The organism is Rickettsia bellii RML369-C (assembly GCF_000012385.1).
GTDB classification, from domain to species: domain Bacteria; phylum Pseudomonadota; class Alphaproteobacteria; order Rickettsiales; family Rickettsiaceae; genus Rickettsia; species Rickettsia bellii.
The window spans coordinates 57672-980417 of sequence record NC_007940.1; the positions used below are offsets into that span (position 1 = coordinate 57672).

Below are 922746 nucleotides of genomic sequence, written 5' to 3' on the forward strand. Positions count from 1 at the left end.
TTTTATTTGTGAAGAATTATTAATTGAAACTAAAAAATCTTTTGAAAAGTCTGCTGGTCCAAAAATATTACAAAATAGTAAAAAATATAATGATAATTTAGAACTATTAATTAGCGAAGTTTCAGAAATACATTTTAATTCTAAAAGAACAGAAGAAATTCTATCTGAAATGTATAGGATAAATCGTGATTTAATAAATAAAGAAACAGCTTTCTTAAAGCTTGCTGAAAAATACGGAATAACTCGTCAGAACTTCTTAGATGAATATATAGGAGCCGTAATTAATGCAGCATGGAAAGAAAAAATGCTGAAAAATAAGAAAGCTGGTTGGAAAGAATTGCTCACTAAAGAATCGGATTATATAGACCAGATGATTGCTGAATTATCAGCGATAGAGATTAATACCGGTCTTCTAGTTAATGATTTTAAAAAGTTAGTAAATGCTATCCAAAAAAGTGAGCGACAAACGTTGCAAGCGAAAAAAGATATGATAGAGGCGAATTTACGCTTAGTAATATCTATTGCTAAAAAATATGCTAATAGAGGCTTACAATTCTTAGACTTAATTCAAGAAGGTAACATAGGACTTATGAAAGCGGTTGATAAATTTGAATATCGCCGTGGTTATAAATTCTCTACTTACGCTACTTGGTGGATTAGACAAGCAATAACAAGAGCGATTGCCGATCAAGCAAGGACTATACGTATTCCTGTGCATATGATCGAAACAATTAATAAGATAATAAGAACCTCGAGACAAATGCTTAATGAGCTTGGGTATGAACCAACTCCAGCAGAAATAGCAGCAAGACTTTCTATGCCGATTGATAAGGTAAGAAAAGTTATGAAAATAGCTAAAGAGCCGATTAGCCTTGAAAATCCGGTAGGGGATGGTGATGATAATAGTTATTTAGGTGATTTTATTGAAGATAAAAACGCAGTAGCACCGATTGATGCGGCAATTCAGTCAAATTTACGTGAGGTTACAACTAGAGTGCTTGCAACCCTTACGCCTCGTGAAGAAAGGGTGCTTAGAATGCGTTTTGGAATAGGTATGAATACCGATCATACGCTTGAAGAAGTAGGACAGCAATTTAAAGTAACTAGAGAACGTATAAGGCAAATTGAGTCAAAAGCCTTAAGAAAGTTACAACATCCTATTAGATCCAAAAAGCTTAATAGCTTTAGAAGCGGTGGAAAACGTGGTGATGGTAACCCTTCTGATTTGTTAGAGGCTTAAATCTAAACTGTTATCTAGTTGCTTGACCATGATATCCAGAAAAATAACTAAAAATATCAGTATTGCTGATATTTTTAACAGCTTTTGGTGGAAGATTAAAATATGTTGTATGAGTGAAGAGTTATTACAACGGGATTTAATCAAAAATCCTGAAAAAATAGGAACTTGGGATTTCCATCAGGTTGGTGCAACTACTGTAAAACAATTAACAGAAGCGAATATTATAAGAAGCATTGATTACGGCAATGTTGCAAGAAAAAAAGTTGATGCAATTATAACAAGGCAAAAAGAAGTAATTGCAATAATAGAGTATAAATCACCGAAACAGTTCAATACTAAAAATAAGAGAGATAGTGCAATTTTACAAGAAATTGAGGTTGCCAAAAAGTTAAAAACAAAACTCATAATTGCAACGGATACACACGAGACTCTTTGGATTAATGTTGCAACCGGCAATAGTGTAAAAGATGCAAAAGGCAATGATTTTAAATATCTATTTAACCCAAAAGATACAAATTTACAAAAAGTCATAACAGAAATAATCCAATCTATTAATGATAAAAATGATACCATACTCCCAAAACAATTAATAGATCCAACAGACCTTGCAAAACAAATATGGCAAGATGTTTGGAGTGTTAGCGGAGCAACTCCTGAAAATTGTTTATATACCTTTGTTGAATTATTTATATTTAAATATTTAAGCGATTTAAATATTTTAAAAGGTGATTTTAGTTTTGATGAACTTTTAAAAAAATACAATAACAATGAAATAAATGATGTTTTACAACATTACGCAAATGTTATTAGACCGAAAATAAAAGATTTATTTCCGGAAGGGAGTGATAAAACAACAATTATAAACGGTACTATTTTTGTAAGTAGAGACCAAAAAGCAATTGATGGATATGGAACGGTATTTAAGAAAGTTTTAGAAAAATTTAGAGATTATGGAAAACTTGAACATATTGATCACGATTTTAAAAGCAAATTATTTGAAAGCTTTTTAAAAGAAAGTATAAGTAAAAAAAATTGGGGACAATTTTTTACACCTATTAAAGTCGTTCGTGCCATAAATGAAATGGCAGAAGGTGAGTTAAAAGAAAATATGTCAATTTGTGACCCTGCCTGCGGAGTTGGCAAATTTCCTCTCGAATTTGTAAAAGAAAATCTTGATAATTTTTTTGAACTCAAAAACGGTAAGATAAATTCAAAAGTTAAAATTATCGGTTTTGATAAAGGTTTTGATAAAGATGAGCAAAAAACTATAATTCTTGCAAAAGCGAATATGCTTATTTATTTTTGTGAGCTTATAAAAGATAATCCTGAGCATACAAAGGAATTTGCCAAACTTTTTAATGATAGCTTTATTTTAAAAACAAATTCAATACTTGGAACTTTATCAGAGCCTATTGAAGGCGAATATGATTTAATCCTTACAAATCCACCTTATGTGACAAGCGGAAGCAGTAATCTAAAAGAAGAAATTGCAAAAATTACTATAAAATCAGTGGAATGGGCGTTGAAGGGCTTTTTATGGAATGGATCGTAAAAGCTTTGAAACCAAACGGAAAGGTGTTTGTTGTTGTGCCTGACGGGATTTTCAATAGACAAAATGACAAAAATTTAAGACAACTCATTTTAGATAATTGTTTTATTGATGCTATTATTTCATTGCCTTTAAAAACTTTTTTTACAACTCCAAAAAAGACATACATTTTAGCAATTACAAAGAAACATAATATTTCGCAGATACAAACTGATCCAGTATTTACTTATTTATGCAGCGAAATTGGCGAGAGTCGTGATATTTATAGATTTGATATTGAGCAAGACGACTTAAAGGAAGCGGTAAATTTATTTAATGCTTTTAAAGGTAGTAAGAAATATTTTGCAAATATTAATCACGATAAAAGGTGTAAGTTGCAAGGGATTGATAAATTTAAAGCTGATATTAATTGGTGTGTTGAAAACTTTTTTACAGAAGAAGAAAAAATTGATCTTGGTTTTATTGAAAAGACTGGTTTTTTATATATAAAAGAATTTAATGAACTTTTAAACGATACATTATTTTATTATCAGCTCTAATGCAAATATTATAAATGAATCACAGAATTTAGAACAAATAAAATATGATACTAAGCAAGCCTCAATTTTTTTTGATTTATTACCGGTGTCAAAAAAAATACAAAAAAAGGATTTAAAAGATAAATACACTGTACCAACATATTCTTCGCAAACCACAGAATACGGATTCGTTGGCTATGCTAAAGATATTATGTTTAACGCCTCAAGCCAAACTCCCTTGGTAACTTTTGGTGACCATACGAGAAAGTTTTTTATTAGAAATGAAAGTTTTGCATGTTTAGATAATGTAAAAGTATTAAAACTAAAACAAGAATATATTGGAAAAATAGATATTGAATATATTTCGTTTGTTTGGGAAAATTTAATACCGAATTTAGGATATTCAAGACATTGGAAAGTTGCAAAAAATATTGAAATCAAAATCCCAATAACACAAACAGGCGAATTTGATTTACAAAAGCAAAAAGAAATAGCAGAAAAATATCGTAAAATAGAAGAAATTAAAAAGAATATTAAGACAGAGCTTGAAAAAATTGAAAATATTAAAGTTGATATTGGATTATGAAAAAGCCACCACAAATAATTTTTCTTCATAGAACTTAGATTTCTCCTTTTGCAGAGATGACAAAATAATTCCCTTTATGTACAGATATAAAATTAGCGTTGAATATCTAGGCACGAATCTTGCGGGTTGGCAAAGACAATCGGGAGTAATGTCGGTACAGCAGATATTAGAAGAAGCGATCTATAAATTTTCTGGTGAGCAAGTAACATTATTCGGATCAGGTAGAACTGATGCTGGAGTTCATGCAATAGGTCAAATAGCACATTTTGATCTCTCAAAATATTTTGAACCTTATAAAATTATCAGAGCGATTAATTATTTTACAAGACCATATATAGTAGGAGTGTGTAATTGTGAATTAGTAGACAATAATTTCCATGCTCGCTTTTCCGCAATAGCACGTCATTATGTATATAGAATTCTTAATAGACCCTACCCATCAGTAATTGATTTTGATCGTGTTTGGTGGATTAGTGTGCCGTTAGATGTTTCAGCTATGCAAAAAAGTAGCTTATATCTTTTAGGTAAACATAACTTTACTTCATTTAGAGCTAGCTCTTGTCAATCAAAATCTCCCATCAAAACCTTAACAAAGCTTGATATTATAAAGGAAAATGAGGAAATAAAATTATATTTTTCTGCCCCATCCTTTTTACATCACATGGTGCGTAATATAGTCGGTAGCCTAGTATTAGTCGGTAAAAATATTTGGCAAGCTGAACAAATGCAGCAAGTTTTAGAGGTAGCAGATAGAAAAGCTGCCGGTCCTACCGCCCCTGCTTGCGGTCTTTATTTCATAAAAGCAGATTATTAAATAGTTATTAATTTGTTAATAATATATATTGACAGGAACATTAAAGCTGTGTATAATGTCTTTACTAATAATTAATTTATTAACTTATATTAAAGGAATTTTTATGAAAAATAAAAAAGTATTACCAGAAGATTTATTAATGAATACAAGCCTAGACACTATAGCAGAAATAATCGGAAATTTTCCAGGTATGTGTGTTAGTACAAGTATGAATTTAGAAAACAGTATTGTAGAAGCTAATAACAGCTTTTTTACAAATTTTTATAATACAGCTGCATATTGTTTCAATTATGCATTAGAAGTAATGATACCATTGGCAGGAAATGTTTGTGAATATTTCCGTGGAAATACTGATCATTACGACGTAGAGTGCCTTTAATTTTCAACTCTATAGCTCCGTGATAGCATTTGCCATGCGTGGATCGAAAAACACCCTATTACCCCGTGATTTATTCGTCGGAGTCTAGTTAAAACACTAATTTATATTAAAGGAATTTTTATGAAAAATAAAGAACAAAATTTTACAAGTACAAGTATAGAGCCACTAATGATGATAGAAGATTTATTAGAAAGTATAGACATTTTTACGATGATAGAAGACACATTACCTGTAAAAAGTAGTAATAGTTTTTATAATACAGTTGTATATGGTTTTAATTATGCGTTAGAGGTAATAGCTCCTTTAGCAAAAAATATTTGCGAATATTTTGCTGGTACGAGTCAAAATATAGAAGATAATTTGCATGTCCCTAATATGGGTGATGCACCTGAATTATGGGATAGTTTCACCTCTTACTCTATATAATTATCCTACTTGTCATTCCGTGATTTATTCATGGGATTCAGCTAGAAATATCAATAATATTGATGTTTCTAGCTGTTTTCTGGATCTAGTTCCCAAGCCACGGCATGTGGCATTTTATCTACCAATCTTTGTCGTACAAATTCTTTCGGTGATTTCTTTTAATTTTTCTATTCGCTCTATTAAATAAAGCAGCTGTTCTTTTGTAATCTTATAATTTTTATCATATCGTGCATCAACATAAGCTTTTTGTAATAACTCAAAACATTTTTTCTGCACAGGAGTAGCTATAGGGAAAACTTGTAATAATTCATTGTCGTAATTTTTTGCCATACCGCCTAATTCTTCTATATCATGCAATTTCGGCTTGTAATTAGAAAAAACTAATAAAATAGTATTATAAAAACTTTCAGTAGCTTGATGTAATAAGAAAGCAGCAATTGCATAACGATCGTTTTTTAAATAATAATCTACTCCATCTAAAAAATCTTTACCTTTATTAAACCACTGTTCAAAATAATCTTGTGCGATTTCTTTCATCTCGCTCCAAGGTAAATCTTTAGCTTCGCTTAAGGTAAATTCACCACTATCATATAAAAGTATTCCCTCTTTTGTGATATCAGTATAAAAATAACGTCCTTTTTCTAGCTGTCTATTTACCTCTTCTATTGATTCTAAAATTATTGATATTCTCGAATCATAAGGAATAATTTGATCTTTTATTACTCCTTTTCTTTTTAATCTTGCATATATTCTATCTTTTAGGTTTAAAGTAGCATGACCTTTATACTTAGCCTTATTTAAAATTATCAGAATATCCGTATCACTATGATAACCATTAATTAAATCACGTACCCAATCCCCTCTTGCATATGATCCGTATAAAATAATCATGGCAATTTTATCTTGTGCGAGTTCTAAAATTTGTTGCACTATAAAATTGAGTCTACCATTAATATGCAAAGAGCGTTCAGGTAATAAGTTGTATTTTTTATTGCCATTAGTTACTAAACATAGTTGATCCATACGGGCAATGCCCACACGAGATGAGACTTTCACTAATAATACTCTTTACCAATCTCAATCTTAGGGCGACCATTCGCTACTCGCCATTTATTAGTGTCACGTAATGATGGTGTGCAGCCGCAAAACTCTTGTTTATAAAAATGCTCTTCTTTAGCGATTTCATACATACGGCTTGCTCCGCCGTCTTTACGCCAATTATACGTCCAGTAAGTTATACCCTCATAATGCGATGCTGCTTTAACTCCCGATTCATTAATTTGGTTCATGTCTTTCCATCTGGAAATACCAAGTGAGCTACTAATAACCTTAAAACCGTTTTCATGTGCATATAAAGCCGTACGCTCAAAACGCATATCAAAGCACATAGAGCAGCGTTTGCCTCTTTCCGGCTCAAATTCTAAGCCTTTAGCACGTTTAAACCAGTTTTGTGGGTCATAATCAGCATCGATAAACTCGATATTATGCTTTTCGGCAAAACGTATATTTTCATTCTTACGCAATTCATATTCTTGCTTAGGATGAATATTAGGGTTATAAAAAAATAGCGTAAAATTAATACCGCTACTCATCATTTTTTCCATTAAAGGACCAACGCAAGGAGCACAACAAGTATGTAATAATACTTTCTCTTCGCCGCCAGGTACTTCAAAAACTTCATTCATAATGTTTTTAATAATGCAATATAGTTAATATGGTTTCCCATAATTTTGTTATGTTTTTAACTTCTCAATTTCTTCTTTTTTCAAACCTGTAAAATCTATAATCTCATCTAAAGGCTTATTTCTTGTTAGCATCTTTTTAGCTATATTAATTTTTTCTTTTTTAATCTTTATTGCACTTCTAGCTCTTTCTTTCTCTATACCTTGTTGTTCCCAGCGGTGTGCTAAACTTCCCATAATAATTACTCCTAATTCAGGATTCAAATGTGATTTAAGTATTTTTTCTAATTCTATTTTATCATCTTCTTTTATTTTAGTCAAAGTATACGATATAGCTGATTTTACATAATCAACTCCAATATTGGAACCAGCAAACTCCGGTAAAATATCGGCTATTTGTTGCCATCTTGGTAATAAATCAGGCTCATTTATATATTTCATTAAAATTTGCAATGGAGCAAGCCAAGGATTTTCTTTTAATTTTTCGTCAGATATATCACGCAAGTTGATAAGCTGATAATCATTGCTCCAAGTAGATTTTACTAACTCACTATTTTCAAACAAATCCCACAAGTTTAAAGGAGCAGTATATTTTTTATGATCATTTGAATATATTAACGGATATATAAAAGGAAACTTTTTAGAATCGGGATACGAATTTAAGTGTCTCTCAGCAATATTTAACATATATTTGAACAAGCGAAAAGCCATAAAATAATCTGAACTACTTTGGTGTTCTGCAAGCAAATATAGATAACCCTCTCTATCATTTATTTTAACAGAAAACAAAATATCCGTGATTGATTCTTTAAGGTTTGGCTCTATAAAGCTATCATTTTCTAACGTTAAAGTAGTAGGCGAGAATAAAGCTTTTATAGAGGATGGCAAATGCATATTAAAAAATTCTCTTGCTACTATCGGATTTGATAAAGCTTTTTGGAAAAACTTATCATGCTTTATTTTATCAGGCATTAATATTATCTTGTAACTAATAGAAAAGTATTATACAAGATTTTCTATTATAAGTATATATCTAACAAATAAAAAATTTAGCTAATTTTTCAAGCTCATCTAGTATACCGCAAATACTTCAAAAGTTGGTAAGTCAAATAAGCGGTGAGTCTGCGAAAGCCGTTACTTAATACGTGAGCACAGACGAATCCCGAAATTTGGCTTGCCAAATCTTGAAGTATTAAAGGTATATACTTAACTCACCAAATTTTTCTTATATGTTTCTTTATAAAACTTTAGAATTATAGAGGATACTAAAGCAAGTGCAATTAAATAATATGAGATTGCATAATTATCGCCGGTCATTTTCGTTAATAACATTGCTACCATCGGAGCAGTACCACCAAATATAGCAGCAGCAAGATTATAAGAAAGTGCTACGCCGGTAAATCTTACACTAGTTGGGAATATTTCTACTAATACCGTCGGTATAGGTCCCATATAAACAGCTATAATTCCGGCAAATAATATCTGTGAGATAATTGCTAAAGCAAAATTCATTGATCCAAGGCAAATAAAAATAGGATAAACTAATAGAATTAATAAAATAATACCGCATATTAGTACAGGACGACGCCCTACTCTATCTGAAATATAAGCGGATATAGGAAATACAATCATCATAACAACTAATATTATGCTACTTACAATAACGCTTTGCTGGTTAGTATATCCAAGAGTTTGCATAAAATTGCCGATAAAAACTGTTGAAGTATAAAAAGGAGCTGTGACTGTAATATAAAGCCCAAGTGCTATAATTAGCTCCTTTGGGTATTTTGTTAAGGTTTCCCGTAGAGGAAAACGTGCTAGCCTACCGTTCTCTTTAGCTTTTTTATAAATAGGGCTTTCTGATAGATTTTTTCTAATATATAAACCTACTGAACTAATGAATAATCCGGCAATAAAAGGTATTCTCCAGCCCCATTCAAATAGCATATCGGCAGGCATGAAGTAGGAAAAGCTAGCTGCAGTTATTACCCCAAGCAACATACCTCCGCACATACTTACGAATGATGCACTACCCGCAATTCCACGCTGTTCTATCGATGCATGTTCGACTATATACGAAATACAAGCACTAAATTCTCCGCCTAAAGAAAAGCCTTGAATAAGTCTGATAATAGTGAGAATAATAGGAGCAGCAATTCCGATGGTTTTATAGCCCGGGAGCAATCCTATTCCTGCCGTCGGTACTGCCATAGTTATAATGCCGACTACTAAAGCAATACGTCTACCGAATCTATCGCCGATATTACCGAAAACAATCCCGCCAAGTGGGCGGACTATAAAACCTGCAGCAAATACCGCAAAAGTTAAGGTGTCACGAGTTTCGGCATTTGGAAAAAAATGCTGACCTATAATATAAGCAAATTGTGCATACAATATATTCTCATACCACTCTAAGGCATTACCTATCATGCCTGATATTACTACTTTTTTCATTTAAAACTATTATATTGATATTAACAGAATAATAAGGTGAATATTTTACATTCTCAAGTAAAAATATATCTTAGATGAGTTTTAAAAAAGATTAAATAATAATTATGCTTTGAAAATAATTAAAAATAATTTTCAAATATTAACTTGCATTAATAAATCTTATAATTATTATCTAACTTTTACTTATTAGTTAATTTTAATGCAAAAATATATTATTTTATCAATATTAGCTTCTTGCTTATTAATGAGCTGTAATTCAATTAACAATAAAAATTTATCTCAAGGCAAAGAAGTTCTAACACTATTTCCTTTAGAGAAATACGACCAAAATGTTTCTACTTGGTTAAATCCTGATGATCCTAATTATAATACTCCATTATTAAATGCAGATACGCAGCAGAAATATTTTGAATTATTTTACGAGCATAACTGTGGTAAATTATCTCCGTGGGATCAAAATTTTGTTAATATAGTTCTGCATAAAACTTCTCCGGAAGATATAGTATCTATACAAGAAGAAATAATTAGTAAATATAGCAATAGAGGTAAAAAAGCAGAAAACGATATAGGTTATGCTGAAAATTATCGTCCTTACTCACCTGCTTGGGCTGATCAAATTACTTATAATATGAATATAGCTCAATTCGCTAATTTAGATTATAACCCTAATAATAGAGGTATAGCTATTGATAATTTATATGCTAGAGCATTGCCAACAAATGATGTGCATTTTTACAGTAATAAAATTGCCGGTCAGGGGTATCCTTTCGATAATCTTCAAGAAACTGCTATTTGGGCAGGAACACCTTTATATGTAGTTGGAACTACTATGGATAAAAGTTGGTCTTTAGTAATAACACCTTCTTCATTTATAACTTGGGTAGAAAGTAAGGGTATAGCTAGAACATCAAGCAAGTTTATAGATAGCTGGCGAAAAGCAGCTAAATTAAAGCTTGGTGCGATTACTCAAACAAATACAAATATTATAGATTTAAATGGAAGGTCTTTATTTACTGCTTATATAGGCTCAGTATTTCCTATAGTAGATAGTAAAGATACCTCAAATAAAAAATTAATGATACCAGTAGTAGAAAATAATCAAGCTATTATTAAACATGTATCAGTACCTAATGAAAATGTTAAAGCTATGCCTTTAGACTTTACTAGGCATAATATGGCAAACCTTATGAGTAGTTTAATAGGTAGACCTTATGGTTGGGGAAATATGTATTTTTATAATGATTGTTCTGCAGAATTAAAAAATCTTTTTACACCTTTTGGTATATGGCTACCTAGAAACTCAGGTGCTCAGGCAGAATTTATTAAGGAAAATTTCTATGCAGTTGATATGAGTGCTGCTACTTCGTTAGAAAGATTATCTTATCTAATGAAAAATGGAAAACCTTTTCTTACTATAATACATATTGAAGGACACGTATTTTTATATATAGGTAATTATCCCAACGTTCATAATAAAGAAAGTACCTTAATGGCTATGACCTATCAAAATATATGGGGATTGCGTCCTAAAAACGAAAATAGTCGTATTGTGATTGGAGGAAGCCTGTTTCTGCCATTATTACTGGGGTATCCGGAAGCTCCTAAAGCTCAATCGCTTGCTGATAAGAAACGTTTTGAAATATTATATTTAACTAATTAATTTATCTATCTATGTTTTTCATTTCCTAGTTTCTTATCTAATTTGATGTTTAATTTAGTTGGTGTTGTTATTATGCTCTTTTGAATATTTTGTCTTTTTTCTTGAGATAATAAATTTTCATTATTATTGGATATTTTCGCTATAATCTGATTAATATTATTCTGCTCTAGTTTTATCGCTTTATCGTTATTTAAAATTAGTCCCCCAATTTTTTCACCAATTTTAGGAGCATATTTTACGGCAAAAATTGAAACAGGCAAAACTACAATAGAAAAAGCTGCCCCTGCTGTTGCAACGCTAATCGCTCCGACTAAAAGGGCACAAGCAGCACCAGCAATTTTTCCGGTAGTTTGTTTAAATAGATTACTTCTTCTTGTAAGTTCTGAAGATATCTCTAATACTTTACTAAATTCTTGTTGTATATAAGTGTTTACTTCATTAGGGGTTTTGTACTTATTTATGCCATATCTTAAAGATGTACGAAATAATTTTGCGTACGATTGTGCATAATTAATTATTTCGTCGAAATTCTTTTCTTTTAAAAGAACTTTAAACACGTTTTTTATTTTTAATTTTTCTTCGCTACTTATTTTTTCAGCTCCAAAATACATTTCTACTAGATTTTCTGCTACGATATCCTGTGATTGTTCGGAAATATTTTGATTATTTTGATCTTCTGGAGTAATCAGAATTACAAATAATTTTAGAGCTAGAGAAAAACTATCATCATTAATAACACGTAGCCTTAAGTGATTTTTAAGCCTTGAAATACATGCATTTATATATTTTTTAGCTTCAGGTTTTGAATTAAGTCTTACCGCATAATCTATAGCAAGCATATTTGCAAGAGTTGAGCAGGTAATTTCGGTAAGGTTATTAATAAAATTATTAATAATGTCTTTTTTAAATAAAGTAATATCTATATTATTCATGTTGAAGATAATTCTCGTATATATAATATTAATTTGGCATAAATAAGGTTAGGAGGGTGAGCTACTGAAAGTTTGTAAATATTTTTAGGTGTTAATACTTCTTCATTTCGTACTCTTACAAATGATATAAGTGTGTTAGGCGGCATATAAGAATAGATTTCATGAAATATTTTTAGGAAAGTTATAAAATCCACAGCTGCATATTTTATATTTATACTATAATTATTTACACGAATATTTTCATTTTCGTTTTCGATTGCCGGAATATTATTTTTAAAAAATACTGAGTTTATTGATATATCTATAGGTTCTAGTAGATTATATTTATTGCTTAAACCTTTTATTTTAGGAATTAATTCTTGATAATTTAAGCAGGTTACTTTATTTGGTAAACTTAAATCGACATATTTCTTATAGGATTCTAAAATTTCTTCTTTAGAATTTTGTACGGAATAAAGCTTTAATACTTCTTCAGTTAAACTTTCTTGAGCTAATTGTTTATCAAGAATTGATTGTGCATATTCTTGCTGTAAACTTTTTATTACCCAAACAGTTAATGAAATAAAGAAAAAATATATAATAAATTGAAAGAATATAAGATTCTTTAAATACACAATATATATTTTTGAAACATCTCTTTACCTTAAATAATTTAAGTTTTTTCGTCAATGATACTAACAAATAAAGGGATTTCTACTCTATTTGATATATCAATTATTTTATCCTTATATATAACGTAATCTATATACAAATGAGGTAATTTATTTTTTACGCTTGTCATATGATCATTAAGCATTTTGATTGACTCATCTACCGAGATGCCTTGAGTATTGTAATTAAGCAATAGTTTAATTAATAAATGTTTTTTTGAGACCAGTAAAATATTATCTATATTTGTTAATTCCCATTTTATTTCTTTTACTTTAAAAGATGGATTAAGGGTAATAATAAGTTTTTCAAGTAGTTCAAATGGTAATGGTACTGGTGCTTCCAGTAATTTGTCTATTACGTATAAGTCAGCAAGGCTAGTAGTATTTTTAATATATGGATATTTATATTTTATATTATCATATTCTTGATTTGTGGCATAATATTTTTCATTAATAAAGTTAGTGTCTTTATAATTTGTATCTGTACGATATTTCATAACACCAGCAGTAATTATTAGTGTTGCAAGTAATGCAGCAGATAATTTAAATGTTAAGCTTCTTATAATAGTTAGCTTTTTTATTGATTTTAGATAACTATTAGAAGCAGGAAAGTTTTTATGCTTGATAAGTAATTTACTGATATTTGTATCTATAAGCCGAGTATTCTCTAGATTCGGTTCGTTTAATATGTCATCAACTGGAACAAGGATTACACGATAATCTTCAAAGCTTATAGGCTCTAATAAAGATTTTAATTCTTCATCTACTATAAGAATAATGCAAACTTCTTTATTGAGATTATTGATATAGTTTTTAAATAATATAAAACAGTCATTAATTTCCTGTTCTATAATACCTTGAACATAGCTAGCTGTCTTATCAAATGGATATTCAAAATTTATAATGGTGATTATATTATTTTTATGTTTGATAATGAACTTTATACCGCTAGCTTGTGTTGCAAAAGCACAAATTTGAAAATAATTTGCAAATTTATTATTTTCTACATTTTGAACTATTTTATTGATAATAACTTGTAGTTCTAGTGTTAAAAAATACATTCCTTTAAAATTAAACAATCTATTTTCTATTACGCATGAAACTATATCGCTTAAAGGAGCTTTTAAAGGAGATGACATAATTAAAAGCGACCAAATCTCGCTTGGTTGAGAAGTAACCTCATAAACACAATGAGCTATAATATCTTCTTTTTCAAAATACCCTGCAATAAATTGTTCAATAGGATCTATCTTGACTATAGATTGCAATACTGGCAACTGATCATGACGCATCTTGCATTCAGTATTATCAAGTAAAAAGTAAATATCGCTTTTGGAAAATTTATTAAAAAAATTCTTATATAAGCTTAAATCAATTTGTTCTTCTTCCTTATAAGGAATAAATAATTTATCTAATATTTTATCGCCAAGAAAAGCACTAAGAAAAATGCCTTTATTGCCTAATAAAACTACAATATTTTTTTTCAGTTTAAATAAGTCAAAAATATTTTTCATGAATATTTTTTATAAATTAAGTTTATTTTGATTATAATTCATTATATATAATTAATTTTTATACTTATCATAATATATATGTCTAAATTTACCACCGAAGAAATTAGAAGTAAATTCATATCTTACTTTAAAGCAAATAATCATACGCATGTAAGTAGCAGTCCGCTCATTCCGCATAACGATCCGAGCCTTATGTTTGTTAATTCTGGTATGGTACAGTTTAAAAATGTCTTTACTGGGCAAGAAAAAAGACCGTACGACAAAGCAGTAACCAGTCAAAAATCGCTACGGGCAGGCGGAAAACATAATGACCTTGAAAATGTTGGCTATACCGCAAGGCATCATACGTTTTTTGAGATGCTCGGTAATTTTTCTTTCGGTGATTATTTTAAAGAGCAGGCTATATATTATGCTTGGAATTTATTAACTAAAGAGTTTGAATTACCAAAGGATAAGCTTTATGCAACAGTTTATCACACTGACGACGAAGCAGCCTCTTATTGGAAAAAAATAGCAGGGTTTTCGGATGATCGCATAATCAGAATTAAAACGAATGATAATTTTTGGTCAATGGGTGATCTAGGTCCATGCGGTCCGTGTTCAGAAATATTTTATGATCATGGTGAGCAAATATATGGTGGTTTACCTGGCACCAAAGATGAAGATGGTGACCGCTTTATCGAAATTTGGAATATGGTATTTATGCAATATGAACAGATTAATAAAGACACCAGAATAGATTTGCCGAAGAAGTCGATTGATACTGGCATGGGTCTTGAGCGTATGACAGCAGTGCTACAGCATGTTAATAATAATTATGATATAGATTTATTCCAAGAAATAATTAGTTTCACAGAAAATATATTAAAGGTGAAAGTAGAGGCAGAGGCAAAATTCTCATACCGTGTTATTGCTGATCACTTAAGAGCTTGTAGCTTTTTGATAGCTGATGGGGTAGTGCCATCAAGTGAGGGACGTGGTTACGTGCTACGCCGCATTATGAGAAGAGCTATGCGTCACGCTCATATACTAGGGTCAAAAGAGCCGCTAATGTATAAGTTACTGCCGAAACTTGTTGATTTAATGGGCAATACTTATCCTGAGCTTAAAAGAGCTGAGAGCTTTATAAGTAGTATATTGGAGCAGGAAGAAATTAGATTTAAAACGACTTTAGAGCGTGGTTTAAAATTACTTTCTGAAGAAACAGAAAATCTAAATGCAGGCGGTAGATTATCAGGTGAAGTAGCCTTTAAGTTGTATGACACATATGGGTTTCCTCTTGATTTGACGGAAGATATTTTAAAAAATCGTAATATTGCTGTTGATCATCAAGGATTCGAACAGCAAATGCTAGAACAAAAAGAGTGCGCTAGAAAATCTTGGCTTGGATCGGGTGAATCTAAAACCGATCAGCTATGGTTTGATATTAAAGCAAAATATGGCAGTACGGAGTTTTTAGGCTATAATCTTAATGAAGCTGATGGAAAAATAGTTGCTTTAATTAAAGATAATGCTTTAGTAAACGATATTAGCGAAATAGATACGCAATTTCTCTTAATAGCCAACCAAACGCCTTTTTATGGTGAGTCAGGTGGGCAGATGGGCGATATCGGAGTAATTAAAACCCAAAATTGTGAAATAGAAGTAATAGATACTCTAAAATATCTAGGTTTTATCATAGTTCATAAATGCGTTCTTAAAAAAGGTAAGGTTATTACGGATGAAAATGCTAATTTTAGTATTGATGTTAAATATAGACAGAATTTAAGAATTCACCATTCGGCAACCCATTTGCTTCATGCAGTATTGCATCAGATACTTGGCAAGCATGTTACGCAAAAAGGATCACTCGTTGCTACTTCTTATTTAAGATTTGATATTAGCCATCCTAAAGCTTTAACTCCTGAAGAAATTGTTTTAATTGAAGATAAGGTAAATGAGATTATTAGAGATAACCACGAAGTAGATACTACGCTTATGTCTACCGAAGATGCTGTAAAACAAGGAGCTATGGCATTATTTGGCGAGAAATACGATTCTGAAGTTAGAGTAGTTAAGATGGGGGAAACTTCGCTCGAGCTATGTGGCGGTACGCATGTCAGACATACCGGTGATATTGGTTGCTTTAAAATTACCAGCGAATCAGCTATTGCAGCAGGTATTCGTAGAATCGAAGCAGTTTGCGGTGAGTTTGTAATTAAGCTAATTAGGGAAAAAGAGGGGCTACTTAAAAATATAGAAAATAGCCTAAAGACTAACAAAAATGAGCTTGTCAGTAAAGTTAACAATATTTTAGAGCGTAATAAAGAGCTTGAAAAGGAGTTAGAAAAAACTTATTTAGCTAGTTTAGATTTAAGCGTCGAGCAGATTGAAAAACAAGCCGAAAAGATCAAGGAAATTAAGTTAATTTATTGTCATGTAGAAAATTTAGACAATAAAATTTTACGTCAAGCTGCCGAGAATTTAACTAAAAAAGTAGAAGATTTAGTAGTGGTATATGTTGGAAATAATAGCTCTAAACTATCTATTACCGTAGGAATAAGTAGGGCTATAACAGATAAATTTAATGCAGGGTTCATTGCAAAAGAACTTTCGTTATTCTTAGGTGGTAGCGGTGGCGGTGGGCAGCCTTCCATTGCCCAAGCTGGTGGAAGTGATCTTGCCAAACTACCAAAAGTTAAAGACCAACTACAAAGCTTATTGGATGCTTAATATAACTTTAAATTAAAAAGGTAATATTATTGTTGTACTGCTAGTAGAAAATGTATATAGTGCGTTTATAGTTTTTTAACTTGAACTGGGGACAGTCAATTTTGCAAGTTTCGCCTGTGTTCACGTATTAAGTATACGTCCGCAGTCTCACTTTTAAATTAACTATCCCGAGTCCAAGTTAATTCACTATGTATTAATAGTAAACGATTATAAGTGTCTAAAAAGCCTAAACACGACGAAATTATCCGAAGTGCGTTTGAGAATCCTTTAGTTTCTAAAGAGTTTTTTGAGATGCATTTACCTCCCCATATACAAAATTTGATTTCCTTTGAAAAGCTGAAAATGGAAAAAGACAGTTTTGTAGATAAAAGACTCAAAAAATCTATAGTAGATATTTTATTTTCTGCTAAGTTTGGAGATGGAAAAGGTTACTTATATCTGCTCTTAGAGCATCAAAGCTCGCCTAATCATAATATGGCTTTGAGGTTATTTCGGTATATGTTTAAAATTGCCGAATATCATAAAAAATCAACAAAAAGCAAAAAATTTCCTTTCATATATCCATTAATATTTTATAACGGTGTACAAAAATATAATGCTCCACGAAATCTATGGGAATTATTTGAAAATAGTGAACTTGTAAAGGCTACATGGACTAATGACTATCAATTAATAAATGTACATGATATTCCGGACGAAAAATTGAAAGAAAAAGCATGGTCTGGGATTTTACAGTTCTTTATGAAGCATATTCATGAGCGTGATTTATTAAAAGGTGGGAAGAAGTAGCTGATCTTTTGCCTAAATTTGCTAAAATAGATATTGGTATTGAGCATATAGAACTAATTTTATGCTACACTTTGACCAGAATTAAACAAGATGATATAATAGAAGTAGAAAAACTACTTCAATCAAAATTAAATCCTAAAAAAAGAGAAAACGTTATGAAAAGTATAGCTCACCATTGGATGCAACAAGGTAGAGAAGAAGAAAAAGCTATTATGGCAAAGAATATGAAAAGTATAGCTCATCATTGGATACAACAAGGAAAGGAAGAAGCAAAAGCAGAAGCGAAAGCGGAAGCAGTAAAGCTAGTTAATATTAAAATGCAAAAAGAAAAAGTTATGATGACAAAGAAAATGCAAGAAGAAAAAATTACTATGGCAAAGAAAATGCTGAAAGAAGGTATTCCATTAGAGTCTGTTATAAAAATTACAGAATTATCTAAAGCAGATTTAGAAAGATAAAATCACTGTATATTTAAGTATTTTGATAAATACTAAGAATCTCAAAATCTTGCCCTTTTAAAAAAAACTTTTCTGGAAACGTAATTTTTGCTACAAAATTTTTCACTGATTTATTTGATAAATATATTGTAGCTATAGTATTACTCTGCTCGTCGTTATTTATACGTGCTGATAGTAGAGTAATTATTTGTTCTAATTCTTCGTCATTTTTAGGGTAGAGCTGTAAATCAAATTGCTGATTGCCAGTTGCATTTTCAATTGATGAAAAGCTTTTAGCAGTGATTTTAATACCGCCCTCATCTTTAATGATATCGCAATTAACAACTACTAGACTTTTGACGTCAAGTAGATGTACGTAATCTTTTAAAACCTCTTCACTAAAAATACTTAACTCAAATATATTTTCAGGATCAGAAAGCACTAAGGTAACAAATCTACCTCTTGCTGACATACGAGAATCTTTCTTTTGTATTACACCAGCAATCATTACTCTATTAGTACCATCAGGCAAATTATTATGTAAATCAGCAGAGCTTAAGATATTTAGACGATTAAATATTTCTTTATATTCTGTTAGCGGATGATTTGAGATAAATAGCCCCATAGCCTCAAATTCATAAAAAGCTAAAGTATTTTTATCAGCGTAATCACTTGAAACTAATATTTCTTTGCTTAAGCTAGAGACTTTAATTAAACTAAATTGATTAGATGCCTGTTCTTCATGATAAGAAACCGAATATGCAAGAAGCTTAGAAATGCTTAAAAACAATTGCAATCTATTATCATGTAATTCGTCAAAACAGCCAGCTTTAATTAGATTTTCAAGTAATTTACTGTTGATAGCTTTTGGTGGTAATCTCTCAATAAAATCAACAATCGATTTAAAAGCACCTCTTGCATTTCTTTCATCTGTTACTAGCTTACCAAAATTCGGCGTGACTCCCTTTATAGCTCCAAGTGCAAAAATTATAGAACTATCAATGTCATACTGCGGCTTGACCGCAGTATCTTTTAATTGGTCTCCATGGATACCGCAGTCAAGCCGCGGTATGACAGACTTTACACTAAAATACCCACCTGAAATATTAATATTCGGTGCAATGATTTTTATATTATTATCTTTTGCTTCTTGTAGGAATAAATTAATTTTATCGTGATTATTTAGTTCAAGATTTAAGCACGCAACTACGAATTCTGCTGGATAATTAGCTTTAAGATATGCTGTTTGATATGAAATAACCCCGTAAGCTGCGGCATGTGCCTTGTTAAAACCATAACCAGCAAATTTAGCAACAGTTGCGAAAATAGATTTAGCTTGAGCCTCAGAAATATTATTAGCTATTGCACCTTTAACAAAAATTTCTTCTTGTTGTTCCATCTCAGCTTTAATTTTCTTACCCATGGCTCTGCGAAGCAAATCAGCAGCACCTAGCGTATAACCAGCTAAAACTTGAGCAATTCTTTGGACTTGTTCTTGATATATTACTACTCCATAAGTTTCTTCTAAGATAGGCTTTAATAACTCATGCAAATAATCAGGCTGCTGTAATTTATGCTTACAAGCTATATAGGTTGGAATATTTTCCATAGGTCCAGGGCGATATAACGCACCAAGAGCTATTAAGTCATGTATGGAGTCGGGTTTAAGGCGTCTAAGTGCATCTTTCATCCCAACACTTTCAAACTGGAATACACCGACTCCTTTACCTTTACATAACATTTGATAAGTTTTTTCATCATCAAATGTCATATCGTTAAAATCTATTTCTATATTTTGTTCTTTTAACAATTTCTTACAATCGGTAATAACAGTTAAAGTTTGTAGCCCAAGAAAATCGAACTTAATTAAACCAGCAAGCTCACAATATTTCATAGAATAACCGACTACCAGCATATCGGAATTAGCATCTTTGTAGACAGGTACTATATCAACTAAATCAGTACCGGCTATTACAATTCCTGCTGCATGCGTTGAGGAGTGGCGATGCAGCCCTTCAAGAATTAATGAGGTATCAAGTACCAGCTTAATTAATTCTAGCTCACCCTCTAAATTATATAATCCGTTACCTTTAGCAGCATTGGCAAGCTCCGGCACTTCTCGTATTGCCTGTTCAAGCGTAACGGGGTTTATTGCACTAAACGGCACTAATTCAGTTAGATAATCTGCAAATTTATATGGCAAGCTTAGTACTCGTGCAACATCCTTAATTACAGCCTTTGCCTGCATTTTACCGAAAGTTATAATTTGTCCTACTCTATTATTACCATATTTAGAACGTACATAATTAATAACTTCTTCTCGTCTTTCCTGACAAAAATCAATATCAAAGTCAGGCATTGAAATACGATCGGGATTCAAAAATCTTTCAAATAATAAACCAAATTTAATAGGGTCAAGATCAGTAATAAGTAAGCTCCAAGCAACAACTGATCCTGCTCCTGAACCTCTGCCTGGTCCTACTAAAATACCCTGCTTTTTACTCCATTTTATAAAGTCGGATACGATCAAAAAATAACCAGCAAAATTCATACTGCATATAATATTTAGCTCGTAATCGAGGCGAGCAAAATACTCAGTTTTAATACTTTCTTGGTGTTCTATGGAAATATGTTCAGATTTGAATTTTGTATCAAGTCTTGCAAGTAATCCGTCTTTTGCTTCTTTTCTAATTAAATCAGTTTCACTAATGTCTTTAGTAGCAAAATTAGGAAGCATTGGAGGATTTGTATGGGCAGCAAAATAACAACGCTGTGTTAAATTTACTGTATTTTCGATAGCACTAGGTAGATCGGCAAAAAGCTCGATCATTTCTTTTGCTGATTTAAAATAACAATTCTCACTAACTGTTTTACGATCAGGATATTCTTTAGTAACACCGGCAGAAATACATAATAATACATCATGTGCATCATGCATGCTTTTTTTGCTGAATAGTACTTTATTAGTAGCAACAAGCGGAATATTTAATTTTGATGCTATTTTAATATAATTATCTTCAATAAGCTGCTCTTCTGGTAGATCGTGTCTCATGATTTCAAAGTAAAAACGATCTCCAAAAATTTCTTGCAAGTTTCGTGCAAACATTTCAGCTTGTTCTTCTTTATTAGCAAGCAAACATTTTCCTATAACGCCTTCAGTATAACAACATAATGTTATTAATCCCTCTTGATGTTCTTTTAAATCCTCAAAAGTAATATGGTTGCATATTTTACGATCATTTGTGGTAAAGGTGATACTGGATAGTTTAAGCAAATTTTTATAGCCAGTTTCATCTTTAGCTATTAATAATATTTCTGCAAAAACACCCGTCTCATATTGTATATTTAAAATAACTCCGTGAATAGGCTGCAAACCTTTCTTTATTGCATATAAAGCAAACTCTAGTGATCCAAATAAATTCTCTTTATCTGTTAAGCAAATAGCAGCCATTTTATAAGAAGAGGCAAGTTCTACTATTTTCTCAGTAGTTAATGCACTTGCTAAAAAAGAATAGGAACTTTGCGTTCTTAAATGTATAAATTCAGTTTGCATTTTTAATTAGTGTTAAAGTGTATGATTTTGTTGTAGAGTCCTATGTCATTCCTGCGTAGGCGGGAATCCAGAAAAAATTACAAATACGGCAAATCCTTTAGGATTAAAAGCTCGATTCATCTCGCTTTATGCGGGATTCCGCCTACGCAGGAATGACATCAGCACTAAATCTTACTTCCTACTGTATAATATCTAAAGCCTATGCTCTCCACCTCGTCAGCTTTTAAGATATTCCGTAGATCAATAATTATAGGTGTTTTTACCAAGCTATAAATTTTCTGCCAATCAAGTGCTTGAAATTCGCTCCACTCGGTAGTAATAATTATAGCATCAGAAGAATCACAAACTTTGATTGCGGAATCTAGATATAACAAATTTTCATTTTGAAAAGTTTTTTGAGAATTTTCAAGACCCATGGGATCGAATGCCTTAACGTATGTCCCTTTATCTAATAAATTTTTAATTATCTCAATTGCAGGACTTGCTCTAACATCATCAGTACCGGCTTTGTAGGTTAAGCCTAAAACTGCTATATTTTTACCTTTTAAATCTTCATCTAATAAAGTAGCTATCTTATCTACCATCAGGCTCGGACGTTCTTTATTACTTCTAATCACTGCTTCAAGAATTTTAGAATCTATGTAATTATTCTTAATAATACTATTTAGTGCCAAGATATCTTTTGGAAAACATGAGCCTCCAAAGCCAGGTCCAGCATTTAGAAAGGCTGTTCCAATTCTTTTATCAAGCCCTATCCCTTTAGATAAATTTTTAATATCAGCCCCAATTTTTTCGCATAAATTAGCCATCTCATTAATAAAAGCAATTTTAGTAGCTAAAAAACTATTTGAGCCATATTTAATAAGTTCTGCTGTAACTAAATCAGTTATTACTAATTCTGCTCCATTATCCGTTAAAGGCATATAAATCTTTCGTAATATATCCTCTGATTCTTTATTATTTACACCAATCACGATACGATCAGGATATAAAAAATCTTCTACAGCATTCCCTTCACGTAAAAATTCTGGATTTGATGCAACATTAAATGAGAAACCTTTTTCTTTTAAATAATTAATGATATTATTACAACTATTTGGTGGTACAGTTGATTTGATAACTATTAAACAATCTTTGTTTATATGTAGAGAAATTTTATCTATTGCCTCATAAACATAACTTAAATCGGCTTCGCCTGATGCTTTAGAGGGTGTACCAACTGTTATAAATACTGCTTCGGTATTTTTAAGTTCCTCGTTATAAAAGCTAGTAAACTTTAACCTTTCATGTTCCAAAGCTTGCGTAAAATATTTATCAAGTTTAGTTTCATAAATTGGTAATATTCTCTTATTTAACTTAGAGATTTTGGCTTCATCATTATCAAGACAAGTAACATTGTGACCTAGATAGCTCATCATAACACCTGAAACTAATCCCACATAGCCGCTACCAATAAATGTAATATTCATAATTTTTGATGATTTTTTCTAGATTATACTTTATATTTAACAAATATTACAAGTCTAAAACTTGCGTTATCTTTTAATCGATTTATAAACTCGAATGAATTTTCTCAGAAAAGCTTTTATTAGTATTTTTACAACTTTTGCTGCATTGTTTCTAATTGCATATTTAATTTTTTATAGTGCAAATCATGGACATATGAATAAGCCTTTAAAAAGAGTAATTGAATTTTATTTAAGTAAGAATGATATCAAAGCTGTAATAGATGACTTAAATTTTAAAGAAAATCACTTAATAATTAATAAAATTTCTCTATATCTTATAGATAATGCTGAAGGGGAAATTAATGACCTTGATATTACTTTAAATTTCAAAAATTTATTTTCTAATTCATTAATAGAAGCATATTTTAATGTAGCTCAATTTTCGGTAATATCAAATAATAAGGAAGAAATTATAAATACTCAAATAAATGGTGATTACTCCTTAAATATATTCCAAAGAAATATTTTAACTAACATAAATCTAACTTCAATAAAAAGTGATATTTTAACCGATGAAAAAGGGGCAGGGCTGCCGCTTGGAAAAGTTATATGTGTTTATAAAACTAGCAATACAAAAAGTAACCCTAAAATAGCTGATTGTAAGTTGAATTTTGGTAACAAAGCTTCTTTAACTTTAAACAGTAAAGTAACTGATAAAAACATAGATGCAAATGCCAATATAGTAAATATTCCTTTGATAATTTACCAAACAGTAGAAAAAATTATTCCTAATAATCCTGTGATATCATATTTGCGAGAGCATATAAAACAAGGTCACATTCAAAACGGCGAATTAAGCATTAAACTAGATAGAAAATTTTTAAAAGAAAATATTTTAGAAGATGATAATTTAAAAGCAAATTTGCATATATCAAATTTTGAATATAAATATCATAAAGATTTACCTGCTTTAACTAAAGTTGATACTAATATAGTTATTTCAGGGGCAGAGATAAAATTCTTGATTAATGAGGCTTATAGCGGTAACAGCGTTCTGTCTAATGGTATTATGACTTTTAAATGGGAAGGACCTCTTAAGTCACAATTTGTTTTTAACGCTACTGCTAAAGGTGAAATTAGTGATTTAGTTGATTTTATACCAAATGATGCATATCAAAATGTTAAAAATGAAGATATTGATTTGAAAGAAATTAAAGGAAATGCCAATTCAATAATAGAGATAATAATTCCTATCAATCCTGAAATCGATAATAGCTATAATGTTACCTCAACAGTAACTGATATAAATTTTAATACTTTAAGCAATAATATATTGTTACAACAAGGTGAGGCAAAAGGTGTTTTTAAAGACAATCAATTAAATATTACTGGTAAGGGTAAAATCAATAATTATGTAAGTAATTTTACTTACGACCACGATATGGTAAATGAAAATAATAATTGCCTGCTTAAAATAAAAAGTAATATTACAGCAAATAATAAAAGTTTTGGCATATTAAAATTAATGTCAGGTAGTGCTGTTTTAGATTTTGAGTATAAGAAACAAAATAACAATACAACTATGGATCTTAATTCTAACCTTGATAATTTAGAGTTTTATATAGATAAAGTAGCTATCCACAAACAGTTGCGTAAAAAAGCTAATTTAAATATCCATACTAAATTAAGTGATAAGGGTTCAGATAAGAATATCGAATTTAATCTATCAGGGGATGATAGTTTAAAAATTAGTGGTAATATCTTAGCTAAGAAAGATACTTATAATATATCCTTGCTCTCCATCAATCATAAAAATACAAGATTAAGCGGAAAAATAACTATAGATAGTCATAATCTAAATACTGAAATTTATGGAAGTGTATTAGACCTTTCAAACTCTAATATGATGGGGTTTTTACAAAAAGATGGTGATTCCACACGTAATGTAATGTTAAAAACTAACATATATAAAATTTTATTAAAAGATAATGTAATTTTAGATAACTTTGATTTAGCGATTAAATGTGATAAAGTACGCTGCTTCTCTGGTTTTCTAAATAGCAATATTTCTAATAATGGAAAAGTGAGGATGTCTCTTACTGCACAAGAAAGCTATGAACAATGGTTAATTGAGTCAGATAATGCTGGAGCATTACTTAAAGGGCTTGGGATGTATAGTTCTATGCAAGATGGTTATGCTAAAATTAACTTAAATACTAGAAGATACAAAGTTAAAAAAGGCGATATAATACCAATATTAGATGGTAAATTCTATATAACACGTTTTGCCTTAACCGATACTCCTTTTTTAACAAGATTAGTTTCTTTCGTTTCAATACCTGGTCTTCTTAGCTCGATAACCAATAATAAGAATATTTCATTTGAAGATATGAACGGTAATTTTAGTTATCAAGGAAACGTAATTACATTATACGGTGCAGAAGCACACGGACCATTTTTTGACTTTACTATGAAAGGTAATATTGATACTAACCAAAAATTAATTCAAATTAAAGGTAACGTTATTCCTTCATTTTTCTTCATTAGTAGTATTGTAACTAAAATACCGGTAGTAGGTAAGATATTTTCTAAGGTCGCACCTTATTCTTTAAAAATACAATATAAATAATATGTTTTTGATAAAGAAAATAAGTATAGATAAAATATATTTACTTGGGATTTTGCTCTTAGGTCTGATTTCCGGTTTCACGTTTAATTTAATTTTTTTTACCGTTCCGTATCAATTATCCGAAGCAAGATATACAACCGATATAATAGGTTTAATATCGCTTGCTGCTTTTCCTTATTGTTTAAAGGTTGTATGGTCTCCCTTTATTGATAAATATTCTATTCCTTTTTTATGTTCTAAATTTGGAGCAAGGCGTGGCTGGGCAATAGCATCACAGCTATGCCTAATTTTAGCGATGACCGGATTTTTAAGCTTTAGCCCTTGTGATAATATATATATTACAGCCACTATATTATTTATTATCTCTTTTTGTGCGGCTACTCAGGATATTGTACTTGACGCATACCGCATTGAGAGACCTACTTCAAAAAAAGAACTTTCTTTAGCGTTTACTTTCGGCAGTATAGGATTCCGGCTTGGGATGTTACTCGGTAGCGTCGGTGCTTTATATATATCGGTTATTTTTGATTGGAGTACTGTTTATAAATTAGCTATTTGTATTACTTTTCTTGGACCTATGATTGTTTTATGCATTAAAGAACCAAAGCCGAAACAAAAATCTCATAGAACAAAGGATTTAATAAATCTAAAACAATATTTTGAAGTTATTAAAAGCAGCATTATATCCTTGAAAAACGAACAACAGCATTTATTATTAATCATGCTGTTTGTTTTTCTATATAAAGCCGCTGATTCTATACCTATGGCTATGAGCTCACCTTTGTTATTAGATTTAAGTTTTACTACTCATGAAATAGCTTTTATTTACAAGGCTTACGGATTGTTTATCATGATAGTAGGAGGAGCATTAGGCGGAATTTTATCAACAAAAATCGGTATATTACGCAGCGTTTTAACCGGCGGCATTATTCAATTACTTTCACCTCTTATGTTCATGATCCTTGCTATTGTCGGATATAACGTAAAGATATTTATAATAACTATTACTACGCAAAATTTTTGCATTGGTTTTGCTGGAACTATTATCTCTATATATTTTGCAAATCTCTGTAATAGTGAATTTATTGCTACCCAATATTCTATTATAGCATCTTTTAGCTCGGTTAGTCGTATTGTTTTAGCTGCTCTTGGTGGCATTTGTGCAAAATATCTTCCTTGGTCTTTATTCTTTTTTTGTAATACGTTATTTAGTATGTTATTTATACTGGTCTTCTTTAAAGTGTATGGTAAGAAAATATAAGTGTTATTACATGGATCGAAAAATATCTTTAGTGTCATCCCGTTGCTTGTTCACGGGATGTAATATAAAATAATTATGAAATTATATTCTTTTCAAGAACATTTATCAGAGCTTAAAGTAAGATTATCTAGAATATTTATTATTTTTATAGTTGCATTTGCTATTTGCTATTATTTTAGTGATAATATTTATAGTTTCTTATTAGAACCGCTTGCTAAACTAAGTAAGGATAATTTACGAAATATAATCTATACTGGACTTACTGAGGCATTTTTTACTTATATTAAGCTTGCAGCTTTTGCAGCTTTCGCTATTATTATACCGATAATTGCTTTAGAATGTTACTTATTCGTTAGTCCGGGATTATATCACCATGAAAAAAAAATTATTGCGTTTATTCTTTTTATATCGCCTATTTTATTCTGGTGTGGTAGTATTTTCGTTTTTTATTTCGTAATGCCAAAAGCTTGGAATTTTTTCCTTAGTTTTGAAAAGCGTGATTTAATAGTACCGATAGTTTTAGAAGCTAGGATTAGTGAATATTTAAATCTAGTTATTCATCTAATTATAGCTTTTGGTGTTGCCTTTCAACTTCCAGTTGTTTTAATAATATTAAATACATTAAAAATAATTACAATAGAAACGCTTAAGCAAAAAAGACGCTTTGCGATAGTTATTAACTTTATTATTGCAGGAATATTAACTCCTCCAGATATATTAAGCCAGTTTGCTCTTGCAATACCGCTGCTTTTATTATATGAAATTTCAATAATAATATGTAATTATATAGAAAAAACCGAGGTCATAAATGCTAAATATTAAATGGATTAGAGAAAATCAAGAATTATTCGATGATAAGCTTAGGCAGAGATTTATTGAACCTATGGCAAAAAGAATCGAAGAGCTTGATGGTAAAAAAAGAAAAATCACTAATCTAATTCAAGAATTTCAGCACGCACGTAAAGTAAAGTCAAAAATTTTAGGTAATATAAATCCTAAAAGCGGCGAGGAATTTGAGGGATTACAAAGAGATGTCAAGGACATCAATGAAAAGCTAGAGGAGCTCGAACAAGATTTAAACAATAATAATGAGCTAAACGAGCTATTAAATACTCTTCCTAATATTCCTGATGAAGAAGTGCCATATGGTATTGATGAAAGTATGAATAAATTAATTCGTACTCATGGAGAAGTAGATCTTAATGCTCAAAATAAAAAACAACATTTTGAGCTTGGTGTAAAGCTAGATCTAATGGATTTTGAGCAAACAGCGAAAATTTCAGGTGCTAGATTTGTAACATTAAAAGGTGATTTAGCAAAATTAGAGCGTGCTTTAGCCAATTTCATGCTTGATGTTCATACTGGAGAGTTCGGTTTTCTTGAAGTGTCGCCTCCAGTGCTAGTTCGAGATAATGCTATGTATAATTCTGGTCAGTTACCTAAATTTGCCGATGAATCTTTTGCAACTACAAACGGCTATAGGCTAATTCCAACCGCAGAAGTGTCATTGGTCAACATGGTTGCCGATACTATTATTCCTCGTGAAAAATTACCTATGAGACTTGTTGCTTATACACCATGCTTTAGATCAGAAGCAGGTAGCAGTGGTAGAGATACTAGAGGTATGATTAGATTGCATCAATTTAGTAAAGTAGAGCTTGTATCTATTACAACACCTGAAGAGTCAAAAAACGAGCATGAATACATGACTAACGCTTCAGAAACTATCCTACAGAAACTAGGATTACATTATCGCACTATGCTACTTTGTACAGGTGATATGGGATTTGCATCACAAAAAACTTATGATATAGAAGTTTGGCTTCCGGGGCAAAAACAATATCGTGAAATTGCTAGCTGTTCTAATTGTGGTGATTTTCAAGCACGTAGAATGAAAGCACGATATAAGGAATTCGGTAGTCATGATACTACTTTAGTTCATACCTTAAACGCTTCTGGCTTACCAATTGGTAGAACTATGGTTGCAATTTTAGAAAATTATCAAAATGAAGACGGTTCAATAACCGTACCGGATGTTCTGGTAAATTACATGGGAGGGTTACAAAAAATCACTGCATATAAAGAATAATCATTTATTAAACGTAAATAATTAGGTAAAGTTTTGTAATAATGTTTATTACATGATAAAGTTTTGCAGTAAGTGTTTGCGATTATAGCTTGGTGTTATACTGTGACTGGATCGTTACATGGCTCGTTTTTCCCGTCATAAGCTATGCGACTAAAAGGAGCGTGGCGATCTCATGAAACAGCATATGATTTCTGAGATTGCGGACGTACGGAACTTTCAGTTTCTTCTCGCAATGATGGCTCTCAACCCATGCAACAAAGCCTTCAAGGGATGACAACAAATTAATTTAAATTAAGGTTATTTGTGTTTAGTGGTTTACGAAAGTTTGATAAGGATATATATAATTATAATGCTCCGAATTTTATACCTATAGCATGTCACTATAATGAGCATACTTTGCTTACCAAGGATGGTAAGTTACTACAAATTATTAAAGTCTATGGTATCAGTTCGGAAAAAATTAGTGATAAAATACAAAATTTACGTGAAATAATTAGAGCTTCCGTAAAAAAGCATACAAATAGTTATGATTTTGCTTTTTGGATGCATACAATAAGAGAAAAACAAAATTTAGACGATCCTACTCCGTATAAAAAATTATTACCTGCTAACATCCATGCATTATGGCAGAGAAAAAACCACTGGAATGATAAATTTGTTAATACTTTATATATTTCCATAGTACATGATTCTGCCAAGATTAAGATTAAAAATTTTGGCTCTCTGATAAATTCTTTATCAACTAAATTAATCGTAGACTTTGAAAATAAATATTTAGAGTCTGCTGTTCAGAAGCTAGAAAGTCTTGCTAATAATATTTTGAATGACTTAAATGAATTTGATGCAGAAAAGCTTGGTATAACATTTGAAAATGAAAACACATTTTCTGCACCTTTATTTTTATATAACCGAATAGCTAATATTAACGATAGTGATTGTTTAGTACCTATAATAGATTTATCAAGTGCAATAGGTAGAAGTACTTATACGATTAGTGGCGATAAAATGATAGTCACGAATCAGGAACAGAATAAAAAATTTATTTCCTTGTTATCTATCAAAGAATATCAAGAATCTCCTTCTGAAGCTCTTGATAAGTTTTTGCAGCTGCCGCTTGAATTAATAATAACCGAGATATTTTACTTTGTTGATAAAAAAGTAGTGACTGCTGCTTTAAAGGGGCAGGATTATATTTTAAAAATTACTAATGATAATAACTTGATTGAGCATAAAGGGATTAATAAACTTAATGATAATAAATCTTCTTTTGAGTTTTGTAATCAACAGATTTCAATTGCTGTTATAGAAGAAGATGAAGATAAACTTACTGCTTCTGTTGCAAAAGCTGCAAGAGAGCTTTTTAAACTTGGTATTGTTCATGTAAAAGAAGATCTTAATATAGAACAAACATTTTGGGCACAATTACCGGCTAATTTTGCTTTCATACGAAGAATGTCGCCTTTATTGTCAGATCATATAGCATCTCTTGCTGCTCTGCACAACTCACCTTTAGGTAGCCAATATACTTCTTGGGGACGAGCATTAACACTACTTAGAACAGAAAGAGGTACTCCTTATTTCATGAATTTTCATGATAAAACTGGTAGGGGTAATACTTGTATTTTTGGTACAGAAAAAACTGGTAAAACAGTATTATTAAATTTTCTGGTGTCGGAATCAACTAAGTATGATCCAACAATAATTTATATCTCTAATAGCAATGATTCTAAGATTTTTATCGAAGCATTAGAGGGTACATGGTTAGAAATTGATAAGCAAATTATCAATCCATTTTTAGTAGATGATACAGAAAAATCGCAAGCTTTTATTTTAGAGTTTTTAAAGATGTTAAGTGGTCATTATATTTCACCGCTTAATGAAGTAGAACTAACTTTTTTAGAAAAACTCAGAAGTAAAATTTTATCAATTGATAAAGAAAAGCGAATTTTTTCTGACATCTTAAAATTGGAAGATTTTAAAGAAGAGGGTGGCAGTACAATATTAGATAAATTAAAAGGCTTCACTGAGGGACAATTATATAGCGGTTTATTTGACCAGTCAGTTTTTAATATTAATGAAAGTAGTATTGTCGGTCTTAATTTATACAAGCTTTCAGATGAACCTTTTGCTAAGCAATTTTATCCAAGTGAAAGAAAATATTTAGAACAATTTAATAATAACTTAAAAAAACATCAAAGTGTTTGTGCTAGTGTAGTTTATGCACTTACTTACCATTTAAGCTTAGTAGGTACTAAACCTAAAATATTCGCTGCAGATAGTTTTGATAAACTCTATAAACCTGAAATTTATAGTGATAATATAAGCTTAATTTTTAATAATTTATCTGAAAATAATGGTGTCTTTGTAGGTAATTTTAATTTTATTTACCTTAAGAAATATACTTTAAAAGCATGGCTTGAAATAATTAATACTAAAATTATTTTACCGTCTGATGTAAAAATCGAAGATCTAGATGAGATTTTAGGTTTAACAGATTCAGAAATACGTAAGTTATCGCAATTAATACTTACCAGTAGAATGTTTTTAATTAATAAAGATAATGAATCTATAGCTTTAGAATTAAGTATAGCAGCATTAGTCGGGGTCGTGCGTATTTTATCAAGTAAAAAGGAAGAAATGGCTATCTATAAAGAAGTGCTAGAAAAATACCAAGGACCGCCAGATAATTGGATTAATTATCTATACGATGCACTAAACGTAGACTAGTCTACTCGATGAACTTCAAAAATTGGCTACGTCGTTCATAAGTACTCCGGTACTCACGTATTAAATATACGTTCCGTTCCTCGTCTTATGAACTTCTTGCTCTTTTTGAAGTTGATCTTCGTATACCAACTTTTCTAATAAGAATTCTTACTAGAAGTATATACGACTATTTAACAACTATTTTATAACAATTACTCAAAGTGTTGAAAAAATATTTATTATTTTTTTTATTTTGCTCAATTAATACGCATGCCAGTATTTGGGGTGATATAGGTGGTTGTATTACTGATCCTTGTAATTGTGGACAAAGTGAAAGAACAGAAACTTGGAATAAAGGTCCGAATCAAATAGTAAAGACATTTAAAACAGGTGCAAATTGTCCTCCTTGGAATAAAAGTGATGGTCGTGATACTGATAATTGTTTATTACAATTTGATTATCCTGGTAGGTTTGTACCTTTTGTATTAAATAGATGTGCTCAAGCGTCACCAGACAGTACCTATTTTACTCCTAAAATAACTATTAGAATTCAAAGCTGTAATGCTGCTGCTTGTTGGTCTCAGAACGCTAATTTAAACTGGGATGGACAATGCGTATTATGGCCAACCGGTTATGGTTTACCGCTAACTAGAGTTTGTGCCAGAATTGCAGTACCTGCAATGGCACCTCCTCCTGGAATAAATTCTGATCCTTCCCCTGCTGATCCTGGATATACTGCAGGATTTCATCTTAATAAAGTTGGTTTTACCGATAGTGACGATACTATAGTTGGGGTAGACGGACAAATACTTACTATTTCTTCCCCTAAGCTTTGTGCATATAGTGATCCAGGTCTTGTAAATCTTGTTTCAGATTCAGGACCACATACTGACCTTGTAGACTGGAATCCTAATAGTCAACCACTACATGAAACTACTAAGTTGAGCCCGATTGCACAAGTATTGAAATTTCTAGTTACTACACTTGGTGGAGCAAATATACCAAGTTTACTTTCTAAACTGCTTGGTATGATAAGTCAAGATTCGAAAATAATAAAAGTACTACAAACTGTACTTAATGCTATAGGTGATCTATTTAATTTCTTCCCTAATAAGGTAATAATACCAATCATTGAAGCTTTTGGGTCTTTAAACGGTTCTGTAGATGATTTTTCTTTCGGTTGTGTACAATTACCTTTAGGTCCTTACCCGCCGCCATTTTGTAAAAGTTTAAACGAGCTTAGCGTTCCTGCAGTCATTAATAATATATGTAGTGTTAAAAACCCTGATGGAACTTTTAATCAATCTTCCGTTGTCTTGCCTTGCGTAGTGTCAAATGTTAGAAATAATATTATTAATAATACAGTGCGTGTCAGTTTTAATAATCTTATACCTCTTTGTACTGGTGACAATCCTGATCTTAATACTTGTGTAGAAATAAAAGGGGTATTTACTTCAGCAAGTAGTGCTCACGTAGCTACTGCTTATACAGATTTTATTAAACCTTGTAGTAGTTCTTCAAGTGGTGCTCCTTGCATTAATACAAATATAAAATTACCTTGCGATGTTACTGCTAATGGTTGTAATCAAGGTTTTAGAATAGTATATTCGCAGGTTATGGATAAACTTGAAACTCCTAGTGATTATTTTATAAGTGATATACCTGATTGTGGTACTGCAGAAGCAAATAACTCAACTTCTTGTCAAAAAATATGGGGAGCTAATATAGGTCAGTTTGTTGATGTAAGCGTACAATTTCCTGAAGTGCAAGTTCAAGATAAAGATAATTTAATGCCAATACAGAAAAGCTTTACTTTAAATGATAGTAATAATAAACCTCGAAGCCTTTATGCTTCTATTAGTAATACTAAAACAGATACACAAGATCCAGCAGATATCTGTGTATTTGAATCGAGTAGTTTAGCAGGATGTGTGCCTAGAGTAAGTGATTCATATAGTTTAGCTACTTACGAATGTGAAAAACAATATTCGGGAATTACTTGCCCAAGCAATAGCTATTATACTCCACAATTCGTTGCTTCTATGCAAGTAATAGATGATAAGGGTAATATTATAGATCAAACTAGTACACTTGTGACCCCATTATCATATGCAGCACCTGATCCTGATAATCCTAATGCTACAGAAAGTGTAGTAACGCTTGCTGGTTATAATTATAGTTCTTCTGTTGCATTTATCCCTAAAGATCCCCCAAAATATCCGGATGATAAATATATTGCTATGCCATTTTCAGGTCCTAATGCGTTAAACCAAATAACAATTCACGGCGTATATAAAGATAATATACCGCCTTATGACAATAATGGAAATTCAAATCCAAATGCAGTCTATTTAAAATATTTGGAATATATAAATGGTAAATATGTACAAGGTGGAACGCATACCTGCTTAATGCCTAAGAATTTCCAGCATTGTAGTCCTGTACCACCACCACCATCAACAACACCTGGTAATCCTAATAATAATCAACAAATAAATTGTGTGCTTGCTAAATTAGATCAGTCAAATACTGTAGATTGTAGCGTACTTAAAAGTAAAATTGCTGAAGATGCTAATTATGCAAATCTTAGTTTATGTGAAAGTACAAGCGGTTGTTCTCAAGTAGAAACTTTATCAGGTACAGGAAAAGGTATTACCGTTTATAAATGTGCTAATAATACTAATTGTTATACTAATAATGATAATCCTAATACTCCTGTGTGCGTCTTAACTACAGACTATTTAAATAGGTTAGAACCTAAATCTAATTTAGGCTCTATATTAGATGCTACTCAATATTATAAAGTTACATTTTATCCTAGTGATGATCCTGCAAAACCTAATCAACCAACATATGATGTTAAGGTTTCAGATGTAAGAGATAAAACTTGGCGAGAGTTAAATCTATGTTCGCCTATTTTAGCTCCTGTTTGTTCTGCAATCACTTCTCCACAAGCTTCTGATGGTAATGCATTGTGGGGTGAAACAGATATAGGAGAGTTAAGAGTAGGTACATGTCCACCTAATTGGGTAGAAATAGATCCATCTTTAGATCCATATCCAAATCTGGAACCAAAAGGAACAAGCCTTAAGCGTTACTGCTTATCAAATTTTGACAATAAAACTATTAAATTTGAGACTTTAGGACAAAATATTGGTTGTAGAGAATCAAAAGGTCTACCTATAGAAATTATTGAAAACAATTTTCCTACGGAATTAGTAAATACTCCTTATAATCCTACTACAAAAACTGGTGATTTTATTTTAAATGTTGTACCATTACAACCTGATCCTAGCCTTGGAGTAGATGCATTCCCTCGTGATCCTAGAACTTTTATAGATGCATCAAATGAACCAGATAATAGTAAATTATTTACCATAACGTTTAAAGTAACTTTAGATGCTATTATGGCTGATATCGATTATTTTAAAATTCTAGATTTATGGTATGATGATTGTACACTTGTATATGTTAATAATACAAAAGTTCTTAGTGCACCTATAGCTTCTCAAGATTCTTTGGATCAAAAAGCTTATTGTAACAATGGTAATGATCAAGGTATGGCGTTACAAGCTAAAAATTTACCACTTGATATCAAGCCTTATTTAAAACAAGGAGAAAATACTATAAAATTCCAGCTAAGAGTTATGTATGGTGGAGGATTATATTATCATATGCAATATAAAATGCTGAGATAAGTTATGAGTTGGATTATTTTTTACACCATAATTTTTGCTTTATTAGTACTTGATTTAGGGGTTATACATAAAAAAAATGAAGTAATGAGCTTTAAGCAAAGCTTACTCTTTAGCCTTTTCTATTTTACAATATCCTGCTTATTTGGCATTTATATTTATTATAATATGGGAGCAGATAGCACACGTGAATATTATACTTGCTTTCTAATTGAAAAGGCTATGTCGCTTGATAATATCTTTGTTATCTCAATTATCTTCCAATTTTTTAAGATTCCGCAAAAATATCAACATCGTGTTTTATTCTTTGGCATAATTGGCGTTATAGCTTTTAGGGCTGTAATGATTTATGGCGGGATTATACTGATAAATAAGTTCTCTTGGTTATTATATATTTTTGCCGTGATACTTATTGCTACGGGCGTAAAAACTTTTTATGTATCGCATAAAACCTTTGATATACAAAATTCTTATCTTTATAAGTCAATAATAAAATATTTAAATGTTACGCCTAACCTGGAGGGGGATAAATTCTTTGTTACGCGTAACAAAAAACTATATGTTACTCCTCTTTTCATATCATTAATATTAATAGAAGCAATAGATTTAGTCTTTGCCATAGACAGTATACCAGCAATATTTGCCATTACTAATGATGCTTATATTATTTACACCTCAAATATTTTTGCTATTTTAGGGCTTAGAGCTTTATTCTTCTGTCTTGCAGAAATTGTTGAACGATTCAGCTATATCAAATATTCCTTAGCATTAATTTTAATATTTATCGGAATTAAAATATTTATTCATCATTATATAGCCATTCCGGCTTATATTTCTTTAACTGTTACTATTACTTTATTGCTATTGGGCATATTTGCTTCTGTAATTAGAAAAAATATAGTTGACCGCCAATAGGCTAAAGATATAATATCCTTAAAAATTTTTCCAAGATAAATATAATGATCAAATTACTACAATTATTTACTGTTGCTTTATCCATTTTTATTACTAATGCTGTTTTTGCCGAAGAAAATATAAACGAGCAAACCGGCTTTTATATAGGTGGGGAAGGCGGCGTAGTTGAACCTGTTATTAGTAAATTTCGCCATAAACATTCTAATACCGAAATTATTTTAAAAAGGGCAGGTATGTATAGCGGAAAAATAGGTTATATGATTTATCCGCAAATATCTGTTGAATTCTCGGCAACTTATCAACCTAAATATCGTCTGCATTACGTATTACCACCACAAAATTTAAGTAATGGTTTAACTATACCTAAAACTCCTGGGAATACTAAAGTATTCTCGAACATATATATGTTAAATCTTATTTATGACTTAGAAGAGATGAATGGTATCACTCCTTTCGTAATAATAGGTGGTGGTATAGTTCAGGTAAAAGTTAAACCTACATCTTCAAAATGGGATGTTATAAATAGCGATTATTTTAAGGTAAGAAAAACACATAAGAATTGTGTTGCTTGGCAAGCAGGACTCGGAGTTTCAAAATCTCTTTCTTCAAATTTTAGTGTAGATCTAACTGCAAAATTACAAACAGTATATCGGGTGAGAATTAATTATGACACACTTGATATGAAAACAGGACAATTTTTACCCGCAAAACCTATTAAAAAAACTATAGGTGTTGGAGAATTTGGTATAGGATTTACTTATAGATTGCCATTTTAAAGATTCTGTGAAATATTTATATGGTAGCTTTGTCATTGTGAGGAGGTATTGTCGGCATATATGGATAAATGATTTATACAACAAAGCTTCGCTGCTCGTAATGACGCTAATTATCGCAACTGTACTAATTAATCTAACTTATAAGGAAAAAATATGTCTGCAAAAGCTAGTAATTCTTCAAATCTTCCTAATGGTCACGATAAAACAACGAAAGAAAAACATAATACACAACCTGTTATTAATGGGGCAATAAAGCATAATACTTATGACGAAGTGCCGTATGAAAGCTATCCATATTCCTTTACTAATCCTTTTCATTTAAGCACTCTTGCGACTCTTTTCGGTGTAGATGCCCCTAATGTGGAAACCGCAAAAATATTAGAGTTAGGTTGTGCTGCTGGTGGTAATTTAATTCCTCATGCTGTTCTTTATCCAAAAGCTCATTTTGTTGGTATTGATTTATCTAAAGTACAAATTGACGAAGCAAATAAAACTGTAAAAGAACTTGGACTGAAAAATATAGAATTTCATCATTGTTCTATACTTGATATTGATGATTCTTTGAATAAATTTGATTATATAATTTGTCACGGTGTAATGTCTTGGGTATCAAAAAATGTTAGAGATAAAATCTTTGATGTATGTAATAAAAACCTAAGCAAAAACGGTATAGCATATATCAGTTATAATACTTTACCTGGCTGGAATATGGTTCGTACGGTTAGAGATATGGTGCTTTATCATTCTAGTTCATTTGTAAATGTACGTGATAAAATAGCTCAGTCTAGATTATTATTAGATTTTGTTAAAGATAGCTTAGAGAATTCAAAAACACCTTATGCTGAAGTATTAAAAACCGAAGCCGGATTATTATCGAAACAAACAGATCATTATTTACGTCATGATCATTTAGAAGAAGAAAATGCTCAGTTTTACTTCCATGAATTTATGGATGAAGCTAGAAAGCATAACTTACAATATTTAGCTGATTGTAACCTTTCTACTATGTATTTAGGTAATATGCCACAAAAAGTGGTAGAGCAGTTAAAAGTCGTAAATGATATAGTTAGAACTGAACAATATATGGATTTTATTACAAATCGTCGTTTTAGATCTACTTTATTATGTCATAATGATGTAAAAATCAATAGAAACATTAATAACGAAGATATAATGAAATTTAATATGATCTTTAACGTCGTTCCTGAAAAATCGCTTAAAGAGGTTGATCTTAATAATTCTTCTGAAAGCTTAGCATTCTTTTTGAACGGCAATAAAGATAGTAATTTGACAACTGCCTCACCCTACATGAAAGCTATTTTATATACTTTTAGTGAGCATCTTAATAACCCTCTAAGTTTTGAGAAAATAACCGAGGAAGCTAATAAAAAGCTACATGGTACTAAATTAAATGAAATAAAAGCTGAGCTTTTGGAAAACGCAATGAAGTTAGTATTACAAGGTTACATTAATATTACTACTCAGAAACATAGAGAAACACCTGAGCTTAATAAGCCTAAAACTACGAAGCTTGTAATACATCAAGCAATCCATACTCCTTATATGTGGGTTACAAATTTAAAACATGAGCCAGTAGGGGTTAATTTCTTTGAAAAACTTGCTATTAGATATATGGATGGTAAGCATGATAAGAAAGCTATTATTGATGCAGTGATGGGTCATGTAGTAAAAGGTGAAATAAATTTAAGCAAAGACGGACAAAAAATAGAAGATCAAGAAGTAATACGTAAACAACTCGAGGTCTTATTTATGCCAATGATTGACAAGTTTGCCGCTAACGCTTTATTGGTTTAATATACAACCCGTCATTGCGAGGAGCGTAGCGACGAAGCAATCTCAAGAGTTCTTACGAGATTGCCTCCGTCATCTGCCATGCATATCCTCTCAATGACGAGGAAACACAATATAATAACTCATGCCTATATTTTTTTATTTATTTACAACATTAATCATAATTAGCAGTCTATGCGTTGTTTTGAGCAAAAATTCCGTATACTCAGTATTATGGTTAATTTTTGCCTTTATTAACGGCTCTGGACTTATGATACTGCTTGGTGCAGAATTTTTAGCAATGATGCTAATAGTCATATATGTCGGAGCAGTAGCAGTATTATTTTTATTTGTGATAATGATGTTGGATATGCATTTTAATAAGGCTATAATGCAGCTAAAGGAAAAGCCTATCTTAAGCATTTTTGTATCTTTGATTATGTTTGCTGATTTAGTAGTGATTATTTTACTTGGTACTAAAAATATTCATTTTAGTTCTGATTTATCATTTGCCATAGCAAGTGATGTATCAAATACTAAAGCAATAGGAAAAATATTATATACTGATTTTATGATACCTTTCCAAATTGCAGGGCTTATTTTATTTGTTGCTATGATCGGTTGTATTACGTTAACTCTTAGAAAACGTGACGGAGTAAAGCGTCAAAATATTGCAAAACAACTTTCACATAATAAAGAAAATGCTGTATTAATGACAAAACCTCTTATAAATAAAGGAATTGAGAATATTAAATATGAATGAATATATAGGGCTTAATCACTATTTGATCTTAAGTAGTTTAGTGTTTACTATCGGGATGCTTGGATTATTTATGCATCGCAAAAATATTATCAATATATTAATGTCGATTGAACTAATGCTGCTTGCAGTTAATATAAATTTTGTTGCTTTCTCGGTATATATGCAAGAATTATCAGGGCAGATTTTCAGCATCATAATTCTAACTATAGCTGCTGCTGAAACTTCTATTGGTCTTGCGATATTACTGATATATTTCCGTAATAAAGGCTCGATTGAAGTCACAGATATCAATCAGATGAGGGGATAAAGATGTATAAAAGCATTGCTATAATGATTATTTTATTACCTCTTGCTTCTGCTTTAATAAACGGATTATTTGTAAGAAGAATAGATAAAAAACTAGCGTCTATAGTTGCAACATCGTTTTTATCTTTATCAGCATTATTTGCATTAATAATATTTTATCACACAGGATTAAACGGGCATATAATCCATATAAAATTATTGCCATGGATTGAAGTTAGCCAATTTAAGGTAGATTGGTCGATTTATATAGATCAGCTAACAAGCATAATGTTTATAGCCGTCACATGGGTATCTAGCGTCGTGCATATTTATTCTCTCGGCTATATGTCTCGAGATAAGGGGATAGTACGTTTCTTATCTTTCCTTTCGTTGTTTACTTTTTTTATGCTAATGCTAGTATCGGCAGATAATTTCTTACAATTATTTTTTGGTTGGGAGGGAGTTGGCATTTGTTCGTATTTATTAATTGGTTTTTGGTACTCAAAAGAATCAGCAAATAAAGCAGCTATTAAAGCTTTTATAGCCAATAGAGTCGGAGATTTTGCCTTTATTTTAGGCGTAATAACGATTATTTTTTATTGTCATTCAGCAAATTACGAGGATGTATTTTTGCTTGCTCCAAAATTAGCTAATACAAAAATATTGCTAGCTGATTTTGAAATTTCTATCCTTGATATTGCCTGCTTATTGTTATTCATCGGTTGTATGGGTAAATCGGCACAGATAGGCTTACATGTCTGGCTTCCTGATGCAATGGAAGGACCTACTCCCGTATCTGCACTGATTCACGCAGCAACTATGGTAACGGCAGGAGTGTTTTTAGTAGCACGCTGTTCATATTTGTTTGAATACAGTCCTATGGTGCTACAATTCATCACGATCATCGGCGGTATTACTTGCCTTTTTGCTGCAAGCATTGCCATTATGCAAAACGATATCAAAAAAATTATCGCCTATTCAACTTGTAGCCAACTTGGTTATATGTTTATGGCTTGCGGAGTATCAGCATATAATAGCGGTATATTTCATTTAGTAACGCATGCCTTTTTTAAAGCCTTACTATTTTTATCGGCTGGTAGTGTTATACATGCGGTTCATGAGCAGGATATATTTAAAATGGGTGAGCTGCGAAATAAGATGCCTATAACTTATGGAAATTTTTTAATCGGTTCGCTTGCGTTAATAGGGATCTATCCGCTTGCAGGGTTTTATTCAAAAGATTCGATCTTGGAAGCGGCTTATAGCAGCGGGTCATTTATGTTCATATTTGGTATATTAGCTGCAATACTTACCGCTATTTACTCAATGAAAATTATTATGTTGGTATTCCACGGCAAAACTAGACTAGAAAAAGATGTTTTCGAGCATGCTCATGAACCGCCTAAAGTAATGAATAATCCCCTTACATTATTGGTGGCAGGAAGCTTTTTTAGCGGGATGATTGGTTATTATCTGCTTTCAATGGATAAACCGAATGGTTATTTCCATGATAGTTTACTTAATTTACACGCTTATAAGCTATTAATTACTCATCCACCTTTGCATATTAAGTTATTACCAATGGTAGTTGGGATAATAGGGATTGTTGTAGGGATTTATTTATATAAATCAGATGTTGTTATGTCATTCCTGCGTAGGCAGGAATCCAGTAAAGATAATTACTTTACTAAAATATTAATCAATAAATATTATTTTGATGAGCTATATAATTTCTTAATAGTAAAACCTATTAACTGCTTAGCTTGTTTATTTTATTCTGGTGATCAAAAAATAATTGATCGTTTTGGTCCTAATGGCTTTGCTAGAAGTGTTAATTGTTTCAGTAGGTTGACCGGCAAAACCCAAACTGGATATGTTTTTAACTATACTTTATATGTAGTGTTGTTTGTTGTTGTAACAATTAGTTACTTTGTTTGGTTAGTTGCCGTGTAGTGTCATTCTCGCTTAAGGCTTGCCCTGCGTGGATCATTTTCCCCTGTCATCCCATGATTTATTCACGGGATCCAGTTAAAAATACTAATAAAAAATGCTATGCATTTTACTGGATTGCTTCGTCGAAACTTTCAGTTTCTTCTCGCAATGACGAAAAACCTGATCCATGCGGGCAAGCCTTAAGTGAGAATGATATATGAGCCATTGCCATTGCTAAGAATGACGAAAAACTTATAAGATCTTAAAAAAATGTTAGAATTACCAATCATATCAATTACTATCTTCCTACCGCTAATAAGCGTGCTATATATTTTGCTATTTATTAGTCAAAGCAAAAAACCCGATAAGCAAATACATACAATGTATGTTGCGGTGCTGAGTAGTGTTTTAACATTTATCTCAACTATATATATATTAATAGAATTTGATTCATCTAACCCTACTTATCAATTTGTTGAACGATATAGCTGGCTTGATAAAATTGGACTTGAATTTCATGTAGGTATTGATGGTATATCAATATTTTTCGTAAGCTTAACTTCCTTTCTTACTCTTATTTGCATTATCGGAAGCTTATTTACTGTTAAAAAATATATAAAAGAATATTTGGTATGTTTTTTATTAATGGAATCCTTTTGTATAGGAGCATTTACCTCAATAAATTTATTAGTATTCTACTTATTCTTCGAAGTAATATTAGTACCGATGTATATTATTATTGGAGTATGGGGCGGTGAGAATAGAATATATGCGGCTGTTAAATTCTTCTTATATACTTTCTTTGGCTCGGTATTTTTCTTATTATCAATAATATATATTTATAGTAAGATTCACAGCTTTGATTTAAGCAATATTGGCGAATTTACTAATAATTTTCCTTTGCATGTACAGCAAATTTTATGGTGGGCTATTTTTATTGCCTTTGCCATCAAAATTCCTATGATTCCATTTCACACATGGTTACCTGACGCTCACGTACAAGCACCTACCAGTGGCTCAGTTATTCTTGCGGGTATTTTACTAAAACTTGGTGGCTATGGTTTTTTAAGGGTATTACTGCCACTTCTACCTAACGCATCGCAAGAATTTGCAATTTACGTAATTTGGCTTAGTGTTATTGCTATAATATATGCCTCCCTTGTCGCCTTAGCCCAAAAAGATATGAAGAAAATGATTGCCTATTCGTCTATTACCCATATGGGTTATGTTACTATAGGTATTTTTAGCTTTACTGATAGCGGAGTGAGCGGGGCATTATTTCAAATGTTAAGCCATGGTATAATCTCCTCCTGCTTATTCTTAATAGTTGGCACTTTATATGAAAGGTTACATACTAAAGAGATAGCTAAATATGGTGGTGTTGCAAGTAAAATGCCGGTGCTTGCAACGTTTTTTATGATTGCAATGCTTGGCTCTGTCGGCTTGCCAGGAACTAGCGGATTTATCGGTGAGTTTCTAAGCCTACTTGGAATTTATAAGGTAAATGTAATAGCAACTTTCTTAGCAGCTCTTGGTATAATTCTTGGTGCTATTTACATGCTGAAGCTATATAAAGAAGTGATGCTAGGCGAAATTACTAATAAAGAAATCATTAATTTCAGAGATTTATATATTTACGAAATAATCTCAATCGCTCCTTTAATATTACTAATTATTTATTTCGGTCTAATGCCAAGTTCTATTTTAAATGTATTTCATTTGTCAGTAGAGAATTTGTTAGTTAAATTTTTCTAGTTGATTATAAAAGATTCAAGTGTTACTCTAGTTATAGAACTTTAAATTGAGGTCTATATGAAAAACAGAATAAAAAAAACAGTTAAAGACGTAAATGAGAAGCTAGATGATGCAAGTAGAGCAGTTGGTCAGGACGTTAATGAAGCAACAGGGATAGATGTAAGCCATGTTGTTAACCCAGAAGCATCTGACCATAAAGAAGCTTTAAGAAATGCTCGTGAAAAATTAGGAATGGGTGACAACCAAGAGAACAAGGACGCAGAACTTGCTGGGGCTGAAGCTGAACTAAACTCATGAAATTAAAATCTGGTATATTATCTACAATTTTCTCTAAATTATTTACAGTAGAAGAAATGGCAAATGAAAATTTGCCATATTCTGCTGATAATGTAACTGATATAAATGTTGGAAGCCAAGCTTTAGAAACTAAGTTAGATGAAAACCCTAATCATGATATAGTATTATTAGAGCTATACTAAGATGCTATCATTTCACCAATTAAAATTTAATATATATCAAAAACAATTATTTGATAATTTAAGTATTACTTTTTTAGATTCTGCTATTACCTATATAAAAGGAGCTAATGGTTGTGGAAAAACTTCGCTATTACGGATGATAGCGGGTATTATGCAGCCAAGTAACGGTAATATTTTCTATAAAAATCTTAACATTAACAATATTGCTAAGCCTTACTGCACTTATATTGGTCATAATTTAGGTCTAAAGCTTGAGATGACTGTTTTTGAAAATCTGAAATTTTGGTCAGAGATTTATAATTCAGTGGAAACTCTAGATGCTGCCATCCATTATTTTAAATTATATGATTTATTAGATGAAAAATGCTATACTTTATCCAGTGGATTGCAGAAAGTTGTAGCTTTAGCAAGGCTTATTGCTTGCCAATCGGATCTATGGTTGCTTGATGAAGTTGAAACCAATTTAAGTAAAGAAAATAGAGATTTACTAAATAACTTAATTGTCATGAAAGCAAATAGTGGTGGTATTGTACTTCTATCCTCTCACACCGAAAATCATATTAAATCAGCACAAATATTACAACTTACTTGAAGTATTAAATGAAATACTATAAAGTCAAAAAGTTCATAACTTCTTATTTATAGGAGTATACTCGTTTTATTTGAAAAATTGGCGGCGTTACTTTTTGCTTATAATCCTCACGTACTAGTATGTACGCTGCGGTTATAAGCTTCAAAGTGCCTTGCTCTTTTCCAAATAGAACTTCATCTACTAATTATTCATTTATTAGAGGTATATATTATGCAAGTAATAAAAGCTTTAGAACAGGTTTTAGCAGATAGCTACGCCTTATATTTCAAAACACAAAATTATCATTGGAATATTGAAGGAGCTGAATTTAGAAGCCTGCATTTATTATTCGAAGGGCAATATGAAGATTTGGCAGAAAGTCTAGATGAGCTAGCTGAACGAATAAGAACTTTAGATGCTAAAGTTCCGACATTATCAAATTTGATAAAACTAGCATCTATAAGTGAGCCAAACCCTAATGCTTCTGCAAATGAAATGCTAAAAAGCCTTGTAAAAGATCAAGATATTATAATAGATACTTTATATAAAGGTTTAAAAATCGCACAAGCAGAAGGTGATGAGGGAACCGCCGATATGATCATTGGACGGATTAAAGTGCACGAGAAAAATAGGTGGATGCTGAAAAGTTCTCTGTGTCATCCTGCGACTTGATCGCGGGATCTTGTATCACAGACCGTATCCTGAGATCCTGCGATCAAGTTGCGGGATGACAATAAACCAACCAACGAAATAAAAATAAAATGGAACAGTATGATATAGCCGTGATAGGTGGTGGACCTGGCGGATATGTTGCTGCAATTAGAGCAGCACAATTAAAGAAAAAAGTTGTATTAATAGAGAAAGAGCATTTGGGTGGAGTGTGCCTTAATTGGGGATGTATTCCGACGAAATCCTTGCTTAAATCTGCTGAAGTGTTTGAGTATATAAAACACGCTAAAGATTATGGCGTTGATGTTGGTTCTGCTAAAATTGATATTAAGAAGATAGTTGAGCGTTCTAGAGAAATTTCAAATAAGCTAGCTGGCGGTGTTAAGATGCTGCTTAAGAAAAATAAAGTTACTGTTATAGATGGAGTAGCAAAGCTTGAAGCAAATAAGGTAATAAATATTAATGATAACCTTAAAATAAAAGCAGATAATATTATTATTGCTACCGGAGCAAGAGCTAGAGTTTTAAAAGGATTTGAGCCAGATGGTAAACAAATTTGGACTTCAAAGGAAGCTATGATACCGCAGCATGTGCCGAAATCTATGATTATAGTAGGTTCAGGTGCAATTGGTATAGAATTCGCCTCATTTTATAATGCTATTGGGGTGGATGTTACAGTAATTGAAGCTCATAGCAAAATATTACCGGTGGAAGATATAGAGATTTCAAACCTTGCTCATAAAAGTTTTGAGAAGAAAGGCATAAAAATTATTACAAATGCTAAGCTAATTAAGCAAACAAAATTAAAAGATGGTTTAGAAATCGAACTAGAGCTAGCTGGTAAAACACAAAAATTACAAGCTGAAATTCTGCTTATGGCAGTAGGTATTGTAGCAAATACTGAAAATTTAAGGCTTGAGAAAACAAAAGTTAAAGTAGAAAACGGCTATATAGTTACTAACGGCTTAATGCAAACAGCAGAATCAGGGATTTACGCAATAGGTGACGTAGCAGGTGCACCTTGTTTAGCACATAAAGCAAGCCATGAGGGCATTATTGCAGCGGAAAACATTGCAGGCTTAAAGCCTCATGCTATCAATAAGCACAATATCCCTGGCTGCACTTATTCTTCACCGCAAATAGCAAGTGTTGGTTTGACGGAAGAAGCTGCAAAAGCATTAGGTCATGAACTAAGAATCGGTAGGTTTCCTTTTATGGCGAATGGTAAAGCCCTAGTTGGCGGTGACGCTGAAGGATTGATCAAAACTATATTTGATGCTAAGACCGGTGAGTTACTTGGGGCACATATGATAGGTTCGGAAGTTACCGAATTAATACAAGGATATGTAGTTTCAAAGAATTTAGAGGGAACAGAGCTAGATTTAATTAATACCATATTCCCGCATCCGACTTTATCGGAAATGATGCACGAGTCGGTCCTAGCTGCTTACGATAGGGCTATTCACATATAAAATTAGGAAAATGAATAAAGATATTTTAACTCAGAATTATGCAGTTGCGTTATTTGATAATGCTAAATCTGATAATACTCAAGATAAGATACTTGAAGAAGTTAATCTAGTGACTAGCATTATTGAAGATAATATAGAGGTTAAAGAGCTGTTATCTTCACCTATAGTAAATAAAGTTGATAAAATTGGCGTGATTAATTCGCTGGTAAAAAATATTAAAATCAGCAAAATAATGCAAAATTTCTTATTATTGTTGATAAAAAATTCCCGTACTTCTATCTTAGCAGATATAGCAAACACATATAGTAAATTATTATATGAAAGCAAGAATATTAAAATAGTGCAGGTAATTTCTGCAAATAAATTAAAGCCTACTGAACAAGAATGGGTTAAAACAAATATCGAAAAAGAGCTAAAACAAGAAACAAAAATAAATTTTGAAATAGACCCTACCATTATGGGAGGGATCGTAATTAAATATGATAGTATCCTGCAAGATTATTCGATAAAAGGTAGTTTGGATAAGATAGCTAAGGCTTTGCAGAGTGTTAATGTTTTTGATTGTCATCCCGTGGCTTGACCACGGGATGACATCGAAAGTGCTTTTCGATCAACGCAGGCAATGCCGCCACAGGATGACAATGGAATAATTAAAAAAACTTAAACCATATGAAATTAAAACCTATTGAAGTAGCTGACATATTACAAAAAGAGATAGCAAATATTAATTGTTTAAGCGAGCTTGAAGAAGTAGGGCAGGTAATAAATGTTGGTGATGGTATAGCAAAAATTTATGGTCTTGCAAATGTGCAATCTGGTGAAGTAGTAGAATTTGAATCAGGTGTTAAAGGACTCGTTCTAAATTTAGAGAATGATAGTGTTGGTGCTGTGATTATGGGGGATGATAATCAGGTACAGCAAGGTGATAAGGTTAAAAGAACCAAAGAGGTGCTAGAAGTACTGGTAGGAACTGCTTTGCTTGGTAGAGTCGTTGATGCACTCGGTAACCCTATTGATGGCAAAGGTGATATTAAGAGCAAAGAATATCGCCATATTGAAATGAAAGCTCCTGGTATAATCGATAGAGCTAGTGTTAGTGAGCCTGTGCAAACCGGTATAAAGGCTATTGATTCATTAATTCCGATAGGAAGAGGACAGAGAGAATTAATAATAGGCGATAGACAAACCGGCAAAACAGCAATAGCTATCGATACTATTATTAACCAAAAGCAAGCTCATTCGCTAAATGATGAAAAAGATAAAATTTATTGTATTTATGTAGCAATAGGGCAAAAAAGATCAAGCGTTGCCCAAATAGTAAAAAAGCTGGAAGATGCTGGGGGCAATGGATTATACAATCATTGTTTCGGCTACTGCATCGGAAGCTGCTGTATTACAATTTGTTGCTCCTTATGCCGCATGTAGTATGGGTGAGTATTTCCGTGATAACGGCAAGCATGCACTTATTATTTATGATGATTTAAGTAAACATGCTGTCGCATATAGACAAATTTCATTGTTACTTAGAAGACCGCCCGGACGTGAAGCATATCCCGGTGACGTATTTTACTTGCATTCAAGATTACTTGAGTGTGCTGCTAAAATGTCAGAGGAGAAAGGCGGCGGTTCACTTACGGCACTTCCTATAATCGAAACCCAAGCAGGTGACGTATCTGCTTATATTCCAACAAACGTTATTTCTATTACTGACGGTCAAATTTTCTTAGAAAGCGAGCTGTTTTATAAAGGTATAAGACCGGCTGTTAATGTCGGGATTTCAGTAAGCCGTGTTGGTTCTGCTGCACAAATAAAAGCTATGAAGCAGGTTGCAGGCTCGATAAAGCTTGAACTAGCCCAATTTAGAGAGCTTGAATCTTTTTTACAATTTGGTTCAGACTTAGATTCTGCTACTAAAGCACAAATCGAACATGGTAAAAGGCTTGTTGAGATATTAAAACAAGCACAATATCATCCTTTTTCAGTCGAAGAGCAGATAATAAGTATTTATGCTGGAACTAAAAAATATTTAATTAATATACCTGTAGAGAGAATTAAGGAATTTGAAGAAAAAATGCTTAGTGAGATAAAGCAAAATCAAAAAGATATTTTAGAGTCAATAAAAAGTGAGAAGCGTATCACTGAAGAAAATGAACAGAAATTAAAAACATTTTTAGAGAATTTCGTTAAGGACTTTGTCAAGATTGATTAGAGTTGTTGTCATTCCGTGGCTTGTCCACGGGATGGCATTGCCCGCATGGATCATTCTCCCCCTGTCATCCCGTGATTTATTCACGGGATCCAGAAAAGCATCTTACGATTAGTATATTACTAGATTCCGTGGTCAAGCCACGGAATGACAATAAGGATTTATATGTCAAATTTAAAACAGCTAAGAACTAGAATAAAAAGCGTTAAATCTACACAAAAGATTACCAAGGCAATGCAATTAGTTTCGGCTTCTAAATTGACAAAAATAAAAAATCAAATAGCTCATTCAAATTTTTATGTTGAAGCTATTAGTAAAATGATGTCTACTGTATTATCCGCTGATATTTATGACTTTCCTATAGAAGCACAAAAATTTTTTAATACAGAGACCAACAAAGCAAACTTGCTAATAGTTATGACATCTGAGCGTGGCTTATGCGGAACGTTTAATTATATGATAATTAAACAAGTAAAAAGTGATGTTGAGACTTTAAAAAGTAAAGGTGAGAAAATCAAGCTCATTATTATTGGGAAAAAAGGTTATGAGGCATTAAAAAAGCCTTATGAAAGTTATATTGATAGTTATTTTGAGTTGCCAAAAAATCATGATGAAAATCTGATGTTGCAAATAAAACAAAAGATTATGGCACTAGTAGCAAATTTAGAAGTAAGTAATTGCACTATTTATTTCAATAGATTTAAAAATGCCATGACTCAAAGCATGACAAAGCAGCAAATCTTACCGATAGAAAAATATCATGATGATTCAAAGATAGAGGAAGCTAACTATGAATATGAGGGAGAGAATTTAATTCAAAATCTAATTAATTTATATGTTAATTCTCAAATAAATTATGCTCTACTACAAAATAGAGCAAGTGAAGAAGGATCAAGAATGACTGCTATGGAAAATGCCACAAATAACGCTCATGATATAATTAATAAGCTAGTGTTAAAATTAAATAGATCAAGACAAGCAATTATTACTACGGAGTTGATAGAGATCATCGCAGGTTCGGAGGCTGTGTGACTCGATGAACTTTTGTCATTCCTGCGGAGGCGGGAATCCAGCATAAAGCGAGATAAATCGAGCTTTTATTTTTAAAAATTTGCTGTATTTATGTTTATTTTTCTGGATTCCCGCCTCCGCAGGAATGACAAAAGGCATTTACATAAAAACATTATCTTAACAAAAGAAAAAATAATGAAAAAAAATATCGGGAAAATTACTCAAATTATTTCAGCGGTAGTTGACGTAAAATTTACCAATAAAGGTAAATTACCGCAGATTTTAAATGCCCTTGAGTGCTATAACGATAAGCAAAGAATAGTGCTAGAGATAGCTCAGCATATAGGTGATGATACAGTGCGTTGTATCGCTATGAACTCCACGGAGGGGTTAGTGCGAGGTATGGAAGTAGTAGACACCGGTAGCCCGATTAGTATTCCGGTAGGAATCGAAACGTTAGGACGAATTATGAATGTCGTAGGCGAACCGATTGACGGCAAAGGAAAGATTAAAGGCTCAAGCATTTCGTCTATATATAAATCTGCACCTAGCTTTACTCAGCAATCAACTGATCGTAATATATTAGTAACTGGCATTAAAGTTGTTGATTTACTTGCCCCTTATACTAAAGGCGGTAAGATAGGGCTATTTGGTGGTGCGGGGGTTGGTAAAACCGTGCTTATAATGGAGCTGATTAATAATGTTGCGAAAGCACACGGTGGCTATACCGTATTTGCTGGAGTTGGTGAGAGAACTAGAGAGGGTAACGATCTTTATCATGAAATGATCGATTCAGGAGTTATTAATCTTGAAGAACCTGAAAAATCAAAAGTAGCTTTAGTTTATGGGCAGATGAACGAACCACCAGGTGCAAGAGCAAGGGTTGCATTAACGGGGCTTACTGTTGCGGAGAGTTTTAGAGATATGAACGAGGGGCAAGATGTTCTGTTTTTCGTCGATAATATCTTCCGTTTTACGCAAGCAGGTTCAGAAGTATCGGCATTACTTGGTAGAATTCCGTCGGCTGTAGGTTATCAGCCGACTCTTGCAACCGATATGGGTGAATTACAAGAGCGTATCACCTCTACCAAACATGGCTCAATAACCTCTGTGCAAGCTATATACGTACCGGCAGACGACTTAACCGATCCTGCTCCGGCAACGTCTTTCGCACATTTAGATGCCACAACAGTGCTTAGCCGTCAGATAGCAGAGCTTGGAATTTATCCGGCAGTTGACCCTCTAGATAGTACTTCACAGGTGCTTGATCCCATGATTGTTGGGGAAGAGCATTATAATGTAGCAAGAAAGGTGCAGCAAATATTGCAAACTTATAAATCTCTGCAAGATATTATCGCTATCCTAGGTATGGATGAGTTATCTGAAGAAGATAAACTAACAGTATCACGTGCAAGAAAAATACAGCGTTTCTTATCGCAACCTTTCCATGTGGCTGAGGTATTTACAGGAGCTGAGGGGAAATTTGTTAATTTAGCCGATACTATAGCAGGCTTTAAAGGGCTCACAGAAGGTAAATATGATGATCTACCGGAAGCAGCTTTTTATATGGTTGGGACTATAGAGGAGGCGTTGGAGAAGGCTAAGACACTGAAATAAATTGTCATCCTGCACAAAGTATTTTCGGTGTCATCCCGTGGCTTGACCACGGGATCCAGAAAATAATAAAAAATACAGCTATAAAAAGCTCGATTTCTCTCGCTTTATGCTGGATCCCGTGGTCAAGCCACGGGATGACAGGAAACAAAGTTCAGTCATAATAACGAAAAATTATATTATCATATGAGCGAAACAATTAACGTTAAAATTATTACGCCTTTAAATATCGTTTTTGAAGAGCAGGCTAAAATGATAACACTTCCGGGTGAAGAGGGTGAGTTTGGTGTATTGCAGGGTCATGCTCCAATGATTGTTAGCCTAAAAGCCGGTTTATTAAAAGTTTACATAGATGATATGCACAAGCCGAAAATTACTTATCTTATTGCTAATGGTGTAACCGAAGTAACAGGAAGTTATATTAACATAGCTACAGAAACAGCTATTAACATTACCGATTTAAGTGAAGCGGAAATAGAAAATAAACTCACTGCTCTTCAAAAATCTATATAAATATCTCCTACATCGGCATTAATTTGTTTTAAAAATCTACGTTTTAGGATAAGGTTATAGGTATAAGCTGTCATCTAGCTACCTTGATTGCAGGATCTTAGAATGTAGCCTGTGATTCAGACCCTGTAGTCAAGTCACGGGGGGCGTTGTTGTGTAGATCGGTTTTACCCTGTCATCCCGTGATTTATTCACGGGATCCAGTTAAAAATACTAATAAAATTAGTATTTTTTATTATTTTCTGGATCTAGTTTTCAAGCCACGGTATGACACCGAGGACGTTTTTTGATCTACGCAACAACGCCTCCACGGGGTGACATCATAACGAATATCAAACGAGGAAAATATGCAAAAGATGCATAATTCAGAATATCTTAAAGAATTATCAGTTAATAATATCTCATATAAAATTTACGACATAAATAAAGCTGCAAGCGATATCGATTTGCCTTTAAAAAAACTGCCCTATAGTTTGAGAGTATTGTTTGAGAATGTGCTACGTACCGGTTCAAAACAAAACTTAATGGTATTCAAAGAATGGCTAAAAAATAAAAAATCCGATGCGGAAATAGATTTTATGCCGGCAAGGGTTTTGATGCAGGATTTTACAGGTGTGCCGGCTATAGTTGATCTTGCTGCTATGCGTGATGCGATGAAGAAGATAGGCGGTGATCCGCTAAAAATCAATCCACTTATTCCTGTTGATTTAGTCATAGATCACTCAGTTAGTGTTGATTCTTATGCATCCGGTAGCTCATTTGATAAAAATGTAGCAATGGAAATGAGACGCAATATAGAGCGTTATCAGTTTCTGAAGTGGGGACAGCAAGCATTTAATAATTTCAAGGTAGTGCCGCCGGGTACTGGTATTTGCCATCAGGTAAATTTAGAGTATTTGGCAAAAGTCGTATGGCATAGTAATGGTGTAGCTTATCCTGATAGTTTAGTTGGTACAGATAGCCATACAACCATGGTGAATGGGTTATCGGTACTTGGTTGGGGTGTTGGCGGGATCGAGGCAGAGGCTGCAATGCTTGGACAGCCGCTTACTATGATTCTGCCGGAAGTAATCGGCGTAAAGCTAACAGGTAAGTTAACAGGTACTGCTACTGCCACCGATTTAGTCTTAAAGATTACTGAAATGCTCCGAAAGAAAAAAGTAGTAGGTAAGTTTGTTGAGTTTTATGGCGAAGGGCTTAAAGCTATGACAATTGCCGATCGTGCTACCATTTCTAATATGGCACCTGAATATGGTGCTACTTGTGGTTTTTTCCCGATTGATCAGGAAACTATCAAATATTTAGAGCTGACAGGTAGAGATAAAGAGCAGATCAAGCTAGTAGAAGAATATGCCAAAGCTCAAGATTTATGGTGCAATTTTGACGATGCAGCAGAATATACTGATATTTTAGAGTTGGATTTATCTGAAGTGACAAGTTCGCTAGCAGGTCCAAGACGTCCGCAAGATCGGGTAAATTTAGGTGATGTATCAAGTGGTTTTAAGAAAGAGTTGTCGACTTTTTCTTCCAATAATATAAGTATTGATACAAAACATGCTGTAGCAAATCAGAATTACGAAATTGGCAATGGTGATGTGGTGATTGCAGCGATTACTAGCTGTACTAATACCTCTAACCCTTCTGTGATGATTGGGGCAGCTTTGCTTGCTAAAAAAGCGATAGAGCAGGGATTAAAGGTTAAGCCTTGGGTTAAAACCTCACTTGCTCCTGGCTCAAAAGTTGTAACGGAATATTTAAAAAGCAGCGGGCTTAATCAATATTTAGATCAATTAGGATTTAATTTGGTCGGTTATGGCTGCACTACCTGTATTGGTAATTCAGGACCTTTAAATCCAGAAATAGAAGAGACTATCAATAAAAACGGCTTAGTCGTTGCTTCTGTTTTATCAGGCAATAGAAATTTCGAAGGGCGAATTAATCCGCTTACTAAAGCTAGCTACCTTGCTTCACCTATTCTAGTCGTAGCATATGCTCTTAGCGGTAGCCTTAATATTGATCTAACAAATCACCCATTAGGAAAAAATGATAAAGGCAGAGATGTTTATTTAAAGGATATTTGGCCAAGTAAAGAAGAGATAGATAAGGTCATTGCAAATTCTATTAATTCATCTATGTTTGTAGAAAAATATTCCGATATATTTAGCGGAACAAAAGAATGGCAAAGTTTAGAGGTAACTAGTAGCTCTAATTATGCTTGGGATAAAAGCAGTACTTATATTAACAATCCGCCTTATTTTGAAAATATAGGCAGTAAAAATAGTATAAAAGATATTAAATCTGCACGAATTTTAGCAATTTTTGGTGATTCTATTACTACTGATCATATTTCACCGGCAGGAAGTATAAGTAAAACTAGTCCTGCTGCTAAATATTTAACGGATCATCAAATATCGCCTATTGATTTTAATTCTTACGGGTCACGCAGAGGAAACCATGAAGTGATGATGCGTGGCACATTTGCCAATATTCGCATAAAAAATGAAATGTGCAAAGGAGTAGAGGGTGGTTTTACTATAAACCAGCTAAAAAATATGCAGCAGACTATTTATGATGCAGCAATGGATTATAAAGCAAATGGTGTATCTGCGGTAATTTTTGCCGGCAAAGAATATGGTAGTGGTTCATCAAGAGACTGGGCAGCAAAAGGTCCGCAGTTGCTTGGTGTTAAAGCTGTTATTGCTGAAAGTTTCGAGCGAATACATCGTTCAAATTTGGTCGGTATGGGAGTATTACCGCTAATTTTTACAAATAATATGACTCGTTTTGATTTAAAATTAGATGGATCAGAATCTATTGATATTATAGGTTTAAATGAACATATAAAACCTTATAATTCGGTTAAATGTATTATAAAAAAACAGAATGGCGAAATGCAAACTATCGATTTAATATTGCAAATATTTACAGATAATGAGATAAATTATATAAAGCATGGTAGTATTATGCATTTTGTGGTAGAGAATTTGAAAAATAATCATATATAAGGTTTAAAAAAATATAAACGATTAATATGCAAAGATATTTAGACCCAACAAATGATGTAGCATTTAAAAAGTTGTTTACAGATAAAGCAAGGTTGATAAGTTTTCTCAATAATATTATGAGGTTGCCAGAAGAGTTAAGAATTATTGACCTTAAATATATCTCAAATGAACAAGTGCCGGATTTAGGACAGAATAAAAGAAGTATTGTTGACGTTAAAGTAACAGATAATTCCGGCAATATTTATATTGTTGAGATGCAAAACGGCTATGCCGATGCTTTTTTAGCAAGGGTACAATTTTATGGTTGTGTAGCGTTTTCTTCACAATTAAAAAGGGGAAAAGAATATGCTGATCTTGCCCCTGTAGTAATGGTAATAATTACTTCCGGATTTCAGGCATTGCCTGAAGAAAAAGAGTGTATTAGTTATCATCAAACTATTAATGTTGGTAACGGTAAGAATCAACTTAAATGCTTATCATATGTATTTGTGGAACTTGATAAGTTCACAAAAGAAGCGAACGAGCTTGAGACGATAGAAGATGATTGGTTATATATGATGGCTAAGTTCGATAAAGCAAAGGAGCCACCGAAGCACACTCAGGATGAGGTAGTATTGTCAGCCTATAAGACTATTGAGCAATTTAATTGGAGTGAAGCAGAATATGATAATTATATTAAAGCGATGCTTGCTGCTCAAACAGAGGAATTAAACCAAAAAAGTAAATTTAAAGAGGGTAAAGCGGAAAGAAGTATAGAAATGGCAAAAGAAATGTTACAAGATAATGAGCCTATAGAAAAAATCATTAAATATACTAAGCTTTCAAAAGAAGAAATAGAAAAGTTGAAATTAGAAATAGAGAAATAAAAGGTAGAAATATGGATAAACAACTTAAGGAATATACCGAAAGCGGTAAGAAAAATTTAATTGTAGTATATATATTATATTTATGCGGAATAGTAGCACCGATATTGCCTTTAATAGGTGTGTTTTTTGCATATCTCAACAAGGATAAAGGCAATAATTTTGCCACTAGCCATTATATATTCTTATTCCGTACTTTCTGTCTTAGTGTTCTCGGATGGATCGTGTGTTTTATATTTACGTTTATTGTTATTGGCGTAGTGTTATATTTTATTTTAGCTGTTTGGTATATATTGCGTGTTGCTATTGGCTTTAAATATATGATAGAAGATCAGGCATATCCAAATCCTATGACTTACTGGATAAAATAATTGTAGCGGTATTGCAACAATTTATGAAATGAATATCTCAGTAAAATTTACTAAAAAGTGGTGATTTAAAAAATTTATAATTTCAAATCAAGTGAAGAACCGCTTCAAACTTGATTTGTACAATTTTAAAACAATAAGAAATTACCTAAGTAATTTCTTATTGAAGAGAATAAGAATGATAAAACTTACGATAGATGGTCAAGAAATAGAAGTATCAGAAGGTACTACTGTTTATCAAGCTTGCACAAAAGCCGGTAAAGAAATCCCACATTTTTGTTATCATGAGCGTTTAAAAATTGCTGGTAACTGCCGTATGTGCTTGGTTGAGATGGAAAAATCACCAAAGCCGATAGCTTCTTGTGCAATGCCCGTAGGTAACGGCATGGTTATTCATACTGATACGCCAATGGTGAAAAAAGCCCGTGAGGGGGTGATGGAGTTTTTGCTTGTTAACCATCCTCTTGATTGTCCTATTTGTGATCAAGGTGGCGAATGTGACTTGCAGGATCAGGCTTTTAGATATGGCAAAGGCACTAATAGATTTCACGAAAATAAACGCTCTATTAAAGATAAATATATGGGACCGCTGATTAAAACAGCGATGACTCGATGTATTCAATGTACTAGATGTATTAGATTTGCCAATGATATAGCCGGAATAGAAGAAATGGGGGCTATCCATCGTGGTGAGCATATGGAAGTTACTTCTTATTTAGAGCAAACTTTGGATTCTGAAATTTCCGGCAATATGATAGATATTTGTCCTGTCGGAGCTCTTAACTCCAAACCTTATGCCTTTAAAGCTCGTAAGTGGGAGCTAAGACATACTGCTAGTATTGGCGTGCATGATGCAGAAGGTTCAAATATCCGCATTGATAGTAGGGGTGATGAAGTGATGCGAGTATTACCAAGAGTTAATGAGGAAATTAACGAAGAATGGCTCTCAGATAAAAATCGCTTTAGCTATGATGGTTTAAAATATCAGCGTTTGGATCAGCCTTATATTAGAAAAAATGGTAAATTAGTCTCTGCAAGTTGGGATGAAGCTTTAAAAGCAATAGCTGATAAAATTAAATCTATTAAGCCGGAAAAAATTACTGCTTTTGCTGGGACTCTTGCTTCCGTTGAAGCAATGTTTATGCTTAAAACTTTCTTACAAAAAATCGGTTGTAATAATTATAACGTTAATCAGTTTGACTATAAATTAGATACTACGCAGCGAGGAAATTACTTATTTAATACAACTATTGCAGGGCTTGAAAAAGCTGATTTATGCTTGTTAATAGGAGCGAATCCAAGGCAGATAGCACCGGTTCTAAACAGTAGAATAGGTGGAAGAGTTAGAGCAGGTTCATTAAAAGTAGCAAGAATAGGAGAGGGGCATAACCAAACCTATAAAATTCAGGATTTAGGGAGTGATCTCAAGATACTTGAGGAGCTAGCTTTAGATGAACATAAATTTGCAGAAGAGCTAAAAGCAGCAAAATATCCGATTATTATAGTAGGTGATGGCGTTTATGGACGAAATGACGGGCATGCTATATTATCGCTGATTCATAAAATAGTCGATAAATATAATATCATGCGGGATGATTGGAAAGGCTTTAATATACTTCATAATCATGCATCGATGGTTGGGGGGTTTGATATCGGTTTTGATACTTCGTTAGGTAAATTAGAAGATATAGAACTTGCTTATTTACTTGGAGCGGATGAATTGCCATTTGATAAGCTTAAATCAGCTTTTATAGTATATCAAGGACATCATGGAGATATTGGGGCTACGAAAGCGGATATTATTTTACCATCAGCTGCTTATACTGAGCAGAGTGGAATTTACGTGAATTTAGAGGGTAGACCGCAAATAGCAGAAAAAGCAGTATCGCCTGTAGGGAAAGCTAAAGAAGATATAGCAATTATTAAAGAGCTTGCCGATTGTTTGAAATTGGATACCCTAGTAAGTAATTTGCAAGAAATACGTACAAAACTTGCTAAAGAATATCCAATATTTGCTAATATCGGTAAAATTATAGACAATAAGTTTGCTAAATTTAGCTCTAAAGATAAATTATCAAAAGAGCCTATAACTGCTGAAACTATTAATTATTACATGACTGATGTGATTAGCAAGAACTCGGTGACTATGGCAAGGTGCGTAGAGGCTAAGCAAGAAATGTCATCCCGTGGCTTGTCCACGGGATCCAGAAAAAAGCGAGAATAATCGAGCTTTTAATATTAAAAAATTTACTGTATTTAGGCTTTTTAAGTACTGGATCCCGTGGACAAGCCACGAGATGACACCGAGTGTTAAGTTGACACTCACGCATCTCCTCGCAATGACGATGGGATGACAATTAAATAACATTTATGATAGAACTCTTTTTTGAATATATTTTTCCGTTAATTATAATCGCATTAAAGGTGGTGGCGATCACTATACCTTTAATATTATGCGTTGCGTATTTAACATATGCTGAGCGTCGTGTGATTGGGCTTATGCAGCTAAGACGCGGTCCTAACGTTGTTGGTCCGTTTGGACTTTTGCAGCCTATTGCCGATGCGGTAAAGCTATTATTTAAAGAGCCGATCATTCCAACTAATGCCGATAAAATATTATTTGTCCTAGCACCGATGATAACCTTTATATTAAGCTTAATCGGCTGGGCAGTTATACCTTTTGCCAAAGGTGTAGTTCTTGCCGATATTAATGTCGGAGTTTTATATATTCTTGCTATTTCCTCCTTAAGCGTTTACGGCATTATTATTGCTGGTTGGGCTAGTAACTCAAAATATGCATTCCTTGGTGCTATACGCTCATCAGCACAAATGATTTCTTATGAAGTATCGATGGGGCTGGTTATTATTACTGTGCTGCTGACTACCGGCACTCTTAATTTAAGTCAAATAGTTGAAGCACAAAGAACTATGCCGTGGTGGATTGATTTAATGCTAATGCCAATGGGGGTAGTATTTTTTATCTCAGTACTTGCTGAAACAAACAGATTGCCTTTTGATTTACCAGAAGCAGAATCAGAGCTAGTTGCTGGTTATAATGTCGAATATTCCTCTATGGGTTTTGCCTTATTTTTCCTAGGTGAATATGCTAATATGATATTAGTTAGTGCGATGACTACCACTTTCTTTTTAGGGGGTTATTTGCCACCATTTAATATATCATGGTTAGATTGTATCCCAGGTTTCTTTTGGTTTGTTTTTAAAGTTGGATTTTTACTATTTTGCTTTTTATGGATTAGGGCAACGCTGCCACGATATCGTTATGATCAGTTAATGCGTTTAGGGTGGAAAGTATTTCTACCCCTGACTTTATTTTGGGTGGTGTTGGTGTCTAGTGTATTAATATATACTGATCACCTACCAAATGTTTGATATAAGATGATATCTCACACTTATGATGAAAAACTTGCGGATGAGATCTATAGAAGGATAAGAAATTATGTTCCTGTAATAAAAGAGTTACTTAACACTATCGATTCAAGCTTAAAAAATAAAATATGATAAATTATCTAAAATCATTTTTTCTATACGAGATAATAAGAGGTCTGGCTTTGACTCTAAAATATTTCTTCAAAGCTAAAGTCACCATCAATTATCCTTATGAGAAAAGCCCAGTTAGCCCAAGGTTTAAGGGTGAGCATGCACTACGTCGTTATGAAAATGGTGAAGAGCGTTGTATTGCCTGCAAGCTTTGCGAGGCTATCTGTCCCGCCCAAGCAATAGTTATTGAAGCGGATGAGCGGGAAGATGGCAGTAGACGTACTACACGTTATGATATAGATATGACCAAATGCATTTATTGCGGGCTATGCCAAGAAGCATGCCCTGTTGATGCAATAGTTGAAGGTCCGAATTTCGAGTTTGCAAGCCTAACCCATACCGCTCTTATTTACGACAAGGAAAAATTGCTGCAAAACGGTGACCGTTGGGAGCAGGCACTAGCTAACAAGCTCCACAAAGATTATGAGTATAGATAGTAATATACTCTTTTATTGGAATATAATTATGTTAAAAAATCCAAATCATCATATACCAAAGGAATTTACAGAAAGTATTTACGGACTAAAAGTTTATTGTACTTATAACTCTGAGCCGCCGACTAGTATTATTATAGATGTAGCTAAATCGTTTAACACCGGTAACAACCATAATTATTTAGCTGTATTTAGTAACCTCATAAAAAATGTATATGATAGTTTGACTAATAATCCATCTACTATAGAGTATAAACATTTTATGACTATGCTCTCGATAATTTCTGATCATCGTACAAATGTAGTTTCTAATGATGATATACTGATTAGCTGGGACTATATTGCATATTGTAGATACTTAAATATGAATCCATCTAAAGCTATTGAAACCTTTAAAAAATATTTCCCATCTTGCACAGAAATAAAAATTGAACCTCCTGTTTTTCTTGCTTCGGTAGATAATTCTCTAAATGATTTTGCTCAACAAGGCATAACGCTTTCAGGAGTTCTTAATACTACTGCTGAAACATTTCCTGAAGTATAATTATAAAGTAAATTGCTTTTTAGCATATAGCTTAGTTCTTGTATCTTTTTCTTTCAACATCCATCATTAAATTTAGCTGAATTAATAATTCTAAAAAAGTAGCTTTAATAATAGCAACTAATGCAAATTAATTCATCAAAAGTATAAAATATGTGTGGCTTATTCCACACATAGTATCATATTTTTATGATTTTAATTAGAAATTATTTAATAAAATTTAAATAGTTTGTTATATCATCAAGTTGCAATTAAGTATAAAAACTTAATTTTTTAAAAATAAATTAAAAAAGGTCTATTATGAGTAAAAAGAATGATAATCCTACTGGAAAGAAAGTAGATCAGATGAAGCTTAGGTTAAAAGGGGATATTGATCCAAAACATAAATCACCAGAATTAGATAAAATAAAAAAAGACTTAAAAGATCATACAAAAGCTGCTAATACGCCTAAAAAACCTAATAAGCCACAAGTTTCTTTTAGTCAGGATGTAGCTGGACGTCCACCAAGAGGAGGCAAAGGAGGAATGATAATTTAAAAATTATCATTAATGATATTTTGAATAGCTAATTATTTTTAATTGGCTATTCAGGTAACTATATTACTGTGACTTAAATAAGCGTTATTATATCTTTAATAGGTACAACAGTTATATTACGTTCTAATTGATATTTTTTAGTTCCAGGATATATAACAAATAATTCATCTAACGCTAAATATTGTATAGCCTTATGCATAGAGGGAGTAAGAGTAGGGGCATCGCTAAATTTAAACTCAAAACCTAGTTTTAAGCCTTTATGTTTTATAAACAAATCTAGTTCCCCTTCTTGATGTATTCCCCAATAATAGCAATCCTCGCTTCGTTTATCAAACAGCCTTATTATTTGTTCTAAAGCAAAGCCCTCAAAACTAGCTCCTAGTTTTGGATTTTTTAATAATTGTTCTTGTGAATAAATATCAATTAAATGATGAAATATACCTGAATCAGTAAAATATATTTTAGGTCTTTTTTTCTGACGCTTAGAAATATTTTCAAACCATGGATATAATTGACGTATCATAAAAGTACCGGATAAGATATCCAAATAATTTTTTATAGTATGGTCGCTGATTCCTAAGGATTTTCCAATTTCAGAAGCATTAAAAATATTTCCGTGATAGTGAGCAAGCATAGTCCAAAAACGGCGTAATGTAATTGGCGGAATCAAAAATCCAAGGTTTGGAATATCTCGTTCTAAAAAAGTTCTAATATATTGCTCTAGCCAATCAAAGCCTGTCTCGGGATAAAGGTAGCAATTCGGAAAACCTCCAAATAAATGTAATTGTTTTATATTGTTTACTTCCAATAAAGAAAAAGGATGTACCTCAATATAAGATATTCTACCAGCAAGAGTTTCTGAGGATTGTCTAATTAAATCTCTTGAAGCACTACCTAATATTAAAAATTGTTGTTCTATATTTTTATCAGTTAGAACCCGCAGCGTAGGAAATAAGTTTGGTAATCTTTGAATTTCATCAATGATAATTAAGCCTTTTTTGTTTTCTAGTGTTATATAAGGATTTTCTAATGCAGCTAAATCTCTGATATCTTCTAAGTCAAAAAAATGTACGTCCTGATGTCCGTGAGCAAATTGACGGGCTAGTGTGGTTTTGCCGCATTGTCTTGGACCTAAAAGTGCTACTATCTTATGACTTAAAAATTGAATCTTTATTTTTTCTAGATAATTTGGGCGTTCAATAATAGCTTTCATAAATCATAATATTTGATCTTTAAAAAGATTATATCATGAAATTTCGAAGCTTGCATTCGAAATTTCATATTATTCATCAAGATTTATTTACGCAATTCCCTTAAACACCTCAATAGCTTTTGCTCGTGATAATCCATAGTCAACTATCGGTTTAGGGTAGTTATCATACATTTTGTGGGAATTTATATTGTGGATGATGTGCGGTTGGACATTTTTTAAGATGGGTAAATATTTCTTGATATATTCAGCGTCTGGGTCAAAATTTTTCCCCTGAGTATAAGGGTTAAAAATACGGAAATAAGGCTGAGCGTCAGTACCGCACGAGCTTGCCCATTGCCATCCGCCAACATTAGAAGCGAGTTCGTAGTCCATAAGGTACTGAGCAAAAAACTCTTCGCCTTTCCGCCAATCTAAAAGCAAATTCTTGCTGAAGAAACTAGCAACTATCATTCTTGCCCTATTATGCATCCAGCCATCACCGACTAACTGCTTAACTGCTGCATCTATTATAGGATAACCGGTTTCTGCGTTAATAAATTTATCGAAATATTCTTTTTTGTTATTCCATGGAATTTTATTTTTGTATTTTTCTAAGAATTCCTCATTAACAGTGTTTGGAAAATGATATAAAATAGTTGCATAAAACTCTCGCCAAATTAGTTCATTAATCCACGTTATACTACCTGGATTTGAAGCAGCATTAAAAGCCTTACGATAACATTCTCTTATCGATACAAGTCCGAATCTTAAATAAGGTGAGATAGTGCTTGTGCCGTCAAGATATAAAAAATCCTGATCAATTTTGTAACGATTTATTCTTCTTGTAATGAATTTATCTAAAACATTCTGAGCATTTTTAGGCTGCCAAAGTTCATCTTCTTTATATACATAACCGATTTGTTTTAACGCTTCAGATTTCCCTATATTTAGATCAATAGTTTTTAGTTCTATATCTTGCGGCGTATATAATTTACCATCTAAATTATAACTATAATTTGTTAGTAGCTTATTATGTGATATACTTCCATTATCTGCTATAAATTTACGGAAAGCCTGCATATAAGGAGTATAGACTTTATAAGCCTTATTATCTTTTGTTAAGACTCTATCAGGTTTTATAAGTAAATGATCACAATATAAATTAAGTGTGCAGTTACTACCTAACAACTCTTGAACTTTTTTGTCTCGTTCTATATTGTTTGGTTCATAATCTTCGTCAGCATAAATATTTTCGATTTTTAGAGTGGCTGCGAGTTTTGGAATAATATCCAAAGGCTTGCCGTAAAATACTAGCAACTTTCCTTTTAGCTTTTTGAGTTCATCATTAATTAAACAAAGTGTGTTTGCTAAAAAGGAAAGCCGTCTGTCATGTGGATTTTTAAACCTTTCTAGGATAGTGGTATCGAAAATAAATATAGGCAGTATTTTATCAGAATTACGAAGTGCTGCTGCAAATGATTTATTATCATGCAGCCGTAAATTACGCCGTAACCAAACTATAGAAGTTTTGTTCATATATGCTCGATTGTTCTAATTTTTCCGTCATTGTGAGGAGATGCGTGCATCGACGCAGCAATCTCGGGAGTGCTGCTTCATGAGATTGCAACAAAGCTTCGCTCCTCGCAAGGCTTGCTTGCGTGGATCATTCTTCCCGCTGTCATCCCGCGACTTGATTGCGGGATCCAGAAAATAAAAAAATATTAATTTTATTAGTATTTTTAACTGGATCTAGTTCATAAATCACGGGATGACAGGGGGAAGAATGATCCACGCTGGCAACGCCGCCACGGGATGACACAGCTAAAATTATTTCAGTTCTTTGCTTATTAATCCTTTTAGCTTCTCTTTTGCAGCCTCTCTAGAGCGAAAACTTGCATAAGAATCGTGATGTTCTTTATCTTCAATAAAGTGTACAAAGAAAACTTTGCGGTTATCTTTTTGTAACCATCCTATAAACCAACCTATTTGACAATCTTTTAACTTTATAGTTCTGTCTTCATTAAGACGATTTCCGCTTCCTGTTTTAGCATAAAGCTTCCATCCATCTGCAAAATCTTCGATAAACATAATATTTTTGGTCATTTCCTGAGCTTTAAGGCTTACAGGTAATTGATCTGCTGCAAGTTTTTGTAGGAAAGCAATCTGTTCTTCAGGTGAAATTTCTAAAGAGCTAGAAAGCCACGCATTAGTTAAACCATTGTTCTTCCCTTTATCTCCTGAAGTATCTTGGTTACCATAATTAAATTTTGTTACGTAATTATGGAATTTTTCATAACCTAATTCTTTAGTAATAAGACGTGAATACCAAAGACAGCTATTTTTCATCCAGTCTTTAGGTGTATGTGGCTGTTTCCAAACTTCAAGATAATCATCATATCCTTTTTTAAAAGGTAATTTAGGATGGGTCTCGTCAATTAAAAATCCATCATCATAACCCATTAAACTTAAAACAATTTTAAAGGTAGAACATGGAGCATAGCGTGATTTGCAATCACCATCTTGTTTAATAACCTTATCATTTTCTTTAACTAAAAAGCAATCTGCTTTAATTGCAAAGGATACAGTAAATGATATTAACGCAGTTAAGTATAGAGTAATTTTTTTCATTAGTTTTAACTTTTTTAGGTTTAGTATATTTCCTGAGATTGATCTTTTTCGGTAGGCACGTAATCAAAAACATCATTGTTATGGTTGTTATCTATGATTTCGCTGTCATCTTCAATTATCAGGATGTTATTGATCTTAAATGCTTCCATAACAGAACCACTAGGAGTGATTTGACCAGTTGCTCTATCTACAGCTTGTAGCTTTACTGAATCAGGTACTTTAAAAGGTAAGGGCGGTTCATCTTTATAAGCGTTACTCATAAAATCAATAAAAATAGGTAATACTACGCTTGATCCTGTCGCTCTTCTTCCTAGAGTTCTTGGCGTATCATATCCAACATAACTACCCACAACTATTTTAGGTGTGAAGCCTATAAACCATGTATCTTTACTATCGTTACTAGTACCGGTTTTTCCGCCGATAACTTTCCCTAATTTCTTTGCAGAGTAAGCAGTTCCCCTATCTACTACACCTGTTAAAAGTGAAGTAATTTGATAGTCACTTGCTGCATCCGTGACCATATAAATATTTTCTGCCGGAATTTCTAATATTGCGTTATCTAAATCATTATCTGAAACGTTACAAGTTGTACATTCTCTATCATCTCTGCGATAAATAACTTTGCCGTTACGATCTTTGATTAATTCAACAAAATGCGGCTTTATTCTTTTACCACCATTAGCAATAATGCCGTAAGCATTAGTTATTCTCTCAAGCGTTGTTTCAATAGAACCAAGTACCATAGAATAGACTTTTTGTGGATTATCATTAATTCCGAATCGCTTAATTATATCAACGATTTTGGTGAGTCCCACCGCAGTTGCTACTCTAACTGTTACAAGATTACGGGATTTTTCAAGTCCGGTACGCATAGTAATTGGTCCTAGAAACTTACCCTCATAATTTTTAGGACGCCAGCTAGGCATCCCGGGACCTTGTGAGATTTCAATAGGACCATCGTTAAAAATCTGATTTGGTTTAACGCCATTTTCAAGGGCTGCTAGATAAACAAAAGTTTTACTTAAAGAACCTGGTTGACGAAGTGCTTGTGTTACCCTGTCAAATTTACTAGCAAAGAAATCATATCCGCCGACGCTTGTAAGAACCTGTCCAGTATTTGGATTCATGACCATAATAGCACCGTTTACTTCTGGAATTTGCCGTAAGGCATAATAATCTTTTACAGGTTCTACAACTATTACATCACCCTTTGTTAGTAGCTTTTTAGCTGATTTAAGCTCACTTTTTGCCCATTTCATTTCAGAAATAGGGATTTTAGATTTAGCTCCGCTTGCAAACCCGATCTCAGCTTGAGTATCAGTAACTTCTAAAACTACAGCGATTTTATATTCTAGAAGCGATGGTGTGGTTGGTAATTTTTTTAGTTCTTCTTGCCAATTATCAAGTGAAATAGTAGCTATAGCTTTTCTGAAACCACGTTTTCTATCAAAATCTCTAAGACCTTTTCGTAGTGACTCTTCAGCAAATTTTTGCATTTTAGCATCTAAAGAAGTAATGATAGTAAGACCGCTAGTATAAAATTCGTCTTTACTACCTAGCATTTTAATTACTTCATCCCTAACTTGCTCAGCATAATAATCAGCCGTAACAGTTTCATCTTGGTCTCGCTTTCGTAGCGTAATTGGACTATCTACTGCCTCTTTTGCTGCATCGCTTGTGATATAACCATCTTCTAGCATCCGCATTATTACATAATCACGACGAGCTTTAACCCTAGCATAATTTTTCTCAGGATTAAGTTCAGAAGGTGCTTTAGGTAATGCTGCAATAAAAGCTGACTCCGCAATAGTTAGCTCCTCTACTGATTTGTTAAAATAATTTTGTGCGGCAGTTGCAACCCCATACGCACCACGCCCAAAAAATGTTTGATTGAGATATAATTCTAAAATCTGGTCTTTGGTAAATACTCTTGAGATCATATAAGATAAAATTGCTTCTTTGATCTTACGTTGAAACGATACTTCATTGGTAAGTAAAAAATTCTTTACTACCTGCTGAGTAATAGTAGAAGCACCCTCCATACGCCTATGATGAAGAAAATTTGATATGTTAAGAAATGCTGCCCTAACTATTCCAAATAAATCAACCCCTTGGTGGTTATAGAAATTTTTATCCTCTGCAGCAATAAAGCTTTCTTTTAATGAGGTAGGAATACTGTTAATTGGGATAAATACACGCCGCTCGAAAGCATATTCCTCCATTAATTTTCCATCACGAGAATAAATACGGGTTACCGAGGGAGGATAATATCTTGCTAGCTGTCTATAATCAGGTAAATCACGAGAATAGTAATATATTATATAAGCGACAATTCCGCAGCCTATTAAAAAAAGCAAAGCAAGAATTTTTAAACAAAAAAATAGAGATTTGTACATGTATAGATGATATTTTTTTTTATTATACTAAAACTATGCAATATTATAAAGTATTATCTCTTTATTTTAATTGGCTTAAAGCAATGAGTATATAATTTATCTAAGTAAATTACCACTTTTCGTATTATTTTTTCGACACAAATAACACATCTAAAATTATATCCCTATTCCTTGAGGTTGTCTTAATTGTTCTCTTTGTGCTTGTAACCTGTCTTGGTGAGTAGTTTTACCTGATTCTTTATTATTCATCTCTATATTGGGTTTATTAGAAGTACCAGCATAAATATCAGGATTTAGAGCAAACTTTTGCATTTCTCCACTTTGTGGCATTGTATTTATAAGGGTTTTATATTCTTCAAATGTTGGTTCTATCTTATCATAATTTGATAAGTGTTCTTTTATATGCTTGCTGAAATATGTATTAATTACGGATAATATTTTTTCCTCTTCCTTAGATAATTTTTCTGGAGTGTTGATCGGTAAATCTTGCATACCTAGTATTGATTCTTGCAAAAGATCTTTTAAATTCTCATTTGCTATAATCGTACTATCTTTCTTACTTAATTCATCTTTAGCTAATGCATCTAAAAACGGTTTTATATTTTCTTCAGTGATATTATTTTTTTGTGCTTCTCCCTCTCTTTGAGTTTCTTTATATTTTCCCCAATCATCGCTTAGTTCGGGCTTAATTTCTTCTGCAGTTGTGATAATCTGCACCCATGTTCCTTGAATACAGCTACTCGAATCATCTCCATAATTTGTAGCTGCTACATATAATTGTTTGGCTAGTTTGAATTTCTGTTGCTCTTTATATACTTTTTCTATATCTAAGCCACTTTCTTTATTAAAAAGTGCTTTTACTTCATTTTCATTTAATGATTTTAAATTATCATATATTTCAGCCCTATTCTTTCCTTGTTTTTTGGTAAGTAAAGTTACAGTTAATTCTTTTATTTGCTTAAAATTCGGTTTCGTTTCTGAAGCAAGCTTTGAAATTAGCCCTATAGATTGCGGTATAGTAATTTTTTTTTCAGCATCTTTAGTCCAATCATATTGCATTCGTTCTGTCGGATATCCCTCATTGTACTCACCATTACTATCTTTTCTAAGATAATTCTCATTTAACACTTTAAATGCTTTATCTATAACTATCTTTATAAATTCCTTATCAGATGGAAGTGTATTACCTCGTAAAGTTTTTTCCATAACGCTTTCTTTCTCTTGAGCAGTAAGATCTAATAAATCTATAGCCAGATCAAGATTCTTACTAAATAAGTCTTTCACTTCACTTTTATATTTTTCTGCTTCTTCTGTAAGTTTAATATAATTATCACTAAATACTTGTACTAACTCATTAGTAAAAAAATTTGTACGCTTTGTTACTTCTGATGTATGTACTGACTGTGCGTCATTCACAATACTAAGCATTATATTATCTGGATCTATTTCTTTAGAAGGAATCATGCCTTTTTCAAAAAATAATTTCTGCATTTCAGGGTCATGTGTATAAAAATGCATTAAATTATGATCATATTCATCTTTGGTGTTAACTAAAAAAGGATATTTTTCTTGATTATTCAATATGTATTTAATATATTCATCTTTTCCTTGTTGAGCAAAACTAAACATTATATCTTTTATTCTTTCTTCTTTATTAAAATCGGAATTAGATTAAAAATCTCTCAACTGAATTAAATAATTACAAAACTCGCTTAATCCATTATCATCGGCAATCTTTAATTCTTGAATTTTAGGTAATTTTTTTACAATATCTTCTATTTCTTCAATCGACATTAGTGTTGATAATGAGATAATAGTAAGATTTTTTGTGCTTGAAGAATTAACTAAATCCGTTATCCCTTTATTCGTAATATCATTACAATCTTTAAAATTAATATTAGTAATATTTTGCATATTTAGAGAATTTGCTAAATCCATCAACGCTTTATCCGTGATAATAGTTCCTCTGAAATTAATGCTGGTAATATTTTGCATATTTGAAGAGTTTGTTAAATCCGTTAACGCTTTATCCGTAATGTTGCACCTTCCTAAATTAATGCTAGTAAGGTTTTGCATATTTGGTGAATTTACTAAACTTTCTACTCCTTTATCAGTAATCTTATAACAGTCCTCAAAACTAATGCTGTTAAGGTTCTGTATATTTTGTGAATCCGCTAAAGCCTCTATTCCTTTATCTGTAATCTTGTAACAGTATTGAAAATTAATGCTGGTAAGATTCTGCATATTTGGCGAATTAGCTAAAGCCTCTATTCCTTTATCTGTAATATAGATACAATTTATAAAATTAATGTCAGTAAGATTTTGTATATTTGATGAATTTACTAAATTCTGTATAATTCCATCATTAATATACTTCCCAGCTAACTTTAATTGGGTCACTTGATGGTTATTGCTTAAATATTCAAGTAAATCAGGAATATCTGGCTCTTTTAAGTCAGCGTTTTCTAAATCTAATAAAGTACTTTCTTTATATGAATCAAATTTCATCACATCATTATACCCTTAATCAAATTGTCCTATATAATTATATTATTAATAATTTACTTTCCCAGATCAACTTATTAAATATTATTAACATATAAAATTAAATAACCTGACAAAAAAAGTACAATATATAGTATGAATAAATAAAGAATAGGAGTATTTGAAAAGGAACATATACTTCGTTTAATTTGAAAAATTAGCAGATAATGATTATCGCTCTTTCAAATTAAACTATTATATTAAATTTTAAAGTATCAACGGTATATTTCACCACTTAAACTATTAAGTGCTGCTTTAGTAATTTTTACCTCAATAATTTTACCAAGTAAATCTTTATTAGGATTTTTGATATATACGGACTGCATATAAGGTGTTTTACCTATGATCTGATCATCAAATTTACCATCACGATCAAATAAAACTTTCATTGTAGAACCTATACAACTTTCATTAAAAGCTAATTGCTGAGCCGCAAGCTCTTTCTGCAATATGGTTAATCTTTCTGATTTAATATGCTCAGGCACTTGATCGGTTCTTGTTGCACCTGGGGTACCAGGACGTGGGCTATATTTAAATGAATAGCATTGACCATATTTTACTTTGCGGACTAAATCTAAAGTATCTGCAAAATCTTCATCTGTTTCGCCAGGAAATCCAACAATAAAATCAGAAGATAAAACTATATCAGCTCTTGCTTTTCTTAAGCGATCAATTATATCAAAGTAATAATCCCGATCATGTTTGCGGTTCATTGCCTTGAGTGTTTTATTTGAACCTGATTGCACTGGAAGATGTAAAAACGGCATTAATTTAGGCTCTAAGCCGTGCAAGCTTATTAAGTCATCTGTCATATCTATCGGATGTGACGTGGTGTAACGTAATCTCTCTAAATTTGGAATTTTTACTAAATGCCTTATCAAATCAGCAAGAGTAAATACTTTATCGTCTGATGTTTTGCCGTGATAAGCATTAACATTCTGTCCAAGCAGCATAATTTCTTTAGCACCGCTACTAACTATCTTTAAGGCTTCTCTATAAACTTGCTCTACGTTTCTTGAAAATTCAGCACCTCTAGTATAAGGTACTACGCAAAAAGTACAAAACTTATCGCACCCCTCTTGCACTGATATAAAGCTACTAGCTCCTTGCGGATATAACTGTTCAGGTAATTGGTCAAATTTTGCTTCTTCAACAAAATCAAGATCGATTAAATGCTTTTCGTGTCTAACAACTTTAGAAATTAATTCAGGTAAATTATAATAAGATTGAGGACCAACTACGATATCAACATAAGGAGTTCTGGTAAAAATTTCTTCGCCCTCAGCTTGTGCAACACAGCCAGCTACTACTATTATTGCTGAATTTAGACCTTGTTTTTTTCGTGCATCTTGTAATTTTTTAATACGACCAAGTTCTGAGTAGGTTTTTTCTGCGGCTTTTTCTCTAATATGGCAAGTATTTAAAATAATAACATCTGCTTCTTCGATATTTTCCGTAGGCTCATAGCCATAAGGATATAGCAAATCCTGCATCTTAACGGAGTCATACACATTCATCTGACATCCGTAAGTTTTAATATAAAGCTTCTTACTCATATTGTTTTGTAATACCTTAAAAAGGTCTACATTATAATATATTTAAATAACTTTATCAAATTTTAAATAATATTAGATGATAGGTTACTTAGGTTCTATGCATTTTTTAAAAATGCATAGAATTTGGAATTTGTGTAAATTCTAGATAGGTTATATGAAAATAAAGAAGAAAGATAATTATATTATTTCACATTTAGAGTGATGTTTAGTACCTCCTAAATTTTTAACGTTATTATCTTGTTCTTGATGCAAATCTCCATGATGAGGTGTTGTTGTATGGTAATTAACCATTTTTTCTAGATTTTTGGAATCTTGCTGTGTTTGTTGTACAAAAGCTTTGTTTGCTTCAGGGGTATAAGTTTTTTGGAATTCTTTAAATAATTCTTCTGCAGTTTTTTTTCCTTTAGACATAATTTTCTCCTTTTTTAGTTTTGTGATTGATTATTTTATAGACGAATGAATTATATTTCCCGACCTATTTTTTTTTGATTATTAATTTGTGGTTGTACATTTTGCGATATAGTTTTTTTAGGTTCTGAATTAGTTAAAGAATCTTTTATTTTATCGCACTGGTGTTGAGTTTTTACATTTTGACGTATTTGTTTATCATTTTCATCTAGCTCTTTATTATTTGTTATTGCATCATGTTGATTGTAAAGTAAAACATGTTTTTGCTTTAATTGTTCATGTTTATCAGGACTTCTAGTATGTTCTGTTTTTTCTATAGCATCTTTAAATTGTTTTATGTGTACGTGATCTTTTTCATGCGATGATTTTAATTTATCGAGATCACTCTTTATGTTTTGTCTTATTTCTCGAGCTTTTTCTAATAATTCCTTATTCGCTGCTAGCTTGTCATGATTAGTTTTTAATTTATTTATTTGCTCTGGGGTTAAATGTTGTTTTTTTATTTGCGATAAGCTGTTAATTTCTTTTTCTAGCTCTTCCTTTTCTTGCTGAGCTTTCTCAAATACTTCATTTATTCCTTTCTCTTGTTCTTTAAGCCCTGCAAATTTTTGTCTACGCTCTTCTACTTCTTGATGAGTTAGTATATTTTTATCTACAGCTTTTTCATCAATTGTTATCTCCCCTTTAGAATCTTTTTTTACCATTTCTTCTAGTGGGGTATATAATTTTTTATACTCTTCTAGATTTTCCTTAAATTTATCGTGTTTAGTATTAAGCTCTCTAATTTGCTCTGTTACTTTTGCTTTATATTTTTGTATCTCTTCTTGTTGTAGTTGTTGTTGTAATTTTTCTAAGTCTCTTGCATAAGTTTCAGAATTAGATTGTATTTCAGAAGTTTCTTGCTTTTTTATTATAGTGTTTTGAATTTCATCAATTATATTATTAAGATAACTATTATCAGATTTTAGCGATCGTATTTGACTTGCTAATCTACTTAACTCTGCAGGATTATTAGTAGCACTTACTTGAGAAAGGATAGATTTAATTTCATTAGAAATTTGAAGATCATCTATCTGTTTCTTGCTTATATTTTCTTTATTACTCACAATAACCTTTTATATCTATTACTCTAATTGCGAAAAAACGTTAGCAAAACGTTAGCAAATAGTAAAATTTAAGTCAAGCATTTATTAACAAAAATTAACTTTGTATTGTAAGCCACTGATTTAATAACTCATCAAGTTTCTTTTTATCATTAACTAGTTGAGTACTGATTTGATTATATTTTTGAGGGTTTGCAAGGTATAGATTACTATCCTCAAGTTGCTTTTCTAAAGCCTTAATTGAAGCTTCTAATTTGTCAATTTCATTTGGTAATGTTTCAAGCAAACGTTGATATTTGTAAGATAGCTTTTTATTTTGTGTTTCTTTAGGACTAGAAGTAAGAGTTATAGGTTTTGAGGTTTTTTTAATTGTAGGACTTGCAGTAAAATATTGTTTGTAATCTTCATATCCACCTGTTAAATCGTGAATTTTACCTTGAGCAAAGACTAAAGTACGTGTAACTAATCTATCTAAGAAATCACGATCATGACTAACTACTATTAAAGTGCCGGAATAATCTGCAAGTATGTCTAGTAAAATCTCTAAACTATCCATATCTAAATCATTGGTTGGTTCATCTAGGATAAGCAAATTGCCAGGGTTAATTAAAATTTTTGCTAGTAATAGCCTGTTAGCCTCACCTCCTGATAGAATAGCAGTTTTAGCATTTAGTAGCTTAGGGTCGAACATGAATTGCTTTAAATAACCAGCAACATGCATGGTTTTATCATTAGGCAAAAATACCTGATCCCCACCAGTAGGACATAAAGTTTGCTGCAAAGTATGATTATGGTTTAGTTTTTCTCGATGTTGATCAAAATATGAGATATCTAAATTACCACCATATATAATTTTGCCGATTTCAGGAGTAAGTTGTTTGGTTAGTAATTTGATAAAAGTAGATTTTCCTGAGCCATTCGCTCCAATTATTCCGATCTTTTCGCCTTTTTTAACACGGAAGCTAAAATTATCGATAATTTTAGTATTTTTATAGCTAAAACTAACATTATCAGCTTCGATAATAAACTTACTTTTAGCTATATTTTCTTCAAGTTCTGCTTGTACTCTTTGTTTTGAACGAGCTAGCTTTGCCGCATGTTCTCTTGCTATTTCCCTTAGGGTTTTTAGCTGAGCAAGCCTTTTCTGGTTACGCTTACGTCTAGCTGTAACACCTGCATTTAACCATTCATTTTCTTGAGCTAATTTTTTATTTAATTTCCGCAGGGCTGCTTCTTCTTGCTCTATAATAATATTTTGCCATTCATCAAAATATTTGAATCCTTTATCGGATTTGCGTAAATGTCCACGATCAAGCCACCAAATTTTATTAGTCACATTTGATAGGAAAGTTCTATCATGACTAACGCAAATAATCGCACCATTATATGATTTAACGTATCCTTCTAGCCATTCAATTGTTTCAATATCTAAATGGTTAGTCGGCTCATCAAGCAATAATATTTCTGGCTCTAATATTAAGGTTTTAGCAAGGCTGGCTCTTCTAAGCTGTCCACCTGAGTAGGTGGATAGGTTATCTGTGCCGTTGATTTGTAACTTTTCTAGTATGATGTCGATTTGGTATTTATCTATCTCTTTGTTATTACTTTTTTGTTCTAGAATGAAATCATAAACATCAGAATTAAGTTTGATCGCAATATCTTGTTTTAAATATCCGGTTGTGATTGCAGGGTCTTTAAATAGTTCTCCGTTATCTAACTCATAATCTTCCGATATTACTTTCATTAGGCTTGATTTACCGCAGCCATTACGACCTATCAGACAAATCTTATCGCCTTTATATAAATAAAGTTCTAAGTCAGATAAAATTATTTTATCTGCAAAACTTAAATTACCGTCTTTAATGTAATAGATTGGAGTAGTCATAAGAGTATGTTATGCCGTGGCTTTGTAACTAGATAAAAGTTATTCCCGCATTGCTTTGTTGCGTGGATCGAAAAACGCCCTAAGGTAGTCATGGCGTGATTTATTCTATAGTACTGGACAGTTTTTATTCTATGTCATTCCCGCGGAAGCGGGAATCCAGCATAAAGCGAGATACCTAAGCTTTTAATTTTAAGAAGTTACTGCGTTTATGTTTATTTTTTCTGGATTCCCGCTTCCGTGGGAATGACATATAAGGTCACCTACACCTGAATAAAATATAACATTTTTTTAATAACTGTCCGGTACTATTGATTTATTCACGGGGTCCAGTTAAAAATACTAATAAAATTAGTATTTTTTATTATTTTCTGGATCTAGTTTCCAAGCAACTAGATGACATAGTAACTCCTGAGATTGCTTCGTCGAAACTTTCAGTTTCTTCTCGCAATGACTTTAAATCTTTTTAATTATTAAACTAGTGTTAGTTCCGCCAAACCCGAAAGAATTGGAAAGTACGTAGTTTATTTTAGCCTCTTTAGCTTTAAGTGCAACTAAGTCTAGCTTAACTTCGTCCATTGGATTTTCTAAATTTAGAGTAGGTGGTGCAATCTGATCTCTAATTGCAAGTGTACCAAAGATAAATTCAACACTTCCGGCAGCACCAAGCAAATGCCCTATTGAAGATTTAGTAGAAGACATTAAAACTTTAGGATTAGCTTCTAAAAATAATCTCTGAACTGCATTTAATTCGATCGCATCGCCTATATCAGTAGAAGTACCATGTGCGTTAATATAGTCAATCGCATCAGGGTTTGTACCAGCATCTTGCAAAGCTTCATGCATTGCTCGATAAGCTCCTCTCCCTTCAGGATGCGGAGCTGTCATATGATACGCATCACCCGTAGAGCCATATCCTACGACTTCACCATAAATTTTAGCACCACGACGCATAGCATGTTCGTATTCTTCTAAGACTACAACGCCAGCTCCTTCGCCCATAATAAAACCACCTCGATCCTTATCCCAAGGTCTCGATGCTTTTTCAGGATCATCGTTATATTTAGTGCATAAAGCTCTTGCTGCTACAAAACCTGCAACTCCAACAGGTGTTACCGGTGCTTCCGCACCGCCTGCGATCATAACATCAGCATAGCCATGCTTTATCATACGCATAGCATCGCCTATAGCATGTGCTCCAGTAGAGCAAGCCGTTACTGCAGCTTGGTTTGGACCACTAAAGCCATATTTTATTGAAACAAGACCTGATAAAAGATTAATTAAGGAAGCTGGAATAAAGAATGGGCTAACCTTACCATTATTTTCTTGATGAAGCTTTACAGAAGTATCTTCGATCATTTTAAGACCGCCAATTCCTGAACCTAATATTAAACCGGTTCTGTCACGTGATTCTTGATCCTCTGGTAACCATCCACTATCTTCAATTGCTTCAGTTGCAGCTGCAACGCCATAATGGATAAATTTATCCATTTTACTCAATCTATTTACATCTTCAGTTTTCGTAAAATTTTCAAGTTTGAAGCCATTCTCTTCAGAATGGTTTAATAGTCCTGCAATTTTGCATGCAAGTTTGGAAGTATCAAATGCTGTAATAGTTTTTATACCGCTTACCCCTTGGACTATATTATCCCAAGATGACTTAACGTTAAGCCCAACTGGGGTAATCATCCCAAGACCAGTAATAACTACTCTTTTATTCATGGTTTGATTTAACATCCTTAATTATTTTTTATTAGGTCTTAATTTGACACAGATTAAGATTTATGTTCTTTTATATAGTTAACAACATCTGCTACTTTTTTTATCTTAGTTGCTTCTTCATCAGGAACATCAACACCAAATTCTTTCTCTATTTCCATCATTATTTCTACTGTAGATAGGCTATCTACTCCTAAATCTTCTGCAAATCGCGAGTCCACGCTGATTTCTTCAATTTTTTTCCCTTGATTATCAGCAATAACTTTGATAACTTTCTGCTCGATATTATCCACTTTACTCATAATTTTGAACTCCATAAATCATTTTTATTAGTTTGTATATTTATAAACATAAGTTTAATATTTTAAAATATTATGAATACTTATTATTCATAGCTATTTTAGCTTTAAAAGAACTTCTAGCACAAAAAATTGTTTTATGCCAGCATAAAATTTTATACCATTAACATTCCACCATTTACATGTAGGGTTTGACCAGTAATATATGACGATTGCTTGCTTGCTAAGAATGCAACCGCATTTGCTATATCTTCAGGCATACCATATGTTCCTTTCGGGATTTTTCGTGTTATAGCTTCTTTTTGTTCATCATTTAACTTATCAGTCATATCAGATTTAATAAAACCTGGAGCTACTGCATTAACTGTAATCCCTCTGGTTGCAACTTCATAAGCAAGTGATTTTGTCATACCGATTAAACCTGCTTTAGAAGCACAATAGTTAGCTTGCCCAGGGTTCCCTGAAACTCCTACTATTGAGGTTATGTTAATGATACGTCCGTATCTATTAGTCATCATCTTTTTTATTGCTTCACGATTTAAAATGAAATTTGCTTTTAAATTAATATCAATAACTTGGTCAAAATCTTCATTTTTCATTCTTATTGCTAGCGTATCTTTGGTAATACCGGCATTACAGACTAAAATATCTAATTTTTCTATTTGAGCTACTAAATTGCTGCATTCTTCAGTATTTGTAAGATTACAAACTTTAATTGTATAATTATCTTTTAAATCATTACCAAGAGCTTTTAATTTCTCCTCATTACTCCCGCTTATAATTACATGACTTCCAAGCTTATGAAGCTGCCTTGCAATAGCACCTCCTATACCACCTGAAGCTCCAGTAATTAATGCTGTTTGACCGCTTAAATCAATCATTTACTTCCTCCTCTTGTTCAAAATTTATATTAGTGACTTTAGATGATTTTTCTCTTACAAGCTTCTCAATTTCATTAGAAATTTTTGGGTTATCTTTTAAATATTGTTTAACATTTTCACGCCCTTGACCGATACGTACGCTATTATAAGAAAACCAAGAGCCGGATTTTTCTATTATGTCAAGTTTCACTCCAAGGTCGATTATTTCACCTTCTTTTGAGATACCTGAGCCATACATTATGTCAAAATCTGCTGTTTTAAATGGAGGTGATACTTTGTTTTTTACTACTTTTACTTTGGTTTGGCTGCCTATTACTTCTTCTTTATCCTTAATAGATCCTATTCTTCTGATATCTATTCTAACTGAAGCATAGAATTTTAAAGCATTACCGCCGGTTGTAGTTTCAGGACTACCAAACATTACACCTATTTTCATTCTAATTTGGTTGATGAAAACAGTAATACAGTTAGTACGATTAATTGAGGCAGTAAGTTTACGTAAAGCCTGACTCATTAATCTTGCTTGAGAAGCCATTTGTGCATCGCCCATCTCGCCTTCAATCTCTGATTTCGGTACTAGAGCGGCAACACTATCTATTATTATCATATCAATACCGCCGGAGCGAATTAAAGTATCAGCAATTTCTAAAGCTTGCTCTCCTGTATCAGGCTGAGATATGATAAGCTCGTCAATATTGACTCCAAGCTTTTTAGCATAAGCCGGATCTAACGCATGTTCAGCATCAATAAATGCACATGTTCCGCCTTTTTTCTGTGCCTCAGCAATTAAATGCAATGTGAGAGTAGTTTTACCCGAGCTTTCAGGACCAAAAATTTCAATTATTCTACCTTTAGGAATTCCGCCAATTCCAAGAGCTATATCAAGCCCAAGCGAACCGGTTGATACAGATTCTATATCAACATTAGGACGCTGACCAAGTTTCATAACCGAGCCTTTACCATAGCTTTTTTCAATCTGTGCGAGAGCCGCAGCAACTGCTTTTTCTTTATCTATATTTGACATAAGCTTCCATACTTAACTAATTCTTAATTAAATTAAAATATAGGCTTAATTCTAAAAAATCAAATTTTATTTTTTAAAGTTAATATAAAACTTTTGGTGTTGAAATTTTTATTAAAATCAATTAGAAATAGCAAAACATAATATATAGAAAAATCCATGAATGAAATAATAACAAATACTAATGAACTAATAAATGATATTAGCGTTCTTATTAATAATGCTAAAGTTAGAATTGCCATTAAAGCTAATGCCGAAATGACAATGTTATATACCTTTGATATTTCAATATTTGGTAAGCTAAATTTCAGGATTCGCCTTTGCTCACGTACTATTTGTACGCTCCGCAGGCTCACCGCTTATTTGACTTCCAAATCTTAAAATATCTGCGGTATACTGGCATAGAAATCCTTAAAAGTACAAGAGCGGAATACGGGCAGGAGGTTATTAAGACTTTAGCTAAAGGTCTTTCTTCCTTATATAGGCAAGGCTTTTCTCGTATAGCTCTAATTCGCATGAATCAATTTTATCAATCTTTTAAAGAGCAACAAATTAGTGCGACACTGTCGCACCAATTAAGTTGGAGTCATATAATAGAGTTATTACCTCTAAAAGAACAGAATCAAAGAGAATTTTATGCGTATATGTCTATACAAGAAAATTGGAGTGTTAGAAAGTTACGTAGTAATATTGATAAAATGTTATATGAAAGAACGAAGTTATCTAATAGATCTGAAGAACAAGTAATATCATTATTTAAAACAGATTCTAGGTTAGAGCCTGATTTAATTCTTAAAGACCCTTACATACTTGATTTTTTAGAACTTCCAGATGAACATTATGAAAGTGATTTGGAAAATGCAATATTACAGCGTATTGAACAATTTATTTTAGAACTAGGTACCGGCTTTTCATTTGTGGCAAGGCAAAAACGTATGACTATAAATAATGAACATTTCTATTTAGATTTATTATTTTTCAATAGAAAGCTAGAAAGATTAGTAGCGATTGAGTTAAAAACAGGAAAATTTAAAGCAGAGTATAAAGGTCAAATGGAGCTATATTTAAATTGGCTAAAAAAGAACGAATGTTTTGAAAATGAAAAGCCTCCAATAGGTATTATATTATGTTCTGAAAAATCTGACGCCCAAGTAGAGTTGTTAGAAATGTCGGCAAGCGGTATACTTGTTTAATTTGAAAAATTGGCTACGTCGTCCTATAAGTACTGCGGTGCTCACGTATTAAGTATACGCTCCGCTCCTCATCTTGTGGACTTCTTGCTCTTTTCCAAATTAAACTTCGTCTACCGACTTTTCGTTTATTAGCAGTATATTCATGTTGCACGATATTGGACAGAATTACCGCCTATAGAGATTTTACAGAAAAAAATCGGAGAAATAGTATTGCAGACAAAAAGAATTTATGAAAATAGACCTATTGCAAACGCCCCCGAATAAAGATAATTTGTATATCCTTGATACTTTAAGATTGGGTAAGCCAAATTTTAGGACTCGCCTATGGTGATGAATAGTGCCGGACAGTTATTATTCTATGTCATTCCTGCAGAAGCTTTGCCCGTGTGGATCGAAAAGCACCCTAAGGTAGTCATCCCGTGGCGGCATTGTTGCGTGGATCGAAAAACGTGTTTGGTGTCATACCGTGGCTTGACCACGGTATCCAGAAAATAATAAAAAATACTAATTTTATTATTATTTTTAACTGGATCCCGTGAATAAATCAATTGTCCGGTAATAGGACAAGCAACTAGATGACACCGATCACGTTTTTCGATGTAGGCAATGCCGTGATAGGGTAATAGAGGAAACTAGTCTACACAAGCAGTACTTACTTCTTTGCATATAATAAGTACTAATTATGCATTAACTAAGATAGATGTTTGGTGATTATTATCTTATTTATCCCGTAATTAAATTACGGGATAAATAAAGCATTTGAATAAAGACAAATCAAATTGCAGAGTAGCGAAGATAGCCTTAAGCTGACTCAGCTAAAGGCTCTGTTGTAGATTTTTCAGTTTTCTGCTCACGTAAATAATCTTGTATCTCTGATTCTGATCTTGCAACAATCACTGTAACTTCTGTACTAAGCTCAGCATGCAATCTTACTTCAACCTTGTAAATTCCTGTAGATTTAATCTGAGTATCAAGAATTATATTTAAATGAGAAATAGGGTAAGATACAGCTTGAGATAATTTTTCGGCTATTTCTTTATTATTTACTGAACCAAATAACTTACCATCATCTGATGTTTGACGAACAAAAATTAATTTTTGATCTTTAATAAGATCATTAATTTTTGTTATTTCTGATTTTATTTGTTTATCTTTTTCTTCTAATTCATGTTTCTGCTTAACAATCAACTCTTTATTAAGCTCGGTAGCTCTAATAGCTAATTTTTGTGGTAAAAGATAATTACGACCAAATCCGTCGGCTACTTTATGTATTTCCCCTATCTTACCTAATTTTCTTACCGGTTTAATTAAAATAACTTCCATGGTATTATACGTCCTTTACTTAGCTTGAAATACAAAAGGTAACAACGCTAAAATTCTTGCAATTTTAATAGCATTATTTAGCTTTCTTTGTTTTTTTGCACAAACATTTGTGATTCTACTTGGTAGCATTCTACCGCCTTCGGAAACAAATTTTATTAAAAGCTCTGGATTTTTATAATCAATAACCGGTGCATTAGGCACGGAAAGAGGGCAACCTTTACGTCTTCTAAAGAACACTTTTTTAGAAGCTCTTTCCATTGGTTTTCGGGTTATTGTTTCACTAGTATTATTTTTCGACATTCTTTACCTTAATTCCTGCAAATTTAGATTTGATTATTTTAATTAGCCGTTACATCAATTACTGGAGTATTTTCTGTACTTTGATTTTTTAATATCGGTGAAGGCTCATTACTAATTGAATCTACTTTCTGTGTAAGAAATCTTATGATATTTTCATTAAGTTTCATTTTTCTTTCTAGCTCTTGCTTTACGGCTGGAGTAGTATCAAGACCTAAAAGGTAATAATGTCCTTTTTTGTGATTACCGATTTTATAAGCTAAAGCTCTTAATCCCCAGTATTCTTTTTTTACAATAGCACCGTTATTATCTTTGATGATTTTACTAAAATCATCAACTATTTTATCTATATCATTTAATGATACGTCTTGACGCACAATAAAAACTGACTCGTAAAAACTCATAATTATAAGAATCCCAACAAAAACTTTAAAATAAAGCTATTTATAGCAACTGAAACTATTAAATTCAAGTATTATTTTTAAAAAATTATTATTTCTTTGTTTATTTTTAAAAAAAGTTTGCTATAACCCCTAGTAAATCTGAAGATTATTAACAAAAATTTTCAATTATTTACTAAATATTAACAGAGGTTAATTTGGTGTTAGACAAACTCTTACCACAACTTCTAATCATAGAAGAAGAAAATAAAAAAAGCATTAATATTTCTTTATGTAACGATATAGAAAGAGCAGGCTTTAACATAACAAGGATTATAAACATAGAAAAAATATTAAATTATTTCTTCTATGAACCCCTTGCTATCATAGTTACTAATGCAGAACTACAGGAAAATCCTATGGTTACTGTATCTAATATTAGGAAAATTGATAGGCTTTCTAGTACACCGATAATTTTTCTGTCCTCAACTAAACAGTTAAATTTAATGGAGATCGATGATTTGATATCATTTTTCTATAAACCTTTCTTATCTGATCAGATCATCCATTTTCTGAAAAACTTGTTAAGACGCTCTAAAACAATTCTACAGGATAATATTATCAAATTTAAAAATATAAGCATTGATTTAAATGCTGAAAGGGTTTATAAGGGCAAGGAAACTATTCGTTTAGGTCCCACAGAATTTAAAATTCTGCGACTTTTTCTGCAGTCGCCCGATAGTGTATATTCACGCCGAGAAATAATGCGATATTTATGGGAAGATGACGAAAGTTTTAACCAGCGTCTGATTGATGTGCATATAAATAGAATTAGAGATGCTTTAGGAAAAGATAGCCCAATTATTAAAACAGTCCGTTTTATTGGTTATTCTCTTAATAAAGATATAGTAGAATCAGATACTTAAAAATTTCTTTGTATTTATATATTAATTGTGTTAATATTTCTTATCGATGCTAGTTAGGTTCATTGTTACAATTAAAAATCGGTTAAACTTTATGCTAAGTAAAATAAATAAGCCTGCATTTTTTGCACTAATAATTTATCCTGTTATCCTGATATCGCTTTTAGTTAAATATGTATCCAATTATGGAATAGGTTGGACTGAAATTATTCTTCTGATTAGCAGTTATTATGTTAATAATATTACGGTTGGAATTGGATTGCATAGATTATGGTCTCATCATTCTTATAAGATAAATAAATATGCTGAGTTTGTTTTAGTTGTACTATCTGCTGGAACTTTGCAAGGACCTGCTTTATCTTGGGCTTCAAATCACTATAAGCACCATGCTAAAACAGATACAGATCAAGATCCGCATAGTCCTTTAAAATTTGAAAATAGGGTTTTAGGTTTTATTTGGTCTCATATAGGCTGGATGTTAGTTGGGCAAGGCAGCTACAAATCTATCGATCGTATTACTTGGGTTAAACTTGGTAAAAACAGTTTATTAAAGTGGCAGCTAAGATATTATTGGCAGATAGCAGTCTTTATGAATGTAGCTGTACCATTAATTATAGGCTATCTAGTCGGCGGTACTCTACATTCGGCATATATGGGATTTTTATTCATGGGGCTTGGTAGATTCCTGCAACAACAAGCAACTTTTTGTGTAAATTCTTTATGCCACTTTGTTGGTAGTAAAAAATATTATAAAGGAACTGCTGGGGATATTTGGTGGATGGCTTTATTTTTACTTGGAGAAAATTGGCATAATTATCACCATGCTTTCCCTTCAGACTATCGTAACGGTGCAAAATGGTATCATTTTGATGTTCACAAATGGATAATATTCTTGATGAGTAAGGTTGGGCTTACTTCAGAACTTGATCGTACTACAAAGGTAAGAATTCAAGCAAAAATGCAAGAAACATTAAGTTATCTTAGTGAAAAAGAGAAGCAAAAATTAAACTTAATGCAAGCTAAGGTAGAGCAGCTTTTAGAAAATTTATGTTTAAAAATAAAAGAGCTTGAAGAATCATCTACTACGATTAAAGAGCAATTTAGAAGATCCTTTATAGAAATACAAGAATCTCTTAAAAATTTAGCAGAACAGATAAGCTCTGCTGCACAAATAACTGAAGAGCCTTCAAAAAAATTATTGAAAGTAGTTAATAGAAAAATTAACGATGCTGAACAGTCTATTTACAAACTATATAATAAATTAAATGCAATAAAAGTTTCTAATTAATTGCTTTATTTTCATTATTATCTAATAATTCTCTTCATTTACTAGCGGTTTATGCTGCTAATAAATGAAGAGTTGGCATATCCTTATCTAACTTTGTGCCAATTTTTCAAATTCTATTCAATTATAGAATCTCATACACCAATTCCACTTAATAAAACTATCAATTCAAGAATTATTGTATTTAATTTTTTTATATGATTCGAGCGGTTAAAAATTTTAATAATTTTTAACGTATACCGCAGATACTTCAAAGGTTAGAAATCAAATAAGTGATGAGTTAAGCTAAGCGTATAAAAATACGTGAGCAAACACGAATCCCAAATTGATTTAATAAATTTTGCAGTATCAAAGGTATAAATATATCAATAAAAAATATTATTAAACTATGAAACGAAAATTAACTGAAGAACATATCCAAAAATTAAAAAGAATCATGAGAGATCCAATATCATGTTTCAGCGAATCAGATGAAGAAATACTAGCACAAGAGTTGCCTAAAACATTAGAAGAAAGAAATAGACTTTCAGATGAAATAAGAAAACATGTTCCATTTCAAATATTTAATTCCACTGAAGAAATAATTTTTAACTACGGCACTATAGGGAATAAATTGCTTAATCAAGGTAAGATTCAAGAAGCAATGGCTGCTTATAAATTATCTATAGAATACGGCAAAGATAATAAATTTTTTACAGATAATTATTATCCTATTCCTTACTTAGGATTAGGGCTTATTTTTGAAAATGAACAATCTGAGAAAGCACTAGCATTTTTTAACAAAGCTATAAATATGGCAAGTAATTTTTATATAGATACTAAAAATATCTATTATGAAGAAGAAATTAATAATTATAATAATGGACTTGCTAAAGCCTATCTGTATAAAGCGTATTTATTAGAAAAATTAAAACAATTTGATGAAGCTGCAATCAATTATGGTGAGGCTACTATTTACAACAAATATATGTATTCCGCTTATTTTGGCAAAGCAGCTTGTTTGGGGAAGTTAGGAAAGGCTGAAGAAGCTATTATAATTTATGATAAGCTTTTAACGCTTAATCCTCATCATTCACAAGATGAACATTGTATTTATGCTTATTATAATAAAGCCCATCTTTTTAATACTCTCCAAAAATATGAAGAAGAAATAAACGCTTTAGATAAATTCATTAATTACAAAAATGAGTACGAAAAAAATGGTGATCGGTTTATTAATATTAGTTTTGAAGATAGTTATTTAGCTAAAGCAGCAGTTTTAAGCAAACTAAATAAAAATCAAGAATCTGATTATTGCAAAGGGCTAGCTGCATATTTTGCAGGAAAAAATGAAAAGGCTGTAGATTTTTTTGATCAAGCTTTAGAGCAAAATAGTAAAAATGCTAACCCCGATATTATTGCTACCTGTTATTTCTACAAAGGATGTTCCTTAATTAGATTAAATGAACAAATAAAGGAAAATAATCATAAAGCCATAAAATGTTTCAATAAGGCTTTTGAAATTGTTAATTATTTCAGAGTACAAGTATTTTTACATGGATTTATAAAAATTAACGAGAAAGTTGCAGAAGAAAAATATAGTCCTGATCTAATAGTTGCTAGAGATAATTTAATCAAAAAATTTATTAGCAATATAATGCTAGATGTCACTAGCTCAGATTCTAAAATTATCGGTAATCTCAATACACTTATTTGTGAAACAGTAAGCATTATTAAACAAACAGATATTATTACAGAGCAAAGTAATGTTATATTTTCCGGTGAAGTTTCTGAAAAAATACACGACAGCGATAGCTTGTAGTGCGTTTCATATCTTATTCCCGCTTGCCTAGCGTGGATTAGTTTCCCGTCTGAGTTAAGGAAATTACGAAGTAATTGTACGTACGCAATCCAGCTAAAAAATGCTAATTTTATTAGTATTTTTAATTGGATCCCGTGAATAAATCACGGGATGACAAGGGAAAATAATCTACGCAATAACGCCAAAGCCTACGCAGGATGACAGTACAACAACTTATTTCTTTTTCTTGCTTTTATTTTTATTCTTATTTCCGCCAGTAGTTTTATTAAATCTACCTAGGTTTTTAACGAATTTTTGTAAGCCATTAAGTTCAGTGCCGTATGTTTTCGTATATTCACTGATCGTTTCAATATCATGCCTATGTGAATCATCAATGACGACAATCTCTTGCATTAAATTACGGCTATCAAAGGTAATTTTTACTATTCTCTGTTTTACGATTTTAGGATTAAGCCAAGCTCTTTGTGACATAACTCGCTCGACATAATACCATGTATCTTGAGAATATTCTGGGATCATGGTAGGAGTGCCAATTAGCTCTACCACTTCTGTTTTACTTAGTTTTTTTGCTTCTAATTTTGTAAGTGCTGAGTCATCTATAGATTGCCCTCTATTTTCAATAGTTTGGCAACCACTTAAGGAAAAAATGACGAATATAGTGGAGACGAATATTAAGAAAAATTTCATAAATTTAATTTTATCTAGATTTTATTATAAGATTATAATATACTGCTTCACTAATTTGACAAATACTTTTTAATAAAAGAGGTAAATAATGGCAGTTCCAAAGAAGAAAACATCAAAATCAAGACGTAATATGAGACGTTCACATTTAGCACTTGGTAAAGTTAATGTAATAGTTGACTCTCAAACTGGTGAATATAAACTTCCGCATCACGTTTCTTTAATTGATGGTACTTATAATAATCGTCAAGTAGTAACGAAAAAAATCGAAACTGAAGAAGAAGTAGCTTAAACTTAAATTTTTATGACCTGTAAAATTATTGGCTGCGGCGGATATCTCCCTCCAAAAGTTGTTAGCAATGATGAGCTTGCAAAATTTGTTGATACTAACGATGAGTGGATTAGAACAAGAACCGGTATTTCGCAGCGTCATATAGCAGGTGATACTGAATATACTTCTCATATTGCTTTAAAAGCCGCTGAAAAGGCTATAGCGGATGCCGATATTTCAGTAAATGAGATTGATTTAATTATTACATGCACTACTACTCCTGATAATAGCTTCCCATCAGTTGCAACTAAACTACAAGGTTATCTCGGTTTAAATAATGTTCCGTCATTTGATTTACAAGCCGTATGTGCCGGTTTTGTTTATGGCGTGCAAGTAGCAAATTCTCTTATTTCTTCCGGTAAATATAAAACTATCCTGCTGATAGGTGCTGAAAAAATGACCTCTTTACTGGATTGGGAAGATAGAGCTACTTGTGTTTTATTTGGTGACGGAGCAGGCAGTGTAATCCTACAACGTAGTGATGATAACTCCGGTATAATAGACAGCAATATTTTCTCAAGCGGTGCAGATTACGAAATACTATACACCAATGGTGGCGTAAGTATGAATGGCAGCAGCGGTAAAATAATTATGCAGGGGCAGAAACTATTCCGTCTTGCAGTAGAGAAAATGCACCAATCTATAGAGGAATTATTACGCAATAATAATTTTACTGTAAACGATATTGACTATTTTATCCCCCATCAAGCAAATGTACGTATCATTAATAAGCTTGCCGAGCTATTAAATGTCGAAGATCATAAAGTAGTAAAAACTGTAGAAAAACATGCTAATTGTTCATCTGCTTCTATTCCCCTTGCTTTAAGTACTCTCAAAGCTTCAGGTAAAATCAAAAAAGGTGATATTATTTTATTCTCGGCTATTGGTGCTGGTCTTACTTGGGGTAGTGCTTTACTAAGATGGTGATATACTTGCTTTATTTGAAAAATTGGCAACAAAGTCTCTTGCTGATAATCCTCACGTAAGTTAACTACGCAGCTAGTATCAGCTTCAAGACCGATTTCTCTTTTCCAAATAAAACTTCGTCTATCTACTATAATTTAACATCCTTAAATATTGCTAATTCAAACCTATTATGACTTCTTTAAAGGTAGTTTTGGTGTAAGGTCAATGATATTTTTACCACATTTATATAGCACTATTTGTATTTTATAGTATTTTAGCCTTTAAACTCAGAAAATAATGATATATACTAACCTCATAGTTTTAGTTAGTTTAAACTTGTTATCTAACTGAATAATTTAAATTTTAATAAATTATAACCTCAAGGAGTTTAATTATGAAAATAACAAAAATAACATTAGCTGTTCTTGCATTATTTGTGCTTGCAGGGTGTAACAAAAACAAAAGAGCGTCACATAGTTGTGCAATGAATCAATCAGAAGAAACATCTATAATGAAAGATTTTGAAAAGCAAGCAGGTAATGCTGTATGGTTTGCTTTCAATAGTTCTGCTTTATCTGAAAAAGCTAAAGAAGAATTACAAAGACAAGCTTGCTGGTTATCAAGACATCCTCATGTAAAAGCTACTGTTGAAGGACATTGTGATGACAGAGGTACTAGAGAGTATAACTTAGCTTTAGGTGAAAGAAGAGCACAAAAAGCTGCAGAATTCCTAAGACATAAAGGAATTGAGCATCACAGAGTAAGCACAATATCTTATGGTAAAGATAGACTTGCTATGATGGGTAATACTGAAGAAGCTCATGCTTACAATCGTAGAGCTGTAACAGTTGTACATCACTAAAAATTTTCTAAATCATTAGATTTAGTATTGCTAGGAAAGGTCGAGTAATTATTACTCGACCTTTTTTATTTGTATACTCTTCTGCTTTGAAGAATTGGCTCTGCAAAACTTTTGGGAACTCACATGCTCACCTATTAAGTTAGGCTCTGCGTGTTCGATCCTTGTTTTATATTTCAATTTTCCAAATTATTTGAGTATACTACTAATAAATGAAGGCTAGTTTTACTCGTAGCAAAAAATAGCTAAATTTAAAATATATATTAAAAAAATATAAAAATTTTGCTGGACTTATAGCCATAATAATTATATAAAATTCAGATGAACATGGGGCTGTAGCTCAGTTGGTTAGAGCACGCCGCTCATAACGGTGTGGTCGTAGGTTCAAGTCCTACCAGCCCCACCACACAAATTTATATGTGTCATCTAGTTAGTTTGACCACGGGGACATTGCCCGCATGGATCAAAAAACGTGATCGGTGTCATACTGTGGCGACATTGTTGCATGGGTCATTTTCCCCTGTCATCCCGTGATTTATTCACGGGATCCAGTTAAAAATACTAATAAAATTAGTATTTTTTATTATTTTCTGGATACCGTGGTCAAGCAACTAGATGACACCGAGGGCGTTTTTCGATCCACGCAGGCAATGCCACCACGGGGGCTTGCTTGCGTGGATCGGTTTTTCCGTCATTGCGAGAAAATTACGAAGTAATTGACGAAGCAATCCTTACAATATTCTAAAAAATCATTATTAAATTGAATTTAAATGATTAATTTAAAAACACTTTCTTGGTATCTTGCTAAATTATACTTCAAGTGTTTTTTTATTATATTATCTATTTTAATTGGATTATTAATCATATCCAATCTCTTTGATCTCTTACAAAAATTCAAAAACATGTATGTGCCTTTTGATTTTTTTTGGCGATTTATATTATATAAAGTTCCATATCTTTTGAATCAAGTTTCTGCTTTAATCAGCTTTACTTCTATGCTTTTTTTCCTTAGAAACTTAACAAAAAATAATGAGTTAACTGCTATATTATCTAGCGGTATCCATATTTGGCAAGTATTGATAATTCCGTATATCGTGACTTTAATTTTAGGTATAGTTTTTACGACTATATTAAATCCTATCGGTGCTTTAGGCTTACAAAAATATGATTTACTGGAAGCAAAGCTTACTAAAAAAACACATAATGAAGCAGTAATATCTAAATCAGGGTTACTATTTTTTGAAGCTTTAAATGGGAAAAATCAAATAATTCAAACACAATTTATTAATATTTCTGAAAAAAAATTAAACAATATTACAGTTTTATTTATTGATAATAACAATAATTTTCTAAAAAGAATTGATGCATTATATGGCATCATTGAAAATAAATCACTACATTTAAACAGGGTCAAAGTTTTTACAAAAGATAGTACCGAAGCACATAACAACTTAACTATACCAACTAATTTATCTGTTAATAGCTTGGTAAATAAGTTTACTCATCCTGAAATGGTTTCCATTTGGAAGCTACCTAAATTAATCGATGAATTATTAAATTCAGGTCTACCTATTACTAATTACCAAGTTTATTATTATAAGCAACTATTTAAACCTGCAATGATGATAGCAACTATAATTTTAGCAAGTTGTTTTATTAGCCTAAAACAACGTGATAACTCGCAAGAAAAAATATTAATATTGGGATTATTTTCAGGTTTTATAGTATATTCATTATCAGAAATATTGCTTAAAGTACTGACCTATAATAATCTATCTTTAATTGCTGCTATTTTGTTACCAAGTATGTTAATATTTTTTATTAGTAACTTTATTATTTTACATTATAAAGAAATTTAAATTATACTCGTTTTATTTGAAAAATTGGCGGCGTTGTTTCATATTTTTTAATCCTCACGTATTAAGTATACGCTGCGGTCAAAAAATATGAAACGCCTTGCTCTTTTCCAAATAAAACTTCGTCTATAATTAATTTAGCATAGAAGAATTTTTAGAATTTAGAGAGAAAAAGAAAAATGATAATGAAATTTTTGGAAGGGTTTTCTTCCGGTATGGCTATTGATCTTGGTACGGCAAATACTATCGTATATCAAAAAGGACGCGGTATTGTTCTTCGTGAACCTTCAGTAGTTGCATTAATAAAAAAAGATGGCTCTTTTGTGCCTTATGCTTTTGGTCATGAAGCAAAAATGATGCTTGGTCGTACTCCAACTGATATTGAAGCTAAGAGACCTTTAAAAGACGGCGTGATTGCCGATTTTAAAGGTGCAGAAGAAATGATTAAATACTTTATTAAAATGGTACATAATCGTCGTTCTTTTTTTGGTCCAACGATTGTTGTTTGTGTGCCGTCAGGCTCTACCCCTGTTGAACGTCGTGCTATTCAAGAAGCAGCAGAAAGTGCAGGTGGTAAGGATGTATATTTAATTGAAGAGCCTATGGCAGCAGCAATTGGTGCTGGGCTTCCTGTAACAGAAGCCACGGGTTCAATGATTGTTGATATCGGTGGTGGTACTACAGAAGTTGCAGTTTTGTCACTAGGTGGTATAGTATATGCAAGGTCCGTAAGAGTCGGTGGCGACAAGATGGACGAGGCTATTATTTCATATATAAGAAGGCATTATAACCTGCTAATTGGTGAGGCTACAGCCGAAAAGATAAAGCAAGAAATAGGTACTGCTTATGTAGATCAAAATACAGAACCAAGAGTTATGGAAATCAAAGGTCGTGATTTAATTTATGGCATTCCAAAGGAAATGGTATTGAATGAAAGACAAATTGCTGATAGTCTAATAGAACCGGTAAGTCAAATCGTTGAGGCAGTAAAAGTAGCATTAGAGGCGACGCCTCCCGAATTATCTTCTGATATAGTTGATAAAGGAATAGTGCTAACAGGTGGTGGCTCATTACTTCGAAATCTTGATTTTGTTCTTAGTGAGGCAACAAAATTACCTGTGATAATTGCAGATGATGCACTATCATGTGTAGCACTCGGCACAGGAAAAGCACTTGAAGATTTTACAAAGCTAAAACATGTACTATTTAAACAGGATTAAAGATGGCGATACTTGCGAATAGAGTAAAAAATTCTTCAAGTTCCTTGGAGCTAGTAAGAACTATACTAGTTACTCTTAAACGCTTTTTTGTCATATTTTTTCTTGGGTTATCTTTATATTTATTTCTTGTTTCACCTAAAAAAATATCCAATGTATCTATTGAAATAACAGGCAGCGTATTATCAGCTGGATTAGTATTTTATGAAAATATATTTGAAAGTGTAAATTCTATAAAACAAAAATTCGTTTATTTTCAAGATCTAGAAAAACGAAATATAGAACTTGAGCTTGAAGTAGCAAGGCTCAAACATCTTCAGAGTGAAGTAGAATCAGTAAGGGCTGAAAATATTGCTCTAAAAGATCTCTTAACAGTTACTGAAGAAGAAGAATTTAAATATGTTACTGCTAAGTTATTAAGCGTGTCTTTTAGTCCTTTTTCTAAAACGGCATTAATTTCTGCTGGTAGAAAACACGGAGTTGAACCTGATCAAATTGTTACGACCGATTCACAAGGATTAGTCGGCAAAGTAATAGAAGTAAGCAATAATTACGCTAAAGTTATGCTAATTAGTGATGTTAACTCTAGAATACCCATTAAAACAAGCTCCTCAAGAGAACAAGGCATTTTAGCCGGTAACAATAACAATAGTAAAATTTTATATCTACCAAATAATCATTTAGTACAGAAAGATGAAGAGATAATAACTTCTGGTCATGGCAGTACTTACCCAGCGGGTATCTTAGTTGGTTATGTCTCTGAAGTTACAGAAAATGATGTTATAGTTAACATCGCTGCCGATCTATCTAAAACTGAGTTTGTGCAAGTATTATTGCCTAAAGAATAAAAAAAGTAGACGAAGTTTAGTTTGGAAAAGAGCAAGGCATCTCGGAGCTTTTGACCGCAGCGTAGTTTATTACACGTGAGGACCAAAAGCGAGAAGTAACGAAGCCAATTTTTCAAAATAAACGAGTATACATGAAAAAAAATATCTTGGTATTATCGCCGAATATATCTGTATAATAATCTATAAATTAAAATTTTATCAAATTCTTCATCATAGAAAACGTTATTATGTCGGTGAAATAGATATCATCGCACTGCGTAATAAAGAAATTGTTTTTATTGAAGTAAAAGCAAGAAGTTCTAACATTGATGATAGATTTGTATCTTTTGATCAGCAAAAAAGAATTAAGCGAGCAGCTGAAATGTTCTTAAGCAGCAATAGTAAATATAATAATTATAATATTCGCTTTGATTTAGTTATTGTCAGTCCGTATAAATTTCCTATAATTATAAAGAACTGCTGGTAAATGGCTCATATGTCATCCCCGCATAGGCATTGCCCGCATGGATCCAAAAACGCCCTCGGTGTCATCTAGTTGCTTGGGAACTAGATCCAGAAAATAATAAAAAATACTAATAAAATTAGTATTTTTAGCTGGATCCCGTGAATAAATCACGGGATGACAGGGGGAGAATGATCCACGCAGGCAATGCCTCCCGTGGCTTGGGAGGAAAGGATCCACGCAACAATACCACGCTGGGATAACACCGAAGATGGTTTTCGTCGTGATACAAATATTTAATCCAACTATTTGGAGCATAACAATATGGCACTTGCTACTAAAGTAAAAGAATTTTTAGAAGAAAAGTTAAAACAAGAAAAAATAGACCGTAAATATCTTGCTGAGGTTACCGATGTCCCTTACACTACCATTAGCAGAATTATGAGAGCGGAAGTAAATCGTGAATTTAATCCTGAAATAGATACAATTTTAAAAATAGCAAAATATTTTAGTTGTACTACGGATGAGGTAATAAAAAGAACTGTACCTAATACGAATAGTTAGTAAATATGACAAAAAATAAAGGGTTGATCATAATTTTATCTTCCCCATCTGGTGCAGGTAAATCAAGCTTAGCAAAGGCATTATTAGAAATCGATCATAATCTACGCTTATCAATTTCGGCAACTACTAGAAAACCACGACCAAATGAGCAAGATGGAGTAAATTACTATTTTAAAACTAAAGTTGAGTTTGAGAAATTAGTTAAACAAAATCAATTTCTTGAACATGCTAAAATATATGATAATTATTATGGCACCCCTAAAAAACATGTCGAAAATTTGTTAAATCAAGGGCTAGATGTTTTATTCGATATTGATTGGCAAGGTGCAAGGAGTATAAAGCAAAATGCAGTTAATGCCGTTTCTATATTTATTTTACCTCCTAACCTTGAAGTACTGGAGCAACGTTTAAGAAATAGAGCTGCTGATAATGAAGAAGCAATACAACTACGCATGGCTTCAGCACAAGCAGAAATATCGCACTCTAACGAGTATGATCATATAATTACTAACGATGATTTTAACGATACTATTCAACAAATACATACAATTATTTTACAAGAACGGAAGAAGCGGAATTAAATTGCCATTCGCTTTAAAGCTGTCATCTAGTTGCTTGTACCTGAGGCATCTAGAAAAATAATAAAAAATACTAATAATATTAGTATTTTTTAGCTGGATCCCGTGAATAAATCACGGGATGACAGGGGAGCCACGTGGGCAATGCTGCCACGGGGTGACAACTAAGAAAGCATATTATATATATCTTTCATATAATCATGCTTCAACCAAATCTCAGCATTACCAATAATATAGAGATTATTTTTTGCTCTACTAATACCGACGTTTAAAACGTTAGGCTTTTTAGTCATAACATTTCTAGTGCCTGTATCTTGAGGACGTTGAGCCCCTAGCATCATAATAACCGTATCGTTTTCTTTGCCCTGAAAAGCATGTATCGTGCCGATATTGTTAGTATAAAAATCTTGTAATTTTTTAGGTATTTTTTGATTTTTACTTAATGCTAAGAATTTATCCTTGATACTTTTTTGTATATAAAGACTAAAGCTTTTATACATCGTTATTATATAAATCTGATTTAATAACTCAGCTGAATCTGGATGTTTTAAAATAGGTTCGAGAATCTCAAGCAATGCATTAAATTCTGCTTCTGATTCATGTTTAGATTTTTTAATATTGTTATCAACAACATTGATCCATCTTGATGTTTTTAAAATTTTTCTAATTACTAATTCTGGCGGTGCTACTGCATAAATCATTTTATTGTCATAAGCAATTTTGTTAAATATATCAAACATTGGGTTTTGACATCTTCTATGGACTAACAACGGAAAGCCGACTGTACTTTTGCTATATTTAGTTTGATATAAGGAATTACGATCTGCTAAATGTTGCACGGAAACTTTATGCGGTGACCAATCTGTAGATAAAATATTAAACTTTTTACATAATGCTTCAGTTAAATCTTGTTTAAGTATAGAAACCGGTTCTGTTTGCATCGGATCGCCTACTATTATAACATTCTTAGACTTAAAAATAGCACTAGCTGCATATTGTGGAGGTATTTGCCCTGCTTCATCAACAAGTAACCAAGAAATTTCATTATGTCCAACACTGTCAAACATTCTATCAAATGAATGGAAAGTTGTTGAGACAAGCGGTATAACCGTAAAGAAATTTTGCCAAGCAATTTTATTCATTTCAGTATCACCCGCTATGGAAGAATTCATTACTATATCAAAAAAATACTTCAAGCTATGCCAAAAACTATCAGCATTAGCATGTATAAATATTTCATGTAACTTAACTGCCTGAATAAATAATTTTGATTTTAATTTTTCAAATTCAATATTAAAGCAAGGTTGAGTTTTATGTAAATCACTTAATTTTTTATCCCAAAATGAATCATTTTCAAAAGCCTCAACATCAAAATTTCTATTTTTTAAGAATCTATGCGGTTCTAATAAAAGCTCGCCTATGTCCATCAATCTTTTAAGATCATTTACGATTGATTTTTCATAATTTAACTGATCTTCGTGTCTTTGTAATAATTCTTTATGTGTACGATATGTTCTTGTTTTGAATAATTTATGAAGAGATTTGAAATAACCTAGATCGTAATCGTCAATTTTTCTTTTATTGAGTTCTATCTGATTTTTTGTATTGGTTAAAATCGATTCTAAATATTTTTTTGTATGCTCATTATCTTCATAAATATCATGTTTTTTCAATATGCTGTGTCTTTCCTTATTAAGATCAATAACCGACTCAATATATTTATAAGTTTGATCAATTTCCTTATGTAAGGTTAAAAATTCAGTACAAGCTTTGTTCCATTCATCTTTAATTCCTGCACTATAATATTCAGGTTTATAATGTTCAGGAGCTTTATCTTCACATTTATTATTAACAAGTAAATTTAAATATTGAAGCATTGCGTGATGAACTTCTCTCTTATCATCTTTATTTTGCTGATTTTTCTTATATTTCCAAAACTTATTTGTAAATTTTGCTTTATTTTTATTATTACCTAAAGCTGCTGCAAAAGTACCCCAGCTTAGATTTTTATCTTTGTTAGGTACAAGTTGTTTAAAATAACTCAAATCTTTGTGGTATAGAGTATCTATTTTGCTATACAACGATATTTCTTTAGATATATTTTCAACGGCATTATTGTTTGATGAAGCTACAACCATACCGTAATTTTGTAACTCCGGCTTTAAAGCTTTTATATAATGCGTAAAAACTTTGGATGACGGAGGATTTGGATAGTTTTTTTTATCTTTACCAAAGCCGTCTGTAGGACACGCTAAATCAGTTAGTTTTAAAGCTCTTTCAACGTAAAGATTTGCAATAATATCAAACATTAAAGTTGTTTTTCCTGTTCCTGGCGGACCATTAACAGCAAAAAGATTTTCTGAAGAATTAAGTAACATTGTATTAACCGCTGCTGCTTGTAAAGTAGCTGGTGAATTTTGCGGTGATGATGGCCAACGAGAAAATGACATTTTATTTGGAGAAAGTAAATCTTTTAAAACATCTATATTTTCTAGCACATCTATAGAATCTGGTTTATTTTCTTTTCCTAAATATTTAGAAATTGCTGATCCGTTAGAAATATTTTTGATATTATATCTAACAAAGCTAAGAGGTTTTAGAAAAAAACTATTAAATATTTCTAAAGATGGCACTTTAGAGAAATTAGCATTTTTATTCTTTGAAATATCCTTAAAGTTTTGTTTATCCTCTTTTTCTTCATCTATTTCTTCAATTGATACAACTCTTCTAACGCAAATTTCAGAATGACTAACTAAATATTTTTGATCAATTGCAAATTCTTCAACTAAGAAATTAATAATATTTTTGATGCTTTCTAAGTTTAACTTTCTTTCTCCTAAAGGTGTAATTTCTGCAAAATTCAATGCCTCGTTTATTAAGTTATTATCTACATCATTAAAGTTAATTAGTTTTTTAAAATCTTCTTCGCAAAAATCATGTCTTGTAATTTCTCCTAATGCGTAAGCTGCTGTGGAAATAACCATTGTATTTGGCATATAGATCATATTTTCATCTGTTGTTAGTGCGGCAATAGGAGTGAGAGCTAAATTATTTTGGTTGATGTGATCTTGTAAAACTTCTTCGTTTATTTGTGATAACTTATTTATCTTTTTTAAAATAGCTACTTCTGCTTCTGACCATTTTAAATACCCTAAATAAATATTCCAATAAACTTCAACTTTACTTTTAGTTAAATCTATCTTCAGCTCACTTTTGTCAAAATTTTCAAAAGGAGCATCCTTTAATAAATAGAGGGCTTCATGATCTTTTAGTTTATGATAAAATTTTTCTCGTTTATCTTGTCCTTCTTTATATTCCTCTATTGCTTCAAAATATTTAGTTAAAGTATCATTTTTAAAGGGAGTTAGTACTTCAATAATCTTCCATACATCCAGAACATTTTTAACTTGCTCGTCCGATTGATTATACATAGACAAAATTTTATACTTAAAATAGAAAATATCCTAAGTATGAAAAGTTAGGTTGTAAACAACTTTTTTATATTGCTATTTATAGTTCTAAAATTTGTGTATAATTCACACGCTTATCACTAAACTCTTAATAATTCTCAATAAATCTTTTTGTATTTTTCATAGATTCATTCAATATATTTCTTTTAATTTATTTAAAGGAGCAAATGTAATGGATAATAATAAAGAAGTCATTAAATATATAGCCTCTAGTGTCTGGTCTTCTTGGAATCCTATAAACTGGTCACCAACCATGCAATTAGCTGCCGTAAGTTATATATTTTCTTGTTTAATTGATGATACTACTGCATATCTGATCAAGGATACGCAGGGGATGGGTAATAGTCAAAATTTTACTTTTCATAGCACAAAATATCCTGCTTCTCGTTATGTAGAGCTTGCTAAGGAAATACCTGTATGCTTAAAAAGATTAAAAATATTTCATAAATTTGATCCTGAATATGTACCGGATCAATCACTAACTTCTCATAAATTCATCGATAACTTTTCTAATTTATTAGAGCATTTTAAGCTAACTTCTATTAAAGATTCTACTGATTCTGATCCTAACTATCTTATAGCGTGGAGCTGGGCAAAAAATTTAGGAAATATTTTTGAGCATTTTGGTCAGAAGTTAAAGCGTGCTTGTGATAAAGTAGAAACAGCGGAAAATTATTGGGAGAATTACGAACCGGAAGCATTTTCTAATTTTTCTGTATTTCATGAATCTATAAATATAATGACACACTGCGAGGATGCATTATTAGGTTGTAGAGATATTATATCAGACATATATCACGACACACTATAGTCATTATTACCTATTTAATTATCGTGCCATAATAAACTGAACATCTAATTCTAGTTTTTTCCAAATCTTATCGCAAGTAAGAATAGGATAATTTTTAAATATAGCAAGTGCAATACATGCTCTATCTCCAAGTGATAGACCATGAGCTTTAGTTTTATGAATAATGCTTGCACTAATTAGAGCTTGATCATGACAAAAATCTATAATTTTTATATCCGATAATTTAATAACAATCTCAGCATCATCTTTTTGCAAGCCTTGCACTTCTATGCAATACTTATAAACTTCAGCAATATTTACACTTGAAATCACCGCATCTTTCATATGCTTTTTAATAAACAAATAACCTTCTTCTTTAGCAAATAAAGCAATTAATGCTGATGCATCAAATATTATTTTCGACATTATTTTTTACTTCTTGCTTCTTCTATGAAATATTCTTGACGTTTATTAGCGATAAAATCATCTACTATGGATGATTTTTTATTGTGCTGATTTTTCATAAAGATTTTATGTATTTCGTCAATCACGTTATCAACATTTATGATTTTAACTTCATTATCTTGAATTTCTATAGTTATTTTCTCACCAGGGTGCATATTAAACCTTTCTCTAATTGATACAGGTATAAGCACTCTGCCATGCTGATCCATGCTAGTTAATACTCTTTCCACATTTTTTCTTTTATGATTATTATACATAATTGCTATTTATTATAATATGGCATTTCTTATCAAATGACAAGTTATATTTAAATCGTTTCAACGCACATAGCCATACCCATACCGCCACCGATACATAGTGTTACCAAGCCTTTTTTAGCTTTATTTCTTCTTAATCCATGTATTAAAGTAACAAGAACACGTCCGCCGCTAGCACCGATCGGATGTCCGATTGCTATTGCTCCGCCATTCACATTAACCTTATTCATATCCCATTTCATTTCACGATTAACATAAATACTTTGAGAGGCAAAAGCCTCATTTACTTCAATAAGATCTAGATCGTTAATGCTCCAACCGGCTTTGCTTAGAGCTTTTTGAGAGGCAGGAACGGGAGCAGTCCCCATAATACTTGGATCAACACCGGCAGAAGCGTAAGAAACAATACGAGCAAGAGGAGTTAGATTATGCTTTTTTAGAGCCTCTTCAGACACTACCATAAGGCACGCAGCACCATCATTAATTGATGAAGCATTACCGGCAGTAACAGTGCCATTTTTATCGAATGCAGGGCGTAATTTACCCAAAATCTCAAGGCTAGTATCAGGTCTAACTGTTTCATCATGATCAAATAAGCTAGTAGTTTTCTTGATTGTTACTTCAACCGGCAAAATCTCATCTTTAAATATTCCGGCTTTCTGGGCTTTTGCAGCTTTTTGATGTGAGCTTAAGGCAAATTCATCTTGTTGCTCTCTAGTAATATTAAATTGCTTTGAGATATTTTCAGCAGTAATACCCATAAATACTCCTGAGAATACATCAGTTAATCCATCATATTGCATTAGATCAACCATTTTGATATCACCGAATTTAGCTCCTGCTCTTATATAGCTGCCATGCATACCGAGTGACATATTTTCCTGCCCACCTGCTATAACAATATCGTTATCACCGGTCATAATTGAGGCTGCTGCAAGTGCTACAGTTTTAAGACCTGAACCGCAAACCTTATTAATTGTATAGCCTGGCACTTCTTTAGGAATACCTGCATGAATTAGAGTTTGTCTTGCCGGATTCTGTCCACTACCGCCCGTGATCACCTGCCCGAGTATCACCTCATTTACTAAAGCCGGATCGATTTTACTATTCTGTAGAATATCTTTTATTAAGTGCGTCGCAATCATTGGTGCGGGAGTAAGTAGTACTAAGACTACCCATAAAAGAACCGAAAGCCGTTCTTTTTGCATGAGTGATGTAAACCGGTTTTATCATGATATATACTCCTTAAAATAATATTTGTTCCATTCCTGTCATCCCGTGGCGGCATTGTTGCGTGGATCAGTTTTTCCGTCATTGCCACGCTCATTTCATTCGCTCGCAATGACGATTTGGTATCCACGCAACAATGCCCTTTGTGCTGGATTCCCGCCTACGCGGGAATGACATATACGCCATGCAACAACCTACCGTGTAATCGGGAATGACAGCGATTTAAATAACTCTGTCAGCTTATTGTTTATTAAATAACTAATATGTCCGCCTGGTACTTCTATAAGAGTAGAGTTTTTAAACAATTTTTGCAAAGATAAAATAGAAGATTCAGGCACTATTTGGTCATTTTTTGCAGCTACGATATATACAGGGCAGTTAATTACGCTTGGGTCAATTACTGTGCCGTCTATTTTCCATTTCAAATTCATAAACATATTTTCGCCTAATATATTCTGCATAATCTGATTATAAGTGCTACTTGGTATATCGTGACCGGACATTAGCCAGTTCTCAATTCTGAAAGCTAATTCTTGCTCTTTTTCGGAGGTTAAGGAAAAAAATTTATCCAGCTTAACCTGAAAATAATCAGGAAATAGCAGAAAGAATAAAATTTGTATATGGATTTTAGGAATTAAGGGCAAATTTTCTACATAAGCATCTAGCTTTAAATATTGATGCAACATTTTTACATAAAAGAAGTGAGAAAAATCCCAAGGGCAGGTTAGTAAAGTTAAAGTTTTTATAGATTTAGATGCGATTATATTTGCAGCTATTGCAAGATTGCCACCGATACAATGCCCTATCAAATTAATATTATTCACATTTAAATCATTTACTACTTTAACTATTTTATGTACATAATCATCTAATAAATAGTTTGACTCTTTAACCTCTAACCAATCTATTAAATAAACTTCGCCTTGCTCTCTTAAATTCTCTATAAAGCTTTTATTGCGGCTTAAGAAAAATATTTCTGGTGAATTGAAAATGGAAGGGATGATTAGAAATGTTTTTGGCATCATGTTTTCTTCAGTGTCATCCCGTGGACAAGCCACGGGATGACACAGGATAATACACCACCCTATAATATTTCGTTTCTGCTACTATTTCTCCCAGCTCTAAATATTTATTACCTAAATTATGATTTTTTGTATAACTATTATATAGGTCAAAATATTTCTGATATTTATCGTTATTCTGCATCCTAACTTTCTTATATTATATTAATCTTTCTTGACATTGGACCAAAAATATTGTATAAACTTTCGCATCTTCAGAATGTAACAAAACAGTATATAGCCTCTAAATTTTTTAGAGAAAATATCTTTTCATAAAATCTCGAAGTGCTTAAGTTTTTTTTTTGTCCCTAGGGCTTTATAATGCTAAGTACCTCATCATCGCGACCGTTTAAAAGCAAATTTAGAGCCGCTTTTTGGCCTATTTATAACTACGAACTCGGAAAATTTATTCCGATGAGTGCCTTAATGTTTTGCATTTTATTTAATCAAAATATTTTACGAATATTAAAAGATAGTATTTTAATTTCTGAAATCAGTGCAGAGATAGCTGGTTTTGCTAAAGTTTATTGTGTTACACCTGCAGCTGCTTTATTTGTAATTATTTATGCTAAAATGATTAATCATCTTACTTTTGAGAAGATTTTTTATTATTTAACTGCATTTTTTATCGGCTTTTTTGTTTTATTTGCTTTTGTTATCTATCCTAATATTCATATTTTTCATGTGCATCCGGACTATTTAGCTGATTGGATGGAACGCTACCCGCATTTTAAATGGTATATATCATTAATAGGCAATTGGGGTTATATAGTATATTACAGCCTTGCCGAGCTTTGGCCTAATATTTTTTATGTATTATTATTTTGGCAATTCGCCAATGAGCTTACTACTACTGAAGAAGCTAAAAGATTCTATACGCTTTTTTCGTTATTCGGTAATTCATCTTTAATATTGGTCGGCTTCTTAATGATGAATTTATCATCTAAAGAGACTATTGTGAAGCACTTTATAAATATTTCTGACAGCAAAATCACTTTAGTACAAATATCAACTATTTTGGTTACAATCGTTGCAGTTATTTGTTGTCTACTAATTCGTTTTATTAGCAGGAATGTTTTTACTAATCCTTTATTTTATGCCAAGGCAAAAAGTGGACGATCAACTTCCGAGCGTATGGGGATCATTAAGAGCTTTAAATATATTGTAAAATCTAAATATTTATGGCTACTTTTAATCTGCTCCGCAGCATTTGGTTTTGCTATTAATTTAGTTGAAGCCGTATGGAAAGCAAAAATTAAGGAGCTATATCCAACTGTTAATACTTATGCTGAATTTAACAGCCTGTATATACTTTGGACCGGCGTTGCTATTATGGTTATGACTATTATCGGTAATAATGTTATGCGTATGCATAACTGGTTTGTTGCTGCTGTAATCTCACCTGTGATAATAATGGTTACTGGAGTTCTGTTCTTTGTCCTTATTGTATTTGATCAAAAAATCCTCTCATTATTTGATGGGGCAATTTTAATGTCACCTCTTGCACTCGCCGTATCTATCGGCGGAATCCAGAATATTTTAGCCAAAGGAACAAAATATTCTATATGGGATACTTCAAGAGAAATGCTATATATTCCCCTCGATCAAGAGTTAAAAACAAAAGGTAAAGCTGCTGTTGACGTGATAAGTGCAAAAGTTGGTAAATCATCAAGTGGGCTTGTACAATCTATTATATTTACCATAATCCCAACTGCAACTTTTACCTCTATTTCACCTGTTCTAATGGTGGTGTTTACTTTCGTATGTCTTGCTTGGATTTATGCGGTAAGAAAAATATATTTTGAATATCAAAAAATCGCGTAGACACAGATAGAACTTGAAAAATTGGCATCGTCGTTTTATAAGAGCTGCGGTACTCACATATTAAGTATATGCTCCGTTCCTTGCCTTATAAACCGATTACTCTTTTCCAAGTTAATCTTCGTCTACTAACTCTTTATTACTTCTTGCTTTTGATCCTCACGTATTAAGTATACGCAGCTAGTCAAAAGCTCCGAGGTATCTCTCCCTTTTTCAAATTAAACTTTGTATGTCGATGAACTTCAAAAATTGGTGTCGTCTTCTTTGTCATCCCGTGTGCTTGTAGCGGGATCCAGTTAAAAATGCTATGCATTTTACTGGATTGCTTCGTCAATTACTTTGTAATTTCCTTAGCTCAGACGGAAAAATCGATCCCTGCAACAAGACAGTTTTGATTTTCTACAATTGTTTATCTAAATTGCAGTTAAAAGCTTACAAAATCAGATTGACTTATTTAAAGTTTTGCCTAGAATCATTTTGGAGCAGTGAATAGCTGTTCTGGGGTTTAGAAGCCTTTTGAAAATGTGGTGAGTATCTACCATTAACGATACTATCCTCAACTATGGTTGGGGTGGCAATAGCATATGTCCAGGGTTTAAGGTGCATACCTTAAACCTAAAAGCTATTGCAAACTGTCATTTTCGGTTTCTTCTAACTCCCCAACCACCATAAAATATTTTGTGGTGGTTAATACTTGAATAATTTAAGTTTAAAGGATATTAAACCGTTATGAACAATATTGTAGAAAAAAGAATAGCTCTTATTGAGCCATATTTAGATTTTATTATTAAAAGCGAAGAATTATTGCGTGAAATTTATCCAAATGGCTTGGATAGGGATTTAATGATAGAATTTATTTTAGCTAAGAAACCTTATAAATCTTATGCTTATTATACTCTAATTCGTAGTTTATTTAAATCGCCATGCAATAAAATTATACTAATAATTGACAAACAATTGCTAAAATCTCTCTTGGGTTTATTCCGCTCTATTATCCTCGGTACGTTATCATATCTCAAGTTAATTAAAATTTTTATCTATGATGAAAATGATTTCGTTCTAGATATAAAAGCCTTAAAAAGTAATGAAAATTACTTCTGGTCTTATAAAATCAATTACTTTAAAAAACTGATTAATGGGGAGTGATTAGTTTTGTCTATGCGGGAATGACATAAAATAAAAATTGTCCGGTACTATAGTCACTTCGTGGCTTATCCACAGGGTCCAGAAATACAACTAAAAATATCAATAATATTGATATTTTTAACTGGATCCCGCTACAAGCACGCAGGATGACAACTGGAAAACTGATCGACGCAACAAAGCCTTTACGAGATGACAAGATTGAGTTGATCCACGCAGGCAATGCAAAAAATAAAGTGATGTTTATTTATAACTTATAAATCCCAGAGAATTCAGGGAGTTTACTGTTTCAAATAATGGCAGTCCCATAACATTTGAATAAGAGCCGGAAATAAATGAAATGAAAGCTTCGGCATAACCAGAGATTTTACATCCACCAGCTTTATCAATCCCCTCATCTAGCGAGCAATAAAAATTTAGCTCTTCTTCGCTTAATCTTTTAAACTTCAGGACTGTTTGAACTATTTTCTGCCTAGTGACCAATTGATCTTTATCTTTTTTGATAATACATAAACCGGTATAAACACGATGACGACGTCCGGATAATATATTCAGACAATATCTTACTTCTTCAGCACTACTTGCTTTTGGCAATATTCTTCTTCCAAGTGCCGTTACAGTATCTGCTGCTATGATAATAGCAGAATCTTCTATTTGAGAGGCAATTTTTGTAGCTTTTTCGTAAGCAAGCCTTGTAGCTAAGTGATTTGGTGATTCACGTAGATTAGGCGTTTCGTCTATATCTGCTGGAATAATTTGTGCAGGTGTAATTTTAATTCTTTTAAGAAGCTCAACCCTTGCAGGTGACTGTGATGCTAGTATTATAGGTAGGTTTTTTGATCGATATTGCATGCTTAAGATTGGTGACGAAGAATTACACGTCCCTTAGTTAAATCGTAAGGGGTCATTTCTACTGTAACTTTATCACCCAATAATATTCTAATACGATTTTTACGCATTCTACCAGCGGTGTGAGCAATAATTACATGACCATTTTCCAACTTCACTCTAAAAGTAGCGTTAGGTGCAAGCTCAATTACTGTACCCGTAAACTGAATGAGATCGTCTTTTGACATTAATTTATATTTATAAATGGTCGGGGCGGAGAGATTCGAACTCCCGACCCTCTGGTCCCAAACCAGATGCGCTACCAGGCTGCGCTACGCCCCGAGAGTTAATTTCCTATATTATATACTCCATTATTTGCAACAAATCAATTTGTTTATTCAAAAATATGTAAATATTAGCTTATTTAACAATAAAAGCAGTAATTACTAACTTATCCACTTGATACCATACTGAGTATATATTAACCCATCTTAATAAAATTTTAACTATGGTTAAAATTAATTATATTTAAGCAAAAAAATTAAATTTTATTTAGGTTTTACGAAGTTATTACAAAAAATCTACAAAATTTAATTTTCTTTAATAAACAAAAAACAATTCTAAGTTGTTAATTAATTCTATAATTTTCTTTTAAATTCTAGCTTTATTCATATTTTTATTATATATAATCAACATTTTTCAATTAGAAGCAGTGTGTTGTTTATAGAACAAATTTATGTACCAGAAAAATTTTATTGTTTTAACAATTATTAATTATTTCTTCTATTCCTTTTTTATTATTAATATTAATTAAAATACAGAGTAAAAATATTAATTTTATTATTAACCATTTTTAAGGTTAAACATAACGAAAATATTAATATTTTTATATTACCCTTTGCACGAAGTAGTTACCAATCTTCACGCAATACAGAACAATATTTGCTGAGAAAATACAGATCTCAAATTTTAATTTTAAGATTAAGCAAACTTTAGGAGACGTTATGTCAAGTCAAAAAAATAACATAAAGGATTTCGTAAAAAAGGCACTAGTTAGTACTTCTATGGCTGCAACAATGCTTACAGCAGAAAGTGCTTTCGGTACATCAACGTTAATAAATCGAAATGTGATAGGAAGTAGTGCAGATTTAAACAGCGGGGCGGGACTTGATGCAGGAACACCACTTCTCCCTGGTCAAATGCTTACAGTTCCAATACAGTCCAACATCAATGTTAACACGCCCACGGTTAACGGAACATATCTAAGTGCTTCAGGTACTGTTATGACCTTTACAAATCCTAATACAACAATTGATGCTATTCAAAGCTCAAATGGTAACCCGAACGCATTAAGTATGGTTATAACGCCAGGAGTACATGTTACCCTGACAGGTGTAGGATATCCCGCTGATCCAGATGCAAAAGATGCTTCCGGTAACTCAAATCCTTTTGCTGGTACTGCAACTAATCAAAGTGATATCGCAAGTATAGATTTCCAAAACAGTAATGGAATAATCGAAATGAATGCCAAAACTTCTGGCTTAATGGATTTTGCTACTGGCACTACACCTACTATTATTGCTAATGCTGCGGATGCTACTACAATAATCGGGGCTGGCACTATTATACAGGTAAAAAACCAATCTTGGACTACCATGGGAACAATTGATATTGGTCAAAATTCACAATATAAATATATTAACAACTTAGATAATAATGTTAATGTATATCCAACCGGGCAAACTTTTATATTTCGAGGTCCAACTTCTGTAGTTGATTTTAGTAATGAAAGCAATTTAAGCGATGCATTTGTATCCGATAAACCTATAGCACCTATCACTGATAACAGTGGAGCAATAACAGACAGCTATGGGACAGCAGCCTTTCACGTTTCTACCTCAGAAACAACTATTGCTGTAAATATCGGACTTAGCAATAAGCAAAGACTAAATACTTTTATTACTGATGGTAAGAATATAACAACCATTACTGGTAATATTTTTGCTCAAAATATTCAAATTGCTCAAAACCCTTCAGGGGTAGATCCCGATACTACACAGCTTATTTAGCAAACACCGATTGATACCGGAGCAGGTGGATTAGTACAATTTAATAGCAATAGTATTTCAGAATTCCAAGCAGCTATAACCTCTAATATGGATTTTAATGGAACGGGTGCAACAGCAATAATAGATTCCGAAGTTAATATAACGGGTAATATAATTAATTCCGTAGCAGGAGGAACTCAGAACTTGAATTTCGTTGGAGATAATACAGTTACCGGTAGCGTAGGGGGAAATGCTACAGGAAGTAATCCTATTTATGCGTTAAATATTCAAGGTAATAATAATACACTAGTTGATCTTCAGGGAGATGTAACTGTTGAAAATTTTAATTTTACTAGTGATGGTATGGCTGATGTAGGCGGAACATTAACTGCTATATCAGGAGTAAATTTTAATAACCAAAAAGGAACACTTATATTTGATGGGACAGGAGGATCTTATGTTTTTTCAAGCCCTGTTATTAGCCAATCAGCTGGTGTAATAACAGTAGCTACCAATCTTACAGTAACTGATCCTAGTATTGCTGACATTGGAGTTACTCAAATAGGATCAACAACGCTTCCTGGAGCACTTACTTACAAAATTAATCAACCAAATCTTACTCTTTTGGCAAATGGTAGTGAACTTACTTTTGCTCAAACTAAGTCTAGTCTAACTTTTGCTGCTCCTACTCAACAAACTATAGCCTTTAGTGGTAGTATAGATGGTTTTACTGATGGTACTAGTAACATGGTCTTAAATGGTACTCAACCTTTAACTATTAAAGGAACTACCAATGATAAAACTATAGGGGCTACTAATAAATTAAATAATTTAAATGTTATAGGAAATGTTACAGCTTCAGGTGGAGCAAATCTAATTAATATTGGTGGCTTTAAATCTCTTACTATCGCCGGGAATAGTAATCTTACAGATCAGGGTGTTACCTCAGCAAATATTGCTTCTATAATTATTGGTGATAGTAGTGGTGCTTCAGGCTATATACTTACTCCAACAGCAAATTTTAACCTTGCTTCAGACGGTCTGAAATTTGGTAATACCGGTTCTCTATTAACTATTCAAAGTAATGGTGATGTAACAGCCAATTTAAATGGAGATTTAGATCCAGGCATCTCAGGCGGTGGTGCAATTTCATTAAATTCAACTGGTGGCACTTTAACAATAACAAATGCAAATAATTTAGGTATAGCAGGCTCTGGCAATCTTTTAAACACTATGGAATTTAAAGGGACAGGTAATATTACTGTAAATCCAACTATTAATACTGCAAATCCTATTACTACACTTTTAAATGATACTCGGAAATGTCAATACTAGTATTAATTTTGTTGCTGCAACTAATCTCACAGTAAATAATGTTACTGGTCAAATGGATCTTGCTGGACAGGCAGGTGAGATAGATGTTAATGCTGATGCAACAGTAGGAAATATTATAAGCAGCAATGGTGTAGTTGGAGCAGCTATTTTAGGAAATAATGTAAAGACTGGTGACATTATTAACGTTGGTACAGTTAATTTTAACGGGGCTGGGACAAGTAACTCTATTCAGAACGCATTAGCAGTTAATTTTCAAGCAGCAGGTCAAGTTACTTTAACTAATGCTTCTAGTGCCGGAACTTTTACGATTGCTCAAAGTGGGACAGTAGTTAATGCTGCTAATGGGGTTCAAGGTGACGTTGCGGCAGGTGACGGCAATTTTAACTCTAGTCTCATTACCGGTAATGCAACTGTTGGGGGAGGAACAATCACAAGTAATATAAGCGGTACTGCTACCTATACAGGTGCAGGAACTATTACTGCTACAACTATTGGCGGTCAGACTGACTTTGATGGAAATGAGGGTATATTAAATATTAATGACACTGGGACAGTAGGCATTGTTACAAGTAGTAATCCTACTGCCCAAGCTGGAACAGTTAATTTTTTAGGAGGAGCAACAACCACAGCAATTACAAATGTTACAGCGGTTAATTTTAATGGTGCTGGCACAGTTAAAATAACTTCTCCATCTGGTCCAAGCACTTTTACAGTCAATAATGCAGATGCACAAGTTAATACAGCTGCATCGCCTGCTGCTCTTACCGGTACAGTCGCTGCTGGAGATGGAGCAGTGTTTGCTACTATTACAGGAAATGCTTCTGTTAATGCCGGTTCAATAACTGGTAGTATAAGCAAGGATGCAACTATTACCGCTACTGGACAAATTACTGGTAATGTTGATGGTAATGCAACTGTAAACTCTGGTCAGCTTACAGGTAATACTGGCGGTAATGCAAGCGTAGGTGTAAATGGACAAATTACCGGTAATATAGGAGGTACTGCTACAACTATTGGCGGTCAGACTGACTTAGCAGGATTTGCTGGTGTATTAAATGTTAATGCAAATGGAACAGTAGAAAATGTTATAAGCAGTAATGGTGTAGTTGGAGAAGCTATGTTAGGGGATAGTGTAACAACTGGTGACATTATTAACGTTGCTACTGTTAATTTTGCAGGAGCTGGAACAATTAATTCTATTCAGAACGCAGGAGCAGTTAATTTTAATGGACCTGGTCTAGTTACTTTGACTAATGCTTCTAGTGCCGGAACTTTTACTATTGTTCAAGATGGAACAGTTGTTAATGATAGTAACGGAGTTACTGGTAATGTAGTTGCAGGTGATGGTCAATTTAATTCTAATATTGATGGAAGTGCTTCTGTTAATGATGGAACAATAACGGGTGGTATAAGCCAAAATGCAACTATTACAGGTGATGGACAAATTAATGGTAGTGTTGGCGGTAATGCAGATGTAAATGCTGGTCAGCTTACAGGTGATGTAACTGGTAATACAACTGTAACTACAGGACAAATGACTGGTAACACTGGCGGTACTTTATCTTTAGGTGCAGGACATGTTGCCGGTAATGTCGGTAATAGTGTCACGTTTACAGCTGCAGGAGGAGCTCTTGATACTACTACTGTTGGTGGAGAAATTGATTTTGCGGGTAATAATAGTACAGTTACTGTTGCTGATACTGGTAGCTTAACAAGTGTTACAAGTAGTACAACTACCGCAGGTAATGTAGGATTTGCAGCTGAGGCCAATGTTACAGGTGTTATAAATAATATTTCGACAATAGTTATAGAGGGTGCAACAGGTAAAACAGTAACTTTTGGTGATGATATATCGGTAACCTCTCTTGGATTTACTAACGGGGAACAGCTGATTTAAAAGGATCGCTTACCACTACTAACGATGTAGAATTCAATGGCACCGGTGGTATTTTACAGTTTTCAGGAACAAATCCAGCCGGCTATTCATTTAATAGTGCAGTTACAAATGGTCAGAATGGAACATTAAATGTTTATACTAATTTAACATCTACTGATGCATCTATCGGAAAGATAAAAACAATTAACATAGGTCAGCTAGGCACACCGAATGCTCTTAATATACTAGTTAACCAACCAGCATTAAGTTTACTTGCGGCAAGTGGATCTATTAGTTTCAACGATCCGGGTTCAACATTAAACATACTACCAGGACAAGCACAAGTTATAACTTTTGGCGGTAATTTAGATGGCACTACAGGAACAGGTGGCGGTATTTTAGACTTTGATGCAACTAATGGCGATTTAACGTTACAAGGTGCAACAGGTAATGAAACTGTAGGGGAGACTAATCAGTTAAAAGCTATAAATCTTGTCGGAGCTAATACTATTACATTACTTGGTGGAGCTAATCAACTAAGCTTTAAAAACGGTGCAGCTGCTCTAACTATTGGAGGAGGTACAACATTTGCTGATCAAAGTACTACTTCATCTGATATTGGATCAATAACTATAGGAACTGCCGCAACTGCTGGTACTTATATACTTGATGCAGTAAATAACAACTTTACTCTTACAGCTGGTTTAACTTTTGGTAATGCAAACTCTGTATTACAGTTACAAACTAGTATTGGAAATAATGGCAATAGTTTAATTACTCTAGGTGGTGATATTAATCCTGGGGCAGCAAGTACTGGTAAAATTGGAATAAGCACAATTAATGCTGGTGCGACTTTAACTATTAATGGTGTGTATAATGTTGGTATTGCTGCAGGTAATACAGTACAGTCAATAAACTTTAATGGAGCTGGTTCAATAATAATGACCGATCCGATACTTAATCCAACTGCACCTATTACTACAAGTGTAGCGGCACTACAACTTGGAACAGTTGGGGTTGGAGTTAATTATACTGGACCTACTAATTTAACAGTAAATAGTATTGCTGGAACAACTGATTTTGCAGGTCAAGCAGGTGCATTAATTCTTACAGACGGAGGTAGCTTAGCAACAGTTATGAGTAGCAAAGCAACAGCAGGTCTTTTAGCTATAGCAGGAAGCGGGACAATTACAGGAACTGTAAATAATATTAATCAAATACAAGTTAACGGAATAGGCGGTACAACAGCAGAGTTCCAACAAAATGTTTCAGTTGCCTCAGTATTATTTGGTAATGGCGGAACAGCCGATTTTAAAGGATCTCTTAACACTGATCCTACTGGTAATATTAATTTTGGTACTAACCCTAACGGCGGTATTTTACAGTTTTCAGGAACAAATCCAAACGGCTACGAGCTTAGTAGCGTAATTGAAAATGGTGGGAACGGAACATTAAACGTTTTTACTAACTTAACAGCTATTGAACCATCAATTGGAACAATTAAAACAATCGTTATCGGTCAAACAAGTGCACCTAACACACTGACTGTAGATGTAACAAAAGGGTTATTAAATTTACTACAATCACCAGGTAGCACTGTTACCTTTAATAATGCTGCTTCTAAACTCGCTTTAACTACTAGTATTGATCAACAAGTTACTTTTAATAATAGCTTCCCTGGTATAGCAGGTGGTGGCGGTATCGTTGTTTTAGATAGCCAAAACGGTGCTATACTTGAGATCCAAAGTTTTAGTGGTACTCAAACGCTTGGAACAAGTGCTGCACCTTTAGATCAAATATATGTTACTGGTAACGTCGGAGTTATAGGAACTTCCACTAATAAACTTGATGTACGTAATGTAAAAAATCTTACTATTGCCGCTGGCGGAATATTTGCAGATGCATCTCCAAATATTACTTCTGCTTTAATTCCACAAATTTTTATCGGTGATCCTAGCGGTCCTGGTGTCTATGCACTTGACGCAGTAAATGGTAATTTCCCATTTGCTGCACCCGGTTTAGCATTTAAAAATGACTCATCAGTTTTAAAATTAATGACTAGTGCAGCAACTGGTATTACTAGTACTATACAATTAACAGGTGACATAACACCTCCTAATCCTAACACTGCTATAGTTGAAATAAATGCTAAAAATGCCGGGTCTACATTAGTAATAGATGGTACTAGTAATGGTTACTCAATCGGAACATTAGCTCTTCCTATGAGTAAGATAAAATTCACTGGGGATGGAACAATAGAAGTAACAGCTATTAGCACTCCGGCTATAGAAGTATCGGTTTCAAAACTTGCTATAGCGGAAGTGGATTCGGATGTGTTCTTTACTGGTCCAGCTACTCTTGCTGGCGTTCAAATTAATGGTGATATAGATTTCCAAGGTAATGCTGCAAATGTAGTACTTGCTTCTGATACAGCAAATAATTTACCGGCTCTTATTAGCGGTAATATAGCAAGCACCGGCACGCAAAACGGTACTATAGAATTTATGGATGATGGTACTATAGGCACAGTAGATAGTAACGGAGTTTCAACAAACACGATTACGAACATTGCAATGTTAAAAGCTGGTGCGGATAATAGTACTGTTACAATTAACTCCGGCGGTGATATGTCAATTGGTGAAATCCAAGGAACTGGTACTGGTAATATATACTTTACTCAAACCAATCCTGCAATAACAGCAAATATTAACTCAACTGGCGGCTCACCTGTCAATTTCTTCTTTAATAATGGCGGTAGTATTTCTGGTGATACTATAGGTAGTGAAAATAACCCAATTGGAAATATAACAATTCTAGATGGCACATTAAAGCTTGGAACATCCGATAATTCTGTTATTACATTTCGTAATGTGTATTTAGGACCAAAGGCAATAATTAACTTTGATACAAACAAATTAAATGATACCGGTGCTTTTATATTGAATTATGCTGGTACTGTTCCAAACGCATTTGGTATTTTTGCTGAGACTCCGATTGAAGGTGGGGTAAAGTTTGATGGGGATGCTCCTACAGTTACTAGTGGTACTTATGGTTCAGTAGATAGTCCACTTGGGGTGATTCAAATAGATGGTGGTGACGTAACTTTTAATACCGAGGTATATGTAACAAATCTTAATTTTACTACTACTAATGCTGTTACCACTACTTTTAATAATGATAGCCAAATCGGTGGAGTTATTACGACCGGTAACGGAATACATACTATAGCTCTAGCAGGTAATACAACTATCGGTAATTCTGATATCGGAGGTCCGTCTAATACTCTGAAGACTATTCAGTTTATAAAAGATGTCACATTTACCGATAACAGCCCAACAAGCGTTTGTTCAACTGTTACCTCTAATGCACCTAATCAAGGTACTATAGTCTTTACTGCCGATAACGGCTTTACCGATGATTTAGGGGATAGCACCAACAGTCTTAAAACTGTACAATTTAGTAGTGTTGAGGGTACAGTTAAAGGGGATACCTATTCTGAAAATGTTAGTATAGATTCAGGTAAATCGGCAATTTTCAGCGGTTATAATAGCAGAAGCACAAGCGTGCCTTCCTCAACAGTTGGGGGGGTTACAGTTCCAAGATCAACACCACAATTTAATTATCAAACGGTAGTTTCTTCTAGTGATTTCCAAGGTACTGATAATACTACCTCTGCCAAGTTTACTAATGCTGCATTAGTACAAGCACCGATTAATAATGGTAATCTAACATTCGAAGATGATGTATGGTTACAAAAACCTGTAACAAATGTTAACACTATTACTTTTGCATCGCAGAAAAACGCATTGATAAGTGCAGGTATAGGAGCAAATAATATAGTTGCTGATCAAACAACTATGGTGTTTGTTGGTGATAATGCAACTATTCCGGCACAAGGTAATATAACAGGAAGCAACGTTACGTTTGATCTTGGTAATAATACAGTTGTATATGATGGGACTGCTACTCCTACCGGTAATCTGGTGTTTAATGTCTTATATGATACAACTAATGCAGGGAAAACAGCAAATACTAATAGTGGTAATATAGTTTTAGCAAATGGTGCTGTACTTGATTTATCAAAGGTAGACTCAATTCAAGTTGTTCTAACTGCTCAGAATAACCCAAATGGTATAAGACTCGGAAGTGCTTATCCTTTAGTCAGCTCAAAAGGTGGTAGTATAATACCAGGTGCTGCAGCAAAATTACCTTTCAATGTTATAGCTAATGAGAAGAACTTTGTCAGATGGGTTATAAATGATGATTCGTTCATACTTTATACAGCAACAGCAGATATAATACCTACAATTTCAAGACCTTCAATTGCAATACATAGAATAATTCACAGTAATCCAAATATAATTATACCTGATATAGATATTATAAACCCAGTCATTGGCGGATTCACTCCTGCAACTCCGGGTACAGGTAGCGTAACAGGTGGCGTATTTACTCCAGTTGATCCAAATATCCCAGGTAATAATGTTGTTGTAACTGGTAACAACCCAGTAATTGTTAATGGTGGCAATACACCATCAATAGGTAGCGGTGGCAATACTCCTAACGGTCCAGTTACAGGCGGGTCTGTGATTGGCGGCGTATATACTCCAAGCAACCCAAGTAATAGCGTAGTGCCTAGCGGTCCTGGTACTGGTGGAAGCACTCCATCAATAGGTAGTGGTGGTAATACTCCTAACGGTCCAGTTACAGGTTGGTCCGTGATTGGTGGTGTATATACTCCAAGCAATCCGAGTAATAGCGTAGTGCCTAGCGGTCCTGGTACTGGTGGAAGTACGCCATCAATAGGCTCAGGCGGAAATACGCCGTCAATTGTATCAGGTGGCAACACTCCATCAATTAGAACAGGAGGAAATACACCATCAATAGGTAGCGGTGGTAATACTCCTAACGGTCCAGTTACAGGCGGGTCTGTGATTGGTGGTGTATATACTCCAAGCAACCCAAGTAATAGCGTAGTGCCTAGCGGTCCGGGTACCGGTGGAAGTACGCCATCAATCGGCTCAGGCGGAAATACGCCGTCGATAGGGACAGGTGGAAGTACAGGAAATAACCCATACACTCCATTAGTAGGAACAGGAGGAAATACAGGTAACAGCCCAAGCAATTACAACCCATCAGTAGGAACAGGTGGTAATACCGGTAATAGTCCAAGCAATTACAATCCATCCGTTGGAGCTGGAGGAAATACCGGTAACAGCCCAAGCAACTATAACCCATCAGTAGGAACAGGTGGCAATACAGGCAATAGCCCAAGCAATTACAACCCATCAGTAGGAACTGGAGGAAATACTGGCAACAGCCCAAGTAACTACAACCCATCCATTGGAACAGGTGGTAATACCGGCAACAACCCAAGCAATTACAACCCATCAGTAGGAACTGGTGGCAATACAGGCAATAGTCCAAGCAACTATAACCCTGCATCTGGTGGTAATGTAGGTGCTACAGGTAATAATGCGTATGGTGGTAATACCGGCAACAGCCCAAGCAACTACAACTATAACTCATCGGCTGGTTCAAATGGTGGAGTAAGTAACACTGGCAGCAGTCCGAACGGCTACAAATCATCTACTGGTTCAAGCTATAATGGTTCAGCAACAAATGGTGCAGTTAGTGTTGTTCCTGCTAACAATGCAAGCGGAAGCACTTACCAACCTTCAAATAATAATGGTTCTGCTTCGGATATATCTGCTATTGGTAGCAGCAGAGATAACCAAGTAGGTGCAGGTGGTAGCGGTAATGGAGGAAGTTCAAATAGCGGAATAAGTCGTTCTAATGCTAATGATGGTTTTAATGCTGCTAAAGATAATGCGAGCATGGGTAATCAAGAAATCAATAAAAGAATGGAGGCTGTTAAAAATGCAGACGGTACTAGCCCTGATGCAGAAGAAGCTGATTCACGTAAACGTGGTGCAGCAGTCGGAGGCGGTGATTGCGATGATTATAATACCGGTAATGTTTATGGTGTATGGATAAGTCCATATTACGGAAAAGCAGTGCAGAAAGCTCTAAGTGATGGGTTTAGCGGTTATACAGCTAAATCTGAGGGTGGATCAGTCGGTGTTGATACTGTTATAAATGATAATATAGTCCTTGGTGCTGCTTATACTAGAATCGATACGAAATTACGTTATAAAGATTCAAAATCTGGTAATGTTACAAAAGTCGAAACTAATATGGGTTCTGTATACGGATTATACAATTTTGCAGATAATCTATTTATAGAGGGTATAACCACCTATTCACGTAGTAGAATTAAGACTAATGAGTTACGTGGTACTGTAGATGGTACTGAGAATGCGTATGGTAAATACAACTCAACTTCTTATAGTGCTCAAGTAGTAGGAGGTTATAACTACTTATGGAAAGATAGTTCTCTTGCACCAATGGCAGGTCTAAGATTCACTAGAATTAAAGATTCCGGATATCAAGAGCAGGGTACTACTTTCCAAAACTTAACTATTAAGAAGCGTCAATATAATAAGGTTGAGGGTATACTTGGTGCTGAAATTAAGACGACATTCTATAAGGATGATTTCATAATTAGACCACAAGCCCATGCGTTTATTAATTACGACTTTAGTGGTAAAACACCGGCAATCGTTGCAGAGCTTAATGGTATTAACGAGCCATTACCAGTACAAACACCTAAGGCTACTAAAATGTTATATGATCTAGGAGCAGGTGTAGTAGTTAAGAAAGGTAATATGGAGTATGGAGTACATTATGGTCTTAACTTTGCTAAAAAATACCATGCACAAAGTGGTACTTTAAGACTTAAACTAAACTTCTAAAAAACTAACCTAAAATAGGTAAAGGATAAGATTTTTCAGATCTTATCCTTTACTTATTCTAAACGTAATATCCTGCTGAACTATTTTCTGCAAGCAACTCTATTACATCATCATGTCCATAATATTCGGCTAGCTTTAAAGGAGTTTGTCCTAAATAATCGGGTGTAAAATAATCAGCTTTTTTGGTTTGTAGTAATTTTATAGCAGGTATATGGTGACTATTTACAGCCCAATGCATAAGAGTAGAGCCTGATTTATCACAAGCATTAATATCAATACCAGCATTATCAATTAAGAACTCTATTAAATCTTTTCCCGCTCCCGCTTTGATTGCATGATGTAAAGAGGTGCGTCCAAGCAAGTCTTTAGTCCCAAGCTTAACTCCTTTATCATGTAATGCTTTTACTAAATCTAGATCATTAGCATAGGTGGCTTTAATTAAAAGCTTCTGCCCAATTGTATTATCAATTTTAGTACAATCTGACTTCTCAATTAAAGTTTTAGCTAATTTTGTAATATTTATCTTCTTATCGTGGATTTGAACTATTTTCTCTAGTAGTGTTTGTTTAGAGTTTAAGAATTTATTAGTTAAATACTCAATCAAGCTTATACTTCTAGAATCAATAGCAAGATTGAAGATTTGATATCCAAGATCGCTTTTAATGTCAAATTTAGCTCCTTTGCTAATTAATGTCTTAATTGATGAGATATTTTTAGATTCTACAGCAAGCTCTAATGGCGTTTTGTTATTATTATGATTTCTATCAAAGAAAAAATTTTATATCTGCTCATTACCAACTTTTTCTGCCCAATTTTGTAAAGTTAAACCATATTTATCATGTTCATTAAATTTAGTATTCTCATATAAATATTTTACTATATCTAAATTACCGACTTTGATGGCTAAATGAATAGCAGACCAACCATACATATTGTTAGGAGCAACTACGCCACCATTTTGAACTAGAAACTGTACTATTTCTAAATTATCACCGAGTATTGCTAGCTCTAAAGCAGTTCTACCTTTAGCATCTTTAATATTAATATTATGCTTGTTACATACACTTTGTACTAACTTTATATTTTTATATCCTACTGCTAAATGCAAATCTGTCCATTTTTCAGAATCTATAATTTGTGGGGGTATTAAAGATTCAAAAAACTTTCTTACAGGAGTTTTAGGAATATAGATATATTTTGGTCTTAAATAGCTAGTATCTGGGCAATATTTGTGTCTGTAGTAAGCTGTAGTCATAGTTATTTCCATTAGTTAATATATTTCGGGCGTGATTATTAAAATATATTAATGATAATGTCAATGAAAAACGTTATTGTACTAAGGCTAAATGATGTTGATAGGTAGAATAAAAATCTTCTCAATATAATCTTGTGTGCTTAAGCTTAAATACCATAGAAGACAGTAAAAAATATTAAAATTTTCAATATTTTTATTTATTTTTTAGTATGGTTTTAGTAATATTAAGACAATTTATGATTTAATGAGTAAAACCTCTTGTGGGTAGCATTATTGTACATATTAATTTTTTTATAGGATTATCTTATGTATTGGTTACTTCTTATTCTAGCAGGATTATTTGAAATAGCATTTGTTATTTCATTAAGATATTCAGATGGTTTGACAAAACTAAAACCTACAGTTGCCTTTATTTTTTTTGGAGCTTTAAGCTTTACCTGTCTTGCTAAAACCTTGGGTAAGATCCCAATGGGTACTGCATATGCCGTATGGACAGGTATAGGTGCGGCAGGTACAGTTATATTAGGTATACTTGTTTTCAATGAACCGGTATCTATATTACGCTTATTTTTTGTTACTACCTTAATAGTATCTATAATCGGACTTAAATTTTCTTAAAAATAATTATAACTTAATACCATTATTTTTTATTCAACTAATTTACCTTGTACGTAAAAATCGTATGCGGTTTGGTAAAAGCTAATAGCTTCCTCGGTAAGGTTAATAGAGTTTGGTATCTCTTCTTTTTCTTCTCCTAATAATATATAGGTTTTTGGCTGTAGTTTAGGGCTTAAAATTACTAGCTTATCGTCTTTTAAAAAGCCTAGTAACTGATAAGTGCTTATGAAAGCTCTATTTGCTGGATTATTTATTATATCCTGCCCCCATAATTTGCTTTTATATTCAAAGCCAAGCAAACCGAAAATCGTTGGGGCTATATCTATTTGACTTGCTAGATTATCTATTTTTTTCGGCTTTAATATTTGTGGTGCATAGATAATTAGTGGTATATGATATTTCTCTACAGGTAGCTCCGTTTTACCAGCACTTGAAGCACAATGATCGGCAGTAATAACAAAGATAGTATTATTAAACCATTCTTTCGTTTTAGCAGTTTCTAAGAACTTATTTATTGCATAATCGGTATATTTAACTGCTGCATTACGTCCACCACCTGATGGTAGATCAATCCTATTCTCAGGGAAAGTATAAGGTCGGTGGTTTGAGGTAGTCATAATTAACGAGAAAAACGGCTTACCATCTTTATAATCTGTATCAGCTTGCTCTATTGCCTTGTTTAGAATATCCTCGTCTGCTACTCCCCATACATTTGCAAAGCTTATCTCTGAAGCTGTTAAGTTACCTCGGTCTATTATATTATAGTGATTACCGCCGAAATAATTACGTAAATTATCAAAATAGCTATAACCACCAAATATAAAGTTAGTGTTATATCCTTGATTCCTAAACACAGTGCCGATATTAAATAAATTCTGGTTATCAGGTCTACGCACGATTGATGAACCTGGAGTTGGTGGAATCGATAAAGTAATAGCTTCAAGTCCCCGCACTGTCCTTGTACCGGTAGCATAAATATTAGTGAAGAACATACCTTTATTTGTTAATTCATCCAAGTAAGGCGTAATATTATCACTATTACCAAAGCTTTGCATGAATTTGGCACTTAAGCTTTCTACTGTAATAAAGATTACATTATATTTTTGCTTATTCGAATTTTTAGAGATAATAATACGCTCGATAGATTCATTATCTACAAATTTATCACTATTATTTTGTAATCTATCACGTACTATGCTTAAAGCCTGCTTACTATCTATAGTGGGATAGAAGCTATTATAATTTAGACTGTTATTAAGATAAGCGGAAAAAATCTCATATGGACCGTTTTTAGCAAGCTCTTCTGCATATTTATTAGAATGGAAATTTAGCTTTTCAGGGCTATAAAATTTAAAGGCAATAAAACTAGTTGCAGCTAGAATAATTGCTGAAGCTAAACAGCATTTTCTATTTATATTATATACTGCATCAATAACAGCTTTTCGCAAGATATAGGTAGTAATAGCACTAACTATCAGAATTCCGCTAATGATCTCTATATAGGGCATAGATTCTTTAACTGTGCCGATAATTTCATGAGTATATACTAGATAATCAACGGCAATAAAATTAAAGCGAGTACCAAACTCATCCCAAAAAGTAAGTTCAGCTGCTGTAATAAAGATTAGTGAGGCGATAAAACCGCAGTAAAATAAGTAACAAAGCGGCGTGTAGACTAGCCTAAACCTTGATAATGCTAAGTTTCCCAGCAATATTAAAACTAACATTATAGGCAGGAAATAAGCCGCAGAAATGAGATCATTAATTAAACCAAAAATAAACACTAATGGCACTTCTATAAGCGAAACTTGTTTATAGAACAATGCATATGTGCATAAAGCTATTCTAGTGATTGTTTGAAATATTAAGTAAGTCTTAGCAGTTAGTAATTTCATTGGTATCTATGATTATTTAGTAGGTCATTTTTATTTTTCGGTGTCATCCTGTGGCGGTATTGTTGTGTGAATAACTTCCCCCTGTCATCCCGTGATTTATTCACGGGATCCAGTTAAAAATACTAATAAAATTAGTATTTTTTATTATTTTCTGGATACCGTGGACAAGCCACGGTATGACCCCGAGGGTGCTTTTGAATTTACGCAACAAAGCCGCCACGGGATGACAAATATTTAAGCTTTGGCATGACACTCTTTTATCTCTCCGGTAATAATATCTCTCTTTTACCTGTATGATTCGGTGGGGATACTATCCCTTCTTTTTCCATTTTCTCAACTAAATTCGCAGCTTTGTTATAACCGATTCTAAGCGATCTTTGAATATAGCTAATAGAAGATTTTCGCTCATCACGTACTATCTGCACAGCTTTTTTATAAAGTACTTCATCTGATGTTCCATCACCGATATCAATACTACTATCATCTTCATCAGACTGCTCTGTTACAGCGGATATATATTCTGGCGTGCCTGTTTCTTTTAGGTATTCCGTAATTTGCTCGATCTCAGATTCGTTAACGAAAGGTCCATGTACCCTAGTAATTTTAGAGGTATTACCCATAAATAGCATATCACCCATACCAAGTAACTGCTCTGAACCCTGTTCACCTAAGATAGTGCGGCTATCGATTTTAGAAGTAACCTTAAAGCTGATACGGCTTGGGAAGTTAGCCTTGATTACACCAGTAATAACGTCAACAGATGGTCTTTGCGTTGCCATAATAATATGAATACCGGCTGCTCTTGCCATTTGTGCTAAACGCTGTATCAACATCTCGATATCTTTACCGGCAACTAGCATTAAATCAGCCATCTCATCAACGATCACCGCTATAAAGGGTAGTTTTTCCATATTCATTGCCACAGTTTCATAGATGGGTCTGCCGGTTTCAGGATCAAAGCCTGTTTGAATTGACTTCTCAATTATTCTTCCCTCTTTAACCGCTTCCTGAATCTTAGTATTATAGCCGGCGATATTCTTAACACCGATATTGCTCATCATTCTATAGCGGTTTTCCATTTCTTTGACTGCCCATTTTAGTGCCACCACTGCTTTAGCCGGTTCAGTTACAACGGGCGTTAATAAATGCGGTATCCCGTCATAAGCTGATAGCTCAAGCATTTTCGGGTCAATCATGATAAAGCGGCACTCTTCAGGGGTATAGCGATATAACAGCGAAACGATCATAGCGTTAATCCCTACCGATTTACCTGAACCAGTTGTTCCTGCAACAAGCAAGTGCGGCATTTTGGCAAGATCGGCAATAAGCGGTTTGCCCGCTAAATCTTTACCTAAAACTAAAGGCAATAAAGTAGATGTATCTTGATATTCCGGCGTTTCTATTAACTCTTTTAAGCAAAAGAATTCTCGCTGCTTATTAGGTAGCTCAATACCAAGCACATTTTTGCCTGGTACTACTGCAATCCTTGTTGATAAGGCTGAGAGTGAGCGGGCTATATCGTCGGATAACCCTACTACTCTTGAGGTTTTAGTGCCTGCTGCCGGCTCAAACTCATATAAAGTTACTACCGGACCTTGGCCTATATTAATTATTTGTCCTTTCACACCAAAATCATTTAGTACAGTCAACAGCTCTTCGGCTTTTTGTTTCAATTCTGACGATGAAGCACCTTTTATATGATGATTTTCAGGGTTACGAAGTAACGAAATTGGCGGCAGTGCTGTTGCGTCATTTTGGGATATTTTAGGAACAGTAGGTTTATTAAAGAATTTTATTGGATTTACAGGTGCTGGTTTAGCCATAATAGGCTTTGGCTCTTCTGTAAATCTTATTTTTTCGTTTACCGGTTTTGTATAAGAAGGGGTAATCTTTATTTTATTATTTGCTTTACCAGAAAATAATTTTGGCAAAGTTAATTGTGAAAATAGATTATAGAAAAAAGTTTGTATTTTATATGCTAAGAATTTACCTAATTTAATGATAAAGCTGCTTAAAGAAGTAAATTTAATTTCAAATAAAACAACAAATATAATAAATGTAAAAAATACTAATAATAAATGAAGTTGATTTGTGAATTGTTTAAGAAAATGAAAAATAATTATACCAGCTGCTCCGCCACCATTAGAGGGTACAAATTCTAAATCAAAATTAGATAGTAAAGCTGCGGTACTGAAAAGAGCAAGTAGCATTACCGATATACGGATAAAGGATTTGCGATATTTCTGTTGCCAGCAATTCTTCCCCCAAATAAAACAAGAAAGCGGTATTATAAAAGCTGCAACCCCAAAAAATTGATATAAAAAATCAGATAGATAAGAACCAAAAATCCCTAATAAATTATTAGTATATCCAGTTGTTGCCGAATTAAAAGACGGGTCATCAAGCTTATATGATACAAGCATAGAAATAGTAGCAAGACCGATTATTCCTAAAATAACAGCTTGTACTTTACTATTTGAAAGAAATTTGTTTACGTAGTATAGCATTAGTTATTGATAAAAATTTACTATAACATACTATTTTGAAGTAAATTAAACAAGAAAATTTACACCTTGCGGAAAAATGTTATACTTAAACTCTATAAAAGGACATGTATTATTTTTATGATTTAAAAGAGTGTGCGATGTCATTCTCGTGTGGCATTGTTGCATGGATCATTTCCCCCTGTCACCCCGTGATTTATTCACGGGATCCAGCTAAAAAATACTAATAAAATTAGTATTATTTATTATTTTCTGGATCTAGTTAGCAAGCCACGGCATTGTAAGAAAAGAAAGTGATATAATATAAGTTATAAATGTAATATAAACATTTATAAGAGAGTGTTAATACCCTATATAATGATATAGGGTATTAAGCGGGCATAAGCGACCGTCACGGTATAGTAGGTTTTATACGACCGGAGTCATCAAGGTACTATAGCCCGACTCTCGAGAAGTTTGAATAGTTGGAAGGGATGCGATAAGCACGCCCGATTACAATCCTAAACAATATAAAATCTCGAGGTACATATGATAAAATATCACAAACATATAGGAATTGATATAGGAAAATATAATTTTGTAGTAGGAATAGAGGGCATAAAAGATACAAAAGAATATGAGAATACAAGTTTCGGTATATTTGAATTTATTAATGATAATAAGGATATTTTAGCAAACTCTCTAACTGTAGTTGAAACAACAGGCGGATATGAACTAGAGTTATTGTATAGCTTATGTGAAAGAGGTTATGTAGTACATAGAGCAGATGCAAGAAAGGTAAAGAATTTTATCAGATCATATGGTAATAGTGCAAAAACAGATAAGTTAGATGCTAAAGCATTAGGATTATATGGTAAGGAGCGAGCAGATAAGCTTGAAGTATTTAAGCCTGAATCAAAACAAAATATACAATTATTTCGGTTAGTACAAAGACGGAATGATTTAAAGCAAATGTTAGTTGCCGAAAAGAATAGATTACAACAAGCAAATACAGATAAGTTTGTTAAAAATAGCTGTATAAATATGATAGATGTTTTAAGTAATCAAATTACAGAGATTACTAATCAGGTAGAAGTGATTATATCATCAGATCAGCTGTTAAAAGCAAAGCATGAGATATTGAAAGAGATAAATGGCATTGGTAATATAGTTGCTTTTGAGTTATTAATATTATTACCGGAGTTAGGGAAGTTAACAAGACGGCAGATTGCTTCTCTTGCAGGGCTTGCTCCAAAAGCTAATGATAGTGGTAAATATCAAGGATATAGAAAGGTAGGACATGGTAGAGCAGGAGTCAAGCCTATACTATTCCTTGCTGCTATGTCAGCCCGTAATAGCAAGACTTCTGGTTTAAGACTCTTTTATGAGCGACTCATTAACAATGGTAAAAAGAAAATGGTCGCTCTTACCGCTTTAATGCGTAAAATTATTGTCATCGCTAATGCTAAATTAAAATCTCTTCTTTTTAATTTAAAACATAGTTGATGACACCGAAGATACTTTTCGATCCACACAGGCAAAGCCACCTCTCAAAGACAAAAATTTATTTGCTAGAGTAACCCTTGACGAAGAATTGCAGACCATTGCTTGGTCTAATGGAGCAGATTTTGCTCCTGAATTCTTAAAAGCCCACTTAGAGAATATAAGGTAAATAGAATTTACACCTTTTAAAAAACTATGTTATAATATAGTTCTATAGAGAACACATAGTATAACATGATCATAAAAATTCATTCTGAGAAAGATTTTGAGAAAATGCGGGCAGCTGGCAGGTTAGCTGCTGAAACACTTGATTTTGTAGAACCGCATGTAAAGCCAGGCGTTACCACAAATAGTTTAAATGATCTTTGTCATAATTTTATTATTTCGAATAATGCCATTCCTGCCCCTTTAAATTATAAAGGTTTCCCGAAATCTATTTGCACCTCGATAAATCACGTGGTTTGTCACGGCATTCCAAACGATAAACCATTACGAAACGGTGATATAATAAATATTGATGTTACAGTAATTTTAGATGGTTGGTATGGTGACACTAGTCGCATGTATTATGTTGGTGATGTGGCAATAAAGCCGAAACGCCTTATTCAAGTAACTTATGATGCAATGATGAAAGGAATCGAGGTAGTAAAACCAGGAGCAAGGCTCGGTGATATAGGTCATGCTATTCAAAGCTATGCTGAGAAACATAATTATTCTGTAGTACGAGATTATACCGGTCATGGAATTGGTCGTGTTTTTCATGATGAACCATCAATATTAAATTATGGTCGTAGCGGAACAGGGCTTGTTCTAGAAGAAGGTATGTTTTTTACTGTTGAGCCTATGGTAAATGCCGGCGGATATGACACTATATTAAGCAGCCTTGATGGTTGGACAGTTACCACGCGTGACAAGTCTTTATCGGCACAATTTGAGCATACTATAGGCGTTACTAAAGACGGTTTTGAAATATTTACATTATCCCCTAAAAAATTAGATTATCCTCCCTATGTTAAACTATAAGCTAATGGAATTCTTTGACGGCGAACCTGAGATAGTTCCCGATATAGCTATAAAAGAAGAGCCAGATCCTCATTATATAGGTCATCGTAAAAGGGTAAAAGAACGCTTTGTGACTTCAGGAGCGGCAAATTTTTCCGATTATGAGTTATTAGAACTGATGCTATTTTCGTCTATTCCTCGTAAAGATGTAAAGCCTCTAGCCAAAAAATTACTGGAAAATTTTAATAGTATTACTGATTTAATCAATATTGATAAAGAAAGATTGCTTAGTATTAGCGGTACTAATGAGAATTTATATATCAATTTTGCTATAGTACGTGAATTAATAAATAGAGCATTAAAACAAAAAATAATAAATAAAAATATTATTGCCTCATGGGGTTCTTTGATTGATTATTTAAAAGTTAATATGGGTAATATGCGGCTTGAACAATTTCGGGTATTATTTTTGAACAAAAAAAATATTTTGATTGCTGATGAAGTTTTAAGCCAAGGAACTATTGATCAGGCTGCTGTATACCCACGAGAGATAATTAAAAGAGCGTTGTTTAATGAAGCGAGTAATATTATACTTGTTCATAATCATCCAAGTGGTAGCCCTGATCCTTCAAAAGCCGGTATTGATATGACAAATATAATAGTAGATATGTGTAAAACAATAAATATTATAGTGCATGATCATGTAATTATCAGTAATAATAAATATTTTAGCTTTAAATCTAACATGTTACTATGAATATAAATAGCTATATTGTATTATTTATTTTTTCTTTTATAGCAACTACTATATTAACATACATATTGACCAAATATTTTAAGATAATTGGTTTAGTTGATATACCTAGTAGTCGTCGCTCTCATGATAAGGTAACTCCTCGTGGCGGTGGTCTTGCTATTGTAATTGTTGTAATGATTGCTTTAAGCAGTTTTGAATATATAACAAGCGGTTTGCTTACTAACTCGGCAAAAATATTACCGCCATTATTTGTAATTGCGACAGTCTCTTTTTTAGATGATTTAAAACCTGTGCCGGTACTTATCCGCTTGATAACTCATTTAATTTGTTCTGCTTTTGCTATCTATCTTTTTATCTCTCTGGATTTTGCTGCTAATATTAATGTACCGATATATCTTATTTTTATTGCATTAATTATAGCTTTAAGTGGATTCGTTAATATATATAATTTTATGGATGGTATAGACGGCATGAGTTGTATAGAATCTATTCATCTATCAAGCACTATACTTATATTATGTTTACTACAATTTCAGGTACTTGCTAATCCATATTTTATATTTAGTACGAATATTGTTATACTTGGTTGTTCTATTGGATTTTTAATATTTAATTGGCAGCCGGCAAAAATATTCTTAGGGGATGTGGGCAGCATTAGCCTTGGTTTCTTACTAGGTTTTTGTTTGTTGATGCTTGCGACTACAAATATTAACTTATTTATAGCTTGTTTTATCGCTAGCTTGTATTACTTAACCGATGCGGTACTGACTATATTAATTAGATTAGTAAACAAAGAAAAAATTTGGCAACCTCACTTAAAGCATTTTTTCCAAAAAGCTGTCAAAAAAGGCAAATCTCATAAACGGGTAGTATCGATTATAGCGATTTGTAATGTATTCTTGATGATATTATCCGTACTGTCGTTATACTTACCTATAATATCTATAATGCTTGCTTTAGCAGTAATTACTTTAACTGTCCAAAGTTTATTAAGATGAAGCTAATTAAAGATGATGTTCATAAAATAGTTAGGCATATATTTGCAAGGCAGCATCCTTTGCTTCCTGAAATAATGATTAATTGGAGTAAAATAGTCGGATTTAAATTTAGTGATAAGGTATTACCTTTGAAAATAATTGCTGATACTAATAAAAAGCAAAAGATTAATACGCTGTTTATACAAGCAGAAGATCATGCAACAGCTTTAGAAATATCTTTTTACCAAGAAATTATACTAGAACGTATCGCAGTTTATTTAGGCTTTAAAGCAATACACCAGATGCGGGTGATTGTCTATAAGCAAAAATAGTGGCGTCATGACATTGCTTGCGTAGACCAGTTTTTCCCTTGTCATACCGCAACTTGATCGCGGTATCTTAGGACGTAGTTTGCGATACAAGACCCCGTGGTCAAGCCACGGGGTGACATTAAAATTGACTGGATTCCTGTGAAAGCGGGAATGACATATAAGACAATTCTCGAGCCATGCAACAACGCCCGAATGAAATGAGTGTAGCAATCTAACAAAATTGTATTAATTACAGTTTAGCGGAATATTTAATATACTATTCCAAACTGTATCCCAGCCTTTTGTATGGGTAATATTAGGGAAAACCTTATGCTTGACGCAATTAGATGAGCTAGCGTTTATATAAAGTTTTGCGATAAAAGTTGGAACTCTTTTGTCATCTGCTCCTGAGAGATGTAGTTGAGGGATATGACTGATTTGCTTTGCGTAATTTATTGGATTTAATGATTTAGTTAGATAACCACGATAATTATGGTGCTTGTCAAATTTCTCAGTATCTAAATTACCGGCAATCGTTATAATATCTTTCACATTACTATTTTGGCTAGCGATTAATATTGTAAGCCCGCCGCCACCTGAAAAGCCAACTAAGCTAAATTTCTGCCCGTTATTAATAGTATTTATGACATCATTAATTGAATTTACTACTTCATGGTTCATTCTTTTATCTAACCAATAATCATTAACGCATTTTGCATTCATCTCTAAAGGAGTATATTGACAAGGTCTTGCTATATAAACAACATTCGGTCGCTTATCGATTGTAGCAAGCTTTAATAACATTGGATTAACAGGGGTAGGGTTGTCAGAATTAACGCCTCTATCTGCAAGATGTCCATCCCCTTCAATGTAAAATACAAAAGGCTGATTACGATCAGTAACACGCTGATAAGTCGTAAGAATAAAATCACCACCTTTTACAAGTTTTTGCTGAAAATTATTTTGTTTAGCTATATCTTGCGAATGTTTCACTCTACTCGCCACATCATGGGTAGTAGAACAACCAGAAAGTAGAACAGAAACTAAAAATATTATCCAAATAAAATTTTTCATAATGTATTTAATGGTTATTGGTAGACGCTTTATATTGTCATCCCGTGGCTTGACCACGGGATCCAGGAAAAAGCGAGATAACCTAATCTTTTAATTTTAAAGATTTACTATATTGTATTTTTTAATTACTGGATTCCTGCTTTCGCAGGAATGACATCAGAGCCATACAACAAAGCCAGTTTTTCCTCGCAATGACGTTACGATAATTAGAACGGTATTTCGTCATCTAAGTCGCTATGATCAAAAGAAGGTTTGGAATGTTTATATTCACTATGACCTGAATCTTGAAGACTAGAACTAGTAGAATTTTTGCTATCCAATAATATTAATTGTGAATTAAAATTTTGTAATACGATTTCTGTAGTATATTTTTCCACACCTGAACTATCATTCCATTTACGAGTTTGTAACGAGCCTTCAATATATAATTTACTACCTTTTTTAACGTAGTTTTTTACAACAGATACTAACCCTTCGTTAAATATCACTACTCTATGCCATTCGGTCTTTTCTTTTTTTTCACCGGTAACACGGTCTTTCCAAATGTCGGTGGTGGCTAAAGAAAGATTCGCTATTTCCTTTCCTTCCCCCGTAGTTCTAATTTCAGGATCACGTCCTAAATTGCCTATTAATGTCACTTTATTTAAGCTACCTGCCATAGATTACCTATTTTAAAAATATTATTATTGCAATAATAAAATAAAAGAGCCTATAATACTACAGTTTTTTTAAAATATCCTAAAATTTTTCAGTAAGAGTGATATGAACCAAGAATATATCAAGGTACGTGGTGCTAAAGAGCACAATCTAAAGAATATAAATGTTGATATTCCAAGGAATAAATTTGTCGTTATAACTGGTCTTAGCGGTTCGGGTAAATCTTCCTTAGCGTTTGATACGATTTATGCAGAGGGTCAAAGAAGATATGTTGAGAGCTTATCTTCATATGCAAGGCAATTTTTGCATTTGCAAAATAAACCGAATGTTGAGTCTATTTCTGGATTATCGCCAGCTATTGCGATTGATCAGAAAACTACTTCTAAGAATCCCCGTTCTACAGTTGGAACTATAACCGAGATTTACGATTATCTAAGGTTATTATATGCAAGGGTTGGGATTCCTTATTCTCCGGCAACGGGTCTTCCTATACATAGTCAAACTGTTTCTGAAATGGTAGATATAATAAATGAATTACCACAAGGTACGAAGATATATTTACTAGCTCCGATTGTCAGAGGACATAAAGGGGAATTCAAACGTGAGATTATGAATCTGAAAAAGCAAGGATTTCAGAAGTTAATTGTTAATGGGGAAACTTGTGAAATAGATGATTTGCCGAAGCTTGATAAAAATAAAAAACATAATATTGAAGTAATTGTTGACAGAATAGTTTTAGATGAGAATTTAGGCAATAGGCTAGCTGATAGTTTAGAGAGTTCATTAAATCTTGCTGATGGCATTACCTACCTAGAAATCGTAGAATTACCAACGGCAGCTAATACTGAATACGAAAAAAATCAGCGTATAACTTTTTCCGAAAAATATTCTTGTCCAGTATCAGGATTTCAGCTTACAGAAATTGAACCAAGAATATTTTCTTTCAATAGTCCTTTTGGTGCATGTCCTAAATGTGAGGGGATTGGTAAAGAGTTTTTCTTCGATCGTGATTTAATTGTACCAGATCATAGAATATCCATTAAAGATGGTGCAATAGTGCCGTGGGGCAGTACGTCCTCAAAATTTATCCTAGAGACATTAAAAGCACTTGCTGAGCATTATAGATTTTCTATAGAATCACCTTTTTCAGCTTTATCTGATAATATTAAAACAATTTTATTTGAAGGTTCTGGAGAAGAAGCGATAAGATTTGAGTTTCATGATGGTTCTAAAACACAAGTAATTCATCAGCCATTCGCTGGAATAATACCGAGCTTGCAAGAAAAAGATCGTACTATAGAATCGGTTTTAATCAAGGAAGAGTTAGCTAAATTTAAGTCCGAACATAAATGTACGGCTTGTAATGGCTATAGGCTAAAAGATGAAGCTTTATGTGTTAAAATAGTAAATATTCATATAGGTGAAGTAGCAGATATGAGTATTGCAACACTGCAACAATGGTTTGCTCATCTAGAACAAAAATTAAATAAAAAACAATTATTTATCGCTGAACGTATCCTTAAAGAAATTAATGAAAGACTAAAATTTTTGATGAATGTTGGGCTTGATTACCTAACATTGTCACGAGAATCTGGCACTTTATCAGGAGGAGAAAGTCAGCGTATCCGTCTTGCTTCACAAATAGGATCGGGTTTAAGCGGTGTTTTATACGTACTTGACGAACCATCTATTGGTTTGCATCAACGTGATAATACTAGATTAATTGAAACACTAAAAAGGCTAAGAGATCTTGGTAATACTGTTTTAGTGGTTGAGCATGACGAAGAAACAATGTATGAGGCTGATCATATTATCGATATAGGTCCGGGTGCTGGTATTCATGGTGGTCGGGTTATTGCTGAGGGTAATGCCGAAGAAATAAAGAATTTTGAAGAAAGTATTACAGGAAGATATTTAAGCGGTCGTCAAACAATTAAAGTGCCAACGCAAACACGAACAGGACATGATAATAGAGCAATAGAGCTTATTGGAGCTGTTTCTAATAATTTAGATAATGTCGATATAAAAATCCCGCTCGGTACATTTACTGCTATAACAGGGGTATCAGGAAGCGGAAAATCAAGTTTGATGATCCATACTTTATATAAGGCTGCTTTAAAGCATCTAGAGCCTACAGCAAAAGTATTTCCAGGAAAATACCAAAAATTAAAAGGACTTGAATATATAGATAAAATTATTGATATTAATCAGTCACCAATTGGTAGAACTCCACGTTCTAACCCTGCAACTTATACCGGTGCATTTACTCATATTAGAGACTGGTTTGTAGAACTGCCTGAGTCAAAAGCCAGAGGTTATAAGGTTGGTAGGTTTTCATTTAACGTTAAGGGCGGTAGATGTGAGGCATGTCAAGGTGATGGGCTAATTAAGATAGAAATGCACTTCTTGCCTGACGTATATGTAAAATGCGACATTTGTAACGGTCATAGATATAATAGAGAAACTTTAGAGATAAAATATAAAGGTAAATCTATTGCTGATATATTAATGATGACAGTAGAAGATGCAATGCAATTCTTTGAAAAAATCCCATTAATCTATGAAAAACTTATTACCTTAAATGAAGTAGGGCTTGGCTATATTAAAATCGGTCAATCAGCAACTACTCTTTCCGGAGGGGAAGCACAGCGTGTTAAACTTGCTAAAGAGCTATCAAGGCGTTCAACCGGTAAAACTCTTTACATACTAGATGAGCCGACTACAGGATTGCACATTGACGATATCAATAAATTGTTAAAAGTGCTGCATAAGCTTGTTGATATGGGTAATACTGTTTTAGTTATCGAGCATAATCTAGATGTGATAAAAACAGCTGATTATATTATCGATGTTGGTCCTGAGGGTGGTGATAAAGGCGGTAAGATAGTGGTACATGGCACCCCTGCCGATATTGCTGCTTGTTCTGAAAGCCATACAGGTAGGTATCTAAAGCAATATTTAAAGTGATATAGTTTGTTAGATGCATAGTATTGATGCGGCAATCTTAGGAATTTGGTACTAATATTTATTAGGATTATTTTAATATTTTATCAATCTGTTTTAGAGGAATTAGAGAGGTATTTAAAAATTTACCTTCTTGTATTCCATTATAAACCAAGTAACTTTCAATATTTGGATCGAGTTTATAAAAATAGTTTAGATTTTTTACATAATCAGGTTGGAAAGTTGAATTAAATTTAATTTCAACAGCTTTTATTGTTCCACCCCACTCTGCAACAAAATCTATTTCATGACCGCTCTTATCTTTCCAAAAATAAAAATTTGCCGGTAATCCTAAATTCAAACGTCCTTTCAACAGCTCTAATATTACTAAATTTTCATAAAGTGCTCCTTTAAGATAATGTGTTTCTAATTGTTGTTCTTTTTCAAGTCCTAGTAATGTGCAGGCAATACCTGTATCGTAAAAATACAATTTCGGCATTTTAATAAGACGTTTATTAAAATTTTTATAAAATGGTTGAAGAAAAAAAATAATATAGCTTGCTTCCAGTATGCCAAGCCATTGACGGGCTGTTGTATGAGAAATACCACAATCTAAAGCAAGTGATGAAAAATTTACAATCTGTCCAATTCTTCCAGCACATAATTTTAAAAAAGTTTGAAATCGATTAAAATTTTCAATATTTTTTAATTGACGTACATCACGTTCAATATAGGTTTGAATATAGCTTGGGTAAAAATCTAAAGGATGCATATTTAAATTATGCAATAATGGATATCCACCTTTAAATATACTAGCTAAAGGATTTTCTGCTTCTTTTAGTTCTGATAAGCTAAGAGGTAAAAGAGTAACCATACCTATACGACCAGAAAGAGATTGCGATATATGGTGACTTAAACTAAAATTTTGAGAGCCTGTAATTACATATCGTCCTTTTTGGGATGATTCATCTACTACACCTTGCAGATATGATAAAAGTTCTGGAACATGTTGAACTTCATCAAAAATAGCTCCATTTTGATAATTAGCCAAAAATGAGCGTAAATCTTGTTGTGCTTGAATTCTAGTGTCTAGGTTTTCTAACGATACATAAGGTAAATGAGGAAATAATATTTTTGCAAGAGTAGTTTTCCCTGATTGTCTTGGTCCAGTAATACCTAAAACTGGGTAAAATTTAGAAAATTTTTCTAAAACTCCTTGTATAAAACGTTGATACATTTTAAATATTGCCTAATTGAATTCAACAGTTTCAATTTAGCACTAATTAATTAAAAATTCAAGAAATTTAGTTTTTCTGTTTTTAGATATTACGCATTTAATATTTACAAACACCATTTAACTTGGTTAATCATCTGTAAATATTGATTCCGGTAGCTTCCGGAATCAATATTTTTGATATCCCAGTTTTCACTATTTAGTATTACTGTTTTAACATTTAATTTGTTATATAAGTTTGGATTTTGCTCAGTACTTAAAACAAGACATTTATTATTAGACTCTTTAATTAAAGAGTCTAATTTACTGAAATATCTTAAGCTTTTTTGGCTGTCGCTATATAATTTTGTCGTACGGATATTTGTATCAATAAAAAAATACTCGCTACTGTCGCTTAATAAAATCACATCCTTTATATTAGCAAATTCGTTATTTTTAGCTTCTTGCAAATCTTGTAATTCTTTCATTGCTAGCTCAAGATTATTATTAATATCTTGTTGTAATTCAGGAAATTTTTCACTAAATATTTTAGTAAACTCCTGTAGTAAAACTTTTACGTTATCAAGATCAAGCCAAATATGCCAATTATCTTTTATGATTTTTAAATCTTTAATATCGCTGATTTTTATAATGGTGTTAGCATGATTATTAATTAACTTCTCAGCAAACCCATCAAATTCTTCATCTATATAAATAGCGATATTGGCATTTTTGACTTTTGCTAGATCACTTGGTTTTAAATTATAATGATGCGGGCAGCCGTTACTTATGGCTAAACTCTCTATCTCCGCTTTATCTTTAACCAGCATTGCAGCTATGCTTGCAATTGGAGTAATGCTCGTTACTATTTTAGGTTTAGCGTAGCTAGTAAAGCTGAAAAATAGTAGGTAGAGTATGGCTATTGTCATCCCGTGGCTTATCCAACGTTGTTGCATGACTTCGATGTCATTCCCGCATAGGCGGGAATCCAGAAAAAATAAATTTTTATACTTCATAGTTTTGATTCCTAATTAATGACTGGATTCCCGCCTACGTATGAAAGCTTTGTTGCGTATATCATTTCCCCCTGTCATTCCGTGGCTTGTCCACGGAATCCAGAAAATAATAAAAAATACTAATTTTATTAGTATTTTTAACTGGATTCCGTGAATAAATCACGGAATGACATATACTTATATATTACTAGATTCCTGCTTTCGCAGGAATGACACTAGTTCCAACTTACTAAGCTTAAAATCTTGATCTATCCAAATCTTTTTTAAGTAATTTAGTTTTTTGCCTATTTCTTTTTGTTCTATATTCATATTCAGTAAATCATTGCCGTTTATTGGAAATTTAGGTCGTTCTAATGAATCATATATATTTATAAATTTTGTTATTTGTGAATAATCTATCTTCCCTAATATATTTGCTGTTAATAGATATTCTTTATAATTTTTATGTTCTAGCCAGATTTTTTTTATATCAAATTCAGTGATTATATTTTTGTGAATAAAATCTAATATTGATAATATTTGGATAGTTTCATGTTTTGAGAATTTCCAATCTAGAAAATTTTTTAAATTTAAATCTTTTTGATAATATAATAATAATGCATATCTAGTACTTAATTCTAGATTAAAGCTTTTGGCTTGCTCTGCAATTTTTATTTCATAATTTTGGATAGAAAATATCAATGCCAAAATCCCTATTTCAAACATGGCTTTTAAAACTTCAGGGCTATTACTAGAAACTATAATTCTATCAAATTCACTTTTTATGCGTTCTCGTGATAAACTCATTAAGCCGCTTTTTAGTTCATCGCATGCTTTAAATCCTTCTGGATTAAGCCTATTGGCATAATAGCTAGAAAAACGAAAAAATCGTAAAATACGTAAATAATCTTCTTTAATTCTTTGGTGAGCAGCTCTTATAAATACTACTTTTCGCTGCTTTAAATCTTCAAATCCATTGAAATAATCATATATTTTACCTTTAAAAGGGCAATAGCTTAAAGCATTAATAGTGAAGTCTCTTCTTTCTGCATCTTCAGCAAAATCATTTGTGAATACTACTTTAGCGTGTCTGCCGTTACATTCAATATCTTTCCGAAGAGTTGTAATTTGAAACTGTTCCTTTTCTAAAATAGCTGTAATTGTACCAAATTTTAAGCCAGTTGGGATAGTTTTTATCTTAGCTTGGGATAAAATGCTTGTTACTTCATTTGGTAGTAAGTTCGTCGCTATATCAATATCATAGCTCTCTTTACCAAGCAAAGCATCACGAACTGAGCCGCCAATTAATCTTGCTTCTCCTTTTTTATTAAGAAGACTCAAGATTTTTTCATATCCTTTTGAAGGAATATTTAGTATTTTATTGATAGTTTGCATGACTAGATTTTATAGTACATTTTTTAGAATTGCAAAATATAAGTATAACCGGACTTTTGCTTAAAAAATCTCTATTAATAGTCATCAGATTTCCCGTGCATTTTGCTTTATGATTAAGATTGATATGAATTTCGGCTTCTTTGCAATAGTTATTTTTATTAAAGATGATTCTTTGCCCATAAGTTATGAAAAGATTATCTTTTAGAGGCAATAATATACTATCTTTTTGTCCAAACCAATTAGCCCAATAAATCCTATTAAATGTTGCCATCTTATCGGCATAAATTTCAAGCTTACCTTGCTTATTTTTAACCCCAATTGCCATGTTACTTGCATCAAATATTAATTCAGGCTTTGGCGAATAAAGCATAAATATAAAAGATACTGCCATAATCGCAAGACCAAATAATCGCCACGTAGTTTTCCATATACAAATCCAGAAAAATCCAAATAAAAAAAGTAAAATACTAAAATTTGTAATATAGCCAAAATACCAAACTGAGCCAGGTAAATTATTAAAATAGTGGGCTGATCTAATTATTATTTCGATAAAAAACCCTATAATTTTTAAAATGTAACTATCAAACCCAATCATAGTAAAAGGCAGAGATAGTAAAGCAAGAGGCATCAGAAAAAAGGACATTACAGGTACAGCAATAAGATTTGTTGGTACTGAATAAGTGGAAAATATAAAAAACTGATTTATTACTACGGGGGCAGTAATGATGCTTGCTAAAAAACTAGAATAAATATTTGATATAGCATAAAATTTTATTGCTCCAAAAATGCTTTTTTCTCTCCAAGTAACCACGAATTTTTAAGATAAAACTCATAACCTGCCACAAGTGATAATACTGCAATAAAAGATAGCTGAAAACTTGGATGAAAAATATATTCGGGATTTAGTGATAATATTATAAACGCCGCAATAGCAAGAGAGCGAATAGGAAAACCAGAACGCCCGATAATAATACCATAAATAAAAATTGCTGCTGTAATAAAAGCTCTTGTTGCTGCGATTTGCATCCCGCTTAGCTCTAAATATCCAAAGCTGCCGATTAATGCACAGTAAGCAGAAACTAATTTTATATTATAATTATACGCCAAATAATTCGATAGATTTAGCAAAAACCTTGTAGTAGTGAAAATAATCATTACCACTAGCGACAAATGTAGCCCTGAAACGCATAATACGTGCGATATACCGCTTTGCCGCATATCTTGCATGATTTGTCTGTTTAAGCCTTTCGTCTCACCAAGTAATATCGCAGCTGCAAAATTTCCTTTATCACTACCAAGCTTGTTTATTAAATTATTATAAATGAAAATACGTATTTTATAAATAAAGCTATCAATAGTCGTTTCATTGCGTGCTATAATTTTAGGTTCTGACATCGCATAGCCATTTGCTCCTATATCAGCAAGATATGCATAAAACCCGAAATCATAACCGCCTGGTAATATACTATTTTGAGGTTTATAAAGCTTAGCAAGTAGAGCAATGTAATCATTAACTCTAACTTTTTGTAAATATTTTTTCGGTATACTAATTTTTACCTTTTGTAAATCACGATTAATTTTCTCGATTTTTATTTCGTTTAATACTACTTGTCCTCCGATAATGGTTGGTTTGATAGATTCTATTTTGCCGCTAACTACCGTAATTATAGGCTTATGAATGGTTTGACCATGCACACTTGCCGTACGGTATTTTGCGACTAATAAACCAATCGTAAAAGCAATAATAATACCATAAATAAACTTGATGATGATGCCATATCTTTTGCTAGTAGATAATATTAAAAGAGCAAGTAAAATAATCCCAATAGTTGAAAAAGAAAAATCAAAATTTAAAGAAAAATAAACTATAATTCCGCAGATGAAACTAACGAAATACCATAAATTAAGATGGTTATATTCGGCTTCAAAAGTTGCTTTTAAATAATTTAGCATTTTCAATTATAAGCTAAAAACACATTATACTCGCCCAGAGATCCTTTTTCAATAGCAAGATCAAATTATTAAAATAAATTAACCACATTACTATTATACGCAACTTTGGTAAGCATAACTAAATTTAGGTATTCAGAGTATGAGTAAAATGACCACAAATAATTCCGCAAAAAAACTAAGACTTTTAAAATATTCTTTACTTGCTTCTATATCAGCAGCAGCAATAATTGCGACTACTGACGCTATGGCAACAAGCTTAGAATATGCACAGCCTACTGATGAACATAAAAAAAAATTTACCAGTGTGTTGTCACAACTTAGTGCTAATCAAACCGTTGATGCAGTAGAAAATGATACTCAGACAGAAGCAGAAGACCCATATAAATTGAGTTACGAACATAAAAAGAATTTAGCATCCCAATTAAAAAGAAGACCTTCTAGGACAAAAGGAAATAAAAAACATGTAGCTAATCCAGAAATTCAAAATAAAGAAGCTGATAAAGATTTTGAAAATTTCTTTAAAAATCCAAATGTAGAAAAGCCTGCTATATCAAATAATTATACTCCAGAAACAAAATCTGTTCTTGATTTAGACACAAAAGTTTCTAACCAACAAACACAAAATAATTCTTCTAATGATTCAACGAATGAAACATTTGTAACAGCTAATAACACGCTTCTTTCAACTCTAAGTACTTCGTTTGATCAAATGGAATATAAGTATATGGCTTTGAGGAAAGATGTTCAAACGAAGATGGACAAAATAGATAGTGCTATTGAACAGTCACAGGGAAATAATAAAAAGTCATTAAAACAAGCAAAAAGCAGTTTATCCAAAAAACAAAAAGCCATATTAGATGCAGCTAATATAGAAGAGCAAATAATAGAGCTAAAAAAAGCAGATAGCAGTTCAAGAGAAGAAAATAAGATAAAAAAGCTTGTTAAAGAATTAAAAAAGTCTGAGAAAAAAGTAGAAAAAGCATATTCAGATATAGAAACGTCATTTAATAAATTAAAATTAGAACCAGAACCAATGATATCATCTGGTTTTGATACATCGACTGTACAACAAGAACCAAACTCACAAAGTGATTTTAATCCTGCACAGGCTAGCACGCCTAAAAAACTTGGAGTATTTTCTCGTCTTTTTGGTAAAGGTAAAAAAGATGATAATACATCAGCGGAAGAGCCAAAGCTTACAAAATCTCAAGAACAATTACAAAGAACTAAGGCTGCTAGGCAGGGTGTAGCTGATAAAAATAAAGCAACTGCGGATGAAGTAAAAAGAAAAAGTGCAGAATATCAAGCACAGATAGAGCAAGATAATAACGAAAGAATAGAAAAAGTTAAAGTTGATAGGGAAGCACAAAGAAAAGCAAAAGAAGTACGAAGAAGACAGGCAGCTGAAGCATATGCAGCAGCAAAGAAAAAAAATAATATAGAAGAGGCACGGATACAAAAAAATCTATTAATGGTTGCATTAGGAACGGAGATAGAAAAGAAAAGAGTATTATTAAATAACCAAGAGAGTGGACAACAGGTTCAAGATGATTTAAACCAATTAGAAAAAATAAAAAAAATATTAAATCAAAATCCAGAATCTTTAGAGACTACAAGAGAAGGGATAGGACGAATAGGATCGCACAAAGATAAAACTGTAGCAGAAAAGAAATTATTAGAAATAGAAAAAAACAAGAAAACTTAAAACTAAAAATAATAGGAGAACTGGCTAAGGAAAAGCCAAATCATAATGATATAAAGAAATATTATGAGAAAGTAGAAAGGATTTCTGGAGAAATAAAAACTGAAATAGGACAAATTACTTTTCCACCGCAACCACCTGCTCGAAATAAAAATAACACTAATAATGTAAGCATTCCTGTAACACCTAGAGTGCAAAAGATTGTAGATAATAGCAAGTATGATTCAGGAGGATATTTAAAACCAAACCCGCCCTCAGTACAGGACTATATAGAAGTATTTCCAGATCCAGTTGTAGATGTGCAGCCTCAAAAAGAAGATCAGTCAAAACAACATCCTACGTTTACTCAAGCAGATTTAAATGTACGTATGTTGCCATTGGTTGAAACATATATGGAAGTAGGAGGACTAATAAAAAACCTACAAAAAACACCTAGTTTTTCTCAGCAAAAATTAATTGATACAAGTTTAGCAAGTATAAAAAAAGAGCAAAAAAACTTAGAAAATATAATTCAAGAATTAAATATATTAAGATTAAAGCTAGTTAACAAGCCACAAAATGAAACAAGCTATAATAGGCGAATTGAGGAAAAACTTGCTGAAGCAAAACAAATTGAAAGCAGAATAAATGGATACCAAGATAAGATAAAGACGAATGTAGGATTTATTACAGCTAATAAAGAGGATACGCATATTGTTCCAAAAAATAATTTAGCTCTTTTAGGACATCAAAATATTGAGTACTCATTACATAGAATTAATAGTGCTAATAGTAATAAGCGTCCAGTATTGTTTGATAGATTACTTAAAGATTTAAATAAGAAAAAAGACGAAGCTAAAGCAGTATGGGAGCAAAGAAAATAAAGAAAGAAAAGATTTAAATGGTGATGAAAACAGGCAAATAAAAGCAGCTGAGGCATTATTAAAACAATATGATAATGATATAAAATTAGTTGAAGAAGCATTTGAAAATTACAAAGAAGATAGTAGAAAAAGTAATGATATACAAAGTCCAGCATCATCTAATTTAGAATATTTAGCACTTGAAGAGAAATTTGCCTCACTACGAAAACATGATGAGCTAGATATTGAAACAAAATATCATGAATTACGCCGCAAAAGATTAGACCATGAAAAGTCACAATTACTTCAGGACTTAGCCCAAGAATCACAGTTACGACAACATATAGAGGATTTAGGTTCAACTCCTAGCTCTAGTAATTCATCAGATAGTGATGTAGAAATAAAGGCTCAAGGATATAGTGCAACACCGTTAAAGAAATATGCTTCAGTTCATAGCATTAGTGATCTAGTTGGTAGTAAAGAAGACTTAAGCGTAGAATTTGAAAAATTAGTTGAAGCTGAAAGCTTAAACAATGAATCTAAGACAGATAGAGAAAATATAGACCCCAAATTAAAAACAGAATTTAAAGAAATTATGGATGGGTTTGACAGGGTAGCTGCAGATATAAATTCAGAACTTGAAACACTAACTGCAGCGAAAGGCTTAAACGATCAACCTAACGCAAATATTGGCACAAAAACTGAAGATGCTTCTGATCAACTATTATTATCAACTAATGAACATAGCTCCTTGGGAGTAAGTAATGGTAGAGAGGATAAACCTAGTTCATCAGGATTAATTGATGGTGGAAAGAGTGAACATAGATTGTTAGGAGTAAGTGATGGTAAAGAGGAAGAAGATAGATTCTTAGGGCTAAGTGATGGTAGAGAGGATAAACCTAGCTCATCAGGATCAAGTGATGGCGGAAAAAGTGAATATAGCTTGTTAGGAGTAAGTGATGGTAAAGAGGAAGAAGATAGATTCTTAGGGCTAAGTGATGGTAGAGAGGATAAACCTAGCTCATTAAGGCTAAGTGATGGCGGAAAAAGTGAACATAGCTTGTTAGGGGTAAGTGATGGTAAAGAGGAAGAAGATAGGTTCTTAGGGCTAAGTGATGGTAGTGATGATAAGCATGGTCTTTTAGCATTAAGTGATGGTAGAGAAAATAAAAATGATTCTTTAAAATTAAAAGATGGTGATGATAAACGTAGTTTCTTAAGGTTAAAGAGTGGCGAAAAGGATGAAGATAGCTTTTTAAAATTAATAGATAGTGATGATGATTATGATTCAGGTATAGAAGAAGATTTAGAATATAGTAAACCGCTTAAAAAGATTGATGCAATTACAACTATCCCTCTTCCGCAAGCAGTAGAAGAAGTAAAAAAGAGTGTTGCGGCAATTGCTCCTACTACTAATCAACAAATTCAAACTGTTCAGAAAGTGACGAAAGATTCTATTTTTACTAGACTTGATTCTATTGCAGTAGTTAAAATTAATGAAGATAATAACGTTGCTATAGCAGCTGGTGATGAAGAGTCACCAGTTAAAAGAGGTCTATGGATGCGTACTATGTACGGTGTTAATAACCAAGGTAGAGTTAATAATATTAATGGCTATAGAGGTATTAATAAAGGTGGTACTGTTGGTTTTGACGTTGAGATCGATAATAATATTATAGGTATCGCTTATAGTAACGTTCATTCAGTATTTAAGTTTAAAAATAACAATAATAATGATAAAGAAATTATTAAAAGTCATATAGTTTCTATCTATGGGCAAAAAGAATTACCGAAAAATTTTGTATTGCAAGGTTTAGTTTCTGCTTCTAAGAACTTTATTAAAAATAAAACTACTTATTTATTTAATAATACTAAATTTAAGAGTAATGTAAAACATCGTAACCATAGCTATAACGCAGAAGCTTTACTCAATTATAATTATCTGGCTACAAATAATATAGTCATTACGCCAAATATCGGTTTAAGATACGGAAAATCACGAGATGGTGTATATAATGAAACAGGTATTAGTATTCAAGAAATAGCTCTTGCAACGAAAGAAAATAATATATTATCAGGAATTATCGGTGCTAAAACGAAAATACCTTTAAAAAATAATAATTTAGGGCTTACGCTACATAGTTCCATAGAGCATAATTTCAATGAAAAAACTCAGAGAGTAAATAGAACTATTCAAATACAAGGTAATAAATTTACGCAAAACCATATAATACCGAAACAAGCAAAAACAGCCTATAATTTAGGTGGCGGAATTATAGGAAGTGTTAAGAACACGATTATTTCGTTGGATTATAACTATTATTTGAATAAACGTTATCATAGCCATCAAGGTAGTATTAAACTTAAAGTAAATCTATAATTTTGCTTGCAATACTTAAAAAGATATTGTATAAAACCTTTGAAGTTATTGTAATTAAAGTGCATTGTTATATTATCTGTTAGCCCGTAAGGCTTGCTTAAGTGGATCAGAAAACACCCTCGGTGTCATGCCGTGGCTTGACCACGGCATCCAGAAAAAATAATGAAAAATACTAAAATTAGTATTTTTAACTGGATTCCGCTACAAGCTCATGGGATGACAAAGATAGGGCTAATACACGCAGGCAATGCCTTGCGGGAATGACAGATTAATAATAACATTTCTTAAAGGCCCCTTCGTCTAGCGGTTAGGACACCACCCTTTCACGGTGGGAACACGGGTTCGAGTCCCGTAGGGGTCACCATCCTTATTTCTCGATTATTCCTTACTAAAAATACTATTGTGCGACTCAAGAGTGGTTATTGTGAAAAAGTATTGCCAGCATATATCAGTTTTTCCTTTGTCATCCCGTGGTGGCTTGTTCGTGTGCATTAGTTTCCCCGTCATTGCGAGGAGATACAAAGTATCGACGTGGCAATCTTGTCAAGCATCCTAAGATTGCGTACGTACAAGTTACTTCGTAATTTCCTCACAATGACGGGAAAACTGATCCATACGGAATGACACATACGTAATAAAAAACCTATATAGTTTGACTATGTAGGTTTTTTTGCTTTATAATGTACAAGATGACATTAAGAATCTTAAATAAAAAATTATGTTAAATAATATTAGAAAAACTGCCGATAGTTTTATAATGCGGGTTTTATTCGCAATGATCGTTTTTGCCTTTGTTGGCTTTGGCATTAAAGATGTATTACATGGAAGAGGCGGTGGCGATATCGTAACTTTTTCTCATGCGAAAAACATATCGCAAGAAGATTTTCTGCGGGCAAAATCTTTAGAAATTAACGCTATATCTAAACAAGTTGGAGTAAGCCTAACGGAAGAAGAAATAGCACAATTAAATATAGATAATAGAATCTTAAAAAGGCTTGTTTTTGAGAATATCTTAGATTATCTAGTTAGCTATTATGATTTTGATATAAGCGATGATACTGTAAAAAATTTAGTAAAAGAATCACCGGTTTTTAAAAATGATCAAGGAATTTTCGATATAAAACTTTTTAAAACTTATTTTAGAAATTCTTATACAGATGAAGAAAAATATTTAGTAAATTTTAAAGAAAAAGCTTTAAAAAATATTTTTGCCGGTACTTTTTTAGATAGCTTTTATGTTCCGAAAGCTATGACTGATAACATAGTAAATTATATGGCTGAAAAAAGAGAAGTAGAATTAGTACAAATGAATCTACAAAACAAGCCAAAAGATTTACAAATTCCAGTTCCCTCTGATCAGGAATTAAAAGATTTTTATCAAAATAATAAATCTTCATTTGAAATACCCGAGAAGCGTAGCTTTTCATATATAAAAGTTACTACTGAAAACTTACAAAAGAAAATCCAAGTTACTAAAGAAGAATTATTAGAATTTTATAATGAGAATAAAGAGGAATTTGGAGAACAAAGTTTTGAGGATGTACAAAAACAGTTACGTGAACAAGTAGAATCTCAAAAAATTGATATCCTAAATATGGAACTTGCTAAAAATTTAGAAGATGATGTTGCAGCTGGCTCTAGCTTAGTTGAAATTGCGGAAAAATATGAACTACCTATTAACAATATCAATAATATAAGCTATGCCGATTTGATCGAAGACAAAATAATCGCCGAAAATGCCGATAGTATTTTTGAGCTTAGTGAGGGGGAGTTATCTTATCCGATTGAGGCAGAAGATAAAAGCTATTTAGTACTTGTTGAATTAAAATCTATAAATCCAGCAAAAATACCTGAATTTGATAGTATTAAGGAACAGATAAATAGCACTTGGATCAAGCAATATCTTGCCGATCTGAATATAAAAATTATGAAAGATTTAGCAAAAGAAGATAATTTTGATACAGAAGATAAAACATCAAATGCTAAAATACGTAACAAGACTTATATAAGATCAGAAATGGAAAATGATCAGATGCTAACTCCTGAAATATTATTATCCATTTTTAACACTCAAATAGGTGCTAATACTCCTGTATTTCAAGTAGGTGATGACTTATATTTTGCCCATATTAAATCTACAAATATAGATGAGCAGGTAGCTAAAAATATTAGAACCAACTCAGAAAAAAATATAGTAAACACTATTAAAAATTCTATAATTGATGAATTGATTAACTATACGATCAAGCAAAATGATATGAAAGTGAAGACTATGTAAATGAGTTGTGTCACCCCGCAGCTTGACTGCGGGGTCTTATGTCACAGACTGCATCCTAAGATACTGCGGTCAAGCCGCAGTATGACAATTAGTATCCAATAACAAAACAACATATGAGCTTTAGAGATTTACCCGAGTTTTTGAAATTGTTAGAAAAAAACGGTGAATTAAAGCGTATTTCTGTTGAAGTTAAAACTGATCTAGAAATTACTGAAATCAGCAGAAGAGCATTGGAGCAAGGTGGTCCTGCTTTACTTTTTGAGAATGTTATAAAATCTGACGGCAGTAAATCTACAATACCTGTTTTAACCAACCTTTATGCTAGTATCAATCGTATTTGCATGGGGCTTAAGCTTCAGAATATTCAGGAATTAAGAGAGCTAGGAGTTTTACTTGCATTTCTTAAACAACCACAACCTCCATCATCTTTTAAAGAAACATTATCGATGTTACCGCTAGCAAAGCGTATCTTTGCTATGTCGCCTAAAACTGTTTCAAAAGCCGCTTGCCATGAGATTATTATCGACAAGCCTGACCTTAATATATTACCAATCCAAAAATGTTGGTCTCTTGATGTTTCACCTTTAATTACTTGGTCTATAGTTGTAACTAAAGGACCAACCGATGAAAAGGTTGATAATTATAATCTCGGCATATATAGAATGCAGGTTATTTCGGAAAATAAATTATTGATGCGATGGCTTAAGCTGCGAGGTGGTGCAGAGCATCACAAACGTTGGAAAGGAGCAAAAAGAGAGCCTTTTCCAGCTGCTATCGTTATTGGGGCAAATCCGGCAGTAACTATGGCAGCAGTAATGCCTATACCAGAAAATATTTCGGAATATAATTTTGCTGGGTTGCTTGGTAATGAAAAAGTAGAGCTGGTAAAGTGTAAAACCATTGATTTAAAAGTTCCAGCACATAGTGAAATAGTGCTTGAGGGGTATGTTAGTCTAGATGAGTATTTACCCGAAGGTCCTTTTGGTGACCATACTGGATATTACAATGATGTTGAAGAGTTTCCAGTATTTACTGTAACAGCAATAACGATGAAAAAAAATCCTGTATATTTGAGTACTTATACAGGCAAACCTCCAGATGAGCCATCAATACTTGGTGAAGCATTAAATGAGATTTTTATCCCTCTTATTCAGCAACAATATCCGGAAATTGTTGATTTTTGGCTGCCACCTGAAGGTTGTTCATATAGGGTTGCAGTAGTGTCGATTAAAAAGTCTTATCCTGGTCATGCTAAAAGAATAATGCTTGGTGTTTGGTCTTATTTACGGCAATTCATGTATAGCAAATTTATTATCGTTGTCGATGATGATATTGATATTCGTAACTTGCAGGAAGTAATTTGGGCAATCTCAACAAGAGTTGACCCAAAGCGTGATACAACGTTCATAGAAAACTCTCCAATAGATTATTTAGATTTTGCATCACCAGAGTCAGGACTTGGCAGCAAAATGGGAATAGATGCAACAGATAAAATATACCCTGAGACAAACAGAAAATGGGGTAAAAAAATCGAAATGGATCAGGAAGTTATCGACAAGATAAATGATATGTGGGATAGTCTAGAGATATAATATGTCATTGCGAGCGACTGCAAGGAGCGTGGCAATCTTATGAAATAGAGTTATAAGATTCCTGAGATTGCTTCGTCGAAACTTACAGTTTCTCCTCGCAATGACGTAGTAACATCACCGGAACTGAACTATGTACAACATACCACACGAAACGATTATCAATAATTTCAAAGAAATAGCTGATAAATATCAAGAACTGATCGTGCATTTAATGCAGGGCAAGGGTAGTATAATACCACAAAATTTAATTAATAGTGATAAGAACAGAATTATCGCTACCTTAATGGTAGAACAATTTTGGGCAAATCCTGAAAAATTTTGTAGTATTAATGCCCAGTATATTGAAAAGTTAAGAGAGCTTACTACGAATGCCTTTGTGAAATTTGTTGGTAGCCCGGCAAAAGCTATATTTTCTCCGGATAATCGTGATAAAAGATTTAAAGATTCTTTGTGGGAAGAGAATGCTTATTTTGATTTTGTTAAACAATATTATCTACTATCTGCTGAATGGCTTAAGAAAAATATCGATCAATATGAATTATCAGATGACCTTAAGCAGCATTTAGATTTTTTAACTAGGCATTTTATTGATGCTTTTTCGCCATCAAATTTTGCTTTTTGTAATCCAAAAGTTTTACGTGAAACTTTGGAAAGTGGGGGGCAGAATTTAGTACAAGGGCTTGAAAATTTTCTAAGAGATATAAAAAATTCAGGTGATATATTAAATATTAGAACTACCGATAAATCAGCTTTTAAGCTTGGTGAGAATATTGCAACAACAAAAGGAAAAGTTATATTTCAAAATGATTTGATGCAACTGATATGCTATGAGCCGAAAGCAAAAGTGCATAAGATACCGATACTAATTATTCCCCCTTGCATAAATAAATATTATATTCTCGATTTATCCTCGCATAATTCATTAATATCTTTTTTAGTAGAAAATAATTTTTAAGTTTTCCTTATTTCATGGGTTAATCCGGATTCATCTTTAGCAGAAAAAGGCTTTGATGATTATTTACAATATGGGATTTTAGCACCTATTGAATATATTAGAAAGCTTGGCTTTAAAAAAATTGACTTCGTTGGATATTGCATGGGCGGAACGTTTCTTGCCATTATTCTTGCATATTTAAAAGTAAAAAAACTAGATTGCACTAATAGTGCTACGTTCTTTACCACCTTGCTTGATTATACTAGTCCTGGTGAGCTTGGAGTATTTTTTAATGAAAATACGATGAAGTATATTAAAGAGGATATGGATTTGAAAGGATATTTTGATGGAAAATATTTATCAAATACCTTTAGTTTACTAAGAGCTAACGATTTAATTTGGACATTTTTTGTAAATAATTATTTACTTGGCAAAAATCCTATGCCTTTTGATTTGTTATATTGGAATGCTGATTCTACAAATTTACCGGCAAAAATGTATCAAGAATATTTACAAAATACTTATTATAATAATTTATTAAAAGAGCCTAATACTTTAGATGTATTAGGAACTAAGATAGATCTTGGTAAAGTTGATTGTAATTCTTTCTTTGTGGCAGCTAAGGAGGATCATATCGCACCTTGGCGTTCAATATATGATGGAATGAAATTAATAAATGGTGATAAGATTTTTTGCTTAACTGATTCAGGGCATGTAGCAGGAGTGGTTAATCCTCCAAAAACTACTAAATATAATTATAGACTTAATGATGATTTAAGTTTAAATAGTAGAGAATGGCTTTTGAAAGCTACGGAACATAAAGGTTCATGGTGGGATTGCTGGCTTAATTGGCTTATCAAAAATAATACTGAACTAGTAAAATCTTTAGATTATAAAAATTTAATAGCAATTGAAGAAGCACCAGGAAGTTACGTTAAAAAATAAAAAAGTTTGTGAAGAGAAAAAATAAAAAATTTACGGAAATATTTATTGCCTTTATTTTAGGCATAGCAATAGGTGTTTTAGGATATTCAGATTATGGAACTGATCTAATAAATCAGTTCAAAATATCGCATACACCGCCTCCAAAAATAAAGCATTACAATATTTCGCAGCTTTCTAGAAGTAAAGTTAGTACATGTTTTACTCCCCCATCAGGTTGCACTAAATTTATAGCAGATCAGATTGATACGGCTAGAGAGTCTATTTACATGCATGCATATGGTATGAGCGATTCGTTAATTACTGCGGCTTTAATTGATGCTCAAGCACGTGGTGTGCAAGTTAAGATCTTACTTGATCGTAGTAATTTAAAGCAAAAATTTTCTAAATTACACGAATTACAACGAGCAAAAATTGAGGTAGGTATAGATAAAGTTCCGGGTATTGCTCATAATAAAGTTATAATTATCGATAAAAAGAAAGTAATAACCGGTTCATTTAATTTTACTGCCGCTGCTGATAAACGTAATGCAGAAAATGTAATCGTTATAGAAGATGCTGAGCTTGCAGATTCTTATCTACAAAACTGGCTCAGTAGAAAAGCAAGAAATGGATAGGATTGTTATATAACGACTGGATCCCGTGGACAAGCCACGGGATGACAAGGCTGGAGTTGACCCGCATGATTTGGGATAGACTGCCAAGACCTAAACAGTTTTCTTATTAAATACGTTTTTTTGTGCTTGTTGTGCCATATTTTGCATATTAGAAGAAGCTTGATGAACATTTTCAGAAATATTCTTATTTACTGCTTCTAGTATTTTTGCTGAAGATTCATAGGAAATATTTGCAATTTCTTTAGCGTTATTCATAGATGTTTCATAAATAGATTTGAAACATTTTTGGTGACAATCGCTAGCTTGCTTAAAATCATTAGTACCCATTGCTTCTTTAGTAGAATTCAAAATGGTATTAACATTATGTTGTATCATTTCGGAGTTTTTCTTAAGCAAATTTTGCATGCTTTCAGTAGCTATTTGATTTGTTGTTACTAAAATATTTAAAGCTCTTTGCATTGTTCCGGTGGTAGATGAAAAATCTATATTAGGCATATTTTTTAAAGAACTCATATAAAGTTCAGGATTCATATAAGATTTCATAAAATCTAAAAATTGTGTATTATTTAACATTATTTTTCTCCTAAAAATAAATTAAACTTTGTAAAATATAAGTGACTGTGTGTTTTGTGGGTTTGTTAAGAACCCTTAACCCATTAGTCCATGCTAACATTTATAAAATTACGAGTCAATAATTGTTAGATGGTAAGTTAATATTAAAATTAATTAAGCTTTATAAATGTTAGATACACAAATACAAGAATTAATAATTAAGTGGCAAAAATACCTCAGCTTGCAAAAAAATTACTCTAATCATACCCTGATTTCCTATAATAATGATCTTAAACATTTCCTTGAGTTCATGAATTATTATAATTCGGATATCGTCACAATGGATTATATTAAGGCAGCAGATATAAGATTAATGCGAAGTTGGCTTGCTAAAAGAAAATGTGATAATTTTGTTACTTCATCAATTGCCCGTGGTTTATCTGCCATAAAGAATTTTTATAAATTTTTAGAAAAGACGGCTGAATTACATAATCATGTGGTTTTTTCTATTAAATCTCCCAAAAAAAGTAAATTACTGCCAAAAGCCTTATCTGAAGAAGAGGTAAATATATCACTTGATCATATTGAAGAATATGGAAATAGTCAGTGGATAGAAATTAGAAATAAAGCATTACTTGTTCTTATATATGCTTCAGGTTTACGAATATCTGAAGCATTATCGATTACAAAGCTTCATTTACAAAATTTAGAATTTATAAAAATAATGGGTAAAGGAAGTAAAGAGAGGGTAATTCCTTGGCTTGCTATTGCTAGAAATTTGATCACAGAATATTTAGAAAAATTACCATATGAATTGAAAGATGATGAACCAATATTTAGAGGGAAGCAAGGTAAAAAATTGCAACCTCCTGTATTTAACCGTGAGTTAATTAAGTTGAAACGCTTTTATGGCTTACCTGAATATTTAAGTGCTCATTCATTTAGGCATAGTTTTGCCTCGCATTTACTAGAAAATGGAGCAGATTTACGCTCTATTCAAGAGCTATTAGGACATAAAAGTTTATCAACTACACAAAGCTATACAAAAACAAGTATAAAGCATTTAGAAACGGCATATGTTACCGCACATCCAATCAAAAAATAAAATGTTATTTAATATTAATAATCTTCTTGTGTTAATTTTAAGTTATATATTATATTAATTTAAAACCTTATAAGTATAGGTACTAAATAGATAATATTGAGATTTATGAATATGTTTAAAATTACTACATTGCCTGAAGAATATAAGCCGTCTAAAGACGAAGAATATATGTGTAAAAATCACTTAGAATATTTTAGGCAAAAACTTTTAAAGTGGAAAAATTCTTTACTAAGTGAATCTCAAGAAACTTTAAATTATCTAAAAGAAGAAAATTGGAATGAATCAGACCCTAATGATCGTGCTACTACTGAAACAGAAACTGCTTTCGAACTTCGTACTAGAGACAGATATCGTAAGTTATGTGAAAAAATAGAGCAAGCATTAAAGCGTATTGAAGAGGGTGAATATGGTTATTGTGAAGAAACAGGCGATCCTATAGGTATAAAAAGGTTAGAAGCACGACCAATAGCTACATTATGTATTGAAGCACAAATGCGGCATGAAAATTATGAAAAAAATCATTTAGACGAACCGCAGAGATAAGTAAGTGAAATTGAGTAATTATTGTCACCCCGTGATTTATTCACGGGGTCTAGCTAACTAATCCTAGTTTATTGCAATGATTTCAGTTTGTCTAATACTTCCTGAGCATGTCCTTTAGCGTTGACAGAACGCCAAATATGCCTAACAACGCTTTCCTTATCAAGTAAGAAAGTTGCTCTATCTATGCCCATATATTTTTTACCAAACATTGATTTCTCTACCCATACCCCATATTGTTCGCATAAATTTGAATTTGCATCTGAAGCTAAATCAAATTCTAAACAATATTTTTCTTTAAACTTATCATGAGAGTCGAGTTTATCTTTTGAAACCCCGATAATTACTGCATTAAGCTTATCGAATTCTGGTTTTAACTTGTTGAAATCTTGTGCTTCTAAAGTACACCCCGGTGTGTCATCTTTTGGGTAAAAATATAGCACCACAAATTTGCCTTTTAAATCAGATAATTTAATTACTTTCTCTTTGCCTATATGTAAAGAGAAATCATGAGCTTTTTTCCCTATTTCTAATGTCATAAAATTTCCATGTTTAATTATTAAGTTCAGAGGACTTAACTTAGTTAATCATCTTATATTAAAATATGCGTTTTTAAAATTATTTTTTATCATATTGCTTTTTTTATCGGATTATTTATTATGTAAATACAAAATATCTAGGTTTAATTTTTATTAACTATTTAAAAAAATAGTAAGAAATTTAAATGATATAATATAAACAATAACATTAATGATCGGAGAATATCATGAAAAAAATTTTAGTAACATTTGCAACTGCTGCTACATTATTAGTAACCCCTAATGCTTTTGCTGATGATGCTACAAAAAGTGAAATACAAGCACAAGAAGTAGCTCAGGAACAAACAAAAACAATTGCTCAAAAATTAGAAGAGCTAAAAGAAAATTTAAAAGATTTAGCAAAAAATGGTAGCGAAAAGTTTAATCAAACTTTAAGTGATACTTATAATCAAATGTCACAAACTATTGCAGAAATAAAAGATGAAAAAGGTAAAGAGCTACAAAAAGCTTTAGATGATGCTAATGAAAAAATCGAAGAATATAAAAAAGCTGGTACTAAACAACAAGAGCAAATGCGTCAAGCTATTATTGATAAATTAGATGCGTTAAATAAAAATATTAACGAACACAACGAAGAAAAAGCAAAATCATAAGTAATGTATTTTTAGCTGGACCTCGTTCCCAAGCCACGGGGGGCATTGCCCGCATGGATCAATTTTCCAGTTGTCATCCTGCGAGCTTGTAGCGGGATCCAGTTAAAAAATGCTAACTTATAGCATTTTTTATTATTTTTCTGGATTGTCACGCTCCTTGCAGTCGCTCGCAATGACGACTTACCGCCACGGGGTGACAGCGAGAAATAATCTCTACGCAGGAATGGCATAAAAACCAGCTAATTACACTCATATAATTGATTCGTATGCTATGACTATTACTAAAGAAAATTGCTTTTATGTTAAACGCTGAATTAGGCTTTTCAAAAAGCTTATGCGAAGAGGTAGTTAATGCAGTTTTTACTAATATTTTAGATATCGCAAAAGAGCAAAAATTAATTTTAAAAAACTTCGGTAGCTTTGAAGTTAAGCATAAAAATTCTCGTCCTGGAATAAATTTTCATACAAAATCTCAAATCACTATAGAGCCGAAAAATATATTACGTTTTGTCCCCTCTGCTAAGTTAAAAGCTTTGATTAATGAAAATGACTAAAAAAAATATTATTCAGCTAGCGAAATAACCAAGCTTTTAAACATTGCTTTATACCAGTTAAGGTATTTAGAAACAAAAATTCTAGGCTTATCTAATTACAAAATAAAAAATAGTAAATATTACACTGCGAATGATTTTGAATTATTTCAAAAGCACTTAAACATTGATCAAAATATTTCTAGTTCCTTTCCAAATGTTAATATTAATGATAAAATAGATATACTGCTTATTAATTTCAATAATTTATCCCTCCAAATAAAAAAAATCCTTGCCGATGATTTTAGATCGTGTGTATAGTATTACAAATTTTATATTCTAAGCAACTATGACTTTAGAGAAAGCTGTAAAACCTGTAATTATAGGCATATCAGATACTAAATTAACTGATAGAGAAAAAGCATTGTTACATGAGCATAGTCCGCTAGGGATAGCTTTATTTGCACGAAATATCAAAACAGATGAAAAAGGAAAGCAAAATAAAGAAGCCCTTGCTCAGCTTATCACTGATATAAAAGAAATATTGGGGGAAAATTCTATTATTGCTATAGATCAAGAGGGTGGTAGAGTACAAAGGCTTACAAAACCAACTTTCTATAATGCACCTCCTGCTAAAGATTTTGGTGATTTAGCAAAAGATCAAGGGTTAGAAATTGCAATAGAAAAATGTAAACAAAATTACAGTAATATAGGTAAAGAACTTAAAGCACTTGGTATTAATTTAGATTTTGCACCGGTAGGCGATATAAGCCATAAAGGAGCTCATGATGTTATAGGTAATAGAAGTTTTGGTACAGAGCCTGAAATAGTTGTGCCTTTATGTATAGCAGCTTTAGAAGGTTTACAGCAAGAAAAGGTGCAAGGTTGTATAAAACATATGCCGGGGCATGGTAGAGCTAAAGCTGACAGCCATAAAGAATTGCCACAAGTAAACGCTAGCATAGAAGAGTTAAATGAAACAGATTTTAAAGTATTTAAAGAGTTAGCTACTTTTAATAAAATTAAACTTGCCATGACGGCACATATAGTTTACAAGTCTATCGATGCTAATAATCCTGCTACATTATCACCAAAAGTTATTAAATATATTAGAAATGAAATCGGCTATAAAGGTCTTATTATTTCCGATGCAATAGAAATGAAAGCATTAAATGGCGACATGAAAGATATTGCTAAAAAAGCTTTAGAAGCAGGAGTAGATATAGTTTTAGAATGTACTGGTAAGTTAGAAAATATGATTGAAGTATTAGATAGTGTGTCTAAAATATCTATAAATAAATTCGCTGATTTACTACTAAACTAACACGTATAAGTTGCTTTAAGGAAACTATTTTATTAACTTAAGTTAAATTTAATTAAACAATATATTGAAAAAACTTGTTTTTAATATTAATATGTTTTTTGATTTTTAGTTAAAGAATTAATTTTATTAGTTTTCTTAATATTTAGGTATGATAGCCTTATAACTTTAGTTTGAAAGCATTATAAGCTATTTACTAATAATTGAAGTTAAGAAATTCTTTTGTATATTTATTTAGTAAGTGGGAGAAAAGTGCTTGGTTTGCGATATAATTAATATAATTAAAGAGGACTTGCATAAAGCCGACATAGAGAACAAGATATTTATGCGTCTTAAAGAACCTTACTCTGTTCTTAAAAAAATGAAAAGAAAAGAGGTGGCGGTTCATGAATTGAAAGATTTAATTGCATGCAGAATTATTGTTAAGTCTAAGGATCAATGCTATAACACTCTTGATATAATAAAGGATTCCCCGCATCTATCATTATTGCATACCAAAGATTATATTTGTAGACCCAAAAGTAATGGTTACCAATCTATTCACAGTATAATGCAACTTCAATATTCTAAACGTAATTTTGAAATACAAATAAGAAGCGAAAAAATGGATAGAGATGCCGAACTTGGTAGAGCAGCCCATTTAAATTATAAAGCAGAACAAGATAAGCATTTGAAGAAAGTTTTTGATATTGCTAATGACACGATATTATACAGAGCTAGACAAATGGTAGAAAGTTTTAAAGGTCTAGAAGAGCAAATTATAGAATATGAAAAAGAAATTATGCGTGTTTGGCATACTAGATATGATGAAATGCTAAAATGGGAAAGTGGGGCTAAGTTATTAATATTTAGCCAAGAATAAATGTATACTCGTTTAATTTGAAAAATTGGCTACGTCGTTCTACAAGTACTGTGGTGCTCACGTATTAAGTATACGCTTCGCTCCTCGTCTTGTGAACTCCTTGCTCTTTTCCAAATTAAACTTCGTCTACCATATGGCAATCAATAGTACTAGGCAGTTTTAAAAAAGGATTTGTCATTGCAAGAAAGTTATATAATAACCAACGAAGCAATCCAATAAAATGCATAGCATTCATTAGCGGTATATATCATTATCATTTTTCTCGCAATAACTTTTTCCCATCTCCAAAACCACAAAAAATATCATAAATTTTACCCATGAAGGCTTTATTAACAACAATAAAGTTTAATAATTTATTAAGTTAAATTTCGTGATAAAAATATTACATTAGTTAAAACTTTATTAATAAAATATAACGCTTCTTTGTAATTGATTATTACCTATAATATAGTTAATCAGGTAGTTTAGAGGAATTCCTTAACAAGCTTTAGTTTTTTCTGCGTTAGAAAATATGCTTTTTTGTTTAATTCCAAATACTAAATTTTAACTTAAGAAATGGGAAAAAATCATGGATCAAAAACCAAATTTTCTAAAAAGATTAATCTCAAAAAGGTTGATAAAAACAATTTCTACAGCAGCTTTTATTGCGGCTGCCTCAAGTTCCACTATGGGTGCTAGTGTTCAAAAAACTGTTAATGTTCCAACAGCAAGTTTTGGTACTGGAACAGATTGGCTTCCTGCTGTTGCTGTTGGGAACGGTGATTCCCTTTTATATAGTGCACAGGCAATACGATAATAGGTAATGTTAATAATACTGTAACTATCAATAATAATGGCATTAATCCTATTTTACAAATAGGAACTGCTACTGCTGGTAATACTGTTGGAGTTGCAGGGGTTGTAGGTAGTAAGCAATTAACTATCATGATGATGAATGAAGCCTCTAATCTTATTTTAGGACCTAATGGTGTTGCTGCTGGAAATTTTGCTGTTGCTGGTGAAGTTGGTAGTTATGTTGGTTTATTAAATATAAATTTTTCCAATACAAATTCTAATGTTTCAATTGAAACAGATGGCTTTACTTCAGATGTTACTTTTATTAGTAATGGAGGTGTTAATGGTGCTATTACCCTTAATGCAAAAGGAATAACTCTTAATGGTAATATTACAAATCTTAAAGCTATTGATTTAAATAGTAATAACTTAACATTTGGCGGTAATAATATTCAATTATTAGCTAATGGCAGTGCTATAACTTTTAGAGCTAATGAGCAATTAACTCTAACTAGTGCAAGTGATATAGAAATTAATAGTAATATAGCTGTAACTAACGACCAGCAAGGTTCTATAGATGCAAGTGGTTTAGCAAGTGGGCAAGGTTTAGTTATTAAGGGTGATATCGGTAATTATTCAACATCTGTAAGACTTGGACAGTTTAATATTGGTTCATCTGCAACTGATTTTAATGCTGGTAATGCTGCTATTGGTAACTTAATTTTTGGAAATGACGGAATAGCATTATTCGCTCACAATAACTATTTAATAACCAAAACCACAAATGCTAGCGGTCAAGGTACAATAATATTTAGACCTGTAGTTGCTGACAATACAAATCTTGTAGCTGGTACAAATTTGGGTAGTGCAGATAACCCACTTGCAGAAATTAATTTTGCTGCTCCAGCTGGTACTAATACAGATACTATTCTTAACGTTGGTCAAGGCGTTAACTTATATGCTACTGAAATTACCACTGCAGGTGTTAACACTGGTTCATTTAACTTTAATGGTGGCAGAACAAGTATAGTAAGTGGTACTGTTGGTACAGCTGCTAATAAATTTAACAATATAACATTAACTAATAATACTACTGTTAAATTCACAGATGATGTTATTTCTAATGGTGCTACTACAATCGGTGGTAATTCTACCTTGCAAATTGCCAATGATTATATTACCGATTCTATCCAAGGTAATGCTGCGGGTGGTACAGGTACATTACAATTTGTTAATACTAAGGGTATTCTTGTAACGTTAAAAGGTAATCCTAATCCTGATAACGCTTTAGCAGCATTACAAGTTTCAGGTAGTGCTGATGTAGCTATAGATGGTAGCGTAAATATTAACGGTGAAATCAATCTTGGTGCAAATGTTTTAGGATTTACTGATGGTATTTCGACATGGGGAAATGATACGACTATTTCTACTACTTTGACATCAGATGAAGTTATGGGTAATATCGTTATCAGTGGTGCAGCAGAAGTTAAGATTGCAGGATTGAAAACCATTAAGGTACAAGATAATGCGAGTATAGACTTTATCGGTACGAAAACCTATACTTTAATCCAAGGTGACATTAGTGCTGATAATGGTATTGATCCTAATGTAGTTGGAACTAATCGTTATGTAATTTATGGTTTAAGCGGTAATACTGAAGCATTAGTAACACGTACCATTGATATCAATAATATAGAAAATATACTTAATAATGATATTAGCGGTAATGGTAATCCAGTTATACGTCATAACCTTGTAACATTCTTAAATCCAAATAATACTGGTAATGCTGAACAAGCATATAACAATATCCTTTTAGCACAGAATACTAATGATGCAGCTACGTCGTTTGCTGCTACTCTTACCGATACAAGCACATCTGTTAATAATATAAACATAAATGTAGCGAAAGAAGAGCAGGGTTTAATTGGTTATAGATTAGATGAGCTTAGATATCTTTGTAATCCTGAAAGTGATAAAATGGCATCAAGTGAAGGCGGTGTCGCTGCGGGTGATGAACCTATTGACAATGTAGCTTATGGTGTATGGTTTAAACCTTTATATGTAGATACGCATCAAAGTGAGAAAGGTGGTGTAGCAGGTTACAAAGCTAAAACTGTTGGTACTGTAATCGGTTTAGATACTCTAGCTAATGATAATTTAATGATAGGTGCTGCTATTGGTCTTGCTAAAACTGATGTAAAACACCAAAATTATAAAAGAGGTGACAAAACCACTATTGATAGCTTATCATTCTCTCTATATGGTGCACAGCAACTTGTTGCTAACTTCTTTGTCCATGGTAATGCAATATTAAGCGTAAACCAGGTAAAGAATAGAAGCCAGCGTTATGTATTCGATAAGAACGGAAATAGAAGTACCCAAATTGCTTCTGCTAATTATAGCAATATGACATTTGGTGGTAATTTTATGGTAGGTTATGATGCTAGTTTAATGGATGGTTTATTAGTCACTCCAATGGCGGGTCTTAGTTACTTAAAATCATCAGATGAAAGCTATAAAGAAAGCGGTACAACATTTGCAAACAGACAAGTTTATAGTAAGTTTAGCGATAGAACTGATTTCATAGGCGGTGCTAAATTAATGGGTTACACCATAAATCTAGCCGATCTTATAGTATATCCAGAAGCTCACGCTTTTGTGATTCAGAAAATAGGTGGTAGATTATCTAAAACACAGTATCAGTTAGAAGGACAAGTAAATCCATATATTACTCCATCAGATAAAACAGCCAGAACAACTTACAATCTAGGTTTAAGTGGAACAATAAGACCAGATACTAAAATGGAATACGGAATCGGTTACGATTTAAACATTGCAAAAAAGTTTATTTCGCACCAGGGTACTGTTAAAGTCCGCCTAAACTTCTAGTATAATCAATTGATCCTCAATTGGTGCTTCGTTGTTCGTCGGCTCGCCTATTATTATAGGCGTCGCTCCTCACGCCTGTCACCAAATGAGGCTGAATTGATTATATAAACTACTGCTTATATATTTTTTAGAAAAAGTCCTCTTTGAAAAAAGGGGGCTTTTTTATTTAAAATAATTTTAAAAGAAGTGTATAATGATACGAAGAAACATAATTTTTTAGTATGATTAAACTTCTATATCCTAAATTTTGGCAAAAGCGAAATATTATAGCTTATATATTATTCCCTATAAGTTGGATATATCAATTTCTAGGATTTTTGCGGCATGTTTTTGCACGTCCCGTTATATTACCTGCTAAAGTTATTTGTGTCGGTAATTGCAGCGTAGGCGGTACTGGTAAAACGCAGATAGTTATGTATCTAGCTAATTTACTGAAGACCCAAAATATAGATTTTGTTATAGTCACTAAAGCTTATGGTAGTAACCTTAAAGAAGCAACTATTGTAAAAGCAGAGCATAGCACTCTAGAAGTAGGGGATGAGTCTGTAATACTTGCAAAGCACGGCACAGTTATTGCTACTAAAAATATTAAGCAAATTTTACCTCTAATTCATGAACTTAAGCCAAGTATAATAATAGTTGATGACTTTCTACAAAATCCTTATTTTCATAAAGATATCACTATAGTTTCTGTAGATAGACAAAGGCTTTTCGGGAATGGATTTTTAATTCCTGCAGGTCCATTACGGGAATATCCAAATAGAGCTTTAAGTGCTGCTGATTTAGTTTTTTTAGTGGGTAATAATTCTGGTGGAATACCAGTTAGTTTAGCTTCTTATGCCAATAAGTTAATACAAGCACAAATAGTAGCTTCAAGCGATATAGACAAAAATAAAAATTATTTTGCTTTTAGCGGTATAGGTAATCCTGAACGTTTCTTTCTTACCTTAAAAAATTATGGTTTGAATATAGTAGGGTATAAAATATTTCCTGATCATTATAATTATTTACAAGAAGATTTAGAAAATTTATCTCTACTTGCTAAAACAAATAATGCTACTCTTATCACTACGAGAAAAGATTACGTTAAGATTGGTGATTCGAGTGATATTATTGTATGCTTAGATGTGAAGTTATCTATTAATAATCCTAATTTACTTTATGAAAAAATTTTTAAAAAAGATTAGATATCTAATTGAGTATGCTATTGTTATTATTTTTTTGAAGATAATTGGCATATTTGGTATAGATAAAGCAGCGGATATTTGCAGTTTTATAGCTCGCAAAATTGGTATATTATTTGCTGTTAATAAAATTGCTAGACGAAATGTTAAAGCTGTTTTTGGTGATGCATTTGATGTAGAAAAAACTATAGACCAGACTTGGGATAATTTCGGTAGGTTCGTAGGCGAGTTTGCTTATATTAATGAAATGGATGAGTTAGAACTAGAACGGCGGATTGAGATAATAGGTTTGGAAAATATTAAAAAGCTAAAAGGGCAGCCTTTTTTGTTTTTTACTGGTCATTTTGCTAATTGGGATATTGCTGTTAAAATTATTCATAAAATTTATCCTAAATTTGCTGTAATCTATCGTAAAGCTAATAATCCTTATGTTAATAAGCTGATTAATGAGAGTCGTGCTAGCTCTAAGCTAAGACTTATTCCTAAAGGACCAGATGGTAGCAGAGCTTTAGTTAGAGCAATTAAAGGGCGTGAATCTATCGCTATGCTTGTTGATCAGAAAATGAATGACGGCATTGAAGTGCCGTTTTTAGGTTATCCTGCCATGACTGCTAACGCTATTGCTAAAATAGCTTTACAGTATGGATATCCGATTGTGCCGTGTCAAATTGTTAGGACTAAAGGTAGTTATTTTAAGCTAATAATCCATCCAAATTTAACATGGGAGCAAACAGGCGATAGTAAAACAGATTGCTATAATATCATGCTTAATATTAACCAAATTTTAGGGGACTGGGTTAAACAAAATCCTAGCCAATGGTTCTGGTTTCATAATAGATGGAAAAAAATATAGTGAATTAAGGGACGCCATTGTGAGCGACTGTAAGAAGCGTGGCTAATCCAGAAAAAATAATAAAAAATGCTATAAGTTAGCATTTCCTTACTAGATTGCTTCGTCAATTACTTCGTAATTTCCTCGCAATGACGGAAAAACCGATCTACGCAGGCAAAGCCCCCATGAAGATAACAGGGGAATTTTATTCACCTTGGTAAAGCCAATTTAACGTTATAGATTAATGGCAATTTAGCTTTAGTATTTCTATACTTCTTGGATGCTGCTCCCCAAATTTTTCTATATGGTGATCTCGGAAATTTTTATAAAAAGATTTTAAAGGTACATGGCAACTTGCTTTAGCAGCGTTTAAATACATGATACTTATTGCGTCTACATTTTTCATATTCTCACGATAATTATTCCAATATATATTTTCTGCAGTAGCATAAGCCGTTATTGCATCTTCATTTTTATTAATTGATGCGAATGCATTTCCCTCAGCTACAAATGCTTTAGCTAAATATATGTCAGGTGAAGCAGCAACATCTTTATTGGATCTATTTGGATCTTTAAGGAAAGCTTCCACAGCTTTTTTAGCATATTCTAAAGCTTCATTATTATTTCCAAGTCCTAGTTTTACTATAGACATTTGGGTATAAATACGTCCAAATATCGGATATTCTTCTTTTTCTTTAGGTTTTTTCATATTATACACCTCTTCTAATAAAGGAAGAGCGTCATTATAATTTTTAAGGTTATTTAATATATCTATTTTAAGCAAATATAAGCCGGTAAGAAATACATCTTGAGGCTTCATGCCGTTATCAATACAAGCATCTATTGTAGCATTAATTTGCTTTAATGCTTCCTCATATTTACCTTGAGCAAGAAATAAGTGAGCTTTTGCATAATCTAATGTTGCAGCGTCTGTTTTATCTATTAGATTTTGATTAAACATATCTTGCATTATCTGGATATTTGCTTCTGCTTCCTTTAGATTTCCTAATTGAACATTAGATATAACTAAACCAAAAACTATATTACTTTTTGAGGTTCCATATTCTTTAACTCCCTCAAATACTTTTTTAGCTTTCATAAAATATTCAATTGCTTCTCTACTTTCCGAGTTCTTTGAATAATACCACCCTATGCGTCCTAAATAAGTAGCATACGCTCCTTTCTCGTCATTATCCATCATCAATAATTTAAAATTATTTTCTTTTTCGTTTTTGTCAAACCAATCAACTAATATTTTACTTCTTGTTAAATCACATGCTGTAACATATTGTATTAATAAGTTTAGTTTTAATTCTAAAATTTTATATATTGAGATATTATAATTTTCTGCATTTTGGGTAATTATTTCAATATTGTCCAACACAGTTTTATTTTTTCTAAAAATATTTCCTTTTATCAAACTTTTAGGGATAGTATTTAAAAGATTGGTGATAAGTTGATAGAGATTTTCTTTATTATCATTTTCATTAATCTGTAATATTTTTTCAACTATAACATCATGCATTTCAAATATTGGATTATTTTCATTTGGCTCAATATTAGTGATTAAAGCAAATTTGGAAATATTATAAATGTCATCATCTAAATGATCTTTATCCGAGGTGATAGAACTTAGAAATTCTTTTGAAAAACTTTGATTGTTAATTAAAGCTATTTCATTTAGTAATTTTTGGGCAGAAGGGCTTAACTCACTAATAGCAAGTGTAATATTTAGTTTAATTTTATCATCAGCTTCTTGTATTTTTTTCTTATATTCGTTTAAACTTAAACCTTGTACCTGATTCAATATTTGCGATCCTTGAACCATAAGAATTGGATAACCTTTAAATTCTTGGACTAAAAATTCTATCGATTCTGGATTATTACTTTCTAAAATATTTTCTACAAGCATTTTAGATTCTTTTTCCTCAAAAGCACTAATTTTTACTATATTCGGCAATGATTCGCTATCTTGAGAACAAAAAAGAATATTGCCGTTATGTTCCCAATTAATAAAATTTGCTACTTTTTTATTCTGTCCTATTTTTAAATTATCAAATACTAGTAACCATCTGTTTTTACTGGTTAAATAGGTCATTAATTCTTTTCTTACTACATTGATATTTTCTGAAACTACCGCAGTATTTGCTTTTATATTAATAGCCTTTGCAAGATTTACTAATTGTCCATCAATATCTAAATTGCAGTCTATAAACCAAATAATATCATAATCAGCCTTATTGTCTTTATCATAAGCATACATCCTAGCAATTTGAGTTTTTCCCATGCCGCTGACACCTACCAAACTAGATTGTTTATATTTGATTAAGTTACTTTTAATCTTTTTTAGTTGTGATATATGATCTATAAAATAACTGACAGGTGTAACAAGATTAGATATTTGTTCCCTTGCAAATATATTATTGCTCATTAACAATATGATGATTATTGATATATATTTTTTCATAGTATTTTTGCTAATTATAATCCTTAGATGTAAAGGTTTAGGATTTTTTCGATCAAAAGTCAATAGAATTTTATTATGAAATGAAAAAGATGAATATTTTAGATTAAGATTTACGGCAGTTAAATATAAAATCAAACGGATTTATTGGTTTATTATCTAATATAATTTCGAAATGTAGATGTTCACCTGTAGCATTACCGGTCTTTCCTTGAGTGCCTATAAATTGACCACGTGTAACTTTTGTGCCCTCTTTAACATGTATTTCTTTTAAATGAGAATATTTAGTAACAAATTTATGCGAATGTTTAATCTCAATGAAATTTCCATAATCACGTACTCTAGCGGTCTTAATTACTACTCCACTTGCTGATGCATATATCGGTGCTTCTTTTTTTGCTTGTAAATCAATACCATTATGAAAACATTTTTTCTTCCGTTTCTTTTTATGCGGGCTTATTCTATTGCCGTAATGACTAGTGATTTTAGGTTCATATTCCGGCAACATAAGAGGTATTTTAGAAATTATTCTATCAAGCTTTGCTAACTCAGACATATTATTTCTGTGAGTGGTTTTTTTAGCAAAATAACTAGTTTCTGCGTTAGAAAGGAATTTATATTTTGAATTTAATTTCGTAACCAACTCTTTTATTGAAGATATTTTTAAGCCCGCAGTATTATCAAGTTCAGTAGGATTTTTGTTATGGAATTTCTGTAAGAAAATTTTATTTTGTTTAGGATCATTAATTATAACACCTAAATTTTTAGCATATAAACATTTATTGTTTTTATTTGTAAGATTATATTGAACTACTAATTCTGCATGATTTATATTATATTTTTTTTCTAATTGAGAAGAGGTAGTAGAAAGTAGTGTCTTATCCCTAGAGAATTCAAGAGTACTACAGCTTTGAAGAAAAAAAAGGGTAATTAGTAAAAAAATATTTCTTCGGGTAAACATTAAAAGTCAATATAAGTAAATTTCAGATTTAAAGTATAACTTAGATATTTTGTTAACTCTTCTAGTTCCTGTCTAATATTAGGTGGGTTAATCAACATCAATCCACATTTTACCATATTCTTATCACTAGATAAAAGTTCATATTCAATAATTAATGTTTCTTTAAATCCAATAGTTTTATAATTGTGGTAAAAATCACTTACTAGTAACAAATCCTTTATAGGATACCAAATCAAAGTAGAATTATTTAAAGCTGAAACTTTGATTTTTTTCAGTGCAGTAATTAGTTTTTGAAACTCATTCTTTACTTCAAATGGGGGATCAAGAAATATTAATCCTCTATTTTCTTTAAAAGGTAGAAAAGCTTTTATAGCATTATATGCGTCAATGCAGTGTGTATTATTTGGTAATAGCTTTTTTAAATCAAGGTAATCAGCCGGATGGAGTTCACAAGCAATTAAACGATCTTGAGGTCGTAATAATTGTTGAATAATAAAGGGGGAACCTGGATAAAAATTCTGACCTACGGAATTTATTACAGACAGAAATATTTTTAATGAGTTAGGAGTATGATCTAGGGCTTGTAATAATTTACCGATTCCGTTGTTATATTCTAAAGTTTTAGAGGCGGCTTCTGAAGCTAAATCGTATAGTCCAAGCCCTGCAAAAGCATCTAAAACAGCAAAAGGTTTTTCTTTGTTTTTCAGCTGCTCTAAAATCGCAATTAAAACTAGATGCTTAACTATATCGGCAAAATTGCCTGCATGATAAATATGACGGTAGTTCAAAGTTATAGACTATATTTTTATTTTAGTAACTTTTCTGCTTTTTCTGACGAGATGTAATAAATTATATCATATTATAATGTCTTATACAATTAATCATAAAAACTGTTTATTTCTTTACTTGATAAGTTATATTGTTACTAGTGCTGAAATAATAAATTATTAAATTTAAATTATGAAAAAATTATATGTAGCATTATTAACTATAATATTAAGTAGTAGTGTTTATGCTAATAGTCCTCATAACCTTTTTAAAACCGCTCAATATATATTTGGTATTAACTTACATGGTATAATCCATATTGGAGCATTTTATGGTGGTGAAAAAAACTTTTATAAGACGCTGAATATAGAAAATGTATTGTGGATTGAGGCTGATCCAGATACATATAAAAAATTATTAGAAAATGTTAAGCCCAATGGTACTACATGTATAGCAGAAAACTTTGCTGTTACAAATGAAAATGGAATTGCTAAATTTCATAGAACTAATAATGGGCAGTTTAGCTCTTTATTAGAGTTAAATTTACATAAAATTATTCATCCAGATGTTTTGTTTAAGGAAACTATAGAGGTAACTCAAAAGCGATTAGACACATATTTTCAAGAATCGCAATATGATGTAAAAAAATATAATGTTATTTTAATAGATGTTCAAGGAGCTGAATTATCAGCTTTGCAGGGAGCAGTAAACACTTTAAAAACGATTGATTGTATAATAGCGGAAGTTAATTATGCGGAGTTGTATACAAATGGAACAAATATATGGGATTTAGATAAACTTCTTGCTGATCAAGGGTTTTTAAGAATTGATACTGTTTCTACAACATGTGGATGGGGTGATGCACTTTATATTAAAAGAAATTTATTATTAAAACATTCTGATTCTGTAAAATAAATTAAAAAAAGTGTACATTCTATAAAAGAGGGTTTTTTATTACAAAATAAAAATTAGCAACGATATCCTAGGCTGATATAAGCCTTATCCATAAGAAACAAGCAAAAATTGTTCTGTTTCTTTCTTTTTAACGCCCTATTTCTATTGTTTGGTCAAAAGTCTACAGCTATAATTTATTTATTAAAGCTGATATTATCTATTTACTTTAAATATATTTATTATAGACATAATAGATAAAAGTAATAATTTCTTAACTTCCTCATGCTCATTTTTTGAAATAGTAATCCTATATTCTAATTATATAATTTAAAATATCTAAAATTGAATTAAATATAGAAGATCATACTTTAAATTATAATGACAAAATAATTATTGCAAATTTCTTAATTTTATATACATTAACGTTAATTTTTTAACTAAATATTTATAGAGTAATTTATGAAAATTAAATATAACGATTTTTTTACTGAAAGTGTAATAGAAAAAATTGATAATAAAATAAAAAAACTATCTAAAGAAGCAATTGCAGTGCTAGGTTTAGGCAATATTACAGAAGAAGTAGATTTCTCTAAAGATCAGGTGCAAAAGATAATGGAGTTTATAGTAAATAAAGAAATATTTACTAGGGAAGAAAATATTAAATATTTTTGGATGGCTATTAATGATATTAACCTAACTAAAATAAATGAATTGAAAAATAATATTGATGGTAAGGAATATGCAGAAATTTTAATCACTTCATTATTATTAAATTCAATAATTCGTAATGATAAAGTTATTAAATTTCTGCTTACGGAAACTGAAATATCTCAGTATCCTACTTTAAAAGCAAAGATAATTCCAAATTTCTTATGTATTGATAATAAATCAGAATTAAATGAAGAAATTATTGAATTGTTAAGCATAGATAATGAAGCAATATTTAGGAAAGAATTAAGTTATTTTTTATGGAACTCTAATATTCCGGATAGATTATTTATTAAAAGCTTTGAAAATATTTCAGATATAAATAAACCTTTAATTAGAGAAGTTAGCTATGATCAAGGTCAAACATTTCAGGATGAGGAATATACACTATTATCACGAGTTATATATTCTAAGCGTTTTGAATTAGCAAAATACTTAGCTAATAAAGGAGCAAAAATACTACCTGATGAAGTTCATTCTCTTTTATGGAACATTGATATTTCAGATGAGCTTTTAATTAGTGGTATAAATATTTCAGATATAAGTAAACCTTTAATTAGAAAAGTTAGCTATGACCAAGGTCAAACATTTAGTAATGAGGAGTATTCATTACTAGAAGAAGCTATACAATCTAATCGTTTGGAGCTAGTACAACATTTAGCTAATAATGGAGCAGATGTAAACTTCGCAGATAATACAAGGAAGTTATACGTAACGGCTTATTACAAAGGAATATCGTTCTTTGAAGCACTAGTATCTAGTAATAAATTGGAAAAAGACCTAGATATGAATAATTATATAGTAGATTTGGGTAATCAAATATCTTTAAGTTTAAGCAATTTGTATGATGTTATAAAGTGGAAAAATAATTTTAACGCTAGCTTAACCAGTGATTTTGAAAAACTTGATGAATGGCTTAATGATGGTAAGATGCATTCCGTTAAAAGTCTATTTAATGCTTTTCAAAAATTTTCAAATATTAAAGTAAATTATTTAGAGGATCGCTCTCCTACATTTAAACAAGTACAAGAAAAATACGGAAAGGAAATTATCAAACAAAAAACGAATGAAATAAATGAATCTATATTAAAAATTAAAAATTATTTTTTAAACAATTGGGAAAAAAGTATGCTAATATGTAAAAATTTTGATTTTAATATATTTAAAACTCCAGAACTGAAATTACTTATAATAGAGCAGTTATTTGATTCACTGGTCGGTGGTAATTTAATGCCCAAAGAAGAAATGGTTCAGGTTAAACTTTCAGGAGAAGAAGTTAAAATACCTATAGGTGAGTAGTTACATTTGATCGTAAGGAGCAAAGACTTATTTTATTTATAAAATGTTGCTCCTTATATCTACATGATAGCTCATAAAATATATTTTTAGCACAAACTAATCACTTATGAGATTCATAATTAAGTTTATCATTAGCTCTTTTTGTTTAGGATCGCTTTCAGCAATAAGTAGAGCTATGTCACTCCCGCATAAGGCTTGCCCCGCATGGATTATTTTCCCCTGTCATCCTGCAACTTGATTGCGGGATCCAGTTAAAAATACTAATAAAATTAGTATTTTTATTATTTTTTGGATGCCTTGTCAAGCAACTAGATAACATCGAAAGTGCTTTTCGATCCATGCGGGCAATGCCTACGCTAGAATGACATTGTGAGCATTTTCCAAGTCATGTAACAAAGCCAGCTTGTCTACGGTATGCAATCTTTTTTGAGTGATTTTATCATGATTAATATTATAGCCTTTAATCAGATATTCTTTAAGCAAGCTAGTAGCCCATTTTCTAAAAGCTATACCTCTCTTAGAATTCACCCTATATCCTACTGATATAATTGCATCTAGATTATAATATTCAATTTGTCTTTCTACGCTTTTTTCTCCTTCAATTTGAACTGTTGCAAAAAATGCAACAGTTGCTCTTTCTTCTAACTCTTCTTCTTTAAATATATTTTTCAAATGCCTTGAAATTACAGATTTATCTCGTGCAAATAATGTCGCTATCTGATTTAAAGATAGCCAAACTGTTTCGTCAACTATTTTAACTTCAACATTAATTTCTCCATTCTTGTCTTGATAGATTACTATCTGATTGTCTATTTCTTTATTCATATTACCTTAAATATCTCTTACAAGAGTAAGCCATTCTGCTTCATCAATAATTTTAATTCCTAGCTCTTTTGCTTTTTTGAGCTTACTACCTGCATCCTCGCCGGCTATTACTAAATCGGTATTAGAAGAAACACTAGCTGCAACTTTTGCTCCAAGTTTCTCGGCAGTTGCTTTTGCTTCAGCTCGTGACAAAGTTGGCATGCTGCCAGTAAATACTACTATTTTACCTGTTAAGCTACTTTGCTCCCTAGTCTCTTTATAATCTTCAATATTTAATACTTCACTTAAATTTTTGATAAGCTCAATATTTTCCTTAACATCAAAAAAATCAATGATATCTACTAACATTTTGTCGCCGATACCGTCAAGATTGTTTAATTTTTGATAAATTTCAGGATCGTTTTCCTTTAGTAATTCCATTTGAGCTATAAAATTTTCATAGCTACCAAATTCTCTAGTGAGTAACTTAGCGTTCTGCTCGCCTATATGCCTTATACCTAAGGCATATATAAACCTAGGCAAACTAACATTTTTTGATTTTTCTATATTGTTGAAAAGATTTTCTACAGATTTTTTACCCCACCCGTCCATATTTTCAAGTTTGGTTAAGCTAGCTTCGTTTTTTTCTTTTAAAAAGAATATATCATAAGGGTTACTAATTAAGCCTTTATCGATTAAAAACTCAACTTGCTTACGTCCAAGCCCTTCAATATCCATAGCGTTTTTTGATACGAAATGACGTATACGCTCATAATTCTGAGCTGGGCAGTTAAGACCATTATCGCAACGTATTATAATATCTTCAGGAACATAATGTAATTTAGAATTGCATGACGGACAAAATAAAGGTGGATCGAATGTTGTGGCATCAGCAGAACGTTTAGCAAGATCAACTCCGGTAATTTGCGGGATTACGTCACCTGCACGTTGCAAAAATACATAATCGCCAACCCGTACGTCTTTTCGTGCTATCTCTTGATAGTTATGTAATGTTGCTCTGCTAACTATGACCCCGCCAATTTCTATAGGCTCAAGCTCTGCTACTGGTGTTAATGTGCCGGTTCTACCTACTTGCACTGTAATAGAAAGTAGTTTGGTTTGCCCTATTATAGCGGGGAATTTGTGAGCAGTAGCGAACCTTGGCGACCTAGCAATGAAGCCCATTCTATCTTGCAAAGCAAAATCATTTAGCTTATATACTACCCCATCAATTTCATAAGGTAAATTTTTCCTGTTAGTTTTTAAATATTCGTAAAAGCTAAATATCTCTTCTTCGGAGTTTGCAAGTTTACCTATTTCATTAACGTTAAAACCAAGCTCTTTAAATTTTGCAAGTAGCTGATCTTGAGAGTTTGCTAGCTCCTCTTTTGCAGAACCTATAGCATAAACAAAATATTTCAGTGGTCTTTTTGCAGTAACGGAAGGATCAAGCTGACGAAGCGAGCCGGCAGCCGCATTACGAGGATTAGCAAATTTATCTTTGCCTTGCTGTTCTTGCTCTTGGTTTAAACTTGTAAAGTCATTTTTTTCAATATAAATTTCCCCCCGTACTTCTAAAAGCTCTGGAGCATTATTAATTTTGTGAGGAAAATCTTTTATTGTTTTGATATTTGCCGTTATATCCTCACCTATATAACCATCGCCTCTTGTTGCACCTGTTGTAAGAATGCCGTTTTTGTAGGTAGCAGCAAATGATAAACCATCTATTTTAGGCTCGCAAAAGATAGGAGAGAATTGATCAAGGCGTAAAAAGCTTTTAATACGGTCTAAAAAATCTTTTACATCCTCTTCATCAAATACATTACTAAGAGATAGCATCGGCACTTGATGCGTGACTTTAGCAAATTTATTTTCGACTTTAGCACCTATTTTTTTGCTAGGGCTATTTTCTAGTATGAGATGAGGAAATTTTTGCTCTAATTTTAGATTGGTGTTAAATAGCTGGTCATACTCGGCATCTGAAACTAGTGGCTTATCTTCTATATAATAAGCATGGTTATATTGTGCTATTTTATCAGCTAGCTCTATTAATAATTTTTTTGCTTCTTCTTCGTTTATTTTTTCTATATTTTGCATTAGTGATTTTTAAGTCATTAAATTCAGCAATTTCTTTGATAGATAAATTTTTTAGCTATACTTACCGCTTGATCGTACTCTCTTTTTCTTCAGCTTTTTTAACGGCACTAGCTTCAATTCTAAGCCACTTTAAAGTGATCTTATAACCTCAAATACAATTTATTTGTTAGACTCTGCTATTTCTCTTTTCAGTTTTTCTATTTCTTCCTTTTTAAGCTTGGTATATTTAACTATTTTTTCTATAGGCTCATTATCTATTAGCATTTCTTTTGCTATCTCTATATTTCTTTTTTCTTCACCTCTTTCCTCGGCTCTTTTAACGGCACTTGCCTCGATCATAAGCCATTTTAAGCGATCTTCATAAGTGTTTCGCTCTTCCTCGTTAAAATTCATAACCTTTTACTCTTTAAGATCAATAACTAAAGTTCTGTTTTCAATTCTTTTATTTGTTCTTCTGTTAAATCAGTAAACTCAATAATCTCATCTAATGGCTTTCCTTTAATAAGCATTTTCTTTGCTATTTCTATATTTCTTTTTTCTATAGCTGTCGTTTCTGCTTTTTTAATAGTATTAGCTTCAATCATAAGCCATTTTAAGCGATCTTCGTAGGCTTGTCTTTCTTCCTCGCTAAAATTCATAACTTCAAGTACAGTTAAGGCTTTCTTTAAGATTTTATTATCTAGCTTTTTTGGCAGCTTATTTTTGTTTAATAAATCATGGCGAGTTAAAAAAGCTAGCCATATATCAAGAGAATCTTTAACCTTTTTTACTATATCTGTTAGCTCTTCTTTAGCATTAGTAAATTTATTTAGTTCTATTGTATGTAACTCTATATCTTCAAAATATACTAAGCCGGTTACTCTATCTCTAACTCAAAGGCACTATGATAGTTTGCAGTATTCGGAATACTAGTAAAATTTAGTATATGAATACCTATTGTTTTATTTAATTTCGAATAGTCATCACCGGCTTTTAATTGTTCTGCATATAATTTAGACCAATAATATAAGGCTCTTTTATCATAATCAGCTTCATCGGTCACCTGTATTTCAATATTAAACATTTTACCGGTTTCACTTTTAGCTTTGACATCAAGAATAGATAACTTATCTGCTGCAAAATTCTTCGGATTATATGGATTAAGAAGCGTTACTTCTACAATTTGATCTTTTTCACTAACTATTGAATTAATAAGTGATATCAATAAATCCTTATTCTCCTCCACTCCGAAGATTTTTTTAAACGCTAAATCTACTCTTGGATTAACTTTGTACATAATTATTACTTTATTTTACTAAAATTATTATACTATATTTTTCTAAGCAATCCAATCAAGAAACCGCTAACAGTAATGAATACTCCGAGCCAGATAAAGCTCATCATCGGTTTATAATATATTTTAGCATGAATTATATCGTCGTCTATATTGCTTAAGACAGCGTAAAGATCATATAGTAAATAAGAATATATATCGCTTTCTTGTGACAAGCCTTTCTCGACTATATAAAGCCTATTTTCCGGTTTTAATATAGTTATATTATGGTTGTTATCCTCAAGCCAAAATTCAGCAATTTGCCTATAATAGTTTTTGCCTTGAGCGAACTTAACATTTTGCAAAGTTACTTTAAACTCATTAAATTTTGTACTTGTGCCAACGCTGCCGGTAAAGTCCATTTCACTTTGCAATAATGCATTCATAGTAATACTAAAAGCGATAAGTGCAAAGCCGAAATGCCCAAGGATCATGCTAGCGGTGCTTGTCTTTAAAGATTGCCTAAAATAATTAGTTTTGACGATAAAATATAAAATGTTATGTAGCATTAAGAAGATAGAGGCGATCGTAGTTAAAAAAGATATGACCCTAAAATTTACCCTAAGCGATATTAGATAGGTTGCTATTAAAGATAATATGAGGATAATAATATGCTTCCTAATTGAGCTTTTAGTAGTAAATAATCCGATAGTGAAAAGAATAGGTATAACGAAAATAAGAAAATTATTAATAAAGAATCTCTCATCGATAATAACAGGTTTATCGTCAAATAAAGAATAAGCTAAAGGATAAAGCGTGGCGGATATTAATACAATAAGGCTTAGAAGGAAAAGAGTGTTGCCAATGGTTATACCTTTTTCTTTTGTGTCATTCTTATTGTTTATTGTCATCCCGTGGCTTGACCACGGGATCTTATGCCACAGATTGTATCCTAAGATCCCGCGATCGAGTCGCGGGATGACACAATAACTCCCCAAAGCACTAATACCCATAATCAAAAATATAACAAGTAAATATATACCTCGCTCAGGTGAGAACGCAAAAGAATGGATCGAAGTAATAAAGCCGGATCGAACTAAAAAAGTACTGAATATTACTAATAAAAAAGTAACAATTGACAAAATCGACGTCCAGTTTTGCATATTTCCGGTTCTTGTCATGACTATTATAGAATGGTGTAGCATGATTCCGGATAGCCATGGAAATAGCGAAATATTTTCAACAGGATCGAAGAACCAGAATCCTCCCCAACCAAGCTCTCTATAAGCCCACCATGAACCAAGAGCTATGCCGATTGTGGTAAATAAAATACCGATATTGGAGAATGTTTTAAGGAGGCTTATGTCATTCCCGCAAAAGCGGGAATCCAGTAAATAATTTGCAAAAGAACTGGATTCCCGCTTTTGCGGGAATGACATAGAGGAGCGGGATGACACTAACATTGCACAAACAATAGTAAATGGTACTACGTAGCTGACATAACCTAAATAAAGTAGAGGAGGGTGGATGCTTAGAGCGATATCTTGCAGCATCGGATTTAGCCCCAGTCCTTCTTTAGGAATAAAGGAAAATGTATTAAACGGATTAGAAGTGAAATAAATAAAGCTGCTAAAAAGTAGTTGTATAATTGACAGGATAATAATAGGTAATTTTTTATCCTCCTGGTTTTTAATTAGGAAGATATAACAGCAACTAACAATTTGTAGTAAAGTAAACCATAATAATATTGAACCCTCATGGCTTGACCAACTACCAGCTATTTTATATATTAACGGCTTTAATGTGCTGGAGTTTAAGAAAACATTTTGCAAAGAAAAGTCAGAAACAATAAAAGCATACACCAAGGTACAGAAAGCGAGCAGGGTGCATAGGATAGCGGTGTAGAAAGTAAGTATGTCATTCCCGCAAAAGCGGGAATCTAGTTTTTTAATTGTCATCCCGTGGCTTGACCGCAGGATCCATTTAAAAATATTGTTAGGTTTTAAGTTGTTTTTCTGGATACTGCGATCAAGTTGCGGTATGACAGGTAATATTATGGACACCCCGCTTAAGCACATAATAGCAATGAGGAAAAAATTACCGATTTCACTCACTGTCTGATATTTCCTCTATGGTAGGTAATATGATAATTCTTAGGCTATCGATTTTATTAGCGATTTTCTTTAAAATGATTATTTTGAAGTTAAATAACTCAATTACTTCCCCTCGATTTGGAATTCTAGCAATTTTGTGGATTATCAATCCTGCTATAGTATTTGCGTCATCATCAGGTAAATTCCAATCAAGTTCTCTGTTAAGGTCTCTAATAGTCGTGGTGCCTTGTATAATAAATTCAGTATTGGATTTTTTAATAATTTCATCACTATGGCTGTCATGCTCATCGACAATAGATCCAACTACTTCTTCTATAATATCCTCAAGAGTAATAATACCTTGTAAATCACCGTATTCATCAACCACGCAAGCAAAATGATTATTACGCTTTCTAAAAGCATTTAACTGATCTACAACAAGAGCATTTTCAGGAATAAACCATGGAGGCGTCAGAAGCTCATTAATATTAATTTTCTTTTGATCAGTATTATGTTCATGAAGCGACTTTAATAAATCTTTTAAATTCAAAATACCGATTATATTATCTCTATTATCTTTCCATAAAGGTACACGTGTATGGGAACTTGATAATAAAGTCTTAATTATTACTTCACTAGGTAAATCAATATTAATCGCCGTTATATTGCTCCTATGGGTCATAATCTCGGATACCGTCATATTACGTATATCTAAAATTCCGCCAAGCATATTACGGTCGGATTTATATACTCCGCCTTCTTGGTAATAATGCTCAATTACGCCTCTAACTTCCTCAGTACCGGATATTTGAGGGTGTAAATTAATACGGAATATAAAACAGAATATTCTTGTGATGTAATCAAGAGCAATATTAATAGGCTTAAAAAGCTTTAGAAAAATTACAATTGTTGAAGCCATTTTAAGGGCTAATTGCTCAGCTTTGGCAACAGCTATGGCTTTAGGTACAACTTCAGCAAAAACAATAATTATAAAAGCCATGACGGCAGAAGCAACCAAAGGACCATTATCACCAAGAAAGCTGATAAATAAAGTAGTCGCAATAGTAGTACAAACAGTGTTGATTAAACTATTACCGATTAGCAAAGTTCCAATTACTTTCTCTTTTTTCTTCAAAACTTGCAAAACAGTCTTAGCACGTTTGTCGCCAGCAATCTTAAGTTTATGAATCTTCCCAGGGGAAGAAGCAGTAATAGCAGTTTCGGTAGCAGCAAATAATGCAGATAAGGCGATCATAACTATAATAGCGATCACAAGTATAGTAGTCATTTGATGTTAAAATATAAAATTAACTATAAGTAATTATATTAGGAATTAAGCATTTTGCATAATCTTTTTTGCATGCTCATTTTATTTGAAAAATTGGTGGTAAAGTTTTAGCTTTCAAAATTATAATTAACGTCGTATAGATGAGTCTCTTGTTTTTTGGCTTTTAATCATATCTTGGAATGTAGTATCCGGTGCGTTATTATTTGTTTTCATCTGTTGCCTGATCCATTGAGCATCTTGTTTAAACATAGCGTCAGTTAATATCTGGGCGTGGTGTTCTCTTAATCTTAGTCCTTTTTCACCTTTAGACTCTTCTGTAGAGAGTATCGCTTGCCCTTTAGCAATCTTGATACCATTATCTACAGTAAAAACACCACAAGCTGATTGATCGGTCTGTTGCTTCGTCTGCTCATCAATTATAATCGGCTTATTAGGAAGATTTCCTAAAGTTTTATCTATTAATTTCGGTAATTTCTGACCGTCATAATTAATAGAGTTACCTAGTGAATCGTTAAAAGTTAATATTATTTGGTTATCTTTTTTGTCATATTTAGCTACTAAAACTGTCCAATGACCATAACCCATCTCAATAGGGATAACAGCAGCTTCTTTTCCATTATCTTTTATATCTTTAGTGGCTCTATTTAAAATATCTTCATTAATTTGTTGTTGAGCTTCTCCTCCTCTGAGTAAATCATTTTTTAGCTTTTCACGTTCTGCATCTGAAAGTTTGAGTATTTCTTCTCTCTTCTTAGCATCCCCTAGCATTAGAGCTCGTTCCTCTTTATCGGGAATAAGATTAGCAATCTTTATTGTTTCTTGAACCTCAGCTAAAATTTTATTCTTCTCTTCGCCTTTTGCTGTATAATCTTTAAGCATTTCTTCTGTTAGGGCTGTATTGCGAAAAGTTATAGCTGGTTGCACTGAAAACTTTTTTTCATCTAGTTGTGCTGTTAAAAGGTGCGTAATCTCATTTTCAGTATACCAATAATCTTTAATTTCTACATTTCTAATATTTGCTTCAGATATTTCATATTTAAAATCGTTTATATTAAAACTATTATTCATACTAGGCTGATTTGCAGGAGCGTTATCTGAAATCATTGCTTTATAAGCTTGCTCTGTCATACCTACTTTTTTCCAATCTTTTTGTGAGGAATTAGTATTAATTTGTTGTGCGACCTGCTGCTTTGTTGTTGCTAAAGTTGGTTGTTGTGTTTGTTCCTTTGGTAATTTAGAAAATTCTGATTTTGGTTCTGTTATAGGTTGTGGTTGAGGGGGTTGAGCTTCCTCTTTTTTACCAAGGTAACTAGTTATTACACTTTTAAAATAGTTAAAGACTCTTCTAAAAAAACTTGGTTGTTCTGGCTGTTTAGTTTCATATGATATGGTCGATTCTTTTTGTTGATTATCAGGAATGTTTTTCATAATTTGCCCTCTATCGAAATTAAAATCTATAGGATTTACTTCGGATTTTCCTAAATCTTTTTGAAATTGCCGTGATATTTGAGATACATATTTTTTTAAATTTTCGGCAGCATTATTTGGATCTTTTAAAATTTCGGTAATTTCAAGTTTAAGACCATAAATTTGATCATCAGAAGTAATACCAAATTTAGCTGTTATAAGATTTGTTGCCTGATCTAAGGATAAGGGCCAAGTTTTTACAATTACTCTTCCTCCTTGATTTTTAGTTGTTTTTATCAGTTTGTCTAATTCTGCTTTGTCAGGTATAGCACCGGAAAGTAATTTATTAACTTTTTTATCATCAGCAAGGTTGTTAAAAACCGATAAGACTGAATCTATATCTGTGATAGTAGTAGCTTTGTCTCTATTTAGGGCATTTTCATTTATAGCAAGTTCTCTATCTTGTTCATTTGTAAAAAATACATGGCTGGTTCTTGTAAAAAGCTCTTTCCAATAAACTGCTAATTCAGGATTTTCTGTTAGTGAATTATAGCGTTCGAAAGTAATGGTACTTTTTATATTTAAATTTTGTAGATTTATTAAATCTTGTAATTTAAAGATAGGTGCTATGTTATTGTTATTAAGTTGGATATTAAAAATAGGACTTTTATTTTGTTCCTTGGATTCTTTCAATATTTCTGCAAAAATACGATCTTTATCAGGTATACGTGATTCTTTATTAGTCTGAAGTGAGACAATTGTTGGCGAGTCTAGAACTGTTTCTTTAGATATTTTTTCTAATATTCGGTCATTACTACCAAGTAAAAGAGTAAATATGATAGGTTCAGCCATCATTAACCTTTGTTAATAAAAGAGTTAATTATTATTATCCTTATTTTAAGGAGTTAAATCAAGACATATTTAATGCTCCATGCTTTAACTTATATAATTTATCCATCCTATGTGCTAATTCATGATTATGCGTTACCATTACAATAGCTGTATTTTGTTCCTTGGCTACTTTTAAAAATAAGTTAAATACTTCATTGGTAGTTTTAGGATCTAAGTTACCTGTAGGCTCGTCTGCTAAGATAATTTTTGGCTTATTAATTAAGCTGCGTGCTATTGCGACACGTTGCTGCTCCCCGCCTGATAATTCACCTGGCATATTATGTAGCTTTTTGCCAAGACCCAAACTATCTAATATACTTTTTGCTGCCTCTATTGCTTCTTTTTGGTTAGAGCCATTAATAAGACGAGGCATAATAACGTTTTCAATTGCAGTAAAATCTTTTAATAAATGATGTTGCTGATAAATGAAGCCCAAATAATTAAGACGAATTAGATGGTTTGTTTTATACTCGTTATTTGCAATAATAACTTCGCCGTTAGTTGGTTTATCAAGCAAGCCTGCAATATGTAGTAAAGTCGATTTACCACTACCAGAAGAGCCAATTATGGCAATTAACTCGCCCTCGTTGATATTTAAATTAAGGTCATCTAATACTCTAATAATAGAGTTGCCTTGCCTATAATGTTTAGAGACATTTTTTAAAGTTAGGATTTTATTACTCATATCTTAAGGCATCCACGGGATTTAATTTTGAAGCTTTATAAGAGGGATAAATTGTTGCTAAGAAGCATAATATTATAGATAAAGAAGCGATTAAGATAATATCCTGACTTCTTACTTCTGATGGTAGACTATAAAGAAAATAAACTGCTGCTTCAAAAATCTTAGTACCGGTTATATTTTCTAAAAAGTTTTTGATAGTCCCGATATTATAAGAAAAAATAATACCAAGAATTAAACCAAGAATAGTACCAAGCAAACCAATAAACATGCCATTATAGATAAAAATTAGCATTATCTGATTTGTGCTTGCTCCCATTGTTCTTAAAATTGCTATATCAGAAGTTTTATCTTTCACTAGCATAAATAAGCTTGAGATAATATTAAAGGCAGCAACTGTAATGATTAGCGAAAGAATAGTAAACATAGCTGTACGCTCAACAGCTAAAGCACTTAAAAATTGTGAATTCAAAGTTTGCCAGCTAAATATTTGTAAATTTGTACCTAGTAATAGCTGCACTTTATATGAATATGCAAGAGCCTTATCAGGATGCAGGGTATTAACTTCAATTAAGTTTATATTATTTCCAAGAGACAGAAAATTTTGTGCTGCTTCAAGTGGCATTAATATGGTTGCTGAATCATAATCATACATACCGCTATTAAAAATCGCTATAACTTTAAATTCTTTTGATCTTGGTACGCTGCCAAAAGCGGTGGAAATGGAATTCGGTGAGATTAATTTAACTTTATCATTAACTGTTACACCTAAATTAGCAGCTAAACCTTGCCCAAGTGCTATTACATTCTTACCATGGAAATTATCAAAACTACCAAAATTGACATTTTTAAAGATTTCATTTTTTAATTTTAAATCATTTAAATCAATACCTTTAATAATAGCACCGCTATTATTATTTTTGCCTAGTGCCAAGGCTTGACCATTAGCAATAATATTTACATGTTTTACGTAATTTTGCTGCAATAATTTAGCTTTAATTTCTTCGTAATTATCAATACTGCTAGTTTGCGGGCTTATGACTATATCGCCGTTTAAACCGATAATATTTTTAGTCAGCTCTGTATGAAAGCCATTCATAACCGACATAACGACTATTAATGCTGCAACGCCAATCATTACACCGAGCAAAGAAAAGCCTGAAATAATAGAAACAAATTTTTCATTTTTTTTAGCTTTGAAATATCTAAAAGCTACTGTAAAGATAAAGTTATTATTGATCATTTTTGTTGTTTTGTTATTTTGTCATTGCGAGGAGAATTATAGAGTAATTCGACGCGGCAATCTCAGGAAGCTTATACTACTTCATGAGATTGCTTCGTCGCTACGCTCCTCGTAATGACGATTATATCATCTACCCACCATTAGAAATCTCAAAGATTCTATCATATTTAAATAATTTAGGTAATGTTATTAAACCAAATGCCGTAATAACACATATGGTGATTCCAAGAGGAGCAAAAGTACCGTTATATAACCAACCCACTAATTGTAATCCTACAGCAGTTATAATTAATCTAGCCGAGGTAAAAATAGCAGTCATACGGGCTTTACCATCTGGGATTGCTTCTAGCAGCATTGGCCATAATATATTAATAGGATATATTACGCCAAGCGATAATAAAAGCGTCACAGCTGTTATTATTAATGGATCATTTATGTTAAATATAGCTAATGTAATACTTCCAAGTAAAAACAATACTACACACATAATGCCAAAGTAAAAGCAGTGTTTAACACCAAATTTTTTAAAGCAATAGCCGCTAGTAAAGCTCATAATTGAAAATAAAGCTGCAATCGATCCTTGATATAATCCGAAATATTCTAAACTAACTCCTAAATCTTGCATATATAAAATAGGGGCAATTCCAATAAATATCCAATATCCTTGTGCAAGAAACATCATGGTAAGTATATAATATATAGCTTTTGGTGATTTGAAAATAGGATAATATTCTTTTAAGGAAATTTGTACTTTACTATTAGCTTGTCCTTTTGGAATAAAAAATATTGCAAGAACTAAGCTAATAAGTCCTAAAATAAATAATAAAACAAAATTAGCACGCCACCCCCAAAATAAATCAACATAGCTACCTATAACAGGGGCAGTTGCCATAGAAAGTGAAATAGTGCCATTTAGAATCCCCATTAATTTTTGTTGTTCCTGTACTGAATAAATATCAGCAAGTACTACATATACTAAAACTGCAACAGCTGATATTCCAGCACCTTGCAAGAATCTGCCAAATAATATGCTTTCATAATTATTGGAAAATACACAAAATAAACTGCCAAGATTAAAAATTAGTAACCCAAGTATGATTATTGGTTTGCGTCCGTATCTGTCCCCTAAATTACCAACTATAAGCGAGGTAATACAATAAGCGATTAGATTCACACCAAGTAGTAACTCTGTCATAAAAGGTGAAAGATTAAATGTATCTTGTATATCCGGGAAACTTGGAACGAATAAATCTACTTCTGCTCCGGCTAAAATTTCCATGATTATTACGGTAATAAATAGTCTCATAAAATTATATTATTAAATATTAGTTATAAGTTGTAACTTTGTTGTATGAGTCGCTTTTTTCCATCATTACGAGAAAATTACAAAGTAATTGACGAAGCAATCCAGTTAAAAAATGCTAACTTATAGCATTTTTTATTATTTTTTCTGGATGCCGTGGTCAAGCAACTAGATGACACCGAGGACGTTTTTCGATTCACGCAAACAAGCCTTAAGCAGGAATGACATCGAATCCTTTTTTAGACTCATATAATTATCATAGGATCTAAAAATATCAAAACAGATGATATTACTTCTTTTTACAGTAAAATATAAGAATTTTTTATTATTTTTTGTATTTTTGTTTGCGGAAGTTTTTGGAGAAGAAAATATAAAAATAGGTTTAGAGTAAATATAAAAACACTCTAAACCTACCTAAAATTTAACTTTAATAAATCTAAAAGAATTATCAATTACATAGAAGCTGGCTTAGTTACTAATGCTTGAACTTCAGGTTTTAGCATATTATATTGATCCATTGTTAAGCCAGTATTCATCCAGTTTTGTACATCTGATGATAACTTACCATATTGATCAGCTGTTAAGCTTGCTAACCAACCATTTACAGAAGCAGAATCCATTTTCATGATAGCATCTGTAGTTACAGAAGCAGGATCAGGCATTTGTTGAGTTGTTGAAGAAGCAAATACTGGTGCTGAAAAAGCTAGAATTAATAGAATTTTCAATAAATTTTTCATTTTATAAACCTTTTTTGTTTTGTAAAGTTGATTATAACAAAGCTATAACAGCTTTCAAGCTAAATTACACTAAACCTTTGAAAATTTTTATGTAAGCAAATTTATATTGTAGCAAATATATCATCCTGTCATCCCGTAGACGAGCTACAAGAGGCGTTATTGCGTAGATCGGTTTTCCAGTTGTCATTTCCGCATAGGCGGGAATCCAGACTAAAGCGAGATAAATCGAGCTTTTATTTTTAAGAACTTATTGTATTTGTACTTTTTATTTGTGGATTCTCGCCTATGCGGGAAGACATTGCCCGCATGGATCATTTTCCCCTGTCATCCCGTGATTTATGAACTAGAGCCAGTTAAAAATACTAATAAAATTAGTATTATTTATTATTTTCTGGATCTAGTTAGCAAGCCACGGCATTGTAAGAAAAGAAAGTGATATAATATAAGTTATAAATGTAATATAAACATTTATAAGAGAGTGTTAATACCCTATATCATGATATAGGGTATTAAGCGGGCATAAGCGACCGTCACGGCATAGGTTTTATACGACCGGAGTCACAAGGTACTATAGCCCGACTCTCGAGAAGTTTGAATAGTTGGAAGGGATGCGATAAGCACGCCCGATTACAATCCTAAACAATATAAAATCTCGAGGTACATATGATAAAATATCACAAACATATAGGAATTGATATAGGAAAATATAATTTTGTAGTAGGAATAGAGGGCATAAAAGATACAAAAGAATATGAGAATACAAGTTTCGGTATATTTGAATTTATTAATGATAATAAGGATATTTTAGCAAACTCTCTAACTGTAGTTGAAACAACAGGCGGATATGAACTAGAGTTATTGTATAGCTTATGTGAAAGAGGTTATGTAGTACATAGAGCAGATGCAAGAAAGGTAAAGAATTTTATCAGATCATATGGTAATAGTGCAAAAACAGATAAGTTAGATGCTAAAGCATTAGGATTATATGGTAAGGAGCGAGCAGATAAGCTTGAAGTATTTAAGCCTGAATCAAAACAAAATATACAATTATTTCGGTTAGTACAAAGACGGAATGATTTAAAGCAAATGTTAGTTGCCGAAAAGAATAGATTACAACAAGCAAATACAGATAAGTTTGTTAAAAATAGCTGTATAAATATGATAGATGTTTTAAGTAATCAAATTACAGAGATTACTAATCAGGTAGAAGTGATTATATCATCAGATCAGCTGTTAAAAGCAAAGCATGAGATATTGAAAGAGATAAATGGCATTGGTAATATAGTTGCTTTTGAGTTATTAATATTATTACCGGAGTTAGGGAAGTTAACAAGACGGCAGATTGCTTCTCTTGCAGGGCTTGCTCCAAAAGCTAATGATAGTGGTAAATATCAAGGATATAGAAAGGTAGGACATGGTAGAGCAGGAGTCAAGCCTATACTATTCCTTGCTGCTATGTCAGCCCGTAATAGCAAGACTTCTGGTTTAAGACTCTTTTATGAGCGACTCATTAACAATGGTAAAAAGAAAATGGTCGCTCTTACCGCTTTAATGCGTAAAATTATTGTCATCGCTAATGCTAAATTAAAATCTCTTCTTTTTAATTTAAAACATAGTTGATGACATTGAAAGTGCTTTTCGATCCACGCAACAATGCCTTCCCGCATAGGCGGGAATGACATATGAACCTTAATTATATCAAACTAGCCAAGGATAAATAATCGTTAGGGGTAAGGTTTTCTGCTCGGCAATTATCGCTTATATTTAGCTTAGCTAAAAGTTCAGATATGTTAGGGGCAAGGTTTTTTAGCGATGATTTAATCATTTTTCGGCGTCCTGCAAAAGCCATTTTAGTTATCAATTCAACTTTACTTATTAAATCACTATTAGGAATATTTTCTAAAGGAGTCAGTTTAACTATTGCTGAATATACTTTAGGGGGCGGGTAAAAAGCTGTAGGTGCTACATCAAAGCATTTTTCTACTGTTGCAATTAAGCTGCATATTACCGATAACCTGCCATATGCTTTGGTCGAGGGTTTAGCACAAATCCGCTCCACTACTTCTTTTTGTAGCATCAATGTCATGCTAGCAACAAGGCTTGATTCTTTTAGCCATCTGATTACTAGTTCAGTTCCTATATGATAAGGTAGATTAGAAATGATAGTTATCTTGTTAGTATTTAAATCGCTTAATTTAAGTTTAAGAGCGTCTTGTTTTATGATATTTAGATTAGGGTGATATTGCTTAATCTCGTTAAGTAAAGGGATGCATCTTTCATCTGTTTCAATAACTGTTAAAAGTTTTGGATTTTTGTGTAATATCGATCTAGTAAGTCCGCCTGTACCTGGTCCTATTTCTAGAACGTTACTATTTTCTTCAAGTCCACTAGCTCGTACGATCTTATCGCATAAACTACCATCAAAAATGAAATTCTGACCATGCTTTTTGAGAGGATGGATTTGATGGCTTGCTGCATGTTTAGCAATTGATGGAAGCATATTTAAGTTATAGTTAGTTTTTTATAGGCATTGTTGTGTGGATCGAAAAACACGCATGGTGTCATCCCGTGGCTTGTCCACGGGATCCAGCATAAAGCGAGATAAAATCGAGCTTTTAATTTTAAAAATTTGCTGTATTTATGTTTATTTTTCTGGATACCGTGGTCAAGCCACGGTATGACATCGAGGGCGTTTTTCGATCCATGCAACAATGCCGCCACGGGATGACAAATGGTGGCTTGAGTCACGCTTTGCCATCAGGTAACAATTATGGATTTTTAAAATTAGCAATTACCGGTATATGATCAGAGGGTTTTTCCTTAGTTCTTAAATTATAATCCATATAGCAATTTTCCAGATAGTCAATGCTATTATTGCTACCAAGAATCATATCTATTCTCATACCTTTATTTTGTTCAAAACATCCAGCTCTATAGTCCCACCATGAAAATTCTTGTTTTTTGGGATGTAAGAACCTATAACAATCTTCAAATCCAGAATTTAAAATAGTTCGCATTTTCTTTTGTTCAATTTCTGTAAAGCAGGTAGTATTTGCAAGGGCTGTAGGTGAATATACATCAATATCAAAAGGTGCAATATTAAAATCACCACCTATAATAGTTTTTTCATCAAAAGATTTTTTGCTTGATAGATAATTAAAAAAACTATCATAGAATGCCAGTTTTGCCGTAAATTTATCGCTACCCACCATTGAGCCATTAGGAGCATATAAAGAAATGATATTACAAAATCCGATAGGTAATGATATTCTTGCTTCTATAAATCTTGCTTGATCAGAACAGTGATTATTTGGAAAATCCTTAACTATTTCATCAGCAGGAAATTTTGAAAGAATAGCAACACCATTATACGATTTCTGCCCATGAACATAAAAATTATAAGGTAGATCAGATAACTCCTCGAAAGGAAATTTATCACTTTCGCATTTTAATTCTTGTAATAATAAAACATCAGGATTTTCATTTGCTAAAAAATCACGCAATATATTAATTCGCATTTTTATGGAATTAATATTCCAAGTAGCAATCTTCATTAAACCTCTCGTGCAAAACCTAATTTTTCTTTATAAAATAAGTTATGTAAGAAGTCTATTTTATTTTTCTGCACCACTTTCTGCTTCGCTAGTTGTTACTTCCTTATTGCGGAATCGCCACTTACGGAAACCAAAATGATAAAGTAAAAGATGAGTAACAAAGGCACTGATAATTATTATAATCATAGAATATTTTATCGTATCGTAATTTGGATTAGCACCATACATATCTAACAATATACTAAAGACTAAAGCCCATATTAGTGTTATTTCAATACTAAGACCTTTTGGTACTCTTTTTACAGAATTTTCTCCAATAATAAAATCTCTAATTATAATTCCACCGTTAGAAGTAAGGAATGCGAATAATGGACCCCAAAAATTTAAAGGTTCAATTTTCTGAATAATAACCATTGCAACACCGATAATTATAAAAGCCGATTGTCCGAATGCATCACAAACTGCGATTGTATTGTTTAAAGAATTTTCTAAATAACTATCTTCGGTAATTTGTTTATTATAATAACTAAATAGTTTGACAGCGATAAAACCAAGTAGCACCACTGTAAATATATAATAAAAATAAGATGGGGTGAAATATAGATTTAAATGTCCTGTATCGTGATTTATTATTAGATCAAGCATTATACAGCTGCTAACAGATGGCAATATTGCCAATAAAAACGTACCGAATAAGGTACTATTATTTTTTATACCTAGAATAATTCCAGAAAAAGCAAAAGCAATGCTGCCAAGTAATCCTATTATATGACACCAGTGTGAGTCGATAGATTTCGGCAGTAAAATATGATAAATGTAAGTTTTAACAATTTTTTTATATTCGTTACTTGCAAGAAAATCATCTATAGCAAAATTAAATTGTTCAACTACATTTAAAGATACGGTTTTTTTTACTGAACATCAAATGTAACGGGGTTTTAATATTTAAAGGAACTTCTACTATTTTTCTATCTGTAGGTTTGCTTAAAATATTAACTGAACCGACTATTTTATCGCTAATAAAACCATCAATCTCTTTTTTTACCATCCCATTTATTAATTCTACATTATTTTGATATATTTTAATTATATCTTGGTTTTTATCGTCAAATAAAAAATTTGTGAATTTTTGTTCTCCATATATCGTACCTTTTACTATTCCAATCTGAAGATTAAATAAGCGTATTTGTGCCATTAATTCATCACTATTTTGAAAACTTAGTTTTTTAGCTAATTGTTCGATAATAAATAAAGAGAATTCTTCCATACGATATGGCTTTGAAAAATAAGCGTAATTATTTCTCTCATCAGTATAAGTAGCACCTGCAGTCATGTCAGCAGCACCGCTTTGAATATCTAACTGATCTTGATACCAATTATCTTGGTGGTACTCGATATTAATACCTATTTTTGCAGCAAGAGCATTAATTAATTCAATATCCATACCAGAAACATTAGCACTACCATTTGAAGTAACCATCCAATATTGATAAGGTTCATTTATATACCAAGCAGTTGTTAAAGTTTTTTTATCAGGTAAGTTTTCGCATTCTAAAGCTGCTTCTTGTTTAGGTATTGAATTGCTTAAGGAATAAAAACTTTTTAAAATAATTAATATAAAAATAAAAAGTTTGAAAATTTTCATTTCTTCACACACCTTAAAATAAAATTAATCACGAACTGCTTTAATATTCCCATCAAAAAATTGTATATTTAAAACTTTTTCAGTAGTAGTTTTAGAAGATACAAAATTACCTGATTCCCCTTTAACTATAGCAAAGCCACGCTTTAGTACATTATGATAGTCTAAGCTTAATAGTAACAGACTATTTAATTCTAATTTATACTCAAAATTTTTCAAAGTATTATTTGCCGATTTTATGATATAAGCAGCTTTATGTGTTAATTCGAGTGTCTTATAAGTAATGATTTTATGAGGATGGATTCTTTCTTTTGAAAATGATTTAAGCTTTGTTTCTTTTAAACTAATTAGGCATGGTAAGGAGTCTAATAGGTTAAAGCCTGTTTCATCGAGTAATTGTTGTTTATGATTTATATAATGGGCAAGATACCTATTTATTTTATCATAATTTGTAATAGCTTGTTCATGATTTTTAACTAGCTGTTTAGTATTAGTTACTAATACTTTTTCATAAGATTGCAGAGTACTATTTAAAATAGACCGCACAGGTACAGCAAATTCAGCGGCAGCAGTCGGGGTAGGGGCTCTTTTATCGGCTGCTAAATCTATCAAAGTATAATCCACTTCGTGACCTACAGCTGAGATAATAGGAATTTTTGAGTTATAAGTAGCACGCACTAGTACTTCGTCATTGAACGACCAAAGGTCTTCGATAGAACCACCGCCTCTTGCAACTATTATAACGTCCGGCTTATTTGCTTCTTCTAGCTTGTTAAAACCATCTATGGCTTCAGCAATCTCATTACCAGAATTCTCGCCTTGCACACTAACAGGCCATATTATTACATGAGTTGGAAAACGTTCACGGATTCGGTGAATAATATCTTGTATAACAGCACCAGTTATTGAAGTTATAACGCCTATTTTATTAGGTAAAAATGGTATAGGTTTACGTATTTTGTTAAATAATCCCTCTTTTTCTAAACGTGCTTTACGTTCGTTTAGAATTTGTACCATAGCTCCGAGTCCTGCGGGCTGTAAATTCTCGACTGATAGCTGATAACGTGAATTGCCCGCATAACTCGAAAGCTTGCCGCTAATTACTACTTCCATCCCGTCATTTAACGGAAACTTGATTTTAGCAAGAATAGGACGCCAGCAAGTGCAAGCTAAAATTGCAGTGTTTTCTTTTAAGTTAAAATAAGCATGCCCTGAACTAGCTATTTTTAAGCCAGAAATCTCGCCTTTTACTTTAATATAACCAAAATTATTTTCTAATAATTCTTTAATTTTGTTAGAAATTTCACTAACGGAAAATTCTTTAGTAGTTTGACTGGAAGTAAAATTATCTAGCATTTTATTAATATTTGGTTTTTGGCTAAGGGTAGGTGCTATCCGTCATTGCGAGAAGAAACTGCAAGTTTCGACGAAGCAATCTCGGGAGGTTTATACGAGATTGTAGCAAAGCTTCGCTCCTCGCAATGACGTTTATCATCCCAATAGAATAACCCTCCAATACTCAAAAGAGCAAGCAAAATTTTTATTATTTGCTATATTAATAATAGCTTGCTATTATTTCCTACTATTTAAATATTTGGTTAATGATAAATGCTACGGGTAATATTTCTATTTATTATCGTAATATCTCCTTTGTTTAGTTTCGCAAATAGCTTGACAAAAAGCAGCGGCGTTAAAATTAATAATTTAATTGCTGATTTTGTAGAATATAATGAAAATGAGGGATTAATATATGCTAAAGGTAATTTAAAAATTCTTACGGATGACCATTTACTAACAGCAGATAATTTACTTTATGACGTAAATAATGATATTTTGTGGGTAGAGGGTAATGTAAGAGTTAAAGATAAAGACAATAGAATTACATTAGGTGATAAGGCAATCTTAAAAAATGAATTTAAACAAGGCGTAGTGTCTAAATTTATTATGCTTTTCAATAATAATAGCCTTTTAGTTGCTAAGCTCGCTGAAAGAATAGATGAAAATAATATACGGCTTCATTATGCTAAGTTTACTCCCTGCGAAGTTACTTGTAGTGGAAATCCTCTCTGGCAAATTTCTGCTAAAAATACTGATATTCATTCTGCCGAGCATAAAATAGTTTATAAAAATGTATTTTTCGAGGTATATGGTATACCAGTTTTTTACTTACCATATTTTTTTCATCCAACTCCGTCAGCTCCTGCTTCCTCAGGTCTACTAGTGCCAGATGTGAAGAATGGAAGATTTGGAGTGCCTCTATATTTGCGTGCAAAACCTAATATGGATTTTACATTAACTCCAAGAGTTTTTAATAAAGACCCAATTTTTGAGCTAGAAGGGCGTTATAGACCAAATAATACCGATAATATAAGTTTTGATGGTAGTTATGGTAGACTACCTTATCTTCTAGAAAAAAATGGAGATAAAATAAAGGATAAAAAAATCTCTTCCTATCATTATATTGTAAATGGTAATTTTTATAGTAGTGATAAAGTTTATAATTATGGTTTTAAAGCAGAGCGTACGTCTGATAAAGCTTATTTAAAAAATTATTATAATAACTATGCTTCATACCTAACTTCTAGGGTATTTTTAAATAAAATTCATAAGGCGGATTATTTTCAGATAGAAGCTTTAACTTCGCAAGGGTTAGGTAGTAATGATAGTAGATCTAACTATCCGCTAGTATTACCAAAAATCACTACAAAAAATGTAATAAGTCTAAATGATGACGAAAGTAGGCATATCGTTATCGAAAATAACACTTCAATGTATAAAGAAAGGATAGGAAAGCAGCTTACTAGAACTTCTCTACAATTATCTTATATTCATAATCTTATGACTTCTTCGGGACAAATTTTTGAGTTTGTTGCTCGGGATAGAGGAGATTTTTATATAACAAAACAGGCTTATTTTGAGAGAACAAGATCAGCTAAATCGCTTCAACGTAATATACCAGAATTTCAAACTTTATGGCGTTATCCATTCGCAGGTGCTATAACAAAAACAATAAATGTACTTATTGAGCCGATAGTTTCTTTTACTATAGGGCGTAAATTATCCAGTAAAGATATGAAGTTTGTTATAATTGATCCTATAAAATATGAGCTATCAGGAAAAAACCTCTTCTTATCAAATCGTTATAGCGGTATTGATTGCCATGATTTTGGTAATAGATTAAATTATGGTTTAAACGCTAGTTTTGCTAAAGAACAAAATTATTTAAGATTGTTTTTAGGTCAGTCTCTTAATACTAGATATAGTGTATATCAGAAAGCAAGTGATACTGAAAATGTTGGTAAAATTTCAGGAAATATTTATGATAATTTAGAATTATTTTATGATTTCCGAAAAAATAGATATTTTAAGCCTATACGTGATGAGGTAGGAGCTAATTTATATTATGGTAGAATAAGTTTAACCGGGAGTCTTATTCAGCTTACAAATCTTAAAAAGTATTATAGAGCAGAAGAGATGCAGCTTTCAAGTAATCGAGCAAGACAATTTTACGGAAATGTCAATTACCAATTGACAGATAATTGGTCTGTTGGAATTGGTGGACGTATTGATCTTTCAAAAGGCTCAGCAGATTTATTGACTAGGATTATTAGAGTGACATATGCTAAAGATTGTGTTAGAATCGCAACTAAGATTTATTCTGATTATTTATCCGATGAAAGTAGAGGAATTAAAAAAACTAAATCCTCGTTTACTATTTCTGTTGGTTTAAGAGTCCTGAATATGTAGTATACTCGTTTTATTTGAAAAATTGGCTACGTTGTCTTTTGCTGATAATCCTCACGTACTATATGTATGCTCCGGTTATCATCTGGGGGACGCCTTGCTCTTTTCCAAATAAAACTTCGTCTACTAAATTGTATTAATATTACATAATATTACAGAGTTAAATATGAAAAAATTATTACTAATAATTACTGTTTTTTTTACATGTAGTGCGGTTGCTGAAACATCAAATATAGTGGCACTTGTAAATAATGAACCGATTACTCTTAATGAGTTTCGTGCCAGAAAAAAAATGATCATGGCATTAAACAATGTTGAGGAGGTAACACCTGCTCAGAATAAGCAGTTAAGTGATATAGCTATAAAAAGCTTGATTGATGAATCTTTACTTTTCCAATATTATGGTGATAAAGAAATTTCACAAGAAGAAATAGATAACGCTATCAAATCTATTGAAGATCGTAACAAAATGCCTCATGGCTCTCTTCTTCAATATTTAAAAAGTAGATCGGTTAATCCTGATAGCTTTATTTCCCAAATTAAGTCTGAACTAATCAAAATGAATGTTTTATCAGGTTTATCAAGGTCAGTACAAGTAAGTAATAAAGAAATAGATGTAGCAATTTTATCTAGCGATCAAAAAGAAGTAGAAGTGTCAATGCAGATTTTTACCTCTAAAGATAAGAGTGATAAAACTTTTGCACAGATGAATAATTTAAAAAGTAAGTTAAAGAACTGTTCAGATGTTAAGAAATCTCTTTATGAAAATTTCGCAACAATGACAGTAATTACTGATAAGCTTAGTAAAATAGAAGAAGCCAAGCAAACTATAGTAAAAGACTTGAACCCTAATCAAACAAGTAATGTTTTTGAAAAATATAATGAGTTTGAGATAGTGCAGGTATGTACTAAAAAAATCTTAAACATTAGCGAAGACGAAAATAATTATGTGGTAAATTTCCTGACAAATAAAAAGATTTCTCAAAAAGCTCAGAAATTTTTCGAAGATATGCATAAGAAGGCATATATAAAAATAACTCTCCCGTCTTAGTTGTAGCAATATCATACCGTGGGATCGAAAAACGTCTTTGATGTGTTATCCCGTGGCTTGGGAACTAGATCCAGTAAAAAATACGGAGTATTTTTTATTATTTTTCTGGATACCACGGTTAAGTTGCGGTATGACAGGGGTAAGCTTTTTGGACAAGCCGCAGGATGACAATAGTAAACACAATAACCCTATTTCAAAAAATAATATTATGTCTCCAAAATTCATGAAGTTTTATGAAAAATACATGACTGTAGTAGGTACAGTTGGTAATTTCATGTTTTACGTACAAGCTCATAAAATTTTTACCTGTAAATCGGCAGCATCTGTATCACTTCCTGCTTTTACTATAAGTGCTGTTGCTTTAAGTAGTTGGTTACTATACGGCATTTTAATAAAAAATACTCCTATCATAATTGCAAATATAGTAGGCTTTATTGGTGCATTACTTGTTTTAGTAGCTATAATATTACATACTTGATCAATTTCAAAAATTGGCGGCAATGTCTTGTAAGTCCTCTGGTGCTCACGTTACTTGCGTGTACGCTCCGCTCCTCGGCTTACAATCTCCTTGCTCTTTTTGAAATTGATCTTCGTCTGCTTTTCATATTTGTATTGTATAAACATAATGACTAAAAAAATTATTGCCAAAAAGATTATTGCCTTAGTAGGGCGTCCAAATGTTGGTAAATCAACGCTGTTTAATCGCTTAAGTATGCGTAAAAAAGCTATTGTTCATGATCTGCCCGGCGTTACTAGAGATAGGAAATATACGGATGGCAGAATTGGCTCGTTTGAGTTTTCGCTTATTGATACGCCAGGGCTCGAAGAAAATCCTGATAGCTTTGGTAAAAGGCTAATGGAGCAGACTACTAAAGCGATAAATGAAGCAGATTTGATTTGCTTTATGGTGGATAGTAGAAGCGGAATATTGCCTGATGATAAATTACTTAGCGATTTTGTTAGAAAATATAATAAGCCGGCGGTCTTGGTAATTAACAAATGCGAAAAGGCTTTTGATTTCGATAAGGAATATTACAAGCTTGGATTTGATAGCATGGTTGCTATCTCTGCTGAGCATGGTACAGGAATGATTGATTTATATGATGAAATTATTGCCAAACTGCCCGAAGAAGATTCAGCAGAAGCAGAAATACATGACCCAATTAAAGGGGATTGTCTGCAAATAGTTGTAAGCGGTAGACCTAATGCTGGTAAATCTACTTTCATAAATGCTTTAATTAACGATGAAAGATTACTAACCGGACCGGAAGCAGGAATTACTCGTGAATCGATTGAAATTGATTGGCAATATAAAGGTAATCATATCAAACTGATTGATACGGCAGGACTTCGTAAAAAAGCTACTATTACAGAATCTTTAGAAAAATTATCAGCATCAGACGCTATTAATAGCATCAAATTTGCTAATACTGTGATTTTAATGATTGATGCCTTATCGCCTTTGAAGCAGCAAGATTTAAACATTGCAAGCCATGTAGCAAATGAAGGGCGAAGCATCGTTATAGTAGTCAATAAATGGGATCTAATTAAAGAATCAGAGAAAGAAGCATTTAAAGAAGAGTTTTATTATCAGATAAATACTACTTTGCCTCAGGTTAAAGGCGTTCCTGCCTTGTTTATCTCAGCAAAAAATAAACAAAATATAGCCGATGTATTGGATAGCTGTATTAAGATTTATAAAACTTGGAATAAAAAAATAACTACCAGCAAATTAAATGAGTGGCTTAATTTTACTACCGAAGCACATCCATTGCCATTGCAAAAAGGCGGCAAGCGAGTACGTGTAAAATATATGACTCAAACAAAAACTAGACCGCCTACATTCAAATTATTTTCCAATAATCCAGAAAAAATTACCGATAGCTACACAAGATATTTGGTGAATAATATGCGTGAAGCTTTCGATATGCCAGGTGTTCCTATTAGATTCAATTATATAAAAACCAAGAACCCTTACGTATAAGGTCATTGCGAGGAAAAACTGTAAGTTTCGACGAAGCAATCTTAGGAGTCAAGATACTACTTCATGAGATTGCCACGCTCCCTTTGATCGCGTAGCTTATGACGGAAAAATTGATATACAAAGCCTCTCCCTCGCAATGACGCTAATTTCTCAAAACAATAAACCATTCCATAAATCCGATAAAAATTCCTCTACTATTTTTTCTTTAAAAATATTTAATTTTAATACTAATTTAGCGTGCCACTACAAATTAGTATTACTATTTTGTAGCATAGCACCAAATAGTATACTAATATTTTACTTGCTCCCTTTTTGGGATCTTAATATTATAAAATATAATCGACTTTGCTGTATGGCTCAAGAAAATCTCACAATGTCATTCCTAGCTAAAAGCAGGAATCCAGAAAAATTACAAATGAGCAAGTTTTTTGGGTTAAAAGTTCGAATTTCGCTTTATGCTAGATTCCTGCTTTCGCAGGAATGACATCATAAGAACGTCTTCATCGAGCCATCCAGAAAACTAGGAAAACTTTCCGATACTATTGATTTGTAGGAACTCATGCAGAATATAGCTTCAATCGATAAGGTTTATACATGAAATTTTGCGAGTCTCGATTGTGCTCACGTATTTTTATACGCTCCGCAATCTCGCTCGGTATTGTTGCGTGGATCGAAAAGCACTTTCAATGTCATCAACTATGTTTTAAATTAAAAAGAAGAGATTTTAATTTAGCATTAGCGATGACAATAATTTTACGCATTAAAGCGGTAAGAGCGACCATTTTCTTTTTACCATTGTTAATGAGTCGCTCATAAAAGAGTCTTAAACCAGAAGTCTTGCTATTACGGGCTGACATAGCAGCAAGGAATAGTATAGGCTTGACTCCTGCTCTACCATGTCCTACCTTTCTATATCCTTGATATTTACCACTATCATTAGCTTTTGGAGCAAGCCCTGCAAGAGAAGCAATCTGCCGTCTTGTTAACTTCCCTAACTCCGGTAATAATATTAATAACTCAAAAGCAACTATATTACCAATGCCATTTATCTCTTTCAATATCTCATGCTTTGCTTTTAACAGCTGATCTGATGATATAATCACTTCTACCTGATTAGTAATCTCTGTAATTTGATTACTTAAAACATCTATCATATTTATACAGCTATTTTTAACAAACTTATCTGTATTTGCTTGTTGTAATCTATTCTTTTCGGCAACTAACATTTGCTTTAAATCATTCCGTCTTTGTACTAACCGAAAATAATTGTATATTTTGTTTTGATTCAGGCTTAAATACTTCAAGCTTATCTGCTCGCTCCTTACCATATAATCCTAATGCTTTAGCATCTAACTTATCTGTTTTTGCACTATTACCATATGATCTGATAAAATTCTTTACCTTTCTTGCATCTGCTCTATGTACTACATAACCTCTTTCACATAAGCTATACAATAACTCTAGTTCATATCCGCCTGTTGTTTCAACTACAGTTAGAGAGTTTGCTAAAATATCCTTATTATCATTAATAAATTCAAATATACCGGAACTTGTATTCTCATATTCTTTTGTATCTTTTATGCCCTCTATTCCTACTACAAAATTATATTTTCCTATATCAATTCCTATATGTTTGTGATATTTTATCATATGTACCTCGAGATTTTATATTGTTTAGGATTGTAATCGGGCGTGCTTATCGCATCCCTTCCAACTATTCAAACTTCTCGAGAGTCGGGCTATAGTACCTTGATGACTCCGGTCGTATAAAACCTACTATACCGTGACGGTCGCTTATGCCCGCTTAATACCCTATATCATTATATAGGGTATTAACACTCTCTTATAAATGTTTATATTACATTTATAACTTATATTATATCACTTTCTTTTCTTACAACCGTGGCTTGCTAACTAGATCCAGAAAATAATAAAAAATACTAATTTTATTAGTATTTTTAACTGGCTCTAGTTCATAAATCACGGGATGACAGGGGAAAATGATCCACGCAGGCAACGCCACCACGGGATGACACGCTACCTACTAATCCTTGCTATACAAATCCTTTCAGTGATTTCTTTTAGTTTTTCTATTTGCTCAATAAGATAAAGTAATTGTTCTTTTGTGATCTTATAATTTTTATCATATCGTGCATCAACATAAGCTTTTTTTAACAACTCGAAACATTCTTTTTGTTCAGGCGTTGCAATAGGAAAAACTTGTAATAACTCACTGCTATAATTTTCTGCCATACTACTTAGTTTTTCTAAATCATGTAACTTCGGCTTATAATTAGAAAAAACTAATAAAATAGCATTATAGAAACTTTCGGTAGCTTGATGAAGATAAAAAGCACTTATATTGAGATGGTTTCTCTCAATTGGGTATTTACAATCAATAAAAAAACCGCATCCTTTTTCAAACCAATAATTATAATCATCTTGAGCTATTTCTTTCATCTCGCTCCAAGGTAAATCTTTAGCCTCGCTTAAAATATATTCACCACTATCATACAAAAGAATACCTTCTTTTTTAATATCGGTATAGAAATAACGTCCTTTTTCTAACTGTCTATTTATTTCTTCTATTGATTCAAGAATTATAGATATCCGTGAATCATACGGAATAATTTGTTTAGGGTTTATTACTCCTGTCTTTATTAATCTTTTATATATATTATCTTCTAAATTTAAAGTAGCATGACCTTTATACTTACCTTTTTTCAAAATAATCAAAATATCTGTATCGCTATGATAGCCGTTAGGTAGATCACGTACCCAATCACCTCTAGCAAAAGAGCCGTACAAGATAATCATAGCGATTTTATCTTGTGCGAGTTCTAAAATTTGTTGCACTATAAAATTTAGCCTGCCCCTAATATGTAAAGAGCGTTCAGGTAGTTCGGTTTTCATTGAAATATTTATTTTCTATAGCCAAGGTGGTGTTACCTGCTTCTTATGTAATTCCTGCATAGGCACATGTGTGTCAACTTAAGGATCGGTGTCATATTGTGGCGACATTGCCCGCATGGATCGGTTTTCCAATTGTCATCCCGTGATTTATTTCACGGGATCCAGTTAAAAATTATAAAATAATTTTTTCATATAAATCATCCCATTTTTTATAATATTTGAAGTTTCTTCAATATATAATGTACCATTATGCTGGCTTGCTAGTATATATACATAATATTGTTTCATTATATTATTAAAATTAAAAGCTCGATTTCTCTCGCTTTATGCTGGATACTGCGATCAAGTCGCGGGATGACAACAGGAAAATTGATCCACGCGGGCAATGCTTCCTCACAATGACGTATATTACCCCTCACTGCCCCCGCTATCCTCTGCCACAGAACTCTCTTTATTAGCCACAGGACGGTTCTTATTCGATTTTTTATTACGATATCTGCGTTTTGTCTTTTTTGGTAGTGGTTTTTCTTCTACTACTACACCATCATCTGTAATCTCTACTTCTTCCTTTACAACACTTACTACCTGATCTTTTACCTCTTTTATTTCAGGTACTTTTTTCTTTTCTTCACTGACGACGTTATTATTATTGCCTGTTTTCCATTTATACTTATTTTTACGTAGCTGCTCTTTTTTAGGCTCTTCTTCGGTATAATCAGCACTATGATTTTGAATCACCGGCTTACCAGCATTGAGGTTATTATTATTTTTCTTTAATAATTTTACTTTTTCGATTGAATAGCTATCAGATGTAGCGTTAGGATCAGAATAAAAATTGAGCCTTATATTATATTTCTCTTCAATAAACTTTATTTCCTGACGTTTATTATTAAGTAGATAAATCACCGAAGAAACATTAGCAAAAACATTTATTATATCAATTCTATCTTCGAAAATTTCATTTTCAATAGTACGCAAGATTAGCATAGCATTCGACTCATCGGCTCTAACAACACCTTTGCCATTACAATGAGAACAAATTGAAGAATTAGTTTCTAGGAAAGAAGAACGTAATCTTTGCCTTGAAAATTCAAGCAATCCAAACTGGCTAATATTACCGGTTTGTATACGTGCACGATCACGACTTAAGAATTCTTTAAAAGATCTCTCAATAATTTTACGATTTTTTGTTTCATCCATATCAATGAAATCAACAACTATAAGACCTGATAAATCTCTAAGCTTAACTTGTCTTGCTATTTCTTTTGCTGCTTCTAAATTAGTTTTTAAGGCTGTTTCTTCAATATTTTTTTCAGAAGTTGATCTACCGGAATTCACATCTATAGAAATAAGAGCTTCAGTTGGATTAATAACAATATATCCTCCTGAAGGTAAAGTTACCACAGGCTGATATAGCTTAATTAATTGTTCCTCTACTTGAAACTTAGTAAATATAGGAGTTTTACTTTTATGCTCTTTAAGTTTTGTCATCTCTGAAGGTAGCAAATCTTGCATAAATTTTGCCGCATCTTCATATGCTTCTTGCCCATAAATTATGACCTCTTTGACATTATGATCACACATATCACGTATAGTTTTACGTATTATGCTATCTTCTTCATGAATAAAGCAAGGAGCTGGAAATTTAACAGTACTCTTACGGATTTTATTCCATAACCTTGATAAATAGCTATAATCTTTTTTCAGGTCCAAAGTACTACAACCTCTACCTGCTGTCCTGATAATTACGCTATAAGGACTCTTATCGCCGTTTACTACCTTATTTAAAATATTCTTAAGTCTTTTTCTTTCATCACCATTTGATATTTTACGAGATATACCATTTTGTGCTGCTTTATTAGGCATTAAAACACAATATTTACCCGCTAAAGATACATAAGTAGTAAAAGCTGCACATTTATTTCCACGCTCCTCTTTAGTAACTTGAACTAGTAATATTTGGTTTTTTCTTATTACGTCTTGTACTTTATATTGCTTATATTGAGGAATATTTTCTTCCTTATCGCTTTGGATAATTTCAATATCATCTGCTGCTTCTAAATTAAGCTCTGACTGAAATTTACTCTCTACTAAATCCTCTATAGCCTTTAGATCGATTTCTTCACCATCAATTAATGGGTCATATGAAGTAGCTGCCCGCACCTCATCCTCATCATCAAGAATGATATTAGGTGGTACTATCTCAGGAAATGCGTTAATTGGAAAATTCTTCTCTGATGCAGGTAAATTATAATAATTGGGATGTATTTCGCTAAAAGGCAAAAAGCCACTTTTATCCATACCATATTCTATGAACACAGCTTGCAAAGATGGCTCTATTCTCGTTACTTTTGCTAAATAAATATTACCTTTATTTTGTTGTTTTCTTGTTGTTTGAAATTCAATATCTTCTATATTATTGCTTTGTCCCAATAAAACTACTCTTGTTTCATTTGAGAAATTAGCATCAATTATTATCTTTTTATTCATTAATCTCGCTCACTAACTCGAAGAATAAATAATTAATATAACACCTTAAGCATATCTTGTATTAATCTATTTAAATAAGTACCTATCTTTTTTTGGATTCTGTGCATAACCATAGGTAAATTAAGTAGCGAATTATATTATTATTTTTCTTACATTAAATTATTTATCATATATAAAAACTACATTAGATATTTATTTTATATATCTAATGCTATATAAGCTCATCATACTAAAATATTAACTATAAATATCTTAATGAAAAAATCTCTTTAATTATTTAGAATAACTATTTATACTAAACTCTGTATATCTAAAATAGTTTTAACCTTTGTATCGTATCTTGATACAGTAAACTTATTAACTATGAGTTATATACCATGTATGTATGTTTAGCAAACACTTAATTTATGACTTTAAAAAACGATTATAAGACAATTTTATTTTCACTTTTGGGAATATTTATTTTTTCTTGTATTAATGCTACAAATTTTTATACTTCTAAAATTTTCTTACTTATAAATAAAGGTTTAGGTGGAGAAGAGATAAATAATATCAATCAAACTAAATTCCTAGGCTCAATAATTGCTGCTTTCGCTTTAACCCAGCTAATCAATAAATTAAGTAATAAAGTAATTATTATTACTAGTTTAATATTGCTCATTCTTTGTACTATTAACTTAGTCTTACTAGATGATTTTACTTTCATTAAAATTAACTTTATTCTAATCAACGCAGGAATATTTGCATATTTCACCTCAACAGTACTAGAGATTATTGAAACTTCCGGCGAGAAAAAATATTTTTTCTTAGCTTGTGTAATATTATTATGGGCATGCGGAAATCTAATAATAAACTTAATAAGTCAATTCATTAACCCAACAAATAATACCATAATAATTTGTGCTTTATTATACTGCATCAATATTTTAACTGAGTTTCTACATTCTAATCCCACTATCCACACTTTGAAATTGAATTCAAAATTTTCATCTTTGATAAAAAATGTGGAATTACAGATATTAACGGGATTTGTAGTGTCTTATGTTACCTTAGATATATTTTGGTATTATGAAGCGTTTGCTTTAAAAAAAGAATTAGCATTAATTAATCTATCACTAATATTGAAATATATTTTTACAGGAATATTTTTTTCCATAATACCTATTTGTTATCTAATAAATAAAGCAAATAAATATTTAGCTAATTTCATATTAACTTTAGTCCTACTCATATGCTTTATTCTATTACCACTACATGGTTGGAACAAAAACCTAAATATATTATATGTTATATTGATCGGAAGTTGCTTAGGATCAATTTTTATTTGCAATATTTTAATATTGATTGATAAATTTAAAGGATATGAATTTAGAACAGCATTATTTTCATACTTTTCTATGTGTAGCGTAGGTATTTATGCTGGTGCTTTATCTTCTAGCGTTCCGTATGGCACAGTTAATGGTAGTGATTTCCTATTTTCTATTTCTGCTGTAGTTGGTAGCTTTGTCGTTTATCATGCTTGGTATCTTATTAGCTACAGATTATATAATATGCCTACAAAATGAAAAACTCCTTAAATAAAAGAGACATCTCAATATTAATCGGTAATGCATTAGATCATTTTGATACCGTGCTTTATGGATTTCTCGCTCCACTTCTTGCCGGCATTTTCTTCCCGAATCACGATAAAATAGTAGCGTTAATTTTAACTTATAGCGTTCTTGCTACTTCCCTATTTACTCGCCCTATAGGTTCTTATTTTTTTGGAGTAATTGCTAAAAAATATGGTGGAGTTTTTGCATTATCTCACTCTTTAATCGGCGTTGCTTTAACCACTGCTTTAATAGGATTGATACCCTCACATGCTCAAATAGGCTGGCTTGCACCGCTATTATTAGTCGTAATTAGGACTATGCAGGGTATATATTCTGAAGGAGAATGTGCTATTGCTAAGTTATTTATTTTAGAGAATAAAGAAGGAAAAAAAGCCTTTAAAGCTTCTTACCTTTATAATACCTCTACCATGTTTGGGATTATCTTCGCATCTTATATCAGTACTATAGTTTTAAATACTGATTATAACGGTTACTGGCGGGTATGCTTTATATTTGGCGGACTTACTGCACTTGTCGGTTATTTTTTAAGGAAGAGCGAAATGTCATTGCGAGCGACTAAAAGGAGCGTGGCAATCTCATTTCATTATCCCGAGATTGCTTTGTCAAAACTTGCAGTTTTTCCTCGCAATGACATAATAAATAACCTACTCACAATATGGAATAATAAGCTAAATATCATACGAATCAGCTTTGCCGTAGGCTTTTCATATATGACCTACATAGTGCCATTCGTCTTTATGAATAGCTTTATTCCTCTCATTACTGATATTTCCTTAGAAACAATGATGAAGTTTAATACGGAATTTCTGATTTTTGATATGATTATGATTCCAGTAATCGGGAATCTAACCAAAAAATTTCATTATCTTAAAATATTAAGAGGCACTCTTATATTAATGATTTTAAGCTTAATTCCCCTATGGTGGTTTTTAAATAACTCATCAATATGGTATGTTAATTTTGTTCGCATATTTATTATATTAGCCGGAGTTAGCTTTCTTGCCCCATTAAATTGCTGGCTAAATGATCTGTTTAAAACTGCCGATAAATATATGCTAGTTGGTATCGGCAGTAGCATCGGCTCTTCACTAATCGGACGGCTTGCTCCCTCCACATGTTTAATGCTCTGGCATATCACAAATAGCAGTATATCGATTGCGGTTTATATAGTCGCAATATCGCTAATAGCTTTGTGGTGTGTTAAACCTAAAGTGAATTGAGATATTCCTCAGGCGTCATACCTATAATCTCTGTTAGTTCCTGATAACAATCATCATGGACAAGATTGCTAAATTTAGTTTTGTCATGATCGATTAACGGAGCATATAAGTGAGCATTTTCTTTTATAAAAGAAATACCTTTCTTAAATTCATCTTTATTATTACGGTATTTTTTTGCTATTTCATCAAATATAAAGCTATTTATGTCTTGCATTCTATAATTGTGAATACCAAAACTACCCGTAAGTAAACCATAAGTAATATCATTCTTTTTATATTCGATAACTTCTCTAATATTTTGTAATAACGAATCCCTAATATTTGCATTTAAGTTTTCTTTATATGTGTCATTCTTTAGCATAATTAATATCCTTTTTATATTTTGTGTACAATACAAGTACTACTAAAAATATAAAAAGTAAATTAGTTTTCTACTATGAATAAAAATATTTATAGAGCTTTCATAAAATGATAATGATTTTAATCTACGAGTTAATTGCAACTTTTTTATTACAATAATTCTACTTTTTAAATCAAATATTAATAATCGCTTATATTTTTTAATAAAATATGTTCTTATTAATTAATAAGAATTAAATATTATTAAAAATATGTCTAAAGCTGTAATTAGTGAAAAAGCAGAACCTAGAGAATTAAAAGCACTATACATAGTAGGTCCTGAAATTGAACCCGATCCTGAAATATTGAAATTATATGATAGAAAAGACTGTTTAGTAGTGGGTGATGGAATAGATGATGCTGATATATATGCAATATACTTGGAATTAAAAAAACATAATGTACAAATAGGTCCTAATACCAGAATTGATATTGCAGCACATGGTAAGAGAGTCGATAAGAAACATTATCTACGATTAAGTACAGAAGAAGTTACGGAAACAAAAAAATTTTTACAACAATTACAAGGTTCTTCACCTATTGATCCTATCTATGTTCATCTTTGGTCATGTTATGGAGGAACAGCAAATAAGGATATAGCATTCTTAAATCCAGGAAGTATAATAGTAACTCATGTCAAATCTCAATATAGTTCGTTTGGACCAGCGGATAATTTTGCTCATTTACATTCTATTACCCGTTATATAAATGAAAAAAATCTAACTCCACATTTGCAATATTTATATGACCAGCTTGAAAACTATCAGGCTACTACGTTTAATCAAAAAGAAAGTGATGGTCGTATTGTAAAATTTAAGACTACTCGCACTCCTGAACATGATTCAATGGCTAATATTATTTCAAATATTTTAGAACAAAAACAATCTGAAGAATTATTAAAGGAATTTCAAAATTATTTAAATAAAGAAGCAGAAAATTTTTCTAAGTTATTTGGAGAATATTTAGCTTCAGAGGATAAAGAAAAATTCCAACATTATACTAGTAATATTTCTGATAAAGATTTAAAAAATTATGTTACAGGTTTATTACTAAATATAGCCAATTTAAGTAATAAGAATAATATAAAAGATAAAGAAAAAATATTAACTATCTTAAATAAGATAGTTAATATTTTAGGTACTTCACTTTTAGCTGTTACTGTTAGAAATAATAATGTAGAACTAACTAAAGCTTTACTAAATAAAGGAGCAGATCAGCATGCTAAATATACAAAAATAGATATGTCACTTTTATATATTGCGTGCTTGAATAAGTCAGTAGATATTGCTAAATTATTACTGGAATATAATGTTGATCCTAATTATCCTACTACTGATAATGATACTCCCTTATTACAAGCCTGTGAAAAAAAATCTCCAGAACTCGTAAAAGCTTTATTAGCAAAAAATGCTGATCCTAATAAAGTAAGTGATAGAGGGCTTAGCCCATTGATTGTTTCTTGTATTAATCCATCAGAAGAATCTAGAGAAATTGCTCTTAATTTACTCGCTAATAAAAATATTAAAGTTAATATTTTAGGACCAAATGATTTTACACCATTAATTTTAGCTTGTTACAATAATTCTGAAAGGGTAGTACAGGCTTTATTAGATAAAGAAGCTGATGTTAATGCAAAAGATAAAGATGGTTTTACCCCATTATTTGCAGCTTATAGAAACCATTCAACAAAAATAACAGAACTTTTATTAGAGAAAGGAGCAAATCCTGACGTCATTAACCCTAAAACCAAGTCTTCTATTTTATATAATGCTTGTAATGAGGGTGATTTAAATATAATAAAACTTTTATTAAAGCATAAAGCTAATCCTAATTTAACTACTTTTGATGGAACTACTCCTTTAATGGCTGCATGCGAAAAAGGAGATTTAGAAATAGCTGCACTTTTACTAAAGAATGGAGCTGATATAAATAAATCAAATAATAATGGAGATAATGCTTTATTTTTAGCATGTAAAAATGGTAATTTAGAGCTGGTAAAAATGCTTGTAGAAAATGGTGTAGATTTAAAGAAAGGAAGCCGAGGAATGATCGCAAGTTCTATTGCTAAAAAGAACGGTTATGAAAAAGTAGGAGCGTTTTTAAAAGCAGAAATTAAATCTCAAAGAACATTAAATACTAATCAATCAAATAATCCGCTTCCACCAAAGCCGCCACGTCTTATTAAAAATACTACCACGCAAAACGAAGAGAATAAAAAAACTTGGATAAAGTCAGAAGCTAATTTAACTTTGAGTCAGCCACATTACAATTTCCTTCAATCAAATAGTGAAGCTAAAAGCAGAGCATTAAGAGAAATAAATCCGTTAATAGAAGCAGCGATAAAAGAAGTAGATAAAGTAAATACAGTTAATGTTGCAGTACGTGAAGAAGTACAAAATATTTTATCAAAAGAATTACTAAGAATTCCTATTAATAATTTAGTAGATAATAAAAAAGGAATAATAAATCAGATTACTAAAGAATTAAAATTAAATAACAGCCAAGATAACAATAATAGAGAATATAAAATTTCCCAGCAAAGTTTAAAAGAAATAGGTAATAAAATATTTGCAGCATATGGTCATAAAATACAGCCGCAATTAACGAACACCACAACTCATAGATGGCAAAACTATATTAAAACTACTAATAATACCAATGCCAATAAAAGTAATTATTTGGGGAAAAGATAAACTTATAATATTATTTTTTCCTAACAGGGCAAGAAATTTAAGAAATGGTTATCCCCTAATAATTTAATTTTTTCTTTCTGCTCGTTTTTTTCAAATTCTTCAAAAGTTTCAGTATCTATTACTTTTGATATTTCATATTCAAAAATTTTCTTGTCAAAAAATTTTTCTACTTTTCTATTTGGAAAATATTTAGCATTTTTTATAAATTTATGTAAATGATCTAACTTTTGCATATGCTCTTCTAAAAAATTTTGGTTATTTTGTATAGAATTAATATTTAAAGTTTCAAGTTTTAATTTGATAAATTCGGCTATTTGTTTATATGGTTGATTGTTAAGATTTTGACTTTGCTTAGACAATATTGAACGATATTTTGAAGAAATATTCATACCAAAAATAATCTCTGCTCGCTTAAAATCTTTCTCATAAAATGCTGTTTCAAGCTGAATAAAATTTTGTAATTCTTTGTTATCTGTTAAATTGATTATATTCTTACTAAACTCACCAACACTATTGCGTTTTACGCTCATATCGGGGTTATAAGGTGAAAGTATTTTTATCCCTTCTAAATTATGCCGAGTGGCAAGCAATTCAACAAGACTATTACCATTTTCGTCTTCAGCATTAGGATTTCCGCCTGCTTCAAGCCAAGCTTTGAATGCTGCCATATTATTTTGTTTAATTGCTTCAAAAGGGGTAGGTATAATTTTATTAGGCATTTATTTTATAAAGATTAATTAAAAGTTAATCTATCAATATACGTAAATTACTAAAAAATCAATTAATTTTATTATGTGTAGTGTTTTTGCTACCAACAATTAAAAATAGGTTAAGATATGAGTAGGTTAACAATAACTAATTCTAATAATGATTTAAACCCTATAACGATCGGTAATTCTCAATGTATGTTTACATTTAAAAATACCCTTACCTCAGAAAGTAATGTTACAATTATTAATGATAATAGTAAGGGTAGAGATTTGAGTTATACTAAAATCTTTTATAATTATGGCGGTAATGATGTTGAGATTGAAACTAATAATGAAGGAATTATTTTTAATAACTCAGTAGGAAAATTTAAGGTTGAAACTAAAGAAGCTATTATACCTGCGGATGGTTTTAAAATTACCTATCACAATAATCACGGTTTAAATTATACTATGATTTCTTATGATAATGGAATTATTGTTGAAATTAGTGCTGGTATAGTTAGAATTAGTAGTAGTGGTTTTGGAGATCGCCTTGAGTTTAGCAATTATTGTAGTGTTGCTCAGGTTACTTTGGAATCAGAAATTACTATAAGTAATCATGGAGAAAATCTAATCGACTTTATTATTCAAAAAGAAGGTTGCACTAAAAATGAACCTATAATATTTAATAATTATTGCTCATTTTTACCGGATATTTTTATTAAAACTGATACAATATTTAATAATTTATGTCCATATAGTAAACTGAATTCTATTAATATTGCAAAGGGAAAAAACTTTGAGCAAACGTTGAATGACCTAGATATAAATGAGTTAACACTAGAATCAGCAGCAAAAATACAATTTACTCATAATAGAAGTAATTATAAATTCATTAATCCATCCCCAAGTAACGATTTAGTGATTAGGAATTTGTATAATATTGCAGAGGATGCTAAAAATATTAATACGATTGAAGATTATAGTGCTAAAAAAACAGGAGATTATGATTTTTGTCATCTTACGGCATTTAAATTTTTAAATTCTGACGTATCACATCTAGGAGATATTCCTCCTGATTCGCAGTGAATAACGAATTATTTTAAAAGCTCGATTTATCTCGCTTTTTCTGGATTTCTACTTTTAGCTAAGAATGACACCAAGAATGTTTTCCGCTTTACGTGGGACAAGCCTCATACGGGAATGATATAAAAGCTATCTGATAACATTAATTTTTTCTCACATTGACACTGATTTTTTAAATTATTTAGTGCTATTTTACTGTAGACAGAATATTAAAAAAAGAAGAAATGGTAGCGAGGGAGGGATTTGAACCCCCGACACACGGATTATGATTCCGTCGCTCTAACCAACTGAGCTACCCCGCCAAGGATGTGTTTTTATTGTGGATTTTGCTGTAAATGCGATATTTTATTGTTCTTCAGTTAGTCTTAATTTCGTCCAATCTAAAAGCGTGTTCGGTATCATCTAGTTAGCTTGTACCTAGTTATTGCATGGCTTCAATGTCATTCTCGCCTAAGGCTTGCCCTGCGTGGATCAATTTTACCGTCTGAGCTAAGGAAATTACGAAGTAATTGACGAAGCAATCCAGTAAAAAATGCTAACTTATAGCATTTTTTATTATTTTTTCTGGATTGCCACGCTCCTTGCAGTCGCTCGCAATGACGACTCTCGACCTACGCAACAATACCGCCACGGGATGACGCAGAGGACGTTTTTCAATCCCACGCAATAATGCTTCACCTACACGAAAACGAAATAAAACAATAAATTAACGTTTAGAGAATTGTGTTTTCTTACGTGCTTTATGTTGCCCGTATTTCTTACGCTCTACTACTCTAGAATCACGTGTTAAGAAACCACCTTTACGTAAAACAGCATGAAAGTCTGGAGCTGATTGTGCTAATGCTTTAGATATACCGTGCAAGATAGCACCTTTCTGTCCTGAAATACCACCACCTCTAACTGTACAAACTATATCATACTGATTATTAGTTTTCGTTAAAGTAAAAGGTTGCAATATAGTTTTAACTTGCGTTTCAGAAGCAAAATATTGATCTAAACTTTTTTTATTAACAATTACTTGCCCTTTTCCTGGTTTAAGCCAAACTCGTGCTATAGCGTTTTTTCTTTTACCAGTGGCATAGAATCTACCTGAGTTATCCATTTTCTCTTTAGGAGTTTTAACTGTTTGTTTATCAGCAATTAAAGCTTCCTTATTTAGCGGCTTTTCTACTTTGTCTGTTTTAATCTTTAACGTTGTCATAGTTGATTACTTCTTATTTTTTGGATTTTGGCTTGCAAAATCATAAACTACAGGCTGCTGCCCTGCGTGCGGATGTTCACTATTTGCATAAATATATAGATTACTCATTTGCTTAGCACCTAAAGCATTTCTTGTAATCATTCTTTTAACTGCCATTTTAATGACTCGCTCAGGGTGTTTACCACTTAAAATTTTACCTGCAGTAGTATCCTTAATACCGCCTGGGAATCCCGTATGTCTATAATATATCTTCCCGTCTTTAGGATTTGCTTTTTTACCGGTTAATGTTACATGCTCTGCATTGATTATGATTATATTATCACCACAATCCATATGAGGAGTAAAGCTAGGTTTATGTTTACCACGAAGCATATTAGCAACTCTACTTGCAAGTCTCCCAAGTACAACATTTTTTGCGTCTATAACCCACCATTTTTTTTCAATTTCCGATGGTTTTGCAGAATAAGTTTTCACAACAATATCTTTTTAATTAAAATTTTTGAATAAAGATCTAAAGCCATATTTAATAGCATTAATACCAGTAGTTTGTCAAGTTATATTTAGTACTATTTGTTTCCAAATATTATTTTTCTATCGGTAGAAAAATATAAGTTTTTATTAGCAGTTAAGCCATAATAATGGATATTATTAATGATTTTAGTAATATTTGGCACTGTACCTAAATGATCATTATTATCTAAATCAAAGCTATATAAAACACCACTCATAGAAATAATATCTAGGCTGCGGCTGCCGTTATTCTCTGCTATAAAAGGTGCTAAGAAAGTAGAAGCTTTGAGTTTTTTGGAATCTTTTCCATCATTTAAATCAGCTACAAATTTTACTAAGCTTGTTTCAGGATTAAAAGCAGCTACCTGCCTTGCATTATTTGTGACAAATAAACTATTACCGATTAAGGATGTTGATTGAATATCCTCAGCATTTACTTGCCAAATAGCTGCTCCTGTATCGAGATTTAATTTAATAAGCTTACCAAGCCCTGTTGCTATATATAAATTATTATTATCATAAATAGGAGCACATAAAATGCTAGCTTCTTCAAAATTTGGTATAGCTACATGATCGAAACTTGCAAATTCAAAATTCCATTTTACTTCACCATTTTTTGTATTTAATGCAAGTATTTGTCCGGAATTATAAGTTATTATTACACTATCTTTATGTACTATCGGTGTCATGAAATAGCTTGCTGATAGAACTTCAGCTAAGCTCTCATGCTCCCAAACATTTTTTAAAGTTTCAGCATTTAAAGCTGTTGTTTGATTGCTGATTGTTTGGACTAAAACCGTGCTATCATTTAGCATAACCGGTTTTGTTCGGATGATATCAGGAAGCTGTTTTCTAATTATTTCATAACCTGTTTTTGCATCCAGTACTACTAACAATCTTGAACCATATGTTACATATAATTTGTCGTTATAATGTAAAATGCCGCCACCAATGTAATTATCTTTTTTATTTCGGCTTAAATTATAAGACCAAATAACTTTATTTTTCTCTATAGAAAATGCTGAAACATTTGACCTTATATCTAACGCATAAATCATATTACCTACAAAAACAGGCTCTGTAATGGTTTTATTTTTAACAAAATCATATCGCTTGTTTTTTAACATATTTGGATTAAATGCATATATATTTGCACTGTTCCCTAAATATATTGGCTCGTTAGATTGCAGAGATAATTTAGGAGTTAATTCAACTATATTTTTTACTCTTTTTGGACCAAGTGCGTTACATGCACTTAAAATAATGAGCGGTAATAATAAACTTACTATTTTTTTGATCATATTTCTCCTTTAATTCTATTATTTAGCTCTATCTAAGCCTGCAAGCAAAGCTTTTGCTTGATCTTTTAGTAAATCTGAAGTGTTATTTGATGCTACTAAACTTCTTAAATTCTTTTCTGCTTCTGCAAGCATATTACTCTTAATATCCCAAATAGCTTTCATAATATTTGCCGTAGCCCAAAAAGGCTTATTTTCATCATCAAAATAATTTAAATATTTCACTAATTTTTCTTTGTCAGCAATATCTAGCTTTTCGTCATCGATAACGAGACTACACCATGCAATACGAGCATATGAAGTGACGATTTCTGAATATTCCTTATTTTCAATAATCTTACTAAGTAAATCTTTGGCTTCCGAATTTTGTTGCCCTGAAAGTTTTATAGCAACTTGCTCTAGTAAAGCAATCTCTTTTATCTTAGTATCACTAATGCCAACTAAATTTTCCAAGGTACTAATAGCAAGTTCCTTATTGCCTTGCACAGCTTCTAAATTAACTGCTTTAACAAAAATATCACCATTTTTTTGGTTATTTTCAATTTGCTTATTTTTATTGTTATTATTAATGACCATTATAGTAATAGCTATTAAGGCAATAATTATTACTATAGGTAAAAGTCTTTTAAAAAAAATTAGCCTTTTTTCTTCATTTTGATCATTTAATACTTCGTCTAGAATATCTGTCATATTTTTTATTTTGATTTAGTGGTACAGCCAAATTTGAGCTTAGCATCTTCTGCCATTTTTTTAGATGCAGCTGTTCTATTATTACCTGGGAATTCCTTATTCAGCTTATCAAGTATATTGCAAGCTTCCGTAGTCTTTTTTAATTCGCCAAGTGAAAGTGCTAGCTTTAATAGAGCGTCAGATGATTTTGCTCCTTTTGGCGATTCTTTATAACCTTTCAAGTAATTGACAGCAGCCGTATTATAATCTTTTTGTTTAAAAAAGCATTCTCCATACCAAAAATAAGCATTACTAATCATCGAACTCTTAGGATATTTTTGGATAAAGTTTTTGAATTTATTTTTAGCATCATCAGTTTTATTATCTTTGTAAGAAGCAAGAGCTAAATCATAAGCTTGTTTATCAGGTGCAACATCCTTGTTAGGTTCGGGAGCAGTTTTTACTTCCTCTACGTTATTAGGCAGATCTTTAAGCAGACTTACGTCAAAAATATCAGGGGTATTTTGATGATCTGTTTCCGAAGTTTCAGTGTTTTCACTTAATTGTGGAACATTAGAATTTTTGCTTAATATATCAATTTTATGTTGCAAAACCTCAATTTTACCAATCAATCTTCTAATTTCTTGCTCTTGCTCATCTAATCTACTTTCAAAATCATTACTTGCTGCATATTTTAAAGGTTGTCCCTTTATAGTGCCACTTTCTGCAAACGTTAATAATGAAAATAAAAGAGTAAATATTAAAATAACTAGCTTCATATTATTTTTTTATTTTTACAATAATGTTTCTTATAATACTGAAAATTTTCTAACATTCCACATGTTTTTAAAAATCTTATAATAAACTATCATATACCGCAGATATTTTATATTTCGATGCTGCCGTCATAAGCAAAAGTCAGTATAATAGTAGTTCCTTCATTTATTTTACTTTGCAAATCAAATTTACCATTCATAAGCTCAACTAACTTTTTAGTAAGGGGTAGTCCAAGCCCAGTACCTTCATATTTGCGGCTAAGTTCACTATCAATCTGTCCAAATGTTGATAAAGTTTTTGGAATATCTTTTTCTTCAATACCAATACCGGTATCTATAACTTTTATATATACTAATTTAGCTAGCTCATCTTTTTCCATTGTAATAGTAACACTTCCGCCGGCATTCGTAAATTTCACAGCATTTGATAGAAGATTTAAAAATACTTGTTTAAGTCTTTTTGGATCTGCCTTTATAACGATATGCTCTTTCGGTGACTTGTTAACTAATTCTACTCCAGCTTGATCAGCACGAGGCTTAACAAGTATAAGTGATGAGCTAACCAGTTTATTTAAATCGAGATCAATACTATCTACTTTTAATTTATCGGCAGAAGCCTTAGAAAGATCCAAAATATCGTTAATCATACTAAGTAGATGCTTACCAGCATCATTAATATCTTTAATATAATTTCTACTTTTTTCTGGATCTTTTTCTGACATTAAAATTTCAGAAAAACCTATTATGGCGTTAAGAGGGGTTCGTAACTCATGACTAATATTGGCAAAGAATTTTGTATTTGATGAACTAGTCTTTTCTACCTTTATTATTTCAGCTTTTAAATTTCTATTTGTTACTAGCTGCTCTTCGATAATATGCCTAGCATAATTGGTATTACTAACAATTATAGTACAAAATATTATAAAGATAATAATAAAAGTTATAAAAACTTTTTGCTCAAGAGATATTATATTTTGCCATTGATTAGTAATATTAGTATTAATCTCAAGTATTGCATCTACTGGAAAATTGTTTAAATCACTACCTATAATAGGTATATAGCTAGTAATAAAAGAGGCTTTTTTTTCTGTTAAATCATTTTCATTCTGAATTATAACCTTGGGAAGTAATATATGGCTGGTAATACCTTCAAGAGCACTTAACAAAGGTGCTTTTGCAGTAAGAGATCTAAAAAAATATTTATCAATTTTTGCGGTGAATATTTCAACTAAACTATCATCTGGATAATTATCCACACTATACATATTTAGCATATTACTGGTAATAAATTTATTACCGTTAAGATCATACAGAGAAATATTAATATCAAGATTAGTAAACCAATCAGCGGTAATAATGACAAAATCAATGAATTCTTGATCTTGTAATAATTTTAAATAGCCAAATTTATGTAATTTATTAATTACATTTTCATGAGCATTCCAAATATTGCGGGTATAAAGACAAGCAATTTTAGTGTTTTGTAAAGCTACCTGTTTTACTATCATCTCTTTTATCATAAAATAACGATAGAACATCATATTTATGACAATATTAAGAAACAATACAACAAATGATAATCTGACTATATATTTATTATGGTTCATTATCACCTTATTTTTCTTTTAAAAGAAGCATTTTATACATTCAATATCGTCCCCGCATGAGGTTTTGCACAGATAAAAAAGCGTCTTCGGTGTCATCCCGTGTCTTGTCCACGGGATCCAGAAAAACAATTAAAAATATCAATATCATTGATATTTTTAACTGGACCCCGTGGTCAAGTCACGGGGTGACATAGGTGGGGCTGGTCCACTCTTATTTAACTTCCCCTTTTGTCTCTAGATTCTTATTAATAATTAACCCTGTAATTACATCATAAGCACGAGCAAATTGGTAATCTTTTTTGTATAATTCAGATAATTCGTTATCTTCTTGTTTGTTATTTTTATCTTTTGTTTCTTTTTTACTATCTTTATTTTTGGATGAATTATCTTTTTCAACATCATTCTTTAAATAATTTTTTAAAGAACTTTCAGAAAAACGTTTATCTATTTTTTTAACTTCCGGATATTCTACTTTTGCTGGTTCAATTATAATATCAGGCTCTATACCATCTGCTTGAATAGAACGACCGCTTGGTGTGTAATATTTAGCGATAGTAAGTTTTACAGCTGCTCTTTGATTAATTTGAGTCAAAGCCTGAACTGAACCTTTACCAAAAGATTTAGTCCCAAGTATTATCGCTCTTTTATGATCTTGCAACGCTCCTGCTACTATTTCTGAAGCTGAAGCAGAATTACCGTTTATCAGGACTATCATAGGAACTTTTGGAGCTTTCAGTGAAAACTCATTTGCTTTGGTTTCAGTATCGATCAAGTTAGCTCTACCTTTTGTCGTTAATATTATACCGGAATCAATAAAGTAATCACTAACAGCAATTGCCTGTTCTAGTATACCTCCTGCATTATTACGTATATCGAGAATAATACCTTTAATATCGTCTTTACTTTCAGATTTGAGCTTCTTTATTGCTGCTTTCAATTCAGAGATTGTTGATTCGTTAAAAGTAATAATACGTATATAAGCAATATTATTTTTTTCTAAATGTGCTTTTATTGGGTTCATTTTCACTATTTCACGAGTAAGCTCTATATCTTGTGGTTTCACCTCATCGGCTTTTATAACTAGTAATTTAACTTTAGTCCCCGGCGTACCTCGCATTTCTTTCACGGCTTTGTTAGGACCAATTGTAGATACTAATTCGTTATTCACCCCGACTATGTAATCCCCTCCTTTTAGACCAGCTTTGAATGCAGGCAAATCATCAATAGGAGATATTATTTTTATAGCCCCGCTATCATACATTATGGTAACTCCAATTCCGCCAAACTCACCTTTAGTAAATGTAAAAATATCTTCAAAATCCTCACCTGTGTAATAACCTGAATGCGGATCAAGCGAATTTAACATGCCGTTAATCGCTTCATCTATCATTTTTTGTTTATCTGGTATTTCTACGTATTCTTTTTCAACACGTTCAAATATTTCCTGAAATTGCTTATAAGCCTCTTCGTTTGTTATTTTATTTTCAGGCTCTTTTGTTTCTTCTTTAGTAGCGGCAAATACAGAAACAAAATTTATAGTAAAAAATAATGCTATAATTAAACGTAAATACATAATACTCCATTTTTATTGTCATCCCGTCATTGCGAGGAGAAACTGTAAGTTTCGACGAAGCAATCTTAGGAGTCTTGTACTACTGCCTTATGAGATTGCTTCGTCGCTTCGCTCCTCGCAATGACGCTTATCTTAAATATCCAGCTCGTTAATAATCTTATCCATTTTAACTAAAGCTTGCTCATAAATAAATTGGAATCTTTTTTCCGGCTTTTTGCCCATTAAATCATCTACTATTTTATCAACATTTTGAAAATCTTCTAAAGTAACTTTTAGAAGTGATCTTTTTTCTGGATGCATGGTAGTTTCTTTTAACTGCATAGGCATCATTTCACCGAGTCCTTTAAATCTACCAACTTCAATTTTAGCTTTACTGCTCTTGGATAATTTATCTGTTAGTTTGGCTTTTTCCTCTTCATCATTTGCATAATAAGTTTTATTAGACTGAGTTAAGCGATAAAGTGGTGGTTTTGCTAAATATAAATGTCCATCTTCTACTAATTTTGGCATTCTTAAAAAGAAGAAAGTCATTAATAATGAAGCTATGTGAGCACCATCAACATCGGCATCAGTCATAATAATTATTTTCTCATAACGCAAGTTTTCTTTTTTATAATTCTTCATACTACCGCAAGCAAGAGCTATTTCTAAATCTTGTATAGCTTGGTTATTAACTATCTTTTCAAGCGTAGAGCTTGCAACATTTAAGACTTTTCCCCATAACGGCAATACCGCTTGCGTTTCTCTATTACGTGCTTGTTTAGCTGAACCACCTGCCGAATCACCTTCTACAATAAACAATTCCGTACCTTCTGGTGAAGTTCTTGTGCAATCAGCAAGCTTACCGGGCAGACGTAATTTTTGCGTAGCATTTTTACGAGAAATAGTTTTTTCATTTTTCTTATTTAATCTAAACTCAGCAATGGCTATAAAATGCTCAAGCAAATTATTAGCTATGGTTTTGTTGCTACTAAGAAAATGGTCAAAATGATCTTTTATAATATTTTCCGCAGGCTTGCTTACACCTTGAGATACTAATTTTTCTTTAGTTTGCCCTTGAAAAGTAGGCTCAGCTATAAAAATAGATAGTACAACGCTTGCAGTTTCTAAAATATCTTCGATAGCTAGATTAGCGGTTTTTTTATTCCCAACCATTTCACCATATGCTTTAAGTCCGCGTAGTAAAGCAGATTTAAGACCTTGTTCGTGAGTTCCGCCTAAGGGTGTTGGGACAGTATTACAATAAGATTGAATAAATGCCGAGCTGTCATTATTTTGCCAGCAAATTGCCCATTCAAGCTTTATGCCGTCTTGCTCTGATTCAACATTCCCAGAAAAGATTTCCGTCGTAATTAAATCATCTGGTGTTATTTTTGAGCTTAAATAATCTTTTAAACCATTTGGGAAGTTTATTAATGCTTTCTTAGGTACATCGCTAGATGCTTCAATTTCACACTCCCATTCTATAGTAACACCTCGATATAAATAAGCTTTCGATCTTGCCAGTTCATAAACTTTTTTAGGATTAAAATGTATCTTGTCACCAAAAATTTCTGGATCAGGGATGAAGTTTATCGATGTACCTTTTAGCCTTTTAGGTGCTTCTTCACATATTAATTCGGTTAATTTTTCACCTTTTGCATAGCTTTGCTTATATAATTTACCCTGCTTATACACTTTAATTTCTAGATGTTCTGCCAAGGCATTAACTACCGATACTCCAACACCATGCAACCCGCCAGCAGTTTGATAAACATTGCTTGAAAATTTACCGCCAGAGTGAAGCGTAGTTAAAATAACTTCTAATGCTGATTTGTTAGGGAACTTTGGATGATTATCGATAGGGATTCCACGACCATTATCCGATATGGTTATACTGTGATCCTGATGCATTTTTATCGTGATAATGCTTGCAAAACCGGCGACAGCCTCGTCCATAGAATTATCAAGTACCTCAGATACTAAATGATGCATAGCATTTAAGTCTGTGCCACCAATATACATACCGGGTCTTTTACGAACAGGCTCAAGCCCCTCTAATACTTCAATATCTTTTGCACTATATGTATTATTAATTATCTTAGTTTTTTTTTCTTTGTTGAAGCTAAATAGATCGCTCATAAGTTAGAATTACGATTAAAAAAGAATTTCTGATACTTCTTTAAATTAAACTATTTAGTATAGAAAAGCAATTAGGGTTTGAAGAAAATATATAATTAATAATAATGTAAGACGAGTATTAGTAACCCTTAGCTTTGGTCAGCATACATGCTATATTAGTGTTTCCTCGTGCTAGGGCGATATCTAGAGGATATTGACATTCAGAGTTTAAAGTAGAAATTTTGATGCCGCGTATTACTAAATATTTTGCTAGATAATAATTATCTTTATAAACGGCAGCGGTAAGTAATGTATCACCTTTATTATTTTTTTCTTGTAATATAGGGTAAACATCAAGTAAAACACGTAATTTAGAAAGGTTATTTCTATCGATTGCTCTAAAAGAATTATCTATTGCACTACAATAAGATAAGGTAGCGGTAATATCTTTTTTCTTATTTAGATCGTTGTCATATTTAACAAGACTTTCTACAGCTTTTCTTCTATCAGCATTTGCTATCCATTCTTCTTTTTTCTGGAATAGCTTAATATATGAATATATATCCATCTGATCTAAAGTAGCCTGCTCGGTTAACTTACCAAGTATAATATCATCATCAGGCAATAATAACATTTGGCTTTCATCTTTAGCAAATTTCGTTGCTGATTCCGTTAGTTCTGTATTTACGATATTATCTTGCTTCTTAACAACTACATTTGAAGAACTTACTGAAGTGCTTGTATTTTGTGGCTGTATCTGTTTCTGATTAGCTGGCACTGAATTATTAGCAGCATTAGTATTATTAGAACCTTGATTCTGATTTGCAGATAACACTTCCACAGGCTTTAATGGAGCATCCCAATCTTGCTTTTTCGGCAAATTCACATCAGCAGTAAATGTTTCTTTCGAATTATCAGTTTTGGCTGAAGAATCGGTTGTATTTGGCATTGTTGCAGGCGGAACTACAGGCTGTACCGCCGGTATAGGCGTATTACTAGGTGCAGTTGGTGCTGCCGGCTGATTAACTGTAGGTACAGGCGTATTAGGCGTAGATGGTGTTGCCGGTACAGGTACAGGAGTCGTTATTGGCGGTGTTACTACGTCACTTGCTGTAGGCTGATTAACTACAGGAATAGGAGTAGCTGGCATTACTGTTGGTGCAGGAGCTACCACTTGAGGAGGTGGTGGTGCAGTTACATTATCTTGCTGTTCATTCGCCTCTGGTGGAGGAGTAAGCTTTATATATTGATGCGTAGGCGGCAGAGCAATAGGTTGATATACTTGGGTACGTGGTGCAGGTGGTACTACATAGCTACCTGGACGAAGAGGCGGATTAGATATAAGAGAGCCAGCTACTTTAAGCTCCGGCTGTGCTTCTTCATTATTTGCAGTATTAGGCAAAGGCGTACTATTTGCTTCTTTTTCACTAGAAGCTGCCCCATCTTTCGTATCATCATGAGAAGCTAAATTTGCATTAGCTTGATGAGTCTGATTACTTGCACTAGGTAATGTTGCATTACCCATATCTATAAAAGGCTCAGATGCTTCTTTTTCACTATTCGTATCACTATGTGAAGCTAAATTCGTATTAGTTTGATGAGTCTGATTACTTGCACTAGGTAATGTTGCACTACCCATGTCTATAAAAGGCTCAGATGCTTCTTTCTCGCTATTCGTATCATTATGCGAAGCTAAATTCATATTAGTTTGATGAACCTCATTATTTGCACTAGGCAATTGTACTTCGTTTTTGTTAGGTTCTTGTGAAACTAATTTATCACTTGGCTTATCTGGTTGTGCTTGCGGTTTAGGCAATGGTTTTTTTTTTGGTGATTTATGGAAAAACTGTTTAATCTTATCGAAAATGGACATAGATGATCCAGAGTCAGAAGTAGGCTGCTCATCTTTACTTTTTATATCAGAATTTTGTGATGGCATAGGTAATGGCGGCGGTGCAGCAGCATAGCTTTGCAACGTGGCTAGGGATAGACTTATAAAAAATAATATCCTGCATAATTTATTTAACATATATTTCCCTATTAAATAGTTATTTGAGTTTATCATCTTGTAGGAGCTTTAGCTGCGTGGCTCAATTTTTCAGTCATTGCGAGGATCGAAAAACGCCCTCGGTGTCATCAACTATGTTTTAAATTAAAAAGAAGAGATTTTAATTTAGCATTAGCGATGACAATAATTTTACGCATTAAAGCGGTAAGAGCGACCATTTTCTTTTTACCATTGTTAATGAGTCGCTCATAAAAGAGTCTTAAACCAGAAGTCTTGCTATTACGGGCTGACATAGCAGCAAGGAATAGTATAGGCTTGACTCCTGCTCTACCATGTCCTACCTTTCTATATCCTTGATATTTACCACTATCATTAGCTTTTGGAGCAAGCCCTGCAAGAGAAGCAATCTGCCGTCTTGTTAACTTCCCTAACTCCGGTAATAATATTAATAACTCAAAAGCAACTATATTACCAATGCCATTTATCTCTTTCAATATCTCATGCTTTGCTTTTAACAGCTGATCTGATGATATAATCACTTCTACCTGATTAGTAATCTCTGTAATTTGATTACTTAAAACATCTATCATATTTATACAGCTATTTTTAACAAACTTATCTGTATTTGCTTGTTGTAATCTATTCTTTTCGGCAACTAACATTTGCTTTAAATCATTCCGTCTTTGTACTAACCGAAATAATTGTATATTTTGTTTTGATTCAGGCTTAAATACTTCAAGCTTATCTGCTCGCTCCTTACCATATAATCCTAATGCTTTAGCATCTAACTTATCTGTTTTTGCACTATTACCATATGATCTGATAAAATTCTTTACCTTTCTTGCATCTGCTCTATGTACTACATAACCTCTTTCACATAAGCTATACAATAACTCTAGTTCATATCCGCCTGTTGTTTCAACTACAGTTAGAGAGTTTGCTAAAATATCCTTATTATCATTAATAAATTCAAATATACCGGAACTTGTATTCTCATATTCTTTTGTATCTTTTATGCCCTCTATTCCTACTACAAAATTATATTTTCCTATATCAATTCCTATATGTTTGTGATATTTTATCATATGTACCTCGAGATTTTATATTGTTTAGGATTGTAATCGGGCGTGCTTATCGCATCCCTTCCAACTATTCAAACTTCTCGAGAGTCGGGCTATAGTACCTTGATGACTCCGGTCGTATAAAACCTACTATACCGTGACGGTCGCTTACGCCCGCTTAATACCCTATATCATTATATAGGGTATTAACACTCTCTTATAAATGTTTATATTACATTTATAACTTATATTATATCACTTTCTTTTCTTACAATACCGTGGCTTGCTAACTAGATCCAGAAAATAATAAAAAATACTAATTTTATTAGTATTTTTAACTGGCTCTAGTTCATAAATCACGGGATGACACAGAAAAAATTGATCTACGCAACAATGCCGCCACAGATTAATAATTGTTACTTTCTACTATTCTGCACTAATTTTTTTATTTCACTCTCTACTAATTCTTTTACAAGCGAAGGTAGGTTTTTATCAAGCCATGTTTTAAGCTCCGGCTTTAACATTTCGATTACTAATTCTTCAAGAGCATTTTTAGATGAAACATTATTATCTAAATTTTTATCTTTAATAGTTGAGGTGAAATTTTTTAAAATATCATTTATTTTTTCAGCAGATTTAGTTGATATTAACTCCTCTTCATCTTGGTCTATTATTTCTGTTAACTCAAGTATATCTTCGTCTTCATTGCTTAAATTTTTACGCTCGTTAATCACTCCTTTGACAGATTTTAGAATGTCTTCTATCGACATATCTTGGCTTTTCTTGCTTTCCTTACTCACTTAGAAACCTATAAACATTTTCTTTTTAATAGTCTTAAATTCCTCTTCAGGACTGAAATATTTTACCTTAAGCTTTAAACTTTGAGCAGTTAACTCCCCAGTTAATGATTTCATTTGATATGCACTAAGTATAGAAGCTTTATAAGCATCAACACGTGTTATTTTTGCATCATAGAGTTTTTCTTCAGCACTTAAAACATCTAACATTGTTTTAGAACCTACTATTTCCTCTTGTACTGTACCATCATAGGATATTTGAGCTGCCGCTACTCCTTGATCCGCTGCAATAATACGAGATTTTGCTGCTTCAAACCCTTCCCATATGCTTATAACATAAGCCTGGGTTTGTCTTATCACACTATCAAGCTGTATTGCACTATTTCTTGTTTGATTTTTAGCTGATCTAATTTTTGAATATTGAGCTCCTCCATTTGGATAAATAGGGACATTAACAGATAACGTAGTAGTAACACTTCTAGTATTTATTTGTTGAGTATTTAAATTTTGTGGGTTGTAATTAGTTTTACCAGATTGTAATTGCACACTTACTTGCGGTAATAATCTTCCTTTTTCTACTAACTCTTGTGCCTTTGCTGAAGTTACGCTATGTTTTGCTGAATCAATCTCAGGATTTAAATTAACAGCTCTTTTTGTTAGCTCATCTAATGAATTTGGCAATCCTTGAGGTAAAATAGGCATAGCTATGTCAGTAGGTTCTATACCAAATACTCTTATAAAGTTTGCTTTTTTTGCTTGGAAATCAGCATAAGCAGTTAACTTATTCGTTTCTGCTGCTGCAAGCCCTGCTCTTGCAGTTGCTATATCAATCTCGGTTGCTTCACCAAGTCTTAATTTTTCTTCTACAGTGTTTACTTGTTGGATATTAGTACGAACTCTACTTTCTGAAATATCATATTTCTCTTTACTTTCAAAATAATCAAGATAAGCACCGATTAAGTCTAATAATACTTTTTGCTCACTAGAATAATATTGACCACGTGATGCTCTAAAAGCTGCTTGTGCAGATCTAAGAGCAGCAACATCTGAACCACCATTAAATAAAGATTGTTGAATTGTTAATGCTCCTTGATTATTGTCTATTTCTGGCGGGTTACCAGCTAATTGAGCATATCTTTTATTAGTATATTTGGTTTTACTATTATTTCTGTTAACACTCAACGATGCACTAGGCATAAATCCTGAAAAAGCTTGAGGAAATTGCTCAATAGAATTAACAAATTTAACTCTTGCAGTCTTCAGATCATTGTTATTTTTATATCCTTCTGTTAAAGCTTCTTGCAAATCTATTGCAATAACAGGAGAAGTTAGTAATAATGAGAAAATAAATATAGTTAACTTACGCATAAATTTTTTAAATGAATTGATAATATGGTAGTGAGATTAGTTTAATCTTTCAAGAATATAGCTATTTTTAAGTTAGATAATATAATATTATGTAACAATGTTAGCACGTAATATAACAAAAATTAATTCTAAGGGCAATGATAACTATTTTATATTTCATTTTTCTACACAAAGCGTTACAATTAATTAACAATTGATAATAAATAACATATATGCCTAATACTCTCATCAATTTTTCGCACTTTGTTGGTTTAAGTAAAGAACAAGAATCAGAGTTACTAAACCTCTTAAAAAGATTACATAGTTTTTCTGGTTCTTTAAAAACTAATCTAAAAGATTTAGAAGCAGATATTTTTAGTATTTTAAAAAGCTCTTTAAAAGAATTAGCCCAAACTGAAAATTTAGATTTAGAGAAAATAGAAAAACTTTTTAACAAAACAATAAAAACATCTCTTAGTGAATTATCAAAAGCTTTAGATAAAACTTATCAAGATCAGTTAAAGACAAAAGATATATTTCTATTTGATGGAATTATCGTAGAAAAATGTTTAAGTGTTTTAGAACAAGTCCTAAAATTTCAAAAAGAATTAGATGAAGTTTATCCGGGTGCTTCTAAGAAAATTATAACATCATTAGAAAACATATTAGTTGCTGTAATTGCAACTCAACTGCCTATTCTTTCAACGTTCATAAAAGCAAGCGGTATACTTGAAAAAGTCAATAATCTCATCGATCACGAAAAATTATTGCCAAAAATAAAAAAATGGCATAACGATATTAAAAATATGCAACAAGAAATAAGGGATAATAAAAACCTTAAGGATGTTTATAAAAAAGCTGAACAAGTTGCCGAAATTTCAGAAATATCCAACGAACCTGTTAAGAAAATTATTGAGGTAGCAAAAAATCCTAATAATCAATCCTTGTTAGATTACGTGATAGAAGCTAACAAAGCTATACCGCAAACTACTAAAGAAGTAGAAGAAAAAATATCAAAAATAAAAAGTGATGTAGAAAAAGCACTTCCTGAAGAGATAAAAGATGAAAAACTACATTCCATCAAAAATACTATTAGTGATAGATTAAATAGTACAAAAACAGAATTATTAAAAGCAGCAAACCCTGAAACTCCTTTTGTTGATAAAATAACTTCTTTATTTAAAGCAGCAGAAACAGCTACCAAAATTGCAAGTGATGTGAAAAAAATAGCAGGAGTAATACCGGGTGGACAAAAATTAGAAAACGTTATAAGCGGGATAATAACAACTAACCTAATACCTAAGCCGATTTTAACAATAGCTAAATTAGCTCCTGAGGTAGCAGAGTTAGTTAAAGTAGGTAAGGCAATAATTACAGTGCTTTCCAAATCACAAAACTTAAATCAAACACAAGGCAGGTCAAAAAGTGCTTAATACTCATATTTTAATTGCTATAGGATGTTTAGTAGTATTAGTAATATACTTAATATATAAAACAACATCACGTAAAAAAAATATTACGACTTCCGGAGAAAATAATTCTGAAGAAACTTTTGCTCTTAATAGCAAGAATCAGGATAATAAAAAACTCACCTTACAAAAACGAATAGAATTATCTTGGAAATTTCTTTATGACATTACAGAAACTATTCTCAATAAATTTACTAAAGATGATATAACTTTAGTGAATAAATGTGGTCGTGTTTTACTTGAAAACGGAGCACGCTATGAACATATAGTTGATCTGGCAATCCCTCGTGCCAAATCTCATACTCAATCTGTAGAACAAGAGCAAACTAAAGGCAAAAAAACTTTAGGGGTGTAATTTTTCTACCTTGAAAAAAGCAGCTACTCGACGTATAAACTACCTATAAAAATAGAGTCTATTCTGTTTACTCTTCATTTATTAGCGATATACAATCCTTGTAAATATTTTTTTAAAAGATATTATTAGAAAGTTATAGTTAAAAATAATTGCAATTAATGAGCAAATTAAAACAAGGAACATTTATCACTTTTGAGGGAGGGGAAGGAATTGGCAAATCCACCCAATGTCAAATGTTATATGAATATCTAAAATCCCAAAATATTCCCGTAATTCTAACCCGTGAAGTTGGCGGAACTAACGTAGCCGAAAAGATGCGTGAGATTCTAGTGCATACTGATTTATTGCCAATGTCTGAATTACTACAAGCTATGGCAGCACGTTATGACCATATGGTAAAAAAAATTATACCGGCTTTACAGGCAGGGAATATAGTAATATGCGACCGATTTATTGACTCAACAGCCTGCTATCAAGGATTAGAGCTAGAAAATGGTATAGAACTTGTGTATAATCTGCACAAAGATTTAATGCCGCCTCTTATGCCGGATCTTACCTTTTTTATTGATGTAGAATCTTCTATTGCCATTGAGCGGGTAAATTCACGAAATATGAGCAATAAATTTGACGTAAGAGGGTTAGATTTTTACAATAAAATTTATGATTGCTTTAAAGGATTAAGTAAAAAATTTCCTGAGAGAATAGTAACAATTAAGGCTTCTGATCTTAATCCAGAACAAGTACACGAGTTAATAAAAAAACACTTAAATTTAATATGAATAATACCTACTATATTACCACTCCCATATATTATGTTAATGATGTCCCGCATATTGGGCATGCTTATACCAGCGTTGCAAGTGACGTGATTGCCCGCTTTATGCGTCTTAGCGGTCATGAAGTCATGTTTTTAACCGGCACTGATGAACATGGGCAGAAAGTAGAAAAAGCTGCTATTGATAAAAATATTGATCCGCAAAAATTTACTGATCAGACTTCTCAAAGTTTTCGTCATCTTATGACTGCCATGCATATTTCAAATGATGATTTTATCAGAACAACGGAAGAAAGGCATAAAAAAGCAGTAGCTATATTTTGGCAAAAATTACTAGATAACGGTTCTATCTATGAGGGTTTTTATGAGGGGTGGTATGCCGTTCGTGATGAAGCTTTTTATGATGAATCTGAGCTAACAGCGGACAAATTAGCCCCAACCGGTGCAGCGGTGGAATGGGTTAAAGAACCTAGCTATTTCTTTAATCTCTCAAAATGGCAAGATAAATTGCTTGAGTTTTATGAAGCAAACCCTGATTTTATCAGACCTATATCAAGACGTAACGAGGTCATCAGCTTTGTTAAGTCAGGTCTAAAAGATTTGTCCGTATCACGCACCACTTTTAACTGGGGTATCAAAGTCCCAAACGATAATAAGCACGTGATTTATGTGTGGCTTGATGCACTTGCTAATTATATCTCAGCTCTTGGCTATCCTGATCAAAATAGCAATTACGGCAAGTTTTGGCCAGCCAATTTACAGGTAGTCGGTAAAGATATTCTACGTTTCCATGCCGTTTATTGGCCAGCTTTCTTAATGGCTGCTGAAATTCCGCTACCTAAGACAATTATGGCACATGGCTGGTGGACTAATGAGGGGCAGAAAATTTCTAAATCACTTGGTAATACTATTGATCCGATTAAGCTGATAGAGGAGTTTGGTGTTGATCAGGTTAGATATTTTTTAATGCGTGAGATAACATTTGGAGCGGATGGTAACTTTGCCCGCAGCAATCTAATTACCCGTATTAATAGCGAATTATCTAATAAGATCGGTAATTTATTGCAACGTACTACTTCTTTTGTTTATAAAAATAATGATGGCAAAGTGCCAGCAATCACGCAAGATGCAATTAATAAAATATATGAATTACCGCTTCTAAAAACAGCAATTAATTCTGCCAAACAGAATATTTTGTTAATGGAAAAAACCGAGATTAACAAGATTCTTGATAATATTATTAATTTAGCCGAAGAAGCAAATATTTATATTGATAGCGAAGCTCCTTGGAATTTGAAAAAAACAGACCCTGAGAAAATGCTAGAGGTGTTATATGCTCTGCTAGAAACTTTGCGTTATATCGCCGTAATGCTTCAGGCTTTTATGCCAAGTTCTGCCGGTAAAATGCTTGATCAGCTAGGGGTAAACACAGAAGAGCGTTTATTTAAGCATTTATCGCTTGAGTTTGCTTTAACATCAGCTAGCGATATTCTAGAACCGGTTATAGTATTTCCAAGGTTTGAAGAGTAATTTTTTACGTGGTTTCTATGCCATTTCTGATTATGCGTTGCATGGATCATGGATCGGAAAAGTGTACAATGTCATTCCCGTATAGGCACATGAGTGTCAACTTAAGGAGTGATGTCATCTAGTTGCTTGTCCACGGGATCCAGAAAAAAAGCCTAAATACAACAAGTTTTTAAAATTAAAAGCTCGATTTTATCTCGCTTTATACTGGATCCCGTGGACAAGCAACTAGATGACACCGAACACATTTTTCGATCCATGCAACAATAATACTAGGACATGAATTGATCCTTAAGTTGACACCCATGTACCTACGCAGGAATGACATAAGCCGTAACACATTTACTAAAAACACATATGCTAATAGATTCACATTGCCACCTTAATTTACTGAAAGATGTAGAAATAGACGATATAATCAAACAAGCTATAGAAAATAATGTGCAGTACCTACAAACTATTTCCACTAAACTTGATGACTTGCCGGTTATTTTAGAAATAGCTGAAAAATATGAAAATGTTTTTGCATCTGTCGGTGTGCATCCGTGTGAGGTGAACGGTCATTGCGAAGCACTACAAGTGCTGAAGCAATCTCAGGAAATTTTAATGAGATTGCCACGTCAAGGCTTCGCCTTTCCTCGCAATGACGCTGCCACAATTATAGAACTTACTAATCACCCCAAAATCATTGGAATAGGTGAAACTGGGCTTGATTATTATCATGAGCCTTATGATAAAAAACTACAAAAAGATTCCTTATTACATCATATAGAAGCCGCTGCTATAACAAAGTTACCGCTTATTGTTCACACGAGAGAAGCAGACGATAACACTATAGATATTTTAACCTCGGAAATGCGTAATAATAAATTTCCTGGGTTAATACATTGCTTTACTTCCTCAAAAAAGCTAGCAGAAAAAATGCTAGATATCGGTTTATATATTTCAATGTCAGGTATTATAACTTTTAAAAATGCAACTGATTTGCAGGAAATAGTTAAATATGTGCCGCTTGATAGATTACTGATTGAAACCGATGCACCTTATCTAGCCCCTACCCCTATGCGTGGCAAACAAAACGAACCGGCTTTCGTTAGATATGTTGCCGAGAAAGTCGCCGAACTCAAAAACATCACCTCCAAAGAAGTAGCAAATGTTACTACTAATAACTTCAAAACATTATTTTCTAAATTTACAAATTACCTAAATTCTAGTGATTAATAATTAAAAGTTGAAAATTTTTATTAACTAATATATTATTTTTAGTAGTATGTTAATATAATTAATTTCAGTAATTATTATGGAATTTAATCGTAAAAATGCAATTATCAGTTTTTTAGAAGAACGTGCGGAACAAAAATTCACTCCTTATGACATAGCTAAATGGCTTGTAGCAAATTACCCTGAAGAAGCTGAACGCAAAGCTACTACAAGTAAGAATAAGCAAATAATAAAAGCAAGAACTTTAGAAGAAAAAATTAAGGAAGTTACAAAGGCTTATGCAGCTAAAATTAGTAGAGGTAGGTTTGATGAGTGGAGATCGAAACCTAACATCAAAATAGATTCAGAGCCTCGAGTAAGTTTGTATTACACTAAAAACCCTAGTCACCTAATTAATGACGAAGAAGTAACAAACCTTAAGAATAAAGTAAATAAAGACAATAGCATCACAGAAGAAAAGCGTATGAGATACTTAAGTCATATCTTGATGTATTAGGTATCCATAATATGCGTATTAATCATACTTTCTCTTCAAATAAGCATGGAGTCGGAGGAAATATATGGTTACATCCTGACTGGGTAGGGATGGAAGTTCTTAACAAAAACTGGAGTCCATTAATTAAAGATTGTGCTAAATATTATACAGGAAAACAAGCAAGATTATGGTCTTTTGAAGTTAAAAGGGAAATAAACCGTAGTAACGTAAGAGAGTCTTTTTTTCAGGCTTTATCAAACTCCTCATGGGCTCATTACGGTTATTTGGTTGCACCTATACTAGACGAAACTAAAGCTGACACTAAGAATGAGCTAGAAATGTTATGCACTAGACACGGGATAGGTTTTATTTTATTAAATGTAGACTTCCCTGAAGATAGTAAAAAATTAATTCCTGCCAGAGAAAGATCTGAAATAGATTGGAATATGGCTAATAGGTTGGCAGAAAAAAATAAGAATTTTGAAAATTATTTAAATAAAGTAGATATATTTTGTCAAAAACCTACAAAAGAAGTTCTAGAAAGTATATGGTATAATATTAATAAACTTAAAGAAATCCCAACAAAAACTAAAAAGAAAAAATAACTAAAATATTTTCTTATTAGTACCGGATAATTATTAAAAAAGAATTCGTCATTGCCAGGATATGCATAGCTAAGGGCGTGGCAATCTAGAAAAAATAATAAAAAATACTATAATTTAGTATTTTTTATACTTCCTTGCTTCGTCAATTATTTCATAATTTCCTCATAATGACAGATAAAACTATAGTCAATTCTATTGAATTTTGTGACAGGCTTGAGGGTAGATCCTATAATAATAGGCGAGACGACGAGCGACCTGCTACATACGTTCAAATCAGTTTACTATACATTGCACTTAAAAGCTTATAAAATTAGATTGACTTATTTAAAGTTTTGCCTAGAATCATTTTGGAGCAGTGAATAGCTGTTCTGGGGTTTAGAAGCCTTTTGAAAATGTGGTGAGTATCTACCATTAACGATACTATCCTCAACTATGGTTGGGGTGGCAATAGCATATGTCCAGGGTTTAAGGTGCATACCTTAAACCTAAAAGCTATTGCAAACTGTCATTTTCGGTTTCTTCTAACTCCCCAACCACCATAAAATATTTTGTGGTGGTTAATACTTGAATAATTTAAGTTTAAAGGATATTAAACCGTTATGAACAATATTGTAGAAAAAAGAATAGCTCTTATTGAGCCATATTTAGATTTTATTATTAAAAGCGAAGAATTATTGCGTGAAATTTATCCAAATGGCTTGGATAGGGATTTAATGATAGAATTTATTTTAGCTAAGAAACCTTATAAATCTTATGCTTATTATACTCTAATTCGTAGTTTATTCAAATCGCCATGCAATAAAATTATACTTATAATTGATAAACAATTGCTAAAATCCTTTCTGGGTTTATTTCGCTCTATTATCTTTGGTACGTTATCATATCTCAAATTAATTAAAATTTTTATCTATGATGAGAATGATTTTGCTCTAGATATAAAAGCCTTAAAAAGCGATGAGAATTACTTCTGGTCTTATAAAATCAACTACTTCAAAAAACTGATTAATGGGGAGTAATTAGATTTGCCCGCATGGATCGAAAAACGCCCTATATGTCATCCCGTGGCTTGGGAACTAGATCCAGTCAATAGAAAGATAAGCATATTAAATTTCTTAAATTAAAAGCTCGATTTTTCTCGATTTTTTCTGGATACCGTGGTCAAGCCACGGGATGACATATAGGGCATTTTTCGATCCACACAACAATGCCCACTCGCAATAACAATTTGATATCCACGCAGACAATGCTTTCCCGCTTCTGCGGGAATGACATTAAGCCTTATTTTGTCTCTTTTATCTTTGAGCTTCAACTTGCTGCACTTCTTGCTCTTGTTGTTTTTTATATTCTTCTGCTTTTTCTTCAATATAATTAAAAAAGAAATAAGTAAAAGTTAAAAAACTAGTTAGAATAATTGCAAGAGTTATTAATATTGCTTTGAGTTGTTTGCGTGAATCTTCTGCTCTTAGTCGTTTCTCTTCTTCATCAATTTCAGATTCAGATAATAATATTTGTTCTTCTGTTGTATTTTCCATGTTATAACTCACAATATGATTTAGTTTTTTAGTAACATAGAAATCAATTCTGTGATTTAAATTAACTCCGCTGTTACTTAACGTATAAATAGACTTATGTTAATGACGGAGCTTAAACATCATTATTTAAAATAAATTAAGGTATATACTTTTTTTTCTTTTAAGAACAGCCTTAAGTACTACTCTTAGAAGAAGATTTTATTATACCTTTCATTTATTAGGGATATATAAGGAATACATAAACAAGTTAATAATTAAACTATTAAATTATAAACATTTATTAGTAAATTGATTATTTTACACTATTTAATGTTGATTTCCTAGCAATTCTGGAATATCAGAGATATAAGCAGAATGATCAAAATAGTTCCCGCTTCCATTTACGTCACTATTACTAATAGTTTCACGATATGAAAGAGGCGAAGCAGCTAATAATACTGCATCATCAAAACAAACTTCTCTATTCTCAGCACAATTTTTAATAAAATTATTAGCTGTATATTCTAATATTGTATATTTTGATGGCTCAGATTCAACTATTTTTTTACACTCTGTATCACCTAATTTATAACCTATTAATGTTAATAAAATGGAATTATATTCATCTTTTGGCTGAGTTAAAAAATCTACTTCATAAACTTTAGCAAGAGTATAACAGGCTTCTGAATTACCTTGCATTACATTTGATTTAAGGTTTTTTAAAATTATAGGCAAAAATACTTGTTCATAAATTTTGTATTCGGATGTTGGGTTTAATTGTGCTTTTAGAAGGGTATTAAATAAAATTTTGGCTTGTTTTAAATTACAAGGCTTTTCTTTACTCACTTCAATTTTCTCCCATTTTCATTACTAATTCTTTTATTTCAGTCATTCTTGACTTATTGGCAACTAAAAGACCATGTATAGTATTGATAACCATAACATTGTCAAGCCCTATCACTGTTGTTACTTTACTGTTAGAACTAATGAAAGAATTAGTAGTATTACTAGTTATTACATTCCCCTCACAGTAATTATCCTTTATGTTTTGTTGCTTCAATTGTAATAAAGAAGACCAGCTGCCAAGATCATTCCAAATAAAATCCGCTTTGACCATAACCATTTGAGAAATATATTCCATTATAGCGTGATCTATCGAAATAGATTCGGCTTCGTTATAAGTTTATTGCTATATTATTTTTAGTTTTTATAGCACTATCATATGCCGCAGCTGCAATTTTAAATAATTGAGGTTGTATACCCATCGCTAAACTTAAGAAAAAATTAATATCATATATAAAAATTCCTGAATTCCAAAAATATTCATTACTATTACAATATCTTTCTGCTTCCTTAAATTCAGGTTTTTCAATAAAATTGTCAACTTGGTAAATATTTTCTGCAACTAAAATTCCTGATTTTATATAACCATATTCGGTATTTACGCTATTTATTGGGATACCGATAATACAAATTCCATATTGCTCAACATAACATAAAGCTTTATTTATAGTATTGAAGTAATTTTCTTCATCTTCTATATGATGGTCCGCCGGTAGTAATACTAACCTATCGAACCCTTGTGCCTTAGCTGACAGAGCCGTAATAATTGCACAAATTGCTGTATTTTTCTGCTCGGGTTCGATAATTAATTCAAATTCTATTTCTATATCTGCTGCTTGCTTTCTAGTAATTTCTTCATATTGGTTAGAGGTAATTATTGTAGGTTTCCCTAAAAATTTATTTCTGATTAAAGTTTGCTGTAATAAAGTTAAATCACCTAATATTTTTTTAAATTGCTTTGGTTTATCACTGGCAGATAGAGGCCATAACCTCTTACCGCTGCCACCTGCCATAATAACCGGCTTTACTTTCATATGATTTCAACTATTGATTGAGTAAATAATGACAGGCTTTATAGATGGCTTTATAAAATAAGTCAAGCTTTTTGACAGCTTTTACAATAAAAAGTGCTTCTTCCTGAGTGTTTAGTCTTAATAATGCTACTAGAGCAGCTTAGGCACTCTTGCCCGTCTCTTGCATAAACCATAAGTTGCTGTGTAAAATAACCTGGTTTATTATCACCATTAACAAAATCTTTAAGAGTAGTGCCGCCAGCAATTATAGCTTTAGATAGAACATTCTTAACTGCTGCAATTAAATTCTTTATCTCATCATCGTTTAAATCTTTTCCAAATTTATCAGGATGAATTTTAGCTAAATGAAGACTTTCAGAAGCATAAATATTGCCGACTCCAACGACAATTCTATTATCCATGAGTAAATTTTTTATCGGTACTTTTTTATTCATTAGCTTACTTTTTAAATATTGAAGCTCAAACGAATCAGATAAAGGCTCTAATGCCAAATTAGCGAAAAAATCTTTCTCCAACAGCTCAGTATGAAAGCTATAAATCATTCCGAATCTTCGAGTATCGTTAAAAATCAGCTTTTCATTATTACTTAAGTTAAAAACTACATGGTCATGTTTTTTGACTTCATAATTATTCGGTTGCAAAGTAAACCTGCCGCTCATACCTAAATGAACTATTAAAGAATGATTATTATTAAAGTCGATTATTAAATATTTGGCACGACGCCTAACATTTATTATATTCGTATTTACGATTTGGTCAGCTAAATCAGCAGATAATTTATAACGTAGATTATCTCTTTTAAACTCCACTTTCTTTATAACAAGCCCTATTAATTTACTTTCTAAAGAGTTTTTTAAAGTTTCTACTTCAGGAAGTTCCGGCATTTTTACTATTATTTTAATAATTTTATGTTTATACTATATCAGATAATTATAAATTATACATATGGAAACTACTTATTCTACTGATGATACCAAAAGCAAAAAAGGTTTTGAATCTGCTTTTGGTATATGGAAAGATATGAAATTAGATAGTTTAGAATATCAAGCTAAATTACGGGATGAATGGATACTCGATGAACTTGAAAATAACATATATACTGCTAATAAATGAAATAGATAGACGAAGTTTTATTTGGAAAAGAGCAAGGCGTCTTGAAGCTGAGAACCGCAGCGTACATTTAGTACGTGAGGATTATCAGCAAAAGACAACGACGCCAATTTTCAAATAAAACGAGTATAAACATGAACCAAACAAATTTTGGATTTAAGAAAATAAAAGCAAACGAAAAACAATCGCTTGTAAATAGCGTTTTTTCTAACGTTGCTGATAAATACGACTTAATGAATGATCTTATGAGCTTTGGAATGCATCGCTTATGGAAAGATGAGTTTATTAGACAAATCCCCAATCTTAACTCTAATATATTAGATGTTGCTAGCGGTAGCGGCGATATTGCTTTGAAGCTTGCTAAAAAAGCGAAAGATAGAGGCAGCAATATATCCTTAACTTTAAGCGATATTAATGAAGAGATGCTAAGGCAGGCTAAGAAAAAATCAATTGATCTAAACCTATTTCAGAATCTTAAATTTACTGTAGCAAGTGCCGAAGAATTGCCATTTCCTGATAATAGCTTTGACTATTATACCATTGCATTTGGGATTCGAAACGTTCCTGATATTAATAAAGCTCTAAAAGAAGCTTATAGAGTTTTAAAACCGATGGGTAAGTTTATCTGTCTTGAATTTTCTAAGGTAAAAGAAAGTTTATTGCAAGATTTCTACAAATTCTATTCGTTTAATGTTATCCCTAAAATCGGTCAAATAATTACCGGCAATAAAGAAGCCTATGACTATTTAGTCGAGAGTATAGATTTATTTCCATCGCAAGACGAGTTTAGAATAATGATTAAAGAGGCAGGCTTTGAAGAAATTAACTATAAAAACCTAAGCGGCGGCATTGTTGCCATCCACAGTGCATATAAGTTATGAGTTGTAATTTTTTTAATCTAGTACGCATTTTTCATATCATTAGCAAAAAACAAATTTTGACTAATACGAATAATGTTAAAATACCTAAAGATATTAGATTTATTGGCTATATATTAGCATTATTTTTTGCTCCATTATCGTTATTTAGAAAACCAAAAGAAGATTACGGCAAACGCTTAATAGATTCCTTAAGTAGCCTTGGACCGATTTATATAAAATTTGGGCAGACGCTTTCCACTAGACCCGATTTAGTAGGAACACAAATTGCAAATTACTTAAGATTATTACAGGATAAATTACCACCATTTGATAGTAAGGTGGCAAGGGGGATAATAGAGAGGGAATTTTTATGTCATCCCCGTGAAAACGGGGATCCAGAAAAAAAATTACTGGATTCCCGCCTATGCGGGAATGACATAGAGGGAAGCGGGATGACAACAATATTCAGCCACTTTCACGATACCCCCATAGCTGCTGCATCGATCTCACAGGTGCATAAGACACAGCTCGCAACAGGTGAGTATGTAGCGGTGAAAATACTGCGTCCTGATATTCATAAAAAATATAATAGGGATATCAGGCTATTATATTTCCTTGCAAAAATTGCTTCAAAATTTTCTAAAGCAAAAAGGCTGAAACCGATTAAAGTAGTTGATAAATTTCATGAAACTATGAAATTTGAGCTTGATTTACGCCTCGAGGCTGCTGCTGCTTCAGAGCTTGCTGATAATATGCGTAAAGATCATAATGTAATAATCCCTAAAATATATTGGGATTTAACATCAGAAAATATACTAACTACGCAGTGGTTAGAAGGCACTTCCATATATGATACTCCACTATTGAAAGAAATGGGGCTAGAGCCTGCAAAAATAGCCCAAAACTTTGCCGTAATATTCTTTAACCAAGCTTATAGAGACGGCTTTTTTCACGCTGATTTACACCCAGGAAATATTTTAGTAGATAAACAAGGTAAGCTAATTTTACTTGATTTTGGTATTATGGGTAGACTTAAAGAAAAGGATCGTTTAGCGGTTGCCGAAAGCTTATTTGGTTTTTTAAATCGTGATTATAAATTAGTTGCCAAAGTACATTTAAGAGCTGGTTACGTCCCTATTAATACCGATTTAGACTTATTTGCTCAAAGTTGCAGAGCCGTTACCGAGCCGGTTGTGGGTGCACCTACTAAAAATATTTCAGTTGGTAAGTTGCTTGCTCATTTATTTAAAATCACCGAGGATTTTGGTATGGAAGTGCAGCCGGATTTATTATTATTGCAGAAAACTTTAATAATGGTTGAAGGGATAGGCAGACAATTAGATGAAAACGTTAATATGTGGCAACTTGCCGAACCTTGGATTAAAAAATGGGCTATCAAAAACTTAAGCCCTGAAGCAAAAATATTACGTCTAGTAAAGCATCATTTAGAAAAATTATATGATAAAGTAGATGAATTAGACTAAAAATCTTGTAATTATTTTGCTAAAGTTATATTGTAAATTCAAATTCATATTATGAAATTGCAAGGATGATAGAAAGAAATTATTACTTAGAATACATCAAAGATTCTTTTTATATATTCCCTATATGTGCCATTCTTGGACCAAGACAGTGCGGGAAAACTACCTTAGCACATAGCTATATCAAGCAACTTAATGATAAAAATTATTTTTTTGATTTAGAAGATCCATCCCATTTAGATCAGCTTAAAAATCCTAAAGCAACTTTAGACCCACTAGATGGATTAATAGTTATCGATGAAATTCAAAGGCAGCCGGAACTTTTCCCTTATTTACGTGTTCTTGCTGATTATTCAAATAAAAAATTCTTAATTTTAGGCAGTGCATCAGGTGAATTACTTAGACAATCCTCAGAATCATTAGCAGGTCGCATTGAATATACAGAACTTACACCTTTTAATTTAACAGAAATAACTGACTTTAAAGAATTATGGCTAAGAGGCGGATTTCCCAAATCATATTTAGCAAAAAATCATGATTTAAGCCTTAGATGGCGTAACAGCTACATTACTAGCTTTATTGAGCGTGATTTACCTACTCTTGGAATAACTCTTAATCCTCATCTAATGAGGCAATTATGGATGATGCTTGCCCATAATCATGGACAGTTACTAAATTATAGCGAACTTGGAAGATCGCTTGGCTTAACTGATATGACTATCAGACGTTATACTGAAATATTAGAGCAAACTTTCATGATTAGACTGTTAAAACCTTGGCATGAAAATATCTCAAAACGTCAAGTTAAAGCACCGAAAGTTTATATACGAGATAGTGGGATATTACATGCGTTACTAGGAGTTAACGAAAATGATTGGTACGTTCACCCTAAGCGAGGTCTATCATTTGAAGGATTTGTAATAGAGGAACTAATACGTAAATTTAAAATAGATGCAGAATGTTTTTTTTGGCGAACACAAACAGGAGCTGAATTAGATTTATTAATTATTAAGAATGGTAAAAAATATGGTTTTGAAGTAAAAAATTCTGACGCCCCTGATATTACTAAATCTATGCATATTGCTCTTACCGATTTAAAATTAGAGCATTTATATGTAGTAACTAGCGGTGATAGTACATATAAAAAGCTTGATAACATAACTGTAATCGGGATTAAAAAATTATCTGCTTTACAATTAGCTTAAATTTGGAATATTTAAACTATTGTAATATAGCAATACTCACAAAGATTAATAAAAATTAAAAAGTAAAGGTTTTAATATGTCTAAGAGCCAGGATCAGGAATCCATTGATAAAATAAAACAACAGCTTGATGAAGAATATCAAAATCTTACTTATCTAGAAACAGGTTGGGCAGCTCTTGGGATCGAAACCGGTAATACAAAATATGATGAATTAAATAAAAAATATTTAGATCTTAATAAGGGTAATTTGGGTATAATACAAACAGTTACCCAGGCTGTTAGTGATGGTGCTAGTGCTTTACAATTTACATGGGAAGCTGCTCAAGTTTTGCCTGATCTTTTAACAGAGTTTAATAACTTAAAAGCTGCCAAGAATGCTGCTGATAGTGCCGGCTCTATTGAAGCGGGTAGCAAAATGATACAAGATGCAGAGTCACTTATAAAAAAATGTGCTGGTATTTTACATTCAGAAAGCATATCAGATAGCTCTAAGGAAGCTATTTTAGAATCTACTATTATTCCCTATGTTCTTACGCCTATTTTAAATAAGCGATTTGGTAAAATAACTAAGAATTTTCAAACTTCCGAAACAGAAAAAATAAATGTATTAGATGGCATAAGCCCTAAATTTATTAGAGAATTATCTACACTCAGAGTAGATATAATATCTAAAGCATTAGAAAGTGATCTAAATCCAAAAGTACAAGGGATATATAAGAATATTAAACAAAAAAATGAATCATCCCAAGCTAATATATTACAAAATATACGTGAGATTATTACTTCAGATCAAGTAAGCCCTGCTCTTAAGAAAGATCTAGTAAATTTTCTAAAAAAGCCTGAGAGTCAAAAAGAAATAGCTCAGTTTGCAGAAAATATAATAAATAATAAAGTACAAAAATTTGCTAATCCTGAATTAATTGTAAATACAGTAGCACTACTTGCAAATTCTAGTGATAAATTCATCGAAAGTGTCCCTGCCGCTATAGATGCTTTGAATCAATTTAAAGCAAATCAGCGTTGGTCTAATACCAACCTAAATATGGATGGATTAGATACTGCAAGTAAAAAAGATTTACTAGCAGCAAAAAAGCCTGAAGTAGTAGAATTGGTTAAAAATGCTAAGATTATTATAGATAATTTATCTCCTGTTTTAGAGAAAGAATTGCCAAAATATTTGAAGGATAATCAAGAAAATATATTAGCTGTTTTAAATAATAGTAAAGTAACGGAAAAAATAGCATCATCAGGAAAAGATCCAGAATTTATACATAAAGCAGCAAAAGCGTCAATGCCTTTCTTACAGGATGCTATGCCATCAATTACTAAAATTGCTAATCTCGCTCTTTCCGATAGTGATAAAGTTGCCGATATAATGCAAAAAAAAGCTGCATTAATTAAGTCACTTCCAAAAGAAGAAAAAAAGGAAGAATTAAAAGCATTACTTAGTACTTTAATAGAAATAAAAAATAACAATCCTGAAATAAATAAAATAATTGAAAAAGATATCCCTAATCTATTAACAACACATGCAGATAAATTAGGACCTGTTGTACAAGAATTTTTAGATACAAAACCAATAGGACAAAAACTAAAATTAGAAGGTAAAAAGTTAGTAGAACTAGCCGGTAAACATGCACCTGAATTAATTAAAATTGCCGATAAGATCAATAAACGTGAATATGGGGGGGTTATAGTACCGGCGTTTAAATTATTAGCAGACCCAAAAGTTCTAGGATTAGTCGCAAAAAGTATAGTTAATTTAGGAACAAGTACAATTAGTAAAAAACCGGTAGGACCACATACAAATAAGGTATTAGAAGAAAGACAAAACAATGTTGGTAAGCAAACTAGTAGAGGAGTATAAAAAATTAATTTTGTTATTATTTTGTTAAAATTATCCTTGTAAATTCAAAATCTCATTATGAAATTGCAAGGCTGATAATAATTTATATGTTATAATTTTCCCAATTTACAACTTACTTAAGCTCGTTTTTTTTCACATTCTTGAATTAAAATATCAGCCGGTATATGTAATTCTTTATGTAACTTTCTAATCATAGGTAGAGTTAATGTTCTTTTTTTGTTAAGAATTTCTGATACTCTACTTCTAGGTTCTGTGAAAGTTTCTAATTGATTTTCAATTTCTCTCAAAACCTCATTATATTCTTCTTCTGTTTTTATGATATGTAATTCCACTTAAACCTCTCTAGCATTAATTTTATCATATAGCAAAAAGCAATAAGGTTTAGACATTAAATTTACGAGCGAGATGGTATTGTTGCGTAGATCATTCTCCTTCCTGTCATCCCGTGATTTATGAACTAGAGCCAGTTAATAATACTAATAAAATTAGTATTATTTATTATTTTCTGGATCTAGTTAGCAAGCCACGGTATTGTAAGAAAAGAAAGTGATATAATATAAGTTATAAATGTAATATAAACATTTATAAGAGAGTGTTAATACCCTATATAATGATATAGGGTATTAAGCGGGCATAAGCGACCGTCACGGTATAGTAGGTTTTATACGACCGGAGTCATCAAGGTACTATAGCCCGACTCTCGAGAAGTTTGAATAGTTGGAAGGGATGCGATAAGCACGCCCGATTACAATCCTAAACAATATAAAATCTCGAGGTACATATGATAAAATATCACAAACATATAGGAATTGATATAGGAAAATATAATTTTGTAGTAGGAATAGAGGGCATAAAAGATACAAAAGAATATGAGAATACAAGTTTCGGTATATTTGAATTTATTAATGATAATAAGGATATTTTAGCAAACTCTCTAACTGTAGTTGAAACAACAGGCGGATATGAACTAGAGTTATTGTATAGCTTATGTGAAAGAGGTTATGTAGTACATAGAGCAGATGCAAGAAAGGTAAAGAATTTTATCAGATCATATGGTAATAGTGCAAAAACAGATAAGTTAGATGCTAAAGCATTAGGATTATATGGTAAGGAGCGAGCAGATAAGCTTGAAGTATTTAAGCCTGAATCAAAACAAAATATACAATTATTTCGGTTAGTACAAAGACGGAATGATTTAAAGCAAATGTTAGTTGCCGAAAAGAATAGATTACAACAAGCAAATACAGATAAGTTTGTTAAAAATAGCTGTATAAATATGATAGATGTTTTAAGTAATCAAATTACAGAGATTACTAATCAGGTAGAAGTGATTATATCATCAGATCAGCTGTTAAAAGCAAAGCATGAGATATTGAAAGAGATAAATGGCATTGGTAATATAGTTGCTTTTGAGTTATTAATATTATTACCGGAGTTAGGGAAGTTAACAAGACGGCAGATTGCTTCTCTTGCAGGGCTTGCTCCAAAAGCTAATGATAGTGGTAAATATCAAGGATATAGAAAGGTAGGACATGGTAGAGCAGGAGTCAAGCCTATACTATTCCTTGCTGCTATGTCAGCCCGTAATAGCAAGACTTCTGGTTTAAGACTCTTTTATGAGCGACTCATTAACAATGGTAAAAAGAAAATGGTCGCTCTTACCGCTTTAATGCGTAAAATTATTGTCATCGCTAATGCTAAATTAAAATCTCTTCTTTTTAATTTAAAACATAGTTGATGACATTGAAAGTGCTTTTCGATCCACGCAACAATGCCCAAGCCTCACGCAGGAATGACATCAGAGCTATGCGACAACATCTTTAACCATTTGCAATAACTTACATATAAAAACAATATAAAAATGATAAAAATCGTATTTGTATCCGGTAATGGTAATTCTACAACAAAGGATAATTGGTTTCCAAGTGTTAAAAAAGAATTAGAGCTGCATGACATAGAAGTAGTTGCAGCAACATTTCCAGATCCTGATTTAGCTCGAGAATTTTATTGGATTCCTTTCCTACATGATGAAATAAAGGTTGATGATCAAACTATTCTAGTTGGGCACTCTTCAGGAACAATAGCGGCAATGCGTTTGGCAGAACAATATCCTATTTTAGGTTCCGTTTTGGTTGGTGCATATCATACTGATTTAGATATGGAGAAAGAAAAATTATCAGGTTATTTTTCTCGCCCATGGAATTGGGAAAAAATACGTTCTAATCAAAAATATATAAGTCTATTTGCTTCTGAAGATGATCCCTGGATCCCTATTGACCATGCTAGATATCTACATAAACACTTAAATTGCGAATATCATGAATATAAAAATCAAGGGCATTTTGGTGGAGATTATACCAAAAAAGAATTTCCTGAACTCACATTAAGTATTTTAAATTATCTAAATTTAACAAAGTAATAAAACTATATAAGTGCAGAAAAATTTAACTAGATGGCTATTAACTTGCTGTATAATGGTCGTGGCGATGATTATTGTAGGCGGGATAACAAGGCTTACTGATTCCGGTTTGTCAATAGTTGAGTGGCGTCCGGTAACGGGTATTTTGCCCCCATTTAGTTATGATACTTGGCAAGCTGAATTCGCTAAATATAAAGCATTTCCGGAATATAATGCAGTTAATTACGGGATGACTTTATCAGAGTTTAAATTCATCTATTTATTAGAGTTTGTGCATCGCCTGCTTGGTAGGGCTACAGGTTTGATATATATATTACCTTTAATATATTTTTATTTTAAAGGGATCATAAAAAATCGTGATATATTATCTTATATAATTGTTTTGCTATTATTCTGCGTGCAGGGCTTTATGGGATGGTATATGGTTAAAAGCGGTTTAGTTAACCACCCATCTGTTAGCCATTTTCGTCTAGCTTTTCATCTAATTATTGCCGTAATTATTTATCATTTACTTTTTTACAAGCTAGTCAAAAATTGTTGTGATATTTTATTAATTCCATCACAAATAAATTTAAAATTACCGCTAATATTTTCTGTTGCTGCTATTGCTATGATATACGTACAGATTTTTTTAGGTGCTTTAGTTGCAGGGCTCGATGCAGGACTAATATATAATAGCTTTCCATTGATGGGTGGCAATTTTATTCCTATAGAAATAAAAGATAATTTCATTAGTTTCAAAAATTGGTATGATCCGGTTTTTGTCCAGTTTATACACCGTCTAGGTGCTTATAGCTTGTCTATAATCGTCATAGCTTTGATTATTTCTTTGTTAAAAGTCAAAAATCCAAAATTAAATAAAGTAGCATTTTATTTGTCTATTGCTTTATTAATACAATTATCTACTGGCGTAATTACTCTTTTATATCACGTTCCTATAATAGCAGCTTCTATGCATCAATTTTTTGCTATAGTGCTTTTATCTGTAGTAATTTGGTGCTATTCTCTAATAAAAAATTCTTAATGATCATCACTGTAAACAGCCCTATCGCCTCAAGGTTAGATAAATATTTAAGGCGTCTATATCCTCTTTTGACCCAAGGAGTGATAGAGAAAGCATTACGTCAAAAGCAAATAATCGTTAATTCTAAAAAAGCAGAAGCGAGTTTAAGAGTAGTGGAGGGTGATGAAATTTTTATTCATGATAAGTTTAATTTACCTATAGCTCAACCAACTAAACTGGTTTTTACTGATGCTGAAATTACATTAGCAAAAAAAATTACCACTGAATATTTAATATATGAGGATGATAATATAATAGCGATTAATAAACCAGCAGGGCTTGCAACGCAAGGCGGTAGTAAAATTAATTTATCGGTCGATTCTGCGTTAAAATATTTAAACAGTCAAGGTGCTGATTTTAAGTTAGTACATAGACTCGATAAAGAAACAAGCGGTTTACTTTTAATTGCTAAAAATTATGTAAGTAGTGTAAAACTTCATGATGCTTTTAAAGAAAAATTGGTTGAAAAGACCTATCTCGCTGTAACCTATGGAAAACCAATTAAAGATCAAGGAGAGGTCAAAACTAACATAGAAAAAAGTAAGGGGAGTATACCTAAAATTACTGATATAAATGATAATAATGGTAAACTTGCCATTACTTATTATAAATTACTTAAATCACTTACCAATAACTTATTTTTGGTTGAATTTATTCCGATTACGGGTAGAATGCATCAATTAAGATTGCATGCTAAATTACTAGGTTGTCCAATATTTGGTGATAATAAATATGGCAATGACAAATTAATGCCGTATAGTAAATATATGTTTTTGCATGCTAATAATATAGTATTGTCTAAAAAAGTTTTTGGCAAAGAAGTTAATTTAGAAGCAAAATTGCCTTCTTATTTTAATAGAGTTTAAGTTTTAGTTTGTATAGAGTTAAAGTTATTATGTTCCGTAGTTATATTTTCTTGTTGGTGCTTTTAGTCATTAATTGTGTTGATAGTTTTGCAGATATTCAGCAAAGAATTAGTGAAGCAGAAAAAGAATATATAAGCAATAGGTTTGTAAACGCTGTTTTTATGTTTGCCGATGACTATAAGCAGCTATTAACCGGAGCTAAAGGAATTTTTGCTTTAAACGGGGAGCAGTTAAAAGCAAATGAAATGATGCCTATCGCTTCTGCTACGAAACCCATAACTGCGGCAGGAATCTTAAGGCTGCAAGAGCAAAAATTATTAAACGTCAATGATAAGATATATAAATATATTGATTTAGAAATGTGGCAAGGTAAAGTACCGGATTGGGCATATAAAATATCAATTCATAATTTATTAACTCATAGTAGTGGTATTGCTGAATATTTTAGTTTTGTGAAACTTGATTTAAATATGACTAGAAAAGAGGCCCGTAAAAAAATATTACAATATGTTGCGTCTAAGCCTTTAGAAGTACCTATAGGGAAAAAGTTCAAATATAGTAATACTAATTTCGTTATACTTGGTATGATTATTGAAAAAGTAACTAAAAAAGATTTATGTAATTTTTTTCAAGATGAATTTTTTAGACCATTAAATATGAAGTCTACTAGTTTTGCTTCATATAGTGAAGCGGCTAGAATTCAAAGAAATGTGGTTAGTTCTAATTATCCAGTAAGATATTTCATAACGCCGAATAATAGTAATAAACCTATATTTACTCCTGCAACTGCTGATTTTGTAGCACTTCCTTGTGCTGATGGCGGGATTATATCAACTCCAAGCGACCTTATTAAATGGTATAGAGCGTTAAATAGTGGCAAAATTCTTTCTACAAAGTCCTATAAGCTTATGACTACCAAGTATTTTCCTGCAAAAGAGATAGATGGGCGTAAAACTTACATGGGATATGGTATCTATATTACTGACCTTGATTCTAAACATACAATGATTCATTTTTTTGGTAAAGCTTTAGGAGTGCAGAGTGAAATGGGATATATTTTGCCTAATAATCTTTATTTTGCTATAATCAGTAATACTATGGTAAAAATTCCTGAGGAAATGCAAGATAAAATTGATCTAAAAAATCCTCTAAACCAAATTGGAATAATTTATTTCAGAGACGCAATAGTAAATGCAGCTATAAAAGATGATAAAACCTAAATGAAGATAGTTACGTGGAACATTAATTCGCTACGTTTACGTATTGATTTATTAAAAAGATTGGCATATGAACATCAGCCTGATATTATTTTATTACAAGAGACAAAAGTAGATGATCCTTTATTTCCTCTTGAAGTAATTAAAAATATAGGCTATGAACATGTAATATATTCGGGGCAGAAATCATATAACGGCGTTGCTATTATCTCAAAACTTCCACTGCAAAATGTTTCTTCGCTTGAGCTATATAACGGTGATAAAAGGCATATAGCAGCTACTGTTAATAATATTGAGATACATAATTTTTATGTTCCTGCCGGTGGTGATATACCTGATATAGAGCTAAATTCAAAGTTTAAACATAAGCTAGAATATATAAGGTTGATGCAAGAATGGCTGACTAATAACCGCACCAGAGATGATAAGATTATAATTGCAGGTGATTTAAATATTGCACCACACCCGCATGATGTATGGTCTAGCAAGCAGCTGCGAAATGTTATTAGCCATACTGATATTGAGCGTTCTTTATTGGTAGAATTGCAAAACTCATTAGAGTTTATTGATAGTAGTAGGCATTTTGTGCCACTTGATGAAAAATTTTATACTTGGTGGAGTTATAGAAACGTAGATTGGAAAAAATCTAACAGAGGTAGGCGGCTTGATCATATTTGGGTTAGTAATAATTTAAAAGATGAATTGTTTTCTATACATTTATTATCAGAAGCAAGAGATTGGATGCCACCTTCGGATCATGTGCCGTATTTTGTGACGTTAAGATGTCATCCTGTGGCTTGTCCACGGGATCCAAAAAACAACTAAAAATATCAATAATGTTGATATTTTTAACTGGACCCCGTGATCAAGTCACGGGGTGACACAGCAGGCTTTACATCTCCTCGCAATGACGTTTAAGATTATAAGGAGTAATTAGTGGATATTAAATTAGGAAAATATAAACCGGTAAAAGAAGAATACATAAAAAGCTTCAAAGATATGTTGTTGCTTAGGCGTTTTGAAGAAAAATGTGGGCAGCTATATGGTATGGGTGAAATAGGCGGTTTTTGTCATTTATATATCGGGCAGGAAGCAGTAATTTCTGCTGTAGATATGGTTAAACAAAAAGAAGATAGTATGGTTACCAGCTATCGCGATCATGCTCATATTATTCTAGCAGGTACAGAACCAAAATATGTGCTAGCCGAGCTTATGGGGCGTGCTACAGGCTGCTCAAAAGGTAAGGGCGGGTCGATGCATTTGTTTGACGTGCCGAATAAGTTTTATGGCGGACATGGCATAGTAGGGGCACAAGTGCCGATAGGTACAGGGCTTGCTTTTGCTGAGAAATATAATGGCACAAATAATATTTGTTTTACTTTCTTAGGTGATGGAGCCGTTAATCAAGGTCAAGTATATGAAGCCTTTAACATGGCCGCTTTATGGGGTTTACCGGTAGTTTATATTATCGAAAATAATGAGTATTCTATGGGTACTTCGGTTGCTCGTTCTACCTTTATGCGTGATCTTTATAAAAAAGGTGAGTCGTTTGGGATTAAAGGATTCCAGTTAAATGGCATGGATTTTGAAGAAATGTATGACGGTGTTAAGCAAGCAGCGGAATATGTTAGAGAAAATAGTATGCCTCTGATATTAGAAGTAAAAACCTATCGCTATCGTGGGCATTCAATGTCTGATCCGGCAAAATATCGCAGCAAAGAAGAAGTTGAGACATATAAAGAACGTGATCCTATTACTGAAATACGGAAGATAATATTAGAAAATAACTATGCAAGTGAAGCTGATTTAAAAGAAATAGAGCAATCAGTTAAAGAGATTGTTAAGGAAGCTGTGGAGTTTTCAGAAAACTCACCACTGCCCAATGAAGAAGAGCTATATACACAAATTTATGTTTGAGTTAGGTGTCATCCCGTGGCTTGGGAACTAGATCCAGTATAAAGTGAGATAAAATCGAGCTTTTAGCTTTAAAAATTTGTTGTATTTATGGTTATTTTACTGGATCCCGTGGACAAGCCACGGGATGACACCAATGCTAAATATAAAGATTCAATTTAACTAAAAAGAAAGATGCAAATAACTGTACGGGAAGCGTTGCGTGATGCGATGCAAGAAGAGATGATAAGAGACGACAAAGTTTTTGTCATGGGTGAAGAAGTCGCTGAGTATCAAGGGGCTTATAAAGTAACGCAAGGATTGCTTGAGCAGTTTGGTCCTAAAAGGGTGATTGATACACCAATAACGGAGTATGGTTTTGCTGGACTTGCCGTTGGAGCAGCCTTTGCAGGGCTTCGTCCAATCGTTGAGTTTATGACCTTTAACTTTGCTATGCAAGCGATGGATCATATAGTTAACTCGGCTGCTAAAACGCATTATATGTCAGGTGGTCAGGTCAGATGCCCAATAGTATTTAGAGGTCCAAACGGAGCAGCAAGTAGAGTAGCAGCACAACATAGTCAAAACTACGCAGCTTGTTATTCTTATATACCTGGGCTGAAAGTAGTAGCTCCTTATAGTGCTGAAGATCATAAAGGGCTGATGATTACAGCTATTAGAGACGATAATCCGGTTATTTTCTTAGAAAATGAGATTTTATATGGTCACAGTTTCGATATTTCTGAAAATGTTGAGCCTATTCCTTTTGGTAAGGCAAAAGTCTTAAAAGAGGGCGATAGTGTTACTATAGTGACATTCTCGATTCAGGTAAAACTTGCATTAGATGCTGCAAATATTTTACAAAGCGATAATATTAATTGCGAGGTCATTGATTTACGTACCATCAAACCGCTTGATATAGATACTATAATAGAGTCAGTAAAAAAAACCGGTCGTTTAGTTGTAATTGAAGAGGGATGGTTTTTTGCCGGTATCGGTGCAACTATCGCAGCTATCGTTATGAAAGAAGCATTTGATTATTTAGATGCACCGGTAGAGATTGTAAGCGGTAAAGACGTACCGCTTCCTTATGCAGTAAATCTAGAAAAATTAGCTTTACCTAGTGAGTATGACGTAATAAACGCAGTTAAAAAAGTTTGCTACATTAAATAAATTTATTCCCAATTAATGCTACTTCATCTGTATCTAAAACGTTGTTAATAGATGCATTATTTGTATTAGAAAATGCAATAAGTAACTTATCTAACTCATTATATGAGGTAGTAGTTGTTGTTTTGCTTGTAGAGTTTAAATCGTTATCTAATCTCTTATTTTCAATAGATGAATATAAATTATGATGTGAGTCATTACTGATAGTTTTATGTTTCTTTGTATTATTATATTCAATACTATTTGTTTTACGCTTGTGTCCAGGAGGTGCTAGATCTCTAAATGAGGAAGTTTCATTTATATCTCTAAGTAAGGTTATACGAGGTAGTAAAGGCTTGAAGTTATTAATAGGTGTATTTATATCAGATAAAATTGGTGCTGAAGGCTTATGATGCATAAAATGATTAAAAGTTGCAACATTATAGTTAAAATCTATAATAGGCTTAAAAATATACTCTAAATTAATCAGTACCCCAATAAATTGCGATGATATTTCGTCCTTATTTTTAAAATTAACTATATTTAAAAGAGTATTTTTAGCCTTTGTAAAAGCTGGATAACTTTGAGCATATATTAATTTTTTATAAGCAAGATGAAGAGGGGTATCTCCATCTTTGTTTGGTATTCCCAGATTAAATCCAATAGATGGAATATGCTTTAGAAAATCAATTTTATCGTATCTAACACATTTATGAATAACATTTTCACCTTGTTCATCAATAATATCAGTACTAACTATATTTAATGGGTATCTTTGCCAATGTTCTAAATGCATAAATTTAAAGTGCTTTAAAAAAGCGGCACTAATAAGATCATTAGCTTGCTCTACACCTAAAGTATTTAATATATCTATAATAGCTTTATCTTCTCCAACTATATTTTGATGTATTACTTGTAAGAACTCATCAAATACTTGTGTACATTTTTTTGGCATTTTTATTCCTAAAATATAATAATGCTTAATTATAGTAAAAGAAGTTGAATTATACATTATTTTTTAATTTTTTAAAAACATACCTCATACCATAAATGGGTTAGCATTAGCGGTATTCGCTATATCCTTAAAAAAATAAAATATTTACTATAAATAACACATAATTCAACTTCTTTTACTATAATAAAAAATTGAAAAAGTGAAAGAGTTTTTTATAAAAAAAATAGTAAATTTTTATTTATTAATTATACTAAAGTTCATCATTATATTGATATATCTAAATAAATAACTTATTATAAAAATAAAAATCCTATGTTTGATTTCTCTGCTTATATAGATTTACCGCTTGTTTGGGGTGGGCTGATAGCTACTGCTATTTGTTTATATGTCTTGTTAGATGGCTTTGATTTAGGGATTGGTATATTATTCCCATTTGCTCCAACAGATGACTGCCGCCATAAAATGATTAATTCCATTGCACCTTTTTGGGATGGTAATGAAACTTGGTTAGTGCTTGGTGGTGGCGGCTTGCTTGCTGCTTTCCCTCTTGCATATTCTTTGCTATTACCGGCTTTGTATATTCCTATTATCCTGATGTTACTTGGTCTTATATTCCGCGGAGTTGCTTTTGAATTTCGTTTTAAAGCACATATAGGGCATCGTTATATTTGGGATTATGCTTTTCATTTTGGTTCTATGCTTGCTGCTTTTTGTCAAGGTTTAATGCTTGGTACGTTTGTGCAAGGTATAGAAGTGGAGGGACGAGAATTTGTAGGAAACGCCTTTGATTTTCTGACTCCTTTTTCAGTGATGACAGGAATAGCTTTGATATTTGGTTACGCTCTCTTAGGTGGTACATGGCTGATCATGAAAACCGAAAAAGAAACGCAAGATTGGGCATATAAATCTACCTTATATATTTTGTTTTATGTAGCTCTTTTTATAGGTCTTGTAAGCCTTTGGGTGCCATTCTTAAATGATCAAATACGTCATCGCTGGTTTAGTATACCAAATATTTATTACTTATCGATTGTTCCTATTTTGACAGCTATAGTATTTATTAGGCTAATTAAAGCTGTGAGAGATAAAAAAGAAGTAGCTCCATTTATATATACTATTTCTTTGTTTTTATTAGGATATTTAGGGCTTGCTATAAGCATATGGCCATTTATAGTGCCTTATAAGGTAACGCTTGCAAAAGCAGCGGCAGCACCAGAGTCGCAATCTTTACTATTAGTTGGGGCAGGGATATTTTTACCTGTTATACTTGGTTACACTTTTTATTGTTATTATATATTCCGTGGCAAATCTTCGCATCACCCTATGTATTAAAAATTTATATCTCAAAATGACTTCCCGTTTGAATAGATGGCAGTGGTTTATTGTCCTATGGCTTACGGGATTACTATCAACATTCCTGCTATCTTGTTTGGTTAAATTAATATTTTGGGCAATAAAATTGCTATAATTACTTTTTTCTGCCATGTGGTTTTTATACCATCTCTTTTTCTCTGTATTTAATTATATAGAATCAGTATTATCTCCATTTCGTTAATAACTATTAAGTTAAATTTCCAACTGTAATTTCAACTTTCTATATATTTTTATTTTAGGCTTATTAAATAACTTGTAATATTAATATTACATTAATTAATATTAAACATATCGGAGTGTTATTATGTATACGAGAGAAGAAAAGCAAGATTATGAACAAAAGCCAAATATAATTCTAGAATTTTTAGAAAAAAATGTAAAATTCACGCTAGAAGAAATATTAAAAAAAAATGCAGCAAATAAGGTTATAACTAAATGGCTTTCTAATATGAGTATAGAAAAGCAAAAACAACTTACAGACTTGATAAATTCTGAATTTCGTGCGGAGTTGTCATGTCTGATTGACGACGAATTAGAGAAAAATTTACCAAGAGAAGAAAATGAGGGAGAAACAAAGGAAAGGGAAATTACTGAAGCAGATGTGGCAAATATATATAAAAAGATTGTTGATGATTCTAATGGTTATTTAACAATAATTGATGACATTTTGATTATAGATAGGCAGCACAATAATTTTGTGTTAGGTGTCTATGCTGAAGATAAAGTGGAACAATTCTTGTTAAAAAATTATGACTGTCGTAGCACCGAGACCGCTGTTTTTACATGGCTTGAAAATTTAGATTCAGAAAAAAAAGAGCAAATAATTAATAATAGTAATGAGAAAATCATCAAAGTTTTGAAGCAAAAAATAGTACCAAATATCTTTAAAGAAAAATATGATGTTAGCCTATCTGAAGAAGATATTGCTGCAGAGTATAAAAAAATTAGCGATAAAGAAATTAATCAAATAATTAGAGATTGTTGTAAATTACCTATTACATATTTTGCCGATAGTTGTAATGAATGGTCTGGATCAGAAGAGCTAGCTCGTAATACTTATAAAGATCATATATCGGTAGATGATACAATTATATTAGGAAATAATATACATTAATATTGTACAAATTATAAATCCAATTTCTAATTTGTACAATTATTGTTCTAGATAATAAATTTGATATAAAGTTTAAGTGATGATTTTGTTAATTTTATTCCAAGGTAAAACTTCTATATTTCCTCTTATTTGCTCCGTATCACCTGTATATACTAAATAACCTTTTTCTTGATTTGCTAAGCTGCTCCAATAGTTAATTCCTTTGAAAAATTCTTGAATTATAGTTTTACTTGCCTTGACTTCAATTGGAGTTAGCTTATCACTTTCAATTAATATATCAAGTTCATGACCATGGCTATCGCGCCAAAAATATATCCCCTCTTCTTTGCCTTTATTAAGACGATTTTTAAGTATCTCAATTATTATCATATTTTCAAACAAGCTTCCTTTGGCATAATACTTTTCTAACTGCTCCATCGATTCTAATCCCAGTAAAGTACAAGCAAGACCGGTATCGTAAAAATATAACTTTTCTTGCTTAACTAAGCGTTTATTATAATTTTTATGATGTGGTTTAACTAAATAAATTATAAAGCTTGTTTGCAATAAAGAAAGCCACGACTTTACAGTGTTATAACTAACACCGCATTCAGTAGCTATAGATGAGAAATTTACTAATTGTCCGATACGAGTAGCACAGATTTTTAAAAAAGTCTGAAATGTGGAAATATCACTAATATTTTTAATTTGCCTTATATCCCTTTCTATGTAAGTACGGATGTAGTTTCTATACCACACACTAGGTAATAAATCTTGAGTATAAAGCTTAGGATAAAAACCTTTGAATATAAAATTTAGAGGATCACCTGTAACGGGTAACTTCTTACTTATTTCATTATAACTAAGAGGAAGTAAATAAACTATAGCTGCTCTACCCGCTAAGGATTGTGAAATACTTTCAAGCAATAAAAAATTCTGTGAGCCTGTTAAAATAAACTGCCCAGCAATTTGGTCATTATCTACTTTTGTTTGTATATATGAAAATAAATTAGGACAGTATTGTACTTCGTCAATAATTGCACCTTGACTATAAGTAGATAAAAAACCTCTAGGATCTTTTTGGGCAAACTCTCTTATATCTATATCCTCAAGTGAGACATAGGGTTTATCTGAAAAAATCATTTTTACTAAAGTAGTTTTACCAGATTGGCGTGGACCTGTAACAGTAACTACTGGATAATATTTTGCCGAATATTTTATATAATCGGTTATATCACGATCAAACATAATATAAATTTGCTAATATTAATTATTGTACAAATTATAAATCCAATTTCTAATTTGTACAATATTTTTATATCTTAATCCTCTAGAAACTCAAAATTTTCTATATACCTAATGACAAAATCAAAATATGAATATATTATTTAATTTTAAGATAATTAAATAATATATTCAATGAGTGCAGATACTAATATTAGCGATGGTTTAGAAGTCGCTGTGCAAGATCATTTATCGATTTTTTCTTTAATAAGTTCATCTGATATTATTGGTAAGTCAGTTATGCTAATGCTGCTTATCGCTTCTATTTGGTCGTGGGCTATCATTCTGGATAAGGTATTTAAGTTAATGCAAGTGCAACGAAAAATGCGAGCATTTGAAAATACTTTTTGGTCAGGTGGTGTTTTAGAGCAGCTATATGATAGCATAAAAAGGTCAGTTAATAATCCGCTAGCTTTAATATTCGTCTCAGCTATGGATGAATGTAAAAGTATAAATACTAAGGGACTTCCTGAGCTATTAAAAAATAATCATAAAGAGCGTATTACAAATTCTATGTATCTTGCTCAAAACAGAGAAATCGAAAAACTAGAGAAGAACTTAAGCTTTCTAGCAACTGTTGGCTCTAGTAGCCCGTTTATTGGGTTATTTGGTACTGTTTGGGGGATTATGCACAGTTTCCAGTCGATTGCTACTTCTAAAAATACCTCACTTGCTGTAGTAGCCCCTGGTATTGCTGAAGCGTTACTTGCAACCGCAATAGGCTTATTTGCAGCTATTCCTGCCGTAATTTTTTACAATTATCTTATTTCCCGTATTACTCTGATCAATAATAAAATTGAGGATTTTATTAGCGAGTTAAACTCTATACTTTCTAAGGCAATCGATCAGGAGAAGATGTAATGGCTATTAAGCTTGCCGGAAGTAATAGAAAAAGTAAAAGAGCTGTAGTTAGTGAAATCAACGTTACGCCGCTTGTCGACGTAATGCTTGTGTTGCTAATTATTTTTATGATCACTTCCCCGATGTTAGTTTCAGGCGTAAATGTCGACTTACCTGAAACAAATTCGAGTCCAATCTCAGGACAAGATGAGCCTTTAGTTGTTACTATCAATAATAAAGGTGAAGTTTTTCTTCTTGAAACACCTATTGAAAGAAAGTATTTAACGGATAAGCTTGTAAATATTACTAAAGAGAAAAAAGATACTAGGATTTTTGTGAGAGGTGATAAAAACGTTTCTTATGGTGAAGTGGTAGAAATAGTATCAGAAATTCATGCAGCCGGATTTTCTCGTGTAGCTCTTATTTCAAATATTAAAAATAATGAAAAGTAACGATACAAACAATAAGGATAATTTCACAGTTTTCCTTAGCTGCTCTATTGCACTGCACTTACTTCTTTTATATTTTTTTCTATTTGGTATGCCATCTCTTTTTGAAAAATTACCTGAAGAGCAAATCATCACTTTTGAAATGCTACCTGTTAACGACAAACCCAATATCATAACACAGACGAAGCAAAAAGAAGCTCCGATAGAGAACGAAGATGCTAAAAAATCAGAGCAAACTAAACCTAAAGAAGAGAAGCCTAAAGATTTGCCTAAAGAGGAAAAAGCAAAAGAACCTGAAACCAAATCGGTAGAAGAAAAGCCTAAAATAGAAGAAAATAAACCTATCATCGAGCCAAAGCCAGAAGAAAATTTACCTGATAAGAAAGAAGAAATTAAGGAAGAAAAGCCTAAAGAAGAGGAAAAAAAACAAGTAGCAGAGGCAAAAAAAACTGAAGAAAAGAAAGAAGAAAAAAAGCCGGTAGAGAAACCTAAAGACAAAAAAAAGCAAGAATCTAAAACTGATGAGCTTGATTCTCTATTAAAGAACTTGGAACAGTCTTCAGAAGGTGATAATGTAAAATCGAATAAGCAAAAAAGATCAGCGAAAGTTGATAATAAAAAAGAAGCTAAAGGAGTTTATACGGAAGGATTGCCTCTTTCTGATAGCGAAAGCTCACTAATAAAGCGTCAGATTGAAAGACACTGGAATAATATTCCGGCAGGTGCTAGAGGTAATAATAAGGTAAAAATAATTATCAGTATTATATTAGATAAAGCAGGGAATGTAGAGCAGGCAAAAGTGAAAGAAAAAATTTGTCCTGGTATTCCAAACAGTGTTTGTGAAGCATTAGCAGACAGTGCAGTCAGGGCAGTATGGAAAGCAAGCCCTATCGAAAATCTTGATCCTGCAAGATTTAATCATTGGAAAGAAATTAATTTTAACTTCGACCCTAGTAGATTGTAACCTGTCATCCCGTGATTTATTCACGGGATCCAGTTAAAAATAATAATAAAATTAGTATTTTTTATTATTTTCTGGATACTGTGGACAAGCCACAGTATGACTACCTTAGGGCGTTTTTCAATCCACACAGGCAATGCTAGCCATGGGGTGAAGCCACCACACAAAGGAGTAATTTAGTGAAAAACATTATATATTGTATTCTATTATTATTTAGCTTTAATAGCTATGCTCTTGAGACAATCAATATCGAGCATGGAAAGGCTGATCCTACCCCTATAGCGGTGAATAATTTTGAGGCTGATTCTGCTTCGGATAATACAGTAGGTCATGAAATAGTGAAAGTTATATCTAATGATTTAAAACTTTGCGGGTTGTTTCATCCTATTTCTTCGGCTTCTTTTATAGAAGAGAAAACTGGTATTGGGTATAAACCGCTTTTTGCTGCATGGCGTCAAATCAATGCTAGTTTATTAGTTAATGGGGCAGTAAAAAAGCTTGAAAATGGTAAGCTTAAAATCAGTTTTATATTATGGGATACATTACTTGAAAAACAGCTCGGCGGTGAAGTACTTGAACTGCCTGAAAATCTATGGCGAAGAGCAGCCCATAAAATTGCTGATAAAATTTATGAAAAAATCACAGGTGATACTGGTTATTTTGATAGTAAGATAATATATGTAGCTGAAAGCGGTCCTGATTTAAAAAAAGTAAAAAGAATTGCTTTAATGGATTATGATGGGGCTAATAACCGATATATCACCGATGGTAAATCGTTAGTTTTAACTCCAAGGTTTTCTGGTTCAGCAGATAAGATTTTTTATGTTTCCTATGCTACTAAAAGACGTACTCTTGTTTATGAAAAGGATTTAAAAACAGGCAAAGAAAGCATAGTTGGTGATTTTGCTGGAATATCCTTTGCTCCAAGATTTGCACCTGATGGTAGAAAAGCTGTAATGTCTATAGCTAAGAACGGCTCAACTCATATTTATGAAATTGACCTTGCAACAAAAAGGCTTCATAAACTAACTGATGGTTTTGGCATTAATACTTCCCCAAGCTACTCACCGGACGGACGCAGAATCGTCTTTAATTCTGATAGAAATGGTGTTCCTCAACTGTATATAATGAATTCTGATGGTAGCAATGTCCAGCGTATTAGTTTTGGTGGTGGTTCTTATATGGCTCCCAGCTGGTCGCCTCGAGGGGATTATATAGCATTTACTAAAATTATTAGAGGTTCAGAAGGTAAAACTTTTAATATCGGTGTTATGAAGCCATATCCGCAAGATGATGAAAATAGTGAAAGAGTAATAGCAAGCGGTTATTTAGTCGAAAGCCCTTGTTGGTCACCTAATGGACGGGTTATTATGTTTGCTAAAGGTTGGCCATCAAACGGCAAATCTTCCGGCAAAAATAGAATTTATGCAATTGACTTGACCGGTCATAACGAAAGGGAAATAAAAACTCCTGGTGATGCGTCCGATCCTGAATGGTCAAATTTACTAAATTAACATCTCATGAATTCCCTAATCTAATATAAATTAATAAATTTACTTTATATTAAATTTGTGTTAAAATACCCCAGTTTTAATAATTTAGGATTAATTTTTTATGAAAAATAAAGTCAAAAAGCTATTAATGACGCTTGTTGCAAGCAGTACATTAATTACTAGCGGTAGTACACTAGCTACTCCTCCTCAAACCTTTTCAAATGTTTTTACTTTTGGTGATAGCTTTTCTACATCAGCTGATAGTTGGGCAGCTTTAGTCACTGAGCATTATGGTTCTAAATATGTAGTTAATCAGACAAATTTTGCCATAGGTGGAACAACAACTAATGATTTAAATACTGAGCTAAATAACTATAAAACAAATGTAAGGGGATTTGATCAAAATGCTCTTTATATGATGTATATGGGCGGAAATGATTTAGCAGATATCCTTGAGATTGAATTTCCATATGAGATTAATGAACTTACCAGGGCTCGTGGTATATCTGATGATGATGTTGTAGCTGGCTTGCAAGATGGTTCGTTAACATTGCAAGATTTTCCAGAAGTAGCAGAACAAATATTAAATGGTGGTGAAAATACTGGTAAATTTATTAAAAATATCGCTGATAATGGAGCTAAATATATAGTAGTATTAAATCATTTTAATGAATTTTATAGGCAAGAAGAAGCCTTTTGGCTAGCAAATAGTGAAGTGCAGTTTTTCTTATATGGGTTTTTAAGTAACTCATTTAACCAAGCCGTTGATAGCGGAATAAACGCATTTGCCCCTTCTGCAAATATAATATATGCCGATTATGCTAGATTAGTAAAGGAATTAATTACTAATCCTTCCAGCTATTTTACAGCAAACGAGTTGTCAAATACATATAGAAATCAAGGTATACTTGATGGTACTATTCACCCTACAGCTGCAGCACATAAAATTACTGCCCAATATGTGCTTTCTGTAATTGAGTCACCGAGCCGCATCGCTTATGTAAGAGAAATACCAATCGCAATTGGTGAAAATGTAGCTCAAAATATTCGCTCTAAATCCTATGATTTAACAATGAATGAAAGTGAAAAGTTTAGCGGTGATAAAATGGCAATTACCTAGATTTCCATACTAAATCCAAAACTGTTAAAGATATTGGAATTAAAAAATCAGATACCTCTGAAATCGCTGCAAATTTTAACTATAAGCTTGCAGATAATTTAGTAGTTGGTTTTGGTATCAATGGTGATAAATCTAATATGAGCTTTAAAAATAATAATGGTAAAGCAGAAATTAAAGAATTATTACTAACATTAAATGGTACTTATAAATTTGATAACCCTATATTTGTATATGGTGCTATCGGTAGTGGCTGGATTAAATATGATATCAAGCGTCAAATTAACCTTGGTCAAGCTGTAAGAATAGAGCAAGGTAAGCCAAGAGGTATGCATTATATGGCTACTATTGGTACAGGATATCAATATAATGCCTTTGCAGAAACAAATTTAACACCTTTTATAAATGTTAATTACCAAAAAGTTTCCTTAAAGTCATATACTGAGAAAGGTGAAATCAGTAGTACTACTATGAGTTTTAATATTCCGGATCGTAAATCTGTAATAACAGAAATAGGTGCTAGAATTGATGGAAATGTTAATTTGAAAGAAAATATTTCTGTTACCCCATCACTTGTTGGTATTAGTGGTGAGTTATCAGCTCAAACTAATAATATAAATTATGGTGTCAGAGCTGGAAGTAGATTAAGTAAGAATACAAAATTCTGGTTCGCTGGTTTATTTTGTAAATATTCGTTTTAATTGATTGCTACATAGATCAAAAAATGCCCTCGATGTCATCCCCGTATGGCATTGTTGCGTGATCATTTTTCTGTGTCATCCCGTGGCTTGACCACAGGATCCAGAAAAAAGCGAGATGAATCGAGCTTTTAGCACTAAAGGTTTAACGTATTAAAGTTTTTTCATTACTGGATTCCCGCCTATGCGGGAATGACATCGGAACCACGCAACAATGCCTACCGTGATTTATGAACTAGAGCCAGTTAATAATACTAATAAAATTAGTATTATTTATTATTTTCTGGATCTAGTTAGCAAGCCACGGTATTGTAAGAAAAGAAAGTGATATAATATAAGTTATAAATGTAATATAAACATTTATAAGAGAGTGTTAATACCCTATATCATGATATAGGGTATTAAGCGGGCATAAGCGACCGTCACGGCATAGGTTTTATACGACCGGAGTCACAAGGTACTATAGCCCGACTCTCGAGAAGTTTGAATAGTTGGAAGGGATGCGATAAGCACGCCCGATTACAATCCTAAACAATATAAAATCTCGAGGTACATATGATAAAATATCACAAACATATAGGAATTGATATAGGAAAATATAATTTTGTAGTAGGAATAGAGGGCATAAAAGATACAAAAGAATATGAGAATACAAGTTTCGGTATATTTGAATTTATTAATGATAATAAGGATATTTTAGCAAACTCTCTAACTGTAGTTGAAACAACAGGCGGATATGAACTAGAGTTATTGTATAGCTTATGTGAAAGAGGTTATGTAGTACATAGAGCAGATGCAAGAAAGGTAAAGAATTTTATCAGATCATATGGTAATAGTGCAAAAACAGATAAGTTAGATGCTAAAGCATTAGGATTATATGGTAAGGAGCGAGCAGATAAGCTTGAAGTATTTAAGCCTGAATCAAAACAAAATATACAATTATTTCGGTTAGTACAAAGACGGAATGATTTAAAGCAAATGTTAGTTGCCGAAAAGAATAGATTACAACAAGCAAATACAGATAAGTTTGTTAAAAATAGCTGTATAAATATGATAGATGTTTTAAGTAATCAAATTACAGAGATTACTAATCAGGTAGAAGTGATTATATCATCAGATCAGCTGTTAAAAGCAAAGCATGAGATATTGAAAGAGATAAATGGCATTGGTAATATAGTTGCTTTTGAGTTATTAATATTATTACCGGAGTTAGGGAAGTTAACAAGACGGCAGATTGCTTCTCTTGCAGGGCTTGCTCCAAAAGCTAATGATAGTGGTAAATATCAAGGATATAGAAAGGTAGGACATGGTAGAGCAGGAGTCAAGCTATACTATTCCTTGCTGCTATGTCAGCCCGTAATAGCAAGACTTCTGGTTTAAGACTCTTTTATGAGCGACTCATTAACAATGGTAAAAAGAAAATGGTCGCTCTTACCGCTTTAATGCGTAAAATTATTGTCATCGCTAATGCTAAATTAAAATCTCTTCTTTTTAATTTAAAACATAGTTGATGACATCGAGGGCGTTTTTCGATCTACGCAGGCAATGCCTCCACGTAATAATATCTGCAACTTAGTGCTATGACTTAATTACGTAGATAATTTTTTATTAGGTCAAATTTATAACCTTTTTTATGGAGCTTAGTAATTAACTGTTGTAATTGTTCTGGACCATTGAATTGCTCTTGAAACATTTCATCATGCATAAGCAATATTAGCTTATTAGGTAAAATTGTGTTTCCGGCATTAAATTTATCTTCTATTTCTTGTACTAAATGCGTAACTGATTGGATTGGTTTACCATGTATATTATGAGCCCATTCTAAATCCCACCCGAAGATATAAAAACCATTTTTATATATTGCATCGTCATCTATTGTCTCCACCGTATCTTCTGCTTTTGTAATATATGGATCATCTTTTTTAAGATTAGGGGTGCGGAATACATCTCTCCCTGGTAACCTTGTAATAATATGGTCACCCTTTAAACCTAAAGTGGTATTATTTTTCTTTAAATCTTGAATTACATCCGAGCAATGATGATAAAAATACCTATAATGATTGTGTGCATGAGTATAGCTATGATTTCCTACGTCAATAAGAGGAGATTTTCTAGCAGTACTTATAAAATTTCTTACATCTTGTTTTGCATTATCATAATGTAACCCCACCATAAACAGCGTAATAGGTGTTTTGGTTTTCAACATAACATTAATCAAATTCTTTGTACCTGGTAACGGTCCATCATCGGATGTTATATAAATCGTACGAGCATTTGGTAATGATCCATATGATGTACTTACGATAGTTAATAAGTAACCTAATATAAAAGTATTCTTAAAATTTTCATAATGTTAATCTCTTCTAAAGTTATATCGATTGATTATAAAAAGTTTATTGTCATTTTATTTGAAAAATTGGCAATAATATTTCTCATTTTTGATCCTCAAGTATTAAAATATATGCTGAAGTCAAAAATTTAGATGCTTCTTGCTCTTTTTCGAGTTGATTTTTACTTATTAGGAGGGTTATCTTTCTGCTCTAAACTGAATAAAGTAAAGCCTGTAAAGATTTTACTTTCTTTTTTACCAGTTGCATATTCTTCTAAAGACACTTCAACAATTTCTTTAGGACCTATTGGGGTTGCATGCCTAAAATAAAGTTTGTCGTTTTTGGTAAATACAAACCCAACGTGAGCTATATTATGTTCTGATTTTGTTAGCTCTAATAGTTTTGGATTGTCCATTGTCATAACCATAAGATATACAGCGTCATTCAGAAAACTTGATCCAAGTGAATTTTTTGACATTCGCCTTTGCTCACGTATTTTTATACGTTCCGCAGGCTCGTCTTTAAATTCATCTTGTCTAAAGCTTTCTGAATTTAGCTGTGTTTTATTTACTAGTTGCTTTGTCAGTTCCTGCTTATGCTCTAAGAAATCAGTAAAGCTTATATAACTAATATCAGATTTAAAAGGTTTGATGGATTTTATCTGATTATATTTTTCACCAAATGAAAAGCATTCATTTTTAGATACATTATCTTTAATGTAATTATTAATTTGTGTTTCAAGTAAACCTGCTTTATTAATCATCGCAGTTTTAACTTTAGCATATGGAAGATTTGCAAATACATTTTCCATTGTATAATATTTACTATTATTCTTTAACCACTCATCCATGAAATGACTTCTATTAACATATGATATATCGTCAGAAGGAAACATAATTTTTGCTAGAGCTTCTGCAAGCTGCTCTTTAAATTTTACAGAATCCGCATTCGGTTCTTTTATTTCTGCTAATGCTATAACCATTTCTATATAGCTAAAACAGTCAAAAGTTTCTAGGTTGATTAGCTCATTTTTATCTCTATTCTTATCCCAAATAATTAAATTTGTGCCTAGTTCCGTATCATAAGGCTTACCTATGAAATAGTCAGAATATGCTAATATTTTATTGGCAAAACTCTCATCTTTTAATGATATTGCTAGCTTGTGAAGATTTTGCATATTAATAGGAGAGATTTTATTTGTTTGTGTATTTTCACTTTGGACCTTATCCGTAGTAGTGGACTCATTAAAAGCATAACTATTAAAGGAAATAATAGAACAGATGCTCAAGTTAAAATTATTTTTTTCTCATCATAAACCTCTCTTATTAATAAAATAGGTACTATAAAGAAAAATTAATCATATATCAAGAAATAGTTAATAAATACTTACTATTTGAGAATTTTCGTCAGCTCTTCCCATTCTCTTTTAGTCATTCCGCTAGTTTCATGGGTAACTTTTTCGCCACTTATCATCTTCTTAATTACTTCCAAACCTTTACGGGAAATATTTGCTCCGCACATACGATATTCTTCAAAAGCCTCATAAGTAAAAGGTACCCAAGCTTTGACTATATCGAGCATCTTCTCGGCATAAACTCTAATTTCATATTGAGCGTGCGGGTCGGCACGTAGCCTTAAGAAGTGAAGCAAATTATGTAAATTAATTTTCCAATACCATTCCGTATAATAGTTTAAGGTTAAATTCATGCGGGCAAGCTCCCTAGCTATACCGGTATTATTATCATCTATAATGTTACCTTCTTCGTCGGTATTCATAAGCTTCGTATAGTGCTTATAACAATTTCGGGCATCTTCTTCTAATATATTAAGGACTTTTTCGGCTACTTCTTTTGGTAGGCTATCGCTTTCTCGGCATTGTTTATTAGTGCTAGATTGCGGTGCAATATTTTGCGGCTCAGGTAAATAAAACTCATTGCCTAATATTGAGTATCTAGCAGAATATTCGTTAACGCTGGCCGTTCTATGCCTAATCCACTGTCTTGCAATAAAGATCGGTAATTTAATGTGAAACTTAATATCGCACATTTCAAAAGGCGTAGTGTGATAGTGACGTAGCAAATAATTAATCAGCCCTTTATCTTGGTTTAATTGCTTTGTGCCTTTGCCGTAAGAAACACGAGCAGCTTGTACTATAGCACTATCATCACCCATATAGTCGATCACTCTAATAAAACCGTGATCTAATACCTTTATAGGCTCGTATAAAATTTCCTCAAGTGCCGGAACTACTACTCTTTTTGTCGCATTATTCATTTATTCCTCTGTGTTAAATTTGTTGCGAAATAGTGTTAGCTTTCTTTTGTGACTGAAAAACTTTCAATGTCATTTTCGCATATATGGGATTTGTTACATAATTCCTATGTCATTCCCGTTTCTGTGCATGGGCGTCATCCCGTGGCTTGTCCACGGGATCCAGCATAAAGCGAGATAAAATCGAGCTTTTAGCTTTAAAAAATTGTCGTATTTATGGTTATTTTACTGGATCCCGTGGACAAGCCACGGGATGACAAGTTATAATAAATAACTATATAAATTTCTGCCGTTTCTTTTTAGCCATAATTTAGCTGGTTGGTATTCGGGATAAATATCCTCAACTAGCTGCCAAAAATTTTTGCTATGGTTCATTTCCTTTAAATGTGCCATTTCATGAGCTACTAAATATTTTAGAACTTCGTAAGGAGCAAAAACTATTCGCCAGTTAAAAGAAAGATTGCCGCAGCTAGAGCAGCTGCCCCATTTCGTAGTTACATTTTTCATTATTCTAATATTAGAATAAATTAAATTATGCTTTTTGGAAATGGTTTCTACTATAGCTTTTATTTCTGATAGTAATTTCTTTTTCAAAAATACTTCAATGCTAATTTTTTTAAGTACCTTACTGCAATATACTTCCAATGCGTCATTTTGTAATTTTACCTGATTTTCAGGTGAATCAGTATGAATTATTTGATAATTTTTGCCTAAAATGGAAATCTTATTTTCTTCATTGATAGGTTTAGTTACGTTACGGCGTAATTTTTGCCTCACCCAATTTTCTTTACTCAGCAAAAAATTATAACCCCTTTCAGCTTTTACCTTAAGGGGTAATACAAGCTCAGCCCCTTTATGCGTAATTCGAATGCTTATATTCTTAGCCTGAGTGCTTCTTCTGACTGCTACATTCTGAGGATCACCATATTTAGTTAAAGTAATAAGCTCCATTTTAGAATGCGATATATTTAGTTGGGTCAACTGCTACTTTGCCTTTACGCATAGCTAGATACAGCTTATCTTCCACATGCCCGATTATGCTAGTTTTAGTAACCTTATCGCCTTTTTTAACTGATAAATCTTTTAAGCCGGCATAAGCTACTTCTAGATCGTCTTTATCTAATTTAACGATTACTAAGTTACCGAATTGTGCATTATTTCCTGAAAATATAACAATTCCTGAGCCTATAGAATTAACACTGCTTTCTTCTAAAACAGCAATATCTATGCCTTTATTCTTGCCCTCTTTAAACTCGGTAACAATCTCGCCATCTAGAGGTTTCTCAAAAATTAGCTTTGTTATTTCTTCATCATGTTTTGTGGTAGGAATTATTACAGCATCATTATCGTTTTCAGTAGTTTCTATTGCAGGCTCTTCTAAAGAGCCGCTTACTTCTAATTTAGGAGCTTCTTCTATAGTGCTACTAGTTATTATCCCCTCATCATTATCAATAACATTACCAGAATTACTAACGGTAATTCCTCTTTCTTTATACTCGATTGGGGCAGGATGTTGATCAACGCAAGCAGTTAGAGAAAAGCATAATATAGTACCAAGTATACAACGAGTCAGTAGAGAATTAGCATACGAAGTTTTATTTGGAAAAGAGCAAGGAATTTGTAGACCGAGGAACGGAGCGTACACACTTAGTACGTGAGTACCGAAAGAGCTGCAAAGATGACGTAGCCAATTTTTCAAATAAAACGAGTATGCAACAGGGTATTTCATATATTTAATAAGATTATTATATTGTGTTAGTCAATAAATTATACTTATTATATAATTCTTATCATTCATTTTCCATTAAAAAAATTAATTATGAAAACTTACGATATTGTTATAGCAAGTGATCACTCCGGTTATGAACTTAAATCCATAATTATCGAATATTTACAAAAAAAATCTTTGAGTGTTTACGATTGCGGAACACATAATACGCAATCCGTTGACTATCCTGATTATGCCAAAAAAGTAGTAAATAATATTATTGAAAAGCTCGCTCGCATTGGTATTTTAATTGGTGATACGGGCATTGGTATGTCGATTGCTGCTAATCGTAGTTCAGAAATAAGAGCGGCTCTATGTGTTAATGTGTCAACAGCTGAGAGTGCTAAAGCTCATAACGATGCTAATATTTTGGTATTAGGTGCAAAAACCGTAGATCACAAAACAGTATTTGATATTATAGATAAATTTCTAGCCACTAAATTCGAAGGCGGTAGACATAGCGTTAGGTTGTTGAAGATTGAATAATAATGAAAACTTAGTGTTATTGTATTACTATGTCATCCCATGGCTTGGGAACTAGATCCAGAAAAATAATAAAAAATACTAGCGTATTTTTAACTGGATCCCGTGGACAAGCCACGGGATGACAAAAGTGATCCATACAACAACGCCGGTATAACAGAATGACACCTACTTATTTACTTAATAACAATATTTTTATGCAAGCTCTGAATACAACTTATATTTTGCTCATCACAACAATAATGATTTCCTTATTCTGCTCTAATAAACGAGTAATGTATTCGGTTATGAGCATTACGGTCTTATCAGCTTTTTATCAAGGCATAATAAATATTATCGGGCTTAGTGCGTTAGCTGTTTTTTCTGCTATCACTTATGCTTATTTCAATTTCCCGCAGCTGAATAAAGTAATAAGAACATTGTTATTTATATTACTTTCGGTTTGCTTTGCCGTTTTTGCATTTCATAAAGTTCCTGGATTTTTTAACGTAATTGCGATTAGTAATTTACAATTATCTAAAGCTTCAATGCCATTTTCGATGTATTTGAATTTTGATAAGGTAATGCCGGCATTAATAATTTTTGCTATGAGTGATTTATCTATTTTAGAACGCTCGAAAAGTGAAAGGGTTGTTAAATATACATTATTTTCGCTATTGTCATGTATAGCAATAATTATAACTCTAGTATTAGTAAGCGGTTATGTTTTATTTGAGCCTAAACTCCCCGATATATTACTGATATGGATGATTAATAATTTCTTTTTTGTCTGTTTTAGTGAAGAAGTATTTTTTAGAGGATTTATACAAAAAACGCTGCAAAATCTTTTACCAAAACAACAAATGTTAGCATTAGTTATAGCATCTTTAATATTCGGAGTGGCACATTTTCAAGGTGGTTTATGTAATTCTAAGTAGCACTTGCGGATTTTTCTATGGCTATGCATACTATAAAATCAATAAAATATTATGCTCTATGATGGTTCATTTCGGTCTAAACCTGTCTCACTTATTACTATTTACTTATCCTGCTCTAATTTAAAAATCTATGAAAAATAACCCAATACTTAATTTTATATTTGAAGTTTGTAAGCCTTTTAAATGGTTAATTTTAGGGCAGTTTACAGTTGCTATTATTTGGGCAATCGATATGAGTCTTCGCCCATATATATTAAAACTGATGCTTGATAAAATCCCATTATTAAATGCTGAAAATATAGTAAGTGAATTATCGGGATTGATGATTTTTTATCTTGGCATGTCGTTAGTTATAATTATTATGTGGCGGTTTTTAGATTATATCGGCATTAAATTATATTCGCCTATGCAGCGTTATATAGCGGATATTCTAATGGAAAAAATGATGCAACATTCGCAAAATTTATTTCAGAATCATTTTGCCGGTAATCTTGCTAATAAAGTAAAAGACGTAATGGGTAATATACCTGATTTGATATATGTGGTAATAAATCAATTCTTTTGTGCTTTTATAGCGATAGTAATAGCCATTTTTACGGTCTCTACAATAAGTTATAAATTTGCGTTTTTATTAGGCATTTGGGTAATTATATTTACTATCGGTGCAATTTGTTTTGCAAAACGTGCTAAAGAATTATCAAAAAAATCTTCTGAAATACGTTCAAAATTAGTGGGTTATATTGTCGATATTTTAAGTAATATTATCAGTGTACATTTATTTGCTTCAAAAAAGATAGAGTCAAAAGATTAAGCGGTCAACTTAATGAATATGTAAAAGCTAGCCAAAAACGTGACTGGTGGTTTTTATATATGTTTGCTTTTCAAGGCGTATTATTTGTTATCTATCAGATAATTGGTTTTATTCTCCTAATATCGGGCTTTAAGCAGGGGGAGTCGTTACTACTGGTGATTTTGCTCTGCTTATAACTCTTAATATTTCGATTATAGATATTTTATGGTCTTTATCTCGTGATATTTTAAAATTTTCTAGAGCAGTAGGTGAAACGAGGCAGGGGCTTGATATTGCTTTAACTCCGCTTGAAATAATTGACAAACCTAATGCCAAGAATTTGATAATTAAAAAGGGAGAGATAATTTTTAATAAAGTAAAATTCCAATATAAAAATACTACGCCGTTATTTCAAAATAAATCGTTAGTAATCAAGCCCGGGGGAAAAGTAGGGTTGGTAGGTTATTCCGGAAGTGGCAAGACAACTTTTGTTAATTTGATCCTTAGAATGTATGATATAGCAGAAGGAAAAATAGTTATTGACGATCAAGATATTAAAGAAATTACGCAAGAGTCGCTACGTAATAATATAGGCGTAATACCGCAAGAAGCTTCACTTTTTCATCGTAGCCTTATGGAAAATATTAGATATGGTAGACCTGATGCTTCAGATGCAGAAGTAATAGAGGCTGCTAAAAAAGCTTATGCACATGAGTTTATTGAAAAATTACCGCTTGGTTATGAGTCGTTAGTTGGTGAGCGAGGTATCAAGCTATCAGGCGGACAAAGACAGAGAATAGCAATCGCAAGGGCTATTCTTAAAAATGCTCCAATTTTGATTTTAGACGAAGCCACTTCACAACTAGATTCTGTGACTGAGGAATATATTCAAAAAAGCTTATGGGATTTAATGCAAGGAAAAACAACGATAGTAATTGCCCACCGTTTATCAACGCTCTTGCATATGGATAGGATTATTGTTTTTGATAAAGGTAGAATTGTCGAAGACGGCAGCCATAACGAGCTACTAGATCGTAACGGGTTATATAAGACTTTATGGGACTCTCAAATTGGTGGCTTTTTGCCTGATAAAGAATTAGCTGTTGTGTAATTCTATGTAGGTTACATGGCTCATATGTCATTCCTGTGTAGGATTTACCCGTGTGGATTTAAAAAAAGCCCGCAATGTTATTCCTAGCTAGAAGCGGGAATCTAGAAAAATAAACATAAAAGCAGAAAGTTTTTAAAATTAAAAGCTTAGGTATCTCGCTTTATGATGGATTCCCGCCGTTGCTAAGAATGACATATAATAATAACTGTCCGGTACTATTGTACAAGCCACGGGAGGCATTGCCTGCGTGGATCATTTTCCCCTGTCATCCCGTGATTTATGAACTAGAGCCAGTTAAAAATACTAATAAAATTAGTATTTTTTATTATTTTCTGGATCTAGTTAGCAAGCCACGGTATTGTAAGAAAAGAAAGTGATATAATATAAGTTATAAATGTAATATAAACATTTATAAGAGAGTGTTAATACCCTATATAATGATATAGGGTATTAAGCGGGCGTAAGCGACCGTCACGGTATAGTAGGTTTTATACGACCGGAGTCATCAAGGTACTATAGCCCGACTCTCGAGAAGTTTGAATAGTTGGAAGGGATGCGATAAGCACGCCCGATTACAATCCTAAACAATATAAAATCTCGAGGTACATATGATAAAATATCACAAACATATAGGAATTGATATAGGAAAATATAATTTTGTAGTAGGAATAGAGGGCATAAAAGATACAAAAGAATATGAGAATACAAGTTTCGGTATATTTGAATTTATTAATGATAATAAGGATATTTTAGCAAACTCTCTAACTGTAGTTGAAACAACAGGCGGATATGAACTAGAGTTATTGTATAGCTTATGTGAAAGAGGTTATGTAGTACATAGAGCAGATGCAAGAAAGGTAAAGAATTTTATCAGATCATATGGTAATAGTGCAAAAACAGATAAGTTAGATGCTAAAGCATTAGGATTATATGGTAAGGAGCGAGCAGATAAGCTTGAAGTATTTAAGCCTGAATCAAAACAAAATATACAATTATTTCGGTTAGTACAAAGACGGAATGATTTAAAGCAAATGTTAGTTGCCGAAAAGAATAGATTACAACAAGCAAATACAGATAAGTTTGTTAAAAATAGCTGTATAAATATGATAGATGTTTTAAGTAATCAAATTACAGAGATTACTAATCAGGTAGAAGTGATTATATCATCAGATCAGCTGTTAAAAGCAAAGCATGAGATATTGAAAGAGATAAATGGCATTGGTAATATAGTTGCTTTTGAGTTATTAATATTATTACCGGAGTTAGGGAAGTTAACAAGACGGCAGATTGCTTCTCTTGCAGGGCTTGCTCCAAAAGCTAATGATAGTGGTAAATATCAAGGATATAGAAAGGTAGGACATGGTGTAGAGCAGGAGTCAAGCTATACTATTCCTTGCTGCTATGTCAGCCCGTAATAGCAAGACTTCTGGTTTAAGACTCTTTTATGAGCGACTCATTAACAATGGTAAAAAGAAAATGGTCGCTCTTACCGCTTTAATGCGTAAAATTATTGTCATCGCTAATGCTAAATTAAAATCTCTTCTTTTTAATTTAAAACATAGTTGATGACATCGAGGGCGTTTTCCGATCCACGCAGGCAATGCCGCTACGGGATGACACCAAGAACGTTTTTCGATTTATGCAATAATAATTCCTTACTTCCCAGCTCTTTTACGGTCGTTAGGGTCGAGTAGAGCTTTACGTAAGCGGATAGATTTCGGTGTTACCTCAACTCGCTCATCATCTTGTATATAGCTGATTGCTTGCTCTAAAGTTAAAAGCATTGGCGGGGTTAATTTAATAGCCTCATCTTTACCGGATGCTCTAACGTTGCTTAGTTGTTTAGCCTTAAGCGGATTTACTTCTAAATCGTTATCACGGCTATGTTCACCGATAATCATCCCTCTATATACTTTGTCACCTGGATTGATAAACATTTTTCCCCTATCTTCCAGATTCCATAGAGCGTAAGCAACAGCGTCACCATCGCCGTTAGAGATAAGTACGCCCTTAGTCCTCCCTTCGATAGTGCCTTTATAATCAGCATAGCCATGGAAAATACGATTCATAATACCAGTACCACGAGTTTCAGTTAAGAATTGGCTGTGATAACCGATCAAACCTCTTGATGGACCAATAAAGGTAACACGGCTTTTGCCGCCACCTGATGGTCTCATATCAGTCATTTCGCATTTTCTAAGCGATAAGGAGCTTACGACCACACCAACATAATCATCATCAAGCCGATCAAGCAAGGACTATATAGGTTCTTGTTTATTGCCGTTTTCGCCTGTTTGGAATAATACTTCTGGTCTACTGATTGATAATTCAAAGCCCTCACGACGCATAGTCTCGATTAAGATACCAAGCTGTAATTCTCCACGTCCTGCAACTTGGAAAGCATTTGATCCAGGTGCTTCGGTTACTTTAAGGGCTACGTTACTCTCAAGTTCACGCATTAACCTGTTGCCAATTAAGCTTGATGTAACTTTCGTACCCTCTTTACCTGCAAGTGGTGAGTCATTAACGCTAAAGGTCATAGATAGGGTTGGTGGATCAATCGGTAGCGATGGCAGTGCCTCAGTTACTTCAGGTGCACATATCGTATCAGCAACGTTAGCATTTTCAGCACCAGCAATGGCGATAATATCACCAGCCATAGCCTCATCTATAGCGATTCTCTCGAGTCCTCTAAAAGCTAATATTTTAGTGATTCGCCCATTTTCAAGTACTTTATTTTCACGGTTTAGTACTTTAATATTTTGGTTAACCTTAACGCTACCGCTTTGTACTCTACCAGTTAAAATTCTACCGAAAAAAGGATTGAATTCTCTAGTAGTAACAAGCATAGAAAACGGTGCTTTAGCATCAGCTATAGGAGCATGTACATGCTTTACTATCAGGTCAAATAAAGGTGCAAGATCATCTGCTAAATTATCTAAAGGATTTATCGTTTCATCAAAATTTAAAGAAGCTCTGCCTGCTCTACCTGAAGCATAAACTATTTTATCTATGAAATTAAGCTGATCATCATTTGCTTCTAACGCTACAAATAGCTCATATACTTCATCAATAACTTTGTTTATTCTTTGGTCGTCTCTATCAATCTTATTAATAACAACGATAGGTTTTAAACCAAGCTTTAAGGCTTTAGAAAGCACAAATTTTGTTTGTGGCATTGGTCCTTCTGATGCGTCAACAAGTAGCACAACGCCGTCAACCATGCTAAGTATGCGTTCTACTTCACCGCCAAAGTCAGCGTGTCCTGGTGTGTCTACTATATTGATACGTACATCACCCCACATAAGGGCAGTACATTTGGCAAGTATGGTAATCCCACGTTCACGCTCAAGGTCGTTAGAGTCCATAGCACGTTCGGCTACTTGTTGGTTAGCTCTAAAAGTACCGCTTTGTTTAAGCATGTTGTCAACAAGCGTGGTTTTCCCATGATCAACGTGGGCAATAATTGCTATATTACGAATAGATGTCATCTTTAAAAATTCTCACAAGTTTACAATAGTTTTCTGCATTATATACCAAAATAGCAAAAATTGGAATAAACTTCTTGTAAAACTCATGAATTCAATTTAAAGAACAATATATATTAACTTTTACAATTCCATTTATGAAGCAAAAAAAACTATTATGTCTTGATGTCGACGGAACAATATTTTTCAAGAGTTTGCATAATTACCTTGGTGAGAAATTAATGATAGCCCATAAATTTGGGATGTCTATCACCGAAGAACTAATAATACAATATACAGATGAATTTTTAAGAAATCCGTCTTTAGGTTGGAGGAATAAAGAAAGATTAGTTACTTTAGTAAAAAAAGCTTGGTCATCTGAATATGAAGTGGCACTAGTATCATTTAACGATTATCCGCAAGCCGTGAAATATGCTATGACAAAAATACTTAAAGAAGATGTGGAAAAGCTACATATAGTATCTTATTTACCGGCAGCTTTGAAGAAATATTATATGGTTCATCCCGTTTGTGACAAACAGAAGCATATAGAAGAAGCTATGCAAAAAGCAGGAGTAACAAATCCGGCAAATGTATTATTAATTGAAGATACATTATATAATGTAGAGGCTGCAAAAAAAGCTGGAATGAAAGCTGTATTAATAGAGTCGCAAGATACAAGTTTTAAGATTGCTTTTGACGCTTTAAGGGAGCTTAATAAAATTCATGGGGTTGATAATGTTAACCTGGAAGAACCTTTGACAGAACCAGAGCTTGAGGTTAGTGATAGTAGTGAGGATGTTAATATGGGTGATAATCAAGAAGATTATAAATCTGATGGTGAATGTACAGAAGGGCAGCAGGAGATGGATGTACAAATGCTAGGGTAATATTCAGGCTAGACAAATCATATTATGTTATTTATTCTTGATTAGTGGAGTGTTTTAGATTATTCGTCATTGCGAGGAGAAACTGTAAATTTCGACGTGGCAATCTCAGGAGGTTTATATTGTTTTATGAGATTGCCGCGTCGATGCGTTGCATCTCCTCGCAATGACAATTTAATAAAAACAGAGTTATATCGTGCAGTATAGATTATTAGGGTTGCTTTTAATAATAAGTTTTTCATATTTTGTTCAGGCAGAGTTGCCAAATAAAGAAGATAATTTTAAAGTTAGAGTGGCTATTGTTGATGTTCAATCGATTTTAGAAGGATCAATGGCTATAAAAAATTTGCGTAATAAAGTTGAAAAAATTAATCAAAAAATTCAAGAAGATATTAACGCCAAAGAAGCAGAATTTAAACCTATGGAAGAAAGCGTGATGAAAGAACGTTCTTCTTTAAGTGAAGATGAGTTTGAAAAGAAAGTAAGCGAATTTTATGAAAAAGTTACTGAAGTAAAAAAAGAAATTCAGAGTAAAAAAGCAAGACTTGAGCAAGCTCATGCTGAAGCTATGAGCAAAATTCATGAATTAACGATTACAATAATTAGTGAGCTTGCAGAAAAATATAGCGTTAATTTAGTCATTCCAAGTGCTCAAATTTTATATGCGAAAGATAATTTAAATATAACTTCTGAAGTAACTTTTATATTGAATGAGAGATTAAAAGAAGTCCAAATCAATTATAATTATTAATAAGTATCAATATGGCAGAATTTACACCGATTACAATTGCATACGGGGATGGTATAGGTCCTGAAATAATGGAAGCCGTGCTTTATATATTACGGAAAGCTGAAGCACGAATCCGCTTAGAGACTATAGAAGTAGGGGAAAAACTCTATGTAAAGCACTATAGTTCAGGTATAAGTGAACAAAGTTGGGAGTCGATAGAACGCACCGGAGTTATACTTAAAGCTCCGATTACTACGCCGCAAGGAGGAGGGTATAAAAGCCTGAATGTTACGATTCGTAAAACATTACAACTTTTTGCTAATATTCGCCCCTCTGTTTCGTTCTATCCGTTTACCAAAACTCTACATCCAAATTTAAACCTGACTATCATACGTGAAAATGAAGAAGATTTATATGCTGGTATAGAATACCGCCAGACGCATAATATGTATGAGTCGGTTAAGCTTATTAGCCGTACCGGTTGTGAGAAAATTATCAGATATGCCTTTGAGTATGCAGTAAAAAATAACCGCAAAAAAGTTACTTGTTTAAGTAAGGATAATATCATGAAATTTTCCGATGGGATTTTTCATAAAGTATTTAATGAAATTGCCAAAGAATATCCGCAAATCAATAATGAGCATTATATTATCGATATCGGCACTGCAAGGCTTGCGACTAAACCGGAAATATTTGATGTTATTGTAACTTCTAATTTGTATGGTGATATTATTTCTGATGTAGCAGCTGAAATTTCAGGTTCGGTAGGCTTAGCTGGTTCTGCCAATATCGGAGAGCATTATGCAATGTTTGAAGCAGTACACGGAAGTGCTCCTGATATTGCAGGTCAAGACATCGCAAACCCATCAGGGCTATTAAATGCTGCTATAATGATGTTAGTGCATATAGGGCAGGGTGATATTGCCACTCTAATCGAAAATGCTTGGAAGAAAACTATAGAAGACGGCATGCATACAGCAGATATATATAATAAAGACCATTCTACTAAGAAAGTTGGTACAAAAGAATTTGCTGAAGAGGTAGTAAAAAGGCTAGGTCAGAAGCCAGAGAAATTAGCTAAAGCAGATTATCCGTTAGTTACTAAAAAGCAAGAAAGTAATACCACATATAAAATCAACACTAAAGAGGTGAAAAAATTAGTCGGCACAGATATATTTGTAGGTATGAATGTCGCTTCTGCTCATGATATAGCTGATAAGGTAAATAAGCTGGATATTGGTAATTTTGAGCTAAAAACAATCTCTTCTAAAGGGCTGAAATTATGGCCTCGTGATACAAGATTCGAGACCATATCCGATCATTGGTGTTGTCGTTTTATGGCTAAAGATGGAGTAGAGCTTAAACATTTAGACATAACGAAATTACTTGAGACCTTAAGCAAAGCAAATATCGACTTTATCAAAGTAGAAAACCTTTTTGAGTTTGATGGAGCAGCTGGATATAGCTTGGCACAGGGGGAGTAAGTCGTCATTGCGAGCGAGCGTAAGTAGAGCGTGGCAATCTCATGAAGTAAGACTCCTGAGATTGCTGCGTCAAGGCTTTGCCTTTCCTCGCAATGACGGAAAAACTTAAACAAATAAATAATAATATATGCACAACATCACCTCCTCATTTACAACAGCTTCCTCAGCTTCAGAAATTCTTGAGTTAATAAAAAATATAACCGCCGAGGCATTAATTTTTCTAGATGTAGACGATACTATTATAACACCGAAATCAGTTACTTTTAGAAAACCGCCCTATAATCAAATGCTTGATAGAATTAAGGCAAATAAAGGTAATTATGATAATTTTGAAGAAATTGTCAGTAATTGGCGTTTGCAGCGGAAAGTGATACTGATTGATGAAGAGTGGGGGCAGGTTTTAAACACTCTTAAAAAACATTATTTCGTTTATGCCCTTACACAGATGAGTAGAGGGAAATTTGGTAATATTCCATCTATGCAAGAATGGCGATATGAAGAATTGAAAAGTTTAGGTATAGAATTTTCTGACAATAAAAAATTGGCAATTTTTAATTCAGCTAAAAAAGATGATGCTGTTTTTTATAAAGGGATATTTATAACCGGTAACCATTCAAAAAGTGGTACTTTAGCCAAATTTTCTAAAGAGTTACAAGCTAGTTTTATCGTGTTTGTTGATGATCGCAAAAATCATATAGAAGATATGCAAAATTATTGCGAAAAGAATAATATCGGCTTTTTAGGTATTTTGTTTGACGGACTTAAAAATTTATTAGGAGAATCTGAACCAAAACTTGCCCGGTTTCAAGAGCAATATTTGATAGAAAATGCTGAATGGCTTGAGGATGTGGAAGCTTATAAGCTTATGGCAGAGAGTAGTTAGGTTATTTATGCATAGGGATTGTTCCAACCCTGTCATCCCGTGGTGGATGAATAAAATTAAAAGAGATAATAAAATGAGTGTAGTTTATAAGGTGGAAAATTTGGAAGATGCACGAGATTTTTTATCTTCTGCACAAGGTGAGTATATATTAACAAATTCTGAAAGCAGTGTAAAATATTATGGTATGTTAGTAGTTGATCATATGCTTAAAACTTTACAAAAAGAATTTCCTAAAAAAGTTATAGACGTTATTGTGGATATTGATGATGACCATGCAGCTTTATTTACTGCAATAAAACTAAATTATAAAAATATAGTATATATGGGTAATTCTGAAGAGGCTAAAGCGTTACTGAAAAAATCATGAACATAAAAGATATAGGAGTAATAATTGCTAAGAAGCCGCTAAAGGAAAATACGTTTATTATTACAGTTTTTACTAAAAATCATGGTTTATATTCAGGTGTTGCAAAGGAATCTTCGAAAAAAAGTAAATTCATATATCAAGAAGGTAATGTAGTAGATTTTTTATGGCAAGCAAGACTCCATGAACATATCGGAATTGCCAAATGTGAGCTTGTCAAATCTTATATCGGTCATTTTATTATAAATAAAGCTAAGCTATATGCTTTTAATTCCGTCATATCTTTAATCAAAGAGTTATTTCACGAAAGAGAAGAGCATTATAATTTTTTCTCATTGCTAATAAACTATCTGGATAATCTAGCAAAAAATTTTTGTTTTCATGATTATATTAATTTTGAGCTAGCACTGCTTGCTGAAATGGGCTATGAACTTGACTTTACTAAATGCGGTGTTAGCAATACTACACAAGATTTAGCTTATCTATCACCTAAATCAGGCAGAGCTGTATCATATGAAGTAGGTGCACCTTATAAAGATAAGTTATTACCTTTGCCAAAATTTTTGCTATCTGGTAATGACAAAATTACCTTAGAAGAAAAAAGGCAAGCTTTAAACTTAACAAGTTACTTCTTTAATAGATATTTGTTTCATAATCATAGACAGCCTGAGATAAGACAAGTGTTTGTAGAATATATACTTGAAAAAGATGCTATTACTGCTTAGAGGTTGTATGCTTGGATCGAAAAGTACTTTCGGTGTCATCTAGTTGCTTGTACCTGCGGCATCCAGAAAATAATAAAAATATAAATATTATTGATATTTTTAACTGGATCCCATCAATAAATCACGGGATGACAGGGAGGAGAATGATTCACGCAGGCAATGCCACCACGGGGTGACAGCAAATAAATTTACAATAAATTAACGTACTCTACCAGTTGCTGGGCTTTTTTGTAATGAATCACTAACTGCTGCCCCAAAATCCTTTACACTTGTAGCAAGCTTACCATTGGCTATGGCAGAATTTACAGCTGCACTAACAGTAACTTTTATTACTTCACATACAGCAAGTACAACTCCCCATGCAGCTTTCAAAATCTTATTTTCACCTACAAAACCGTGCAATTTTTCTTGTGCTTTTTCTGCTTGATCAGTTACAAACTTTTGTAACTTACCAAGCGGAGTATTTTTTTCTAAATGTTCAGCTAAATTTTTTATAGGTGATGAGATAATTTCATCAATATTATTTTTGACATTTTCAGTATGATTTTTGAATTCTTCACTAATAATATTAAAATCTTTCATAGCATTTAAAAGAGCTTTGTTTGTTGGATCTTTACTTATTGCTTTTTTTAAACTCTCTATTATTTTATCAAAATTATTATTAACTTCTGTTAATTTTATCCCGATATCATTAAATTTTAGTTCTTCTTTATTTTGTTTTTCGGGTTCTTGTCCCCCTATAGTAATTTCTCTTACCATTTTTTTACTCCAAAATTATTTACTTAAAGATAATTAAGATTTCAGAAATGTCAACAATACTCTTTATAAACTTTTTGACTTTAATAACAAAATATTTGTACTAAGTAACGGGGCAAATACATATTTTGACTTCATTTAATAATGCTTTGTTGCTTATATCTTTATTTAACTCTTTACGCACTATATCAAATATCTCACCTAAGCTTCTTTCCTCTGCCATATATTTAAATATATACTTAGTATTAGCTAATATCGACATTGAGATATTAACATTATTTAATACCCCATTATTAATAGTAAAATTAATAACATTACTTATTGTTGAAGCATTAGATTCTAGATACTCATAAATTTGTTTAGCAAAATTAGTGATATTATAGAAATAAGGCACATTATCAAGATCATCAAGTGATGCTACACTATCTTTTTGATTTGATACATAAAAAGAGTGTTTAGTAATATTACCAGTAAGTATTTCACAAATTGCTTCTTGAGCTACTTTATCCATTTTCTTAATTTTTTGCAAAAGGGATGAATCTTTTATATAATTTTCTGGTTTTAATAAAACTTTCTCAATCGGATCAAGATAATCAACAAAATTTAAACTGGCATTTTCTACAAGTTTATATAACTCAGGAATAGAATAGGCTTTATCTCGTTTATGCAAAAACATGTCGTAAACTTCAGCTTCACTCAAATTTTTATAATTTGAAAATAATTCCCAACCTCTTTTATGCCAATTAGTAGCAGGCAAATTATCTAAAATTAATTTTCCGTTTATCACCTCTTCGACACGGCTTTTAGCATCTTTATTCACCATATTCATTAAATCTTGAATCTGATAAACACCGGTACGACCATATTTTGCGTATACCATCAAACCCATACCACCTTTTGGCTTTAAAGAATCCTTTAGATTTTTTAATCCCATATCGGGATTCGCTAAATGATTAAGTGCATCGGTACAATTTATGTAATCAAATTTTCCAAGTTTTAGATTAGGTATATTTAATATAGAATCGTTAACCCATTTGATGTTTTTAAGACCACGTATTTCAGCACGTTTTTGTGCTACTTCCATACTAGACTTGTTTAAATCCAAATATATTATCTCGGCATTTTTATTTTTCAGCTGATCTGCAAGATAAATAGCCGAATCACCTGTGCCGCCACCAACTACTAAACATCTAAAACCATTATCAAAATTTTCTTTACCTTTATATAAAAAATGATTTAACTCTCCTAAAAACTCACCGCAAACAGTAAGCAAACGTTCTTTTTCTTGATTTGGATCTCTAAATGGATGGGGATAGTTTTGATAATGCTCTTCGACTTTGGCTAAATCTTTTGAAATTTTTGTAGAAGCATCTTTTATTTTTTTAAAATTGCTCATAAACATCATTTTTAAGTTATTATTACATCTTTTATAATTAACTGAATAGTGTAATTATTTTGCCAATTATTTGTCTTTAATGTTCCTAATACAGAAATATTATGTGCTTTAGGACTAAGTAATACCTCTTCAAATGAAGTACCTAACGAATTAAAAGCAATAGCTTGTAATGCTTTACTACTGGAACTTTTTTTATTCGGAGCAAACAAGCATCTAATATGCTTACTTCCCACTATATCCGCTTTTAATACAAATAAATTATCAAATTTAAATATAGGTTCATAATTACCTTGACCAAAAGGCTCCAAAGTACTTAATTCCTCCATTAAAGGTAAGTGGACGCTACTAAGACTTAAATCAAGATCATATTCTGCTTGCTTATAATTTTCTAGTCTATTTAGACTAATTCTAAAAGCGTTGTTTAAGAATTCTTGTAATTCTTGTATTTTTTCGGCAGCTACTGTAAAACCTGCTGCCATGGCGTGTCCTCCGCCTGTAATTAGTAAATTTTTGACTTTAGCATTAATAATCTCAGCACCAAAATCAATACCTAAAATAGAGCGACAGGATGCTTTACCAATTCCGTCATTTAGGGCTATAACTGCTACCGGCTTATCAAACTTCTCTTTAAGTCTTCCTGCAACAATACCTATAACACCGGGATGCCATCCTTCTTTAACAATAAATAATAAACTATTATCTTGCTGTGTCTTAGCCATTTCCATTGCTTCTTCTATCATCAGCATTTCAATGACTTTACGTTCATTATTATGTTTCTCAAGCTCTTCAGCTAATTTAAGAGCTTCATTAGAGCAATTGGTAGATAATAGATTAGCACCTAAACTTGATTTTCCTACTCTACCACCGGCATTAATACGCGGACCTAAAATAAAACCTAAATGATAGCATTTTGGGATTTCATTAAGCCCTGCCATATCATATAACGTTTTAATACCGATATTTTGCCTTTGATGCATTATCTTTAAGCCGCTCGATACAAAAGCACGATTTAACCCAATAAGCTTTACCATATCGCATACAGTACCAAGAGCCACCAAATCCAAATATTTCATCAAATTAGGCGGAAGAGTTTTCTCAAAATAATTTTGCCTCTTTAAATCTGATAATATCCCAGTTGCAAATAAAAAAGCAACCCCTACAGCTGCAAGATGTTTACATTCACTTGTCTCATCAACACGATTCGGGTTTACTATAGCTACTGCTTCAGGTAATATTTCAGTAGCTATATGATGATCAATAACGATTACGTCAAGCCCTGCATCCTTTGCGTATTTCAAGGCTTCATGAGCCATCGCACCACAATCAACTGTTATTAATAATTCAGTGCCGTTATCTTTAATTTTTTGCATAGCAGAAGGAGTAGGACCGTACCCTTCAGCTATACGATCAGGGACATAAATATCACAAACAATATTTAAATCTTTGAAAACATTTTTAAGTAATGCTGACGAAGTAGCACCATCGACGTCATAATCAGCAAATATACATATTTTTTGCTTACTTAAGATAGCTTTAATAGCTCTATCTACTGCCTTTTGCATATCAAGCAGATGGAAAGGATCGGGAAGCAAATTTTTGATTTTCGGCATTAAAAAATCTTCTGCCTTAGCTATATCATCAATCCTTAAAGATATCATTCTAGCAAGCAAATCACTGATTTTAAAACTACGGCATAATTCTATGACTATTTCCTCGTTAACGCTTCTACGCTGCCATATTTTACCATTTATAGATGCTTGCGATTTCATTAATTACCTAAATTGTTTAAACGTTTCCATATGATGTTAGGTAATTATACAACAAAAATCATCATTTTTACCCATACAATCAAACGTGCCACAATCACTTTCCTTTTCCGAATCTAAAATTTTTGTTTGACTATTATTATCACTATCCTTGTGCTCTTTTAATGAGTCTGTATCAGCAGTGATACTAATTATTTCTAAATCTTCATCATTATAGTTATCTTTTTTCTTTTCTATTTCATTTAACAAGTTTAATTCATTACTATTTAAACTGTTATTAGAATCAGCTTTTTCTATTCTTACATTTCCAATTGAAACGCTAGACATTCTACCTTGAGGATCAATGTATATATCGTTATATCATTTTCAGCTTTATCCATACTTCACCTCTTATAGATTTGTTCTATTTTTCATATAATTTTAGAACTAAATTCTTGACTCATTCCAGCTAAAATTAAATAGCTTTCCTCTTCCATGTCTAAATAATTTATATTTAGACAATTATCATTTTCTATTTTTTTTATTTTTTGTTCTCTTAAGTGTTTCTTATAAGCATTAATATCTCCTTTACCATTGTAAATAAATCCGACATTTTTTGCAGTTTGTTCTAATATATATTTATTATAATTTTTTAGATCCACATCGCCATCTTTACCTATAAATCCGGCTTTCTTTGCCGCTTGTTTTCTTGTATATTTATTATAAGTTTTTATATCAGCTTCGCCATCTTTATCTATAAATCCAGCATTTTTCGCAGTTTGTTTTCTGAGGTACTTATCATAAGCTTTTATATCCCCATTACCTTCTTTATCAATAAGCCCAGCTTTCTTTGCTGCTCCTGCTCGTAAATATTTTCTATACGCTGTTTTATCTCCCTTACCATCTTTATCAATAAATCCAGCTTTCTTTGCTGATTTCTCTTCTCTGTAACCTGCATAGGCTGATAAAAGTTCTTCTTTATTATCAGAATTTTTAAAACCAAGTTTTTCTGCTTTAAACTGTAATCTTCTAATTTCTAATCTTTCTTTTGATAACTCTTTGCTTGTTTTATTCTGAGATTCTTTCAATAGTTTACGTTTACCCATATGAACCCTTTATATATCTGAAAGCTTCTTAGCCTCATCATTTGCAATTAAAGCCTCAATAAATTCATCTAACTGTCCGTTAATCACCTCATCTATTTTATAAAGAGTAAGATTTATTCGATGATCCGATACACGTCCTTGTGGAAAATTATAAGTACGTATACGCTCTGAACGATCCCCAGAGCCTATTTGCTTACGTCTATTATTGGCTCTTTCTTGATCTTTTTTCCTACGTTCTTCTTCATATATTCTAGCACGTAAGATCTTTAATGCTTTAGCTTTGTTTTTATGTTGGGATTTTTCATCTTGTAGTGCTACAGTAATACCGGTAGGTATATGTGTTATTCGGACAGCAGAGTCAGTTGTATTAACGTGCTGCCCTCCTGCTCCCGAAGCTCTATAAGTATCAATTCTTAAATCTTTTTCTTCAAGTTTAATATCAACATCTTCTACTTCAGGAAGTACAGCAACAGTAGCAGCCGAGGTATGAATACGCCCCTGCGATTCAGTTTCTGGAACACGCTGCACTCTATGGACTCCTGATTCAAATTTGAGTTTAGAGAATACATCTTTACCTTTTATAGATGCTGAAACTTCTTTGTATCCCCCTATGCCTGTCTCATCAATAGATAATATCTCAAAACGCCAGCCTTTTAATTCCGCATATCTTTGATACATATTAAACAGCTTAGCAGCAAAAAGTGCTGCCTCTTCACCGCCTGTGCCTGCTCTAATTTCAATAATAGCACTTTTACTATCTGCTTCATCTTTTGGTAGTAAAGCTATTTTTACAGAACGCTCAAGAGTTGGCAAGGAATCTTCAAGATTGCGTATTTCTTCCTCAATCATTTCTAGAGTTGCCTTATCTAAACTAGGCTCTTGCTTAAAATTATTTGCCTCTTCAAGTTCAGCCTTAGCTTTGTTATATTCTTTAATTTTTTGGACAATATCTTCAAGGTCAGCATATTCCTTGGAAGCTTTAACAAATTCTTCCCCTCCTATTCCTGAGGATAGTTTTTCACTTAAATCCTCATATTTACCTAAAATTTTTGTCAGATTGTCCGAAAAGCTTGAAATATTCATATTATTTTATTTGTGATTTGTTTGTGGTAAGGTTGCTTATTACTATTTAATAAAGCATAGGTAGACGAAGATCAACTTCAAAAAAAGCAAGGAGTCCATAAGACGAGGAGCGGAGCGTACGCTTGGTACGTGAGCACCAGAGTACTTATAGGACGACGTAGCCAATTTTTGAAGTTCATCGAGTATACAACAACATTAAAGCAGGGCTTTCTATAAACCTCTTAAATGCAGCTAAGAATTCTGCTCCAACTGCTCCATCTACTACTCTGTGGTCAGCAGAAAGAGTTACGTCCATAATTGTTGCTATACTTATTTGATCATTTTTGACTATAGCACGCTTTGAGCTACTACCAACGCCCATTATACAACTTTGCGGCGGGTTAATTATAGCATTGAAATTTTTAATACCATACATACCAAGATTTGAAATAGTAAACCCTCCGCCTTGGAATTCTTCGGGAGTTAATTTATTTTCTCTAGCTTTCTTGATTAGTCCTTTCATTTCACTAGACAGATCTACAATATTTTTCTGGTCAGCATTTCTAATTATCGGAGTAACAAGTCCATTTTCGATCGCTACCGCTACTGAAATATCAACATTATTGTAGTATCTAATAGCATCATCCCCCCACGATGCATTAGCGTTCGGTACTTCTTGCAAAGCTTTAGCAACAGCTAGGATAATAAAGTCATTTACTGATATTTTTGCGGATTTATCATCACCAAAAGACTTATTAATATCTTCTCTTATATCTAGTAACTTATCAACATTACATTCTATTGATAAATAAAAATGTGGAACTGTTTGTTTTGATTCAAGAAGACGCTTAGCTATAATTTTACGTATATTGTTATTAGGTGCTAAACGATATTCTTCAGGATTTCTACTAACTATCTTATTACTTAAGGCTTTTGAGCCGCCTTTATGTGATAACACATCTTGTTTGATTATTCTGCCATGCGGTCCACTGCCTTTAATTTCTTCAATTCTGACATTTTGGATTTTTGCGAGTCTTTTAGCAAGCGGTGAAGCAAACACTTTAATATTGTTTTGATCTGAAGCGGTCGTAATATTCTCTTCCTTAACGTTCTGAGGAGCTATAGTTTCAGCAGGTTTTGATATTTCTTCTTTTTTAGGTGAGTTACTGTTATTTTTCGCTATAAATTCTTCAATTCCGGATAATTCTTCCCCCTCTTCGATTAATACCGCTATTAACGAATTCACAGGCACGTTCTGACTACCTTGAGGAATAATTATTTTAGCAAGAGTGCCTTCATCCACTGCCTCCACTTCCATAGTTGCTTTATCGGTTTCGATTTCAGCGATTACTTCTCCGGGATTGATTTTATCCCCTTCTTTTTTTAACCACCTTGCTAAATTCCCTTCCGTCATAGTTGGAGATAAAGCAGGCATTAAAAGTTTGATTGGCATAATTTATTATAGTTTTGATTGTTTTTATTGTCGTCTTCTTTGCGTAGTATTTGTCATACCGCAACTTGATTGCGGTATCTTGTATCACAATCCGTGTCCTGAGATCCCGTGGTCAAGTCACGAGATGACAGGATTACGCCCCCATCACACCTTATTGTCAGGGCTAACTATCATTATCATTTGTTTGCCTTCCATTTTAGCTTGCTGATCGATCTTAGCAAGTCCCTCTAATCCTACTTCTATACGTTTAAATAATTCCTCACCAACATCCTTATGAAGAATTTCTCTACCTTTAAACCATAAAGAGATTTTTACTTTATCACCATCTTTTAGAAATTCTTTTATTTTCCTTAGTTTAGTTTCAAAGTCACCTATACTAATATTAGGTTTGAATTTCATTTCTTTAAGTACGACTATTTTTTGCTTTTTACGTGCTTCATGCAAACGCTTTTTGCTTTCGTACCTAAATTTACCGAAATCTAAAATTTTACATACAGGAGGATCAGCATTAGGCGATATCTCAACCAAATCAAGACCAACTCTTTCAGCCATATCAAGTGCTTGCCTAATATTTACGATGCCATGCATCTCGCCATTTTCGCCTACTAAACGAACCTCTCTAGCTCTGATTTCTCTATTAGCTTTAGGAAAATTATTTTTAGAAATAAAACTACTCCGTCTTATGTTGTTTTATATTGCATTTAACTTATTTTACTCTAAATTACAAGTAAATAAAATATTTTATCTTTATTTTTATATATTCTATTAAAAAAATGGGAAAGATATAATTAAACAAATACCGAATACTAATACAGCGACAATACCAAATATTGTTAGACAAATTCTAGTTAATTTAGCAACTTTTTCCTTTATTTTTAAATTTTGTAATTCTATCTCATGTTTATGAGCTTGCTCTTTTTGTGCCATATTCACTAACTTTTCCAAAGTACCTGGATAAATATTTTCATATTCAGTAACTGTATCAATTGGCGGCAATATATGCTCAAATTTTTTACGATAAAAATTTTTATCTATTTCATTAGAATGAAAATTCTTAGCATAGCCTTTGTTTAATCTATTATTTTTTGTAAAAAAACTTTTAGTCTCTTTCATATTCTCTTATTATTTTTTGAAACGTACATGCTAAATTATCTCTTACTACCTCAAAATAGTCAAACAATGCTACTTCTTTCTTTTGCTCTATATTGTTGCTTGTTTTGAATATAGTCTTTAATTCATTAAAAATCACTTTTATAAAGCGTTGTTTCATTATTATATTAAATGTGAATTTATAAAATCTTTCTCAGGTATTAGTGGTTCGCCTCTAAAATTTATAGCATTATTAAATTTATTGCAACAAGTTATAAAATTTTTATCACATCCTAATATAATTTTTACTTCTCTAGCACCCTTAGCATAATCAGGTATAACGTCTTCTAATATAAACAAATCACCGAAACTACTTAAAACTTTACTACTAAAATTATTATCACAAAATATAATTTGACCACCGTTATAATAGCCATTTTCTTTATCTAAATTTTCTATTCTTAAACTTTCTTTTAGAATTTCTTTAATCTTATATACTCCGCTATATAAGGTTTTATCTACTTTGCATTTATTATCTCCAAAACTCACTCTGCATGTTTTACTATATCTATTAATTATAGTTTGGTTATATTTTATTGTTTCAGGCTTTAAGTGCATTTTAAAGTTCAAATCATATTTTGTGTATAAAGTGCAATAATATGTAATAAAATGCTCAAAAACGCCATTATTATGTAATATTATTTTAACAGCAGCATTATTTAAATCCATTTCTGCCGTAATGCCTTTTTCTTCAAAAATACCCTCAATAATTACTTGATTTTGTGCTGAATCGTTAAATTCTGCTTCTTTTAGCTCCAAACCAGAATTAGGTAAAAAAATTATATCTTCATTTTTTATAATATGATCGCTACCCGTTAGATTTAATTCCTTACCATTTGCTAACTTAATTTGAAAGCAATAAGCAAAATTTTCTAACTTTGTAATTATCTTTTTAATTAAAATACTCATACTATTACTTCCATCAATTCTATATCTGATAACTCTATAGAGCCATCACTACAATAAGAATACTCAAAGCTATCTACAATAAATCTAACTGCTACATCGAAAACAAAATCTGCTGTTAAAATTTCATCCTGATTTAGAGGATTTGGTAAAGTTATAGCCCCGTCATTATAATCTATTATTCCCATAGTTCTGACATTATTAATATATAATGTAACACTATTATTAACAGGCTTAGTAATTACTCTTTCATATGGCAAAATAGGATCGGCATATATTTTCTTTAGCTGAAATTTATTTAAGTTACCATTCCCTTTTGCAATAATCCCTTCAGTCACTTTATAATCAGCATAGTCTCTAAATCTAAAAGCAAAGTTACTACCCCGCCTTGCTTTGAAGAAACTATTAAATTGCTCAAATTCAGCTGCACTTAGTTTAGCGTTTTTAATTAAATATTTCTGACAAACATTTTTGCGGTCTAAATGCCTTGCTTCTCTACCGGATTTAGTCATAACATGAGAGGTAGCAAATTCAGGCTTTCCAACCGCAAAGCTCTCGATAAATTCCGGCATACGGATATCATGAAAATTCATAAAATACCTAAATTTATATGTGTGATGTCATCCTTGTGTAAGGTTTGCTGCATGGCTCGAAAAGCACGCTTGGTGTCATCCCGTGGCTCGTCCACGGGATCCAGTACTTAAAAAATATAAATATGAAAAGCTCGATTTATCTCGCTTTATACTGGACCCCGTGGTCAAGCCACGGGGTGACAGAGGAAAATGATCCACGCAACAATACAAATAACACCGAAAGCGTTTTTCGATCCACACGGGCAAGCCTCACGCGGGAACAACATTAACATCTTTATTATATTTATCTAAATTACTTACAAGATCACTTAGAGCATTGGAAAAATCATCAAAAATTTCTATGACTTTTTCAGAATTTTCTAAATCATCTGAGAATTCTCTTATGTCTATAAACTTAAACCATCTTGTTGGATCTGAAATCAAACCACTAACCGCTGCTTCACGAAATACATCCTTTAAAATATAAGGGGTTTTACCGGATTTTTCACAAAAGTGTTTCATTGTTTTCCAAGCTAATTCATAAGAAAATTCAAAAGCCTGAATACTGCCTGCCTTATTCTGCTCAGTATCTAAATGTTTACGGAATTCTTCAAATTTATTCCTTGATTTTAATAGGCTACTTATATCTAGCCCTGCGATTAAATGCATTTTATCCTCCTATTTTTTGCTTCATCTCCAATGTCACCCCGTGGCTTGTCCACGGGGTCCAGCTAAAAATACTAATATTAGTATTTTTATTTATTTTATTAGATGCCGTGATCAAGTCACGGCATGACATAAAGGACTTTTCAACAATGTCTGGTAATTCATTACTAATTTGTTACTCACTAAATCTTTACTAGCTTGGAACTCGATTTTATTGGCTTTTATTCCTGCAACATTTTCAAATGAATGATGCTTTATTTTATCCTCTATTTCACTTGCAAGCTTTAATGCCATATTACGATTCTTATCATTAGTAAAAATACATATTTCAAACTCTAACTGCACTATATTTTGTACTCTAGTTGATATATCATTAACATTTAATATATTAATAAGTAAAAATGGATATTTTGCATCCTGAACTATTGAAAAATATATCCTATTAACTTTAGTTTTTATATCATTATCGTTTATAAGTAATTTATACAAACTTAATTGAAAATTATAGATAAAATCATGATACATATTCCAGTGCTATAATATTTAAAAATTTGCCTTTTTCTTCAACATTAATAACTCGCTTAATCTCAAATTCTCGCTCTTTAAATATAATACGCATTTTGGTCGTAATATTTTTGATAAATCTTATTTTAAATAAAAAATACCCTTCCGTTATTACATGCCCAAAGCTTATATTCTCTAATGCTAAAAATTTATTATCACATAAAGGTATAATCTCAGCATAAACGGTGAGCTTTTCTATCCATCTATCTTCTTCCATAGGCTCTAGCGTAATATTTTCTAAGAACTTAATCTGATGCCTAAAATTTCTTATAGCTGTTTTTTGCATATTTCAACCCCTCACATTCTTATATTTCTGTAAGGTAAATACAGGTTTTTCACCTCCTTAGAGAGACCTACGCAATTTTGTGCTTGCCGGTCATACATCTCGGCTATATGCAGCATAATTCCGTGCTTTATGGCATGCGGAATATTATCTTTATCGTAACCGCTTATATATTCCACTGTAAGCTCTTCATTATTTAAGGATTTAGTCAAAGCTAAAATATTTTGATCTATTACATAATCATCGAGAGTTATTTCATTTTCCTGATCTTTAAATTTTTTTGTTACTTTTAATATTCTAAGCACAGGATTATATTTTAATAAAAATTCTCTTTTGCCATAAATATTGCAAACAAATTTTATTTGTTTAGATATGAAATTCAGCTTAGTAAAATTTTCAGCTGCTGTTATCGCTGCGTCAATCAAACCTAATATCAAATCATCATATCATAATTTGCTTCCACCCGCATGTAATTTTTGACCTGTTCTAAACTCCACACTTCTTGCGGAAATATCTTAGTAATCTGAAAATTATTTTTTTTGAACATAATGTATTTACCTGTGCATACTTTCTTAATTAAAAACTCCTATCTTTAATAGCCTCTGGGTTAACCACATCCCCCCCCAACTCTTTTCACCGCATAAAATTTAACAAAAGGCTTTTCGGTGTAGGGATCACGCATGATATTAATACCGCTTCTATCTACTATTTTGTAGCCTGATTTAAAGTCACCTATTGCAATAGCTGCTGTATCTTTATCAACTGGTTTCATGTTGGAGCTACAAACCACGGGAATACCGAATATAGTTTGCTTAAAGGACTCGGAAAGAGATTGCTGCCAGATAAAACGCCCTTGATTATCTTTAAGTTTCTGCACTTCTGATAGGGTAGCCCTGTTCATTAGCAGCGTGGCATTGGCTAAATATTCCTCTTTGAGAGAATTTATAAAATCTAATAAGTTATCTGTTGTAATTTTATTACCCATTTTAACTTTTTCGATTTTATCATGATCAGGTGACAAGATACCCCTCGGTTTTTTTACCCCATCACCATTTATAAACGCCTCATTTTCTGCTTTGACAAAGCTATCTCGTAATCTCTCACTTAGCCAAGTTTCTATTTTAATAGTTGCATCATCAAGTAGAGCTTGGCTAGCTTTCGGCTGGGCATATAACTCATGAACAAATATTCGTTGTTGCTTTAATTTTGCTGCATTTGTTTCATCTCTTGCTTCTACTTCACCAATCCAGCCACTATTAAATTTGCCATCTTCGCTTATTATATCAAGGGCATTTGTAGAGATTGTTTCAATTGAAGCGAGTTGCCTCATAGGCGATCTGGCATTTACTTCTGTAATGATACTATTATACAGGGTTTGTAATATTAAAAATCCGCCTGCTTCAGCACCGCTATTTAAAGATGATTTTTGGGTAAAGCTATTTTCTTCACCTTTACGGACATAATTAATAAAAGCTGTTTTTTGTTCTTGATCTTCGATATTTATATTATTTGGTCTTTCTAAAATATTTTGGATATTATGGACTTTTTCTTGTAATTCAGTGATTTGATTCGAATACTCCGTATTACTCTCTACCTCTTGTCCTTTAGTGATATATAAAATCTTAGCACTTTGATTAGCAGGAAAAGTAACAATACTTATTTCTAACAGATCAGCTTCGGTAATTACTCTTTGTTTTGCATCATTAAAAACCGAATTTTTTATATAAAAGCCGATCGATAAACCATCTATCGCACCTTGCTTTATTAACTCTATTGCTTCACGACCAGCTTTAACCTTATTATTTATCACTGCCTCCATTTTTAAACCGTGATCATCTTCTATAAGATGACTTATAATCCCGATAGGTTTTTTGCTATCATGCTGCCAGAGAAATTTTATATTTTGATAAACAACATTCGCAAAAGCCCCTTTAACTATTAAATCATTATGATGATCAGCAATGTTATAGACACTTGCATAGCCGGTAATTACTACTTCACTATTAGTTGAGGATTTTATTTCTATATTGTCAAAAGTTTGATTGCTGTAGATTATTTTTTTCATATATTTTTACCTATTCTTTATTGTCACCCTATGGCTTGTATCTGCTAGGTCTATTAAAAGTTGCAGTTCTGAAGCTAAAAATACTATAACTGAAAAAATGTTAGCACTAAGAGCTGATATAAAAATAAAATAATTTTTGACTAATCAATAAACCTTCTTTATTATTTCCCACAAGTAAACTTTCAAATAAATGCCGGTTATGAACAAAAATATAAAACTATTTTTTGCAGCAATTTTTATCGTATTCAGTGTAGGAAATAATATTATTTTGGCTGACGATTATCCCAAAAGCGAACAAGAACAGAAATGGGATGAAGTAGGTTCAATAGCTGGGGAAGAAGGACTAGTTTTTAGACCAGGTAGAATTAAAAATGAATCTACTAAAGCAGCTGGTTGCTCAATTAATAAATATCTATGGCAAGCATCAATAAACACTCTAAGTTTTATTCCTCTTGCATCAGCTGACTCAAATGGTGGCGTTATCATTACAGAATGGTATAGCCCTCCCGCTACACCCAATTTTCGTTTTAAAATAAACATATTTATTAAGGATGATGTGATACATCCAGACGCAATTGAAGTAAAAGTATTTGAAGAAGTGCTGAAGAATAAACAATGGGTAATGAATGAAAATACTTCGAATCTTGCTATCACACTTGAAGACAAAATTCTAAGAAAAGCAAGGGAAATATATATTAATAGTGCGAAATGATATGTCATTCCCACTCCTGTCATCCCGTGATTTATTCACGGGATCCAGTTAAAAATACTAATAAAATTAGTATTTTTTATTATTTTCTGGATACCGTGGACAAGCCACGGTATGACATCGAGGCGTTTTTCGATCCACACAGAATGACATACATACCAAAAGAAATAAAAAAACATGAATATCGAACAGAAATGGCAACAAATTTGGCAAGAAGAAAAAGCCTTTGAAGTACCAAATGAAAGCAGCAAACCTAAATATTATGTTTTAGAGATGCTACCTTACCCATCCGGTAAGATTCACGTAGGTCACGTACGTAATTACTCTATAGGCGATGTAGTTGCTAGATTTATGACCATGCAAGGCTTTAACGTACTTCATCCTATGGGCTGGGACTCTTTCGGCTTGCCGGCAGAAAATGCAGCAATAAAAAACAACTCTCACCCAAAAGAGTGGACTTATTCGAATATCGAGAATATGAAAAAGCAGCTGAAATCGATGGGCTTTTCTTATGATTGGTCTAGAGAAATAAATAGTTGCGACCCTGATTATTATAAACATGAGCAAAAATTCTTCTTAGAGCTTTATGAAAGAAATCTTGCTTATCAAAAAGAATCTCTTGTTAACTGGGATCCGGTTGATAATACTGTACTTGCAAACGAACAGGTTGTTGATGGGCGTGGTTGGCGTTCAGGTGCGATAGTTGAAAAGCGTTATTTAAAGCAATGGTTCTTAAAAATCACGAATTATGCTGAAGAGTTATTGAATGAGATTCCAAATTTAACGGAGTGGCCTGAAGCAGTCCGCTCTATGCAAGAAAAATGGATCGGTAAATCTGTAGGTGCTAACTTTCGTTTCAAAATTAAAGATAATGAAGATGTTATAGAGGTTTTCTCAACAAAGCCTGAAACTATTTTTGGAGCTAGCTTTGTTGGTATTGCTTTTAACCATCCAATAATAGAAAAATTAGTTTCTAAAACTCCTGAAATAGAAAATTTTATCGCTAAATGCTCTAATATAACCGGCTCTGCTGAATTTGACAAAGCTGAGAAAGAGGGAATATTTACCGGTCTTTACGTTGTTCATCCTTTTGACTCAAATATAACTTTACCTGTTGTTATTACTAATTTCGTGTTGATGGATTACGGCACAGGTGCAGTTTTTGGCTGTCCTGCTCATGATCAACGTGACCATGAGTTAGCTGTTAAAATAAATTTACCTATAAAGCAGGTAATTGAAGCAGATACTGATGTGCAGAAAGCTGCTTATACTGAAGATGGAATAATTATTAATTCTGGTTTTCTAAATGGCTTATCTACTAATGAAGCTAAGCAAAGAGTCATAGAAGAATTTGAGAAATTAGGCATAGGCAAACGCACAATAAATTATCGCCTGAAAGATTGGGGGATCTCAAGACAACGTTTTTGGGGCTGTCCTATCCCTATAATTCATTGTGATTCTTGCGGTTTAGTACCTGTACCTGACTCGGATTTACCGGTTACGCTACCTGATGACGTGAAATTTGATGGTCATGGCAATCCTTTAGACAATCACCCAACTTGGAAGCATGTTAACTGTCCAAAATGTAGCAAGCCTGCTATTCGTGAGACCGATACTTTTGATACATTCTTTGAATCTTCTTGGTATTTCACAAGATATTGTAATAGCCAAGCTCTAGAAATGACTGATAAAAAAGCTTGCGATTATTGGTTGCCAGTTGATAAATATATTGGCGGCATTGAACATGCGGTAATGCATTTATTATATGCAAGATTTTTTACTAAGGTAATGAATGAGCAGGATTATGTTAGCGTCCGTGAACCTTTTAAAGGATTATTCACGCAAGGTATGGTGCTGCACGCTACTTATAAAGACGAGCATAATAATTGGCTATATCCTGAAGAAGTAATTAAAAAAGGTAATGAATTTTTCCATAAAGAAAATGGCGGTTTGGTTACACAAGGTCGCATCGAGAAAATGAGTAAATCCAAAAAGAACCTCATTGATCTTGAAACTATGCAACAGCAATATGGTGCAGATGCAATAAGATTTTTCGTATTATCTGACAGCCCACCGGAAAAAGATTTAGAATGGTCAGCAAGCGGTATTGAGGGGAGTGCACGTTTTATCAATAAACTTGAACAGATGCAAGAAACGATAATAAAGCTTTCAGATAATAAAAATACTAATAAAGAATTAAAGAGGTTAATCCATTTCACTATCAAGCATGTTGCTGAGGATATAAAACATTTTGCTTTAAATAGAGCAATAGCACGTATGCGTGAACTTTTTAATGCTATATCGAGCGAGATAAATAAAGAAGAAATTGACGTGCAGAACGCAAAACACGGCTTTAATGTATTAATTCAGCTATTAAATCCATTCATCCCGCATATTACAGAAGAAATTTGGCAAAAGCTTGGTCATAAAACATTTTTATATAATGCGGCATTTCCTACTTTTGATGAATCGATGCTAGAGCTAGACACATATGTTATAGCAGTTCAGGTTAACGGCAAACTTCGTGATACTTATGAGTTTAATACATCCGCAAGTGAAGATGAAATAAAGCAAATTGCTATTAACTTACCGAAAGTTCAAAAATTTTTAGAAGGCAAAGAGCCTAAAAAAATTATTCTTGTTCCTAAAAAGATCATAAATATTATTTGTTGAAGATTTTCATCACGCAACTCCTGTCATCCCGTAACTTGATCACGGGATGACATCTTATAATAACCTAACAAATTGTCATATTTTACCTAAATATTAAACTATCCATAAACATTGTGACAAAAATGTTATAAAAAAATGTTGCTTTCTTTTAGATTCGGCATTAACGTATATATTTATGTCAACATTTTAGGGTAAGTCATAATGTCACTGATAGATGTTTTAATAGTAGACGATGAAGAAGATATACGGAATATCATTGCTGCAATTTTAAAGGATGAGGGTTTTAATCCTAAAGTTGCAGCTAATAGTACGCAAGCTCTTAAAATACTTGCTGAAAAGCCAGTATCTGCGGTGATACTTGATATTTGGCTTCAAGGAAGTGAGATGGATGGTCTTGGTATCTTAGAGGTGATTAAAAAACGCTACCCTTTAATGCCAGTAATAATTATTAGTGGTCATGGTACAATAGAGACAGCAGTAAATGCTATAAAAATGGGAGCTTACGACTATATAGAAAAACCTTTTAATAATGATAAGCTAGTTATTTTACTCAAAAGAGCTTGTGAAGTTACAAAGCTAAAACGTGAGAATATAGATTTAAAATCAAAAGTTATAGATAAGACTGAGCTAGTAGGCAACTCCACTATTACTTTAAAATATAAAGCAGAAATAGACAAAGCGGCAAGCTCCAGTAGTCGTATTATGATTCATGGTAAAGTAGGTAGTGGTAAAGAGTTAACAGCAAGGTTAATTCATAAAAAATCAAAGAGAGTTAATAATCTATTCATTATTTTCAGCCCTACATGCATGACTTTAGAGAAAATCAATCAAGAGTTATTCGGTGAAGCAGAAAAACAAGAAAGCAATAATAACAGTAACAAACGACCTACTATTTTAGAGTTTGCTAATAACGGCACTTTATATATAGACGAAGTTAGTAATATCCCAGTTCCAATTCAAATAAAATTATTAAAATTTTTAAAAGATCATACTATTAAAAAACCTTGTGGGAAAATTGTCAAAGTTGACATAAAAATCATCACTGGCACTTCTAAAAATATTCAAGAAGAGGTTAATAATGGTAGGTTTTTAGAAGATTTATATTATCGCCTAAATGTATCGTCATTAAAAGTACCATCATTATTTGAGAGAAAAGAAGATATACCACTGCTAGTCAAATATTTTGTTAAACAACTTTCAAAATTCTCAGGTTTAAAGGAACGTGTTTTTGCTGATGAAACTATTGCTGCACTTCAATCTTACGAATGGCCTGGTAATATTAGACAATTACGCAACGTTGTTGAGTGGACTTTAATTATGAATCCTATCACTTCAGGAAATAATGAAATCATTAAACCCTATATGATACCTTCAGAGATTCTAGCAAACAGCGTTAATTTAACTAAACTTGAAGATAGCTTTGATATGCTATCTATGCCCCTTAGAGAAGCTAGAGAAGTTTTTGAACGCCAATATCTATCAGCACAAATGAGTCGTTTTAATAATAATATCTTGAAAACATCTTCATTTGTCGGTATGGAGCGATCAGCATTGCATCGTAAATTAAAACTATTAAGCTTGCATATACCTCCGACAGGCAGAATAAACGAGGAGGAATATGAAGAAGCAAACGCCTAACCTACTTCTAGTATTTACTTTTTCGCTATTCTTAACTAACTGCTCTGAACCTACACGTGATGCGAATGGTTTACTAACTGATAACCAAAGTACTGTAATTAGGAATTACATAATATCACAAAATGCTAAAAACCTTAAAGTTAACCTTAAAGGACAATTTGGTTCAAATCTAAGAGGATTAAAACTAATTGGAGTAAAATTAATAGACGAAGATTTATCAGAGGTAGATTTAACTTCATGCGAAATATTACGTGCTGATTTTACTGGAGCTAATTTACAAAAAGCTATCTTAACAAATGCTATCATACAAGAAAGTAATTTTGCAAATGGGACAATACAAAATGTTTCAGGGTATAACTCTGACTTCCAAGGCTCTATTTTTGATAATATTACTCTGCAAGATATAAATTTTGTTCAGGCAAATTTTAGTAATACTGCTTTTAGTAAAACTACTATTAAAAATGTAAATTTTGAAAATGCTAAGCTTGAAAATATATTATGGAATAACAATACTCTTGATGGGGTTAATTTTCAAAAAGCCGTTCTTAAAAGCAATAGTTTTAAAAATACTAATATAGAAAATTCAATATTTTATGGTGCAGATTTAGAGGGGAGTATCATAAATAATACTAATTTTACTAATAATTATTTTGAATCTAGCGACTTAAGTAGAGCGAAATTAACTGCCGTAATAATTAAGGATTCTAATTTTACACAAAGTATATTTAATGAGATAAATTTTAACAATGTACAGGCTAATAACTCTATTTTTTCTTATACTACTTTTCAAGGTTCAACCCTGCAAAATATCAGTATAGTTAAATGTGATTTACAAAGTAGTGTAATTAGCGGCTCTACTTTAACTCAGTTTAAAGTAGATACTAGCTTATTAAATAATGTAAGCCTAAATGATATTAAGTTTAATAATTTATCGATAAAAAATAGTAACGCTAATTTTGCAAGGCTTAATAAAATGGCTGGGGTAAATATTACTTTCAACAATTTAAGTTGGACTAATAATATCTTTAGCAATAATGATGTTAAGCAGTTCACAGTAATTAATACCGACTTAAATAATAGTGAATTATCAAACTCAAATATAAGCAATAGTCAGTTTAGTAATGTAAATTTTTCTAAAACATTAATGCAAAACGTAAATTTTTCGGATGTAAAAATTACTTCAGGAAATTTAAATCAGATAGCTTTAATAGGATCTAATTTAACAAATATTACATTTAACAATTCTTCTTTCTATAATTCGCAAATAAATAACAGCCACTATATGAATTCGACTTTTGTTAATACTAACTTTGCAAGCAATATCATTTTAAATAGTGAAGATTTTAGTAAATTTCCTTCAAATACAGTAATCACTTCTGTAAAGGATTTACAAAAAACTACTAATCTAGCAAATATGAATTTAGCAAATTTTGATTTAAGTAATTTAATATTTAACGCAGTTAATTTTTCTGGTGCTATTTTTAAAAATGCTAATTTAACAAATACAGCGATTCAAAACTCTACTATGGAGAAAGCCGATTTTTCTAATGCAATAGTTAATAAAACAGACTTTTCAAACTCTACATTAACGGATAGTATATTTAAATCGGCTAAAATTGATCAAGCTAATTTTACTGGTAGTAACTTAACTAATACCGACTTTACTGAGGCAGAAATTAAAAATACTCAGCTTGATAAGGCTACAACTACCGGAGTAAAGGGAATAGATAATTCTAATTGATAGAATGAAGAATTAGAATTTTACCTATACAAATAGGTAAATTAAAATTGTATCTTTTGTTGTGTGGATCATTTTCCCCTGTCATCCCGTAATTTATGAACTAGAGCCAGTTAGAAATACTAATAAAATAAGTATTTTTAATTATTTTTCCTGGATTGCCGTGATCATTTCATTCGCATAGCTCAGACGATTTGAAAACCTAATAAAAACTGTCCGGTATTATTAAAAATCCGTTAAAATCGATAGAAAGAAGTATTAACTGTTAAAAAACCTCTTGATTTTCAGCTTATCTTCTTTAGATAAGTCGGGCTTAAACCTGTATATGTCCTTTTTATTTGAGCTTTCGGGTTTGTATTTAAATTCACCTTTAGTGGTTTTAACTGTAGCTATTTGATCTGAATAATCGAAACCTTTAGGCAAGCTAACCTCAATGAGTTTATTACCATTTCTAAGCCCTGCTTTATAAGCATTGCTTTCTATATCAATACCTTTGATTATTCCCTCATCAAACGATGTTTTAATATCAAAACCTAAATCACAAAATGGTATTTTTATTTTTTCAATTGGTAAAACATTCATTAAATCACTCAAATCTATAGTATTACCTTGCTCTATATATTCATCTATTCCTTTTGGAATATAATTTTTAATGATCTGTTTAAAATAATCTATAGAAAATTCTTTTTGCTTTGTTGTTTTAAATAAATCAAGCATAACATTATCTAATGATTTGCTTTTATTATTTTCTTTAATAAGGTTATTTAAATAAACTGCAAAAACAAATCCACGATAATAAGGCAATTTACTTACGGCGTAATTTCTCCAAGAATCTTCTTCAATTTTGCTATTAGGTTCATTTATTACTGGTGATAAATAATAATCCTTAAAAAATTGGTTAAATTCTTCTACAAATTCTTCCACAGTTATAACTCCAGAACGCAAAGTCAAAACTCTAGAATAATAATCAGTAAATCCTTCGCTCCACCAATAATTTAAATCTGAAGTATTACGTATTTTCTTACCTATCCAATTATGCAAATGCTCATGAGCAAGTAAAGTCGTATAATCCTGCTTATATTCAAACCTTGTGGAATAAAAGCGGTAAAACTATGAGTTAAGGCTATGCCGCCCATATGCATTGGTTGATCGCCCTCAACTAAACTTATTAAATAATATGGAAAATCATTATCATGAAAAAATGCTCGCTGATCTTTAATAATTTTATCTGTATAATAAGCTATTTCTTGGTCTTTCAGATCAAATTGACCATACATTGATAAATAAACTGGATTTTTTTGATCTACTATTTTATAAAGCCTTAAATCCCCTGCCGCATAAATAGCATTAAATAGCTCATCTTGTTTAGCTTTAAATTTTATATTTTTACTAAGGCCATAATCGGATATAGTTTGCCAAGCTTTGGGAATATTATTCCACTCAACATTATATTCTACTATATCCTCTTTCTTTAGATCTTTAGGAGTAGCAAAAAGTCCCCAACCGGTTGAATGGATTAAATTTTGTCTAATTATTGTTTCATGAACATCTAAAGGGTTACTGGCTTTTTGGTATATCTCATAGCTAAAGCGAATGGTGTTAATTTTTCCTATATTAAAAATAGCTTCATTAGAGTTTTGATTTCTAAATTTTAATTTCCCGATCGGATATTCTAGCTTAACATTTTTGATTTGCTGATAGTAAGAAGCACTAGCCCAAGCATATGGTAAATCTAAAATAACTTCACCGTCGATATCGCCTATTATTTCCGTTTCAACCTTGATAGCAGAAACAGGACGATCATTTAAAGGGGTTATTTTATAATTTATCTGCCGATAAGTATTTGCTAGTACCAGAGTTGGAATTAGAATTATAGATATTATTAAAAATTTTTTTATTAGATTCATTTACGAAACTCATAGACCTAGTTAGCAAACCACGAGGTGATAGGGGAAAATGATCCACGCAAGCAATGCCGTCATGGGGTGAAAATGGTTAAGATTGATCCATATAACAACCTTTAAGCATAATGACAGATTTAGCATGTTAAGAACTACCTAACAATAATTTCAAATCCTTTAAGTGAGCTATTGAAGATATGAAATCATGAGTTAAATTTTCTGACTTGGAACAAATAATATTATTAAACCCAAGCTTTAAAGCTTCTTTTATCCTTGCTTCCGCTTTGGCAGTTTTTCTTATTTCACCTGATAGGCTTATTTCACCAAAAAATACGCTATGCTCCGGTAGAGGCTTATTTGTAGCTGCGGAAATAAGGCTAGCTGCTACCGCTAAATCCGATGCAGGTTCGTTTATTTTAAGTCCGCCCGCAATACTTAAATATACTTCATAATTGGCAAGATTTAGTCCTATTCTGCTACTTAATACCGCAAGTATCATTGATAACCTGTTAACGTCCCAGCCGACAGCAGAGCGTCTAGGCGTTACCATATTTGACGGCACTATTAAAGCCTGCACTTCCATTAGCAGAGGTCTTGAACCTTCGATTCCGGCAAAAATTGCCGTACCTATTACATTCTGCTCTCGCTTCATTAAAAATAATTCGGATGGGTTAGTGACCTCAATAAGCCCGCTACTGCTCATTTCAAACACTCCTATTTCCCCAACTCCGCCAAAACGATTTTTATAAGAGCGTAAAATACGGAAATGGTTATTATGATCGCCCTCGAAATATAGTACAGTATCAACTAAATGCTCAAGCAATTTAGGACCTGCTAACTGCCCATCTTTGGTTACGTGACAGCTAAGTAGAATAATGATATTATTTTGCTTGGCATAATTAACAAGCTCATGAGCACATGTACGAATTTGGGAAACAGTACCAGGAGGGGAGGTTAATTCTCGTGTTGCGATTGTTTGAATAGAGTCAATAACCACTAAATCGATATTACCTTTATTCGCCTCAAGGCTTGCTATAATATCTTCTAAATTATTAGCAGCTAAAATATTTGTTTTATCATTAACTAAATCTAGTCTTAAAGCTCTTAGCTTTATCTGATCAAGCGACTCTTCACCTGTTATATATAAACATTTTACTTTTGAAGCAAAACTGCCGGCAACTAGCTGCAACAATAAGGTAGATTTTCCAATACCAGGATCGCCACCTATTAATATAGCAGAGCCAAGCACAAGCCCACCGCCTAGTACCCTATCTAACTCGCCAATTGGCGTAGAAATACGCACTTGATCCGTTACATTACTAGATAATTGTTCGAAATCTTGTTTACTTCCTATTTTGGCAATATTCTTATTTGAAATTACTTTTTCTTCAATAATACTACCCCATACCCCACAATCAAAGCACTGCCCCGACCATTTAGGGCTAGTATTCCCACAATTAGAACAAATATAGTGCTTTTTCTCTTTGGTCATGTTATTTCTCATCAAGTAAAAATAATATAGTCAATTAAGAAAATAATTTCAATTTAAGAATTTATAAACGCTAGTATAGGATAAGATTTTAAAAAACCTTATCCTATATTCATTCGTATTATAAAGATTGGGTTAATGCAGTTGAATTTAATTATAAGCTGTAAGAAGAAGCATCCTTATTATGTAGTGATTCACCGTAACTTTCTGCTTCTGATGCTCCTAAAATTGATACTCCATCATTTATAGGAGTTTTAGCTTCATCTTCTCTAGAAATTTCTAGAAAACTAAATATTTCTTTTTGCTTAGTATCCATGTTTTTATGAGAAAGTAGCATTTTAACTATCTCAGGTCTATTACTCTTGACCGCTCCATGTAAAGGAGTCTCTCCTTGGTTATCTTTTTCATTTACATCAATTTCTTCACGAAGAAGTAGCATTTCAATTATCTTATGGTTGTAACTACGTATAGCTTTATGTAAAGTAGTATCTCCATATTTATCTTTTTCATTGACATTAATATTTTCATAGGAAAGTAACATTTCAACTATTTCAGGGTTATTACTCTTGATAGCTAGATGTAAAGGAGAATTTCCTCCTAAATCTTTTGTATTAACTTCAAGATTTTTATAAGAAGTTAGGAATTTAACTACCTCACTTTTTCCCTGATCAATAGCTGCATGTAAAAGTGTATTACCATTTTTATCTTCTGCGTTAATATCAAACTCTTCAAGATTTATTAGATATCTGAATATGTCTTCATCAAAATTAACTATTACTTTATTATCTACAGATCTAGAATAGAAATCTATTTTTTCTTCCATTAATGTTCGTATGATATCATTTTTATCAAAAAATGTAGCTATAGGAAAAATCTCTTTTCCTAACTCTGTAACGTTTATAAATTGTATAAGATCATCTAATATAAATTCTATGAGTTCATATATTGTACTATCTTGACTTTCATGCAATCCCAATAATATCTTACTTAATTCCTTGATAGTTACTTAAATTTTTGGTATCTTTTTCAAAGAATGCAGCTATTAGTTCTAACTCTTTTTTATCAAAATTATCTATTTTGCCAAGCTCAATAAGTTTTCTTAAAGTTAAAGGACAGATACCTGCAATAACGCATTCTATAAGTTTAAAATTAGATTTTATATCTATCTCATTTATTTTATATAATTCTCTGCTTTCTATGTAGTTTATATCAATAAAGCTAATTTGTTTGTCACTAAGCAGTTTTAAAATATTATCTTTTAATAAATCCACTGATTTTTCGTCTGGTATATCCATTAAATCTTTTAATCCTTGTAAAGGCTTATCAGGATAAAAATTACGAGCTGCTTCAAATAGCTTTTTTACCAAAGAAACTCCATCATCATCAGTCATATGACTATGCTCTGCTAAGGTGCATAGTAAGTCATAATTACTTAAATAAGGTTCTATTTCTTCTTTTGTCACTATTCCTTCTTTTACTAATTTATGTTCTTCAACATTAGTTACCTCTTTTCTTCCTCTTAAATTACTTTGCTGTTTTTGTAAGTTTTGAAAGTTTTGTTTGTTAAGATCTTGAAGAGAGGTTTTATACTCATTAATTAAAGCTTTTTTTTCTTCAATAGAAGTAATTTGATTTAACTTATTTAAATATTTTTTTTCTAATTCAGTACTTGAACCTATATTTTCTAGAATTTCACTTTCTATCAATTCTGCAGTTTGTTTACATATTTTTTTTTGCTCTTCTTGATTAAAAGCTTGCCTTTTCTTTTGTTCTGCTAGTAATTGATTAATTTCTGTAATTTCTTCATCTATTTCTGGGTAATTGTCTTTTGTTTGAATTGAGTCGTTGCTTGATATTTGCTCTGCAATATGTTTAATAGCCTCTTTTTGTTTATCATATTCTAGTGGATATATATCTTGTATTATTGATTCTAAATTTCCTTCAATTATAGAATAAAGTTCTTTAGCTGGTAATAAGTTAACTTTTGCTTCCATATTAATACTTTATTAAAATTTTTAATGTATTTTAATAAATAATTATTAATTTGTCAATAATTTGTGTTGAGTAAATTAAAGGATATCGTTTAAAAGTGCTGTTACGTGAATTAGCTCAGCTAATGTTACCCCGTGGCTTGACCTATAGTACCGGACTGTTTTAAAAAAGTGTTATATTTTATTCAGGTGTGGGTGACCTTATATGTCATTCCCGTCGTTGCTAAGAATGACATAGAAGCTATGCGATAATACTCGGCAGGCAAATGACATAATCATATTATAACATTTTTATAGTATTACCTCAAATAGAATGATAGCATATATAAAATATTATATAATTTCAAGGAAATCTTTAGTTTATTTTAGTACTTAAAAATATACTATTAATTACATGAGTTGCTTATAAAAAAATATTACAAGCCATAACTTTCTTGATCTTCTTCTAATCCGCCTAAAACAGATGTATCTAGTTCTATATTAGAAATCGGCACAGAATCGTCTTGCACTTCTTCCTTAAGCTTAGCTTCATGTAAACGTAAAATTTCGGCTATTTCAGTTTTGTTGAGATTAATCTTTGGATGAGAAAGCAATAATTTAAGTGCTGTATCGTTACTGTTATTAATTACTAATTCTAAAGGAGTTCCATACTGATTTTTTTCACTAACTTCAATATTTTTATGAGAAAGTAGTGCTTGAATCATTTGATCATTATGGTCAATAATAGCTAATTGTAAAGGAGTAAGCCCATGTTGGTTTTCTTCATTGACATTAATATCTGGACGAAGAAGTAATGTTTGAAATACCTCATAGCTATTATAAATACTCCATTCTAAGGGAGTATACCCATCCTGATTTTTTTGATTAATATCTAGATGAGGCATCAGCACTTTAAATATTTCTAATTTATTACATATAATAACCCAATCTAAAGACGTATATCCCAGCTGATCTTTTTCATTAAATTTAATATCTGGATGAGAAAGCAATAATTTCACTATTTCAAGTTTATCACCATTAATAGCTTGCTGTAAAGGAGTTGTTTGATACTGGTTTTTTTGGTTAATCTCAAGACTTTTACAAGAAAGCAATAATTTCACTATTTCAAGTTTATCATCATTAATAGCTTGCTCTAAAATAGTAAATCCATAGATGTTTTTCTTATTAACTTCGATATTTTCATGAGAAAGTAGTTTTTTTACTATATCTAGTTTATTAAACGTAATAGCATAATCTAATAAAGTACCACCATTCTCATCGTGTTCATTGATATTTAATCCTTTAAAACTGAGCAGGTAATCTAATATTTCTTTATTATCAGAAGTAAAATTGATGTATAAAGCTTTAATTAAAGTGCTAGAAGAAATCTCAATTTTTGTTTCTATTATTTGCTTTATTATATTTATATTTTGGTAGTATGTAGCAGTAAAAAGAAGCTCTTCTGCTACATCTATTATATTTATAAATTGCATGAGATCATCCAATTTATAAGCTTTACTTGCATGGAATGTTAATAGCAGCTTACCTACTTTACTGGATAATTTTGTTTCTTGATGCTTATTTAAAGTATCAGCATCTTTTTCAAAAAGTGCTACTACTAGCTCTAACTCTTTTTTATCAAAGCTCTCAATTTTACCGGTTTCAATAAGTTTTTTTAAAGTTACACGACAATCGCCTGAAATAACGCAGTCTAAAATTTTAAAATTAGACTTTATCTTTATTTCATTTATTTTATGTAATTCTTCACTTTCTACATTATTTATATCAGCAAAGCTAATTTGTTTATGGTTAAGTAATTCTAAAATATTACTACTATTTGTACCTACTAAATCGTTTACTTTTTTGTATGATAACTCCATTAACTCTTTTAACTCTTGTGTGGAATTATTCGGGTAAAAATTACGAGCTATTTCAAACAGCTTTTTAACTAGAGGAATATCTTGGTCATCATCTAGATATATATATTCTACTAAGGTGTTTAGCAAAGGATAGTTACTTAAATAAGGTTCTATCTCTTCTTTTGTTACTATTCCTTCTTTTACTAATTTATGTTCTTCAACATTAGTTATTTCTCTATTACCTCTTAGATCTTCTTGCTTTTTCTGGAAATCTTGAGCTATTTGCTTATTAAAAGCTTCAATTTCTAGTTTGTGTTGATCAATTATGATTTTCTTTTCATCAGACGAAGTAGCTTGATTTAACTTATCTAAATATTTTTTTTCTAATTCTGTAGTTGGTTCTAATTTGGTAGTTTGTTCTATATTTTTTAAAAACCCATCTTTTATCAATTCTGAGGTTTTCTTATATATATTATTTTCTTCTTCTTTAGGAATTTCTTTATATTTACAATAATCTATAATTGCCTGATTAATTTCCTCAATTTCTTCGTCTAATTCTGGGTAATCACTATTTTTTTGAATTGAGCCGCTGCTTGCTATTTGTTCTACAATATAGCTAATAGTAATTTCCTGCTTATTATATTCTAAGGGAAATATATTTTGCACTATTGATTTTAAGTTTATTAAAATTGTCCCATATAGTTCTTGGGAAATTGATAAATTATCTTGTTCTTTCATATTAATACTTTATTAAAATCCCGGTATATTTTAATAAATAATTATTAATTTGTCAATAATTTATTAACTATTTGAGATAGGATAGATTAAGGGATGTCGCTCGTTAATCAAAAAATACTCTATATGTCATTTCCGCAGAGGCTTTGCCTGCGTGGATCATTTTTCTCTGTCATACTAGCTAACTTGATCGCAGGATCTTGTGCCATAGAATGTGTCCTGAGATACCGCAGTCAAGCTAGCTAGTATGACAAACTTTTTCCTAGATTCCTGCTTCCGCAGGAATGACATATAGAGATGCAGTAAAATTAGTCAAGCAGCTAGATAACAATTATACTTCAAAACCAACAATTTAGTATTACCATACAATTTCTCACGTATAATTTCGATATTTTCGTCTAAAACATAATCATCTGTTTTAGCCATTTCAACGACTATTATGGCGTCTGTATTAAGCCAGTTATTCTTTATAAGCAGCTTCATTACTTTCGTCACTATTTTATTATGATAAGGGGGGTCAACGAAGACGAGATCAAAAGCTGTGTTTGCTTTTGGCAGATTTAAGGCATTAATATTAACGAGATTAACTTTATTATGAATATTTAAGGTTTTAGCAAATTCTTCTGCTATTTTTAATGAAAATGCATCGATATCAATTAAAGTAGCAAAACCTGCTCCCCTTGATAGACTCTCAAAAGCAAGGCTACCGCTACCAGCAAATAAATCTAGTACTTTAATATTTTCATTGAATAATTTATTACCTATAAACTCACCGGAAGTTAATATGCTAAATATTGCTTCCTTAAGTTTGCCAGTAGAGGGACGATATTTAATATTTTTAGCAATAGGTATTTTCTGATTTTGAAATTTACCTGATATTATTTTTAACACTTATATAATTTTTTAGTTACTTCTCGGTATTCATTCGGCTTAAGATTATCAAGTTTAAAATCACCATACTCAGTTCTAATTAGCTTATTAACTTTTAATCCAAAATGCTCGAATATTCTTCTAATTTCCCGATTTTTGCCCTCAAACAAAATAACTTCAAGCCATGAGTTAGTGGAGTTTTTCCTAAGCAACTTTATTGATTGCGGATTATAAAATATTCCGTCAATTTCTAAATTTTTATAATTACTTTTTAATAGAGGATCAGGATTTCCATAAGCTCTAACATGATATACTCGTTTTAACTTGCTTGAGGGTAACTCAAACTGCCGAGCTAAATCACCATTATTGGTTAGTAATAATAAACCTTCACTATTTAAATCTAACCTACCTATTGAAATTACCCGAGGTAAACCTGTTAATTGTTCGAATACGGTTTTACGGGATAGCGGATCTTTATGGGTGGTAATTAAACCAACAGGCTTGTAGTAAATCCATAGCCTTGATTTTTGAGAAGAGGTAATTAAAGAGCCTGATACTTCAACTTGATTATCAGTATCAACATTTGTAGCAGGCGAGGTAACTATAATGCCATTTACTTTCACTTGCCCATCAAGAATTAGTTTTTCGGCATCTCGTCTAGAACAAATTCCGGCATTGCTGATTAATTTAGCTAATCTCTGCACTTTATTATTTTTTTAGGCTCATGATTCTGATGTCACACAATAAATAATCTAATTTACGGCTAGCTTATATTTTAAATTCACTAGTTTTATATGACAGTTGATACTACATTTATTGTTTGCTACCTTAGTAGAAGAAGGTTTTTTAGAACTTTTAGCCAAGGTTTTATTTGAGGATTTATTTACTTTAATATTCTTCAAAAACTTTTCGGTTTCAGCATGTAAATATTCTATTTTTACTTTAGCTAAACCTTGCTTTTTAAAAGCTAAAACTTCTGCTGCTTTTGCAGATACATCTATTATACGATTCGGCTTAAAAGGTCCACGGTCATTAACCATTAAAATTACTGATTTATTATTAGTTTTGTTAGTTACTTTAACTAAACATGGAAGAGGGAGAGTTTTGTGAGCAGCTGTTAATAAATTCTTATTAAACATATCCCCATTAGCAGTTTTTTTACCATGGAACTTGTCGCCGCCTCCACCATACCAAGAAGCATAGCCTGTTTCAGTAAAGCTTTTTGGAGCATTAGGTTTATAAGTTTTTCCCTTTATTTTATATTGGCTACCAACCTTATAATACCCTTTATAAACTAAATTATGGGGATCGTCTTTTGATAGTTCTTTATGTGAATGCTTACGAGAACATGGTGTTTTTTTTGAATTATTACAACCACTTAAGAAAAAACAATAAAAGATTAATAAAATTAGTAAAACAAATTTATGATTCATCACCCTCAGTGTTACTATTAAAATTATCTACTATTTTAGCATAACACACAACTTTTTCAACACCTTTTATTTTTGAGGCAAGATCAGCAAAGTTTTCTAGCTCTTCTTCTGACCTTGCAACCCCGAATAAATAAACCACGTTATCTACTGTTAAAACAGTATAATTAGCAAATTTAATATCCTTTCTGACTAGATTCTTAGCTTTAATCTGTGCTGTTATCATACTATCTCTAGTATATTGTGCTAAGTCAAAGTGATTGCTGTTTTTACTTACCTTTAACTCATTAATTACTTCAGTTACGCCTTTTTGATTCCAAGCAATCTCTACTGCTTTCAACGCATCTTCCTCTTTCTGAATATTTCCTGTTAAGAGCACTCTTCTTTCAGATACTTCAACTTTGATCTTAGCCCCTAACTCCTTAAAATTATTTTTTACTAAATCAGCTTTAATACCGGCTGAAATTCTTGAATCATTTAATGTTCCAGATATTGGCTGATCTTTTGAAGCAACAATACCAGTAGTAGTTGCTGCGGTAAAAATAGCCGGTAAACAACCTGAAAGATTAAAGGCTAGAGCTATGAAAACTAAAATTCTTAACATAGTATTATTAATAAATGAAAAGTTGGAAAAGTCGGTAGAAGAGTATATATTATATTTTACTATCGGGTAACTTATTTTTCAATAGTAGAGGCAATTGAAGTAAAATGAATACAAAAGTAATCGGCACTACGCCGAATACTTTAAACTTAACCCATGTTTCATCTGGGAAATTACGCCAAACTATTTCGTTAACTATAGCCATGAAAAAGAAAAAAGTTGCTGTTCTATAGCTTAAAGTAATCCAACTTTCTTCTTTGAGGCGGATTATACTTTCTAAAGCATATTTAATAAAAGGATTTTTCTTAATACCGCTTGTAAGGAAAATTATTCCAAAAATAACATATAATATAGTCGGTTTGATTTTTATATACATCGAATCACCACTAATTAAAGTTATAATACCAGAAACAAGTAATACAGCTGTAGAAATAATGGAAAGCCTCGACACTTTTTTATCTATAATATAACAAAGGGTAATACAAATAACAGAAGTAATAAGCATATAGAGGGTAGCACTTTGTATGCCGCCACCATAAAAAAATCCCGCAAAGAATGCTACTACTGGACCAATTTCTGATAAAAGTTTAAACATATTTTGATATTTCTTAACTTATTTGTTGTGTATTTTTTTTTGGTAATGGTGCTAAGATATTTTTAGAGTATCTTAGTCGCACTTGTATGAAAATATTTATTAATAATATAGTGGTAAAGTAAGCAAGCACTTGTAAACCATTAGGTCTTGCAATATAACCAGTAACAATATGTAAAATTTTACCTATCATACTTCTATCTGCTACTAACCAAGAGCTATCCCAAACTTGATCAGATAAGAACATAACTAAACCAGATGAGGTTAAAATTCCTGCCGCACTCGCTGCAAAACCACCTGCGATCAACATTAATAATATAGTAGAAATTTTAAAAATATATTTTTGATTGGCTATTTTAATTAAACCAAAACATATTATTAGACCAAGTAGAAAGCCGCTTGTAGCACCTATGATTAAGCCCTGTATATAGTTACTACTTGTTATAGTTTCAACTGAAGAAATACTATATACCAAAATAATAATTTCTGTACCTTCTCGCAATATAGTGCTAGCGACTAAAAAAACCAACATTAAATAGCTGGAATTACCTTCATGGATTTTTGTTGAGATATTGTTTATATGTTGTTTAACTTTTGTTCCATAGCCTTGCATCCATATTATTGTCCAGCTAAGTAAAATAGTGATCAATATCATAATTCCGGAGTCAAATAATTCGTCCCCCATGCCGCCGAAAGATAAAGATAACTTACGAGTAAAAAAGGCGAAAATTGAAGCGGATACTACCCCAAGCATTCCACCAGCAATAATATAAATACGTGATTTTTCTATATGCTTTGTTACTGCAAGTATTATACCAATTAACAAAGATATTTCTAAACATTCACGAAATACTATTAAAGCAATTTTAAACATATTTTTACTTAATCCTTAACAATTAAAAAACCTTGTGCTGTATCTTGGTGAAAATCTCCAAAAAAATCATATTTTCCCGGCTTTAAAGGAGCAAGTATAATTTTTATAGAATCATGTGGCATCACGATTTTTTCTCGATGTAAATCATGACTTTCAAATTCTTCTACAGTATCATCTTCATTATGAATAACTAATCTTATTTTAGTAGATTTTGGCACTTCTACTATGTCTGGAACAAATTTATGATCCTTTATAACTATTTTTATTTCTAGTATCTCTTCATTATTATTAGAATTTTTATTTGCTGAAATAAAAAGACTTATCCCTGCTATTAATAAAAATATTAAACTTGCCAATATAATAATATTTTTATTCTTTTGATTCGTTTGCATATTAAACTCCCAGCTTAAATAAAGTTTAAAACAAATTTTTGTTTACAAAATTTTTAACGGTCTCACATATTAATTAAATTTCATATCTTTAATAATTATAAAATTTACCCTGCAAATTTTATTAAAGCTACAAGATATACAATAATTATCATAATAACAAGCACAGATAATAAAATATAATTTTTTTGTTTCTTAATATCAGATATTTTACGTTGTTTCATATTTATTATTTAAAATCATTAATTTCAAGCATTAGATATTCATTTAAAGGTAATGATTCTTGTGAAATTATCTTATTTATATTAGACCCTAATGCCTTAAAAGTCTGTCCTTTTGCAATAACAGTTCGAGTACCTACCGGTACTTTACCTTGCAAAGCATAAGAAAAAATTAAAGGATAGGTAATATCACCGATTTTCATATCGACTTTTTGCCCTTTAGCTTTTGAGTCGTATAACACTTCACCATTTGCAAGGCGAGTAATTTTAGCATTAAAAGCTATCTTTTCACCACATAATAAAGGAATACGATAAGCTATTTCATTATCATAAATTTTAACTTCATTACTGTTAATAAAATTTTGTGGTAATATAGATTTGAGCATTACATTAACTCTATATGCACTATCGGCATTATCATTATTAGCACCAACACTAGCAGCATATTTAGCAGGAATAATAGCCTCTCTTGCTTGTCCTACATTCATTCCTACTATTACGTTATCAAGACCAAGCATTACAGCACCCGAACCTATAGTAAAAGTTTTCGTATCTTCTGAGATTAAATTATTACTCATATCCGATATTTGATAAAATACTGTAACTACATGACCACAAGAAGCAGGACCAACGTTCCCAGTACCAATTGTATTAATTTTAAATAGAGAGGTTATTAAATCTTTATGTACAGGAATAGTATAATCTTTAGTATCTATAGGTTTATTTAATGGCTGCAAAATATTTTCGAAGAATGCTTTACCTTCCTCAGTTTTAAGAGCATTAATTACTATTTTGGAAATTGTTCGTTCAAATAAATTGCCATTTAGAGAGACAGGAGGATCGTTATTAATACTAACTTGATTTTCGTTATTAGCTGAGTTATTTACACTTGCTTGTTCTATAATCGTAGCATTATTATCATCAGAAGAGATTTTTAACTTTGCTATATTATAAAGTACTAAAGCTACAATTATTAAAGATAGAAGTTTTTGCATATTAATAATATTAGTATTACAATTAAATTTACTATAACAATCAATTATTTAATAATCAAATGAGAATAAAAATAATTTGATTAATATGAATAATTGTTTTAATTTGATTATAGTATAGATCGGGAGTCGTCATTGCGAGGAGGCATTGCCTGCGTGGATCATTCTCCCCTCTGTCATCCCGTGATTTATTCACAGGATCCAGAAAAACAACTAGAAATATCAATATCCTCGGTATCCAGAAAATAATAAAAAATACTAATTTTATTAGTATTTTTAACTGGATCCCGTGGTCAAGCCACGGGATGACACCGAGGGCGTTTTTCGATCCACGCACCAATGCCGCCACGGCATTGTAAGAAAAGAAAGTGATATAATATAAGTTATAAATGTAATATAAACATTTATAAGAGAGTGTTAATACCCTATATAATGATATAGGGTATTAAGCGGGCATAAGCGACCGTCACGGTATAGTAGGTTTTATACGACCGGAGTCATCAAGGTACTATAGCCCGACTCTCGAGAAGTTTGAATAGTTGGAAGGGATGCGATAAGCACGCCCGATTACAATCCTAAACAATATAAAATCTCGAGGTACATATGATAAAATATCACAAACATATAGGAATTGATATAGGAAAATATAATTTTGTAGTAGGAATAGAGGGCATAAAAGATACAAAAGAATATGAGAATACAAGTTTCGGTATATTTGAATTTATTAATGATAATAAGGATATTTTAGCAAACTCTCTAACTGTAGTTGAAACAACAGGCGGATATGAACTAGAGTTATTGTATAGCTTATGTGAAAGAGGTTATGTAGTACATAGAGCAGATGCAAGAAAGGTAAAGAATTTTATCAGATCATATGGTAATAGTGCAAAAACAGATAAGTTAGATGCTAAAGCATTAGGATTATATGGTAAGGAGCGAGCAGATAAGCTTGAAGTATTTAAGCCTGAATCAAAACAAAATATACAATTATTTCGGTTAGTACAAAGACGGAATGATTTAAAGCAAATGTTAGTTGCCGAAAAGAATAGATTACAACAAGCAAATACAGATAAGTTTGTTAAAAATAGCTGTATAAATATGATAGATGTTTTAAGTAATCAAATTACAGAGATTACTAATCAGGTAGAAGTGATTATATCATCAGATCAGCTGTTAAAAGCAAAGCATGAGATATTGAAAGAGATAAATGGCATTGGTAATATAGTTGCTTTTGAGTTATTAATATTATTACCGGAGTTAGGGAAGTTAACAAGACGGCAGATTGCTGCGTCGATGCTACGCATCTCCTCGCAATGACGAAAAATAACAAAAAATAAAGTGGTGAAAAGTGAAAAAATTTATATTTTGTTTTTTATGTTTCTGGACATTAAATATATTTGCTGCTTCCAAAGGCTATCCTAATAAGCTTAATCGTTGTAAAATTACAAGAAATATATTTAATGATTATGAACCAAAAGTTTTTGAGCCTACCAATAATTTATTACGTAAGACAGGGCAGATATCTAGATTTTATGGTGAAAAAGTCATAATTAAAGGAATAGTACTGGATCAGAATTGTGTGCCCGTTGCAGATGCTAAAGTTTATTTATGGCAAGCAGGTAGCGGCGGTAAATATCCTTATGAACCTTTAAAAACACGTGTTGATAAAAGAAGATTTACCGGTAAAAAAGATTCTAGCTTTACTGGTAGCGGTACTGCTACCACTAATAATAAAGGTGAGTATTACTTTGTCAGTATGTTACCTTATAAATCTGTTGGTAATCTAAAAAGTGTTAATATAAGAGTAGAGCATGCCGATCTTAAAACATTAGAAACACGTTTAGATCTATCTAATAAAAATATATGTAGCAATGAATGTGGTGAGATTAATCCCGCTTTGATTGAGCCTCAACAACATCTACGATCATATTGTTTTGACTTAGTATTACAGGGTGCGACATTGAAGAGATATTGATATAATGTCATCCCGTGGCTTGACCAATAATACAGGACAGTTTTAAAAAAATGTTATATTTTATTCAGGTGTAGGTGACCTTATATGTCATTCCTGCGAAAGCGGGAATCCAGAAAAAAAAAGCATAAATACAGCAAGCTTTAAGAACTAAAAGCTCGATTTATCTCGCTTTATGCTGGATTCCCGCTTCTAGCTAGGAATGACATGGAATAAAACTATCCGGTACTATTGGCTTTTCCACGGGATTTCGTATTACAAATATATATCCTAAGATCCCGAGATCGAGCCGCAGGATGACACATCAGTCGGTGGTTCTAAAGGTTTTTTTATGCCGCAGCTACATAACATAGTGCATAAAAGTAAAAGTACAACGAAATCAAATTTTTTCATTATAATAATAAATTATTTTATGGGTTTAAGTAATTATAATAAATATTTTTTTACCATTACAGTATTTTTATTATTAATAATAGTTTTTACTCCTAAAATTTATGCAAATCCTAAGAATGGTTCTAATGTTCCTGATGATATAATTTTTTTTGATGAAGAAAAAAATCAATATTCTCTTGATCAGTTCGAGGGAAAAACTATATTATTAGTATTTTGGGCTACTTGGAGTGCTAATTGTGTAAAAGAGATGCCCGATCTTGATACATTACAGAAAGATTTTAGAAAGCTGCCTTTCTCAGTGATTCCGGTTTCAGAAGATTATCAAGACGTAAAAGTTATTATAGAGTATTATAAAAGTTACCAGATAAGATATTTACCAATTTATCAAGATTATAGAAATCAGCTATTTAAGGCTTTAGGAGTAATTAGTTTACCTACAAGCATATTAATAGATCCAAATGGTAAAATAGTAACTAGTTTTATAGGTAATACTAATTGGTATGATGAAAAAATTAGGGAAACTATTTTATCTGCTATACCAGGAAATTATCCAGAACCTAAAAATAGCTATAATGGGCAATCTTTGAATAAACCAGCAAAACCTTTGTAACCTATAAAAAAAGGAACAGTAAAAGATCTAATAAATCCTTTAGAAGCACCGGTTGAAGAAACACCAAAAGATAACAATGAGCAAGATAATGAACGAAGTAAATAAATCAACTATTGCGAATGCAGAGTTTGAACCAATAATAGCTAAACCTCAAATAAGTAAATTAGAGCAATTATTTGCCTCGATCTTTGGTGATTCTAAAGAAGTAGTTGCCGTTTTACGTTTAAACGGCGTTATAGGTAAAGTTAGTACTGTGCAGTCAGGGCTTACTTTAGAGTCGCTAAATGAGCTAATAGAAAAAGCTTTTAAAATAAAAAAGCTAAAAGCTTTATGTCTGATTATCAACTCCCCAGGTGGATCGCCTGTACAATCGGAACTTATTGCAAAACGTATCCGCACGCTTGCTAAAGAGCATAAAATCAAAATTTATAGTTTTATAGAAGATATGGCAGCATCGGGCGGCTATTGGCTAGCTTGTGCTGGTGATCAAATATATGCTTTGCATAGCTCGATTATAGGTAGTATCGGTGTAGTCTCAAGCGGCTTTGGCTTTCATGAAGCAATTAATAAGCTTGGAATAGAAAGAAGAGTCTATACAGAGGGGAAAAATAAAGCAGTTTTAGATCCTTTCAAACCTATTAATAAAGAGGATGTAAAAATTATTAAAGATCTACAAAAGCAAGTTTATGAGCATTTTGTTGATTATGTAAAAACAAGAAGAGTTGGTAAATTAACTCAACAAGACGATATTTTATTTAATGGCGAATTCTGGGCAGGACGAACAGCTCTTGATTATGGTTTAATTGATGACCTTGGCGATATGTATAGTACTATGAAAGCTAAATTTGGTGATAATATTAAATTTCAGTATCTTTGTGCTAAACAACCATGGATTAAAAAGAAGCTTGGTATGGCAAGTAAAATACTAACTGATAATTTTGCTGACTCCTTAATTAATGCAGTTGAAAATAAGATTATTAACGATAAATTTGATATAAAGTAACATGACTATAACACAAGTTAAAGTTAAGAAATTAGATAATTTTTTCGGCAAATTGCCTGAATATGCTACTGATCATAGTGCTGGTATGGATTTAACGGCAGCAAACGAGCAACCTATAACTATAAAAGCAGGCGAAATACAGCTAATTCCAACCGGTATTGCTATTGCACTGCCGGAATTATTTGAAGCACAAATAAGACCTCGTTCAGGGCTTGCCGCCAAAAATGGCATTACAGTTGCTAATTCCCCTGGTACTATTGATGCTGATTATCGTGGTGAGATAAAAGTTATTCTTATTAATTTAGGTAAAGATGACTTTGTTATAGAAAAAGGTATGAGAATTGCTCAAATGGTAATATCAAAATATGAGCGTATATCATGGAAAGAAAGCGAAACTCTTGAAGAGACTGCAAGAGGTAGTGGCGGCTTCGGTTCTACAGGAGTATACCTTTGATACTTCAAGATTTGATAAGCCAAATTACGGGACTCGTCTTTGCTCACGTAGTTTATCTACGTTCCGCAGACTCACCGCTTATTTGACTTACCAACTTTTGAAGTATCTGCGGTATATAAATTTAGTCATTATAACTCATGAAAATTCTAGCATTTGATACGGCAAATAATACGGCATCGGTAGCACTTTCAGATAACGACAATATCTTAGCGTATGCGGAAGAATTACGCCCGTCTATGCAGGCAGAAAATCTAATGCCGATGATAGAACAAGTAATGAAAGCTGCTCAGTGTTCGTATGATGAGCTGGATTATCTAGCAGTAACAAACGGTCCTGGTAGTTTTACAGGAATTAGGATAGGGCTTGCTGTAGCTAAGGGTATATTATTTGCCAAAAAGAATATTAAAGGTGTGGCGGTTAGTAATTTTGAGCATGCTTATTTTAGAGCTATAGGGCAGGTTAAAGATTATGATAAAATATATGTATTCTTAAACGCCTATCGTAGTCAGCTTTATTTACAGATTTTTGATAGATCAGGTAAAACAAATGAACCGTTATTAATAGATTTTGATTATGCTATAGAACTACTTAAGAACGAGAAAGGGAATATAGTTTGTTGCGGTAGCGGTCTTGAATTTATATATACTCAAGTTAAAAATCTGCCGAATATAATAATTCTGCCACGCTTTGCTAGAGTTAAAGCATTTATTATTTGTAGATATGTAGCAAGCTTACTTGCAAATAAGGCGGAGTTAAATAGTGCTATAGAGCCGCTTTATATCCGCACACCTGATGCTAAAATAAGCGTCATAAATAGCAAATTACAGCAATAATTTACTATTTATATTTAAAACTTTAAACCAATATTGCTTTAGAACAATACACATCATCAATACCTAACGTTTCAATAAGAGGCATAGAATCTTCAATATAACTTGTATTGTGATATAAATTATATATCGGGATATTTTTTTCAATAAAGATATTTTGCATCACTTGTGGTAAATCGTGATTTGAAATAGTAGTTTTTAATAATCTTTCATCTGAGATCGTATCTAGAGCTTTTTTTAAATAGGTAGTAGGAAGTATACTTTTTAATTTAACAATAATAAAAAATTTTACCTTATCAGAAGTCATATTTTGTTTTTTAGATTGTTCAACTTTATTAAATTCAATTATATTCTCTTCACCGAATATAAATTCATCATTAGCCTTAAAAGAAGCAGGTTTAAAAGAATTGTTTCTTCCAAACGAATTGAAAAAATTTTTTGTTAATTTACTTAGTGCTATTATCATAATTCTACTTATTTATTCATTTTAATAATCAGCGTTGCAGTATATTAGGAATTATAGAATAATCAAGAAAAAAGTTAATATTTATTATAAAATTACTTGAAAGTCTAGTGAAATAAGCACTTAGTAAAATACAAGTTTTAATAAAAAATAGTTAATATTTCTCAATAATTATCCTTGCATTATTTTTTGGATAAAATTAGAAATTTTATTCCATTAAATTAAGAGGAATTATGCCTATACAACATAAGATGCCGGAACAAAAATGGCAGATTTTTTTGAGAGCTTTAGGAGCGAAAGGAATAGAAGTAGAAACAGTAACTGATAGTAAAGTTATTTTTAAAATTAGTGCTGAAGATTTAGAGCATCTACGTAATTTATTGGATGATAAGGAAGCATTAAAGAAAAATGTCATACATGCTTTATTTAATAGCGAAAAAAATAATATAGAGAAATTGGAGGAATACACATATGATGCTGATATATTAGATAAAGATATCAGTAAATTATTAAATAAAATCGTATCTCCTAAATTTATACAAAAAAATAATATTGATAATATTTTAGATAAATTAAGAATTGAGTTTGATGAAAAATTATTGGTAAGTAAAGGGAAGCTCAGTTTTAAAAATCCGATAAAAAAAGATATAAAAGAAGCAACGCTTAAATTATTACAAGCTACTATAAAAGATGAAAAGTCTCTATCAAAAATTTTAGTAAATGAAGAAGATATAACTCCTTTTCAAAAAGCTATATACCATCCTACTGATTTTTCTCAATTAATAACGCAAATTAGTTCTAATGAAGAAAATTCTCTAAACTTTATTATGAATAATGGGGCAATAGCACAAAGCGTGCAAGTTTATACTGCTGACGGTAAAGCTCCTATTATTGCTTCTGACTTAAAGGATGGATTTATTATTGATAAACAATATTTGTTAAAATATTTATTACCAATATTTAATGGTTTTATTTGGAATGAAGAAGGAAAGTTTCCTATTATGTTTGCTCCAAAAAATCCAAAAGTTTTAGATGGGGAAAATAATTACGCTCATAATATTAGTTTATTAATTGATATTAGCGGTAGTATGGAAAAAGATTTTAGCGTTTACAAAAATAATATATTAAAAATATTAGATAAATTAGCTGAAATTCCCAATTGGCAAATTAATATAGTAGTTTTTAATGACGAAAGTACAGCACGATCATTTTCAAATCAGGAAAATAATATTGAAGATATCAAAGTTTATATCAATAATTTAAAAGCAAATGGTTATACAAAATTATATGGTACTATTAAAGAAGCTTTAGAGTCTTTTAAAGGAAAAATTGATGAGTCTTCTACCCTTATAGTATTTACCGATGGGAAAGATGAGGGAACTAACAGTAATGTTACTGAAAAGGATGTAGTCGATGTTACGAGTGAAGTAATAAAAAATCCTCAATTTAATATGTATACTGTAGGATTTGGTCAATATTATAACCAAGAATTTTTTGAACAAGTCGCTACACGTGGAGGGTTTACTCATGTTAGCTTAAATGATCCTACAGGGATGCATCAACTTCAGCAATATATAGATAATATTGAGCAAAAAGTAATGACATTTGAAATAATTACGGAGGAGCTAAAATTGATAACACGAGTAAAAGCCGGCGATGTATTTATTGGAGGTGAAGTTAATATTAGTGAAGGAAATGAATTTCATATGAATGGACAACCATTTTCTATTGGAACGGAAAATCATGAGGTAGAAACTATCGGGATATCCGAATACGTTGCTTAATTATTAACATTTCCCTTGCTAGTATTATTATATAGCCTTAAAGTTAAATATTAATATTAGTGAGGGATATATGAATTTACTAGCAAGTATTACCGGCAAGAATTATGTAAACGGGAAGTTTATAACTGCTTCAAAGCAAGTTTCGGTTGTTAATCCTTCGACTTTAAAAGAAATTGCAACTGTGCCGAATTTGGAATTATCAGAAATTAATTCTGCAATAGATAACACAGTGCAAACCTTTTCAGCATGGTCGCAAAGTTTTTTTGAGGAAAGAATAGCGATTCTACGCAAATGGCATGCTTTAGTGATCGAAAATATTGATGAGCTAAGTCATATATTAACCTTAGAGCAGGGGAAAATACTTGCTGAATCAAAAAAAGAAATCCTATATGGGGCATCTTTTATTAATTGGTATACATATGCAATTCATAATATTCATTCTGTTGTAAAGCCTGGCAATAACAAGAATCATAAAATCGTTACGCATTATGAGCCTGTTGGTCCAGCTGCTGCTATAACACCTTGGAATTTCCCAAATGCCATGATTACCCGCAAGGTAGTTCCTGCAATAGCAGCCGGTTGCAGCGTTATATTAAAGCCGTCAAGTCTTACACCGCTTTCGGCTTTAGTACTAGCAAAGTTAGCTTACGACGCCGGATTGCCGGCAGGAGTGTTTAACGTTATTACTGGTGATTCTAACATTATCGGTAAAGCTTTTTGTGAAGATTTTAGACTGCGTAAATTATCGTTTACTGGTTCTACAAATGTTGGCAAAATTCTATATCAAGCTTCGGCAAATACTGTAAAGCGTTTATCTTTAGAGCTTGGCGGTAATGCTCCTTTCATTATAACAGCTGATAATGATCTAGAAAAAGTCGCAGATGATTTGGTTATTTCTAAGACTCGAAATAGCGGACAGTCTTGCACTTCCCCTAATAGAATATTTGTAGAAGAATCTATATATGAAAAATTTATAGAAATTCTAACTCCTAAATTTAACAAACTTAAAGCAGGCGACGGATTTGATAACGCATCGGATGTAGGTCCACTAATTAATTCTGCTGCTATAGAGAAAATCCAAAAATTGCTTGCCGATGCTCAAAATAGAGGGGCTAAGTTAATTTGCGGTGGTAAGGCTAATAATAATTTCATTGAGCCAACTATTATTATTGATTGTTTAGATAATATGGATATCTTTAAAACGGAAATATTCGGTCCGGTAATTGCTTGCTATAAATTTAAGAGTTTAGACGAGGTAATAGAGCGTGCTAATAATACCGAATATGGCTTGCAAGGATATGTATATTCGCAGAATTTAAGCGTTGCTAAGATGATGGCAACAAAGCTTGATTTCGGTATGATATCGATTAATGATCCGCTGCCGGCTAATGCTAAAGCTCCTTTTGCGGGGCGTAAAGCGTCAGGTTTTGGAGTTGAAGGATCATTTGAAGGAATTATTTGAATATCTAAACTCCAAATATATAAATTTACAACAAACATAGAATGAAAATATATGCCTACATTTAGTACTCTTAAGCCGGAGCTAAAAAAGGAAATAAAAGATATCATTAATTTAGCCATACAAGAAAATATTAATAATGAAGAATTGACTGCAAAATGTAAAAGTTTTTTTGAGTCAGTATTTTCAGATAATAACAAATCTTGTATTGATGAATGTTATCAAATCTTATTTATATTGTGTGAGACAGAATTTTAAAGAGTCTATTTCTATACCTGATCCTATTACAATTTTAACAGTTCAATTATCATGTTTATATGATCCTTCTTCTCTGCCTTTAGGTGTAACTAATTTAGATAATAATGAGGAGTAAAAATTATGCCAATAATTATAGATAATTTTGAAAAAAATAAAGAAATTAGTGAAATATTAAATAATAAAGAAGTAGTTAATTTAGAGTTACAGGAAGTATCTAATGATTTTGCTCAATTATTAAATGATTATAATTTGATTTCTAAAGAGCAATTTCATCCTCTTAAAATACTGATAGAATTATTTGATGAGAAGAAGATAATAATACCGCAAGAACTTAATAAATCATTGTTTTATCTACTAATTGACATTCAAGATAATTTTATTGATTCAGAAGACTTTGTAAAAGATATAGATAATTGTTTAGAGATTGTGGATGCTTTAGGTTTAGGTGATTATTATTAACTTTATATATAACTAATTTAAATAGCAATAATGAGAAGTAAAAATTATGCCAGCACTTACAGATGAATTTGATAAAGAATTAGAAGCAATTTATGAAAGATTTGATTTAATAAAAAATAAAGACTTTATGTTACCGGAAAATCAAAAAGATATACAAACTTTCTTGATGTTAGCATCTGATTATCTAGGAAAAAACTTAGAAGAAAAGACAAAATTGTCAATTGGTTATTTGCCAATTTTAATAAAATTAATAAAAATATTTTCTGAAATAAATAAAAAATTATCTGATGAGCTCGAAGAGTCTTTGGATAAAGTTTTAAATTTATATAAAGATAAAGAGGATACTAAAGAATTCCAAACAGAGATAGAAGAAAGCCTAAATATGGTTAAGACTCTAGGATTGCTATGTGATGAAAATATGGGTGATTTTTAAATTGATTGATTTTTTAAGAATATATTGACAGCTTGTTATATCTCCGTGTATTAAATTAATATAAATCTCGGAGTTTTTATGACCACAACTTTTCAACTTATACAAGAGTCTAATTTTACTGAAGCAGTTAAAGAATTAACAAGAGAGAACGTAAACGAGCGAGGAGATATCGTTTTTACATTAAATTTTAACAATAAACAATTTTCTTATGCAGCGAAGAACGTTAATACTTTAGAAGCTTTATGTTTTATGAATTCGGTATTATCTTTAACTTCCACTTCTCAACAGCAATTAAAAGACAGATTAAATATATTAAAAAGTTGTATCAAAACTGCATATAATAAAATGCACGAATATGATAATGCAATCTGGAATGGAAGAGATGATAACAATAACAGCACAGCAATATGGCTTGCTTGGGGAGGAGTCTCAGAAAAGCTTAAGGATTTGTTAGACAAGCACCCTAATTTGATAGAGGATGAACAAGAACTTATCCGTAATGCTTTTGATGTAACAATGGAAGTGGGGCATTTAAATATAGAGCAAAAAATAGAATTAGCTAAAGTTTTAATTCCTTTAGGAATACAAATTAATAATTTAAATACATATAACATCATATTGCAAAATGAGAATTATTTAGCAGCTTTTAAAAATATCATAGAAGATGCTAGTAATTTATCTTCAGAAATATTTAGTAAATTTGTAGATAATGTAATTAGCAAAATAGGTATTTTAATTAGTAATTCTAAAGCCCAAAAAATAGATAATTCTATTATTAAAAATGCTATAACAAAATGTTATGAAATAATTGAACAAATATTTAAGCATGAAGAAAAAATAAATATTAAAGACACATTAGAAAAAGATTTAAGTACTTCAAATACTTATGTTTCTCCATTTTTACACTGGTTATTGGAATTGGGTAATAATAATTTGACTTCTATTTTACAAAATTATGATCAAAATAAAAAGTTTGATTTTTATGTAAAAGATTGGAATGGTAAGGAAGCATACAGAAGTGCATTAGAATGGATAGCTAATTATAGATTTGATATTTTAAATAATGAAGTTTTCAAACCTTATTTAAATCCATCTAAAAAACAAGAAAATGAAAAGATACTGATAAATTTAGTAAGTAATGGCAGTAAGGTAAATGACACAAAGCAAATAGCACCTTTTTTTAAAGAATTATTAGAGCATAGACCACCTTTATTTAATAATAACCTTAATAATACAAAACAAGCTATTTGCAATAAAATGTTTCAAGAATCAGTAAATGCTAAAAAAATTTCATCTGAAATTTATACAGATCAAACATTAGATTTTGCTTCATGTTTAATTGCTATACAACAATTTGAAAAAGAAATAGTGGATAGTCTAGGCGTTGCTAATCTTAACCCGTACGATTAAATTAAAATTATTGTGTGGATCATTTTCCCCTGTCATACCGTGATTTATTCGGCGTTGTTGCATGGGTTCTTTCTTACCTGTCACCCCGTGGCTTGCTAACTAGGTCCAGCTAAAAAATACTAATAAAATTAGTATTATTTATTATTTTCTGGATCTAGTTAGCAAGCCACGGTATTGTAAGAAAAGAAAGTGATATAATATAAGTTATAAATGTAATATAAACATTTATAAGAGAGTGTTAATACCCTATATAATGATATAGGGTATTAAGCGGGCATAAGCGACCGTCACGGTATAGTAGGTTTTATACGACCGGAGTCATCAAGGTACTATAGCCCGACTCTCGAGAAGTTTGAATAGTTGGAAGGGATGCGATAAGCACGCCCGATTACAATCCTAAACAATATAAAATCTCGAGGTACATATGATAAAATATCACAAACATATAGGAATTGATATAGGAAAATATAATTTTGTAGTAGGAATAGAGGGCATAAAAGATACAAAAGAATATGAGAATACAAGTTTCGGTATATTTGAATTTATTAATGATAATAAGGATATTTTAGCAAACTCTCTAACTGTAGTTGAAACAACAGGCGGATATGAACTAGAGTTATTGTATAGCTTATGTGAAAGAGGTTATGTAGTACATAGAGCAGATGCAAGAAAGGTAAAGAATTTTATCAGATCATATGGTAATAGTGCAAAAACAGATAAGTTAGATGCTAAAGCATTAGGATTATATGGTAAGGAGCGAGCAGATAAGCTTGAAGTATTTAAGCCTGAATCAAAACAAAATATACAATTATTTCGGTTAGTACAAAGACGGAATGATTTAAAGCAAATGTTAGTTGCCGAAAAGAATAGATTACAACAAGCAAATACAGATAAGTTTGTTAAAAATAGCTGTATAAATATGATAGATGTTTTAAGTAATCAAATTACAGAGATTACTAATCAGGTAGAAGTGATTATATCATCAGATCAGCTGTTAAAAGCAAAGCATGAGATATTGAAAGAGATAAATGGCATTGGTAATATAGTTGCTTTTGAGTTATTAATATTATTACCGGAGTTAGGGAAGTTAACAAGACGGCAGATTGCTTCTCTTGCAGGGCTTGCTCCAAAAGCTAATGATAGTGGTAAATATCAAGGATATAGAAAGGTAGGACATGGTGTAGAGCAGGAGTCAAGCTATACTATTCCTTGCTGCTATGTCAGCCCGTAATAGCAAGACTTCTGGTTTAAGACTCTTTTATGAGCGACTCATTAACAATGGTAAAAAGAAAATGGTCGCTCTTACCGCTTTAATGCGTAAAATTATTGTCATCGCTAATGCTAAATTAAAATCTCTTCTTTTTAATTTAAAACATAGTTGATGACAGCGTACGTGCTTTTCGATTCATGCGAGCAATACTGTAGCTAGGATGAAACCAATTTTATAACTAATAAAACTACCTCCAATACTTACTTTACCCTTTAACCCCACAAAGTTATTGTTTGTTTTACTTTTTGTGATTATTATCGCATAGAAAATTAACTTAACTCTATGCCAAATATAGACATTCTTATTTTTGCTAGTTTTTTAGCGATTAATTTAATCGTTGGATTTGCGGATATTAAAAATATAAAGAATATTCGGGAATATGCGATTGGAAAAAGAAATTTCTCGACCGGTACAATAGTCGCAACCTTGATTGCTACTTGGATTGGTACTAGCACTTTCCTAATCAATAATTCACGAATATATATTGACGGGTTGTTTTACTTGCTTCCTAGCATACTCGGTAGTGTTGTTAGTTGGCTCTTAATTGCCTATTTCCTTGCTCCTCGTTTCGAGCATTTTTTAGGTAGTAGGTCAGTAGCCGAAATAATGGGGAACGCTTACGGCAATAAAGTTCGTGGTCTTACCTCTATTGTTAGCATATTAATGGCTATAGGCAGGATTGCCATCCAGTTTCATATAGCTAGTCTAGTACTAGAGTTATTTTTTGGTATTTCAAATTTTTATGTGAATTTGTGTTTAGCGACTTTCATAATAAGCTATTCGGCTTTCGGCGGCGTTAAATCCGTTACTTTTACTGAAGCCGTACAGTTTTTTACCTATAGTGCCGTTATTCCGGTAATAGGGATTATAGTGTGGAATGTTTTTAGCGATCCTACTATTTCTATCGACTCAAATGTGCAACATCATCTTACCGATTTAGGGATGATATTTAACTATACTAACCCTAAATTTTGGATATCCTTAAATATCTTTATATATTTTGCAATTCCATCGCTTGGTCCTTCGATTTTTCAAAGAATATTGATGGCAAAGGATATACACCAGATATCAAGAACCTTTTTTATTTCAGCAATTATTTGCCTTTGTTTATCTGTCTTATTCATTTGGATTGCGATATTATTGCTTTCCCAAAATGCTGTCGATAGTAGTCAATTATTTTCTCAGATTACTAAAAGCTATATAGGATTTAAAGGCTTAATAGTTGGCGTTATTATGGCAATGATAATCTCAAGCACTAACTCTTATATTAACGTTGCAACAGTAAGCTTTATTAATGATATCTGTAAAAAAACCTCGTTGCGATATAGCTATGTAACTGCGGTTATCATAGGTTTGATAGGATTCGTTATCTCGCTTTATACGAAAGACCTAATTAATATATTCTTATTACTTACAAGTATATATTTACCTATAATTACCTTGCCGTTGATTCTCTTGATATACGGCTTTAAATCAACTGCTAAAACCTTTTTTATTGGTGCGGTAGCAGCATTGTTAACAATCATAGTATGGCAGCTATTTTCTTTAAGGCAGATTATAGGAATTTATCCGATCTTGCCGGCTGCGATCATAAACTTAATCTTTTTCCTTGGTAGTCATTATATTTTAAAACAGCCGGGCGGCTTTGGTTCGTTAAAAGAGCCTCTAAGTGTAAGGCTGATAAAGCAAGAGCGAAGAAGAAAATTCTTGGGTTTATTCCGCTTAATCAAGAATTTTAATCCTTTAGTATATTGGAATAATACATTACCACGCCAGGAAATCACTTATAGCTATGTTGGGATATTTATTTTAATCTCTATTTTTTCATCATTATATCTTATGCCTAACAGTAGGATAATGAACCATCTAAATATATATAATATTATTTATCATTGTACGCTTGTAACTTCTGCAATATTAATTACTTACCCGCTATGGCCTTTGAGGTTTCAGAAGAAATATATCATATCCTTATTCTGGTTTGTTGCTAATTTCGGGATATTGATATTTTTTAGTAGTTTGCTTGTTTTATCAAGCAACTTCTATCAATTACAATTGATGAGTTCAATAATTAACCTGCTAATAATTGCGACATTATTTAGATGGCATACTACCTTGCTTATGACTATTATTGGCGTATTTGTCAGCATAGAGTTTTATAAATATTTTATGGATGAGAAGCTTTTAGTTAATATAGATAGTTTTCAGTTCAAAGTGATATATTTCATTACTTTATTTAGTGGTTTGTTAATTGTTTTCTTAAGACCAAGGCAAGAACAGGAAAGATTAGTTAATCTAAAAAATACTCATTTAGGGGATAGGGTTAGCTTTAGAGAGCAGGAACTAGAGAAATTACTTGATTTAAAACATGAATTTCTACGTAATATAAACCATGAAATAAATACGCCGCTAACCGGTATTATTAGCCTTGGTGAAACTTTATGGGCTAATTACGATAGATTTAGTGATGATCAACGCCGTAATGCAGTAGAGATAATAGCTAAAAGTTCTATTAGATTAAATAGTCTGATAAGTAATATTTTAGATTTTTCAAAACTATCTAGTCTTGGTTATGAATTAAATAAAGACAACATAAATTTAAGTGAGCTATTGCATGAGCGAATTAAAATATGTAAAAAACTATACTTGAATAATAAGAAGTTAGAATTTATATCTGAGATTGAAGAAAATATAATATTTAAATGTGATCCTCATTATATTAGCCATACATTCGATAATTTGATAATTAACGCTATTAGCTATTGTAATGACGGTATAATAAAAATTGATTTACAAAAGCAGGAAAATAATATTTTATTTACTATCAAAGATGATGGAATAGGTGTACCAAAAGAGGAACTACAAAGTATATTTGGTGTGTTTGTCGTAAGCTCAAAGACCCGAACACCTGCAGGTGGTAGAGGAATGGGGCTTGCCTTGTGTAAAAAGGTAATAGAGCTGCATGGTGGCAAAATCTGGGCAGAAAATGATAAACAGGGGAAGACGGCTTTTGTGTTTACTATGCCCCTTTAATGTCATACCGCAAGCTTGTAGCGGTATCCAAAAAAACAATAAAAAATACTAACGTATTTTTAACTGGCTCTAGTTCCCAAGCCACGGGATGACACTGAACGCCTTTTTGAAGTCATGTGCCACGGGACGACAATTAAACAATAAAAAAACAAACAAATATGAAAACAATTTTACTTATAGCATTACTTAGCACGCAATATAAGGGTGATAACGATAATGTTTTAGCAATTACTGAGGCTTTAAAACAACAATATCAAAAGGAAAACTTACAGATTGATACAGTTAATTTGGAAATCGATAAGCTAAATTCTAATCAGATAGAAAAATATCCAAATCAGGTAATTATTATAGGTGCAGGGCTTGATGGTATTAAAGCATTTACTATTTTAAACTCTAACAAAGGCAGTAGTAAATTTATTTGGAGTGGTCATCAATTAATAAATGAAGTAACAGAAAATTTAAAGATTTTAGATAATATAGTATTGCCATCTTATGCTTTAAATCAAGAGCAAATCAAACAAATTCAAGAAGCAAAGGTTAAGTTAATAGAAACTACCGGCATACCTCATACTCTTACAAAAGAGGATTGTATAAAGGAGTATAGAGATTTAGCTGATAAAAAGTTAATTCCTGATTCTTCTAACGGTTATATATTTACCTGTCTATCAGGTGATGCTCCTGATTCAAATGGAAAAATAAAATTTTATACCCAAGAAGAAGCTTATAAATTGGGTGAGCAATTAGCTCAAATTGTAAAATTAAAAAATATGATGCTTTTAGTGACAAATGGACCTAGAACCGGTCAATATGATCCTAAGGCTGTTCCTGATAAAGTAAAACTTCCAGTACATGAAAAAAATAGTGATATTGATTTAGTTAGTAAAGCTTTTTTAAAAGGAGTAAAAAGCATATTAGATAATGAAGCAGAGGAAAAAGTAAAATTTGAGAATTTTGTATTTGGAAAGCCAAGTGTATTTAAAGGATATTTAGGTGCAGCTATAGAAAATGAAAAAAGCATAGTAGTTATTGGCGGGGAATCTTCAAGCCAAATTACACAAGCGTTAGACTTAGTACCTGGTAGGTTATATATTAAGAAAAATACTGCTATGAATGATGTTCATGAAAAGCAAGTAAATAAAATACTAGAAACTAATAAAGGAGCTAAATTATTAAATGATAATGAAGTTGATTTAATTATTAATGTTATTACTGATGAAGCCTATAGTGATGCTGAAATAGTTGCAAAGGAGTTTGAAGAAGAAAATCATTTTTTTAATGAAGAAGAATGTTTATATGAAGTTATAGGATATACATTAGAGCTAGGAACGGTATAAAAAACATGAAAAAAATTATTTTTAATAAACAACAAGATTTTATATCAATTATAGCACCGGCGTCAGGTTGTCCTGATGCACAAGATAGGTTAGCTAAATCAATTGAAATGCTAAATTTGCAAGGTTTTAAAACCTTAGTAGATGATAAGATATTGGTAGGGGATGAGCTACCATTTTTTGTTGCTCCAAAAGCTGAAAGGCTTAGAATGTTTAAAGAGGCAATGGAAAATGAGCAAGTTAAGATAATTTGGGCTTTTCGTGGCGGGTATGGTTGTAGTGAGATTGTAGAAGATTGCTTTAATATACAAAAAAAAGGTGATAAAATCCTGATAGGTTATAGTGATATTACAGCACTGCATCTACTTTTTAATGGTCATTATAATATTCCAACTATTCACGGCTCGGTCTTAACTTCGTTTCTACATCCTGTAAATCAAGATATTAATTCTATCCTAAATGTTCTAAAAGGTGAAGATAGTAGAATTGCTCTTTCGCCAATAAATAAAATTAATGACAATCCTATAGAGGGAAAAATACTAGGTGGCAATTTAACGGTTTTTAGCAAGCTAATTGGAACTTCCGTTAATCTAAAAACAAACAATATATTGCTGCTTGAAGACGTCAACGAAAAAGGCTATGCAATTCATCGTAATTTGGTGCAGCTAAAGAATGCCGGTATATTTGATGGAATAGAGGCGATAATTTTTGGTGATTTTACTAGCGGGGATGAAAATATAGAATTGGCTATAAAAAGTTTCTGTCTAAACCATATTCCAAATATTAAGACTTATAGAGCTGAAGGGATAGGGCATGGAACAGTAAACCAACCGGTTATTATGAATCATGAAGTAGTTATAAGCGGTAATTACTTAAGTTTCTCTAGCCCTTTTGAGATGATGTAGGTTGGCTTTAATGTCATTCCCGCATAGGCGGGAATCCAGCATAAAGCAAGATACCTAAGCTTTTAATTTTAAAAACTTGCTGCTTTTATGTTTATTTTTCTGGATTCCCGCTTCTGCAGGAAGGATTTGTTGCGTGGATTCAAAAGCACCATAGGTGTCATCTAGTTGCTTGGGAACTAGATCCAGAAAATAATAAAAAATACTAATTTTATTAGTATTTTTAACTGGATCCCATGAATAAATCACGGGATGACAGGGGAAAATGATCTACGCAACAATTTAACAAAAATAAATGTAGAAAGGGAAAGCTCTATTTTGCCATATTGTTACTTCTTCTATTACCTTATCTGTTAGATTAAATTTAATTTCTTTGCCTTATATAAGTTTTTTAAATTATAGATAAGTTGCAAATTTAACAATTTGCAACTTCTTTTTTTAAAACTTACACAGATTTTATTACATATCTCCTCCAAAATCATCGTCGTAGTTACCAATATTTTGTCCAGTGAGCTCTAGAGCATACTGATACATCCCAGACTCATTATTCTTTTGTGCATGGTATCTGATTTGCTCTAGATGCATATCTTGCATTTTCCTGTCATGTTCTAAAGCCTGCTGATTATAATCCTGTATGAACTTAAGCATATCATCTCCTCTTGATGGTCCAGGATTTAATGGTTTTAATTCTACTCCTTTTTCAGAATCATCTTGATTTGTCTTTGCTGAACTTTTCTTTATACATTTATATGCAACAAAACCACCAACACCACATAATGCTAATATTCCGCTAATACCACCAACTATTGACAACCATGGAGTTTCTGTAGTATTTTCTGATTCAGGAGTAGTACTATTGTGAGGCTGAACGAGGTCATTTGGTAGTATTTTATAATCCTCTTGAGTTAATGGTACTTGATAACATCTTTTTATTTCCCCAACAATATAGTTGGTCCATTTATCTACTTCAGTACAATCGTTAAAATTATCAGTATGTAAAATTGGTTTTATAGTATGCTCTAACCAACTCTCCCATCCTTTTCCACATTGATATTTTATAATTGAGTAAGGTGTTGCCTGTATAAGGGCTATTCCATCTTGTTGTTGTTTTATGACTATTACTTTCTCTCTATCCGGGACTATGATACGGTCACCAGGACGTAAACAATCATTTTCCTTTACTAAAGAACAAGGTTTGCCAATATAATCTTCTATAGTTTTAATTATATGTGGTTGTTGGTTACAAGTATAAGTGTTAGGTGTACCTTTAGAATTGCATGTGAGGACAAAATCTTTATTGTTAGTTGTTTTATCGGGTTCCTGTCTATCATTTCCTTTACTTGTATCGGGATTTTGTAACCATGATTTGAAATCGTTCATACTACATTTTGCTTCTAGCTTATGTATACCAATTAAATTTCTTACAGAAACTGAAAATGTAGATGTAAATTTTTCTCTAATTATTGTATGAAAGTATTCTTGTAGTGCAGTTGGTGATTGATGATTACAAAACAATAACCAAGCCTCTCCTACAACATAATTATAAGAGTGAGCATGGTAAGATTGTACATAATTTAATAGCTCGAAAAAGTCATTCCAATTATGCTTTGCTACTATATTATTAGCACTAGTAATACGTGCTTGTTGTAGGGTTGCTGAATCATAATGCATCACAGCACTTGCGAATCCTTCAGTAAAAAAACGAGGCATTGAATCCATTTTACCTTGAAGTATAGCATTGATTATTGCATGGGCCATTTCATGCTCAAGTACCCGAAAATCACTATTGATGTGTGAGGAGGCTCTCATGTTACATATAATCTTTTGAGCATTATTATAACCAGGATAAGGAGTTGAACCATAGACTCCACTTTCTCCATAATATGTTGGTGGTGGACTTAAATTTAATGTGCAGTCATGTGTTATCGCCTTATTTAGTAGGTTAGTCCCAAATATTTCGCCAATTTTATCAATAGCTATTTGCAAATGTTCTTTAACTGCTGTTCTATTCCTACCATAATAACTATCACTAACTTTAAAAGTACCAAAACGACCAAAATCCACATTATATTGGTCAAGATATTGAGATGGCGTTTGCGTTGCACAAGTGTCAGAAAAACATTCATCAATTATCACATAATTATTACTTGGTGCATATTGTGCTGAATGCTTTGGGAGTTCTATATCTTCACGTTTATTTCTTACATGAGATGAATTGTAACTTGAATAATAACTTCCTTCTTCCTTATAGTAGTTCAATTCATCTTTTATATATTTTTTAAGGTCATAACCCTTATAACTGTCTTTTTTATGACCCAACGATGAAGTAGCTTTATTGTTGTTTTGCTGTTTTTTGTTATGGTGAGAGTCTTTAGACTTATTTCTCTCTTGGACCTGAGGTGCAGTAGAGTAGCTACCTTTTTGTTGAGGTTTAGCTAATTTGTGATTATTATTAGTAACTTTCTCTATTTTTTTAGAATTATATTGAGAATGATTTGATGTTAGAGAAGAAGAATTAACTTTCTGATTATTATAATTCTGCATAAAATGATGATTGCCATTGTACATATATTTAGGAAGCAAATTATGTGAGCTATGACTAATAGAACTAGTGTTCTTGTGGTGGTAACTTGTAGATAAAGTATGATTAAAATGCGTAGTAGTTGAGTTTACAATAGCAGAACCATTATTATGTATTTTTGTATTATTTGTATTAGTTTTGATATTGCTTAGTGCAGCCGTAACCGTCACCATGCCAGTTGTTGTATTAAACATGATGTATCCTTTTTGTTAATCTTAATAAATGATGTTAATAGACTTAGAATCTAAAAATAGGTAGTACTCAAAGATTAGGTAAGACAAAAAATAGAGGATAAAAATAGCAGGTTATTTTAGGTATCCCTTTTTTGGAGAAAAATTAATATATTCGTAAGTAAGTATTTATGAATTACACTATGACACTGTTAACAAAATCTCTTTGATTATCAATTAAAGCTATTTTGTTAACAGTGTCATAGTGTAGATAAGAATATTAAATTGAATATTGAAGAAGTAAGCTAGTCATGTATAAGGGTTAATTCAGAATTGACGGACACCGCTGGCGAGAATTTTTTCTAAGCCATTCATAATACGTTTTTCGCAATATACCATAATCTCTGCATGTCTTTTGATATATTCGCTACTGCTTCAGTATATTTAAATACTTTATCTCTTGTTTTCTTGATCGTGCCATAACTGTTACCTTGATAATTTAACATATCTTGCTCCTCCTCTCTCTTGAACACCGCTATAATATAGCTCTGCTAAATATTTTTCATAAAATGTAAAAATTATTTCTCCTCTTTTTTTTAATGCTCTGTTATAATTATTCCAGTTGTAAACTCTTTATAGCTTTGACATATACACTTGTGGTTAAGTTCTTTGTCAATTCAATACTTTATCGAATTCGTAGCTATTTTTTTCTTATCCACAAAACAATACCTCCCGTGGCTTGGGAACTAGAGCAGTTTTTTTATTATCATCCCATGACTTGATCACGGGATGACACATAAATAGCACTAATAATATAAGAATAAATTTAAATGATAAATTCTATCAGGATAGGCACTAGAAAAAGTAAGCTCGCTTTAACGCAAACTAACCTAGTTATTGAGCAAATCAAACAGCATTTTCCTAATATTAATTGTGAGATAGTCGAAATTACTACTAGCGGTGATTTGATCCAAAATAAACCTTTATATGATATAGGCGGTAAGGCTTTATTCTTGAAAGAAATAGAGCAGGCTTTGCTTAATAAAAAGGTTGATTTGGCTGTTCATTCTTTGAAAGATGTTCCAGGAATAATACCTAAAGATTTGAGTATTGAAGCTGTTTTAGAGCGAGAAGATTCAAGAGATGTGTTTGTTTGTCTGACACATAAATCCATAGAAGAGCTGCCGAAAAATGCCGTAATAGGGACTTCCTCGGTACGCCGAAAATTATGTGTACAAAGAATGAGACCGGATTTAGAAATAATAGTGTTTAGGGGTAATGTTGACTCAAGAATCAATAAGTTAATTAATAAGGAAGTTGACGCAACCATACTTGCATATGCCGGCTTAAAAAGGCTTAATGCATTTAATCCGGAATATTGTCATTTGATAGAGCATTCGCAGATGTTGCCATGTATAGGGCAAGGTGTTATTGCGATTGAAATACGAAAAGATGATCATGATATGATTGAGATATGCAAACAAATTAACCATCTACCAACTTTTGAATTGATAAAGCCGGAAAGAGCACTTTTAGAATATTTAGATGCAAATTGCCGCACGCCTATAGGTGCTTATTCGAAATATTTAGATAATGGTGATATACAAACCGATTTTATGCTCGGTAACCTTGATGGTAGTAAAATAGCTTTCCATACAGAAATATCTAACCCGAAAACCTCTAAAGAATCAGGCATAAAAGCCGCTAAAGTGATGCTGCTCTCTTTATCTTAAAATAAAATTGTTGTATGGCTTCAATGTCATTCCCGCGTAGGCGGGAATCCAGCATAAAGCGAGATACCTAAGCTTTTAATTTTAAAAACTTGCTGCTTTTATGTTTATTTTTCTGGATTTCTGCTTCTGCAGGAAGGCTTTGTTGCGTGGATTCAAAAGCACCCTAGGTGTTATCTAGTTGCTTGGGAACTAGATCCAGAAAATAATAAAAAATACTAATTTTATTAGTATTTTTAACTGGCTCTAGTTCATAAATCACGGGATGACAGGGGAGAATGATCCACGCAAGCAAACCTTAAGCGGGAATGATATACAAGGTCACCTACACATGAATAAAATATAACGTTTTTTTAAAACTTTCTGGTATTATTGACAGTTTGTCCTTATGCTTTTGTAGAAAATTTTTAAGCTGTTTCAGGTGCAGATTTATCTGTTTCACCGGCTAAGTTATATTCTTGGTGTTCAGCTTCATTTATAAAACTTGGGGTTACATCAGGTGATGAAATTTCTGTAGTACTATAAGAAGTTATATGTTCATTTATTTTTTGTATAGTTTCATTACTTACTAGTTCTTTAGTTTCTAGGAAGTTTTTAAGATTATCTAACTCACTTAAATGTTTATCAAAAAACCTAGAATTTTCAGGTGTTATCGATAATTGCCAATCAATAAATTCTACTATATCTTTAGCAGTAATAGTATTATCTACTATGCTGAAATTATTATCTTTACATGCTTTTGTAAGTGTTAGTAAAGCTTTTAATTCGGGCTTATTACTTGGTACCGATTCTACTAAACTTTTTCCAGAATAATAAGAATTTGTTTCAATAGAAGCTATTACATTAATATCTGCACCATTTTGTATTAATGACTTAACTATTTCTGTATGTCCGTACTGAGTAGCTGATTGAATAGGAGTAAATCCTACAAAGTCTTTTAATTCTGTTAAAGCACCATTTTGTAATAAAAGTTTTGCTATGTAAATTTCTGTTTTGTCGATAAATCTATTGCTTATTATTTTACTTAATGGAGTATTATCAGAATTATTAGAAATATTAGGATTAGCACCTTTTTTTAATAAAAATTGTACAACTTCAACCAGAGAACTTTGACAAGCGTATAGTAGCAAAGTATTCCCTGAGCTGTCTTGAATATTAGGATTAATACCTTGCTCAAAAGCTTTTTGAAAAAGTAATTTTAATTTATCAGTTTTAGAAGAAATTCCAGGAATATCAAATGTATTAAATAATAATTCTGCTGTAATAGTAGATGTTGAATTTAAAATACTTTCTAATTTATCGGCTGGTTGTATTGTTTCAGATGATTCCATAGATACTATCTCAGGACCACGTTTAAATAGAAAAACTTTCCCAAGAGTAGGAGGATAAGGATAGTAATTATTTTTTGACATAAGACACCTATATTTATTACATAAGCTATTAATATATCATCAACTATTAATTACCAAGTTAATATTTTAGAAGTTTTTTAAGAAAAATAATAAAACTTAATTGTTAATTGACTTTTTTGGGGAGTTAAGTATAAATTTTAACTGAAGCAGTTAAAACTGTTTTGGGGTGTCGAAACTTCTTGTTACATGGTGGGTATCTACCATTAAATGATACCACCCTCGACTATATTATGGTCGGGGTGGTAATAGGTATGTCTAGAGCTTAAGGTACTACTTTAAGCTTAAAACCTATTGCAGACTGTTGTAACGGTTTTTCGAACGCCCCGACCACCATAATTATTGGTGGTTAATCTTAATTTAATAAGTTTAACGGTGGCAAGTCCATGACTAACCAAGATCAATTAATAAAAAACTCCATTCTTTTACTAGAACCTCCTTATAATTCCAGAAGCGACAAACTTAAAACAAGAATTGCAGCTTATTGTAAAAAATATAATTTAGGTATACCTGAAACTATTGAATTGAAAAATCCTTATGATCATGAAAGTTTAAATGAGCTAGTAGTGCAGGTAAGAGATTGTTCTATTAAGCCCGTTATAGTCATAATTCAAAAGCTTTCAATGAACTCGTCTATCAACAAAATACTTTGGGCAGTGCTTGGTACGCTTAGTACTTTAAAACTTATTATGAAATAAATAAGAAAATAGTGCTAGAGACTATAAACGAAGATAATAATTTTATACATAAAGCTACAGTTTTTGCTAAGAAATATGGATATAATGAATGGCAGCCATTAGAATATTTAACTAAAAAACCAGAAGAATAAAAGAGATTTAAAATAAAGACTGATGATAAAATAAAAGTGAAATAATTGTCTAATCAATAGCAAATTACAAAAGTAATTTGCTATTAGGCGGTAATAACTATAAATCCCTACTCTTTCTCCGCATTCTTTCTAGCAGATGGAGAGAGCATAACATTTAATTCTTTTAACGCCTTATCTTCTACGTAATTCGGGGCGTTCATTAATAGATCTTCAGCTTGCTGATTTAATGGAAAAGCGATTATCTCCCTTATATTAGTAGCTTCCGCAAGTAACATAACGATTCGGTCTATACCTGGGGCTATGCCGCCATGTGGCGGGGCACCAAATTTAAACGCTCTGATCATACCGCCGAATCTCTTATCAACTTCCTCTTCACTGTAACCAGCTATAGCAAATGCCTTATACATTATCTCAGGCTTATGATTTCTAACAGCACCGCTAGAAAGTTCTATGCCATTACAAACAATATCATACTGATATGCGGTAAGCTCTAGTAACTCTTCGGTTGTTTTTGCGTTCTCAAGAGCTTCTAACCCACCCTGAGGCATAGAAAACGGATTATGGCTAAAATCAATTTTACCGGTTTCTTCGTTTAGCTCATAGAATGGAAAATCGGTAATCCAGCAGAATTTAAAGCAATCCTTTTCAAGTAAATCTAACTCATCGGCAAGCTTAATTCTTACCTTACCCGCAAGTTTTGCAGCTTTATCTTTTTTATCGCTGGCGAAAAATACCGCATCGCCATTGCTAATATTAGCAGTAGCCTTTAAATCTTCTAACTGCTGAGTGCTTAAGAATTTTGCAACTGGTCCTTTTGCTTCACCGGTTTCGCTAAACTGAATATAGCCAAGTCCTCCAGCTCCCTCCGATATTGCAAACTCTATCATTTTATCAAAGAAACTACGAGGTTGTGCGGCTGCATAAGGAGCTGGAATTGCTCGGACAATACTACCTTTTTTGATATTTTCCCTAAAAATAGTAAAGTCTGAATCTCTAAAAATTTCCGTTACATCAGCAATTACAATAGGGTTTCGTAAATCAGGCTTATCAGAACCATATTTCAGCATAGATTCATTATAGGGAATACGGATAAAGGGTGCTTCTGATACTTTCTTATCTGTAAATTTCGTAAATAGCTCATACATTACAGGCTCGATTGTGCTGAATATATCTTCTTGTGTAACAAACGACATTTCGATATCTAGCTGATAAAACTCGCCTGGTGACCTATCTGCTCTTGCGTCTTCATCACGAAAACACGGAGCAATTTGGAAATAACGATCAAATCCCGATACCATTAATAGTTGCTTGAATTGTTGCGGTGCTTGCGGTAATGCATAAAATTTGCCCGGATGTAATCTGCTTGGGACTAAGAAATCCCTCGCTCCTTCCGGTGAGCTAGCAGTTAAAATAGGTGTTTGGAACTCGGTAAAACCTCTTGCAGTCATCAATTGACGGATATAAGAAATAATTTGTGAACGTAGCATTATATTATTATGCAACTTCTCACGTCTTAAATCTAAAAAGCGATGTTTAAGCCTTGAGTCTTCAGGTGCGTCTTTTTCCGTATTAATCACAAATGGTAAAGTATCAGCAGCTGATTCAACAATAAACTCACCGGCTAAAACTTCTATATGACCGGTAGGAAGCGTATTATTAATAGTCTCTTCTGATCTTGCTACTACTTTTCCAATTACTGTAACAACTGACTCATAACGTAAACGGCTAGCATCGTCCATAAGCTGCGGATTTTGGTCGGTAAACACGATTTGTGTTATGCCATAATGATCACGTAAATCTACAAAAACTAGATTGCCATGATCTCTTCTTCTATGTACCCAACCAGATAATTTTACTTCAGCTCCAACATCAGAAATTTTTAATTCGTTACAATTATGAGTTCTATATTTATGCATTTTATTTTTGTTTTTTAAATCAACTCACTATAATCAAAATAGCTAAATCCTGCAATAAAATTATCTAGGTTCTGTGAAGGGTTCTAATTGATTTTGAGTTTTGAACTATTTTTTAGCGAAAATTAATAAGATTTTTGACGGAATAGTTATTCATATTTCAAAAAAATCTTGTAATTTGCAGCAAAAAAGAGTCAAAATTAAATCTTTTTAGAAATCTTCACAGAGCCTAGGCTGCAAAAGTAATATTTAGGAATTTTAAGAAATTTTTTAGTTCCTGACGAGCAACTATATGTGAGCTATTAAATGCCCGGTCATAATTTGCGACTTTTAAATCAAGTAGAGTTAAACCTTGCAGAAATAACTCCCTATATATCACACGTTCACTAAAACCATCAGCGAGTTTAAAATTAATTCTTTTAGCAAGCTTGTTCAATACGTTACTAACACGTCTTTTATTTAGAGCATCAAGGTTACTTAAACGATTACGCAAAATTATCCAATCTATGCTCCCTCTATCACGACTAGCACGCTGCATTTTCTGTTCCCATATCATTTGGCTATAGATTGAGGGGCTGATAATTTCATCTTTGCTATCAACTTTTGCTATTACGTCTAAATCTAAAAAGCTATCATTTATCGGTGTAATAATCGTATCAGCATAAGAATGAGCAAGCCTTGATAAAGCAGTATGGCTACCAGGCGTATCGATTACTATATAATCAGCATCCATATTATCCTTTAATATCTGCTCAAAACTATTTGCTTGCTCCTCTTCAGAACTTTCTTTGACATGGAAATGCTTTGGTACTAATACCGGCTTGTCAGGGTTTTGCTCATTATATAAATCTCGATTTTTTAGGTAATTAGTTAAAGAGCTTTGGCGAGAATCAGTATCAATACTTACAACTGAATATTTTTGATAAAGTAGTGCCACTATTAAATGGATAGAGCAGGTTGTTTTACCTGCTCCACCTTTTTCATTACCTATAACAAATATATAAGGCTTACTGCTCATAATTTTCCTTTATAAATTTCTCAAGTAGCCTTACACCATAACCTACTGCCCCTTTCGGACCAAGTGATGAGGGTTTATTGCTATTTGCAACGCCTGCTATATCTAAATGTGCCCATTCTACTCCCTCTTGAATAAAACGTTTGATAAAATGAGCAGCGGTAGAACTTCCAGCAGCTCCTGGCACATTACCGATATTTGCCATATCAGCTATATCGGAGTTAATCATTGCGTCATAGTCTTCATGAAGCGGCATTCTCCATAATTTTTCATTTACTTCCTCACCAGCTTTTATTAGTTTATCAGCAAGCTCATCGTTATTAGAAAAACAACCAGCATATGTAGGACCTAAAGACACCACTATTGCACCGGTTAACGTCGCAACGTCAATTACGCATTTAGGTTTGAATTTCTCTTGTGCATACCAAACGGCATCAGCAAGAACTAAACGCCCCTCTGCATCGGTATTTAAAACTTCAGCAGTTTGCCCTGACATAGTAGTTACAACATCACCAGGACGTTGTGCATTACCTGAGGGCATATTTTCAACGAGCCCTACAACACCTACGATATTTACCGGCAATTCTTGACTAGCAACCGCAATCATAGTACCAACTACTGCGGCAGAACCACACATGTCATATCTCATTAAATGCATATTATTTGATGGTTTTAGAGATATACCTCCTGTATCAAAAATAACTCCTTTTCCGACTAGAGCAATATAAGGAGCATCTTTATTCGCACCTTGATATTCCATTACTACTAGCTTTGATTCATTTTGTGACCCTTGACCCACTCCAAGAAGAGCACCCATGCCAAGATTTTTCATTTCTCTTTCACCAAGAATAGAAACATCGACATTTAATTCTTCAAGTATATCTGCTATTCTTTCAGCATATATTTGCGGAGTTTTAATATTTGATGGCTCGTTACTAATATCTCTTGTGAAAAAGACCCCTTCAGCAATTAGTTTTTTAACTTCAAACAATTTTGTTGCTTCTGCGTTATTATCCGTAGAGATTTCAAATGATTCTACAACAAACTTATCCGCTTCCTTTAAAGTAGTTCTATATTTATCGAATCTGTAGGAAGCAAGTAACGCACCACTAGCAATTAAAGATGCAACATGTGATGATGTAAAATTGCTAATTCTATTTTTAATTTTTAATCCAATAGTAGCGATTTTAGCATTAGTAACATTCTGTAATATTTTACCGCCTAATTCTTCAATCTTAACTTCGGTTAGTTTTTCTTCACTTCCAAGCCCTGCTAATACTAAATATTTTACTTCCCCTGATTTAACAACGGAAGGAATAATTTTGATCTGCCCGTATTTACCAGTAAATTGTAATTTATTGGCAATAGTCTTGGAGATCAAACCATGATGTTGTTGGTCAAGGTTTATTAGTTCACTATCAAGTTTTAATTTGTCATCAATAAACACTATTAATGCTTGAGTGTTTAATGATTCTTCCTCAGTAAAATTTACATGTAGCATATTTATTTTTCCTTATTAACATTTTCCTAGATAATTCTATTTATCTTATGAAACTTTGCAAGTATTAATTGCCTATAGAGAAACCAAATTAAAAATTAATTGACATAATTTAACGTTTTTTATATTTTTTGTCTTGTAATAATTAAAATTAAGTGATTTAATGCTGAGTCTAGAAGCTAAAACCTTTTTACACATTGAAAATAGATATAAAGAAATAAAAAAATTTCATGATATTTATGATCTTACACCTCATCCAACAAGATATAATATTCTTAAATACACATTAAAATTCATTTCTTTGCCATTTATAATAGTTGTTCAAGCTATAAAATTTGTTACATTAGGTACTGTTTCACTCACATATTTAAACATTGGTAATACTCTTTTAAAAAAAATAAATAAAAGCATTGAAAAAAAAATAGAAGAAGGTTCATGTAAAGGAACTGATGACAATATCCCGAAAATTGTTGAATATGTATTAAAAAAATATGAAGAAAAGTCTGAATTAATAGAGCAGCCTAAATTTTCATTATTACAAAATTTTATAATAAAAGTTAAAGAATATGTACCATTTGCTTCAAAATTCATAAATTTCTGGGATAATGGGGGAGTAAAGCATTCTGAGGAAATGGTAGCGAAACAAAAATTAGTCAAAATCATTTATAAGAAAATTGTTTCTGCAATGTATATGGCAGGTAAAAATGGTCAAACAATGGAAACGGAAGATATAAAAAAACTTTTTCCTGAAGTAGATTTTAAAGAATTTGAAGAAAAAGTTGAGTTAGTTAATACTGAAACAGTCAAAATAGAAGATAACAACTCGGTATCTTTACTATGTAGTCAACCACCTATTACTGTAGAATCTGAAGAAGTTAAAGTTACTACTGGCTCTGATGATATCATAGAAATTCCAGCAGAACCGGCTATTGCTATTCCAAATAATACTATAAACCCGCTAGTAAATCTAATGATGCTGAAAGCTGTGTATGATGAAATAAATCGAGTACAGCAAGAAATAGCTGAATTTTATCAGGAGCAGGTAGCTATAGAAAATGATATAGAAATTCAAAATGCACTTTCTGATGAATTTTGTCAAGAACAGTGGGCTATAGAAAAAAGCATGAAAATTGAAAATGCCCCTATTCCATATTACATAGAGCCGCACCAATATTATGGTTATGATAATGCTCTTTTAGGAAATAATTATATCCCACAAGCAATAGCGTGTTGTTGAAAATTTAACATCATTGTGAGAGAAAACTGGCATTATTACATGGCTCAGCCCCGCTCCTGTCACCCCGTGATTTATTCACGAGGTCCAGTTAAAAATATCAATAATATTGTTGATATTTTTAGTTGTTTTTTAGATTCCGTGGTAGCATTGCCTGCGTGGATCGAAACACGTGTTCGGTGTCATCTAGTTGCTTGACCACGGTATCCAGAAAAACAACTTTTTTATACTAATAATATTAGTATTTTTTAGCTGGATCCCGCGATCAAGTTGCGGGATGACAGGGGGAGAATGATCAACGTAACAATGTCGCCATGGTATGACACCGAACGAGTATATTATAACTTAACTTTTAACTTAACAAAACCTTGGTGGCTTTTATACTTCTTTTGTAAGTGACAATTATACTCGACTAATACACTTATATTACCTTTTTCAGCTAAAATATTAGCACCGATATTGTAGCCAATTTTAGGTTGTTTTGGTAATGCAACAATTTCAGTAACTTCTCTATCTTTCCATTTTATTTTAGCAGCAAGTTTTTTATTTTTGTTGTTAAAATAGTTCTCTACAGAAGCCATAATTGTTGGGGTAATGCTTACTGCTCCTATTTTTTGTGGAGCTAACGATACATTACCGCCTACAATACTAGACCATATATTTTGCTTTTTAGAGGCAATACTTAAATGCTGAATACCAGCTCCGCTTTCTTGATAAGTACCATCTTTAATATAACCATATCTTATTCCGATATTTGGAGTGAAGCTCACTTTATTGCTGTAAGATAATTATAACTTAATAAACTTTCAAAATTATAATTATTATTCTTATATTTACCGTTTGCAATAGTGCCTAAGCGGTTGATCTTACTCTTTACAATATTATGGTTATAAGCAAACATACCTTGGATCATAAAGTTTTTTGGCAACTATTTTTGACCATATAAAGCTACGATATGACTATCGACATTAGTATTTAATTTACCACCGTTAGATTTAAACTTTGAATCTAGTCTAGTATAAGCGATACCGACTAAATCTTTATCATTATCAGATCCAATATCAAAACCGATAGTACCACCGGAAGTATGACCTCTATACCCTATAAAACCTTTTTGAGTACCTTGCTTACTGATTCCATAAGTTCCTGATATCCAAAAACCTTTATCAAGCACTCTTTCATCTTCATCACCGGCAGCAACCCCAGTAAAACTATTTATTCTGCTAGATACAGTACCTTTGCTTACAGTATAAATGTCTTGAGTCGAATTAAAAATCGTTGCGACTACTTTCTCATCTTCTTTTACTGCTACCTGCATTGTCGCTACTTCTAAAGCTTCAATTCTTGCTTCATCTACATGTTGTGCCTCAAGGATAATAAATTCTTCTTTAGCTTTTTCCTCTTTATCTAATTCTTCAGCTTCTGCTTCTTTAAAAGATTCACTGCTTCCAGTTTGTTCTTGATCTTGTCTTCGGTTTTCACCTTGATTTTGATTTTGTGCTTGCAGCTGAACTTGATTTTGACCCTGCTCCTGTAGTCCTCTTAATTTTAATATTAACGTCCTTAGATCCCCCTTCTCTCTTAATAATTCTGCTATTTGTGCTTGTAGCATCTGCACGGCTTCATTTTCCGGTAAAACTATTACCTCCTTTGCTTCTACATTTCCTTGGCGAGTTATTACTCGTGCTACAGGTACTGGATTTGGAGATAAATCAGGAATTATCGGATTTGCTTCAATTCCTGTTCCAAATTTATCCGTTGTGATATTTTCTATTGTTCCGTCTGCTCTTTCAATCGTAAGTCTAATATCATTTATAAGATTGGCTCTCTCAATATTATCTATATATGCAATAACAGCTCTTCTTTTTGCATCCTTAATTAATTCTTCTTCATATACATTATATGTAACTTGTGTAACACCAGGTTGTGGTTTAAATGGAGAGCGTATATACTCAGATTCCTCGCCATACTTATCAACAACTAAGTTAGCCATCTTATCATCATATTGCTGTTGAGTAAGGTTGCCATTTTGGAATTGATGAGTCAAAAATTCCATATCATTTTTAATCATTAATGCTTTCTCTTGATAAGCTAATACCATTCCTCTTCCATCTTTTATAGCATTAATTTCTGCTTGTGTTAGATATTTCTTATACTCATTTTTTTCTTCTGATTTATCAACAACATTATCATAATATAAAATATAATTGTTACGTTTTTGGTGACGTGGAACTTGAATATTTTCAACAGCTTTTACTATATCGACACCATTTATTACTTCTGTTCTAATATCTTCTTTCAAATTTTTTAGTAATATTTCTTTTTCATGAAGTTGATCAAGTGTTAAGTCCTTATCTCTAAATGCTTTAATACCCTGTAGTTCAAAAGTTCTTCCTGCTTCAATAAGATTATCAGTAACATCTATTTCTTTAATTATATTATCTCTTACATGAAAATATTTTATTTTATAATTATTACCTACAGTAAAACCACTTTTATATCCAATTGTAGGATTAACATTAATTGGTTTTACTTGAACTGGTGGAAGAGCTTTATTAGGGTTTACCGGGATATTGATTATATCATCTTTATTATAGTGCCAGTCATTTGCCTTTATTGTTTCAAGTATTTGTACTTTTCGAGCTAATGTTAATGGTGAATTATTTTCTTTTACTTTATTTAAGGTTCTTTCTATTTCTTTTCTTATGTTTTCATTCGGAGCTTCTCTTAATATAGGTTTAAAGAAGCGAATACCATCAAAATTATCATTAGCTCCTGTAATTTCTGGGTTTATTGCTACATGCGGTACAAATCCTCCTGTTTTAATAGTATTCATAATTATATTTCTTGCAGCTCTTTCTGCTTCTCTTTCAGCTGCAGACCTTAATACGTTCTGACCTTTTGCAGCTTCATTTCGAGCATTTAACTTTGCTTCCACTACTTTTGCATCAATTATCTTCCCTTGTTCATCTCTTAAAATAGGTTTTAAATTTTTTTTCCTTTTAATGCTGCATTAGTACCGATTTCTGCTATATTATTAAAAGCTTCAACGTCCATACCTTTGTCAATAGCACGCTCACGAGCTTCTTTAATATCCGCCTTTGCTGTAGCTTGAGCTTCTAAATTTATGCCGGTTAATATAGTAGTTGCAGCACAAATTAAAATTAATTTAGAAAAGTTTTTTGATTTTATGTTAGACATAATATTCAGTACCCCTTGATAAATAATCATTAATTATAATTTAAAATATTAGTATTTTAGTTACTATTAATGAGAATTATACACGAAAAAAATATTATGTCAAAAAATTTTTGTTATATTTATATAAGATAAAATATAGTGCGATTTAGAATCGCTTTGGACGAGAAAAATTTGAAGATAAGCTATAAAAATTATTGTTAATCATTATAATTTATCCCTAATTGGTAGCTTTATATACCCTTGATACCTTAAGATTTAGTAGGTCAAATTTCAGAATTCATCTTTGCTCACCTATTAAGTATACACCTAACTTAGGCTCACCACTTATTTGATTTTTAACTTTTGAAGTATTTGCGGTATATACTCGTTTTATTTGAAAAATTGATATAAAACCTTATAAGTTAGGAGATAGCAACGTATTATTACATGCTCCATTTCTTGCCCTATAACATTTTAGCTATCTTTACAAATAAAACTTTTTTATAAACTTTTCATTTATTAAAAATATATCAAGCCTTTTAAAATATGTTACATCAGTGTAGATTTTAAGTAACTTATTTAAATAAATCTTAAGATTTAATTTTTATTAATATATAGTTAATTTGTTAATCTACTGAGGTGCATTATATAGAATTTCTTCTATAGCTGCAACAGGTATTATTAAAATTTTTCAGGTATTGCTAACTAAATATAGATATCGTCATTACGAGGAAATGCATAGCAGAGGGCAGAGGCAATCTAGTTTAAAAAATGCTAACTTATAGCATTTTTTGTTATTTTCTGGATTGCCACGTCGCTTCGCTCCTCGCAATGACGATTATAATAATATTATAATTTTCCCCAAACATTACAGCGTCTCCGCAGAAATGATATAGAGCGTTTTTTTGGAATTATGCAGATCAGTTTTTCCGTCTGAGCTAAGGAAATTACAAAGTAATTGACGAAGCAAGGAAGTAAAAAAATTCTAACTTTATAACATTTTTATTATTATTTTCTGGATTGCCACGCTCATTTCATTTGCGTAGCTCAGACGACTCTCGATCCACGCAGGCAATGTTTCCTCGTAATGACGAAAAAATCAAACTGTGCAACAACTGCCTCTATAGCATATTAACCATTCTCATAATGTGGTGTTTCACCAAGTTTATCTACCTCATCTATTTTATTTTCTAAGGATGATGCTATATATGAACTTATAGTTGAGCAAATTAAATCCACTGGAGTATAATCATCATTATCTTTTATACATATTTTTATTCCTGGACATTTTAGTAATATCTTTATTATATCTATGTTTCTTTTTGTATAAGCATAATGCAGTGCTGTTTTACCATAGATGTCTTGTTCGTTTACGTCGCATTTTCTATGTAAATGTATCCTTACATTTGAGATATTATTTTCCAAAACTGCTTTATGCAGTGGTATTGTTTAATTTTATCCATCTTAATTCTTGCTTTATTTTCAAAAAAGTCCCACATAATATGCTACTATAGGTTGTATGTGTGTCTTATAGCATATTATATTTAGTAAAGCAACTATTAATTGAATAAATTTTTAGTTATTTCATACCAACAGTTTTCGGGGATATTTGATTTGTTACTAAAACCGCATATAATTAAATGATCTTTTGCTCTAGTCATTGCAACGTAAAGTAATCTTATATATTCTTGTAGATCCTTTAATTTCTCTGCTTCTTTTAGTTCTTGTAGAAATTTAGGAGTATCAGCAGCACTTGCAGAAAAATACATATCCCCATTATCATGCCAAATAAATTTATTACTACTGATAGGTAGGGTGGTGGAGTCGCATAATATAATAATTGGGGCTTCCAAGCCCTTAGAGCCGTGTACTGTCATCACTCTTATTTTATCAGAATGCTCCATATCACGCTTAATCCAAATATCGTTATTCTCAAACCAAGATACAAAGCTTTGCAAAGAATTATCCATATTATTTGCGTAATTGCTGCTTAGTGTTAGCAGCTCATTTACCATATCATCGATATGTAAATTTAGAGTATTCACAAGTAAATCAAAGAAATTATCGAGAGTAGAATTTTGATAAAGCTCGATAAAAGAAGTAAGTTTATTATATATATCTGGATGTGAGGACAGATTTTCCCACAAACTTTTATCGTTTTTATTTGTTAGAAGTTCATATAATTGTTGCTCGCTAATGCCGATAATCGGTGATTTAAGTAAGGCTGCAAGGTTTAAATCGTCGTAAGGTAAAAGTGCAAATTTAGCTACCGAGATTAAATCCATTATAGGCAAATGCTCTTTAATATTTACTTTATCGCTTGCCTCAACTTTAAGTTTAGTTTTGTTAAGCTCTTTTATCAAATTATTGCTAAATTCATCTCGCTTTCTTACCAAAATCATAAAATCTTTTTCGGATATAGGATTACCGGTTGCTGGTAGAATTTCTTTGCTAGATATTTTTTCCTTTATGAAGCTAACAATTTTTTCTATAAGTAAATCAGCTGATGAAAGAGCATTAGCATAATCTTGTGGCAATGCCCAAAAAAGTTCCTCCTGCTTTTCGCTTGTTACCAAAGACCAAACTGTTACAGAACCGGTATGTGTACGAAATGCAGAAATTACCGGATTATCGGACAGGAAAAGAGTAGGGTAATGAGCTTTTATATATTTAAAAACCTGATGAGTAAATTGTAAAATTTCGCCGCATGATCTATAAGAATATTCAAGTGTAATCTTCTTAAATTTTTTATTTGCTTTAGCAAGATTCGTTTGTAATTTCTCATTCACTAAATTAAAATTCGCAAGATCAGCACCTTGAAAACTATAAATAGATTGTTTATCATCACCAACTATAAAGATGCTACTATCAGGTCTATTAAACTCGGTTATTAAAGTAGAGATTATGTTCCACTGATCACGGCTGGTATCTTGTGCCTCGTCAACAAGTATATGATCAATCTCGCTTTCAAGCTTATGCGATAACCACTCATGTATAGCTTTATTCTGAAATAATTTCTCGGCATGGTAAATTAAATCATCATAATCAAGCAAGTTATTTTCTTCTTTAAATTTCTCATACTTTTCTAGCAAAATATAAGCAAGTTTAGAAAGTAAATTAGTATGATATTCTAGCTCTTCTATGCGATATTCTTCATCTAATTTATAAATCTGAGATGTTAGTTTCTCTAACTCTAACAGCAATTTAGGATGTTTCTTTGTTAGCTCTTTTGATAAAAGACTTTTGCGTTTTTTTCCGTCTTTGGTAAAAAATAACTCTTTCGGCTCTATTTCTAAATCGTAATCTGCAAATAAATTTTTTATCTTATCATAGATATTATTTAGCTCGGATAGTGCTAATCTCTTATTGTGTATTTTTGCCGGAATAGTTTTATGAGTAAATAACTTTTTGAATTTAATTTTTTCGTCAATAATCTCGCTGAAAATATCCTGCAAAGTTATTTCATGAAAACGATTTAGTAAAGTTTTAATTAAATCATTATGTTCATCGCTTAAATAAATCTCATTTCGTATTTTTAGAAAGATATCTTGTAATTGTGTCTCTTCAAGAATCTGGAATTCGGGTGTTATGCCGGCTTCTACGGGAAAAATTTTAAGGATTTTTTGACAAAATGCATGAATGGTATAGATATTTAAAGGCTCATTATTATCAAGCAATTTGCTATATAGATTTTTTGCATTTTCAAGCTCTAAAGCAAGCGGCTTCTGACCACTCATTAAGAAAAGCTCTTGTTCTAGTTGTTTGGGATCACAAAGAGAGAAAGTTTTGAGTTTGTTACTAATTCTTAGCTGCATCTCTATACTAGCTGCATTAGTAAAAGTAAGGCATAATATGTTTTGGAAATTTACTCCTTTGATTAATAGCCGTAAAAACCGATCAGTTAGAATTTTGGTTTTACCTGTGCCGGCAGAAGCCGAGACCCAAATAGAATAATCAGGATCAGAAGCTTGTTGTTGTAGATTGTTCATTTGTTTTTGAATGTGAATTAGGTTTTGCCTATGTCATCCCGTGGCTTGTCCACGGGATCCAGTAATGAAAATCATAAATACAGCAAATTTTTAGAATTAAAAGCTCGATTTATCTTGCTTTATCCTGGATCTAGTTTCCAAGCCACGGGATGACACTGAACGCTTATAAATCCTATAAATTACAACTAAAGATGCGGCGAGTCCAAACCAAGTAAAAGCGTATTCTAAATGATCGTTTCTAATAGCTGCTAAATGATTTATTGACAGTGGTAGCAAAATATCTAGATTGCTAATATCTTTGCTCTCTTCAATGAGATAAAAATTTTCAAGATTTAAGCCTAAAACTTTAGATGCCTCTTGTAAGTCTAGAGTCAACCATACATTGTTTTTAATATCATTGGCAGGTAAGTAGCTACGAGTTTTTTCGGATGGCATAGTAACGCCGATAAGCTCATGAGGTTGGTCATTGGTTGCTTGCGTAATAATATTTTTATTGCGGTTACTAAACCAACCACGTGCTACTAAAATAATTTTGTCTTCATCGGTCTTAAATGGTGTAACTAAATAATAGCCATCCTTTTCACTCGACATTGACCGCCTACCATATAAATATATGTCTTTATCAGGTAAAAAATGCCCAGTAATTTTTACTTTATGATAGGGCAGATTATCTTGAATTTTAGCTAAATCAATTGCAGGAGAGGTAAGATTTTCTTGCATCGATGCTAAAAATAGCTTCTTTTCTTTTAAGCGATTAAGCTGCCAAAAACCTAGTAAGACAAGGATTATAAAGGTGATGAGTACGGTGAGTTTGGTTTTCATAATTAAATTTTAATTTTATAGTATATACTTATGCATATTAACAAAAATAAACAGATTGTAGAAGTTAATATTGAAGTAAAGCTATAACCCATAAAATCAACACATATAGATGATATACTTATAAAAATTATAATAAACAAAGTAATAATAACATTTATAAATGTTATTACATAACCTACCTTATGCTCATCTATATCATATAATATATTGGATAGTGAGGTTGAATAAATTGATTGGTATATAAAAATTAAAGTAAAGTATAATAATAGAGTAAAAAACTCTATATTAATATAATTTATTGTGGATATAATTATACAATTTATAATTATACCTAATGATATAAAATTATTCGCTTTTGATTTAATGGTTGCATATGTAGAACCTAAAATTATTGCTATAGTTGCTACTATTTGAAATAAAGCTATGTTGTTATACCCATTTTCATTAAACTTAGAAGGTAGAAATATCCTAGATATTTGATAATACCCAAAAAAGAAAACATTAGATAAAAGAATATAAAATAAATTTTGTAACTGGAATTTATTTTTTGTTATGTCTTGGGAACATTTAAATAAGGAATATGAAGATATTGAAGCCTTATAACTTTTTAAATCAAGCTTATACCATTTAAAAGTACTATAACAAAGTATAGCTATTAGGCAATTTATTAAATTAATATTTAATACCTGAATAAAATCTTCATTATTAGGTATATATAATAGTAAAATTCCTCCTAAAAAGGCTCCTAAAGTTTTAGCACTGTGGAAAAAAGAAAAACACTTTTTATGTAATTTAGAGTCAATATATCTCTTTATAGATGTTATGGATATATTTCTATTCAATACCTCCAATAAACCACGTAATAAAATTATTATGTATAATATAAATAAGTCATCTAAATTTATATAAAACATATAAATAACTAATAATAGATTAAGAGTACTATTAACTAGTAATATATTTATACCATGGTAATTATTGCTTATTTTAGCAATTATACTACTACCTATTATAGGAAGAATCCACATGACAGAAAAAACTGAAGAGGATAAAAAAAGTGAATTTGTACTATCTAAAATTCTTTTAGATATAAAAATTAATAGTACTACGTTTGATATTGCATGATTTATTGAAGCAGTATAAATTAACAAAAATCGAAAATCTTTAAAAATATTATACAATTTATTAATTTATATATATTTCTTCAGTTTCATATAGCTCTTCATGAAATTCCTTCTTATAAAGTAATAGGGTATTTTCAAAAGCTTTTAAAAGTTCTTTTTTGTCCTCACCTATACCGAAATAAGGATTATGATGCTGATAATATCCAAATATTTTTTGACAATCTTCGTAATATTTACGGGTATCTAGTATATGATAATGCCAAAATATATCAATATCCTCAGAAGGTGGTAGATCTAGAGAATCATATTTTACCCATAAAAATAACATACGTTTGTATTGTTCTTCCACAATATTCAACTTTTGTATACTCCATCCTTCAAATTCTTCTTTTTGCATTTTACTTTTTTGTTGTACAAAATCAAGAGATATTATTTTATCCCACAGAATATTTAATTGTTTATCTTTTTCTATTAAATTATTCATAATATTATTTTATTTACAGAGGTTATAAAGGGATATTACTGATATCCCTTTACAATTTCTTAATCTAAACAACCTGCAGGTTTAGCTGGTTTTTGTATTAAAATAACTTTTTTCATAATTTCCTCAAGATTTTATTATTTAAATTAAATACCAGTTATCAACTAAGCTAATAACTGTACCAATATATATAGCTTATAATATATTTTTATACAAAAAAATATCAACTAAGGCTAGTGATATTTTAGAACTTTATTGTAAAATTACAACCCACAATTGACTTTAAACTTTGAATCAATATATTTAATTTATAAATTAATATCCTATGCTTGCTTTAAAACCCTACTTAGAAATTCCTTATGTTTTTGTAATTCTTCTTTTGTTGGTTTAATAACGGGAATATTCCTATGTGCCTGAGAATCCAAGCGATTATAGCTTAAGTTATTTATTTTAGCAGCTTTATCAAGCATCTTAAAGGCTGACTGCCTACCGCCGGTTAGTTCTACATATACTTCAGCAAGTAAAGCTGCATCTTTAAGAGCACCATGAAGTTGCCTGCCAGAATTATCCACCTTGAATCTTTTACATAAAGCATCAAGGCTATATTTTGATCCAGGAAACATACTTCTAGCCATCACTAAAGTATCAATAGCATGCTCAAGTTCTAGGAGTTTAATTTCAGCTCTTTTTAATAATGATAATTCATGATTTAGAAATTTAACATCGAAAGGTGCATTATGAATAACAAGTTTACTATCGGCAATAAACTCTAAAAAATCATCTGCAATAGTATGAAATAGTGGCTTATCTTTTAGAAATTCACCGGAAATGCCATGAATTCTATAAGCCTCAAATGGCATGTCTCGTTCTGGATTAAGATAGAAATGAAAATGTCTGCCGGTTAGTACCTTATTTACCATTTCAATAGCACCGATCTCAACAATTCGGTGACCGCCTTTTGGATCAAGTCCCGTAGTTTCCGTATCTAAAATTATTTCTCTTAAACTCGACATTCTAAATTTGCTATTAGGTTATTTATTTGTTTTTCCAAGTCTAACATATCAACGCCGCTATTTATAGCAAAATCTGCTTTTGCTATTTTACTCTCCTGCGAAAGCTGAATTTCCTTTATCTTGTTATAGATTTCCACATCAAAAGAAGATCTAGTTGTTGCTCTTTGCATTCTTATTTCTTCAGAGCAATGCACAGTTACGACAAAATCAAAATATTTATCAAATTTAGCTTCATACAATAGAGGTATTTCAGCAAACCCAAATTTGGAGTTTACGTTTTCCTGTTTAAATTGAATTAGTTTTTCTATCAGCAGGGGATAAATAAAATTTTGTAATTTCTCACGTGCGAGATCATTGTTATAAATTAAATTACTAATCTTCCCAATATTAAAAGTTTCAAGCTCCGGCAATAATTTTAAAATACCGGTTTGGATCTTTAAATCTTGATATAATTCTTTTATGCATCTATCGGCACAAAAAGTCTTATATCCTTTTTCTGCTAAATAATCCAAAATAAAAGTTTTGCCCGATGCATAGCTACCGGTAATACCTATTGCTAACATTTTGTTATAAAAATTTTATGTTCATTAGCGAGTTTTATAGTTTTCTCTTCTTCAGCTATAATTACTTGTTTTTTTTGAATTGCAACGCCTTTGTAATTATATTTGGCAAGATTCTTTATAGTATTAACGCCTATAGTTGGTAAATCTAGCCTATTATCTTGTCCAATTTTTGAAAGCTTAATAAGCACTCCACCGCAAGATTTTTTACGTAAGTCTGCACATCTAGCTATTAAATTATCCGTCCCCTCAGCCGCTTCTATGCCAAGCACATAACCATCTTCAACTATAACCGACTGACCTACATCAAATTTACTTAAATGATTTAATAATTTTACCCCAAATTCAATATCTTTTTTATCAGAATTTGTAGGGCTAGTATCAGTTATAATAGTAGAATCGCATTGTTGATTTTGATATATCTCACTACTTGAAATTACCTTAAAGCCATAATTCTCAAAGAATTTAGCTACTATTCTTAATAAATTATCATCCCCACGAATTTTTTGGCTAATTATTTTAAGAAGTAATAAACCACCTATTTTATCCACTGCCAAGTTTTTAAAATTTGGTCTATCGACTCCGCCTATAAAAATAATATTTTGGACGTTATATTGTGTAAAATACTTAATAGCTGCTCCAACCATACCGATTTTAAAAGGTTGATACTCAAAGTCCTTAATTAATTCTATATTAGCTTCGCCCTCTATCGCAGCTATATAACAATTACCACCTTGTTTTTTATAATTATCCGCTATTAAAGAAGGTAGCGAACCTTTACCGGCAATAATCCCAAGATTTGGTAGCATAAAATAGTTTATAATTTAAAATCTAATATTGATTATAAGCGTATTTTAAATATAAATCTAGAAAACCTTTACAAATTAATCAAATTAAGCGATAATAGTAAGTGCTAATATAGCTATAGTAATAAACGTAATTTAGAATAGAGGTTGCGGACTCGGGGGCAGTACCCGACGCCTCCACCAATAATGTGCTATGTCATTCCTGAATGGAACAAAAGCCGTCTTCGGTGTCATCCCGTGGCTTGCTAACTAGATCCAGCATAAAGCGAGATATATCGAGCTTTTAATTTTAAAAAGTTACTTTGTTTGTAATTTTTACTGGATCCCGTGGACAAGCCACGGGATGACAAGCTCTATAAGGCAATGACATAACAATAAAAATAGTGCAATGACAGGGGGGCGAAATAGGATCGACGTGCCTAATAAAAAAATTGCTTTTACTCGGGATGATTCCGCCGCAGGCTTTTGCCTTACGGGTCAAAACAAAGAAACGCAAACGATAACTATCGTTCCGCAGGTACTCCAGCTTTAGCTGTAGCATAAACCTGCACGGCTTGGGGGTTTGCCGGGTAACAGAAAAACCCTCAAATATACTCGTTTTATTTGAAAAATTGGCGTCGTTGTTTTTTGCTTTTAATCTCACGTATTAAGTATATGTAGCTAGTAAAAGCTTCAAAACGCTTGGCTCTTTTCCAAATAAAACTTCGTCTACTTACTTATATTATTTATTTCTTCTATATATGAATATCGAATATAAAAAATTTTTAAATGAATCTATGCTGGAATTTGTAAAAAAGGTTTTAGCAAGGATTCAGCATGAAAATTTATATTGGGACCAATTAATATATATATCATATAAGACTGATCATCCAGCTGTCATTTTGCCTTTAAAAGTTAGACAAGCATACCCAAAAGAAATAACGATAGTACTTCAGAATCAATTTGAGAATATAATAGTAAAAGATACCGGATTTTCTGTAATGTTAAGTTTTAGCGGCATTAAAGAAACAATTTATATACCATTTGATGCTCTTATTAGTTTTGTTGATTCAAGCAATAGTTATAGTTTCACTTTTAATCAGCAATTAAATATACAAAATAATAATACAGCTGAAATATTGAAAATAGAAAAGCAAATTCTGGAAGAAGAAAATAATGATAAAATTGATGAAGCTTTGTTATCAAAAAATGTTATTATGCTAGATAAATTCCGTAACTCTTCTAAGTCTAAACCTATTAAACCTAGTTAAAATATTGAAAGAAGATATATCGAAAGTAGTTATATATACCGATGGTGCATGTTCTGGCAATCCAGGTCCAGGAGGGTGGGGAGCGTTACTTCAATTTAATGAGGTTAATAAGGAAATATTTGGGCATGAACTTGAGACTACTAATAACCGTATGGAAATTACAGCAGCTCTTGAAGCCCTAAAAATTCTAAAAAAACCTTGTCATGTGGAAATTTATACTGATAGTAAATATTTACAACAAGGTATTACCGTTTGGATCCATAATTGGATAAAAAACAACTGGTGTAAAAGCAACAATGAACCAGTTAAAAATGCTGATTTATGGCAAAATTTGTACGAAGAATTAAGCAAACATACTATCATTTGGAAATGGGTGAAAGGACATGCAAGTAATAGCGGTAATATTGCTGCTGATAAACTTGCAGTACAAGGAAGACAAACTGCTATAGAAATTTTAAAATGTCGTGGATAAATAAGTTTTTTATTACTTTTTTTCATAAAAAAGTAGGAGAAGATGAGTTACTAAACCAATATTACGAAAGTAAGAAGCTTGACTATTTAGGGCGTCCTAAAAGATTTGTTATTTATAAAAATGCTAATGAACCAACAAAAATTTCGCCAAGTTGGCATGCATGGTTGCATCATTTAGTAAATGAAGTACCAAAAAATATTAAGCTTTTTTCTTGGCAAGAAAGTAATAAAATAAGCCAAAAATCATCTAAATCATCGAATGCTAGATATAGCAGATGGCAACCATAAATCAACTATTTGGTATAAAAAACAATGAAACAAAACATTATTGAAACAATTATCGGTTTTGCAGTATTAATTATTGCTTTCCTATTCTTAATTTTTGCTTATAAAACTGGTAGTTCTATGACTAACGCCAAAGGCTATCAGCTCACTGCCAGCTTTCAAAGTGCGGAAGGAATATCAGTCGGAAGTGACGTGATGATTTCAGGTATAAAAATCGGTAATGTTAAAAAGATTTTTTTAGATCCAACAAGCTATTTTGCTACTGTATATTTAAATGTCAATGAGAATGTTAAAATACCCAAAGACTCAAAAGCTCAAGTAGTTACTAGTGGTCTACTTGGAGGTAAATATATTGCAATCGTACCAGGAAACGATAATGATTATTTAACACCTAATGAGGAAATAAAATATACTCAATCGGCAATTAATATCGAATCCTTAATTAACAAAATCGTTTCTTCATTCGGTAGTAAGTAAATCTCTCAATATCTGGGCTTTGCTTCCTCTTTTTGGCACTATAAATTTAGTTTTTATATTATATAGTTTTTTAAGAGAACTAATAATTGGTTCAGAATTTTGTATCGGCACGTTAATTATTATTTCTTTAGCAGGTTTTCTTGTTTGATAAAACTGACCTATAAAAGACTCTAAAACTTCCGCTTTAGTATTTGTCTGATTATAAATGGGGGAATAGTTTTGCTCCCCCCATTTCTGTCCTCCTCTGTAAAGCAGAACTTTAATTTGGAATCGGCTATCATCTCTAATTACAATCACATCAGCATCTATTATCCCTTCATATTGTTTTCCAATGCGTAATTTAGATAATTTTATAAGATTGATCCTATCTCTAATTAAAGCTGCTTTTTCAAAATGAGAATGATCGCTTAGAGCCTGCATTTTGAGTGCTAATTTTCCTAGCAATTTTTCTATATTACTTGATAAAAAATCGTTAATCTGCTCTATCAACTCGGCATAATCTTCTTTAGAAATATTACCTGTGCAAGGAGCAAAGCATTTGCCAATTTCATATTCTAAACATGGACGTTTTCTAAAGGCAAAATCGCTATCGCTACAAGTTCGTAGCTTAAAGATTTTTTGTAACTCTGTAATGATCAAGTCGATTTGATGTCCAGAGGTGAAAGGTCCAAACAATTTATTTCCTGTTGAATTATCTAGATAACATTTTACTAATGTAGGGAAGTCATGGTCTGATCGTAGCTTTATATAGCTGGCTGATTTATCTCGTCTAAGTAATATATTAAAACGTGGTTGATGTTGCTTAATTAATTGTGTTTCCAGCAAAAAAGCTTCGCTTTCTGAAATAGTAACTTTATATTCAACTAAATAAACTTGATGCACCATTCTAGCTATTCTGCCACGCAAATTATTTTTACTATAATAGTTTAAACGTTTTTTTTAATTTTTAGCTTTACCTATATAAATAATTTCCTTATCAGAATTATACATTAAATATATTCCTGGTAGAGTAGGAACTAAAGGTAGTAACTTTTTTATTAGGTTTGCTAACATCTAACAAAATAATTTAAATAAATATTAAATATAAATATCATTTTTTATGCAAAAACCAAGTTATTTAAATTTCGATAATAAAAATTATAAATGGAAAAACGATATTGATTATCGTAAAGAGGCTGAAAAATATAGAGTAGGGAAAGGTGAGCAAGGCGTGCTTATTTGTCAGCCTTATAAAAATGAAATATTACCTTTTTGGAAATTTAAAACCCCTGAAATTGCTAAAGAAAGTAGTGAAAAAATATATGATATGTTTTTGAAGTATTTAAATAATAACGATTTTGTTGGGGCAGATATGGCTCGTAAATATTTACAAATGGGCTTTACCAGAAGCAGACGTTACACTAATTATAAGGGGGGTAAAAAATATGATGCTGAGCATGATTACGAGCAGTTAGAAAAAGGAACAGGTGATCCTGAAAAAGCCATAAGTGCTGAGATATTTTTTAAAAAATGGCAAGAAGCGGAAGAAAATGAGAAATATAAAGCTATGAAGAAAGTATGGAAAAAGCAATTTGGTTAAATAAAAATAATGTAATTAAGCTATTGTAAAGAAGATTTTAGAGGTGTATCATCTAACTATAAGCAAAATAATTTGCTTAATAAAACATAAATTAATAAAGGAGTAAATTATGAAAGACTTAAAAGTTGGTTCTGCTAAAGAAGATATCGAAGGAATCAAAAAAGATATAGAGAGCCTAGTTTCAAGGTTACATAATTTAAAAGGTAAATCTGGTGATATCCTAGATGAGCAGCTAGATAATTTATCATCTGTTATGGATCATTACAAACATAAAGGAATAGAAAAAGGTAAAGCTAATGTAGCTGATTTATGTGAGTCGACACGTGACCACCCTTTGCGGAATCTCGCCTACGCTTTTGGTGCAGGTGTATTACTCGCTATTCTTATGAAATAGGTAGTTCAATGTTAAAATCTCTAATATTTGAGTTATTAAAAAGTAGCATGGAGCAGGAAAAAAATCTTACGGTAAGTCGTTTGTATATTTTTTCAATGTTCTAGGTTTAGCTTTAATAATTGCTGCTAATTATCTTTATGTTGCGAATGCGGTAAAATTTTGTTCTCTTATGAATATCGGTATAGCATCTATAGTAATTTCTATTATTATTGAAGCTGTCAGATGTTATCTAAAATACAAAAATAGATATCGTACAATAAATATGTTAAGGGATAAAAGTAGAAATCTAGTAGATGGCGTAAGTGATCAGTTTGCAGATTTAATTCCTAATAAAACCTTGATTAAATATTTACCAACGATTATCCGCTATGTTCCAACCACCATGTTAACATTTTTAATAGGTGTTTACATAAAAAGAAAATTCGCTAAAAATATTACAAATCCGCTTTTAGGTAAATGGTAATAAAATAAGATAATAGTAATTTAAAAATTACTATTATCTTATGGGTAAAATTATGAGTATAATTCTACGTGATCAAAATATAGTTTCGCCTAAGCCTATAATATCATCATTTATGTTGGTTTCTAATATTGGGGCTTCAAGGTTATTTGAGATTAATTGCTCATGAAAATCTTTTACCGGCATATACTGAATAAACTCGCCTTTATAATTACCGCTAATATGAGGTGTAGAGCCATCATAATTAGAAAGAAATTCTACAAGTGTTTTAGTATCTACTTGTTGATTTGCAAAAAATTCGTTAAATTTTTCACAATTAAAACTTGTAACTAAAGAAGATTCGTTTTCGCTAGCAGTGGTGAATAAAATAGCATTTTTGCTGCTTTCTTCCCAAGCCTTATGATATTGACCTGAATAGCAACTTCTAATAAGATATACAGTTTCCTTTGCTAAATCATCTGGAAATTCTGATATTACTTTTTGTAATTTTCCTTCTTCTTTTGAGTCATGAGAATGAATCATTACAAAAACAAAATCTAGTTTTTGGTCTCTAATATTTTTTGCTTCTTTTTGAAGTGTTTCAGATATTTGCTCTGAAAAAAGATATTTAGAACCGGTGCCATATGTTATTAATTGATCAAATAAAGGGCGTAAATTATTATATTCATAATTACAACTATTATAATTCCAAGTTTTCCCCCCATCATCTTGTATAATAAAAGCTAAGTTATTTTTATCTATACTAGTAATTTCGGTAAATATATTATTAAATAATGAATGAAGAGGTATATCTTTTTCATTAATTTTAAGAGTTAAGTTATACTTAAAACTATCTTGATTCATAGCAAATTTTATGAATCTAAGTTTGTTTGCTAAATTATAAACCTTTGTTTCTATATTATTGCTAGTCAGGTTTTTTACACTTTCAAAATCACCTTTAATAAAAGCGATATCTAAATCAGTTGCCTCTAAACGTTTTAGTTCTTTCACTTCTTCAGGGGAGTCAGCTAACTTTTTAATTGTTTTAATAGCAATAGGAAGTAATGCTGTTATTTCTTCATTTTCAGGGTCGTGACTATCTGTTATAGCTTGATCAATTACACATCTTATAATATCAATATAACTATTATTTGCTTTACTAGTTTTAGCAAATTCTACTTTTTTTATATTTTTTAATTGAGTAATTAAACCTTGTAAATTTAAATTAAAAATATCTATATTATGACTATCAAAATTTAATTTTCCATGCATAAATAATTTCCTTTAATAATTATAAATTAACTTTTAGGCATATACCATATAATATGGTTCTAGAGTTTGTCAACAAAAAGCTTATAATAATTAGGATTTCAGTATAATAAATATTAATATAAATTAAACTGTTGATTAGTTTATCAACTTTCTTTTGAAGCAGCGTAAATATTTTACATTAGTTTAATATCAAGCTATTCTTGATTATTATTAAAAAATCTTTAACAGAGGTGATTATGACTAAAGATAAAAAATCAGTTCGATTTAATGAAAATCCACAAATTAAAGAGTTTGATCCAAAACTTGATAAAAATAGCGATATCTATTCTATAAAGAGAAAAATAATTAATATAGTTGACGATGAAGTAGAGGATGAAACTAAATTACTTACTGAAACTCAGTTTCTTGTTTAAAAAACGCCTCATGGTAAAGATTTTAAATATGAGATAACTGGTTTTATTAATAAAGCTGGGGAATATATAACTGAACCTGAGCAAATAAAACAAAACTTAAAATTATATGCTTTTGCAGAATTTGCTGATTTACAAAAAAATATTTTAGGCAAGTTTGATAAGGAGGGTAGTTTAAAAATATCTAAAAATTTTGAAGACGATGAAGAGATAGTATTACGAAAAAATGGTAAGTTATTGTTTGTTAAAACAGAGAAAGGCTTAGTAAATAGGCAAGGAGAATTGAAGAAAGTGAATAAAATTTTACAAAAAGATGGATTCTTTTTTGAAGATTCAGGTAGAGATGTAAAAGTTCCAAAAAGTGCAATAAGTCCTAATGGAAAGCCAAAAAAGTCGATTCTTAAAAGAAGTTAAAATAATATTTTATTCTTATCGTAAAAAAGAAATTTAAAAATTATTTAAAATAGTGTTTGACAACATTCGAAATTATGGATATAAAATCAATCACACAAGGTTTGAAACACAAAACTTTGTAGCTGTTTAAAAAGTTGATAAAGCTAAAAACTAAATACACCACGATAATAAAAATTTATATCGTGAGTTAGATACTGAAGAAATTGTAAAATTAATTCTGTATGCATCGTGTAATCTCAAGTAATAAAGCGTAAGTAAATATAATAAGAGCATTTGGTGGATGCCTTGGCATTAGAAGGCGATGAAGGACGTAATACGCTGCGATAAGCTTCGGGGAGCTGCGAATAAGCTTTGATCCGAAGATTTCCGAATGGGGGGAACCCACCTAATTTATTAGGTATTGTATAGTGAATACATAGCTATATGAGGCAAACCCAGCGAACTGAAATATCTAAGTAGCTGGAGGAAAGGACATCAACCGAGACTCCGTTAGTAGTGACGAGCGAATGCGGACCAGGCCAGTGGCTTCAAAAAAATAACTAAAACAACATGGAAAGGTTGACCGTAGAGGGTGATAGTCCCGTATAGGTAAAAAGTTTGAAGTCCTTGAGTAAGGCGGGACACGTGAAATCCTGTCTGAACATAGGGGGACCACCCTCTAAGCCTAAGTACTCTCTAGTGACCGATAGTGAACAAGTACCGTGAGGGAAAGGTGAAAAGTACCCCGACAAGGGGAGTGAAATAGTATCTGAAACCAAATGCTTACAAGCAGTCGGAGCAAGCATTTATGTCTTGTGACGGCGTACCTTTTGTATAATGGGTCAGCGACTTAGTTTATCTAGCAAGCTTAAGCCGTTAGGTGTAGGCGTAGCGAAAGCGAGTCTGAATAGGGCGACTATAGTTAGATGAATTAGACCCGAAACCGAGTGATCTAGCCATGGCCAGGTTGAAAGCGGAGTAAAATCCGCTGAAGGACCGAACCCACTACTGTTGAAAAAGTAGGGGATGAGCTGTGGTTAGGGGTGAAAGGCCAATCAAACTCGGATATAGCTGGTTCTCTGCGAAATCTATTTAGGTAGAGCGTTATAGCGGTTACCATCGGAGGTAGAGCACTGAATGAGCTAGGGGGTCCCACAGACTTACCAAACTCAATCAAACTCCGAATGCCGATGAGTATAGCATAGCAGACAGACTATGGGTGCTAAGGTCCATAGTCGAGAGGGAAAAAGCCCAGACCGCCATCTAAGGTCCCTAAATCATGACTAAGTGTTAAAGGATGTGAGAAGACCAAAACAACTAGGATGTTGGCTTAGAAGCAGCCATCATTTAAAGAAAGCGTAATAGCTCACTAGTCTAAATAAGTTTTCTTGTGCCAACAATGTAACGGGGCTCAAGTCATGTACCGAAGATGCGGATTCACACATTTGGTGTGAGTGGTAGCGGAGCGTTCCGTAAGCCTGTGAAGGTGAACCGTAAGGTTTGCTGGAGGTATCGGAAGTGAGAATGCTGACATAAGTAGCGATAAAGAATGCGAGAAACATTCTCGCCGAAAGTCCAAGGGTTCTTGCGTAAAGTTAATCTGCGCAAGGTTAGTCGGTCCCTAAGGTGAGGCTGAAAGGCGTAATCGATGGGAATCAGGTTAATATTCCTGAACCTGAAGGATGTGACGAAAGTAGTAAGTTGTACAGTCTTATTGGATTGATTGTGCAGCGAATATTTTCCAGGAAATAACACCTTCATTATAGACCGTACCCGAAACCGACACAGGTGGACAGGTAGAGTATACCAAGGCGCTTGAGAGAACGATGCTGAAGGAACTAGGCAAATTGCATCTGTAACTTCGGAAGAAAGATGACCCACATATGGGCAACCATTTGTGGGTGGCACAAGCTAGGGGGTAGCGACTGTTTATTAAAAACACAGGGCTCTGCAAAGTCAATAGACGAAGTATAGGGTCTGACGCCTGCCCAGTGCTGGAAGATTAAGAGGAGGGGTGCAAGCTCTGAATTGAAGTCCCAGTGAACGGCGGCCGTAACTATGACGGTCCTAAGGTAGCGAAATTCCTTGTCGGGTAAGTTCCGACCCGCACGAATGGCGTAACGATTTCCCCGCTGTCTCCAGTATCGACTCAGCGAAATTGAATTCTCCGTGAAGATGCGGAGTTCCCGCGGTCAGACGGAAAGACCCCGTGAACCTTTACTATAGCTTTGCACTGGTGTTAGGAATCAAATGTGCAGGATAGGTGGAAGACTATGAAGCAGAGGCGTCAGCCTTTGTGGAGTCACCCTTGAGATACCACCCTTTTGGTTCTTGATATCTAACCGAGACCCTTGAATCAGGGTCCGAGACAATGCATGGTGGGTAGTTTGACTGGGGCGGTCGCCTCCCAAAGAGTAACGGAGGCGTGCGATGGTTAGCTCAGGTTGGTCGGAAATCAACTTTTAGAGTGCAATGGCATAAGCTAGCCTGACTGCGAGTCTGACAAGACGAGCAGAGACGAAAGTCGGTCATAGTGATCCGGTGGTCCCGAGTGGAAGGGCCATCGCTCAACGAATAAAAGGTACTCCGGGGATAACAGGCTGATGATTTCCAAGCGTCCATAGCGACGAAATCGTTTGGCACCTCGATGTCGGCTCATCACATCCTGGGGCTGGAGAAGGTCCCAAGGGTTCGGCTGTTCGCCGATTAAAGTGGTACGTGAGCTGGGTTTAGAACGTCGTGAGACAGTTCGGTCCCTATCTGCCGTGGGTGTAGGAAGTTTGAGAGGATCTGCCTTTAGTACGAGAGGACCGAGGTGGACGTACCCCTGGTGGACCAGTTGTCGTGCCAACGGCACAGCTGGGTAGCTAAGTACGGAAGGGATAACCGCTGAATGCATCTAAGCAGGAAACCCACCTCAAAACTAGACTTCCCCATTAGAGCCGTGGAAGACCACCACGTTGATAGGTCAGGTGTGGAAGCACAGTAATGTGTGTAGCTAACTGATACTAATAGCTCGATTGATTTACTTTGCTGTGAGATTACACATGTATATAGTGTTTATTCTATAATATGTCAGTATCAACTCACAAAGTTATCAGGTTAAAATAGCTTTATCAACTAATAAAGTGTTGTTGCATGATTGTCATCCCGTGGCTTTATTTATATGTCATTCCTGCGAAAGCAGGAGTCTAGTAAAATATAATGTTGTCCTGTGGTTTGTCCGTAGGATTTTCGGATATAAATTGTGATATAAAAATTTCTTTAAGTCCTGCAACAACACTAACAGCAAACCAATACAAATCTACTATTTAAAAAGTTTGTATTGCTAGCTTGGTGGTTATAGCATGAGTGAAACACACGATCCCATCCCGAACTCGAACGTGAAACCTCATAGCGCTAATGGTACTATGTCATAAGGCATGGGAGAGTAAGTCGCTGCCAAGCTTGCAATGCAAATTTTTTAATTCCTCTTGTTAAATCTTCTGTTTATACTCAAAAAATTAAGTTCAATTACAAAAAATAGAGAATATAAATAATAAAATGAGCTATGAGCGACAAAAAGCATCGTTAAGGGCATTCAATCATTTTATTATATACTCCTAATAAATGAAGAGTTGGGGATACTTCGACTCAACTTGGAAAAGAGTAAGGAGTCTAAAGCCCTCGGAGCGAAGCGTATACTTAATACGTGGCTACCTGCGATCTTATAAGACGACGGAGCCAATTTTGAGGGGTTCTATCTGAGTATATACATAAGATATGATTTTTCTTTATATATTTTTTAGTATTATTTTTTTAACTAGCTGTCAAAATGGTAATCACAGAAACAGCGATCTTAAATATATTTATAACGAAATTCAAGAAAATCATCCTGGTATTTTTAATAAAGAAGACCCTACATTTAAGGAAAACCTTAAACATAATTATCTAAAAGCAAACAAAGCTTTTTATAAAACATCTCAAAACCCTAAGCAAATTACAGAAGCTTTTATCAGCACTTTTAATGATACTCATTTAAGCGTTAATTGGTATAATGAAATGCCAAAAACCTTATAATTTTAAACCATTTCAAATTAAGTATTTTCTTAAAAATATTGTTTGGATAGATTTACCTAACTTTGATTTAACTGAATCGCAACAACAAGAATTTAATTCACTTCTAGCTGTAATTAAAAACTTTAGAAAAAAGAATATAATAGTTTTTGATTTAAGAGGTAATCAGGGAGGAAATTCTGACTATGGTATAGCTTCAAGCAATAAGGTTGATACATCAAATTTAGTGAGTCTCAATTGTGCTCACGTATTTTTAAATATACGCTCCGCAATCTCGCTCGCAAATTTAATGTCTGAACCTCATTGCTTTTTGCTATAGCAAGCTTATTGATAAATTATTTGGGAAAAATTATGCTACACAACAAAGAAATCTAGCTTATAAAAATGTTTATGTAGATTGGCGGGTAAGCCTTAATAATTTAAACCATGTTAAAAATTTATATAAACAATATCCAAACCCTTATCTTAAAAATATTATTGAGGGTTTAGAGAAAAATTTACAAGAAAAGCAACCTTATTATAGAGAGTTACTATTTGATAAATCTTTACCCTTAAATATACTCGTTTAATTTGAAAAATTGGCTATGTCGTCTTTGTAACCCTCGGATGCTCACGTACTAAATGTACGCTCCGCTCCTCGTCTTACAGCCTCCATGCTCTTTTCCAAATTAAACTTCGTCTACAAACTCTTCATTTATTAGATGTATACTTCTTTACTAAATCCGGTTAAAGCAAAAATTATTGTAATTATTGATGAGAAAAATGTAAGTAGCACACTTGATTTTATCGATGAGTTAAAAATAATGACTCAAAATATAATTCTTATAGGAAAAACTACAAAAGCCGACCGGCTATATATGGAATTAAGAACGGTTGAGCTACCAAGTAAGCTAGGTATTTTTTCTTTTCCTATTAAGGTTTACAGAAATCGCAATCGAGGCGACAATATACCTTATATTCCTGACTTTGAAATCGATCCTAAAAATACGGCTAAATTAAAAGATTTTATTTTAAATAAAAATTATGATTAATAACTTAATTTTTGATATCCATTACTTATAGCATTTAGTTTTGCAGTACCAGTATATTTTAATGATATATGATAATTCTCTATTTGTTCTATTCTTATGCATTCATCAATATCATAAATATTATCTGTATGTAGCATTTGGTGATTAGCAAAAAGCTTATTTCTTGCTATTTTTATTGCCTCTGCTCTAGATTTTGCCACTGTTAGAGTCATAAAATGACTTTCGCCAAAGATGCCTTGTAAGTAATAGCCTAAATTAACAAAAAATAAATTATTAGATGTTGATTTTAGTTTGCCTTGATTAACTTCTATCTCAAATCCATCAACATTCTCTATCATAAACCAAGAATCTATATGTAAAGATTTAATATTACCAATCCATTTTTCTTTAATTTTATTTGCTATTTCAATGTCAGTTTGTCCTACAACAAATATTACATCATGAATTTCTATATTACACTTATCGATTTTTCCTCCTAAATAAAAGATAAATAATTTAGGTTTATTATTATTTTGGTTTTCAAAAAATTTCATAATATAATATTAGTATGGATAGATTTAAAAATAATATAATTAGTAAATATAAAGAGCAAGGAAAAGCTTGGCTTGAAAAATGGTATTGCTAAGTAACGACTGATAGTAATAAATTTTTATTAAAAAGTAGAAGAATAGAGTTATAGATCATATCAATAGCCTTACTGTATCGCTTAGTTTTACGATTGAATCTAGCAAGATAATTCCGTATTAGAGAGTTAAATGACTCTACTAAAGCAGTTTCTTTTTTAGTAAAATAATGCCGTTTTGCTATCTTATATGCTCCATAAACATCGTAATGATCGCTGCATGAAATATCTATCTCATAATTCTCCTCGAGCCTTAAAGCCATAGGTAAATATGAACTAATATCTCGTCCTTTACTCACTTCACCCGCAGCTCTTACATCTTCCTTCCATTTTAAAACCCTTTTTCTTTAACTTTAACACTTCCTTCTATACTTCTCTATACTTAGTTAGTAATGCCGTATTTTTTATCTAAAAAATACCCCACCTTTTTTTATTATTAATTATAATGGAATTTTCGTTACCGTTGCTATCATTAAAATCTATTTGTTCAAGAATGCAAGTACTATTCGGAATAATTTTTTTCCAAATAGTACTAATAGGTCCTTTGGTAGGAATATGAAATATACCTGAAGCAAATACTTTATAGCCGTAAGGATTATCGGGTAAAATAGTTATATTACCAGGCAACATAATTATTGTTTTTTCAAACCCTGAAGCAATACGAATTTAATTTATTTCTTTATTTTTCCAACTCTTCATTTATTAGCAATATACCTATTTACAAAAAGCAAGAACATTGAGAGATAAACTACTTGAGCGTACCGAATCTCAAATTTTACTTCATGGCGATTTACATCACGAAAATATATTGCAAAATGGAAAGCAGTGGGTGGTAATTGATCCCAAAGGAGTGATTGGATATCCTATAAACGAAGTATGGGCATTTATTATAGATATAGAGAAAGATACTGAATTTGTAGCCAATTATTTTGGGTTTAATTTACAAGAAGTTAGAAATTGGTATTTCGTCCAGCTTATTTTAGCTATTTGCTGGAATCTCGAAGATGGGATAGAAAATAGATTATTTTTGGAACTAGCTAAAAAAGCTTATGAACTAGTTATTGAATGATCTATTAAATATCCCGATAAATTTAACTAGTAAAGTTAATTTGCCTTTCTAAAAGGAAAATTCCTCCATATTTCATCATCAAAATTTTCTTCTTTATCCAATTTATTTAATATATCATTTAGTTGCTGTGTTTTGTCTATCTGCTCAGATATATTTTTTAAGTTCATATCATCAATTTTTAAAATTTTTATTTTTGCTTTGACCATGTTCATTAAAGTATTTTCCTTATTTTTGTTTGGTGTCTCTCAGTAAGAGCATAAATTACTTTAAGACATAATGTATTATTAACTAAAAAATAAAAATAATAATTATTTTTTCATTTAACTTTATTAACAATAGTTGAATTATATGTTAAAAAGATATCAGTAAAAATTACGGATGGTTTTTAAATTTATAATTGATATTATTTATTTCATATTTATTTTTAGTATAGGACACTTTATTGATTGCTTGATATGCTTAATTTAACTGAAACCAATGCTCTTGCTTATCAATATTACTTATCTACTCAAAAGAGATTAAAAACTATATATGATCATTTAATAAGCCTTGGAGTTCCCTTTTTTGGATATATAAAAATTTTTAAGGATGGTTCTTATTTACCGCTTATATCAAATATTACAACTGAGTTTATACAAGCCTATTTTTCTATAATAAAAAATCAAGGATTTTCGGCTACTACAGTAATTAATAAAACAATTAATACGAAATATAACTATGTATTTTTTCCAACTGAAGTAGAACATTACGATAAAAGAAAAGATCCAATTATGAATCTTATGTATGATTTCAATATTTGGAAAAATATGCTCGGTATATATAAGCTAATTAACTCAGAATTTATAGAATGTTATATGTTTAGTATGGAAGGTAGTGCTATTCAAGCTATGAATTTTTACTTAAATAATACTCAATTACTAGAATATGGTATAGATTATTTTGATGTTAAAGCAAAAGATCTTATAGATACTACTGATAAGACAAAACTAGCTTATTTTAAACAGAAACTTAATTTTAATATATTAGATCAAAAAGAATTAATTTTGCAGCAATCAAAACAATTTTCATTGAATGCTGAAGTAAAAACAGGAAAATATAACAAATTATCTTATAGAGAAACGGAGTGTATATATTATTTATCTTTAGGAAATAGTATGAAAGAAATAGGAAGTATTTTAAATTTATCTCCTAGAACTGTAGAACATCATTTAAATAGTATAAAGCAAAAAACAGGCTTATTATATAAATCACAACTAGTTAAAGAGTTTATTAAAAATGCTCCCTCAGCACTTTTTAAAGATATAAGAACCTAAATAAAATTCATAATAATATTGTAGAATTAAAGATTGTAAAATATAATATTTCTTCAAGTTTTTCAATTTTTTTATGAACCACTCACCTAAACCCATCCCTTTTTTATGATCGATTATAAAGCCATATAAATATTTCTATTTTGTTATGATGATTGCACCGATTGCAAGTGGTGTTTATCCTATTATATATAATTATGCCGTAAAGCTGGTATTAGATTTATTTACGCAAAACGAGAAAATTACGTTTGCTCAAAGTTATAAGCCAATAATGGTTTTTATAGCAGCACAAGCCATCCTTGATGGAGCTTGGCGAGCTCATAATTTTGCCCAGCTTAAAACGCTACCTTATGTTTTTCAGAATATAATGAATAAAATATGTAATCATTGTTTTAATTTACCGTATAGTTATTTTCAGGATAATCTTTCAGGTTCTATAGCTGGAAAAATACGTGGTATAGGTGATAATTACTATAGGCTGCATCAACCTATTGAGGGAAAATTAAGCATATCTCTATCTAGTACATTATTTTCCGGTATTACACTCGCCTATATCAATATCAAAATATTTGTTTTTATTGTCCTTTTCATAGCTGTTTATCTACCACTTGCATTACATTTTTTTACTAAGATTGCTAAAATGGAACAAGCAAGACAAAATGCTTGGTATGATCTATTTGGTATAGTATCTGATTGCATATCAAACATCTTTACTATTTTTTCATTTGCCACAACACAGCGAGAATTAAATAAAATTGATGATCGTTACAATAATGTGCATAATCCTTTAGCAATTAAATATTATAAATACGACCTAATTATTTCTATAATATTGTCTTTAGTATATTGGGTATATTTAATAGGAATATTTATATATGTAATTCACTTGCGAAATCTAGGCGAAATTAGCATCGGTGATATTGCTTTTATCATGTCTCTAACTTTTTTATTTGCTGAAAGTTCTTGGCAAGCTACTATGGCAGTTAAAGACTTTTTAGAGGTAATAGCTTCTTTTCGCTCTGCTTTTACAATTATGCAAATACCGCAAAATATGATAGATAAAGAAAATGCCGCTGAACTAAAAATATCTAAAGGGGAAATTATATTTAAAGATGTATCTTTTTCTTACAAAGATAATAGTAATGTATTTAAAAACCTTAATTTGCATATTAAAGCCGGCGAGAAAGTTGGTATCGTTGGGCATTCAGGCGGTGGTAAATCTACTTTAATTGCGTTGTTATTGAAAAATTTTAAAGTTTCAAGCGGAGACATTATAATCGATAATCAAAGTATTTATAATACCTCATCTGATAGTTTGCGATCACAAATATCGTTAATTCCGCAAGATATTATGCTTTTCCATCGCTCTATAGGTGAGAATATCGGATATGCCAAAGAAAATGCATTGCCTCATGAGATAGAAAATGCTGCAAAAGCTGCAAATATTCATGAATTTATTGAAAATTTACCAGAAAAATATAATACGATAGTCGGTGAAAGAGGCGTAAAGTTAAGCGGTGGGCAAAGGCAACGTATAGCGATTGCTAGGGCTATTCTTAAAAATGCTCCGATCTTAATTTTAGATGAAGCGACCTCAAGCCTTGATAGCCATACCGAGCAGGAAATACAGAAATCTATTAACGCAATGCTTGATATTGAGAACGTAACTATACTTGCTATAGCTCACCGACTATCCACCATCAAACACATGGATAGAATTATCGTTATGGATAAAGGTAATATCATTGAAAGCGGTACTTTTACTGAACTGCTTTCCAAGGAAAAAGGTAAATTTAAGGAGCTATGGGAGCATCAAATTAACGGGTTTGTTTAATTTACTATATGCCTTAATATTTAACCTTTTAAATAACAGATGACTACTTGTCTATTATATTTTTGCACAATCTAAGTGATTTAAAACAATATTATAATTTTTAAGTTGTGAATATAAAGCAATATTTAAATTATTTTTAATATATTCAAAATCAGAGTTTTTCTTAATATCAATATTGAATCTAATATAAAAAGTTAAGCCGTTATTATCTACTTTTGTTAAAAATACATTCGCTTCTTCATTAGGAATTATAAAATCTAATTTGCTCACTGATGTTTTAAGTTTATCCATCAAACTTTCAGGATTTAGTTTAGTTTCGCTACTCGGAAATGTTATTTCTACCTGATATTTTACTATATTATTGTCTAGGGTCCAATTTGTTACATTATTTAAAATAACTTCACTACTAGGAATAAGGATAGAATGATTAGTAGTAGTTTGTAAAATAATACATCTAATACCTATTGTTTTTACTTTTCCGATTACACCTTTTATTTCAATTATATCCCCTTCTTTAATCGGTTGCTCGATCATTATAATAATTCCACTAATAAAATTAGTAATTAATGTTTGCGTACCGAATCCTAAACCGAATGCTAATGCTCCGCCTAAAATGGCTAAGCTTCCCATAGGGATATTAGCTAGAGACATAGCAATAATTATGTATAAAATACGTATAGAATATGTAATTAGTTTACTTATAATACTTGTGCTAGTGTTGTTACCATTAAATCTATGACTTACAAAGTTATTAACAGATTTAGATAAGCGTTCTGAATATTTAATACCAAATAGTAAAAGTAGTATGAAAATACAGATATTACTTACTGTGATCTGGTTATTAGCAATAGGGAACAATTCATATTTCCATAAAGCAAGAAATTTTTGAGAAATTAATTCAATTCCCTCTTCAATATGATACATATTAATTCCTTTATAATAATTTGTTTTTTAAAAAATATAACAAGAAAAGTTAATATATAAGTAATATAATAAATTTAAAATGTATCAAAAATATAAATTCAATTTAGAAAATCAATTGATTGATAAGTTGCTTTTGAGTAACACATAATTTAATAAAGCTTGAAAGAAAAGTTGCATTTTAGCTTTTACAAAGATTATAATATTGGTTTTAAAAAGTAATATTATGGAATTTAAAATATGGACTTAATTCCTAAAAAGTGATACTATTTAGGAATGTATTCCTAAATAGTAAGGAAAAATGTATAATAGATGTTTAAAATTAAGCTTGGATAAAAAACAGACAGCTTTTTTATGGGGAGCAAGAAAAACAGGCAAATCTACTTATCTAAAAGAATTATATCCAAACTCTATATATTACGATTTATTAAAAACAGATTTACAGCTGAAATATTTAAAAAAGCCTTCAGATTTTCGAGAAGAAATTTTAGGACTTGAAAAAGATAAACTCACTTTACCTATTATAATAGATGAAATCCAAAAAGTACCTGTATTGCTTGATGAAATACATTGGCTTATAGAGAATACGGATTGTTATTTTATTTTATGTGGTTCAAGTACAAGAAAATTAAGAATTGCCGGTACAAATTTATTGGGAGGCAGAGCGATAAAATATAATTTTTATCCATTAGTATATCCAGAGATAAAAAAAGATTTTAATTTACTCAAGATATTCAATAATGGCTTAATTCCATCACATTTTATCAGTAATAACCCTCGTAAATTGTTAAAAGCATATGTAGAAGATTATTTAACAAATGAAATCAGAGTCGAAGGGTTAGTACGAAACATAGCAGCTTTCGGTAGATTTATGGATAGTATTGCTTTTTCTCATGGTGAGTTATTAAACTATTCTAATATAGCACGTGATTGTAGCATAGATGCAAAAACAGTTAAGGAATATTATCAAATACTTGTTGATACTTTAGTGGGATATTTGCTTTATCCATATAGCAAAAAAGTTAGCAGAGAAATTATATCATCTGTGCCAAAATTTTATTTTTTTGATGTTGGGGTTGCAAATAATATTACCCAGCATCAATTTAATAATACAAAAGGGCAAGAAGCAGGAAAAGCCTTAGAACATTATATATTTACCGAGTTAAAAGCTTATATAGGTTTAAATGATATTGATTATCGTATAAATTATTGGCGTACTAAAACAGGTCTAGAGGTTGATTTTATAATTAGCACAGTTCGTGGTAAAGTTTTACCGATTGAAGTAAAAATCTCAGAAAATGTACATAATAGTGAGCTTCGAGGTATTAAATCTTTTATGGAAGAGCATCAAGTTAATAAAGGTTACATAATATGCTTAGAAGAAAGGCTAAGAAAAATAACTTGGGGTACGCACGAAATAGATATAATACCTCTGCAACAATTTTTAGAAAAATTATGGAATAATGAAATTATTTTTTAAAGTTGTAGATCCGTCACCCTATTGTGGTATTGTTGCATGACTCATTTGTCTCCCAAATTCTGCGGGAATGGTATAGAAATCATGCCGCAATACTACTTTTAGCTAAGAATGAATTAAAATATAGGCTGTCCAGTTATCATTTTTTCATAGCAGTTATAAATTAATTTTGAAGTTTATACTTCCTAAATGCGATATAAATTTATTTGCTTTAGTTCCATTATAATTTATTCCTATCTCAATTGATTTTGTTTTAAGACTTAATTTTGCCCCATAACTAAAACTTAAAGGTAATTTCCTGATATATATAGGTAATATTCTATTATCTATAATATTTGTTTGAGCACTCGGTATTTTTGACTTAATATTTTTATGGGCAAAAGCATATATTTCAGGAGTAATAATTACTGATTTTAGTGTATTTGAATTTGCTAATTTTACCCCTAAGATACCTTCAATCGTCCGCTCTTTAACACTTGCTATTGATAAATTATCTTCTAAATATGATGCTTCTCTAATTTTGCTATATTTAAGTCCTAACATAGGCTTAATATGCGTAGTACTAAATAACTTATAGTTAGAGCCAAGCATTACTTGTATAGTACTAGTATAGGCTTTGTGAGTATTTTTTATTTGATTAAAGTTAATTATATCACTAATTCCATATATTCCAATTATACTTGTAAAGATGTTTTGGTTTGAAGGTGTATATAGTCCATACAATGAGTAGTAATTACTTCTAACTGTAGTTTTATATCTTGGAAAATTAAATTTTGTTTCTACTCTAGTAAAATTTGCTCCAAGTTGCAAAGAATCGTTTAAGTGTGCATCATGCCCTATTATTGTGCCTTTACTTGTACTATGATATCTACTTATTTCTTTTGTTTCTTTTTGAGTTGCTTTGCCTATAAATGGATTAATATAAAATCCATAAATTTGTTCTTCATCTCCTGCGGCTAATGCTGCAAAACTTCTTGTTAATGAATTTAATCTATTATCAATATTAGATATTAAAATATCGGTATTATTAACCACTCTACGTGGTGCAAATTCTGTGGTTGTAGAATCTTTCGTTGATGTTAAGCTATTGTTAGCATAATGTACTAAATTATTTTCAGAATTTTCAAAGTCTTTTTCAGTAGTACTATTTATTTTGCTTTCATCAGTTAGATTATGATTATCAGCTACTTCATTTTTAGCTAAATTATCTATATTTTCGTTTAAACTATTATTTGCATCAAAATTATGCTGGGTCAATTCAATTATTTCGTTATAATTTGACTCTAATTCTTGAGCATTTAAGGCTGTGGCGGAATTATTATCTGGTATATCTTGCTTAAGTAAATTATCTGCTTCATTTCGGGTATTGGAGCTTTCTTCTAATATTTTGAGAGGAAGGATAATATGATAAAGAGTGTAAAACTAAATCATCAAATATACTATCATCTATAAGATCAGTGTCGTCCCATAAAAAATCATTATCATCAAATACAAAATCATTGAGGTTATTACTTTCTATAGTTGGGTTTTCGGTGTGTGGAGATGCTTTAATTTGAATTGATATTAATATGACTAATAAAAAAATATGTTTCATCACTTGTTACCTATTTTTAATATTTCAAATAACAACTTATTAACAAAAATTAAATTACCATATTTTATGGTAATAGTCAACTAGAAATTAGAGTAGTTAATTAAAATCTTTCTTGAACGATTTTTTATTTAGGAAAAACGAAGAAGTGAATAATAAAGTAAGTCAGCTTTCAGGTGGAGAAAAAGCTAGATTAAGCCTAGCTAAAATTGCAGCTAGCTTACCAAAGCTTTTAGTACTTGATGAAATCACTAACAACCTTGATTTAGAGACAAAGGAGCATATAATACAAATCTTAAAATCATATCCAGGTGTGATGCTAGTTATTTCACACGATATAGATTTTTTGAAAGCAATCGAAATAAAGGATTTTTTTAGAATATAAAACATGATTATTATTAATGATTTAGCCATGAGTTATGGTGCAAAAATATTATTTACAGATGTGAATTTACACATCAAAGATAATAAAAGATATGGTTTGGTAGGTGCCAACGGAGCGGGTAAAACAACCTTTTTTAAGGTTTTAATGAGTGAAGAAGAACCGGCATTCGGCGAGGTTAATATACCTAAAAATTCTAAAGTAGGTTGTTTAAAACAAGATCAATTTCTTTTTGAAAATACCAAAATTATAGATACGGTAATAGCTGGCAATAAAGAATTATGGCAAGCCTTGCAAGAAAAAGAAGAAATATTGAATAGGCAAGAATGTAGTGATGAAGATGGCTATAAGCTTGGTGAACTTGAACAAATAATATTTGATAATGATGGGTATAGTGCTGAAGTTTTTGCAAGTAGTTTGCTTACAGGGCTTGGGATAAATGAAAAATATCATTATGAGCCTCTTTCTATATTATCGGGGGGTTATAAATTGCGGGTTTTACTTGCCCAAAGTCTATTTAATAATCCTGATATTTTATTATTAGATGAGCCAACAAACCATTTGGATATTGTTTCAATTTATTGGCTTGAGAATTATTTAAAAAATTCTTTTAAAGGAATATTAATTTTCATTTCCCACGATTTAGTTTTTTTAAATAACGTTGCAACGGATATTTTAGATATAGATTATGGAGAAATAAAATCATATACGGGTAATTATGATAATTTTACTCAAGAAAAAGCAATAATAGCCGAACAGAAATTAAGCGAGCGAAATTTTTTAGAGAAAAAAATAGAAAATATGCAAGCTTGGGTGGATAAATTTAGAGCAGGTACAAGAGCAAGGCAAAGTAGCTCGCGAGAAAAGCAGTTAGAAAAAATACAAGTGCCGGATTTGCAAAAAACTTCACGAATTAGTCCGTTATTTAGATTTTTGCAGCTAAGACCTTCAGGAAAGTTAGTATTAAAAATTGATCAGATAACTAAGAGTTTTGAGGATAAACAAATATTAAATAAAGTCGGTTTTAGCGTATCACGAGGCGAGAAAATTATCATTATCGGTGCAAATGGTATCGGCAAATCTACTTTATTAAAAATTTTGATGAATAAAATAGAAGCTGATCAGGGTAGTTATGAATGGGGATATGAAGCACAAATATCCTATTTTGCTCAAGATCATCATGAATTGCTTAATGAAAATATTAGCATTCTTGACTGGCTTAAAAATTATGCTGAAAAAGAAACAGAAAACACCGTAAGAAATATATTGGGGCAGGTATTATTTCGTAGCGATGAAGTAAATAAAAATATCCTAAATTTAAGCGGTGGAGAGGGGGCAAGATTATTACTTGCTAAAATGATACTAGAAAAAAGCAATATTTTAGTTCTTGACGAGCCAACAAACCATCTTGATTTAGAATCACGAGAAGCACTTAAAAAAGCCTTGGTCGATTTTGAGGGTACAGTAATATTAGTGACTCACGATCGTGATTTCGCAAGTTTAGCAACTAGAATCATCGCTCTTTCTCATAAAAGAAATATTATCGATTTTAAAGGTAAATATAAAGAATATGTTGAGAAACACGGCAATGATTATCTAAAAATCTGATAATAAAAAATATATATTTAATTCATTAGCACATTCTTATATAGTCATAAGCCAGTATATAAATAATTTTACTTGGTATGAATTTTCAAGAGTTTAAGCATAAATATGGTTATGATGCTGCTACTAAAATGATGCAGCAATATTTAGATATTAAATTTGCTCACCTAGATTGCTTATTGCTTTTTAGAATGGGTGATTTTTATGAAATGTTTTATGAGGATGCCGTGCTTGCTAGCGGCGTACTCGGTATTGCTTTAACTAAAAGAGGTAAAAACGGCGATGAAGAAGTGCCGATGTGCGGCGTACCTTACCATGCTCTTGAAAATTACCTAACTAAATTAATCGAAGAAAATTATAAAGTTGCTATTTGTGATCAGCTTGAAACCCCTGAAGAGGCAAAAAATAGAGGCGGTTATAAAGCAGTAGTTAACAGAAATGTTACCCGGATTATAACGCCTGGCACAGTGATTGAGGAAAACCTAATTACCACTGTTGAGCCGAATTATCTAGCAAGTCTTGTTGTGCCGAAAAACAAAGATACGGCAGCACTTTGCTATGCTGACCTTTCTACTTCCACGATTTTTGTAGTTAACGTCCCTGAGCTTGAAATTCTTAATGAACTTGCTCGCCTTAAGCCTCGTGAAATTCTACTTAGTGAACATTTAAGATCTTCCGACCTTGCAAGTAATATTTCCAAGCAACTAAATTTCCGCATTACTTATCAGGTCGATAGTTTTTTTGCAGTGAATAAATGTGAAAAGATTATTCTAGATTTTTATAAGATGAAAGATATTAAAGGGGTAGGAGAAATATCTAATAGTCAAATTTGTGCCATAGGTAGTATTTTGGAATATCTTACCCTAACGCAAAAAGAAAATATCCCAAATTTACCAAAGCCGAAGATTATCGATTTTCATAGCTATATGACGATTGATTTTTCGACAAGGCGTAATCTTGAGATAGTCACAAATTCATGCGGGGGAAATAAAGGAAGCTTGCTAAGTACTCTTAACCACACTGTTACTAAGCAAGGTGGGCGGTTGTTATATAATTTCCTATCAAGCCCTTTAACTGATACTCATAAAATAAATCAGCGTTTAAATATAACGGAGTTTTTCCATTCTAATCTAGATATAACCGCAAAAGTTCGTGAGCTACTTAAGAAAACCAGCGATATAGAGCGTTGTTTAACCCGTATTACTATGAATAGAGGTTCGGGGCGTGATTTGCTTAGTATCAAATATACGTTAGAGACGGCTAACTCTATCAAAGAAATATTCTTTGATAATTATGGTTTTGAGCTACCAAGCTTCATTGAAAAAATAGTTAAACCATTAATAAGAAATGATGAGCTATATAATTTAATAGAAGAAAGCATATGTGAAGATGCCCCAAATAATTTAAATGATGGTGGTGTTATAAAACACTCATACCATCCGAAAGTATTACAGTTGCATGATCTGATTAATAACGGCAAATTACATATTGAGAAACTAAAAGATCAGTATAAAAAAGAAACAGGGATAGATAGTTTAAAAATATCTCATAATAATGTGATAGGGCTGTTTATCGATATTACCGCTAAAAATGCTAATAAGATTAATGATCCTAAATTTATTCATCGTCAAACGACTGTTAATAGCGTGCGTTATACTACGGCTGAGTTACAAAAACTAGAAAGCGATTTAGTTAATGCTAAAACTTTGGTAGTAAGTTTGGAAAAAGAGTTATACGAAGATATATGCAAGCGAGTAACGAAGCAATCCGATTATTTACGGATTCTTGCCAGTTCTCTAAGCGGTATTGATGTATTTTGTAACTTTGCTTATATTGCAAGCGAAAATGATTATACTAGACCTGAATTTACCGATGATTTAAGCTTTGACATCGTTAAAGGGCGGCATCCGGTAGTCGAAGAAGCTTTGAATAAAGAGAGAAAAAGCTTTGTGCATAATGATTGTCATTTATCGGAAGCGGAGCGTATTTGGCTAATTACTGGTCCTAATATGGCAGGTAAAAGTACTTTCCTGCGGCAAAATGCCATTATCGCAATTATTGCTCAAATAGGTTCATTCGTACCTGCTAAAAGTGCTAGAATAGGGATGGTAGATAAGATATTTAGCAGAATTGGGGCAGCTGACGACCTGATTAAAGGACAATCGACTTTCATGGCAGAGATGCTAGAGACGTCAGCGATCCTTGCACAATCTACTAAAAACTCCCTAATTATATTAGATGAGGTCGGCAGAGGTACTTCGACTTATGATGGAGTATCTATTGCTTGGTCGGTGCTTGAATACATCCATGACAAACTGAAATGTCGCTGTTTGTTTGCTACGCATTATCATGAGCTAACTATTATGGATAATTTTCTGCCAGCTATGCAAAATTACACTATTGCTATTGAGGAGTCAGGCAAAGATATTTTGTTTTTGCATAATATTATAGCAGGTGCAGCTGATAGATCGTATGGCATTCATGTTGCAGCCTTAGCGGGACTACCTGCAAGCGTTATCAATAGAGCCGAGCAGATTCTGCTTAAATTTGAGAAAAATGCGGCAGGTAAGGGAAAGAATATTTTATCAACGGAGTCAAATAATTTGAGTCTATTCGCTATTGAGTCCCCTAAACTACAAAACAGTAAATTGGAGGAAAAATTTAAAACCATCGACCCAGATAAGTTATCGCCTAAAGAAGCTTTAGAGCTATTATATCAATTAAAAAGCAATTTTATTAAACAATAACAATTATTAACCGCTAAAAATAGTTAATAAATATTTATATTATACCTTTTCATAATCAACTTAATATATGGAGAGTGTTATGTCTAAACAATTTCAATTAAGTCTACAACCTATTTCTAGGGTTAAAGAAAATCCTAATATGTTCGATAATTTTACCAATTTTTTTCTAGGAAGTGAAAAATATGTTATATCTAATGATAGTTATATTACTCCTAAATTATGTGTTACACAAGCTCGAAAATTTTTTGAATCATTAGGTAATACATGCCAATTGGGCATACAATATGTAGGGAAAGAGTTTAAGGGAATTTTTGAAATAAAAGATAATGTCGTAACTGCATTACAAAATAATGAAGCAGCTCATAACTATACGCAACATGAGTTAAACGGTACATTTTATTTGTATGATAATAAAAAATCTCAAGTATGTATACAAAATCTACATAAAGCACTAAATATTTTTCAACAACGCACTTTTGAGGAGGTTAAAAATTATACTAGAGAAGATATTTTGAATTTTATAAACAATAAAAACGATACACAGGAACTAATATACCCAAATAATGATGAACAATTTATTCAACAATTTTTCCAACTTGGGGATTGTAGGGTATTTAAAATATTGAATGATATAACTCAAGCAACAAATAGTACTGTATCTGAAATAGTAAATACTACAGTAACTACATTGTTAAATTCAACCACAGAGCAGCAAGAGGATCAGGAAAACAATAATGATGGTTATTCACTAGGTGTGTACATTGCAGGTGGATCGGCAGTTTTAGGAGTTATAAGTGCAATTGGTTATGCCGGTTATAAGTGGTATAAAAGTTATGCAGATAATAAGTATATATCGCATGAATCAGAAATAGAATTAGGTAGAAATAATAGCCAATACTTTTGTCCCTTTAGTACAACAGACGGCTCTCTTTTAATAGGAGAAAATTTAAGTGAAGATAAAGCTAATGGAGACGTTTCTGAGTCTTATGTATCTTTTAGGGGAAATAGTATGGAGGATATAACACCTATTATCGGTGATTCAGAAGGATAAATGAAAAGTAGTAATTTTATCAGCTAATGCAAAGGGGGGCTATTTATGGAAGAAATCGTTTTAAAAATAAATGCGATATATTAATAATTTTCTAATTTAACTATTGCAATTTATTCTATTATTTCTTATATTCAAAGTCGCTTAAATAAAAAGCACAAGGGCGTTTTAATATTAATAATGAATTTTATCCCCTTAAATTCAAATATTAAAATGCCCACAGCTAACTATTCCATATTTAAGCGGGTGTAGCTCAGGGGTAGAGTGCTACCTTGCCAAGGTCGAAGTCGAGGGTTCGAATCCCTTCACCCGCTCCAATAATTTTCTTCCGAATTTCTGCTTTTAGCTAAAATGATATTTTTGTTAAATCAATAGGATTGGTGACAACATAACGCCATAGTTTATCTATGCCTTTAGTTATGCCGATGCGTGTAGTGGTAGAATAGGGAAGTTTTAAATTGATGTCGCTAACAAAAAATTCGTTGTTATTGATTAGGTCAATTTTATTATGAGAGATGTTAATTCCTAAATATTTACACAGCTTGCCTGGTCCATCTACCTTTGATACTTCAAGATTTGGTACGTCAAATTTCGGGATTCGCCTGTGCTCACGTATTAATATACGCCTAGCCGTCTCACCACTTATTTGACTTCCAACTTTTGAAGTATCTGCGGTATATAAATCCTTAGTAGAAATAATATATGCTCCTCGAATTAAGGTAGCAGCAGGAAAGCCATCAGTTTCGGTTACAAAGTTTAGACAATAATACATGCCGTAAATCAGATAAACATAGCTAAAACCAGCCGGACCAAACATTATATCAGTTCTTTTTGTACGACCTCTTGCAGCATGACAAGCTGGATCGTCTTGTCCAATATAGCTTTCAGTTTCAGTAATAATAGCTGTTTTGCCTTGAAAATATAAAACTTTACCCAGCAGCTCCTGACTTACTATATTAGTATCTCTTGCAAAGAATTCTCGAGATAAAGGGATTAATTTATTATTCATTTTTATTTAGTAAGTGGAACAGGATCATATCCGCCATCACAAAGTGGCTGGCATTTGATTATTCTTTTAAAAATAAGCCATAATCCTTTGATACCTCCATGTGTGTTTAGTGCCTCTTTAGCATATTTGGAGCAGGTAGGATAAAATCGGCAATTGTTACCACCAAGTAATGGGGAAATAAAATATCGATAGAAAGTAAGAAGTAATAATAATATTCTAGTCATTTCGCAGCTTATCTATAATTGCTTCCATCTTTTCCGGCGTCAAATCTTCATAATAATCGTCATTAATTTGCACTACGGGAGCGTTAACGCATGCTCCTAAACATTCGATTTCTATTAAGCTAAATTTTTGATCTTTTGTAACTTCTTCATCTTTTATACCAAGTTTTTCTTTGCAAGTTTTCATTATATCATCGCTACCACGTAGCCAACAAGGGGTAGTAGTGCACACTTGGATATGATTCTTACCAACAGGCTTGAGGTTAAACATAGTGTAAAAAGTTGCCACCTCATAAGCTCGCATATACGGCATTTCTAGCATATTCGCCACATACTCAATAGCAGGAACAGGCAACCAACCACCATTTTGACGTTGAGCTAAATCAAGAAGTGGTAATATGGCACTTCTTTTGCCCTCTGGTGGATATTTTTTTATGATATCCTCCGCTAGACTTAAATTTTTCTTATCAAAACTAAAATTTGTAATTTTTGTATTCATATGTTCTATGTCATTCCTGCGAAAGCAGGAATCCAGTAATTAAAAGGTGTAAATATTCTGAATTTTAAGATTAAAAGCTCTAATAATTTTGCTTTATGCTGGATTCCTGCTTTCGCAGGAATGACATAAAAGCCATGCAAAAGCTTGAAATCAGAAAGTAAGAATATTTATTCAATTAAATCTTTCCATTTAGGATTAACTTTTTCTATCAATTCTATTTTCCAGCTACGTTTCCACTTTTTTAATGCTTTTTCTCTAATAATAGCTTCTTTAATATCAGCAAATTCTTCAGTATAAACAAGCTTTATAATATTATATTTTGCTGTAAAACCTTTGATTATTTTTTGTTTATGCTCATAAGAACGACGTATTATATTATTGGTAACTCCAATATATAAAGTACCATTCCTATTAGAGCATAATATATATACCCAGTACATTTTATTTTTTTGTTATATTTTACTGGATTCCTGCTTTCGCAGGAATGACATAAAAAATGTAGGAATGACATAAGACATTAGTCTACCTATCAATCTCACCAAATACTATATCAAGCGTTGCTATAATAGTAATAACATCTGCCATTAAATGACCTTTGGACATAAAATCAAGTCCTTGCAAGTGAGCAAACCCTGGGGCTTTAATTCGGCATCTATAAGGTCTATTACCACCAGTAGAGTATAAATACACGCCAAACTCACCTTTAGGAGCTTCTACTGCTTTGTAAATTTCACCAGCTGGAACATCATACCCCTCGGTATAAAGCTTAAAGTGATGAATCATCGCTTCCATGGATTCTTTCATTTTAGCCCTTGTTGGTGGTGTTAGTTTTGGATCATCGGTTTTAACCGGACCTTGCGGCATTTTTTCTATACATTGTTTGATTATCTTAACAGATTCATACATTTCAAGCATACGTACTAAATACCTGTCATAACAATCGCCATTTTTGCCGATCGGTACTTCAAAATCCATTTCTGCATAAACGTCATAAGGGTTTGACTTACGCAAATCCCAAGCTATGCCTGAACCTCTGAGCATCGGACCTGAAAACCCCCAGTCCATTGCCTCTTTTTGGGAAACAACACCAATATCTACTAAACGCTGCTTCCATAATCTATTTTCATTTAGCAGATTTTCGATATCTTGAAGTTTAGGTGGAAATTGTTGGATGAATTTATCAATATCCTCAAGTAAGCCATCTGGTAAATCCTCAGCAACACCGCCTGGTCTGAAATAGTTTGAGTGCATTCGAGAGCCGGAAACACGTTCGTAAAACTCCATGATTTTCTCACGCTCTTCAAATAGCCATAATAAAGGGGTGGTTGCTCCGACATCTAAAGCTTGGCTGCCTATATTCAAGGTGTGATTCAGGATTCTCGTTAGTTCTGAAAATAGCACCCTTATAAACTGGGCTCTTCGTGGTATTTCGCACTCTAATAGCGACTCAGCAGCTAAAGCAAAAGCATGTTCTTGGCACATTGGCGAAACATAATCAAGGCGATCAAAGTAAGGAATAGCCTGCAAATATGTTTTATGCTCAATCAGCTTTTCCGTACCACGATGAAGTAATCCAATGTGAGGATCAGCATTATTTACTACTTCCCCATCCATTTCAAGAATTAGCCTTAAAACGCCGTGCGTTGCCGGATGTTGCGGACCAAGATTTAACGTTATACTTTTGGTGTTATTAGTCATATTATTTGTCATTGCGAGGAGCCACAGGCGACGTGGCAATCCAGTTAAATAATTTCATCATATAAATTTTTCCAATTTACGTTCATGCTTTGTTAGTAATAATATATACAGCCAGTTGTTTCATAATTTTTCCTAGATTGCCGCGTCGGGACTATGTCCCTCCTCGCAATGACACTATTTTATATTTCTTCTATATTAATAGAACCTAAGGGTAATACTTCAAAATTATCGTTTATTATACAATCAAATTGAAAAGGATTAAAATAAGCAAAAGTATTATATAAGTCTTGAGTTTGTTTATTTGCTAAAACAAGTTGGTATGAAAAAGAAAATTTATTATAATTTATTTGCCACCTATAATTAGACTCAATATCTTCGCTGTAACGTATAAATGATTTATTTGCCGGATCAATTACCATATGTTTTGAAAGGTCATTAATAGTACGTAGATGTATATAAGGTACTTCTTTTTCAACAAACGCTTTAAAAAATTCTGTATCTATTTTTAATGAAAAATTTTTATCTAAAGTTAAGTTATTTCGTCGACCTTTTACGATATACGGAATCATTTCTTTAATAGTAAAAGCTCTAATCATTTAGCCTTCTCATCCCCTGGTAATGTATAAGTAGGGCTGTGCCAAGGTGAACTAAAATCAAACTCCCGATATTCTATATCTAAATTGACCGGTTCGTATGCTACTTTTTTCGTCTGCTCATCATATTTAACTTGCGTATAGCCGGTTAATGGAAAGTCTTTACGTAAAGGATGCCCCTCAAACTCATAATCGGTGAGTATTCGCCTTTTATCATCATTACCATCAAAATTTATGCCGAACATATCATAAACTTCACGCTCATACCAACAAGTGGCGTTAAATATACTCATTGCTGATGGTATGCTTTCATGTTCGGATACGTAAGTTTTAATGATAAGACGCTTATTTAATTTTAAGCTTAGTAAATTGTATACTACTTCAAACCGTTTAGCTTTTTCAGGAAAATCGCTACCGAATAAGTCGGTTAGTACAGTAAAACGTAGCTCTTCTGATTCTTTTAAAGCTTTTAAGAAAGGTAGTAAAAAATTCGGCTCAACTTTATACGCTAGGTTCTCCTTAACCGTGATGGGGCTTATCAATATACTTGATTTAGCGGCAAGCTTCTCAATGATTTTTTCTAGCGTCATATTTAAAACCTGTAGTGCGTTTGATTTTCTTTTGTAATTGCATAAGCCCATAAATTAAAGCTTCCGCTGTAGGGGGGCAGCCAGGGACATATACGTCAACCGGTACGATGCGGTCACAACCTCGTACTACTGAATAAGAGAAGTGATAATATCCCCCGCCATTAGCACAGCTACCCATTGAAAGCACCCATTTAGGTTCAGCCATCTGGTCGTATACTTTGCGTAATGCCGGTGCCATTTTGTTGGTAAGTGTCCCTGCAACTATCATAAGATCGGATTGTCTTGGGCTTGGTCTAAACAGCATGCCAAAGCGATCCATATCATACCTACTTGCCGCTGCCTGCATCATCTCAACCGCACAACAAGCAAGCCCAAAAGTCATAGGCCATAATGAATTGCTTCTTGCCCAGCCAATGACATCATCGACTTTGGTTAATAAGACCCCTCTATTTGAAAGCTCATTATTTAGCAATTCATCTTCTTGATAAAAATTATTATGCATTTTTGTTCTTACATAAAGTTAAATTATATGTCATCCCGTGGCTTGACCACGGGATCCAGAAAACAATAAAAAATACTAATATTATTAGTATTTTTACTGGACCCCGTGAACAAGTCACGGGGTGACAAGGGGAAATGATCCACGTAACAACACCGCCGCAGGATGACATCCCGTATTTCTTACTCCCAATCTAAAGCTCCTTTCTTCCATTCATATACAAATCCTATAGTAAGTACGAATAAGAAGAACATCATCGAGAAAAAGCCTATTTTGCCTATTGTTCCAAGGCTAATAGCCCAAGGAACTAAAAATGTGATTTCAAGGTCAAAGATAATAAATAAAATAGCAACTAAATAAAATCGTATGTCAAACTTTGATCTAGCATCGTCAAAAGGCTCAAATCCACATTCGTAAGGCTCTAATTTATCTTTATTATATTTTTTGGTGGCTAATAGATTCGGTAGAATCATTATTAAACTAGATACTAATGTCGCAATACCAAAAAATATAGCAATCGGTAAATATTCTTGTAAGAGTTCTGAATTCTGTAGCATATATTTTTTATTGTTTTATCGTCATTGCGAGGAAAAACTACAAGTTTTGACGAAGCAATCTCAGAGTGTTTTATGAGATTGCCTCCGCCCTCTGCTATGCATCTCCTCGCAATGACGTAGATTATATCAATCTATCCCAAATAACATTATTTATCAATGACAATATCGGGTTTGACTAATAACTTCATCAAAATAAGTACCCAAATGCTGCTTGCTATCCACCATATTTGCCAAACATTATATGAAATCATGCCAATAATATAATAATTTATAAAACATGCATAAGAGCTTGCCCTGAAATTATCATTTCCTATATTACCAATTTGTTTGAGATATTTGTAAACCAAGCTTAAGAATAAAGCTAATCCTATTAATCCTAGTTCTAAGGTAATTTGTAATATGTTATTATGTGGATGAAGCGGTAGTGGATGCCATTTTTCACCTTTATAATCAATCATTTCACTGTCTTTAACTTGGGTATATTTAGAAGAATTAAAGCCATTAATCATAAGCGGTTTTTCAGCAATTTTATTTGCAACGAAATGCCAAATAAATAAACGATGAGCCGCTGATGGATGGGTAGTCAAATATTTATCTGATAACCCCTTAGGATTAATTTGTCCGGCTATGATCGGAAATAATAACGAGCCGGTTATTAAACCGAATATTATCAATTTAGAAAATATCGGTTTTATGAACCTTGCTAAAATAAACACTATTCCGCCTAAACTAAAGCCTAAGAAACTTGCTAAACTATCAGAAATGCTTAATAAATAAAGCACTAAGATGTATAATATTAGAGCAGGGCAATATTTTTTATCATAAATTAAAATAGCTATTACTACCCACGCAGTAATTGAAAGTAAAGCACAACCACGATCTAGCATATAAAGATTAAAATTTGCTTTAAATATTCTAGTTAAAAAGCCATAAGAAAAATATTCGACAAAGAATAGTAAAATTCCTGTAAGAGTGCCAAATATTAAAGCTTTTTTAAGTTTAGGACGATTTTGAAATGGCTTGAAATTACTAACAACAAAGCCAAGAAATAAGATTGTAAAAACTTGAACAAAATTAATTAAGCTATTGATAGGTTTGATTGCAAATAAACAAGATATTAAGCACCAACCAGCGAATAGTAGTTCTGTTTTTATCGTCATTGCGAGGAAATTACAAAATAATTGACGAAGCAATCTCAGGATGTTTAATGAGATTGCCACGTCGCTTTGCTCCTCGCAATGACGATTAGGTATCCATGCGGCAATATTTTGTAGTAATGATATGAGTAAAAACACCGTAACAGTAGCTGCGACTGATAAGCCGGCAACCATGCCAAGGCTAGGGACTAAGAATATAAAAAAATAGTTTATCATGTTAACTTAAAAACATTCTTTAGCAAAAATTTCATAAATAGGATGTTCGAAGGTAGAAAGTGAAATACTGCCGGAGGTCATCCACCCTTGAAAAAGTAATTTAGGGTCTTCGTCAATTATATATTCAGTTATAGTCATCAATATATAATTATCTTCGTTATACGGATCAAGATTTTTAACACATTTATGTATTTTGATTTTTATATTACCGAAATATTGTTCTTCACCAACTTTAAACGTGAGTTTTTCAGATTTAGCAGTAGTTTTATTTAAGGCAGTAATCTCACAATTATCACAATTTTTGAATTCTGTACTATCACTAATGGCTTGATTAGAATTTAAAACCGGCGGATCATTATTAATAAGGTTAAATATATCATTCTCAATATCTTCAGTAGTTGTAATAGAATCTAACTCTTCTGCAAATATAATAGGTGAGCAGGTAAATATAATAAATGCTAAAATGATCTTTAAATGCTGCATAAGTAAATTAATTATAGTTTTTTAAATTATATACTATGAGAGATTAATGGCAACTAGGTTTTGTGGTAATTTGTAACAATGTGTCATCCCGTGGCTTGACCACGGGATCTTGCATCACCAGTTGTATCCTAAGATCCCGCAGTCAAGCTGCGGGACGACATTTTGTAGTTAACATGATCTATTCAAAAGAATTATTAAATTCGGTTTTGCGTTAGGATTTTCCTAGTTTTATAATTAAGGTATTTAATACTATTAATCCAGGTGCTAAGTATTATCCCAGTAAACATATTAACATAATTAGCGATTATTTAAGGGCTGTGCAGAATGGTGATATTAATCGTTTAATAATTAACATACCGCCTAGGAGCTTGAAATCTATCTGCGTTAGTGTTGCTTGGACTGCTTTTTTATTAGGGCTTGACCCAGCCAAGCGTATAATGTCGGCTAGCTATTCTCAAATGCTTAGTGTTAAACATTCGCTTGATTGTCGGTTTATTTTAAATTCCGATTGGTATAAGGAACTTTTCCCGAATACTATACTTAGCAAAACTCATAATCAGAAAAGCAAGTTCCTTACAACCGCTAACGGCTTTCGCTTTGCAACATCAGTAGGTGGTTCGGCTACAGGGGAGGGTGGGGACATCTTAATTATCGATGATCCGCATAACCCTACGCAAATACATTCCTATAAAATACGTCAAAAAGTGATAGATTGGTTTGAACAAACCTTTGTCAGTAGGCTCAATAATCGTAATCGTGGTGCAATAGTTTTGGTTATGCAGCGTCTACATAGTGATGATTTAGCTGGATATTTGCTTAATAGTAGCAATGGGTGGCATCACTTAAAAATTCCAGCTATTGCTGATTGTGATTATTCTTTTAAACTCACAGCTAATTCTTATGTTAAAGGTGAAGTATTGGAGAATTATAAAGAGCCGGCTGATTGCTTAGCAAAATTAGAGCATGAAATAGGTAGCTATAATTATCATGCTCAATATTTACAAGAGCCTATACCACAAGGCTCATCACTGCTTAATATGGAAGATATTAGCTTTTATGAAAATTTACCTGAGAAGTTTGATTATTTAGTCCAAAGCTGGGATACGGCGATTAAGATTTCTGAAGATTCCGACTATAGTGTCTGCACTATATGGGGTATTTTAGGGCAGAAATATTACCTTATTTCATTGGTTCGGAAAAAAATTAATTATCCTGAGCTGAAGAATTTAATAGAAAAATTAGCCAATCAATATAAACCAAGGTTTATATTGATAGAAGATAAAGCAAGCGGTCAGCAACTAATTCAAGATTTAGGATTTTTAGGGGATAATATTAGAGTGGTCGGTATTAAACCGAAGCTTGATAAAATTACAAGATTTGCTTCGGTGGTGCCGTTATTTCAAGCTGGTATAGTGCTAATGCCTAGACAATCAACCATAGCCTTAAAGGAATTACTAAACTTTCCGCATATCAAAAATGACGATATAGTAGATTCAGTTAGCCAATTTCTAAACTTTATGAAAGAGAAATCATTAAAACTACCTGCAAGAATCAGGAGCATAATTATTTAGCTTTCATGCTCTATAGCAAGATCAATTAAACTATCTGTAAGATTACTTAAATTTTTAGTATTAAAATCAATACGCATTTCGTTTTTAACTACATCAAAAAAATAATTATTAAGTGACTTTTTCATTTCATTTATGACTTTAGAATTTATTGTCCAGTGAATAACCTTTTTATTTTTGATAATTTCATACATATCAAGAGCAATTTTAATAGTATTTTCACGCTGATCTTGACCTGTTTGATTCTGTAAAAAGTTAAGTAATTTTCTATAAAAAGCTATTATTGTTTTATTATTGTTTAATTCAGTTGGTACATCTTTTTTAAATTCATTTATTATGTTTATAGATTTATTTAAAAAATCGCTATCCGATAAACGTTTATAATGATGCTGTGTTATTGTGCTATTTATAAGCTCTGAAAATTTTCGAGAAAGTGCGGGATCAGCACTGATATAATCATTAATGACATCTTGTAGTTGAGCATTAATTTGATTAGCCTTGTCTACATCTGTAATGTCTACTCTTGTAATAAAATGCTCTAATATTTGATTGTCAAAAATGTTAACCATGTCGGTCTTAATAATATCACCGGCAATAATATGTTCATCAAGTAATTTTGCGATTTGATCAGTATATATTTTTTTATCTGTTTTTTCATTATAACGCTTTTCTACTATTTTCTTAAGTTTATCAAAGTTTTTTAATCCATTTTGTAGTTCGGCTAATTGCTCTATTGAAAAAACTTGACATAATTTATTGGAGTTAGAAGCTATAGACATTAGATTTTTAAATTTGTCTAATAAGAAATAAAAATTACTTCGTATATTTTCATCGGCTAAATGCTGCTCAATTTGTTCGGGATCTAAACTATTAGGTACATTTGTAAAAATATCTTTAATTTCTTGCAGTGATGGGAAAAGTTCTTGTATTTTATCGTCTACAAAAAATATAGTATCTTCTAAATCTTCTTTATTTAATTTTTCCAAATTACGAATATTAAAATTTTGTATATTATGATTTTCATAAGTTTTATATGCATTGTTTAATGCAACTCTTAACCCCTCATAATCAATTATATAACCATATTCTTTAGTTTTTTCGTTTTTCTCAAATAGACGATTTATACGAGAAATTGCTTGTAAAAGAGTATGTTCTTTTAATTTCTTACATATATAAACTACAGTATTACGTGGTGCATCAAAACCAGTTAATAATTTTGAAACCACAATTAAAATTTCAGGACCATCGTCACTATTAAATTCTTTAGTAATTTTATGATGGTTTGATTTTAAACCTTTTTGAGTAGTTAAAAATTCCTGTATTTCATTTTTGCTTCTAATATCCGTATTACCTTTTCGTTCATCAAAAGAAGATATAACGACTTCGGAATTTACTTGACCTATTTGGTCTAAAATTTTTTTAAAGCGAATAGCAATAGCTCTAGAAGGAGCTATTAACATACCTTTTAAACCTGTGCCTTTAAAGGTTTTTGAGTAGTGTGTTGAAATATCGGCTGCTTTAGCATAAATTGTTTTTTCTGTGTTAGAAAGAGTTGTTGGGTGACTAAATCTCCTTTTTAAAGCTGTTTTTTGTTTTTCATCTAGGTCATTAGTGATTGTATCAAAATTTTTATTAATGGATATTTCATCATTAAGATGTTGTTGAATAATACGTCCTTCATAAAATAACTTTACAATTATGTTATCTTTTAAAGTATAATTATGAATTGATCCGCCAAACTTTTCCATGGTATTTTTATATTCTTTAAAAAGTGGTGTACCAGTAAATCCTATATAACAAGCATTAGGCAAGATAGCTCGCATTTTATTAGCTAAATCGCCATGTTGAGTACGATGACATTCATCGACAAAAACAAGAATATTATTGTTTAAATCTTGAAATTCTTTTTTGAAAGCCGTATTAAATTTATGAATTAATGAAGTTATAACAGATGCATTACATTTAATTAATTTAATTAAATGTTCTGATGAAATTGCATTTTTAGGTTCAAATCCACAATTTTTAAAAGCATTTTTAATTTGTTCATCAAGTTCTGTTCTATCGGTTATAATTATGATACGCAGATTTTCGGTATCATTTGATTTAAGTAAAAATTTAGCAATCAATATCATTGTTAAAGATTTGCCCGTACCTTGGGTATGCCATATTACCCCCCCTTTTCTAATATGATACTCATCATGTTGTTGTATTCTTTTTGCAGCTGCATGTGTAGCAAAAAATTGATGATGACGGGCTATTTTTCTTACTGCATTATCAAAAACACAAAAATTAGCGATTAAGTCAAGTAATCTTTCCGGACGACATAACGCATAAAGTATTTTATCTTGTTCGGTAGGTTCTATAGTGCCGGCTAATTCTTGTTGATTAAAATGATCTTTATAAGAGGCAAAATCACCTGTATAAAGAGTTTTTTTTTCTTTTTTAGGCAAAGGAATATTAATTAAATTACGTATAATATCGATATTTTGCTTTTCTTCTTCTCTCCAAATGCTCCAATAATTTTTTGAGCGGTATTTCATCCGATCTTTGATTACGTATATGTTGAAATATAGCCTCATCTAATGACTCGGAGGGTGATTTATTTTCAATTACTACAAAAGGTATACCATTAACAAATAATACAATATCGCATTCACGTTCGATATTCATTTTGTTTTTTACCGGTACTTCAAAAGCAACATGGTAAGTATTATTTTCAGGTTCTTGCCAATCGATATATTTTAAGTTATAGCTTTTAAAATCTTTCTTAATATTTGCTCCTAAAGTTAGTAAATCATATACCTCTTCATTGGTTTTTACTAAACCGGAATTTTTAATGTCCATAAGCTGATACACAGCCTTTTTTGCATCTTTATCATCTAAATCGATTTTATTCTTATTAAGTTCTTTAATTTTTTTGATTAATATATCCTCCAACAATATATTGTGAGGATTAACTCGCTTTTTTTTTCAGTTCTTCTTGATTAAGCAGTTCATAACCAAATGCCATTAATGCTTTCACAGCAGGTATATGAGGAAGGGATTTTTCATCGATATTGGAGAACATAATTTTAATTATTTCTAAATTTCTTGATAATTTCTAAGTAAGTTAACTTTAAATATAATTTACCTAGTAAATTTGCTATCAAATTTTTACTCGTCTATTTTTACACGCCACTCGCCGGTAAGTAGTTTTTGTATTAAACCTTGTTTTTGAGATTGTAATGCTTTTTTATAATTTTTATATTTTGAGATTTGATTTTTATAATTTAGTAAAATATTTGCAGTTTGGTTTTGGTATTCTATTGTAGGAATATTTATTTTAATTTCTGCAAAATAAGAAAATTTTAAACCGAGTGTATCATCTACTAATCCTTGAGAGTAACGATAGAACTCATTTATCATTTTTGGTAGTTTAAATAAAAAATAAATAAATTGAGTGTTAATTGCCGAACTATTTGGTATACAAATTGTATATGCAGGGCTTACAATACCGGATAATGAAGAAATACCACAAACGCCTTGCCACATTCTCATCGTATTATATCCAAGATCCCCGGGATAAATAAGAAGATATTTTGATTTATCTTTATTTGAGGTATCACGTTTTTTTAAAGAATCTTTTTTTACAATACCTTCAGACCCGGTAATAGATAATAATTCCATCTTGTTCAAGGTGGTTTCTCGACGTTCAGTAAAAATTTCGCCAAGTGTTACAGGACACCAAGCAAGATATTGTGGGTTTAAACAATTTTTTAATAATTTTTTAGCTAAATTATTAAAAAATTTTTCATTTAAGCTTATTAAAGTACTAACTTTCTCTATTGCTTTATCCCACACACGTAAAATATTAGCTATTTTTTGTTGTTCAGGAAGAGGAGGCAAAGGCAATTTTATATTATTTATACCCTCTTTTACTAAACCAAACCGAGTAATACCGTTAGCTATACGTATAAACTGCTTGTGTACAAATGGAGAGTTAATTGCTTCAGCAAGATATGTACCATAAATTTTTTAAGATTTTGGGCGTGCAATAACTAAGTGATAACCACATATCAAATCCTTAATATCTTCTTCAATAAAAGAACAAACTGCAATATCCTTTGCAGTTTCAGAATCTTTAGTAAATATTACATCACCTTTTCTAAGTGCATATGTGTGAATCTCATGCTCGGAAGCTGTAGCTTTCATGAAATTAAGACTGTTGGTTATATAGCGATTTTTAAAAACATCCATATAATTACAGAGTTTAACTGATTTTTCATTAATTATCGTTTTTTTATCTACATTGCTTACTATAATATCAGTAACTTCTGCAAGATTTACTAGAGACCATTTTTTTATATCTAACATTTAAATTAAACCCCAAGCTCTTTCAAATGAACATCCATTTGTGATCGTATTTCTACTAGCTCTTTTTCAAGTTGCTGGATTTCTTTTTGTAGTTCTGCAACGTCAATTTCTTCCTCTTCTTCATAAGTATCAACATAACGTGGGATATTTAAATTATGTTTATTTTCACGAATTTCATGGATATTTGCTAGATGAGAATATTTTTCAATGGCTTTCCTGTTTTTATAAGTATCAACGATTTTATTAATATGTTCTTCTTCTAAAAAGTTCTGCCCTTTACCTGCTTTGAAAGAGCTACTGGCATCAATAAATAGCACATCTTTTCGTTGATTATTTTGTCCTCCTGTTTCTCTTGATCGATCAAATACCAAAATAGCAACGGGAATACCAGTTGAAGTAAAAAGATTAGCTGGTAGACCAATTACTGCGTCTAATAAATTATCTTCGATTAAACTTTGACGAATTAACCCTTCTGTTCCTCCACGAAATAATACACCGTGCGGTACTACTATAGCAGCACGTCCGCTAAGTGGCTTAGTAACTTCAATCATATGCGAAATAAAAGCATAATCGCCTTTAGTTTTAGGAGGAATACCACGCCAAAAACGTTTATGGTTATCGTTAGCCGCATTCTCATGTCCCCATTTTTCTAAACTAAAAGGCGGGTTAGCAATAACTATATCAAACTTCATTAACTTATCGTTTTCAAGTATTTCTGGATGATTTAGCGTATCACCCCAATAAATGTGAGCTCCCCCTTCCGAATGCAAAAACATATTCATCTGTGCTAATGCCCATGTGGCATTATTCATTTCTTGACCGTAAAGTGCGTAATTATTGTCGCCTACCTCTTTAGCCGCTCGAAGTAAAAGTGAACCGGACCCACAAGCAGGATCGCAAATTATATCACCGGATTTCGGAGCGGCAAGCTTTGCAAGTAAAGTTGATACAGCAGTAGGAGTATAAAATTCACCGGCTTTTTTACCTGCATCTGAAGCAAAGCGTGATATTAGGTAAATATAACATTCGCCTATAATATCTTCATTAACTCTATCAGGACTTAAATCTAATTCCAGCTTACCAAAATCTTCTAATAACATTTTTAAGCGACGATTTCGCTCTTTTGTTTTACCTAAGTTAAATTCTGAGTTAAAATCAACATTTCGAAATACTCCTTTCAGCTTTGCAAGATTCTTTTGTTCTATTTCATTTAAAGCCTTATTTATAAGTTCACCTATGCTATCCGACTTTTCTCTTTGTACAAAAATATCATAAAAATTTGCCCCTTTCGGTATTACAAAATCTTCACGTTCTAATTGCGATTGAATTCTTGAAGGCTCATCTTTATCTCTCTCTTCACATTCTTTTTTATGAGCTTTCCAAACATCTGAAATATATTTAAAAAATAGCATCACTAATATGTAATCTTTATAATTTGCCGCATCTACTACCCTGCGAAAAGTATCGCAAGCCGCCCATGCAGCATTATTTATTTGATTCTGTTTTAATTGATCAGTCATATTTTTATCTTATTTATTTTTCTGCCATAGATTATATAGGTTAAAAATCGAAAAGCAAATTATCTAGTTTTTGTAAAAATAGACATTAAAAATTACTTTTTCAACCATCATGTTTATTTAATAATTTAAAACACTTTAGATATGGAATGTGCTGTATGGTTCATATACAAATTAGCAATATATTTAACAGAAACTTAAACTTAATAGTAATCCGGCATAATGATTTGCTTTAAATCTCGTCATGCAATTAGCCGGATTGTGAATTTCTAAAGTTGCTATTTGTAATATTAATAAGGTTGAAGCACCGAGGATAGGTAGATAGTCTAGATTATAGCCGGCAGCTGAAATAAATAATAAAATAAATCCAACGTAAAATATATAAAGCCAAAATTTATATGCTTTATTTTCTAAACAAATACTTAAGGATTTCACTCCTATTTTCTTATCGTCCTTTATATCCATAAATCCATATATCGTATCATACCCTATCGTCCATAAACAGCAGGCTAAATACATAGTAATTGCTGCTATATCCAGCTTATTCTGAACTGTTGCATAGGCTATTAGCGTTCCTAAATTAAATGTAAAACCTAAAAAAACTTGTGGGAGGTAAGTAACACGCTTCATTAGCGGATATATACTAATCATCATTACTGTGAAAAAACCTATATATATGGCTGTCCTACTCAAGGTTAGCAAAATAAAAAGCGAGAGTATGCTAAGAATAAAGAGCATGCCGATAGCATATTTTATAGACAAAGCACCGCTAGCTAGAGGGCGGTTTTTAGTTCGTGCAACATGCTTATCGAATTTTTGGTCAAATATATCATTGATAATACATCCGCTACTTCTTGTTGTGATGCTGCCTAGGATAAATAGAGGCAACAAATATATTAAATCTGCTCTAGACGGATTTGCAAGCAGTAAACCAAATAAGGCAGGGAAGAAGACCAGTAAGTAAGCTACCGGCTTATCTGCCCGCATTAATTTAAAAGTTAATAAGAATTTATGCATGATTTTTTGACTTTCAGATGATTATTATATTTAGTTTTCTACCATCGGATAGTAAATTAATGCTAATATAGCTGAATTAGCTAAAGATATTATAGGAAAATATACAAATATGTATAATGAATTTAATATTTAGTATATTTGTGATTAATTGCGAATGATTTGAATGATGGAGGTAAGTAGTACGATTTGCTAACCAATACCACTACCTGACAGTGTATAAATAACAACTTTTTTATGCAACAAAATTCACAAGCAGCATGGAAATTTAAAGGGTAAGGATTAATTACCCTTATGTTTTTTTGATTTACCCAAAAGTAGCGTCACTACCTGCCAAGCTAATATCATCATTTTGCTGTTCTATTAAGCAATTATCAATGAGTTCTTCTGCCATTATAAAGCCAATTTTTTTAGGCTGCCCAACAAAAAGTTTTTGCATGAACGTAATTATTTTTTCTAGTTCAATTATATTATTAAATTTCTTAGCCTTGTCTGTTATATTAACCATAGTATCTTCTATTATAGCTTTATCTTTAATATTTATCGTAGTATCATTAGCTATTTTATAGTTCAACTTATTTATTGACTCGTTAAATATTGTAATTGTTTGTTGCTCTATTAAGTTATCAATATCTTCTTCCATTTTCATAACCTTTGCTTTTGTGGGCTTACTGTCTAAAAGTTCTTGAAAACTACTCTCTATTTGTTTTATATAAATTTTGCTTGTGAAAAATTTAGCTTTTTGTAATATGTCTTGTATAGTATCTAAAATTATAGTTTTATCTTTAGTATTTATTGTAATATTATTGATTATCTTATTACTTAATTCATCAGATAATTTTTGCAGTTGATCATTTTCTAGAAATTTTGTATTTAATGCTTTTCTCTCGGCTAAATTTTTATTTCTTTGAGAGTAACTATCAATAAGATTCTTTTCGGATTTGCCTATATTATTTTGATCAACATTAATAGAAACAGTAGAATTAAATTTTAGCACTTCTAATAATTCCATAGCACCTAAATTGCTTATATTATTTTTAGAAAGATAAAGTGTAGTAAGAGTAGAATTAACTTTAAGCATTTCAGCTAATTCCTTTACTTCATTATCGCTTATGCCATTATAATCAAGATAAAGTTCTGTAACAGTAAAATTATGTTTTAGCACTTCAGCTAATTCTTTTACTCCACTATCGTCTATTTTTTTATATCCAAGATTAAGCAATGTATTATCTTTCTTAAAATCATCGTTGTATAATCCTCTGCTTTCTAAAAACTCTATTAATTCTTTCATAAATTTACTCCTTAATTAAATTCTATAATTTTTAATATTTTGTTAAAAATGAGCTATGGGAAGAATCTAGATAAGAAGATTTAAGAATGCAATAGAAATTTAACTAAGGATATAAATTAATAACTTAGAGATAATCTAGGAAACACAAGGATTAGTATAGGATAAAGGGAAATGATAAAAGATTTAATAACTAGTAACAATTACCACTTACAATTATAACAGAATATCTAAGAAATTTTTACTAAGATGTAAATATAGAGAGTATTTTAGGCAGAGCTAATAATAACCGCTGCTGTAGCTATTTCGCTCAAAAACAATGACCGCTCTAATGTTCGGCGTCTAACCAAGCCTTGCAGCTTCATACCGCCTTTAGCTTTTATCCATCTAAGCAACGCATCGGCGGCGTTTGAGTATTCGCCTTGGTTAAGTTTTTGCCGCAAGGTTGATGCTTGAAATGCCCTCCAGCAACTGTTGAAGATAAATGAAATTAAAATGGATTATTGGCTTTTAGTTAATAGTAAGAAACATATCACTGGTAAAGGTAACGCTACTAAATATGACGTAATAGAAGCTGTTAAAAGAAAGGATTTAAACCGGTTGATAATAACGAAGCCGATAGCTTGGCATTGCTTGATTATGTTTTAAGTAAGTATGGAAAAAATAGCTTATGAGCTGATTATTTTTTTATACTGTCTCAATATTAAAATTAAGTATTTTGGAACATATGTTTTTTTTAGAAGATTTAAGAAAGGCTGAAAACCATTGTAGGAATTGGTGGAGCCAGGGGGAATCGAACCCCCAACCTTTTGAATGCCATTCAAACGCTCTACCAACTGAGCTATGACCCCAATAAAAAGATAATTGTTTATACTCTAATAATAATACTAAATCTATAAGTTTTTTTATGTGTTGTGTTAAGATACTGTCATTGCGAGGAGATTCGGGAGTTTTTGCATGGCTCGTTTATGTCATTGCGAGCGAATGAAATGAGCGTGGCAATCCAGAAAAAATAATATGGATCCCGTGAATAAATCACGGGATAACAATTGGAAAACCAGTCTATGCGGGCAATGCCGCCACGGGTGACAGGAGGAAAAGGATCCACACAACAACTTCGTGGATGCAAAGCATTGACACGGCAATCTCGTCAAACATCCTAAGATTGCTTCGTCGCTACGCTCCTCGCAATGACGATTTGCTACTGACCTTGTTCCTTATCTTTCAACAACTTAATATCTCTGTGTGTAATTATTTTATCGATTATGCCGAATTTTTTTGCTTCTTCAGGTGACATAAAATTATCACGTTCCATGCTTTTTTCAACATGTTTTACATCTTGTCCAGTATGTTTACTATATAGACTATTAAGGATTTTTTTGATTTTCAATGTTTCTTGAGCATGAATTTCTATATCTGTTGCCTGACCTCGATAACCTCCTGATGGTTGGTGGATCATAACACGGCTATGCGGCAGGCTGTATCTCATTCCTTTCTCACCACCACAAAGTAAAAAGGACCCCATAGAACAAGCTTGACCGATACAAAGAGTAGCTACTTTAGGCTTGATATATTGCATAGTATCATAAATTGCAAGACCAGCTGTTACAACCCCGCCAGGAGAATTTATATACATATATATATCTTTCTCAGGATTTTCTGCCTCAAGGAACAATAATTGGGCAGTAATCAAATTTGCCATATGGTCTTCAATAGGACCACATACAAAGATTATACGTTCTTTTAATAACCTTGAATATATATCATAAGCACGCTCACCCCTAGAGGTTTGTTCAATTACTATCGGTACGTAGGACATTGGATATTTTTCCTTAAAGTTTTCGTTGGAAGGATATGTGTCATCCCGTGGAGGTGTTGCCCGCATGGATCGAAAAACGCCCTCGGTGTCATCTAGTTGCTTGGGAACTAGATCCAGAAAATAATAAAAAATACTAATTTTATGAGTATTTTTAACTGGCTCTAGTTCATAAATCACGGGATGACACCGAGGAGGTTGACTAACAATCCTACTTCTTACTATCTTCTAAAGCATTAGCAAGTATGTCACCCATATTGGTTGTATTATCGCTAGAGCCATATTCTTTAAGAGCCTTTTGACGCTCTGCTATTTTATAGGCTTTTATTGATAATAAAATTTTATTGGTTGACTTTTCGATAGAAGCAACTTTTGCTTCGATTTCTTGATCTACTGCAAACATTTCAGGTTTTTGTTCTTCTTTTTCATCTGATAAATCAGATTTTTTAATAAATCCTGCTGCTTTATCGTTTACTAATACTTCCAATCCATCGTCTTTGATTGCTGTCACAACAGCTTTAACTACTGTTCCTTTTTTATATTCATCAGCAATTCCTTGATATGGATTAGGAGTTAATTGCTTGATACCTAGACTAATTTGTTCTTTTTCAATATTGATTGTTAGAACTTTGCACTCTACTTCATCACCTTTTTTGTATGTTTTGAGTAACTCATTACCATTATCTTCCCAAGTAATATCACCCTCATGAATCATACCGTCTAAATTATCGCTAAGTGCAACAAAGATTCCAAAATCAGTAATGTTTCTAATTGGAGCTTTGATCACTGTTCCAACAGGATTAGTTTCAGCAAATTTTATTAAAGGATTTTGCTGGCATTGCTTAATACTTAAAGAAACACGATGTTTTTCTGTATCAACTTCTAACACCATAAATTCTACTTCTTGACCTATGGTAAGAGTCTTTCTAGGATTTTGATTAGATTTAAGCCAACTAATTTCACTTGAGTGAACAAGCCCTTCTAAACCATCCTTTAATTCAATAAATACACCATAATCAGCAAAATTTGTGACTTTTCCAGTCATTTTTTTACCGACAGGAAATTCTTCTTTAATTTTTTCCCATGGGTTATAATCAAGTTGTTTCATACCAAGAGATATTCTTTTTGTCTCTTCGTTAAACTTAATAACCATTACTTTAACTTTCTGATTAAATTCTAGCACTTCTGATGGGTGGTTAACTCTAGCCCAAGAAATATCAGTTAAGTGTAATAAGCCGTCAACACTACCAAGATCAATGAATGCACCGTAATCTGTAATATTCTTTACTGTTCCCTCAAGGATCATTCCTTCTTTGATTTTAGATAGCATCTCGTCTCTAGCTTCAGAACGTGATTCCTCTAATATAGCTCTTCTTGAAACAACTATATTACCAAGCTTTTTATCCATGCTTAGGATCTTAAATGGCTGTCTAATATTCATTATAGAGCTAGGATCTTTGATTGGTCTAACATCAACTTGGCTTCCTGGTAAAAACGCTACAACACCGGATAAATCAACAGTGAAACCACCTTTTACACGACCAAAAATTGTACCATCAACAAACTCACCTTTGCTACATATGAGTTCTAACTGACCCCATAATTCTTCTTTTATCGCTTTCTCACGGCTTAGGGTTTTGCCGCTATGTCCTTCAGTTTTTTCAATATAAACATCAACTAAATCACCAATCTCAGGTAATTTATGTGCCGGTGATAATAAAAATTCAGATTTAGGTATTCTACCTTCATTTTTTAATCCAACGTCAACAACCACTACTTCATTAATATCAACTACTTGACCTTTTACTACTGTTCCAGGTTTTATATGACTCGTATCAACAGTTTCAAGCATTTTAGAAAAATCATCTTCAAATTCATGATTAACTGCTGCAAGTTGTGGAACGAATCTTTGTTTTAATTTTGTTGTCATATTTTTCTCGTAAATATTAGTGGTGCTGAACTAATAGATAATCTTTTTAAAGGGTTAATAAAAAAGATATTTTCCAAATATCACTGTCATACCGTGGTGGCATTGCCTGGGTGGATCAGTTTCCCCTGTCATCCCGTGATTTATTCACGGGATCCAGTTAAAAATACTAATAAAATTAGTATTTTTTATTATTTTCTGGATCCCGTGGACAAGCCACGGGATGACACCGATCACGTTTTTCGTTCCACGCAGGCAATGCTCCATGTGGTCAAGCAACTAGATGACATTTCTATCTATAAGCAAGTTTGGAAAAATATCCTATAAATAAAATAAACTATAAGCACCAAGTTATTTTATTCTTTCAATATAAATTGCATTATTTGTTCTACAACCGATAAAGGTGAAAGCTTGGAAGTATCAATAATTAAAGCATCCAAAGCCGGTAATAAAGGTGCTACTTCTCGCTCTTTATCTCTTTTATCACGCAGAATTATCTGTTGTAAAATCTCGTCAAGTATACATGCTTTGCCTTTAGCTTGCAACTGTTTATATCGCCTCTCAGCTCTAACCTCAGGGTTTGCGGTTATAAATATTTTAAAATCGGCATTAGGTGCAACTATTGTCCCTATATCTCTACCCTCCATAAGAATTCGAGGTGTAGTATTAATTAACTTTACTAAATGCTTATTTAGATTATCTCTTACCTCAGCTATTACGGCAATTTGTGAAGCAACGCCTCCTATATTTTCATCCTCTAAGTCAAACTTATCTGTAATATTTATTTCTTTAGATAAGGAAATTACTTTATTGATATCTGTAATGTCTATTTTTTCTTTAATGCAATTAAAAGCAAGCTGCCTATAAACAATACTTGATTGAACATATTTTAAAGAAAATTTTTCAGCAAGCATAAACCCAATAGTACCTTTACCGGAAGCAGCAGGACCATCAAGTGCAATAACAAAATTTTGAGTAAAGTCTAAAGCTTTAGATTTTAAGTTTGTCATAAAAAATTTGTAGAATAGATAATAAAATACTATAAATAATGTAAATAAAGCTTGAAATCTACTATATTATACAATAAATATAGAACTTAACATTTACAAGGGTGATTAGCTCAGTTGGTTAGAGCATTACGTTGACATCGTAAAGGTCAGAGGTTCAACCCCTCTATCGCCCACCAGCATACAGTCAAGCTTTTTGTAATCTACTAATTTTACCTCCCTACTCCATATGCTCACTATATGCTCATCGCGTTTTTAAAAATGGTACTCTAATTCTCTTACTACCTTGACTAAACCTGATGTTTAAGTTGAGGTCTTATGCACACTATATGCTCATCACATTTTACTAATGATTGTGTAACACATGATCATGGTAATCAAAATTCAATCATTTTCTACAATTTTGTTGGTAATTTTATTCCTCCTGAATGGAGTAACCTATCCTCTAGTAATGGTAAAATTTTAAGTAAAACCTCAAGACAACTCCTATCTCTAATAGTCTTCCGCTTGCAAATCTACTATAACAATAGTATCGACGAACTTCAGGAAACCTATCATTTCTTTGAAGAACACTTAGGAGTTTGTCAAGAACGTGTCAGACAGTGCCTAATTGAATTAGAAAAGAGTGGTTTCATTAAGTTTTATAAAGCAACTATTATTAAATATGGTATTAAATGCCGCAATACTCCTTGTATTAAGCTGGCTAGAAATTTCCAGCCATTTTCTCAAAAAATTCTCAATGAAAATGAAAAAAATTTGGGCTTAACTCAAAATAAATTTGGGGTGAAACCCAAAGAAATTTTGCCTCAACCCCAAAAAAGTTTGGACCAGTACATATATATAGATAATAATAAAAATATATCTAATAAATCTAGATATAGCAAATCTATAATTTTTCAAAATGAACAAAATGAAACTGTTCAAAATCAACAATTACTACAATATTCACAACAACAAAAGCTTGCACAAGAGTTAAAATTCGCAACAACAAGATCGGCTAATAATCAGCAAGAGAGTGAAAATACCAAAACAGCCAAAAGTGATTTTATCGTTGGTCCATTACAGATTAATAAGGCATTGCAAGCAGTGCTTGATAAGGTGGATAAGGCAAGATGTAAGCAAATAGCATCACCAGCTAATAATGATTCAGCAGTAGAATCTGTAAAGAATAAAGGCTGGTTCAAAAGAAAAAAATTAATAGATTTCCATCCCTTAACTCAAGAAGAGGCCGATTTATTACAGGTAAAATCAAATCGAGAATTTAATCTTAATTTCATCAATAAGCTCTTATTGAAGCTAGCAGAACAATATCCAGAATATCATTTTGGTCATAAGAAAGTCCTACTGAACTATATGGCTAAAGCTTTAGCTCATGAGCTCAGAGAAACTACTAAAGCCAACAGCACTACATTTCAGTTTAAATCTAGCGATGTAAACAAAGCCAAAGACCGACATCTAGATAAGATAGAAAGTAGCCTTGATACTAGCAAGCAAGCTCAGCTAAAACGTAAAATTGTTGGTAGTTTTGATCCTGATACAGCTTATGAATTACTAAGTTCTTGCTACTTTATTGGGGTAGTAGGTAATAGCTATCAAATAAAATTGCTTAAAAACATTACGCTTTCAGAACATAGCCAAGATAAAATACTACAGCAAGTACGAATGATCTATGGCAGTAATATTGGGCAATTACAAATCATACCATTTGCTGAGCTTGAAGCTAAGCATAATAATACTGAAGATGAAAAACAAAATTACCTATTGCAGCTTAGCAAGCAATTAAATCCTAATTCAATATGGTACAGGGCACGGAAATTTCTTATTGAACGTTATAACCAATATATTGATTTTGGGGTATTAAGTAAATTAGTAGTGGTAGAGGAAGATATAGTCAACAACAAGGTAATCCTTAAATCAACAACGGCTTTTAATGATTACTATGTTAGAAATCGTCATATGCAAGATCTAGAAGAAGCTTTTAAGACTCAAGATTATTGCTTTGAATTAATCAAGTTTGAATATAACTAAGCTATTGTGGTAATTGATAATTTGTAATAACTACTTCATCAGATATTTTATTGTGCTCAGGCATAGAATATTTAACCTTAATAGTACTAATATTAAAATTTTTGTATAAGTTTCTAATAAAGGGAGTATTACTATTAGAAACCATTATTTTAACATTTTTATCATTGAGTTCTGTAGCAAAATCTTTAAGTCTCGTTTGCTCATTTTCATCAAAGGGTAATCTGGTATAAAACTTCTCACCTGATTTATGATAAGGAGGATCAAAATAAACAAAATCATCTTGTTGTGGTTCAATGAAAGAAAAATCCATAGCACAAATAGATGTGTCAGCTAAAAGCTGACTACACTGTTTTAATCGAGAAGCAATATCAGATTTACTATAGTTTCTACCAGAGAAAGTTTGAGCTGGCTTCCCATCAATATTAATCCGGTAAATGCCTTTAAATGAATATCTATTAAGATAGATAAATCTTGCAGTAATTTTTGCTGGGTCATTACTATCATTATTACTTCTAACTTGGTAATAATGCTCTTTGGAATGTTTTTCTTTATGAGAGTCTAATAGTTTACTGACCTTATCTGGATTCTTCTTTATTGCGTTATAGCTAGTTACTAGCTCTAGATTAATATCAGATAAATAGCATTGTTTAAATTTATCTCTAATTTGAAAAAATAAAGCCCCACCACCAAGGAATGGTTCATAGTAGTTATTCAGTGTTGATGGAAGAAACTTAATTAATTGATCGGCAATTTTTCTTTTACCACCAACCCATTGTAGGAATGGTTGTGATTTATCTGAGTTCTTTACTGACATGAAATTATTATTAAAATATTTATACTAAATTATAGTATAAAATAGGTTTAAATGCCAGCAAAATACTGTATTACAAGGGATTTTCAAGGAATTCTTGATGTTTTCTGTAACATCATTAATACTAGTTTTGATTTGTATGTAATAGACAAAGATCTGAGCTAACAAATAATAGTAATTTAGCTGTGTCTCATTTATGCAGCTCTTTATTAAATTGTGTAGAAATCTGTCAAAAAAGCTCTTAAATCCTCTGTACTTCATGGAATAGTTAGGATATCTGTCCTTGTTAAGAGCAGCCGTGGTGCAGTTCTAGTTCAGAGGTTAAATTAAAAACTACAAAATTTTAGCACTTTAACCTCTGAGCTGTTTTCTGAACTTTAACAGCAAGGAGATGCTATGACAATTAATAATCAAAATCAACCAAAAGATAATCATAATATTACTAAAACAAATTGGAATCTTCAATTATCTCCCATATCTGTCACATTAATACCATATCAGCAAGAAGAGAATATCATTAACTCGACGATCACAAATTATACTGATATAATTAAATATAAATTAGAGTTACAAGAAGCAAATAATAAATTGAAAGAATCTGAGTTATTTAAAAGAGATGTGGTGCAAAATATGGTACATGGATTAAAGATTCCATGTAATGGGATTTTTTCATTAGTAACAGCCCTTTATGAAATAGAGGATCATCCTGAAAAAAAGGATTATTTAGCTAGTGTGGTAAATTGTGCTGAAGAATTACTGGATTATTATAACAATATACTTAGTTATTTACAGAATAATTCAGGATTACCTCCTATAGTTTTTAATAAGTTTGATCCAAAACAGTTGGTAAATAAGATTATTGATAAAGCGATGCCAATAGCTCAACGTAAGGGATTAAATTTATCTTGTAATTTTCAGTATGATTTAACAAATGCTATAATTAGTGATACTTATCGAATAGGGGCAATATTAGAGCAGTTAATAGATAATTCTATTAACTTTACTAAAGAAGGTAAAGTTGTGGTAACAGTGAACATGTTTGCTATTAGTCCAGCCGTTTCAGAATCAGAACAACAAAACAGAGAAATGGTATTCCAATTTATGGTGCATGATAGTGGTGTTGGTTTGTCTAAAGAAATCAGGCAACATCTTCATGAAAAGATTGATAAATTTGATGTTGCTATGCAATATAATGGACTTGGATCAGGATTAAGTTTTGTAAAGCGTCTAATTAGTGAGCTAAATGGAGAGATTGAAGTAACAAGTGAAAAAGGTAAAAGTACTACTATTGTCTGTAATATACCAATTAAGTTACCTCTTCTTGATGATCTGATTTATGATACATAATGTTGATATTGATAAGGTTTTGATGATTATGTATTAACTAATAATGATGATTTTCTTGATTATTGTACTTCACTTGCTACACTTAAGTAAATTATAGTAAGGAAGGATATATGGCAAGAAGTCAAGAAAATCATCAAAAAACTATAGATCCTATTACAGGAAAGTTAAATTTACCTAAAGGTATAGATCTTGAGCTAGACAAAATAAAAATTACAGATCTATCAAATTGCCGATATAGTAAAAGGCTATTAACGAAGATCATGCTTATTAATAAGATGTCTAAGAACATGGTTGATCTTAATAAAATTAAAAAAGCAATTTATTTTGCTAAAAAGTATCATGGCAGGCAAAAGAGAGAAACAGGAGAATTCTATTACTCACATCCTTTAGAAGTAGCATACATGGTTTCTGATTATTTATTTAGAACAGATATCATAGTAACTAGCATATTGCACGATTGTATTGAAGATACATTACTTACTAAAGAAATGATAGTAAAAGAGTTTGGCTATAAAATCGCAGGTCAAGTTGAAGATTTAACACGAGTTAAAAAGGATAAAAAAATTAGTGCAGCAGAAGTGGTTAAAATATTATATCAGCAGAAGAAAAAAGAGTTGCTATTAATTAAGTTATTTGATCGGCTACATAATGTACAAACAATAGGAGCTAAAACCCATAAAAAAGAACAGAAAACAATTTTAGAAACTTTACAGGTCTTCTTAGCTCTTGCTACTTATCTCAAAATACCAAAAGTTGCAAGACAATTACACACACATTGTTTAAATATAACTACAAATTACAAAAAATTAAATTTATATAATAACACAGTCCCATTCTCTCCTCTTACTCCACAATAACGGTAAATTGTTATTATGCAATAAATATCTTTAATAGTCCGTCCGCCAAAACTCTACAAGCCTTGTAGGCAATAGGGTTGTAAGGCAAAAAGTAATAGTAAAATCCATAAAAAAATGAAGGGTTTTATATCAAAAGCTTATGGAAATAAGAAAAAATCGCAATGGGAAAATTGAGTGCGTTTTGGAAAATATGGTGTTTTTTTGATACAAAAATTTGAAATCAGCCATCAAAATCATAGTAATTTGCTCTAAAATCGCACTATTTTTGGGAATTAGTGCCTAAAGCGATATTTTCTTAAGTTTTAGCGGACGGACTTAATACTCTTTATTATACCTAATTGAATTTACTTAACTATAGAATGCTATTCAATTTTATTGCAGTGATGCTTTAATAGTTTTCTCTTGATTGTTAAGATAATTTAATTTATTGTTAAGATGTAATTTCTCTGCTTGTTGTTTAGCTTTACCACAATATTCCAAAGCTTTGTTGAAATCGCCTTTGCTAAAATAAGCATCTGAATAAGTTATATAAAAAAGCATTTTTATCATGTAATCAGATGTTTGCTCAATTAAGTTATTGTATTTATTAAACTCTATTATTACTTTATCCACTTGGTTAGTTAAAATAAGTAGTTGTCCATACAATCTAATTGATAATAAAAAACCTTTAGTTCTATTAGCTGCCTTAAATAAAATCATTGATTCTTGAATTGATTTAATAGCATTCTCTATTTCTAGTGTATTTATATTAGTTTTATCTGTTTTTTTACTTTTCTCTAAGACAAGATTGGCTTTATGATACACTAATCTTGCCTTCAATATTTTCATATCATTGTCTTTTTCTGAATTATTTATTTTTATATTATTGTACTCATCAAATGCTTTATTTAGTTTTTCTTCAGCCTCATGATAATTACCGATTTTATAAAAATATGCTGAATATAAGGCTAGCATTTCACATTTTAACATTTCTAAGCCGTCAATTTTCTGCAAATATGCATTAACCTGATCAAGTATCTTTAGAAAATCTTTATACTTTTCTTGATAATAGTAGATTGTAGCCACCATCAAATCCATTGTCACAAGATTTTCATTATATTTATCCTGAAATTGAGTTTTAAAGTGCTGACTAGTTTCAATAATTTGTTGAAAAGAATTAGTTAGTTTAAATTCTTGCTCATTATCTATAAAAAATTGTAATAGGGATTCAAACCACCTGAAATTTAAGGTAGGATACATATTATTGTTTTGATTTAGTATCTGATTGAACTGATGACGTAAAACTGTTTGTACTAGACGATGGACGGAAATATTATTATCGTCATCATAATTGATCATGGAATATTGCCATAATAGAGCAATATGTTTATTTAATGTTAATTCTGGCGATGATAAATCAGGATGAGCAGTTTGCAGCCATGTAAGCAATAGTTTTCGAGAGATTTTGTCTGGTGCTAAGTAAGCACATACTATTAAAAGTTCAATAGCTATTGGTGGTTCATTGTTAATTCTAGTATCTCTAACAATTTCATCTAAGGTAATGTTCCAGGTTACTGCCACTGGGTAACTATAATTATTTGTCTCTTCTAAAAAAGAATTATCTGATAATAATTCTGATTCATACTTCTTGTAAAGGCCTAAATATTCTGGAATAGTAATATGTTTTTGCTTAATATAAGTACTAGCTTGTACTAGTGCTAAGGGTAAATATCCTAAAATTTCTACTAATTCCCTTATAGCATTTTCTTCTTCTAATGCCACATTTCGCTGTATTAAAGTCTTTATTGTTTTAATAGATTCTTCTTCTGTCATGACGTCAATGGGCAATATTGAAAATTTTGTTGGCCAATGACGTTGACGAGTTGTTAAAATTACATGTCCCCCAGTTTCTGGTAAAAATGGTGCAATTTCACGATAGTTATTTACGTTATCATAAATTAAAAGCCATCCTGGATTATCAACTAGCCATTGTTTAACATAAGCGATAATGTTTTCTTTTGTATAGATGTTTTCTGTATATCCTAATAGCTTAGCGAATTCAATATATTTATTATACAAATCATCAATGTTCTCTGCAGGAAACCAAGCTTTAAATGTATACGGATGTTTTGTGTGCGTGACATATTGCAAAGTTAATTGTGTTTTTCCAATTCCTCCAAGTCCAGCACATGCACTAATTGCCACATTACTTATTCCTTCTGGTGTATGATTCTGACGTAATTTATTGTGTAAATTATTCAATAATTTTTCTCTACCAACAAAAACGTTATCTTGTCTAGGTATATTCCAAGTAGTCACATTCTTAGGAAATATTATTGATTCTTGTGGTTTAAGGTAAGGCATTTCTGCTTTTTGACTTTTAACCGTTGTTCTAACAGCTGGGTCAAATATTAAAAGATAAGTACCACAAATAATCAAAACCAATACACCAACTATTGGTAAATAAATATTCCTAACTTTAGCTTGAATATTTTTGTCTGTCAAATAGGAGTGAGGGGCAACTAAACTAGTCTGATTTGACATAATATTATTATATCTTTCCCTGAACTTAACAATAATATTCTCTACATTTGTATTAGAAAAAACTTTTGTGATAATTTCTAAAAAAATAAAATGATATTGTTTGGATAGAGAAAGATTAATATATTCAAAATTAGTTCGCTTAGGTAAAAATTCTAAACCTTGTTTTTCCTGTGTTGTAAGGAAAAATACTTTAGATATATCCTGATCATTAGACATAACAATAGATTGTCGTTTAGGTATATTAGTTTTATTTACAGATAAAACATAGATAGTACATTGCTTTTTATCTTCGCCATGTGTCCCCTTATGCATGAGAACTATAGGAACATTATCAGAATATTCTCGCAGTTCTATAAAAACTGTTATGCCTACAAGTTGTAAATCCCTACGTATCTTATAAATCATCCAGTTTAAATCATTGTTTCCTAGCATCTGCAAAACAATAAAAAAAGATATATTATAAGGCTTTGTTAATATTAAAATTTCCTTTAAGTTTTTTTTAAATTCTTGTTGAATTAATAAACTTAAATAGTAACTTTGTATTAGTTTATATTTATCGGACTTTTCCATAAAGTTTATAATGCCCTCTCGAACATTTGTTCCTATTTTCCGTTTGATGTTAGAAATATGACTTTCAATAGTTCTTGTCTCAACCTGTTTATCCTCATTTGATAAAAAATTAGCTACTCCTTTTATGTTCTTCCCATGCATAATGCATGCTATTACATCTATTTCTCTTGATGTAAATCTAATATTGTTAATTACACGTAAATGTTTTTCATATATTTCTTGCGGACACATAGTCTTTATCTTCCATAAAATCTAATTTATTTAAACTATTATTATTCTATAAGGTTAAAAGACATCGTCATATATGGATCAGTCAAAAATGCCTTCTCTCACATGATCGCTTCTCTTATCAATTACCAGTTACTACCTAACAAACCGTCTATCGACTCTTTCCTTAATTCTTGACTTATTTTAATTCGCTATTCACGTTAAATTATATAATTGTCCTAATAGGATACATTTAAATAACAATCACTCGCTATAACCAATCCTGCCTAAGAGGCTGTCTTGAAAGTGGATTGATAACAACAATAATACACTAATTCATAACAAACAGTTTAAAATCTATATAAAAAACAGTAATTTTGCTAAAACATGTAAATTTTTTAGACATAAAATAGTACTAAAAAAGTAACATGTTGAAGTACTATGTAATTAGATAATTAGTCTTTCAAGACAGGTTCTAAGTCAGATCTCAGTTTACTGTTCTTTAAATAATTACTTACTTGATTCCAGTTAATTATTTGTTCTAACTTAAGTACATTATCTTTACTTAATCTGTCTCTTCCAACAACTGTAAATATATCCATTCTAATAATTCTTAATGATTATAATCTCTTCATTAATATCTCTTTCTTATTATTGACTACTTAATTCAGTTATTTTCAGAGGTCTTTAATAGATAAATTTTTACATTAATATCTACGTGTTTTTTACTTATGTATAATACTTACTGTTTTTTTAAGAGTTGTAATAATTCTAATTTAAGTTTTAATACATTCTACCAAATTAGTAAGGTCAGGGAGTTAAATATTGTACTTAAGTTACTGTAAAATAATCAGCTTTTTCCCTCCATAAATTTAAAAGTAAAGTTCCAAGAGTTATATCTCTTTATGGAGTTTAGTGTACTAATGTGGAGTTAATAGTTAATTACAGGGATCAAAAGCTGATTATTTTATAACAAACGTATTATAATTTATTATAAATGTTAATTATGCAAGGTATAAATACTAATGATTTACATAATATCATAGCTGCTATTAGCACTAAACTATATAAAGCTAATATAGCTGCTGAAATACATTACAGATTAAAATCTCCTTGTTCTGTTTTAAAGAAGATATTTAAAAAAGCTACCACTGTGAAAGAATTGAAGGACCTAATTGCTTTTAGGATTATAGTTAATAAAAAAGAAGACTGTTATAAAGTATTAGATATTATTTACAATATTTATTCTGTTGATGTAAAGAAGTTTAAAGACTATATTACTAATCCTAAGGATAATGGCTACCGTTCCTTACATGTCATAATTAATATCTATAAACGTAATATAGAAATACAAATACGTAGCAGAGAGATGCATAATATAGCAGAATTTGGTACAGCAAACCACGATGAATATAAAAAGACACAGGAAACAAGATTAAGAAAGTTACTCTCTAATTATAGGTTTAATACAGCTTATATTAATATTAACATCAATAATGCCTATAATATTTTGAGTCGATTTAATTGGACTATGTCACAACTCCTTGCATATGAGCAGATACTTGAGAATCTTTGTCATCATTTGGATTGCCGTAACGGAACATGCGAAAAGCGAAAAGTGGACTATCCATCGGATGGCTTTTAGCTGATACGCAATTTTGCTAAATGCGAAACTCCTGAAAGTGTTATGTGTATTAATATCAGCGAACTGTTGAAAAAGTATTTTTGTAGTCATTTTGTTTGTATAAACCACTGTAGTTTTGATAAATAAGCATATATAGTATAACTTTTAATTTATTTTACTATAATGTATTTAAATTACTTAAAACTTTTTCAACAGTCCCATTAAGATAATGGACGTTAATTATTTAATTTTTGATCAAAAATATTTTTGCCGATTTTAGTCCAGTGATCTTGGATATTAGGATTTTGTATTAATTTTTCTTTTAAAGAAACAAAAGCTCCTAGTAAACTGTTAGTGGGTAAATCATCAAGTTTAGCTTTAACAACTAAGCCGCCGATTTCAATTAAACGACGAGTACGAGCTTTTCTTTCTTGAATTTTAAGTCTTGCTTCTTCAGTAATAATTTGAGTTTTTTTTTGTTCTAATTTCAATCTACGTTTTATGACATTATCCATATAGATAGTTTTCATTTTTTATTGTTATAATCATCATGAATCATCAATAAATTGTGGAAGTCAACTTCATAATTATAAGTGCTACAGAAATTCTACAAATTTTTTTCTAAAACAGACTAATGTTGGATACAACTCTAAGATTGCATAGTCTAAGATTAGTGATGGAATAAAAAAGCCATTCAAGATCAAGATAATCCCCATACCTAACCGAACCAGCAAAACTAAGATCAATAAAGACAAATATTTAGTTAAGGAACGTAAGCAACAAAGGTTTCAAAACTTACGCTATGTTATAGCAAATATGCTAAAAACTCTTATTACACAGCAATGTTTTATAGTGAAGCACTTCATAATATCCCTTAATTCATGGGCATTATATCAAACATAGCGTAAGTTTTGGTTTAACAAAGCTCTTTAGAGCGAGGTTAACGCAATATATAAACCTGAAGGTTTATTATTTGCTTATTTGTGCTGATTCAATGGATGATGAAAAACATTCATGCTAATGTAATGCAGGATTGTAATAATCATAAGAAGAATCATGGCAATACAGTTTGCAAGAATAGAAATAGTGAGTAGGAGTTCAGGAGGAAATGCTTGCCTGAAAGCTGCCTATAATGCCAGGCTGATTATTAAAGATGAGAGAACTAACGTTACTTATAATTTTAGCAAAAAAGGCGATAATGTTTACCATGCAGTATTATTGCCTAATTATGTAGATAAAAGATTTAAAGACCCAAGGGTCTTGATGAATGAAGTAGAACGTCTAGAGACAAGAAAAAATAGTCAATTATTAAAAGATATAGTTATAGCACTGCCTGATGATAAAGAGCTAGATTTAAATGATAGGATAGCCATTACTCATGAAATAATCGAAGAGATGGGGTGGGTAAAGAATGGTCTAGGAGTTCAAATTGATATTCATCAGCCACATGATGGAGATAAGAATTGGCATGCCCATTTGCTTGTTACTACCAGAAGATTCACAGAAGATGGTAAATCTTTAGGAGCTAAGGCAGTAGATTTAAATCCTAAATTTGCCAAAGTTAAGGGCAAAGCATTCATTATCCCAGAGGAGGAAATAATACATAAGAGAGTTAAAGAAGTAATCAATAAATATTTTGCTAAGTTAGGTTTAGAAATCCAAGTAGACCCGATAAGTTTTATGCCTCAGCAGCATGTTGGTCCTACTAGAATGCGAAGTATTATCAATGAAATAGCTGAGCAAAATAAAATATGTAAATTAGCTCATCTGGAAATTATTAAAAATAGTGATGGAGTGTTAAATCGTATTATTCGTCATCAAGCTATTTTTACTAAATTGGATATAGAAAAAGCAATAAAAGAGATTCCAGAAGAAGTAGAAAAGTCAAAACTAATAAGGGAGGTATTAAATTCAGATAGGCTGGTAAAACTATATAATGAAGATGGCACGGATACTAAATACTATACTACTAAAGACATAAGGGATGAAGAATTAAGGTTACTTAGAATAGCATATAAGGTAAATAACCAGATTCATTTTAATAATATTATTAAGCTTAAAAGTGCTATCGATAATCTTGCAAGTGTTAATGAAGCACAAAGAGAAAGTCTACAGCATATTTTAATTAATAATCAAGGGATTAGGATTTTACAAGGTAGAGCCGGTACCGGTAAGTCACAAGTACTTGTGCAGGCTTATAAAATTGCCACTAATCATGGGCAAAATATTATAGGGCTTAGTCCTACTCATAAAGCAGCATCAGAGCTTAAAAGTAAAGGTTACCGGCAATGTTATACAGTAAAAGGATTTTTATTTAAATTATATAATGGCAAAGCTGATCTACCAAGAAATAGCCTGCTAGTAGTAGATGAAGCAGGGATGGTAGGTAATAGTGATTATTTAGAATTACTAAAAGTAGCAAGGAGTAACAATTGTAATCTAATACTGGCTGGAGATGAGAGACAACTCACTTCCGTTGAGCGAGGAGGAATGTTTGCAGTATTGGCTAGTAAATTTGGCTCATATGAGTTAAGTAGAATTAGAAGACAGAGTAAAGCATGGGCAAGAGAAATGGCTTCATGCTTTGCAAGATCAGATATTACTGGTGGCTTGCGTTTACTTGCACAACATGATGGTTTAAAGATTGATCATACGCTAGAAGAATCAATGGCAAGATTAATTAATGATTGGAGCAACAGCAAATTTGCTCTAAATGAGCGTTTAATAATTACCATGCGTAATGCTGAAGTAGATAGTATTAATCAAGGCATCAGGGAGTTACTAAAAGCTAGAGGCTTACTTACCGGTAAAGAATATAGACGTTATCTATCATCTGAAAAGCATGAAGATTATATGGCAGGAGATCGTATTTTGTTTAAAAGTACAAATAAAGATTTACAAATAGAAAATGGTGAATTTGCAACGATAACTTCAGTAAGTAATGATAAATTTATTGCTAAAACAGATAGCGGGAAAGAAATAGAATTTAATCCTCAAGATGTAAGCTTTAAACATGGCTATGCTTCTACAGTGTATAAAGCACAAGGAGCCTCAATTAAAAATGTCTATGTATTACATAATTTAGCAGGAAATAGCAGAAATTCTTATGTAGCCATGACTAGACATATAGAAGAGGTAAAACTTTACTATAATAGGAAGGCTACCAGGAATATGGCCAGTTTAATATCGCAACTTAGCAAAATAGATAATAGGCTATCTAGCATTAATTTTAAAACTTTAGAAGAATTAGTAGCGATTCAAGATCAAGAGAATAAGAGTCCTAATATTATAGATAAAGTAGGTGATTGGTTTAAAGGGGTAGTAGAAGATATTAAGGATAGATTACACAGTAATGATAACTATTACCACTTAAGAGTGAGATCAAGATCATCTGCTAAGGTAGCAGAAATCCTAAGAAGCACTAGCACAAATTTTGCCACAAGCCATAAAGCCCAAGAAGAGCGAAAAAGCTCTTCTTATAACCTTACGAATTGTAATAAACAAGATACAACAATAAGTGTTAAATTACAAGAGGATATTATGGCAAAGAATAAAATAGATTATAATGCTATTAATAAACAAAAAGCAGTAGAATTAAAGCAACGATTATCATTTAAAGCGGAAGAAATAGGTAGAAATTTGCTAGGCAGTCCAAATAACCACTTATCGAGTAGTCACATATTACGCTGGGGAAAAGATGGTAAGATAGCGATGAAGATAAATGGCAGTAAAGCTGGCAGATGGTATGATTTTAGTAAAGGAGAGGGAGGAGATTTATTTACCTTAGTACAAAGAGAAAAAAATTGTGATTTTGTAGAAGCTAAGAAATATTTACAAGATATGGTTGGTATATCAAACAATAGCAAGTTATTAGAAGATAAGATAAAAGAGCAATTTGACCAAAAAGTTAAGAATCAAGATCAACAAGCGAAATATGCTGAAATATCTAAGATAAAGAGAGCTGAAGAATTATATGAAAAATCAGATTCTATAATCTATACGACGCCAAATAATATAGCAAAAAAATATTTATTAGAACATCGTGGAATTAAAAAAATATTAACAGGATATCAACTAAATAATGATCTTAGAACCAATATGATGTGGGACAGTAATAGCAAACAATATTATCCTGCATTAATTGCTTTTGCTAGAAATAAAGATGGTAATATTACCGGTGGACAATCAATTTATTTAAACAAAGAAACAAATAATAAAGCTGATATTGAGGTTAATAAACGTTCATTTGGTAGAATCAGAGGTTCTTTTGTTGAGATTAATAAAACTAACGAACAGCAGAACGTACAAAGCAGGAACGTACAAAGCAGTAAAGATGGCAATAATTCAGTTAGTAATATAACGATTATAGCAGAAGGGGTAGAGACCGCTTTAAGTATTAGGGAAGCTGGTATTAAAGGCAAAATTCTTTGTAGTTTAGGTGTAAGTAACATTAGGAACTATGAGCCTATCAAAGGAGAAAGAATAATAATTGCTGCCGATAATGACGGCAAAGACGCAGTATCAGTTAATACTGTAATTAAAGCACAGGAAGAATTAATTAGGCAAGGAGCGACGGTAGCAATAATACGACCACCAGAAAAAGGCGATTTTAATGATATGTTAAAATCCCAAGGAGCAGAATCTATAAACAAGCTTATAGAAGCTGAAATAGCAAAATTAACAGCAGCTAGCAAAGTAACAGAACTTAAATCATCCTTAAAAGCAAGTGATGATAGAAAATCACAAATTAAATCTATAGAATTATTATTTTCAAAATTTGCAAATAACGATAATAACGGACTAAATAATTTGCAGCAACAGCAAATAAAAGCTCTAGCAAAGTTTGGCACAGCAGAAAATATCGATACTGCTTTACAAATCTACAGAGAAAAAGGTATAGATTCTTGTACTGCTTATAGTAACAAGATTTGCATAGCAGCAATAGAGCAGAAGATACAGAAAGATTTACAAATTATGCAGAATAAATTTGATCCTAATTATAATCTTGGTGATAAAAAATTTTGTGATATAGTAGTACATGATTTTCAAGGCAAAAGCCATCTCGTCCCTGAAGATTACTTAAATGCCATAGGAAGAGATAAACAAGTAATGCAATATATAAGTCCAAGCTCAGAAATAGGTAAAGAAATAAGAAGTGCGGTAAAGCAAGTATCTGAGATCAAGCTAAATCAAGGAATAAGAGTTTAGAGTGTAGTGTAATAATATTTTATCAAGTTAAAAAATATAAATATATGAGTGAACAAGGAAACCTGCTGGGTGATCCAGATAAGGATAAGAAGAAAGCTAAGCATGATAAGATATTTCGTAAGGCACTAGAGAATCCTCTAGTTGCCCATGAATTCTTTAATGCACATTTGCCCCCAAATATTAAAAGTTTAATAGATTTTCCTAGTTTAGCAATGGAAAATACCACTTTTGTAGAAAGCTCTTTAAAAGATTCTATCTCTGATGTTTTATTCTCATGCAAATTTGATAAACAAGACGGATACTTATTTTTGCTTGTCGAGCATCAATCAAAAGCAGATCATTTTATGGCTTTTAGGTTATTTAAATATATGATTAATATTTGTGAGCGATATTTAATACAAAATCCTAAAGCTAAGACTTTACCATTAATATACCCGATGATATTTTTCAATGGTCAGGAAAAATATAATGTTGCAAGGAATTTGTGGGATTTATTTACTAATAACAAATTAGCAAAAGAATTATGGATTAATGATTACCAGTTAGTGAACGTCCATGAAATTCCTGATGAAGAGTTTAAACAAAGGATATGGTCAGGGATATTAGAATTTTTTCTCAAACATATACATGAGAGAGAGTTGTTAAAAAGATGGCAAGAAATATCAGATATATTACCGGAATTAACCAAAATAACGATAGGTTATGATTATCTAGAAATGATATTATATTATACATTGACGAAGATAGAGCAAGCTGATAAAATAAAGCTAAAGAATTTATTATCAACAAAGTTAAATCCGGAAATAGGGACAAGGCTTATGAGAAGTTTAGCAGAGCATTGGCAACAAGAAGGGAAAGAAATAGGTATTCTTGAAGGCTTACAAGTTGGTGAGGCTAAAGGTATCCAAATTGGTGAAGCTAAAGGTATCCAAATTGGAAAAGCTGAAGGTATCCAAATTGGAAAAGCTGAAGGTAAAGCTGAAGGTAAAGCTGAAGGGGAATATAATAAAGCAGTAGAGGTAGCAAAGAAAATGTTAACTCAAGGTTGTAATGTTTCTTTAATTTCTAGTGTAACCGGTCTTGATGAAGCTTTTATTAGTTCTTTAGAGTAAACATATTTCTTGTAAAATTTACTCTGCTGTTTGAAAAATAATTTATAAAAAATTCTGAAATGACAAAAAAGTTTTTTATACACAGCTTACCTCTAAAACTCGTATACTAAATTAGTCCGTCCGCCAAAACTCAAAAAAATATCACTTGTGGCACTAATTTCCAAAAACAGGGCAATTTTAGAGCAAATTACTATGATTTTGAGGGCTAATTTTAAATTTTTGTATCAAAAAACACACTATGTCCCAAAACGTACTCAATTTTCTCGTTGCCATTTTTTTGTATTTCCATAAGCTTTTGATATAAAACCTTTCATTTTCTTATGGATTTTACTATTACTTTTTGCCTTAAAACCTAGTATCTATAAGGTCTGTAGAGTTTTGGCGGACGGACTAAATTAGCGATTTAAAGGGGCATTATAGTAGGATTTTTCTTTATAAGGTAATCCCCTATCAAACAATTGAAATCTTTTAAAAATACCATTAAAATGGTTTCTATATTTTTGCATTTAAATCAAGTTTGTAAATTCATTTGTAATTTAGTAATTGGGATGTTACCCGCAAGTTTTACATAACAGGTAAGATCTTCTAGATTCATAATTTCAGATGGCATTACTAATAATTTTCTTTTCTCTAAGCTATGCATATTTACTCCATCACGCATGGAGTTAGCACCATAAGAGAGATTCTCTTGAGTTTCAATAATTTCTTGCTCACCAAGCATTAAAGCTGATTTATGTGCTGTTTGTTGATCACTTACCCGAAAAATAAATTTGCTACCAAATAAATCAAGCATTGAAGCTGTTCCAGCAGAACCATATATCTCCTCTAATTGATGAATGTTTTGCATACCTGCAACAACGCAGCCACCATATTTCCTGCTTTCAGCCAAAGCTATAGGGAGTGAAGATATCTTTTGTAAAGCTGGCAGCTCATCAATCACAAACCACATATTACTATGAGTATTATTGATGTTCCTATTCATTAATGCTTTTATCGCTATGCTAATCCATGCAGCAATAAGTGGTCGAAGCATTACTCTTTGATTAGGAGTACTAGTTATAAATAACCAACCTTTGTCCGCAGTAAACCACTTTCTAATACTAAACTCACCTTTAGGCTTTAAATGTTGCAACACTTCAATATTTTTACTAACAGTTGCTTGAATACCTGAAGAAGTCTCAGGGGCACTACTGCTAATTATACCAGATACTGCACTATTTTTAAAACTTTTTGCAAATTCTTTATTATTTGCATAAAGAATAGTATTTATTAGCTTTTTGATGTCTTTACTATCCTGATATAATCTTAATCCTTCAGCGAGTACCAACTCAGCACTTTTAGCAAAAAAATCATCTAATTTGGGATTATAGTTACTAAAGTTACTTGCCATATCATTATAATCCCAAATTTCATGACAATCATTCCAAGGCAACCAATGCTCTGTATTCTCTTGCAAAGGATTAAGTAGCTTATCACATTTGGGATCAAAAAATCGATCAGTAAAGCTACCTGTTAAATCAACAATAATTGCTCTACCTTGCTCTTTTCTAATCTGAGGTAATAGCTCATTTAACATATTAGTTTTACCACTACCAGTAGTACCGGTAATAAGAATATGCCTCCTTTCGCTATTTTTAACTAATGGCAATCCAGAAAAACAAATATTAGCAGCTTGTTTGTTTTTATGAAGCATTCTCGCTAAAGTTTTTGCTTCCACCAAATCTGCTCCCCTGATCTTATCTTGTATAACAGCTTTTTTACCTCGATACATAAAAAAGATGATGGCAGTAAACATGCTAATAGTAAAAACAATAATACCTTCTGGCCAAGCTGAATGCAATAAGAATTGCCCAAATTGATTGATATTATGCGAATGCGGTGTAACATGCCAAAATTTATGCACAAATTCTTCAGCATTACGATAAACCCAAGCTTTTTGTTCTAAATAATAGAATTTAATACCTATTTGGCTTATAGGGTAAAAATACTCTCCTATGGCAAGTTTTAATTGTGCGTATCGCTCTATGATAAAATAATATAAGCTTACTAAGGACAATTTCTGATATGTACGCCACATTAGCCAAACTACAGTAAATATTAATCCAATAGTTAAAGCATTAATACTGCCTTGCCCAAGCATTCTCATCTGATGAGCAAAAATCTGTGAACCACGAGTAAAATTATTTTGATTTTGTTGCATCAAATTACAAATTATCTTGCATTATCTTTAATTTTTCTTCAAACTCGTCAGCCATAAGATCATTACCTAGTTTTCTTAAAGCTTTAATTATTTCTGTATATTCTGTCATAAGATTAGGTTTATATTTAAGAGCTAAGTGAAAATTTACTTTAGCTTCTTTTTCTTTTCCCATGCTAATCAATGTAATTCCTTTTTCTAAGTAACTTTCAGCATAATCAGATTTATACTTAATAGCTAGATCATAGCTATTAATTGCTTCTTGATATTTACCTAATTTTCTAAGAGCTATTCCTTTTTCTAAGTATGATGCTGTATAAGTAGGATCATATTTGATTGCTAAATCACAATTCTCTATTGCTTCATGATATTTTTTTAATATGTTTAAAGAGATAGCCTTGTTATAGTATGCTTCTACACAATGGGGCTGATATTTTATAGCTATATCACAGGTTTCAATTGCTTCTTGATATTTTCCTAAGTTTATTAAAGCTGCACCCTTGTTGTTATAAGCATCTGCATAATCTGATTTATATTTAATAGCTAAATCAAAATTTTTTATTGCTTCTTGATGTTGCCATAAAGACATTAAGGATATTCCTTTATTATAATATGCTTCTGGATATCTTGGGTTATATTTTAAGGCAAGATCACAATTTTCTATTGCTTCTTGATGCTTTCCTAAATTACTTAAAGAATTACCTTTATTATTATATGCTACCGCAAAATGCAAATTATATTTTAGTGCAAGATCAAAATTTTTTATTGCTTCTTGATATCTACCTAATTTATTTAAAGAATTACCTTTATTATTATAGGCTTCTGTAAAACTAGAACCATATTTGATTGCTAAATTATAATATTGTATTGCTTCTTGATATTTTCCTAACTTAGCTAAGACCATTCCTTTATAGTTATAAGCATCTTCGTAGTCAGGTTTATATTTAATAGCTAAATCAAAATTTTTTATTGCTTCTTGATATTTTCCTAATTTATAAAAAGATTTACCAATATTTAAATATTCTTCAGCTAAAATATTTGAATCCTGAATTTTGCTTTGTTGCTCGATTTGTTGTTGTTTTGCATTAGTAGGATTGATCAAGTTTTCTGCAAAAGCACTACTGAAAAATATTAATGATAAGATAAATATGAATGCTAATTTTTCGATGTTTTGCATAAATTTTTTCTCAATTATTTTCATTTTTATGGCCTGGTAATTTAATATTTCTTTTCTTGATCGCTTTGCTACTTATTTCAAGATTATCTGCTATTTGCTGGCCAGTTCTGACAATCGTTGATTCAGGAGTTTTATTAAATTCATCTTCAATTTGTGCCTTCTTATCTTTTACTTTATCAGATAACTGCTCAAGAATCTTTACTTTTTCTATTTCATTATTATCTATACTCTGAATTAGCATTTGTTCTACATTTTTATCATAAACATCATTTCTTCTATCATCAATATTACTAATAGCAGCTTGGTCATTCAACTGTTTAGTATTTTTATCAAAACTTGATCGCAAGTTTTCTTTAGATGGAATATTGATGCTACTTACAGAACTTAAGTCTTGCGGTATAATATTATTGATTTTAGCTATATCTAAAGCGATTTGTTCGGCTTCTTGTTGGTGAGTACTTGCCCACATAGCAGCCTGCTCTTTGCTACTTACTCCAGGAATATTTTTGGCAATTATGCTATTTAATACTGATTCATTTAAATTACGATCAATAGAGGCAGAATTTTGTGCTATATAGTTCATGTTATAGCTTAATTGCTCGATATTTTGTTTAGTTCTAGTTATTTCTTGCCCTACAGATTGTTGCTCAGAGAAGTTACTATTAAGATTATTACTAAGTGATTGCAGATCACTATTTGTATGACCTAATCTGCCATCTTTAGTAGCACTTTTAATCTTAGATAATGCTTCATTATATGATTGCTGTTGATTTACTGATTTTCCTCGTTCTTTTCCTTGATCATTATCTGCTCGAACTGTTACTCCTCCTATGCTAGGTACATTTAAACCTATATTTGCACTAGTACTAGTTCCCTTTCTATTACTGCTACCAGTATGATCAGTAGCAGCGATGCTATCTGAATTCATCTGCTGCAAGGCTAGATACTGGCTATCAGTAATACCTATAGATTTTGCTTCTTCATAGCTTAATCTTTTTCCTATCTCAGTTGCCATAGAATTACCTGTAGTAGTTAAATTACTATATCTATCATTTAATGAGTCAAGATAACTTTGTGAGCTCATAAACTGAGATTGATAACTATCCTGTAATAATTTAGAAGAGCGGTAGTTATTAACAAGTGAGTCTACTGCTTGAGTCAGTACTTGTCTACCACTATCAGTACTGGTTACTCTCATTCCTCCATCATCAATAATTCCTCCTGCCAATTGTAAAGTTGGGGTAAGATTTTGCTGGGCAATTGTTCGATTACCGATGCTATAATTATCCATAGCAAGGTTATTATCAGCAATATTAGCACCAATATTACTTGCAACCGGTACTGGAGAAAATTGATTGGCCAAAGTAGTAGTTGCATGAGCACAAGCCTTTAATACTGCCCAGGATAACATCGGAACTGAAGCTGCTAACATCTGAAATGTTGCAAACTCATGCAACAGAATTTCTGAAAAACTCCCTTGCGATAAGATATTTAAACCAGTAAAGTGACTTGTGCCTTTACCAGCTAGGCTAATCATCCCTAAACAATGAATCACAGTAAAAAATACTGGCCAGCTGGTTACCCAAATGATTAATGTTATCCAAGTTTTAAAGATAGTATAACCACCGGGCAACATTGACATTGGAAATACTACGAAAATGAGACAAATTACCAAAGCAAAAAATACTGATTGTAAGATAGGCATGATATTTGCTGCCATCTCTCCTGCAATCAGGTAAGAAAAGGATTGCTGAAATAACCCGCGGGTCGCATTCATACTAACTAATTGAGGATATATTCTAGAAAGTGAGAATTTTTCTCTTAAATCATCATAAGCTTCACGATTAGCATTAAGTAGCATTGCTTGTCTCATCCACTGATGAATATCTGTTTGTTCTTTTTTAAGATATTTTAGAGTATCAGAGGTCATAGTTTTTAATCTGCTAGATAATATCTCTTGCCTATCAGAGCTAATGCCTATACCATTTGCAAATTTAGTTAATAACCTATCATTTAATTCTTTATTAATAGCTGCCTTAATCAAGGGAGTTACTTGCCTGCAGGTTTTAAAAGAAATAGCAGAATTACTTGGATCCTTATAATAAATACCAAAATTATTGGGCATATTTTGTTCGATAAAAGCAATGATGTCACTTGCTCTTTGTGCTTCTGCTTTTTTACCTAAAATATTACCAATTATATAAGGTTTCATAAAACATTGTCTTAAAAATTCTTTTGTATTGGTCAAAGTTACCGGATCCTCTATTTGAATGTCCTTGATTTTACCAATAGCTTTTGCTCCAAACATAATCCCATTCTTCCTGCTTGATAACCCTTCATCAGGTGGAAGTAAATGCTTTTCGAGCGTCTCTGATAAAGAGTAACTTATTTTTGATGATATAGAAGCAAAAAAAGCAATACCTACTGGGATATTATCAATTTTTACAGGAGCCTGCATTGATATTTCATCTTTAAGCCACACATTTGCTTTTGGAGCAAATAAAAAGATAAAAATAAATAAGGATGGAAAAAACCATTCCATAGCAAAAATACCAATATTACCTCTAAAAATAGCACGAGTTGCTGCCCAAATTCCACCAATTGTCAAAGCAAATTTACCTACTGGTGTAAAATACTCACTATTTGAGGCAAAGACTCTTCCTATGCCATTAAAAACTTGCCATAATATATCTCCTCCACCAAATGTATGTATTACGTAATCTGTCATATTCTTTTTATATTTTTATCTTCTTTGCTTATTTTTGTACCTGCTTATCTGCTTGCTCATCTAATTTTAATTTATACTTAAGCCCTCTCTTTAGCGATTAAATGTTGTTCTATTAATCTTGCTCTTCTATCAATCTGATCACTACTTGTTAGCATATTACTCCATTTTTCTTGAGCAAAAAGTTGCACTCTATCTAAAGCTTTTAAGTAAGCGGTTAAATGATGATCTGCTACTTGCTTTGATTTGAGCATAGTAACTGCTTTTCTTACCTCTGAGGTTACTTCCTTTAAATGCTGAAGTAAACTGTAACTAGCAACTAATTCTGAAGAACTATCTAAAATAGTAACTCCTGATATTGCTTCTAAAGTAATATAATCATATATTGGAAATGCTTCCCCTATTGAAGATAGGAAAGATATGTCTGCATTACTAAACTCGTTATTACTTGTAAGTTTGCTCTTTAATTCATCTAGTTTTGTTTTAGCCTTGCCTTGATATGATTGATCTAGAACAATAGTAATATTACGTCTTAGATCTGGGTTTAAACAATTACTATTATCACAAGTATAAATTGAGGCAGATTCTCCGCCTTTTAAATGAGCAATCCAGCTCTTTTCATCTTGAGCAAGTGACTCAAGGAAATATACATTATTATCTCGAACTATTATAGTTCCAGTCATGGACATGATGGCACTTCTCATATTTTCAGGGATTCCTGCTTTTTCTGCTGCCTTGATAAAAATATTATAATTTGTCAGCATTAATTCTGGATCTTGATTTTGGATATTCGCTAAAGCTTGTTTCTGCTCTAAATCACTACGACATTTTTTGCCGGCAGCAAAATAATCAAAGCCAGAGCTGGATTGTAAATCTCTGCAAACTGATTCTCTCATGGCTGAATCTTTAGGCAAAATGGAAGCGAAAATAGCTTTAGTCATTTCACAATCGCCCTTAGCAAATTGATTCATTTCCATAGCAAGATTTCTTAAATCTTTTAAGGCATTTTCTATTTGTGGAGCAAAAGTTTTAAGACCCAATGAAAATGCATAAGCTTTTGCTTGCGTACCAATATTTTTCATTAGCTGAACTAGCTCTTCACCTGAAATAATCGAAAAACTACCAAGATAAGAATCTATACCACTACAGCTCATGTTTAACGAGGGAGGGGTAATAGAAATCGGATTAAAAGATGTTTTATTAGTTCTAATAGATAACCCTCCTGCTGCATAATAATAGCCGGCAGCTTGGGATTGATATGAACCAGGTTTAGTGACATTAACGCTCATGCCTTGAAATACATCCTGTAAATCCCAAGCATAAGTTGTTGTTGTTTGTAACAATAAAATTATCATGAGAATATGCATCACATGCTTTATGTAGATTACTCTTCTAAACTTATTGTTACTGATCATAATCATTAACCTTTAGTCTATTATAGTGCTGAATTACCAATAAAATATTTTCAGCAATTTTATCTTCACTAATAATTCCTCTTGCAACTGGATATATTTGTATGCCGCTGCTATCGATTAAATATAATACCGGTACAAGCTTTGCAGGATTTAGTGTTTGTAACAAACCAGTATCTTTAATGGTTGGTATCCCTTGAAATCTAGTTTCACTATTACTTACAAAAATTAATTGAAAGCCATATTTATCTGCAAATTCTCTTACAATAGGGATAAATGCCTGGCAGTAATTACATCCTTGATTTACTTGCAGAATTAATCCCCAATTCTTAGCTAAAAATCTTAGTTTTTGGCTGCTGTCTTTATCTTGTCTTATCTCGTATAATTTTTTATGCAATGAATTTGCAGGTATATTCTCGTTTGTAAGACTATAATCAAGTAAGGTAGCAAGCTGCCACATGGTAGCAAATTTATATGATTTTTCTAAAATTTGTTTGTGTAACCTTTGAGCAATAATGACATTTTCAAGAGTAGGATCATCTAAGGCTTTACGCTTAGCTCTATTAAATTCCTTCTTTAAAGCTTCTATCCTTTGATCATAAAGCTCAAGTTCTGGCTCTTGCTTTTTTTGATCTTGAGAAAATTTTAATATTTCTGGCTTGTAAGCATGATCCTCATTATACCAAAGAAAACCTTTTGGTTGAGTGCTATCTTTTACTTCATTGTTGCTTGCTAAATCTAATCCTATCATTTTATTTATACTATTAGCATTTAAGTCTATAGTACCAGCAAATGCGTGATTTGACCAATCATTGATTAGTAACAATAAAATAATTACTAGTGATGTAATGGCTAGTGATGATTTAGTTATCGTGTTTACTAGCCACTTCATCATTTTAATAGGATAAATTTGAATCAGTATGATTATTATTAAATTTTTGTTGTTGCATTATAGGCATCTGGTTTTTTAGTTGCTGCGGAAAGTTCTTATTTATTTTACTTTTAGCATGATCAAGTAAATCACTAAATAGCTCCTCTAAATCAAATTTAGAAAAATCTATTCTTTGCAGCTCTTCTACTGTAAACCCACGACAATTAGCCTGCTGCCCTGTGCCAAAACTAATAGCTAATTGTTTTTTTCCTTGCTCTTGAAAAACTCTTGCAAGTTTTGAATTAAAACAACAATAAGTAGATTTTTTAGTAATACATGTCTTAAATATTTTATCTTTCTTAGCACAATATGTCCCAACATAGTTACACTGACCTTTTGCCCTTTTTAAGGCTAAGGCTTTTTCTTCTGCATTACACCGGCTCAGCCCTAAATCCTTACCCCAACCTTTGAATCCAGAGCAACAATTAAGAAAATTGCCAATATTTGTTTTGCGGCAACTGTTGGCATGACCTTTAAATACTGAAATCGGATTTGTCTGCATATCTTTTTTCATTTCATTTAACATTGCAAGATACCCAACACTCCCCATATCAGTATTTGGCACAATAGTTGCAGTATGACGATTCCCTCCTAAACAAAACATTTGTGATCCTGCTATAGAGGAGCTAAGCTCTTTTTTCTCATTAGAGCATATGTAATCTTTGTGCCATTGCAAACAGATACTAGCAGCTTGCCTAATGCAATTGCTCCTTGCAAGTTCACAACCTTGCTTCTTTAAATGATCACACCCATATTTTGGCTCACTACTACATTGATATTTAATTTGCTCGCTCCAGCATGGACGATTAACATTATATTGATTAAAAAACAACTTATTACCAGCTTCAAGACATATGCGATTTATTTCATGGCATTCATTTTCCTCAACTAAAGCTTCTGAAAGCTCATTTACTATTTGGAAGTACTCACCTTTTTCTCTAAATACTTTAATCTTATCACGATATTTATAAGTAAAAACATATCTATCCCATTTTACTATATCACCATCCCAGGCTTCAGTTAATGCTCCTTCTCCTTGAGGAGAAATGCCGATATATGTATCAATATGATCAAGGGAAGTATTTAACTTAGCAACAATAGCTGCTCTCACTTCTTCCATTATGATCTGATTATTATGCATATGCATGCTGTATATTGTTTTACGCTTACCTAAACGTCTTTTCTTCTTCCAAAAGACAGGATAAAGCCAGTGACGATAACTGTTACTTATCTCAAGACCTGAAAATGCTATTGCTTTATCTTGCCAATCACCCCATTTATCTATTAATTCAGCATCTAGTATAAGATTCCTGATAACATCTATTTCAAATTCTACCCCTTCACAGCAACTCTTATTAATTTTGGTTTTAATTACTTTTTCACTAACATTAAGTGCAGTCCCTTCTGTATGCCTTAATGGCTCTGCCTCAATCTTAGCTGAATTACTAATTACGGGATTGTTAGGATTAAGGTCATATTCTTGCATTGCATTTATTTTCTTCAGCTCACTTTGTTGCAGTAATTGCCCTTGTGCAGAGTTATTTAACATAACACTACCTTGATTTGTTAAGTCTTGATCATTCATTTTACTTAAATTTGATATATTTACCTCTTTATCAAATATTATCTTATTGCCTATTTGATCAGGATTACCAAGCTTAATACTGTGTTCATACTGTCTGGCACTATTATAACTATCCTCCATAGTAGCAGAGTAAGAACTGATCGCATTCATCACTAAAGTAACTAACATAATAATATTAATACTTTGTCTCACATTTGTTCCTCTTGCATTATCTGCAATGCATCATTTAATCCTATATGACCTGCTAGTTTTTTAACTTTGCCTTGGTTATTATCTATCACTACTATCGGTACAGAAGTAATTTGATATTTCTCAAATAGATTTGGATCAATATCAAAGCTAATACCAATTTCATTAGCTTTTGCTTTAGTTTCTAAAAAAGAATTATTTTTTAGACCTCGCATTACAAGTCTTGCTCCTTCTTGTTCTGCTTCAATATAATAACTCTTTAATGCTGAATCAGGCATTGAAAATGAAACAAAAATATAGATATTATTATATGTGTTAGGCTCTAATTTAGGTTGTAGTATATTATGTAATAATACTTCTGGTTGTGCCAAAGAACTTGTTCCACCTAATATTAGTAAACAAGTTAAAATTATTGCCTTTAAGTTAAATTGCATATCTCTATATTTGTAAATTTAGCTTCTACATCATCATTATAAAATCAAAAGAGACAGCAACTGCGTTTACGCCAAATCAAATAACCAAAATCCTCACCTTTAACTGGGAATTCGCGTGCACCCTGCCAGGTAGTTTCAGTCTCACCAATCTTTTTACAAGAATGAATTTCCGTTATAGGATAAGTCATCTGCAGTCTATATTGGCACTTTTTGATTATTGGCATTGGATATTTACCACATAATCCTTCTCTTCCCATATAGCCCCAGAGTAATAATTCTCTATGTAACTTAGCCATAAATTTAGCTACTATTAATGCAGAAGTTCCAACTCCGCCATTATAAGAGCTAGTTGTACCGGTAAAGGGATAAAGAGAACCTTGACAGCCTGAACACCAAAACATCCCATCATTAGAAAGACTACCAGAACTAGAGCTCATGCAATCAGCTATACATGCACTTTGAGCTGCAATATTGCCAAATAATAAACTCTCAGGATTTAATATTGCAGATTTAGCATCATCTCCCCATAACAGATCAAATTCAGTTAAATATGCTACGTCAACTTGTGACATCTCTAAACAAGCAAAATCAAGTAATATCTCAAGCCAGTAAATAACCGGATATATATACCAATGTACATGATAAAAGCTACTTCCCTCTATATCATCCTTAACTCCTTTTTGCATGCTAGTACCAAGGTTAATACCACCAAGGCTTACCATACACATAGGAGATTTCGTTACATCAACAAGTCTTACCGGTTCCCAGAATCCAATTGGAATACCAGGAATTGGCATAGGAATGCCGGCTTTAGGGCAAAAACAAATTATTTGCCTTGGGTTATTAGTATCAGCCATAGGGCTTGGCACTACTTTTACTCCTCCGATAGTAATTGGAAATAAACATTTCCAGCAAATATCAGTTATTGGATTTACAAATCTTCCTACGCAGCCAATCGATGCATAACTATAATTACCAAGCAAAATAATTATAATAAACATTATTAACTTCATTATTACTTGTATATTTCAGAAGTTATTAAATCTGTATTTGCTTGACAACCTACCTTTGCTTGCTCTGCTATCATATTATTTTTCTCACCTGCGATTAGATATACTACTTCTCCACTAGATTTTACTATTGCATGCACCTTACCTTGTAATACATGATCTATTATCTTTTCTAAATTTTGCTTTGCTTCTGATAATTGCCACTTCTTCATAGATTACCTCCGGATTTTATCAGTTTTTATTCACACCTTAATTTTTACTTAAATACTATAACATTTTAATTAATATTGATTTCGCTAATTTTAAGTAATTTACCTTCCTGCCGGGCAATAGCCGGTACTGCTTTTATTTTAAAACGAGTAGTAAGCACGCCACCTTGATCAAAAAACACTGGCTTATTTAACTTTTGTGCTAGCTTAATAGGATTGCCACTCGTGAGTACTAATTTTCCTATTTTTGATTTAGCCCACTTAACTTGCTGCTCATCATCACCATCAATAAATATTAAAGCTTTTCCCCAGCTTATTTTCTCCAAAGGATTTACATTTGTGCCAACTTTTACTATGATGTTTCCTGCTTGATCTTTTACATCTGTCTTTTGTATAAAGCTCGGATCATAGTGCCAATTTCGGTTTATGCTTGCTTTTGCTAGAGCCAATACCGGAGTTGGTCTTGATATTTTTTGCTGTACCTTATTTTTAAATTCTTCCTGCATTTTCTCTAAAACGCCATTTTGTTTTGCTATTTGAAGTTTAGCCATAATGACCTCTAGTAATGACTCTTCAATAATTGGAAATACATGACCTTGGACTTCATAATCTCTAATTTCTATTTTAGAATTATTATCTATGCTTATAGCCAAATTATTATTGTGTGCATTTACATAACTTACCTTCAACATAATAACAAATAAAACAAAGGAACTTATAATAATAATTTTTAGATCTAAATACCCTGTCATATTTTGCCACGTTTTTAAGCTGTTAGCAACGGAAGTAAAATGATACAGAACAACGGATAAAAATTGATACAGTATTATCATTCAAAATTTATGCTATGTTGCTCCAAGATGATTTTAACCCCTATAAAAGTATATTTTGATAAGGAATAACTGTAATAATATCTCAATATTAAGCAATTAATTATTCAACATAGCATAGTGTGTGCTGTATTAATTTTCAACCATTGTAATATTAGAAATCTGTATCATTTTTCAGCCGGTATTGACAAAAAAAACTCTCTCATCCAGTATATTATTGATGGCATCTGTAACGCTCATTCCTGCGATCATTCTATCTTCTATGGCTTGGTAATCCCTAGCATTAGTAGATGTTAGCATCAGAGTAAATGGGTCTAACATTAACCTTGCTACAACTCCGTTAACACTTGGTCCATAAATCGCTGCTTCACTATAATGCGGCGGGTTTGAATGAATTGATTGTAGTAAATTTAGCTTCCAGTCCTCATCGACAAAACCTGCAAGCTTAGGGCTTGCTCTCATTGCTTTAAAGCTCTCAGGATTTTGCTTTAAAATAACTTTATGTGATGAGTTCTCAAAAGCTTTTTCAGCTGCTGATCCTTCCTCTCTAAAGTAATCAGTTAATTGCTGAGTAGCAAGAGTAATTGAGCCGTTATATTTTCTTGCAATTCTTCCTGCTTCTTCAATAAATTCTCCAGATCTTTTGCCAGATAGTAATTTCCATGCTTCATCAATCATGATTAGAAAAGGACGCTTCCTATCACCTTTAACCATGCTCTGGTTAATATGAACAATCATGATTTGTACAATTACTGCAAGTAGTGCCGGGCTACTACGAAGATGATCAGTTTCAATTACTACTATATCTGCGTTTAAGGATAATTTTGCCTTACCACTAAAAAACTTGCCATATTGTCCATCTCTGGTGAACGGAAATAACATATTACCAAGTTCCTGTGCGTAAGATTCTTCTCTTTTAAGCAACCAATCTGCTATGTCAGTTATCTCAACTTTATTGCCTTTTTCTTGCCACACAGCTATTAACGCCTTTTGCAGCATTGGTTGTTGCAAATCATTAGTTCCATATTGCGGAGCTGCCATAGTAGCTAGAATCGATGGAAAACTTGCTAAAAAATCTGCCTGTGCTTCAATTGAGCCTTCGCTGCCGTCTGCTGGAATTTCTGAAAATGGATTAATAGAAATAGGATTTTTTACATCAAATTCAATATAATTACCGCCCAGTAGCAAACAGGTTCTTTTAAATGATCTACCATAATCAAGAACAAACACTTTGCCGCCAGTGCCTAAGACCGATAGCATTAGTTCTTGCATAAACACTGACTTACCAGAGCCTGGCACTCCTGCTATACAAAGATTAAAATTTTCATTTGGAGTTGCAGCTGTGCTATATAAATTTGAGCCAATTAATGCTGAGCCAAAGGGAGACCAATACATTATCTGTCCTCTTCTACCAGTAAGCAGCATTCCAGGAGAGCTTAAATCCCCTTTCCATTCACCAATAATAGGAAGTAACACCTTACTTTCTGAAGCAATAGTTTTTATGCCTCTACCAAGATTTGATAATGCTATGCCAACTCCCCGAGTCTTTTTATTAAATATGTTATTGAATCTATTAAATTTACCCACTAAAGAATTAGGTGCTGCTTCAACTAACTGCATCGGTAAACTAGCAAGTACCACCGCTAAATGATCATATTTACAAGGGACAAAATACCAACCACTTCGACGAAGCTGTGAGCAAAACTGTGATGCTGCCCCTTTGGCTTTGTTCTTCTTATCCCACATAATGACATTTAAGTGGATATTTACTACTCTATCGCCACTTTGCAAGCACGCTACTGCTCCTGCTAAATCTTGTGCTTCACTAGCTAAGTTAGGAAAGAATTTACCCATCCCAGCATTAATATTTCTCTCTAAAGCTTCTCTTTTAGTAATTGCTGCTGTTTTTGCTATCACTTGATTAGGCACTATTTGCAAACCAAAATGAATCAGAAAATTTGATCTAATATATTCATCTCGTCTTAGCTCATTACCTAAAAACAAATCCATGGCTGATAAAAGCCACTCTGCCGGTCTTTTTCCTGCCTCTAAGCTTATAAATATTTGATTATCATTAAGACTTACATAATCTTCCTTTTCATATAAAGAAAAATTACCAGGTAAAATCTGCTCAGATAATATTTCATAAGGATTAAGTTCAGGATGTTCTTCTTCCCTCCAACCAAATATTAAACGGACAAATTTTAATAGCAATGTTGCCTCAACATTGTAAGTAGCAAGCCCAATTGATTTAAATGTATCTTGCAATACTTCTCTTCTTCGTATCATCTCATTAATATCAATCGTCAGCGTCGGAATAGTTACGGAAATTAATAACACGACATCTTTGATATTCCCCTCTGCCTTTGCTTTTTGCTCTAAAAATTTTGTTCTTCTACTACTAAGCTCAGCAAAAATTGTCCCTTTTCTATGTAATTGCCAGTTATCTAGATATTCTCTTATATGATCAGAGCCAATCATCAATATTTGAAAACTACTTCCTGCCGGTAAATTCTCATCACTTTTTAAAAATTCAGCTATCTCTCCTTGAGCTTGCAAGCTTGTCCCAACCAGTGGCCAGCCAAGCAGGACAAATCCTACTGAAGCTCTATTAAAAAACAAGCTACTCTCCTCATCATATGATTCATAAACAAAATGTTTAGCTAGTCTTTCCCGAGCAAAATCTTTATCAATTCCTGATATCATTATTATACCTTCCAAAGCATCTAGTAGAGCATATCGATTTAAAATTAGGCTTGTCATTATTATTATTTGGATTAAACATATTCTGATCAGCCATTTTATTTACTTCATATAAAGCTTTACATTTTAGTCCTTGGGGCAGCGGGCAATCAAAATCGCTTCTATATGGCATCAACTTACAATTAGCAACGCTAAAGCTTAACATCGATAACAAAAGCAGATTAATTATTTTATTATTCATTAAAAATTACCCGGATGTTGTTGTTCTGACTGCAAATCAATATCCGTCATCTCATAATCATCATTATCCCGAGTAAAACGTTCTTGCAATTTAGTTTTTGCCTTAGTAAAACTTGTCACTTTATTCCCGGCATAATTTTGATAATTACTACATTTTGCTTCCTTTTGCGAATAATCAGTAGTAGTTGGTGGTAGTACTCTATCTACTTTAGCAGCTTCTTTATTCTCTCTTAAATTAAAACCTTTTCTAAATACAACATCTATTACTCTACCTGAAGTGACAACAATTACCGGACTCATACTTTCTGCTCGTTTAATTGCAAAATCAGCAAGCTTTTCTAAAGCATTACCGGTACCGGAATAAACACCGGCTTTAAGAGAGTCAGCAGCTTTTAAGGCATTTTGCTGACCGGTAATCGGTGACACCGGAAATATGCCATTGCTTGCCTGGTTCTGAAAAAATTGTGCTATCCCGCCAAGTACGCCGTTAAGCACCGCCATCCTTGCTACATCTGATGATCTATCAACAACTATCCCTTTAATTCCAGGTCTACCATCTTCTCCTATTAACCATCCTTCTACCGGTTTTTCAATGATCTCTCCATTACTATTTAGTAAAGATACCGTCTCTAACCGGCATTTAGCCCGCTCCGATGATATATCCCCGCTGCAAGAACCAATTAAAATTGCTTCTTTGATTTGCTCCGTTTTATAGCCTTTAGAAAAAATAGCTGTATCAACAAGCCTTATCATTATGGGCTCAGGCGAAGCTGCATTATTAGTGCCAGTTCCAACCACCACACCAGTAAGCAGCACCCCCCGTGCAAAGCTACCAGTAGTAATATAATCTTTAAAATCTTTTTTGAGTTCCACATCAGCTCTTTTTACGTAACCAAGTAATCTTTTTACTGGAGCAGTAGGAGCAGCAGCAATGCTTTGCTCAAAGTTATTATCTAATAAATCTTCTATCTTTTGATCATTATTAAAATCATTGCCATCATATAATATAGTTTCTTTAAGAGGCTTCTCTAATGATTCTAACTTTTGACTAAAATCATCAATTTTAGTTTTAGTTTCTAAATATTTATTCTCTATTAGCTTTTCCAAATGATTCTGCATGTTTTTGACTTCATTTAATATTTCTGCAGTCCATTTAGCCCTTGGATCTATTGCCTGCTCTATCCCTGATATTTCCCTTGATTGTCTATCTTCTTGTAAACCTCGGGAAGTTTTGACCTCATTTTCGGCAAATTCATAAAATACCAAAACCATTATCACGCCTATGCAAGCTAAAGTTACTAATGGTCTGTTTTTAATTATCTCTATGAGTTCTGATAATCTTTTACTAAATGTAGATGGTAATTTATGATCCTCTACTGTACTTTGTAATTCTTCCTGCTTATTGAACTCTTGATCCATTGCTTTTAATCAATATCCTAATTATCTAACTGATTTTCATACCACTAGAGACCCACTCTAAATAAAACCCTAAAATAATACCAATAGCAACGATTGCTCCAGCAAGCCTTAAATTACCCCTGACCACTGCCCAGATTGATGACAAAATCGTTGCTCCTGATATCCCGATAGTTTTCAGTTTACCGGTAGAGAGTCCACCAATGCGGTCTAACTGTCCTTCTAATGTTTCTCCTAAAGCTACTTCAGATAGTATCACATTTACACAAAAAATTAATAATACCGGCAATAAAGGATATATTATTCTTAAACACTGTTTTTTATTTTCTTTTTCTATTACATCTTTGTTTTTTACATTCATGATGCTTCTCTTCTTTGTTATTAGTTAACTTTATTACTTCTTGTTCTAAACCAAACTTAATAAGTCTAATTGGTGTTGGTTTGATTTTAGTAAAATTCAACATTAAATCTTGGACCGTACCATTTTCTCCAATTAGAGTGAGATACAGTTTACTGCTATCTTGCTGTGGCAAAATAAATAAACAACCTGAATTATGCACTGCTACTTCTGCGGCGATTTGAGGATGAATAAAAATATCATTGATCTTTTCTCCTTCTATGTTAATTCTAGTTGGAGCATCTTTAGCTATTTGCAGCTCTAACAAAGAATCAGCATGTAACATATAGCTTATCCCATAAGCATTACTACTAAAGCTTGCAAGCATTATTCCAATAAACACTACTAAGATTTGTAACTCTGACTTCAAACTTTTCATTACTTATTTACCTCTTCTTCTTTAATTCCTGTAAGTAATAATAAATGATTTGCTCCTCGCTTATAGGTTAACAAATAAGTTTTATCAGTTGCTATATGCTTATTCTCAGAAAACCAATAACGAAATGTTCCATTAATTAATACTCCATCCTCAATGACTTTTACCTTTTTAGGAAAAAATACTGAGCAAATTCCAGAGCCCTTAACAAAATCTAAATGTTCCTTAAAAAATTTATCCAGCTGCTCTGTATTACTAGACACCACCTTCATATCTGCTATTTGCCTCTCTACTTCCTCAGGCGAAGTAGTAAATAATTCCTTCATTACAAACACTGCCCATTCTTTAAGATAAGTCTCATGATAGCTTTTGGATGATACTATCATCCGACGATCTGGCTCTATTGCTGGAATTAATAACCATTTTTCTTCCGTGCTAATTGTTTTAATCATCCCAAGAAGACTCGTAACTGCAAGCAGCAATGTAATAAGCAATAATCTCTTATTATATTTAACTAGCTGCTGAACCCCGCTTTGCTTAAATAAATGATCCATTACTTACCTACCTTTTTACCAAGTAAATTAGGATAAGAAGTAGGAGCATATAGCCATTTCTTAGCGACTAAATAACTCTTAAGTACAAAATATTCCGATAATTTTTTAAACTTCTTAAATGCATAACAAAGTACAACTCCAGCTATAATGCATATCATCCCAAGCTTAGCATGTCCGCTATTCAGTAACACTATCCCAGGTACTATACCAAGTAAGATAACTAACCACTCATCTAAGCTTAAGGCCATATATTTTAGGGGAGTAGAGAGTGACCAATATAATCTTTGATTAGCACAATTATTATTCATATTAATTAAGTGATATTTCCATTAATAGATAAGTTTTGCTAGTCATGACATTAACATCCTAATTTTTACATTGCCAGTGGAGTTTTAAGCCATAATAAAAAAAACTGTAATTCATATAAAACTGTGGATATCTGGAGATAGAATCTATAGCTCTATCCATGAATTTGTTGATAACTAGCAGTAATTTTGCTAATATTAACGAAATAAATTATTGGTGAGTTGTGTATGTTTAGAAATGATGTAGAGTTAAAACTAGAATGTTTAAAACTTGCTATCCAGTCTTGCTGTAGTTATGATGCTGTGGATATTGCAAAACAATATTATCGTTTCCTTATAGAAAATAATGAAAATGTACCAATTCAATTTTCTATCAATAAAGTAAGTTTAAATTAGGTTTATTATTAATTTTACTTAAAAGATTCTGATCCTAACAAATCTATAATTTCCTGTACACCATCAATTTCTTGATGACTTTGATAATAAGCAATTATTTCTTCTTTTTTATTCGGTTCAAGCTGTTCATTATATAAAGGCATACTATATTTATCTAACATCTTGTAAATATATGGATGTAAAATTTCCTGGTTTTCATCTACATAATATAATACCCTATGTAATAATAGATTTTGAACAATATCATACAGTTTCATATCTTCAAATTGCTTTACAAGATTTACATAGTTATAATTGTCAAATAATTCTACTAAATCCGGTAATTTACTATCAATAAATGTATTAAATTTGTTCGGCATTATTGCTATAAACTCATTAATCTTGTTCATTATATTAAAATCATAATCATTACCATGATCCTTTTTACACATCATATCGAAAATATGTACCTTAGAATTTGGATTATCATTTAAAATTCTAACCAAAAAAGCATATTGATCAATATCAACATGAGGGTATGTATTCTTTCTAGGTACAATAAATTCAAACTCATTACTCATAGGATCTAGTGATACTAATTCTTTAAATACATTACGTATTTCATATGCAATAGAAGTAGTATTTCTTGGTATGCTATAAGGCCATAGTTTGGTTCCTTCTTCTAATCCTGTCTCTATATTATTGCAATGTAAATTAACCCAAGATATATTGGTATTATCAACAACATCAATAAGATATTGATATCCTGCATATTCAATCATATTGCCATGAAGATGAATACCAGTGACTTGGCTATATGGCAAACCATCTGCTAGATATCTAGCACCATCAGCTCCTATACTATTATTGCACAAATCTATAAAAAGAATTTTAGAATTTTGTAAGATTTCAGCTAAATATCTAGCTCCTTCAGCTTCTATATCATCCCAAGCAAGATCAATATACATAATGTCACTATTTTTAAGTGCTGGTGCTAAATATTTCATACCTTCATCTCCTATGTAATTTAGACGAAGATCAAGATCTAAAACTTTAACCTCTTTTAAAAATTCAGCTAAATACTTAACACCTGTAGTTCTTATTTTTTCTGCATGTACATTTAACTTGGCAATTTGACTATCTTTAAATGCTTGAACTAAATATTGAATACCATTAAGTTGCATAATATGATTGTAAGACATTTTAAGCTCACTAATTTTAGTATCTTTGAAAGCTTGAGCCAGATATTGAGCATCATCGGCTTCTAAGTTTTGACTATCAAGTGTAAGCTCAGCAATTGCAATATTTTGAAAGGTTTTATTTAGATATTGAGCACCCTTAATGCCTATTTTATTATTATGGATAGTAATATGAATATTCTTAATATCACAATATGATCTTTGAGATATATACTTATTAACATCACCATCTTCTGTGTAATGGATATCAAGATAAAGAGACCTCATTTTAGTATTACTCAGCATCTTATTTAAGTATTGTGCTGCATCGCTTCCAATTTTATTTTCACTCAAATCAAGTTCAGTAATTTGTATTTCTTTTAGAGATTCAGTAAGATATTTTACACCTTCATCCATTATATTATTATTTTTAAGATTAAGTGTGGTAATTTGAGTGTCTCTCAAAATTTGAGTTAAATACTTAAGACCATTACATCCTATGTTATTATTACTAAGATCAAGTCTAGTAATTTGAGTACCTTTTAGAGCTTGAGCTAGAGATTTAACATCGCCTTCTCCTATATTACTAAGAGATAAACTGTGATTATCTTTTAAGTTATCAATCATTGTTTTATATGGCATATATGTACCCTCCTAGCTATATAAGTTTTACTATATTTATTACTGTTGAACTGTAGAGATCATTTCATTAATGGCTCTTTGCATATATTCTCGAGCAGTATCAGTGGCAAGTCTAGTATAAACTGCCGTTGATCTTGGATCTCTATGATTTAGAAGCTGTCCTATTACATATTGATTTGCTCCGGTCATTGCCATCCAGCTTGGTATTGTTCTTCTTAAATCATGGATTCTTAAATTTTCTATTCCTGCCTTTTTACAAATCCTCTTCCATGCTTTCTTTGGTTCTTGCAAATGACCACTACTGCTTGTCTCACTTGGAAATACCCAAATGCTATCAGATTGCTCTTTCCTGGCTTTTAATATTTCTACTGCCTGATCTAATAAAGGTAAACGGTGAGGATCACCATTCTTAGTATCTGGAAGATATAACTGTTTATCAGCAAAACTAATCTGTTCCCAACGCATAGTAAGTACATTATCCTTACGAACTGATGTATACAAAGCTATTAAGAAAAAGTCCTTCATTACCTGGTTTTGCTCTTCTGATATTGCTGTAAAAAATCGTGGTATTTCTTCCCTAGTTAAATATCGATCTCTAGATTGTTCCTTGTGCTTCTTTATGCCAATAACTGGATTTACTGTTAATAATTCCCATTCTATTGCTTTACTAAATACAGGACTTAAAACTTCAAGAAATCTATTAGCTCCATATTTACCAGTTTTCGTCAATTTATTAAATAATTCTTGAATATCTGCTTTTTGAATGGTTGATATTTTTCTATTATATAAATGTTTTGCATATCTATCTACAGAAGCAGCATAATCTTTCCATCTTTTATTATTAATTTTACTGTATTCATCAAGGTATCTATCATAAAACTCTTTAAAGGTAGGCTCTTTAGATAATCTAGCTTTTTCTTCTATAGGATTATATCCTTGAGCAATTTTCCCTTTTAACTCAGATGCTTTGAGTCTTGCATCAATAATAGATAGATAGGGAAATACTCCTATTTTGATTCTATGATACTTTTTACTAAGTACCACTCCTAAATAAAATATTTTACTACCACCGTATGAGACGATTAGCAATAATCCTTTTTCTTTGGTATCTTTATATATATCTCGCTTTGCTTCTGGAGCTTTTATTTCTTGAAGCATTTCTTTAGTAAAAAGTAATGATTTAACTGGCATAATATTACCTACCATAGCTTAACCGAAATATATATTTAAAACTGTAGTATGTTTTAATTGTAATAGCAAATTCTATATCAAATATAATTACAATGAACTTGATTATTACTTTTACAATATAAACAACTAATAATTGTAATTATTGATTCATAAATTCAAAAGGTCCAAGTAAATTGCAAGGTAAAAATTGATCATAAAATTTGACTCGCTATATGCTCATTATATCCATATCCTATTTTAAAATTTCTAATATTTTTTAAAGATTGACAAATTATTGCAACTCTACTAAAGTTAAAGCATAGTATTGGTAGTAAGAAAAAACCCTTAACATATAAAGAGTTGTGAGGTATAAATTGGTTTATAAGAAAAAGGCAAAAAGTAAGGTAAAACGAACCGTTACATTGACATCGTAAAGGTCAGGGGTTCAACTCCCCTATCGCCCACCATTCACTACTTTTTGGTATATTTATAAACGTATCGAATGGCGAACGTAGCTTAAAATCAAGCTTTTCGCCGTTTAAAAAAAGGTTAGCAAATACTAAATTTACTAATCGCCTTTTTTCGGCAATTGTCGAACTCTTAAAAGCTCCATAGGCGTCAGATGCCAATTCTACTAAGGAAATCAACATTTTCGCAAAGCTATCATCTGCCTTATTGTGAGCTTCAATTTCTTTTATGGTCTTTTCTCTTTTTTGGATCAATTCTGCTCGTTTTGCCTCGTGATCTTCTTTGCTTAATTCACCATCAAGAAAATAATCCATTAACCTATCCATCCGTGTTTTGATCTTAGTGTTTTCAGCGTAAAGCTCTGTTAATCGTCTTTTGTGATAATCTTTCTCTGCATCTGCAGAAGTTTTTATATAGCTAATTACTTCTTGCCGTAGTTCAGGGCTTAAGACCATAGATTTAAAAACTTTTTCGACTTTTATTAATACTTTTTCTTCCGGTATATGTATAGCTTTTTTAGGATTTTCTAACTCCCATGCTCTTAAATATGTCCATTCTCTAGTTTCACCTTTTTTATTAGTTTTCTTTACTGTATAAGGTGTAACCATTTTATCAGTATTGCTACATCTAATTAACCCTCTAAATATAAATTCTTTTTCACTATACTTACCTTTCGACTTTCTACCCCAATTAAGACGTACATTTTGGCAAGCGTCAAATAAGCTTTTACTAATAATAGGGGGATATATGTGAGGGTACTCTTTACCAGTTTTTTTAACTTTCATTACTCCATAATAAAAAGTGTTTTTAGTAATTTGAAAAATTTGTTCCCTACATAAATAACTTTTATTCCCTTTTGAATTAGTTAAACCCCATTCTTTGGTCATTTCCCATATTTCAGGCAAACTATGTAATCCTGTAGCATATAGCTCAAATATTTTTTTTATAAATGGCGATCTTTCAGGATCAATATATATTCTATCAGCACCTTTTTTAGTTTTATCAGTATTATGTAAATAACCGATAGGAGCATTTGTTACCCATTCGCCACATCGCAATTTTTGAGCAATAGCACGATTTATATTATCCTTAAGACTGTTTACATAACTTTTAGCAAACATAACAAACATATCCCACATCATTAATTCGTGAGCAGTAGAGTATTTATGAATAATGCAATTTTCAGTATTAAAGTGTAATTCTATTTTTTCACTCTTAATAAGTTCAATTAGAAAAGGTGTTTCGTTATAGCTACGTTGCAGTCTGTCAACTTTATCTACTACTATTGCTACTATTTCCTTTTGCTGCTTAGCAAATTTTATAGCTGTCATAAACTTTTTACGTTCACCTACTGTTGAAGATTCAACAAGCTCAAAAATTTTTATTACTTCAAGACCTAAACGTATACAATAATCTTCTAAGCGTTTCTTTTGAGCATCAAGCGAATAGCCGTCTTCTTGTTCTTTTGATGACACTCTTACTAGTATTATTGCAAATTTTGCTTTTTTTCTCTCTTCCATAATATTAATTCAAGATTCATTAAGTTATAAGGCATATATTTTTATGTACCTTAATATTTAATTAAGTTAAGGGCTAATCAGACTTAATTTTATTTTTTTGTTCAATCATGCGTTTTGCGTTCTTGCTTAAATTGTCAACATAATTATTTGATAGCAATAATAAATCTTTACGTTTACAATATTCTTCTAAACGATTTTTTTGAGCGTCAAGTGAAAGGTTTTGTACTTTTTCCTTATCAAATTCAATTTTTTTTGTGTCTTTTTTTACGATTTTCATTTAAAACTTGCCTGCGTTTTTCAAGTAAATAATCTTTATGTATTGCATCAGCTACAGCAATTAAGTTTTGTATCATTTTATGCTTCATTTTTTCTAATTCTGATGTTGAATATTTTTTTGATAATATTACATCTTCTGTATATTCTTTTTTTTCTGACATTTGAAACTCCATTTATAATTTGATTTACTGGTTATATTTTATACTATAGATTGAACAGCTACACGTAAAACTATCCTTTACGTAAATGAACGCAAATTTTGTATTTATCGTGTAACTGATTTAACTTTATTCGATTATGCCGCTATTTGCTCCATATTCTGTAGCTTCTTCCCAATCGTAATATCTAGTTGTTTCTTGTATGAACTTTCTAATATTTAATGCTTTTATTTCATCTGAAAGTTTTAAATTATTTGAGTTAAGTAATTTTTCACAAAAAATAGCAGAGCTTAAAAGTCTATCTTCAGACTCTTTTAACCGGCGTATATACAAGGTATCGTTTTCTTGTACATAAACATAAATTTCAATCGTCCCCTCAATCAGTAAAGTATCAAGCATTATCCATAATATTTTATGGATTGGTGTATTTATTATTTCTTGATCAATTAAAATGCGTGCCGGTTTAACTTTACTAATTTTTACATATTATGTCCTTGCCAATAATTAAGTTCCTTTCCAGTAATTGTATATTTTTTTATTAAATCTGAAGCAGTAGCTTTATTTAGCTCAAGCCCAAGCGGGGTAGGATTAGAATAAGAGTTTAAGGATACAAATATGGTAATAAAGTATAATAAATTTTTTATAAACATATGAAAACCTTAGTGAATTAGATCGGGGAATAGGTAAGATTATTTTTTATAAATTGATATCCGTACATTATTAATATCATAATATTTATAATTTTTCAATTAAAAGTTAAATAAAATCCTCTTAAAACTTAATATTAAAAATCTTTACAAAATTTAGTGAAAAAAGATAAAATCTAATATATTATAGATAATTATATCTTTAGCTCATTACATGGTAATTTTTAGTATAGTTTTTTTTAAAACCGTTTCAGTGTTATTAAGTGTAGTAATCGGGTTTTTAGCGGGTAAATACTCAAATGTTGAAAGAGATAGCATCTCTTCTTTATTATTCTATTTTATATCACCTATAGTATTCTTTACTATTCCTGCTAGCACAACTTTGACATTTTCAGCATTAAGTGTTACGGTTGTAACCTTTGTAATTGCGACATTGTTGTCATTATTTTCTTACTATTTTTTCGGTAAATTTTGGCAAGATCATACACGTAATATTATAGCTTTGTCTGCTGGTACAGCAAATGGTGGATATTTCATGCTACCTATAGCTGCTGCACTTTTTGATGATTATACGTTAAGTATTTACATGATGGCAGTGATAGGCGTTAATATTTACGAGTGTTCGGTAGGCTTTTATATTTGTATGCGAAGCTTTGCAAACACTACTGATAGTATATTGAAAGTAGTAAAATTGCCAATTTTGAATGCATTTTTCCTAGGTTGTTTATTTAGTTTTTGCGGTTTTACTTTACCTGATTTCTTAGATGATTTTATATATAATATGAAAGGTTCTTTTTCTATACTAGGTATGGTTATGGTAGGACTTGCTCTTTCATCACTTCAAAAATTCGAAGTGGATATAAAATTTACTCTAGCTACTTTTGCTGCTAAATTCTTATTTTATCCTTTAGGGGTAGGGTTATTTATCATGTTTGATCATTTTGTAACAAAATGGTATAATAATGATTATTATAATGCGTTAAAGCTACTTTCTACAGCACCCTTAGCTGCAAATACCATAGTTATAGCAAATTTACAAAAATTTTATCCTGAAAAGGTCGCTGCCACCGTGTTTTTATCGCTACTTTTTGTAGTAGTATATATGCCGACAATGGTCAGTATATTTTTAAGTGATTTAAATTAGTAGGTTTATATGAAAATTAGCTCAATTAAAGTTGGTCCATATATTAACTTTCTTCCTCTTCAATATATACCAGAACATAAAATTTCTTATGTAGAATTTGGTGATCCCAAAAATAAAAATGTAATAATATGTGCTCATGGTTTAACAAGAAATGCTCATGATTTTGATAAAATAGCTAAGGAATTGAGTAAAGATTATAGAGTAATCTCTCTAAGCTATCCCGGACGCGGGGATAGTGAAAATTTTAAAAAAACCAGTCATTATAACTATACTACTTATATTAAAGATACGTTGCTGTTTTTAAATAAGTTAAAAATAAAAAAACCTATTTGGCTAGGTACTTCAATGGGCGGAATTATAGGTATGGTTCTTGCCAGTAAATTTAAAAATATTTTTAAAGGTTTAATATTAAATGATATAGGGGCGTTTATCGATTCTGCTCCTCTAGTCAAAATAGCAGCTTATGCTAAAAAAACTGTCATATTAGATGATCTAGAAAGTGCAAAAGAGCATTTGAAACTTATCTATGGGCAGTCAGGAATTAAAAATGAAGAAGATTGGGATTATTTAACAAAATATAGCGTTATTTCTACGTTTGGCGGAAAATATAAAATGAATTATGATCCTGCTATAACAAAAGGCATAAGAAATGTCAAAAGCCAAAAAGATGTAGATTTATGGTCTGTATGGAATAAAATAAAATGTAAAATATTACTGATTCACGGCATTAAATCTCAAGTTCTAACAAAATCTACTGTGGAAAAAATGCAAAAAACAAAAGATTTTGATCTTTACGAAATTAAATATGCAGGTCATACTCCCTCCTTAACAAATTCTAATGAAATTGAACATATAAAATCTTGGTTAGGAAAATTATAAAAAGAAGATAAATTAAATTATGAAAATTACTACTAAAGTACTAATAATTGGCTCAGGTCCTGCCGGTTTAAGTGCTGCTATTTATGCAGCAAGGGCATCTTTAAATCCAATATTAATTAATGGTATTCAGCCTGGCGGTCAGCTTACTATTACCACCGATGTTGAGAATTATCCAGGATTTGCAGAAAGCGTACAAGGTCCTTGGCTAATGGAACAGATGCGTATGCAAGCTGAAAATGTCGGCACCAAAATTGTTAACGATTATGTTGAGAAAGTGGATTTGTCACAAAGACCTTTTAAAGTGTCTACAGGATCTAGGACAGAGTACGAAGCTGAAAGCATAATTATTTGTACTGGTGCGGAAGCAAGATGGCTCGGCATCCCTACAGAGCAAGAATTTATGGGATTTGGGGTGTCAGCTTGTGCTACTTGCGATGGTTTCTTTTTCAAGAATCAGAAAGTAGTGGTAGTTGGTGGCGGTAATAGTGCTGTTGAAGAGGCTTTATATCTGACCAATCACGCAAGCAAAGTTACTATAGTACATAGAAGAGATAATTTTAGAGCTGAGAAAATATTACAAGAGCGGCTATTTAAAAATCCTAAAATATCTGTGATTTGGGATCATGTAGTAGAAGAGATTGTTGGTAATAATAACCCAAAATCCGTTACTGGCGTTAAAATCCAAAATGTTCATACCAAAGAGACGAGCTTAGTAAATTGTAGCGGCGTATTTGTAGCTATCGGGCATAAACCAAATACTGCTTTATTTGCAGAGCAAGTTACAATGGATAACGATAATTATATTATTACTACCCCTGGAAGTACTAAAACTAATATAGAGGGTGTTTTTGCTGCTGGTGATGTTCAGGATAAAATCTATAGACAAGCTATAACCGCAGCAGGTACTGGCTGTATGGCTGCCCTTGAAGCAGAGAAATTTTTGAATAAGTGATGTTCTTGTGGCTTGTATATAGGTTGTTGCATAGTTCTGATGTCATTCCCGCATGAGGCTTGCCTGTGTGGATCGAAAAACATGATCGGTGTCATCCTGTGGCGGCATTGTTGCATGGATCAATTTTTCCTCTGTCATCCCGTGCACTTGTAGCGGGATCCAGCTTAAAATACTGAAATTATTAGTATTAAAAGTTGCTTTTACTTACTACCGTGGTCAAGCCATGGTATGACTACCTTAGGGCGTTTTTTGATCCACGCAACAATGCCATCACCGGATGACAGAAGAAAAATTGATCCATGCGGGTAAGCCGCTGCGGGAATGACATAAGAGTCATACAGTAAAGTTTACTATTATTCTAAGTCTGTAGTCGGTGTATGTTGTTCACCCATCAAAGTACCAGCAATAATTATATTGGACATACCACCAACAATAATGTCTTCAGTATTTGCTAAATCCATAAGACCTTCTTTTAGCTCGTTAACCTCTTCTTCAGTAGCTAGATTATTTTTAAAAATAGCTGGCGTTGCTTCTACAAGAGATTTATAATATAGCAGTTTTTCCTCTTTCATTTTTAGTAAAGTATTTTTAAATTTGTAATCTGAATCTGAAAATTTTAAGCCTGCGTCTTTATAAAGCTTTAACAACTTCAGACCTAAATTATTATCTTTATTTAAATACTTGTTAAGTTTAGCTGCTAAATTAACTAATTGTGGTAAAGCGGGGCTCTCTGAAGAACTAAAAGCTAACTTGGATATAAGTTCTTGTGATACAATAATGCCGGTATTTAATTTAAGAACATTTTTAACAATATTTAATGCTTCTTGAGGGTGAGTTAATTGCATAAAAAGAAATCTAGAAAAAACAAAATCTATTGTGCCGTTCAAGCCCAAATTACCAACATCGTTCACAGGCATTTGATGAAATTCTATATTAACTCCTGCTTTCTCCGCAGCAGCTTTAGCTATTTCTAGTTGTTCTTCACTATTATCTATTGCAATAACTCTACCTGAAGAGGTCACTTGTTGTGCTAACCAAATAGCCATTGTTCCCATACCACATCCAAGTTCTAAAACTGTCATCCCTGGTTGTAAGACCTTTTTTAACAAGAATTTACAACTTGAAGGATTATTTAACCTACTTATTAAATCGTGACGATCTTGCCCTTCTTTTCCTGCTGCAAAATGATAGACTCCTTTTTCTTTTGCCATATTTTTAACCTTGATTAAATTGAAAGTAGTAAAATACTATATGAAAATATACTTTTGTCTAGATTAAAATAAGTAAATATTTAATTTAGAGTTTATAATTGTTAATTGACTTTTTTGGGGAGTTAAGTATAAATTTTAACTGAAGCAGTTAAAACTGTTTTGGGGTGTCGAAACTTCTTGTTACATGGTGGGTATCTACCATTAAATGATACCACCCTCGACTATATTATGGTCGGGGTGGTAATAGGTATGTCTAGAGCTTAAGGTACTACTTTAAGCTTAAAACCTATTGCAGACTGTTGTAACGGTTTTTCGAACGCCCCGACCACCATAATTATTGGTGGTTAATCTTAATTTAATAAGTTTAACGGTGGCAAGTCCATGACTAACCAAGATCAATTAATAAAAAACTCCATTCTTTTACTAGAACCTCCTTATAATTCCAGAAGCGACAAACTTAAAACAAGAATTGCAGCTTATTGTAAAAAATATAATTTAGGTATACCTGAAACTATTGAATTGAAAAATCCTTATGATCATGAAAGTTTAAATGAGCTAGTAGTGCAGGTAAGAGATTGTTCTATTAAGCCCGTTATAGTCATAATTCAAAAGCTTTCAATGAATTCGTCTATCAATAAAATACTTTGGGCGGTGCTAGGTACGCTTAGTACTTTAAAACTTATCAAAGTTAAAACTTATTATGAAATAAATAAGAAAATAGTGTTAGAGACTATAAGCGAAGATAATAATTTCATACATAAAGCTACAGTTTTTGCTAAGAAATATGGATATAATGAATGGCAACCATTGGAATATCTAACTGAAAAGCTTGAAGAGTAATGAGGCTTAAAATAAAAACTACTAAACTACTATTAAGTCAGATAATTTTATTAAAATTGAAGAGTGGCGTGCTATAGTGGATGATTATCGATATAACTTAATTTATAAGTGAAGTGTGATAATCTAAATATTGCCCAATATATCTGCTTCATCAAGCCATTCTAAAAAATCTGATGTAGCATTTCCTCTGACTTGTTCGTAGGTATTATATGCTTTTACAAAATTTTGTGCAGTACTAAATTTTTCTAGCAAAGTATCAAAATCTAAACCTTCCTTTCTCATTATTGCTACTACGTCATTATTTCCCATTTCTTGGATACGTTTACTATGCTCTTGTATTTTCTTTAGACTAACATCGACATTTAGTAAATTCTTTGCCTCCTCTTTATTATTTTCGATAATTTCGTATAACTCTTGGGTTTCTTTAATTGATAATGACTCACATTCTTGTCTTTGTTCTAAGCTTAAGGAATTGCATGTAACATCTTCAAATATTTCAATAATTGAATCTTTAAATGATATATTAAATTGTATGTTATACCACTTTTTACATGCATTTATTAAGCCCTCCAAAATCTCTAATAAGGTTACAGGATTACTTTGTACATTATCTGGCGATATATTTTTTAATCTTAACCATTCTTGGAATATTGAAGCTTCTTGGTTGATAAAATCAATTAATACAGTAGTGTTGATATCGGGAGTTGTCTTATCATAGCTATATTTTAATAAATTTTCATAGTTTGAATGTTGCCATCGAGAAGCCTGTACTGCACCATCTATAGTCATAGGTGCTTTACTTAATATATTTTCCCAAGGTTTGTTATCTTCAATAATTAACTCTAACATCATATAATGAATTATAAGACTGGCAGGATTCCTTACCACTTCACTACCAAATAGAAGATAAGTTAAAGAGTGTAGAAATTTTTTTATTTCTTCTTGTTGCAAACTATTTTCTGCTTTACTTATGCATTGTATAATTTCTGAATTAATTATTTTTCCTTTGCCTAGTATATCTATAACTCCTTGTGCTAAAAGCTTATCCGAAATATTAAGTTTTGTCTTCAGGTTACTTATCATTTTAATTATACTAGTATAACTAGTACTATTTTCTATTTTTCCAATATCTACACTATCAGCTCTACAGGAAGACTTCTTATATAATATTTGTCTTTCCGTAACACTCACATCATCTATGTAGTTAAAAACTCTAATTAAAATTTCTTCATCACTTACTATGCTACCATTATTTTTAAAATTTTTTATTAATCTTATGTTAGATTTGGTCATAAGCCTTAGATAGGCTAAAAACTCTATAGAGCTACTATAATCTTTAAATGAGACATTATATACGTTTGGTAACACTCCTCTCTTAACTGAATTCTTACTTATTTTTTCAATATTACTAAGTAATAAGCTGTTCAAACTATTATAAAAAATATCCAATTTTGTACATATAATACGTTGAAATTCAACAATATTATTATTTGCAAAGTTTTCTATGGATATTGTAGCTTCCTGTTCTAAAAGTTTTTCTTTTATTTTTGCTTTTCGATTAAATATTACGTTATTGCCTATAGCTATACCACATGCTGAGTATACTTCCCTTGTTGCTTCTATAATTTTTTGCGGAGTTATACTAATTTCTGTATTAGGCAACAAAATTTCTACTTGCTTGTTTAAAATATTATCTAGATGTTTTAAATTAACCGCTTTAATAAAATTTCTTTTATTATCAATTATATATTCAGAGAATTTTTTCAAAGCTTCTTCGTTATTTTTATAGTGTGTATTGTATTGGTCAAGGTTATCTTCTGCTGTTTTTTTCAATGCTTTTTCCCATGCTGCATTCACACAATTTGTAAAGTTTTCGTCTGAAAGAACTTTATTTTTTTTCAGCTCTTGTATTTTTTTAGAACGATAAAGTTTATCCACCTCTTGTGATTTTAATAATCGTATTCCAAATTCGTGTGCTAAAAATGATAGGACGAGATCAGTATGAGTAACAATTTTTTGAGAATGTAGGTCCGACAATTTTCCAAGTAGATTACATAGCTTACCTACAGAGGTAGCTCTTTCAAACCACTCTATATTATTATTAGCAATAATCTTAGTATCTTCTTCATCAGAGGAATCATCAAAATTAAGATAATAATTAGACTCTTCTATATTAAATGGTTTATTTGATGATTTTCCTATTTTCTTAACTGCCGGTTTCTTTTTATTAAGCATATTTTACTCTCTATCAAATTCTATAATTTTTAATATTTTGTTAAAAATGAGCTATGGAAAGAATCTAGATAAGAAGATTTAAGAATGCAATAGAAATTTAACTAAAGATATAAATTAATAATCTAAATATAATTTGAGAAACGCAAGGATTAATAAAAGATAAAGGGAAATAGAACAAAGTTTTAATAATGAGTAATAATTTCTATTTATAATTATAACAATATATTTTAACTATATTAACTTTAATATTAAAAAGGATTTTTATTAGGATGCAAATATAGTAACTATAAATTTTATTCAAATTGAATTATTGGACAGAATTTTATATTTTATAAGTCGTATCTATAAAATATGATGAGTTATGTTAGAACCAGAAGTCGCAAGGCAGCAAAAACAAGCGGTTTTAAATAATACAGAATCTACGCCAAATATTATATACATATATAATGATGAGGGGGCAGGTGAAAATTCCGTAAAGTATGTTCTTGATACCTTAACAAAAATCGCTACTACATATAAAATTAATTTTATAAATGCCCAAGATATTTTAGCTAAAGAATGGATTAAAAATGCTGTTTTATTAGTAATGCCCGGTGGGGCAGATATACCTTATACTAAAAAACTTAACGGTGAGGGAAATAAAATTATTAAAGAATATGTAGAAAGTGGCGGAAGTTATTTAGGATTTTGTGCAGGAGCATATTATGGTTCTAATTTTGTTGAGTTTGATAAAAATGGTGAATTAGAGGTTCTGGGTGAAAGGGAGTTAGCATTTTTTCCTGATAAATCTGTTGGTCCTATTCTTGCTAAATATGATTATAAAACAAATAGCGGAGCTAAGGCTGCACTACTCAAATTAAATACATCTGATGAAAATGACTTTACTAATATAAGTTTTTATTATAATGGAGGAGGGTATTTTTATAATGCTGACTCTTATAAAGATGTAAATGTATTAGCATATTATCATATTGAGAAAGATAATAATTATTTACCGGCAATTGTGGAAATTAAATGCAATAAAGGGATAGCTATACTTTCGGGGGTGCATTTTGAATGCTCTTCTAAATTATTAGATGCTAATGATCCATATGAATCAAAATTATTACCGATATTAGAAAAAGAGGAAGAAAATAGAGTTAAATTTAGTATTTCAATATTTAAAAGATTAGGTGTTAGAATTGAATAATTAAGTTAAAGATTCTGTTCTTCAAGTGAATTTTTACTAGCTATATGCCTATATTATCACGTTTATTTGCTACTAAAATACGTTATACGGCTACAGCATTAATTTATAATAGTGCTTATTCAATAGCAAGCTTTATTCCGATTATAGCTTCCTATTTATTACAGAAATATCAATCCCCTTTAATATTAGGTATTTTCTTTGTAATAAGTATAATTCTAGCATTTATTTCTATTATAGCAGTGCAAAATAGAAAAAATTTTTATTAAATATGTTATAGGGTTGTTTGAAAGGATATGATATTATCTATAAATTAGTAAACTTATTTCAAATATGTCAAATATTTATCATGTAACGATATCATTCAACAAAAGTAAGCAATTCTTATTAAAGGATTACGGGATAGTTTGGCATTTACTTTGGCAGTTTGCAACTTCTTTATATAAAAATGGAAATATATTAAATAATGTAGAATTTTTTAGTCCAACTAAAGATAGTTTAGTTTTTTATGGAGTCATTCCTAATAAAAATGCTTTAAATGATTCATATTTATGTAATCATTCATTAGAAGCTAAAAATAAATTAAAGGAATTTGAGGTCATAATTAATTATAAAATAACAGATACATATATTTGTGAAACGCCTCTTTATATAGAAGAAAACATAGAGGATATTAAATTTCTCTATTTATATCCTATATCTTACTCAAACTCTTATGAACAACAGCTTGTACTATATACAGATGAAATAAAGTATTTACCTTTATATATGCTCAATAATGATAAAGACCCACATCTTACAGGCAACATTACTTCTTGGAAAAACGACTATGCTGCCGCTCAACGCTTATGGTTATCAAGCTATAAAAAATTAGAATCACTAATGGAAGAACAATTAGCTAAATTAGATAGTGATATATCTATAAAGGGAAGAAAAATTAGTAAGCGAATTCAAAAATCTTTGAAAAAAAAAGTCTTTTATCCCATAGCTGAAATAGTATCAAGAGGTTCGTATGTTCGGTCTAACTATTCAAATTGTCCATCTTGTGAAAAAAATTGGCAGTTAAAAACAACATTTCATAAGATCTTTGATTATAAATGTAATAAATGCTTTTTGTTAGGGTATGAACTTCATAGTTAATTTTATTTTCTAGTCACAGTAAAAGTAGGGAAGATACCCGAATCCAAAAAGGTCGGAAGTACATTTTGAATAGAATAGGCTTATTAACTTAACTACAAACTAATTAAACTTCCAATTGACTTATTCTATATATTTATATATTAGTACATTTTTAATTTTCTAATCTATTTAAAAGAATTTATTATGCAACACACAAGCGATGATGAACCTATAAAATATAAAGTCAAAGTTAAAATAAATGATAAGCTTAGAATACATCAGCGTATGAAAGCAAATGTACACGAGATAATTTTAGAACCGCATGCTAGAGTAATTATAGAACCTGAAATTGAACTAAGTAATAGTACATCTGATAAAATACATATATATACTGTTGATGATAGTGAATATAAGCTTACAGGGGATATACCTTATTCAGCATAATTAGATGTTCAAATAAAAGTAAGAAGTGAATTTGCTAACCTGACGCTAAAACCTCAAAATGATTATACCTTGCGTCCGCCATTCGATACATTCGTACAAATACCGAAAAGTGGGGAGTGGCGCACCCGAGAGGAGTCGAACCCCTAACCTTATGATCCGTAGTCATATACTCTATCCAATTGAGCTACGGGTGCTAAATCCTCAAGAAGCATATATAAAAGCTTATAGTTTGTCAAGAAACACTTCAGGTTAACGATTTATACTCACTCTTTCCAAATAAAACTTCTTCTACCGACTTTTCATTTATTAAAAATATATGTTATAATTCCATTTCTTAAAAAACAATAAAATATAAAAATAATTACAACTAATAGTTGAATTATTATTTCGGATATTGTATATAGAGTTTCATAATTAATAAGAGATAGAAAATGCATAAAATTTTAAAGCTAATTATAGTTTGTTTACTTGGTATTAATATTACCGCACAAGCTGAAAATATGTCGGAAACTGCCAAAAAGAATTTAGAGATAATTAATTCCTTAAATGTTGAAAGAAAATGGCAGAAAGGTAGTGTAATAAACTGTAAGACAGGTGAAACTTTATTAGAAGAAACAGAAAAATACGACTCTCCCAAGTTAAAGCGTTTATCGCATTGTAGTTGTTTTGCGTATGCTGCTTCTAAGGCATTAGGTCTTCCAAATAAGTCACTACTTCCTCATCCTGAGGGCGATAAGGAGTTTATACCTGCTTTGTCAAATAAACAAGCTGAATGGCTTGAAACAGAAGGGGTAAAAAATGGATGGAGTTATATCAAGACTGCAAATCGTGATGATGGTTTTGTTCAAGCACAAAAATTTGCTAATCAAGGACATTTTGTTGTATCGGTATATAAGAATGCTAACCCAAAAAGAGCAGGGCATATTGCAGTTGTTATTCCAAGTAGTAAAGATGTAGAAAAGATAAAATTAGAAGGTCCTGATATTGCACAAGCTGGTACAAGTAACTTTTCTTCTGGCTCATTAAAAAAGGGTTTCAAAAATAAAAGAGATGCTTTTAAAGATAATGAAATAAAATTTTATTATTTTAAAGCTTAATTTAATTATAATTGTTGGGAGAATCATTTTTGTTCCTTTCATCTAGATTGCTTGTCCGGCTTTGTTACATGGATCGGTTTTTCCGTCTGAGCTAAGGAAATTACGAAGTAATTGTACATACGCAATTCAGCTAAAAAATGCTGACTTATAGCATTTTTTATTATTTTTTCTGGATTGCCACGCTCATTTTATTCGCTCGCAATGACGGAAAAGTTGATCCATGCGGGCAATGCTCCCCACATGGCGGCGTTGTTGCGGGGTCTTATGTCGCAATTTATATCTAAAGATATCTAAGGTACAAGCCGCAGTATGACATTAAAGGTTACTGGATTGTATGATGAAGTGCAGCTCGGTAGTGATATAGCTATAATAATTATAAAATAAATTCTCATTATATGCTCTATGTAAACATCCTAACTATTGGAATATTTGAAGGATCGAGTAGTTTTTTCATTTGCGAAAAAGCTTGCACAATATTTTCTACAGAACTATCAATAAATTTATCGGTATTAATATAATTTTCTGAGTCATCTTGAATATAAAAAAGAATAGATGATACATAAACTGAAAGTAGTAAGCCTCGTTTAGTATAATAATTATAATCAATCGATTTATCACCGGCATATTGCCAAATAATATCACAGCTGTGGAATGCAACTTCTGTACCTTGAATAGGATTTAATGCAAAATATGCGGCATTCTTGCTATGAATAATAGGTAACACAGCTTTAATTCTAGTTTTTACTGCTAAGGATATTTTTTCTCTAATTTTATTTGGTACTTCCTGCTCATTTAAATTTTCTAGCGTAATATTATCTAAATAGCTTTCAAAAAATTTTATTATTTCGGCTAATCCATCTGGAAAAAGTATTAAGCTATAGCCCTTAGCAAAGCCGCATTTTTCTTCTGCTTCATTAATTATTTTGTCATTCCATTCATTAAATGGTAATAATTCTAGCAATGATTGCATGAAGCTTATTTTCTTTGTGTAGTGTTCTTGTTGAATATTCATATTTTTAACCTTGACATTATAACTTATTATATAGATAATATAGCTTGTTACCAATATATATTTATTTTAAGGAGAGTAATTTTAGTGATACTAGTAAATGTTCACGCCGGTAATTGTGATAATACGCTTAAGAATTTTAAGAAAAAGCTACAAAGAGAGCTTTATTTTCGTAAGATGAAAGAACAGCGTTACTACGAACCGAAGTCAGTAAAGCGTGTTCGTAAAGCACAAGAAGCTGCACGAAGAAAAAGAAAGTTTGCTCGTAAAAGAATGTACGAGGATTAAAATTTCTAATTAGTTTCAAATAAAATGAAAGGCAAGTTATTATTAAATAGCTTGCCTTTTTTGTTATGTGTAACGTCATTGCGAAAAAAGCAGACGTTGTTGCATGGCTTAGAAAATGTCCTGTATGTCATTACTGCGTAGGCGGGAATCCAGAAAAAATTTAAATAAATGTGATTCTTGATTGTAAAAGCTAATTGTATTTACTTCCAGTAATTACTGAATTCCCGCTTTTGTGGGAGGGCATTGTTGCGTGGATAAAAAAATACTCTTGGTGTCATCTAGTTGCTTGACCACGGTATCCAGAAAAATAATAAAAAATACTATAAGTTAGCATTTTTTAACTGGCTCTAGTTCATAAATCACGGGATGACAATTGGAAAACCGATCCCTCATGCGGGAATTAAGAGCCACTCAACAATTCCAATTTTTCCTCGCAATGACAGAGAAATACAACCCCCCATAAATTAACGAGCCAATAATAATAACTAACGGTGTTAGAGGTAGATCAAAATAAAAAGAGGCAGTAGCAGCACAGAAATTAATAAATAACGAAATAAAAATTGATATTATAATCATCATAGCAGGGCTGCCTACCATAAATCTTGCAATCATAGCAGGAATAAGTAGCACAGCTGTCACCATAAGAACCCCAACTATTTTAATTGCAGAAAATACTGATACAGATAAAATAAGTAAAAATAGTAGTTCTATAATATTAACTTTTACGCCTTTAATTACGGCAATATCTTTGTTAATAATTATAAGAAGAATTTTATTATAAAAATATGCAATAAAACATATAATAGCTATAAGCATTATTGCTAGCACAATTAAATCATCAAAAGCTACAGATAAAATATCGCCAAACAGTAAATTTACTATATTGTTTTGGGCAGAAGAAAAATAATTAATAATTAAAGCAATAGCCAGCATAGAGCTAGAAATTAAATTAATAACTGCATTTTTCTCAGAATTATTTTGGAAAATAAACACAAAAATTGAAAAAAGAATTGCAACAATTAGTCCTGAATATATTAATGGAAAATGAGCAATAATACTAATGCTGACTGCAAGAAAGCTACTATGAGCAAGCCCGTCGCCGAAGTAAACATATCTTTTCCATAATGCTATGCAGCCAATAGGAGCAAATATGCAGCTAATTAAAATTAAGGCTAGTATTATTAGTACCATATAAGTATATTATAGCTATGTCTTCAGTTAATAAAAACGAATTAGAAAAATTTGAGAAAATCTCTCATAGTTGGTGGAATAAGGATGGGGAGTTCGGTATTTTACACCGCATAAATCCTATTCGCCTTAACTATATAATAGAGAAGATAAAATCGCATTACAACGATATTTCTGATTTGGAAATATTAGATGTAGGTTGTGGTGGCGGTTTAATTGCTACTAATCTCACTATGCAAGGTTTTAACGTTACGGCTATTGATGCTTTGCAAAGTAATATCGATACTGCTTTGGCTTATGCTACGGAAAATAATATTAAGGTAAATTATTTAAAAAGTACTATAGAAGAATTAGAAAACGATAAGCAATATGATGTAGTGATTTGCCTTGAAGTTATCGAGCATGTGGAAAATGTTCAAGAATTTATGCTTAATTTAGTAAAGCGTATTAAACCAAAAGGTATTGCAATAATTTCTACGATTAACCGCACCAAAAAAGCTTATTTACTTGGGATAATAGCAGCTGAATATATACTCGGATGGGTGCCAAAAAATACCCATGATTATAGTAAGTTTCTAAAACCATCTGAAATTTATGAGATGCTAGAAAATACCAATATAGAAATTGAGGAGCTAAAAGGTTTGGTGTATAACATGGCAGAAGACAAATGGGTATTAAGTGATGATGATATAGATGTAAACTACTTTGTATATTTGAAGAAAAACGTATTAGGTGTCATCTAGTTATTTCTGGTTTTGTTGCATGGATCGAAAAGCAACATCGGTGTCATTCCCGCCTATGCGGGAAGGAATTGTTGAGTGGAACAAAAAACGTCCACGGTATCCAGAAAATAATAAAAAATACTAATAAAATTAGTATTTTTAACTAGATCCCGTGAATAAATCACGGGATGACAGGGGAAAATGATCCACGCAACAATGCCATGCGGGAATGACATAATTGATCCATGCAACAACCTGGGTACAAGCCACGGGGTGATAATAAAAAAACTGGATCCCTCTACAAGTGAGCTAAATGACAGCAAGAGTAAAAAAATGACTAACAACGTGATTACTAGATTTGCTCCGTCACCGACGGGGTTTTTACATATAGGTTCAGCAAGAACGGCTTTATTCAATTATTTATTTGCTAAGCATAATAACGGCAAATTTCTATTACGTATTGAAGATACTGATAAAGAAAGATCAACAGAAGCAGCGGTAGAAGCCATATTTTCAGGACTGAAATGGCTAGGGCTTAATTGGGATGATGAAGTTGTATTCCAATCTAAACGCAATGATCTTTATAAGGAAGCAGCATTAAAGTTGCTTGCAGAGGGTAAGGCATATTATTGTTTTACGCCTCAGGAAGAAATAGAAAAGCAAAGACAAGAAGCTCTAGAAAATAAGCAGCATTTTATTTTTAACAGTAAGTGGCGTGATAAAACTTCTGATACTTACCCAAAAGACATAAAGCCGGTTATACGTTTAAAAACTCCAAGTTCAGGTAGTATAACAATTCATGATACTTTGCAAGGTGATGTAGTAATTGAGAATTGCCATATTGATGATATGGTGTTGCTACGTAGTGATGGCACTGCTACTTATATGCTAGCTGTGGTGGTTGATGATCACGATATGGGTATAACTCACATTATTAGAGGTGATGATCATTTAACGAATGCTGCGAGGCAAATCGCTATATATAACGCTTTTGGTTACCATGTTCCAATTATGACTCATATACCGCTAATTCATGGAGCAGATGGTGCTAAATTATCTAAGAGGCATGGGGCTTTAGGTGTTGAAGCTTATAAGGATATGGGATATTTGCCGGAAAGCTTATGTAATTATCTATTGCGGCTTGGTTGGAGTCATGGGGATGATGAGATTATCCAGATGGATCAAGCTATCGAATGGTTTAACCTAGATTCACTCGGTAAATCACCTGCAAGGCTTGATTTTACTAAAATGAATAGTTTAAATAGCCATTATTTAAGAATGCTTGATGAAGACAGTTTAATTACTAAAATTTTAGAGATATTAAATAGAAATTACAAGGTCAGTGAGCAGGAAGTAAATTATATAAGACGTGGTTTGCAAGGTTTATTAGTTAGAAGTGAAACACTGCTAGATTTAGCAAAGCTTGCTAAAATTTATCTAGTAAATATTCCTGTTGCTTATGAATCGGAGGCAAAAGAGATAATAGCAAATTGCGATAAAAATTTGATTAATAATGTTGTACAAGGCTTAGAAAAACTTGAGCGGTTTGATAAAGAATCAGTACAGGATGAATTTAAGAAAATAGCAGCAGCAAATAGTTTAAAGCTAAATGAAGTTATGAAGCCTGTGAGAGCTTTAATAACCGGTATGGTCGGCTCACCTAGCGTATTTGAAATTGCTGAAATTTTAGGAAAAGAAAATATTTTAAAAAGGTTAGAAATAAAATGAAGAATTATATAAAAAAAACTATATTTGTTTGTAGTGGTTTATTTGTAATAGTTGGGGTTTTCGTATTATTTAGGGTGGAAAATGTTAATGCTTCAACAGCTCCTAAAAAATATGGAGCTTGGAATTTAAACTGCAATCTTAATAACGAACAAAAACAAATTTGCTTTCTATCACAACAAATTAATAATACGGAAAAAGATAAAGAGAAAGAAATATTAGCAATGTACCATATTGGTTATTTCAATAATGATCAAAGCATAAAGGAATTAAAACTAATCGAAGTATTACCGCCAAATGTTCAAATTCCTGCTGGCACAGCTATTAATAGCAGTGAGAAAAATATTGCACCAGGAAAATATATAAATTGTACGATAAATAGTTGCCAAGCTATAGCTACTATTACACAAGATGACATTGAAATGATTTTATTAAATGATAATTATTTAGAGTTTATAACGGCTGATGGTAAACAAGCTAAAATTACATTTATAAAACATGGTTTGAAAGAGGGACTAAAGGTTTTAGAGAGATAGAAAATTACTGATTGTGATATAATATGAATGAAATAAATATTCGTTCCGCAACAATTAATGATATATCTAGTATTTTGCCCTTAATGTCGTAACTTGGTTATCCATCTAGCTTAGAAGAATTAACAACTCGTTTTAAAAAATTCATAAATAATGATGGATATGGTGTTGCCGTAGCTAGTTTAAATAATGAAATTGTTGGAGTTATTGCTTGGTCTAAATCAATGCTTTTTGTATCAGATAAAATCCGCATTCATGTTGAAGCTTTAGTCATTGACGAAAATTACCGAGGGCAAAAAATTGGTAAAAAGCTAATGGAATATTTAGAAGAAAAAGCCAAAAAATATAATCAGGTATTAGTTGATCTTACTTCCGGTTACCGACGAGCCAAAGACGGCACGCATGCTTTTTACGAAAATTTAGGCTACAAATCCGGTGAATCAGCAGGAGCCTATTTTAGAAAAGAGTTATAAATATGAAATAAATATTTGATTTATCTGTACTTTATCTGCATAATATAATAATGAACTATGCAGATAAAATGCCGTTATTATGCAGATAAATCTAAAATTTAAACCAAACTATAAAATAACTCCTAAAGTTGTGAAATCATTAATGCGTATTGAAGCTATTAAAGCTGAAATACTGCATTTGCCATTAAATCCTACTGTTCTTAGTTCTTTAAGAGAAACTGCACGTCTTTATACTACACATTATTCTACTATGATTGAAGGGAATAGGCTCGATGCAGATCAGATTAAAAACATAGTTCAACATCAAGAGCATTTTCCAGGAAGAGAACGAGATGAGGATGAAGTTAAAGGTTACTACGCAGCTTTAACGCAAGTAGAAAAATGGGTAGCCCAAAATGTAAAAATTACAGAGAATATAATACAAACGCTTCATGCTTTGATCATGTCTAATGGCAAAACTAATGTTAAGCCTACAAAATGTACCGCAGATACTTCAAAAGTTGGTAGTCAAATAAGCGGTGAGCCTGCGGAGCGTATAAAAATACGTGAGCAATGGCGAGTCCCGAAATTTGACTTACCAAATCTTGAAGTATCAAAGGTATATCGTGATGGACAAAATGTCATTAAAGATAGCGGGACAAAAAAAATTATTTATATGCCTCCAGAGGCAAAAGACGTAAAAAATCTTATGCACAATATGGTATTATGGATTAATAATAATGAGCTGCCTTTTCCTGTTATTGCAGCAATAGCTCATTATCAATTTGCAACTATACACCCTTATTATGACGGTAACGGTAGAACTGCAAGATTACTTACAACCTTAATACTTCATTTAGGAGGTTACGATCTCAAAGGCTTATATTCTCTTGAAGAGTACTATGCTAAAAACCTAGGAGCTTACTATGAGGCTATTAGCATAGGACATCATAATTATTATATGGGGCGTGCTGAAGCAGATATAACAGGCTGGGTAGAGTATTTTATAAATGGTATGGCTATATCTTTTGAAAAAGTACTTAATCAAATGCAAGAGGTAAGTAATAAAGAGCTTCCTGACATGAGTGCAGTACTTAGAAAGCTTGATCCTAAACAGAGAAAAGTTTTAGAGCTTTTTAAGCAATTTGAAGTTGTAACTAGTAGTCAAATTGGTAAAGTTTTTGGTTTTAAACCTCGAACAAGTGCTAAGCTTTGTGCCGATTGGGTAGATCAGGGGTTTTTGAAAATCATAGATTTTTCCAACAAGGGAAGAAAATATAGTTTAAGTGATGAATATGTATCTTTAATAACTAAAACAGTTTGATTAAGAGCCTATTTTAGGAAAAAGTTATGATAAGTAGTTTTATAAAGAATGTAAATTTGATTCCTGCTACCATTGATGATTATCCATTAATTCAAAATATGGCACGGTTTTATGTATATGATTTGTCGCATTATGGTGGTTTTGAATCAGACGAATATGATTGGACATTGCCGCAAGATGGTTTATATGAAGCTAATGATTATAAAAAATATTTTATAGAAGCTGATAGGAAAGCTTATTTGATTAAAGTAAATAATGAAATAGCGGGTTTTGTATTACTTAATAAAATAGGAACTACCGATAAGCTTGATTGGAATATGGCTCAATTTTTTATCTTGGCAAGATTTCAAAATAAAGGAATAGGCAAGCAAGTAGCACAGAAAATTTGGCAAATGCATCAAGGAATATGGGAAGTTTCCGCTCTACCTGAAAATAAACCGGCAATAATATTTTGGCGTAATGCTATAAATGAATTTACTAAAGGTAATTATCAAGAAGAAATTAAACTTGTTCCAGTGAATGATTATAAAGCGGAAAGGGTTATTTTTGAGTTTGGTACACAACAATACATTCAAGCAAATAATAATAACTCTATTCGTTTTGCTAATAGTGACGATATTGATGCTATGGTTGCTTTATCCTATACAAAACGCCGTGCTTACGAAAAAGTCCAGCCGCAATTTTGGCGTTATAAAGAGGGAGCTGAAAAGTTACAAGCTAAATGGTTTAAAGAGTTATTGTTACTTGATGATTATATTATGTTGATTGCAGAAAGTGAAAATAAAATAATTGGTTTTATTATAGGTAAGATAATAGAAGCTCCTGAAGTTTACGACCCAAAAGGTCTTACTTTAATGGTTGATGATTTTTGTGTTAAAACCGATAATGATTGGTTTTCAGTAGGTAATAAGCTAATAGAAGAAATTAAAGCTAGAGCTAAAGTAAAGAATGCTAGTCAAATTTTAGTTGTTTGTGGCGGACATGATAAACCTAAACGCCTATTTTTAAAGTCAATTGGACTAAACATTGCTTCAGAATGGTATGTTTCTTCCATATGAGATAAAAGCATTATGAACATAAATTTTGTACCTCTTGCCGATTCTCACTTTCCTCTTCTTTTAAAATGGTTAGAAATGCCACATGTAAAATTATGGTGGGATCAGGAAATAAAATGGAATTTGGAATTAATAAAACAGAAATATTTAAGCTATATTAAAGGGTATAAGCTACAAAATAATGAGCCTAAAAAAATACAGGCTTATATTGTAAAGGTAAATCGGACTCCAGTAGGGTATATCCAAATTTATAACGCTCATGATTTTGAACAGGCAAACCTACTAATTAATTTACCCCCAAATTTAGCAGCAATTGATTTTTTCTTAGGTGAACTTGAATACTTAAATAAAGGCATTGGAATATTAACTTTAAAAACTTTTCTAGAAAATTTTATAGATAAAGAATTCTCCCATATTTTGGTTGAGCCTGATAGTAAAAATATAGCAGCTATAAAAACTTATGAAAAAGTAGGATTTAAAATTATTGGAGGAAATGAAAAAATTTTAATGATCAAAGAAAATAATAAAAATTTAAGAATCATAACTTATAATTTTGACAGTTTTATCGTTTCCTGTTAATGATACCCAATCATCATTTATATCATTTCCACCAAAGTCATCTAATTCCTGAGAATTAAAGTTGTTATCTTTATCAAAACTATATATTTTATCTTCAAAAAACTTCTCTTTCAGATGATCCGCTAACTTAGGGAAAAAATTGGCATCACTCCAGTCTTCTCGTAATTTTTTAGGAAGCTGCTTATAATATTTCTCGATTTCCTCAACATCACCAAGCTCACCTACAGAAAGAGCATTTAATAATTTTTTTTTATATACTTTCCTAATACAATTTTCTGAAAAAATAATACTGCCTAATATAGTTATTCCTAGAGCCGTTCCAACCCCGACTGTCGAGGTTGTTAATACTAAACCTCCACCGATAGTAACTGTATCCAGTACGACATTAATAACTATTTCTTTATTTTTAATATAACTATCATAAGATTTCTCAAGTTCTCTAATAATAGTCTTATAATTAGTATCTTGATTTTGCATAAATATAAACCTTAAAAAAAATGTTTATTAGACTCTGCTATTTTCAGAGTATCAAAAAAAATCCTCAATGTCTTTCCTTGGCTTGACCATGAAATCCAGAAAAACAACTAAAAATATCAATATTATTGATATTTTTAACTAGATTGCTTCGTCAATTACTTCGTAATTTCCTCGCAATGATGGAAAAAATGACCCATGCGGGCAATGCAAACACGGCTTGACCGCATGGTAAATTCACTATAGTACTAGTCGTAATAATAATCTTCTATGGGATGTAATTTAGGATCAATTATTGTTACAGTATCATCACTTGATCTAGTATCTATCTGTAGAGAATTCTCTAATATTTTTCTAAAAACTGGATATATTATACTATCTTTTTTTGCTATAAAATCCTCTACTTTTTTTTGACATTCTTTATCAGATGACTTAAATGACTTGTTTGAGTTATCTGTAACATTTAAGTATAATTCTTGTAAACAATTTTGACTTAATGTTTTAGCAATTCTTAAGGTAGGTTCTACCATGTGACAAAAAACAATTTTTCCGTTAGGTAATTCGCACCTTGTATTAAAGTTTGTTTTTTTCATAATAATTTTCTAATTAATTAAACTTAATTGAAAATATCCAATAAATTTCAACTGTGCAATAAAATATTTAAACTTCTTTTGAAAGGATTACAAAATACTATTTTTCAAAGAGAAGAAATATACTTATCCAAATTCCTTGTCATTTCTAAGTAATTAACTTTACCATTTGCAAGTAGCGGTATCTCAGGTAAAGTAATAACTATTTTCGGTATATAGAGTAAAGAAACTTGTGCTTTGCGTACGTTATTTGTAAAATTTTCTCTATTTATAATAGTACTGGTAGTAAATAAAATAATTTTTTCCCCTTGCGTTTCATCTTGTGTGGAAATTGCAGCATGTAAGGAGCTAGGATCAATCTCACTTGCAAGCTCCTCGACTTTTGTAAGAGAAATCATTTCGCCAGCTATTTTAGCAAATCTTTTTAAACGTCCTAAAATGGTTATGTATCCTTCTCCATCAATTTTAACTATATCACCCGTATCGTGCCATTCTTTATAAATATAGTTACCATTTTCGTCTAAATAACCAAGCATGACGTTAGGACCACGAATTAGTAAGCGTCCCCCCTCATCTATCCCCTCAACCTTTTCAAGTTTATATTCAATCTTTGACAACAACCTCCCAACAGTACCAGCTTTACTATGCATAGGAGTATTGCAAGCAATGATAGGTGAGCTTTCCGTTATACCATATCCTTCAAAAATACGTATGCCATATTTATTAAGCCAGAATTGTTTGGTAGTTTCTTTTAGTTTTTCACTACCTGCAAATATATAACGTAATGAATAAAAGTCATATGGATGAGCATAATTGGCATAGCCATTTAAAAATGTATCAGTTGAAATTAATATGGTTGCTCCGACATCATATATCATTTCTGGTATGCTGCGGTAATTTAAAGGTGAGGGGTATAAAAATAGCTTAATGCCGTTTAAAGTTGTAATAATTGCTCCGCCAAGCCCAAAGCAATGGAATAATGGTAGTGAGTTAAATACTATATCATCAGGGCTAAAAGGTATTTTAGCAGTTGCCTGATATCTATTAGCTTGCAGATTTCTATGAGATAACATTACAGCTTTAGGCTCCCCTTCGGTACCTGAAGTGAAAATTATTACTGCTGGTTTTTCATCATCACGATTACGACAAAAATACTTATAATAAGTTTTAGAAAAACGGATGCCCATTGAGGCTTTTAATTTTAGAGCTAGATTGATTTGGTTTTTAAAATCTTCTAAATATATTACTTTAATACCAAAATCTAATAAATTAGTTATTAATTCGTGTAGCTCTGCTTTTTCTATAAATTGCTTTGAGGTATAAATTACTTTTAGCTGTGCAGTTTTACATGAGTTAATAATAGTATTTATCCCACTGCTCCAATTAATTATAGCTGGAACAAATCCGCTAAATTGCATGGCATAAAAGGTAATTAGTGTATTTGTCGTGTTAGGTAGCATTAAACCTAAATGCTTGCCAAAAATATTGTTCCTTTTGATTAAATCACCAAGAATAAAAGATTTAAGTATTAAATCTTGATAAGTAGCTTTGTTATTTTCAAAGTCATTTACTATTTTTTTCTTAAACCCATGAATTTTGGCAGCTTCTATCAGCGATGCAAATAAAGTATTCTTATAGTCTGAACTCTCAAACATCATATCAGCCATAATATCATATAGAGTTCTTGCTATATATTGGCGTCTTTCTTGACCGGATGCAGCACCAATATCAGCAAATTTTACTGGCGGTAGAACAGTAACAGTAATTTTAGGAAATATTTTCCTCTTTAATATATTTTGTAGCTTTGAGAAATGAGTAAATTGTGTGCCATCTATTCTAACTGGTAAAATAGTTGCGTTTGCTTTATCGGCGATCATTCCAGGACCTTCGTAAATCTTCATTAAAGAACCGGTAACACTTATTCTACCCTCCGGAAAAATAGCTATTTTTCGGTCATTTTGTACTTCTTTTACTAAGGTCTTAATTGCCATTGGGTTGTTTGGATCAACAGGCAAAGTATTAGCCATACGCAAGAATGGTCTAATCCACCATATTTTGCGTATATCAGGGCTTATTGCAAAGGTCATTTCTTCCTTTAGGTAAGTAGCAATTAGCGGTGGATCAAGGTATGAAATATGGTTGGCAATTACTACTACTTTGTTGCCTGCTTTCTGTAAATTCTCAAGCCCTTTAACTTCAACCTTATACATTAAATCAAACCAAAATTGGAATATTCTACGCAAGACAGGGTAAGGAATAATTTTAACTTCAGGGATTAAGCGATAAATATAGACGGTAACGATGATATTAGATAGGCTGATAAATAATATTATCCAAGGTATTGTAAAATTTAAATAAAATAATAATGATAGGATAATAGTTGATCCTACCATAAAGATAGAATTAATTAGGTTGTTTACGGCAATAATACGGCTGCGGTGAGCGGGATTTGCGTAATGCTGTAATATAGCAAAAAGAGGCACGATATATAAGCCGCCAATTGCTGCTAAAAAGAATAGATCGATAACTATTCGCCAATTATGCCTTTTTGATAAAAATACAAAGATACTTTTTAGTTGAGCTGGTTCATAAGCAACTGCACTAATTCTACTAGCAAAAAATAAATCGATGCCAAAAATACTAATGCCAAGTGCTGAAATAAAGAGGTATTTAACAGTGATTTCATCTTCAAATATTTTGCTACATAAAAATGAGCCGACACCAACGCCAAGCGAGAAAACTGCTAAAAATAAATTAGCAACATTCTCATCAGCTTTAAACGTTATTTTAGCAAGTAAAGGTATCTGAGAAATTATAGCAGCTCCAATAAACCAAAACCATGAAATGCCTAGTATTGCTAAGTATATTTGCTTTTTGGTTTGAGCATATCTTATCATATTTAGGCTTTCGCTTATGATATTAAAATTTACCTTAATCTCACGATTTGCGTTATTTGATTTTGGTGTAGTAAGGCTTGAAATAAAGCCAATAGCTGCAATTGTAACTAAGGAATGAATTATGAAATTATTACTGATTGTGTAATAGCTGCCGATTATAGTACCGATGAAAATAGCGATGAAAGTTCCAGCCTCAACAAAGCCGTTAGCTCCAAGCAATTCCTCTTTACTCAAATGATCAGGAAGAACACTATATTTAATTGGACCAAAGAAAGTGGAATGAATACCCATCAGGCAAATAGAGCAGAGCAGCACTATAATATTATTATGATGGAAGCCGTAAATAGCAAAAGCGATTATAGCAATCTCGCAAGCTTTTATGATTTTAATTAGGGTAGAGCGTTCATATTTATCAGCAATTTGCCCTGCTATACTTGCAAATATTATAAAAGGTAGAACAAAAATAGCATTGGTAACTAAAACAAGTAAGTTATTATATTTGCTTAGAGAACCAACAACTCCATAAGTAATTAAAATTACAAGAGCATTTTTCAAGATGTTATCGTTAAGACAACCACATAATTGTACTATAAAATTCGGTAAGAATCGTCTATCCTTGAAAAGATATAATTTATTTGAATCCATAGTATATAGTAGTTTATTAGTTTTGCTTCTAATCCTTACGTAAGGTTGGCGAGGTTTTGTAGTTAGGAAAATGCGTCCGATGTGTCATCTCGTGGCTTGGGAACTAGATCCAGTAATAAAAATACAGATATAAAAAGCTCGATTTATCTCGCTTTATGCTGGATCTAGTTCCCAAGCCACGGGATGATATAGGATACATGATTTTAATCATTACCCTAGGTTTGAATTATTGTCAAATATATTATGCAATTTATATTAACATGTCAAATTGTACGGCTTTTTTGTGATTTTGGTTTATTTGTTATATTAGTAGGTTTTTGTAATAACATTTTTTCTTTTTCTGATAAATTTGGCATTTTAGACAATTTATTTAAAATTTCATCTACATCACCCTTAATTACTGGCGATATTTGTGGCTTTCTATTTATATTAGATTTATTTTTAGCGATTCCTATTTTTTCCGGCACTTTGTTAATTATTGTCAATAAATTTTCTTCATTAAAATTTTTGAATTTGTTAAATATATTAAGCTTATTTATTTTAATTTTTTCCAATCCTTTAGTAATTATATCTACTATTTTTTTGCTGTTTATAACTAATGTCGGATAAAAATTCTTCTCTAGCTTATTGAGTAAACTATCATTTAGTTGATTGGTTAATATTTTCGTTGCGTTTGTTTTAGTTGAATTATCTAAATTTAATTTGTTTTTATTTTCATATTGTTCTATGGCACTTAATACTATTTTTTCCGTAGTTATACCTAAATTATTACCGTAAATAGTAATAATATTATTAACTTTATCATCTGAAGATATATTTTTTTGTGGATCTGAGTTAAATTTTACTTGCTTGTGATTAATTGCATGTTGTGCAATATTAGAGTCACTTAACTTCTTAATATACTGACCTTTCATATCTTGCAATGCTATTTCAGTACTCATTTTAGTCTCATCGCTCCAATCTTGGTAAGTTTTTGTATCTCTTAAAAGAGTAGGGTATAAAAGAAAATTTATGCTTTGAGATACTAAACTATTGATATCATAATTAGATTTATTATTCTCTCTTACCTTAGTATCATTATAGAAATGTTTTTGTAATGTATTATAATGAGCTAAAATAGCGTCAGGAATATCTTGAGGCTTTAGAGGTTGTGCATTATTATTATCGTCAAATTTTATTTGCATACCACTACGTTTAGCTTCCATTATTAGTAAGTCAGCAAAAACTTTCTCTTCTTGCGTCCTACATAAAAGATTTGGTGCGTCACTTAAAATGGTAGCATGCTTCATTACTGCGGAGTTTAATGCATGTAGATCCTGATCTGTTAAAATTTCATCTAATGAGGCAAGAAAAGCTTTGCGTCCAGGGATATCGTTACCAAAAGCACTTTTTAGTGTTACGACATCATCTTTTGTAACTTGTTGTGTTGCTATTCTGTTTATTAGTTCATGCGTTATAATCATATTCGTTTCCTCCTCATTAGTAATTTGCTGTGCATTATTATACTTTATTTTAATATATTACAAGCTAAATTATTTATCAAAGGTAAAGAAATCTTAACTTTTGAAATATTTTTATAAGAGGTTACATCTTTCCATCTTTTTCTTTTTGAATTTTCTTTCGTCTCTGTAAATTCTTTTTTAGAGCAGATGATAAATTGCTGAAATTAGGCTTTATTTTAGTTTTTATAGTTTGTTCTTTGCTATCTTTGGTAGATGACATAAATTATATTATTCATTCTCAGCTTCTAGAAGTCTTGATTTTATTAATTCATCCGCCAAAGAAATTTTCTTTCCTTTAGAATCTGTATAATTTTTTATCTTTTCTTGTAGTTCAGATAAGGTTTGATTTCGAATAGTAATATAATTTATATTTTCTTCAATAATATTTGTTTTTTATTATTACTTTAAGCTTGAGATAGCGTCAACTTAAATTATATTTAGTCCTTTTAATAAGGGTTGCCTAAATCTTCATAATAATCACGGGTGGCTTCTCTATTAGCCGGAATATCATTACTAGATTTTTCTATATTTTGTTCAGGAATAAATAAAGAGAAAAAATTACCAATTTTAATCATTAATGTATATAAATTCATATTTTGCCTTTTTAAAATATTTAATTGTTAGGTTTTTCTTCCTTAGCTTTCTTTCGTCTCTGTAAATTCTTTTTTAAAGCAGATGATAAATTGCTAAAATTAGGCTTTATTTTAGTTTTTATAGTTTGTTCTTTGCTATCTTTGGTAGATGACATAAATAATTATCTTTTCACGCTAACATTATTATATTATACTACGGATATTTTGAAAAATAAAATTATAAATATCTATGAATCAAAGTAATATAATCTCTGCGGAGTTACTTGACGAGAAAAAAAATATTGCGAGGCAAGGGGGTGGTGAAGATAGAATTAATACCCAGCATAAGAAAGGTAAGTTAACAGCACGTGAACGAATAGAGGTATTATTAGATCCTAATAGTTTCACCGAAACAGGAATGTTTGTAGCTCATAGATGTGAAAATTTCGGGATGGATGATAAGAAGTTTTTAGGTGATGGTGTTGTAACAGGTCATGGCACAATAAATGGTAGATTAGTTTTTATTTATAGCCAAGATTTTACAGTGCTTGGCGGTTCACTTGGTGAGTATCATGCTAAAAAGATTTGCGATATTTTAGATCAAGCTATAGCAACTGGTGCTCCCGTAATCGGCATTAATGATTCGGGTGGTGCAAGAATTCAAGAGGGTGTGGACGCTCTTGCTGGATATGGTGAACTATTCCAGCGTAATGTTTTAGCTTCAGGTGTTATTCCTCAGATTACTTTAATTATGGGTCCTTGTGCCGGTGGTGCTGTTTATTCGCCTGCTTTAACCGATTTTATATTCATGGTTAAAAATACTTCCTATATGTTTGTAACCGGTCCTGATGTAGTAAAGACCGTTACTGGCGAGGAAGTAAGCCAAGAGAAACTTGGCGGTGCACGTATGCACACTACCAAAAGCGGTGTGGCTGATCTTGCATTTAATAATGACATAGAAGCATTACTAGAAATTCGTAGGTTCTTTAATTTTCTGCCATCATCTAATCGTAGTCCTCTTCCTATTCGTCCTACTGTTGATCCTGCTGATAGGGTTGATATGTCTCTAAGTACTCTAATCCCTAATACTCCCAATAAACCTTATGATATGAAAGAGCTTGTCGAGCGTATTGTAGATGAGGGAGAGTTTTTTGAATTACAACCAGATTTTGCTAAGAATATCATCATTGGTTTTGGCTATATGGAAGGTTATCCAGTAGGGTTTGTTGCAAATCAACCATTGCATTTAGCAGGGTGTTTAGATATTAATGCTTCAAGAAAGGCAGCAAGATTCATTAGATTTTGTGATGCTTTCAATATTCCTATAGTAAGTCTTGTTGACGTGCCGGGATTCTTGCCAGGTACTTCTCAAGAGCATGATGGTATTATCAAGCATGGTGCTAAGCTTTTATATGCTTACGCAGAAGCAACAGTGCCGAAAATTACCGTGATTACTCGCAAAGCTTACGGCGGAGCTTATATAGTGATGAACTCTAAGCATCTTAGAGGTGATATAAATTATGCTTGGTTTAATTCCGAAATTGCAGTGATGGGGGCAGAGGGAGCCGCTGAAATAATATTTAGGGAAGAATGCAAAGATCCGGAGGCTAAAAAACAAAAAATCGATGAATATAAAAAAGTAGTAACATCGCCTTTTGTTGCAGCATCTAGAGGCTATTTAGATGATATAATAAGACCACAAAATACAAGATGGCGAATATGTAAAGCCCTGAATTTCTTACGCACTAAAAAGGTAGAATTGCCTTGGAAGAAACATGATAATTTGCCGTTATAGCTGTCATCCCGTGGCTTGACCACGGGATCCAGTAATAAAAAATACAAAGCAAAAAGCGTAGGTTATCTTGCTTTATGATGGATTCCCGCCTCTGCGGGAATGACATAAAAGTAAAATACAAATTCAAGAACATAATATAATCGGAAACTAAAATGAAAGCAAAAACTCCACTACCTCCTTTAAATATTATGCAGTCAGAAGAGCCAGGATATGCAAGCATAGAATCTTTAATTGGTGAAAATAATAACTCAGTAATAAATCAAAGTGGTAAAGCAACAGAAAACCTTTATTCGGTAGTTAGAATCGTAAGAGATAAGTATGATAATCAGAATGAACCGATAACTCCTGTAACCCCAGCTACTCCATCTATGCTTATATATGCTGCGACTCCTATAAATAAAGAAGCTCTGGAGAAATTTTATATTCGTTATGCTCAGCATAACAAAAATAGACCTATAGGTCCTATTAAATGCAAACATGCAGCCCCAGAAGAAGCACCACCTCCTATACCTGTTGAGTCCTATGATGGTATAACAAGTACATGTGCTTTGTCTCTTACAGGTGAAACAATTTATGCTGAGCCACATATTGGTGGATAATTAAATAACTATTTTAATCAAAATTCTATGACCAAACCTTTATTTGATAAAATTTTAATCGCTAATCGTAGCGAAATTGCTGTTAGGATAATCCGTACTTTAAAGAAAATGGGTATAGGGTCGGTTGCCGTATATTCTGAAGCCGATACAAACTCGATGTATGTTCAGCATGCAGATGAAGCTTATTATATAGGTGATTCACCTGCAACAGAGAGCTATTTATCTATTAAAAATCTTGTTTCGGCAATTCGTGAAAGCGGTGCAAATGCCGTGCATCCAGGCTATGGCTTTTTATCTGAAAACCCTAATTTTGCCAATGTTCTTAAAAGAGAGGGAGTAGTTTTAATAGGTCCTAATGCTGCTACTATAAAGAAAATGGGCGATAAAATTGAAGCAAAAAAGATAGCAATAGAAGCAGGAGTTAGCACTGTTCCCGGTTATATGGGAACTATAAATGATGTTAAACAAGCAATAGATATCGCAAAAGAAATAGGCTTTCCGGTGATTGTCAAAGCAGCTGCCGGTGGCGGCGGGCGTGGTATGAGGATGGTAAATAACCCTTCCGAAATGGCAAATGCTTTTGAATCTGCAAAGCTTGAAGCCGGTAATAGTTTTAGTGATGATAGATTATTTATTGAAAAATTGATCCAAAGACCTCGTCATATCGAAATTCAACTGCTTGCTGATCAGTATGGCAATAGCGTATGCCTTGGGGAACGTGAATGTTCAATACAGCGTCACCATCAAAAAGTAATTGAAGAGGCTCCAAGCTCATTCATTACCGAAGAAATAAGGCAGGAAATGTATAGGCAAGTAATATCTTTATCCAAAAAGGTTGGATATTACTCTGCAGGTACTGTTGAGTTTATAGTAGATAGTGAGAAAAATTTCTATTTCTTAGAAATGAATACGAGATTGCAGGTAGAACACCCTGTTACCGAATTAATAACCGGTATAGATATCGTTGAGGAAATGATAAAAATCGCTGCCGGTAAAAAATTATCATTTACCCAAGATGATGTAAAATTAAAAGGTTGGGCGTTTGAGTCACGAATTTGTGCTGAAAATCCAAGTCGTGGTTTCCTGCCTTCTAGTGGTAGAATTACGGCATATTCTGAACCTGTAAAAAGCCCGAATATTCGTATAGATACCGGTATTGGACTTGGCGGTGAAGTTAGCATGTTCTACGATTCGATGATCGCAAAATTATGTACTTACGGCGAAACAAGAGAGCAGGCAATTGAGGTAATGCGTTCTGCTTTAAGTTCTTACATTATTAATGGTATTTCTCATAATATCAGCTTCTTAGAAGCAGTAATGCTACATCCTCGTTTTGTTAGCGGTGATATTTCTACTGCCTTTATTCAAGAAGAATATCCAGATGGGTTTTCCGGTGCAAGTCTAACATCAGAAGTAACAGGAGTATTTTTAGCAACCGCTATTTTTATTTATATATCTGAGCAAAGACGTGCTTCTTTAATTTCTGGAAATATCAATAACCAAGCTAATAAAATCGGTACTAGATGGGTGGTAACGATTGACGATAAATTATTCCCCGTTCTAATTACGCCTGTTGAAAATGGCTATAATATACGCCATGAAAGTGACCGAATATATATTCGTAGTAACTGGAATTTAGGTAATGAGCTTTTTGTAGCCATAATTAATGGCAAAAAGACAAATATTAAAATTGAAAATATCAGAACTGGTTATTTACTATCACATGCTGGTATTAGCGTAAAAGCCTTTGTTCGCTCCCCTCGTATTTCAGAACTTGAAGGGTTAATGGTTTCGAAAGTAGTAACAGAAGAAAATTCTGAACTGCAAGCTCCTCTTAACGGTCAAATTGCATCAATTAAAGTGAAAGAAGGACAAGAAGTAACAATAGGGCAGGAAATTATGATCTTAACCGCTATGAAAATGGAAAATATCATCTTAGCCGAACGTGACGGGAAAATAGCTAAAATTTTCGTAAGTGAAAAGGATAATGTGGTCAAAGGTCAGATGCTGCTTGAATTTAATTAAATTACCATCTTCATTTATTAGAAAGCATAAAAGCTAGAAATAGTGGTATTTCTAGCTTTTTTTGTTATTATAGTCAATGTTATTCCCGTGTGAGGCTTGCTTGCGTGGATGGAGAGTCGTCATTGCGAGGAAGAGGCGAAGCCTCGACGTGGCAATCTTAGGAGTTCTACTTCATGAGATTGCCACGCTTCCTTTGGTCGCTCGCAATGACGATTTACGAGCCATGCAACACGTTAAAATAACAAACGAATTAAGATTTTAAGATAGCAAGATGCCGAAATTAAAAATATTTTTATTTAAATATCTCTATAGTAAAAGATTTATAGGTATTTTAGTCGCAATAGCTATTATTTTCTCTTATTTCACTTATTACACAATATCTATCGGCACAAAAAATGGTGCAGTTAATTCTAGTAAAGTGATTTGGTTTTTATTAATTGATTTAATAATTTTCTTAGTTCTTGGCATATTATTAACTCGCAAATTTTTCCAAAGTTTTTTCTTTAAAAATAGCGATCAAAATACTTCTAAGTTACAAAATCGTATAGTAGTTGCGTTTAGTCTAGCTGCTGCTATTCCCACTATAATCGTTTCAATATCTTCTGCTTATTTTTTAAACCTTAGTATTCAGGCTTGGTTTGATCGAAAAATTTCTGTTGTACTTGATCAATCTATAATGGTTGCTGATTCTTATATTGCTGAACATAAAGTGCTATTACGAGAGACAGCACTTGCTGTTGCTGAGGATTTAAGTGATATGTATTACGATTTAATTCATAATCCTGCTTTATTTACTAAAACATTAAACACCGAAGCAGAAATGAGATCGCTTGATGAAGCAATAGTGTTAAATAAGTCGACTAATACAATAATTGCTAATAGCTATTTAAGTTTTTCTCTGTCATTTGCAACTATTCCTGCCCATCTAATTAAAAAGGCAGATTCGTGTGAGCCGGTAGAAGTAAAATCTGATCCAACTAAAATAAGAATGTTGATTAAGTTAAAAGAATATAATGATGTATATTTACTAGTGGGTAGGTCAATTGATAATAAAATTATTGATCATATAGATGCAACTAATGGAGCGGCAGCAGAGTATCACCGTCTTAAAAACCAGATAGGAAATATACAAATAAAATTCTCAATTATTTTTATCTTTATAGCCTTATTACTTCTTTTAATAGCGATAAGTTTTGGTGTTATAGTTACTGCTAAGATAGTAAATCCCATTAAGAAGTTAGTTATTGCAACCGATAAAGTAAAAAGCGGTGATCTAACAGTGCAAGTTCCAGAGAATGAAGTAGATAAAGACGAAATAGGAACGCTTTATGCTGCATTTAATAGAATGATTAAGCAGCTTTCACGCCAACAAAGGGATTTAGTGATAGCACAACGGGCATTAGCTTGGTCGGATGTAGCGAAAAAAGTAGCACATGAAATTAAAAATCCGTTAACACCTATTTTGCTTGCTTCCGAGCGATTACTTAAAAAATTTAGTCCTGAAATTAAAGAAAGGGCAGAGTTTGAGAATTATTTAAAAATGATTATTCGCCATACTAATGATATTAAAAATATTGTATCTGAATTTGTTCTTTTTGCTCGTCTTCCTGCCCCTAAATTTACCAATTGTGATTTGATTTATGTAATTAATAATATTGTAGAAGCACGTAAATTACTTAATAATAATATTTTATATAGTTTTGAAACTAATATCGATCAATTTGATTTTACGTGTGATACTACTCAAATAAATCAAGTGATGATAAATTTGCTTAAAAATGCTGAAGAATCATTAGAGGGAAGTAATCAAGCAGCAATAAAAGTTAATATAAATACGAGTGAGCAATTTATCAATATTACAGTCCTAGATAACGGCAGAGGGTTCCCGCCTGAGCTAATAGGTAAGGCTACTGAAAGCTATGTAACCACTAGAAGTAAAGGTATGGGAGTAGGGCTTGCTATAGTTAAAAGAATAGTCGAAGAACATTGCGGTGTTTTAGATATTGCAAATAGAGAGACAGGTGGAGCTGTGATTGATATTAGATTTAACCTTGAGGAGCTTAAGCTCAAGGTAAAACGTCATGAAATAGGTGTAATTAGTTAGGCTTTCTAAAAATTTTAAGAAGCTTATAATTATAAATTTTTAGGAATTTTGAATTAATATTCAGTACCTCTAACATTTGATTCTGGTTCGCCGCCGGGATTATAAACATTTCCCCCAACATTTACATCATGAGGACACTTATCTCCGTATGATTCTTTAGTACTTTCACATACAGCTCTACCAATAGATGAAATAAAATCACTTATAAAATTACTAGGACCAGAATTATCGCTTTTATCTTTACTCATAATAAACCTCTATATTATTTTAATTATTAGTAATTGCAAAAGTCTAATTATTTTTGCAATTATAATTGTAAGCTAAATATTTTTAAAATATAATCACAATCACAACATTTTTATATCTGTTGTAATAAAGCAACTATAAATTTAAAATAGACTAAAGCTATGATAGTAAAAATAGTTTTCATTATATCTACACTTATATTATTAAACTTTAATATTTATGCAAATAACGAACTTAACCATGATATAATTCCTGTAGCTGCTTTATTTTCACCGCCTAATCAATTTAAGCTGGGTTTTAGTCCAGACGGAAAATATATTAGTTATTTTGGAGAATATAATAAAGGAGGGGGCTTATTAATTGTAAATAGTGAAAATCCAAAAAATGTTATAGCTTCATTTGATTTGAAACAAGGTCTATATGATTATATGTGGGCTTATGATAATAGGCATATTCTTTATTTGCAAAGTAAGGATAATCAAAAAAGTAATCAACTATACATATATGATTTAGAAACAAAACAAACAACGTTGCTAACCCCTGAAAGTGAGATTAAAGTTAAATTTTTTGCTAAAAGAATAAATAAATCCCATAAAATATTAATTGGTTTGAAGTCTAAAGAGCAGCAATATTTTGATATATATGAGTTAAATCTTCTTGATTATACCAAAAAGCTTATAATGAAGAATAATAAATTTGTAGGTTTTCTTATTGATAATGACCTTAATATCCGTGTTGGAATATATAAAAATAACAAAGGTGAAGAAGAATACTTTCAGTTTAAAAATAATAAATGGGTATTCTTAATGAAATTAACTCCAGAAGATATTGCTTATACTGGTTTTCATGGCTTTGATGCTAGCGGAAATAATATTTATTTACTTGATGGGTGTAGTAAAGGAACAGTTACTCTTAAATTATTAAATTTAAATAATGGAAAAATGAAATTATTAGCTGAAGATGCTAAAGCAGATATTAATATTCTAGCTATACATCCCACTACTAAAGAAATCCAAGCAGTAGTAACTGAATATGATAAAGTCACGTATAAGATATTGGACGCTTCTATTAAAGAGGATGTTGAATACCTTAAAAGACTTAACTTAGGTAATATGTATATTATGCATCGTGGCTTAGATGATAAGATTTGGATTGTTGGTTTTGATAATGATGTTAAACCTTTTAGGTACTATAAATATAATAGAGAAAATAAGGAAATTAAACTTTTATTTAGTAGTAAATCTGAATTAGAAAAATATTCTTTTGCTCCTATGAACCCAGTAATTATTAAATCTAGGGACGGTTTAGATTTAGTTAGCTATATTACTTTACCTAATAATATAGAACTATCTAACAAAATATATCCAAATAAGCCTTTGCCTTTAGTTCTTTTAGTTCATGGAGGACCAAATCGTAGAGATAGATGGGGAATGAATAAAGAACACCAATGGCTTGCTAGTCGTGGTTATGTGGTCTTAAGTGTTAATTTTCGAGGATCAACAGGCTTTGGTAAAAGTTTCCAAAATGCCGGAAACAGAGAATGGGGTGGAAAAATGCAAGATGATTTAGTTGATGCAGTCAACTGGGCTATCAAAAATAAAATAGCCGATCCTAAAAGAATTGCTATTATGGGATCAAGTTACGGAGGGTATGCAGTTCTTGCAGGTTTAACCTTCACGCCTGAGCTTTTTGCTTGCGGTATAGATGTCGCTGGTCCTCCAGATCTAATAGCAGATTTAAAAAATTTTCCCAAAGATTATAATTTAAAAAAAAATCCACTAGAAATAAAAATAGGATCTTATAAGACGAGAAAGCAAAGAGAGAAATTAATAAAGCAATCCCCTATAACTTATGCTAATAACATAACGAAACCATTGCTTATAATTCAAGGTGCAAAAGATTCGGTAGTGAAACAATCCGAGTCAGATAAAATGGTTGAGGCAATGAGTAAATATAATATTCCCGTTATTTATGCTTTATATAAAAATGAAGGTCATAGTTTTTGTGACCCGTATAGTAAAATATCATATCATTATATAGCAGAGCGTTTTTTAGCAAAGCATCTCGGCGGAAAGTTTGAAGCATTTGATTATAGGATTTTAAATAGTTCCGAATTGTTACTAAATGGCTGCATTCCATCGGAAAAACTATTAGAGGATTTACTGAATAAATAATTTTATTTACAACAATCATTTAAAATAATTGTCAAAAAATTAATATTTATTAGCTTAGGTTAAGATTTTATATTTATACTTTATTAAGTATTATATAATTTTTTAACATAAATAAGTTAGTATATGTCTAAAGACTTTGAATTCAAAATAAAAACACAGAAAGAAGCAAAAAAAGTACAAGAAGCACCCCCTATATCGGGGCTAAAGGGACGCATGGCAGTAGGTTTTGAGTCTGAAATAAAAAAAGCACAAGAAGCAAAAAAGATGCAAGAAGCTTCTAAAGAGTCTGTACCTATATCGAAAGGGTTAATAGGACGTATGGCAATAGGCTTTGAATCCGAAATAAAAGCACAGAAAGAAGCAAAAAAGATGCAACAAAATTCTATTAAACCTTTAATAGATATTATAGATAATGCAAATTTACAAAATCCTAATCATGCAGAAGAGCTAAAAAAAGTTCAAACGCAATTAGCAAATTGCTTTAAAGAAAATAAATTAGCTGCTCATAATAGAGTAGATCAATACTTAAAAAGTGAAGCTTCCCAAGATCGTCAAGAAGTTATGAAAGATTCTAAATTGCCATTTAAAGATAAAATATATAGCCTTATTGTAAAAATGTCAGATGCTTTAGGTATATCTTCATTAAAAAATTATTGTCAAAAGAAACTTGATGAGCATGCTGTCCAAAGGCAAGAAAAGAAAAAAATGACAGATAAAAAAAGTCATGTAGAGAGATTAAAAGAATCAACTGTAAAACGTGGCAATAAAGTAAATGAAAGATAATTATATCCTGTGAATTTTTGAGTTTTGTTATAATTAAAGCAAAATGATTATAATTTTTAAAATAAATTTTAATACGTAATTAAAGATAAAAAACCTTTAAAAATCAGCTCTTAAGGCTTTTGAAATTAAATATTTATACTGGGTAGTAATAAGGTATAAAATAAAAATAAAAATAATTTCAAAATTGTAGTTGACAGGTTCGATTATATTGCTTATAACTACACCTATCGAGAGCGACAAATGAAAAAAATCGCAGCTGTTTTTAAAAGTAAATAATTAGATATAGATAGTGACAGTAAACATGTACATATCACAAAAGTGATAATTAAACCTGTCAATTTTTTAAAGTAAAACTGACAGAATCAAACTTGAGAGTTTGATCCTGGCTCAGAACGAACGCTATCGGTATGCTTAACACATGCAAGTCGAACGGACTAATTGGGGCTTGCTCCAATTAGTTAGTGGCAGACGGGTGAGTAACACGTGGGAATCTGCCCATCAGTACGGAATAACTTTTAGAAATAAAAGCTAATACCGTATATTCTCTACGGAGGAAAGATTTATCGCTGATGGATGAGCCCGCGTCAGATTAGGTAGTTGGTGAGGTAATGGCTCACCAAGCCTACGATCTGTAGCTGGTCTGAGAGGATGATCAGCCACACTGGGACTGAGACACGGCCCAGACTCCTACGGGAGGCAGCAGTGGGGAATATTGGACAATGGGCGAAAGCCTGATCCAGCAATACCGAGTGAGTGATGAAGGCCCTAGGGTTGTAAAGCTCTTTTAGCAAGGAAGATAATGACGTTACTTGCAGAAAAAGCCCCGGCTAACTCCGTGCCAGCAGCCGCGGTAAGACGGAGGGGGCTAGCGTTGTTCGGAATTACTGGGCGTAAAGAGTGCGTAGGCGGTTTAGTAAGTTGGAAGTGAAAGCCCGGGGCTTAACCTCGGAATTGCTTTCAAAACTACTAATCTAGAGTGTAGTAGGGGATGATGGAATTCCTAGTGTAGAGGTGAAATTCTTAGATATTAGGAGGAACACCGGTGGCGAAGGCGGTCATCTGGGCTACAACTGACGCTGATGCACGAAAGCGTGGGGAGCAAACAGGATTAGATACCCTGGTAGTCCACGCCGTAAACGATGAGTGCTAGATATTGGGAGATTTTCTCTCGGTTTCGCAGCTAACGCATTAAGCACTCCGCCTGGGGAGTACGGTCGCAAGATTAAAACTCAAAGGAATTGACGGGGGCTCGCACAAGCGGTGGAGCATGCGGTTTAATTCGATGTTACGCGAAAAACCTTACCAACCCTTGACATGGTGGTCGCGGATCGCAGAGATGCTTTCCTTCAGTTCGGCTGGACCACACACAGGTGTTGCATGGCTGTCGTCAGCTCGTGTCGTGAGATGTTGGGTTAAGTCCCGCAACGAGCGCAACCCTCATTCTTATTTGCCAGCGGGTAATGCCGGGAACTATAAGAAAACTGCCGGTGATAAGCCGGAGGAAGGTGGGGACGACGTCAAGTCATCATGGCCCTTACGGGTTGGGCTACACGCGTGCTACAATGGTGTTTACAGAGGGAAGCAAGACGGCGACGTGGAGCAAATCCCTAAAAGACATCTCAGTTCGGATTGTTCTCTGCAACTCGAGAGCATGAAGTTGGAATCGCTAGTAATCGCGGATCAGCATGCCGCGGTGAATACGTTCTCGGGCCTTGTACACACTGCCCGTCACGCCATGGGAGTTGGTTTTACCTGAAGGTGGTGAGCTAACGCAAGAGGCAGCCAACCACGGTAAAATTAGCGACTGGGGTGAAGTCGTAACAAGGTAGCCGTAGGGGAACCTGCGGCTGGATTACCTCCTTAAAGACTAAATTTAAGTACATTACTTTAATAGTAATTACTTCAGTCCAAATATTTACTGTCACTATCTTTAACTAATTGTTTGCTTTTCAAAAACTTTTCTTATCTCCGCACTTATCCATCTTATTTATTACCAACCTACATAATATTAAATAGCCTTATTTTTCTGTCATTGCGAGGAGCATAGCGACGAAGCAATCTAGTAAAAAAATACTATAAATTAACATTTTTTATTATTTTTTTTTCTGGATTACAGAAAAGTTTCGCTCCTCGCAAGGCATTGCCTGCGTGGATCATTTTCCCCTGTCATCCCGTGATTTATGAACTAGAGCCAGTTAAAAATACTAATAAAATTAGTATTATTTATTATTTTCTGGATCTAGTTAGCAAGCCACGGTATTGTAAGAAAAGAAAGTGATATAATATAAGTTATAAATGTAATATAAACATTTATAAGAGAGTGTTAATACCCTATATAATGATATAGGGTATTAAGCGGGCATAAGCGACCGTCACGGTATAGTAGGTTTTATACGACCGGAGTCATCAAGGTACTATAGCCCGACTCTCGAGAAGTTTGAATAGTTGGAAGGGATGCGATAAGCACGCCCGATTACAATCCTAAACAATATAAAATCTCGAGGTACATATGATAAAATATCACAAACATATAGGAATTGATATAGGAAAATATAATTTTGTAGTAGGAATAGAGGGCATAAAAGATACAAAAGAATATGAGAATACAAGTTTCGGTATATTTGAATTTATTAATGATAATAAGGATATTTTAGCAAACTCTCTAACTGTAGTTGAAACAACAGGCGGATATGAACTAGAGTTATTGTATAGCTTATGTGAAAGAGGTTATGTAGTACATAGAGCAGATGCAAGAAAGGTAAAGAATTTTATCAGATCATATGGTAATAGTGCAAAAACAGATAAGTTAGATGCTAAAGCATTAGGATTATATGGTAAGGAGCGAGCAGATAAGCTTGAAGTATTTAAGCCTGAATCAAAACAAAATATACAATTATTTCGGTTAGTACAAAGACGGAATGATTTAAAGCAAATGTTAGTTGCCGAAAAGAATAGATTACAACAAGCAAATACAGATAAGTTTGTTAAAAATAGCTGTATAAATATGATAGATGTTTTAAGTAATCAAATTACAGAGATTACTAATCAGGTAGAAGTGATTATATCATCAGATCAGCTGTTAAAAGCAAAGCATGAGATATTGAAAGAGATAAATGGCATTGGTAATATAGTTGCTTTTGAGTTATTAATATTATTACCGGAGTTAGGGAAGTTAACAAGACGGCAGATTGCTTCTCTTGCAGGGCTTGCTCCAAAAGCTAATGATAGTGGTAAATATCAAGGATATAGAAAGGTAGGACATGGTGTAGAGCAGGAGTCAAGCTATACTATTCCTTGCTGCTATGTCAGCCCGTAATAGCAAGACTTCTGGTTTAAGACTCTTTTATGAGCGACTCATTAACAATGGTAAAAAGAAAATGGTCGCTCTTACCGCTTTAATGCGTAAAATTATTGTCATCGCTAATGCTAAATTAAAATCTCTTCTTTTTAATTTAAAACATAGTTGATTAAATAAGCAAGATCAAACTCAAGCAAATCTTCCACCATCAGAAGAAAATATTTATAAAGTACTACAAAAAATGCTTGAGATACAAAAGCTAGTAGAAAACACAGCCGATTTATATACGCATCCAATAAGTGAAGGTATAAAAGAGGTTATAAATAGAGATCAAATTACTAATGATATGTTAATCAATTTAGCAGGCAAACTTGATAAAGTATTAGAAGAGCAAACTATAATAAATAATCATTCATGTAAAGAAAGGCTTGTTTTATTCAGTAAAATAGCGATGGATATAACGGCTAAGTTAGATGATGACAATACTATTAGCTCAAACAATAAAGCTATAATGCAAAACGTCATGAACAAAATAATAGATAGGATAGCAAATTTAACAAATATATCTCTCATAGAAAAAATAACGACTAGTATAACAGAGCTTAAAACTGGAAAAATTACAAAAGGTAAGCTTTTAGACATAGAAGATGAAATTGAGGGGTTTATACTTGAACAAACTGATAAAGAAGCTAACATGATGCTAACTTGGTCAGTAAGAGAAATAGTATATGACAAGCCGCTTTTGAATCATCCAAAATTGCTAGAGTTGGCTTTAAGCAAATTTAGCTTGCAAGAAATAGCCGAGTTAAGTAATAAGCTAAATTCTGATTTAGGAAGCTATTACTAATTATGATTATGAGCTTGTCTTAGCCGCATTAATGAGCGTCGAAAATGTTGAAGTATAAAAAATGCTAATTTATAGCATTTTCTATTATTTTCTCTGGATTGCCACGCTCATTTCATTCGCATAGCTCAGACAACTCTCGATCTACATTTAAACTCTAAATTTATTCAGAATATAATTCGGGGTGATTGCCACTAAGTTCTAGGTATTTGTCGTTACTATATTCTAAATGATGGCTTCTAAAAAATCTATCAGCCTCGTTATGATTACCCTTATGATCAAAATCTATTAACAGTTTCCCATTATCATTTGCATGTAGAATATTTGTAAATAATCGATCTCCCTCTGATCCTTTTAGCTCAATGGCATTATTTCTTATAAACTTAACACCAGTTCCACCTTTACTATGGTGTAATATACCTTTTTTTAGAGCGTTTTCGTAGGAATCTATATTATTATCTAATTGAAGATTTTTAGAAATTTTCGCATAACAATCTAGCCCTTTATATTTTCCTATAAAAGTTGTATCTGTGCTTTTTATAATATCTTTATCAATATACCATATTATAACATCATTTTTAATAATGTTTTGGCTAGCTTTATAAAACGCTTCTTTCTTTAATAGCTGATAATGTTCATGGATCTTCTTTGGATCGTGCTGCTCAACAAGCTGCTCTATATCTTCTGCTGGGTTCTCGTCTAAAGAATAGCTTACGATAATTTCTTCTTGTTTTTCTTGGCTTAGTTTATTAGCATACTCCTTAGCTGTCTCTGTATCTTTATTTAATAAGGAAGTAGCTACCCCTATTTCTAATGTTTCTTCATTATGAGGGTTATATTCTAAGGCTTTTTTAATAGTTTCAGCAGCTTCGCTAGGTTTTTTATCCGCAAGTAAACAAGTACTACTAGTGTTAAGTACCTCAATAGCTTCTTTATCAGAGAATTTAGATTCTTCTATAAATTTTAGAATCTTTTTTAAATTAAAGTAATTATTAAAGAGAAAATTACAGTATTTTAATACTTTGCTATTATTTACTTGTTCAGCAGGTATTTTATTAAAAATAATACGTGCTGTTTCGTATTCATTAGCATGAATTGCTAAGGTGAAAGCATTCTTATAATCTGAACAATTATGTAGAAATTTAATAAAGTCATTTTTTACTTTTAAATCTGTTATGCGATTATGCTTATTAATATAAGCGATATATTTTAAAGCCTCATACTTTTCTTTACAATATGGAGATAATGCATCAGGATTAATTGATTTTAATTCTTCATCTGTAATTAAAGAGGGATTGAAGCTCATCAAAAGTATTTTTTTTAAGTATCCATTAGATAATTTTCCTATAAATTCGTCTATTTTATCAATTTCATTTTGAAGAGTAAAAATTGATATTAAGTTACAAATTACATCATCATCTTTACAATTCTCAAAAGCCTTTAAATAATATTTCTTAGCTTCTGTATAATTTCCAAGCTTATAATATGCTAGAGCAAGGTTAGAGTAGCAATTAGTAAGATCAGGGTCTGACTTATCATTAGGAAGCGGTTTCTCAGTTAGTAATTCTATGGTTTTGTTACAATGATTATTATCTACTAATATTTTAGAGAAGTTAGACAATGTATTAAAATCATGTAGCCAGTATTTTTTTAAATCCATAATAATTTCTATTTGAAATTTAGGCTCTAAAAACATAGTAATTATTGCTGTAATAGCTTGAGTACATTTTTCATATTGTAATTTATTAGTAGTTTGCAATTTATCTAGAAATTTTGCAGTATTTTGTAGTAGATATTTTATAAGCTCATCTGCCATTGCTAAATTATTATTCATTGTAGCGGCATGTATAGCAGAGAAATATGCCATAGCTTTTGAAAAAGCATCTACATTTATATCTTTATTGCTATTATTTATCTTATATATTTGAGTTTTATCACCTATTTTATATTTTAAATGAGTCGTCTTATTACGCTCAATATTATACTTTTTAAGTAATGCGTTTTTACTATATTTATGATATTTATAACTATCAAATAGCTTTGTCATAATATTTTTAGTAGTCGTTACATCCCCTTTATTATGGTTAATAACAAAATTAACTATTTCCACTGCTGCATCAGCATTTTCTACATATAAAATATCATTACAACATGTTTCAAAATTTAATAATAGATGTGCATACTCAGCTATATTAGCTTTAGATTTTTCTGAAATAATTTTTACATTGGAGGAATAAATTTCCTTAATCTTATTTGTCTTATACATAATTTTACCAATATTAATTTTTTAAAAAAGAATTAATATACAGCTTTTTTTGTAAAAACTCAACTACTATTAATTTTCTGTAACAATAATTAATTTATGATTTTTCAATTTAAGGTTTAAAAAACCTATTGACTTTAGGATTAAAAGTATTTATTACAATATCTATATGTAATTTATAGTTGAAAAATATGTTAAGCTTATTAAATGGTGCGACTAATCAAAAAGAGAAGAAGAGATTTGTATCGATAAATAATAGAATCATAAAAAGTGATCTAGATGAATCGTTTTGGCATTCTATTGCAGCAAATAGTTGTGATACTAGTTGGAAAAATATCCCAATGCAAAAAAGCCCTTTTCAAATTGTAACTACTCAGAATTTAATTCAAGAGTTAAAGCCTAAAACTATTATTGAATTTGGCAGTTTTAAAGGTGCTTCAGCTTTATGGTTAGCTGACATACAAAGTCTATCCGTAGAAGAAAGGAAAGTAATTAGTATAGATATTGATTTTGACAATATCGATTCAAGTGTAAAATTTGATGATAGAATTGAATTTTTACAAGGTGATTCTAATAAAGTAGAAGAAATTTTTCCTGGAGAAAAAATATCTGAAATAATTCATCCACTACTTTTAATAGAAGACGCTCATATTAATACCACAGGTATTTTAGATTATTTTCACAATAACATATTTAAAACCGGTGATTACTTTATTGTTGAGGATACTAATATTGACTATAATAATGCGTGCTATGATATTTGGAGGAAAACCCTAGAAGAAAAAGCTTGTATAGAAAAACTAGAAAATTTAAACAATAAAATTGTTAAGTTAACTAACTGGTTAAGAGAGAAAAAAGATTTATATTTAGTTGATACAAAATATGTAGATCCTTTTGGTATTACTAATGCTTCAAAAAATTGGAATTCAGTAATAAGAAAGTTTTAAGATAAATTATGAGAAAAGAAATTTATCTTAAAAATTTTGATATTAATGATAATTATATTTTAAATAATCTTTCTGATAATCCTCATCAAGCTAGTATGTTTTTTAAAGATTTTTTAGAAAAAACATATCCAGATTATATCAAAGAAATTAAGGATGCAATAAATAGCGGTGCAGAAATTATACATATAAAGAATGCTAGTAAGCAGAATTATAATGTTCTAACTCCTTATAACGGTGAAGTAGAGGTTACAGGAATAGAGGATTTAATTTGTCATATGTATGGAATAATAGGTGCAATAGATAGTTTACCTATATTATATAAAGATGAAGATAAAAATATTATCAGGGCAGTAGCACCTCGATATAATTCTCATAATGAACGCAGCTCTCAGTCACCTTTTAATGATTTAGATTGGCATGTTGATGCTGCGTATAGACCAATGCTTGAAAAAGCTAATAATCTATCGCCTATAGTGGATTATTTAATTTTTGGCGTTGTTCATAAAGGGCATGAGAACTTACCTATAGTTTATATCAGCCTTAAAGATATATTAAACCGATTAAGCTATGATGATATTTTAGTAGGGTTAAGCAAAGAATTTACGATTATGAGTGCAGATTCTTTTTTACATAAAATATCGGTCGATAATATGCCTTTATTAGTAGAGTATTCTACAGGATATTATAGTAGAATAAAAATGGACGTTATAGCTGAAACGCAAAAGGCACAAGGTTTTTTAAATAAAATTAGAGAGATTGTAGATCAAAAATCAATTCAGAATCATATATATGTTAATCCTGGGGACATCGTCATACTAAATAACAAAATGATTTTACATAAGAGAGATAAATATACCCCTAAATGGGATGGAAAAGATCGTTATTTCACAAGAATATATGCAGTAAAAGATATAAAACAAGGAGTGCTAGCAGATCCTGATAAACCTTGGATATGGATATAAATATAGATATAGTCAGTGGTAAATGGCATTACCAGCATGGACCAAAAAGCGTTCTCGGTATCATATCGAATAGTATTGGATAGTTTTTTATTATTATAAGGATATTAAATAGCTTCCAAATCGTCATTGCGAGGAGCATAGCGACGAAGCAATCTAGTAAAAAAATGCTATAAATTAACATTTTTTATTATTTTTTGGATGCCGTGGTCAAGCAATTAGATGATACTGAGAGCGTTTTTCGATCCACGCAATAATGCCTCCCGTGGCTTGGGAACTAGAGCCAGAAAAACAATTTTTGATACTAATAATTTTAGTATTTAAAGCTGGATCCCGTGATCAAGTCACGGGATGACAGGCAAAAACTGATCCACGCAATAATGCCCCTGTGGGTACGAGACGTTTTTTAAGCCATGCAATAACTTAGCAATAATGGACAACTGATTCACGCAAGCAAGCTTAACATGGGAATAAACAAGTTTACTAGATCGTATTAAATAAAAATTATTAAGCCTATTTCAATTTTAAAACATGCTTTAAAATTTTCTCTGTGGCAGCACTAGCAGATAAATTGCTGACGTCCAGTTCTAATAAATTAGAATGTGAGATATTAATTAACTCTATCCCCTCTTCAATTCGTAGAGATTTATAACGCAAAGCTCTTTCAGGGTTTGCCACACGTATTTTGTTTTCTTCTTTTGAGATAAGTAGTTTTACCGGCACAAAAAGCGAATCACGTTGCAAAGCCATATTCTCTACTTGTTTAAAAAGCTTGTGATCTCGTTCAATTTCACTGAGTACATCAGTTAGCACGTAATTATTGCGATGTTCGCAAGAAATAAATTCAAAAATATTATCCCGAATTTTCCTAATTATTTCCCAAGCAAATTCCGGAATCTTCTTAAAGCCATCATATTCAAGCAACGCAAAAATAGGATTATTAATCAACTGATTATCACATATAATATATCCGCTTTTGCTAAGCTCTTTTGCTATAGTATTATTTACCCGTTCCTGGCTTTCCTATTAAGTAGATAATGGTGGTCATAGAATTTTTGCTAAATAAATAATGTTTTAGAAGCAATTTCTGTAGCTCCTAACTTTGAGCTATCAAACCAAATATTATAGAAATGTTTACAAGATTCAAAAACATCATATTGCCCACTCTGTAATCTTATAAAATCTTCCGTTAAGAAGAGGTTATCAGTTCTAGTTTTTAATCTTTTTAATCGCTCTTCAACCGGACAAAAAATTCCTAAAAAGGTTATCTTGTAGCCGTTCAGATATTCAAGATAAAATTTAGCAAGTTCTTGGGCGTCAGGACCATCTAGTGCCGTATCAATTACAATATTAAAATTTTTATCTAATAATGCTTTTGCAGTTGTAAGCAATATTAATGCAACAATTTTTCTTCTTGCTAATCTATTATTGTTAAAAAGACCTTTTAATCCATCATCATTGTTTTCAGTACCAACTTCATTTTCTGCAAACTTGAATCCTTGAGGAAAAATTGTACTGTAGAATGCTCCGGCTTTATCAATTTGTAAATGAACAAATTTATTATTAGATTGTTTACAAATTTCTTTAGCTATTGTCGTCTTGCCTGCACAGGAAGGACCATTAATTATTATAACTTGATTCATTTTTTGTTTTTCCAACTCTTTATTTATTTCTAATTCTTTCTTCTAATTCCTTATCTAAAAGCCAAATATGTTCTTTTTCAAGAATTTCATAACGTAATTGTTCTTTTTCTTTATCAAGGATAGGTAAAGGTGCTATTTTAGCAGTTCCGTAATGAATACCTTGAAATTCAATATTCATGTCTAGGCAAGCTTTTTCAACCGATTCAAGATATTTTAAACTGTCATCAATAAAAATAATTTTTTTAAAATGTAAATTATATTTCTCAAGAGCAGCTTTAAGCACTAAACCTTTATCTACTGAAGCTGTTAAAATAACTCCTGATATTAACATCGGAATCCCGTTTTCATTCTCAAATTCCGGAAAAGTTGCATCTTCTTTAAAAGGTGAAGTATTGATAAAAGAAATATCCACATCTTTTAAAGCATCGAACCTTAAATTTTCCATTTTGGCTATTTTGCCGTATTTACCTGTCCACCAACCAGTTAGAGCAATTGCCGGAATATTCCGCTGTTCTAAACCCTTAATCAAGCCTCGCATATTTGGATCAACAGGCTGAGCAGTACGCCTTTCAAAGATGCAACTATACAGATATTTAAGTTCATCTTTTGTATAGCGTTCTCTTAGTTTTTGCGTTAGCTCTACTCTAACGGGAGCATTAAAAGCAAATTCATCAGTCGGCATTGCAAGCACATCATCCACATCAAAAATAACTAAAGTATCCTTATCGGCTTTATTTACATATTCTTCTATTACTTTGAAATCATTAGTAGGGATTATGTCCCCAAAACAATTAGCGGATAAACAAAAGAGGCTTAAGAGGATAAAGTTTAGAGGTTTCATTTTATTCATTAATTTTCATCTTTAAACTGTCAAAAACACTTTTGTGTGAGTGAATTTTACCTTGAGAAATATCATTTATTCCTTCAGCAATAGCAATTTTTAGAAATTGCTCCTTAAAAGCTTCCAGCTCTTTAAATTCATTGTTAGAAATAATTACTGCTACAGGCTTACCATTTTTAATAATACTAATAGGCTCTATTTGAGCCTTAATAAGCAATTCTCCAAATTCACGTTTTGCTTCAGTTGCGTTTAATTGTTCCATAAAATGATCATTTTAATTATTTTAATCAATTAAACCATAAATTATTAATCTATAGTATCTGAAAAACAAGGTATACAATCTGTATGAGGTGCTATCCCTTGCCCGGGCATATATTCATTTATTATTACTTGATCGGGAATTTCATGAAAAATATTTTGTTTATGTAATGAATCACATAAAGTTTGCAACCATTGAGGTAACATACCTAAAAAATATGATTGATTTATAGAACGACTTTTATAGTCATATTTATAACCGTAATGTTGCACTCTACGTTTCAATTCATTGTTCCACTTGCTATTATCTATTAATTTTATCAGCTTATTCTCTTCTTCGATCGTTATATATTCTGAAATATATGTTAACCCTGGAATAATTATCTGATCATCAGAAAGACTAAGCTGATTCATAAATATTTCTTACCACTTTCCCACAAACTTTCTACATCTGAATCTCTAAGTAGATGTAAGTTTTGCTTTATTTTATCGTCGCTCCAATCCCACCATTTAATTTGCAGTAACTTTTCTATGTCTTCGTCAGAGAAGCGTTTTTTAATTAAACGAGCAGGATTACCGCCCCATATTTCATAAGCTCCAATGTTTTTAGTTACTAAACTCCTTGCTCCTACTATTGCCCCATCTGCTATTTTAATCCCAGACATAATTAAGCTTTCAGTACCGATCCAAACATCATTTCCAAGCACAGTATCACCTTTGAGCTTATAAGCTTTCGGTGGGACGGTTTCATAATTGTCAAAATCTTCATCAAAAGAATCGAGAGGATAAGATGCTATCCAATTATAATTATGCCCTTGCGTCCCACCCCATCATGAATTTAACACCGGTAGCAATGGAACAGAATTTGCCAATAATGAGCTTATCAATTTCATCAGCGTCACAGTTATTATTTTCTACATCTAAATACATAACGCATTCATCAAATACCACACCATGATAATAGCCTGAGTAATAAGAATATTCGCCTGCTATAATATGCTTTGATTTGACATGATCTTTAATATAAACCGAATCACGATAACTATTAAATATTTTCATTTTTTATACCAATATAAATATCTAGAACAGCTTCATTATGGTCGTGGCTTCTTTCATCGTATATTTCAAAATCGGCTATATAAGCTCTTTTACCGCCTAAAGTTGTATTATCCATTTGCCAAATCTTTTGCCACATATCAATAACGACTGTCGGTATTTGCCCAGGATTTGATGTAAATTTTGCATAATTCTGCACCGGAATAGTCAGCTCCTCAAATCCTTGACTAACATTTTCAAAAGTAGTAACCTCTTCACCCAGAAAATAGGTATATTCTCCATTTTCATCGCTATCGTAATTTGTGTAAACTGCAAAAATTTTACCGGGATTTTTTCTATTCAGAATTTTATCTTGTAAGTTATCAGCAAAAAATCTTTGCAACATAGACTTTATTTTAGCAGTATCAGGATTGAATTCAGCTGCGTTAGAAGTACGGGTTGTAATACCGACTAACTTAATTTCCGGTAATTGTGTAATAATTTTATTCATTTAGCACTCCTTAAAGTAAAAGTAATTTGAAGTAGAATATTATAATATAAATAATTTTTTAAAAGTACAATTATGTTTGAAAATGCTAAAATATATTTAGCACGTTGCACCCATGCTAAGGAATGGCAGGAATATCACCGCATACGAGCGGAACAAATTTTTGATCCTATAAATGTAGAATATGACCATAACCATCCGACTATAACTGCAAATAATCATTATCATTTTGTGCTTTATAATGATATAGAGATAGTTGCAACCGCTCACATAGAATTTTTAAATAAGAATAAAGCAGCTTTAAGATCGTTTGCGGTGGATAAGCTCAGTCAAAATAAAGGATTCGGTAAATATATGATGCAGTTTTTGGAAAAATGGTTAAGAGACCAAAATATCAAAGTCCTAAAAATGCATTCAAGAATAAGTGCCGAAGCTTTTTACCGCAAGCTTGGATATATAGATATGGAGTTTAACGATATTTCGATACAAAAAAATTATATAGATTTAGGGAAGATGTTATAAATTTATGAGTGCTTTAAAAGATTTAATTACCTTAGAAAAAGACGCACGGGATTATGGCTTTGATTGGTCTGATTATGAGATGATTTTAGAACAGGTAATTGATGAATGCAGAGAGATAAAAGAGGCAATCGAGAATGGTGAAGCTATAGTCAATTCAGTTAAGCTTGAATACAAGGAGCGAGGAGCGAAGCCTATAAATAATAGGAGAGCGACGAGTGACGATGTAGGCGAGTTTAAATCAATTGACTATAAAGAAAGAGTGCAGGAAGAAATAGGCGATTTGCTCCATACAGCAATTTCTTTATGTAGGTTTTTAGAGTTTGATGTAGAAGAGACGCTTAACAAAACCAGTACAAAATTCGCTAAGCGTATGGAGGCAGTAAAAACACTTACCAGAAAACATAATTTGCCAAACCTACAAGGACAATCCACAGAATTTTTACTGAAGCTTTGGAAGGAGGCAAAAGAGATGGCTAAGGAAAAATATTAAACTATAGGTTGACAAACAGCATATAAAATTCTATAATGTTAAATATATGCGGAAACAAGTTATGAAAAAATATAAATTAACAGAAGAAGAGCAAGAAATATTGGATTATTTTGAAAAAGATGAACTTTTAGAGTTACCTAAAAAAGAGCTAGAAAATCAAATAAATATAGCTAAAACTGTAGCTGCTAATTTCTTTAAGAAGTGGATTCCGAACATTCATAAGCTACAGACTGTAATGAGGGTAGCAATCTAGAGAAAGTGGTGTGTGGTGCTATAAATTAGCATTTTATAACTGGATTGCTTCTTCGGTTATTATAAACCTTATCACAATGATGGGTCATTAAAACAATTATACAAATCCTCATTTTGATCGTTTAGACCGCTTAGACTAATTCCATATTCTTGTTCAAGTTCTCCAAACATTTCTATAGTAGGAGACGGTAATGTGTCAGGAAAGTGTTTGCTACATTCATCAGGATTTTGAACAATTTTTAATATTGCAAAATGCTTTAAAGTAAATATCGGTTGTTTTGTCTCACCTAAATTTTGATAACCTACATATTTATGAATTTTTTCTTCTAACAGTTCTGTTTCCTCGTTACTAACTAAAGTTAAATTGTTTTTTAAAAACTTATTAAGAGCAAATAATTTTTTTTTATATGTTTATTTAAAAAAGATATATTACTTTTAATAAATTTAGGTATTTCAGCTTCTATTTTCCATTTTATAAAATCTTTGATATGTGGTTCTTTAATATAAGTTTTTTTAACAATTTTATCTAGTTCTTTATTACGATATAATTTTTCAAGCTCAAGTAAAGCTCTTAAAGCTACTACTTTTTTATCTTTTTTACTCCCTATCTTTTTTAATAAACCTACTGGTGTTTTACCTCTGTAATAACCATCGATAATTTCTAAAGTAAGACTAGTACCGTATTCTAACAATAGCTTTATAGAACTGAGTTTATACGATGATATGATTGCTGAATGTAAAGGAGTAAAGCCAAAAGAATCCCTAGCATTTATAAAAGCTCCATTTTCAAGAAGAATTTTCACAACAGTGGTATAACCATTGTTAGCTGCTATATGTAATGGTGTGTCAATACCTACTTCTATCTCTATTAGTTCACCGTTTTTTGATATAATCCAATGTAAAGATTTATATTCAATAGAATCATTTGGATGCGTTGCATTTGGACTAATACCATGCTCAAGCAAAAATTTAGTGCCTGCGATATTATTTTTTTCTACCGCTTTAAAAAGGTTTCTTGATGAGATTAACTTAGGTATTTTTTTATGTTTATGATGCTTTTTAGTATGAACCACTTCTGTAACCCTTACCATTAAGTAATTTTTTTAAAGGTGGGAAAAGATTATCAGGTAGTTTATCCAAAGCAAACCATTGCCAGCTTTCTACTTTATGGGGTTCTAAGTTTTGTAATTCATGCTCATTCAAACAATGAGCTTTAAGGAAAATCGATATGTAATGTTTTTGCTCTTTTTCAAAAACATCGTTAGTAACTGCTAAAAATTTAGGATCTTTAATGATCAAATTTGTCTCTTCTAAAACTTCTCTAATGATGCACTCTTCAAAAGTTTCACCAAATTCTAAATGCCCGCCCGGATTACCATAGGTAAATTCACCGTGTGAGTTAATACGCTTACCGAGCAGAATTTCATTTTTACTATTAAATAGGATAATCCCGACACCGATGCGAGGGTGGTTAGTCATATAAAATCGTTTCCTTATCTATATAAAGAAAACTTTTTTGTTATTTGAGAAACCGTATCCCATTTTCCAAAAAGTACAGCTGCATAATAAACATGTTCTTCTTCTGTCTTTTTTGCAATATTTTCTATTTGTTCCAAATATGTTCCTCCGGTCATACTAATCTGTAAATGCCAAATGCATAACTTCAGATTCTTTCGCATTAAGTGTATAGCTTTTTTTATCTCACTTGATTTGCCACGTAAAATAATATAAGGCATTCCTGAAATTTGCCAATTATTACCACTTGCATCAATATTCGGTTGTAAGAAACAAGTAGGCTTACCAAGTAAAGCTCCAGCCGCAAGAGAGCTATGTGCTACTGCATTCATAGCAACTCCAATCTCAATATCTTTATTTACAATTATCACTAATTTATTTTCAAAGCTCATGTTATTTCCTTTTCTGCTTATTAACTATTACTTGAAAATATATAACTTATATTCTCTATAAGGGCAATAATTTAATATTTAATTTTATAATAAATCCACTTCCTTATAAATAGTGCGGTAGAGATCGGAGGTTTTTAGTAGATGAGCGTGCGTTCCTTCGGCTTCTACCGCTCCTTTATCTATTATCAAAATATTGTCGGCTGATTCTATGCTGCTGATGCGGTGGGCGATTGATATAACAATTTTTCCTTTCATTATATCCCTAATAGAGCTTAATAGCTTCTGCTCGCTTTGACTATCTAAAGCGTTCATCGCTTCATCAAGAAGCAAAATTTGCGGCTTGCGTAATAAGGCTCGTGCCAATGCTATTCGCTGCTTCTGCCCGCCTGATAGCCTAACACCTTTTTCACCGATTTTAGCATTAATCCCATCAGGAATTTTATCAGTAAAATCAGCTATACCGGTAATTTTTATTATTTCGGTTATTTCCTCTTCGCTAGAATCATTACCAAACATAATATTTGATTTAATAGTACCAGAAAAAATACTAGCCTCCTGCGGAACATAAGCGATTAATTTACGGATTTCATTAGGGTTTAAAAGAGCAATATCTTGGTTATTTACCAAAATTATACCGCTTTCTTGGACATAAAAGCGTAATAGTAACTGCATCAAAGTACTTTTACCTGAGCCTGATCTGCCAACGATACCGATAAACTGGGTAGAATCTATTTTAAAAGATATATTATTGAGGATTTTTAAATTAGGTCTTGATGGGTAGGAAAAATTTACGTTTTTAAATTCTAACGATATAGAATTAACGGGCTTTAAATCTGAATAATTATTATGGACTATAGGTGATTTATCAATGATGGTAACTATTCGCTCTAAAGCAGCGAGCGGCAAGTGCATCTCGCTTAATAACTCAAAAATACCACCACTACTAAAGCCGGCAATAATTGCATAATAAATGAATGATATAATTTGACCGGAGGATAAATTACCTTTTACTATATCCAAAGCCCCAATCCAAATAACCAGCGTAACCCCAAGAAATATAAAAGCCATTGAGAATGCAAAAAACAAAGCACGAATTTTTAAACGAGCTGCCGAATAGGTCAAATAATCTTGCAGCAGATTATTAAACTCCGTAATTTTAGCTGCCTGACCACCAAAAGCATGAATGGTTTTAATATTGCTAAAGCTTTCGTTAATATCAGATGCTAAAAGTGATTGAGATTCTAAGGTTTTTTTGGATAAAGCTTTAACATGTTTACCAAATTTAATTATGGGAATTAGCAGCAAAGGAATGGTAATAATTACTATCGATGCTAGTTTAAAACTTTCAAAAAACATTAAAATAATGCTACCGACTAACATCACTGAATTGCGAATAAAAAAAGATAGGAAATTAACAATGAGCTTAGATATTTGATCTATATCACTTGTGAGACGGGAGATTATATCGCCGATTTTTAGCTCTTCAAATTCAGTAATTTCATAATTAATTAGATTGCTATAGGCTTCTTTTCTTATTTGACTCGAGACTTTCTCAGCAACATTATTGATAAAATATGAACGGAAAAAACTAGCAATGCTTAAGATAATAATAAGTAGGCAGATATATAGTATGGATTTATCAACTGCCGCAGTGCGATCTAAAACTAAACCTTGATCAACTAAATTTCTGAAAACATTCCCGATTAGCAATAATGCAAGCGATACACTAAGAAGAGAGATTATAACAATGATCAAATCTTTTTTATAGAATCTTAAGTTTCTAGCCAGTCTATATAAAAGTTTGGTGTTCATATGAAAGGAAAAGAGAGTTTTATTATGTCATTAACGCTTTCGTGTCTGGATCAATTTTCCGTGTCATCCCGTGGCTTGTCCACGGGATCCAGAAAAACAATAAAAAATACTAACGTATTTTTAACTGGACCCCGTGGTCAAGCCACGGGGTGACAGTAGTAAAACTAAGCCACGCAAACAAGCCTTAAGCGGGGATGACATATAATAAAAAATGGGGCGAGTGACGGGAATCGAACCCGCAACCCTCAGAACCACAACCTGATGCTCTAACCAACTGAGCTACACCCGCCATAAGTTATCAAAGTAACAGCGTGACTTTAAATTATTATCACTATTTAGTCAAGAATATTTAGGAGTAATAAGATTTATTTTAGGAAAGTAAGTTTTATAACGACTTATATCTCTTGTTAATAAGTCTATCTTTAATATACTTGCATGAGCACCGATAAAAAATCTGGTAATATTGAATTTTTAATCCCACCATTTAATTTATATTTTTGAAAAGCTTTTCCTGCTAAAAATAACACCTCTTTAGACATAGGAGTAAGTCTAAAATCATCTATTATAACTTCTAATTCTTCTATTCTTTTAAACCCAATCGATATTTCAGTATAAATAATATCATTAATTATAAGCTCATGAGATTGTGAAAGTAATTTAATTTTATTTGAAGACCACTCATACCAATTTGGATCAAAAGTTAAAATATCTAGAATTATATTACTATCTACTAAAATCATGACCTAGTTAATTTCATTATTTCATCGGTAGACATATTTGATGTACTCTTGCCTGACAATTGTTGTATTAATTTTATGCCCCTATGGTTATGGTTGTTTTCTTTTTTGATCAAAACACCATCTTTATGTAAAACAAAAGCAATTTCAGTATTAGGTAACATTCCTAATTTGCTTCTAATATCAATTGGTATGGTAACTTGTCCCTTAGTAGATATTTTCATAATCATAATAAAGTTAATTAAATTAAAATAATATCTCAAAAGTAAGAATTTTACAAGTAGGAATCGTACCTCATGCTTTTTAATTTTTTAGTTCAAAATTTTATTTAATTACAGTATAATTACTTTTATAAGTAAACTAATGGATAAGATGAAAACCAAAGATATATTTGACGGCTTTACTATAGAGCTTTTTAAAGATATTGATGGAGATTGGTTAGCAAAATTTGAAGAATTACCTAATGTATCGGCTTTTGGTGATTCACCTGAAAAAGCATTGCAGGAATTACAAGAAGCTTGGTTTTTAATGAAAGAAAGTTATGTAAGCCATAATCAACCTGTTCCTTTAGCACCATCTAGAAAAGAATATAGTGGACAATTTAATATTCGAGTAGATAAGCGTATACATAGAGCTTTAGCATTAGAAGCATTTAGAGCAAAAATTAGTTTAAATGCTTTAGTTGCTCAAAAATTAACTTTATCGGTAAGACAATGAAAAAAGCGGTTATTTTAGTTAGTGGTGGGGCGGATTCTGCTACTGTTCTTGCAATAATGAGAGAGCAAGGTTATGAGATTCATGCTATAAGTTTTAACTATGGGCAGCGTAATAATGCTGAACTACGAAAAGTTACGGAGCTAGTAAAAGAGTATAATGTCAAGCAACATAAAATTGTCAATATAGACTTAAGAGCTTTCGGCGGCTCTGCTCTTACTGATGATGATATAAAAGTTCCTCATTATCACGATACGAAAGAGCTACCTGAAGATGTGCCAGTTACCTATGTACCTGCCCGTAATACGATCTTTTTAAGTTACGCATTAGGGTTTGCCGAAATAATAGGTGCTAAGGATATTTTCATAGGCGTACATACTAGCGATTCAGCAAATTATCCTGATTGCCGCCCTGAATATATCAAATCTTTTGAAGCAATGGCAAATCTAGCAACCAATATAGGCGGAGTTACTATTCATACTCCTTTGATTAATATGACTAAAGATCAGATAATTAAAACAGGGCTTAGGCTTGGAGTAGATTATAAAAATACCATATCATGTTATGATCCTAGCGAAGATGATCTATCTTGCGGCACTTGCCTTGCTTGCACGATAAGGCTTGATGCTTTTAAAAAGAATAATGTACAAGACCCAATTAATTATATATTATTTTAATAAACAAATAGTTGGTAGACGAAGCTCAATTTGGAAAAGAGCAAGGAGACTGTAAGACGAGGAGTGGAGCGTATACTTAATACGTGAGCATCCGAGGATTTACAAAGACGACGCCGCCAATTTTTCAAATTCAGCGAGTATACATGTATGATTGATAGAAAATATTTATACTCCCCCTTTCCTACGCTTGATTTAGATGATATAATATTAAGAGAGCTAACGGATACAGATGCGGAAGACTATTTTAATTATATGAATAAGCCTGAAATGGCTATTTATATAACAGAAAGTAACAGACCAAAAACTTTAGAGGAAGCTAAGGAAGAAATTCGTTATTGGTCTAGTTTATATAAGAATCACAGAAGTTTTTACTGGGGTATTACACTTAAAAGTGATAATAAACTTATTGGTACTGCCGGTTTTAACATAATAAATTTAGAGCATCATAAGGCAGAAATCAGTTATGATTTGGATTATAGCTATTGGGGGCAGGGTATAATGTTAAAATCCATAAAAAATATTCTGAAAATTGCCGATCATATTGGGATTATCAGAGTTCAAGCAACAGTCATTACAGATAATTTACGCTCAATTAATTTACTTGAGAGATGCGGGTTTGCACGTGAGGGAATACTTAAAAAATACGAAATAGTTGCAAATGAGCATAAGGACTATTATATGTATGGTAGGGTTTTGTAACAAAAATGTCATTGCGAGCCACTGAAAGTGGCGTGGTAATCTTATGAAAATGCCCTGAGATTGCATCAAAGCTATGCTCCTCGCAAGGCATTGTTGTGTGGATCGGTTTTCCAGTTGTCATCCCGCACACTTGTAGCGGGATCCAACTTAAAATACTAAAATTATTAGTACTTTTTACTGTTTTCTGGATCCCGCGATCAAGTTGCGGGATGACAGAGGAAGAATTGATCTAGGCAACAAAGCCTCCACGGGATGATAGAGCTAAACCATGCGAGTACGTCACCACGGTAGACAATTAAGTATATAAACATAAAAAAAGAAAAATTGATGGTAGTAGAAGCTAATAAAAAAGAATTAATTTGTTCATTCTGTAGCAAAAAGCAGCATGAAGTGAAAAAGTTAATAGCAGGTCCTGCAGTATTTATTTGCGATGAATGCATAAATTTATGCATGGATATAATGGAAGAAGAAAGTAAAATAGCGTTAAAGCAGATTACTTACACTATTCCAACTCCGCAAAAAATATGTTCAGTTTTAAATGATTATGTAGTTGGTCAAGAGCAAGCTAAAAAAGTTCTAGCAGTAGCGGTATATAATCATTATAAAAGGCTTGAATATGTCCAATCAGGCAATAATGATGTTGAGCTTAATAAATCTAATATTTTGTTAATTGGTCCTACCGGTTCAGGTAAAACGTTGCTTGCTCAAACACTTGCTAAAATTTTAGACGTACCTTTTACTATGGCTGATGCTACCTCTTTAACGGAAGCTGGTTATGTTGGTGAGGATGTGGAAAATATTTTACTTAGATTACTTCAGGCTGCCGAGTTTAATGTGGCTAAAGCACAAAAAGGTATAATATATATTGATGAGGTTGATAAGATTGCTAGAAAGTCTGAAAACCCTTCAATTACTAGAGATGTATCAGGGGAGGGCGTACAACAAGCACTACTTAAAATTATGGAAGGAACGGTTGCTTCTGTTCCTCCGCAAGGTGGTAGAAAACATCCACAGCAAGATTTTGTGCAGCTCGATACCTCAAATATTTTGTTTATTTGCGGTGGTGCTTTTATGGGAATTGATAGCATCATAACTTCTAGAACAAATAATAGTTCTATAGGTTTTGCAGCAAATGTAAATATTGACAAAGAAAAAATTAACAGAGAAATTCTTAAATCTTTAGAGATTGAGGATCTAACAAAATTTGGATTAATTCCTGAATTTATCGGAAGATTACCAATCGTTACAACCTTAGATGATTTAGATAAAGAAGCTTTAGTTACAATTTTAACTAAGCCAAAAAATGCTATAGTGAAGCAGTTTAAAAAACAATTTGAGCTTGATGAAGCTGAGTTAATAGTTGAGGATTCTGCATTGGAAGCTATTGCTGAAAAAGCTTTAGCTAAAAAAACTGGAGCAAGAGGTCTTCGTTCGATAATTGAGCATCTTTTACTTGATAGTATGTATAAAGTTGCTGAGCTGAAGAAACAGCGTGTTACTATTACAGAAGATGTAGTTAAAGGGCTAATAGAGCCAATAATTACTTCTATTATTACCCCAACAGCAAAAACAAGTAAAAAGCAAGCAGCTGTTGAAGACATACCGGCTTAAGGTGGGTGTAAGTCATTGTGAGGAGCATAGCTTTGATGCAATCTCAGGAGTTTGCTTTATGAGATTGCCACGTCGTGGCTTTGCTGCTCCTTGTAATGACGGAAAATTAATCCTCTTATTCTTTTTATTTTAAATGATTTAAATATCCCCTAAAATATTACAATCTTCTATAATACCTTGAGAATTTATAGTAGTTTCAAAATTTATTGGATATCCTTCATATTTTAACGCTACTTCAAAAAGTTCAAGATTTTCTGGGGCAGTAATATTTTTTGCAATTTCTTTAATAAACTCTTTATTATCAATCTCTACCCCTTTGCTCTTAATGATATCCCTGCTCTTAATGAGAGTTCTAGTAATTTCAAAAAATTTATTAGAAACAGCTTTCTGTATAAAATTTTTCATTTGAGTATCTTCAATAAATATTTCATTATTCGTACAATATTCAAACAATAATTTGATAATTTTAATATCATTTTTATTTATAGCTTTTTGTACAAAATAATTAATTTGCTCTTTACTAAAATCTTTGGGGTTCTTAGGAATCAAATGTTTATATTTATTTTTACCAAAACCTGAATTTTTAGGTTTAAGGTTGACGTGAGGATTAAATAATTGCTCTAAAGTATGTATATTTTCATTTTCAGAAACTATATAGAATAATTCTTCAAGTTTAAAATTTTCTTGATCTTTAAGAGTATTTGTATTGGGATTTGTAAAATATTCTTCTAATATTCCAGAAATAGTATTTTTTTTAACTTGGTCAAAACCTTTAATATATGGTTCTATTAAGTCAAATGATAAATCCTTAAATCCTAACTTAATTAGTTCTAAAGAATTAAAACTTGCAACTTCTTTAATTCCAAACTTTTTCAATAAATGTTTTAATTCTTCAAATTTATTTAAATCTTTTGTATATTTTGTAGCCGCTTTTATGTAGTTACTTTCTTTATTCAAATATGTTGATTTTAAATACTGCAATAAATAATTTTTATTTAAATCTTGAACAACCGGATGTTCGAATATTATTTTTATATTATCTTTAGACCAATTTTCAGCAATTGAAATAATGTTTTTAGCAGATATTTTTTTTGAATGTTCTAATAAAGTTATAAATGATTTTATATCTTGCCTTTCAATTAATTTAGTCAATAAATTATCGATGTAAACTTCTTTTAGCTTTTCAAAATCTTTATCAGCTAACTCTCTAAACCTAAAAATTTTAACTGATTCTACACCTCGACTTTGAATTAATTCAGTCAATAGGTTGTTGTGGTGATCATCTTTTAGTTTCCCAAAGGCTATATCAACTAACTCTTTTAATCCAAAATTTATAACTCTTTCTATACCTAATTCATTTAAAAAGTTAGCTAATCCTTTAATACTATTATGTTTTTTGATATGTTCAGCTACTACATCTCCATAAACCATTTCAGTTAAATTTTCTAATTCAAGATATTTAAAACCTTTGTTTATGTAATAAAGATTTTATTTCCTTATCTTGCCTAATATTCTCATTATATTTAGCTATAGCATTTATACTAGCATTACTTAAACGATTTCTTTCTATATCCAAAAGAAAATCTTCTGGATGTATTTTTAAATGCCTAAAAGCTTCTTTTATAAAATCTTCATTACCATTTTTGGTTATCATATTTAAAAATATTGGATAGCTTACTGCAAACGTATTTATGAAATTTTTATAACCTAATAACTTTGCAGCATTAACACTATTACTTTCAATAATCAAATCAGGTTTTCCGTAAGAAGCTAAGTGCGGAGCTAATAAATCTAGAGCTTTTTTATTATCAATTTTAATAGCTAAATTACAATAACGACTATAAATATCACTTGTTATTTTGTCTTGACTCTATGCTATATAGCGGGCAATAGCCTCAAGAAAATTAGGATTATTGATTAAATGTTGTTCCTCAATATTTCTAGAGTTAACTTTTCTCCCCATTTAATTTTTATCATATTTATAATATATTTATTTTAAGAAACTTACTATATATTAATATTTAATTTTTTGCAAGCATTTAATTAAATTTTTAACTATTTCTTAAAAAGAATAAATAGTGCAAATTTAAAAAGATCAAGTATAATTAAAATCAAAACTGCTTATCATATTTTATGAATTATTTACTACCAAGTGCTGCAATAGTTTTACTCGTTTTAGTGAGCTTAAATATATGGTTTTATATAAAAGTTAGAACTTTAAAAACAGAGCTACAATTCTTAACAGATCAAAATTTGGAAATTACTAATAATAATCAGTTACTTAATCAAGAAAAAATAGCTTACTTACAAAAAATCGAGCAACTAAAGTGCAGAGTAGAGTATCAAGAACAATCTATTAAGGATTCTGAAAAAATACGTAATGAGTCCTTTTCTTCGGCTAAAGCTGCTTTATTTGATTTAGGCAAGGATTTATCCAAGCAACTTATCGAAATCCATAAAATGGAAAACACAGCAGCAAGAGAGCTAGCTGAGAAAAATATTGCTACTGCTTCTGGAAAGTTTAATAGTGAGTTTGAGCGTTTAATTACTATGGTAGGAACGCTTAACAAAGATATTGAGCAGTCTAAAAGCACAGTAGACTTAATCAAACAATCGTTACTTTCGCCTATTGGGGCAGGGCTACTTGCTGAGATTACTCTCGAAAATATCTTAAAATCATCAGGATTACGTTCTAATTTAGATTTCATCATGCAATATGGTTTAACTACCTCAGATAGTACTAAATTAAGACCTGATGCACTTATTTTTCTGCCTTCCGGTAATTTGATGGTGATTGATTCAAAAGCTTCCAAATTTTTAGTTGATGAGCAGGATAATAGTGGGAATCTTAGCAAAACTATGAATTATCATTTAAAATCGTTAGCTAATAAAGATTATGCTGAAAATATTTTAGCTGACTTAAATAAAAAAGAGCAGAATTATAACAATGTCATTACTTTGATGTTTTTACCTACTGAACAAGCCGTTGAGAAAGTTATTGCAGCCGATCCTAATTTTTTACAAAAAGCTTGGGGTTGTAGTATTTTTCCAGTAGGCCCTAGTGGGCTTATGAATATGCTGTCATTCGCAAAATTTCAAATTACCGATCATCGTCGTTCAGAAAATTATAAAATAATCATTGAAGAGGTAAGAAAGTTATTAAGCTCTATTGGTACTATAGCAGATTATTCTCAAAAAATTGGCAATAACCTACATAATATGGTTACTAATTATGATAAGTTTGCGGCTTCTTTTAATCGTAATTTTATGTCAAGAGTTAAGAATATCCAAAAACTGGGTATTGATTCAGGAAATAAAACGCTACCTGCAAGTCTTGAACGCTATCAAATTGTTTCTTCCAAATCCGAAATTATTGAAGTAGAAGCAGAAAATTCTCAACCACAACAAATAGAAGAATAAATTGATAACTCAAATGTTAAGAAAAATTTTTATAATTTGCATATCAATATTATTAGTATTTGTCTGCATATATAGTATAGAAAATTTAAAGTCCAAAAAAAATGAAAATATTCTAAGGGTTAGTTTCATCAATATGTGGTCAGGATTTACAATAGATGAGTTGCCGATGATAAAAGAAGTAATAGAAGAAAGTGGAAGAAAAATTGTTATAGATCATAAAAATTATGACCTTATAATTGAGAGTGTTTTCGGTCAGAAAAAAATTAGTAACAAGAATAGTATAAAAATATTTTTTACTGGTGAATCTATTAGACCTAACCCTGATAATTATGATATAGCTATAGGTTTTGATTATATAGATCATCCGCATTATATAAGAATACCTCTATATTATATGTATTTTACTAATGAGATAAGCACAAATTATAAAAGACCTAAATGCAACCCACATAAGCCGCATTTTGCTTGTTTTCTTGTTAGTGCACATATAGATGATACTGAAAAATTTGATGGTTGCGTTGCAAGAGATAAATTTTTTCACAAGCTATCATCATATAAAAGAATAAGAAGCGGAGGTAAATACTTAAATAATGAATCTAGAGTAGTACCTAAAGAAAACACTAGAGAGTGGTTATCTGAATGCAAATTTGTAATTGCTTATGAAAATAAAACGTATGAAGACTATGTTACTGAAAAACCTTTCCAAGCTTATCTAGCTGGAGCGGTCCCTATTTATTATGCAGATAAAAGCTATGTTAAAGACGTAAATCCTAGGGCAGTAATATTTGCTAAAGATTTTGCTTCAGAAGAAGATCTATATAACTATATTATTTCTATTGATCAAAATGACGAAAAATATTGTGAAATATATAATAACTCAATTGTACCTGATTCTCTAAATAATTACCCTATAATAAAAGAGAAATTAAAAGAAAAACTTTTACCTTTATTAAATGAAAAATAAAATTTATCACATAAAAAAGTATTTTTTTATATTATTTATTATAATTAGCTGCCTATTAATATTTTGTAAGTTTGGATCAAATGAAATTTCTTTATTCTATATTACTTATCAGTTAAAAAATAATCCGATTAGTGAAAAAGATATTAAAATTTTTGTAATTAATCTAGATCATAGTACCAATAGATATAATAATATAAATAAACAATTTATTGATATTAATTTATCTTATGAAAGATTTAGTGCAGTAGATGGTTATGAATTATCTATAGCAAATCAGAAAGGAGAAAAGTTTACCGGCTTGGATCTAAAGAATAATTCTTCCCTTTTATCATTAGATAATAATTATACTATTTTTTGTCCATCAGAAAATATAAATTACTACGCATTGAATCGTACTTTAACCGCCGGTGAATTTGGATGTTATTGTAGCCATAGAGAAATTTGGCTTAAAATGGTTGAAGAAAATATTCCATATGCCTTAATTTTAGAAGACGATGCTATATTAAAAGAAAATTTTTATAAGAAATTCTCAACCATAATCAAATCTTTACCTAGTGATTGGGATCTAGTCTATTTATTTTTGATGTATCTACCGAGGCAAAAATTTTATAAAATTTATAATAATCCTTATCTTAAAAAAATTAATACCCAAAGGTATTTTTATACTTCTACGGGTTATTTAATAAATTTAAAAGCTGCTACGAAGCTTCTTAAATATAGTAAAAGCTTTAGCGAGCCAATTGATGATAGTATAGCACAAGAAGTAGCTGATAGTAGAATACAAGCTTATATTACAACACCTTTTTTAATAAATACTGATTTTAAAGATTCAACTATTATTGAGATGGGAAGACCAGACTAGAAATATAGTAAAATGAATCTTTACTAGCCGTGTCCTTAAGATACCGCAATCGAATCGCATTATGACATACTATTATTAGAGTTTTATCAAATCATTTTAGCTTTAGGTTGTTTAAAATTAGCTTGGTCAAAATCGTATATAAAGCTTTTAATAACAGGTACTATAAACTGTTTAAACTTACTGCCGCTAAATACGCCATAATGTCCTGCACCTTTTTGTAAGTGATATTTCTTCATTGATTCAGGAATATTACTACAAAGCTTTAAAGCTGCTTTGGTTTGACCAACTGCTGCAATATCGTCAAGTTCTCCTTCAATTCCAAGTAATGCACATTTAGTGATATTTTTCAGATCAATAGGACGTTGTTCTGAAACTAATTTGCCTCTTGCTAGGGAAAATTGCTGAAATACCTCATCAATAGTTTGTAGGTAAAATTCTGCTGGCATATCCATAGCAGCTAAATATTCATCATAGAATTTAATAGTATGATCAGCTTTTTGATAATCACAATTTAGTAAATTTTGCCATAATTCTAAATGCGAATCTATATGACGGAATAGATTTAGACTTACAAAACCAGCTAATTGTAAAAATCCTGGATATACTTTTCTACCATGACCAGGATAATTAGGTGGCACTTGCATCGTAACCATTTTACAAAACCACTCCAAACTTTTGCTTAAAGCAAATTCATTTACTGCGGTGGGATTTTTTCTAGCATCAATAGGACCACCCATTAAAATCATTGAGCTTGGCACATTTGGGCTATTATCTTTCGACATCAAACTAATAGCAGCAAGTAAAGGCACAGTCGGTTGACAAACAGCCATAGTATGAACATTTGGTCCTAGAAAATTAATAAACTCCATTACGTAATCAATGTAATCATCCATATCAAAAGAACCTGCTTCAAGCGGTACATAGTTTGCTTCCGTCCAATCGGTAATATAGACATCCGTATATGGTAATAATTCCTGTACAGTTGAGCGAAGTAACGTAGCGTGGTGACCTGCCATAGGAGCTACTATTAACAATTTAGGTAAGACGCTTTTAAAGCCGACTTTTTCAAAATGACGTAACTCACAAAATGGCTTTTTCAATATAACTTTTTCGTTGATCTTATAGGTTTTGTTATCAATAGTAGTTTCAAGAATATTAAATTCCGGCTTTTCATATTTTCTAGTCATACGCTCGCAAAGTGTTAAGTAAGAATGCATGATTCTAGCAAAACCATTCTCCTCTAATGATTCACGTTCATATGCTTCTTTCAAAATCTTTATGCCTAAATGCATAGGGGCTATTTGTGCTCTTAACCCCTCCAGCATATAGTATGTATAATTAGTATTTAAATCATAGTTAATCATAATTTATCCTTGAATTTAATAATAATTAATATGTTGAGTCTAACATTAAAAATCTTTTAGCAACATTAATTTTAGAATTAGTTATTTAAGTTTTTATTGGATAGTGATAAAATTTACTCTCCTAATAGGTCTACTTGAATATCATCATTCGAAGATATGGCATCATGGCTAGATAAAGTTTTACTAATTTCATTGATAGTAATAGCAGTTTGTTCTGCAATAATTTGATCGGCATTACTAATAGCTTTGCCAACATTTAGATCCGATATAGCAGTAGTAAGCACATCTATTAATGTTGCAAGACTTAAAAATTTTAAATCTTTTATCGATTCAAACATTATTAGAGGGATTATAGCCATATTTAATCTTGCTGCATCATTATAATAAAAATTTTGGAAAAATATGTTATTGCTTAACTCCTCTCCAGTAACATCTTGAGTAATTTTATTACCATAGTAAGATGATACTAATAATGAAGCAAGCCTTGCGAATTTAATAGAAACTGAAGCATAAAACATAGGATCTTCATAGAATATGGTTTCTGGATCTCGGAAATAAAAACAAATATAATCAATTAATAATGTAGCCATAGCAAGATATTTAGCCACATCCTGCCAATTACTATAAGTATGAATATTATTTAATTCAGGATTATTAAAATCTATATCCTGATCTGTAAGTCTTTTGTATATTGCTTGTAATTTCTGCTCATTAAGGTCATTTTTTTTTAGATGTTTAAACAATACATAAAAATAAGGTTTAATTTCTTCAGACGAAAACAATTTATTTTCAATTAAAGCAGGAACAATTTTGTTGTGCAAAAATCCAAGTAGCTTATTGTGCATAAAGCCCGTAACTTTACTTTATTCTTCGACGACTCCAGCTGCGGATAACCAACGTAGAGCGGTACATGTTATAAAATAATTTACAGTATCATTATTTAATAAATCAATAGGCTGTAATAGTAGATTTGCTGCATATCTAAAACAAATAACTACAGTATTTATCAAATTATCAGAAAAGGTAGGAGTATTATCAAATAAAACTTTTATCGTTTGTTTTATTTTCTAATTCCTTAAACAAATTATAATTAATGATTTTGGTCTGTTTACTTGATAGTACAGTACTCGGAAAAGATAATAAAAGTTGTAATATAGCAAGAATAGTAGTTGGTAAAGCACATAGCTCATATAGTGGTTCTTCTTCATCAAATACATATGAACGAAGTAATATCACCCCTGTTATAATAGTACTGTAAGTCAATGCTATTTTGCCAGAATGGTTGCTAACAGAATTGGATTTTTCTATTAGCCAAGAGTTAATTTTATGTTCCTCGTTAAATTGCTCTTTAGCTTTTTCTAGCCTAAAGTAACTTTGCTTTAATGAACTAATATACCTTACAAAATTTAAATGTATCTCTTTTTCTTTGTTAAATTCCTCTGCATAATTCACGTTTGGCTTATATAATATTGCCTTAGCAACATATCGATATAGGAAATATTCTTTAGTGAGCGGATATGACGTATTAGAAATTTTTTCTGCTGATTCAAATAATTTTTCATAATGCTCAAAATTATTCTCTAAAAACAACTGAACTTTATTACGTAACTCAATAAATTCTAGTGATTTTATATCTCCTATATATTTTAGAATTGCGTCAATAAGATTTTTATTTTCTATTCCTATTAATTTTTGTAATTTTATATGTAAAAAATGATCATAGTTATTTAGTTCGTTAAAAATATTTTGCCAATTTTTATCGGTAATATTTTCACCTTGATATTTTTTAGTTTTTGCTATGCTGCTTAATAGTGCTTGTAAATGTTCTGTGTAAACAAAATTTTTTGTTGTTGTGGGCAAATTATCAAAATTTTTATCATATCCCCATATTTTAAATAATTTACCAAAATCAAACCTTGCAAGTGCAGTAGTACTTTTCCATAAGCATGCTGAAAAAGCTGATATATTATTATAATAGTTTAATATTATTTCAAGCTTGCTGCTCATAATTTTTCATAATAGTTAATTTAAATTAACTATTATGAGCTATAGCAATTTTTAATGCAATTATTCTTTTGTAAAATTTTTAAGCAAAATTAAAGCCTTTGCCGGTAAGAAGTAGTATTTCTTGAGAGATGATTTAACACATAAAGTTAGAGCTGTGTTATAATCAACGTTTCCTTTTTGATCAAAATAATCTAATAATAATCCTATATCTGCATGATATTGCTCTACTATTTCTAATAATTCTAGTTTGTAGTATCATCTAATAACATTAATTCCCTCTATTTTCTAATGGTTTGGTGGCTGTAGCTGGTTTTAATAATTCCGGCGTCAATATGAATTTAGTTTTTCTCTCGATATTTGATAGAAAAAACAAATGAAAATTGTGTGGATGATGTATCACCGCATATTTATCCCATTCAGGATATTGTCTATTTAAATTTTTCTTTGGGTTATAAGGACCATAAACTTCTATATCACCAAATTTATATTTTTTTAAAGGCAATAATTCATGATCATAAAAGAAATCATTAGGGTATTGAGTGCGTGTTTTTAAATTAGCATGAATAAATTCATTTTTTTCTTTTTGAAAAGTAAAAATATCAATGCAGCCTTTTTGACATATTTTATAAGCTAAGTCATGAGAAATAGAATAACCTAATTTTTGAAACTCTGGAAATATTTGTTGTAGCCTTATCTCATCTTCCTGCATTATGCCAATATCAAGATCATCATCATAAGGTATTATCCCTTGATGACGAATTGCCCCAAGCAACGTGCCGCCATCTATCCAATAATTAATATTATGCTTAGTTAACAACTCATGAGTATCTTTCATTATTTGATAGAGTGAGAGAGCCGTATTCTCACTAATTCTATATTTTTTTACTTCTTCATCGGTTGGCACTTTATAACGCCAATCATGCTCAAGCACGTGAGTATAAAAAAATATACCAGCAAAAAGCAAGAGAATAGAGCCTAAAATATTTTTAGGTGAGAATACTGACTTTAATTTCATCATTTGTTGGTTTGAATTTTACTTCTTTTGCTGATGTAACATTTTTTAAATCTGATGTCAATTCTTTGGATAATTCAATGCCGCTAACTTCAAGCAATTGTACTTCTGCTTTTATGGATAGATTCTTTTCAGCTTTAAATTTTCTAACATGATCTAAAATTTCAAGCAATCTTTCCGGCTGTTTTGCATCTATTTTATAGTTTAAATTACCATAATTAATCCAATTACCTTTAATGTGAATAGAATTTTCACTATATAATATTTGATACAGCTCCTCAGTAATGTGGGGCATAAATGGTGCAAATAGTTTAAGTAAGGTTTGCATAACGTGATAAAGCGTTAATACACTGCTATATTGTCCGCTAGGGTTTTTGTTTTCTTCATCATAAGCACGTGTTTTACTGATTTCTAAATAATTATCACAAAATACTGACCAAAAAAATTTTTCCGTTAAATGCATAGCATTAGCATATTCATAATTTTGCAACTCGTTTGTTGCATTATTTACTAGCTCTACTAACTTATTAATTATCCACTGATCGAATTCATGAGTAATTTTTTCTTTCACATCTATAAGATTTGTTTTTTTATCTTCATCAGATAATTTATCAAAATGTTGCGAGACAAATTTAGCAGCATTCCACAGCTTATTAACAAGCCTTTTACCATTTTTCATTACGTCTTCTGAATAGGCAGTGTCAGCTCCTAATTTTGAATTAGCCGACCAATAGCGTATAACATCAGAACCATATTGCTCTAGCAATTTTTCCGGTACTAATACATTTCCTTTGGATTTAGACATTTTACTACGATCTTCAGCCAAACACCAACCACTTACCATAATATTTTTCCATGGCAGAGTATTTTGATGTAGATGAGCTTTTAAGATAGTATAAAATGCCCAAGTTCTAATAATCTCATGTGCTTGTGGTCTTAAATCCATTGGGAATAATTTACCATGCCTATCCTTATTCACGGCAAACTCATCAGAAATACCCCATGTTGAAAGTTGCGGCGAAACAGAGCTAGTTGCCCAAGTATCCATAACGTCTAAGTCGGGTTCTACTTCATATTTGCTATAGCCGATAGGCAAATCCTTTAAAGGATCAACAGGTAACTGCGAGATATCGGCATATAAAATTTTACCCTCTTCGCCAATTCTTTTAGAATACCAAACAGGAAATGGCACGCCAAAATAACGCTGCCTGCTTATACACCAGTCCCATGATATGGCATTAATCCAGTTGTCTAAACGAATCTTCATATTTTTAGGATGCCAATTTAGTTCGTTTGCTCTTTTTAATAGCTCATCTTTATGCGATATAGTTTTAACAAACCATTGTGGCACAGTTAGTACCTCAAGAGGTGCACCTGAACGCTCAGCACATTTAACAGTTTGGGTAATCTCTTCTTGCTTAACAAACAATTCTTGCTCTTTTAAAATATCTATTATCTTTGCTCGAGCTTCTTTTATTTTTAAGCCATCTATCCCAATTTCATGAGGGAAATCTATCGTACCTTTTTTGGTAATAATAGTGTTTAAAGGTAGATTATGCGTTTTCCACCAAGTAATATCTGTTTGATCACCGAAAGTGCAGCACATAACAAGCCCTGTGCCTTTATCTTGCTGCACTAACGGGTCAGCTAAAAGCGGAACTTTAACATTAAACAGCGGAGTGACGGCAAACTTTCCTGCTAAATGCTGATAACGCTTATCGTCTGGGTGATAGAATACGGCAACGCAAGCAGGTAATAGTTCAGGTCGTGTAGTTGCGATGGTAAATTCATCATTTGCTTCAGTTTTAAATGTAATATAGTTCATGAATGAGGTTTTTTCCTTATCCTCAATATCAGCTTGAGCAAGGGCTGTGCCATCTACTGGATCCCACAAAATTGGCTGATTATTACGATAAACCTCGCCTTTTTTTACTAAATCAAGAAAAGACATTTGTGAGATTTTACGAGATAGCGGACTGATTGTTTGATATTCTAGATTCCAGTCTACCGATAAAGCGATTTGATTAAACAAGCTTCTAAATTTTTCTTCTTCGCTTGCTACTACCTCATTACAAATATTTATGAATTCTTCTCTGCCCATATTATACGCCTTGACTTGTCTTTGTTTTTCAACAAGCCGCTCGGTTGGCAGTCCGTTATCGTCGAAGCCCATAGGGTAGAAAATGTTTTTTCCCATCATACGCTGAAAACGTACTATAAAATCAGTCTGTGTATAGCTGTAAACATGCCCGATATGAAGTTGTCCTGAAACAGTCGGGGGAGGCGTATCTACGACAAATGTTTCATCTTTAGCGATATTCTCATCATATGCATAAATTTGCTTTTCTTGCCAAATCTTTTGCCATTTTTTTTCGCTTTCGATAAAATTATAATTTTTCGGAAATTCTTTCATAAATGTTTCTGCTAGTTTAAATAACTAACATTATAAAGATTATATTTAATTATGACAATAACACGTTGCTTTTTTTGAAGAGGATACCTTTAATACTTCAAGATTTGGTAAATACTAAGATAGAACTTCAAAAATTGGCTACGTCGTTCTATAAGTACGCAGGTAGCCACGTATTAAGTATACGCTCCGCTCCTCGTCTTATAAACTTCTTGCTCTTTTTGAAGTTGATCTTCGTATAAGCCAAATTTCGGGATTCGTCTTTGCTCACGTAGTTTATCTACGTTCCGCAGACTCACCGCTTATTTGGCTTACCAACTTTTGAAGTATCTGTGGTATATATAAATTATAAAGCAAACTGCTACACAATTAACTACTTTCAATAATTGAGCGGATAAGGGTTTCTTTTAGACCAGTCAGCTCAGCAATAACAGGAATTTTGAAACCTTGAGAGAACATCTTTTTTGCTATCATTACTGCCTTATTATACTCACCTTCCCGCTTTCCTTCTTGTTTTCCCTCGTCTATATATACATCTGCTATAGTTTTCATAATGTTATCCTTGTGTTGCGGTGATAAATATTTATCAAATACTTGCACTAATCTCGGTTGTTGCTTTTTTGAGATCTTTGCATCAGTATACCATAAAAACGATTTTAGGTAAATATAACCTTTTTCTTTATCAAGCATTATAACGTGATTAAAATTTGCTAAAAATTGCTCCCATAATTGAATCATATCACGTTCATGTATATGTTTAAGTATATAGTCTAACATTCCGATGTGCTTTTTCTTAACGATTTCATTATCTGACATGGCTTGTAAGTCTACTAGCTGATAATCTTCCATCATTAGTTTTTTTGCCATTACGCTATTAGTAAACAAATCCCATAAATTCCGAGGAGCGTTATAAACTTGCTTACCATTATAAATAACTAAGTTATATACTAACGGCAATTTATTCCTTTTTTCTTTATGCCGCTCACATAAGAGCAAAGTATATTTCCATAATCTTAGAGCAGTCCAATAATCCACAGTTGATTGTGCTTCAATTAATATATAGACAAATCCCTTGCCATATTCTTTCGTTTCAATTCCATACACTATATCACTATATTTTTTACTTAGAGACTCTTCAATATAGCTTTCTTGTTCTACAGTTATTTTTGATAAATCTATTAGTTTTTTAAAATCCTCAGGTAAATAATATTCTAAAAATTCTTGTGCCGCTATTTTATCGGTCATTATTATTTTTACTAAGGAATCATGTTTTAATTTTTTGACCACAAAATCTAGTAGTTTTTTGCGGCGTATTTTATCCTAATTTGTATATGATGTCTATATTTATTTAAACTTAAAGTTTAATATCAATAATATATAAAATAAACTTTTATTTATATAAGGCTTTAGTAAAACTTAGGCGATGATAAGGAGATAAGCCATATTCTTTTATAGCCTGAGCATGCTCTTTTGTACCATAACCTGAATTTTTGTGCCATAAATATTGCGGGAATTCATTACTTAATTCTAGCATTAATCGGTCTCTAGTAACTTTTGCTATAATAGAAGCTGCGGCAATCGATAGTGATAAATTATCCCCATTTATGATGCTAATAAATCTTTTATCGCTGAATTGCATGTTACCATCAACTAAAACTATTTCCGGCTTAGTGCTAAGGTTTTCCGCAGCAAGAATACAAGCTTTTTTTGTTGCTTCTAATATATTAATCTTATCAATCTCAGTGTGTGAGATAATACCGGTTGCCCAAATGTAATTAGCAGTTATCTGTTCATATAATAACTCTCTCTTCTTTTTAGAAAGTTTTTTAGAATCCTTAATACCAGCTATAATATTGTTTTGATCCACTATTACAGCGGCAGCTACTACTGGTCCGGCTAATGGTCCTCTGCCAGCTTCATCTATGCCAGCTAAAATGAAATTTGGGTATTTTTTTTCAAAATGTAATATATCTATTTCCATAATTGTATTTTTTATATTTCTAATATATGATAAAGCAGTTTATGAGTTACGAATAAAGTGCAAAATTATTTTGAATTATTAGGGTTAGAGCAAATTTATAATATTGATTTGAAGATATTAGAAAAGCAATATTTTGCTATGCAGATAAAATATCATCCTGATAAAGCCAAAAATTTGCAAGAAAAAGAGCAAAATCTTATTATAGCATCAAACCTAAATAAAGCTTATTATACGCTTAAAGATAGTTTAAAGCGTGCTGAATATATGCTGCTTTTATATGGTGTAAACTTAAATGATGAGAAAGTACGCAGTAAGCTTTCTGCTCTTGAGTTAAGTATATTCTGGGATGAAATGGAGCTTATAGAAAATACTAGCTCATATAAAAGTTTAGAAGAAATAAAAAGTAAATATGAATTAATGGAGAAAGCAGAAGTAAATTTTTTAGCTGAGTCTTTCAAAAAGCAAGATTTATCAGATGCGACTATCAAAACTAGTAAACTTAAATATATTCATACATTGCTGAGTAAGCTTCAGGAAAAAATGAAATTATGCAAATAATAGAAATTAGAGAACCAGGGCAAGCAGAATCTAAACAAGAAGTTAAAATAGCTGTGGGTATAGATTTTGGTACTACTAACTCGCTAATAGCTATTTCAGTTGGTAGAAAAGTTAAAATTATACAAACTGAAGATAATAAAGAATTAATCCCAACTACTATAGAATTTACGAATAACAATATTACAGTAGGTAGTAATAAAGGTTTACGTTCAATTAAAAGGTTATTCGGTAAAACATTAAATGAAATTCTAAATACTCCTGCTCTTTTTTCTTTAGTTAAAGATTATATAGATCTGCAAAGCCAAGAAGTTAAATTAAATTTTGCCAATAAGCAAATGCGGATTGCTGAAATTGCAGCAGAAGTTTTTATATATCTAAAACAACAGGCAGAAAAAGAGCTTACAACTGAAGTAACTCAAGCCGTTATTACTGTTCCAGCTCATTTTAATGATGCGGCAAGAGGGCAGGTGATGCTTGCAGCAAGGCTTGCAGGTTTAGAGGTTCTAAGGCTGATTGCAGAGCCTACTGCAGCTGCTTATGCTTACGGATTAAATAAAAACCAAACAGGTTGTTATCTTGTATATGATTTAGGTGGTGGTACTTTTGACGTATCAATTCTAAATATTACAGAGGGTGTTTTTCAGGTTATAGCAACAAGTGGCGATAATATGCTTGGTGGCGATGATATAGATAAAATTATTGCTGATTATTTTTGTAATAAATTTAGTTTACTTGATAATTTAGATACTCTGCGGCTTGCTAAAAAGGCAAAAGAAGCATTATTGAACCAAGATAATTTTGAGTTCAATAATATATCGCTTGATAAACAAACATTTGAACAGTTAATTACCCCTATAATAGGTCGTACAATCAATATAGCCAAAGAATGCTTGGAAATAGCAGGAAATCCGAACATAGATGGCATTATTTTAGTAGGTGGTGTAACTCATATTACATTAATTAAGGAGGAATTATATAAAGCTTTTAAAGTAAATATTCTTTCAGATATTGATCCTGATAAAGCTATTGTATACGGGGCTGCACTGCAAGCAGAGAATCTAACAACACCGAACATCGATTCATTATTGATTGATGTAGTACCTTTATCTTTAGGTATGGAATTGTATGGCGGCATCGTTGAAAAAATTATCATGCGAAATACTCCGATCCCTATTTCTGTGGTAAAAGAATTCACAACTTATGCTGATAATCAAACCGGCATACAATTTCATATACTACAAGGTGAACGTGAAATGGTAGCAGACTGCCGTACTTTGGCTAGGTTTGAGCTAAAGGGACTTCCTCCCATGAAAGCAGGAAGTATTAGAGCGGAAGTTACTTTTTCTATTGATGCTGATGGTATATTATCTGTTTCTGCTTACGAAAAAATAAGTAATACCTCACATATCGTAGAAGTGAAGCCAGATTACGGGATTGATACAAGTGAAGTTGATAAGGTTTTAGAAAATGCTTATAAAAATGCTAAACTAGATCATGCTGCAAGATTATTACAAGAAACAGTTATTGAAGCTGAATCTTTGATTTTTAATATAGAACATGCTATTAAAGAATTAGTAGATTTGCTATCAGAAAACGAAAAGCATATAATCAGTAGTTTATTAAATAACATAAAGCATGCAATAGATGCACGAGATCGTGCTTTAATTAATAATGCTGTTAAAGATTTTAAATCTAAAACAAAAAAATCTTTAAATACGAAGATTAATATAGTAATTAGTGATTTGTTGAAAGGTAAAAATATCAATCAAATCAAATAAGGAAGAAAGAGGATAATGTCAAAAACAATAAAAGTTACATTTGTTATAAATAATGGGGAAGAGAAAATAATAGAAGCACCGCTAGGGCTTTCTATTTTAGAAGTTGCTCATAGTAATAGCATAGATCTTGAGGGTGCTTGTGAAGGTTCTCTTGCCTGTGCTACTTGTCATGTTATTTTAGAGGAAGAATTTTACAACAAATTAGAAAAACCTAAGGAAGAAGAAGAAGATATGCTTGACTTAGCCTTTGGTCTTACGGATACTTCTAGATTAGGGTGTCAGATTATTTTAACTGAAAAATTAGACGGTATAAAAGTACGTCTCCCTTCTGCTACTCGTAACATAAAATGATGGATTAAAAAAGTGATACGTAAAATACTTATTTTTGTTTTCTTAGCCTTTACTATAGTGTGGTTTGCTGCTGCTTATACTTTGAAAAACAATGTAATAAATTTAATTAAAAATTCTGAATCGGATAACCTTAAAATATCCTATAATACAGTTAAATTTTCAGGATATCCGTTTCACTGGAAAATTACTATAACAGATCCAAAAGTAAAATTAATAGATCATGTAAATTCTAAAGAGCTTTCAAGCGAGAATATTGTTTTAAATATTAAGTTTAGTACTAAAAAAGCTACTTTAAATTTTGGACCATTTATTAAAGAAGTAGATAATTACGGCGATAAAACATTCACCTATGATATGCGTAGTAAAGAGGATATAAAAGGAATAGGGAAATTTAATAAACCTTTATATAAAATATCGAAAGATGATGATCTAAAAGAAGTAATAAAATCGATTCAGCTTAATAATAAATCATTATTAATATTTAAAGATGATGAAGAGATTTTTAAAATTAATTATTTAGCTTTCTTTATTTCTAAGAAAAATCTAGCAGATAGCGAAGATATTTCATTGATTTTAAATATGAATTATGATTCTGAAAAGAATATAGCTAATTTTAAAAATGCTACTTTAGATATTGCGGCTTTATTAAAATTTACCCCAGATGGTGAAAATTCTGCTATTTTACAAAATTTTAACATAGAAAAGTTTGTTTTTAGCTGTGATCATAACTCTAAAATCAATCTAAATGGTGCTTTACAATTTTTTGCTAATAAATTACCGCAAGGTAAGTTATCGTTTGAGCTTGAAAATTATCACTCTATTATTGATAAGTTATTACCTAATAATATTATGTTTTCTAAAAAGTTTATTAAAACAGTTATTGCTAAAGCAGTTAATAAAGCTTCCGATGAAGCTGTAGTTAAAGAATCAGATAACTTAAATCCTGATTATTCTAATATAGAAAAAGCTAAGTTTGATGTTGAATTTTCTGAAAAAGGAATAAATATCGGCTCTATTAATTTACTTGAGTTAAAACTTGGGGATAGTAAAGAAGAACAGCAGCCTGAAAATCATGCGAATTAATTATATGAATAACCTTAAATTAATATTATATAGCTTTGTTTTTAGTATAATTCTTACATGTAGTAATATTTATGCTGATCAAAAGCAAAAAGTTTTTAAGATTGGTACTGGCTCTATTTTGCAAGGTTATTATTCTATAGGTCTTGATTTATGCAAAACAATTATAGGAGATGAAAAAAATAATGAAAATATAGTATGCGAAGTTGTAGCAACAAACGGTAGTATTGAAAATTTAAAATTATTGCAACAAGGTAAAATCGATTTAGCTTTAGTGCAGGCAAATATTGCAGTAGAAGCATATGATGGAATAGGTTATTATAGCGATAAAGGAAAAATGCAAAATCTACGTCAGCTATTAAATTTACATGATGAATTTTTTACAGTTATCGTAAAAGATGAGGATAAGATAAAGTTTTTTGCTGATATTGATGGAAAAAGAATAACTAGTGGTCCAGAATATTCCAGCAGCAATATTACTTATGATGCAATGTGTTCTCTATATAAATTTGCTAAAGAACCAATAAATACTGATATTAATTATGAAGATTCTATCGATAAATTCTGCCAAAAAGAAATAGATGCTATAATCATGATGGTTGGACATCCAAATCCTTTAGTGAATTTAATTGCTAATAGATGTGAAATTGATTTTGTTTCAATTGAAAACGATAAAATAGCAGAGTTAATACAACAAAATAGAGCTTTTCGCAAAGCGGAGCTTCATAAAGGCTTATATCCAGGTATTACAGATGATCAAACAACTGTAAAAGTATCAGCAATTTTAGTAACTAGAAATGATGTAGATTCTAATATGCTAGATAAATTTATTGGTGCTTTTCATAGAAATGTTGCAAGTTTTAAACTTTCTAATTATTTATTGAACAATATTAACATTAACTATTTTGCCGATACTCAAAACTTTGTTTTACCAAAACATGATTCGGTCAGAAATAGAGAATAACTATTTATTAGAGTATTATATAGAAATACCATGTTTAAAAATATACTTATACCTATAGACTTAGCAGATAAAAAGTCTGTGAAAGCTCTTCTTTCTAAAGCTTTAATGTTTGCAACAGCTTCTCAAGCAAAGCTACATTTTATATATGTGATTTCTGATTTTGGTATGAAAATGGTCGAAGATTATTTACCTAAAAATTGGATTGCAGAAAAAAAAGCAAAATATCAAACTCAAGTAAAAGAGCTTATAAAACAATATGTACCAGATGAAATTGAAGCTGATTATTACATAGGTAGCGGTGCTGTTTACGATGAAATAATTAAGCGTTCCAATGATATCAAAGCTGATTTAATAATAATCTCAGCAGTTAGACCGCAGCTAAGAGATTATATGCTTGGTCCTAATGCCTCTAAAATCTTCCGTCACTCTAGTATATCAGTCTTAGTAGTAATAGACGAGTAATTAAACCTCGTCTATTAACTCTTCATTTACCAAAAATATATTTTCTATTTGCAAATAAGTAGCTAATTAAAAAATAATTTATATTTTCTATTATTAATAGAAAATATAGTTGACATTTTAGAAAAGCTAGCTAAAATCCTTTGCAAGGATAGCAGTAATGCTATCCTTGGGTATAGAAGCCCTTGATCACAGATGGTTAGCATCATCCATTTAAAAATGCTCCTCAACTTTGTCATGGTTGGGGAGATAGTAGCTATGTACAAGGTTTTAAACCTAAAGGCTGTTATAACTGTTCTGTGACGGTTCTTCTAACTCCCCGGCCACCAACGTTATGCTCTTTGGTGGTTAATTTGAGTAATTTAAACTTTGTACACAGAACCATTAACCGGTATGGTACGGCATATTTTATAAAGTTTGATACAAGTGAATTTACGCTGTGTAGACTTATCTTGAAATTTATCTTGTCTGAAGTTTTATAAAATATGCTTTAATTTTATTTGGAATTAAATAACTTTATCTAAGGTAAACCTGCTTTTCACCTTAGATGTTCATTATTATCTAAAGTTTTTTGAAAAAGAAGCACATATACCGCAAATACTTCAAAAGTTGGTAAGTCAAATAAGCGGTGAGTCTGCGGAACGTAGATAAACTACGTGAGCAAAGACGAATCCCGAAATTTGGCTTGCCAAATCTTGAAGTATTAAAGGTATACATCAATAAGATTAATTATTTTCTTTAAACAATTCATATTAGAAATCTTCATAGAACCTAGGAGTATAATCCTTAAATATTGGATTTATTCGGAATATAATTATGATAAGCTAAGATATCGTTGCTTATTTGCGACTCACTATTATGAGTTAACTATTATGGATATTTAGTTCAGAAAATGATATAATAAAAATATTAAATAGAATAATAAAAGAGATATGTACAAAGTTAATCCAAGAGTAGATTTAGCATTTAAAAAGATCTTCGGAGTGGAGGAGAATAAGGATTTATTAATATCGCTTATTAATTCTATAGTTAGTGAAAAAGATCAAATTGTAGAAGTAACGCTTCTTAATCCATATAATCCGAAAAATTTTGCAGCAGATAAATTATCTATTCTCGATGTAAAGGCTAAAAGTGAAGCTGGTAAAATGTTTAATATCGAAATACAGGTGACCGATGAAGCTGATTATGATAAAAGAGCCTTATATTATTGGTCTAAATTATATGCAGAACAATTAAAAGCCGGTGATGACTATTCAAAATTAAATAAAACAATAGGTATTCATATACTAAATTTTACTAGATACTGCAAACTATCATAGTGCCTTTGAGTTAAGAGATAGAGTAACCGGCTTAGTATATTTTGAAGATATAGAGTTACATACAATAGAACTAAATAAATTTACTAATGCTAAAGAAGAGCTAACAGATATAGTAAAAAAGGTTAAAGATTCTCTTGATATATGGCTAGCTTTTTTAACTCGCCATGATTTATTAAACAAAGATAAGCTGCCAAAAAAACTAGATAATAAAGTTTTAAAGAAAGCCTTAACGGTACTTGAGGTTATGAATTTTAACGAGGAAGAGCGAAATACTTATGAAGATCGCTTAAAATGGCTTATGATCGAGGCTAATACCTTAAAAAAAACAGAAATGAAAAAAGCTGCTGAGATAGCAAAAGAAATGCTAATATATAATGAACCTATAGAAAAAATAATTAAGTATACTAAACTTTCAACAGAAGAAATAGAAAAGCTGAAAAGAGAAATAGAGGAGTCCAACAAATAAGTGGTATTTAAAAGTATGAATTTTAACGAGGGGAAGAGCGAAACACTTATGAAGACCGCTTAAAATGGCTTATGATCGAGGCTAATATCTTAAAAAAAGCAGAAGTGAAAAAAGCTGAAAGTAGAAATTTAGAAAGGATTATTTAAGCCAAGTTTTCCGTATGTTTCTGAATTATCTATGGCTTTTATTCCTTGTTTGATTAGGCGTAATATGTAATACATTCCTGCCCCGAAAACAATCATATATACTACTATAAAAGCCATCAAAGAAATAAACACATATTTGCCTAGCACTGGTGATGCCATATCGGCAGTTCTTAAAATATTATAGACAATATAAGGTTGTCTGCCTACTTCAGTGACAAACCAGCCGGCTAAAACTGCAATAAAGCCTGATGGTGACATTAACATATACCAATATTGAAACCATTTAGCATTATATAATCTTTTCTTTAAATAAAGATATAATCCGGCGATGCCAGTAAATACCATTAAAAAACCAATCCCGACCATGATACGAAAGCTATAAAATACTGTAGCAACCGGTGGACGTTCGTCTCTTGACCATTCTTTTAGTCCTTTTATTTCACCATCCAAGCTATGAGTTAAGATTAAGCTACTAGCATATGGTATCTGGAGAGCATATTTTGTTTTTTCTTCTTCTTTGTCCGGAAAGCCAATAATATTTAAAGCTGCCCCTTTTTCTGTATCCCAAATTCCTTCCATAGCTGAAACTTTAACAGGCTGATATTTAAGAGTATTTAAGCCATGCTGATCACCAATAAATACTTGAACAGGAGCAACAAATAATGCCATTAATACTGCCATAAAAAGCATAATTTTAGCATGTTCTTTATAGCGGTTATTTAGTAAATAAAAACTTCCTACACCGCCAATAACAAACGAAGTGGTTAGATAAGCTGCCGTAAGCATGTGAAGAAAACGATATGGGAAAGAAGGATTGAAGATAATCTCAAGCCAATTTAAAGGATAAAAAAGCCCATCATCCCTAATTTCAAAGCTGGTAGGGGTGTGCATCCAGCTAATAGCTGAAAGTATCCAAAAAGCTGAAATAACAGTGCCAATAGCAACTATTAAAGTAGAAATAAAATGTACTTTTTTGCTGACTTTATTAAAGCCAAATAACATGATGCCGAGAAAGGAGGATTCTAAAAAGAAAGCGGTAAAAACTTCAAAGCCGAGTAATGGACCAAGTACGTTGCCGACCTTATCAGAAAAATTTGACCAATTAGTACCAAATTGATAGGACATTACGACGCCAGAAACTACGCCCATACCGAAAGTAACTGCAAAAATCTTTACCCAGAATTTATATATTTCCTGGTAAACAGTTTTTCCTGTTTTTAACCATAACCCCTCAATGACTGCCAGAAAGCTTGCAAGACCTATAGTAAATGCGGGAAATATGATATGAAAGCTTATGGTAAAAGCAAACTGAATTCTTGATAATAATACTTGATCAAATTCCATATATTACAAAACCATAACTAATAAATTTCTGTATTTGATTTAATTAGCCGCCTTTGCTATTATCAAATTCTATCTGATTAGTTTTAACAAATTTTCCTTTTTCGGAGTTCCAATTATAATGAACATTTACTATTCTTATTTCTGTAACATTAACATCACCGTTTGGCAATTGCGTAACATCATATCCTTTACGGATAGAATCAGTAATTAACAGGCTTGCTTGGCAAATATATTTTACATCGAAGAATGGAGAATTATCATCTTTCATGTCTTTTTGTTCTTCTAAAAAATTATTAGATAATTCTTTTTCTTGCATTTCTCAATGATTTTGAGTTTATTTTCTGATTTTTGTAACACTATTTAATACAAGAAGCAAGACTTTTCAATATATTTAATAGTTTTAGATATATTTTTACAAAAAAATTAAGTTAAATACACTGCTTTCTTAAAATATGAGGTAACATTATAGTGATAAAATATCCTACTTTATCCAAATCGACGCTTAGTTTAGGTATTTATTTTTTAAAATTCGATAAAGTTAAAATTCTCTTATTAACTGCTAGTTGTATCATATTTGGTATGATTCCGGCAGTTGATAGTATATTATTGCAAAAGATTATCGATTTAATTGAGTCATTTAGTGACGATAATGCACATAATCTTTTATCTTCAATGATTTATTGGGCAGTATTTTACGCTCTTTGGTGGGAGGGAATTAATATCGCTTACCGCTCATACGATTATTTATATTTAAAAACCATGCCGGTTATTAAAGGAAAGATATTAAATGAGCTTTATAATTATACCCAGTATCACAGCCATAAATTCTTTCAAGACAATCTAGCAGGGCATATTAGCAATAGAATTACTGAGACTGCTATATCATTTGAAATGATAATTTCGATATTTGGTGAGAAAATTCTCCGCAAGCTAGCAATTATTGCTTTTGCACTAGTTGCTTTATATTCGGTACATTATATTTTTGCCACCATATTTATTATATGGATTACAGTTTTCTTAGGGCTTAGCGTTTTATTTTCAGGTAACATTAATAGATATTCGCTAAATTATGCACGAAGCCAATCGCTTGTTGTTGGTAGTATTGTTGATGCAATCAGCAATATCAATGCTGTTAGAATGTTCACCTCCCATAAATTCGAGCGTCAACATTTAGAAACAAGGGTAGAAAATGCTGTAGCTGATGAGCAAACTATGCAGTTTTTTATGTTCAAACTTCGTTACGCTCTTGGTACTTCTTGCTCGATAATGATTTTTGTCATGATTTACTACCTCTCAACACTTCGTAGTGAGCTAGCTATAACCATAGGTGATTGTGTGCTAGTGTTAACCTTGTGCATAAACGTATCGGATAATATTTGGGATTTAACCCAAGAAATCGGTGATATGTTTGAACAGGTGGGAGCATTTAATCAAGGTCTATCGCTAATGGGACCACATATTATAACCGATATAGAAAACGCCTCTCCTTTAGATATAAAAGATGGCATTATTGAATTTAAAAATGTTACATTTAATTACCATCATAATAATAACTTATTCCGTAATAAATCAGTATTAATTCCGAGTAAGCAGAAAGTAGGATTAGTTGGGTTTTCTGGATCAGGTAAAACAACTTTCATTAGCTTAATTACCAGATTACATGACATCGAAGATGGCATGATTTTAATTGATGGTCAAAATATCAAAAATGTAACGCAAGATTCTTTAAGAAAAGCTATTAGCCTTATCCCGCAAGAGCCGATACTTTTCCATCGTACTATTTTAGAAAATATTAGATATGGTCGTAAAGAAGCATCATTTGAAGAGGTAGTTGAAGCAGCAAAAGCCGCTCATATACATGAGGTGATTAGTAAGTTACCTGAAGGGTATGATACTATGTGTGGTGAGCGAGGTAACAACCTCTCAGGTGGTCAGCGTCAGAGAGTTATTATAGCAAGGGCTATCTTAAAAAATGCACCTATCCTAATTCTTGATGAAGCAACAAGTAGCCTAGATAGTGAAACAGAAAGCTTAATTCAAGAATCAATGGAATATTTAATGCAAAATAAAACTGTGATAGTTATTGCTCATAGATTATCGACTCTGCTTAATATGGATAGGATTTTAGTTTTTGATAAAGGTAGTATCACTGAAGATGGTAGCCACTCAGAGCTGTTAAAAAATAGTAAGCTTTATCAAAAATTATGGAATTCACAAGTAAAAGGCTTAATAACCTAGATTTATGGGTAATGAATTTTTTTTGGTATTAAGCGTACTAAATCGTCATGAGTTCGGTAAATGAAATGAGCATGGCAATCTTATGAAACAGTATGATACTCCTGAGATTGCCACGCTCACTCGCAAGGCATTGTTGTGTAGATCGAAAAAAGTGATCGGTGTTATACCGTGGCGGCATTGTTGCTTGGATCATTTTCCCCTGTCATCCCGTGATTTATTCACGGGATCCAGCTAAAAAATACTAATAAAATTAGTATTTTTTATTATTTTCTGGATGCCGTGGTCAAGCAACTAGATGACACCGAGGGCGTTTTCCGATCTACGTAACAATGCCCACTCGCAATGGCGTATTTGGTATTTACGTAACAAAATCACTAAAACCCGCTTAGGTTATTAGGACCAATAACAGCAGATGTAGCAGAGCTACTAAATATTCGGTTTGCTGTTTGTATAATATCCGCAGCTTTTATATTCATGATAATTTCCATAATCTCTTCAGGTGAGATATATTTACCAAAAACAGCATAATTTTTGCCTATCTCTTCTGATTTATAAGCTACTTTTTCCTGAGCCATTTGCAAATTACTGCGGATTTGTGTTCTAGCTCTTTCGATCTCTTCTTGTTTTACTTGCTCTGCCATTCTCTTTATTTCGTTCTTCAGCTCTGCGGCTAATAGCTCTAATTTATCATGTGCCGTACTTGCATAAATAGTAAATACTCCGCTATCAAAATATGGGCTATTATAACTACCTACTGCATATGCAAGCCCTAATTTTTCACGAATATGTTGGAATAATCTTGAAGACATCCCACCGCCAAATATTATAGCAAGTAGCTGAGTTTGATAAAGCCTTTCTAAATTAATGTAAGATGTTCCTTCAAAGCCTAATATTAAAGTAGTTTGCTCTAAATCTTTATTTATAAAGCTATGACCGCCTATATATTTTGCAGGTGAAAAATTACTTTTCTCTCCTTGTGTTAAAGAAGAAAATAAACGTTCTGCTTCTTTTACTATTTCTTCATGGTCAACATTACCTGCAATCGATAAATAAAAGTTCTCAGCATTATAATGTTTACCTGTAAACTTTAAGAAATGATCCCTATTAAAAGTCTCAATAGTTTTGCTTGTTCCAAGTATCGGTTTACCAAGTGGCTGATCTTTAAACACACTATTATAAAACTTTTCATATACTAAATCATCAGGATTATCTTGAGCATGTGCTATTTCTTGCAAAATTACCTGATACTCCTTTGCTATTTCTTCTTCAGCAAAAGCAGAATTTTGTACTATATCAGCAATTATTGCTAGTGCTTTATTACAATTTTCAGATAACACTCTTGAATAATATACTGTCTTTTCATGACCGGTATAAGCATTAAAATGCCCCCCTATAGAATCAAACTCTTCAGCTATTTGTTTTGCTGTTCTGGTTTTAGTACCTTTAAAAGCCATATGTTCAAGAAAATGTGCTATTCCTTCTTCTCCCGGATTTTCATAACGGCTACCAACTTTGGCTATCAAATTTATTGCCACCGAATTAACATAAGGCATATTATATGTTAAAATCGTTAAACCATTCTTTAATTTACTAACGTTAAAATTTTCTTTCATAATTACTTCTTTATTTTCTAAATTGTCATACAATATTGTCATCCCGTGGCTTGTCCACGGGATCTTGTATAACAAACTGTGTCTTGAGATCCTGCGATCGAGTTGCGGGATTACATTGCAGTGATAACTCTCTCAACTTCGCAAGCCGTAAAAATCTTGCAAAAGCAAAAATCATTGAATCTACAAAACCATCAAAGCCGAATACAAAATATCTTCTAATAAAAAATGCTTTGAAAAACCACCATATCATTTCGGTTGCTATCCGAATATTTGACGGCTTTTTACCTTGCTTAATTAAATCCTTTGCTTGCTCACCGGAATAAAAATTTGCTTTAGCTACTAGCTGCTCGATCGAAGTACCTGAATAGTGATAAGCAGCTTCATTTAATGTATAGATTTTATTTGCAAAATCAACATCCTTATTAAATACTACCGAATCATGAGTGGTGCTATTTATAGTATTTGCAAAACTAGCAAATTTTTTATTATACAATCTAGTGCATTTATTATAAGGGGCAAAAATTCTAGGGCGTGTATCATTACGATGCATTATTAAAAGCTTTATTTGATAAGCCAAATAACGATCTTGATTTTGAGAGGCAAAGATGTATTCTATTTCGTCTTGCAACTCTTTAGAAAGTTCTTCATCAGCATCAATATTAAGAATCCAATCATTTTTACATATAGTTTCAGCAAAAGATTTCTGCCCTACATAACCAAGCCATGGCTTAACTACTACCTTAGCTCCCAAGCTTTCAGCTATTATTACCGTCTTATCAGTACTTTCGCTATCTACAACTATCACCTCATCAGCAATATTTTTTACGCTATTTATAGCCCGCTCTATCCTTGCAGCTTCATTCTTAGTAATAATAAAAGCTGAGATTTTTTTAGTTAATAATTCACTCATATTTACTCATAATGTGTCCACATACGAAAAACCTTTACAATTTTCTCTTCTTTGTAAACTTCGTAAACTAATCTATGCTGAATGTTAATTCTTCTTGAATAGCAACCACTTAGGTCACCGATGAGTTTCTCATATGGAGGGTAAGCTTTCCAGGGATCAGTACTGATTATATTTAATAATAGTTCTACATTATTCTTTAAACCAGCTCGTGCTATTTTTTTAGCATCTTTCTGTGCTTGTTTAGTGTAACTAATTACATACATTTATAAAAAATTACCAATCTAGTTTATCGCTACACTTTTCTATTGGTTCTTTTCGTCCTTCAACTATAGACTTATGCATATTTGGAATAGATAGTAAATATAAAGTTTCTTCCATATTACGATAATCTTCTTCTGAAATTAATACTACCTTGCTTTTCCTACCTTTAATATAAATAGGTTTATGTACTTCGGAAACATAATTCATAAGCTCATAAAGTTTATTTTTTGCTTCACTTGTATTAAATACTTCCATTATGTTTTCCTATTAAAAATCTAATTAGCTTTAATAGCATCGCTACTTAAAATAAATTTCTTTATCTTCTCAAAAGCAGTATTTTCTATTTGTCTAATACGTTCTTTAGAAATATTATATTCACTACTTAAAACATCAAGAGTTTTAGGAGTATCTTGCAATTTACGCTCTGTTAAAATACGTAATTCTCTGGCATTTAAAACTTTCATAGCACTGGATAATAAAGCTCTCTTATGAGTCATATCTTCTTTACTAATGGCTATAGCTTCAGGGCTTGGGCGTGTTTCAGGCAGTAATTCTATCAACTCGCCTGAACTTGCATCATCATTATTTATAGTATTATTTAACGATAAATCAGAACCGGAAAGCCTTATATTCATATCGGACACTTCACTAACTGAAACGCCTAATTCATCAGCGATTTGGACAAAATCATCGCTTGTAATAGCTCTTGAATATAAATTAGTAATTTTATTTTTAATTTTACTGAGGCTAAAAAATAATTTTTTCTGTGCAGCAGTCGTACCCATCTTTACTAATGACCAAGATTTTAATATATATTCTTGAATAGCTGCTTTAATCCACCACATAGCATAAGTTGATAAACGAAAACCAAGCTCAGGATTGAATTTTTTCACTGCTTGCATTAAACCTATATTACCTTCCGATACTAATTCGGTAACAGGAAGACCATAAGTTCTATAACCAGTTGCAATTTTTGCAACTAACTTAAGATGGCTAGTTACTAGCTTATGTGCAGCTTGCAGATCATTCTGCTCTAAATAAGATTTAGCCAGCAAAAATTCTTCTTCTTGCGTTAGCGAAGGAATTTTATTAATTTTCTGTAAGTAGCTATAAAAGCCAGATTCACTAGAGATTGCTAATGCATTAATATTACTAGTCATTACTAACCTTACCAATTAATTTTCTTTATAATATCATATATATGTTCTAAAATAAACTATTTCTAGAGTATTTTTAAATAAAATCAAATAATGTCTAAAAAATCTAATAAAAGCTTAGCGTTTTCCTTGCTAGGACTAATAGTTAGTATGGTACTACTTAGCTTTGCTGCCGTACCGCTTTATAACTTATTTTGTAAAGTTACGGGATATGGCGGCACTACTAATAGAGAAACAGTAAGTATCTACTCTAAAGTCAAAGGAACTAGACCTATAATTATTGAGTTTGATGCTAATGTCGATAAAAATCTACCTTGGCGTTTTATTCCAAGACAGCAGCGAGTCCAGATTGTTCCGGGGCAAAATACTCTAGTTTTTTATGAAACAGAAAATTTAAGTGATAACGATATTATAGGAACTTCAATTTATAACGTTACTCCTAATAAAGCAGGAAAATATTTTGTAAAGATTCATTGTTTTTGTTTCGAAGAACAATTATTAAAAGCCGGCGAGAAAGTTTTAATGCCAGTCACGTTTTATATAGATAAGGATTTTGAAAACGATCCTGAAATGAGAGATGTAAAAGTACTTACCTTGTCTTATAGCTTCTTTAAAGTACGAGATGTGAAAAAATAAGTAATTATCAAAACATAAGATTTTAATTAATTGATTAATTTTATTAAAAACAGTAAAATCTAAGAAAACAATTATTTTTATGATAGTACAGAAAAGTTATATTGATAATAATGGTAGACTTGCAATTCCTATAAAAGTTAGAAAAAAGTTGAAACTCAAAACAGGTGATGAGGTAACAATAAAATATAATGATTCAGAATTAATAGTATCAACTTTTCATTCAAATATAGAAAAAGCCCGAAATATATTAGATAAGTATAAAAATATTGATCTAAATAAAGAATTAAAGCTTATGAGAAAAGAAGATGCAGCAAAAGAATAAATCATTGTTAAAATCAGAACATATTTTACTTGATACTTCAGAAGTAATTACACTTTTAAAAAAAGAGACAGGTTATAAATTAATAGAAGAGATTATAGCAAATAGTAGTATATCAAGCGTTAACTTAAGTGAGCTTGTTAGTGTTCTTGTAAGAACCAATATTCCAATGCATGAAATTGATAAAATAATTACTGATATTGTTCCAACAATTATTCCTTTTTCAAAAGAGATTGCAATAGAAGCAGGTAAGTTAACAAGTTTTACTAAGCAATATGGTTTATCTCTAGGTGATAGAGCATGTATTGCTACTGGTATGTACCATAACATGATTATATACACTACTGATAAAATATGGGCAGAACTGAAAATTAAGGATGCTAATATTAAATTGATTCGTTAATAAAAGTTTTCACTAATCCATTTACGTAATTTAACTATTGGCGAAGTATTTATAAGAGCTGTAGACGGCAATGCTTTACCATTAGTATTAAAATTAATTACTGGATCTATACCATATATGCTGTACCAAGCTTTTAACGGCGAACTATTCGAATTTTTACGATGAAACCAACTTAAAATTGGCATAGTTTCTTCATATTCTATTACTTTAACTGATTGCGGATTTTGGTGATATACAAGGCTAAGCACTGACTGGTCTGAGTGATGCCATTTATATTCGTCATAATTAGGATGAATATTATAATCTTTACCTGAAAGGACTCTAATATCCTCACAACTTTTCAGCCATTTTTCAATAAAAGAGCGAGCAAGCTCAGTGTTCCGTACTACAATAACAGCACTCCAAATATGATCATCATTTCTACATTCTTCATTAAGGCAATTCATCAAGGCAAAGCTTTCACCTTTTACAAAACTGCCGTTTTTACGATCACGATCATGTACCAGTAATACATCATTATTGCCTAACAGATTAGTCAGATTGCTAATATGTTGTTTGATAATAAAAGCTGAATCTAAATATACTATAATAGCTCCCTCGGGAGCATTTTTCATTGTTTCAAGTATGATATAGGGCTTCCATAACCATAAACCCGCTCCTGCTTTTTCATTAAAAATTTCTTGATGTTTTTCAATAAATGTTTGATCAATATGTTTTTTCTTATAATTAAGTATAAAATCTATACCTTTATTGATTGCATAATGACTTGTCGCATTCTGGTTACGATAAATATGTTCTGCACCATCAGCATAAGAAACTAAATAAACAGGTTCTTTCATAGAATTTTGAACTGATAAATCCACTTTTTGCATCGATAAATCATTTATAAAACCTTGGTGGGCATATTCTAAAATAACCAGCACCAAATAAATAAATATTAATGCAGTAACTATTTTACATAAAGTTTTAAGGGATTTTTTATATTGCAACGACATATTATTAGTTTATCAAAAATATATGTTTATAGCATTCTAATATAATAAAAGATAGTAATTTACAGCCTAATCGAGAATAACATTAAAATTTAAATTTTTCATAAATAATTGGTTGTAATTTATCGTAAATCTAGTATAATTTGCTGTTTGTTTAGAAGTTCTTATGATTAACTCAAATGATAGACAGTCTACTTTAGTCGTTGCGATGTCTGGCGGCGTTGATAGTTCAGTGGTTGCTGGAATATTGTGCGAGCAAGGCTATAATGTAATAGGTATTACCCTGCAATTATACGATCATGGTATGGCTACGGCTAAGAAAAATGCTTGTTGTGCAGGTCAGGATATTTATGATGCTAAAATGGTAGCAAATAAGCTTGGCATGCCTCATTATGTGCTTGATTATGAAAGTAAATTTAAAGAATCGGTAATAGATAATTTTGTTGATAGCTATTTGCGAGGTGAGACGCCTTTGCCATGCGTACAATGCAATAAATCCGTAAAATTCAGGGACTTAATCAAAACTGCTAAAGAACTTGGAGCTGATAAGCTTGTTACAGGTCATTACGTACGAAAAATAAATGGTGATAATGGTCCAGAACTTCATATGGGACTTGACCCTTTAAAAGATCAAAGTTATTTTTTATTTGCAACTACTAAAGAACAGCTTGAATATTTGGATTTCCCGCTTGGAGCTCTTACTAAAGACGAGACAAGAAAACTTGCTAGTAAATTTGGACTTGAGGTAGCAGATAAGCCTGACAGTCAAGATATTTGCTTTGTACCTGATGGGAATTATAAGAACGTAATAAATAAAATACGTCCTAACGCAAGCGAAAGCGGTAAAATTTTGCATATAAATGGTTTTGAGTTAGGAACTCATAGCGGCATAATTAACTATACTATAGGACAACGACGTGGTCTTGGCATATCTTACCACGAGCCTTTATATGTGATAAAGATTGATCCTAATAGTAATATAGTATATGTAGGTCCAGAATCTGCGTTAAACGTGCAGGAATTCGTAATTAAGGATGTGAATTGGCTAGCCGGTAGCCTAAAAGATGGCGAGAAGCTGGAAGTAAGCGTTAAAGTCCGCTCAACAAGACCCCCTCGTTTAGCTGAAATAAGTAAGCTTGAGGGTGACAGAATGAAAGTAAAGTTTTTGTCTGAAGAAAAGGCTGTTGCCCCTGGACAAGCATGCGTTATTTATGACGGCACAAGAGTACTTGGCGGCGGCTGGATTACTAGGGATGTCATTCCTGCGTAGGCGGGAATCCAGTCAACTTTAACGTCATCCCGTGGCTTGTCCACGGGATCCAGTGAAAAATACGTAGTATTTTAAATTATTTTTCTGGACCTAGTTCCCAAGCCACGGGGTGACATTAAGTATGATACATAATTCATAAAAAATAAGCTCAATAAAAACAGGAGAAACTAATGAGTTTTTTAAGAAAGAAAAGTTTTGAATCAGTAAAAGAAATAGGTAGCTCGAGCGGTCTTAGTAAGACCCTTGGAGCATTTGACCTAATACTACTTGGACTTGGTGCTATGATCGGTACTGGCGTGTTCGTTGTCACTGGAATTATTGCCGCTAAATATGCAGGTCCTGCTGTTATGATATCTTATGCGATTGCCGGTATTACCTGTATTTTTGTAGCCTTTGTTTACACTGAGCTTGCTGCTATGCTTCCGACATCCGGTAGTATTTATACTTATTCCTATGTTGCATTCGGTGAAGTATTTGCTTGGATGATCGGTAGCGTTATAATATTAGAGCTAGGAGTTGCTTCAGGAATAGTTGCTGCTGGTTGGTCTGGTTACGTACAAGGGATACTCGCAGCTGGTGGAATTGAATTGCCAAAAGCTTTAACCACAGTGCCGACAAATGGCGGTATAGTAAATTTACCTGCATTTTTAATTTCGGTATTTATTGGGTTTATTCTATTTTTAGGTACTAAAGACAGTAAAAAATTAAATGCTATTTTAGTATTTATTAAAATGGCGGCGATATTCGTCTTTATAATTGCTGCTGCTCCACATTTTGATGCAACTAATTGGAGCAATTTTATGCCGTTTGGTTTTAGTAACGTTTTAGTCGGTGCATCAATTTTATTCTTAGCATTTACAGGATTTGGAACAATTGCAACTGCTGCTGAAGAGTGTAAAAACCCAAAGCGTGATATAATGATCGGTATTATCGGCTCGCTCGTTTTAACTACTATAGTATATGTGGGGATGGCAGGTCTTGTTACGGGTATTGCACCTTTTGATCAGTTAAATAATGATCAACCTCTTGCTTATGCTTTAACTATTAACAACAGTAAAATCGGCTCAGCTATCGTTGCAACCGGTGCAGTTTGCGGTATGATGACGGTGTTAATGATGAATATTTATGGTACTTCACGTATTTTTTACGCTATCGCACGTGATGGGTTACTACCAAAAAGCTTTGCAAAATTGCATCCTAAATATGATAGCCCATATATTACAATTATAATATTTGCATCTTTAGCTGCTATTCTTGGAGGATTTTGTTCAACGGAATTATTGACCCAATTAACTTCGATGGGAGCAATTATTGACTACATAACTGTTGCAACAATAGTGTTGTTGTTTAGAACAAGACTACCTAATGCTCAAAGACCTTTTAAATGTCCTTTGGTATATATTATTGCTCCTTTTATTATATGTGCATGTGTATATTTGTTATTTATTCAAGTATTTGATGGTGAATTTAATTTACATACTGCAGGACGTGCTTTATTAATTTGGTTTGTTACGATATTTGTTTTATATATTGTTAGATCATTTTTTATGAAGAAAGAAATATAGTTTACTTCTATCTCATCCCGTGGCTTGTCCACGGGATCCAGTAAAAAATACGTAGTATTTTTAATTATTTTTCTGGACCCCGTGAACGAGTCACGGGGTGACACAGTAGACCTCGACTCTCATCGTTAATAACAAAAAAACAAAACTAGTATAATGACCGATAAACTCCAACCACTTCGAGGAATGAAAGATCTTTTACCGGATGATTATAAAGTTCATGACTATATAATCAAAAAAGCAAAAGAGGTTGGGGAATTATATGGCTATAAGCAAATGAGCACGCCAATACTCGAATATACCAAAGTCTTTAATCGCTCAATGGGTGAAAGCTCTGACGTAATTAGTAAAGAAATCTACAGCTTTTTAGATAAAAGTGACGAATCGGTAGCTCTACGTCCTGAATTTACAGCAGGGATTGTAAGAGCTTTTATCTCAAACGGCTTGCAGCATAAACTACCTCTCAAATTATTTTCTACTGGTCCTGTTTTTCGTTATGATAGACCACAAGCAGGACGTCAAAGACAATTCCACCAGCTAAATTATGAATATTTAGGAGCTAAAGGTGCTATTTCTGATGCTGAAACTTTAAAGCTAGCCGTAGATATACTTCAAAGTTTAGAGGTTTTAGCCGATACTACTTTAGAGTTAAACTCTCTTGGTTGCAGTCAGTCACGTTCTACTTATCAGCAAAAATTAGTAGAATATCTAAACGATTTTAAGGATGAATTATCAGAAGATAGTAAAATAAGGCTAACTAAAAACCCGATGCGGATTCTTGATTCTAAAAGTGAAGTTGATCAAAAGATAGTAGCAAATGCCCCTGTTTTATCGGAGTATTATACTGAGGAATCAAAAAAATATTTCGAAGAGTTATTAAAATATCTCGATATTTTAGGCGTGAAATATACCATAAATGCACGTCTGGTTAGAGGACTTGATTATTACTGCCATACCGCTTTTGAATTCACGACTACAAAGCTAGGAAGCCAATCCACTATTCTTGCCGGCGGGCGTTATGATGGGCTTAGTCGCATCATGGGTAATAACGATGAAATACCAGCAATAGGTTTTGCAGCAGGAATTGAGCGAATAGCCTTGATGCGGGAATATAATATAGATTCGGTAACTCCGATATTTGTATTACCGATAGGCGAAAATAATATTTCACATTCTTTAAAAATAGCTGATCAATTACGCTTGCATAATATACCTGTTTTAATAGAAGTAAGTGGTAAAATGGCAAAAAGAATGCAAAGAGCTTTAAATGAAAATGCCAAATTTATTGTTTTTATTGGTGATGAAGAACAAGCAAATAACAACCTCAAAATTAAAGATTTAGAGAAGCAAGAAGAGTATATTTTGGACTTTTCGAAAACAATTGAGTTGCTAAAAAAGTCTTAGACTTCTTTTATATATTATTGTTACAAAGGGGCTTTGTTACATGGTCGAAAAATATACACAATGTCATTCTTAACAACGGCGAGGATTCAGAAGCCTTTAAATGTTATACCGTGGCTTGGGAACTAGATCTAACTAGATTGCACACGTACAAAACTTATAGTTTTTCCTCGCAATGATGCTAAATAAATTTTAAAAAATAATATATGAAAAAAAAATTATATGAAGGTTCAAGTAAAACCCTATATTCTTCTGAAGAAGAGTTTTTACTTGTAATGGCTTTTTCTGATAAAGCTACTTTAGAAAATGGTGAAATTATTGATGTATCAGGCAAAGGAGTGCTTAATAATAATATCTCTTCCTTTGTAATGAATAAGCTTGAAATGATTGGCATTGAAAATCATTTTATTGAAAAGCTGAATATGAGAGAGCAGTTAATTCAATATGTTGAGATGTTTCCTCTGCAAGTAGTTGTATCTTCTGTTGCGTGTGGTAGGTTTGTAAAAGAATTTGGTATGGATGAAGGCTTTGTATTTGATAAGCCAATAATTGACTTTAAAGTAAAAAGTCGAGAGTTTAAATATCCGATAGTTAATGAGCATCAAATATTAAATTTTGGTTGGTTAACTAAAGATGAAATCAATACAGTTAAAAAGCAAGCTTTACGTATATATGATTTCCTAAGCGGTTTGTTCATCGGCATCGGTATTCGGCTTGTTGAATGCAATCTTGAATTCGGACGGGTATTTACCGGTGAAGAATCTTTGGTAATGTTAACTGATGAAATTAGCCCTGATACTTGTAAATTATGGCATATTAATAGTAATGAAAGACTAGGTTTTGAATTGCTAGAAAAAGATCCAGCTAAAGCTTATGAGTCATATAAATTAATAGCTGATCGTTTAAAAGAAAAATAAGTTAGAATAAAAAATGATAAATATTTCTTTCCCTGATGGGAGTGTAAAACAGTTTGAAAAAAATATTACAGCGTTTGAGATAGCGGTAGTTATTTCAACATCGCTTGCTAAAGCAGCAATGATTGCTGAGATTAATGGCGATCTTAAGGATTTAAGTACTCAAATCGATAATGATTGCCGCTTACGTATTTTAACTGCTAAAGATCCTGAATGTCTTGAAGTTATAAGGCACGATGCCGCACATTTAACAGCAGAAGCGGTAAAAGAATTATTTCCTGAAACACAAGTAACAATTGGTCCTGCTATTGAAAATGGTTATTACTATGATTTTGCTAGGGATAAACCTTTTACTACTGATGATTTAGCAGTTATAGAAGCTAAGATGCATGAGCTTGCTAAAAAGAATGAGAAAGTAACAAGAGAATTATGGGATAGGGAAAAGGCTGTAGAGTTTTTTAAATCGATAGGTGAGCATTACAAAGCTGAAATTATTGCCTCCATCCCGTCAAATGAGCCTATTAGTTTATACAGGCAAGGTAATTTTATTGATTTATGCCGAGGTCCGCACGCTCCATCTACCGGCTTTGTTAAACATTTCAAACTAATGAAAGTTGCGGGAGCTTATTGGCGTGGTGATAGCCGAAATGAGGTGTTGCAGCGTATATATGGTACGGCTTGGGCTACTAAAGAGCAGCTAGAGAGCTATTTATTCATGCTCGAAGAAGCTGAAAAGCGTGACCATAGAAAATTAGGAAAAGAGCTTGATTTATTCCATTTTCAGGAAGAAGCTCAAGGAATGGTATTTTGGCACGATAAGGGTTGGAGTGTATATAATACTATTGAGCAATATATTAGAAGAAAGATTCGTAAGAACGGTTATATTGAGGTTAAAACTCCTGTTTTAGTTGATAAAAGTCTTTGGGAGCTTTCGGGGCATTGGGAAAAATTCCGTGATGATATGTTCGCTTTAGAAACAGACGATAAGACACTTGCTTTAAAGCCGATGAACTGCCCTTGTCACGTACAGATTTTTAAACAAGGTATTAAAAGTTATCGAGATTTGCCGCTTCGTATGTCAGAATTTGGCTTGTGCCATCGTAATGAGGCGTCAGGTGCTTTACATGGTTTGATGAGAGTGCGAAGTTTAGTGCAAGATGATGCGCATATATTTTGTGCGGAGGAGCAAATTACTGATGAAACAGTTAGCTTTTGTAAGTTACTGACAGAGGTTTATAAGGATTTCGGCTTTACTGATATAAAGGTAAAATTCTCTGATCGTCCGGAGGTTAGAGCAGGGAGTAGCGAGACTTGGGATAAGGCTGAGAATGCTCTAAAAGAGGCAGTAGAGAAAGCTGGTTATAGCTATACATTAAACCCGGGCGAGGGTGCTTTTTATGGTCCTAAGCTTGAATTCGTGTTAACCGATGCAATAGGGCGTCAATGGCAATGTGGAACTCTGCAAATGGATTTTGTTTTGCCTGAGCGTTTAGATGCTAGCTATGTTGCAGCAAGCGGTGAGAAAAAAAGACCTGTGATGTTACATAGGGCAATACTTGGTTCGCTTGAGCGTTTTATTGGGATATTAATTGAAGAATATGCCGGGCGTTTTCCTTTATGGCTTGCTCCTGTACAGGTTGCAATAGCTACCATTACAAGTGATTTAAACGATTATGCTTTAGAAGTACAAAAAGCTTTAATTGAGAGTGGCGTGCGAGTTGATATTAATATATCACCCGATAAAATTAACTATAAAATTCGTGAATTTTCCAACCAGAAAGTACCAATGATTGCGGTAATCGGAAAACAAGAAAAAGAGAATAAACAAGTAACTATTCGAAGACTCGGCACTACGGAACAAGAAGTATTATCGATCGAGCAGTTGATAGAGTATATTAGGGAAGAGAACAGTAAGTATATTTAGCTGTCATCCCGTGGCTTGTCCACGGGATCTAGTAATCGTCATTGCGAGGAAAAACTGTAAGTTTTGATGAAGCAATCTCAGGATAATAAAATGAGATTGCCGCACTCACTTTGCTCGTGGCATTGCCTGCGTGGATCGAAAAACATCCGAGGTGTCCATACCGCAGACAAGCCACGGGATGATACCAAGTGCTTTTTTGGAGCTATGCAACAACATCGACATCGCCATGGTATCCAGTAAAAAATATTGATAACCTACATTTTTAAATTATTTTTCTGGATCCCGTGGACAAGCCACGGGATGACATATTCAATAAATGCAATATATATTTCCTTTTAATAATTCTTCAAAATATCATCCTGAAGAATTTATTGTTTCTGAGTCTAATGCTCTAGTTTATAATGCTTTGCAAAATTGGCAGAATAGCTTTGGTGTTAATCCTTATAAACTTACTTTACTAATAAAAGGACCTGCCTCTTCAGGCAAAACCTATCTAACCAAAATATGGCAAAATTTAAGCAATGCTTATATAATCAAAGATATTTTTTTTGATGATAAGATTTTAGCAAATCATACTGCTTTCATTATTGAGGATATAGAAAATTGGCAGGAAACAGCATTGCTTCATCTATTTAATCTTATTAATGAAAAGCAAAAATATCTTTTACTTACATCTAATAATAAAGGTAAAAATTTTACCTTACCTGATCTATCATCACGTATTAATTCTATATTAAATGTTCTGCTTTATCCTCCTGACGATGAATTAATTAAAATTTTAATATTTAAACATTTTGCTACATCTTCTGTAACAATATCACAAATAGTAATAGATTTTTTATTAGTGAATTTGCCTAGAGAATATAACAGAATTTTAGAAATATTAGAGTATATCAATAACTTTGCGTTAACTTCTAAGAGAAAAATAACTATTCCATTAGTTAAAGAAGCTTTAAGTTTTGTAAATATTTCTTACTAATCCTTTACTTTTTTATTGACTTACATATAAAAAAATATAACTCTTTTTTGCAGTTTATTTTTTTATAAAGGAATTATGTTAGGATATCAAAAAGAGCAGACAAGTTTAAGTAGAAAACAAAAACAGGCTATAAGTTTATTATCTATAGGAAATTTTTTAGAATATTTTGATTTGATGTTATATGTTCATATGGCTGTATTACTTAATAAAATATTTTTCTCTCCTGATAATCTTTATTCAGTAAAAGTACTTTCTGCTTTTGCGTATTGTTCAACATTTGTATTTAGACCTTTTGGGGCATTACTATTTGGCTAGATAGGGGATAATATAGGGCGTAAACCGGTAATTATAATTACGACTATAATGATGGCTTGCACCTGTATTGGTATGGCTATTCTTCTTTCTTATGATGAAATAGGTTTTGCTGCTACAATAATGGTTACACTTTTTAGAGCTATTCAAGGTATTTCCTCCTCTACTGAGGTAGTTGGTGCTCAACTTTATATTACGGAAATGGTAAAACCTCCTATGCAATATCCTGCTGTAGCGTCAGTCACAATTTTTTCTACCCTTGGAACTTTAGCAGCACTTGGAGTAGCTACTATCGTAACTTCCGGAAATTTAAATTGGCGTTATGCTTTTGTATTTGGTGCGTTGGTAGCTATTACCGGTACTATGGCACGTACAACGCTTAAAGAAACTCCTGACTTTATTGATGCAAAGAGAAGAATAAAATCTAGTCTAGAAAAAACCGGTTTAGACCCAAAACAAATCGATAATAATGATATTTTAAAACAAAAAACGAATTTAAAAACTTTTATTTCTTATTTTGTAATTCAATGTACTGGACCCGTATGGCTTTATTTTGCTTATTTTTACTGTGGAAATATTTTAACAGAAAATTTTGGATATAGTCCTGCTGAAGTAATTAAACATAATTTTTTTATTTCAATTGGAGATGTTATCGGTGGCATATTATTAACTTATCTTAGTTATAAAATATACCCTTTAAAAATATTAAGAACAACATTTTATATTTTTGTAATATTTCTTTGTTTTTCACCTATAATAATGCAGAATTTAGCTCCTAATTATTTAATGCTAATTCAATTATATTTTCTTATATTTGCTCCTGGTTATTTTCCAGCTACGGCAATTTTTTATAAACATTTTCCGGTATTTAAACGCTTCACGCATACTAGCTTTATATTTGCTATATCACGTGCACTTATGTATATCATTACGTCATTTGGGCTTGCTTATTTAACGGAAATTTTTGGATATATTGGAATATTAATGATTATGGTGCCTGTAACAATATTCTATTATCTAGGATTACGCCATTTTGAAAAATTAGAAAAACAGGTTAATAATTTTAATATCGCTTGAGTTTAGTACTAAAAATAAGTGATAAAGGTAAGAGGCAATTTTTACCTTTATCACAGAATTTATTTACCAACAGCATTTATTCAAAAAATTCATAAAATCTTCTTTTATAACAAGCTTTCTTTCACAATATTTAGGTTTACGTTTTTCATTCTCTTTATCTGTTTTAGATAATTCTAAAGAACTTGTTTTTTCATTAATAATATCATCAACTTTTAATTTAAAAATCCTTAATTTTTTAAACTAATTTTATCTATTTCATTTTATATTTCAAGTCAATTAATTTAAATTCTATACACTAAAAATCCCTTGACTACGTTTAATTCCTATAATATCCTGTAATTTACCATTAAATCCCAAAATAACCCAAATAATACCAATGAATATATTTTTATCGAAATTTATCAATAATAATATTGATAAAAAGGGTAGGGTATCAGTGCCAGCGAATTACCGGGCGGTATTAGGGAAAGAAGCATTTAATGGAATAATTGCTTATCCATCGATTAGAAATAATTGTATAGAAGCTTGCGGTATCTCCCATATTGAGAAACTAAGACAGATGATTGAGTCGCTTGATCCGTATTCTGAGGAGCGTGATGCTTTTGAGACTATAATATTTGGTGAAGCTGTACAGCTTTCATTTGATGGAGAGGGCAGAGTGATATTGCCTGCATCTTTAATGCAGCATGCGGGTATTGAAGATCAAGTATGTTTTGTAGGTAAAGGAGTGATTTTTGAGATTTGGCAACCGCAGAATTTCAAGGATTATTTAGCTTCTGCTCAAAAGCTTGCCCACGAGAAACGTTTAACTTTAAGGAATACGAATTGATGCAGCAACCTCATATCCCTGTAATGTTAAACGAGATGCTGAAGTTTTTAGCACCAAAAGCCGGTGAATCCTACTTAGATTGTACTTTTGGAGCAGGTGGTTATAGTAAAGCGTTATTAGAAAACTGTGATTGTTATGTCACAGCTTTGGATCGTGATCCAAATGTCATTAAGAAAGCAGAAGAGATAAAACATAATTATAAAGATAGATTTGATTTTGTAGAAACAAATTTTGGTAATTGTTTTGCAAAGCTCGAATCAAAAAAATTTGACGGCATAGTGCTTGATTTAGGCGTTTCTTCTATGCAACTTGATATACCAGATCGTGGATTTTCGTTTTTACATGACGGACCTTTAGATATGCGTATGAGCGGGCAGGGGCTTAGTGCTGAAGAGTTTATAAATACCGCAGAAGAAAAAGATCTTGCGGATGTAATTTATAAATATGGCGATGAAACTTTTTCCCGAAGAATTGCTAAGAAAATTGTAGAAGTAAGAAAAGCCGCAAGGATTGATAGTACCGGAAAATTAGCTGATATAGTGCGTAGCTGCATAGGTTTTAGGAAAGGTAAAATTGATCCTGCAACTAAGACTTTTCAAGCCATCAGGATTTATATAAATAACGAACTTGGAGAGCTTGAGCAGTTCTTAGCGAATGTAAAAAATATACTAAAAAAAGATGGTCGTTTAGTTGTTGTTTCGTTTCATTCGTTAGAAGACAGAATAGTTAAGAATTTTTTCAAAGAAAATTCAGAAAAGCCGGTAGCAAGGTCAAAATACGCTAAAGAAGATATTATGTTGAACCCGGATAAATGGCTTAAAATTATTACTAATAAAGCGGAAATACCATCAGATAAAGAGATATCTCTAAATGTAAGGGCAAGATCAGCAAAATTAAGAGCAGCGAAGAAAATATAATTATGAGTATAAAGAAATTTCATTATTTAGTGTTGCTAGTAATAATTATAGCGGTTTGCAGCTTGTTTACTATTAAAGAACGAGTTTCAACTATTGATTACCAATTAAGTAGTGTTTTAAAACAAATAAATAGTGAAAATAATAATATTCATATTTTGAAAGCAGAAAAAGCTTATCTTATCTCGCCAGCAAGGTTAAAAAATCTTGCAACTGCTTATTTAGAATTACAAACGGTGAAACCTTGTCAAATGGTAAGAGATCCATTATCACCGATTACTGCCTCAAATATTAGATTTGATCAAGATATTAATATTTTTAAAAGCAATAATAATCGGAGACATAAGAGAATTACAAATAATAAATATATACAGACAGTTTCAAGTCGGGAAAAGCCTTAAGCGTCATTGCAAGTGAACGAAGTGAGCGTGGCAATCTCAGGACTTTTTCATAAGATTGCTTCGTCAATTACTTACGTAATTTCCTCGCAATGACAAAAGTCGTTGCCAGCTTGAAACAAAACAAATTAATATGAAACAGATTTTAGAAAAGTGGAAACCTGATATTAAAAGTTTAATATTTTGGAATGTTTGTAGTAAAAATACAAAAATCCGATTATTGATAGTTATTGGTGCTTTTTCTGTTCTTTTCTGTACTTTATCTTACAGGCTTATAATAGTTGCTACTAATGTTTATGATAAAAACCTCCACGCTCTAAAAAAGAGTAGCCAGTTTAGAAAAGAAATAGTTGATCGTAACGATAATTTGCTTGCTGTAAACTTGCCATCTGCATCATTATTTGCCAATCCGCAAATAGTAATTGATCCCGAAAATTCCGTAAAAAAAATAGCTGAGATTCTGCCCGATATCAACAAGGCTAAGCTACTTGCTGATCTTAAATCCAATAAAAGTTTTATATGGGTTAAAAGGGATTTATTGCCTAGTCAACAAGAAAGAATAATGAGTCTTGGGTTGCTTGGTTTTGATTTTGAAGAAGAACAAAAGCGTATTTACACATTTTCTAACTTATCATCTCACATTGTGGGTTACGTTGGTAGGGATATGGCGGGGCTTAGCGGACTCGAACTTGCTTATGATAAATATTTAACTAATTCCGATCTTGATTTGAATAAGCCAGGAAAGCAGAAAGAGCCGCTTAAATTATCGATTGATATTAGGTTGCAAAGTATCTTGAGCGAAGAAATCGACAAGACCTTAAAGCAATTTAGTGCTATAGGAGCGGTGGGTATTATTGCGAATCCAAATAATGGTGAGATTCTAGCTTTAGTTAGTAAACCGGATTTTGATCCTCATTATCCAAGTGCTGCAAAGCCTCAACAGCTTTTTAATATGGCAAGCCTTGGAATTTATGAAATAGGTTCGGTGTTTAAGTCTTTGACTATGGCAGTTGGTTTTGATACTGGTGCAATAAATATGAATGATGCTTATGATATAAGCTATATGAAAGTCGGCGGTTTTCAGATTAAGGATTATACCCCAAGACAAGGGTGGCATAGTGTACCGGATATTTTTCTGCATTCTTCAAATATCGGTGTAAGTCAGATTATGCTTGAAGTAGGTAAAAATAATTTCAGGAAATATTTAAAGAAATTAGGTTTGCTAGATCAAGTGCAAATAGAATTACCGGAGCGAGGTACTCCTCTTTTCCCTTCAGAAAAAAGATGGAATGAATTAACTAGTGCTACTATGTCTTATGGTTATGGCATTTCAATTAGTCCTTTACATTTTGTTAGGGCAATGCTACCTGTTGTAAATGGCGGTATTTTATACGATCTTACCTTGTTAAAAAGAGATGATGAAAAAGTTGAGGGGACAAGAGTATTTAGCGAAAATACTTCAAAGCAAATGAGGCAGCTATTTAGAACTGTGGTAAAGGACGGGACAGGTAAAAGGGCAGAGGTAAAAGGATATTTGATTGGCGGAAAAACCGGTACTGCTGAGAAATTATCAAGTAATGCTGGTAAAAAGAAATATCTTAAAAATAGCCGTACTACTTCATTTTTGGGATTACTGCCAGCTTCAAAGCCTGAATATGTTATCTATATTATGATTGATGAGCCAAAACCTACTAAAGAAACGTTTGGCTTTGCAACAGCCGGTTGGACCGCTGCACCCACTGCCGGAAGAGTGCTTGAACGCATGATATCACTGTACGGCTTAGAGCCAATAGAGCAAATAGGGGAGGTAGTGGAGTAAAGTAAGCGTCATTGCGAGGAGGCATTGTTGCGTGATTACGATGTCATTCCTGCGAAAGCAGGAATCCAGAAAAAAAGCATAAATACAGCAAATTTTTAAAATTAAAAGCTCAATTTATCTCGCTTTATACTGGATTCCTGCTTTCGCAGGAATGACATATAGGACATTTTTCAATCCATGCGGGCAATGCCCTCTCGCAATGACGGGGAAACTGAAGCCGAGTCTAATAAATATTTTTTTAGAGGTTCATATTTATGCAAAATCAAAATACCGATTATAGTCCTGTTATTGAAGAACTTAACAAAGCTTATAAGAACTATATTATAGCCAAAGATGCGTTAATAGAGGTCGGCACACTTACTATAACTGTTGGGGCTCTGGGGTTATTGCTATTTTTTGGACCTGCGGTATCAGGATCATTAATGTTTTGTTCTGCTTTGGCTATAGGGAAAACTAAAGAGGCGTATAGAAAAGAATTATTAAATGCTCTTTCTAGGTGAGCTGGGTGATGTTACAGAAATCGAGAAATGTTATAAGCAGCTTCCTAAAAAGTTACGAGAAGACTGGGTAGATGATAATTTTTACCCTAAGTTAGCTAATCATCTGAAAGAGAAGTTTTTTGAAGATAAAATATTTGGTGTTGATGATAATCCTAATCCCATTTGTCAAGTAGAATTACAAGATTTTAACCAAGAAATAGATAATGAGTGGATTGATCTTTCAGGAAAGAGTGAAAATGTTGTATTTTTACAATGAGATTTAAAATTACTCTAATAAAATAGTTGAAAAAGCTTTTTAATTGTTAACTTGTTAAGTTTTAATTGCTAATATCAGTTAAATATTTTAGACATAGCATTATTTTAAGGCAAGACAATGGCAGATGATGGGGATAATAAGAAAGATGTATCAGATAAAAAAGATGATACTCAGGTAAAAAATGACAATTTGAGCAAGTCAGACGATAACCAGACTCAAAATAAAAAAGACGATGCTCAGGTAAAAAACGAGCTCAATGCCATTAGAGCCCAAGTTACAGCCACTAACAATCCTGCCGAACTCGCACGTTTAGCTAGTGCCGCCGCAGGTCTTGCCGCTAGTACTAATAATCGAGAATTATTAGACCAAATCAAAAACCTCCAATCCTCCATTTCTAAAAGAGAAGAAAACGCCGAGCAGATCATATATTCAGAAGACTCTGAAAAAGGCTTGAATATGGAGGGTCAAGGGAATCAGTATGATCATGAAGCTGCACGTGAGCAAGAATTACATGACAGGCATGAAAGATTAAAAGCCGGTCATGATCAATTCATGAAAGAAGCAGATGAGTTTATTGAGAGTAAGAGACAAGAAAAAGAAAAGTGGCAGGCTCTTTTAAATGATATGAAAGCAGGTAAAGAAATTGATCCTGAAAGATTAAAAGCATTAGATAAGACAGAAGCACAGTTAAAAGATGATCAAAATAAAAGAAATGCTCTTAAAGAATATCACAAAAAAGCAACTGAGCATTCGCAACAGCTAAAAGCTGAGGAAGATAGATTAAAAAAGCAGCAAGCTCAAGATATCAAAGCAGCTGAAGAACAACGTAATGCCAATAGCAAACTTGCTGTTAACTCCAAAGAATTAGAGCAAGGTCAGATTAAACTAGCAAGTATTAATGCTAGAATAGAGCAAACAGGAGCAAAATTATCTGCCCTCAGTCCAAAAATAGCAGAAGCAACAAAAATACAAGCTGATGCTTATAAGCAAGTTGAAAAAGAAAGGAAAGAAATACAAGAACTTAGAATAGAAGCTCAAAAAGAAGCTAAGAAAGATCTTCAAAAATACTCAGCAATTAATGATTTTTCAGAGCTACTTTTAAATCAAACAAAATCAGTTGAAACAAATGAACTTAAAGATAATGAATTACGGAATGAATTTTTAAGTAAAGAGAATAAGAAAGAACCAGAAATAAGATTTCCGAGCAAGCCATCTTCAGATGTAATTTTGCCAGGAAAAGACGAAATATTACCAACCTCACAAAAATCAACAAGTGCCGAAGCGGTAACTGCTACTAAAAAATTATCTCAAGGTGAAGAAGCATTGAAATTATCAGAAGAAAGACCGGTTTCATCTGATAAGATAAACAAATTTACTAATAAAATAAAATCATCTCTTGAAAAGCAGCAATCTTCAGTATCCAGCAATAAAGAAACTCAGGTTAATAAATTAGCTCGAACTAACCAACAAAACAAAAAGAATGATAAAGGTCATTCGAGATAATAAAATAAAGGAGAACTATCATGTCTAAATCAGATAACCATAACTATCTTGATAAAAACGAAACTATTATATGTACTGCTAATAATTTATATAAAGAAGCATTAGAGTTTTTTAATAATATAAGAAATATAGAACAAAACCAAGGCGTAACTGCATTAGTAAAAAAAGGCTATATTGCTGCTCGAATCGAGTTAACGCAATCGCTTCTTTTTGGAAAAATTGAGGCATGTAGTGGTCTTGCTGTTTTTAATCAACAAGGCATTGGTGGTCCCATAAGTCCTTATAATCAAAAATTATTTTTAGTTATTGGTAGTAAATTAGGGTATCAAGCTTGTAAGCAAGCTTTAGCACAATTACCAAATAATAATTATAATGTTGAGCAAGAAGCTAATGTTTGGGTTAATCATATAAATACTTATAAAAGAGATTTAAATAAAGAAATAACTACTCCAGAATTATCAGCTAGTTCAATATTTTTAAAAAATGATCTTAAAAAAAATAATATAAGCTTCGATGCTTATAACACACATTTTAACATTTTAAGTATAGATGAAGAGTTAGAAACAAACTATACCCCCACTCCGTCGTCGTCAGTAAATCAGTATGAGCACAACCCGCCGCCCGTTCCTAAAAGAGCAGAGAGTAAACAAGAAGCTACAGGGTTGAAATCTTTTTTTAAGGGTATGTTTAGTAAAGCCCCTGAAGCCTCCACTGCTCCCAAGGCTGCTTTAGTTCCGGTTGTTGCTCCTAAAGTTACATCCTCAAATATTTCGTATAGAGATATTTTGCTTAGAGATCAAGAACATCCTGAAATTGCGTTAAAATTACAAGAAGCAACAATAAATACTAATTTAACAATTAGGGTGAATGGTCAACATATATTTGAAGTTAAGCAATATAGAGCTGTTAAAATTCCTAACGCTTTAGAAAATATTAAAACACCTACCATAAAATTTGTTTTTTCTTATTTAAATGGTGTAAAATTAAGTGATGAGTTTGCAATACATACAAAGGGCACAGCACATCTAAAGCTTGATTATAATGCTAATGGTAGATTAGAAAAATTAACCTTACCAAATCAACCAATTTATTTTAAGGATAAGCCGGGTTATCCTGCATTTTGTATCTTTAAAAAGATTATGTGCAGTTTACCGGTAGATAGTGGACAACTTGGTCACCTAATGCAAATCGCACCTAAGGTAGAATTTAATAATGTTGACGAATATACTTATAAAGTAGAATTATTAGGCTAAAATAAAATATTATTTTGTAGCTGTGTTATTTTTGCATAGGCATCGCCCATGTGAATCATTTTCCCCATGTCGTGCTGCGACTTTTCCTAGTTTGTTGCCTGACTCTGATGTCATTCCCGCGTAGGAATTGTTGTGTGGATCGAAAAGCACGTACGGTGTCATCAACTATGTTTTAAATTAAAAAGAAGAGATTTTAATTTAGCATTAGCGATGACAATAATTTTACGCATTAAAGCGGTAAGAGCGACCATTTTCTTTTTACCATTGTTAATGAGTCGCTCATAAAAGAGTCTTAAACCAGAAGTCTTGCTATTACGGGCTGACATAGCAGCAAGGAATAGTATAGCTTGACTCCTGCTCTACACCATGTCCTACCTTTCTATATCCTTGATATTTACCACTATCATTAGCTTTTGGAGCAAGCCCTGCAAGAGAAGCAATCTGCCGTCTTGTTAACTTCCCTAACTCCGGTAATAATATTAATAACTCAAAAGCAACTATATTACCAATGCCATTTATCTCTTTCAATATCTCATGCTTTGCTTTTAACAGCTGATCTGATGATATAATCACTTCTACCTGATTAGTAATCTCTGTAATTTGATTACTTAAAACATCTATCATATTTATACAGCTATTTTTAACAAACTTATCTGTATTTGCTTGTTGTAATCTATTCTTTTCGGCAACTAACATTTGCTTTAAATCATTCCGTCTTTGTACTAACCGAAATAATTGTATATTTTGTTTTGATTCAGGCTTAAATACTTCAAGCTTATCTGCTCGCTCCTTACCATATAATCCTAATGCTTTAGCATCTAACTTATCTGTTTTTGCACTATTACCATATGATCTGATAAAATTCTTTACCTTTCTTGCATCTGCTCTATGTACTACATAACCTCTTTCACATAAGCTATACAATAACTCTAGTTCATATCCGCCTGTTGTTTCAACTACAGTTAGAGAGTTTGCTAAAATATCCTTATTATCATTAATAAATTCAAATATACCGGAACTTGTATTCTCATATTCTTTTGTATCTTTTATGCCCTCTATTCCTACTACAAAATTATATTTTCCTATATCAATTCCTATATGTTTGTGATATTTTATCATATGTACCTCGAGATTTTATATTGTTTAGGATTGTAATCGGGCGTGCTTATCGCATCCCTTCCAACTATTCAAACTTCTCGAGAGTCGGGCTATAGTACCTGATGACTCCGGTCGTATAAAACCTATGCCGTGACGGTCGCTTATGCCCGCTTAATACCCTATATCATTATATAGGGTATTAACACTCTCTTATAAATGTTTATATTACATTTATAACTTATATTATATCACTTTCTTTTCTTACAATACCGTGGCTTGAAAACTAGATCCAGAAAATAATAAATAATACTAATATTATTAGTATTATTTATTTTCCTAGATGACACCGAAAGCGTGTTTTAACCCCTGCAAAAAGACCTAAAAATATATATTTGATATTTTTTATATTTTTTTTGAAAAAATAGCTTGCAATCTTTTTTATTATAGTGTAGTTTAATAATATATATTATAGCTCCCAAAGTGCATTAAGCTCGCATTTTGCTATAAAAAGGTATAAGATCTTTATAATTTAATTTTTTGTAAAGGATTTATGCTAGGTTATACAAAAGAGCAAGTTAGTTTAACTCGCAATCAAAAAGAAGCTATAGGCTTACTATCTATAGGCACATTTCTCGAATATTTCGACCTCATGCTATATGTTCATATGGCAGTAGTACTAAATGAATTATTTTTCCCAAAAGCTGACCCAAAAGTAGCTTTCATATATTCTGCATCTGCGTTTTGTTCAACATATTTATTAAGACCTTTTGGTGCTTTAATATTTGGCTGTATAGGTGACACTATAGGGCGTAAAGCAACAATTATTGTTACTACTTTTTTAATGTCCCTGTCCTGTTTGATCATGGCTGTTTTGCCTCCTTATTCAGAAATAGGAATTAAAGCTGTGTGGTTAGTAACAGCTTGTCGAGTAATTCAAGGAATGGCATCTATGGGAGAAGCTGTAGGTGCTGAATTATATTTATCAGAAACTATACAATTACCTACAAGATATATGGCAGTATCTATTATAGTGGTTTTTGGAACATTAGGAGGAACAGCAGCCTTAGGATTAGGAGCATTGGTTACTTCTTATGGATTTAATTGGCGTTTAGCATTTTTCTTTGGTGCAGTTGTTGCTTTTATTGGTTCTATAGCTAGAACGAATTTAAGGGAGACTACAGAGTTTGTAGACGCTAAAAGAAGAATTAAAAAGACCTTTGATAAAGCCAAAATTGATATAAAAGCATTAAATTCTAGCCCTGTTTTACAACAAAAAGTTAGTAAAAAAACTACAATTGCTTATTTTTTAATTGAGTGTACTGGACCGTTATGGTTCTGTATTACTTACATCTATTGTGGAAATATTTTAAAAAATAACTTTAATTTTACCTCATCTCAAGTGATGCAACAAAATTTTTGGGTTGGAATATTAGAGCTTATATCAACTATAGTTTTTACTTATTTAGTTTTAAAAATACATCCTTTAAGACTCCTTAAAATAAGACTATTTATATTTAGTCTTTTTGCTTTAATTATTCCTATTATATTAAGTAATATAACTACTCCTTTCCAGTTATTTCTTTTACAGGTATTTATCGGAATATGTGCTCCTACTGGTTTCACCGCATTTGCTATTTTTTGTATGAATTTCCCAGTTTTTAAGCGTTTTTTATATACTAGAGTTATTTTTGCAACCTCTCGTGCTATAATGTATGCTTTAGCATCATTTGGCATTGTATTTTTAACAGATTATTTTTCCTATTTGGGGCTACTAATTATAATTTTACCTGTTCTCATAGGTTATGGATTCGGTATAAATCATTTTAAAAAATTAGAGGTAAATGCTGGGAACTATTATTAGAACGAAAGCTATAATTATCTTCTTCATATTTATTGTCTAATTCATTTAAAATATTTAAACAAAGCTGAACAATTTTATTTTCTAGTTGATAACTTACAGTGACAGCAACAGGCAAGAATGAGATAAGTGTTTCTCTAATGGTATTTATTTGTTTTTCTAAAGGCTTGGCTCCTATCGTTTGCAAATTATGAAGACGATCAAATAATTTTATAATAATCAATTCTATTTTAGCACTGCGATATAAAATATTGATTGCATCTGCAGCACTAATTTTAGTATCGATTTTAATCCTTGTTAAAGCTTCTACATTCACAGCTATGTTTTCATTAAAAATATAAGCTATCATTTCTTGAGTAAGTTGCGTATCTTCAATAGTATCATGCAATAAACTAGTAATAATATTATCAGTCGTAAAAAATTTTGTTTCTTTAAAAACTGTAAACTCTGCCACCATAATTGCTACTTCAATCGGATGGGAATAATATGGATCACCTGACTTACGCATTTGAGAGCCATGATATTTACGAGCGTAATATATCGCTTTTTTGACTTCTTCAAAGTCTACAGGATTTGCTACTTTAGTGTTTAAATATTTGAGTTTATCGAGAAGTTTTTTAGCATAAATGCATTCTTCAAACTTTTCTTTCCAACGGCTTAAATCTTCCATAAAGTTACTTTAAATTTATATAAATACATTCTTGTACCAGCTTATATTCAAAGTTAAAAGCAAAAAATTATAATGATGAATGTTTTTTAAACTTTATGTTACAAAATTCAGTAATTATTAAACTTTAACCTCCAGTAAAATTTCTTATTGACTAGTTAATTAAAATTATTTGACCCCAAATATAAGTTATATTAACAACTAAAATAAAGGAAAAGCAATGAAAAAATTTTTATTATTATTTATAATATCTATTATCCCTTTAAATTTATTCGCTCAAGCCAAAGTAAATAATATAGTTGCACCAGTCAGCTATTTTATAAATCATATTCAGCAACTAAATCAAATAAAAACTAATTTAGAAAAATACAGGCAAACAAGTATTGTAGGCATTAGCGGGATGGGTAAAACTCAGTTAGCTAGAATGTATGCTTATGGAAATAAAGATAATTATAATTTGATCTGGTTTATTGATTGCAATTTAAATATTAACGATGAACTTTTAAAGCTAGCAAAAGCTATTAACAAAGCTGAAGGGAAAACTGTAATTGCAGAAGAAGCAGCTAATGTAAAAAAAGAGTTAATGGAATATCTAGGGCAAAGCGATAAATGGTTATTAGTATTTGATAATTTAAAAGTAGGTGAGAATAAAAAAGTACAAGATTTTATTAACTGGGAGCATAACGGCAATATCATATTTTGTTCGCAAGATAGCGATATGATGCCTTATATAGTAAAAGCTGTGCCATTTAAGAAGCAGGAAACTATTGAGCTTGCCAATAATATTTTATTGGATAAAGATAATAGTTTAAAAAACATTCATCATTATAATTTTTTGCTTTTAACTTTGAATATAAGCTGGTACAAGAATGTATTTATATAAATTTAAAGTAACTTTATGGAAGATTTAAGCCGTTGGAAAGAAAAGTTTGAAGAATGCATTTATGCTAAAAAACTTCTCGATAAACTCAAATATTTAAACACTAAAGTAGCAAATCCTGTAGACTTTGAAGAAGTCAAAAAAGCGATATATTACGCTCGTAAATATCATGGCTCTCAAATGCGTAAGTCAGGTGATCCATATTATTCCCATCCGATTGAAGTAGCAATTATGGTGGCAGAGTTTACAGTTTTTAAAGAAACAAAATTTTTTACGACTGATAATATTATTACTAGTTTATTGCATGATACTATTGAAGATACGCAACTTACTCAAGAAATGATAGCTTATATTTTTAATGAAAACATAGCTGTGAATGTAGAAGCTTTAACAAGGATTAAAATCGATACTAAAATTAGTGCTGCAGATGCAATCAATATTTTATATCGCAGTGCTAAAATAGAATTGATTATTATAAAATTATTTGATCGTCTTCATAATTTGCAAACGATAGGAGCCAAGCCTTTAGAAAAACAAATAAATACCATTAGAGAAACACTTATCTCATTCTTGCCTGTTGCTGTCACTGTAAGTTATCAACTAGAAAATAAAATTGTTCAGCTTTGTTTAAATATTTTAAATGAATTAGACAATAAATATGAAGAAGATAATTATAGCTTTCGTTCTAATAATAGTTCCCAGCATTTACCTCTAATTTTTTAAAATGATTTATACCGAATCCATAACCTATGAGAACAGGTAAAATTATAATTAGTAGCCCCAAATAGGAAAAATAATCTGTTAAAAATACAATGCCAAATGATGCTAAAGCATACATTATAGCACGAGAGGTTGCAAAAATAACTCCAGTATATAAAAAACGCTTAAAAACTGGGAAATTCATACAAAAAATAGCAAATGCGGTGAAACCAGTAGGAGCACATATTCCGATAAATACCTGTAAAAGAAATAACTGGAAAGGAGTAGTTATATTACTTAATATAATAGGAATAATTAAAGCAAAAAGACTAAATATAAATAGTCTTATTTTAAGGAGTCTTAAAGGATGTATTTTTAAAACTAAATAAGTAAAAACTATAGTTGATATAAGCTCTAATATTCCAACCCAAAAATTTTGTTGCATCACTTGAGATGAGGTAAAATTAAAGTTATTTTTTAAAATATTTCCACAATAGATGTAAGTAATACAGAACCATAACGGTCCAGTACACTCAATTAAAAAATAAGCAATTGTAGTTTTTTTACTAACTTTTTGTTGTAAAACAGGGCTAGAATTTAATGCTTTTATATCAATTTTGGCTTTATCAAAGGTCTTTTTAATTCTTCTTTTAGCGTCTACAAACTCTGTAGTCTCCCTTAAATTCGTTCTAGCTATAGAACCAATAAAAGCAACAACTGCACCAAAGAAAAATGCTAAACGCCAATTAAATCCATAAGAAGTAACCAATGCTCCTAATCCTAAGGCTGCTGTTCCTCCTAATGTTCCAAAAACCACTATAATAGATACTGCCATATATCTTGTAGGTAATTGTATAGTTTCTGATAAATATAATTCAGCACCTACAGCTTCTCCCATAGATGCCATTCCTTGAATTACTCGACAAGCTGTTACTAACCACACAGCTTTAATTCCTATTTCTGAATAAGGAGGCAAAACAGCCATGATCAAACAGGACAGGGACATTAAAAAAGTAGTAACAATAATTGTTGCTTTACGCCCTATAGTGTCACCTATACAGCCAAATATTAAAGCACCAAAAGGTCTTAATAAATATGTTGAACAAAACGCAGATGCAGAATATATGAAAGCTACTTTTGGGTCAGCTTTTGGGAAAAATAATTCATTTAGTACTACTGCCATATGAACATATAGCATGAGGTCGAAATATTCGAGAAATGTGCCTATAGATAGTAAGCCTATAGCTTCTTTTTGATTGCGAGTTAAACTAACTTGCTCTTTTGTATAACCTAGCATAAATCCTTTACAAAAAATTAAATTATAAAGATCTTATACCTTTTTATACAAAAGTCAATAAGAAATTTTACTGGAGGTTAAAGTTTAATAATGACTGAATTTTGCAACATAAAATTTAGTAGAATTTTTGGTACAAGAGTTTAAAGGTTATCCAGTATTGATAGTACAAGGAGCACAAATATTAAACAATGTTCCAGGATTAGATAAAGAAAAATATAAACATCAAATACAAAAATCTAACGATAAAATAGATTATAATATATCACTGGTGATTAATCAATTAAGCACTAGTGCTAAACAACTTCTAAGTAAAATAGCATTACTCAATAATCAAAGTTTTTCTAAAGATTTTCTTGGGATTATTACCGATAATAAAGATAATCTTAATGATGATATTTTTGAGCTATCAAAATTTGCTTTAATAACAAATATAGATGCTAGCGAAGATAATCCTGTTTTCGAAATGCATGATGTTATTGCACAGAAAATATTAGAAAAAAATGGTGCAAATAATAGTAAGTATCTAGAAGAGGCAGTTACTAAATTTATTAATGGTACACCAAAAAGTGTAATAAAAGCGTTTTTATATAGGAACGCTAAAACAGTACCTGACAATATCGAGGTAATGACGCAGAATGCTGAAAAATATAATATAGGTACTTATAAGTTATTAGAGTTAAAGCTAAAGCAGATAGTGCAGTGTGATAATTCTTATGATTTAGCAGGTGGAAAGAAATTAGTTGATTGGTTTGATACAAACGATAGAGATGGGAAATATAAATTATGGTTAATGAATAATGAAGAAAAGCGGGTATATGCTGAATATTTAAACTTAATAGGATGGTATTACTTAAAAGCTTCTAATTACAAAATGTCTATAGAATATTTTAAAAAAGCTAACAAGATATTTGAAGATGTTAAAGGATATGAAGAAATGAAAGCTAATGTAATATCTGGTTTGACTAATACATATATTGTAATAGGAGATATTCAAAATGCACAAGAAAATATCAAAATTTTAGAGCAAAAATTAGCTGATAGTTCTGATCGAACATCAATATATGCTAACAAAGCAAGATTACTTTATGTAGAGGGAAAATATCCTGAAGCATTAGAACAGATCAATCAATCTATTCAAGCTGCTATTTCAAGTGGATTAGATCCAAATGCATTATTTTTAACAGGTGATTATTTAGTTAAATCTGGAGTATTAAGTAAACTTGGTAAATATCAGGAAGCTCTTAATCAAGTAGAGCAAGTATATAACATGCAAAAGCGTGTAAAAAAAGAAACGAATGTAATATTTGGTAGAATATTTACTCAAAAAGCAATAGCATTATTCGGTTTAGGTGAAAAAGACAAAGCTTTAGAATATGCAGATAAAGCAATAGAGATTTTTAAGAATAATGATAAAAGCTTTATGAGTAGAAGAATGCCTGATGTATTCAACCCTGCAATAGCCATTACATGCACAATAAGAGGGGATATATTATTTGCGAGTGGTAAGCTTGAGGAAGCTTTAGATAGCTATATGGACGCACGAGGTATATATTTTAATGTTTATAGAAGAAATTATAAGAATGTAGCACAAGTAAGTGAGGTAAATCTTAAAGGAGCAAAAGTTGCGTGTAAAAGAAAAGATACGCTTAACTATAAATTTTTTGCTAAACCACAAATCATAGATTTTGGAGCAGAGCATCCTGATTCAATTGAAATGCTTGAATATTGTAAAACTTACGGTATGGGTTTAATTAGTAACAAAGCTTATATAGATAAATCTAAAAAATAGGAAGATTAAAAAAAGGGGGTGCATTTTGCCCCCCTTATACTTTGTAGAAAATTTAAGCTGTTTCAGATATAACTTCAGCTACTTTGCCGGTTAGCTCAGGTTCTATTGCTTCGGTTTTATCAATTAACTGCTCAGGTAATTGTTCGAAACTTTTATTATAATCTTCAGCAGTTATTAAAATACTATCAAGTTTTTGTATAATTTCACTATTACTAAATTTTGTATTTCTTACTAAATGATTTTGAAGATTATGTAATTCCTTTAAATGATAAGAAATAAATTCATTATTTTTAGATGATATTGACATTCGCCAATCAATAAATTCCTCTATGTCTTTAACTGTAATGGAATTATCTATTATTTTGAAATCATTATTTTGGCATAATTTTAATAGACTATCTTGCAAAAGAAGTTTTGTTAAATAAATGCTCTGTTCTGTTTTTGGTTGTGTTCTTACAACAGACAAAGGCGTAATCTGATCATATACAGTATTTCTAATATTAGGATCAGCTCCATTTTCTAAAAGAAATTGAGCTATCTCATACAATTTCAGTGTACAGGAATAATATAGAAGAGTGCAATGATCTCCATCTTTCATATTAATATCGAATCCTTGATTAAGAGCTTGTTTAACAAGAATTTTAAAATCATTTATTTGATCTAAAGTTTTAACAATAGAAAGTGCTACACACAAAATGTCCAAGTCTTTAGAATTAGGTGTAAGAACTTTGATATGAGTTGGATGCATATAATTTTTAATTTTATTATTAATGAGTTTATTAATAGTTTAGTTATTATTAATTGTCAAGTTAATATTTTAAAGATTTTTTAATAAAGTCAATGCGTGATAAATCGAATAGTACCGGACAGTTGTTAAAAAAGAACCCGTCATTGTAAGGAAATTATGGCTATTGTACGGCTCGAAAAATGCTATATATGTCATTCCCGCTTTGGCTTTGTTGCGTGGAACAGTTTTTCTGTCATTGCGAGAAAATTACGAAGTAATTGACGAAGCAATCCAGTTAAAAAATGCTAACTTATAGCATTTTTTATTATTTTTTCTAGATTGTATAATACGCAGCAATGATTCGGTATTTACACAGTCTGTTAGTCTCATCTTACCATCAGGTGCTTTTAATTTTAACTGTAGACAAATTGTTGACAGTTCAACCCTATCTTCACTGCTAACTCGAGTTTTTATCTCAGACCAATAATCTCGTGGGTTTGCACTATCAGTTAATGCTCCTACTACATCAATTACAGAAAACCACCATTCGTTATTATATAAAATTCTTCTAATATTTTTATCTTTAAAAATCACTAATTTATTAAGTTCATCGTTATTATTCATTGCATTTCATATTAATTTTTTTGGATTATAGATACTCTAAATAAATTTTATAACTAATATTAGAAATAAAAATAGTAGTAGCAAAAAATAACTAATAGTTTGTAAAATTTAAGCATTAATGGCTTTTAGTAAAATAATAAAACTTAATTGCCAATTGACTTTTTTAGGGAGTTAAGTATAAATTGTAACTGAAATAGCTATTAAGCTATTTTGGGATGTAAGAATCTCTTGTTACATGGTGGGTATCTACCATTAAATGATACTATCCTCGGCTTTATTACGGTCGGGGTGTCAATAGCTATGTCCAGGGTTTAAGGTGCATACCTTAAACCTAAAGGCTATTGTAAACTGTTGTAACGGTTTTCTTACCTCCCCGGCCACCAAAGTTTCATTCATTGGTGGTTTTAATTAATCGGGAGCCATCAAATGTCAAATCAAAATAAAAAAATCATTCACAATATTAATTTAGACTTCATTGAAAGAGAAGTAAATATTCTAAAAGATGAAGTTGCACATTTATTAGAAACCCCCGTAACAGATAAAGATATTGAAAGAATAGAACAACGCTTAGAAGAATTAGAAAAAATGTTTTACAATTTGAACTGACGCTAGTTAGTAATGTATAAGGGTTTTGCTTGCATGGGTCGGTTTTCTCGTCATAAGCTACACAATTGCAAGGAGGGTGGCAACCAGAAAAAACAATAAAAATGCTACGCATTTTACTAGATTGCTTCGTCAAAACTTATAGTTTTTCCTCGCAATGACGAAAAACCGATCTACGTAACAATGCCCGCTCGTAATGACAACTCCCAATCTACGCAATAAACTCTTGACGAAAAATAGTTTAAATTTTGTTTGCAGAGTCTATGTGCATATCCATTAAATATTCTGCTAAATGCTTTTGTACTTCTTCCGACTTACCTTTTAAAGCACATTGATATACTTCTTGTATAATAGAAGTAATTTTATGCATAGAAAAATCAATATTTTTGTCGGAAATGATATTTGTAGTAAGGCTTACAACTTCGCCAAATAATTTTATCTGTTCGGGTTTTAAAATATCAAATTGAATTTCTTTATCATCAGAAATTAAGGATTCTACCTTAACATTTAAAGCATTTGCTAATTGCTTAATAGTATAAATGCCAGGGTTTTTAGAGCTACCAAATATTATACTATTAACAGTATTTCTACTTAATCCTGTTAAATTTTCAATATCTTTAGCACTCATTTTTCTTTGAGTCATTAACTCATTAATTTTGGTTTTTAAATTTGACATAAAAATAAAGTAAATTCATCGCTTGTTTTAAATATAAAATACATTGTTTATATTTAAAGTAAAAATATAAACAAATTTCTTTACATTTCTACAAAATAATATAATCTCAGCTGTATAAATTTAATAACTATAAAAAAACCAGTAAATATTCTACCTACAAAATAAGTATATTTATTGGTTTAATATAAATCATAATATTGTTACGAGCATACTAAAATGCTTTAAAAAAAGCAAGAATATACCTAGATATACCTTAGGTATAGAAGATATCTAGTTTCAAAACAATTCAGATTTTACTCACATATCTTAAGCTTTTATTTGAACAATATCCTTAATAATTTATGCCTTGGGTTAATTTAAGTTCTTAACCCAAGGTACCAAATAAAATCAGGAGAATATTTTATGAATAACATAGAAACAAGAATATTAGATTATGGAAGAAAAATAGATATGAATCTACAAACTATTTCTGAGCAAATAAATCAAATACAGAAATTAATAGGTGAAATTCCTTTAGATGCAAGATTTGTTAAAGACTATGATGATGAAGACGATGAAGATGATTTTGATGATGGAGTATGGATAGAGTTTCCTTTTAGAGAAACAACATAAAATTCGTAATTTCCAGCACGATATAGATAGACTGCTTGCTTTAAAAATGGTAAGGTATAAATTCCTGTAAGTAAATAAGATATAAATTATGATGTGGTTGTTAATAGCACTTTGTTTAACCGGCTTAGTTTTGATTATAGGGGTAGTATCGATGGCTATTGGTGGTAAATTTGATAAAAAATTTAGCTCAAAGCTTATGACTATGAGAGTTTTTTTTCAGGCAGTTGCGGTATTACTGTTATTTATAATATATTTTTATAAAGTTAATCCATAAACTACCTGAAAAGTTCTACAATTATTACTCGTTTTCTTGCATCTCTCCCCTTATTTTTTTCCATTCTGCTAAAATTTCTTCTAATCTTTCTTTTGAAACTTCTACTTCTTGATCTTCAAAATCCTCTAGAGAAGTAATCATTTCTTTTAGTAAGGTTTGTGCCATATTCGGTCTATAGTCATCGCTGTAATTATCTTCAAGATGTTCGGCAATTTCCTCGATATCATCCCAATGCATTAGTGTATTCCTCTTTAATTGTCATGTAAGCTTATTTATTTAACATGTTATCTGATATTTGCCATTATTTTTTAATAAATATTATTAACTCAATAAAATATTGTAAGCAAGTGAGTTTATTATGCAACTATGATATACTCGATGAACTTGAAAAATTGGCGACAATGTCTTTGTAATCCTCGGATGCTCACGTTACTTGCGTGTACGCTCCGCTCCTCGGTTTACAGTCTACTTGCTCTTTTCCAAGTTGATCTTCGTCTATCTACATTACTATAAAATTTGTGCTATTTTGAGTATTCTTTACATTTTAAGGGTTTTGTGATATAATTGATTAAATATTAGATGGAAAAATATGTCAATACTGCCTATCGTTACAGTGCCTGATGAAAGGTTAAAACAAAAATCTCAAGCCGTTCTAGAGGTTAATAACCAAATCCGAAAATTTATGGATGATATGGTCGAGACTATGTACCATGAAGATGGGGGAGGGCTTGCTGCTGTGCAGGTTGGGGTATTAAAACGCATCATGGTAATTGATATAAAAGATCATGATCCGATTAAAAGACCAAAAGATTTCTATCCATTATTTATTGTAAATCCTGAAATAATAGAAAAATCAGAAGAGCTTGTTATAGCTAACGAAGGATGTATTTCAGTACCTGAACAACGTTATGAGATAGCAAGATCAGAATCTATAAAAATCAGATATTTAGATTATCATAACAAACCGCAAGAACTTGAAGCTAATGATTGGCTTGCAAGAGTAATTCAACATGAGTATGATCATTTGGAAGGAAAGCTAATGATCGATTACCTAAGTAGTATGAAACGCGATATAGCTCTTCGTAAGCTTAGAAAACTCAAAAAAAATATAGTGTGAAGATAATATTCATGGGGACGCCTGAGTTCGCTGTCCCTGCTCTTACCAAATTAATAAATTCAAATCATAAAGTTGTTGCAGCTTTTACGCAACCGCCTAAAGCTAAGGGTAGGGGGCTTAGTGAAACTAAATCTCCTATACATCAATTAGCTGATGAGGCTCAAATCCCTGTCTATACTCCTACAACGCTTCGTAATGAAGAAGCTGCAAACTTAATTAATAATATTGATGCTGATATAATAGTCGTTATTGCATATGGTTTTATCATTCCGCAAAATATTTTAGATGCTAAGAAATATGGTTGCCTTAATATTCATCCGTCTGATTTACCTCGTCATAGAGGAGCAGCTCCCTTACAGCGTACTATTATAGAGGGCGATAAAACAAGCAGTGTATGTATTATGCAGATGGATGCAGGGCTTGATACGGGTGATATATTGATGAAAGAGGATTTTGACTTACCTAAGAAAATCACGCTGCAAGAGCTTCATGATAAATGTGCTAATTTAGGTGCAGAACTGTTAATTAAAACGCTTGCAAATATCGATAAGATAGTGCCGAAACCTCAATCTAATGAGGGTGTTACTTACACTCATAAATTAACTAAAGAAGAGGGTAGAGTTAATTGGCAAGATTCAGCCTTTTCTATTAATTGTAAAGTTCGAGGTATGAACCCTTGGCCAGGAGTATATTTTAAATATAATGATAAAACGATCAAAATTCTTGAAGCAGAATATTCAGATGAAGAACATAATTTTACCCCGGGGACAATTATTAACAAAAATTTAGAAATAGCTTGTGGAAAAGGAATATTAATGATAAAAAAACTTCAGCAAGAGGGTAAAAAAGTCTTAAATATTGAAGAATTTTTAAGAGGATTTAAAACCCCTGTCATTAATAAAGTACAATAATAAAAATGTTAAATTTTACAAAATATTTTATATTTATAGTTTTTTACTTTTTCTATACTAGTAATATTTATGCAATAAATAATAACCATCAATTCATTGCAGTCAAATCATTAGAATCTTCTAATATAAAAATCAAAAAATTACTTGAAGAAAAAAATACTAGTCAGTTTATTTTAGAGTTACCAAACGGCGTAGTAATTAATGAGGGCGGAGTTTTAACTGAAGAAGGTTATATTCTGCAAGATACTCAAACAAGCACAGGTGATCAACATCGTTTAGTGAATAAGAAACGAGATATTAACGAAGAAAATCCATTATATTTTAAAGGAAAGCTAGCAGTAATTTCATCTCCTGGCTCTGAAAATTGGTATCACTGGCTACTGCAAGTTTTGCCTAGATTAATTATATTAAAAGAATCAAACTTTGAGTATGATCGTATTTATGTTAATAATTTAAAATATCAGTGGCAAATTAAATCACTAGAAGTAGTATTAAATTATTTAAATATAAGTGAAGATAAGCTTTTAGTAGTAAATAGTGATTGTATAATTCAAGCTTCTAACTTAATTGTCCCATCTGTACCGTTTATTCCTGTAAAAGGTACAGCTTTACCTTTTTGGTTAAAAAAAGATTTAAGGAATATCTTTCTTAAAAATAATAAGGATGATATAAAAACTTATGATAAAATATATATCTCACGTAAATACGCTTCTAGTAGAAAAATAATCAATGAAGAAAAATTAATAGAAGAAATAGAGAAAATTGGTTTTAAAGTAATATATTTAGAGCTACTTTCCCCTCATGAGCAAGCTCAAATTTTTAATAAGGCAAAAATAATAATCGGGATACACGGCTCAGGGTTTGCCAATCTTATTTTTGCAACTCCTAAATGTAAAGTCGTGGAAATTGATCACGGTACAAATCCTCCAAGAAGTTTTTATAAGAGAATGGCAAATTATATGTCATGCGATTATTATCCTTATTACGTAGATCAAACAACTGAAGAACATTTAGAAGATGATATAAAAATAGATATCAATAAATTTATGAAATTTTTTAATGATTTAGATAAATAAAAAATTGAAATCTAATTCCTAAAATCGTTGTTTAATAAGTAAGCCTCGCTATTCATTTCATTTAACCTTGAGACGGTACGTTTGAATTCTTCGGTTCTTGCTGATCCCTGATATATTTTATTAGGGTTATCTTCTAAACTCATAAAGAGTAGAATTTTATAAAAATAAGCGTTATCAATAAAGTTGATAAACCTGACTGCTAAATTAGTATTATCAGGTGGAATAATTTGCATATTCTGTACAATAATAATATTAAATTTCTGGCAAATATTGACATAATCAATATAGCTAAGATTTCTTGTAAATAGTTCATTAAAATCAGTGATTAATATTCTTTTATGAACTTTTTGAAAGGATATTTCTCTGCCTAAAACTTCAATAGTTTGTGGAATAAAATTATTATCACTAATATCTGCAATAATTTTTTGGAACTTATCTTGATTTTTAAGTGTTAGAGGATAAATAATCCTATCGCCTTTAACATTTAAAGCCTTATCAAATCTGTAGTCATGGTGATTATCAAGATATTTAACGTAAAATTCGTTATTTATTTTATCGATAAACGGCAAAAATGAATTTCTTTGCAGCCCATCCTTATATAAATTATTAGGCTGCGAGTTAGAAGTTATGAAAATGAAAACATTTTGTTTTATTAGCTCATCAAATAATCTACCGATTATCATTGCATCGGTTATATCTTTAATTTCAAATTCATCTATCCCAAGTACTTTAGTTTTTTTAGCGTAATCTTTAGCAATTTTGGGGACGATATCTTTCTGATTTTCCAGTTGTAATTTATGCATTGTTTTGTGAATATCCTGCATAAAATTTTGATAATGAATAATTATTTTTGGCACGTTAAGCTTTTCAAAAAAAGAATTCATCAACATAGTTTTACCTGTGCCAACCGGACCAAATAAATAAATTCCGCTTTTAAGGTTAGTTTTGTTAAAGAATTTAAGTAAGCTCTTAGGTTTATTAAGCTCTATTGCTATTTGGCTTAATTCTTCTAATAAATTGGTTTGTTTTGTGTCTAATGTTATGGTCACTTATATAAAAAGATATTTAAGTAGCTAATGGTCTTGATTAATGAGGAGAATGGTACGTAATGCGTTGCCCACATGGATTGCTTTTTCCCGTCATTGCGAGAAGAAACTGAAAGTTTCGACGAAGCAATCCAGTAAAATGCATAGCATTTTTTATTATTTTTCTGGATACGTAATATGAATTTCCCATGACTATAAATTAGACTTAAGTAAGGCTTTTGTCAAGTTTTGTTATATTAGTTTTATGTGAAGTGTATTTTTTAAATTCTTTTCTGTAAGTAAGTTATGACTGAATTTTGCAACATAAAGTTTAAAAAATATTTATTATTATAACTTTTTACTTTGAATATAAGCTGCTACAAAAATTGTTTTAACTAACTAAAAATAAACTTTTATGGAAGATTTAAGCTCTTGGAAAGAAAGGTTTGAAGAATGCATTTATGCTAAAAAACTTCTCGATAAACTTCACTATTTAAATACTAAAGTAGTAAATCCAATAAATTTAGAAGAAATCAAAAAAGGGATATATTATGCCCGTAAATATCACGGCTTGCAAATGCGTAAGTCAGGCGATCCTTATTATTCTCATCCGATTGAAGTGGCAATTATGGTGGCAGAGTTTACAGCCGCAGAAGTACCTAAGCTTTACACATCTGTAATGATACAAGCGGCACTACTTCATGATACTATCGAAGATACGGCATTAACTGAAGAAATGATTGCCAAAATCTTTGGGGAAGAAGTGGCAAAGCATGTAGAAGGCTTGACCAGAGTTAAACCATATGGAAAAATTACCGCTGAAGAAAGTCTGAATATATTAGTTAAACAAAAAAGATACGACACAGTATTAATTAAGCTATTTGACCGCATCCATAACGTACAAACCTTAGGTGCTAAATCACCTGAGAAACAAATAAAAATACTTACAGAAACTTTAAAAAACTTTATAGTCTTAGCTAGTTATCTCGAATTATTTGAAATTGAAGCAAAATTGATGAAATATTGCCTTAAACTAAATTCTCTCAAGTCAAACTTACAGACTGCCCAGAATCTACAAAATTCTTGTCATAACTATAGTTTTCAGACTTTTTCTTCTCTAGCTTTTCAAAATGATTTATTCCTAAAGCAAAACCTATACTGGCTGAAGTCATTATAATTATAAGCCCCCAATGATCAATATTTAAATATATTAGACCAAATGAAGTGATAACATATACAAATGCTCGTGATAATGCATGGATAACACTCACACTAATATAACGTTTAAATACAGGAAAATGTTTAAAGAAGATAGGTACGCCTATCATACGACTAGTACCAAAAGAAATAATGGTTATTTGAATTAATAATAATTCAAAAGGTGTAGTTGCCTTAAATATTAAATATGGACAAATTAAAGCAAAAGCAAAAAATGTAAAATTTAAGTATTTTAGAATTTTTAAAGGATGTATTCTATAACTTAAATAGCTTAATATAACTAAACTTCCTACTTCAGCAATAGATACATAAAAATTTTGATGAATTACTTGTTCGGTACTGTAATTAAAAGAATTTTTAAGAATGTCACCACAATATATGTAAGCTACATAGAAGCATAATGGCCACATACAATCTATAAATAATAAAAATAATGAGGTTAATTTGCTTATATTTTCATTATATATAGGATTTTTTAAAAAAACGCTTGGATCTTCGTCTACATGATTAAATATATTTGTCAAGCGTCGCTTTGCATTTACAAATTAAGGTGTTTCACGTAAAGTAGTTCTTGCTGCCATTCCTATAAAAGCAATACCAGCTCCGACCCAAAAAGCTAACCTCCAATTAAAGCCATAAGAGGTAACTAAAGATGCAAGCCCCAAGGCAGCAGTTCCTCCCAATACTGAAAAGATCCCAATTAAACCTACTACTTGATAACTTTTTGGAGGCTTTATAGTTTCAGTAAAATAAAGTTCTACTCCTATTATCTCGCCTATTGATGACATTCCCTGTAGAATACGGCATATTATCACAATTATTGAAGCAGTAATACCAATCTGAGCGTATGATTGAAGATTAGCAATTATTAAACAAGAAGTTGCCATTATTGAAGTAGTAATAATAACTGTAGATTTACGTCCTATGCGGTCACCTATCCATCCAAAAATGAGTGCTCCAATTGGACGTACAATAAAAGGAGCAGAAAAAGAAAAAGCACCTAAAAGAGCAGCAGAATAAGGGCTATAAGTTGGAGCAAAAAATATTTCATTTAAAAGTACTCCCATATGAATATATAACATGAAATCTACATATTCTAAAAACGTGCCTATAGATAATAAACCTACTGCTTTCTTTTGCTCTCTTGTTAAACTTCTTTGCTCTTTTGCGTAACCTAGCATAAATCCTTTACAAAAAATTAAATTGTAAAGAACTTATACCTTTTTATATAAAAGTCAATAGGAATTTTTACCGGAGGTTAAAATTTTTTATTTAGATCAATAATATAATCGAATAGAGATTCAAAATAATGAAGAGTTTTGTATATTCGTATACCAATTTTTTTAGGAATATATAACGGTAGAGAGAAAAGAAAATAAAGACTTTAGAAAAGAAAAAGTGCTAATTATATATATTATTAGTTTTAATTATTAGCTGGCGGATAGAGGGGGATTCGAACCCCCGACACGTTGCCGTGAACACGCTTTCCAGGCGTGCACCTTAAACCGCTCGGCCATCTATCCATAAATAATGAGTATTAAAGATAGAAAGCGGTTTCCATCTAAAATACGAATTTAATTTATTATTTATTATTTGAAAAAATATTGTTAGCTTCCAAAAGCTCATTTTTAGTATTAACACCGACAATCAAATCATGATTATCAGATAATAAATAAGAAACTTTTTTTCCATTATCTTTACACAATTTTACCAGTTCTGTTAAATAAACTTCTTTATTATCCCTAGAATCATTAGCAAATAAAGGTAGATATTCGTTTAAAATTCCAGGATTAAATGCCATAATTCCGGAATTACAAAGCTTTATTTTCTTTTGTTCTTCAGTAGCATTTTTATATTCAATTATTTCCAAAAACTCCCCATTTTGATCTATGGAGATTCTACCATAAAAAGCGGGATCATCTCTTTCAAAACATAATGTTACTAATGAAGCATTACTAAAATTTAGGTATTCTACTAATTCATTCATTAATTCTGGAGTAATAAATGGGTGATCACCATATAATACTAAAATAGTTTTATTCTCATCAATCAAATCTATTGCTGCATGAGTAGCATGAGCTGTACCTTTAGGCTCTTTTTGTAAGGCAAAACGACACATATTTTCATAAGGTGTCAAATATTTTTTTAAATCTTCTGAATAAACTATAACTACATCATCAGTTACTTTAAGAGAATTATTTAACACTGTTTCAAGCATTGGAACGCCGCCAACCTCATGCATTACTTTTGGTAAATCAGACTCCATTCTGCTGCCTTTGCCAGCTGCTAAAATAATTATTTGCATATTATTCATCACTGCCTTGTAAAATCTCGTAAATTTCATCTGATAATTCGTAATTACCGAAAACTCTCTGCACATCGTCGCTTTCTTCTAAAAGATCAACAAGCTTTAGAAGCTTTTCAGCTTTTTCTTTGTCATCAATAATTATTGTATTTAAAGGAACCCATCCTATATAAGCTTCTTCAGCAGTGCCATATTTATCTGTTAGAAATTCTAAGACCTTAGAAAAATTTTCAATATCGGTGTATATAGTATGTAGTACTTCATCTGAAACTATATCATCTGTTCCTGCTTCTATTGCAGTTTCTAAAATATTTTCAGCTGAGCTAATTTCTAGAGGATATTGAATGACTCCACAATGTTTGAATAAAAAATTAACGCTACCGGTTTCGCCTAAATTGCCGCCATATTTAGTAAAGCTGGAGCGTACCTCAGCAGCAGTACGATTTTTATTGTCAGTTAAAGCTTCAACTATTATAGCAATACCGCCGGGTGCATAACCCTCATATCTAATTTCTGTATAATTTTCATTATTAGCGGAATCATTAGCACTATTAATAGCTTTATCAATTCTTTCTTTAGGAAGATTTTGGCTGCGAGCAGTGGCTAAAGCAGTTCTAAGACGTGGATTATTATCGGGGTTTGTAGAGCCAGCTTTGACGGCAGTAACTATCTCACGGATTAATTTTGTAAAAACTTTTGCTCTTTTCTTATCTTGAGCACCTTTACGATGCTGAATATTTTTAAACTTTGAGTGTCCCGCCATTTTATCTATACTTTAAAAATATTTAACCTTGTTTTGCTTTAAATCTTTTATTCTTTTTATTTATTACAAAAATTTTGCCTCTTCTTTTAACGATTTGACAATCTTTATCACGTTTTTTCAATGATTTTAACGAACTAACGACTTTCATACATGTCCTGACTATATTTAACTTGAGGTGATAATAAACTTTTTTGTCCAATCAGTCAATTACCAATTTATATATATCAATTATCTCTGAGTACTTTCTTGTTTGCGATTTTTTGGTTTGGTATTTAATTTTGGTTGGATATCTAATTTTATATTCATTTTATTAAGTCTTGCTGTTTGAATTCCCTCTTTTCCGCTTCTATTATTCATTAATACTTCTCTTATATCTGATGTAATATTTTGTACATTTTCAAATTTATTGATCTTATTTAATGTTTCAGGATCGATTTTTGCTTTAAGGTCATTTGCTATCCCTTTAAAACCGATTTTTTTATAAAATCTTGCTAATTTATAATAGACTTTATCGGTTCTTGATATATCAAATTTGTTTTCATTATTTATAAATTCTGTAGTATTTTTAATTCTCTCTTTAAAGCTTTTATCATTTTTAATAGTTGCTATATCTTGATCTGTCAGCAGTTTTTTATCTTTCATTATCTGAAGCGTATCATCATATAATTTTTCCATTGCTTCTGTTGTTATAGTATTTTTTGAATTATTTTTTACAAATTTCTGAGCTAATTTTTCAATTTCGTTAGTAATGGTTTTATCTTCTTTATTAAGGTTTTTAACTATACTATTATCTTTAAAGCGTGTATTTTCTTTATAAGATTCATCAAAATTGTTTTTTATACCTAAATTTATAGCTTGATTTAGAAACTCTTTTTCTGATTTTGATATTGCAACTTGGTTTCTAGACAATATATATTTTAGAGGATCTATAGATCGGTATTCTTTCTGTTTTTTTTCTACTTCTATTGGAGTTTCTTCCCATTTTCCGTTTGCATTTTTACTCCATTGGTTTTCTGTTACTTTTTCAGTTTTTACTTCTGATGTTGGTATTTCAATTTTATAGTTATTTTCATGTGCCCACTGCAAGGCGTTTTTGCCTTCAATTTGAATATCATTATGTGCGGCATACGCTACCGGATCTTGCATAGGCGAATTAGCCATATCTTTTAACCATTTACCATTTTCAAAATCTGGTGAAGGGTTACTATATTTTGCCACTATATCAACTTTTTTTGCTATTTCTTTCATATTGGAAAGATTTTCTTTAATATTATCTTTATAATATTTTCTTAGCTCTTGTTCGTTATTAAAAATAACACTTGTATCTAATCCCTTTATATCTAATTTACCTGGACATATTCCTTTAGCATCAAATCCATTTTTTACTAACTCATCTACTTTTTGGTCAATTATATTATCGATTTGATTATTGTCTAGTTGATTAAGCATTTGATTTAGTGATTTACTATATTCCTTAACATTAAATGTTAATTGTCCTTTTTCTATGTTTTCATTGTATCCAAAACGTTCAAACTTTTCATTTGCATCCTGAAGCATTGAGGTAAAATCTTTATTAAAATTCATAAAAGATCTTCCATGATCAATCTTTACTACAGTATTATTATTTTGAACCATTAAATTTTGAGTATGATAATCCGATTCACCTAATATATGAGAGGCGGCAATAGCTTTTTCAAAGCCTGCTAATTTTGGTACATTAGTTTCTTTTAATATCTCTCCTAAATGTTCGCTATTCTCTAAAAATTTAGAACGTACGTATAAAATTTTAGAAACAAAATCAGGCAATTTAGAATTTGCATAACCAGTTACTAACTCTTCTTTAGGAGCACGATTATATAATAATTGCTCATACATATTACCGCCGATTAATTCACGCACTGCGTCATTTCGATCCATCCATTGTTGAGTTGTTTCTACCTCTGCTCCTTTCTTATAAAACCGTTTAAGCATAAAAGTGTTATGTGTTGCCTGTTCATCTGCTATATAGCCTCCTGATACTCCCTCACTTTTATCAGCCTCTTTTTTAAATTCTTGAACATTTGCAACCCTTCTATCACGTATAAGATCAGAAACAGCTTTTGGGGCAACTTTTCCTCGTTTTTCAAAATTTTCTTTTTCTTGATTATATTCTTTAGATTGTTTTTCTGCCAAATATTCAATTAATGGTATATCTAAAATTTCTTTTACATCAGGGTTTTGAATAGATGGTAAAGTATCTTTTATAACTGTTAGCATTTGAGCTAGCTTTTTTTCTTTAAAGTCAGGAATTTCTTTGTTGATCTTTTCTATTTCATTTAAATAAGCTGTAGCTGTTTCTGAATTTAATTCCTTATTAATATTTATAATAGAATTAGCTAAATTGTCGCTTGAAGCTTGAATATTTGCATTTTTAGTTAGATCAGTATCTTTAAGGATATTAAAGAATTTAGAAGATAGTTGCTAAGTTTCATTTTCTGCCATAAATGCCTTTATAAATAAATTACTATTTATTAATAATAATTAAATTTTATAGTTAATTATGAATTTTTGTTAATAATGTAGTTTAAAGTGAGCTATTTTTTTAAAAATGTGGTAAAAATACGAAATAAATTACCATGTTTTATGGTTTTTTCTTGACATATGTTAATAAATTAAAATATTGTACCTTTACAAAAATTAACAAAACCATATTTTATGGTTTTGTTACTAAGTTTAATTATAAACATAAAGAGTATTTAAATATGCAGCAATATTCAATTCATGACCTTGAAAAAAATTTAGATAAAATTGTTAGAGATGATAAAGAATGGAGTCTTAATGACTTTGGGGGTTTTGAAGCTCTTCAAAAGTTACCTGAGATAGTTAAAAATAGCCCATTATTTGCTAAAGCAGTAAAAAACTTTAACCCTACAGTTGAGGGAACAGGTTTTTCTATATTTAATTCTGTAAATAGCACAATACCTTATACATTACCTATTAAATTTGCAGAAGCTGGTCTTGAATTGGAAGCAGTAGGTAAAAATGCTAATCATGTGTGGGAAACCTTATCAATAATATTAGAAAAAGCTCAAGGGAAAGGAGTAACTTATTTAAGCTTAGGTAGAGGCTGGGATGGTAAGCAAGATATATTAGGTGGTAAAAAAATATTAGATCTTATGTTGCAAAATTTACAAGCAACTCGAAATGACCCGCTCAAGTCTAAAATATTTAATATGTTATTAGAAGAAGCAGATAAAAAAGAAGAGGGTTTATTTGCTATTCCGATAGCCATAAAAAATATCCAACTGTAATGAAAGCATATGAAGAATATGAAGCACTTGTTGAAGATAGTGAATTTGTAGTATTGGGAGTGCAATTTAACACCCTTGAAGTTCAGGAACAAGAAAATCCACCTGAGTTAAGTTCTGATGATGAAGAAGTGGAATCTATAAATGGCGATGAAGAAGCAGGAGCTACAAGTATGGAAAGCGATATTTTAGGTATGCCTATTGATCAATTAGCAACGCTAATTAATTGGGGAGTTCAAATTTCTGGAGGAAATGCTGATCATCAAGGTAGAACAGCTATGGACTTTTTGACTCAAGCGATGAATCTTGTAGATGCGTCAGGTGGTAATCTTGAGGGGTTAGCTAATATAGCTCCTGATGTAATAGGTGATCCTCGAAATACTAACTCTCAACCTAATGTTCAAAGTGAAGCTAATACAGATTTACCAACTAGGGCACAAAATCTTGCTGCAACAGTAGATTATAATATAGAAACGCTATTTGATATTGCTCCTCATATAACAGGCGATCTTAGTGATGCAGATGCAAACGAATTAATTGGTCTTGCATGTGATATAATAAGTAATCATAGCTAATAATAATTAAAATTATTAAATGTCATAACTTTTTTTGTCTTATAAAGAGAGTTATGGCATTTTACTTTATGTCTTAAAAACTCCTAAATTTTTTTTAACCTATCTGTTTTATTGACAAATCTTAATAATGTTCATATATTGCATTTCCAAAAATTAATACCATATTTTGTGGTATTAAAATTTAAACTTAATTTAAAAAAGGATATGTTCTGTGAGAGAGTCTTTAATTAGCATATTAAAAAAAGCAACAGCGAATAATAAAAAGCCCAAATTTACAAATTATTTAGATATAATAAATGAGATTATAGATCTTACTAGCAATAAAAATAATATTGATAACAGAGAAGAAAAGTTTCAAGATATCTAAATATCATTAGAGCAGATTAAAGAAAAATCAAAAGAAGACATTATAGAAGTTAAAGAAAAGTTAAAGGAAATATTAGAATATTTTGTTCAAGATTTATACACAACTAAGAACGATCCAACGAAAGCAGAAATATTTAAAATCATAGTTAATGATTATAGAATTTGTGGCGATGAAGAATATAGATTGGGTTTAGAATTTAAGGTAAGATTTGACATTGTAAAACCTACTGAATCAGGTGAAGAGATATTTTATAAGCAGCCAGAATTAACCTTAAGTAATAATACAAAAATACTTGAAGTCGAATTAACAAATCCATTTTCTGAATTAGAACAATTAGAGCAAGTATTAAAAACCTTAGGGGAAGTAGAAAGCAACACAGGCGTCAATAATCTAGAATAATTATTTAGTCTTTTGTAATATAACTTTTCTTGCTTAATTAGAAAAGTTATGTTACGTTAATTTATCCAAAAATAATAAAATAATTTAGGGTAAATGTTTGTTAAGCTATTGATCTTCACAATTCCTTATATCTTCTTTTCATCAATAGCTATTGCTGATCCTGAAATAGCTGAGTCTTTAAAATGTTCCAAACTTTTCCCTTATTTTGAAAAAAAATTTAATATCCCGTCTAACACGCTTCATTCAATTGCTTTAAAAGAGTCAGGTAAAAAACATAAAACTCGTAACCTAAGAGTAGTATGGCCTTGGACTGTTAATGTTGAGGGTAAAGGTTATTACTTTAATACTAAAAGAGAGGCAGTAAATTTTGTAAGAAAAGAAATTATAAGAGGACGTGAAAGCATCGATGTTGGCTGTATGCAGATTAACTTAAGGCATCATTTAGGGGCTTTTAACTCTCTTGACCAAGCGTTTGAGCCAAATAATAATATTCGTTATGGTGCAGAATTTCTACGTTCAAAGTATGATCAGCTTAAGAACTGGCATAAAGCTATAGCCCATTATCATTCAGCTACTCATTCTTTGGGTTTTAAATATAAACAGGATGTAGTAAAAATAGCAAGTAATATGGCACTTTATAAAGCATCATTGCATGGTTACTTAAATAATAGTGAGGATATTTTAGTAAATAAGGCTGTAGTCAGTAATAATAAAGTTCAGAAAAAGCCATTTTTTACTAGTAATAAAAGATATAAAAGTAGTATTATGGTCCCGATCCCAGTTAAAATTAACTAAATTTATGAATATTAAATCCATAATATGTTTTGTAATATTAGTAAGTGCAGTAAAAATTAATGCCGATTTTAACTATATTCAAGTTACAGAAACTACTCAAGATATAGTAATAGAGCAAGAAACTATAAAATTGCCCTGGAGTGATTGCACCGAAATACATAAATTATTTGAAAGAAAATTTTCTTTTTCAGAAAAACAGGTTAAAAAAGAAAATAAAATTTATGAAGAATATAGAAAATTTTATTTAGATCATAATAACCCTAGCAATTTTTCTATGCAATTTAGTGAAAGAAAAACCGACGCTCAAAGAGTAGAAACATTAATATCAGGTTTTTTAAAATTCTGTGAAGACAATTTTCAAACCAGTAATATTAAGCCTAACTCCTTAAATTATCAAATTAAAAAACAGCAAGAACAGTTGTATAATAATATAAGAAGTGAAAATTATAGAATATATTATAAACAAAGATATTATAATAATGCTGTGTTACCCTCACATAATAAATAATTAATTACTCATTAATACTTGCATTTTGTACTTATTAATTTATTTTAATAAATTCAATATAATAGGTAGGTATTATGTTTAGAAAATTTATATTAGTAGCATTAGTATGTTTAAATAGTTATAAAACTTTAGCAGAAGATAAGAAATCAGAGAGTGTACTAACTAAAATTTTGATAAATATTTCTGAAAATTACAATTGTAGTGATAGCGATTTAGTAGAAAAGCGAAAACAGCACATAAAAGAGAAAAAATTAAAACCTATCTATTCAGAACATTTTAAACAAGGTAGTGGATATTTAGTATCAAACAAAGAAATTAATTTATTTCAATTTGATTCTGAAAGATCAAAAGAAATTTTGAGCGAAAATCTAAGTATAAAAATGCAAAAAAAACTTTTAGAAGATATGCAATTAAGACATCTAAATCCAAATATTATAAGAAATCAAGAAAATTTTTTACAGAATAATAGAAATGATATAAGTAGTTTTAATTATTTAATAGGCAAACCGAATTATATGAATTGAGATAACTATATCTTTAACAGAATAAAGCTAAAAAATTACCATAATAATAGACTAGTTAGGATTAAAAAGTGAAAATTATAAATGAAAGATATTATGATAATGCTGTGTTACTTTCATATAATAAATAATTAATCAGTCATTAATACTTGCATTCTACGCTTATTAATTTATTTTAATAGAATCAATATAATCAGGTATGTCCTATGTTTAGAAAATTTATATTAGCATCATTATTATGTTTAAGTAGCTATAAAGTTTTAGCAGAAGATAAGAAATTAGAGGATATACCAAATAAAATTTTGGTAAATATTTCTGAAAATTATGATTACAGTAACTCATTAGTAAAAAATAAAAAACAATCTATAGAAAAGAAAGAATTAGAGGTTTCATTACCTAATGATCAGATCCAAATTAAAGGTATTAAGGAGAATTTTGAAATAATAGAAAGAATTAGTGGTGATGATATTCATACTGCAAGAAAGAGAAAGCGTGTTCAGGATCTCATAAATGGTGAGCTACCTATTATCAATTGGATGGTAGAAGAAAAAGCAATTTTAGAAAAGAAAATGAAAGAAAAATATAAAATAGATTGAGAGAATTATATATTCAATAGAGTAAATATAAAAAATAACCGCAATAATGCAGTAGTTGGAATTAGTAACAGCTTGTTTATAAACCAGGCAGCAGACGATCTAATTGATCGTTTGAAAATGATCGATAAAAAATTTTCTGATATTTTAGAAATTTCTGCTAAGTGCGGTCATCTAACTAAGTTATTAAAGACTGTTTATAGGGGTACTAAAATTACTGCCGTCGATATGTCGCCTTTATTGCTTGATTCATTTGAGCATGATAATAAGTTATGTATTGATGAGGAGCATTTAGAACTTCCAGAAAATTCATTCGATTTAATAGTTTATTCCTTAGGCTTACACTCCATAAATGACGTACAGCGTTTTTTGTTTAATATAAGAAAGTTCCTAAAAAATGATGGTGTTTTTATCGGTAATTTTATTGGAGGTAGCAGCCTTCAAAATTTACGTAAATCTTTAATAGAGTTTGAGATAGAAAGTAGCTCTCAACATTCCCCTCATATCTCTCCTTTTATTCATTTCGATCATGTTCCAATTTTATTATCACAAGCAGGCTTCAATGAAGTAATTGTTGATTACGAAAATATAGAGCTGAAATTTGATAATCCGTTAGAGTTAATGAGGGAGATAAAAAATATAGGCGAGTCAAATTCTTTAATTCTGCGTCAAAATTATGCTATTTCTAAAAAAATGTATTCTTTGCTACAAAATTACAAAAATGGCTTTGAAGATAACATTACCTTAATTAGTTTTATTGCTTCACCTAGTAAAAATAGTATAAGATTAAAGTTGTTATAAGAACTAGAATGCTGTATTTTTAGGGTTTAAGGTGGGTTTGTTATTGTGAGTTGTGTATGCGTTATTGCGAGGAAATTACGAAGTAATTGACGCAGCAATCTTGTCAAGTGTCCTTAAGATTGCCTCAAAGCTATGCTCCTCGCAATGACGTGGATGTTGAAATGACATAAAGGACATACAGTTATTGATAATATTTATAAGGTATATATGCAAGAATTTGATTTAGTAGTAATAGGAAGCGGTCCTGCTGGTTATACTGGTAGTATAAGAGCCGCACAACTTGGTATGAAAGTAGCGTGCATCGAAAAAAATGATACGCTTGGTGGTACATGTCTAAATATAGGGTGTATACCTTCTAAAGCACTACTTAATTCTTCTGAGAAATATGAAGAAGCTTTAAAGCATTTTGAGAATATTGGTATTAATGCGGAAGTGAAGCTAGATTTACAAAAAATGCTCGCTAATAAAGATAAAGTGGTTTCAGACCTTACAAAAGGTATAGATGGTTTATTTGCTAAAAATAAAATTACTAGAATAAAAGGCGAAGCTAAGATTATATCTAGCAATATCGTTGAAGTAAACGGTGAGCAGATTTCGGCTAAAAATATCCTAATTGCTACCGGTTCTAGTGTAATAGAAATCCCAAATATTAAAATTGATGAAGAATTTATTGTCTCTTCGACGGGTGCTTTAAAGCTTTCAAAAGTGCCTGAAAATTTAATAGTAGTTGGTGGCGGTTATATTGGCTTAGAGCTTGGCTCTGTTTGGAGGCGTCTAGGTTCTAAAGTAACAGTAGTAGAATATGCTGAGAGTATTGTACCAATGCTTGATAAAGAAGTCGCTAGCCAATTTATGAAGCTTCAGCTGAAACAAGGGATAGAATTTAAGCTAAAGACTAAAGTATTATCTGCAGAAGTAAAATCCGGTAAAGTTAACCTTACAATAGAAGAGGAGGGTAAAAGCTCTGTAATAACTTCGGATGTAGTACTTATGGCAGTCGGTAGAAAAGCCTACACACAAAATTTAGGTCTTGAAGCTGTCGGCATTGCTACAGATAAACAAGGTAGAATTGAGATTAACGAGCATTTCCAAACTGTTGTACCAAATATTTACGCAGTTGGTGATGCTGTAAAAGGTGCTATGCTTGCACACAAGGCTGAAGAAGAGGCGATAGCTGCCGCTGAAATTATGGCAGGGCAGGCGGGTCATGTAAATTACAACCTGATCCCAAGCGTAATATATACTTCCCCTGAAGTAGCAAGCGTTGGTGAAACTGAAGAGCAATTAAAAGAAAAAGGCGTTAGCTACAAAGTGGGTAAGTTCCCATTTTTAGCCAATAGTAGGGCAAGAGCAGTAGGTAAAACTGAAGGGATGGTAAAAATTCTTGCCGATAGTAAAACAGATAAGGTTTTAGGGGCTCATATTATCGGGGCTGATGCAGGAACTCTAATCGCCGAGCTTACGGCTTATATGGAATTCGGTGCAGCTGCGGAAGATATAGCAAGAACTTGCCACGCCCACCCAACTTTAAGCGAAGCAATCAGAGAAGCAGCTCTTGGGGTGGATAAAAGAACTATAAATATTTAATTGTCATCTAGTTGCTTATGGCTCCAATATCATTCCCGCTTAAGGCTTGCCCCGCGTGGATACCAAATCGTCATTGCGAGCGGGCATTATTGCGTGGTTCCGATGTCATTCCTGCGAAAGCAGGAATCCAGTATAAAGCAAGATAAATTGAGCTTTTAATTTTAAAAATTTGCTGTATTTATGCTTTTTTTCTGGATTCCTGCTTTCGCAGGAATGACATATAGGACATTTTTCGATCCACGCTGGCAATGTCGAATAAATCATGGGGTGACAGGAAAAACTTAATATATTTAAAAAATATGAAAATAATAAAAAAATTATCAATTGTTATTTTGCTCTTATTAGTAGCAAGTTTTAAAGTATTTGCTGAGCCTGACAATAATATTGAGCAAGTTTTTTTATATATGGATCAAAAAAATTGGTCACAGGCAGAGCAGTTAGCTAAGGAGTTAAATAACAAAGCTTTAACAAAAATTGTTGTTTCGCAAAGATTTTTAGATAGCGATTATCCAAATAATAGCTTTGAGCAAGTAATTAAGTTTTTGTGCGATAATCCAAATTGGTCTCAAGGTAGGCTATTAGAAGAAAAAGCAGAAAGATACTTAAATAACAATACAAATAAAAAAACAATTTTTGAATGGTTTAGTAAGCATCCACCCCTTACTGGTAAAGGTTATAAATATTATGCATTAGCTGCGAGTAGCTTAGTTAATGATCAAAAAATATTATTACCTATTATTAAAGATGCTTGGATATATGCTGATTTTAGTCCTGAAGAAGAAAGTGCATATTATAGCAGATGGAAGAAATATTTAACCACAAATGATCATTTAGAACGAATAGAAGAACATCTTTGGAAATCTGATATTAGATCAGCTGAGCAATCACTAAAATATGTAGATCGTAATTATCAAAACTCCTTTAGAACTCAAATTGCTATTATAAATAAATCACCAAATGCTGAAAAGCTTTTCAGAAAAGTCCCTGAAAAATATTATACTTCTGGTCTGTTATATCGTTATTTAGATTCTAAGAAAAAGCAAAAACCCACTGGTGAAATTATTACTTTATTTAAGAAAGCAAAGAATAATCGTAAGCATTTTGCTAAATGGTGTCGCTTACAGCTCTACTATGCTCGTGAGTTTATCGATTATAAAGATTTTGCTAATAGTTATAAAATAGCATCATTGCCTTTTGCTACCTGTCCTGAAACGATAAGAGAACAGGAGTGGATGGCTGGCTGGTTGTCGTTAAGCTTTTTAAAGAAGCCTGATCAGGCATTAGCACATTTTAATAAATTTATCAAAATTGTTAAAACTCCAATTAGTTTAGCACGTGGGTATTATTGGTTAGGACGAAGTTATGAAGCGAAAGGCAATAAACAAACTGCTAAACAATTTTACGAACAGGCTGCTAAATACTCTTTTACCTTTTATGGTCAGGTAGCAAATATTGAGTTAAATAAAACTAATTTAGTATTGCCTCCTGTACCTATAGTTAGTAATGAAGAAAGAAAGAGTATTGAAAATAAAGATATTATTAAAGCAATAAGATTATTAGTTAAATATGATAAAAATAAATTAGCTGTTATATATTCTAAAGCTGCTATTAAAGAGACTAAAAACCCTGCTGAAATTTTAGTAATTCTTGACACTATTAAAGCGTGTAATAATACGCACTATATGGTTGATGTGGCAAAAGTTGCTGCTCAAAATAATATTTTTATTCCGAATTGTGCTTTCCCAACCCCTTATAATCTGGCAGGGCTTCCTATTGATCCTCATTTAGCTTATGGGATTATTAGGCAAGAATCTGTTTTCGATCATAAAGCGGTAAGTAGTGCAAATGCTAAGGGTTTAATGCAGCTTATTGATAAAACTGCGTGTGAAACCGCTAAATCTATAAGTCTTAAATGTAGTATAGCAGATTTAACTAGAAATCCTGCATATAATATTAAACTTGGTACTCATCATTTTAAACAATTACTGGGTGATCATCGTGGATCTTACATTTTATCGATTGCCTCTTATAATGCTGGCAGTCACAATGTTGCAAAATGGATAGATAGATTTGGTAATCCAAGGAATATAAAGGATATGAGAAAAGTTATTGATTGGATGGAACTTATACCTTACCGAGAAACAAGAGATTATGTTCAAAGAGTTCTTGAAAATATTCAAATTTATCGTACAATTTTGAATAAAAATAATACATTCAAGTTTAAACAGGATTTGCACGCTTGTGATATATCAAAAAGTTAATTTATGTTAATGTTTTGTTTGACATAATCATAAAATATGAGTATGGTGCGGGTATATAATTAGTAAATTAAGGAGAAAGTTATGCCAAAATTCTTTAAAAAAATAGAAAGAGAAGTAAAAAGAGTTAGGGATCAAGCAATAGAAGTGGTTAAGGAAACCCGTAATGAATTAAGCAAGGATATAGCTTTTTATAAAGGGAAACTTTCAGCAATTGGAATAGGGTATGATGATGAACACGCTAACCTTAAAGTTCCATCTAGTGGGGAGAGTACTTAACCTTTTAAATGGAATTGGTTGACAAGCACTACTGGCAGTAATTCAGATCAAGTTGAGGCATTTAAGAAAATAATAGAAGTTTTGGAAGCTAAAAATAATCCAGATTTATATCAAAAGTTAGTATCTGAACTTAATGCTAATACTAAAAATGCACTTGATGATAATATTAAGCAATATAATATTACTGTACCGACACAGCAAACAAATGATCGAAAAGTAACGCTTATTAATGGTAAAGAAGTTGAATTTAAAAAATTCTTAGAGCTACTATATAAAGAAAATACAAAAGAATTCGATCTTCTTTTAAAAATGTTACCATCTGAAACTAGTGAAATTATGAAAAAAGAAGTAACATTGAAGTTAGCTTATGATTATTTTAAAGGTTCTAAAAACTTTGATGATATAAATACAATATCCGAAAGAATAGGAACAAGTGATATATTTGAAGAGTATCTTGGTTTTAATATTGATCAATTTAAAAGTGAAGAAATGAATATTATGGGTGGTGATCAGTATTCTTATTTAGATTTTTCAGCTTAAAATTCTATCATAAGCCTTGCCTTACGTCGTCATTCCAGCGGCGTATCAGTTCTTCCTGTCATCCTGTGATTTATTCACAGGATCCAGTTAAAAATACTAGTAAAATTAGTATTTTTTATTATTTTCTAGATCTAGTTCCCAAACAACTAGATGATATCGAGTGCCTTTTTAAAGCCATACAAAAGAGCAAGCTCTAGCTAGGTATGACATAATAGTAAAACTCTAATAATAAATATCATGAAACTTAAAAATCTAATTTCATTAATATTACTATTTTCTTCATTATCAGTTTTTTCACAAGCTACAATACCCCAACCATTAAAAAATATTCCAATTAATGTTGTTGCACCGGCTTCAGGTGCTGATAACAAAACTTTATCCGATTTAAAAAATATCAAAACTCTTAATTTAAATATGCCGACTAAGTGCCTTAGTAAAGGTGATTTACCATTTTTAGCAAGTACTGATGAGATAAGATTTAATTGTTTGAAAGATGCCTTATATAATGAATCTAGCAATATAGTATGGAGTTTAAGAGGTGGTTACGGGTCAGCAAGATTAATTCCTGATTTATTAAAACTTTCAAAACCAAATAAGGAAAAATTTTTTATAGGATATAGTGATATAACGGCTTTGCACCTTTTCTTATCGCAAGAATGGGGATGGAAAACAATACATGGTACTAATGTAGCTGGTTTGCTAAAACCTGAACAAGATCAAGGTAACTTTATAAAACTTGCTGAAATATTGCAAGGTAAAGTAAAACAAGCAGTCATAAATGATTTAGCGGCTCTTAACAATGTAGCCAAACCAACCGAACTTGTTAGCGGCAAGCTAACCGGCGGTAACCTAACTATGGTGTTAAGTAGTATAGGGACTAGATGGCAAATAAAAACCGCTGGTAAAATTCTTTTTTTAGAAGATATAAATGTAGCTCCTTATCAGTTAGATCGTGCTTTAATCCAATTAAAACAAGCTGGATTACTTGAAAATATTAAGGCTGTAATATTTGGCACGTTTGATAAAGATTCTAAACTCACAATGTTAGTGCTGCGTAATTTTGCAAATAATTTAAAAGTACCGGTATTTAAAACTGATAGATTCGGTCATGAGAAAATCAATGATCCAATTATTTATAACACGGATAGTAAAATTATCGGTAATGGTGAAAAATTTAAGTTGATAATGGATTTGTGATAACTCCTATTGCTTTATACACACAAATATACTAAAATAGGAAAATAGGAAAATAGGAAAATAGGAAAATAGGAAAATAGGAATTTTGTAAATAAAATATTATGATAGCAGAAAGTCACATAGAAACAATAAAGCAAGTTGGAGCTAACGGGCAGGTATCACTTGGGAAAAAATATGCTGGTAAGCAAATCCAAGTTTTAACGTTAATAGATGGTACTATAATAATTAAACCTGGTAAATTTATTCCTGATAATGAAATGTGGCTTTATAATAAAAATAACAATGAGATAATTGATAGAGCTATAAAATGGGCAGAAACAAATAAAAGGCATGAAAATTTTGATGAAATAGTAGATTTGGTACAAAATGACTAAAATATTACTAGATATGAATTATCCTGTTTTTCAAGAACAATTATTTAGCATAGAAAAGCAAGAGCAACGTGCTTTACTTATTACTTTAAAGAAAATCAAACAATTAGAATGGGAAGAATTATATAAAGATAAAGGTATAAGGTGGGAATTAATTACCTCAAAAACAACATCAAAAGGTAATAATGTATATTCATTTAGATTTTCACAAAAATATCGTGGCACAGCATATAGAGATGGTAATTATCTTGTATTGCTCGCACTATTTCCTGATCATGATGGTGCTTATATCTAGTTAAATAGTGTGAAAGTCATTATAAGGAGAGGCACGTGTTGTTGCATGGATGCGATGTCATTCCCGCAGAAGCAGGAATCTAGCATAAAGCGAGATAAATCGAGCTTTTAGCTCTAAAAATTTACTGTATTTATTCTTTTTTTTCTGGATTCCCGCCTCCGCAGGAATGACATAAAACAAAAACTGTGCGGTGCTATTGATCAAGTTGCGGGGGATGACAGTGTTTGATTTATGTAATAACGCTTTCATCATAATAACAAATACTACCCCCTCAAATGCAAATAATCATTATATTTTGACATATCCAAATCATAAACAAAGGACTTGTTTTTAACATAATATTCAAGCAGCCTTATTAATCCTTGTTTATGTTTTTCTAGTGTTTCCATGCTTAAACTTATTTCTGTTGTTTGTACATAAGGCTCGGTGCTAGTTATTTTTACGTAGGCAATGGTAATGTTTTCAATTGGATTCCCGCTTTCGCAGGAATGACATAGGGGAGCGTAGGAATGAGATATATTAAAGCCGTTTTCGAGTATCATCAAACTTTCTATAATAAGCTGAGGTGAAAGTCCTAGTTCTATTTCTTTTTTGGTTGGGATAGTACCAGTTTTATAATCTAATATAGTTATGCAGTTTGATTTACTGATTTCAATCCTGTCAGCTATACCGATGATTTTTATATTCTGTCCTGCTATATTTAAGTTCAGCTCTCCCTTAATTTCAAAATAGATTTTTTGACAATTTTTTCTGCGTTCCATATCAAATAGAATAAAAGCTTTGCTAAGTAGTGTTAGTTTTGTTTGCCAAGTTTTCTTTGTATATGTCGGTAGAATAGTGCTATGTAAAATATTATTGCCAATATTCAGCAAAGCTTGCTGTTGATCAAGCATATTTTGCTGGTCATAGTTTTTTGAATATTCTTCTAGAACCTTATGAATAAAGTTCCCGAAATCTGATATTTTTGGCTCTTCCCATATCTTATCTTGAGTGCGTAGCTTCAGGATTTTCTTAGCATAAAAACCATATGGATTCCTGATTAAAGTTTCTATATCCGTTACAGATAATATATTTGGGAAAAAAGTACTATGTGCCGCCTGTTCTATGTCATCTTGCGTGCTTGTAGTGGAATCCAGAAATATAACTCCAGAGATACCGCAATCAAGTTGCGGTATGACACTTTTATTCGGGATGACATTTTTGTTTGATAACTTTAAAAATAAATTACAAGGAGTGGATAATTTTCCAGCATATTTTTTTGCATTTAATATGATTACTTCTTCATTTTGTAATAACAAATCAAAATAATTTGAGTATAATTTCGGAGTAATTTCATCATAATCTATATTCAATATTTGCTTTGCTTCTTTACTTAAATAAGGGTGAGTAGTGGTAGTATTACTCCAATTATCGCTATTAAAATGTGGTAATATAACTAAATCGAAACGAGATAAAGCAAGTTCTTCAGGTGAACCGATAATTATCTTAGATTCAATATTTTTATAATATTTAACGTTAGAAAGTAATAAAGCAAAAATTTTAGGAAAATCTTTTTTACTGACGTTTATACTACCGCTAAACTCTGTTAAATTATTTAAGAACTCTGATAGCTCAGCTCCTCCCTCTTTTTCCCAAATATCCGGTAAAATCTTCTCAAAAATTTCTTTAGAAAGCACTAATATATCCTTGATATTATAAGGTTTTGTAGTAAATAAAATATCCACTAAATTATAGCAATAAATTTTTAGTTCCTCATTATCAAATTGTAATTGTAGTAGATATTTTGGCGAAGATATAAAACGATTTTTACCTGACAATAATAACTCAAGTTCTTGAATATTAGTGCAGTTTATTAAAGGGTTTTTAAGTAGTAAAAATAAAAGTTTCAAATCAAAATTATTACATAATATATTTATAATAGCTATTAATAAGCTACTTACATTTGTCAGCTTGAGATCATTGCCTATTAAATCTTCAAACACTAACTCATATTTATCTAAATAGTTACAATATATCCTTTTCAATTTATTGTTATTTATAACAATAGCTATTTTTTTATCCGCATTCTGCTTGCATATGTGAGCTATCTGCTCAGCTTCTTCATAAATATCCGTAGGCTCATAATAATATATGTTATTGTGAGCTAGTTTTATCTCATTATATTTAATTATTTGCAGTTCTTCTTCATATTTTTTTAAGAAAGAATCAGGCTTAAATATGCCGGCTAATATTACCTGTTTACAGCTGTTTTTGGTTCTTGCTATCTCTTCCAAAAGCAATTTTAATTTATAATTATTACTACTTTGCTTTTCGTTTTTTTGCCATTTTAAAAAACTATATTCTAAGAATTTATAAATATTCTGCCAATATTCTGAATTATTGTAAGTCTCAATCAATTTTATATCGACATTATTATTTACTAAATCAGCAAATAGCTTGTTTAAAATTCCGGCAGCTTTTAATGCTTCCTCAGGAGTAAAATCTAATTTTTTATATTCGGTAATTATTTTTGATAGGGTAAATAATTCTTCCATTTTAGACATGTAATCTTCTGAAGAATCTTTTTTTGAAATAATAGCATTAAATGGGATAATAATAGGTAAATTTTGCACATTATAATTATCAGTCAAAAGCCCCTTTAACTTGGTGCAAGAAAGGCTATTCGGCAATATTATTTTGAGTTCTTTACGCAAATTTTCCTTACCAAATTTACTTACAATAAACTCAGCAAAATCCTGTAAAAAAGAAATATCAGAAATCATAAATATCGTTTTTATATTGAATATAGCATATTTAAAATCCAAAACAAATTTTATTAAAGCTCATATTTTATGGTAATTAGCTCTTGATTATTAATTTAAGTTAAGGATGATAGTATGACTAAAATACCGGATAATATAAGACAAGATGCTTTTAAATATGTAATGGAAAATAAACCAAACGAATTATTTGAATTAATAGCTATGAATCCAGGTTTGATTAATGAAAGATCACAAGGGAATCAAGATACATTATTTATGAGAGCTTGCAGATATCTTCATAAAGATATTATAGAAATATTATTAAATGAACAAGCTAATCCTACAGATATAAACAATCATGGAAATAATGCTATAATGTGTCTTTTCTATAGAGAAGATCAGCATAAGAAACCGAAAGATATAAATGAGCATGATGAAAAAGCCGTCGCAATATTAAAATTATTTGAAGAAAAAAATATTCCAATTAACTGCTTTACTGGTCAAGATGCGGATAAAGATACGCCATTAATTGAAGCTGCAAGAGCTGCTTTGCCTCAATCTATAAGTTTTATGCTTGATTATTTAGAGAAAAAAAGTTTGCTTAGAAGATCAATTATTACATACAAATAAAGATAAAAAAAATGTGTTACAAATAGCACTAAAAGCAAAATTCTTTAACCATGAATTAATTCAAAAAACTTTAGTATTACTTAAGCCGGAAGAAATTATTAAAATTTTTATAGATGTTATAACTAAAATTAATAGCCCAACATTAGAAGAGAAAAAGGAATTATTATCTGTAGTAGAAGAATATTTACCTAAGCTAGACACGAAGCAGGTAAAAAGTTTAGCAAAGAAAATCTTTCAGAAAAATTTATACAATGTATCTTGTGGCAGTGATAGTACTTTTCACCAAGAAAATTTACAAAAAGAATATGCCAGCGGAAATTTTGGAGTAAAAATTTTCAATAGTATCGATGTAGAGCTTATTGAATTACTTTATGTAGCGGGAGGAATTAATTTAAATGAATATAAAGAATTTATTGAATCTTTATATTCTACACAAGATCCTTATAAAAATGGATTTTGTAGTGCAGTAACCTTAGAATCTAATAAACAAAAGATGTTGAAAGTAATTAATGGCAGTCATACTTTATCTACATTAGTACAAAACCCACAAAAATTAGAATATGAAGCAAGAAGTGTGGTAGATATAAAAGATTTAGCTTTAAAAAGATTTTGTTTTTTAATAGCAAATAACGATAAAATTGAAATATCCCAAAAATCCGAAGCAGGAATTTTATTAGACTTTGTTAATATTGCAAATAATCTTAAAGAATATCATTATGATAATTTTGAAAAATATCTATTAGCTGAATGTAAAACCCCTGAAAAATTAAAAAAAGTTTTGAATAATTATGGTAATAAAATAACTGAATTTATCAAGTTTGAGCCAAATTTAGTAAATAAGCTTAATAATATAATAAGTTCTTTTGAAGAAGATACAGATATATTAACTAATGAAATTAAAAAATTATTAAATCCAGATCTTATAAATGTATTACTGCGTAAGGTATTTTTAAATTTTATTGATAATAAAGTAGAAAAAGAAATTGATCAAAAAGTTCAAGAATTTATTCAGGAAAATCTAAAGTTCTTCACTGTTCCGCATAAGATTGAAGTCCCTAACTATGAAAAGTTAAACCAGGAGCAATTTAAATCTTCTATTGAGCATTATAAAAATAATCCGGAAAGTGTAATTCCGTATTTACCATTAATACTAATAGCAAATGATGAAAGAAATATTTCTAAACTAAGAAAGTTTTTAGATAATAAATACGTAAAGGTTAAATCAACTGTAGACACTTGTTTAAATGTTATTATAGATGGTCAAAAATATCTTAAAAGCTTAGAAGCAGCAGAATTTGATACAAGTGCAATAGTACAAGATTTACAAAATAATTTACCTATACTAACTGATAAAATACAAAAAGTATTAAATGATCCTGAAGTAGAAAAAGTTAAGAATATTAATACCTTATGTAAGGATGTAAATAAATTTTTAAATATTTCTCCTTTAACTTCATTATTTGAAGAATATAATAATAATTATCAAGCAATAAAGTCGGAGGTTAATGAAGCTGAAAAAGTTTTAGGGAATATTGGAATAGAATGGAGTTTTGATATTAATTAATATTAAGCTAGTATAGCTAGTACGAAATATAAAATTTATCTCGTACTAGCTTTAACAAATTCTTTAAATAAGGTTAAATCTATATTGCAAGAAAATTATAAATATTAAGTCGCAGGTGCTACATCGCCTCCCATAGTTTCAACATTTTCTTCTTCATAAATAGCAGTTGTAGTATCTCTACAAGCAGAAATTGGTTGTTGATTAGATCCTGCGTATTCTTTCAAATAACTTTTTATTTCTTCATTGCTGAGTAATTTTACAGCATTAGTCATGTTATATTTATCTATAAACTCTTTCGGCATAGTTTCTTTAAGAGCTTCAGAAGCGTTATCTAATAAATAAGATGATAAAAAATCTAATATTTTATTACCTTTTTTAAATGACAAAAAACTTAATATAGATTTATTAACACTTTCAGCTAATAAACAAGTAACAATAATGCCATAATCATTTAATTTTTTGCACAATTCTTGAGTTTCGTTTATACCAAGATTTGGTTCTTTTATATGTGCTTTGGCAAATTTTACAGTTTGTAAAGCATATAATATTTGATTATATGTTTCGTCCATGGAAAATTTGGTTGGAGCTATTTTATAAGCTGATCTAACTTCTGATCTAACTTTTAATTCTTCTGCCAATTTTTTTATCTCATTAATAACAGGGTTTTGAGTATAGGAATTAAGACTAAGTATACTTGCTGAAAATAATAAGTTTTTAACATATTATTAATTACATATTAATTTTTTTTAATAAATAAGTATTTTGTTTGGAAGATAAAATTATTATACCAGATGTGATAAATATAACACATTGACATACTCGTTTATCAATTTTTCATTTATTCGTGGTATATTTCCAAGTGATGACCATTAATAAATATTTCAGCTTCTTTATGATTAGCTTCATGATCAAAATTTATTAATAACTCTTTTCCTGAGTTTTCATAAATTTCACTTGCTAATAACCTTTTATCAGCTCTAACCTTGATTTCAACAACCTTTTCTTCAATAAATTTTACTCCATTTATACCATATTGATGATGTATTATTCCTTTCTCCATTGCTTTCTCAAAACGAGGCAATAAAGAACCAATTGATTTCTTCACTTTATCATCAATAATACTATAACAATCTTGTCCCTTATATTTACCAATATAAGTAGCTTCGGTACTTTTAATCTGACCTTTTCCTGGAATATTCCATGAAGTGGTATAATGGGTAATTTTCTGACTTAATATATGAAGCTGTTGTTCTTTTTTATCCTGATAATATTGATGAATTTTCTTAGCATCATATTGTGCAAGTAAACGATCTAAATAATGTATTTCTGGAGCTTCTTCAGAATCACCTATAAAGATTTCTTCTTGTTTTTCTTTACTTAATTGGTTTGCATATTTCTTAGCTTTTTCTAGATCATTATTAAGTAAAGCAGCATTTATCCCAATTTCTAAAGTTTCTTCATTTTGTGGATGGAACTCTAAAACCTTTTCAACATTTTGTAAAACTTTTTGGACGTTTTTAGAAACTAGCTCACTTTTATCTTCTGCCATTAAAGAAGTATTGGCAGCATTAAGAACTTCGACTTTCTCTTCTTTTTTTAATTCATCTGCATCATAAATTATAGAATCTGGATCAAGATAGCTTCTTAAGAGCGATAAATTTAACTTCTTACACTTCTCTATTTCATTTTCTGGAACTGTATTTAATATGTTGCGAGCTATATCAAATTGTTCTGTGTAAATAGCTACTGAGAGGGCTAATAATTTATCAATGTCAGAGTTTTTTTTGATTATTGTATTTAAATCTTTTGTAAAACGTGTCTTTTTACTACTTTTTTGATCAATTGAAAGAGCACTATATTTATAAAGATCAAACATTTGAGTATGCTCAGGTTGTAAATCAGAGCGGTTAATATTATCTAATTGGGAAGTAGTAATATTTGTTAAATTTCTGCCTAATTTTAGCAAATCTTTAAGGCTAGATTCCGGCATTTGATTTAATAACACTTCTATATTATCATCAGCATCATAATAACTATAAATACCCCATAAATTATAATTAATAGTTTGTATAATATATTTATCTGTAGCTGGTAATTTGTCCAAAGCATTCTTATAGCACTCTACAGCATATTCTCTCTGTCCATTTCTATGATTAAGATAACCTAATTTATAGTAACACCAACCTATATCTTGGTTTTTTGGCTTATCATCTATAGTGATATTATAAAGTGCTGCTGTAAGCAATTCTTCAGCTTCATTCGAATGATTATTATTAATTAATATATCTGTAGATTCTGCTGTAATATTAAAATAATGCTTTAAGTGAGGGGTTAGATCTATGATAGTTTTAATTTGATATTCAACAGACATAAACTTGTTTACTAACTCAAACAGAATAGTCGTATATTTTTTATGATTAACATATTCTTGTTGAGAGAATATTGAATCCAAATTTGTTCTTGCATTTGAAAATATATCGGTAAATAATTTTTCTGCTACTTCATAGTGATTATTCTCTATGCTACACTCTAATGCCATTTTCATTATTTCAAGCTGTGAGAAAATACTTTCTATAAAATTATCCGTTTCAGTTTTTATACTTTTAGAAAATTTTTCAGTGTAAATAGCATTATTTACTAAAAAGGTAATATCTCCATTAGATTGCTGCTCAGGGTGATATTTTCTTAACACTTCCCTTAGTGCTTTATGTTCTTGAATATTTTTATACTCATAATTGTTAAACAAACTTTTTAACACAAAAAATTTCATATTCTTATTTGTATTAATAGGAATTTTTTTTACTGCTGAACTGTTACCACTTAAAAAATTCAAAATATTTATTATTATCTCTGCTCCAGCTTCTATAGAACCTTTCATATTTGAAAGTTTTGACCACGCATTATCTTGTAAAATTATAGGAAGAGCCGGTACAAATTTTAGTACCTTATCTTTATCTAAGGTTATAAAATTAAATTTTAATTCAGTAGGAGATTTAGACTTTTTCATAATAAATACTTAATATAAATTAAGCGTAAATTATAAAATAAATTTAATAAATTGTAAAGCAAATATTAATTTTTTAAATAGGAGTTAATTAGATTGCAGAAAAACTAGGGTGGTAATTTTTTAGTGTTATGTTGTAGCAATGATATTACGTAGATTGTTTGTTATTCCGGCTTAAAGATGACAGGGGCACGCAAGCAATGCCTTAATTAAATTTTTACTTGAAATTTTTATAAATATTTAACATATTAGCTTTAAATTAATATAATTGTGAGAATTTTATGTTTAATCAACTTAGTGATGAGCAAAAAATGCTCAAAAAACTAGCTCTGCTATCAGGAATTAAACCTTGTACTGCTTCTTCCATGCTTTTTTCTTTTCCATATTCTCAACAAAAACTCATTGATGCTTCAACGCAAAAGTTATTTGATTTATTTGGAAAATTAAGAAATACTGACAGATTAAAATTTCTTATTGAAGAAGCTATTGATCGGGGTATTGATATTGATGTTCAGGATAAAGATGGTTTTACGCTTCTACATAAATCTATTAATGAAAGAGATTATAATATAGCTGGTTTTTTATTAGAAAGAAAAGCTAATCCTAATATTCATGATAGAGATATCGTTACTCCTTTAAATAGAATAGCTGGAAAACCTCTTTCGAAGACAGAAGAAGATTTTCATATGGCTAAATTACTACTTCAAAAAGGAGCTTTAACAGAGCCAACAGATTTCTCAGGTTGGACTCCAATTCAATATGCTGTTTTTAATGAAAAAATAGGAATAGTTGAATTACTCATAGATTATGGGGCTAATCTTGATATAATTGTACCTAAGGGTTTTTATAAAGGTAAAAATTTAATAGAATTAGTAAGAGCAATATCATCAATATTTAGTGATCAGTCATTAAATAAACAGTTACAGACGTTATTAAAGCTTGCTACAGCCTGTCAAAACAATGATTTTGGATTGGTAGACTATTCAGTTAAAAAAGAAAATTCTGATACAGAAGATGATTCAGTTACAAAAGAAGACATAGAAAAATTTATAAACCATAAAATATCAATAAAACCTAGTGTTAAGCTTCTTCCTAAATATTTAAAAGAATTAATTCGCCTTAAAGGTTTTCTAGAAACTAAAGAAGAGTTTATAAAAGATAATACCATAAAAAGATTAGAAGATAATATAAATTCAAAATCTAGCTTAAAATATTTGTTATTGTCTAAAATTGTTGAAAGTCCAAGTTTATACAAATTTGATGTTGGAATGCCGGAAGATCTAAAAGAATCCCTCGAAGAGCACGGTCTTAAATTAGTCGGTGATATAGATTAATCAAAATCTTATGCGGATGTTGTTTAGCCTTATCACATAGTCTTAATGTCTTTCCTGCGTGAGGCTTTGTTACGTAGATCGGAAAGATCCTGCGTGTCATCTAGTTGCTTGACCACAGTATTCAAAGAAACGACTAAAAATATCAATAATATTGATATTTTTAACTGGACCCCGTGAACAAGTCACGGGGTGACAGAGAAAAAATCGATCCACGCAACAATAGAAATGACATGATCCCGTGGACAAGCCCATGGGATGACACTGAGGCGTTAGAAGTCCATACCTCCCATTCCGCCCATGCCACCCATACCGCCACGCATTGGCATTGGGTTTTCTTTATCTTCAGGCTCATCAACGATTAAGGTTTCTGTAGTAATAATCAGTGAAGCAACGGAAGCTGCATCTTGCAGAGCAGTACGCACTACTTTAGCTGGATCAATAATTCCTGCTTTAATCATATCAACATATTGCATATCTTGAGCGTTAAAGCCGAAATTCTTATCTTTATGCTCTAATAATTTACCAACTACTACACCACCATTTTCGCCAGCATTTTCAACAATTTGTTTTATTGGATCTTTTAAAGCTTCGATTACTAACTCAATACCTGCTTGTTGGTCTTTATTGTCTACTTTCAAATTTTTTAAAGCTTGTGAAGCATGTAGTAATGTCACGCCGCCGCCAGCAACAACACCTTCTTCAACAGCAGCACGTGTTGCAGCAAGTGCATCCTCAACGCGATCTTTACGCTCTTTTACCTCAACTTCAGTAGCACCGCCAACTTTAAGTACAGCAACACCGCCAGAAAGTTTAGCTAAACGCTCTTGCAATTTTTCTTTATCATAGTCAGAAGTAGTTTCAGCGATATGTGATTTAATTTGTAATACTCTCTCTTCGATATTTTTCTTATCGCCGCTACCGTCAACAATTACAGTATTTTCTTTAGAGATTGTCACTCTTTTTGCATGACCTAAACTTTTAAGGCTAACATTTTCAAGCTTCATGCCTAGATCTTCGGTTATAAGCTCACCATTAGTTAGAATAGCAATATCTTCCATCATCGCTTTTCTTCTATCACCAAAGCCTGGAGCTTTTACAGCTGCAACTTTTAAGCCACCACGTAGTCTATTTACTACTAAGGTTGCAAGAGCTTCACCCTCAACATCTTCAGCAATGATTAATAAAGGACGTTGTGACTGTACCACTGCTTCAAGTATAGGTAGCATTGGTTGTAAGTTTGATAATTTTTTCTCGAATAATAAGATGTAAGGATTTTCAAGTTCAGCAACCATTTTTTCAGAATTTGTTACAAAATATGGTGATAAATAGCCTCTATCAAACATCATACCTTTAACTACTTCAACATCGAAGCTGAAATTCTTTGCTTCTTCAACAGTTATTACGCCTTCTTTGCCAACTTCTTCCATCGCTTTAGCGATTTTCTCACCAATTTCTTTATCACCATTTGAGGATATAGTACCAACTTGTGCTATTTCTTCTTGGCTATCGATTTTTTTACTAGCTTTTTTAACTTCTTCTAATACTGTATTTACCGCTAAATCCATACCGCGTTTTAAATCCATTGGATTATAACCAGCAGCAACAAGCTTGTTACCCTCACGTGCTAAAGCTCTAGCAAGAACAGTTGCGGTAGTTGTTCCGTCACCTGCAACTTCAGCAGCTTTAGTAGCAGCTGACTTTAATAATTGAGCACCAGCATTTCTAATTTTGTCTTTTAATTCAATAGATTTTGCGACAGTAACACCATCTTTAGTAATTTTTGGTGCACCAAATGATTGCTCTATAAGTACATTTCTGCCTTTTGGACCTAAAGTAACTTTTACTGCATCAGCTAAAATATCAATACCTTCTAGCATTTGCTCACGTGCTTTTGAACCGTGCTTAATAAGTTTTGTTGCCATATTTAAATTCTCCTTAAAACAAATAATTAATTAATAATACCAAATACATCGCTTTCTTTCATTACGATGAGATCTTCACCCTTGACTTTAATTTCAGTACCAGCCCATTTACCATATAGAACTTTATCACCTACTTTTAACTCTAAAGGATGCACTTCGCCTTTTTCATTACGAACGCCTTTGCCAACTGCTACAACTTCCCCTTGCATTGGCTTTTCCTTTGCAGTATCTGGAATAATAATTCCACCTTTAGTTTTTTCTTCATGTTCGATAGGCTTTATTGCAATTCTATCGTATAATGGTTTAAAAGACATTTTAACCTCCAAATTATATAAATATTTTAAATGTACATACTATATATATTTTATTTTCATTAGTTCAAGAGGTAAAAATAAAAATTTTTTAGTTACTGGTTTAAGGCTAAAATTTATTTGCTTAATTACTTGAGATTTAATATTGCAAGTAATTTTTTATTAATTATAATACACCTCTCAACCTTTAGTCTTTAATTGGTTGAATTAAGCAAAAGCTTATAATCTTTATAATAAGATAAATAATAATTTTATTTTGAAATCGGGCGAGGAAATGACCTCAAACCTTGATTTCTACAACTTTTCTTTATAATAGCAATTATAAAAATTGATTTGCTACTGCTAATAAATTAAGGAGGTAGTGTTGTTTCAAAAAGTTATTAAACATTTAAGTCATAATTTATCTAAACATGATATTACCGCTAAAATAACAGGTAGAATTAAACATCCCGTATCAATTTTATATAAGTTATATCGTAAGGGGATAAAAATAGAACAATTAACTGATATCTTCGCAATTAGGATAGTGGTATTAGATGAAGAAAAATGCTATAAAACTTTAAAAATAGTACATAATTTATATGAGTATGAAAAAGATAAGCTGAAAAATTATATTGATAATCCTAAACCAAATGGTTACCAATCTTTACATACTGTTATTATAACTGAAGATCAATATAGAATAGAAATACAGATACGCAATGAAAATATGCATTATCATGCCGAAAGCGGCGGAGCAGCACATTGGAGATATAAAAGCGATTTGATTAATGCATTAAAATTTTAACTCGTTATTTAAAATCATTTTGCGAGTCTAAAATAGAGTTTTTAAAATTTGTTGTATTAAGTAAGTCATTTTGTTCACCTTTTGAAGGGAAATTTTGTTCTATAAAATATTAACACACACATTTAATAATTGCTGCTCTATTGTTCTTATCTCAAGATATGCAGCTATAAGTAAAAAGCTTTCTATAGTTTCTTTGACTGTTTTTAATGCTTTGTCAGGAGACTTAGCATTTATGGTTTGTAAATTATGTAGACGATCAAATACTTTAATAAGTGCTATATCATATTTTTTTCTTGAATTAATAAATTTAACATTTCTCCGGAGCTTATTTTCCCATGAGGTTTAATTCTTGTTAAGCGTTCTACATTATCAGCAATATCTTTATCAAAAATTTTGCTGATATCCTCATGTGTTAAATGAGTATCTTCTATTGTGTCATGAAGCAGAGCAACAATTATCATATAAGATTTATAAAGTTTTGGTGCTTCATGAGCTGCAAACTCAGCTAACATTATCGCTACTTCTATTGGATGAGTATAATAAGGCTCACCTGATTGACGCATTTGTCCCTCGTGATACTTACGGGCATAGTAAAGTCCTTTTTCGATCTCTTCAATATTTATAGGATTTTTTGCTGTGATGTTTAATTCTTTAATTTTATCAATTAGCTTCTTGCCATAATCGCAAGCTTCAAATTTATTCTGCCAAATGTCAATATCTTCCATAACTCTAATAACTTATTATAATTTTAATCTTTAATGTATACCTACTTAAATTACTATATTTTTTTAGGAAAATTAATAGTATTTTAAAAAGATATTATCTTTTGTATCAAAAAATTTTATTTTTGGGTAAAGATAGCGATATAATTTACATTTGGGCATGATTTTATTTAAATTATAACTTGTCATTAAATCTTCTGCTGCTATTTCTTTTCTAGATTTTCTACCAAAGATATTTTTACCGGTAGGTGTGGTTTTTTTACATTATTAAATAACAATTTAATTAATTTTTATTAATATAATAAATGATATACATGCATTCAATATTTACTGCTAATTTCAGTAAAATATAAACTTAATTAATAAATCTTAACTTTTTATGATTTGATTTCTTATAATGTTATATAATTTTTTCAATTATTTAGGATTGTAATTTCTTGTTTAGCATCAAAAACTCTGGTAATCATATAATTATAAAGATAGTTTTGTTATTCAATCTATCTTTAATTTCAAATTAATAAATTATATGGAGGTTATTATGCCATTACATTATATGATTACGGCAAAATGGGGAAAAGACCAAGCTGATTGGTTCGTTCCTTTAGATATTACAGTTAGAAATAATACAGAGCTGGATGTAAATTCTCCTGCAATAAGTTTTGATATTAGTAAAATAGCAAATATAAGTGGTGAAGTTAGAGCATATACAGGTTTCGCTCAACAAACATTTACCGGACCTGTAATTAAAGGAAGTTTGTCAGAGCATATGGCACTATTAAAAGCTTAAAGTTCTACAACTTTAACTTTTGGTGTTAATTTTTCTAGTACTTCTGTTTATCCTACATTACCTACTGATTTTACCTTTAATGGTGAGCCTATTGTAATACCTGACGTCATACTCCTCCAACCAAAGTAGAAGATATAGTAACAGCTGCTTCTGGTCCTACAGGTTTCTCTTTAAACTGGACTCCAAGTATAGATGAAGAAACAGGTGTTGATAAATATATAGTAAAATATAGAGCAACTAATGAAACAACGGATCATGAAGCAAGTACCACCACTAACAGTATATCTTTAAAGAATTTAGCTGCTAATACAAAATATCAAGTTAACATTTCAGCAGTTGACTTTGCAGGTAATGCTTCTGCTTCTAGTGCATATTATGCTTCTACAGATGAAGCTTTAAAAGGTCCTGCAAAATGGAATACCGGTAATTGGATTAAAGGTTCTCCTTTTGTTGATTCAACTGCTTGGCCAACTCCTCCTATTGATAAATGGGCTGCGGAATATAATTTAAAAGGTTATTTCTTAGGATTTATTACAGCTGCATTTGATACTGCTAGTGGAAGCCATAAAGCTTGCTGGGGCGGTAATTTAAAGATGTATGATGGAATTGATAGTCAAGAATATGATGGTGATGTAACAATTTCTAATTATTACAAAACATACATTAATAATATTAGAAAGAATGGTGGTGATATAATTTTATCTTTTGGTGGTGCATCAAATGAACCAATAGAAGCTCCAATATCAGATGTTAAGAAAATCGTTGATATTTATTTAAAAGCTATTGCAAATTATGGATTAACCTTAATTGACTTTGAAGGTGGTTTCTTAGGTCATATAGATGCTTTAGATAGACATATTGCAGCCATAACCGAAGTAATTAAAGCAAAACCTGATATAAAAATTTCTTATACCTTACCTGTAGACGGGGCTCCTGGGTTAATGGGCTTTAATGGAAACGGTACCACATTCCTTAAAAAATTACATGATGCAGGTATCACACCATCGCTTGTTAATGGTATGTCTATGGAATTTGGTCAAGGTTCAAATGCTAATCTGTTTGAATGTGCTAGACTTTCTCTTGAAGGTGATGCTGCTAACGATACAGATGGTAGCAAAAAAGGTGCAATTAAACAGCTTTCAGAAATTTGGACGAACTTAACTCCAAAAGAACTTTATGCAATGACTGGTCTATGTACTATGTTTGGCAAACACCTAAATGGAAAAGTCAATACTGTTGCAGATCAAAGAGAAATCAATAAATATTTTGTTGGTGATAAAGGTCTTGGAAATGTCAGCGGTTGGGATGCTTCAATAGATAGTGATCCTGCAAAAGGTGGCGGTGGTTACAATGTTGGTGATTATAGTAAAGCTGTTGCTGACTATAATCCTGAATTATTAGGAAGTCATGTTGTTGCAGACGTTCACTAAAACTTTAAATAATATAGTTGGTTAATTTAAACTTGCTTACAATTTAAGCTTTTGCATGCAAATCTAACTTAATTAGCTAGCCGTAATGCCTTAAATCTTAAGGCATTACTTCCCCTCCTTTTTTTCAGAGATAGTAATCCTTACTATTTCTGAAAGTTTTTTTCAAATAACAAGTATACTTTTTTCAAAATTAATATTTCATATTTTCTTTAAAAGAAGATTATAATATGTAGATATCTTCTATGTTGTATTTTTAACAATACATATTACAACTAAGTTAACTTTTATTAACATTTAGATCATACATTTTCTCATCAATAATCCCAGTGCTTTAGTAAAATTTATAAAATAATTAACTAATTATTTATAATACTATAATATGTATTTCCTTGAATAATAGAGAAACCTCAGTAACTATTTTATATATAAAAATAAATTTAAATTAAGTTTATTTTTATATAAATACTAATTTATATAAATTTTTTAATTCAAATAAAGGTTAAGTTATGTCAAAAAAGAAAGAGCTTGATAATATTGAAACAACAGCAAAAGATGAAATAGCTAGAGATGTTAGAGCTGATGAAAATAAAAGTGAGGAGGTTGTAGCCCCTGCATTACGTCCTGAAACAATAGCAGTTATTGAGAAAGAGCTTAACTCATTAACAGAAAGTGAGCAGGTTGATGATAAGCCTGAAGCTGAAAAGCTTGCTGATGCTTCTATTGTAATTCCATCTGAAACTGGTGAGGAAATAAGTAGTTTACAAGCTTCTGATGAAGTTGAAGCATTGGGCTGTGATGTTGGAGTTACAGAATAATTAAGATCTTTTTGTTGTATCATCTAGTTGCTTGACCACGGTATCCAGAAAACAAATAAAAATATCAATAATATTGATATTTTTAACTGGATCCCGTGAATAAATCACTGGATGACAAGGGGAATTTACGCAGGCAATGCTTTCTTGCAATGACTATTTTGCCATAGTCAGTCATGATAAAATTTAAAAATACCAATTATGTCAAAATATGTTCCTAATAAATATAATATTAAAGAAAAACAAGATGATGAGAATATATTGGGTCAATTAAAAGATTTAGAAGAAGAAACAAATGAAAAATATGAAGTTAATATAGTGGGTGATATAAGGGTGAGATTTCCTTACCCCTATCAATAAACTTCCTTTCTTTGAAAAGTAGTATTCATACTCCTTTCCAAAGAAGCTTTAAATGATGGGTATACAAGGTGAAAAGCGGTTTCCACCTTGTATACAATTTTAATTTATATATTTTTATTAGTTTATAGAGTATGTTTTTCTGAAATAAAGCATTTTTGAATATAGCTAGGTAGTTTTAATAATTCTTGTTTTAGTTCGTTATCTACTCCCACAGTTTCAAATTTACGATCAACTAGAAAGATCATAGGCTTAGTGTTGTGATTATAGAAAAAATCAAAATTTGGTTTGTTATCAAAATATCGATACACTCTAGGAAAGTGATAAGCATGTGTAATAATGGCAATTTCAGCATTATTTAAATCAATATTACCATCTTTATGTTCTTTATATAAAGTTTTAAACTGTCCGCCAGTGTTAGCCTGATTTTCTAGTAATGCAAAAATATAAAAATTCTCTTTTGGATAATCTTTAATTTGATTATTATCGAGAACTTCTTTTAATAAACCGTTATCATAAGCTCCGCCATTAAATAAAATTATCGGTCCATATTCCTTTAATTCTTGATAAGTTAAATCAGATACTTGCTTATTAAGTTTTTTAGCAGCTACCTCCTTTGCAATTTCAATCCCGAGCCTCATTCTATTATAACCATCTTCTTTATCTACAGCCCCTATATTTTGGGCATGAGAAATAATAGGCATTTTGTTATAAGAATGTCTTGCTGATAAAACCCATACATATTTTATATCTTTGTCTATTTGGGGATTTTCGGTTACATAAATGTTTTGTATTTCTGAAATGAAATTTTTACGTAATAGTTCGTCAGTAACTTCTAAATTATTAAGATCATTTACTATTTGTTCAAAATGCTTATCTTGTGTATGTTTTTGGTAATTCTGAAATCCTAGAATCGAAACTATAGCTATAATAATTATAGAAATAGCAATGCCAAAGTTTTTGCAGCTTTTCATATTGTGATAAAGTAATTAGGTTGAAATATGGGAGAGACATATCACGGCTTAATTGTAATATCAAGCAAAATAACTTTTAGGTGTTGTTGTATAGTTCAAAAATGTGATCAGTGTCATCCCGTAGTCAAGCCACAGGGTGACAGAGTATTACTTAAAATGTTGTTCATTATTTCTTACTGCCAGCATTCATTGCTAAACTTGCCGAAACGAACTCTTCGAGATCGCCATCAAGTACGCCTTTTGTGTCGGAGGTTTCATAATCGGTACGTAAATCTTTTACCATTTGATATGGTTGTAAAACATAAGATCTAATTTGATGCCCCCAGCTATTATCCGTCTTTGCGGCATTCTGCTCGTTAACACTATCGGTGCGTTTTTGCATTTCAAGCTCATAGAGTTTAGCTTGCAGCATTTTCATAGCTTGAGCTTTATTTTTATGTTGCGATCTGTCGCTTTGGCATTGCGTAACAGTGCCTGTAGGTATATGAGTGATGCGTACCGCTGAATCGGTGGTATTAACGTGTTGTCCTCCCGCTCCTGATGCTCTAAAAGTATCAATCCTTAAATCTTTATCCTCAATGGTAATTGCTATATTGTCGTCAATTTCAGGATATACCCAGCTACTTGCAAAGCTGGTCATGCGTTTACCTGCCGCATTAAACGGCGAAATACGCACCAACCTATGTACACCTGCTTCAGTTTTAAGCCAGCCATAAGCACGTCTGCCGATTATCCTAATCGTGCATGATTTTATGCCTGCTTCTTCGCCGTTAATCATATTAATGATCTCAGTTTTGAAGCCTAATCTTTCGGCAAAACGTAAATACATACGCATCATAATAGACGCCCAATCGTGGCTTTCCGTTCCTCCCGCTCCGGCATTTATCTCTAAAAAGCAGTTATTACTATCTGCTTCACCTGAAAATAAACATTCAGTTTCAAACTTTGCTGCAATAGTGCTTAAGGATTGTAAATCTTTCTCAACTTGCTGCATTATCTCAAGATCATTTTCAGCTTCAGCCATTTCTTCAAGCTCTAATGCATCTTTTAGATTAGATCTAATTTTATTATAAGCTCCTAATTGTTCTTCTAGATTGCTTTTTTCTCGTAGTAATTTTTGAGCATTAGCTTGATCATTCCATAGATCGGGACTCGCTGCTAACTCCTCTAACTCTGCTAGTCTAGCTGCTGACGTTTCGACGTCAAAGTGACCTCCGAAGCAATTCTAAAGACTGCTCAATTTTCTTAACGTAATTCTCTATTTCCGCTCGCATTATTTTTTCCTGTTATATATTTTTATTTTGTTATATATTACATGTCATTCCCGCAAAAGTGTTATTACATGGATCAGCTCTGTCATCCCGTGGCTTGTCCACGGGATCCAGAAAAGCAACTTTTAATACTAATAATTTTAGTATTTTAAGCTGGATCCCGCAATCAAGTCGCGGGATGACAGAGGAAAAATTGATCCACGCAACAATGCCGTCACGGGGTGACAGGTAACAAACAAACGCAAATTATATCACAATAATTATGAATAATCAAAAATATATAAGGAACTTCTCAATAATAGCTCATATTGATCACGGTAAATCTACTTTAGCTGATCGGTTAATTGAGTATTGCGGTGGCTTGCAGGCTAGAGAAATGAGCCAGCAAGTACTAGATTCGATGGATATTGAAAAGGAGCGTGGTATAACGATTAAAGCCCAAACTGTACGGCTTGTATATAAGGCTAAAGACGGCAACACATATTATTTAAATTTGATGGATACCCCTGGGCATGTCGATTTCGCTTATGAGGTTAGTAGATCGCTTGCAGCCTGTGAGGGTTCATTATTAGTAGTTGATAGTACGCAAGGGGTAGAGGCTCAAACTCTTGCCAATGTTTATCAAGCAATCGAGAATGATCACGAGATAGTACCGGTACTTAATAAGATTGATTTGCCTGCTTCAGAACCTGACCAAGTAAAGCAGCAAATAGAGGATATAATCGGGATTGATGCGAGTGAGGCAGTACTGATTTCTGCCAAAAGTGGTATAGGTATTGACTTAGTTTTAGAAGCAATAGTAAATAAATTGCCTCCGCCGAAAGAGAGTAGTACGGATATTTTAAAAGCATTACTTGTTGATAGTTGGTATGACCCTTATCTTGGTGCTGGTTATTTTAGTAAGAGTTATTGACGGATCATTACGTAAGAATATGAAAGTCAAAATGATGGCAACGAATTCGGTTTATACAATAGAGAATGTTGGATATTTTACTCCAAAAAAACATATTTCGGATGTTTTACATGCAGGAGAAATCGGGTTTTTCACTGCTTCTATAAAACAGGTAGCAGATTGTAAAGTTGGTGATACTATTACTGATGAAAAGAAACCTTGTAAGCAAGCTCTGCCCGGCTTTAAACCAAACTTGCCGGTAGTATTCTGCGGGCTTTATCCGACAGATAGTAGCGAGTTTGAGCATTTAAAGGATTCATTGGCAAAATTACGTCTTAATGATGCTAGCTTTGAGTATGAAATGGAAAGCTCATCAGCTTTAGGAGTTGGTTTTAGGTGCGGCTTTTTAGGGTTACTGCATTTAGAAATCATACAGGAGCGTTTAAGTAGGGAGTTTGATCTAGATTTAATTACTACCGCTCCAAGCGTGGTGTATAAAATTCATATGCGTGAGGGTGAAGTGCTAGAGATTCACAACCACGCCGATTTACCTGATTTGCAAAAAATCGACTCAATGGAAGAGCCTTGGATTAAAGCAACTATAATGGTACCTGATGAGTTTTTAGGTGCGGTATTATCGCTTTGCACTGAAAAAAGAGGAATTCAGTTAGATCACAACTATATAGCAAATAGGGCAAAAGTAGTATATAAATTGCCACTAAATGAGATAGTATATGATTTTTACGATCGGTTAAAAAGTTGCTCAAAAGGTTATGCAAGTTTTGAATGGCAAATGGATACATATGAGCCGTCTGAACTTGTGAAGCTTGGGATTTTAGTTAACAGCGAGGTAGTTGATGCGTTATCGACAATCGTACATCGCTCACGTGCTGAGCAGCGGGGTAGGGCATTATGCGTAAGGCTAAAGGACTTGATACCAAGGCAGCAGATCGATATTGCAATTCAAGCAAGCATCGGTAGCCGTATTATTGCCCGTGAAACTATTAAGGCATTGCGTAAAGATGTTTTATCCAAATGTTATGGTGGTGATATAACTCGTAAGCGTAAGCTGCTCGAGAAGCAAAAAGCCGGTAAGAAGAGAATGAGGCAGTACGGCAATATCGAAATCCCACAATCTGCATTCATCGCAGCATTAAAAATAGGGGATGAGTAAATATCGACATTGTGAGGAGCGTATGGTGTGGTTGTATGGCTCGATTTTTTCATCATTGCGAGGGGCGAAGCGACGTGGCAATCTTATGAAGCAAACTCCTGAGATTGTGCTTCGTCAATTACTTCGTAATTTCCTCGCAATGACGTTTTCTGAGCCTGCAATAACATCACTTTTAGCTAGGAATGATATACGGTCACAGAATGGACTTAGACTAACTATTAAAAAACTCGGATTTAACTATATCCGTTTCGCCACCTAAAGTAGTAGGATTTTTCTCAATAATTTCTTCAAGAGAAAAGAATACAGATTTAGAAGAAGTATCCACTAATTTAGAACCTTTTTTAGATAGTTGATCAGCTTCAGCAGAATCTGAAACATACCCCTCATCTTTAAAATCACTTTTATCAACTACTTTCATATCTTCTATTATTTCTTTTTTCAGATTGTTTATAGTTTCTGTATAACTTTTAAATTTTGAAGTATCGGCTCCATATTGAATTAATAATTTGCAAATATCTTTATATGTATCATTTTTTGGCTCATCCATAAGTGCAGATAATGCTATAAGAATTACTGTGCCTCTTTCTAAAAATTCAGCATTAGGATTACCGCCATGCTCTAATAAAAATTTAAGTGTTTCTACATAATTAGATAAGTCTTCTTTTGTTTCAGAATTCGAACTTTTGCAATAAGTGGGATCATTAGCTGGTATTGCAGCATTTACTAATAAAGCAACAAGATCTTCTGAATAACCATCGTGAGCTGTTGCACCATATTCGAATAGCTTTTCTAAAATTTCTATATTACCTTTTAGTATTGCGGATATAACACCTTGAGATGCGATAGCACCATTTTTTAGGAGATAATTTATTACGTCAATATGTTCTCCCATGGTGGCAATACTTAATATAGCCCCTCCATGTAAAGGATTATTAATTGTAGTATTAACATCAAAATTTTTTTCTTCAATAAAATATTGAACTAAATCTAAACGACCTTGATGAACCGCTTTATAAAGATACTCATCAGGAAGTTCTGATGAAGATAAGGAAATTAATGTTTTAATTTCTTCTAGGGTATATTCATGACCTATTGCAAAATAAATAGCTTCATTTATATCAACTTTTTTTGCTAATAACTCTGTTATTATTTTTTCATCTTTTAGCTTAATCGCTCTATTTAATGCTGTTCCATGTTTAGGATCAACATAGTTGATTTGATTGGTTTTTATAAGTTTTTGAATATCGGCTTTTAAAATTTGTTTTTTAGTTTTAAAAAAATTTCCTAGAGCTAAAGAGGAGGATTTTTTCATAATAATTTACCTTAATTAATTTATAGCGGGCGTACTATAAAGTAATAAAGGTAAATTATCAATATAAAATATTAACTAAATATTAAAGAATTAACTATCAGTTTACTTTCTTAATCTTTAGTTGTAGTTTGTGGTTGTCTAGCTCGATTTCACTAATATGATCAGGAATAAAATCTTTAGCAAATTCACCTAAGGTTTGCTCTTTAATAAACTCACCGTAAATATCAGTTATTTTAGGCAAATTTATATCAATCAAAATTCTATCTGTTATAGCAAAATCGGCATTTTTTCGAGCTTGTTGTATGAAGCGTACAATGTCACGAGCTATTCCTTCGTCTATTAACTCAGGGGTTAGCTCTAGATCAAGTATGAGCAGACTGCTATTATGGGCAAAGCTGCTAGCCCCTTTAATATGCGAATGAGGTTCTAAGATTAGTTTATATTCATCGCTATTTAAGGTCTCATTACAGATTATCAAGCTGCCAGAGGTTACTTCCCACTCGTTCTTTTTAGAGGCAGCTATGATATCTTTCATTTTAGCCGGTAGACGCTTACCAAGTAACGGGAAATTAATCGATAATTTTTTAACTGCATAATTTTCTAAATCATCACGATAAATTACTGATTTAACATTGATTTCATCTTTAATTAAATCTTCAAAACTTTTAAGCTTATCGTTATTTTTGCTAATAATAGTTATACTGCTAAGTGGTTGTCTTACACGTGCGTTTTCGCTACTTCTGATGAATAGGCTATGGCTGCAAATATCTAGCACAGTATCCATAGTATCCACTAGCTCGCTGTTTATTTTGAACTTTGAAAGATCAGGATAGTCGCAAAGATGGACGGATAAATTGTCATTCCCGCATAGGCGGGAATCTAGGCATTCAGGTTTTTCTGGATCCCCGCTTTTGCGAGGATGACAATATAGCCCTAAATATATCGCTTCGGAGATAAGCGGCACTAAAGACGACATCGCAATAGCCATAGTTTCTAAGCACGTGTATAGCGTATTATAGGCACTTTGTTTATCTGCATCCTTTTCGCTTTTCCAAAATCTAGCTCTGCTTCGTCTTATGTACCAGTTGTTTAGTACTTCAAAAAATTCTGAAACAGCATGATAAGCCGTCCCAGTATCGAAGCTGTCTAAACTTTCTTTAATTTTTTCTACCGCTATTTTGAGCTTGGATAATATATATACATCAAGAACGTTTTCAGATGTAAAATTTAACTCACCTTTAATATGGTCAGCATTAACATACATCGTGAAGAAATGGTAAGCATTCCAGATAGGCTTGATAAACAAACGAAGCGTATCAAATACCATTTTACCATCTTTATCAATTAGTAGCTCTTGCCCTTTAACTACATTGGAAGAAAGCATTGTTACCCTTAAGGCATCTGAGCCATATTTATCGAATAGCTCCAGTGGATCGGCATAGTTATTTAGACGCTTTGAAAGCTTTTGACCCGTAGCATCTAAAATCACCCCGTGGCATATACAATTTAAAAATGGCGGACGATCAAATAGGGCAGTAGATAACACCATTAAAGTATAGAACCAACCACGTGTTTGTGCGGAATACTCAACTATGAAATCTGCCGGAAAATGTTCCTCAAACCACTGCTTATTTTCAAAAGGGTAGTGTGCTTGTCCGTACGGCATTGAACCACTTTCAAACCAACAGTCAAATACGTCTTCTATTCTACGCATTGTTGATTTACCAGTTGGATCGTCGGGATTGGCCCGCGTTAACTCGTCAATAAATGGACGATGTAAATCAGTAATCTTAACACCAAAATCTTTTTCTAGCTCTTCTATAGAGCCGTAAACATCTATGCGTGGATATTTTGGATCGTCAGACTTCCATACCGGCAAAGGTGTTCCCCAGAATCTATTACGGCTTATTGACCAATCCCTAGCATTCTCAAGCCATTTACCAAATAAATTATCTTTAACATGCGTTGGTATCCAATTAATTTGCTGATTCAGCTCTACCATTCTGTCTTTAAATTCGGTAACTTTTACATACCATGATGGAACAGCTTTATATATAAGAGGCGTATCGGTTCGCCAGCAATGCGGATAATTGTGAATATATTGCTCGGTTTTTAGCCAATTTCCTTGCTCTTTCAGCTTGATTATTATTTTATCGTTTGCATCAAATACTTGTAAGCCCTCTAAATCAGGTATTTCTTTGGTGAACTTACCACTATTATCCACAGGGCAAACGAGCTTTATGCCTTTCGATTCACAAAGTATTTGGTCATCTTCACCAAAGCCAGGAGCCATATGTACTACCCCTGTGCCGTCACCCTCAACAACAAAATCGCCGGCAAATATCTTAAAGCTATTCGGATGATTTTTGAAATAGTCAAATAGCGGCTTATAGCTTAATCCTTGAAGCTCTGAGCCTTTAATTATTGTGAATTGCTCATCGCCTTTTAGCTCTAATTCTTTAGCGTATTTAGAAACAGATGAGGCAGCTATGATATAACAGACATCGCCTTTAGGAACTAACGCATAATCGATATCGCTACCAACTGCTAAGGCTAGATTTGACGGCAATGTCCAAGTGGTAGTCGTCCAGGCGAGGATACGGTACTCTTTGTAATTAGCTGTTATTCCTAAAAAATTCTCGGTGTCATACCGTGGCTTGTCCACGGGATCCATAGAACAATTAGCACTATCATTATTTATTGTTTTCTGGATACCGTGGTCAAGCCACGGTATGACATCGAGCGTGCTTTTGCTCACGGGATGACATAGTACAAAACTAACCGTTACTGCTTTATCTGCTCGCTCTCTATATGAATTATCAAGTCTTGTTTCAAAGTTAGAAAGTGGTGTTTCGCATGCCCACGAATAAGGCATAACTCGCATAGATTCGTACAATAATCCTTTATTATATAACTCTTTGAATGCCCAAAGCACGGATTCCATAAAATTCTTATCCATTGTTTTGTAAGAATTTTTAAAATCTACCCATCTTGCTTGACGTGTTACATATTGCTCCCACTCACCGGCATATTTCATTACCGAATCTCTACAATGAGCGTTAAACTTCTCTATCCCAAAATTAGTAATAGCAAGATGCCCTGAAATACCGAGTTCCTTTTCAGATTGCATTTCAGCAGGTAGTCCGTGACAATCCCAACCGAAACGACGTTCTACTTTCTTCCCTCTAACCGTTTGATATCTAGCATATACGTCTTTAATAAAGCCAGTTAGTAAGTGTCCATAATGCGGTAACCCATTAGCAAAAGGCGGACCATCGTAAAAGATAAACTCAGCATCGCCCTCTCTAATATCAATAGATTTTTGGAATATATTATTATCTTGCCAAAATTTTAATATTTCTTTTTCTATGGTAGCAAAATCAGCATTTGAGCTAACTTCTGGGTAATATTTAGTGTTTGTCATTATTTTGTAAATTATTTATTATAACAGTTTAGTTTATTGTAATGTCATTCCCACGGAAGCATGGTTGCGTAGATCATTTTTCTCTGTCATCCCGTGATTTATGAACTAGAGCCAGTTAAAAATACTAATAAAATTAGTATTTTTTATTATTTTCTGGATACCGTGGTCAAGCCGCAGTATGACACCAAACACGTTTTTCGATCCATGCGGGCAATGCCGCCACGGTATGACACCGATTTATAATAATAGATAATAGCAGAGAGATAAATAGCTAACTATGACAAATAGCGAAAAAATTTATATAGGACTTTGTATAATATTCTCTACTCTTATAATCCTTGGTAACTTAATATATCAAAAATTTGTTATGTTACAAATACCGTTTTATAAGTTTGAGTTATCAGCAGGAGCAATATTATACCCTTTAACATTTTTAATTACTGATATAATTACTGAGCTATATGGAAAAGAAAAAGCTAATTTTTGTATTAGATTAGCAATATGTATGAATGTCCTAGTTACTATAATTATAATGTTTGTAAGTTATTTGCCGGCTACTGATTGGTCAAAAATCAATGATGAAACATTTAATAAAGTATTTAGTTATTATAGTGTATCATTCCTTGCATCTATTATCGCATGCTATATTGCTCAAGCAATTGATGTTAATTTATATTTATGGATACGCAAATTAACTGAAGGAAAATATTTGTGGTTAAGAAGTAATGTTAGTACTTGTATCTCATTATTTATCGATACTACTATCGTCATTAGTTTTATGGCAATGTTTAGTATTTTTCCTGTCGAACAAATATGGAAATTAATAATTAATAGCTATAGTTGGAAGTTATTTTTTACCATCTGCTGCACACCATTAGTTTATCTGAGCCTTTTTATTTTAAAGTATTTTATTAAATTTGATATGAGTACTTGGAAAAAATAGCAACAAAAAAATAGCAACAAATATTAAGTAATAATCGTCAGTGTAAAAATATTTGATTAATATTACTTTTTTAATTTTTCTTATTTATTAAGTTTGGTATAATAATATCATATAGTAAGTCATATTAAATAATTATAAGTTATTAACATGTATATCAATACTTTAACCATTACCTCTAAAGGACAAATCGTTTTACCAAAAAAAGCCAGAGATATTCTAAATAGCACTGTTATTGCTGTAGAAGTTAATGATAATCATCAGGTTATCTTATCTCCTGTTTTAGATGTAGGAGGTGTTTTTGCAAAATATAAAAAAAATACAGAAGCTTCTTTTGAGGAGATAAGAGATAAAGCTTGGAGAGAAAACGTAAGAAAATAATATGAAATATATATGTGATACAAATTTTATTGTAAGATATTTAGTTGCTAATGATCAGAATATGTTTGATAAAGCAAAAGAAATATTTGAAAAAGTCAAAACAGGACAAATTATTTTAATATTGGAGCAAACCACATTTACTGAAATAGTATTTGTTTTATCTTCTGTTTATAAAGTTTCACGTAGTGAGATATTTACTAATTTATCAGGCTTACTTGCCTATAAAGGCATTCATTGTGGAAAGGAATATTATTTAGCTGCTTTAGAATATTACAGTAGGCATAATATTCATATAGTTGATTGTATATTGTTAGCCAAAGCAAAGTTTTTAAATATACCGTTACTTACTTTTGATCAAAAATTACTTAATTTATTTAATAAAAATGACAATTAAAATACTTACCCCTCCAAGCGGTAAAATCTACTAGATTTATAGAATTTAATTATATTAAAAAGTAAAATCTTCGTGACGCCGGCTATTGGTATAGCGAAAAATATTCCGATAAAGCCGAATAAACTACCGCAGGCAAAAATTGAGAAGATAATCCAAAGAGGATGCAAACCTATTTTATCGCCAATAATTTTAGGTGTTAAAATATATGACTCACAAATATTCCCAATAATATAAACCACCATTATATAAAATAGTTGTGTAGTCGCACCAAAGGTTAAATATCCAATAGTTAGCGTTAGAAAGCAAGAGATAAAAGTACCGATAAAAGGGATGATAACTAAAAAACCTGTTAGAATTCCTAGCAATAGTGCAAGATCGATACCTATTATACTAAATGAGATACTATAATAAATTGACAATAATAGGCAAATATTTAGCTGACCTCTTATGTAAGCAGCAAGCAGGCTATTGATAGAGGATAGTATTCCAAGAATTTTGTGTCTACTTTTTAGTGGTAATAACGATTTCATATTTTCAATAATTCTTGTCCAATCACGTAAGAAATAAAATAATATTATAGGGATAAGTAAAAATAAGACAAATATATTAATTGTAATGAGAGTATAGTGCCAAAAATTATTAGCAAGGCTGCCAAGTATAGTGAATATACTATTTATGAAATTACTTAAAGAATCCCGTATCTTATCAGCGATATTAGGCTCTACAGCATAAATTTTTGTCATTATAGGCGGCAATATCTCTGTTTGAAAATAATCCTTATATTTAGGTATATTATTTACAAAAGTAGAAACCTGCCCATAAATTACCGGTACTAAAAGAGTAAGTGCAGTAAAAAATATACTTAAAAATATCAAATAAACTACAATAGATGAAATTTTATTTGATAATTTAAATTTTGACGCAACAAACTCTATAGCAGGTTGAAGTAAATAAGAAATTATAAAAGCAATAAAAAATGGTCTTATTGCTTCTGAAATTAGCATAAAACCGCTTATAAAAATTCCTATAAAAAGAAGCCAAAATATGGCGGTTTTATTCATATTTTTACTCCAAAATATCGGTATACGAAGATCAACTTGGAAAAGAGTAATCGGACTGTAAGCCGAAGAGCACAGCGTATACTTAATACGTGAGCATCTGAGGACTTACAAAGACGACGATGCCAATTTTTCAAGTTCATCGAGTAGACCTATGTTTTTTTGGTTACTTGAACAGTCGCAGGACGAAGTAATCTATCTTTAATTCTATAGCCAACCTGCATTATATTAATAACGCTATTAGGTTCATGATCAGGATGCTCTATTTGAGAGATTGCATTATGCAAATTATAATCAAATGTTGATCCTATTTCCGGCTTTATTTCTTCTATATGATGCTTATGAAATACTTTATCTAGCTCATCTTTAGTCATCTGAACACCAGCAATAATATTGGTTACTTCTACTGAAGCATCCAGTGGTTTATGTTCTAACGCTCTAGATAAATTATCGCTAACGTTTAGAAGCTCTTTAGCAAATGTAGTAATCGCATAATCTCTTGCTTCATCACGTGCTTTTTCTAAACGCTTTCTCGTATTATCTATTTCAGCACTTGCTCTAATTAGCTTATCTTTTAGCTCCTCTATTTGAGCTTTTAAGTCTGCTATTTCAGTATTTTCTACTTCCTCAGCAATATCATTTATTATTTCTTCTTCTTTGTTTTCTATATTATTGTCCGTCATCGTATAACTATTATTGATTTACTTATAGTATAAGATATAATAAAAAATCTAAAATTTTCAATGGGGTATACTTGTTTTATTTAAAATCTTTTCCAAATAAAACTTTGTCTATCTATTCTTCATCTATTAGAGGTATAAATATTATATTATGAGGCAGTCAGGCAGAAAAAGCAATCAATTACGTCCTATTTCATTAGAATTATCTCCTCTTATTAACGCAGAAGGCTCATGTCTTATTAAAATAGGTAACACTCATGTTATGTGTAGTGCAAGTTATGACACGACAGTACCACCATTTTTACGTAACCAGAACAGAGGATGGATTACCGCAGAGTATAGCATGCTCCCGGGTTCTACATCTCAGCGTAATAAAAGGGAAGCGGTGCAAGGTAAGCAGTCAGGTAGAACGCAAGAGATACAGCGTTTAATAGGCAGAACGATGCGTTCGATAATTGACTTACAAAAACTTGGTGAGCGACAAATTACCATAGATTGTGATGTGATTAATGCCGATGGAGGTACTAGGACTGCCGCTATAACAGGCAGTTATGTAGCTTTGCATCTAGCTATTAGATCATTAATGAAAAAAAGAATTCTAAAAGTAAATCCATTGATCAACCAAGTTGCTGCTGTTTCTTGCGGTATATATAAAGATCAACCTATATTAGATCTGGATTATTTAGAAGATAGTGACGCTGAAGTAGATAGTAATTTTGTATTTGCAGGTAACGGAAACTTAATTGAAATTCAAGGAACAGCAGAGAAAAAACCTTTTTCTGAAGAGCAATTTTTAGAAATGTTAAAACTTGCAAAAGCAGGTGTGGCGGAATTATTTAAGTTACAAAATCAAGTATTGCTTAATTTATAATGACTAAAATAAGACTTGATGAATTTTTATTGCAAAAAGGTTTTGCCCCAAATATTCAGGTGGCACAAAGTCTAATTATGCAGGGTAAAGTGCATAATAAACATGAGCAACTAACCAAAGCCGGAACGCAAGTTAATATAAATGATACTGATATTAAGGTAAAATTGCCGAAGCATAATTATGTTTCAAGAGGAGCATTAAAGCTAATTAAGGCTTTAGATCATTTTAAGATTAACCCTAGCGGTATGGTTTGCATTGATTTTGGAAGCAGTACTGGCGGTTTTACGGAAGTTTTATTGGAGCAAGGTGCAGAGTTAGTTTTTGCTGTAGATGTTGGTTATGGTGAGCTGCATCATAGATTGCGGGATAATCCGCAAATTATAGTACTTGAGAAAACTAATGCACGATATTTAACCGAAAAACAAATAACTATTCAGCCTGATTTGATAGTTTGTGATGCAAGCTTTATCAGCTTAACTACTATTCTGCCTGCTTCATTTGCTTTAGCTAAGAAAGATTGTTTGCTTATAGCTCTAATCAAGCCGCAATTTGAAGTCGAAAAGCATGAGGTAGAGGAGGGAGGAATTATTAAAAACCCGTTACTTCATCAAAAAGTGTGCAATAAAATTAAAGCTTGGCTTGAAGAAGAACATAATTTTGAGATATTCGGTATTGTAGAAAGCCCGATACTCGGAGCTAAAGGAAATAAGGAGTTTTTAATAGTAGGGCAGAGAAAAAAGACACTTTAAATCAATTTATTATTAATTGCATCCTCTAATGTATAATTATTAAGTGTTTTTATAAATGCATTGCTTGCCTCCTTAATAAAATGTTTAAATTGGCACGAATTAGTGATTCTGCATCGATTAGTATCTTTATTAAAACATTCTACTATATCCATATTAGGCTCTAACTTCTCTATTATATCTCCAAGTTTTATAGAAGATGGGGGAGATGCTAATCTAATTCCACCTCCTTTTCCTTTACTACTACTTATATATCCTAATTGTGCTAATTTGTGTATTACCTTTACTAAATGATTAAGTGAAATATTATAGTATTCTGCTATTTCTTTTATACTACAAATTTCCCCCTGTTTAGATGCAAGATATATAAGACTACGTAATCCATAATCTGTAAAACTTGTTAACTGCATAAAAATTTTATTTTTTATCTTGAATATACAAAAAAACATTTATATAAGTCTATATGTTATAATATGTATTTTAAATACATATTATAACATATTAATAATTGTAAACAAGGAGTGACTATGTCTCAAAATCTTATTAGCTTACTAAAAAATTGTCCTACTCAATATACAAAAAAATTTTATGATATATTATTTTCTGAGAATCCAGAGTTGCTATCTGTTTTTAATAAAACAAATCAGGAAAATGGTATGCAATCAGAAGCTTTAGCAGAATTTATTCGCTTATGGGCAAATACTATAGAGAATTATTCAGAAAAATTTATGAATAGAATGAAAGAAGTGGCTGAAAAACATGTATCTCTTCAGATTAAAGCAGAGGATTATCCTAAAGTTGGTAAAGCATTAATAAAAGCTATAGGATCAGTTTACAATTTAACGGAAGAAGAGACTAATTTATTACTAGAAAGTTATAAAAAATTGAGTGGTTTGTTTATAGAGATTGAAAGTAACCGTTACAATCAAATACAAGAATCAGGTGGCTGGGAAGATTATAAAGAATTTATAATAGCAGAAAAAACGCTGGCAAACATCCAAGGGGACACAATATCTCTTACTCTTAAAACAGTTAATGGTGAAAAAGTACTGCCACATAAACCTGAACAATATATTACTATGCAAGTAAATGGAGTACAGCGTCATTTTACTATTACCGACAGTGGAGAAGATTATTATAAGCTTTTAATAAAAGTAAAAGAAGTAACTGATAATAATTCTTTTTCTGTAACACAATATCTACGTGACGCTGAAATGAATACAATAGTAGGATTAAGACCTCCATGTGGTATTCCATTTAAATTAGATAATGTCATTCCTCTTGTCCTAATTAGTGGAGGGTCAGGAGAAAGCAATTCCATTGCTGTTATGCAAGCTATAAAAGAATCTATAAAAAATGGACAAAGCGATAAACTACCATCATCTATACATATTATTCATTCTACTCAAGGTGAAAACAGTGATACACACCAATTAGATCTACCTGTAGAGCAATTAAGAGATCTTGGTCTTAAGGTTTCTTATGATAAATATTATACTCAAGATAGCTATAGTAAGAATAATACTATTCATATCGGTAGAATAAATGAAAAATCTTTGAATAGTATCTTAGACAATCATAATAATAATTATGAAATTTGTGCTTCTCTTTCTTTCAGTGCTAATCTACAGCAGATATTAAAAGGATGGGGCGTTGCAGAAGATAATATTCATATAGAGGGATTTGGACCATCACAGGAAGTATTTGATTCATATTTAATAGGACAAGATAATCCTGGGTCAAGTGTTTGTTCATTTGCTCATGAATAAATAACAAAATATATATTGTTAAATAAATATTGCTTATATATATGAACTAGTGTATTCTGCCTTTTTGAGGGATACAATATTGGAATTAAAAAAAGGTGGGTTATCCCGCCTTTTTTGTTATAAAATTGATAATGCAAACTATTGAACAACAAATAACAGATTTGATACAAGAAACCTTAAGTGATATGGGGTTTGAATTAGTGCTTGTGCGTGTTAAAGGTCTAAGCTCTAAAGTAGTTGAGATATTAATAGATAGGCTTGATGATCAAAAAGTAACGATAGAAGATTGCACTAAAGCAAGCAATACTATTTCGGCTATTCTAGATGTTGAAGATTTGATAGAAGAGGCATATTACTTGGAGGTTTCGTCAAGTGGTGTTGAACGTCCATTGGTAAAATTTGAAAATTATAAAAGATTTATAGGACGAGAAGTTAAAATTAAGCTTAAAGAGTTGTTAAATGGTAGAAGCCGTTATCAAGGTACGATAATTGAGGCTAAAGACGATAAAGTATATTTAAAATGGGAAGACCAAGAAGTAATAATTAATTACGATTTAATTAAAAGTGCTAACCTAGTTTTAACAGAAGAAATGTTTAAAAAATTATTAGGTTCTGAGAATAAAAGTAATACAAGGTAATATAATATATGTCTAATATAGGTAACATAGAAATTTTACAAATTATAGATTCTGTAGCTCGTGAGAAAGGGATATCAAAAGAAGTTTTGATATCAACTGTAGAACAAGCAGTGCAAGTAGCAGTGCGAAAAAAATACGGCAATGAATATAATATCAAAGCACAAATAAATAGAAAGACAGGTGAAATAAATCTTTTAAGAGTGCTTAAAGTAGTAGAAAATGTAGAAGATTATTTAACACAAATTTCAATTACCGAAGCTTTGCAAAAAGATCCTGAAGCTAAAATTGATGGTGAAATATATGAATATTTACCTTCAATTGATCATGCAAGAGTAGCAGCTCAAGCCGCAAAGCAAGTCATAACACAACGCATTATAGAAGCAGAGCGTGAAAAACAATATCATGATTTCAAAGATAGAAAAGGTGAGGTTATAAATGGTGTTGTCAAAAGAATAGAATATGGTGATATAATAGTTGATCTTAATCGTGCTGAGGCAATAATAAAGAGAGAACAACAGATTAAAGGTGAAAATTTTAAAGTTGGTGATCGTGTTAAAGCATATGTACAAGATGTAAGGCACGAAACAAAAGGTCCACAAATATTTTTGTCTAGGGCAGATGATAGGATGCTTGCTAAACTATTTGAGTTAGAAGTTACAGAAATTTATGAGGGAGGGATCGAAATAAAAGCAGTAGCACGTGATCCCGGTTCAAAAGCCAAAATAGCTGTATTTGCTTCAGAAAATGGTATAGATCCGATAGGTTCATGTGTTGGTATTAAAGGTAATAGGGTAAGAGCTATAACAAATGAGCTAAATGGAGAAAAAATTGATATAATATTGTGGAATAGGGATGTTGCACAGTTTATAATTAATGCTCTTGCACCTGCTGAAATTTTAAAAATTCTTATTGATGAAGATAAAAGAAAAGTAGAGGTAGTAGTTTCGCAGGAGAATCAAAGCCTTGCAATAGGCAGAAGAGGGCAAAATGTGAGACTTGCTGCTAAGCTCACAGGATGGAACATCGATATAATGACTGAAGAGCAAGAATCAAAACGAAGAAATGAAGAGTTCGTAACTTCTACAGAATTATTTATGGAAGCTTTAGACGTTGAAGAAGTAATCGGACAGCTTTTATCAGTTAGTGGATTTAACACAGTAGAGCAAATTGTAAATAGTGATATTAATGCTTTAATGAATATTGAAGGTTTTGAAGAAGAGCTAGCTGTAGAGATTAGAAATAGAGCTATTAATTATGTTAATCTCAGAAATGAAAAGATTGTTAAAGAACTTGAAGAGCTTGGAGTTGAACAGGAATTAATAGATATATTAGAAATACAACCTGAATTAATATTAAAATTTGCTGAATATGGTATTAAGACTATAGAAGATTTAGGTGAAATGAGCGTAAATGAATTTAAAAATCTAGCTTCAAATTCTAATATAACAGATGAGAATATTAAATTATTAATTAAGACTGCTAAACAACATAGCGAGCTAAAAGAAGAATAGTGTCATCCCGTGGCGGCATTGCCTGTGTGGATCATTTTCCCCTGTCACCCCGTGGCTTGTACCTGCGAGGTCCAGCTAAAAAATACTAGTGGTGTTAGTATTTTTTATTGTTTTTCTGGATCTAGTTCCCAAGCCACGGCATTGTGACATCGAGAGTGCTTTTCGATCCATGCAACAAAGCCGGCATGTCCATAGGGTGACACCGGTATTAAACACAAAGGTTTAAATATGACGGATAACCAGGAAAACAAACCCAAAAAGTTGACACTTAGCAATACGAAATTGTCACTTAACAAGTCTTTTGACTCTCTTGCGAGTACTCAAAGTTTTGTCAATGCTAAGTCGAAAACATTAGTAGAGGTTAGAAAAAGCTATAGTGGTTCTACTACTACCCTTTCATTAAATAAAGAGAAAGGTAGTTTAGAAACTGGTTCAAGTAGTGGTAGTGAAGAATTTAACAGACGCTTATCTATTCTAAAAAAAGCTGCAGAACAATCAAAATTAAATGATAATTCACAAATAAGTACTTTAAGTAAACTTGCAAGTATTAATCAATCTATTGCTTCACAAGAAGATCCTATAGAAGTTGAGCAAGAAGAAAGCAGCGATACTAACAAAGTTAAAGAAGAGCCAAAAATAGAAGAAGTAAAAGATATTGAGGAGTCTACACTTCAAACTCCTAAAAAGAAAGAGGATATTTTTGTAAAATCCCCGTTAGTAGGAACTAGAACACGTTACGGTATAGAATCAGAAAAAACTGTAGATAAAGTAACCGAAAATAAGGTGATTGCACCAAAGCCTAAAGTTGAAGAATCAAGAAAGTTTAAAAAGACTGACCTCTTCAATATGGTTGGTGACGATGAAAACGACAATAGAAATAGAACTAGAAGTCTTGCTTCTATAAAAAGAGCAAGAGAGAAAGAAAAGCGTAAATCATTAGTACAAGCCCCTGAAAAAGTATATAGAGAAATAACGCTACCTGAAGTTATTGGTGTCGGTGATTTTGCAAATGCAATGTCTGAGCGTGTATCTGATGTTATTAAAGAGTTAATGAAGCTTGGCATTCTTGCTAATGCTAGTCAAACAATTGATGCAGATACTGCAGAGTTAGTAGCTACCCATCTAGGTCATGCTGTCAAAAGAGTCCAAGAATCGGATGTTGAAAATATCTTAATTACCAATGATAAAGAGGAAGATTTAAGATCACGTGCACCAGTTGTTACAGTTATGGGTCATGTTGACCACGGAAAAACTTCTCTACTTGATGCTCTGAAATCTACAGATGTAGCATCCGGTGAGACAGGAGGAATTACTCAGCATATTGGGGCTTATAGAGTAACGCTTGCTGATGGTAGAGCTATTACATTTATTGATACTCCTGGTCATGAAGCTTTCTCAGAAATGCGTTCAAGAGGGGCAGGTGTCACTGATATAGTTATCATAGTAGTTGCAGCAGATGATGGTATAAAACCGCAAACTGTTGAAGCGATTAACCATGCAAAAGCAGCAAATGTTCCTATAATAGTTGCCATTAATAAGATTGATAAACCTGATATTGATATTGAGCGTGTAAAAAACGAGCTCTATATGTATGAAATTATTGGTGAGGAAGCTGGTGGTGACGTTATGGTTATTCCAATCTCGGCACTTAAAAAAATTAATTTAGACAAGCTTGAAGAAGCTATTTTATTAATTGCAGAAATGCAAAATTTAAAAGCTAGTCCGTTCGGATCAGCTAGCGGCGTTGTGATCGAATCAAAAATCGAAAAAGGAAGAGGTGCGTTAACAACCATGCTAGTTCAGCGTGGTACTTTAAAAAGTGGCGATATTATAATAGCTGGAACTGCGTATGGTAAAGTCAAAAAAATGACTAACGATAAAGGAATAGAAGTTTTAGAAGCTACCCCATCCGTTCCAATAGAAATTCAGGGTTTAAGTCATGTTCCTCATGCTGGTGATATGTTTAACGTAGTACAAACTGAAAAGCAAGCAAAAGACATAGCAGAATATAGAGAGCGAGTTGCTAAAGAAAAGAAAATATCTATAGCACCACGTTCAAGTCTAGAAGATTTATTCTTAAAAGCTTCTGGTAGTAGTAAAATTAAAGAATTACCTTTAATTATTAAAGGCGATGTTCATGGTTCAGTTGAAGCTATTGCTGGTAGTTTATTAAAATTACCAAATGATGAAGTTAAGCTCCGCATTCTTCACAGTGGTGTAGGTCCTATAACAGAATCAGATGTATCACTTGCTCATGCTTCTTCAGCTATCATTGTTGGTTTTAATGTTAGAGCAGGTGCAAACGCAAAAACTGCTGCAGAGAAAGAAAAAGTTGAAATTAGATATTATAGCATAATATACGATCTATTAGATGACGTGAAAGCAATTATGAGTGGAATGCTTGATCCGATTATTAGAGAGCAATATATTGGATCGGTAGAAATTAGGCAGATATTTAACATTACTAAGATTGGTAAAATCGCTGGTTCTTATGTCACTAGAGGTATTATTAAGAAAGGAGCAGGAGTACGCTTATTACGTGATAATATAGTAATTCATGAGGGTAAGCTGAAGACTTTAAAACGCTTTAAAGAAGAAGTTAAAGAAGTCAGAGAAGGCTATGAGTGTGGTATCGCATTTGAGAATTACGAAGATATCAGAGAGGGCGATACAGTCGAGGTATTTGAGCTGATTCAAGAGAAAAAGCAATTATAACTTAGTTCCCGTCATTGCGAGAAGAAACTGTAAGTTTCGACGAAGCAATTCAGTAAAAAAATACTAATAATGTTAGCATTTTTTATTATTTTCTGGATCTAGTTCCCAAGCCATGGTAGGCATTGTTGCGTGGATCATTTTCCCCTGTCATCCCGTGATTTATTCACGGGATCCAGCTAAAAAATACTAATAAAATTAGTATTTTTTATTATTTTCTGGATGTCGTGGTCAAGCAACTAGATGACTACCTTAGGGCATTTTTCGATCTACGCAATAATACCGCCATGGTATGACACCAAGAGTGTTTTTTGATCTACACAACAAAGCCTATGCGGGAATGACATGTAATATATGACTATGGAACTTACCGGAAATGAGTTAATTAAGTCCAAGCTTATAGATATCCCTGAGCGTTCAGGAGTCTATCGGATGTTTGACGCTAATAAACAAGTCATTTATGTCGGTAAAGCTAAAAACCTAAAAAAGCGTCTTACTAATTACATTAAAACAGATTTAGATACTAAAACGCTTCGGATGGTTGCAAATACTTGCTCGTTAGAGTATAGCATTACTAATTCTGAAGTCGAAGCACTGCTTTTAGAAGCTCAGCTAATCAAAAAATTTCAACCGAAGTTCAATATTCTTCTTAAAGATGACAAATCTTTCCCTTTTATCAAATTACGTTTAGATCATGATTTCCCACAATTGCTAAAATACCGAGGCAGAGCCTTAAATGATGGGAAGTTTTTTGGTCCGTTTGCTTCAGCAACCGAAGTTAACACTACTTTATCAGAACTACAAAAAATCTTTAAACTACGTTCCTGCACAGATAATTACTTCAATTCACGTACTCGTCCTTGCCTACAATATGAAATTAAGCGTTGTTATGCTCCATGTGTTGGTAAGATAAATAAAAAGGATTATGCGGAACTAGTAGGGCAGGTCAAAGATTTCTTGCAAGGACGCAGTAAAGAACTCCAAGAAAATCTATCGAAGAAAATGGAAGAGTTAAGCGAGCAGATGCGTTTTGAAGAAGCAGCAGAAATTAGAGATCGTATTAAGGCATTGAGTTATGTACAGCTTAAAGCGGGTATTACGGATATCGTTAAAGACGCAGATATAATTGCTATTGTAGAAAAAAATGGGCATTATTGCGTGGAGGTATTTTTATATAGAATAGGGCAAGCTTGCGGTAATATTCCGTATTTCCCTACTTCTACTGAAAATAGTACTAAAGAAGAAGTGTTAAAGCATTTTTTATTACAATTTTACCAAAAACAACAAGTACCTCCGGGAATTATTATCAATCACGAAATTGATGATAAAGATAATATTATAGAAGCGATTAGGAATATTAATGATTTTGCTAAGCTTAGCATTACAATTCCTGCTAGCGGTGGTAAGCTTAAACTAGTTCAAAATGCTCAAGAAAATGCTTTATTTTCACTTGAGCAATATCTAAAGAAATTTGCTAAAAATCAAGAGCTTATGTTTGAGGTTAAAGAGTTATTTAATCTTCCTGAAATTCCTGAGAGAATTGAGGTTTACGATAATAGCCATATTCAAGGTAAGTTTGCCGTCGGGGTTATGATAGTTGCCGGAAAATCCGGTTTTGATAAAAAAGAATATCGGGTTTTTTCCTTGTCATCCCGTGACTCGATCACGGGATCCAGTAAATCAACAAACAATGATAGTATTAGTTGTTTTTTGGATACCGTGGACAAGCCACGGTATGACACTAAAGGCGATGACTATGAAATGCTTCGTCAAGTTTTAACTAGACGATTAACGAGATTAAAACAAGAGCCACATAGATTGCCGAGTTTGATGATTATTGATGGGGGAAAGGGGCATTTAGGTATTGTTAAAGAAGTGATGAATAAGCTTCAAATGGATATTCCGTTTGTTTGTATGTCAAAAGGTCCTGATAGAAATGCTGGTCTCGAGCAGTTTCATATGGTAGGTAGAGAAGTATTTACCTTGAACAAGAATTTACCGCTTATGAAATATTTACAAATCTTGCGGGATGAAGCTCATAATTTTGCAATAAAGAATCATAGACTTAGTAGGTCACGTGCTATAAAAGTCTCAAGCCTTGATGAAATAGAGGGAATAGGGGATACTCGTAAAAAAGCATTACTACATTATTTTGGTTCATATAAAGCGGTATCTGATGCAACGCTAGATGAACTTTCTAAAGTAAAAGGCATTAGTAAATCACTTGCGAAAATGATCTTTAATGCCTTGCATAAAAATTAAGCTATTAAGCTTTGTCTGTAGGGTTATTAGTAGTAGTGTTATTAGACTCACCTAACAATTTTTTTGCCCAAGCTTGTGCATCATCATTAGTATCTACAACAGTATTATCATGATGCTTATCATATTCTTCAGCAAAAGCAAGTTCTTCAGGTGATAGAAAGTCGTCATCCTTATTATTCGGTTTCTTGGACATATTATTACCTACCTATTTGATTATTTTTCTTTACTGTAACATTTTTATTACTATCTGTCAATCCATCAGAAGTTGATCTAGTTCTTAGTTGTTCTTTAATCATTTGAGCTTCATCTGAAACTTTTGTATAGCTTACTTTTATACCTAAATTACTATCATTAAATTTATAAGTCGGAGTTTTTTGAGAATAATCTTCGCTATATAATTCCTGTGGGTTTTGTGCTTTAGGATTTAAGTTTTGTTTACGTAAAAATTCATCTAACCTAGTTTTATCGTGTATCTCTACTTTTTTTTCTTTAAGATTACCTTGTTCTATTAATATCGGTTTTTTACCTCTTTCCACATCATTATCTACTATTTTATATTCAATGTTTTTCCCAGTATATTTAGACATGATATCATGAAAATTCTTTGGGACATTAATGTTTGCGTTAATGTTATACTCACGTGGTACTAATCTTCCTTCTTCTTTTCCTCGTTCATATGCTCTTTCTACACATTTTTCTGCTGGAATTGAGATAACATCAATTAGAGCCTTGCCACCATTTTTAACTGCCATATCAAGTATATATTGATTAGGCATTATAGTATCAACTAGCATATCAGGAGCTTTATTGTCATTAACTTTTTTCTCATATAAACGATATGACATATTAGAAATAAATCCTGCTTCTGCATGATTAAGAGGTGATTTATTCTCAATTTTACTAGTAGTTATAAAATCTCTATGACTGTCAGTATTAATTTTTACTATATCAGACCAATTTTTTCCTTGCTCTATTGCCTCCTTTCTACGCATTGCTACAGATGTTCCTTTTCCAGATGCGGGTGCCCCATAAAAACAATAAGTAGTTCTATCTTTTGAATGTTCGGTTAATTTTTTAAATCCCTGATTTTCTGCTTCTTTTACTAATTTTGGCTCTAGATCAGATATTATTGTATCTTCCAAAGCTTTCATTTTAATTTTATCAAATAATATTTTTTCTAAATATTGTTCCGGTGTTTTTGAACGAGAACTTTCAGGTAATTTATGATAATTTTCTTTTATAGCTTCATATAGATTTTTCGCTTCTTTTTCTTCTTTATTTAATATCGCTGTATCGGTATTATTAATAACTTTAGAAGATAAAGCTTCGGCTTGAGATTTTGAGTTTAGATTTACCTCATTTACTTTTTCTTTAAATTCTCTGCTGCTACTGTAATCCAACACATAAGAATATAGTTTTTCAAAAGTAGGCTTTAGATCTGCTTCTTTTTCTATCTGTAAATTAGTATTTATAATAGCAAGAGAGGCATATTTAGCCATATGCGTTGCTGGTAAGCTAGCTACGCTTGTTAAATCAGTCGTCCCTGTTAATATTATATGTTCAGCAGTTGTTCTAGGGTGGTTTTCTGAATTTTTAATAATGGTGGGGATTTCTGGATCCGTTCTTGTATTATTTAAATCTCGAGCTTTACTGAGTGTATCAACTCCTGTAACTTCCCAGGCTTCATTTGGTTTATCTTTCATAATTATTAATTGTTTTTAAATAAAATTTTATATTAAGATTATTTATTGTCTTATCAAAATGAATTAATAATTGAATTTAAATTTTAATAGAAAATATATTGTATTTTTGCAATTTATATAATTATTGTTAAGTTTTGAAATATTTTTCAAAATTATAGTTGATTATTAATTAAAAAATTGATACTATATTAAATAATTAACTTTTTGTTAAATAATGAGAAAGGGGATATGATTATATTTAATTTTAAGGATAAGTTTAGTTATTCACATTTATTAGAAGTTTTAAAAGAAAATAATCCTAATATAGTTGGTTTAGATATTAGAGGTAATTTTACGCCTAAGCAATTTATAGAATTATTTGAAACGCTAAAAGAGAATAATACAGTTAAAAAACTGATTCTTAGAGGAAAAGCTTATAAATGCGATTTAGATAATAAAGATATATATTCAGGATTAAGTAGTTTATTACAAAACAACAAAACTATTGAAGAGCTTACCTTATATCATACTGATATTCAAGATAATGGTATTAAATCTATAGCTAGTGCTTTAGAAGAAAATAATAGCTTAAAATATTTAAAAATATGTGGGCATTATCTGAAAGCAACAGGTGAAATAGCTCTACTTAAGATGCTTGCAAAAAATACTTCTTTAGAAACTTTTGCTATTGATTACATAAGTGAAACTGCAAAGCTTGCTTTATTTGCTCAACCTAAATATTTTGCTTTAAAAAATTTGGATATAACTAATAACGATAGCGGTCTAACGTTTTTTGTAGATATTTCTAATTATGAAAACCTTGTAAATACATCATTCATCAAAAAAATTAATCCTAACCCTATAGCATTTGCCATAGAGCAGAAAGAATTACAAATCAATAAATTAGCTGTATTATTAGAAAATGAAAACTTTTCTCAAGCTTTTATCAAAGCTACAACCGATTTTTATTATAATAATTTTCTTGTAAAAGAGAAAGAATTGGCAGCAAAATATGCATCTTTAGACAAGCAAAAAAGTAATTATGAAAATGCAACACATGAAGTTTTGAAAGAATATAATAATTTGCAGCTGTCTAATAATAAATTTTTTACAGTAGTAGAAAAAGCAATTTCAGCAGGTGAGATAGAAGCTAAACAAACAAAAGCTGAAATTTTTGTTCCAAAACCAAAGATTGAAGAAAGAGAACTTGTAGTAGAAGAAAAAGAACCTGCAATAGAGGAAGAAATAAAACTTGAAAAAGCCGTAGTTAAGAAATTAGACATTGATAATGGATTAAAGCCTGCAGAATATATTACTGAATGGACAAATAAAATAGTAGAAATGGACTATGACACTGTTATCTTATCTATTGGAAGTGGTAAGGTATTAAATCAACAAATCCCTCCATTTTCTAACGGATTGGGGCAGGTCGCAATTTTAAATATAGATACATTTTTTTCAAATGATGAAATAGAAAATGTAAGTAATTCAAATAAAATTTCAGTTAACTATTTATCTGCACAAATAGAAAATATCGAAAGATATAACATTAGAGCTCGTACAGAAGAACAAAAAGAACTATTAATCGGGCAAGAGAAATTGGCAGATAGTATATATAGGCTCATAGATGGAGGGAAAAAAGTAATTTTATTAAGTCATATTTCTCCACTTGCTCCAAGAATTCACTTTGAAAAAGTGCTAAAAAATAAGGATATTATGAATGGTTATGGAGATAAATTTTTGTTTATAAATTCTTATTTTGACGATATGCCCACTATTTTATGCCGTAAAGGTTCCATAAATAGTATAATGTCACCAAATATGAAAGCAAAGAGTGTGATGAATAAGTATATATATACAGGCAAAGCATATCCTAAAGGTGAAGAGTTAGAAGATGTAGTTGTTTATGATAGAATAACAAGCTGTTATGATATTTGTAAAATATCTTTTTCTGCTGGAAATAAAAAAATAGCTATGCCTGAGGGTATGGTGTATTCTGGGTTATCTGAAGTTACTGCTGAAGATGTAATACATTTAATGGGGCATGAAAGTATAGTTATATAAAGTGCCATCTAGTTGCTTGCTAACTAGATCGATATGTTATTTCTGCTTAAGGCTCGCCTCACGTGGATCAGTTTTTCCCTGTCACTTCGTAGCTTGGGAAGTAGGTCCATATGTCATTCCCGTAGAGACGGGAATCCAGCATAAATTGAGCTACCTAAGCTTTTAATTTTAAAAACTTGTTGCTTTTGTGTTTATTTTTCTGAGTCAATCATAATTTTTGTGTAAGTTACTAAAATTCATTTTCTAATAATTGATATTTAAAATCGCCACAAAGAATCTCAAACTGATTCAAAGCAAGCGACCATTCTCTAATAGGCATGGTCCACTTTTTTGCAGCATTTTTTAAAGTTAGGAAGACAATTTTCGTAATAGATTTATCATCAGGAAAAAACCCCTTATTTTTGATAATTTTACGGATTTGGCGATTTACTGATGAGGGTAGTATTGGTAGTATAAATGACCCTTCTAATCTCTTCCGGAAAAGCAAAAAAAGGCACTATTCTGGTCCAATTACGTCGCCATATATCATATATAACCTGTTGTACCTATGTTGTTTCCGCATAAAACTAAGTGTAATACAGAATTATCGATTTTAACTGCTTCTAAAATTAACTTTATTTCTGCTTCTTTTGAATTATTACAACTAAGATTAAGGTGAGTAAGTGTTTTGCTAGTTTGAATTAGTTCTGCGATTAATTTACCGCTATTGCTTTCTAAGCCTCTACTCCAACCGATATTTAGAGAAGTAAGTTTATGATCCTTGACTCCATCAAGAAGAGCTTTTAGTCCCTCATGGGTCATATTATTTCCTTCAAAATTTAAGTGAATAATATTAGGAGCAAATTTTAGTAATACTGCAAGTTCTTTAAAAAATTCATCATCTAAATATTTATTTCTTAAAGAAAGCTCAAAATTATTATGTTGTAAAATATCTATTTCATTTTCGTCATTAAACTTTTTTTCTAAAAACTCTAATAATTCTTTCATATTATATCCTATAGTATTTAATTATAAGGGATTTCGTCTCCTGCTGGATTTGGATGCGTTAACCCGATTAGCGTAGCTTCATTTAGAGCAGCTTGCGATTCAAGTTTTTGATCTAAATACTCATCTGCTTCTAGAAGCCATCTTTTTACCATACTACTTTTATTATTTATATATTGCCTCATTGCATCTATTATTTGCTGTGCTTCTGTTTCGGCTTTTAAGATTAATAATTTACTTGATATATTATCTATTTGGCTGAGTATTATTTCTTTATCACCTAGTTTAATATCATTATTCTTTTCTATAATTTCTTTTATCTCTGTAATAGATTTATTTGGAATATCCGAGGTCGCTTGTGATAACTCAAAGTTCTTAGTTTGTTTTTTAATTTCTTCAACTTGCAATTGTATATTATCCATCTGGTTACTAAGTATATTAAAATCAGTTTTACTAAGTATGTTTTGTTTCTCTTGTTTTTCCAAATTTTCAAAAACTTGCTCGGTAATACTAGCTTTAGCCTTTTTTAATTCTTGTAGAAAATAAATGATTTCTTTCACTTTAGGCATATCTTGGTTGGAATTATCTAATATATTCTGAATATCTTTAGTAATAGCATGCAGTGTAGTTAATTTTTTTAATAAAATTTCTTGGTTCTGTACTATTTCGTTATTAGCGATAGTAGAGCTACTAAAAAGTTCTGATAGTGATGTTAAGGTTGCAGCAGCTAGTAGTTTAACGGAAGTATTAAAGGCAATGCCTGTAGAAGAAGCATATAAAGAGCTAGTAGAGCTACTAAAAAGTTCTGATGATAATATCTGGTATGAAGCAGCTAGAAGCTTACCTGCAGTATTAAAGGCAATGCCTATAGAAGAAGCATTTAAAGAGTTAAAAGAGCTACTAAAAAGTTCTAATGATAATATCTGGTATGTAGCAGCTATTAGCTTACCTGCAGTATTAAAGGCAATATCGGTTAATAAAACAAGCTATAAAACAATAAATGAATTATTAAAAATAATTCATTTAGCTAAAATTCAAACATTAAATGATTTGCATATAGAAGCTAAAGCTACTCTTAAAAAAATAACCGACTATATTACTCAAAAATACGAGAAGAGTCAAAACTGTGAAATAATAGAATGGTTTAATAATTCTTTTCAAGAATTACCGAATATAAGTGAAACACGAATATTTTTAAAAGAGATATGTAAAAGCATATTAAAAAGTGGAACTATCAATAAGCTAGAGAATAATTTTATTTTAAAATGTATACAGGAATATGGTTTTACTTTTACGGTATCGATTTATAGAGAGCAGCAAACAGATACGAATAAGATAATAGAAGGTAAAATAATATTTGAAGATAGAAGTTATGAAATATTTAGAAATGATGTTAAGCAAAATAATAATGAAATAGTTAGTTTAGAAGAGTTCTCCAATTTATTACTTGAGCAAACAAATGACTCATTGGCAAAACAATATAGAAATAACAAGCCATTATTCCAAAATACGGGTTCTGCTTTAAAAATAGCAGCATGTGATTTTAAGAAAAACAGTATAGCAAATAATACTGAGTTACATCAAATTATTACAAAAAGTAATAGCTTTATTGATTCAACATCTCCTCTTAAAACAGTATTAAACCAAATGCTTGAATTACTTCCGATCTTAACATCACCTATTATAGAACTACTTGGAGCAATATAAGCAATTTTATTAATATTAGGTTTAATTCCTTTATAAGGAAGAATCATTAATTATAATCTACCCAAGAAATATTACCATCTTTACGATAATAAACTATATTTATACGATTGTTATTAATATTTTTGAATACTACTGCCGGTAAATTTTCTAAATCCATTTTCATTACTGCATCTTTTACTGATAGCTTTAGTATTTCTACAGGTTTTTCAGCAATAATTATTGGATAATTAGCATCATTTGTATCATTAGTATTTTCTTGATCTTGAGGACTAATAATATATTTAGTACCCTCAGAATCGATTTCAGATATTTTTACTTTACCTGTGTGATGATTTTTTAGTTTTGATTTATATTTTCTAAGCTGCTTTTCAAGCTTTGCCATAGCTTTGTCAAATGCTACATATATGTCATTGCAGCTCTCGTTACTCTTAACGATATTATGCTTACCTGAACCATATTTTGCTATAATATCGCATTTAAAATTCATTCCTTCTTTTGAATAATGTATATCTGCACTTATTATATCAGAAAAATATTTTGTTAGAACTTGGTTAACTCTTTCTTTTGAATATTCTTGTAAATTACTACCAATAGAAATATGTTGCCCTGAAACTGAAATAATCATAAATAACCTTATAGCTTGAAATTAGAACTATAACGTAAATATTAGTTATAGTGTATAGATGTTACCTAGTAACATCTATACACTTAATTTATATTTAGCGTAATTTCAAGCTTTTATTACAAAATAAATCTTCTTCATGGATAACTGATTTATTTTGTTGTAGTCTAATTAAGCCTTTAGTGATTTTTCTTACTAAAGAAGGTTCTATACCTGCTTCAAAACATATGGTAATAAAATCTTCATTATCTACAAAAATCCATTTTTTAGCTGCCTCTTCTGCTTTTTTAGCTTCTTTTTTTGGAGAAGTATTAGTTGAATCAATTATTGCTTGCATAATAACAGCAAGCCTAAGAGCAATATCCGGTATAGGATTATGAAATTTTAAGCGTTCAAAAGGGGTAGCTAGTTTAATAACGGATGATTTTGTCATATTATACTCCTAATTATTGATTAATAAAATAAGATTCCTTAATATGAGCAAACCAGCTTATATGCTGCCCTTATTAAGAAAATCTTAAAAAAGTATAATAATTTTTAAGAGTTCAACTAAGGATGGAAAAAGAGATTACTGATGATTGTTTTAGATTTTATTATAATACTGACTCATATAGCTCAGTTGGTTAGAGCGTCTGCCTGTCACGCAGAAGGTTGCGGGTTCGAGTCCCGTCACTCTATGCCTTATTTTAAGGGTTTTTAGTCTTTTGTAAGCTATTTAAATATTTCATATGCTGTATATATGCTCCAAAAAAATGAAAATAAACTATTTTATCCTTGCACGATTGAAAGAATTGTTATATATAATTTGTTATCCCTTAAAGGGGGGTGTAGCTCAGTTGGTTAGAGCGTCTGCCTGTCACGCAGAAGGTCGCGGGTTCGAGTCCCGTCACTCTCGCCACATCCGACAACTAGAAATTTCTTGCAGTTTATCGAACGAAAAAGCCAGATAGTAAAGCACTTTTCCGTCCTTCAAGCTTAGGTTCGAGAAGATGAAATTTAAAAACTCTCTTTTTTCGTCCATTGTCGAACCTCTAAAAGTTCTATTACAAAATTTGTTCCCATACTTTAAATTTTTATGCTGCTTGTGAATTTTATAAAGTTTGAAATAGGAACAACTATTACTGCAAAAATCTTATTAATTTTTGCTAAAAAATAACGCAAGTATAAAAATAAAAACAAATTATAATTAGGTTTAAAGAGAGCCTTAAATAAGTCTAATTAAGTTATTACTATAAGATAAAACTTGAGAAAGTTGTGGGAGGGTGCTTATATTAAATATTTTAGTATACAGCAAAAGTTTATAATAATCTTCTGCTATATATCTAAAACATTACTGATTTTTATTTTAATCTATAGAGCCAATTATAGTTGTAGAATCATCGTGATTATTGTCTAAATAATCTAGCATATATGTATTATTTATGTGCATATTATTTATTTCTGCTTCGCCTTTTCCGAAAAGTATAAAATCTTGATGTTCTGTAATATTTTTAGAACATAATTTAAACAATGATATTTTTTTATCAGTAGATATTTCATTGATAATAAACATAAATTGATCGTGAGCCAATAGAGCTATATTCTCCACTCCATTAAACAAAAATTTATCAGGGTTAATTTTGTCTATTAAAAGCTTTGCTATTTCTGTATGTTTATGTATTAATGCACTTTTTAAAGGCGTTTCTTTACCAAAAGTTTCGTTTATATTATTTATTGGATATTCAAGAAGCTTTCTTACAGAATTAGTATATCCTTTATATGTTACATACCATAAAGGAGTATAACAATTTGCAGCAGCTGGAGTATTTGGCTCAAATCCACATGATAATAACATTTTAAGCATGTCAAGATTATTATTTTTTACTGCTACTAATGGCAAACTATCTCCAATAAAAATATTATGAGTGTCATCAATATAACTTTTGTTGGTTCGAAGATCACTAGTAAAATTATCACTAATATTTAATTTAAAAATAGCTATCTCAGCTGCTTTTTTATCGTTATGTATAACAGCATTACATAAACTTTCTTCTAACTCTGTTTGAGAAAAATGTACTACTGGTAAGAATCTATTATAATTATTTATAGTTTTAGGCATAATATTTAATAAAATAAGTTAATGAATTCTAATTATATTAATAATTTATTAATATGTCAAATTTTAATTAAAAATTTAACTTACCAGTTATTTAAATTAAGTAGTAATTTATCAATAATTTTACTGATAGTTCTATAATAAGTTATTTTTACTACATATAGTTTAAAAAATATTTATGATTATAAGAAATTCAACTAATATTTTTGAATAACATTAGCAATAATTTTAAAAAAGTTTATTAATATTAAGTTAAACAGTTACGTATATTAAAATTATTTAAGTATTTTTAATTAAATTTATTTGCAGTTTGTAATATTATAGTGGATTATTATAATACAGGTTTTGATTAGTCATTGCGAGGAGTGGCAAAGCCACGATGTGGCAATCTTATTAAACATCCTGAGATTGCATCAAAGCTATGCTTCTCGCAATGACGTTTTTCAACAAGCCCTTTAAATACAAAGCAAATTAATTATGATTAACATCTTTCTAATTATCATTTCTTTATTTATTTCTTTAATAACCTATCTATTTATCAGAAAAACAGATATTTTCACTAAGCTATTAATCCTAAACAGTTTAACTAGTGTAGTGAGTTTATTTATTTGCTGCTTAGGATTATATTTAGGCAATAGCTCATATTTAGATATAGCAATTATTTATTTTTTATTGAGCTTTATAGCAACAAATGGTTATTTAAAATATTTTGTATATGAATCAAGTAAAAACAAGGCAGATTGACAAAGTTATTTTGGGGTGCGGTTTGAGTGGTATGCTAACCGCTCTTGCTTTTGCAAAAAATGGTATAAAAACTACTATATTTGAAAGTAAATCTGTAAAAAGTCCTGGCTTTTTTAACGATATTAGAACCACTGCTTTGACGCCTTATTCTAAGGATTTTTTATCTTCCATTGATATGTGGCAAGAGCTGGAAGAGTTTGTAAGCCACATGAAAGATGTTTATGTAGTTGATAATAAAGCTCCTGAAATATTGGAACTAAAAAATGATAGTTCTTTAGGGTATGTAGTTCAGAATAACGATTTTAAGAAAATATTATTATCAAAAATAATTAATAATCCGCTGATAACATTAGTTGATAATAAAGAATATCAAGAGGTTATAAGCCATGATGAACATTCTATTATTAAGTTTGATGACAAAACCTACGTTAAATGTAATTTATTAATTGTGTGTGATGGAGCAAATTCGAAAGTTAGATCACATTATTTTGCAAATGAAATAGAAAAACCATATCAAACTGCTTTAGTGTTTAACATTAAGCATGAAAAGCCGCATGAAAATTGTGCTATGGAGCATTTTCTGCCTCTAGGTCCTTTTGCATTATTGCCTATGAAAGATCAACATAGTTCTTCTGTGATATGGTCAACTTCTTCTGATCAAGCTGCTTTAATTATGCAGCTGCCCATTGAAGAGGTTAGATTTTTAACGCAAAGAAATGCTGGTAATTCACTTGGAAAAATCACTATAGATAGCGAGGTAAACGGCTTTCCTCTCAAAGCTCGTATAGCAAATAGATATTTTCACAACAAGATAGTACTTATTGCCGATAGTGCTCACGTGGTGCATCCATTAGCCGGTCAAGGGCTTAATCAAGGTATAAAAGATATTGAATCCTTAATTAGCGTAGTAAGTAATAATTTACTGCTATCAGAATACCAAAAATCAAGACAAACAGATAATTTTATCATGTATAAGCTAACTGATGAGCTTAATAATATTTTTTCAAATCATTCAAAAAGTTTAAGGCATTTAAGACAAATAGGGTTTAAAGCAATAAATAACTTTAAGCCTATTAAAAATCTGATTACTAGCTACGCAATGGGTAAAAGGTAAGATTTATGAGTAAGGAAAGTTTGAAGTCGTCGATTAATACGCCCGAAGAGGGAGTAAAAAGTGCAGAAGAAAGTAATAAACTTAAACCTTCTATAAATACGCCTGAAGGGGTTAATATACAAAATCCTGAACCTGTACAAGATCAGGAACAACCAGCACCCTCAAATTCTCAAGAAGAGAAAAAAACAAGAAAAATATTAAAGGATGATCCTAAACTTAAAGGCACAAGAATGGCACGAGCTGGAGCTGCAGCTACTGCACTTGCGGGAGCTACTGCTGAAGCAGGATATCATGTAACTGCAGGAGTAGTTAAAGGAGTAGGTAAAATTGCTGCACACGATATTGTCGGCGGTGTTGAGCATATAGTAGAAGGAGTAGCTAAAGGCGGGTCCAAAGTAGCAACAGCTGTTTCAAAAGCAGCTGATCCACTTGATAAAGCTCGAAAAGGTGGAAAAATTAAGGAAGAAGGACAGCATAGTCCTGGCTTATATGATAAAGCTCTTAATAAAATTAGAACTAGTGTGCCTGGCGGTAATACTATAGCAGATGGTTTAGATAAGACGTATAAGGTAATATCAAGCAAAGGTACTAAAAGAATTCTTAAAGTAGGCGGTGCTATTAGTTCAGTAGCATTAAATCCAACGCCTATAGGTGTCGGTATTGCAGCACTTTCTCTAACTGCTGTGGCATATAACGTTACAAAAGAAACACTTGAAGTGCAAGAGGACAAAAAATTAGATAGAGAGAAAACGGCTTTAGAAAGTATTAAAGGAGCTAAAGCACAGCAACTTGATAAGGTATTGGAAGCTAAGGAAAATATAGCTAAAGATGCACCAAATTTACAAAAATTTCTGGATACTAAAATACCGGATATTTACAAAAATCCGCCTGAACCTTCACCTGATAAAACTTTTGAAGGTGGGTGGGCTAAACAATTTGTAAAATCAGTGCGTGATACTACTTTAGAAGCGGCATCTTTATTTGCTGATGGAATAGCTACCGGAAGTATTGGCGGTATTGCATTTGCAGCAACAGCAGCTTTTGTTAATATTACGGGTGAAGTGGATTCGAATATAGTACATATGGAGAGGGGAAACGATAAAAAAATAAAATAAATGCTTTAAAACTATCTGCTGGAAATTATGAAAATGAAAAAGAATTAAAAGAATTAGAAAAACAGGAAAAAATAAATAATCAAACATTGAAAGAATTTTTAGATACGCCTAATCTAGATAAGCTAAACCAAATACAGCTTGAAGCGGCATTTGCTACAAAACAAAAAGAAGTAGGAGCAAGAGATGAGTTTAAAGAACTTCCTGAAAAAAGCGGCTTTGAAAAAGTTAAATCAGCAGTAAAAGCTGGAGCTAGTTACTTTGTTGAAGCACAGTTCGGGGAAGTAAAAGAAGCGTTTAGCAAAGAAAATAAACAAACACAAACTCCGGTAACGCCAAATGTTGCTAATAAAGTACATAAGCCTGAAATAAGCAAAGCACATGAGCAAGTTCATAATATGCAAGAGAATCTTACGCATGGTAAAATCAGCGGCTACAATAACAGTATAACACCGCCACAACAAACGCAAAATGCTTCTAAACATCATGAATCTTCTGTGGGGCGTTAATTGTTAGTAAAGGTTTATAATTATTTGATAGATTATATTTTGCCGCAAAGATGCCTAAGCTGCTCAGAAATATTAAGTAGTAGCGGTGAATTTTGTGGTGATTGTTGGCAGAAATTAGAATTTATAGCAAAACCTTATTGCAATATATGTGGTCAGAGATTTAGCGTAAAAATCCTAGATAATGCAGTTTGTGGGCGTTGTTATAGTAAAAAGCCTAATTATAATCTTGCTCGCAGTATATTTAAGTTTAATGAATATAGCAAAAAAGTAGTTCATCAATTTAAATATCAAGATAAAACGATATTTGCTAAAACTTTCGCAAAGCTTTTATGTAATAGATATTTAGAAGATATAAAGGATGTTGATTTAATCATAGCTGTGCCGATAATCTATAAGGGTCATAGTAATATATTAATAAGTTTAACACATTATATCTTGTAGTTTATCATTATCAAGTATTTCTATTGTGGGTTATGAATTTGGATACATCTTTTGTAATTAATAACTATCTAGAGTTAGTACCTAGTAATAATTGAGCCATTTCATGAGCCGTAAATTCTTGCTGTTTGTGGTTTTGAAGTGTTTTAATAACTTTAAATTTATCAAATATTTTATCAGTATTATCAATATAACAATATCTAGCCCGACGCCCTCTCTTTGTTATTTTAATTTTTGGTTCTATTTTTTGCAAACTTGAATTTAATCTCCTGTTTAATTCGTTCATATAGATTCTTATAACGATTTTTTTTCTTTCTAGTTTATTTTTAATATTAAGCAATCGTTTGTCAGTGCTTGCTTGCATTTTTCGTTCTGCTTCTTCAGAATAATTATTAAATATCCATGTTGCTATTTGAGAATTGGTAAACTCCTTACCAGCATTAGTTTTAAGAAACCTAATAGCTGCATCTATGCGATCAAATTCCTTATAGTGCATGTTATCAAAATTAACTATTCTATCGGTAATATTAATATAACAATATTTAAATAAAGTTCCTTTTTTTATTATTTTAATTTTGGAATCCATTTTTTGTATAGCTGTACGGAATTCCTTGTTAAATTCGTTTCTATAAATCATTATAGCAATTTTTCTTTTTAGTGTGTTACTTCTAGCCTTAAGTAGCCGTTTATCATTGCTTTCTTGTATTTTGCGTTCCATTTCTGCAGGATAATTTTTAAATATATATGTTGCTATTTGGTAGCTAGTGTATTCTTTTCCTGGGTCATTTTTAAGAAGTTTAATAGTTGAAGTTTTACGATCAAAATTAGACATATTTGATAATTATATTTAGGTTAAAATTTATATTACTCTTGCTACAAATAATTAAGAGGTTATTAGTAGATATGATTGTTTTAAAAGCCTTTTATAACGCCGTATTTGATTTATTTTATACGGATTTTTTTAGTTTTTTATTCCTGCTTATTTTCTTATACTTAGCTTTAAATTAAGTTTAATAATCTCAGCGTTTTAAAATTAATTGAAATTTTATAAAGGAACAATACTTATAGATTAACAAAAGTAAATCAAAAATATTTTTATAGACATACCAAAAATAGAAAAAATCATGTTGTAGTGATAAAAAAGTTGCTTAAGTACTTGGTTTTGTTGTTTTTTGCTAAAAAATAGATAGTAAAGAGGTTAGAAGCATATAAAGGACTTCTCTTTAAATAAGCTGTTTAATAGCTATAGTTATATGCAAGCTTACTTTATAACCTTTAAAGTTTAGTTGTGGGGGTAATTGATATTTTTTTCTTAGAGAAATCAGGGAGGGTGAACTAACTTTTAAAACGTAATATTGTTTGTTTTCTATTTGCGTTTTTGCTAATTCTTCTATTTCAAAGGAGTGTATTACATTAATATCTTGGTTATTTATGACTGTTTGTTCATTGGGATAAGTTATAGTGATGTGAGCACCTATATTACATTGTTCACTGAAATAATTAGGTTTTTGTAGATACTCATGCTCAACGATTAGAGGATATAGTTTATGAATAAAATCATCACTGATTTTTAAATAAGTATAGTTTTTTTCTTGCAAAACTACCCCTTCATTTTTTAAAGTTTTAGCAACTTTTATCAATTCTGGATTATCTAACTTTTGAAAAATTAACTCATTTTTATGCATATTATAATTCTAATAAATGAAGAGTAAAAGGCATTGTTGGATAATTCTTATCTCATTCCCGCTTAAGGCTTGCTTGCGTGGATCGAGAGTCGTCATTGCGAGCGACTGCAAGGAGCGTGGCAATCTAGAAAAAATAATAAAAAATGCTATAAATTAGCATTTTTTAGCTGGATTGCTTCGTCAATTACTTCGTAATTTCCTCGCAATGAGGGAAAAATCGATCTACGCAAGCAAGCCTTAAGCAGGAATGACATACAAGGCATTTTCCAAGTTATCACTGATTACACCACGCCGATCAAGCAATAAGGTTTAAATATATCTCATCATTTAACTCTTTTGTAGAAGATAATTCTATATTTAATGCAGCAAATATCTGCACTAAGGCGATAGATAAGTCGTTAATCATTTCGTCGGTATGTGCGGGAGTTGGGATAATTCGGAGGCGTTCGGTTCCTCTTGGCACTGTTGGAAAATTGATGTGTTGAACGTAAATGCTATACTCATTAAGCAGCATATTAGAAGCTTTAGAAGCCTTAATAGGATCCCCAATAATTATCGGCACTATATGGCTTTCATTTTTAAGATAAGGAATGTTAAAGCGGTCAAAAGAGCTTTTAAGCTTGCTAACCACCTGCTGATGCGTTTTTCGTTCTTGATTAGATTCTTTTAAATGCCTAATACTATGCGTTGCAGCAGTAGAAATTACCGGTGGCAATGAGGTGGTAAAAATAAAGCCGGAAGCTGATAATCTGATAGCATCAATTAGGCTATGGTTTGCGGTGATATAACCACCAATAGTGCCATATGCTTTGGCAAGCGTTCCTTGGATAATGTCGATTTCATCGCTACAATCAAGAAGCTCAGCAATACCAGCACCGGTTTTGCCATATAAACCTACTGTATGGACTTCATCAATAAAGGTTAAAGCATTATATTTTTTAGCTAAATTGATTATATCTTTAACAGGAGAAAAGAAGCCGTCCATAGAATAAGCAGACTCAAAAACGATTATTTTCGGTCTATTAATATCAACTGATTGCAATAATTCTTCTAAATGCTTAACGTCTAAATGTCTGTATATATGCTTTTCGGCTTTAGAACCGGTAATGCCGGCAATGATCGATGCATGATTTAGCTCATCAGAGAAAAATACGATATTAGGCATAATTTTAGCAAGTGTTGCAAGGGTTGTGTCATTTGCCACAAAGCCGGAAGTAAAAACTAAGGAGGCTTCTTTGTTATGCAAGCTTGCCAGCTCCTGCTCAAGCTCAAGAATAGCTACATTATTACCGCCGATATTTCTTGTTCCGCCTGAACCAACGCCATATTTCAGTACTGCATCTATGGAAGCCTGTACTACTTTTGGATGTTTGCTCATACCTAAATAGTCATTAATACACCACATGACTATTTGTTTATCATCGCACATAGCGAAAGGAAAATTATCGGCTTGTCTTTTTAAAGCTTTAAATTCACGATATCTTCCCTCGCTTTTAATTTTATCTATATGATCGCTAAATATAGTATCGTAATAAGACATTTTCTCTGTCATTCCTGCAAAAGCGGGAATCCATTTTATTAATTATAAAACTCTATGAGATGTCATCCCTTGGCTTGGGAACTAGATCCAGTATAAAGCGAGATAAAATCGAGCTTTTGATTTTAAAAACTTACTGTACTTAGGCTTTTTTTCTGGATCCCGTGGACAAGCCACGGGATGACATCAATCCTTAAGTTTACACCCATGTGCCTACGCAGGGATGACATATGCAACCATTCTATATTAAAACTAAATAATTTTAAAGCTATAATATAGCTTTTTGTACAATATCATTAAGTCTTTTTGAGAAAGCTCCCGTATCTGCTACCGGTTCACCCTCTAAAATACAAGCTTGATCAAATATTAACTTAACTAACTCTTCGTTATTTTTATTATTTGCTTTTAAATCGTTAAAGATTTTTTCTATGATTTTATTTTTAGGGTTTAACTCTAGATTTTTAGCAGAAGCATTTGCTATTTGTTTTTGTTCAATTAAGAAACGTTCCATACGAATATCCATAGCGGCTTCACTAACGGCAAGACAAGCAGGGCTGGAAGTCAACTTTTTAGATATCTTAACATCTTTAACTAAAATCCCTAAAACCTCTTTAAAATAATCAGTCAATGATTTATATTCATCATCGGATTTTTTATCATCCTTATTTTTTTCTTCTGAAGATGAAGTAGCCTGGTCTACATCAATGTCGCTTCTTGTAGCCGATTTAATCGTATGTCCTTTATATTCGCTATTAACATTTACCCAAAAATCATCAACAGTATCGGTAAATAATAACACATCGATATTTTTACTTAATAACCCCTCTATTTGCGGGCTTGAAAGTAGCTTATCAGGATTATCACCACTTAAATAATATATAGTATTCTGCCCCTCTTTAAAGCCCTTTATATATTCATCAAGGCTAATCATTTTATTATGCAAGGCACTTCTAAATATACATACTTCTAGTAACTTCTCGTGGTCGGTTGTAGCCTCACATAACCCTTCCTTTAAAGCTCCGCCAAAATTAGCCCAAAAATTATTATATTCATCAGGCGAATCTTCTTTCTTTTTCTTAAGTTCGCCTAGGACTCTTTTGGTAATAGCGTTTTTAATTTTCTCAAGTACATTATTATGTTGCAGAGATTCACGGCTAATATTCAGTGGTAGATCCTCTGAATCTACTACACCTCGTAAAAATCTTAAATATGATGGGATTAAATCAATATTCTCATCAGAAATAAATACTCTCTTAATATATAATTTCACTCGTCTTTTGCGATCAGGATGGAATAAATCATAAGTTTTGCTTGATGGGATAAATAACAGATTTGTAAACTCTATAGCTCCCTCATTTTTATTATGCATGGTAACCCAAGGATCATCCACCGCATAAGATAAGCTTTTATAGAATTCTTTATACTGCTCTTCAGTGATTTCGGATTTTGATCTTGTCCATAAAGCTGAGGCAGAATTTAGTTGTATTTCGTTATTATCCCCCTCATCAAAGAAATATATTGGCACGGCTATATGATCGGAATAGCTTTTAACTATATGTTTTAATCTAAAATGATCAAGGAAACTATCTTCTTCCTTTTTAATGTGTAGAGCGATTTCCGTTCCTCTGCTAAACTCTCTATCTGAGCTTGAGACAATATATTCGCCTTCGCCTTCCGATTCCCAAACATATACTTTATCTTCACCAGCTTTTCTTGAAGTTACAGTGACCTTATCAGCTACCATAAAGCTTGAGTAAAAACCAACACCAAACTGACCAATTAGCATATTATCTTTTTTAGAATCACCTGAGAGATTCTTAAGGAAATTTGCCGTACCCGATCTTGCAATAGTGCCTAGATTCTCGATTAAATCCTCTTTATTCATACCGATTCCGTTATCACGTATGATAACCTGACCATTGTTTTTATCGCCTTTAACAGTAATCTTAAAGTTAGAGTCACCGGCTACTAATTCAGCTTCACTTTGGGATAGATAACGCAGCTTATCACAAGCATCAGAGGCGTTAGAAATCAACTCCCGCATAAAAATCTCTTTATTACTATAAAGAGAGTGAATCATTAAATTTAAAATCTTACCGACTTCGGCATCAAATTTCTTTTTTTCTTGTTTCATACTAACCTTTTAAAATTCGTGTTTTTAGTTTTGTTATATAGCGAATCCTTACTTGTCATCCCGCACGCTTGTAGCGGAATCTTAGGATGCGGTTTGTGATACAAGACCCCGTGGTCAAGCCACGGGGTGACACCAATGTAACAAAACTTTATTCATTTAATATAGGGTTTTAAAATCAAATTTAAATACTCCTCATCAATATTTTTTATTAAAATTGTTTTTAAGCTGTTAGTATGACCTTTAGTAATTTCTAAATTACTCCGCAATAATTGCCATTCTTTTGCTAAAAAATTTATGATCTCTTCGTTAGCTTTACCTTGTTGTGCATGTGCTTTTATAGATAATTTTAGATGAAGGACATCATTAATTATAATAAATTCTTTGATGTCATTACTTTTGGCAGCTGCCTTAACTTTTATATTTAAAGATGCTGTTTTTAATAAAGGATTATAGACAAAAAATTTCATGGTAAATAACGTAATAGTTGAAAATTATAAAATTTAATTTATAATGCCTTGTGAAAATTCAACTAAATCTATGAGAAAGTAGCCTTTGAAAAAGTAAAATATAATTTATATTTAGAAGATTGGAAAATATTTAATGAGCCTAAAATAGGTAGATATTACGCAGTAGCATATGTAAATGAAAAGAAAAAGCAGCTAGTACTTGCTCATCGAGGCAATACATTTGAGGGGTGGGATTTGCTAAAAACAGATTCACCAATCAAGACTCATTTAAAAAGCATTTTAGGCGGGCAGATAGTAGCACGGCAAGCAGCAGCATATCAGACTACGCAGGAAATCACCGAATATGCTAAAAAGCATGACTATAATTTATCTTTTACCGGTTATTCTTTGGGTGCATGGTTTGCAGAATTAAGCTTATATTTTGCTTATCAAGATTTTAACTATTTCAAAGCAAAAGCTATAACGTTCGATAGTCCTGGCTCTGCAAAAATTATGGATAGCTTTAAGCCCAATATAATTAGTTATAAAACTCATTTTGATATAAGAAATTTAGACATAACTACTTATTTATCTGCACCGAATTTTGTAAATACTAGTAACCCCCATATCCATAAAGCATATAGATTATTTCCCAAAGTTACGGCAGCTGAATATAGCAATAAAATAATAAATGCCCTAAATAAAGCAATCCCAATTAAAAATTATATTTCTCTATTATCATTAAACAGTGATTTACTTGATTCAATGCTAGATAGTTTTGATTCTAAGACAGGTAAACCTATAAAATATGAACAGATAATAGATTGGCCTTGTATCAAATATGAACCTAAAGACAATACGTTAGGAGGCAAGTTAATTGATTCTATGCCTATTGGTGGTGTGATTAAAGATTTAGCAAAAAGAGGTATTACGGCAACAACGCTAGGTAGCTTTTTAGAGGTATTTGATCATTTTATAAGCGGTAATGTCGCAATTGAACAAATTTTAGAATTTTATAAACATTTAGAAGATCCTACACAAGCAGAGGGAAAAAAACAATTTGAGCTTTTTTATGAAGGACATTACAAATCGCAAAAAGTAAATTTGTCTGAAGATGTAGTAAATGTAAATGATATAGGAAGTAGTGATTATTATTTAAAGCAATTAACTAAATTAAGTAATAAAGAAATAGATAAAAAGGAAATACCGAATTTAGTAAAGCAGCAGTTAAAAATAATCAAAGATCAGTATAAAATAAAACTCCAAAATAAAAAATATTATATATTCACAAACTCGCTTAGTATTAAGGTGGATGATTTAAAAGAGCAAATTTTAAGATTAATTGAAGTGAGTTATGAAGCCAAGGAAGTTCTAGAAAATCTTAATGCTTATAATTCCCATGAATTAATTGAATCTATAAAAAATATAAACAGCAATTTATCTTCCTTATTACCCTATAATCTTATTCGTCGTGAAGATATACTACAGGATATTGAAAAAAACTTAAATGAAAAACAGTTCATAACAATTAGTGGATATACAGGCATAGGCAAAAGCACTCTAGCTATAGAATATGGTCGTGAACAAAGAGACAAAGCAAAGAAGATAGTACATTTCATTAATGCGGATTCTGCTTATAAAATTACTGAAGCATACATACAATTTGCTAAAGAATTTTCTATTTATACAACAGGCGAAAAGGAAGAAGATATAACAAGATTAATCCATGAGAATATCGCAAAATTAAATTCAAATACATTATTTATTTTTGATAACGTAGAAGTATATAAGGACATTGAGCCTTATCTTAACAGTATGATGAGTATACTTAAAGATAAAGTACAGGTAATAATTACTACTAAAAATAATAAGCTAAGTGATGATATAACAAATATTGAATTAAAACCTTTTAATATAAAAACAGCAGTAACATATTTAGAAAATTCCTTAGGAAATAGGTTTAATGATGAAGATATTAACGATTTAATAGAAGAGCTAGGCAATAAAGATGAAATATTGCCATATAGTTTGTCCAAAGCAGTAGCGTATTTAAAAGAAAATAAATTACTTAAAGTAAAAGATTATCTTAATTTTCTACGTAATAACAAAGATAAACAACCTGAGACAATATTATTGTTAGAAATACTAGAAAAATCATCGCTAGCTTGGTTAATATTACAATATTCTGCATGTTTAGACCCTGACTTTATCAGTATAGATATTTTCAAAGAATTATTTTTATTAGATGAAGAAAAATTGCAAGAACCTATAAAAAAATTAGAAGCATTATCATTAATGAAGCTAATATATCAAGATGGACAAGCAGGTTTACAATTACACGGACTAGTACAGTTTGCAGTAAAAAGATATGTAGATAGACATAAAGAGCATGCAATAGATGAACAAAAAATTTACATAAGCCTAGCTGAAGCTTTAGACAGTTTATTTCCAATATTAATAGATGTTCCAAATGAAGACTGGGAAGCTTCTAAACTATTTTATCCTCATGTGATAAAGATACTAAACGTTAATATTGAAATTAATAAATTTATAAAAGCAAATTTATATCAAAAAATAGGTTATTATAGTGATGGTGTATTACATAGATTTAAAGAATCATTAAAGTATCATAAAGAAGCTCTAAAGATATTTCAAAAATTATATCAAGGCAACCATTCTGATATTGCTAAATCTCTTAATAATATTGGAGTTGCTTATAATAACTTAGGCGATATTTTTAAAGGACTAAAATATTTAAGAAAAGCTTTAAAGATGAATCAAGCATTATATCAAGGTAATCATCCTTGTATTGCTACTTCTCTCAACAATGTTGGTTTGGCTTGTCGAGATTTAGGTGATAATTCTAAAGGTCTACAATATCTTGAAGAAGCTTTAAAAATGTTCCAAGAATTATATCCAAGTAACCATTCTTATATTGCCGCCTTACTCAATAGTATTGGTTTATCTTATAAAGATTTAGGCAATCCTGCAAAAGCATTAATCTATTATAAAGGGGCTTTGGAAATATATCAAACTTTATATCAAGATAATCCTCTTCATATTGTCAGCATGCTTAATACCTTTAATAGTATTGGTGCAGCTTATTATAAACTAGGTAATACTTCTGAAGGGTTAAAATATTTAAAATATGTCCTAGAAATGTATAAAGCTTTATATCAAAATAATAATCCTTATATTGCTAGTGCTCTTAATAATGTAGGCGAAGCTTATAAAGGTTTGGGAAATATCTCTAAAGGATTGGAATATTTAGAGGAAGCTCTAAATATGAATCAAAAATTATATAAATGCAATCACTCTTCTATCGCAGGCTCTCTTGATAATGTTAGTTTAGCTTACGAGAAATTAAAGGATACTAATAAGTCAATAGAACTTTGTAAGCAAGCTTATTTAATGTATGTACAAACTTTAGGCTTAAAACATTCCCATACTAAAAACTTAGAAAGTTATATTAAAATAATCTCCCCCGAATTCATAAAAAATAACGAGACTAGGGAGTTTATATTACAACGGGGGGATTTTGAGGAAATTACTTTAGAAGTTAAACAAAAAATACAAAAAAAAGTTTTAAATAAAATATATACTAATGCTGCTAAAGGTAAATGGAGTACAGGAAAATTTAGATTTTTAGGTATTTGGGGAGCAGCGAGTTATTTATGCGATAAATATTTAGCAAAGCAATTAAGGGATTTATCGAGTGCTAAAAATATAGAAACTGCTAAAATGTTATGTTTTGAAGCGGTTTGTTTAGGAGCTATTAACCATCCTAATAAAGATTTTATTTGTGCTGTGGAATTTACCAAAGCCTATCCTGAACTAACACAAAAAATAACAACCGAACATCCGGAATATTTCATCGATGGCTCAATATTACGAGCATGCATTAATGACGAAGCAATTTTTTAAGCAAATTTATGATATTCTAAACTACAACCAATTAGGAAATTTTTTACTTCATCATGGTTACCATTATGATCAAAATTTAATAATAGCTCTTCTTCTTGATTTTCGTATACTTCATTAGTATATATACGCTCATCGCCATATATTTTCTTCATAGAATCCTAAATTATTAACTGATAATTAATTTTCAAGGATATTAAGATAAATTAAAAAAGCTATTATAAGTTTGCTTTATTTTGAAAATTAATTTCCACAGGCGATAAATTACCAACTTTAAAATATATATTCACATCTTTTAACTTAGAAGCTACTGGAATAATATTGAAATTCTTCTCAAGTAAAATAAAATTTTCATTAGTTTGATGGGTAGAAATAAATTCTTGCGTCATAAACTCACCTCTGATCATTTCGCTTATTTGATATGTATTAGTATCTAGCTTTTCCCATTTTTTAAACTTTATAATTTCCTGCCCAAAAGCTGCTAAATTCCAATCATTAATAACCAATTCTTCAAAATTCTTGCAGTTAATAATGATAGAGTCAGAGGTAAAATTCGCAACACTTCCGATAAAAGTTTGTTTTGTTAAATTTGCTATTTTAGCATAATTGCTGCCGTCAATTGAAACATATAAAGGTTCATTAATATTACTTTGTAAGTAAACGGCTAAATATGGCTGATCATTGTTTTCTACTATATTAAAAGGTAGATCAAGAATAACACATTTTGTTTCTACATTTGAGGATTTTTCAAATCCTGATAAGATATTTGCAGCAGGTAAGTAATAGGAAGAAAAATTATCTATCACGCCTGTAATATAAGAGGTTAGGGCAGATAATTTCATATTTATTATTCTAATTTGGTATTTAGATTTTTTGTAGTGAAGTATTAAGAAATCGCCAGGTTTAAACTCATGAAAAATTGCTGGCATTAAGAACTTAATCACTTTACTTTCGATAGAAGCATTTTTTAAAATTAACCTGCCTATATTTTCTATTTCTGACAGTGATAAAATAATAGGAATTTTAACGTTAAGTTCAGGGCTATTTGAAATAGTCTCATTATTTATATAAGCATAGCAATCATCATAATTATTAAATCTATCAATAAAATTGATATTTAGTTTGCTAATAATATTTTCTTCAGGTATTTCTGTTTGCTTTATATAGCTATTATCAGATAGTTTTATTAAAGTTTTTTCGTTTATATAATCTAATTTTCCGCTGCCTCGTTTTAAAAATTTTATTTTTTCACATTCATTCGTAATTATGTCAAAGAAATAGAATATTCTTAAGGAGTTAATAACATCTACAGCAGATAAAACCTTATTTAAAATAAAACCGTCTACTATTTCATCAATGGTAGAAATATCGATGCTTTGTATATCAATCCCGCATCTATTAGATAATTCAAGTATTATTTCAGCAAGGCTACAAGTGCCAAGTTTACCATTAACCCAATGCCCCTTTTCCCATAAATGATTATCACTCCAAATATTACCATGGGGCCAAGCGGGGTAGGGGCGTGCATCCCATGTCCATAAGAACATCTCTTCTATATATTCTTGTGCTTGCCAATATTCTATAAACCCTTTAATAGCTATACGTTGTGCTAAAAAATCTGTACCTGCTGAGGAGTATTTAGGAGCACCGCCATCCGTGCATTTAGGATCAAAAAACACATTAGGTTGATTGGAGGCTTTATCTATCGATGGAAAACCAAATTCAGTGAACCAAATTTTTTTCATTTTTGGTTGCCACGCTGTTTTATTCCCATCAGGATTATAGTGATGATTTTCCCACCAATATGCTACATTCTTCCAAGCATAAGCAGCCGATAAAGCTTGTTTATTACCGCTGCCATCTAAGTAATAATCATACCCCTCACCGCTATGGCAACCTTTAATAATATCCTCTTTTGTAATTCTAGAGCTTAAAGAACTGGTTAAAGGGAAATAAGCATCTATCCCGACGAAGTCAATGTAGGATGAGGCAAATAGCGGGTCTAGATTATACCATCCACCACTAGTATGATGATATTCTGACCAATCGGCTGCGTAAGTAACCTGTACCTTATTGCCTACTATTTCTTTTACTAAACGAGCAAGGTTGCATAGTTCATTAATTGCTGGAAAGTTATTTGCTGAGTCTCTTATAGAAGTAATGCCAATTAGTTCCGAGCCGATTATAAAGGCATCTGCATAATCTTTAACTAAATGTGCATAATGAAGAATAAAATTGTTATAACCATCAGTTTTATGAAAAAAATTACTTACTGCCTCCGCAGAGCCGCTAACATGTCCACGCCAAGGCTTACCGGGTAAATCCATAAAAAACATCGGATAAAACATAATTTTTAAATTACGTTTTTTTAGCTCCTTGAGGTAACGCACCAAGCTAGCGTCATTAACACTACCTCCATAATTAGGACTCTCATATTCATCCTTAGATATAATTTTAGCATTTTCCCTATTATAACGACCAACTTGCCAAGTAGATGAATAAGTGGTTAGAGGATCGTTAAACTCTATAGCAGGTTTTATACTACAATAGTTTATATCAAGATTATCACCAAACCAAGAAACTACTGGTGCTACCCATTTTATGTTAGGGCAGGTGGTTTGTAGCTGATTAAGGCTATATACGCTATCAGCAATATTATAATGATTATGTGTATTGATAGCCTCATGATTCACAACACCACCAAAAAAGCTTTCTTGGGTTTTATACTGAATTTCTGTATCATAGACAAATTCCCCAGACCCTGGAATCATGCTAATACTGCTAATTAAATTTTCGACTTTTGCGTAATTGTTTGGTAAATGAATATTAGGCTTTCTAGTTACTTCAAATGAGAAATTCGGAATAATATTGTCAAAATCTTCTAAAGGTAGTTCTTCAAATACTGCATAGCTAAGAGATCTAAAAGCAGGAGTTTTATTTTTACCTAAGCATTTTTCAATTAAAGGATCGGGTAATTGTTCTTCTGATCCTTTATATAATCTAAACTTATATTTATTTAATTTTATGATTTCATCATTTGCCCATACCCTGTTAATTTCACTAATCTCACCCTCACAAATACCGACGGCAAAAGAAAAGAAATAGCTATATTCCGTAGAAGTCGTAGTAGATTTACGTTATGAAAATAAGGAAAATATTCTTTATGACGGGTGCTATTTGCTATTTCTTTGACTTTATCTGCCCAAATTATTTTTCCGCTAACCTTTGTAGTGCCAAAAATTAAAGGGATAGGCTCACCATAATTTGCTGTAACATACTTAAAACTTTCTTTGAAGTTTTTAATATAATCATATTCTTCTGGTTCATGATTTAGTTGATCTAAATACTCACCAAGCATTTTACCAGCAAATCTTCCTATGCTTGAAAATATACCACCTCCAAATGCATTTCCGATAGCACCACCAAACGAACTAAAAAAACTTCCAAACATATTTACCATATTATAGTTTAATATGGATTGATATTAGCATTACAATGTGCTAACACTAAGATATGATTTTCGATTTAGTGTCATCCCATGGCGGCATTGCTTGCGTGGATCAGTTTTACCGTCATTGCGAGAAAATTACGAAGTAATTGACGAAGCAATCCAGTAAAAAATGCTAACTTATAGCATTTTTTATTATTTTTTCTGGATTGCCACGCTCCTTGCAGTCGCTCGCAATGACGATTTGGTATCCACGCAGGCAAAGCCGCCACGGCATGACAATGTATTATATTGGAGTATATTAATGTTTAAAAAATATATATTTATCTTATTACTACTTGTCACATCTATAGTTAAAGCAGAAAATATAGAAGTAAATAATTTAGATAAAATAAAACAAGATTTTGAAGAAAATTATATTAAAAATTATTTGCCACAAGATTTACTAGTGGTAATAGACTTGGATAAAATATTATTTAAGCCGTTATTATCTTTAGGTGAGCAAATCGATAAAGATGTTTATGCTAAACTAGCACCTACTTTGCAAAAGATTAGTAAAAACCCTAAAAATATTTATATAGATCAGTTAATTTTAACAAGTGATAAATATAAAAAGGAATTACTAGATTCTAACTTTCCGAATTTTGTAAGTGATATCAGAAATAAAAATATTCCTATAATAGCCGTAAATGGAGGTTTTACAGGTAATTTTAATAATATACCTAAATTTGAAATATGGATTGCTGATTATTTAAAAAAGAATTTTAACATTGATTTCTCAAATAGCTTTCCTAAAAATAATTATATTATTTTTAATAATTTAAAAAGTTTTTCTAATACTTATCCGGTATTTTATAAGGGTATATTAACTAGCAATAATATATCTGGTGCGGAACTAATGATTAATTTTTTTGTTCAAATGAATTTTATGCCTAAGGTACTTATAATGGTTAGCGGTAGTACAGAACTATTAAGTTCAATGGAAGCACAGCTGGCTAATTATAGTTCTTCTGTTTTATTTATTGGATATTATTATAATAATCAAGATAGTAGGGATAATAATGCAAACTATAATGTAATTATTAATGACTTGACTAATCAAATGAATAATATAAAAAGAAATAACCCACCTTTAAAAACTAATAATGCAAAAAGTAAAAACCCTTATGATCAAAGTAAATAAAATTTTACTCCATTTATTACTTTATTTAATTGTGCCAACTTCAAGCTATGGTCAAATAATTCCTACTTATTCTGTAAATTCTGTAACAATGAAAGATTTGTTACCCAAAATAGACCAAGATAGCCTTGTTTTAATAAATATAGATAATACTATTATAACTCCCAAATCAAAATTTTTTCGCTATAACGATAATCCTTATGTAAATTTTACCAAAAACTTATATAGTCTTGCAGTAAATGATTCATCAGTAAATAATTCTATAGCACAATTAATGCAACAACGCCAAATGATGCTTGTAGAAAAAAATTGGGGGGATTTTATTAATCAAATGAAAAAGCAAGGTGCAACAGTTTTAGGGCTTCAAGAAATAACTACCCCATGTAATTTGATTGAAAATTATGAAGGATGGTTGTATACCTTACTTTACGGATTAGGTATTAATTTTACTAGTAAAGTTAATGATAAAGATGTATTTAGATTTGATCCAACTGATGCAAGTGCACCTATTTTTTATCTGGGAATAATATTTACTGGAAATACTAATAAAGTAAAGTCACTCATTGAATTTTTAAAAATTATACCAAAGGAGCCTAGCAAAATTATAGTGTTTGCAAATAATGAACAAGATTTAAAAGATATGAATTCTTATTTAAGAAATGTTGATATAGAATATTATGGAATTGAGTATTTGGGATGGCAACAATTACAAGGATCACCCGATCTAGAAGTTGCCAAATTGCAGCAATCCACTCTTCTAAATACAGGACAGTGGTTGGAGGATGATGTAGCTGCAAAAATGTTAAATAAATAGTATGAATAATAATTTAATAAATACTTTAAAAGATTTAATTATCGATACTGGTAAAATTGCTTTAGATATAAAAAAATCAGGAATATTAATTGATACTAAGTCAGATGGCTCGGTAGTTACCAATGCAGATAAAGAAATTAGTAAAATAATCTATCAAAATCTGCAAGACTTAACTCCAGAAATAGATATAGTATGTGAAGAACAGCCATTGCCAATACTTAGTAATAATACTTTTTGGTTAATTGATCCAATTGATGGAACACGAAGTTATGTAAACGGCAAAAGCACCTATACTATAAATATAGGTCTAATTAAAAATGGTGTACCGACTATTGGCTTAATATATCAACCTGAGACAGATAAATTATATTATACTGATGAAAAAAATCAGTTAAAAATCGAACAACATTCTAAAGAAATTCCTATCATTCATAAGCAAAAAGAGCTAAACGCTGTCATAGGTTTTTATCATTCAAATAAAGCAACTAAAGAATTTTTAAGTAAATATTCCTTTAATAAAATAGACGCAATAGGTAGTTCAATTAAATTATGTTTAATTGCTGAGGGTAGTGTGGATATTTGCCCTAAATTTGGTCAAACTATGGAATGGGATATAGCAGCAGGTCATGCTTTAATTAAAGCTGGTGGTGGTAATATTCTAGATCTAGATGGCAAAGAAATTACCTATGGTAAGAAAGACTTTGCCAATCCTAATTTTCTTGCATGCAGCAAATATTGGCTGGAGAATGTTGTTCCTGTATAGGAATTGTTTTGTAGATCAGTTCAACCAGTGTCATTCTGTGACGGCATTGCCCGCTTGGATCATTTTCCCTTGTCATCCCGTGATTTATGAACTAGAGCCAGCTAAAAAATACTAATAAAATTAGTATTTTTTATTATTTCCTGGATGCCGTGGTCAAGCCACGGCATGACATCGGAACCACGCAACAATGCCTTGCGAGGAGCGAAGTGACGTGGCAATCTCAGGAAATAATGATGAGATTGCTTAGTCGGTTATTACATAACTTTCTCGCAATGACGTGGGACATGCGTCAAAAGTTTAATTAGCAAACTGCAATAACCTGACCTATTAAGTTAGCTTCTTCTTGCTGAATATGATAGGTGGCTAAATCCTTATAGCTATATCCTTGTTCAGTTAGTAATGTAAAAGACTCAGTAAGCGAATCTAAGATAACTTTTTCATGCTTAATAACTACATAATCATTACCTGTGCTTTTAATTTTATCTAGTTTAGGATCTGGTTTTAGCATTACTTGACCATTTACCTTTTTCCAATCTATTACTTCAAAAGTATTTTGATTGCTAGTTGCATCAGCAAAATTTACTAACCTATGATTACTAATAGCATGTACTACTTTGTTGATTCCTAAGTAATCTGCACATGTATTAACTACTTCACCAACTTTGCTTGTAAGATAATCTGTCCATCCCCATATGCCAGCTGATTTAGCTGACTGATCTATTGTAGTATCAAGTTTAGGAGGTGCTACAATATTTATTTTAGTTGCTAACTGAGGATTAGCAGTATTAATAAAATTATGTTTAGCATTATAAACTTCGCAATGTTTTGCTAGCTCTTCTATCGAAGTTACTACTTCCCCTGAAAAATCTTTATTTTTTATGGCGTTTTCTACTACCTTTTTTGAACCAGGATTATCAAAAGTAACAGATTTCTCAAATTTTAATCCTCTAGAGTGAATTTCTATTCCAGTTAAATCTGAAACTATTGCTCCAAGAGAGTGACCACTAGTACTAAATTTGTAGTCTATTACATTTTCTTGTCCACCAACTTGCTCTAAAATTTTAGTAACAAATGCCTTAACTGGTAACATTTTATTAGGAAGACGACCAAAAGTAATACGTGCATCATCGATTAAATCGTATTTTTCTGTAATTATAGTACCGGAACTAGAAATATGAATTTCTTTGGTATTACGATTAATAAAAGCTACTGCTTTGTACCCATATTGGTTAGTATTTTTATCATCAACAGAAGTAGCTAATACCTCCCAACCTGAATTAGCTAGGTTTTTTTCTGTATCTTTATACTCCTCTGTTCCAAGTGTACGAGCTAAACTTACACCTTTATGTGCAAGATCATCCGCAGACAAATCTACTATATGAAAACTACCTGTAAGAGATTCTGAATCCTTAATTAAGTTTGAAGATTTTAAATTATTACTCATATTTTGTCTCAAATTAAATAATCTGCATTATAAGCATATTAACTAATGATATCAACAATGTTTTTGCTAAATAATTAACTAAATGCTAATTTATTAATATTCTAGCTTTAAAATCTATATGACGCTTATTAAATAATTAAATTTTTAATAAAATAAATAGGTTTTTTATGAGTAATACTAAAGAGGTAGTAGATAGTATCGAAGATATATTAGCTTTTATAGGTGATGCAGTATCAGATATGTCTGGTGGTACTAAAGCAACGTTTACATTATTAAAATCAATGGATAATTTTAATGATATATTTTCAGATCAAGAAGTTATTGTTGAAGATTTTTATCCTAGCACATATAGCAATGATATTTTCACAACAGCTTATAACATTATAGGATCTGTTTGTGATTATGTATGTAGTTATTTCTGGGGTAGTAAATAATTAGGTGTACTAAATGCCATGATTAAGTCATGGCATAACTTTATCTATTTCGCAGTACCCGACAACTAAGATCACCTTCCGAGCATTCTAGTATATTTTTAAGTTCTTCAATGCGGACTTTGGTTTTACCTGCTAAACACATACTTAATATCATTGGAAATACAGTACCATCGCGGACCTGAAAGCTTCCGAATTCACAATCGGCATCACGAAATTTAATCCATAAATTTTGGGATTTTTTTAATAAATTAGTTTCTTCTTCTGAAGTGTATTTTAATATTTCTTGATAAAGTTGATTTAATTCTTTATCAGCTTTCTTAAAATCTTCGTTAGCACAATAATTCATATCAAATTGTGTATATGCATTATCACAATCAATTTTAGAATCAGATGCATAAGTTAAATAATTAAAAAATATTAAATATAAAATGATTATTTTTCTCATGATTTTATTTGTACATTAAATTATACCATCTACAGGTTTTTCATTCTTTTAAATACCTCTAGTATGGTTTGCAGGTTTTACCTTAGGTTTTTCATTAGATTTATTTGTTAGTTTAGATTTCTGTTGTGCTTGTGTTCCAATTAGTTTTGCTTCGTTAGCTAGTTTTTCAAATTTCTCTTTTAAATTTTTGGTGTTACCTTGTTGAAGTTTTTGAAAATTGTTAGATGAGATACGCTTACTTTGTTCTTTAGAATCAATCTCTTGAGTTTTAGCTAAATTTTCAAATTTATTTATTAATTGCTTATGAGTTTCTTGCCTGTTTGCAGCATAATTATCATGTTCATTGGATGATGCCGATACTGCATTTTTACGCTGATTACGTTCGGTTTGAGGGTCTTTAGATTGTGTATGCTGAGCATGTTTTTCTACAAACTCTCTGCGTCCTTCCGTCCAATATTTTTTTATTTTGCTAGGATTATTTCCTTCAAAATTTTGTATTCTATCTTTTACGCTAGTAGAAGCTGTAGATATATTACGCTTATCTTTAGAAGATTGTATAGCATTAGCCTTTTCTTCAAATAATTTTACCTTATCTTGTACTACACCTGTCTGCTTTAATTCAAATATGTAATCATCTACGGCCGTTTTTAATCGGTCTAAAACATTTCCTGAACCGTAAGATTTTTGAAAAGCAGCGGGCATTCCACTATCGTCCCATTCTAACTCGTTATCAAATACTATATCTGAACTCAAATTTTTATGGTTTGAGGGATATGTTCTCTCCTCATCACGTGGATCGGTTAATTTATAATAATTTTTATTTAATATACGAGGGTTGCGTATATTTTCTTTTCTATTATGTTCCTTGACTTCTTCAAAATATTTAAAGTTTTATAAATATTATCTATTTCTTCTTGTGTTAATTTCTCATTTTTTAATTCTTTCTGATGAATAGATTTTTGTAATGTTCCTATTGTTGTCAATTTATCTTGTGTAGTGCCGGAGTTCAAAATTTTGTTTTGTACATCCTTTAATACTTTATTTAAATTTTCTGTAGACATTTTAGCCTCTTCACCTATTAGTTAAATATTTAATTCATATAAGAAAATAACATCATTCATATAAAACTATCAATAATTAATGTTATACTAATTTTAATATTTTTTGTTGTATTTAAAAAACATTTTTCTTAAAAGTAATGAAATATTCAGAAATATAGGCGAAAAGCAGCTAAAATTTAATTTTTTTATATTTTTCCCATAATAAATATTAAAAACATTTAACTAATTGTTTAAATTAAGAATTAAATTACTTCACCGCTTCAATCAGCTTTCTAACTCCGTCTACTGACTTATCAAATAAAGCTTGCTCATTGGTAGTTAATTGCAGCTCGATTACTTTCTCTACGCCGTTTTTACCTATAATAATGGGTACACCAGCATATAAATCTTTTACGCCATATTCACCTTGCAAGTAAGCCGCACAGGTTAGAATTTGTCGTTTATCTTGTAAATAAGATTCAAGCATTTCTACAGCAGAAGCAGCAGGAGCATAATAAGCTGATCCTGTTTTAAGTAGTGCCACGATTTCACCACCACCATTTCTAGTGCGGTCAATTATTTTTTCGATACGCTCGTTGGTTGATAACCCCATTTTTACTAAATCAGGTATAGGTACGCCTTTCACAGTAGAGTATCTAGCAAGCGGTACCATAGCATCACCGTGACCGCCAAGAACTATGCTACTAACGCTATTAGTTGATACTTTAAACTCCTCAGCAAGAAAAAAGTTAAACCTTGATGAATCAAGCACCCCAGCCATACCAATGACTTTATTATGTGGCAAGCCGCTTTCTTTCAGCATCACGTAAACCATGACATCTAGCGGGTTGGTAATTACTATTACAAAAGCATTAGGAGCATATTTTTTAACATTTTCTGCAACGCTTTTCATAATACCAGTATTGACGCTAATTAAATCGTCTCTACTCATGCCAGGTTTTCTAGGCAAACCGGCAGTGATAATTATTGCATCTGACCCTTCAATATCTTTATAGTCATTTGTGCCTTTAATTTTGATATCAGAACCTGCTAAGGTATTTGCTTGCATTATATCTAGAGCTTTGCCTTGTGGAATCCCTTCAGCTACATCAAATAATACTATATCACCTAAGTTTTTAAGACTGATTAAATGAGCAAGCGTTCCACCTATATTACCGCTTCCTATTAATAAGATTTTTGGATTTTTTTTCATTATGTCCTCATACGTTTGAATATACGTATCTAATATATTATAAATATGTTCAAGAAAAAAGGGTTTTTAAAAGAGATAATAGTAATTTTATCTATCTTTATATTAGATCCTGAATTTAAGTTAGCTAGGTTCTGGTGAGGTTATAATTTAGAATCAATAAAAATTTCAGGATGTTTGGAAGCTATTTTAAGTAAAGATATTGCAGGACCTCTAGGTCTACGTCTTCCTTGTTCCCATTCTTGCAATGTTCTAACATTAATATGCATTAAAGCTGCAAAATCTACTTGAGAAAGATGTAAATGCTTCCTAATATCTATTATATCAGTTTTGGTTTCTATTTTTTGAGTTAGCCCTTTTCCTGCTTTAATATCTTTAATAGATTGTAGAATTTCTGCACCGATATCTCTACCATTAGCATTTTTTTTTGCTTTCATAATCCTAGTTCCTCCTTAATTTTCTTTAAAATTGACGTTGGGATATTTGTAGCTTCATTTTTAGCATAAATGGTTAGTAGCCAAATTTGATCTTCTTTATCTTTATAATAGTAAATAATTCTAACTCCACTACGTTTGCCTTTACCTTTAGCTGTCCACCTAATTTTTCTAAGTCCGCCACTTCCTTGAATAACGTCTCCTGATTTAGGATGCATAGCTAGATGCCATTGAAAACTTGCATATTCTTCATCTGTAAAATATGAATTTAAGAGCTTACTAAATAATGGTGATTCTATATATTCCATAGCAATATTATTACGTCATTGACGTATAAAGTCAAGTATTTTTAACTAGATTCTGCGATCAAGCCACGGGATAACAGCATAAGGTTTCCACCAAAGCCGACTTATCCATGAGATGATACGGATTGGAGTTTTCTTTTACCAGCTTCTAGATATAGGAAAATAATAGGAGTGATGTAGAGAGTTAGTAATTGTGAAGTAAGAAGCCCGCCAACTACTGCAAGTCCTAGTGATCTTCTTTCTGCTCCTGTGCTACCAATCCCAAGAGCTATCGGCATGGCACCCATTAACGCCGCTAAGGTCGTCATCATTATAGGTCTAAATCTTATAGTGCAAGCTTCTAAAATCACATCTTTAGAACTTTTATTGCTAGTACGTTCAAGTTCTAAGGCAAAGTCAATAATCATGATAGCATTTTTCTTAACGATACCGATTAACATAATAAGCCCAACAAATCCGTACATATCAAGCTCACTATTAAATATTAGCAAGGTAAGTAACGCACCAAACACGGCAGTTGGCAGCCCTGAAAGAATCGTTACCGGATGTACAAAACTCTCATATAGCATACCAAGAATGATATAAATAACTATAACAGCAAGCCCTAATAATAGTCCAAGGTCAGAGAAAGAAGACTGGAAAGCTTGTGCAGTTCCTTGGAAACTTCCAGTAATTGTTGCCGGCATTTGTAATTCTCTTACCGCTTCGTTAACTTTTGGAACGGCATCGCTAATTGAAAAGCCGTCTTGTAAATTAAATGATACTGTAACGGATGGTAATTGACCAAAATGTGAAATACTTAAAGGACCAACACTATTAACAATTTTTGCAAGAGTAGTTAAAGGGACTAAAGTGTTATTTGCAGAATTAATATTAACTAAGGATAACATTGATGAATCAGTTTGATATTTAGGATCTAACTCTAAAATAATATCATATTGAGCAGTAGGAGTATATAATGTTGAGATCTGCTCAGCCCCATAAGCAGCATATAAAACATTTTGTATTTGCTCAACCGATATACCTAGCTTTGCTGCTTTATACCTATCAATCTGTACTAAAGTTTGTGGCTGTGACATTTGTAAATCCGAAGTTACGTCTAAAAACCCAGGCGTAGCTGCAAGTTTTGCCTGTAATTTTGGGGAAAAACCAAACAGCTCATCTTGATCAAGACCTTGCAGGGTATATTGATATTGGCTTTTTGTTGCTTGTCCCCCGATAGTAATAGTCGGCACATTTTGGATATATACCTTTAAGCCTACTAAATGATTTAGTTTTGAGCGTAACTGGTCAATTACCTCGTCTGCACCTACTCGTTGGTTACGTGGTTTTAGGCTGATAAAAATTGTACCTTGATTAACTGATGAGTTTCTACCTGATACACCAACTGCCGAAAAAAATGACTCTATATTAGGATTTTTAAGCAATACGTCACTTACTTGTTGTTGTTCTTTTACCATTGCATCAAAGGAAATAGTTTGAGCAGCTTCAGTAAATATTAAGATTTGTCCGGTATCGGAATCTGGCATAAAGCCTTTACGCACCAATCCGAAAAGATAGGCTGTTGCAATAATCACTAGCAAAAATACAAGCATAGTAGTTTTAGAGTATTCAGCTACTACTTCAAGGCTATTACTATATTTTTGTTTGATATATTCGAAAGCTTTTTCGGTAAGGGGAATTTTGTCATACCGTGGCTTGACCACGGTATCTTGTGAAGCAGCTTGTGATATTATGCCTCCTGAGATCCCGCAGTCAAGCTGCGGGATGACAGTAGAGTGTTTCTCATCCTTCAAAAACACATTACACAACATTGGGGTAACAGTGATTGAAATAACCCCTGAAAGCAGGATAGCAGTAGTGATTACAACAGCGAGTTCGTGCAGTAATTTCCCTAAAATACCGCTCATAAATAATATTGGAATGAATACAGCAGTTAATGACAAGGTCATTGAAACAATAGTAAATCCGATTTCCTTAGTTCCATTAATACAAGCTTGGATTTTATTCTGACCTGCTTCTATATGCCTTGTAATATTTTCAAGCACTACTATTGCGTCGTCTACCACAAACCCCATAGCAAGTGTTAGAGCCATCAAGGACATGTTATCTATACTAAATCCGAAGAGATACATAAAAGCAAAAGTACCAACTATAGATAAGGGTAGGGCGATAGTTGGGATAATCACCGATCTAAAATTATGTAAAAAAAGAAATATTGCAAGTACCACTAATATTAAAGCTAAGATCATGGTAAAATTAGCATCATTTACTGATTCTCTGATAGAAATTGATCTATCAAACATGATATTTATGTTAACCCCTTCAGGGATTTGTCTACGTAGTAATGGCAATACTTCTTTTATGCCATCTACTATCTCAATAGTATTAGTGTCGGGTTGTTTTTGTATAGCAAGAATTATCCCCGGCTTATCTCTATACCATGCTGCTATTTTGTTATTAGCGACGCTATCGATAGCTTTCCCAATATTTTTAAGAAAAAGCGGGCTACCATTACGATAAGTTAATATTAAATCATTATATTCTTTAGCATTTTGTAGCTGCCCGGGAGCTTGAATGCTTGAGTAAATATCCTTGCCGTATAAAGCTCCAGTTGGTAAATTAACGTTACTGCTACTAATTATACTAGATACCTGATCAAGTCCTATATTATTTGCTGCCATCTTAACGGGATCAACCTGCACACGTACCGCATATTGCTGTGAGCCATATACTTGTACTTGTGCAACGCCCGGTAACATCGATAAACGTTCAGCCATAATAGTTTCAGCGTAATAATCGACAGTATATAAGGGTAGAGTATCTGACGTTAGAGATATGTAGAATATTGGGGCATCAGCCGGATTTACTTTGCGATATGATGGGGGAGTTGGTAAGTCATTCGGTAATTGTTTAGCAGCAGATGATATAGCAGCTTGTACGTCCTGTGCTGCGGCATCTATATCCCTACTTAAATCAAACTGTAACGTAATTTGAGTACTGCCGGCACTATTAACCGAACTCATCGAATCAATATTGGATATTGTCGAGAACTGCTTTTCAAGCGGCAAGGCTACGGATGAAGCCATGGTAGTTGGGTCAGCACCTGGCAGACTTACCGATACTTGAATTGTTGGGAAATCAATATCAGGTAGTACGCTTACTGGCAGTAATCTATAGCCAAATATTCCAAATAGCAAAATAGTTGCCATGAATAAAGTAGCAAGCACCGGACGTTTAATAAATATTTCTGAAATACCCAATTATTTCTCGCTTCTGTCATCCCGTGGCTTGTCCACGGGATCCAGTAATAAAAGTTACAAATACAAAAAGCTCGATTTATCTCGCTTTATGCTGGATCTAGTTCCCAAGCCACGGGATGACAACTATTCACTCTCTTTAATTACGACTTCCGTATCGTTATTTAGTCTTAATTGCCCCTTGGTGACTACTATCTCTCCCTCTTCTACGCCATTTTTAATAACGACAAAATCATCATTAGAAAAAGCTATTTCTATATTTCTAATTACTGCTTTATTATCTTTATCAACAATAAATATATATGGTCCTTGATCATTGGTTTGTATTGCTTTAGATGGAACAACCAAAGCATCTTTTTCTGTATATACGCTTAGGGAAACACGGACAAATTGACCCGGGCATAATATTTCATCTTTATTAGGTAGGGTTGCTTTAAGTTTGATAGTACCGCTATTAGAGTCAATTGTGTTGTCAATAAATACAATCTCTCCGTCTGTAACTTCTTGACCACTCGAAGTTTTAACTATTAATGATAAATCAGAATTTTTCTGAGATTTATTGATTTTATTTAGATGTTCTTCCGGTACAGGAAAACTAACATAAATAGGTGAGATAGTGTTAATAGTTACTAAAGTAGTTAAGCCTGCTTGTGCTAGATTTCCTATATCTACGTTGCTTTCGCTAAGCTTGCCGTCAAAAGGTGCTACTATTTTTGAATATTCAATCTGTAAATTTGCATCGGCAATAACAGCCTTATCACGTTCAACAGCAGCTTTAAGCACGTTCATATTAGTAAGCATCTGTAAATATTGCTCTTCCGATACAGCCTTTTCTTGATATAAATTTCTATATCTTGCTTCTTCTTTAATAGCATTTTCAAGGTTATATGTATCGCTTAATAAGCTTGCTTCTGCTTGCTGTAATTGATTTTGAAATGGACGAGGATCAATTTCATATAATAAATCATCTGCCTTTACTTCCTGCCCGTCATCAAAATTCACGCTTAATATTTGACCAGTAACTTGTGACTTAATATCTGCAGTTTGATAAGTTTCGGCATTACCCGCAAGCTCTATAATATAATGGTGCATCTTTTCTAATAACTTTTGTTACTTCAACCGGTGCTGCTATAGTGCTTAAGTTATTTTTCTTGTTTCGATGTATTACTAACCAAATCATTAATATTATAAGTAATATTGCTAATATCGTTAATACTAAATTCCGCATTATTATTTTAAGCATGTTTTTATTATTTGTTTGTTCTATTTTTATTGTCATTCTTGCATAGATTGGCTCCACTTTTGTCATCCCGTGGCGGCATTGTTGCGTGGATCATTTTCCCCTGTCATCCCGTGATTTATTCACGGGATCCAGCTAAAAAATACTAATAAAATTAGTGTTTTTTATTATTTTCTGGATCCCGTGGACAAGCCACGGGATAACACCGAGAACGTTTTTTGATCTACGCAACAAAGTAGCCACGGGATGACAATTAACATCATTAGCTCTCGGAATGAAAGAGTTTTACCAGTTTCCACCCAACGCATGGAAGACATTAACCATACTACTTAACTGTGAAAGCTTAATAGAAACTCCATCTATTTCGTTCTGTAACATATTCTGTTTAGCGGTAAGTACTGTTAAATAATCTATATTACCATGTTTATAACGTTGATTTGCCAATTTAAAAATGGATGTTAAAGCTGTTTCATTTTGTTGCCAAATACGAAAATTATTACTCGCTGTTTGCTCAAGCGATAAAGCGTCCATAACCTCACCAAAAGCTGTACGCACAGTTGCTTTATATATAGCTATATATTGTTGTTTAGTACTTTCCGCAACCTCTACATTAGCCCTAGTTTTACCGAAATCAAAGATAGGACCAGCTATAGTACCACCTACTTGCCAAATCTCAGCTGAGCTACCAAATAGAGTATTTAACTTATTACTGCCAAAACCTAATAAACCTGTTAAAGAAATCTGCGGAAAATAAGTTGCTTTCACTGCTCTTAAATTACTATCAGCTGCAAATAAATTCTGCTCTGCTGCCTTAATATCCGGTCTTTGCTCTAAAAGCTCTGACGGTAATATTGATGGTAATACAGGCGTAGTAGGGAAATAATCTATAGGCTTATCACGATAAACTAAGCCATTTACTATATTTTCAGGGGAGCAACCTAGTAGAATTTTTAAAGCTGTTTCTTGCTCTTGTCTTTGTTGTACTAAAGGCGGAAGGGAAGAGTTGGTAAGAGCAAGCTCGGAAGCAGCTTCACTAACTGATATTAAATCGCCTACACCAAGATCGTATAGCTTTTGAGTAAGCTTATAGATTTCGGTTTGAGTTTCTATTAGTCGCTTGGTTAGATATATTTGTTTATCTAATGCTAGAATATTAAAATAGCTGATAGTCACATTACTTATAACTGTTAGCCGTACTGCCTCCTTGCTATATTCGCTTGCTAATAAAGTTCTACGTGCTGACTCACTAGCATTAGCAGCTAGCCCCCATAAATCTATTTCGTAATTAAGTACACTACCAAGCCCAAAATTATTAGAAATTTTTGGCTGATTTGGTTGTTTTAATTGTTTACTGGTCTTTGTACGGTTTACGCTACCTTGTAGATTAATCTGCGGAAATCTATAAGAATTAACAAGGTTATATTGAGCTGTTGCTATCGCTATATTACTCATTGCAAGTTCAATATCAGAGTTATTAGCTAAAGATTCCTCAATTAAGTTATTAAGTACCGGATCGTTAAATTGTAACCACCATTTAGAAATCTGGTTATTTTGAGATGCTAATGAATAATTATTCCAACTATTAGGTGTAATGGTAGGTTAGGGGGATTATCATGTGTTGCTTTACAGCTGCATAGTAGTAGAAGTGATAGAATTATAACATTCTTGTAAAACGACGTAGCCAATTTTTGAAGTTTAATGAGTATATACATTAAAATAAATTAATATTACTTAATTTTAATTATGATTCTTTAAACTATTATGTCAACATACTGCAATCTTTTTTCAACTAACTATTTTTAAACTATGTAATAATGTTACTAACTTCTCTGAAATAACTGTAATATTATAGGTTTGAGTTAGTTTTAGATAAGCTTTTTGGGAAAGTTCTGTTGCTTTTTGTGGATTGTCTATTAGATACGCAATTTTTTCGGCTAAATCTTTTGGGGAGTCGGCTTTGCAAATTAGCCCGTCTTGCATATGTTTTAAGATTTCGCTAGGACCTTCGGTATCTGTACTAACTATAGGTAGGCTATTCTCCATTGCCTCAAGTAATATGATCCCAAACGGTTCATGTAGTGATGGGAGGCAAAAAATATCAGTTTGCTCAAAGAATTTATCTTTGTCATTAACCCATCCTGTAAATGATATTTTATTTTGTAAATTAAGCTTATTTACTAAAGCAGTTATGTTATCTTGTTCCTCTCCATTACCACCTATAACTGCTTGAATTTTATAGTTTTTGTCTTGTAAAATTTTGATGCTATTGATAAAAACATCAACACCTTTTTTAGCTACGAACCTTGCTAATACGCCAATTACCACCGGTTTTTTATATGATTTATTAGGGGTAAATTCTTTGGTTATATTTATCATATTTGGCAGGATAAATATTTTAGATTCAGAAAAGTTATTTTTCAATAAATGCTCTTTCATATGATGCGTTAGGGCAATAACAAAATCACATTTACGCAATCCCTTTAGACTATAGTTATGAGCAATTCCAATTAATCTAATATTAGATGTTTTAGCAAGTTTACTAAAATTTATTGCTCTATTGCCATGAGCTATAATAATATCAGGCTTAGTTTTATAGATTATATATTTCAGAACAAGAACTGAAATTAAATCAAAAGGTAATAAATTAGGGAGCTTAAAATTGCTAGATATAAAAGAATTTATTTTTGCCTTGTAGGAGGTAACATTTATTACCTCAATATTCTGCATTTTCAAAGCATTGCTGTAATCTAAAAATGCTTGCTGTATGCCACCAAGATCACGGCTTAGCATAATATTTAGTATCTTCATTTCTTTTTTATTAAGTTTGTTATTGATAAAATATTATATACTTATTTATTTACTAAATTCCAAGAAATTTGCTATAATACAATCTTAAATATTAGAATTACATTATGAGTAGTAAGATTAACTTTGTAAAAATGCATGGGCTTGGTAATGATTTCGTTATTATTAACAAGAAAGATTTAACTGGTACATACGATTTATCACAACTGGCAAAGAGTATGGCAAAACGTCATTTAGGTATTGGATGCGATCAATTTATTATTTACGAAGAACAAAATGATTCTTACGAAATGATTATCTATAATATTGATGGTTCTAGTGCTAAATTATGCGGTAATGCTACGAGATGTTTAGCAAAATTGATCTATCTTGATACAGGTAAAAAAGATATTACTGTAGTAGTAGGTAATAAAAAATTGCTGTGTCATGTTATAGATGAAAATAATATTAGCGTTAATGTAGGTGGTGTTAGTTTTAATGAATCTTGGATGCCGAGTCGTGATAAAATTTGGGAGTTTGCTGAGCGTTATATGATTGATTTGAAAGAAACAATTTGTGTTGATGTTGGTAATCCGCATTTAGTTATTTTTAGTAAGCTAGAGCTACAAGATCAAAAAATTGTCGGTGAGAAATTACAGGATAAAGCATTATTTGCCGATGGTGTTAATGTTAATTTCGCTGAGGTTAGAGATAATAAAATTTACTTATCGGTTTGGGAGCGTGGATCCGGTTTAACTCTTGCTTGTGGTAGTGGAGCTTGCGGTAGCTTTGCTGCTGGTTTAAAGCTCGGTTTTATTCACTCACCATGTGAGGTGGTATTTAAACATGGTAGCCTTATTATGAAAGAGGAAAATGGTAATATAATAATGCAAGGACCTGCTAGTTTAGTAGCTAAAGGAATGTATTATTGTGAGTAATTTGAAGCAAGAAATAGTAACATTTGGCTGCCGCCTTAATATATATGAAAGTGAGATAATAAGAAAAAATCTTGCAGCTTCAGGGCTTGATAATGTTGCAGTATTTAATACTTGTGCAGTAACTAAATCTGCTGAAAAACAAGCACGAGGGGCTATTCGTGCCGCTAAAAAAAATAATCCTGATTTAAAAATTATCGTCACTGGTTGTAGTGCTCAAACTAATCCTAAAATGTATGGCGATATGCCGGAAGTTGACAAGGTTATAGGTAATGAGGAAAAACTGCTGCCAAGTCACTACCAAATTAATGATGAAAAAATAGTCGTTAACGATATAATGTCGGTGAAAGAGACCGCAAACCATCTAATTAGTAGTTTTGATGGCAAATCTCGAGCTTTTATTCAAGTGCAAAATGGTTGTGATCATAATTGTACTTTTTGCATAATTCCCTATGGTAGAGGTAGAAACAGGTCAATAGCGATCGGAGCTATAGCCGAACAAGTGAAGCATTTAGTATTAAACGGCTTTAAGGAAGTGGTTTTTACTGGCGTTGATGTTACGGCTTATGGTGGTGATTTGCCCGGAAGCCCAACTTTTGCTCAAATGATTAAACGAGTTTTGAATCTAGTGCCTGAGTTAAAAAGGCTTCGTTTGTCTTCGATAGATGTTGCTGAAATAGACGATGAGCTTTTTGAGCTTTTAGCCTATAATGAAAGGATAATGCCTCATTTTCATATTAGTTTACAAGCAGGTGATGATATGATATTAAAGCGGATGAAAAGACGGCATAATAGAGCTGAAATAATCGAGTTTTGTAATAAGCTGCGAGCAATTAGACCTGAAGTATCATTTGGAGCTGACATTATAGCGGGCTTTCCAACGGAAACCCCTGAAATGTTTGAAAACACAAGAAAATTAATTGCAGAAGCGGAGCTGCAATATTTACATGTTTTTCCGTATTCGGAGCGTGAGGGAACACCGGCGGCTCGTATGCCACAAGTACCGAAAGCTATTAGAAAAGAAAGAGCAGAGATTTTAAGACAGGAAGGGCAGAGGCAATTAGCTGAGTTTTTCAAGAAGCATATAGGGCAGAAAGTAGAATTGTTGGTAGAGAATAATAACACAGCCCATACTGAGAATTTTATACCGGTAAAGCTAGACGAACCACTAGAAATAGGGCAGATATTTAAAGCGAAATTGGTGGGGGTAGAAGATAGGTATATGAAATGTGTGTTAGTTTAAGATTTGTGTCATACCGCGGCAGATGCATGGGTATTAATTTAAGGCTTGATGTCATCGTGGCTTGTCCACGGGATCTAGCATAAAGCGAGAGCAATCGAGCTTTTTATATTTGTATTTTTAACTGGATCCCGTGGACAAGCCACGGGATGACAGTATTAACATAAGACAAAAAGAATCATGGATAATATAGAAACAATATTAAGGCTAGCGGAAGAGAAGATTTTGTTAGTTCAAAGTCTAAAAGTTTTACAAGAATATAAAGTAGAGTTTTTAGGTAAAAACGGCATAGTTACTAACGAGCTTAAAAAATTAGGTTCTTTAAGTGAGCAGGATCGCAAAGAATTTGGCTTAAAAATCAATAAGTTAAAAGAAGAAATACAGAATATAATAAAAGCCAAAGAAGAAATTCTGGAAGAAGAGGAATTAAACCTTAAGCTCTCTAGCGATAAAATTGATTTAAGCTTACCAGCAAGAAGATATAAGCAAGGTTCAATTCACCCAATCACTCAATGCATGGAAGAATTAATTCAAGTATTTGCTAAATTTGGTTTCTCGATAGAAGATGGTCCAAACATTGAAAATGATTTCCATAATTTTACTGCTCTTAATTTTGAGGATGACCATCCTGCAAGGCAAATGCATGATACTTTTTATTTAAAAGGTCAAGAAAACGATAAGCCTATGTTACTTCGTACTCATACCTCCACAGTGCAAATTAGAGCAATGAAAAATGGCAAACCGCCTTTTAGGTTTATAGCCCCAGGTAGGACTTATAGATCGGATTCTGACATGACTCATACACCGATGTTTCACCAAATAGAGGGGCTTGTTATCGATAAAGATATTAATATGGGACATTTAAAATATGTCATCACAGAGTTTATAAGATGCTTTTTTGAAAACTCGAATATTGAACTACGTTTTAGACCAAGCTTTTTCCCATTTACTGAACCTTCAGCCGAAGTTGATATCCGGATGAGCAAAACCGATAAATGGCTTGAGGTTTTGGGCTGCGGGATGGTTCATCCGAACGTGCTTAAAAATGTCGGCATTGATAATAGCCAGTACCAAGGCTTTGCTTTCGGACTTGGAGTAGAGCGTTTTGCAATGCTGAAATATAATATTAAAGATTTAAGACAATTTTTTGAAGGTGATATGCGTTGGCTGAAACATTATAGCTTCTCAAGCTTTGATATACCAAATTTAGCAGGAGGGCTTACGAAATGAAATTTACCTTATCATGGTTAAAACAGTTTTTAGATACATCAGCTTCGGTTACTGAAATTGCCGAAAGCCTAACCGCCATTGGGCTTGAAGTAGAAGAAATAATTGACAAAGCGGCAGATTTACAAAAATTTGAAGTAGCCTATATAGTAAGCACTAAACCCCACCCGTCAGCCGATAAATTAAAGATTTGTGAAGTTGAAACTAAGAACGGCAATTTGCAAATAGTTTGTGGTGCAAGCAATGCAAGAGCTGGTATTAAAGTAGTGCTGGCTAATATCGGCGTAGAAATCCCAAACGGCAAATTCAAGATTAAGGAATCTAACATTAGAGGGGAAAAAAGTTGCGGTATGCTTTGTTCTGAAGAAGAGTTATTCTTAGCTTCTGAATCGGAAGGGATCATAGAATTACCTGAAGATGCTGTTGTCGGTGAACCTTTCACCAAATATTACGGTTTAGATGATCCGGTATTTGTTATTAATGTTACCCCTAATCGTGGGGATGCACTATCGGTTTACGGCATTGCAAGAGATTTATCGGCAAAAGGAATCGGAACGCTTAAAGAGTTAGAAATTCCTGCGGTAAAAAGTACATTTAGCTCTAAAGTAAAGCTTAATATAAAAGATAAAGAAGCTTGCCCGTTATTTACGTTCAGAGAAATACGAAATTTAAAAAATAAACCAAGTCCTGACTGGCTTCAGAAATTGCTTAAAAATATTGGTGTAAAGCCTATATCAAGCATAGTTGATGTGACAAATTATATGTCCTATAGCTTCGGTCAACCAATGCATGCTTACGATGCGGATAAGATAGGGGGGGGGATTGTTGTAGATCGTCATTGCGAGGAAAATGTCATCCCGCGGCTTGACTGCGGGATCTCAGGAGAAGAATCTGTTATACAAGATCCCGTGGTCAAGCCACGGGATGACAATAGGGGATTTCACGCCTTGAACGATAAAAAATATCTACTTAATAAAAGTGATCTAGTTATAAAAGATGAAAATGGCGTGCAAGCTTTAGCTGGTATTATTGGCGGGATTAGTAGTAGCTGCGATAGTAATACGATGAATATATTGCTAGAAGCTGCTTGTTTTAATGCTAAGATGGTTGCAGCGAGCGGTAGGCGGCTACAAATCGATACTGACTCTAGATATCGCTTTGAGCGTAATATTGATAGAAACTTTACCGAAAAAGCTTTAAATATAGCAACTGATCTTATTTTATCAATATGTGATGGTGGTGAAGTATCAGAAATACTAATATCTGGGGAAAAAGAACCTGCAAAAAAAACGTTGGATTTTCCAGCAGGTTATCTAGAAAAAATCACTGGAATTAAATTAACCATTTTACTACATAACGAAGCTAATAAAGGAGAATTTGTAGGAAACACGGAACACAGCATCGCAGCGTACAAAGAAGTACGTGAGGATGCGAGTACCGGATTGACACCCAAATTACCTTTAGAAGCAAGTTATGTCAAAGGGTTAAATATCAAAGGGATAGAAGCTATATTAAATAAACTTGGATTTGCTACCGATACCGAAAAAGATGTAATAAAAATAACTCCTCCATCATGGCGTCATGATATAAATATTTTAGAGGATGTTGTAGAAGAAATAACCCGTATTTATGGTTATGATAAGATAGAGAGCATAAAACTACCGGAATTAGAGCAGGATAATAACCGTTTAAGAGAACATAAAAGAATCTCAAGCTTTAAAAGGATACTTGCAAGTAAAGGTTATGACGAGGTAGTTACCAACTCGTTTATGAATAGCAAGGATGCTAAGTTATTTACCGAGCTAAAAGATGAGCTATTTTTGCTCAATCCTATAAGCGTTGAGGATAATTATATGCGTCCTACTATCGTGCCGAATTTACTTGATATAGTTCGAAAAAATCTTGCACGTTCTATAAAAGATATGGCTTTTTTTGAAGTTGGTCCAAATTTTATAGGGTTAAATACGGAAGCAACCTATTTAACGGCAATTTTAACTGGTTCATATAATAGTAAAAATCCTCACTCGATAGGGCGTAGCTATGATATTTTTGACCTTAAAAGTGATCTAGAAACTGTTTTTGATTATGCCGGTTTATCTATAGAGAAGTGTATTGTATCAAATCAGGCTACACCTTTGTATTATCATCCGACTAGGTCAGTAAATCTAGCTCTAGGAAAAAATCTACTAGGTCACTTTGGGCAGATACATCCTAAAATATTAAAGCATTATGATATTAAAGAGGAAGTGTTTGCGTTTGAGCTAAATATAACAAATTTACCTGCACCTAAAGCTAAATTTGGCAAGAGAGACGAGTTTATAATATCTGATTACCAAGCTAATTTTAGAGATTACGCATTTATTATAGCTCGTGATCAACCAGTTGGTGAAATAATATCATACATAAATAATTTTAATAAAAAGCTTGTCAAATCAGTTATATTATTTGATATTTATAGCGGTGATAAATTACCTTCAGGTAAAAAGTCTATTGCAATTAGAGTAGGGCTTCAAGCTGATGATCGCACTTTAAATGAAGATGATTTAAATTCATTCAGCAAAGATTTAATTGCTAATATTGAACAGAAATTTCAAGGAACATTAAGAGAATAACAATATGTTAAAGGTAATAGTTGAGACAAAAACATTAGTTCAAGCACTTGGTTTTGCAAGTTCTGTTGTTGAAAAACGTAATATAATATCCGAGCTTGCAAATATTAAATTATTGGCAAAGGATGGGCTGTTAGAGCTTAGCTCTACCAATATGGACTTATATTTAAGCCAAAAAATAGGAGTGCAAGTAGTAAGTGAGGGTGAGCTTACTGTCTCCACTAAAACTTTAAATGATATAGTGAAAAAGCTTCCTGATTCAGAGCTTACCCTAACTGATTTAGGTACTACAGGGCTTGAAATAACAGGAAAAAATTGTCGCTTTAATTTATTTACTCTGCCAGTAGAGTCTTTTCCTGTGATGGATAATATTAATCCAGAAGCTAGCTTTAAAATTTCTTGTGCCGAGTTTGCTAAAATAATCGAATCAACAAAATTTTCGGTTTCTTTAGATGAAACTCGTTATAATCTAAACGGCATTTATTTGCATGTAAAAGATAGCGAGTTTTATGCTGCAAGTACTGATGGGCATAGACTTTCTGTTTCATCTGTAGTGCTAGCTGAAAAAATAGAGGATTTCGGTGTTATATTGCCGCAAAAGAGTGCTGAAGAGATTTTAAAGATAGTAAAAGATTCTAAAAATGCAAATGCGGATATAGAAATACTTTTAAGTAGTAACAAAATTAAGTTCATATGCAATGAAAATGTTATTATGCTCTCAAAGCTGATTGATGGTACTTTCCCTGATTACAGTAGCTTTATTCCAGAAAATAGCAGCTCAAAACTAGTAATTAACCGCAAAATATTTGCCGATACTATCGAGCGAATAGCGATAATAACAGTTGAAAAGTTCAGAGCTGTGAAACTATCACTATCCGGTGAAGCTCTAGAGATCAGTGCAATAGGGGAAGCACGAGGAAATGCAAAAGAAGTTATTAATTCTTCAAAAGAGACAGAAAATTTTTACGAGTATAGCGGTGAAACTAATTTAGATATAGGTTTCAATCCGCAATATTTAGAAGATGTTCTAAAGGCTATAAAATCAGATTTAGTAGAGCTATATTTCTCAAGCGTTTCAGCTCCTGTACTTATTAAATTCCCTGAAAGCCCTAAGGATATATTTGTCGTCATGCCCGTTAAGGTATAGCATACTCGTTTAATTTGAAAAATTGGCTAAGTTGCTTCTCGCTTTTGATCCTCACGTATTAAGTATACGCTGCGGTCAAAAGACTCCGAGGCGCCTTGCTCTTTTCCAAATTAAACTTCGTCTATCCAACTCTTCATTTATTAGGGGTATATATCTACTTAAGCTGTGATAGAAAAGTAATCGCTGGCACTATCCATAAACCTGGTTTATCAAAACAAGAGCTATCAATAGCTTGTTTATTTTGAACTACTTGAAAACTAAATTCAGGCTTAAGTAATTCATGAAAATATTTTAAACTTGGAGAAATAGATAAGTCGCTTACTTTAGCTTCTACTAAAATCCAAGGTTTATCATCTTTTATTATTACAAAATCTACTTCTTGTTTTTGTTTATCACGTAAATAACATAAGCTAAAATCGCCAAGTCCTGATTCATTCCAAAAATATACAGCTTTTAAAAGATGAGATGCTATTAAATTTTCAAATTTTGCTCCTGAATCTTTGATCTGTGACCAGTCCCAAAGATAATATTTAGGTTCTTTTATTAAGCTTCGTACAACATTTTTAGCCCAAGGTCTTATAGAGAAACAATAATAATGTTTTTCTAATAAAGAGAGCCATCTTCTTATAGTTTGGTCAGAAGCTCTAACTTTATTGGCTAAATTTGTATAGTTTGTTAATGCTCCAACTTGTTCATTTATGATGGTTGCGAGCAATTCTAAAGTATAAATATTATTGATGTCTTCAGTATTTCTAACATCTTCTCTAAATAGCTGTTCAAATCTTTGTTTACTCCATATTCTATGAAATCTTGTAGTGCCTTTTAAGTAGACTTCTGCAAACCCACCAAAATTTATTAACGCGTCAAACTCATCTTTTCTAATATTTTTAGGGTTTGCGATATATTCAATGTTATCACTAAAATTTTTAGAAATTTCAGCTACGGATAATGGGTGTACTGTTAAATTAATATAACGACCCATTAAACTATCGCCACCCTTTTTATATATATTTAGTTTGGCACTGCCAGTGATAATAAATTCTATACTATCACCAAATTTATCGTAAAATCCTTTTACTAAATTTTTCCAATCTTTAAATTTATGGATTTCGTCTAATATAATTCTTGGCTTATTATTAGCCTTAATTAAAAGCAATTTTTCAAAAGTTTCGTTGTGTTTATTTAAAATTTGTTGTCGATCTTCTAAATAATCCCAATTTAAATAAACTGAATTAACATTATTCTTAATAGATTGTTTTGATATAGTAGTCTTTCCAACTTGTCTTGGTCCACTAATAAATACTAATTTGCCATAATTAGTTAAATATTCTTCTACTTCTTTTTGATATAATCTTTCCATTTTTATAGCTACATAAATTTATAACTATTTTATAGCCCTATATCGGATTAGTCAAGACTATTCCGATATTGATGTCGGAATGGTCAGCACGATCTTTCTTTTATTATCTAATTTGGCTAGATCTTTTTAGCTGGGTTTTTGTTAAAGATTGTTGTGGTAAAATATTGTTGCCCTCTCTTGAGTTTATACTAATCATTTTTACTGGAATTGCTTTTGCAATTGCTAAAGCTTTTTGTAATACTTCATTAGTTATAGCTTCTTGGTTTAGTTTTCTAGGTATATGGTTAAATCCGACATTATCTTTTTGCTGATTTTCTAAGGCTTTCTTTAGATTTTCTTCATGGCTAGAGCCAACATTAGCAATTACATTATATCCTTTACTACGAATTTCACTAATAACGCTTGTCATATATTGTTCTCGGTTTTCATTTTGTAGTTCAGAAGCCTTACCATGCTCTAGGTTTTTTCCCTCTAGGCTTATAACCTTAACACCATGTTCTTTAGCTGTTTTATATAAAATTGCATCTTGGAGTATGGGAGTATTTTCTAGCTCTTTAGGTAATGTTATAGGATTATTAGGATTCTTTTCATTATGTTCTAATATACTTGCTAATTTTATTACATCTTTCATGCTCAGATTATCACCGTATTGCTTACGCTCAATCGCTATAACAGTGTTTTTATCAATTACTCCTTTTTGAATTTCATCAATTAATGTTTGGGTATTATCTTTGTGATCTGTTAAATGATTTTTCTCACCTCTTACTTCTACTTTACCGGCTTCTGCTGACTTTTGAGCATCTATTGCTTTTATATTGATGTTTGCCGTAATTACTGCTTCTCTGTCAAGCTTGTTTAACAGTTCTTGGTTACTATTTTCAGCAGCTAAACGCTCGGTTAAATCATATTTATTATTACCATCAAGTTCTGTTTGTAATAAATTAACAAGGTGTTTTTTCTCAGCTTGAGTAAGATTACTATCAGAATCAAAAGAAAATGGAATGTGAGGTGAAGACGAAGGAGAAAGTTCATCAATTTGTGCTGCACTAGGTGAAATTGGACCTTTTGTATGGGGTACTTCACTTTCATAACCTAAATCTTCTTCTTCATCTTTAGAAGTAGTGATTTTATTAGCATTGTTGTTTTTATTTGAGCTTTGTAAATATTTGATTGGATCAAAATCCAGTATTTGTTGAGTACTAGCATCAGGTCCTGGAAAAAACATTTCCTCATTATCTTGTTGAGGTGAATTATATGGACTTAATTCAGGTGAAATTTTTAAATTTTGTGTTTGTGTCTTACTCTGATTATCTAATAATGGTGATCCAATATCATTATCTAAACTTTGATCTAGTAAATCGCTAGTTCTAGGTTTTTTATTTGTTGTATCGTTATTATTAACATCTATATCAACATTTTTTCTCTTATTTTCAGAAATTGTAAGTTTACTTTGTAAATTCTCAATTTCTTGGTCTTTAATTTGAAGTTTAGCATTGAGTTCTGCTAACTTTTTCTCGAGTTCTTCATACTCTGCTGTAGTAGGTGCTTTAGGAATAAGCGAGGAAGTGGGATTTTTTGCTTTTTTAGTTAGGTTATTTCTTTTTAGATTATCTTCCGGTTCACTTGCAGAATTATATGCGTATTGCATGGCAAATTTTGGTTTCTCATGAAAAGGTGCGGTTGGATCTTCTTTTTGTATTAATTCTACTTTTGCACCATTCACTTTTAATTTATTTTCTGCTATATGTCTTACTATACCGTAAAGTGCTGTATTTGCCTCTTCTGGCTTTAGTGATTTATAAATTTCATATGCATCCTTACCAAGAAAAGCTTCTAATTTGACTTCATCATCTTTTATGGTATTTACTATAGACCATTCAAATCCTTCCCCATGTCCTCCTCTAGTAGGATCAATATTAACTTTATGTTCTTTACCATCACTTCCCTTAATTCTAAATTTGATTTGTTTATTGCTACATCACAACTCGTACAACAGAGTTTAGATAATCCTATATATATATTTTCATTTAATTTGTTATTAGGATCACGGCTTCTTTTTCTTAAATAATCGACAATTCGCATTTCAGCGTGTCCTTTATTATCTAATGGACCATCATATACTAATGTATAAGACGGATCTTTTTCAAATTCTTTAATAATTGCTGCATTGAACTTTCTTTTCTCAGGAGTATCAGGAGTTAAGGCATCTTCTAATTTCATTAAATCTTGTTTAGCTCTAAAAGCCGCTGCAATTGCCGAGTTATCTTTTATATTATCCCGTATCTGCTTAAGATCTTCTTCATCCCCGTTATAAATATATTTAAATATATCTGTTTGATCGCTATTATTTTCATAATAATGCTGTGCAGCTCTAAGAAATAATTTTTCTCTTTTTCCAGCAAGGTTATGTTTCTCAGCAAATTCATCTTGTTTTTCCAGAGGCAAATTCGTATATTCAGCATAGGTTTTTAGATAGTTAAAAACTTCTTTCGTGTGGTCTAAAGTTGCCTTAATTGTTTGGGTATTGAACTCTTACTTTTGTAATTTAGTTCATTAAAAGCTACTAAAATTTCTTCACCATCATAACATACTGCAGCACATTGGCTATTAAGTGTAATTAACCTACTTAAAGAATCAAAACGACGATTTTGCCAGTTTGTATCATCAGCTTTATTTTCTTTTCTAGTTGTTGTGTTAACATGACTCTCAAAAGCTTTAGTAAATTTTTGTAATTTCTCACTGTTATCGATTTCTTTTTGAACTTCTGATAATTTGATCCCTTCCTTGTAAACTTCCACGCAAGCTTTAAGTTTCTCAGGAACTTGTAAGCTTTTTGTTACAGCAGCAAAAGCAGCTAATTTGTCTAAACTCTCCTCTAAAGCAGCTTTATTATTTTTATGCTTATCATTGTAATGATCTATAAGACGAATTATGGTATTTCTATTTAGTGGATTATTTTTGGTAAAATTTGAACTATCTTTGATATGCTCTGAATCCGCTATAATCTCCTCGGAAGTTTTTTTATCTAAAAAATCCTCGATGAGAATTTTTTCCGAATCACTTAGAATTATTTTTTGTGGCATATAAGTAATATTTTTTAATTGCTTGAATTTTTAAGCGAGGAAACTGTATACCTTTGATACTTCAAAAGTTGGAAGTCAAATAAGAGGTGAGCCTGCACAGCGTACAGAAGTACGTGAGCACAGGCGAATCCCGAAATTTGACGTACCAAATCTTGAAGTATCAAAGGTATACTTAACTAGGAGTTTAAACTAGGTGAATATTTATTAATAAAAATAAATTGAATAGATACTTAAAAATTAAATCAAAAATACAAATTTGTAAATATTAATCTAAATAAAAAGTAATGTTATTTAATAAATCGTAACTTTTAAGTTACTGAATATTAAATATGCTAGGAAGTGTGGTATAAGAATTAATAATTTTAGTTTTATAGTAAGTATTGTTGCCTAAATAATAAAAAAATATCCTTATTCATTGCTTTAATGAATTTTATTTATATATAATTGAATTAACTATAAATCATAAACTACAAATATGAAAAATATTTTTTGTAAATTTACATTTACCATTTTGTTATATTTAATAAATTTTCAGGTGATTGCAGCAAGTTTTAATGAAAAAATACCATTATATTTTAAGCTTGATAATGAAAATTTGCTTGCCGGTCAGAATTCTTTAAATATTAGTTTATGCGATACTAGAATTAAAGATTGGTGTGCCAAGCCACAAAGAAATACAGGAGTTGAGGGACAAAAAATAAATGAGTTTTTAACGATTACCCCTGAAATTAAAGGGGAATGGCGATTTAACTCATGGTATAATATAAGCTTTATACCTGAAAGCAACTTTCTTGCTAATCAAACTTATAAAGTTATTGTTAATACTAAAGATTTCTTCCCAAGTTTTATCGATTTTAAAAGCAATATCATAAACTTCACAACTTTGCCGTTACTTCCTACTATTAAAGGGATGAATTATCTACAAGATAATATCGATATTTCAAAAAGATTTGTTCAAGCCAGAATAATTTTTAATTATCCTATAGACTCTAAAACTCTGGAAGAAAGAATTGAGCTTACAAAAATTTCAACGAAAGAAAAACTACCTTTTTCTATTACTTTCAACCAAAATAAAACTGAAGCTACTGTTATTGCTAATATAGAAGCCCTTACTGATAAGGAAGATATAGTATCTATTGAGTTAAAAGATGGCGTTAAGCCATTATATGGTGGTGTGGATTTCGCTCATAAAAATGTTGATTTACAAAATAATAAACCATCAAATAGCATAAAATATTCTTATAAAGAGCAGGTATTAATTCCTAGCTTATCATCATATTCAAAAGTGACTAATGTTATTGCTACAATTGTCAAAGATGAAAAATTAAAGCCTCAGCAGGTAATTGTAATTAATACAAACACACCTATTTTAGGTGAAGAACTCAAAAAACATTTAGAGCTGTTTTTACTACCAAAAGATAAGCCAGCTTTTTTAGGAGTAACAAATAAAAAAGATTATAGATGGCAAAGCCCAAAAGAAATAACCGATGATATTCTTAAATCTAGTGAGAAAGTAAATTTTGAGCTGCTACCATCTGTGCCCGAAGTTAGTACCATGCATAGTTTCAAGGTCAATACTATTTCTGCAAGATCTCTACTTGTTAAGGTAAATAGCGGGATTAAGGCATCAGGAGGTTTGATGCTTGGTAGCGATTATGCTCAAATAGTGCAAATACCTGAAAATCTTAGAGAAGTTAAATTAATGTCTGACGGCTCTATTCTCTCATTATCAGGTGAAAAAGTACTGCCTGTTTATTCTCTTGGGATAGATAAATTATATTTAGAGATCGATAAAATTAATCAACAAGAAATAAATCACTTAATTAGTCAGACAAATAGATATAATAGTTTTGGAAACCCAACTTTCATAAATGAATATTCTTTCAATGAATATAATATTTCAGAGGTGTTTCAAGAAGAGGTAATAATTAACTCTGAAAATTTAAATCTACCTTATTATACTGATTTAGATTTTAGTAAATATTTTAATCTAGAAGCTAAAGACAGTTATTCTAAAGGTTTATTTTTGACAAAAGTTTTTGCTAAAGATAATCAAGGTAATATAATTTCTCAAGATAAAAGGTTAATTCTAGTAACTGATCTTGGTCTAATAGTGAAAACCGATAAAGATGGAACACATAATATATTCGTTTCATATATTAGTAATGGTAAACCAGCAAGCGGTGTTAAAGTTGATATTATAGGTCTTAACGGTGAGGTAATAGAAAGTCAAGAGACAGATAGCAACGGGCATGCCGTTTTATCTAACGTTAAAGATTCTAGTAAAGAAAAAACGCCTGTAGCTTACATATTAACCACAAGCGATGATTTCTCATTTATGCCTTATGGAAGAGTGGATCGCCAAGTTAATTATTCTCGTTTTGACGTATCAGGAGTAGTTAGTTCCGATCAAGGACTAAAGGCTTATCTATTTTCTGATCGTGGAATTTATAGACCAGGAGAACATGGACATATAGGTATTATCCTAAAGCAAAATGATTGGCAAGGAAAATTTGATGGGCTACCTCTAGCTGTAGAGGTAACTAATCCTCGTGGGCAGATAATAGATAAAGGTAAGATAACATTAAATCCAGACGGATTTACCGAATATTTATTTAATACATATGACGAGTCTTTAAGTGGTACATATAATGTAAGTCTATATTTAGTAAGCGATAAGGGGGATAATAGTTATCTCAATAGTATAAGTTTAAGAGTTGAAGATTTTCAGCCTGATCGTATGAAAATAAACATAAACTTCAATAACTTAAAGGATGAATTATGGACAAATCCTAAAAACCTTAAAGCAAATGTTAATCTTATAAATCTTTATGGTACGCCGGCAGAAAATAGAAAAGTTAGCGGCTATATCGATATTAGACCAACACAATTCTTTGTGCCTGCTTTTAAAGATTATAAATTTTACAGCAGTAAAGAAAATAAAGAATTTTTTAGCGAACGCTTAGGCGATATTACTACCGATTCTAAAGGGGATGCTAGTTTTGCACTGAATCTTGAAAAATATTATAATGCTACTTTTAATTTGACACTTTCAGTAGATGGATTTGAGCCTGATTCAGGAAGAAGTGTAAATGCAAATAAATCAATCATAGTTTCACCGCTAGATTATATAATAGGCTTCAAAAGCGATAGTGATTTAAAATATCTCAAAAGAGGAACTACTCCAAAAATAGAGTTCATTGCTATATCAAATAAAGCAGATAAAGTAGCAGTTCCTGACTTGAGTCTTACTTTAAAGAAAATTAATCATGTAAATAATTTAGTGGCTGATGGTGGGGGTAATTATTCCTATAAATCAGTTCCTATTGAGACGAATATATCTTCTGATAAAATCGATATTACAGTAGAAGACGGCTTTGTTTATAATATACCTACTAAAGAAGCAGGCGATTACGTTATTTATTTAACAGATAAAGATGGAACTATATTCGCTCAAAGTGAGTTTTCGGTAATAGGTGAGGGCAATGTTACGGCTAACCTAACTGAAAAGGCTAATTTAACAGTTAAGCTTGATCAAGATTCTTATGAAGCTGGTGATACGATTCTTTTAAATATTATTACTCCTTATACAGGATACGGGTTAATTACTATTGAAACTGATAAGATGCATAATTTTACTTGGTTTAAAACGGATGAAAATAACACTATTCAGGAAATCAAAATACCTAATGAATTTGAAGGCAAAGGATATGTAAACGTACAATTCGTTAGGGATCTAGACGCTAAAGAAATCTTTATGTCGCCATTTAGTTATGCAGTAGTACCTTTCACCTCTGATGTACATAAACATAATCAAGAAATTGAACTAGCACTTCCTACAAAGATAAAATCAGGTGAGAAACTAACTATTAATTATAGCACCACAAACCCAGGTAAAATTGTAATATTTGCTATTGATGAGGGAATATTATCATTTGCTGGTTATCAAACACCTGATCCGCTTAATTATTTCATAGGTAATAGAGCCCTTGAGGTAACTACATCACAAATTATGGATTTAATATTGCCAGAAAGCTCATTTTTAATGAAAGCTATGGCAGCACCTGCAGGTGATTATGCTATGGATATTAGCAGAAACCTTAACCCATTTAAAAGAAAAGATCAGCCCCCTGTAGTATTCTGGTCAGGAATTTTAGATGCAGCTCCTGATAAAAGAGAAATTACATTTAATATTCCAAGCTACTTTAACGGCACTTTAAGAGTTATGGCAGTATCAGCAAGTCTTGAAGCTGCTGGAGCTTTCAAATCTGATGTTTTAGTACAATCAGATATTATTATTACTCCAAACTTACCTTTATTTGTAGCTCCAGATGATGAGTTCACAGTACCGGTAACAATATTTAATAATTTAAAAGATTCAGGAAATGCTCAAGTTTTTGTAAATATTGAGACAAGTAACGGGCTTAAAATCCTAGAATATCCTAATGAAATACAGATTGATGAAAATAAAGAAGCTACTATTAATGTTAAATTAAAAGCAACAGATAAGCTTGGTTCGGCTGACTTCAAGGTTACAGCTTCTATAAATCACCTTAAACCTGATATTATCTCTTTGGCTGTAGTACATAGCTCTGAAATTACCGCAACAACTAGTGTACGTCCGCCTATGCCTAATGTTACAACAGTTGATACTGGCTTTGCAGCTGGTAATAACATTACTCTAAAAATCGCAAGAGATTTATATCCGGAATTTGCTAAATTACAAATTTCTGCTTCTAAATCACCGCTTGCTATTATTTCTGGTTTTAGAGATTTCTTAAATAATTATCCTTATGGCTGCACTGAGCAATTAATAAGCCAAAATTTTGCTAATGTTTTACTATATGATCAGCAAAATCTAGTTACCATACTCCAAACAGATCGTAAGAAAATGGATGAGTCATTATCTAAAGCTTTTCAAATGCTATCAGAACGTCAAAATTATGATGGTGGGTTTAAATATTGGAATAATGTTAGTGATAGTTCTGATCCATTCATTTCTGTTTATGCTATGCATTTTTTAACCGAAGCAGCTAGTAAATATTTAGCCGTTCCTAGCGATACATTCAATCAAGGTATATATTATTTAGAAAATATGGCAAATAGGTCTATTAGTTCCTTAAATGAAGCTAGAGAAAAAGCATATGCAGTCTATATTTTAACTAGAAATAATGTGATTACCACAAGCTATATCGCAAATATTTTAAAATATTTAGAAGAATATCAACAAGATAAATGGCATAATGATTTAACCGCCGTTTATTTAGCTGCTAGCTATAAAATGCTACAAATGAATGAAGAAGCAGATAAATTATTAGATAAGTTTACGTTAGATAAATCTACAATATTAAAAACAGATTATCTATATTATAGTCCGCTAATAAAATATAGTGAGTATTTATATCTGATCTCTTTACATTTCCCTGAAAGACTAAAAAGCTTTGATCAGAAAGTTGTAGAGGATATAGCAAATTTTGCTAAAGATAATTACAGCACTCTATCAGCAAGCTACGCAATTATGGCAAGTATTACCTATGCTAATAAAATAAATAACGCAGATGAAAATACTATTAAAGTAAATTATTCTAACCAAGAAGTTGTTTTAGAAAATAACAAAATAATGCAAGCTAATTTCCTAATAAATGAAGCTAAAGAAGTTAATTTAACTTCAACAAATAATGGCTTTTTCTATCAGCTTTTAACTTCAGGATATGATAAAATTTTAAAAGAAAATAAAGAGATTGTAAAAGGTATAGAGATAACTAAAAAATATCTGGATGAGAATAATAAAGAAATAAATAAAGTAAAATTAGGTGATAATGTCACAGTAAAAATTACTATGCGTTCTAATAGTACTAATGCCTTAAATAATATGGTGATCCTTGATTTATTACCAGCAGGCTTTGAGCTTTTACCAGATAATAATATAAATATTTTAGAACTTGATAAACAGGCAATGATTTGGAGACCGATATATACAAATCGTCGCAATGATAGAATAATGATTTTTGGCACTATTCCTAACCATGAAATGACTTATCAATATAAAATTAAAGCCGTCAATAAAGGAATATTTACACTTCCTGCTATTTATAGTGAATCTATGTATGACCCTAATACTTACTATAGAGGAGTTATAGGTAGTATTATTATAGAATAATTAAATTATTAATTATTCTATATCTAATCATAATAAATATCCCCACATAAATTATTAATAATTGCTAATAATTACCATCTAAGGTTATTAAAAATAATTAACCTGCATCCTTGACTTTTTTCAATAATTACCATATTTTATGGTAATTATCATATTTAGTGATAACAATTGAATTAAAATAGAGAATTAAAAATGCTGGTTACATTTGAGAATATAGAACAAATTTATAAATTACTAACTACTACTGATTTAAGTACTTTAACAATAAGTACAGAAAACCTTAAAATTTTATTAGCATATAACCAGTTATTAGATGATACAGAATATAATGAAGAAAACCGAAAGCAACTAAAGAAATTACTACAAGATAATTTCAATGAAATAAACTTAAGTAAAGTAGCTGAAACAATAAATGACCACAGAGCCAAATTCACAGGTAATATAGATGAACACTTGCACGAAGCAAGGTTAGATTGCATTAATTATTTACTCCCTAAAATATATGAATTGTCTGAAGCCCCTGAAATAAAAGCAGCATTAAAGGATAGATCTCTACCTTTAGATAATATAGATGAAAAATTATACGAGGAAATACTACCACACATTAATGAGTTACTTCCTAAAATATGTAATTCGCATGAAATATCTCAAATAAAAAAATTATTTAATAAGGAACCTCTACCTTCAAAGGACATAGATCAAAGCTTATACGAGGAAATACTGCCATATACTAAGTTACTTTCTAAAATGTACAATTTAGATGAAGCAGTATTAGCTAAACGACTAGCAACTTATTTTTCAAATATAGAGGAAATTAAAGGATATTTAGAAACAGTAAATTATACAAATTCTGACACTATATTATGGAGTTTTCAAGACGAGCAAAAACCAGATTCTTCTAATAATACTAAACCTACTATTGCTTTAAGTTATAATCCAGAAGTAGGAGGGGGTACAGCAGAGGAAGCCAAAGAACGTATAATGGAACAAGACGGGAATGCTATATATATAGATTATAGAAAGATTGTGCCATTAAATACTAAAACTCAATCTATAGAAAAGATTTTAGAAGCTGGAAAAGCAAAAGAAATGCTTCAGAACGTTGATGGTCTGATAATTCCTGGTAATGAAGTAGCAGTTTATCCTGAATTATTTGATAGTAAAGAAAATTTTGGTGAAACTGATAAAGAACGCTCGATAGCAGAAAGTATATTGATAGATGTTGCTATACAAAAAGGTATACCAATAACAGGAATATGCGGTGGGCATCAACTTATAAATGTATATTTTGGAGGTAAATTAGCTAATGTTGATGAGCTAGATTATTCAAAAGTTAGGATTGATAAAGATTTAGAATTAGCCCGTATTACTAAAAATTCATCTATTGTTGAAGATTTAGAATCAGCCCATCTACCACCTCAAAAATTTTGGGCTTCTCATAAACAAATAGTAAAAAAAATTGGTAATTTAAACTTTATAAATCCAGTTGCAATGATAGAAAATGAAATAGTGGCAACTGAATCAGAGTTTGGAGCCCCAATTAAAACTTTTCAGTTCCATCCAGAAATATTATCTGAACAAAGTGAAATAGAATTAGAACGAAATAAAAAAATATTTAAAATATTTGTTGAGACTTGTAATAATTACCGAAATAAAAAAATAAATTTAGGAGAAATAAAGCAAGACATAGAAATAATTACTGAACCCCAAGATGATAACCATGAAAATGAAATATCAGTTGAAAACCTTAAGGATTTTAGAAATTCTATCAAGGAAATTTCTTCTAAAATTTCTACTAATAAATATTCTACTTTCGAAGAAATAGAAACAAATAATAAACGATTACAGCAAATTATCATCAGTAAAAAAATTAATCGTGATTTAAATGAAAAGGAAATAGCATTAATTAATTTAGGTGTAACTGCTAAACAATTTATAGAGCAAAATGATGATTTAATCTCAACATTATGTAATAATTTCTATGGGCTAAAAAGCTTAGTAGGATTAGGATTTACTTTAGAAAGGTTATTTAGTAAGGATACTGAAGAACAAAAGTTTTTTATTCAATATGGCTATAATGTAAAAACCCTAGTAGAATTAGGGATTTCTTTAGAAACATTACTTAGTAAAGATACTGAAGAACAAAAGTTCTTTATTCAATATGGTAACAATATAAAACTCTTAACAGAGTTAGGAATTTCTTTAGAAACATTACTTAGTAAAGATACTGAAGAGCAAAAATTCTTTATTCAAAACGCCTATAATATAAAATATTTAAAAGAAATAGGGATTTCTATACCTGAATTAGTTGCTATGGAATCAGAACAACAAAAGTTTTTGATTCAGTATACCTCAAATGTTAAATATTCAATCGAAACAAAATTTCCTACATCTGAGCAAAAGTTAATTATAGAAGCTATATTAATAAAAAAATTAGTTTCGTTAAGTGAGTTTCATAACATGGATCTCAATCAACAAAAATCCTTTGTTGAAAATACAGATTTCAAAGGATACGATGCTCCTGTATTAGATCAAGAAATAACTGATATGCCTGTAATAGGCGTATCTTCTGAATTTCCTACAGATCAAGCCTAAAAAATATCAGCTGCTATCGGTTTTTAACTGGTAGTAGCTTCATCTGCCAATTATTTCATCTACTAATATTATAGTTACCAAACATACTATGCCAATTTGTATGTTAATAATAATACTTTAAATAAGTTGCATAAAATCGTTTTTATAGGTATAATTTTCTTTTTTTAATATCTTTATACTATGTCACAAAAATTAGGTTTTTGGGCAGTTTTTGCATTAGTAACCGGTAGCCAGATCGGTACTAGTGTTTTTATACTTCCTTTGAGTTTAGCACCTTACGGTATATATAGCATATGGGGGTGGGTGCTATCGCTATTTGGTGCTATGAGCATTGCACTTGTATTTTCATATCTATGTGCAAAGTTTCCTAAGACAGGGGGTCCGCATGTTTATATCCGTGAAAGCTTTGGCGAAAAAGCCGCCTTTTTTGTTGGCTGGACTTACTGGGTTATATCATTTATTAGCACTAGTATAGTTGTAATCTCTGCTATAGGTTATCTAACTCCTTTCTTCAAATCACAAGCAATATTAGATTTAATATTACAGATAATATTACTAGCTGCCATCATGATTTTAAATTTAAAAGGTCCTGAAGTGGCAGGCAAAGCAGAGTTTTATTTAACATTATTAAAATTCGTACCTTTATTAATAGTGGGAGTATGTGCGTTATCGCATTTTAACATAGATAATATAGCTATTGCTGAGGAAGTAGAGAATTTAAGCGTTCCGGCTATTATGGGTAGGGTAGCACTGCTTACTTTCTGGGGGTTTATCGGGGTAGAGTGTGCAACAACTACGGCAGGCTCGATAAAAAATCCTTCTAAGACTATCCCAAGGGCTATAATGCTCGGAACTTTCTGCATTGCCGTGCTATATCTTATTAATAGTATAGGTATAATGGGTTTAATTCCAGCATCTGATCTTATTATTTCTAAAGCACCTTATACTGATGCCGCAGCTTTATTATTTGGCGGTAAATGGTCTAGTGTGATTTCCGTTATTGCTTCTATTATTTGCATTGGCACGCTTAATGCCTGGGTACTAACTAGTGGGCAGATTGCTTTAGGGCTTGCTGAAGATGGTTTATTACCGAAATTTTTTGCTAAGAAAAATAGTAATAATGCACCGGTATGGGGGATTATTGTAAGTTGCCTTGGTATTGTGCCGTTATTAGTATTTACAGCGAATGATAATTTTGCTGAGCAGATTACCAAAATAATAGATTTCTCGGCAATAGCGTTTTTATTCGTTTACTTAATTTGTAGCTTAGCATTTTTAAAATTAATTCTTAGTTCAAAGAAAAATTTCTCTTATTATTATTTATTGATTGCCATAATATCAATTGTTTTTTGTGCATGGGTTATTTATGAAACACCTATTAAAACATTAATCATAGCTAGTGCTTTTACTATAGCCGGCATTCCTTTATATTTCTTGTGGTATAAAGGTAGAAAATAGCTTTTTGGTGAGGGCAATACCGTGGCTTGTCATATGTCGTATGGCTCTGATGTCATTCCCAGCAACGGCAGAATCCAGTTTTTTTATTGTCATCCCGTGGTGGCATTGTTGCGTAGATCGAAAAACGCCCTAAGGTAGTCATCTAGTTGCTTGTACCTGCGGCATCCAGAAAAACAAACATAAAAGCAGCAAGTTTTTAAAATTAAAAGCTTAGGTATCTCGCTTCATGCTGGATTCCCGCTTTTAGCTAGGAATGACATAACAAGTTAATATTTTAGAGTTTTTTTAATATATTACGTATAGCCTCATCTTCTTTTAATTATTTTTTTAACCTACAGTAAAAATTCTATTGACTTTTATATAAAAAGGTATAAGCTATTTACAATTTAATTTTTTATAAAGAATTTTATGCTAGGCTATGCAAAAGAGCAAAGAAGCTTAACACGTAATCAAAAAGAAGCCATAGGCTTACTATCTATCGGTACATTTCTAGAATATTTTGACCTAATGCTATATGTACATATGGCTGTACTTTTAAATGAATTATTTTGCTGCTGCTTTTTGCTCAACTTATTTACTAAGACCTGTTGGAGCTATAATATTTGGTTGGATAGGAGATAATATTGGTCGTAAAACTACTGTAATTATAACTACAGCTATGATGTCTTTATCTTGCGTTGTAATGGCTACTTTTCCTACTTATGCTCAAATAGGAGTAGCAGTGGCTTGGGTTATTACAATTTGTCGAATTGTACAAGGTATGTCATGCATGGGCGAAATAATTGGTTCTGAACTTTATATAACTGAAATAACTTCACCCCCTATACAATACACAGCAGTAGCTATAATTTCAATTTTTACAGCTTTTGGTAGTTTTGCCGCTTTAGCTATCGCTTATTATTCAACAAAGTATTGTCTCAATTGGCGTATAGCTTTTTGGGGAGGAGCAGTTATTGCTATAGTGGGTGCTGTTGCTAGAACCCACTTGAGAGAAACTCCTGAATTCATTGACGCAAAACGTCAATTAAAAAAGAAGTTAGAGCAAGCCTTAGAAAAAGCTGAAGTTACAAAAAAGCAGTTAGAAAATAGTGCAGTATGGAAAGAAAAAGTTAATAATAGCACTTCATTAGCTGTATTTTTACTACAGTGTGCATGGCCTGTGTGCTTTTATATTATCTATTTTCACTGTGGTAATATTATGAAAAATAATTTTGGTTTTACTAGTGAAGAAATTATCCATCAAAATTTTATAGTTTCAATATTTCAAATATTTAGTTTTATAATATGGACTTATTTAAGTTATCGTATGTTTATCAGCTATAGAATAGAAGTTTAAGACCATAAAGTTTTTAATACTAAAAGGTATATTATCATTAGAAAAAAGACTATTTATAAATAATGATAATTTCTTTACATATTCTTTATTACGCTTTATAAGCGGCTCAATTTGGTCTACATCTTCATACATACGTTTCTCATATGCATATTCCCCACCTACTATTTCTACGTAGTTATCAGCTAAGAAAATTGTACAATTGGTAATAGTATAATTCATTTGTAAAGCCCAAATAATCGCTTCGACTCCAGTGTGTTCTACTAAACTTTCTTCAAGTTCAAAGTGTGTTAAAGTATTATCAGTTCTAAGAATTTTGGCAATTTCTATCACACTTTCATCCCATATATAACTAAGTTTAAATTCAGTTGCACCATTCCTTAAACTAGTTGCTTCATCGATAAAGCCTTTTTCTTCTAGAAATGTTATTAACTGATTCATAAGTTTTTTTCTTATTGGTTCAAGTAAACTAAACTACAGAATATAAATAAGCAATGACTTTATTATAAGGTTTTCTGTTGGACACAATTATTGAAATAATATATATTGTACCAATGTATTGTTACCTAAGGTCTATCATGCCCATTTTAAAAATAATAAAAACACCTAACTCTTTGCTTAGAATAAAATCACTGCCTGTTACTATAATCGATAGTCAAATGAAAGACTTTATGAAATCAATGTTAGAAACTATGTATAATGAAGAAGGTATAGGAATATCAGCAATTCAAGTAGGGAAACCTATAAGAGCTTTAATAGTTGATATACCTAAAGAAGAAAATGATCAAATTAAAAGAGAACCTTTTTTTATAATAAATCCTGAAGTAAATTATTTGTCAGAAGAAAAAGTTATTTTAAATGAAGATTGCCTTTCTATAAGGAAAGAAGATGGGATAGCTTTTATTATAGGAGATGTGGAAAGACCTAAAAATATAAGTATTAGCTATATTGATTTAGAAGGTAATTCAAAAGAATTAACATGTAATGGTAATAATTCAGATTATGATTTGTGGTTTTCAAGATGTTTACAGCATGAGCTTGATCATTTAGATGGTATCTTATTTATAGATAGATTATATAATGCAAAATTTCCTAAAACTGAAATTGAGATATCAGGCAATTTACAAACAGAAAATATTTAAATTTATAATATTTTCAACGATTTTTAAAATCAACTCATCTACTAAAAGTTTTATAAGCAATAAAAAAAGCATCTTTTATGAGAAAACTATCTTTTCCTACAATAAATTCTATTATGCAACAAAATTTACAAGCAGCATAAAATTTAAAGGGTGGAGCAAGCTACTCGCCTTATATCACCGTTTCTTAAACTATTTGCTTGCTGCTTTAATCCTCGGATAGATGATAAGCTTTTTAAAAAGCTCTTAGACTTCATAAATATAACGACAAATGTATATGAAATTTTTAAAGGTTCGACAATTCAGGAAAAAAGAGGATTTTTAAATTTTGTATTTGCGAACCTGCAATTGAAGGGCGGAAAACTTGATTACTCTCTGGCTTTTCCGTTTGATAAAATGCAAAAAATAGAGGGCTGTCCTATGTAGCGGAGAGCGTAGGATGTTATGCGAACCTTTCGAATATAGACTAGCCTAACTCTTAAGCCTTGTTATGTTTTAATTTATAAAAGCTATTAATTTGGAAATATGGCTTATTAACCATATAAATATATGGACATTTAATATAAAACAAAGTATTATTAAATTAATAATTATAGGTTAAAAATGCATTCTTCTTTTGAGTGGGATGAAGAAAAAAATAAAATTAATATCCAAAAGCATAATGTAAACTTTTATGAAGCTCAAAAAGCATTTTTAGATATTAATAGGATAATACTTGAAGACATAGATCATAGTATTATAGAAAAAAGATATTTTTGTTTAGGTAAAATTGAAGATAATATTTTAACAGTCCGTTTTATGTTTCGAAATCATCGTATAAGAATTTTTGGAGCAGGATATTGGCGTAAAGGTAAGAAAATTTATGAGCAAGAAAATAAAATATACTGATGGGGAAATAGGTACAGTAAAAATAGTACAAGATTTTTTGCCTTCCCCTAAAGAGCTATTATTAAAAGATGATTCAGTAAAAATAACTATCTCATTAAGTAAAGAAAGTATAGAATTTTTTAAATCAGAGGCAGCTCATTTGCATGTTCCTTATCAAAAAATGATTAGAGCTTTGCTAGACAAATATACTGAGCATTACAATAAATAGTTAAGTTGGCGGAGAGAGAGGGATTCGAACCCTCGATACGGTATGACCCGTATAACGGTTTAGCAAACCGCCGCCTTCGGCCACTCGGCCATCTCTCCATTTATGCAGAACTATTTTATATCAGCTAATTGAAAGAATTTCCAGAGTTATTTTTTCATTTGTATATTTTTTTAAGCATAAAGGTCTTGTCCTAATAATTTGCAATATTTACTGGCTTCAAAAGGGATTCCATCAGGATAACACCAATTAATAGATATATTATCATATTTGGCTAAACTGTCTATTAATGAATCTATATCCATTTTTTTTATACTAGGTTTAACTTTTTCATAAGCTAATAAGTTTAAAAGCTGTATGATTAGACGTGGAATTAGCTTCAGATCATGCTCATATTTATTTATTATTTTGGTTACAATATTAAATCTTTCTTCAAAAGTAAAAGGGATGCGATCGGAGATTAAAGATTTCACTAAATCTTTATTATTGCAAGCATTCAACAATAAATCAGATTGATTTAAAGTAAGGTTATTATTAAATAAATTTTTGTACAAAATCAAAAACTTTTGATAATTAGGTGCTTTAATTAATGTTTGATGTAATTCAATATAATTTTCAATATTCTTGATACATTGTTCTAAAGTAAGAGAGTTAGGGCATAAAATTAAAGATTTCACTAAATTATTATTATTACTACAAGCTTTGAATAATATAGTTAATTCTTTTTTATCAAAACTTTTAAATGCTTCATGATATAAAATTAAAAATCTATTATAAGCTACTTGTTTTGAATTTATAAAACTATCAAGATTTTTACATTCGTGATTAGTTATTATACCTATATAATTTAATTCTATATCAATTTCACTATCTAAAAAAATTTTTAAATCTTCTTCATCATAAAATCTACTAGCAATATCTAGTATACAATAACTTACCTTACTATGATCAACAACAAAAAATTGATTTATAAAATTTAGTAATTTAATAACTTCGCATAATTTAGAATTAAAAAATAATAAATTATTACCTTTTTCTCTAAGGATTGTTAATTCTTGAGGGCTATAATTTCTAAATAAAACATATGATGTATCTAATTCTTTAATTGGTGGTTGTAAAATTTTTTCAGTTACGTGTTGTTTTAAAAATTTATCATATCTTATTTTGTATTTAAATTTAGGTATATTAATATTTAATTTATCAGATTTTAATATATATAATTTTAATATATCCTTAATAGCTTCTACCCTGTTTGGCTCACAGTATGGTAAATCTAATATGTGAATATTTTGTAACAGAAAATTAACCTCTGCTGAATTCTTAAATAAAGATTTTGATAATTTTATTATATTTTCTTTATTCGGTTGCAGAGGATAATCTTCTATTAAAAAATTATATAAATTAGCAAAAAACCTAATTTGCAGTTTCATAAGCTTGTAGAAATAGTTTCATCTCTTCTACGTTACTTATATTACTCAATTTAAATGGATAGTTGATTTTTCCAAGCATATTTGTTAGCACATTTCCTGCTCCTATTTCTACTATATGGGTGATATTTAGATCGTTAAATAGCTCTAAAGTTTCACGCCATCTAACTCGTCCGCATATTTGTAAAACTAGATTTTGCTTGATTTCTAGAGGTTCTAACACAGGCTTTGCAGTATAATTTTGAATTACTGGTATTAGCGGTTTGGTAATTACGCTATTATCAAGTGCTATTCGCATTTTCTCCTCTGCCGGCTTCATTAAACTACAGTGAAACGGAGCACTTACCTTTAGCTTTATTGCTTTATAGCCTGCTTCTTTAATAAGGTTAATAGCGTGATCAACAGCTTCCACTTTACCGCTAATTACAATCTGTCCTTCGATATTATCATTTGCTATTTCGCATTTGCTTTCTTTAACTATTTTCTCAAGCTTATCGATGGATATACCGATACAAGCAGCCATAGCACCAAAATTAGCAGGGCAGGCTTCTTGCATGGAGCTGCTGCGTGTATGCAGTAATTTCGCTGCCGTCTCAATGCTAATACTTTCAGCAGCACATAGAGCAGAGTATTCACCTAAGGAATGACCAGCAACATAATCACAAAGCTGAACTATATTTTTATTAGTCTCGGCTTTTATGGTATTTATTATCGCCATAGATACAGCCATTAATGCTGGCTGTGCATTAGTAGTTAATGTTAATTCTTCCGAAGTAGAATTAAAAATTATATCAGTAAGTTTTCGGTTTAGTGCTTCATCGATTGTTTGGAATGTTTCTTTTGCGGATTTAAAATTATCGTAAAAATCATTGCCCATGCCAATGGCTTGCGACCCTTGACCTGGAAAGATAAAGGCTGTTTTCATATTTTATATTATTGTTAAGATTGAGTTTATTAATAAATGTTATGAATTTTTTCTGAAATAGTCAAATTATTTTAATACCTTAAGTAAACTTTTTCAATTATTGCGTTAAGCTAAAATTTTACATGATTATTAACTATTAGTAGAAAATATAGTTTGATTATTTTCAGCTTAATTATATAATGAATGCATCATAAGTAAATGGTATTGTTCAATGTCACCCCGTGGCGGTATTATTGCGTGGATTATTTTCCCGTCATTGCGAGGAGCAAAGCTTTGCTGCAATCTTGCGAAACTTCCTGAGATTGCTTCGTCGAAACTTTCAGTTTCTTCTCGCAATGACAACTTTTATTATATACAACAAAACCTCAAATAAATAGGGAGTTAGGTATGAGGTTAAGTAAAGAATTTTTAGACTTTCTAATAAAGCTTCCTAAGGATCATAGAGAATTTAAAGATTATTTTGCAAAGGAAGAAAAAAATATTGAGTTTTTTAAAAATATTAGTGATAAAAATCAGCTAATTGAAGAACTAAAATACTCAGGACATTACAGCCAAATAAAAGAAAGCATTCAAGAAATAGAAGCATATTTATTAGGGCAATATAACTACGGATGTAGTGGAGTGTAAACTGCAATAAAAGTAAAGGTTTTTTAATACATATGATAAAAAGGTTGCGACAAATAGAAGCTAAGGAAAATATTTGCTATTATAGCTTTAAATAAGCTATTAAATTTTTAATTAGTTTAATAAGATATTTAAGTGCAAAAATAAATTAATACGTAGATCTATATGAAGTTACAATCAAAAATTCAATTTTTTCAAGCTGTCCTTAAAAAACCCAAACTAATTAAAAAATTTGGGAAACCTGTAAATAAAGAATATAATAAATATTTTGAGCCGATAAGGGTGGGAATAAATGCATTATTAGGATATTTATGCAACTTAATAAAAGGAAGTTAGTGATTAGGGTAATAGTAATGATTTTATATATAACATACGGATGTATTGGGGTATAAATTTATGATAAATTTAAGGAAATATCAGGTTCATATGAAATTACAAGAGAAATTTAAGTTATTAGAGCCTACAGCTTTCGGTCCATGGCTTGCTGCATTTAAAAAACTTTTTTTGTCGGAAGAATTAGCTCAAGATATAGAACAAATTCAACCGGATGAGCTAAAAGAATATAATACAAAGATTAGCGAGCTTAAAGATGAAAGAACGAAACTTAATTATGAGCTAATACCTACAAATGAAATAAGCAAAGAAATTGCTCAATTAGAAAAAAAAGCAAAAAATGTTCCCTGTAAAGCATTACTTATTTTATCAAACAATGTGATAGAAGTTAATGATAATGTAGTAGCTACCGGCGGGGATGTACGAAGAGTGGATAAATATAAAGCAAATATTAATTTATCATTTAATGAAATTTGTAATAAGCAAATGGAAGATTTTTATAAGCTTATTACACAGCTTCCGGAAGATCGCAAAGAATGGAGTAGTTATCTTCAAAAGCTAGAAAAGGATAAAGGTTATAACCCAGCTGAGGCTGTCAAAAAGGTAGTTGATATAAATAGATTGGTTAAAAAGTTTGAGCAATCTTCAAATAAAGAATATCATAACAATTTCAAATTAGTAGCAGATGGAACAAATAAATTATTAGATTATATTGATCATTTACCTCAAGAAGTACCGCTTACCGGTCAAGAAGAATCGCATATTATAGCACATATGTAATATTTAAATAGGGCTGTAAATTATGTCAGATTTTATAACTGATACGAAATTATACGAAATAGCGATTGCTAATAAACAGCATGTAGAAGATAGACGTGACGAGATAAATAATTACTATATTTCTTTATTTGCGGCTCTTGTTGCATCTATGCCATTTATTGAAAAAATCACTACGAACGTTGCCGAGTGCAATACTAATTATATTACAAAACTTTCACTCATTATTTTAGCATTAATAGGTTTAATACTTGCTGTTACATGGGCATCAAATTTAAAACATACTGTATCTTATTTAAAGAGCCTTGATAAAATAATAATAGATTTGGAGCAGAAATACAATAAGCCGTTTATAACAAATATTGTAAGGGATTTAGAGCGTAGTAAAACCCCGCGAAGAGTCACTAAACATCAGTTAGTTATACCTTACACTTTTATATCAATTTTTTCTTTAATTATCATATATTCAGTAATTCAAATAATTTAGGTTGAAATTAAAATAAATTTTACTACTATATGCATATTAATTAAAACTTATGAGTTAGAATGTTTGGTCAATTAAATATTGTATATCCCTTATTAATAAGCATTTTTCTCTTTCTAGTCGTATTTGTTATTACTAAAATAGTAAAATATGAAAAAACTTTAAAAGAAAAAAATTTAAATATAATTCAGCTTTATCTAGATAAAAAATTTCTTCATAATAACTTAACTAGTAGCTTTAAGGCTCCAAAACCTCAAAATTATGCTGAATCTTTTTTGGAAAATATTAAAATATATTTTAAATTAGATGATATAAGAGTTATTTCACGAAAAGATCTAGCGAAAGATGAAGAGCTAAGATTTTTATTTAAAGATAAACTAGAAAAGCTTGCTACCGAATTTCTATCAGAAGCTAAAAAAGACATAGAAGCACTGCATGAAATATTATGCGATGAAGATGCAAATAGTAAAAAAGAACATAGATTATACGTATATATGCTATCTGACCAAGCCAAAAAGCAAGATACCCAAAATCTTATTTATGTAAAATCTCCTTATAAATTTAGTAAAAATGAGCTTGAAACATTAGATATTTATGTCCATCTTGCCCAATTACTTAATACTAACGCAGAGTAGAGTAGGGGGGTTGTGCTTACCATACAAACATATAGAGAAAATAGAAAAACTAAAAGCAGAAATAGAGGCTTAAGTTACTCTAATTATATGATTACTTTTCATCAATTCTTTTCTTAACTATGTTATAATTCTTCATTAGATAATTAAATTCTGCACCATAAATAAATATCATATTAATAATATAGAAAAATATTAGTGTAACTATTATACTACCAAGAGATCCATACATTAAATTTAGCTGGTTATAGTAAACTATATAAGTTGAAAGTAAGTAACCGCTTATTACCCATAATATTACTGTTAATAAAGCCCCTGGAAATACATCTATAAAGTTTAGTTTTACATTAGGTAGTATATAATATAAAGAGGAGGCTCCTAGAAATAGTAAAACTAAGATTAAAACATATCTTATAAAATTTAAAATATTTTTATATTGTTCTATAGTTTCTAATAATACTGGAATTTTTGTGAAAACTATTGGAATAAACACTAAAAGAAACATAGTGAAAGTAATTAAAATACTAATTACAAGGAATTGTAAAATACTAAGTAATCGTCTTCTTATATAAGGGGGAGGGGACTTAATCTCATATACACGATTTAAAATAGTTCTTAGGCATTCTACAAAGGAAGAAGCGGTCCAAACGCTACCTACAACAGCAAGATTCATTAAACTTTGCGGCGGTACACTTAATAATTCTTTTATTCTTTTTTCGATCGATTCCGTTGCTCGCTCTGGCATACTTTCTAAAAAAATTTGTATAAAATTTTGCCCAAGTTCCGAAGCTCCTAAAAAGCTTGTTAGAGCTAGTAAAAATACTAAAAAAGGAAAAATAGATAAAAGTACCATAAATGACATATATCCGGAATGTTCGACTCCGTCATGCTCTATTGTTTTAAATAATGCAATATAAAGACAATTAAATATTTTTTTCATTAAAATCAATTTCCAAAATTAGTTAAAATGTTACTTGTATAAAGAAATATTTGAAATATTGCAAAGGAAATTAAATTTATCATTGCATTTATTTTATATTTTTCTATAATACCCCAGAACTTTATTTTTTTATTAAGTTACAATCTTATAAAGATTTAAATCTAAAAAAAACACATTTTATTTTATATATAATACTTCTATTACAAATTTAATATAATAATCTAGTATATTAATATATAAATTAAATTTGTCTTTAAATAAGAATATTTTTTATTTTACAATTTAGTTGTATATGATATTGAAATAATTATAAATATATAAAATAACCAAGGAGAAGAGAATGGCTAGAAAAAATGATATAATACAAAAAATCGATAGTTTTATAGGAAAGAAAATCTATTCCTTAAGGCTAGCAAAAGGATTATCTCGTCAACAACTTGCAGAGGTAATTGACGTTACCCATCAGCAATTACAAAAATACGAAAGAGCGATTAATAGAATTTCCGTAGGAAGACTTGTATTAATTGCTGAAGCATTAGATAGAAACATTGATTATTTCTTTGAAGGATTAGAAGAGGCAAATAAGCCACAACCTGTGCATACTCAACATCAACGTATGTGTATTGAAGTTTCAAGAAATTTCATGAAAATTCAAAGTACAGATGAGCAACAGGCTGTTAATAATCTAGTAAAATGTTTAGCTGGAAAAGATAAATTAAAAACCACTACCGCTACCAATAATAATAACGCATAAAAAATAAAAAAAGGATAAGATTGAAAACTCTTATCCTTTTTTTATATTTCATACCCTCAAATTACTTCTACAGAATTCTATTTTATGAGAAAAAAACAGGTAAGGGCAGAGCGGATACAGTATTGCTTCCTAAAATAAATCAAAAATAACGGTGAACAAGCAGCTCTACAATATCAGATTGATTTACCTTAATTACTACAGTATAAAAATAAATATGCATTCGTAGCTCAGCTGGATAGAGTATTGCCCTCCGAAGGCAAAGGTCGTTGGTTCGAATCCAATCGAATGCACCAATAATTTTTTCTCAGCAAAAAATTTCGGTAAGTCCTAAAGCAATCTGCCCACTAGTTAGTACCAAGGCATTAAGCATTTTATTTTATATATAATACTTTTATTATGGTTATTTTCCATAATAATAATTATAGAACAATCGGATTTTGGAATGTTTAAGCTTTATTAATGTTATAATAAGCCTCAAAATGTTACTGATACAGAACCGATTTCTGTATAATGAAAATCTTCACTATTGGCGAATACTTGCATTACCTGAGCTTTAAGTCCATCATCATTAATACATATTTCAGCTATAGAAGTGTCTAAGAATAACTGAGGAAATAAATTTGCTATTTTTTCAATGAGTGTTTCATAAGTTTTACTAAACTTTTTGGCACATTCTAAATTTTGCTTACTTTTATTAGCTGCGATACCTATACAAATTGTTAAAAGGAATATGACTTGTACTATCCCAATTGCCCTCTCCTGCCTTTATATGAATACTATCTAATACTTTTTGACCGATCCGTTGTTCTATCTCAATAAACTTATCATTTTCTTGCACATCTATCAGCAACTTATCTAACCCACCTTGAGTTACTATAGTTTCAAGCTGTTCTTCTAGCGGTGTATTTTCTTGTATTATAGCTTTATGATTTTTATGTAAATACAGCATCAATAATGTAACATCTTGTAATGCTAATTGTACACTATAATTATCTTTATTATACAGCTCTGTAGAAGGGAGTAGTTTATTCTTGATACTACCAACCTTATCTTGAAACCACTCCAAGCGTGCTTGTAGTTTAGTAGGATTTGATTTTTGAGGATGTAATATTGCATCTTCCTTGATTTGCGTGATAGATAATGCTAATTTTACTAATTTCAAATTCATATTATCTAGCAGCTGAAATTTGTCTTGAATAACTAAATTAATACTATTAACTTCGTTATAAAATTCATTGCTTTTTACTGCTTCATAAATGCTTTCTATAATTTCAGCTGTTGTTTCAGCGGTAAAAGCTACTATGCCACCCAACAACGGTATTCCGTGAGCTGCTATTGTTCCTCCAAGTTTTAAAGTTTTTTCTGCTGCTCCTATCAACAGCTTATTAGCAATTGGCTCGTTTTTATATATATTCCCTTTAATTAAATCATTGCTTAATATTTTATAAGCATTAAATAAATTAACCATACTCCAGTAAAAAGTTTTGCAATAAGCTTGCAATTCAGGATTTTGAATTTTCTTTAAATCCTCTCGTGTTTGAAATTCATCTATTAAATCACTATTTTCTAGAATTTTTTTATGGTCTTGAATAATCGTAGTATTTATTTTTAACTGAATCTCAAAATTGGCGGTTTTTTGCTTTAATTTTTTAATCTCTTTCTTTGAATCTTTTTCACCTTTATATAATTTAGCTATTAAATCTTTCAGCTCAATTATCTCATTGCTGAGATTAGCTAGTACATTGCTGTGAGTGCCTACTTGTACTACTAGCCTGGCAGTGATATCTGTATGGGCAATTAATGCATCCGCTAGATCTTTATCTATTTTTTCTTCACCTAGCAGCTTAGTAATTGTAGTTTGTATTGTATCTAATCGTGTTATATCATCTATAGTATTCTGTATATATGTCTCTAATACATAATTACTATCTACAGGCAAATTTTTTAACTTTCTTATATCATCAACAGCAAGACTATTTTCACCTATACTTACAAAAAATTTACTTCGATCTGTTAAATAAATTTTATCTTCAGGTGCTAACTCTACAGATTTATCATAACATCTTCTTGCCTCGGTAATGTATTCATTATTGTCGGTAAGCCTAAACATCTTTACTAGCACACTTGCTTTTTTAAAATATGCACTAGCATCTTCTTCATCCATTTCTATACCAAATTCACTTACTTCTAATTCTTCTTGTAGCTTTTTAAGTTCTTTTTGATTGTTAGACTTCATAAAAACATCCTCTCAAATTAAATTTTTACAATAAATTAATTTCCAAACTTACAACTCCAGCCAATATTAGCTCAGAATCATTATTACTAATTGCTTCCTGTATTAATTCTTGACTAAGTTTGCTACTTAAACTTATAGCTTGATTAAAACCATATAAAGATAGGGGATAATACTAACGTACAAGACGGCAGCGTAATTCATACTTCAAGGTTTAATGGTCCTGTAGAAATAGGCGATAACATAACTATTGGTCATTTATCGCTTATTCACGCTTGTATTATTTGTAATAATGCCTTTATTGGTATGAGTAGCACAATAATGGACTATGCAGTAATAGAAGAATATGCTTTTGTTGCCGCAGGAAGCCTTGTACCTCCTAAAAAAATAATTAAATCTAAAGAATTATGGATGGGTCGCCCTGCAAAATTCGTTAGATATTTAACAGATCAAGAGCTAGAAGAGATGCAAGATAATGTAAAAAATTACGTAGAACTTGCTAATATTTATGCCTCTAATGGATAGTAACTTGAAGAAAGATATATCACTCCTTATTTATTAGAATATGTAACAAAGAAGTTATCTTAATTTTTTAATATTAATCTATTAGTGATGTGCTACACTTCCAATAATTTTCTTTTCTATTTTAAGACTTAAACTTGCTTTAAGCATATTTTCTAACTTTATTTTATCAGTTTACTCTACTTTAGTCGTAGAGTAACTTAAAGCACTTTTTATATATTCGATACCATTATTAGAATCAGCAATTATCTAAAAAACTCTGGTTTAAATAGCTTAAAACTTTCCTGAGCTGACGTTGGTAATGGTGTTAAATTATATTGCGGATCAAAAGCGTTTCCATAAATCTTTTCTGTCTTTTTAATTGAATTTGGAAATTTTAAAGATAATAATATAGACTTTAAAATAGTAAAAATTGCTATGTAAGGATCAGTTTCAGGAGAAGATAAGCGATGCTCTAAACGTTTAGGAGCAACATTTGGAGTTCTAATAGCTACACTTCTGTTATTTCCTCCATAAGATACATGAGTCGGTGCCATAAAATCTTTGTCAAGGCGTAAATAATCAATACTACGCGGCATAAAAGCAAGTAGAGTATCTAGCATGTAATGGCATAAACCTTGTGCTGCTAGAATTATATGATCGCCAGATTCTATATCAAAACTTATATGGAAATGCATACTATTTCCATAATCATTTAAAAAAGGTTTAGGAGAGAAATCCGTATGACCATTTAAATACTCAGCTATTTTTGTTAAAGTATTTTTAACTTTAAGTATCATTTTTGCATAATTTACTAAATCATGGGAGGGAGGAAGATCTATTTCGAATTGATTATTACCCTTTTCTTTTTTTATTTTAGAAATTTTAAACTTCGTTAAATATTTTCTTGCAAGTATTTCAAATTTAGATATATCAATATTAGGGCTTAAATAAAACTCTATCTCTACCCCGATAATAGGTATTAAATTATAATCTTTATGAAATTGGAAAATGATCTTTTCTAGCTGTTTCTTTTTTTGTAGGTTATTAGATAAGGTATTAATAAAATTATTATAGGATATTTGCATGGAAGCACTAATAAACGGACTAGTATATTATAAAATTTTTGACGGAACATTCAAGGATTCTAGTCATAGATATGTAAAAAAAAATAATTCTATAGATGAAATAGAAATAATAAGAAACAAAAAAGCCATAACTGATTATTTTAAAGCAGAAGATATTCTAATTTTAAATCAAGTTCACGGTATAGATATTATTGATGCAGATAATAATTCTATTATCATACCTGAAGCTGATGGCAGTATTACTACTAGAAAAAATTTAGTTCTAGCAGTGCAAACGGCAGATTGTGTACCAGTATTACTTGCAAGCGGTGATGGTAAAATAATTGGAGCAGCACATGTAGGATGGAAAGGTGCTATAAACGATATTATCCATAACATAGTTAATAAGATGATAGAAAAAGGTGCAAAAAATTTGGCTGCACTAATAGGTCCTGCTATAGCTCAAGGATCATATGAAGTTGATGCAGAATATTATAAAGCTTTTTTAGATAAAGATATTAATAATAAGCAATTCTTCATAAATTCAAAAAAAGAAAATCATTATATGTTTGATTTACCAGGATTTGTAGAATTACAGCTTAAGCAAACAGGAGTTAAAAATATTAAAAGGATTACAGAGGATACTTATGCAAACCCAACAAAATATCCTAGCAAAAGACGCTCTTACCACTTGCAAGAACCTTATAATCAAAATATATTATCAACCATTATTATTAAATGATCGAATATTATGAACCAAGAAAAACCTTACTATCAAATAGTTTACGCTCCAAACGATATCTTTAAGAAGCAAGGAGAACTTATAGAAGTTGTTGATGATAATATTCGTACTATTATAGACAAAATGCTTAATACTATGCAGATAGAAAGAGCTGTAGGGCTTGGTGCTAATATGGTAGGTATATTAAAGCGTATAGCAGTAGTTGATTTGCATGAGAATAACAAATCATCACCTATTATTTTTATTAATCCGGAAATAACTTATTTCTCAAGTGACAAACAAACATTTATGGAAAGATCTTTATCATTTCCAGGAATAGAAGCACCTATTACCAGATCAAAGGCAATAAAGATAAATTACCTTGATTATCATGGTAACAAACAGGAATTAGAAGCACAAGATTTTTTAGCAACAGTAATTCAGCATGAAGTAGACTATTTAAATGGCAAAGTTTTTTTAGATCACTTATCTAAACTAAAACGTGACACTTTGCTTAAAAAAATGCTGAAATATATAAAAATGCATCCTCCTCATGTTCATGGAAGTAGCTGTAAGCATTAAGATTATTTAAACATTGACAATATACTATAGCTTTATTACAATATGGTTAACAAATCTTAATAGTTTAATATGTTAGTTAATAGTCAACCAGTAGTAAGGATGCACGAAAATATTATAGCGTTAGATATTTATTCTAATTAGGGTTTTAGATTTAGAATTTTAATGGAAGAATATGTATGAAAAAGAAGCTAAAGAATATATTTAAAATTAATAAAAAGGAAAAAGTTAAAGATAATATTCCTACTGAAACAATAATAAATGTTCCAGAAGATAAAACGACTAAAGGTAAAAATAAGAAAGAAAAAACTTATGATTATGAAAAGTTAAAACAAAAGCTCTTTAAAATATCAGAGAAAGCTTTACAAAAAAATAATGACCTAGATAAAATATTCAAAGCTTTAGCAGAAGATAAAAAACTAAAAGCTGGGTCTAAAAGCTTAGCAAGATAATAATATTTATCTAACTATATTTTGACCTTTTTTATTAGAAAGATTAGGCGTAGCTGTGGGTGAATCAATTTTGATATTTTGAGGCTTAGACTTTAAAGCAAGGCGTTTTGAGTCTTCAAACACTGTTTGATCAAATCTATGCGGATTAATTTTTCTAAGCTCTACTAAAGCAGCTTTATTATTATGTATTTCATTGAGATTTACATTTCGAAGTTTAGAGTTGTCTGATATTTTTTTTGTATTTTCATCTATAAAATGCTTTAAACCCGTAACAAATTCATTATTTTTTAAACCTTTTGAAAGAGTAGTAATTTTATTATCTATATGCTTGTTATTTGCCTTAATATGAGTATCTAAAATATTATCTAATTTTTCTCCCAAATAATCTTTTCCTGTAAAAACTGCTTGTATTTTTTCTAAAAAAGAAGTGCCTTTATTACTAACTGCCTGTAACTCATTGATTATTGTGTTATTATATTTAGTTATATAATCTGTATCTAATTTAGATAATAATGTTTCTGTGACCTGCTTATTTTTTGTAACATCTAAGTTATTAATCCCTTTTTGTACTGATTCAAACGACTTAATAGCATGATTAGTTTCATAAGTAAATTTAAGGATATTTTCATCAGTCAACTTTTTCTCATCTAAAACGCATACATTTTTAACGTTAGCTCCATCTTTACCAAAAAAATCGCTAGCATTTTTAGTAATTTGCCGCACTAACGGATCTAATAACTTTTCATTTTGTAATAAAACTGAAACCGTATCTTGCGATATTTCTACATACTTACTTATTTTATTTATAAGAGCGTCTTTTTCATCTTTAAATATTGGTTGGTTTTCTTTAGCAAAATTAGCATACATAAATATACGGTTTTTTACACGTTCATTTACAAGATTATCTACATTTTTTTGACTTGATAACTCCATTTCTAGCTGCTTAGGAAGTTTTTCCATTTCTTCCTTAATTTCTTTTAAAGCTTGAGGATTGTATCCTTCTTTTTCCCATTTTGCTATTTGTTTGTTGTTATTTTTTATAGTTGCAATAATACTTTTAACATCATTTTTTTTACTAGGATCAGAAGATATATTTTTAGGGTCATCAGGATCAAAATATATTAGATTTTCAATTGTTTTTTTTACATCAGGATCATTTACATTAATTTCTTTTTTTTTAAATCCCTCGTTGATTAACCACTGTACTAAATAGTTTTTTGTTTTTTTTAGGTCGTTTCTTAATAATTGTATTAAATCATTTTCTTTATCTTTACTCCTAACCTCATGCTGTGCTTCTTGTAACTTTATAGCCATATGTTACCTATATTATTAAAACATTTGATATATTAGACATCAAAATTCCATAATTTGCAACTTTTTTATCTTTTGATAGAAATATTTAAAAAATTAACGATGTAAAATAACTAAGATAGGTTCTATGAAGATTTCTAATACATATCCTATTTTAAGATATTTTTAAAAATCTTCACAGCTTGGAAAGAAGGCTAATTAAAGACCAGGTCCTCTTGTTCTTACTTTCTGATTCTCTTGATGAATATCAGGTTTGTCTTTTGAAGATGTTTGAGATTGGTTGGCAAATAATAATTTATCAAATATTTCAGGATTTGCTTTTCTTATTTCAACTAAATTAAGATTAGGATTATTAACTTCTTTTGGCTCAACAGTTTTATTCATTAATTTTGTTAAGCCGACAGCAATTTGTTCGTTTGTTAAAGCATTTGAAAAGATTTTATTATCAATTTCTTTTTTTACATGTTCATCACTTAACGCTGCATATTTATTTACTGATTGTTCTAATCTTTCCTCTAAATAATCTTTACCTGTAAAAATTGACTTAAACTTTTCCCAAAGAGAAGTACCTTTGTCATTAATTTCTTTTAGCTCCGAGACTATTTTAGGACTATTTTCAGTTAGATAAGCAGAATCTAAATTCTTTAAAATTGCTCCTGTTTTTTCAATAAGTTTTTCATTTGCACTTTCATATAAAGAGGAAAAAAGCTTTACTACAGGTTCTAACGCTTTACTTTTGCGAGTATTTTTATCTAACCTTTCGGTCAGTTGATTTATCGAATCTTCTGCTGCTTTAGAAATTTCTTTTCTATCCATTTCCGATTCTGTGTATGTTTTTTTATTTTTTTGCCCACTTTGAATAAATTCCTTACATTGTTGCAATTTTTGTTGTGAGAAAGAATTAGATAATTTTTTTGTAACTGCTTCTAGCAGTTTTTCAGTATATCCTTTTGCAGGAATCTTATTATTGCTCACTTCAACTAATGATTCATTAATTGCATTTGTTAAAGTACTTATATCTTGATCATTAAATTCATTTAGTACAAGTTTCATTGATTCTAAATCTAAACCTGGTCTAAATCCTTTTAGATTGGCTTCAATTTTTGCAGCATAAAGTTTAATCTTATCTCTATTTTGCTTTGTAGTTATTGCAGCATTTTGTTTTGCATTTTCATTTATGCTATCAACAAAATCTTGAATTTTTTCTTCTTTAAGATAGGATCTTATAAGATCATAACCTAAATCTAATGCTCCACCAAAATTTTGTACATATTGAAGCGGTTGATCAAAAAAAGAAAGATCTTTAGGTACTAATGACTGATATTGATTAAACTTTCTAATTACTCCTGTAATATCGTTGATTTTACCGTTTACTACATTTCTATTTGATAATTGCTGGTTCTGATCATCAATATTTAAGTCCTTTTCTTGAATATCAATTATATCTTCCATTTCCTGAACTCTATCATCCGCTTTTAAATTCTCTATCATATTATTCCTTTTTTAATTTATTTTAAATAATAATAAACATAATAGAAAAAATGCCAAATTAATTTTAAATTCTAGAAAAAAAAAATAGTTAAAATTTGTAAAAAGAATCATATTTTTTTATAGAAGATGTGCGGATAATAATTTCCTCTGGGATTTCAGCTAAGAACCTTGATGGGTATGATCTGACTATTTCGTAGAATATTTTACGGCTTTCAGCATGGGTAATGTAAAGCTCTTTTTTAGCTCTAGTAATACCAACATAAGCAATGCGGCGTTCTTCTTCCAAACCTTTTTCACCCTCTTCATCTAAAGATCTTTGAGACGGAAACACCCCCTCTTCCCAACCTGGCAAAAATACTACATCAAACTCAAGTCCTTTAGCACCGTGTAGTGTCATTATTGTTACAGAACCACCATAGCTAGTTTCAAGACTCTCATTTTCCATAACTAAGCTAGAATGCTCGATAAAATCGTGAATATCGTTAAACTCAGCAATAGCTCTTAGCATTTCGTTAATATTCTCAATTCTACCTAAAGCTTCTTCAGTTTTCTCTTCCTGAAGCATTTCTAAATATCCAGAATCATCGAGTATTGCTTTAGTTACATTTATTGGAGCATCAAAGCTAAATCTTTCATGCCAATTACTAATTTTGGTAACTAAATCTTTTAAAGTTTCATAGGATTTTGTTTTTATCTCACCATCTTCTAGCATTTCTTTAATAGCAGCGAAATTAGAGATATTTTTTTCTATAGCATATAGTTTAATTTTATTTAACGTCACTGCCCCTATTGCTCTTTTCGGTACGTTAATAATACGCTCTAATGCTAAATTATCATTTTGGTTTAAGGCAATACGGATATAAGCAAGTACGTCTCTTATTTCCATACGCTCATAGAACCGAAGACCTCCGATAATCTTATAAGGCATAGCACTATTTATAAAGGCTTCTTCAAAGCTTCTAGTTTGAAATCCTGCTCGCACTAATATAGCAATATTTCCTGCACTATATCTTCCCTCTCGCACTAATCTAGCTATTTCGGCGGCAATATATCTTGCTTCCTCTTTATCATTCCAACAAGATATAATCTTGATCTTTTCACCACTTTCCTTATCAGTCCATAAGGTTTTGCCATGACGATTTTTATTGTTATTGATAACATTTGAAGCAGCCGCAAGAATTGGCAGAGTTGATCTATAATTCTGCTCTAACTTAATAATTGTGGCATTTAAGAAATCTTTTTCAAAACGTAATATATTACCAACTTCTGCACCACGCCAACCATAAATAGACTGATCATCATCACCAACACAACAGATATTTTTACTTAAGCTTGCAAGCATTCTTGCCCATAAATATTGCACGACATTAGTATCTTGATACTCATCAATTAAAATATAACGATATCTTTCTTGATAATGTTTTAGTATGTCAGGATTTTTAATGAAAAGCTCATTATTATAAAGCAGTAAATCCCCAAAATCCACTACGTTAGAGATCAGTAAATTTTGCTGATATTCTTCATAAACAAGTTTTGCTACACGTTGCAAAGGTAAATTAGTATCAGAGCTTGAAAGCTTATTTGGCAATAAACCTTGATCTTTCCAACGTGAAATTACGATATGTATTAGTTTAGGAGCATATTTTTTAGTATCAATATTTTTGAGCTTTACTATATCTTTAATTAATCTTAGTTGATCATCTTGGCTAATAATAGTGAATCTGCTATTTAAACCGAGATTTAAATGCTCTATTTGATCACGCAATATCCTTGCTGCCATTGAATGGAAAGTACCAATATTAAGACCGTAAGAGCTAACCAAATTATGGACTCTTTCCTGCATCTCTTTTGCTGCTTTATTCGTGAAAGTAACAGCTAAAATATTCTGCGGGGATGCTAAATTTTGATGAATAATATTTGCAATTCTTGAGGTTAGTACTTTCGTCTTACCAGTTCCTGCTCCTGCAAGCAAAAGAAGAGGTCCCTCGGTATGAAGAACTGCTTTTTGTTGCTGCTCATTTAATGAATGTAGGAAATCGTGATTTGGCATATAATATATTTATTTAGTCCAGCTTGTTGTAGAGCTTGAAAAGCACGTACGGTGTCATCAACTATGTTTTAAATTAAAAAGAAGAGATTTTAATTTAGCATTAGCGATGACAATAATTTTACGCATTAAAGCGGTAAGAGCGACCATTTTCTTTTTACCATTGTTAATGAGTCGCTCATAAAAGAGTCTTAAACCAGAAGTCTTGCTATTACGGGCTGACATAGCAGCAAGGAATAGTATAGGCTTGACTCCTGCTCTACCATGTCCTACCTTTCTATATCCTTGATATTTACCACTATCATTAGCTTTTGGAGCAAGCCCTGCAAGAGAAGCAATCTGCCGTCTTGTTAACTTCCCTAACTCCGGTAATAATATTAATAACTCAAAAGCAACTATATTACCAATGCCATTTATCTCTTTCAATATCTCATGCTTTGCTTTTAACAGCTGATCTGATGATATAATCACTTCTACCTGATTAGTAATCTCTGTAATTTGATTACTTAAAACATCTATCATATTTATACAGCTATTTTTAACAAACTTATCTGTATTTGCTTGTTGTAATCTATTCTTTTCGGCAACTAACATTTGCTTTAAATCATTCCGTCTTTGTACTAACCGAAATAATTGTATATTTTGTTTTGATTCAGGCTTAAATACTTCAAGCTTATCTGCTCGCTCCTTACCATATAATCCTAATGCTTTAGCATCTAACTTATCTGTTTTTGCACTATTACCATATGATCTGATAAAATTCTTTACCTTTCTTGCATCTGCTCTATGTACTACATAACCTCTTTCACATAAGCTATACAATAACTCTAGTTCATATCCGCCTGTTGTTTCAACTACAGTTAGAGAGTTTGCTAAAATATCCTTATTATCATTAATAAATTCAAATATACCGAAACTTGTATTCTCATATTCTTTTGTATCTTTTATGCCCTCTATTCCTACTACAAAATTATATTTTCCTATATCAATTCCTATATGTTTGTGATATTTTATCATATGTACCTCGAGATTTTATATTGTTTAGGATTGTAATCGGGCGTGCTTATCGCATCCCTTCCAACTATTCAAACTTCTCGAGAGTCGGGCTATAGTACCTTGATGACTCCGGTCGTATAAAACCTACTATACCGTGACGGTCGCTTACGCCCGCTTAATACCCTATATCATTATATAGGGTATTAACACTCTCTTATAAATGTTTATATTACATTTATAACTTATATTATATCACTTTCTTTTCTTACAATACCGTGGCTTGCTAACTAGATCCAGAAAATAATAAAAAATACTAATTTTATTAGTATTTTTAACTGGCTCTAGTTCATAAATCACGGGATGACAATGGTGGAACTGATCCATGCAACAAAGCCGGATAAGCCACGGGATGACAGTGAATAACATAATACCCAATAATACCCTTTTATCAATAAAAATTTATCTAATTCTTTTAAGGTTTTTTAGAATATAAGAAAGGGTAATTATAGGGTTACAAATTATTATTTTTAATAATTTGAGATAAGAATTTAAATTTTTATCCTCAATAAACCAGTTATATAAATCATCTATAGGCTTAATCTTATTGGGAATAGTATATTTATCTTTAAATAATTCTTTCAAAGCTTTTTTAGCTTTTTGGGCTTCTGCTTTACGCTCAGTTGTTAGGCTCTGATCATGCACCATATAAAAATATAGCGACTCTGGTATATGAGCAAACTTTGTAACAAGCCCAAACCGAAGCCAATATTCGTAATCATCAACTAAGGACATGTTTTCGTTATATCCGCCTACCATCTTTGCTATATCCGCCCTATATAGAAAGCATGCCCCGACACAATCACGAATAGGTAGAAATTCTGGAGATTCTTGATAGAGCCGTGCCCCTATTTTGCCCTGCTCATCAATTAAAGTATAATCGGTATAAACAAGCCCTATATCCGGTGAATTATCTAAAACATCATTCATTTTTGCTAAAGCATTTTCATGCAAAAGATTATCATCAGAAGTCCAAGTAAAATACTGCCCCCTAGCCTCCTTAAAAGCAATATTAAGACTAGCTGGCAATCTTTTATTAGGCTCATTTCTTATTACTTTGATACGCTGATCCTGCTTTGCATATTCCTTTGCTATTTCAAAGCTTTTATCTTTAGAGCAGTCATCAATTATAATAAGTTCAAAATCTTTAAATGTTTGATTAAGGCAGCTTTCAATAGCTTTCGGCAATAATTTTTCCCTATTATAAACCGGTAAAACTATTGATATTTTTGGAGAATTATTATTCATATTTATATGTTTTATTATTGTGTCATTGCGAGCGAATGAAATGAGTGCAGCAATCTTGTAAAGCAGGACACCTGAGATTGTTTCGTCGATGTGTTGCCTCTCCTCGCAATGACGTTTTAGTCTTAACCATACCAAGGAGCCAAAGATAAATCTACCTTAACCCCTCCCACATTAATATCTTCTTCCTTACTAGCAAGATATTTCTCTTCTTTAACTAAAGCTATAGCTTTATTTTGATAGCTGGAACATATTATGCCTATTGAATCATTTCCTGCAAGTATTTCCTCATCTTTAATCAAAGATGATAAATCTTCCTCAGCTATAATTTTGTATATCTTTCTTCGTATAACACCTTGATATTTAGCCCTTGAAATAACTTCCTGCCCTACATAACAACCTTTATCATAGCTAACTCCCTTTAGCTCCTCAATACCATATAAAGTGGGTATAGATTTACCAACAATTAGATCATCTACCCCATCTATTATGGCAAAATTATATTTATCATCTAAATATAATTTTTTACTTAGATTCCCGCCTATGCGGGAATGACATGATTGGCTTAGTGTTATTGAGCGAAATCCCAGCAAATTATATCGAGGATCACGAGCTGTGACTAACGAATCCATATTTAATTCTTGATGAAAATAAGCAATTTTATATTCATCTTTACAATCTACTATTTCTATTTTAGAGCGGAACTTATAAAAATTTAAGTGATCTATTAAGGCAGTTTTACTTTTCTCATCAATATCAATATAAATTTCTTCAATATTATGTACATATACAAAGAAATCAAATAAATATCTACCTTGATTATTAAGTAAATAAGTATAACAATAATTACTCTTATTGATATCATTAGTTGTAAGGTTTTGCAGGAACTTTAACGAATCCGAACCCGCTATTTTAATAACCTCTCTATTGTTTAATATTTCGTACATAATTATAATATTATTGACTTTAATACATTGTAACCACTATACTTTAAATTTATGTAAATTAAACTTAAATAATTATGAGATGTTCATCTTACTGTGTTTCTTCTGAATATAAGATGAGTGATCTAGTTACTAATTTAAAAAAGATAGGGCTTGAACCTCAGCATTTTGATGATGTTTTATATATTCGGAAAGAAATAAATAAAGATTCTGATTATATAGATATATTTTTCTTTCCATTTGGTTGTGTAACTATTTGGGGTGGTGATGAAATTCAGGAAAAAGTAATTTTAAATGATACTGATTTAGTAACGATAAATAGACTTGCTGAACCTGTATCCGATTATATTTATTTTGAATATAATGAAGAACACGAAAAAACTTTTATTGACGAAGAAAAAAACAAAATAATTTTAGCTGATAAATCGGTATTTGTTAAGCTATCTATTTCTCATGCACTTGCCCAATCTGTTAAGCTTAGCGTTCTTGAGCAATCTGTGAGTAATTTGATCTCTCAAACCACTCCTATACAACAGGAATTAGCTAGAACCGGTAGTGTATCACTCTCTAAAAAAGAAATATTACAACAAATAGGTATATTGTTTAGTGAACGCTATTCAATTAGCTTACATAGCGATATATTCGATACTCCTGAATTTTTTTGGCGTCGTCCCAGCTATGAGCCTTTATATCTTATGACGGCAGAATTTCAAGACATAGAAATAAGACAAAATATAATGAATCATCGCCTTAATATGATTCATGAGTTGCTCGATATCCTTTCAAATGACCTTAATTATAAACATTCTACTAAACTTGAGTGGATTATTATTATATTAATTGGTCTCGAAGTAGTATTATCTTTATCTCATACCAATCTTTTTCTAAAAATTATTGGAGCTTTGTAAATAGCTTCATTTATGCAAATTATTAATAGTCAAAAAGTATTAGAAGAGTTTTGTAGGGAATTATCCACCAAAAAATGGTTGAGTATAGATACAGAATTTGAACGTCGTTATACCTATTACGCTAAACTTAGTATAATCCAAGTAAAAGCAGAGGGTTGCAGCATAATAATTGATGCAATAAATAACCTAGATTTAAATGTCTTTAACAAGTTACTTATAGATAATAATATTATTAAAATATTTCATGCACCTCGTGAAGATTTCGAAATTTTTTATAATTTATTTAAGACTCTACCTTCTAATATTTTTGATGTACAAGTTGCTGCAAATGTTTGTGGTCTTGGTAGTCAACTAAGCTATGATGATATTTGTTATAAACTTTTCAAAATCAATATTGATAAAACACATCAAAAATCTAACTGGTTAAAACGCCCTATTACTGAAGATATGCTGAATTATGCGTTTTTAGATGTTGAATATTTGGACAAAATATATAAACAACTAAATAAGATAATTTTGGATAATAATTTAACAAATCAATATCAATCCATGCTTCAGTTTTTATTTAATATTAAAAACTATGAAGTAAAACCCGAAGATGCTTGGAAAAAAGTAAAATTTAGAATTAAGATTAAAGATTTTAATACTAAAATACAAATGCTTGCAGCCTATCGTGAAGAAAAAGCCCAAACTATAAATATTCCACGAAAACATTTCATTTCAGATGAAGACTTAATGAAGTTGTGTAAATATCTACCTTTAACTGAGCAAGATTTTAAAAATCTAAACTTAAAAAGTAGACATTTACAAAAACCAAGATATAAAGAAGAACTAATACAATTATGCAATAGTTATATGCATAAAATAGAATAGCACTGAAAAGTTATTATTATATGTCATTCCCGCTTAAGGCTTGCTTGCGTAGATCGAGAGTCGTCATTGCGAGGAGCAAAGCGACGTGGCAATCTCAGGAAATAATGATAAGATTGCTTTGTCAAAACTTACAGTTTTTCCTCGCAATGACGAGAAAATGATCCATGCGGGCAATACCTTCCCGCAATGACGGGCTATTAAAAATCTTATTTTACTGTTGAGGATACGGGTTATTACTTGCCACTTGAGCAGTAACAGTTTTTACACTATTATCATCAAAGAAAAAAGTTATATCAACTGTGTCACCAACTTTTAGATCTTTCCTTATATCATAAAGCATTATATGCATACCTCCAGGTACAAAACCAACGTTAAGATTACCAGAAATTAAAAACGGATAATCTACTTTCACCATTTGACTAACACCATTACTGTCGGTAACTGTTTGGTGCATCTCTATTCTACCTATTTGATCTGAAGATATATTAACTATATTATAGCTAGCCGGTCTAGTATTTACTAATGTGAAATACATAGCAGAATTGCTTAGTACATTATTAACATTTGTTGTAGGTCTTACCCAAGGTTGTGCAAATTGTACAGCTCCTGCTGCATTTAACGTAGATAAAGTAGTAGATGAATCTGTAGGGTTAGTATTTTGGGCTGGCTGAGTATTAGGACTAGCATAGCTTGTTATACTAGCAAAAGCTATGAAACCAGCCAATAAAGTTTTTATCATAATTAACACCTTTTAATAGTTTTATAAAATACTAGCATAAATTTTATATAAATCTAGTTTTTTAGAATATAATACCTACGTATTTCCGGCATAAACCTCTCAACCGCATAACGCAATGTAGTTCTAGGCATTTGCGATATATGTTGATTTAGAAAATCTATCAGCTGCTTTTCGTCCTTTTTTCCTGCTTCACGTAGCATCCACCCTACCGCTTTATGAATTAAATCGTGCTTATCATTCAGTAATAATTGTGCTATTTTAAAAGTTAAATTGAGTTCATTTTTGCGAATAAAATACCAAGTTGCAACTATTGCTATTCTTCTTTCCCAAAGATTTTCAGATTTTACTAATTTAAAAAGATATTCTTTGTCCTTACCCCATAAATAAGCTCCGATAATATAATGAGCTGAAGCATCAACCAAATTCCAATTATTAACATATTTTGTGTTATCTATATAGAATTCATAAAAAAATTTCTTATCATTATCAGAAGCTTTTTGATATTGATTGATAAGGATAACTAATGCTAAAAGTCTTTCTTCATTAAATCTTGATTTAATAAGCCCGCCTAAATCATCCTTACTTAAATTATAATAAGTTTTAGCTATTTTACGTAAAGTAGGCACAGTCACGCCTATAAATCTATCATGCTCACCATACTGCCCTTCTTTAGTTTTAAAAAAGATTGTTAAGCGTTCTGCAGGAATAGTTGCGGAATCAAGCAGGATATTCCTAATTTGTTGTAAATTTTCTTTCATGCTCGATAAGCCATTTTTTACGATGTAATCCTGAACCATAACCCCCAAGCTCACCATTGTTATTAATAATGCGGTGACATGGAATAATTATAGCAAATCTATTTGCTCCGTTAGCATTTGCAACAGCTCTATAAGCAGTTTCTTTACCCACTGCCTTAGCTTGTGTAAAGTAGCTTCTTGTTTCGCCATATGGCACATTCATTAGCTTTTCCCATACTAATTTCTGAAACTCGCTTCCTACAAGGCGTAAAGATGTATTAAATTTTTGTAAATTGCCGTCAAAATATGACTTAAGTTCTTTTTCAACTGATGAAATAGGTTTGGTATTGCCATCAATAATAGGCAATTTAGTCTTAACTTTAAGAATTTTAATTTTACGTTCTAAGCCTTTACTTTCAGCAAAATCAAGCAAATAAAGTTTCTCTTCATCACTAATAGCAAGCATCGAACCAAGAGGCGTATCAAGAAAAGTGGATTTTAAACTCATTTTTATCTCAAATATAATTTTTTAGTATTATATATTGATTTCTTTATTTAACAATTTAATTTTTTTTAAACCAATAATTCCAAGCGATTAAAACAGATAGAATAGAATTTAGTGAGTAGAATAGTGAGATGAGTATTTAGAAGCCATTGAGAGGAAAAACCGGCGTTGTTACATGACTCTCAAATCGTCATTGCGAGCGAATGAAATGAGTGCGGCAATCCAGAAAAAATAGTAAAAAAGTACTGATTTTAGTATTTTTTTACTAGATTGCTTCGTCAAAATTTGAGAAATTAAAATCGCTAAAAGAAGTATTAAGAGTGAAAAAAGCTGAATGTGCTAAAGTAATAAGAATTGTTACAAAACAAGAAAGTTTGAGATTTTTGGGTTCATGTTTTGCAATAAATCCAAGTATCATAATTGCAGTTACAATTGTACCATAATCAATGATAGCCCAACTTATATACCATAATATTACCATTATAATAACATGGCAGTAGCCGCTATAGAAGAAACGAGTTAGCGACTTACGAAAACAATAAATATAGCACTGCCCTAAATAAATAGAGATTAAAATATTTGTGGTGATAAACTGCTTGAATAATATTGTAGTGTAAATTTGTAATAAAACACCCCATATTATTACTCGTAATTTTGGCTTATCGTGAAAATTATAGCCAGCAAAAAACCGGCATAGCAGTACGACCAATTATTCGCAAAATAATAAGGTCAGGATATAGATACAAACCTATATGATCAATGATCATGGCTATGATTGCTAGAGTTTTTAGCAAATCTTGATAATTTGATTTATTTTTACTACTTTCTAACATGCTTAACTACTTTTAATAAATAAGCTACACCAAAAAAGACTATAATGCCAATTGTAATAGTACCTCCTAATGCAAAAACTTTAATCAGCAAATATTCCGAATAAAAATATTCTAAGAAATAATGTTTTATTGAGCCAATCATAATAGACATAATTATGCAGCATAATAAAACTTTAATACAAAAAGATTTTATATCCTGCTCTATATGTAGCATATTTTGCTTTTTAGTATAGCTATATAATAAACCTAAATTATACCAAGCTGCAATAGAAGTACCAACTGCAATACCGATATGCTTTAAAGAATCCATTAATAATAAATTCATGCTAGTATTAATTATTATTGAAAATAGAGTTATTTTCAGAGGTGTTTTAGTGTCACTATTAGCATAAAAAATGGGGGTTAGAATTTTTGCCAAAATAAAAGCAGGCAGCCCTAAAGCAAACGCAGAAATAGCCTCAGCCGTATTTGTAGTATCAAGGGAAGTAAAAACGCCTCTTTCGTAAATCACGTTAATAATAGGATGCGATAAAATTATAATTCCAAAAGTCGCAGGCAGCGATAAAAATAACCCCATTCTAATTGCGTTATTCTGTACTTTCGTTGCGGCTACTATATCATTTGATTTATATATTTTTGATAATTCAGGCAATAAAATAGTTGAAAAGCTAGTACCTATTATTGATATAGGAAATTGATAAATTCGGTCAGCATAGGATAGTATGGATATAGCTCCCTCAATAAAGCTAGCAATAGATTGAGAGATAAAGAGGTTTAATTGCTGTACGCCTGAGCTAATGGTCGCCGGTCCCATATTAATTAAAAGCTTTTTTACATCTGGATCATTTGGCTTAAAAATAAACGGAAAGCTTAAATCCGCTCTTTTAACGCAAACAAACATAAAAGAGACTTGTAATATTCCAGCAATTATTAAAGATAAGCTGATTGAAATGGTAGACTCTGTATAATTATCCAACATTAATGTACAGATTATCACACATACGCTTAAGATAACAGGTGAAAAAGCAAAAGCAGCAAAGCGTTTTACTGAGTTTAAAATCCCACCTAACAAAGCTGTAAGTGATACAAATATTAAGTAAGGTATAGTGATTCGGCATAAGAATACTGTCAGCTCAAACTTCTCTTTTTTACCGTGAAAACCAGGAGCTATAAATAGCATTAATTGCGGCATAAATATTTGCATTAATACTATTATAGCTATTAATGAAAGTAGTAAAAGTGTAAAGACCTCACCAGAAAATCTACCTGCTGCTTTCTTAGAAATCAGCATTTTTTCATTATAAATAGGGATAAAGACGTTTGATAATGCTCCCTCGGCAAAAATTCTTCTAAATAGATTTGGTAATTTAAAGGCAACATTTATGCTATCACCCATTTGAGTAGAGCCGAATAATGAGGCGATAAATTGCTCACGCACAAGCCCAAATATGCGAGAAATTAATGTGAAGAATGCTACTACAATCCCTGATCTGAATAATGTCACTAATTTATAATTTTATTGTTTTCATAAGTACAAATATAAAAAGGCTCGATTTATTTCGCTTTATACTTGATCTAGTTCCCAAGCCACGGGAGGCATTGTTGCGTAGATTGAAAAATGTCCTATATGTCATTCCTGCGGAAGCAGTAATCCAGTCAATTATATTGTCATCCCGTGACTTGATCACGGGATCTTGTGCCATAGAATGTGTCCTGAGATACTGCGGTCAAGCCGCAGTATGACAGACTTTTTCCTGGATTCCCGCCGTTGCTAAGAATGACATTAAAGGCATTTCTTAATCCACGCAAGCAATATAAATTTACATTTTTTCAACTCTCTCTATCCCTTCCTCTATAAGGCTATCAGCTTTGGCTTTATTTTCCCAGCCGGTAACTTTAACCCATTTGCCTTTTTCTAAATCTTTATAATGCTCGAAGAAATGAACTATACGTTTCTTAAGCATCTCACATACATCATCTAATTCCTTGATATGATCAAAGGTAATATCAAGCTTAGAGGTTGGAACTGCAATAATTTTCTCATCAAAACCCGATTCATCTTCCATCATCAATACCCCAACAGCTCGGCACTTAATTACTGAGCCAGGCACTACTGGATGATGCGATACAACAAGTACATCTACTGGATCACCATCATTAGAAAGAGTATGCGGAATAAAGCCATAATTACATGGATAACTCATTGTGGTTTGCATGAAACGATCAACAAAAACCGCTCCTGATTCTTTATCGAATTCATACTTAATCGGACCACTATTCATCGGTATTTCAATAATTACATTTATTTCGTCGTTATTTGCTTTTGCTTTAATTTTATCTATGAACATGTTTTATTTTTTTGTTATAATTGTTTTATGTTATTTAATAGCTCATTTGTCATTCCTAGCTAAAAGCGGGAATCCAGTCAATTATATTGTCATCCCGTGACTTGATCACGGGATCTTGTGCCATAGAATGTGTCCTGAGATACCGCGGTCAAGTGAGCTAGTATGACAGATTTTTTTCTAGATTCCCGCTTTTGCGGGAATGACAGTATTCGGAGGTCGGTAATTCTCATCATGCTTTGCAAGTAACTCTCTTGCTATAAACTTGCCATTCGATAATCTACCGATAGCTATAATACCCTGATTCTCACGAAATAAGGCAGGTAATACACCTTGATAGAATATCTCTAAATCTTTAATATTATCCGTAATAACAAAACTTATTTTATCAGCTGCAATTTTATTTATTGAATCTACTTTAACTAGCCCACCGACTCTTAGCTCTTTCCCCTGCTCTACTTCATTAATTTTTGATGGTGGCACGAAAAATACTATACTTTTTTCTAAATTATAAAGTATTATACTAACTCCGATTACTGCTGAACAAAAGCAAATAATGATAGTTATTAACCTATTTTTTGCTCCTTTTTGCATCAATATTTTTCTTCTCTTTCTTATAACTTATAAAGCTACTAACTAACAATACTCCTAGACTTAAAAAGGTAAATATATATGCTACTAACAAATAATTATTCATCAGTTACTTTTTAAAAATTCCATAATTTTGCTAGGAGCAGAATCTAAATAAAAATGCTTTAAATATTTTCCATTTTTATCCATTAGATAAGTAAAAGAAGAATGATCTAACATGTAATCTTGGTCATTATCATTTTCACTAGCAGCCTTAGCATAATAAACCTTAAACTTATCTGCTACTTCTCTTATTTGCTTCTCATCACCTGTAAGCCCAATAAATTTAGGATGAAAATGTTTTAAATATTCCTTTAATACTGCTGGAGTATCGCGGCTTGGATCAATAGTAATAAAAACCGGTACTATATCTATCTTATTTTCGCTTAAAATTTCCACCGCTTTTGTTATTTTATTTAAAGAAGTTGGGCATATATCAGGACAGCTAGTAAATCCAAAATATATAAGGCTTAATTTACCTTTTAATTCATCACTGTTAAATAGTTCACCATTTTGATCTATTAATTCAAAGTCACCACCGATTTCTGCATTATCTTCATAAATATTTACCTGACCAGCAAGAGGCTTATCAGGAGTCTTTAAAGATAATAACAAATATAATGCTCCAACGCCTATTAATAGACTAGCTCCAATAATAATTTTTATAACATTTGATTGCATTTTTTATATCCTCAAATCTTATACAAGACCTAGTTTTTTAGGTTTAAAATATTTTACCCAAATATCTATTAGTAATTTAGTAATAATAATTGCTGAAAACATCGATGATATAATCCCGATTGTTAATGCCACAGCAAAGCCTTTTATTGCTCCAACTCCAAATATATAAAGTAGAAAAGCAACAATCAGAGTAGTAAGGTTAGAATCTAAAATAGTAGCAAAAGCTGACTCAAAACCAGTTTTAATAGCATAAAGGTTGGAAGTTCCTTTATTTAGCTCTTCTTTTATTCGCTCGTAAATTAATACATTAGCATCAACAGCCATACCCATAGTAAGTATTATCCCAGCAATCCCTGGCAGAGTTAAGGTAGCTTGGAAAAGCGACAATAACGCCAAAACATATAACATAGCAAGACTTAAAGCTATATTTGCAAATAAACCAAGCAAGCCATAAGACCAGACCATAAATATACAAACTGCTGCAAAACCAATTATTCCTGCTTTTTTTCCGGATTCTATAGAATCAGCCCCAAGATTTGGTCCTATACTTCTTTCTTCGATAATTTTAAGTGGTGCAGGCAGCGAGCCGGCACGTAATAATAACGCAAGTTCATTTGCCGATTCAACAGTAAAATCACCTGAGATTATACCACTACCACCCATAATTGGTTGATTTATTGTTGGAGCACTAAGTAGCTTATTATCTAAAACTATAGCAAGATGCTTTCCAACATTATTTTTAGTAACTTCACCAAATAATTTACTACCCAAACTATTAAAAGAAAATGATACAACTGCTTGTGAATTCTGATCAAAAGAGGCTGCGGCAGTTGTTAATGAATCACCACCTAAAATAGCTTTTTTCTTTACAACTAAATAACCCATTCTATCCCCTTGAACAAGCATTGAACCCATAGGCACATGACCTTTTACTGCTTCTTCAACATTAGCATTTTCATCAACCAAATGAAAAATTAACTTAGCAGTTTTACCTAAAATATTTTTTAAATAGGTTGGATCTTCTTCGCCTGGAACTTGTAATAATATATGCCTATCACCTTGCTTTTGCAGTATAGGCTCTTTGGTGCCAGTACTATCAACCCGCATTCTGACAATCTCAATAGATTGATCGACTACTTTATTAAGTAGCTCACTTAATCTAGATTCGCTGTAGGAAAGCTTTATTCTATTGTCATTTGCTTCAACATTAATCTCAGGATCAATTTTGCTAATTATTCTTTTTAACGGCTTTAATTCTTCCTGCGATCTCAGCTCTAACTGAATATTATTCTGCTTAACCAATAGATTTTTATAACCAATTTTATCTTCACGAAAGCTTTTACGTAAAGTATCGGCTAAATTTTCCATAGTGTCATTGAGATAAGTATCGAAATCAACATCAAGCAATAAATGTGCCCCACCCCTAAGATCAAGCCCTAAATTTACTGAATCATGAGGCAGATATTTGGACTTTACCTGTGTAAAATTCGGTAAAGCACAAATAACTGCAAAAATCGTACATATAATTGAAAGGAAAATTTTCCACTTAGGAAGATTTTGCACCACTTACCTTCTTATCTTTTTTATTATTTTTACTGTCTTCCTTTTTAACTGCTACATCTTTAGAACGACTAGTTATATCAACAATAGCACTTTTTAAAGCTTTAATACGTACATCTTTTGCTATCTCAACTTCAATATTAGGTTCACTTTCGCTAACTTTAGTAACGATCCCATAAATACCGCTATTTGTTAGAACTTCTTCACCTTTTTTAACTTCGCTTACTAACTTCTCTCTTTCTTTACGACGTTTTTCTTGTGGACGTAACAGTAAGAAATAAAATACCGCAAAAATTAAAACCATCGGTATTAAGCTTGTTAACCCCGATTGTAAAGAATTCGTAGTCTCTACAGGTACCACTTCAGTTTCTTGTATCTCTATTGTATCATTATTATTTGCGTTACTGTCTTGCCCATTTGTCGACATAAATTATTTCCTTTAAGTTATTTATAAAAAATTCAATAAAATTAAAAATAGCTACCTGCTGGCTTTAATGCAAGGGTAAAATAAAAATATAAAAGAAAAAGAGAGATTATTAATTGCTTTATCACTTATAGAGAATGAGGAATAAGTGATTTTATTAGAAAATCTTAAATTTATGGCACCGTTTTTGAATTAGGGGAGTTTTTTAAAACTTCTTTATAAACTTCAAGATTCTTTCGGAGCATTAAATCAAGAGAGAAGTCATTAATTACAGTATGTCTTGCGGCGGTTTGAATTTTCTTAGCTTCTTCAGTATTTAGAATAGATAAGCAATGATCAATTTTTTCAGCTAAATCTTCAGCATCATTTGGCTTTACGTGGAAACCTGTTACATTATCATTTATTGTTTCAGTAGCTCCACCAATATTAGTGGCAATAACAAGCTTTTCCATAGCCTGCCCTTCAATGATAGTACGCCCAAAGGCTTCAGGCTCAATCGAAGCAGAAACAATAATGTCAGAAATACCATATAGATTTATGATATCAGAATCATTACCAAAAATTTGAATTTTATTTTGAAGTTTTAAATTTGCGATAAGTTCTTTTACTCTATTAGTAAAACTAGGATGTCTTGATAAATCACCGACCATTAAACAATAAAAGTTTCTGTGCTTTAATTTGCTTAATGCCTCTACTAAAACAAGATGCCCTTTCCAGTTAGTCATTCTCGAGGGCATCGATATTATCGGTACATTATCTGGAGCATCATATTTATCACGACATTTTTTAAGCCTTTCTGGTGTTAAATTTGCTGGATCGAAATAATCACAATTTACACCACGCTCAATTACCACTATTTTATTTTCATCAACATTATAATTTTTAAGTAAATGTTGCTTCACAAAATTAGAAACGGCAATAACTTTCTCTCCCTTTAACATTATACTATTATAATATTTCTTCAAATCATTAGGAGCGTTATAAATACCATGAAAGGTTGTTAAAAACTTAGTATTCGTCCATTTTGCTGCTAGATATGAACTCCATGCCGGAGCCCTTGACCTTGTATGAACTATATCAACTTTATATTTTTTGATTATTTCGGCTATTAACCTAGCATTACTTAGAATTACAAAAGGGTTTTTACTACTACTATTCATTTGAATATGTAGTATTTCCTCATTATCTAACTCTTTAACTAAAGCACCGCTAGCTGAAATTATAATCGGAGTATGACCAAGAACTTTAAGATATTTTGCAACTTCTATAGTCCCTCTTTCAACTCCTCCCGAAACTAGAGCAGGAACTACTTGCAAAATAGTATATTTATTGTATCGTTTACTTGAATTTAATGAAGGCATTATAATTTCATCTGTTTAAATAATTATTTAAAATGCACAAGCTTTATACTAGAACACAAGACAAATTTGTTGTCTATAATAATTATAGAATTGTTAATACAAATATTCCACCTGTAATTTTTTTACACGGCTTAATGTCAGGTATGCATTCATCTAAAGCTCTCTATTTAATAGATTATTGTAAAAAAAACAATTATAATTTTACTATTTTTGATAATTTTGGTCACGGTCATGCTGCAGGACAATTTACAGATCAAACTATTAGTAGTTGGTTAGAAGGAGTAGCTCTAGTTTTAGATGAATTAATTGATGATCAAGCTATAATAGTCGGCTCAAGCATGGGAGGATGGCTTGCACTTCTTGCAGCTTTAAAGTTTCCAAATAAAGTTAAAGGACTTATCTGTTTAGCCCCTGCAGCTGATTTTACTGAAGATATTTGGCACAATCTATCACCGAAAGATCAATCTAGAATACAAAAAGAAAGTGTGCTAGAAATATCAGGTAGAAGTTGTGAATATAGATACCCTATTAGCTATAAATTAATCGAAGATGCAAAAAAGCATTTACTATTGACAAAGAACGAAATTGATATAAATATTCCGGTACATTTAATCCATGGTATGTTAGATGAAGATGTGCCTTATGAAATTTCTCTTAAGCTGTTAGAAAAAATAACAAGTAAACAGATAATACTAAAATTAGTTAAAGATGCAAAACATAATCTATCTAGAGAAGAGGACTTAAAGGTTATGACAAATTCTTTAGAGGAATTGATCCATATCATTGCGAGCGACTATAAGGAGCGTGGCAATCTCGTAAAGCATGACTCCTGAGATTGCGAACGTACAAAACTTATAGTTTTTCCTCGCAATGACGGAAAAGCTAATACATACAATAATGCTAATTACAAAAAATTAAATAAAGAAAAAAATAATTATGTTTAGTAAAATAAATAAAATTCATGATTTTAAAGAAGTTATAAAAGCAATAGAAAAAGCAGATGGAACTTACCTAGTGCTTTTTGATGTTGATGAAGTAATTAGTGGATGGATTCAGAGGAATCCTAGATTAACACATGATTTCCGTAAAATACTAGTAAATGACATTGAAAAAAGGCTCTCTCGTAAAGAGTGCAAATTATTAATGAGTGTAGTTCTGAAAGACCGCAAAGCTAGGTTTGTGAATGATGATATTTTAACCATATTTGCTTTACTTAAAGAAAAAAATATTCCAGCAATGGGTCTTACAAAGCTTCCTACCGGTAAATTTGGTATAATTGAGGATATGATAGAGTGGAGAGTACGAGAACTAACTTCATTAAAATTGAATCTTCAAGAATTATCACCTTTAAATGATGAAATAATAATAAAAGATTTTAATGCCGGTTATGGTGATCCTATTTTAAAAGATGGGATAATTTACACCGCAGAATATGATAAGGGAGCTGTGCTTGAATATGTGTTGCAAAAAACAAATTATTCTCCGAAATCAATAATATTTATAGATGATATAGAAGAAAATTTATTATCATTACAAAAGACATGTAGTAAACTAAAAATTAATTACCAAGGATTTGAGTTTATGGGTTCTGCAATAGTCCCTGAACCTGATCTTAACGAACAACTAGAAAAAATTAGATTTGAGATTCTAGAAAAAGAATATAAATGGTTAACGGATCACGAACTTAAAAAATTAAATAAATAATATTAATTATGCCTATAAAACTAATTAGTTCTATTATTCTCCTATTATTTTCGCTTTCTACTATTGCAAGTAAAAAAACAGAAGAAAAAATTACAGGAGTAAAAGTTACTAAAGCACAAATAGCTGAGCTTTATGAAGTCTTTAATATTGTAGGGCGATGCCAAAATAATAATAGCCGTGATTATTATGCTAATGCTGCTGGTACTGTTGAAAAAATTTCAGCTATGCAAGGACAAATAGTTAAAAAAGGTGATATATTACTGGTTATAGATAGAGATGTAGCGGAAACTACTAAATCAAAAGCCGAGGCTTTATTAAATACAAAGCAGGAAGAGTATAATAGAAAAGATGCTTTATTTGCAAAGAAATATGTAAGTAGTCAAGAACATAAAAAATCGAAAAGCGAGCTTGAAGAGGCTAAATTTAATTATACAATGGCTCTTAAAACCTACAATGACATGATAATTACCGCACCTTTTAATGGTAAAATAGGTGTGATAAAGCCTATGGTCGGTGATGAAGTAAAAATAGGTGATTATCTTTTTAGTATTACAGGAGCTGATAAATCACAAAGTGTTTTTATTGAGCTACCGGAATCTTTAAGTGGCAAGGTCCTCGCCGGTACAAAAGCAATAGTTAATGGCAAAATCCATAGTGAGGTTTTTGCTATTTCACACTATTTATCAAATAATGGTACTATAACCGCTAAAATTGCCTTACCAAATAATACAAACATCTTACATAATAGCTATGTGGATGTTAAGTTGATAATCAACCCGCATGAAAATTTAGCTGTACCAGAAAAATCTATACAACGTAATAATCAAGGTAATTTCATTTATAAAATAGATGGTGATACGGCAAAACAACTATATGTAAAAACCGGTTTACGAACCAATGGCTTAATCGAGATTATTTCCGATAATATAAAAGATAGTGATATAATCGTTACAGAGGGCATGCCTCAAATAAGCGATGGTGCAAAAGTAAAAATATTGGAAGAATAAGCTAAAATCTTCTATGTTTCTTAAACCATCTCTTTATTTTAGATATAGTTGCACGCACTCCATCTTCTTTTAAAGAAGCAATAGTTAATAAAATTAATATTTTTGCAATAAAATAATATGATTTTAATTTTATTTTAAGATAACTAATAAAATAATTATTTTCTTCTTTTTTTTTATTTTCTAACAATTTTTTAACGTAATATTTTCTTACTTTCTGTTTTATTATAGGATAATTATATTGAGTAAAGTAATTATTATTTTTTTCTACATTTTTTTCTTTTTTTTCATTCTCTAATGATTCTGACTTATCTTCATTCTCTAATGATTCTGACTTATCTTCATTCTCTAATGATTCTGACTTATCTTCATTCTCTAATGATTCTGACTTATCTTCATTCTCTAATAATTCTGACTCATCTTCATTTTTTAATAATTCTAATTCATTTTTACTTTCTAATATCTTCAATTGTGTAACAGCTGTTAATAATAAATTAATAGTAAAAGGGGCAAATTTAGCTAAATAAGCGTTATTTAACACATAAGAAGTAATATTTATTAAACCTTGTGAATATTTATTTGGATTCATGAATGTAGTATTATCACCTCTAATTCTTACCTTAGATAATTCTTTACTAATTCCTCCTAATAAATTCCTACTAGAAATAGAAATCCATAAGCAACAATCTTCACCACTTCTTATATTTTCAGGAAATAAATTTTCTTGAAATAAAGCTAAAGTTCCCATAACTGTTGGCATTGCTATTGGGCAAGTTTGTATAATTTTTGGAAAAACATTCCCACTAAAAGAACCAGAATTGATTGACTCTAAATATTTCCCTTCTTCATCTATTCTTTGATATGAAGTGTGAGAAAATATAAAATTATTTTCTTCCATAAACTTTAATTGTAATTCTAATTTATTATGAAAGAATAAATCATCCGAATCAAGAAAAGCAATATATTTTCCTGAGGATTTTTTGATTCCTAGGTTACGTGCTGATGCAGGTCCTTCATTTTTTTTATGGAAATATTGTATTCTTTTATCTTTTTTGCAAAATTTAATTAATTCCGATATATCTTCAGTTGATCCATCATTTATAACAATTACTTCAAAATTTTCATGAGTTTGATTAAGCACACTTTCTATAGATTGAATAGTCCAATTAATTCTATTATATACAGGGATAATAACGCTAACTTTAGCATCTCGTAATATTTGCTTAGCCATATTATTGGCTAAAGCATAGGCTTCTTGATAAGGAGTGCTTGACAAAAAATTAGCTGTACGAGTTAAAAACAAATAAGCTGATCCTTCCATTTTTATCATTTCTTCTTCGGTTAATTTTTGAAGAAAAGATGACCATAAAGCATTACATTCTTCATTATGAGCTGATATCTTTTTGCTACCTTGTTCTGAATGAAAACGAGATTTAATTAAGATCAATTTATCAAAATAAATAGAAGCAACACGAAAAATTTTAAACCATAAATCATAATCTTGTGTAGATGGTAATGTTTCATCAAACATATCAACTTCATGAAAATATTTTACGGGTATTAACAAAGAACAACCATGTATTAAACCACGTAATAAGGGCAACAGAGAGATATTAAGTTTATCTGTAGTTAATACACTATCTGGTCTTATATGATATAAAAATTTCCCATTTTTATCAACTAACTCATAACCACCATAAATTATAGTATTTTTATTGTTTAATTTATTTAATATATTAATTTGATGCTCAACTTTATTAGGATAATATAAATCATCATGGCTTAGCCATGAAAAATATTTTCCTTTCATATTTTTGATTCCATAATTTAAAGCTGAACCGCACCCACCATTCTCTTTATGGAAATAGCGTATTTTATCACCATATGATAATGCAATGGCTTCTGTCTCTCCGCTATCTTTTGACCCATCATTAACTACTATAACTTCAATATTTTTATAAGTCTGTGCTAAAGCACTATCTATCGCTTCACGCATATAATTTGCACCATTATATACAGGTATAATAATGGATACTAAAGGATAAAAAGTGCTTAGTTTGTCTTGTTTAATTATCATAGATTTTTAAAAATGATTATCGATTTTTTTAATACTTATTATTTTCTTGGGGTTCTAGACTCAAATAAAACATGAATTTAAATATTTAATAAATACTCAGCAATAAATGCTACAAACTCTCTTCGTAACCATTTACTTATAACTTTTATTATAAGTAAAAACATTATTCCCATCATATTGCTTCAATTTATTTAATATTTCTTTATTTTAAGATAAATTTTTATTATTACTTTCTAGTGCTTGTTCCTTAATTTTCAATTGTCCTTTAAGTACTTCTAATTGATTTGTAGTAGATTTCAATAGTTCTTGTAAATGATTTATTTGTGCATTAGCAGAATTTAATAGGCATTGCAAGTCATTTAAATCCTTAAATTGCGAAGCAAAATTATTTATCTTCAATAAACATTCCTGTACTGCATTAATAAAAAAATTTACCTTTTCATTATGTACCATTTCTAAAATTTCTTTTATAGGCGTTGTCTTTCCTTTTGTAACTAGTAATTCTGTTGTTCGTTGACACACCGATAATGCAGATTTCAAAGTACTTCTCATAAGCTCATTATATATAGTTTGATTTATAAATTGAGGAAAAATAGCTTTTAAACTTTCTAAGTTACTTGTTGCATTTAATAAAATTTCTTTAGCATATACATCATTAAAACAATTTTCAAAATGTGTAACATTTTTTATTGCATAGAATCCTCCATAAGGAGTGGAAAGAGCTTGACCTTTAAAATCATGAGTATGTAAATTTTTACAACCTATTATATTCCAGTCAGGAAAATCATTTGGATACCAACCTGACTTATGTTCTTGCCACTCTCCTCCATGTAAATTCCATCCATCAGTATCATGTACTTCCTGAGGCATAAATCCTAAAGGAGTAAATATTATAATCTGTTTACGAACCACACGTTCACATTCAACTAATATTTCTTTTCCCATTTCTTTAGGCATATGTTCTATAACATCCATTAAAAATATTGAATCAACAGATTTATCAAGAAATGTTTCAAGAACGACTTTTGCCTCAAAAGGAATTATTATCGAATTAGTACCTGATAGGTTCTTTTTTAATATTTCAACATATTCCTGATGCGGTTCTACACAAATAAGTAAATCAGGAATTATATATTGTTGTGGACGAATACCGCACCCAATATCCATAATACTAAAAGCAGGATTTATAAACTCTTTTATTTTGGTATAAAATATATTTGCAGAATACCATTTTTCAATTATTTTATTTTTCTCTACCATTTAAACCAGACTGTACGATTAATATAATCCACATAACTTAAAACTATACGCAATATTTTTTTCGATACAAGCCCTGCTTCGTTATAATCAGGAACTAAGCCTTGAGTACGTTTGTTGTTATCATGCTCCTCGGTAATAGTCTTTACCGCTTGTAATACCCGTTCAGCCTTAAAACCGGACATAATTAACGTGCCGGCATCCATACCTTCAGGACGCTCGTGAGCCTCTCTAATATTTAAGGCAGGCAAATTAAGTATTGATGCTTCTTCAGTGATAGTACCGCTATCCGATAAAATACAAAAAGCATTCATTTGTAATTTTACATAATCGGTAAAACTAAAAGCCGGTAAAAATCTTATTTTATCTCCAAGCTCTTTAAACCCTTCTAAATCTTCAAGCCTTTTTTTAGTTCTCGGATGCGTAGAAAAGATTATCAAAAAATTATACTCTTTAATAAGCATTTGTAAACTATTTAATAATTCTTTTAGATTATTTTTGACGTCTACATTTTCTTCACGATGTGAGCTAATTAAGAAATATTGTTTTGGTGTGAGTGATAATTTATCTAGAATATCTGACTTTAATATTTTAGGCATGAAGCGATCAAGTACTTCTGGCATATGTGAACCTGATTTAAAGGTAAGCTCCGCCGGTAGTCCTTCAGCAATTAAATAACGTCTTGCATGCTCGGTTAATGTAATATTAACATCGCTAATGTGATCAATGATTTTGCGGTTTATTTCTTCTGGTACTCTTTGGTCAAAGCAGCGATTTCCTGCTTCCATATGAAAAATTGGAATCTTACGACGTTTAGCAGCAATTGCAGAAAGACAAGAATTAGTATCACCGTAAAATAGCACAGCATCAGGTTTTTCTTTTTCAAGAACTTCATCTACTTTTTCAATAACAAGTCCGATAGATTTTGCTGTATTATCTGCTGCAACCTCTAAAAAATAATCTGGTTTTCTGATTCCCATATCATCAAAAAAAACCTGATTTAATTCGTACGCATAATTTTGACCGGTATGAACTAGAATATGTTTGGTATGTTTATCAAACTCAGAAATCACACAACACAGCTTAATAAGCTCTGGGCGAGTACCGACAATAGTCATTACCTTAAGCATTTTTTAGCTCCTCTTGTACATAATCAAGATTTAGTAACAATTCTTTAACTTCTTCTAGATTTAAACGCTTTGTATTATGTGAGGTATAATCCTCTAGAAGTGCTATTTTCTTTTCACCCTCAACAAAGTATTTCGCATAATTAAGATCACGACCATCCATAGGAATGCGGTAATAATTGCCTAAATCTTCAGCTTTCGCCATTTCTTCCGAAGATACTAATGATTCATAATGTTTTTCACCATGACGTGTGCCGATAAAACGTATTTTATTTTTACTGTTAAATATCCCTTGTAATGCTTTAGCTAACACCTCAATAGTACTAGCTGGAGATTTTTGTACGAAAATATCACCTTGGTGACCGTACTCAAATGCATATAAAACTAAATCTACAGAATCAACTAACGACATTAAAAAACGCGTCATTGAAGGTTCTGTAATAGTTAAATCCTTATTTTGCTTAATTTGATTGATAAATAAAGGAATTACCGACCCTCTTGATGCCATAACATTACCGTATCTAGTAACACAAAATACTGTCTTATCTCTTACGTTCATACGTGCTTTTGCTATTGCTAACTTCTCCATTAATGCTTTAGATAGTCCCATTGCATTAATTGGATATACAGCTTTATCAGTGCTAAGTACTATAACTTTTGCAACTTTATTAATTGTTGCTGCTCTTAAAACATTTTCAGCACCTAAAATATTAGTATTTATTGCTTCCATCGGATAAAATTCACATGTTGGTACTTGCTTTAAAGCAGCAGCATGGAATACGTAATCTACACCCTTCATTGCGTCATCAATGCTGTTATAATTACGCACATCCCCGATATAGAATTTAATTTTTGGATTATTCAAAGCAATACGCATATCTTCTTGCTTTTTTTCATCTCTACTAAAAATTCTGATTTCTTTGATATCTTTAATAATATCATTTTTAAGAAAACGAGAAAGTACTGCATTACCAAATGAACCGGTACCTCCGGTAATCAACAAAGTTTTATCTACAAACATTATTTATAAATACCTATTTTTTAAGTTAATTGTCACCCCGTGACTTGATCACGGGGTCTTGTATCACAGACTGTATCCTAAGATCCCGTGGCGGGGCCACGGGATGACACACATCACCCAAAATCACACATACGCTTCACAAGCTCTTTCCACTCAGGAGGATTATAACCTGTTATCTCATTAAAATGCGTAGCGTCTAGCGAGCGATCTATTACTAACTCATCTGACGGAATAATATCGATTTTTTTATTATATATTTCTGCTATTAGCTTTAATAATTCTAACTTATTAATTGGCTTTGATGCGACATGGTAAAGACCGTGAAGCTTTTTATTAGGTAGCACAAAATTCTTTATTATTCTTGCAAGCTCTACAGTCGGAAAACCTGAATATATAGCTTTTTCAAAACCTTTTACTGACCCTTCTGAACTTAAAAACCAGTTAGTCAAGCTTCTATTTCCTGAAAGTTCATGACCTATAATTGAAGTACGAAGCGTAATAGCATGTGGATAATCCACCTCACCAAGAAATTTAGAACGACCATATAAATCATAACAATCCGGAAAATCACTTTCCTTGTAATTGCCTTTTTTCCCTGAAAATACACAATCAGTACTAATATGGATTAACCTGCTACCGACAAGTTCACATAAACCAGCAAGCCTATGTGGCAGTAAGCTATTAATCGGTAATGCTTTCAAAGGATCATTTGCATCAGCGAGCTGTTTTACCAGCCCTATACAATTTATTACTATATTAGGCTTTATTTTATTTAGTACTTCAACTAACGAATCGTAATTCTCAACATCTACATTTGGAACTATTTTATTTGCTAAATCTTTAGAAAAATAAGAATGAGCTGAGCTGCTCCGACTGGTCGCATAAACATCAAGATCTTTGTCAGTGCTCAAAAACCTAACCATACTATTACCAAGCATGCCGGTCGCACCTAAAATCAATATTTTCATAATAAAATTATTTTATTTTTATGGCATCGTTTTTACCATAAATGTATTATTCTTGCAATAGATTTTGTAATAGACACGTCATTGCGAGGAGATACAGAGCAGAGGGCGGAAGCAATCTCATGAGGCAATACAATATTCCTGAGATTGCTTCGTCGCTTTGCTCCTCGCAATGACGTTATTTTAAGTCAACCTCTTGACTATCTCTTCTCTTTTTATCAAAGGTAGCACTTTCGATATTTCCGGTCCTGATTCCTTACCGGTTAAAGCAAGACGCAATGGTAAAAACAACTCTTTTCCTTTTCGATTTGTTATTGCTGCGAGTTTTTTAGTCCATATCCCCCACGTCTCGGTGGTAATTTCTTCTTCAGGTAATAACTCTGCTGCTTGTTTTAGATATTCTTTATCTAAATTCAAATCTTGTATGTTTGGAGTTTTATGACAAATCTCCCACCAATCTTTTGCATCAAATAATTTTTTTAAGTTAGGTCTTACTGATAGCCAAAAATTTTCATCAATATATTCAGCATCTATTTCTTTAAGACGATCTTTTACCTCGTTAAATTCTAGACTTATTAATAATTTATGATTTAATCTTTCTAGATCTTCCGGCTGGTAAATAGTTGGGCTTTTAGAAAAACTACTTATCTCAAAATGTTTTACTAACTCATCCATCTTTTTATGAGGGATAATTTGTGCTGATGATCCAAGCAAACTAAAGAAGCTTGCAATTGCCATCGCTTCTAATCCGACTTCTTCCCTTAAGGTTGCAATCTCAAACCCTCCTACTCTTTTTGAAATTTTTTCATCTTTATTAATGATTAAGCTTAGATGCCCAAAAGTTGGTGGATACTTATCTAAAGCTTCAAACATTTGAATTTGAATAGCAGTATTACTAACATGATCTTCGCCTCTAATAATGTGAGTGATCTCATAATCAACATCATCAATAACCGAGCATAACATATAAGTCATACTTCCATCTGCCCTTATTACTATCGGGTCACTCAAAGCTTTGCCCTCATACTTAACTTCGCCTTTGATCATATCATGCCAAGTAATCGGCTCATGATTTACTAAAAATCTATAATGCGGCTTTCGTCCTTGTTCTATATATTTTTGTATCTGATCTTCTGTTAGATTTAGGGCTGCTCGATCATAAATAGGAGGCAACCCTTTAGAAAGCTGAAATTTACGCTTTAACTCAAGCTCTTCTGGCGTTTCATAGCAGGCATATAATCTTTTTTTATCCAATAATAGTTTTTTGATCTCATCATATCTACTTAAACGACTTAATTGATTAAATGTTTGATCCCAGTTAAGGTTTAAAAACTTCAAGTCTGCTCTAATAGCGTCTTTATATTCTTGTTTGCTACGCTCTAAATCCGTATCGTCAAATCTTAAAATAAACTGTCCATCATGCTTCTTCGCATATAGCCAATTAAGTAGTGCTGCTCTTATATTACCGACATGTAACATACCTGTCGGTGATGGAGCAAATCGTGTTATAACTTTTGTCATTTTTACTTATTTTTTTGTCTTTTTAACTTTTATCTTTTTATCGACAAGATTAGTTACCTCATCCATATTTAGAGGATTTGGTTGTTTAGCAGCAATTGCATTTAGTTTTTCTTCAATTAACTTCATTGCATCATCTAAGCTTAAATTTAAGAAATCATATTTTTTAGGTATCGAAATAAATTTACCCATATATTTTATGTATGGACCAAACTTACCATACCCGACTAAAACTTCTTCACCACTCTCTTTATGATTACCGATTTTAAGCGGTAAACTCAAAAGCTTTAATGCCATATCAAGAGTGATATCGTTTTGATTTAAACCAGCAGGCAAAGGTGAGCGTTTTGGCTTTATTTTGCTATCAACTTGCTCACCATATTGGATATAAGGTCCATAAGGTCCTTTTTTCAAATATATCTCTATTCCCTCTTTATCCTTGCCTAAAACCTTGTTTTCATTAACAATATCTTTAGCCTCCCCATCAGCTTCATTATTATCATTACCACTAACAATAGATTTTCTAAAATTACATTCAGGGTAATTGCTGCATGCTAAAAATGCTCCAAATTTACCAAGCTTTAAGCTTAGCTCACCAGTTTTGCATGATGGGCAAACTTTAGAGTCTTTATTTTCTCCAAATATATGATAATCAAGAGCTTGCTGTACATAGCTAATAATTTCTGTAATGTTTTGCTTATTTACAGATTCTATATTGTGGTTAAAGCCATTCCAAAAATTACCTAAAGCAGATTTCCATTCAAGCTTGCCAGCAGCTATTTCATCTAGCTCATTTTCAAGCCCTGCTGTAAAATCATATTCAACATATTTTTTGAAAAAACCAACTAAAAATACTGTGACTAAACGCCCTAGCTCTTCAGGTATAAAACGTTTTTTCTCTAACGTCACATATTTACGATCTTGTAAAACTGATAAAATAGTAGCATAAGTTGATGGACGACCAATTCCAAGCTCTTCAAGTTTCTTTACTAAGCTAGCTTCTGAATATCGTGGCGGTGGTTCGGTGAAATGCTGATTTGGAATGATCTCTTTAGTTTTTAAATGCTCTTGTTCCTTTAAAGGCGGCAACATCTTATTTTCTTCTTCAGCCTCATCATCTATACTTTCGCGATATACTTTATAAAACCCATCAAAAGCTATAGTTGATCCGTTCGCTCTTGCCAAATATTCCTTATTTTCTGAAGCTAAAGTTGCATTTACTAAATCCATTATGACATTTTCCATTTGGCAGGCTATAGTCCTTTTCCAAATTAATTCATAAAGTTTATAATAATCTTTCTCTAGCTTTTCCTTTAAATCATTAGGGATATAGTTAATATTTGTCGGTCTTATAGCTTCGTGAGCTTCTTGAGCATTTTTTACTTTCGATTTATAAATACGAGGACTGCTTGGTAAATATTTATCGCCATAGTCTTTATTTATTAATTTACGTATTTCATCTACTGCATCGTTTGATAAGGTAACGCCATCAGTTCTCATATAAGTAATAAGCCCAATAGTTTCCTTACCGATATCTACACCCTCATATAGCTTTTGGGCTATTTGCATGGTCTTTTTAGCACTAAAACCTAATTTTCGTGCAGCTTCTTGTTGCAGGGATGAAGTAATGAAAGGCGGTTGCGGCTGACGTTTTTGTTGCTTCTTTTCTATCTTATCAACATGAAAATTTTGAGATTTAAGCTTTTCGGTTAAATCTTTTGCTTCTTTATCATTAGTAATCGAAAACTTTTCTAGCTTCTGATCATTTATATGGGTTAATTTAGCGGTAAATAGCTCATTATTACTATTTAGCATTTTAAGGCTAATATCCCAGTATTCTTCCGACTTAAATCGCTCTATCTCATCTTCACGTTCACATATTAAACGAAGTGCCACAGACTGTACACGCCCCGCTGATTTACACCCAGGAAGCTTACGCCATAAAAGCGGTGACAGTGTAAAGCCAACTAAATAGTCTAAAGCTCTTCGTGCTTGCTGAGCATTTACTAAATTATTATCAAGTTTTCTAGGATTTTCTATAGCATGAGTAATTGCTTTTTTGGTAATTTCGTTAAACGCTACTCGCTTAAAAAAATCATCGGATTTGACTTTGTTTTTTTCTTTAATTACCTCTGCAATATGCCATGAGATGGACTCACCCTCACGATCTGGATCGGTTGCAAGATATACTGATTCAGCTTTTTTTGCATCTTTAATTATTGCATCCACATATTTACCTGCTTTCTCTGAAATATCATATTTCATTGAAAAATTTTCATCAGGTATTACAGAACCTTTTTTAGATGGAAGATCTCTAATATGACCAAATGAGGCAATAACTTTAAATTCATCACCTAAATATTTATTTATTGTTTTTGCCTTTGCTGGCGATTCTACTATTACTAATTTCATCAATTATTATTATTTATTATATACTTATCTAATTTGTATAATTTTATTATAAAAACAACTATTTTTACTTATCAGCATTATAAATTAACGATATTTTATTGCTGGGGTGTCGCATTGCTTTACCAGCAAGCTCTAATTCTAATATTATTGTATATATAATAGGCAGCGGTAATTCCGTCATTTTTTGTAAATAATCAAAATCTATAGGTACTGCAGATAATAATTCTATAACAGCAGCACGCTCTTTTTCTGATGGTTCTTTTACCTGTATTGTATTTAGTCGCTTAAAATTAGCATCTAACTCAGCAAAATCTTTAAATAAGCTTTCATCTTTTTTCATAAATTCTTCATATTGCGGCAAATTAGCTACAATATCATTAACCGATTCTACTAAATGTGCACCTTGTCTAATAAGTTTATTTGTACCTTGACATCTTGGATCTAAAGGAAAACCTGGAACGGCAAAAATTTCTCTATTCTGTTCAAGTGCAAATCTTGCGGTAATTAAAGAACCAGATTTTAGGCTGGCTTCTATTACTACTGTAGCAAGAGCAAGACCAGATATTATTCTATTACGTTGCGGGAAATGCTTACCAAGTGGTGTAGATCCTACAGGTAATTCAGCTATTATTAATCCCTCTTCTGCTAAATTTTCAAATAATTTTTTGTTTTCTGGTGGATATATATGATCAATACCACCAGCAATAACTCCAATAGTTTTAGAAGTTGCTGCTTGATGCACACTGCTATCTATTCCTCTTGCTAAGCCTGAAACAGTTACATACCCCTCTTCTGCTAACTCGGCAGCAATTTTATGAGCAAAGCTTCTTCCATTTGCTGAGGCATTTCTAGCTCCAACTATCGCAATACATTTATGATGATTTAGTAAATCTATATTACCTTTATAGCTTAATACCGGCGGGGGATCATAAATTTCAAATAATAATCGTGAATATTCTAGAGATTTATATGTGATAAGTTTAGCATTATTTTTTTTTAAGCAGTTCTAATTCTTTCTCAGCATCACTTTTACTAAAAATCTTAATCGGCTTTGATTTTCCACCCCTTAGTGAAAAATCCCCAATATTTTCTATGCTAGTTGCTGCATCACCAAATAACTTTATTAAGCTATAGAAAGTTTTAGGTCCTACATTTTCACTTCTAATAAGCCGTAAAATATTAATTGTTTCAAGATCATAAGATATTTTAGAAGTAGGAGCAGAAAATAGTTCTTTTAGCATTAGGTAAAGTTTGTTTGGTGTTGTGGGCTATTGTCATCTCGGGTTATGTCATTCCCGCATAGGCGGGAATCCAGTAATAAAAGGTATAATACAGTAAAATCTTAGCAATAAAAGCTTGATTTATGCTGGATCCCCGCCTATGCGGGAATGACACCTACACTACAGTTTCTCTGCATGTGAGCTTAAGTAATGTGCGATACCCTCATGCGATGGAGTAATAGCTTCTTCACCTTTATGCCAACCTGCCGGACAAACTTCACCATGTTTTTGATTATGAGCTAATGCATCTATTACTTTCAATGTATAATTAATATCACGACCGATTGGCAGATCATTAACTAACATATGACGTACTACAAAATCTTCATCTATTAAAAAAGTACCACGTAGTGAAATACCACCATCATTAAGCACGTTATACATTGAAGAAATTTCTTTTTTAAGATCAGAAACCATTGGGAATTGAACCTGTCCAAGTCCACCTTTGCTATGAGGAGTATTTTTCCAAGCTAAATGGCTAAAATGTGAATCAACACTAACTGACACTACTTTAGTATTTCTTTCAGTAAACTCACCAAGTTTATTATGAAATGCTATAATTTCCGATGGACATACAAAAGTAAAATCCAATGGGTAAAAGAACAATATAATTTTATGTCCTTTAGCATAACGGCTAAGAGTAAATTCACCTTCTACATTATTATTAGGCATAATTGCTGTAGCGGTAAAATCTGGGGCAGTTTTGCCAACAAATACTTTCATATTTTCGCAAACATTCTCATTTTTTGGCATATTCTCACCTTTTTAGTTAACAACCTGATTATGATATATAAAACTAATCATTATTACAACAATAAATCTTCACAAATTTTATTTACTTTCTTTCTTTTCTGAAGAAGTTTTTAATTGGTTAAATATACCTAGAGTTTGAGTAATAAAACTACTTGGCTCTGAAAGATTTGCAGGTAAAATTACTGTGTTAGTATCTTTAGCTAAATTACCGAATGCGTTAATATACTGCTCGGCTATTTTAAGAGATACCGCCTCACTACCACCAGTTTTTTGCATCGCAGCTGCTATAGTCTCAATACTTTTAGCGGTAGCGGTTGCAACTAAACCAATCGCTTCAGATTCACCTTTTGCTCTATTAACTTGATCAGTATAGGAAGCTTCTGAATTTAGAACAATCTGTGCTTTTTCCCCTTCCGCATGGTTAATCTTTGCCTGTCTATTACCCTCAGACTCTAAGATTTGTGCACGTTTTTGACGCTCTGCCGCTACTTGCAACTCCATAGCTTTAAGGATAGATTGCGGTGGCTGGATATCCTTGATCTCATAACGCATACATTGTATACCCCAATTTATCGCTGCTTGGTTAATAGCTGCAACAATAGCAACGTTTAAGGTTTCACGTTCTTCAAAAGTTCTATCTAACGGTAATTTACCAATTTCCGAACGCATAGTAGTTTGTGCAAGCTGGGTTATTGCATAGTAAGGATTATTAACACCGTAAGAAGCTGCCATTGGATCAATGATTTTTACATATAAAACACCATCAATAGATAATGTTACGTTATCGTTTGAAATAGCAGTTTGTGCAGTAACATCTATCGCTTCTTCTTTCAAAGTATGCTTATATGCTACTCTTTGAATTACCGGAATTAAGAGATTCAAACCAGGTTGCAACACCTTATCGAACTTCCCTAATTTCTCCACTACCCAAGCTTGTTGCTGAGGCACAACTTTAACCATTTGTATTATAACCAAGATAGCTATGATACTAAAAATTAATAATGCATATTCCATATTAACACCTTTTTTATTTTCATCTTATATTGAAATTTTGGAAATTACTAGAGATATTATTGTGGGTTGGGGGTTAGGTGTCATTGCGAGGAGGCGAAGCCGACGTGGCAATCTCAGGAGTCTAAATTTCATGAGATTGCCACGCTCACTTTGTTCGCTCGCAATGACACGTTCTAATAAGAACGATCCAAAATAAACCTAATAATAGAAAATAAATACTCTTTATAAATATTTTGAACGGGGATTTTATTAAGCAAGCTAATAGCTTCATTTTCTAAGCTATTCAGATGATTTATAATATCCTTACTAATTTTATGCTTTACCATCAAATCACATATTTGCACAAATTCTTCCTTAGTACGATTATCTGACTTTATCATATTTTTAAGATGGGCTTTATCGTCTTTCTCTAATTTGTCATATAAGAAAATTAGCGGCAGTGTCACTTTCCCCTCTAAAAAATCATCACCGATATTTTTTCCTACCTGCTTATCATTACCGAGATAATCAAGCAGATCATCTATAACCTGAAATATAGTACCGAGTAATTTTCCAAACTCTTCCATATTTTTAGAAATATCATCACTCTGATTTGCTATGATAGCTCCAACAGAGCAAGAAGCACCAAATAATTCGGCTGTTTTGGATTTAACAATTTGCTGATATTCTTCTATATTTATAAGACGACGCTCGTTTAGCTTAACTAGCTGCACTACCTCACCTTCTGAAATTATTGCTGAAGCTTTTGCTAAAACATTCATGGCTTTAATAGAGCCAGAAGCTACCATTAATTTAAATGATTGACTAAAAAGAAAATCACCAACTAAAATACTTGTTTTACTTCCCCAAATAACGTTAGCAGTTGGCTTAAATCTTCGGAGCGTACTGTCATCTACTACATCGTCATGAAGTAGAGTTGCTGTATGAATGAATTCCACGGCACTTGCAAGCTTTATATGACTATCGCCATTATAATCAAACATTTTAGCAGTTATAATAGTTAATAGAGGACGAATTCGTTTGCCACCTGCTTCCAGTAAATATTTACCGACTTTCTCTATTAACTCTTCATCACTTTTTAAACAGCTAATAATCAAGTTATTTAACTGGGCTACTTCGTCTTTTAAATCTTGCTGTATTTTTACTATAATATCCATTATTTTGTAATCTCTTGCCACATAGTTTCATTAATATCTTGAAACCCTGGTAGCATACATTTTTCTAGTATTTTTTGATGTTCTTTAAAATCCGGTATTAGCTCCATGATTTTTTCTTTTAAATTATCACCTGCTTTAACTTCTTTTACTGCTGCTTGGTATAAAGATAAATAATATAAAGGTAGAATTTTATTTATATCATCTATAGTACCTATTTTAGTTTTATTTAAATCTGATAAATCAAAATTATATTCAAAACTAACATCAATTAAGTTAGAAGAATTCGGATGATCGGAAATAGTTTTAAAAAAAGATATAAAAGCATTTTTATATATTTCTTTGCTTTTTTCCGAAAGATCTTTGTATATATAAGAGCTTAGTACCTCCATTATTTTAGGATAATTATTAGCTATGATATCACCCTTACTATAAGAATCTTTAAATATATTTACTAATGTTTCGTTTGTTATATTAAATCCTGTTCTATTTGAATACAAACTTAGAGCATTTATTTTAGCTCTAGTTAACTTATTTAACTCAGTAAATAAATTAGCATTTAATTTAAAATCATATTCTCGGTTTTCCAAAATACTAAAATCAAACTGCTGATTATTATCTAAAATATAGCTTAGTTTAGAGTTTAAATTTTTATATGACTCATTATCTGAAATTGTCAGCAGATAGTTTTGCCTGTCATAATATTTTCTTATAAAACTTAAGAAATTTGTTATAGAGTTTTGCTTTAGCTTAATTTTTGAATCTATCAAAAGACTAACATTATTATTACCTAAACCATCCAACTTACCTTTATATAGTAAATTAATGTTATTTTCAAAACTATTACTATTTATTTGTGCATTAGTAATTTTAATTGTTAAATCTTTGGCAAAGTCCTTAAAATTTTGGTTACCCGCAGTAACTAAAAAATTAGCTGAAAATTTAAAATTATTATGCCAAGCTAATCTATATAATAACAACCCTGCCGGAATTATTCTATCTTCAAGATCACTTTGTATTATTTCTGTATCATAATTAATTTCTAATTTTTGTGGTATATTATCAAGAAAATCCTGTTTACTTGTATAATACTTACTCTTATCAAATGTTAAAGTAAATAGAGTATGACCCTCTTCATATAGCTTTTTATTATCTACTAAATCAAAAATTTCTGCTTTATTTAAAGTAAATTTAACATCTTCTATAAAATTTACTATTTCAAAAAAATCCTTCTTCTCTTTTATAATTTTAAATAATCTAAAACTTAAAGGCATTTTTGCGGATAATGTACAATTATCATTATAAAATTTTACTCCAAAGCCTCGCTGGGTTGGTTTAAATCTGCCAACTGCCTCTCCTGAAAAATCTATAAATATTTGCTGCTTTAATAAATCATAACCAATATTTATAGGTGAGTTAAATTCGATTTTTCTATTAACACTTTCTTCTTGCCAATTAATAATTGAAACACCAAATTTAAAAGGAAAACCGTAAGGCTTAGCTTTAGAAAATTTAACAAAATATTGCTGAGAATCATCGATATTAAGATAAGTATCAGAATATTTTTGATTTATAGAATTTGATAAGGAAAATAGGATTGCAAACCACAATACGCCATAAGTTAATACAGCAAGAATAGATACAAAAAATATTATTTTTAAAGTTTTTTTCATTTCTTTAATTTAAAGAAATATTTAATTTCATTCCTAGAGCAATCGCAGCACGATCAAGGGTATCAAGAGTAACATTAGGATTATTAGGGTTTAGAAGTCTATTTACGGCTGATCTACTAGTTTCCATTTTTTCAGCCATTTCTGTTTTTGTTATATGCTTTTGTTCCATAATTTGCTTTATTTGTTCAGCAAGAATACGCTTATGGGCTACTGCTGTAACTTCTTCTAATATTCCTATTTCATTAAGAAAATTATCAAAATTAGAACCAATATACTTTTGATTAAGTTTATTCACAATTCTACCTCTTTTTTTCTTTTAAATGCTAAATCTAACTCTTTATTAGGAGTTTTTTGAGATTTTTTTATAAATCCATGTAACAGGATCATTTCACTATCTACTATACAAAAAAATACTCTTCCTATTTTACCATCTGTTAAATTTGATCTTACTTCATACATTCCTTTACCTAAAGATTTACATATAGGCATTCCAACTGGCCAAGAGTATTCTATAGTTTTAATATCTGTACCAATAGTTTTACAATCTTTAGGTTCTAACTCAAGCAGCCACTCACGTACTGGTTCTTTTTCACTGATAGATCGATAAAATTTTACATTAAGAGTTTTTGGTACAATTTGGCAATTAAAAGTTTTTTTCATATGATTATTATTGTCATCCCGCGACTTGTCCACGGGATGACATCGAAGCCCCCTCATAGGATGGCATTATTAATATTTTATTTACACAACTCAGTATATTCTTTATTCAACTTTACAACATCCCAAATCCATAAGCTAATCATAACTATAAAAATTACTAATAGATATATTATTATAGAGTCAAAAGTAGCAGTAGGAATAATTATAAATATTAAAGACTGAATAAATGCACCGAGTGATTTACCAAATTTTGTACCTATTACCTCCACGGCAGCTTTACCCTTAGTTCTAAGTTCAAGCGATAACGGGATATATGCCATTTCTTTTGTTGAATCAAAGAGTGAGTATTTAGATGATTTACTCAGGATATTTTGAATTGCTCCAACAATTATTGCGGCATATAAAAGGTTAAAATTACCAAAACATGATCCTATTTCTTCGATAAAAATTATGAAAATAAAAAACATTAATCCGGTTATAGATAACATAATAGGTGTTAATAATGCAGAAAAAAACCAACCTAGTCTTCTAAGGATGTTGCTGCCTATTATCATGAAAGTAACGCATGATATGCCCATCAAAATATTAAATCTGCCCATAAAATGAACATAATCTATAGTACTTGGATATAGTTCTTTTACTTTTGCTTTCCAAGGTCCTTCTACAATATTAATCAATAAGCCATAACAGATTATTAATAAGGCAATACGACCTATATATTTCGAGTTAATTACTAGCTTAATACTTTCCAAAACCGAAAGTTTAGTTTTTGTTTTAGCCTTAACTTTCTTTGAATCTAAAACATTTATAGAATCAGTCAAAATAGATTTATTTATTATTCTAAATAGCAGCATAGAAATAACACCCGCTGCAACAATTATTGACATAATAGGTTGTAACATCTCTGTTGTTTGAGAGGTTAAATTAACTGATGCATCAAAAGAATTAGGTAATAATTCAGGATCAATTATTTTGTTACCTGAAAAAAATACTAAAACGCTACCTGCAAGTATTAGACCGATATTACCAACCATTCCAAGGACTGGATAAAATCTTTTTGCTTTATTAGTATCAAAAATATGGTTAGCAAACTGCCAGAACATTAAGTTTATAACTACAGCACTCCATAACTCTGCAAAGATATACATAAGTCCATAGCTCCATTTACTGGCTATTTTAATAAACCATTTGAAGTTAGGATAAGATGTTATTAAGCTATTTATTATTTCATTATTAGGGTGATAAGCTTCCTGATTTGGATAAATAATATATGCAAAAAATAAGAAAAATAATAAAAAGCTACCAACTATAATATAAAAAACATATTCAAAATTGAATTTATTACTTAGCTTAACGTAAAGTATTGTAAAGATCACGCATGCGGGTAATACTAACCATAATTTTAAAAAGCTAATAATCTCTGCTCCCATAGAGGGTACTACTAAGCTATCTTTTATAGAACGCAATGCTCCGAAATTGAAAAGAATACATAGCATCATTAATGCCATAGGTATGAAAAGCTTTAATTCCTTTCTTTCTATTGGCCAAATTATTTCCTTAACTTTCTCAAAAAAGGTTTTGGGCGGCAACATTTATATTGTAACCTTACATAAAAATTAAATGAATCTTTTTAAATATTCATAGAATCTAAACTTTTAAATCTCTTACTCATTAAAGTCAATTAAAATCTTTATTGCCCCAAGGAGTAAACTCTCTATATCGCCAATAATATTTTTCAATTTCTTGATACTTTTCTAAAATGTCTTTTGTCCATTTTATTTCCTCATTATTCCATGGTTTCTTTTTACCAGCATAATGCATAATGAAATATGAAAAATAATTATCTCTATCTATAAAGTAGGTATAAAAATTCCATCTCATAGATAATGGATATATGTAATTATGAAAAGCAATATTCAATAAATCTTGATCAGGATAAGCAAAACTACATTTTGAATTATGCATTGCATCCAAAACCATATTCTTTGCTTGCTTTTCACGCATATTTTGTAGATTTAAAAATACTATACCACTATTTTTATAAAAATTATTTATTTTCCTATTACATTCTTCTTCTACTTTTAAAGTACAATAAGTAAGAGCTGTATCCATACTACCAGCAACTATATAGTTTGACATATCTAACTTTTTGAAAGAATTTAAATCACGCAACACAATAATATCCGCATCCAGATATAATATAGACTCTAAATTTGGAAAGACTTGATCAAAATATAACCTATACATTACTAAAGGAGGCCACATATCCGAAAATTCTATTTTTTCATTAGCTAAATTTAAGTCTAATACATTTTCAGGAAAAGGAATAAAATCTATAGAATAGTCCCTTATATGTTTCATAGAAGCTAATTTTTCCATTGATTCTTCTGTAAGTGAATCGTTTGGATTCATCACAATATGAAATTTATAAAAACTATTTATATCACTGTTTATTAAACTTGAAGCGATAACTGTTGCAGCATGCCGAGCAAACTTATCATTAATAATCAACGCTATATCTAGTGTATTATCTTGTTTAATACCGGTTAACTTAATTACACTTTGTATTTCCTCTATGGCAAGCTTATAATCAAGTTTTATATCCTGCTCATTAAGTGATGGTCTACCAAGTAGATGAATCATGCTAAGCCTATACAAACATCTCGCTGTAAGCTCAGCTATATTAAGAGAAATTAGATCATTAAGAACAGCAATTTCATCTTCTGTATAACCGCTAAAATATTTTATTAAGTCAGAATCATTTTTTATATTCAAATGTTCTTTTACTTCTTTTTCATAACCTGAAATTATTAATTTTGCTAAATTAATCGCAGCATTTTTAGTATATAAAGTATTAAGACCATAACTACCATTCTTAATTGCTTTATATTTCTCTACTAAAGTAGCATCCTCACCAGCATATAGCTGTAGCAAACAATCATAACCTTTTGCGACTTCTAAACGTACCTTTCCATCTTCTATTTTAAAAGTACAAATTTTTTCTAACTTTACCTTATCTTTAACGCTTAGCGGCTTATCTTTTAACTGCTCAAGTGCTGAGTCAAAGTTGAATAGATCTTCACGCATAATACTATAAAGCTTTTGATAGCTATAGGTAGAGATATCCCTAATACAATAATTTTCTGAATGCATTTTATGATTACTCGTGAAAAATCCTATAACAACTATAAACATTATTAAAATTAGAAGAAGCAACAGAGGAATTTTAATGGTAGCAAAAATATTTTTTTTAGACCTTTTTTTAAACATTTAAATTTATAACTAATTAGTTTAAAAGAATTTATCAATTAATAAGAAAACTCGCAATAATTATATTAGATTATTTAGCTATTTTCATTTATTATTTATAATTCTAGGCGTTATTTATAACAATTAAAACAATATGTCACGCAGTTTATCTATTATTTGGTTATTTGGACTTATTAGCGGCTTTAATATAATGATTACCGGTAATACATTAAATTATTGGCTTGCTAAAGAGAATATAGCGTTGCAAACGATAGGCTTATTATCACTTATAACTTTGCCCTACTCTATCAATTTTTTATTTGCCCCAATTTTCGATAGTTTAAAGATTAAATATTTAGACAAAATTTTTGGTCATAGATTATCTTGGATTTGCTTGACTTCCATAGCCCTAGTATTTTTTGTATATATTTTAAGTTTTTTAAATCCTTTTGATAATTTATTATTATTTGCCTCTATCTCATTGATTATTTCATTTTTTAGCTCTATGCAAGATACTATATTAAGTGCTTTTAGGACAGAAATAGTTAATAAGGAATCTCTTGGTTTTGCTTCAGGAATATATATATTTGGTTACCGATTCGGTATGCTTCTTGCAAACTCAGGAGCTATATATTTATCTATATATTTAACGTTCAACGAAATATATAAAATTTTTGCAATTTTAATATTTATTTATCTTATTTTACTTATAGTTGGTGTAAAATATTGTAGATTTGATCAAAATAACGATATAGAGCAAACTACAAATAATAATGATGACATTTTTGCTTTTATAAAGAATATTCTGAAACCGATAGGCTCTATCTCTTTTATTATCCTCATATTAATCTTCCTAATATTATATAGATTACCTGATAATTTTATTAATGTCATGATCAACCCGTTTTTACTTCATTTAAATTATGATGCTTTTGAAATAGCAAGTGTCGGAAAGTTTTGGGGAGTTATGGGTGCTATCGTTGGCGGATTACTCGGCGGTTTTATTATGAAGAAAAAGAATATATTAGATAGCATACTACTATTTGGTATTATTCATGCTTTAGCTCATATATTATTTATTATTCTTAAAATACACGGAAAAAATTCCACACTATTATTTATTACAATAGGAGCAGAAAGTATTACGGGCGGCATGACGATGACAGCTTACATTGCTTTTATCTCATCATTATGTCAAGGCAAGTTTCGTGCTACGCAATATTCATTCTTTTCATCAATGATGGGTATTTCTAGATCAATTTTTCCAATAATTTCAGGTTATATAGTAGTAAATTTTGGCTGGCAAAATTTCTTTTTATTTACTACTATTATAACTATTCCATCTTTACTAGTATTATTAAAAATAAAAAATAAATTACAACAATGAATGATATTTTAACTATTTTTTCACATGTAATAATTTTACTTTCATCTTCGATTATACAAAGTATTTTTATATTAAATCAAAGTGCAAAATATTGTAGCTTTAAAAAAGCTTTACCTAGTATGATCGCTGGTTGTATAAGTTATAGCATTATCATATACATAATTATCTTTAATACTGAGTTCTTTTTTATTTATATGCTATGGTTCATAGCAATACCTATTTTTGTAGTTGGATTTATTTTTTTCATGTATATGGGCTATAATATCTGGCATCAATCATACTTTAATTCGACAAACATCCCTGAATCGGTTTCTATTCAAAAACTATTTTTAGAACCTGTATATATATTAGTATTATCAATATTCAATCCTTTTATTTTAGATATGCTAAATACAGTTATTTATAAATATCGAGATTATAATACTAAAGTAATATACATACTTATACCTATTTATATATGGTTTTTATTATTATCAATAATTGGTTATAATATTAGAAAACTAAGTAAAGGAACTGTAATTTTAAAAATACTTAATAAGGTAGGAGCTATAACAATTTGGGGAATAGCACTAATATATTTACCGCAAACAATAATTACTATAAAATCTTGGATAAATTGGTTAAGTTAAAATGAACGAAATATTAAATGCATTTTTTCATGCAATAATCTTAGCACTTGGCTTAATCGTACCTTTAGGAGTACAGAATATTTTTATATTTAATCAAGGAGCTACACATCAAAAATTTCAAAAAGTTTTACCTAGTATAATATCAGCTTCTATATGCGATACTATTCTTATCTGCTCTGCCGTTTTTGGTTTGTCTTTAATAATTTTTGAAATCCCCACCTTAAAACTTGCTATATTTGTCTTAGGATTTATTTTTTTATTATATATGGGATATAATACTTGGAATCAGCCACCTCTTGATCTTACTAATAACTCGAACGCACTTTCAGCTAAAAAACAGATTCTATTTGCTATATCAGTATCGATATTAAATCCACATGCAATTATGGATACAATAGTAGTAATAGGTACAAGTGCCTTTAAATATCAAGGACTTACAAAAACTATATTTACTTTAACTTGCGTGCTTGTATCTTGGTTGTGGTTTTTCTCTTTAGGTTTTGCTGGTTATAATATAAGAAAGCTGAATAAAAGTAGCACAATCTTAGCTATAGTTAATAAAATAGCAGCTATTATAATTTGGGCAGTAGCTCTTTATATAGGAATACAAATATTATATGAAGTCGATTTTATTAACTAGAAGCTGGGAGGCTAATTTAGAAACTACCCAGGAAATAGGTAAATATTTTCATTATATTAACTGCCCTGTAATTAAGTATAAAACTTTAGATTTTAATGCTAATATTTTAAAAAATTATTCAAATATAATAGTCACTAGCAAATACGCCGCCACAATTATAAACAACTTGTCATGCCGTGACTTGATCACGGCATCTAGTAATAAGCTAGATTCTGTGGACAAGTCCCTAGATTACAAACATAACATTTGGGTGGTGGGTGATAAATCAAGGGAGATATTAATAAATAAAGGCTTTAAAATAGCCTATGCCGGTAAAAACGTCGATGATTTGATGCAGCATTTTCCGGCTGATTTGTATGAACAAGCTATATATCTATCTTCAAATGAAATCACTAAAGATTTGCCTGATAAAATAAAACGTTATATTATTTATAATGTAGAATATTTAAATGAGCTTCCGTTATCTGTTGTAAAAGAACTTAAAAATTCTGTTGATTTTATTTTACTTTATTCTCAAAATAGTGCTAAGACTCTGTTAAAGTTATTGAGTGAAAATAATTTATTAGAATATTTACAAAATAGTTTAGTCATAGCTATAAGTTTAAAAGTTGCAAATATAGTTAGACCTTTTTTTAAAAATGTGGTTTATTGTGATGACCAAAATCCTAACGATTTAATCAAATTATTATTTGAAAATGCAAAAATTCAATAGTTTATTTAAAAGCAGAAATATCTTTCTCATAGCGATAGTAATATTTACTTTATCTTCTTTCACGCTTTATAACAATAGGAGCGATATTTTAAAATTATTTAAAAGCGAAAATAAAAATTTAAGTCAAACTCTTGAGACCTCAGAGGAAGATAAATCAAACATTAAAGAAACAAAAGAAGAAGCCCCTTTATTATCTACTAAAACATTTTTTAATTATATAGATTCCTTAAAATTTCCCGAAGCTCCTACTGCTGCATCAGAACAAAAACCTGAGCTTCAGCCTAAGATATATTCACCTGATTATATTCATTATCTGCTAAATGCAAATCTACTAACATATAATTTCTTGCAAGATCAGGAATATAGTAAAGAATTAACAGTTTTAAAATCCCTGCCGCTCCCTCAGGATATAAAGAATATTTTAGCAAATTTAGAAGAATATAATAATAATTACCTTATTTCTAAATCTCAAAGAGTAGAAGTAATTTTCCCATTAAATCATAAATGGCTTGAAAAATTTGTTAAAATCGAGAAAAAGCCTTCTAATATAACTATAAAAGAAGAAGATAAATCCTTGATCCTAGAAAAATTAAAATATCTAATTAATTTTCTTTATTCAGAAAAATTTATGCAGGAGTTTATAAATAAAGATGTTTAGATTATTATTAATATGTGCTGCTCTTTTTCTTCTTTATTTTGGCTTTACCTTAACGCAAAGCTTTGATTCAAAGGTTTTCATTAGTTTATATAATTATAATATTGAAACTACTTTTTTCTTTAGTCTAATTAGCTTAATTCTATTAATAGTACTTGGTTTTATCATAATAAGATTTTTGATATTAATTATCGATTTACCAATTAAGATACATAATGTTTTTAGTAATCGTAAAATCAATAATGATAGATATTCATTGGTTCTAGCCTTTGCAAAATATATTACTGGTGATAAAACTAAAGCAGGCTCTATTGCCCGCAAGAATTCATCTTGTGAAAATTTAAAAGAATTTCATAACTTAATTTTAGCCGAAACAGAAGAGGATATAGATAAGAAAATCGCTTATTTGCAAAATCTTTCTAAATCAAAAGAATTTGCTTTTTATAGCAATAAAAATTTAGCCAGACTTTATTACGATAAAGGACTTTATCAAGAAGCTGAGAATTATGCTATTAAAGCTTATAATTTAAATGAATATGATGCAGATAATTTAGTTACTTTAGCTTATTGTTACGGGCAACTTGCTTTATGGCCTAAATTTACTTTTATCACAAATAAAATTGCCAAACTTCATAAAGCTATACCTATTTCAGACAATTTAAAAATTGCTGATTACTATTTGCTGGCAAATGATGCAGAATATTTAGAGTCGGCTATAAACACCAATTTTGTAAATATCCCTTTGCTAGAACTTTATTTTAATTCAAATAATAATCTGAATGATAAGAAAAAGATCAAAATATTGAAAGATGCTTTTCAGATTATGCCGTCTCTAGAAATAGTAAAGCTCTTTAAAAAATTCACTACCCTATCAGACGAACAAGTTTATGAAGAATTAACAAAAGACTTAGATACCAAAAAAGATGAGATATTAATTTTGGCATTAAGTCAACTGTGCCATCTTAAATAATTTAATCAAATTGATTATCTATTTCTTATTCATTAAAATAAATCTAATTACTAACAAAATTCCTAAAAAATTAATTTATAAGAAAGGTGGTATGAAAAAAAAATTATACAAAGCAGTAGATGTTAAATCGAATTATGATAATGATAATATAGAGATAATAAAGGATATCAGAAAAATTGAAAATCAATCAGAAAATGAATGGTTTGTAATAGTACATAGAAGTGAATATTTCCCCCCCCCCCGTAGATCAAAAATCAATCACAAATAAGATAAAATCTTTTTTCAAAATTTCTTCCACAAAAAAAAGTGATTTTTTATTTTATATACCACCAGAAAATGACAATTATTATCAAATTGGAATAGTTGGAATAGATATGCTTTACAATATAAGTAATGCAACGCCTAAACATGCAATAAATATTGTTCATATACATTCATGTCATTCAGGTGCTGCTCATAATTATCTAAATTATGTAACAGGAAATTTGATATTATGCACTTATAGTAAAGAAGATAAGATAACATCGGAAGGAATTTCTCAAAAACTTTATGAAAATAGATTTCAAACCCAAAACTTAGTTGATTTTATATCTAATAATTTTCATTTATTAGCAGCAGTAAATTTTAAAATAAGCTATAAATTAGGTAATAAGGTATATAGTTTTGCCTTAGATAGCAGTAAAATTGCAAATACTAATACTGTTGAAGTATTAGTATTATTTTTAGATAATGAATTTATCAAACTTTATTCTATTTTATCCAACAAATATAATAAAAAGTTTCCTGAAATATTTGTTGATAAGTTATCGCATGAAAATAAAAAATTCACAGAAAATGACTTAAATGAAACCGTTAGCTCTGTATTAGAATTAGAAATATCTAATAATTCTTCATTAGAATGTATAGAGAATCTTTTGAAATTTAAAAATTTAGATATTAAATTAAGTCTAATAGTAGCTATAAAAAATAATAATGTTTCAGTATTAAATCTTTTAGTAAATTATAATAGTAGTGCCATAGACGGTGATATACTAGATCGTGCTTTATATGAAGCTTCCCCTAAAATAATTGATATACTTCTCAAACATTACTCAGATGAGATAAATCTTATTCCTTTGAGCTTTAATAAAGAGATTTATAAAGATAATAATATTTTTGAGAGTATATTTAAACATCCTAATACAAACTTAGAATTGTATATTTATTCAATCATTGATAAAGATAACCCTCAAATAGCTGAGATGGCTCTTAAATATTACTCAGGAGATCTAAATTTCATTGATATTTATCCAATTATTGATAAAGCAATTTATAATAAAGATTATTTAAGTCTTTTTGAAAGCATATTAAAGCATCCCAATGCTAAAGATTTGGAATCCTATAGAGTACACTATGCTATTTATAAAAATAATTCTCAACTAACTAATATAATTCTTAAATATTATAATATAGTGAATGAAGAATTTTATCTAAAACCTGACTTGGAAATTACTAATTTTAATAATAATTTTCAATTACCAGAGAAAGACATTGAATCTATTTCTACAGTCACCACAGGGGAAGTAACAGATTACCTCGAATAAATGAAAAATCGGATTTATTTATCTACAACAAAAAAAATAGGAGCCGTTACATGGCTCCTATATCATTCTTGCGTAGGCAAAAATCTAGTAATAAAAACTCATTTACCTTATAATGGTATATGATTCATACGTAATTCAGCTTTCTTTAAATTATTTATAGTACGCGATCCTGTACACATCATAGTAATTTTGAGCTGTTCTATTATTAGCTGTATCTCTTCAGATACTAGATTTTCTGAAACATCAGCTGCTTTTAAAAATGGACCGGCAAGACCAAAAATATCCGCTCCCATGCGAATAGCTTTAGCCCCGTCAATACCCGACTTTAAGCCGCCACTTGCAATAACCGAAATATCCTTTGAAGCTTCCCGCACCATTTTAAGGGAATCTAGCGTCGGAATTCCCCAATTGATAAAACTACTAGCTATACGATTTTGTAATGAATTTGTAGCACGATAAGCTTCCACCTGACTCCACGATGTTCCACCACTTCCTGCAACATCAAGAATCTTAACTCCTATATCTATAAATTGCTTGGCTGTTTTTTTAGATAAGCCAAACCCTACTTCCTTGATAATTACAGGAACAGAAAGATAATTTACGACTTCTTTTATTTTCGGTAAAAGATTTTCCCAATTTTTATCACCTTCCGGCTGAGTTAATTCTTGTAATACGTTCAGATGTAAAATTAAGGCATCGGCTTTAACGCTATCTACTAGATATTGGCATTGCTTTGGTGTTACGCCATAATTGAGTTGCACCGCACCAATATTAGCAAGTAATACTATATCAGGAGCATTATTTCGCACTGTAAATGTATCTAAAGTACTTGGTTCTGTAAGTAATGTACGCATAGAACCAAGTCCCATAGCGATACCTGCTTTTTGAGCAGCAGCAGCTAATCTACAATTAATATCTCTTGCCCTAGGTGTTCCGCCTGTCATGCTAGAAATTAGAATAGGTGCTTGTAAGATTTTATTTAAGAAAGTGGTAGTTGTATCTATACTACTATAATTGATTTCCGGTAAGGCATTATGCACAAATTGAACTGACTCAAATCCGCTACTTAAGCCAGATTCAACATTTTTTGTAAGATTAATTTCGATATGGTCTTGTTTTCTTTTTATGTCTAACATGTATACTCGATGAACTTGAAAAATTGGCTACGTCGTCTTATAAGATCTGTGGTGCTCACGTATTAAGTATACGCTCCGCTCCTCGCCTTATAGACCGATTACTCTTTTCCAAGTTGATCTTCGTATACACAACTCTTCATTTATTAGGAGTATATATGTCATTTCCGCAAAGGCGGGAATCCAGTAATTAAAAGTTTTAAAATAGCAAGATTTTAAGATTAAAAGCTCAATTTCTCTTGCTTCATGATGGATTTCCGCCTACGCGGGAATGACATACTGGATGTTTTCCGAGCCATGCAATAACGCCACCGCAAAAATGACAATATACATCTAATAAATAGAAGAGTAAGGTAGACGAAGTTTTATTTGGAAAAGAGCAAGGCGTCCCCCAGCTGATAACCGGAGCGTACATATAGTACATGAGGATTATCAGCAAAAGACTTTGTCGCCAATTTTTCAAATAAAACGAGTATACCGCAAATACTTCAAAAGTTGGTAAGTCAAATAAACGGTGAGTCTGCGGAACGTAGATAAACTACGTGAGCAAAGACGAATCCCGAAATTTGGCTTGCCAAATCTTGAAGTATTAAAGGTATATACTACTTCCTATCCATATCAGCGAATACTTCTTCCCACGAGCCGGTAGTTGCTGCTTTTGAATATTCGGTTGCTCTATTTTCAAAGAAGTTTGTATGCTCAACACCATTTAGCATTTCATCAAGCCATGGCAGAGGGTTATTTTTTACCATATAAATATCTTTTAGCCCTAGCTGAAACAAACGTCTGTCAGCGATATATCTAATATATAATCTTACCTCATCAGCCGTTAGCCCTTCAATCCCTCCTACTTCAAAAGCAAGAGCAATAAACGCATCTTCAAAATGTACAATAGTTGTACAAGCTTTATAGATACGACTACGTAAATTTTCTGTCCAGACTTCAGGATTTTCTCTAACGAAAGTTTTAAAGAGTGTAATAATAGAATTAGTATGAAGCGTTTCATCACGCACTGACCAAGCAATAATCTGCCCCATACCTTTCATTTTATTAAAACGTGGAAAATTAAGCATAATAGCAAAAGATGCAAATAGCTGTAATCCTTCTGTAAAAGCTCCAAATACTGCAAGCGTAGTTGCTATATCCTCGTTAGTAGCAACCCCAAATTGCTGCATATAATCATATTTATCTTTCATTTCCTTATATTTAAGAAACGCAGAATATTCTACTTCAGGCATCCCTACAGTATCAAGCAAATGTGAGTATGCTGCAATATGTACTGTTTCCATATTAGAAAAAGCAGATAACATCATCATTACTTCAGTGGGTTTAAATACTCGTGAATAATGCTTCATATAGCAATTATTTACTTCAATATCAGCTTGTGTAAAAAAGCGAAATATTTGCGTTAATAAATGCTTCTCACCTGGCGTTAAATTATATTTCCAATCTTTAACATCATCAGCAAGCGGCACTTCTTCCGGTAGCCAATGAATTTTTTGTTGAGTGTGCCAAGCTTCATATGCCCAAGGATATGAAAATGGCTTATAAATCGGACTTGCATCAAGTAATGACATATGCTTTCTTTTTATTTATTTTTTTAATTTTTTTATTGATTGCCATATTCCGTTGTTATGGCTTTGTTGCATAGCTTAAAAAATAACCTAAAATCGTCATTGCGAGGAGCATAGCGACGAAGCAATCTCAGAAACCCTTATGAGATTGCAACGCTCCTTGCAGTCGCATAGCTTATGACGTTTCCGATTTACTGGCAAGCTAAGCATTCTTCATATTTATTAGCTTCGGCTAGTTTATCATTTTGTTTTTCTAAATCTTTAAAATCTCCCTTTAATACATCGTGCGAAACTTTATCAGCTCGTTGAATTGATGTTGATCTACAATAATATAAACTTTTCACTCCTTTTTTCCAAGCTTTAAAATGAATATCATTTAGATATTTTTTGCTAACATTACCGGGTAGAAAGACATTTAAAGATTGTGCCTGAGTAATATAAGAAGTACGATCTGCTGCTAGCTCTATCAACCAATTTTGATCAATTTCATAGGCAGTTTTAAAGACTTGCTTTTCTTCTTCAGTTAAGAATGTTAGATGCTGCACTGATCCTTCGTGAGTACTAATTGAAGACCAAACTTGATCATTATTAAATCCTTTTTCCTCTAATAACCTTTCTAAGTGCTTATTACGTACATTAAAAGAGCCAGTTAAGGTTTTCTGTACAAAACTATTAGCGGCAAACGGCTCTATTCCTGGTGATGCATTTCCTGCTATCACTGAAATTGAAGCAGTAGGAGCTATTGCTGTTTTATTACTAAAACGCTCATTGCTTCCTGCATCTAATGCATCAGGACAAGCACCTTTCTCTTTACCGATTTTAACAGATGCTTCTTCTACTTCCTTAGATACATATTCAAATATTTTCTTATTCCAAACCTTTGCCATAACCGATTCTATCGGTACTTTTTTCATTTGTAAGAATGAGTGGAATCCCATAACACCAAGTCCAACGCTTCGCTCACGAAAAGCTGAGTATTTAGCTCTTGCCATAGTATCAGGTGCTTTATTAATGAAATCTTCTAAAACGTTATCAAGAAATAGCATAATAGTTGGTATGAATTCTTTATCATCTTTCCATTCTTCATAATATTCTAAATTTAAAGAAGAAAGACAACAAACAGCAGTTCTCGATTTACCTAGATGATCAATACCGGTTGGCAATGTAATTTCACTGCAAAGATTGGACATCTTAACATGTAAGCCTAACTTTTTATGATGCTTAGGTATTGACTTATTAACACTATCGATAAATAACAGATAAGGCTCGCCGGTTTCTATTCTGGTAGTAAGTAACTTTACCCATAAATCTCTTGCTCTAACTTTAGTTACAACTTTTTTGGTAGCAGGACTAATAAGCTCGAAGTCTGTATTATTTTCAACGGCTTGCATAAATTTATCAGTTATAGCAATGCCGTGGTGAATATTAAGAGATTTTCGGTTAACGTCCCCACCTGTTGGGCGTCTTATGTCAATAAATTCTTCGATTTCAGGATGATCAATAGGTAGATATACAGCCGATGAGCCTCGTCTAATAGACCCTTGAGAAATAGCAAGGGTCATAGAATCCATTACCTTAATAAAAGGTATAATACCCGATGAATGCCCTTTATTGTGAATTGCTTCGTTAATAGATCTAACATTACCCCAATAACTACCTATCCCACCACCGCGTGAGGCAAGCCAAACATTTTCCGTCCATAAATTTACTATATCATCTAAACTATCATCTGTCTCATTTAAGAAACAAGAGATAGGTAGCCCTCTATCAGTACCACCATTACTTAAAATAGGTGTTGCCGGCATAAACCACATTTTGCTCATATACTCATATAGCTTCTGAGCATGCTCTTTATTTTCAGCATAGTAACTAGAAACACGAGCAAATAAATCTTGAAAATCTTCGCCTTTCATAAGGTATCGATCTCGCAAAATTGCCTTACCAAAAGGTGTAAGTAAATCGTTGTAATTATTATTGATATTTATTTGAAGTTTATTTTTTTTTGCTGTGCTCATTATAGTACTAATGGGGTTGGTAGAAGCTAATTAAGTATAAAACTTTTTCTTAAGTAGACACTAGAATAAGAGTTTATTCAACATAAATATTTATAATTATTTTAGATTTACCCCTTGACAGTTGATAGTTCAAAGCAAACTCAAGCGAGTATTAAATTTCCTTAAATTTTATAAATTATGTGGGATAGTTGCATTATTGTAATGATAGTATTTTGAGAAATAAGTTTTAACTTGTCCAATCCAACTCTGCATAGCATAATTCAGTTCAGAAGACTCTCCAATTTGATCAGTATGGTTTATATTATTTTCATCTAGATTTTTAGAAACATTCTCATAATACTCTAACGTGTCTTCATCGTTATAACGAGGTTGTAATTGTTCATTTTTAGTGAATTTTAAAGGATCAAACATTTCTATATATTTTAATACGTAGTCTAAAGATTCTTTTTTTTGTTTATCTAAAGTAACATTATTTTCGTCTAAGTAATTATATAGTTTTTGTAAAAAAGTATAATATTTATCGCCTTTACATAATCCGTAACGAGCAAGGAACATCATATTAATATCTTTAACCTTTTCTGTTATCAGTATTTTTTTAAAAAGTTCTAGATCGTAAGTATGAAGAGCTACGCATATAATATTATTATGCGTTATTTTACTTTTTATTATTTTAAGTTTCTCTGAGAAACTATATTTAGACCACTTCACAATTTGTATATATCTTAATTTTAATTAGCCATAAACTAACGTTAAATTAAAATTTGTAAAGTAATAACTTTAGTCTTTAAGGAAATTTTTAGGCATTCTGTAATAAATTGTATTATAAAATTTATCACTTTCTGGGAATTTTCGTGTGCGGATAGAAAAGTTACCGAAATTTCTGATTTCGATACGGTTTTGTTCTTTAAGAGAATTACTTAAATAATTAAGGATTAAATTCACAGAATCACTAACATCTTCTTTAGAAAGATAATCCAGCTGCTTATGTATTTTATTTATCAAATCAATTTTAGTAGCCCTGATTAGAAATTGCCTTAATTCCATTAAAACTATTTTTGAAAAAACTAGGGACTAAACTATCGAAATCTTCAAGCATCATTTCCACTAATTTAGGTTTTGGTTTTAGCTGATAGTCTTTAATTGTTAATTTAGCATCGATTTTTTTCTCATCTTGCAACCATTTTAAAGCTGTATCCTCATTACCTATATTATCTACAAGCTTTAGTTTTACAGCCTGACGTCCTGAATATATTCTGCCATCAGCGAGTTTCTTAACTTCATCTATAGGAATTTTACGTCTTTCAGCAACAAGTTCAATGAAAAAATTGTAAGTATCTTCTATATTTTCCATAACCGCTACCCTTACATTTTCAGTAAGTTTTTCAGTAGGATTTGGTGCAGCTTTAAGCTCACCTGATTTAAAATTAAGGAAAGTAATGCCAAGCTTTTGTGCAAGGTCAGTTACCTCAGCAGTCTGCAATATTACCCCAATTGAACCTGTAATAGTTCCGTTATGGCTAATGATGTAATCACCAGCAAGAGAAATTAAATAACCACCGCTTGCTGCCATCGTTCCCATAACTATAACTACTGGCTTCTTTTCGGATATTTTAAGCAAAATATTATAAATTTTTTCTGATCCTACTACTGTACCACCTGGGGAATTTACATTAACTATTAAGGCTTTAATATGAGAATCATCAACAATTTTCTTAAGCTTTTTATCACGCTTCTCATCTTCAAGTATTATGTCGTCAATTAATACCGAAGCTATATAATCATCATTATTATTGGCTAAAACTTCCGTTGGAACAAAATCTTTACAAATTAAGAAGAATGAAACACCAATTAAAATAATTGCTATTAACTTCCAGACTAATAAACGAGCCTTTATTTGTTTTCTTTCAATTAAATAATCAGGTGTTATATTCATTTTGCAATATATTTTTTAGTTTTTTGTCATTGCGAGGGGAGGCAAAGCCTGCTGTGTCACCCCGTGATTTATTCACGGGATCCAGTTAAAAAATACTGATAAAATTAGTATTTTTTATTATTTTCTGGATCCCGTGGTCAAGCAACTAGATGACACTTAGGGCGTTTTCCGATCCACACGGTTAATGCCGCCACGGGATGACACTTAGGACATTTTTTGATCCATGCGGGCAATGCCACCACGGGATGACCCCACAACTTACTTACGTTCTGCTGGGCTTTTCATCATCTCAAAAAACTCATTATTAGTTTTAGTATGTTCTAGCTTTTTAAGCAAGAATTCTATTGCTTCACTGCTACCCATTGGGTCGATGATGCGGCGAAGAACCCACATTTTATTTAGTACTATTTTATCAACTAATAAATCTTCTTTTCTAGTTCCTGATCTAGTTATATCAATAGCTGGGTAAATACGTTTATCAGCAATCTTACGATCTAACACTATCTCAGAGTTACCTGTACCTTTAAACTCTTCGAAAATCACTTCATCCATACGTGAACCTGTTTCAATTAGAGCCGTACCGATTATAGTAAGTGAACCGCCATTCTCAATATTTCTTGCAGCACCAAAAAATCTTTTTGGACGCTGAAGTGCGTTAGCATCAACACCGCCAGTTAATACCTTACCAGATGATGGAACTACAGTATTATAAGCACGAGCAAGACGTGTTATTGCATCAACTAAAATTACTACGTCTTTTTTATGTTCTACTAAACGCTTTGCTTTTTCAATGACCATTTCCGCAAGCTGTACGTGTCTACTTGCTGGCTCATCGAAAGTAGAGCTAACAACCTCACCACGCACGGAACGTTGCATATCTGTTACCTCTTCAGGTCTCTCATCTATTAACAACACAATTAAAAATACTTCCGGATTATTGGTAGTAATAGCATGTGCGATATTTTGTAGTAACACAGTTTTACCAGTACGGGGTGGTGCAACTATTAAAGCACGCTGACCTTTACCCATAGGAGCGACTAGCTCAATAACACGTGTACTAAAATCTTTGCTGTTATCTTCAAGCTCTAAGCCTAATTTTTCATCAGGATATAAAGGGGTTAAATTATCAAAATTGACACGGTGATAAGCTTTTGAAGGATCTTCAAAATTTACTTTATTTACCTTAAGTAGAGCAAAATAACGCTCACCCTCTTTCGGAGCTCTTATTCGTCCTTCCACAGTATCACCAGTACGAAGCCCAAAGCGACGAATCTGGCTTGGAGAAATATAAATATCATCAGGTCCTGCTAAATAATTTACTTCCGGAGAACGCAAAAAGCCAAACCCGTCAGGCAAAACTTCAAGTACTCCCTCGCCTACTATTGAACCACCCTGCTCTACAGATTTCTTTAAAATTGCAAAAACTAATTCTTGTTTACGCAAAGAACTAACATTTTCAATTTTTAGCTCTTCTGCTTGAGCTTGCAATTCTTCAGGCAATTTACGTTTTAATTCTTTTAAATTAATTATATTGCCGTTTTCTGCATAATGATTATTAAATTCAGGGTTATTTAATTGTTCTGGGGATTCTTTATTAGTTATACTCATTATTTTTATTATAATAGATTATAGTTGACATGAATGAAAAATTTAATTCCTTAAATGTAGAGGAAATATTACGTTTGTTTTAAATTAGGAATCAAACTAGATTTTTAGATTTATTCTTGTGGCTTGAAGAATTAATTTTATTTGTTAGCTTTATAAAGCTTTAATATATGTAAAAGGATATTAACAATCTAAAAGCATATTGTCAAGTATATACTGCTAATAAATGAAAAGTTGGTAGACGAAGTTTAATTTGAAAATTGACTATAATATTAATAAAAGTGGATCAGCTTTTCCGTCATGACGAGAAAATTACATTTGCATCTCCTCGCAATGACGACTTTGACCCACAAGGCTTAATTAGGAATCCTTACTATCTCTAATTTCTTTGACTATGCTTAATAATTGAGGGAAATCTACTGACCCAGGGATTAACCTAGCATTAATTACATATGCAGGTACACCCTGAATTTTAAGGTTTCTAGCTATTTGCATATTTTGAGCGATTAAATCTCTTATATCAGAACTATCAGCTATCTCTTCAACTTCCGTGATATTTAAGTCATTTTTAGCTAATAATTCTTCGACAGTTTCTTTAGAAACATTTCTTATCTTCATTAACTCACTATGAACAGCTTTAAATTTATTAGGGTTAATTTTATAAACTGCTAAAGCTATTTTTGCTAAATAATCAGAGACATCACCAAGGATAGGTAATGGTCTTAACAAAATTTTTACTTCTGGATCATTTTGTAATAACTCATTTAAAGAAACATCACCTTTTTTACAGTAGGAACAAGAATAATCATAAAAAGCAACTATAGTTATATCACCGTCTTTATTACCTATGACAGGAAAATTTTGGCTATTCTCGATATCTAATTTGTTATCCTTAATATAGCTATTAACTTTGGTTTCACTTTCTTGTACTTTACGCTTTTGTAGATTTTCTATTGATTGTATTATTATTTCAGGAGTATTAAGCAGATATTCTTCTATAATCTTCTTAACTCTTTCTTCTTCACATTGTTTCGGCTCTTCATTTTGTTTAACTTCTATGGAAACAGGTTTTGTAGAAGAAGTTTTTATAATCTTAAAAATAAATAAAACTCCTATAATTACTACAAATATAACTAATATCTTTCCAACAATATGCTGCATAAATAACCTTTAAAATTAATTTTATTTTGTTTCGGGCTAAGGTACGTCATTGCAAGGAGATGCAACTCCTACTGTGTCATCCCGTGGCTTGACCACGGGATCCAGAAAAACAATAAAAAATATTATATATTTTTTCCTGAACCCCGTGAATAAATCACGGGGTGACAACTATACCTTACCCTTTACTTCTGTCTGATCAATCTACTCTGATCTCTCTTCCAATCTTTTTCTTTAATTGATTCTCTTTTATCGTGTAATTTTTTACCTTTAGCAATGCCAAGCTCAATTTTTATTTTGTTCTTTTTGTTAAAATACATAGATAAGGCAACTAGAGTATAACCCTTTATTTTAGTTCTACCGATAATTTTATTTATTTCTTTCTTATGCAATAACAATTTACGTGGTCTTCTGGTAGAATGATTGAACCTATTTGCCTTTTCATATTCTGCAATATGACAATTATACAAAAATACCTCATTTCCCGTATCAGCTGCATGACTCTCTTCTATAGATGCTTTACCTTGACGAAGTGATTGAACTTCACTACCCTTTAATACAATACCTGCTTCTAGTCTTTCCTCAATAAAATAATTAAAGAGAGCTTTTTTATTTTGTGCAATAATTTTCTTATATTCCATCATACTTTTATAGATAAGGATGTTATAATTTCCTCAATTTGTTTTTTAGTTGTATCTGTTGCTTCAGTTAAAGGCAAACGAATTTCGTTTGTGCAGAATCCTAAATAATACATAGCATACTTAACTGGAATTGGGTTTGATTCTACGAATAACGCTTTATATAAAGGTAATAATCTTTGATGAATCCCTAAAGCTCCTTTAACATCATTATTGTGCCATTTCTCTTGAAGCTCTTTGCACAGTTTAGGGGTAATATTTGAAGCTACGGACACGCACCCTACTCCACCTTGAGCATTAAAAGCAAGACTTAAATCATCATTACCACATAATAGATTAAATTCTTTATTAATTACAGATTTAATTCTAAGCGGTCTTTCCAAATCTATTCCTGCATCTTTTAAAGCTAAAATACGAGATAACTTACTCAATTTTAATATCGTTTCATCTGTAAAATCGACTCCGGTTCTACTCGGAACTGAATATAGCATAATCGGCAAATTACTAGCTTCATGTATTGCTTCAAAATGTTTATAGATCCCGCCTTGAGTAGGCTTCAAATATGACGGCGGACTAATCATAAAGCCGTCAACTCCGATTTTTGTAGATTCAGCCGCAAGCTCTATTGCACACGCAGTATTATTTGAAGAACATCCGCTAATTACAGGAATACGCTTATTTACAATATCCTTAGCCGTCTGCAATAATAATTTATACTCTTCAAAACTTAAACTACTCCCCTCACCTGTTGAACCTGCTATTACTACGGCATTCACTTCAGCATTTATTTGATATTCTAAAATCTTTTCTAAGGCATTTAAATCTAGTTTATTATCTCTAAACGGCGTTATTATTGCCGTAATCAAACCTTTAAATATATTATTCATTGTTTTTCATTTTTATGTTGTTTTGTCATTGCGAGCCTATATTGTTGCATGGCTTCAATGTCATTCCTGCGTAGGCGGGAATCCAGCATAAAGCGAGATAAATCGAGCTTTTTGTGTTTGTATTTTTTACTGGATTCCCGCCTACGCAGGAATGACATACTACCCCCTCACAATTTTACCATACTCTTCTTTCAAAACATCTGCAATTTTATGATCATTAAAAATAACTTTCTTATTACCAATATCTATAGAATTAATATTCTGCACTTCAATTGCTGTACCTGTAGCAAAACAGCTGATAAAATCTTCTATCTGTTCTAATTTTAGACGTTCTTCTTTTACTTCTAATCCTAAATTTTTTGCAATTTCAATAATAGTTTGTCTCGTTATACCATCTAAAAATCTATCAGCAATTGGAGTATATAGCACATTATCTTTAACAAAGAAAATATTTGTTGTAGTACATTCCGCAATATACCCCTCATAATCAAGTAATAATGCATCATCATAGCCAAGGTCTTTAGCCTCTTTCTTACTTGTTATTGCCATGTTATAATGAGCAGCGGATTTAGATTGTACCGGCATCATATTAGGTGCAGCTTTACGCCATCTGCTTACATACAAATTAAATCCTGCAGCAAATGCTCGTGGCATAGAAGGAACAGCTGCAATCAAAACGTTAGTCGACAATTTAGGATTAATAATATTTAAAGACTCACTCCCACACCAAACAAGCGGTCTTATATATGCATCCTGAATCTTATTTTTCTCTATTAATAACTCATGAGCTTTTATAATTTCTTCTACATTATAAGGTACTTTCAATCCTAAAACTTCTGCTGATTTAACCAATCTTTCAGTATGTTCTTTAAGTTTAAAAACTTTCCCATTATAAGCCCGCTCACCCTCAAATACTGATCCTGAGTAATGCAAACTATGAGTTAAAGCATGCACTGTAGCAAGTTCATAAGGAACTAACTCACCATTAATCCAAATATACCAAAGATTATTTTCTGAATTTTTTGTCATTGTTATTAATTGTTATTTGTACTAGAGTAATTATGTTATTTCCGCATAGTGAATTGAAAAGCACTCTCGGTGTCACCCCGTGGCTTGTCCACGGGGTCCAGTTAAAAATACGTTAGTATTTTTTATTATTTTTCTGGATCCCGTGGACAAGCCACGGGATGACAGAACACTGTCAATTTTTCAAATTAAACGAATATATATGCAAGAATATAAGGCACATATCCTAATTGTTGATGATGATACCAGAATATTAGCACTTTTAAAGCAATTTTTAAATAAAAATGAGTTTTTAGTATCAACAGCTGTTTCAGCTATAGAGGCAAAGGATTTGCTAAAAACTTCTAATTATGACTTGATTATTTTAGACGTCATGTTACCAAGCATTACGGGGCTTGATTTTGCTACTACCATTAGAGATGCTGGTAATAATATACCGATAGTAATGTTAACTGCTTTATCGGAAGCTGATGACCGTGTTAAAGGTCTTGAAGCTGGTGCATCAGATTATGTTATTAAACCTTTTGAACCACGAGAATTATTATTGCGTATAAATAACTTGATCAATAATTATAATAATCCCAAAAAAGAAAAAAATATAACTAAATTTGGCAATAATTTTTATAATTATAATACTAAAGAATTTACTAAAAATGATCAGATAATTCCGCTTAGCTCTACTGAGCAAAAATTACTTGAAATATTTATAGAACGTCTTGGCACTTCTATTAGCCGCCTTGAGCTTTCAAAAATTATGGGAGGTCTTAGTGAACGCTCTATTGATGTACAAATTACCAGAATAAGAAATAAGCTAGAAGATAATCCTAAAGAACCGAAATATTTAAAAACCGTGCGTAATGAGGGATATGCACTTTATATCTAAATTATTACCTAGGACTTTATTCCTAAGATTTATGCTTATCATAATTATGCCGATTTTGATAGGACAGCTAGTTGCTATATTTTTGTTTTATGATCGTCATTGGTATAATGTTTCATATTATACTAGCACCATTATTATCAATGAAATAGAATCTTTAATTAAAGAGCATAAAGACAATCCCAAAGAAATAACTCATTTATCAGAAAATTATCTCAATTTATCTTATCAATTTGAGCCTAATAAGAAACTATTAGCAAAACAGCCTAAGTTAAACGAACCCTTAACTATATTTAAAAATATTTTAAATACAAAAATTCATGAAAAAAATATAATTAACTTAACTAAGGAAAATAGAATTCAAGTATTATTAGAACTAAATAACGAGATATTAAATATTTCTTTTCCAGCCAAACTATTACTTAACCCAACAGTATATATCTTTGTTCTATGGATTATATTTTTAACTATTATATTACTTTCCATCTCCATTATTTTTCTCTAAAAATCAAATTAAATCAATAGTTGCTCTTGCAGATAGCATGGATGAATTCGGTCGAGGTATCTTAAAAAGTAAGAATTTTAAGCCTACAGGTGCTTTAGAAATAAGAAAAGCAGGGCTTGCTTTTTTAAAGATGAAATCTCGTATAGAAAAGCAAATTACTAAAAGAACTACCATGCTTGCTATGATTTCTCATGATTTAAGAACTCCTCTAACACGCATGAAATTACAACTTGAATTAATGGACGAAAATGAAGAAACTGACGGACTAAAGCAAGATATATTAACTATGCAGCAAATGATAAACTCCTATCTAGATTTTGCAAGAGGCGAAAGTGCAGAACAATTTAAAGAGGTTTTTATTTTATCTTGGATTAAATCTTTTTTAAATAAATGGTCACATATAGATATAAAGTTTATAAACCCTACTAAATTAGATGGAGTAAAACTTCGAATTAAACCACATTCTTTTGAAAGAGCCTTGTCTAATTTAATTAGTAATGCTATAAAATATGGTACTAAAGTTAGAATTTCGTTAAATGCTAACTCATCTAACTTATCAATAATCATTGAAGATAATGGCAGCGGCATAGATAATGCAGAAAAACCTTTAGTATTAAAGCCATTTTATAGATCGGATAAAGCAAGGCAGTTAGATAATTCAAGTAATGTAGGTCTTGGACTTGCTATTACTCGTGAGATAGTAAAGGATCATAACGGATTTCTTTATCTAGAAGATAGTAAGGATTTAGGTGGGTTGTCGGTTAGAGTAGAAATTCCTGTGTATACTAAGATAGAATTTTAAAAATTGGTATAGTCGTCATTACAAGGAGGGATTGCCTGTGTGAATCATTTTCCCCTGTCATCCCGTGATTTATGAACTAGATCCAGTTAGTATTTTTTATTATTTTCTGGATACCGTGGTCAAGCAACTAGATGACACCGATCACGTTTTTCGATCTACGCAATAATGCCTTGTGAAAGCAGAGCTTTGATGCAATCTCAGGACATTCTGATAAGATTGCCACGCCACTTTCAGTGGCTCGCAATGACGTTAAAAAGAACCAAAAATATATATTTAATAATGACTAACATAAAACATTTAGCAATAATAATGGATGGTAATGCACGCTGGGCAGCTACGCATAACTTACCTAAATCTGAGGGGCATAGAGCCGGAGCTGATAAAGTACATGAATTATTACCGGAATTTATTAACCTTAAAATCCCATATATTACACTATATACTTTCTCTTCTGAAAACTGGCAACGCTCAAATACAGAAATATCTTTTTTAATGAGGTTATTAAACATTTATTTAAAAAAAGAGCTAGATAATTTGCATAAAAACGGCATTAAAATAAAAGTAATAGGTAGGCTTAATTTATTAAGCGACTCATTGCAAAAACAAATAAATAATGCTATAGAATTGACAAAAGATAATAATAAATTAACTCTTTGTATAGCTTTTAGCTATGGTAGTCGTCAAGAAATCACAGATGCTTGCACTAAAATTATTGCAAGTGGTAAAACAGAAATTCTTGAGAGCGATATACAAAATGCATTATATGATCCGGAAATGCCGGATGTAGATTTATTAATAAGACCTGGCGGTGTTTTTCGGATTAGTAATTTCTTGCTTTGGCAAGCAGCTTATGCTGAACTATATTTTTCTCAAAAATATTGGCCTGATTTTAATAAAGAAGACATAATAAACGCTATAGATGATTATTCAAAAAGGAAAAGAACATTTGGCAAAAGATAAACAAAAATCAAATTTATATTTGAGGATACTATCAGGGATAGTATTAGTACCATCATTTGTGGTAGCCATATTATGGCTTAAACCTTTATTCTATGTTTTAATGATATTAGTAGCTATAGGGATGCTTAGCGAATGGTATGATATGACCCACTCCTCTATTATGTATCTACTAATAGGTTTAATTATTATCCCAATTCCCATAAGCTTATTAATATTTTTAAGTAGCAATCCTATAAATAACTGGCTTATTATGCTTTATTTTTGCATAGTTTGGTCGGTAGATATATTTGCGATGATTGGCGGCAAAACCTTGGGCGGTGCAAAACTTGCTCCAAAAATCAGCCCTAAAAAAACTTGGAGCGGCTTAATTACAGGAATATTATCTGCAGGTTTAGTTGCAACCTTAATTAGTTTTATACCAAGTTTTTATATTGAAAATTACTATTTCTCAAATAGGATTTATTTGTTTATAATTAGTTGTACGCTAGCTTTAACAGCTCAGCTAAGTGATCTATTTATTTCATATTTTAAACGAAAGTTTAATATTAAGGATAGCGGCAATATTATACCTGGTCATGGGGGAGTATTAGATAGATTTGACAGTATAATTTTAACTGCCCCAATATTATTTTTTATAAATGGATTATATTTATGAGTATTCTTAATTTAGTACTTTCGAATAATAATACAAAAAAAATAATTTTAAATATCTTCCTAGCATTGTTACTAGGATATTTTGTTTTTCACTGCATTTACGGCAATAAAGGAGTTATTGCCTATTTAAAAGTAAATAGACAACTTGAAAAAGCCTATGATGAATTGAAGTTATTGCAAGCTGAGCGAGTAGAGCTTGAACATAACGTTAAACTACTTAGAACCGAATCGTTAGATAAGGATATGCTAGATGAACAAGCACGCAAAGTTTTAGGTATAGCAGCTCCAAGCGAACAAGTTTTTAATACCAATAGCAAACCATAGACTCCGTCACAAAACCTAAAATTTAACCAAAGAATATATTATGACTATTACGCTTTACCAAAACGATTTACCAGATGATTTTGAACTTGAAGGTGATTTAGCAATAGATACCGAAACGATGGGATTAAATTTATACAGAGATAAACTTTGTCTGCTACAATTTAGTAACGGAAATGGTGATGCTCACCTTGTGCATTTTCTAAATCAAAATTATAATGCTCCTAACCTAAAAAATTTATTAAGTGATAAAGAACGTTGCAAGATATTTCATTTCGCAAGGTTTGATTTAGCAGCGATAAAAAAATATTTGGGTATCGATTTAGAGAATATCTTTTGTACTAAAATATCTTCAAAGCTAGTTAGAACTTATACTGAAAGCCATGGACTTAAGGATATATGTAGAGAATTACTAGGAGTAAATATTTCCAAACAACAACAATCTTCTTATTGGGGTGCTGATAATCTATCTTCCGACCAACAAGAATATGCTGCTAAAGATGTGCTTTATCTGCATAAGCTAAGAGAGCATTTAATAGAAATGTTAGTTAAAGAAAATAGATTTGAGCTTGCTCAAGATATCTTTAAATTTCTACCAACCAGAGCCAATTTAGACTTAGTCGGCTGGGATGAAGTTGATATCTTTACGCATTGAATTTTTTGATGCTATAAAACATTATTGCGAGGAGAAACTGGTCTTGTTGTATGACTCATTTGTTATTCCCGCATGAGGATTGCCTGCGTGGATTGAGAGTCGTCATTGCGAGGAAATTACGAAGTAATTGACGAAGCAATCTCAGGAGTTTGCTTTATGAGATTTCTACGCTCTACTTAAGTTTTAAGCTCACTTACAATGACACTAAAACCTATACATGACTAGTGGCTTCACCTGCAAGTTCATAAACATCTCTATCTTCATTATATTGATATACATTACCATTATGCCCTGTAAATTTATCATTTAGCCTATAATGATGAACATCATCCGGATAAATCTCATCAAGATCAAGTGATTTTTTTCTTTCACCTTTACAATATTCCCGAATTTTAAAGATAGCACATATGGAAAACAGTACACCACAAACCATTACTACCATTTGTGTACCAAATGATGCTAAGCCAGAAGTAATAGCTAGGTCACTATTTTGCATCGCAAGTCCATCCGGATTATCTTCATCTGCTATACGCCATCCACTAGCTATTCCTACATCTTGTACTACTATTGCCGAATCCGGAAATAAATCACTTCTTAAATTACTACTAGAACAAGCACTTGTCGTATTAAAGGCTCTAAGAACAGCAGTGCTACCCTCTTTTATTACATTGCCAACAACATTATATGACGTCCCCCAGAAATTTACTGTTCCATTTGAAAATATTTCAAAAGGTCCATCAAACACAAAGCTTATTCTACTACCGTCTTTTATTACTTTATTAATACTATGTTTACTATCATCCGGACAAGATCTTAATAATTTACTTCCCCAATTAACAACATTATAAGCTACACCTTGGGTACATTTGCCAAACTCTATCAACATATTTGTAGTTTGATTGGTCATTAAACTAGGATAAGGGAAAGCAGCTATTAATTTTTCTCCAATAGTATGTACTGGAGGCAGTGGATCGTGAGGACCAGTTCTTAAATCTCTAGGAAGAGTAGCTATACATTGAAAACTCGGCATAATTAACCTATTTATTTATATTGAATTATTTATTCAAAAAATATTAATATCTATTAATCAATTAGTTAATAATTGTTAATGAGTTTTTTATTTTTATGTTGTGATAAATAAGATATATTAATAACTTGTTTTTAATTCAGAAATCTCATAATGCCCAAAATACCTATCGATAATATTATCGTATTCTTATATCTGATATCAATTTTAGCTGTAGGTATTTATTACCGAGCTAAAAATAGTAGCTTCAAAAATTATGCAAATGTAGAGAGTAAGGTTCAGAATAACAAACTGCTATTAATAGCTACCATTTTTGCAAGTTCCGTTGGAGGGGCTACTACTTTTGGTATTACGGAAAAAGCTTTTTTAGGACACGCATATTATGCTTATGCTTTAATACTTACTATCCCAATAGATATCATAATCGCTATTTATATAGTGCCGCTAATTGCAAAACATCATGGAGCAAAAGCATAGGCGATATAATGAGTATATATTACGGCAATCTAGGTCGTTTTATTGGCGGGGTTAGCTCTGTAATTGTATCGGTTGGATTTTTAGCAGCTCAAATAAGCGTCAGCGGTTATATTTTTCAATATATCTTAGAAATAAATTATATTGAGGGAGTAATTTTAAGCTATAGTATAGTACTTATATATACTACGATAGGTGGGCTGCAATCTATTGTTTTTACTAATTTACTACAATTTTTTGCAATGATAATTGCGATACCTGTTGTCACTTTTATAGGACTAAACAAAATTGGTTCTATAAATCCTATAGGCGATTTGATTGTTGAAACTAATCAATCTAACTTATTTTCTTATATAATCGCTGCTGCTTTAAGCTTTAGCGTAATGAATCTATACCCTACTTTTATTCAAAGAGCTTTGATTAATAAAAATCCTACTCAAACGACTAAAGCAATATATACAAAATCGGTTATATATTTATTCTTTTTAATTTGTGTTACTTTAAACGGATTAATTGCTTATAAACTTTATCCAGAGCAACCATCAAGCTTAGTATTACCTTATCTGATTAATCAAATAATCCCGCCTTTAATTCAAGGCTTAGTCATAAGCGGGCTGCTTGCTGCTGTTATGTCTACTGCCGACTCTGACTTAAACGTTACTTCTATAGCTATTGTTAAAGACATAATTAACCCAATTCTAAAGGTAAAAAATGAGCAAAAACTATTATTAATTGCCCGAATTATTAACGTAGTAACAGGAAGCCTTGCTATAATTGCTGCCCTAAAATTCAACAACGTAATAGATTTAGTAGTATTCTTTACCGGCTTTTGGGGACCTGTAATATTAGTACCGCTAGTAACAACGCTTTTTAAAATTAGAGTACCAACACAGATAATGGTTTTATCATCAATAAGCGGAGCAGCAACTTTTCTACTTTGGGAATATTATTCCTTATCTCTACAATATTTTAACCTCAGGGGAGTATTTATAGGGACAATGGTAAGCGGTTTTATATTTATGTTAGGTATAGTTGTAAATAAAGTTAATAGGATGTAATAGTAAAAGGCTCAGTGCCTTCTTCAAGAATATTTAAATATTTACGATACACGTATATTTTGTTGCGTTTTTTACCGCTTATTTCTTCTAAAATATTAAGTTTTCTCATTAATTCAAGAGCGTGCCTTGCCGTAGGTGCAGTTATATCTAGCCCCTTAGCAAGCATAGATACATTTACTTGCGGCAATAATTTCATATATTCTAAAACTTGCTTACAAACAAATCTTGCTCGCCCTGCTTTTTCTATCTGGGTAATATCTTCTTCAAATAATTGATTAATAAGATTGGTTGTTTGAATTGCCTGCATTGCAGATTTATGAATGCCTTCTAAAAAAAACTCCAGCCAAGTTTCCCAATTACCATGCATCCTGACTTCTTGAAGTAGCTCATAATAAATATGACGATTTTGTTTTAAGTAAAGGCTCAAATATAGAATTGTGGCATTAAGTATTTCATTATGACAAAGCAACAATGTAATTAGTAATCGTCCTAAACGCCCGTTACCATCTAAAAATGGATGAATTGTTTCAAATTGAACATGAGCAATACCGGCTTTAATAAGAACCGGCAGGCTATTATCATGCAAAAAATTTTCAAAATGAGACAGGCAATCATTTAAATAATCTACCGGAGGAGGAACAAATAACGCATTGCCTGGTCTTGTGCCACCAATCCAGTTCTGAGAACGCCTAAATTCTCCTGGCAATTTTTTAGAGCCACGCCCTCCAGAAAGTAATATATTATGGATTTCCCGCAATAATCTTAAGGAAAAAGGAAAACTGTCTTTTAACCTTTCTAAACCATACATTATAGCTTTTACATAATTAGATACTTCTTCCACATCTTCTATGGATATTTCAGGTTTTTGATTATGCTCAAATAACATTAAGTCTGAAAAAGAGCTTTGTGTACCTTCAATTTGGCTTGAGAGCAATGCTTCCTTGCGGACATACATATAAATAAATAACGAAGTATTAGGGATAGATTTGCAGGTTATGTTTAACTCTGCAAGTGCTAAGGTAGCTTTTTCAAGGTGAGTATATAATTTTACTAAATCTATAGGAGGTTCAGGTGGCAGTTCAGGTGGTATATAAGCCTTATATGACTCACCTGATACTTTTTGAATAATATATTTACCTATGCGTTTATTCATATTCTATCTTTTCTTAAGAGATATACCTTAAGAAAGGATAACTTATTATCTTTTCTTAGTAAAGATTAAAAAGAAAAGTTTTTGAATAATACAAATAAAGAATAATATATAGATGAAGACACTTCTTCTTAATTTAGGCACACAATAAAGTATCTTACTCTAATTTTCTAAATTAATATAATACCTTGTAGATTTAAGTTCGCCAGTTTTAATAAATGCCTGCATTTCTACCAATTCTTGTAGATCTCTTGTGGCAGTGGCTTTAGAGGTTTTGGTGATGTTTAGATAATTTTTAGCACTTAAACCACCTTTAAAGCCCTCTACCCCCTCTTCAAAAATTCTTTTAACGACTTTTTCTTGTCTTGTATTTAAGGTATCTTTAAACTTATCATAAAATTTTGTTTTATTTATTAAAAACTCAATATTACGTAAAGTATAATCCTGAGCTTTAATTATTGTTTCAACAAAATATAATATCCAGTCAGTAATTTCTAAACTTTTATTGTTATTTTCTAGAGCATTATAATATAACTTTTTTTCCTGATTTATTACGTGAGACAAAGCTACTAATATAGGCTGTCCTATATTTTGACATAGCATTTTTATAGTTATAACTCTACCTATTCTTCCATTACCATCTTCAAACGGATGTATAGACTCAAAATAAAGATGGGCAATAGCAGCTTTAGTAAGCGGAGTAATAGAATCCGTAATATTATTATACCATTCTATAAATCTATCCATTTCTTTTGGTACAATATCAGATGGCGGTGCCTCAAAATGAACTATTGGCTCATGATATTTGCCTGAAACTACCTGCATCGGCTCTAGGTGGGTGCGATATTTTCCTATAGCATCTAAATCTTTTCTACCATTCATTAACATTTCATGCCAACGAAATAAACAGTCATGGTTTAAAGGCTGATCATATGAATAATACATATCGGCAAGCAATTCTGAGATACCATTTTCCGCAGGCGAAGCTTTTCTATTATCCTTTGCTATATTAAAATACCGCTTTATAGAGGATTGCAAGCTGTCTCTATTTAGATATTCACCCTCAATTTCTGAACTATTTAATGCTTCATCACTTGCAAGCATAACAACTAAATTATCTTTATCTGATTTCGAGAGATATTTAGCTGCTCCTAAAAGAATACCGCTATTATTGATAAAACGTTTTTCCAAATCAGAAATATTTTTCTGATCATATTTAAAATTAGACCAATCTTTATGCTGCCAATTCCATATCATGAGCTATAAATGTTTACTTTATAACTCATATTATAGCATATTTTGAGTTATAAAATAAGTTTTTATTACTTGGACAGCGTATTTTTTCAATATTAAACTTCTACGATCATATTTAAATAGATTCATTATCTGAACTAATCTCATCACCTGATAACATAACTTCTATATCTTCATCATTTTTAAATACTTTATTAAGATCAGTTACTTCAGCACTGCTGCGTGCTCCTAATATTAATTTACTAGCATTTTTTAGATTTTTAAATATAACTTCTGTATCAGGTGCGATTATTATCGTTCCCCTAAACGTCTCTGAAAAATTACTTTCAAAATTTGTTGTGCCGGAATTAGGTTTTGTACTTTCAATTTTTTGATCAAGCATATTTTCCTCTTTAAGTTAATTTAGTCTTATATAAATTATTACTACAATAAGCTATATATTATTTCAATCAAAAAATTTTATTAAATTTTTTATTTAACACTTTACTCAACTTATAATTGTTATTATAATGCATTTTTTAAATTTAAGCGGCTATGATATTAAGGCTATATTGCTGTCTCATATTTATCATAATTGTTTTTGATATCAACACAGCATATGCTTCCGCATGGCTGTTAGAGCAAGGCAGATATAGATATATTATAGGGGGAAATAAAACTAATAGAATCTCAAAAAATGAAAAAAAGCAAAGAGAGGAAATTGTTTTACATGTAAATAATAGAATAATATATCTTAGGCAATATCTTGAAGAAGTAAAAAATCAACCTAATCTTCAAGCAAAAATTCTGCGACAAATAAAAAAATTAGAGCAGAAAATAGTGGAATTATTATCCTATCAAGATGTGCAATTAGCAAATAGCTGTATAGAATATGGCATAACCGATAATCAGAATATAGGTATGAGCTTCCTATATAAAAAAGATAAATTTATAAATAAAAAAAATGCAAGCCTAGAGACTGCTATTTATTACAAGTTTAAACTATTTGGTGATCATGATTTTGTTACTTCAGCTCAACCTAAAATCTTGATGGTTAGCAATAAAAAGCAGAAAGAGAGTTTTTTAGGAGAAATATCTTTGTTAACAGGAATGTCTAAAAACATCTATTCCGTTACTATATTTAGCCAAAATACAATTAGCTTTGGGTATTCTATAAATAATACTGGCTATAAGAAGATGTATTATAATTTCTCTATTTGTGAGGGCATTAAATTTAGCAACGGAATAATGCTTACAAGTTTTACAAAATATCACACTAGAAAAAATTACGGCTCTATATATGATAACTCTGTTTATGAACAATTAGGGGTTGCAAAAATAATTAACTTTGGAAAAGAAAGCAAAAGTTCATTAACAACTCAAATAGGTTATTTCTGGGATCGCAGCCTCTCAAACAAAAAATATAAAATATCAGGTTTAAGCTTTTCAGTATGGTTAGATGTATAGATGAAGATAAAATTTTGCAGCTAATTAAAGATAGAAAGCGGTTAGCTGACTTAAATACTATTATCAAAGAGGATGTAATCGACAATGAATTAATGATTGATATGCTTTATGAAAATAAGATATTACCAATAATAAATAATATTTCTTGCATTAAAATTTATAATTATTCTAATGCTCAAGAATATGTAATGCAGGGATATTTTGTTTATGAAGATAAAGTAGGAAATAAAATTACTGCCATAAATAATTTAAAATTATTATTTGATGAAAAGAATAACTTTTCTTCTATAGCCCTAATCAAGAAATATTATTTTTATAAGTCATTAGAGCAGAACTTTGCTCATTTAAATAGTATTAAAGCTAAATATGCTCTTGAATTTAAAGCTGGACCGATCACTGCTAAAAATATTAATTATGCAAATAAGGTAATAATATTTTTTGTTGTGTTTCTAGTGATATTGACTTATGTGCCGGTTTTATTTCATATTGCTAATAATATAAGCTACTTTGTGCAAAATGTTTTAAAATCGCTCTTATTTGTAAAAGCAATAAGAGACTATAAGCCATTAGAAGTAAAACAGGCAAGAATTAACGTAGAAGAATTACCGATTTATACAATTTTAGTGCCATTATATAAAGAGTTAAGCAAATTAAGATCAATAATCAAAAATATTTCATTAATTAATTACCCTGATAGTAAACTAGATGTCAAAATAATTATTGAAGATGATGATTATTTAATGATTAAAGAAATAGCTTTATATAATTTACCTGCATATTTTCACGTGATACTAGTACCACAAAGCTCCCCTCGAACTAAGCCGAAAGCCCTTAACTATGCTTTAGAATATTCACGAGGTGAGTATGTAGTTGTTTACGATGCTGAAGATAAACCTGAACCAGATCAGCTACTTAAGGCTTTAGCAATGTTTAAGAGTTTAGCACCCGATTTTATTTGTCTGCAAGCCAAGCTCAATTTTTATAATAAAAACGAAAATGTTTTAACCAAAATGTTTAATCTAGAATATAGCTTATGGTTTGAATATATTTTAAAAGGGTTAAGTTTGCTCAAGCTCCCTACCCCACTTGGCGGGACAAGCAATCATTTTAAAGCAGATATATTACGTAAGTTGGGTGGCTGGGATGCTCATAACGTAACCGAAGATGCTGAAATCGGGTTAAGAATTTACTCGCAAAATTATAAGGTAACCATTCTTGATTCATATACTTTAGAAGAAGCACCGAATAGTTTAGGTAATTGGTTGAATCAAAGGTCACGTTGGATCAAAGGTTTTTTGCAAACATTTTTTGTATTTATAGCACAAAAGGATAAGTATAAAAAACTTACTTTGTTACAAATAATAACTATTTATATTTTCATTGGACTATCAACTTATAATTTCTGGTGTTTACCTTTTATAATATTTTCCATTATTATAAATAAAAACCCTATAATTGATTATGTATGGCTGGTTAATAGTATTTTTTCCCTCTTATATTTATACGGAACTGTTATTTATATATTAAAAAATTCTTTAAAATTTGGAAAAATAAAGTTTCAGGATTTAATAGCGTTAGTTTTGTGGGCTGGCTATTTCATATTACATACTATAGCTTCATATAAAGCAGTTTTCGAAATTATCTTCTGTCCGTTTAAATGGAACAAAACAAAACATGGAGTTAGTTTAGAAGATTTTGAGGAATAAGTTTATTGTATTATTAATTATTTTAAAGGAATAAGATGGGAATTAATTACCTCAAAAACAACCTCAAAATGTAATAATATATACTCTTTTGGATTCTTTCAAAAATATCGTGGCACTGTATCGCAAATACTTTAAAATTTGGAAGTCAAATAAGCGTTTTCCCCCACAGACTCTTATATTTTAACTCCTATAACTTCTAATACTGCTTTATAGATTATTTGCATAGTGGCAGGATTACAACTAGTTAGAGGTCCTAAAATTAAGCGTTTATTATCTATGCTACGTATTTGGTCTATTAACAGGTCCGAATCTTTTTCTAATTTATTATGAGCTTTAATACGGATTCGTAAAGGAAAAGCATCATCTATCAAATTAGTTGTCAAGGGGATGATTAAAGTAGACGGATGACTCGCATCTAATAATACTTGATCTTGAATAATTAGTACAGGTCTCGTTTTGCCAGGCTCACTACCAACTCTAGGATTTAAATCGGCAAGCCAAATTTCTCCGAGATTAATTTTCAAGGTCATGTTCAATATTAGAAAATTCAGAATTTATTTTTATACTTTCTTTGCGGGTACGCATACTAGCTTTAAATAACTTCTCTTGTCGTTCTTGCTCATATAAGCTTTTATTCATGTTTTCAATAGATTTTCTAATATACTGACTACGTGAAATATGAAGTTTTCTAGCCCTCTTAGTTACTTCTTCTGCTAAGTCATCGGGTAATCTTACAGTAAGTGCGGACATATGATATGCTTTAAGTATTACAATTATAGTTACATTAATATAATATAATTTGTAATACAATTTATGTCAAGTTATCCTTTTTATCAATCACCTATTAGTTGCTTAAGCAAATTATTATATACTCTTTGCAAATAACCGATATAGGGAATATATGGTAAAAAGTTATTGGAAAAAGTTTTGGGGTAGTAATGTTACTAAATCTCAGCATTTTATTGAGCTAAATGACATTGCTTATGGTAATGCAAAGAAAATTAGAGTGGGGATTGATGCTTATCGTGAAAATGTTATAGTCTATAGATGCGTTAACCTAATTGCCCAATCAGCTGGACATGTTCCTTGGAAAGTACTAAAAAGTAAAAGTGGTGAAGTAATCGCAAATCATCCCTTAAATAATTTACTCAAAAGACCAAATCCTGAGAAAGCAGGGGCTGATTTTTTCAGTGAATTAATATCTAGTATGTTATTGTTTGGTAATAGTTATATTTTATCAACATCAGACTTTAGACCTAAAGAGATTTATTTACTACCGGCTAGTGCAACTGAAGCAGTGTTAGACCAGAATGTTTTAGTTGCATATAAATATCAAAGTGCAAGCGGTGATAAATTATATAGAATAGATCCTATTTCTAAAATAAGCAGGGTTTTGCATTTAAAAAATTATCACCCTACCAATCACCATTACGGCTTATCATCTTTAGAAGCCGCTTCACTTCCTATAGATTTACATCAACAATCCTCCTACTGGAATCACTCATTATTACAAAATGGTGCTAGACCATCTGGAGCATTAATAGTTAAAGATAGTAATGGCTACCTTAGCGATGAACAATTTGAAAGACTACAAGCCCAATTATCAGAAAAATTTACCGGTAGTAATAACGCTGGTAAGCCTTTATTGCTTGAGGGTGGTCTTGGTTGGCAAGAAATGAGCATAAACCCAAAAGATATGGATTTTATTCAGTCTAAGAATTCTGCCGCAAGAGAGATAGCCCTAGCATTCGGAGTGCCACCTCAATTACTTGGTATTAACGGCGATAATACCTATAGCAATATGCAAGAAGCACGTCTTGCTTTATGGGAAGAAACCTTAATTCCGTTACTTGATAAAATTGCTGATAATATAAGTAATTGGTTTTCTTATCTGTTTAATGAAGAAATTACCATTGATTTTGATTCTGATAGTATATCCGCCTTAACCGAAAAACGTGAAAATCTTTGGGCTAAAATTGCTAATGCTAATTTCATGACTCTAAACGAAAAAAGAGCATTTGTTGGGCTTCCTAAAATAAAAGATGGGGATAGTTTATGATCAAAGATACTACAGATACTTTAAATAATTTATATAATTTCACTACTAAGCTTATTCTTTTGCTTGAAGATGAGCTAGAGTCCCTTACTTTAAATAAAAGTGAAAATAATCTAGCTGATACCAAAAATATTGCAGAAATATTAAATAAATTAGTTAACCTACTAATACAATTAAATAAACTACCTAATAATCAAGTAACATTCGAAGCTTCAAAAATAGATGAAAAGGATAAAATGATCATAGATAATTTCTTGAAAAATTATAATTTAAAGCATCTTTTTTAAAAAATAGTCAATCCTTACAAACCCAAGATATTATTACATACTTCTAACTTATTATTATATTCTCTACCCTTAAATCTATCCTTAGATCCATCTGAATTTACTACAAATAAAAATTACTGTCTTATCTGATATTTTAAATCTTAAATTACCTTAAAATCTGTGTTGTAAAAAAACCTCATTTCATTAATAATATTTAATATTTGTAAATAAAAGTTAATAAATTTAAGTAATTAAGATATAGAATCCTTAATAAATTTTTACATTTTAGTATTAATTACATTCTATGAAGAGTTTTATTAAAAAATTAATTGGGTAAGATTTGAGATATGAAGAATAAGTTTAAAATATTAAAAGGATTTTTAGCAACAGCATCATTATATGGATCTCTGATTTCAAGTTTTAATACAGCAGGTGTTACTGTTGCGACTACTGGCTCTGTAGTACTAAGTACTGGTGCAGGTTTAGCAGGAGTATTAAATAATGGAGACATTATACAAATAGCAGTAGGTGGTCTTGGAACTACTATATTAGCAGATAAACCAAATGCTCAAATTGGTGGTATAAACACGCTGCTTAATGCTCTTGCTTTTGGCGGTGTACAAGTAAGTCAAAATGTATCCATAGGTGCACTTAGTGCTACGGTAGGTCTTAACCCTAATTTTGGTCCTCTAAAATTTATTGCTAATAATGCAACGGCTACTATTACTGGGGTTGGTAATCAAACATTTACCACTATGGACTTTGCAGGTAAAAGTTCTACTCTTCAAATTAATGATAATTTAAATATTGCAACTACTATAGATAATACGGGAACTGCTGGTAATGGTACATTAAATCTAGGAAACGGCGTAACTATTACTAAAGATATTGGTGGTACTAATTCTTTACTTGCAGTTAATATTAACGGTAGTGGTAACATAAATTTTGGCAGGATTGTTAAGGCAAATGCCATTAATTTAGCAAATGCAACAGCGAATGTTGTTGCAACAGGTTTAATTACCGGAATATTAAACTATAATGCAGATGCTACCTTATTTGCTAAAGGCGGTATTAGCGGTAATGTAAATATTCAATGCAAATGGTGGTAATTTTTCTGTATATTCTAATGCTGGTCAGACCTTAACAGCAAATTTTAACAATCTAGATGTAGGAGCATATGGTTCAGTTACTATAAGTCATAATGGAGATAACGCTGGAACAGCTGCCACAATTAATGGTACTGTAGGCGGAACTAACCCTATTGCAAATTTCAATATTATAAATGGGAATGAATTTAGTACTAATATTGTTCTAAACGGAGCAATTAATGCAACAAATATCCTGTTTAAGCGTGATGTTGATAAAAATCCTAATTTTACCATAGCTATAAATAATAATATTACAGGTGCAATTCAAAATGTTAGTAATGGTAAGAATAATTTTGTATTGAACATAGCAGATGGAAAAAAGATAACAGGGACTATAGATTCGCAGAATGTCTTGTCAACAATTATAAACCTTGCAGGTAATAACGAAATTACAGGAGCTATTACAAATGCTACCACTATTAATTTTAACGGGGCAAATATAAAACTTGATTCTGCTGTAAATTCTACAAATTTTGTTGTCGCTAATGATGGAGCTACTGCAATTGTTACTGGTCTTATGACCGGTGATTTAGGATATAATGCAGCTGGTAGCGTAACAGCTACTGGTGGGCTTGCAGGTAATATAAATTATAATGATAATAACGGAACATTTACTTTAGGTGCAGGCAAAACACTTACAGGTTCAGCAATTAGTACTGGCGGAAGAAGTGGGACATTTGTTTTTGTAGGTGATGGAACAGTAACCGAAAACTTAGGAATAGATGGAGCAGGATTAACACAAATAATATTTAATGGTACAGATGTAGTACAAGGTGGTGTAGATGCAACAACCTTAACAGTTAATACTGGAGCAAATGCCACAATAGCAGGGGTTACAACAGGTAGTGCGGTTTATGCTGGAGCAGGTAATTTAACATCTACAGGAAATTTCACAGGTGGTGTAGATTTCAAAAGTAAAGGTGGAACATTTACTTTAGGTGCAGATAGCAAGCTTACAGGAACAGTAACTAATGGTAATAATGCTACAGTAATTGCTTTAGGAAATGGCTCTATTACCGGAGCAATAACTGGCTTAAATACATTAGAGTTTAGCGGTGGTACGGGTACAACTCTTAATTTAAGTGATATTATTAACACCAGCATCAACAGTAATATTACAAATATTACCTATACAAATAGCACTAATGCATCAGGAACAATTAACGTTAATACTGATTTAACAGCAGGAACTGTAACCTTTAACGCAGGTAATGCAGATGGTGGTACAATTATCATAAATGCACCATCTACAATAGGACTTGTAGCAAATGCTGCTAATGGCACAATACAGATAAAATTAGGTGGTAGTTTAACAATTAGTGATCCAAGTGCTGGAACAATAAATGAAGTTGATATAGCAGACGGCACAACTTACACGATAGATGCTAAAGGTAATAACGTAAATCTATTTCAAAATGGTGAAAAGATAGTATTTCAAGGTGAAAACTCAGAACTTGATTTGATAAATACCGGTACTACAGATGGAAAATTTACGCTGTATGCTAATCTAAATCCATCAAGTATAAATCCAACAACCCCACCTGATATTTACGGCATAGTCAGAGTAAGCTCAACGCCAAATGGTCTTACTATTGATAATAATGATGCTACAATACGCACCATAGGTCAGGATTCTACACATCGTCTGAAAGAATTCATAGTTGATGACACCGAGGGCGTTTTTCGATCCACGCAACAATGCCGCCACGGGACGACACTAATAAGACATAGGATAACACTAACTCAACTTACTTTTACTTACTGACAAATTATATAACGGACGCCATACCAAACGGCTTATAACTATAACATATAGTGACATTACTACTACCCCAATAGCTACTCGGCTGTAATCACTAGCATTTGCGGCGTTTGTAATATACAAACCAAGACCAGTTGCAGAAATACGCACATTTCCCCAAGATACTATTTCTGCTACTATACTTGCATTCCAAGCTCCTCCATAAGCTGTTATAACGCCAGTAACTATATGAGGGAAAATTCCAGGTAATATAATATTTTTCCACCATAGCCATCCTTTAACACGGAATATATTAGCTGATTCTTTTAAATCAGCAGGAAACGCTGAAGTTCCAGCTATAACATTAAAGAGAATATACCATTGAGTGCCAAGTATCATAAGAAAACTCAAAGCTATATTGGGATTGAGATTATAGTGCGAAATAAAAATAACCACGAAAGGAAATAAAAAATTAGCAGGAAATGCTGAAGCAATCTGTATTACAGGCATCATTTTTTCGGTATAGCTACTATTTAATCCAATAAATACACCTATAGGCACCCATATAATAAGAGCTAAAATTACCATAGTAATTACTCTTAACAGAGTAAAAAAGCCTAATTTTATTACTAATAAAAACTCCGATAAACTAATTGTTGTTTTAACAAAATCATAGCATTTATTTGCAGCATATATTGCTAAACAAGCTAAACACCCATACCATATGATAGCTATAAGTAAATTTGGTATAGGTTTTATAAAAATAATATAGAGCTTAGACAAAAGATTTGAGATAATTTTTGTTATATTATTAATAAAAAAATTACATGGTATGAATATAATAGAGATAATTTTTGCTATATATATGGTGATAAAATTTGTCTTTTTAAATAAATCCACAACCATGGATTTAGGGGCACAAGCTTTTACTATATTCTCATAACGAAATTTATCTGCCCACACAATTAACGGACGAAATATAATTTGATCATATAATATAATTACTATAAACATAGTGATTACAGAATAGATTATAGAAATTATATCTTTCTCATATATCGCTTTAGCTATATACGAACCAATACCAGGTACGCTAATTGTATTCCCGCCTATTACTACAGTCTCTGATGCTACGAGAAAAAACCAACCACCAGACATCGACATCATACTATTCCAAATTAACCCTTGCGTGGCAAACGGCAATTCAAGTTTTAAAAATTTTTTCAGCGGTGAAAGTTTAAATATATTACTTGCTTCGACTAAATCATTTGGGATAGTTTTAAGTGATTGGTAAAAGCTAAAGGCTATATTAGGGCACTTGGTTAGTAAATGTAGCAAATATTACTGCACATTCTATACCTAAACTGCTATTTGGAAATATCGATACAAACCATGTAACAGTAAATGTTAAAAAGCCTAATATCGGTACAGATTGAAAGATATCTAATATTGGTATTAAAATATTTTCTGCGGTTTTATATTTTGCGGCAATAGTCCCGTATATTATAGCAGTTATCAGCGAAATAATAATTGCTATAAACATTCGTAATGTAGTTTGCAGCGTATATTTTAATAAATGGATTGGATCTAAGTATATTTCGTTTTTTGCAATAGCTCCAATGGATGAATCCATTTCATGCAGCCCCTTACCTATTGCAAATATAATCCCGCATATAATCAATATTATACATAGATCCCAAATATTAAACGAGCCTCTATGAAAATTGTTTTTATATATATGCATGTGCTTTGCTTTGAAAATTAGAAAACATCATCGGTGTTGTCATTGCATAAGGTTATGTCACCTGACGAGGGCGAGCTCTAGTAGACGAAGATCAACTTGGAAAAGAGCAAGGAGTCTGTAAGCCGAGGAGTGGCAGCAGTTACTTAATACGTGAGCATCCGAGGACTTACAAAGACGACGTAGCCAATTTTTCAAGTTCATCGAGTATACCTACTCCAAGCATTCAATATATGTAATAGCCTTATTAAGATCATATTGATTAACTGCGAAAGGACCGCAGAAAGGTTTATCTAATATAAATAATAAGAAAATCATAGAACCGGAGGTTATACAAACTAACATGACTGAAATTTTATGCAAATAGACCCTAATCCCAAGCATACAAACAAAAATTAGGTTAATAGTAGTCATAATAAATACGACTACCCAATATTGAACATTTAAGGAAAAATAAGACATTTTAATCCTATTATACCTGATAGTATAAAGCTCTTTGATCTCTTTAACTATTTCTTTCTTAATAAATAATTGCATCTGATCATTTACTTTATAATCTTTAAGACGACTAGTAATATCTTGTAGGAAACTAAGAGCTTCATGACCGATTTTTTTACCATCCCTCATTAACTGCCACTCACGCCCTACTACATCTTTTGCATAATTTTTAATATCTGCATAAATTGCAGGCTTCATATTAGAGGGAAGCCAACTAACACTATCTGCAAGTCTCATTAATATTGTAGATTCGGTTGCCACTACTTCTTGAGCTTTATTAAAATTACCAAGTAGATATATTAATACAAAACCGGTTGATACCGCATACATGCTTCCGACTACCCCGGATAAAAATCCTCCAAGGCTGCCTAATTCTTCTCTTTGGAAATTAGTTGGGATGATATATTTAGAGAGATATAAGCATATACTGCAAAACCCCATTAAAATAATGTTGATTATAAGAAATAAGACAATAATTAGGAACGTTATAAATAAAATCAATTATCTGGTCAGGCATAGAATAATATTTATGTTTGTATCATTTTAAATAATTAGCAGCTATACAATGTCATTCCCGCAAAAGCGGGAATCCAGCATAAAGCGAGATAAATCGAGCTTTTATTTTAAAAAATTTACTATATTTAGACTTTTTTCCTGGATTCCCGCTTTTGCGGGAATGACATAGGAGTCATGCAACAACACCGGACAAGCCTTATAAGAAAACTATTATGCATAATAAATCATCCTTTATTTAGACCTCCACTTCCTCCAAGGTTATTGTAGAATCGGCAAGCTTAGTAATTTTCTCAATCTTCAAACGAGCTTCTTTAAGTTTCTTTTCACAGTGATTTTTAAGCAAAATACCACGCTCAAAACTATTAACTGCTGCTTCTAAAGTCTCTTGCCCGTTATCTATTTTTTTTACAATTTCTTCAAGTTCGCTTAAAGCTTCTTCAAAACTAATATTTTCGTCTAAATTTTTATTGGTAGTCATGTGTTTTTATTTTTAATGGTTAACTAAATCAGTTGCCTCTGTAGTTGTTTGCTGAGGTATTAGCAATTTTTTTAATTCATTACTATTAAAGGTCTTTTTAGGAGCAAACATATTTCCTTGTATTTTCAAACTAAGATTGCTTAAAATACTTTTATCTGCATTAGAACTAGTATTTTTTGGATCAGGTTTAACAAGGCTAGACGGAATATAAAAAGATAGAATATTAGATGAATCCATATCAAAATTATATATATTAACTGCAAAAGATGCAGCCCCTGTACTGTACTGGGTAACAAAATTTATATCTTTTAAAAGAGCAATGCCTTTTTGTAAGTCAATATTACCACTTATACCCGTAATTCTTTGTTGTCCTGTCGTTATAGCACTATTTATATCTTTATCAAGATTCGATACATTATAATCATAATTATTAATTTTCTGTATGAAAGAATCAATATTAAAGTTATTAACCGTGATAACATTTATAGCAAACTGTGATTTACTAGTAAGGTTATATAGTTGATTTTGCAGGGTATTGCCGTTAGTGGAAAAACTACCGCTAATACTTATTTCACCTTCTGAAGCAGCAAATATTTTAGGTAAGAGTGCTGAAGTTTTATCTAAATCTATTGTATTTAATGCATACACAAAATTAAGAGAGTAAGGATCCAACAAAATATTACCACTACCTTGCAATTTACCACCTAATAGTTCTGCTTCAATATTATTGAATTGTAGTAAATTATTATTATTTACTGCATAGAATTTAACATTTTTTAGTACTAAATCATTTTGCGACAAGCTAGATAAATTACCATATATTTGTAACGTAACTTTATCTAAACTATAATCATTTACTAATTTATTTCTTAAATCAAGTAACTTTGCAGGTGATAATAAATCAGTACTTAAACTACCATCTTTAATTTCGACAGTTAAAGATGGTAATACGCTGGAAGCATCCAAATTCCAGCTAGTTGATAAGTAGCTATTATTTGTTTTTAAATCTAGATTACTAATTTTTACACTAGCTGGTGAAATTTTAGCAAGTAGATTCATCTTATCAAAGATTTGATTATTATATTTAACACCATCTACTAAAATATCTAAATTAATTGTATAGGGATTTGTTCTAATTGGGATAAATTTACTTGGATAATCTAGGCTTTTCATATCCTTAGTCAAGCCTTGCACAAATTCGATAAAAGGTGAAATTACTGGATAACTATTTTTTGTTAAATCAAGCGAAGATATACTAAGTGTAGCATTTAAATGAGGTGTTTGAGCAATAAATTTACCAGAAAAATTTCCTGACAGACTTAAATTATCTGTTTTTAGCGATAAATCTTTAAAAAACAAATCTATCAGAGTTAATTTTAACTCAGACGATAGAGTAAATGGTATAGCATCTTTAACTGTGATATCAGCAAATCCTAATATATTTAGTAAAGAATTAAAATCGTTATGCTTTAAATATATTTGTCCATCAAACATACTTCTGATAGAATTCTGCGTTACATTACCTAGAAGCTTAAACTCACCATCTGGTTTAATACTTCCTAAGCATTCATCTATTTTTAAAGTACCTTTTGATAAGCTAGAAGTAAACGTTACTTTCTCCAATGTATTATTATTACTTAAAATTACTTCATCAATTACAATATTGATCTTAAGCAACTTATCAGCAAAAATAAATCTAATATTTGATGGAGCAGTATTAAATGTTACCGAAGTATTTGAAGAAACTATTGAATTTAAATCTATTTTAGAAAAATTTAAATTAACAGTGCCAGTAGTATTATCATTTTTAGCAATACTAATAACACCACCTCCCGTAATAAATTGTGATTCTACAACTATATCTTTTAGCTCTACTGCATCTTCCGAATTTAAAATATTAAATTTAATATTTACTACATCTGTTTGATTCAGCTTATTTAAAATATGGCTTAAATCCGGTAGTATGTTATACATTGCTAACGCTAGGTTTTTGATATTATATTCACCACTACCACTATCAAGCTTAAAATCTTTATAAATTTGTGATAATTTAAAATTATAATCTTTATTATCAATATCAAAGCTAAAATTTACTATATTCTCATTCTTATTAATTGAGCCTGAAATTGTGCCTAACTCGTTGTTTGTAGTTTTAAATATATAATTAGATGCTAAATTTTCCTTTTTTAATGAACAATTAGAAAAGTTTAAAATGGAATAATCTTGTTTATTAATAATATTGAGGTTCGTAATATTAAGATTTATATTTTGCAGTTTATATTTAAAAAACTTATCTATTAGCTCTTCGTTATTATAAATATTGAGCATCTTAGAATCTGCATAAATCTTAGCATCTAATATTTCTAATCTACTAATTTGAGGGCTAAATTTTATAAGCGACCAGAATGAGAAATAGACTTTAACTTCTTCTAAATCTAATTTTCCTTCTTCCTTTATCGATTCAATAGCTAAATAAGGTATTGGGAATTTATTTATCTTTATTTTTCCGATATTCTCATTGGCAATTCCTAAGCGATTAGTGAAATTACTCGCAACAGAGTTATAATTAACTAAAGACAATGCACCAAAAAAAAGAAATAGTAATAAGGAGCAAGAAATTATTATGCCAGCAATTATTTTTTTTATCATATAAATCTAATAAAATGAACAAAAAATAGATAGACGAAGTTTTATTTGGAAAAGAGCAAGGCGTCTTGAAGCTGATAACCGCAGCGTATACTTAATATAGTTACGGATTATCAGCAAAAGACAACGTAGCCAATTTTTCAAATAAAACGAGTATATATCTATAAAAAATTATTTAAATATATTATTATATATAACTAGCAAAAATTAAAGGTAAATTAATGGATTCCTTAGAAAATTTAATTCTAGTCGGTGTAATAAAATCATGTCATGGGATTAAAGGACATATAATTTTAAGATCTTTTACTGATCCTACTGTAAAAATAACTGAAAGGGAATTAGTAAACGAATCAGGCGAGAAAGTAAATATTAATCTAATTAAACAAAATTCTAAAGGTGAATTAATTTGTCAGTTTAATGATATATCTACTCGGAATGAAGCAGCAAATTTAAAAGGCTATAAATTATTTTGTTTACGTTCAAGTTTGCCAAAACTAGAAGAAGACGAGTTTTATATAACTGATTTAAATAACTTACCAATATTAGATAATAATCATACTGAAATCGGTAAAATTAAAAATATTCTCAATTTTGGTGCTGGTGATATAATAGAAGTAGAATTTTTAGATAAAACAACTGAATTATTACCTTTTAACAAAGATTTCTTCCCTATTATAACTAAGGATTATGCCATTTTAAATTATAAGAGGGATGAATTATAATGTCATTGCGAGCTGACTTTGCTGCGTGTATCGAAAAGCACCATCAGTGTCATCCCGTGATTTATGAACTAGAGCCAGTTAAAAATACTAATTTTATTAGTATTTTTTATTATTTTCTGGATCTAGTTCCCAAGCAACGACACCGAGGGTGTTTTCTATCCACGTTACAACTCTAAAAATTTACATCATGGAAATGATTGTCCTTTTTTATTATTAGGAGCTTTGACATTGGATATTGTAGGATTTTCTAACTGTATAGCACTTTTTGCATCCGTCAATTTTGCCATAATTGCTACATTATCTTTAATATTAACTTTATCTTTTCCTACAACCATTTTAGCTCTTTCAATATCCGGTTCATCTCTACTTACAGGCTTTAACTCAGACTTTCCTGATAAAGTTCTTACATCTTCTGTTTTATCTTGAGATTGTCCTGAAACAGCTGCTCCTCTTTTTTCCACCTGTTCTTGTAATAAATTATCTATAGCTTTTAAACGAGCATCTTTAGATAAATCTTTATTATCAATTAAATTAGCCTGTATGAAATCTAACTGATCTTTAGTAGAAGATTTTTCATTAAACTTTTCAGTTAAATCTTTAGCTTGCTTTTCTGATTCAGCTTTCTTTTCTTCATTAGTTTTAAGATTTCTGCGTTCATCAAGAAGACTACGGAGGTTATTAACTTTTTTACTTATAAATTGAGATATATCATTTAACCTACTTGAAGTTTCTTGTACAACTTTTTCTTCTTCAGAGACTATAGGTTTTTCTGTTTGTTCTTTTGACTGTTTTGATGTATCATCAACAGGTCCTTTTTCAAATCCAGGCTCAGCAGCTTTATTAAGATTTCCCAAAGCCTCCATTGTTTCTCTTGCAGCTTTAACTATATCTTTCTCTGGTTTATCTTGTTCTAAATCTTGTCCTTTTAAACCTTGAGTTAAATTCTGCATTTCCCTTTCTAATATTGCTTCGTTTGCTATGTTTTCAAGAGTAGATTTCTCTTCAGGTACAGCGTTAGCTTTAATGCTTTTAACAACACCTTGAGTTATTTCAGGACTTTCATTTCCTATACCCTTATGAATTCCATCAATCAGACCTTTAGTCATTAGTTCTTTATCTTTCAGTTCAGCGGTGCTTTTTATAATTCCATCTTCTGCAAATGAAGCAATAGTAGCTTTCTCTGGTATAGACATGTCTTTATGACTAGCTATAGCCTCACCCACAACTTCAATAATACCTACTTTATCCTTAATGCTTAAAGGACTTTGAGCAACTTCTTTTGTAATACCTTCAACTATTTCACCTTTTATTTCCGCTTTAGCTGGACCATCTAAAACATCTGTGGTGATAGTTTTTATTGCATCCGTCTTTTTTACAGCATCAGATAAAGGATCATATAAAATACCGTTTACTTTTTTTATTGTTTCTTCTGCTGCTTGCTTTTCTTTAATTTTATCTAAATTTTGCTGTATTAATTGTTGCTGTTCTGGACTTAGAATTCCTGCTTCTCTAGCTTTATCTAGTACATCACTTTTTAATTGACTTTTTTCTGGAGCATCATGCTTAGAAGCTTCTATTACATTGCTTATTACTTCAAATATCTCTCCTTTTTCGTCTTTATTCAGGTTACTATCTAATACAGCATCAGTTATGCCATTAATAGCCTGCAATCTTACATCTGACGTATTAAGCTCTAAAGCAGAGTCAGTTATCTTTCCTACTATTTGTTTTTTAGCAGCTTGACTTAAACTATCTTGATCTAGAGCAACAGATGTTATTCCTCCAAGCAATTTTGCTTTTTCTGGTTCTGATAAAACATTATCATTATTTATTGTGTCTAATATTTTACCTATACCCTCTACCCTTACCTCTTCAGGAAGCTCTTTATTACTTAATACATTTTCAGCTAAAGTATTAATTCCTGCTTGTTTTTGGTCAACGTTTGCTTCTTTCTCTCCTAAGATTTTCTCTGCTACCTCACCAATTAAACCAGCTGGCTCATTTTCATTTTTTAAATCTTTATTTAACTGATCTAATAAATTCTGCATAGCTTGCGATAAGCCTACTGCTGCATCAACTATTCCTTGTGGTTGTGGCTGTAAAATCTCAGCTTGTTGTGGTTGTGGCATTTGTGAAACCACAGGCTTTTGCCCTGAACTAAGAGGTGTTACAGGAGGTATTTGATTGGAAGCTATCCCCGATTGAGGTTCAGGTATTTCTGTATTTTTAGTTTCAATAGGCTTTTCATTTGCTGGATCTATTTGCTGCGAAGATACAGATTTTTCACCTCCTTGAACTCTATAAATATCTTGTTCTATAGTTTGTGAAACATCAACGCCCTGCCCTTTATTTACTGCAACCTCTTTCATCATAGCTTCATATTTGCCTCGTGTTACAGGCAACGTATAAATTTCTCCGCCATGCTCTATATAACCTACTGCATTTTCATCTTTTCCCATAAATTTTATAGGTTGCGGTGAGCTTACTTCTTTGAGTTTAGGAGTGCCATCAGGATGCGGATCTGCTTCATAGTGAGCAGTAAAACGGAGTGCATTATTAGATTTACCCTCTTTATTTTGTGCAACAAGCGATAAATGCATCGTACCACTTTTGCCCTCAAGATCTATAGGAAAGTCTATCGTTCTATATGAATTAACTGTAACTGCAGTACCATCCTGCTTATAGACAGTCATCGGGGCAGTTTTATGAGTTTTTTCGGCTAACGTACAAATTTCTTCACCGGCATCATTTTTAATTACTGTTGATCTAAGATCGCCTGCACTTACTTGATTTTCCCATTGCATTGACCTAAATCCGCCAACATATTTATTGGCATATTCTTGTCTAATGTTTTCATATTGCCCTTTAAACTGCTCATCAGATAAAGCTTTATCATATAAACCTTGTCTTTCCCCCGCATTAAGGTTTGCTAGAAATTGTCTGAATTTTTCTTGATCTTTTGCTTCTTCTGAGTAAGCAGGATCATTATTAAGATATTTTCTTAATAACTCTTCTTGTTCTTCTTTAATTTTATTTTCATGATAAACTTCTGCACTATGTGATGCATGAACATTCTTATAGCCTGCTATTTCTATATTTTCTAATCCCTTTTTAAGCTCAGGATTTTCTAAAGCTTTATCGTATAGTTCTTTTTTATTTGGATCTTCATTTAAAGTTCTTAAAAAATCTCTAAATTTTTCATCACTTTCAAAATTAGACTTTAGATCAGGATTTTCTGCATTTTCTTTTAGCAACTGATTTCTTATTAAATCACGCTGCTTTTCTAGAATTTCCTTTCGAATAGCTTCAGTTATTGGATCTATAAAGCCATCTCCTGATATACCTCCTGCTAAAGCACTAGCTGAAAGCGAAGATGTTGGTATGCTACTCGCATTTGTAGCATCAGCACCACTAATAAAAATACTATCTCCCTCAGATTCAAACAATTCTTGCTCTTGTCTTGTTTGTTCTTGCTTTTCTGCTTCAGTGAACTCTTTATTTGCTATTGGATCAAACTCCTTTATAATTTCTTCTACATTAGGATCTTTACTCATAAAACCTCCAGGCTATATTTTAAATTACATTAATTCTAATAATAGTTTGCTAGTAATAGCAAGAAAAAAATTGTTTTTTATTGAGAAAATTTAACAGATTTTTTATATTCTTTGTTTAATTCTTTTACTGCCCAAAACCATATTAAACAGGTGATTATAAATATAAACATTAAACATACGGAAATAGATTGATAACTTGCAGAAGGTAAAATAATGAAAACTAAGGATTGCAAAAATGCACTTCCTGATTTTCCAAGTTTTGTACCAAGCACGTCAGCAGCAGCTTTTCCTTTTATCTTTATTTCTTTATCTAATGGCACATAAGCCATTTCTTTTGTTGAATCAAATAAAGTATATTTACTTGACTTACTAAGCACGTTTTGAATAGCCCCAATTGTGATAGCAATTAAAGCTGGATCGGTAAGGATAAAGCTTGCTACTATTAAACCAGCAGAGCTTTCAAAATTATTAACAGCAAAAAATAATATACCTGTAGTAAAAACTATTATAGGAGTAATAATAGCTGCTGTAAACCAACCGAGTTTTCTAACTATATTTGAGCCAAGTACAACAAAAAGAATAGTAAACGCCCCCGTATAACTTAAATAATTACCGATAAAAGCAGCATATTCAGTCGGGGTTTTGTATATTTTAGTAGCTGCTGCTTTCCAAGGTCCTTCCACTAAATTTATAGCAATACCATAACAAATAAGTAAAGTTGCAATTAATCTAATATGCCTTGATGAAAGGATCATCTGAAAGCTTTCGGCAATTGTCATGGTTTTTTTCTTTGCCTTAAAACGCAACAATGCCATATGTTCTTTATCTAGCACTTTGTGATTTAATAGCCAAAAAGTTTTAATACCTACTATCCCTAGAATCAATACTATGGTTAATATAATCTGCACGGAAAGAGTATGAAAAGACGCCTGTAGTGAAAATTTTGCGACTACATACTCATTAATATGACTTAAATTTTCTAAAAACTGTCCTGCTAAATAAATCCCTGTTTGGCTAAGTAATCCAAATAAAGGATAAAATCTTTTCGATTCTTCAACAGTAGTTATATTATTTACAAATTGCCAAAAAAGTAGTGCAAAAGCTACATTTGGCCATAATTCAGCTATTATATAAAATAGAGAAAAACTCCATTTCGATAAAAGCAAAATAAACCATTTTAAATTAGGCAGGCTTGCAATTAAATTTTGAGCAGTAGTTGGACTTAAATGTAATATCTCATGATTCGGAAAAATAACATAAGCAAAAAGGGCAAAAAATGCTAAAAATATTGAAATGATCAGATAAAATATATTTTCTGCTTTCATTCTATTAACAAGCTTTACATAAATAGCCGTCATTAAAAAAGCACAAGGCATAACTCCCCAGAATTTTAGAAAGGAAATTGTTTCCGCTCCAATCATCGTAGTGACTATACTATCTTTTAATGCTCTGATTAAATTTTGAATAAATAAAATACAAAACATTAACAAAGTAATGAATAAAAACTTTGAAAGCTCTTGGCGTTTTATTGGCCAAATATAGTCTGAAAATTTATTTATTAACTTGTTGATTTTATGAGGGGAATTATCTAAATTATGACTTGAAAAAGTATGGTTTGAATTATTTTGGTTAATTGTCATTGATTTTGGTCTAACCTAATTGGCTAGAATTATATATTATAGATTTTTTAAACCCACGTCAAGTTAAATTAGATGAATAGTTATTGGTTAAATGTTTATAAGCCGAGAGGAATAAGCTCGGCTAAACTTGTAAGTATAATAAAAAAAGTACTTGGTAAAGTTAAAATAGGACATAGCGGCACTTTAGATGTCGAGGCGGAAGGAGTACTGCCTCTTGCTATAGGTGAAGCTACAAAATTAGTGCAAATGCTGATTGACGCTAAAAAAACCTATATTTTTACTGTAAAATTTGGTAAGCAAACCGATAGCGGTGACTATGCCGGCAAAGTAATAGCTATAACAGATTATATACCATCGAAAGAAAATGCCTATGCTATATGTTCTAAATTTATTGGTACTATAACACAAATCCCCCCTGCTTTTTCTGCTCTTAAAGTTAATGGAGTACGAGCATATAAATTAGCACGAGATGGTAAAGAAGTAGAACTAAAACCACGTAATATAACAATTTATGATCTAAAATGTCTTAATTATGATGAACAAAATGCTACTGCTACCTACTACGCCGAATGCTCAAAAGGTACTTATATAAGGACTTTAGCAGAAGATTTGGCATTGTCCTTGCAAAGTTTAGGATTTGTGATAGAATTACGCCGTACTCAAGTTGGGATATTTAAAGAAGAAAATTCTATTCGAATTGACTCTTTTAATGATATTACCAAACTTTCCCTTGAGGAAAAAAATATAAAGATAGAAGCAATACTGGACGACATCCTGGTTCTTGATGCTAACGACGAGCAAGCACAAAAAATTAAATATGGTCAAAAATGCCTATTTGATTATGATAAAAACGTAGATTTTATGTGGGTTCGCTATAAGGGCGTTCTGCTTACGATTGGTAGCTTAAATAAGAATTGCTTCCATTCTTTACGAGTATTTAATTTAACGCAATAGACTAATAAGGAGAAATTATCGATGTCGATTACACAAGAACGTAAACAAGAATTAATTAAAAATTATGCTATAAATGATAATGATACAGGCTCAAGTGCAGTACAATGTGCTATTTTAACTGAGCGGATCAATAACTTAACTGAGCATTTTAAATCTAACCATAAAGATCATACCTCAAGAAGAGGGTTATTAATCTTAGTCGGACGCCGCCGTAGATTACTTAATTATATAAAGAAAAAAAATGTAAGCGAGTATTTAGATTTAATAAGCAAGCTCGGTATTAGAAAAATTAAGTAAATTCGTATCATCCATACGTGGATACCAAATCGTCATTGCGAGCGAATGAAATGAGCGTGGCAATCTCATGAAAAAGCACAAGACTCCTAAGATTGCCGCATCGAAACTTACAGTTTCTCCTCGCAATGACGCAAAACACTAAAATACAAATTAAGAGATATATATAGATGTTTAATGAGATAATTAAAACAGTTGAATGGGGCGGAAAAACTCTTGAACTTAGTACTGGCAAGATAGCTCGCCAAGCTGATGGAGCAGTTACTGTTAAAATGGGTAATTCTGTCTTACTATGTACAGCAGTAACTGCTGCCAAAGCAAAAGAAGGTATTGGCTTTTTTCCTCTAACAATTAATTATAGAGAAATGGCATATGCTGCTGGTAAAATACCAGGCGGCTTTTTTAAGCGTGAGGGTAAAGCATCAGATCGGGAAGTTTTAGTATCACGTCTGATAGATAGACCGATCAGACCATTATTTCACCCTGCTTTTGTTAATGAAACATTTGTTACCTGCACTGTTCTTTCATATGACCCTGAAACACCAGTTGATATACTTGCTATTATCGGTGCTTCCGCTGCACTTAGCCTTTCACCTGCACCTTATCTAGAAATAGTTGCTGCAAGCAAAGTAGGCTTAATAAACGGGGAATTCTTTTTACACCCAACTCTTGACTTATTAAAGACAAGCCAGCTTGATTTGGTTGTTGCAGGAACAAACGACTCTGTAATGATGGTTGAATCAGAAGCACATTTACTTTCTGAAGAGCAAATGCTTGCTGCTGTAAAATTCGGTTTTGACAGTTTCCAACCAGTAGTAAATATTATTAAAGAACTTGCAGCTGAAGCTAAAAAATCGAAGCTTGAAATGCAAGATTTATATCCTGCTGAATTAAAGAATGAAATCAAAAAATTATTTGCAAAAGAAATTGAGCAAACTTTTGCAATTAAATCTAAACAAGAACGTAGTACTAATTTAGAGCTAATACCTGAAAAAGTACTTAAGCATTTTGCGGATGATATAGAAAGTAAGAAATATAATAATTACCAAATCGAATCCGCTTTAAAATCCGTTGAATCCGATATATTACGTGGTAATATTTTACAAAAAAATAAACGTATCGATGGACGTACTACAACAGATATAAGACAAATTACTTGTGAAGTTGGATTATTACCTTGTGCTCACGGCTCAGCTTTATTTACTAGAGGTGAAACACAGAGCTTAGTAAGTAGTACTTTTGGAACTAGCTTAGATGAACAAATAATCGATAGCCTTGAGGGTGAATATAAAGAACGCTTTATGCTTAATTATATCTTCCCGCCTTACTCCGTTAATGAAGCAATGCCGATGAAAGCTCCAGGAAGACGTGAAGTTGGGCATGGTAAACTCGCTTGGCGTGCTGTTAATCCGGTATTGCCTACTAAAACACAGTTCCCTTATTCTATTAGAGTAGTTGCGGAAACTACCGAATCTAATGGATCTTCTTCAATGGCAACAGTTTGTGGTAGTTCACTTGCTTTAATGTATGCTGGCGTTCCAATAAAAGCACCGGTAGCAGGTATTGCTATGGGGCTTGTTAAGGAGGATGAAAAATTTGCAGTATTATCTGATATTCTTGGCGATGAAGATTATTTCGGCGATATGGACTTTAAGGTTGCAGGTACTAGCGAGGGTATCACCGCATTACAAATGGATATTAAAATACGAGGGGTAAATTTCGAAATAATGAAAATAGCCTTAGAACAGGCACGCCTTGGACGTTTGCATATACTTGAGCAAATGAATAAAGTTATTAGTAAACCAAATAATGAGATGAGCAAAAACGCTCCTTCTACTACTACTTTAAAAGTTGATAAAGATAAGATCAGAGATATTATCGGTCCTGGTGGTAAAGTAATAAAGGAAATTTGTGAAACTAGCGGTGCTAAAATTGATATAAGCGATGATGGCACAGTTTCTATTTATGCTTCAGATAAAGACAAGCTAAAAGTTGCTTTAGACAAAGTTAAAGCTATTGCTATTGAACCTGAAATAGGTGAAGTATTTAACGGCACCGTGATGAAAATATTAGATTCTGGTGCTTTTGTTAATTATTTAGGCAATAAAGATGGTTTTGTCCATATTAGCGAAATTGCCGAAGAAAGAATCGAATCAGTCGGCAGCGTTTTAAAGCAAGGTGATATAGTAAAAGTTAAGCTTATCGGGTTCGATAATAAAGGTAAAGCAAAACTAACTATTAAAAATGCTGAGAAAGATAAATCTTCAGCAAACCCAAAACCAAAAAATAGTCCTAAAGAACATCAAGAACCTGAAAAACGGGATAATGGTAAAAAAAGAGCTTGGAACGAAGATAATAATGCTGAAACAACTGAAGTAGTTACAGAACGTAAGTATTTTTCCTAGTAATATTGTCATCCCGTGGTGGCATTATTGCATGGATCGAAAAGCATCTTTAGTTGTCATGCCGTGGCTTGACCACGGCATCCAGAAAATAATAAAAAATACTAATTTTATTAGTATTTTTAACTGGATTCCGTGAATAAATCATGGGATGACAGGGAAAAATGATCCACGCAAGCAAGCTTTACGCAGGAATGACATAGAAAGACAGGAACAAAACAAAAAGCACTGATTTAGAATTAAATTTTTTACAATGAACCCTATAAACAATTACGAAAATGTTGCTAAAAGAGTAATTTCTAGTGAAGCTAGTGCTTTAAAAAAGCTATCTGAACATATTCCTGAAGACTTCAATAGAATTGTAGAATTTTTACTATCTTTTAAAGGACGGGTAGTTTTAACTGGTATAGGTAAAAGTGGTTATATTGCAAAGAAAATAGCCGCAAGCTTTTCTTCAACTGGTATGCCAGCTTTTTATATACATCCAGCGGAAGCAAGTCACGGAGACCTCGGAATGATTACTAAAGATGATTTAGTAATTATGCTTTCTAATTCTGGTGAAACTAAGGAATTATTTAACATCATTAAATATTGCAAAGATTTTTCTGTAAAAATTGCCGCAATGACAATGAATAAAAATTCTACTTTAGCCGCAAATAGTGATTTCTTACTTATAGTGCCTGAATATTCAGAAGCTTCAATAATTGGAGCTCCTACAGTTTCATCCTTAATAATGTTATCACTTGGCGATGCATTAATGACTGTCATACATGAAGTAAAAGGTTTTACTAAGGATGATTTCAAGTCATATCATCCAGGCGGTAGCATAGGTGCTAATTTAACAGAGATTAAACATTTAATGCGTAGTGGAGATCAAATACCTTTAGTGCATGAAGACACACCTTTTGCTGAAACTATAATTGTTATGAATAAAAAACGCTTAGGTTGTACCTTAGTAATAGATAAAGCTAAGAATTTAGTAGGTGTTATAACAGATGGTGATTTACGTCGTCATATCAATGATCAAATTCATTTAAAAACAGCCTCAGATATTATGACTAAAAATCCTGTATATATTTCATCTGAAATATTTGCAAAAGAAGTTTTAGATTTAATGAAAGCTAAAAATATTACTAATTTACCTATTGTTGATAATAATACCATTATAGGCATTACTCATATACATGATTTATTGCGAGCAGGAGTTAACTAATATATGCCTTCCTCTTATAAACGACGGAAAAAATTTTGGAAATTTACTTATTTCCTAATTATACTTGGAATTTTATATGCAGGATATATATTAGTTAAAAGTAGCTACCCTACCGAAGAAAATAATACTAATATTGTAGAAAAAGCTCCAGAAAAAAACCTTGATTTAAAATATAATATTATATTAAAAGATTCAGTTTTTGAGGGAGTAGATAAGAATTTAAATAGTTATCTAGTCAAAGCTGAGCAAGCTATAAAAGATTCGGATAACAAATATAAATTAGATATAATAAACGGTATATATAACGTAAATAAAAACCAATCAGTTACTGTTTATGCAAAAGAAGGGTTTTTAAACGAAGAATCGCATATATTAGATTTAAAAAATGATGTAAAATTTTATTTTGAAGATATGATATTTGACACTAACGATGCAAGAATTGATTTAATAAATAAAAGTATAATTAGCGATTCTCCTGCTACATTATTTCATAAAAACTCTACTATTACTTCAGATAGTTTTAACACACAAGACGATAATAATATTATAATTTTTAAAGGCAATGTCTACACTACTATTGATCTATCGGACTATTAAACTTGTAATATTCTTTACTATTAGTATCTCAACATATGCTGATGATAAAGATATTTCAAACTTACATATCACATCTGATACTTTAATCATTAATAGAGTTAAACAAAAAGCAGAATACCTTGGAAATGTCGTTGTTTATTTTGATAATGCGATACTTAGAACTGAAGAATTATATATTTTTTATAAAACTATAGATAATAAACAAACCATTGACTATATAGTCGTTCCAACTAAATTGAGTGTTGAGAAAAAAATTAATAATGAGTTATTACTTGCTGATTCAGGGAAATATTTTTTAGATAATAAACAACTCATTTTACTTGGTAATGTTGTATTAGAACGTAATAATAATATTTTAAAAACTAATAAACTTATTTATTATGTGGATATTGTAAATAAAAATAGTAAGAAAATAAATTAAATGGACAGCTTACAAGTTAAAAATATATCAAAATCCTATAAAAAGAGAACCATATTAAGCGATATATCTCTTAATGTCAAACAAGGCGAAATAGTTGGGTTATTTGGTCCAAACGGAGCTGGTAAAACAACTTGTTTTAACATCATTATTGGCTTAATGAAAGCAGATTCGGGACAGTTATTATTAAATGATATTAACATAACTAATTTACCAATTTATTTAAGAGCAAGGCTTGGTATTGGTTATCTTCTTCAAGAACCTTCAATTTTTCGAGGCTTATCGGTTGAAGATAATATTAAAGCTATAATTGAAATATCGGAAAATGATAAAGAAGTAATTGAGCAAAAAACTCATAATTTACTGGAAAAATTTTCTATAATACATTTAAAAGATCTATCAGCTGCTAGCTTATCGGGCGGCGAAAGACGAAGGCTTGAGATTGCAAGATCGCTTGCAATAGAGCCGAAATTTATCATGCTTGATGAACCGCTTGCCGGTATTGATCCCCTAGCTATTTCTGATATCAAAAATCTAATTACTTACTTGCGTGAATTCAATATCGGTATTCTAATTACTGATCATAACGTGCGTGATACTTTAGATATAGTTGACCGAGCATATGTTATTTTCGAGGGGAAAGTGTTATTGGAAGGAAGTAGCAAAGAAATAGCAAATAGCAAAAAAGTTAAAGAGGTTTATTTAGGCGAGAGCTTTAGCCTTTAAGCTATAATGTCATTCTGCGGTTTGTACCTAGGTTGTTGCATGGCTCGAAAAAAGTCCTAGGTGTCATCCCGTGGCTTGTCCACGGGATCCAATAAAAATATACAAATAAAAAAAGCTCGATTTATATCGCTTTATGCTGGATCTAGTTCCCAAGTCACGGGATGACAGGGGTAAAATTGAGCCACGCAATAATACGGGTACAAGCCACAGGATAACACCAAACAATATAATAAGGTCTTCATGAACATTAACAAAGACATTTTTAGGGCTTATGACATAAGAGGTAATAGCCTTACCGATTTAACAGTAGAAGTAGCTTATAAGGTTGGTTTTTGCTTTGCAAAGATGACCATAAAGAATGACAATAACAAAATCTGCGTCGGTATGGATGGGCGGCTTAGCTCCCCTACCCTTTATAAAGCTTTAGAAATAGGTTTAATTGATGCAGGGGCTGAGGTTATAAATATTGGCATTGTCCCAAGTCCGGTTCTATATTTCGCTGATAAAAAATTTACACCAGCTGGTAGTATTATGGTTACTGGTTCACATAACCCTCGTGATGATAACGGCTTTAAAATAATACAACATGGCAAATCTTTTTTTGGCTCTCAAATACAGGATTTATTAGCAGAGATTTTAAATACTGACTTCAATGTCATTCCTGCGAAAGCAGGAATCCAGCTTAATATGAATATGGATTCCCGCTTTCGCGGGAATAACAGAAAAAACGGAAATAACAGTGAGGGCGGAAATGACATACAATCAAAATACCTAAATCGTATTCTAGAAAAAATAATAGTAAATTCCAACCTAAAAGTAGCTTGGGATCCTGGTAATGGAGCAACGGGAAATATTGTTGAGGAGTTAAAAAATCATTTAAATAATGAAAACATAATTATTAATAGTAAGATTGATGGAAACTTTCCAAGTCATCATCCTGACCCTACTAAGGCTGATAATTTACAGGAATTAATTAAACTAATTAAAGAACAAAATTGCGATCTTGGTATAGCTTTTGATGGCGATGGCGATAGAATAGGCATTGTAAGCTCAAGCGGTAAGATGTTATTTGGTGATCAAATCTTATGCATTTTTGCTGAGGATATTTTAAAAGAAAACCCGAATGCTACTATAATACTTGACGTAAAAGCCAGCCAACTCATAGCCGATAGAATCAAATCATATGGCGGACAACCTATAATATGGCGAACTGGTCATCCATTTATTAAAAGTAAAATGGCTGAATCAAAAGCTTTACTAACCGGTGAGATGAGCGGGCATATATTCTTTGCCGATAAATATTTTGGTTTTGATGATGCAATCTATGCGGCATTAAGATTTTTGGATTTACTGACTAGATCAAATAAAACTTTAGACGAAATAATAGATGAGCTACCAAAAAGCTATAGCACACCGGAAATTAAAATTTTTGTTCCTTCTGAATTAAAGCTACAAATTATTGAAGAAATCAAAGAAAAATTACTGCAAGATAAAATAGAATTTAATGATATTGATGGAGTAAGAGTAAACACAGAAGATGGTTGGTGGTTATTGCGTAGCTCCAATACTGAATCTGCAATTATTGCAAGAGCTGAATCAAAAAGTGCTGAAAAATTAGAAGAGCTAAAAACGATGATTAATCAATTATTAAGCAAGTACGGACTTAATATTTAAGTGCCAAAAAAAGAAATAATCATCTTATGCGGTCCTACTGCTAGCGGAAAATCTTATCTAGGTCACGCACTTGCTAAAGCTTGCGACGGGGAAATAATAAATATCGACTCAATGCAGGTTTATAAAGAAATTCCAATTATTACCGCCTCCCCTCCGGAAAGCTATAAAAGCGAAATTCCTTATCATTTATATAACTTCTTGCCTATTACTGAAGATTTTTCGGTAGTAAAATATTTAAAGCTTGCTGCCGAAAAAATAAATCAGGTAACTGCTAGTGGTAAGCTTCCCATATTAATAGGTGGTACGGGATTATATATTAACTCCTTAGTTTTTGGATATAATAATATTCCTGATATATCTGAGGATTTAAGACAGCAAGTAAGAAAGCTACATAATGAAATAGGTAATACAGAGCTACATAATAGGCTTACAAAGCTTGATCCACTAGCTTCATCTAAAATTAATCAATCAGACACTCAAAGACTAATTAGAGCTTATGAAGTAGTACTGCAAACCGGCAAGTCTATTTTCTCTTTCCAAACTTTGCCAAAAGAACAAATTTTATCTGAATTTAATTTTAAAATTATCTTCTTAAACCCTGAGAGAAAATTTTTATATAAAATATGTGATGAACGTTTAGCTAATATATTTAAAGATGGTGCAATAGACGAAATTGCTTTAATCAAAAAACAATTCAATCCTGATTATCTAAATTTAAAAGCTGTAGGTATAAAAGAAATTTTGGCTTATCTAGAAAACAAACTAACTTTGAGTGAAGCTTTAAACTTAGCTCAAACACGAACACGCAGGTATGCTAAAAGGCAAATCACATGGTTTAAACATCAGATAAAAGAAAAAATAACTTTAGACTATTCTAACGAAGAAGATTTTTTACAAGTAACTCGAAAACTTTCTATTCTTATTGACCTGCCAAATAGCAATAAATAATAGACAAGTAGTAAATATTTGAAGTATTTGTAATATTGTACCTAATACCGGTACAAAAGGAACAACCGGCTGCAATAATATCGGCACTCCACTTGAAAACATTACTAATCTTGTAGCATCTTGTACTGAGACTTTATTAAATAATAATTTGAATGCGACGCATACTAATAATATTATAATACTTCTCTCTAAAAAGAATGTTACAAACCAAAATAATATAATAGCTGGCATACCAAGATAAATAAATAAATTTGGTAAATGCATTAAATTATCGGCAAAATATTTTTTTATTATTTCAGGAGTTAAAGTCATCTGACTTTGATCGAATAAACTTGAGTAATTAATGGTACGAGGGAAGCTTTTTTTAGTGTTATCTATTGCAAAATTTATCGTAAGTTTATCTGCCTCAATTACAAATGGTATCTTGCTTTTTTCTCTAATTGAAACCTGATTTTTTGTATCAATGACAGCTACTTTATCATTATTTTTATTATACAAATAAATAGGTTCTTCATCTTTTACAAGAATCCGTGAATTAGCATATTGCATTTCCGGTAATTGATTGATGATATATTCAATATTATCTGTCGTTTTTGTCTGTTTTATTCCGTTAAAGCTGTCTTTCAAGGTTATTAGATAATTTAATATAAAGATACAATAAATTATTGCTGGAATAAAAGACACAATAAATAAATATCTTATTCCATAACCATGATATTTTTGATATACATCTTTATAGAACTCTATAGAGCTAATTGATAGACGTAATTGGCGGAGTAATGTATTCAATCCTCCTAATATATATGATAACAGATACATTATTTTATTAAACTTTTATACATAAACAGCAGTAATATAGCGTATTATTATAGAAAATTGCAAATTTTTAGTGTATTAAAGTCTAATTTATATATAAGTTTATTGATAAAAAATTATTTATTTACTAATATTTATATTTCGATAAACAATATTAATTTTATATGCTACTTCCTGAAATAACTTTAACTTTAACGGCACTTTTAAGCCAATTCTTTGCCGTAATGCTGCAAGGTAAAAATAGAATTGTTGCTAATATAACTATTTTACTTACCATATTAACAATTTTCATTATTCTAAAATATTCTTACTCTGAAAGTGTATTATACCTAGATTATGTAATGTTTACTACTAATGCAAATATTGCTAATTATAAGGCTATCATATTGATATTTACTATAATATCTATGATAATTTACCGAGATTATTCGGTGCGTAGCGGTGAACCACTAAAATTTGAATTTATCACTTTGATATTATTATCTACAGTTGGGATTTTTGTGGCAATTTCAGCACAGAATTTTTTATTACTTTTCTGTGCTATGGAACTTACTGCTCTAACTTCTTATATACTTGCTGGTTTTAAATTGAGCGATATTAAATCATCAGAGGGAGCATTAAAATATTTTATATTAGGCAGTTTAGTTAGCTGCTTATCATTATTCGGTATTTCTTTTATATATGGATTTGGCGGAAGCTTACAATTTTCAGATATATTTTATAAGCTAAATGATAGCTCTTCGGTAAATTTAGGTTTAGTAATTGGTGTAGTATTATTTTTAAGCAGTATTTTCTTTAAGCTTTCAAGTGCCCCATTGCATTTCTGGGCACCAGATGTATATGAGGGATCACCTATTGCTTCGGTTACTTATTTTACAGCAGCTTCAAAAATCGGGGCTGTTGCCATTTTATTAAATATTGAAAATTTAATTATCAAAAACTATCACCCTATTAGCTATAATCTAATAAAAATAATTGCTTTATTATCTATGATATTTGGTGCTCTTGGTGCTATTCGTCAAACTTCCTTAAAAAGATTAATGGCATATAGTACCATTCTAAATATCGGTTATGTATTAATCGGCGTATTGCTGCGTACTGAAGATGGCAATAAAGCTGCTATGCTCTATATGTTGATATATGCAGCAGCAAGTATAGGGTTCTTTACTTGCCTGATTATGTTACTCGGAAACCAAACAGACAAAGCCAATTTTGAAAGCATCCAAGGAATTGCAGAAAACCATAAAGCTATAGCTGCTGCAATTTGTATAATTATGTTTTCTATGATAGGTATCCCGCCGCTTGCTGGCTTTCTTGGAAAATACTACCTCTTTTACCAAGCAATTACCCAAGAAGAGTTTTTGCTTGCTTATTTTGGTATCTTTACTAGCGTCATTGCGGCTTTTTACTATCTTAAAATAATTAAAACGATGTATTTTGCTGAAAAACCTAATCCAACAAAAATACCTATTTCCTATGGGTTATTATTAATTAACTTTGTAGTAATAGGATTTTTACTTTTCGGATCTTTCATTATTTCGTCTTAGGTTTAAATGAATTTAGGTAGATATAAGCTATTTGTTTTTGATGAATTAGATAGCACAAACCTTGAAGCCATTAGAATAGCTAAAAGTAATAAACCTGATAGAGATTATATCATACTTGCTAAATCTCAAACTAAAGGACGTGGTAGAAGCGGTAAAAACTGGCAATCTACTCTCGGCAATTTACATGTTAGTTTACTAATTAAGCCAAATAAAGAGCTTGAATTACTACCACAATTGTCTTTCGTTACAGCCCTTGCGGTTTATGATAGTATGGTACATGTCATACCGTGGCTTGACCACGGGATCCAGAAAATAAACGAGATTCCTATACAAGCACGCGGGATGACGCCCCTAGTTCTTAAAAAAATCCAATTAAAATGGCCAAATGATGTTCTAGTAGGTGGTAAAAAAATATCCGGTATACTTCTTGAATCGGTTAAAGTAGAAGATGCTTATTATCTTATTATCGGTGTTGGTATTAACATAACCTATCACCCAATAAATATCGACCAACCTACCACTAGCTTAGTAGCTGAAGAACTCCCCATTATCACCCCTCAAGCTTTACTTGAAATATTAATAGAAAATTTTGAAAAATATTATCAAATTTGGGAAAAAAATGGCTTTTCATTTATTAGAGGAACATGGCTAAAACATGCTTATAAGTTACATGAAAATATTAGTGTTAAATATCAAAATAACATTGTTACAGGCACTTTTCAAGGTATCGATTCCATAGGTAGAATAATATTGCAACTACCTTCCAAAAAAATACTCTCTTTTTCTACTGCTGAACTTTCCTTTTAGCAAAAATATTACTAAATTTAAATTGTAAATTTAATTATTGTTAATTATTTTTCCGTCATTGCGAGAAGGCATTGCCTGCGTGGATTAGTTATGTCATTCCCGCAGAGTATTGTTGCGTGGATCCAAAAACGCCCTCGGTGTCATCTAGTTGCTTGACCACGGCATCCAAAAAGCAACTTTTAATACTAATAATTTTAGTATTTTAAGCTGGATCCCGCTACAAGCTCGCAGGATGACAGAGGAAAAACTGATCTACGCAAGCAAGCCTCATGCGGGAATGACATTGCGGGCGTTTTTCGATCCACGTGGGTAATATAGCAAAAAGCAATGAGGTTCAGACATTAAATTTGCGAGCAAGATTGCGGAGCGTATATTAAATACGTGAGCACAATCAAGACTCGCTAAATTTGATGTATCAACCTTATTGCTTGAAGCTATACCTCCTCGCAAGACAATAAAAGCTTAAGCCCTTTAATTAAAAAGTAATAACATATGCCTCAAAACAATAACCCTAATCTTATTTCACAAATATTTATGAATAAGGCTAACGAACAATTTAACAAAATAAAAAAACTGAACTTTAGCACAACTCCTAGCATTGATGATATTAAAAAACTAAAAGCCATGTCAGAGCATGCAGAAAAATATTTTAAATATGCTTTATTCACAGGTTGTGATAATGCAGCTTATGAGTTAATTCAATTATATGATTTTATATTTATAAAAGATTCTGGCTCTCAAAGTCATGATTTAGAAAAAAAAATATTCCACGATGATTTAGTTTTATTAGGTCCGAAATTTGGAATTACCGAATGTCAGCAAATGGATTTAATATTTAACCCACCTACGACAAACGAAAGCGAGATAAATATTTCCTACGATGCTATTTGCAGAACACGAGAATATTTTAGTAATAAAAAATTAGTTGATAATCCTGAAACAAACGATGAAATTATTAATTATTACCTCAAATCTTTTGAAGCAATATCAGAGAAACAGCATGTTAACAATAATTACAATCCAGACGATGGTTGGAGTTATCCTACTCACACCCATTGGGAAAATGGTAATAAAGTTTGTCTATATGAAGTTGATGGGCAAACATTTGAAGTAACCTTAGTAGGTAATGAGTAAAGTTTTTTTGGCATGTGAAAAATTATTAAAGATAGTTAAATCATGAAAGATACAGAAGCAGAATTTATTACATTAACTCCAGAGTATTTATTTGATAAAGGTATAAAATATTACAAAAAAGCTTTGGATGTGCAATCCAAAAATGATAACGCAACAATTGAAAGTCAACAAGTCTACGCAAAAGCTATGCTATATTTACAAGGTGCTATGTTTTTGGGTAGTAGTGATGCTTCTAATTTTTTAATTAAAATTTATAATGAATCTGAAATTAATAATAAACAAGTAAGTAACCTAATAAAAATTATATACGGTATAGAAAATTTTTCCTATTACTATAAAAGAACACAATCTACAAATTTAAATGATTTTGGTATTACTGATCTTGCTGAACTTGATAGTATGGCTTCACTACCACTTGGATATATGGGCGGCATAAGAATAAATTGGAATAATGTCGAAATTTCTAAATCTTTAATTCTTGATACCTTAGAAGAGTTTGCAAGCAATTTTAATTCTTCTTTATCACCTGAATACCACCTAATTACTAGAAAAAATATTGTTGGATATAAAGAAAACATACAGGATAAAATAAATGAAAGAATTGTAGAAAGTTTTGTATTGTGTGAACCACCTCAAGCCACATGGTACAGAAAATTATTTCCTAAAAAGAAACCTATAGAAAATACGAAATACATCACAGCAAATGAGGTTAAAAAACCGAATGAAGTACCTAAATTACCTCAAAAAGTAAATTCTGACCAGAACACTAATCAACAAACATGGGATTATGAATCAAGCTCAATGAAACCAAAAAGTGACTCTAGTGAATTTTTAGAACTCATGGGAGGATGTCCCATATCTTAAAAAAGGAATGAAAATGATGAAAGAAAAATTACCTCATCTTTACGAAATAATAAAAAAGGCATTAAGCGATTATGATGAATATATTGAAATACCTCTTAGAACATCAAAGGATTTAGAAATAACACAAAATAATGAAGCAGTTCTAATTGAATTATATAGAAGATTAAAAGAAATATTCGTTTATGGCGAAGCAAAAGCAGCTTGGTATCTAGCTCAATTCTATTATAATGGTTGGTTATTTGAAAAAGATTGTACGATAGGCAATTTTATTATTGCAATAGGAATAAAGCTTGGTTCTATAAAATGTGCAAATAATGGATTTAAAGGTGACATATCAAAAGATTTAAAAAATTTAGCCAAAGATTGTGCTAAAACTATTAAAAATACCAAAAATCAATATCAATTAGATATAAATAGTATTATTACTGACGAAATAAAGAAAAATGCCGAATCTAATTTTAAAAGAAATTTAGAAAATACTGAATTAAAAAATATATTTGAACCAAAATTTTTTCCTACCTCTTTAGATATATTACAAGAAGCATTACTATATTATTCTCAAAATATAAAATTACCTCTTACCCAATCAAAAGATAGCACATTAACAGTAACACAAGATAATAAATATATTATATCCAAAATATACGTAAAATTAAAAGAAGCTTTAGTTTGCGGTCAAGAAAATGCTGCTTGGTACTTAGCTCAATTTTATTATAACGGCTGGTTGGTTGAAAAAAATATTATTTATGGAGATTTTATACTTGCGATAGGAAAACATTTTGAATCTAAAAAATGCTCTAATAGCGATTATAAAGGTGAAGATATTTTAGCAGATTGCTTCCAAAAATTAGTTACAGTTTGTGCTAATTCTATTTCCAATAACAAGTATGTATACCGAACAGGTATTAATGATATAATGAAACTAAATGCAGAAAAAGCTATTAATATACATTTAAACAATACTGATTTAAAAGACATATTTAATAGTTCAGAATCAACTATTATTCCTACAATTTCAGCTCCTTTACCTAGTACCACACACCAACCATCTAATACAGTAAGGCGAGCAACTCAAAGCGATATAAAAGATTTCAAAAATAAAAAAACTACTGGTGTAAAAAAAAACAAAAAGTACAATAGATTATAATGTTAACTTTGAAAAAGATGAAGAAACAAATTCAGGCAACAAACCTACTAGTATACCCAAAACACAAAGCGAAGTAAATTATAACTCTGTTACTACTAAAAAGGTTGAAGAAAAAACTTTAGTATCAAGAGGCAACAATTATTATCATGAACAACCTATTAACACATCAGAACCCCAAAAAATCGGAAATGATGATGATGGAACTCCAGTATTAGGGAAACAAGGATGTACTTGTTTAATAATGTAATAAATAGGATATATTTTGAAAATCGTAGAAATAAATAATAAAGAAATTTTTTATTTAGTGCCTGAAAATCAGTTACTTGAAAAAGGTCTACGACAAGTTGAGATATTATCTATTTTTGAAGCGATTTGGGATTCTTACGCTGAAAAAGCGATAAATTTATTATTTGAGTCGGCTGTTGAAAATCTAACCTGTGCTATGCTGCTTGGCGAAGAAAAAGCTATTTTACCGCTTGCACAACTTTATTCTAAAGGTACTATTTATGGTATTTTGCCGGATTTAGTCTTCAGTGATTACATTATTTTGCTGGGTCAAAAACTTGAATATGAAATATGTAATGATATCCCTTTACAACTTATCACTAATACTAAATATTTTGATAAACAGTTAGAAGATCTAGCTATTACTTCTAATACCTTATTTTATTATTCTAATTTTAGATGTATAGGGGAAAATATTAAAAAAAAATCATTAGGGATTGTAATAAACAGTTTAAAGAAGAATGGCATTTTTGTAAATTTGAATATCCTGATTTAACGTTATCATCTTTTGAGATATTGGAGGAAGACCAGGATTTAGTAACTGTAACAGGTGAAAATCCTTTGGATGATAATAAATGTTTAATGTCTTGATTGGGTTCTCTTACTGTTGCATGGCTTGATTTTTCTGTCATTGCGAGGAGGTTATATAATAACCAACGAAGCAATCTTAGGAGTTTTACTTCATGAGATTGCCACGCCACTTTCAGTGGCTCGCAATGACATCCATTTAATACAAGAACAACTTCTTCTGACTCTTCGATTCTTCGTTTACATTATTATTATTTTGCGGATAACTATGATCTAATGTTTTCAAATAATCCCCTATTGCTTTAGAAAATTCTTCCATTTTATAACGAAAGAAATGATCAGCACCGCTAATAATTTTACATCCAACCTTAATATGAGCTTGTTGTTTAGATAATTTACTTGCTAAATCTTTTACCGCTTCAGCTGAGACTATACTATCACTATCACCTTGTAATACAAATCCTGGAATAGGACAAGGCGAAAGGAATGAAAAATCATATTTATTTACCGGAGGCGAAATAGCAATAAAATTATTTATTTCAGGGCGTCTCATCACAAGTTGCATAGCTATCCATGCACCGAATGAAAACCCTAATACTAAATTAGACTGAGCGTTTGGATTATTCTGCTGTAACCAATCAAGTGCTGTTCCGGCATCTATAACCTCACCCACTCCATTATTAAAGTTACCCTCTGAATGCCCTACTCCTCTGAAGTTAATACGTAAAACTGTATAGCCGTGTTCAGATAAAACTTTATAGGCGTTATACACTACTGTATTATTCATATCACCGCCATGCAAAGGATGGGGATGAAGAACCAATGCAACAGGAGCATTATATGCTTCTGCTTTTACATATATTCCTTCGATTCGCCCCTCAGGACCGTTAAAATAAATTTGCGACATAATTATTTGTAATATTTAATTTGTTTTTGTTAATAAACTTTGCGTCATTGCGAGCGGAAACTTTATCACCCTGTCATCCCGTGGTCAAGCCACGGGATGACAGAGACGAAGCTGATCTACGCAGGCAATGCCTCCTCGCAATAACGACTCATCAAGAGAACACAGCCCTTTCGACTGCCTCAGCATTATGCTGCACTAAATCTTTCGCTATTTCTTTAGTAATCATCTTTTTTAGACCATTTTTAAGCTCGTGACGAACACAACCGAGCATTTGCGGTTCAGCGACTATAATTAACTCTTTATATTTAGCTTGGTCATGACCTACTGCTTTTTCTAAATGTTTTATAACGCTTTTTGCTGCTTCTTTATGTTCTATATCTTTTAAAGAAGTATGAGGCTCAAACAATGAAGCAGGCGTAGATTTATTTTGGTATAAACTCTGTCTTTTTTCTCTATGGTGGTGATGCTATTCCGAATCTAAAGGTAACTTTAAAGGCTTATTATTAGTAATTTTAACTCCTTGAGCATCGTAAAGCAATTTTGCTTGCTATCGATAACTGCAATTAATTTTAATGCTGTTGTATTATTCATAATACCTCCATAAGAATAGTTGGTAATTGTATGATAATACTAATTATTTCTTAATCCAAGACTAATTTAATACAAATAACAAATTACATTAGTAATTTGCTATTGAGTAAGTATTAATTTAATAATTTTTGCTTTTCACTATTAATTATCTCTTCAATCTTATCATTAAAAATCCGCACTTCGGTCTGTTCTACTTCTTCCCTTTCTATTACTCCAATAATTTTTACCTTTATAGTCCCAGGCTGTTTAAACCAAAAACCTCTAGGCCAAAATAAGCCGGCATTATGTGCCATCATTACTATCGGCACTTTAGTAATAGAAGCAAGCTTTACAGCACTTGGCTTAAATTTTACTGTTCGATCAGGCGGAACTTTTGTTGATTCAGGAAATATTATTAACCATAAACCTTCCTTGATTTTTTCCTCACCCTCTCTTAAAATTTGAGCAACTGAACTATTAGTGCCACGATTTACTGCAATCGGCTTAACCATACGAAGTCCCCAACCAAGTAGCGGTATATTAAATAACTCACGCTTTAATACCCACGAATGTTTAGGGATAATAAGCTGCATAAACATCTGATCCCAAAAGGATTGATGGTTAGATACAACTATTGAAATGGTTTTAGGCAATTTCTCAAGCCCCTCTACCTCATATTTCAAACCACAACAAATTTTTGCAAGCCACACAAAAGCACAAGAAAAGATAACAGCGATCCTATATCTTATTTGATAGTTGACATTGAAAAACGTTACGGGTATGTAACATATAAGAAAAAAGATAAAAGTAAATAACGATAATAATCCGTAAAATGATAAAATTCTTAAACGCCAAAGCATATAGTAAAAATTAATTATTAATTTGGTATACCTTTAATACTTCAAGATTTGGCAAGCCAAATTTCGGGATTCGTCTTTGCTCACGTAGTTTATCTACTGCTTGCACAGACTCACCGCTTATTTGACTTACCAACTTTTGAAGTATTCGCAGTATATATATAACATATATTTGTTAATGAATACAATAATAAAGGTATAAAATGAAAAAAACTGTTCTTTCAGGTGTGCAAGCTACTGGTTCTTTGCATCTTGGTAACTATTTAGGCTCGATTCGAAACTGGGTTAAAATGCAGGAAGAATATAATTGTTTTTTCTTTTTGGCTGATCTGCATTCTATCACTGTTGATATAGCTCCTAGTGAACTTAAAAGATCGGTTATCGAAACTTTAGCGATTTATTTAGCAGCTGGACTTGATCCTAATAAAGTCACGATTTTTGCTCAGAGTATGGTAAAAGAGCATGCTGAACTCGCTTGGTTACTCAATTGCGTGACACCGCTCGGCTGGTTAAAACGCATGACGCAGTTTAAGGATAAGGCTGGAAAGGACCAAGAAAAGGCATGCCTTGGGCTTTTTTCCTATCCGGTACTTATGGCTGCTGATATACTGATATATAAGGCCGATATAGTGCCTGTTGGTGAGGATCAAAAACAACATTTGGAGCTAACTAGAGATATCGCCGGCGTAATTAATAGGAAGTTTAATAAGGAAATTTTAAAAGTACCAGAGGTTTTAATTGGTGGCTCAGGAACAAGAATTATGAGTCTTAGAGATGGCAGTAAAAAAATGAGCAAATCCGATTCTTCAGATTTTTCTCGTATTAATTTAAGAGATGATAATGATCTTATTCATCAAAAAATTAAAAAAGCCAAAACAGATCATTTAAGCTTTGTCAGTTATGATAAAGAAGCAAGACCAGAGATTAGTAATTTACTGGATATTTATACAACCTTATCAGAAGAAAAACTTGAGAATATAATTCAGAATTATGAAGGCTTTGCAAAATTTAAAGAAGATTTAGCAGAAATTATTATTACAAATCTGCAACCGATGCGTGATAAATATTTAGAGTTAATGAATGATCAGGAATATTTACTCAAAATACTTCACCAAGGTGCAGAGAAAGCAAGAGTTAGAGCATCTGAAACTGTAAACGAGCTGAAAGAACAATTTGGATTCGTGATATAAAAAAGTGATACTGTCATCCAGTGGCGGCATTGCCTGCGTGGATCGGTTTCTCCGTCTGAGCTAAGGAAATTACGGAGTAATTGTACGTACGCAATCTCAGGAATTTTATACTGTTTTATGAGATTGCCGCGTCGATGCTAGCATCTCCTCGCAATGACGAAAAAACCGCTCCACACAACAATGCTGATTTAATAAGACCTTGTCACTAATTCTCCAAATTAAACGAGCATAGTAAAGATTTTTTACGATTTTTCTTGAATTATGCTGTATTTTTTGCTATGAATCTTCTTGGATAGGTGGCCGAGCGGTTTAAGGCACTAGTCTTGAAAACTGGCGTACGGGCAACCGTACCGTGGGTTCGAATCCCACCCTATCCGCCAGCTCTAAAAAATCCTTTATTCCTTGTAGTTTACCTGTTGAGGAAGCAAAAATATCATCAAATATTTTTCAAAAAATTCCCTGCTTATAAAACAATATTTATAGTAAACTCAGTTGAATTTTGTGACAGGCATGAAAGTAGAGCCTATAATAATAGGCAAGACGACGAACAACCTACTCCATGCGTTCAAATCAGTTTACTATAAAGTATCTTTCTAAAAAGTTTTCTATTTTTTAGATTTATCTATATAAGCTTTGTTACTAATTAAACCCATGCCGTAAGTTTTACAATATTCAAGCATTTCAATTGAATCAGGATGCTCCGCTCCAAAATCTATGATCTGTGGTTTGGCAAAAAATTTATAGTTAAGCGTATCTTTTCTTTTACACGCAACCTTTGCTCCTTTAAGATTTACCTCACTTACTTGTGCTACATTCTTATAATTTCTTCTATAAACATTAAAATATATACCTCGTGCATCCATATAGCTATCTAAAGCTTCCTCAAGCTTACCACTGGCAAATAATATATCTCCTCTTATTATACATGTAACAGCTATTGTAGGGTTGAATACATCAGGCATTCTTCTACTCATAAAGTTTTTATCATTACTCTTAAAAATCTCCAATGCCTTATTTGCATATTCTAAAGCTTTATCTTTTTCACCTAAACCGAATAATGCTATTGCTTTTTGAGTAAATATTCTACCAAATATTATATTAGTTTCTTTTTTTACATGCTTTTGCATGTTATATACCTGCTCTACTTGATTAAGAGCTTCTTGATATTGCCCAAGTTTACTTAATATTTCAGCTTTTATTAAATAGTCTACTGTTAAAAATAATGCATTTGGATCTAACCCACCAGAAATAGCAGCTTGAATAGATTGATTAATTTGTTCTAATGCTTCATTATATTTTCCTTCTATAAAAAATAATTTTGTTTCAGCAATATATAGCATTGATTTATCAGCATTATCAATTACTTTGTTATCCAACTGTTGTTTTAAAATTTGTATATTTTCTTGAGCTTCCTGCACATTTCCTATTGTAAGATATACTTGTGTTAACCCATAAGTTACATTCGCTTTATACGCTTCATATCCCTTAATATCTTTATATATTTCTTTAGACTTAGTAAAATATTCTACAGCTTTTTTATAATTATAAGATTTTAAGTAATACCATCCTGTTATATTTAAATAACCGGCATATACTCGCTTTTCCTCATTATTCATTAACCATAATCTATATTTCCCTTTCTCGTCATTATCTTCAAACCAATTAACTAATTTACCAGCACCAATTAAATTATAAGAATTATCGTATTGAACTAATTGCTGTAATTTTATTGCTGTCAATTTATGTAAATTTATATTATAGCTTTCTGCGTTTTTTAATATTATTTCAATATTTTCCGGTACTGTTTTAGCATTCCTATACATAAATGCTTTTGTTACACTTTTCGGCACAGACTCAACAAACTTAGTAACCACATCTTCTAAATATTTACTATTATTTGCACTATTTTTTTCTAATACTTTTTGAACAATAACATCATGCATCTCAAAAACTGGATTATCTTCTCTAGCATCTATATTTGTTATTAAAGCAAATTTTGATAGCTCGAAAATATCATCATTGAGATTGTCTTTATTATCAGTAATAATTCTAAGTAGATCCTTAGAAAAGCTTTGGTTATTGAGTAATGCTATTTTATTTAGAAGTTGTCTTGTAGATGATTTTAATTGTTCTGTTACGAGCGATAGATTAAAACTTATTTTATCATTAGATTTTTGTATTTTATTTTTATATTCTTCTTTATCTAATCCCGGCACATTATTTAATATTTGAGCACCTTGTACTATCAATACTGGATAACCTTTAAATTCTTGCACTAGAAATTCTACTAAATTATTATCTTTGTCCAATAAAATAATATTTGCAAGCTTAATAGTTTCGGGCTTTTCAAATGGTACAGCTTTTACTATATAAGGCATTCTATCACTATCTTGTGAACAAAATATGATATTGCCATTATGTTCCCAATTAATAAAATCTTGTATTTTTTTATTCTCACCTACTTTTAAATTATCAAATATTAACAACCATTTATCATTCTGCCCTAAATACTCCATTAACTCTTCTTTACATTCGCTGCTTCTTCTGCGATTAAAATTTTCCCTTCAGCTTTGTTAATAGCTTTTGCTAACTTTAAAAGTTCATCATTAATATTTAAATTGGAATCAATAAACCAAATTAAATTATAATTACCTTTATTTGCATAGGTATACATTCTAGCTAGCTGAGTTTTTCCCATCCCGCTAATACCTACAATACTTGTTTGCCTGTATTTTTCTAAATTAGTTTTTATTTGATTTAATTGCTGTACATGATTTATAAAATAGCTGACTGGTGCAATTATATTATTTACTTTGGCTTGAGCGAATAAATTTAAAGGGATGATGGATATTATGAATAACAGTAAGAACTTTTTCATTTCTTTTCCTTGATTTTGGTTGTCAATGTAACTTATATTTAATATCAAATAATTTTAATCAACTAATCAAGAAAGAGCTTAATTTCCTTACTAATTATATATGACTGTTAACAAAATAATTTTAAATATTTAGTCTGATTCTTCTTTATCCCAACCAGCTAAATAAATGATATTATCCTCATTTGCTATTTTATTTTTTTTAATTGCTTTTTCATTTATTTCTATAAGATTCGTCTTATCATAACTTACTTTACAATTAAATCCGTTTGACTTTAGTATCTTAAATATTTGTTCTATGCTAAGGATAAATGGATTAGCATGTGATTTCGTAAATTCACTTGATACTGCGAATAAATCCTTTTCCTTTTCTAGCGGTACTCCAATATAACTAAAACTGAATGATACCTTACCTGCAATATTACTTATGAATAAATTTATTTGATGCTTATTATTATAAAATTGCTTTTTAATAATAAAGAAAAGATAATTTATTATACTATATATTACTTGATAAAATGCTGCGGTAGAAGAAAAGTATATTTGTTTTTCAAGACATTTTATGCTAAACGAAATATTTTCATCTTCTTTATCAAATCTATTAGTAAAAACTTTAATTAACTTTTTTACATCTATTTCCTCTTTATTAGAGGAATTATATAAAGCGATAGAACAATATAAATCTCTTTCTAAATATGATCTTTTTAATTTTTTATCTTGTTTATCTAGCGAATCTTTTTCATTTAATAATGTTGTTTTTGCCGCTTCTTGATTAAATAAATAATTAATTTCAACATCTGTAGTTTTTTTAAACTCTGTATCCCACAATTTTGTCATCCATAGCTTTTCGCACTCTTTAACAGCGGTCTCATATTTATTCTTATATTCTTTCTCAATTTTTTTTGATAAAGCTTGATATATATAATATACAGCGATAAAGGTAAGCGATAAAAAGGTGATCATAAACCATAAAGGTTTTTTAATATCTTTTATTATCTTATTCCAATAGTCATTATTAATATTGGTTCTTATTATCAATTTATTATCTTGATTTAAATAATATATTTTATCCATTTCATAATTTTCAAAAATAGCATTTGAATAAATTAAATTATTATTTAGTTCTATCTTTACATTATTAAAATTAGGTATAGACCTCTCTAATAGTGATTGCAGTTTGTATAAACTATAATTTACACAATTTTCATTTTTACAAATTGTAATGTAATTATTATTTGAAGAGATATTAATCTTGTAAATTAGTATTTAATCTAAAAGATAATGATTGAAACTTATTTAAACTAGTTTCTAATATTAAATTATAATTGTTATTTAAAAATAATAATTTTGCATCTTTTATTTTTTGGTCATAATAATTAAAAAGTACTAGCACAATAACTATATAGCCAACTCCAGCGGAAATAATTGTAGAAAAATTAATTCTTCCCGTTTTATATATAGATTTTAAAATATTGAAATACATAAACCAAAAATGATACTCATAATCATTACCGAACCTATTAAAACCTTAATCTAAGTTTTAAATTTTAAATTAAATTTAGGAAATAGATTTTTGTACCGAAAAGATTTATACTTTTTCTACTAAAAGTCAATAAAAATTTTTTATATTACATAAAATAAAAAAATATAGGAGGAGTATACCTTTAATACTTCAAGATTTGGCAAGCCAAATTTCGGGATTCGTCTTTGCTCACGTAGTTTATCTACGTTCCGCAGACTCACCGCTTATTTGACTTACCAACTTTTGAAGTATTTGCGGTATATATATTGAATATTATAGTATTTTACAGAAGCAACGTAAGCAAAAAATACAATTTAAATTATTAAGGTTTTATCCTAAAATTAGCATTACTAAATAAGTATAGATATCGTCATTGCGAGGAGCATAGCGACGAAGCAATCTCAGGACACTTTCATGAGATTGCCACGCTCCTTTTAATCAACTCGCAATGACGGCAATGACGTTTTATTCACTCCCCTCTTCTGCCACTTCTTCTTCAAACTCGCTATCTTCTTCATTATCATCAGAACTTTCAGCAATTAGAGAAGCAGATACGACTTTTTCCCCGTCATCTAGTCTAAATAAAGTAACACCGCTAGTGTTACGCCCTGTAATACGTACTGTTTCGAGTTTACAACGGATTAATTTACCGCTATTGGTGATAAGCATTAGCTCATCATCCATTTTAACAGGCATAACGCCAACTACTAAACCGGTTTTGTCATTAATATCCATATTGATAATACCACTACCACCGCGGTCAGTAATCCTATAACCATAAGCCGAGCTTCTTTTACCAAAGCCGTTTTCGGTTACTGTTAAAATAAACTCTTCGGAATTTGCCATTTCTAAAATAGATTCAGCAGTCAAATCCACGCCTAATTCTTCAGAATTAAATTCTTCCCCTTTAGCGATCTCAAGTCTCTTCTCCCATGATACGGATAAATAAGCATCTCGCTCTTCACGTGTAGCTTTGATACCTTTTAATACTGTCATAGAAATCACTGAATCATCTTCGGCAAGCCTCATACCACGCACTCCATCGGAAGTACGGCTCTTAATCACACGTAGCGACTCAACAGGGAATCTTAGAGCTTTACCCGATTTGGTTGCTAGTAAAATATGCTCGTCTTCTTTACAAGGCTTTACATCTATTAACTTGTCATCTTCATCAAGCCTAATTGCTATCTTACCATTTGACTGAATCTTTTTGAAATCTAATAAATCGCTTCTTCTAATATTACCTTTAGCAGTTGCGAACATAATATTTAGATTATCCCACTCATCTTGATTTTCAGGCAGCGGCATAATATTGGTAATATGCTCATCACCTTTAAGCGGTAATATATTAACCATAGGTCTACCTTTCCCTTGCGGATTACTTAAAGGAAGCTTATATAGCTTTAAGCTATAAACCTGCCCAATATTTGAGAAGAATAACATTGGCGTATGAGTACTACCGACAAAAACTTGCGTTGTTATATCTTCATCACGCATTGAAAGCCCTGACCTACCCTTACCACCTCGTTTTTGAGCTCTATAACTACTTAGAGGCACACGCTTTATATAACCACCAAGCGTTACAGTTACTACCATTTCTTCACGCTGGATTAAATCTTCGATATCTTGATCAAACTCACCAAATTCAATCGAAGTAAGACGAGGGGTTGCAAATTCTTCTTTAACTTTAATTAGCTCTTCTTTTAAAATTTCAAGTAATCGCTCACGTGAACCTAAAATATTTAAATACTCCGTAATCTCAGTGGCAAGGTTCTTTAAATCTTCCTCTAACTTATTCTTTTCCATAGCGGTTAAGCGTTGCAATCTCATCTCTAAAATTGCCTTTGCTTGGGCTTCGGTAAAGCTACATTTACCCTCTTCATTCAACATTGCCTTATCATCAACTAACTTCACAAGCGGCAGAATATTTAACGCATCCCAACTACGTGCCATTAATTCTTGTTTAGCAGCATTTGGATCGCTTGCAGCTTTTATAATACGGATTATTTCGTCGATATTGCTAACAGCGATAGTTAGCCCAAGTAAAATATGAGCTTTATCTCTTGCTTTATTAAGTAAATATATAGTACGGTTAGTGATAACTACTTCCCTAAAACTAACGAAAGCGGCAATTACTTCTTTTAGATTCATTACCTTAGGCAAGCCATCTTTTAGAGCAAGCATTATAACGCCAAAGCTAGTTTGAAGCTGCGTACAGGAATATATTTGGTTTAAAACTACTTCAGCGACAATATCTTTCTTTAGCTCAATATAAATTCTTATACCGTTTTTATTCGACTCATCACGTAAATCGCTTATACCCTCAATACGTTTTTCCTTAACCATTTCAGCAATCTTTTCAACAAGCCTTGCTTTATTTACCATGTAAGGTATTTCGGTAATAATGATTGCTTGACGCCCGTTACCTAAATTCTCAATCTCAGCTCGCCCTCTTATAGCTATGCTACCTCTACCTGTTAAATAGGCTGATTTAATACCATTAACACCTAAAATAATCCCGCTTGTAGGGAAATCAGGACCTTTAACTACTTCTAAAAGGTCTAAAATTTCTATATCGTTATTATCTACATATAAACAACAAGCATCAATAACCTCCCCAAGATTGTGAGGCGGAATATTAGTTGCCATACCAACAGCAATACCACCGCTTCCGTTTACTAGTAAGTTCGGGAACATAGAAGGCAACACTGAAGGTTCTTCTTCAGAACCGTCATAATTTGGGTTAAAGCTGACAGTTTCTTTATCAATATCCTCAATCAGTTTATGGGCTACTTTAGCCATACGTGATTCGGTATACCTCATTGCCGCCGCAGCATCACCATCCAATGAACCAAAATTACCCTGCCCATCAACAAGCGGTAGACGCAGTGAAAAATCTTGAGCCATACGCACTAACGAATCGTAAATAGCACTATCCCCGTGCGGGTGGTATTTACCCATCACGTCACCGACTATTCTAGCGGATTTTCTGTAAGCTCTGTTTGCATGGTTACCTGCTTCATGCATTGAGTAGATGATACGACGATGTACCGGCTTTAAGCCATCTCGAACGTCCGGTATTGCCCTACTTACTATGACGCTCATAGCATAGTCAAGATAAGATACTTTCATCTCATCTTCGATATTTACCGGTACTAAATTAGAAGAGTTATTGTCAGTCACGATTATATAGCCTTGAATTTAATGATTATATTAATTATAGAGGTATAATTTATTTCTTTCAAGGATTGCTTTACATGGTTTTAATGTATAGTGAGTAGAGTTTATTCTTTTTGACTGCAAATTATAAGATTTTTTATCATCTAAAATATCCCCTTATTTTTCCTCCCTATTTTTCCCCCTAATTTTTTATCTTATCCATTTTATGAATGTTACATATTTTACATTTTGAAGTTACAGAAAAAGCCTTTTAAGAGATGCTAGTATTAACCTTATTGATTGAAGCTGTATCTTACAACTACAACCAAAACACAAGATGCTATTAGCAAAGATAAGTAAGAGATATGATTTATATCTTTAAACGAATTCTGTAAAGATAGTTCAATTATTTTTCTAATTTAACTATCAAAATTACTTCAATTAATATTTAAAAAGAGAATTAAATCAATATGAAAGATAAACTAATACAACTTTGCGATCCGGCAAAATTTGAATATTTGATTAATAACGCACCTAATAATACACTAAGCAGTACTCAAATACAGAATGCAGTGTGTTCCGAAAAAGATTACGGTATTCACACATATCTTTGCTAACACATGCGGCGTAATAGCAGAAAAGATTCCTGTTTTAGCAGAAGGCTTATATCGATGCACAATTGATTCAGCATCAATAATTAGTTCATTTAAAGAAATGCCATGTAATCCAATACGATGGAATCCTACTGCCTTAGTGAACAAATTTTGTTCTACCGTTGGTAATAATATTGGATCTTTTAATACTACTACTCTTACACCAGAAACAGCTTTTTGGGGTAATACCACCATACCTACAACAGAAACACCTCTTTGGGATAGCACTACTCCAGCAGAAGATCCTAATAATGATATAATTAAATTAATAGGAGTAGGAGCAGCCGCAGCCGCTACTATTGCTATTTATACAGGGTATAGATATTTTAAAAGCTCAAAAAGCACTCCAAAGAACACTACTAATACAGAATTAGAGCTTAGCTCCCGCAAAGAAGATATAGAAAGTGCTTCTAATTTACTACAACCAACATTTAGTATGCGTGAAGATTTTCAGGCAGCAGGAATTAGGATTAATGCCTTTAACAGTCAAGAAGATAAAGAAAGCACTTCTCCTTTACTACCAACGTTAGAAGAAAGTAATACGTCTACAGAATTGCATTATGACATACCTACATCTAATAGACCTGTTACTGGTATTTATGAAGAAATTGGTCAAAAAATTGAAACTTCTAATCTACTAGATGCAGCTCGGGAAGTTAGCAATAGGCTTAATGATTTAGTGGATGAGCTTGAACTTACAAATATAGTAATTTCATCTAATGATCATACAGTTCCAAATAATGAACCGGCTTTATTAGGTGATGACAGTACCGTTATTGAAGTAGTATAAAATCGTTTTTGTTTAATTTATAGATGAATATTTTTAGCGTCATTAATTTAACTTAGTGACGCTATAATAGTTTAAAAAATATAATATTTCTATTGACTTTTATACTAATATTTAACTATAAGTAACAAATCAATTATTTAAAATTTAAAAATAATTAATAATGATTACACGTTTCTGTACAAGTAATGAAAATATTAGATTTCAAAATTAGTAGGATGCGATATTTCCAAGCATCAAATACAATTATGTAAAAATACTATCAACAACGATAATATAGAATATTTTATCATAGATTTTTCTGATACCACCGCTCCTTTAATTATAGGAGAAAATAAATATGATATTGTTTATACTGTATTTGTGATATTATACGTGGAAACTCTCGATAAGCTAAAAATATTTATTGATAATTGTTATAAATGTCTAAAGAAACAAGGAAGAATTATAATATGTACTTTAGATATTTTAAGTGCTTCATTTTACCCAGAAGTCTTTGATATATTGAAGCTTCCTGTAAAAGCTTTAGTTAACAATAATAAGTATAGCGATGGTTGCTCAATACAAATAGAAATTACAAAAAATTGCATTGTAACCTCCTATCAAAGAAATTTTGAAACCATAAAACAATTAATGAAACAAGTAGGTTTTAATAATATTAGAAAACATAATTTATTTTTAGATGAAATTAGTCTACAAGCTTTTACAAATAGAGAGCTAGATATAATAAAAAAATCTAATATATTTTTATTATTAGAAGCTCAAAAATTATAGTAATGCGGATAGCGAATTATTGCATAACCCGCTATTTGCGTTTACTAGGTTTTTTTTGTTAAAGCATGCTCTAAAACCTGATCAATATTTGAGACAGGGATAATTTCTAGACTACTTTTTATATTCGGTGGTATGTCTTTCAAGTCTTTGACATTCTCTTCCGGAATTAATACTGTCTTAATCCCTCCTCTACTTGCTGCTAGCAGCTTTTCCTTAAGACCTCCAATAGGTAGCACGTTTCCTCGTAAAGTTACCTCACCAGTCATAGCAACAGTGCGGCGTACTGGTATTTTAGTCATTAACGAAACAATGGTGGTAAACAAAGCACAACCAGCAGAAGGTCCATCTTTTGGAATAGCACCGGCGGGAACGTGGATATGAACATCAAAATCTTTATAATCTTCATATTTTAAGCCAAAATCAGCCGCTCTACTTCTAAAGCAACTATATGCAGCCATTGCTGATTCTTTCATTACATCACCAAGTTTTCCGGTAGTTTTGATTTCACCTTTTCCTGGAAATGATAAAGCTTCAATAGTTAAGAGCTCGCCACCTACCTCCGTATAAGCAAGCCCTGTGGTGCTACCTATTTGATCGTTTTTTTCTGCAAGACCAAAATTATATTTTCTAGCACCTAAAAACTCTTCTAGATTATTGCTATCTACAGAAATATGCTTAACTTTTTTATCAGCTAGAATTTGCTTTAATGCCTTTCTGGTTAATGCTCCTATTTCACGCTCTAATGATCTTACGCCTGACTCTTTAGTGTAATATCTAATTAAATCTAAAATAGCATCATCGGAGATAGTAATTTCATCCTTTTTAATTTTATGCATTTTAAGCTGCTTAGGAACTAAATAATTCTTAGCAATTTGAATTTTTTCCTCTTCCATATAACCCGAAATATCAATAATTTCCATTCTATCGATTAAAGCTCTAGGTAAATTATAAGAGTTAGCAGTCGCAATAAATATTACATTTGATAAATCATATTCCACTTCTAGATAATGATCGACAAAATGGCTATTTTGTTCAGGATCTAACACCTCAAGCAATGCTGATGCAGGATCACCTCTAAAGTCCGAACCCATTTTATCTATTTCATCAAGTAACATAACAGGGTTACTTGTCTTAACTTTCTTAAGCTGAGTAAGGATTTTACCAGGCATTGAGCCAAGATAAGTTTTTCTATGCCCTCTAATTTCAGCCTCATCTCGAACACCACCTAAGGCAAATTTGGTATATTTTCTACCCATCCCCTCGGCAATAGATTTTATTAAAGATGTTTTACCAACGCCAGGAGGACCGATTAAGCATAATATAGGACCTCTAATTTTACTGGAACGCTGTAATACTGCTAAATATTCTATTATTCGCTCTTTAACTTTCTCTAAGCCAAAATGATCACGATTTAAAATTTTCTCAGCTTGGTTAATATCGATTTTACTATTATCATATTTACCCCAAGGCAGGCTAAGTAGCGTCTCAAGATAATTACGTGTTACTCCGGATTCTGCTGACATCTGGTTCATAGTGCGAAGCTTTTTAAGTTCAGCTTCGGCTTTTTCTCTAGCTTCTTTTGATAGTTTTGCAGCTTTAATTTTTTTATCAAATTCAGCAAGATCTGATTTATCTTCATCAAGCTCTTTCTGAATCGCTTTCATCTGCTCATGCAAATAATAATCACGCTGGGTTTTCTCTATTTGTTTTTTCACCCTTTGTTGCAAAGCTTGTTCGGTTTCTGAATTAACTATATTGGATGTAAGGATGTTAATAATTGTACTAATACGCTTAAAAGGACTTGTTTCCTCAAGTAAGCGTTGTTTTTCTTCAAGCGAAGTAATCAGATGTGAAGCTAAAATATTTATAATATTTATAAAATTACTAGTCTCACTTATTTCTTTATTTATAGTTTCAATAATTTCTGCATTGATTTTTTTATCACTACCTGCATATTTAGCAAATAATTGCACAGCATTATCAACTAATGACCGCATATTATTAGCATCGAATATTTCTTCATCAGGGATAATTTCATAATTTGCTTCGAATGCTTCATCACCTTTAATATTACTTATCTTTACTCTTGCTATTGCTTCTACTAATATTTTTGCAGTAGTGTTAGGTAATTTTACTATTTGAATAACCTTAGCAAGTATGCCAACATCGTAAAGCTCGTTTCTATTTGGGTTTTCTTGATCGAATTTTTTCTGCAATGTTACTAAAATGTATTTGCTGTTATCTTCTTCAGAAAGTGTAGTATTAGAAAGAGCATGCAGGGATTTTTGCCTACCTACAAATACAGGAGCAATTACACCAGGAAATACTACTATATCTCGCAGTGCCATTAATGGCAGTGATTTTTTATTCATCAATTAAAACCTTTGAAATTTGACGGGTATTAATTATATAATATAGTATTAAGACTATTTCAAGCTACCATTATTAATTATTATTTATGAATTTATTACTTCAAAATCCTAAAAATGTAGCAACTGCACATAACAGGATTAAACAATATCTGCATTTAACTCCGATGGTTCATTCCGAAAGCTTAAACGAGATGCTGGGACATGAGGTTTTTTTTAAGGTTGAATCACTGCAAAAAACTGGTGCATTTAAAGTAAGAGGCGTATTAAATCATTTATTAGAATTAAAAGAACAAAGAAAGCTACCTGAAAAAATAGTTGGTTATAGCACAGGTAATCATGGAATCGGACTTGCTTATGCCGGTAAGATACTTGGTATTAAAGCAAGAATTTATTTGCCGTTAAATACTTCTCGTGTAAAACAGCAAGCAGTGATTCATTATGGCGGAGAAGTTATATATACTGATACTCGGCAAGAAGCAGAAGAAAAAGCAAAGCTAGACGAAATGCAAAGCTTTTATTATATGCACCCATCCGATAGCGATTCTACGATAGCGGGAGCTGGTACGTTATGTTATGAAGCCTTGCAGCAGCTTGGATTTAGCCCTGATGCTATTTTTGCCTCTTGCGGTGGTGGCGGACTGATCTCAGGCTCTTACCTTGCAAAAGAATTAATATCACCGACAAGTTTATTGATAGGTTCAGAACCGTTATCAGCTAATGATGCTTATTTATCAGTTAAAAATAATGAAATATTTAGGTTTAAGGATTCGCCTAATACTATTGCCGACGGTCTTAAAACTCTTAGTGTTTCGGCTCGTACTTTTGAGTATTTAAAAAAACTTGATCATTTTTATTTAGCTGAAGAATACGAAATATATTATTGGACGGCTTGGCTTACTCATTTACTTAAAGTAATATGTGAGCCATCAAGTAGTATAAATATGGCTTCAGTGGTAAACTGGTTAAAAACACAAACAACTCCTAAAAAGCTGCTTGTGTTAATATCCGGCGGTAATATCGACCCTATCCTTTATAACGAGCTATGGAAAGAAGAATATTTAACCGTGCCGCCTAACATATCTGCTTAAAAATTCGTTTAATTCTTATAATTTTCCGTAAAACCGAAGTAAGCAAGAAAACAAAAATTTTAGAAATTTCATATAAAAATGCGAAAATCCATCCTACCATCATAGCTTCACTTTTATCTACGGAATCATCTATATCTAGTAGATATTTTTTAAATTCAGTTGAGTCTTTGAATTGCCTAAGATCAATTTGAAACATTGAATCAAATTGATCAGGATTTTTTTTAGCATTTTCTAATTGCTTATCCTGTTCTAACAAAACAAATTCTTCATATCGCTTATATGCGTCATTTTCTACACTTCCTCCACCAATAGACATAATAAAAAATGTTAAAAATGTGACCAAATGACACAAAACTATTAGATATTTATTTTTAATAAAATGTCTTATTGTTAATATGATTAAAAATGTATAGATTGATATTAAAAATAACTCATAATTCGATTGCAAGAAATTGAACATAGATATGCTTTTTTGATTTCATAACCTTAAAATATAATTTTTATCTTCTACAAGCAATTAATTTTAATTAATTATTATTTATGAATTTATTACTTCAAAATCCTAAAAATGTAGCAACTGCACACTTTGCAACAGCTTGGATTTAGCCCTGATGCTATTTTTGTCTCTTGCGGTGGTGGCGGACTGATCTCAGGCTTTTATCTTGCAAAAGAATTAATATCACCAACAAGTTTATTGATAGGTTCAGAACCTTTATCAGCTAATGATGCTTATTTATCAGTTAAGAATAATGATATATTTAGATTTGAAAATTTGCCTAGTACCATTGCTGATGGTCTTAAAACTCTCAGTGTTTCGGCTCGTACCTTTGAATATTTAAAAAAGCTTAATCATTTTTATTTAGCTGAAGAATATGAAATATATTACTGGACGGCTTGGCTTACCCATTTGCTGAAAGTAATATGCGAGCCGTCAAGTAGTATAAACATGGTTTCGGTAGTAAACTGGCTAAAAACCCAAACAACTCCTAAAAAGCTGCTTGTGCTAATATCCGGCGGCAATACCAACCCTATCCTCTATAATGAATTGTGAAAGGAAGAATATTTAACCATGCCACCTGGTTTAAAGTAGATTAACGTCAGATGGAGTTATATTAATTTCACCAGTAACTGTTAAATTATCAACTATTGTATCTTCTACAGTAGTAATATTATTATGATTTGAAGCAAGATGTTTCATATTATATAAACTCCCCATACACATTATGGAAAACATATCACTAGGATCAAGTAAACCAAGATATGTATTTAAATGTTCTTCATCAATCGGTCCTGATTTTTCAAGTAGTCGATTGAAGATGAAAAAGTTTTTTATTCCATACGAATTACCTTTAGAAGTTAAGTCTAAAAGAGCATATTTGTAGTTATCGGGAATTTTTGCAATATTATTTAATAATATATTCGACACAACCATATTTTTAACAATATCAGATGACCTAAGAATATCGTAAAGTATAGAAGCTTTTTTCTCGTCCCCTAACTTACTTACTAATTTCTGAATTACATCAGGGATTCCTGAATCAATTGCGGTTAAGATAAGATTATACTCAATCTGCTTAATACTATTATATACTTTATCAAATATAAAAGCTCTCTCCGGTGCATAATACTGCATAGCGATAGTTAAATGTTTACCAGTCACTTCCGGCATTCTATTCATTATATCTTCAATGACATTTCCGTTACTGTTTTTAACAGCTGTCTCAAAAATTTCATCCAATTTATTGCTATCTAAAATTCCCTGTTTTTCCTTTTCATCTAGTATATTATTAACTACTGAAGAATCACCTAACTTAATTGCAATATCTAAAATTTTATCATCACCTATTTTATTAGCGAGTATTTTAAACATATCAGTATTACCTGACATAATAATTGCTGCTATATCTTTATTTTCAACCTTTATTGTTTTTAGTATATCTTCTACTGCAGGAAGATTATTTGAATTAATAGCTTTAATTAAAAAATCAAAAGAAGCTATTTTTTCTAGTAATATTTTAATTATTTGAGTGTTACCTCTCTCAATTACTGAATCAAAAATTACATCTGGTATATCATCAAATTCATTCATTCTACCTATTACTTTATTGATTAAAGATAGGCAGTTTTCTTTTACAGCTCTAAGTAAAACTCTTGTATTGATAAAATAATCAGTTTCTTTAGTTTTATCAAATAATAGCTCGACTGTTTCAGCTGTATTTATATTCTCTAACTCAGCAGCACGATATAAAAGATAACCTACTATATTTTCTTCTTTATTAAGTAATATTTTAAGTATAGGTAAATTATTAGCGTTGATTGCCACAAGTAAATAATCATTAGTAAAACTTTTTATTTTATTACTGTTAATTAACATTTCAGCAATTTCTATTTTGTGTTCTTGAATAGCCTCTTGTAAAATACAATTTTCAACTTTTTCGGTTTTATCGAGTAACCTGTTAAGCACAGCTAAATTGTTAAATTTGACAGCTGAATGTAAATCTACAGTTGTAGCTTCTTTCATTGTATTAATCACTACTTCTATAGCGTCTGTTCTGTTACATTTAATCGCATCTGCTAAAATATTTCCAACATGTGAATTGTCTATTGCTAAAAGATGCTGTATTTCTTCAATGCTCAATTTTTCACTATCTAAATTTAACAATACATTAAAAGCTTGTTTTAACTCCTCTGTTGAATAAGATATTTTTTCAGGAAAATTATATTCCGGAAATAGTTCCGGGTATTTATCGACATATTTTTCCTGAAGATTTGTATAAAATTTTTGTACTTTAATATATTGTTTTTGCAAAAATTCTGAGAAGCTATTGATATCCATGCCTTTGATAGAACTATTATCAAAAATAAGAGGATATACATTTTCATCTAGCTTATAGCTAATGCCAAAACTAATTGCAGTAAGTAATGGTAATTTTTTTACAATAAAATCATTTAAATTATCAAAATTATTTTTTGTGTTAAATAAAAGTTCAGCTACATAACCATTTGAAACATAATTAGCGGGAGCGTAAGTACATAATACAATATTTCCGTTAATATTTTGCATATTATAGTGGGCAGTACTTGCATGACAGGATAGTATGTGTACAATATTAGGCTTATTTTCTTCCGTATTTTCAGTTATTTTCGACAATATGCTAGGCACAAGCTCATTATTACTTGATTGTAAAGTTAAGCTTAACTGTGGAAGAGAATGTTCGTGAGAAAAATATTGACTGCCATGAGCGTAAATAAATATTTCTCTAGCTTCAGGAGCTTTTTGAGCAAGATAAGCTTCTATATTGTTTCCTTTATAAATAGGTACTATACTCTGTTGATTAGAAAAATCTCCTACGTCATAACCTTGAAGTATTATTTTTTTCATATTTGCCTTTATTATAATATTAATCATTTAAGGAAAAGTTAAGTAATTGAAGTAAGGCAAAAAAATATTAAACAATACCTTATTTACAATGCTAATTTTTATATTATGCTATTATAAATAATTTTTTTATTTTTGCAAGCAAATAACTAATTTGTTAACTATTTGTTAATTGATTTTATGACTTCAAACATTACTAAAATACAAAATACTTGGCTTAAGCTTGGTATTACATCTTTAGCGTTTGCTGGTTTATATTCAGTTGTTTTAGTAGTACTCCGCACACCGCAACTCGCTAGCTTTTTTCCCAATCCTCATATTTTCAAATCTGCGTTAATTATCCATGTTGATTTATCGGTATTAATTTGGCTACTGTCGATTACGGCTAGTGTTTGGGGTAGTGTAATACATATGTCATCCCGTGGCTTGACCACGGGATCCAGTAATAAAAAATACAAATATAAAAAGCTTAGGTTATCTTGCTTTATACTGGATCCCGTGGTCAAGCCACGGGATGACAGCGTATACCCTAAACTCGCTTTTTTTGCTACCATCCTTATAGCCATTTCCCCTATAGCTGGACATAATCCGATCATGAATAATTATATACCAATGCTTGAAAATATAATATTTGTCTTAGGTCTTAGCTTATTCGGTATTACTTTACTTCTATATGCTATTAATATTCTATATTTTTTCAACTGGGCAAACTGGAGTAATTTAATTAACTTCACTATTTTATCGACTATAATAATGTATATCTTGAGTTGGGTTTGTTTTTGGTGTTCTTATAGTGATTTACAAAATGTTATCCAAATTATTCCTATCGAGATAGAATTTTATTATAAATTACTTTTTTGGAGCGGCGGTCATTTACTGCAATTTATATATACTCAAATAGCAATGTTTATTTGGATTATGTTATTTGAGAAGCTAATAGGCAGAGAATCAAAATTCCAAAAATTCTATCTGTTTTTGCTATATTTAAATTTTGTTTTCAGCACTCTTATTATTTGGGGGCATATCTCTTACGATATCATCGATGGTAACTTTAAAGAATTTTATACCAACCATATGAAATATTTAGGCGGAATAGCACCCGGATTATGTATTGGAGGAATAGGGCTTGAGTGGGTATGTCATTCCCGCAAAAGCGGGAATCCAGAAAAAAAAATCTACTGGATTCCTGCTTCCGCAGGAATGACAGCCTCTATAACTAAAGCCACCCTCCTCTGTTCCATTACTTTATTCCTACTCGGTGGTTTGATAGCTATGAATATATCCGGCATAAATGTAGTGATCCCTGCCCATTATCACGGCTCTATCGTCGGGATAAGTATTGCCTGCATGGGATATTGTTATTTGGGTGTTAAACGTCATTGCAAGGAGCGTAGGGCGTTGTTGCATGGATCGAAAAACGCATTCGGTGTCATATCGTGGCTTGACCACGGTATCCAAAAAATAAATAAAAATATCAATAATATTGATATTTTTAACTGGATCCTGCGATCAAGTCGCGGGATGACAATAACAACCACACTCTACCTCCTTACCTTTGGGCAAATCTTGCACATATTAGGGCTTGCTTTTGCCGGTGGTTATGGCGTTATGCGTAAAGACCCAAATACTGTAATGCCGCTATCTGCTAAGCTATTAATGGGTATGATGGGCGGCGGCTGGCTTATTGCTATAGTAGGTGGCTTGATGTTTGTCTTTATTTGTGGTAAAATAATCTTTTTGAAAAATAAACAAAATTATGACGATTAAAAAACCGACGAAAGAAGAAGCAAAAGAGGCAGTAAGAACATTACTAAGATTTATCGGTGAGGATCCTAATCGTGAGGGATTATTTAAAACTCCCGATAGAGTAATCAAAAGTTATGAAGAAATATTTTCAGGATATGGCAAAAATATTGAGGAAATATTAGAAACAAAATTTAGTGATACCGGTAATTTTCAAGATTTTATCTCATTAGAGGGCATAAAATTTACCTCTTTTTGTGAACATCATATGTTACCTTTTAGCGGTACAGTACATATAGCTTATATTCCGGATAATTGTATTGTCGGTATAAGTAAGCTTGCACGAATAGTAAACGCTTTTGCTAAGAGATTACAAATTCAAGAAAAAATGACAGTACAAATAGCTGAAAGCGTGCAAGAAAATTTAAAGCCACTTGGTGTTGCAGTTAAAATATCAGCTTTACATAGCTGTATGTCAATGCGTGGTGTAATGCAAGATAACAGCATCATGAACACTATGCATTATACGGGAATATTCGCCGAACAGCAAAAATATCGTCATGAATTCTTAAACCTTACTTCGAAAAAATAATATGTTACTATCCAAATATTTCTTACCTGTTTTAAAAGAAGACCCAAGTGAAGCCCAAATAACTTCTCATAAACTAATGCTTAGAAGTGGAATGATTAGGCAACAAGCTGCCGGTATTTATAGCTGGTTACCACTCGGCTTAAAAGTGCTTAAAAATATTGAGAATATTGTACGCTCAAATATGGATAAAGCTGGTTGTCTAGAAGTCTTAATGCCTTGTATACAACCAGCACATTTATGGGTAGAATCAGGACGTTTTGATAATTACGGCAAAGAGATGCTAAAATTTCAAGATCGTCACGATAATACTTTGTTATTTGGTCCAACTAATGAAGATATGGTTACGGATATTTTCCGTAATAATATTAAATCATATAAAGATTTGCCAAAAAATCTTTACCATATTCAATGGAAGTTTCGTGATGAAATTAGACCACGATTTGGTGTTATGAGAGGTCGAGAATTTCTAATGAAAGATGCCTATTCTTTCGATATTGATGAAGAAAGTGCGGTTAAGACTTACAATCAGATGTATAAGGCTTATATTAATACTTTCAGAGATTTAGGCGTATTTGCTGTTCCGGTTATTGCCGATAATGGTCCGATAGGCGGGAAATTAAGCCATGAGTTTCATATCATTGCCGAAACCGGTGAAAGTAATATTTATTACGATAAAAGATTTAAGACACTAAAAGATAACCCCGATATTGATATTGAAGAAATAAAAAGCTGGTATGCAGCTGCTGAAGAGAAGCACGATGCAAGTAAATTATCTTCTGATAAAGAAATAACTAGCAGCAAAGGTATAGAGGTCGGACATATTTTCTATATTGGCACAAAATACTCCGTTAACATGAATGCCCTTATTAATGATGAGCATGGCAAATTAACACCGATAGAAATGAGTTCATACGGCATAGGTATTTCAAGACTAGTTGCAGCTATCATAGAAGCAAATAGTGATGCAAAAGGTATTATATGGCCTATCGCTGTTGCACCTTTTAAAATTTCATTAATCAACTTAAATATTCATGATAGCAAATGCTTAGAGCTTGCAGAAAGAGTTTATAATGAACTACTTGCTCAAAATATTGAGGTGTTATACGATGACACTGACGTAAGAGCCGGAAGTAAATTTGCAACGCACGATCTTATCGGCTCACCTTACCAAATAATAATTGGTCCTAAAAAAGCTGCAAATAATATTGTCGAGCTTAAAAACCGCAAAAATGGAGAAATAGAAGATATTGATTTAAATAAAAGAGCTTTAAACTCATACTTAACTTTTTTTAACTCTTAACTAACATTCTTTATTGACTTTATATATAATAGCTTTTTTACAACTCATTTTATAAGGAAATTATGCTAGGTTACGCAAAAGAACAAACAACTTTGACCAGAGAGCAAAAAGAAGCTGCTGGTATTTTATCTACTGCCACCTTTTTAGAATATTTTGACTTAATGCTATATGTTCATTTAGCAGTATTATTAAATGAACTATTTTTCCCTAAATATGAGCCTAGCGTTACTTCTTTTCTCTCTGCTTTTACTTTTTGCTCTACTTTTATATTCAGACCATTAGGAGCATATATCTTCGGAAGAATTGGTGATAAATTAGGTAGGAAGTCCACTGTTATTATGACAACTACCTTAATGGCTTTATCATGTGTAGTGATGGCTAATGCTCCGACTTACGAGCAAATAGGTTATTTTGCTGCTGTATTAATTACAGTTTGCCGTGCAGTTCAAGGTATGGCATCCGTAGGTGAGATAGTAGGTGCAGAGCTATATTTAACTGAAATTACAAAGCCACCTGTTCAATATCCTTTTGTTTCTTTTATTGCTGTAGCGTCAGTAATTGGAACTACAGCAGCACTTGCTGTAGCTTCTTTAGTTACCACACATGGATTGAATTGGCGTATTGCTTTTTGGATAGGTGCAGCTATCGCAGTTATAGGTGGTTATGCTAGAACCAAGCTTAGAGAAACACCCGACTTTGTAAATGCAAGTGCTAGACTTTTACGAAGATATGAGAAGATCAATCTAGACACAAAAGCACTAAAACATGATGAAATTTTTAATCAAAAACCTAGTAGAAAGACAACAATATATTTCTTTATAATGAGCTGTGCTTGGCCTATATGTTTCTATTACACTTATATTACCTGCGGTGAAGTATTAAAGAATTCATTTGGATATAGTGCTTCTCAGGTGATTCATCATAATTTTATTATCTCAATGTTTCATTTGGCTACTTTATCTTTAATATGTTTCTTGAGTTATAAAATATACCCTTTAAAAATTCTTAGAGTAAAATTAGCCTTATTATTTATATTTATTTTATCTTCACCATATCTTTTAGGAAATGTAACCACACCTATACAGCTTCTTTTAATTCAAATATGCATAATATCATGCTCTTTTGATACTGTTCCCGCTGTTTCTATATTCTTTAGACATTTTCCAGTTTTTAAACGCTTTACTTATAGCAGCATGATATATGCTATTTCTAGAGCTTTAATGTATGTAATTACTTCATTTGGGATTATATATATAACTAAATATTTTGGTCAGTATGGGTTATTTATTGTTATGGTACCATTACTTGTGACTTGTATGTTTGGTCTTAATCATTTTCAGGAATTGGAAAAGAAAGCTGGTTATTTATAAATTATAATTTATGATTATTTAGAAATTTATTACATATATTACTGAACTTTTCTTCAATCTCATAACATTCTAAATGTATAGCAGAAAGTAAAAATTTCCTTAGCGTTTCTTTAATTATCTTATGTGCCTTTTCAGGAGATTTAGATTCTAAGGTTTGCATGTTATGAATACGATCAAATAGTTTTATAAGTACAGTATCATATCTTTTTTGTTTGATGAGTAAATTAAGGCTTTCTTCGGCACTTATTTTTCCAGTAGGTTTAACTCTAGTTAGACCTTCTACATGCTTTGCAACTTCTGCACCAAAAATCTCAGTAATCATTGCTTCAGTAAGCTCCGTATCCTCAATAGTATCATGAAGTAATGCTGCTTGTAGCATAATAGCGTTGTAAAGCTTTGGAGCATCATACGCTACAAACTCTGCAAGCATTATAGTTACCTCAATAGGATGGGAATAGTACGGATCACCTGATTGACGCATTTGCAAACCATGATATTTACGAGCGTAATAAATACCTTTTTTGACTTCATCAAGATCTATAGGTTTTTTTACTTTGGCGTTTAAATCCTCAATTTTATCAAGAAGTTTTTTAGCATATTCACAAATTTCAAATTTTTCTTTCCAGCAGTTTAAATCTTCCATAAAAATTATTTATACAGTAATATTAATTGTTCCAAAAATAAATTCACATTTTCTAGGTTAGCAAATAGTACTCTAGGGCAAGCCCTAGAAGACTCGAACCTAAAGTTTGTTAATAGAATTAAGGACTGTTTCTAAGATCATACTAGCTGCTACTGCGTCATCATTATTATTACGCTCTTTTCGTTTAATACCGAATGATTTGAGAAAATTATTTGCGGCTTTTGTAGTGAGTCGTTCGTCTTGTAGATATATAGGTAAATTTATAGATTTTGTCAATTCTTCGGCAAATTTTATTACTATAGCTGATTGCTCTGTCTGCATTCCGCTCATATCAATCGGCAAGCCTATTACAATACCGCAAGCTTTATACTGTTCAATTTTCTCCAGCAAAGAGGCTATAATCGCTTTTTTACTTGCTTCAGTGATAATATTTAGTGGCATGGCTATGTTACGTTCTTGATTAGATATAGCAATGCCTATTTTTTTACTGCCATAATCAATAGAGATAAGAGGTGCATTTGGTAATAAAAGCCGATAAAATTCTTGAAGATTATTTATGATCATGATAGGTTGTGTGTACAAAATTTACATAATTATTGTATTATATGCTAAAAAATATCCAAAAACATTTAGATATTAAATTAATTAAATTATCGGCAATTTTAGCCTTTATTTACTGCTTATTATTTAATAGTGCAATATTAATTTATAAATTTGATTATTATAAAGCAACAATCTTCAGAGGAATATTAGAACTATCAAAAGATTTCTGCTATGTTTATATATTTTCTTTTATAGCATTTTTTGGTCTTAGCGTACATAGATTAGCATTAAAAATTGGTTCATGCTTTTTATTTATTACTTCTGCAATAGCTAGCTATTATATTTATTTCTTTAAAATAACCCCTACTAAGCAAGTAATTGGTAGTTTTTTCTCAACAGATTTGAACGAGGTTTATGAACTTACAAGTATTAAATTAATAATATGGATGATTTTTAGTTTATTTACTTGTCTTTACACACTCAGAACTTTCGCTACTTCTGATACTAAATCTTTTGTCACAAAATTATTATCCGCAGCTTGCTTACTTATCTTTTTATATAATATCATTACTCCATCTTTTAAAATATTAAAAAATTACTTTCCTGTTCAGTATTTACATAATACTTATCTTAATTTTGCTGGAAGCCTAGGAGGTAAAAATTATGCTCAAATAGATATCAGTAAGCAGTATAATTTCGTCGATAATTCCGATAATGATATTATCGGTGTTTTAGTCATAGGAGAGTCCGCAAGATTTGATCATTTCGGTATTAATGGTTATATGAGAGATACAACACCTCGATTGAAAAATATTGAAAATCTTACTTCCTTTAAAGCTAAATCCGCATCAAACTTAACTTATATTTCTATACCCTCATTACTTTCACGTTATCCTGCAAGTAAAATTGAAGATAATAAACTTGAAAATAGTTTTTTATCAGTTTTGACTAGTATAGGATTTAATACTACTTGGATTGGTACGCAAACTTTAATGAGAAATTTTGCAAATTTTGACTTAGGTACTATCTATAATGATGTTAATTTTACTATAGTACCAGGGGGCTCTGCCTTATTTTCTCTAAATGATCATGACGGGAAAATGCTTCCCTTTGTACAAGAAATAATTTCAAATTCAAGTAAACAATTTATAGTAGTTCATACATCCGGTAGCCACTGGAATTATACAGTAAGATATCCTAAAGAATTTGAGCAATTCACTCCTATTTGCAGTGATAAAATTAAGTCCGACGCCAGTAATTGCGAGCAGCTAGCACTTGTTAATAGCTACGATAATTCTATTTTATACACTGATTTTTTTTTGTCTAATTTGATTGATTTACTAAAAGACAAAAATGCATTTCTATTATATGTCTCTGATCATGGCGAATCATTAGGGGAAAATGGCTATTATGGTCATGGCGGACCGCTAATTGCAGAACAAACAACCGTACCCTTTCTAATCTGGATGTCAGATGAATTTAAGCAAAAGCATCCTGAATCAGTGGCATCAATTAAAAATTATGCCAATAATGAAATTAGCCATGATTATGTTTTTCATTCAATTCTTGACTGTCTAAATATAGATTCTGATGTTATTGACAAGGGTTTAAGTTTATGTAAATCTAGCTAACCTTTTAAAAATCAATTCCAAGCTCGTCAGTTAAAATACTCATTAGCTCTAGCCCTGCTCTATTTTTCCATTTCCCTTGCTCATAGAAAAAATGATAAGGTCCACTAACAGGAGATGATAACCAAATTTCCTTAGCGGCACTTTGTTTATTTATTACATATATACCGTCAGTTGTATCAATACTTAATATATCGCTTTGTAGGTCTACATCTATGTCCTGATTTTGTTCTTCAATCCTGTCTGCTATATGTGCAATTACTGTTTCAGCTATTTTACTAAATTCACTATTATTCATAATTTTCTTTGGTTTTCTCTGGATCTATTACGGGTACTTTAATCATGCTTTTTCTATACATCTCAACAAATCTATTATGATCATTAAGGTCATTAGAAAAATTATGCCCACCTTTTCCATCAACTACAAAAAATAATGCATCTGTTTTAGCAGGTTTTACAACTGCTTCTAGAGATTTTAACGAGGGACAAGAAATTGGTCCTGGTGGCAATCCTTTAATATAATAAGTATTATACGGCAATTCTTGCAATAAATCTTTTTTAGTTAAAGCTCTTGCTAGCTTAAATTTTCCTTCCGTTAAAGCATATATAGTAGTAGGATCAGCTTGCAGCTTCATATTCTTTTTTAAACGATTAAGAAATACTGCGGCAATAATAGGCTTCTCTGCATCAGAACCCGCTTCTTTTTCTACTATAGAAGCAAGCGTTAATATATCAAGCCTAGTTTTTAATGGAGAATCAGGCGAAAGATTTATCATCACTTTATCTAAGTTATTAGACATTAGATTTCTCATCTGATTGATTATTCGCTCTTTTTGATCACCATATGAGAAAAAATAAGTTGATGGCATTAGGAATCCTTCAGGGATTATTCCCTTTATCTCACCTACTAAACGTGTTTCTTCATTAATTTTTTTTACAACTTCCTGAACTACAGTACCCTCAGGCACTATTATTTTATGTATTACAGACTTGCCGCTTGCTAAAACTCTTAAAGTTTGCAGAGGCGAAATATTATGCGTGAAAATATATTCACCACTTTTAAGAGGATTTTTTATAGAGTAAATTTTAGCAATTATCTTAAAAACTTCTGGATATTTTATTACTTTATTAGAGTAAAGTTTTGTAACTATTTGGTTTATAGATAATTTAGGCTCGATAATTATTGTTTTAGTTTGAGCTAAATTACCCGGTACAAAAATATAAAATACGCCGAAGTTTAATATGGTAATAAATATAATTAAAGATAATGTGGCTAAAAAAAACTTGATTTTTAATATATTTTTTAACATTTTTTATAAAACTTAGAAAATACCATGAAATATGGTTTTTTCTTGACATTTAAAATAACATGTAGTAGAAATAACTTAAAGTTTGGTTAAGATCATATATTTGCTAATAATTATATACTGCTTGTAAAATAGATCAAGAGTTTTAAAATTTAGCACTGAAATATTTGGATTATATTAAAAGACTATAGTAAATATCACTCCATTTTAGAAATTATGAACCCCCAAATTTGGCTTACCAACCTTTGAAATATCAAGGGTATAGCAAAAAGCAATGAAGTTCAGACATTAAATTTGCAAGCGAGATTGCAGAGCGTATACTAAATACGTGAGCAAAATCGAGACTCACTAAATTTGATGTATCAACTTTATTGCTTGAAGCTATATATATACTGATCTTAATAATAGGCATTATATAATATGACACAAGATCAAGACAACGATCCAAAAAATAACGAAAGCGATAAGCTAAAATCTTTGCATAATAAATTAGGAAGCATTTCAGGCTTCTTAATGACAATGCGTTCTGACACTATTGAAGAACAAAAGAAAATTTCGCATGATTTAAAAGCTTTAATGAAACAGATTAATACTATGCAAAAAAGTATAGAAATATATTTTATTGTTATATTAGTATTAATGTTTTTCATGACGCAAAAAATGCTTTGGAGCGGTTCAAGCAAAAACCTTTCTCTTTTAACAAATTTATTTTAAGAATTCTTGTCTAATAATTTTTGTAGCTAAATAAGATGGATATATGTTTGATTTAAACCCTAACTCTTGTAAAATCTTGTGACTTTCCGTTATTTGCTTATCAACTTCCTGAGGATTTAACAATAATTCTTTTAATTTATCACTAATAAGATTAGCTTCACAATTAAATTGAATAAATTCCGGAATTATTTCTCTATTCCCTATTATATTAATCAAAGTAACATATTTGATTTTTATCAACAACCTAATAATAATAAAACTAAAAATATTAACTTTGTACGCTACAATCATAGGAGTACCAGACGCTGCTATCTCTAAAGTATTAGTACCAGATTTGGCTAATGCTAAGTCAGAAACAGCATAGCTTTTCAATCTTTCATATGAGAATATATAATTAAACCTAACCTTTTCTAAAAAAGGCTTTATTATTCTTTCATGATCAGGATTTGCAAGCGGAAATATTACCATAAGTTTTTTTTTATGGTCATCATAAACTTTTTCAATAGCAGGGATAAAAATTGGTAGATGTCTTAAGATTTCCCCTTTTCTACTTCCAAGTGTAACGCATAAAACTTTTGTATCCTCATCTATTTCAAGCTCTTGTCGCAAAGCCACCTTATCACTATAAAATTCCTGCTCCATTATCGGGTGACCTATATACCTGCAATCAAGCCCAACTTTGGTAAAATATGGTGGCTCAAAAGGTAGTAGAGCAAACAAGCAATTATAGATTTTTGCATATTTTGCTGCCCTGCCCTCTTTATAAGCCCAAACTGATGGTGCAACAATATGAATCATCTTAAGTTCTGGCAAACGCTCTCTTACCTTAGCTGCCACACGGTAAGTAAATCCTGGCGAATCAATGGTAATTAATATGTCAGGTTTATTATCTATTATATCTTCGACTGTTTTATTAATTAATTTTTTTATCCTAAAAATATGAGGTATTACTTCAAAAAAGCCCATCAAATTTATTTCAGATATTGGAAATAGGCTTTCAAAATTGCCAGCTTCTTCCATATTTCGTCCTCCTATTCCGATAATCTTTAATTCTTTATCAGCTTTTAGATTTCGAATTATCCGACCACCAGCAAAATCCCCCGACGCTTCACCTGCTATGAAGTAAATTTTTTTCATTTTGTTCAAAAGTTCTAAATTATTTCTTAAGGTCCTCAATTTCTGTTTTTAGTTTTTCAATTTCCTCTATAATTAACCCTGTAGCTCTCATTATCGTATTTATATCTACATTATCAAGTAATAAGTTCTTTGCTATCTCAATATTTCTTCTAGCTTCACCTCGTGCCTCACCTCTTGCCTCACCTCTAGCTTCAGCTTTTTTAAGAGTATTAGTTTCAATTCTAAGCCACTTTAAGCGGTCTTCATATTCTTCTCTTTCTTCTTTAGTAAAGTTTATTATTTCAAGTACTGTTAACGCTTTTTTTAAATCTTTATTATCTAGCTCTTTAGGAAGGTTATCCTTATTAAGCAAATCATGACGTGTTAAAAAAGCTAGCCACATATCTAAAGCATTTTTAACTTTTTCTACTATATCCGATATGTCCTCTTTAGCACTTTGGCAAACTTATTAAGCTCTATCGTATGTAATTCTATATCATAAAAATATTTTAAGCCGGTGTCTTTTTCATGTAAATTAAAAATATTATGATATTTATCTGTGTCCGTAATACTTGTAAAATTAAGAATATGAATACCTATCGTTTTATTTAACTTTGAGTAATCGTCCCCCTCTTTTAATTGTTGGGTATACATTTTTGCCCAATAATATAAGGCTCTTTGATCATAATCCGCTTCATCCGTTACTTGTATTTCAACGTTAAATATTTTACCGCTTTCACTTTGTGCTTTAATATCAAGTACAAAGAGTTTATCTGCTTTAAAATTTTTCGGATTATACGGATTAAGTAGTGTCGCCTCTACAATTTGATCTTCCTTGCCTACTATCGAATTAACAAGCGATATTAGTAAATCCTTGTTCTCTTCTACTCCAAAGATTTTTTTAAATGCTAAATCTACACGAGGATTAACTTCAGACATATTAATTATTACCTTCCATATTATTTATTATCATACCATAAACCGCATAAAAATCCAGTTATGCATTTATCAATACTCCATTTTACGATAGCTTAAAGCTTCAGCAATATGCATTCTTAAAACTTTATCTTCACTTTCAAGATCGGCTATAGTACGTGCTACTCTAAGTATTCGGTTGTAAGCACGCATTGATAAACGAAACTTACTTGCAGCTTCATTTAGTAAATCTTTACCCTCATCTACGGGCATTGCATAATCTATCAATAACTGACCATCCAATCTATTATTTGTTTTAATATTATAACCCTCATATCTTCTTTCTTGGATTATGCGTACCTTTTCTATTCTTTTAGCAATATCTTCTGATTTTTCTTCAGAACTCTCATTTGTTAAATCATAAATATTAATATTAGGCACTTCTATGTGCAAATCAAATCTATCCATAATAGGACCAGAAATTTTCATTTTATAATCATCTCCGCATTTTGGAGCTTTAACACATTCTTTATAAGAATCACCTAAATAGCCACATTTACAAGGATTCATGGCTGCTATTAACTGAAAATTTGCTGGATATTTTATATGGGCATTTGATCTTGAAATTAGTATCTCACCATTTTCGATAGGTTGCCTTAAAGATTCAATAACATGCTGAGGAAATTCAGGTAGTTCATCCAAAAACAATACGCCATTATGGGCAAGTGTAATCTCACCTGGTCTTACCTTTTTTCCAACACCACCACCAACCATAGCAGCAAGTGAACATGAATGATGAGGAGTTCTAAATGGTCTTATTTTAGTAAGCTTACCATCTAAAAACTTTCCAGCAATACTTGTTACCATGCTACATTCTAAAATCTCTTTCACCGACATTTTAGGCAGTATTCCAGGCAGGCAGCTTGCAAGCCTTGATTTTCCTGTACCAGGAGGACCAAACATTAACAAATTATGACCACCTGATGCAGAAATTTCTAAAGCTCTTTTAGCTATATTTTGTCCTCTTACATCTTTAAAATCAGGGTAATTTGCTGGCTCGTCTTGGACGATAGCTTCTGGAGGACTTAGAACTTGTGAACCTTTAAAATGATTTACTAACTCAATTAAATTACCTGCTACAAGTATATTATCATTACCTGACCAAGCAACTTCAGATGAGTTTTTATTCGAGCAAATTAGCCCCTTACCTCTAGCAGTAGCACCAATTGCCGCAGGCAATGCACCATTTACCGGCAATATCGACCCATCTAAAGATAACTCACCTATTATTAGATATTCTGCTATTTCAGTTTCTGGCAAAATATTCATAGCAGTAAGTATTGCACAAGCAATTGCAAGGTCGAAATGACTACCCTCTTTTACTAAATCTGCTGGAGCTAAATTTATCAAAATTTTTTTGGTGGGTAATGCAAGCCCTATAGAAGATAAAGCTGCTTTAACTCGCTCTTTTGACTCAGCAATAGTTTTGTCAGCAAGCCCTACTATGGTAAAAGCAGGTATACCAGGCGATATTTGTACCTGCACATCAACATCAGTGATATCAATCCCGTTGAATGTAAGACTTGCTATATGAATTATCATGTTTTAAAGCACTACCTTTGATTGCAAAGGTATACTACAGAACAAACTTTGCTAAGTCAAGATTAGTTAGTATTTTTGATAATTGATTTTCTACAAATTTATCATCTATAGATATTTTTTCACCTTGCATTTCACTAGCTCTAAAGCTTATATCTTCAAGTAAATTCTCAAGTATAGTATGCAATCTTCTTGCTCCTATATCTTCGATTTCTAGATTAACTGTAGTAGCGTAATCTGCAATTTTCTCTATAGCGGAATTCGTAAATTCAAGTTCTACTTTCTCAGTACCTATTAAAGCCGAATATTGCTTTATTAAGCTAGTTTCAGGCTCAAGTAGTATCTTTATCATATCCTCTTTAGTTAATGAATTCAGCTCTACTCTAATAGGTAATCTTCCTTGCAATTCAGGTAATAAATCTGAGGGTTTTGCAATGTGAAAAGCTCCTGAAGCAATAAATAATATGTGATCTGTTTTAACAGGACCATATTTTGTATTAACTGTTGTCCCCTCAATCAAAGGTAGTAAATCCTTTTGCACGCCCTCTCTACTTATTTCTGAATTCTTTGCTCCAGAATTAGCTACTGAGGCAATCTTATCAATTTCATCAATAAAGACTATCCCATCATTTTCAACTAAATTAATTGCCTGCTGGATGATTTTTTCTTGATCAATTAATTTTTCAGACTCTTCTGATAAAATTATACTCATTGCTTCTTTAACTAACATTTTCTTTGTTTTAGTTTTAGTCGTTCCAAAAGCTCTTCCTATCATATCACCAAGATTAAGCACTCCCATAGATGCCCCAGGCATGCCAGGTATTTCAAAGCTACCTCCGCCTACAGGAGCTGTATCAGCTACACTAATTTCAATTTCCGTATCATCAAGCTCGCCACTTAAGATTTTTTCTTGAAACTTTTCTCTTGTCTTACTACTTGAAGTCTTACCTACTAGACTCTCTAATACTCTTTCGATTGCTTTCTCACGTGCATTAATATCTACTTCCGTTTTAGCTATCGTTTTTTGAGTATTAACCGCTATTTCTACTAAATCACGAATTATTGATTCTACGTCACGCCCTACATAGCCAACCTCGGTGAACTTTGTTGCTTCTATTTTATAAAAAGGAGAATTAGTAAGTTTAGCAAGTCTTCTTGCAATTTCTGTTTTACCGACTCCCGTTGAACCTATCATTAAGATATTTTTTGGTACTATTTCATTACGTAAATTTCCCTCTACTCTTTTACGACGACCACGATTTCTAAGGGCAATAGCAACGGCTTTTTTAGCCTTTTCTTGACCTACGATAAATCTGTTAAGCTCGTTAACTATTTGAGAAGGTGTAAGCCCCATAGGGTCTTTTTTATTAGTATTAGTAGTTTTAGTAGATTTCATACAACTTTTTCCGTTATAATATTATGGTTAGAAAATACACAAAGATCTGCTGCTATATTCATAGATTTTAAAGCAATTTCTTCAGCAGTTAGAGGATTATCGTAAGACATTAAAGCACGTGCTGCGGATAAGGCGAATAGACCGCCTGAACCTATTGCTGCAACATTATTCTCTGGCTCAACAACATCACCGTTACCAGTTAAAATTAGTATATGATTGCGATCAGCAACAATCATCATTGCTTCTAAACGACGTAAATATTTGTCGCTACGCCAATCTTTTGCAAGCTCAACCGCACTTCTAAGCAAATTATGCTTATGTTGCTCTATTTTTACTTCTAACTTTTCAAATAAAGCAAGCCCGTCAGCAGTAGAACCAGCAAAACCTGCAATAATTTTATTATTAGCTATAGTTCGTAATTTTCGAGCAGTAGATTTTAATACTGTATTGCCGTGTGAAACTTGTCCATCTGCTGCTATAATTATTTCTTCGTTCTTTTTTAAACAAAGTATTGTAGTGCCATGTAAGGCTAAATTATCTGACATAATGTAAAATTTATTGATATTAATTTGCTGATTAAGTAATATATTCATTATTTATAATAATTAAATAATGTTAATTATTACTTGAGTAATCCAGTTATAGTTAATTATCTTTTTTTGAATTTTCAAGGTTTAAATAATGAATATATATGCAATATACATTAACCCTGCACAAAAAAATAATAATTTTATTGTCATTAAAGAAAGTTTTTCATGGACAGCAGCACTTTTAAGTGTATTCTGGGCATTATACCATAAAATGTGGTTACCTGTTATTATAGCTGTAACGATAAATTTAATAGCAATGGCAATTAATATATCTGAGTTAACATTTGCATTAAAGCTAATTGTCATGTTAATATTCGGTTTTTTTGCTGCCGATATTAGAGAAAATCATTTAAAAAGAAATGATTTTACGCTTAAAGATATAGTAGTTGCGGGTTCACAAGTAGAAGCTGAATTAAAATTTCTGGAGCGTAATAATTATGTACAATAAAGAAAATATTTTTGCAAAGATTATAAATAAAAATTTACCGGCAGAAGTAATTTATGAAGATGAGCAGGTTTTAGCATTTAAAGATATAGCACCTGTTGCACCAGTACATATTATTATTATACCTAAAAATGAATATATCGATTACGCCGATTTTATTTCTAAAGCTTCAGTGGAAGAAATAAAACATTTTTTTGCTAAGATTTCTGATATAGCAAATAAAGCAGGACTAGATAAAGACGGATATCGCTTAATCACCAATAAAGGCGAGAAGTCCGGACAAACTATTTTTCATTTCCATTTTCATATTATTGGTGGTGAAAAACTTATTGGATTAATTAAATAAAAATGACTAAGAAATATAATATTGCTGTTATCGGTGCTACCGGAAATGTAGGTCGTGAAACCTTAAATATTCTAGCAGAACGCAATTTTCCTATTAATAAAATCTATGCTGTTGCCTCAAATAATTCTATTGGAAAAAAAGTTAGTTTTGGCGAGCAAGTATTACAAATAAGTAGCTTAGATGATCTAGATTTTGAAGAAATAGATATTGCATTTTTTTCAGCAGGTTCGGAGGTATCAAAAAAGTTTATACCAATTGCTATTGTTAAAAACTGTATGGTTATTGATAAATCTTCTTTTTTTAGACTAAGTGAAGATATACCTTTAATTGTACCTGAGGCTAATTTATCAACACTTAAAGACTTTGCCATTAAAAATATTATATCGAATCCTAACTGCATTGCGATTCCTCTTGCAGTTGTGCTTAAACCGCTAGATAATGAAATAAGTATAAAAAGAGTTGTAATATCTACTTATCAATCAGTATCCGGAGCAGGTAAAGCAGGAATGGATGAACTTTATGATCAAACAAAATCTAAGTATATCTTTGAAGAAAAAAGCCCCAACATATTTCCAAAACAAATTGCATTCAATTTATTTCCTCACATAGGTGATTTAAATAAAGATGGTTATACAAGTGAAGAATCAAAAATTGCTTTAGAGCTACAGAAGATTATTGGTGATCATCTTAAAGTTAGCGTAACTTCTGTACGAGTACCTGTATTTGTTGGTCATTCTATATCCGTTAATATAGAATTTAGTAGTAAAGTGGATGCTAAAGAAGTTGAGGAAATACTAGAAGATGCTGACGGGGTTGTTATGATTTCGCAAACTAAAGATTTAGCCTATATTTCACCTACTGAAGTAGTGGGTGAAGACGCTGTATATGTCTCACGCATTAGGGATGATGAAAGTAAAGAGAACGCCATAAATTTATGGATTACATGCGATAATTTACGTAAAGGAGCTGCTTTAAATAGCGTGCAAATCGCTGAAGAATTAATTAAAACTTATTTATAAAATAATTAATATGGATAATAAAAACACTGCCTTAAATAAAAAAAATCCTTTGATGATCGCACTAGGAGAGTGCCGAACAGCTTTTTGGATAGTTTTTTGGTTCGCCTTTGTAATTAATTTACTAATGTTAATTACTCCCCTTTATTCACTACAAGTTTTAGATAGGGTGCTTGGTAGTGGTAATTTATATACATTATTATATTTATCGATAATAATTGCTTATATTTACTTTGTTTACGGGTTACTGCAAATTGCTCGTTCTTTTACTCTTATAAAAGTGGGAGAATGGCTTGATCGAACGGTAGCACCAGTGATTTTTGCCTCTTCGATTTCAGCGGCAGCAACACGTGTAAATATGGGGTCTAGCCAGCTATTACGTGATTTTCAATCCGTTAAAACATTCCTAACAAGTACCGGAATTAATACCTTATTCGATGCACCTTGGAGTTTGATCTATATTGCAGTTATTTTCTCGATTCATCCGTATATCGGTTTTATTACGGTTTTTGGTGCAATTGTAATAGTTTCAACCGCTTTCTTTAATGCGGCGGCTACTAACAAAACCTTAGGTGAAGCTACAGAATTCTCGATTAAAGGTATGACGCAAGCCGATATTGCTAATAGAAATGCCGAAGTAGTAGAAGCAATGGGGATGATGAAAAATGTTACAAAAAATTGGCATAAATTTAACTTAGCAGCACTTGATAAACAATCAACCGCTAGCTATCGTAATGGCGTCATTTCTAACTTTTCAAGGTTTATCCGTAACATAATGCAAATGGCAGTTACTGGCGTTGGTGCTTACCTTGTTGTAGAAACTCATGGGGCATCAATGACTCCTGGTAACATGATTATGAGCTCTATAATAGTTGGTAGAGCACTTGCTCCTTTTGATAATGCTATTGAATTATGGAAAAGCATGAGCGGAGCTATTAAATCATTCAAAAATATCAACAACCTATTTAATACTTATGCTTCTCGTGACGAAGCAATGCCGATTCCAAACGTTGAGGGACATTTAACTGTAGAAAATATTTACTATGCCCACCCTGTTCCAAAGCATATGCCACAACCACCCACACCAAAATATATTTTAAAAGGTGTTAGTTTTGCGGTACAACCAGGTGAAATTTTAGCAATTATCGGACCATCAGCAACCGGAAAGTCAACTTTAGCTAAAATCATAGTTGGTGTATGGCGAGAATCCTCAGGCTCAGTACGTTTAGATGAGGCTGAAATTTATCGTTGGAATAGAGAAGATTTTGGCAGACATGTCGGCTACTTACCTCAAGGAATAGAGCTTTTCAGTGGTAGCATCAAGCAAAATATTGCTAGAATGGAAGACAATGCTAATCCACAAAAAGTTATTGAAGCAGCTAAACTAGCTGGTGCTCATGAAATGATATTAAGATTTCCTGACGGTTATGATTCAGATATAGGTCCTGCCGGCTCTAATTTATCAGGTGGACAAAGACAACGTATAGGACTTGCTAGAGCATTTTATGGTGATCCAAAGCTGGTGATTTTAGACGAGCCTAATGCTAATTTAGATGAAGCTGGTGAAGTAGCACTTGCGAGTGCTTTAAAGCAAGCAAAACTAAAAGGAATATCAGTCGTTGTAATTTCACATAGACCTTCTGTATTATCAGTTGTTGATAAGATCTTAATATTACAGGATGGTGCTGTTGCAGTTCACGGAACACCAGATGAAATTCAGAACCACTTTAAAACTTTAAAAGGCGGCACAATTCATATTAATAACAAATAGTGCAAAATCGTCATTGCGAAAAAAAACCGTAAGTTTTTGCGAAGCAATCTCAGGAGTTTATCTTAACGAGGTTGCCACGTCGCTACTCTCCTCGCAACGACAAAAAATAATAATGAATGATTAAATATTATGCAGGACTTAAAAAATAATAAACCTCAAATTACGCCGGAACAGTTAAAGCAATTACTGTCCTTGAGAGAAAATTCACTAAGCCTTAAAGGTCAAAGCTCTAAACGTAAAGCTTTAATCAATAGCACATTAAAAAAGACTTCACAAGTAATAGAATTTTTACTGCTTAAACTTGATAGATTTGTTAATTTTACTACCAAGAAGAACGATAAAGATCGTAATAACGTTGCACAAGCTGCAAGGTCTCCTATACTTTTCGGTATTTATGTTATTATTTTTTTAGTATTAATCGGTGGTGTTTGGATGGCTGTTGCACCGCTTGATAGTGGAGCTGTAGCAGTTGGAATATTAATGCCAAGCACAAATAAAAAGACAATTCAACATCATGAGGGCGGAATAATTAACGCTATTTATGTCAAGCAAGGTGATAAAGTTAAAGCCGGTGATAAGCTAATTGAGCTTGAAGAAACCAGAATAAAAAGTGAACATGAGAGCACTTTAAGTCAATATCGCACTGCTTTAGCTACTGAAAATCGTTTAATTGCTGAGCGTGATAATTTAGAACAAATAGAATTTTCTGATTTTTTAATGCAAGATATTAATTTACCAGAAGTCGCTAAAATAATTCACACTCAGGAAAATTTATTTAGATCAAGAAAAGAAGTATTTAATTCAGAAAAAGATGCATTGCAACAACGTATTTCGCAGCTTGAAAAGAGAGTTGAAGGCTTAGAAGCAAAAAAAGTAGCTGCAACTAAAACAGCCGAGGTTTACCAAGATCGCTTAAAGGCTTTAAAAACTTTAAAAGAAAAGGGTTTTGTACAGAAAGCTGCTTTATTAGAACAAGAAGCAAAAGTTGCTAGTGCAAAAAGTGACGTTGCAACGACTGACACGGAAATAGCAGGAACGCACCATTCTATTACTGAAGCTCAAATTAGTATTATAACTCAACAAAATAAATATACTGAAAGAACTTTAACCGAACTTCGTGAAGCCCAAGTACAGGCAGCAAGCTTGAGAGAAAAATATAACTCTTTAACTGATTCACTTAATCGGATAATAATTAAATCACCTGTTGATGGTATAATTAATAATCTAAAATATCATACAATTGGTGGTTATATAGGTCATGGACAGCCTATTATGGAAATTTCACCTACTAACGATCCATTAATTATAGAAGCAAAAGTATCACAAAAAAATATAGATTCAGTACATGAAGGACTGGTTGCAAAAATACGCTTTAGTGCTTTTAAATCACGTACTACTCCAACATTTACCGGTAAAGTAGTCAGTGTATCACCAGACATTGTTCAAGATGAAAGACAGCATCCCGGGCAGCAAGATAATTACTATGTTGCTAGAGTAGAGATTGACATGGATGAATTCAATAGAATTGCCAAAATAAAAAATCTAGAATTACATCCTGGTATGCAAGCCGAAGTACAGATCGTTACTGGAACTAGAACATTGCTTAGATATCTCCTTGATCCTGTAATCGATACAGCATTTAAGGCATTCAGAGAGAAATAGTTTTCTTACTGTGTTATGACGACTAATATGTCATTCCTGCCATTGCTGGGAATGACATTAAAAACACCTTTGTACTGGAATAGCGTATATATCTGATAAACGAGTATCACATGAACAAATTATTACTCTCCCTACTAGCTCTAATGTTACTCAATTTCAAAACTTATGCTAATCAAGATTCAGGTTTTAATTATAGATTTTCTGAGAAAGATAATCATATAATTCATATATTAACTATTGATCCTAAACGTTTTAATTTAAAGCTAGTTAAAGCTCACAATCAGGTTATAGGCAGAGAAACAGTAGAAGAAATAGCCTTGCGTACTAATGCTATTGCTGCTATTAATGCAGGCTTCTTTGAGATTGCAGGGAGTGATGACGGAAGACCAAGCCTTACTTTAATGGTTGATGGCAAGTTATTTAGCCTTAGAAAACAAATGCAAAGTTTGTTAATTTTAGATCAAGATAATATTCAAATTACTAAAAACTCAGCAAAAATTTCAGTTAAGATAGGCGATAAGCTTATTATTCCAGGTCAAGTTAATTATTTTTCCAATCCTAAAGATATTACTTTATATAATGATGTTTGGGCTTCTACTACCCTTACTCCTTACACTAATAAAGAAATATTGATTGATGAAAATTTTATAGTAACAGGAATAAGTAAACATGGTGACAATCCTATACCATCAAAAGGTTTTGTGCTATCTTTTCCAAGTAGCATAGCACTACCCTCAATAAAAACAGGTGATAGCGTAAAACTGAATCTAGAATTTTTGGATAAAGACGAAAAACCTATGACTTTTAGCAAAACTGCTTCTATGGTAACCGGTATTCCTATGTTGGTTCAAGCTAGCCAATCTGTCGTAGATAAAAGTGATAATAAGGAAAGCTCTCATGCTCGTACTGCTATTGGAATACGGAGCGATGGCGTCATAGTTATAGTTGTTGCCGAACATGTTTATAAACAACATATAAAAGATTTGAAGCTAGCACAGGTTAGATCAATTCTCAAAAAAGAAAAAGGTATTAATATTGAAAAACTAACCATTGCTGAAGCTCTAAAAATTTTAGAAAAACAGTTTGTTGATGATCAAACAACAGGTTTAACTAAAGCAGAACTCGCAGATTATATGATAAGCCTTGGTTGTGAATCTGCAATCAATTTGGATGGTGGCGGCTCTTCGACTTTATTTATAAATGGAAAAGTTGTTAATAAGATAACAGGGGATAAAGATGAAGCTTTAGGCGAACATGTTCAGCGTCCTGTATCCGATGCAATAGTTATATTACCAAAACAATAAACATTACAGCTTGACACTAATTTATAATGATTTTACTATGGCACTGTTAACAAAATAGCTTTAATTGATAATCAAAGAGATTTTTTAGCGAAAATTAATAAGATTTTTGATGGAATAGTTATTCATATTTCAAAAGAATCTTATAATTTACAGCAAAAAATGGTTTAATTATCTTTAAAATTATTTTGTTAACAATGCCATATTATAATAACACATAATTTGGAGGTAAAATACTATGCCAAAACCAGGTCAAAAAGATCATATACTTGCTAAAGGTCATAAATTATATACAGTCAAACAGGGCGATACATTGTGGAGTATATCTAAAAATGAGTGCGGAGGAAAAGGGTCAGCATGGAAAGATACTGTCCTTGCATATAATCAATGGCTAATAGATGAGGGGCGTTAAATCAAACTACAGAACACGTACTAATAAAGGTAGGTGAAGTACTTGATATATATACTGATTTTCATGGATGATGTCATCCACATTTAGGATTTGCCCCGCATAGATCAAGAATCGTCATTGCGAAAAAAGCTTTGTTGCATGGATCATTTTTCTCTGTCATCCCGTGATTTATGAACTAGAGCCAGTTAAAAATACTAATAAAATTAGTATTTTTTATTATTTTCCCTGGATTGCCACACTCGCTTCGCTCATTCGCAATGACGATTTGGTATCCACGCAAGCAAGCCTTAAGCGAGAACGATATAATATGCTTTTCAATCCACATAACAATGCTGCTTGCTCCTACTTAAAATAAAAATATGATATTATCTTACATTGGAATATTATTGGTAATTATTGGGCTGTTTGCTATATTTTCAGGTATTATCGGTTTTTTTCGTTTCCCTGATTTTTATACAAAATTGCACACCGCAAGTGTTATTGAAAGCTTTGGGGTACCGATTTGCTTAATAGGTTTTGCATGCCTTGCAGGAAACCTTTTTAATTGCTTTAAGCTGCTTCTAGCTGCTATATTAATTTTCTTATTAAATCCGGTAGCAACTCACACTCTTGGTAAAGGGTCACTACTTTCAATGTCGTTCTTGCGAAAGCAGAAATCTAGGAAAAAGTAAGACAATGTTTATGCTTTTAAATTTTGATCTCAGTAATTACCTACTTAATCTTATTGTTTTTTTACTCGTTATCATTTCAATTAAAATCATTTTAGCTAAAGATTTATTGGAAGCAATAATATATACCTCGGCATTTAGCTTATTAATTGGTGTATCTTATTTACTTATGGATGCACCAGATGTTGCAATGACTGAAGCAGCCCTTGGAGCGTGCCTATCAACCTGCGTATATTTAAATTTATTACGAAAATTACCCTCTAATTTAAAAATAATCCAAAGGACTAAAATTATTCCGGCAAGCTTAATATGTTTATTGTTTATAGCAACTCTTATTTATATGGGGCTTGAATTACCAGATTATGGAGATGAATATGCCTTGCTCCACACACATCTAACTAAATATTATGTAGAAAATACAAGTAAGGATATTGGAATACCATCTTTTGTAGCAGCCATTTTAGCTAGCTATAGAGGATATGATACCTTAGGCGAAACTAGCGTAATTTTAATTGCTGGAATTTCTGTGCTGCTAGTATTTTCAAGAAAAAATGATGTAGAACACAGTATGCAATACAATATCCCCTGGTCAGGTCATGGGATGACAAAAATAACAAAAAACATCTCTATTTTTATAGTACCTTATATAATTCTATATAGCTTATATATTCAGCTTAATGGGGAAGCATCACCTGGAGGCGGATTTCAAGCGGGTGTTATATTTGCCTCCTCTCTTATTGCTTATGATCTAGTATATGGTAGCCAAAAATTAAATCGATATTTTTCAGTAAATACGCTAATAATTATTGCTGCTTTAGGTGTTATGATATACGGATTTACCGGTGTGATATCGCTATTTTTTAATGATAATTACTTAAACTATTATTCTCTAACAAATTTTGTTAACGATAGTCTAACTGCTCAACATATAGGAATATTTGCTGTAGAGATAGGCATAGGCTTAACAGTTGCCGCTATTATGTATTCAATTTACAACTCATTTAACAATTGTGAATAGCTTGTTTTTACTAATTAAACGTGAATTTATAGTGCAGAATCGTATTAATAATATGATTAAATATCTAATGATATTTTTTCTATTTTGTATTATTAGCACTACTTTAATCAACAGCCATGAAGATATTAAGAAATTTGGCTTAATCTTTTCGGTAATTTGTTTGTTAATTTCGTTGATTGGTTTTTCTTCTATTATATTTAAGTCTGATTTAGAAGATGGAAGCTTAGAATTAATGTTATCTATAGTTAATTCAACTAAAATAGTACTAGCCAAATTTTTTGCGATATTTATAAGTAGTACGATAGGGATAATTTTAATATTACCTATTATTTATATTTTTTTCAGCCAAACCTTACTAGAAATAACATTTTTCTTTATTAGCGTCTGGCTTGTATTAATTTTATCAAGTAGCTTAGTAGTGTTATCGGGTAGTATGCAAAGCTATTTTAAGGTTAATGCTAATTTTATCGGCATATTTATTATGCCTTTACTAATTCCCAGTATTATAATGACGGGGTTAGTGCTACAAGATAGTAATTTACAATTAATTTTCATTATGATAGGTATTAATTTAGTAATTTTACCTATTTCATTTGTCTTAAGTTCATATTTAATCAGAAATATTTACAGCATAACATGATTATTTTCTTTATTTTTACTAGCATAATAGTATAAGATAAGATAATAAATTTTTTTTGAGAAAATAATATGTGGCAGGCTCTACGAAGGTTAATTGCGGCTAATCCTATGGGTGTTTTCTTATGGGGTATTATTAGCAAATGGTATATAATGATAGCCGTTGCATCATTAATTGTATTGTTTTATGCAGTAAAAGGGCTTGAGAAAATCGGCTTTATAGACTATTTTGGCAGAACAACAGTTGAGATATTAGATACTAGTAAAGCTATTGCTCAAAATTGTACTGTAAAACTTGGTCCTAATTGGGACAATTTAGTTAACTTTTGGAATTGTTTAGGTGATCCAGGAAAATATGAAGTTAAAGAAGGTACAGGAGAGCAAGAATTACAGCAAGGTGTAGAAAGGCTTATTAACAAGCCTGAAGATGGTGGCGAGGGTGATGGCACTGTTCCCGAACTGCGTTCCCCAATAGTAAATCCTTATGATAATGGTAATAATACGAATACAAACTAAATATGTCAGATACTGAAGATACTAACAACGATAACAAAGTAGAGTTTGAGGATCGCTCTAAAACCTCACGTCGTGATTTCATGGTCTTAACGGCTAGTAGCGTTGCAGCGGTTGGAGCTGCATGTACGCTTTGGCCTCTTATTAATTCTTTAAACCCTTCAGCCGATGTTCTTGCCTTATCATCAATTGAAGTTGATTTATCAAATATTGCTGTAGGTCAAACAGTTACAGTTAAATGGCAAGGAAAACCGGTATTCATTACTAACCGCACTCCAGATAAAATTGCTGAAGCACGGGCTGTAAAAATGTCAGAGCTTATTGATCCTGAAGAAGATCAAGATCGTGTAAAAGCTGGGCATGATAATTGGTTAGTAACAATTGGTATCTGCACACATTTAGGTTGCGTACCACTTGCAAATCAAGGCGATTACGATGGCTGGTTCTGCCCGTGCCATGGTTCACAATATGATTCATCAGGTAGAGTAAGAAGAGGTCCTGCACCTTTAAATTTAGCAGTACCGCCCTACACTTTTATTAGCGACAAAAAAATTAGAATCGGGTAATTACCTATGAGCGACAACATTACCCCAAAAACTGGAAAGACTAATGCTATTATAGAGTGGATAGATTACCGTCTTCCGGTCTTCTCTTTTCTAAAGCATTTTAGCCATTATCAAACCCCAAAAAACCTTAGTTATTTGTGGAATCTAGGCTCTATTGCCGGCATTGCGTTAGTAATTCAGATAATTACCGGTGTTATACTTGCTATGCATTATACGCCGCATGTTGATCATGCTTTTGATAGCGTTGAAAAAATCATGCGTAACGTTAATTATGGCTGGTTGCTACGTTATACTCATGCTGTTGGTGCCTCAATGTTTTTTGCAGCCGTATATTTACATATAGCAAGAGGACTATATTATGGCTCGTACAAAGCACCGAGGGAATTACTGTGGCATATCGGTATAATCATTTTCCTAACCATGATGGCTACTGCTTTTATGGGCTATGTGCTACCTTGGGGACAAATGAGCTATTGGGGTGCAACAGTTATTACTAATCTATTCTCAGCTATTCCATTAATCGGTAAATCGATTGTGACATGGTTGTGGGGTGGTTTTTCGGTGGATAACCCAACGTTAAACAGATTCTTTTCACTGCATTATTTATTGCCGTTTATTATCGTTGCTCTTGTAATGCTGCATCTAGTAGCATTGCATCAACATGGTTCAAATAATCCGAAAGGTATTGATGTTAAAAGCCCTAAGGATACGATTCCATTTCATCCTTATTATACTGTTAAAGATTTTGTTGGTTTCGGGGTTTATTTCATAATATTTGCCTATTTTATTTTTTATGAGCCAAATTATTTAGGTCATCCGGACAATTACATTCCTGCAAACCCGCTAGTTACACCTGCTCATATTGTTCCTGAATGGTATTTTCTACCATTTTATGCGATATTGCGTGCTGTGCCGTCTAAGCTTGGTGGCGTACTACTAATGTTTGGCAGTATATTTGTATTATTCTTATTACCTTGGCTAGATACTTCAAAGGTAAGAAGTGCCAACTATAGACCAATATATCGTATTGCTTTTTGGATATTTATGGCAGATTGCTTATTACTTGGTTATTTGGGCGGGCAACCTGCAGAAGAGCCGTATATTACCATTAGCCGTTTTGCTGCTTGTTATTACTTCTTCCATTTTCTAGTAGCCTTGCCATTAATAGGTAAATATGAGAAACCACTACCACTACCGGAGGAGTTGTAGAACCGTTATTGAAATATAAAAGTCATTGCGAGCCACTAAAAGTGGCGTGGCAATCTATACAGTTTTGACTATGCCGTCATTACGAGGAGATGCAACGCATCGACGTGGCAATCCAGTAACCTTTAATGTCATCTCGCAGCTTGACTGCGGGATCCAGTAAAAAATACAAATATAAAAGCTCGATTTATCTCGCTTTATGCTGGATCTAGTTAGCAAGCCACGGGATGACACCACAGGATCGGATATGACTTTACATATAAATTTTAAAACACTATGAAAACTAAACTATTCATCTCTATCATCATAATATTAACCTCTGCTTTAAGCTTAGCCAATGAGGAAGCGTTACATCCTAAAAAAATGAAATGGCATTTTGAAGGATTGCGTGGCAGTGTTGATCGTGAAGCCGCACAAAGAGGTTTTCAGGTCTATAAAGAAGTATGTAGCGTTTGCCACAGCTTAAGCAATTTATATTATCGTAATCTTAAGGATATTGGCTTTTCTGAAGAAGAGATCAAAGAAATTGCTAAAAATTATACAGTAAAGGATGGTCCGAATGATGATGGTGAGATGTTTGATCGCCCTGCTCTTCCATCTGATCGTTTTGTATCGCCTTATCCAAATGAGCAGGCAGCAAGAGCGGCTAATAATGGTGCTCATCCGCCTGATTTATCATTGATAATAAAAGCCCGTCATGATGGAGCGAATTATACATATTCACTACTTACCGGTTACACTGAGCCGCCTACAGGATTCAAGCTAATGAATGGTGCTCACTATAATCCGTATTTCCCAGGCGGTCAGATAGCAATGCCCCCTCCTCTAATGGATGGTCAGGTAACTTATATGGACGGCACTAACGCAAGTGTTGAGCAAATGAGCCACGATGTTGCAGTATTCTTACAATGGGCAGCTGAACCGGAAATGGAACATCGTAAATCTATGGGGCTTAAAGTTATGATGTTTTTAGTAGCATTTACTATATTCTTCTATATTGCCAAAAACCGCATCTGGTCTAATTTGAAATAAAGAAATCATTATTGCGAGGAAAAACTGTTGTGGCATGGTTCTTATGTCATTCCTGCGTAGGCGGGAATCCAGAATAAAGCGAGATACCTAAGCTTTTAATTTTAAAAACTTGCTGCTTTTATGTTTATTTTTCTGGATTCCCGCTTCTAGCTAGGAATGACATTGTGAGCACTTTTTGATCCATACGGGCAACGCCACACCTATATACATCTAGCGGTGAGTCTGCGGAACGTAGATAAACTACGTGAGCAAAGACGAATCCCGAAATTTGACTTGCCAAATCTTGAAGTATTAAAGGTATATAACTATCTTCCTCTATCCTGATCTTTATTCACCTTTACAGATTTAGACAAAGTAGTACGAAGTTGATTAATATTTTTTGTTGCAATTACTGCCTTACCAAAAGTATCTTTCATATGGGATACTTTTTCTTTGATAAAACTTTTCTTTTTACTATTTGCTCTTCATTTTTAGAAGTAACAGGAGGTGTAGATTTGATTATAGCACTTTCAGGCGGTTTATTTTCTTGATATTTTTTACCAATATTATTAGCAATCTTTTTAACATTTTCAGTGGAAATATGATAAGAAGATTTGCCGGGCCAAAGCATGAGCAGCTTTTGAAACCATAGTCTGCTTTTCTTTCAAGTCTTTAGTTAGATTATTTATTATTTCCGTTTTATTTGTTGATAATTCTGAGAATGAAATCTTTTCTAAAGATTCAGACAATGCCGCAGTGATTTTGGTTTTATGTTCTTCGTCTAGTTTAAAATTTTCGCTTTCTAGATTTTTTAATGTAGCATCAACTATATTATTTGTTAAAAGTTTAGAAAATGGTTTGCCGATTTTAGAGATTTTTTCTTGAGCTTCTTTATCAGTAAGTTTTGTTTCATTAATTCCCATCTCTTTATCAGTTTTATGTTGAGGTGGGGCAGGAGTTTTATCGTTTAATCTATTTACTCTTATATCTCTTAACTTATCTTCTAAGCCATATTGTTCTTGAGGAGGTAAATTTTTGTAATGTTCAGTATTTCTTGCCAGTGGAGCATCAAGCATAAAACCCACTGATTTAGCTATCCTAGTTTCTTTAGGATCTGACGATAAACCGGAACGCTTATCATAGAAACCTCCTTTATCTGCTAAAGTAGCATAATGGTCTTCAATAGCAGAAGATAATTTAGGAGGTATGAAATTGCCCTCTTTATCAAATTCCGCTTTCATGCCCGTTTTTTCTGCTTCTAACTGTAATAATTCTTAAAAAATTTTAGTTTCAGCAATTCGGCATTGAAAATTCGGATCAGTTTCTTGTGATAATCTATCGGCTTGCTGCATTACCATAGAGTTTAACTTATGTAATGCATTAGGAGTTAAATTATCTCCTAAATTCTTAACAAACTCTGTTCTCTCTTTTGGATTACTCTCAAAACTACTGCTTAAAGTAGCCACATCTTCTTTCGTCGGTTCTCCTTTAACTATTCGCTCTAATACGTCTTCGTTAACGTAACCTTTTGTTATTTCACTTGGTGAATCAGGCATAATTTCCTTACCTTAAGTTAATAATTAAAGTTTATTATATTTAACAATATTTTACTAATTATTATGAACACTTAGTGCAAAATATATACCCTGCTATATTAAATTTAACATATGGGAATTACGTGTGCACAAATGAAAGCTTTGTTGTGTAAGGCAACTTCCCCCTGTCACCCGGTGGTGGCGTTGTTGCGTGGTTCCGATGTCATCAACTATGTTTTAAATTAAAAAGAAGAGATTTTAATTTAGCATTAGCGATGACAATAATTTTACGCATTAAAGCGGTAAGAGCGACCATTTTCTTTTTACCATTGTTAATGAGTCGCTCATAAAAGAGTCTTAAACCAGAAGTCTTGCTATTACGGGCTGACATAGCAGCAAGGAATAGTATAGCTTGACTCCTGCTCTACCATGTCCTACCTTTCTATATCCTTGATATTTACCACTATCATTAGCTTTTGGAGCAAGCCCTGCAAGAGAAGCAATCTGCCGTCTTGTTAACTTCCCTAACTCCGGTAATAATATTAATAACTCAAAAGCAACTATATTACCAATGCCATTTATCTCTTTCAATATCTCATGCTTTGCTTTTAACAGCTGATCTGATGATATAATCACTTCTACCTGATTAGTAATCTCTGTAATTTGATTACTTAAAACATCTATCATATTTATACAGCTATTTTTAACAAACTTATCTGTATTTGCTTGTTGTAATCTATTCTTTTCGGCAACTAACATTTGCTTTAAATCATTCCGTCTTTGTACTAACCGAAATAATTGTATATTTTGTTTTGATTCAGGCTTAAATACTTCAAGCTTATCTGCTCGCTCCTTACCATATAATCCTAATGCTTTAGCATCTAACTTATCTGTTTTTGCACTATTACCATATGATCTGATAAAATTCTTTACCTTTCTTGCATCTGCTCTATGTACTACATAACCTCTTTCACATAAGCTATACAATAACTCTAGTTCATATCCGCCTGTTGTTTCAACTACAGTTAGAGAGTTTGCTAAAATATCCTTATTATCATTAATAAATTCAAATATACCGAAACTTGTATTCTCATATTCTTTTGTATCTTTTATGCCCTCTATTCCTACTACAAAATTATATTTTCCTATATCAATTCCTATATGTTTGTGATATTTTATCATATGTACCTCGAGATTTTATATTGTTTAGGATTGTAATCGGGCGTGCTTATCGCATCCCTTCCAACTATTCAAACTTCTCGAGAGTCGGGCTATAGTACCTTGATGACTCCGGTCGTATAAAACCTACTATACCGTGACGGTCGCTTACGCCCGCTTAATACCCTATATCATTATATAGGGTATTAACACTCTCTTATAAATGTTTATATTACATTTATAACTTATATTATATCACTTTCTTTTCTTACAATGCCGTGGCGGCATGACACTGAGGACATTTTCCGATCTACGCAACAAAGCCACAACGAATCCCGAAATTTGACTTACCAAACCTTGAAATATCAAAGGTATATTTATGATTACTTTACTTGCAGCGATAACAGGTTTTATTAGTTCTATAATTCCTGAGATTTTGAAAATTTATAAAGATATTAACGATAAAAGGCATGAGATAGATATTTTAGATCGCCAAATTACTAATAACAAACTTAACCAATCTAAAACTTTTACTGAGCTTACAATATCACAAGAAATGGCAGAACAGCATGCCCTTTATTCTACTTATAAATCTGGAGTTAGTTGGGTTGATGCCTTAAACGGCTCGGTAAGACCGGTGCTTGCTTATAGTTTTTTTGCTATGTATGGAATAGTTAAATACGTTCAATATAAATCATTAAAAAGCTCTGCTCTATTAGTACAATATTTAGATATATTATGGACTATTGATGATCAAACCATCTTTGCAGGTATTATTAGCTTTTATTTTGGTCAACGTACTTTCAAAAAACTATATAAATATAATATTAATAGATAAAATTATTATTAAATAGTTAAAATATTAATTATTCTATTGTGAAAAGTTAATATTTTATGTATAATGCAAAATATAATATTTTTATAAGGGGATAATAAAATAATATGAATAAAGTAATAATGTATGGACCTGGCATTACGGATATTCCAAATACCACACATTTGGCAAGCATAAGATCAAGTGCAATAGATCAATATCTTAATAATCTTAATACACCTGTTGAACTATTTATACGTGCACATGGTTTAGAATATTTTCAAGAAAATTTACCATCTCAATTAAGTTTAAATTTATTTAGACCAGATAACGATTTTGATTCTTCAGAACGGCTGGCACATAATGTTCTTACAGAAATAGCTAAAAATACTATAGGAAATACCCCTAATATTGTACACATTTTTTCTTGCCATTCAGGAGCAGCTCAGCATAACTTAAAAGATGTTGAAGGTAATATAGTGTTATGTACTTATACTAAGCCTGAAAATGAATTAAATAATAGAACAAGTCGATTAGTATTTAATAGAAAAGAAACTTTAATAGATTTTATAGTAGAAAACTTACCTTTATTAATAGCTACTGATTTTACTATTAGCTATAAGTTAGATGATAATATACATACTCTTATGTTTGATCATACATCTATTAAAAAAATGGATTTAGTTACTTTCTCAGAATTTTTACAAATTCAATATAAGAATGTAGTAAAATTTTATACGGAACTTCAACAACAATATTCTAATAAATATCAAGAATTAATTCCTGAGTATGATTTTCCCAAAATAATCTCATATCTTCCTGAAAAATTAAAATCAGCATTTAATATTGTATTAAATGAACATTATCATAGCTTAACTAAATCAGAGATGAAGCATTTATTAAAAATTGATAATTCATATATTAGTATAATTTTAGACAAGGCTATTAAAGAATTTGATCTCAATACAGTTGAATTAATATTAGATAGTATTGAAATTAATAACTTACATATACTTTCAGCTATTTCAGCAAGTAACACTCTACCTTCAAATCAAAGTATACAAATATTTGAAATGGTATATGCTAAGATAAAAAATGCTGATTATAATATACTTCTACTATTCGCAATTAATGCAGAAAATCTTTCTGTAGCTGAATTTTTACTTGATAAAATACAAATTCAAACTTTTCATTTAATTTCAGCTATACAAAAAGCTAATCCAAACATAGTAAAAATATTACTTAATAAAGTAGAAAATATTGATAATTTAGTTTTAAACGAAGCTAATAAGTTAGGAAGCCCTCTTATATTCAAGTTAGTACTTAATAAAATGGTAGAAAACAACAGCTTAGTTTTAGCTGATATAATTAAAACAGCTACTCCATATTTTATAAAATTAGCACTTGATAAGATGAAAAAAGTTAATCAAGAAGATCTTGTGGAAGCTATTAAATTAGGCGATCAAAACATACTTAAGCTGATACTTAATAAAATTGAAAACCCTCATACAGAAATCTTTACGAATGACAGGGGTATAATCAAGCAAATGGAAGAAGTTATAAACTCACCTTTTAGTGATAATGCTATTTCTATAATTAAAACTGCATATAGTATAGAAAACCAAGAAATTATTGATTTAGGATTTAATAATACTCCTGAGCTACTTGGAGAAGATTTTTGTGCTCCAACTGCCGAGTAATATCTAACAGAGATAAGGTTTTTAAACCTTATCTCTATTAATATTCATCCATCTGCTATTTTCATCAATTTTAATAAGAGTAAGTCTCTTTTATTTTTTAAGACTTGAATTTTAGTAAAATGAATTTATATATTTAGAATATATACTTTTAATAAATAAAAATTTAGTAGACGAAGATCAACTTCAAAAAGAGCAAGGAGTTCATAAGACGAGGAGAGGAGCGTATACTTAATACGTGAGTACCGCAGTACTTATAGAACGACGTAGCCAATTTTTGAAGTTCATCGAGTATACAAGGTTAGTATTATGAAAATTAAAGCTTACATCCCAGCTATAGCAGCTGTCATCTTATCTAGTAATGCTACATTAGCAAATCAAAACCAAGCATATAACTCTAATCATACAACTTCCTTACATCAAGCAATAGAATTACTAGACAACCAGATTACAAATATTGATAATCTATTTAAAAATAAGTTACCTTTTTATGAATCTAATAGCATTAAGAGCAAATTTATTACTAAAGATAAACAATATATTATTATTATGGAAGTACCTGGTTTTGATAAAGATCATATCAAAATTAAAGTAAATGGTAATAAATTATTCGTTAAAGGAAACATTGAAGACAAAAATAAAGCCGATGATTCAAATAATTATATGAATAAGAACTTTAATTATGTAATATCTTTATATGAGGATGTAGATCAAAAAAATATTTCTTCAAGTCTAAAAAACGGTATACTTACTATCACCTTGCCACGCATAGAAGTTAAAGAGCAGGACGCAAAAGAAATACCGATTAATTAAATATAGCTTTAAGAAAGGTTAAATCATATGAATAAAACTTTGAAATACTCACTTATTATATTTATCAGTATAATATTATTGTTAATTATTATTCCTTTCTTTATCCCTTTGAACAATTATAAAGGGATAATAATAAATAAAGTCAAAGAAACGATAAATAGAGATTTAACTATTAATGGCGATATAAAATTATCTTTATTGCCGAATCCTGCAATATCCTTACCGGAAGTTAAATTATCTTCAATAGATAAAACAAAAGAGCCTTATTTAGTATCTGTTGAAAACGCTAAAGCTTCACTTAAGCTTCTACCACTTTTTAGAGGAGCAATTGAAGTAGCATCTGTAGAGCTACAAAAGCCGGTTATAAACTTTGAAGTTTTAAATAATGGACAAAAAAATTGGGAGTTTTCCACGCCTAAAAATAAAGCTGAAATAAATCAAGATGCTCCTATACCTACAGCTTCTAGTAATAAAAACGAGATAGAACTCCCTATTCTTATCAATCATTTTAAAATTTCAGATGGTAAAATTATATATAGAGAGAATGGTAATGAAAAAATATTTAACAATATTAATTTAGATACTCACGTTAAAAGTACTAAAGGTCCAATAGATTTTACTTTAGTATTAGAGGCTCTAGAGCAAAAAATTTATATAGATGGTAATATTGAAGAAATTGGAAAAGTAATACCGTTAAGTGCAAATATCAATATTGCGGACGAAAAAATTAAAATTGAGGGAAAGCTCGATAGTGAAAATAATTCTTTCATAGGTCTTGCAAATATTAAAGGTAATACTAAAACTTTAGGGCTGCCAAGTGATTTACAAAATGATTATGAGTTAACAGCATCCATAATTGCAGATAGCAAAAATCTAAATTTAAAAGATGCAAGGCTTAACTATACTAATATAGAATTACTGGCAAACGTAAATTATGATATAGAACATAGTAGTTTAAAGGCAAATATTATTGCAAATCCGGGTAATATCATTGGTGATATTAGCTCTAATTTAGATAAGGCGAGTATTTTCAATGGTAATATTAAAATAGCAGCAGATAATCTACAACCTTTACTTAACGCTCTGAAAATAAAAACTGATAAATTACCTCCTATTATTAACCAAAAAATTTCTCTTATTTCCAATGTAGTTTATAATTCACAAGCCTTAATTTTACATAATATCAATTTAATTGCTGGAAATAGTAATTTATCTGGTGATGTAACGCTGAAAAATCTGAAGCAAGACATATCTGCTATTCATAATTTAAAAATTAATAATTTTGAGTCATTTATGGCTTTGCTTGGAGTGAATAATTTAAGCCATATTGGTGTATTACAATTAAATGGGGAAGTGCAAAAAACTAAAGATACATTACAGATAAATGATAAAATATCAGCTTTTAATACTAATATAGCAATTAAAGGTGATGTTAATTTAGCTTCTCAAAAAACTAATTTTAACCTTAATATATACAGCCCATTAATTAACTTAGAAAAAATTACCTCAGGCAGCCCTGCTCCTGCACCTACATCTGCTTCTAATCCTGTTGCAAATAATACAGGTCAAGCGTCTGCTAATGCTCCTAAAAGTAGCACTCCTTGGTCAAATAGTCCTATTGATTTAAGCTTTTTAAATACAATCGAGGGACAGCTATCAGCAAATATAGATAAACTAACCAATGATTCATTGGTAATAAATAATTTTAAAGCAAAATTAGCTATTACCGGAGGTAAGCTAAATATTACTTCAGTTAGTGCAAATATTTATGGTGGCGATCTTAACGCAAACGGTTATGTAAGCTCAGGAAAAGATCAAAATGCAGCGATTAAAATTGATTTAAAAAATGCTTATGTTAAAAGCTTAACTCCACAAAGTGGTAAAATAAAAATAACCGATGGACGATTAAATTTTACCACCGAACTTAATTCTACTGGTAATAGCGTTTATACTTATGTTAATAATTTAAATGGACAATTTAACGTAAATAGTAGTAATGGAAAAATTAGCGGATTTGATTTAAACCGCATTGTGGATGCGATAAATAATGCTAAAAATACGGAAGGAGTTCTACGCCTTATTAATGGATCTTTTAGTGGCGGTACTACATCCTTTTCCAATTTAGTAGCAACCGGTAATATAGAGCGTGGCATGGTACGACTAACTGAATGTCATTTAGATGCTAGCCCAGCTAAAGCCAATGCTCATGGTCAGATTAACCTACCACAATATATGCTAGATGTTGGGGCAAGCGTCACTATCAATAATTTTCCTCCTCTAGGAGTCAAACTTTACGGTTCTATAAATAATCCACAACATAAATTAGATATAGAAGCTCTTCAAACATATTTAATAAAAAATGTATTTAGCAGCGTCATCAAAGATCTAAAAAGCGGTGAAAAGAAACCTGAAAATATTATAAAAGATGCTTTAGGTTTAAGAAAGAAAAAGGAAGATAGTAGTAATGAACAGAATAATACAGAGCAACCGCAAAACCAACCTACCGATCCTGTTAATAAACTGCTGCAAAAAGGATTAAAGAAACTGTTTTAAATAACTCAGATTTTATTCAGAATCTGAACTAAATATTGATTCACCGATACATTCTAAATTGAAAGATAATATTTTAGCAGGATAACATATTTTTCATCTTTAACTAATTTTTTTGTGGGATACTCATCATTATCGTTGTTATTCTTATCTATATCTTCTTCGTATTTTCGTTTTATACCTCTATTTCCAAATTTTTCTTCTTCTAATTCTATGAAATCGTAAGGTATTTTTTTCTCTTCAATGTAAGATATTAGATCATCTATATCTTCTTCAATCTCTGAATCATTATATAAATTACTTGTGAAATTATTCTTATATTTGTTAATTTCTTTTAAGATTGAATTAAGTCTATTTGAGGGTATGAAGTTCTTTTTCTCTAGAGAGTAATAATCCAAGCACATTTTTGCTATTCTTTCTAAGTATTTATTATTTTTTATAAGATCGTCATTTATTATATTTTGAATCTCGTTAATTTCTGCACATATTCCTAATAATATCAAAAGATTTTTAAGATTTGCAGAATTATTAATTTGTTTATGATATGGGCTAGCTTTTTCATCTGACTGACAATTTATTATATCAGATAATATCCACAAGAATTTATCTTTATAATCTAATGAATATTTTGTTTTGAAATTTAGGTATTTACTTAGAGCATCATTAATTTTTGAATTTTCATTTACCCATTGTCTACATTTTTCAGTATCATAAATTTTATCATTGATCAACTCTATGACTTGATTACTTTTTACAAAATTTTCTAATATTTTTTGTTCTTCATTTGTAAATTTTCTTGTATTAACCATTACTGCCCTTATAAAAAATGATTTTAAAAGGGCATTATATAGGCTTATTAATAAAAAGTAACTATTTTGTGATTAGATTTGTCAAGGTAGTTTAAAACTATACTCGACAAAAATCTAAAAGTAGAAATATAAAGAACAAATAAAATATAGAATAAGCAAAAAATCTTTTTGCCTGCTTATTATCAGCATTATCATAAAATAATGATATAGAATAATATAAAAACACTAAACCAAGTACCGCAGCAATTACTAAATATATAATATTACTCATACCTACAAAAAAAGGCTTAAGAGAAGTCAAAAATAAAAGTACGCTGTAAATTAGAATTTGTTTCTTAGTATATAAAGCTCCTTTTATTACAGGCATCATAGGCACTTTACAGTTTTTATAATCATCGTTACAAAATAAAGCCAAAGCCCAAGAATGAGGCGGTGTCCAAATAAAGATAATGAGGAACAATATAACAGAATCCAAAGACACGCTGCCACTTACAGAAGCATAACCTATTACAGGAGGGAGAGCTCCAGCAGCTCCACCAATAACAATATTTTGGATAGAACTACGCTTTAACCACATAGTATAAATGCATATATAATAAAAAATAGTAAATAATAATAATAATGCTGATAGGAAATTTACGCATAATGCCATAAAAAATACTGAAAAGAATGCCATTATTAATCCAAATGATAACGCTTCATCAGCTTCTATAGCTCCTCTAACTATCGGTCTTTTTTGTGTACGTTTCATCAAAGCATCAATATCCCTATCATACCACATATTAATCGCTCCAGCACTACCTGCACCTATGGCTATACAGATTAAAGCAATTACACTAATGAAAGGATGCAGAGAATTAGGAGCAAGCCACATTCCAGAAAAGCCAGTAAAAACAACCAATGACATTACACGTGGTTTCATTAGTAAAATATAGTCTTTAACTGTACTTTGAGGATAACTAACTTTATCTAAATTTATTGATTTTGTTAAAGAATTCATATAAAAGTTTTTTTACTAAATATAAAAAGTTTTAAGGTAAAAATCAACGATTGACTTTAATGTAAGAAATGTATATATTTTTTTGTAATTATAATTTAAAAGTTAAGGATATTTTCAGTGACAAAAATCGTACGTTCTAAATATAAAGCTAGTAGAAGACTTGGTGTTAGCTTATGGGGTGATGGTAAAGATGCATTTAATACCCGAAATTATCGCCCAGGTCAACATGGACGCAATACCATGGTTAAAACCTCCGATTATGGGTTACATTTAAAAGCTAAACAAAGAATAAAATGCCATTACGGTCGTATCACTGAAAAGCAATTTAGAAATATCTTTGGATTTGCTCAAAAAATGAAAGGTAATACTGGTGAGAACTTCATCGGATTACTTGAAAGTAGACTTGACTCTATAGTTTACAGAATGAATATTGCACCAACTATTTTCTCTTCTAGACAATTAATATCACACGGTCATATTAAAGTAAATGGTAAGAAAGCTGATATAGCAAGTATGCGTCTTAAAGAAGGTGATGTTATAGAGATCAAAGAAGCTTCAAGACAAATGGGCATCATTCAAGAATCAGTTTCAAAGCAAGGTCAAACAACACCTGATTATGTATCATTTGATGTAGATTCATTAAGTGGTAAATATCTAAGAGTCCCAACAATTTCCGACGTTAGATATCCTTTTACTCCTGAAGTTCATTTAGTAGTCGAGCTATATTCTCGTTAATAGTATACTCGTTTAATTTGAAAAATTGGCTATAGTGTATTAATAACTTGATACAAACGAATTTTGTAGGATCTGCCTGTGTTCACGTATTAATTATACGCTCCGCAGGCTCACCTTGAAGTTTATCTTATCTGAAGCTTTATTATACCCTGTACGTCATACTATAAGTACATAGGTAACTCACTTTACTTGCGTCTACGCTCCAGTTCCTCGTCTTGCGGACTCCTTGCTCTTTTCCAAATAAAACCTCGTTCTACCTACTGTTGTTATATCTTTTTCATTTAGGTATGGTTGTCATGTAGATTGAAAAACATCTTCATTGTTACCCCGTGGCAACATTGCCTGCGTGGATCGGTTTTCCAATTGTCATCCCGTGATTTATGAACTAGAGCCAGTTAAAAATACTCATAAAATTAGTATTTTTTATTATTTTCTGGATCTAGTTCCCAAGCAACTAGATGACACCGAGAGTGTTTTTTTGATCCAGACAACAATGCCCCCAGTGGCGTGGATCAGTTTTTCCATCATTGCGAGGAAATTACGAAATAATTTGACGAAGCAATCTAGTAAAATGCATAGCATTTTTTATTATTTTTTCTGGATTGCCACGCTCCTTGCAGTCGCATAGCTCATAACGTACTATCTGGCACTATTCCTTTAACTGCCCCGTACTATAAAATCTATAAGCAAAGTCCCGAGTAGGGCTATTACACCATAATTTCATTATAGCCTACATCATCAGTATGCTCTTCACCTTCGAGTTCAATATCTTCTTTTAAAGCTTCTATAGCACAACTACTTAACATATCGTCTTTAGCTTGCTCTTCTTGCCATTTTAAACTTGCTTGTTCAAAATTAACAACCCGTTCTTTTACTTCTTCTAATGTATAGCTTTTAGCCTTTTGTAAAAACTGCTCTATATCTTCTTTTAGGTCTGGATTTTTTTCCATAAAATTCCTCAAAAAATTTTCTTTACACCTGTTAATAGTTCAGCTTTTTCATATTCTATATCATCCTTCAAAACCTTCATTTTTTAAATCTAAAACTTTGTTTTTCGGGGTTTAGCTTTTACAACTTCTATATTCTTATCCTCTTCAAATCCCTCATCCACAATATTATTCCTATCAAAAACATTAGAAAATAATTCTTTATAATAATCATTCTCAACAATTTTATTATCGGGGTTATTTTTATTATAATTAACGACCACCCTATCAACAATTTCTTTAAAATTTTCATTATAATTTATATTCTTAAAATTAGAGCTTTCATGAATAGATTTGTTTGCTAGCTCTTTAAGTACTTGAAGATTTTCAGAGCTTGAATTACTCATTCCAGAATGCTCTTCTGGAATATAGGTAGCTATTTCTATTAGTTTATCACCAAAAATTTTTTGTGTGATCATTTCATCAGATAATTGCGTTGCATCTAAAATTTTACCTGTTATATTGTTTTTTAATAACTCTATTATTCCTCCACCACAACAAATAGTTTGGTACTCATCATTTGATTCTTCTTTTAATGATAGATACATAGCATTATCAATTTTATAATTATTTTCCTCCAATAATTTCCATGTCATTAAAGCCGGATCATTAGCATACACCCCTCCATCAATAATAGTATGATGTTTAGTGTTAGTAACATTACTTAATGATTTACTAGGAAAAAATCCTGGTGCAGCAGTTATTCCTTGAATTATATCAGATAGTAAATAATTATTATCATCACTCTTCCTAGCATCTATTGTAGAAAAAGTAATAAGTGGATTTTCTTTATTATCAAGATCATAGCCTGTAACTACAACATCTCCGATTAAATCTTTTAAAGTGTAATCCTTACAATATTCTTTCAATAATTTTATTAAAGGTTCTGGAGAAAATTTATTACTTAATAAGCCGTTTAAACTCCATACTTTCCTAAAAGTTAATTCCTGCGGAAAAATATCTTGAGCCATTTTTTCAAATAAATCTACAACCTCTTGCATAGTAAGTAATGGTTTATGAGAATCATTAGGATCAGGTATTCCAGACAAAATAGCAATAAGTCCACCAACACTAGTACCTCCTCTAACGGGAAATAATTCACATGTGGGCTTACCAGTTAATTGCTCTATATTGTTTAATATTACTACTTCTATATCCCCTTTTACACCTCCTCCTTCTAATAACAAAAGATTTATTCCATTATCATTAGTTTTTACGCCATCTATTATCTCTGCCATCACAATAACCCCAAAGTTTAATTGTGCGACAATATATAATAAAAGTTAATAATTGTCAACTTATTGCTTTTTGAATACTTAGTATATTTTAACTTGTTAAATAAAGTTACAACTATTAGTAACTTGATTAGTAGTTAATATTTTAGTATATAGATAAGGATATTTAAAAAATTAAGGGTAGAAATTATGATTGAGTATGATCCTAAGGATATAGGGCTAAAAGTTGTTGAAATATATCCAGATGTACAAAAAGTACTAAGTTTATTTATTATTCCTGAGCAAAAACAATATTTAATTAATTATGTGCAAAGCAAGATATTAGAATGTATGCCAAAAAAAGATGTAATTACTGCAATAGCAACAGTTAATTGTGTTTTAGGTACTGTAGAAATTTCACCGCAAGAATTTAATCTAAGCTTTATAGAATCAATAGCACAACAAAACGATTATACAGATTTTGCGGTTAGTTTTTTAGGCTTATGCGATGCTTTTACTAAATAAGAAAAACTAATTTATGAAAAAAAAATACTATATAGACAGCTCTGATGAAGAAAAAGAAAATCAGATAATAAATAAAATTATCTCTATAAATTATAACAATTATTTATTTAATAATATAATAAATATTAAAAATATTCATAATGCTGATGAATTTAAAGCCAAACTAGGATTAATATTACATAACTTAGCTGATAGATTCTTTAGGAGTTCTATAATAAATAATGCTTATCAAAAAATTAAAGAAAGAAAATTAAGTTTAAAAGATACAAATCGTAATAAACTATTAGATAATATCAAGTTGTCATTTAATATTAAACTGGATCAATTATTTATTAATAATAAGGAAAATCCTATTACAGATGAAGACTATATTCAATTATTTAATTTTTTATTTGATAAACATGTTAACTTACCAAATGTCTTTATTACTAAAAACGAAATTACAAATAATAAAATTAAAAGTTCTCTAATTGAAGAAATACAAAAAAACAGAGAAATTAATTTAAAGCTTTTATTTCAAAATAATTTAAATATTGAAATAAAATCAAATAATTCTGCAAAAATTCTAGCTTGTTCAAAAGTTACTAATCGAAATAATAAAAATAAAATAAAATATTTGACGATAAAGGAAGCTAAAAACCACAGCTCTTCTACTTCTTATGAACTATCAAATTCAGAACTACCTGCTTTTACTGATAGCCACGTAATACATTATGAAACCGGCAATGTACAAACTGAGATATTCGGATTTGGAACTTATAAAGATATTTTTCAAAGAATGTTACGTAACGAAGCACATAGAGAAAATATAGTAGAACGTATTTTTGAATTAGTTCAGAACAAAAAAATTGCTAATACAGAAAAACTTTCTCAAGAATTAAATAATTTTGCGGAACAGTTAACTCATCTATTGTTTATAGTCGAAATGCAAAGGAATAATGCTACTTTATTTACTGCTCCTATGTTTCTTGAGCTTATTATCAAAGATACTAAATATTTAAAAGAAGAAATTTTTTTCCATTATCAATTCAAACTGCAATTTCAAAATCTAGAGGAATAGTTAATAATAATTGTTTTGAGTTACCTAATACTCATTTTATGGATTATGATATAAATAATATTAAAGAAGATTTTTTGTTACTTAGAAATGAAGGTCATATATTAGTTGAATGGTTTAGCAAATTTGTAAATATTAAATTAGAACATATTAATCAATTATTTAATATAATAACTTCTGTACAAGCAACTAAAATTAAGATAAACGAAAACATTAATTTAATAAATTTAAAAGAATTACAAGATTTCGTTAAATTAGTTAATAGCACAAATTTTTCCAATGGCTTAGTTAAATCATTAGAAGAAAATTTATATAATTTAATTCCTCATTTTGGCAGTCGACCAGAACAATATTTATTATTATTTAAAGAAGCCCTATTAAAAAAAACCATATTTTCAAAGAAAGTTAAGGATTTGATAGAAAATACATTTTTTGAATTCCAAAAAATATTACCTAAGCTTGATTCTTTTTTGGTTAAAGTCCAAGCAGATTTAAAAAAGGATATCAAGAAAATTATCCCTGAGATTTTACAAATTTTATGTGCGAAGATAAAAGAATGGTACAATATTGATGCACCTGAATATATCACAAGTGTAAAAACAGTAGAAGAGTTTAAAAATAAAGAAGTATTAAAAGATATTACAGCCAAAATAAATAACTCTAATTCTATATTTTCTCAATCCGGAGATAAATTAAAATTTTCAATACCTCCTATTAAGAGAAAAATAGTTAGTACTGAAAATATTAATAACAAACTTTTAAAAACTCATAATGAAGAAACTTATGATTCAAGTTTAGATGATGCAATAAAAGAATATTATAAAATAATGGGGGAAGATAGCAGCTCTATATCCTTGTAAAACTACTATTAATATTATAATTTTTTTCTGGTCCTAGGATGTGGTAATTAAGAGTAAAGGAGTTGGGATCTAAAAATATATAGGTAGCATTATAGTGGTCTTTACCGCATAAATGCCTACCTGTAGCTGTTATACTTTTCTGCTTTGAAGAATTGGCTCTGCAAAACTTCGAGGAACTCACATGCTCACCTATTAAGTATAGGCTGTGCGTACTCGACCCTTGCTTTACATTCCAATTATCCAAATCATTCGAGTATATATTATTGATGAAATCTAACTGATAAAACAAGCTGTTTTCTGGAGTAGTAAAATATTTGGTGATATTATTATTTTCCAGAATATATTTATATTCTTTTACTGCAAATATTTGATTATCACAGCCATAATAATTAAAAATTAGCTCTTCCTTATATAGTAATTCGTTAGGATTAATTTCTAAAAAATACGCACACCCTTCCCCATAACCACAATTCTCTATGGTTCTTTTAATATCGTACTTCCCAGAGAGTTTTGAAAAGATTTTTTTTATAGAGGTACTGCTAATAGTGGTTTTTTGGGGGATTAATTAGACGAATTATATGTCATTCCTGCGGAAGCGGGAATCCAGCATAAAGCGAGATAATATCGAGCTTTTAACTCCAAAAATTTACTATATTTATGCTTTTTTCTGGATTCCCGCTTCCGCGGGAATGACATATGGACTATACAACAACGCTTGTCACAATAACGCACAGGCTAATTCTGCAAGATTTTCATCATTAGGTTAATCTCTTCGCGTAATTCTAAGTCGCTTTCTAATAGCTCTTCTACTTTCTTGATGGCGTGCATAACTGTTGTATGGTCTTTTTTACCGAATTTTTTACCTATATCGACTAGACTTTTAGGGGTGAGGATTTTACTTAAATACATAGCTATCTGACGCGGTCTTGCAATGGTACGCATTCTACGAGGTGAGGACATATCAGATAATTTAATATTGTAACGATTAGCTACTTTTTTCTGAATATCTTCAACTGTAATTATCCTTTCATTAGAACGGAGCAAATCTCTTAAAATATTTTGTGTATTTTCGAGTGTTATTTCTTTTGCAGTAAAGTTAGAGTGAGCAATAACCTTATTTAATGCTCCCTCAAGCTCTCTTACATTTGAAACAATCTTAGAAGCTAAAAAATCAATTACATCTTTTGGAACTTTAACGTTCATCTGCTCAATTTTAGACTCTAAAATACCAAGACGTAACTCATAAGTAGTGCTATGAACATCTGCCACTAAACCCCACCCTAAACGGGATTTAATTCGGTCTTCAATATCATCTAAATCGGAAGGCGATCTATCGCAAGAAATAACCATCTGACGGTTATTATCAATCAGCGTATTGAACGTATGGAAGAACTCTTCCTGCGTACTATCTTTACCACAAATAAACTGAATATCATCAATCATTAATACATCGACTGAGCGAAATTTCTCTTTAAAAGACATTACTTCTTTGTTACGCAAAGCTTTAACAAATTGGTACATAAATTTTTCTGCCGACATATATATAACCTTACGGCTTGGGTTATTTTGTTTTATATACCAACCAATTGCATGCATTAAATGTGTTTTACCAAGCCCTACCCCACCATATAGGAAGAGAGGGTTAGATTCGGAAACTGCACTTGATGACTCGGCTACTGCTCTTGCAACAGCATAAGCAAGCTCATTTGGAGCACCAACAACAAAATTATCGAAAGTAAAACGTATATCAAACGTTGAGAAAATATTTTCTGAATTAAGCTCACTACTACCAATATCGGCAAAAGTTTTAGTAGGCAACTCAAGAGTTGCTTGATTAGATGCCGGCAATTCTTTAGTAATTATTTCTACTGTTTTAATAGCATTATTATAATGCTGAAATAATTGCAATATAACGACAGAATATTTAGATTTTATCCAATCTCTAATAAAATTGGTAGGAGCACAAAGAATAACAGTATTTAGTGAAGATTCTATAAAATTGACCTTACTAAACCAGCTATTATATAAAGCCTCACCGTAATAGTTATAAAGGTCTTGGGTTACGTTACTCCAGACATTTACACTATTATCATTTTGATTTGTTAAAATTATTTGATTAGTATTCACTTAAAACTGCCACGGTAAGTTACTTTGTTTCCAGCCTTTATTTTGAAGATTTCCCTCGAAACCATCAATAATATTATAACAATTTTTATAGCCTATATTAGCCATAAAATTTGCTGCCATTAATGATCTATGCCCTGATCTACATAAAAAAATATAATGTTAGACATTTTATCATCAATAATAGATAAAAATCTATCTTCAAAATCTTTATTCAGCTCCATAAAAGGTGATAGCTGCCAACTTAAAAAGATTACATTATTTTTATTACTTAAACTCGGAACACCCACATTTTTCCATTCTTCTTCTGTTCTAACATCAACAAGAAAAGTATTATTATTCGAAACCAGCATATTATAAGCTTCTTTAGAACAGATATTTTGAACTAACATATTTTGCCTATTACTTATATTGCTGTTATATATAATAAAATGTTTAAACTATTGGATTTTATTCATGCGAAGATGAATTTGTTAGATAGTATAGCTTTCGCAAAACCTTAAATATTTTTAAAATATTCTTGGTCTCTGATAGTTTTAATAATATTATCATAAAAAAATTTTGCAAGATTTTATAACATGAATAAATTAAATAAAAACTCTTTACAAAAGAAACTTTTTTATCGTAGTAAAAATCGTGGTTGCAAAGAAATGGATTATATATTAGGCAATTTTGCTAGTCTTTATCTACCTTTCATGGCGGAAGAAAAACTTTTAAGCTATGCTTTAATACTTGATCAAAATGACAATGACCTTTATAATTGGATTACTAATAAATCTTCCGTTCCTTCTAATTTAGATGCCGAAATAATGGAGCAATTACGCAAAATAATAAAAATATAATTTCCCATCATACATGTTACAACAAAAATTTCCACAAGCTGCTAAATCTTTCTTCACAATTGATAGCTTTATAAAGAATTCTAAGCAAGATTTTGTCTTAGTTACAAGCAATGAAGAAGAGGCGTTGCAATTATACAAGCAGGCTTTATTTTTTTTACCGAGCGAAAATATATATTATTTTCCGAGCTATGATACAATTCCTTATGACCATACGTCACCAAATTGCAATATTTTATCTAAGCGAGCCGAAACATTAAGTAAACTTACGACCAATAAAGGAAATAAATTAGTCATTACTCACGCAACGAATTTATTGAATAAATTACCACCTAAGGATTTCTTTGCTAAATATTATCTAAAACTATTTCCTAAAATGAAACTAAGTGCGAACGAGCTTAGTAAGTTTTTGGTAGAGAATAGCTTTACAAGAAATGCAAGCACTGTTGATGTTGGAGAATTTGCAGTAAGAGGCGAGATTGTTGACTTAATATTACCTGAATCTAAAGGCTATAGAATTAATTTTAGCTGGGATTATGTCGAGTCTATCAAACAGTTTGATATTGATACGCAAATCTCAACCAGATCTTGTAATGAGCTAATTATTAGTCCAGCAAATGAGATAGTTTTAAATCCTGAAACAATCAGTAATTTTAAAGATAATTACCTGCGTAATTTTGGAGTTAATCATACCGATAATCCTTTATATGAAGCAATAACCGGCGGAAGAAAGTTCTCAGGTTATGAGCAATTACTACCTTTATTTTATGATAGCTATTCGGGTCTAACAGACTACCTTAATAATCCGGTCATTATCTTTGATAATCTAACAAAACAAGCTATTTTAGAATTCGAGCATAGCTATAACGATTTTTACAAAGCAAGGCTAGATGCCAATAAACTTAAATTTAACAGCTTTTACCCTACTCTTTCACCATCCCAGCTATATTTTACTTCTCTTGAAGCTATAGAATTACTTGAGCAGGAAAATAATATCCTAATTAGCTATGAAAATTCTGAGCAGGCTAGCATAGTTGAAAATATAGCAGCTGCCAGCTTTGTAGAAAAGAAAACTATTTTTGATAAGCTGTTTGAAGTTATCAAAGCTAATTCTCGTAAGAAAATTATTATAGGCTCAAGTGTTTTAAGTAGCTTTGAAAGAGTTAAAAGTATAATCGAAAACTATGAATATAGTTATAATGAAATAGAATATTTAGAAGAGGCTAAAACAAATACTATCAATATTGCTATATTACCTTTAAATCAAAGCTTTTCTACTCCTGAATATTTATTTATTGCAGCTAGCGAACTGTTAGAAGAAAAAGTTACCCCTACAAATACTAACAAGAAACTTAAGAATATTTTACTTGAGCTTGATCATTTAGCCGAGGGAGAGCTAATAGTCCATAAGGATCATGGTATAGGGCAGTTCTTAAAGCTTGAGGCTTTAGAGATTAAAGGCAAGCTTCACGATTTCTTAAAGATTCTCTACGCCGGTAATGATAAGCTATATATACCAGTTGAAAATATTGAGGTAATAAAGAAATATGGCAGTGATGTAGCACAGCTTGATAAGCTAGGCAGCGTCTCATGGCAAAAAAATAAAGCTAAACTTAAAAACCGTATTAAGGAAATTGCCTTGCATTTAATGCAAATAGCTGCCAAAAGAAAGCTTAATACCACTGCTGCTATTGAATTTGACCTTGAAGAATATGATAAATTTTGTGCTAAATTTCCTTTTACTGAGACTGAAGATCAATTAAACGCAATAAATGATATTAGAGAAGATTTAAGCAATGGCATGTTAATGGATAGGCTAATATGTGGGGATGTTGGCTTTGGTAAAACTGAAGTAGCAATGCGTGCTGCCTTTATGGTTGCTAAATCCCTAAACGAAAATTCACCACAAGTGGCGGTTGTCGTACCAACTACTATCCTGTGCAGTCAGCATTTTGCAAGATTTACGGAAAGGTTTAAAGATTCTGACTTAAATATCAAACAATTATCTAGCGTTGTTAGCTCCAAAGAAGCAAAAATTGTTAGATCGGAACTTGAAAGCGGCAAGATAAATATAATAATAGGTACGCATTCTTTACTGCATAAAGTGACTAAGTTTTGTAACCTTAAACTATTAATTATAGATGAAGAACAACATTTCGGAGTTGGTCAAAAGGAATTCCTTAAATCGCTAAAATCTTCTACCCACGTGCTTGCAATGTCTGCGACTCCAATACCTCGCACCTTACAAATGTCGATGACCGGCTTAAAAGAGCTAAGCATTATCGCAACACCTCCACTAAACAGGCTGGAAGTCCGCACCTCTGTTATGCCGTTTGATCCTGTTATTATCAGGGATGCATTACTGCATGAGCATTTTAGGGGCGGTAAAAGCTTTTTTGTCGTTCCAAGAATTAACGATATAGAGGATATCGAAAAGCAGTTAAAGCAAATCGTCCCTGAATTAAGCTATAAAGTCGCACATGGTAAAATGTCGCCGAATAAAATTGACGAGATCATGAGTGAATTTTATGCCGGCAAATTCGATATATTAATCTCAACAACTATAATAGAGTCAGGAATTGATATACAAGACGCTAATACTATGATTATCCATAAAGCCGATATGCTGGGCTTGAGTCAGCTATATCAATTACGTGGAAGAATCGGACGTGGTAAGATGCGAGGTTATGCCTACTTAACACTGCCAAGTCATAAAAAAATGACGCCACATAGCTTAAGACGTTTAGAGATAATCCAGAATAGCTGTGCTCTCGGTTCAGGCTTTACTATCGCAAGCCATGATATGGATTTACGGGGTTTCGGTAATTTAATAGGTGAAGAGCAATCAGGGCAAATTAGAGAAGTCGGAACAGAGCTTTATCAAGAAATGCTGGAAGAACAGATAGCTATTTTTAAAGATGAGCCGATAAGCGGCGAGCAGCCTTTCATCCCGACTATTAATTTAGGTTTATCGGTCTTTATTCCTGATAATTATGTATCAGATTCAGTTCTAAAGCTTGGTTTATATAGAAGAATAGGTAATCTAAACGATGATCTGGAAGTAGAAAAATTTAAAGACGAAATGATAGATAGATTTGGCAGCTTGCCAACTGAATTTAATAATTTACTTGATATTGTCAAAATAAAACTATTATGCTTTAAATTGAACATTGAAAATCTAGATTCAGGCGATAACGGTTTTGTAATTAAATTTTATAAAAACGCTGATATGGCTGATAAGATTCTAAAATTTGTCAGTACCTATACTGCTAACGCAAAAATTAAACCTGATAATAAATTAGTGTTTATCAAGAAGTTAGTAGGTAAGACTATAATTACTGAGGCGAATCAGCTATTATGGAATTTATCGGAAATTTAAGCGTCATTGCGGGGAGCAAATGGCTATGTTGCATGGCTCAGAAAATGCTTTAGATGTCATCCCGTGGCTTGTCCACGGGATGACATCTATACGGAAACAACATCATAATTATAATTTAACATATGACCCCTACCTTAAAACAATTATTTGAAAAACATAACGTAAAAGGTTTATCGAATAATTCTAAAACTATTAAGGCAAACGATGCCTTTTTTGCTATTAAAAATGGGAATGATTTTATTGCAGATGCTTTAGAGAAAGGAGCAGCATTAGTTATTACTGATGATAAAAAAAACACTACAAATAAAGTAATCTTTGTGGAAGACATCAAAGAAACTTTACATGAAGCTATAGAACTCTTTTACCCTAAAAAACCTAAAACTATGATAGCCGTAACTGGGACTAACGGCAAAAGCTCAGTAGTATCATACATAGCTCAAATATATTCGTTAATTGGACAAAAAGCAGCATCAATAGGCACAATAGGCGTAGAAGTTTTTGGCATCGATAATTTTAATGAGTCCATAGGCGGATTAACTACAACTGACTATTTAAGTTTTAGAAAAATTGCTCATAAACTAGCTAAAAATGGGATAGATTATTTAGCATTTGAAGCTTCAAGCCACGGCTTAGATCAACAAAGGCTTGGCGATTTAAAAGTAAATGTTGCATGTTTCACTAGCTTTAGCCAAGATCACCTTGACTATCATCACACAAAAGAAAATTATTTGCTTGCTAAATTAAAGTTATTTACCGATCATTTAGCAAAAGATGGCATTGCAATATTAAATTCTGATATAGAAGAAATAAAGTTTATTAAAGATTATTTGGATAAGCATAAGATAAAATATTTATGCGTTGGAGCAAACGGTAATTGTAAAATAACTAAAACTAACAGTTCTTTAAAAGGACAAAATATTAATTTTATCTTTGATAATAAAAATTATGATTTTGATACCCCAATAATAGGTAGCTTTCAGGCTAGTAATTTATTAATAGCCGGACCTAGTGTTTATTATACCAGTTTTGATTTTAGTAAAGTTATAAATGCTTTAACTAAAGTTAAAGCCGTAAAAGGACGAATGGAACGAGTGAACAGAACTAATATATTCATTGATTATGCCCATACTCCCGACGCTCTTGAAAAAGCTTTAACTGAGCTAAAAAATATTAAAGCTAAGGGTGGTAAATTAAGCATAATTTTTGGCTGTGGCGGTAATCGTGATACTACCAAAAGAAAACTTATGGGAAAAATAGCAGCCTCAATAGCAGATAATGTTATTGTGACGGACGATAACCCACGCCATGAAGACCCAAAAGCTATCAGGCAAGAAATTATTAGCGGGATAGTAACAACAAACTATATAGAAATAGCTGACAGAAAAGAAGCTATTAAATACGGGATAAATAATTTAAAGAAAGACGATATTTTACTAATCGCCGGCAAAGGACATGAAAATTATCAAATTATAGGTGATGAGAAGATAAGGTTTGATGACGCCGAGGTGGCATCTATGTCATTCTTAGCAACGGCGGGAATCCAGTAAAAAGTCTGTCATACTGCGGCTTGACCGCAGTATCTCAGGACACAATCTGTGATACAAGATCCCGTGATCAAGTCACGGGATGACAGCTAAAAATCTGGATTCCCGCCTACGCGGGAATGACATAGTAATACAATTAAAACGCACAACAACAAAAACACATGATTTGGAATTCTAAAACTTTAAGCGATGCATTAGGGCTATTAATATCGCAATCTATTATCACCAACGAAATACAATTTAACTCTAAAGATATTAAAAAGGGTGATTTATTTATAGCACTTCAAGGCAATAAAGACGGTCACGATTATATTCAAGATGCCATTAATCAAGGAGCATCAGCAGTAATAGTTAGTAAGCAAGTAGATATAGCTGATAAAAATAAAATTATCTTAGTAGATGACTGCTTAAAAGCCCTAGAACAGCTGGCTTTGTATAAAAGAAAAAATTCAAACGCCAAATTTATTGCTATAACCGGTAGTGTTGGTAAGACTTCAACTAAAGAAGCCTTAAAAACTCTATTACAGCATGAAGCACTAACTTTCGCTAGCCGAGGTAATTTCAATAATCATTTAGGGTTACTCATTAATCTTGCTTCAATGCCGGATGATACAGAATTTGCTATTTTTGAACTCGGTATGAACCATAAAGGTGAGATACGGGAGCTAGTTCAAATATTAAAGCCAAATATTGCTATGATCACTAATATTTCAGAAGCACATTTGGAGTTTTTTAACTCACTTGAAGATATTGCTGAAGCTAAATGCGAAATTTTTGAGAGCTTTGACAAAGATGGAATTGCCGTTATTAATTCCGATAGTAATTGTTACGATAGAATCTTATCTATATTGAAAAAACTATCTATAGAAAATATACACAATTTTGATAAATCATCTTCAGCTGAGTTAATTTTATATGAAATTTCTGGGGAACAAGTTCATTTAAAATATAAGATATATGATGCGATTATAGAGACTACTATACCATTCATACCTAAGCACTTTGCCGAAAATTATGCTAGTATATTATTGATCATCTTTTTGCTTAATCAAGATTTAAATAAAGCTGCTGGTTATTTGAAAAATATTCCTATGACAAAAGGTAGAGGCAAAATTATTAATATAGGAAATAGCCGCATTATTTGTGATTATTATAATGCAAGCCCTACGTCAATGAAAGCTGCCTTAGAATATTTAAAGCAAATGCCTGCCACAAATAAAACCGCTATAATAGGTGAGATGCTGGAGCTTGGGCAGAATTCAGAAAGGCTTCATAAAGAGCTAGTACCTTATATATTAGATTTAGGTTGTTCTAAGGTTTTTTTGGTAGGTGCAAATACTAAATATATTTATGATGCATTACCTGAAAAAATAACTAAAGCATATTTTAAAAATATTGATGAATTAATTGCATCTACAAATGATTTATTCAAAAATGATGAGCTTATTTTGATAAAAGGTTCTAGAGGAATAAAACTTGACAAGATTATTGATTATTACACTAAAGTAAATTAAACTAACTTACACTTTTAAATTTAAACTAAAATATGTTATACAACCTCTTACTACCTTACATTCATAATTCACATATAGCTAACTTATTTCATTATATAACTTTTCGTAGCGGGCTTGCCGTTCTAGTTACTCTTAGTCTTAGTTTTCTTATCGGTCCAAGGCTAATAAAGTTTTTACAAACTCTTCAAAAATATGGTCAACCGATACGTTTAGATGGTCCTGAATCACATCAAGCAAAAGCCGGCACTCCTACTATGGGTGGTATTATGATTATATTATCCAGCTGTTTTTCTACCTTATTGCTTGCCGATTTAACCAATAAATATATTTGGATTACCTTATTTGGTTTTGTTAGCTTCGGTATTATTGGTTTCCTTGATGATTATGCAAAAGTAACCAAAAATAACCATTATGGCGTAAAGGGAAAAAGTAAACTTTTACTTCAGGGCATTATTAGCTTAATAGTATGTATTTTACTAGAATATACAATTGATAGCCCTAGTCACATGCTTAACGTACCATTTTTTAAAAGTTTAAGTATGGACCTTGGTTATTTATATATATTCTTCGCCATATTCGTTATAGTCGGTGCTTCTAATGCTGTTAACCTCACTGATGGACTTGATGGACTCGCAACAGTTCCTATTGCCTTAACTGCCGGTTCTTTTGCTTTAATAAGCTACCTAGTCGGAAATTTAATTTACTCAAATTATCTACAACTAACTTACCTACCAAATACCGGAGAATTAACGATTTTTTGTGCAAGTATAGTAGGTAGCTGTCTTGGATTTTTATGGTTTAACGCACAACCAGCTGAAGTTTTTATGGGTGATACTGGTAGCTTAAGCCTTGGCGGTGTGCTTGGAATTATTAGTGTTATTACTAAACATGAAATAGTTTTAGGCATTGTTGGCGGATTATTTGTTATTGAAACAATATCGGTGATTATGCAGGTATATTACTTTAAAGCTACCAAAGGAAAGCGAATATTTAAAATGGCACCATTGCATCATCACTTTGAAAAAAGTGGCTGGACAGAATCAAAAGTCGTAATAAGATTTTGGATTATCTCTCTCATATTTGTCCTTATTGGATTATCATCTCTTAAATTACGTTAATATTTATGCTGCTAATGTATTAAAAAATATTAATTTTATTTGATTTCAAGGTCTAAACTCATTATAATGTCTCATTAAATTATAATGGGTTTATATGGCAAAGATAACTGAGCTTGATCATCACTTAAATCAAGAAAAAGAAGCATTAGATAAAGTAGTAAGTAACCTAAATGAGCTATGCGAACATAATCAAAAGTTACAAGGCTTTATTGAAATACAGAAAGAAGTTAAAGAACTAAAAAAAGAGCATATTAAATCTCTTTCTTGGTTTAAAAAACTTATAAATACAGTCTCTAATATAAAATATGTTTTTGTAAAAAGTGAAGAACAATTAGCTAAAGACGCTATAGAACAAAACAATAAATTATTAAAGCGTATAGACAATACTATATTATCTGTAGCAGATAAATCTGGTCCTTTAAAACAAGAGTTACAAAAAGAACTTAGAAAGAATTTTGAGAATTTAGCAAAAAAAGACTTATCTAAAGATCAACGTGAAAGGCTTAGCAATTTATTGAATAACGAATATGCAGCTAACCCACAAAAATTTGCTCAATTACCTATGTCTAAACCTTTGCATTTCCCTAATGCAGAAGAATTAGAAAATCAGCATAACGATTTAAAAGTCATCCAGCAAAATGTCCTAAATTTATTGACTGAAAATTCTAATATTGAAGAACTCAAAAAAATACAAAAACAAGTCGCTGAAATTAGAGAGGAAGTACCTTTTACTAAGCTTGAAAAATTAAATAATTTCTGGCAAAAAATCAAAAATATTTTTGTCAATAATAGTGAGCAAGTTTTAGCAAAAAATAAAGAAAACAATACTAAAACTATTATAAATATAGAAGAAAAATTACATAAAGCTAATAATAAGTTTTTTGAACTTGTTAGTAATAAAAAACAAGATATTGAAAATATAATTTCAAATTTACCTGATAGTAAAAGATTAGAAGCGATAAAAGAAAAGCTTCAAAAGCATATAAACGTAAAAGATACAAATAATATAGCTGAACAAGCGAGTGCTGCTCAATTGCAATCTGCTGAAACTAAACCAACTGCTGTTGTACTGCCTAACAATGCTATACCTACAACACCTCCTGTAACTGAAGAAAAAACTTTTACACCACCACCCGCCCCTCCACCACCTATGCCTACAGATAATATTCCTACGCCACTCCCTGTGTCAAAAGCAGAAGCTACTGAGCATAAAAATGTAGAAACTGCTGCATCTAATGTACCACCTCCTCCTCCACCGCCTATGCCTACAGGTAATGTTCCGCCACCTCCTCCTGTTGGTGATAATACCGTTACATCAACACCTCAAAAGGCTAAAGAAACTAACCAACCCCGCCCAGCAGTAGATACTACAAATTTAATGAAACAAATACAGGGGGGATTTAACCTTAAAAAAATTGAATATGGTGAAGATGGTAAACCTATACCTAAAAATAAAGAGGATACTAAAGAAACATCTGATCCTATAATAGCTGCTCTAAATAAAATACGGTCAGCAAAAGTATCTAGCGATAGCGAAAGAAGTAATAGTGATAGCGGAACTGATTCAGGATGGGCTAGCGATGTTAGTACTAGAAGTAAAAAAGTTTTAACTAGAAGAGAACGAAACGCTAAACAATCTCAACAAAGGTAGAGCGTTAAAAAACAGATTTATCTAGATAATAAAACTAAAGATAATTTGGACCACGCTGTCATTTCCTCTTAAGGCATTACCTGCGTGGATCAAATTCCCCGTCATTGCGAGGAAAAACTATAAGTCCTGACGAAGCAATCCAGTAAAAAATGCTAATTTATAGCATTTTTTATTATTTTTTCTGGATTACATTAAAGGTTCGCTCCTCGCAAGGCTCGGTTGCATAGATCGAAAAGCACCATCAGTGTCATACTCTGGCTTGAGAACTAGATCCAGAAAACAATTAAAAATATCAATGTTATTGATATTTTTAATTGGATCCCGTGAATAAATCACGGGATGACAGAGGAAAAATTGATCCACGCAACAATGTCTCCTCGCAATGGCGATTGGTATCTACATAATAACACCTATGTGGAATAAAATTAGATCCACACAACAAAAGTGATAAACCTTATTTTTTACTTTCTTCACCTTTCATTATCTCATCTAAATATTTCTCAAACTCTTCTAAAGTGCGAGTTGTACACTTCCCATTATCTGTTTCCTCAAAAGCTTTTAAAGTTTCTTTATTAGGGACTTTAATATTTATTGTGCTCATGTCAATTTTTTCTTATACAAAATTAAAATATAATAAAACGCAGCAGCAGAGCTAACACTTAAAACTAAGAACAATAAAGCAAAATTACCTATTGTATCACTGTGTAGTTTAGAGACTAAAAAAGTTACGGCTGCGATTAGTACATAATATATTGCACCAAATACAGAACCTGCTGTGCCTGTTACCTTAGCATAATCTTCTAAAGCATAACGAAGAGTCATAGGAATCAGTAAATTATGCCCGACCATATGTAGCATCATAGGTGCAAACATCATAATAACCGCTATGTTTTGACCTACCTCTTTATCCTGTAATATTAGAGCATCAATTGCGAGCAAGCTACAGCCTATTACACTAAAAACAAGCCCTAAAATCATTACTTTTTGATCATGTATGTGACGTTTTTTTATTAAATATCCTCCTAAAAATCCGCCGAAAATACCGGCAAAAGATAACAAGAACGCCAATTTACCATAGAAAGATGGGGCAACTTTCATTTTATCAATGAAAATAAAAGGTGCTTCTATATAAAAACCATAATATATGCCGTTAAATGCTCCAATAATAAAAGCATATAACCATAAGCTTTTATCTCTGATAACTACTTTTAAAACCTCAAAATATTTGCTAGTTTGCGAAAAATTTATATAAGGATTCGTTTCAGGTAAAATTTTACAATATAAAGTTAATAATACTGTACCCGTAAGACTGAAGAATACAAAAGTGTAATGCCAACTTGAATATTCTATAATATAGCCTCCTATAGATGAACCTAAAGAAGGAATAAATAAAAGCCATGGAGATAGACTAGCATAAACATATGATAATTCTGAACCTTGATAAGAATCACGAGCCATAGCCTGCCCGATAACTGAACCAACACTTACGCCGAAAGCCTGCACAAAACGGGCTAACATTAATGTTTCTATGTTAGGTGCAAAAATGCTAATAATGGAAGATATAGCGTAAATACAAAGACCGAATAAAACAACCGGTCTTCTGCCGTAAATATCGGATAATCTGCCAAGCGTTAATATACCAAGAGCAAAACCTAAATAATATAGGCTAGATGTGATTTGAGTAGTACTACCATCGGTGTTAAAATACTCAGTGATACTTGGTAACCCTGAAGTATAGATTGTTTCCGTTATGGGTGATAACGTGAATAAGCATAAAAGCATCCATGCTGGAATCTTCGCAATAATTTTCATAAATTTTTAGTGTATGGGTTAGTGTCATCCCTTGGCTTGTTCACGGGAGGCATTGTTGCGTAGATTAAAAAATGTCCTATATGTCATTCCGTTGATCGCAGGAATCCAGAAAAAAAAGCATAAATATAGCAAATTTTTAAAATTAAAAGCTCGATTTCTCTCGCTTTATACTGGATTCCTGCGATCAACGGAATGACATCGGAACCATGCGGGCAATGCCGCCACGGGATGACACCGAACATGTTTTTCGCTCTACGTAACAAAGCCGAATAATCAAGGGCTTACAAAAACATTGTTACTAATTTTCAAGTAGAGCAAATAATACCTTAAAGACAACAAAATAGATAGACGAAGTTCAACTTGGAAAAGAGCTAGGAGCCTGTAAGCCGAGGTGCGGAGCGTATATTTAATACGTGAGCATCCGAGGACTTACAAGGACGACGTAGCCAATTTTTCAAGTTCAACGAGTATATCAGACGTTAAATCTAAAATGTACTATATCCCCATCCTGCATTTTGTATTCTTTACCCTCTAATCGCATTTTTCCCACTTCTTTAGCTTTTGCTTCGCTACCGAGATTTATATAATCTGCGTAACCTATAACTTCTGCTCTGATAAAACCTTTTTCAAAGTCGGTATGAATAATACCCGCAGCACCAGGTGCAAGCGTACCATCTTTAAAAGTCCAGCTATGTGCTTCTTTAGGACCAATCGTAAAAAAGCTTTTCAGATTTAAGAGATTATACCCTTCTTTAATTACTTGACTTAATCCTGTTTCTTCGAGGTCAATACTATTTAGGAATTCTTTCTTCTCTTCCTCATCTTCAAGTAAAGCAATATCTGCCTCTATTTTTGAGGAAATAACAACGCTTTTAGCTTCTTCTTTTTTTGCTTGTTCTGCTACTAATTTTGTAAACTCGTTCCCACTTGCTGCATCCTTTTCAAGCACATTACATACGTACAGAACAGGCTTAGAAGTAAGTAGCTGTAACTGCTTTAGATTATCAGTTCCTAAAGTTTTATTTAGCACTCTTGCAGGTTTACCATCGGCTAATACTTTATGAACCTCTTTTAATAGCTCTATTTGCTCTGCTAAAGTCTTATCACCTGATTTCAAACGTTTTTCGCTTGTAGCAAGTCGCTTTTCCACCGATTCTATATCAGCAAGTATTAACTCCATCTCAATTATTTCAAGGTCATGAATCGGATCAACCTTATTATGTACGTGCGTTACGTCTTCATCCTCAAAACAACGTAACACATGCAATATTGCATCTACTTCTCTAATATTTGACAAGAACTTATTACCAAGCCCTTCCCCTTTGCTTGCACCTTTAACAAGCCCTGCAATATCGACAAATTCGATATAAGATGGAATAATTTTTTTACTTCCTACAAGTGCGGCAAGCTTGTGTAAACGCTCATCAGGTACTGAAACAACCGCACTATTTGGCTCAATCGTACAAAACGGATAATTAGCAGCTTCAGCTGCCACGCTTGCCGTTAAAGCATTAAATAACGTTGACTTACCGACATTTGGCAAACCCACAATTCCTAATTTTAATGTCATAAATCTTTCTTATTGTAGTATAAATTATATTATTAATGAGTATTCTTGTATTTTTCTTAGTTCATCAAATGTTGAATTTTTTATTTCTTCAATTTTTTTATGTGTAGCTATTATTTCTTTCTGCTTCTCAATATCAAATTTACCGGTTGAGGTTATTGGAATACTAACCGATAGATTTGCAACTTTTTCTTTACTCGCTGTTTTACTCCATTTAAATCCTTGAGATAATAGTACCTTTTCTATAGCGTATCTCATATATTCAATATCTAAGATTTGAATGTATTCTTCTTTTATTATCATAGGTCTATGATGATCATTTGTTGTAAATTTGTTTTTATGGTAAAAAACATACCCAACTGAACCTTCTCTATTCCATGCTAAACAATTTTCAAAATACACAACGTTTTTTATATTATCTTTTATATATCCTATAGGTTCTTGCTCTTTTTTACCTCCATATACAGGAATATTGCCTTTATTAGATTCAATAAATGATTTTGTTATTCCTTTTATTGCCGGAAAATCAAAAATATTCCCAATTTTAACTTTCTTAGTTTGATTATTATTAACAATTTTTATTTTTTTTAAGCCCAAGCTAAAATTTTCTAAAGTATCTGCCATACATGACAAATATGAGCTAAATTCTAGAACACTCAAGGTTTTATTTTCTTTTTCAATCCCTAAAGTAATTTTTTCTTCTTTACTCCACCATCTATCAATTGACCAGTATATTTCCGATTCAAACTTTTCTATCGGAACTATTTTACAACGAGGATCAGTGTTAATATTTTCAAATGCCTTTTTATTACCCTTAAAAAAATTATAAAGAGTAATAGCTTCTATAAGGTCATTTTGTTCAATATCAAAGCGATAAACATCACGACTTTCACCAATTTCGCTCACCAAATAAGTAAAAACCGGATCGCTTTGGATGTCCGTTTTATTATTTTTTTTAGTTATGCATAAAATATATGTCTTCTGTTTTGTAGTAAAAAAAGTATTTTCCGGTAAAGATATTATTCCATCTATAAAACATTCTTGACATAAAAATGCTCTTAAATTCCTATCGTTTTGACGATTAAATATACCGTCAGGAACTATTATAAATGCTTTCCCATTTGGTTTTAAGGCTCTAATTATCCATTCCATAAATAGACCTTCAACACCCATCGCATTAATTTTATAGTATTTTTTAAGGTCATTATTTTTTTGTATTTCTTCTTTAAAATTACTACTTCCATCAGTAACATAAGGAGGATTCGTAAGAATTAAATCATATGTGTTTTCAACCGGATCTTTTAGAGTACCTAAAATCGAATCGGTTTTAAGAGTAAAAGTAGAATTAAATAAATCTGCAAATTCTTTTGTATGATTTGGATAATTTTTTATAACTTCACTAAAATAGATAAGCATATTAGCTTTAGCAAGGATAATTGTTTTCTGCTCATTATTACCAAAACCTTTATCAAAACCTCGAATAGTTATTTTTGGTATTATTTTGCCATCCTTTATTTTATAAAAACGATCTATTTTACTTTTTATCGGTTCTAATAAAAATTTTCCGACTCCACAAGCAGGATCGCATATAACTGCTTCTTCTCTAATTTCATCTTGAATAATCATTTCGATTGCTCGAACTACTTTCATCGGTGTAAAAAATTGTCCCCAGTTTTTTTTTGCTTATACTTTCTTTTAAAAAACTTTCAAATAATTTACTTTTAAAATCGTAATCAATATGTTCAAGGCGTCCGTATTTATTGAATTTATCCAGCACTTTAAAAAAAACGGTGCTATAACTATCAGCTGCTTTCTGATCGTTGCTAACAAATACTGAACCGTTAATTATGGTTGTATTATCAAGAGGGTTATACGGAAATAATTCCTTTATTTTTTTTCTTATATTATCAACATAGTAAGTTAATACTTCATTAGGAGTATCTGTTGCATACATTTCGATTAAAGAATAAAAACTATTTCTTGACTTAGCCCCACTAACGCTCCAAACATCTTGCCATATAGAGCTTGCTAGACAAGTCGGATTTACTAATTTTGGCGATAATAATTGGTTATTAGTCTCGTTGATTGAATAACTAATCTTTTCTATAAGTGCCGGAAGCTGTTCGTTAGACGGGTCAAATAGTAGAGAAATATTTTTACCTTCTTCATCTAAAATCTTTTCTCCTGTTAAAGCATTAATCCATAAAGTATCAACTGTATCAGTTGCAATAATTATTTTTGCTCCTAAAATTTTTGCAACATTAATTGCTTGATCAATTGCTTTTTGTTGTTGAGAGTTGGTTTTAAATTCTTTAGGCTGTTTAAATTCTATAACCGCAATAACATTTTGTTTACTTACAATTAGTGCATCAACTTTTTTATTTTCTACTTCACCATAATTAACATTTCTAATTATTCCTGCATTTTTTAAAGCTTTTAGTGTTGTAGAACCAATATTATAATAATCCCATTTTCCTATTTTAGATGTGGGGTTACTTTTGTTTAGACCTCTTTGTAATAATTCTTCGCTCATAAAAAATTCCTAATTATTAAGTAAATATTTTTATATTATAAATCTTTCCTTAAATGATATGAAACTGAATCTTTTTCATAGCCATGTCTTGTAAACTCTAGCTTATATCCTAATTTTTCATAAAATGGTTTCGCTTGAAAGTCCATAGTCGATAAAGCAACAAAATTACAGCCACGCTCACGTGCCAATTCTTCAGCTTTTTCCATTAACATTCTTCCATATTTTTTGTTTCTATGATTTTCATCTACAAACAATGAAGTAATATACACCCCACCCCAAAGGCTTATCCCTTGCATACCGGCAATAAAGTTTTTATCTTGGTCTAAACATGAGAAAGAAAAAGATTTTAAATCACCCGTTAAACCTTTTTTCTCTCGTGCATCTTTATTAAAAGCATCCCAAATTATGGCTGAATAGGCTTTATCCATTTCTTCGGCATATATAATTTCAAAATCTTGGGTCATAATTTATCTTTTTATTCATTTTTAACTAGTTGGGTATTGTTTTATAATTCCAGTGTCATCCCGTGGCTTGACCACGGGATGACAGGAGCGATACCTAAACCATCTTACTCTTAAACTCTTCTAGTTTATTCTCTAGTATTAAATTAAAGTTATCGGTTATTTTATCTATAGCCTGCTCTGCTATTACGTATTCGGTTTTAGAGAAATTATTAAGCACATAATCAGCTACATCCTGACTATTTTGCGGTCTACCAACACCAATTCTAATACGGTGATAATTATTTCCTATAATTCCATCAATGGATTTTAAACCGTTATGTCCACCATTTCCACCACCAGTTTTAAACTTTATTTTACCTAATTCTAAATCAATATCATCATGAATAACAAAGATTTTTTCAAGAGGAATATTATAATATGTTTTTACTGCTATCACCGACTTACCCGATAAATTCATATAAGTAGTAGGTTTTACGAATATTAGCTTCTGCCCGTTATTAGTACTTTCAGCAATTTCACAATGGAATTTTTTCTTTACACTAAATGACGTTTCATATTGCTTTGCTATATTCTCTAAAGCAATAAAGCCAATATTATGCCTTGTATGCTCATACTCCTTACCTGGATTACCAAGACCAATAATAAGCATCATAATATTATACTCGTTTAATATGGAAAATTTTAAAGATATATATGATTTGAAATAGAATGAGGATGTACGTATTTTGTTCTTGTACAAATCTTACTCCTATGTGGTCATTTCCGCTTAAGGCTTGCCCCACACGGGTTCAAAAGCACCCTAAGGTAGTCATCTAGTTACTTGGGAACTAGATCCAGAAAATAATAAAAAATACTAATTTTATTAGTATTTTTAACTTGATACCTTGGAGCCGATCTTATTTCATGACTCCTCCAATGTCATTCCCAGCAACGGCGGGAATCCAGTCAATTATATTGTCATCCCGTGACTTGATCACGGGATCTTGTGCCATAGAATGTGTCCTGAGATACTGCGGTCAAGCTGCGGTATGACAGACTTTTTTCTAGATTCCCGCCTACGCAGGAATGACATATAAAGCATTTTCCGAGCCATACAACAACGCTTTTAGTTAGCAATAAAAATATTTTACTTCGCTGCTTCAGCAGTTTGTTCGCCCTCGGCTTCAGTTTTTGCACCTCTACGTCCTATTATAGTTGCAAGCACAAATTCTTTTTTTGTAGTAAAGCTACAACCTTCTGGTAGTTTTACTTTTGAAGATTTTAATGAAGTAGCAATCGGCATATTAGTAACGTCAATAGTTACGTTTCTTGGGATATTATTAACATCACATAATAAAGTAACTCTTCTTTTTACTATATTGAAATATCCGCCTCTTTTAACGCCTAATGCTCTTTCTTTCCCCTCATATACTACAGGAACTTCCATTTTTTGGGTTTTATCTTCTAAAAAAACAAAATCAACGTGGCGTACTATATCTGTAACAGGATGTAATTCTACAGCTTTCGGCAATACTTTATATTGCGTGCCTTCAATTGTTAAATTAATTAGCTGAGATATGAAAGCTGGCTTTCTATAATATTTTGTTATTTCTTTTTCTTCTAAAGAAATACTAACTGGGGTTTTCTTTGCACCATAAATAATAGCAGGAACACGCCCTTCTCTTCTTAAGGCTCTTGCTGCACCTGTACCAAATTCATTGCGAGACTTTGCTTCAAGTTCTAATATTTCACTCATTATTTCAACACTTTAAACTTTATAAAGAGGTTATAATAGTACTAATTAATCTAAAATTCAAGATATATTTGTAATTACTCTATGCCTATAAATTTATGAGTTTGTACTGACAACCTAGCACCACTCTCTAAAGCTAATTTTACTGCTAATTCGTTATTTTCTTTGTTAAGTTTTTGATCATTTTGATCCATAGGCTGAACAAAAACCGGTATATTGTAAGCAGTTTGCCCTATTTCAGGTATTAAGCTATACTCTAAAATATTCTTAGCAATGATAAATTTTACAGCACTAATTTTAGGCAATAAATCTTCCCTGATTTTACTATAGCCTTTTTTACCTGCTTTAGGCGAGCATATTATAGATACTTCATCCGGCAAAGAACGATATAACGTGCCGTTAGTTTCTATCTGTACCTTAAAATCTTGTTCTAATAATTTTTGGCACAATAATTCTATAGGTTGACGCATCGGCTCACCACCTGTTATCACTACTAACTTAACTGATTGCTCGTTTTTAGAATTTAAAGCAAGCAAGTTAACCTTAGATAAAATATCATCTATTTTGATTGTTTCGAAATTTTCAAATTCTGTATCACAAAAATCGCACGCAAGGTTACATCCTCCAAGCCTAATGAATATAGCAGGAACACCTACAAATATCCCCTCCCCTTGAATAGTCTTAAAAATAAACTGCACTTGTAATTGCGTCCCGTCACCTTTTAATACTCCTCTTTTAGGATTCTGCCCAAACATTATATTTAATAATAAGTGTTAATCTTAGCAATTATAACATATATTATAAAAAACGTCTTGCAATAAATCGTAAAAAAAACTATTATGTAGCTTCTAATCGGTAACGTGGCTTTGGTATGCCTAAATAATTACCGACAAAATACTAAAATCTTAGTAAATACCAATTAAAGGAAAAATCATGCCTAAATTAAAGACAAAATCTGCTGTAAAAAAGCGCTTTAAACTTACTGCTAGTGGTAAAGTGGTTGCATCTCAAGCAGGTAAAAAACATTTTATGCGTCGTCGTACTAAAGCTCAAATTCGTAACTTACGTGGAACTACGATCCTTTGTGATCAAGATGGGTATAACATCAAAAAATATTTTCTTCCATATGGTACAAATTAATTAAGGAGCTAAAAAATGACACGTGCAAAATCAGGAAAAATTTCCAAAAATCGACATAAAAAAATCCTCAAACTTGCAAAAGGTTATAGAGGTAGAGCTAGTACTTGCTTTAGAGTGGCTATTGAGAAAGTAGAAAAAGGACTACAATATGCTTACAGAGATCGTAGAAATCGTAAGCGTGATTTCAGAGGTCTGTGGATTCAAAGAATAAATGCAGCGGTAAGAGAGCATGGTTTAGTATATTCTCAATTTATGGGGGCTCTTAAAAAAGCTGAGATCGATATAGATCGTAAAGTCCTTGCAGAACTTGCTGTAAATAACAATGAAGAATTTGCAAGTATCGTAGAACAAGCAAAGGCACATATTTAATATAGACAACGTCATTGCGAAGCCACTTCGCTGCTGTGGCAATCTCAGGATTTTTTCACTAGATTGCTTCATCAAAACTTATAGTTTTTCCTCGCAATGACATTTATTTCATTATAAAGTAATTAATTTTCGTTTGGTATAAATATTATGAAGCGTACATTTCAACCTAGTAATTTAGTAAGAAAAAGAAGACATGGTTTTAGAGCTAGAATGGCTACTGCCTCTGGAAGAGCAATTTTAAGAAACCGTCGTGCTAAAGGCAGAAAAAAACTATCCGCATAAATACTAATCTGACCTATTCAATTGTTTATCACCTCTTTAAAAAATCAAAAGGAATTTGAGCTTATAAATAAGCTTGGTAAAAAATTTCATGAAAAATATTTTATTTTGGTGATAGCAAAGAATATCCCAAAAATCTTTCTTGAATCAAAATATAATATCTTCCTAGGAATAAAAGTTAGCAAAAAGCTAAATAAAAAAGCTGTAGTACGTAATAAAATTAAAAGACGTATAAAACATCTTATTAGGCTTATTTGTAATAATTCTAATCTTAAAAAGCTTGCGATGATAATTATTCCAAGAAAGGGCTTTGATACGGCAGACTTTTCAGTATTAAATCATGAATTAAGCAAAGCAATTTTAGATTTTTACAATCCAAAAAAATAACACACTGAATTTTATGACAGGCATGAGAGTAGAACAATAGTACCAGATGGTTTTTATTCTATGTCATTCCCGCTTAAGGCTTTTTGCCCTGCGTGGATCGGTTTTTCCGTCTGAGCTAAGGAAATTACGAAGTAATTAACGAAGCAAGGAAGTAAAAAAATGCTAACTTATAGCATTTTTTATTATTTTTTCTGGATTGCCAAGCTCCTTGCAGTTGCGTAGCTCAGACGACTTGGTATCCATGCGGGCGATGCCTTACGAGAAGCAAAGCTTTGTTGCAATCTTATGAAATAAGGCTATAACTCCTGAGATTGCTTCGTCGAAACTTTCAGTTTCTTCTTCTCGCAATGACGACTCTCGATCCACACAGGCAATGCCTTTGTGGGAATGATATAAAAGCCTTATTGCGTAAATCAAAAAATACTTTCGGTATCATCCCGTGAGCTTTTCCAATAGTACCGGACAGTTTTAAAAAAATGTTATATTTTATTCAGGTGTAAGTGACCTTATATGTCATTCCCGCAAAAGCGGGAATCCAAGAAAAAAATCTAAATACAGCAATTTTTTAGAATATAAAAGCTCGATTTATCTCGCTTTATGCTGGATTCCCGCTTCTAGCTAGGAATGACATAGAATAATAACTGTCCGGTACTATTAAACAAGCCACGGGATAACAATCTTTTACCTTTATCACTGACTATCAAAATGTTGTTTAAAACCTAAGATTTTTAGCACAACATTTATATCTAACGTGTTGGGCTATTTCTCCTTGCTAGAGTTTTTCTTAGATCGTCTTGAAAATTATTATTTCCTTGCTGCTTATTCCCATCTTGAGTTGTTTGTATAGTTTTTAATGTTTCTTGCAATTTCGGTGGAATAGCAGGCATTGGAGATGGCTTCGGACCAGCCCCACCCTTTCCTGGCATTGGAGGTGGTGGAGGTGGCGGAATAGGAACACCTTGTCCCGGCATTGGAGGTGGCGGAGGCGGAGGAATAGGAACACCTTTCCCCGGAGGAGGTGGTGGTGGAGGTGGTATAACACCAGGTTTTAGAGGTTGTGTAGCTGGATTATTAGCAATTATAGCCTTACTAGCAGCTTCTTTTTGTAATCTTTGCTCTTTTCTAAGCCTGATTAATTCCATAGCAGCTTGTTGCTGCTTATCAGCTGCAGTAGGCTCACCTTTTAAAGCCGAAGATTGTGAGCTTTTATTAAATTGTTTCTCTCTTTCTTCAGCAGTATTTATAGTATTATGTTCTTTTTTTATGCTTTCAAGATGCTTAGTAACTCCTTCTAATTCAGCGACAATTCTCCATTTTTCTTCTTTAGTAATATTAGAATTAGCTTTTTTTTCTTCAAGCTCTTTCTTTTTATTTTCTAGATCTTCCTGTTTTTGCTTTAATTCCTCTAAACGTTTTTTGTGATTATCTATTTGTGCTTTAGGTTCTTCATTTTTAGTTACTGGAGTATCAATAGCTTGCTTTTTTTGTGCATTTCTCCAAGCTAACTCTTCTGCAGGAGTATTAAATTTTGGCTTTTCTACTGGTTGAGTTTTTGCTGGCTGAATGCCTATCTCTGCTTCTTTGAGATCTTGAAAATTTGTTTCAGAGGCTAAAGGAATGCTTTTAGTATCAGGTATTTCTGGATCAGCTTGTTGTACTTTTGCAGTAGTTTCTTTTATTTTATTATGAAGATCTACCACTGAATTTGCTTTTCTTAGTTCCTGTTCAGGATTATTATAATAATTTTCTAAATCCTGTTTCAAATAATCATATGTTGCTTTGATAGAGGTTACTTTAGTCTCAAAACTTGCTGCAATCTGAGCTGCTAATTTTAAAGATTGCTCTGATCCTCCTTTAGGCTGAATCACAAGTTTACTTTTTTCTCCTAAAAACCATTTTGATAAAATATTTGGTTTATAAACTTGTATTTCTACCTCTGCATTACCTGCTTTAACTGATACACTACCCTCATAGCCTGTAAACTTATTAAGCCATGTTTTTGGTTGTTTATGCTGTGCAGTTACATTATTTCCTAGATTAGAAAAAACGTTGTTTATATCTGTTTTTGCTGTTAAAAAATCATCTAGTTTTTTAAAAGTTTTATCATTTTGTGAACTTATACCGGCTATTTCATAACCAGTAGCAGTTTGTATAAAATTTAATTCAAAAGGCTCTGCTTTTATTCCATTATAAATATTTTCTAAGAACTCATTGCTAAAATTTTTACCACTCTTAATACCTTGTAATTTACTTTCTGCATTTAAACCTTTTAGTTGATCCTTAAACTGATCAATTGTCCATTTATCTTTTACGCTAGGATTATGAAGATTAGTATTAAGACCTACAGTAGCATAAGCTGATATAAAAGCTGCGTCTGCATGATTTATGTCAGTAGTAGTATTTTGCTCGTAATATTTAGAGGCAAAACTTTCAACCAATCTATCTATTTTTTGAGCCTCACCTGGTAATTTAAAAGCTTTTAAAAACTCTCTTAAACTTTTTAAATAATTTTTATCTTTAAAATCAAATTGTTTAACAAAATGATCTAATACTTTTTTATTATCTTCTCCATCTGTTCCAAGATAATCTCCAACAGCTACTAAATCTAAATTATTTTTTTCCTCACGAAAAAACTTAGCTGTCTCTTCTGCAAAATCTTTATTATTACTAGCACACCATTCTTTGATCTTATTAATTCCATCTTTAGGTTTATCATTAAAGGAACTTATTACTTCTCTTTTTATTAACGGATCCATAACTATCTCTCATAAGTTAATTATTATTAATTTTTAATATAGCTATTTTATAGCTTCAACACAAGCAAAAGTTGCGATTTTTAGTATTTCACTCGCTGACGCTGTGGCTTGCAATATTTGAACAGGTTTTTCAAAGCCATTTGTTATAGGACCTATGAAACTATTTGAAGAAAACTCTTGAAGCAGTTCAGTAGAAATAGCGGCAGAGTTTAGACCAGGCATAATAAGGACGTTAGCAGGACCGGATAACCTACAAAATTTATATAATTTACGTAAATTAGAATCTAAGGCAACTTTAACTGACATTTCGCCATCATATTCAAAATCTACTTCCATATCATTAAGCTTTGATTTATCTTCACTAAAATTGTCCAATATATTTACTGCTTCACGAATACGAGCTGTTTTTTCCTTAGAAGAATTGCCAAAGCTTGAAAATGAAAGAAGTGCAACACGTGGGACAATTCCCATATCCTTAGCTATTTCTGCTGTTTGAGCTGCTATTTCTGCAAGCTCGCGACTATTTGGATATTCAGTAATGCAGTTGTCAGAAATAATAATATTATTGTCTTTTGCGATCATAATAGAATAACCCAGGATTCTACGATTAGGTTTTCGTGAAATGACTTTTAGTATATCTTCTAAACTATCAACATAGCTTTTTGTAATACCTGTTAAAAGTGCATCACCATCACCACAAGCAAGCATACAAGCAGCAAAAATATTCTTATCAGTTTTAACAAGCTTAGCACAATCTCGGTATAAATAACCTTTGCGTTGCAACCTTTTATATAAATAATCAATATATATTTCAAGCTTATCGGTTAGAGCGGCATTCATTATAGTAATGCCATCTAGGCTAATATCCTGCCCTAATTGTTTTAGCTTTGCTTCAATTCGTTCCATGCGACCGATCAAGATGGGATTTCCATATTTCTCATCCCGCATCATTATTGCAGCAACGATTATTTCTTCTTCTTCTCCTTCAGCAAAAATAATACGTTTTAGAGGTGCATTATGGATTTTTTCAGATAAGAAATTCATATAGTTAGATGTAGGGTTTAATCTACTTTCTAATTCTTTTTTATATTTATTGAGATTAAAATCAGAAATTTTAGCGACATCGCTATCTATTGCTGCTTTAGCTACCGCCACCGGCACTACTGTAATTAAACGAGGATCAAACGGAACAGGGATAATATATTCATTACCGAAAATCATCTTGCGACCAGCATATGCCTTATATACTTCCTCCGGCACAGGCTTGCGAGCAAGGTCTGCTATAGCTTTTGCTGCTGCTATTTTCATTTCTGTATTGATGGTTTTAGCTCTAACATCTAACGCTCCCCTAAAAATATAAGGGAAACCCATAACATTGTTAATCTGATTATTATAATCTGACCTACCTGTTGCTATAATCGCATCATTACGAATTTGCTTTATCTCTTCCGGCGTAATTTCCGGATCAGGGTTAGCCATAGCAAAAATAATTGGATTATTTGCCATTTTGCTAACCATCTCTTTAGTTACTGCACCTTTTACAGATAATCCTATAAATACATCCGCATCTTTTAATGCTTCTTCTAAAGTTCTAAGCTGCGTGCTATTTGCATAAGCCTCTTTCCATTTATTCATACCCTCCGTGCGACCTTGATAAATAACACCTTTAGTATCACATAAAATAATTTTTGATTTATCTGCTCCAAGAGCAATCAATAGATCAATACAAGCAATAGCAGCAGCACCCGCCCCATTAACTACTATTTTTAAATTCTCTAACCTGCGGTTAGTAATATGAGCAGCATTAATTAGCCCTGCTGCGGTGATAATTGCTGTTCCGTGCTGATCATCATGAAATACTGGTATATCCATTAAAGATTTTAACTTCTCTTCAATAACAAAACATTCTGGAGCTTTGATATCTTCGAGGTTAATTCCGCCGAAACTATAACCAAGATATTTTACGGCATTAATAAACTCTTCTGGATCTTTAGTATCTACTTCTAAATCTATTGCATCAATATCGGCAAACTTTTTGAAAAGTACTGCTTTACCCTCCATCACTGGCTTTGAGGCAGCAGCTCCTAAATTACCGAGCCCAAGCACCGCAGTACCATTAGAAATCACAGCAACTAGATTTCCACGTGCCGTATATTTATACATCTCATCAGTATCTTTGGCGATCTCGAGACAAGGAGCAGCAACACCTGGAGAATAAGCAAGCGATAAATCATGCTGCGTAACAAGCGGCTTAGTCGCTGAAATAGCAATTTTACCTGGCTTATCTTTTTGGTGATATTCAAGTGCTTCAGTGTAATTTATTTTGTTCATTTCATCCATTTTTTAGATATTCCTGTTTTATTTATTAATTTTGTCATTCCGAGGAGATGCGTAACATCGACGCGGCAATCTTGTAAGGACTCCTGAGATTGCTTCGTCGCTACGCTCCTCGCAATGACGTTGAATTACTAATTACCCCATCACATACATAATAATCGATATAGTAACTACCGAGAAGAAAGTTGTAAATGTTATGATCGATGCCATCGAATCAGGATCGCCGCCAAGCTGACGTGATAAAACATAAGCAGTGCTTGCACAAGGCAGAGAGCTATATAATATCCCTACCGATTTATCTATCCCGCTAATTGACATCATCCATAGCACTACTACACTCACTAACGGAAAAGCAATTAACTTAACAAAGCTCGTAAATATTATGCTATGTAAAAGCTCTTGTCTAATAGTAAAATTAAGCCCTGCCCCAACATTTAACATACCAATCGCTAAAGCAGCATTAGAAAGACTATCTAAAGTTTTCTTAAGACCTAAATGTAGTTCAAGGTTTGAATAATTAAAAACAAATCCTACTAAGCTTGCAATAATAAGCGGATTGCGTACGATTAGCTTGATCATTAAAACAATACTAGTTCTAATGGTAGTAGTGACCGACTTATCAGGAACGTAATATGCAAAAATCATTACTGATAAAATATTGGTAAAAATAATCATGTAAGAAGAAATAACAGCAACTATAGAAAGACTGCTAGAGCCAAGCAAAGGACTGCCTGCCGCAAAGAAAATGTAGCTATTATAACGAATTGATCCTTGAAAAATAGAAGTGAATTCTATCTTATCAATATTGTATTTTCTTTGATAAATTATTAGACCTAAAGTAATAAGAAGAGTAGAAATAATAAGAGCGATTACTAACTTAATTATTGATGTAACGCTTAAATCTGCTGTAGAGATATAGTTAAAAAGCATTGCAGGAAACAATACAAAATAGGATAATTTCTCTATGCCACGCCAAAATTCTTCTGAAGTTAGCCATTTATTTTTTATAATACTACCAAGTAAGGTAATTAAAAAAATCGGCAACGTACTGCAAAAAATATCATTCATTTGTTAACAATTTATACTTTTAGTATCTACCGCAAGTCCTGTCATCCCGTGGCTTGTCCACGGGATCCAGCATAAAGTGAGATAAATCGAGCTTTTTATATTTGTACTTTTTATTACTGGATCCCGTGGACAAGCCACGGGATGACACCGAAGACACTTTTTAACCTGCACAACAATTTTTACGCAGGAAACATAACTCCTCTATAATTTCTCTTCAATCAACTTCATAGTTTCGCTTATACCATAAAGCTTTATGAAAGTGCCAAGCCTTGGACCATCGCTTTGCCCAAGTAATATTTGGTATAAATCTTTGAAATAATCACGCAGATTTTCATATCCGGCTTTCATGCCGATATCATAAATTCCTTTTTGGATGCTTTCCGCTTCTATTTGCTCAGGTAGACCTTTTAACATATCTAAAATATCTTGCAAAATAGCTTTATGCTTCTCAGACGGAGCTAAATATGATTTATGTGCTTTAACAAAATCATTATAATATCTTATAGCAAATTCTGCTAAGTGGTCAAGATAAGGACTATTATTTGGCATCGCTTTTGGTTCATATCTGCTAATAAAACCCCAAAGTACCGACTTATCGGACGGATTACACACAGAAGTTAGGTTCAATAATAGCGAGTAAGTAATACCAAAAGTCTCAATTTTAGGCACATTTCCATGATGAATATGATAAACCGGATTTGCAAAACGCTTTGTTCTATCTTCTTCTAAATGATATTTTTGATTAAAGGTAATATATTCATCAACATTTTTAGGAATTACATCAAAAAACAATCTCTTAGCCCTAGTAGGATTTTGGTACATAAACAAAGCCATACTTTCAACAGGGGCATATTTAAGCCAATCATCAACGCTAATACTATTGCCTTTTGACTTTGATATTTTTTCACCATTTTCGTCTAAGAATAGCTCATAACATAATTGTACCGGCGGCTTTTCACCTAAGATTCGGCAAATCTCAGAGTAAAGTCGACCATTTGCTAAATGGTCTTTCCCGTACATTTCATAATCAACTTTTAAAGCTGCCCAACGCATACCGAAATCCGGCTTCCACTGCAATTTACAATGACCTTTTGTTACAGGTACTTCTATTGTCTCACCGTTTTCATCTTTATAAGTTATTGTACCAAGTTTTGCATCCCATTTATGTATAGGTACTTGCAGTACCTTGCCAGTTTTTGGACAAATAGGCATGAAAGGTGAATAGGTAGCTTTCCGCTCTTCTCTAAAAGTCGGTAGCATCAGCTCCATTATTTCGTCATATTTTTCAAGCACTCTTATCAGCATTTCATCAAACATCCCTGCTTTATACATTTCCGTGCTGCTATAAAATTCATACTCAAAACCAAATTTATCAAGGAATGAGCGGAGTTTTGCATTCATATAATGCCCATAGCTTTCACATTCGCCGAAAGGATCAGGAATAGAGGTTAGCGGCATATCCATATATCCGGCTACCATTTCAGGATTTGGGATATTACTCGGCACTTTACGCAAGCCATCCATATCATCAGAAAAGCAGATCAGCTTAGTCTTTATATTAGATAATTGTTCAAACGCTTTCTGCACCATTACCATACGGGCATTTTCACCAAAAGTCCCAATATGCGGCAGCCCTGATGGACCATAGCCTGTTTCAAACAATACATAACCTTTTTCAGGAGTTTTGCCGTTTAAGCTATCTAGTATTTTTTTAGCCTCTTCAAAAGGCCAAGCTTTTGACTTTATTGCATCTTCCAAAATTTCCGACATTTATTTTTCTTACACTTGTAATTAATTATCAGTGACAATATACTATATTTAGCTAATTGTAAAATTTAATTGTTATTCCCAGCAATGGTTTGTTACATAACTCTTATGTCATTCCCGGGTAGCATTGTTGCATAGATCGAAAAACGTCCTAAGGTAGTCATCCCGTGGCTTGTCCACGGGATGACAAGTGTGCAATGCCTCCACAGGATGGCACTGTTTGACAATACAAAAACTATAAAATAAAAATATGCCATTTAATACCATCATAAACTACATAAGAAAAGACAGCTATAAAATGCTGCATATAGGCTTAATTGCGATTTCTATAACGGCTCTTGCTACAGCTTATTTTGCTGAGTATATATTGCGTTATGCCCCCTGCCCTTTATGCGTTTACGAAAGATTTCCTTATCTAACATTAATAAAAATTTGTCTAACTGCTTTAATTATTAGGCAATTAAGTAAATATACTTTAGTATTTATTTTCTTAACACTACTTAGTTCATGTATATTATCAACCTATCATAGTATGGTGGAGCGAGGAATAGTTCAGCCAAGCAGTCTTTGTTCATCTATGATCCGCTTCCCAAAAGGCTTATCTATTGAGCATATTAGACAGATGCTTTATTCACAGCCAATAACTTCCTGCACCAAACCGGCAATTAAGCTTTTAGGCATTTCCATGACGGAATACAATTTACTCCTAAATCTCGGTCTTTTAATCGGATTGTTAATTGTTTGGCTTTATCCTAAAGAATCTTCATTATGAAGCTGTATTTACTGATATTAATTGCAATAATACTAGATTTGATCTATTTTAAATTTAGAATTATTTTTTAAAGTAATATTATGAATCAAAACCCATCCAGTCAATTAACTTATTCATTGGCAGAAAATGCTGTTCTTACAACACAACTTGCCTTAGCAGATATTGAATTAAAAAAAGCTGACGAAAGATTAAGAGAAGTCGAAGCTAAAGAAAAACAACTTGCAATAGAAAGAGAAGCTTAAAAAGATGAATTAGAAGCATAAAAAAGTCTTTATAATACCCTAACATCCCTTCTTACTGAATACAAAGAAATAGACCTAGTTGAAGTAAAACCTGAAGAAGCATTTAGAAAACTTCTTGGTAGGCATGCTCCAGATTTTCTAGACCCAAACACAGGAGAATAGTTGTTATATTTTACCCTAATATCTTTTTCAATTCTTTCATAGAAAAAGCCGGTGGTTTTAGGTAGTCTTGTGCTACCTTACCATTGTCTAAAACTATAAGTCTTTTTCCGTAATTTACAGCATCTTCCAAATTATGTGTGATCATTACGGCAGTTATTTTATGCTCATCAATAATCTCTGCCGTTTTTTTCATCACTTCATGCGAAGCTTTAGGGTCAAGGCTTGCAGTATGTTCATCTAGAAATAATATTTTAGGCGGATGAGAAATAGCTAGTGCCAGCAATATAAGCTGTTTCTCCCCACCGGAAAAATTACTAAGTGGCTGCGTTAGACGTGACAAAAAATGCTTAGATTTCGATAAACCGATAAGCTCTAATACTTCCACATCTGTTTTACGCTCATTTGCTGGAAAGCGGCTCTCCCATAGGGTAATATTTTCTTCTAATGTTAACTCCGAAAACAATCTATCTTCTGCTTTTTGGGTTATAGTTAGCAACATATTAGCTTTTTGCAATTGCGGTAATTTATCAATTCGCATTTGATCTAAAAACACCTGCCCGCTAGTCGGCTTTAAATAACCTGCTAGAATTTTGGTTAAAGTAGATTTACCGCTGCCATTAGTCCCAAGCACTACAACAAACTCTTCTTCGGCAATATTTAAAGTAGTTTCCGATATTATCGGCTCATTACGCTCTTTTACTTTAAACTGCACTTTCTCAGCATATAAATAAGGTTTCATACATTCTCTCTTTTCACAGAACGAAGCGAAATAAATAGCACTATTCCTAAGATAAGCTTAAGATTTATAGGATCAATACCGACGCGGAGTAAAATACTTAAATTGATAAAATAAAATAATATGCCTATAAAACAGGAAAATATTTCTTTAAAAGCATTAAAGCTATTATTACGAATTAAGATATGCCGCCCTATAACTATTGCACCGATACCAACAAGTGCTACCCCAAAACCCATATTAATATCGGCAAAACCGTTTACTTGTGCCGATATAGTACCAGTTAATGCAGCAAGTGCGTTACTTATGCTAAGCCCAAGCGTACGATAGAATTCGGCAGGCTTTCCTAAAATAGCAAGCAAATCTTTATTAAACCCAAATGCTCTAAGCATTAAACCTAATCGCCCTTTTAATAAAATTACTACCGCAAATATCACAATAATATTTGTTATCATCAAAGGTAATAACCAATTTTCAGTATTAAATATAGTTAGTAAGCTCGGCATCCCAAGAGTCGATATATTAGGACGCTGCATAATCTGCAAATTAACCGAATAAAGCATAAAGCTGGCAAGTATTCCCGCTATAAGGCTATTAACACGGTTATTCTTCTGCATAAAGCTTACTATAACACCGATAACGCCCCCTGCTATTACGGCAAGTATTAATGCCGGAAATAGTCCAAATGAAAGAAATTTAGCAAACACTGCCGCACCTAATACATATGTTCCATCTACAGTTAAATCGGTAATTTTCAAAATCCTGTAGCTGATATATATGCCTAAAATAAGCGGCAACATTATCAAAGATTGCTCAAGAGCAGTAACTAAAAGATTCATTATATTACTCTTCCAACTCTTTTCTGTTAAAAGGAAGAGCTGCTAAATTTTCCTTGGTAAGAATTTTTTGTTTGATAAAGGATTTGAGATTAACAAATAAAGTTAGCTCATCCATATTTTGAAACGGAATATCTTTAGGGGCTATTGATTCTAAAATTTGCTTTGCCTGATTGCCTACTTTGAAGCCTATATCTTTTTCTTGCACCCCTACCGCAATGGTTGCTCCGCTAATTACCGACCCTTCATCCGAGGCAATAATAGGAATATTTCGTTTAAATGCTTCTTGTTTTAAAATATTTATACCGCTAACTATTAAATGATCTTTTAAAATCACAAAGCATTGGGTATTTTCGGGAGTATTCTTTACAGCTACCGATAAGTCATTTAAGTTTTGTACCATTTTAAAGTTTAACGAAATATTATTTTTCTTCGCATAACTTTTCGTTGCTTCTACTTCTGAAATAACTTTTTCGCTGCTGCTATAAATTAAGGTAATGTTCCGTAAAAATGCTAACTTGCTAATGATACTGGTAATTTTTATTTCATCATTAACACCAGTAACCAAGGGAAGATTTTTATTGTCAATCTCAGCTGCCGCACAAACAATCGGCTTATTAGGGATATGTGAAATTACAGTTTGGCAAGCAGATGTACCGATCGGAATTATTACGTCAATATCTTGATCTTTAAGCTGCTTTATGATAGCAAGTAAAATATTAGAATCGGCATGGGCATTTTTTACTATAATTTTTGCATCTATAGCTTTAAGTGATTCTTCAATGCCTGCTACGATTTGAGTCATTGCTGCATGTTCAAGCGGAACAATAACAGCGATGTTTTTTTGAGTCGCATAAATTGATAAAGTGAAAAATAATGAAAATAAAAGAGAGAAAGCTCTTAAGAAAAGATTAAGGGATGACATTTTAATATCCTGTATTAAGTTATAATTTAATAATTGAGCAGTGGGCATAATACGCCCATAACGTAAAAATATTATCTACGCCAACGCCAATTTTGTATTAAACTAATAACTTTCAAAGATATCATAAATAATTTAACATATTATTTTGTATTCTAATTACTAGCAGTATTTTAATATTTTGTCAATAGTTGGTCCTTGGTTGTGGCTTGACATTACTACCATAAGCCATTATCTTAAATGAGAAATTTATAAAAAGGATTTTATTATGAAATATTTAGTAATTTTATTTGCTGCTTTGACTTTAATTGGCTGTTCTAATCAAAAAAACACTAAGTCAAAAGAAGTAATGCAAGCTGATGGTGATCCAAGCTATGCTATCATGAGAACAGTCAACGATACTAATAGAAATATTGCTAGTACTGTTTCAACAGTGCCAAATCCTCCAGCTTCTAGATAATGCTTACTATTATCTCATCCGCTAAAACTCTTAATTTTGAGCTGATAGCTTTCAAAGGGGAGCTAACCTCCCCTGCTTTTCCTAAAATAACAAATCAACTACTTGCTATAGTTAAAAATTATTCTGAAGTTCAGCTATCTAAAACTATGGATATTAGCGAGAAATTGGCACATCTAAATAAAGAAAGATTTCAAAATTTTGAAAAGCAAGACAGCAAAGCAGCTATTTTTGCTTATGCAGGAGATGTTTTTAACAATATACAATCAAAAAATTTAAGCGAAGATGCAGTAAATTTTTTACAATCGCATTTGCTTATCATATCAGGGCTATATGGAGCTTTAAAGCCGCTCGATGCTATCAAACCTTATAGGCTTGAGATGGCAGCAAAGCTAAATGAAATAAACGATTTAAGTAAATTCTGGCAAGATGAGATCACAAATTATATTAACCATACGCTTGAGCATCATAAACATAAATATCTACTCAATCTTGCATCACAGGAATATTCATCTGTGCTAAATCAGGATAAGTTAAAATATCCTATAATTAATATTCATTTTAAAGAAAATAGAAACGGTAAGTTAGCAACTATTGGGATAAATGCTAAAAAAGCTCGTGGGAATATGGTAAATTTTATTGCCAATAATCTAATCGACTCCCCTGATCTACTTAAAGAATTTTCGTATTTGGGTTATAAATATAGCTCTAAAGATTCATTAAATAATGATTTAGTATTTGTGAAATAGGGATCTTTTCCGTCATTGCGAGGAAAAGCAACTTTGGTGTCATCCCGTGGCTTGTCCACGGAATCTAGTATAAAGCGAGAGAAATCGAGCTTTTCATGTTTGTATTTTTATAACTGGATCCCGTGGACAAGCCACGGGATGACACTGAGGACATTTTTCAAGCCATGCAACAACATCGATCAAGTTGCGGGATGAAGGGAAAAACTAATCCACGCAGGCAATGCCACCACGAGGTGACAGAGATGAAAAGTTAAATAGAGCAGGCATTGCTACTATAATCATCATCCTCACGGATAAATTTTTGCTTTACCTTAGAGTTATTATTATAAGGTTTATTATTTTTAACTGGTGCTACAGGTTCATAGTTTGAAACTGGAGGTACATAATTTTGATTTGCTGTTGCATTTGGGCAAGTATATTTTGATATATCACGCTTAGTTTCTCTTAGCATTGCCTTTATCTGGTCTAGCTCTTCTTGCATTTTTCTTTCTTTATCGGTATTATCCTTTCTAACTTTTTTATTAGCTTTACTTAAAGTCATATCATCATCGTCTGAAGATTCACCTGATTCAGCTTTATATTTTTCCATATCTCGTCTAATCATTTTAAGATATATCTCACGATTTCTTTTGACGGGATCAATTTGCTCCCCTCTTAAAGGATTATCATAATCATCATCGTCATCCTCTGGATCGTCAAGATTATCTTCAACTATATTCTTTTTAGCTAAACTAATATATTTATTATTATATAAAGGTTTTCTTTTACCACCTTTAAAACCTTTACTATCAACTAACCTATTATTTGCGGATTTTTGGAAGTAACCTCTAAAGCTATCAGTACAACCTGATAGCACAAAAACACCTAAAAATAATATTATAATTTTTTTCAACATATATTATTCCAAAACTTCAATTAGATTTATTTATATAACTTGACAAATTATCTTTAAAAACAAGCCATATGAAAAAGTCTATTATGATTAATGCCACATAATAATCAAACTTGCAAGAATAAAGAGCTTATATTGTTTAAATTAGCTCTTCTATTAGGTTACTTAGCAACTTATGCCCCTCTTTTCTTCTTTTTAATAGATTTTTCGAAGTATTTTCTAGTATCTTTGGATTACTTATTAGCTCGAATATTTTCTCAGCTAATTTTTCACTTGATATATCATCTTGCTTCATACACCAACCACATTTCTCATCTTCTAATAATTTTGCATTATGATATTGGTGATTATCGGCAGCACTTGGCAGTGGAATAAAAATTGCTGGCAACCCTATATAAGTCAGCTCTTCTATAGTAGATGCTCCTGCTCTTGAAATCACTAAATCAGTATTTTTATATTGATTTGCCATATTATCAAAAAATTCAGCTAATTCGTAATTAATATTTAAATTTGAGTATATATTTTTTATTTTTACTTGATCGTCAAGTGCTGCTTGCTGAGTTATATGCAGTTTAAGATTTGGCTGCTTTTGCATTAAAGCTTTGATGCTTTCAGGTATTAACTCTGAAAATAATTTAGCTCCTTGACTACCGCCAAAGATAAAAATTTTAAAGGTACGGTCTTTGTCATTCCGTCGCTTGACCACCGAATCCAAGCCTCTAATATTCTTTCTAACTATCCCGCCAGTAACTACTGTTCTATTCTTTACAACTACAGGCAAGTTTTTAGTATTTTTATAAGAAATTGCTATTTTCTTAGCAAAATTTGCAAAAAATCTATTAACCTTTCCAAGATAAGAATTCTGCTCATGAATTACAATCGGCACTCTTAGAAAAATTGCTGCAAACATTGAAGCAACAACCGGATAACCACCAAACCCTACTACGGCAGAGGGAGAAAGGCTAAATAACAATTTAATAGCTTTAAAAATAGCAAGCGATAATAGCGGCAAGAATAATAAAATATTTTTTGGTCGTTTTAAATCTATAACATGAAAAATTAATCCTGCATCATGATTTATATACTTCTCACACCTTAAATCAGTAATAAAATGAACTTCATATTTTCTTTTTATTAACTCCTCCCCAAGAGCGACTGCCGGGAAGAAATGACCGCCTGTTCCACCTGCCACTAAAACTATCTTTTTCATATTTCTATTTTATTTATCTTATAGGAATCAAGCGGCGTTCGGTATTTAGTAAAGCCAAGAAGCATACCGGTAGCTATAGCGATTGCAAGCGTTGAAGAGCCGCCATAGCTGATAAAAGGCAGCGTCATACCCTTAGTAGGTAATAAGTGCAAAGTCACGCCCATATTAATTATTGCCTGAAGCCCTAATTGCGCAACAATACCGCTAGCAGCAAATTGGACGAATTTATCTTGCTCATTTAATAGTTTAGCAAGACTTCTAAGTACTATAAACGCAAATATACCTATAACGATAAGGCAAATAATAGCTCCAAATTCTTCCCCAGCAACAGCAAAAATAAAATCAGTATGTGAATCAGGTAGAACCTGTTTTACTGCCCCCTCACCCGGTCCTTTACCATATAAACCACCATGCTCAAAAGCTTTCAGAGACTTGCTAACTTGATAATTCTCACTACTATCAGGATCTAAGAACGAGTTAATCCTTTGCGTAACGTGCGGTAACCAAAAATATGCAATAGTTACTCCTATCATTCCTAAAAAACCTGCTAGAACAATCCAAAATATCGGCATACCAGCAATAAAAAGCTGAATACCAAAAACTGCCGTAATCATCACAAGCATTCCAAAATCTGGTTGAATGATTAAGAGAATAGCAACAATAAAATAAAGTATAGAACAAACTGTAAAGCTTGGGAAATCATCATTAAATTTTAACGATAATATCCAGCCCGTAACAACAGCAAAAAATGGCTTAATAAACTCTGACGGCTGAATAGATAAGCCAGCAATATTAATCCACCTAGTTGCTCCTTTCACTTCATAACCAAAGAATTTAACAGCGATCAATAAAATTACACTAGCTATAAAACCCAATATGGCAAAACGCTTTAACCATTTTTTATTAAAGCATGAAAATAACAATATAAGAGCTGAGGCAGCTGTTAGATAAAATACTTGCCTAGATGCAAAATAATTTTCTTCAAGTCCTATTCTACTTGCTACCGCTGAACCTGAAGTAGTTACAAGCATTAAGCTAAAAGCAAATAAAATAACTAAAGAAATAACTATTTGGCGATCAGTACTACGCCACCATAATTTTATAAAATTATTTGATATTTCGTTATTCATATTGTAGTTATGTAATTTCTATTTATGCTGTTGCATCGATCAGTTTTAACATCATTACTAGAAAATTACGGAGTAATCCAGTTAAATAATAAAACGTCATTGCTAAGAACATAGCGATTCAGCAATCTTATAAGACATTTTCATAAGATTACCAAATCGAAACCTCTCCTCACAATGACGATTAGGTATCCGCATAAAACAATGCTTTTGTAGAACAATTTAGTTATTGTGCATAGGAATTATTGTAGTTCCTGTCAATTCAGCATAATAGTTTTCACCAAGATAGTTTTCAGAGTCATGATTTTGTTTATAATATCCTTGCACACTATGATCTTGAGAGTATATTTGTTATAATCACCTTCAATATAATCACGAGCATATTGTACTACCGATTGTACTACTGGAGCTACTAAATCCAATACATATTTTACTGCCGTATTATAAAATGTTGAAAAAATACCGTTATCATTTTCATCAACATTTACTTTTTTTTCTACATGCGTACTAGAAGAGAAAGGCTTTGGGAAAGTCTTTTCTATACTTTCTAGACTCATGTTTAAGAATGTGTCTACTATTGCTTCATCGTTTTTTATTTTCCCTTTTATTGATTTATCATTTTTTGTATTACTACTCTCAATCGTAAAAAATGCTGTAATAAATCCTAACATAAAAAACCTCTTTTTTAATTTTTAAATAGTTCTTTTAAGATCACAAGCTAATAAAATTATTAACTTGCTTATTAATATATTACATAATTTTAATATTAAATTATATTAACAAATTAATACTTAGCTAATTAATTTTTTTAATAAGGCATTTTTGTCATAGGCACAAATTAAGAGTATTATACAATCTAATAAACAATTCACCACGTTCTTCAAAATTTTTAAACTGATCGTATGAACTGCAACAAGGTGCAAGTAAAATATTCTTTTCTTTCTCGTTATCCTTGCAAGCATCTTTATAAGCAAGTTCAAAAGCCTGTTTAAGATCATCACATATAACAAAATCTATTATATCTTTAGCAGTATTTGCAAACATTTCTTTAGCTTGCCCATAAAAATAAGCTTTTTTGATTTTACTAAAATAAGGTTTTATTTCCTCAATACCACCCTCTTTAGCAATCCCGCCCGCAAGCCAATAAATATTATCAAGAGCTTTAATTGATTGCACGGCAGCTATAGCATTCGATGCTTTACTATCATTGTAAAAATTTATATCATCTATATTGCCTAGATATTGCATCCTATGCGGCAGTCCTTGAAAACTACTTATAGATTCGATAATTTTTACAGGCTCAAGACCTATTATTCTAGCAACTGCATAGCTTGCTGCAATATTCTCGCTGTTATGAATTCCTTGCAGACTCTTATTAGATATTAGTTTAAAACTAATATGCTCAAAGAAATTATCGGTAATTATATCATTAACTATTGATATACCTTTTTCAAGAATTTTAGTAACTGAAAAAGGGATTAATTTAATATGATGTTTTTGTTGTAGATTTGTAAAAATTTCATGGCAATAATCATTATCAATATTAATTATCCCGTAACTATCTTTATCCATTCGATCAAAAATTTTAGATTTTGCTGTAATATAACCTTCCATATTTTCATGCCTATCTAAATGATCAGGAGTAATATTAAGAAGCACTGCTATTTTAGCAGCAAAAGTTTTCACTAAATCTAGCTGAAAGGAAGATAACTCAAGCACATACCCACCCTTACTTGCTTTAGCTTGCAAAACTGGAACACCGATATTACCAGCTACCGGATAATCTAAACCATTATCACTTAAGATATGACTAATTAAAGCAGTGGTAGTACTTTTGCCGTTTGTACCAGTCACAGCTAGGAGGTTTAAACCTTTAGATTTTTCGAAAAATAAATCTATGTCGGAAGTGATCGGGATATTAAAATTTTTTGCGATTTTGACTATTTCGTGTGTTAGAGGAATTCCAGGACTTAATACAATTTTATCTAAATTTTGCCATTTTATATCAGATATAGGAATAATATAATTTTTACTGAATAATTCCTCAAACTTATTCCTATTTACTTCTAGATCATCATAGGCAATTATATTGCATTTGCTTTGCAGCTCTTCATAAACCGAAATACCGGTTTTACCAAACCCAAAAACACCTATATTTTGTTTTTTATGGATAGTCATAATTTATGTTCTAAAAATTATTTATCTTTAGACATCCACCATTGCCTACCACCTTTTTCTTTTAGAAGATAATAACTTTTTATTAGTTGCATTTTTTTAAACTCTTTGTATGTAATATTCATTTTTTTAAAAAATGTATTATCATTTTCAGTATCCATTTTGATTACATACCTAGGTGAATGAGTTATTGCTATACTATTTACCGCATCTTCATATTTTTTCCAAGAAATTTCTATAGGCTTAGTGGTTTTACAGAATAGCACTATAATTTCATCTAAATCCTGCTCTCCTATTTGTGTAAAAATACTGTTTCCATTTGTTTGCCAAGTTTTACCAGTCTTGACCTCAACTCCAAATTTTAGACCACTTTCTTTATGTTTACAAATAATATCAGGAAAGCCATGAGTTGATGATGGTATACAATCAAATCCTTTTTCTTTTCCTGCTCCCTTAAAAGCTAATAACACATGATGTTCAAACTCTTTTTCCAATCTTCGGTTTGTTTCTAGTGCATTTTCTATTCTATTAACAGTCTCTAATAATGTCGATATAGCACTTTCTACTAATAACTCAAAAATATTATACACCATAACTTTAAAAAATATCATGCCATAATTTACCAAGCTTTCTTGCAAAGTGATATGCAAGAAGTGGAGGAACAGCATTTCCTATAACTTTATATGAAGCTGACTGAGAAAGTAGTTTTTTACCATTTTTCTCAATAAAAGAAAATGATGTAGGAAAAGTTTGTATAATAGCCGCTTCTCTAACAGTCAACCTTCTATCGTTACCATTACCATTATTTTCTAACCTTCTAAATTCTATATTACCGTGATGTTCTGCTCTAATTGTTGGAGCTGGCTTATTTATATCAACTGATTTATTTCCTTGACAATTTAAACCATAGAATTTTGCTTTTGAGTAAGATTTTTGATCTGGATCACTAGACTCATTAGGTTCTGGTAGATTTTTAAAAACTTGATTTAAAGTTACCGCTTTATCAAAATGACTAGGTTTCGGTAAAAATTCTTTTTCATCAATTTTTCTTTTTAAATCACTTTCTTTAATCCCAATAAAAAATACTCTTTTTCTAGTCTGAGGGACACCATATTGTTGAGCTTCTACGGGATAATGAAAAACCTTATAACCACCATTTTCAAATTCTTTTTTAATAGTTTCAATTGCTCCGTTAATAGATAATAACCCATAAACATTTTCAGCAACAAAAGCTTTTGGTCTAACTTCTCTTATAATCCTAGCCATTTCTTGATAAAGTCACCCTCTTTCTGAAGAAAATCCGGCTCTTTTTCCAGCTAAAGAAAAATCTTGACAAGGAAATCCACCTATTACTAAATCTGCTTTAGGTAATAAATATCCTTTTAACTCTCTAATTGATTTTGTTGAATATTCTAACTTATTAGAAAAATTAGCTTCCCATGCAACTTTAGCTTCTTGCATTATATCATTGCAAAATACTATCTCAAAAGGATTATCTTTCAATATTACGGTATTACCATTTTTAGATTTAATAAAATCATCATCTTTTATACAAGATTCATGAATATTAAAGTTTCCTTCAAAACCTAAATCTAAACCACCGCATCCACTAAATAATGATATTACTTTAATTTTTTCAAATAAAGCTTTTTGGGTAACTAATTCTACTATAGTTTTCTTAAAATTATAACTATCTTCTATCTTAACTGTTTTTTGCTTCATAAATTATTTAGTTATAATTGAGTTATACAGTTTAGTTTAATTCATGTCTTGCATCAATGCTTGCTCACCCTCATTAAGGTTGACCTGATCATTAACATTATTATAAACTGCTTGATTGTTAGTTGGAACAGGTAAATAATAATGAGGCGGTACTTCTAAAGCCTTACTACGCTGAACTTGATACTCATTAGGACCAGCTGTTGATATCCCTACAGTTTCTTTTAATTTTTTATTACATGCAGAAGTAATTAATAAAACAGTAAATAATAAAAAAACTTTTCTCACTTTAATACCTTATAGATTATTTAGATTATATTTTATCGTTATCGCCTTGTGGAGCATTACGAATCTTTTCAGCCATAGCCTCAATTTGGGCTTTATCATAATTCTCTTTAGCTTTTTCTTCAATATTTTTTTTAGCACTATAATAATCTTCCACTAAGATAATTACTCCAAGTGTAATAAAACAGTCAGCTAGATTAAATACTGGAAAGCTATAATCTTGATAATAGAAATGTATAAAATCAAAAACTGCTCCTCGAAAGGATCTATCAATTAAATTACCGATAGCACCACCAATTACAAAGCTATAACCAGCAAAACCCCCTATGGTTTTAGAACTCATCATTAAATAATATAAATAACAAACAATAATCGTATTTGTTATTAAAAACACAATATTACTATATTGGTAATAATCACGCATTAAACCAAAGCTAATACCATAATTCCAAGTATAAACCATATTTAAAAAAGAAGTGACCTTTAAGGTCAAGCCAGGCTTCCATCTTAGATTATTGATAAACCACCATTTAGTCAATTGATCAATAATCACTAATGTTATTATAATACGGCTACTACGAGCAAATGTTAGATATAGTTTTTTAAATGATAGAATCATAATTATTTAGGGATTTTTATAAGGGAACGGGAAGAAACCTTAGTCATTTCGAAGAAAATTGTAAGTTTTGACTAAGCAATTCTAGGATAATAAAATTAGATTACAACACTCCTTTTAGTCAATTACAATGACTTCATATATCTAATAAATAAAAAGTTGATTATACGAAGGTCAATTTCAAAAAGAGCAAGGAGACTGTAAGCCGAGGTGCGGAGCGTATACTTAATACGTGAGCAGCTGAGGGCTTACAAAGACGACGATGCCAATTTTTGAAATTCACCGAGTATACATTACACCGAAACTTCAGCTACTTTATTAGCCTGCAAATCTTTATCAAGCTTAACATTCAAGGTTTTAACTTCTTTCTTAAACTGCTTGAATTTTTCTAATTTTTTTCCGCTTAATTCTACACCTGGTGTTGTTTTAACGGACATAGGATTAACATGCTTACCATCAATTTTAACTTCATAATGTAAATGCGGTCCCGTAGCTCTACCAGTACTTCCGACATATGCTATGATATCACCTTGTTTTACTAGACTTCCTACTTTTAAGCCTTTAGCAAAATTTGATGCGTGAGCATAGGCAGTAGATAACGTACCGCTATGTTTTATCTGGATAAATTTCCCATAACCTGATTTCCAACCTATTTCAGTAATAACACCATTACCCGCTGAATATATAGGTGTTCCAGTCGGTGCTGCAAAATCAACCCCTTTATGCATTTTGGTATAACCAAGTATAGGGTGCTTCCTAATACCATATTGTGAAGAAACTTTTATAACTTTTAAAGGAGTTCTAAGCAAACTTCTTTTTACACTTTTACCATCTTCAGAAAAAAATGCATGATTATTTACATTATTATCATGTGAATAGCGATAAATATTATATTCTTTTCCTGAAAGATTTAACGAGACATATAAAATCTTACCGTGATGAGAAAATTTACCATCTTCCGTTACGTATTTTTCTGTTATAACAGTCGCAGTATCACCACTTTTTATTTGACGCTGAAAATCAATTTGATAAGCATAAGCATTAATCAGCTCTATTATATTATTGTTTGACAAACCAAGCTTCTTAAGAGCAGACATAAAGTTTGACTCAATATTTACCGATGACTTAGCCACTGTTTTTGTTAAAGGCACGATAATTTCTGTAATTTTAAAATTATCATTCTTTCTTATTATTTCAATAGTCTTAAGTTTATCTATAGCTAAAATAATCTTATTAAGAAATACCGTTTCAGAAGTTAAATCCTCATTATCATTTTCAGTAATTTTTGTTTCATATTCAAAAGTAATTTGCTGCCCTATTTTAAGTGATGGCAATAATTTATTTTCTTTTACTAAGCTTAATATTTTTTCTATATCATTTCTTGGGATATTTTGACCGCTCAGAATAGAATTTATAGTATCGCCTTTTTTAACGGTTACTTCTTTAAACGAAATTGCTTCCTGAACTTCTTCAGCCTCAGGATGTACTAATGTTATAGATAAGGTATCATTTACATAGTTATTAACAGCAAAAGAGACAAATATCACTAATGCTATAAATAGTAATAGGGAAACAGAGGTAAGAACTTTTTTGAATCGTGCACTAAGATAAGGAACTGATAATACATCATCAAAATCGTAAGATAGCGTGTCGTTTTTCATTGATTACTTAGAAGTTATCTTGGTTTCGTTATTATTAATATGAACTATATAAATACAAATTACAATAAAAAATTATAAAATAATTTAGTTTTAAATCGTTTTATTTAAAATACTTTTTGTTTTTATTTTATATTTTTTGTGTTATTAAAATTATGTTTAGATTATTCCTATTTTTATTAATTCTTACAAACTTCACTTCTTGTTCGTTTAATAATCAAGATGTTAAATCACTAAAAATAGAATATTATGAGAATATTTCTTCAAATAAAAAATGTTTACCAAATAGCAAAATAGTTTTGGTAGGAGGTTGTTTTGATGTGTTACATTATGGTCACCTAGAGTTTTTGCATGAAGCTAAAAAGCAAGGTAAATATTTAATCATTGCTTTAGAACCTGATGAAACAATAATTAAATATAAAAAGCGAAAACCTATTCATAATCAAATGCAACGAGCAAAAATTTTAAGCTCCCTTACATTTGTTGATAAAGTACTTATGTTACCCGAGTTAAAAGGTTTTAACGATTATGCATTATTAGTGCAAAATATTTGCCCCTCTGTAATTGCTGTAACAAAACATGATCCTCAATTAGCAAATAAACAAACTCAAGCTAAATTAATAAACGCTCAAGTAATAGAAGTTATAGACTTAATACAACACCCTGATATAGGTACATTTTCCACCTCAAACATAATTAATAGCATATAAAATTTATTTTATTTATCGATTTTTGCTTTAATTAAAATACATATCCATTTATATTAATATAAAAATAACTTGTATTATGTACTTTATGAAGAATGTTATTACTTTAATTGGCTTAGTTTTATTTAGTAGCTTTTGCTTTGCTTCTGAGCCTTTGCCTTGGCAAATGGGATTTCAGCCACCTGCAAGCCCGATCATGGAGGAGTTACATAAATTCCACGATTTCTTACTTTATATCTCTACTGCTATAGTTTTATTTGTTGCAGGATTATTAGTTTTTGTATGTATTAAATTTAACGCAAGAAATAATCCAGTACCGGCAAAATTTTCGCATAATATTTTAATAGAAATAATTTGGACTGTAATACCTATAATAATTTTAGTAATTATTGCCGTACCATCTTTTAGAATATTGCGTCATGCCGAAAAAATACCGGAAGCGGATTTAACTATTAAAGTAGTAGGCTACCAATGGTATTGGCATTATATATATCCTGATCATAATGATATAGAATTTGATAGTGTTATGATCTCAGATGAAAATCTAAAACCTGACCAAAAAAGATTATTAGACGTTGATAATAGAATAGTAATACCCGAGAATGCTACAGTTAGATTTTTAATTACAGCCAGTGACGTAATACATAGCTTTGCTGTTCCGTCTCTTGGTTTTAAAATAGATGCCGTACCCGGAAGAGTAAATGAAACATGGACAAGAGTCGCTAAAAAAGGTGTATATTATGGGCAGTGTTCCGAGCTTTGTGGCATTAATCACGGCTTTATGCCAATTGCTATAGAGGTAGTAAGCAAAGAAGATTTCGATAATTGGGTTGCGAGTAAGAATAAAGTTGCCGCAAATGGTGAGAATTCAAAATTGGCAGCTAATTAATTATGTTTTTATCCTGATGTCATACCGTAGCTTGTCCGGCTTTGTTGTATGGATCGAAAAACACCTTATATGTTATTCTTAGCAACGGCGGGAATCCAGTCAATTATATTGTCATCCCGTGACTTTATCACGGGATCTTGTGTCATAGAATGTGTCCTGAGATACTGCGGTCAAGTGAGCTAGTATGACAAACTTTTTTCTGGATTCCCGCCTATGCGGGAATGACATCAAAGCCATGCAACAAAGCCAAAATGACAAATAATTACATTTAAAAATTTTATGAAAATCCATAATCCAAAAATAATCGATACAAAAATATCTGAATTAAACAAATTACTAAACGATATAACTGATTCTAATAAGCATCAAGAAATACTAAATAGTGATGATGCAGTAGGTAATGAATCATGGTAATGAGCGAAGAAGAATTTAAAAAGCGTCCTAATATGGCTAAATATCCTGAAGAAGAAAAGATTTTTTTCTATATTATAGAAATAGGACATTATGAGAATTATGATGACGCTATGGACTATATGGCCAAAAACTTAAAAGCTTCAGAAGAATTTAGACAAATAGCTGCAAGTCAAGCTTTACAAATACTAGTTCATAGATTTTATAACATTAAAGACGAGTTAATTTTACCTTTACTATTTAAGCATTTAAAAAGCGATAGTAAGTATAAATATTTTTTAAGTGAAATCATGAATACTTTGGGTGATATTGCTCATCTAGTTCCAAGATTGAGAAGAAAAATTTACTTGACATGTTTCAATAATGATATTGATTTTGTTACTTATAAAAAATTAAAAAAATTTACTGATAAAAATTTACTATACTCTTTAAATAATGAAGAAGAAAAAATAGAGTTTATTCTAAGCTTTTGTCAAAACTCTTCAAGTTATCAAGAAGCGTTAGAAGTATGTTTATACTTTCTTAGGAAAAATGAAAGTGAAAAAATAAATATAGCAGCTTTTCAGGGTCTTACTTATATAGTATTTAGATTTAGAAAGATAAACTTTAAGGCTATTTTACCATTCATTGGAAGATTTTCAAGATATTCTACGGAAAGATGTGAATGGATATATACTGAATCGCTTTTAGAAGATATTGCAATTGTGATACCGAAATTACGAATAAAAGCAATTACATTTTTAAAAAAATATTCTTATAGTCATTTAAGAACCTCATCATTTATAAATTATATAATAACTAAAAATAAACCAAAGGATCAAATAAAGCTTGAGAAAATATTAAAATTAAATGTAAATAATCTTAAAAAAGTAAAACTTAAGTATAATCTTAATTTTTAAGATAGAATTGTTTTAATTAAAAAAAACTTAACACAACCAGAATAACAATTATGGATATAACTACTAACGATCTAAACCACGATGACCATCACACTCCGCACGGCTGGAAGAGGTGGCTGTTTTCTACTAATCACAAGGATATCGGCATTATGTATATCATATTTGCCATATTTGCCGGAATTGTCGGCGGGTTGTTTTCGCTGCTGTTTAGGCTAGAACTTGCAATGCCGGGTGGTACTTTCCTAAATCATGATTTCCAGCTATATAATGTGTTGATTACTGCCCATGCGGTGATTATGGTGTTTTTCATGATTATGCCGGCTTTGTTCGGTGGTTTCGGTAATTACTTTGTACCTTTACTAATAGGTGCTCCTGATATGGCATTCCCACGCCTCAACAATATCAGTTTCTGGCTGCTAGTTCCGGCTTTCATCCTACTTATGGGATCGGCTTTTGTTGATGGCGGACCAGGAACAGGCTGGACACTCTACCCTCCTTTAA

843 protein-coding genes, 15 tRNA genes, 3 rRNA genes, 1 other RNA gene and 37 pseudogenes (2 of these 899 running past the window's edge) are annotated in these 922746 nt (G+C 31.5%); 452 read left to right on the plus strand and 447 right to left on the minus strand.

From position 1 onward, the window contains the following. The 7 genes from rpoD to RBE_RS00325 form a co-directional block, all read left to right on the plus strand. Positions 1–1240, plus strand: the 3' portion of a protein-coding gene (rpoD, locus tag RBE_RS00295) for an RNA polymerase sigma factor RpoD (RefSeq protein WP_011476752.1). It extends 686 nt beyond the left edge of the window; 1240 of the gene's 1926 nt are visible here — the last part of the coding sequence; the start codon falls outside the window, past its left edge; it ends in the stop codon at positions 1238–1240. 109 nt (positions 1241–1349) lie between these two features. Then, positions 1350–2792: an N-6 DNA methylase gene (locus tag RBE_RS00300; RefSeq protein WP_041804747.1), complete on the plus strand. Its 1443-nt coding sequence runs from the start codon at positions 1350–1352 to the stop codon at positions 2790–2792. Beyond that, the gene (locus RBE_RS09425) at positions 2777–3328 is read left to right on the plus strand and encodes an N-6 DNA methylase (protein WP_143549741.1); all 552 of its coding nucleotides are present in this window, start codon (positions 2777–2779) and stop codon (positions 3326–3328) included. Before RBE_RS00300 ends, RBE_RS09425 begins: the two co-directional genes overlap by 16 nt. An 85-nt stretch (positions 3329–3413) precedes the next feature. Next, positions 3414–3893, plus strand: a complete 480-nt coding sequence (locus tag RBE_RS00310) for a restriction endonuclease subunit S (RefSeq protein WP_011476755.1) — start codon at positions 3414–3416, stop codon at positions 3891–3893. A gap of 76 nt (positions 3894–3969) precedes the next feature. After that, entirely contained in the window at positions 3970–4707 is a 738-nt protein-coding gene (gene truA, locus RBE_RS00315; protein ID WP_011476756.1) for a tRNA pseudouridine(38-40) synthase TruA, read from the plus strand. 103 nt (positions 4708–4810) lie between these two features. Beyond that, on the plus strand, positions 4811–5086 hold the full coding sequence (locus RBE_RS00320; protein WP_228368744.1) for a hypothetical protein: 276 nt from the start codon (positions 4811–4813) through the stop codon (positions 5084–5086). A gap of 120 nt (positions 5087–5206) precedes the next feature. Continuing rightward, the gene (locus RBE_RS00325; RefSeq protein ID WP_011476758.1) at positions 5207–5512 is read left to right on the plus strand and encodes a hypothetical protein; all 306 of its coding nucleotides are present in this window, start codon (positions 5207–5209) and stop codon (positions 5510–5512) included. Between the two features lie 114 nt (positions 5513–5626). Here the strand turns inward: RBE_RS00325 and RBE_RS00330 are convergent, their stop codons facing one another. The 3 genes from RBE_RS00330 to RBE_RS00340 are packed head-to-tail and all read right to left on the minus strand — an operon-like array spanning position 5627 to position 8166. After that, positions 5627–6535 (minus strand): nucleotidyltransferase and HEPN domain-containing protein, encoded by a 909-nt coding sequence (locus tag RBE_RS00330; RefSeq protein ID WP_012151531.1) that lies wholly within the window; start codon positions 6533–6535, stop codon positions 5627–5629. 32 nt (positions 6536–6567) lie between these two features. Continuing rightward, positions 6568–7197, minus strand: coding sequence for an epoxyqueuosine reductase QueH (locus RBE_RS00335; RefSeq protein ID WP_011476760.1), 630 nt, complete (start codon positions 7195–7197; stop codon positions 6568–6570). Between the two features lie 48 nt (positions 7198–7245). Then, the gene (locus RBE_RS00340) at positions 7246–8166 is read right to left on the minus strand and encodes an Rpn family recombination-promoting nuclease/putative transposase (RefSeq protein ID WP_011476761.1); all 921 of its coding nucleotides are present in this window, start codon (positions 8164–8166) and stop codon (positions 7246–7248) included. A gap of 103 nt (positions 8167–8269) precedes the next feature. On the opposite strand from RBE_RS00340, the pseudogene RBE_RS09000 reads away from it, so the two are divergent. Beyond that, positions 8270–8395 (plus strand): annotated as a pseudogene (locus RBE_RS09000) (palindromic element RPE5 domain-containing protein); the annotation flags it as partial. Between the two features lie 5 nt (positions 8396–8400). On the opposite strand, the gene RBE_RS00345 reads toward RBE_RS09000, so the two are convergent. After that, positions 8401–9648 carry an MFS transporter gene (locus RBE_RS00345; protein WP_011476762.1) on the minus strand — a complete coding sequence of 416 codons (1248 nt, stop codon included), beginning with the start codon at positions 9646–9648 and terminating at the stop codon, positions 8401–8403. A gap of 199 nt (positions 9649–9847) precedes the next feature. On the opposite strand from RBE_RS00345, the gene RBE_RS00350 reads away from it, so the two are divergent. Then, a complete protein-coding gene (locus tag RBE_RS00350; protein WP_011476763.1) occupies positions 9848–11308 on the plus strand; it encodes an SH3 domain-containing C40 family peptidase in 1461 nt (486 codons plus the stop codon). Between the two features lie 5 nt (positions 11309–11313). On the opposite strand, the gene RBE_RS00355 is transcribed toward RBE_RS00350, so the two are convergent. The 3 genes from RBE_RS00355 to RBE_RS00365 are packed head-to-tail and all read right to left on the minus strand — an operon-like array spanning position 11314 to position 14404. After that, positions 11314–12240 carry an RP853 family protein gene (locus RBE_RS00355; RefSeq protein ID WP_011476764.1) on the minus strand — a complete coding sequence of 309 codons (927 nt, stop codon included), beginning with the start codon at positions 12238–12240 and terminating at the stop codon, positions 11314–11316. Beyond that, on the minus strand, positions 12237–12863 hold the full coding sequence (locus RBE_RS00360; RefSeq protein WP_041804584.1) for a hypothetical protein: 627 nt from the start codon (positions 12861–12863) through the stop codon (positions 12237–12239). The genes RBE_RS00355 and RBE_RS00360 overlap by 4 nt, the downstream gene beginning before the upstream one ends. Before the next feature lie 29 nt (positions 12864–12892). Beyond that, complete coding sequence (locus RBE_RS00365) at positions 12893–14404, minus strand: hypothetical protein (protein WP_011476766.1); 1512 nt, start codon at positions 14402–14404, stop codon at positions 12893–12895. A gap of 78 nt (positions 14405–14482) precedes the next feature. On the opposite strand from RBE_RS00365, the gene alaS reads away from it, so the two are divergent. The 3 genes from alaS to RBE_RS09010 all read left to right on the plus strand — a co-directional run bounded on the left by alaS (position 14483) and on the right by RBE_RS09010 (position 18363). Beyond that, positions 14483–17116, plus strand: a complete 2634-nt coding sequence (gene alaS, locus RBE_RS00370) for an alanine--tRNA ligase (protein ID WP_011476767.1) — start codon at positions 14483–14485, stop codon at positions 17114–17116. Between the two features lie 213 nt (positions 17117–17329). Further along, positions 17330–17905 (plus strand): Rpn family recombination-promoting nuclease/putative transposase, encoded by a 576-nt coding sequence (locus RBE_RS09005; protein ID WP_011476768.1) that lies wholly within the window; start codon positions 17330–17332, stop codon positions 17903–17905. Positions 17906–17913: 8 nt separating this feature from the next. Then, positions 17914–18363, plus strand: coding sequence for a hypothetical protein (locus RBE_RS09010; RefSeq protein ID WP_011476769.1), 450 nt, complete (start codon positions 17914–17916; stop codon positions 18361–18363). Positions 18364–18376: 13 nt separating this feature from the next. Here RBE_RS09010 and dnaE read toward each other — a convergent pair whose 3' ends face one another. Together dnaE and RBE_RS00390 are read right to left on the minus strand one after the other, a co-directional pair. Further along, positions 18377–21895, minus strand: a complete 3519-nt coding sequence (gene dnaE / locus RBE_RS00385) for a DNA polymerase III subunit alpha (protein WP_011476770.1) — start codon at positions 21893–21895, stop codon at positions 18377–18379. Between the two features lie 164 nt (positions 21896–22059). Continuing rightward, the gene (locus RBE_RS00390; RefSeq protein WP_011476771.1) at positions 22060–23364 is read right to left on the minus strand and encodes a UDP-glucose dehydrogenase family protein; all 1305 of its coding nucleotides are present in this window, start codon (positions 23362–23364) and stop codon (positions 22060–22062) included. A 94-nt stretch (positions 23365–23458) separates the two neighbouring features. Here RBE_RS00390 and RBE_RS00395 point away from each other — a divergent pair, with 94 nt between their 5' ends. From RBE_RS00395 to RBE_RS00545, 31 genes and pseudogenes are all read left to right on the plus strand, one after another. Then, positions 23459–25972, plus strand: a complete 2514-nt coding sequence (locus RBE_RS00395) for a DUF3971 domain-containing protein (protein WP_011476772.1) — start codon at positions 23459–23461, stop codon at positions 25970–25972. A gap of 1 nt (position 25973) precedes the next feature. After that, positions 25974–27233 (plus strand): AmpG family muropeptide MFS transporter, encoded by a 1260-nt coding sequence (locus tag RBE_RS00400; RefSeq protein ID WP_011476773.1) that lies wholly within the window; start codon positions 25974–25976, stop codon positions 27231–27233. 75 nt (positions 27234–27308) lie between these two features. Next, positions 27309–28055 carry a twin-arginine translocase subunit TatC gene (gene tatC, locus RBE_RS00405; RefSeq protein ID WP_011476774.1) on the plus strand — a complete coding sequence of 249 codons (747 nt, stop codon included), beginning with the start codon at positions 27309–27311 and terminating at the stop codon, positions 28053–28055. Then, positions 28042–29322, plus strand: a complete 1281-nt coding sequence (serS, locus tag RBE_RS00410; RefSeq protein ID WP_011476775.1) for a serine--tRNA ligase — start codon at positions 28042–28044, stop codon at positions 29320–29322. Before tatC ends, serS begins: the two co-directional genes overlap by 14 nt. A 303-nt stretch (positions 29323–29625) precedes the next feature. After that, the gene (locus RBE_RS00415) at positions 29626–32049 is read left to right on the plus strand and encodes a VirB4 family type IV secretion/conjugal transfer ATPase (protein WP_011476776.1); all 2424 of its coding nucleotides are present in this window, start codon (positions 29626–29628) and stop codon (positions 32047–32049) included. Positions 32050–32249: 200 nt separating this feature from the next. Beyond that, on the plus strand, positions 32250–35726 hold the full coding sequence (locus RBE_RS00420) for a hypothetical protein (protein ID WP_011476777.1): 3477 nt from the start codon (positions 32250–32252) through the stop codon (positions 35724–35726). Between the two features lie 3 nt (positions 35727–35729). Then, positions 35730–36638, plus strand: a complete 909-nt coding sequence (locus RBE_RS00425; protein ID WP_011476778.1) for a TerC/Alx family metal homeostasis membrane protein — start codon at positions 35730–35732, stop codon at positions 36636–36638. 44 nt (positions 36639–36682) lie between these two features. Beyond that, entirely contained in the window at positions 36683–37414 is a 732-nt protein-coding gene (locus RBE_RS00430; protein ID WP_011476779.1) for an outer membrane beta-barrel protein, read from the plus strand. A gap of 153 nt (positions 37415–37567) precedes the next feature. Further along, positions 37568–39229 (plus strand): methyltransferase regulatory domain-containing protein, encoded by a 1662-nt coding sequence (locus tag RBE_RS00435; protein WP_011476780.1) that lies wholly within the window; start codon positions 37568–37570, stop codon positions 39227–39229. Positions 39230–39350: 121 nt separating this feature from the next. Continuing rightward, entirely contained in the window at positions 39351–39968 is a 618-nt protein-coding gene (locus tag RBE_RS00440) for an NADH-quinone oxidoreductase subunit J (RefSeq protein ID WP_011476781.1), read from the plus strand. Then, positions 39961–40275: an NADH-quinone oxidoreductase subunit NuoK gene (gene nuoK, locus RBE_RS00445; RefSeq protein ID WP_016948103.1), complete on the plus strand. Its 315-nt coding sequence runs from the start codon at positions 39961–39963 to the stop codon at positions 40273–40275. Before RBE_RS00440 ends, nuoK begins: the two co-directional genes overlap by 8 nt. 2 nt (positions 40276–40277) lie before the next feature. Then, positions 40278–42206 carry an NADH-quinone oxidoreductase subunit L gene (gene nuoL / locus RBE_RS00450; RefSeq protein WP_011476783.1) on the plus strand — a complete coding sequence of 643 codons (1929 nt, stop codon included), beginning with the start codon at positions 40278–40280 and terminating at the stop codon, positions 42204–42206. 249 nt (positions 42207–42455) lie between these two features. Then, positions 42456–43940, plus strand: a complete 1485-nt coding sequence (locus RBE_RS00455) for an NADH-quinone oxidoreductase subunit M (RefSeq protein ID WP_011476784.1) — start codon at positions 42456–42458, stop codon at positions 43938–43940. Positions 43941–43997: 57 nt separating this feature from the next. Continuing rightward, entirely contained in the window at positions 43998–44237 is a 240-nt protein-coding gene (locus RBE_RS00460; protein WP_012152263.1) for a hypothetical protein, read from the plus strand. After that, the gene (locus RBE_RS00465) at positions 44234–44419 is read left to right on the plus strand and encodes a hypothetical protein (RefSeq protein WP_012152262.1); all 186 of its coding nucleotides are present in this window, start codon (positions 44234–44236) and stop codon (positions 44417–44419) included. The genes RBE_RS00460 and RBE_RS00465 overlap by 4 nt, the downstream gene beginning before the upstream one ends. A gap of 1 nt (position 44420) precedes the next feature. Continuing rightward, the gene (ccmA, locus tag RBE_RS00470; protein WP_011476785.1) at positions 44421–45011 is read left to right on the plus strand and encodes a heme ABC exporter ATP-binding protein CcmA; all 591 of its coding nucleotides are present in this window, start codon (positions 44421–44423) and stop codon (positions 45009–45011) included. A gap of 210 nt (positions 45012–45221) precedes the next feature. Beyond that, positions 45222–45662 carry a Dps family protein gene (locus RBE_RS00475; protein WP_011476786.1) on the plus strand — a complete coding sequence of 147 codons (441 nt, stop codon included), beginning with the start codon at positions 45222–45224 and terminating at the stop codon, positions 45660–45662. 89 nt (positions 45663–45751) lie between these two features. After that, positions 45752–47131 (plus strand): dihydrolipoyl dehydrogenase, encoded by a 1380-nt coding sequence (lpdA, locus tag RBE_RS00480; RefSeq protein WP_011476787.1) that lies wholly within the window; start codon positions 45752–45754, stop codon positions 47129–47131. Positions 47132–47141: 10 nt separating this feature from the next. Continuing rightward, the gene (gene atpH / locus RBE_RS00485) at positions 47142–47711 is read left to right on the plus strand and encodes an ATP synthase F1 subunit delta (RefSeq protein ID WP_011476788.1); all 570 of its coding nucleotides are present in this window, start codon (positions 47142–47144) and stop codon (positions 47709–47711) included. 89 nt (positions 47712–47800) lie between these two features. Further along, positions 47801–49340: pseudogene (gene atpA, locus RBE_RS00490) on the plus strand (F0F1 ATP synthase subunit alpha). A 162-nt stretch (positions 49341–49502) separates the two neighbouring features. Continuing rightward, complete coding sequence (gene atpG, locus RBE_RS00495; protein ID WP_011476791.1) at positions 49503–50369, plus strand: ATP synthase F1 subunit gamma; 867 nt, start codon at positions 49503–49505, stop codon at positions 50367–50369. 174 nt (positions 50370–50543) lie between these two features. Next, complete coding sequence (atpD, locus tag RBE_RS00500) at positions 50544–51965, plus strand: F0F1 ATP synthase subunit beta (RefSeq protein WP_011476792.1); 1422 nt, start codon at positions 50544–50546, stop codon at positions 51963–51965. Between the two features lie 183 nt (positions 51966–52148). Continuing rightward, the gene (locus RBE_RS00505) at positions 52149–52475 is read left to right on the plus strand and encodes a F0F1 ATP synthase subunit epsilon (RefSeq protein ID WP_011476793.1); all 327 of its coding nucleotides are present in this window, start codon (positions 52149–52151) and stop codon (positions 52473–52475) included. A 344-nt stretch (positions 52476–52819) separates the two neighbouring features. Continuing rightward, complete coding sequence (gene acnA, locus RBE_RS00510; RefSeq protein WP_011476794.1) at positions 52820–55477, plus strand: aconitate hydratase AcnA; 2658 nt, start codon at positions 52820–52822, stop codon at positions 55475–55477. 26 nt (positions 55478–55503) lie between these two features. Continuing rightward, positions 55504–56343, plus strand: coding sequence for an Rpn family recombination-promoting nuclease/putative transposase (locus tag RBE_RS00515; RefSeq protein ID WP_011476795.1), 840 nt, complete (start codon positions 55504–55506; stop codon positions 56341–56343). A gap of 11 nt (positions 56344–56354) precedes the next feature. Beyond that, positions 56355–56711, plus strand: coding sequence for a DUF4870 family protein (locus RBE_RS00520; RefSeq protein ID WP_011476796.1), 357 nt, complete (start codon positions 56355–56357; stop codon positions 56709–56711). Between the two features lie 175 nt (positions 56712–56886). Then, positions 56887–58932, plus strand: coding sequence for an NADH-quinone oxidoreductase subunit NuoG (gene nuoG / locus RBE_RS00525; RefSeq protein ID WP_011476797.1), 2046 nt, complete (start codon positions 56887–56889; stop codon positions 58930–58932). Positions 58933–59078: 146 nt separating this feature from the next. Continuing rightward, entirely contained in the window at positions 59079–60098 is a 1020-nt protein-coding gene (nuoH, locus tag RBE_RS00530) for an NADH-quinone oxidoreductase subunit NuoH (protein WP_011476798.1), read from the plus strand. Between the two features lie 125 nt (positions 60099–60223). Beyond that, entirely contained in the window at positions 60224–60703 is a 480-nt protein-coding gene (gene nuoI / locus RBE_RS00535; RefSeq protein WP_011476799.1) for an NADH-quinone oxidoreductase subunit NuoI, read from the plus strand. 28 nt (positions 60704–60731) lie between these two features. Further along, positions 60732–61244: a hypothetical protein gene (locus RBE_RS00540; RefSeq protein WP_228368745.1), complete on the plus strand. Its 513-nt coding sequence runs from the start codon at positions 60732–60734 to the stop codon at positions 61242–61244. Between the two features lie 297 nt (positions 61245–61541). Continuing rightward, entirely contained in the window at positions 61542–61778 is a 237-nt protein-coding gene (locus tag RBE_RS00545; RefSeq protein WP_012152249.1) for a hypothetical protein, read from the plus strand. A gap of 73 nt (positions 61779–61851) precedes the next feature. On the opposite strand, the gene RBE_RS00550 is transcribed toward RBE_RS00545, so the two are convergent. The 14 genes from RBE_RS00550 to recA form a co-directional block, all read right to left on the minus strand. Then, a complete protein-coding gene (locus RBE_RS00550; RefSeq protein ID WP_011476801.1) occupies positions 61852–62991 on the minus strand; it encodes an ATP-binding protein in 1140 nt (379 codons plus the stop codon). 87 nt (positions 62992–63078) lie between these two features. Further along, positions 63079–64506, minus strand: coding sequence for a cryptochrome/photolyase family protein (locus tag RBE_RS00555; protein ID WP_011476802.1), 1428 nt, complete (start codon positions 64504–64506; stop codon positions 63079–63081). A gap of 291 nt (positions 64507–64797) precedes the next feature. Further along, positions 64798–65598: a class D beta-lactamase gene (gene blaOXA, locus RBE_RS00560; RefSeq protein ID WP_011476803.1), complete on the minus strand. Its 801-nt coding sequence runs from the start codon at positions 65596–65598 to the stop codon at positions 64798–64800. Between the two features lie 20 nt (positions 65599–65618). Further along, positions 65619–67994: a penicillin-binding protein 1A gene (locus RBE_RS00565; protein ID WP_011476804.1), complete on the minus strand. Its 2376-nt coding sequence runs from the start codon at positions 67992–67994 to the stop codon at positions 65619–65621. Positions 67995–68150: 156 nt separating this feature from the next. Next, the gene (locus tag RBE_RS00570) at positions 68151–69623 is read right to left on the minus strand and encodes a hypothetical protein (RefSeq protein WP_011476805.1); all 1473 of its coding nucleotides are present in this window, start codon (positions 69621–69623) and stop codon (positions 68151–68153) included. A gap of 42 nt (positions 69624–69665) precedes the next feature. Then, complete coding sequence (locus RBE_RS00575; RefSeq protein WP_041804588.1) at positions 69666–70502, minus strand: hypothetical protein; 837 nt, start codon at positions 70500–70502, stop codon at positions 69666–69668. Positions 70503–70753: 251 nt separating this feature from the next. Further along, a complete protein-coding gene (miaB, locus tag RBE_RS00580; RefSeq protein WP_011476807.1) occupies positions 70754–72094 on the minus strand; it encodes a tRNA (N6-isopentenyl adenosine(37)-C2)-methylthiotransferase MiaB in 1341 nt (446 codons plus the stop codon). 177 nt (positions 72095–72271) lie between these two features. After that, on the minus strand, positions 72272–72505 hold the full coding sequence (locus RBE_RS00585; protein ID WP_041804589.1) for a hypothetical protein: 234 nt from the start codon (positions 72503–72505) through the stop codon (positions 72272–72274). Positions 72506–72555: 50 nt separating this feature from the next. Beyond that, the gene (locus RBE_RS00590) at positions 72556–73608 is read right to left on the minus strand and encodes a hypothetical protein (protein WP_011476808.1); all 1053 of its coding nucleotides are present in this window, start codon (positions 73606–73608) and stop codon (positions 72556–72558) included. Between the two features lie 94 nt (positions 73609–73702). Then, entirely contained in the window at positions 73703–75490 is a 1788-nt protein-coding gene (locus RBE_RS00595) for an ABC-F family ATP-binding cassette domain-containing protein (RefSeq protein ID WP_011476809.1), read from the minus strand. Positions 75491–75943: 453 nt separating this feature from the next. Further along, the gene (gene fabF / locus RBE_RS00600; RefSeq protein ID WP_011476810.1) at positions 75944–77224 is read right to left on the minus strand and encodes a beta-ketoacyl-ACP synthase II; all 1281 of its coding nucleotides are present in this window, start codon (positions 77222–77224) and stop codon (positions 75944–75946) included. A 38-nt stretch (positions 77225–77262) separates the two neighbouring features. Beyond that, on the minus strand, positions 77263–77523 hold the full coding sequence (gene acpP / locus RBE_RS00605; RefSeq protein ID WP_011476811.1) for an acyl carrier protein: 261 nt from the start codon (positions 77521–77523) through the stop codon (positions 77263–77265). A gap of 137 nt (positions 77524–77660) precedes the next feature. After that, positions 77661–78386 (minus strand): 3-oxoacyl-ACP reductase FabG, encoded by a 726-nt coding sequence (gene fabG / locus RBE_RS00610; protein ID WP_011476812.1) that lies wholly within the window; start codon positions 78384–78386, stop codon positions 77661–77663. Continuing rightward, a complete protein-coding gene (recA, locus tag RBE_RS00615; RefSeq protein WP_011476813.1) occupies positions 78379–79410 on the minus strand; it encodes a recombinase RecA in 1032 nt (343 codons plus the stop codon). Before recA ends, fabG begins: the two co-directional genes overlap by 8 nt. Positions 79411–79566: 156 nt before the next feature. On the opposite strand from recA, the gene RBE_RS09670 reads away from it, so the two are divergent. Together RBE_RS09670 and RBE_RS00625 are read left to right on the plus strand one after the other, a co-directional pair. Further along, positions 79567–79788 (plus strand): DUF1016 domain-containing protein, encoded by a 222-nt coding sequence (locus RBE_RS09670; RefSeq protein WP_143549743.1) that lies wholly within the window; start codon positions 79567–79569, stop codon positions 79786–79788. Beyond that, positions 79743–80600 carry a PDDEXK nuclease domain-containing protein gene (locus RBE_RS00625; protein ID WP_143549780.1) on the plus strand — a complete coding sequence of 286 codons (858 nt, stop codon included), beginning with the start codon at positions 79743–79745 and terminating at the stop codon, positions 80598–80600. The genes RBE_RS09670 and RBE_RS00625 overlap by 46 nt, the downstream gene beginning before the upstream one ends. Before the next feature lie 801 nt (positions 80601–81401). On the opposite strand, the gene rplI is transcribed toward RBE_RS00625, so the two are convergent. Genes rplI through rpsF form a run of 3 tightly spaced genes read right to left on the minus strand, consistent with a single transcriptional unit; the run spans position 81402 to position 82624 of the window. Continuing rightward, positions 81402–81923 (minus strand): 50S ribosomal protein L9, encoded by a 522-nt coding sequence (gene rplI / locus RBE_RS00630; RefSeq protein WP_011476816.1) that lies wholly within the window; start codon positions 81921–81923, stop codon positions 81402–81404. Positions 81924–81938: 15 nt separating this feature from the next. After that, the gene (gene rpsR, locus RBE_RS00635) at positions 81939–82223 is read right to left on the minus strand and encodes a 30S ribosomal protein S18 (RefSeq protein ID WP_011476817.1); all 285 of its coding nucleotides are present in this window, start codon (positions 82221–82223) and stop codon (positions 81939–81941) included. Between the two features lie 38 nt (positions 82224–82261). Further along, entirely contained in the window at positions 82262–82624 is a 363-nt protein-coding gene (gene rpsF, locus RBE_RS00640) for a 30S ribosomal protein S6 (RefSeq protein WP_011476818.1), read from the minus strand. Positions 82625–82821: 197 nt separating this feature from the next. Between rpsF and RBE_RS09015 the strand changes: the two genes are divergently transcribed. The 3 genes from RBE_RS09015 to RBE_RS00655 all read left to right on the plus strand — a co-directional run bounded on the left by RBE_RS09015 (position 82822) and on the right by RBE_RS00655 (position 86609). After that, positions 82822–83526 carry a winged helix-turn-helix domain-containing protein gene (locus tag RBE_RS09015; RefSeq protein WP_011476819.1) on the plus strand — a complete coding sequence of 235 codons (705 nt, stop codon included), beginning with the start codon at positions 82822–82824 and terminating at the stop codon, positions 83524–83526. Positions 83527–83617: 91 nt separating this feature from the next. Next, a complete protein-coding gene (locus RBE_RS00650; protein WP_011476820.1) occupies positions 83618–84811 on the plus strand; it encodes an acyl-CoA desaturase in 1194 nt (397 codons plus the stop codon). 385 nt (positions 84812–85196) lie between these two features. Next, the gene (locus tag RBE_RS00655; protein ID WP_011476821.1) at positions 85197–86609 is read left to right on the plus strand and encodes a tetratricopeptide repeat protein; all 1413 of its coding nucleotides are present in this window, start codon (positions 85197–85199) and stop codon (positions 86607–86609) included. A 213-nt stretch (positions 86610–86822) separates the two neighbouring features. Here the strand turns inward: RBE_RS00655 and RBE_RS00660 are convergent, their stop codons facing one another. After that, complete coding sequence (locus RBE_RS00660) at positions 86823–87296, minus strand: outer membrane protein assembly factor BamE (RefSeq protein ID WP_011476822.1); 474 nt, start codon at positions 87294–87296, stop codon at positions 86823–86825. 88 nt (positions 87297–87384) lie between these two features. Here RBE_RS00660 and rpmF point away from each other — a divergent pair, with 88 nt between their 5' ends. The 10 genes from rpmF to gmk all read left to right on the plus strand — a co-directional run bounded on the left by rpmF (position 87385) and on the right by gmk (position 94897). Continuing rightward, positions 87385–87585 (plus strand): 50S ribosomal protein L32, encoded by a 201-nt coding sequence (rpmF, locus tag RBE_RS00665; protein WP_011476823.1) that lies wholly within the window; start codon positions 87385–87387, stop codon positions 87583–87585. Positions 87586–87597: 12 nt separating this feature from the next. Next, positions 87598–88551: a beta-ketoacyl-ACP synthase III gene (locus RBE_RS00670; RefSeq protein WP_011476824.1), complete on the plus strand. Its 954-nt coding sequence runs from the start codon at positions 87598–87600 to the stop codon at positions 88549–88551. Between the two features lie 373 nt (positions 88552–88924). Beyond that, positions 88925–89392 carry an OmpA family protein gene (locus tag RBE_RS00675; protein ID WP_011476825.1) on the plus strand — a complete coding sequence of 156 codons (468 nt, stop codon included), beginning with the start codon at positions 88925–88927 and terminating at the stop codon, positions 89390–89392. A gap of 326 nt (positions 89393–89718) precedes the next feature. Further along, positions 89719–89795: transfer RNA gene (locus RBE_RS00680), tRNA-Ile, on the plus strand. Between the two features lie 364 nt (positions 89796–90159). Beyond that, positions 90160–91248, plus strand: coding sequence for an LptF/LptG family permease (locus RBE_RS00685; protein ID WP_011476826.1), 1089 nt, complete (start codon positions 90160–90162; stop codon positions 91246–91248). Between the two features lie 176 nt (positions 91249–91424). Beyond that, the gene (locus RBE_RS00690) at positions 91425–92465 is read left to right on the plus strand and encodes a rod shape-determining protein (RefSeq protein ID WP_011476827.1); all 1041 of its coding nucleotides are present in this window, start codon (positions 91425–91427) and stop codon (positions 92463–92465) included. A gap of 2 nt (positions 92466–92467) precedes the next feature. Further along, positions 92468–93310 (plus strand): rod shape-determining protein MreC, encoded by an 843-nt coding sequence (mreC, locus tag RBE_RS00695; protein ID WP_011476828.1) that lies wholly within the window; start codon positions 92468–92470, stop codon positions 93308–93310. Positions 93311–93482: 172 nt separating this feature from the next. Beyond that, positions 93483–93776 carry a YraN family protein gene (locus RBE_RS07680; protein ID WP_338053119.1) on the plus strand — a complete coding sequence of 98 codons (294 nt, stop codon included), beginning with the start codon at positions 93483–93485 and terminating at the stop codon, positions 93774–93776. 300 nt (positions 93777–94076) lie between these two features. After that, positions 94077–94316 carry a helix-turn-helix transcriptional regulator gene (locus tag RBE_RS00700; protein ID WP_012152230.1) on the plus strand — a complete coding sequence of 80 codons (240 nt, stop codon included), beginning with the start codon at positions 94077–94079 and terminating at the stop codon, positions 94314–94316. Positions 94317–94321: 5 nt separating this feature from the next. Next, a complete protein-coding gene (gene gmk / locus RBE_RS00705; protein WP_011476830.1) occupies positions 94322–94897 on the plus strand; it encodes a guanylate kinase in 576 nt (191 codons plus the stop codon). Positions 94898–95058: 161 nt separating this feature from the next. Here the strand turns inward: gmk and RBE_RS00710 are convergent, their stop codons facing one another. Continuing rightward, complete coding sequence (locus tag RBE_RS00710; RefSeq protein WP_011476831.1) at positions 95059–98325, minus strand: DEAD/DEAH box helicase; 3267 nt, start codon at positions 98323–98325, stop codon at positions 95059–95061. A 211-nt stretch (positions 98326–98536) separates the two neighbouring features. On the opposite strand from RBE_RS00710, the gene RBE_RS00715 reads away from it, so the two are divergent. Continuing rightward, positions 98537–99175 carry a hypothetical protein gene (locus RBE_RS00715; RefSeq protein WP_011476832.1) on the plus strand — a complete coding sequence of 213 codons (639 nt, stop codon included), beginning with the start codon at positions 98537–98539 and terminating at the stop codon, positions 99173–99175. An 18-nt stretch (positions 99176–99193) separates the two neighbouring features. Here the strand turns inward: RBE_RS00715 and RBE_RS00720 are convergent, their stop codons facing one another. From RBE_RS00720 to RBE_RS09675, 5 genes and pseudogenes are all read right to left on the minus strand, one after another. After that, positions 99194–99580 carry a type II toxin-antitoxin system VapC family toxin gene (locus tag RBE_RS00720; protein ID WP_011476833.1) on the minus strand — a complete coding sequence of 129 codons (387 nt, stop codon included), beginning with the start codon at positions 99578–99580 and terminating at the stop codon, positions 99194–99196. Beyond that, entirely contained in the window at positions 99580–99876 is a 297-nt protein-coding gene (locus RBE_RS00725; protein ID WP_011476834.1) for an AbrB/MazE/SpoVT family DNA-binding domain-containing protein, read from the minus strand. The genes RBE_RS00720 and RBE_RS00725 overlap by 1 nt, the downstream gene beginning before the upstream one ends. 50 nt (positions 99877–99926) lie before the next feature. Continuing rightward, positions 99927–101109: pseudogene (locus RBE_RS00730) on the minus strand (acetyl-CoA C-acetyltransferase). 191 nt (positions 101110–101300) lie between these two features. Beyond that, the gene (locus RBE_RS00735) at positions 101301–102128 is read right to left on the minus strand and encodes an alpha/beta fold hydrolase (RefSeq protein WP_012152223.1); all 828 of its coding nucleotides are present in this window, start codon (positions 102126–102128) and stop codon (positions 101301–101303) included. Between the two features lie 16 nt (positions 102129–102144). Further along, complete coding sequence (locus RBE_RS09675; protein WP_155810532.1) at positions 102145–102312, minus strand: hypothetical protein; 168 nt, start codon at positions 102310–102312, stop codon at positions 102145–102147. 176 nt (positions 102313–102488) lie between these two features. Between RBE_RS09675 and tlc5 the strand changes: the two genes are divergently transcribed. After that, the gene (tlc5, locus tag RBE_RS00740) at positions 102489–103991 is read left to right on the plus strand and encodes a GTP/GDP exchange transporter Tlc5 (RefSeq protein ID WP_011476837.1); all 1503 of its coding nucleotides are present in this window, start codon (positions 102489–102491) and stop codon (positions 103989–103991) included. Positions 103992–104717: 726 nt separating this feature from the next. Then, positions 104718–105134 (plus strand): hypothetical protein, encoded by a 417-nt coding sequence (locus tag RBE_RS00745; protein WP_011476838.1) that lies wholly within the window; start codon positions 104718–104720, stop codon positions 105132–105134. 240 nt (positions 105135–105374) lie between these two features. On the opposite strand, the gene RBE_RS00750 is transcribed toward RBE_RS00745, so the two are convergent. The 3 genes from RBE_RS00750 to RBE_RS00760 form a co-directional block, all read right to left on the minus strand. Then, positions 105375–105983: a Maf family protein gene (locus RBE_RS00750; RefSeq protein ID WP_011476839.1), complete on the minus strand. Its 609-nt coding sequence runs from the start codon at positions 105981–105983 to the stop codon at positions 105375–105377. Positions 105984–105985: 2 nt separating this feature from the next. Further along, positions 105986–106207: a translation initiation factor IF-1 gene (gene infA / locus RBE_RS00755; protein ID WP_011476840.1), complete on the minus strand. Its 222-nt coding sequence runs from the start codon at positions 106205–106207 to the stop codon at positions 105986–105988. A gap of 17 nt (positions 106208–106224) precedes the next feature. Beyond that, a tRNA-Pro gene (locus RBE_RS00760) sits at positions 106225–106301 on the minus strand. 662 nt (positions 106302–106963) lie between these two features. Here RBE_RS00760 and RBE_RS00765 point away from each other — a divergent pair. From RBE_RS00765 to RBE_RS00775, 3 genes are all read left to right on the plus strand, one after another. After that, positions 106964–108028, plus strand: a complete 1065-nt coding sequence (locus RBE_RS00765) for a hypothetical protein (RefSeq protein WP_011476842.1) — start codon at positions 106964–106966, stop codon at positions 108026–108028. 87 nt (positions 108029–108115) lie between these two features. Further along, positions 108116–109342, plus strand: coding sequence for a beta strand repeat-containing protein (locus tag RBE_RS00770; RefSeq protein WP_011476843.1), 1227 nt, complete (start codon positions 108116–108118; stop codon positions 109340–109342). Then, on the plus strand, positions 109317–111239 hold the full coding sequence (locus RBE_RS00775) for a beta strand repeat-containing protein (RefSeq protein ID WP_011476844.1): 1923 nt from the start codon (positions 109317–109319) through the stop codon (positions 111237–111239). Before RBE_RS00770 ends, RBE_RS00775 begins: the two co-directional genes overlap by 26 nt. A gap of 637 nt (positions 111240–111876) precedes the next feature. On the opposite strand, the gene RBE_RS08790 is transcribed toward RBE_RS00775, so the two are convergent. Next, on the minus strand, positions 111877–112053 hold the full coding sequence (locus RBE_RS08790) for a hypothetical protein (protein ID WP_187145744.1): 177 nt from the start codon (positions 112051–112053) through the stop codon (positions 111877–111879). A 34-nt stretch (positions 112054–112087) separates the two neighbouring features. On the opposite strand from RBE_RS08790, the gene RBE_RS07690 reads away from it, so the two are divergent. Further along, entirely contained in the window at positions 112088–118033 is a 5946-nt protein-coding gene (locus tag RBE_RS07690) for an autotransporter domain-containing protein (protein WP_011476845.1), read from the plus strand. 58 nt (positions 118034–118091) lie between these two features. Here the strand turns inward: RBE_RS07690 and RBE_RS00790 are convergent, their stop codons facing one another. Continuing rightward, positions 118092–118637, minus strand: coding sequence for an ankyrin repeat domain-containing protein (locus RBE_RS00790; protein ID WP_011476846.1), 546 nt, complete (start codon positions 118635–118637; stop codon positions 118092–118094). 174 nt (positions 118638–118811) lie between these two features. Continuing rightward, a complete protein-coding gene (locus RBE_RS00795) occupies positions 118812–119300 on the minus strand; it encodes an ankyrin repeat domain-containing protein (protein WP_011476847.1) in 489 nt (162 codons plus the stop codon). Between the two features lie 294 nt (positions 119301–119594). Here RBE_RS00795 and RBE_RS00800 point away from each other — a divergent pair, with 294 nt between their 5' ends. After that, positions 119595–119906, plus strand: coding sequence for a DMT family transporter (locus RBE_RS00800; RefSeq protein WP_011476848.1), 312 nt, complete (start codon positions 119595–119597; stop codon positions 119904–119906). Positions 119907–119935: 29 nt separating this feature from the next. On the opposite strand, the gene RBE_RS00805 is transcribed toward RBE_RS00800, so the two are convergent. Further along, positions 119936–121801 (minus strand): LTA synthase family protein, encoded by a 1866-nt coding sequence (locus tag RBE_RS00805; RefSeq protein WP_011476849.1) that lies wholly within the window; start codon positions 121799–121801, stop codon positions 119936–119938. A 257-nt stretch (positions 121802–122058) separates the two neighbouring features. After that, on the minus strand, positions 122059–124308 hold the full coding sequence (locus RBE_RS00810) for a DNA translocase FtsK (RefSeq protein ID WP_011476850.1): 2250 nt from the start codon (positions 124306–124308) through the stop codon (positions 122059–122061). Between the two features lie 525 nt (positions 124309–124833). Between RBE_RS00810 and RBE_RS00815 the strand changes: the two genes are divergently transcribed. The 5 genes from RBE_RS00815 (at position 124834) to RBE_RS00835 (ending at position 128855) form a co-directional block, all read left to right on the plus strand. Then, complete coding sequence (locus RBE_RS00815; protein ID WP_011476719.1) at positions 124834–125790, plus strand: IS110 family transposase; 957 nt, start codon at positions 124834–124836, stop codon at positions 125788–125790. Between the two features lie 231 nt (positions 125791–126021). After that, positions 126022–126810 (plus strand): type I methionyl aminopeptidase, encoded by a 789-nt coding sequence (gene map / locus RBE_RS00820; RefSeq protein ID WP_011476851.1) that lies wholly within the window; start codon positions 126022–126024, stop codon positions 126808–126810. Further along, entirely contained in the window at positions 126797–127546 is a 750-nt protein-coding gene (gene radC, locus RBE_RS00825; RefSeq protein ID WP_011476852.1) for a RadC family protein, read from the plus strand. The genes map and radC overlap by 14 nt, the downstream gene beginning before the upstream one ends. Further along, positions 127543–128544, plus strand: coding sequence for an MraY family glycosyltransferase (locus RBE_RS00830; RefSeq protein ID WP_011476853.1), 1002 nt, complete (start codon positions 127543–127545; stop codon positions 128542–128544). The genes radC and RBE_RS00830 overlap by 4 nt, the downstream gene beginning before the upstream one ends. Continuing rightward, the gene (locus RBE_RS00835) at positions 128541–128855 is read left to right on the plus strand and encodes a DUF721 domain-containing protein (protein WP_011476854.1); all 315 of its coding nucleotides are present in this window, start codon (positions 128541–128543) and stop codon (positions 128853–128855) included. The genes RBE_RS00830 and RBE_RS00835 overlap by 4 nt, the downstream gene beginning before the upstream one ends. Positions 128856–129080: 225 nt before the next feature. On the opposite strand, the gene RBE_RS00840 is transcribed toward RBE_RS00835, so the two are convergent. Further along, positions 129081–129908 (minus strand): alpha/beta hydrolase family protein, encoded by an 828-nt coding sequence (locus RBE_RS00840; RefSeq protein WP_011476855.1) that lies wholly within the window; start codon positions 129906–129908, stop codon positions 129081–129083. 206 nt (positions 129909–130114) lie between these two features. Further along, positions 130115–130567, minus strand: a complete 453-nt coding sequence (ssb, locus tag RBE_RS00845; RefSeq protein ID WP_011476856.1) for a single-stranded DNA-binding protein — start codon at positions 130565–130567, stop codon at positions 130115–130117. 103 nt (positions 130568–130670) lie between these two features. Here ssb and uvrA point away from each other — a divergent pair, with 103 nt between their 5' ends. Further along, a complete protein-coding gene (uvrA, locus tag RBE_RS00850) occupies positions 130671–133532 on the plus strand; it encodes an excinuclease ABC subunit UvrA (protein ID WP_011476857.1) in 2862 nt (953 codons plus the stop codon). 67 nt (positions 133533–133599) lie between these two features. On the opposite strand, the gene RBE_RS00855 is transcribed toward uvrA, so the two are convergent. The 5 genes and pseudogenes from RBE_RS00855 to RBE_RS09560 all read right to left on the minus strand — a co-directional run. Next, the gene (locus tag RBE_RS00855; protein WP_011476858.1) at positions 133600–134745 is read right to left on the minus strand and encodes an ATP-binding protein; all 1146 of its coding nucleotides are present in this window, start codon (positions 134743–134745) and stop codon (positions 133600–133602) included. 104 nt (positions 134746–134849) lie between these two features. After that, positions 134850–135677: a metal ABC transporter solute-binding protein, Zn/Mn family gene (locus RBE_RS00860; protein WP_041804599.1), complete on the minus strand. Its 828-nt coding sequence runs from the start codon at positions 135675–135677 to the stop codon at positions 134850–134852. Between the two features lie 237 nt (positions 135678–135914). Next, a complete protein-coding gene (locus RBE_RS00865) occupies positions 135915–137111 on the minus strand; it encodes a CCA tRNA nucleotidyltransferase (RefSeq protein WP_011476860.1) in 1197 nt (398 codons plus the stop codon). Next, positions 137095–138329 (minus strand): annotated as a pseudogene (locus RBE_RS09430) (ComEC/Rec2 family competence protein). Before RBE_RS09430 ends, RBE_RS00865 begins: the two are co-directional and overlap by 17 nt. A gap of 228 nt (positions 138330–138557) precedes the next feature. Then, positions 138558–139064, minus strand: a pseudogene (locus RBE_RS09560) (hypothetical protein); the annotation flags it as partial. A gap of 148 nt (positions 139065–139212) precedes the next feature. Between RBE_RS09560 and RBE_RS00875 the strand changes: the two are divergent. From RBE_RS00875 to RBE_RS00915, 9 genes and pseudogenes are all read left to right on the plus strand, one after another. Next, positions 139213–140769, plus strand: a complete 1557-nt coding sequence (locus tag RBE_RS00875) for a hypothetical protein (protein WP_041804601.1) — start codon at positions 139213–139215, stop codon at positions 140767–140769. Positions 140770–140957: 188 nt separating this feature from the next. Beyond that, positions 140958–141629 carry a hypothetical protein gene (locus RBE_RS00880; RefSeq protein WP_011476864.1) on the plus strand — a complete coding sequence of 224 codons (672 nt, stop codon included), beginning with the start codon at positions 140958–140960 and terminating at the stop codon, positions 141627–141629. Between the two features lie 1048 nt (positions 141630–142677). Beyond that, positions 142678–143988: pseudogene (locus tag RBE_RS00885) on the plus strand (autotransporter outer membrane beta-barrel domain-containing protein); the annotation flags it as partial. Between the two features lie 289 nt (positions 143989–144277). After that, positions 144278–144352 (plus strand) — tRNA-Glu (locus RBE_RS00890). Between the two features lie 354 nt (positions 144353–144706). Beyond that, positions 144707–146266, plus strand: a complete 1560-nt coding sequence (locus tag RBE_RS00895) for a SurA N-terminal domain-containing protein (protein WP_011476866.1) — start codon at positions 144707–144709, stop codon at positions 146264–146266. A gap of 113 nt (positions 146267–146379) precedes the next feature. After that, the gene (locus RBE_RS00900; RefSeq protein ID WP_011476867.1) at positions 146380–147858 is read left to right on the plus strand and encodes a UbiD family decarboxylase; all 1479 of its coding nucleotides are present in this window, start codon (positions 146380–146382) and stop codon (positions 147856–147858) included. Between the two features lie 130 nt (positions 147859–147988). Continuing rightward, positions 147989–148813 carry a poly(3-hydroxyalkanoate) synthetase gene (locus RBE_RS00905; RefSeq protein ID WP_011476868.1) on the plus strand — a complete coding sequence of 275 codons (825 nt, stop codon included), beginning with the start codon at positions 147989–147991 and terminating at the stop codon, positions 148811–148813. 9 nt (positions 148814–148822) lie between these two features. Next, positions 148823–149737, plus strand: coding sequence for a PHA/PHB synthase family protein (locus RBE_RS00910; RefSeq protein WP_331270692.1), 915 nt, complete (start codon positions 148823–148825; stop codon positions 149735–149737). 8 nt (positions 149738–149745) lie between these two features. Next, the gene (locus tag RBE_RS00915; protein ID WP_011476870.1) at positions 149746–150351 is read left to right on the plus strand and encodes a phospholipase D family protein; all 606 of its coding nucleotides are present in this window, start codon (positions 149746–149748) and stop codon (positions 150349–150351) included. Between the two features lie 90 nt (positions 150352–150441). On the opposite strand, the gene RBE_RS00920 is transcribed toward RBE_RS00915, so the two are convergent. Next, on the minus strand, positions 150442–150924 hold the full coding sequence (locus tag RBE_RS00920; protein WP_011476871.1) for a phasin family protein: 483 nt from the start codon (positions 150922–150924) through the stop codon (positions 150442–150444). A 166-nt stretch (positions 150925–151090) separates the two neighbouring features. Here RBE_RS00920 and RBE_RS00925 point away from each other — a divergent pair, with 166 nt between their 5' ends. Together RBE_RS00925 and dksA are read left to right on the plus strand one after the other, a co-directional pair. Then, positions 151091–152008, plus strand: a complete 918-nt coding sequence (locus tag RBE_RS00925) for a tyrosine recombinase XerC (protein ID WP_011476872.1) — start codon at positions 151091–151093, stop codon at positions 152006–152008. A 111-nt stretch (positions 152009–152119) separates the two neighbouring features. After that, positions 152120–152551: an RNA polymerase-binding protein DksA gene (gene dksA / locus RBE_RS00930; protein ID WP_011476873.1), complete on the plus strand. Its 432-nt coding sequence runs from the start codon at positions 152120–152122 to the stop codon at positions 152549–152551. A gap of 68 nt (positions 152552–152619) precedes the next feature. Here dksA and bcp read toward each other — a convergent pair whose 3' ends face one another. After that, positions 152620–153087, minus strand: coding sequence for a thioredoxin-dependent thiol peroxidase (gene bcp, locus RBE_RS00935; RefSeq protein WP_011476874.1), 468 nt, complete (start codon positions 153085–153087; stop codon positions 152620–152622). Positions 153088–153314: 227 nt separating this feature from the next. On the opposite strand from bcp, the gene RBE_RS00940 reads away from it, so the two are divergent. The 9 genes and pseudogenes from RBE_RS00940 to RBE_RS00975 all read left to right on the plus strand — a co-directional run bounded on the left by RBE_RS00940 (position 153315) and on the right by RBE_RS00975 (position 162156). After that, entirely contained in the window at positions 153315–153740 is a 426-nt protein-coding gene (locus tag RBE_RS00940; RefSeq protein WP_011476875.1) for a hypothetical protein, read from the plus strand. A gap of 271 nt (positions 153741–154011) precedes the next feature. Further along, positions 154012–154294 (plus strand): annotated as a pseudogene (locus RBE_RS00945) (HU family DNA-binding protein). Between the two features lie 24 nt (positions 154295–154318). Beyond that, on the plus strand, positions 154319–154591 hold the full coding sequence (locus tag RBE_RS09025; RefSeq protein ID WP_081423345.1) for a hypothetical protein: 273 nt from the start codon (positions 154319–154321) through the stop codon (positions 154589–154591). 28 nt (positions 154592–154619) lie between these two features. Next, on the plus strand, positions 154620–155594 hold the full coding sequence (gene nagZ / locus RBE_RS00950) for a beta-N-acetylhexosaminidase (protein ID WP_011476877.1): 975 nt from the start codon (positions 154620–154622) through the stop codon (positions 155592–155594). Between the two features lie 253 nt (positions 155595–155847). Further along, a complete protein-coding gene (locus RBE_RS00955; RefSeq protein WP_041804603.1) occupies positions 155848–156453 on the plus strand; it encodes a guanosine polyphosphate pyrophosphohydrolase in 606 nt (201 codons plus the stop codon). Positions 156454–157021: 568 nt separating this feature from the next. Further along, entirely contained in the window at positions 157022–157249 is a 228-nt protein-coding gene (locus RBE_RS00960; RefSeq protein WP_041804605.1) for a hypothetical protein, read from the plus strand. Positions 157250–157383: 134 nt separating this feature from the next. Further along, entirely contained in the window at positions 157384–160119 is a 2736-nt protein-coding gene (locus RBE_RS00965; RefSeq protein WP_410524331.1) for an autotransporter outer membrane beta-barrel domain-containing protein, read from the plus strand. Positions 160120–160340: 221 nt separating this feature from the next. Continuing rightward, the gene (gene lpxK / locus RBE_RS00970) at positions 160341–161306 is read left to right on the plus strand and encodes a tetraacyldisaccharide 4'-kinase (protein WP_011476880.1); all 966 of its coding nucleotides are present in this window, start codon (positions 160341–160343) and stop codon (positions 161304–161306) included. Continuing rightward, on the plus strand, positions 161281–162156 hold the full coding sequence (locus RBE_RS00975; RefSeq protein WP_011476881.1) for a lipid A biosynthesis lauroyl acyltransferase: 876 nt from the start codon (positions 161281–161283) through the stop codon (positions 162154–162156). Before lpxK ends, RBE_RS00975 begins: the two co-directional genes overlap by 26 nt. Before the next feature lie 220 nt (positions 162157–162376). Here the strand turns inward: RBE_RS00975 and RBE_RS00980 are convergent, their stop codons facing one another. From RBE_RS00980 to RBE_RS00990, 3 genes are all read right to left on the minus strand, one after another. After that, complete coding sequence (locus RBE_RS00980; protein ID WP_011476882.1) at positions 162377–164602, minus strand: tetratricopeptide repeat protein; 2226 nt, start codon at positions 164600–164602, stop codon at positions 162377–162379. A 103-nt stretch (positions 164603–164705) separates the two neighbouring features. Further along, complete coding sequence (locus RBE_RS00985; RefSeq protein WP_011476883.1) at positions 164706–165560, minus strand: M23 family metallopeptidase; 855 nt, start codon at positions 165558–165560, stop codon at positions 164706–164708. Beyond that, entirely contained in the window at positions 165560–166348 is a 789-nt protein-coding gene (locus RBE_RS00990; RefSeq protein ID WP_011476884.1) for a 23S rRNA (adenine(2030)-N(6))-methyltransferase RlmJ, read from the minus strand. The genes RBE_RS00985 and RBE_RS00990 overlap by 1 nt, the downstream gene beginning before the upstream one ends. 172 nt (positions 166349–166520) lie before the next feature. On the opposite strand from RBE_RS00990, the gene RBE_RS00995 reads away from it, so the two are divergent. Continuing rightward, positions 166521–167243: an FkbM family methyltransferase gene (locus RBE_RS00995; RefSeq protein ID WP_011476885.1), complete on the plus strand. Its 723-nt coding sequence runs from the start codon at positions 166521–166523 to the stop codon at positions 167241–167243. A gap of 438 nt (positions 167244–167681) precedes the next feature. Beyond that, the gene (locus RBE_RS01000; RefSeq protein WP_011476886.1) at positions 167682–169229 is read left to right on the plus strand and encodes a hypothetical protein; all 1548 of its coding nucleotides are present in this window, start codon (positions 167682–167684) and stop codon (positions 169227–169229) included. Between the two features lie 351 nt (positions 169230–169580). Here the strand turns inward: RBE_RS01000 and RBE_RS01005 are convergent, their stop codons facing one another. The 12 genes from RBE_RS01005 to RBE_RS01060 all read right to left on the minus strand — a co-directional run bounded on the left by RBE_RS01005 (position 169581) and on the right by RBE_RS01060 (position 183026). Then, complete coding sequence (locus tag RBE_RS01005) at positions 169581–170054, minus strand: virulence RhuM family protein (RefSeq protein WP_011476887.1); 474 nt, start codon at positions 170052–170054, stop codon at positions 169581–169583. A 6-nt stretch (positions 170055–170060) separates the two neighbouring features. Continuing rightward, positions 170061–172130: an NAD-dependent DNA ligase LigA gene (gene ligA / locus RBE_RS01010; RefSeq protein WP_011476888.1), complete on the minus strand. Its 2070-nt coding sequence runs from the start codon at positions 172128–172130 to the stop codon at positions 170061–170063. Positions 172131–172289: 159 nt separating this feature from the next. Next, entirely contained in the window at positions 172290–172523 is a 234-nt protein-coding gene (locus RBE_RS01015; RefSeq protein ID WP_012152190.1) for a hypothetical protein, read from the minus strand. Between the two features lie 26 nt (positions 172524–172549). Further along, a complete protein-coding gene (locus RBE_RS09440) occupies positions 172550–172963 on the minus strand; it encodes a PD-(D/E)XK nuclease family transposase (protein ID WP_338053120.1) in 414 nt (137 codons plus the stop codon). Positions 172964–172986: 23 nt separating this feature from the next. Further along, complete coding sequence (locus RBE_RS09445; protein WP_011476890.1) at positions 172987–173406, minus strand: Rpn family recombination-promoting nuclease/putative transposase; 420 nt, start codon at positions 173404–173406, stop codon at positions 172987–172989. A gap of 32 nt (positions 173407–173438) precedes the next feature. Further along, positions 173439–175496 carry a heme lyase CcmF/NrfE family subunit gene (locus RBE_RS01030; RefSeq protein WP_011476891.1) on the minus strand — a complete coding sequence of 686 codons (2058 nt, stop codon included), beginning with the start codon at positions 175494–175496 and terminating at the stop codon, positions 173439–173441. Continuing rightward, complete coding sequence (locus RBE_RS01035; protein ID WP_011476892.1) at positions 175489–176763, minus strand: HlyC/CorC family transporter; 1275 nt, start codon at positions 176761–176763, stop codon at positions 175489–175491. Before RBE_RS01035 ends, RBE_RS01030 begins: the two co-directional genes overlap by 8 nt. A 126-nt stretch (positions 176764–176889) precedes the next feature. Further along, positions 176890–179022 (minus strand): hypothetical protein, encoded by a 2133-nt coding sequence (locus RBE_RS01040; protein ID WP_011476893.1) that lies wholly within the window; start codon positions 179020–179022, stop codon positions 176890–176892. Between the two features lie 58 nt (positions 179023–179080). Then, a complete protein-coding gene (locus RBE_RS01045) occupies positions 179081–179746 on the minus strand; it encodes an ABC transporter ATP-binding protein (RefSeq protein ID WP_011476894.1) in 666 nt (221 codons plus the stop codon). After that, positions 179739–180986, minus strand: a complete 1248-nt coding sequence (locus tag RBE_RS01050; RefSeq protein WP_011476895.1) for a lipoprotein-releasing ABC transporter permease subunit — start codon at positions 180984–180986, stop codon at positions 179739–179741. Before RBE_RS01050 ends, RBE_RS01045 begins: the two co-directional genes overlap by 8 nt. A gap of 130 nt (positions 180987–181116) precedes the next feature. Next, positions 181117–182292: a multidrug effflux MFS transporter gene (locus RBE_RS01055; protein WP_011476896.1), complete on the minus strand. Its 1176-nt coding sequence runs from the start codon at positions 182290–182292 to the stop codon at positions 181117–181119. A 449-nt stretch (positions 182293–182741) separates the two neighbouring features. After that, entirely contained in the window at positions 182742–183026 is a 285-nt protein-coding gene (locus RBE_RS01060) for a DUF2673 domain-containing protein (protein WP_011476897.1), read from the minus strand. Between the two features lie 663 nt (positions 183027–183689). Between RBE_RS01060 and RBE_RS01065 the strand changes: the two genes are divergently transcribed. After that, entirely contained in the window at positions 183690–184646 is a 957-nt protein-coding gene (locus tag RBE_RS01065) for an IS110 family transposase (RefSeq protein ID WP_011476719.1), read from the plus strand. Positions 184647–184719: 73 nt separating this feature from the next. On the opposite strand, the gene rsmA is transcribed toward RBE_RS01065, so the two are convergent. From rsmA to xseA, 5 genes are all read right to left on the minus strand, one after another. Then, a complete protein-coding gene (gene rsmA, locus RBE_RS01070; RefSeq protein WP_011476898.1) occupies positions 184720–185526 on the minus strand; it encodes a 16S rRNA (adenine(1518)-N(6)/adenine(1519)-N(6))-dimethyltransferase RsmA in 807 nt (268 codons plus the stop codon). A 268-nt stretch (positions 185527–185794) separates the two neighbouring features. Beyond that, positions 185795–186580 carry an exodeoxyribonuclease III gene (gene xth, locus RBE_RS01075; RefSeq protein ID WP_011476899.1) on the minus strand — a complete coding sequence of 262 codons (786 nt, stop codon included), beginning with the start codon at positions 186578–186580 and terminating at the stop codon, positions 185795–185797. Positions 186581–186640: 60 nt separating this feature from the next. After that, positions 186641–187225, minus strand: a complete 585-nt coding sequence (locus tag RBE_RS09030; RefSeq protein WP_231289267.1) for a hypothetical protein — start codon at positions 187223–187225, stop codon at positions 186641–186643. A 238-nt stretch (positions 187226–187463) separates the two neighbouring features. Then, positions 187464–188225: a substrate-binding periplasmic protein gene (locus RBE_RS09035; protein WP_041804608.1), complete on the minus strand. Its 762-nt coding sequence runs from the start codon at positions 188223–188225 to the stop codon at positions 187464–187466. Between the two features lie 24 nt (positions 188226–188249). Continuing rightward, positions 188250–189578 carry an exodeoxyribonuclease VII large subunit gene (gene xseA, locus RBE_RS01090; RefSeq protein WP_011476902.1) on the minus strand — a complete coding sequence of 443 codons (1329 nt, stop codon included), beginning with the start codon at positions 189576–189578 and terminating at the stop codon, positions 188250–188252. A gap of 252 nt (positions 189579–189830) precedes the next feature. On the opposite strand from xseA, the gene RBE_RS01095 reads away from it, so the two are divergent. The 4 genes from RBE_RS01095 (at position 189831) to der (ending at position 195001) form a co-directional block, all read left to right on the plus strand. Beyond that, the gene (locus RBE_RS01095) at positions 189831–191969 is read left to right on the plus strand and encodes an LPS-assembly protein LptD (protein WP_011476903.1); all 2139 of its coding nucleotides are present in this window, start codon (positions 189831–189833) and stop codon (positions 191967–191969) included. A 163-nt stretch (positions 191970–192132) separates the two neighbouring features. Then, positions 192133–193017, plus strand: coding sequence for a SurA N-terminal domain-containing protein (locus tag RBE_RS01100; protein ID WP_011476904.1), 885 nt, complete (start codon positions 192133–192135; stop codon positions 193015–193017). Positions 193018–193225: 208 nt separating this feature from the next. Further along, entirely contained in the window at positions 193226–193495 is a 270-nt protein-coding gene (locus RBE_RS01105) for a SemiSWEET family sugar transporter (protein WP_011476905.1), read from the plus strand. A gap of 162 nt (positions 193496–193657) precedes the next feature. Further along, the gene (gene der, locus RBE_RS01110; protein ID WP_041804769.1) at positions 193658–195001 is read left to right on the plus strand and encodes a ribosome biogenesis GTPase Der; all 1344 of its coding nucleotides are present in this window, start codon (positions 193658–193660) and stop codon (positions 194999–195001) included. Between the two features lie 692 nt (positions 195002–195693). Here the strand turns inward: der and RBE_RS09040 are convergent. The 4 genes from RBE_RS09040 to RBE_RS01125 all read right to left on the minus strand — a co-directional run bounded on the left by RBE_RS09040 (position 195694) and on the right by RBE_RS01125 (position 200404). Continuing rightward, positions 195694–196305, minus strand: coding sequence for a transposase (locus RBE_RS09040; RefSeq protein ID WP_228368747.1), 612 nt, complete (start codon positions 196303–196305; stop codon positions 195694–195696). Further along, positions 196238–196651, minus strand: coding sequence for an IS110 family transposase (locus RBE_RS09045; RefSeq protein WP_011476908.1), 414 nt, complete (start codon positions 196649–196651; stop codon positions 196238–196240). The genes RBE_RS09040 and RBE_RS09045 overlap by 68 nt, the downstream gene beginning before the upstream one ends. A gap of 387 nt (positions 196652–197038) precedes the next feature. Beyond that, positions 197039–197914 (minus strand): HEPN domain-containing protein, encoded by an 876-nt coding sequence (locus RBE_RS01120; RefSeq protein ID WP_011476909.1) that lies wholly within the window; start codon positions 197912–197914, stop codon positions 197039–197041. Between the two features lie 408 nt (positions 197915–198322). Continuing rightward, on the minus strand, positions 198323–200404 hold the full coding sequence (locus tag RBE_RS01125) for an Rne/Rng family ribonuclease (RefSeq protein ID WP_011476910.1): 2082 nt from the start codon (positions 200402–200404) through the stop codon (positions 198323–198325). A gap of 407 nt (positions 200405–200811) precedes the next feature. Between RBE_RS01125 and RBE_RS01130 the strand changes: the two genes are divergently transcribed. After that, a complete protein-coding gene (locus tag RBE_RS01130) occupies positions 200812–201969 on the plus strand; it encodes an MFS transporter (RefSeq protein WP_011476911.1) in 1158 nt (385 codons plus the stop codon). After that, entirely contained in the window at positions 201966–203240 is a 1275-nt protein-coding gene (locus tag RBE_RS01135) for an MFS transporter (RefSeq protein WP_011476912.1), read from the plus strand. The genes RBE_RS01130 and RBE_RS01135 overlap by 4 nt, the downstream gene beginning before the upstream one ends. On the opposite strand, the gene RBE_RS01140 is transcribed toward RBE_RS01135, so the two are convergent. Beyond that, positions 203227–203601 (minus strand): hypothetical protein, encoded by a 375-nt coding sequence (locus RBE_RS01140; protein WP_011476913.1) that lies wholly within the window; start codon positions 203599–203601, stop codon positions 203227–203229. The genes RBE_RS01135 and RBE_RS01140 overlap by 14 nt on opposite strands. Positions 203602–203851: 250 nt before the next feature. Between RBE_RS01140 and RBE_RS01145 the strand changes: the two genes are divergently transcribed. Next, positions 203852–206332: an ankyrin repeat domain-containing protein gene (locus tag RBE_RS01145; RefSeq protein WP_011476914.1), complete on the plus strand. Its 2481-nt coding sequence runs from the start codon at positions 203852–203854 to the stop codon at positions 206330–206332. 20 nt (positions 206333–206352) lie between these two features. Here the strand turns inward: RBE_RS01145 and RBE_RS01150 are convergent, their stop codons facing one another. After that, on the minus strand, positions 206353–207051 hold the full coding sequence (locus RBE_RS01150) for a hypothetical protein (protein WP_011476915.1): 699 nt from the start codon (positions 207049–207051) through the stop codon (positions 206353–206355). Between the two features lie 117 nt (positions 207052–207168). On the opposite strand from RBE_RS01150, the gene RBE_RS01155 reads away from it, so the two are divergent. Then, a complete protein-coding gene (locus tag RBE_RS01155) occupies positions 207169–208110 on the plus strand; it encodes a hypothetical protein (RefSeq protein WP_011476916.1) in 942 nt (313 codons plus the stop codon). 222 nt (positions 208111–208332) lie between these two features. Here the strand turns inward: RBE_RS01155 and RBE_RS01160 are convergent. The 14 genes and pseudogenes from RBE_RS01160 to RBE_RS01220 form a co-directional block, all read right to left on the minus strand. Continuing rightward, positions 208333–208409, minus strand: a tRNA-Met gene (locus tag RBE_RS01160). Positions 208410–208583: 174 nt separating this feature from the next. Beyond that, positions 208584–208694 (minus strand): annotated as a pseudogene (locus RBE_RS09680) (lytic transglycosylase domain-containing protein); the annotation flags it as partial. 119 nt (positions 208695–208813) lie between these two features. Continuing rightward, on the minus strand, positions 208814–209308 hold the full coding sequence (rpsI, locus tag RBE_RS01165) for a 30S ribosomal protein S9 (protein WP_011476917.1): 495 nt from the start codon (positions 209306–209308) through the stop codon (positions 208814–208816). A gap of 6 nt (positions 209309–209314) precedes the next feature. Continuing rightward, positions 209315–209782, minus strand: coding sequence for a 50S ribosomal protein L13 (gene rplM, locus RBE_RS01170; RefSeq protein ID WP_011476918.1), 468 nt, complete (start codon positions 209780–209782; stop codon positions 209315–209317). A gap of 92 nt (positions 209783–209874) precedes the next feature. After that, positions 209875–211119 carry a PQQ-binding-like beta-propeller repeat protein gene (locus tag RBE_RS01175; RefSeq protein ID WP_011476919.1) on the minus strand — a complete coding sequence of 415 codons (1245 nt, stop codon included), beginning with the start codon at positions 211117–211119 and terminating at the stop codon, positions 209875–209877. 18 nt (positions 211120–211137) lie between these two features. Beyond that, positions 211138–211806, minus strand: coding sequence for a DUF2659 family protein (locus RBE_RS01180; protein WP_011476920.1), 669 nt, complete (start codon positions 211804–211806; stop codon positions 211138–211140). A 5-nt stretch (positions 211807–211811) separates the two neighbouring features. Next, a complete protein-coding gene (ybgF, locus tag RBE_RS01185) occupies positions 211812–212564 on the minus strand; it encodes a tol-pal system protein YbgF (protein WP_011476921.1) in 753 nt (250 codons plus the stop codon). Between the two features lie 107 nt (positions 212565–212671). Then, complete coding sequence (locus tag RBE_RS01190; RefSeq protein ID WP_011476922.1) at positions 212672–214168, minus strand: sensor histidine kinase; 1497 nt, start codon at positions 214166–214168, stop codon at positions 212672–212674. A 211-nt stretch (positions 214169–214379) separates the two neighbouring features. Continuing rightward, positions 214380–215741, minus strand: a complete 1362-nt coding sequence (locus tag RBE_RS01195; RefSeq protein ID WP_011476923.1) for a S41 family peptidase — start codon at positions 215739–215741, stop codon at positions 214380–214382. 132 nt (positions 215742–215873) lie between these two features. After that, complete coding sequence (gene parE, locus RBE_RS01200; protein WP_011476924.1) at positions 215874–217862, minus strand: DNA topoisomerase IV subunit B; 1989 nt, start codon at positions 217860–217862, stop codon at positions 215874–215876. A gap of 118 nt (positions 217863–217980) precedes the next feature. Next, complete coding sequence (locus tag RBE_RS01205) at positions 217981–219870, minus strand: ankyrin repeat domain-containing protein (RefSeq protein ID WP_011476925.1); 1890 nt, start codon at positions 219868–219870, stop codon at positions 217981–217983. Positions 219871–219977: 107 nt separating this feature from the next. Continuing rightward, the gene (locus tag RBE_RS01210; protein ID WP_011476926.1) at positions 219978–220934 is read right to left on the minus strand and encodes an IS110 family transposase; all 957 of its coding nucleotides are present in this window, start codon (positions 220932–220934) and stop codon (positions 219978–219980) included. Between the two features lie 392 nt (positions 220935–221326). After that, positions 221327–221710, minus strand: a complete 384-nt coding sequence (locus tag RBE_RS01215) for a DUF2497 domain-containing protein (RefSeq protein ID WP_011476927.1) — start codon at positions 221708–221710, stop codon at positions 221327–221329. Next, positions 221711–223075, minus strand: a complete 1365-nt coding sequence (locus RBE_RS01220) for a TolC family protein (RefSeq protein WP_011476928.1) — start codon at positions 223073–223075, stop codon at positions 221711–221713. It lies immediately after the preceding gene. A 212-nt stretch (positions 223076–223287) separates the two neighbouring features. On the opposite strand from RBE_RS01220, the gene RBE_RS01225 reads away from it, so the two are divergent. The 8 genes from RBE_RS01225 (at position 223288) to RBE_RS01260 (ending at position 230497) form a co-directional block, all read left to right on the plus strand. Next, a complete protein-coding gene (locus RBE_RS01225) occupies positions 223288–224487 on the plus strand; it encodes a hypothetical protein (RefSeq protein WP_011476929.1) in 1200 nt (399 codons plus the stop codon). Beyond that, the gene (locus tag RBE_RS01230) at positions 224480–224878 is read left to right on the plus strand and encodes a DUF2660 domain-containing protein (RefSeq protein ID WP_011476930.1); all 399 of its coding nucleotides are present in this window, start codon (positions 224480–224482) and stop codon (positions 224876–224878) included. The genes RBE_RS01225 and RBE_RS01230 overlap by 8 nt, the downstream gene beginning before the upstream one ends. Before the next feature lie 158 nt (positions 224879–225036). Next, on the plus strand, positions 225037–225657 hold the full coding sequence (gene tmk / locus RBE_RS01235; protein WP_011476931.1) for a dTMP kinase: 621 nt from the start codon (positions 225037–225039) through the stop codon (positions 225655–225657). Beyond that, a complete protein-coding gene (gene metG / locus RBE_RS01240) occupies positions 225654–227183 on the plus strand; it encodes a methionine--tRNA ligase (RefSeq protein ID WP_011476932.1) in 1530 nt (509 codons plus the stop codon). The genes tmk and metG overlap by 4 nt, the downstream gene beginning before the upstream one ends. Positions 227184–227537: 354 nt before the next feature. After that, the gene (locus RBE_RS01245) at positions 227538–228401 is read left to right on the plus strand and encodes a TatD family hydrolase (RefSeq protein WP_011476933.1); all 864 of its coding nucleotides are present in this window, start codon (positions 227538–227540) and stop codon (positions 228399–228401) included. 79 nt (positions 228402–228480) lie between these two features. Beyond that, the gene (locus tag RBE_RS09050; RefSeq protein ID WP_011476934.1) at positions 228481–228897 is read left to right on the plus strand and encodes a hypothetical protein; all 417 of its coding nucleotides are present in this window, start codon (positions 228481–228483) and stop codon (positions 228895–228897) included. A gap of 11 nt (positions 228898–228908) precedes the next feature. Next, positions 228909–229481, plus strand: coding sequence for a hypothetical protein (locus tag RBE_RS09055; protein ID WP_011476935.1), 573 nt, complete (start codon positions 228909–228911; stop codon positions 229479–229481). Positions 229482–230080: 599 nt separating this feature from the next. Then, positions 230081–230497, plus strand: coding sequence for a hypothetical protein (locus RBE_RS01260; protein WP_011476936.1), 417 nt, complete (start codon positions 230081–230083; stop codon positions 230495–230497). 276 nt (positions 230498–230773) lie between these two features. On the opposite strand, the gene RBE_RS01265 is transcribed toward RBE_RS01260, so the two are convergent. The 5 genes and pseudogenes from RBE_RS01265 to mutM all read right to left on the minus strand — a co-directional run bounded on the left by RBE_RS01265 (position 230774) and on the right by mutM (position 233753). Next, on the minus strand, positions 230774–231013 hold the full coding sequence (locus RBE_RS01265) for an RP671a family tick cell line-upregulated protein (protein ID WP_041804611.1): 240 nt from the start codon (positions 231011–231013) through the stop codon (positions 230774–230776). 306 nt (positions 231014–231319) lie between these two features. Next, positions 231320–231838: a hypothetical protein gene (locus RBE_RS01270; RefSeq protein WP_011476938.1), complete on the minus strand. Its 519-nt coding sequence runs from the start codon at positions 231836–231838 to the stop codon at positions 231320–231322. A 1-nt stretch (position 231839) separates the two neighbouring features. Continuing rightward, on the minus strand, positions 231840–232133 hold the full coding sequence (locus tag RBE_RS07745; RefSeq protein ID WP_011476939.1) for a mannose-1-phosphate guanylyltransferase: 294 nt from the start codon (positions 232131–232133) through the stop codon (positions 231840–231842). Between the two features lie 34 nt (positions 232134–232167). Continuing rightward, a pseudogene (locus tag RBE_RS07750) lies at positions 232168–232863 on the minus strand (sugar phosphate nucleotidyltransferase); the annotation flags it as partial. A 68-nt stretch (positions 232864–232931) separates the two neighbouring features. Further along, on the minus strand, positions 232932–233753 hold the full coding sequence (gene mutM, locus RBE_RS01285) for a bifunctional DNA-formamidopyrimidine glycosylase/DNA-(apurinic or apyrimidinic site) lyase (protein ID WP_011476941.1): 822 nt from the start codon (positions 233751–233753) through the stop codon (positions 232932–232934). A gap of 61 nt (positions 233754–233814) precedes the next feature. Between mutM and RBE_RS08805 the strand changes: the two genes are divergently transcribed. The 5 genes from RBE_RS08805 to RBE_RS01305 all read left to right on the plus strand — a co-directional run bounded on the left by RBE_RS08805 (position 233815) and on the right by RBE_RS01305 (position 239392). Continuing rightward, the gene (locus tag RBE_RS08805; protein ID WP_012152176.1) at positions 233815–233982 is read left to right on the plus strand and encodes a hypothetical protein; all 168 of its coding nucleotides are present in this window, start codon (positions 233815–233817) and stop codon (positions 233980–233982) included. A 131-nt stretch (positions 233983–234113) separates the two neighbouring features. Then, entirely contained in the window at positions 234114–234860 is a 747-nt protein-coding gene (gene ubiE / locus RBE_RS01290) for a bifunctional demethylmenaquinone methyltransferase/2-methoxy-6-polyprenyl-1,4-benzoquinol methylase UbiE (protein WP_011476942.1), read from the plus strand. Beyond that, a complete protein-coding gene (gene ubiB, locus RBE_RS01295; protein WP_011476943.1) occupies positions 234857–236323 on the plus strand; it encodes a 2-polyprenylphenol 6-hydroxylase in 1467 nt (488 codons plus the stop codon). Before ubiE ends, ubiB begins: the two co-directional genes overlap by 4 nt. 65 nt (positions 236324–236388) lie before the next feature. Next, positions 236389–237525, plus strand: coding sequence for an ATP-binding protein (locus RBE_RS01300; RefSeq protein ID WP_011476944.1), 1137 nt, complete (start codon positions 236389–236391; stop codon positions 237523–237525). Between the two features lie 76 nt (positions 237526–237601). Continuing rightward, positions 237602–239392, plus strand: a complete 1791-nt coding sequence (locus tag RBE_RS01305) for a hypothetical protein (RefSeq protein ID WP_011476945.1) — start codon at positions 237602–237604, stop codon at positions 239390–239392. A 116-nt stretch (positions 239393–239508) separates the two neighbouring features. Here the strand turns inward: RBE_RS01305 and RBE_RS01310 are convergent, their stop codons facing one another. Further along, complete coding sequence (locus RBE_RS01310; RefSeq protein ID WP_011476946.1) at positions 239509–239724, minus strand: transcriptional regulator; 216 nt, start codon at positions 239722–239724, stop codon at positions 239509–239511. A 449-nt stretch (positions 239725–240173) separates the two neighbouring features. Here RBE_RS01310 and RBE_RS01315 point away from each other — a divergent pair, with 449 nt between their 5' ends. The 8 genes from RBE_RS01315 to RBE_RS01350 all read left to right on the plus strand — a co-directional run bounded on the left by RBE_RS01315 (position 240174) and on the right by RBE_RS01350 (position 248023). Further along, a complete protein-coding gene (locus RBE_RS01315) occupies positions 240174–241130 on the plus strand; it encodes an IS110 family transposase (RefSeq protein ID WP_011476719.1) in 957 nt (318 codons plus the stop codon). Between the two features lie 123 nt (positions 241131–241253). Further along, on the plus strand, positions 241254–241811 hold the full coding sequence (locus RBE_RS01320; protein WP_011476947.1) for an RBBP9/YdeN family alpha/beta hydrolase: 558 nt from the start codon (positions 241254–241256) through the stop codon (positions 241809–241811). Positions 241812–241824: 13 nt separating this feature from the next. Then, positions 241825–242835, plus strand: a complete 1011-nt coding sequence (locus RBE_RS01325) for a COX15/CtaA family protein (protein ID WP_011476948.1) — start codon at positions 241825–241827, stop codon at positions 242833–242835. Beyond that, a complete protein-coding gene (locus tag RBE_RS01330; RefSeq protein ID WP_011476949.1) occupies positions 242835–243740 on the plus strand; it encodes an RluA family pseudouridine synthase in 906 nt (301 codons plus the stop codon). The genes RBE_RS01325 and RBE_RS01330 overlap by 1 nt, the downstream gene beginning before the upstream one ends. Before the next feature lie 29 nt (positions 243741–243769). After that, the gene (locus tag RBE_RS01335) at positions 243770–244960 is read left to right on the plus strand and encodes a serine hydrolase domain-containing protein (protein WP_011476950.1); all 1191 of its coding nucleotides are present in this window, start codon (positions 243770–243772) and stop codon (positions 244958–244960) included. Further along, positions 244961–245782 (plus strand): exodeoxyribonuclease III, encoded by an 822-nt coding sequence (gene xth / locus RBE_RS01340; protein WP_011476951.1) that lies wholly within the window; start codon positions 244961–244963, stop codon positions 245780–245782. Positions 245783–245893: 111 nt separating this feature from the next. Continuing rightward, the gene (pdhA, locus tag RBE_RS01345; protein WP_011476952.1) at positions 245894–246874 is read left to right on the plus strand and encodes a pyruvate dehydrogenase (acetyl-transferring) E1 component subunit alpha; all 981 of its coding nucleotides are present in this window, start codon (positions 245894–245896) and stop codon (positions 246872–246874) included. Between the two features lie 171 nt (positions 246875–247045). Further along, positions 247046–248023, plus strand: a complete 978-nt coding sequence (locus tag RBE_RS01350; RefSeq protein WP_011476953.1) for a pyruvate dehydrogenase complex E1 component subunit beta — start codon at positions 247046–247048, stop codon at positions 248021–248023. Here RBE_RS01350 and RBE_RS01355 read toward each other — a convergent pair. Further along, entirely contained in the window at positions 248016–248954 is a 939-nt protein-coding gene (locus RBE_RS01355; RefSeq protein WP_012152146.1) for an ankyrin repeat domain-containing protein, read from the minus strand. The two genes, RBE_RS01350 and RBE_RS01355, sit on opposite strands and share 8 nt — an antisense overlap. A gap of 312 nt (positions 248955–249266) precedes the next feature. Here RBE_RS01355 and cydB point away from each other — a divergent pair, with 312 nt between their 5' ends. Both cydB and RBE_RS01365 read left to right on the plus strand, forming a co-directional pair. Next, entirely contained in the window at positions 249267–250286 is a 1020-nt protein-coding gene (cydB, locus tag RBE_RS01360; protein WP_011476955.1) for a cytochrome d ubiquinol oxidase subunit II, read from the plus strand. A 346-nt stretch (positions 250287–250632) separates the two neighbouring features. Then, complete coding sequence (locus tag RBE_RS01365; protein WP_011476956.1) at positions 250633–251442, plus strand: hypothetical protein; 810 nt, start codon at positions 250633–250635, stop codon at positions 251440–251442. 72 nt (positions 251443–251514) lie between these two features. On the opposite strand, the gene RBE_RS01370 is transcribed toward RBE_RS01365, so the two are convergent. Continuing rightward, the gene (locus tag RBE_RS01370; RefSeq protein WP_011476957.1) at positions 251515–252669 is read right to left on the minus strand and encodes an ATP-binding protein; all 1155 of its coding nucleotides are present in this window, start codon (positions 252667–252669) and stop codon (positions 251515–251517) included. A 171-nt stretch (positions 252670–252840) separates the two neighbouring features. Between RBE_RS01370 and tolQ the strand changes: the two genes are divergently transcribed. The 8 genes from tolQ to RBE_RS09060 all read left to right on the plus strand — a co-directional run bounded on the left by tolQ (position 252841) and on the right by RBE_RS09060 (position 259774). Beyond that, the gene (gene tolQ, locus RBE_RS01375) at positions 252841–253566 is read left to right on the plus strand and encodes a protein TolQ (RefSeq protein WP_011476958.1); all 726 of its coding nucleotides are present in this window, start codon (positions 252841–252843) and stop codon (positions 253564–253566) included. After that, positions 253566–253997: a protein TolR gene (tolR, locus tag RBE_RS01380; RefSeq protein ID WP_011476959.1), complete on the plus strand. Its 432-nt coding sequence runs from the start codon at positions 253566–253568 to the stop codon at positions 253995–253997. The genes tolQ and tolR overlap by 1 nt, the downstream gene beginning before the upstream one ends. Continuing rightward, the gene (locus tag RBE_RS01385; RefSeq protein ID WP_011476960.1) at positions 253987–254958 is read left to right on the plus strand and encodes a periplasmic protein TonB, links inner and outer membranes; all 972 of its coding nucleotides are present in this window, start codon (positions 253987–253989) and stop codon (positions 254956–254958) included. The genes tolR and RBE_RS01385 overlap by 11 nt, the downstream gene beginning before the upstream one ends. A 176-nt stretch (positions 254959–255134) precedes the next feature. Further along, positions 255135–256469 (plus strand): Tol-Pal system beta propeller repeat protein TolB, encoded by a 1335-nt coding sequence (gene tolB, locus RBE_RS01390; RefSeq protein ID WP_011476961.1) that lies wholly within the window; start codon positions 255135–255137, stop codon positions 256467–256469. Positions 256470–256569: 100 nt separating this feature from the next. Next, a complete protein-coding gene (locus tag RBE_RS01395; protein WP_011476962.1) occupies positions 256570–257568 on the plus strand; it encodes an SGNH/GDSL hydrolase family protein in 999 nt (332 codons plus the stop codon). A gap of 38 nt (positions 257569–257606) precedes the next feature. Beyond that, positions 257607–258266 carry an autotransporter outer membrane beta-barrel domain-containing protein gene (locus RBE_RS01400; protein ID WP_081178401.1) on the plus strand — a complete coding sequence of 220 codons (660 nt, stop codon included), beginning with the start codon at positions 257607–257609 and terminating at the stop codon, positions 258264–258266. A 552-nt stretch (positions 258267–258818) separates the two neighbouring features. Beyond that, on the plus strand, positions 258819–259643 hold the full coding sequence (locus RBE_RS01405; protein ID WP_011476964.1) for an IS110 family transposase: 825 nt from the start codon (positions 258819–258821) through the stop codon (positions 259641–259643). Continuing rightward, on the plus strand, positions 259610–259774 hold the full coding sequence (locus RBE_RS09060) for a hypothetical protein (protein ID WP_011476965.1): 165 nt from the start codon (positions 259610–259612) through the stop codon (positions 259772–259774). The genes RBE_RS01405 and RBE_RS09060 overlap by 34 nt, the downstream gene beginning before the upstream one ends. 74 nt (positions 259775–259848) lie before the next feature. Here RBE_RS09060 and RBE_RS01410 read toward each other — a convergent pair whose 3' ends face one another. From RBE_RS01410 to RBE_RS01430, 5 genes are all read right to left on the minus strand, one after another. Further along, positions 259849–260589, minus strand: a complete 741-nt coding sequence (locus tag RBE_RS01410; protein WP_041804613.1) for a polysaccharide deacetylase family protein — start codon at positions 260587–260589, stop codon at positions 259849–259851. A 185-nt stretch (positions 260590–260774) separates the two neighbouring features. Then, positions 260775–261770, minus strand: coding sequence for an N-acetylmuramoyl-L-alanine amidase-like domain-containing protein (locus RBE_RS01415; RefSeq protein WP_228368748.1), 996 nt, complete (start codon positions 261768–261770; stop codon positions 260775–260777). Positions 261771–261982: 212 nt separating this feature from the next. Then, positions 261983–262867: an FAD-dependent thymidylate synthase gene (thyX, locus tag RBE_RS01420; protein WP_011476968.1), complete on the minus strand. Its 885-nt coding sequence runs from the start codon at positions 262865–262867 to the stop codon at positions 261983–261985. 258 nt (positions 262868–263125) lie between these two features. Then, positions 263126–263815, minus strand: coding sequence for a M48 family metallopeptidase (locus tag RBE_RS01425; RefSeq protein ID WP_011476969.1), 690 nt, complete (start codon positions 263813–263815; stop codon positions 263126–263128). 1 nt (position 263816) lies between these two features. Beyond that, positions 263817–264593, minus strand: a complete 777-nt coding sequence (locus RBE_RS01430) for a murein hydrolase activator EnvC family protein (RefSeq protein WP_011476970.1) — start codon at positions 264591–264593, stop codon at positions 263817–263819. Between the two features lie 90 nt (positions 264594–264683). On the opposite strand from RBE_RS01430, the gene rpiB reads away from it, so the two are divergent. From rpiB to RBE_RS01445, 3 genes and pseudogenes are all read left to right on the plus strand, one after another. Beyond that, entirely contained in the window at positions 264684–265118 is a 435-nt protein-coding gene (rpiB, locus tag RBE_RS01435; protein ID WP_011476971.1) for a ribose 5-phosphate isomerase B, read from the plus strand. Between the two features lie 743 nt (positions 265119–265861). Continuing rightward, positions 265862–266156 (plus strand): annotated as a pseudogene (locus tag RBE_RS09065) (CPBP family intramembrane glutamic endopeptidase). Positions 266157–266162: 6 nt separating this feature from the next. After that, positions 266163–266843 carry an ABC transporter transmembrane domain-containing protein gene (locus tag RBE_RS01445; RefSeq protein ID WP_011476974.1) on the plus strand — a complete coding sequence of 227 codons (681 nt, stop codon included), beginning with the start codon at positions 266163–266165 and terminating at the stop codon, positions 266841–266843. A 129-nt stretch (positions 266844–266972) separates the two neighbouring features. Here RBE_RS01445 and RBE_RS09070 read toward each other — a convergent pair whose 3' ends face one another. After that, entirely contained in the window at positions 266973–267146 is a 174-nt protein-coding gene (locus tag RBE_RS09070) for a hypothetical protein (RefSeq protein WP_228368749.1), read from the minus strand. A 16-nt stretch (positions 267147–267162) separates the two neighbouring features. Here RBE_RS09070 and RBE_RS01450 point away from each other — a divergent pair, with 16 nt between their 5' ends. The 3 genes from RBE_RS01450 (at position 267163) to RBE_RS09075 (ending at position 269499) form a co-directional block, all read left to right on the plus strand. After that, the gene (locus RBE_RS01450) at positions 267163–267933 is read left to right on the plus strand and encodes an ABC transporter ATP-binding protein (protein ID WP_011476975.1); all 771 of its coding nucleotides are present in this window, start codon (positions 267163–267165) and stop codon (positions 267931–267933) included. A 608-nt stretch (positions 267934–268541) separates the two neighbouring features. Further along, on the plus strand, positions 268542–269348 hold the full coding sequence (locus tag RBE_RS01455; protein WP_011476976.1) for an IS110 family transposase: 807 nt from the start codon (positions 268542–268544) through the stop codon (positions 269346–269348). Next, a complete protein-coding gene (locus tag RBE_RS09075; RefSeq protein WP_011476965.1) occupies positions 269335–269499 on the plus strand; it encodes a hypothetical protein in 165 nt (54 codons plus the stop codon). Before RBE_RS01455 ends, RBE_RS09075 begins: the two co-directional genes overlap by 14 nt. 89 nt (positions 269500–269588) lie before the next feature. Here RBE_RS09075 and typA read toward each other — a convergent pair. Continuing rightward, a pseudogene (gene typA / locus RBE_RS01465) lies at positions 269589–271424 on the minus strand (translational GTPase TypA). A gap of 218 nt (positions 271425–271642) precedes the next feature. Between typA and RBE_RS01470 the strand changes: the two are divergent. The 6 genes from RBE_RS01470 to recO all read left to right on the plus strand — a co-directional run bounded on the left by RBE_RS01470 (position 271643) and on the right by recO (position 276473). Then, positions 271643–272290 (plus strand): hypothetical protein, encoded by a 648-nt coding sequence (locus RBE_RS01470; protein WP_143549749.1) that lies wholly within the window; start codon positions 271643–271645, stop codon positions 272288–272290. 193 nt (positions 272291–272483) lie between these two features. After that, the gene (locus RBE_RS01475; RefSeq protein WP_011476980.1) at positions 272484–273038 is read left to right on the plus strand and encodes an OmpH family outer membrane protein; all 555 of its coding nucleotides are present in this window, start codon (positions 272484–272486) and stop codon (positions 273036–273038) included. Positions 273039–273049: 11 nt separating this feature from the next. Next, positions 273050–274501 carry an NADP-dependent isocitrate dehydrogenase gene (locus RBE_RS01480; protein ID WP_011476981.1) on the plus strand — a complete coding sequence of 484 codons (1452 nt, stop codon included), beginning with the start codon at positions 273050–273052 and terminating at the stop codon, positions 274499–274501. A gap of 127 nt (positions 274502–274628) precedes the next feature. Beyond that, a complete protein-coding gene (locus RBE_RS01485; RefSeq protein WP_011476982.1) occupies positions 274629–275384 on the plus strand; it encodes a DUF2608 domain-containing protein in 756 nt (251 codons plus the stop codon). Positions 275385–275457: 73 nt separating this feature from the next. Beyond that, positions 275458–275751 (plus strand): hypothetical protein, encoded by a 294-nt coding sequence (locus RBE_RS01490; protein ID WP_041804778.1) that lies wholly within the window; start codon positions 275458–275460, stop codon positions 275749–275751. Beyond that, the gene (gene recO / locus RBE_RS01495) at positions 275748–276473 is read left to right on the plus strand and encodes a DNA repair protein RecO (RefSeq protein WP_011476984.1); all 726 of its coding nucleotides are present in this window, start codon (positions 275748–275750) and stop codon (positions 276471–276473) included. Before RBE_RS01490 ends, recO begins: the two co-directional genes overlap by 4 nt. 198 nt (positions 276474–276671) lie before the next feature. Here recO and RBE_RS01500 read toward each other — a convergent pair whose 3' ends face one another. From RBE_RS01500 to RBE_RS01575, 17 genes and pseudogenes are all read right to left on the minus strand, one after another. Then, complete coding sequence (locus RBE_RS01500) at positions 276672–277232, minus strand: hypothetical protein (RefSeq protein ID WP_011476985.1); 561 nt, start codon at positions 277230–277232, stop codon at positions 276672–276674. 63 nt (positions 277233–277295) lie between these two features. Further along, positions 277296–278625 (minus strand): annotated as a pseudogene (locus RBE_RS01505) (class I SAM-dependent methyltransferase). Between the two features lie 11 nt (positions 278626–278636). After that, entirely contained in the window at positions 278637–280394 is a 1758-nt protein-coding gene (gene recJ / locus RBE_RS01510; protein ID WP_011476987.1) for a single-stranded-DNA-specific exonuclease RecJ, read from the minus strand. Between the two features lie 36 nt (positions 280395–280430). Next, a complete protein-coding gene (locus tag RBE_RS01515; protein ID WP_011476988.1) occupies positions 280431–280718 on the minus strand; it encodes a hypothetical protein in 288 nt (95 codons plus the stop codon). A gap of 83 nt (positions 280719–280801) precedes the next feature. Then, on the minus strand, positions 280802–281476 hold the full coding sequence (locus RBE_RS01520) for a hypothetical protein (protein WP_011476989.1): 675 nt from the start codon (positions 281474–281476) through the stop codon (positions 280802–280804). A 9-nt stretch (positions 281477–281485) separates the two neighbouring features. After that, positions 281486–282559 (minus strand): peptide chain release factor 1, encoded by a 1074-nt coding sequence (gene prfA / locus RBE_RS01525; RefSeq protein WP_011476990.1) that lies wholly within the window; start codon positions 282557–282559, stop codon positions 281486–281488. Between the two features lie 175 nt (positions 282560–282734). Then, the gene (locus RBE_RS01530; RefSeq protein WP_011476992.1) at positions 282735–283991 is read right to left on the minus strand and encodes a pyruvate dehydrogenase complex dihydrolipoamide acetyltransferase; all 1257 of its coding nucleotides are present in this window, start codon (positions 283989–283991) and stop codon (positions 282735–282737) included. Positions 283992–284135: 144 nt separating this feature from the next. Next, the gene (infC, locus tag RBE_RS01535) at positions 284136–284675 is read right to left on the minus strand and encodes a translation initiation factor IF-3 (RefSeq protein WP_081423312.1); all 540 of its coding nucleotides are present in this window, start codon (positions 284673–284675) and stop codon (positions 284136–284138) included. Between the two features lie 81 nt (positions 284676–284756). After that, positions 284757–285104 carry a DUF2335 domain-containing protein gene (locus RBE_RS01540; protein WP_011476994.1) on the minus strand — a complete coding sequence of 116 codons (348 nt, stop codon included), beginning with the start codon at positions 285102–285104 and terminating at the stop codon, positions 284757–284759. After that, the gene (locus tag RBE_RS08810; protein WP_012152124.1) at positions 285091–285261 is read right to left on the minus strand and encodes a hypothetical protein; all 171 of its coding nucleotides are present in this window, start codon (positions 285259–285261) and stop codon (positions 285091–285093) included. The genes RBE_RS01540 and RBE_RS08810 overlap by 14 nt, the downstream gene beginning before the upstream one ends. 2 nt (positions 285262–285263) lie before the next feature. Beyond that, positions 285264–286049, minus strand: coding sequence for a DUF2163 domain-containing protein (locus RBE_RS01545; RefSeq protein WP_011476995.1), 786 nt, complete (start codon positions 286047–286049; stop codon positions 285264–285266). Continuing rightward, on the minus strand, positions 286046–286639 hold the full coding sequence (locus tag RBE_RS01550; protein WP_011476996.1) for a phage distal tail protein, Rcc01695 family: 594 nt from the start codon (positions 286637–286639) through the stop codon (positions 286046–286048). The genes RBE_RS01545 and RBE_RS01550 overlap by 4 nt, the downstream gene beginning before the upstream one ends. A gap of 249 nt (positions 286640–286888) precedes the next feature. Next, the gene (locus RBE_RS01555; protein WP_011476997.1) at positions 286889–287287 is read right to left on the minus strand and encodes an HI0074 family nucleotidyltransferase substrate-binding subunit; all 399 of its coding nucleotides are present in this window, start codon (positions 287285–287287) and stop codon (positions 286889–286891) included. Positions 287288–287398: 111 nt separating this feature from the next. Next, complete coding sequence (locus RBE_RS01560) at positions 287399–287773, minus strand: hypothetical protein (protein ID WP_228368750.1); 375 nt, start codon at positions 287771–287773, stop codon at positions 287399–287401. Positions 287774–287798: 25 nt separating this feature from the next. Further along, positions 287799–288134 (minus strand): phage head closure protein, encoded by a 336-nt coding sequence (locus RBE_RS01565; protein WP_011476999.1) that lies wholly within the window; start codon positions 288132–288134, stop codon positions 287799–287801. An 11-nt stretch (positions 288135–288145) separates the two neighbouring features. Continuing rightward, positions 288146–288556 (minus strand): phage gp6-like head-tail connector protein, encoded by a 411-nt coding sequence (locus tag RBE_RS07470; protein WP_228368751.1) that lies wholly within the window; start codon positions 288554–288556, stop codon positions 288146–288148. Positions 288557–288738: 182 nt separating this feature from the next. Continuing rightward, on the minus strand, positions 288739–290196 hold the full coding sequence (locus RBE_RS01575; RefSeq protein WP_011477001.1) for a phage major capsid protein: 1458 nt from the start codon (positions 290194–290196) through the stop codon (positions 288739–288741). A gap of 199 nt (positions 290197–290395) precedes the next feature. Between RBE_RS01575 and RBE_RS01580 the strand changes: the two genes are divergently transcribed. From RBE_RS01580 to RBE_RS01595, 4 genes are all read left to right on the plus strand, one after another. Continuing rightward, positions 290396–290908, plus strand: a complete 513-nt coding sequence (locus tag RBE_RS01580; RefSeq protein WP_011477002.1) for a DUF3576 domain-containing protein — start codon at positions 290396–290398, stop codon at positions 290906–290908. Between the two features lie 174 nt (positions 290909–291082). Continuing rightward, positions 291083–293578 carry a leucine--tRNA ligase gene (gene leuS, locus RBE_RS01585; protein WP_011477003.1) on the plus strand — a complete coding sequence of 832 codons (2496 nt, stop codon included), beginning with the start codon at positions 291083–291085 and terminating at the stop codon, positions 293576–293578. A 201-nt stretch (positions 293579–293779) separates the two neighbouring features. Beyond that, the gene (locus RBE_RS01590; RefSeq protein WP_011477004.1) at positions 293780–295216 is read left to right on the plus strand and encodes a sigma-54-dependent transcriptional regulator; all 1437 of its coding nucleotides are present in this window, start codon (positions 293780–293782) and stop codon (positions 295214–295216) included. Further along, positions 295197–296957: a pentapeptide repeat-containing protein gene (locus tag RBE_RS01595; protein WP_011477005.1), complete on the plus strand. Its 1761-nt coding sequence runs from the start codon at positions 295197–295199 to the stop codon at positions 296955–296957. Before RBE_RS01590 ends, RBE_RS01595 begins: the two co-directional genes overlap by 20 nt. 255 nt (positions 296958–297212) lie before the next feature. On the opposite strand, the gene RBE_RS08335 is transcribed toward RBE_RS01595, so the two are convergent. The 14 genes from RBE_RS08335 to RBE_RS01660 all read right to left on the minus strand — a co-directional run bounded on the left by RBE_RS08335 (position 297213) and on the right by RBE_RS01660 (position 310880). Further along, positions 297213–297995: a hypothetical protein gene (locus RBE_RS08335; protein ID WP_011477006.1), complete on the minus strand. Its 783-nt coding sequence runs from the start codon at positions 297993–297995 to the stop codon at positions 297213–297215. Beyond that, the gene (locus RBE_RS08340) at positions 297980–298861 is read right to left on the minus strand and encodes a hypothetical protein (protein WP_011477007.1); all 882 of its coding nucleotides are present in this window, start codon (positions 298859–298861) and stop codon (positions 297980–297982) included. The genes RBE_RS08335 and RBE_RS08340 overlap by 16 nt, the downstream gene beginning before the upstream one ends. Before the next feature lie 139 nt (positions 298862–299000). Continuing rightward, positions 299001–300347, minus strand: a complete 1347-nt coding sequence (radA, locus tag RBE_RS01610) for a DNA repair protein RadA (RefSeq protein WP_011477008.1) — start codon at positions 300345–300347, stop codon at positions 299001–299003. Positions 300348–300498: 151 nt separating this feature from the next. Then, positions 300499–301320: an ankyrin repeat domain-containing protein gene (locus RBE_RS07475; RefSeq protein ID WP_011477009.1), complete on the minus strand. Its 822-nt coding sequence runs from the start codon at positions 301318–301320 to the stop codon at positions 300499–300501. Between the two features lie 7 nt (positions 301321–301327). After that, complete coding sequence (locus RBE_RS07480; RefSeq protein ID WP_011477010.1) at positions 301328–302338, minus strand: hypothetical protein; 1011 nt, start codon at positions 302336–302338, stop codon at positions 301328–301330. A 413-nt stretch (positions 302339–302751) separates the two neighbouring features. Next, entirely contained in the window at positions 302752–304911 is a 2160-nt protein-coding gene (locus RBE_RS01620; protein ID WP_011477011.1) for an ankyrin repeat domain-containing protein, read from the minus strand. 309 nt (positions 304912–305220) lie between these two features. Then, entirely contained in the window at positions 305221–305799 is a 579-nt protein-coding gene (rsmD, locus tag RBE_RS01625) for a 16S rRNA (guanine(966)-N(2))-methyltransferase RsmD (RefSeq protein WP_011477012.1), read from the minus strand. Next, a complete protein-coding gene (locus RBE_RS01630) occupies positions 305793–306482 on the minus strand; it encodes a pseudouridine synthase (RefSeq protein WP_011477013.1) in 690 nt (229 codons plus the stop codon). Before RBE_RS01630 ends, rsmD begins: the two co-directional genes overlap by 7 nt. 48 nt (positions 306483–306530) lie before the next feature. Continuing rightward, positions 306531–307211 (minus strand): septal ring lytic transglycosylase RlpA family protein, encoded by a 681-nt coding sequence (locus RBE_RS01635; protein WP_012152113.1) that lies wholly within the window; start codon positions 307209–307211, stop codon positions 306531–306533. Next, positions 307201–307812 carry a BON domain-containing protein gene (locus RBE_RS01640; RefSeq protein ID WP_011477015.1) on the minus strand — a complete coding sequence of 204 codons (612 nt, stop codon included), beginning with the start codon at positions 307810–307812 and terminating at the stop codon, positions 307201–307203. Before RBE_RS01640 ends, RBE_RS01635 begins: the two co-directional genes overlap by 11 nt. A 49-nt stretch (positions 307813–307861) precedes the next feature. Beyond that, positions 307862–308404 carry a septation protein A gene (locus RBE_RS01645; RefSeq protein WP_011477016.1) on the minus strand — a complete coding sequence of 181 codons (543 nt, stop codon included), beginning with the start codon at positions 308402–308404 and terminating at the stop codon, positions 307862–307864. 13 nt (positions 308405–308417) lie between these two features. Continuing rightward, on the minus strand, positions 308418–309275 hold the full coding sequence (locus RBE_RS01650) for an FTR1 family protein (protein ID WP_011477017.1): 858 nt from the start codon (positions 309273–309275) through the stop codon (positions 308418–308420). Positions 309276–309283: 8 nt separating this feature from the next. Then, on the minus strand, positions 309284–309667 hold the full coding sequence (locus RBE_RS01655) for a cupredoxin domain-containing protein (RefSeq protein WP_011477018.1): 384 nt from the start codon (positions 309665–309667) through the stop codon (positions 309284–309286). Between the two features lie 226 nt (positions 309668–309893). Next, entirely contained in the window at positions 309894–310880 is a 987-nt protein-coding gene (locus tag RBE_RS01660) for an FKBP-type peptidyl-prolyl cis-trans isomerase (RefSeq protein WP_011477019.1), read from the minus strand. Positions 310881–311480: 600 nt separating this feature from the next. Between RBE_RS01660 and RBE_RS01670 the strand changes: the two genes are divergently transcribed. After that, positions 311481–312194 carry an IS110 family transposase gene (locus RBE_RS01670; protein ID WP_011477020.1) on the plus strand — a complete coding sequence of 238 codons (714 nt, stop codon included), beginning with the start codon at positions 311481–311483 and terminating at the stop codon, positions 312192–312194. Between the two features lie 31 nt (positions 312195–312225). After that, a complete protein-coding gene (locus RBE_RS01675; RefSeq protein ID WP_011477021.1) occupies positions 312226–312852 on the plus strand; it encodes a dioxygenase in 627 nt (208 codons plus the stop codon). Positions 312853–313119: 267 nt separating this feature from the next. Here the strand turns inward: RBE_RS01675 and lptM are convergent, their stop codons facing one another. Next, positions 313120–313242: an LPS translocon maturation chaperone LptM gene (lptM, locus tag RBE_RS09685; RefSeq protein WP_408011359.1), complete on the minus strand. Its 123-nt coding sequence runs from the start codon at positions 313240–313242 to the stop codon at positions 313120–313122. Positions 313243–313261: 19 nt separating this feature from the next. Between lptM and RBE_RS01680 the strand changes: the two genes are divergently transcribed. From RBE_RS01680 to tsaB, 4 genes are all read left to right on the plus strand, one after another. Further along, a complete protein-coding gene (locus tag RBE_RS01680; protein ID WP_011477022.1) occupies positions 313262–313852 on the plus strand; it encodes a TlpA disulfide reductase family protein in 591 nt (196 codons plus the stop codon). A gap of 88 nt (positions 313853–313940) precedes the next feature. After that, positions 313941–314855 (plus strand): S49 family peptidase, encoded by a 915-nt coding sequence (locus tag RBE_RS01685; RefSeq protein WP_011477023.1) that lies wholly within the window; start codon positions 313941–313943, stop codon positions 314853–314855. 1 nt (position 314856) lies between these two features. Then, positions 314857–315309 carry a dUTP diphosphatase gene (gene dut / locus RBE_RS01690; RefSeq protein WP_011477024.1) on the plus strand — a complete coding sequence of 151 codons (453 nt, stop codon included), beginning with the start codon at positions 314857–314859 and terminating at the stop codon, positions 315307–315309. Positions 315310–315446: 137 nt separating this feature from the next. After that, complete coding sequence (gene tsaB, locus RBE_RS01695) at positions 315447–316142, plus strand: tRNA (adenosine(37)-N6)-threonylcarbamoyltransferase complex dimerization subunit type 1 TsaB (protein WP_011477025.1); 696 nt, start codon at positions 315447–315449, stop codon at positions 316140–316142. 22 nt (positions 316143–316164) lie between these two features. On the opposite strand, the gene RBE_RS01700 is transcribed toward tsaB, so the two are convergent. Then, complete coding sequence (locus RBE_RS01700) at positions 316165–316605, minus strand: hypothetical protein (RefSeq protein WP_011477026.1); 441 nt, start codon at positions 316603–316605, stop codon at positions 316165–316167. A 230-nt stretch (positions 316606–316835) separates the two neighbouring features. On the opposite strand from RBE_RS01700, the gene RBE_RS01705 reads away from it, so the two are divergent. From RBE_RS01705 to RBE_RS01755, 12 genes and pseudogenes are all read left to right on the plus strand, one after another. After that, complete coding sequence (locus RBE_RS01705; protein ID WP_011477027.1) at positions 316836–318386, plus strand: vWA domain-containing protein; 1551 nt, start codon at positions 316836–316838, stop codon at positions 318384–318386. Between the two features lie 70 nt (positions 318387–318456). Continuing rightward, positions 318457–319888: pseudogene (locus RBE_RS01710) on the plus strand (NAD-dependent succinate-semialdehyde dehydrogenase). Between the two features lie 11 nt (positions 319889–319899). Beyond that, positions 319900–320103 (plus strand): hypothetical protein, encoded by a 204-nt coding sequence (locus tag RBE_RS01715; protein ID WP_012152101.1) that lies wholly within the window; start codon positions 319900–319902, stop codon positions 320101–320103. Next, positions 320087–320218, plus strand: coding sequence for a hypothetical protein (locus RBE_RS09450; RefSeq protein WP_266105172.1), 132 nt, complete (start codon positions 320087–320089; stop codon positions 320216–320218). Before RBE_RS01715 ends, RBE_RS09450 begins: the two co-directional genes overlap by 17 nt. 5 nt (positions 320219–320223) lie before the next feature. Next, positions 320224–320562: a hypothetical protein gene (locus RBE_RS01720; protein WP_011477029.1), complete on the plus strand. Its 339-nt coding sequence runs from the start codon at positions 320224–320226 to the stop codon at positions 320560–320562. A gap of 46 nt (positions 320563–320608) precedes the next feature. Further along, complete coding sequence (locus RBE_RS01725) at positions 320609–320995, plus strand: hypothetical protein (protein ID WP_011477030.1); 387 nt, start codon at positions 320609–320611, stop codon at positions 320993–320995. A gap of 78 nt (positions 320996–321073) precedes the next feature. Continuing rightward, on the plus strand, positions 321074–322405 hold the full coding sequence (locus tag RBE_RS01730) for a hypothetical protein (RefSeq protein WP_011477031.1): 1332 nt from the start codon (positions 321074–321076) through the stop codon (positions 322403–322405). Positions 322406–322829: 424 nt separating this feature from the next. Continuing rightward, complete coding sequence (locus tag RBE_RS01735; RefSeq protein WP_011476976.1) at positions 322830–323636, plus strand: IS110 family transposase; 807 nt, start codon at positions 322830–322832, stop codon at positions 323634–323636. After that, positions 323623–323787 (plus strand): hypothetical protein, encoded by a 165-nt coding sequence (locus RBE_RS09080; protein ID WP_011476965.1) that lies wholly within the window; start codon positions 323623–323625, stop codon positions 323785–323787. Before RBE_RS01735 ends, RBE_RS09080 begins: the two co-directional genes overlap by 14 nt. 170 nt (positions 323788–323957) lie before the next feature. Further along, positions 323958–326708 (plus strand): sodium:solute symporter family transporter, encoded by a 2751-nt coding sequence (locus tag RBE_RS01745; protein ID WP_011477032.1) that lies wholly within the window; start codon positions 323958–323960, stop codon positions 326706–326708. A 158-nt stretch (positions 326709–326866) separates the two neighbouring features. Next, complete coding sequence (locus RBE_RS01750; protein WP_011477033.1) at positions 326867–328042, plus strand: hypothetical protein; 1176 nt, start codon at positions 326867–326869, stop codon at positions 328040–328042. A 5-nt stretch (positions 328043–328047) separates the two neighbouring features. Beyond that, complete coding sequence (locus tag RBE_RS01755) at positions 328048–328944, plus strand: LD-carboxypeptidase (protein ID WP_011477034.1); 897 nt, start codon at positions 328048–328050, stop codon at positions 328942–328944. Between the two features lie 456 nt (positions 328945–329400). On the opposite strand, the gene RBE_RS01765 is transcribed toward RBE_RS01755, so the two are convergent. Further along, positions 329401–331716 carry a hypothetical protein gene (locus RBE_RS01765; RefSeq protein WP_011477035.1) on the minus strand — a complete coding sequence of 772 codons (2316 nt, stop codon included), beginning with the start codon at positions 331714–331716 and terminating at the stop codon, positions 329401–329403. Positions 331717–332063: 347 nt separating this feature from the next. Further along, entirely contained in the window at positions 332064–332225 is a 162-nt protein-coding gene (locus tag RBE_RS08815; RefSeq protein WP_012152095.1) for a hypothetical protein, read from the minus strand. Positions 332226–332522: 297 nt separating this feature from the next. Between RBE_RS08815 and hemC the strand changes: the two genes are divergently transcribed. Next, on the plus strand, positions 332523–333425 hold the full coding sequence (hemC, locus tag RBE_RS01770; protein ID WP_011477036.1) for a hydroxymethylbilane synthase: 903 nt from the start codon (positions 332523–332525) through the stop codon (positions 333423–333425). 404 nt (positions 333426–333829) lie between these two features. Here the strand turns inward: hemC and RBE_RS01775 are convergent, their stop codons facing one another. Beyond that, positions 333830–334834 (minus strand): ankyrin repeat domain-containing protein, encoded by a 1005-nt coding sequence (locus RBE_RS01775; RefSeq protein ID WP_011477037.1) that lies wholly within the window; start codon positions 334832–334834, stop codon positions 333830–333832. A gap of 383 nt (positions 334835–335217) precedes the next feature. Here RBE_RS01775 and RBE_RS01780 point away from each other — a divergent pair, with 383 nt between their 5' ends. Continuing rightward, on the plus strand, positions 335218–335529 hold the full coding sequence (locus tag RBE_RS01780) for a hypothetical protein (protein ID WP_011477038.1): 312 nt from the start codon (positions 335218–335220) through the stop codon (positions 335527–335529). Between the two features lie 238 nt (positions 335530–335767). Here RBE_RS01780 and aspS read toward each other — a convergent pair whose 3' ends face one another. From aspS to RBE_RS01795, 3 genes are all read right to left on the minus strand, one after another. Next, positions 335768–337576: an aspartate--tRNA ligase gene (gene aspS / locus RBE_RS01785; RefSeq protein WP_011477039.1), complete on the minus strand. Its 1809-nt coding sequence runs from the start codon at positions 337574–337576 to the stop codon at positions 335768–335770. A 226-nt stretch (positions 337577–337802) separates the two neighbouring features. Further along, entirely contained in the window at positions 337803–338591 is a 789-nt protein-coding gene (locus RBE_RS01790) for a division plane positioning ATPase MipZ (RefSeq protein ID WP_011477040.1), read from the minus strand. Then, complete coding sequence (locus RBE_RS01795) at positions 338581–340089, minus strand: leucyl aminopeptidase (RefSeq protein WP_011477041.1); 1509 nt, start codon at positions 340087–340089, stop codon at positions 338581–338583. The genes RBE_RS01790 and RBE_RS01795 overlap by 11 nt, the downstream gene beginning before the upstream one ends. A gap of 160 nt (positions 340090–340249) precedes the next feature. On the opposite strand from RBE_RS01795, the gene RBE_RS01800 reads away from it, so the two are divergent. Next, a complete protein-coding gene (locus tag RBE_RS01800; RefSeq protein ID WP_011477042.1) occupies positions 340250–341323 on the plus strand; it encodes a hypothetical protein in 1074 nt (357 codons plus the stop codon). Between the two features lie 335 nt (positions 341324–341658). Here the strand turns inward: RBE_RS01800 and RBE_RS09085 are convergent, their stop codons facing one another. From RBE_RS09085 to RBE_RS01855, 12 genes are all read right to left on the minus strand, one after another. Then, positions 341659–342090, minus strand: a complete 432-nt coding sequence (locus tag RBE_RS09085; protein ID WP_011477043.1) for an autotransporter outer membrane beta-barrel domain-containing protein — start codon at positions 342088–342090, stop codon at positions 341659–341661. Further along, positions 342087–342233 carry a hypothetical protein gene (locus RBE_RS09090; RefSeq protein ID WP_228368753.1) on the minus strand — a complete coding sequence of 49 codons (147 nt, stop codon included), beginning with the start codon at positions 342231–342233 and terminating at the stop codon, positions 342087–342089. The genes RBE_RS09085 and RBE_RS09090 overlap by 4 nt, the downstream gene beginning before the upstream one ends. Positions 342234–342248: 15 nt before the next feature. Beyond that, positions 342249–344258: an autotransporter outer membrane beta-barrel domain-containing protein gene (locus RBE_RS09095; RefSeq protein ID WP_011477045.1), complete on the minus strand. Its 2010-nt coding sequence runs from the start codon at positions 344256–344258 to the stop codon at positions 342249–342251. A 47-nt stretch (positions 344259–344305) separates the two neighbouring features. Then, entirely contained in the window at positions 344306–344521 is a 216-nt protein-coding gene (locus tag RBE_RS01815; RefSeq protein ID WP_012152090.1) for a hypothetical protein, read from the minus strand. Between the two features lie 1110 nt (positions 344522–345631). Further along, a complete protein-coding gene (locus tag RBE_RS01820) occupies positions 345632–345925 on the minus strand; it encodes an ankyrin repeat domain-containing protein (protein ID WP_011477047.1) in 294 nt (97 codons plus the stop codon). Between the two features lie 134 nt (positions 345926–346059). Beyond that, positions 346060–348489, minus strand: coding sequence for a UvrD-helicase domain-containing protein (locus RBE_RS01825; protein WP_011477048.1), 2430 nt, complete (start codon positions 348487–348489; stop codon positions 346060–346062). Between the two features lie 96 nt (positions 348490–348585). Beyond that, complete coding sequence (locus RBE_RS01830) at positions 348586–349311, minus strand: SURF1 family protein (RefSeq protein ID WP_011477049.1); 726 nt, start codon at positions 349309–349311, stop codon at positions 348586–348588. Between the two features lie 2 nt (positions 349312–349313). After that, positions 349314–350339, minus strand: coding sequence for an MFS transporter (locus RBE_RS01835; RefSeq protein WP_143549755.1), 1026 nt, complete (start codon positions 350337–350339; stop codon positions 349314–349316). A gap of 157 nt (positions 350340–350496) precedes the next feature. Continuing rightward, complete coding sequence (locus RBE_RS01840; protein WP_011477051.1) at positions 350497–350919, minus strand: glycine-rich domain-containing protein; 423 nt, start codon at positions 350917–350919, stop codon at positions 350497–350499. Positions 350920–351239: 320 nt separating this feature from the next. After that, positions 351240–351929 carry a DNA polymerase III subunit epsilon gene (dnaQ, locus tag RBE_RS01845; protein ID WP_011477052.1) on the minus strand — a complete coding sequence of 230 codons (690 nt, stop codon included), beginning with the start codon at positions 351927–351929 and terminating at the stop codon, positions 351240–351242. Then, entirely contained in the window at positions 351917–352492 is a 576-nt protein-coding gene (coaE, locus tag RBE_RS01850) for a dephospho-CoA kinase (protein ID WP_011477053.1), read from the minus strand. The genes dnaQ and coaE overlap by 13 nt, the downstream gene beginning before the upstream one ends. Then, positions 352486–353298, minus strand: a complete 813-nt coding sequence (locus RBE_RS01855) for an LpxI family protein (protein WP_011477054.1) — start codon at positions 353296–353298, stop codon at positions 352486–352488. The genes coaE and RBE_RS01855 overlap by 7 nt, the downstream gene beginning before the upstream one ends. 63 nt (positions 353299–353361) lie before the next feature. Here RBE_RS01855 and ssrA point away from each other — a divergent pair. The 5 genes from ssrA to mlaD all read left to right on the plus strand — a co-directional run bounded on the left by ssrA (position 353362) and on the right by mlaD (position 355778). Next, positions 353362–353883, plus strand: a transfer-messenger RNA (tmRNA) gene (ssrA, locus tag RBE_RS07630). 152 nt (positions 353884–354035) lie between these two features. Further along, positions 354036–354545 carry a ClpXP protease specificity-enhancing factor SspB gene (locus RBE_RS01860; RefSeq protein WP_011477055.1) on the plus strand — a complete coding sequence of 170 codons (510 nt, stop codon included), beginning with the start codon at positions 354036–354038 and terminating at the stop codon, positions 354543–354545. A gap of 4 nt (positions 354546–354549) precedes the next feature. After that, positions 354550–355017, plus strand: coding sequence for a ribonuclease HI (gene rnhA, locus RBE_RS01865; RefSeq protein WP_011477056.1), 468 nt, complete (start codon positions 354550–354552; stop codon positions 355015–355017). Beyond that, a complete protein-coding gene (locus RBE_RS01870; RefSeq protein WP_011477057.1) occupies positions 355005–355304 on the plus strand; it encodes an NADH-ubiquinone oxidoreductase subunit NDUFA12 family protein in 300 nt (99 codons plus the stop codon). The genes rnhA and RBE_RS01870 overlap by 13 nt, the downstream gene beginning before the upstream one ends. A 24-nt stretch (positions 355305–355328) precedes the next feature. Continuing rightward, positions 355329–355778: an outer membrane lipid asymmetry maintenance protein MlaD gene (mlaD, locus tag RBE_RS01875; RefSeq protein WP_011477058.1), complete on the plus strand. Its 450-nt coding sequence runs from the start codon at positions 355329–355331 to the stop codon at positions 355776–355778. Here the strand turns inward: mlaD and RBE_RS01880 are convergent. Continuing rightward, positions 355761–356663, minus strand: coding sequence for a UvrB/UvrC motif-containing protein (locus RBE_RS01880; RefSeq protein ID WP_143549756.1), 903 nt, complete (start codon positions 356661–356663; stop codon positions 355761–355763). The two genes, mlaD and RBE_RS01880, sit on opposite strands and share 18 nt — an antisense overlap. Before the next feature lie 214 nt (positions 356664–356877). Here RBE_RS01880 and RBE_RS01885 point away from each other — a divergent pair, with 214 nt between their 5' ends. The 3 genes and pseudogenes from RBE_RS01885 (at position 356878) to RBE_RS09570 (ending at position 358214) form a co-directional block, all read left to right on the plus strand. Beyond that, on the plus strand, positions 356878–357357 hold the full coding sequence (locus RBE_RS01885) for a DUF4385 domain-containing protein (RefSeq protein WP_011477060.1): 480 nt from the start codon (positions 356878–356880) through the stop codon (positions 357355–357357). Between the two features lie 109 nt (positions 357358–357466). After that, on the plus strand, positions 357467–357751 hold the full coding sequence (locus RBE_RS01890; RefSeq protein WP_011477061.1) for a hypothetical protein: 285 nt from the start codon (positions 357467–357469) through the stop codon (positions 357749–357751). 8 nt (positions 357752–357759) lie between these two features. Further along, positions 357760–358214, plus strand: a pseudogene (locus RBE_RS09570) (hypothetical protein). A 72-nt stretch (positions 358215–358286) separates the two neighbouring features. On the opposite strand, the gene RBE_RS01900 reads toward RBE_RS09570, so the two are convergent. Further along, on the minus strand, positions 358287–359462 hold the full coding sequence (locus tag RBE_RS01900; protein ID WP_011477063.1) for a hypothetical protein: 1176 nt from the start codon (positions 359460–359462) through the stop codon (positions 358287–358289). A gap of 236 nt (positions 359463–359698) precedes the next feature. Between RBE_RS01900 and RBE_RS08825 the strand changes: the two genes are divergently transcribed. The 7 genes from RBE_RS08825 to RBE_RS01930 all read left to right on the plus strand — a co-directional run bounded on the left by RBE_RS08825 (position 359699) and on the right by RBE_RS01930 (position 365352). Beyond that, positions 359699–359875 (plus strand): hypothetical protein, encoded by a 177-nt coding sequence (locus RBE_RS08825; protein WP_187145747.1) that lies wholly within the window; start codon positions 359699–359701, stop codon positions 359873–359875. 33 nt (positions 359876–359908) lie between these two features. After that, positions 359909–360286, plus strand: a complete 378-nt coding sequence (locus RBE_RS09100) for a hypothetical protein (RefSeq protein WP_045799014.1) — start codon at positions 359909–359911, stop codon at positions 360284–360286. 252 nt (positions 360287–360538) lie between these two features. Beyond that, positions 360539–363298, plus strand: a 23S ribosomal RNA gene (locus tag RBE_RS01910). Positions 363299–363597: 299 nt separating this feature from the next. Then, positions 363598–363712: ribosomal RNA gene (gene rrf, locus RBE_RS01915) — 5S ribosomal RNA — on the plus strand. A gap of 315 nt (positions 363713–364027) precedes the next feature. Then, the gene (locus RBE_RS01920; RefSeq protein WP_011477064.1) at positions 364028–364324 is read left to right on the plus strand and encodes a hypothetical protein; all 297 of its coding nucleotides are present in this window, start codon (positions 364028–364030) and stop codon (positions 364322–364324) included. Further along, the gene (locus RBE_RS01925) at positions 364302–364640 is read left to right on the plus strand and encodes a S41 family peptidase (RefSeq protein ID WP_011477065.1); all 339 of its coding nucleotides are present in this window, start codon (positions 364302–364304) and stop codon (positions 364638–364640) included. Before RBE_RS01920 ends, RBE_RS01925 begins: the two co-directional genes overlap by 23 nt. A 382-nt stretch (positions 364641–365022) precedes the next feature. Further along, positions 365023–365352 (plus strand): hypothetical protein, encoded by a 330-nt coding sequence (locus RBE_RS01930; protein ID WP_011477066.1) that lies wholly within the window; start codon positions 365023–365025, stop codon positions 365350–365352. Here RBE_RS01930 and RBE_RS01935 read toward each other — a convergent pair. From RBE_RS01935 to RBE_RS01945, 3 genes are all read right to left on the minus strand, one after another. Continuing rightward, positions 365349–365885, minus strand: a complete 537-nt coding sequence (locus RBE_RS01935; RefSeq protein WP_011477067.1) for a DUF1543 domain-containing protein — start codon at positions 365883–365885, stop codon at positions 365349–365351. The two genes, RBE_RS01930 and RBE_RS01935, sit on opposite strands and share 4 nt — an antisense overlap. A gap of 88 nt (positions 365886–365973) precedes the next feature. After that, on the minus strand, positions 365974–366273 hold the full coding sequence (locus RBE_RS01940) for an IS1 family transposase (RefSeq protein ID WP_011477068.1): 300 nt from the start codon (positions 366271–366273) through the stop codon (positions 365974–365976). A 109-nt stretch (positions 366274–366382) separates the two neighbouring features. After that, positions 366383–366604: a hypothetical protein gene (locus tag RBE_RS01945; protein ID WP_012152075.1), complete on the minus strand. Its 222-nt coding sequence runs from the start codon at positions 366602–366604 to the stop codon at positions 366383–366385. A gap of 100 nt (positions 366605–366704) precedes the next feature. Here RBE_RS01945 and RBE_RS01950 point away from each other — a divergent pair. Further along, positions 366705–367043: pseudogene (locus RBE_RS01950) on the plus strand (aminoglycoside phosphotransferase family protein); the annotation flags it as partial. Between the two features lie 35 nt (positions 367044–367078). On the opposite strand, the gene RBE_RS08835 reads toward RBE_RS01950, so the two are convergent. After that, positions 367079–367249: a hypothetical protein gene (locus tag RBE_RS08835; protein ID WP_187145748.1), complete on the minus strand. Its 171-nt coding sequence runs from the start codon at positions 367247–367249 to the stop codon at positions 367079–367081. A 249-nt stretch (positions 367250–367498) separates the two neighbouring features. On the opposite strand from RBE_RS08835, the gene RBE_RS01955 reads away from it, so the two are divergent. Both RBE_RS01955 and RBE_RS01960 read left to right on the plus strand, forming a co-directional pair. After that, on the plus strand, positions 367499–368356 hold the full coding sequence (locus RBE_RS01955; protein ID WP_011477070.1) for a helix-turn-helix transcriptional regulator: 858 nt from the start codon (positions 367499–367501) through the stop codon (positions 368354–368356). 145 nt (positions 368357–368501) lie between these two features. After that, positions 368502–370187 (plus strand): ABC transporter ATP-binding protein, encoded by a 1686-nt coding sequence (locus RBE_RS01960; protein WP_011477071.1) that lies wholly within the window; start codon positions 368502–368504, stop codon positions 370185–370187. Positions 370188–370241: 54 nt separating this feature from the next. On the opposite strand, the gene RBE_RS01965 is transcribed toward RBE_RS01960, so the two are convergent. Then, complete coding sequence (locus RBE_RS01965) at positions 370242–371111, minus strand: mechanosensitive ion channel family protein (protein WP_011477072.1); 870 nt, start codon at positions 371109–371111, stop codon at positions 370242–370244. 298 nt (positions 371112–371409) lie between these two features. Between RBE_RS01965 and RBE_RS01970 the strand changes: the two genes are divergently transcribed. Next, positions 371410–372588: an ATP-binding protein gene (locus RBE_RS01970; protein ID WP_011477073.1), complete on the plus strand. Its 1179-nt coding sequence runs from the start codon at positions 371410–371412 to the stop codon at positions 372586–372588. A gap of 153 nt (positions 372589–372741) precedes the next feature. Here the strand turns inward: RBE_RS01970 and RBE_RS01975 are convergent, their stop codons facing one another. Continuing rightward, a complete protein-coding gene (locus RBE_RS01975) occupies positions 372742–373842 on the minus strand; it encodes an autotransporter outer membrane beta-barrel domain-containing protein (protein WP_011477074.1) in 1101 nt (366 codons plus the stop codon). 97 nt (positions 373843–373939) lie between these two features. After that, positions 373940–374179 (minus strand): hypothetical protein, encoded by a 240-nt coding sequence (locus tag RBE_RS01980; RefSeq protein ID WP_041804622.1) that lies wholly within the window; start codon positions 374177–374179, stop codon positions 373940–373942. A 145-nt stretch (positions 374180–374324) separates the two neighbouring features. On the opposite strand from RBE_RS01980, the gene RBE_RS01985 reads away from it, so the two are divergent. From RBE_RS01985 to RBE_RS02005, 5 genes are all read left to right on the plus strand, one after another. After that, positions 374325–374561: an ATP-binding cassette domain-containing protein gene (locus tag RBE_RS01985; protein WP_143549758.1), complete on the plus strand. Its 237-nt coding sequence runs from the start codon at positions 374325–374327 to the stop codon at positions 374559–374561. 3 nt (positions 374562–374564) lie between these two features. Then, positions 374565–376166, plus strand: a complete 1602-nt coding sequence (locus RBE_RS01990; protein ID WP_011477077.1) for an ABC-F family ATP-binding cassette domain-containing protein — start codon at positions 374565–374567, stop codon at positions 376164–376166. 77 nt (positions 376167–376243) lie between these two features. Next, on the plus strand, positions 376244–378910 hold the full coding sequence (gene mutS, locus RBE_RS01995; RefSeq protein ID WP_011477078.1) for a DNA mismatch repair protein MutS: 2667 nt from the start codon (positions 376244–376246) through the stop codon (positions 378908–378910). A 79-nt stretch (positions 378911–378989) separates the two neighbouring features. After that, positions 378990–379961, plus strand: a complete 972-nt coding sequence (locus tag RBE_RS02000; RefSeq protein WP_012152066.1) for a hypothetical protein — start codon at positions 378990–378992, stop codon at positions 379959–379961. A gap of 239 nt (positions 379962–380200) precedes the next feature. Continuing rightward, a tRNA-Gly gene (locus RBE_RS02005) sits at positions 380201–380275 on the plus strand. Positions 380276–380304: 29 nt separating this feature from the next. On the opposite strand, the gene RBE_RS02010 is transcribed toward RBE_RS02005, so the two are convergent. The 11 genes from RBE_RS02010 to RBE_RS02060 all read right to left on the minus strand — a co-directional run bounded on the left by RBE_RS02010 (position 380305) and on the right by RBE_RS02060 (position 387480). Continuing rightward, positions 380305–380967 (minus strand): DNA-3-methyladenine glycosylase, encoded by a 663-nt coding sequence (locus tag RBE_RS02010; RefSeq protein WP_011477080.1) that lies wholly within the window; start codon positions 380965–380967, stop codon positions 380305–380307. Positions 380968–380969: 2 nt separating this feature from the next. Further along, positions 380970–381191 carry a membrane protein insertion efficiency factor YidD gene (yidD, locus tag RBE_RS02015; RefSeq protein ID WP_011477081.1) on the minus strand — a complete coding sequence of 74 codons (222 nt, stop codon included), beginning with the start codon at positions 381189–381191 and terminating at the stop codon, positions 380970–380972. Continuing rightward, entirely contained in the window at positions 381184–381687 is a 504-nt protein-coding gene (gene nuoE, locus RBE_RS02020; RefSeq protein ID WP_011477082.1) for an NADH-quinone oxidoreductase subunit NuoE, read from the minus strand. Before nuoE ends, yidD begins: the two co-directional genes overlap by 8 nt. A gap of 167 nt (positions 381688–381854) precedes the next feature. After that, positions 381855–382127, minus strand: coding sequence for a GIY-YIG nuclease family protein (locus RBE_RS02025; protein ID WP_011477083.1), 273 nt, complete (start codon positions 382125–382127; stop codon positions 381855–381857). 82 nt (positions 382128–382209) lie between these two features. After that, entirely contained in the window at positions 382210–383385 is a 1176-nt protein-coding gene (gene nuoD, locus RBE_RS02030) for an NADH dehydrogenase (quinone) subunit D (RefSeq protein WP_012152063.1), read from the minus strand. 179 nt (positions 383386–383564) lie between these two features. Continuing rightward, positions 383565–383981, minus strand: a complete 417-nt coding sequence (locus RBE_RS02035; protein WP_011477085.1) for a hypothetical protein — start codon at positions 383979–383981, stop codon at positions 383565–383567. Continuing rightward, positions 383978–384568: an NADH-quinone oxidoreductase subunit C gene (locus RBE_RS02040; protein ID WP_011477086.1), complete on the minus strand. Its 591-nt coding sequence runs from the start codon at positions 384566–384568 to the stop codon at positions 383978–383980. The genes RBE_RS02035 and RBE_RS02040 overlap by 4 nt, the downstream gene beginning before the upstream one ends. Then, entirely contained in the window at positions 384546–385070 is a 525-nt protein-coding gene (locus RBE_RS02045) for a NuoB/complex I 20 kDa subunit family protein (RefSeq protein ID WP_011477087.1), read from the minus strand. The genes RBE_RS02040 and RBE_RS02045 overlap by 23 nt, the downstream gene beginning before the upstream one ends. A 179-nt stretch (positions 385071–385249) precedes the next feature. Then, on the minus strand, positions 385250–385624 hold the full coding sequence (locus RBE_RS02050; protein WP_011477088.1) for an NADH-quinone oxidoreductase subunit A: 375 nt from the start codon (positions 385622–385624) through the stop codon (positions 385250–385252). Positions 385625–385770: 146 nt separating this feature from the next. Continuing rightward, positions 385771–386997 (minus strand): O-antigen ligase family protein, encoded by a 1227-nt coding sequence (locus tag RBE_RS02055; protein WP_011477089.1) that lies wholly within the window; start codon positions 386995–386997, stop codon positions 385771–385773. 6 nt (positions 386998–387003) lie between these two features. Further along, positions 387004–387480, minus strand: coding sequence for a DUF2155 domain-containing protein (locus RBE_RS02060; RefSeq protein ID WP_011477090.1), 477 nt, complete (start codon positions 387478–387480; stop codon positions 387004–387006). 317 nt (positions 387481–387797) lie between these two features. Between RBE_RS02060 and terL the strand changes: the two genes are divergently transcribed. Further along, the gene (terL, locus tag RBE_RS02065; protein WP_011477091.1) at positions 387798–389051 is read left to right on the plus strand and encodes a phage terminase large subunit; all 1254 of its coding nucleotides are present in this window, start codon (positions 387798–387800) and stop codon (positions 389049–389051) included. On the opposite strand, the gene RBE_RS02070 is transcribed toward terL, so the two are convergent. From RBE_RS02070 to cmk, 12 genes are all read right to left on the minus strand, one after another. Further along, entirely contained in the window at positions 389048–391588 is a 2541-nt protein-coding gene (locus tag RBE_RS02070; protein ID WP_041804626.1) for a type I restriction endonuclease subunit R, read from the minus strand. The two genes, terL and RBE_RS02070, sit on opposite strands and share 4 nt — an antisense overlap. Continuing rightward, entirely contained in the window at positions 391515–391988 is a 474-nt protein-coding gene (locus RBE_RS07795; protein ID WP_187145749.1) for a type I restriction endonuclease, read from the minus strand. The genes RBE_RS02070 and RBE_RS07795 overlap by 74 nt, the downstream gene beginning before the upstream one ends. A 213-nt stretch (positions 391989–392201) precedes the next feature. After that, entirely contained in the window at positions 392202–393059 is an 858-nt protein-coding gene (locus RBE_RS02080; RefSeq protein ID WP_338053121.1) for a restriction endonuclease subunit S, read from the minus strand. Between the two features lie 3 nt (positions 393060–393062). Next, positions 393063–393401, minus strand: coding sequence for a hypothetical protein (locus RBE_RS07495; RefSeq protein ID WP_011477095.1), 339 nt, complete (start codon positions 393399–393401; stop codon positions 393063–393065). A gap of 5 nt (positions 393402–393406) precedes the next feature. Continuing rightward, a complete protein-coding gene (locus RBE_RS02090) occupies positions 393407–394921 on the minus strand; it encodes a type I restriction-modification system subunit M (RefSeq protein WP_011477096.1) in 1515 nt (504 codons plus the stop codon). A 183-nt stretch (positions 394922–395104) separates the two neighbouring features. Continuing rightward, positions 395105–395935: a 4-hydroxybenzoate octaprenyltransferase gene (gene ubiA / locus RBE_RS02095; RefSeq protein WP_011477097.1), complete on the minus strand. Its 831-nt coding sequence runs from the start codon at positions 395933–395935 to the stop codon at positions 395105–395107. 304 nt (positions 395936–396239) lie between these two features. Further along, a complete protein-coding gene (locus tag RBE_RS02100) occupies positions 396240–397223 on the minus strand; it encodes a hypothetical protein (protein ID WP_011477098.1) in 984 nt (327 codons plus the stop codon). A 266-nt stretch (positions 397224–397489) separates the two neighbouring features. Then, the gene (locus tag RBE_RS07800; RefSeq protein ID WP_081423315.1) at positions 397490–397717 is read right to left on the minus strand and encodes a glycoside hydrolase family protein; all 228 of its coding nucleotides are present in this window, start codon (positions 397715–397717) and stop codon (positions 397490–397492) included. A 278-nt stretch (positions 397718–397995) separates the two neighbouring features. Continuing rightward, positions 397996–398071 (minus strand) — tRNA-Ala (locus RBE_RS02105). Positions 398072–398421: 350 nt separating this feature from the next. Beyond that, the gene (gene clpP / locus RBE_RS02110; protein ID WP_041804794.1) at positions 398422–399039 is read right to left on the minus strand and encodes an ATP-dependent Clp endopeptidase proteolytic subunit ClpP; all 618 of its coding nucleotides are present in this window, start codon (positions 399037–399039) and stop codon (positions 398422–398424) included. 208 nt (positions 399040–399247) lie between these two features. Continuing rightward, positions 399248–400966 (minus strand): 30S ribosomal protein S1, encoded by a 1719-nt coding sequence (locus RBE_RS02115; protein ID WP_011477102.1) that lies wholly within the window; start codon positions 400964–400966, stop codon positions 399248–399250. Between the two features lie 353 nt (positions 400967–401319). Beyond that, on the minus strand, positions 401320–401973 hold the full coding sequence (gene cmk / locus RBE_RS02120; RefSeq protein WP_011477103.1) for a (d)CMP kinase: 654 nt from the start codon (positions 401971–401973) through the stop codon (positions 401320–401322). A 99-nt stretch (positions 401974–402072) separates the two neighbouring features. Between cmk and RBE_RS02125 the strand changes: the two genes are divergently transcribed. Both RBE_RS02125 and RBE_RS02130 read left to right on the plus strand, forming a co-directional pair. Next, a tRNA-Val gene (locus RBE_RS02125) sits at positions 402073–402149 on the plus strand. 139 nt (positions 402150–402288) lie between these two features. After that, positions 402289–403998: a hypothetical protein gene (locus RBE_RS02130; RefSeq protein WP_008579937.1), complete on the plus strand. Its 1710-nt coding sequence runs from the start codon at positions 402289–402291 to the stop codon at positions 403996–403998. Between the two features lies 1 nt (position 403999). On the opposite strand, the gene RBE_RS02135 is transcribed toward RBE_RS02130, so the two are convergent. After that, complete coding sequence (locus tag RBE_RS02135; protein ID WP_011477104.1) at positions 404000–404812, minus strand: DNA adenine methylase; 813 nt, start codon at positions 404810–404812, stop codon at positions 404000–404002. 393 nt (positions 404813–405205) lie between these two features. On the opposite strand from RBE_RS02135, the gene RBE_RS02140 reads away from it, so the two are divergent. Beyond that, complete coding sequence (locus tag RBE_RS02140; protein ID WP_008579934.1) at positions 405206–406156, plus strand: sensor histidine kinase; 951 nt, start codon at positions 405206–405208, stop codon at positions 406154–406156. Between the two features lie 110 nt (positions 406157–406266). Beyond that, positions 406267–407013: an HD domain-containing protein gene (locus tag RBE_RS02145; RefSeq protein WP_008579933.1), complete on the plus strand. Its 747-nt coding sequence runs from the start codon at positions 406267–406269 to the stop codon at positions 407011–407013. Between the two features lie 372 nt (positions 407014–407385). Here the strand turns inward: RBE_RS02145 and RBE_RS02150 are convergent, their stop codons facing one another. Beyond that, positions 407386–410337, minus strand: coding sequence for an NB-ARC domain-containing protein (locus RBE_RS02150; RefSeq protein ID WP_011477105.1), 2952 nt, complete (start codon positions 410335–410337; stop codon positions 407386–407388). Positions 410338–411319: 982 nt separating this feature from the next. On the opposite strand from RBE_RS02150, the gene RBE_RS02155 reads away from it, so the two are divergent. Beyond that, positions 411320–411958, plus strand: coding sequence for a bifunctional (p)ppGpp synthetase/guanosine-3',5'-bis(diphosphate) 3'-pyrophosphohydrolase (locus tag RBE_RS02155; protein ID WP_228368755.1), 639 nt, complete (start codon positions 411320–411322; stop codon positions 411956–411958). Positions 411959–412173: 215 nt separating this feature from the next. Here the strand turns inward: RBE_RS02155 and RBE_RS02160 are convergent, their stop codons facing one another. After that, the gene (locus tag RBE_RS02160; protein WP_008579929.1) at positions 412174–412467 is read right to left on the minus strand and encodes a conjugal transfer protein TraD; all 294 of its coding nucleotides are present in this window, start codon (positions 412465–412467) and stop codon (positions 412174–412176) included. A 526-nt stretch (positions 412468–412993) separates the two neighbouring features. Between RBE_RS02160 and RBE_RS02165 the strand changes: the two genes are divergently transcribed. Both RBE_RS02165 and RBE_RS02170 read left to right on the plus strand, forming a co-directional pair. After that, positions 412994–417145, plus strand: a complete 4152-nt coding sequence (locus RBE_RS02165; RefSeq protein WP_011477106.1) for an AAA family ATPase — start codon at positions 412994–412996, stop codon at positions 417143–417145. A 44-nt stretch (positions 417146–417189) separates the two neighbouring features. Beyond that, positions 417190–418257: an Rpn family recombination-promoting nuclease/putative transposase gene (locus RBE_RS02170; RefSeq protein WP_011477107.1), complete on the plus strand. Its 1068-nt coding sequence runs from the start codon at positions 417190–417192 to the stop codon at positions 418255–418257. 511 nt (positions 418258–418768) lie between these two features. On the opposite strand, the gene RBE_RS02175 is transcribed toward RBE_RS02170, so the two are convergent. From RBE_RS02175 to RBE_RS02255, 17 genes are all read right to left on the minus strand, one after another. After that, entirely contained in the window at positions 418769–420457 is a 1689-nt protein-coding gene (locus tag RBE_RS02175; RefSeq protein ID WP_008579926.1) for a type IV secretion system DNA-binding domain-containing protein, read from the minus strand. A 4-nt stretch (positions 420458–420461) separates the two neighbouring features. Beyond that, entirely contained in the window at positions 420462–421631 is a 1170-nt protein-coding gene (locus RBE_RS02180; RefSeq protein ID WP_371256136.1) for a tetratricopeptide repeat protein, read from the minus strand. Between the two features lie 10 nt (positions 421632–421641). Next, entirely contained in the window at positions 421642–424359 is a 2718-nt protein-coding gene (locus tag RBE_RS02185; RefSeq protein WP_008579923.1) for a conjugal transfer protein TraG N-terminal domain-containing protein, read from the minus strand. A gap of 77 nt (positions 424360–424436) precedes the next feature. Beyond that, positions 424437–425771 (minus strand): conjugal transfer protein TraH, encoded by a 1335-nt coding sequence (locus RBE_RS02190; protein WP_008579921.1) that lies wholly within the window; start codon positions 425769–425771, stop codon positions 424437–424439. After that, a complete protein-coding gene (locus tag RBE_RS02195; protein WP_011477109.1) occupies positions 425761–426663 on the minus strand; it encodes a conjugal transfer protein TraF in 903 nt (300 codons plus the stop codon). Before RBE_RS02195 ends, RBE_RS02190 begins: the two co-directional genes overlap by 11 nt. Position 426664: 1 nt before the next feature. Next, complete coding sequence (traN, locus tag RBE_RS02200; RefSeq protein WP_187145756.1) at positions 426665–428452, minus strand: conjugal transfer protein TraN; 1788 nt, start codon at positions 428450–428452, stop codon at positions 426665–426667. Between the two features lie 20 nt (positions 428453–428472). Beyond that, positions 428473–428907 (minus strand): type-F conjugative transfer system pilin assembly protein TrbC, encoded by a 435-nt coding sequence (trbC, locus tag RBE_RS02205; protein WP_008579918.1) that lies wholly within the window; start codon positions 428905–428907, stop codon positions 428473–428475. Positions 428908–428951: 44 nt separating this feature from the next. Next, the gene (traU, locus tag RBE_RS02210; protein WP_008579917.1) at positions 428952–429920 is read right to left on the minus strand and encodes a conjugal transfer pilus assembly protein TraU; all 969 of its coding nucleotides are present in this window, start codon (positions 429918–429920) and stop codon (positions 428952–428954) included. 2 nt (positions 429921–429922) lie between these two features. After that, a complete protein-coding gene (locus RBE_RS02215; RefSeq protein WP_008579916.1) occupies positions 429923–430129 on the minus strand; it encodes a type II toxin-antitoxin system prevent-host-death family antitoxin in 207 nt (68 codons plus the stop codon). Positions 430130–430194: 65 nt separating this feature from the next. After that, a complete protein-coding gene (traW, locus tag RBE_RS02220; RefSeq protein ID WP_041804629.1) occupies positions 430195–430878 on the minus strand; it encodes a type-F conjugative transfer system protein TraW in 684 nt (227 codons plus the stop codon). A 252-nt stretch (positions 430879–431130) separates the two neighbouring features. Further along, entirely contained in the window at positions 431131–433662 is a 2532-nt protein-coding gene (locus tag RBE_RS02225) for a TraC family protein (RefSeq protein WP_012152046.1), read from the minus strand. Further along, positions 433646–433900, minus strand: a complete 255-nt coding sequence (locus RBE_RS02230; protein WP_008579913.1) for a hypothetical protein — start codon at positions 433898–433900, stop codon at positions 433646–433648. Before RBE_RS02230 ends, RBE_RS02225 begins: the two co-directional genes overlap by 17 nt. Then, positions 433900–435318 carry a TraB/VirB10 family protein gene (locus tag RBE_RS02235; protein ID WP_011477113.1) on the minus strand — a complete coding sequence of 473 codons (1419 nt, stop codon included), beginning with the start codon at positions 435316–435318 and terminating at the stop codon, positions 433900–433902. Before RBE_RS02235 ends, RBE_RS02230 begins: the two co-directional genes overlap by 1 nt. Positions 435319–435343: 25 nt before the next feature. Continuing rightward, positions 435344–435676 (minus strand): hypothetical protein, encoded by a 333-nt coding sequence (locus RBE_RS02240; RefSeq protein ID WP_008579911.1) that lies wholly within the window; start codon positions 435674–435676, stop codon positions 435344–435346. Then, entirely contained in the window at positions 435636–436091 is a 456-nt protein-coding gene (locus RBE_RS02245) for a hypothetical protein (protein ID WP_011477114.1), read from the minus strand. Before RBE_RS02245 ends, RBE_RS02240 begins: the two co-directional genes overlap by 41 nt. Beyond that, on the minus strand, positions 436091–436642 hold the full coding sequence (locus tag RBE_RS02250) for a TraE/TraK family type IV conjugative transfer system protein (RefSeq protein ID WP_008579909.1): 552 nt from the start codon (positions 436640–436642) through the stop codon (positions 436091–436093). Before RBE_RS02250 ends, RBE_RS02245 begins: the two co-directional genes overlap by 1 nt. After that, positions 436642–436950 carry a hypothetical protein gene (locus RBE_RS02255; RefSeq protein ID WP_008579908.1) on the minus strand — a complete coding sequence of 103 codons (309 nt, stop codon included), beginning with the start codon at positions 436948–436950 and terminating at the stop codon, positions 436642–436644. The genes RBE_RS02250 and RBE_RS02255 overlap by 1 nt, the downstream gene beginning before the upstream one ends. A gap of 225 nt (positions 436951–437175) precedes the next feature. Here RBE_RS02255 and RBE_RS08840 point away from each other — a divergent pair, with 225 nt between their 5' ends. After that, positions 437176–437343 carry a hypothetical protein gene (locus RBE_RS08840; RefSeq protein ID WP_008579907.1) on the plus strand — a complete coding sequence of 56 codons (168 nt, stop codon included), beginning with the start codon at positions 437176–437178 and terminating at the stop codon, positions 437341–437343. Between the two features lie 14 nt (positions 437344–437357). On the opposite strand, the gene RBE_RS02260 is transcribed toward RBE_RS08840, so the two are convergent. The 7 genes from RBE_RS02260 to RBE_RS08845 form a co-directional block, all read right to left on the minus strand. Further along, positions 437358–439142, minus strand: coding sequence for a hypothetical protein (locus tag RBE_RS02260; protein ID WP_008579905.1), 1785 nt, complete (start codon positions 439140–439142; stop codon positions 437358–437360). 39 nt (positions 439143–439181) lie between these two features. Continuing rightward, complete coding sequence (locus RBE_RS02265) at positions 439182–440348, minus strand: tyrosine-type recombinase/integrase (protein WP_008579904.1); 1167 nt, start codon at positions 440346–440348, stop codon at positions 439182–439184. Positions 440349–440749: 401 nt separating this feature from the next. Beyond that, positions 440750–442300 carry a recombinase family protein gene (locus tag RBE_RS02270; RefSeq protein ID WP_011477115.1) on the minus strand — a complete coding sequence of 517 codons (1551 nt, stop codon included), beginning with the start codon at positions 442298–442300 and terminating at the stop codon, positions 440750–440752. 73 nt (positions 442301–442373) lie between these two features. Further along, positions 442374–442577: a hypothetical protein gene (locus RBE_RS02275; protein ID WP_012152042.1), complete on the minus strand. Its 204-nt coding sequence runs from the start codon at positions 442575–442577 to the stop codon at positions 442374–442376. After that, positions 442543–442737, minus strand: coding sequence for a hypothetical protein (locus RBE_RS02280; RefSeq protein ID WP_012152041.1), 195 nt, complete (start codon positions 442735–442737; stop codon positions 442543–442545). The genes RBE_RS02275 and RBE_RS02280 overlap by 35 nt, the downstream gene beginning before the upstream one ends. Before the next feature lie 126 nt (positions 442738–442863). Further along, positions 442864–443133: a hypothetical protein gene (locus RBE_RS02285; RefSeq protein ID WP_011477116.1), complete on the minus strand. Its 270-nt coding sequence runs from the start codon at positions 443131–443133 to the stop codon at positions 442864–442866. 80 nt (positions 443134–443213) lie between these two features. Further along, a complete protein-coding gene (locus tag RBE_RS08845; RefSeq protein WP_012152040.1) occupies positions 443214–443384 on the minus strand; it encodes a hypothetical protein in 171 nt (56 codons plus the stop codon). A 211-nt stretch (positions 443385–443595) separates the two neighbouring features. Here RBE_RS08845 and RBE_RS02290 point away from each other — a divergent pair, with 211 nt between their 5' ends. The 3 genes from RBE_RS02290 to trxB are packed head-to-tail and all read left to right on the plus strand — an operon-like array spanning position 443596 to position 446356. After that, positions 443596–444525: an AEC family transporter gene (locus tag RBE_RS02290; protein ID WP_011477117.1), complete on the plus strand. Its 930-nt coding sequence runs from the start codon at positions 443596–443598 to the stop codon at positions 444523–444525. A 9-nt stretch (positions 444526–444534) separates the two neighbouring features. Next, complete coding sequence (locus RBE_RS02295) at positions 444535–445404, plus strand: alpha/beta fold hydrolase (protein ID WP_011477118.1); 870 nt, start codon at positions 444535–444537, stop codon at positions 445402–445404. 19 nt (positions 445405–445423) lie between these two features. Further along, on the plus strand, positions 445424–446356 hold the full coding sequence (gene trxB, locus RBE_RS02300; RefSeq protein WP_011477119.1) for a thioredoxin-disulfide reductase: 933 nt from the start codon (positions 445424–445426) through the stop codon (positions 446354–446356). A 353-nt stretch (positions 446357–446709) separates the two neighbouring features. Here trxB and RBE_RS02305 read toward each other — a convergent pair whose 3' ends face one another. After that, positions 446710–447567, minus strand: a complete 858-nt coding sequence (locus RBE_RS02305; protein ID WP_011477120.1) for a class I SAM-dependent methyltransferase — start codon at positions 447565–447567, stop codon at positions 446710–446712. Between the two features lie 381 nt (positions 447568–447948). On the opposite strand from RBE_RS02305, the gene RBE_RS02310 reads away from it, so the two are divergent. After that, positions 447949–448407 (plus strand): hypothetical protein, encoded by a 459-nt coding sequence (locus RBE_RS02310; RefSeq protein WP_011477121.1) that lies wholly within the window; start codon positions 447949–447951, stop codon positions 448405–448407. Between the two features lie 123 nt (positions 448408–448530). Here RBE_RS02310 and RBE_RS02315 read toward each other — a convergent pair whose 3' ends face one another. Continuing rightward, a complete protein-coding gene (locus tag RBE_RS02315; RefSeq protein WP_011477122.1) occupies positions 448531–450642 on the minus strand; it encodes a hypothetical protein in 2112 nt (703 codons plus the stop codon). A gap of 361 nt (positions 450643–451003) precedes the next feature. Here RBE_RS02315 and RBE_RS02320 point away from each other — a divergent pair, with 361 nt between their 5' ends. The 4 genes from RBE_RS02320 to RBE_RS02340 all read left to right on the plus strand — a co-directional run bounded on the left by RBE_RS02320 (position 451004) and on the right by RBE_RS02340 (position 453391). Beyond that, positions 451004–451831: a BPL-N domain-containing protein gene (locus RBE_RS02320; protein ID WP_011477123.1), complete on the plus strand. Its 828-nt coding sequence runs from the start codon at positions 451004–451006 to the stop codon at positions 451829–451831. 44 nt (positions 451832–451875) lie between these two features. Next, positions 451876–452097, plus strand: coding sequence for a hypothetical protein (locus tag RBE_RS02325; protein ID WP_011477124.1), 222 nt, complete (start codon positions 451876–451878; stop codon positions 452095–452097). A gap of 64 nt (positions 452098–452161) precedes the next feature. After that, positions 452162–452968 (plus strand): DUF2310 family Zn-ribbon-containing protein, encoded by an 807-nt coding sequence (locus tag RBE_RS07805; RefSeq protein ID WP_011477125.1) that lies wholly within the window; start codon positions 452162–452164, stop codon positions 452966–452968. A 183-nt stretch (positions 452969–453151) separates the two neighbouring features. Then, complete coding sequence (locus tag RBE_RS02340) at positions 453152–453391, plus strand: hypothetical protein (RefSeq protein WP_012152034.1); 240 nt, start codon at positions 453152–453154, stop codon at positions 453389–453391. A gap of 117 nt (positions 453392–453508) precedes the next feature. Here the strand turns inward: RBE_RS02340 and RBE_RS02345 are convergent. Next, positions 453509–453585, minus strand: a tRNA-Arg gene (locus RBE_RS02345). A gap of 237 nt (positions 453586–453822) precedes the next feature. Between RBE_RS02345 and RBE_RS02350 the strand changes: the two genes are divergently transcribed. Then, positions 453823–454488: a hypothetical protein gene (locus RBE_RS02350; protein WP_011477126.1), complete on the plus strand. Its 666-nt coding sequence runs from the start codon at positions 453823–453825 to the stop codon at positions 454486–454488. A gap of 400 nt (positions 454489–454888) precedes the next feature. On the opposite strand, the gene RBE_RS02355 is transcribed toward RBE_RS02350, so the two are convergent. Further along, a complete protein-coding gene (locus RBE_RS02355) occupies positions 454889–455500 on the minus strand; it encodes a COQ9 family protein (protein ID WP_012152033.1) in 612 nt (203 codons plus the stop codon). Between the two features lie 84 nt (positions 455501–455584). Here RBE_RS02355 and rpsU point away from each other — a divergent pair, with 84 nt between their 5' ends. After that, entirely contained in the window at positions 455585–455785 is a 201-nt protein-coding gene (gene rpsU / locus RBE_RS02360) for a 30S ribosomal protein S21 (RefSeq protein ID WP_011477128.1), read from the plus strand. Positions 455786–456196: 411 nt separating this feature from the next. Here the strand turns inward: rpsU and RBE_RS02365 are convergent, their stop codons facing one another. Further along, entirely contained in the window at positions 456197–456976 is a 780-nt protein-coding gene (locus RBE_RS02365) for a metal ABC transporter permease (RefSeq protein WP_011477129.1), read from the minus strand. 17 nt (positions 456977–456993) lie between these two features. Here RBE_RS02365 and ubiG point away from each other — a divergent pair, with 17 nt between their 5' ends. The 7 genes and pseudogenes from ubiG to RBE_RS02400 all read left to right on the plus strand — a co-directional run bounded on the left by ubiG (position 456994) and on the right by RBE_RS02400 (position 463363). Continuing rightward, a complete protein-coding gene (gene ubiG / locus RBE_RS02370) occupies positions 456994–457716 on the plus strand; it encodes a bifunctional 2-polyprenyl-6-hydroxyphenol methylase/3-demethylubiquinol 3-O-methyltransferase UbiG (RefSeq protein ID WP_011477130.1) in 723 nt (240 codons plus the stop codon). 312 nt (positions 457717–458028) lie between these two features. Further along, positions 458029–459423, plus strand: coding sequence for a glutamate--tRNA ligase (gene gltX, locus RBE_RS02375; protein ID WP_011477131.1), 1395 nt, complete (start codon positions 458029–458031; stop codon positions 459421–459423). Beyond that, positions 459420–459956: an invasion associated locus B family protein gene (locus RBE_RS02380; RefSeq protein ID WP_011477132.1), complete on the plus strand. Its 537-nt coding sequence runs from the start codon at positions 459420–459422 to the stop codon at positions 459954–459956. Before gltX (RBE_RS02375) ends, RBE_RS02380 begins: the two co-directional genes overlap by 4 nt. Positions 459957–459979: 23 nt before the next feature. Beyond that, positions 459980–460426 (plus strand): annotated as a pseudogene (locus RBE_RS02385) (GNAT family N-acetyltransferase). 79 nt (positions 460427–460505) lie between these two features. Continuing rightward, positions 460506–461729, plus strand: coding sequence for a Fic family protein (locus RBE_RS02390; protein ID WP_011477134.1), 1224 nt, complete (start codon positions 460506–460508; stop codon positions 461727–461729). 26 nt (positions 461730–461755) lie between these two features. Next, positions 461756–462787 (plus strand): GNAT family N-acetyltransferase, encoded by a 1032-nt coding sequence (locus RBE_RS02395; RefSeq protein WP_011477135.1) that lies wholly within the window; start codon positions 461756–461758, stop codon positions 462785–462787. A gap of 12 nt (positions 462788–462799) precedes the next feature. Next, entirely contained in the window at positions 462800–463363 is a 564-nt protein-coding gene (locus RBE_RS02400) for a GNAT family N-acetyltransferase (RefSeq protein ID WP_011477136.1), read from the plus strand. Here the strand turns inward: RBE_RS02400 and RBE_RS02405 are convergent. The 7 genes from RBE_RS02405 to RBE_RS09455 all read right to left on the minus strand — a co-directional run bounded on the left by RBE_RS02405 (position 463316) and on the right by RBE_RS09455 (position 470219). Further along, on the minus strand, positions 463316–463840 hold the full coding sequence (locus RBE_RS02405) for a hypothetical protein (RefSeq protein ID WP_011477137.1): 525 nt from the start codon (positions 463838–463840) through the stop codon (positions 463316–463318). The genes RBE_RS02400 and RBE_RS02405 overlap by 48 nt on opposite strands. A gap of 245 nt (positions 463841–464085) precedes the next feature. Then, entirely contained in the window at positions 464086–464430 is a 345-nt protein-coding gene (locus RBE_RS02410; RefSeq protein WP_011477138.1) for a hypothetical protein, read from the minus strand. A 104-nt stretch (positions 464431–464534) separates the two neighbouring features. Next, entirely contained in the window at positions 464535–467969 is a 3435-nt protein-coding gene (locus RBE_RS02415) for an acyl-[ACP]--phospholipid O-acyltransferase (RefSeq protein WP_011477139.1), read from the minus strand. 263 nt (positions 467970–468232) lie between these two features. Continuing rightward, positions 468233–469432: a DUF5410 family protein gene (locus tag RBE_RS02420; RefSeq protein WP_011477140.1), complete on the minus strand. Its 1200-nt coding sequence runs from the start codon at positions 469430–469432 to the stop codon at positions 468233–468235. A 121-nt stretch (positions 469433–469553) separates the two neighbouring features. Next, entirely contained in the window at positions 469554–469691 is a 138-nt protein-coding gene (locus RBE_RS08850) for a hypothetical protein (RefSeq protein ID WP_012152025.1), read from the minus strand. A 226-nt stretch (positions 469692–469917) separates the two neighbouring features. Continuing rightward, positions 469918–470064, minus strand: coding sequence for a hypothetical protein (locus tag RBE_RS08855; protein ID WP_012152024.1), 147 nt, complete (start codon positions 470062–470064; stop codon positions 469918–469920). A gap of 20 nt (positions 470065–470084) precedes the next feature. Then, a complete protein-coding gene (locus tag RBE_RS09455; protein ID WP_012152023.1) occupies positions 470085–470219 on the minus strand; it encodes a hypothetical protein in 135 nt (44 codons plus the stop codon). Between the two features lie 74 nt (positions 470220–470293). Here RBE_RS09455 and RBE_RS02425 point away from each other — a divergent pair, with 74 nt between their 5' ends. From RBE_RS02425 to RBE_RS02440, 4 genes are all read left to right on the plus strand, one after another. After that, positions 470294–471838: an acyl-CoA carboxylase subunit beta gene (locus RBE_RS02425; protein ID WP_011477141.1), complete on the plus strand. Its 1545-nt coding sequence runs from the start codon at positions 470294–470296 to the stop codon at positions 471836–471838. Between the two features lie 152 nt (positions 471839–471990). Then, the gene (locus RBE_RS02430) at positions 471991–472437 is read left to right on the plus strand and encodes a hypothetical protein (RefSeq protein WP_011477142.1); all 447 of its coding nucleotides are present in this window, start codon (positions 471991–471993) and stop codon (positions 472435–472437) included. 27 nt (positions 472438–472464) lie between these two features. Next, positions 472465–474462 (plus strand): acetyl-CoA carboxylase biotin carboxylase subunit, encoded by a 1998-nt coding sequence (locus RBE_RS02435; protein ID WP_011477143.1) that lies wholly within the window; start codon positions 472465–472467, stop codon positions 474460–474462. 271 nt (positions 474463–474733) lie between these two features. Then, positions 474734–476566: a sensor histidine kinase NtrY-like gene (locus tag RBE_RS02440; protein WP_011477144.1), complete on the plus strand. Its 1833-nt coding sequence runs from the start codon at positions 474734–474736 to the stop codon at positions 476564–476566. Between the two features lie 53 nt (positions 476567–476619). Here RBE_RS02440 and RBE_RS02445 read toward each other — a convergent pair whose 3' ends face one another. Beyond that, the gene (locus RBE_RS02445; protein WP_012152019.1) at positions 476620–476814 is read right to left on the minus strand and encodes a hypothetical protein; all 195 of its coding nucleotides are present in this window, start codon (positions 476812–476814) and stop codon (positions 476620–476622) included. Positions 476815–476973: 159 nt separating this feature from the next. Here RBE_RS02445 and RBE_RS02450 point away from each other — a divergent pair, with 159 nt between their 5' ends. The 6 genes from RBE_RS02450 to RBE_RS02475 all read left to right on the plus strand — a co-directional run bounded on the left by RBE_RS02450 (position 476974) and on the right by RBE_RS02475 (position 483914). Continuing rightward, positions 476974–478986 carry an alpha/beta hydrolase family protein gene (locus RBE_RS02450; protein WP_011477145.1) on the plus strand — a complete coding sequence of 671 codons (2013 nt, stop codon included), beginning with the start codon at positions 476974–476976 and terminating at the stop codon, positions 478984–478986. Between the two features lie 123 nt (positions 478987–479109). Then, positions 479110–479769, plus strand: a complete 660-nt coding sequence (locus tag RBE_RS02455) for a hypothetical protein (RefSeq protein ID WP_011477146.1) — start codon at positions 479110–479112, stop codon at positions 479767–479769. A 364-nt stretch (positions 479770–480133) separates the two neighbouring features. Continuing rightward, a 16S ribosomal RNA gene (locus RBE_RS02460) occupies positions 480134–481632 on the plus strand. 646 nt (positions 481633–482278) lie between these two features. Beyond that, positions 482279–483085 (plus strand): IS110 family transposase, encoded by an 807-nt coding sequence (locus RBE_RS02465; RefSeq protein ID WP_011476976.1) that lies wholly within the window; start codon positions 482279–482281, stop codon positions 483083–483085. Next, positions 483072–483236 carry a hypothetical protein gene (locus RBE_RS09105; RefSeq protein ID WP_011476965.1) on the plus strand — a complete coding sequence of 55 codons (165 nt, stop codon included), beginning with the start codon at positions 483072–483074 and terminating at the stop codon, positions 483234–483236. The genes RBE_RS02465 and RBE_RS09105 overlap by 14 nt, the downstream gene beginning before the upstream one ends. A 72-nt stretch (positions 483237–483308) precedes the next feature. Further along, positions 483309–483914, plus strand: a complete 606-nt coding sequence (locus tag RBE_RS02475; protein ID WP_011477147.1) for a hypothetical protein — start codon at positions 483309–483311, stop codon at positions 483912–483914. A gap of 160 nt (positions 483915–484074) precedes the next feature. Here the strand turns inward: RBE_RS02475 and RBE_RS02480 are convergent, their stop codons facing one another. Next, positions 484075–486177, minus strand: coding sequence for a tetratricopeptide repeat protein (locus tag RBE_RS02480; protein ID WP_011477148.1), 2103 nt, complete (start codon positions 486175–486177; stop codon positions 484075–484077). A gap of 188 nt (positions 486178–486365) precedes the next feature. Between RBE_RS02480 and RBE_RS02485 the strand changes: the two genes are divergently transcribed. Both RBE_RS02485 and RBE_RS02490 read left to right on the plus strand, forming a co-directional pair. Next, on the plus strand, positions 486366–487121 hold the full coding sequence (locus RBE_RS02485) for a CmcI family methyltransferase (protein WP_011477149.1): 756 nt from the start codon (positions 486366–486368) through the stop codon (positions 487119–487121). Between the two features lie 8 nt (positions 487122–487129). After that, positions 487130–488083 carry a TauD/TfdA family dioxygenase gene (locus RBE_RS02490; protein ID WP_011477150.1) on the plus strand — a complete coding sequence of 318 codons (954 nt, stop codon included), beginning with the start codon at positions 487130–487132 and terminating at the stop codon, positions 488081–488083. A 510-nt stretch (positions 488084–488593) separates the two neighbouring features. Here the strand turns inward: RBE_RS02490 and RBE_RS09110 are convergent. The 7 genes and pseudogenes from RBE_RS09110 to RBE_RS02525 form a co-directional block, all read right to left on the minus strand. Further along, positions 488594–489028 carry a hypothetical protein gene (locus tag RBE_RS09110; protein WP_011477151.1) on the minus strand — a complete coding sequence of 145 codons (435 nt, stop codon included), beginning with the start codon at positions 489026–489028 and terminating at the stop codon, positions 488594–488596. Between the two features lie 110 nt (positions 489029–489138). Then, positions 489139–489723: a phosphotransferase-like protein gene (locus tag RBE_RS07820; RefSeq protein WP_081423317.1), complete on the minus strand. Its 585-nt coding sequence runs from the start codon at positions 489721–489723 to the stop codon at positions 489139–489141. Positions 489724–489742: 19 nt separating this feature from the next. Beyond that, positions 489743–490573, minus strand: a complete 831-nt coding sequence (locus tag RBE_RS02505) for a DUF2608 domain-containing protein (protein WP_011477153.1) — start codon at positions 490571–490573, stop codon at positions 489743–489745. Further along, positions 490566–490826 (minus strand): type II toxin-antitoxin system prevent-host-death family antitoxin, encoded by a 261-nt coding sequence (locus RBE_RS02510; protein ID WP_011477154.1) that lies wholly within the window; start codon positions 490824–490826, stop codon positions 490566–490568. Before RBE_RS02510 ends, RBE_RS02505 begins: the two co-directional genes overlap by 8 nt. Positions 490827–490870: 44 nt before the next feature. Further along, a complete protein-coding gene (locus RBE_RS02515) occupies positions 490871–491236 on the minus strand; it encodes an alkylated DNA repair protein (RefSeq protein ID WP_011477155.1) in 366 nt (121 codons plus the stop codon). Next, positions 491233–491881: pseudogene (locus RBE_RS07825) on the minus strand (CatB-related O-acetyltransferase). Before RBE_RS07825 ends, RBE_RS02515 begins: the two are co-directional and overlap by 4 nt. Then, positions 491868–492368, minus strand: a complete 501-nt coding sequence (locus tag RBE_RS02525) for a GyrI-like domain-containing protein (RefSeq protein WP_011477158.1) — start codon at positions 492366–492368, stop codon at positions 491868–491870. The pseudogene RBE_RS07825 and the gene RBE_RS02525 overlap by 14 nt, the downstream one beginning before the upstream one ends. A gap of 72 nt (positions 492369–492440) precedes the next feature. Here RBE_RS02525 and RBE_RS02530 point away from each other — a divergent pair, with 72 nt between their 5' ends. The 3 genes from RBE_RS02530 (at position 492441) to RBE_RS02540 (ending at position 493630) form a co-directional block, all read left to right on the plus strand. After that, positions 492441–492887 carry a GNAT family N-acetyltransferase gene (locus RBE_RS02530; protein WP_011477159.1) on the plus strand — a complete coding sequence of 149 codons (447 nt, stop codon included), beginning with the start codon at positions 492441–492443 and terminating at the stop codon, positions 492885–492887. Positions 492888–492891: 4 nt separating this feature from the next. Continuing rightward, positions 492892–493377, plus strand: coding sequence for a palindromic element RPE2 domain-containing protein (locus RBE_RS02535; protein WP_011477160.1), 486 nt, complete (start codon positions 492892–492894; stop codon positions 493375–493377). 61 nt (positions 493378–493438) lie between these two features. Beyond that, entirely contained in the window at positions 493439–493630 is a 192-nt protein-coding gene (locus RBE_RS02540) for a hypothetical protein (RefSeq protein ID WP_041804632.1), read from the plus strand. A gap of 370 nt (positions 493631–494000) precedes the next feature. Here the strand turns inward: RBE_RS02540 and RBE_RS02545 are convergent, their stop codons facing one another. The 7 genes from RBE_RS02545 to RBE_RS02575 all read right to left on the minus strand — a co-directional run bounded on the left by RBE_RS02545 (position 494001) and on the right by RBE_RS02575 (position 498309). Next, the gene (locus RBE_RS02545) at positions 494001–494720 is read right to left on the minus strand and encodes an ankyrin repeat domain-containing protein (protein ID WP_011477161.1); all 720 of its coding nucleotides are present in this window, start codon (positions 494718–494720) and stop codon (positions 494001–494003) included. Then, positions 494689–495108: a nucleotide triphosphate diphosphatase NUDT15 gene (locus RBE_RS02550; protein ID WP_011477162.1), complete on the minus strand. Its 420-nt coding sequence runs from the start codon at positions 495106–495108 to the stop codon at positions 494689–494691. Before RBE_RS02550 ends, RBE_RS02545 begins: the two co-directional genes overlap by 32 nt. A 14-nt stretch (positions 495109–495122) precedes the next feature. After that, complete coding sequence (locus tag RBE_RS02555) at positions 495123–495536, minus strand: DUF2000 family protein (RefSeq protein ID WP_011477163.1); 414 nt, start codon at positions 495534–495536, stop codon at positions 495123–495125. A gap of 84 nt (positions 495537–495620) precedes the next feature. Further along, positions 495621–497348 (minus strand): ABC transporter ATP-binding protein, encoded by a 1728-nt coding sequence (locus RBE_RS02560; protein WP_011477164.1) that lies wholly within the window; start codon positions 497346–497348, stop codon positions 495621–495623. Positions 497349–497560: 212 nt separating this feature from the next. Further along, positions 497561–497637: transfer RNA gene (locus RBE_RS02565), tRNA-His, on the minus strand. A gap of 133 nt (positions 497638–497770) precedes the next feature. Further along, positions 497771–498088 (minus strand): type II toxin-antitoxin system VapC family toxin, encoded by a 318-nt coding sequence (locus RBE_RS02570; RefSeq protein WP_011477165.1) that lies wholly within the window; start codon positions 498086–498088, stop codon positions 497771–497773. Beyond that, on the minus strand, positions 498085–498309 hold the full coding sequence (locus RBE_RS02575; protein ID WP_041804801.1) for an AbrB/MazE/SpoVT family DNA-binding domain-containing protein: 225 nt from the start codon (positions 498307–498309) through the stop codon (positions 498085–498087). The genes RBE_RS02570 and RBE_RS02575 overlap by 4 nt, the downstream gene beginning before the upstream one ends. 148 nt (positions 498310–498457) lie before the next feature. Here RBE_RS02575 and RBE_RS02580 point away from each other — a divergent pair, with 148 nt between their 5' ends. The 4 genes from RBE_RS02580 to clpX all read left to right on the plus strand — a co-directional run bounded on the left by RBE_RS02580 (position 498458) and on the right by clpX (position 501786). Continuing rightward, positions 498458–498802, plus strand: a complete 345-nt coding sequence (locus RBE_RS02580) for a toxin-antitoxin system HicB family antitoxin (protein ID WP_041804635.1) — start codon at positions 498458–498460, stop codon at positions 498800–498802. Then, entirely contained in the window at positions 498799–499476 is a 678-nt protein-coding gene (gene queC / locus RBE_RS02585; protein WP_011477168.1) for a 7-cyano-7-deazaguanine synthase QueC, read from the plus strand. Before RBE_RS02580 ends, queC begins: the two co-directional genes overlap by 4 nt. Before the next feature lie 147 nt (positions 499477–499623). After that, complete coding sequence (locus RBE_RS02590) at positions 499624–500175, plus strand: GNAT family N-acetyltransferase (RefSeq protein WP_011477170.1); 552 nt, start codon at positions 499624–499626, stop codon at positions 500173–500175. 327 nt (positions 500176–500502) lie between these two features. Further along, entirely contained in the window at positions 500503–501786 is a 1284-nt protein-coding gene (gene clpX / locus RBE_RS02595; RefSeq protein WP_011477171.1) for an ATP-dependent Clp protease ATP-binding subunit ClpX, read from the plus strand. 138 nt (positions 501787–501924) lie between these two features. On the opposite strand, the gene RBE_RS02600 is transcribed toward clpX, so the two are convergent. Beyond that, a complete protein-coding gene (locus tag RBE_RS02600; RefSeq protein ID WP_011477172.1) occupies positions 501925–503217 on the minus strand; it encodes a hypothetical protein in 1293 nt (430 codons plus the stop codon). A 28-nt stretch (positions 503218–503245) separates the two neighbouring features. Further along, positions 503246–503536 (minus strand): hypothetical protein, encoded by a 291-nt coding sequence (locus RBE_RS02605; protein ID WP_011477173.1) that lies wholly within the window; start codon positions 503534–503536, stop codon positions 503246–503248. A 383-nt stretch (positions 503537–503919) separates the two neighbouring features. Here RBE_RS02605 and RBE_RS02610 point away from each other — a divergent pair, with 383 nt between their 5' ends. From RBE_RS02610 to RBE_RS02620, 3 genes are read left to right on the plus strand one after another with little or no spacing between them, the layout of a single operon-like run. Beyond that, entirely contained in the window at positions 503920–505206 is a 1287-nt protein-coding gene (locus RBE_RS02610) for a DNA recombination protein RmuC (protein WP_011477174.1), read from the plus strand. Positions 505207–505219: 13 nt separating this feature from the next. Continuing rightward, positions 505220–506170, plus strand: coding sequence for a glycosyltransferase family 10 domain-containing protein (locus RBE_RS02615; protein WP_011477175.1), 951 nt, complete (start codon positions 505220–505222; stop codon positions 506168–506170). Further along, positions 506160–507032, plus strand: a complete 873-nt coding sequence (locus RBE_RS02620; protein ID WP_011477176.1) for a glycosyltransferase family 25 protein — start codon at positions 506160–506162, stop codon at positions 507030–507032. Before RBE_RS02615 ends, RBE_RS02620 begins: the two co-directional genes overlap by 11 nt. Before the next feature lie 86 nt (positions 507033–507118). Here the strand turns inward: RBE_RS02620 and RBE_RS02625 are convergent, their stop codons facing one another. From RBE_RS02625 to RBE_RS02665, 7 genes are all read right to left on the minus strand, one after another. After that, positions 507119–508396, minus strand: coding sequence for a polyhydroxyalkanoate depolymerase (locus tag RBE_RS02625; RefSeq protein ID WP_011477177.1), 1278 nt, complete (start codon positions 508394–508396; stop codon positions 507119–507121). Positions 508397–508509: 113 nt separating this feature from the next. After that, positions 508510–509241 (minus strand): hypothetical protein, encoded by a 732-nt coding sequence (locus RBE_RS09120; protein WP_011477178.1) that lies wholly within the window; start codon positions 509239–509241, stop codon positions 508510–508512. 190 nt (positions 509242–509431) lie between these two features. Next, complete coding sequence (locus tag RBE_RS09125; protein ID WP_011477179.1) at positions 509432–510403, minus strand: hypothetical protein; 972 nt, start codon at positions 510401–510403, stop codon at positions 509432–509434. A gap of 268 nt (positions 510404–510671) precedes the next feature. After that, a complete protein-coding gene (locus RBE_RS02650) occupies positions 510672–511421 on the minus strand; it encodes a LicD family protein (protein WP_011477180.1) in 750 nt (249 codons plus the stop codon). After that, positions 511390–513828 (minus strand): valine--tRNA ligase, encoded by a 2439-nt coding sequence (locus RBE_RS02655; RefSeq protein WP_011477181.1) that lies wholly within the window; start codon positions 513826–513828, stop codon positions 511390–511392. Before RBE_RS02655 ends, RBE_RS02650 begins: the two co-directional genes overlap by 32 nt. A gap of 366 nt (positions 513829–514194) precedes the next feature. After that, positions 514195–515112 (minus strand): Rpn family recombination-promoting nuclease/putative transposase, encoded by a 918-nt coding sequence (locus tag RBE_RS02660; RefSeq protein ID WP_011477182.1) that lies wholly within the window; start codon positions 515110–515112, stop codon positions 514195–514197. 103 nt (positions 515113–515215) lie between these two features. Continuing rightward, complete coding sequence (locus RBE_RS02665) at positions 515216–515806, minus strand: ribonuclease HII (RefSeq protein ID WP_011477183.1); 591 nt, start codon at positions 515804–515806, stop codon at positions 515216–515218. A 57-nt stretch (positions 515807–515863) separates the two neighbouring features. Between RBE_RS02665 and hscB the strand changes: the two genes are divergently transcribed. The 9 genes and pseudogenes from hscB to RBE_RS09465 all read left to right on the plus strand — a co-directional run bounded on the left by hscB (position 515864) and on the right by RBE_RS09465 (position 522781). After that, positions 515864–516364 (plus strand): Fe-S protein assembly co-chaperone HscB, encoded by a 501-nt coding sequence (gene hscB / locus RBE_RS02670; RefSeq protein WP_011477184.1) that lies wholly within the window; start codon positions 515864–515866, stop codon positions 516362–516364. Then, positions 516355–518142 (plus strand): Fe-S protein assembly chaperone HscA, encoded by a 1788-nt coding sequence (gene hscA, locus RBE_RS02675; protein ID WP_011477185.1) that lies wholly within the window; start codon positions 516355–516357, stop codon positions 518140–518142. The genes hscB and hscA overlap by 10 nt, the downstream gene beginning before the upstream one ends. A gap of 15 nt (positions 518143–518157) precedes the next feature. Beyond that, complete coding sequence (locus tag RBE_RS02680; protein WP_011477186.1) at positions 518158–518493, plus strand: ferredoxin family 2Fe-2S iron-sulfur cluster binding protein; 336 nt, start codon at positions 518158–518160, stop codon at positions 518491–518493. 12 nt (positions 518494–518505) lie between these two features. Then, positions 518506–519576, plus strand: coding sequence for an RP198 family tick cell line-upregulated protein (locus RBE_RS02685; protein WP_011477187.1), 1071 nt, complete (start codon positions 518506–518508; stop codon positions 519574–519576). Between the two features lie 4 nt (positions 519577–519580). Beyond that, positions 519581–520537, plus strand: a complete 957-nt coding sequence (locus RBE_RS02690) for a TAXI family TRAP transporter solute-binding subunit (RefSeq protein WP_041804812.1) — start codon at positions 519581–519583, stop codon at positions 520535–520537. Between the two features lie 30 nt (positions 520538–520567). Then, positions 520568–520999: a universal stress protein gene (locus tag RBE_RS02695; RefSeq protein WP_011477189.1), complete on the plus strand. Its 432-nt coding sequence runs from the start codon at positions 520568–520570 to the stop codon at positions 520997–520999. Between the two features lie 581 nt (positions 521000–521580). Beyond that, a pseudogene (locus RBE_RS09690) lies at positions 521581–521711 on the plus strand (palindromic element RPE5 domain-containing protein); the annotation flags it as partial. Between the two features lie 217 nt (positions 521712–521928). Continuing rightward, complete coding sequence (locus RBE_RS09460; protein ID WP_011477190.1) at positions 521929–522315, plus strand: Rpn family recombination-promoting nuclease/putative transposase; 387 nt, start codon at positions 521929–521931, stop codon at positions 522313–522315. Beyond that, complete coding sequence (locus RBE_RS09465; protein WP_266105178.1) at positions 522287–522781, plus strand: PD-(D/E)XK nuclease family transposase; 495 nt, start codon at positions 522287–522289, stop codon at positions 522779–522781. Before RBE_RS09460 ends, RBE_RS09465 begins: the two co-directional genes overlap by 29 nt. Before the next feature lie 128 nt (positions 522782–522909). On the opposite strand, the gene RBE_RS02715 is transcribed toward RBE_RS09465, so the two are convergent. Together RBE_RS02715 and RBE_RS02720 are read right to left on the minus strand one after the other, a co-directional pair. Next, entirely contained in the window at positions 522910–524271 is a 1362-nt protein-coding gene (locus RBE_RS02715; protein ID WP_011477191.1) for a cytochrome ubiquinol oxidase subunit I, read from the minus strand. Positions 524272–524314: 43 nt separating this feature from the next. Continuing rightward, positions 524315–524587, minus strand: coding sequence for a DUF2671 domain-containing protein (locus tag RBE_RS02720; protein ID WP_011477192.1), 273 nt, complete (start codon positions 524585–524587; stop codon positions 524315–524317). 152 nt (positions 524588–524739) lie between these two features. Between RBE_RS02720 and RBE_RS02725 the strand changes: the two genes are divergently transcribed. Then, the gene (locus tag RBE_RS02725; protein WP_011477193.1) at positions 524740–526509 is read left to right on the plus strand and encodes an ABC transporter ATP-binding protein; all 1770 of its coding nucleotides are present in this window, start codon (positions 524740–524742) and stop codon (positions 526507–526509) included. 374 nt (positions 526510–526883) lie between these two features. On the opposite strand, the gene RBE_RS02730 is transcribed toward RBE_RS02725, so the two are convergent. The 5 genes from RBE_RS02730 to rpoH are packed head-to-tail and all read right to left on the minus strand — an operon-like array spanning position 526884 to position 530453. Next, positions 526884–528122 carry a M16 family metallopeptidase gene (locus RBE_RS02730; RefSeq protein ID WP_011477194.1) on the minus strand — a complete coding sequence of 413 codons (1239 nt, stop codon included), beginning with the start codon at positions 528120–528122 and terminating at the stop codon, positions 526884–526886. Positions 528123–528147: 25 nt separating this feature from the next. Then, the gene (locus RBE_RS02735; protein WP_011477195.1) at positions 528148–529032 is read right to left on the minus strand and encodes a glycosyltransferase family 2 protein; all 885 of its coding nucleotides are present in this window, start codon (positions 529030–529032) and stop codon (positions 528148–528150) included. Positions 529033–529034: 2 nt separating this feature from the next. Next, positions 529035–529295, minus strand: a complete 261-nt coding sequence (locus RBE_RS02740; protein WP_011477196.1) for a Txe/YoeB family addiction module toxin — start codon at positions 529293–529295, stop codon at positions 529035–529037. 10 nt (positions 529296–529305) lie between these two features. Beyond that, the gene (locus RBE_RS02745) at positions 529306–529548 is read right to left on the minus strand and encodes a type II toxin-antitoxin system Phd/YefM family antitoxin (RefSeq protein WP_011477197.1); all 243 of its coding nucleotides are present in this window, start codon (positions 529546–529548) and stop codon (positions 529306–529308) included. A 20-nt stretch (positions 529549–529568) separates the two neighbouring features. Beyond that, the gene (gene rpoH, locus RBE_RS02750) at positions 529569–530453 is read right to left on the minus strand and encodes an RNA polymerase sigma factor RpoH (RefSeq protein WP_011477198.1); all 885 of its coding nucleotides are present in this window, start codon (positions 530451–530453) and stop codon (positions 529569–529571) included. Positions 530454–530543: 90 nt separating this feature from the next. Between rpoH and RBE_RS02755 the strand changes: the two genes are divergently transcribed. The 3 genes from RBE_RS02755 (at position 530544) to RBE_RS02765 (ending at position 531808) form a co-directional block, all read left to right on the plus strand. Then, the gene (locus RBE_RS02755) at positions 530544–531086 is read left to right on the plus strand and encodes a cytochrome c oxidase assembly protein (RefSeq protein WP_011477199.1); all 543 of its coding nucleotides are present in this window, start codon (positions 530544–530546) and stop codon (positions 531084–531086) included. Positions 531087–531165: 79 nt separating this feature from the next. Next, positions 531166–531408, plus strand: a complete 243-nt coding sequence (locus RBE_RS02760) for an AbrB/MazE/SpoVT family DNA-binding domain-containing protein (protein WP_011477200.1) — start codon at positions 531166–531168, stop codon at positions 531406–531408. Next, positions 531392–531808 carry a type II toxin-antitoxin system VapC family toxin gene (locus RBE_RS02765; protein ID WP_011477201.1) on the plus strand — a complete coding sequence of 139 codons (417 nt, stop codon included), beginning with the start codon at positions 531392–531394 and terminating at the stop codon, positions 531806–531808. Before RBE_RS02760 ends, RBE_RS02765 begins: the two co-directional genes overlap by 17 nt. Here RBE_RS02765 and RBE_RS02770 read toward each other — a convergent pair. After that, the gene (locus RBE_RS02770; protein ID WP_011477202.1) at positions 531805–532803 is read right to left on the minus strand and encodes a hypothetical protein; all 999 of its coding nucleotides are present in this window, start codon (positions 532801–532803) and stop codon (positions 531805–531807) included. The genes RBE_RS02765 and RBE_RS02770 overlap by 4 nt on opposite strands. A gap of 163 nt (positions 532804–532966) precedes the next feature. Here RBE_RS02770 and mnmA point away from each other — a divergent pair, with 163 nt between their 5' ends. The 16 genes from mnmA to RBE_RS02845 all read left to right on the plus strand — a co-directional run bounded on the left by mnmA (position 532967) and on the right by RBE_RS02845 (position 549711). After that, positions 532967–534070 carry a tRNA 2-thiouridine(34) synthase MnmA gene (gene mnmA / locus RBE_RS02775; RefSeq protein WP_011477203.1) on the plus strand — a complete coding sequence of 368 codons (1104 nt, stop codon included), beginning with the start codon at positions 532967–532969 and terminating at the stop codon, positions 534068–534070. A gap of 170 nt (positions 534071–534240) precedes the next feature. Then, the gene (locus RBE_RS02780) at positions 534241–535635 is read left to right on the plus strand and encodes an amino acid permease (protein WP_011477204.1); all 1395 of its coding nucleotides are present in this window, start codon (positions 534241–534243) and stop codon (positions 535633–535635) included. 153 nt (positions 535636–535788) lie between these two features. Then, positions 535789–537036, plus strand: a complete 1248-nt coding sequence (gene hisS / locus RBE_RS02785; RefSeq protein WP_011477205.1) for a histidine--tRNA ligase — start codon at positions 535789–535791, stop codon at positions 537034–537036. 203 nt (positions 537037–537239) lie between these two features. Next, positions 537240–537950, plus strand: coding sequence for a phosphoribosylaminoimidazolesuccinocarboxamide synthase (locus RBE_RS02790; protein WP_011477206.1), 711 nt, complete (start codon positions 537240–537242; stop codon positions 537948–537950). Between the two features lie 13 nt (positions 537951–537963). Next, on the plus strand, positions 537964–539871 hold the full coding sequence (thrS, locus tag RBE_RS02795) for a threonine--tRNA ligase (RefSeq protein WP_011477207.1): 1908 nt from the start codon (positions 537964–537966) through the stop codon (positions 539869–539871). Positions 539872–540187: 316 nt separating this feature from the next. Beyond that, entirely contained in the window at positions 540188–540850 is a 663-nt protein-coding gene (locus RBE_RS02800; protein WP_011477208.1) for an HdaA/DnaA family protein, read from the plus strand. A gap of 75 nt (positions 540851–540925) precedes the next feature. Continuing rightward, a complete protein-coding gene (locus RBE_RS09130) occupies positions 540926–541165 on the plus strand; it encodes a hypothetical protein (RefSeq protein ID WP_011477209.1) in 240 nt (79 codons plus the stop codon). Positions 541166–541177: 12 nt separating this feature from the next. After that, positions 541178–542239 (plus strand): MFS transporter, encoded by a 1062-nt coding sequence (locus tag RBE_RS02810; protein ID WP_228368767.1) that lies wholly within the window; start codon positions 541178–541180, stop codon positions 542237–542239. Between the two features lie 376 nt (positions 542240–542615). Beyond that, entirely contained in the window at positions 542616–543068 is a 453-nt protein-coding gene (gene mraZ / locus RBE_RS02815) for a division/cell wall cluster transcriptional repressor MraZ (protein ID WP_011477211.1), read from the plus strand. Beyond that, positions 543068–543985 carry a 16S rRNA (cytosine(1402)-N(4))-methyltransferase RsmH gene (rsmH, locus tag RBE_RS02820; RefSeq protein ID WP_011477212.1) on the plus strand — a complete coding sequence of 306 codons (918 nt, stop codon included), beginning with the start codon at positions 543068–543070 and terminating at the stop codon, positions 543983–543985. Before mraZ ends, rsmH begins: the two co-directional genes overlap by 1 nt. A gap of 2 nt (positions 543986–543987) precedes the next feature. Next, positions 543988–544383: a cell division protein FtsL gene (locus RBE_RS02825; RefSeq protein WP_011477213.1), complete on the plus strand. Its 396-nt coding sequence runs from the start codon at positions 543988–543990 to the stop codon at positions 544381–544383. 130 nt (positions 544384–544513) lie between these two features. After that, on the plus strand, positions 544514–546199 hold the full coding sequence (locus tag RBE_RS02830) for a peptidoglycan D,D-transpeptidase FtsI family protein (RefSeq protein ID WP_011477214.1): 1686 nt from the start codon (positions 544514–544516) through the stop codon (positions 546197–546199). A gap of 254 nt (positions 546200–546453) precedes the next feature. After that, positions 546454–546699 (plus strand): hypothetical protein, encoded by a 246-nt coding sequence (locus RBE_RS09135; protein WP_011477215.1) that lies wholly within the window; start codon positions 546454–546456, stop codon positions 546697–546699. Further along, a complete protein-coding gene (locus RBE_RS09140; RefSeq protein ID WP_011477216.1) occupies positions 546683–546955 on the plus strand; it encodes a hypothetical protein in 273 nt (90 codons plus the stop codon). The genes RBE_RS09135 and RBE_RS09140 overlap by 17 nt, the downstream gene beginning before the upstream one ends. Positions 546956–547072: 117 nt before the next feature. Further along, a complete protein-coding gene (locus RBE_RS09145) occupies positions 547073–548458 on the plus strand; it encodes a hypothetical protein (protein ID WP_011477217.1) in 1386 nt (461 codons plus the stop codon). A 20-nt stretch (positions 548459–548478) separates the two neighbouring features. Continuing rightward, complete coding sequence (locus tag RBE_RS02845) at positions 548479–549711, plus strand: Sca4 family protein (RefSeq protein ID WP_011477218.1); 1233 nt, start codon at positions 548479–548481, stop codon at positions 549709–549711. A 161-nt stretch (positions 549712–549872) separates the two neighbouring features. Here the strand turns inward: RBE_RS02845 and RBE_RS09150 are convergent, their stop codons facing one another. Together RBE_RS09150 and RBE_RS02855 are read right to left on the minus strand one after the other, a co-directional pair. Beyond that, positions 549873–550037, minus strand: a complete 165-nt coding sequence (locus RBE_RS09150; protein WP_011476965.1) for a hypothetical protein — start codon at positions 550035–550037, stop codon at positions 549873–549875. Further along, on the minus strand, positions 550024–550830 hold the full coding sequence (locus RBE_RS02855; RefSeq protein WP_011477219.1) for an IS110 family transposase: 807 nt from the start codon (positions 550828–550830) through the stop codon (positions 550024–550026). The genes RBE_RS09150 and RBE_RS02855 overlap by 14 nt, the downstream gene beginning before the upstream one ends. A 529-nt stretch (positions 550831–551359) precedes the next feature. Between RBE_RS02855 and RBE_RS02860 the strand changes: the two genes are divergently transcribed. After that, entirely contained in the window at positions 551360–552670 is a 1311-nt protein-coding gene (locus RBE_RS02860; RefSeq protein WP_011477220.1) for an MFS transporter, read from the plus strand. Here the strand turns inward: RBE_RS02860 and RBE_RS02865 are convergent. Then, positions 552633–553337 carry an HD domain-containing protein gene (locus tag RBE_RS02865; RefSeq protein ID WP_011477221.1) on the minus strand — a complete coding sequence of 235 codons (705 nt, stop codon included), beginning with the start codon at positions 553335–553337 and terminating at the stop codon, positions 552633–552635. The genes RBE_RS02860 and RBE_RS02865 overlap by 38 nt on opposite strands. Before the next feature lie 217 nt (positions 553338–553554). Here RBE_RS02865 and RBE_RS02870 point away from each other — a divergent pair, with 217 nt between their 5' ends. Both RBE_RS02870 and RBE_RS02875 read left to right on the plus strand, forming a co-directional pair. Next, the gene (locus RBE_RS02870; RefSeq protein ID WP_011477222.1) at positions 553555–554217 is read left to right on the plus strand and encodes a hypothetical protein; all 663 of its coding nucleotides are present in this window, start codon (positions 553555–553557) and stop codon (positions 554215–554217) included. A 15-nt stretch (positions 554218–554232) separates the two neighbouring features. Further along, positions 554233–554937, plus strand: a complete 705-nt coding sequence (locus tag RBE_RS02875) for an HD domain-containing protein (RefSeq protein ID WP_011477221.1) — start codon at positions 554233–554235, stop codon at positions 554935–554937. Here the strand turns inward: RBE_RS02875 and RBE_RS02880 are convergent. Continuing rightward, on the minus strand, positions 554900–556210 hold the full coding sequence (locus tag RBE_RS02880; protein WP_011477223.1) for an MFS transporter: 1311 nt from the start codon (positions 556208–556210) through the stop codon (positions 554900–554902). The genes RBE_RS02875 and RBE_RS02880 overlap by 38 nt on opposite strands. 127 nt (positions 556211–556337) lie before the next feature. Here RBE_RS02880 and RBE_RS02885 point away from each other — a divergent pair, with 127 nt between their 5' ends. Next, positions 556338–557999, plus strand: coding sequence for a tetratricopeptide repeat protein (locus RBE_RS02885; RefSeq protein ID WP_228368756.1), 1662 nt, complete (start codon positions 556338–556340; stop codon positions 557997–557999). A 52-nt stretch (positions 558000–558051) separates the two neighbouring features. Here RBE_RS02885 and RBE_RS02890 read toward each other — a convergent pair whose 3' ends face one another. Further along, positions 558052–558747, minus strand: a complete 696-nt coding sequence (locus tag RBE_RS02890; protein WP_011477225.1) for an ankyrin repeat domain-containing protein — start codon at positions 558745–558747, stop codon at positions 558052–558054. Positions 558748–558993: 246 nt separating this feature from the next. Further along, entirely contained in the window at positions 558994–559350 is a 357-nt protein-coding gene (locus RBE_RS02895) for a BRO-N domain-containing protein (protein WP_011477226.1), read from the minus strand. A 426-nt stretch (positions 559351–559776) separates the two neighbouring features. On the opposite strand from RBE_RS02895, the gene RBE_RS02900 reads away from it, so the two are divergent. Then, positions 559777–559956 carry a hypothetical protein gene (locus RBE_RS02900; protein WP_012151779.1) on the plus strand — a complete coding sequence of 60 codons (180 nt, stop codon included), beginning with the start codon at positions 559777–559779 and terminating at the stop codon, positions 559954–559956. 238 nt (positions 559957–560194) lie between these two features. Here the strand turns inward: RBE_RS02900 and RBE_RS02905 are convergent, their stop codons facing one another. Beyond that, complete coding sequence (locus RBE_RS02905; RefSeq protein WP_011477227.1) at positions 560195–560629, minus strand: helix-turn-helix domain-containing protein; 435 nt, start codon at positions 560627–560629, stop codon at positions 560195–560197. Positions 560630–561031: 402 nt separating this feature from the next. On the opposite strand from RBE_RS02905, the gene RBE_RS02910 reads away from it, so the two are divergent. Both RBE_RS02910 and RBE_RS02915 read left to right on the plus strand, forming a co-directional pair. Beyond that, positions 561032–561241, plus strand: a complete 210-nt coding sequence (locus RBE_RS02910; RefSeq protein WP_012151780.1) for a hypothetical protein — start codon at positions 561032–561034, stop codon at positions 561239–561241. A gap of 88 nt (positions 561242–561329) precedes the next feature. Continuing rightward, on the plus strand, positions 561330–561515 hold the full coding sequence (locus tag RBE_RS02915) for a twin transmembrane helix small protein (RefSeq protein ID WP_011477228.1): 186 nt from the start codon (positions 561330–561332) through the stop codon (positions 561513–561515). A 24-nt stretch (positions 561516–561539) separates the two neighbouring features. Here RBE_RS02915 and iscX read toward each other — a convergent pair whose 3' ends face one another. Further along, positions 561540–561752 carry a Fe-S cluster assembly protein IscX gene (gene iscX / locus RBE_RS02920; protein WP_011477229.1) on the minus strand — a complete coding sequence of 71 codons (213 nt, stop codon included), beginning with the start codon at positions 561750–561752 and terminating at the stop codon, positions 561540–561542. 352 nt (positions 561753–562104) lie between these two features. On the opposite strand from iscX, the gene def (RBE_RS02925) reads away from it, so the two are divergent. From def (RBE_RS02925) to RBE_RS02935, 3 genes are read left to right on the plus strand one after another with little or no spacing between them, the layout of a single operon-like run. Continuing rightward, a complete protein-coding gene (def, locus tag RBE_RS02925) occupies positions 562105–562632 on the plus strand; it encodes a peptide deformylase (protein WP_011477230.1) in 528 nt (175 codons plus the stop codon). Beyond that, positions 562629–563543, plus strand: a complete 915-nt coding sequence (fmt, locus tag RBE_RS02930; RefSeq protein WP_011477231.1) for a methionyl-tRNA formyltransferase — start codon at positions 562629–562631, stop codon at positions 563541–563543. The genes def (RBE_RS02925) and fmt overlap by 4 nt, the downstream gene beginning before the upstream one ends. 5 nt (positions 563544–563548) lie before the next feature. Next, positions 563549–564619 (plus strand): glycosyltransferase family 61 protein, encoded by a 1071-nt coding sequence (locus RBE_RS02935; RefSeq protein WP_011477232.1) that lies wholly within the window; start codon positions 563549–563551, stop codon positions 564617–564619. Between the two features lie 11 nt (positions 564620–564630). Here RBE_RS02935 and zapE read toward each other — a convergent pair whose 3' ends face one another. Further along, positions 564631–565668, minus strand: a complete 1038-nt coding sequence (zapE, locus tag RBE_RS02940; protein ID WP_011477233.1) for a cell division protein ZapE — start codon at positions 565666–565668, stop codon at positions 564631–564633. 391 nt (positions 565669–566059) lie between these two features. Between zapE and RBE_RS02945 the strand changes: the two genes are divergently transcribed. Continuing rightward, a complete protein-coding gene (locus RBE_RS02945) occupies positions 566060–566821 on the plus strand; it encodes an HD domain-containing protein (RefSeq protein ID WP_011477234.1) in 762 nt (253 codons plus the stop codon). 586 nt (positions 566822–567407) lie between these two features. Here the strand turns inward: RBE_RS02945 and RBE_RS09585 are convergent. The 6 genes from RBE_RS09585 to RBE_RS02975 form a co-directional block, all read right to left on the minus strand. Continuing rightward, positions 567408–568043 carry an MFS transporter gene (locus RBE_RS09585; RefSeq protein ID WP_011477236.1) on the minus strand — a complete coding sequence of 212 codons (636 nt, stop codon included), beginning with the start codon at positions 568041–568043 and terminating at the stop codon, positions 567408–567410. Between the two features lie 254 nt (positions 568044–568297). Beyond that, a tRNA-Ser gene (locus RBE_RS02955) sits at positions 568298–568385 on the minus strand. A 59-nt stretch (positions 568386–568444) separates the two neighbouring features. Further along, positions 568445–569176: a sugar phosphate nucleotidyltransferase gene (locus tag RBE_RS02960; RefSeq protein WP_041804643.1), complete on the minus strand. Its 732-nt coding sequence runs from the start codon at positions 569174–569176 to the stop codon at positions 568445–568447. After that, entirely contained in the window at positions 569169–569930 is a 762-nt protein-coding gene (locus RBE_RS02965) for a YebC/PmpR family DNA-binding transcriptional regulator (protein ID WP_011477238.1), read from the minus strand. Before RBE_RS02965 ends, RBE_RS02960 begins: the two co-directional genes overlap by 8 nt. Positions 569931–569952: 22 nt before the next feature. Further along, entirely contained in the window at positions 569953–570078 is a 126-nt protein-coding gene (ykgO, locus tag RBE_RS02970; RefSeq protein WP_004998227.1) for a type B 50S ribosomal protein L36, read from the minus strand. Positions 570079–570158: 80 nt separating this feature from the next. Next, positions 570159–572186, minus strand: coding sequence for a hypothetical protein (locus RBE_RS02975; protein ID WP_011477239.1), 2028 nt, complete (start codon positions 572184–572186; stop codon positions 570159–570161). 485 nt (positions 572187–572671) lie between these two features. On the opposite strand from RBE_RS02975, the gene RBE_RS02980 reads away from it, so the two are divergent. The 16 genes from RBE_RS02980 to RBE_RS03050 all read left to right on the plus strand — a co-directional run bounded on the left by RBE_RS02980 (position 572672) and on the right by RBE_RS03050 (position 584303). Next, positions 572672–573220, plus strand: coding sequence for a hypothetical protein (locus RBE_RS02980; protein ID WP_143549761.1), 549 nt, complete (start codon positions 572672–572674; stop codon positions 573218–573220). Next, positions 573220–573792 (plus strand): hypothetical protein, encoded by a 573-nt coding sequence (locus RBE_RS02985; RefSeq protein WP_011477241.1) that lies wholly within the window; start codon positions 573220–573222, stop codon positions 573790–573792. Before RBE_RS02980 ends, RBE_RS02985 begins: the two co-directional genes overlap by 1 nt. A gap of 211 nt (positions 573793–574003) precedes the next feature. Then, positions 574004–574159 (plus strand): hypothetical protein, encoded by a 156-nt coding sequence (locus RBE_RS08865; protein WP_187145751.1) that lies wholly within the window; start codon positions 574004–574006, stop codon positions 574157–574159. A 183-nt stretch (positions 574160–574342) separates the two neighbouring features. Next, a complete protein-coding gene (locus RBE_RS02990) occupies positions 574343–574558 on the plus strand; it encodes a hypothetical protein (RefSeq protein WP_012151789.1) in 216 nt (71 codons plus the stop codon). Between the two features lie 93 nt (positions 574559–574651). Next, entirely contained in the window at positions 574652–575353 is a 702-nt protein-coding gene (locus RBE_RS02995; protein WP_011477242.1) for a lytic transglycosylase domain-containing protein, read from the plus strand. Between the two features lie 4 nt (positions 575354–575357). After that, entirely contained in the window at positions 575358–575861 is a 504-nt protein-coding gene (locus RBE_RS03000; protein ID WP_011477243.1) for a DUF2532 domain-containing protein, read from the plus strand. Positions 575862–575935: 74 nt separating this feature from the next. Continuing rightward, positions 575936–576385, plus strand: coding sequence for a hypothetical protein (locus RBE_RS07525; RefSeq protein ID WP_011477244.1), 450 nt, complete (start codon positions 575936–575938; stop codon positions 576383–576385). A 203-nt stretch (positions 576386–576588) separates the two neighbouring features. After that, positions 576589–576978, plus strand: coding sequence for a hypothetical protein (locus RBE_RS03010; RefSeq protein ID WP_011477245.1), 390 nt, complete (start codon positions 576589–576591; stop codon positions 576976–576978). A gap of 9 nt (positions 576979–576987) precedes the next feature. Continuing rightward, the gene (locus RBE_RS03015; RefSeq protein WP_081423319.1) at positions 576988–577776 is read left to right on the plus strand and encodes a methyltransferase domain-containing protein; all 789 of its coding nucleotides are present in this window, start codon (positions 576988–576990) and stop codon (positions 577774–577776) included. A 207-nt stretch (positions 577777–577983) separates the two neighbouring features. Next, on the plus strand, positions 577984–579363 hold the full coding sequence (gene lpdA / locus RBE_RS03020) for a dihydrolipoyl dehydrogenase (protein ID WP_011477247.1): 1380 nt from the start codon (positions 577984–577986) through the stop codon (positions 579361–579363). 299 nt (positions 579364–579662) lie between these two features. After that, on the plus strand, positions 579663–581624 hold the full coding sequence (locus RBE_RS03025) for a lytic transglycosylase domain-containing protein (protein WP_011477248.1): 1962 nt from the start codon (positions 579663–579665) through the stop codon (positions 581622–581624). A gap of 81 nt (positions 581625–581705) precedes the next feature. Then, positions 581706–581900, plus strand: coding sequence for a hypothetical protein (locus tag RBE_RS03030; RefSeq protein ID WP_012151795.1), 195 nt, complete (start codon positions 581706–581708; stop codon positions 581898–581900). Between the two features lie 18 nt (positions 581901–581918). Continuing rightward, positions 581919–582440 (plus strand): hypothetical protein, encoded by a 522-nt coding sequence (locus tag RBE_RS03035; RefSeq protein ID WP_011477249.1) that lies wholly within the window; start codon positions 581919–581921, stop codon positions 582438–582440. A 237-nt stretch (positions 582441–582677) separates the two neighbouring features. Next, positions 582678–583637 carry an LD-carboxypeptidase gene (locus tag RBE_RS03040; RefSeq protein ID WP_011477250.1) on the plus strand — a complete coding sequence of 320 codons (960 nt, stop codon included), beginning with the start codon at positions 582678–582680 and terminating at the stop codon, positions 583635–583637. A 101-nt stretch (positions 583638–583738) separates the two neighbouring features. Then, positions 583739–584011, plus strand: a complete 273-nt coding sequence (locus tag RBE_RS03045; RefSeq protein ID WP_011477251.1) for a hypothetical protein — start codon at positions 583739–583741, stop codon at positions 584009–584011. After that, entirely contained in the window at positions 584004–584303 is a 300-nt protein-coding gene (locus RBE_RS03050) for a hypothetical protein (protein WP_011477252.1), read from the plus strand. The genes RBE_RS03045 and RBE_RS03050 overlap by 8 nt, the downstream gene beginning before the upstream one ends. Positions 584304–584566: 263 nt before the next feature. Here RBE_RS03050 and RBE_RS03055 read toward each other — a convergent pair whose 3' ends face one another. Next, entirely contained in the window at positions 584567–587065 is a 2499-nt protein-coding gene (locus tag RBE_RS03055) for a PD-(D/E)XK nuclease family protein (RefSeq protein WP_011477253.1), read from the minus strand. A 114-nt stretch (positions 587066–587179) separates the two neighbouring features. On the opposite strand from RBE_RS03055, the gene RBE_RS09155 reads away from it, so the two are divergent. Together RBE_RS09155 and RBE_RS03060 are read left to right on the plus strand one after the other, a co-directional pair. After that, on the plus strand, positions 587180–587674 hold the full coding sequence (locus RBE_RS09155) for an ankyrin repeat domain-containing protein (protein ID WP_011477254.1): 495 nt from the start codon (positions 587180–587182) through the stop codon (positions 587672–587674). 13 nt (positions 587675–587687) lie between these two features. Further along, positions 587688–589238: a hypothetical protein gene (locus RBE_RS03060; RefSeq protein ID WP_011477255.1), complete on the plus strand. Its 1551-nt coding sequence runs from the start codon at positions 587688–587690 to the stop codon at positions 589236–589238. A gap of 104 nt (positions 589239–589342) precedes the next feature. Here the strand turns inward: RBE_RS03060 and RBE_RS03065 are convergent, their stop codons facing one another. Continuing rightward, positions 589343–589876 (minus strand): hypothetical protein, encoded by a 534-nt coding sequence (locus RBE_RS03065; RefSeq protein ID WP_011477256.1) that lies wholly within the window; start codon positions 589874–589876, stop codon positions 589343–589345. 200 nt (positions 589877–590076) lie between these two features. After that, positions 590077–592245: a hypothetical protein gene (locus RBE_RS09160; RefSeq protein ID WP_011477257.1), complete on the minus strand. Its 2169-nt coding sequence runs from the start codon at positions 592243–592245 to the stop codon at positions 590077–590079. A 278-nt stretch (positions 592246–592523) separates the two neighbouring features. On the opposite strand from RBE_RS09160, the gene RBE_RS03075 reads away from it, so the two are divergent. After that, positions 592524–593576 (plus strand): ankyrin repeat domain-containing protein, encoded by a 1053-nt coding sequence (locus tag RBE_RS03075; protein WP_011477258.1) that lies wholly within the window; start codon positions 592524–592526, stop codon positions 593574–593576. Between the two features lie 269 nt (positions 593577–593845). On the opposite strand, the gene groL is transcribed toward RBE_RS03075, so the two are convergent. Beyond that, positions 593846–595498, minus strand: a complete 1653-nt coding sequence (groL, locus tag RBE_RS03080) for a chaperonin GroEL (protein ID WP_011477259.1) — start codon at positions 595496–595498, stop codon at positions 593846–593848. A 26-nt stretch (positions 595499–595524) separates the two neighbouring features. Continuing rightward, positions 595525–595812: a co-chaperone GroES gene (locus tag RBE_RS03085; protein WP_011477260.1), complete on the minus strand. Its 288-nt coding sequence runs from the start codon at positions 595810–595812 to the stop codon at positions 595525–595527. Positions 595813–596173: 361 nt separating this feature from the next. On the opposite strand from RBE_RS03085, the gene RBE_RS03090 reads away from it, so the two are divergent. After that, positions 596174–596596, plus strand: a complete 423-nt coding sequence (locus RBE_RS03090) for a bifunctional (p)ppGpp synthetase/guanosine-3',5'-bis(diphosphate) 3'-pyrophosphohydrolase (protein ID WP_012151800.1) — start codon at positions 596174–596176, stop codon at positions 596594–596596. Between the two features lie 4 nt (positions 596597–596600). Here RBE_RS03090 and RBE_RS09590 read toward each other — a convergent pair. Beyond that, positions 596601–597321: pseudogene (locus RBE_RS09590) on the minus strand (HD domain-containing protein). Positions 597322–597856: 535 nt separating this feature from the next. Here RBE_RS09590 and RBE_RS03100 point away from each other — a divergent pair. From RBE_RS03100 to RBE_RS08885, 5 genes and pseudogenes are all read left to right on the plus strand, one after another. Next, positions 597857–598105, plus strand: a complete 249-nt coding sequence (locus RBE_RS03100) for a hypothetical protein (RefSeq protein ID WP_012151802.1) — start codon at positions 597857–597859, stop codon at positions 598103–598105. A gap of 134 nt (positions 598106–598239) precedes the next feature. Next, positions 598240–598458 (plus strand): annotated as a pseudogene (locus RBE_RS09165) (fibronectin type III domain-containing protein); the annotation flags it as partial. A 240-nt stretch (positions 598459–598698) separates the two neighbouring features. Beyond that, positions 598699–599535 carry a chitinase gene (locus RBE_RS09170; RefSeq protein WP_011477264.1) on the plus strand — a complete coding sequence of 279 codons (837 nt, stop codon included), beginning with the start codon at positions 598699–598701 and terminating at the stop codon, positions 599533–599535. 506 nt (positions 599536–600041) lie between these two features. Further along, on the plus strand, positions 600042–600350 hold the full coding sequence (locus RBE_RS03110; RefSeq protein ID WP_011477265.1) for a hypothetical protein: 309 nt from the start codon (positions 600042–600044) through the stop codon (positions 600348–600350). Between the two features lie 198 nt (positions 600351–600548). Further along, positions 600549–600707, plus strand: coding sequence for a hypothetical protein (locus RBE_RS08885; RefSeq protein WP_012151804.1), 159 nt, complete (start codon positions 600549–600551; stop codon positions 600705–600707). Between the two features lie 122 nt (positions 600708–600829). On the opposite strand, the gene RBE_RS09175 is transcribed toward RBE_RS08885, so the two are convergent. Continuing rightward, positions 600830–601678 carry a hypothetical protein gene (locus RBE_RS09175; RefSeq protein WP_011477266.1) on the minus strand — a complete coding sequence of 283 codons (849 nt, stop codon included), beginning with the start codon at positions 601676–601678 and terminating at the stop codon, positions 600830–600832. A gap of 166 nt (positions 601679–601844) precedes the next feature. Beyond that, a protein-coding gene (gene prfB / locus RBE_RS03120) for a peptide chain release factor 2 (RefSeq protein WP_011477267.1) occupies positions 601845–602952 on the minus strand; the annotation gives its coding sequence in 2 pieces (ribosomal slippage) (positions 601845–602882 and positions 602884–602952; 1107 coding nt in all). 259 nt (positions 602953–603211) lie between these two features. Here prfB and lepA point away from each other — a divergent pair. Next, positions 603212–605015: pseudogene (gene lepA, locus RBE_RS03125) on the plus strand (translation elongation factor 4). Positions 605016–605226: 211 nt separating this feature from the next. Here the strand turns inward: lepA and RBE_RS03130 are convergent. Together RBE_RS03130 and ileS are read right to left on the minus strand one after the other, a co-directional pair. Further along, the gene (locus RBE_RS03130; protein ID WP_011477270.1) at positions 605227–606327 is read right to left on the minus strand and encodes an ankyrin repeat domain-containing protein; all 1101 of its coding nucleotides are present in this window, start codon (positions 606325–606327) and stop codon (positions 605227–605229) included. Between the two features lie 97 nt (positions 606328–606424). After that, positions 606425–609751 (minus strand): isoleucine--tRNA ligase, encoded by a 3327-nt coding sequence (ileS, locus tag RBE_RS03135; RefSeq protein WP_011477271.1) that lies wholly within the window; start codon positions 609749–609751, stop codon positions 606425–606427. Between the two features lie 277 nt (positions 609752–610028). Between ileS and RBE_RS03140 the strand changes: the two genes are divergently transcribed. The 3 genes from RBE_RS03140 (at position 610029) to RBE_RS03150 (ending at position 611466) form a co-directional block, all read left to right on the plus strand. After that, on the plus strand, positions 610029–610694 hold the full coding sequence (locus tag RBE_RS03140; RefSeq protein ID WP_011477272.1) for a queuosine precursor transporter: 666 nt from the start codon (positions 610029–610031) through the stop codon (positions 610692–610694). Between the two features lie 147 nt (positions 610695–610841). Then, positions 610842–611072 (plus strand): AbrB/MazE/SpoVT family DNA-binding domain-containing protein, encoded by a 231-nt coding sequence (locus tag RBE_RS03145; protein ID WP_012151810.1) that lies wholly within the window; start codon positions 610842–610844, stop codon positions 611070–611072. Position 611073: 1 nt separating this feature from the next. Next, positions 611074–611466: a PIN domain-containing protein gene (locus tag RBE_RS03150; RefSeq protein WP_011477273.1), complete on the plus strand. Its 393-nt coding sequence runs from the start codon at positions 611074–611076 to the stop codon at positions 611464–611466. Between the two features lie 5 nt (positions 611467–611471). Here the strand turns inward: RBE_RS03150 and RBE_RS03155 are convergent, their stop codons facing one another. Both RBE_RS03155 and grpE read right to left on the minus strand, forming a co-directional pair. After that, the gene (locus RBE_RS03155; protein ID WP_011477274.1) at positions 611472–612527 is read right to left on the minus strand and encodes an AI-2E family transporter; all 1056 of its coding nucleotides are present in this window, start codon (positions 612525–612527) and stop codon (positions 611472–611474) included. A 149-nt stretch (positions 612528–612676) separates the two neighbouring features. After that, positions 612677–613207, minus strand: a complete 531-nt coding sequence (gene grpE / locus RBE_RS03160; protein ID WP_011477275.1) for a nucleotide exchange factor GrpE — start codon at positions 613205–613207, stop codon at positions 612677–612679. 148 nt (positions 613208–613355) lie between these two features. Here grpE and rph point away from each other — a divergent pair, with 148 nt between their 5' ends. Continuing rightward, positions 613356–614075, plus strand: coding sequence for a ribonuclease PH (gene rph, locus RBE_RS03165; protein WP_011477276.1), 720 nt, complete (start codon positions 613356–613358; stop codon positions 614073–614075). Beyond that, on the plus strand, positions 614075–614824 hold the full coding sequence (locus RBE_RS03170; protein WP_011477277.1) for a TlyA family RNA methyltransferase: 750 nt from the start codon (positions 614075–614077) through the stop codon (positions 614822–614824). Before rph ends, RBE_RS03170 begins: the two co-directional genes overlap by 1 nt. On the opposite strand, the gene RBE_RS03175 is transcribed toward RBE_RS03170, so the two are convergent. Continuing rightward, on the minus strand, positions 614821–615231 hold the full coding sequence (locus RBE_RS03175; protein ID WP_011477278.1) for an Rrf2 family transcriptional regulator: 411 nt from the start codon (positions 615229–615231) through the stop codon (positions 614821–614823). The genes RBE_RS03170 and RBE_RS03175 overlap by 4 nt on opposite strands. Before the next feature lie 117 nt (positions 615232–615348). On the opposite strand from RBE_RS03175, the gene RBE_RS03180 reads away from it, so the two are divergent. The 5 genes from RBE_RS03180 (at position 615349) to uvrC (ending at position 623713) form a co-directional block, all read left to right on the plus strand. After that, the gene (locus RBE_RS03180; RefSeq protein ID WP_012151816.1) at positions 615349–616590 is read left to right on the plus strand and encodes a globin domain-containing protein; all 1242 of its coding nucleotides are present in this window, start codon (positions 615349–615351) and stop codon (positions 616588–616590) included. Between the two features lie 131 nt (positions 616591–616721). Beyond that, positions 616722–617228: a ribosome maturation factor RimP gene (gene rimP, locus RBE_RS03185; protein ID WP_041804650.1), complete on the plus strand. Its 507-nt coding sequence runs from the start codon at positions 616722–616724 to the stop codon at positions 617226–617228. 8 nt (positions 617229–617236) lie between these two features. Further along, complete coding sequence (gene nusA / locus RBE_RS03190; protein WP_011477281.1) at positions 617237–618739, plus strand: transcription termination factor NusA; 1503 nt, start codon at positions 617237–617239, stop codon at positions 618737–618739. 228 nt (positions 618740–618967) lie between these two features. Continuing rightward, the gene (gene infB / locus RBE_RS03195; RefSeq protein WP_011477282.1) at positions 618968–621454 is read left to right on the plus strand and encodes a translation initiation factor IF-2; all 2487 of its coding nucleotides are present in this window, start codon (positions 618968–618970) and stop codon (positions 621452–621454) included. Positions 621455–621805: 351 nt separating this feature from the next. Next, positions 621806–623713, plus strand: coding sequence for an excinuclease ABC subunit UvrC (gene uvrC / locus RBE_RS03200; protein ID WP_011477283.1), 1908 nt, complete (start codon positions 621806–621808; stop codon positions 623711–623713). A 4-nt stretch (positions 623714–623717) separates the two neighbouring features. Here uvrC and RBE_RS03205 read toward each other — a convergent pair whose 3' ends face one another. Continuing rightward, the gene (locus RBE_RS03205) at positions 623718–623906 is read right to left on the minus strand and encodes a hypothetical protein (RefSeq protein ID WP_012151820.1); all 189 of its coding nucleotides are present in this window, start codon (positions 623904–623906) and stop codon (positions 623718–623720) included. A gap of 4 nt (positions 623907–623910) precedes the next feature. Continuing rightward, on the minus strand, positions 623911–625416 hold the full coding sequence (locus RBE_RS03210) for a zeta toxin family protein (RefSeq protein ID WP_011477284.1): 1506 nt from the start codon (positions 625414–625416) through the stop codon (positions 623911–623913). A gap of 228 nt (positions 625417–625644) precedes the next feature. On the opposite strand from RBE_RS03210, the gene RBE_RS03215 reads away from it, so the two are divergent. Further along, positions 625645–627459, plus strand: coding sequence for a hypothetical protein (locus tag RBE_RS03215; RefSeq protein WP_011477285.1), 1815 nt, complete (start codon positions 625645–625647; stop codon positions 627457–627459). A 229-nt stretch (positions 627460–627688) separates the two neighbouring features. Here the strand turns inward: RBE_RS03215 and RBE_RS09180 are convergent. The 3 genes and pseudogenes from RBE_RS09180 to RBE_RS03230 form a co-directional block, all read right to left on the minus strand. Next, positions 627689–627980 (minus strand): annotated as a pseudogene (locus RBE_RS09180) (transposase); the annotation flags it as partial. A gap of 4 nt (positions 627981–627984) precedes the next feature. Then, positions 627985–628446, minus strand: a complete 462-nt coding sequence (locus tag RBE_RS03225) for a hypothetical protein (RefSeq protein ID WP_011477287.1) — start codon at positions 628444–628446, stop codon at positions 627985–627987. 17 nt (positions 628447–628463) lie between these two features. Then, entirely contained in the window at positions 628464–629012 is a 549-nt protein-coding gene (locus tag RBE_RS03230; protein ID WP_011477288.1) for a hypothetical protein, read from the minus strand. 109 nt (positions 629013–629121) lie between these two features. On the opposite strand from RBE_RS03230, the pseudogene RBE_RS09595 reads away from it, so the two are divergent. Then, positions 629122–629376: pseudogene (locus RBE_RS09595) on the plus strand (HEAT repeat domain-containing protein); the annotation flags it as partial. Positions 629377–630044: 668 nt separating this feature from the next. Here the strand turns inward: RBE_RS09595 and RBE_RS07880 are convergent. The 3 genes and pseudogenes from RBE_RS07880 to RBE_RS03245 form a co-directional block, all read right to left on the minus strand. After that, a pseudogene (locus RBE_RS07880) lies at positions 630045–630197 on the minus strand (carbonic anhydrase); the annotation flags it as partial. Then, positions 630197–630775: a ribosome hibernation-promoting factor, HPF/YfiA family gene (gene hpf / locus RBE_RS03240; protein WP_011477290.1), complete on the minus strand. Its 579-nt coding sequence runs from the start codon at positions 630773–630775 to the stop codon at positions 630197–630199. The gene hpf and the pseudogene RBE_RS07880, both read right to left, overlap by 1 nt. Positions 630776–630869: 94 nt before the next feature. Next, complete coding sequence (locus tag RBE_RS03245) at positions 630870–631205, minus strand: hypothetical protein (RefSeq protein ID WP_011477291.1); 336 nt, start codon at positions 631203–631205, stop codon at positions 630870–630872. A gap of 179 nt (positions 631206–631384) precedes the next feature. Between RBE_RS03245 and RBE_RS03250 the strand changes: the two genes are divergently transcribed. Both RBE_RS03250 and RBE_RS03255 read left to right on the plus strand, forming a co-directional pair. Beyond that, positions 631385–631443, plus strand: a tRNA-Asp gene (locus RBE_RS03250). A 150-nt stretch (positions 631444–631593) separates the two neighbouring features. Continuing rightward, a tRNA-Asp gene (locus RBE_RS03255) sits at positions 631594–631670 on the plus strand. A gap of 447 nt (positions 631671–632117) precedes the next feature. On the opposite strand, the gene RBE_RS03260 is transcribed toward RBE_RS03255, so the two are convergent. Beyond that, on the minus strand, positions 632118–632870 hold the full coding sequence (locus RBE_RS03260) for an ankyrin repeat domain-containing protein (RefSeq protein WP_011477292.1): 753 nt from the start codon (positions 632868–632870) through the stop codon (positions 632118–632120). 474 nt (positions 632871–633344) lie between these two features. Between RBE_RS03260 and RBE_RS03265 the strand changes: the two genes are divergently transcribed. The 5 genes from RBE_RS03265 (at position 633345) to RBE_RS03285 (ending at position 636787) form a co-directional block, all read left to right on the plus strand. Continuing rightward, the gene (locus RBE_RS03265) at positions 633345–633611 is read left to right on the plus strand and encodes a monovalent cation/H+ antiporter complex subunit F (protein WP_011477293.1); all 267 of its coding nucleotides are present in this window, start codon (positions 633345–633347) and stop codon (positions 633609–633611) included. Further along, the gene (gene ubiH, locus RBE_RS03270; RefSeq protein ID WP_041804652.1) at positions 633583–634725 is read left to right on the plus strand and encodes a 2-octaprenyl-6-methoxyphenyl hydroxylase; all 1143 of its coding nucleotides are present in this window, start codon (positions 633583–633585) and stop codon (positions 634723–634725) included. Before RBE_RS03265 ends, ubiH begins: the two co-directional genes overlap by 29 nt. 5 nt (positions 634726–634730) lie before the next feature. Next, positions 634731–635840 (plus strand): hypothetical protein, encoded by a 1110-nt coding sequence (locus RBE_RS03275; RefSeq protein ID WP_011477295.1) that lies wholly within the window; start codon positions 634731–634733, stop codon positions 635838–635840. A gap of 86 nt (positions 635841–635926) precedes the next feature. Next, a complete protein-coding gene (locus RBE_RS03280; protein ID WP_011477296.1) occupies positions 635927–636346 on the plus strand; it encodes a hypothetical protein in 420 nt (139 codons plus the stop codon). Between the two features lie 24 nt (positions 636347–636370). Continuing rightward, a complete protein-coding gene (locus tag RBE_RS03285; protein ID WP_228368757.1) occupies positions 636371–636787 on the plus strand; it encodes a ComF family protein in 417 nt (138 codons plus the stop codon). A gap of 64 nt (positions 636788–636851) precedes the next feature. Here RBE_RS03285 and RBE_RS03290 read toward each other — a convergent pair whose 3' ends face one another. From RBE_RS03290 to RBE_RS03310, 5 genes are all read right to left on the minus strand, one after another. Then, on the minus strand, positions 636852–637616 hold the full coding sequence (locus tag RBE_RS03290; protein WP_011477298.1) for a hypothetical protein: 765 nt from the start codon (positions 637614–637616) through the stop codon (positions 636852–636854). 391 nt (positions 637617–638007) lie between these two features. Next, positions 638008–638469 carry a hypothetical protein gene (locus tag RBE_RS03295; protein WP_011477299.1) on the minus strand — a complete coding sequence of 154 codons (462 nt, stop codon included), beginning with the start codon at positions 638467–638469 and terminating at the stop codon, positions 638008–638010. Positions 638470–638764: 295 nt separating this feature from the next. Then, positions 638765–640009 carry a 5-aminolevulinate synthase gene (gene hemA, locus RBE_RS03300; protein WP_011477300.1) on the minus strand — a complete coding sequence of 415 codons (1245 nt, stop codon included), beginning with the start codon at positions 640007–640009 and terminating at the stop codon, positions 638765–638767. Between the two features lie 265 nt (positions 640010–640274). Beyond that, positions 640275–642140 carry a molecular chaperone HtpG gene (gene htpG / locus RBE_RS03305; protein WP_011477301.1) on the minus strand — a complete coding sequence of 622 codons (1866 nt, stop codon included), beginning with the start codon at positions 642138–642140 and terminating at the stop codon, positions 640275–640277. Positions 642141–642292: 152 nt separating this feature from the next. Then, a complete protein-coding gene (locus RBE_RS03310) occupies positions 642293–642607 on the minus strand; it encodes an A1G_07140 family DUF167 domain protein (protein WP_011477302.1) in 315 nt (104 codons plus the stop codon). Positions 642608–642841: 234 nt separating this feature from the next. Here RBE_RS03310 and RBE_RS09695 point away from each other — a divergent pair, with 234 nt between their 5' ends. Next, entirely contained in the window at positions 642842–646510 is a 3669-nt protein-coding gene (locus RBE_RS09695; protein ID WP_041804655.1) for a tetratricopeptide repeat protein, read from the plus strand. On the opposite strand, the gene RBE_RS08890 is transcribed toward RBE_RS09695, so the two are convergent. From RBE_RS08890 to RBE_RS09615, 3 genes and pseudogenes are all read right to left on the minus strand, one after another. After that, on the minus strand, positions 646507–646662 hold the full coding sequence (locus RBE_RS08890) for a hypothetical protein (protein ID WP_187145752.1): 156 nt from the start codon (positions 646660–646662) through the stop codon (positions 646507–646509). The genes RBE_RS09695 and RBE_RS08890 overlap by 4 nt on opposite strands. 63 nt (positions 646663–646725) lie before the next feature. After that, positions 646726–649278, minus strand: coding sequence for a baseplate megatron protein TIM-barrel domain-containing protein (locus tag RBE_RS03320; RefSeq protein ID WP_011477304.1), 2553 nt, complete (start codon positions 649276–649278; stop codon positions 646726–646728). A gap of 434 nt (positions 649279–649712) precedes the next feature. Further along, positions 649713–649958: pseudogene (locus RBE_RS09615) on the minus strand (hypothetical protein); the annotation flags it as partial. 301 nt (positions 649959–650259) lie between these two features. Here RBE_RS09615 and RBE_RS03330 point away from each other — a divergent pair. The 3 genes from RBE_RS03330 to RBE_RS03340 are packed head-to-tail and all read left to right on the plus strand — an operon-like array spanning position 650260 to position 652712. Then, entirely contained in the window at positions 650260–651138 is an 879-nt protein-coding gene (locus RBE_RS03330; RefSeq protein WP_012151907.1) for a DUF2608 domain-containing protein, read from the plus strand. Then, positions 651101–651949, plus strand: coding sequence for a DUF2608 domain-containing protein (locus tag RBE_RS03335; protein ID WP_011477307.1), 849 nt, complete (start codon positions 651101–651103; stop codon positions 651947–651949). The genes RBE_RS03330 and RBE_RS03335 overlap by 38 nt, the downstream gene beginning before the upstream one ends. A gap of 1 nt (position 651950) precedes the next feature. Then, complete coding sequence (locus RBE_RS03340; RefSeq protein ID WP_011477308.1) at positions 651951–652712, plus strand: 3'(2'),5'-bisphosphate nucleotidase CysQ family protein; 762 nt, start codon at positions 651951–651953, stop codon at positions 652710–652712. A 301-nt stretch (positions 652713–653013) separates the two neighbouring features. Here the strand turns inward: RBE_RS03340 and RBE_RS03345 are convergent, their stop codons facing one another. Next, positions 653014–654156 (minus strand): hypothetical protein, encoded by a 1143-nt coding sequence (locus RBE_RS03345; RefSeq protein WP_011477309.1) that lies wholly within the window; start codon positions 654154–654156, stop codon positions 653014–653016. A 167-nt stretch (positions 654157–654323) separates the two neighbouring features. Between RBE_RS03345 and RBE_RS03350 the strand changes: the two genes are divergently transcribed. After that, positions 654324–654590, plus strand: a complete 267-nt coding sequence (locus RBE_RS03350) for a hypothetical protein (protein WP_011477310.1) — start codon at positions 654324–654326, stop codon at positions 654588–654590. A gap of 40 nt (positions 654591–654630) precedes the next feature. Here the strand turns inward: RBE_RS03350 and RBE_RS03355 are convergent, their stop codons facing one another. The 11 genes from RBE_RS03355 to RBE_RS03405 form a co-directional block, all read right to left on the minus strand. Beyond that, positions 654631–655035 (minus strand): lysozyme inhibitor LprI family protein, encoded by a 405-nt coding sequence (locus RBE_RS03355; protein WP_011477311.1) that lies wholly within the window; start codon positions 655033–655035, stop codon positions 654631–654633. Between the two features lie 48 nt (positions 655036–655083). Beyond that, positions 655084–655788, minus strand: coding sequence for a variable membrane (locus RBE_RS09185; protein WP_012151905.1), 705 nt, complete (start codon positions 655786–655788; stop codon positions 655084–655086). 68 nt (positions 655789–655856) lie between these two features. Continuing rightward, entirely contained in the window at positions 655857–656096 is a 240-nt protein-coding gene (locus tag RBE_RS08895) for a hypothetical protein (RefSeq protein WP_012151904.1), read from the minus strand. 247 nt (positions 656097–656343) lie between these two features. Then, complete coding sequence (gene mdh, locus RBE_RS03375) at positions 656344–657288, minus strand: malate dehydrogenase (RefSeq protein WP_011477313.1); 945 nt, start codon at positions 657286–657288, stop codon at positions 656344–656346. 140 nt (positions 657289–657428) lie between these two features. Beyond that, positions 657429–657722 (minus strand): helix-turn-helix domain-containing protein, encoded by a 294-nt coding sequence (locus tag RBE_RS03380; protein ID WP_011477314.1) that lies wholly within the window; start codon positions 657720–657722, stop codon positions 657429–657431. After that, positions 657719–658027, minus strand: a complete 309-nt coding sequence (locus tag RBE_RS03385; RefSeq protein ID WP_011477315.1) for a transcriptional regulator — start codon at positions 658025–658027, stop codon at positions 657719–657721. Before RBE_RS03385 ends, RBE_RS03380 begins: the two co-directional genes overlap by 4 nt. 101 nt (positions 658028–658128) lie before the next feature. After that, positions 658129–661287, minus strand: a complete 3159-nt coding sequence (locus tag RBE_RS03390; protein ID WP_041804657.1) for an efflux RND transporter permease subunit — start codon at positions 661285–661287, stop codon at positions 658129–658131. Between the two features lie 123 nt (positions 661288–661410). Further along, positions 661411–662376 carry an efflux RND transporter periplasmic adaptor subunit gene (locus tag RBE_RS07895; RefSeq protein WP_011477317.1) on the minus strand — a complete coding sequence of 322 codons (966 nt, stop codon included), beginning with the start codon at positions 662374–662376 and terminating at the stop codon, positions 661411–661413. Next, complete coding sequence (locus RBE_RS09190) at positions 662345–662563, minus strand: RND transporter (RefSeq protein ID WP_228368759.1); 219 nt, start codon at positions 662561–662563, stop codon at positions 662345–662347. Before RBE_RS09190 ends, RBE_RS07895 begins: the two co-directional genes overlap by 32 nt. Before the next feature lie 246 nt (positions 662564–662809). Continuing rightward, positions 662810–664117 (minus strand): efflux transporter outer membrane subunit, encoded by a 1308-nt coding sequence (locus RBE_RS03400; RefSeq protein ID WP_228368769.1) that lies wholly within the window; start codon positions 664115–664117, stop codon positions 662810–662812. A 192-nt stretch (positions 664118–664309) separates the two neighbouring features. Further along, positions 664310–665332 carry a glycosyltransferase family 4 protein gene (locus RBE_RS03405; RefSeq protein ID WP_011477320.1) on the minus strand — a complete coding sequence of 341 codons (1023 nt, stop codon included), beginning with the start codon at positions 665330–665332 and terminating at the stop codon, positions 664310–664312. A 104-nt stretch (positions 665333–665436) separates the two neighbouring features. Between RBE_RS03405 and dapF the strand changes: the two genes are divergently transcribed. The 5 genes from dapF to dnaN all read left to right on the plus strand — a co-directional run bounded on the left by dapF (position 665437) and on the right by dnaN (position 672466). Then, entirely contained in the window at positions 665437–666246 is an 810-nt protein-coding gene (dapF, locus tag RBE_RS03410) for a diaminopimelate epimerase (RefSeq protein ID WP_011477321.1), read from the plus strand. Then, on the plus strand, positions 666236–667486 hold the full coding sequence (gene mtaB / locus RBE_RS03415; protein WP_041804659.1) for a tRNA (N(6)-L-threonylcarbamoyladenosine(37)-C(2))-methylthiotransferase MtaB: 1251 nt from the start codon (positions 666236–666238) through the stop codon (positions 667484–667486). Before dapF ends, mtaB begins: the two co-directional genes overlap by 11 nt. 177 nt (positions 667487–667663) lie before the next feature. Further along, on the plus strand, positions 667664–668713 hold the full coding sequence (pheS, locus tag RBE_RS03420; RefSeq protein ID WP_011477323.1) for a phenylalanine--tRNA ligase subunit alpha: 1050 nt from the start codon (positions 667664–667666) through the stop codon (positions 668711–668713). Beyond that, positions 668710–671322, plus strand: a complete 2613-nt coding sequence (gene pheT / locus RBE_RS03425) for a phenylalanine--tRNA ligase subunit beta (protein WP_011477324.1) — start codon at positions 668710–668712, stop codon at positions 671320–671322. Before pheS ends, pheT begins: the two co-directional genes overlap by 4 nt. A gap of 4 nt (positions 671323–671326) precedes the next feature. After that, complete coding sequence (dnaN, locus tag RBE_RS03430) at positions 671327–672466, plus strand: DNA polymerase III subunit beta (RefSeq protein ID WP_011477325.1); 1140 nt, start codon at positions 671327–671329, stop codon at positions 672464–672466. A 154-nt stretch (positions 672467–672620) separates the two neighbouring features. On the opposite strand, the gene RBE_RS03435 is transcribed toward dnaN, so the two are convergent. The 4 genes from RBE_RS03435 to RBE_RS03450 all read right to left on the minus strand — a co-directional run bounded on the left by RBE_RS03435 (position 672621) and on the right by RBE_RS03450 (position 676909). Then, positions 672621–673826: an ATP-binding protein gene (locus RBE_RS03435; protein ID WP_011477326.1), complete on the minus strand. Its 1206-nt coding sequence runs from the start codon at positions 673824–673826 to the stop codon at positions 672621–672623. A 103-nt stretch (positions 673827–673929) separates the two neighbouring features. Then, the gene (locus RBE_RS09195; protein WP_011477327.1) at positions 673930–675549 is read right to left on the minus strand and encodes a hypothetical protein; all 1620 of its coding nucleotides are present in this window, start codon (positions 675547–675549) and stop codon (positions 673930–673932) included. A 143-nt stretch (positions 675550–675692) separates the two neighbouring features. Then, complete coding sequence (locus tag RBE_RS07545; protein WP_011477328.1) at positions 675693–676271, minus strand: hypothetical protein; 579 nt, start codon at positions 676269–676271, stop codon at positions 675693–675695. Between the two features lie 53 nt (positions 676272–676324). After that, complete coding sequence (locus RBE_RS03450) at positions 676325–676909, minus strand: hypothetical protein (protein ID WP_011477329.1); 585 nt, start codon at positions 676907–676909, stop codon at positions 676325–676327. Between the two features lie 46 nt (positions 676910–676955). Here RBE_RS03450 and RBE_RS07910 point away from each other — a divergent pair. The 5 genes and pseudogenes from RBE_RS07910 to RBE_RS03470 all read left to right on the plus strand — a co-directional run. After that, positions 676956–677081: pseudogene (locus tag RBE_RS07910) on the plus strand (palindromic element RPE5 domain-containing protein); the annotation flags it as partial. 303 nt (positions 677082–677384) lie between these two features. After that, positions 677385–683069 (plus strand): alpha-2-macroglobulin family protein, encoded by a 5685-nt coding sequence (locus RBE_RS03455; RefSeq protein ID WP_011477330.1) that lies wholly within the window; start codon positions 677385–677387, stop codon positions 683067–683069. A 192-nt stretch (positions 683070–683261) separates the two neighbouring features. Further along, positions 683262–685664 carry a gamma-glutamyl-gamma-aminobutyrate hydrolase family protein gene (locus RBE_RS07550; protein WP_011477331.1) on the plus strand — a complete coding sequence of 801 codons (2403 nt, stop codon included), beginning with the start codon at positions 683262–683264 and terminating at the stop codon, positions 685662–685664. Between the two features lie 180 nt (positions 685665–685844). Continuing rightward, the gene (locus RBE_RS03465) at positions 685845–687122 is read left to right on the plus strand and encodes an APC family permease (RefSeq protein WP_011477332.1); all 1278 of its coding nucleotides are present in this window, start codon (positions 685845–685847) and stop codon (positions 687120–687122) included. A gap of 538 nt (positions 687123–687660) precedes the next feature. Then, on the plus strand, positions 687661–688458 hold the full coding sequence (locus RBE_RS03470; RefSeq protein WP_011477333.1) for an MFS transporter: 798 nt from the start codon (positions 687661–687663) through the stop codon (positions 688456–688458). Here RBE_RS03470 and RBE_RS03475 read toward each other — a convergent pair. Beyond that, entirely contained in the window at positions 688417–688896 is a 480-nt protein-coding gene (locus tag RBE_RS03475) for a hypothetical protein (protein WP_011477334.1), read from the minus strand. The two genes, RBE_RS03470 and RBE_RS03475, sit on opposite strands and share 42 nt — an antisense overlap. 137 nt (positions 688897–689033) lie before the next feature. Here RBE_RS03475 and def (RBE_RS03480) point away from each other — a divergent pair, with 137 nt between their 5' ends. From def (RBE_RS03480) to RBE_RS03495, 3 genes are all read left to right on the plus strand, one after another. Further along, positions 689034–689597 (plus strand): peptide deformylase, encoded by a 564-nt coding sequence (gene def / locus RBE_RS03480; RefSeq protein ID WP_041804661.1) that lies wholly within the window; start codon positions 689034–689036, stop codon positions 689595–689597. Between the two features lie 600 nt (positions 689598–690197). Beyond that, positions 690198–690482: a BrnT family toxin gene (locus RBE_RS03490; protein ID WP_011477337.1), complete on the plus strand. Its 285-nt coding sequence runs from the start codon at positions 690198–690200 to the stop codon at positions 690480–690482. Then, positions 690457–690690 (plus strand): BrnA antitoxin family protein, encoded by a 234-nt coding sequence (locus RBE_RS03495; RefSeq protein WP_012151886.1) that lies wholly within the window; start codon positions 690457–690459, stop codon positions 690688–690690. Before RBE_RS03490 ends, RBE_RS03495 begins: the two co-directional genes overlap by 26 nt. A gap of 6 nt (positions 690691–690696) precedes the next feature. Here the strand turns inward: RBE_RS03495 and RBE_RS03500 are convergent. The 3 genes from RBE_RS03500 to fabD all read right to left on the minus strand — a co-directional run bounded on the left by RBE_RS03500 (position 690697) and on the right by fabD (position 693039). Further along, positions 690697–690788: transfer RNA gene (locus tag RBE_RS03500), tRNA-Ser, on the minus strand. Between the two features lie 72 nt (positions 690789–690860). Continuing rightward, positions 690861–692117 carry a hypothetical protein gene (locus RBE_RS03505; RefSeq protein WP_011477339.1) on the minus strand — a complete coding sequence of 419 codons (1257 nt, stop codon included), beginning with the start codon at positions 692115–692117 and terminating at the stop codon, positions 690861–690863. Then, positions 692101–693039, minus strand: coding sequence for an ACP S-malonyltransferase (gene fabD / locus RBE_RS03510; RefSeq protein ID WP_011477340.1), 939 nt, complete (start codon positions 693037–693039; stop codon positions 692101–692103). Before fabD ends, RBE_RS03505 begins: the two co-directional genes overlap by 17 nt. A gap of 387 nt (positions 693040–693426) precedes the next feature. Here fabD and RBE_RS03515 point away from each other — a divergent pair, with 387 nt between their 5' ends. From RBE_RS03515 to RBE_RS08900, 4 genes are all read left to right on the plus strand, one after another. Next, complete coding sequence (locus RBE_RS03515) at positions 693427–693666, plus strand: hypothetical protein (RefSeq protein ID WP_012151883.1); 240 nt, start codon at positions 693427–693429, stop codon at positions 693664–693666. 393 nt (positions 693667–694059) lie between these two features. Further along, on the plus strand, positions 694060–694776 hold the full coding sequence (locus RBE_RS03520) for a hypothetical protein (protein ID WP_011477341.1): 717 nt from the start codon (positions 694060–694062) through the stop codon (positions 694774–694776). A 22-nt stretch (positions 694777–694798) separates the two neighbouring features. Continuing rightward, entirely contained in the window at positions 694799–695260 is a 462-nt protein-coding gene (locus tag RBE_RS03525) for a RipA family octameric membrane protein (RefSeq protein WP_011477342.1), read from the plus strand. A gap of 59 nt (positions 695261–695319) precedes the next feature. Next, positions 695320–695892: a hypothetical protein gene (locus RBE_RS08900; RefSeq protein ID WP_011477343.1), complete on the plus strand. Its 573-nt coding sequence runs from the start codon at positions 695320–695322 to the stop codon at positions 695890–695892. A gap of 91 nt (positions 695893–695983) precedes the next feature. On the opposite strand, the gene RBE_RS03535 is transcribed toward RBE_RS08900, so the two are convergent. Further along, entirely contained in the window at positions 695984–696829 is an 846-nt protein-coding gene (locus RBE_RS03535) for a YihY/virulence factor BrkB family protein (protein ID WP_011477344.1), read from the minus strand. Between the two features lie 340 nt (positions 696830–697169). On the opposite strand from RBE_RS03535, the gene RBE_RS03540 reads away from it, so the two are divergent. After that, a complete protein-coding gene (locus tag RBE_RS03540; protein ID WP_011477345.1) occupies positions 697170–697583 on the plus strand; it encodes a helix-turn-helix domain-containing protein in 414 nt (137 codons plus the stop codon). A gap of 216 nt (positions 697584–697799) precedes the next feature. Beyond that, a tRNA-Arg gene (locus RBE_RS03545) sits at positions 697800–697876 on the plus strand. A gap of 401 nt (positions 697877–698277) precedes the next feature. Here the strand turns inward: RBE_RS03545 and RBE_RS03550 are convergent. Further along, entirely contained in the window at positions 698278–699819 is a 1542-nt protein-coding gene (locus RBE_RS03550) for a hypothetical protein (RefSeq protein ID WP_011477346.1), read from the minus strand. A gap of 153 nt (positions 699820–699972) precedes the next feature. Here RBE_RS03550 and RBE_RS07915 point away from each other — a divergent pair. Further along, positions 699973–700341: pseudogene (locus tag RBE_RS07915) on the plus strand (gamma carbonic anhydrase family protein); the annotation flags it as partial. 242 nt (positions 700342–700583) lie between these two features. Here the strand turns inward: RBE_RS07915 and RBE_RS03560 are convergent. Continuing rightward, entirely contained in the window at positions 700584–701405 is an 822-nt protein-coding gene (locus RBE_RS03560; protein WP_011477348.1) for a glutamine synthetase, read from the minus strand. Here RBE_RS03560 and pgeF point away from each other — a divergent pair. From pgeF to RBE_RS03575, 3 genes are all read left to right on the plus strand, one after another. Further along, positions 701404–702126 carry a peptidoglycan editing factor PgeF gene (gene pgeF, locus RBE_RS03565; protein WP_011477349.1) on the plus strand — a complete coding sequence of 241 codons (723 nt, stop codon included), beginning with the start codon at positions 701404–701406 and terminating at the stop codon, positions 702124–702126. The two genes, RBE_RS03560 and pgeF, sit on opposite strands and share 2 nt — an antisense overlap. Before the next feature lie 9 nt (positions 702127–702135). Then, positions 702136–702687 carry a peptide deformylase gene (def, locus tag RBE_RS03570; protein ID WP_011477350.1) on the plus strand — a complete coding sequence of 184 codons (552 nt, stop codon included), beginning with the start codon at positions 702136–702138 and terminating at the stop codon, positions 702685–702687. A 176-nt stretch (positions 702688–702863) separates the two neighbouring features. Beyond that, a complete protein-coding gene (locus tag RBE_RS03575) occupies positions 702864–703136 on the plus strand; it encodes a hypothetical protein (protein WP_011477351.1) in 273 nt (90 codons plus the stop codon). A gap of 6 nt (positions 703137–703142) precedes the next feature. Here RBE_RS03575 and RBE_RS03580 read toward each other — a convergent pair whose 3' ends face one another. The 6 genes from RBE_RS03580 to RBE_RS03605 form a co-directional block, all read right to left on the minus strand. Beyond that, on the minus strand, positions 703143–704450 hold the full coding sequence (locus RBE_RS03580) for a hypothetical protein (RefSeq protein WP_011477352.1): 1308 nt from the start codon (positions 704448–704450) through the stop codon (positions 703143–703145). 195 nt (positions 704451–704645) lie between these two features. Further along, positions 704646–705938 carry a hypothetical protein gene (locus RBE_RS03585; RefSeq protein WP_011477353.1) on the minus strand — a complete coding sequence of 431 codons (1293 nt, stop codon included), beginning with the start codon at positions 705936–705938 and terminating at the stop codon, positions 704646–704648. A gap of 88 nt (positions 705939–706026) precedes the next feature. Then, complete coding sequence (pcrA, locus tag RBE_RS03590; protein WP_011477354.1) at positions 706027–707988, minus strand: DNA helicase PcrA; 1962 nt, start codon at positions 707986–707988, stop codon at positions 706027–706029. A 57-nt stretch (positions 707989–708045) separates the two neighbouring features. Then, positions 708046–709002, minus strand: a complete 957-nt coding sequence (locus RBE_RS03595) for an IS110 family transposase (RefSeq protein ID WP_011476719.1) — start codon at positions 709000–709002, stop codon at positions 708046–708048. 438 nt (positions 709003–709440) lie between these two features. Beyond that, complete coding sequence (locus RBE_RS03600) at positions 709441–710286, minus strand: glycosyltransferase (protein WP_011477355.1); 846 nt, start codon at positions 710284–710286, stop codon at positions 709441–709443. Positions 710287–710408: 122 nt separating this feature from the next. After that, positions 710409–711230 (minus strand): YgfZ/GcvT domain-containing protein, encoded by an 822-nt coding sequence (locus tag RBE_RS03605; RefSeq protein ID WP_011477356.1) that lies wholly within the window; start codon positions 711228–711230, stop codon positions 710409–710411. A gap of 113 nt (positions 711231–711343) precedes the next feature. Between RBE_RS03605 and RBE_RS03610 the strand changes: the two genes are divergently transcribed. After that, positions 711344–712135, plus strand: coding sequence for an RMD1 family protein (locus tag RBE_RS03610; RefSeq protein WP_016948158.1), 792 nt, complete (start codon positions 711344–711346; stop codon positions 712133–712135). A gap of 12 nt (positions 712136–712147) precedes the next feature. Then, positions 712148–713008: a ribonuclease D gene (locus RBE_RS03615; RefSeq protein WP_011477358.1), complete on the plus strand. Its 861-nt coding sequence runs from the start codon at positions 712148–712150 to the stop codon at positions 713006–713008. 211 nt (positions 713009–713219) lie between these two features. Here RBE_RS03615 and RBE_RS03620 read toward each other — a convergent pair whose 3' ends face one another. From RBE_RS03620 to RBE_RS03670, 11 genes and pseudogenes are all read right to left on the minus strand, one after another. After that, positions 713220–713747 carry a copper chaperone PCu(A)C gene (locus tag RBE_RS03620; RefSeq protein ID WP_011477359.1) on the minus strand — a complete coding sequence of 176 codons (528 nt, stop codon included), beginning with the start codon at positions 713745–713747 and terminating at the stop codon, positions 713220–713222. Positions 713748–713800: 53 nt separating this feature from the next. Continuing rightward, positions 713801–714505, minus strand: coding sequence for a DNA alkylation repair protein (locus RBE_RS03625; RefSeq protein ID WP_143549764.1), 705 nt, complete (start codon positions 714503–714505; stop codon positions 713801–713803). Further along, entirely contained in the window at positions 714480–714992 is a 513-nt protein-coding gene (locus RBE_RS03630; protein ID WP_011477361.1) for a methylated-DNA--[protein]-cysteine S-methyltransferase, read from the minus strand. The genes RBE_RS03625 and RBE_RS03630 overlap by 26 nt, the downstream gene beginning before the upstream one ends. Positions 714993–715266: 274 nt before the next feature. Next, positions 715267–715822: pseudogene (locus tag RBE_RS03635) on the minus strand (TraX family protein); the annotation flags it as partial. Then, positions 715809–717326: a murein biosynthesis integral membrane protein MurJ gene (gene murJ / locus RBE_RS03640; protein WP_011477364.1), complete on the minus strand. Its 1518-nt coding sequence runs from the start codon at positions 717324–717326 to the stop codon at positions 715809–715811. The pseudogene RBE_RS03635 and the gene murJ, both read right to left, overlap by 14 nt. Positions 717327–717642: 316 nt before the next feature. Next, a complete protein-coding gene (ppa, locus tag RBE_RS03645) occupies positions 717643–718170 on the minus strand; it encodes an inorganic diphosphatase (RefSeq protein WP_011477365.1) in 528 nt (175 codons plus the stop codon). Between the two features lie 177 nt (positions 718171–718347). Beyond that, a complete protein-coding gene (gene ccmE / locus RBE_RS03650) occupies positions 718348–718761 on the minus strand; it encodes a cytochrome c maturation protein CcmE (protein WP_011477366.1) in 414 nt (137 codons plus the stop codon). Positions 718762–718863: 102 nt separating this feature from the next. Next, the gene (locus tag RBE_RS03655) at positions 718864–719478 is read right to left on the minus strand and encodes an SCO family protein (RefSeq protein ID WP_011477367.1); all 615 of its coding nucleotides are present in this window, start codon (positions 719476–719478) and stop codon (positions 718864–718866) included. A gap of 18 nt (positions 719479–719496) precedes the next feature. Beyond that, positions 719497–721041, minus strand: coding sequence for a protein translocase subunit SecD (gene secD, locus RBE_RS03660; RefSeq protein ID WP_011477368.1), 1545 nt, complete (start codon positions 721039–721041; stop codon positions 719497–719499). Then, positions 721025–721465 (minus strand): preprotein translocase subunit YajC, encoded by a 441-nt coding sequence (gene yajC, locus RBE_RS03665; protein ID WP_011477369.1) that lies wholly within the window; start codon positions 721463–721465, stop codon positions 721025–721027. The genes secD and yajC overlap by 17 nt, the downstream gene beginning before the upstream one ends. 170 nt (positions 721466–721635) lie before the next feature. After that, the gene (locus tag RBE_RS03670; RefSeq protein ID WP_011477370.1) at positions 721636–722823 is read right to left on the minus strand and encodes a glycosyltransferase family 4 protein; all 1188 of its coding nucleotides are present in this window, start codon (positions 722821–722823) and stop codon (positions 721636–721638) included. 32 nt (positions 722824–722855) lie between these two features. Between RBE_RS03670 and RBE_RS03675 the strand changes: the two genes are divergently transcribed. The 3 genes from RBE_RS03675 to RBE_RS03685 all read left to right on the plus strand — a co-directional run bounded on the left by RBE_RS03675 (position 722856) and on the right by RBE_RS03685 (position 725534). Continuing rightward, a complete protein-coding gene (locus RBE_RS03675) occupies positions 722856–723656 on the plus strand; it encodes an alpha/beta hydrolase (RefSeq protein WP_011477371.1) in 801 nt (266 codons plus the stop codon). 103 nt (positions 723657–723759) lie between these two features. Beyond that, entirely contained in the window at positions 723760–724527 is a 768-nt protein-coding gene (locus RBE_RS03680) for a DUF2608 domain-containing protein (RefSeq protein ID WP_011477372.1), read from the plus strand. A 5-nt stretch (positions 724528–724532) separates the two neighbouring features. Beyond that, a complete protein-coding gene (locus RBE_RS03685; RefSeq protein WP_187145760.1) occupies positions 724533–725534 on the plus strand; it encodes an efflux RND transporter periplasmic adaptor subunit in 1002 nt (333 codons plus the stop codon). A gap of 1 nt (position 725535) precedes the next feature. Here the strand turns inward: RBE_RS03685 and RBE_RS03690 are convergent, their stop codons facing one another. The 17 genes from RBE_RS03690 to RBE_RS03770 all read right to left on the minus strand — a co-directional run bounded on the left by RBE_RS03690 (position 725536) and on the right by RBE_RS03770 (position 745712). Further along, positions 725536–727608, minus strand: coding sequence for a glycosyltransferase family 2 protein (locus RBE_RS03690; protein ID WP_011477374.1), 2073 nt, complete (start codon positions 727606–727608; stop codon positions 725536–725538). A 207-nt stretch (positions 727609–727815) separates the two neighbouring features. Beyond that, entirely contained in the window at positions 727816–728868 is a 1053-nt protein-coding gene (locus RBE_RS03695) for a methyltransferase domain-containing protein (RefSeq protein WP_011477375.1), read from the minus strand. Further along, the gene (wecB, locus tag RBE_RS03700; RefSeq protein WP_011477376.1) at positions 728862–729995 is read right to left on the minus strand and encodes a non-hydrolyzing UDP-N-acetylglucosamine 2-epimerase; all 1134 of its coding nucleotides are present in this window, start codon (positions 729993–729995) and stop codon (positions 728862–728864) included. The genes RBE_RS03695 and wecB overlap by 7 nt, the downstream gene beginning before the upstream one ends. Beyond that, positions 729988–731013, minus strand: coding sequence for a polysaccharide biosynthesis protein (locus tag RBE_RS03705; protein WP_011477377.1), 1026 nt, complete (start codon positions 731011–731013; stop codon positions 729988–729990). The genes wecB and RBE_RS03705 overlap by 8 nt, the downstream gene beginning before the upstream one ends. A 113-nt stretch (positions 731014–731126) precedes the next feature. Continuing rightward, positions 731127–731981, minus strand: coding sequence for a dTDP-4-dehydrorhamnose reductase family protein (locus tag RBE_RS03710; protein ID WP_011477378.1), 855 nt, complete (start codon positions 731979–731981; stop codon positions 731127–731129). A gap of 180 nt (positions 731982–732161) precedes the next feature. Then, positions 732162–733499, minus strand: a complete 1338-nt coding sequence (gene gltX / locus RBE_RS03715) for a glutamate--tRNA ligase (protein ID WP_011477379.1) — start codon at positions 733497–733499, stop codon at positions 732162–732164. Between the two features lie 6 nt (positions 733500–733505). Then, on the minus strand, positions 733506–735908 hold the full coding sequence (gene topA, locus RBE_RS03720; protein ID WP_011477380.1) for a type I DNA topoisomerase: 2403 nt from the start codon (positions 735906–735908) through the stop codon (positions 733506–733508). A 64-nt stretch (positions 735909–735972) separates the two neighbouring features. After that, the gene (gene dprA / locus RBE_RS03725; RefSeq protein WP_228368770.1) at positions 735973–736884 is read right to left on the minus strand and encodes a DNA-processing protein DprA; all 912 of its coding nucleotides are present in this window, start codon (positions 736882–736884) and stop codon (positions 735973–735975) included. Positions 736885–736894: 10 nt separating this feature from the next. Beyond that, on the minus strand, positions 736895–737149 hold the full coding sequence (locus tag RBE_RS09200; RefSeq protein WP_011477382.1) for a hypothetical protein: 255 nt from the start codon (positions 737147–737149) through the stop codon (positions 736895–736897). Between the two features lie 159 nt (positions 737150–737308). After that, complete coding sequence (locus tag RBE_RS03730) at positions 737309–737911, minus strand: peroxiredoxin (protein ID WP_041804848.1); 603 nt, start codon at positions 737909–737911, stop codon at positions 737309–737311. Positions 737912–738019: 108 nt separating this feature from the next. Next, positions 738020–738955: an SPFH domain-containing protein gene (locus RBE_RS03735; RefSeq protein ID WP_011477384.1), complete on the minus strand. Its 936-nt coding sequence runs from the start codon at positions 738953–738955 to the stop codon at positions 738020–738022. Positions 738956–739128: 173 nt separating this feature from the next. After that, positions 739129–740112, minus strand: coding sequence for a polyprenyl synthetase family protein (locus tag RBE_RS03745; RefSeq protein ID WP_041804673.1), 984 nt, complete (start codon positions 740110–740112; stop codon positions 739129–739131). Beyond that, a complete protein-coding gene (locus RBE_RS03750; protein ID WP_011477386.1) occupies positions 740112–741782 on the minus strand; it encodes a hypothetical protein in 1671 nt (556 codons plus the stop codon). The genes RBE_RS03745 and RBE_RS03750 overlap by 1 nt, the downstream gene beginning before the upstream one ends. A 4-nt stretch (positions 741783–741786) precedes the next feature. Continuing rightward, a complete protein-coding gene (locus RBE_RS03755; protein ID WP_011477387.1) occupies positions 741787–742077 on the minus strand; it encodes a helix-turn-helix domain-containing protein in 291 nt (96 codons plus the stop codon). Beyond that, on the minus strand, positions 742074–742442 hold the full coding sequence (locus RBE_RS03760; protein WP_041804675.1) for a type II toxin-antitoxin system RelE/ParE family toxin: 369 nt from the start codon (positions 742440–742442) through the stop codon (positions 742074–742076). The genes RBE_RS03755 and RBE_RS03760 overlap by 4 nt, the downstream gene beginning before the upstream one ends. 77 nt (positions 742443–742519) lie before the next feature. Next, on the minus strand, positions 742520–744034 hold the full coding sequence (tlc3, locus tag RBE_RS03765) for a nucleotide exchange transporter Tlc3 (protein WP_011477389.1): 1515 nt from the start codon (positions 744032–744034) through the stop codon (positions 742520–742522). 85 nt (positions 744035–744119) lie between these two features. Then, positions 744120–745712 (minus strand): glycosyltransferase family 8 protein, encoded by a 1593-nt coding sequence (locus RBE_RS03770; RefSeq protein WP_011477390.1) that lies wholly within the window; start codon positions 745710–745712, stop codon positions 744120–744122. A 133-nt stretch (positions 745713–745845) separates the two neighbouring features. Between RBE_RS03770 and RBE_RS03775 the strand changes: the two genes are divergently transcribed. The 8 genes from RBE_RS03775 to RBE_RS03810 all read left to right on the plus strand — a co-directional run bounded on the left by RBE_RS03775 (position 745846) and on the right by RBE_RS03810 (position 752267). Continuing rightward, positions 745846–747078 (plus strand): AmpG family muropeptide MFS transporter, encoded by a 1233-nt coding sequence (locus RBE_RS03775; RefSeq protein ID WP_011477391.1) that lies wholly within the window; start codon positions 745846–745848, stop codon positions 747076–747078. After that, positions 747075–747707, plus strand: a complete 633-nt coding sequence (locus RBE_RS03780; RefSeq protein WP_011477392.1) for a hypothetical protein — start codon at positions 747075–747077, stop codon at positions 747705–747707. Before RBE_RS03775 ends, RBE_RS03780 begins: the two co-directional genes overlap by 4 nt. Before the next feature lies 1 nt (position 747708). Further along, on the plus strand, positions 747709–748347 hold the full coding sequence (locus RBE_RS03785) for a LysE/ArgO family amino acid transporter (RefSeq protein WP_011477393.1): 639 nt from the start codon (positions 747709–747711) through the stop codon (positions 748345–748347). After that, positions 748325–749059: a uroporphyrinogen-III synthase gene (locus tag RBE_RS03790; RefSeq protein WP_011477394.1), complete on the plus strand. Its 735-nt coding sequence runs from the start codon at positions 748325–748327 to the stop codon at positions 749057–749059. The genes RBE_RS03785 and RBE_RS03790 overlap by 23 nt, the downstream gene beginning before the upstream one ends. Then, positions 749043–749717, plus strand: coding sequence for a hypothetical protein (locus RBE_RS03795; RefSeq protein ID WP_011477395.1), 675 nt, complete (start codon positions 749043–749045; stop codon positions 749715–749717). The genes RBE_RS03790 and RBE_RS03795 overlap by 17 nt, the downstream gene beginning before the upstream one ends. Beyond that, positions 749710–750684 carry a tetratricopeptide repeat protein gene (locus RBE_RS03800; RefSeq protein WP_011477396.1) on the plus strand — a complete coding sequence of 325 codons (975 nt, stop codon included), beginning with the start codon at positions 749710–749712 and terminating at the stop codon, positions 750682–750684. The genes RBE_RS03795 and RBE_RS03800 overlap by 8 nt, the downstream gene beginning before the upstream one ends. Positions 750685–750775: 91 nt before the next feature. Beyond that, complete coding sequence (locus RBE_RS03805; protein ID WP_228368725.1) at positions 750776–750952, plus strand: hypothetical protein; 177 nt, start codon at positions 750776–750778, stop codon at positions 750950–750952. 106 nt (positions 750953–751058) lie between these two features. Next, positions 751059–752267 carry a hypothetical protein gene (locus RBE_RS03810; protein WP_228368726.1) on the plus strand — a complete coding sequence of 403 codons (1209 nt, stop codon included), beginning with the start codon at positions 751059–751061 and terminating at the stop codon, positions 752265–752267. 107 nt (positions 752268–752374) lie between these two features. Here RBE_RS03810 and fni read toward each other — a convergent pair whose 3' ends face one another. Next, entirely contained in the window at positions 752375–753403 is a 1029-nt protein-coding gene (gene fni / locus RBE_RS03815; RefSeq protein WP_011477399.1) for a type 2 isopentenyl-diphosphate Delta-isomerase, read from the minus strand. A 470-nt stretch (positions 753404–753873) separates the two neighbouring features. Here fni and RBE_RS09700 point away from each other — a divergent pair. Then, positions 753874–754001: pseudogene (locus RBE_RS09700) on the plus strand (palindromic element RPE5 domain-containing protein); the annotation flags it as partial. A 1-nt stretch (position 754002) separates the two neighbouring features. Here the strand turns inward: RBE_RS09700 and RBE_RS03820 are convergent. From RBE_RS03820 to RBE_RS03865, 10 genes are all read right to left on the minus strand, one after another. Then, positions 754003–754977, minus strand: a complete 975-nt coding sequence (locus tag RBE_RS03820; protein WP_011477400.1) for a ribonucleotide-diphosphate reductase subunit beta — start codon at positions 754975–754977, stop codon at positions 754003–754005. A gap of 188 nt (positions 754978–755165) precedes the next feature. Continuing rightward, a complete protein-coding gene (locus RBE_RS03825) occupies positions 755166–756989 on the minus strand; it encodes a ribonucleoside-diphosphate reductase subunit alpha (RefSeq protein ID WP_011477401.1) in 1824 nt (607 codons plus the stop codon). A 168-nt stretch (positions 756990–757157) separates the two neighbouring features. Next, complete coding sequence (locus tag RBE_RS03830) at positions 757158–757697, minus strand: hypothetical protein (RefSeq protein WP_011477402.1); 540 nt, start codon at positions 757695–757697, stop codon at positions 757158–757160. Positions 757698–757766: 69 nt separating this feature from the next. Further along, on the minus strand, positions 757767–758033 hold the full coding sequence (locus RBE_RS03835) for an HU family DNA-binding protein (RefSeq protein WP_011477403.1): 267 nt from the start codon (positions 758031–758033) through the stop codon (positions 757767–757769). After that, a complete protein-coding gene (gene sppA / locus RBE_RS03840; RefSeq protein WP_011477404.1) occupies positions 757999–758922 on the minus strand; it encodes a signal peptide peptidase SppA in 924 nt (307 codons plus the stop codon). Before sppA ends, RBE_RS03835 begins: the two co-directional genes overlap by 35 nt. Positions 758923–759180: 258 nt before the next feature. After that, a complete protein-coding gene (rho, locus tag RBE_RS03845) occupies positions 759181–760530 on the minus strand; it encodes a transcription termination factor Rho (protein ID WP_011477405.1) in 1350 nt (449 codons plus the stop codon). A 357-nt stretch (positions 760531–760887) separates the two neighbouring features. Beyond that, a complete protein-coding gene (locus RBE_RS03850; protein WP_011477406.1) occupies positions 760888–761688 on the minus strand; it encodes a DsbA family protein in 801 nt (266 codons plus the stop codon). Positions 761689–761870: 182 nt separating this feature from the next. Further along, positions 761871–762329, minus strand: a complete 459-nt coding sequence (smpB, locus tag RBE_RS03855; protein WP_011477407.1) for an SsrA-binding protein SmpB — start codon at positions 762327–762329, stop codon at positions 761871–761873. Then, on the minus strand, positions 762326–763210 hold the full coding sequence (gene dapA, locus RBE_RS03860; RefSeq protein WP_011477408.1) for a 4-hydroxy-tetrahydrodipicolinate synthase: 885 nt from the start codon (positions 763208–763210) through the stop codon (positions 762326–762328). The genes smpB and dapA overlap by 4 nt, the downstream gene beginning before the upstream one ends. Before the next feature lie 159 nt (positions 763211–763369). Beyond that, positions 763370–764239, minus strand: coding sequence for a branched-chain amino acid transaminase (locus RBE_RS03865; RefSeq protein ID WP_011477409.1), 870 nt, complete (start codon positions 764237–764239; stop codon positions 763370–763372). A gap of 199 nt (positions 764240–764438) precedes the next feature. Here RBE_RS03865 and RBE_RS03870 point away from each other — a divergent pair, with 199 nt between their 5' ends. The 6 genes and pseudogenes from RBE_RS03870 to RBE_RS03895 all read left to right on the plus strand — a co-directional run bounded on the left by RBE_RS03870 (position 764439) and on the right by RBE_RS03895 (position 769013). After that, on the plus strand, positions 764439–765119 hold the full coding sequence (locus RBE_RS03870; protein WP_011477410.1) for a response regulator transcription factor: 681 nt from the start codon (positions 764439–764441) through the stop codon (positions 765117–765119). Beyond that, positions 765103–766423 (plus strand): annotated as a pseudogene (locus RBE_RS03875) (sensor histidine kinase). The gene RBE_RS03870 and the pseudogene RBE_RS03875 overlap by 17 nt, the downstream one beginning before the upstream one ends. A gap of 279 nt (positions 766424–766702) precedes the next feature. Beyond that, complete coding sequence (gene uppS, locus RBE_RS03880; RefSeq protein WP_041804680.1) at positions 766703–767383, plus strand: polyprenyl diphosphate synthase; 681 nt, start codon at positions 766703–766705, stop codon at positions 767381–767383. Continuing rightward, entirely contained in the window at positions 767343–768038 is a 696-nt protein-coding gene (locus RBE_RS03885; RefSeq protein WP_011477414.1) for a phosphatidate cytidylyltransferase, read from the plus strand. The genes uppS and RBE_RS03885 overlap by 41 nt, the downstream gene beginning before the upstream one ends. After that, a complete protein-coding gene (locus RBE_RS03890; protein ID WP_011477415.1) occupies positions 768035–768361 on the plus strand; it encodes an FtsB family cell division protein in 327 nt (108 codons plus the stop codon). Before RBE_RS03885 ends, RBE_RS03890 begins: the two co-directional genes overlap by 4 nt. Positions 768362–768401: 40 nt before the next feature. Beyond that, positions 768402–769013, plus strand: coding sequence for a ribonuclease D (locus RBE_RS03895; RefSeq protein ID WP_011477416.1), 612 nt, complete (start codon positions 768402–768404; stop codon positions 769011–769013). Positions 769014–769224: 211 nt separating this feature from the next. Here the strand turns inward: RBE_RS03895 and RBE_RS03900 are convergent, their stop codons facing one another. Further along, positions 769225–770043: a hypothetical protein gene (locus RBE_RS03900; protein ID WP_011477417.1), complete on the minus strand. Its 819-nt coding sequence runs from the start codon at positions 770041–770043 to the stop codon at positions 769225–769227. A gap of 150 nt (positions 770044–770193) precedes the next feature. Between RBE_RS03900 and RBE_RS03910 the strand changes: the two are divergent. Beyond that, positions 770194–771572, plus strand: a pseudogene (locus tag RBE_RS03910) (sodium:solute symporter family protein). Here the strand turns inward: RBE_RS03910 and RBE_RS03915 are convergent. The 3 genes from RBE_RS03915 to RBE_RS03925 form a co-directional block, all read right to left on the minus strand. Beyond that, positions 771559–772725 (minus strand): Fic family protein, encoded by a 1167-nt coding sequence (locus RBE_RS03915; protein ID WP_011477420.1) that lies wholly within the window; start codon positions 772723–772725, stop codon positions 771559–771561. The pseudogene RBE_RS03910 and the gene RBE_RS03915 sit on opposite strands and share 14 nt — an antisense overlap. Positions 772726–772884: 159 nt before the next feature. Beyond that, positions 772885–773979: a Fic family protein gene (locus RBE_RS03920; RefSeq protein WP_011477421.1), complete on the minus strand. Its 1095-nt coding sequence runs from the start codon at positions 773977–773979 to the stop codon at positions 772885–772887. A gap of 112 nt (positions 773980–774091) precedes the next feature. Further along, entirely contained in the window at positions 774092–774358 is a 267-nt protein-coding gene (locus tag RBE_RS03925) for a hypothetical protein (protein ID WP_011477422.1), read from the minus strand. 518 nt (positions 774359–774876) lie between these two features. Between RBE_RS03925 and RBE_RS03930 the strand changes: the two genes are divergently transcribed. Both RBE_RS03930 and RBE_RS03935 read left to right on the plus strand, forming a co-directional pair. Further along, positions 774877–775422, plus strand: coding sequence for a hypothetical protein (locus RBE_RS03930; RefSeq protein WP_041804850.1), 546 nt, complete (start codon positions 774877–774879; stop codon positions 775420–775422). Continuing rightward, positions 775407–777128, plus strand: a complete 1722-nt coding sequence (locus tag RBE_RS03935; protein ID WP_011477424.1) for a glycosyltransferase family 2 protein — start codon at positions 775407–775409, stop codon at positions 777126–777128. Before RBE_RS03930 ends, RBE_RS03935 begins: the two co-directional genes overlap by 16 nt. A gap of 173 nt (positions 777129–777301) precedes the next feature. On the opposite strand, the gene RBE_RS03940 is transcribed toward RBE_RS03935, so the two are convergent. Both RBE_RS03940 and RBE_RS03945 read right to left on the minus strand, forming a co-directional pair. Then, the gene (locus RBE_RS03940) at positions 777302–777658 is read right to left on the minus strand and encodes a type II toxin-antitoxin system PemK/MazF family toxin (RefSeq protein WP_011477425.1); all 357 of its coding nucleotides are present in this window, start codon (positions 777656–777658) and stop codon (positions 777302–777304) included. Further along, entirely contained in the window at positions 777642–777878 is a 237-nt protein-coding gene (locus RBE_RS03945; protein ID WP_011477426.1) for a ribbon-helix-helix protein, CopG family, read from the minus strand. The genes RBE_RS03940 and RBE_RS03945 overlap by 17 nt, the downstream gene beginning before the upstream one ends. 151 nt (positions 777879–778029) lie before the next feature. Between RBE_RS03945 and RBE_RS03950 the strand changes: the two genes are divergently transcribed. From RBE_RS03950 to RBE_RS03965, 4 genes are all read left to right on the plus strand, one after another. Beyond that, positions 778030–779187, plus strand: coding sequence for a phage portal protein (locus RBE_RS03950; protein ID WP_011477427.1), 1158 nt, complete (start codon positions 778030–778032; stop codon positions 779185–779187). After that, a complete protein-coding gene (locus RBE_RS03955) occupies positions 779184–779471 on the plus strand; it encodes a hypothetical protein (RefSeq protein ID WP_011477428.1) in 288 nt (95 codons plus the stop codon). Before RBE_RS03950 ends, RBE_RS03955 begins: the two co-directional genes overlap by 4 nt. Positions 779472–779797: 326 nt before the next feature. Then, the gene (locus tag RBE_RS09205; RefSeq protein WP_011477429.1) at positions 779798–780559 is read left to right on the plus strand and encodes a hypothetical protein; all 762 of its coding nucleotides are present in this window, start codon (positions 779798–779800) and stop codon (positions 780557–780559) included. 337 nt (positions 780560–780896) lie between these two features. Beyond that, a complete protein-coding gene (locus tag RBE_RS03965) occupies positions 780897–782363 on the plus strand; it encodes a beta strand repeat-containing protein (protein WP_011477430.1) in 1467 nt (488 codons plus the stop codon). Here RBE_RS03965 and RBE_RS03970 read toward each other — a convergent pair. The 5 genes from RBE_RS03970 to RBE_RS03985 all read right to left on the minus strand — a co-directional run bounded on the left by RBE_RS03970 (position 782337) and on the right by RBE_RS03985 (position 788221). Beyond that, entirely contained in the window at positions 782337–783677 is a 1341-nt protein-coding gene (locus RBE_RS03970; RefSeq protein WP_143549765.1) for an ABC transporter permease subunit, read from the minus strand. The two genes, RBE_RS03965 and RBE_RS03970, sit on opposite strands and share 27 nt — an antisense overlap. Continuing rightward, complete coding sequence (locus RBE_RS07555; RefSeq protein WP_011477432.1) at positions 783649–784083, minus strand: AbgT family transporter; 435 nt, start codon at positions 784081–784083, stop codon at positions 783649–783651. Before RBE_RS07555 ends, RBE_RS03970 begins: the two co-directional genes overlap by 29 nt. Before the next feature lie 210 nt (positions 784084–784293). Continuing rightward, the gene (locus RBE_RS03975) at positions 784294–785019 is read right to left on the minus strand and encodes a DUF4239 domain-containing protein (protein WP_011477433.1); all 726 of its coding nucleotides are present in this window, start codon (positions 785017–785019) and stop codon (positions 784294–784296) included. Between the two features lie 310 nt (positions 785020–785329). Then, positions 785330–785572, minus strand: coding sequence for an exodeoxyribonuclease VII small subunit (locus RBE_RS03980; protein ID WP_011477434.1), 243 nt, complete (start codon positions 785570–785572; stop codon positions 785330–785332). A 12-nt stretch (positions 785573–785584) separates the two neighbouring features. After that, positions 785585–788221, minus strand: a complete 2637-nt coding sequence (locus tag RBE_RS03985; protein ID WP_011477435.1) for an AsmA-like C-terminal region-containing protein — start codon at positions 788219–788221, stop codon at positions 785585–785587. A gap of 218 nt (positions 788222–788439) precedes the next feature. On the opposite strand from RBE_RS03985, the gene rimM reads away from it, so the two are divergent. Then, entirely contained in the window at positions 788440–788940 is a 501-nt protein-coding gene (gene rimM, locus RBE_RS03990; RefSeq protein WP_011477436.1) for a ribosome maturation factor RimM, read from the plus strand. Positions 788941–789125: 185 nt separating this feature from the next. Here the strand turns inward: rimM and RBE_RS03995 are convergent, their stop codons facing one another. Beyond that, positions 789126–792494 carry a Sca4 family spreading effector gene (locus RBE_RS03995; RefSeq protein ID WP_011477437.1) on the minus strand — a complete coding sequence of 1123 codons (3369 nt, stop codon included), beginning with the start codon at positions 792492–792494 and terminating at the stop codon, positions 789126–789128. A gap of 77 nt (positions 792495–792571) precedes the next feature. Further along, on the minus strand, positions 792572–794134 hold the full coding sequence (tlc4, locus tag RBE_RS04000) for an NTP/NDP exchange transporter Tlc4 (RefSeq protein ID WP_011477438.1): 1563 nt from the start codon (positions 794132–794134) through the stop codon (positions 792572–792574). Positions 794135–794206: 72 nt separating this feature from the next. Here tlc4 and truB point away from each other — a divergent pair, with 72 nt between their 5' ends. From truB to miaA, 9 genes are all read left to right on the plus strand, one after another. After that, complete coding sequence (gene truB, locus RBE_RS04005; protein ID WP_011477439.1) at positions 794207–795088, plus strand: tRNA pseudouridine(55) synthase TruB; 882 nt, start codon at positions 794207–794209, stop codon at positions 795086–795088. 21 nt (positions 795089–795109) lie between these two features. Continuing rightward, positions 795110–795385 (plus strand): 30S ribosomal protein S15, encoded by a 276-nt coding sequence (rpsO, locus tag RBE_RS04010; RefSeq protein ID WP_011477440.1) that lies wholly within the window; start codon positions 795110–795112, stop codon positions 795383–795385. Positions 795386–795552: 167 nt separating this feature from the next. After that, positions 795553–797787, plus strand: a complete 2235-nt coding sequence (pnp, locus tag RBE_RS04015) for a polyribonucleotide nucleotidyltransferase (protein ID WP_011477441.1) — start codon at positions 795553–795555, stop codon at positions 797785–797787. A 250-nt stretch (positions 797788–798037) separates the two neighbouring features. Next, positions 798038–798997, plus strand: a complete 960-nt coding sequence (locus RBE_RS04020; protein ID WP_011477442.1) for a KpsF/GutQ family sugar-phosphate isomerase — start codon at positions 798038–798040, stop codon at positions 798995–798997. A 3-nt stretch (positions 798998–799000) separates the two neighbouring features. Beyond that, entirely contained in the window at positions 799001–799594 is a 594-nt protein-coding gene (lptC, locus tag RBE_RS04025) for an LPS export ABC transporter periplasmic protein LptC (protein WP_011477443.1), read from the plus strand. Then, positions 799560–800015, plus strand: a complete 456-nt coding sequence (locus RBE_RS04030) for an LptA/OstA family protein (protein ID WP_011477444.1) — start codon at positions 799560–799562, stop codon at positions 800013–800015. Before lptC ends, RBE_RS04030 begins: the two co-directional genes overlap by 35 nt. After that, positions 800016–800738: an LPS export ABC transporter ATP-binding protein gene (gene lptB / locus RBE_RS04035; protein WP_011477445.1), complete on the plus strand. Its 723-nt coding sequence runs from the start codon at positions 800016–800018 to the stop codon at positions 800736–800738. Between the two features lie 240 nt (positions 800739–800978). Next, the gene (locus RBE_RS04040) at positions 800979–802412 is read left to right on the plus strand and encodes a phosphomannomutase/phosphoglucomutase (protein WP_011477446.1); all 1434 of its coding nucleotides are present in this window, start codon (positions 800979–800981) and stop codon (positions 802410–802412) included. After that, on the plus strand, positions 802413–803360 hold the full coding sequence (gene miaA / locus RBE_RS04045; RefSeq protein ID WP_011477447.1) for a tRNA (adenosine(37)-N6)-dimethylallyltransferase MiaA: 948 nt from the start codon (positions 802413–802415) through the stop codon (positions 803358–803360). Here the strand turns inward: miaA and RBE_RS04050 are convergent. Then, positions 803304–804179, minus strand: a complete 876-nt coding sequence (locus tag RBE_RS04050; protein WP_011477448.1) for a DUF1189 family protein — start codon at positions 804177–804179, stop codon at positions 803304–803306. The genes miaA and RBE_RS04050 overlap by 57 nt on opposite strands. 161 nt (positions 804180–804340) lie before the next feature. Here RBE_RS04050 and nuoN point away from each other — a divergent pair, with 161 nt between their 5' ends. The 6 genes from nuoN to RBE_RS04080 all read left to right on the plus strand — a co-directional run bounded on the left by nuoN (position 804341) and on the right by RBE_RS04080 (position 810456). Beyond that, a complete protein-coding gene (gene nuoN / locus RBE_RS04055) occupies positions 804341–805723 on the plus strand; it encodes an NADH-quinone oxidoreductase subunit NuoN (RefSeq protein WP_011477449.1) in 1383 nt (460 codons plus the stop codon). 6 nt (positions 805724–805729) lie between these two features. Next, entirely contained in the window at positions 805730–806530 is an 801-nt protein-coding gene (locus RBE_RS04060) for a biotin--[acetyl-CoA-carboxylase] ligase (protein ID WP_011477450.1), read from the plus strand. A 492-nt stretch (positions 806531–807022) separates the two neighbouring features. After that, positions 807023–807664: a hypothetical protein gene (locus RBE_RS04065; protein ID WP_011477451.1), complete on the plus strand. Its 642-nt coding sequence runs from the start codon at positions 807023–807025 to the stop codon at positions 807662–807664. A gap of 42 nt (positions 807665–807706) precedes the next feature. Beyond that, positions 807707–808528, plus strand: a complete 822-nt coding sequence (locus tag RBE_RS04070; RefSeq protein ID WP_011477452.1) for a hypothetical protein — start codon at positions 807707–807709, stop codon at positions 808526–808528. Between the two features lie 13 nt (positions 808529–808541). Then, complete coding sequence (locus RBE_RS04075; protein WP_012151984.1) at positions 808542–809675, plus strand: hypothetical protein; 1134 nt, start codon at positions 808542–808544, stop codon at positions 809673–809675. Positions 809676–809937: 262 nt separating this feature from the next. Further along, positions 809938–810456, plus strand: coding sequence for a hypothetical protein (locus RBE_RS04080; RefSeq protein ID WP_011477454.1), 519 nt, complete (start codon positions 809938–809940; stop codon positions 810454–810456). A gap of 231 nt (positions 810457–810687) precedes the next feature. Here RBE_RS04080 and RBE_RS04085 read toward each other — a convergent pair whose 3' ends face one another. The 4 genes and pseudogenes from RBE_RS04085 to RBE_RS09475 form a co-directional block, all read right to left on the minus strand. After that, positions 810688–811395 (minus strand): alpha/beta hydrolase, encoded by a 708-nt coding sequence (locus RBE_RS04085; protein WP_011477455.1) that lies wholly within the window; start codon positions 811393–811395, stop codon positions 810688–810690. A gap of 151 nt (positions 811396–811546) precedes the next feature. After that, positions 811547–811986: pseudogene (locus RBE_RS07945) on the minus strand (host attachment protein). A gap of 113 nt (positions 811987–812099) precedes the next feature. Beyond that, complete coding sequence (locus RBE_RS04095) at positions 812100–812825, minus strand: lysophospholipid acyltransferase family protein (protein WP_011477457.1); 726 nt, start codon at positions 812823–812825, stop codon at positions 812100–812102. 10 nt (positions 812826–812835) lie between these two features. After that, positions 812836–812958, minus strand: coding sequence for a hypothetical protein (locus RBE_RS09475; protein WP_266105185.1), 123 nt, complete (start codon positions 812956–812958; stop codon positions 812836–812838). A gap of 67 nt (positions 812959–813025) precedes the next feature. Here RBE_RS09475 and trpS point away from each other — a divergent pair, with 67 nt between their 5' ends. Both trpS and RBE_RS04105 read left to right on the plus strand, forming a co-directional pair. Then, complete coding sequence (gene trpS, locus RBE_RS04100; RefSeq protein WP_011477458.1) at positions 813026–814012, plus strand: tryptophan--tRNA ligase; 987 nt, start codon at positions 813026–813028, stop codon at positions 814010–814012. A 290-nt stretch (positions 814013–814302) separates the two neighbouring features. Then, positions 814303–814392 (plus strand) — tRNA-Ser (locus RBE_RS04105). 225 nt (positions 814393–814617) lie between these two features. Here the strand turns inward: RBE_RS04105 and RBE_RS04115 are convergent. From RBE_RS04115 to gyrA, 6 genes and pseudogenes are all read right to left on the minus strand, one after another. Beyond that, the gene (locus RBE_RS04115; RefSeq protein WP_011477459.1) at positions 814618–816528 is read right to left on the minus strand and encodes a tetratricopeptide repeat protein; all 1911 of its coding nucleotides are present in this window, start codon (positions 816526–816528) and stop codon (positions 814618–814620) included. Then, complete coding sequence (locus RBE_RS09215; protein WP_011477460.1) at positions 816528–816890, minus strand: hypothetical protein; 363 nt, start codon at positions 816888–816890, stop codon at positions 816528–816530. The genes RBE_RS04115 and RBE_RS09215 overlap by 1 nt, the downstream gene beginning before the upstream one ends. Positions 816891–817019: 129 nt before the next feature. Further along, positions 817020–817961, minus strand: coding sequence for a hypothetical protein (locus RBE_RS04125; RefSeq protein ID WP_011477461.1), 942 nt, complete (start codon positions 817959–817961; stop codon positions 817020–817022). Positions 817962–818133: 172 nt separating this feature from the next. Beyond that, positions 818134–818280 carry a hypothetical protein gene (locus tag RBE_RS08905; protein ID WP_187145736.1) on the minus strand — a complete coding sequence of 49 codons (147 nt, stop codon included), beginning with the start codon at positions 818278–818280 and terminating at the stop codon, positions 818134–818136. A gap of 263 nt (positions 818281–818543) precedes the next feature. Then, positions 818544–818671: pseudogene (locus RBE_RS09705) on the minus strand (palindromic element RPE5 domain-containing protein); the annotation flags it as partial. A gap of 203 nt (positions 818672–818874) precedes the next feature. Next, on the minus strand, positions 818875–821592 hold the full coding sequence (gyrA, locus tag RBE_RS04135) for a DNA topoisomerase (ATP-hydrolyzing) subunit A (protein ID WP_011477462.1): 2718 nt from the start codon (positions 821590–821592) through the stop codon (positions 818875–818877). Between the two features lie 543 nt (positions 821593–822135). Between gyrA and RBE_RS04140 the strand changes: the two genes are divergently transcribed. Beyond that, positions 822136–823011 carry a hypothetical protein gene (locus RBE_RS04140; RefSeq protein ID WP_011477463.1) on the plus strand — a complete coding sequence of 292 codons (876 nt, stop codon included), beginning with the start codon at positions 822136–822138 and terminating at the stop codon, positions 823009–823011. A 198-nt stretch (positions 823012–823209) separates the two neighbouring features. Continuing rightward, a complete protein-coding gene (locus RBE_RS04145; protein ID WP_081178463.1) occupies positions 823210–823782 on the plus strand; it encodes a class I SAM-dependent methyltransferase in 573 nt (190 codons plus the stop codon). Positions 823783–823826: 44 nt separating this feature from the next. On the opposite strand, the gene lon is transcribed toward RBE_RS04145, so the two are convergent. Continuing rightward, positions 823827–826154, minus strand: coding sequence for an endopeptidase La (lon, locus tag RBE_RS04150; protein ID WP_011477465.1), 2328 nt, complete (start codon positions 826152–826154; stop codon positions 823827–823829). A gap of 86 nt (positions 826155–826240) precedes the next feature. Between lon and RBE_RS04155 the strand changes: the two genes are divergently transcribed. After that, entirely contained in the window at positions 826241–827242 is a 1002-nt protein-coding gene (locus RBE_RS04155; protein ID WP_011477466.1) for a serine/threonine dehydratase, read from the plus strand. Here the strand turns inward: RBE_RS04155 and RBE_RS04160 are convergent. After that, a complete protein-coding gene (locus tag RBE_RS04160) occupies positions 827226–827558 on the minus strand; it encodes a hypothetical protein (RefSeq protein WP_012151994.1) in 333 nt (110 codons plus the stop codon). The two genes, RBE_RS04155 and RBE_RS04160, sit on opposite strands and share 17 nt — an antisense overlap. Before the next feature lie 270 nt (positions 827559–827828). Here RBE_RS04160 and RBE_RS04165 point away from each other — a divergent pair. Beyond that, positions 827829–828293 (plus strand): annotated as a pseudogene (locus tag RBE_RS04165) (pyridoxal-phosphate dependent enzyme); the annotation flags it as partial. A 30-nt stretch (positions 828294–828323) separates the two neighbouring features. Here the strand turns inward: RBE_RS04165 and RBE_RS04170 are convergent. Next, positions 828324–830624, minus strand: coding sequence for an ankyrin repeat domain-containing protein (locus RBE_RS04170; protein ID WP_012151995.1), 2301 nt, complete (start codon positions 830622–830624; stop codon positions 828324–828326). A 177-nt stretch (positions 830625–830801) separates the two neighbouring features. Here RBE_RS04170 and RBE_RS09620 point away from each other — a divergent pair, with 177 nt between their 5' ends. The 4 genes from RBE_RS09620 to RBE_RS04190 all read left to right on the plus strand — a co-directional run bounded on the left by RBE_RS09620 (position 830802) and on the right by RBE_RS04190 (position 835626). Continuing rightward, the gene (locus RBE_RS09620; protein WP_011477470.1) at positions 830802–832388 is read left to right on the plus strand and encodes a palindromic element RPE4 domain-containing protein; all 1587 of its coding nucleotides are present in this window, start codon (positions 830802–830804) and stop codon (positions 832386–832388) included. Then, positions 832378–832956: a GTP cyclohydrolase I FolE gene (gene folE, locus RBE_RS04180; RefSeq protein WP_011477471.1), complete on the plus strand. Its 579-nt coding sequence runs from the start codon at positions 832378–832380 to the stop codon at positions 832954–832956. Before RBE_RS09620 ends, folE begins: the two co-directional genes overlap by 11 nt. Position 832957: 1 nt before the next feature. Further along, complete coding sequence (gene proS / locus RBE_RS04185) at positions 832958–834256, plus strand: proline--tRNA ligase (protein ID WP_011477472.1); 1299 nt, start codon at positions 832958–832960, stop codon at positions 834254–834256. Between the two features lie 62 nt (positions 834257–834318). Beyond that, positions 834319–835626, plus strand: a complete 1308-nt coding sequence (locus RBE_RS04190; RefSeq protein ID WP_011477473.1) for an MFS transporter — start codon at positions 834319–834321, stop codon at positions 835624–835626. A gap of 1 nt (position 835627) precedes the next feature. Here the strand turns inward: RBE_RS04190 and RBE_RS04195 are convergent, their stop codons facing one another. Together RBE_RS04195 and ruvX are read right to left on the minus strand one after the other, a co-directional pair. Beyond that, the gene (locus tag RBE_RS04195; RefSeq protein ID WP_011477474.1) at positions 835628–836269 is read right to left on the minus strand and encodes an HD domain-containing protein; all 642 of its coding nucleotides are present in this window, start codon (positions 836267–836269) and stop codon (positions 835628–835630) included. Positions 836270–836368: 99 nt separating this feature from the next. Next, the gene (ruvX, locus tag RBE_RS04200; protein ID WP_011477475.1) at positions 836369–836833 is read right to left on the minus strand and encodes a Holliday junction resolvase RuvX; all 465 of its coding nucleotides are present in this window, start codon (positions 836831–836833) and stop codon (positions 836369–836371) included. Positions 836834–836874: 41 nt separating this feature from the next. On the opposite strand from ruvX, the gene RBE_RS04205 reads away from it, so the two are divergent. Further along, positions 836875–838443 (plus strand): phosphoethanolamine transferase, encoded by a 1569-nt coding sequence (locus RBE_RS04205; RefSeq protein WP_011477476.1) that lies wholly within the window; start codon positions 836875–836877, stop codon positions 838441–838443. 4 nt (positions 838444–838447) lie between these two features. Here RBE_RS04205 and cyaY read toward each other — a convergent pair whose 3' ends face one another. Together cyaY and mltG are read right to left on the minus strand one after the other, a co-directional pair. Further along, positions 838448–838738, minus strand: a complete 291-nt coding sequence (gene cyaY / locus RBE_RS04210; protein ID WP_011477477.1) for an iron donor protein CyaY — start codon at positions 838736–838738, stop codon at positions 838448–838450. Continuing rightward, the gene (mltG, locus tag RBE_RS04215) at positions 838731–839750 is read right to left on the minus strand and encodes an endolytic transglycosylase MltG (RefSeq protein ID WP_011477478.1); all 1020 of its coding nucleotides are present in this window, start codon (positions 839748–839750) and stop codon (positions 838731–838733) included. The genes cyaY and mltG overlap by 8 nt, the downstream gene beginning before the upstream one ends. 417 nt (positions 839751–840167) lie before the next feature. Between mltG and RBE_RS04220 the strand changes: the two genes are divergently transcribed. Continuing rightward, complete coding sequence (locus RBE_RS04220) at positions 840168–840461, plus strand: hypothetical protein (RefSeq protein ID WP_011477479.1); 294 nt, start codon at positions 840168–840170, stop codon at positions 840459–840461. Here the strand turns inward: RBE_RS04220 and lpxB are convergent. The 6 genes from lpxB to hslV all read right to left on the minus strand — a co-directional run bounded on the left by lpxB (position 840453) and on the right by hslV (position 846032). Beyond that, positions 840453–841598 (minus strand): lipid-A-disaccharide synthase, encoded by a 1146-nt coding sequence (gene lpxB / locus RBE_RS04225; protein ID WP_011477480.1) that lies wholly within the window; start codon positions 841596–841598, stop codon positions 840453–840455. The two genes, RBE_RS04220 and lpxB, sit on opposite strands and share 9 nt — an antisense overlap. A 19-nt stretch (positions 841599–841617) precedes the next feature. Further along, on the minus strand, positions 841618–841980 hold the full coding sequence (locus RBE_RS09480; protein ID WP_011477481.1) for a PD-(D/E)XK nuclease family transposase: 363 nt from the start codon (positions 841978–841980) through the stop codon (positions 841618–841620). A 26-nt stretch (positions 841981–842006) separates the two neighbouring features. Further along, entirely contained in the window at positions 842007–842516 is a 510-nt protein-coding gene (locus tag RBE_RS09485; protein ID WP_011477482.1) for an Rpn family recombination-promoting nuclease/putative transposase, read from the minus strand. A 69-nt stretch (positions 842517–842585) separates the two neighbouring features. Continuing rightward, the gene (locus RBE_RS04240; RefSeq protein WP_011477483.1) at positions 842586–844094 is read right to left on the minus strand and encodes a YifB family Mg chelatase-like AAA ATPase; all 1509 of its coding nucleotides are present in this window, start codon (positions 844092–844094) and stop codon (positions 842586–842588) included. A gap of 34 nt (positions 844095–844128) precedes the next feature. Further along, on the minus strand, positions 844129–845487 hold the full coding sequence (hslU, locus tag RBE_RS04245) for an ATP-dependent protease ATPase subunit HslU (protein WP_011477484.1): 1359 nt from the start codon (positions 845485–845487) through the stop codon (positions 844129–844131). Next, positions 845484–846032, minus strand: a complete 549-nt coding sequence (gene hslV, locus RBE_RS04250) for an ATP-dependent protease subunit HslV (protein WP_011477485.1) — start codon at positions 846030–846032, stop codon at positions 845484–845486. The genes hslU and hslV overlap by 4 nt, the downstream gene beginning before the upstream one ends. 136 nt (positions 846033–846168) lie before the next feature. Here hslV and RBE_RS04255 point away from each other — a divergent pair, with 136 nt between their 5' ends. From RBE_RS04255 to RBE_RS04315, 14 genes are all read left to right on the plus strand, one after another. Further along, the gene (locus RBE_RS04255; protein ID WP_011477486.1) at positions 846169–846525 is read left to right on the plus strand and encodes a DUF2628 domain-containing protein; all 357 of its coding nucleotides are present in this window, start codon (positions 846169–846171) and stop codon (positions 846523–846525) included. Further along, positions 846515–846868: an HIT domain-containing protein gene (locus RBE_RS04260; protein WP_011477487.1), complete on the plus strand. Its 354-nt coding sequence runs from the start codon at positions 846515–846517 to the stop codon at positions 846866–846868. Before RBE_RS04255 ends, RBE_RS04260 begins: the two co-directional genes overlap by 11 nt. Before the next feature lie 2 nt (positions 846869–846870). Then, positions 846871–847887, plus strand: a complete 1017-nt coding sequence (asd, locus tag RBE_RS04265) for an aspartate-semialdehyde dehydrogenase (RefSeq protein WP_011477488.1) — start codon at positions 846871–846873, stop codon at positions 847885–847887. 10 nt (positions 847888–847897) lie between these two features. Further along, the gene (locus tag RBE_RS04270; protein WP_011477489.1) at positions 847898–849655 is read left to right on the plus strand and encodes a type I secretion system permease/ATPase; all 1758 of its coding nucleotides are present in this window, start codon (positions 847898–847900) and stop codon (positions 849653–849655) included. A gap of 129 nt (positions 849656–849784) precedes the next feature. Next, entirely contained in the window at positions 849785–851317 is a 1533-nt protein-coding gene (locus RBE_RS04275; protein WP_011477490.1) for an HlyD family type I secretion periplasmic adaptor subunit, read from the plus strand. Between the two features lie 110 nt (positions 851318–851427). Further along, positions 851428–852621, plus strand: a complete 1194-nt coding sequence (locus RBE_RS04280) for a phosphodiester glycosidase family protein (RefSeq protein WP_011477491.1) — start codon at positions 851428–851430, stop codon at positions 852619–852621. A 235-nt stretch (positions 852622–852856) separates the two neighbouring features. Next, entirely contained in the window at positions 852857–853030 is a 174-nt protein-coding gene (locus RBE_RS07950; RefSeq protein ID WP_081423325.1) for a LysM peptidoglycan-binding domain-containing protein, read from the plus strand. A 359-nt stretch (positions 853031–853389) separates the two neighbouring features. Then, complete coding sequence (locus RBE_RS04285) at positions 853390–853701, plus strand: Na+/H+ antiporter subunit G (protein ID WP_011477492.1); 312 nt, start codon at positions 853390–853392, stop codon at positions 853699–853701. A gap of 4 nt (positions 853702–853705) precedes the next feature. Then, positions 853706–854716 carry a DUF4040 domain-containing protein gene (locus tag RBE_RS04290; protein ID WP_011477493.1) on the plus strand — a complete coding sequence of 337 codons (1011 nt, stop codon included), beginning with the start codon at positions 853706–853708 and terminating at the stop codon, positions 854714–854716. After that, complete coding sequence (locus RBE_RS04295; RefSeq protein WP_011477494.1) at positions 854709–855356, plus strand: heme exporter protein CcmB; 648 nt, start codon at positions 854709–854711, stop codon at positions 855354–855356. The genes RBE_RS04290 and RBE_RS04295 overlap by 8 nt, the downstream gene beginning before the upstream one ends. Before the next feature lie 68 nt (positions 855357–855424). Then, entirely contained in the window at positions 855425–855868 is a 444-nt protein-coding gene (locus RBE_RS04300) for a DUF2670 domain-containing protein (RefSeq protein ID WP_011477495.1), read from the plus strand. A gap of 2 nt (positions 855869–855870) precedes the next feature. Then, complete coding sequence (petA, locus tag RBE_RS04305; protein ID WP_011477496.1) at positions 855871–856431, plus strand: ubiquinol-cytochrome c reductase iron-sulfur subunit; 561 nt, start codon at positions 855871–855873, stop codon at positions 856429–856431. Between the two features lie 6 nt (positions 856432–856437). Continuing rightward, positions 856438–857640 (plus strand): cytochrome b, encoded by a 1203-nt coding sequence (locus RBE_RS04310; protein WP_011477497.1) that lies wholly within the window; start codon positions 856438–856440, stop codon positions 857638–857640. Positions 857641–857913: 273 nt separating this feature from the next. Further along, positions 857914–858669 (plus strand): cytochrome c1, encoded by a 756-nt coding sequence (locus tag RBE_RS04315; protein WP_011477498.1) that lies wholly within the window; start codon positions 857914–857916, stop codon positions 858667–858669. 412 nt (positions 858670–859081) lie between these two features. On the opposite strand, the gene RBE_RS04320 is transcribed toward RBE_RS04315, so the two are convergent. The 5 genes from RBE_RS04320 to RBE_RS04335 form a co-directional block, all read right to left on the minus strand. Then, a complete protein-coding gene (locus RBE_RS04320; RefSeq protein WP_041804687.1) occupies positions 859082–859279 on the minus strand; it encodes a hypothetical protein in 198 nt (65 codons plus the stop codon). Next, positions 859239–859889, minus strand: a complete 651-nt coding sequence (locus RBE_RS04325; protein ID WP_011477499.1) for a DUF5410 family protein — start codon at positions 859887–859889, stop codon at positions 859239–859241. The genes RBE_RS04320 and RBE_RS04325 overlap by 41 nt, the downstream gene beginning before the upstream one ends. A gap of 33 nt (positions 859890–859922) precedes the next feature. Further along, entirely contained in the window at positions 859923–860204 is a 282-nt protein-coding gene (locus RBE_RS09625) for a DUF5410 family protein (RefSeq protein ID WP_011477500.1), read from the minus strand. 205 nt (positions 860205–860409) lie between these two features. Then, entirely contained in the window at positions 860410–860574 is a 165-nt protein-coding gene (locus tag RBE_RS09230; protein WP_011476965.1) for a hypothetical protein, read from the minus strand. Next, positions 860541–861365: an IS110 family transposase gene (locus RBE_RS04335; RefSeq protein ID WP_011476964.1), complete on the minus strand. Its 825-nt coding sequence runs from the start codon at positions 861363–861365 to the stop codon at positions 860541–860543. The genes RBE_RS09230 and RBE_RS04335 overlap by 34 nt, the downstream gene beginning before the upstream one ends. A gap of 355 nt (positions 861366–861720) precedes the next feature. On the opposite strand from RBE_RS04335, the gene RBE_RS04340 reads away from it, so the two are divergent. The 4 genes from RBE_RS04340 (at position 861721) to RBE_RS04355 (ending at position 867218) form a co-directional block, all read left to right on the plus strand. After that, positions 861721–862179, plus strand: coding sequence for a hypothetical protein (locus tag RBE_RS04340; RefSeq protein ID WP_011477501.1), 459 nt, complete (start codon positions 861721–861723; stop codon positions 862177–862179). Positions 862180–862283: 104 nt separating this feature from the next. Next, the gene (locus RBE_RS04345) at positions 862284–863855 is read left to right on the plus strand and encodes a hypothetical protein (RefSeq protein WP_011477502.1); all 1572 of its coding nucleotides are present in this window, start codon (positions 862284–862286) and stop codon (positions 863853–863855) included. Between the two features lie 312 nt (positions 863856–864167). After that, on the plus strand, positions 864168–864665 hold the full coding sequence (locus RBE_RS04350) for an Hsp20/alpha crystallin family protein (RefSeq protein ID WP_187145761.1): 498 nt from the start codon (positions 864168–864170) through the stop codon (positions 864663–864665). Positions 864666–864692: 27 nt separating this feature from the next. Further along, positions 864693–867218: an AsmA family protein gene (locus RBE_RS04355; RefSeq protein WP_011477504.1), complete on the plus strand. Its 2526-nt coding sequence runs from the start codon at positions 864693–864695 to the stop codon at positions 867216–867218. Between the two features lie 53 nt (positions 867219–867271). Here RBE_RS04355 and RBE_RS04360 read toward each other — a convergent pair whose 3' ends face one another. Both RBE_RS04360 and cyoE read right to left on the minus strand, forming a co-directional pair. Continuing rightward, entirely contained in the window at positions 867272–868024 is a 753-nt protein-coding gene (locus RBE_RS04360; protein WP_011477505.1) for a hypothetical protein, read from the minus strand. Between the two features lie 97 nt (positions 868025–868121). Then, on the minus strand, positions 868122–869024 hold the full coding sequence (gene cyoE / locus RBE_RS04365) for a heme o synthase (protein ID WP_011477506.1): 903 nt from the start codon (positions 869022–869024) through the stop codon (positions 868122–868124). A gap of 117 nt (positions 869025–869141) precedes the next feature. Between cyoE and rpsD the strand changes: the two genes are divergently transcribed. Further along, the gene (rpsD, locus tag RBE_RS04370) at positions 869142–869759 is read left to right on the plus strand and encodes a 30S ribosomal protein S4 (protein ID WP_011477507.1); all 618 of its coding nucleotides are present in this window, start codon (positions 869142–869144) and stop codon (positions 869757–869759) included. Positions 869760–870466: 707 nt separating this feature from the next. Here rpsD and RBE_RS04375 read toward each other — a convergent pair. Then, positions 870467–871983 (minus strand): annotated as a pseudogene (locus RBE_RS04375) (patatin-like phospholipase family protein). 186 nt (positions 871984–872169) lie between these two features. Between RBE_RS04375 and RBE_RS04380 the strand changes: the two are divergent. The 3 genes from RBE_RS04380 to RBE_RS09240 are packed head-to-tail and all read left to right on the plus strand — an operon-like array spanning position 872170 to position 874401. Beyond that, the gene (locus RBE_RS04380; RefSeq protein ID WP_011477510.1) at positions 872170–872484 is read left to right on the plus strand and encodes a hypothetical protein; all 315 of its coding nucleotides are present in this window, start codon (positions 872170–872172) and stop codon (positions 872482–872484) included. Between the two features lie 13 nt (positions 872485–872497). After that, the gene (locus RBE_RS09235) at positions 872498–873544 is read left to right on the plus strand and encodes a hypothetical protein (protein ID WP_011477511.1); all 1047 of its coding nucleotides are present in this window, start codon (positions 872498–872500) and stop codon (positions 873542–873544) included. Between the two features lie 38 nt (positions 873545–873582). Then, complete coding sequence (locus tag RBE_RS09240) at positions 873583–874401, plus strand: hypothetical protein (RefSeq protein WP_011477512.1); 819 nt, start codon at positions 873583–873585, stop codon at positions 874399–874401. On the opposite strand, the gene RBE_RS09245 is transcribed toward RBE_RS09240, so the two are convergent. The 3 genes and pseudogenes from RBE_RS09245 to RBE_RS04410 all read right to left on the minus strand — a co-directional run bounded on the left by RBE_RS09245 (position 874388) and on the right by RBE_RS04410 (position 876917). Continuing rightward, the gene (locus tag RBE_RS09245) at positions 874388–874963 is read right to left on the minus strand and encodes a DUF6314 family protein (RefSeq protein ID WP_338053123.1); all 576 of its coding nucleotides are present in this window, start codon (positions 874961–874963) and stop codon (positions 874388–874390) included. The two genes, RBE_RS09240 and RBE_RS09245, sit on opposite strands and share 14 nt — an antisense overlap. A gap of 173 nt (positions 874964–875136) precedes the next feature. Then, positions 875137–876528, minus strand: a complete 1392-nt coding sequence (gene dnaA / locus RBE_RS04400; protein ID WP_011477514.1) for a chromosomal replication initiator protein DnaA — start codon at positions 876526–876528, stop codon at positions 875137–875139. Then, a pseudogene (locus RBE_RS04410) lies at positions 876529–876917 on the minus strand (rhodanese-like domain-containing protein). It lies immediately after the preceding gene. Between the two features lie 186 nt (positions 876918–877103). Between RBE_RS04410 and RBE_RS04415 the strand changes: the two are divergent. From RBE_RS04415 to RBE_RS04440, 6 genes are all read left to right on the plus strand, one after another. Continuing rightward, positions 877104–877367 carry a succinate dehydrogenase assembly factor 2 gene (locus RBE_RS04415; protein ID WP_011477516.1) on the plus strand — a complete coding sequence of 88 codons (264 nt, stop codon included), beginning with the start codon at positions 877104–877106 and terminating at the stop codon, positions 877365–877367. A gap of 13 nt (positions 877368–877380) precedes the next feature. Then, positions 877381–880743, plus strand: a complete 3363-nt coding sequence (gene mfd / locus RBE_RS04420) for a transcription-repair coupling factor (RefSeq protein WP_011477517.1) — start codon at positions 877381–877383, stop codon at positions 880741–880743. A gap of 122 nt (positions 880744–880865) precedes the next feature. Beyond that, positions 880866–882290, plus strand: a complete 1425-nt coding sequence (locus RBE_RS04425) for a UDP-N-acetylmuramoyl-L-alanyl-D-glutamate--2,6-diaminopimelate ligase (RefSeq protein WP_011477518.1) — start codon at positions 880866–880868, stop codon at positions 882288–882290. 158 nt (positions 882291–882448) lie between these two features. Continuing rightward, positions 882449–883801: a UDP-N-acetylmuramoyl-tripeptide--D-alanyl-D-alanine ligase gene (locus RBE_RS04430; protein ID WP_011477519.1), complete on the plus strand. Its 1353-nt coding sequence runs from the start codon at positions 882449–882451 to the stop codon at positions 883799–883801. 32 nt (positions 883802–883833) lie between these two features. Then, on the plus strand, positions 883834–884919 hold the full coding sequence (mraY, locus tag RBE_RS04435; protein WP_011477520.1) for a phospho-N-acetylmuramoyl-pentapeptide-transferase: 1086 nt from the start codon (positions 883834–883836) through the stop codon (positions 884917–884919). 94 nt (positions 884920–885013) lie between these two features. Then, positions 885014–886570 carry an arp2/3 complex-activating protein rickA gene (locus tag RBE_RS04440; protein WP_011477521.1) on the plus strand — a complete coding sequence of 519 codons (1557 nt, stop codon included), beginning with the start codon at positions 885014–885016 and terminating at the stop codon, positions 886568–886570. A gap of 454 nt (positions 886571–887024) precedes the next feature. Here the strand turns inward: RBE_RS04440 and RBE_RS08910 are convergent, their stop codons facing one another. The 9 genes from RBE_RS08910 to RBE_RS04475 form a co-directional block, all read right to left on the minus strand. After that, positions 887025–887171 (minus strand): hypothetical protein, encoded by a 147-nt coding sequence (locus RBE_RS08910; protein ID WP_012151721.1) that lies wholly within the window; start codon positions 887169–887171, stop codon positions 887025–887027. After that, positions 887168–888382, minus strand: coding sequence for a Bcr/CflA family efflux MFS transporter (locus tag RBE_RS04445; RefSeq protein WP_011477522.1), 1215 nt, complete (start codon positions 888380–888382; stop codon positions 887168–887170). Before RBE_RS04445 ends, RBE_RS08910 begins: the two co-directional genes overlap by 4 nt. Before the next feature lie 472 nt (positions 888383–888854). Further along, the gene (gene ychF / locus RBE_RS04450; RefSeq protein WP_011477523.1) at positions 888855–889952 is read right to left on the minus strand and encodes a redox-regulated ATPase YchF; all 1098 of its coding nucleotides are present in this window, start codon (positions 889950–889952) and stop codon (positions 888855–888857) included. A gap of 24 nt (positions 889953–889976) precedes the next feature. Continuing rightward, a complete protein-coding gene (locus RBE_RS07965) occupies positions 889977–891599 on the minus strand; it encodes an N-6 DNA methylase (RefSeq protein ID WP_011477524.1) in 1623 nt (540 codons plus the stop codon). Continuing rightward, complete coding sequence (locus RBE_RS07565) at positions 891559–892482, minus strand: type I restriction-modification system methyltransferase subunit (RefSeq protein ID WP_011477525.1); 924 nt, start codon at positions 892480–892482, stop codon at positions 891559–891561. Before RBE_RS07565 ends, RBE_RS07965 begins: the two co-directional genes overlap by 41 nt. 35 nt (positions 892483–892517) lie before the next feature. Continuing rightward, positions 892518–892946, minus strand: a complete 429-nt coding sequence (locus tag RBE_RS07970; RefSeq protein ID WP_011477526.1) for a GNAT family N-acetyltransferase — start codon at positions 892944–892946, stop codon at positions 892518–892520. A 94-nt stretch (positions 892947–893040) separates the two neighbouring features. After that, on the minus strand, positions 893041–893598 hold the full coding sequence (pth, locus tag RBE_RS04465) for an aminoacyl-tRNA hydrolase (RefSeq protein WP_011477527.1): 558 nt from the start codon (positions 893596–893598) through the stop codon (positions 893041–893043). Positions 893599–894072: 474 nt separating this feature from the next. Continuing rightward, positions 894073–894681: a 50S ribosomal protein L25/general stress protein Ctc gene (locus RBE_RS04470; protein WP_011477528.1), complete on the minus strand. Its 609-nt coding sequence runs from the start codon at positions 894679–894681 to the stop codon at positions 894073–894075. Positions 894682–894755: 74 nt separating this feature from the next. Next, the gene (locus tag RBE_RS04475) at positions 894756–895433 is read right to left on the minus strand and encodes a 7-carboxy-7-deazaguanine synthase QueE (RefSeq protein ID WP_011477529.1); all 678 of its coding nucleotides are present in this window, start codon (positions 895431–895433) and stop codon (positions 894756–894758) included. A gap of 178 nt (positions 895434–895611) precedes the next feature. Between RBE_RS04475 and rpmI the strand changes: the two genes are divergently transcribed. The 4 genes from rpmI to rnpA all read left to right on the plus strand — a co-directional run bounded on the left by rpmI (position 895612) and on the right by rnpA (position 896853). Continuing rightward, the gene (gene rpmI, locus RBE_RS04480) at positions 895612–895818 is read left to right on the plus strand and encodes a 50S ribosomal protein L35 (RefSeq protein WP_011477530.1); all 207 of its coding nucleotides are present in this window, start codon (positions 895612–895614) and stop codon (positions 895816–895818) included. 15 nt (positions 895819–895833) lie between these two features. Further along, positions 895834–896187 carry a 50S ribosomal protein L20 gene (rplT, locus tag RBE_RS04485; protein ID WP_011477531.1) on the plus strand — a complete coding sequence of 118 codons (354 nt, stop codon included), beginning with the start codon at positions 895834–895836 and terminating at the stop codon, positions 896185–896187. 147 nt (positions 896188–896334) lie between these two features. Then, on the plus strand, positions 896335–896469 hold the full coding sequence (gene rpmH / locus RBE_RS04490; RefSeq protein WP_011477532.1) for a 50S ribosomal protein L34: 135 nt from the start codon (positions 896335–896337) through the stop codon (positions 896467–896469). A gap of 21 nt (positions 896470–896490) precedes the next feature. Further along, positions 896491–896853 (plus strand): ribonuclease P protein component, encoded by a 363-nt coding sequence (gene rnpA, locus RBE_RS04495; RefSeq protein ID WP_011477533.1) that lies wholly within the window; start codon positions 896491–896493, stop codon positions 896851–896853. Between the two features lie 746 nt (positions 896854–897599). On the opposite strand, the gene ralF is transcribed toward rnpA, so the two are convergent. The 4 genes from ralF to RBE_RS04515 all read right to left on the minus strand — a co-directional run bounded on the left by ralF (position 897600) and on the right by RBE_RS04515 (position 904784). Further along, positions 897600–899609 (minus strand): T4SS guanine nucleotide exchange effector RalF, encoded by a 2010-nt coding sequence (gene ralF / locus RBE_RS04500; RefSeq protein WP_011477534.1) that lies wholly within the window; start codon positions 899607–899609, stop codon positions 897600–897602. Between the two features lie 42 nt (positions 899610–899651). Further along, the gene (locus RBE_RS04505) at positions 899652–901949 is read right to left on the minus strand and encodes an NADP-dependent malic enzyme (protein WP_011477535.1); all 2298 of its coding nucleotides are present in this window, start codon (positions 901947–901949) and stop codon (positions 899652–899654) included. Between the two features lie 132 nt (positions 901950–902081). Then, the gene (locus tag RBE_RS04510) at positions 902082–903014 is read right to left on the minus strand and encodes an AEC family transporter (RefSeq protein WP_011477536.1); all 933 of its coding nucleotides are present in this window, start codon (positions 903012–903014) and stop codon (positions 902082–902084) included. Between the two features lie 201 nt (positions 903015–903215). Next, entirely contained in the window at positions 903216–904784 is a 1569-nt protein-coding gene (locus tag RBE_RS04515; protein ID WP_011477537.1) for a lysine--tRNA ligase, read from the minus strand. 247 nt (positions 904785–905031) lie between these two features. Here RBE_RS04515 and RBE_RS04520 point away from each other — a divergent pair, with 247 nt between their 5' ends. After that, positions 905032–905553, plus strand: coding sequence for a disulfide bond formation protein B (locus RBE_RS04520; RefSeq protein ID WP_011477538.1), 522 nt, complete (start codon positions 905032–905034; stop codon positions 905551–905553). Between the two features lie 80 nt (positions 905554–905633). Then, positions 905634–905795 (plus strand): hypothetical protein, encoded by a 162-nt coding sequence (locus tag RBE_RS08915; protein WP_187145737.1) that lies wholly within the window; start codon positions 905634–905636, stop codon positions 905793–905795. Between the two features lie 172 nt (positions 905796–905967). On the opposite strand, the gene RBE_RS04525 is transcribed toward RBE_RS08915, so the two are convergent. The 3 genes from RBE_RS04525 to RBE_RS04535 are packed head-to-tail and all read right to left on the minus strand — an operon-like array spanning position 905968 to position 908454. Beyond that, positions 905968–906696 carry an ATP-binding cassette domain-containing protein gene (locus RBE_RS04525; RefSeq protein WP_011477539.1) on the minus strand — a complete coding sequence of 243 codons (729 nt, stop codon included), beginning with the start codon at positions 906694–906696 and terminating at the stop codon, positions 905968–905970. Then, on the minus strand, positions 906693–907532 hold the full coding sequence (locus tag RBE_RS04530) for an ABC transporter permease (RefSeq protein ID WP_011477540.1): 840 nt from the start codon (positions 907530–907532) through the stop codon (positions 906693–906695). Before RBE_RS04530 ends, RBE_RS04525 begins: the two co-directional genes overlap by 4 nt. A gap of 4 nt (positions 907533–907536) precedes the next feature. Next, positions 907537–908454 (minus strand): ABC transporter substrate binding protein, encoded by a 918-nt coding sequence (locus RBE_RS04535; protein ID WP_041804863.1) that lies wholly within the window; start codon positions 908452–908454, stop codon positions 907537–907539. A 262-nt stretch (positions 908455–908716) separates the two neighbouring features. Here RBE_RS04535 and RBE_RS04540 point away from each other — a divergent pair, with 262 nt between their 5' ends. Next, positions 908717–908911, plus strand: coding sequence for a hypothetical protein (locus tag RBE_RS04540; protein ID WP_041804690.1), 195 nt, complete (start codon positions 908717–908719; stop codon positions 908909–908911). After that, complete coding sequence (locus tag RBE_RS04545; protein WP_011477542.1) at positions 908911–909657, plus strand: YaaA family protein; 747 nt, start codon at positions 908911–908913, stop codon at positions 909655–909657. Before RBE_RS04540 ends, RBE_RS04545 begins: the two co-directional genes overlap by 1 nt. Positions 909658–909907: 250 nt before the next feature. On the opposite strand, the gene RBE_RS04550 is transcribed toward RBE_RS04545, so the two are convergent. From RBE_RS04550 to RBE_RS04595, 10 genes and pseudogenes are all read right to left on the minus strand, one after another. Next, positions 909908–910552: a hypothetical protein gene (locus RBE_RS04550; protein ID WP_011477543.1), complete on the minus strand. Its 645-nt coding sequence runs from the start codon at positions 910550–910552 to the stop codon at positions 909908–909910. 136 nt (positions 910553–910688) lie between these two features. Continuing rightward, complete coding sequence (murG, locus tag RBE_RS04555) at positions 910689–911759, minus strand: undecaprenyldiphospho-muramoylpentapeptide beta-N-acetylglucosaminyltransferase (RefSeq protein WP_011477544.1); 1071 nt, start codon at positions 911757–911759, stop codon at positions 910689–910691. Further along, positions 911756–912889 carry a putative lipid II flippase FtsW gene (gene ftsW / locus RBE_RS04560; RefSeq protein WP_011477545.1) on the minus strand — a complete coding sequence of 378 codons (1134 nt, stop codon included), beginning with the start codon at positions 912887–912889 and terminating at the stop codon, positions 911756–911758. Before ftsW ends, murG begins: the two co-directional genes overlap by 4 nt. A gap of 254 nt (positions 912890–913143) precedes the next feature. Further along, positions 913144–913557, minus strand: coding sequence for a hypothetical protein (locus tag RBE_RS04565; protein WP_011477546.1), 414 nt, complete (start codon positions 913555–913557; stop codon positions 913144–913146). Positions 913558–913711: 154 nt separating this feature from the next. Beyond that, positions 913712–915064, minus strand: coding sequence for a UDP-N-acetylmuramoyl-L-alanine--D-glutamate ligase (gene murD, locus RBE_RS04570; RefSeq protein ID WP_011477547.1), 1353 nt, complete (start codon positions 915062–915064; stop codon positions 913712–913714). 17 nt (positions 915065–915081) lie between these two features. Continuing rightward, on the minus strand, positions 915082–915672 hold the full coding sequence (locus tag RBE_RS04575) for a hypothetical protein (RefSeq protein WP_041804692.1): 591 nt from the start codon (positions 915670–915672) through the stop codon (positions 915082–915084). Beyond that, a pseudogene (locus tag RBE_RS04580) lies at positions 915659–916783 on the minus strand (DNA cytosine methyltransferase). The gene RBE_RS04575 and the pseudogene RBE_RS04580 overlap by 14 nt, the downstream one beginning before the upstream one ends. 36 nt (positions 916784–916819) lie before the next feature. Beyond that, positions 916820–917068 (minus strand): DUF3035 domain-containing protein, encoded by a 249-nt coding sequence (locus RBE_RS04585; RefSeq protein WP_011477551.1) that lies wholly within the window; start codon positions 917066–917068, stop codon positions 916820–916822. Between the two features lie 25 nt (positions 917069–917093). Next, positions 917094–917684 (minus strand): signal peptidase II, encoded by a 591-nt coding sequence (gene lspA, locus RBE_RS04590; RefSeq protein ID WP_011477552.1) that lies wholly within the window; start codon positions 917682–917684, stop codon positions 917094–917096. Positions 917685–917974: 290 nt separating this feature from the next. Then, positions 917975–919342 carry a M23 family metallopeptidase gene (locus tag RBE_RS04595; RefSeq protein ID WP_011477553.1) on the minus strand — a complete coding sequence of 456 codons (1368 nt, stop codon included), beginning with the start codon at positions 919340–919342 and terminating at the stop codon, positions 917975–917977. Positions 919343–919494: 152 nt separating this feature from the next. On the opposite strand from RBE_RS04595, the gene RBE_RS04600 reads away from it, so the two are divergent. The 5 genes from RBE_RS04600 to ctaD all read left to right on the plus strand — a co-directional run. Continuing rightward, positions 919495–920049, plus strand: a complete 555-nt coding sequence (locus RBE_RS04600; protein WP_011477554.1) for an adenylyltransferase/cytidyltransferase family protein — start codon at positions 919495–919497, stop codon at positions 920047–920049. A 76-nt stretch (positions 920050–920125) separates the two neighbouring features. Beyond that, positions 920126–920935, plus strand: coding sequence for a cytochrome c oxidase subunit II (gene coxB, locus RBE_RS04605; protein ID WP_011477555.1), 810 nt, complete (start codon positions 920126–920128; stop codon positions 920933–920935). A gap of 279 nt (positions 920936–921214) precedes the next feature. Further along, positions 921215–921349, plus strand: a complete 135-nt coding sequence (locus RBE_RS09495; RefSeq protein ID WP_012151702.1) for a hypothetical protein — start codon at positions 921215–921217, stop codon at positions 921347–921349. Continuing rightward, complete coding sequence (locus RBE_RS04615; protein WP_228368728.1) at positions 921349–922245, plus strand: hypothetical protein; 897 nt, start codon at positions 921349–921351, stop codon at positions 922243–922245. Before RBE_RS09495 ends, RBE_RS04615 begins: the two co-directional genes overlap by 1 nt. Before the next feature lie 50 nt (positions 922246–922295). Continuing rightward, positions 922296–922746 carry the start of a cytochrome c oxidase subunit I gene (ctaD, locus tag RBE_RS04620; protein ID WP_011477557.1) on the plus strand. Its footprint extends 1148 nt past the window's final position, so the window shows 451 of its 1599 coding nt (coding positions 1–451); it begins with the start codon at positions 922296–922298; its stop codon lies off the right edge, out of view.

What these genes read in the sequence shown, in the direction of transcription:
- RBE_RS00300 (WP_041804747.1), top strand. Translation starts at nt 1,350, where the DNA reads ATGAGTGAAGAGTTATTACAACGGGATTTAATCAAAAATCCTGAAAAA.
- RBE_RS09425 (WP_143549741.1), top strand. Translation starts at nt 2,777, where the DNA reads ATGGAATGGATCGTAAAAGCTTTGAAACCAAACGGAAAGGTGTTTGTT.
- truA (WP_011476756.1), top strand. Translation starts at nt 3,970, where the DNA reads ATGTACAGATATAAAATTAGCGTTGAATATCTAGGCACGAATCTTGCG.
- RBE_RS00320 (WP_228368744.1), top strand. Translation starts at nt 4,811, where the DNA reads ATGAAAAATAAAAAAGTATTACCAGAAGATTTATTAATGAATACAAGC.
- RBE_RS00325 (WP_011476758.1), top strand. Translation starts at nt 5,207, where the DNA reads ATGAAAAATAAAGAACAAAATTTTACAAGTACAAGTATAGAGCCACTA.
- RBE_RS00330 (WP_012151531.1), bottom strand. Translation starts at nt 6,535, where the DNA reads ATGGATCAACTATGTTTAGTAACTAATGGCAATAAAAAATACAACTTA.
- RBE_RS00335 (WP_011476760.1), bottom strand. Translation starts at nt 7,197, where the DNA reads ATGAATGAAGTTTTTGAAGTACCTGGCGGCGAAGAGAAAGTATTATTA.
- RBE_RS00340 (WP_011476761.1), bottom strand. Translation starts at nt 8,166, where the DNA reads ATGCCTGATAAAATAAAGCATGATAAGTTTTTCCAAAAAGCTTTATCA.
- RBE_RS00345 (WP_011476762.1), bottom strand. Translation starts at nt 9,648, where the DNA reads ATGAAAAAAGTAGTAATATCAGGCATGATAGGTAATGCCTTAGAGTGG.
- RBE_RS00350 (WP_011476763.1), top strand. Translation starts at nt 9,848, where the DNA reads ATGCAAAAATATATTATTTTATCAATATTAGCTTCTTGCTTATTAATG.
- RBE_RS00355 (WP_011476764.1), bottom strand. Translation starts at nt 12,240, where the DNA reads ATGAATAATATAGATATTACTTTATTTAAAAAAGACATTATTAATAAT.
- RBE_RS00365 (WP_011476766.1), bottom strand. Translation starts at nt 14,404, where the DNA reads ATGAAAAATATTTTTGACTTATTTAAACTGAAAAAAAATATTGTAGTT.
- alaS (WP_011476767.1), top strand. Translation starts at nt 14,483, where the DNA reads ATGTCTAAATTTACCACCGAAGAAATTAGAAGTAAATTCATATCTTAC.
- dnaE (WP_011476770.1), bottom strand. Translation starts at nt 21,895, where the DNA reads ATGCAAACTGAATTTATACATTTAAGAACGCAAAGTTCCTATTCTTTT.
- RBE_RS00390 (WP_011476771.1), bottom strand. Translation starts at nt 23,364, where the DNA reads ATGAATATTACATTTATTGGTAGCGGCTATGTGGGATTAGTTTCAGGT.
- RBE_RS00395 (WP_011476772.1), top strand. Translation starts at nt 23,459, where the DNA reads ATGAATTTTCTCAGAAAAGCTTTTATTAGTATTTTTACAACTTTTGCT.
- RBE_RS00400 (WP_011476773.1), top strand. Translation starts at nt 25,974, where the DNA reads ATGTTTTTGATAAAGAAAATAAGTATAGATAAAATATATTTACTTGGG.
- tatC (WP_011476774.1), top strand. Translation starts at nt 27,309, where the DNA reads ATGAAATTATATTCTTTTCAAGAACATTTATCAGAGCTTAAAGTAAGA.
- serS (WP_011476775.1), top strand. Translation starts at nt 28,042, where the DNA reads ATGCTAAATATTAAATGGATTAGAGAAAATCAAGAATTATTCGATGAT.
- RBE_RS00425 (WP_011476778.1), top strand. Translation starts at nt 35,730, where the DNA reads ATGAGTTGGATTATTTTTTACACCATAATTTTTGCTTTATTAGTACTT.
- RBE_RS00430 (WP_011476779.1), top strand. Translation starts at nt 36,683, where the DNA reads ATGATCAAATTACTACAATTATTTACTGTTGCTTTATCCATTTTTATT.
- RBE_RS00435 (WP_011476780.1), top strand. Translation starts at nt 37,568, where the DNA reads ATGTCTGCAAAAGCTAGTAATTCTTCAAATCTTCCTAATGGTCACGAT.
- RBE_RS00440 (WP_011476781.1), top strand. Translation starts at nt 39,351, where the DNA reads ATGCCTATATTTTTTTATTTATTTACAACATTAATCATAATTAGCAGT.
- nuoK (WP_016948103.1), top strand. Translation starts at nt 39,961, where the DNA reads ATGAATGAATATATAGGGCTTAATCACTATTTGATCTTAAGTAGTTTA.
- nuoL (WP_011476783.1), top strand. Translation starts at nt 40,278, where the DNA reads ATGTATAAAAGCATTGCTATAATGATTATTTTATTACCTCTTGCTTCT.
- RBE_RS00455 (WP_011476784.1), top strand. Translation starts at nt 42,456, where the DNA reads ATGTTAGAATTACCAATCATATCAATTACTATCTTCCTACCGCTAATA.
- RBE_RS00460 (WP_012152263.1), top strand. Translation starts at nt 43,998, where the DNA reads ATGAAAAACAGAATAAAAAAAACAGTTAAAGACGTAAATGAGAAGCTA.
- RBE_RS00465 (WP_012152262.1), top strand. Translation starts at nt 44,234, where the DNA reads ATGAAATTAAAATCTGGTATATTATCTACAATTTTCTCTAAATTATTT.
- ccmA (WP_011476785.1), top strand. Translation starts at nt 44,421, where the DNA reads ATGCTATCATTTCACCAATTAAAATTTAATATATATCAAAAACAATTA.
- RBE_RS00475 (WP_011476786.1), top strand. Translation starts at nt 45,222, where the DNA reads ATGCAAGTAATAAAAGCTTTAGAACAGGTTTTAGCAGATAGCTACGCC.
- lpdA (WP_011476787.1), top strand. Translation starts at nt 45,752, where the DNA reads ATGGAACAGTATGATATAGCCGTGATAGGTGGTGGACCTGGCGGATAT.
- atpH (WP_011476788.1), top strand. Translation starts at nt 47,142, where the DNA reads ATGAATAAAGATATTTTAACTCAGAATTATGCAGTTGCGTTATTTGAT.
- atpG (WP_011476791.1), top strand. Translation starts at nt 49,503, where the DNA reads ATGTCAAATTTAAAACAGCTAAGAACTAGAATAAAAAGCGTTAAATCT.
- atpD (WP_011476792.1), top strand. Translation starts at nt 50,544, where the DNA reads ATGAAAAAAAATATCGGGAAAATTACTCAAATTATTTCAGCGGTAGTT.
- RBE_RS00505 (WP_011476793.1), top strand. Translation starts at nt 52,149, where the DNA reads ATGAGCGAAACAATTAACGTTAAAATTATTACGCCTTTAAATATCGTT.
- acnA (WP_011476794.1), top strand. Translation starts at nt 52,820, where the DNA reads ATGCAAAAGATGCATAATTCAGAATATCTTAAAGAATTATCAGTTAAT.
- RBE_RS00515 (WP_011476795.1), top strand. Translation starts at nt 55,504, where the DNA reads ATGCAAAGATATTTAGACCCAACAAATGATGTAGCATTTAAAAAGTTG.
- RBE_RS00520 (WP_011476796.1), top strand. Translation starts at nt 56,355, where the DNA reads ATGGATAAACAACTTAAGGAATATACCGAAAGCGGTAAGAAAAATTTA.
- nuoG (WP_011476797.1), top strand. Translation starts at nt 56,887, where the DNA reads ATGATAAAACTTACGATAGATGGTCAAGAAATAGAAGTATCAGAAGGT.
- nuoH (WP_011476798.1), top strand. Translation starts at nt 59,079, where the DNA reads ATGATAGAACTCTTTTTTGAATATATTTTTCCGTTAATTATAATCGCA.
- nuoI (WP_011476799.1), top strand. Translation starts at nt 60,224, where the DNA reads ATGATAAATTATCTAAAATCATTTTTTCTATACGAGATAATAAGAGGT.
- RBE_RS00540 (WP_228368745.1), top strand. Translation starts at nt 60,732, where the DNA reads ATGTTAAAAAATCCAAATCATCATATACCAAAGGAATTTACAGAAAGT.
- RBE_RS00545 (WP_012152249.1), top strand. Translation starts at nt 61,542, where the DNA reads ATGAGTAAAAAGAATGATAATCCTACTGGAAAGAAAGTAGATCAGATG.
- RBE_RS00550 (WP_011476801.1), bottom strand. Translation starts at nt 62,991, where the DNA reads ATGAAAGCTATTATTGAACGCCCAAATTATCTAGAAAAAATAAAGATT.
- RBE_RS00555 (WP_011476802.1), bottom strand. Translation starts at nt 64,506, where the DNA reads ATGAACAAAACTTCTATAGTTTGGTTACGGCGTAATTTACGGCTGCAT.
- blaOXA (WP_011476803.1), bottom strand. Translation starts at nt 65,598, where the DNA reads ATGAAAAAAATTACTCTATACTTAACTGCGTTAATATCATTTACTGTA.
- RBE_RS00565 (WP_011476804.1), bottom strand. Translation starts at nt 67,994, where the DNA reads ATGTACAAATCTCTATTTTTTTGTTTAAAAATTCTTGCTTTGCTTTTT.
- RBE_RS00570 (WP_011476805.1), bottom strand. Translation starts at nt 69,623, where the DNA reads ATGTTTAGTTTTGCTCAACAAGGAAAAGATGAATATATTAAATACATA.
- RBE_RS00575 (WP_041804588.1), bottom strand. Translation starts at nt 70,502, where the DNA reads ATGAAATTTGATTCATATAAAGAAAGTACTTTATTAGATTTAGAAAAC.
- miaB (WP_011476807.1), bottom strand. Translation starts at nt 72,094, where the DNA reads ATGAGTAAGAAGCTTTATATTAAAACTTACGGATGTCAGATGAATGTG.
- RBE_RS00585 (WP_041804589.1), bottom strand. Translation starts at nt 72,505, where the DNA reads ATGTCTAAAGGAAAAAAAACTGCAGAAGAATTATTTAAAGAATTCCAA.
- RBE_RS00595 (WP_011476809.1), bottom strand. Translation starts at nt 75,490, where the DNA reads ATGACTACTCCAATCTATTACATTAAAGACGGTAATTTAAGTTTTGCA.
- fabF (WP_011476810.1), bottom strand. Translation starts at nt 77,224, where the DNA reads ATGTTAAATCAAACCATGAATAAAAGAGTAGTTATTACTGGTCTTGGG.
- acpP (WP_011476811.1), bottom strand. Translation starts at nt 77,523, where the DNA reads ATGGAGTTCAAAATTATGAGTAAAGTGGATAATATCGAGCAGAAAGTT.
- fabG (WP_011476812.1), bottom strand. Translation starts at nt 78,386, where the DNA reads ATGATTGATTTAAGCGGTCAAACAGCATTAATTACTGGAGCTTCAGGT.
- recA (WP_011476813.1), bottom strand. Translation starts at nt 79,410, where the DNA reads ATGTCAAATATAGATAAAGAAAAAGCAGTTGCTGCGGCTCTCGCACAG.
- RBE_RS09670 (WP_143549743.1), top strand. Translation starts at nt 79,567, where the DNA reads ATGAATGAAATAATAACAAATACTAATGAACTAATAAATGATATTAGC.
- rplI (WP_011476816.1), bottom strand. Translation starts at nt 81,923, where the DNA reads ATGGAAGTTATTTTAATTAAACCGGTAAGAAAATTAGGTAAGATAGGG.
- rpsR (WP_011476817.1), bottom strand. Translation starts at nt 82,223, where the DNA reads ATGTCGAAAAATAATACTAGTGAAACAATAACCCGAAAACCAATGGAA.
- rpsF (WP_011476818.1), bottom strand. Translation starts at nt 82,624, where the DNA reads ATGAGTTTTTACGAGTCAGTTTTTATTGTGCGTCAAGACGTATCATTA.
- RBE_RS00650 (WP_011476820.1), top strand. Translation starts at nt 83,618, where the DNA reads ATGCTAAGTAAAATAAATAAGCCTGCATTTTTTGCACTAATAATTTAT.
- RBE_RS00655 (WP_011476821.1), top strand. Translation starts at nt 85,197, where the DNA reads ATGAAACGAAAATTAACTGAAGAACATATCCAAAAATTAAAAAGAATC.
- RBE_RS00660 (WP_011476822.1), bottom strand. Translation starts at nt 87,296, where the DNA reads ATGAAATTTTTCTTAATATTCGTCTCCACTATATTCGTCATTTTTTCC.
- rpmF (WP_011476823.1), top strand. Translation starts at nt 87,385, where the DNA reads ATGGCAGTTCCAAAGAAGAAAACATCAAAATCAAGACGTAATATGAGA.
- RBE_RS00670 (WP_011476824.1), top strand. Translation starts at nt 87,598, where the DNA reads ATGACCTGTAAAATTATTGGCTGCGGCGGATATCTCCCTCCAAAAGTT.
- RBE_RS00675 (WP_011476825.1), top strand. Translation starts at nt 88,925, where the DNA reads ATGAAAATAACAAAAATAACATTAGCTGTTCTTGCATTATTTGTGCTT.
- RBE_RS00685 (WP_011476826.1), top strand. Translation starts at nt 90,160, where the DNA reads ATGATTAATTTAAAAACACTTTCTTGGTATCTTGCTAAATTATACTTC.
- RBE_RS00690 (WP_011476827.1), top strand. Translation starts at nt 91,425, where the DNA reads ATGATAATGAAATTTTTGGAAGGGTTTTCTTCCGGTATGGCTATTGAT.
- mreC (WP_011476828.1), top strand. Translation starts at nt 92,468, where the DNA reads ATGGCGATACTTGCGAATAGAGTAAAAAATTCTTCAAGTTCCTTGGAG.
- RBE_RS00700 (WP_012152230.1), top strand. Translation starts at nt 94,077, where the DNA reads ATGGCACTTGCTACTAAAGTAAAAGAATTTTTAGAAGAAAAGTTAAAA.
- gmk (WP_011476830.1), top strand. Translation starts at nt 94,322, where the DNA reads ATGACAAAAAATAAAGGGTTGATCATAATTTTATCTTCCCCATCTGGT.
- RBE_RS00710 (WP_011476831.1), bottom strand. Translation starts at nt 98,325, where the DNA reads ATGTATAATCAATCGGACGAGCAAGTTAAAAATGTTCTGGATGTATGG.
- RBE_RS00715 (WP_011476832.1), top strand. Translation starts at nt 98,537, where the DNA reads ATGGATAATAATAAAGAAGTCATTAAATATATAGCCTCTAGTGTCTGG.
- RBE_RS00720 (WP_011476833.1), bottom strand. Translation starts at nt 99,580, where the DNA reads ATGTCGAAAATAATATTTGATGCATCAGCATTAATTGCTTTATTTGCT.
- RBE_RS00725 (WP_011476834.1), bottom strand. Translation starts at nt 99,876, where the DNA reads ATGTATAATAATCATAAAAGAAAAAATGTGGAAAGAGTATTAACTAGC.
- RBE_RS00735 (WP_012152223.1), bottom strand. Translation starts at nt 102,128, where the DNA reads ATGCCAAAAACATTTCTAATCATCCCTTCCATTTTCAATTCACCAGAA.
- RBE_RS09675 (WP_155810532.1), bottom strand. Translation starts at nt 102,312, where the DNA reads ATGCAGAATAACGATAAATATCAGAAATATTTTGACCTATATAATAGT.
- tlc5 (WP_011476837.1), top strand. Translation starts at nt 102,489, where the DNA reads ATGCTAAGTACCTCATCATCGCGACCGTTTAAAAGCAAATTTAGAGCC.
- RBE_RS00745 (WP_011476838.1), top strand. Translation starts at nt 104,718, where the DNA reads ATGAACAATATTGTAGAAAAAAGAATAGCTCTTATTGAGCCATATTTA.
- RBE_RS00750 (WP_011476839.1), bottom strand. Translation starts at nt 105,983, where the DNA reads ATGCAATATCGATCAAAAAACCTACCTATAATACTAGCATCACAGTCA.
- infA (WP_011476840.1), bottom strand. Translation starts at nt 106,207, where the DNA reads ATGTCAAAAGACGATCTCATTCAGTTTACGGGTACAGTAATTGAGCTT.
- RBE_RS00765 (WP_011476842.1), top strand. Translation starts at nt 106,964, where the DNA reads ATGTCAAGTCAAAAAAATAACATAAAGGATTTCGTAAAAAAGGCACTA.
- RBE_RS00770 (WP_011476843.1), top strand. Translation starts at nt 108,116, where the DNA reads ATGGATTTTAATGGAACGGGTGCAACAGCAATAATAGATTCCGAAGTT.
- RBE_RS00775 (WP_011476844.1), top strand. Translation starts at nt 109,317, where the DNA reads ATGATACTCGGAAATGTCAATACTAGTATTAATTTTGTTGCTGCAACT.
- RBE_RS00795 (WP_011476847.1), bottom strand. Translation starts at nt 119,300, where the DNA reads ATGGAAATAACTATGACTACAGCTTACTACAGACACAAATATTGCCCA.
- RBE_RS00800 (WP_011476848.1), top strand. Translation starts at nt 119,595, where the DNA reads ATGTATTGGTTACTTCTTATTCTAGCAGGATTATTTGAAATAGCATTT.
- RBE_RS00805 (WP_011476849.1), bottom strand. Translation starts at nt 121,801, where the DNA reads ATGAAATTACTAACTGCTAAGACTTACTTAATATTTCAAACAATCACT.
- RBE_RS00810 (WP_011476850.1), bottom strand. Translation starts at nt 124,308, where the DNA reads ATGCTATACTACGTAAACAAATTTCTTTCAAATAGTAAAGTACAAGCT.
- RBE_RS00815 (WP_011476719.1), top strand. Translation starts at nt 124,834, where the DNA reads ATGATAAAATATCACAAACATATAGGAATTGATATAGGAAAATATAAT.
- map (WP_011476851.1), top strand. Translation starts at nt 126,022, where the DNA reads ATGATCATAAAAATTCATTCTGAGAAAGATTTTGAGAAAATGCGGGCA.
- radC (WP_011476852.1), top strand. Translation starts at nt 126,797, where the DNA reads ATGTTAAACTATAAGCTAATGGAATTCTTTGACGGCGAACCTGAGATA.
- RBE_RS00830 (WP_011476853.1), top strand. Translation starts at nt 127,543, where the DNA reads ATGAATATAAATAGCTATATTGTATTATTTATTTTTTCTTTTATAGCA.
- RBE_RS00835 (WP_011476854.1), top strand. Translation starts at nt 128,541, where the DNA reads ATGAAGCTAATTAAAGATGATGTTCATAAAATAGTTAGGCATATATTT.
- RBE_RS00840 (WP_011476855.1), bottom strand. Translation starts at nt 129,908, where the DNA reads ATGAAAAATTTTATTTGGATAATATTTTTAGTTTCTGTTCTACTTTCT.
- ssb (WP_011476856.1), bottom strand. Translation starts at nt 130,567, where the DNA reads ATGGCAGGTAGCTTAAATAAAGTGACATTAATAGGCAATTTAGGACGT.
- uvrA (WP_011476857.1), top strand. Translation starts at nt 130,671, where the DNA reads ATGAACCAAGAATATATCAAGGTACGTGGTGCTAAAGAGCACAATCTA.
- RBE_RS00855 (WP_011476858.1), bottom strand. Translation starts at nt 134,745, where the DNA reads ATGTATCAACGTTTTATACAAGGAGTTTTAGAAAAATTTTCTAAATTT.
- RBE_RS00860 (WP_041804599.1), bottom strand. Translation starts at nt 135,677, where the DNA reads ATGCAACAACGTTGGATAAGCCACGGGATGACAATAGCCATACTCTAC.
- RBE_RS00865 (WP_011476860.1), bottom strand. Translation starts at nt 137,111, where the DNA reads ATGCAAACTATCAATAAAATACTAAATATTCCTTCAAAAGGATATGAA.
- RBE_RS00875 (WP_041804601.1), top strand. Translation starts at nt 139,213, where the DNA reads ATGACCACAAATAATTCCGCAAAAAAACTAAGACTTTTAAAATATTCT.
- RBE_RS00895 (WP_011476866.1), top strand. Translation starts at nt 144,707, where the DNA reads ATGTTAAATAATATTAGAAAAACTGCCGATAGTTTTATAATGCGGGTT.
- RBE_RS00900 (WP_011476867.1), top strand. Translation starts at nt 146,380, where the DNA reads ATGAGCTTTAGAGATTTACCCGAGTTTTTGAAATTGTTAGAAAAAAAC.
- RBE_RS00905 (WP_011476868.1), top strand. Translation starts at nt 147,989, where the DNA reads ATGTACAACATACCACACGAAACGATTATCAATAATTTCAAAGAAATA.
- RBE_RS00920 (WP_011476871.1), bottom strand. Translation starts at nt 150,924, where the DNA reads ATGTTAAATAATACACAATTTTTAGATTTTATGAAATCTTATATGAAT.
- RBE_RS00925 (WP_011476872.1), top strand. Translation starts at nt 151,091, where the DNA reads ATGTTAGATACACAAATACAAGAATTAATAATTAAGTGGCAAAAATAC.
- dksA (WP_011476873.1), top strand. Translation starts at nt 152,120, where the DNA reads ATGTTTAAAATTACTACATTGCCTGAAGAATATAAGCCGTCTAAAGAC.
- bcp (WP_011476874.1), bottom strand. Translation starts at nt 153,087, where the DNA reads ATGACATTAGAAATAGGGAAAAAAGCTCATGATTTCTCTTTACATATA.
- RBE_RS00940 (WP_011476875.1), top strand. Translation starts at nt 153,315, where the DNA reads ATGAAAAAAATTTTAGTAACATTTGCAACTGCTGCTACATTATTAGTA.
- nagZ (WP_011476877.1), top strand. Translation starts at nt 154,620, where the DNA reads ATGACTTTAGAGAAAGCTGTAAAACCTGTAATTATAGGCATATCAGAT.
- RBE_RS00960 (WP_041804605.1), top strand. Translation starts at nt 157,022, where the DNA reads ATGGATCAAAAACCAAATTTTCTAAAAAGATTAATCTCAAAAAGGTTG.
- RBE_RS00965 (WP_410524331.1), top strand. Translation starts at nt 157,384, where the DNA reads ATGAATGAAGCCTCTAATCTTATTTTAGGACCTAATGGTGTTGCTGCT.
- lpxK (WP_011476880.1), top strand. Translation starts at nt 160,341, where the DNA reads ATGATTAAACTTCTATATCCTAAATTTTGGCAAAAGCGAAATATTATA.
- RBE_RS00975 (WP_011476881.1), top strand. Translation starts at nt 161,281, where the DNA reads ATGAAAAAATTTTTAAAAAAGATTAGATATCTAATTGAGTATGCTATT.
- RBE_RS00980 (WP_011476882.1), bottom strand. Translation starts at nt 164,602, where the DNA reads ATGAAAAAATATATATCAATAATCATCATATTGTTAATGAGCAATAAT.
- RBE_RS00985 (WP_011476883.1), bottom strand. Translation starts at nt 165,560, where the DNA reads ATGTTTACCCGAAGAAATATTTTTTTACTAATTACCCTTTTTTTTCTT.
- RBE_RS00995 (WP_011476885.1), top strand. Translation starts at nt 166,521, where the DNA reads ATGAAAAAATTATATGTAGCATTATTAACTATAATATTAAGTAGTAGT.
- RBE_RS01000 (WP_011476886.1), top strand. Translation starts at nt 167,682, where the DNA reads ATGAAAATTAAATATAACGATTTTTTTACTGAAAGTGTAATAGAAAAA.
- RBE_RS01005 (WP_011476887.1), bottom strand. Translation starts at nt 170,054, where the DNA reads ATGAATAAAGAAATAGACAATCAGATAGTAATCTATCAAGACAAGAAT.
- ligA (WP_011476888.1), bottom strand. Translation starts at nt 172,130, where the DNA reads ATGCAAAATATAGAAAAAATAAACGAAGAAGAAGCAAAAAAATTATTA.
- RBE_RS01015 (WP_012152190.1), bottom strand. Translation starts at nt 172,523, where the DNA reads ATGAATTTTAACGAGGAAGAGCGAAACACTTATGAAGATCGCTTAAAA.
- RBE_RS09445 (WP_011476890.1), bottom strand. Translation starts at nt 173,406, where the DNA reads ATGTACAAAGTTAATCCAAGAGTAGATTTAGCGTTTAAAAAAATCTTC.
- RBE_RS01035 (WP_011476892.1), bottom strand. Translation starts at nt 176,763, where the DNA reads ATGACTACTATACTTGTGATCGCTATTATAGTTATGATCGCCTTATCT.
- RBE_RS01040 (WP_011476893.1), bottom strand. Translation starts at nt 179,022, where the DNA reads ATGGCTGAACCTATCATATTTACTCTTTTACTTGGTAGTAATGACCGA.
- RBE_RS01045 (WP_011476894.1), bottom strand. Translation starts at nt 179,746, where the DNA reads ATGAGTAATAAAATCCTAACTTTAAAAAATGTCTCTAAACATTATAGG.
- RBE_RS01050 (WP_011476895.1), bottom strand. Translation starts at nt 180,986, where the DNA reads ATGATCAATAATAACTTTATCTTTACAGTAGCTTTTAGATATTTCAAA.
- RBE_RS01055 (WP_011476896.1), bottom strand. Translation starts at nt 182,292, where the DNA reads ATGAGACTATTTATTACCGTAATAATCATGGAAATTTTAGCCGGAGCA.
- RBE_RS01060 (WP_011476897.1), bottom strand. Translation starts at nt 183,026, where the DNA reads ATGAAAAATTTATTGAAAATTCTATTAATTCTAGCTTTTTCAGCACCA.
- RBE_RS01065 (WP_011476719.1), top strand. Translation starts at nt 183,690, where the DNA reads ATGATAAAATATCACAAACATATAGGAATTGATATAGGAAAATATAAT.
- rsmA (WP_011476898.1), bottom strand. Translation starts at nt 185,526, where the DNA reads ATGCTTCCATCAATTGCTAAACATGCAGCAAGCCATCAAATCCATCCT.
- xth (WP_011476899.1), bottom strand. Translation starts at nt 186,580, where the DNA reads ATGAAGATTGCTACTTGGAATATTAATTCCATAAAAATGCGAATTAAT.
- RBE_RS09030 (WP_231289267.1), bottom strand. Translation starts at nt 187,225, where the DNA reads ATGCTTGATCTAATAATAAATCACGATACAGGACATTTAAATCTATAT.
- RBE_RS09035 (WP_041804608.1), bottom strand. Translation starts at nt 188,225, where the DNA reads ATGAAAATTTTCAAACTTTTTATTTTTATATTAATTATTTTAAAAAGT.
- xseA (WP_011476902.1), bottom strand. Translation starts at nt 189,578, where the DNA reads ATGCTAGATAATTTTACTTCCAGTCAAACTACTAAAGAATTTTCCGTT.
- RBE_RS01095 (WP_011476903.1), top strand. Translation starts at nt 189,831, where the DNA reads ATGCTACGGGTAATATTTCTATTTATTATCGTAATATCTCCTTTGTTT.
- RBE_RS01100 (WP_011476904.1), top strand. Translation starts at nt 192,133, where the DNA reads ATGAAAAAATTATTACTAATAATTACTGTTTTTTTTACATGTAGTGCG.
- RBE_RS01105 (WP_011476905.1), top strand. Translation starts at nt 193,226, where the DNA reads ATGTCTCCAAAATTCATGAAGTTTTATGAAAAATACATGACTGTAGTA.
- RBE_RS09045 (WP_011476908.1), bottom strand. Translation starts at nt 196,651, where the DNA reads ATGATAAAATATCACAAACATATAGGAATTGATATAGGAAAATATAAT.
- RBE_RS01120 (WP_011476909.1), bottom strand. Translation starts at nt 197,914, where the DNA reads ATGAAAACCGAACTACCTGAACGCTCTTTACATATTAGGGGCAGGCTA.
- RBE_RS01125 (WP_011476910.1), bottom strand. Translation starts at nt 200,404, where the DNA reads ATGAATAAAAAGATAATAATTGATGCTAATTTCTCAAATGAAACAAGA.
- RBE_RS01130 (WP_011476911.1), top strand. Translation starts at nt 200,812, where the DNA reads ATGACTTTAAAAAACGATTATAAGACAATTTTATTTTCACTTTTGGGA.
- RBE_RS01135 (WP_011476912.1), top strand. Translation starts at nt 201,966, where the DNA reads ATGAAAAACTCCTTAAATAAAAGAGACATCTCAATATTAATCGGTAAT.
- RBE_RS01140 (WP_011476913.1), bottom strand. Translation starts at nt 203,601, where the DNA reads ATGCTAAAGAATGACACATATAAAGAAAACTTAAATGCAAATATTAGG.
- RBE_RS01145 (WP_011476914.1), top strand. Translation starts at nt 203,852, where the DNA reads ATGTCTAAAGCTGTAATTAGTGAAAAAGCAGAACCTAGAGAATTAAAA.
- RBE_RS01150 (WP_011476915.1), bottom strand. Translation starts at nt 207,051, where the DNA reads ATGCCTAATAAAATTATACCTACCCCTTTTGAAGCAATTAAACAAAAT.
- RBE_RS01155 (WP_011476916.1), top strand. Translation starts at nt 207,169, where the DNA reads ATGAGTAGGTTAACAATAACTAATTCTAATAATGATTTAAACCCTATA.
- rpsI (WP_011476917.1), bottom strand. Translation starts at nt 209,308, where the DNA reads ATGACAACGTTAAAGATTAAAACAGACAAAGTAGAAAAGCCGCTAAAT.
- RBE_RS01175 (WP_011476919.1), bottom strand. Translation starts at nt 211,119, where the DNA reads ATGATCAAAAAAATAGTAAGTTTATTATTACCGCTCATTATTTTAAGT.
- RBE_RS01180 (WP_011476920.1), bottom strand. Translation starts at nt 211,806, where the DNA reads ATGACAGATATTCTAGACGAAGTATTAAATGATCAAAATGAAGAAAAA.
- ybgF (WP_011476921.1), bottom strand. Translation starts at nt 212,564, where the DNA reads ATGAAGCTAGTTATTTTAATATTTACTCTTTTATTTTCATTATTAACG.
- RBE_RS01190 (WP_011476922.1), bottom strand. Translation starts at nt 214,168, where the DNA reads ATGAACCATAATAAATATATAGTCAGATTATCATTTGTTGTATTGTTT.
- RBE_RS01195 (WP_011476923.1), bottom strand. Translation starts at nt 215,741, where the DNA reads ATGTATTTACGTTTAATTATAGCATTATTTTTTACTATAAATTTTGTT.
- parE (WP_011476924.1), bottom strand. Translation starts at nt 217,862, where the DNA reads ATGAGCGATCTATTTAGCTTCAACAAAGAAAAAAAAACTAAGATAATT.
- RBE_RS01205 (WP_011476925.1), bottom strand. Translation starts at nt 219,870, where the DNA reads ATGTTAAATAAATTATGCAGGATATTATTTTTTATAAGTCTATCCCTA.
- RBE_RS01210 (WP_011476926.1), bottom strand. Translation starts at nt 220,934, where the DNA reads ATGATAAAATATCACAAACATATAGGAATTGATATAGGAAAATATAAT.
- RBE_RS01220 (WP_011476928.1), bottom strand. Translation starts at nt 223,075, where the DNA reads ATGCGTAAGTTAACTATATTTATTTTCTCATTATTACTAACTTCTCCT.
- RBE_RS01225 (WP_011476929.1), top strand. Translation starts at nt 223,288, where the DNA reads ATGCCTAATACTCTCATCAATTTTTCGCACTTTGTTGGTTTAAGTAAA.
- tmk (WP_011476931.1), top strand. Translation starts at nt 225,037, where the DNA reads ATGAGCAAATTAAAACAAGGAACATTTATCACTTTTGAGGGAGGGGAA.
- metG (WP_011476932.1), top strand. Translation starts at nt 225,654, where the DNA reads ATGAATAATACCTACTATATTACCACTCCCATATATTATGTTAATGAT.
- RBE_RS01245 (WP_011476933.1), top strand. Translation starts at nt 227,538, where the DNA reads ATGCTAATAGATTCACATTGCCACCTTAATTTACTGAAAGATGTAGAA.
- RBE_RS09050 (WP_011476934.1), top strand. Translation starts at nt 228,481, where the DNA reads ATGGAATTTAATCGTAAAAATGCAATTATCAGTTTTTTAGAAGAACGT.
- RBE_RS09055 (WP_011476935.1), top strand. Translation starts at nt 228,909, where the DNA reads ATGCGTATTAATCATACTTTCTCTTCAAATAAGCATGGAGTCGGAGGA.
- RBE_RS01260 (WP_011476936.1), top strand. Translation starts at nt 230,081, where the DNA reads ATGAACAATATTGTAGAAAAAAGAATAGCTCTTATTGAGCCATATTTA.
- RBE_RS01265 (WP_041804611.1), bottom strand. Translation starts at nt 231,013, where the DNA reads ATGGAAAATACAACAGAAGAACAAATATTATTATCTGAATCTGAAATT.
- RBE_RS07745 (WP_011476939.1), bottom strand. Translation starts at nt 232,133, where the DNA reads ATGGAATATATTTCTCAAATGGTTATGGTCAAAGCGGATTTTATTTGG.
- mutM (WP_011476941.1), bottom strand. Translation starts at nt 233,753, where the DNA reads ATGCCGGAACTTCCTGAAGTAGAAACTTTAAAAAACTCTTTAGAAAGT.
- RBE_RS08805 (WP_012152176.1), top strand. Translation starts at nt 233,815, where the DNA reads ATGGAAACTACTTATTCTACTGATGATACCAAAAGCAAAAAAGGTTTT.
- ubiE (WP_011476942.1), top strand. Translation starts at nt 234,114, where the DNA reads ATGAACCAAACAAATTTTGGATTTAAGAAAATAAAAGCAAACGAAAAA.
- ubiB (WP_011476943.1), top strand. Translation starts at nt 234,857, where the DNA reads ATGAGTTGTAATTTTTTTAATCTAGTACGCATTTTTCATATCATTAGC.
- RBE_RS01300 (WP_011476944.1), top strand. Translation starts at nt 236,389, where the DNA reads ATGATAGAAAGAAATTATTACTTAGAATACATCAAAGATTCTTTTTAT.
- RBE_RS01305 (WP_011476945.1), top strand. Translation starts at nt 237,602, where the DNA reads ATGTCTAAGAGCCAGGATCAGGAATCCATTGATAAAATAAAACAACAG.
- RBE_RS01315 (WP_011476719.1), top strand. Translation starts at nt 240,174, where the DNA reads ATGATAAAATATCACAAACATATAGGAATTGATATAGGAAAATATAAT.
- RBE_RS01320 (WP_011476947.1), top strand. Translation starts at nt 241,254, where the DNA reads ATGATAAAAATCGTATTTGTATCCGGTAATGGTAATTCTACAACAAAG.
- RBE_RS01330 (WP_011476949.1), top strand. Translation starts at nt 242,835, where the DNA reads ATGATCATCACTGTAAACAGCCCTATCGCCTCAAGGTTAGATAAATAT.
- RBE_RS01335 (WP_011476950.1), top strand. Translation starts at nt 243,770, where the DNA reads ATGTTCCGTAGTTATATTTTCTTGTTGGTGCTTTTAGTCATTAATTGT.
- xth (WP_011476951.1), top strand. Translation starts at nt 244,961, where the DNA reads ATGAAGATAGTTACGTGGAACATTAATTCGCTACGTTTACGTATTGAT.
- RBE_RS01350 (WP_011476953.1), top strand. Translation starts at nt 247,046, where the DNA reads ATGCAAATAACTGTACGGGAAGCGTTGCGTGATGCGATGCAAGAAGAG.
- RBE_RS01355 (WP_012152146.1), bottom strand. Translation starts at nt 248,954, where the DNA reads ATGCCAAAAAAATGTACACAAGTATTTGATGAGTTCTTACAAGTAATA.
- cydB (WP_011476955.1), top strand. Translation starts at nt 249,267, where the DNA reads ATGTTTGATTTCTCTGCTTATATAGATTTACCGCTTGTTTGGGGTGGG.
- RBE_RS01365 (WP_011476956.1), top strand. Translation starts at nt 250,633, where the DNA reads ATGTATACGAGAGAAGAAAAGCAAGATTATGAACAAAAGCCAAATATA.
- RBE_RS01370 (WP_011476957.1), bottom strand. Translation starts at nt 252,669, where the DNA reads ATGTTTGATCGTGATATAACCGATTATATAAAATATTCGGCAAAATAT.
- tolQ (WP_011476958.1), top strand. Translation starts at nt 252,841, where the DNA reads ATGAGTGCAGATACTAATATTAGCGATGGTTTAGAAGTCGCTGTGCAA.
- tolR (WP_011476959.1), top strand. Translation starts at nt 253,566, where the DNA reads ATGGCTATTAAGCTTGCCGGAAGTAATAGAAAAAGTAAAAGAGCTGTA.
- RBE_RS01385 (WP_011476960.1), top strand. Translation starts at nt 253,987, where the DNA reads ATGAAAAGTAACGATACAAACAATAAGGATAATTTCACAGTTTTCCTT.
- RBE_RS01395 (WP_011476962.1), top strand. Translation starts at nt 256,570, where the DNA reads ATGAAAAATAAAGTCAAAAAGCTATTAATGACGCTTGTTGCAAGCAGT.
- RBE_RS01405 (WP_011476964.1), top strand. Translation starts at nt 258,819, where the DNA reads ATGATAAAATATCACAAACATATAGGAATTGATATAGGAAAATATAAT.
- RBE_RS09060 (WP_011476965.1), top strand. Translation starts at nt 259,610, where the DNA reads ATGTCAGCCCGTAATAGCAAGACTTCTGGTTTAAGACTCTTTTATGAG.
- RBE_RS01415 (WP_228368748.1), bottom strand. Translation starts at nt 261,770, where the DNA reads ATGCAAAATCTTCACAAGCTAGCAATATCATTAAAAGATGAGAGTTTT.
- thyX (WP_011476968.1), bottom strand. Translation starts at nt 262,867, where the DNA reads ATGAATAATGCGACAAAAAGAGTAGTAGTTCCGGCACTTGAGGAAATT.
- RBE_RS01425 (WP_011476969.1), bottom strand. Translation starts at nt 263,815, where the DNA reads ATGGAGCTTATTACTTTAACTAAATATGGTGATCCTCAGAATGTAGCA.
- RBE_RS01430 (WP_011476970.1), bottom strand. Translation starts at nt 264,593, where the DNA reads ATGAAATACCCTGTTGCATACTCGTTTTATTTGAAAAATTGGCTACGT.
- rpiB (WP_011476971.1), top strand. Translation starts at nt 264,684, where the DNA reads ATGAAAACTTACGATATTGTTATAGCAAGTGATCACTCCGGTTATGAA.
- RBE_RS01445 (WP_011476974.1), top strand. Translation starts at nt 266,163, where the DNA reads ATGAAAAATAACCCAATACTTAATTTTATATTTGAAGTTTGTAAGCCT.
- RBE_RS01455 (WP_011476976.1), top strand. Translation starts at nt 268,542, where the DNA reads ATGATAAAATATCACAAACATATAGGAATTGATATAGGAAAATATAAT.
- RBE_RS09075 (WP_011476965.1), top strand. Translation starts at nt 269,335, where the DNA reads ATGTCAGCCCGTAATAGCAAGACTTCTGGTTTAAGACTCTTTTATGAG.
- RBE_RS01470 (WP_143549749.1), top strand. Translation starts at nt 271,643, where the DNA reads ATGATAGCCCATAAATTTGGGATGTCTATCACCGAAGAACTAATAATA.
- RBE_RS01480 (WP_011476981.1), top strand. Translation starts at nt 273,050, where the DNA reads ATGGCAGAATTTACACCGATTACAATTGCATACGGGGATGGTATAGGT.
- RBE_RS01485 (WP_011476982.1), top strand. Translation starts at nt 274,629, where the DNA reads ATGCACAACATCACCTCCTCATTTACAACAGCTTCCTCAGCTTCAGAA.
- RBE_RS01490 (WP_041804778.1), top strand. Translation starts at nt 275,458, where the DNA reads ATGAGTGTAGTTTATAAGGTGGAAAATTTGGAAGATGCACGAGATTTT.
- recO (WP_011476984.1), top strand. Translation starts at nt 275,748, where the DNA reads ATGAACATAAAAGATATAGGAGTAATAATTGCTAAGAAGCCGCTAAAG.
- RBE_RS01500 (WP_011476985.1), bottom strand. Translation starts at nt 277,232, where the DNA reads ATGGTAAGAGAAATTACTATAGGGGGACAAGAACCCGAAAAACAAAAT.
- recJ (WP_011476987.1), bottom strand. Translation starts at nt 280,394, where the DNA reads ATGAAATCGCAAGCATCTATAAATGGTAAAATATGGCAGCGTAGAAGC.
- RBE_RS01515 (WP_011476988.1), bottom strand. Translation starts at nt 280,718, where the DNA reads ATGTCTAGCGTTTCAATTGGAAATGTAAGAATAGAAAAAGCTGATTCT.
- RBE_RS01520 (WP_011476989.1), bottom strand. Translation starts at nt 281,476, where the DNA reads ATGGGTAAACGTAAACTATTGAAAGAATCTCAGAATAAAACAAGCAAA.
- prfA (WP_011476990.1), bottom strand. Translation starts at nt 282,559, where the DNA reads ATGAATATTTCAAGCTTTTCGGACAATCTGACAAAAATTTTAGGTAAA.
- RBE_RS01530 (WP_011476992.1), bottom strand. Translation starts at nt 283,991, where the DNA reads ATGCCAATCAAACTTTTAATGCCTGCTTTATCTCCAACTATGACGGAA.
- RBE_RS01540 (WP_011476994.1), bottom strand. Translation starts at nt 285,104, where the DNA reads ATGAAAGAGACTAAAAGTTTTTTTACAAAAAATAATAGATTAAACAAA.
- RBE_RS08810 (WP_012152124.1), bottom strand. Translation starts at nt 285,261, where the DNA reads ATGAAACAACGCTTTATAAAAGTGATTTTTAATGAATTAAAGACTATA.
- RBE_RS01545 (WP_011476995.1), bottom strand. Translation starts at nt 286,049, where the DNA reads ATGAGTATTTTAATTAAAAAGATAATTACAAAGTTAGAAAATTTTGCT.
- RBE_RS01550 (WP_011476996.1), bottom strand. Translation starts at nt 286,639, where the DNA reads ATGAATTTTCATGATATCCGTATGCCGGAATTTATCGAGAGCTTTGCG.
- RBE_RS01555 (WP_011476997.1), bottom strand. Translation starts at nt 287,287, where the DNA reads ATGCATTTAATCGCAGGGCTAGATATAAGTAGCCTATTAAAATCAAGG.
- RBE_RS01565 (WP_011476999.1), bottom strand. Translation starts at nt 288,134, where the DNA reads ATGCAAAAAACAGCTATAAGAAATTTTAGGCATCAGATTAAGTTCTTA.
- RBE_RS01575 (WP_011477001.1), bottom strand. Translation starts at nt 290,196, where the DNA reads ATGAAAAAAATAATCTACAGCAATCAAACTTTTGACAATATAGAAATA.
- RBE_RS01580 (WP_011477002.1), top strand. Translation starts at nt 290,396, where the DNA reads ATGAACAAAAATATAAAACTATTTTTTGCAGCAATTTTTATCGTATTC.
- leuS (WP_011477003.1), top strand. Translation starts at nt 291,083, where the DNA reads ATGAATATCGAACAGAAATGGCAACAAATTTGGCAAGAAGAAAAAGCC.
- RBE_RS01590 (WP_011477004.1), top strand. Translation starts at nt 293,780, where the DNA reads ATGTCACTGATAGATGTTTTAATAGTAGACGATGAAGAAGATATACGG.
- RBE_RS01595 (WP_011477005.1), top strand. Translation starts at nt 295,197, where the DNA reads ATGAAGAAGCAAACGCCTAACCTACTTCTAGTATTTACTTTTTCGCTA.
- RBE_RS08340 (WP_011477007.1), bottom strand. Translation starts at nt 298,861, where the DNA reads ATGAATCTAATAAAAAAATTTTTAATAATATCTATAATTCTAATTCCA.
- radA (WP_011477008.1), bottom strand. Translation starts at nt 300,347, where the DNA reads ATGACCAAAGAGAAAAAGCACTATATTTGTTCTAATTGTGGGAATACT.
- RBE_RS07480 (WP_011477010.1), bottom strand. Translation starts at nt 302,338, where the DNA reads ATGGAAGCAAAAGTTAACTTATTACCAGCTAAAGAACTTTATTCTATA.
- RBE_RS01620 (WP_011477011.1), bottom strand. Translation starts at nt 304,911, where the DNA reads ATGAAAGAACAAGATAATTTATCAATTTCCCAAGAACTATATGGGACA.
- RBE_RS01635 (WP_012152113.1), bottom strand. Translation starts at nt 307,211, where the DNA reads ATGAATCATAAATTTGTTTTACTAATTTTATTAATCTTTTATTGTTTT.
- RBE_RS01640 (WP_011477015.1), bottom strand. Translation starts at nt 307,812, where the DNA reads ATGTTAAGAATTTTAGTTTTCATAGCTCTAGCCTTTAATCTTTCAGGT.
- RBE_RS01645 (WP_011477016.1), bottom strand. Translation starts at nt 308,404, where the DNA reads ATGTTTAAACTTTTATCAGAAATTGGTCCAGTAGTAGCATTCTTTGCG.
- RBE_RS01650 (WP_011477017.1), bottom strand. Translation starts at nt 309,275, where the DNA reads ATGTTTAAAATTGCTTTAATAGTATTTCGTGAATGTTTAGAAATATCT.
- RBE_RS01655 (WP_011477018.1), bottom strand. Translation starts at nt 309,667, where the DNA reads ATGCAAACGAATCAAAAGAATAAAAATATTATTATATTGGCAAGTTTA.
- RBE_RS01660 (WP_011477019.1), bottom strand. Translation starts at nt 310,880, where the DNA reads ATGCAAAAACTTCTATCTTTAATAATTGTAGCTTTAGTACTTTATAAT.
- RBE_RS01670 (WP_011477020.1), top strand. Translation starts at nt 311,481, where the DNA reads ATGATAAAATATCACAAACATATAGGAATTGATATAGGAAAATATAAT.
- lptM (WP_408011359.1), bottom strand. Translation starts at nt 313,242, where the DNA reads ATGAAAAAATTTGATTTCGTTGTACTTTTACTTTTATGCACTATGTTA.
- RBE_RS01680 (WP_011477022.1), top strand. Translation starts at nt 313,262, where the DNA reads ATGGGTTTAAGTAATTATAATAAATATTTTTTTACCATTACAGTATTT.
- RBE_RS01685 (WP_011477023.1), top strand. Translation starts at nt 313,941, where the DNA reads ATGAACGAAGTAAATAAATCAACTATTGCGAATGCAGAGTTTGAACCA.
- dut (WP_011477024.1), top strand. Translation starts at nt 314,857, where the DNA reads ATGACTATAACACAAGTTAAAGTTAAGAAATTAGATAATTTTTTCGGC.
- tsaB (WP_011477025.1), top strand. Translation starts at nt 315,447, where the DNA reads ATGAAAATTCTAGCATTTGATACGGCAAATAATACGGCATCGGTAGCA.
- RBE_RS01700 (WP_011477026.1), bottom strand. Translation starts at nt 316,605, where the DNA reads ATGATAATAGCACTAAGTAAATTAACAAAAAATTTTTTCAATTCGTTT.
- RBE_RS01705 (WP_011477027.1), top strand. Translation starts at nt 316,836, where the DNA reads ATGCCTATACAACATAAGATGCCGGAACAAAAATGGCAGATTTTTTTG.
- RBE_RS01715 (WP_012152101.1), top strand. Translation starts at nt 319,900, where the DNA reads ATGCCTACATTTAGTACTCTTAAGCCGGAGCTAAAAAAGGAAATAAAA.
- RBE_RS01720 (WP_011477029.1), top strand. Translation starts at nt 320,224, where the DNA reads ATGCCAATAATTATAGATAATTTTGAAAAAAATAAAGAAATTAGTGAA.
- RBE_RS01725 (WP_011477030.1), top strand. Translation starts at nt 320,609, where the DNA reads ATGCCAGCACTTACAGATGAATTTGATAAAGAATTAGAAGCAATTTAT.
- RBE_RS01730 (WP_011477031.1), top strand. Translation starts at nt 321,074, where the DNA reads ATGACCACAACTTTTCAACTTATACAAGAGTCTAATTTTACTGAAGCA.
- RBE_RS01735 (WP_011476976.1), top strand. Translation starts at nt 322,830, where the DNA reads ATGATAAAATATCACAAACATATAGGAATTGATATAGGAAAATATAAT.
- RBE_RS09080 (WP_011476965.1), top strand. Translation starts at nt 323,623, where the DNA reads ATGTCAGCCCGTAATAGCAAGACTTCTGGTTTAAGACTCTTTTATGAG.
- RBE_RS01745 (WP_011477032.1), top strand. Translation starts at nt 323,958, where the DNA reads ATGCCAAATATAGACATTCTTATTTTTGCTAGTTTTTTAGCGATTAAT.
- RBE_RS01750 (WP_011477033.1), top strand. Translation starts at nt 326,867, where the DNA reads ATGAAAACAATTTTACTTATAGCATTACTTAGCACGCAATATAAGGGT.
- RBE_RS01755 (WP_011477034.1), top strand. Translation starts at nt 328,048, where the DNA reads ATGAAAAAAATTATTTTTAATAAACAACAAGATTTTATATCAATTATA.
- RBE_RS01765 (WP_011477035.1), bottom strand. Translation starts at nt 331,716, where the DNA reads ATGTTTAATACAACAACTGGCATGGTGACGGTTACGGCTGCACTAAGC.
- hemC (WP_011477036.1), top strand. Translation starts at nt 332,523, where the DNA reads ATGATAAATTCTATCAGGATAGGCACTAGAAAAAGTAAGCTCGCTTTA.
- RBE_RS01775 (WP_011477037.1), bottom strand. Translation starts at nt 334,834, where the DNA reads ATGTCAAAAAATAATTACTATCCTTATCCTCCTACTCTTGGGAAAGTT.
- RBE_RS01780 (WP_011477038.1), top strand. Translation starts at nt 335,218, where the DNA reads ATGACTAACCAAGATCAATTAATAAAAAACTCCATTCTTTTACTAGAA.
- aspS (WP_011477039.1), bottom strand. Translation starts at nt 337,576, where the DNA reads ATGCATAAATATAGAACTCATAATTGTAACGAATTAAAAATTTCTGAT.
- RBE_RS01790 (WP_011477040.1), bottom strand. Translation starts at nt 338,591, where the DNA reads ATGAGCAGTAAGCCTTATATATTTGTTATAGGTAATGAAAAAGGTGGA.
- RBE_RS01795 (WP_011477041.1), bottom strand. Translation starts at nt 340,089, where the DNA reads ATGCTACATGTAAATTTTACTGAGGAAGAATCATTAAACACTCAAGCA.
- RBE_RS01800 (WP_011477042.1), top strand. Translation starts at nt 340,250, where the DNA reads ATGCTGAGTCTAGAAGCTAAAACCTTTTTACACATTGAAAATAGATAT.
- RBE_RS09090 (WP_228368753.1), bottom strand. Translation starts at nt 342,233, where the DNA reads ATGATCCAAGGTATGTTTGCTTATAACCATAATATTGTAAAGAGTAAG.
- RBE_RS01815 (WP_012152090.1), bottom strand. Translation starts at nt 344,521, where the DNA reads ATGTCTAACATAAAATCAAAAAACTTTTCTAAATTAATTTTAATTTGT.
- RBE_RS01825 (WP_011477048.1), bottom strand. Translation starts at nt 348,489, where the DNA reads ATGAACAATCTACAACAACAAGCTTCTGATCCTGATTATTCTATTTGG.
- RBE_RS01830 (WP_011477049.1), bottom strand. Translation starts at nt 349,311, where the DNA reads ATGAAAACCAAACTCACCGTACTCATCACCTTTATAATCCTTGTCTTA.
- RBE_RS01835 (WP_143549755.1), bottom strand. Translation starts at nt 350,339, where the DNA reads ATGTGGATTCTTCCTATAATAGGTAGTAGTATAATTGCTAAAATAAGC.
- RBE_RS01840 (WP_011477051.1), bottom strand. Translation starts at nt 350,919, where the DNA reads ATGAATAATTTAATAGAAAAAGATAAACAATTAAATATTCTGTGGGAT.
- dnaQ (WP_011477052.1), bottom strand. Translation starts at nt 351,929, where the DNA reads ATGTCGAGTTTAAGAGAAATAATTTTAGATACGGAAACTACGGGACTT.
- coaE (WP_011477053.1), bottom strand. Translation starts at nt 352,492, where the DNA reads ATGTTAGCAATAGGTATTACCGGTAGCTATGCATCGGGCAAAACTTTT.
- RBE_RS01855 (WP_011477054.1), bottom strand. Translation starts at nt 353,298, where the DNA reads ATGCTACCAAATCTTGGGATTATTGCCGGTAAAGGTTCGCTACCTTCT.
- RBE_RS01860 (WP_011477055.1), top strand. Translation starts at nt 354,036, where the DNA reads ATGAATATCGAATATAAAAAATTTTTAAATGAATCTATGCTGGAATTT.
- RBE_RS01870 (WP_011477057.1), top strand. Translation starts at nt 355,005, where the DNA reads ATGTCGTGGATAAATAAGTTTTTTATTACTTTTTTTCATAAAAAAGTA.
- mlaD (WP_011477058.1), top strand. Translation starts at nt 355,329, where the DNA reads ATGAAACAAAACATTATTGAAACAATTATCGGTTTTGCAGTATTAATT.
- RBE_RS01880 (WP_143549756.1), bottom strand. Translation starts at nt 356,663, where the DNA reads ATGGTGCATCAAGTTTATTTAGTTGAATATAAAGTTACTATTTCAGAA.
- RBE_RS01885 (WP_011477060.1), top strand. Translation starts at nt 356,878, where the DNA reads ATGCAAAAACCAAGTTATTTAAATTTCGATAATAAAAATTATAAATGG.
- RBE_RS01890 (WP_011477061.1), top strand. Translation starts at nt 357,467, where the DNA reads ATGAAAGACTTAAAAGTTGGTTCTGCTAAAGAAGATATCGAAGGAATC.
- RBE_RS01900 (WP_011477063.1), bottom strand. Translation starts at nt 359,462, where the DNA reads ATGCATGGAAAATTAAATTTTGATAGTCATAATATAGATATTTTTAAT.
- RBE_RS08825 (WP_187145747.1), top strand. Translation starts at nt 359,699, where the DNA reads ATGACTAAAGATAAAAAATCAGTTCGATTTAATGAAAATCCACAAATT.
- RBE_RS01920 (WP_011477064.1), top strand. Translation starts at nt 364,028, where the DNA reads ATGATTTTTCTTTATATATTTTTTAGTATTATTTTTTTAACTAGCTGT.
- RBE_RS01925 (WP_011477065.1), top strand. Translation starts at nt 364,302, where the DNA reads ATGAAATGCCAAAAACCTTATAATTTTAAACCATTTCAAATTAAGTAT.
- RBE_RS01930 (WP_011477066.1), top strand. Translation starts at nt 365,023, where the DNA reads ATGTATACTTCTTTACTAAATCCGGTTAAAGCAAAAATTATTGTAATT.
- RBE_RS01935 (WP_011477067.1), bottom strand. Translation starts at nt 365,885, where the DNA reads ATGAAATTTTTTGAAAACCAAAATAATAATAAACCTAAATTATTTATC.
- RBE_RS01945 (WP_012152075.1), bottom strand. Translation starts at nt 366,604, where the DNA reads ATGTTGCCTGGTAATATAACTATTTTACCCGATAATCCTTACGGCTAT.
- RBE_RS08835 (WP_187145748.1), bottom strand. Translation starts at nt 367,249, where the DNA reads ATGGTCAAAGCAAAAATAAAAATTTTAAAAATTGATGATATGAACTTA.
- RBE_RS01955 (WP_011477070.1), top strand. Translation starts at nt 367,499, where the DNA reads ATGCTTAATTTAACTGAAACCAATGCTCTTGCTTATCAATATTACTTA.
- RBE_RS01960 (WP_011477071.1), top strand. Translation starts at nt 368,502, where the DNA reads ATGATGATTGCACCGATTGCAAGTGGTGTTTATCCTATTATATATAAT.
- RBE_RS01965 (WP_011477072.1), bottom strand. Translation starts at nt 371,111, where the DNA reads ATGTATCATATTGAAGAGGGAATTGAATTAATTTCTCAAAAATTTCTT.
- RBE_RS01970 (WP_011477073.1), top strand. Translation starts at nt 371,410, where the DNA reads ATGTATAATAGATGTTTAAAATTAAGCTTGGATAAAAAACAGACAGCT.
- RBE_RS01980 (WP_041804622.1), bottom strand. Translation starts at nt 374,179, where the DNA reads ATGAAACATATTTTTTTATTAGTCATATTAATATCAATTCAAATTAAA.
- RBE_RS01990 (WP_011477077.1), top strand. Translation starts at nt 374,565, where the DNA reads ATGATTATTATTAATGATTTAGCCATGAGTTATGGTGCAAAAATATTA.
- mutS (WP_011477078.1), top strand. Translation starts at nt 376,244, where the DNA reads ATGAATTTTCAAGAGTTTAAGCATAAATATGGTTATGATGCTGCTACT.
- RBE_RS02000 (WP_012152066.1), top strand. Translation starts at nt 378,990, where the DNA reads ATGTCTAAACAATTTCAATTAAGTCTACAACCTATTTCTAGGGTTAAA.
- RBE_RS02010 (WP_011477080.1), bottom strand. Translation starts at nt 380,967, where the DNA reads ATGAATAATAAATTAATCCCTTTATCTCGAGAATTCTTTGCAAGAGAT.
- yidD (WP_011477081.1), bottom strand. Translation starts at nt 381,191, where the DNA reads ATGACTAGAATATTATTATTACTTCTTACTTTCTATCGATATTTTATT.
- nuoE (WP_011477082.1), bottom strand. Translation starts at nt 381,687, where the DNA reads ATGAATACAAAAATTACAAATTTTAGTTTTGATAAGAAAAATTTAAGT.
- RBE_RS02025 (WP_011477083.1), bottom strand. Translation starts at nt 382,127, where the DNA reads ATGTACTGGGTATATATATTATGCTCTAATAGGAATGGTACTTTATAT.
- nuoD (WP_012152063.1), bottom strand. Translation starts at nt 383,385, where the DNA reads ATGACTAATAACACCAAAAGTATAACGTTAAATCTTGGTCCGCAACAT.
- RBE_RS02035 (WP_011477085.1), bottom strand. Translation starts at nt 383,981, where the DNA reads ATGATTAGAGCTTTTACTATTAAAGAAATGATTCCGTATATCGTAAAA.
- RBE_RS02040 (WP_011477086.1), bottom strand. Translation starts at nt 384,568, where the DNA reads ATGACGCTAGAAAAAATCATTGAGAAGCTTGCCGCTAAATCAAGTATA.
- RBE_RS02045 (WP_011477087.1), bottom strand. Translation starts at nt 385,070, where the DNA reads ATGCATAATAATTTTTATCAAGAAGATGAATTGCTAAATAATGAGCTT.
- RBE_RS02050 (WP_011477088.1), bottom strand. Translation starts at nt 385,624, where the DNA reads ATGCTACAGAATTCAGAACTCTTACAAGAATATTTACCGATTGCTATA.
- RBE_RS02055 (WP_011477089.1), bottom strand. Translation starts at nt 386,997, where the DNA reads ATGATAAACTATTTTTTTATATTCTTAGTCCCTAGCCTTGGCATGGTT.
- RBE_RS02060 (WP_011477090.1), bottom strand. Translation starts at nt 387,480, where the DNA reads ATGCAGCATTTAAAGATCATTTTAGCATTTATTATATTTACCTGCTCA.
- RBE_RS02070 (WP_041804626.1), bottom strand. Translation starts at nt 391,588, where the DNA reads ATGAAATACCGCTCAAAAAATTATTGGAGCATTTGGAGAGAAGAAGAA.
- RBE_RS07495 (WP_011477095.1), bottom strand. Translation starts at nt 393,401, where the DNA reads ATGTTAGATATAAAAAAATGGTCTCTAGTAAATCTTGCAGAAGTTACT.
- RBE_RS02090 (WP_011477096.1), bottom strand. Translation starts at nt 394,921, where the DNA reads ATGACTGATCAATTAAAACAGAATCAAATAAATAATGCTGCATGGGCG.
- ubiA (WP_011477097.1), bottom strand. Translation starts at nt 395,935, where the DNA reads ATGCATAAATTCTTATTAACTTTTAAATTAATGCGGGCAGATAAGCCG.
- RBE_RS02100 (WP_011477098.1), bottom strand. Translation starts at nt 397,223, where the DNA reads ATGAAAGAATTAATAGAGTTTTTAGAAAGCAGAGGATTATACAACGAT.
- clpP (WP_041804794.1), bottom strand. Translation starts at nt 399,039, where the DNA reads ATGTCCTACGTACCGATAGTAATTGAACAAACCTCTAGGGGTGAGCGT.
- RBE_RS02115 (WP_011477102.1), bottom strand. Translation starts at nt 400,966, where the DNA reads ATGACAACAAAATTAAAACAAAGATTCGTTCCACAACTTGCAGCAGTT.
- cmk (WP_011477103.1), bottom strand. Translation starts at nt 401,973, where the DNA reads ATGACAAACTTAAAATCTAAAGCTTTAGACTTTACTCAAAATTTTGTT.
- RBE_RS02130 (WP_008579937.1), top strand. Translation starts at nt 402,289, where the DNA reads ATGCACACTATATGCTCATCACATTTTACTAATGATTGTGTAACACAT.
- RBE_RS02135 (WP_011477104.1), bottom strand. Translation starts at nt 404,812, where the DNA reads ATGTCAGTAAAGAACTCAGATAAATCACAACCATTCCTACAATGGGTT.
- RBE_RS02140 (WP_008579934.1), top strand. Translation starts at nt 405,206, where the DNA reads ATGACAATTAATAATCAAAATCAACCAAAAGATAATCATAATATTACT.
- RBE_RS02145 (WP_008579933.1), top strand. Translation starts at nt 406,267, where the DNA reads ATGGCAAGAAGTCAAGAAAATCATCAAAAAACTATAGATCCTATTACA.
- RBE_RS02150 (WP_011477105.1), bottom strand. Translation starts at nt 410,337, where the DNA reads ATGTGTCCGCAAGAAATATATGAAAAACATTTACGTGTAATTAACAAT.
- RBE_RS02155 (WP_228368755.1), top strand. Translation starts at nt 411,320, where the DNA reads ATGCAAGGTATAAATACTAATGATTTACATAATATCATAGCTGCTATT.
- RBE_RS02160 (WP_008579929.1), bottom strand. Translation starts at nt 412,467, where the DNA reads ATGAAAACTATCTATATGGATAATGTCATAAAACGTAGATTGAAATTA.
- RBE_RS02165 (WP_011477106.1), top strand. Translation starts at nt 412,994, where the DNA reads ATGGCAATACAGTTTGCAAGAATAGAAATAGTGAGTAGGAGTTCAGGA.
- RBE_RS02170 (WP_011477107.1), top strand. Translation starts at nt 417,190, where the DNA reads ATGAGTGAACAAGGAAACCTGCTGGGTGATCCAGATAAGGATAAGAAG.
- RBE_RS02175 (WP_008579926.1), bottom strand. Translation starts at nt 420,457, where the DNA reads ATGCAACAAAATCAAAATAATTTTACTCGTGGTTCACAGATTTTTGCT.
- RBE_RS02180 (WP_371256136.1), bottom strand. Translation starts at nt 421,631, where the DNA reads ATGCAAAACATCGAAAAATTAGCATTCATATTTATCTTATCATTAATA.
- RBE_RS02185 (WP_008579923.1), bottom strand. Translation starts at nt 424,359, where the DNA reads ATGACAGATTACGTAATACATACATTTGGTGGAGGAGATATATTATGG.
- RBE_RS02190 (WP_008579921.1), bottom strand. Translation starts at nt 425,771, where the DNA reads ATGATCAGTAACAATAAGTTTAGAAGAGTAATCTACATAAAGCATGTG.
- RBE_RS02195 (WP_011477109.1), bottom strand. Translation starts at nt 426,663, where the DNA reads ATGATGAAGTGGCTAGTAAACACGATAACTAAATCATCACTAGCCATT.
- traN (WP_187145756.1), bottom strand. Translation starts at nt 428,452, where the DNA reads ATGTTAGTTACTTTAGTGATGAATGCGATCAGTTCTTACTCTGCTACT.
- trbC (WP_008579918.1), bottom strand. Translation starts at nt 428,907, where the DNA reads ATGCAATTTAACTTAAAGGCAATAATTTTAACTTGTTTACTAATATTA.
- traU (WP_008579917.1), bottom strand. Translation starts at nt 429,920, where the DNA reads ATGAAGTTAATAATGTTTATTATAATTATTTTGCTTGGTAATTATAGT.
- RBE_RS02215 (WP_008579916.1), bottom strand. Translation starts at nt 430,129, where the DNA reads ATGAAGAAGTGGCAATTATCAGAAGCAAAGCAAAATTTAGAAAAGATA.
- traW (WP_041804629.1), bottom strand. Translation starts at nt 430,878, where the DNA reads ATGACAGGGTATTTAGATCTAAAAATTATTATTATAAGTTCCTTTGTT.
- RBE_RS02225 (WP_012152046.1), bottom strand. Translation starts at nt 433,662, where the DNA reads ATGATATCAGGAATTGATAAAGATTTTGCTCGGGAAAGACTAGCTAAA.
- RBE_RS02230 (WP_008579913.1), bottom strand. Translation starts at nt 433,900, where the DNA reads ATGAATAATAAAATAATTAATCTGCTTTTGTTATCGATGTTAAGCTTT.
- RBE_RS02235 (WP_011477113.1), bottom strand. Translation starts at nt 435,318, where the DNA reads ATGGATCAAGAGTTCAATAAGCAGGAAGAATTACAAAGTACAGTAGAG.
- RBE_RS02240 (WP_008579911.1), bottom strand. Translation starts at nt 435,676, where the DNA reads ATGAATGTAAAAAACAAAGATGTAATAGAAAAAGAAAATAAAAAACAG.
- RBE_RS02245 (WP_011477114.1), bottom strand. Translation starts at nt 436,091, where the DNA reads ATGAAAAGTTTGAAGTCAGAGTTACAAATCTTAGTAGTGTTTATTGGA.
- RBE_RS02250 (WP_008579909.1), bottom strand. Translation starts at nt 436,642, where the DNA reads ATGGATCATTTATTTAAGCAAAGCGGGGTTCAGCAGCTAGTTAAATAT.
- RBE_RS02255 (WP_008579908.1), bottom strand. Translation starts at nt 436,950, where the DNA reads ATGAATAATAATTGTGCTAATCAAAGATTATATTGGTCACTCTCTACT.
- RBE_RS08840 (WP_008579907.1), top strand. Translation starts at nt 437,176, where the DNA reads ATGTTTAGAAATGATGTAGAGTTAAAACTAGAATGTTTAAAACTTGCT.
- RBE_RS02260 (WP_008579905.1), bottom strand. Translation starts at nt 439,142, where the DNA reads ATGCCATATAAAACAATGATTGATAACTTAAAAGATAATCACAGTTTA.
- RBE_RS02265 (WP_008579904.1), bottom strand. Translation starts at nt 440,348, where the DNA reads ATGGTAGGTAATATTATGCCAGTTAAATCATTACTTTTTACTAAAGAA.
- RBE_RS02270 (WP_011477115.1), bottom strand. Translation starts at nt 442,300, where the DNA reads ATGGAAGAGAGAAAAAAAGCAAAATTTGCAATAATACTAGTAAGAGTG.
- RBE_RS02275 (WP_012152042.1), bottom strand. Translation starts at nt 442,577, where the DNA reads ATGAAAATCGTAAAAAAAGACACAAAAAAAATTGAATTTGATAAGGAA.
- RBE_RS02280 (WP_012152041.1), bottom strand. Translation starts at nt 442,737, where the DNA reads ATGTCAGAAAAAAAAGAATATACAGAAGATGTAATATTATCAAAAAAA.
- RBE_RS02285 (WP_011477116.1), bottom strand. Translation starts at nt 443,133, where the DNA reads ATGCTTGATACTTTACTGATTGAGGGGACGATTGAAATTTATGTTTAT.
- RBE_RS08845 (WP_012152040.1), bottom strand. Translation starts at nt 443,384, where the DNA reads ATGTTTATAAAAAATTTATTATACTTTATTACCATATTTGTATCCTTA.
- RBE_RS02290 (WP_011477117.1), top strand. Translation starts at nt 443,596, where the DNA reads ATGGTAATTTTTAGTATAGTTTTTTTTAAAACCGTTTCAGTGTTATTA.
- RBE_RS02295 (WP_011477118.1), top strand. Translation starts at nt 444,535, where the DNA reads ATGAAAATTAGCTCAATTAAAGTTGGTCCATATATTAACTTTCTTCCT.
- trxB (WP_011477119.1), top strand. Translation starts at nt 445,424, where the DNA reads ATGAAAATTACTACTAAAGTACTAATAATTGGCTCAGGTCCTGCCGGT.
- RBE_RS02305 (WP_011477120.1), bottom strand. Translation starts at nt 447,567, where the DNA reads ATGGCAAAAGAAAAAGGAGTCTATCATTTTGCAGCAGGAAAAGAAGGG.
- RBE_RS02310 (WP_011477121.1), top strand. Translation starts at nt 447,949, where the DNA reads ATGACTAACCAAGATCAATTAATAAAAAACTCCATTCTTTTACTAGAA.
- RBE_RS02315 (WP_011477122.1), bottom strand. Translation starts at nt 450,642, where the DNA reads ATGCTTAATAAAAAGAAACCGGCAGTTAAGAAAATAGGAAAATCATCA.
- RBE_RS02320 (WP_011477123.1), top strand. Translation starts at nt 451,004, where the DNA reads ATGTTAGAACCAGAAGTCGCAAGGCAGCAAAAACAAGCGGTTTTAAAT.
- RBE_RS02325 (WP_011477124.1), top strand. Translation starts at nt 451,876, where the DNA reads ATGCCTATATTATCACGTTTATTTGCTACTAAAATACGTTATACGGCT.
- RBE_RS07805 (WP_011477125.1), top strand. Translation starts at nt 452,162, where the DNA reads ATGTCAAATATTTATCATGTAACGATATCATTCAACAAAAGTAAGCAA.
- RBE_RS02340 (WP_012152034.1), top strand. Translation starts at nt 453,152, where the DNA reads ATGCAACACACAAGCGATGATGAACCTATAAAATATAAAGTCAAAGTT.
- RBE_RS02350 (WP_011477126.1), top strand. Translation starts at nt 453,823, where the DNA reads ATGCATAAAATTTTAAAGCTAATTATAGTTTGTTTACTTGGTATTAAT.
- RBE_RS02355 (WP_012152033.1), bottom strand. Translation starts at nt 455,500, where the DNA reads ATGAATATTCAACAAGAACACTACACAAAGAAAATAAGCTTCATGCAA.
- RBE_RS02365 (WP_011477129.1), bottom strand. Translation starts at nt 456,976, where the DNA reads ATGGTACTAATAATACTAGCCTTAATTTTAATTAGCTGCATATTTGCT.
- ubiG (WP_011477130.1), top strand. Translation starts at nt 456,994, where the DNA reads ATGTCTTCAGTTAATAAAAACGAATTAGAAAAATTTGAGAAAATCTCT.
- gltX (WP_011477131.1), top strand. Translation starts at nt 458,029, where the DNA reads ATGACTAACAACGTGATTACTAGATTTGCTCCGTCACCGACGGGGTTT.
- RBE_RS02380 (WP_011477132.1), top strand. Translation starts at nt 459,420, where the DNA reads ATGAAGAATTATATAAAAAAAACTATATTTGTTTGTAGTGGTTTATTT.
- RBE_RS02390 (WP_011477134.1), top strand. Translation starts at nt 460,506, where the DNA reads ATGCAGATAAATCTAAAATTTAAACCAAACTATAAAATAACTCCTAAA.
- RBE_RS02395 (WP_011477135.1), top strand. Translation starts at nt 461,756, where the DNA reads ATGATAAGTAGTTTTATAAAGAATGTAAATTTGATTCCTGCTACCATT.
- RBE_RS02400 (WP_011477136.1), top strand. Translation starts at nt 462,800, where the DNA reads ATGAACATAAATTTTGTACCTCTTGCCGATTCTCACTTTCCTCTTCTT.
- RBE_RS02405 (WP_011477137.1), bottom strand. Translation starts at nt 463,840, where the DNA reads ATGCAAAATCAAGATACTAATTATAAGACTATTATTAGAGAACTTGAG.
- RBE_RS02410 (WP_011477138.1), bottom strand. Translation starts at nt 464,430, where the DNA reads ATGAAAAAAACAAACTTTAATACAAGGTGCGAATTACCTAACGGAAAA.
- RBE_RS02415 (WP_011477139.1), bottom strand. Translation starts at nt 467,969, where the DNA reads ATGGATTCAAATAAATTATATCTTTTCAAGGATAGACGATTCTTACCG.
- RBE_RS02420 (WP_011477140.1), bottom strand. Translation starts at nt 469,432, where the DNA reads ATGATTATAACGCATGAACTAATAAACAGAATAGCAACACAACAAGTT.
- RBE_RS08850 (WP_012152025.1), bottom strand. Translation starts at nt 469,691, where the DNA reads ATGTCATCTACCAAAGATAGCAAAGAACAAACTATAAAAACTAAAATA.
- RBE_RS08855 (WP_012152024.1), bottom strand. Translation starts at nt 470,064, where the DNA reads ATGAATTTATATACATTAATGATTAAAATTGGTAATTTTTTCTCTTTA.
- RBE_RS09455 (WP_012152023.1), bottom strand. Translation starts at nt 470,219, where the DNA reads ATGTCATCTACCAAAGATAGCAAAGAACAAACTATAAAAACTAAAATA.
- RBE_RS02425 (WP_011477141.1), top strand. Translation starts at nt 470,294, where the DNA reads ATGAATCAAAGTAATATAATCTCTGCGGAGTTACTTGACGAGAAAAAA.
- RBE_RS02430 (WP_011477142.1), top strand. Translation starts at nt 471,991, where the DNA reads ATGAAAGCAAAAACTCCACTACCTCCTTTAAATATTATGCAGTCAGAA.
- RBE_RS02435 (WP_011477143.1), top strand. Translation starts at nt 472,465, where the DNA reads ATGACCAAACCTTTATTTGATAAAATTTTAATCGCTAATCGTAGCGAA.
- RBE_RS02440 (WP_011477144.1), top strand. Translation starts at nt 474,734, where the DNA reads ATGCCGAAATTAAAAATATTTTTATTTAAATATCTCTATAGTAAAAGA.
- RBE_RS02445 (WP_012152019.1), bottom strand. Translation starts at nt 476,814, where the DNA reads ATGAGTAAAGATAAAAGCGATAATTCTGGTCCTAGTAATTTTATAAGT.
- RBE_RS02450 (WP_011477145.1), top strand. Translation starts at nt 476,974, where the DNA reads ATGATAGTAAAAATAGTTTTCATTATATCTACACTTATATTATTAAAC.
- RBE_RS02455 (WP_011477146.1), top strand. Translation starts at nt 479,110, where the DNA reads ATGTCTAAAGACTTTGAATTCAAAATAAAAACACAGAAAGAAGCAAAA.
- RBE_RS02465 (WP_011476976.1), top strand. Translation starts at nt 482,279, where the DNA reads ATGATAAAATATCACAAACATATAGGAATTGATATAGGAAAATATAAT.
- RBE_RS09105 (WP_011476965.1), top strand. Translation starts at nt 483,072, where the DNA reads ATGTCAGCCCGTAATAGCAAGACTTCTGGTTTAAGACTCTTTTATGAG.
- RBE_RS02475 (WP_011477147.1), top strand. Translation starts at nt 483,309, where the DNA reads ATGCTTGAGATACAAAAGCTAGTAGAAAACACAGCCGATTTATATACG.
- RBE_RS02480 (WP_011477148.1), bottom strand. Translation starts at nt 486,177, where the DNA reads ATGTATAAGACAAATAAGATTAAGGAAATTTATTCCTCCAATGTAAAA.
- RBE_RS02485 (WP_011477149.1), top strand. Translation starts at nt 486,366, where the DNA reads ATGTTAAGCTTATTAAATGGTGCGACTAATCAAAAAGAGAAGAAGAGA.
- RBE_RS02490 (WP_011477150.1), top strand. Translation starts at nt 487,130, where the DNA reads ATGAGAAAAGAAATTTATCTTAAAAATTTTGATATTAATGATAATTAT.
- RBE_RS07820 (WP_081423317.1), bottom strand. Translation starts at nt 489,723, where the DNA reads ATGAATCAAGTTATAATAATTAATGGTCCTTCCTGTGCAGGCAAGACG.
- RBE_RS02505 (WP_011477153.1), bottom strand. Translation starts at nt 490,573, where the DNA reads ATGAATAAAATGAAACCTCTAAACTTTATCCTCTTAAGCCTCTTTTGT.
- RBE_RS02510 (WP_011477154.1), bottom strand. Translation starts at nt 490,826, where the DNA reads ATGGAACAATTAAACGCAACTGAAGCAAAACGTGAATTTGGAGAATTG.
- RBE_RS02515 (WP_011477155.1), bottom strand. Translation starts at nt 491,236, where the DNA reads ATGAATCAGCTTAGTCTTTCTGATGATCAGATAATTATTCCAGGGTTA.
- RBE_RS02525 (WP_011477158.1), bottom strand. Translation starts at nt 492,368, where the DNA reads ATGAATAAAATTATTACACAATTACCGGAAATTAAGTTAGTCGGTATT.
- RBE_RS02530 (WP_011477159.1), top strand. Translation starts at nt 492,441, where the DNA reads ATGTTTGAAAATGCTAAAATATATTTAGCACGTTGCACCCATGCTAAG.
- RBE_RS02535 (WP_011477160.1), top strand. Translation starts at nt 492,892, where the DNA reads ATGAGTGCTTTAAAAGATTTAATTACCTTAGAAAAAGACGCACGGGAT.
- RBE_RS02540 (WP_041804632.1), top strand. Translation starts at nt 493,439, where the DNA reads ATGAAAAAATATAAATTAACAGAAGAAGAGCAAGAAATATTGGATTAT.
- RBE_RS02545 (WP_011477161.1), bottom strand. Translation starts at nt 494,720, where the DNA reads ATGGTAAGGGTTACAGAAGTGGTTCATACTAAAAAGCATCATAAACAT.
- RBE_RS02550 (WP_011477162.1), bottom strand. Translation starts at nt 495,108, where the DNA reads ATGACTAACCACCCTCGCATCGGTGTCGGGATTATCCTATTTAATAGT.
- RBE_RS02555 (WP_011477163.1), bottom strand. Translation starts at nt 495,536, where the DNA reads ATGAGCTTTGAAAATAAATTAGTGATAATTGTAAATAAAGATATTGAG.
- RBE_RS02560 (WP_011477164.1), bottom strand. Translation starts at nt 497,348, where the DNA reads ATGAACACCAAACTTTTATATAGACTGGCTAGAAACTTAAGATTCTAT.
- RBE_RS02570 (WP_011477165.1), bottom strand. Translation starts at nt 498,088, where the DNA reads ATGATTTTAGTAGATAGTAATATAATTCTAGATATTTTAACTTTTGAT.
- RBE_RS02575 (WP_041804801.1), bottom strand. Translation starts at nt 498,309, where the DNA reads ATGAAAATATCTACTAAGGGACAAGTTACCATACCAATTGATATTAGA.
- RBE_RS02580 (WP_041804635.1), top strand. Translation starts at nt 498,458, where the DNA reads ATGAAAACCAAAGATATATTTGACGGCTTTACTATAGAGCTTTTTAAA.
- queC (WP_011477168.1), top strand. Translation starts at nt 498,799, where the DNA reads ATGAAAAAAGCGGTTATTTTAGTTAGTGGTGGGGCGGATTCTGCTACT.
- RBE_RS02590 (WP_011477170.1), top strand. Translation starts at nt 499,624, where the DNA reads ATGATTGATAGAAAATATTTATACTCCCCCTTTCCTACGCTTGATTTA.
- clpX (WP_011477171.1), top strand. Translation starts at nt 500,503, where the DNA reads ATGGTAGTAGAAGCTAATAAAAAAGAATTAATTTGTTCATTCTGTAGC.
- RBE_RS02600 (WP_011477172.1), bottom strand. Translation starts at nt 503,217, where the DNA reads ATGGTTTATGGAGATGTAGTAGCTGAACATATCAAAAAACATAATAGT.
- RBE_RS02610 (WP_011477174.1), top strand. Translation starts at nt 503,920, where the DNA reads ATGAATTATTTACTACCAAGTGCTGCAATAGTTTTACTCGTTTTAGTG.
- RBE_RS02615 (WP_011477175.1), top strand. Translation starts at nt 505,220, where the DNA reads ATGTTAAGAAAAATTTTTATAATTTGCATATCAATATTATTAGTATTT.
- RBE_RS02620 (WP_011477176.1), top strand. Translation starts at nt 506,160, where the DNA reads ATGAAAAATAAAATTTATCACATAAAAAAGTATTTTTTTATATTATTT.
- RBE_RS02625 (WP_011477177.1), bottom strand. Translation starts at nt 508,396, where the DNA reads ATGATTAACTATGATTTAAATACTAATTATACATACTATATGCTGGAG.
- RBE_RS09120 (WP_011477178.1), bottom strand. Translation starts at nt 509,241, where the DNA reads ATGCACAATAAGCTACTTGGATTTTTGCACAACAAAATTGTTCCTGCT.
- RBE_RS09125 (WP_011477179.1), bottom strand. Translation starts at nt 510,403, where the DNA reads ATGAGCAGCAAGCTTGAAATAATATTAAACTATTATAATAATATATCA.
- RBE_RS02650 (WP_011477180.1), bottom strand. Translation starts at nt 511,421, where the DNA reads ATGATGAAATTAAAGTCAGTATTCTCACCTAAAAATATTTTAGGCTCT.
- RBE_RS02655 (WP_011477181.1), bottom strand. Translation starts at nt 513,828, where the DNA reads ATGAAAGAATTTCCGAAAAATTATAATTTTATCGAAAGCGAAAAAAAA.
- RBE_RS02665 (WP_011477183.1), bottom strand. Translation starts at nt 515,806, where the DNA reads ATGGAAATAGATATATTACATTTTGAAAAAAAATACCCAAATTTCATT.
- hscA (WP_011477185.1), top strand. Translation starts at nt 516,355, where the DNA reads ATGCAAATAATAGAAATTAGAGAACCAGGGCAAGCAGAATCTAAACAA.
- RBE_RS02680 (WP_011477186.1), top strand. Translation starts at nt 518,158, where the DNA reads ATGTCAAAAACAATAAAAGTTACATTTGTTATAAATAATGGGGAAGAG.
- RBE_RS02690 (WP_041804812.1), top strand. Translation starts at nt 519,581, where the DNA reads ATGAATAACCTTAAATTAATATTATATAGCTTTGTTTTTAGTATAATT.
- RBE_RS02695 (WP_011477189.1), top strand. Translation starts at nt 520,568, where the DNA reads ATGTTTAAAAATATACTTATACCTATAGACTTAGCAGATAAAAAGTCT.
- RBE_RS09460 (WP_011477190.1), top strand. Translation starts at nt 521,929, where the DNA reads ATGTACAAAGTTAATCCAAGAGTAGATTTAGCATTTAAAAAGATCTTC.
- RBE_RS02715 (WP_011477191.1), bottom strand. Translation starts at nt 524,271, where the DNA reads ATGGAATTTGATCAAGTATTATTATCAAGAATTCAGTTTGCTTTTACC.
- RBE_RS02720 (WP_011477192.1), bottom strand. Translation starts at nt 524,587, where the DNA reads ATGCAAGAAAAAGAATTATCTAATAATTTTTTAGAAGAACAAAAAGAC.
- RBE_RS02730 (WP_011477194.1), bottom strand. Translation starts at nt 528,122, where the DNA reads ATGAAAGAAAATTTTAACGTTAGTAAATTAAAGAATGGTTTAACGATT.
- RBE_RS02735 (WP_011477195.1), bottom strand. Translation starts at nt 529,032, where the DNA reads ATGAGTGAATTATTAACTAAAAAAATCTCAGCTTTTATTATTACTAAG.
- RBE_RS02740 (WP_011477196.1), bottom strand. Translation starts at nt 529,295, where the DNA reads ATGTATGTAATTAGTTACACTAAACAAGCACAGAAAGATGCTAAAAAA.
- RBE_RS02745 (WP_011477197.1), bottom strand. Translation starts at nt 529,548, where the DNA reads ATGGAAGTATTTAATACAAGTGAAGCAAAAAATAAACTTTATGAGCTT.
- rpoH (WP_011477198.1), bottom strand. Translation starts at nt 530,453, where the DNA reads ATGACTAGTAATATTAATGCATTAGCAATCTCTAGTGAATCTGGCTTT.
- RBE_RS02755 (WP_011477199.1), top strand. Translation starts at nt 530,544, where the DNA reads ATGTCTAAAAAATCTAATAAAAGCTTAGCGTTTTCCTTGCTAGGACTA.
- RBE_RS02760 (WP_011477200.1), top strand. Translation starts at nt 531,166, where the DNA reads ATGATAGTACAGAAAAGTTATATTGATAATAATGGTAGACTTGCAATT.
- RBE_RS02765 (WP_011477201.1), top strand. Translation starts at nt 531,392, where the DNA reads ATGCAGCAAAAGAATAAATCATTGTTAAAATCAGAACATATTTTACTT.
- RBE_RS02770 (WP_011477202.1), bottom strand. Translation starts at nt 532,803, where the DNA reads ATGTCGTTGCAATATAAAAAATCCCTTAAAACTTTATGTAAAATAGTT.
- mnmA (WP_011477203.1), top strand. Translation starts at nt 532,967, where the DNA reads ATGATTAACTCAAATGATAGACAGTCTACTTTAGTCGTTGCGATGTCT.
- RBE_RS02780 (WP_011477204.1), top strand. Translation starts at nt 534,241, where the DNA reads ATGAGTTTTTTAAGAAAGAAAAGTTTTGAATCAGTAAAAGAAATAGGT.
- hisS (WP_011477205.1), top strand. Translation starts at nt 535,789, where the DNA reads ATGACCGATAAACTCCAACCACTTCGAGGAATGAAAGATCTTTTACCG.
- RBE_RS02790 (WP_011477206.1), top strand. Translation starts at nt 537,240, where the DNA reads ATGAAAAAAAAATTATATGAAGGTTCAAGTAAAACCCTATATTCTTCT.
- thrS (WP_011477207.1), top strand. Translation starts at nt 537,964, where the DNA reads ATGATAAATATTTCTTTCCCTGATGGGAGTGTAAAACAGTTTGAAAAA.
- RBE_RS02800 (WP_011477208.1), top strand. Translation starts at nt 540,188, where the DNA reads ATGCAATATATATTTCCTTTTAATAATTCTTCAAAATATCATCCTGAA.
- RBE_RS09130 (WP_011477209.1), top strand. Translation starts at nt 540,926, where the DNA reads ATGTTAGGATATCAAAAAGAGCAGACAAGTTTAAGTAGAAAACAAAAA.
- mraZ (WP_011477211.1), top strand. Translation starts at nt 542,616, where the DNA reads ATGAATATATTTTTATCGAAATTTATCAATAATAATATTGATAAAAAG.
- rsmH (WP_011477212.1), top strand. Translation starts at nt 543,068, where the DNA reads ATGCAGCAACCTCATATCCCTGTAATGTTAAACGAGATGCTGAAGTTT.
- RBE_RS02825 (WP_011477213.1), top strand. Translation starts at nt 543,988, where the DNA reads ATGAGTATAAAGAAATTTCATTATTTAGTGTTGCTAGTAATAATTATA.
- RBE_RS02830 (WP_011477214.1), top strand. Translation starts at nt 544,514, where the DNA reads ATGAAACAGATTTTAGAAAAGTGGAAACCTGATATTAAAAGTTTAATA.
- RBE_RS09135 (WP_011477215.1), top strand. Translation starts at nt 546,454, where the DNA reads ATGCAAAATCAAAATACCGATTATAGTCCTGTTATTGAAGAACTTAAC.
- RBE_RS09140 (WP_011477216.1), top strand. Translation starts at nt 546,683, where the DNA reads ATGCTCTTTCTAGGTGAGCTGGGTGATGTTACAGAAATCGAGAAATGT.
- RBE_RS09145 (WP_011477217.1), top strand. Translation starts at nt 547,073, where the DNA reads ATGGCAGATGATGGGGATAATAAGAAAGATGTATCAGATAAAAAAGAT.
- RBE_RS02845 (WP_011477218.1), top strand. Translation starts at nt 548,479, where the DNA reads ATGTCTAAATCAGATAACCATAACTATCTTGATAAAAACGAAACTATT.
- RBE_RS09150 (WP_011476965.1), bottom strand. Translation starts at nt 550,037, where the DNA reads ATGTCAGCCCGTAATAGCAAGACTTCTGGTTTAAGACTCTTTTATGAG.
- RBE_RS02855 (WP_011477219.1), bottom strand. Translation starts at nt 550,830, where the DNA reads ATGATAAAATATCACAAACATATAGGAATTGATATAGGAAAATATAAT.
- RBE_RS02860 (WP_011477220.1), top strand. Translation starts at nt 551,360, where the DNA reads ATGCTAGGTTATACAAAAGAGCAAGTTAGTTTAACTCGCAATCAAAAA.
- RBE_RS02865 (WP_011477221.1), bottom strand. Translation starts at nt 553,337, where the DNA reads ATGGAAGATTTAAGCCGTTGGAAAGAAAAGTTTGAAGAATGCATTTAT.
- RBE_RS02870 (WP_011477222.1), top strand. Translation starts at nt 553,555, where the DNA reads ATGAAAAAATTTTTATTATTATTTATAATATCTATTATCCCTTTAAAT.
- RBE_RS02875 (WP_011477221.1), top strand. Translation starts at nt 554,233, where the DNA reads ATGGAAGATTTAAGCCGTTGGAAAGAAAAGTTTGAAGAATGCATTTAT.
- RBE_RS02880 (WP_011477223.1), bottom strand. Translation starts at nt 556,210, where the DNA reads ATGCTAGGTTATACAAAAGAGCAAGTTAGTTTAACTCGCAATCAAAAA.
- RBE_RS02890 (WP_011477225.1), bottom strand. Translation starts at nt 558,747, where the DNA reads ATGCATCCAACTCATATCAAAGTTCTTACACCTAATTCTAAAGACTTG.
- RBE_RS02895 (WP_011477226.1), bottom strand. Translation starts at nt 559,350, where the DNA reads ATGAATAATAACGATGAACTTAATAAATTAGTGATTTTTAAAGATAAA.
- RBE_RS02900 (WP_012151779.1), top strand. Translation starts at nt 559,777, where the DNA reads ATGTCAAATCAAAATAAAAAAATCATTCACAATATTAATTTAGACTTC.
- RBE_RS02905 (WP_011477227.1), bottom strand. Translation starts at nt 560,629, where the DNA reads ATGTCAAATTTAAAAACCAAAATTAATGAGTTAATGACTCAAAGAAAA.
- RBE_RS02910 (WP_012151780.1), top strand. Translation starts at nt 561,032, where the DNA reads ATGAATAACATAGAAACAAGAATATTAGATTATGGAAGAAAAATAGAT.
- RBE_RS02915 (WP_011477228.1), top strand. Translation starts at nt 561,330, where the DNA reads ATGATGTGGTTGTTAATAGCACTTTGTTTAACCGGCTTAGTTTTGATT.
- iscX (WP_011477229.1), bottom strand. Translation starts at nt 561,752, where the DNA reads ATGCATTGGGATGATATCGAGGAAATTGCCGAACATCTTGAAGATAAT.
- def (WP_011477230.1), top strand. Translation starts at nt 562,105, where the DNA reads ATGTCAATACTGCCTATCGTTACAGTGCCTGATGAAAGGTTAAAACAA.
- RBE_RS02935 (WP_011477232.1), top strand. Translation starts at nt 563,549, where the DNA reads ATGTTAAATTTTACAAAATATTTTATATTTATAGTTTTTTACTTTTTC.
- RBE_RS02945 (WP_011477234.1), top strand. Translation starts at nt 566,060, where the DNA reads ATGGAAGATTTAAGCTCTTGGAAAGAAAGGTTTGAAGAATGCATTTAT.
- RBE_RS09585 (WP_011477236.1), bottom strand. Translation starts at nt 568,043, where the DNA reads ATGCTAGGTTACGCAAAAGAGCAAAGAAGTTTAACAAGAGAGCAAAAG.
- RBE_RS02960 (WP_041804643.1), bottom strand. Translation starts at nt 569,176, where the DNA reads ATGAATAATATGCAAATAATTATTTTAGCAGCTGGCAAAGGCAGCAGA.
- RBE_RS02965 (WP_011477238.1), bottom strand. Translation starts at nt 569,930, where the DNA reads ATGGCGGGACACTCAAAGTTTAAAAATATTCAGCATCGTAAAGGTGCT.
- ykgO (WP_004998227.1), bottom strand. Translation starts at nt 570,078, where the DNA reads ATGAAAGTCGTTAGTTCGTTAAAATCATTGAAAAAACGTGATAAAGAT.
- RBE_RS02975 (WP_011477239.1), bottom strand. Translation starts at nt 572,186, where the DNA reads ATGCTAACAGTTATAAAAGATACTTTACCATCTATTCAAAACCCTGAT.
- RBE_RS02980 (WP_143549761.1), top strand. Translation starts at nt 572,672, where the DNA reads ATGCAGCAATATTCAATTCATGACCTTGAAAAAAATTTAGATAAAATT.
- RBE_RS02985 (WP_011477241.1), top strand. Translation starts at nt 573,220, where the DNA reads ATGAAAGCATATGAAGAATATGAAGCACTTGTTGAAGATAGTGAATTT.
- RBE_RS02995 (WP_011477242.1), top strand. Translation starts at nt 574,652, where the DNA reads ATGTTTGTTAAGCTATTGATCTTCACAATTCCTTATATCTTCTTTTCA.
- RBE_RS03000 (WP_011477243.1), top strand. Translation starts at nt 575,358, where the DNA reads ATGAATATTAAATCCATAATATGTTTTGTAATATTAGTAAGTGCAGTA.
- RBE_RS07525 (WP_011477244.1), top strand. Translation starts at nt 575,936, where the DNA reads ATGTTTAGAAAATTTATATTAGTAGCATTAGTATGTTTAAATAGTTAT.
- RBE_RS03010 (WP_011477245.1), top strand. Translation starts at nt 576,589, where the DNA reads ATGTTTAGAAAATTTATATTAGCATCATTATTATGTTTAAGTAGCTAT.
- lpdA (WP_011477247.1), top strand. Translation starts at nt 577,984, where the DNA reads ATGCAAGAATTTGATTTAGTAGTAATAGGAAGCGGTCCTGCTGGTTAT.
- RBE_RS03025 (WP_011477248.1), top strand. Translation starts at nt 579,663, where the DNA reads ATGAAAATAATAAAAAAATTATCAATTGTTATTTTGCTCTTATTAGTA.
- RBE_RS03030 (WP_012151795.1), top strand. Translation starts at nt 581,706, where the DNA reads ATGCCAAAATTCTTTAAAAAAATAGAAAGAGAAGTAAAAAGAGTTAGG.
- RBE_RS03040 (WP_011477250.1), top strand. Translation starts at nt 582,678, where the DNA reads ATGAAACTTAAAAATCTAATTTCATTAATATTACTATTTTCTTCATTA.
- RBE_RS03045 (WP_011477251.1), top strand. Translation starts at nt 583,739, where the DNA reads ATGATAGCAGAAAGTCACATAGAAACAATAAAGCAAGTTGGAGCTAAC.
- RBE_RS03050 (WP_011477252.1), top strand. Translation starts at nt 584,004, where the DNA reads ATGACTAAAATATTACTAGATATGAATTATCCTGTTTTTCAAGAACAA.
- RBE_RS03055 (WP_011477253.1), bottom strand. Translation starts at nt 587,065, where the DNA reads ATGATTTCTGATATTTCTTTTTTACAGGATTTTGCTGAGTTTATTGTA.
- RBE_RS09155 (WP_011477254.1), top strand. Translation starts at nt 587,180, where the DNA reads ATGACTAAAATACCGGATAATATAAGACAAGATGCTTTTAAATATGTA.
- RBE_RS09160 (WP_011477257.1), bottom strand. Translation starts at nt 592,245, where the DNA reads ATGAAAAAGTCTAAATCTCCTACTGAATTAAAATTTAATTTTATAACC.
- RBE_RS03075 (WP_011477258.1), top strand. Translation starts at nt 592,524, where the DNA reads ATGTTTAATCAACTTAGTGATGAGCAAAAAATGCTCAAAAAACTAGCT.
- groL (WP_011477259.1), bottom strand. Translation starts at nt 595,498, where the DNA reads ATGGCAACAAAACTTATTAAGCACGGTTCAAAAGCACGTGAGCAAATG.
- RBE_RS03085 (WP_011477260.1), bottom strand. Translation starts at nt 595,812, where the DNA reads ATGTCTTTTAAACCATTATACGATAGAATTGCAATAAAGCCTATCGAA.
- RBE_RS03100 (WP_012151802.1), top strand. Translation starts at nt 597,857, where the DNA reads ATGCCATTACATTATATGATTACGGCAAAATGGGGAAAAGACCAAGCT.
- RBE_RS09170 (WP_011477264.1), top strand. Translation starts at nt 598,699, where the DNA reads ATGTATGATGGAATTGATAGTCAAGAATATGATGGTGATGTAACAATT.
- RBE_RS03110 (WP_011477265.1), top strand. Translation starts at nt 600,042, where the DNA reads ATGTCAAAAAAGAAAGAGCTTGATAATATTGAAACAACAGCAAAAGAT.
- RBE_RS08885 (WP_012151804.1), top strand. Translation starts at nt 600,549, where the DNA reads ATGTCAAAATATGTTCCTAATAAATATAATATTAAAGAAAAACAAGAT.
- RBE_RS09175 (WP_011477266.1), bottom strand. Translation starts at nt 601,678, where the DNA reads ATGAAAAGCTGCAAAAACTTTGGCATTGCTATTTCTATAATTATTATA.
- RBE_RS03130 (WP_011477270.1), bottom strand. Translation starts at nt 606,327, where the DNA reads ATGAAAAAATCCTCCTCTTTAGCTCTAGGAAATTTTTTTAAAACTAAA.
- ileS (WP_011477271.1), bottom strand. Translation starts at nt 609,751, where the DNA reads ATGACAAACACTAAATATTACCCAGAAGTTAGCTCAAATGCTGATTTT.
- RBE_RS03140 (WP_011477272.1), top strand. Translation starts at nt 610,029, where the DNA reads ATGACAAATAGCGAAAAAATTTATATAGGACTTTGTATAATATTCTCT.
- RBE_RS03145 (WP_012151810.1), top strand. Translation starts at nt 610,842, where the DNA reads ATGTATATCAATACTTTAACCATTACCTCTAAAGGACAAATCGTTTTA.
- RBE_RS03150 (WP_011477273.1), top strand. Translation starts at nt 611,074, where the DNA reads ATGAAATATATATGTGATACAAATTTTATTGTAAGATATTTAGTTGCT.
- RBE_RS03155 (WP_011477274.1), bottom strand. Translation starts at nt 612,527, where the DNA reads ATGAATAAAACCGCCATATTTTGGCTTCTTTTTATAGGAATTTTTATA.
- grpE (WP_011477275.1), bottom strand. Translation starts at nt 613,207, where the DNA reads ATGACGGACAATAATATAGAAAACAAAGAAGAAGAAATAATAAATGAT.
- rph (WP_011477276.1), top strand. Translation starts at nt 613,356, where the DNA reads ATGAGGCAGTCAGGCAGAAAAAGCAATCAATTACGTCCTATTTCATTA.
- RBE_RS03170 (WP_011477277.1), top strand. Translation starts at nt 614,075, where the DNA reads ATGACTAAAATAAGACTTGATGAATTTTTATTGCAAAAAGGTTTTGCC.
- RBE_RS03175 (WP_011477278.1), bottom strand. Translation starts at nt 615,231, where the DNA reads ATGCAGTTAACAAGTTTTACAGATTATGGATTACGTAGTCTTATATAT.
- RBE_RS03180 (WP_012151816.1), top strand. Translation starts at nt 615,349, where the DNA reads ATGTCTCAAAATCTTATTAGCTTACTAAAAAATTGTCCTACTCAATAT.
- rimP (WP_041804650.1), top strand. Translation starts at nt 616,722, where the DNA reads ATGCAAACTATTGAACAACAAATAACAGATTTGATACAAGAAACCTTA.
- nusA (WP_011477281.1), top strand. Translation starts at nt 617,237, where the DNA reads ATGTCTAATATAGGTAACATAGAAATTTTACAAATTATAGATTCTGTA.
- infB (WP_011477282.1), top strand. Translation starts at nt 618,968, where the DNA reads ATGACGGATAACCAGGAAAACAAACCCAAAAAGTTGACACTTAGCAAT.
- uvrC (WP_011477283.1), top strand. Translation starts at nt 621,806, where the DNA reads ATGACTATGGAACTTACCGGAAATGAGTTAATTAAGTCCAAGCTTATA.
- RBE_RS03205 (WP_012151820.1), bottom strand. Translation starts at nt 623,906, where the DNA reads ATGTCCAAGAAACCGAATAATAAGGATGACGACTTTCTATCACCTGAA.
- RBE_RS03210 (WP_011477284.1), bottom strand. Translation starts at nt 625,416, where the DNA reads ATGAAAGATAAACCAAATGAAGCCTGGGAAGTTACAGGAGTTGATACA.
- RBE_RS03215 (WP_011477285.1), top strand. Translation starts at nt 625,645, where the DNA reads ATGATTATATTTAATTTTAAGGATAAGTTTAGTTATTCACATTTATTA.
- RBE_RS03225 (WP_011477287.1), bottom strand. Translation starts at nt 628,446, where the DNA reads ATGAAAGAATTATTAGAGTTTTTAGAAAAAAAGTTTAATGACGAAAAT.
- RBE_RS03230 (WP_011477288.1), bottom strand. Translation starts at nt 629,012, where the DNA reads ATGCCTAAAGTGAAAGAAATCATTTATTTTCTACAAGAATTAAAAAAG.
- hpf (WP_011477290.1), bottom strand. Translation starts at nt 630,775, where the DNA reads ATGATTATTTCAGTTTCAGGGCAACATATTTCTATTGGTAGTAATTTA.
- RBE_RS03245 (WP_011477291.1), bottom strand. Translation starts at nt 631,205, where the DNA reads ATGACAAAATCATCCGTTATTAAACTAGCTACCCCTTTTGAACGCTTA.
- RBE_RS03260 (WP_011477292.1), bottom strand. Translation starts at nt 632,870, where the DNA reads ATGCCTAAAACTATAAATAATTATAATAGATTCTTACCAGTAGTACAT.
- RBE_RS03265 (WP_011477293.1), top strand. Translation starts at nt 633,345, where the DNA reads ATGATTAACATCTTTCTAATTATCATTTCTTTATTTATTTCTTTAATA.
- ubiH (WP_041804652.1), top strand. Translation starts at nt 633,583, where the DNA reads ATGAATCAAGTAAAAACAAGGCAGATTGACAAAGTTATTTTGGGGTGC.
- RBE_RS03275 (WP_011477295.1), top strand. Translation starts at nt 634,731, where the DNA reads ATGAGTAAGGAAAGTTTGAAGTCGTCGATTAATACGCCCGAAGAGGGA.
- RBE_RS03290 (WP_011477298.1), bottom strand. Translation starts at nt 637,616, where the DNA reads ATGTCTAATTTTGATCGTAAAACTTCAACTATTAAACTTCTTAAAAAT.
- RBE_RS03295 (WP_011477299.1), bottom strand. Translation starts at nt 638,469, where the DNA reads ATGCATAAAAATGAGTTAATTTTTCAAAAGTTAGATAATCCAGAATTG.
- hemA (WP_011477300.1), bottom strand. Translation starts at nt 640,009, where the DNA reads ATGTCTTATTACGATACTATATTTAGCGATCATATAGATAAAATTAAA.
- htpG (WP_011477301.1), bottom strand. Translation starts at nt 642,140, where the DNA reads ATGAAACAAGAAAAAAAGAAATTTGATGCCGAAGTCGGTAAGATTTTA.
- RBE_RS03310 (WP_011477302.1), bottom strand. Translation starts at nt 642,607, where the DNA reads ATGAAATTTTTTGTCTATAATCCTTTATTAAAAACAGCATCTTTAAAT.
- RBE_RS08890 (WP_187145752.1), bottom strand. Translation starts at nt 646,662, where the DNA reads ATGAAGAAAATATATGGCGATGAGCGTATATATACTAATGAAGTATAC.
- RBE_RS03320 (WP_011477304.1), bottom strand. Translation starts at nt 649,278, where the DNA reads ATGATTCCAGGGTCTGGGGAATTTGTCTATGATACAGAAATTCAGTAT.
- RBE_RS03330 (WP_012151907.1), top strand. Translation starts at nt 650,260, where the DNA reads ATGTTTAAAAAATATATATTTATCTTATTACTACTTGTCACATCTATA.
- RBE_RS03335 (WP_011477307.1), top strand. Translation starts at nt 651,101, where the DNA reads ATGCAAAAAGTAAAAACCCTTATGATCAAAGTAAATAAAATTTTACTC.
- RBE_RS03340 (WP_011477308.1), top strand. Translation starts at nt 651,951, where the DNA reads ATGAATAATAATTTAATAAATACTTTAAAAGATTTAATTATCGATACT.
- RBE_RS03345 (WP_011477309.1), bottom strand. Translation starts at nt 654,156, where the DNA reads ATGAGTAATAATTTAAAATCTTCAAACTTAATTAAGGATTCAGAATCT.
- RBE_RS03350 (WP_011477310.1), top strand. Translation starts at nt 654,324, where the DNA reads ATGAGTAATACTAAAGAGGTAGTAGATAGTATCGAAGATATATTAGCT.
- RBE_RS03355 (WP_011477311.1), bottom strand. Translation starts at nt 655,035, where the DNA reads ATGAGAAAAATAATCATTTTATATTTAATATTTTTTAATTATTTAACT.
- RBE_RS08895 (WP_012151904.1), bottom strand. Translation starts at nt 656,096, where the DNA reads ATGTCTACAGAAAATTTAAATAAAGTATTAAAGGATGTACAAAACAAA.
- mdh (WP_011477313.1), bottom strand. Translation starts at nt 657,288, where the DNA reads ATGAAAAAAAATCCAAAAATCTTATTAATAGGAAGCGGTAATATAGGT.
- RBE_RS03380 (WP_011477314.1), bottom strand. Translation starts at nt 657,722, where the DNA reads ATGAAAGCAAAAAAAAATGCTAATGGTAGAGATATCGGTGCAGAAATT.
- RBE_RS03385 (WP_011477315.1), bottom strand. Translation starts at nt 658,027, where the DNA reads ATGGAATATATAGAATCACCATTATTTAGTAAGCTCTTAAATTCATAT.
- RBE_RS07895 (WP_011477317.1), bottom strand. Translation starts at nt 662,376, where the DNA reads ATGCACCATTATATTATAGAGCTTGCGGGTAATGCCGAAACTTATCAA.
- RBE_RS09190 (WP_228368759.1), bottom strand. Translation starts at nt 662,563, where the DNA reads ATGACAATAAAAATAGAACAAACAAATAATAAAAACATGCTTAAAATA.
- RBE_RS03405 (WP_011477320.1), bottom strand. Translation starts at nt 665,332, where the DNA reads ATGAAGATACTAAATATTATGCTAAGCCGTGATCTTGGTGGCATACAG.
- dapF (WP_011477321.1), top strand. Translation starts at nt 665,437, where the DNA reads ATGAGTAGTAAGATTAACTTTGTAAAAATGCATGGGCTTGGTAATGAT.
- pheS (WP_011477323.1), top strand. Translation starts at nt 667,664, where the DNA reads ATGGATAATATAGAAACAATATTAAGGCTAGCGGAAGAGAAGATTTTG.
- pheT (WP_011477324.1), top strand. Translation starts at nt 668,710, where the DNA reads ATGAAATTTACCTTATCATGGTTAAAACAGTTTTTAGATACATCAGCT.
- dnaN (WP_011477325.1), top strand. Translation starts at nt 671,327, where the DNA reads ATGTTAAAGGTAATAGTTGAGACAAAAACATTAGTTCAAGCACTTGGT.
- RBE_RS03435 (WP_011477326.1), bottom strand. Translation starts at nt 673,826, where the DNA reads ATGGAAAGATTATATCAAAAAGAAGTAGAAGAATATTTAACTAATTAT.
- RBE_RS03450 (WP_011477329.1), bottom strand. Translation starts at nt 676,909, where the DNA reads ATGCCACAAAAAATAATTCTAAGTGATTCGGAAAAAATTCTCATCGAG.
- RBE_RS03455 (WP_011477330.1), top strand. Translation starts at nt 677,385, where the DNA reads ATGAAAAATATTTTTTGTAAATTTACATTTACCATTTTGTTATATTTA.
- RBE_RS07550 (WP_011477331.1), top strand. Translation starts at nt 683,262, where the DNA reads ATGCTGGTTACATTTGAGAATATAGAACAAATTTATAAATTACTAACT.
- RBE_RS03465 (WP_011477332.1), top strand. Translation starts at nt 685,845, where the DNA reads ATGTCACAAAAATTAGGTTTTTGGGCAGTTTTTGCATTAGTAACCGGT.
- RBE_RS03470 (WP_011477333.1), top strand. Translation starts at nt 687,661, where the DNA reads ATGAATTATTTTGCTGCTGCTTTTTGCTCAACTTATTTACTAAGACCT.
- RBE_RS03475 (WP_011477334.1), bottom strand. Translation starts at nt 688,896, where the DNA reads ATGAATCAGTTAATAACATTTCTAGAAGAAAAAGGCTTTATCGATGAA.
- def (WP_041804661.1), top strand. Translation starts at nt 689,034, where the DNA reads ATGCCCATTTTAAAAATAATAAAAACACCTAACTCTTTGCTTAGAATA.
- RBE_RS03490 (WP_011477337.1), top strand. Translation starts at nt 690,198, where the DNA reads ATGCATTCTTCTTTTGAGTGGGATGAAGAAAAAAATAAAATTAATATC.
- RBE_RS03495 (WP_012151886.1), top strand. Translation starts at nt 690,457, where the DNA reads ATGAGCAAGAAAATAAAATATACTGATGGGGAAATAGGTACAGTAAAA.
- RBE_RS03505 (WP_011477339.1), bottom strand. Translation starts at nt 692,117, where the DNA reads ATGAAACTGCAAATTAGGTTTTTTGCTAATTTATATAATTTTTTAATA.
- fabD (WP_011477340.1), bottom strand. Translation starts at nt 693,039, where the DNA reads ATGAAAACAGCCTTTATCTTTCCAGGTCAAGGGTCGCAAGCCATTGGC.
- RBE_RS03515 (WP_012151883.1), top strand. Translation starts at nt 693,427, where the DNA reads ATGAGGTTAAGTAAAGAATTTTTAGACTTTCTAATAAAGCTTCCTAAG.
- RBE_RS03520 (WP_011477341.1), top strand. Translation starts at nt 694,060, where the DNA reads ATGATAAATTTAAGGAAATATCAGGTTCATATGAAATTACAAGAGAAA.
- RBE_RS03525 (WP_011477342.1), top strand. Translation starts at nt 694,799, where the DNA reads ATGTCAGATTTTATAACTGATACGAAATTATACGAAATAGCGATTGCT.
- RBE_RS08900 (WP_011477343.1), top strand. Translation starts at nt 695,320, where the DNA reads ATGTTTGGTCAATTAAATATTGTATATCCCTTATTAATAAGCATTTTT.
- RBE_RS03535 (WP_011477344.1), bottom strand. Translation starts at nt 696,829, where the DNA reads ATGAAAAAAATATTTAATTGTCTTTATATTGCATTATTTAAAACAATA.
- RBE_RS03540 (WP_011477345.1), top strand. Translation starts at nt 697,170, where the DNA reads ATGGCTAGAAAAAATGATATAATACAAAAAATCGATAGTTTTATAGGA.
- RBE_RS03550 (WP_011477346.1), bottom strand. Translation starts at nt 699,819, where the DNA reads ATGAAGTCTAACAATCAAAAAGAACTTAAAAAGCTACAAGAAGAATTA.
- pgeF (WP_011477349.1), top strand. Translation starts at nt 701,404, where the DNA reads ATGGAAGCACTAATAAACGGACTAGTATATTATAAAATTTTTGACGGA.
- RBE_RS03560 (WP_011477348.1), bottom strand. Translation starts at nt 701,405, where the DNA reads ATGCAAATATCCTATAATAATTTTATTAATACCTTATCTAATAACCTA.
- def (WP_011477350.1), top strand. Translation starts at nt 702,136, where the DNA reads ATGAACCAAGAAAAACCTTACTATCAAATAGTTTACGCTCCAAACGAT.
- RBE_RS03575 (WP_011477351.1), top strand. Translation starts at nt 702,864, where the DNA reads ATGAAAAAGAAGCTAAAGAATATATTTAAAATTAATAAAAAGGAAAAA.
- RBE_RS03580 (WP_011477352.1), bottom strand. Translation starts at nt 704,450, where the DNA reads ATGGCTATAAAGTTACAAGAAGCACAGCATGAGGTTAGGAGTAAAGAT.
- RBE_RS03585 (WP_011477353.1), bottom strand. Translation starts at nt 705,938, where the DNA reads ATGATAGAGAATTTAAAAGCGGATGATAGAGTTCAGGAAATGGAAGAT.
- pcrA (WP_011477354.1), bottom strand. Translation starts at nt 707,988, where the DNA reads ATGCCAAATCACGATTTCCTACATTCATTAAATGAGCAGCAACAAAAA.
- RBE_RS03595 (WP_011476719.1), bottom strand. Translation starts at nt 709,002, where the DNA reads ATGATAAAATATCACAAACATATAGGAATTGATATAGGAAAATATAAT.
- RBE_RS03600 (WP_011477355.1), bottom strand. Translation starts at nt 710,286, where the DNA reads ATGAATAATAATTCTCCAAAAATATCAATAGTTTTACCGGTTTATAAT.
- RBE_RS03605 (WP_011477356.1), bottom strand. Translation starts at nt 711,230, where the DNA reads ATGTACGAAATATTAAACAATAGAGAGGTTATTAAAATAGCGGGTTCG.
- RBE_RS03610 (WP_016948158.1), top strand. Translation starts at nt 711,344, where the DNA reads ATGAGTGATCTAGTTACTAATTTAAAAAAGATAGGGCTTGAACCTCAG.
- RBE_RS03615 (WP_011477358.1), top strand. Translation starts at nt 712,148, where the DNA reads ATGCAAATTATTAATAGTCAAAAAGTATTAGAAGAGTTTTGTAGGGAA.
- RBE_RS03620 (WP_011477359.1), bottom strand. Translation starts at nt 713,747, where the DNA reads ATGATAAAAACTTTATTGGCTGGTTTCATAGCTTTTGCTAGTATAACA.
- RBE_RS03625 (WP_143549764.1), bottom strand. Translation starts at nt 714,505, where the DNA reads ATGAAAGAAAATTTACAACAAATTAGGAATATCCTGCTTGATTCCGCA.
- RBE_RS03630 (WP_011477361.1), bottom strand. Translation starts at nt 714,992, where the DNA reads ATGAGTTTAAAATCCACTTTTCTTGATACGCCTCTTGGTTCGATGCTT.
- ppa (WP_011477365.1), bottom strand. Translation starts at nt 718,170, where the DNA reads ATGTTCATAGATAAAATTAAAGCAAAAGCAAATAACGACGAAATAAAT.
- ccmE (WP_011477366.1), bottom strand. Translation starts at nt 718,761, where the DNA reads ATGCAAAAAGGAGCAAAAAATAGGTTAATAACTATCATTATTTGCTTT.
- RBE_RS03655 (WP_011477367.1), bottom strand. Translation starts at nt 719,478, where the DNA reads ATGCAATCAAATGTTATAAAAATTATTATTGGAGCTAGTCTATTAATA.
- yajC (WP_011477369.1), bottom strand. Translation starts at nt 721,465, where the DNA reads ATGTCGACAAATGGGCAAGACAGTAACGCAAATAATAATGATACAATA.
- RBE_RS03670 (WP_011477370.1), bottom strand. Translation starts at nt 722,823, where the DNA reads ATGCCTTCATTAAATTCAAGTAAACGATACAATAAATATACTATTTTG.
- RBE_RS03675 (WP_011477371.1), top strand. Translation starts at nt 722,856, where the DNA reads ATGCACAAGCTTTATACTAGAACACAAGACAAATTTGTTGTCTATAAT.
- RBE_RS03680 (WP_011477372.1), top strand. Translation starts at nt 723,760, where the DNA reads ATGTTTAGTAAAATAAATAAAATTCATGATTTTAAAGAAGTTATAAAA.
- RBE_RS03690 (WP_011477374.1), bottom strand. Translation starts at nt 727,608, where the DNA reads ATGATAATTAAACAAGACAAACTAAGCACTTTTTATCCTTTAGTATCC.
- RBE_RS03695 (WP_011477375.1), bottom strand. Translation starts at nt 728,868, where the DNA reads ATGGTAGAGAAAAATAAAATAATTGAAAAATGGTATTCTGCAAATATA.
- wecB (WP_011477376.1), bottom strand. Translation starts at nt 729,995, where the DNA reads ATGCTTAAGGTAATGACTATTGTCGGTACTCGCCCAGAGCTTATTAAG.
- RBE_RS03705 (WP_011477377.1), bottom strand. Translation starts at nt 731,013, where the DNA reads ATGTTTGTAGATAAAACTTTGTTGATTACCGGAGGTACCGGTTCATTT.
- RBE_RS03710 (WP_011477378.1), bottom strand. Translation starts at nt 731,981, where the DNA reads ATGAAAATATTGATTTTAGGTGCGACCGGCATGCTTGGTAATAGTATG.
- gltX (WP_011477379.1), bottom strand. Translation starts at nt 733,499, where the DNA reads ATGACAAAAGTTATAACACGATTTGCTCCATCACCGACAGGTATGTTA.
- topA (WP_011477380.1), bottom strand. Translation starts at nt 735,908, where the DNA reads ATGAAATTAGTAATAGTAGAATCGCCAGCAAAGGCAAAAACAATAAAT.
- RBE_RS09200 (WP_011477382.1), bottom strand. Translation starts at nt 737,149, where the DNA reads ATGCTAAAAGAACTATTTTCTGCTCCTACTTCTAAAATATCTTATGAT.
- RBE_RS03730 (WP_041804848.1), bottom strand. Translation starts at nt 737,911, where the DNA reads ATGAAAGTATTTGTTGGCAAAACTGCCCCAGATTTTACCGCTACAGCA.
- RBE_RS03735 (WP_011477384.1), bottom strand. Translation starts at nt 738,955, where the DNA reads ATGGAATATGCATTATTAATTTTTAGTATCATAGCTATCTTGGTTATA.
- RBE_RS03745 (WP_041804673.1), bottom strand. Translation starts at nt 740,112, where the DNA reads ATGGATATTATAGTAAAAATACAGCAAGATTTAAAAGACGAAGTAGCC.
- RBE_RS03750 (WP_011477386.1), bottom strand. Translation starts at nt 741,782, where the DNA reads ATGAAAAAAACTTTAAAAATAATATTTTTTGTATCTATTCTTGCTGTA.
- RBE_RS03760 (WP_041804675.1), bottom strand. Translation starts at nt 742,442, where the DNA reads ATGAAAAAAACTTTTAATTGCCAAATTGTACCAAAAACTCTTAATGTA.
- tlc3 (WP_011477389.1), bottom strand. Translation starts at nt 744,034, where the DNA reads ATGTTGCCGCCCAAAACCTTTTTTGAGAAAGTTAAGGAAATAATTTGG.
- RBE_RS03770 (WP_011477390.1), bottom strand. Translation starts at nt 745,712, where the DNA reads ATGTTTAAAAAAAGGTCTAAAAAAAATATTTTTGCTACCATTAAAATT.
- RBE_RS03775 (WP_011477391.1), top strand. Translation starts at nt 745,846, where the DNA reads ATGTCACGCAGTTTATCTATTATTTGGTTATTTGGACTTATTAGCGGC.
- RBE_RS03780 (WP_011477392.1), top strand. Translation starts at nt 747,075, where the DNA reads ATGAATGATATTTTAACTATTTTTTCACATGTAATAATTTTACTTTCA.
- RBE_RS03785 (WP_011477393.1), top strand. Translation starts at nt 747,709, where the DNA reads ATGAACGAAATATTAAATGCATTTTTTCATGCAATAATCTTAGCACTT.
- RBE_RS03790 (WP_011477394.1), top strand. Translation starts at nt 748,325, where the DNA reads ATGAAGTCGATTTTATTAACTAGAAGCTGGGAGGCTAATTTAGAAACT.
- RBE_RS03795 (WP_011477395.1), top strand. Translation starts at nt 749,043, where the DNA reads ATGCAAAAATTCAATAGTTTATTTAAAAGCAGAAATATCTTTCTCATA.
- RBE_RS03800 (WP_011477396.1), top strand. Translation starts at nt 749,710, where the DNA reads ATGTTTAGATTATTATTAATATGTGCTGCTCTTTTTCTTCTTTATTTT.
- RBE_RS03805 (WP_228368725.1), top strand. Translation starts at nt 750,776, where the DNA reads ATGAAAAAAAAATTATACAAAGCAGTAGATGTTAAATCGAATTATGAT.
- RBE_RS03810 (WP_228368726.1), top strand. Translation starts at nt 751,059, where the DNA reads ATGCTTTACAATATAAGTAATGCAACGCCTAAACATGCAATAAATATT.
- fni (WP_011477399.1), bottom strand. Translation starts at nt 753,403, where the DNA reads ATGTTAGACATAAAAAGAAAACAAGACCATATCGAAATTAATCTTACA.
- RBE_RS03820 (WP_011477400.1), bottom strand. Translation starts at nt 754,977, where the DNA reads ATGTCATTACTTGATGCAAGTCCGATTTATAAGCCATTTTCATATCCT.
- RBE_RS03825 (WP_011477401.1), bottom strand. Translation starts at nt 756,989, where the DNA reads ATGAGCACAGCAAAAAAAAATAAACTTCAAATAAATATCAATAATAAT.
- RBE_RS03835 (WP_011477403.1), bottom strand. Translation starts at nt 758,033, where the DNA reads ATGGAATTAAGGCAATTTCTAATCAGGGCTACTAAAATTGATTTGATA.
- sppA (WP_011477404.1), bottom strand. Translation starts at nt 758,922, where the DNA reads ATGAATATAACACCTGATTATTTAATTGAAAGAAAACAAATAAAGGCT.
- rho (WP_011477405.1), bottom strand. Translation starts at nt 760,530, where the DNA reads ATGAGTATAACTAATAAAGAATCCCCAGAACAATTAAATAACCCTGAA.
- RBE_RS03850 (WP_011477406.1), bottom strand. Translation starts at nt 761,688, where the DNA reads ATGCAGCATATTGTTGGAAAGATATTAGTTATATTTGTAGTAATTATA.
- smpB (WP_011477407.1), bottom strand. Translation starts at nt 762,329, where the DNA reads ATGATGGAATATAAGAAAATTATTGCACAAAATAAAAAAGCTCTCTTT.
- dapA (WP_011477408.1), bottom strand. Translation starts at nt 763,210, where the DNA reads ATGAATAATATATTTAAAGGTTTGATTACGGCAATAATAACGCCGTTT.
- RBE_RS03865 (WP_011477409.1), bottom strand. Translation starts at nt 764,239, where the DNA reads ATGACAAAAAATTCAGAAAATAATCTTTGGTATATTTGGATTAATGGT.
- RBE_RS03870 (WP_011477410.1), top strand. Translation starts at nt 764,439, where the DNA reads ATGCAAGAATATAAGGCACATATCCTAATTGTTGATGATGATACCAGA.
- uppS (WP_041804680.1), top strand. Translation starts at nt 766,703, where the DNA reads ATGACTAACATAAAACATTTAGCAATAATAATGGATGGTAATGCACGC.
- RBE_RS03885 (WP_011477414.1), top strand. Translation starts at nt 767,343, where the DNA reads ATGATTATTCAAAAAGGAAAAGAACATTTGGCAAAAGATAAACAAAAA.
- RBE_RS03890 (WP_011477415.1), top strand. Translation starts at nt 768,035, where the DNA reads ATGAGTATTCTTAATTTAGTACTTTCGAATAATAATACAAAAAAAATA.
- RBE_RS03895 (WP_011477416.1), top strand. Translation starts at nt 768,402, where the DNA reads ATGACTATTACGCTTTACCAAAACGATTTACCAGATGATTTTGAACTT.
- RBE_RS03900 (WP_011477417.1), bottom strand. Translation starts at nt 770,043, where the DNA reads ATGCCGAGTTTTCAATGTATAGCTACTCTTCCTAGAGATTTAAGAACT.
- RBE_RS03915 (WP_011477420.1), bottom strand. Translation starts at nt 772,725, where the DNA reads ATGAATAAACGCATAGGTAAATATATTATTCAAAAAGTATCAGGTGAG.
- RBE_RS03920 (WP_011477421.1), bottom strand. Translation starts at nt 773,979, where the DNA reads ATGATATGGAATTGGCAGCATAAAGATTGGTCTAATTTTAAATATGAT.
- RBE_RS03925 (WP_011477422.1), bottom strand. Translation starts at nt 774,358, where the DNA reads ATGCTTGATCAAAAAATTGAAAGTACAAAACCTAATTCCGGCACAACA.
- RBE_RS03930 (WP_041804850.1), top strand. Translation starts at nt 774,877, where the DNA reads ATGAGCTTCCTATATAAAAAAGATAAATTTATAAATAAAAAAAATGCA.
- RBE_RS03935 (WP_011477424.1), top strand. Translation starts at nt 775,407, where the DNA reads ATGGTTAGATGTATAGATGAAGATAAAATTTTGCAGCTAATTAAAGAT.
- RBE_RS03940 (WP_011477425.1), bottom strand. Translation starts at nt 777,658, where the DNA reads ATGACCTTGAAAATTAATCTCGGAGAAATTTGGCTTGCCGATTTAAAT.
- RBE_RS03945 (WP_011477426.1), bottom strand. Translation starts at nt 777,878, where the DNA reads ATGTCCGCACTTACTGTAAGATTACCCGATGACTTAGCAGAAGAAGTA.
- RBE_RS03950 (WP_011477427.1), top strand. Translation starts at nt 778,030, where the DNA reads ATGGTAAAAAGTTATTGGAAAAAGTTTTGGGGTAGTAATGTTACTAAA.
- RBE_RS03955 (WP_011477428.1), top strand. Translation starts at nt 779,184, where the DNA reads ATGATCAAAGATACTACAGATACTTTAAATAATTTATATAATTTCACT.
- RBE_RS09205 (WP_011477429.1), top strand. Translation starts at nt 779,798, where the DNA reads ATGAAGAATAAGTTTAAAATATTAAAAGGATTTTTAGCAACAGCATCA.
- RBE_RS07555 (WP_011477432.1), bottom strand. Translation starts at nt 784,083, where the DNA reads ATGCATATATATAAAAACAATTTTCATAGAGGCTCGTTTAATATTTGG.
- RBE_RS03975 (WP_011477433.1), bottom strand. Translation starts at nt 785,019, where the DNA reads ATGGGGTTTTGCAGTATATGCTTATATCTCTCTAAATATATCATCCCA.
- RBE_RS03980 (WP_011477434.1), bottom strand. Translation starts at nt 785,572, where the DNA reads ATGACTACCAATAAAAATTTAGACGAAAATATTAGTTTTGAAGAAGCT.
- RBE_RS03985 (WP_011477435.1), bottom strand. Translation starts at nt 788,221, where the DNA reads ATGATAAAAAAAATAATTGCTGGCATAATAATTTCTTGCTCCTTATTA.
- rimM (WP_011477436.1), top strand. Translation starts at nt 788,440, where the DNA reads ATGGATTCCTTAGAAAATTTAATTCTAGTCGGTGTAATAAAATCATGT.
- RBE_RS03995 (WP_011477437.1), bottom strand. Translation starts at nt 792,494, where the DNA reads ATGAGTAAAGATCCTAATGTAGAAGAAATTATAAAGGAGTTTGATCCA.
- tlc4 (WP_011477438.1), bottom strand. Translation starts at nt 794,134, where the DNA reads ATGACAATTAACCAAAATAATTCAAACCATACTTTTTCAAGTCATAAT.
- truB (WP_011477439.1), top strand. Translation starts at nt 794,207, where the DNA reads ATGAATAGTTATTGGTTAAATGTTTATAAGCCGAGAGGAATAAGCTCG.
- rpsO (WP_011477440.1), top strand. Translation starts at nt 795,110, where the DNA reads ATGTCGATTACACAAGAACGTAAACAAGAATTAATTAAAAATTATGCT.
- pnp (WP_011477441.1), top strand. Translation starts at nt 795,553, where the DNA reads ATGTTTAATGAGATAATTAAAACAGTTGAATGGGGCGGAAAAACTCTT.
- RBE_RS04020 (WP_011477442.1), top strand. Translation starts at nt 798,038, where the DNA reads ATGAACCCTATAAACAATTACGAAAATGTTGCTAAAAGAGTAATTTCT.
- lptC (WP_011477443.1), top strand. Translation starts at nt 799,001, where the DNA reads ATGCCTTCCTCTTATAAACGACGGAAAAAATTTTGGAAATTTACTTAT.
- RBE_RS04030 (WP_011477444.1), top strand. Translation starts at nt 799,560, where the DNA reads ATGTCTACACTACTATTGATCTATCGGACTATTAAACTTGTAATATTC.
- lptB (WP_011477445.1), top strand. Translation starts at nt 800,016, where the DNA reads ATGGACAGCTTACAAGTTAAAAATATATCAAAATCCTATAAAAAGAGA.
- RBE_RS04040 (WP_011477446.1), top strand. Translation starts at nt 800,979, where the DNA reads ATGAACATTAACAAAGACATTTTTAGGGCTTATGACATAAGAGGTAAT.
- RBE_RS04050 (WP_011477448.1), bottom strand. Translation starts at nt 804,179, where the DNA reads ATGTATCTGTTATCATATATATTAGGAGGATTGAATACATTACTCCGC.
- nuoN (WP_011477449.1), top strand. Translation starts at nt 804,341, where the DNA reads ATGCTACTTCCTGAAATAACTTTAACTTTAACGGCACTTTTAAGCCAA.
- RBE_RS04060 (WP_011477450.1), top strand. Translation starts at nt 805,730, where the DNA reads ATGAATTTAGGTAGATATAAGCTATTTGTTTTTGATGAATTAGATAGC.
- RBE_RS04065 (WP_011477451.1), top strand. Translation starts at nt 807,023, where the DNA reads ATGCCTCAAAACAATAACCCTAATCTTATTTCACAAATATTTATGAAT.
- RBE_RS04070 (WP_011477452.1), top strand. Translation starts at nt 807,707, where the DNA reads ATGAAAGATACAGAAGCAGAATTTATTACATTAACTCCAGAGTATTTA.
- RBE_RS04075 (WP_012151984.1), top strand. Translation starts at nt 808,542, where the DNA reads ATGATGAAAGAAAAATTACCTCATCTTTACGAAATAATAAAAAAGGCA.
- RBE_RS04085 (WP_011477455.1), bottom strand. Translation starts at nt 811,395, where the DNA reads ATGTCGCAAATTTATTTTAACGGTCCTGAGGGGCGAATCGAAGGAATA.
- RBE_RS04095 (WP_011477457.1), bottom strand. Translation starts at nt 812,825, where the DNA reads ATGCTTTGGCGTTTAAGAATTTTATCATTTTACGGATTATTATCGTTA.
- trpS (WP_011477458.1), top strand. Translation starts at nt 813,026, where the DNA reads ATGAAAAAAACTGTTCTTTCAGGTGTGCAAGCTACTGGTTCTTTGCAT.
- RBE_RS04115 (WP_011477459.1), bottom strand. Translation starts at nt 816,528, where the DNA reads ATGGAGTATTTAGGGCAGAATGATAAATGGTTGTTAATATTTGATAAT.
- RBE_RS09215 (WP_011477460.1), bottom strand. Translation starts at nt 816,890, where the DNA reads ATGAAAAAGTTCTTACTGTTATTCATAATATCCATCATCCCTTTAAAT.
- RBE_RS04125 (WP_011477461.1), bottom strand. Translation starts at nt 817,961, where the DNA reads ATGGATAAAATATATTATTTAAATCAAGATAATAAATTGATAATAAGA.
- RBE_RS04140 (WP_011477463.1), top strand. Translation starts at nt 822,136, where the DNA reads ATGCAGTGTGTTCCGAAAAAGATTACGGTATTCACACATATCTTTGCT.
- lon (WP_011477465.1), bottom strand. Translation starts at nt 826,154, where the DNA reads ATGAATAAAAAATCACTGCCATTAATGGCACTGCGAGATATAGTAGTA.
- RBE_RS04155 (WP_011477466.1), top strand. Translation starts at nt 826,241, where the DNA reads ATGAATTTATTACTTCAAAATCCTAAAAATGTAGCAACTGCACATAAC.
- RBE_RS04160 (WP_012151994.1), bottom strand. Translation starts at nt 827,558, where the DNA reads ATGTCTATTGGTGGAGGAAGTGTAGAAAATGACGCATATAAGCGATAT.
- RBE_RS04170 (WP_012151995.1), bottom strand. Translation starts at nt 830,624, where the DNA reads ATGAAAAAAATAATACTTCAAGGTTATGACGTAGGAGATTTTTCTAAT.
- RBE_RS09620 (WP_011477470.1), top strand. Translation starts at nt 830,802, where the DNA reads ATGACTTCAAACATTACTAAAATACAAAATACTTGGCTTAAGCTTGGT.
- folE (WP_011477471.1), top strand. Translation starts at nt 832,378, where the DNA reads ATGACGATTAAAAAACCGACGAAAGAAGAAGCAAAAGAGGCAGTAAGA.
- proS (WP_011477472.1), top strand. Translation starts at nt 832,958, where the DNA reads ATGTTACTATCCAAATATTTCTTACCTGTTTTAAAAGAAGACCCAAGT.
- RBE_RS04190 (WP_011477473.1), top strand. Translation starts at nt 834,319, where the DNA reads ATGCTAGGTTACGCAAAAGAACAAACAACTTTGACCAGAGAGCAAAAA.
- RBE_RS04195 (WP_011477474.1), bottom strand. Translation starts at nt 836,269, where the DNA reads ATGGAAGATTTAAACTGCTGGAAAGAAAAATTTGAAATTTGTGAATAT.
- ruvX (WP_011477475.1), bottom strand. Translation starts at nt 836,833, where the DNA reads ATGATCATAAATAATCTTCAAGAATTTTATCGGCTTTTATTACCAAAT.
- RBE_RS04205 (WP_011477476.1), top strand. Translation starts at nt 836,875, where the DNA reads ATGCTAAAAAATATCCAAAAACATTTAGATATTAAATTAATTAAATTA.
- cyaY (WP_011477477.1), bottom strand. Translation starts at nt 838,738, where the DNA reads ATGAATAATAGTGAATTTAGTAAAATAGCTGAAACAGTAATTGCACAT.
- mltG (WP_011477478.1), bottom strand. Translation starts at nt 839,750, where the DNA reads ATGTTAAAAAATATATTAAAAATCAAGTTTTTTTTAGCCACATTATCT.
- RBE_RS04220 (WP_011477479.1), top strand. Translation starts at nt 840,168, where the DNA reads ATGACACAAGATCAAGACAACGATCCAAAAAATAACGAAAGCGATAAG.
- lpxB (WP_011477480.1), bottom strand. Translation starts at nt 841,598, where the DNA reads ATGAAAAAAATTTACTTCATAGCAGGTGAAGCGTCGGGGGATTTTGCT.
- RBE_RS09480 (WP_011477481.1), bottom strand. Translation starts at nt 841,980, where the DNA reads ATGTGGCTAGCTTTTTTAACACGTCATGATTTGCTTAATAAGGATAAC.
- RBE_RS09485 (WP_011477482.1), bottom strand. Translation starts at nt 842,516, where the DNA reads ATGTCTGAAGTTAATCCTCGTGTAGATTTAGCATTTAAAAAAATCTTT.
- RBE_RS04240 (WP_011477483.1), bottom strand. Translation starts at nt 844,094, where the DNA reads ATGATAATTCATATAGCAAGTCTTACATTCAACGGGATTGATATCACT.
- hslU (WP_011477484.1), bottom strand. Translation starts at nt 845,487, where the DNA reads ATGAAATCTACTAAAACTACTAATACTAATAAAAAAGACCCTATGGGG.
- hslV (WP_011477485.1), bottom strand. Translation starts at nt 846,032, where the DNA reads ATGTCAGATAATTTAGCCTTACATGGCACTACAATACTTTGTTTAAAA.
- RBE_RS04255 (WP_011477486.1), top strand. Translation starts at nt 846,169, where the DNA reads ATGAATATATATGCAATATACATTAACCCTGCACAAAAAAATAATAAT.
- RBE_RS04260 (WP_011477487.1), top strand. Translation starts at nt 846,515, where the DNA reads ATGTACAATAAAGAAAATATTTTTGCAAAGATTATAAATAAAAATTTA.
- asd (WP_011477488.1), top strand. Translation starts at nt 846,871, where the DNA reads ATGACTAAGAAATATAATATTGCTGTTATCGGTGCTACCGGAAATGTA.
- RBE_RS04270 (WP_011477489.1), top strand. Translation starts at nt 847,898, where the DNA reads ATGGATAATAAAAACACTGCCTTAAATAAAAAAAATCCTTTGATGATC.
- RBE_RS04275 (WP_011477490.1), top strand. Translation starts at nt 849,785, where the DNA reads ATGCAGGACTTAAAAAATAATAAACCTCAAATTACGCCGGAACAGTTA.
- RBE_RS04280 (WP_011477491.1), top strand. Translation starts at nt 851,428, where the DNA reads ATGAACAAATTATTACTCTCCCTACTAGCTCTAATGTTACTCAATTTC.
- RBE_RS07950 (WP_081423325.1), top strand. Translation starts at nt 852,857, where the DNA reads ATGCCAAAACCAGGTCAAAAAGATCATATACTTGCTAAAGGTCATAAA.
- RBE_RS04285 (WP_011477492.1), top strand. Translation starts at nt 853,390, where the DNA reads ATGATATTATCTTACATTGGAATATTATTGGTAATTATTGGGCTGTTT.
- RBE_RS04290 (WP_011477493.1), top strand. Translation starts at nt 853,706, where the DNA reads ATGTTTATGCTTTTAAATTTTGATCTCAGTAATTACCTACTTAATCTT.
- RBE_RS04300 (WP_011477495.1), top strand. Translation starts at nt 855,425, where the DNA reads ATGTGGCAGGCTCTACGAAGGTTAATTGCGGCTAATCCTATGGGTGTT.
- petA (WP_011477496.1), top strand. Translation starts at nt 855,871, where the DNA reads ATGTCAGATACTGAAGATACTAACAACGATAACAAAGTAGAGTTTGAG.
- RBE_RS04310 (WP_011477497.1), top strand. Translation starts at nt 856,438, where the DNA reads ATGAGCGACAACATTACCCCAAAAACTGGAAAGACTAATGCTATTATA.
- RBE_RS04315 (WP_011477498.1), top strand. Translation starts at nt 857,914, where the DNA reads ATGAAAACTAAACTATTCATCTCTATCATCATAATATTAACCTCTGCT.
- RBE_RS04320 (WP_041804687.1), bottom strand. Translation starts at nt 859,279, where the DNA reads ATGCTTTGGCCCGGCAAATCTTCTTATCATATTTCCACTGAAAATGTT.
- RBE_RS04325 (WP_011477499.1), bottom strand. Translation starts at nt 859,889, where the DNA reads ATGAAAGCGGAATTTGATAAAGAGGGCAATTTCATACCTCCTAAATTA.
- RBE_RS09625 (WP_011477500.1), bottom strand. Translation starts at nt 860,204, where the DNA reads ATGCCTGATTCACCAAGTGAAATAACAAAAGGTTACGTTAACGAAGAC.
- RBE_RS09230 (WP_011476965.1), bottom strand. Translation starts at nt 860,574, where the DNA reads ATGTCAGCCCGTAATAGCAAGACTTCTGGTTTAAGACTCTTTTATGAG.
- RBE_RS04335 (WP_011476964.1), bottom strand. Translation starts at nt 861,365, where the DNA reads ATGATAAAATATCACAAACATATAGGAATTGATATAGGAAAATATAAT.
- RBE_RS04340 (WP_011477501.1), top strand. Translation starts at nt 861,721, where the DNA reads ATGATTACTTTACTTGCAGCGATAACAGGTTTTATTAGTTCTATAATT.
- RBE_RS04345 (WP_011477502.1), top strand. Translation starts at nt 862,284, where the DNA reads ATGAATAAAGTAATAATGTATGGACCTGGCATTACGGATATTCCAAAT.
- RBE_RS04355 (WP_011477504.1), top strand. Translation starts at nt 864,693, where the DNA reads ATGAATAAAACTTTGAAATACTCACTTATTATATTTATCAGTATAATA.
- RBE_RS04360 (WP_011477505.1), bottom strand. Translation starts at nt 868,024, where the DNA reads ATGGTTAATACAAGAAAATTTACAAATGAAGAACAAAAAATATTAGAA.
- cyoE (WP_011477506.1), bottom strand. Translation starts at nt 869,024, where the DNA reads ATGAATTCTTTAACAAAATCAATAAATTTAGATAAAGTTAGTTATCCT.
- RBE_RS04380 (WP_011477510.1), top strand. Translation starts at nt 872,170, where the DNA reads ATGATTGAGTATGATCCTAAGGATATAGGGCTAAAAGTTGTTGAAATA.
- RBE_RS09235 (WP_011477511.1), top strand. Translation starts at nt 872,498, where the DNA reads ATGAAAAAAAAATACTATATAGACAGCTCTGATGAAGAAAAAGAAAAT.
- RBE_RS09240 (WP_011477512.1), top strand. Translation starts at nt 873,583, where the DNA reads ATGGATTATGATATAAATAATATTAAAGAAGATTTTTTGTTACTTAGA.
- RBE_RS04415 (WP_011477516.1), top strand. Translation starts at nt 877,104, where the DNA reads ATGAATAAATTAAATAAAAACTCTTTACAAAAGAAACTTTTTTATCGT.
- mfd (WP_011477517.1), top strand. Translation starts at nt 877,381, where the DNA reads ATGTTACAACAAAAATTTCCACAAGCTGCTAAATCTTTCTTCACAATT.
- RBE_RS04425 (WP_011477518.1), top strand. Translation starts at nt 880,866, where the DNA reads ATGACCCCTACCTTAAAACAATTATTTGAAAAACATAACGTAAAAGGT.
- RBE_RS04430 (WP_011477519.1), top strand. Translation starts at nt 882,449, where the DNA reads ATGATTTGGAATTCTAAAACTTTAAGCGATGCATTAGGGCTATTAATA.
- mraY (WP_011477520.1), top strand. Translation starts at nt 883,834, where the DNA reads ATGTTATACAACCTCTTACTACCTTACATTCATAATTCACATATAGCT.
- RBE_RS04440 (WP_011477521.1), top strand. Translation starts at nt 885,014, where the DNA reads ATGGCAAAGATAACTGAGCTTGATCATCACTTAAATCAAGAAAAAGAA.
- RBE_RS08910 (WP_012151721.1), bottom strand. Translation starts at nt 887,171, where the DNA reads ATGAGCACAATAAATATTAAAGTCCCTAATAAAGAAACTTTAAAAGCT.
- RBE_RS04445 (WP_011477522.1), bottom strand. Translation starts at nt 888,382, where the DNA reads ATGAAAATTATTGCGAAGATTCCAGCATGGATGCTTTTATGCTTATTC.
- ychF (WP_011477523.1), bottom strand. Translation starts at nt 889,952, where the DNA reads ATGACATTAAAATTAGGAATTGTGGGTTTGCCAAATGTCGGTAAGTCA.
- RBE_RS07965 (WP_011477524.1), bottom strand. Translation starts at nt 891,599, where the DNA reads ATGAAAGTAGTTCGAGCAATCGAAATGATTATTCAAGATGAAATTAGA.
- RBE_RS07565 (WP_011477525.1), bottom strand. Translation starts at nt 892,482, where the DNA reads ATGAGCGAAGAATTATTACAAAGAGGTCTAAACAAAAGTAACCCCACA.
- RBE_RS07970 (WP_011477526.1), bottom strand. Translation starts at nt 892,946, where the DNA reads ATGACCCAAGATTTTGAAATTATATATGCCGAAGAAATGGATAAAGCC.
- pth (WP_011477527.1), bottom strand. Translation starts at nt 893,598, where the DNA reads ATGATGCTTATTATTGGTCTTGGTAATCCAGGTAAGGAGTATGAGCAT.
- RBE_RS04470 (WP_011477528.1), bottom strand. Translation starts at nt 894,681, where the DNA reads ATGAGTGAAATATTAGAACTTGAAGCAAAGTCTCGCAATGAATTTGGT.
- RBE_RS04475 (WP_011477529.1), bottom strand. Translation starts at nt 895,433, where the DNA reads ATGTTTGGGCAGAATCCTAAAAGAGGAGTATTAAAAGGTGACGGGACG.
- rpmI (WP_011477530.1), top strand. Translation starts at nt 895,612, where the DNA reads ATGCCTAAATTAAAGACAAAATCTGCTGTAAAAAAGCGCTTTAAACTT.
- rplT (WP_011477531.1), top strand. Translation starts at nt 895,834, where the DNA reads ATGACACGTGCAAAATCAGGAAAAATTTCCAAAAATCGACATAAAAAA.
- rpmH (WP_011477532.1), top strand. Translation starts at nt 896,335, where the DNA reads ATGAAGCGTACATTTCAACCTAGTAATTTAGTAAGAAAAAGAAGACAT.
- ralF (WP_011477534.1), bottom strand. Translation starts at nt 899,609, where the DNA reads ATGGATCCGTTAATAAAAAGAGAAGTAATAAGTTCCTTTAATGATAAA.
- RBE_RS04505 (WP_011477535.1), bottom strand. Translation starts at nt 901,949, where the DNA reads ATGGATGAAATGAACAAAATAAATTACACTGAAGCACTTGAATATCAC.
- RBE_RS04510 (WP_011477536.1), bottom strand. Translation starts at nt 903,014, where the DNA reads ATGAATGATATTTTTTGCAGTACGTTGCCGATTTTTTTAATTACCTTA.
- RBE_RS04515 (WP_011477537.1), bottom strand. Translation starts at nt 904,784, where the DNA reads ATGTCGGAAATTTTGGAAGATGCAATAAAGTCAAAAGCTTGGCCTTTT.
- RBE_RS04520 (WP_011477538.1), top strand. Translation starts at nt 905,032, where the DNA reads ATGCCATTTAATACCATCATAAACTACATAAGAAAAGACAGCTATAAA.
- RBE_RS08915 (WP_187145737.1), top strand. Translation starts at nt 905,634, where the DNA reads ATGAATCAAAACCCATCCAGTCAATTAACTTATTCATTGGCAGAAAAT.
- RBE_RS04525 (WP_011477539.1), bottom strand. Translation starts at nt 906,696, where the DNA reads ATGAAACCTTATTTATATGCTGAGAAAGTGCAGTTTAAAGTAAAAGAG.
- RBE_RS04530 (WP_011477540.1), bottom strand. Translation starts at nt 907,532, where the DNA reads ATGAATCTTTTAGTTACTGCTCTTGAGCAATCTTTGATAATGTTGCCG.
- RBE_RS04535 (WP_041804863.1), bottom strand. Translation starts at nt 908,454, where the DNA reads ATGTCATCCCTTAATCTTTTCTTAAGAGCTTTCTCTCTTTTATTTTCA.
- RBE_RS04545 (WP_011477542.1), top strand. Translation starts at nt 908,911, where the DNA reads ATGCTTACTATTATCTCATCCGCTAAAACTCTTAATTTTGAGCTGATA.
- RBE_RS04550 (WP_011477543.1), bottom strand. Translation starts at nt 910,552, where the DNA reads ATGTTGAAAAAAATTATAATATTATTTTTAGGTGTTTTTGTGCTATCA.
- murG (WP_011477544.1), bottom strand. Translation starts at nt 911,759, where the DNA reads ATGAAAAAGATAGTTTTAGTGGCAGGTGGAACAGGCGGTCATTTCTTC.
- ftsW (WP_011477545.1), bottom strand. Translation starts at nt 912,889, where the DNA reads ATGAATAACGAAATATCAAATAATTTTATAAAATTATGGTGGCGTAGT.
- RBE_RS04565 (WP_011477546.1), bottom strand. Translation starts at nt 913,557, where the DNA reads ATGTTAGGATTTATTACAGCATTTTTTACGATTGAGAGTAGTAATACA.
- murD (WP_011477547.1), bottom strand. Translation starts at nt 915,064, where the DNA reads ATGACTATCCATAAAAAACAAAATATAGGTGTTTTTGGGTTTGGTAAA.
- RBE_RS04575 (WP_041804692.1), bottom strand. Translation starts at nt 915,672, where the DNA reads ATGATATTTTTTAAAGTTATGGTGTATAATATTTTTGAGTTATTAGTA.
- lspA (WP_011477552.1), bottom strand. Translation starts at nt 917,684, where the DNA reads ATGATTCTATCATTTAAAAAACTATATCTAACATTTGCTCGTAGTAGC.
- RBE_RS04595 (WP_011477553.1), bottom strand. Translation starts at nt 919,342, where the DNA reads ATGAAAAACGACACGCTATCTTACGATTTTGATGATGTATTATCAGTT.
- RBE_RS04600 (WP_011477554.1), top strand. Translation starts at nt 919,495, where the DNA reads ATGTTTAGATTATTCCTATTTTTATTAATTCTTACAAACTTCACTTCT.
- coxB (WP_011477555.1), top strand. Translation starts at nt 920,126, where the DNA reads ATGTACTTTATGAAGAATGTTATTACTTTAATTGGCTTAGTTTTATTT.
- RBE_RS09495 (WP_012151702.1), top strand. Translation starts at nt 921,215, where the DNA reads ATGAAAATCCATAATCCAAAAATAATCGATACAAAAATATCTGAATTA.
- RBE_RS04615 (WP_228368728.1), top strand. Translation starts at nt 921,349, where the DNA reads ATGAGCGAAGAAGAATTTAAAAAGCGTCCTAATATGGCTAAATATCCT.